Here is a 922746-nt window from a genome sequence, read left to right as displayed (position 1 = left end):
CTCGACCAGGCGCGGCCACCGCTCGTGCTCACCACCCGCGCCACCGCCGGACTCGTACCGGACGGAGGCCATGAGATGCTCCGCGTTGACGCCGTTGCCTCAGCTCCGGGCGCGGAGCCCGCCCTGCCGATAGTGGTGCCAGACGACGCCGCATACGTCATCCACACCTCCGGCTCGACCGGCACCCCCAAGGGCGTGTGCCTGCCGCACCGGGCGCTGGTCAACCTGACCCAGTGGCAGCTGCGGGACCAGCTGGGCGGGGTGCGCACAGCGCAGTTAGCGTCGATCGGATTCGACGTCCACTTCCAGGAGATCTTCATCCCGTTGGCCTCCGGGGGCGAGGTGCTCCTCGCACCGGAGGAGGCGCGGCGCGACCCGGAAGAGCTGTACGACTGGCTGTCGCGAACCGACGCCGAGCAGGTGATCTGCACACCCACCGTGTTCGCCGCCTTCGCCGCCGAGGCCCGTCGCCGAGGTCATGTGCCCGCGGGGCTGAAGGAGGTCACCACGGCCGGGGAGCAGCTGCGGCTGACCGCCGACATCCTGTGGGTGCTGCGGCACGGGTCGTTCCACCTGCACAACCAGTACGGGCCGTCGGAGACGCACGCCGCTACAGCTCTTCCCGTGCCGGGGCCGGACGACGGCGCCGTGGTCCCGCCCCCGCCGATCGGCCGGCCCGTGGGCAACAAACGTGTCCACGTCCTAGACGAGCACGGCCGGGAACTGCCGGTGGGCGTGCCTGGGGAGATCTACATCGCGAGCGACGGAATTGCCCACGGCTACCTGGGCATGCCCCGGCAGACGGCAGAGCGGTTCCTTCCCGACCCGTTCGGCAAGGTTCCGGGCGGCCGGATGTACCGCACGGGAGACCTCGGGCGCTGGTTGCATCGCGGGGTGCTGGAGTATCGGGGCCGGGTGGACGACCAGATCAAGCTACGTGGCGTGCGTATCGAACCCGGCGAGATCGAGGTGCTGTTGCACCGGCATCCTGCGGTGCGCAGCGCCGCCGTGGCCGTCCGCGAACCGCTGTCGGGCGAGCCGGTGCTGACAGCGTACGTCGTGCCCGAGCCTGGGGCCGCCGAACCGGGCGCGGCGGAGCTGCGCCGCTATCTGTCCGAACAGCTGGCCGCCTTCGCGGTGCCCTCGCGCTATGTGACGCTGGCCGAGCTGCCGCTGACCTCCAGCGGCAAGGTGCACCGTGCGGCGCTGCCGATGCCGCCGCGTGCCGACGCGGACCTCGGCACGGGCCGGATCGCGCCGCGGACCCCGGTCGAACGGGAGATCGCCCGGGTATGGGCCGAGGCGCTGGGGGTCGCCGAGGTCGGGGTGCACGACGACTTCTTCGTGCTGGGTGGCCATTCGCTGCTCGCGGCCCGGCTGGTGACGTGCCTAAACGGCACGTTGGACACCGGCCTGCACCTGCGGGATGTGTTCGCCGCACCGACCGTCGCCGGTCTGGCCGCCGTCCTGGAGCAGCGGCGTGCGGCTCGGGGGGCGGGTGCCGAGGTGCCACTCGGCGGCGACCACGAGGGACCGGCCCCGCTGTCCTTTGCCCAGCAACGGCTGTTGTTCCTGGACCGCATGCACCCCGGCGACACCGAGTTCCTGCTGCCCCTGACGCTGCGGATGCGCGGCGCCCTCGACGTGGACGTTCTGCGCCGTTCCCTGGACGTGCTGAGCGCCCGCCACGACATCCTGCGCACCCGCTACCCCATCGAGCGGGGCGAACCCGTGCCTCTGGTCGATCTCCCTGGCACCGTCCCCGTCACATGGGAGGATCTGTCGCACCTGAACGTGGCAGACCGTGAACGGCGACTGGCGGACATCGCCGCCTCGGAACGGGACACCCCGTTCGACCTGGCCACGCAGCATCCCCTTCGGATGCGGCTGGTACAGCTGGGTGCCGACGACCATCTGCTGTTCCAGACGTTCCATCACATAGGCAGCGACGTCACCTCGCTGGGCGTGCTGCAACGCGAACTGCTGCAGCTCTACACGGCGGGAGGCGTCCCGGCGGACGGCGCCCGCCCCCTCCAGTACGCGGATTACGCACGCTGGCAGCGACGGTACCGGGACGAGGACTTCATGGCACCGCTCGTTGCGCACTGGAAGCGGACCATGGTCGGCTGGAAGCCACTGAACCTACCCACCGACTGTCCGCGACCCGAGGTCTGGCAGCCCGAGGGTGAGACGCTGGACTTCGCGCTGCCGGACGGGCTGTGGGGACGGCTGACGGACGCGGCCCGACGCGGCGCGGCCACGCCATACATGGTGCTGCTCACCGCCTTCGTGTCGATGCTCGCCGACGTCTCCGGACAGGACAACATCGTCCTCGGTACCCCGGTGTCTGGACGTGCGCACCCGGAGGCCGCGACGATCCCCGGCTCCTTCGTCGACCTCGTGGTCATCCGCGCGGACGCATCGGGCGCGCCGTCCCCCGCCGAGCTGCTCGCGCGGGTGCGGCGCACCGCACTGGACGCTCTCGCCCACCAGGACTTGCCGTTCGACCGCCTAGTGCGGGAACTGCGCCCGCCGCGCGACCTATCCCGCTCCCCCGTCGTCGACGTCGTTTTCAACTTCATCGAGGACACCGAGCCACTGCCCGCGCCCCCAGGGCTGTCCGTGACCGGGCACCTCGCGTCGAGCCGCACCACCAGCCAGGACCTAGAGATGATCGTGCAGCGCGGCCCCGGCAACCGCCTCACAGCTGAGATCCAGTACGCCGCAGCCCTGTTCTCCCCCGGACACATACGGCGCATCGCCGACGCGTTCCTCGGTGCCCTCGACGCTGTGGCACCAGAGCCCGATGGCTGCGCCCCCCTTACTGAAGGGAGCCCTCGATGACCTCCTCCGCGGACGACAGCACCGTCGAAGACCGTCTGCTCTCCCGGATACGGGCCGCGCGGACGACCAGGACCGCCCCGGCGGGGGGCCTGTTGCGGCAGGCCCCGCTGTCCTTCGCCCAGCGCTCACTCTGGCTTCAGGAGCAGCTCGGCGCCGGGGGCGTGGACTATGTGATCCCCGCCGCGTACCGGCTCACCGGACCGCTCGACGCCGATCGGCTGTGCGTGGCGCTCAGTGCCCTCGTCGAGCGCCATCACATACTGCGGACGCGCTTCGGCACCGGACCCGACGGCGAACCCGTCCAAGTCATCGCCAGCGCCGAGACGTTCGACACCGCCGTCCTCGACCTCAGCGACGTGGCCAGCGCCACGGAACGTGAGGCCAGAGCCGTCGCTGCGGCGGAGGCGGAGGCCGCGCGACCCTTCGACCTGACATCGGGACGCCCTTTGCGGGCGCTCTTCGTCCGGCTCGGTTCCGAGGACGGCCTGCTGGTTCTCTGTCTGCATCACATCGTCGCCGACGGCTGGACGATGGGCGTCCTGATCCGAGATCTGTGCGCGCTCTACGAAGCGGAGGGCGGGCCGTTGCCGCCGCCGACCCTGCAGTACGCAGACTTCGCCGTGCGCCAGCACGCCACGCTGACCGGGGACCGTGCTCAACGGGAGCTGACCTACTGGCGCTCTCGGCTGGAAGGAGTACAGGCCCTCGAACTCCCCATTGACCACCCACTGCCGCCGATGCGCACCGGTGAGGGAGGTCAGGTCCGATTCACCGTGCCGGGGGACGTGGCCCGTACGCTGCGCACCTGCGCCGCTGCCCACGGTGCCTCGCTGTTCATGGTCACGCTGGCTGCCTTCAAGCTGTTGTTGGCCAAGTGGAGCGGACAACGCGACATCGTGGTCGGCTCGGCGGTGGCCGGACGCACCAGCTCGGATCTGGAGGACCTGGCCGGGAACTTCGTCAACATGCTGGTTCTTCGTACCAAGATGGACGATGGCCTCACACTCGGAGGCCTGGTGAACCAGGTGAAGAGCGTGACGCTCGAAGCCTACGACCATCAGGAGCTGCCGTTCGAGCGGCTGGTGGCGGAGCTCGCGCCCGAACGGGGCCCAGCCGGCGCCAACCCTGTCTTTCAGGTCACCTATTCCCTGCAGACCATTGGGGAGAGCGAACGGTGGTCGATCCCCGGAGTGACGGTGCGGGCCGTCGACATAGGGGCACCCCGCGCCAAGTTTGACCTTGAATGCCAGCTCGTCGAGAGGGACGACGGCTCACTCCACGGCGACATCGTCTTCGCGACGGAGCTGTACGAGCCGGCCACTGTGCGACGGATGGCCCGCCACTTCCTCGGCGTGCTGCGCGCCATGACACAAAATCCCGGCTTGAGCGTCGACTTGGTCGATCTCCTCGACGATGCTGAGCGACAGGAGCTGATCCATGGCTTCAACGACACCGCCGTGGGCTGCCCGCACGACATGACAGTGCATCAGCTAATCGAAGAACAGGCCGCGCGTACGCCCCACACGGTCGCCATCGTGGAGGACGGCGACCGTCTGACCTATCAGGAGCTCAACGCCCAGGCCAACCAGCTGAGTCGGCTCCTAGCCGCCCGGGGTGTGACGCCGGGGAATCTGGTCGCGGTCTGCGCGAGCCGCAGCATCGACACGGTTGTCACCCTCCTGGCCATCTGGAAGGCCGGTGCGGCCTATGTGCCGGTCGACCCCGACTATCCCGACGACCGGCTGACGTTCATGCTGTCCGATGCTGGCGCCGTCCTGCTGACCACTCAGGAGCAGCACCGAGAACGGATGGCGCGGATCAGTGCCGTCCCGCAGCTCGTCGTCGACCTGGAACGGCAGGCTGTCGCGGCGCAGGACGGCGGCGATACCGAGCCGCTGTCCCGGCCCGGCGACTTGGCATACGTCCTCTACACCTCCGGCTCCACCGGCAGGCCCAAGGGCGTGCAGGTCACCCACGGCTCGCTCGCCAACTATCTGCTGTGGTGCGCCGACGCCTACGACCTCGCGCAGGGCACCGGCTCGCTCGTGCACTCCTCCCTCAGCTTCGACCTCACCGTGACATCGTTGTTCGGCCCTCTGCTGGCCGGGGGGCGGATCCGGCTACTCGACGACGGCAGCGGGGTCGAGGAACTCGCTGCCGCGGTGCGCCGTGGCCGGGACCTGACCCTGGTGAAGCTCACTCCCACGCACCTCGAACTGCTGAACCGCCTCCTCGCCCCCGAGGAGCTCGTCGGCCGCGTCCGCACGCTGGTGGTCGGTGGCGAGGCGCTCCGCGCTGACACCCTTCGGGCGTTCCGAGCGGCCGGCACGCGGATCATCAACGAGTACGGGCCCACCGAGACCGTGGTGGGCAGCATCGCGTACGAGGTGGGTCCGGACCTCCCCGACCAGGGCAGCGTCCCGATTGGCCGCCCGGTGGCCAACACCCAGGCATATGTGCTCGACCCACAGGGTCGCCCCGTCGTCCGCGGGGCGGTCGGCGAACTCCACCTGGCTGGCGCAGGTGTGGCCAGGGGTTACGCGGGTCGGCCCGATGTGACGGCCGACCGCTTCCTGCCCTGCCCGTACGGGCAGCCCGGCACCCGCATGTACCGAACCGGTGATCTTGTCCGACTGGCCCATGATGGTCGGCTGATGTATCAGGGGCGCATCGACGACCAGGTTAAGCTGCACGGCTATCGGATCGAGCTTGGGGAGATCGAGACGGTGCTGGCGGGACACGAGGAGGTTGAGAGCTGCGCGGTCGCGCTCCGCGCGGACGGCACAGGAGAACCCCGTCTGCTTGCCGCCTACGTCCCGGTTGCCGGTCGCTCACCCGCACAGGACTCGATGCGTGCGTGGTGCCGACGCCACCTGCCGCGGCACATGATCCCCACGTGGTTCACCCTAGTGACCTCCCTTCCCCTGTCCCCGAACGGCAAGATCGACCGGTCTTCGCTTCCCGCCTCCGCATCCGCGTCCGTGTCCCCCGGAGGGGACCATGTGCCTCCGCGGACCCCCACCGAATGCGCCATCGCCGCCACCTGGTGTGAGGTGCTCGGTGTCGAACGAGTCGGTCTGGAGGACAACTTCTTCGATCTCGGCGGTCACTCGTTGCAGGCCGTACGCATCATGAACCGGCTCCGGCAGCAGGGCATGGAACTGAGAGTGCGGGACATCATGCGGCAACAGACCGTTCGGCTGATCGCGGCAGTGCTCGATCCCGGCTCAATGCCGCCGGGGAGATGAGGGGACGGCCGCGCCGAGGCCCCGGTGCAGCACTTCGATCACCTCGTCCTCACGCGGCCTAAGAAAGAAGTGATCGCCCTCCAACACCGTCAGGTCGAACGTTCCCCGGGTGTGCTTACGCCAGCCGCGCACCGAATCCACCGATACCCAGGAGTCGCGGTCGGCCACCAGCGCCGACACGTCCGCACGCAGCAGCGGCCTGTCGGGGGAACGGTAGGAGTCGACGAGGAAGTAGTCGTTGCGCAGCACCGGAAGGAGCAGGGCGCGCAGATCGGGGTCGTCGAAGACCTCCTTCGCCACCCCGCCGTGCCGCTCCCCCTCGGCGATGATCTCTGCGTCACTCATCAGCCGGGCCGACTCGGCCGGTGCGGTGCCGGGCGCCGGGCACCCGGAGACAAAGACGTGCGCCAGGTCCGCTCCCCGGCCCTCCAGGATGCGTGCAGCTTCGTAGGCAGCGGCCGCGCCCATGCTGTGGCCGAACAACGCCGTGCTGCGCCCCGGCATCTCCGAGTGCGCGACACCGTCGGCGACTTCGGCGGCCAGGACATCCATGCTGGTGATCATGGGTTCGTCGAAGCGGTTCTCCCGGCCGGGGTACTGCACGACCCACAGTTCGATGGAGTCGTCTAGGAGGCGACCCCAGCGCCGGTAGTAGCTAGCCCCGCTGCCGGCGTGCGGCAGGCAGACAAGGCGTCGGGACGCATGCGGGCGCGCAAGTGGGACCACGAACAGCTCTGCGGGATCAGTCACTGGCCGCTCCAGTCAGGCGGTGGGGGAGAGACGCCCCAGCCTCCGGCCCCGTGGTTTTCAGCCCCTATCGACGGACTATCGCAACTCGGCCCCGGCACGCCGACTTCGATCCCGCCGTGCCCGAAAGCCGCAGGATCGCCGCGCGATACGCGGCCGATAGCGCTGAACCGACACTCGAGGCCAGCAAGAGCCCAACCAAACAATCGAGGTGGAGGTCCGCCGCCGTGGGCAAGCCTGGTGTCGTCGCGTCGAACCGTGAGCGGCACTCGTACCGCAGCCTGGCCGGGGCACGCCCGTGCGGCATGGTCCGCCTGGGCAAGCGGCCCGGGACCGGGTGGCGGTACGAGTCGGTCACCTCTGTCGGTGAGCCCAGCGACGCCGTGACGTTGTTCCGGCCCGACGCCGGGGTGCATGTGCGCCTGTGGCCCGACGGGGTGCTGACGGCGCTGCGCCCTGACTTCCTCGCCACCCGCTTTGCCCGCGCCGTCCGTCGGCGTCGGCTCCCCGACTTTCCGCGGGCACAGTTCCTCGGCGCGGTCGAACGGCTGGCACACCACTGCCGCCCGCTGCTGCGTGATCCGGAGTCCGCCATCTACCTGTGCCCGGACATGACCGCCGAGAACGGGCCCCGGCGCTGGGTCTTCCAGCTCTCCGCGTACCTGCTCCCCTCCGCGTTTGCAACGGGCTTCGCGCCCCTGTACCTGCGCTGGGACGCAGGGATGCTGCCCCATGGACTGCATCTGTGCTGGGTGGACGCCGCCCAAGCGCACCTGGTGCTCGCCCCCGTCGCGTCCGACGACGTGTCGGTCCTCGCACGGGCCTCCGTCGCCTCCCTCGCCCCGCGGTGGGGGCTACGGGTGCGCGCGCGACAACTGTCGGTGGCGCAGTGGTACCGGCTCAACCAGCAGGGGCGGGTCTCGGAAGCGTTCGTGTGCGGCGGCCCCGCGCTGGTGCAGCAGGTAGGCCGGATCGGGCTGGGCGATCAGAGCCAACCGGTGGGAAGCGGGCAGCCGGGGCCCACCGTGATCGCCGTTCGGCGCCACCTCTTCCGGCTTCAGCAAGGCCAGGCCGCCGACCCGAACCGTTGGATGCTGCCGCTGCGATGAAGACCGGAAGAGTCGGTGAGAGCCGTGAAAGCCCGTTCCCCCGACCGACACGATGGAGACGCGCCCATGGACGGATTGGCTCAGCGGACCGTGACCGGCCGGACCGCACGCACCTACCCCCTCTCGCCCGCTCAGTCGCGGCTGTGGCTGCTGTCTATGCTCAACGAGGGGTCACCGGAGTTCAACGTCACGCTCGCCTGGCGGATCCAGGGTCCGCTGGACACCCTGCTGCTGCACCGGGCGCTGGCGGCCGTGATCGCGCGGCACGACCCGCTGCGTACCCAGTTTCCCACCACCGGGTTCGGCACCGTACAGACGGTGGAACCCGAAGTCACTGTGCCCTGGTGTACGGACGACCTGCGCGATTTGTCATCCGACGCACGCGAGGAAGCCCTGCGGGAGGCGATCCGCGAGGCGGCACTGATCCCCTTCGACCTCGGCACGGCTCCGCTGCTGCGCTGCCGTGTGTTCCGGCTGGCCGACGACGACCTCGCCGTGGTCCTCACGCTGCATCACCTGGTCACCGACGGGTGGTCAACGGGCATCCTGGTGGACGAGTGGAGCGCGGCCTACCGCGCGCTGGCCGCGGGGCAGACCCCGCGCTTCAAGCCTCTGGCCGAGTGCTTCGGTGACGACGCCGCACGGCGGCGCGAGCGGATCGACAGAGGCGCCCTCCAGGAGTCCCTGGCCTGGTGGCGGGAGCGGCTCGCCGGGGTGAAGCCGCTGGAGCTGCCCACCGATCTGCCCCGCACCCGGCAGCGGGACTGGCGAGGCGACACCGTCGACGCGGTGTGGCGGGGGCAGTGGTTCGAAGCGCTGACGGCTTTCGCCCGCGCCCGCCGAACCACACTGTTCACAGTTCTCATGGCGGCGTTCAAGGTCGTCCTGTCCCGCTATGCCGGCAGCCGGGACATCTCCGTCGGGCTTCCGGTGGCTGGACGGGACCGTACAGAGACGGAGGACCTGATCGGCCTCTTCTTCGACACGGTCGTGCTGCGCACGGACCTGTCCGGAGCCCCAACGTTCGCTGCGCTGCTGGAGCGCGTCCAGGAAGGCTTGCTCGATGCCTACGACCACCAAGACGTGCCCTTCGAGCAGGTCGTCGAGGCGCTGGCGCCGGAGCGGGACGCGGGCCGCACGCCGGTGTTCCAGGTGTGGTGCGAGATGGACAACACCGACCGGCAGGACCTGGCGCTGCCCGGTGTGCGCGTCCGCGAGATCGACGTGCCCACGGACACCGCCAAGTTCGACGTGTCGCTGTCCGTGCGACAGGGGGACGGCCGGCTGGAGCTGTCGCTGGGGTACCGCACGGACCTGTTCACCCGGGAGACGGCCGAGCGATGGCAGCGGTCCCTGGAAAACCTCCTCACCGAGGCCATGGCCCATCCCGACACACCCGTCGACCAGTTGTCCATGCTCCCGGACGACGAGGGCCGCCGAGTGGTGGAACTGGGCCGCGGGCCGCGCACGCCGCCTGCCTCCGATGTGCTCACCCGCTTCGAGCAGAGGGCCGCCGCCTGTCCGGAGGCCCCCGCAGTGGTCTGCGGGGAGAGGACGCTGTCGTACGGACAGCTCGACGCACTGGCCGAACGGATCGCGCACGTGCTGCACCGCTCGGGCGCGAACGCCGAGAGTCGGATCGCGGTGTGCCTGGAACGCGGGCCCGAACTGGTCGCGGCCTTCCTTGGCACCTGGAAGGCCGGGGCGGCCTACGTTCCGTTGGAACCTGCCCATCCCGACGAGCGGAACCGATTCGTCCTGAAGGACACCGGGGCCCGAGTGGTGCTGACGCAACGCGCGCTCGCCGACCGGTTCGCGGACTGCCCGGCCGAGGTGGTGTGTCTGGACTCGCCGGGCTGGGACGACACCGTGCCCGCGTGGCCGGGACCGGCGGCGCGGCATCCGGGCGCCCCAGGCACGCTCGCGTACGTCATCTACACCTCGGGGTCGACCGGGCGCCCAAAGGGCGTCATGGTCGAGCACGGGCCACTCGCCAACTTCGTGCAGTCGTGTGTGGACCGCTACGCACTTCGGCCGACCGGCGGCGCAGCTCTCTTCGCCTCGGTTGCGGCCGACGCGGTCGTGCCGAACGTCCTCACTCCGCTGGTCCTCGGGCAGCCGCTGCACGTCTTGCCCGCGACACTCGACCTAGCTGACCTAGGGTCCGCACTGGCTGCCTCCGGCCCCTACTCCTTCCTCAAGGTGACGCCGTCTCAGCTGAGCTTGCTTACTGAGCAACTGACGGCGGAGCAGGCCAAGGCTCTGGCCGGCGTCATGGTGGTGGGCGCGGAGGCATTCCCTGCCCGCACACTGCGCGCCTGGCGGGCGCTGGACCAGACGTCGGTGGTGCTGAACGAGTACGGCCCGACCGAAGCGACCGTTGCCAACTCCCTCTACACCACTGAGACGTCGGACACCAACACCTTCGATACGGGCCTCCTGCCGATCGGCGTGCCGATCGCCAACACATCCATGTACGTCCTGGACAGTCGGATGAACCCCGTACCGCCTGGTGCAATCGGTCAGATCCACATCGGCGGCCGCTGTCTGGCCCGGGGCTACGAACGCAGACCAGCTCTCACCGCCGATCGGTTCGTGCCCGACCCCTTCTCCACCGAACCCGGCGCGCGGTTGTACGCCACGGGTGACCTCGGCCGGGTACTCGCCGACGGCAACGTCCACTTCCTGGGGCGGGCGGACGATCAGCTCAAGATCCGTGGCTACCGCATAGAACCCGGCGAGGTCGAGGCGGCACTTGCCCATCACCCTGACCTCACCGCGGTCCATGTGGGCGCCATCACCGCCCCGCGAGGCGACGAGTTGGTGGCATGGGTGGCTCTGCAGCCCGGTACCACCGCTCGCAAGGGAGAGCTGCGCGCTTGGCTCGCCCGTCTGCTGCCCGACTACATGGTGCCCTCGCACTACGTCACCGTCGACGCCATCCCTCTCACGGCGCACGGCAAGATCGACCGCAGGCAGCTGCCCGACCCTAAGTGCACGGAGGACGTTCCGTCTCGTCCCCCCGCCACTGCCGTGGAGCGAGCCCTGGCCCACATCTGGCAGGACCTTCTCGGCCGCAAGAACATCGGCATCGACGACAACTTCTTCTCTCTGGGCGGCAATTCCCTCACGGGCCTGCGCATGATCGCGCGCATCCGGACCGAACTGCTCGAACGGATCGCGATGCGCGATCTCTTCGAGAACCCCACCATCGCCGGGCTCGCGCTCCTGTGCGATCGACCGGCCGACGGCGCGGGAGACCGGGCCATGCTGGCCGACCGGTCACTCGTTACGCTGAAAGCCGGCCAGGAGAGCGGCAGGAAACTGTTCTGCGTGCACCCGAGTGGGGGCAGCGTCCATTGGTTCCGGCCCATCGGCGCCGTACTACGCCCCGAGGACGCTCTGCTTGGCTTCCAACTCCTCGAACTGGAGCTGGCCCAGGCGTCGACGCCCGTCTCGGTGGCAAGCCTCGCATCCCGTTACCTGGATGAGCTGCGTATCCTCCAGCCCGTCGGGCCGTATCACCTGCTCGGCTACTCCTGGAGCGGTGTCGTCGCACTGGAGATGGCGACACGGCTCCAGGAGGCCGGCGAGGCGGTCGCGTCGCTGGCCCTAGTCGAACCGACTCTTCCAGACCCGTTCACGCTGGCCACTCTGCGGCCCATAATCCAGGTGCACCGGCGCTGCGCCCGGTTGATCGACGACATCACGCGCGTGATGGACGGGGGCGGCGACCCCACAGCCCTGCGCGCCGAACTCGAGATGGTCCTCGCCGAGTCCGAGCTACTCCCGGACGCTGTCAGCGAGCTCACCACGGCGGCACCCATCCGTGCCGCCGGCCTGCTCTACGAGGCCTTCCACGCCCACCGGCCCACCGCCTACGCGGGCAGTGTCGATCTCATCGTCACGCAGGAATGCCGTGCGGCGAGCACGCGACGACCGTCCGCAGCTTCGGGAGTCTCGTTCCCCACGTATCTCGACAGCTGGCGGAAGATCGCCCTGGGCGGACTCACCGTCCACGACGCGGGTGGCCACCACAAGTCGGTGCTGAGTCCCGAGCACGTCCACACCGTCGCCGACGTCTTCTATGGCCAGTCCCCCACGCGGTCGGCCCAGGCATCTGCGCACCCACGAGAGGCACGATGAACCCAAGCAACGGCCACGAAGCCGTCATCGGCGGTTTCTACACCGAGAGCCCTTACCCGTGGCGAGCCCACACGCTGCAGCAACCTCTGGATCCCGAGCTGTATCCCGCGCTGCTTTCCCAGGCGGTGGGCGACTTCGGTCATCGCCGGGTCGGACCCGACGGCGCGGTCTGGGTGGCTGGCTGCGGCGTCAACCAGGCTCTGATCACCGCTCAGCGCCACCCGGCGGCCCGGGTCGTGGGCACGGACGTCTCCGAAGGCTCACTCGCCCTGTGTAATGAGGGGCGCAAGGAACTCAGTCTGGACAACTTGGAGTTACGCAAGGAAGGGCTAACTGCAGCTCGTTACCACGAGGAGTTCGACTACATCGTCTGCACGGGCGTACTGCACCACAATCCGGATCCTTCGGCCCTCCTCCAGCGCCTGGCCGCCGCATTGCGTCCCACCGGCGTCCTGGAGGTCATGGTGTACAACACCTATCATCGCCGCAATCCAGTTGCCTTCCAGCAAGCCACTCGTCTCCTCGCAGGAGACACCGGCTCGGTGGCGGGAACCGGACGCGCCCTGGCCGAGGCGTTGGACATTCGGAACTCCCTGGCCAGCGACCTGGCCGAAACACGCCTGCAACCGGACGCAGCCTTCGCCGACACCTGGCTCAACCCCTACGAACTGACCTTCACCGTCGACGAGTTCCGCGCACTCGCGGAGCGCTGCGGCCTGCTCCTAGAAGCGCCCCGGATCGGTCCGGACGACCACTCCGGCGAAGCCGCCCTTTGGGACGTCGTCCTCCACGACGCGGCTCTGCAGGAGCGTTACGAGGCCTGCGACGACCACACCCGATGGCGCATCACGCAGCTGCTGCTTGCGGAGGAGTCGCCGTACAACTGGTTCTACCTCCGCAGGGCCGACGCGCCACTGCCCGCGCCCTCCGACGCCTCACGCAATGCCGCCTTCCTGGCGGCGCGGGCCGAGCCCGTCGCTGCGGCTCAGCGCACCTGGGCACTGCACGGAGCCGAGGGGTACCGCGTGCTCGTCGAGTCCTCGCCTCTACCCACGATGCCCGTCGCTCCGGAGTTCCGTGCCTTGTGGGAGCACCTCACGCCGGAGCGGACTGTCGGGCAGACGTGCACCCGGCTGGGCCTGCCCACTGACGCGCAGACGGTACGGCGGATGCGCGCCCAGCTGACCACGCCCGAGTTCCCGTACGTGCTGAGCGTGCCTGCGTAGGCGCGCATGACAGAGAGGGGCGAGACATGTTGGCCAGGCCAAGTGTCTCCGCGCGACGACTACTGGACGATCTGAACGGGTTGGCTGCCATCGGAGGCCGACCGGACGGGGGGGTGGACCGTGTCGCTGGCTCGGCCGAGGATCGGCGAGCCCGTCGCTGGCTCGCCGAGCGGATGCAGGCCCGGGGACTCGTCTCCCGGACCGACGACGTCGGCAACGTCTTCGGGCACACACCGAACGTGGCCGACCGTCGGCTGCTCGTCGGTTCGCACACCGACACCGTTCCCGCGGGCGGGCGGCTCGATGGCGCCTACGGTGTGATCGCCGCCCTGGAGGTGCTGACCACCCTGCACGAGCACGGCCATCCGGCCGCCGACGCACTGGAGATCGTGAGCTTCTGGGACGAGGAAGGTGCCCAGCCGGAGTCCTCGGGTGGCATGGTCGGCTCCACCGCTCTGTGTGCCGACCCGCACCTGGCCGAGATCACAGGCTTCGTGGAGCTGCACATCGAGCAGGGTCCGCGGATGGAGCTGGCGGGTCAGGAGTTGTGCGTGGTGGACGGCATTGTCGGCGTGGACCGCCATCTGATCCGGGCGGTGGGCGAGACCAACCACGCGGGGACGACCCCGTTCGTGCTGCGCAGGGACGCCGGTCGGGCCATGGTCCGTGCCGCGGCCGTCGCTCACGACCTCATGCGGTCGGTTAGCGACACGCTCGTGGGCAACATCGGCTCGTTCACCCTCGATCCGGGCGCCCCCAACGTTATCCCGGGCGCCGCCCAGCTGGTGCTGGAGCTGCGTTCTCCCCGTGAGGACGTCCTCACTCGTTGTGCCGAGCTCGTCCTGGAGCACACCCGGGCCATCGCCGCCGAAGAAGGGTGCACGGTCGAGCACCGGATGCTCTCGCATAAGCCCGTGGTCGCCTTCAACGAGAGCATGCGCACCCTGCTGGAGAAGGTGTGCCGCAGCACCGGACGGCCCGCCGGGTCGCTGTACAGCTACGCGGGCCACGATGCGGGGGTCATCAGCGCGCACGTCCCGACCGCGATGGTCTTCGTGCCCAGCACCCGGGGCGTCAGCCACTCGCCCTACGAGCACACCCCCGACCGGCTGCTGACGCAGGGTGCCCAGGTGCTCCTCGAAGCGGTGATCGCCCACCATGACAGTTACTGACCACGGCGCCGGCCGGGCCACAGCCCGTCTCGCGCGGGAGTTCTGGGCCTGGCGCGCGGCGCAGCGGCCGCACTCACGGGATGACATCCCGCGCCTGGACCGGCCCACGGGCTGGACGCCGGACTGGAGCACGGAGGGGGTGGCCCGGCACCGTGAGACGCTGTCCAAGTTCCGGCAGGCCGTGGCGGCGCTGGCCCCCCGCACGGCACCGGTGCCCGTGCACGTGAACCACCGGCTGGTCTCCTCGGCCGTCGCGCGTGCTGGCTGGGAGCTAGACACCCTACGGCTGTGGCAACGGCATCCTGGGTTCTACGTGGATCAAGCGCTCGGTGCCGTGTACGACTTGCTGTTGCCCCCGCCGCCGTTCGGCCCGGCCCGGGCCGAGGCCGTGCTCCGGCACCTACGCGACGTGTCCAGGGTGCTGGACTGGGCCGAGGGGAACACGCGGAACCGCGCCGAGGCGGACTTCGCCGCCCTCACCGTCCGAGAGTTGGAGGACATCGAGACGCGCCTCGCCCGTGCCGTCCGGGAGCTGACCCCGCATGTCCCGGAGGTGGCCCGGGAGCTATCGGCCGCTGCTGACTCGGCCGCGCGGGCACTGAGCGCCTTCCGGGAACGCTGGCGGGCGCGGATGCCCGACCTGCCGCCGTACCGACCGGTGGGCGAGGGTGCGTTCCAGCGATACCTGGCTGAGGTCGCACTACTGCCGTGGACCGTGGCCGAGTTGCGCACGATGGGCGAGCGCGAGGACGACCGCGCGGCCATGGCGGATCTGGTCGGTACACGGCACGGCTCCCCGGCCAGTGAGCCCGCGCTACCTGCGGACGCCGCGACGCAGTGCGCCTGGCACGCGGCCGCAGAGGAGGAGGTACGAGCCTTCTACCGCGACCGGGCGTTGCTCGACCTGCCCGCTGACCTGCCCCGCTACCGCACCGCCCCGTTGCCGGGCTATCTGGCGGAGCTGAGCTGGCTCGGCATTACCGACGATCTGACCGGACCGGCTCGGCTCACCGAGGACGCGGTCAGCTATGTGCCCCCGCCCTGTTCGGACCTGCCCTACTTCGACCGGGCGAATGCGCACGACCCCCGGCTGGGCATCATCCACGAGGGTGTACACCACCAGCAGCTCGCGATGTCCTGGCGGCATCCCGATCCGGTCCGCCGCCACTTCCACGACTCGGCCGTCAACGAGGGCATCGCCTTCTACCACGAGGAACTGGTTCTGCTGGCGGGGCTCTTCGACGACAGCCCCGCCTCCCGCCGTACCGTGCACAACTTCATGCGTCTGCGCAGCGCGCGGGTGGGTGTCGACATCGCCCTGGCCGTGGGCGGCCTGACCATACCCGAGGCGGCTGAGCTGCTGGTCCGCGAGGTTCCATTAGACAACGTGACCGCGCACCATGAGGCCGCCTTCTTCGCCCTGACGCCCGGTCAGGGGCTGTCCTACCAGGCTGGTAAGACCCAGGTATTGGCGCTGCTGGCCGACGCGCGTCGCGTATTCGGTGAGCGCTTCGAGCTGCGGCGCTTCCACAACCATCTCTGGCGTAACGGCAATGTTCCGCTGTCGCTGCTGCGCTGGGAGTACCTCGGCGACCGGGAGGAACTGGACCGCGCGGACGCCCTTGTCACGGCGTCGGCCTGAGCACGCGGCCCAGCAGCGCCGTGCAGACCAGGGAGGCCACCGCCGCCATGGCGATACCTACCGACGGCCGCACCAACTCGGCGACTACCCCGGTCAGGCCTGCGGCGATGCCCTGGCAGGACATCAGACCGGAGGTCGACAGCCCGAAGGCCTGGCCGCGTGACTCGACAGGGACCGCGCTGACGAACGGTTCCTGGAGGCACAGGCTGTAGCCGAACCCGATACTGGCCAGTGCCGCCAGCCCGGCGGCCACAGCGATGCCCGGCTGCGCGGCGAAGAGCAGGTACGGAGCGCCCAGCAGTACGGACAGCGGCAGCGCCCAGCGGTTGCGCTGGCTTTGGGTGGCGAAACGGCCGACGAGGACGTCACCGAACAGCATGCCGACTGCCGCGGCGGTGAGCAGCGCGCCGACAGCCCGCGGGCTGCCGATCTCGTCCGCGTACGAGATCATGAGCGCCTCCGCGCCGACGATCCAGCACGCGGGCAGCCACAGCGCCAGCAACAAGCGGCGCACCCGGACGTCCGCCCACAGGGCCCGGTTCACCGACCAGGTGGTGGCGAGGGCCTGGGCCGGGGTGACCGCGGCCCTGCCCACCCCGCGCGAGGGGCGGATCCGCAGGCCGAGACGGAGCACTGCGGCGGACAGCAGGGCGCCGCCGCAGACCACCCAGAGCGTGCCGACGGGGCCGAGCAACGCAAGCAGACCGCCGCCGACGGCGAAGCCGGCGATCTGCGCGGCGCCGACCGTGATGTTCATCAGGGACTGGGCTGGCACGAACCGCCGGGCGCCCAGGAGCTCCGGGAGCAGGGCCGTCTTCATGGCGGCGGGCACCGGATCGAACAGGCCGTACAACATGGTCAGGGCCAGCACTCCGGGCACTGGCAGCATGTCGAGGGCGAGCACCGCCGCGCCGGCCGCCCGGGCCACGTCCCAGCCGGCCATGGTCGGCCGGGTCGGCAGCCGGTCGGCGAGAGAGAGCAGGGCGGCACTGCCCAGCACCTGCGGCAGAAACCCCGCCACATAGGCGATGCCGGCCAGCAGTGGCGAACCGCTGCGGCTATAGACGAGCGCGGACAGGGCGAGGGCCTTCATGACCTCGCCCAGATTGAGCAACGCGTGCGCCGCCCACAGCGCCCGGAAGTCCCGCTCCTGGAACACCCCCCGGTAGCCCGGGGGCTTGTTGTCGTCGCTGACGAGCATTGAGATTCTCCTAGGAAAGGGAGACGGCACGGCGGCTTTCCGATGGCTGGGAGACAGTACGATGGCCACGTGCGGGTGGCGCCCACCAGGGTTTCGTCCACAAACGAAACGAAAGGTCGCCGGTGTGACGCTGCATATCGAGGTGGGGGCTGATGACCTCGGGGCCAGTCGTTTCGCGATATCCCCGATCACCCAGGTCGTGGCGGCCTTGCTGGTCCTGTCCGGCCGGATCTCCTCATGGGCGGCGCGCCCGTGGGCGGATCGCAATCGGGGGCGTCTGCACGCGATGTGCGAAGCCGAGCCCGACCTGGCGGCTCTGATCTCCATCCTCGGCGCTCGCGGCTACAACCCGGACTTCATCGCACCGCCGCCCCAAGGCAGTACGTCGACGTTCCCGCAGGATCTGGCCGCGGTGCGGGAGACACCGGCGGTGCGAGCCCGTCAGGAGGTGGCGCGGGTCTTCGAAGGACGCGCGCTGCCAGACAAGGTGGTTCGCATCTTCGACTCGCCCGACCCCGTGGGCCGCTTCACGCACGCCCTCAGCCTGGCCTGGGAGGAGTTCGTGGCCCCGGACTGGGACCGGATGCGCACCATCTTGCAACGTGACATCGCCCACCGCGCCGACCAGCTGATCACCGAGGGCTGGGACGGAGTGCTCAGCGAACTGGCACCCACGATTCGGTGGCACCCCCAGGCCTCCGGTGCCGTCATCGAGGTCTCCGGCATGCTGCACGAGCGACGGGTGCTCCGGAAGGGCGGCATCCTGTACCTGCCCAACGTGTTCGACGGCCTGTGGTTCTGCTGGGACGAACCCTGGCACAACGCCGTGGTCTACCCAGCCGACGGCGCGGCCGCCCTGTGGCCGACGGCTGCCTCACACCATCCGGCCACCGCTCACCTGATCCCGCTGATCGGCCGCTCCAGGGCTCTGATCCTCACCAATATGGATGGACCGATCACCACCACGCAGCTCACCCGCGCCCTGCGCATGAGCCTCGGCGCGGTCGGCGATCATCTGTCCGTGCTCAGGAAGTCCGGTCTGGTCGAGGGCACCCGGACGGGCCGCGCCGTTGTCTACCGGCGCACCAGACTGGGCGACGCGTTACTCGCGGGGTCCGCCGCGGACTGAGATAGGCGGCGGATTGGTCGCCGATACGCCGAAGATATGCGTGCGTCGACCATGGGCCGGACCGAGTTCCTTACCGGCTAGGAGACCCGCCAGTGACATCCACCGTCCCCACCGGTCCCGGTCTCGGCACCGGGACGGCGCAGGTGCCAGCCCTGGCCACAGTCGAGCCGTGGCTGTCCCTCAAGCATTCCGTGCAGGCGCTGCGGCCATTCCAGCGCGAAGACGACTCGGTCGACTTCGACGGGGACGCCGACCGGGAGCACGTGGGGCGCCTGCTGGACGACGCGGTGGCGGCGTGCGACATATGACCGCGCTCCTCCCGCACGACGCGCACTACCTGCAAGCCGTTTGCGGAGGGTCGTCACCTCAGCCAAAGGGATCATCGAACCCTGCAATTCGGCGCATGGCTAACCCGGCACGGACCACACGGGAGGCGCCCAATGAACAATGATCGTACGGCGCAGGCGGTCACCGCCATGGCACCGCCCGCCGCCGACCCACAGGACGTGTCGGTGGCCGTCCCCCTGCGGCCCGCCACGGCCCGTGGACTGCGGCTGCTGGCTGGGAGCGACGGCTGCGCCCCGGCCGCGGTGCCGCTGGCGGGCTTCTGGGCCCTGCTGCTGCGATGGAGCGGCCACGAAGAGGTGCAGGTCGATGCGGCGTCCGGGCCGCTGCGCTGCCGTACGGACGAGGAGACCACCTTCCGGCAGCTGCTCGGGCAGGCCGGCCAAGTGGCGCATGACGCCGAGGCATCCTCCGTCACCTACGGGGCCAGCGTCCCCCATCCGCTCGTGCCCGGAACGGGACCGCAGGAGCTCCGGCTCAACTGTGCCTGGGACGTGCAGGAGCTCCGCTGCACACTGGACTGCGCTCCAGGAACGTTCGACACGACCGAACTCCAGCGCTTCGCCGGGCAGTTGTCTGTCCTGCTCACCGATGCGCTGGAGCGGCCGGAGCGGAGTGTTCAGGAGCTGAACCTGCTCACCGCCGAGGAACGGCGCGCCATCGTTGGCCCGTTCAACGACACAGTGCGCTTCTTCGATGATTCCCTGCTCCTGCACCAGCTGGTGGAGGCCCAAGTAGCGCGCACCCCCGATGCCGTCGCCGTGCGCTGCGGCACCGAGAGCCTGACCTATCGGCGGCTGAATGCCCTCGCCAACGGCCTGGCGCACCGGCTGATGGGGCTGGGCGTCACCGCCGGCACGCCCGTCGGCGTCTGCATGGGACGGGACGCTGAGCTCATCTGGTCTCTGCTCGGCGTGCTCAAGGCGGGCGGGGTCCACGTACCGCTCGACCCGGACTATCCGGCCGAGCGGCTGCGGTTCATGCTGGAGAACGCCGGGGCGGCCCTAGTCGTCACTCAGGAGCGGTGGCTGGGGACACTACCCCAGGGCGTCACCACGATCCTAGTCGGCAAGGACGACGCGACGACCGGCCTGCCGGATACCGATCCCACGCCCCAGACCACGCCCGACGACCTCGCTTATGTGCTGTACACCTCTGGCTCCACCGGACGGCCCAAGGGGGTGCAGCTCACCCACCGATCATTGAGCAACCGCATTCAGGAGATGCGGCGCCAGTACTCGCTGACGGAGCGCGATCGCGTTTTGCAGTTCGCCTCCGCGAGCTTCGACGCGGCCGCCGAGCAGATCTTCCCGGCGTTGATGTGCGGCGGCAGCCTGGTGCTCCGGGACGCCTCTCACTGGAGCCCTCAGGACGTGGTGGCCACCCTGCAAACGTCCCAAGTCACCGTCGCCGAGCTGCCCATCGCGCTCTGGGAACAGGTCATCCCGCTGCTGGCCGACGGCGGCCCGGGTCAGTGGCTACGGCTGCTGATCCTTGGTGGCGAACAGATCTCGCCGGGTTCCGTGGCCAACTGGTTCGCCGTCACTTCCGTGCCCATCCACGCCACCTACGCCCCCACCGAGACCACCATCACGGCGGCGACGTACGTGCTCGACCGGCCGGGTCCTGTACTCATCGGCAAACCCGTGGCCAACACCCAGGTGTGCGTTATGGACCGGGCCGGAGGGCTCGTACCGGTGGGCGTGCCGGGTGAGCTGTGGATCGGGGGCGTCGGGGTCACCCGCGGCTACGGGAACCGGCCGGCGCTCACGGCCGAGCGGTTCGTCCCCCACCCGTTCGCCAAGGGGGAACGGATGTACCGCTCCGGGGACCTCGTGCGACAGCTTCCCGACGGCGATCTGGAGTTCCTCGGCCGCATCGACACCCAGGTAAAGCTGCGCGGCCAGCGCGTCGAACTCGGCGACGTGGAGTCCACGCTGGTCGCGCACGCCAACGTGGCGTCCGCCGTGGCCGCCGTACGCGAGGACACGCCAGGGGACAAACGACTCGTCGCCTACTGCGTCCCTACCCTCGGACACACCGTCGACGTGGGAGCGGTGCGGGAGCACTGCCGCCGCACCCTGCCCGGGTACATGGTGCCGGGCGTCATCGTCGTCCTGGACGCCCTGCCGCTGACCCCCAACGGCAAGGTCGACCGTCGCGCCCTGCCCGCCCCGGACCCCGACGCGGAGGCGCCGGGCGACGACTTCGTAGCGCCCCGCAACGAGGTGGAACAGGCCATCGCCGATGTGTGGATGGAGATTCTCGGGGTGCGACACATTGGGATCCGGGACAACTTCTTCGATCTGGGCGGTCATTCGCTGCTCGCCACGCGGGTGACCAACCGCATCGAGGCACTGACCGGGGTCGCGATCAGCCTCGTCGACCTGTTCCGAGCGCCGACCGTCGAAGCGCTCGGCCGACAGGTCCTGGAGCGCTTCACCGAGTTGGAGAGCCAGTCCTGAAGATTGCCGAGGCCATCGCCCTTCCCGTGCAGTTCCTGGCACCGATTCCCCCCCCGGTGGGCGGCACGGAGCCGCGCTCCCCCGCGACAGATATCTGCCCTGCCCAACACCGGGTCGCGGCCACGGGCGCTTGCCCTCCGCATGGCGAGCGCCAAGTGCTGGCACACCGCGCCCACGACCCGTCCGTGAATTTTCGCCGCGATCGCCCGGAATACAGACGTCCGAGAGGAAAAACGCGTGCCCGACAAGCTCGACGACCTCCGCCGATTCTATCTGCCGGACCGTGACAGCGAGCCCAATCTGTACGAGATATGGGAGCAGGGCCAGGCGCGTGGCGACTCTGTCACGCCCTCGACCTACTCCGCCCCATATCGCAAATGGATCCACGACAAGCTCGTCACCGCGCTCGAGGACCACGGAACGAACCGGCTACTGAGCCTCGGCAGCGGCAATGCCGTCGTGGAGATGGACATCTTGAACGACGGCTACGAGGTCCTCGCGGTCGACGCCCTGGACGAAGCGGTCGCACTCGCGCGATCTAAGGGACTCACTGCGCAGCGCGAGGACGTCACTGCCTGGGCCCCCTCCGCCGTGTGGCCCGTGATCTACGCCGACGGTCTACTCGGCCACCTGTACACCTCCGCGGTGGGCCTGTCCGGCCTCATGACCCGCATCCGCTCCTGGCTCACCGACGGCACCGGGCGGGGCACGCTGATCATCTCCAACGACAGCCCCCGCAACGGCGAACCCGTCCAGGCAGCTCCGGGAGTCCCTGGCTTCTACTGGCTGTCCGGTGCCTACCTGCGCGACGAGGCCCTGGCCTCGGGCTTCTCCGAGGTCACCGTCGAGTCCTTCGCGTACGAGCGGCCGCTGTCCGGCGAACGCATCCGGGCGGTGGTCACGGCAACCGCCGCGGAGCGGCCCAGCGATCCCCGGCGGGGCGGCCACCATGCCGATTAGCGCTGACTTCGAGAAGCGGCTGAACGCCGTGTTGCCACGGGCCGCGGAACATTTCGGCACGCCATTCCATATCTACGACGAACAGGGTATCGAGGAGAACTGCGCGGCCTTCAACCGGGCGTTCGCCGACACGCCGTACCGGGAGTACTACGCCGTCAAGGCCAATCCCAACCCGGCCGTCCTCAGGCTGCTGGCCGCGCACGGCTTCGGCTTCGACTGCAGTTCGCTGCCCGAACTCACCGCAGCCGCCCTCGCCGGAGCGGTGGGACACGACATTTGCTTTACCTCCAACAACACCAGCCCGGCGGAACTGGACGCGGCAGTACGGCTCGGCGTGCTCATCAACGTGGACGACGAGACCGTGCTCGACAAACTCGCCGCACGTGGTGAGGTACCCGACACATTGTGCCTGCGGGTGCACCCGGGCAATGCTGCGGGGGAGGCAGGTGCCTCCTACCTCGGTGACCCGCAGTCGGCGAAATTCGGCATCCGGGTCGACCGGCTATCTGTCGTGTGCGCGAGGGCCAGGCGGATCGGTGTCGAACACTTCGGGCTGCACATGATGCTGGGATCGGGCTATCTCACCCCGCAGCCCTTCCTGCTCAGCCTGGACCTGCTGCTGGAACAGGTGGAGACGCTCCACCGCGATCTCGGCGTCCTGCCCGGCTTCGTGAATCTGGGCGGAGGCATCGGCATTCCGTACCGACCGGAGGAGAAGCCGTTCGACCTGCCTGCGCTGGGTGCCGCCGTCGGCGCGCGGTTGCGGGACTGGGAGCTGGCCACGGGACTGCCCCGCCCCCGCCTGCTGTTCGAGAGCGGACGCTATGTCACCGGCCCGCACGGTGTGCTGGTGACCCGAGTGCTCAACCGGATGAGCAAATGGCGCGAGTACGTCGGGGTGGACGCCGGAATGAGTGCTCTGATGCGCCCGGCGATATACGGCGCGTACCACCACATCACCGTGCCGGACGGTTCCGACCGTCGGCATGAGGTGGTCGACGTGGTCGGGTCGCTATGCGAGAACAACGACAAGTTCGCCGAGCAACGCACCTTGCCCATTGTCACCGAAGGTGACTTGCTTCTCATCCACGACACCGGCGCCCACGCCCATTCGATGGGCTTCACCTACAACGGGCGACTGCGTCCGCAGGAACTGCTGCTGCGGCGCGGGGGCAGCGTGGAGCGCATTCGTCGGGCGGAGAGCGAGAATGACTATTTCGCCACGCTGCAGTGCCGACCCGATGTCCTTGTCCCGGTCACGGACCCGGTCGGGGTCCGATGAGCCGGAACGAGCCGTGGCGCCGTGAGGATGCGCTGGCCCTGGCCGTGCGAGGGGGACGGGAGCCGCTGGACCTCTCTCTCGGGGTCCCGGCGGACCCTCCCGCGCGTGTCCCGGGTCCGGCGTCTCCGTCGCCGATGCCAGGCCGGTCCCAGGGCAGCGCCTTCCCGGCCACGCTGGCTGAGTACCCGCCCAGCTCGGGGACCGTGGGGCTGCGGGAGGCGGCCGCACGCCACATGCTGCGCCGTTACCAGGTCGTGGTGCCGCTGGAGGCCGTGGCGGCGTGCGTGGGCTCAAAGGAATTCATCTCCACACTTCCGCTTTTCCTGCGTGACATGCGCCGACCAAACACCAACGGGCCCGAGCGTGACACCGTGCTCATTCCGGCGCTGGGCTATCCCGCCTACGAGTTCGGCGCACGGCTGGCTGGGTTGCGCGCCCACCGGGTGCCTGTTGACGACGCGTTCCGCATGCGCCTGGACCTGGTCCCAGAGCGGGTCGCGGTTCGGGCGCTGTGTCTGTGGGTCAACAGCCCGGCCAATCCCACCGGGGTCGTCGAACCGCTCGGCCCGGTCGCTGACTGGGGCCGTGCGCACGGTGTGGTCGTGGCATCCGACGAGGCGTACGCCGAGGCGACGTGGTGCCATGAACCACGCACCATCCTCTCCCACGGGCTCGACGGCGTCCTGGCCGTGCACAGCATGTCGAAGCGATCCAACTCCCCAGGTCTGCGCGTGGGTTTCTACTCGGGAGACCCCTCGCTGGTGGCGGGACTGGCCCGGCGGCGCCGGGAGGCCGGCCTCATGGCGGCCGCCGCCTCACAGGAGGCAGCCTGCGCACTGCTCGACGACGATGGGCATGCCGAGGAACAGCGGGCACGCAACGCGCGCCGGGTCGCCGACCTGGTTGAGTGCCTGAACGCCCACCGGCTGGGGTGTACCGCGCCGGCCGGAGGGCTCTTCGCCTGGGTGCCCGCGCCCGGCGGCGACGGAGTGGCCTTCGCCCGCCGTGCGGCCAAGCAGGCGGGCCTGATCATCCAGCCAGGCTGCGAGTACGGGCCCGCCGGGCATCCCTACGTGCGCTTCGCCGCGGTCCGGGACGCCGCGTCCGTCGCCTGGCGGCTGGATCTGCTGTCAAGAACACCCGTCCCGTAGGCGTCAGCACAGCCGGTCACGCCAGCCATGGCAAGGCCCGGAACGACGTGGCGCCAACAGCCGAGCACACACGCCCGACCCGCGCGCGGCGATGAGAGGCCTCGGCGGACCGACCGTGGCCATCTTCGCCTGCGCAGGACGCCGAGGGCCGCCAAAAAACGAAGGAGACCCGCCGTGACCACCAATCCGATACTGCCGACCGGATCCTCCGGCCCCCGCCTGGGCGACAGCCCGGTTCCGGAGATCATCGACGAACTGTGGGAACACCGAGCCGAACTGACGGCGGCGGACCATGCGCCACGCGAGTCCGTTCTGGAGGCGCTGGACCTACTGGACAGCGGTGCCGCCACGGTCGCCGCGGTGGATCCGGCGACGGACGAGGTGGTGGTTGACGAGCGGGCCCGCCGGGCCATCCTACTGTCCTTCCGATTGTTCGAAGTCGAGGAGTCCGGGGTGGGGCCGTTCCGCTACCGCGACCGGCTGCCGCTCAAACGGCGCTTCGACGGGGTACGTGTCGTGCCCGGAGCGATCGCGCGCTTCGGAAGCCACGTGGCGCGCGGGGCCGTACTGATGCCGTCCTTCGTCAATGTCGGGGCACATGTCGGGCCTGGCTCCATGATTGACACCTGGGCGACGGTCGGCTCTTGCGCACAGGTGGGGGCCAACGTCCACCTCTCTGGGGGAGCCGGCTTGGGAGGGGTGCTGGAGCCCGTCGGAGCAGTCCCGGTCGTGGTGGAGGACGACGCGTTCATCGGTTCCCGATCGATGATCGTGGAGGGCGCCCGAGTGGAACGCGGGGCGAAGCTCGGGGCTGGGGTGCTGCTCACCGGCAATACCAGGGTATTCGATGCCGAGTCGGGCCAGGAGCTTCCTCAGGGCCGGGCCCCCTCCCGCTCGTTGTGCGTCGGTTCCATGCGGATGCGGACGTTCCCCGGCGGCGAGTTCGGCACACCGTGCCTGCTCGTGGTCAGGTGGCTCCGAGAGGGCGAGACCCTGGACAAGCTCCGGCTCGACAGTCTCTTCCGCGAGCATGGCGGCGCCTCGTGAGGCGACCGACGCCGGGATGATGACCGGGGAGGCGCAACTGCGGCAGGCTGTATGCGACGTGCCGTACTTGGCGATGTCGTTTCTCTACGTTCTGCTGGCTGTGGGCGACATCATCCTGCGCGTTGAACTCCAGCTGTCGACCAGTACCATCCACGACCACAAGCAGTGCGGGTCGCGTGAGGGCGTCCATCAGACCCAGAAGATCGTCGACCACGTGGCGTGAGGCGCCTGGCAGCTCCAGGCCCTCCAGTCAGGCCCGGCCCGGCGCGGTGAAGTAGCCGCCGGGCCGGTCGCAGCCGTGATCCCCGCCAAAACGGCGTGGACGCGGTTGCGCAGCAGGGTGCGCAACCGCACCAGCCGGCAGCGGTGCCGCACCAGGGCCCGCTGCTGCCGGACGTCCAATGGAGCGATCCACGCCTCCGACAGCGGATCCGCGCGCAGCAGCTGCGCGAGGTGGCCGCGTCCACCTTGTCGTTCTTCAGCCAGAGGCGATCGCCTTGCACCGCAGCGGATGCACCAGATGCGGCTCGAAGCCGTAGTCCTCCAGCAGCTGAACCGGCCACCCTCAGCCGTAGGCGGCCTCGAAGGCGACCGGCGCCCCGATCGGAAGATCCCCTATCACCGACAGCACCGGCTCCACCCCGTTGGGCACGTTCCGGTTGGCCCCCCGCACCGCACCGTCGTCCTCGACCACCGCGATCTGCGACCGCTTGCGGTGCATGTCGATACCGACGTAGACAGACATTGAGGGCCTCCTTCCTGAGCTCGCGCATACCCGGACGATAGGTATCGCCGGACTGAGCAGGGAGGGCGGCCCGACCCTCATGGGGTCAGGTCAGCGGCAACGCCCTTCAGCGTCACCTGTCAGTCGCCCCGGGCGTGGACTCGTACAGGGCCACGGGATCGGCCTTGAGCTCGTCCGAATGGCCCTTCATCGCCATCGGCGGTCCACACTCTCGTTCCTCCGGATCAAGCACGATCCAGTATCAGCGTGTCCATCAGAAGGGGTGAGGTCGTCCCCTGGTTGAGGGCACGCAGGCAGGCCCGTGCCATCGTCTACCGGCGCACCACGCTCGGCGACGCATTACTCACTGGCGCCGCAACTGGTTGTCAACGGCCTCGTAGCTCTCCCCATCAACTGGTCGAGATGTCTAGCGGATTGGCAGCCGATACCCCGAGGATACCCGCCCAGCGACCATGGGCCGCATCGAGCATTTCGCCCGTAAGGAGGCGCACTCGCGATGCCCGCAGCACCCACCGGTCCCGGTCTCAACCGACGAGTGTCGCAATACCTCGAACGCGAGGTAGAACCCGCTCGGTTGGAGCGGGCACGGCAGAACTTCCTGCGCAGGGGGTTCGCCAAACTCCCGTATCTGGCGTCGGCGGAGATCAAACAGCAGGTTGCCGACGAGGTGGAAGCCTTGATCGCCGAACACGGCGTTCGGCGCGACCTGACCCTCCCCGAAACTGGCCACACCCCACGCAGAATGCGCAATGTACACCGCGCCGAGATCGCGGCCCACGGCTCCATCGTGCCCGAAATCTACGCACATCCTGCCGTCCTGCGAGCCCTGGAGACCGTGGCAGGTGAACAGGTACTCGTATGCCCCTATCAGCCGGAGCAATTCGTCATCACCGAGCTTGAGCAGTCCGGCGACACACACGGCTGGCATTGGGACGACTACAGCTTCGCCCTCGTGTGGGTGATCGACTGCCCACCCCTCGAACAAGGCGGATTCGTGCAGTGCGTGGCCCACACCCAGTGGAACAAGGACGACCCCCAGCTTCACCGCCAGTTCGTCTCACACCCGATCCATTCACTAGAACTGTCGCCCGGCGACCTGTACTTCATGCGCACCGATACCACGCTCCACCGTGTATATCCCATCTCCGGTGGCCGACGGCTCATCCTCAACATGGCCTATGCTGCAGAACACGATCTGAGCAAACCGATCAGCCACGAAGGCATGGAAACCCTCTGGGCCGAGACAGCTCGATAATCTCTTGGCGCTTGACGATGATGGGACACGCCCACCGGTCCGGCGGCAGGGAGTGTCTAAGCTAAGTTGACACACCCCCGTGAAGGGTGGCCATCTGGAACGCAGCGTGTCAGCGTCGGCAAACCTCTGTCCCCGGCTCGGCAATGCGCGGTGGCGTCGCCGAAAGCGGGGCCACCGCGTCGGGGGTCGGCTGGTGCTCGGTCAGGTTGGATGGGGCTGATTCAGCGCTCGGGTCAGCTCTCGATTCGCAGCTCGCGCCGCGTCGAGCTCGTCGGTTCGATCCTCCAGCTCGCCGCGAACATTGGCAAGTTGCTGTTCCAGGCTGACGCTCCGCCGTTGCAGCTGGTCGACGTCGACTGGGGCGCCGAGCCCGGATTCGGCCCAGGCCGATTCGCCCATGACCTCGGAGAGCCGCTTTTCCAGCTGGCGGACCCGGGTCTGCAGGCGGGTGTTGCGTTCCAGCGCGTTGGCCAGGTCCGCCTGGAGCGAGGCCCTGCTGACTGCGGCCTGACGGCCCTCCAGCGGCGGGGCAGCCGCGGCGGCATGGACGCGTTCGAGCAGGTCACGGTGTCGATAGAGGAATGTGCGGTCCACTCGTGCCGCGCGGGCGAGCGACGCGACGGTGATGTCCTCGCCGACCTGCAGGGCGGTTTCGAGGGCCTTGAGAACACGTTCGCGGCGTCGGGCCGAGTCGGCTCGGCGTCCTTCGATCATGCTGGTCATGCGGTTCGCTCCGGGAGGATGTCGGGCAGGAGCTGGCGGATGCGGGGCATGCCGAGCGAGACGACCTGGCGGCTGCGGCGGACGAGGGTGACTGCCTCCTGGATCTTCATGCGGTCGTCGTCAGTGAGGTCGTCGAGGTCTTCCTTGAGGCGGCGGACCAGTCTGCGGACTCGGCTGATCTCCTCGTCGGAGGGCATCGCCTCGTCCTTCGCCCAGCCGTCCGCGTGGGCGAAGGCGGCGAGTCGTTCGCGGTTCCGCAGCAGGTCGGCGAGGTATGCCTCCAGGTCGGGCAGGTAGGAGATGTCTGTGCGGAAGTGGCCGCAGCCGACGCAGCGGAAGCGGACCGGGCAGTCGTGCCCGCCAGCCGCGACGTTGGAGGGCTCGCTGCAAACGCCGTAGGGGACGGCGACCTCGCCGACTGCCCGGCGGGCGTGCTCGGAGTCGAGCAGGGCCTTGGCCGTGCGCCAGACGCGGTTGCCGTGCCGGTCGAACTGCATCGTGGTGACGCGGTCGATGGCTTCGCGGCGGCGCTCTTGCCCGACCCGGTAGTAACGCTGAGTAGTTGCGAGTTGTCGGTGATCCATCAAAACGCGGAGAACGTCGGGTTCGATGCCGGCGTCGGCATGCCGTTGGGCATAGGTGTGCCGGTAGGCATAGGGGAAGATCCTGTCCTTGTCGAAGGGCAGCATCTTGGTGACGCGCTCACCCTCGACCTCGATCACGGTGGGGACGAGGATGGCGGGAAGTGAGTTCACCCAGGCCCGGTGACGGTCGGTGACCCAGTTGACGGTGGCGGCTTTCGTGCCGTCGGGGTTGGCGATGACGGAGGGGAACAGCTTCAACTTCCTGAGCGGGGTGTCGGGGAATCGCTCGCGGGCCCGCTCCTGCTGGGTCAGGATGAGGGCCGCAGTCGCCTCGGGGATCGGCAAGCGGCGGCCGTTCCGCAGTGCCTTGTGGTTGTCGTAGACCAGGACGGGCTTGCCGTCGCTGTCCCGGTCGAGGCACTCGTAGTCCAGGTTGCAGATCTCGCTGGGCCGTCGGCCGGTGTCGATCAGCAGCTCGACCGCGATGCGGCTCTGGGTCCCGCCGGTATCCAGGTCGTCCAGGTGGTTGCAGAGAACGCGCATGACTTCGACGGGGAGATCGCGGCCGGCCTCGGTGTCTTCCGGGTCGTCGGGGACGTCCTCCTCGCGCAGGATGAAGTCGTGGGGCAGTCCGTGCAGCGGCTGGCCGGGGCGGGTCAGGCCGAGCGTCCGCATCCGGGTCAGCAGGCGCCGGACGTCGCGGGCGTCCTCGGAGCGGCGGCCTGCTGTGATCTCTCCTTGCTCCTCCAGATAGTGGAGCCGGTTCAGGAAGGCCATGATGTCGTCCCGGCCCAGCGCCGTCAGGTCCATGCCGTCGTCGTCGCGATTGAGACGAAGGCTTTTCGAGAGCCGGGCGATGCTGTTGATCTGCCGCTGGATGGCGCCCTGGGGCTTGGCACCGCGGCGGAGGGGGATGTTCTCGATGGCCCAGTCCTGGGTGGCCTTCCTCAGCCAGGGCTGGCTGATCTCCTCGAAGTGGAACTTGCCTTTCAGTCCGAAGGCGGCGCCGTCCCAGGTGTCCTTGTGGCGTTCGGTCTCCGGGGACATCCGGAAGCGGCTGACGTGCTTGAGCAGGCCCTTTGCCTGCCGCCGGTTGTTCCGGGACAGGGCGCTCACGTCCAGCTCGGTCAGTGAGCCGATCTGCCGGGCCCGGACGAGGTCGCAGAACGGACGCAGCTGGTAGACCTGCTGCTGGATGCCCGCGGCGAGGCGTTCCTGCAGGCCGTAGAGAACCTCGGCGACGATCCGGTCGGACAGGCCGCGCAGGCTCACCTCGCTGGCCTTGGCGATGACCGGGGTGGTCAACCGCCAGGTTTCCTCGTCCAGCGTGCTGCCCTTGCGCAGTTCATAGGCCCGCCGTTGAGCGTGGGTTGTGCAGTAGCGGTTCCTCTGTCCGTCGCGGTCCCGCAGGCAGGACGCGACCTCGCAGGGCCCGAAGCCCGGCAGCGGCCGGACGTCCGGGTGGTGGATGAACTCTTCCACCGGCAGCCGGTGGACGTTCTGCTGCTGGTAATAGTGCGCGGTGCACAACGGCTTGCGCGAGGTTTTCCAAGGGCGAGCGCATCCGGGGACACGGCAGTTGGAGATCCCGATGCACCGCCAGAGTCGCTTGGCAGTGGCGACGAACTCCTCGAAGCTCTGTCCGCTCCTGCGGTGGCGGACGGCGCAGCCGGCGCAGAGCCCCTGCGTGCTGTCGGCGTGGAAAACCTGCTTGTCGCAGCCCTCCACCGGGCATTCGGGGGCGCCCAGCAGCGGGTGGTCGCCTGGGAAGACCAGGACGCGGACCTCGGCGTCGAAGCTCATGAGCTTGCGGAAGTCGTCGGTGACCGCGGCCATCAGCTCGGCGGTCAGCCCCTCCTCCGGGACCGGGCGGACGACGCTCAGCGCGGTGGTCATCGGTCGCCTCCCTCGCCCTGGACGCGCGGGGAGGGGACGCGCTCGACAGCGTCCCGGAGGCGGGATGCCCTCGGGTGAAGGTAGGGACGGGCCGAGCCGGGGTGCTTCTGGCCGAGCAGGGCCTGGATCTCGTCGAGTTTGCCGCCCGCGTCGGCGACGTTGCTGGCCATCGCGTGCCGGCACATGTGTGGCGCGATCGGCCGGTCCAGCCCGGCCCGCTTGGCCAGCGACTCGATGATCTCCCCGATGGCGTCTGGGGTGACTGGTGAGCCGTAGGGCGGGCGGAAGAGGTTGACCAGTACGAAGTCGCTGCCGCCGACGCCGAGCCGTTCGTGCCGTTCCAGCATGTACTGGTCGAAAGCCTGCACGACCAGGAAGTCCACCGGCAGCGCGTACGGCTTCCTCGACTTCGACCACGCGTTGTTCACGTTCTGGCGCCGGACGACATGCAGGTGGGCGCCTTCGATGTCGCAGCCCAGCGAGCGGGAGTCCATGAGCAGGTGGGCATCCCTCCGCCGCAGACCCGCGGCCTGGCCGCGACGCAGCCCGACGCGGGCCAGCAGCAACACGATCAGCCGGTCCCGGGCCGACCGGCAGGCCAGGAACATCGCCACGATCTCTTCGTCGGTGGCCCGGTCGACATCGCTCTCCGGCTCCTGGAGCCGGTGGTGGGCCCGCAGCCGGTAACGCAGGCCGCCGTCCTCGCCGCGAGCCTCGAACGGCAGGTCGTTGGTGTCGCCGAGCTCGTAGATCTGCTCAAGGACCCAGCCGGGGACCGTCTTGTTCACCACCCCGTGCGAGAGGAACCCGCGGACTGCGGTGAGCACCTTGTTGATGCGTTTGCTGCCACGTACGGGCTCCGAGTCGGGACCTGGGGCGACGATGCGATGCTGACCGCTGTCCCCCGGAGTCCACTTCAGCCAGAGCATGAACAGCCCCATGTCCCGGGCGGCGGTCCGCCAGTCTCGCCCCGTGCTCGCGCACCAGCGCATGAACAGGGCAACTCCGCCTGCATGGGCCTTGGTTGTGGACTCCGCGCGGCCCCGGCCCAGCCGCAGTTCCCGCAGGAACCGGTCCGCCTCCTCCACGACCACCAGGTCGTCGTCCACCACTGTCCAGTACCGGGTGCCCGAAGGCATCCGTACAGGGAAAGCACGCATCCGTACCTCTACTCCACGAGTCGATCACAACGATCCACCGCAGAGCCACAACCCCCAGAGAACCGTCGCAGCACCCCAAACGAGGAGGCGGACCACGACGTCACACCACGGTTCACGAACCCCCAGAGAAAGGTGCCCGTTGCGCGCCAGCTGGACGAAGCGCACGCCGTGCTCGCGCAGCAGCGGGAGCATGAACTCCTCGCACAGCAGCCGCGTTTCCGGCCACTCGCTGCCGGTGGCCATGTAGAGGACGGCGGTGCGCTCCAGGTCGATCCCGTGCGCGGCGGGATCGGTGAGCATCCGCGCGAGATAGGCGGTGGAGTCGGCGCCGAGACCCCAGTTGATGACGGTGTCCAGGTCGTCGGTGGTACTGAGGCCGGGCAGCGACGGCGTGTACGTGGTATGGGGCATGGCGGTCCGTCACTCGTTCTGGGGCGCCCGTGCCCGGAGGTGAATGGCCGGGCACGGGGCGGCTGGGGACGTCAGAGCAGGGCGAGAGCCGCTGCGGGGTCCGGGACCAGGACGGCGCGCTGCTCGGCGAGCAGGCGGGCGCTGCCGTCGGCGCGGATGTCCTCGGTGGCGGGCGGTGCGAGCAGGCGCCGGTTGAGGGCGGCGGCGACCTCGGCGGTGTGCATCGCCACCTCGGCGTGGTCCATGGCCTCGATGAGGATCACCACGTGCGCGAGCGCGGCGAGCAGGGTGGCGCTGGCCCTGAGGGTCGCGCCGCTGGCTGCGGTGCCCGGCTGGTAGAGGCTGACCACCGCGCCGCCGGTCGCGGGGACGCAGCTCAGCAGCTGGGCGTGGTCGTGTGGGTGGGCGCGGTCCAGGCCGCGTGGCAGGACGGCGAGCGTTGCCCGTCCGGCCAGGGCGGCGGCCCGGTGGGCGGCTGCGTCGACGCCGTACGCGAGTGTCGCGGTGACCGTGTGACCGGCCTCGGCGACGGCGGTGGCGAAGGCCTGCGCCCGGGTGATGGCCTGCTCGGTCGCGTTGCGGTTGCCGGTCACCGCAACGGCGTTGGCGGTGAGCTGCGGCAGCTGGTCGCCGCCGCGGGCCCACAGACCGAGCGGGCAGTCAGGACCGAGGTCGGCCAGGGCGGCGGGCCAGCTCTCGTCCGAGGGGATGATGAACTGGCAGGACAGCTGCGCGTTGGCGAGTTTGTCCGTCGGCTTGTACTGCGCCAGGCGTCCGCTGTTGTCGTGGCGGACGCGCTGCTCCCAGACCTCCTGGGCGGAGGACTGGGCGAGCTCGGCGGCGAGCGTGGCCGGGGTGAAGTGGGCGGCGAGCGCGGCGCGGGCGGCGCGTTCGGGCAGGGCGGGGCTGGGCACGGCGAACCTCCGTGACAGGGCTGCGGCCGGCGGGCATGCCGGTGCCGCGATGGGCGGTGATGGATCGAGGGCGCGGTCAGTGCCCGGTGCGGCCGGGCGCGGCGGCGGCGTCCCAGGAGGGGCGCGGTGCGGACCGCCACCAGTCGGTCTCCGGCGCTGCTGCCGGGACCGGGGCGGGGCGGCCTGCCGGGGCCGGGCGGGCCGTTCCGGCGCGGTGAGCGGACGGGGGCACGGGCGTGGCCGCAGCGCGCGGGGCCGGAGCGGGGGAGCGTCCGGCGAGGACGGCGGGCAGGGTGTCGTCGATGTAGGCGACGTGGTGGGCGAGGTCCACGCCGACCTGGGCGGAGTCGAGATGGAGCACGTTGTCGCGCAGGGCCACGTTCCCGGTGGCGATCACGTGCACGGCGTCGGTGAGGCACTCGGCGACGTGCCGGGCAAGAGGGCCGGTGACGGTGCAGATGACCGGGACCGGTTCCCCGTCGCGCCACTGGCCGCGTGCCCGGTCGTACTCGCGTGGGACCTGTACCACGGTGAACCGGGCGGCGGGCGTGCCGCGTTCGGTGTGGCGCAGCCGCACGGTTCCGTACACGCGTCCACGGACGACGGCGGCGGTCTCTCCGCTCATGGAGGTACTCCTCGATGCGACGAACGTGCGGGCATAGCCCGGGAGCTACCCGGACATGTTCCATAATACTGATACCGGGGTCGGGTGTCATCCCCTTTTCCTTCGGGATGGGAGCACCCGCCCCGGCGAGGCCGGCCGCAGTCCTACGCCTGCGCGGCCCGCCTTCCCCCTCGCCTACGCGGCGGTCTGTTCTGCGGCAGGCTTGGGCTTCCGGCAGGGCCCGGGGCCCTCGCAGCAGACGGCCGCACCCGGGTTGTCCCAATGGCAGGTCCGGCAGTGCCACAGGATCCCGGCGGACAGGGCTGCGGCGCGGATCGCCTCCCGCTGGCCGGCCTCGGCCGCGTTCAGCAACTCGTCCAGCAAGGGCGGTCGCGGCGCGCCTTCCGCACCGCTGTCGTCGAGCACGACGGTGTCCTCGACCTCGACACGCAGCGGCACCGTGCCGTCGGGCCGCACGAGCCGTTCGGCAGCGCTGTCGAGGTGGATCGACACCCGTACGGCGCCGAGCTCGTGGTCGAGGTAGACGAACACCAGGACGCCGTCGACCTCGGTGCACGGGAGGCCGTTCGCGTCGGTCTGCGGGTGGAAGGTGGCGTCACGATTGGCCTGCTCGCAGGCGTCGGCCTCGGGGAATCGGAAGTCCAGGGGCACGACGCGGGCACGGCCGGATCCGCTGATGGTGGCGCAGTAGAGGGAGTAGCCCTCGTCCGGGAGGTTGCTGCGCTCGGGCCCGTAGTAGAGGTCCACGGCCGTGCGGTCGTCGGTGGGCGGCTGGTCGGGGACGTCTTCTTTGCCCAGGAGGTTCGCCCAGGAACTGCGCACGTGCCGCGCCAGTTCGGCCAGGGCGGTGACTTCGTCGGTGAACAGCAGCACGTCGTTTTCGTGCTGGTCCCAGCGGCGCAGCAGCCAGGCCTGGCCCGGCGGGCGCGGTGCGATGAAGGCGACAGCCGGCGCCGAGGCCGTGGCGAAGTCGAACCGCTCCAGCCAGGGTTCGAGGATGCTGACGACATCCGCCCCGGGCCATTCGCCTGCCCTCTCTTCCAGTTCGGTGAGCTGCTGGTGCAGTTCGATGACGGCCGCGCCTGCGGGCGTGGTCGGGTCGGCGATGATCACTGTGGGCCTCTCTGCTCGTGGGGTCGTGGGACGGCCTGCGGCGGCGCGTCCCGGCCGGGAGTCCGGCCGATGGTTGATTCAGGAGGTCGGCCGAGTGAGCCCGGCCTGACGGGTGTGCTCAGAACTCGCCGAGGATCCGGAGACTGACGTGCCAGCGGTCGGGACCTGCCGGGCTCTCTGCGGTTGCCGTCGCCTGGCGGAGGTCGTCCTCGTAGCTGTGGTGGATCCACGCCAGCACGCGCAGCTCGGCCTCGGCCGCGCTGGAGGCGTCGATCGCGAAGGTGGTGGTGGCGGAGGGCCAGCCCTCGTCCGGACGCTCGAAGACCGTGTCGCCCACGCGCTGGGCTCGCCAGGCGGTCTCGGGGTCGTCGGAAACGGGCGGGAGGGTCACGGGGTAGTCGGTGGGCATGCAGTCCTCATTCCTGGTGGGCTTGGTCGGTGTGCCGACCCGCGCAAGGCCGGGCGGGGTTAGAGCTCCAAGTCCAGGGCGATGCGCAACAGGGCGAGCGCGGCAGCGTGTTCGGCGGACAGAGTGGCCTCGCGCAGCGTGCGCTTGCGCAGGACGGGCACGTTCAGGCTGATGCCGACCGGGACGTCGGGCGCCTCCTGGTGGGGGACGAGCTGGTAGTGCCTGGCGGCGATCATCCATGCCTCGTACCGGTCGGCGGGCCGTCCGCTGCGGGCGGCGTGCCCCTCGTCGGGGGCCTGTGCAGGGCAGGGGCACGACGGGTCGGCGCAGGGGCGGCCCGCGGGGTGTGAGGCGAGCACCGGGCGGGTGCGGTAGTGCGTGGCAGCGCCGTTCAGCATGGGGCAGTTGGCGGCGGTGTACGGCAGGCACTCCGGGTGTAGCCCGGGCTCGGGGGAGTAGCCCTGCTGCTGGTCGATGGGGCGGACGATGACGAACAACCGCTCCTGGAGCGGATGGCGGCAGATCTGGCACAGACGCTGGAGGAAGGCGCGGCGGGCGCGGTCGGCGTCGAGGCTGCCGAACACGGCGTGCCCGTTGTGGATCAGGGAGACCCACGGCACGACCAGTCCGCCGGCCAGCGGACGGCCGAGGCAGCGCACAGGTATGGCTGGGCTCATGGGAGTCGCGGTCCCTTCGGGTGATTTGGTCATGCGGGCGGTCTGGACGCGGGAGCGGAAGCTGTGGGCCGGATCAGACCGGGGGCGGCGTGAGCCAGTTGGCGATGGCTTCGATGCAGGCGGCCAACTGGGGGATGGGCCGGGCGATCAGCGGGCGCTGCACGCCCTTGCTGTCGACGGACACGGCGCACCAGTGGTCCGAGGGGCCGGTGGGCGCGCGGTCCACCATCACCTCGTCCTGGTCGCCGAAGGGGTCGACGACGTAGAGCACCACGTGCCGGACACACTTGGAGGGGAAGGTGTCTGCGCTCTGGGGCAGGCCGACGACCAGCCATGAGTTTCCGGCGTCGTCGTCCGTGTACGAGGGGATCCCTCGTTCGGCAAGTGCCTGGGTGGCGATCTGCGCGGCGGTGTCGAGTGGTGCGGTCCTGCTGTTCACTGGGTGGCTCCGATGCTGGTCAGGCGAAACGCGTGTGTGGGCCGGTAGGCGACTTGGGCGGGGCCCCTGGTCGGCGCGGGCCTGGGGGCAGCACGCTGCGCTGCCCCCAGGCCCGGTGCCGTCTAGGAGTCGGCCGGGGCGTCGGTGAGTTCGATGCACGCGGCCGGGATCTTCGGGATCCGGTACCGCTTCTCGTCTTCGGCGATGCGGAAGCGGGTGTTGCTCGGGTCCCGGCGCAGCCGCTCGGTGGAGGCCTCGTCGAGCAGGAAGTCGAAGCGGCTTCCGGTGCGGTTGCGCTGCTGGACGGTGCCGGTCAGCAGCCGCAGGCAGGCCGGGGTGATCGTGGTGGTGATCCGCCCGATGCGGCCCGGGGCGATGTCCGGGCGCTTGGCGGCGTCCATCTGGATCAGGCGCTGGGCAGCTGCCTCCTGAACGGCGGCCAGCTGCCCGACCTCCGACAGCTGGCCGACGAAGGCGCGGATCTCGGCAAGGGTGGGCATGAGTGTGTCCCTTCTTCTGTTGCGGGGGATGGGCCGGGCGCTGGTACGCCCGGCCGGGAACCGGTGCCGGAAGGCGGGCCGGAGGGGCGGGCACCGGCTGTGCGGTGCCCGCCGGGCCCACGGCAGTCAGCCGAGCGGGTAGAGCACCAGCGCGGCGCGGGCGCTGTCGGGGACCTTGGGGAGCAGGTCACGCACGTCGGCGTACTCCGCGAGTTCGCTTTCCAGCGGGTAGACCTCGCCGGTCAGCTCGTGGGTGGGGGAGTAGCGGGCGTGCGCGTACGTCCTGAACGGCGAGTAGCCGTTGCCGTCGGCGTCCCGGGAGAGCACGACCAGGGTTTCGCCCGGAAGGCTGGCCCACTCGTTGCCGACGAGTTGCCGCAGCACGTCGAGGGTGAGCGGCTGGTATCCGTGGTCTTCCTGCGGTTCGGGCTCAGCAGAGCCGGACTTGGGCATGACGGACTCCTTGAGGTCCTTAAGCCAGCGTTGTGGGGGCCGGGCACCGTCGGTGCCCGGCCGCTCGTGCGTGCGAGGCCTGGCCGGAAGGGTCAGGCGGCGGATTCGTCGCCGTCCTCCGTGTCGGCGTCCCGGTGCGGGGCGACGGCCTGCTCCTCGACCTCCGACAGGCGGTAGCTGCCCTTGTCGTCGTGGCCCAGCTTCTCCAGGAGCAGCAGGTAGGCGGCCTGCTGGGGGGTGAGGTCCTCCCACAGGAAGCGGACCTGCATGCTGGCGTCGTTCCAGCCCTTCGGGTCGCGCATGTCGCGCTCGAAGGCGGCGGCGACGTGCGCGAAGATGATGTGCGCCATCCGGGCCTTGGGCTGGGCGACCAGATCCGACAGCCGCACGCGCTCGAACGGGCTCTCCGGCAGCTTCACCCCCAGGAAGCTGGCCACGTCCTCGGCTTCCTGCCGCCCGGCCCACTTGCCGTAGAAGCGGGGCAGGTCCAGCAGCACCCCGAGGGCGAACCTCCAGGCATCTTCCGGCAGAGCCTTGCTGCCGCGCACCAGCCGGGTGACGAACTCCTTCCGGGGACCGGCGGCGGCCTTCCAGGCCCGGTTGCACGCGGTGGTGCGGGCCCGCTCGGCGGCCTTCTCCTCATCCTCGGCCGTCTTCTCCGGCTTCGGCTTCGGGCGCGCCTTGTGGCCGTATTCGGACGGGTCGGCGCAGTACCAGACCGGCTGGTGCTCGTCGTCGAGCCGGGCGCTGTGGCCGGGGCAGCCCTTGTGGTTGTCCTCGTCCAGCGGCCTGCCCAGCGGAGTGGTCAGTTCCGACAGCGGCCGGGCGGTGTCCTTCTCCCCGTACGGCACCTGCGTGGGCAGCAGGGGGATTTCGGCCTTCTCCAGTGCCGCGACGGCCTCTTTGCGGGCGGTGCGGTCGTCCTGTTCGGCCTTGAGCAGCGCGAGTTCCTGGTCCCAGTGCCCGCGCCCGCCGCCCTCCTCGGCCTCGTCGCGGGCCAGCGCCCGCAGCAGTCGGTCTTGCGCGCGGGGCACGTCCTCGACCTCGGCGAGTTGCGCGATCTGTTCCAGGTCCATGCCCCCGGCAGAGGCGCGGCGCAGGGTGGCGTCGTCGAGCTGCTGGGCGCGGCCAAGCCGCTTGCCGGTGCCGCGCTTGAGGCCCAGGGCCCGTGCGGCCTGCTTCTGCTCGACCTCGTCCATCCCGATCAGCGAGAGTTCGGCGGCCTTCAGGGTGTCCTTGGGGGACATGCCCTGGCGCTGGTGGTTCTCGATCAGAGACAGGAACCGCGTCCAGGCGTCCCGGCCGACCAGGTCAGCGCGCACGTACGCCTTGATCTGCCGCTTCTCGTGGCCTTCCGCCTCGGCGGTGGCGTTGGCGATCTGCGCGGCCTGGGTGCGCCGCCAGCCTTTGAATGCGCCGTACGTGCCGTCCGGGCGGGGGCGGACGCTGACCGGGTCCTGGACACCGACCGCCTTGACGGAGTTGATCAGGTCGGCGTCGGGCTCGGTGTCGTGTTCGCGGGCGTTGCATTCGTCGCGCGCGATCGTGTCCGGGTCGAGCAGGACGGCGGTCAGGCTCGCCTCGTCGGCGTCGACCGGGGCGGACTCGGCGGTCTGGTCGGCAGAGTCGGGCTTGGTGGCTGTGGCCATGTCTGGCCTCCTCGTGCTGGGTTGACGGACTTTCAGCGGGGCCGGGAGGGAGCCACCCTCTCGACATGTTCCATAATACTGTATCGACGGGGTGGGGCAACTGAATTTCTCAGCGCTGCCCCACCGCCAAAAGTGCAGTTCACATGGCCTTGCGGCGCTGTGCCGCGTGCACGGAGCAGGCGTACACAGCACGTGTTCCGCCCCCGATGCGGGGGAAAGAGGTCACCTGCTCGGTGCAGGGCAGGCCGCAGTCGACGCACCTGCGGTCGTCATCAGCCGCGGAGGCCGGCGCGGGCGGCGGGGACAGTGCGGATCGGGGCATGGCGGAGCCTCTCTCGTCTTCGGGACTGCGGGAGTGCCGTACGCGCTCTGCGCGGGCGGGTGTCAGCGGTTACGCGGATTCGCCGCTGGTGGCTTCGCGGCGGTGCTGCTCGGCGAGCGCGCGAGCACCCAGCTGCGATTCGACCGTCACCCTCCAGCCGCAGGAGCAGGACGCGACAGTGGAGCCGTCGTACATCTGGCCGCCCTTGCGCTCGCGCCCCAGCCCGGCGGAATCGCTTCGGTCGAACGGCCGGTGCCATCCGGACGGCTGGCCGGTACGGGTCAGGTGACGGGCCTCGGGGGCGCACAGCAGACGCAGGCCTGCGTCTGCCACGGCGGCCACCTTCCAGGAGTCCCACTCGGAGCCCTCCAGCTGGCCGGCCAGCTCCGCGCCCGTGGTGCTGCGCAGCTCGATCCGGCCGTCCGGCCACACGCGCGCGGACGCGCCGGGCATGCTCCAGCCGACCGAGCCGTCCAACTGCCGGGGGATGCCGTTGCGGTGGTCCGGCGTCATCCTCGCCAGCAGCCGGACCGAGGACATGGCGGCGGACGGGTGCCGGTGGTCGGCCGTTTCCGGTGCGGCCTGGGCGATGGCGGCCAGCCAGGCCGGGGCGAGCGGGTACGCCTCGGGGCGCAGGGTCAGCAGCGCGGCGCGGTCCTGTCCGTTGCGGGAGTGCACGGCGGCCCGTACGAAGTCCGAGGAGCGCACGTACCTGCGCACGGACACCGGGCCGTGCCCGGTGGTGAACCGGGCCTGCTGGCGGTCGGCGAGCGTGGACAGGTCTGCGGTGTCCAGCGGGGTGTCAGGCTGGGGCACGGCGGCGCTCCTTTCGTGTGCGGGATCTCCCGGAACGTCGGGTCAGCGGTGGGGGCACCGGTCGGCGGAGTGCCACGTGAAGGTGCGTTGCGAGGTCATCCCATGGCTGGGGCAGCCGGGGGACAGGACGGAGCCGCCGCAGCGCAGGAGTGTGCAGATGCAGCGCGGGTCGGCGTCCAGGTGGGCGTGTACGTCGGGTTCGGGGTCGGGGAACACCGGGGCCTCCTTCGTCTCGGGCGGGGCGGGGAAGGGCGGTGCTCAGTCCTGGACAGCGCCTTTCGCCTGGTTCTCGGCGCGCCACTGCGTCAGTTGGCGGGCGCACGCCGCGCTGTCGGCGAGGCAGTCATCAGCCGTGTCGGGGGAGGGGTGGCGCACCACGTTGATCGCTTCGCCGTCCGGGTCGTACAGGCGGGCCGTCCATCCCCCGCTGCCCCTGCCGCTGCCGTGGTCCTCCGGCGCGTGCTCGGCAGATCCCTCGTCGTCGATCTGGATCCTCCAGCCTTCGACCAGGGGGACGAGGACGGCGGTGTTGCCGGGGCCGGGGGCGGTGGTGAGGCTGCACCCCTGGAACGCGGCGAGTTCCAGCGCGCGGATGAGGATCTTGCCCGCGCAGGCCGGGATGTCTCGGGCGGCCACCGGTGCGGCGCCGAGTCGCTCGCGCAGGGCGGTGACCAGCTCCAGCGCGGCCGCGGTTCCGGCCGACAGCCGTACGCCGCTGGAGCCGTCGGTGAGTCGGGCGCGCAGCTCGGCGAGGACGGCGGGGGCCGTGGAGGCGCCGGGCAGGTTATCGACGATGTTGGTGTGGAGCAGGAAGAGCCGTGCTGCCCAGTGCCGGGCGGGGCTCTCCGGGGCGCTGTCGGGGAACTGCTCGCAGGTCAGGTCGTACGCCCGCGTGATGCCGTCGCGGGTGAGGGTCCGCAGGGTGCGGGCGGCGGCGACGATACGCGCGGGGTCGGCGAGCGGGAAAAGGTCGCGCTGGCCGGTGGCGTGGGCCTCGTAGAGGACTCCGTCCCACAACGCGGCCAGTTCTACGGCGCGTTCGGCCCGGTGGGCGAGCCGGGCCAGCCGCCGGGGGTCGCTCTGGGTGCCCAGGGTGAGGGCGGCGCCGGCCTCGCGCTGGAGCGTGTAGGCGTGCTGGGCGTGGGTGGTGAGCAGCGCGGCCGCGTCGTGCAGGTTCACGGGGAGTCTCCTCGCTCGCTTCGGTGTGACATGTTCCATAATACGTTATATGGGGGGTGGGGCAACTGGATTTCTCAGCGCTGCCCCACCGTGGGCGGCGCAGGTCAGGGCGGCGGATACCGGGCCGTGTGCAGGGAACCGGCGCGCTCAGGCGTCGTGCTGGTCCTGCCCGCTCTCGGCGGCGGTTCCGCCCGGCTTCGCCTTCCCCTCCGCCAGCAGCGCCCGCATCTCCTCGGCGCTCACGCGGCCGGTGACCTTGTCGTACGGCAACTTTCCGTTGAACGAGTACCGCCGGTTGGCCTGCGAGACGATCGGCCCTGCCTCGGGCCCGCCGGGCACGGTGACCGTCTTCTTGTTGACCCGCAGTACTTCCAGCAGGCGGCTGCCGGAGCGTACGAAGTCACCGGCCTTGAAGTCGTCCGGCCCCCACAGCTTCACGCCCTCGGCCTCGGCCTCCTTGATGATCCGCTCCCAGTGGCCGATCTCGTCGCACAGGTCGGCATGGTCGGCGTCGAGCCGGACGAGGGCCTCCACCAGAGCCTCAAGGGTGATCTCACCCGCCCTCGCGGCGTCGACCGTCCGGGCCTGCTGGCGCTCGACGTGGCGCCGGTCGGCCTGCAGGCGCTCCAGGCGGCGCAGCGTCACCCCCGGGTTCGTTCTGTGCTGCTCGTAGTGCTCGGCTGTGTCGGCGCGGCCCGCGCAGCGGTCGGCCTCCCCCTGCTCCTCGGCGCTTTGGCCGAAGAGGCGGTGCGCGCGCTCCAGGTCGCGCATGTGCCGTTTGGCCGAGTAGTGGTCGGCCTTGACCGGCTCTCCCGCGTACCCGCGCGTGATCTCGCGCCCGCGCTCCCACTTCGCGTCCGACGATGCCTGGAAGCGCTCGGCCCGCGCCCCGAAGTACTCGGCGCGCCCGGCCGCCCGCTCGGTGCGGTCTTCCTCGGCCTCGGAGAAGGCCCGGCGCTGGGTCTCGTCGATCTCGACCGTCACCCGGTGGCCGGCCGAACGCAGGGCATCGGCAGCCTGGTTGATCCGGTACAGGTCGGCGCGGCGGTCGCGGGAGCCGCGCAGGTAGATCCCGATCGAGGGAGAGGCCCGGAAGCGGAACGGCTGGAGCAGTTCCAGCACTCCGTCACCCGCCACGGAGCCGGACACCAGGGTCCCCTCAGCTCGGGTGTGGGTGATGGTCAGGGGGGCCTTCGCCGCACGCCCCTGCCCTTCGAGGTCGGCGGCCAGTTCGGCCGACGGAAACAGGACGGCGCTCCAGCATGTCAGTTCGGTGCAGGCGTACCAGGTGCCGGTGAAGCGCTGTGCCGGGGACTGGTCGCCGGTGCGCAGCGTCATGGGGCCGTGCTGGCGGCACTCGGGGGTGCTGGTCGCGTCGGTCATGTAGGTGCCCTTTCTCGGTGCGGGTTGGTGAGTGGAGGTGCCCCGGCCTCGCTCGGTGCATCCGGCCCGGTGAGCAGCGCGGCTGCGGTGCGGTTTCGAGGGCGCCACCCCGTCGGCGCCTCAGGTTCCATAATACCGAACTTGAGGGGTGGGGCAACCGTTTTTCTCGGCGCCGCCCCACCCTGAAACGTGCAGGTCAGGGCCTGGTCGGCGGATCGCTGAACGTGACCTGGATGCCGTCCAGCCTGACGGCCACCGTTCGCCCTGGGCTGGTCAGGAGCTGTGCGTAGGCTTCCATGTCCTGGTCGTAGCGCTCGACTTCGAGTTCGGGGGCTTCGAAGCGGGCTCCGGGCCGGATTGCTCCCCAGGGCTCCAGCAGCCGTGCCACCTTGGCCGTACCCGGTTCCGCGCTGGGGTAGATGTGGAATCCCGGCGTCTGCGTGTAGTCGACGTCGGTCAGGCCGTAGGGCATGTGCCCGGCGGTGGCCAGCTCCACGGCCAGGGCCCGCCATTGCTCCTCTTCGATCAGGTCTGCCGACAGCCCCGGCAGGTCCATGGACGTGACCGCGGCGCGCCGGGCGGCGTCCTCCTCGCCGTTCGCGCTCTCGGTGATCCCCTGGGCCCACTCCTGGTCGTCGTACGTCCGCACGCACGCGCCGGTGAACTCGTCGACCAGGGACCACCCTGCGCCCTCGGCGGCAGGGGCGATCCGGAACCGGGTGTCGGACTGCTCGGCTGGGGGCTCGGCGAAGAACACGTAGGCGCTGCCGTGAGGCTCCGTCGTCGCCAGTCCGGCCCGGCGCAGGGCGTCGGCCATGAACGGTGCCACAGTGCGGGAGGGCCCGTCGAGCGTGTGCCACCAGGCGACGGCGCACCGGGCGTTCAGCCCCAGCGGGCGGCGTACCGGCTGCTCGGAGATCGCCACTCCGCCCCGGGGGCGGTCGAGGAATCCGGCAAGGGCGGATTCGGCACGCTGGAACGTGGCCACCTGGGGGGCGGTGCGCTCGCGCAGCTCGGCCAGGGCGGCGGTGTGCGCGGGCAGCAGCCTCTGCCGGATGTGGTCGGCCGTGTGCCGCGCGGTGGCCTTGGCCTGGCTCTCGCTGGGGCGCGGGCGGGGCAGGGCGGTGACCGTGATCGCCTTCACCTCGATGCCGTGCGCGGTGGCCTGCTCGGGCAGTACTGCGGTGACGGAGATCCGGGTCCGGGGGCGGTTGGGGGTGAGTTCCAGGGCGCGGCCGTCGGCGTAGGCGACACGGACCCGGCCGGTGCCGCCGTCCTTGTCGGTGCGGTCGGCGCCGAGCTGCTCGGCAACCGCGTGTGCGAGGGACTCAAGGCCGGCGGGGGTGGACAGTTCCATGGCGGGTCTCCCTAAGAATGTGAGGCGGTCCGGGAGGACCGGGTGTGGCTGATGGCGGGTTGTCGTTTGTGACTCGGAAGGAATGGCCGCCCGGTCCTCCGGGACGCTCCGACCACTGATTGAGAACTGCGGTCATCGCTGGTTAGGGACCTGTCGGCGGGGTGTTCTCCGGGCCACGAAGTGCTGGTCACGAGGGATACGGAGCGACGGGCTTGAGCATGTGTGGCAAGCGAATATGGGTCGGCATCGACGCTGGCAAGGGGCATCACTGGGCGGTCGCGGTCGACGCCGACGGCGAGACGCTCTTCTCGACGAAGGTGATCAACGACGAGGCCCAGATCCTCTTGCTCATCGACACTGCCCGTGAGCGGGCTGACGAGGTGAGATGGGCGGTGGACATCTCCGGCCGGGCCTCCACCCTGCTGGTCGCGCTGCTGGTCATGCATGGCCAGCAGGTCGTCTACGTGCCCGGCCGGACGGTCAACCGCATGTCCGGCGCCTACCGGGGCGAGGGCGAAACCGACGCCAAGGACGCCCGCGTCATCGCCGACCAGGCCCGCATGCGCCGGGACTTCGCCCCACTGGACGCGCCGCCGGAGCTGGTCTCCACCCTCCAGGTGCTGACCAACTACCGGGCCGACCTGATCGCCGACCGCGTGAGGCTGATCAACCGGATGCGCGACCTGCTGGTCGGCATCTGCCCCGCGCTTGAGCGGGCCTTTGACTACTCCGCGGCCAAGGGCCCGGTCGTCATGCTGACCGAGTACCAAACCCCGGCAGCTCTGCGCCGGATCGGTGTGAAGAGGCTGACGACCTGGCTGGAGCGCCGCAAGGTCCGCGGCGCCGACACAGTCGCGGCCAAGGCCGTCGAGGCTGCCCAGTCCCAGCAGATCGCGCTGCCCGACGAGAAGCGGGCGGCGAAGCTGGTCTGCGATCTCGCCCACCAGCTCCTGGCCCTGGACGAGCGGATCAAGGACAACGACCGGGAGATCCGCGAGACGTTCCGATCCGACGACCGCGCGGAGATCATCGAGTCCATGCCCGGCATGGGGCCCATCCTCGGCGCCGAGTTCGTCGCCATCGTCGGCGACCTGTCCGGCTACCGCGACGCCGGCCGTCTGGCCTCGCATGCCGGCCTTGCCCCGGTCGCCCGGGACTCCGGCCGCCGCACCGGCAACTACCACCGGCCCAAGCGATACCACCGGCGCCTGCGCTACATCTTCTACATGGCCGCGCAGACCGCGATGATGCGGCCCGGGCCGTCCAGGGACTACTACCTGAAGAAGCGGGCCGAGGGGCTGCTGCACACGCAGGCTCTGCTGTCGCTCGCCCGTCGCCGGGTCGACGTGCTCTGGGCGATGCTGCGTGACAAGAGACTCTTCACCTCCGCCCCGCCGATCACGCAGGCGACTTGACACGATCATTGAGATTCCTTCGAGGATGTGGGGTGGGCGGGGGAGTCGGGCGGTGCGCCTACGGCGCAGGGGGCTTGGCGTCGCGCTGGGCGGCGTGGCGCTCGGCGTCGGCGCGGGCGTCGTCGGCGGTGTATCCGGTGTCGCACCAGGCGTAGCAGAGCTGGCCGGGCGGGGCGTTGCAGGTCTCGCACCGCTCTTCGAAGTCCTCGGGCCTAAACGGCGGCGGTGGGCTGCTCATGCCGGGACGTCCTTGATGCGCTCCGCCACCTGGCGGGCGGACAGAATCGGGGTGGTCGTCATCAGCGCTGAGCAGCTGGCCTCCCAGATCTGCCCCGGACTGGACGGGGAGATCTGGAAGTTGGTGGCGGGACTGATCCGCCACGTGCGGCCGTGCGGGTCGGTGACGGTGTAGTCCAGGTACTGGGGGTCGTCCTGGCGGCCGTTGTCGCTCCAGGTGAGGCCGGCGGCGGTGAGGGCGCGGCCCAGCTGGGCGCAGCGTTCCGGGGTGGCGTGGGTGAACGTTGCCACGGGTCGTCTCTCCTCGTGATCAGAGGCAGCAAGGCGGGGCGGGGCCGGGGCGGCCTGGCGGCAGGCCACCCCGGGGCGCGGGCTCTCCGGCCTACGGGCGGGTGAGCTCGCGGTGGATGCGGTCGCTGGTCTCGCGCGCTTCCCTGCGGGCCTGGTCGGCTGCGGCCTGCGGGCTGGAGGCGTAGACGACGTTGACGCTGCCGAAGGTCTCTTCGGCGTCCTCCTGGTGCTGCTCGTGGACGTCGGCCCGTTCGCCCGGATCGGCGGGGGCCTCCTCCACGTGCCAGATGTCGACGTCGCCCCCGCCCGTCCACTGCCCGACCACGAAGTACGCGCGCTCTCCGCTCTCCGGCGCGGCGGTGGGCCGGGTCAAACCCTCGTACTCCGACCGGAAGAGCGTCAGACGGCGGCCCTCCTCGTCGGCTGCGCCCCTGCTGATCTCGGCCCACTTCGGCAGGTACTCGGCGCGGTGGGCCAGGCTCTCGCGGTCCGGGGCCAGCAACAGCGCGAGCACCGGGTGCGGGCGGTCGGCGAACCAGCGGGCCAGCGTCCACCAGGCGTCGAGACTGCGGGCGGCCTGGACCCGGTGGGCCTCGGCCTCCTCCAGCCAGCGGGCCTGCGCCCGTTCCGCGTGCGAAATCATCGCGTCCAGCCACTTCAGCAGCTGCGGGGTGTCATGGCGACGGGCCGCGTGCTGGAGGCCGGGGAAGTCGCTGCGCGCGGCGTAGTCGCCGGCGCACGCGCGCAGGATGGAAGTCAGCGTCTGGCTGGCCTGCTCGGGCGCGGGCCGGTCGTCGGTGTCGGTCAGGTCGCGTTCGAGCCATCCCCAGGGCACGTCGGCGGAGTAGGCCAGCACCCTGACCGTGTTGCCCTGGTAGGCGCGGCCACGGATGCGCACCAGCGGCTCGGCGGGCCACGCCCGCGCGCTGGCGGATCCGAGGGTGGCCCGGACGGCGTCGAACCGGTCCCACCGGGCGGGGCTGCTGGTCGCGGTCACGTGGACGGTTCCGCTGGCGGCACCGGTGAGGCGGTAGCGCACGGCTCCGGCGGGGTCCGCCTCGGACGGGACGGCGCGGACGGTGCCGGACGGGGTGGCAATGGTGATCACAGAGCGTCTCCTCACGGGGCGGACAGGGACGGGGAGTTGACAGGCGCGGCGGCCCGACCCCCGGGGGCCGGGCCGGGGACTTCAGCCCGTGACCGGCGGATCCCCCAGGAACGGAGCGGGGTAGACGCGGGCGACGGGTGCCGAGCTGCTCGCGCAGGGCCGCACGGCGGCGTACACGGTGACTGGGTTCATGGCGTGCAGCCATCCGCGCTCGATGCGCCATCCGCAGACGGCTGGGATCGGCTCCCGGGCGCTCTGCACGATCAGAGTGGCCAGGACGGTGCAGCTGCCTTCCAGGGCGGCCGTCACGGCGGCCTCGATGGCGGTGAACTCGTCCGGGTCGGCGTCCAGATGCCATGCGGGGGCGGTCGTGACGTCGACGGTGACGCTGGCCAGGGCGTACCGGCCGTCGACGTCCAATGCGGCGTAGTGCAGGCGGTGACGTCCGGCCCCCAGGGCGGTGAAGAGCTGGGCGAATGCCTGGTGCGCGCGGTGGCGGGCGGCGGTGATCGCTTCGTCTCCGGGGTAGGGCAGGGTGCGGCGGTCGGCGCGGGCGGGCTGGTCGGGCTGCGGGTTCGTCACGGTGACTCCAGCGGGGCGACGGATGGGGGCCGGCTGCGGGGCGGGAGGGGGTGCCCGCACGCCGTGGCGCGCGGGCACTGGTCAGATGGGGCGGCGGCGGCCCAGCTCGTCCAGGCGGCGGATGTCGGGCGCGGGCTCCCGGAAGTGGCACCACGTGCGCCCCATGAAGTCCTCGGCGGTGTAGAAGTGCACCGTCCGGGCCCGGTCGCTTCCGCCTGCCGTGGTGTACGCGGCGGCGTACCGGTAGCCGTTGATGTTGAACGGCACGGCGTCCTCGGGCCACTCGTGCGGGATCGGGGCCAGGTGTGCTCGGCGGGCGTGGTGCAAGCGGCGGTCGGTGGTGAGGTCGACCGCCATGAAGTGGTCCCTCTCCTCCGGGTGGCGCTCGCCGAACTCGTCGTCCTGCTCCCAGCAGGCGTCGCAGTGTCCGAACCACATGCACGGCAGGAGATACAGGGGGCGGTCGTGCATCTCGGTGATGCTGCCGTGGTAGGTGACGCGGCTACCGATGATCAACAGGGGCGCAGGGGCGGTCTCAGGCACGGGCGGCCTGCCAGACCTTCGCGTTCCACTCGCGGGTCAGGTCGTCGGAGTACGCAACGTCGCGCGCGGACTCGGCGTCCAGGGCGGCCACGACCAGCAGCCTGCCCCGGATCTCGTCGGCGCGGCGCTGCGCCGCGGCGGCCTGCTCCTGACCCTCGGCCTCCTCCTCCGGCACGCGTCGCACGAGGGAGATCCGGTCGTCGCTGGTGAAGATCACGACGTAGCGGCGGAAGTCCTCGATCCGCGCTGGGCGGGCCGGGCCGGTGGTGGTGTCGGCCAGCGTGGCGCGGGCCTGGGCCAGCAGCTTCGCCACTTCCTCGGTCGCCTTCACGCCCGTGTCCCGCTGGTGCTGGTTGCGGCCGTAGTAGACGCGGGCCTTGTCGCGTACGGGGGCGAACTCCACCGGGGCGTAGATGCTGAGCATCCGGCGCGCGTAGGCGTCCCGCTGGTCCCGCTCGGCCTGGGCGGCGCGCGCGGTGTTGGTCACCTTGCCCTGCGTCCAGCTCAGCGCGGTAGCGGCGCACGACGTGCCGTAGTACACGACGTCTTCGGCGGTGCCGTCTTCGTTCCCGTCGGCGTCCAGCGGCATCATCGCGACCGTGCGCTTGAGTCCGCGGCGGCCGCAGCAACCGCACTCGGTGATGTCGTCGACGATGCCTTTGATCTTCCATTTCCAGGTGGGCATGAATGGCCTTCCGCAGGGCGGTGGGTGGGCGGTGGGTGTCGAGCTGCTGGGCGTCCGTCGGCGCGGCCTGGGCGCAGGAAACAGCGGACGTGTTCTTGGCGCGCGGGCTGCTCCGCAGACGCGATGCGCTGCCGCTACGCGGCAGGGGCCGGCGGGGTGCGCTCCGCGCTCCTGAGGCGGGGTTGAGCGCTCCGCGCTCGGGCGGGGCGGCCTCTGCGGGCCTGTGGGGGGCCGGGCGGGCACCCGTGGGGGAGTTGGGGTGCCCGCCCGGTGTTCAGGGGGTCAGACCGTGGTGAGGGCGAATGCCTTCTCCATCAGGTCGTTCGCCGCTCCGCTGATGACCCGCTCGGCGCGGGCTGCGGCCTTGTCGGCGTCGGACTTGCCCCGGGCCGGGGCGACGTGGTTGGCGTACTCGGTGAGCGCGTTGTACCCGGCCCACCGCGTGCCCCGGATACCGGCCTGGGTGTCGGCGTGCTCGAACAGGTTCGAGATCGCCCCCCACCGCTGGCGCTGGTTGGTCTTGGTGCGGGCGTGGTCGCTGTCCTTGACCGGCCACAGCTCGTCCACCACAGACTTCAGCTCGTTGAGCGTCATCTCGGCGTCGATCATGCGCTGTGCGGCCTGCTCGAACTCCTCGGCGTACCGGAACGTCAGACCGAGGGCGGAACGGGCCTGCGCGATACGGGCCTTGGCTCCGGCGGTGTGTCGCACCACGAACGAGGACCGGGCCCCGTGGATGGCCGCGCGCATGGTGTTCGCGCACACCACCCGGACCGGCGTCACCACGATGCGGAACGCGCTGCCTCCGTCGTGGCTGTTGAACGCCGCGATGTAAAGGTCTACGTCGTCGTTCCCGCCGATCGTGAGGGTCTGCGGCATCTTCATGGTCAGGAACACCTGACGGCCGTCCTTGAGCGATCCGGCGGTCTCGAAGTGCGCGCCGGACTCGTCGGCCAGAAGGTTGAGGAACTCGGCGTGTTCCTCGTTCTGCACGGGGTGGTAGTCGCTGCCGACCACTCCGAGCGTCTGCGTGCGGCCGGTCTTCGGGTGCGTGCGCGCGGTCGCGAAGTGCTGCGCGACCTCCACCGGCGTGGTTCCCTCGGCCGTGATCTCGGTCGCGGTCAGGGGGAGGAGCCGCACGTTCCACCCGGACAGAGACGCGATGCGCATGGCCTCCTCGGCGGTCATCGCGCCGTCGGTAACGGTGCCGAGCTTGTGCCATGCGCTCGTGTTGGCGGAGGCAAAAGCGGCGGTGCCGTCGGTGAACTGCTCGATTTCGTGAGCCACTTGGGGCTTCCCTTCTGGTGACGAACTTTCGGCGTGTCCGGTAGGGGGCCAACCCTTCCTAACTGGTTCCATAATACCTAATTCGGAGGGTGGGGCAACCGATTAAATCTCCGGTGCGCCCCACCCTGGAGGCCACGCTCTGACCTGCGGCTACGACTGCGGCGGCTTGTGCCGCATCAGATCACTCGCCTTGCTCGGCAAGGGCGGTGATGCCGTAGTAGAGGTACTCCGGCACGTTGAACACGTTGGTCTCGACCGGGTAGTACTGCGGGCGCTCGGTGACCATCCGGAACATCCGCCACCCGTCGACTGCGTCTGTCTCCGACCACTCCAGAACCTTGCCGAAACCGGCGAGTGTGTCACCGACTGCGAGGTACTTGACCTGTGCGCGGTAGCGCATGGTTCCGGTCCGGTCGCGGCCCTCTTCCTTGACCACATAGGCGCGCGGGTGAGTCTTGAGCTGCTTGGCGATCCTCTGACTCATGATCAGTTCCCTTCCGTGTGGGCTTACCGCTGCCAGTGCTGCGGCAGTGCCGTGACGCTCCACGTATGGACTCCGGTCAGTGCGGTGACGAATGCGCCGTTCCTGTACTCGCTGAGGCGGTAGAGCGTGGACTCTCGGCCTCGGCGGTCCAGTTCGCGCTCAATGCGCGTCACCCAGTAGCGGCCGTGGCAGCACTCCTGCGACCCGTGGTAACTGACCAACTGCCCGATGCTGGGGCCACTGTCCGCATGCATGGCGGAGGACAGGTTGGACAGTGCCGTACCGAACGTATGGGGCGGCAACGGCACGTCGGCCAGTGCGGGCCCGGTGTGCCCGGTCCGTACCCCAGAGATCCATCCCACCTCGAAAAGTGGCCGGGCCAGCTCGCGCACGTCGTGCGGGAAACCGGTGTTCTCAGGAAGCTGTTCCAGTGCCGCGCGGAAAGCGGCTTCCATTTGCTCTCGCTCGCCCTCGCTCGCCGGAATGGCGCGGTGGGCGGGCTCAATGCTCGTCATGCTCACAGTGACTGTCCCTCCGGTTGGTGTGGGTGCTGGGGCTGCCCGGGGGCCCGGTGGACCGGGCCCCCGAAACTGCCTTTTACTTCAGTCCGCGCGTCCGCAGAAATTCGCTGATGCGGAATGCGACGGCTCGCACCGAAAGGGATGCGCCCCGGAAGGTTCCGAGAATGCGGGGCCCGGTGTCGCTGTCGTGAATGATGTGGAACTCAAACCCCTGAGCGACCGGCAGAAGAATCCGGATCGGACCGGCCGTGGTCTCGAACCGAATAGACGTGGTGTTGTCGTCCTGGTTGTGCTCGATGACGGCGTCCCGCAGGAGTTCCGGGCGCGGGAGGAAATTGGCGATCCGGCGGGCCTTTTCGGCCCGAGGGGTCGTGATCTCGTCGACGTGGGGAGTGACCTTGCCTCCGCTGATGACGATTTCCACGCTTACGCCTTTCTGTTGACGAACGTTCGGCGGTGCCGGTTAGGGGGCCACCCCTTCCGACATGTTCCATAATACAGCAATCCTGATCTGTTGCACCACCCCACGCGCAAACTCCTGCGCTATCTCTTGCCCCATCTCCTGCCTCTGCCCGGTGGCCGGCCTCTGGGCGTGCCTGGTCAGCTGGCCTTTCCGTCGTGGTCGGGGAACTGACATCCCCTCTGCTGCCGCTCTCCCTGCCCGAATGAGAGAAAGGGTGGGTCCGGTGGTGGGGTGGTGCGGCAGGTGTCGGGGATGGGGTGGGGTTGGTGTGTTGCGCGTCGGCGGGGCCTCCGCGCGTCCGTGGGGGTGTGGTGGACCGTGTGGCCGGTCCGGGGTGTCTGGGGCTGGGCCTGCTCCTGACCGTGGTCCTACAGCCCGTCTACCCGGGGTAACTCCTCGCCTCCTCTCTCTTCCTGTCTCTCCCTCTGTCTCTCTGTGTCCTCCGGGCGTTGGTCCTGCCGGAGGCAGCCTCACACCCCGCCACTCTCCGTGCAGGGGGGACCCTGTGGGAGAGTAGGACACCGCCGAACAAATATTGCGAAAGGCCCACACCATTTGGTGTGGGCCTTTTTGCGTTTCAGGACGGTTCCACCAGCTTGGTGTCGTACGCCAGGATCACCGCCTGGATGCGGTCCCGTGAGCCGGTCTTCGCGAGGATGCGGCTCACATGTGTTTTCACTGTCGACTCCGCCAGGTGGAGACGGGCGGCTATTTCGGTGTTCGTCCAGCCCTTGCCGATGACCGTGAGGATTTCCAGTTCGCGGTCCGTGAGAGACGAGAGACGTGAGTCGGGGCGGGAGGGCTCGGCGGGTTCTCCGGGGGCCGGCAGATGGTGGGCGTAGGCGTCCAGGAGTCGGCGGGTCAGGCTGGGGGCCACCACCGCGTCGCCCGTCGCCACGGCGCGGATGCCTGACAGGAGGTCTTCGGGCTCGGCGTCCTTGACCAGGAAACCGGAGGCGCCGGCGCGGAGGCCCGCGTAGGCGTACTCGTCGAGGTCGAAAGTGGTGAGGATGAGGACGCGGGTGCGGTCGCCGGAGGAGACGATGCGGCGGGTGGCCTCGATGCCGTCCAGGCCGGGCATGCGCACGTCCATGAGGACCACGTCGGGGTGCAACTCGGCCGTCATACGGACTGCCTCGCTGCCTCCCGGTGCCTCACCGAGGACCGTCATGTCGTCCTGGCTCTCCAGGAGCATGCGGAAACCCAAGCGCTGGAGGGGCTGGTCGTCGACGATGAGGACGGTGGTCACTGCGGGGTTTCCTCCGGTAGGTGAAGGTGGACTCGCCAGCCGCGTTCCGGGTGCGGGAGCGGGCCGGTCTCAAGTGTGCCGTTGTACAGGGCGGTTCGCTCGCGCATGCCGGGGAGTCCACGGCCTCTGTTGGAGGGGGAGGGCGAGGTGGGGGTGGAGCGGCTGGTGTCGGTGATCGTGAGGGAGACGGCGCCCGCTGCCTCGTACGACATGACGAGTTCCGCGGTGGCGCCGGGGCCCGCGTGTTTGAGGGTGTTGGTGAGGGCTTCCTGGATGATTCGGTAGACCGTGAGCTGGCGGCCGGGGGAGAGCGTGGAGGTGCCGTGGATCGTGGTGTGGACGGGGAGACCGGCGGAGCGTACGCCGGTGATGAGGTTGTCGAGGTCGGTGAGGGTGGGTTGGGGGGTGAGTTCGGCCGGTGGTGCGGGTTCCTTTCCGTTCGGGTCGTTCTCGGGTTCGTCGCGCAGGACGTCGAGGAGGCGGCGTAGTTCGGAGAGGGCCTGGCGGCTGGTGGTGGCGATGGCCGTCAGGGCTTCGGCGGCGCGGGCGGGGTTCTTCGTCGCCGCGTAACGGCCGCCGTCGGCCAGGCCGGTGATGACGGAGAGGTTGTGGCCGATGATGTCGTGCATCTCGCGGGCTATCCGGGCGCGTTCGGCGGAGGCGGCGAGGCGGAGCTGCTGGTCGCGTTCGACTTCGGCCTGGCGGGCGCGTTCGATCAGGGAGGCGAGGTACTCCTTGCGGCTGCGGACCGCGATGCCGACGGCTGCCGCGAGGGCGAGGCTCATCGCCGTCGGCACGACGTTCTGGTCGAAGCCCTGTTCGGCGGGGAAACGGAGGCCGCCCACCACGAAGGGCTGGACGGTCAGGGCGTACGACCACAGCAGGGTGCGTAGGCGAGTGCGCAGGGCGACGTGGAAGAGGGCGAGGAGCAGGAGCATCGATGCTTGGAAGAAGGCGCCGGTCCAGGTGTTGACGACGGCGAACGGGAACATCGTCACGATGACCGCGAAGGGGTGGGTGCGGCGCCAGAGGAGGGGGAGCGTGAGGCCCAGGGAGATGGTGACGACGAGCCAGCCGGGGAGCGTGGGGTACTCGGTGACGCGTTCCCAGCCGCCGCTCAGGGAGTCGATCAGGGCGGCCGTCACGTAGAAGCCGGTGACGAGCAGGTCCCACACGAAGGGGCGGCGGCGGTCGAGATCTCGGGCTTTCTGGGTCAGGCGTTGGAAGTGGCGGGTGAGCGGCTGAGGGCCGGTCGGTCGCCAGTCGTCGTGCGCGCCGAGTGCGCCGGGTCTGCCTTGGTGTCGGGCCTGCTCGCTTGTCACGGGGTCATCCTCGTACGGTGGGAGACCGTGAACGACAGGTCGTCGACGGCTGTTCGGTCGCCGTAGCGTTTTGTGAGGGCCTCTGCCGTAATCATGCGTTCGATGTTCGGCCGGGGCGGGGGACGGGGCGTCCGGCCGGGGCGGGAAACCGGGTGAGGGGTGTAGTACCCCGGTATTACGGTGGCCGGCATGCATCTGGGGCCGAGTTTTGAGAGTGCCGTACCTGAGGGGTATGTGGTTCGGGCCGTCCGGGCCGAGGAGTGGCGGGCGGTGCGGGAGTTGAGGCTGGCCGCGTTGCTGGATCCGGTGGCGCATCTCGCGTTCTTGGAGACGTACGAGGTGGCTGTGGGGCGGTCGGACGAGTACTGGCGGGAGCGGACGGAGGGGGCCGCCGAGGGGGCTCGGGAGCGGCAGCAGTTTGTCGCGGAGACCGGGGGCGACGGGTTGGTCGGGTCGGTGACGGTGCTCGTGGAGGAGGCCGGGGTGCGGGACTACTTCGGGGGGATCGTCGAGCGGCGGCAGGGGCATCTGGTGGGGGTGTTCCTGCGGGAAGGGCATCGGGGGAAGGGGGTGGGGGAGGCGTTGTTCGCGGCCGCGTTGGAGTGGGCTCGTGGGGTCGGGCTCGAGCGGGCGCGGTTGTTCGTGCATGAGGGGAACGGGCGGGCCGCGGCCTTCTACCGGCGGGTCGGGTTCGTGAGCAGTGGGGTGGCCGTCGAGGGCGATGCGGGACGGGAGTTGGAGTACGTCCTGGAGTTGGCCTAGCTTCGGCGGCATGGACGGCAGCGTGTATGTGGGTCATGCGAGCAAGGATGCGGCGCTGGACCGTGGCTGGCTGCTCGGGCACTTCAAGGCGGACGGCGATCCTCGGCACAGTGACGCCGTGGAGATCAAGTGGGGTGTCCATCCGCGTGGTGACAGGCGGGCGCAGTGGGTCCGGGGTGAGGAGCGTACGGCTCTGCAGGTGCTGATCAGTGGTCGCTTCCGCGTCGACTTTCCAGGCCGCAGTGTCGTACTGGAACGCCAGGGCGACTACGTCGTCTGGGGGCGCGGGGTGGATCACTCCTGGGTCGCGGAGGAGGAGTCGGTGGTGCTGACCGTGCGGTGGCCGTCCGTTCCTGGGTACGCGGTCTCGCAGGGGGAGTGTGACTGACGGCCGTCAGGGGGTGGGGAGTTCGTGGTTCGGCCAGCGGGATTTTGCCTGTTCTCGGGAGCGGAGCAGGGCCAGGGTGGGGAGGCCTTCGCTCTGGCCGGAGGCCAGGAGGGCCGGGAGTTGGGGGAGCGGGGCCACCGCTGCCACGTCGTCCAGGACCAGGGTGAGTGGTGGGTCGAGGCGGCCGGAGGATGACCGTTCGGCCATGCGCCGGCCGCGCTCGACCACGCTTGAGGCGAGGGCCGTCAGCAGGGGCATGGCGGACGGGTTCGCCTTGGGGTCCTCGATGGGGGCGCCGACCACATAGAGCGTTCCCCCCTCGTGGAGGAAGGAATCCAGGATCAGGGAGTCTGGCCGGTTCGGGGTGCACGATTCCCGCACATTGACCGTGGAGAGGGAGGACAGGGCTCGGGCCGTCAGTTCCTGGGCGATGTCACGGCGTTCGGGGTGGGACGTCAGGGCCGATTCGAGTTCGCCGGCGGAGCCCGGCGCTGCTTTCGGGTTCGTGCGGAGGGTTCGTACCGCCTCTTGGACGTTGCTGCCCTGGGCCCAGCGGTGGAGGTGGCGGATCGTGCGGCCGTCTACGGCAGCGGCGTGGAGGTAGCTGCGCAGGAGCGTTTCCGCCGTGTCCGCCACCGCCTGGTCGATCTTCGCCGTGGGGCGGATCGGGGCGAGGAGGGCGGTTGCCCTGGCCGCCGCGGTGGGCTTGTCCTCGCAGCCGGTGGTGGGGGACCAGTGGAGGCGGGCCGGGGTGTCGCAGAGGTGGGAGGGGTCGTAGAGGAGGACCGGGCCCAGTTTCGCTCGGGCGTCCTTCGTGTCCGACCACAGGGTGGGGTCGGAGGTGACCACCAGGGCCGGGCCTTCGGCGTCCCGTACGGCTTGGAGCGCGGCGGGGCGGCGGGATTCGGCGGAGCCGAGGATTACAGGTCGTTGCGATTCAGGGGGGCTTGCGAAGGCAGACGGTGGGGAGGCCGGGGATTCCGGGGTTTTGAGGAGGGCTGGGGGGAGGGGCGCGGTGGCTTCTTCCGTGGCTCCGGTCGGCTCGGCGATGGGCGCGGCCGTGGGCGCGGGCGCGGGTGCGGGCGTGGGCGCGGCCGTGGGCGCCGCCGTTGTGGCGTTGTGGTGACTCGGGGCGGGCTGTGCCGCCGTGGACGCCGTTGCCGGGGGCGCGCCCTGGGACCGTAGCGCCTTCTCCCTCGCCCGTACCGCGCGCCAGCGGGCCAGGGTGCCCATGGCGAAGATGGTCAGGACGAGGAGGACCATCAGCTGGCTGATGAGGAGGCCCCAGAAGAGGCCGTAGCCGGAGAGCTGGCCGGCGGGGGTGTCCGGCCAGGCGGCGGGGAGGTCCTGGGGGTTGGTGATCAGGCTGCGTACGGCCATGGGGGTGCGGGCGAAGGTGATGCGGTCGGGCCAGGCGCCGTGGGCGAAGAGGCCGGCGAGGCCGGTGGCCGTCCAGACGAGCAGGATCAGGCCTACGAGGAAGCCGAGGAGGGCGATCAGCAGCCCGTCGGGGATGCCGCCGCCGCTCTGCCGGGGGTGCCGGTCCTCTGGTCTCATCTGTGCTCGCTCGCTCAGGCCACCGTGGACTCGGAGGGGCCGTACCCCTCCAGGTCGCTCAGTTGCTGTTCGACGAACGCCGCGGCCCGTTCCTCCGCCTCCAGCTCGGCGGCGCGCAGGGCGTCGTCGTCCAGGAGGTGGTCGTTGGACGATTCGGTCATCGCGCGGTCGGTGAAGACCAGTGGGCGTTCCGTCTCGGTGACCAGGTGTTTGACGACCTGGACGTTGCCGTTGACGTCCCAGACCGCGATGCCGGGGGTGAGGGTGGGAATGATCTCCACCGCCCAGCGGGGCAGGCCCAGGACACGGCCGGTCGCACGGGCTTCGTCCGCTTTCTGGGCGTAGATCGTCCTTGTGGAGGCCATCTTGAGGATCGCGGCCGCTTCCTTCGCCGCCGCGCCGTCGATGACGTCCGAGAGGTGGTGGACGACCGCGACGAAGGAGAGGCCGAGCCGTCGGCCGAACTTCAGCAGGCGCTGGAAGAGTTGGGCGACGAAGGGGCTGTTGATGATGTGCCAGGCCTCCTCGACCAGGAAGATGCGCTTCTTCCGGTCGGGGCGGATCCAGGTGTGCTCCAGCCAGACGCCGACGATCGCCATCAGGATCGGCATGGCGATGGAGTTGCGGTCGATGTGCGACAGGTCGAAGACGATCAGCGGGGCGTCGAGATCGATGCCGACCGTCGTGGGGCCGTCGAACATGCCGCGCAGGTCGCCGTCGACCAGTCGGTCCAGGACCAGTGCCACGTCCAGGCCCCAGGCCCGTACGTCGTCGAGGGCGACGTTCATCGCCTCCGCGGACTCCGGCTCGGGGTGGCGGAGCTGCTCGACGATGTCGGTGAGGACCGGCTGGCGTTCGACGATCGTCTCGTTGACGTAGGCGTGGGCGACCTTGAGGGCGAAGCCGGAGCGTTCGTCCAGGCCGTGGCCCATCGCCACCTCGATGATCGTCCTCAGGAGAGCCAGCTGGCCCGTCGAGGTGATCGAGGGGTCGAGGGGGTTGAGGCGGATGCCGTGGTTCAGGGCGGCGGTCGGGTCCAGGCGGATGGGAGTTATTCCCAGCTCCTGGGCGATGAGGTTCCACTCGCCGACGCCGTCCTCGCCCTGGGCGTCCAGGACGACGACCTGGCGGTCGCGGAAGCGGAGCTGGCGCAGGACGTACGTCTTCTCCAGGGCCGACTTGCCGTTGCCGGACTCGCCGAGGACGAGCCAGTGCGGGGCGGGGAGCTGTTGGCCGTAGAGCTGGAAGGGGTCGTAGATGTAGCCCTTGCCGGAGTAGACCTCGCGGCCGATGATCACGCCGGAGTCGCCGAGGCCGGGGGCGGCGGTCGGGAGGTAGACCGCCTGGGCCTGGCCGGTGGAGGTGCGGACGGGGAGGCGGGTCGTCTCGACCTTGCCGAAGAGGAAGGAGGTGAAGGCGTCCGTGAGGGCGGACATCGGGTCCCGCATCAGCGCTTCACCTCCGGCTGGGGTTGGATCGGATGGTCCCGCATCGCGACAGCCCTACCTTCGGATTCCGGTGGCGAACGGGAGCGTGTTGACGAAGGCCCGGTGGTGCTCGCGGTCGCACCACTCCAGCTTCAGGTACGACTTGCCGGCCGAGGCCCTTATCGTCCGCTTGTCGCGCGCGAGCGCCTCCGGGGAGCGGGAGGAGACGGTGATGTAGCCGACCAGGTTGACGCCGGCGGCGCCGCTGGCGAGGTCCTCGCCGCGCTGGTCGAGGCGGGAGTGGGAGGCCACGTCACGGGGGTCGACGGTGCGGTTCATCTTGGCGGCGCGGGACGCCTCCGCCTCGTCGTTCGTCTTCTCCGTCAGCATGCGCTCGATGGCGACCTCGGTGGGTTCGAGGTCCATCGTGACGGCGACGGTGCGGATGACGTCCGGGGTGTGGACCAGGAGCGGGGCCAGGAAGTTGACGCCGACCGGGGTCATCGGCCACTCCTTCACCCAGGCCGTGGCGTGGCACCAGGGGGCGCGGGTGGAGGATTCGCGGGTCTTGGCCTGGAGGTAGTCCGGCTCCATCGCGTCCAGTTCGGCCGGCCAGGCGTTGCGCCTGGTCATGGCCTGGATGTGGTCGATGGGGTGGTCCGGGTCGTACATGGAGTGGATGAGGGAGGCGAGGCGGCCCTGGCCCAGCGGCTGCCGTACGCGGATGTCGGCTTCCTGGAGGCGCGAGCAGATGTCCGTCAGCTCACGGGCCATGACGACGGCGAGGCCCGCGTCCTTGTCGAGCTTCCTGCCCTGCGGGCGGGCCGCGCGGGCCATGGCGTGCGCCTCGGCGGCCAGTTCACGGGTGTAGTGCATGCACGCGACGAGGTACGCGCGGTGCTGCTCGCTGCTCGTGGAGACCATGGACTGCAGCTGGTCGTACGACTGCTGCAGCCAGCCGGGGGCGCGCTCGTCGCCGCGCTGGGCGACGTCCTTGGCGTGGGCGTCCGGGTCGGCCGGGAGCGTGCGGGCGAGCATCTGCAGGCGGGTGACGAAACCGTCGCCGTTGGCCACGTGCTTGAGGAGGGTGCCGAAGCGGTCGACGAGGGCTTCCTGGTCCTCGGAGTCGCGCAGGCCGACGCCCGGGCCCTCGATCTCGATGGCGGCGGTGACGGTCCGGCGGTCGGCGTGCAGCAGTACGGCGATCTCGTCCGGGCCGAAGGGGGCGGCCAGCCAGGTGATACGGCCGATGCCCGGGGGCGGACCGATCTCGACCTCACGGCCGTCGAGGCGCGTACCGGCCTCCATGGCGGCGGAACGGTACGTCGTGCCGCGGCGGAGCGCGCGCTTGTAACTGCGGTTGATCTCGAACCACTTGTAGAACGTCCGCCGCTTGTACGGCACGTAGACGGCCGCCAGCGCGAGGAGCGGGAAGCCGGTGAGCAGGGCGATGCGCGGTACGAGTACCGGGACGAGGAGACCGCACATCATGCCGAGGAACGCGCCCGCGATGATGAGCGCGATCTCGCCGGACTCGCGGTTCCGGCCGATGATCGCGTTCGGCCGGGCGCGGCCGATCAGATATGTACGGCGGGGCGTGACCGGATGGGACAGGTGGGACTCGGTCGTCAACGCCCTTCACCTCCCGTGCGGTTGCTGTTGCGGGTGTTACTGGCGTGGGGGGTGTTGGCCGGGCTCGAGCGGGGCGGGGGTGCGGCGGGGACGGACCCGCCGCCGTTCGCCGTACGGGAGCTGTGGGCGGCTACGCCGCCGGAGGCCGGGTTGGACGGGCGAGGGGCGCCGCCGCCGCCTCCGCCGTTGTTGTCGGCCCGGGTGCTGTGGGTCTTGATGCCCTGGGCCACGAGGGTGGCCGGGGAGCTGATGACGGCGGCGGCCTTGTTCTCGGCGCCCTGCATCAGGCGGTTGTTGCGGGAGCCGGCGATCTCGTCGCCGAAGCCCGGGACGAAGCGGTAGATCATCGCCGAGGCGAAAATGGCGAGGAGGATGATGGCGAGGCCGGAGACCACGGCGGAGAACGCGTCCGGGCCCTCGTCCGCGGAGAGCGCGCCCGCGAGGCCGAGGACGATCACGATCACCGGCTTGATGAGGATGACCGCGATCATGATGCCCGCCCAGCGGCGGACGTGGCCCCACAGGTTCTTGTCGACGAGTCCCGCGTAGACGACCGTGCCGAGCAGCGCGCCCACATAGAGCAGGGCGGCGCGGATGACCAGCTCCAGCCAGAGGACGCCTGCGGCGAGGATGGAGACGAGGGAGACGACGATGAGCATGATGGGCCCGCCGCCGATGTCCTCGCCCTTCTTCAGGGCGCCGGAGAAGTTGCCGAAGAAGGTGTCCGTCTGGTCGCCGGTGGCCTTCGCGAGGACCTCGCTCACTCCGTCGGTCGCCGAGACGACCGTGTAGAGGATGAGGGGGGTGAAGGCCGATGCGAGGACGGTGAGCCAGAGGAAGCCCACGGCTTCCGACAGCGCTGTGGAGAGGGGCACGCCCCGCACGGCTCGCTTCGCCACCGCGAGCAGCCACAGGATGAGGGTGAGGATCGTCGAGGCCGCGAAGACCACCGCGTACTGCTGGAGGAACGTCGGGTTCGTGAAGTCGACGTTCGCGGTTTCGTTGACGGCCGCGGAGAGCTTGTCGATGGTCCAGGAGGCGGCGTTGGCGCAGCCCCTGGCCAGGGAGGAGAGGGGGTCGACTGTGGCGGTTAGGTCGTTGGGGAGGGTGTTGGTGTCGGCTTTTTCGCCGGATTCTCGTTCGCAGTACTTCTTGGCGGGGCCGACGATGAGGTCACACCGGTCGTCGGACGCCGAGGGCGACGGCGATGGGGTGGGAGCCGCAGCGGCCTTGGCGGCCAGCAGAACAGCTGCGGTCTGTACGGCTGTGAGGGCTGCGGCGACCTTGAGTACGCGGCGTGGCCTACCGGGCATAGGTGAACCCTCCGTACTCTTCGACGGCCTTCGAGATCTCGTCGGACGTCGAGATCTTGTTGTCGCCGTTGACCGGCGCGGGGCCTTCCTTCTGCGCGAAGCTGTCGACCTTCCAGTCGCCGTCGGCCCAGCGCAGCTGGAGGGTCATGGTGAACCAGTCGCTGGTGACCGGGCTGGTGGTGTTCTCCGCCGCCATGCCGAATACGCCGGTGCACCAGACCTCGACGGTCGCGGCGCTGTCCGAGTAACTCGTCACCTTGGTGCCGACCGGCATCGTGCGTGAGACGTACGTGCTGCCGGCCGGTGCATTGCCGTTCTCGTCCAGGCCCACGTTGCTCAGGAAGTTCTGGTCGTACGCCTTGCTGAGGCTCTCCTCCAGAGCGGCCGCCTTGTCGGCGACGAAGACCTGTTGGACGATCTCGCTGCGCCGGGCGGGCTTGAGGATGTCGGCCGAGACCAGCACGACGGCGTAGTTGGCCGCCGCTGATTCGGCGCCCTGCCGGTCGTGGGCGAAGCCGGACGGAATGCCGCCGGTCTTCGTCTCCACCGGCCGCTCCCCCGAAGCCGCCGTAGGCGCCGTCTCCGCCTTGTCGCCCCCAGAACCGCTGTCGCCGGAATCGTCGCCTCCGCGGTTCGCGAAGGCGATCGCGGCGATGAGGAGGACGACTACGCCGACGATGGTGACGAGGCTTCTGGAGGAGGAGCGGGGGCGGCGGGGGGTGCCGCCGTAGGGGTCGTCGGGGAGGCGGGTGCGGGTCTGGCCGGTGCCGCCGTAACCGCCGTACGCCTCGTCGTCACCGGCGCGCGAGGACTCCCCGTACCCGTGCTGGTCGCCGAGACTCATGCCGCGTACGCCCCTTCAACATCGACATCGACGCCGTACCCGAACGCGTACGCGCAGCGAAACGCGTAGCAGTACGACGGTAGCCGCGCTGGTTCCCGCGCGGGCGCGGTGTGGTGACTCGACATCAGGGAGACGCAACCTCAGCCGGTGGGCACGACGGACGGGTGGGGTAGTGGGGAACCGGGCGTGCCCGGCCGGGACGAGGGCCGGCCCGTCGCGCTAAACGGCCATGCCGTACACGATGGTGAAGAGCGTGCCCAGTGAACCGATGATGAAGACACCGGTGAGGCCCGCGATGATGAGGCCCTTGCCCTGTTCGGCGCTGAAGGTGTCGCGCAGGGCGGTCGCGCCGATGCGCTGTTTGGCCGCGCCCCAGATGGCGATGCCGAGGCAGAGGAGGATGGCGACCGCCATCACGACCTCGATCATCACGCGTGCCTCGGTGCCCAGGCTGCCGAAAGGCCCCCAGTCCGGGGCGATTCCGCCGATGATGGTGGTGATGTCGCCCTTGTCGGCCGCAAGAAACATGTAAGTCACCGCCCCTAGTGGGTAGTTCAGCTGGCTGTGCCGTGCGTCCGGGTCGCTGTCGCGCCGCGTGCGCACCGCACCCTCGGCGCGGGTGCGCAGAGGTCAGGCCTATTCTCGCCGACAATGACGCTGTCGTATGTCGACTTGGCGTCATTGATTGGCGGGTTTCGTACGGATCCCTTGCCTCCGACCCGCGAGGGACCCTAACGGGGGACGTGGGGCGGTATATGAAGGGGCCGTATTATCACTCTGTGTATCACGGCGGGTCACGCCGGGCAACGAGGTCGAACCGGAACCTGTGGTGTGGTTCCGTCGTTAGTCCACTTTTGAGTCAAGGGCTGTCAGGGCTGTCGGGGCTGTCAAGGGGCTGGTCTGCTCCCACTTCTGACGGGGCGTCGATATCGGTCGTTCTCCGGGTTCGCCGGGTGCTGCCGGTTCGAGTGTGCCTGATGTGGACGTAAGGGTTGTGTGTGGGGCGGTCGGTGACACCCCGTCGGTCACGCGTCGCCCTTGGGGGCCAAGCTTTGGCCAGAAGTGTGTGGGATCGCGATCGCAATTTTGGTACAAATGGTCGACTCGGGGGCGCGGGGTTGCGCGGCGAGTTGAGGGAACGTATCTGCGAGGGCGTCCACGGGGGTAGGCGTGAGCGAGGAGAGGCCTGTTGTCTCGGCCGAGATACCGGAGTTCACCGGAAACCTGGAGCAGTTGGAGCTGGACGCGGCGGACATCGCGTTCGACGGGATGTCAGTAGGCGCCGCCGGCCTGCTGATCGACGCGAACTTCAACCTCCTGGAGCCCTTCTACAAGGCGCCCGAGGCCGACCAGCTCTTCGCGACGACCGCGCCGGTCGCGGCGACCGGGAACGACCTGTACACCGAGCTGAACACGGTCTCCAAGGCGCTGCTCGACTACGCGGCCGAGGTACGCCCCCTGGTCGACAAGCTCAACACCCTGCGTGAGGAGGCGGCGGCCTTCGAGCGGCAGGTCGCGGGCGACGAGGACTGGGTCGCGGACGGTGACCTCATCGAGGAGAACACCAACCGCCGCAACGCGGTGAACGCCGCCTGGTCCGCCTTCCAGGCCGCCGAGGTCGCCTGCCACAACAAGATCATCGCGCTCATCGGCGGAGAGCCGCTCGTCGTCGACGACGGCTCCCACAAAGACAACATGTACGGCTACCGCGCCGAGGACCTCAACATGGCCTCCGGGCTGCCGTGGGGCGACGTCGTCGAGGAGTCCAACCCCTGGTACTACTTCCACGAGCACGCCTGGGACTTCACCGTCGGCTTCGTGGTCGACGGAGTGTGGGGCACGATCAAGGGCCTCGGCACGCTGGTGGGCTTCAACGGCTGGGACGCGGCGGGCCAGGCCTGGGTCGGCCTCGGCAAACTCGCGACCGGCATCGTCATCACCGCCGTACCCGTGGTCGGTGCGGCGTACTGGCTGGCACCCGACGACAAGCTGCCGTCCTGGCTGCGCGACTCCCGTACGGCGGTCGTGGAGACCGGGAAGGCGCTCATCGCGTACGACGAGTGGGGCAAGAACCCGTCGAGGGCGGCCGGAGCGGTCACGTTCAACGTCGTGACGACCATTTTCACGGGTGGGGCGGGAGGAGCGGCCGCGGCGACCGGTAAGGCCGGTGCGATCGCGAAGGCCATCTCCTTCGCGGGCAAGGCCGGTCGGATCGTCGACCCGATGACGTACATCACGAAGGGCATCGGCGCGACCGCCGTCAGGATCAGCGACGTCATGTCCAGCCTGCGGGGGATCACGAACGGCACGCACATCCGGCTGGGCGAGGGTACGTACCGGATCGCCGACGCACCGAACCTCGCCGACGACCTGCCGGCCGGGCTGACCCCCGAGAACACCGTCCGCATGGAGACCCCGAAGGGCGAGGTCGTCTACCTCGACACCAAGACCCTCGTCATGCACAACGCGGACGGGACGGTTCGGGAGTCGTTGGACAGCATCCGCCACGAGGACACGGCCGCCCAGCGGGCCGAGGCCGCGGCCAGGCAGGAGGAGGGGGCGGGAGCGGGGGCTCGGGGGGAGCGGGAGACGGCGGGGGTCGGGGCTGGGACGCGAGCGGGCGAGACCGCCGCGGTCGGGGGCGGGCGTGGCGGGGATGGCCTCGGGGGAACTGAGGGGCGCACCGGCGAGAGCCCGGGGGCGGGTCGCGGAGCCGGTTCCGGAGGTGGTTACGGGGGTGCCGACGGGGATGGTCTCGGCGATGCCGGGCGTGCCGGGGACGACTCTGCGGAGGCGGGAACGGACGGCGTACGCGACCCGGACAGCGGAGTTCCCGGCCGGGCGGCGGATGACGGCCGTCCCAGTTTCATGCGTGAGGGAGGAAATCCCTATGGACCTCGCGGATCGCTCACGCTGGAGCAGATCGAGGACATTCAGCTCTACCGTGCCAATAACGAGCCTGGTTACTTCGAGCACTATTACCGGAAGGACGGCACGCGCAGGAGCCTCGATCTCCACGACGAGAGCGGGTTCACTCCGCCGCAACTCACCAGGCTGGGCGACGATGCTCCGCTTACCCGCGCCAAGGACACTCCTGCGCCGCCCAAACCGCATTTCCTCGACGAGGATTACATCAGCGTGGGTGCGAACACGGTTTCGAGCGCGGAGAGGCTCCGGCTTCTGGAGCAGAGTGCACAGACGCGTCATTTCGCCATCCAGTGGGACAACCTCGTGGCGGACTGGAAAGCGGAGGCCGGCAGGGCCCACCAGGTCCAAGGGACCCCGGAATCGGCCGGGCTCTGGGGAGAGGCCAAGGGGGCGTACAAGGAGTCCCACACGGCGATGGGCGACGCGGCTGAGGCATTGGGTGAGAACGCGGCCAGGCATCACTACATCGCCGAGCGCTATCCGGGTTTCACGGACGAGCCTCTCCTCGGCCCGAAAAGTGGAAATGACCAGTTCGATCAGGTGTGGACGCACGAGGACGGGCGAGTGGTCGTCATCGAGGCCAAGAGCAGTCCTGGCACCGATTTCGGCAGGCGTACCCTTCCGGGCGGTCGTCAAGTTTCGCAGGGAAGCAGGGAGTACTTCTTCGACATCCTGGAGGCCATGAAGAGGCGTGGTGAATTCGAGCTGGTAGAGGCCATGGAAAAGGCCCTTGAGCAAGGAAAGTTGGAATATACCGTCGTCAAGGGTGAGAAAAACGCAGGAACGTACACTGGCTACCAGTATCGGCGCTTCGACATCAGCAAGGGGACGCTTCCGTGACCGTACACATTGCCCGGCATGGGCTGCCGGCAGGACCCGAGGCCGAGCAGTTCGCGGAGCGGGTGAACGGGCACTTGATCAGAGGTATCGACCGTCTGGAAGGCTCGACGGCCGTAATCGACTCGATGTTCGGCACTGCTGTCATGGCGTTGCGCGCTCGCTGCGTCATCGATCCCCGAGCGGCGGCGGTGGAGACCTGGGAAGCCGCGGTCAACGCGATGCAGCTGGGCTCGGCGCTCTTCGCCGTGACCGGTGTGAGTGAGGGAACCGTTGAGTGCCGCATCAACCGGAAGATGCGGACCCTTCCGGCCCGTGGGCCGCTGTCGACCGCTGATGCGGGGACCTGGCTGAACGCCTTCTGGCTGGCGGTGATTTGCCGTGAGCAGCAGCGGATAACGGAGCTCTGCGAGATCCCGTTGGAGCGGCTGCGTTCTCCGGAGGGGCAGTACGACGAGTACATCTACCTCTGGGTGGACACCCTGCAGACGTACTGGCTTCGCAGGCCGGGGCTGGTCGAGAAGCTCACTGCCACGTTCGAGGCGTCGGACCCCGCGGTGGCGCGCATCGCGCCGCGAGACCTCCTACAGGGCCTGCTCTACCCGCCGATCAACCTTTTCTACAACTTCGTCCGCAGGAACGAGGAGGGCTTCAACCCTGCCCTTGAGGAAGCGCTGAAGCTGCACAAGATGTACTGGACTCTCAACGAGGACCGGGAGACGGACATCGACGGTGCTGTAGCCCTAGGCCCTCTTGCCATCGCATGCCTTGCGTACGACGGCGGATTCCCCATCGAGATCGAGTCCGAGTACCTGCCCAAGCATCTTCTCCACCACGACTGGTTGGGCGAGTTCCCGACCTGAGGCGGTGTCAGTGGGGCCCGCTAGCTTTGGATCATGAGTCACAACATCTCCTACAGCACGGCTGACAAGAGCGATGTGCTCGGATTCCTAGGGGCGGCCGGGAGGCTCACGGCGGAGCAGTTGCGTTGGCTGGGCCGCATGCGTGAGGGGGCCCATGCCTATCAGGAGGACCTTGATCGGCATGGGATCGATTGGGGGCTGTCTATACCGGACGCGCTGGAACACCTCATTGAGGGGCGTACGGATTCAGATGCGGAGTGCGCGGGAAACGCGTACCACGCGGCGATGCAGTACATCATCGACTACAACGCCTCCGACCCCTATCAGTTGGGCACGTACTCGAAGCCGAGCACGTTCTTCGGCCTGGTGGACGAGGAGATGCGCGGTCTGGGGGTACCCGAGGAGCTGCTGCCGCACGGGTATCTGTACGGCGGGCTGCCCGACGAGTTCCCTTTCATCCCGCACTCGGTCGACGGCTACCCCGCGATAGGCCACCTGCCGTTGGCCAAGGCCCAGCCCGCCGCCGACGCGTACCGGGCCGTGCTGGATCGGATGAACCCGGACTTCCGGTACGACGTACAGGAGCTCATCGAGAAGTTGGAGTTCGAGCACCAGGAGTGGCAGTCCGCGTTGGAGCACGCCTCCTCCTGGTACAGCCAGGACACGATCTTCTTCTCGCTCACCTGAGGTCCGGCGCCTAGGCTGGGCCAGGCACTTGTGGTGGACACGTACACGGGGCGGGGCGGGTAGTGCGGATCGAGCGGCATCGGGTGGGCGGAGCCTTGGTCTCGGCGGTTCGGGAGGGGTTTGCCGAGCGGATCACGGGGCGGGCGCGGTCCATGTCGAAGGCCGGGCCTGTGGCAGTCGATGAGTGGTGGGGGCTGGCGGAGGAACTGGTCGAGTATCTGGGGGCGCTCTCCGTGGAGTGGCCCGATCTTGATCTGCCTGAGGCTGAGGCCGTGCTCAAGGATGCCGCCGAGGCTGCCGCGGGGGCGGTGGCCTATGCCGCGTACTTCCCGCGCAGTTCCTTCCAGGTCTTCCTCTCCTATGTGGACTTCGGGATCGATTACGAGCGGGGGGCGGAGGGTCGGCCGGGGAGCGTCAGCGTGCGGCAGTGGATTGACGCGTTCTGTCTGGCCGTTCTCGCCGGGCGGGCTGATTGGCATGGGGAGGCTTTTCACTTCGCCCGGGTGCCGCTTCAGACGGGGCGGGGTGGGAGGCCGGACGTCGAGCTCGTCAATGGGTTCATGGCGTACGTCATCGGGGACACGGGGAGCGAGGGGGACGTGGGCGCGAGCCATTCGGCGTCCCGGGAGGAGAAGCTCGCGGCGATATCGGCCGCCATCGCTCGCGTCTGGGCTCTGGATGACGAGAGCGGAGGGCGTGAGGGGCCTGGTGGGGAGCTGGGTGGGCTTGCCGAGCAGCCTTACAGCGTTGCTTTGTATGCCTTGCGGGCCCTTGTTCTCGGTGATCAGGAGGGGTTCTGGGCGGAGTTGGCTCGGTTGCTCGGTCCGTACAGCGCGATGTCGGGGGATGGCGCCGGGCCCCGTTCGCTGATTCCTCTGCTTCCGCTCGCGCTGGCCGCGCTCGCTCATCGCAGGGAGGGGTGGGAGCCGGGGATCGACACCGGTTATCTGCCGCGGGCGTTGGTCACCGGGTTCGAGAGCGGGGGGCCGCGGGTGCGGGAGTACGGGCGGGACAGGCGGCCGGATGCCGTGGCGCAGTTGGCCGATGCCGGGATGGTGGTCGTCGAGCGGCCTGAGAATCCCAGGCTGCTCCATCCGGAGAGTCAGGCCATTTTTGAGCGGAGTATTGAGGATGTCCTCGCGGAGGGTCGGGAGAAGCCCGTTTCCGCCGCGGAGTTGGCCAAGGCCATGCGGGATCACGAGCTTCTGTTCATGTTCCGTGCCACGCTCCACTCCGATGTCACCGACGAGCAGCTCGAAAATCTGCTTCTCGCCTCGCAGTTGGGGGCTGCCGCCGTACGGGTCGCCGGGGCCGAACCCGCGTCGTCCGTGGAGGTGGTGATCAACGGTACGACGGTGAACTGCGTCGTCGAGGGTGGCCGGCACTTCACCGGTGCCGGGCAGTGGGCCACCGCCACGAACTTCGCGCTGATCACCGGTCGGCGTGAGGATCTCGCCGCCCTGGTGCTGACCGATCCCGCGCTGCTGCGGGAGGACGGTTCCGCCTTCGCCTCCTACTGGCAGGCCCTCCACGACTATCTGCGCGGCGAGGATCCCGAACCCGCGACCGACCAGGCGGTGCGGGACTGTGCGAAGGCCGAGGAGTGGGGCTTCCTGCCGCCGCCGGCCGTGTTGTTCTCGCAGCTGGTCGAGGGCGATGAGGAAAGCTTCAACCTCGCTCTCCTCGACGCGCTCGAAGCGCATCGTGATTACTACCGGGTCGCCGACCGCGCCGACACCTGCGACACCGCGCTCGATCTGGATGTCCTGGCGTTGGCCTGCCACGCCCGCCGCCGGGGCTGGGAGATCAAGGTCGAGTCCCCGTATCTGCCCGCCCGGCTGCTGAGGGCGGCCACCCCCTTCTGAGCGGAGGGCGGAGGGTGTTGTCAGTGGTGGGCGCTAGTTTCGGGGCATGAGTTCTTCTCTGAGTGTGTACTTGCTGGATGTGGCTGCCACGCGGGCGCTGGTCGCGTCGCGGGACGAGCAGTTGCTCGATGTCATACGGAGCAAGTTCGGGGACGACTTGGCTCGGGACGACGACTGGTTCAAGTCCGAGATCGAGGACGGGGCGCCCACGGCGTACGAGGCGCTGCGGGCGGTGGTGCACGGTGGGCCGTTCAGTGAGGAGGAGCATGCCTTCCAGTACGGCTACGCGTACAAGCGGCTGTGTTCTCTCACCGGCTCGTTCCTGGACAACAGCAGCTTCACTCCGCACCGGGGCGACTGGCTCTCGGTGGTCGACGAGGGGCTGACCGCGCTGGGGATCACCGCGGTGTCCGTGGAGGAGTTCGGTTACAGCGATCTGCCGGCTCCGCTGCCGCGGACGTATATGCCGGGCTGTGGTCAGTGGACGCACGAGCAGTGTCTGCGGGCGTTGGAGCAGTTCGAGGCCACGAAGGCGAAGGGGCAGCCTCCGGCGCTGGAACCGGAGGTCGTGGAGGCCGTCATGGAATGCATCGGGTGGCTGCGGCACGCGGAGTCGCGGTCCGGGTTCGGCGTCATCGGCTTCGTGTCCTGAGCGAGGTCCGCGGGTCCCTAGCCTTCCGGTATGGCCGACATCTATGAGCTTCAGCTCAGCCTTGATCTTCCGGAATCCCTTCCGGCCGACGACCTCGCCTTGCTTCGGTGGCATTTGGGCGAGGGGGAGACAGAGGGGCAAGGGGGCGACGACGCGTATCCGTTGTTGGCGGACCGGGGAGCGGCCGCGCGTATCGGCGGTGTTCTCGTCGGTGAGCTGTGTCGGGGGGCTCGGGGGTGGGCGTTGACGGTTCGGCAGGAGGTGCATCCCGATGAGTTCGACGACCTGCGGTCGCTGGTGGGTCGGCTCGGGGCGCTCACCAGCAGCATCGGTGTCATCGGGCACCTGCGCTTCTACCTTTGATCTTGGCCAGTGCTCCGGCCTTCAGGCCGGATGGTGAAGGCCATCTCGAAATAGGGGTGACCCGCACCGGAGCGCGGGTCTGCACTGTTGACCTCAGCTCACGGGGCGTTTCTGCCGCTCGATGTACTGCTGTACGACGGTCAGGGGTGCCCCGCCGCAGCTTCCGGCGAAGTAGGAGCCGGACCAGAAGTGGCCGCCCCACAGGTACCGGCGCACGTGCGCGTCGTACTCCTTGCGCAGCAGGCGGGCGGAGACGCTTTTGAGGGAGTTGACCAGCTTGGAGAGCTGGACTTTCGGCGGGTAGTGCACGAGCAGGTGTACGTGATCCTCCTCGCCGTTGAACTGCTTCAGGTCGGCCTCGAAGTCCGTGCACACCTCCCGCATGATCTCTTCGCAGCGCGTCAGCATGACGTCCGTCATGGCCTTGCGCCGGTACTTGGTGATGAACACCAAGTGCACGTGCAGGTTGTAGACGACGTGACGGCCGGTGCGTACGTCAGGGTTTGGATTCCAGCGTGGTGACATAAACCAACTGGAGTGATCGTCATGAGCGAACTCGGTCTGGTGAAGCGGCAGTTCGGGCACCGTGCCCGACTGGCACTGAGCCCTGCCGAGATCCGCGTCATGGATGACCAGGCGCACGCGGCCCGCACTATGTGGAACTGCCTGCACTCCTGGTGGCAGATGATGCCCAAGGACAAGCGCACCCTGGCAGGCGCGGACGCTGCGATACGGCAGGCCCGCAAGGATCTCGATTACCTCGCCGTCCTTCCCGCCCAGGCCGCGCAGGCCGTCTTGAAGACGTACCACCGGGCGTGGGTGAACTGCTGGGAGGGACGGGCACAGGAGCCCAGCTACAAGGGCCGCTTCCGCTGGCCGATGTCCGTGGACATTCCGCAGGGCCGGGACCTGAACGTCGTCCGCGTCCACCGCCGGTGGGGCATGGTCAACATTCCCAAGGTGGGCCGGGTCCGTTTCCGCTGGACCAAGGATCTCCCTGTCGGGAAGAGGGCGAACAAGGCGAACCGGATCACCGGCGCCCGGCTGGTCAAGGACGCGTTGGGCTGGCACATCGCCTTCCGCGTCCAGACCCTCGAACGCGCCCCCGAGCCGCACCAGGGGCCGGAGGTCGGCATCGACGCCGGAGTGAACATCCCCCTCGCCCTCTCGAACAAGGACCACCAGGACCACGGGCGCCCGCCGCGCCTGCCGAACGGTGACTGCGACCGTGACAAGTGGCTGACATTGAAGGAGAAGGCCAAGCTCCTCAAGCTGGAGCGGCAGGCCGCGCACCGCAAGACGTTCCGCAAGCGCGGGGAGAAGACCTCCAAGCGTTTGCAGCACACCTACGACCAGATCAAGCAGCTCCGAGCAAAAGCCACGCGACGAGCCTTGGACTGGCAGCACCAGACGACCACGTATCTCGCCCGCGCGTACGGCGTGCTGGTGGTCGAACAGCTCAACATCCTCGGCATGACCAAGAGCCCGGCCCCCAAGCCCGACCCCGAGCAGCAGGGCGCGTTCCTGCGCAACGGGGCCAGGGCGAAGGCCGGACTGAACCGCTCCATCGCGCAGGAGGCATGGGGGCGGACCGTGACGATGCTGACGTACAAGACCGCCCGGTACGGCGGCCGGCTCGTCAAGGTTCCCGCCCCGCACACCTCCCAGCGGTGCTCAGCCTGCGGCTTCACCACCCCCGGCAGCCGAGAGAGCCAGGAACTGTTCGCCTGCAAGAACCCTGACTGCGGCTGGACGGCGAACGCCGACTGGAACGCAGCGAGGAACATCTTGCACCTGTACCGGATCGGCCGCGTCATCGTGGAGGTCCCGGCCGCCGGAAGGCGCGGTCGCAGGGCGGGTAAAACCGTCAAGCCTGTCGCCGCAAGGTAGACAGGAATCCCCTTCCTGAGCTTGCGAAGGGAGGGGAGAACTTCAAGAGGAGTGGCTTCCGGATCTGCTGATCGTGGAGTCCGGCGCCGTGAGCCGGATGACTGCGGCGGCCGGGCCGCAGGTCGACGAGATCTTCTAGTCGGACGAGTCAGGCGTTCCACCACTCGTCGGTGCCGCAACCGACTTCGTAGCGCCACCAGCCCTCTTCTTGCCTTTGATTCAGGAGCGCGTGGCGGTCCTCCGAGAGTGTGGTCAGGTAGTGCTCCAGGGTGGCCGCGACCGCCGTGGCCTCCGCGTCGTCCACGCGGCTCAGCACGGGCGGGGCATCGACGAAGCGGCGGCCGCCGCCCTCCATCGCCTCCATCGCCTTGGCCGCGAAGCGGCCGCTCGTGTTGGCCCGCGCCTTCTCGGAGACCCGCTCCAGCGCGCCTTGATCGCTGCGCCTGAGGCTGCGCCCCAGGGGTACCGGCGTAACTGACCCGTCCGACAGCCCAGTGCAGCCCGTCGGAGCCGGTCTGGAACCGCACAACGTCACCCTCGGCCACGCCGTTCTGAAGCGATCTTGCGGGCAGCCTAGCCTTGCGGTGAGGACGGGAATATTTGTTGTGGCTTATATAAGTGGGTGCTGATAGTTTGGGTGCCATGCACGCGTTCGATGTGCTCGGGGATCCCGTGCGGCGGCGGATTCTTGAGCTGCTCGCGGACGGGGAGATGACAGCTGGGGAGGTCTCGGACGTCATCCGGGGCGAGTTCGGGATATCGCAGCCAGGGGTTTCGCAGCATCTGAAGGTGCTGCGGGAGAACGGCTTCGCGACCGTACGGCCGGAGGGTACTCGGCGGCTGTACGCGGTGAACTCGGAGCCGTTGCGGGACATCGACGTGTGGCTGGACCGTTTTCGCCGCTTCTGGACCCCGCGTCTGGACGCCCTGGCCACCGAGCTGGCCCGGGGCAAGCGGGAGCGGCGGCTTCGTGAAGCGGCCGAGCAGCGGCAGAACGCCCAGGAGCCGGAGAAAGACCAGGAATCAGGAGGAGCACCATGATCGATGTCGACCATCAGATCAGTGCCGTACGGCGTCGGGTCGGCACCCGGGAGTTCAAGGCCGGTGAGGCGCGGGTGGTGACCGTGAGCCAGTCGTACGACTCGACGGTCGAGGATGTCTGGGACGCCTGTACGAATCCTGAGCGGATCCCGCGGTGGTTCCTGCCGATCTCCGGCGAGCTTCGGCTCGGTGGGCGGTATCAGCTGGAGGGCCAGGCCGGCGGGGTCGTCGAGCGTTGTGATCCGCCCAAGGGATTCACCGCGACCTGGGAGTACGGCGGTGACGTGAGCTGGATCGAGCTGCGGATCAGCGCGGAGGGGGAGGGGCGTGCGCGGTTCGAGCTCGAGCACATCGCGCATGTCGACGACAAGCGGTGGGCCGAGTTCGGGCCCGGCGCGGTCGGGATCGGGTGGGACTCGATCCTCATCGCCCTCACCATCCACCTCTCCACCGGGGCTTCCGTCGATCCGAAGGAGGGCATGGCCTGGATGGCGACGGATGAGGGGCGGCGCTTTGTGACGCTCAGCGGTGAGGCGTGGTACGAGGCGGCCGTCGCCGACGGGGACGACCCGGAGGCGGCGCGGGCGGCCGCGGACCGGACTGTGGCGGCGTACAAGGGGGAGGACACGGGGGCGGATACGAGGGAGGACACGAGGGAGGACACGGGGGCCGAAGAGGGTGATGAGAGGGGTGAGTGACGAGGGTGCTGTCCGGGGCTTTCTGGCGGGGATTCGTGTCGGCGACCTGTGCAGTGGGGTCATCACGGGGGTGACGCGTTCGCACGGGGCGGCGGTCGTTCTGGACGGCTTTCCTTCGCGTCCGCTGGGGGCGATCGGGCCGTTGGACGTGCCGTGGGGCGGCCGGTCCCGGGACGAGGCTCTGGAAGTCGGGCGGCGGATCACCGCAGAGGTGACTGCCGTCGATCCGGACGAGGGCGAGGTCCGGCTCTCGCTGGCCGCCACCGGGCATCCGGAACTCTGGGCGTTCCTGAAGGGGCTTCGGCTCGGTGACGTGCTTGCCGGGACGGTCGCGTCGATCGAGAGCTTCGGCGTGTTCGTGGCGCTGGACGACGGGCCCGCCCATCCTGTCTTTCCCGGCGTCGGGTTCATCACCTTTCCTGAGCTCTCCTGGCGGTACTTCGAGGACCCCTCGGATGTCGTACGGGTCGGGCAGCGGGTGACCTGCGAGTTCCTGCAGTTCGACACGACGAATGGAGAGGCCCGGCTGTCGCTGCGCGCGATGCGGCCGGACCCTTTGCGCGAGTTCGCCGACCGGACCGAGGCGGGGCGGGTCCTGCGGGGGCGGGTCACCAAGCTGGTGCCCTTCGGTGTCTTCGTCGAGGTCGCCGACGGGGTCGAGGGGCTCGTTCACCTGAGCGAGCTCACGGTGGAGGCCGTGGAGACGCCGGACGGTGTCGTCGAGGTCGGCGACGAGCTGACGGTCATGGTCACGGAAGTCGACCGGGAGCGACGGACGGTGTCTCTCTCACGCATACGGGCGCACGTACGGGCCCACAAACGGGTCGGGGGCGAATAGAACGCGGTGAAGGCCCGGGCCACCCAGAGCTTGATGATTCAACCGTCTACGTTGTGCAATGACGTCAAGCCAACTCGGGGAGCCCGTATGTCCATTGACCGTCCGCTCATCAACAGCAACGTGCCGCACTCCGCCCGGATCTGGAACTACTGGCTCGGCGGGAAGGACTGCTACGAGATCGACCGGCAGGTCGGCGACCAGATCGCGGGCGCCAACCCGGCGATCCTCGACATCGCCCTGGCACAGCGGGCGTTTCTCGTCCGGACGGTGGAGTACCTCGTCGGCGAGGCCGGCATACGCCAGTTCCTGGACGTGGGCACCGGCCTGCCCACCGCGGACAACACCCACGAGGTCGCCCAGCGGCTCGCCCCCGAGACCCGGATCGTCTACGTCGACCACGACCCGGTCGTCCTCGCCCACGCCGAGGCGCTGCTCACCAGCACACCCGAAGGGGCCACGGACTACATCGACGCCGACCTGAGCAACCCCGAGGCCATCCTGCAACAGGCCGCCAAGACACTGGACTTCAGCCAGCCGGTCGCGCTGATCCTGCTGGGCGTCACCGCCCACATCACCGACGACACCGTCTACGACATCGTCGGCCGCCTGATGGGCGCGCTCCCCTCCGGCAGCCACCTCGTGCTGTGCGACGACACCGAGGTGCTCAACCCCCAGCAGATGCGCGAAATGATCGAGCAGTGGAACGAGGCGAGCGACAACCCCCGCGTCAACCGCAGCCCCGAGGAACTCGCCCGCTTCTTCGACGGACTCGAACTGCTGGAGCCCGGCGTCGTCTCCGTCACCCGGTGGCGTCCCGCCCAGTCCGGGTCCGGCGAGCAGGCGCCCGCCGAAGTCGACGACTTCGGCGGGGTCGCGCGCAAGCCGTAGCACCGGCGTCGGCGGGTGCCCGTGGGGTTGGCGTCAGCCTTCAGCGGCTTCCTTGGACGACCGCCTCCGCCAGGATTCGCGCCGTCTCCGCGACCAGCGGGTGGTTGGGCGCCGCGTCCCGGTCCGGTTTCGTCGTCAGGACCGCCAGGATGACGGGGGTGCCGTCGGGGGTCCAGGCGATGCCCACGTCGTTGTTCGAGCCGTAGTCGCCGCCGCCCGTCTTGTCAGCGATCGTCCAGTCCGGCGGGAGGGCCTTGCGGAAGCGTTCGCCGCTGGTCGTGTTCGCGAGGAGCCAGGCGGTGAGGCGGTCGCGGTCGTGGGGCGGCAGGGCGTCGCCGAGGACCAGACGGCCGTACGTCCGCGCGATCGCGGCCGGGGTCGTCGTGTCCTCCACCCGCCATGGCTCCGCCGTGTTCACGTCCGGCTCCCAGCGGTCCAGGCAGGTCGCCCTGTCGCCGAGGGAACGGCAGAAGGCGGTGATCGCGATCGGGCCGCCGAGTTCGCGGAGGAGCAGATTGCCTGCGGTGTTGTCGCTGAACCGGATCGCCGCGTCGCAGAGTTCGGCGACCGTCAGGCCACCGGCCAGGTTCTCCGGCTTCTGCGTGATCGGGGAGTTCGCCTTCACGAGGTCGTCCGTCGTGTAGTGGATGCGTTTCCCGAGCGTCTCGCCGTTCTCGTCCTTGTCCCGCAGGATCGCCGCCGCCGCGAGCGTCTTGAAGAGGGAGAGGAGCGGGAAGCGGTCGGTCGCGCGGTACGTGACGGTCGCTTTCGTCGCCACGTTGTACGCGAACGCGCCTATGCGGGCGCCGTGTTGGCGTTCAAGCTCGCGGAGTCGCTCCGCTGTGGCCCGGCGGTCACGGGTCGCGTGGGCCGGGGCCGCCGAGGCGAGGGCCAGGGCGGCCCCGGTCACGGCCGCGGTGCCCGCGGTGAGCAGGGCTCGGCGGCTGGGGAACGGGGAGTTGGGGCCTGCGATGTCTAATGCGGTCACCTGTCGAAGCCTTCCACGCCCTCCACGAAGTGGTCGAACTCGCCTGCCTGTACGCCCAGTACGAAGGCGTCCCACTTGCGGCGGTTGGTCGTCACGACGTTCTCCGGGTCGCTCGTCTCCCGGATGTAGACGGGCGCCTCCGGGTCGTCCTCGCCGTTCCCCTCACCGAAGGCCAGCTCGATCCAGGGGCCGGGGCCGGTGGCGTCCTCGGGGGCGGCGCGGATCCATTCGAGGTCGGGGGGGATGTCAGACATGGAGGGCTTCCTTGGCGAGGTTGAGGTCGAGTTTGAGTACGTGGAGGAGGGCGTCGAAGGCGGTGGGGGTGGCGTTGAGTATGGCTTGGGTGGGGTCGGCGGATTCGGTGAGGTGGATGGTGGCGGGGCCGGTGGATATGTGGACGCAGGAGTCGCCTTCACTGCAATGGGATGACTTCTGCCAGGTTTGGGCTATGTGGATGCAGGAGGCGCCCTCGGAGCAGTACGACGACTTCTGCCAGCGGGGGTTCATGGCATTCCCTTCACAGCTCTCGCATCACGTTGTGGATGAGGTCTCGGGTCTTCTCCGGAGCGAGCGTGACGGCGTCGATCCGGTCGAACAACGTGCGGTACTTGTGCAGCTCTGACTCGGCATCGATGAACGCCAGGCCGTGGGACTGGTCGAGGTAGACGGTGTCCAGCTGCGGTACGGGGCCGCGCGCATAGTGGATCGACTGTCCGGACCCCGGGTAGGCACCGGCGTCGAAGGTGATGGCGCGCACGGTGATGTGGTCCCGTTCGCTCATGTCGAGCAGATGCTGCAGCTGCTGTCGGGTAACCGTGGGCCCGCCGACCTTCATGCGCAGGGCGGCCTCATGGATGATCGCTTCGTACGGGGTCGGGTCGCCGTCGCGAAAGAGGATCGCCTGCCGCTTGATACGGAACGAGAGGCGGTGCTCGATCTCGGGCGGCGGGAGTTCGGTGACAGCCTGGCGGAAGATCTCCAGCGCGTATTCACGTGTCTGGAGCAGGCCTGGGATCCGGGCCGTAATGGAATCGCGCAACGACTGGGCGTGGTGCTCCAGTTCGGCCAGATCCAGGAGTGCATCGGGGAGCAGCTCGCGGTACTGCTCCCACCAGCCTCGCTTGCGGCCGCGAGTCATATGGGCGAGGGCCTCGACGAGAACCTGGTCCGGGCACTCGTAGTGGCTGGCCAGCATGCGTACTCGATCCGGGCTCACACCCATGCGACCGGATTCCGTGTTGCTGACCTGGTTCTGCTTGATGCCCAGCCGATGCGCGGCCTCCGTCGAAGACAGTCCCGCGCGCTCGCGTAGCTTGCGCAGTTCCTTCCCCAGCCGGGCCTCGCGGCCGGTGGGGGTGCTCTTCATGGGCACTGCCGTTCTCCTTGAACCCCGCGTGTCACTCACACGGGTGGTTAAGTCAGCGATTTGGCCAGCTGGGACTAATAGCTTATTCGATGCCGCTACGTTGTTGTCGTCCAACTCCCCTCTGTAACCGGAGACTTCCATGGCCACCGTATCCCCGTCCCTCAACTACACCCTCCGCCTTCCCCGCGACCCCCGCTCCCCCGGCGTCGGTCGTGCCACCCTCCGGGCCGTGCTCGGGGCGCACGACCTCACCCAGCACATCCCTCTCGCCGAGTTGATGGCAACCGAGTTGCTCACCAACGCTCATCAGCACACGCGGCACGAGTACGCGATGCGGGTCGTCGGGGTCGGGGGGCGGTTGCGGGTGGCCGTGTGGGATCGGGACTGGCGGGTGCCGGCCGGGTTCAAGAGGGACGTACCCGCTGCGGCGGACGCCGAGTGCGGGCGGGGGTTGCAGCTTGTGCGGGCCTGTGCCGAGGACTTGGGGGTGTCCGTGATGCGGGATCTCGGGGTCTCACAGGGCGGGAAGTTGCTGTGGGTCGACTGCGGGGCGGTCGAGTGATCATTCCGTGGTGGGGCGGTCCGCTCTACACTGACTGGCGGCGGACTGCTGGGCGGTGAGGGGCGGTTGACGGTGCGTAAGGCGTGGATCGCGGTCGGCGCCGTTGTCGGTGCCGGGCTCAGCTTCGTGATGCTGCTTGTCGTCGGCGTGTACATGGTCGCCGGGAATCTTGCCAATGGGGTCGCGGGAAAGGCCGTGGGGCTGGCCAAGGGGGCCGTACCCGCCGCGTACCAGGCACTCGTACAGAAGTGGGGCAATCTGTGCGACGCGATCAATCCCGCGTTGCTGGCCGCGCAGCTGTACCAGGAGAGCGGGTTCAATCCGCAGGCGCAGAGTCACGCCGCCGCGCAGGGGATCGCTCAGTTCATTCCAGGGACCTGGGCCACACACGGGCTGGATGGGGACGGTGACGGGGACCGGGACGTCTGGGACCCGAATGACGCGATTCCATCGGCCGCTTCGTACGACTGCAAGCTCGCGTCGTACGTGAAGGACGTACCCGGTGATCCGACCGCGAACATGCTCGCTTCCTACAACGCGGGCGCGTACGCCGTGATCAAGTACGGGGGTGTCCCGCCGTACAAGGAGACCCAGAACTACGTCAAGACGATCACGACCCTGCAGGAGAGTTTCGCGGCGCCGACGACTCGGGTCGATCCGAGCGAGCAGGCGGCCGGGGCCATCGCGTTCGCGCAGACGAAGCTCGGGACGCCCTATCTGTGGGGCGGCAATGGCACCCCTGAACAGGGCGGACGCTTCGACTGCTCGGGGCTGACGAAGGCCGCGTACGAGAGCGTGGGGATCACGCTGCCGCGCGTCGCGAACGATCAGTACAACGCCGGGCCGCATCCGTCGAGGGACGAGTTGCTGCCGGGGGATCTCGTGTTCTTCTCGGACGACCTCACCAACTCCCGCGCCATTCGGCACGTCGGGATTTATGTGGGAGGCGGATACATGATTGACGCGCCGCGCACCGGTGCGGTTATCCGGTTTAGTCCGATTGATACCCCTGACTACTTTGGTGCCACCCGGGTCACCGAAGATGGCGCGAAAGCGCTCCCCACGACGGTCTGACGGGGCCGTAATTCTCCGTGAATCCCTGCCCTGAGCTGCGGCGATGTGTCTCTCTTCGATAACGTCTGAGTGATCATTCGGTGGAGGGTGGAACGCATTGAAGGGGAGTGTGCGTTCCTTTTGAGGTAGCGCCACGTAGCGCGTTGACGCATACGTAGCGCGTTGACGCGTATGCGGAAGCACTACGAAACACCACGGGGGTGGCAAAAACGCGGCGCACGTACGGGTGCGGTCGCGGGAACGATGACGAAAGGGCCGCAGCACGATGGCTGGACTCGCCGCGCATGCCGCACTTGCCGCTGAATCCTCCGGATCGAATCCCGACGTCGAGCTGCTGTACGACATCAATGGTCTGGCCAAGGACGCGCCCGCGTGGCTCGACCGGGTCATGGAGTTCGTGGGTGAGTACGGGCTCCTGTTCGCCATGGTGCTGCTGATCGTGTGGTGCTGGTGGGGTGTACGGAAGCGGGGTGGCGAGGATGCCGCCTCGTCCGTGGCCGCGTTGGTGTGGGCACCGCTGGCCGCCGGGATCGCCGTACTGATCAACGTGCCGATACGCGGGTTCGTCGAGCGGCCCCGGCCCTTTCTCGACCATGAGGGGCTGGAGGTGCTCGTCGCCGGCAAGACCGACTACTCGTTCGTGAGTGACCACGCGACCCTGATCATGGCGATGGCGGTGGGGCTGTTCGTCGCCAACCGGAAGTTCGGGCTTGTCGGGCTGGTCATCGGGCTGCTCGGCGGGTTCATCCGGGTCTACATGGGTGTGCACTATCCGACGGACGTGATCGGTGGGTTCGCGCTGGGGACGGCTGTGGCGTTGTTGCTGTCGCCGCTCGCCATGGCGTTGCTGACGCCGGTGATGAAGGCGGTCGAGCGGTCGCCTCGGGTGGGGTGGGTCGTGGCTGCTCGGGGGCGAGAGGGAGAGCGGGCGGTGATTCCGGGGGCGCGGGTCGAGGCGGCCTCGGCGGAGGAGCGGGATCTGGCGGCCTAGGGTTCGCCCCTGCCGCCCCTACCCGCCCCATCCCCCAAGGGCTGTGCCCCTTCGACCCCCGGCCGTCGCTGGTGAACGTCACGTCGGTGATCTTCGCCATGGGCATGCCCTGCGCGGACAGCGGCACCATCTGCGCCCGCCGCCAGGTCACCACCGACCCGCTGCCTCTGCGGATGATCCGCAGCAGGCGCCTCCCCTCGTCGTCATCGATCTCGCGGGCGCGTACTCGCTCAGCCACCAGCACAGCTTCTCTGCCGGGCGTGCCGGTGAGTGTCATTCCGTTGGCGTGCCGATCCGCAGCCGGTTGCCGTCAGGGTCGCGAAGCTCGATCTCACGCGCCCACGGAGCGTCCTTCGCCTGCACACCGAACTCGGAGGCGATGGCCTCGACATCACGAACGCGGAGGTAGACCAACGTGTCGGGTCGGGCATCGCCCTTGTGCTCCGACAAGAACAACCGCATCCCGCCCCGGGCGACCTCGACGAACGCGGGAAGTCCCGGTTCGAAGCGGTGCTCCCACTGCTTGGCGAAGCCAAGTCGCTCGTACCAGGTGACCGCCGCCGCAGCGTTCTCGACGCGAAGAATGGGAATGACTTCCTCGTCCATGGAGCCATCGTCGCAGGCCGCTCAGGGAGAACGTTGCCTGCTGCGTCACTGGAGTGGCCGTACTCGTTTTCGGCGGACATGGTGCACCGCCTGGCATCGCACGGAAGCGCCCTCGGGCGGCCACCGGTGTTCTCCGGTGGGCCGTCCGAGGGCCGGTGCATCAGGCCGTCCCGTGCGCGGATCGCGATGCTGGTGCTGGGCCGAGAGGCTGTCTGCCGGTCAGGAGGTGGGGGACCACCAGAGCATCAGGCAGATGATGGCCGCGGTGTTGGCGTAGGTGCTGAAGTCGTACCGGCCGATCGGGGCGGGCGGAGCCACAGGGCGGCCCTCGAGTCGCTGCTGGAAGGTGTCGCCGATCGTCTGCCAGCTGGTTACCAGCCTCTCGTCGTCGGCATCGAAGTGGTATCCCCAGCTGTCGGTCCAGGCGTTGATGATCCGGTCGGAGATGGCGTTGAACCGGGCGCCCTCGGAGATGGCTTCCACGAACCACAGAAGTGCTTGGGCCCTGCGGCTGTTCGCGGCGTTCGGGTCGGAGAGCACGTTCGCGTTGTCCCGGGCGGGGAAGGTGGCGAACATCGGGTCCCGCCTGGTCTGGCCGCCGTAGGCGAGCAGGCCATCGCTTTCGGCGTAGCTGCCCGAGAACGGGAGCTTCGCTGCGTAGTTCGGTTCCGTGGACGAGGACGGCAACCAGTTCACGTCCTGGAGACTCGCGTCCCGGGTGTAGTGGTAGGTGTGGTCGCGGGGGCTGTAGTAGCCCTGCACATACAGGTTCTGGGCGTTGATGACGATCCGGGTCAGCAGGTTCGGCCCGTCGTGGACGTTGACGAGGAAGTAGTCGGCGGTGCGTTCGGTGGCCCGCACCGTCCCCGGCGAGCCGTTGCCGTAGAGGATCTGATCGCCGACCCGGCCTCGGACATCGTTGATCATCTGCTGGTAGCTGTTCCGGCCGCCGCTGATGTCCCAGTTGACGTCGTTCGCGTCGTCGATCGCGAAGGCCTTCGCGGTGCCGAGGGGGCTGAGCAGGGTCAGGAACAGCGCGAGCAGTACCGCGCCGGCGGTTGCGATGGTCGTTCTGGTACGTCGGCCGCGCGGAGGGCAGCCGACAACGATGTCTGTACTCATGTGCTTCTCCTGATGTGCGATGGCGCACCGTGCTCGTGCTGTCCTGCGCTTGCGTGCTGTCCTGCGCTTGCGTGCTGTCCTGCGCTTGCCAGGACGCGCGGCGACACCGACTCGGGCGGCGCCGGCGCGGGGCCCCGTATGGCGGGTCCGGGTCCTTTCTGTGTCGGGTGGGGCCCTGGTGAGGCACGGCGGTGGTCCCAGCCTGGGGTGTGAGGCGGCCGGTGTCTTGAGCAGTTCTGCTCAACTCGGGTACCTATTGCGCAGTCCACCAGGCCGCGATCTGGGCGCGGGAGGAGAAGCCGAGCTTGGTCAGGATGCGGTTGACGTGGTTGTCGACGGTCCGGGGGGACAGTACGAGTTCGGCGGCGATCTTGCGGCTGGTCATGCCCTGGGCCACCAGCGCGGCGATCTGCTCTTCCCGGCCGGTGAGCGGGCTCGTGGCGGCGGGTGTGGCAGCCGGTTCGGTTCCGGCGGCGGTGGCGATGGCGGTGGCAGGCGCGAGGGCGTAGGCGATGGCCTGGGCGGGGCCGTCGATGGCGGCTCCGTCCGCGAGCGCCTTGTCGTACTCGGCACGGCCGAGGGCCTGGGACGCCTCGGCCTCGCAGCGGGCGTGGTAGTCCTCGTCGCGCGGGTCGCCCGAGGCGACGGTGATGCCGGCGGCCTCCCGAAGCGACCGCGCAGCGCCGAGGAGGCGCGCCGCGCGTGGGTGGTCGCCGGCGGAGGCGGTGATCCAGGCGAGCTGCTCGACCATCTTGGCCACACCGACGGTGTCGCTGAAGCCCTGCAGCAGCTCCAGCGAGGAGATGGTCAGGGCCTTCGCCTCGTCCTGGTCTCCCAGTGCCCAGGCGCGGCGGCCCAGCACCATCAGCAGGTGGGCGCGGGCCCACCGCTCCCCGTGGGCCTCCGCGTCGGCGAGTGCCTCAGCGGCGGTCTCCAGCGCTTGCGGGTGGCCGCCGAGCACCTGGACGAGAGCCAGCGCGCACCGCCAGGCGACCTCCCCGAACCGGTCACCGAGCGCTGTGTGGGCGTCCACCGCCTGCTCGACATGGGACAGGGCGTCGTCCAGGCGGCCGGCGTACAGGGCCGACACGCCCCGGTGGCCCCGCACGTGCGCGCGCACCACCGGCTCACCGAGCCGCTCGGCCAGGTCATCGGCCTCATCCAGCCACCGCCCGGCCGCCGCCAGGTCGTACTGTGTCTGGGCCAGATGGGCGGCGGCCACCAAGGCGCGGGCCCGGGCCGGGGTGGGCTCGGGCGCCGCGGCCAGCGCCCGTTCCAGCTGCCGCCGTCCCTCCCCGAGGTAACCTCCGGCGGCCCAGTGGTAGATCAACGCACCGGCCAGCGCCACCTGCCCGTCACCGCAGGGTGCGGCCGCGCATGGGTGCGCTTGAGCCGGCCCGGAGGTGGCAGCTCCCGTCGGCGCTCCCGCGATCCCGTCCCGGTAGGCCAGCGCGGCCAGCAGGTTGGCGTGCTCAGCACGCAGCCGAGTCAGGATCAGCGCCTGGCGCGGTCCGAACCAGTCCTGGTAGAGGCGTTCGGCCATGGCGAGGAAGAAGTCGCGGTGCCGCCGCCGCATCCACTGCTCCTCGCCGGAGGCCGCCAGCTGCTCCTGCCCGTACTGGCGGAGGGTCTCCAGCATGCGGTAGCGGGGTGTCTCCTCTCCTTCCGGCTGCTCCACCAGGGACTGGGCGACCAGCCGGTCCAGCAAGTCCACCACCTCCGCCGCTGCGATGCCCTCTGCGCAGCAGATCCCCTCCGCCGCGTCCAGGGTGAAACTCCCGGCGAACACCGACAACCGACTCCACAGCAACTGCTCCTGGGGGCTGCACAACTCCCAGCTCCAGTCGATCGCCGCGCGCAGCGTCTGCTGGTGTGGCCGAGCCGTCCGGCTCCCCGCACTCAGCAGCGCGAACCGGTCCTCCAGCCGCTGCACCACCTGCTCCACGGTCAGTGAGCGCAGCCGGGTGGCGGCCAGCTCGATCGCCAGCGGCAGCCCGTCCAGGTCCGCACACAGCCGGGCCGCCACCGCCTGGTTCGCCTCGGCGACCTCGAAGCCGGGCCGCACCGCAGCGGTCCGCTGCCGCAGCAACTCGGCCGCGTCCGCCTGTGGCAGGGGCGCAACCGCAAGCACGTGCTCACCCGTCACACAGAGCGTCTCCCGGCTGGTGGCCAGGATCCGCAGCTCGGGCGCGACGAACAGCAGCTGCTGCACCAGCGGCGCGCACTCGTCCACCAGGTGCTCGCAGTTGTCCAGCACGACCAGCGCCCGCCGCTCGGACAGGTGCGCGGCCAGCAGCTCCGCAACCGGCCGGGTGCCCATGTCCGCCACCCCCAGCGCATCCGCCACTACGCCCGGCACCGCCGACGACTCGCGCACCGGCGCCAGGTCCACCAGCCACACCCCGCCCGAGAACGCCCTGGCCGACCCGGCGGCCACCTCCAGCGCCAGCCGGGTCTTGCCCACCCCGCCCGCACCGGTCAACGTCACCAGCCGCGACGCCCCCAACAGACGCCGGACCTCGGCCACCTCCATACGCCGGCCCACGAAGCTTGTGAAGGGCGTCGGCAGACTCCCTGGGAATCCTGTCGTATCGGCCATCCGAGATCCGTTCTGCTGCGGCCCGGCCAAGAACTCGCCGGACCCCTGCTCCCTGTGAGGTTAACCCCCTGACCAGTCCCGACCTGGCGGTTGTGCGTGGTTGCTCGCGCAGTTCCCCGCGCCCCTTGTGGGGCGCGGCCTCTTGTTCACAGGGACTGTGGGAACTTGAAGAAGCTCGTCGGGTCGTACTTCTTCTTCAGGGTCGTGAGGCGGGGGGCCGCTTCGCCGTAGTACGCCTTTTTCCAGTTTTTGAGGGTGGGGTCGGTGTAGTTCTGGTAAGCGGCGCCGGAGGCGTGGCGGATCATGGAGTTGTGGGCCGTGTTCAGCCAGGACTGGGCTGTTTTGCCGGAGGTGCCGCGCTTCCAGGACGTGAGGTACTGGGCGAGCATGCGGGAGCGGCGGTGGACGAAGGCCGTGGCTGTGGGGGAGACGCGGTTCACCTGGCCGCCGAGGGCCGTGAGTTGGATGCTGCCCGCTCCGCCTCGTACGCCGGTGATCTGGGTCAGCAGGGTCTGGATGCCCGCCGAGGAGAGCGAGCGGTCGAAGAAGTCGGAGCGGGCGGCGTAGGTCTCGCGGCCCAGGGCGCCCTTGGGGTCGCGGCCGGGGGTCGAGCCGGGCAGGTGGCACTTCGCGTCGTCGGTGAAGGAGGAGCAGCCGGCGTACAACTCCATGGCGGATTCGTACGAGCGGCGCTTGAGGGACGCGGTGCGGGCGGGGGTGCCTACGCGGTCGGCCAGGCGGTCGAGGGCGTTTTCGAGTTCGCCGTAGGTGCCGAGGGAGAAGGCGGCGACCGAGACGGACGGGGTGCCGCCGTTCTGTATGTGGCAGGACGACCAGATTTCGTCGGGCTGCGTCGGACCCCACTCCTGCCAGGCCTTCAGTACGGCGGCGGCCTTCGACCACGGCCAGGTGAGGTACGCGGTGACGCCCTGCGGGGCCGGGTGCGTCTTGAAGCGGAGTTCGGTGACCACGCCGAAGTTGCCGTTGCCGGCGCCCCGTAGCGCCCAGAACAGGTCCTTGTTGGTCGTCGCGTTGGCGATGAGCTGTTTTCCGTCCGCCGTGATCAGGGTCGCCTGGGTGAGGCTGTCGCAGGTCAGGCCGTACGCGCGGGACGTCACGCCGTGGCCGCCGCCGAGGGTCAGGCCGGAGACGCCGACGGTGGGGCAGGAGCCGGCGGGGATCGTGACCCCCTTGGCGGCGAGGGCGCGGTAGACGTCGATGAGTTTCGCGCCGGCGCCGACCACCGCCTCGTTCCCGGACGCGCGGACCTTGTTCAGCTTCGATACGTCGATGACCAGGCGGCCGTTGCCGGAGGACCAGCCCGCGTAGGAGTGGCCGCCGTTGCGGATCGACACCTTGATGGCGTGGGCCCTGGCGTAGGCGAGGGTCGTGCGGATGTCGTCGGGGTGGGCGACGTACGCGACGGCCGTGGGCTTCAGGTCGTCGAAGCGGGTGTTGTAGAGCAGGCGGGCCGTCGACCAGGACTTGTCGCCGGGGCGGATGAGCGGGCCGTCGAGGTCGCGGGCGAGGGCGGACCAGTTGGCGGCGGTGGCCTTCGTGCCGGTGGTCGTCGTGGTCGTGTGCAGGAAGGAGTTCGTGGCGGTGGCGGTGCCGCCGTCGCCCGTGCAGGCGGCCGTCGCGGCCGTCGCCAGTGCGGCCGCGCCGCCGCCGATGAACGTACGCCGTTCCATGTGCGCCTCCCGGTGCGCCGCGTGTTTGTGTCGTGGAACGAGACGAGGTTGGCGGGATGAGGGTTCCACGGCGGAGAAGGGGCGGGAGGTGGTGGGGGCCGCGGTGAGTGCCTCGTCCGCCGCCGGGAGGAGTGGCGTGCCGAGGGCCTGCCGGTTCAGTCGTCGGCCGGCGCCCTGTCGGAGGAGCGCCGTGAGCAGCCGGAGGAGATCGACCCGTCATGGTGCCCGGCCTGGCCGGTGGAGTGGCAGCACTGCTTTCACTTGACCCGGCAGCACCTGGAGGAGGGTGGCGAACTGCCGACTCAGCCGGCGACGTCGTACGCCAGGGCGTGTCTCGTCCGTCGGCCGGTGGGTGGTGGGTTGCCCTTCGGGCTCGGCCTCCGGCGTCGGGCGGGCTGAAATGTGGCCCGGGGTCCTTCGGGGAGCGGCCGGCGGTGTTGGAATGCTCACGTGTTCTCCCCGTGAGCATTCCGTGACCTTACCGCACTGTCGGCAGGGGTTCACTCGCCGTTCACTTTTGTCCATCGGCGGCTTCACCTGATCTGCCTAATTTCGGCCCTACCCGGTGCGGTGTGGGGCCCTGAATGCAGGCGATCACACCGTGACGACAGCAGCCTGAGGGCCGTAGAGGCATGAGCGCCACTGCTTCGCAGGCTGATACGACGAACTTCGCACGCCGCCACGTGGACGGCGGCTCCTGGAAGGAAATCCCGAAAGTGAAGCTTCAGCGCAAGAACCGGCTGCGCGCCCTTTCTCTCGGTGCTGTCGCCGTCACCGGCGCCCTGACCCTGACGGCGTGTGGCTCCGACGACACCGGCGGCAGCGGTGGCGCGGGCGGCAGCACGGCGCCGGTGAACAGCAAGATCGACTGCGGCGACGCCAAGGGCCAGCTGCTGGCCGACGGCTCCTCCGCGCAGAAGAACGCGATCGACGCGTGGGTCAAGCAGTACGCGGCCTCCTGCAAGGACGTCGTGATCAACTACAAGGGCAGCGGCTCGGGCGCCGGTATCACCGCGTTCACGCAGGGCCAGGTCGCCTTCGCCGGCTCCGACTCGGCGCTGAAGCCCGAAGAGGTCACGGCCTCCAAGGAGGTCTGCACCGGCGGTCAGGGCATCGACCTGCCGATGGTCGGCGGCCCGATCGCGGTCGGTTACAACGTCCCGGGTGTCGACAAGCTCGTCCTGGACGCCAAGACCCTCGCCCTGATCTTCGACAGCAAGATCAAGAAGTGGAACGACAAGGCGATCGCGGACCTGAACCCCGAGGCGAAGCTGCCCGACCTTCAGATCCAGCCCTTCCACCGCTCGGACGAGTCCGGCACCACGGACAACTTCACCAAGTACCTGATCGCCGCCGCGCCCGACCAGTGGAAGTACGAGGGCGGCAAGGCATGGGAGGCCGAGGGCGGCCAGTCCGCGCAGGGCTCCTCCGGTGTCGCGCAGGGCGTGAAGGAGACCGAGGGCGCGATCTCCTACATGGAGCTCTCGTACGCCAAGGACGGCATGAACACGGTCGACATCAAGACCGACGCCGCCAAGCCGGCCGAGGCGACCGTCGAGAACGCCACCAAGGCCATCGCCGAGGCCAAGGTCGTCGGCACCGGCAAGGACCTCGCGCTGAAGCTGAACTACAAGCCGACCACCGACGGCGCCTACCCGATCACCCTCGTCACCTACGAGATCGTCTGTGACAAGGGCAACAAGGCGGACACCCTGCCCGCCACCAAGTCCTTCCTCACCTACATCGCGTCCGAGGACGGCCAGGCGCTGCTCGCCGACGCCGGCTACGCCCCGATGCCCGAGGAGATCATCACCAAGGTCCGCACGACCATCTCGGAACTGAGCTGACCTGAGTGCGGCCAGGGCCTGACCTCCGGATCAGGCCGGCCTCGGGAAGCGGGCGCCTGATCGGCGCCGGTGAGTGGGGTGTGGCGCGTGCAGCTGCAAGGCGGAGGAGGGCGTCGACGTGGAGCGTCGGCAACCGACGACAACGCCGCAGATGTACGCGCCACACCCCACGTCCCAGGTCTGATCCGGATGTCAGGCCCTACCCCCCGCGGGGGCTGGGCCGCACCGTCCGGTGCACCGCCGCCAGGAGCCTCCCCCCACCCGCGGGCGGCTCCGCCCTGAGCCGCCGCCCGCACGACGACGGCTCCGCAGACCGGAGATCCTGATGGACATATCTACGACAAAAGACACCGCAGCTCCCCCCACACCCCAGCCGTCCGCCGGCCAGAAGCGTGCCGAGCGCGGCGCGACCCGGCCCGGCGACCGCATCTTCCTCGGCCTCAGCCGCGGATCCGGCATCTTCCTGCTGGTGCTCATGGCGGCCATCGCCGTGTTCCTCAGCTACCGTGCCGCGCTCGCGATCAGCAAGGACGAGGCCAACTTCTTCACCACCTTCGAGTGGAACCCCACCGCGGTCCCGCCGGTCTTCGGCATCGCGGTCCTGGCCTTCGGCACGATCGTCTCGTCGATCATCGCCATGGCCATCGCGGTCCCGGTCGCGGTCGGTATCGCCCTCTTCATCACGCACTACGCCCCGCGCAAGCTGGGCGGCCCCATCGCGTACGTGATCGACCTGCTCGCCGCCGTGCCGTCCATCGTGTACGGCCTCTGGGGCGCCCTGGTCCTCGTACCGCAGCTCGACGGCCTCTACGGCTGGCTGAACGACTACCTCGGCTGGACCGGCATCTTCGAATGGCAGGGCGGCGCCCCCCGTTCGATGCTCACCGTCGGCATCCTGCTCGCGATCATGATCCTGCCGATCATCACCAACGTGAGCCGCGAGGTCTTCCGCCAGGTCCCGCAGATGCACGAGGAGGCCGCCCTGGCCCTCGGCGCCACGCGGTGGGAGGTCATCAAGATGGCCGTCCTGCCCTTCGGGCGTTCCGGTGTCATCTCCGCCTCGATGCTCGGCCTCGGCCGCGCGCTCGGCGAGACGATGGCCGTCGCGATGGTCCTGTCCTCCAGCTTCAAGATCAACCTCAGCCTGCTGGACCCGGGCGGCGGAACGTTCGCCCAGAACATCGCCAGCAAGTTCAGCGAGGCCACCGAGATCGGCCGTGACGCCCTCATCGCCTCCGGTCTGGTCCTGTTCGTGATCACCCTGCTGGTCAACGGCGCGGCGCGCCTGATCATCGCCCGCCGCAAGGAGTTCTCGGGGGCCAACGCATGAGCAACGCAACTCTCGCCGACAAGCGCCCGAGCACCCTGCGGGCCGCTTCCCTGCCCAAGTGGTTCTCGTGGGCGGTCGCCGCGGGCTCCATCGCCCTGGGCCTCGGCATCAGCGCCGTGGCCGGCCTGGAGAGCTCCATCCAGTGGGCTCTGATCGCCGGCGTCATCTTCGTCCTCGCGACGTTCGTCATCACGTCGAGCGTCGAGGGCCGCCGACAGGCCAAGGACCGGGTGGCGACCAGCCTCGTCGGGGTCGCCTTCCTCCTCGCCGTCATCCCGCTGGCCTCCCTCGTGTACGAGACCGTCAAGCGCGGTGTGAAGGTCCTCGACGGCTACTTCCTCAGCCACTCGATGGGCGTCGTCGCCACCTCCGAGCCCGGCGGCGGCATCTACCACGCCATCCTCGGCACCCTGGAGCAGGTCGGCCTCGCCACCGCGATCTCCGTGCCGATCGGTGTGCTGACCGCGATCTACCTGGTCGAGTACGGCCGGGGCAACCTGGCCAAGGCCGTCACCTTCTTCGTCGACGTCATGACGGGCATCCCGTCGATCGTCGCGGGTCTCTTCGTCCTCAGTACCTGGATCCTGATCCTGGGCATGGGCCCCTCCGGTTTCGCCGGCGCGATGGCGCTGACCATCCTGATGCTGCCGGTCGTCGTCCGCTCCACCGAGGAGATGCTCAAGCTCGTCCCGAACGAGCTGCGCGAGGCCTCGCTGGCGCTGGGCGTGCCGAAGTGGCGCACCATCCTCAAGGTCGTGCTGCCGACCGCCATCGGCGGTATCACGACGGGTGTGATGCTCGCGGTCGCCCGTATCGCCGGTGAGACCGCCCCGGTCCTGCTGCTGGTGTGGGGTTCGAACTTCATCAACGCGAACCCCTTCTCCGACCCGCAGGCGTCACTGCCGATGTACATCTATCTGCAGTTCCAGCAGAGCGGGGGCTCCGGTGCGGCGTACGACCGTGCCTGGGCGGCGTCGCTCACGCTGATCGCCTTCATCATGATCCTGAACCTGGCGGCCCGCGGCATCGCCCGCTGGAAGGCGCCCAAGTCCGGTCGCTGACGCGGCCATACAGCGACCAGATTCCCCCGCGAGACCCGCGAAAGAAGCAGTGATTCCTATGGCCAAGCGAATTGACGTCAGCGGCCTCAACGCCTACTACGGTTCCTTCCTGGCCGTCGAGGACATCTCGATGACCATCCAGCCCCGTACCGTGACCGCCTTCATCGGCCCCTCCGGCTGCGGCAAGTCCACGTTCCTGCGCACCCTCAACCGCATGCACGAGGTCACGCCGGGCGGCCGCGTCGAGGGCAAGGTCATGCTCGACGACGAGAACCTGTACGGCCCCGGGATAGACCCGGTGTCCGTGCGGCGTGAGGTCGGCATGGTCTTCCAGCGTCCGAACCCGTTCCCCACGATGTCGATCTACGACAACGTGGCGGCCGGTCTGAAGCTGCTCGGCTCCAAGAAGAAGTCCGAGCTCGACGCCATCGTCGAGAAGTCCCTCAAGGGCGCAAACCTCTGGAACGAGGTCAAGGACCGGCTCAACAAGCCGGGGGCCGGGCTCTCCGGTGGTCAGCAGCAGCGGCTGTGCATCGCCCGAGCGATCGCGGTCGAGCCGAAGGTTCTGCTCATGGACGAGCCCTGCTCGGCGCTGGACCCGATCTCGACGCTCGCCATCGAGGACCTCATCGGTGAGCTGAAGGAGCAGTTCACGATCGTCATCGTGACGCACAACATGCAGCAGGCGGCGCGTGTGTCGGACCGTACGGCGTTCTTCAACCTCGCCGCGGTCGGGCAGCCGGGCAAGCTCATCGAGATCGACGACACGGAGCGGATCTTCTCCAACCCGTCCGTCCAGGCCACGGAGGACTACATCTCCGGGCGCTTCGGCTGAGCCGACGCCTCAAGGACACCTCGCGGTGCTGCATGGCGGTGCCACCGCGAGGCTGAAGAAGGGCCCGCCCTCCGGCTCCCGGGGGGTGGGCCCGCTTCGGTTTCTGTCGGGTTTGCGCGCGCCCGCCGCCTATTGGCTCGGGAGGCGGGGTGCGTTGGCGGGTGCGGGTGGTTCGTGGCTTGTCGCGCAGTTCTCCGCGCCCCTTTAGGGCGCGGAGAGCTGGGGTTACAGGAACGCCAGGTTGACCAGCCAGAAGCTCGTCGCCGCCACCGTTGCCGCCGCCGGCATCGTGATGAACCAGCCCAGGATGATGTTCTTGGCCACGCCCCAGCGGACCGCGTTCACTCGCTTTGTCGCGCCTACGCCCATGATCGCCGAGGTGATGACGTGGGTCGTGGAGATGGGGGCCTTGAAGAGGAACGCCGTGGCGAACATGATCGACGCGCCGGTCGTTTCGGCGGCGAAGCCCTGGGGCGGGTCCAGTTCGATGATCTTGCGTCCCAGCGTGCGCATGATGCGCCAGCCGCCGGCGTACGTGCCGAGGGAGAGCATCACCGCGCAGAGGATCTTCACCCACACCGGGATGGGGTCGCCGTAGTCCTCGACGTCCGCGATGACCAGGGCCATCACCACGATGCCCATCGTCTTCTGGGCGTCCTGGAGGCCGTGGCCGAGCGCCATGCCGGCCGCCGAGACGGTCTGGGCGATACGGAAGCCGCGCTTGGCCTTGTGCGGGTTGGCCCGGCGGAAGATCCACATGATCGCGGTCATGGCGAGATAGCCGACGGCCATGCCTACGAGGGGGGAGACGAACATCGGGATGATGATCTTCTCCAGGACCCCGGACCAGTAGACCGTCGTACCGCCCGCCAGGGCCGCGCCCACCATGCCGCCGAACAGCGCGTGGGACGAGGACGACGGCAGGCCGAAGTACCACGTGATCATGTTCCAGGTGATCGCGCCGACGAGGGCCGCGAAGAGGATGCCCAGCCCCTTGGAACCCTCGGGGGTCTGGATCAGGCCCTCGCTGACGGTCTTGGCCACGCCGCTGCCGAGGAACGCGCCTGCCAGGTTCATGACCGCTGCCATCGCGAGCGCGGCCTTGGGCGTCAGTGCGCGGGTCGACACGGAGGTCGCGATCGCGTTCGCCGAGTCGTGGAAGCCGTTCGTGTAGGTGAAGAAGAGCGCGACGCCGATGGTCACGACCAGAGCAAAGGTGTCCATGGAGGGGTCAGGACTCCTTGACGGCGATGGTCTCCACCGTGTTCGCCACATGCTCGAACGCGTCCGCCGCTTCCTCCAGCACATCCACGATCTGCTTGAGCTTGAGGACTTCTATCGCGTCGTACTTGCCGTTGAAGAGGTAGGCCAGGAGCTTGCGGTGGATCTGGTCCGCCTGGTTCTCCAGCCGGTTCACCTCGATCCAGTACTCCGTGAGGTTGTCCATGGTGCGCAGGTTCGGCATCGCCTCGGCCGTCAGTTCGGCGGCACGTGCCAGTACCTCGATCTGCTGCTCGACACCCTTGGGAAGTTCCTCGATGTTGTAGAGGACGACCAGGTCGACGGCCTCCTCCATGAAGTCCATGATGTCGTCGAGGGAGGACGCGAGGGAGTAGATGTCCTCGCGGTCGAAGGGCGTGATGAACGAGGAGTTCAGCTGGTGGAAGATCGCGTGCGTGGCGTCGTCACCGGCGTGTTCCGCTGCTCGCATGCGCTCCGCGATCTCGGCCCGGCCGGCGGTGTCCGCCCCGAGCAGTTCCATCAGGAGTTTCGAGCCCGTGACGATGTTGTCCGCGGACGCGGCGAACATGTCGTAGAAGCTCGTCTCCCTGGGGGTCAGACGAAAGCGCACGTGGGGTCCTCGGTATGCATTGGTTTCGGTCAGGCTGATGCTAGGCGCATCATCCGGCCACGGCTAATGGGCCGTCCCCCAGTGTCGCCCATGAGTTTTCCTGCTCGACATGGGGGCGTTGCGGCCACTGACCCCCTACCCAACAAAGTTGGTTACCATATACCTACCTGGGGTATATGCCGCGAGAGTCCGTGGGAGGACGCGATGACGACCACCGAGGCCGATGGGGGTCCCCCCGCGCGAGCGAAGTCGAGCGTGGGGGAGACGGTGCCCGCCGAGGAGACCGCCGACGTGGTGATCACCGACCACGACCGTGGAATCCACGGGTACCACAAGCAGAAGGACGAACACCTGAAGCGTCTGCGGCGCATCGAGGGGCAGATCCGCGGGCTCCAGCGCATGGTCGACGAGGACGTCTACTGCATCGACATACTCACGCAGGTCTCCGCGTCCACCAAGGCTCTCCAGTCTTTTGCGCTGCAACTCCTTGAGGAGCACCTGCGGCACTGCGTCGCCGACGCGGCCTTCAAGGGGGGCGACGAGATCGACGCGAAGGTGGAGGAGGCCACGAAGGCGATCGGTCGGCTACTGCGGACCTGAGGGGTCGGGGCTGGTGCGGTCGGCGGGTCTGAGGGTGGCCGGATTTCGTCGTGCACGGTTTCGGGCTACTGGCCGTCCTGGGCGCGTTCCTCCCAGACCCGCAGCACCTCGTCGATGCGGTCGGGGCTGAGGCGGTCGCCGTCGGTGGCCGAGGCGGCGATGATGAGGTCGCCGCACAGTTCGATCTCGGCGAGGGCCACGTGGTCCTGAACCGCCGTACCGCCTGCCGGAGCCACGTGCATCACCTCTTCCCGCCGTCACCGGCTTCCTAGGGTAGGCAGGGGCGCACAGGCGGCGCATGGCACCAACGGACCATTTCCGGCCCCCGCCTTCCCGGCCCCGGTCCCCCCGACCGCCGCTATTCCTCGGCGATCTTCCCGGCGTAGATGTCCTGTGACCTCGGCAGTCGCACGTTGACGTGGACGCCGAAGTCGTACAGCGTCGTCGTCGAGGCGACGGCGACCGTGCCCGGCCGGATGCCGTTGACGAAGCTGAAGCGGTGGCGGACCTTGCGGATGCGGCCCTCGTCGTCGAGGTAGACGTCGAAGGGGACGCGAGCGGTGGCGAAGCCCTTGGCCGCGGCGCGCAGGGATGCGCGGTTGCCCTCCGAGGCGGTGCGGGAGGCGACGGTGAGGTCGGCCGTGCCGCGGTAGTGACGGACCCGGGTGCCCTCGACCTCGGTCTCCCCCACGTACGTCGCGGTGCGCGTACCGCGCAGTACCTCGGCGGCGGCGAACGGGTCGGTGGCGCCGCCGGTGACCAGGTTGCCGTCGGAGAGGGTGGCGGTGTCGACGCGGACCCACTTGTCGGCGGGGACGCCCGCGCCGCGGTTCTTCATGTACAGGGCGCCGGGGGCGAGGAGTTCGGTGATCGGACGGTGCTTGCCGGTGCCGGCCGCGTCGTGCGGCAGCAGCACCTCCAGCCGGCCGAGCCGTCTGCCGTAGTCGTAGACGCCCTCGCCCCGGATGGTCACGCGGGTGCCGCCGGTGGCCATCTCCATCTCCGTACGGGCCTTGGAGCTGCCCGCGTCGGCGAGGGTGGGGGCGGCGCGGTGGAGGAGTTCGACGGGGTCGGCGGAGAGGGAGTCGCCGCCGACGCCCCTGCCGCAGCCCAGGGGAGAGACCATCAGTCCCGCCGCGACGATCACCGCGCCCGTCCTGCTGTGCCGCCGCGCCACCATCGCTCGCAAACCCCCTGGCCGGTCCGTACCGGGTCCTCCTGTCGTTCGGTTAACGACGGGTAGGGGAGGTCGTCACGCCGGGTGGAGCTGCTGGTGGTCGCAGTACTTGCCTTGGGTAACGTTGTGGTGTGGCGCAGCACGACGATCCCCCGCCTTCCCAGCCGCACCGCACGACCACCGTCGAGCAGGGCCGCTTCTGCGTGGCCCGCTGCTCGTGCGGGTGGCGGGGGCCGGCGCGAAGAGCGCGGAGCCTGGCACGGGTGGACGCGCAGGGGCACGCCGCGTCCGGTACGTAAGCGCTACGCGTGGCGGAGGGTCGCCAGGAACTCGTCGATCAGTTCGCGGTCGCGGGGCTGGGTGAGTTGGTCGCGGGCGGCGGCCGGGGTCAGCCAACGGACCTGGTCCACCTCTTGGTTGGGGGTGAAGTGGCCGTCGGTCGCCTCGGCCGCCCAGTAACTCACCTGCTTGGCACGGCCCTTGACGAAGTAGTGCGTCGTGGGCAGCCGGGGGCCGGGCTGGCAGCGGTAGCCGGTCTCCTCCTCGACCTCGCGCACGGCACCGGAGAGGGGGGCCTCGCCGCGCTTCAACTTGCCCTTCGGATGGGACCAGTCGTCGTACTTCGGTCGGTGGACCAGGCAGATTTCCAGCTCTTCGGCGAGGGGGGAGCCGCGCCACAGGACGCAGCCCGCCGCCTGGATGATGCTGTCGGTCAAGGGGTGCTCACCGCCTCCTTCTGCCAGGACTGCTGGAACGCGAAACGGGCTGCCTCCACTTCGTGGCGCTGGTCGGCGTGGAGGACGCCGAGGGCGTAGGCGGTGGCCGGGGCGATGCGGGGGGTGCGGGCGGCGGAGGCCGCCGCGGAGGCCGCCTCGGAGGCGTCGCGGTGGCGGTTGAGGGCCTCGCAGGCGGCGAGGAGGCGCAGGTCCGGGGGTACCGCGTCGCCGTGGCGGACCTCGAGGGCGTAGCGGTGCAGGCGCAGGAGGAGGCGGACCTGGTGCCAGGGGGCGTCCTGGGGGTGGGGGGCGGTGTCGGGGGAGAGTCCGTGGATGAGGGCCTCGGCGTTGTAGGGGTGGCCGGCGGTGAGCAGGGGGAGGCCGGTGACCGCGTCGCGAAGGCGGTCGTGGGCGGCGGCGGCCAGGGGGCGGAGGTCGGCGGTGGCCGCGGTGGGGGTGAGCGGGACCTCGCTGGCGAGGACGGCGACGTTGTCCGCGACGGCGTGGAAGCGGGAGGAGCCGAGGGCTTGCAGGGCGGCGGAGTGGGCTCGGGTGCGGGCGAGGGTGAGCTGGCGGTCCAGTAGGGCGCCCGCTTTTGCCGCGCCTACCGTGAGGTTGCCCCGGTCCGGGGTTGCTGTGGGGCGGGTACCTGGGCCGGCGGTGCCGGGTTCCTCCCCCACTCTCGGCTTCTCCCCCACTCTCGGCTTCTCCCCCACTCTCGGCTTCTCCCCCACTCTCGGCTTCGCTCGAGCGGGGGGACCCCCATGAGCGGGGGGACCCCCATCGCCCACCCGTTCCGCCCCAGCGGAACGACTGCCCACAGCGGGGGCGGGGGCGGAACGGCTGTCCGTAGCGGGGGTGGCGGTGGAACGGGTGCCCGCGGCGGGGCCGGCGGCGGAACGGGTGCTCGTGGAGCGGTTGCCCGCTGCCGACTGGGTCGGGAACGTTGTCGCGCCCGAGAGGCGGTTCAGGGCTGTGACCAGGCGGTCCAGGCGGGCCGCGTAGGCGTGTTCGCGGCCCAACGTGCCGGAGAGCCAGGCGAGTTCGGGGCGGAGGGATTCGGACCAGTCCGCGTCCAGGAGGGGCCGGAAGGTGTGGAGGGTGCCGCTGATGCGGCGGGCCGAGCGGCGCAGGGCGAGGGCCGCGTCGGTGGACTCCTCGGTTCCGGCGGCTGTGCCCCCACCGGTCTCCCGGTAGGTGCGCAGCGCGCGCAGGAACTCCGTGGCACGCGCCCGCAGATACCCGGCGAGGGCGTCCGCGGGCACGGCGGTGGGGTCCGTGGGGTCAAGGTGTTGCGTTGCCACGCCGGCGCCTCCGGGCGTCAATGAGCATCTCCTGGACATTGCGCAGGGGCTGGCCGTCCGAGTCCGTCGAGTGCCGGGTCCACTCGCCGTCCGGACCGAGGTGCCAGGAGGAGGTCGTGTCGGACATACCGGTCTCCAGCAGGCGGTTGAGGGCCGCCCGGTGGGCCGGGTCGGTCACCCGTACCAGGGCTTCTATCCGGCGGTCGAGGTTGCGGTGCATCATGTCGGCGCTGCCGATCCACACCTCGGGCTCGCCGCCGTTACCGAAGCCGAAGATCCGGGAGTGCTCCAGGAAACGGCCGAGCACGGACCGTACGCGCACGTTGTCCGACAGGCCGGGGACACCCGGACGTACGGCGCAGATGCCGCGCACCCAGATGTCGACCGGCACGCCGGCCTGGGAGGCGCGGTAGCAGGCGTCGATGAGGGCCTCGTCCACCATCGAGTTGACCTTGATGCGGACATGCGCGGGACGTCCGGCACGGTGGTGCTGGACTTCCTTGGCGATGCGGGCGATCAGGCCGTCGCGCAGGGACTTGGGCGCGACGAGCAGCCGGCGGTAGGTCTCGCGGCGGGAGTAGCCGGAGAGCCGGTTGAACAGGTCGGACAGGTCCGCGCCGACCTGCGGGTCGGCCGTCAGCAGGCCCAGGTCCTCGTAGAGCCGGGCCGTCTTCGGGTGGTAGTTGCCGGTGCCCACGTGCGAGTAGCGGCGGAGGGTCTCGCCTTCCTGGCGGACCACCAGGGACAGCTTGCAGTGGGTCTTGAGGCCGACGAGGCCGTAGACCACGTGGCAGCCCGCCTCCTCCAGCTTCTTCGCCCACTTGATGTTGGCCTGCTCGTCGAAGCGGGCCTTGATCTCCACCAGGACGAGGACCTGCTTGCCGGACTCGGCGGCGTCGATCAGCGCGTCGACGATCGGGGAGTCGCCCGAGGTCCGGTACAGGGTCTGCTTGATCGCGAGGACGTCCGGGTCGTCGGCCGCCTGCTCCAGGAAGGCCTGTACGGACGTGGAGAAGCTGTCGTACGGGTGGTGCAGCAGGACGTCGCGCTCGCGCAGGGCGGCGAATATGTCGGGTGCCGACGCCGACTCGACCTCCGCCAGGTCGCGGTGGGTGCCGGCGATGAACTTCGGGTACTTCAGCTCGGGGCGGTCCAGGCCGCCGATGCCGAAGAGACCGGTGAGGTCGAGAGGGCCCGGCAGCGGGTAGACCTCGGCCTCCTTGATCTTCAGCTCGCGTACCAGCAGGTCCAGGACGTACTGGTCGATGGACTCCTCGACCTCCAGGCGCACCGGCGGGCCGAAGCGGCGCCGCATGAGCTCCTTCTCCAGGGCCTGGAGCAGGTTCTCGGCGTCGTCCTCCTCGACCTCCAGGTCCTCGTTCCGGGTGAGGCGGAAGGTGTGGTGCTCAAGGACCTCCATGCCCGGGAACAGCTCTTCGAGGTGGGCGGCGATCACGTCCTCGAGCGGCACGTACCGGTTCGGGGAGGCCTCCAGGAAGCGGGAGAGCAGCGGCGGGACCTTGACCCGGGCGAAGTGCCGGTGACCCGAGACCGGGTTGCGGACGACCACGGCCAGGTTCAGCGAGAGACCCGAGATGTACGGGAAGGGGTGGGCCGGGTCCACGGCCAGCGGGGTGAGGACCGGGAAGATCTGGTGCTTGAACAGCGTGAAGAGGCGGGCCTGCTCCTTCTCCGTCAGCTCGCTCCAGCGGACGAGGTGGATGCCCTCCTCGGCCAGCGCGGGGGCGACGTCCTCGTGGAAGCAGGCGGCATGCCGGGCCATCAGCTCGCGGGAGCGGGCCCAGATCATCTCCAGCACCTCGCGGGGCTTGAGGCCGGAGGCGGACTTCGTGGCCACACCGGTGGCGATACGGCGCTTCAGGCCGGCCACGCGGACCATGAAGAACTCGTCCAGGTTGCTGGCGAAGATCGCCAGGAAGTTCGCCCGTTCGAGCAGGGGCGTGTTGGGGTCCTCGGCGAGTTCGAGGACCCGCTCGTTGAACGCGAGCCAGCTGCGCTCCCGGTCCAGGAAGCGGCCCTGGGGCAGCTGCTCGCCGTCGTACGGGGCCTCCTCGTACGCGTCGAGGTCGGCGTCGAGGTCGGGTTCCAGGTCGGAGACCGCGGCCGTCGTGGTGTGCCGGCGGTGGGCGGCTATGGAACCGACGGAAGGCTGCGGGTGCTGGACCTGGGTTGCCTGGGCGTTGGACTGGCTCATAACACCATTGTTCCGCGCGGCGAGCATTACGGGCGCGTCAGAGAGTGCCGGGGGGAGCGCGGCGGGGAACGCGGCGACATGTCCGGCGATGTCCGCGTCGATCCTGGCGACGACATCGGCGACGTGGCCGGTGGAGTCGCTGGTGGCGCCGGCGGTGGCTTCCGGGTGGACGGCCGAGCCGGTGGCCGTGGCCGCATGGTGGCCAACCCCCTTGCTCTTCCCGTTGCTTGGGCCGCTGCGTGGGGGAGGCGAGGGCTCGGGCACGACGGGGTTCATTGCGGAAGCGTCGCAAGGTCGTCTGAATCGCCGGTTACGGGGACCTTACGTGCGGGATATCGCAGGGAGGCTCACGGGCGTCCACGGGGGCGCCCGGAGCGCTCCGTTGAAGCCCCGGACACGCCTTCGGTACGCCCCTCCCCCCGTAGGAGGGGCGTACCGGTTCGGGGGCCGCTCGTGGGGTGGGTGCGGCGGGCCGTGAGTGCGTGGGGGCGCGGCGGGCCGTGAGTGCGTGGGGGCGCGGCGGGGTCTCAGTGGGTGGCTGTGCGGCGGCGGAGCAGCCAGAAGGCGGCGGTGACGGCGAGGGCGGTGACGGTGAGGACGATGCCGGTGGCCATGAGATGCAGCGGCCAGAAGTGGGAGGGCGGGTGCACGTCGGCGTACAGACCGGTGATGTTGTGGTTGGTCATGCACGCGGAGAGGGACTCGTCGGCCTCGGCGCCGAAGCAGTTCAGGAGGACGTCGTCGGCCCGGGTGCCCGCCTCCGTGATCACGCCGAGGTCGATGTGCTGCGCGTCGTTCGGCACCCTGCTCGCGGCGAAGCCCGTGAGCCGCTCGGTGGGCCACAGCCATCTGGTGTTCCGGTCGAGATACACGTGGAAGAGGGCCATGAAGCCGAGGGCCACGACCAGCGCCGGCAGTGCCCGCTTCAGGGCGAGGCCCGCCAAGGCGCCGACGGCCAGCCCGCACAGGGCGTACGCCACCGTCAGGGGGCCGAGGGCCACCATGGGGTCGGGGTTGTACCACTGGTAGCCGTACATGTCGTGCTTCGGTGCCCAGAGCTCGCGGTAGAGCAGGAACAGCACGGTCGTGCCGAGGGCGAGGAGCGCGGCGGGCACGGCCAGCCGGGCCACCAGCCAGCGGGTAGGGGTGACGGACTGGGCCCAGGCCAGCTGGGCCGTGCCGCGCTCCAGCTCACGGCCGATGAGCGAGGCGCCGGCCCAGGCGGCGACGCCGTAGGTGAGGTAGGCGATGAGCGTCGCGGCCGTGCTGACGCCGTCGCCGAAGGTGATCAGCGCCTCGGCGTCGACGCAGTCGGACTCCGACAGCGGGCAGCCGGGCAGCTTCGTCCGGGCCTGCTCCAGCGTCACGAACCGCAGCCACAGCAGCCATCCGGCCAGCAGCAGTACGTACGCGGCCCATACGAGCAGCGCCGGGCGGTGCAGGCGCAGGACGGTCCAGGTCAGGCCACGGGGGCGCCGGCCCGGGTCCTCAAGGCCGGCGGGAGTGGTGGTGGCGGGTGCGGCGGTGGTGGTCATGGGGTGGTGCCTCCCGTACGCGGGGACGAGACGCCCGCCGTACGGCGGCGCAGCAGGGCGAAGGCGGCCAGGACCAGCAGGGCGGCGAGGGCGAGGGCGATCCCGGTCTCGACGAGCTGGAGGGGCCAGAAGTGGGAGGACGGGTGGTAGTCGCGGTAGTAGCCGGTGATGCCGTCGGCACCGAGGGCGCACTTCCCGCCGGAGAGACATGGGTCCGGGACCCGGTCACCGCCGGGGCCCAGGGCGCCATCCGTGACGATCATGCCGACGGTGTCCGGATAGCCCTCCTTCGGCGACGTCGTCGCGGTCACGACCGGCCACAGGTACGGGCGCAGCGCCGCGAACCCGTAGAGCAGGCCCACCATGGCGAAGAAACCGTAGCCGAGCGAGGTCAGGGACCTGCGGGTGAGCAGGCCGATCAGGACGCCGGCGGCGAGGCCGAGCAGGACGTGGGCGGTGGCGAGGGGGCCGTTGGCGATGAAGATCTGGCTCTCGTGCCACTCCCAGGTGCCCCACTGGCCCCGTTTCTCGATGTACTCCGACCACATCAGCCGGTGCGGCAGGGTCAGCAGGAGCGTGCCGGCGGTGAGCAGGGCGGCGGGCACGGCGAGCTTGGCGGTCAGCCAGCGGGCGGGTGAGACGGACTGGGTCCAGGCCAGCTGTGCCGTGCCGTTCTCCAGCTCGCGGCCGATCAGCGCGGCGCCCGCCCAGAGGGCGGCCAGGATCGGGGCGAGGCCGATGACGGCCGAGCTGAGCTGGACGGCCGTGTCGTACCGGTCGTACGCCGGGCCCGAGTAGTCGCAGCCCAGGTTCGGCTCCCCGTCGTGGCAGCCCGGCCGGTCGTACTCGGCCCAGGCGGCGTCCCCGCCCGGCCCGTACGCCCAGAGCAGTGCCCCGGCGGCCAGGGCCACGAGCAGTGCCCAGAACGACCCCGCCGAGGCGTGCAGGCGGAGCATCGCCCAGGTCAGGCCGCGGGGGCGGAGGCGGGAGCCGCCGCGGGCGGGGGTCGTCGTGGTGGCGGTCATCGGGTGCCTCCCGTGTGGCGGCGCAGGAGGCGGAAGGAGAGCAGGACCAGTACGGCGGCGAGGGCGAGGGCGATGCCGGTCTCGACGAGCTGGAGGGGCCAGTAGTGGGAGGAGGGGTGGAGGTCGATGAAGTCCGGTTCCGTGGTCCTGACGACGAGGGTCTCGGCCGGCCACATGCTGCCGCGGTACGACACGAGGGTGCTCGTGGCGAGGGCCGTGCCCAGCAGGCCGACGGCGAGCGCGGGCAGCGAGCGGCGGAGCAGCAGGCCGGCGCAGACACCGATGGCCAGGCCGAGCAGGGCGTGGGCGGTGGCGGCGGTGCCGTGGGCCGTGAAGGTCGCGGTGTCGAACCAGTCCCGGGTGTTCAGCGCCCGGCGGAGGTCGGCCTCCGACCACCACACCAAACGGTTCAACAGAGTCAGCAGGAGCGTCCCCGAGACGATCAGGGCCGCCGGGACGGCGAGCTTGGCGGCCAGCCAGCGGACCGGGCCGACGGACTGGGTCCAGGCCAGCCGGGCGGTGCCGGTCTCCAGCTCGCGGGCGATCAGCGCGGCGCCCGCCCAGGCGCCGATCAGCTCCGGGGCGAGGCTCAGGACGAAGGTGCCGAAGGTGACGGCCGTCTCGTACTTGTTGTACGCCGGGCCGACCTCGCAGTAGTCGGTCTCCAGGCACCCGCTCTTCACGTACTCGGCCCAGGCGGCGTCCACGCCCGGTCCGGCCGCCCAGAGCAGGGCCCCGGCGGTCAGGACCACCAGCAGTCCCCAGAACCACACCGCCGACTGGTGCAGGCGGATCATGGCCCGGAACAGGCCGCGGGCCGGGCTCACGGGGCGGGGGGCCGGGGCCTCGGCCGCCGTCCCGACGGCCTTCACGGTCGCGGCGCTCATACGGCGGCCTCCTGGACCTCGGTCTCGTCGCCGCCGTCCACGAGGGTGAGCGCCGGGGCCTGCGGTGCCCGCAGGTGGGCGAGGACCAGTTCCTCCAGGGTCGGTTCGTCGGTCTGCCAGCCGGCGCCGACCGGGCCCTGCGGCCGGATGAGCGCGGTGACCTGACGCCCTGTCGTACGGGACTCGACGACGGTGTGCGGGGCGAGGTCGCCGGCCGGGCCGGTGACCAGGGTGTGCGCGGCGAGGAGTTCGTCCAGCGGGCCCGCGAGGCGGACGCGGCCCTCACCGAGGAGGAGCAAGTGGTCGCAGGAGCCCTCCAGTTCGGCCACCACGTGCGAGGACATGACAACCGTGGTGCCGTGCTCGGCGGAGTCCGCGAGCAGGGTGCCCATCAGCTGGTGCCGGGCGAGCGGGTCGAGGTCGGCCATCGGCTCGTCCAGGAGCAGCAGTTCGGGGCGCTTGCCCAGGGCGAGAGCGAGCGCGACCCGGGTGCGCTGGCCGCCGGAGAGGGAGCGGATCTTGGCGTCCCGGTCCAGGCCGCCCTCGTCCACGACCCGCCCGGCGACGGCCGCGTCCCAGCGCCCGGGGTTGAGCTCCCGGCCCAGGCGCAGGGTCTCGGCGACGGTGAGCTGCGGGTAGAGGGGCTTGTCCTGGGCGACGTACGCGATGCGCTCGCGAGCCCCCGCCGGGGTCGTACCCAGCACGTGGATGCTGCCCTCGGTGGGCGCGAGCAGACCGGCCGCGTGGGCCAGGAGCGTCGACTTGCCCGCGCCGTTCGGCCCGACGAGCGCGCAGACGCGCCCCGCCGGGATCCGCAGCGTGCAGTCGTGCAGCGCCCAGCCGGCCTTCCGCCGGCCGAACTTCTTGCCGAGTGCGGCTGCCTCCAAAGCTGTGCTGGTCATGCGTCGTCCCCCTTGAGGTGTTCTTCCTTGAAGTGTTCTTCCAGTACGGAGTTGAAAAGCGCGGCCACGTCGTCCCGTTCGAGTCCCGCCTCGCGGGCCCGGTCCGTCCAGGCGGACAGCTCGGCATGCAACGGGGAGTCCGCCGGGGTCGACCCCAGCGACTTCCGTACGAACGTGCCGAGACCCCGCCGTGCCTCGACCAGGCCCTCGCGCTCCAACTCGCGGTAGGCCTTCAGGACGGTGTTCGGGTTGATCGCCGTGGCCTCCACGACCTCGCGGGCCGTGGGCAGCTTGTCCCCTGGTTCCAGCAGGCCGAGGCGCAGAGCCTGTTTGGTCTGCTGGACGATCTGCAGGTAGGTGGCGACTCCGCTGCGCCGGTCGATTCGGTACTCGACCACGTGCACCACCCTTTCACTAATTGAGTAGTGAAAGGGTGGTGTAAGAGAGGGGGCGGTGTCAACATCACCGCCCCCAGCCTGTGGATAACTCCCGTTGACTCCCGTTGACTCCCGTTGGCTGCCGTTGGCTGCCGTTACATCAGGTTTCGCTGCGGTACATCAGGTCCGTCTCGTACGTCGCGAAACCGAGGCGCTCGTACACGGTCACCGCCGCCTTGTTGTCGGCGTCGACGTAGAGCATCGCGGTGGGCAGGCCCTGGGTGGCCAGGTGGCGCAGGCCGATCGTGGTGAGGGCCTTGCCGAGGCCGCCGCCCTGGGCGCCGGGGCGGACGCCGACGACGTAGACCTCGCCGAGCTGTTCGGCGGCGTGGACCTTGGTCCAGTGGAAGCCGATGAGTTCACCGTCCCGGAAGGCCAGGAAGAAGCCGGCCGGGTCGAACCAGGGCTCGGTCTTGCGGTCGTCGAGGTCGCGCTGGGTGAGGCTGCCCTGTTCGGGGTGGTGGGCGAAGGCGTCCGCGTTCGCGGCGAGCCAGGCCCCGTCGTCCTCGCCGGGGACGAAGGTGCGGACGGTGACGCCGTCGGGGAGGACCGGCTCGGGCGGGTCGAAGTCGGCGAGGGAGCGGCGCATCTGGCGCAGTTCGCGGAAGAGGGTGAGACCCAGGACCTGGGCGAGGTGGCGGGCGGCGGAGTGGCCACCGTGCGCCCAGACGCGCAGGCGTTTGCCGGACTCGGCGAGGAGGGCGGAGCCGAGGGCCCGGCCGTGGCCGTGGCCCCGGTGGGAGGGGCGGACGACCAGCTCGGCGGCAGGAGCCTCCACGAGGTCCGTGTCCTCCAGTTGGGCGTAGCCGACCAGTTGGTCGCCAACGGTGAGGAGGAGGTGCCGGATGCCCTCACGGGGGCCGCCGCGGAGTTGCAGCCGGCCCTGCTCGGACACTGCCTGTTGGCCGTCGACCTGGGCGGCCTCTTCGAGGAGGGTGAGTACGGCGTCCTTCTGGGCGGGGGGCAGTTCCAGGCGGGTTTCGATACTGCGTGCGGCTGCGCCGGGCCGAGCCGTGTCGTCGCTGGTCATGGGTATGAGGTTAGCTCCGAGGGGGTGGGGGCTGCCTATGAGCTCGGCCGGAAACCGTGGTCTTGCGGCTGCGGGTGGTTTGTGGCTGATCGCGCCCCGCGGCGGAGCCGCATATGTCACAGTCTCGCGCCCCTTGCGGGGCCCGCAATCAGCTCGTAACCATGAACCCCCTCCCGTGCTACGCGCGTTGACCCTAGGCTTCGGCCGGACGGGGCCTTGTTCTCACGTCTCTCCTACTTCTCGTACGAACCCTTTCAAACCTTTTTGAACCCTTTCGAACCTTACGAACCTTACGAACCAGGGGGGCACATGTCAGCCACACCCCAGGCGCAGCGCCGTAGAAGCCGCCGTAACCGGATCCTCGCCCTCGCGGCCGGGATCGCGACCGTCGGCGCGCTGGCGGCCGCCATTCCGGCGAGCGCCGGTGAGGCCAAGACGTACAAGCCGGGCAAGGGCAAGCTGAGCCGGTACCAGGATGTGCAGCTGCTGTCGTTCAACGACCTGCACGGCAACCTGGAGCCGCCGGCCGGTTCCTCGGGCCGGGTCACGCATGTCCACGAGGACGGCCACACCGAGACGATCAACGCCGGTGGTGTCGAGTACCTGGCCACGCATCTGCGCAAGGCCCGCGAGGACAACAAGTACTCCATCACGGCGGCCGCCGGTGACATGGTCGGCGCCTCCCCGCTGATCTCCGGTCTGTTCCACGACGAGCCCACCATCGAGGCGCTCAACGGCCTCGACCTGGACGTGACCAGCGTCGGCAACCACGAGTTCGACGAGGGTGCCAAGGAACTGGCCCGTCTGCAGAAGGGCGGCTGCCACCCCACCGACGGCTGTTACGTCGAGGGTGAGGAGTTCGAGGGCGCGAACTTCCCGTACCTCGCCGCGAACGTCATCGACGACAAGACGAAGAAGCCGCTCCTGAAGCCCTACTGGGTGTGGAAGAAGAACGGCGTCAAGATCGGCTTCATCGGTGTGACCCTGGAGGGCACCCCGGGCGTCGTCTCCGCCGAGGGCGTCAAGGGCCTCACCTTCAAGGACGAGGTCGAGACGATCAACAAGTACGCCAAGGTGCTGGAGCGCCAGGGCGTCAAGTCGGTCGTCGCGCTGATCCACGAGGGCGGTGCGCCCGCCTCGCAGGCGTACAACTACGACTGCGACTCGCCCGGCGCCGGTGACGGCATCTCCGGTCCGATCGTCGACATCGCCAAGAACATCACCCCGAAGGTCGACGCCCTCGTCACCGGCCACACGCACGCCGCGTACGCCTGCACGATCAACGACCCCTCGGGCAAGCCGCGCACGGTCACCTCGGCCGCGTCCTTCGGCCGCCTCTACACCGACACGACGCTGACGTACGACCGCTGGAGCGGGGACATCTCCCGTACGGCCGTGAAGTCCGCCAACCACGTGGTCACGCGTGACGTCGAGAAGGCCGCCGACATGACGGCCCTCATCAACAGGTGGAACACCCTCGCGGCGCCGATCGGCAACCGCGCCATCGGCTACATATCCGCCGACGTCCCCAACACCGGCACCGAGTCCCCGATGGGCGACCTCATCGCCGACGCGCAACTCGCCGCCGGCAAGGCGCTCGACCCCGAGACCGACCTCGCCCTGATGAACCCCGGTGGTGTGCGCGCGCCGCTCACCTACGCGGCCAAGGGCACCGAGGGCGACGGCGTGGTGACCTACGCCGAGGGCTTCACCGTCCAGCCGTTCTCCAACACCGTGAACCTGCAGGACTTCACGGGTGCCCAGCTGATCTCGGTCCTCCAGGAGCAGGTCTCCGGCTCGAACACCGCGTCCCCGAAGATCCTCCTGCCGTCGACCGGGTTCACGTACACCCTCGACCTGACGAAGTCCGGCGCCGACCGTATCGTCGTCGACTCCGTCAAGCTCAACGGTGCGGCCATCAACCCGACCGCCACGTACCGCGTCGCGACGAACAGCTTCCTCGCGGGCGGCGGCGACAGCATCCCCACGCTCGGCCAGGGCACGAACGACCTGGTCGGTGGTGACGACCTCGCGGCGCTGGAGGCGTACCTGCTCGCCAACTCGTCGGCGACGAGCCCGCTGGCCCCGCCGGTCGCGAACCGGATCACGATCGTGCAGAAGCAGTAGTCGACGTACAGCTCCAGCAGTTCCCGAAGGGCCCGAGGCATCCGCCTCGGGCCCTTCGCGGCGAACTGCCCGGGCTCACCAGTCGGATGAGCGAAACGTAGTTATGTGGTGGCAGCCGGTCACCGCATGCCCGGCGCCCAGGCGACGTCGGGCCCCCTCCTCGGTTCGGCCTCGCGGCCTGGCCGACCAGCGTCCGAAGGGACGTGCCACGCGGGCTGACGGCTTCTGCCGTTCAGCACCAGGGCACGAAGGCGATGGGCTCACATCCCTGAGCAACATTGCGGATCACTGAGCCAGTCAGAGACGCTTCCACCATGCGCGACACCACACACGGCAACGGCATAAGCATCAGACCAGGCGCCCCAGCCGACGCGTCGGCCATCCTGGCCATGCTCGACTCCGCGGTGAACTGGATGAACGCGCGCGGCAACACCGAGCAGTGGGGCACGATCCCGTACTCGCAACGCCCCGGCGGGCCGGAGCGGGTCGAGCGCTACACGACCGAGAACGACCCCCACATCGCCGAGCTGGACGGCGTACCGGTCGGGGCCCTCGTGCTCGACTCCGGCCCCAGCCCGCAGATGCCGATCGCGCCGGCCGGTGAACCCGAGCGGTACGTCCGGTTGCTGGTCTCCGACCGGCGGTACGCGGGGCGGGGCATCGGGGCGGCGCTGCTGGCCCACGCCGCCGAGGAGACCCGGCGGGCCGGCGTGGACCTGCTGCGGGTCGACTGCTGGGCGGGCGGCGGAGGCGAACTGGTCGCGTTCTACGAGCGCAACGGCTTCACACCGACCGAGCGTTTCCTGTCCGACTCCTGGCCGGGACAGGTACTGGCCCGTCGGCTCGGCTGACGGCCCACGCGGGCGGCGATGCGGGTGCCGTGCCCTGGGCTCTCAGCAGGTCGAGGGCTACGGGACCGTTCTCGGCGAGTACGGTCCCGTAGCCCTCGAACGCGGGAGGGATCAGCGGGAGCAGGTCTTCGGATCCAGCTTCTCCTCCACGTCGGAGATGCCGTCGATGTAGTAGCCGTACGATTGAAGTTCTCCCCTCCTTCGCAAGCTCAGGAAGGGGATTCCCGTCTACCTTGCGGCGACAGGCTTGACGGTTTTAGCCGCCCTGCGACCGCGCCTTCCGGCGGCCGGGACCTCCACGATGTCGTGGCTGATCCGGTACAGGTGCAAGATGTTCCTCGCTGTGTTCCAGTCGGCGTTGCACTGGAAGTCGCAGTCGGGGTTCTTGCATACGAACGTGGCCTGGTCTTCCCTGCTGCCGGGGACGGTGAATCCGCATGCGGAGCAGCGTCGGGAGGTGTTCGGGGCGGGAACCTTGACGATCTGGCCGCCGTAGCGGGCGAGCTTGTACGTCAGTATCGTCACCGTGCGTCCCCACGCCTCTTGTGCGATGGAGCGGTTGAGACCGGCCTTGGCTTTGACGTTCTTGCCCGGCTCCTCGATGGTGCCCCGGGCGGACTTGACCATGTTCGTGATGTTGAGCTGTTCGACCACGATCACGCCGTACGTACGGGCGAGGTAGGTGGTCGTCTTGTGCTGCCAGTCCAAGGCTCGTCGCGTGGCTTTTGCTCGGAGCTGCTTGATCTGGTCGTAGGTGTGCTGCAAGCGGCGGGAAGTCTTCTCCCCCTTCTTGCGGAAGCTCTTGCGGTGTGCGGCCTGCCGTTCCAGCTTGAGGAGTCTGGTCTTCTCCTTCGGGGTGAGCCATTTGTCCCGGTCGGCGGTGCCGTCCGGCAGGAGTGGAGGACGCCCGTGGTCCTGGTGGTCCTTGTTGGACAGGGCGAGGGGGATGTTCACTCCGGCGTCGATGCCGACTTCCGGGCCTTGGTGGGGCTGCGGCTTGGCTTCGAGGGTCTGGATGCGGAAGGCGATGTGCCAGCCGAGCGCATCCTTCACCAGCCGGGCGCCGGTGATCCGGTTGTCGGTGCCTGCTCGCTTGCCCACGGGGAGGTCTTTGGTCCAGCGGAAGCGGACGCGGCCGATCTTCTGCAGGTTGACCATGCCCCAGCGGCGGTGGACGCGGACGATGTTCAGGTCACGGCCCTGCGGGATGTCCACGGACATCGGCGACCGGAACCGGGCCTTGAAGTTCGGCTCCTCTGCCCGGCCTTCCCAGCAGTTCACCCAGGCACGGAAGTACGTCTTCAGCACCGCCTGGGATGCCTGCGCGGGCAGCTTGGCGAGGAAGTCGAGCTCTTTACGGGCTTCCCGTATCGCCGCATCAGCGGCAGCGAGGGTCCGCTTGTCCTTCGGCATCATCTGCCACCACGCGTGCAGGCAGTTCCACATAGTGCGGGCCGCGTGCGCCTGGTCGTCCATGACCCGGATCTCGGCAGGGCTGAGCGCCAGTCGGGCGCGGTGCCCGAACTGCCGCTTCACCATGCCAAATTCACTCACAGTGATCGCAATGCTACACTTGGTTTTTCGCCGCGTTGGAATCCGAATCCCGATGCCAGAACCGGCCGCCACGTCGTCTACAACTTCACGTCCACTTGGTGTTCGTCACCAAGTACCGGCGCAAAGCATTCACCAACGAGATGCTGACGCGCTGCGAAGAGATCATGCGGGAGGTCTGCGCGGACTTCGAGGCCGATCTGAAGCAGTTCAACGGCGAAGAGGATCACGTACACCTGCTCGTGCACTACCCGCCGAAGGCCCAGCTCTCCAAGCTGGTCAACTCCCTCAAGGGAGTCTCCGCCCGCCTGCTGCGCAAGGAGTGCGACGCACACGTCCACAGGTACCTGTGGGGCGGACACTTCTGGTCCGGCTCCTACTTCGCCGGAAGCTGCGGCGGGGAGCCCCTGACCGTCGTGAAGCAGTACATCGAGAACCATAAGCGCCCCGTGGGCTGAGCCGAATCCGTCACAGCGCCGCCGGAGTCGATCATTCCGGGGTAGCGTCGGTCGTCATGGTCACCGATGCGATCACAGTCGAAGGACTGCGCAAGCGGTACGGGGACGTACAGGCTGTCGACGGGGTCTCGTTCGAGGTCAAGAGCGGCGAGTTCTACGGCATTCTCGGACCGAACGGCGCGGGCAAGACCACCACCTTGGAGATCATCGAGGGACTGCGCGAGCCCGACGAGGGCACTGTGACCGTGCTCGGCGAGGCGTCCTGGCCACGCAACAAGGCCCTGTTGCCCCGGATCGGCGTCCAACTCCAGTCCTCCGCCTTCTTCGAGAAGCTCACCGCCCGTGAGCAGATCCACACCTTCGCCTCCCTCTATGGCGTCCCTGGCGAAAACGCCGATGCGATGCTGGAGAAGGTCGGCCTGACCGAGAAGGGCGGCGTCCGCGACGACAGGCTCTCCGGCGGCCAGGTGCAACGGCTCTCCATCGCCTGCGCGCTTGTGCACGACCCGGAGCTGGTCTTCCTCGACGAGCCGACCACGGGCCTCGACCCGCAGGCTCGCCGGAACCTGTGGGATCTCCTGCGCGACATCAACGCCGAAGGCCGCACCGTCGTCCTGACCACCCACTACATGGACGAGGCCGAGAAGCTGTGCGACCGGGTGGCGGTGATGGACCACGGCAGAGTCCTGCGAGTCGGCCCGCCCAGCGATTTGATAAGCGAGCTGGGGGTGGACTCCCTTGAGGATGTCTTCCTCCGGTTGACCGGACGGGAGTACCGCGAGTGAGGACGAGGAAGGGGACGGGGGTTCAGTCCTTCCGCAGTCTCACCAAGGCCATGACGCTGGGTCTGCTGCGCGACCGGACAGCGGTCTTCTTCATGCTGATCTTCCCCTTGATGTTCCTGGTGCTGCTCGGCACCCTCCTCAAGGACGCCGGCGTCTCCGAGTCGAAGGTGATCCAGGTCGGTGATGTCGCAGTTCTGGACGAGATGCCCGACAAGGAACGCGAACAGCTCCGTGACGTGCTGCGGATCGAGAAGACGGACGGCTCGGCGGCAGCCCGCGCCGACGCCCTGGAAAAGGTCCGCAAGGGCGACGCCGACGCTGCGGTCAGCCAGGCCGCGGGAGAGGTCGAACTGCGCTTCTCGGCGGCCGACCTGGTACGGGCGGGGAACGTGCAGGGCATCCTGGGGTCGATCGTCGAGAGGGCCAATCAGGCCGCTACCGGTCAGCCGCCCGCCTACACGCTGACGTCCGGGCAGGTCGAGGACGAGTCGACCAAGCCGATCCAGTTCCTCACCCCCGGCCTGCTCGGCTGGGCGGTGGCCATGGGGGCGGTGTTCGGTACCGCGCTCAACCTGGTCAGCTGGCGCAAGAAGCGCCTCCTGCGCCGACTGTGGCTGGCGCCTGTCAACGCCGGCTCGGTGATCGGCGCCCGTATCGGTGTGAATCTGACGCTGGCCCTCGCGCAGACCGCGATCTTCCTCGGAGTGGCCACCCTGCCCTACTTCGGTCTGCGGCTTACCGGCTACTGGTGGCTGTCGTTTCCGCTGATCCTGTGCGGCACGCTGGCCTTCATGTCCATCGGGCTGGTCGTCGGCGCCTGGGCCAAGTCCGAGGAGGCCGCCAACGGGATGGCCCAGATCGTCATCCTCCCGATGGCCTTCCTCTCCGGCTCCTTCTTCCCGCTCGACTCCGCACCGCAGTGGCTCCGTACGGTGTCGGAATTCCTGCCGCTCAAGCACCTCGGTGAGGCGATGCAGGACGTACTGTCCCGAGGCGAAGGCTGGTCCGCGGCCCTCCCCGTCATGGCGGGCCTGCTCGCCTTCGCCGCCGTCCTGACCCTGATCGCTGCCCGCCTGTTCCGCTGGGACGAGGCGTAACCGGCGCGCCGCCGGTGCCGTCCTCGTCACGGTCCGCGTGCACAGAACGCGTCAATGGCGAGGTGGGTGTGAACGTCATCGGGCGAAGCGGGCGGGAAACCGGGACGGGGAGGGGCGCGGCTCAGGAAGGTTCCTGCCTACGACCGCTGGGTCGGTGACCTCCGTAGGGCGCTGGAACGGCTCCGCTTCCTCTGATCGCGGGCACCCCGTGGACAGAACGCCTAGATCCCGGCATCCAGCAGATCCGTCGTTCCCTCCACCAGGTACTTCTCGTATCCGCCCTCGCCGAAGAGTTCGCCGATCTCCATGCCGGGGAACTCGATCGGGCGTTCCCGTCCTTCCAGCTCCACCCGTACGCGCCAGTGCTCGCCCCGGTGCTCCACCAGCACGTCCGCCCATTCCCGCGTGGGTGCGTCCACCCCGCACAGTTCCGGGCCGCCTTCCGGGCCGTAGCCGCGGAAGGAGAACAGGAAGGGGAGTTCGGCGACCAGGTGGGCGAGGTGGGCCCAGGACGGGGAGCCGAGGAGTACGACGCCGCTGGGTTCGTCGGCCGTCTCTTGCGGCGGCGGCGCGGAAGGGTCGCCCGCTCGTACGAGAGGGCGAGGGTCCGGCTCGCCCGTATGCCGGAAGGAGCACGTGCGCGACGCCACGTCCACACTCCGCAGCTCCAGCCCCTTCGGGCCGGCCTCGAAGGCCACTTCGGCGACTTGGGTCAGGAACTCGGCGACCTCGTCGTCCCGCGCCTCACGCTCGGCGGCGGCGTCCGGCTTCGGCTCCGACTCCGGGGCGCCCAGTGGCTCGTACGAGAACACGTACCGCGTCTTTCCCGCGGCCTTCCCCCGCTTCCCGGGCTTGCTCATCAGCAGTCCTTCCACCGGAATCGAGCGCATGACGCCGCCCCGGGCGCGTGCCCGCGGCGGCGTCCACGCTATCGGTGTCCTACGACGCCAGAGTCAGAACGCCCTTGACGGTCTTCGCCGGCTCGTACGTGAACAGGTACCGCTCCCCGTCCGCCGCCTTGCCGGCGTTCAGGGCCTGTACGTCGGCCGCCGCGCTCTTCGGGATCTTGAACTTGGTGTTGACCCAGGTCGGGCACTTCAGGGTCTTCTTGGTGTCGTAGCAGTACGACGTCACCGCGCCGAAGTACGCGAACCGGGGGCCCTGGCCGACCGGTGTCGCCGTCTCGTCCGTGACCAGGATCATCTTGCGGCGGTCGACGATCTTGCAGTTGCCGGAGTTGCACTTGATGCGGTGCGCGAACCCGGTCAGGCCGTACCGTCGGTTCCCCTGGGGATCGATGTTGGGCGACTTGGCCAGCCACCCGATGATGCCCTGCTTGGTGATGTTGTGCCGCTTCTTGATCTTGGTCCAGCCGAAGCCGACCATCTTGCCCCGCTTGTTGCGGTAGTACTCACCCAGCCGCAGCGGCAAGGTCCGCGTCTTCGACCGCGAGTAGTCGAACTCCTTCAGGATCTTCAGCTTCGACGAACCCTTCGCCGCCGCCGCGGTGTCCACCGAGGCCTGCGCCGGTGCGGTGTCCACCGAGGCCTGCGCCGGTGCGGTCCCCGCCAGCAGCGCGGCGGCGACGACTATGCCGGTGGCGGTCAGTTTGATCTTCTGCATCGTCCCTCACAGCGATCGTCCCCGTGTCTCCCCGGAGTGGTACGGGGGAGGGCAACCACCGTAAGAAACCCGGCACATGCGTCTCTATTGTCTCGTGGGGCACTGCCCTTACGGGCAGTCAGGGAGTCCCCTGAGGTGTCTCCGGCGGAGCCGTGGCCGCCCCCGGCAGCCTCACCGTCGCCAGCGTGCCGCCGCCCTCCGCGCGGGAGAGGGCGACCGTGCCGCCCGCCTGTTCCACCGTGCGGGCCACGATCGACAGGCCCAGGCCCGAGCCCGGGAGGGCCCGCGCGCTCGGTGAGCGCCAGAAGCGGTCGAAGACGTAGGGGAGTTCGTCGGTGGGGATGCCGGGGCCGTGGTCGCGGACGGTCAGTACTCCGTCGTTCAGGGCGACTTCGATCGTGCCGCCCTCGGGGCTGAACTTCACCGCGTTGTCGAGGATGTTGACGATGGCCCGCTCCAGCGCCGAGGGCTCGGAGCGGACGTACCACGGTTGCAGATCCGCCGTGATCGTCAGCTCGGGGCCGCGCAGCCGGGCCCGGCGCAGGGCCGCCTCCACCGTCTCCTGGAAGTCCACCACCTGGAGGTGGCGGCCACCCTGCTGACCCGAGTCCGAACGGGACAGCTCCTGCAAGTCGCCTATCAGGGAGGCCAGTTCCGTCATCTGGGCCTTCACCGAGGCGAGCAGCGCCTTGCGGTCCTCGGCCGGGATGGGGCGGCCCGTCTCCTCGCTGCGGGTGAGGAGTTCGATGTTCGTGCGGAGGGACGTGAGAGGCGTACGGAGTTCGTGGCCCGCGTCCGCGATCAACTGTTGTTGCAGTTCACGGGAGTTCGCCAGCGCGCTCGTCATCGAGTTGAAGGAACGGGAGAGGCGGGCCACCTCGTCCTCGCTCTCGTCCTCCACGGGGATACGGATGCCCAGGTCCTCGGTGCGGGCGACGTGTTCGACCGCCTCGGTGAGCTTGTCCACCGGGCGCAGGCCGGCCCGCGCCACGGCCAGGCCCGCGGCTCCGGCGCCCACGACTCCGATGCCGGAGACGAGGAGGAGGATCAGGGCGAGGTCGTTGAGGGTGGCCTGGGTGCCGTCGAGGCGCTGGGCGACGAGGATGGCCGCGCTGGACGTAGCCCCCGTGTCCTGGTTGACGAAGCTCACCGGCAGGGCCATGACGCGTACGTCGTTGCCTTCCGCGTCGGTGCTGTTGTGGAAGACGGCCTGCAGGTTTTCCGTTTCCTTGGCGACGTCCTTGTCCGTCTGTGTGACCTTGAGCGTGCCGAACGAGAACGGCAGGACACAGGGCGTTCCGTCCTCCAGGACCACCTGGGAGTAGGTGTTCCGGGGGCCGAAGCGGACGTCTTCCCTCGGGGTCTGCGCGCAGTCGACGAGCGCGGTGCTGGCCTGATCCCGCGCCATGCGCATCGACTTCGTCAGCTCATCGTTGATCTGGTCATACAGCTTCCCCTGCACGATGAACCAGCACGTCACCGAAACCGCCGCCACCGCGAACGCCACCGCCGCCGCGACCAGCATCGACAGCCGCGCGCGGATCGGGAGCGCCCGGTAGTGGCGTACGACCTTCTTCACTCCGCGCCGCCTTGTCGCAGTACGTACCCGACGCCGCGCACGGTGTGGACGAGGCGCGGCTCGCCGCCCGCCTCGGTCTTGCGGCGGAGGTACATGACGTAGACGTCCAGGGAGTTGGAGGACGGCTCGAAGTCGAAGCCCCAGACGGCCTTCAGGATCTGCTCGCGGGTGAGGACCTGACGGGGGTGGGCCATGAACATCTCAAGCAGGGTGAACTCGGTACGGGTCAGCTCCACCGCCCGCGCGCCCCGCGTGACCTCCCGCGTCGCCAGATTCATCCGCAGGTCCGCGAAGGTGAGCGCCTCGTCCTGCTCGGCCGTCTCGGCGACGGCGGACGCGTACGAGCTGCGGCGCAGCAGCGCGCGGACCCGGGCGAAGAGTTCGTCGAGCTCGAAGGGCTTGACCAGGTAGTCGTCCGCGCCGGCGTCGAGGCCGGTGACGCGGTCGCCGACCGTGTCGCGGGCGGTGAGCATCAGGATGGGGGTCGTGTCGCCCGCGCCGCGGATACGGCGGGCGGCGGTGAGGCCGTCCATGCGGGGCATCTGGACGTCGAGGATCACCAGGTCCGGCCGGTACGAGGTCGCCTTCTCCAACGCGTCCGCGCCGTCGACGGCGACCTGGGTGTCGTAGCCCTCGAAGGCGAGACTGCGCTGCAGCGCTTCGCGTACCGCCGGTTCGTCGTCGACGATAAGGATGCGCTGCGGTTCAGGGGCGCCTTCGGCGGGGCTCATGGTGGTGTTCGTTCCTCTGCGGTGGGACGTGGACGTGGCTCGTAACCGGCCTTCAGCCTCGCATGCTCCAGGGCCGGGGGATGAGGATCAGTTGCGAACCGTACGACGGTGCAGGCGCGCCACCGTCTTGCGGCGGGCCGTCGCGCGGGCGACCGACGCCACCTCGGGGGCCCGCGTCACCGGCGGGTGCAGTTCGGCCGCCACCGCGAGGGCGAGGTCAGTCCGAGCCGCCCGCCCGCAGCGTGCTCAGGTCGGACTTGACGGTGTTGATCGGGATGGCGAAGCCGAGGCCGACGCTGCCGGCGCTGGAGGAGGAGGTGGCGTCCGAGGCGGAGTACATCGCGGAGTTGACGCCGATGATGTTGCCGTTCATGTCGATGAGGGCGCCGCCGGAGTTGCCGGGGTTGAGGGACGCGTCCGTCTGGATCGCCTTGTACGTGGTCGTGGACGAACCGGTGTCGCCGTTGAACTGCTGGCCGCCGAACTCGAACGGCCACTGCCCGCCGCCGCCCTGCTGTTGCTGCTGGCCCTGGCTCTCGTCGGTCGAGACGGTGACGTCACGGTCAAGGGCGGAGACGATGCCGCTGGTCACCGTGCCGGTCAGGCCCTCGGGGGAGCCGATCGCCACGACCTCGTCGCCGACCTTGACCGCGTCGGAGTTGCCCAGCGACGCCGCCTTCAGACCGGAGGCGTCCTGAAGCTTGATGAGGGCCAGGTCCTTCTTGCTGTCGGTGCCGACGACCTCGGCGGTGTACGACTTGCCGTCGCTCGTCGTCACCTTGATCTCGGAGTCGCCGGAGATCACGTGGTTGTTGGTGATGATCTCGCCGTCGCTGGTGATGATCACGCCGGAACCGGTGGACTCACCCGCGTTGGAGGTGGCGCTGATCTCCACGATGCTCGGGCTGACCGCCGTGGCCACTCCGGAGACCGTGCCCTTCTGGCTGGTCGGCACCACGCTGGTGCTGGTGGAGCTGGAGGCGACGGTGCCCGAGCCGGTCAGCTCCTGGACGCCGTACGCCGTACCGCCGCCTATCGCCGCCGCGACGATCGCCACGGCCGCCAGCAGGGCGAGCGGGCCTCGGGCGCGCTTCTTCGGAGCGGGCACGGGGGCCGGAGCGGGGGTCGGCGGTTCGTACGCCGGCGGAGGCGGCCACTCCGGGTTCACCGGGGCGGAGGCGTGCTGCTGCTGACCCTGGAAGGGGTTCTCGTACTCGCCGCTGGGGCGGAGGCTCTCGGTCATGACTCAGAGCTTGCAGCGCGACCATGAGACCTTCCTGAGTGCTCCCTGAGAACCCCGCCAGAACCTTGTTCGCCCCATATAAAGGCGCTCCTGAAGGCGCCGCTCCTGAAGGCGCCCAGCTCCCGCCGGTCAGGGAAATAAAGGGTGTCCGCGCGGTGACGCAGAGGAACGCAGTCCCCGAATACTTGTCCGACTCCTGTGATTTCTGTGTACGGCGGGCCATGCGGGGCCTACGATCACCGCGCCGGAGGGGGGCTCCGCGGTACAACCCGTGTTCGTCGGGGTGGTCGGCGTCGTATGCCCTTCTCGGGCCTCCTACGTCACCCACGCACCCCAGGAGCCCTGAGTGATACGTGCCCTCAAGGCACTTCCCGCCGCCACGCTCGCGCTCGCGCTGAGCGGGGTCGGCGTACTCGCGGCGCAGCCCGCGACGGCGGCCGACGAGCCGACCCAGCCCACTGTCACCCTCGACCAGCCCGCCGCGCCCAAGGCCTCCGCCAAGGAACTCCGCGAACGCGTGACCAGGGCGGCGAAGGACCAGGCCACCGAGGCCACCGAGGCCACCGAGGACTCCGCCGAGTCCAGCGAATCCGCCGAGGGCTCCTCCGACGACCCGACCCGGTCCTCCTACATCATCGGCGGCAGCGAGACGACGATCTCCTCCGCCCCCTGGATGGTCCAGCTCGGGTACTACGACGCCGCCACCGAGGAGGGCTACTTCTGCGGCGGCACCCTGGTCGCCCCGAACAAGGTCCTCACCGCCGCCCACTGCACCGTGGGCCTGGACTGGGTGAAGAACGGCGCGGTCCTGGCCGGCGCGACGGGCCTGAACGACGACACCACCGGCACGGTCGCGGGCGTCCTGCGGAAGTGGGAGCACCCGAGGTACGACAACGACACCATCAGGAACGATGTCGCCGTCCTCACCCTGGACCGCCCGCTGGACCAGAAGTGGTTGCCGCTGGCCGCGTCCAACGACAGCGCGCTCTACACCGCCGGCACCAATGCCACGGTGTACGGCTGGGGCCTGACCTCCTCCGGCGGCGAGCAGGCCGTGAACCTCAAGAAGGCCACGCTGCCGCTGGTCAAGGACGCGACCTGCGACAGCGCCATGAAGGCGGTCCTCGGCACGGACTACTTCGCCGAGGGCTCGATGGTCTGCGCCGGCACCCCGGCCTCCGGCGGCAACGACGGCACGACCAGCACCTGCAACGGTGACTCCGGCGGCCCCCTGGTCGTCGGCGGCAAGGTCGTCGGCATCGTCTCCTGGGGCGTCTCGGGCTGTGTCGCCAAGGGCGCCTATCCGGTGTTCACCAAGGTCTCCTCGTACACCTGGGCCGCCCAGCCGCGTATCGACGACGCGGACCTGACGTACGACGGCCGCGCCGACCTCCTCGCCCGCACGCCCTCCGGGAACCTCTTCCTGCAGGCGAGCAACGGCACGTCGCTCGCGACCCGCGACTACCAGGGCAACGGCTGGCAGAACGCCAGCTGGGTCATGCAGGCCGACCTGGACCGGGACTACTACCAGGACCTGATCATCCGGGACAAGAACGACGGCAGCCTGTACCGCAGCTACATGAACCACTCCACCTGGGAGTGGACCTGGATGCAGATCAGCTCCGTCTGGGGCGGCTACAAGTCCTACGCCATCCCCGGCGACATGACGGGCGACGCCCGCCCTGACCTCCTCGCCCTCGACTCCTCGGGCTCGGTCTACCTCTACCCGGGCAAGGGCAACGGCCAGTTCAACAGCAAGATCAAGGTCGTCTCCGGTGCCTGGAAGGGCGCCAAGCTCCTCGGCCGCGGAGACCTCTCCGGCGATGGCAAGCCCGACCTCCTGGTCCGCTTCTCCGACGCGACCCTCTACCTCTACAAGGGCACCGGCAAGGCCTCGTCCCCCTGGTCCCCCCGCATCAAGGCCCGCACGGGCTGGAAGTTCACGGCGTACGTGACGAACGGCGACGTGACGGGCGACGCCATCGCCGACGTCATGGCCCGCGACTCGGGCGGCACCCTCTGGCTCTACCCGGGCACGAACAAGGCATCGACGTCCCTGTTCGGCAGCAGGATCAACCTGGGCACGGGCTACAACCAGTACAACGCGCTGTTCTAAGAGCACCGATCACAGCAAGGCCCGCATCCCGTCTTTTCGGGGCGCGGGCCTTGTCGCGCTTCAGGAGCGAGGGCAACCCCATGCTTTCAAGGGGCGCGGGGAACTGCGCGACAAGCCACCATGCACCCGCACCCCGCGACGAACCCAACCTCCTACGGCGCTCCCCGCAGCAGAGCCGGAGGCTACTCGCAACCGCAAGACCGCCGCGCGACAAGCTTCGACGGAAACTGCTTCACCCGCTCGCGACGCGACCCCGCCACCCGAAGCCCATCGTCCAGCACCAGATCCACCGCGGCCCGAGCCATCCCCGTACGATCCGTCGCGACAGTCGTCAGCGGCGGATCGGTCAGCGCCGCCTCCTTCACGTCGTCGAACCCGGCCACCGCCAGCTCCGACGGCACCTCGATACGAAGCTCGCGCGCGGCCCGCAGCACTCCGATGGCCTGGTCGTCGGTGGAACAGAAGATCGCCGGCGGACGGTCCGGCCCGGAGAGCAGCTCCAGCGCCACGTTGTACGCGTCGTACCGGTTGTACGGCGCCTGGAACAGCCGCCCCTCCGGGGAGATCCCGGCCTCGTCCATCGCCCGACGCCATCCCTCGACGTGATCGGAGACGGGGTCGCCGACCAGCGGCGTCTCGGCGATGCCACCCATACAGGCGACGTACTCGTAGCCGTGCGACAGCAGATGCCGTACGGCGAGCTGAGCGCCGCCGATGTCGTCTGTCACGACGGCGACGTCGTCGATCGCCTCGGGTCGCTCGTGCAGCAGCACGACCCGGGCGTCCCACGCCTCTATCTCGGCGGCAGCGTTGTCGTTGAGCGCGTGGCTGACGAGGATCAGCCCGGAGACCCGCATCCCGAGGAACGCCCGCAGATAGTGGACCTCGCGCTCGGCGACGTAGTCGGTGTTGCCGACGAGGACCATCTTTCCGCGCTCGGCGGCGGCCTGCTCGACCGCGTGGGTCATCTCGCCGAAGAAGGGCTGGCGCGCGTCCGGCACGATCATGCCTATGAGATCGGTGCGTCGGGAGGCCATCGCCTGGGCGACCCGGTCGGGCCGGTACCCCAGTTCCTTGATGGCGGCGAGGACACGCTCGCGCGTGGCCGGGGCGACCGGCCGGGGTCCGTTGTTGATGACGTAACTGACGACGGCGGTGGAAGTTCCCGCCAGTCGCGCCACATCATCCCGAGTCACCTTGGCCACGCGCGGAGTCTACGCGGATGGACCGCCGCTGGGCAGGGCGTACGAGGCGTCCCTGTGGGTTACCCGTGCGTACGCCGCCCGGCGGCGGCGCCAGGTCACGCGTCGGCCGCGACCTCGGCGGTGTCCAGGGCCGCCGTCTCGTCCGCATCCTCCGGCTTTGAGGGCCCTGCCTTGGTCTTCGTGTCGTCGCCCGAGCGGTCCGCCTTCTCCGGCGTAACGAATCGATAACCCACGTTCCGGACGGTCCCGATCAGCGACTCGTGCTCGGGGCCGAGCTTGGCCCGCAGCCGTCGTACGTGGACGTCGACCGTGCGCGTGCCGCCGAAGTAGTCGTAGCCCCAGACCTCCTGGAGGAGCTGCGCGCGGGTGAAGACACGGCCGGGGTGCTGGGCCAGGTACTTCAGGAGCTCGAACTCCTTGAAGGTGAGGTCGAGGACCCGGCCCTTCAGCTTCGCGCTGTACGTCGCCTCGTCGACCGAGAGGTCGCCGTTGCGGATCTCCATGGGGGAGTCGTCGTTGACGATCTGCTGCCGGCCCATGGCCAGCCGCAGCCGCGCCTCCACCTCGGCGGGGCCGGCGGTGTCGAGCAGTACGTCGTCGATGCCCCAGTCGGCGGTGACGGCGGCGAGCCCGCCCTCGGTGACGACGAGGATGAGAGGACAGCCGGGGCCGGTCGAGCGCAGGAGCTGGCACAGGCTGCGGACCTGGGGCAGATCGCGGCGGCCGTCGATGAGGATGACGTCGGCGCCGGGGGTGTCGACGAGGGCGGGGCCTTCAGCCGGAGCCACGCGCACGTTGTGCAGCAGCAGCCCGAGGGCCGGCAGCACCTCCGTCGACGGCTGGAGGGCATTGGTCAGGAGCAGCAGAGAACTCATACGTCTGGTTCCTCCTCGGTCCCTGCGAGGACGTTTGCGGTACGGAACTGCTCTGCGATCCCGGGGCCCCGTACACCTGCGGTCACCTGCTGTTCCCGCTTCGTATACAACGCTTCCGAAAGCACAAAAGGACTCGGGGGCTACGTTGCCCGAGTCCTCTGTCGAGCAGAATAGCCCACATGAGTGCTGGTCCGGCAGGTCATGTGACGCGATCTTTCGACATTCCGAACTCCGAGACGGCCGGTAGAGCCTCTTCACGCCCGTCCCAGAGCCGTTTGCGCAGGTTTCTCACCACTGACGACGGGGTGAATATCGAGGCCGTATACGACCCGGGAGCGGTTGTATACGGCGGCTCCCGTGACGACTCCGACTACACCGGGAGTCCACCCACCGGCCATCTCGCGGTCGTCGTCGCACATGGGTTCACGGGTGACGTGGACCGCCCGGCCGTCCGACGGGTGGCCCGGACGCTCGCCCGGTACGGGGCCGTCGTGACGTTCTCCTTCCGCGGTCACGGCAGATCGGGCGGCCACTCGACGGTCGGCGACCGGGAGGTGCTCGACGTGGCGGCGGCGGTGCGCTGGGCCCGGGAACTCGGGCACGCGCGCGTGGCCACGGTGGGCTTCTCGATGGGCGGCTCGGTGGTACTGCGGCACGCGGCGCTGCCCGACGGCCCCGACGCGGTGGTCTCGGTGAGCGCCCCCGCCCGCTGGTACTACCGGGGCACGGCCCCCATGCGCCGCGTCCACTGGCTCGTCACCCGCCCCGCCGGCCGCCTCGTGGGCCGCTACGGCTTCCGTACCCGCATCCACCACCGCGACTGGAACCCGGTGCCCCTGTCGCCGGTGGAGTCGGTCCCCTTGATCGCGCCCACCCCGCTGCTCATCGTCCACGGCGACCGCGACGGCTACTTCCCGGTCGACCACCCCGGGATGCTGGCGGACGCGGCCGGCGAGAACGGGGAACTGTGGCTGGAGCACGGGATGGGGCACGCGGAGGACGCCGCGGGGGAGGAACTGCTGGAGCGGATGGGGGAGTGGCTGGTGAAGGCGGCCGCGCCCCGATAGTCCGGGCGCGCCGGGGGCTCGCGGCGTCTGCGGTTTCCCCACGGCCCCGAGTCCCCCGTAGCCTGATGCCCGTCACGACTAATCCAGAGGAACGCAGATGCCAAAGGGCACCGTCCGCTACTGGGCCGCCGCCAAGTCCGCCGCCGGCGTCGCCGAGGAGCCCTACGACGCGACCACGCTCGCCGAGGCCCTCGCCGAGGCCCGCGAGCGCCACCCCGGCGAGCTCGCCCGCGTACTGCTGCGATGCTCGTTCCTCGTCGACGGTGACCCGGTGGGCACCCGTGAACATGAGACGGTACGTCTGGCCGAGGGCGGCACGGTCGAGGTGCTCCCGCCGTTCGCAGGAGGGTGACCCCCCACATCATGAGCAACCAGCCGTACGGGTACGACGCCCACCAGCACCAGCACCAGCACCAGCAGCAGCCGCAGCAGTACCCGGAGCCGGCCCAGCCGCACTGGCAGGGGTACGACGAGAGCCAGGCCGTCCATGCCCAGCACTACACCCAGCAGTGGGACGGCCAGACCTGGGACACCCAGGTGCAGCCGCAGGCGCCGGTCGCGGGGAACCTGACGGAGACGGCGTATCTGCCGCCGCAGACGGGCGGGTACGTCGGGCAAGACGGGCAGAACGGGCATTATGCGGCTCAGGCCCAGCCGCAGCCGCAGCCGCAGCCGCAGTCGGTGGCGCACCCGCCCGTACCCCAGCCCGAGCCCGGCTACGGTCCCCCGACTCTCACCGGCAACGCCCGGGTCACCGACGCCCAGCGTGCCCGCGCCGAGGGCCGGTCCCCGATCATCGAGCCGGGGATGCAGCCGGCGCTGATCACGGCCGTACTGGGCCTGCTGCTGGCGGGCGCGGCGGCGATCGGGGAGTACGCGCTGGCCGTACCCCTGGTGATCCTGCAGGCCGTGACGGCGGCGGGCTGGTTCCGGCTGAACGGTATGTGGCCGGCCCGGCAGGGCATCGTGCTGGCCTTCGCGGGCGCGCTCGCGGCGGACGTGGCGCTCTTCGCGGCAGGCCGGGAACACGCGCCCGCCGCGATCCTCGGGACGCTCGGGGTGTGGGTGCTGCTCGGCATCGTGCTCGGGCTGCGCAGCCACGCGGATCCGGACGAGCGGATGTACGGCCTGATGGCGACGGTGGCCTCCGCGGCGCTGTCGATCATCGCGGCCGGGTATCTGGCGGCCGTGGCGGACGCGGTGGCGGTGGGCGGGGTCGCGGTGGCCGTGGCCGTGCTGGCCCGCGCGTTGCCGTTGCCGACAGCGGCCTCGGTGGTCGTGTCGCTGCTGGCGGCGACGGGGGCGGGGATCGCCGTGGGCGGCGCGACGGACCTCGGTACGTCGGGTGCGCTGCTGGGCGGCGCGGCTGCCCTGTGCGCCCTGATCGGCCACCGAGTCGCCTCGTACGACTACCCGTCCCGCTTCGTGCACTTCACGGCGGGGGTGGCCCTGCCGCTGACTGCGGCGGCCCCGGCGGTGTATCTGCTGGGCCGCGCGCTCGCCTGACCGCCTTCTCGCCCCCGCCGCCCCTACCCGTCCCATCCCAGGGCTGCGCCCCTTGAAGGGCCTGCGGTCCTTCAAGACGGGCCCGCAGGCCTGTCACAGGTGATCGACAAGGCTCGTGAACGCTCTCCGGCCTTCCGCCGCCGCGATTACCCTCGCGGGGAAGGGACCGACCGCCGAGTGGCACAACGGGGGGAACACCGAGACATGCGCGCACTGCGAATACTTGTCATCGTCGCCGTGATCCTGGGCGGCCTCTTCGCGATCGCGGACCGTGTCGCCGTCGGCTTCGCCGAGGACGAGGCGGCGGCGCAGCTGAAGAGCAGCGAGGGCCTGGCCGCCACGCCGGACGTGTCGATCAAGGGCTTCCCCTTCCTCACCCAGGTCGCGAGCGGCGAACTGGACGACGTCGAGGTCGGCATCGCGGACTACGAGGCCCCCACGGGCAACGCCGACGAAAGCATCCGTATCGCCGACCTGAAGGCGAACATGCGCGGCGTCGCGTTCTCCACCGACTACCGCTCCGCCACCGCCGCCAGCGCCACCGGCACCGCGACCATCGCGTACGACGAACTCCTCAAGGCCGCCAAGTCCGAGCCCACGGACGTCGCCCCCGGTACCACCGCCCGCGTCGTGGGCCTCTCCGACGGCGGCAACGGCAAGATCAAGGTCGCGATCGAGGCCGATATCCCGGTCCTCGGCAAGCAGACCTTCTCCGTACTCAGCACGGTGAGCGTCAAGGACGACACCGTCGAGGTGCGCGCCGACTCCCTGCCCGGCCTCGGCGGCGCCGACCTCGCCGAGAACGCCGTCCGCTCGATCACCGACTTCCAGCAGGCCATCGACGACCTCCCCGGCGGCATCAAGCTCGACAAGGTCGAGGCGGCGTCGGACGGCGTGGAGATCACGGTGAAGGGTTCGAACATCTCGCTGGTCGGGTAGGACCACGCCGGACCACGTGCGGTTCCAGCGGAGCCAGGGCGTCCGAAAGGCGAGACGCCGCCGTCCGTACCGTAGATGTGATGACGGCTGCACAGTCCCCGGCGCCCTTCGATCAGGCCCCGGAACCTTCCTGTGTCTCACATATCGGACGATGGTGTCTCATAATTCAACACGCCGGTGACACGCCCACCCCTGCGTCCCTACGATCGAGCCTCATGCAGTGCAAATTGAGCGTCCTCCGACCGCGGGGACAGGCGGATCTCACGAAGCGGCGGGCAGTCGACCTGTGCCGCGTCGCCGCCATGCTCTGTCGCACTTTCTGAGCAGCAGTTCGCACTGCCGCGTTCCCCCTATGCCTGCGCCCTGTCCAGCCAGGGCCATCCCTGCGCGCCCCCGGCCGAACCGCCGGAGGCAACCCGCCGCAACTGCCCCGGAGGAGAAAGATCATGAGCCGCAGCGACGTCCTCGTCGACGCCGACTGGGTCGAGGCCAACCTCGACAACCCGAACATCGCGATCGTCGAGGTCGACGAGGACACGACCGCTTACGAGAAGAACCACATCAAGAACGCGATCCGGATCGACTGGACGAAGGACCTCCAGGACCCGGTGCGCCGTGACTTCGTCGACCAGGCCGGCTTCGAGAAGCTCCTGTCGGAGAAGGGCATCGCCAACGACACCCTCGTGATCCTCTACGGCGGCAACAACAACTGGTTCGCGTCGTACGCCTACTGGTACTTCAAGCTGTACGGCCACGAGAACGTCAAGCTCCTCGACGGCGGCCGCAAGAAGTGGGAGCTGGACGCCCGCGAGCTGGTCGACGAGGTGCCGGTGCGCCCCACGACCGAGTACAAGGCGAAGCCGCAGAACACCGCGATCCGCGCCTTCCGCGACGACGTGGTCGCCGCGATCGGCTCGCAGAACCTGGTCGACGTCCGCTCGCCCGACGAGTTCTCCGGCAAGCTGCTCGCCCCGGCCCACCTGCCGCAGGAGCAGTCGCAGCGTCCGGGCCACGTCCCGAGCGCCCGCAACATCCCGTGGTCGAAGAACGCCAACGACGACGGCACCTTCAAGTCGGACGACGAGCTCAAGGAGCTCTACGCCGAGGAGCAGGTGGACCTGGCGAAGGACACCATCGCCTACTGCCGTATCGGTGAGCGCTCCGCGCTGACCTGGTTCGTCCTGCACGAGCTGCTCGGCGTGGAGAACGTCAAGAACTACGACGGCTCCTGGACCGAGTACGGCTCCCTGGTCGGCGTCCCGATCGAGCTCGGCGCCAACAAGTAAGTCCCGACCTTTACCCCTCAAGGAGTCCAACATGTGCGGTGCGAAGGCCGGCGGCCCCGACGCCTCGACGATCAAGCCCGGTGAGACCACCATCCAGGGTCAGGTGACCCGCGACGGCGAGCCGGTGACCGGCTACGTCCGTCTCCTCGACTCGACCGGCGAGTTCACCGCGGAGGTCCCCACCTCCGCGACGGGCCAGTTCCGCTTCTACGCGGCCGAGGGCACCTGGACCGTCCGCGCCCTCGTCCCCGGCGGCACTGCCGACCGTACGGTCGTCGTCGCCGAGAAGGGCGCGCTCGCCGAGGTCGCGATCGCGGTCTGAGTGTTCGTATGCAGCGGCCGAGGGCCGCACCTCCCGGTGTCCCGGGAGGTGCGGCCCTTTGCTGTGCCCCGCGCCTACGCTGGAGGCATGTACGCCCGCCGGCGCCACCTCTACTTCGTCATGATGGGCACGTGCCTCGCGCTGTTCGTTCTGGCCTGGGGTGTCGTGCGCCTCTGGTCGGTGCCGGTCGCGGTGGGCATGTGCGTGGTCGCGATGGTCATCCCGCCGCTCGCCGCCGTTGTCGCCAACCGTCGGGGCCCCGACGACCGGTGGTGGGACGACCCCTCCGGCGACCCCAAGTCCGATGAGTGGTGGGACGAGCTGGACGGCAAGAAACGGCGGCAGTAGGAACGTACGCATGTCGCCTACGCGCCTGTCCCTGTCCACCGTGGTCCTCGACGCGCACGACGCCCATGAACTCGCCGCCTTCTACCGACGCCTGCTCGGCTACGAGGTGCGCCGCGAGGAACCCGGCTGGGTGCTCATCGGCCCGCCGCCCGGCACCGAGGGCATGTCCCTCGCCTTCGAGACCGAACCCGAGTACGTGCCGCCCGTCTGGCCCACCCGCAGACCAGGTGACCAGCAGATGATGCTGCACCTCGACATCGAGGTCGACGACCTCGCCGCCCTGGAGACCGAGACCGCGCGGGCCGTGGCGGAAGGGGCGCGGCTCGCCGAGTACCAGCCCCAGGACGACGTACGGGTGCTCTTCGATCCGTCCGGGCACCCCTTCTGCCTCTGGGTGGACGCCTCTCAGTAGGCGGGGTGTCTCAGTAGACGAGGGCCTGGGTGTCGTCCGCCAGGGACTCCTGGACGAAGACCTGGGCCCCGGCGATTCGTACGCCCTTGAGGACGTCCTCCTCGGTGATGTCGCGGCGGGCGGCGCACTGGGTGCACAGGGTGAGGCGGCCGCCGGCCAGGATCGAGTCGATCAGGTCGGGGAGCGGTGCCGCGTGCGGGAGCTCGAACTCGGCGGCCCGGCCCGGCAGCGCGAACCACGCGGACTCGCCGGTCAGCCAGACGGAGACGTCGACACCGCTGGCCACGGCGACCGCGGCCACCGTGAAGGCCTGGGAGCAGCGTTCGGGAGCGTCGGCCCCCGCCGTCACCTTGATCACGAGCTTCTTCGCCATGTCGGAATGGTAGAGCCAGATGCCCGGCCGAGCGGGACGCGGAGCCTGGCGGAACGAGCCGGGCCCCGGCCGCGTAAGCTGGGGCCCGGCCTTGTGTCGTAACGACCCTCCGCTCATCCGAGGAGCACCCCGTGGAGATCTTCTTCGAAGCCCTGCTGGTCCTGGTCTGCGTCGGCGTGCTCGCCTTCACCGGCCTGGCCGTGAAGAAGCTGTACCAGGGCCAGCGCTGATCCCCGCCACCCACCGACGTACGAGACTTCTGAGCTGCTCATGATCGAGATCCCGTCCGACCTGCACAAGGACCTCGTCCCCCTCGCCTTCCTGCTCGGCAGCTGGGCGGGCGCGGGTGTCCACGACTTCCCCGGCGCCGAGAAGTGCAACTTCGGCCAGGAGGTCACCTTCTCCCACGACGGCCGGGACTTCCTGGAGTACCGCTCCCACACCTGGGTGCTGGACAAGGACGGCAACAAGCGTCGCCCGCTGGAGACCGAGTCCGGCTTCTGGCGAGTCGACGCCGACCGCAAGGTCGAGATCGTCATGACCCGTGACGACGGCGTCGTCGAGGTCTGGTACGGCGAGCTGGCCAAGCAGAAGCCGCAGATCGACCTGGTCACCGACGCCGTCGCGCGTACGGCGGCCTCCGGGCCCTACAGCGGTGGCAAGCGGCTGTACGGCTATGTGAACAGCGACCTGATGTGGGTCGGCGAGAAGGCCACGCCCGAGGTCGAGCTGCGCCCCTACATGTCCGCCCACCTGAAGAAGGTCGTCACCCCCGAGGACGTCGAGCGCTGGGCCAAGGCCCTCCCCGACGACATGCCGGACGACGGCATCGCCTTCTTCAAGTAGTTCTAGACTCTCTGGTGTGGTGAGCACCGACTGGAAGAGTGACCTCAGGCAGCGCGGGTACCGCTTGACCCCGCAGCGCCAGCTTGTCCTCGAAGCCGTGGACACCCTTGAGCACGCGACCCCCGACGACATCCTCGTGGAAGTGAGGAAGACGGCGTCGGGGGTCAACATTTCCACGGTCTACCGAACCTTGGAGCTCCTGGAGGAGCTGGGCCTGGTCAGCCACGCGCACCTGGGGCATGGGGCGCCGACGTACCACCTCGCCGACCGGCATCACCACATCCACCTGGTCTGCCGCGACTGCGAGAACGTCATCGAGGCCGATGTCGCGGTGGCCGCCGAGTTCACCGCGAAACTGCGGCAGACCTTCGGCTTCGACACCGACCTGAAGCACTTCGCGATCTTCGGGCGGTGCAAGGACTGCACGCTCAAGGCTTCAACTACCAAGGCCTCAACTACCGAGTCGTAGGCTTATACGTATGAAGAGCCCTCTGCTGTCCCTGCCCGGCGCGGTCCCCGCGGAGGGGGTGGACGAAGGTGTCGCCGCCCACTACGGCGACCTGTTCCGCGAACAGCGTGCCCTCGCCGACGGCATCGGATTCGTCGACCTCTCCCACCGGGGTGTCGTCACCGTTTCCGGCGAGGATCGGCTCAGCTGGCTGCATCTGCTGCTCACCCAGCACGTCAGCGACCTCCCTCCCGGGCAGGCCACCGAGGCGCTGGTCCTCTCCGCCAACGGGCACATCGAGCACGCGCTGTATCTCGTCGACGACGGCTCGACGGTCTGGGCCCATGTCGAGCCGGGCACGAGCACGCGGGAGGCGTTGCTCGCGTATCTGGAGTCGATGAAGTTCTTCTACCGGGTGGAGGTCGCCGACCGGACGGACGACTTCGCGGTCGTGCATCTTCCAGCCGGTTCGATCGCCGAGGCTCCGGAAGGTGTCGTCGTGCGCGAGACGCCGTACGGCCGTGATCTGTTCCTTCCGCGTGCCGACCTGGAGTCGTACGCCGAGCAGTACGGTCCGGCCGCGGGACTCCTCGCGTACGAGGCGCTGCGTGTCGAGCACCACCGGCCCCGGCTCGGCTTCGAGACCGACCACCGGACCATCCCGCACGAACTGGGCTGGATCGGCAGCGCGGTTCATCTCCAGAAGGGCTGCTACCGGGGCCAGGAGACCGTCGCCCGGGTCCAGAACCTCGGTAAGCCTCCGCGGCGGCTCGTCTTCCTCCACCTCGACGGCAGCGAGGTCCATCTTCCGGCGCGCGGTGCGGAGATCCGGCTCGCGGACGACGGCCCGGAAGGCCGCAAGATCGGCTTCATCACGACGTCCGTACGCCACCACGAACTGGGGCCGGTCGCCCTGGCCCTGGTCAAGCGCAACGTACCGGTGGACGCACGGCTGCTGGCCGACACGACGGCGGCGGCGCAGGAAGTGGTCGTCGAGCCGTAGTAGGTCCGCCGCGTCCTGGCTGCGGGCAGTCGTGCCCCGGGTGCGCTATGCCTCCAGCAGCACTGTGAACGGGCCGTCGTTCGTCAGGGACACCCGCATCTGGGCGCCGAAGCGGCCGGTGGCGACCGTTGCCCCCAGGGATCGCAGCTGGGCGACGACCTCGTCGACCAGCGGTTCGGCCACGTCGCCCGGGGCCGCCGCGTTCCAGGTGGGCCGGCGGCCCTTGCGTGCGTCGCCGTACAGCGTGAACTGGCTGATCACGAGCAGGGGCGCGTCGATGTCGCTGCATGACTTCTCGTCGTGCAGCATTCGCACGGACCACAGCTTGCGGGCGAGCTGCGCCGCCTTCTCCTTGGTGTCGTCGTGGGTCACCCCGACGAGGACGCACAGGCCCTCGCCCTCGATCGCCCCGACCGTCTCACCGTTCACGACGACGCTCGCACCGTCGACCCTCTGCACCACCGCACGCATGCCGACCATCATGCCGCCGCCGTCCATCGGCCGTACGCAAGGGGGTCCCCCTTACGGGGGTTTCGTGATCACCAGCGTTTGAGGAGTGCTTTGCCCGGTCTTTCTCATAGATCCACTACCGCCCATCTGGGGGTGGGTCGCGGTGACTCGGTCACATGGCGGCCACGGGGAGTGGCACGATGCTCACACACACCGGTCGAGGGGACGGTTGAGGCGTATGAGCACATCGAGTACCGGGCAGCCCCCGGGCACTGCCACGTTTACCCGCACGAGCCCGGGGTCCGGGCCCGCACCCGGACCCGGTGTCTGCCGGCCGCCGGTCCAGCGCACGGACAGCGGCCCGCTGCTGCCGCCCGACCAGCCCGAGCTCGATCTGTCCCGGCTGCGGCTGCCCGAGTTGCGCGGACTGCGCCGGGACGCCCAGCAGGACGAGGCCGACCTCAGCTATGTGCGGCGGCTGCTCCAGGGCCGTATCGACATCCTGCGGGCCGAGTTGGCGCGCAGGGGCGGGGCGGCGGAGTCGGTGGAGCCGGCGGGTGGGCGGGCGTCCGCGCTGGTCGATCGGCTCTCGGAGATCCTCACCGACGCCCCGGCCCGGCAGCGTTCGTCGGCCCGGCACGTCACCGTGGGCACCCCGCACGGGGAGGAGTACCGCCTGCTGGCCGCCGAGATGCTCGCCGAGGTCGAACTGTCCGACCTCGCCGCCCGCACCGACGACGAGCTCGGCACCGGTCTGGCCCGCCTCGTCCGCTACGAGCGGCAGGTCTCCGGCCGCCGCCGGCGACTCCAGCGCACGGCCGACGACTGCAGCGCCGAGATCGCCCGCCGGTACCGCGAGGGCGAGGCCCAGGTGGACGATCTGCTGACGTGAGGGGCGTCCGCGTCCCAGGCAGGCGCGTCCCAGGCAGGCGGGCAGGCGCCAAGTGACGAGCGCCCAGGGGGCCGTGCTGACGGCGGCCGTCCGTCGTCCCCGTAAAAGGGCGCGACACCCTGGGCATCGTCGTCCTAGCGTGTTGCCATGAGCCCCGCACAGGACCCCTCCGTACAGGACGCCTCCGTACCGGACTTCGCCCAGGACGTCGACGTACGTGCCATCACCGAGGAGGAGATTCCGGTCTGGCTCCGTGCGCTGGACGTCGGGTTCCTGCGTTCCCCGCAGTCCCTGTCCGCGCAGGAGCTCAAGGACCGCTCGTCCCACATCGTCCCGTCCCGTGCGCTGGGCGCCTTCGACGGTGATCGTTGTGTGGGGACGTTCCGTTCCTTCGCCCAGGAGTTGACCGCGGTCGGCGGCCGGACCGTCCCCGCCGACGCCATCTCGAACGTCACCGTCACCTCCACCCACCGCCGCCGGGGCATCCTCACCCGGATGATGGCCACGGACCTCACGGCCGCGAAGGAACGCGGTGACGTCGTCGCCACCCTGATCGCCGCCGAGTACCCGATCTACGGCCGCTACGGCTTCGGCCCCGCCACCTGGTCCACCGAGTGGACCATCGACGTACCCCGTACCGGCCTCGACCGGCGATGGTCCGGTCCGGCGGACGGCGGCCGTATCGACCTCGTCGACGGCGCGGACGTACGCAAACTCGGGCCCGAACTCCACGAGCGGCTCCGCCGCGCCCAGCCCGGCGCGGTCAGCCGCGACGAGCGCTGGTGGCGGATCAACACCGGTGATCTGCGCCTCGGTTCGTCATGGACCGATCCGTTCTACGCGGTGTACCGCTCGGCGGCCGGCGAGGTCGAGGGGATCGTCGCGTACGAGTCCGACGACAACTGGCACGACAAGCAGCCGCACAACACCGCCGACGTCAACTGGCTGATCACGACGACCCCGGCCGCCGAGCGCGCCCTGTGGCAGTACCTCTGCTCGATCGACTGGATCACCAAGGTCAAATCCGGCTGGCGGGCCCCCGACGATCTCCTCCCGCTCTACCTCCCCGACCCGCGTGCCGCCCGCGTCACCGCCCAGGCCGACTGGATGTGGGTGCGGATCCTGGATGTCGTACGTGCGCTGGAGGCTCGGTCGTACGCGGCGACCGGGACGCTCGTGCTCGATGTCGTCGACCGGGACGGGTTCGCCGGTGGGCGTTATCGGCTGGACGCCGGGCCCGACGGGGCGAGCTCTGTGCCGACCAGGGAGGACGCCGATCTCGTCCTGGACGCGGCGGATCTGGCGGTGCTGTGGCTGGGCGACGAGTCGGCGGTGCGGCTCGCCGCGCTCGGCCGGGTGCGGGAACAGCGGAAGGGCGCCGCCTCTGTCGCCGACGCCCTGCTGCGGACGTCCAGGCGCCCATGGTGCCCGGACATCTTCTGAGACTTGTGCTGGGACCTTTCCATGATGGTGTGCGGGTATCCGTAGCTATTCAGTTGTGGTTGTGGCTGCGCATTCAGTTGTGGCTGAACCATTCAGTTGTGACTGTGCGGACCGGTCGAACTCCCGGCTCCCCTCCGGAAGGGAGGTCGATCGGTCAGTCTGTGTGGCAGTTGCCAGAGTCACCAACCATCTGAAAGTTTGACCATGTCGTGAAAGTTGGCGACCAACTCCACCTTACTTATCTCCGCTTGGAGTCGTCTCATAACCACCTTCCCCTGAACTGCCCAAAGATGGCGCGAAGTTGTAGTGTTTGTTCGTGGAGCGGGAACGCACGGCCGTCGATGGACGGAAGTCGTCACAGCGGCCCCAGAGGTCACATCACGAGGTGGCCGACGTGTTGCGCAGCCGGATCCGGTCCGGTGAGCTGCGACCGGGGCAACGCATGCCCACCCAGGCCAAGTTGGCGGACGAGTTCGGGGTCGAGCGCGGGGCCGTACGCCAGGCGCTGCGCATCCTGCAGTCGGAGCACCTGCTCACCAACGTTTCCAAGGGAAGCCCGGCCACGGTGGCCCCACGCCTGGTAAAGCCCTCGACCGGCGGGCCCGGGGCGGTGCCGCGGCCCACGATGGTGGAGCTCGCGCCCCGTATATCCACCGCCTTCGCGGCCCCTCATGTGGAGATCGACGCCCTCTGCCTGACGTCTGTGTCCCTCACGCTCGCCGTGGGTGAGCCGTTGCGCGAGATTCACGCGGGGCGTATAAAACCGGCCAGGGTCGATGTGCGCGTGCTGCTGCCCAGCCGTGATATCGCGCTCGCCTTCCCGACGCCGGTCGACGCCTCACTCGACGGCCGGCTGCAGCGCCGCTGGCTGGCCCAGCGCAACGCCCAGGGGCAGGTCCTTCAGCACAACCTGCTGGCGTTACGGTCCACGCACGGCATCGACGTCCACGTCAGCTTCCGTGCGCTGCCCTTCACACCGCCGGTGAAGCTGTACCTCCTGAACGGCTCGGAGGCGCTCTTCGCGTACTACACCGTGCAGCGGAAGGAGGCGGAAGTGGACAGTGAGCAGCTGGAGATGTACGACGCCGAGGGCACCCAGTCCATGCTGTTCGCCTTCGAGCAGGGCGCGGCCTCGGCCTTACGGGACACGACCTTCGTGGAGCAGTCGTACCTCTGGTTCAACGCGTTGTGGGAGACCATCAGCTCGGAGCTGCTGCTCACGAGCTGATGACACCGATGACGCTGATGACACGGATGACGCTGATGGCCGTCATAGGGCGGGGCCGGCGAACACCAGCGCGAGGACGACCGCGCCGATGGAGCTGCAGGTGTGGTTCCTGGCCTTCAGGCCGATCGTGAGGAACAGCAGGCCGATAATTCCCATCGTGCCGTACTGCCACTCGACGAACCGCTGGAAGGCGACGACCGCGAGGGCGGAGAGAAGAGCGATGACGGGCATGGTGGTACCTCCTTCGGTCTGGCCGTGCTTGTGCCGGATGCACTTGCTGGTTGCCGCTACTTGCCAACGATCCGCGAGAGGAGGATGGACTTCCGCCAACTTCACCAAGTTGGCAACCAACTCAGTTTAAGTTGTTCCCACTTGGTCGATACTCATAACCACCTTCCCTTGAACTCCCCAAAGATGGACACGAGTTGTAGCGTTTGGTCGTGACCCAGGAGAACGTTGCAGTGAACGGCAACAGAAGGCTCTCGTCCCAGGAGATCGCCGACGCCCTGCGGGACCGCATCCGCAGTGGTGACCTCGTTCCCGGCGACCGTCTGCCCACCCAGGCCGAACTGGCGGAGGAGTTCGGCGTGGAGCGCGGCACGGTGCGTCAGGCCCTGCGCGCCCTGCAGAGCGACGGGTTGCTGAGCAATGTGAGCAAGGGGAGTCCGCCCAGGGTCGCCGAGACCACCCACACCACGAGCCACGATCCCCAGCCGACGATGGTGGGCCTCGCCTCGCGCCTGGCCGAGGCCTTCTCCACGCCGCACGTGCGCGTCGACGCGGCCTGCCACACCGCCGAGACCCTGATGCTGGCCCTCGGCGAACCGGTCCGCCTCATCCATGAGGGAACGATCCGCCCGGAATCCATCGACTTCCGCATCCTCCTCCCCTCCCGGAAGATCAACCTGGCCTTCCCGGTCCCGGTGGAGGGCCGGGGCGAGGACGACGAGGAGGACCCCGTCCACACGCGCTGGCTCGACCAGCGCAACGCCCAGGTCCGCGTCCTGCGCCACAACCTCGAGGCCCTGCGCACCTCCCACGGCCTCGACGTCCGCGTGACCTTCCGCGCCCTCCCCTTCACCCCGCCGGTCAAGCTCTACCTGCTCAACGGCCAGGAGGCCCTGATCGCCTACTACATGCTCATGAAGCGCGAGGAGCAGATGGACGGCGGCACCCTGGAGATGTACGACGCCTTCGGCACCCAGTCCCTCCTCTTCTCCTTCGAGAAGGGGGCCGGCCAACGCGACGCCGCCTTCGTCGAGCAGTCCCAGCAATGGTTCGACGCCCTCTGGGAAACAATCACCACGGACCTGACACTCTCCTAGTGACTCCTGATACAGCGCAGACTGAACCGGTGACAGCAGACACAGAGACCCTGCGAAGCCTGATCACCCCCGTCCGCTACGTGCTTTGGGATCTGGACGGGCCGATATGTCGGTTGTTCGCCGGGCATCCCGCGCATGAGGTGGCGAGGAACCTGGTGAAACTGATAGATGGGCGAGGGCTCGGTGGGCTGCTGACGGCCGAGGAACGCGGTACGACGGACTTCCAGGAAGTGCTGATCGGCCTCGGCAGCCGAGTCCCCATGAGCGACCTGATCGCCGACCTGGAGAAGTGGCTCACCGAGCAGGAGCTCATGGCCGTTGCCAAGGCGTATCCGACCCCGTACGCCGACCCGCTCATCAGGACCTGGTCGGGGCGGGCCCGCTTCGCCATCACGACCAACAACTCGGCGCTTGCCGCTTCCCGTTACCTCAAGACCCGAGGCCTCATCGACTGCTTCCCTTACATCTACGGTCGCACGCAGAACCTCGACCGCGTGAAGCCGGACCCCTACATCCTGCGCCAAGCACTGAACGCGATGGGCGCAGATCCCAAGCTCTCGCTGATGATCGGTGACGCCCCGACGGACTTCGAGGCGGCCCGGAAAGCAGGCGTCCCCTTCCTGGGCTACGCGCGCAACGAAAGGAAGCGTGCCTCACTGCTGGAAGCGGGCGTGGAGCTCCAACACATCGTGAACTCGTTGGAATCTGTGTTGACACTCCTCCGGGACCAGCACTGAGACGCTGCTCCGAGGACCCCGTCCTCGCACCGATGCGGTGAAGTTGGTTGCCAACCGTCCTAGAGTTGTCATGAGTTGGCGTGAGGTCGAGACCAGGGGTGCTAGGCGTTGAACGACGGCAAGAGGCTCTCGTCCACGGCGATAGCCGATCAGCTGCGCGAGCGCATCCAGTCCGGCCGGCTGCGACCAGGGCAACGCTTGCCCACCCAGGTCCAGTTGGCGGACGAGTTCGGGGTGCAGCGCGGGGCCGTACGACAGGCGCTGCGCATCCTGCAGTCGGAGCACCTGCTCACCAACGTTTCCAAGGGAAGCCCGCCTCGGGTGGCGGCACCGATACCGGCACCGGAGGAGCCGCGTCCCGCGCTGGTCGGACTGGCGCCGCGTCTGGAGGAGGCGTTCTCGGAGCCGGACGTGCGGATCGACGCCTCCTGCCTGACGGCCGAGACGCTGATGAGATCGATGCACGCCCCCTTGAACCTGATCGAGCGCAAGAAGGTGTCCCCGAAGTCGGTCAAGGTCCGCATCGTGCTGCCGCCGAGGGACCTGCGGCGGCACTATCCCGCGCCCGACGGGGGCTGGGGCCATGACGACGACGTGGACAGGGCCGTACACCAACGTTCCGTGGATCAGCACAAAAGGCAGGTCGCGTGGTTCGACGGACACTTCCACATGCTGCGCACCGCCTACCGGATCGACGCCAACGTGGAGTTCCGGGTGGGCGACGGCACGCCGTTCCACAAGCTCTACCTGCTCAATGACACCGAGGTCCTCTTCGGGCACTACGTCATCGGGACGAAGGAGGGGGAGGTGGAGGTCGACGGCGTCAGCCGGGACCTGCGGGACGCCTGGGGAACGGAGTCCCGGTTGTTCTCTTTCCGCCGCCAGTACGGTGCGCGGGACGAGCTGTTCGTCGAGGACACGAAGACGTGGTTCAACGCACTGTGGGAGACGCTGAGCCCCGATGTGAAGGACTCCTGAGCGGCGGACCGTGGACGGGCCGTCAGCTCGGCCTGAACAGGACGAACAGCAGCAGCATGCCGACCAATATGCAGGTTGCGTTGCGGGTCCGTACGCCGATGCCCAGCAGGCAGAGGCCTATGAACCCCATTGGTCCGAACTGCCAAGCGACCAGATACTGCAGGCCGATCCCTATCGCAACCAGCAGAAACTCGATCAAAAGCATGGTTCCCCATCCCCCGTTCTCCGGTCGGTCGAACCGATCTCAACCAATTGGACTGGTTGACTTGGAATGGATTTGCCCGTCATTGCTGATCGACTAACAGCTAGGCCAATCTGCTGCCGATTTGGCTAGAAGTGGTGTGCCGTCGAGGTGTGGGCGGTAGGTTCGCAGTGTGGTGACCTCAGACAGCGCGAGCAGTGGCGGCAAGGTGTTTCGCCGGGTGGAGGAGCGGCTGCGTGAGCTCCTGGCGGTGCGTCAGCCGGGTGACATCCTTCCGCCGCAGCGGGAGCTCGTCCTCATGTTCGATGTCTCTCGCTACACGGTGCAGAAAGTCCTGCAGAAACTCACCGATGAGGGCTGGATCGAGTCCCGCCAGGGCAGCGGCATAAGGGTGCTGAGGGTGCCGAGCGCGCCGGGTCCGCAGCCGCTCCCGGGGCAGCGTGGGTCGGTCATGCCCGGCCCGGTGTTCGCTAGGGCGTTCGATCGGCCCGAGGTGTTCCTCGACGTCTACTCGCTCACCTCCGAGTCGTTGTACGGCTATGTCCGGATGCAGGCCGATCGCATCGTGGCCGGGGAGATCGACACGGAGCGAGTGATCGTGCGCATGCTGCTGCCGTGGGAGGAGCAGCCTCTTGAATATCCCCGGGCCGTGGACCCCGGGGACCTCTGTGTCTGGGAACGCTGGCGCGCGACGGCTCGGCAGCAACAGGCGCAGATGCACTCTCTGTTGGAGCAGCTGTCCGAGCACATCGAGGTCTCGTTGCAGATCCGTAGGACCCCGATGACACCGGAGTTCAAGCTGTACGTGCTCAACAAATCCGAGATGCTCTGGGGCCCGTACAAGATCATCGAGCGGGAAATCCCGTTCGATGACGGCACGAAGGTTCTGTCGAAGGATGTCCTGGGCCTGGGTTCGCGCCTCTTCCATGAGGTGCGGGAGGAAGGTGATGACTCCCACAACTCCTCGTTCTTCAAGAGCATGCAGGATCGATTTGAGTCACACTGGGGCCATTTGGGTGTACCCAGTATGACGAGCTGACGGCGTTGTCCACATCGTGGTATGCGGTGAGCCGTTGCGCGAGACCCATTACTGTGTGCGCCCATGCCGCACCACCCGCCCCACCGAGCGCACCAGGCACTGGTACGCCCCTTCGCGGCGCTGCGGCGTCTCAGCCTCGGCGGCGAGGTGGTGACGGGCCATCACAACAACAACCGCATCGGCACCCTGGGGCAGCCGCTGGCCTTCCTGCTGGGCGCGGAATCCGGCCACGTTCTCGCCAAGTTCCGTATGCCCTTCGACGCGATCGAGGTGGTGCCGCGGATCTGGCCGCGCGAGTCCGAGGTCGTGCGAGCCGTGAGGGAGAAACTGAGTGAAGTCCCCGACTGTCTGGCGGACTTCGGGACATGGTCGGTGCACTCCTATGTGCCGGGCCGGGCACTGTCCGACGTGGTTCCCGAGGGGCGGATCGGCGGGAGCCGGCTGGCGGCTCTGGCGAGGGCATTCGCGGCCCTGCCCGACGTACCGCTGAGCAGTCTGCCGAAGCTACCGCCCCATTGGCCGGAGGACGGTGACAGCCTGGGCTTCCTTGGCTGGCTGGCCCGCTTCACGGAGGAACGGGTGCACCAGGTCAACCGGGCACGCTTCGGAGAGCTGTTCCACGCGGTCGGCATCCCGCACAACGCCATGGAACGGTTCCTGTCGTTCGTGCCGGGGCTGACCGGACGACCGTTCTCGCTTCTGCACACCGACGTTCATCGGGCCAACGTGGTGGCGTCCTGGGGGCCCGACGGTGAGCGGTTGTTCCTCATCGACTGGGAACTCGCCATGTACGGGGACCCGTTGCACGACTTGGCGACCCACCTGGTCCGGATGGGCTACGACAAGACGGAACACGAACTGATGGTCGATATGTGGGTCGCCGAGATGCGTCGCGCCGGCCATGCGGCGGCGACCGCTGACATGGGCCGTGACCTGCCTCATTACCTCGGCTTCGAATACGCCCAGTCGGTGTATCCCGACGTGATTCGTGCGGCCGTGGGGCTGCCTGCCCGCCCCACGGGGAGGGACTTCAACCAGGCCGCCGATCGTGTGTGCCGGGCGATGTCACGGGCCAGGGAGCCGCTGAACCTGGTGGACCGTCCGCCGTTGGACCGGCCCACGGCCGAAGAGGCGCTGCGGCAGTGGCACAGGAAGGACCGCGCGGCGGCGGCCGAAGCCGCGGAAAGCGCGACGGAAGGCCCGGGGGAATCGGACAGCCCGGAGACGGCCGGGCGGGCGGAGTGTCTGGAGCGGCATGGTTGACAACCTCGATGACACCGGCGAGATCGACGATGACACCGGCGAGATCGACGATGACACCGGCGAGATCGACGAAGCGTGGGACATGCTCGCGTCCGCGCGCGGTGTCCTGTTCGACTTCGACGGGCCGATCTGCCGACTGTTTCCCGACGGGTCGTCGCGGGGCGTGGCCGACGGACTCCGCGAGCTCGTGGCCGAGCACGACCTGTCGGACGTACTGACGGAACAGGCGCGGACGGACAAGGACCCGCATGTGGTGCTGCGGACCGTGCACGGGGCACGAGAGGGCAGAGATCTCAAGGAACTGGTCGAGCGGCTCGAGACGCAGACGACCGTCGGCGAGCTCGCCGCGGCCGAGAAGGCGTCGTACACACGCAAGTCGCACACGCCCGACGCGGATCGCCTCATCCGGCTCCTGGCCGGCATGGGGGCACGCCTTGCCGTCGTCACCAACAACGCGGAGTCCGCGGCTGATTGCTACCTTCGGGCCAGGGGCTTGCGCGAGCACTTCGCGTACATCCACGGCCGGACCACCAATCCCGACCTCATGAAGCCACATCCCGACGTCGTCCTGCGGGCTCTGCGCAGCCTCACGCTTCCCGCGCGGGAAGCCGTCATGATCGGGGACACGCCGACGGACGTGGAGGCCGCAGCCATGGCAGGTGTTCGGTTCATCGGATACGGGCGCAATGCCGAGAAGCGGACGCGATTGCGTCGTGCGGGGGCGAAGGTCGTGCTCGGGTCGTACGCTCCGTTGCTCGGTCGGGCGCGGGAGGGGGGCGCGGATGAGTCCAGAGCCTGCTTCGTCGGCGAGGGCGCGAGCCGCGGAGCTGTCGGCTGACAACGGCGTCGAAGGGCCGTTCAAGAGCCATCACCACGAGACGTACGTCATTCCGCTGCCCGGTTGCGATGGGGGACGCGGTCTGCGGGTGAAGGTCCGGGCGCCGCGCGACAACGTCATCTGGTTCGACCGGAGGTCCTTCGTCTCCGAGGAAGAGCTCCTCCGCGCTCTCTCCGGGCGGGTCGCGCGGGTGCCCGACGTCATCGACATCGACGTGTTCGGCACGGGATTCCAGCGGTACATCGAGGGGCGGACCCTGGGATCCGTGTATCGCGCAGGACGGGCGATTCCCGGTGCCTGCGAGGACCAACTGATCGAGACCTTCGGTCAGATGGCCAGGATGGACGGCCGCGACCTGCCCGTCCGGCGCCGCTGCGATCTGGCGGACGGGGTGGATGAAGGCGACAGCGCAGGGTTCCTGGACAGGCTGGTCCACTTCGCCGAGGAGCGGGTGTACAGGGGGAACATGCCGCTGTTCGGAGACCTCTTCCATTCCCTCGGGATCGACGGGGACGCGTTCAAACAGCTTCGGAACTGGGTTCCAGGCCTGTCCTCGCGGCCCTTTCACTTCCTCCACGGTGACCTGCACCGAGAGAACCTGATCCTCGACTCCGAGAAACGTGTGTGGGTCATCGACTGGGAACTGGCCATGCTGGGCGACCCGCTGTACGACCTCGCCACCCACCTTCACCTGATGCGCTACCCCGCCGTGCAGGCACGGCGAGTGACGGACCGCTGGGCGTACACCGTCGAAAGCGTCCGTTGCGGGGCCTCCCGCCACTGGGAACGTGACCTGCCGCTCGTCATCGATTTCAAGCTGGCGCAATCCGTCTTCACGGACGTGATCAGAAGCGCCATGGCTGTCGCGGAGGGAGACTCCGTCCTGTGGGTCGCGCGTCGGCTGCGAAACGTCCTCATCGCGGGCGCCCGGCCCCTTGCACTGGAGCAGGTGCCGTCATGGGCGCAGGTCGCGGCCGCGCTGCAACGATGGCGTCTCTCCGCATGCCTCTGATCTGTGCGTAGGCTCGCCGTCATGAGCGAGATCGGGCTGCGGGAGCGCAAGAGGCGGCGGATGTACGAGACGGTGTCGGAGGTCGCTGTCCGGCTGTTCGTCGAGAAGGGGTTCGATGCCGTCTCCGTGGCGGAGGTCGCCGCGGCCGCTGAGATTTCCAAGCCGACCCTCTTTCGGTACTTCCCGGCGAAGGAGGATCTCGTGCTGTACCGGATCGCCGATCACGAGACCGAGTCCGCGCGCGTCGTGGCGGGGCGGGCCGAGGGGGAGTCGGTGGTGGGCGCGGTGCGGGCGCATTTCCTGGCGGGGCTGGCTCGGCGGGATCCCGTCACCGGGCTCAATGACGATCCTCGGGTGCTCGCGTTCTATCGGATGCTGTACGGGGCGCCGTCGCTGGTCGCGCGGTTGTACGGCCATCTGGAGCGGGCGGAGGCGGCGCTCGCCGAGGTGCTGGGCGGGGGCCTCGACGCGCGGGTCGCCGCCGCGCAGATCGTGGCCGTACGGCGGGTGCTGGCGGAGGAGAACTGGCGGCGGATGGAGCGGGGGGAGCGGGCGGGCGAGGTCGAGGGGGACGCCGTTGCCGCTGCAGCGCGGGTGTTCGGGCGGCTTGAGGAAGGGCTCGGGTGGCTTCCAGGAGCGTCCACCCTGAGTGAAACTCGGTAAAATATTTAACTCGGTTGCGTTATTTCGCTACGCTCGGTGGAATGACGTCTCCCGAACCGGTTCTCCGGCATGCCCTGATCCGTGAGTGCACCTACCACGACACCTGCCGTGCCGCCTTCGCCGCCATGGTCGAAGGGGCGGGTGAACGGGTCGTCGTAGGCGAGGACGTCTCGGCCTCGGGGGCCGACGCCGAGGTACTCGGGTATCAACTGCGCAGCAATGCCAAGGAGTTGCGGGAGCTGTCGGAGGGGCCGCTGTTCTTCGGGCGCCTCGACTTCGCCGACGGCACGGGCAGCGGCCACACGGACACCGGTCACCTGGATGCCGACCACGCCGGGCAGAGTTACCACATCGGTCGGCTGCGCATCAGCGAGCAGCCGGCCTTGCCGCCCCTCGTCGTGGACTGGCGTGCGCCCGTGTCCCGTGCCTTCTACCAGGCGAGCGTCCGTGATCCACGGGGCGTGGCCGTCCGGCGCCGGTTCGGCTGGGCGCCGGGCAGCCGGGGTGACTCCGCCGACCTCACCGGGATGGAGGACGAGCACCTGGGCCAGGGTGAGCAGGGTGGGCACGATGAGCAAGGCGGGCACGGTGTGCACGGTGGGCGCGATGAGCGTGGCGGGCACGAGGGGCACGATGAGCCTGGCGGGCACGGAGGTCCGGCCACCAGTCGGCTTCTCGTCGCCGAGATCGAGCGGCCCCGCGTCGGTCCCATGCGCGACATCGCCGCCACCATCCAGCCGGACCAGGACGACCTGGTCCGCGCGGATCTCACCACCTCCGTCTGTGTCCAGGGCGCCCCGGGAACCGGCAAGACGGTGGTCGGGCTGCACCGCGCCGCGTACCTTCTCTACACGTACCCGCAGCGCATCCGCCGCGGCGGTCTGCTGATCCTCGGCCCCAACCGGACCTTCCTCTCCTACATCGCGGAGGTCCTCCCGGCGCTCGGCGAGACCGGTGTGCGCCAGTCGACCGTCACGGAGGAGATCGCCCGGCAGCCGGTCACCGCCGAGGACGACGAACGCGCCGCCACCGTCAAGCACGACGCCCGGATGGCCGAGGTACTCCGCCGGGCCCTGTACACCGGCGTCGACCAGCCCACGGCCCACCCCGACTCCCTTGTCGTGCGGGACGGTTCGTACCGCTGGCGGGTGCCCGGTGACGCGCTCCGGCGGATCGTGGCGGACGTACGGGCGGAGCAACCGGAACCGCCGTACGACGTCGGCCGGGAGCGGGTTCGGACGCGGGTCGTACGGCTGCTGCAGCGGCAGGCCGAGCTGCGGGCGGGGCCGCGCACCAACGCCTGGGTGCAGCGGATTTCCCGGTCGTGGCCGGTGGGGGAGTACGTCGACGCCGTATGGCCGCGAGTGCGGCCGGAGGAGGTCGTGGCGCGGCTGCTCGGCGATCCGGACGCGCTCGCCGGCGCGGCGGAGGGCGTGCTCGACGCGGACGAGCAGAAGGCCGTGTCGTGGGTGAAGGCGCCGCGTACGTGGCGGTCCGCGCGCTGGTCGGCCGCCGACCTCGTCCTCCTCGACGAGGTGGCCGGGCTGCTCCGGCACCCCGAGGGCTACGGCCACGTCGTCGTCGACGAGGCCCAGGACCTCTCCCCGATGGAGTGCCGCGCGATCGGGCGCCGGGCCGCGTTCGGTTCTGTGACGGTCCTGGGTGACCTGGCGCAGGGGACGACCCCGTGGGCCGCCCGCGACTGGCCCCGTCTCCTCGCGCACCTGGGGAAACCGGACGCCGCGGTGGTGCCTTTGACCACCGGCTTCCGGGTGCCGCAGGCCGTCGTACAGCTGGCCAATCGGTTACTGGAGCGGTTGGGCGTGGATGTGCCCGCGGCTCGATCGCTGCGGCGGGACGGGGAGTTGGGGATTCGGCGCGTGGGGGGTGGTGGGATCTGCGTGGATGCGGAGGCTGTCGTGGGTGAGACGGTCGCCGTGGTGCGTGACGCGCTCGCGCGCGAGGGGTCGGTCGGGGTCATCGCGGCCGACGCCGATGTCGTACGACTGCGGAACGCGCTCGACGAGGCCGGTGTCGCGGTGGGCGGGCCGGACGAAGTCGGGGCGCGGGTCGTGGTGTTGGGGGCGGGGGTGGCGAAAGGGCTGGAGTACGACCATGTCGTGGTCGTCGAGCCGGCGGCGATCGTGGCGGCCGAGACGCGGGGGTTGCACCGGCTGTACGTCGCGCTCACGCGCGCGGTGTCGCGCCTGGATGTGGTGCATGCGTGTGCTCTGCCGTGGTGACGAGGTGACGAGGGGGAGTGGGGGAGGGATGGGATGGGTGTTACCTGACGGTCGCGGAGTCATGACCGGGTGCGCACCTTGGGGGTCGGTGCTGTGATTACGGTCAGGGGTGTGCCGGTGAGCGGCGTAACGCACGAGCCCGATCTCCCTCCCCCCAGGGGGCTCGTCCGCCGCTCACCGGTTGGTCTTTGTCGCTCAGGTCGTGGTCGTGGCGGCGTCCAGGGTCGGGATCAGCTGCTCCTCCTCGTACGCGAGATGAGCCTCCAACCGCGCGATGAGCCTGTCGACTTCGGGGAGTACGGCGACGGGGTCGGTGTCGTCGGCCGTCACGACCCGGCGGAGGTCCTCGACGAGGGCGGCGATCTGCTCGTGCTCCTCCTGGAGGCGGCCGAGTGTGGGGGACAGTTCCGGGTGGCGGTCGGCAAGGAACGGGAACAGCATGGTGTCCTCGCCGGTGTGGTGGTTGTGCAGGCCCTGGCAGAAGGTGAGGCAGTTGATGCGGAGCTGGGCGCCGAGAGTGGGTTTGCCGTTGCTGTCGGTCAACTCCCTCCTGATCAGGGCGAGTTCACGACGGAAGGCGTCGTGCACGACCTTGATGGCCTTGCCCATGGAGCCGGCGTTGATGTTCGGCGGGCCGGCCTTGGGGAGCTCTCGCAGGGCGACGACCGGGATCGTACGGTCCGTCTTCGCCTGGTACTCGGCCCATCCCGGCTCCGCCTCGACCGCCCGCGCGAACGCCCGGTCCCGCTCCTCGCCGGCCAGCACGACGGCCTCGGCCTCGTAGGTGAACACCCCGCTCTCGATGGTGACTCGGGGGGTGGCGACGACGTTCCGGTACCAGTCGGGGTGCTTGGGTGATCCACCCGCCGACGCGATGACCAGGATCGTGCCGTCGCCGCCGTCGGGGAGGTAGCCGAGGGGAGTGGTGTGCGGGCTGCCGGTACGGGCACCGGTCGTGGTCAGGAGGATGAGCCGGGCGCCCTCGAAATAGCCGCCGACTTCGCCGTGGTTGGCGCGGAATTCCTCGATGATCTGCTGATTGAAGGGGTTGGGCATTCTCTGCTTTCTGTGGCTGTTTTCGTGTTTTCGGGCAGGGGTGATCGCCGCAGCGCGTTGCAGACGGAAGGGGACGCAGCACGTCGAGTGCGGAGTGCGGAGTGCCGAGCGCAGAATGCGGAGCGCGGAATTCGGCACAGCGGGTTGCCGATGGGCAGGCAGGCAACATCGCACGTCACACGTGCATGTCGCAGCTGCACGCCACACGTCGCGGTGCGGTGGTGAAATGGTCAACGCGCGCGAAAGAAAGCGAAGTATCGCGAAGAAACGGTGATTGGCGCGCGGCGCTTCAACAGGCGGACCCCTGGCCCGCCCCGACCTCACTCGGAGGCCGGGCAACCAATCCGCTCACGGCACAAGGCCGACCCGGCAGTCATGAGGGCAACGGTAATGGAGAGACCGGGCGCGGGCAATGCGGTATTCGGACGAAGGGTATTCCTTTGCGGTCGGGGAGTGTCCGGCTCAATCCTCGCCGGGGCGGGGCCCGATGGCGGTCGCGGCCGAGCGAGCGAAGCCGGCGCCGAAGTTGCCGCTGAATTCGCTGTCGTACGGGTGGGTTTCGTGATCGCCCGCGGAGTGTGCGACGGCCGGATCCGAGGCCACGGCCGACAGCGCCGCCACCGCCTGTAGTTCCTCCACACACGCCAACAGGGTCTCGTCGTCCTCCCCCAGGAAGTACCCCTGCCGGATCGAATCCCAGTCGTCGATCAGCTCCTCTACGTTCAAGCCGTGCAAACGGGGGCTCACAGGAGATCCTCCTGGTCGGCGGGGTGGCGGGCGATGAAGTCGAGTCCCGCGATGGCCTGCCTGGCCAGTTCCAGGGCCTTCTGAGCCGTGTCGGCATGAGCGCGCGCGTGCGCCAGGCGGGAGAAGCTGTTCTGGAGGCCGCTGAGCCGGGTGCCCGGCTTGCCGAGCACGGTCAGGGTCACCTCCGCCGGATGGTCGGCGTCGGCCCCGGTCACTTCGACCAGCGTGCCGGACGAGGGAGCGCCCGCGAACCAGATCGCCTCGCACCGTGGCGTGCGCTCGGGGTCCGCAAGCGTGGCTCGCACGCCAGGGAGCACTGTTTCGCCGAGTGCTTGGCGCAGTTGGCATTCGATCATGTCCACGCCGGTGGCATCGGTGACCATGTTCCAGAGCTCGTCGCCACCCGTGCGCAGATGGGTCTCGATGACCCTGGGGCCGGCGGGAGTCAGGATGATCTCGGTGTGGGTCGGCCCGAACTCCACCTCAAGTGCGTTCAGTGTCCCGATGACATGGCCCTCGATCGCGGCCCTCTGCGCCGGCTCCAGCAGGGCCGGCAGTACATGTCCCAGTTCGACCAGCGAGACCGGGTCGGAGTACTTGCGGGTGACGGCCAGGACGATGTGTTCTCCCTTCTCCGAGAAGGCCTCCACGCTGTACTGATCACCGGTCAGGAACTCCTCGACGGTCACCTCCGAGCCCGTACCGATCCCACTGGCCCGCAGGAAGGCGGATTCGGCCTCTTCCGGCGTGCGCAGTACGGAGACCCCCTTGCTCGCCGCTCCGTCCACGGGCTTCACCACGCAGGGATAGCCGTGCTCGGAGGCGAACTCCTTCACCATCTCGGCGCTGTCGACGACGGCGGAGGCCGTGGCTTCGACCCCGCTCTCGGCGAGTCGCCGCCGCATCGCGTGCTTGTTCCGGATGAGTTCGACGACCTCCGGGCTGTGCGCCTCCAGGCCCAGTTCCCGCGCCACCATGGCAGCTTGAGGGCGGCAGTCGTCGTAGAAGGAACCGACCCGGGTCACCGGGTGCATCGCGTGGACGGAGCGGGCCATGGCCAGCCACTCGCTGTCGGGGGCGTCGGGATGTAACACGATGACACGGGCGTGCTCGTCGGTGTCGTCCATCTTCTCCAGGTGCTCGGGCCAGCACATCACCGAAGTGACCACCTCGGCACCCGAGTTCGCGCCGACGGCCCGCATGCGTTGCGGGATGTCGTATCCGACGCCGAAAACGAGGACGTGTTCAGGCACGGGGGAACTCCTTCTTGGAGACATCGGGGGACGAGAAGGCTTGAAGGATCGGGAGAACAAGGGCTCAGGAAGGCCACTGCGTCCGCGCACCGCTCGTGAGATCGGGGCCATGGCCTGCGCGTGCTGCCCCGCCAAAGGGCCATACGTACGAGAGAAGTTGGGGAGCGTGGGCCGTTGAGATCTTCGCCAGGGGCGTCGAGGGTGTCAAGAAAACAACTCGCAGTAGCGGTCGGCTACACATAACCTGGCCGAGCCACGGGATCTTGAAACGTGTGGCGGACGGGGGCCCCAGGCCGCACCACTTGCCGGTCATCCCCTGTTCACCGACGTCCCACCTGCCGCTGGGGACTTCCGCGTACGAGCGCCGTGGAGGCGATCCTTCCACGGTGCTCCGACGGCTGCGCTGTCCGCAGCAGACACAAGGAGCACAGTGATCAAAGGACTGATCCCACCGCCCGGCGCACCTCGGGTCCTGGCGCTTGCCCAACTGGTCTGCCGGACCGGCGATGGCGCGTACTACATATGCGCCGCCCTGTTCTTCACACGGATCGTGGGGATCTCACCGGTGAAGATGGGGCTCGGGCTGACGATCGCCTGGTCGGTGGCGCTGGTGCTGAGTGTGCCGCTGGGCCATCTCGCGGACCGCAAGGGACCGCGGAGCACCGCTGTCGCCCTGTTCGTCTGCGCGGGCCTGGCCATCGCCTCCTACCTGTTCGTGTCCTCGTTCGCCCTGTTCCTCGTCGGCGCGTGCGCGTACGCGGTGTCGCAGCGCGGCGGATCGGCGGCCCAGCAGGCGCTGTTGGCCGGCCTGGTCTCCGACGGAGAGGTCACCAAGGTGCGCGCCTATGTGCAGTCCAGCTATAACGCGGGGCTCGCCGTGGGGTCCGCGCTCGGCGGAGTCGCCCTCCTGGTGGACCGGCGCGAGGCGTACTACGCGGTCTTCGCGCTCAACGCCCTGGCCTTCTTCGCGGCCGCGTTCGTACTCAGCCGAGTGCCGGAGGTGCCGCCCGCGCCGACGGTCGAGGCCGCGGCGCACGGCGGGGCAGCGTCGGTGCTCAAGGACCGGCCCTATGTGGTCGTCAGCGTGCTGAACACGCTGTTGCTGCTGCACATCCCGTTGGTGGACATCGCCCTGCCTCTGTGGATCGCCCAGCACACGGCGGCGCCCGTCTGGCTGCTGTCCCTGATGTTCATGCTCAACACCGTCTCCGTGGTGCTCTTCCAGGTCCGTGTCTCCCGTGGCGTTACCGGGCTGCACAGCGCCACCCGTCACATCTTCGTGGGCAGTGTCCTGCTGGGGCTGGGATGTGTGGTCTTCGCCCTGACCAGTGTCGGCAGTTCGGCCTGGGTGGCCGGTGTCCTGCTTCTCGTCGCCGTGGCGATCCAGGCGCTGGGAGAGATGATGCAGGCGGCGGGTTCCTGGGAGGTCAGCTTCGGCCTCGCGCCGGCCGGGAAGCACGGCCAGTACCAGGCGTTCTTCGGGAACGGCACCACGGTCGCCGAGATGGTCGGACCGCTGCTGCTCACCGGCCTGATCGTCTACTGGGGGGTGCCTGGCTGGCTCCTGCTCGGGGCCCTCTTCATCGTCGTGGCAGCGCTCATGCGACCCGCGGTCCGCTGGGGCGAGCGCGTCCGTGACTCGGGGTCGCCGACTCCGGTGAAGCTGGACAGCACCATCGACGGTGCCATCGGGAGTTGAAGGCAAAACGGTCCTGTCCCTCGTGCAAGTGTGACTCTTGTCACGGTGACATAGCGTGCATGTAACGACCCTGTATCGGGGTGAAGTGTCCAGAAATCAAGGATCACCCCGTGTTGTCGAGTGGTCGCATTCCGGCCACCTGGCGCGATGAGTGCGCATGGAAGCGCTTCACCTTTCAGGGGTGGTGTGCGAGTATTTCGATCAGCGAGAGCGGTTGATTGAATAGCCAGATCATGCTTCATCCTCGGTTTACGTGTTGTTTGCACAGCGGGTGGACCCGCAGCCGAGGGACTCATTTAGGGGGAACGGCAAAGGTGCTCACACATCGCGTCGTCGTTAATCACGAAGAGCAGTACTCCATCTGGCCAACGAATATGAAACTGCCAGCGGGATGGGATCCCGAGGGATTTGAAGGAAGCCGCCAGGAATGCCTGGCGAGGATTGACCAGGTGTGGACGGACATGCGGCCCGCCTCGGTCAGGCGTCTGGTGGATGCCTCCCGGCCCTGACTGGGCCACCACTGGAGAACATCCACCCTTTCCACCGGCGCGGCCGACGATCTCGGACGCGGCGGCCCTCATTACGCTGGAGTGGCACACCATGAACGCTGGTGCGGTACGGCACCTCATTTCCACGCACGACCTGACCGACGGCGAGCTGACCTCGCTCGTCGAGCGCGGGGCCGAGTTCTCCTCGGGTTCCCTGCGCGGCGGCGACCAACTGTCCGGCCTGGTCGCCGGGATCCACTTCCTGAAGACCTCCACCCGCACCCGTACGTCGTTCTCGGCGGCGGCGCTGCGACTGGGCGCGCAGATCGTGTCCTTCGGGCCGGACGACCTGCAGACCAACACGGGCGAGACCCTCGAGGACACGGCCGAGGTCCTCTCCAGAATGCTGGACCTGCTCGTCGTGCGGACCGCCGGCGACCCCGCTGACCTGCGTGTCCTGGCCGGCCAGCAGAGAATGGCCGTGATCAACGCGATGACGGCCGACGAACACCCCACGCAGGCCGTGGCCGATCTCGTCACCTTGCTGTGCCGCTTCGGACGGATCGAGGGCCTGCGCGTCTGTTACGTGGGCGAGGGCAACAACACGGCGGCGGCGCTGGCCCTGACACTGAGCAGGTTCAAGGGCGTCCATCTGGAACTGCGCACCCCGCCCGGCTACGGCCTTGAGGCCTCGGTGCTGCGCGACGCGGTGGCCCATGCCTCGAACAGCGGAGCGACCGTGGTGGAGTTCCACACCATGGACGGTGCCGCCGACGGGTTCGACGTCATCTACACCACCCGATGGCAGACGACGGGCACGAACAAGCCGGATCCCGACTGGCGGAATGTCTTCGCGCCTTTCCAGGTCACTTCTGCGCTCTGGGACAAGAGCCCCCATGCCGTTTTCCTGCACGATCTGCCCGCCCATCGCGGCGAGGACGTGACCGCCGAGGTACTGGACGGCCCGCACAGCCTGGCTTTCGGTCAGGCCGAGAACAAGATGTACGCCGCGATGGCCGTTCTGGAGTGGTGCGCCAACCGGCGCTGACCCCTCCTCGGTTCCTTTCTTTCTTGAGATCGGTTCCTTTTTCCTGAGAGCGTCGGCGGGAATTTATCAATCCTGCCGACGGCTTTCCTCTGTGTTTTCGAATCGGCGAAGAAAACTTGTGCTGCGTCCGCGTTTCAGCGTGGCGCCAATCAGGCATGCGCCAAAAAATGTACACGAGGGAATCCCCGGTGATATCACAGTCTGCTCCGGCACTGGCCGGCGAGCCGCAGGAGTGGAACGACACAGCCCGCAACGGGCTGTCGCTGACGCTTCCCCACATGTTCGAGGACCAGGCCTTACGTACCCCGGAAGCGACCGCAGTCGTATACGACTCGACCGTCCTCACCTTTCGAGAACTCAATGGACGAGCCAATCAGCTGGCACGTCTGCTGATCGCCCGTGGCGCCGGCCCCGAGGAGCGGGTGGCGCTCGTGCTGCCGCGCTCGGCGGAGACGCTGATCGCCATCCTGGCGGTCTCCAAAGCGGGAGCCGCCTGGGTTCCGGTCGATCCCGAGTACCCCGAGACGCGGATCGCCGGGCTGTTGGCCGCTTCGCAGCCGCTCCTGGTGCTGAGCACCCGCGAGACCGCCCGCCGACTGCCGGGCGGCACGGATGTCGTCGTCCTCGACGACGACGAGACCGCCGATGCCCTGGCCGGACGGGCCACCGACAACGTGACGGACGCGGAGCGCAGCGCACCACTGGTCCCGGATCACGCCGCGTACATCATCCACACCTCGGGGTCGACAGGCGCACCCAAAGGCGTCGTCGTGCCGCATCGCGGCCTGGCCAGCCTGGCTGTCGACCACATCGAGCGGTTCGGGATCGTGGCGGGCGACGGCGTCCTGCAGTTCGCCTCGTTCAACTTCGACTGCTCGGTCGGCGACATGGTGATGGCCCTGGCCTCCGGGGCGGCCCTCATCGTCCGCCCCAAGGACTGCCTGTCCGGGCACCAGTTGGGCGAACTCATCCAGCGGACGGGCGCCACCCACATGACGATCCCGCCCCAGGTCCTCGCCGCCCTGCCGCCCGCCGACTACCCGTCCCTGAAGACGATCGCCACCGCGGGCGACGTGCTCCCCGCCGAACTGGTCTCCCTCTGGGCGCCCGGACGCCGGATGTTCAACGCGTACGGTCCGACCGAGGCCACCGTGGACGCCCTGGCGGCGGAAGTCACCGCCGGGACGACCGTGCCGCCGATCGGCCGGCCCGTGGTGAACACACGCGCCTATGTGCTGGATCCCGTCCTGCGGCCGGTGGCGGTCGGAGTGGCGGGCGAGTTGTTCATCGCCGGGGCCGGGCTGGCCCGGGGCTACCGGGGACAGCCGGGACTGACCGCCGAACGGTTCCTGCCCTGCCCGTTCGGCGAACCGGGCGAGCGCATGTACCGCACGGGCGACGTCGTACGCCGGCGTGCGGACGGGAACCTGGAGTTCCTCGGGCGGGTGGACGAGCAGGTCAAGATCCGAGGATTCCGGATCGAGCCGGGCGAGATCGAGGCCGCGTTGAACCAGCATGCCGCTGTGTCGGCCAGTCTGGTGACAGCCCGGGAGGACCGGCCGGGCAACAAGCGCCTCGTCGCCTACGTCGTCCCGGCACAGGAAACCGTGCCGGATCCCGCGGAGGTGCGGCGGTACCTGGCCGCCCGGCTCCCCGACTACCTGGTGCCCTCGGCCGTCGTCGTGCTCGACGCGTTTCCGCTGAACGCCAACGGCAAACTGGACCGCCATGCGCTGCCGAGCCCCGACCTGTCCGCCCTGTCGTCCGGCAGAACACCGTCCACGCCCCGGGAAGAGCTGCTCTGCTCCCTGTTCACCGAGGTTCTGGGGCTCGACAGGGTCGGTATCGACGACCGCTTCTTCGACCTGGGCGGGGACAGCATCCTGACCATCCAGCTCGCCGCCAAGGCCCGCCAGGCGGGCTGGGTGCTGGAACCCGCCGATGTGTTCGCCCACCAGCGGGTGGTGGAGTTGGCGCCGCTGATGGTCCCGGTCGCCGCGTCGGCGGGCACCGCCCCCGAGGAGCCGGGCGACGAGCTCGGACCCGTGCCGCGGACACCGGCCGTGGCGAGGGCGCGTGTACTCGCTCCCCCTGCGGCGGTCTTCTGGCAGTCCGCCGTGATCGGTGTTCCGGCCGACCGGGACCCGGCGCTGCTCGTCCCGGGGATGCAGGCGGTGGTCGACCACCACGGCGCCCTGAGGATGAGGTGGAACGACGCTCCGCGGGATGCGGAGGCATGGGACGCGGAGGTACTGCCGCCCGGAGCGGTCGACATCGGGACCGCCGTGGAGCGGGTCCGGATCACCGCCACGGACGATCACGGCGTCAGGACGGCGGTGGAGGAGGCGGTGCGCAGCGCCGCGGCCGGACTGGACCCGGCGAAGGCCCGCGTGCTGTGCGCCGTGTGGTTCGACATGGACGAAGGACCCGGACGCCTCGCGCTCGTGGCCCATCGCTTCGTCGTGGACCACACGTCCTGGGCCGTGCTGCTGGCCGACTTGGAGACAGCGTGGACGGCTCTGCACGAGGGGAAGCCGGTGACGCCGGAACCGGTGGGCACGTCGTACCGGCGCTGGGCACGGCACGCGGTGGAGAGAGGAAGTGGACCGGTCGGCGAGGCGGAGGCCACCTGGTGGGCCGAGACGCTCTCCGTACCCGATCCGGCGCTGGGCGTGGACGTACCCGGAGCGGAGCCCGCCGCCCCGGCGAGGGAGCTGACGGTTCGTCTCACCGAAGCGGTGAGCGCTCCGTTGCTCACCTCCGTGCCGGAAGCCTTCCGGGCCCTGCCGCAGGACATCCTGCTGACCGCACTGGCGCTGGCGGTCGCCGAATGGCGGGTGCGGGGCGGGCAGTCGGCCGACAGCGCCGTACTCCTCGATCTGGAGAACGACGGCCGTGCCGAGTTCGCGCCCGGCGTCGACCTCTCGCGCACCGTCGGACTCCTCGCCGACGACCACCCGGTGGTCCTGGACGCGGGGCTTCCGTCCTGGGACGAGGTCCGTGCCGGAGGCGATCGCGTCGGAGAAGCCATCAAGCGCGTCAAGGAACAGGTGCGTTCGGCTCCTGGCCAGGGTGCCGCGTTCGGCAGCCTGCGATTCCTCCAAGCGCACCCCGCGCCCGGACTCTCCGGTGGCGCCTCGCCACAGATCGGCTTCCGGCACACGGAACGTGGCGCGGTGGCCGGGCGGAAGCACCCGGCGGACCCCGTGGAGTTCGGCGGGGAGCGCATGACACCCGGCCACGCGCTGGAGGTCACCTCGGTCCTGCACGGCCCCCCCGAGTCCCTGCGACTCGGCACCACGTGGACCTGGCTCCCCGGGCGGGTCGCGGAACACGCCGTCCGGGAACTGGCTGCGCTGTGGGCCGAAGCGATGGAGGGCATCGCGGCCCACGGCGCACGCCCTGGTGCGGGCGGACACACGCCTTCCGACCTGTCCCTGGTCTCCCTGAGCCAGGACGAAATCGACGACCTTGTGAGTGAGTGGGAATGAGTGAGAGCTCCGGCCTGACCGACATCCTGCCCCTGTCGCCGCTGCAGGAGGGAATGCTCTTCCATTCCCTGTACGACGAGCAGGGCATCGATGTGTACATGCCGCAGATGGTCATCGAGCTCGACGGAGACGTCGACGCCGACGTCCTCCGCGGTGCCATTGCGGCCCTGTTCGCGCGCCACGACAACCTGCGCGCCTGTTTCCGCACCCGCACGCGTCGTGGTGCACCGGTCCAGGTGATTCCGGCACGCGTGGATGTGCCGCTGACCGAGCACGACCTGGCCTCCCTCCCGGATGCCGAGCGGACGGCCGAGATATCCCGCCTGATGAGTGAGGACCAGGCGCGGCGATTCGATCTGACCCGCCCTCCGCTGCTGCGGTTCATGCTCATCCGGCATGCCGAGCGCCACTGGCGCCTGGTGATGACCCATCACCACATCCTGCTCGACGGCTGGTCGATCCCGGTGCTCATCGGCGAGCTGCTCACGCTGTACCGGCAGGGCGGCGACGACACCGGCCTGACCCCGGTGGCCCCCTACAAGGACTACCTGGCATGGCTGTCCGGACGGGACTGGGGGGCGGCCCGCCGGGCCTGGCAGCGGTCCCTGGCCGGCGTGGACGAGCCCACGCTGGTGGCACCGGCGAGCGCGGGCCGTCCCCCGACGCTGCCCGACACCATCGAGGCCGCCCTGGACGAGTCCACGACCGCGGCACTCACCGCGCGGATCCGCCGTCACGGGCTCACCCTGAACACGATCGTGCAAGGTGCCTGGGCGCTGGCGCTGTCCCGCCTCACGGGCCGTGACGACGTTGTCTTCGGCGTCACCGTCTCCGGACGGCCCACCGAGGTCGAAGGCGTCGAGCGGATGATCGGCCTGCTCATCAACACCGTCCCGGCACGGCTGCGCGTCAGGCCCGAGGCGACCCTGGTCGAACTGCTCGGCGGACTCCAGCAGGACCAGGGACGGCTGCTGCCGTATCAGAACCTGGGTCTGACCGAGATCCAGCAACAGGCCGGGTCGGGAACGCTGTTCGACACGCTGATGGTGTTCCAGAACTATCCGACCGCCCCCACCGCGGAGCAGCGGACGGCCGGGGACGTCCGGCTCGTCGACGCCTACAGCATCGACGCCACGCACTACCCGCTCGGTCTGACCGTCTTCCCGGGGGACACCCTGCGGCTGTGCCTCGACCACCAGCCCGAAGCCGTCGACCGGGACACGGCCGAGCGGCTCCTCGGCTGGCTGGTACGGCTGATCGAGGCGATCGCCGCCGACCCCCTGCAGCCGCTGTCCGCCGTCGAGGTCCTGGATCCGGGCGAACGGGAGCGGATCCTCGGGGAGTGGAACGGCCCCGCCCACGAGATACCCGCCACGACTGTGGCGGAACTCTTCGAGGTCCAGGCCGCCCGCACTCCCGACGCGGTGGCCGTCATCGTGCAGGGCAAGAAGCTCACCTTCTCCGAGCTGAACGCCGAGGCGAACCGGCTCGCCCGCGTCCTGGTCGCCCAGGGCGCCGGCCCCGAACGCCTGGTGGGGCTCGCCCTGCCCCGGTCGACCGACCTGGTGGTCGCCATCCTGGCCGTCCTCAAGTCGGGTGCCGCCTACGTACCGATCGACACCGACTACCCCGCCACGCGAATCGCCCACCTGGTCACCGACGCCGATCCGGTCCTGGTCGTCACCACCGGTGACCTGCGTTCGGTCCTGCCCGAGGGCACCGCGGTGCTCGTCCTGGACGCCGCCGACACCGCCGCGTCGCTGGCGGACAGCCCCGCCACGGACCTCGGCCACGACGAACGCACCGCCCCGCTCACTCCGGACAACGCCGCCTACGTCATCTACACGTCCGGGTCGACCGGTCTCCCCAAGGGCGTAGTGGTCCCGCACCGCAACGTCGTCAACCTCTTCCACGACCACCGCACCGAGCTGTACCGGCCGGAGACGGCCCGACGCGGGGCCGATCGCTTCCGGGTGGCCCTGGCGGCCTCGATCTCCTTCGACGCCTCGGTGGCCGGCCTGCTGTGGATGCTAGACGGCCACGAACTGCACCTCGTCGACGATCAACGCCGCTACGATCCGACCGCGTTCGTGGAGTTCGCGGTGGCGGCCCACATCGACGTCGTGGATGTCACGCCTTCCTTCGCCGAGCAACTGGTGGCGGCGGGACTGCTCACCGGACCCCGTCCCGCGCTGCTCGTGGTGGGCGGAGAGCCCATGTCCGCGTCGCTGCTGGACGAGCTGACGGCGGCGCGGGACACCGTGACGTACAACTTCTACGGCCCGACCGAATACACGGTCGACGCGACGTCGTACCGGCTCGACGCGCCCCGGGGCCAGGTCATCGGCCGTCCGGTGTGGAACACGCGCGCCTACGTCCTGGACAAGAACCTCGCGCTCGCGCCGATCGGCACCGTCGGTGAACTCTTCCTGGCGGGCGCCCAGGTGGCACGCGGCTACCTCGGCAGGCCGGGCCTGACGGCGGACCGGTTCCTGCCCTGCCCCTACGGCGGCTCCGGTGAACGCATGTACCGCACCGGCGACCTCGTACGCCGGCTGCCGGACGGCAACCTCGAGTACGTGGGCCGCGCCGACGATCAGGTGAAGGTGCGCGGCTTCCGCGTCGAACTCGGTGAGATCGAGGTCGTGGTTCAGCAGCACCCCGCGGTCGACCAGGGCGCCGTGGTGACGAGGGAGGACACGCTCGGCAACCAGCAGCTCGTCGCCTACGTGGTGCCGTCCGCGGCCCCGGCCGGCCAGGAGCCGGAAGCGGACGACGCGACGGAGCGGCAGCTGGACGAGTGGCTCCAGGTGCACGAGGCGATCGACACCGACGACACCGCGCCCCTTCCCTTCGGCGAGGACTTCGGCGGCTGGGACTCCAGCTACAGCGGCGACCCGATTCCCCTTCCCCAGATGCGGCAGTGGCGGGGCGAGGTGATCCGGCGCATCGCGGAACACGATCCCGCGCGGGTGCTCGAGATAGGTGTCGGCTCCGGCCTGATCCTGGCCAAGCTGGTCGACCGGGTCGAGGAGTACTGGGGCATCGACCTCTCGCCGACCGCCATCTCTCTGCTGGAGGCGCACATCCGGGAGCAGGGGCTCACGGAGAAGGTGCGGCTGCGCAGTCAGCCCGCGCATGTGACGGAGGGGCTGCCGACCGGATACTTCGACACCGTCGTCATCAACTCCGTGGTGCAGTACTTCCCCAACGGCGCCTACCTCCGCCAAGTCATCGAACAGGCACTGGACCTGCTGGCACCCGGCGGTCGCGTCTTCATCGGAGACGTGCGCCGGGCCGAGACCCTGCGGGCCTTCCACACCGCGATCCAGGTAGGCCGCGCCGCAGACGGTCACGACAGCGGTCGGCTGCTCACCGCCGTGGAGCGCGCCACGCTCCTGGAGCGGGAACTCGTCATCGACCCGGAGTTCTTCACCACGCTCGCCGCCGAGTACGGCGGGAGGATCACCGGGGTCGACATCCGGTTGAAGCGCGGTGAGCCGCACAACGAGCTGACACGGCATCGCTACGAAGTGGTGCTGCACAAGGCATCCGCGGCCGCCACGTCCTATGCGGGGCTGCCCGAGCTGGCCTGGGGGCAGGACGTCGACGGCCTCGACGGACTCGCCGACCGGCTGGCCGGCCACGACGGAGCGGTCCGCGTCACCGGAATCCCCAACGCGCGGCTCGTCCCGGAGGTCTCCGCGGCCGCCGCCCTGGCCGAAGGAGCCCCACTGTCCCGGGTCCGGGCCCTGCTCGCCAGGACCCCGGGCGACGCGGTCGACCCCGAGGCGGTGCACGACTGGGGACAGCTGCACGGACGCGGCGTATACACCACCTGGTCGCGTGCGGAAGCACACGCCTTCGACGCGGTCGTCCTGCCGACCGCTGAGGAACCCATGACGCTGACGGACGTCTACGCCGCGCCGGCCGACGCCGGACCCTGGCAGTCCGCCGTCAATGACCCCGCGGGCGCTCGCCGCACGGGCGAACTCGCCGTCTCCATCCGCGGCCATGTGAGCCGGACCCTGCCGGACTACATGGTGCCGAGCGCCGTCGTGGTCATGGACAAGCTGCCGGTGACACCCAACGGAAAGCTGGACCGCAAGGCGCTGCCCGCCCCCGACCTGTCCGCCGTGGCGTCCCACCGCCGCCCCCGCAACCAGCAGGAGGAGACACTGTGCCGGCTCTTCGCCGAAGTGCTCGGCATCGAGCGGGCCGGAATCGACGACAGCTTCTTCGACCTGGGCGGAAACTCGCTGCTCGCGATCCGGCTCGCCTCCCGGGTGCGTGCGGTGCTGGAGGTGGAGCTGCCCGTCCGCGTGCTGTTCGAGGCGCCGACCATCGAGGCCCTGGCCGCCCGGCTCGGAGTCGAGGACCGCGAGGCCGGACTCGGCGTCCTGCTACCGCTGCGCCCACGCGGCAGCCGCCCGCCCCTGTTCTGCGTCCACCCGGCGGGCGGCCTCGCCTGGCCGTACGCCCGACTGGTGCACCTGCTCGGCGCGGAGCAGCCGATCTACGGCATCCAGGCCCGTGGCATCACCCGCCCCGACCTGGCACCACGCACCATCCAGGAGATGGCGGACGGTTACATCGAGCACATCCGTACCGTGCAGCCCGAGGGCCCCTACCACCTGCTGGGCTGGTCATGGGGCGGCCGGATCGCTCACGAGGTCGCCGTCCGGCTGAGGGAACCCGGCCACGAGGTGGCCTTGTTGGCGATGCTCGACTCCCGGCCCTCGGTCGCGGACAGCGCCCCTCCCGGTGAGGAGGAGTTCGTCGCCTACATCCTGTACGAGCTGGGCCTGGACCGGGACGCGCTCGGGGCGGACGCGCCCCTCACCCTGGAGCGGCTGCACACCGTGCTCGGTGACAGCGGCTCCCCGCTGGCGGAACAACTGGCCGAGTCCGGATCGTCGTTGGCCGGCCTGGACGAACCGGTGCTCAGGGCGATCTACGACATCTACCGCAACGAGGCCGGCATCGGCGCGGAGCCACCGCGGATGCCCTTCGACGGCGATCTGCTCTTCTTCACCGCCGGCCGTGAGCCCGGGGCGTCCTCCCTGGCCGGTCTGTGGACGCCGTACGTCCAGGGCCGGGTGGACAACCATGAGGTCGACTGCGAGCACCTGGCCATGGCCGACCCCGAGCCCCTCTCCGAGATCGCGGCCGTCGTCGAGAAGCACCTCGGCGCCGCGCGGAACACCTCGGACTCTCGCTGCTGAGGCGCGTCGGCACCCCGGTCGACCGGGGTGCCGACGCGCCGGAAGGGCCCACCTCAAATGATTTTCGAAAGTGCCGCGGACATCGTCCTCGACGATGTCTTCCTGCGCCTGTCCGATTTCGTTCCCGACGTGAGTGTGCTCCTGAAACTGGAAGGGCTGAACCCGGCCGGGTCGGTCAAGCTGAAGACCGCCGTGGCCCTGGTCGAGGCGGCGGAAGCCGTCGGCACGCTCGGGCCCGGAGCGCGGCTGATCGAGTCGTCCTCCGGCAACCTCGGCATCGCCCTGTCCGTGGTGTGTGCCGCGCGCGGTTACCGGCTGACCGTGGTCACCGACCCCAATGCGGCGCGACAGGCGATCCGCGTCATGGAGAGCCTCGGCACCGACGTCGTCGAGGTCACCCACCGGGATACGCACGGCGGCTATCTGCGCACCCGGCTGGACCACATCCACCGACGGCTCGCCCTCGAGCCGGAACTGGTCTGGCTCAACCAGTACGCCAACCCCGCGAACGTCGGCGCCCACCGGGAGCGGACCGCCAAGGCGGTACACCGGGAACTGGGCGACATCGACGCCCTCTTCGTCGGGGCGGGCACGACGGGGACGCTGATGGGCTGCGTGGAGTACTTCGCCCAGTACAGCCCGCGCACCAGGGTCATTGCGGTGGACGCGGTCGGCTCCGTCACCTTCGGCGGCGGCGCCGCACCGCGTTTCATCCCGGGGCTCGGCACGAGCCGACGGCCCGAGATCTATGTCGACAGTGACGCCTTCGAGAAAGTGCGGATAGCGGAGACCGACACCGTCGCCATGTGCCGCATGCTCGCCGCCCGGTACGGGCTGCTGGTCGGCGGCTCCACCGGAACGGTCCTCGCCGCCGTGCGACAGCTCGCCCCGACGCTCGCGCCCGGCTCCCGGGTCGCCGCCATATCCCCCGACCTGGGCGACAAGTACATGGACACCGTCTACTCCGACACCTGGGTCGCCGAGCGCTACACCAGAACGCCCGACCTGGCCGGTCTCGGCCACGCGACCGCGAGCTGACCCTTCGTAAGCAGAGAAAGAGAGAGCCCCCGTGACGACCTTCTCCGTGGTTCCCGGTTCGGTGGTGTCCGACGTCCTCGCCGACTCCCACAAGGACGTTCTGCGCATCGTCACCCAGACCTACCTCGCGCACGAGCAGGGGAAGTCGGTGAACCCCGACAGCTACTTCCTGCGCTTTCCCGAGAAGCCCAACGCCCGGGTCATCGCGCTGCCCTGTTACCTCGGTGGCGACGTGGACACCATCGGCATGAAGTGGATCGCCAGCTTTCCCGACAACATCGAGCACGGCCTGCCGAGGGCCTCCGCCACTCTGCTCCTGAACGACTACGCGACCGGCTACCCGCTCGCCTGTCTCGAAGCGGCGGGCATCAGCGCGGCCCGTACGGCGGCCTCGGCGGCGGTCGCCGCCCGGGAACTGACCCGCGAAGCGGGAGAGGTACGCGTCGCGGTCATCGGCGCCGGAGTCATCGCCCGCACGATCCTCGACTACCTCAAGGCGAACGACATCGCGATCGCGGACGTGCTCGTGCACGACCTCGACGCCACCAGCGCCGGCCATCTGGCCCAGCACGCCATAGAACGACTCGGTGTTCGGGCCACCACGGGCACCCTGGCCGAGGCACTGACCAAGGACCTCGTCGTCTTCGCCACCACGGCGGCCACGCCCTATGTCCCCGCCGACACCCCGCTGCGCGCCGGTCAGGTGCTGCTCAACATCTCCCTGCGGGACCTCGCTCCCGAACTGCTCCTGGGCTGCAACAACATCGTCGACGACGTCGACCACTGCCTGAAGGCGCAGACCTCGCCCCACCTGGCCGAACAACTCACCGGGGCGCGCGACTTCATCACCGGGACGTTGGGAGCGCTGCTGGAGGGCAAGGTGACCCCGGACCCCGCCAAGCCCACCGTCTTCTCTCCGTTCGGGCTCGGCATCCTCGATCTGGCCGTGGGCCACCAGGTCCTGCACATGGCGAAAGCACGAGGCGGCGTGGTGGAGATCCCCGACTTCATCGGCGAGACGAAGCGCTGGTAAACCCCGCCGCCCTCAGGACGATTCAAAGGTGCGGTGCGCGACGGGCACGGGTGCGCCATCCCGCCCTGTCCCGTCTCGCTGAAGAGACCTGGGCGCAGGCCACGGCCGTGACCGCGAACCCGGGGAGTGCCTCACCCGGTGGCCCGGGCCGCCGTATCGCCACGACCTGTCCGGTCCCGCTCAAGGTGAGGCAGCGTGAGTGTCTGACCTGGGGTGCCTCAGTTTGAGCGAGACGGGGGCGGATTGGCTGTCTCGCTCAATCCTGTTGGCGCTCTTTGAAATCCCCACCCGCGCTCGCCGTGTTCCTCCAGACCTGCTCATCTCAGGTCCCCGCGCTGGATGGCATGTGGCTGGCTCGGCCTCGACGCCCCCGCTCAGCTCTCCCCGGGCAGCGGGTGTTCCTTGACGAAGCGGCGGAGCTCCGCGGTGAGGCCGGCCGGGTTGTCGAACTGGACGAGGGTGCGGGCGTCGGGTATCTCCACGTAGCGGGCGTTCGGCAGCAGCTCCGCGAGACGGCGCCCCGTGGCGGGCGGCATCATGCGGTCCTCGGCGCCCCAGGCGACCAGTGCGGGGCGAGTGAAAGAAGGCAGGTTCGCGGCGGCCTTCAGATAGCAGTCCGGGTCCGCGCTGCGGCAGAACTTGGCGAAGTCGCGCCGGATGTCGCGGCTGCTCAGCAGTGGGCCGTACCAACGGGCGATCAGCTCCTTCGGGAGCCGCTTCTTCGCCATCCCGCCGAGTGACGTCTGCGTGCGAGCCAGGGCCGGGAAGCGGAAGGACTGAAGGAGGAGGAAGAGGCCGCCGGGAATCTTGCTGGCCCAGTGGAGTGTTCTGCCCTGAATGCCAGGTGGGTAGTTGTCCATGGCCTCGCAGGAGGTGAGGACGAGCCGGGCGATGCGATGGTCTCGTACGCCGATAAGGAGTTGAGCCGTTCCGGTGTCGTTCTGGACGAGGGTGACATCACGGAGGTCCAGGCAGTCCATGAACTCGGCCAGAAGCGACGCGATGCCGTGCGCGGACAGGTCGGCGTCCGGCCGCATGGGCCGCCGGTGGCTCCCGATCGGCAGTACGGGGACCAGCACACGGAAGTCGGGCCGGAGGTCGGAGACGACCTCGCTCCACACCGACTCATCGAAGCCGAGGCCGTGAGCCAGGACCACGACGGGGCCGTCACCGCCCGTGTCCTCGTAGTCGATCGTCCCTGCGCTCAACTCGATCTCGGGCATGGCACTGCCTCCGGCTCGGTCGCATATTTCTTGATAGATCGTTCTAGTGAGAGAAATGGCCCGGGTGCCGAGATCCGTGTGGCCTGCCTGCATGGGGGCAGCGGCGACCAGCAGCGCGGCGAACACGATGGGGGCGGCTGTCTGGTACCCCATCCAGAGTTCACCCCCGGCGCTGCTGCCCTGTCGCGCCATCAGGAGGCCGATCAACGCCGCCAACACCCAGCCACTGTCGTAGGCAACCATGAGCTGCGTGTAGGTGCGCATCGACCGGCTGCGCGTGTATCTGATCTCGATGCCGCCGCCGATCAGCAGGGCCACGCCTGAGACGACCATCAGCCAGGCCGGCGTGCCGAGTAACCGGCCGAGCGGGGCAGCGCCGGCGATGTAGACAGCGGCGAGCAACACCTTGAAGGCGCCATCGGCGATGGCGCCCACCGTCTGGCGGGTCACCCGCGGTGCCACGACCTGGGCCATGAGCGTCCTCCTCAAAGCTCGTCCCGACTGGTTCCGTAACGAGATTACGGTAATAATCAAACTATGAGAATGACGAGAGCGGAGGCCAAGGAACGCAACCGCCGGGCCTTGCTGGACGCCGCGTTCCAGGTCGTTGCCCGGGATGGGTACCGGGCCAAGCTTGATGAGATCGCCGAACGCGCCGACCTGACCACCGGCGCCATCTACTCACTCTTCGGGAGCAAGAACGGCCTGGTGGTCGCCCTGGTCGCTGACTACCTGCGGCCGTACTACGAGGAGATCGAGCAGGCGGTTCCCGCTGGACTTGATCTACTGGAAGCGGTCGACGCCTTCGCGCGGTACTACCGGCGCAGTTGTGACGCCCCGGACGCGCTGTCTCGTCTGTCGCTCCAGATCACCTTGCTGGACATGGTCCTGCATGACCCAGAGCTGGGGTCCCAGCTCGCCACGTCCATCCGGGCGCAGGAGAACCATCTGATCGCGCTGTTCACCGGAAGGTCGCACAACGGAACCGTCGTGACGTCGCAACAGGCGCAACGTCTGACCACCGCGCTCAGGGCACTGTTCGTCGGTCTCAGCCAGGGTGTCCCGCTCGGTCTTGCCCCTGGTGCCGACGAGCAGTACTTCGCCGACGTTGCCCGCGCTCTGGCATCCGGGGTGTCCCTCATCGATCACGATGGGGATGCTTCGTGATGGGCAGTCAGGATGAGGTCTCCTCGGGTTCACCGTCGTGAGTCAGATCCGCGACGACTTCCACCAGGCCGACAAGGCCGTTGCGGAGCCATGGGAGTGTGATGCCTCGGGGGCGGTGGTCCAGGTGGAAGGCCTGTTCGAACTCGATCTGGGTGGTGCCGGTGAGGTGCGCGACTTTGCGTTCGGTCTCCGGCCGGGGATGCTCACCGAGGGCGAGATGCCGGAATACCTGTTCCGCCGCACTCGCGGAATCGTCGGGCTCCTCAAACGGCTGATCGAGGACGGGTGCACCGAGGCGATGGAGTCGGGGGCAGAGGAACTGACCCCGGAGTTGCTGTCGAGATCAAGCTGGGAAACCACGACGACCGCGACCCAACGGCCGGCGAGATTCCCGAAGTTCCCCACGATGTCCCCGTCCCCGCTCGGAAGGCACGCAAGAAAGGCCGCAACAGCGTCTTCGACGACCACGGCGGGAGCGTGGCCGGTGGTTGAGCCGTCAGGGCTGTCCGACCTGCGGCCGTTGCCGCGGAGCCTGGACCCGCTGGAGGACGAATCGTTGCCCGGCTACCTCCTCCGGCTGTCCTACCGGCTGAACATCGGACCCGGACCGCTCGTCCTCCGTGCTGGTCTCCCCAACAGCCGGAGGGACAGGACAACCCTCATCCGTATCCCGGTCTCCTTCGCGGTCAGCCTGGATGAACCGGACATCATCGCCCTCTGTTACTCCACCCGCTTGTCACGCCGGGAGGTGGACGGCCTGTTGCTCGCCTCACTCGGGAGCCGCTACGGGGCTCTGAACCCCGCCTACCGAGGTCGGCAGCCTCACCGAGGCCGGGACAGCTTCAGCGCCAAACGCCTGCAGTACAACAACCCATGGGTTCTGACCACGCGAACGCAGTACTGCCCGGACTGCCTCGCGGGAGACGGCTCCGAGATCCAGCGGAGTCTGGGTGGTGCCTGGCGCAGGCTCTGGAGGCTACCGCCGGTCTTCTGCTGCCCTCGCCATGAACGGTTCCTCCGCCGTTACTGCCACCATTGCGGCGAGCTGGTCCAGAACCGTCACAGCAACGATCTCATCGCCCGTCCCCGGGACAGCGAGTTGCATCCTCTCCAGTGCAGAGCGACCCCGCGGCAGGGAGAGCTTCGGGCAGCGCGCCCGGCCTGCGGAGCCGATCTCACCCAGGCTCCCAAGGACACTGAGCCGATACTCAGAAACCCCCGATCACGAAATGCCCTCTTCGCGCTGCAAAGGAAGTTCCTGTCGTTCCTCTCCCCGGACGGCCCCAAACAGGTCAGCAGCGTCGGATGGATCATCCCCACTGCGCAGTACTTCCAGGACCTCCGCGGCGTCGTCGCTCTGATCTTCATGACCTGGCCTCAAGCCCGGCCCCACGCAGCTACTCCTGAACTGGCACGGGTGATCGACGCTGAGGCCGCACGGCGTCACGGGCTGTTCCGTCGTCGCGGCGCGGAGCCACGGAAGAACCTGCGGTCGACCGCATACACCGACCCTCCAGATGACCCCGTCGTCACGGGCGCAGTCCTCGAAATCGCGGACCGCCTGCTCCGCTCACCCGATGAAAATGCCGCAGCCGATCTCCTCGTCCCTCTCGTCGACGAGGCCAAACGGATCCACCAGCCGATCAGCTACCCCCTTCGCAGCCCTTGCGGCGCTTCGATTCCGCTCCTGGTCGTCCTCGCCTACCACCCCCGAGGCAGCCGAAGCCGCCGCGACCACATCCAGCGCATCGCGGAAGGACACTCCATCCGCGCGACGAGCAGTTGTGACTGAGTTGAGCGGTGCGGTCGGCGAGCAATCCGGTCGAGCCGACGCACAAGCTCTCGGCGCCCCGGATTGACCGGGATACCGAGCCCACCCACGGGGTCAAGGCTCCGTGTCAGGACCGGGCGAGGACGCAGAATTCGTGACCCTCCGGGTCGGTAAGACACGTCCACGGGACGTCGCCCTGGCCGACGTCGAGGTCGGCGGCGCCGAGGGCCCGCAGCCGGGCCACCTCCGCTGCTTTGTCGTCACCAGGGTCCGGCACCAGGTCAAGATGGACGCGGTCCGGCACAGTCTTCACGTCGGGCGAGCGGAGGAACTCAAGATACGGGCCGACACCCTTGGCCGAGCGCCACACCGCATGGTCGTCCGTCACCTCGTGCAGGGTCCAGTCCATCGCCTCGTCCCAGAACCGGGCCATGGCCCGCGGATCCGCGCAGTCGACCACCACCCGGGCGATCGGCCCGGTGCCCCGGTACATCTCCCGAGGCTCCAGCACGCAGAACTCGTTGCCCTCCGGGTCAGCGAGGACCGTCCACGGCACGTCGCCCTGGCCCACGTGGGCGGGCGTCGCACCGAGAGCTTTAAGGCGCGCGACCAACCCCGCCTGATGGGCCGCAGAGGTGGTGGCGAGATCGACGTGCGCACGATTCTTTGTTGCCGTCTTGGGTTCCGGGACGGCAATGACGTCGATGCATACGCCGACCGGGTCCAGCCAATCGAAGCCGACGGGTTTGGCGGCGGTCGCGCCCGATCCCTCGCCGGTGACACTCCAGCCGAGCGCCTCCGCCCAGAGCCGGCCGACCGCCGAGTCATCAAGAGCCTTTATGTTCACCAGGACAGGTCGCAGTGTCATGCGGGCGATCCTATGCACCGCTCTGCAAGTCACAGCCGTGACAACGAGCGCTGAAATGTGACAGCTAACGCTGGAAGTCACACGCGTGGCGCGGCGTGGTGTGGCGCACTTTTGCAAGCGGGTGCTTGCAATAGTTAGCGAGGGTAGGGCATGGTGGAGGCATGGCATCGCTCAACGTCGGCAATCTCGGTGAGTATCTGCGTGAACAGCGGCGCAACGCGCAGCTGTCGCTCAGGCAGCTCGCCGACGCCGCCGGGGTGTCCAATCCGTATCTGAGCCAGATCGAGCGCGGGCTGCGCAAGCCGAGCGCGGAGGTGTTGCAGCAGGTCGCCAAGGCGCTGCGGATCTCCGCCGAGACGCTGTACGTGCGGGCCGGCATCCTCGACGCCGAGCGGGACCGGGAAGAGATCGAGACGCGCGCCGTCATACTCGCCGATCCCACGCTGAACGAGCGGCAGAAGCAGGTGCTGCTCCAGATCTACGAGTCCTTCCGCAAGGAGAACGGGTTCGAGGTCGTCATCGGCGAGAGCGCGGGCGGGGACGCGGACAGCAAGGCGGACAGCAAGGCGGACAGCAAGGCGGACAGCAAGGAAGACGTAGAGGCAGACGCCAACGAAGACGTAGGCCCCGGCCCCCGTACGGCCGACGGCAGCGATGCCGGTCCGCGGCAGGCGGGACGTTGACCGAGCCGTACGGCTCATCGACCGCGGACCACCGGACCACCCCAAAACCCTCAACCGAAAGCCCATCCGGGAGGACCATCACCATGGCCATCACCGACGACATCCGCAAGGCCGTCACCGATCCGACGCCCTTCTACTTCGCCGCCGGCACCGCCGACCTCGCGCTCCAGCAGGCGAAGAAGGTGCCCGCCATCGTCGAGCAGCTGCGCGCCGAGGCGCCGGCCAAGATCGACGCCGTACGCAACACCGACCCCAAGGTCATGCAGGAGAAGGCGACCGCCCGGGTCAAGGAGGGCCAGGAGAAGGCCGCCGCCCGCGTCAAGGAGACGCAGGAGACCCTCCAGGTCAAGGTCAACGAGTTCCTCGGCACCCTGGACACCGACCTGAAGAAGCTCGGCGAGACCGCCCAGGACCTCGCGCTGCGCGGTGTCGGCGTCGCCGCCGAGTACGCCGTGAAGGCCCGGGAGACGTACGAGAAGGTCGCCGAGCACGGCGAGCAGGCCGTGAAGACCTGGCGTGGCGAGGCCGCGGAGGAGATCGAGGAGCTCGCGATCGTCGTCGAGCCGAAGGCCGAGCCGGTCGAGGTCAAGGACGAGCCGGCGGCTAAGCCCGCCGAGGCCACGGCCACGCCCGCCGCCGCCAAGAAGCCCGCGGTGAAGAAGGCTCCGGCCAAGAAGACGACCACCGCGAAGAAGACCACGCCGCCGGCCAAGTAACGCGAAGAGGACCGCGGCCGTCGGCCGGGCGGGCGATACGACACCGGACGGACACGGCACTGGAACGGGCCGGGCACCTTTGGGGTACCCGGCCCGTTCTACGGGTACGGTGGCCGCGTAAGAGTGTTCGGAAGACCGTGGCCGCAAGAGCGAAGAGAACGGGTGGTGTGGGCGGCATGCTGATGGAGGGCTTCGCGGGGTTCATGGGGCTGTTGCAGCTCGCTGTGATCGCCCTCGCCGCTTTCGCGCTGATCGACGCCGCGTTCCGGCGGGAGGACGCGTTCCGCGCGACCGACAAGCAGACCAAGGTGTTCTGGCTGATCATCCTCGGGATCGCGCTCGTCGTGAGTCTTGTGTTCCCGCTTCTGTCCTTCCTGCCGATCATCGGTCTCATCGCCAGCATCGTGTACATCGTGGACGTACGCCCCGCGGTGCGGCAGATCTCCGGCGGCGGTGGGCGCGGTGGCAACCGCGGGTCCAGCAGCGACGGACCCTATGGGCCGTACAACGGCGGTCGGTGAGCCGACCGACGCCCGACCGCGTCAGGCGTCGCGGTCCAGGAGGAGCACCGCCACGTCGTCGGTGAGTTCGCCGCCGTTGAGGTCGCGGACCTCGTTCATGGTGGCGCACAGCAGTTCCTCGCCGCGCAGGCCCTCGGTGAGCCGGCGGCGGACCACGTCGACCATGCCGTCCTGGCCCAGGCGCTCCTTGCCCTCGCCGATCCGGCCCTCGATCAGGCCGTCCGTGTAGAGCATCAGGCTCCAGGCGGCGCCCAGCTCGATCTGCGTACGCGGCCAGCGGGCGTTCGGGAGCAGCCCGAGGGCGGGGCCGCCGTTGTCGTACGGCAGTAGCTCGGCCAGCGGAGTGGTGCCGTCCGGGCCGGGGCGGGCGATCAGCGGGGACGGGTGACCGGCCAGGCAGAGGCCGGCACGGCGGCCGTCGGGGGCGATGTCGACCGTGCAGAGCGTCGCGAAGATCTCGTCGTTCTCGCGCTCGTGCTCCAGGACGCGCTGGAGTGTGGAGAGCAGTTCGTCGCCGCACAGGCCCGCGAACGTCAGCGCCCGCCAGGCGATCCGCAGCTCCACACCGAGCGCCGCCTCGTCGGGGCCGTGCCCGCTGACGTCACCGATCATGACGTGCACCGTGCCGTCGGGGGTGCGGACCGTGTCGTAGAAGTCGCCGCCGAGCAGGGCGCGGGAGCGGCCGGGCCGGTAGCGGGCGGCGAACCGCAGGGACGAACCCTCCAGGAGCGGGGTGGGGAGCAGGCCGCGCTCCAGGCGGGCGTTCTCCTGGGCGCGCAGTTTGGACTCGGTGAGGCGGCGTTCAGCCGTGTCCGAGCGCTTGCGCTCCACCGCGTAGCGGATCGCGCGGCTGAGCAGGCGGCCGTCCAGTTCGTCACGGAAGAGGTAGTCCTGCGCGCCGACCCGTACCGCCTCCGCGCCGCGCTCGGCGTCACCGGAGTCGGTGAGGGCGAGTACGGCGTGGCGGGGGGCGAGTTCTAGGACGCGTTTGAGGACGGAGAGTTCCTCGTCGCCGGCGTGGCGGGGGGCCGAGCCGGTGGTGGTGCCGGAGCCGTTGCCCTCGGGGGTGCGGCCCGGGGTCGGCAGGGCCAGGTCCAGGAGGATGCAGTTGACGTCGTCGGTCAGCAGTCGCTGGGCCTCGGTGAGGTTGCGGGCGGTGCGGACGCGGATCGGCTTGCCCGCGGAGTCGAGCAGCTCGGGCACGTTGAGGGAACCCGCCGGGTCGTCCTCGATCAGGAGGACCGTGAGGTTGGTGGGGGCCGTCGGGGGGATCGGGCCGGGCGGGTCGGTGGGGTTGACGTCGCCGTGGGGGGCGTCGGCGGCAGCGCTGGTGCCGGCGGTCGCGTCGATCGGGGTCGTGGAGCTGTCGGTGGCAGGGGCCATGGCCGAGGTGTTCAGGGCTGCCCCCTCTCCGGACGGGCCGCTGGGTGCGGACGCTGCGTGTGCCTGACCGTTCTCCACGGCCGGGATCGCTCTCTGCCGCGGTATGGGTACGGGCATCGTCTTGGGTTCCTTCCCTCCCCCCGAGGGCACGGTGAGGCGAGGGACCTCGACCCACCGAGCGGGACCTTAGCGTCAGGCGCCGCCGCAACGGAATGGGTGGCGGCGCGCCGGGCGGCAATCCGCCGGTGTCATATGCCCCATTCGGTACCGCATTTGGACATGGCAGGGCTTTCTCTTGAGATGACGAATCTCACGCGGCCGGGGTTGAGCCGAGCGGGGAAGGTGGTGAGAGTCACGTGGGGTGGGTCACGCGGGGGTGGTGGGGCTGGTCGTCCCATGCGGCGGAGCCGCAGATTGACACAGCCCCGCGCCCCTGAAGGGGTGTGCAAACCCTCACCAACCCGCCGCCAAGCGGCAACTCGCGCTCACGCGTCCGGTCGTACCACCCCGAGGATCGGCATGGAACCCGCGCCCGCGATCGTGACCGTACGCCCGGGGCGAGGTGCGTGGATGATGGCGCCGTCGCCTATGTACATGGCCACGTGGCTGGCGTCGGAGTTGTAGATGATGAGGTCTCCGGGGCGCATGTCCTGGACGTCGATGTGCTGGAGCTGCTTCCACTGCTCCTGGGAGGTGCGGGGGATGGTGACACCGGCGGCGATCCAGGCCTGGCTGGTGAGGCCGGAGCAGTCGTAGGTCTCGGGGCCCTCGGCGCCCCATTCGTACAGCTTGCCCATCTGGTCCGTCGCGAACTTCACTGCCTTCTTGCCCTGCTCGGACGCCTTGCCGTCGATCTCGTCGAGGATGCCGGAGTTCAGCCATGCGGCCTGTGACTCCTGCGCGGCGTCCTCCTCCAGCTGAGCCAGCCGCTCCCGCTCGTCGTCCTCCAGCTCGGCTTCCAGCTTCTCGGCGGCGGCGATCTGCTTCTTGACCTTCTTCTTGGCCGTCTCCTTGGCCTTGCGGTTGGCCTCCAGCTTCTCCCAGCGCGCGGAGGCGTCCTTGGAGTACTGCTCCAGATCCTCCTGGGTCTGTCGCATCTCGGCCAGCAGACCCTTGGTCGCCAACTGCCCCTGACGCAGCAGGTCCGCGCCCTCCAGGAAGTCCTGCGGGTTCTCACTCAGCCACAGCTGCACCTCGGGCGGCAGGCCGCCGCCGCGGTACTGGGCCCGGGCCGCGGCGCCGATCAGGTCCTGCAACTTGTCCAGCTTCTCCTGGCCCTTGACGATCTCCTGGGCCAAGTCGACTATCTCGGCGGACTGTTTGTCGGCCTTCTCCTCGGCCGCGTTGTACGCGTCCGTGGCGACCGCCGCGTCGTGGTAGAGGCCCTCCAGCTTCTTGCGTACGGCCTCCAACTCCTCGTTCGTCACGGGGCCGTTCGTCGCGTCCGTACCGGAAGCCGAGCCCGTACCGGACGGGGACGGCGTCGGAGTCGGAGTCGGGGTCGGCGTGGGCGTCGGACTGGTTGGTTGCGACTGGCTCGCGTACGCCGTGACAGGTGCGCCCAGCACGGTCATCGCGCAGACCACCGCCACGGCCGCCATGGTCAGGCTCCGCTTGCCGGCTCCCATAGCCCTTGCCCCCAAACCCCGCACTCGACAACTCGACAACTCGACAGAACTGATTAACCGTCAGTAACCTCTGACGTCTGGGTGATCGTGCCATGTAGTCGCGCAATGCGACAGAGGTGGGCAAGAACTCCCTTCCCTCTGTTCCCTCCCGCATGACAGTGTCCCCGCCTGTGTGACGAACGGCTCAAGGGGATCGTTCCCGTGCGTCACGATAAAGTAGCGGTGCGTAATCAACGCCCCGTGTGCGCCGGGGCGCCGCCGTACTCACCGCCGAGGCGCCAACGACTCCCACTCCACCGTGACTTCACCTTGCCGCCAGCGTGTGACCCCGTCCCGTACCGGCCAATCGACGCTCAGATCGCGGACGGTGCGGATCCAGCGCTGGCGGGCGCCGTACGAGGCGTACGGCGCGGCGGCGGCCCAGGCGCGGTCGAAGTCGCGGAGGAAGGCGTGCACCGGCTCGCCGGGGATGTTGCGGTGGATGAGCGCCTTCGGGAGGCGTTCGGCGAGGTCGGAGGGGCGTTCCAGGGAGCCGAGCCGGGTGGCGAAGGTGATCGTGCGGGGGCCCTCCGGGCCGAGGGCGACCCAGACGTGGCGGCGGCCGATCTCGTCGCAGGTGCCCTCGACGAGGAGGCCGCCGGAGGTGTGGGGTGTGGCCGGTTGGAGGCGAGCGCACAGTCGTTGCCAGACGGCGGTGACCTCTTCCTCGTCGTACTGGCGCAGGACGTTCGCCGCGCGGATGAGGGCCGGGCGGCCCGGGACCGGTACCTCGAAGCCGCCGTGCCGGAAGGTCAGGCCCTCGCACTCGTAGGGTTTCGCCGCCGCGACCCTGGCCGGGTCGATCTCGACGCCGATCACCTGGGTGCGGGGCGCTGTCGCGCGGAGGCGGTGGAGGAGTTCGAGCGCCGTCCAGGGGGCGGCGCCGTAGCCGAGGTCCACGGCGAGGGGGGCGGGGGTCCGGCGGAGTTCGGGGCCGTGGCTGGCGGCGATCCAGCGGTCCATGCGGCGGAGGCGGTTGGGGTTGGTGGTGCCGCGCGTCACGGTGCCGACGGGTTTGGCCATGGGGTGAGCGTATGCGGGCCGGGGATCGTCGGTCGCCCTCGGTTCGTGTGGGCGTCTTCCGGGGCTCCGCCCCAGGCCCCGCCTCAGGCCCCGCCTTGAGCGCCTCCTCACCCTCGAGGCGCTCGAACAGTTGAGCGAGTCTCGGTAATGATTCTGCAAAGAGGAAATGGAATTGGACCCTCCGATGTTCTGGGTCCCCGGAGGGCGGTTCGGCGCCCTCCGGACGGCATGCCCGGATACCCGGCCAAGGAGGAACGCCACGTGAGCCACTACGTCAGCAGGCTCGGGCGACGCTCTACGACCGCCGCGTCACGGTTGAGGTTGCACCGAAAACCCCGGCGGGTGGCGATGCTGTCCGTGCATACGTCACCGCTGCATCAGCCTGGTACGGGTGATGCGGGCGGCATGAACGTATACATCGTGGAGCTGGCGCAGCGCCTGGCCGCGATCAACATCGAGGTGGAGATCTTCACGCGGGCCACGACGGCCGCCCTCCCCCCGACCGTCGAACTGGCCCCAGGCGTCCTGGTCCGGCACGTCGACGCGGGCCCCTACGAAGGCCTCGCCAAGGAGGACCTGCCGGCCCAGCTGTGCGCCTTCACACACGGGGTGATGCAGGCCTGGGCGGGCCACCGCCCCGGCTACTACGACCTGGTCCACTCGCACTACTGGCTCTCCGGCCACGTCGGCTGGCTCGCCGCCGAACGCTGGGGCGTGCCCCTGGTGCACGCGATGCACACCATGGCGAAGGTCAAGAACGCGGCGCTGGCCGCCGGCGACACCCCCGAACCCGCCGCCCGGGTCATTGGCGAGACCCAGGTCGTACGCGCCGCCGACCGCCTCATAGCCAACACGGCCGATGAGGCCGACGAACTCGTACGCCACTACGAGGCCGACCGGGCCAAGGTCGCCGTCGTCCACCCGGGCGTCAACCTCGACCGCTTCCGCCCCGCCGACGGCCGCGCCGCCGCCCGCGCCCGGCTCGGGCTCCCGCAGGACGCCCTGATCCCCCTCTTCGCCGGCCGTATCCAGCCCCTCAAGGCCCCGGACGTCCTCCTCCGGGCCGTGGCCGTCCTCCTCGACGAGCGCCCCGAGCTGCGGTCGAGGATCGTCGTGCCCGTGGTCGGCGGGCCGAGCGGCAGCGGGCTCGCGAAGCCGGAGGGGCTGCAGAAGCTGGCGGCCCGTCTCGGTGTCGCCGATGTCGTGTGCTTTCGGCCGCCGGTCGGTCAGGAGCAGCTCGCGGACTGGTTCCGGGCGGCGTCCGTGCTGGTCATGCCGTCGTACAGCGAGTCGTTCGGGCTCGTCGCCATCGAGGCGCAGGCGACCGGTACGCCGGTGCTGGCGGCCTCGGTCGGCGGTCTCCCCGTCGCCGTACGCGACGGACACACAGGCTTCCTGATCCAGGGCCACGATCCCGTCGCGTACGCGCGCGTGCTGCGCGATTTCGCCGACGACCCCGGTCTGCCCGCCCGTATGGGCGCCGCCGCCGCCCACCACGCCGAGTCCTTCGGCTGGGACACGGCCGCCCAGGCCACCGCCGACGTCTATACGGCCGCCACGCACGACCACCGCCGCCACGGCCTGCGCGCCCACCACGGCTGAGCCGACGCCGTGCGCCTACCGGCGGGTAGGCTCGCCCTCATGGCTGACCCGACGTCGATCATCGAGCAGGTCCTCACCGAGGCCGAACTGGAGTGGGAGAGCCCGGACCCCGGCACGTACGTCGTCAAACTCCCCGGCACCCGCAAACTCTCGACGACCGTGTCGCTGATCGTCGGCAAGCACTCCCTGTCCCTCAACGCCTTCGTCATCCGCCACCCCGACGAGAACGAGGCGGGCGTCCACCGCTGGCTCCTGGAACGCAACCTCAAGCTCTACGGCGTGAGTTACGCCGTCGACCCGCTCGGCGACGTCTACGTCACCGCCAAGCTGCCCCTGTCCGCCGTCACCCCCGACGAGATCGACCGCCTCCTGGGCCAGGTCCTGGAAGCGGCGGACGGTTCCTTCAACACCCTCCTGGAACTGGGCTTCGCGACCGCCATCCGCAAGGAGTACGCCTGGCGAGTCTCCCGCGGCGAGTCGACCCGCAACCTGGACGCCTTCACCCACCTGACCCGCGACCCGGGCGACCCCGCTGGAAGTGACCAGGGGCAACCCCCACCCGCCGCCTGAAGTGCCGAGTCAGATGCGACTGGTCGTAGAACCCGGCGGCCACGGCCACCTCACCCGGCGGCATCCCCTCCAACAGCAAACGCCGGGCCCGCTCCACCCGCCGGGACATCAGATACTGATGCGGGGCGATCCCAAAGGCCGCCCCGAACGCCCGTACGAGATGGGCGGGATGCGCGTGCACCATCCCCGCCGCCTCCTCCAACGTCACCCCGTCCGCGACCCGCTCGTCGAGCAACTCCCGCAGCCGACGGGCGAGCGTATGACCGTCGGGTCCAGGCCTCCCGCGCACCTGCCGCGGCCGCAAATGCCCCCGGAGCCGCTCCCCGACGAGCGCCAGCCGGCTCTCCGCCTCCAACTCGCCCCCGGGCCGGGCGAGCGCCGCGTGCAACTGCCCCACCCGCAGCCGCAGCAGCGGATCGCGGACGTCCGGATCGTCGACCGCGGCCCCGATCAGCCCCTCGTCGAGCGCACCCGCCGCCGCACCCGGATCCAGATATAGAACACGCTTGCGAAACCCCTCCTCCGTGGCCGGCGCCCCGTTGTGCGGCACATGCGGCGGCAGCAACGACACGGTGTCGTGCGGCGTCCCATGCTCATGCCGGTCCAACTCGTACCGCACGGCCCCGTGGTCGACGATCAGCAGCGTCCAGGCGTCGTGGACGTGCATCGGGTACGCGTACTCGGTGTAATGCGCGTGGAAGACCTCGACGACCCCTGGCACGCGAGGCCGCCAGGCGGAGACGTCACGCCGAGGGGACTCGGACCGCTGCGGACCCATGCCCATGCAAAGAACGTACAAGACGGCCGGGTACGCCCCTCGGCACTCTCGACTCATGAGCAGCGAAACCCCGGTTGACCAGGCCACCGCCCCCATGCGCTTCGACACCAAGATCGCCGTCCTCCTCCGCGACGACCTCGAACCCTGGCAACGCCTCAACGTCACCTCCTTCCTCGTCAGCGGCCTGGGTTCCGCCGTCCCCGAGGTGATCGGCGCCCCGTACGAGGACGCCGACGGCACCCCGTACCTCCCGATGTTCCGCCAGCCGGTACTCGTCTTCGAGGCCACGAAGGAGCTACTGAGGTCCGCGCACGGGCGGGCACTGTCCTGTGCCCTTCCCCGAGCCGTGTTCACGTCCGACCTCTTCAGCACGGGCAACGACAGGGACAACCGGGCAGCCGTACGGGCGGTCCGGGCGGGCGAACTGGACCTGGTGGGGCTGGCGGCCTACGGGCCGCGCAACGGGGTGGACAAGGTGGTGAAGGGGGCGCGGATGCATCCATGAACTTGGCCGTACGTGACACGCAGTCTTGCGAGGCGATTTGAGTAACCACTCGGCCCATTCGTCGCCAAGGGGGCTACCCTGTAGGGGGCTTAGAAACGAGGTACATCGACCGGAAGCTTTACCAAGATGTTACTTCGATCAGTCTCGGGAGGCTCGGACGGAGCGTTAGCACTTCCACTCGTCGATTCAGCACGAGTCACGGGAGTCAACGTGCCCAAAAACGCCCCCGACCAGCGCGAAGGGCAGAACAGTCAGCAGGCCCAAGAGAAGCGACGGCGCCGCAAGCTGTATGCCTTGATCGCCGTTCTCTGTTCACTGGTTGTCGGACTCGTCGCCGCCTTCTTCGCGCACACGGCCGGTCATCAGACGCTGTACGCCTCTGTTGTGGTCGGTGCTGGGGCACTGATGATCACCCTTCCGGTGATCATCCTCGTGCTGACCTTCATCGAGCCTTGAACCTGCGATCACTGTTACGTATACGAGCACGCCTGTGCCACGACGTCGTCGGCGTCGTGGCAGGAGACCGGCCGACTGCCTACGCGAAGTACCCGAGGGCATTGTGTGGCATCCACCTTGGGCCGGCTACGACGTTTGCCCGCGCCAGTAGGTCACCCAGTCATGGGCGAGCCGCCCCATGTGCTTCTTCCAGTCTTGCGGGTCGTTGCGGGCGATCTCGTCCCAGCAGCGGGCGTTCGCCTCGGCGAAGGCGGCGACGGACGCGTGCGAGGCCGCTGCCCATGAAGAGAACTGAGCGCGGGCCCATGCGTCTGCGGCCGACGCGGTGTGTCCGGCTTCCATGAGTCGCAGGATGAGCACGGCGGGGTCGATCCATGCTGCGCCGCGGGTGGGCCATGCCCAGTCGATCAGATGGGCACGGTCGGTCACGAGCAGGTTGTGTGGGGCGAGGTCGGTGTGCAGCAGCCTGTTACCGGCGAGCTGCTCGACGCCGGCGGGGTCTGCGTAGCCGCTCCATCGGTCCTCGGCGCGCTTGAGGTCGATATCAGGGCAGGGGGTGTTCTGGAGCTCGACCACGGCGTCGGCGACGAGCGGAAGGTCACGGGAGTCGGGTGCGTAGTCGGCGTGGTGTCCGACGATGCGCTCGTATCCGATCAGGTCCCATCCGGAGGCTTGCACGTGCCAGAGCAGCTGTGGGCACGAGGGCGGTAGATAAGGGTTGATCGCGGCCTCGCGCCGCTGCATGCGGGCCTGACCGATCGGCGTGCCTTTGACAAAGAGCACCGAATCGGCGGTGTGGACGGTGGCGGCGATACCGGAGTTCGCCCCGGCTGCTGCTGTCTCGGCGCGCAGAACGGGGCCGATCTGCTCCTCGGCGGCGCGGCGGGCGCCGAGGGGTAGGTCGTCCCAGTGGATACGGTCTACCGGCATGTGGGGTTCCTGAAGGTGGACGGACGAGCCGCCCCGACCCTATGACGGGTGAGGGCGGCTCGGTGGTACGTGTCAGGCCTAGAACGCCTAGTACGGCTGGTCGTCGTCGGCCTGGCACGAGCAGCCGAGGCTCTCGGAGAATGTGCCGATCTCCGTCGTGATACGGATCTCGTCGTCGGCGATCGGGCGGGACGTGATCGCGACCGGGAGCGGCCCCGGGGTGGTCGGCCGGGGGGTGATCGCGACGAGGACGGGCCCGGGGGAAGCAGGCGCGGTCTGTTCCATGGTGCGGGGCTCAGTGGCGGTTGCCATGGGTCACCTCACTGGTTCGGGGTCGGGATGCCGGCAGTACATGTTTCGTGGTGCCTTCGCCTCCTGGTAGAGCTTTGCCATGGGGCGGCAGGTGGTGCAGCCGCCCGGGTTGCCGTCGGCATCTTTTTGGCCGAACGCGCAGCCGGCACAGCCACCGGTGCGAAGTTGTAGGCCGTCGGCGATCCCGCCGAGGCGTTTGAGTCCCTCGATGCCTTCCTGCATCAGCGGGATGTGTGGATCGCGGCCGATCTTGCATATGGACGCGTGGCCGAACGGGTCGGCGTGGAAGAAGGTATGTCCGGCGTTGCAGCCGGTGAACGGCTTCCGCTTGCGGAGGTACTTGGTTGCCTGCTCCGGGATGGGGGCCGAGTCGCCTTGGATGGTGGGCGACATGTTGGTGAACACGAACACTTGGCCGTACTGCTCGGCGAGGCTCTCCATCGTGGCGAACTCGTCAGCGTTGTCCTTCGTGATGACGATGTTCAACTGCGAGCGGAGGCCGGCCTCGCGGGCGGCGTCGAGACCGCGGATGAAGCGGTCGAACGCGCCACGGTTGCGGGTGAAACCGTCGTACGTCTCCGCGGTCGCGCCGTAGACGCTCAGGGACAGGTGATGCGGAGGCCGACCGGCGAGCGTCTCCAGGATCTTCGGCTTGTGGAGCTGTGATCCGTTGGTGGAGATGGTCAGCATGATGCCGAGGTCGTAGGCGTACGCATACGCCTCGGGGAACTCCCGGTCGATCAGCGGTTCGCCGCCCGTGATCTGAAGCCAGAGCACGCCGGCGTCGCGCATGATGTCGAGCAGCCGGACCTTGTCGTCCCATGGCATGCCCTCGAAACGCTTCAACCCGAGGTAGCAGTGCGGACAGTCGTAGTCACAGCCCTTGTTGATCTCGTACGACGCGCGGGCCATGCCGTACGGCGAGGGGGCGCGCACGAGGACCGTGTCGCGCAGGGGCCGATCCGAGGGGAGATCGAGGCGCCACGCCTGACGGGCGGCATCGACGAGCCACTGCGGTGAGTCGTCGCCGGTGCTCGCTGCCTTGCTGAGTTCGAGGTACCGAGCGAGCGGGATTTGTACGCCGGCGTCGTGGCCGGGGTGTAAGACGAGGCACTCGTCGAGGAACGGACTTGCGATCAGTTCGTGCATGCCGGACCTCCTGCGTCCTTCGGGAGCAGCAGCCGCGCGCCACGACTTTCGGCGACGCGGAGGACGTCTCGTAGGGATTCGGTCAACCTGGCGGAGAGGTACCGGAGTTCGACAGAGCCGGTCGTCGGGTCGTCGATCAGCTGCTTGGCGTGGCCCAGTAGTTCATTGCCCATGCCGAACTGAACGGACTCCATGTTGTCGGCGAGCCGGGAGACGTAGCCGCCCTCGTTCGCATCGGTGAGGAGGTAGCAGGGTTTGCCTTCGATGCCGGACCAGGGAAGGAGGCGGGCTGTTCCGGCCGGAGGGTTCGTCTCATCCGTGGGGTTCACTACGCGGCCACCTCCACGACGCGGACATAAGGCCGTACGAGAGGGGAGTCCTCGCCTCGGATCCGGTGCTCATGCTGGTGGGGAGTGTGCACTTCTGCATGCGTTGTCGTGGCGATCGAGAGGGATCGGCCACCCACTGGGCGACGAACCGCGCGATGTCGACCGCGTGGGGGCAACAGCAGTCTCAAGAGCAACGTGCAGAGGACCGCGTCGAGGAGGGCGATACAGTGCGCCATGTCTACCTGCTTCGTTCAGGTGGGCCATGCCCCCGGGCCGCTCGCAGTGCGGTTGCGGGGGTCTGTCATGTCGTGGCGGGCCGAACGGCTGGGCAGGACGGCACGCCAACTTCCTTGCGCCGCCGTATAGATCACGCTTCGTAGCGACGCGATTGCAGCATACTCGCAGAATCTCTGCGAATGAAGATAAACTGCGACTCGCAGTCGAGTCGCACACCTGACAGACTCGGCGAGACTGGAGGGAGTGCTCATGAGCGAACGTTTCGGGCTGGTCGTGCGCTTCACGTTGAGCGATCAAGCTGCGGCAACTGCCTTTGACAAGTTGGCTGCTGACACCTTGAAGGGGATCAAGGCGCAGGAGCCGGGCACGCTGGCGTACGTCACGCACATTCCTGAGGATCAGCCGCTGATCCGTGTCTTCTATGAGCTGTACGAGGACCGCGCCGCGTTCGAGGTGCACGAGGCGCAGCCGCACACCAAGAGGTTCCTCGATGAGCGCGAGCAGTATCTGACCGATGTCGAAGTGACGTTCCTCAATGCGCTGGCCGGGAAGGTAGTGGGACAGCCGTGACCTCGGAGGGGCGTCGGGCTTTCGGCGCACGAGTGGCCGAACTGCGCAGACAGCGCGACCTCACCCAGAACGAGTTGGCCGCGGCGATCGGGCGGACGGCGAGCTGGGTGTCGCAGGTCGAACGTGGTATCCAGCCGGTGAACCGTCTGGATGTCCTACGACTGCTCGCCGATGGTCTCGGCGTCCCTCTGTACGTCCTCCAGCCCGAAGCTCCCGAAGCAGTCGGCCCCAGTGCCGGAGCTGAGGATGACACCGCGCCGAACGACCTCGACCAGGCACGGCTGGTGATCTCGGGCCACCCTGCACTCGACGTCATTCTTGAGCCCCGGGAGGACTTCCGGACCGACGCGGTCGCCGAGCTGCGCGAGGAGGTAGAACGGGTCTGGGCTCTGACTCATGGCGACCAATTCGCCGACCTGAGCAGGACGTTGGGGGTGTTGCTGCCACGGCTGGAACGCGCTGCCCGGACCGCCCCTGACGCTTTCCAGCCTGAGATGTACCGGCTGTTGGCCCGCACCTACCAGGCGCTTGCGGCGGCGTTCGTGCGCCAGGACGAGGCAGACGCCGCCTGGCTGGCGGCGGACCGGGCGATCCGTTCAGCGGAACTCGCCGGTGACCGCCTCGGGGTCTTTGTCGGTGTCTTCCGGCTGATTCACGCCTTCGTACGGCTCCAGCGCCTGGACCAAGCCGAGCACGCGGCCGCCGCAGCGCTCAACACCCTCGCCAGACACGCCGAAGCCGAATCGACCGCTCCGGAGGAACTCTCGGTCGTCGGTTCGCTCCACCTTGCCCTCGCGCTGGTGCATGCGCGTGCGGGTGAACGCGCGGTCGCCCGCGAGCAGCTCGACAAGGCCCGAGCGGTGGCTGCTCGCATCGGAGCCGAGCGCAATGACTTCAATCTGGAGTTCGGCCCTACGAACGTGGAGGTTCAGGCGGTTGCCACCGCCGTTGACCTCGGGGATGCCGGAGAAGCACTCGACATCGCCGAAGGCTTGGACGCCACCGGGTTGTCCGCTGAACGGCAGGCCAGGCTCTTGATGGATCTCGGCCGGGCCCATGTGCAGCGTCGGCAGTTCGGAGACGCGCTGGAGCACTTGCTGAGGGCTGAGACGATCGCGCCCGACCTGGTCCGCAGTCACATCGCTGCTCGTGGCGCGATCCGTGAGCTGATGCTCATGGCAGGGCGGTCGGCTTCACCGGAGTTGCGTGGTCTGGCTGAGCGGTCGGACGCGATGGGGTGATCGGGTTCGTCGCGGTGACGCGTGAGTGGTGGGGTCGGCATGCGCCGCACAGAGGAGGTCAGGCCGTCTGTTCGGGCAGGGGGTCGGGCGTCTGGGCTTCCACCGGCCTCTGTGGGATCTCCTCTCCGTTCTCCTCCACCGGCATCCCCCGCATCAGCACCCAGTACCCGGCTCCCGCCACGGTCCCGATCACCGCGCACAACCCCCACAGCCATTCCGCGCCCCACCGGTCGATGACGACGCCGGACATCACCGGGGCGACCAGCGCGGCGACGGACCAGGACATGGTGTACATGCCCTGGTATCGACCCCGGCCGTGCACCGGCGAAAGACGTACGACGACGCCTGTCTGGGTGGGCGCGTTGATGATCTCGGCGAGGGTCCAGACGCAGACGGTGAGGGCGAAGACACCGAGGGAGCCGGCGAAGGCGGTGAGGCCGAAGCCGTAGCCGGCGAGCACGGACGAGATGACGAGGAGCCGCCCCGGGTCGCGGTGCTCGATGAAACGGGTGACCGGGATCTGCAGCGCGACGATCAGGACGCCGTTGACGGCGATGGCCAGGCCGTAGTCGGCGGGGGTGAAGCCGGCCTCGCCCATCGCGACCGGCAGGCCCACCGCGCCCTGCTGGAAGATGAGGGCGACGAGGAAGGACAGCCCGACGACGCCCATGAAGCGTCCGTCGCGCAACACCGTCCCGAGCCCGACCTCGTCGGCCGCGGCCTTCTCCTCCCGCGTACGTTCCGGCCGGGACTCCGGCAGCTTCAGGAAGATGAGGATCGCGCAGGCCAGGGTCATGCCGGCCTCGATCAGGAAGCCCGCGAGATAACTGACCTCGGCGATGAAGCCGGCGGCCATGGAGGAGACCGCGAAACCGAGGTTGATGGCCCAGTAGTTGAGGGAGAAGGCTCGTACGCGGTCCTCGGGCCGGACGATGTCCGCCATCATCGCCTGCACCGCCGGCCGGGAGGCGTTGCTGGTCGCGCCGACCAGGAAGGCCACGGCGGCGATCGCGACGGGGTCCCGTACGAAGCCGAGCAGCGCGACCGAGGCGGCGGTCGAGGCCTGGGCGACGAGCAGCGTGGGCCGCCGCCCGAGCCGGTCGGTCATCACGCCCGCCACGAGCGAGGAGACGACACCGCCGAGGCCGTGCAGCGAGGCCACGAGCCCGGCGTACGTGGCGGAGTACCCGCGGTCCAGCGTCAGGTAGAGCGCCATGAAGGTGGCGACGAACGCGCCCAGCCGGTTGACGAGCGTGCTGGTCCACAGCCACCAGAACTCGCGGGGCAACCCCGAGACGGACTCCCGGACGGCGCGTCTGGCGGCGACGAGTGGCATAGGGGTCCCCCACGGACGTAAGTGGCTCGGTCGGTCAGCACAACTTACGAACGCGCCCTCGCGCCGGGCCACCCAATTAACAGACACCGTCAACCGTCGGCACGGCTGTTCGCTGCCTATGGCCCACTCTGTCCCCCTCCTATCCCCCTCCTGCCCCCTCCTGTCCGCCTGCTGACCGGGCGTACCGGCGTTCCCGGCCGTCGATTACGCTCGGGGCCATGGCCGACGCACCGTACAAGCTGATCCTCCTCCGCCACGGCGAGAGCGAGTGGAACGAGAAGAACCTGTTCACCGGCTGGGTGGACGTCAACCTCACTCCGAAGGGCGAGAAGGAGGCGACGCGCGGCGGCGAGCTGCTCAAGGACGCCGGCCTGCTCCCGGACGTGCTCCACACCTCTCTCCAGAGGCGCGCCATCCGCACCGCCCAGCTCGCCCTGGAGTCCGCGGACCGCCACTGGATCCCGGTCCACCGCAGCTGGCGCCTGAACGAGCGCCACTACGGCGCCCTCCAGGGCAAGGACAAGGCGCAGACCCTCGCCGAGTTCGGCGAGGAGCAGTTCATGCTGTGGCGTCGCTCGTACGACACCCCGCCGCCGCCGCTCGCGGACGACTCGGAGTTCTCCCAGGCCGCCGACCCGCGCTACGCGACGATCCCGCCGGAGCTGCGCCCCCGTACGGAGTGCCTCAAGGACGTCGTCACCCGCATGCTCCCCTACTGGTACGACGGCATCGTCCCCGACCTCCTCGCCGGCCGCACGGTCCTCGTCGCCGCCCACGGCAACTCCCTCCGCGCCCTCGTCAAGCACCTCGACGGCATCTCCGACGCCGACATCGCGGGCCTGAACATCCCGACGGGCATCCCGCTGTCGTACGAGCTGGACGCCGACTTCAAGCCGCTGAACCCGGGCGGCACGTACCTCGACCCGGAGGCGGCCGCGGCGGCGATCGAGGCGGTCAAGAACCAGGGCAAGAAGAAGTAAGCGTCTACAGATAAGCCCCCTGCCTGCGGTTTCTCCGCTGGGAGGGGGCTTGGGGCATCACACCCCATTCGTCCAGTAGCGTTGCAGGACGGCTACCGCGTCTTCCTTGGTCAGTCCGGACGAGGTCTCCTCCGAGAGACCGACGCGGTGGATCAACAAATAGACCAGATCGGCCGGCAGCGACTCCTTGGGCGTGGACGGGGCTCCCCGGTCAGGGAGCTTCCCATCGATCACGCAGTCCCAGAACTCGCTTTCGGCGGCGATCAACTGGTCGCGAAGGATGTGGCTCCACAACGCGGCCCCACAGACAGTGCGATCGACAGGGTGCGACATACGGGTCCGCAGGATGCGCCCGTCATGCAGCGTCAACTCGTAGGTGACGTGGTGAGTACCGGTACGCCCAGCGTCCCGCACTCGCTCCCACCCCTCGACGACACAGAACCGGTCATGACGCTCACGGTCTGGTTGTGGTCGAGTCACCGCTGAACCCCGACCAGCCAGTCCACCAGCTGACGGTCGTCACTCAGGGCAATCAGCTGAACCAACCCCCAGCTGTCCTGATGGTTGGGCGCTGGCCTCAGCCTCTCCTGCCAGTCGTCCGCCTACTCCCGCAAGGCGTCGACCATCTCGTTTACGGCCTCGTCAAAGGTTGATCCGTCGGCCGCAAGGGGGAGCCCGGGAATGAAGATCGACCATCCGTCCGCCTCCGCAACGACCTCGGCCTTGGACGGACAACCGCAGCGTGGCCACTGGCCCGACGGCGGCGACCTCCCGTAGGACTCGTGGAGTCAGGGTGCATTCCCCCAACTAAGTACGTCATGTACGTCAAGTACTTGGTCACTCGGGGCGTTCGGAGCAGTGCGGGGCGCCCCATGACCGCGTGGTCGGCGCCGAAGGAGTGGCTGAGGGCGGTGAAGGTGCGGCCGGGGAAGAACGCGCCCAGCCGGTCGGCTGCTCCGCCGATGCGGCGGACCTGTTGTCGGCTGAGGCTGAGGCCAACCTGATCGCTGAGCGGATCGGCTGGGGCCGCAGGCTGACGATTCTTCGACCCAGCCTGGCGCGAATGCTGCCGATGCGCTCGCCCGTAGCCGCCTGGGACAGGACCAGTTCGCGGGCGATGGGACCGTTCGAGCGCTCCGAATGCCACTATGCCGCGCCAGTTCGGGTGCTGGGACATTTGACTCTGGTGCCGGCCGGATTCCTGCACGAGAGTTCCCCGCACGCTCGTGTCGCGAAGGAGAAGCCCAATGACCGAGAGTTCACCACTACATCCAGGCATGTCCTCAGGCAAGGCTCGCGGAGCCCACCGAAAACGGCGCATGCAGTCGATTCTGATCGCCCTCGCCGTGGCCGCCCTGGTGGGGGCCTTCCTGGCCATGGCTCCGCAGTCGCAGAACAAGGCCGCCGCCATCGACGACGCCGGGGACATCAGCTGGGACATGAGCGGCGGCACCAGCGCCTACAACGCGATGATCGAGGCCGTGCGCCAGCGCGCCACGCGACGGGGTCCGGACCAAGGGAGCTCGACGCTGAGGGAGGGGATGCTGCGCACCAATCCCGCGAACACGGACCTGTTCTCGATCGACGTGACCAACCGCAATGTCGGCCAGTCGTCGACGGCGCCGGTCGGCTTCCGGCTTCTCATGCGCGCCAGCGACCTGTTCATCGTCGGCTGGCTTGTGGCGACGCCCCAGGGAGAGGAGCATGTCTTCTTCCTCAAGGGCGATGACACCGGCTACCGGGGGCAGACGGGGAGGGCCACTTTCCACGAAGCTGACTTCGGCGGCGGCTACCCTGCTCTTGAGAAGACAGCTGGCCGGAGCCGTATCGGCCAGGTCGCGAATGTCGCCGCATGGGAGACCAACTTCCGCAACATGATCGCCACGGTGGCAGGGGAATCGGACCAGCAGACCGTTGCCCAGGCACTGCTGCTGTTCATTCCCGCGATCGCTGAGGCCGCCCGCTTCGACCCGATCCAGGCCTCCTTCGCCCCCACCTTCCAGAACGCCAACAGTCACACGATCACACCGGCTGAGGGCGAACTGATGGTCGACTGGAGCAAGGCGTCCAAGCAGGCCCTCGCCAGCCTCGACACAGGGGCGGCGGTCAATTTCAGGATCGACGACCCCCAGACGCCGGGAGTGGACTTCGAGGCGACCACGATCCAGACGCTGGCGGCCATCCTCGCCATCTGCCTGATCTCCGCCCTATGAGGAGAGTCGCGCAAGCAGCGGAAGGAGGCATATAGCCCCGGTCCCGGGCGGGGTCTCGGCGTCGCCCGGGTCAGCCACCGAACCCGCCCCAAATACCGCAGCTTCCCAAGCTGAGGGCTCAGGCTTCGTCGTCGCGGGTCGGCCGTCGCAGCTTGCACTGGTCGACGGCATCGGCAGCGTGGCTGAGCCGGCGGGGGTCAGCGAGGCATACGCGCGCGTGGTCGGTCGGCGTCCTCGCCGTCGTGGCTGACTGTCTTCGGCTGAGGTTCGGGCCGCATCGAAGGCGCCCCGCCATCAGCCGAACGCGGCCCTGCAACCGGCAATGGTGGGCCGTCCCTGGGTCGTCCGAGGCTGCTCAACAGTGCCCAAGGATGACCAACGACGACCATCAGGCGCACGACCCCACCGCCCCTGACCAGCAAAATCCAGCTCACCAAGATCCCCCGCCAGACCCAGGGCAAGAAGAAGCAGGGTTGGTGATCATGCCTCCCACCTGCGTCAAAACGGCGCAGATGGGAGGCATTTTCGTGCCCTGGAACCTCTCTGGCACCTCAGCCCGTGGGATCTTGCGGCCTGAGTACCCTGCCGAGAGCTTTCCGAGCCTGGTCTCGGCTGCTCTTCACGCTGTGTCACGAACTCGCGGATGTGGCTCGGCTGGAACGACCCGAGCTGACGCGACCCGATGCGAGGGAAGGCGTGCAGCTTGAGCTGAGAGCGGCCGGTCAAGGCGGTGGCGGGGATGCCCAGTTCGGTCAGCGCGCCGGGGTACACGCGCTCGTGGGCCGTGTTGTAGGCGCCGGCGAGGGCGGCGTCGACGAGCAGCCACGGCGCGAGGGCGTGGTCGAGGTCGAGCACGGCGAAGGCGCCTCGTGGCGGATGCGGCCGTGGAGGAGGCCTGGTTGCTCACCATCGCCCGGCGCAGCGTGGTCAACCAGGGTCTCGACCACCTGTACGTCAGACAGTCGTCACTCCGCAGCCGTCACCGCAAAGGCTTCCGACCCGGACACCATGACCAGCGTGCCCGGGTCGATGTGCCCTCAGCAGATGTCGATGTGAGTGAAGTCGTACACCGCCTCGTTCGGGACGACCTCGGTGATCCGGCCGTCCGCAGGGATGTTGGCGCGATAGTTGGGCCCCCAGAACCGGACTACGGCTCCGCCGGTCTGGTTGTTGCGAACAGCCAGCGCGTCGATGAAGTTCGAGAGCGAACGCGTTTCGCACCTGAACAGGTGGAAGACGCTGTGATTGCCGTCGCCCTGGCCAACCGACACGCAGGCGATTCCAGACGCCAGGGAGCACGCACCCAGCGCCGCGTTCCGATTGGCACTCGGCACATCCCGTGCCCATACCCGCTCGCCCGAGTACAGCGGGTAGATCTCCGGTGTCCATGCGGCCGTTCCGGCCGCAACGTTCTGTGCTGCCTGTGCTGGTGCCGACACCGCCAGCGGAACAAGGAGTGCGGCGATCATCGTCACGACCAGTGCAGCCGCCCGTTTTCCGATTCTTCTCAAGCTCATTTGATCTCCTCTGTAGTCGCAGCCGATGCAGCCATTCCTGGCTGATGACGTCCCTTGTCGTGGTGTAGCCGGTCCCGGTGAGGGAGTGCGCCGGGGGCGTGTGCCGGTGGGGGTTCCGCTCCCTGCCCGCAAGATGGGCCATCGTGCAACTCTGCGTAGTGAACGGGCAGTTCAACGCGGGAGGTGCAGGACGGCCCTGTCTCAGCGGACCTACTTCGGCTGCTTAAAGCGCCAACGCCGCTGTCACCTGCGTGATCTTCTTGAACATCGGTTCCCCCTCATGGACGAGTCACCAGAAGCGCGATACCGGTCCGCCTCGCACCGGGTTCCGGGTTCCGGGTTCCGGGTTCCGGGTTCAGCTTGCGCTCGACTCGGTGGCAGGGGCGCCTCCTTTCGGGCTGGGCCGAAACGAGGGCCTCGACCTGCTCTTTCGATGATCAGGAACAGGTTCTGTCGGCGGACGGCGCCGCCTGGGCAGGGCCGGCGGCGCAGACGGAGGCCAGCGCCTAGGTCATGGCGCCGAGGCTCCGGGCGGAGAGCGCTTGCTGGGCATGGTTCGTGATCCCTCTGTGGATGGTCCGGGTGCGGGGCAGATCGAGTCAGCGGCTCCGCTGCTCCCGCGTGCCCGTGGTCGCGCTCGGTTCCCGCCCCATCACCATGGGTTTCGGGCATGGCCGATTACCCGAGGGCGGCGGGGCGAGAGCCGGTGCGGGTCGCGCGCACTTGGTGCAGGGGGCGGCACCGCGGATGCGGACGCGCTCGTCCTGGTGCTTGTGCGTGACTGCGGGAACCGCTTCCCAGTGACAGCGGGGGTGAACGGCGCGGCGGCCGAGTGTACGGCGGCCAGAGAGGCCCGGTGGTGTCAAAGGCCCTTCAGGACACGATCAAGCGCCGACCTGCCTGCGGGCCCCCAGTGCGGCTTGCCGCCCGGCAGACCGCGGTCCCCGTTCTGGCCCATCAGCATCAGGAACAAGCTCCTCAGTGCGGCCAGCCCACGTGCCCGTCGGACCGCCGCCTCGTCCGCCTGCGCATAGCTGTCGAAGAACCGCGAGGTGCCGCCCTCGGGGAGCAGCACCCAGGCGGCCGCAAGGTCCCAGGCCGGGTCGCCGGCGAAGACATCGCCGAAGTCGACAACGCCCGCCAGCGTCCCCTCCGCGACGACGACGTTCGCGGGATGCAGGTCGCCGTGAACCCACACTCGCGGGCCCTCCCACCCGGGAGCCGCGGCCGCGTCGTCCCACACGGCTCGGATGTCGTCCTCGGCGAAACGGCCGAGGTCCACGGCCCGCAGGAAGTGCTCGAAGCCCTCTGTGCACTCCTTGGGGTGACCGCCGCGGTCCGAGGCGTCCGGTGCCTCGGCGGGCGCCTCCACATGCAGTGCCTTGAGGAAGGCCGCCAGGATGTCGGCCGCATGGTCGCTGCGGGTGATCGAGCCGTGGTCCAGCGGCGTGCCCTCAACCCATGTCATGACGGTCCAGATCTTGGGGAAGCGCTCGGACGGCGCCCCGTCCCGCACGGGGACCGGGATCGACAGCGGCACGCGCGAGGCCAGGGTCGGCAGCCACCGGCGCTCCTTGAGCTGCAGATCCGGGTTGGTGTCCATCCGCTGTATCCGGACCGCCAACTCGTCCCCGAGGCGCCACATCTGGTTCCCCCAGCCGCCTGCTACCTCACGGATGGGCAGCGCGGCCAAGTCCGGATGCTGGTCCCGCAGCAGGTTGCGGACCAGATCCTCGCTGATCTCAATCTCGGATTCGATCATGCGGAGGCACATTACGTGGCGCGCGCGGAGGCGACCATGTTCCTTGAGCAGTGTGCATCGTGAAGTCGCAGGTCACGGGTCTGGCGTGAGTCGTCTTCGGGATTCTCGGGCTGATCGTGGGCGGATGCCTCTCGCGAAGATCATCGGTCAGCGGGCGATTTCGGGGTTGGTCAGCACCAGCAGGGCCCTGACCAGGACGGTCGCCGACTTCGGGTCGGTGCGGAGCTTGGTGAGGATGCGCCAGTTCTTCAGGTGCGCGAAGCCGTGCTCGACCGGGGCGCGGACTGCGGCCAGCACGGTGTTCGACAGTTTCCGGCCGCGGGTCAGGGGCCGGTTGCGGGCGGCCTTGTAGCCGGTGATCACCTCCGGGTCGACGTCCGGGTCGTCGTTGTCGTTTGAGGCCGATGAAGCCCAGGTCGGCGATGGCGCCGAGGCCGGTCGCGCGCAGATGGGCGGTGAGGTGGTCGTGCCGGCAGGCGGTGATCTCCGAGGTGCGTCCGGGCCGGCCGCGGAGTCCAGCTCCGCGCGGCGCGCGGTGATCCGCTCATGCACCTCGAGGTCCACCATGCGCCGGAGCGTACGAGCGCAACCCGAGACGGCGGGCGAGAAATCGCAAAGCCTGCACCTGCCAGACGATCCACGCCTCAGACTGCCGCCCACGACCAGCACGAGTACGCCGAAGACAACTCACGCCAGACCCGTGACCAGCACCTTCACGATGCACACCGCTCCTTGGGGGATCCAGTCCTTGGGGGATCCAGTCCTTGGGGGATCCAGTCCTTGGGGGATCCAGCTCCCCGACTGGAATTCCCGAGCACTTTCGAGGAACCGACCGGTAAGCACCGCAGGCTGCGTCCCGTCCACCAACTGAGCCAGTGAATCAACCGCGTTCACGGCCCCGCCGGGAGTCGCTCGACGTGAACAGTAGAACTTGACAGGGAACGCCACGATCGTGAGAACCGCGAGCGCGGTGCCGATGAGCAGTGTCCGCTTGCGCACGCGCAACGCGGTCTCGCCCGGGGCCTGCACGATTGTCGTCCAGGTCCCGCTGTTGGCGATCGCGTACGGCGCGGTCGCGATGGGATCGCCGGTGTCGGACGCGTGCGCCGAATGAGCCGCCTCGCGGTCGGCGACGTCCCGGGGAGGGCTCTGGCAGCCGGAATTGGCGGTCCCGCCGTTCTCCGCGCGGGCGTTCCCTGTACCCCGGGCGACAACGGACCGCTCGGGCCGGGCCGGCGTCTGGGGAATCAGACGCGTGATCACCTGAGCCGGGCCCGTGGCGGCGCTTCGGATCCATGACGGAACGGCTCCCTCTGTGCAGTCAGGGTTGCCGGAATCTCCGGGAGCGGGGTGACGGATCGGCACCCGACGTCGCTTCTCTGTACATGACGACAAAAGGTGAATCGAGACCCCGTGGCGAGGCCAGGCCCGCACGGTTGGCGGCGGACAGGGTGGCGACGATCCGGGAGGGGGCGCGGTTGCGCATCAACTACTCGGCGACGAGCCTCTGGCGCGTCGACCGGATGATCGACGAGCTGCGGCGGGAGGCAACGCCCTGCGCCGCCGCGGAAAGCGGGCCGCGCGGCTTGGAGGCGCACGCGGGTGAGGTGATCGTCCGTCAGACGGACGGAGAGCGGCGGGCGGCGGGCGGCGACCACTGAGCGGCATCGACGGCCGACTGCGGGATCCCCTCGACGACTGCGGGATCCCCTCGACGAAGCCCGCCTCAACATCCCGACGTAGCCCGTGACTTGGGGTGATCGACGTCGCTCGCTCATTCACCCGTTGCGTGGTCGCGGCGCCCGCGACGATGTGAAGCGCCTCACGCGCTGCGACATTTCTGTGCGAACGAACGCTGGTCGCTATGGGGCCGTTGATGCGAAAGGGGCGCGTCGGGCGGACTCGCAATGAACCCGGTGCGAACGAGGCCACTCTGGGCCAGGAACGGCAACCCCGCTACGCACGGGCGTACGACGAGCAATTGGGCGCGGCCGTCGCGCGGGCTCAGGACGGGGACGAGACGGCTTTTGCGGTCGCCTACCGGATCGTGCATCCGCGCCTCCTCAACTATCTGCGCGGATTCGTGGGCGAGGACGCGGAGGACGTGGCGTCCGACGCCTGGATGGAGATCGCCCGTGACATCGGACGATTCAGGGGGACGGGGCCGGTTTCCGTGGCTGGACGGCGACCATCGCCCGGCACCGGGCCATGGACCATCTGCGCCGCCAGCGTGTACGGCCCGGGGCGGGGGCGATCGAACAGGACGTACTGGGCCTGCCCGGCCCGCACAGCACCCACGACCGCCCTGGAGTCCCTCTCCACCGAGCGGGCCACGGAACTGGTCCGCGAGCTACCGCGGGACCAGGCCGAGGCCGTGCTCCTGCGGGTCGTCGTCGGCCTCGACGGTCCCGCCGCCGCACGCGTCCTCGGCATGCGCCCAGGAGCGGTGCGCACCGCCGCCCACAGAGGTCTGAAACGCCTTGCCCGCCGACTGGGCGTCGGGAGCGAGGCGGGAGAGGGAGTGACGGATGAGGCTTCCCGGACGCTGGGGGAGTCGAAATGGTCGAAATGAACGACGACGGCGGCAGTGGGCAGGCGGACAGAAACCAGGGCCCGGCACGCCCGATGAATCGAACATGCCGGACGGAAACGGAAACGGAAGCGGAAGCGGACATGGGTGAACGGGTGAACGGCGCCGGAGTTCCGGGCCGTCGGCGTGTGCGCCCCGGCGACGCCTCGTCCGGCTTGGGCGACCCGAGTGACGACGCCGCGCTGGAGTTGGCGCTGGCCGCCGTCCTACGCGGAGGCGATCTCGGCCCCGAGGCCGAGCAGCGGGCCGTGACCGCCTTCGTGGCCGCCCGCGGCGCGGGTGCGCACCGGGCGCGTACCCGGCGCCGGGACGACTGGCGGCTGCCCGAGGAGCGGCGTGCCGGACGCTCGGTGAAGACGACGTTCGCCGCTGTGTTCGCCAGCCTCGCCCTGGGCGGTGTCGCGGTCGCGGCCATCGGTTCGGTCGGCTCGTCCGCGGACGGTACCGGCGCCGACCGGAGGACCCCGCACCCCTCCGTGACCGCCCCGACCTCGCCGGGCGGTGAGGCCTCGTCGGCGCCCTCCGACAGCCCGGACCGACGGACGGCTCGACCACCGCCCAGGACATCGAGGCCCACTGCCGCGCCTACGAGCAGGTCGAGGAGCGCGGCAAGGCGCTCGAAGCGACGGCCTGGCAGCGGCTCGTCGCGGCGGCGGGCGGCGAGAGCGAGGTCGACGGGTACTGCTCCGAGCGGCTGGCGCGGGCGACAGCCGCGCCGAGCAAGTCCGGCGGCAGGGGCAGACCCAGCGAGGACGCCGCGGACGCCGGCACGAGCACAGCGGGTAACACCGGCACGTCGGGCAACGAGAATCCCGGCAACGCCCCCGGCGGCGCGGGCAACGCGGACAGCGCGGACAGCGCGGGCAGCGCGGATAACGCGGCCGGCAGCGGCCAGACAAGCGGCGGGAAGGGCGAGTAACCGTTCCTGAAGACTGAGCGGTGCCACCGCAATCGTCATGGGTCGTGATCCACGGCTCCATCGTTTTCTCACGATCACCCGGACTGCGACACGGTCGAGCCCCCCCCGCCTGCGGGTTCTCCGTGGGTAGGGGGCTCGGTGCCGTGGCGAAGCCGACTCGGGTCTCGGCTCGTCAGGCGAGTTGGCCGCGGATGGCTCCGTCGGGGAACTCCTTGTTGTGGATGTTCACGTAGAAGAGGAAGGGGTCGTGCTTGATGGCCTGGAGTTCCCAGTGCGTCAGTACCGCCGTGGCGTTGTCGGGGTTCTGGTGCTCCTGGGCTTTGACGCAGTCGCTGATCTTGCCGTACTTGGAGGGTGTCTTGAGCGCGAGGGCGACGGGGCCCGTCTCTCCCCTCGGCGCGATGTGGAGGTGGGCCTCGGTGGGGTGGCCGATGTCGCTGACGCTGAGCTTGTAGCAGAACGTGTCGTGGTGGATCTTGTACTGGAACCGGCCGTGACCGTCGGGATCACCCGGGCCGGGCACTTCCTGCTCGCCGTCGAGGCGTGCGTCCCCGGAGACGCGCCCGCCGACCTCTCCCCCCGATGCTGCCGGGTCTCCGGTGGCGGCGCCCGCGGGTATCGCCAGCGAGGTCACTATCGCCGTGGTGGCGAGGGCGGCTGCCGCGGCAGCGGTCAAGACACGCATTCCCATTCCCATGCTCCTGTCGTGGGTTCGTGAGCGGCACGGCGGGGGCCGATACACCGCGTTGGCGGAGGCGACGCTCCGAAGTCGAGCTAAACCGCTGCGCGAACCATTCGCATTATTAGCGGGCATTTGGGGCATGTCGCGGGTCGACCCCCTGGCCGCGTGTGTGCGGGCCAGGGGGCCGGAGGTGGGTTGGGAAGCCGGTTGGAATGCCGGCCGGAATGTCGGTCAGGATGTCGGTCGGGTCCGGGTCAGACCGACAGGGGTACCGGATGGATTTCGTCCGCCCTGTGGCCGGCCCGTTCGTGGATGCGCTGGACCGCGTCGGCGGAGGGTGCCTCGGAGAGGCAGTAGACGACGCCCGCGTCCGGGTCCGCCCAGGCGCGTTCGAAGTGGACGTTCTCGTCCTTCTCTATGTCGAGGTCGGCCTTGTGGGCGGCTTGCAGCTGCTCGGCCGTGATGCCCTGCATTCCGTGGTGGACGTCCATGAACTTCGTCATGGCCTCGCACCTCCTTCTTTCCTGTCCGAGTCCCCGCCCTCTTCCCTGTCCATGCTGCGCCCGTACCGCCGTACGGGCGACCGGCGACCCCTCGGAAGCGGGCCGCCCGGGCCGGCCATGCGCTGGGGTCTGTCGCTCGTCATGCGCATGCAGAGGGTGGGGGTGTCGGCGGCCGGGATCGCGGCCGTGTTGGGGCTCGTGGTCGTGAGGGCTCCTGTGGGGTACTTCCTGGTCACTACGGGTGCGGTACCGAGGAGGAGCGACTGGGGGAGGCGCCGGCCCGGGATCCCGTGCTGGACGACGGGCCCGACGGTGCCGAGGTGCGGGAGTCGTACCAGGAGTGCGACGACGACGATCTGTTCGTGGTCGCCGGGAAGGCCTACGGCTACGAGGGCACGAGTCCCGCGAGCGCGTCCTCGTGCACTATCGGGACACCGCGCGAGCCCATGGGTGGCTCGTCCACCCGGCGGGTGACTGCTTCAGCAAGCGGATCGACGGGACGGTCGCCTATCCGAGCGTCGAGGGCCCGGCGGACGGGGCTTTCCAGGTGGACATCATCGCCGATCGGGACGACACCGGGCCCTGGTGCTGAACGCCCCACCCGTCGCGTACGACCGCCCGTCGCGTACGTACGACAAGGGGGCCGATCGCTCGGACCGGCCCCCTCGTGAACTGAACAGCAGTCCTGTCAGCCGCACTGGCACGGATTGCCGGACTGGCACCCGCACTGGCACCCGGAGCCGCAGCCGCAGGCGCCGAACAGGGGCAGGGTCTTGATGTCGGCGGGCTGCTGGGTGTCCCGTACCTGGGTAGGGTCGGGCGTGCTGGGGCTGGCGGGGGATTCGGCCATGGTCCCTCCTCGAAGGCGTCGAACGCATCGAAGGCATCGCAGGCGTCGAAGGCTTCGAAGGCGTCGAAGGCTTTGAAGACTGGTGCCTCTGCCCGTTGGATGCCCCATCGCACCCCTGCTCAGCCGGGCGCATCAACGGCGCATGGAGGCGTCCGCACGCCCTGCCGGAACACCGCGCGCTGCCCCGCACAGCCGCCCGCCCGCAGGCGTTACGCCCCCTCCACCCCCGTAACCGGCTGGATGTCGGCCTGCAGCTCGTCCGCGTACTCGCCCGTCACCAGGTACACCACACGCTTGGCCACGGAGACGGCGTGGTCGGCGAAGCGCTCGTAGTAGCGGCCGAGGAGGGTGACGTCGACGGCGGTCTCGATGCCGTGCTTCCAGCGGTCGTCCATGAGGTGCTGGAAGAGGGTGCGGTGGAGGAGGTCCATCGCGTCGTCGTCCTGCTCCAGCTGCATGGCGAGGTCGACGTCCTTGGTGATGATGACCTCGGCCGCCTTGGCCATCAGACGCTGCGCGAGCTGGCCCATCTCCAGGATCGTGGCGTGCAGATCGCGCGGGACCGCGCGGTCGGGGAAACGGAGCCGGGTGAGCTTGGCGACGTGCTGGGCGAGGTCGCCGGAGCGCTCCAGATCGGCGGACATGCGCAGGGAGGTCACGACGATACGCAGGTCCGTGGCCACGGGCTGCTGCCGGGCCAGCAGGGCTATCGCGCGGGCCTCCAGATCGTGTTGCAGGTCGTCGACCTTCTGGTCGGCCTCGATCACGCTCTCGGCCAGCTTCAGGTCCGCGTCGAGCATCGCCGTCGTGGCGCGTCCGATCGCCGACCCCACCAGACGGGCCATCTCGACCAGGCCATCACCGATCGAGTCAAGTTCCTCGTGGTACGCGTCCCGCATCAGGGTGTCCCTCTCTTACGTACGTCTGCTCGTGGGTTTCGTTACCTCGGTACAGCAGCCAGTATCGGAGGCTGTGCCGGTTGCCGCGTGGGAGGCCCTTTCCGGAGCCGTTCCGCCAGGCCGCACGCACGCCTGACGGACTCGTACGGACGTCGGCCGGAACAGTGCCCCGGGGGCCCGGACGAACCCGACGCTCCCACGTTCCGGTGAACCCCACGCCCCCCAGGTTCCGGCCTGTACGCGTCCGTTTCCGCCACCCCAAATGAACCAATACTGGCTCCAAGGTGAACTCTGGGCGACGAGTGTTCGAGGTCGCCCACAGACTGCTGTGGGGATGTCCGACCTCGTGCCTAACCTGGATGCATGGACGTGAACGCGGCGGTCGCCGCAGCGGCAGCGATCGCCGGAGTGCTCACCGGCGTCATCGCCATGCTGGCGTTCCGCTTCAGCGAGCGCGAGCAGAAGCGTCCCACCAGGACCTCCCTGCACACGGACCCGGTGCTCCCACCCGGCGTGGACACCGTGCTCTCCGTGCTCCGCTCCTCCGCCGTCGTGCTCGACGAGGCCGACGCCGTCGTCAAGGCCAGCTCCGCCGCGTACGCCCTCGGTCTGGTGCGCGGGGGCAGGCTCGCCATCGAGCCGATGCTCCAGATGGCCCGCGACACCCGCCGGGACGGCGAGATACGACAGGTCGAGCTGGACCTGCCCCGGCGCGGCACCGGCCGTGGCGAGGCCCTGGCCGTCTCCGCGCGCGTCGCGCCCCTCGGCTCCCGCCTCGTCCTGCTCCTGGTGGAGGACCTCACCGAGGCCCGCCGCATAGAAGCCGTACGCCGTGACTTCGTCGCCAACGTCAGCCATGAGCTGAAGACTCCCGTCGGCGCCCTCTCCCTCCTCTCCGAGGCCGTGATGGGCGCGAGCGACGACCCGGAGGCGGTGGAACGGTTCGCCGGGCGGATGCAGGTCGAGGCCACCCGCCTCACCAACCTTGTGCAGGAGCTCATCGATCTCTCCCGGGTGCAGAACGACGACCCGCTGGAGGACGCCGAGCCCGTGCGCGTCGACGAACTGGTCGCCGAGGCCGTCGACCGCTGCCGCCACCAGGCCGGCACCAAGCAGATCACCATGGCCTCGAACGTGGGGATGCTCGACGAGCCGGAGGAGAACGGTGACAGTGGACGACGGGCCGGCGGCAGCGCCGAGCTGAGCGTCTGGGGCCATCGTGGACAACTCGCCGCCGCGTTGGGCAACCTGGTCGAAAACGCCGTCAACTACTCTCCGGCCCGCACCCGCGTCGGCATCGCCGCACGCCGGGTGAGCGCGCCCGGCGGGGACCTCATCGAGATCGCCGTGACCGACCAGGGCATCGGCATCTCGGACAAGGACAAGGAGCGCATCTTCGAGCGCTTCTACCGCGTGGACCCGGCCCGTTCCCGCCAGACCGGCGGTACGGGTCTCGGGCTCGCGATCGTCAAGCACGTGGCTGCCTCGCACGGCGGGGAGGTCACGGTGTGGAGCTCCGAGGGCCAGGGCTCCACGTTCACCCTCAGGTTGCCGGAGGCGGGCGCGTCCCGCGACCGCGCATCGCAGCACCCGGACCTCGACGACGAGGACGGCCAGCCCACCGAGTCATCCGAGTCATCCGACTCACCTGCCTCAACAGCGTCATCCCCGTACGAACCGCTTCCCGCCCCGGAGGTCCTTCCGTGACCCGAGTGCTCGTCGTCGAGGACGAGGAGTCCTTCTCCGACGCCCTGTCCTACATGCTCCGCAAAGAAGGCTTCGAGGTCGCCATCGCGGCCACCGGGCCCGACGGACTCGACGAGTTCGAGCGCAACGGCGCCGACCTCGTCCTCCTCGACCTGATGCTGCCCGGCCTGCCGGGCACCGAGGTCTGCCGTCAGCTGCGCGGCCGTTCCAACGTCCCGGTGATCATGGTCACCGCCAAGGACAGCGAGATCGACAAGGTCGTGGGCCTGGAAATAGGAGCCGATGACTATGTCACCAAGCCCTTCTCCTCCCGCGAGCTCGTCGCCCGTATCCGGGCCGTACTGCGCCGCCGCGGCGAGCCCGAGGAGGTCACCCCGGCCGCGCTGGAGGCGGGCCCCGTCCGCATGGACGTCGACCGCCACGTCGTCACCGTCTCCGGCTCCAAGGTCGACCTCCCCCTCAAGGAGTTCGACCTGCTCGAAATGCTGCTGCGCAACGCGGGCCGCGTCCTGACCCGTATGCAGCTCATCGACAGAGTCTGGGGCGCCGACTACGTGGGCGACACCAAGACCCTCGACGTCCACGTCAAGCGCCTCCGCGCCAAGATCGAGCCGGACCCGGGCGCGCCGCGCTACCTGGTGACGGTGCGCGGTCTCGGGTACAAGTTCGAGCCGTAAGCCGACGGGCCACTACACGCGCTGACAGCACGGCCGGCGCGCGTCGGTGGTACGGCCACCGCGCGCGTCCTACGCCGAAGGGCGGCACCCCTCATGGGATGCCGCCCTTCGGCGTAGGTGCGTGTGGGGCGCGGCGGTCAGTGGCTGCCGGTGCCGGCAGCCTCGTTCGAGGCGGACGCCGAGGCCGAGTTGGACGGCGAGGCCGTCGAGCCGGCCGCCGTGCCCTCCTCCTCGGTGCCCTCCTCGTCGGGGGAACCCGTGCCGGTCGGCGTCGGGGAGCCGGTGGCCTCACCGGTGGGGGAGGGACTCGCGGTGGGGGCCTCGGGGATGTCGGCCGGGCCCCACTTCTCGAAGTAGCTCTCGGCGGGGACGACGAAGGCGCGCAGGCCGACCTCGCCGGTCTCGCTGAACGTGAAGGTGACCTGCTGGGCGTTGCCGTCCTTCAGCGCCTCGCCGGCCTCCGCCAGCACCGCGGTGGTGTTGCCCTCGCCGCCGATGATCACGGAGCCGCCGGCCGGGACGACGACCTTGCCGCCCTCGCCCTTGACCGGCGTGATCTTGGCGGTGCCGACGCCCTCCACAGTGATGGAGTCCAGCGTCTGGTCGGTCGTGGCGTTGTTGAACAGCGTCGCCGAGACCGCGGCCGGGCCGGTCGCCTGGCGCTCGGGCTGGGTCACCACGATCGCGTTCTGGATCTTGATGTTGCCGACGGTCGTGGCCGCGTTGTCCGGCTTGATCTCCAGCGTCTGGGCGTTGTTGCCGGCGGCGCACGCGGCGAGTGAGGCGATCGAGAACGCGAGGGCGGCGGCGGCGAGGGCGCCGCGTCGAAGGCTGCTGCTCACGGCGGCGGCAACTCCTTGAACGTGGGCGGTACGGGGGTCGGCGGCCCCACATCGGTAAAGCCGCCCTAAGGATCTGTCAGCGGGCTTAGGTTACCGAGCCGTTCCCCGGCCACCACACCCGACCCTCCCCTAGCCCCCGGCAAGTCCTGGCAACGGCCTCACCGGGGGTGCGCGCAATTCCCATAACCGTCGTCGATCCCTTCCTCATCGCCTCCTCATCGCCTCCTGGATTTCCGGTAAGGAATGTGGGCCGGTACGGAAAATCGATCAGCAGTCAGAACGCACGCCAGAACGTACGCCAGAACGCACGCCGGAACACGATCCGGTAACGGCGGAACACAACCGGGAGATCGAACTCCTTGATCAATTCCGGATTCGTCTCGTACCCGACTCCACTCACCGAACGGAGTAACGGAAGTCGCACACTTGGAGTCGGACATAGCGGGACGTTCGGACGGGCGGGTGGGCCTCCGGATGTGTGTAACGTACGCGTTTCGCTCCGCCCGGAGAGCCGCTCCGACCTGCGGATACCCCCTCCCGTTCGCCCCTCGCAGCACGTTCCTGTCGCTGTTGTCAAGCCCCGAGATATGCCCTGACCTGCGAAAACGCCATTCAGAACACGCCGTATCCGTGTTACCCTGGATAGCCACGGAAGGGGTACCTGTCACATGACGTTCAAGGTTGGCGACACCGTGGTCTATCCCCATCACGGGGCCGCGCTGATCGAGGCCATCGAAACTCGCCAGATCAAAGGCGTGGACAAGACCTACTTGGTGCTCAAGGTCGCGCAAGGCGACCTGACGGTGCGTGTGCCGGCGGACAATGCGGAGTTCGTAGGTGTGCGTGACGTGGTCGGTCAGGACGGCCTGGACCGGGTCTTCGAGGTGCTGCGCGCACCGTATGCCGAGGAACCCACGAACTGGTCGCGTCGTTACAAGGCAAACCTGGAGAAGCTCGCCTCCGGCGATGTCATCAAGGTCGCGGAAGTCGTGCGTGACCTGTGGCGTCGTGAGCGTGAGCGCGGTCTCTCCGCCGGCGAGAAGCGCATGCTCGCCAAGGCCCGCCAGATCCTGGTGAGCGAGCTCGCTCTCGCGGAGAACACGAACGAGGACAAGGCCGAGGCCCTGCTCGACGAGGTTCTCGCGTCCTGAACTGACTCCTGAGGCAGGCAGCCAGCCCGCTCAGCCGATCAGCCGTTCAGTGCAGCAAGTGAAATGCCGCGGTGCCCGATGACTACGTAATGACTACGTACTGTCGCCGGGCGCTGCGGCATGTTCGCGTTCAGCTACGCCAGACGTTCACATGGACACCGAACCTGGTGCCGTACGTCGAGGTGTGGTCCCCGATACTTGGCGTGCCGGGCCCGGGCAGCTGGCTCGACCAGATGTCACGGAAGGGTCCGGTCAAGGCGTCGCGCCCGGCACGCTGTGGCCATACCCACGTAGGCCGAGCACACAAACCTGACAGGAACCGATGTCTGACGATTCGCGCCCTTCGCCTTCCGGGACCGGTACGGGCACCCGTACGGCGGCCGTGATTCCGGCCGCTGGACGCGGCGTACGGCTGGGACCGGGCGCCCCCAAAGCGCTCCGCGCGCTGAACGGCACCCCCATGCTCATCCACGCGGTACGGGCCATGGCCGCGTCCCGCGCCGTCACCCTCGTGATCGTCGTGGCACCGCCCGACGGTGCCGCCGAGGTCAAGACCCTGCTCGACGCGCACGCGCTGCCCGAGCGGACCGACTTCCTCGTCGTACCCGGGGGTGAGTCGCGGCAGGAGTCGGTCAAGCTCGGCCTCGACGCGCTGCCGCCCGGCTACGACATCGTCCTCGTCCATGACGCGGCCCGCCCCCTCGTACCCGTCGACACCGTCGACGGCGTCATCGAGGCCGTACGCGACGGGGCGCCGGCCGTGGTGCCCGCGCTGCCGCTCGCGGACACGGTCAAGGAGGTCGAGCCCGCGGACGCGCCGGGTATGCCCGAGCCCGTCGTCGCCACGCCGGAACGGGCGCGGTTGCGGGCCGTGCAGACACCGCAGGGGTTCGACCGGGAGACCCTGGTGCGGGCGCACGAGACGGTCACCGGGGCCGTGACCGACGACGCGAGCATGGTCGAGCGGCTCGGGCTGGGCGTCGTGGTCGTGCCCGGGCACGAGGAGGCGTTCAAGGTGACGCGGCCGTTGGATCTGGTGCTCGCGGAGGCCGTACTGGCGCGCAGGAGGCTCAACGATGGGTTCTGAGGGGGCGTCCGTGCCGGGTTCGCCGATTCCGGGTTCCGTGGTGTTGCCGCAGGTCGGGATCGGTACCGACATCCATGCCTTCGAGGAGGGGCGGGAGCTGTGGTGTGCCGGGCTGAAGTGGGAGGGGGAGGGGCCGGGGCTGGCCGGGCACTCCGACGCGGACGTCGTGGCGCACGCCGCATGCAACGCGCTCTTCTCCGCGGCCGGGCTGGGGGACCTCGGGCAGCACTTCGGGACGGGGCGGCCGGAGTGGTCCGGGGCGTCCGGAGTGACGTTGCTCGGGGAGGCCGCGCGGATCGTGCGCGCGGCCGGGTTCACCATCGGCAATGTGGCTGTGCAGGTCGTGGGGCCCCGGCCGAAGATCGGGAAGCGGCGGGACGAGGCGCAGAAGGTGCTCTCCGACGTGGTCGGGGCGCCGGTTTCCGTTTCGGGGGCGACTACTGATGGGCTGGGGTTTCCGGGGCGGGGTGAGGGGCTGATGGCGGTCGCCACCGCGTTGGTTGTACGGGTGGGGTAATTCGCCCCCGCCGCCCCTACCCTTCCCGTCCCCTTCCCGTCCTCCAGGGGCTGCGCCCCTTCGCCCCCCACGCCTGATAGCTCGGTGTGTGCTGTGGTTGCGCGGCCGGCCGTTGTCTGTGGCTGGTCGCGCAGTTCCCCGCGCCCCTTGCGGGGCGCGGCCCCCCTCAGCATCACGAAAGCGTGGCCCTTGGGGGCAAAGGGGCGGGGCATTGCCCTTCGCCTACTACTCTGGAGGCGTGACTATTCGTCTGTACGACACCAGCGCCCGGCAGATTCGTGACTTCGCCCCGCTCACGCCGGGTTGTGTCTCGATCTACCTGTGTGGTGCCACCGTGCAGGCGGCGCCGCACATCGGGCACATCCGGTCGGGGCTCAACTTCGACATCATGCGTCGGTGGTTCGAGTACCGGGGCTATGACGTGACGTTCGTCCGGAACGTGACGGACATCGACGACAAGATCATCACCAAGGCGGCCGGCCAGGGGCGCCCGTGGTGGTCGATCGGGTACGAGAACGAGCGCGCGTTCAACGACGGGTACGGCGTGCTCGGTTGCCTGCCGCCGACGTACGAGCCGCGGGCGACCGGGCATGTGACCGAGATGGTCGAGATGATGCGCGGGCTGATCGAGCGCGGGCACGCGTACGAGGCCGACGGGAACGTGTACTTCGATGTGCGGTCGTTCCCCGAGTACCTGAAGCTGTCCAACCAGGAGCTCGACAATCTCCTTCAGCCCTCCGCGGAGGGCGAGACCGGCAAGCGGGACCCTCGGGACTTCGCCATGTGGAAGTCCGCCAAGCCGGGGGAGCCGACCTGGGAGACGCCCTGGGGACGGGGGCGGCCGGGCTGGCACCTGGAGTGCTCGGCGATGGCGCACAAGTACCTGGGCAGCGCCTTCGACATCCACGGTGGCGGCCTCGACCTGATCTTCCCGCACCATGAGAACGAGATCGCGCAGGCCAAGGCGTACGGCGACGAGTTCGCCAAGTACTGGGTGCACAACGCCTGGGTGACCATGAGCGGCGAGAAGATGTCCAAGTCGCTGGGGAACAGCGTCCTGGTCTCCGAGATGGTCAAGCACTGGCGGCCCATCGTGCTCCGCTACTACCTGGGCACCCCGCACTACCGGTCGATGATCGAGTACAGCGAGGAGGCCCTGCGCGAGGCCGAGTCGGCGTTCGCTCGTATCGAGGGCTTCGTGCAGCGCGTCGTGGAGAAGGCCGGCGGTGTCGTCGAGCCCTGCGCCGAGGTGCCGCCCGCGTTCGCCGAGGCCATGGACGACGACCTCGGCGTACCGCAGGCGCTGGCCGTCGTGCACACGACGGTCCGGCAGGGCAACAGCGCGCTGGCCGCCGACGACAAGGAAGCCGCCGTCGCGCGCCTCGCCGAGGTGCGGGCCATGCTCGGTGTGCTCGGCCTCGACCCGCTCGACGCGCACTGGGCCGGCGAGGGCGGCGACCGCGGCGAAGACCTCCACGGCGTCGTCGACTCGCTCGTCGGGCTGGTCCTCCAGCAGCGCGAGGCCGCCCGCGCCCGCAAGGACTGGGCCACCGCGGACGCCATCCGCGACCAGCTCAACCAGTCCGGCCTGGTCATCGAGGACGGCCCGGACGGCCCGCGCTGGACGCTCGGCCCGCGCTGAGCCTTTCTTGATCGATTGTGCCGCCCGGCCATCCGGGCGGCACACTGCATTACGTACACACGCACGCTTCACACAGACGGGTAGGTCATGGCCGCTAACAACCGCCGCATGTCCGGCAAGAAGGGCGCGCAGGTCGGCAGTGGCGGCCAGCGACGCAGGGGGCTGGAGGGCAAGGGTCCGACGCCGCCCGCCGAGATGCGCAAGGGCCACAAGAAGAACCGCATCGCCGCCGCGAAGGCGAAGCAGACCGCGCGCCGTCCCGTGACGCGCGGGCGGGGTGGCAAGGGCACCTCAGAGATGGTCGTCGGGCGCAACCCGGTCGTCGAGGCGCTGCGCGAGGGCGTGCCCGCCTCCACGCTCTACGTCCAGCAGTTCATCGACAACGACGAGCGGGTGCGGGAGGCGTTGCAGCTCGCCGGTGAGCGCGGTGGCATCCACCTCATGGAGGCGCCGCGGCCCGAGCTGGACCGCATGACGAACGGGCTCAACCACCAGGGGCTCGTCCTCCAGGTGCCGCCGTACGAGTACGCGCACCCCGAGGACCTCGTGGCGGCCGCGTTCGACGAGGGCGAGGATCCGCTGATCGTCGCGCTCGACGGCGTCACCGATCCACGCAACCTGGGCGCCGTCGTGCGATCCGTGTCCGCGTTCGGCGGTCACGGGGTCGTCGTGCCCGAGCGGCGTGCCGCCGGGATGACCGCCGGGGCGTGGAAGACCTCCGCCGGTACGGCCGCCCGTACGCCCGTCGCCCGCGCCACCAACCTCACGCGCGCGCTGGAGTCGTACAAGAAGGCCGGCGTCGTCGTGGTCGGCCTGGCTGCCGACGGCGAGGTCGAGGTGGGCGAGCTGGAGGCGCTGGAGGGGCCGGTCGTCATCGTCGTCGGCAGCGAGGGCAAGGGGCTCTCGCGGCTCGTCGGGGAGACCTGCGACTTCCGGGTACGGATCCCGATGCCGGGCGGCGCGGAGTCGCTGAACGCCGGTGTGGCGGCGGGGGTCGTGCTGTACGAGGCGGCTCGGCGGCGTAGCTGACGAAGGCGCCCACCCCCACCCAGGGGGGGTGGGCCGCGCTTGCGTTGTGTCAGGTTGTGGATCACCTTGACGGAGTCCGGACAGATCAGGGCGGTCAAAGCAGTGTCCTAACGACCCGTCACTCGGTTAGATGAGTGTGGACACCAGAACACCCCGCACACCCACGGGGGGCCCTTCGTCGGGATTCGAATCGGGATTCGACGACGCTCCCGCGCTGAGCATGGTGAAGGTGCCGAGCGATCCGGCGCAGGTCATCGTCAACCACGCGAGCTTCCGCGTGCAGTTGGGCGCCTCCACGCGGGCGCAGTCCCCGCGCATCGCACGGCACCTGAGCGCCAAAGAGGACACCGCGCGGTTCCCCGTCGTGGGCGCGGCGGGCCGGTCGGCCGGTACGCCCCCCGCCGGGCGCCGACGCGCGCCCGTCGTCTGGAGCGGGAAGTCCGCGCCGGACGACACCGGAGCCCACCGCCTCCTCCAGGCCGTACGGAACGCGGGCGCCACCCAGGTCATCCCGCATGTCACCGAGACCGGCGGGTACGACGTCCAAGGCGGGCGCTACAACGCCGACTTGACCGTCGAGACGCCCATCGTCGGCAGCCAGCGTTCGTACGTCGATCCCGTCGCCCCCGTCGGGGACGGTGACGGCGACGGCACTCGGCTGCTGCCTGCGATGCGTGGGCCCGGCATGGGGTACGGCGAACCGGGCTACGACGAACCGGGGTATGGCGAACCGGCGTACGACGAACCGGCGTACGACGAAGCCGCCTACGCGGACGACGGGGAGTTCGCTGAGCCGTACGGCGACGAGGACGGCGAGCGTGAGTGGACCGGGCGGCGCGGCAACGAGCCCGTCCGGCATGCCTATTACCCCGGGCGGCGGATGAACCTGGGTGTGGTGCTGCTTCCGCTGCGCGTGTTCCTCGGGTTCATCTCCATCTACGCCGGCATGGGCAAACTCTGCGATCCGCACTACTTCGACGGCGGCAAGCGCGGATCCATGGTGAAGTGGCTGAACACGCTGCATCCGTGGGAAGTCGCCGAGCCGCTGCGGCAGTTCGCGCTGGAGCATCCCGTGGGGTCGGGCCTCGTCATCGCCTTCGCGCAGGTGGTGGCGGGTGTGCTGACCGTGCTCGGACTGTGGCAGCGGGTCGCCGCCGGGTTCGGGGTGCTGATGTCGGCCGCGCTGCTGGTCACCGTCAGCTGGAAGACCGTTCCCGTCTATGAGATGCCGGACATCATCTACCTCGCCGCCTGGTCTCCGCTGGTCATCGCGGGCGCCCCGGTCTACTCCGTCGACGGGCGGCTCGCGGGCGGTGCCTGGCGCAGGCTCGGACCTCGGGCCGACATCTGGGAGCTGCGGCGGTACGTGCTGCGGCGGGGGGCGCTTGTCACCGCGCTCGTCGTCGGGCTGACGATGTTGGTGGGGGCCGTGCTCGGTGGGGCCGTACGGGACGCCGACCGGATCGTCGTTCCGGGGCCCGGGGAGGCGCCGCGCAACGAACTGCCGGGGTCGCCGTTGCCGGGCGAGTCGAGCAAGCGGCGTGAGGACAGCCCCGCGGCGTCCAACTCGCCCACCGCCGGGGCCACTTCGGCGCGGCCTTCGCAGTCGGCCACGACTCCGGGGGCGACGCGCAGCACGGAGGGTGCCGTCAACGGGGGGCAACCGAGTGAGACGCAGGGGGCGTCGGGGCAGGTGCCGCCGCAGCAGTCGTCGCCGGTTGACCAGGCGCCGAGTGCCTCCGGCGGTGAGACCGGGAGCGGCAGCAGCTCCGGGAGCCCCTCTGGCGGGGCCAGCAGCGGTAGCCCCTCCGGTGGTGGCGGGCAGCCGGGGCTGGTCGGGGGATTGCTCGGGTAGGTTGCGTCGGCTGTGCCGGTGTGTGTCGGCTGTGCCGGTGTGTGGAGACGGGCCCCGCATGTGGTTGGTGCGGGGCCCGTTTTCGTGCGTTTGGGGAGAGAGCGGGGGCGCCTCATAGCTCGGGAGGGGCTATTCACGGGCGACTGCGGGTTGTATGTGGCTTGTCGCGCAGTTTCCCCGCGCCCCTTACGGGGCGCTGCCCCTCGCCCCGGCCGTGTCACGTGCCCTAGCGGCCCAGGGCCGCCAACTCCTTCGCTGCCTCCGTCAGGTCCTTCGCCGTGTCGATCGCTCGCCAGTACGCGCCCTGGGGGATCGGGAAGCCTGCCAGGCGGCGCTCTCGGGCCAGGCGGGGGAAGGTGGTGCGTTCGTGGTCGCCGCGTTCGGGGAGGAGGCCGGCGAACTCGGGGGAGAAGACGTAGACGCCGGCGTTGATCTCGTACGTCGTCGGCGGGGCCTCGATGAAGTCCGTCACCCGGCCGAAGCCGTCCGTCTTCACGGCGCCCCAGGGGATGCGGGGGCGGGCCAGGGCGAGGGTGGCCACGGCGTCGCGTTCCGTGTGGAAGTCCGCCATGTCGCGGAGCGAGAAGCGGGTCCAGATGTCGCCGTTGGTGGCGTACCAGGCCCGGTCCGGGTGCGGGAGGTGGGCGGCGGCGTACTTGAGGCCTCCGCCGCGGCCGAGGGGTTCCGTCTCGACGACCGTGGTGACGCGGACCGGGAGGTCGGCCGAGTCCAGCCACTTCTGCAGGACGTCGGCGAGATGGCCGCAGGAGACGACGACGTCGGTGACGCCCTCCTCGGCGAGCCAGGCGAGCTGATGGCCGATGATCGGGGTGCCCGTGCCGGGGATCTCGACCATGGGCTTCGGTCGGTCGTCGGTGTACGGACGCAGCCGGGAGCCCTGGCCACCGGCCAGGATCACGGCTTGAACGGGGCGCGACGCGGCGTTCGGATCGGTCATGACCCGAACTGTACGTGCGCGCCCCGTTCGCGGGAGCACGGCCCTGGTGATCGGAATCGGGGGTGAACGGGGGTGCCCGCCCGCAGGGGCGTTCAGTGGTGCTGTGCGGCCACTCCGGTCGCGTACGACGTGTCGCAGACGGGGCGGGCGTACGACTGGGCCCGGGAGGGGCCGTACGCGCGGACGGCGGCGCGGCCGAGCGTGCGGGCGATGGAGGGGCAGTGCTTCGCCAGCGACGGGCGGCCGTTCACGGCCTGCTGGAGGTGGGTGAGGGCGACGCCGGGGTTCTGCTCCTGGAGTTCCATCAGGAGCTTGTCGCGCAGCACCAGGTGCGGCGCGCGGGCTTTGGCGCGTCGGGAGGTCTGTGGGGCAGAGACGTCCGAGACGTCCGAGGCGGCGAGTACCGAGTGCGAGGTCTGCGCCCCCGACCAGTTGACCTGGGTGACCGCGAGGGTCCCGGAGAGGACCAGGACGACGGGCAGGACAAGGGCGAGGGAGCGGCCGATCCGACGGGCGGGGCCGCGGCCGCGCCGCGTCTGTGGGGTGTAGGTGTGGGTGTACCTGTGGGTGTGCTTCACGGGAGTGAGGGTAGCGTGGGGTAGTGATATGGCGACATTAAGTCACCGATATGGGGGATGTTGAAGTGCTGTTTTCTGGGTAGTGCGTTGACGCGCGCGGCTCGAAAAGGCCTGGTTTGCTGGGGAAGTCGGCAGGTGTTGGTGGGCGGCGAAAAGGGCCCCGCAAACGTCTGCGGGGCCCTTTTCGTCAACCTGGGTGATTCATCCCGGGATGGTGTTTTCGTCTCAGTCGGAGAGACGCTCGCCCGTGGAGGTCGAGAACACGTGGGTCTCGCCCGGACGCGGCACGACGTGCAGCTGGGCGCCCTTCTCCGGAACCTGGCGGCCGTTGACACGGACCACGAGGTCCTTGGTCTCGCCGCCGACCTCGGCGGTGCCGTAGACGTAACCGTCGGCGCCGAGCTCCTCGACGACGTTGACGGAGACGGCGAGGCCGGCCGGGGCGTCCGCGGTGTCCTTGGACAGGGAGGCGGCGGCGTCACCGTTGTGCTCGACGATGTCGAAGTGCTCCGGGCGGACACCGACGGTGACCGTGCGGTCGCCCTTGTCGGAGGCGGCCTTCAGGGCGTCCCGGTCGATCGGGACGACGCTGTTGCCGAACTTCACGCCGCCGTCGGTGATCGGGACCTCGACCAGGTTCATGGCCGGGGAGCCGATGAAGCCGGCGACGAAGAGGTTGGCCGGGCGGTCGTACATGTTCCGCGGCGAGTCGACCTGCTGGAGCAGACCGTCCTTGAGGACCGCCACCCGGTCGCCCATCGTCATGGCCTCGACCTGGTCGTGGGTGACGTAGACGGTGGTGATGCCGAGGCGACGCTGGAGCGACGCGATCTGCGTACGGGTGGAGACACGGAGCTTGGCGTCGAGGTTCGACAGCGGCTCGTCCATGAGGAACACCTGGGGCTCACGCACGATGGCGCGACCCATGGCGACACGCTGGCGCTGACCACCGGAGAGGGCCTTCGGCTTGCGGTCCAGGTACTCGGTGAGGTCGAGGATCTTCGCGGCCTCCTCGACCTTCTGCCGGATCTCCGCCTTGTTCACGCCGGCGATCTTGAGGGCGAAGCCCATGTTGTCGGCGACGGTCATGTGCGGGTAGAGCGCGTAGTTCTGGAACACCATGGCGATGTCCCGGTCCTTCGGCGGCAGGTGCGTGACGTCGCGGTCACCGATGCGGATGGCGCCGGCGTTCACGTCCTCCAGGCCAGCGAGCATGCGGAGGGAAGTGGACTTTCCGCAACCGGACGGGCCGACCAGAACGAGGAACTCGCCGTCCTCGATCTCGATGTCGAGCGCGTCGACGGCGGGCTTGGTGGAACCCGGGTAGATCCGGGTCGCCTTGTCGAAAGAGACAGTGGCCATGGCTGTGAGGCCCCCTTCACCGGCAGGAACGTGCCGGACGATCCGAGTAAAGGTGGTGAACCACCACGGACGGTTCCGCGATGGTGTAGTCCACACGAGGGACTGGCTCTGGACGGTACCTGGCGTTCACCTTCTCTGTCAGTACCTGGACGGCCGTGAACTTCGCGGAAATTTTCGACAGGTGCGGGCTGTGACGTGGGTACACTGCACGGGCGCCCCCGCGCGGGGCCGCGCCTCCTTAGCTCAGCTGGCCAGAGCAACGCACTTGTAATGCGTAGGTCGTCGGTTCGAATCCGACAGGGGGCTCCATCTTCACCGCAGTCGGCGGGCGAGCTCCAGGTCGTCCGCCGAGAGGGGGCGGCCTTCCTCGACTTCCCAGACGGCGTTCTGGAGGAGGCGGGCCAGGGTCCAGGCCCTCGCCCGTTCTCGGTCCAGGTTCAGGACGTCTGTCATCGCGTCGAAGCGCCAGGGGACCTCGTCGGGGTCGAAGCGGTTGTCCAGGGCGGGCCAGAGGTCGAAGGCGGGGTCGCCGGCCAGGGGCTTGGGGTCTATGGCCAGCCAGGGGCTGCGGTCGGCGGCGAGGACGTTGTCGAAGTGCAGGTCCCAGTGGAGGAGACGGTCGCCGGGTTCGGCGATGACCTCGCGCAGGGCCGCTGCGCAGTCGGCGATCAGGCGGCGGTCGGTGGGGTCCGGGATGCGGTTCAGGACGGGTGGGGTGCGGTTGAGCAGGTCGGCCGCGATGTCGGCCAGGCGGCGCATGCCCGGGGGTGCGGGGGTGGCCGTCAGGTGGGCCAGGAGGTGGGCGACGACGAGGACGGCTTTGCGGGAGTCGGGCTCGTAGGACAGCATCCGGGCGGGGTCGAGGCGTTCGAGCAGCATGGTGCCGGTCTCGTCGTCGTGGTCGAGGAGCCGCACGGCTCCGTCGCCGTTCCAGATGCGCAGGGCGATCGGTTCGCCCTCGCTCTCGTCGTCGAGGAGTTGGAGTTTGAGGACGGCGGGGGTGTTGTCGGTCGTGCGGAGCACCGGTACGACCAGGGCGCACATGCCGTGCATGGGTGGGCCGTCGGGGCGGAGGGCCCAGCGGTCCAGGAAGGTGGCGGTGAGGTGCGGGAGGTCGGTGATGAATGCGCGGCCGGCCGCGCCGTTGATCTTTTCCTGAGTTTCGGCCAGTTCCTCCGGAACATCGATCATGTGGTGACACTACGTGCGCGCGTTCGCGTGTGCCCGGGTTTCCTCTGATTTTCGGCGCGGGTTAGCGTCCGGGGCATGAGCAGCATGGACGCGACCGTCAACGGTGGGATCTCCTTCTGGTACGCGCAGGCCGGTCTTCCCGTGCCGAGGGAGCCGTTGGCCGGGGACGCGTCCGCTGATGTGGTGATTGTCGGTGGGGGGTACACGGGGCTGTGGACGGCTTACTACCTCAAGAAGGCGGCGCCGTTTCTGCGGATCGTCGTGCTGGAGCAGAAGTTCTGCGGGTACGGGGCTTCCGGGCGTAACGGGGGGTGGCTCTACAACGGGGTCGCGGGGCGTGATCGCTATGCGCGGCTGCATGGGCATGAGGCCGCCGTGCGGCTTCAGCGGGCGATGAACGACACCGTTGATGAGGTTGTGCGGGTAGCGGGGGTGGAGGGGATCGACGCCGGTATTCATCGGGGTGGGGTGCTTGAAGTCGCGTACACGCCTGCTCAGTTGGTTCGGCTCAAGGCTTTTCATGAGCATGAGGTGTCGTACGGGGAGGTCGATCGTGAGTTGTACGGCGCCCGGGAGACCGCTGAGCGGATCCGGGTCGCCGGTGCCGTGGGGGCGACGTGGACGCCGCACGGGGCGCGGGTGAATCCGGTGAAGCTGGTGACGGGGCTGGCGGCCGTGGTCGAGGGCCTGGGTGTCGCTGTCCATGAGTGGACGCCGGTCACTGAGATTCGGGCGAAGCATGCGGTCACGCCGTACGGGACGGTTAGGGCGCCGTATGTGCTGCGCTGTACCGAGGGCTTCACGGCGAGCCTCAAGGGGCAGCGGCGGACCTGGCTGCCGATGAATTCGTCGATGATCGTCACCGAGCCGTTGACCGCCGGGCAGTGGGAGGCGATCGGCTGGGAGGGGCGGGAGACGCTCGGGGACATGGCGCACGCGTACATGTACGCCCAGCGCACCGCCGACGACCGCATCGCGCTCGGCGGCCGCGGGGTGCCGCTGCGCATGGCGTGATGTCACGGCTCCAGTACCACCTTGCCGGTCGTGCCGCGGGTTTCCAGGGCGCGGTGGGCGGTGGCGGCCTCGGTGAGGGGGAAGCGGTGGACGGCCGGGGTGAGGCGGCCGGCGGCGGCTTCGGTGAGGGCGCGGAGCGCGAGGGTGCGGAGGGGGTCGGGGCCGCCCGCCCTGCGCAGCATCTCCTCGCCCAGGACGGACTCCGAGACGCCCTCGACGAGGTACGGCTCCCCGTTCTTGATGCCCTCCGCCGACCAGCCGAAGACGATGTGCTTGCCGCCGGGGGCGAGGAGGGCGACGGACTCGCGGGCCGCCGTCCCGCCTACGCCGTCGAAGACGACCGTGACCTTCCCCCGGTACGCGGCGACCCGCTCCGGCCAGGCCGGTTCCGTGTAGTCGATGGCGAGATCGGCGCCGTTCGCGGCGACCCGGGCCGTCTTCTCGGGGCCGCCGGCGAGGCCGACGACCGTGGCGCCCGCGTTCTTGGCGTACTGCACGAGGAGGGTGCCGATACCGCCGGCCGCGGCCGGGATGACGACCACGTCGTCGGGGCCGGGCTCGGCGAACTGCAGGATCCCCATCGTCGTACGGCCTGTGCCGACCATCGCGACGGCCTCCGCGAAGTCGAGGTTCTCCGGGATCTCGTACAGCCGTTCGGCGTCCGTCACGGCCAGCTCGGCGTAACCGCCGGGTACGAAGCCGAGGTGGGCGGTGACGCGCTTGCCGAGCCAGTGCTCCGGGGTGCCCTCGCCGAGCGCCTCGACGACTCCGGCGACCTCGCGGCCGGGGATCGTGGGCAACCGCGGTGTCGGACCGGGCCCTTGGTGACCTTCCCGTAGGGCCGTGTCCAGCAGATGTACGCCGGCCGCGGCCACGGCGATACGCACCTGGCCGGGGCCGGGCTCGGGGTCGTCGACCTTCTCGTACGTGAGGTTCTCGGCCGGGCCGAAGGCGTGCAGACGGATGGCGTGCATGGAGACTCCCCCTTTGGGCTTGCTCTGGGGTTTCCGTTCGATGGGCCCAGCCTCCGACCTCAAGCATGCTTGAGGTCAAGGGTGTTCTTCGACTGCCTTCCCAGGGCCAGTGAGACGGCCGTGAGGGCGCTGTTGAAGGACACCTCCGCGAGCACGCCGGGAGCGGCGACCTGGTCGCCGGCGAGGTACACGTCGTCGCCGCGGTCCACCGCCGGGCGGTCGCGCCAGCTGGTGCCGGGCGGGTCGACCGCGCCCGTACGGCCGTTCGCGGTCGACTCGCGACGCCAGGTGACCCGGTCGCGCCAGCCGGGGAAGCCCAGGTCGAGGAGGTGCTCGCCACGGGCGACGCCGGCCGCGCGGGACTCGTGCGGCGCGATCGGGAACTGTCCCTGGATCAGCTGCTCGCCGACCGGGGCGAGGGTGCGGTCCTGCGCGGTGAAGCGTTCGATCCAGCCCGGGGCGTCCAGGTCGGAGATGGCGAACGCGTCTCCGCGGCGTGTTCGTACGGCGATGTCGATGAGCGCGGTACGGCCGCTGGGCCAGGTCAGCGAGTCGTCGTGGAGCAGGCGGCGGGCGGCGTCGAGGGAGGTGGCGACGATGACGGGGCCGCGTCCGCGTCCGGGTCCCGTTCCGGGTCCGGTTTTCGTTCCGGGTCCGGTTTTCGTTCCGGGTCCGGTTCCCGTTTCGGTTCCGGTTCCCGTTCCGCGTCCGGTTCCTGTTCCGGTTCCGGCGGTCCCCGGGAGGTCGTCCAGGCTGTCGATCCGGCTGAGGGTCTCCATGCGGACGCCGAGGTTCCAGGCGCGGGCCGCCATCCGGTCGATGACGCTCGCCCAGCCGCCGCGTGGGTAGTGCGCCTCCGGGGGCAACTTTGTGGCCCGGCGCAGACGCTCCTGCACGAACGCGGCGGAGAGGGAGCCCGGGTCGTGGTGGAACAGGGCCACCGCCGCGTAGTTGGCGGCGGCGCGGGCGGTCTCCTCGCCCGCCTGTTCGGTGGCCCAGGTGTGGAAGTCGACGTCGACGGGGGCGCGGTGGTGCGTACCGCGCCGCAGCAGCTTGAGCATCCCGAACGGCAGGGTGCGGCGGAGGGCGCCCTTGTGGTGCAGGCGCAGGCGGGCGACCTCCAGGGCCGGGAGCGGGGCGAGTGGTGCGATCAGGTTGCGCTGCGCGAGCCAGGTCCAGTGCGGGCCGCCGCTGTACAGCGCGTGCGGGCCCTCGTTCGTCCGGTACGGCCCCTCGGCGGTCCGGGCCCGGCCGCCCAGCGTGTGGTGCGCCTCGTACACGGTGACCTTGGCGCCCGCCTCGGCGGCGGTGACGGCTGCGGTGAGGCCGGCGAAGCCGCCGCCGATGACGGTGATGTGGGTGGGGCGGGGGCGGGTCGTTCGAGCATGGTGCATGGCTGGGGCTCCCTCGGGCCGGTGTCGGCTGTCTGTCTGCCGGTCTCTGCATACGACCGATTCCGGGCGCCGGAATGTGACATGGGGGCGGCTGCGGGGGAGTTTGCGCAGGTCAGCTGGGTTGTCAGTGGTGGGGTGCAGGATGGGGGCATGGTGAGGGCGAGGTCGGTGGTGAAGGGGGCGCGGCGGCCGGAGGTGCGGTTGCCGGTGCTGGAGGCGTACGGCGACGGGGGTCTGGAGCCGGACGGGGACTACGACGGGTTGGAGTTCCGGGAGGCGGACTTCGGCGGGCAGGACGGTGGGGGTGCGCGGTTTATGGACTGCGCGCTGGTGGGGTGTGCGCTGGACGAGACCCGGCTGCACCGTGCCCGGCTGCTCGATTCCGTCCTCACCGGCATACGGGGCGTCGGCACGGACCTCGCCGAGGCGACCCTCCGGGACGTGGAGCTCGTCGATGCGCGGCTTGGTGGTGTTCAGCTGCACGGGGCCGTGCTGGAGCGGGTGCTCGTTCGCGGCGGCAAGATCGACTACCTCAATCTTCGCGAGGCCCGGCTCAAGGACGTTGTCTTCGAGGAATGCGTTCTTGTTGAGCCGGACTTCGGGGGTGCGAGGTTGGAGCGGGTGGAGTTTGTGGGGTGTGCGTTGAAGGGGGCGGATCTGAGTGGGGTGACTTTGGCGGACGTCGACCTGCGTGGGGCCGTGTCGGTGGAGATCGCGCGGGGGGTGGACCGGTTGTCGGGGGCGGTGATCAGCGCGGCTCAACTGATGGATCTGGCGCCGGTGTTGGCGGGCGAGATGGGGATTCGGGTGGAGGGGTGACGGGCGCCGGGCCAGGGGGATGTTTTTCGCCCCCGCCGCCCCTACCCGTCCCTCCCCCACTCTCGGCTTCGCTCGAGCGGGAGGTGCCCCCATCCAGGGGCGGCTGCCCCTTCGACCCCGCTTCGCCTGAGAGCTCGGGGGTGCGGGTCGTATGGCGGGTGCGGGTTGTACTGGGTTGCTCGCGCAGTTCCCCGCGCCCCTTCAGGGGCGCGGGGCTGTGACATCCGCGGCTCCGCCGCGTGGGCGCGCCAAGCCCCCACCCGCCCGCACATGGGGGTCGAAGGGGCGCAGCCCCTGGATGGGGGAGGGACGGGTAGGGGCGGCGGGGGCGAGGAACCCTAGGGCAGCCGGGGAAAGCGGGCCTGGAGGGTCCAGATCGCGGGGTTCTCCCCGAGGTCGTCATGCAGATCGCACAGGTCGGCGATCAGGTCATGCAAGAAGTCCCGGGCCTCGCGTCGCAACTCCGCGTGGGAGAAGGTCAGCGGCGGCTCCTCCGCCGGCATCCAGTCCGCCTCGACATCCACCCACCCGAAACGCCGCTCGAAGAGCATGCGATCGGTCGACTCGGTGAAGTCCAGCTCCGCCCGCTGCGGCCGAGCGGCACGCGAGCCCGCGGGATCCCGGTCCAGCCGCTCCACGATGTCGCACAGCGCCCACGCGAAGTCCAGCACCGGCACCCATCCCCAGGCTGTGGACAACTCCCGGTCCGCCTTGGTGTCGGCGAGATACACGTCACCGCAGAACAGGTCGTGCCGCAACGCGTACACATCCGCCCGGCGGTAGTCCGTCTGCGGGGGATCAGGGAAGCGGTTGGAGAGGGCGTAGCCGATGTCGAGCACGTACGTGATGGTGTCATGTCCCCATAGGATCCCCCGCGTGTCCCGATCCGTGCGGCCTCGCTCCACCGCCGTAGTCGCCCTCAGCCTGGCCCTGGCCCTGGCCCTGGCCCTGGCCCTGACCGTCTCGGCGTGCACCGACGACGGCGCACGGAGCCCGAGAGGCACCGGCACCCCCGGCGCCGCAGGCCTGCGGGACCCGTACTTCCCGCAGACGGGCAACGGCGGCTACGACGTCACCCACTACGCCCTCACCCTCGACGTCGACCTGGAGCGGAACTCCGACCCCGCCCACCACCTCACGGGCACGGCGGTCATCACCGCCCGAGCCACGCAGAACCTCAGCGCGTTCAACCTCGACCTGAAGGGGCTGGACGTCGAGTCGGTCACCGTCGAGGGCGAGGCGGCGCGCTGGAAGCGGGCGGGGCAGGAGTTGACCGTCCGCCCGAGGGCCGGGCTGGGCAAAGGGAAGACGTTCCGCGCGACCGTCCGATACTCGGGCAGCCCTCGGATCATCACCGACCCGGACGGCTCCCAGGAGGGCTGGCTGCCGACGACGGACGGCGCGCTCGCACTCGGCGAACCGACCGGCTCGATGACCTGGTTCCCCGGCAACCACCACCCCTCCGACAAGGCGACGTACGACATCACGGTCACCGTCCCCAAGGGCCTGCACGCCGTGTCCAACGGGGAGTTGAGGGACGAGTCGGTGAAGGACGGCCGTACCACCTACGCCTGGCGTTCCACCGACCCCATGGCGAGCTATGTGGCGACAGTCGCGATCGGCACGTACGAGATCCGCCGCACCGTGGCGGGGCAACTGCCGGTGTACGTCGCCGTGGACCCGGCCCAGGCCAAGGACAGCCGGGCGGTGCTCGACCGGATCCCCCAGGTCATGAAGTGGGCGGAGGACAGATTCGGTCCGTACCCCTTCTCCTCCACCGGCGCGATCGTCGACAGCCCGGGTGCCGCCGGGTACGCCCTGGAGACCCAGAACCGCCCCTTCTTCCCCGGCGCCCCCGACCTCAGGCTCCTCGTCCACGAGCTGGTCCACCAGTGGTACGGCAACTCCGTCACCCCGAAGACCTGGCGGGACATGTGGCTCAACGAGGGCTTCGCCACGTACGCCGAGTGGCTGTGGCAGGAGGATCACGGCGGCGACACGGCCCAGGAGATCTTCGACGCGGTCTACGAGGGCCGCCACCACCCGGACGCCGCCTCGGGCGAGGCCGTCTGGGCCTTCCCGCCCGCGAACCCGCCGAGCGCCGACCGCATCTCCGACCCCCCGGTCTACGAGCGGGGCGCCATGGTCCTCCACAAGATCCGCCAGGCGATCGGCGACGCCCCCTTCTTCGACCTCCTCCAGAACTGGGCCACCACCCACCGCCACGGCAACGCGAACACGGCCGACTTCACCGCGTACGCCGAGAAGTTCGCGAGGAAGAGGAAGACGAGGGCGGACGCGGGCTCCGGCGCGACCTCCGACGTGGACCTGGCCCTTGTCTGGAAGGAGTGGCTGTACGGGGACGGGAAGCCGCCGAAGGCCTGAAGCCGTGTCTCCTCACAGGGTTTTGCGCAACACGGAGCACGGGCGGCCCAGTTGCCGATCCGGGCGGCGGGCGATGACCTCGTAGCCGAGGGACGTCCAGAAGGCGAGGCCGCTTGGGTTGTTGTCGAGGACGGCGAGCCGTACGGCGGTACGGCCGGCCTGCCGGAACCGCTCCTCGACGCGTGAGACCAACTCCCGCCCGTGCCCCCGCCGTTGCACACCCGCAGCCACGACCAGCAGCCCGATCCACGGGTCCGGATCGGCCGGATCGGGATGCCGGGCAAGCGTGATCGCCACCCCGACGAGCCGCCCGTCACCGCGCCCCCGCCCCAGCACCACCTCCACATCCGGGTTCGCCAACTCCACCGCCAGCGCCGCCCCCACCTGCTCGGAACGGATGTCGTCCGCGTCCGGGAAGTCACCGCTGAGGGAGAAGAAGGCGCGGTTGGAGGCGTACAGGGCGGTGATTTCGGCCAGGAGCGGATCGGTGACGGTACCGGGGACGGTTCTGTCCTCGGACGCGGCGCGGAGACGTTCGAGTAACAACATGCCCCGCACGCTATCCACCGCGTGCGCATGCATTGACCCCTTGCCGGTGACGCGCTTACATCGCGGGCATCCCGAAGGGGGAACCACAGATGAGACCTTCCTTACGTATCTCCGTGAACGCCGCCGTTCTGGTGGCCCTCGTGACCTGTCTCGCCGGGCCCGCGGAGGCGGCGAGTGGCGGCCGAACGCCACCTGTACAGGCTCCGCGCACCGAGCGGATCAGCGTGGCTCCCGACGGCACCGGTGGTAACGGGCACTCGGGGGAACCGGTGGTCAGCGCGGACGGGCGCGTCGTGGCCTTCATTTCGTCGGCGACCAACCTCGTACCCGGTACGGAGGTGCGCGACAGCGTCTTCTACCGGACGGCGCCCGGCGCGCCGCTGCAGCGCGTGGTGGTGCCGGGGGAGACGACGTCGACGCCCCAGCTGTCCGAGTCGGGGCGGTACCTGACCTTCACCTCGTTCTCGGCGACGACCCAGAAGAGCTCCAAGCATGTCATGGACCTGCACACCGGGAGCGTCGAGCGCCTGGCCCCCGCGATGGACGAGGGCTACCAGGTCTCGTACGGCACCGCCCCGATCAGCGCGAACGGACGGTACGTGGCCTTCGTCGCCCGGCCCACCGTCGACCCGAACGGCGCGTTCGCCTGCCGGGTCATGCTGCTGGACCGCTGGACGCAGCGGGTCCGGCGGGTCAGCCGGCCCTCGGACGGCTCGAAGAACTTCCACCGGTGCACGCAGATCTCAATGAGCGCCAACGGCCGCAAGGTCGCCTATCTGGAGGGCTACTCCGGGCCGGCCACCGGCGACCAGGGCGACATCCTGGTGTACGACCGGGTGAGCGGGCGGACCGTACACGCCGACGCCACCCATGACGGCGCGCCGGCCGACACGGCGGCGGTCGGTCCGGTGCTGAGCGCCGACGGCTCCAAGGTCGGCTTCAACTCGCTGGCCACCAACCTGGTCCCCGGCGAGGACCCCAACACCTCCTGGAACGCCTTCGTCCGCGACCTGCGCACGGGCGAGCTCCGGCGGTACGACGGCCACGCGCCCACCGATCTCACCCTGGTGTCGGACCTGTCGTGGAACGGCTCGAAGCTGCTCCTGAACACGGCGGACGCGAACCGTACGTCGCTGGGGCTGATCCTGCGGGATCTGCGCACCGGCCAGGAGGAGCTGCTGTCACCGGGACCGGACGGCGGACCGCTCACCGCGGGGCGGGCGGCGCTGAGCGCGGACGAGTCGACGGTCGTGTTCGACTCCTACTACCCCGGCCACGTACCCGAGGACACGAATCTGATCGGCGACGTGTTCGTCCGAACCCTGCGCTGAGCCACGGGCGCTGAACCACGGGCGCTGAGCCACGGGCGCTGAGCCACGGGCGCTGAACCACGGGCGCCGAGCCACGGGCGCCGAGCCACGGGCGCCGAGCCACGGACGCCGAGCCACGGACGAAGGCCCCGGCGCGGTGGTGGGTACCGCGCCGGGGCCTTCAGTGGAACTGAGGCTGTCAGACGTTGACGCCGAAGTCCTGGGCGATGCCGACGAGGCCGGAGGCGTAGCCCTGGCCGACCGCGCGGAACTTCCACTCGGCGCCGTTGCGGTAGAGCTCGCCGAAGACCATGGCGGTCTCGGTGGCGGCGTCCTCGGAGAGGTCGTAGCGGGCGATCTCGGCGCCGCCGGCCTGGTTGATGATGCGGATGTAGGCGTTGCGGACCTGGCCGAAGTTCTGCGAGCGGTTCTCGGCGTCGTAGATGGAGACCGGGAAGACGATCTTGTCGACGTCGGCGGGGAGGCCCGCCAGGTTGACGTTGATCGCCTCGTCGTCGCCCGCGCCCTCACCCGTGCGGTTGTCACCGGTGTGGACGATGGTCTGGTCCGGGGTCTGCTTGTTGTTGAAGAAGACGAAGTGGCCGTCCGAGTAGACCTTGCCCTGCGTGTTGACCGCGATCGCGGAGGCGTCGAGGTCGAAGTCCGTGCCGGTGGTGGTGCGGACGTCCCAGCCGAGGCCCACGGTGACGGCGGTCAGGCCCGGAGCCTCCTTGGTGAGCGAGACGTTGCCACCCTTGGACAGGCTTACAGCCATGGTTGGGAGTCCTTCCCTCGTTGCGTACGTGCCTTACGGGCTTCGTGCCGGGGACGAAGCTACCTGTACCCCTATGAACGTCGGGAGGGGCGCCAGAGGTTCCAGCGGTTTTTACTTTCTTTACCAGCCGGGTCTTTAGCAGCCGGGTCTTCACCAGCAGGGCGAAAAACACGTGACGTGGACCGGACAGCCGCGCGACCATGGGGGCATGTCCGGTCCCTACGTCATCCGTGGCTCCGTCTCGCTTCCCGAGGCCGAGCTCATGTGGCGTTTCTCCCGGTCCTCCGGTCCCGGTGGGCAGCACGTCAACACCAGTGACTCGCAGGTCGAGCTGCGGTTCGACCTGGCGAACACCGAGGCGCTTCCCGAGGTGTGGAAGCGGCGGGCGCTGGAGCGGCTCGCCTCGCGGCTCGTCGACGGGGTCGTCAGTGTGCGGGCCTCCGAGCACCGTTCGCAATGGCGAAACCGGGAGACCGCCGCCGTACGTCTCGCCGCCCTTCTCGCCGAGGCCACGGCCCCGCCGCCCAAGCCGCGCCGGCCGACCCGCATCCCGAGGGGGATCAACGAGCGGCGGCTGCGGGAGAAGAAGCAGCAGTCCGACACCAAGCGGGGTCGGTCGGGGCGCGACTGGGGTTGAGAGAAAGGGCGCTCCACGCTCTGTCACATCGGTGCGGTGTGATCCGTCAGGTCCGTAGAGAGTGACGACGGAGCATGACGACGAGGGGCGGCCACCCATGAGTGACCGGACGAGCGACCGGATGAGCGGCGCGGCGAGCGGCGCGGCGAGCGGCACGGCGATCGGTACGGCGATCGGTACGGCGATCGGTACGGCGATCGGTACGGCGAGCGGTACGGCGAGCGACGTGAGCGACAGTGAATTTCTCGCTCGGCGGTTCGAGTCGCACCGGCCCCGTCTGCGGGCCGTCGCCTACCGCATGCTCGGGTCGCTCGCGGAGGCGGACGACGCCGTGCAGGAGGTGTGGCTGAAACTGAGCCGGGCGGACGCGAGTGACATCGACAACCTCGCCGGCTGGCTCACCACCGTCGTCGGGCGGGTCTGCCTCGACATGCTGCGGTCCCGGCGGTCGCGTGCCGAGGAACCGCTGGCCGGGCCGGATGGTTCGGGTGCGGGCTCGGGTGACGGCGGGCTGCGGATGCCCGAGCCCGTCGTCAGTCCTGTCAGCGGGGTCGACCCCGAGCAGGAGGCGTTGCTGGCCGATTCCGTCGGGCTCGCCCTCCTCGTCGTACTGGAGACCCTGGGGCCCGCCGAGCGGCTCGCCTTCGTGCTGCACGACCTCTTCGGCGTCCCGTTCGACGACATCGCGCCCCTTGTGGGCCGTACGCCTGCTGCCGCGCGGCAGCTCGCCAGCCGTGCGCGGCGGCGGGTGCGGGGCGGTGCGCCGGTGGTCGAGGCCGACGTCGAGCGGCAGTGGGAGGTCGTCGAGGCGTTCCTCGGGGCCGCGCGGGACGGGGACTTCGAGGCGCTGGTGGCCGTACTGGCGCCGGACGTGGTGGCGCGGTCCGCCGCCGGGGTGACCCGGGGCGCGACGGCGGTCGCCTCGCAGGCCGCGATGTACGCCCACCTCGGGCGGTTCGTCCGGCGGGCGCTCGTCAACGGGGCGGCCGGGCTTGTCGTCGTCCGGGACGGGCGGGTCGAGCGGGTGCTGTCGTTCGCGGTCGCGGAGGGGCGGATCGCGGCGATCGACGCGGTGGCCGAGGAGGACCGGTTGGCCGCGCTCGACGTGGCGCTGCTGGACGCTTGAGGGCCACAGAGGCTCGGTAATTGGCAGCTCAGTCTCAGCGATACGCCTCGAAGCACCCCGATACGGCTCGTTTCAGAGCCCGACGCCGAGACGAATCTGCCAATTGGTGCGTGCCTACGGCCACAAGTCGCCCTCACCCCAACTGTCGGTACCGCCCCCGGAAGTAGGCCAACGGCCCCCCGTCCGCACCCGGCACCGACGCGTTCAGCACCCTGCCGATGACGAGAGTGTGGTCGCCGGCGGTCACGCGTTGCTCGGTGCGGCATTCGAGGGTGGCGAGGGCGCCGCTGATCAGGGGGGCGCCGGTGGCCTCGCCGCGGACGTACGGGATGTCCGCGAACAGCAGGCGGTCGCTGACGCGGCCCTTCATGGCGAAGCGGCCGGCGATGGTGCGCTGGTTCTCGGAGAGGAGGGAGACGGCCCAGAGGGGCTGCTCGGTGAGGAGGTCGTCCATACGGGAGCCCTCGCGGAGGCTGACCATCACGAGGGGCGGGTCGAGGGACACGGACATGAAGGACGTGGCCGTCATGCCCACGTCCTCGCCGCACGGCCCCTCGGGATCCAGTGGCGCCTCGTACGCGGTCACCAGGACCACCCCCGAGGCCAGCCGTGACATGGCCGCCCGGAACTCGTCTTCGCTCACCCCTTCAGCATGCCTGGAGGGGACCGCGGATGGGGCTGTGGATGGGGCTACGGATGGGGCTGTGGATGGGACTGTGGATAGGGCTGTGGATGGGGCTATGGATGGAGTCTTCGGCACGCTGGAACGCTAGCCCCGGCCACCCCGCCCCCGCATCGGACCAGGGCCCCAGGTCCACCCGGACCTCCGGCCTAGGCAGGCATCCCGGGCATCCGCCGGCGGCGTCCGACACCCTCGTCTACCCCGGTCCGCAGCCCCCACACAGAGTTCTGAATTCTGTTCAGGAAGTGCACCAGGGAAACGCATAAACTCCACTCAATTGCTCATGTTCTGCTGTGACTTGAGTCACAGGGGCCATATTTTGTTGACCCTGTGTACCGAGTGGGCTCCGCGCTGTGATTCAGTGGCGGGGACGCTGCAAGCTGTAAGCGGGAACTGTAAGCGTAGTAAGCCTGCGAGTTACGTAGGTTACAGCGATTGCGCCAGCTGCCACGAGATCTCGGGGGGAGGGCGAATGGAAACCGAGTCGGAGCCTTACGTCCGTCTGACCACGCTGCGGCAGCTGCACCAGGTGATGGCGGACATGAACACCGCACGCAGCCTGGCCGACACGTTGCAGACCGTCGCCGACGGTGTGGTCAACGGCCTCGGCTACGAGCTCGCGTGCGTGAACCTCGTCCGCCCCGACGGCGATCTGGTCGTGGCCGCCCTCGCCGGAAACTCCGCCGCCGAGGCCCTGATCACCGGCCGCGTCGGCTCGCGCGCCTCCTGGGACCGCCGGTTGAACATGGGTGAGGCGTGGGGCGACCTGCGGTTCATACCGCACACCGAGGGCTGGGTGCTCGACGAGGACGACGTACCGCAGTGGTACACCGACGGCCCGGCGCCCCGCTTCGAGGACGAGTGGCACCCCTCCGACCGGCTCTTCGCGCCGCTGTACACCCCGGGCCCCGCAGGCTCCTCCTGCGGCGAGCTGCTCGGCGTGATCTCCGTGGACCGGCCGCGCAACGGGCGGCGACCGGGCGCATGGGGTCGTGAAGCGCTCCAGATGTACGCCTTCCAGGCCGCCATCGCGATCAGCAACGCGCGTCTACGTGCCAATATGCAGCGCGCACTGGTCAGACTCGAAAGGGAGCAGCAGGCGCTGCGGGTCAGCGAGGAATCCTTCCGGCAGGCCTTCGAGTACGCCCCCTCCGGTATGGCCATCGCCGAGATGGGCGGCGATCAGCACGGCCGGATCCTGCGGACCAACGACGCGCTGTGCCGCCTCCTCGGCCGCCCCGCCTCCGCCATGCGGCGCTACGCCTTCTCCGATCTCGTCCACCCCGAGGACATAGGCACCCTGCTGCGGACCTCCGCCGAGGGCGGCCGCGCCGAGCTGCGCCTCGGGCGCCGCGACGGGACGTACGTCTGGGTCAGCCTCCGCAACTCGGTCGTGGCCGACGCCGCCGACGGACCTCGCTTCCTGCTCACCCACGTCGAGGACATCGAGGAGCGCAAGCGCCGCGAGCTCCAGCTCGCCCACCGCGCCTCCCACGACGCCCTCACCGGCCTGCCGAACTCCGCGGAGCTGCGCTCCCGCCTCTCCGCCCGCCTCTGCCAGCGCCCCCAGGCCGTCCTCGCCGGCGCCGGCGCCGACTCGACGGACCCGGGCTTCGGACAGGACGCGGCCTCGGCGCAGTACGGCGAGTTCGGTGAGTACGGCGAATACGGCGAGTACGTCGGACCTGGTGGATCCGGTGGATCCGGTGGATCCGGCGGGAACCCGGCGCAGCAGCCGCACCCCTCCTTCGACGAGTACGAGGCGGGCGGGCACGCCTTCGACTTCCACGCGGGCGGCGGGCCGTTCGACGCCTTCGACCACCACGTGCACACCGTCGCGCCCGAGGACGAGCGGGACGACGGCACCAAGGGGCTCGCGGTGCTCTTCTGCGACCTCGACGGCTTCAAGTCGATCAACGACCGGTTCGGGCACAACGCGGGCGACGCCGTCCTCATCGAGGTGGCCCGGCGGCTCAGCCGGGGCGTGCGCGACGGCGATACGGTGGCCCGCCTCGGCGGTGACGAGTTCGTCGTCCTCGCCGACGGGCTCGGCCGCGCCGACGCCCAGGACCTCGCCGTACGCTTGCGCAACGAGATCATCCAGCCGATCCGGGTCGACGGCCGCGCGATGCGCGTCGGCGCCAGCTTCGGCATCGGATGGGCACATTGCGGCATGACGGCGGACGAGGTCTTGAAATCAGCTGACGAGCGGATGTACGTGGAGAAACGATCTCGTCCCAAACAGCACCGCCGGGCCGGATAGCGCGTGGATAAAGCCAGGTGAGCGGTTCATTGGCGGGATGATGAGGTCTGAGTCACCCGTTTGGACCAGCGCGAGCGGGTAGGCTCGCTCTTCTACACCCCTATGCAAGACCGCCCACCTGTACTGGCATGTACCGCACCGCTGAGGAGACCTAGGGATGACGCCCGGCAACAACGGCGCGAGCACGCCCGAGGACGAGGACCCGTTCGGCTACCTGTACGCCGACGGCCAGGCCCGAGGGGCCCAGCCGCCCACGGGAAGCTACGGCTACCCGAACGCGGTCAACCGGGTGCGGCCGGTCGGTGAGCGCCAGTACGGGCAGACCCAGCAGACTCCGCAGGCCCCCCAGGCGCCCACCGCGGCGTACGGCCAGGTCCCGCAGCAGGGCGCCTACGGCCAGCCCCCGGAGCCCTTCCCCGGCGGCGCCCAGACGACGCGTCAGCAGCCGTACGGCGGCGCCAACGGCGGGAGCGGAGGCGGCGGCCGAGGCCGTGGCCCCAACACCAAGGGCCTGCTGATCGGCGCGATCGCCGTCGTGGCCGCCGTGGTCATAGGCATCGGCGTAGCCCTCCTCAGCGGCGACGACGGCGACAACACCGACAACAACGCCGGCGCCCCCACCCCCACCACGGGCCAGAGCACCGAGCCCAGCCAGACCCCGAGCAAGTCCGCCGCGGCGGAAGAGGACACGGAACTCCCGAAGGCCGAGGCGAAGACGCTCCTGCTGGGCGGCGCGGCCACCACCGCGTCGGACATCGCGGGCGCGAAGTCCGAGGGCGGGTTCTATGTGACCGGGTTCAACTCGGTGGGGTCGTCGGTGACGTGGAAGGTGGAGGACATCCCGAAGAGCGGTAAGTACACGCTCTACACGGGATACGGCGTCCCGGGCAAGGACGCCACCGCCACCCTCACCATCAATGGCACGGCCTCCACCAACCCCATCGACATGAAGAACTGGGCGAACGCCAAGGAAGGCGACTACGAGAAGGGCTGGACCGAGACCTACAACTACATCCAGCTCAACAAGGGTACGAACGAGATCAAGATCTCGTGTGAGCAGGGAAACCAGTGCGATGCCAACCTCGACCAACTGTGGTTGGTCAAGGGCTGGGTCGAGGGCTGAGATCGCTCTACGCCGCCGTGACCTCCCCCGTCACCGCCACCTGACCCAGCAGCTGCTCGTACACCTCGTGGTCGAACTCGCCTGCTGCCGGGGTCACCACGGTCGCCGCCGACAGGGCGACCGCGTGGGTGAGGCGGGTCGGCCACGGTAGGTGTTGCACCAGGGCCGAGAGGAGGCCTGCTACCGCTGAGTCGCCGGCGCCGGTGGGGTTGCCGTGGAAGTGGTGGGGTGGGGTGGCGCGCCAGTGGCCTTCGGGGGTGTGGGCGAGGAGGCCGTCAGGGCCGAGGGACGCGACGACCGACTGGGCGCCGCGGCGGCGGGCGTCGCGGGTGGCGCGGGACGGCTCGTGGGAGCCGGTGAGTTCGGCCAGTTCTTCGGCGCTCGGCTTCACGATGTCGGGGCGAGCGGCCAGTCCCCGGCGCAGGGGTTCGCCGCTGGTGTCCAGGAGGACCGGCACGGCCAGGGTGCGTGCCGTGCGGATCAGGATCGCGTACGCGCCCACCGGTATCCCCGGCGGCAGGCTGCCGCACAGGGCCACCGCCGAGGCGGAGCGCAGCAGGTGCTCGTACGCCTCCTGGAAGGCCAGCCACTCGGCGGGGGCGATGAGTGGGCCGGGCTCGTTGAGTTGAGTTGTGTCACCGGTGGCGTCGACCACGGCGATCGTCCGGCGGGTTGAACCTCCGATGGGCACCAGTGCGTCCACCACGCCCGGTATGCGTGCCAGTTGCTCCTGCAGGGACCGTCCCGTCGCGCCCCCGACGAACCCCGTGACCGTCACCTCGTGGCCGAGGGCCGCCAGCACCCGGGCCACGTTCAGGCCCTTGCCGCCGGGCCGTTCGGTCACCTCGGTCACACGGTGGGTGGTGTGGGGCCTGAGGTCGCGTACGCGGTGGGTGATGTCGAGAGCGGTGTTCAGTGTGACCGTGAGGATCACCTCGGCCTACCCCCATCGATGTCGCCGAGTATGTCGAGTCTTCAGAATGCGCCTGTCGGGCACGGTTGCGGAGGCACGATCATGCCAAAAGTGCGACGGTCGGCCCAGCCCACCAGGACAACCGCCGCACTTCAAACGACACATCAAACGACACATCAACAACTGACGGATCAGTTCAGTTGGGGATCCACCACCCACTCGCCCTTCCTCATGACGCCCTTCACGTCGAAGTCCGCGTCGAGGAGTACGAGGTCCGCGTCCTTGCCGGGTTCCAGGGAGCCCACCCTGTCGTACATGCCCAGCAGCTTCGCCGGGTTGGCGGAGAGGGCGGCGACGACATCCTTGACGGGCAGGTGGTCGAGGGTGACCGCCCGTTTGAAGGCGCGGTCCAGGGTCAGGGTCGAGCCGGCGATCGTGCCGCTCTCCACCAGGCGGGCCACGCCGTCCGCGACCTCGGCCTCCAGCGGGCCGAGCCAGTAGCGGCCGTCGCCGAAGCCCGCCGCGTCCATGGCGTCCGTGATGAACGCCACCCGGTCGGCGCCCGCGTGACGGAACGCCAGCTGGAGCGAGGCCGGGTGCAGATGGGTGCCGTCGTTGATCAGCTCCACCGTGATGCGTTCGTCTTCGAGGAGGGCCGCGATGGGGCCCGGCTCCCTGTGGCCCAGCGGGGGCATCGCGTTGAACAGGTGCGTCGCAACGGTCGCGCCCGCGTCGATGGCCTGAACCGTCTGCTCGTACGTCGCGTCCGTGTGGCCGATCGCCGCGATGACGCCGTGCTCGGCGAGGAGGCGTACGGAGTCGAGGCCGCCCGGGAGTTCGGTGGCGAGCGTCACCATCGCGGCCCGGCCGCGCGCCGCGTCGATCAGTCTGCGGACGTCCGCCGGGTCCGGGTCGCGGAGGAGTTCCTCGGAGTGGGCGCCCTTGCGGCACGGGGAGATGAACGGGCCCTCGAAGTGGATACCGGCCACGTCGCCCTGTTCGGCCAGCTCGGAGAGGAGGCCGGCGCGTTGGACGAGGCCGTCCATGTCGCCGGTGACGGTGGAGGCGACGAGGGTGGTGGTGCCGTGTGTTCTGTGGGTGTGGATGCCCTTGAGTACGTCTTCGACCGTGCCCGAGGTGAAGGAGGCTCCGCCGCCACCGTGGTTGTGGATGTCGACGAATCCTGGCAGTAGCCAGTGGTTTCGTACGTCGATGGTGGGGGCGTTCTCTGGGGCGGTGGTGGTGATTTGGGTGCCGTCGATGATCACTCGGCCGTTTTGCACAGGGCCGGTGGGGAGGACGACGGTGGCGCCCTCGAGGACGTAGGGGGCGTTGAGTGGCGGCTGCGGGTGGGTGGGGGCTTGTCGTGCCCACGCGGCGGTAGCCGCAGATTCGACACTGCCCCGCGCCCCTTTGGGCATGCTGCCGGGACCGGCGGCGGAGAGTGCGGCCCTCTTGGGCATGCCGCCCGGACCGGCGTCGGAAAGATCCTGGTGGGTTGGCATCAGGGGGTTGCCTCCGAAGGGTCCGTGGGGGAGAGGAGATCCCAGGCCAGGAGGCCGGCGCCGCGGCAGCCCGCTGTGTCGCCGAGGGTGGCCGGGACGATGGTCGGGATCTTCTGGAAGGTCACTCGGTGTTCTACGGCTGCCCGTAGAGGGGTGAACAAGGTGTTGCCCGCTTCCGCCAGACCGCCGCCGATGATCAGGGTGCGAGGGTCCAGGAGGGTGAGGGCGGTGATCAGGCCGTCGGCGAGGGCGTCCACCGCGCGGCGCCAGACCGCCTCCGCCAAGGGGTCGCCGGACTCCACGGCCTTGGCGCAGTCCGCCGCGTCCGCCTCCGGGTCGCCCGAGACCTCGGCCCAGGCCTGGCTCACCGCCGCCGCGGAGGCGAACCGTTCCAGGCAGCCGCGCTGGCCGCAGGGGCAGGGGGTGCCCCCAGGGCGCACGACGATATGGCCGATCTCGCCCGCGAAACCGTGCGCCCCCGCCTCCACCCGGCCGTCGACGCCGATCGCGCCGGCGATCCCGGTGCCGAGCGCCACGAAGAGGTAGCGGTCCGCGCCCCGGCCCGCGCCCACGCGCCCTTCGGCAAGCCCGCCGGTGCGGACGTCGTGGCCGAGGGCGACGGGGATTCCGTCGAGGCGCTCGGTGAGGAGGGCGCGCAGCGGGACATCGCGCCAGCCGAGGTTGGCCGCGTAGACGGCCGTGCCCCGCTCGGCGTCGACTATGCCGGGGACGGCGACACCGGCGGCCGCCGCGGGCTCGCCGAAGTGCCGCTCGCCGTGGGCGCGCAGCTCGGCGGCGAAGTCGAGGATGGACGCGACGACGGCGTCCGGACCGCGTTCGCGCCCGGTAGCGAGGCGCGCCTGGTACAGCAGCTCGCCGTCTGCCCCGACCAGCGCGGCTTTCATCCCGGTGCCGCCCACATCGAGGGCGATGACATGTCTCACGAGGGACAGTGTGGCCCGTACACCCGCAAGAGGTCTAGTCCACTCACGTGGTGTAGACCTTATGGTGTAGACCTTATGGAGAAGTTCGAGAAGTTGAGAGATTAACGGGCTTGGACGCCGGCCTGTCGTCAGGCTGCTGCGTGCGGGGTCGTACAACAGTTTGGGGCAGTACCAGTGCGAGAGTGGCAGGGTCAGCGTCAGGGTCAGCGGACGAAGACCGGTCAGCGGACGAAGACCGGTCGGCGGACGAAGACCGGTCAGCGGACCAGGGCTGGTCAGCAGGCCAAGACCGGCTTAACGACCAACCGGAGGGTGGCGCTGTCCGCGCTGTCCGCGTTAGGGCTGATGGCGACGCTTGCGGGCTGCGGCGCCACCGAGACGAACGGCCCGGGAGTCACCCTGAAGCTGGTCGCCGCCGACTACGGCGACTCCAAGGACAACAGCTCCGAGAAGTACTGGGACGCACTCGTCGAGGCATACGAAAAGGACAACCCGGGCGTCACGGTCGACGTCACCGTCCTCTCCTGGAACGACGTCGACCGTGAGGTCAAGAAGATGGTCGACGCGGGCGAGGCACCCGACATGGCGCAGATCGGCACCTACGCCGACTACGCCGACGCCGACAAGCTCTACGAGGTCGACGACCTGCTCTCCATACCCGTCCAGGCCAACTTCCTCTCCCAGCTCGCCGACGCCGGCAAGGTACGGCGGATCCCGTACGGGATGCCGTTCGCGGCTTCTACGCGCGTGCTCTTCTACAACAAGGAGCTTTTCGCGGAGGCGGGCATCAAGAGCGCCCCGCGCGACTGGAAGGAGCTGGCGGCCGACGCCGAGGCTCTGAACAAGGCCGGGGTGAAGATCCCGTACGCCCTGCCGCTCGGCCCGGAGGAGGCGCAGGCCGAGGCCATGCAGTGGCTGGTCAGCGGCGGGACCGGCTACGTCGACAACGTTGGCACGTATCAACTGGACTCAGAGGAGAGCGTCCGGACCTTCACCTGGCTCCAGGACGAACTCGTCGCCAAGGGCCTCACCGGGTCCACCGCCCCCGCCAAGCTCAACCGCGCCGACGCCTTCGCCGCCTTCGCCCGCGGCGAGGTCGGCATGCTCAACGGCCACCCCAGCCTGACGCGCATCGCCGCCGACCAGGGTGTCGACTACGGCACGGCCGCCATGCCGGGCGTCGACGGCCGGGCCCGCGCCACCATGGGCGTCACCGACTGGATGATGGCCTTCAAGCAGAACGGCAACCGCGAGGAGATCGGCCACTTCCTCGACTACGTCTACAGCGACAAGAACGTCCTCGCCTTCGCCCGCGAGTACGACCTGCTGCCCGTGACCTCCTCCGCCTCCGCGACCATGGCCGCCGACCAGGACGACGCCGACCTCGCCCCCTTCCTCGACGAACTCCCCACCGCCGAGTTCTACCCCGCCGGCAAGACCTCCTGGGCCACCGTCAGCGCCGCCGTCAAGCAGCGCATCGGCCGCGCGGTCGACCCGAACGCGAAGCCCCGGGCGGTACTGGAACAACTCCAGCAGACGGCTTCCACGGCGGACCAGCGGTCGGGATCGTAGACAGCGGCGGCGTTGTCAGTGGGCTCCGTTACGGTTTCGGGCATGGAGGAGATGGCGGAGCTCGACGCGCGTGAACAGGCCATCCTCGCGCTGGAGCGCCAGGGCTGGCCCGGCCCCGGCGCCAAGGAGCGCGCGATACGGGAGCGGCTGGGCCTGGCCCCGGTGCGCTACTACCAGCTGCTCAACGCCCTCCTCGACGACGAGCGCGCCCTCGCCCATGACCCGGTGACCGTGAACCGGCTGCGCAGGGTGCGGGAGGCGCGCAGAGCGGAGCGGTGACGTGGGGTGGCGTGATGTGGGGAGGTGCCGGCCGGTGACGCGCGGATAAGGTCGAGTCATGGGCAGCGAACAGGATTCCCCCGTCACCTTGCCGACACCCGTGACCCCCGCCGGGCGTGACGCGCTGGACGCGATGCTCCGTCACCCCGGCCGGGCGGTGATCGCGCTCGACTTCGACGGCACCCTCGCGCCGATCGTGCCCGACCCCGAGCAGGCCCGCGCCCACCCCGACGCGGTCGCCGCACTGGCGGCGCTCGCCCCGAAGGTGGCCTCCGTCGCCGTCATCACCGGCCGTCCGGCCGATGTCGCCGTCCGCTACGGCGGCTTCGCCGGCGTCCCCGGCCTGGAGCACCTCACCGTCCTCGGCCACTACGGCGCCGAACGCTGGGACGCCGCCACGGGCACGGTCAGCGCTCCGCCCCCGCACCCGGGGGTGACGGCGGTACGGGATGAACTGCCCGGCCTCCTCGCCGGAATGGCCGGAATGGCCGGGATGGCCGGGATGGGGGCGTGGATCGAGGACAAGGGAAGGGCCGTCGCCGTCCACACACGGCGGGCCGACGACCCTCAGGCCATGTTCGAAGCGCTGCGCGCACCTCTCGGAGAGCTGGCCACCCGCCATGGCCTGATCGTCGAGCCGGGCCGCTTGGTCCTGGAACTCCGCCCACCGGGCATGGACAAGGGCGTAGCCCTCCGCGACTACCTCCGGGAAGTCTCCGCCGAGTCCGTCCTCTACGCCGGCGACGACCTCGGCGACCTCCCCGCCTTCGCGACGCTGGAAAAGCTGCGTACGGAGGGCACACCGGGTCTGCTGGTCTGCAGCGGCAGCACGGAGGTGACAGAACTCTCGGAGCGAGCGGACGTGGTGGTGGACGGCCCACAGGGCGTGGTGGCCTTGCTGGTATCAATCGCCGAGTGCCTCTAGAGGGTGGTTCGGCGGGTGCGGGCGCGTGAGGGCTGGTGCGTGGGCGCTGGTGCGTGGGGGCTGGTCGCGCAGTTCCCCGCGCCCCTGAAAGACACGGCCCCTGCGGGCCGAAAAGCACGGGGCGCAGCCCCTGCTTTTCAGGGGCGCGGGGAACTGCGCGAGCGACCACAACTCACCCGCACCCGCCGACGAACAGCTCCCCCGAGCTATCAGGCACTCTCCAACCCACGAAGCTGATCCAAGAACCACCGGGTCGGCGGCAACGCGGTCCCCGCGGCGGCCAGCCGCTTCGTGCGTTCGGCCCGTTCGTCCGCCGGCATGGACAGCGCCTGGTGCAGCGCGGCCGCGGTGCCGCTCACGTCATACGGGTTCACCACGATCGCGTCGTCGCCCAACTCCTCGTACGCCCCCGCCTCCCGCGACAGCACCAGCACGCACCCCTCGTCGGAGACGACCGGCATCTCCTTGGCGACGAGGTTCATACCGTCCCGGATGGGGTTGACGAGGGCCACGTCGGCCAGCCGGTACGCCGCCAGGGACCGTGCGAAGTCGTCCTTGACGTGCAGGACGACCGGGGTCCAACCCGGCGTCCCGTACCGCTCGTTGATCTCGTGCGCGACCCGCTGGACCTCGGCCGTGTACTCCCGGTACACGGCGAGGTCCTGCCGGGACGGGTAGGCGAAGGCGACGTGCACGACGCGCTCGCGCCAGGAGGGCTGGTCGTCGAGGAGCTGCCGGTACGCCAGCAGGCCCCGCACGATGTTCTTGGAGAGTTCCGTGCGGTCGACGCGGACGATCGTGCGGCGTGGGGTGCCGTCCGGGGCCGTCCCGATCTGCTCCCGCAGCGCGACCATGCGTGCGTCGACGTCCGCCTCGTGGGCGCGGGCGCGCAGGAAGTCCGCGTCGGCGCCGAGTCCGTGTACGCCGATCCTGGTGCCGGACGGGATCCCGGGGCCCAGCACGGCGTGACAGCACTCGGTGAACGCGTCCGCCCAGCGCCGGGTGAGGAACGCGGCCCGGTCGGCGCCGAGGATCCCGCTCAGCACCTGCGCGGCGATGTCGTCGGGGAGCAGCCGGAAGTAGTCCACCGGCGCCCACGGGGTGTGCGAGAAGTGGCCGATCCGCAAGTCGGGGCGGAGCTCGCGCAGCATCCGGGGCGCGAGGACCAAGTGGTAGTCCTGGATGAGCACCGCCGCGCCGTCCGCCGCCTCCTCCGCCAGCGCCTCGGCGAAGGAGTGGTTGTACGACTCGTACGCCGCCCACTGCGCGCGGAACTCGGCACCGAAGGACGGTTCCAGCGGGGTCTGGTACAGCATGTGGTGCACGAACCACAGCGTGGAGTTGGCGACGCCGTTGTACGCGTCGTGGTGCACGTCGGCGGGGATGTCCAGCATCCGTACGCCGGGCTCGCCGATGCCTCGCCGTACGGCCTCTCGGTCGCCGGCGCCGAGGGCCGAGCAGACCCATACCGCGCCGGCGTCCGGGTCGATCGCGGAAAGGCCCGACACGAGGCCGCCACCACCGCGCTTCGCTGTGATTTCGCCGGTTGCCACGTCCAGGGTGTACGAGACGGGGCCGCGGTTGGAGGCGACGAGGATCTGTGCACCTTGCGTTGATGCCATAGGGCTCAACCTAGCCAAGGGGTTCGGTGGGCAAACGTACGGGTTGGGCTGGATGCCGGTGCCCAGCGGGGTGAGGGGTGCCTGTGCGTTGGCGGGTGCGGGCAGGTGGGGCTTGTCGCGCCCCGCGGCGGAGCCGCATATCGATACAGCCCCGCGCCCCTGAAAAGCAGGGGCTGCGCCCCGTGCTTGTCGGCCCGCAGGGCCGTGTCTTTCAGGCGCGCCGGGGAACTGCGCGAGCAACCACAAACCACCCGCAGCCGTCACTTCACAGCTCGGCCCCCTTCATCACGCGGCCCTTCGTTTCATGTACTCCGCGATCTCCACCATCGGCGGCCTCTCCTCCATGTCCACCGAGTGCGTGCGGGGCTCGAAGCCCTGCTCGCCTCGTTCGAACTGGGTCAGCACCGGACGGATGAGGTGGCCGCGGGCCAGCCTCAGTTGGGCGGTGCGGTAAATGGCCGCGGACATACGGCCGAGGGCCTGGCCGTCCTGGTGGCGGTGTTTGCGGACGCCGACGTCGACCTGGGCGAGGGCGTCGAGGCCGACCAGGTGCAGGGCGTCGACGAGCATGCCCAACTCCACGCCGTAGCCGACGGGGAACGGGAGCTGTTCCAGCAGGGAGCGGCGGGCCGCGTACTCGCCGCCGAGTGGCTGGACGAAACCGGCGAGCTGCGGCCAGTGCATGTTCAGCAGGGGGCGCGCCATCAGTTCCGTCACCCGGCCGCCCTGGCCGGCGGCAGAGCCGAGGGGGCGGTCGTACATCGCCTTGACGAGGTCGACACCGGGGTCGGTGAGCAGGGGGCCGACGATCCCGGAGACGAAGTCGGACGAGAACTCCTTCAGGTCCGCGTCGACGAAGCAGACGATGTCGCCGGTCGTGACGAGCAGCGAGCGCCACAGGACCTCGCCCTTGCCGGGCACGGTCGGGATGCGCGGGAGTATCTCGTCGCGGTGGACGACCTTCGCCCCAGCCGCGGCGGCCACCTGGGACGTTCGATCGGTGGAACCGGAGTCGACGACCACGATCTCGTCGACGAGCGGGACCTGTTGCATGAGGTCGTGGCGGATGATCGCGACGATCTCGCCGACCGTCGCCTCCTCGTTGAGCGCGGGCAGGACGACACTGACCGTCTGGCCGGTGGCCCGTTTCGCGGCCATGATCTTGTGGAGCGGGCGGTCGGTCACGGACCAGGAGCGGGTGCTCAGCCAGCGCTCGACTTCGTTCAGCACAGTGCGCGGCTCCTCTGCGGTGTGAGCGGTGTGATGCGTCTCGCGGTTCGGACGGCTCCCTCAACTGTCGTGGCCTTCGGTTACAGTCTTGGACAACGCTGATGACCATCGCATGTCGAGGGTCGTTTGCGTATACAACCAAATACCGCTCATCCAGAGGGGCAGAGGGATACGGCCCGATGAAGCCCCGGCAACCCTCCAGCCGGTCTCGTAGCGATCACTGCCACAGGCGCGTGACGCACGTGGCGATTCGCACCGCGAGGCTCCCGGCTAGGGAAGGTGCCAAATCCGTCTCACGGCGAGATGCGTCGTGAGGAAGATGAGGAGAAAGGGCCTCGCCTCACATGGCTGTGCAGACTGTTGCAAGCTCCACGAACTCCACCGTCGACCTCGGTTCCGCCGCGGCCCTGAGCTGCCGCGAGTGCGGTCACCAAGTACCCCTCGGCCCGGTCTTCGCCTGCGAGGAGTGTTTCGGGCCGCTGGAGATCGCGTACGACTTCTCCGCGTACGACACGGAGGAGCTGCGCAAGAAGATCGAGTCCGGCCCGGCGAACATCTGGCGTTACGCCCCCCTGCTGCCCGTCCCGGCCGACGTGGCCGACAAGCCGAACATCAACCCCGGCTGGACCCAGCTCGTCAAGGCCGACAACCTCGCGCGTGAGCTCGGCGTCGACGCCGGCAAGCTGTTCGTCAAGGACGACTCCGGCAATCCGACGCACTCCTTCAAGGACCGCGTCGTCGCCCAGGCACTGGAGGCCGCCCGCGCCTTCGGCTTCACCACGCTCTCCTGCTCCTCCACCGGCAACCTCGCCGGTGCCGTCGGCGCCGCCGCCGCCCGCGCCGGCTTCCGCTCCTGCGTGTTCATCCCGCACGACTTGGAGCAGGGCAAGGTCGTCATGGCCGCGGTCTACGGCGGCGAGCTCGTCGGTATCCAGGGCAACTACGACGACGTGAACCGCTTCTGCTCCGAGCTGATCGGCGACCCGGCCGGCGAGGGCTGGGGCTTCGTCAACGTCAACCTGCGGCCGTACTACGCCGAGGGCTCCAAGACGCTGGCGTACGAGATCTGCGAGCAGCTCGGCTGGCGGCTGCCGGACCAGCTCGTCGTGCCCATCGCCTCCGGGTCGCAGCTCACGAAGATCGACAAGGGGCTCCAGGAGCTGATCAAGCTCGGGCTCGTCGAGGACAAGCCGTACAAGATCTTCGGTGCGCAGGCCGAGGGCTGCTCGCCGGTGTCCGTCGCGTTCAAGGCGGGCCACGACGTCGTACGGCCGCAGAAGCCGGACACGATCGCGAAGTCGCTCGCGATCGGCAACCCGGCGGATGGTCCTTACGTTCTCGATATCGCTCGGCGCACCGGTGGGGCGGTCGAGGACGTGACCGATGAGCAGATCGTGGACGCGATCAAGCTGCTCGCGCGGACGGAGGGGATCTTCGCGGAGACCGCGGGCGGGGTGACCGTCGGTGTGACCCGGAAGCTCATTGAGAGCGGGGTTCTTGATCCCTCTCTCACCACGGTCGTTCTCAACACGGGTGACGGGCTCAAGACGTTGGATGCGGTGGCCGGGACCGGGCTTACTGCGACGATTCGTCCCAACCTTGAGTCGTTCCGTGAGGCTGGTCTTGCGTAAGAGCTGCTAGTCGTTCGGCTGCGGGCAGGTGGGGGCTTGTCGCGCCCACGCGGCGGCAGCCGCGCATTCAATACCGCCCCGCGCCCCTTAGGTTCGCCGCACTCCCCGGAGGTCACAAGTCATGTCCGTCAATGTCCGCATCCCGACCATTCTTCGCACCTACACCGGTGGTCAGGCCGAGGTTCAGGCCGAAGGGGCCACCCTCGCCGAGGTCATCGCCGATCTGGAGAAGAACCACACCGGGATCGCTGCCCGGGTTCTGGACGACCAGGGCAAGTTGCGGCGGTTCGTGAATGTGTACGTGAATGACGATGATGTCCGGTTCGAGCAGGGGCTGGAGACGGCGACCCCGGATGGGGCCGGCGTCTCGATCATCCCGGCTGTCGCGGGTGGCTGACCTTCGTTCAGTACTCGCCGGTAGTAACCGTGGGTAACACTGGTTACTCGCTGTTCATCGAATTGCCCCCTCCGCGAGAGAAGCGGAGGGGGTAATTCTCTATGGTTGAGCGCGGTAGAGTTGGGGAACCCGGTTCGATCGCCGTAGTGATTTCATGCCGGGCGCATATCTGATCGCGCCGCACGCCCTATGTGAAGTAGCCAAAGTGTGCACGGCATTTGCGTGTTTCGTTCCTTTTATGGAGCCCGACTTGCCCTGAATTCGGGCGAATTGTTCGTACATTCCCGAACCCGCGTGTCCAGATTTCTCGTCCGATTGACCTGTTGCAGACGGCAGTTGGACAGATACATTCAGCCGCGGTCGACGCGTTCCGGCGCACACCCCCAACCGTTGGGGGGTGAGGTCTGACCCGGATCCGCGAAGTGCGGATCTGCGCAAGGGCCAGTAATAGGGGAGTTAGGCATGGCTCAGGGCACCGTCAAGTGGTTCAACGCGGAGAAGGGGTACGGCTTCATCGCGGTCGACGGTGGTGCGGATGTATTCGTCCACTACAGCGCGATCCAGATGGACGGTTACCGCACCCTGGAAGAGGGCCAGCGGGTCGAGTTCGAGATCTCGCAGGGTCAGAAGGGGCCGCAGGCGGACATGGTCCGACTGGCGGCCGCTGAAGTAACGCGCCGGGTTCAACGCAGCGACGTTCTTCGTTCTTCTTCGGAGGGCTCGCATCCCGTCAGGGGTGCGAGCCCTCTGGTGTGTGCGGACTCCGTGTCGGGGCGGGGGCGGGGGCGGGGGCGCGTGCGCGGTCGTGTGCGAGGTCGCGTCCGGGCGCGCGGGGGGCGCGTTCACCTGCGGATCACCGGCTGACTACCGAGAGCCGCTTGCACTCGCATGGGTCGAGTGCTAATCATTGGCGTTAGCACTCTGAAGGTGAGAGTGACAACGAGGACCGGGTCGGTGAGGCCCGCAGGCCGGGTGGGGCAAGGAACCACGAGGCAGGCAGGCCGTCCGTCGCGGGCGCCAGCACGGTCCGGAGCAATCCACCCCAGTCCGGGAGGACCACTTCACATGGCCAAGATCATCGCGTTCGACGAGGAGGCGCGGCGCGGCCTCGAGCGCGGCATGAACCAGCTCGCGGACGCCGTCAAGGTGACGCTCGGCCCCAAGGGCCGGAACGTCGTCCTCGAGAAGAAGTGGGGCGCCCCCACGATCACCAACGATGGTGTGTCCATCGCCAAGGAGATCGAGCTCGAGGACCCGTACGAGAAGATCGGCGCCGAGCTGGTCAAGGAAGTCGCCAAGAAGACGGACGACGTCGCCGGTGACGGTACGACCACGGCGACCGTTCTCGCCCAGGCCCTGGTCAAGGAGGGCCTGCGCAACGTAGCCGCCGGTGCCAACCCGATGGCCCTCAAGCGCGGTATCGAGAAGGCCGTCGAGGCCGTCTCCGGTGCGCTGCTCGACCAGGCCAAGGAGGTCGAGACCAAGGAGCAGATCGCCTCCACGGCCTCCATCTCCGCCGCCGACACCCAGATCGGCGAGCTCATCGCCGAGGCCATGGACAAGGTCGGCAAGGAAGGCGTCATCACCGTCGAGGAGTCGCAGACCTTCGGTCTGGAGCTTGAGCTCACCGAGGGCATGCGCTTCGACAAGGGCTACATCTCGGCGTACTTCGCGACCGACATGGAGCGCATGGAGGCGGTGCTCGAGGACCCCTACATCCTCATCGCCAACTCCAAGATCACGAACGTCAAGGACCTGCTCCCGCTCCTGGAGAAGGTCATGCAGTCGGGCAAGCCGCTGCTGATCATCGCCGAGGACGTCGAGGGCGAGGCCCTGTCGACCCTGGTCGTCAACAAGATCCGCGGCACCTTCAAGTCCGTCGCCGTCAAGGCCCCGGGCTTCGGTGACCGTCGCAAGGCGATGCTGAACGACATCGCCATCCTCACCGGCGGCGAGGTCATCTCCGAGGAGGTCGGTCTCAAGCTGGAGAACACCTCCCTGGACCTCCTGGGCCGCGCCCGCAAGGTCGTCATCACCAAGGACGAGACCACCGTCGTCGACGGTGCCGGCTCCTCCGAGCAGGTCGCGGGCCGCGTGAACCAGATCCGCGCCGAGATCGAGAACAGCGACTCGGACTACGACCGCGAGAAGCTCCAGGAGCGCCTGGCGAAGCTCGCGGGCGGCGTGGCCGTCATCAAGGCCGGTGCCGCGACCGAGGTCGAGCTCAAGGAGCGCAAGCACCGCATCGAGGACGCCGTTCGCAACGCGAAGGCGGCCGTCGAGGAGGGCATCGTCGCCGGTGGTGGCGTGGCCCTGCTCCAGGCCTCCCAGGTCTTCGAGAAGCTGGAGCTCGAGGGTGACGAGGCGACCGGCGCCCAGGCCGTGAAGCTCGCCCTTGAGGCCCCGCTGAAGCAGATCGCCGTCAACGCCGGCCTCGAGGGCGGCGTCGTGGTGGAGAAGGTCCGCAACCTCACCCCCGGCCACGGCCTGAACGCCGCGACCGGCGAGTACGTCGACCTGGTCAAGGAAGGCATCATCGACCCGGCGAAGGTCACGCGCTCCGCTCTGCAGAACGCCGCCTCCATCGCCGCGCTCTTCCTCACCACCGAGGCCGTCATCGCCGACAAGCCGGAGAAGGCCGCCGCGCCCGCCGGTGGCGGTATGCCGGGCGGTGACATGGACTTCTGATCGACCTCTGGTTGATCACCGTCCTTCAGTACCGAGGGCGGCACTCCCTGGAGACAGGGGGTGCCGCCCTCGGGCGTTTCGACGTGTCCGGGATCACAGTTCGTGGGGTGTGGCGGCGGAATCCCGTACCGGACGGAGTGGTTGACGCATGGGTAGGTCCATGCATGTGCACATATTGTCAGTCAGTCCCCTGCTCCGAGGAGTCCCCACGTGTCCACCGCCACCTCCGCCTCCCCTTTTCGCGCCGCCGAGATCCTGTCCCGGCCCGTCAGCATCAACGGGCTGACCGTGCCCAACCGCATCGCGATGGCGCCGATGACCCGGATGTTCTCGCCGGGTGGGGTGCCCGGTGCGGATGTGGCGTCGTACTACGGGCGGCGGGCGGCCGCGGGGGTGGGGCTGATCGTCACCGAGGGGACGTACGTCGGGCATGAGTCGGCCGGGCAGAGCGACAGCGTCCCGCGGTTCCACGGGGAGGAGCAGCTGGCCGGGTGGGCGAAGGTCGCCGAGGCCGTGCACGCTGCCGGGGGGACGATCGTGCCGCAGTTGTGGCACATCGGGATGGTGCGGAAGCAGGGGGAGCCGCCGTTCGCGGAGGCTCCGGCCGTCGGGCCGTCCGGGGTGCGTCTCGACGGCACCGAGGGCGAGGGCAAGGCCATGACCCGGAGTGATCTGGATGATGTGATCGGCGCTTTCGCCGAGTCCGCCGCGGCCGCCGAGCGCATCGGCTTCGACGGGATCGAGCTGCACGGCGCCCACGGCTACCTCATCGACCAGTTCCTGTGGGCCGGCACCAACCGCCGTACCGACGCCTACGGTGGTGACGCGGTCGCGCGTACGAAGTTCGCGGCGGAGATCGTCGCCGCAGTGCGCGAGGTGGTGTCGCCCGAGTTCCCGGTCATCTTCCGGTATTCGCAGTGGAAGTCGGACAACTACGACGCCCGGCTCGCCGAGACGCCGGAGGAGCTGGAGGCCATCCTCGGCCCGCTGGCCGCCGCCGGAGCCGACGCCTTCCACGCCTCCACGCGCCGCTACTGGCTCCCCGAGTTCGAGGGCTCCGACCTCAACCTCGCGGGCTGGACGAAGAAGCTCACCGGCAAGCAGACCATCACCGTCGGCTCGGTCGGCCTCGACGGTGAGTTCCTCAAGGCCTTCGCCGGCGAGGGGGCACAGGCCCGCGGGTTCGACGACCTCCTCGACCGGCTGGAGCGCGAGGAGTTCGACCTGGTCGCCGTCGGGCGTGCGCTGCTCCAGGACCCCGAGTGGGCGGCGAAGGTCCTCGACGGCCGCTTCGACGAGCTGAAGCCGTTCGAGCCGGCTTCCCTGCGGTCCCTGAGCTGAGCTCCAACTCCCCAATGTGGTCCGGGAGATGCGCATGTCGCATCTCCCGGAACCCACTATTGGTTGACTCAGGCAAGCTCATTGGGTTGAGTGGGGCGGCAGTCCTGCTTCCCAGTGAGGAGTCGACGATGACGGCAGCCGGTGATCTTGTCGTGCGTACCGCGGGCGGTGCGGTGCGTGGGCGTGGCGAGGACGGGCTCGCGGTGTTCCGGGGTATTCCGTTCGCCGAACCGCCCGTGGGGGAGGCCCGGTTCGGGGCGCCTCGGCCCGTGCGGGAGTGGGAGGGGATACGGGAGGCGTACGCCTTCGGGCCGCCGCCCCCACAGGAGTCCGGCTTCCAGGGTCGTACCGGCACACTCGACGCGCCCACGGGCGACGACTGGCTGACCGTCAATGTGTGGACGCCCGACGTGGATCCGGCCGCCCGTCGGCCGGTGATGGTGTGGATCTACGGCGGCGCCTACAAGCTGGGGCACTCCGGCAGTCCCGGCTACGACGCCCGGCACATAGCGCGCGCCGGTGATCTGGTCGTCGTCACCGTCAACTACCGGGTGGGGATCGAAGGGTTCGCCCGTATCGAGGGCGCGCCCGCGAACCGGGGGCTGCTCGATCAGGTCGCCGCGCTGGAGTGGGTACGGGACAACATCGCGGCGTTCGGCGGGGATCCCGGGCAGGTCACGGTCTTCGGGGAGTCGGCGGGGGCGGGGTGCGTCGCCTCGCTGCTGGCCATGCCGAGCGCGCGGGGCCTGTTCCGGCGGGCGATCGCGCAGAGCGTGCCCGGGACCTACTTCTCCGACGAACTCGCCTGGGACATCGCGGGCGAGATCGCCAAGGAGGCCGGTCTGCCCCCGACGGCCGCCGCCCTGGCCGACGTCGACCCGCGTCAACTCACCTCCGCGGGCGAGGCGTTGTCCGCCAAGATGCGGGCGTACGAGGACAGATGGGGCCAGGCGGCACCCACCGTCACGCCCTTCGCGCCGGTCGTCGACGGCGAGGTGCTGCCGCGCACCCCCTGGCAGGCACTCGCGGCGGGCGCGGCCCGCGACGTGGAGCTGATCGTCGGACACAACCGCGACGAGTTCCGGCTGTTCGTCGCCCTCGGCGGTCAGCTCGGCAAGCTCGGCGAGGAGCGTGACGCGTGGGCGCTGCGGATGTTCGCGCCGGGCCCGGACGGCGAGGAGGCCTACCGCGCGGCCTTCCCGGACGCCACGCCGGGCGCGCTGTTCGAACGCGTCCAGACGGACTGGCTGTTCAGCATGCCGTCCCTCCACCTGGCCGAGGCGCAGATCGCGGGCGGCGGACGGGCGCACATGTACGAGCTGACCTGGCCGGCGCCGGGTTACGGCGGCGGGCTCGGCGCCTGTCACGGCCTGGACATCCCGCTGCTGTTCGGCACGTACGACGCGGACCTCGGCAACCTGGTGTTCATGGGCAGCGGGGTACCGGCGGAGGCGAAGGCGCTGACGGACCGCTTCCAGACGGCGTGGACGGCGTTCGCGCGGACCGGGGAACCGGGCTGGGCGGCGTACGACGGGGAGCGGCGACTGACGCAGGTGCTGGACGCGGAGCCCGGGGTTCGGGCGTATCCGGAAGAGGCGTCGCGGAGGATCTGGGAGGGGTACGAGTTCGAGCCGATGCCGTTGCGCTCGGCTTCCCTCGCCTGACCTGCGCCTGACCTTCCGCTCGTGAACCGTTCAGGGAGAGCGATGCCGGGCCACGACTTTCGTGGGCCCGGCATCGCTGTGGGTCAGTCGGCGTAGTCCTTGAGCTCTTCGGTGTCCAGGGTGAAGCCGAGGGGGGTGCCCCTATGGGTTTCGTCAAGCTGGTGGGGCGGGCTGGGGTTCGTAGAAGGTGCCGTCGCGGAGCATCGCGAAGAGGCCGGGAACCGTCCCTGAGGCCGGGAACCCCCCTTCAGTCCCGGTGCCACCCCGAGGCCCGGAGCCACCCCCGAGGCCCGGAGCCGTCCCTGAGGCCGGGAACCCCCCTTCAGTCCCGGTGCCACCCCGAGGCCCGGAGCCACCCCCGAGGCCGGGAGCCACCCCCGAGGCCGGGAACCGTCCCTGAGGCCGGGAACCCCCCTTCAGTCCCGGTGCCACCCCGAGGCCCGGAGCCACCCCCGAGGCCGGGAACCGTCCCTGAGGCCGGGAACCCCCCTTCAGTCCCGGTGCCACCCCGAGGCCCGGAGCCACCCCCGAGGCCCGGAGTCGTCCCTGAGGCCGGGAGCCGTCCCCCGGTCCCGGGGCCGCCGCTCGTCGTATGCGGCCCGTGCCGCCGGGCCCGCTGCTGTCCCGGTGCCGCACTTCGGTCCAGGTTCCCCTGTGCTGCCGACCGCGCTCGGCCCGCTGGTCGGCCCCGGCCGACGCCGGCGCCCATCGCGATCCGGCCGTGGCGACTGCCCAGTTGGCAGGCGCCCCGTATCCCGACGGACCAACGTCTGCGTTCCTGGCCAACGCGCGCGTGCGGCCTCCGTCTTGGTCCCGGTCACCCTGCACGGCCCGGCCCCGAGCCGGCCCCCGCCGCCCGTCCCAGTCACCCCGAAGCCGACCCGATCCGGCGCCGCCGCCCTTGGCCCTCTCCGGCTCCGCCTCTGGTCCCCTACAGGTCCGTCCTTGGTCCTGCCCGGCTCCGTCCTTGGTCCTAAATGAGGTGCGTTCGATCTTCACCGGAGGGACGGTGGAGAGGTTACGGCCGCACGGGTCGCCGTCGGCGCGCTTCGCTTCGACGCCGAGGCTGTCATGACTGTCGTGGTTCTCGTGCGGTGACCGATGAGTTCCGGCGGCCTGGACGGTCTCCCTTTGCATAGCCCCGGACACGGGCCCCGTACGCGGAAGGACCTCAGACATGAGCGAACAGACGTCCGGCCTCGCGATCGAGACCGCGGGTCTGGTGAAGACGTTCGGCGAGACCCGGGCCGTCGACGGCGTCGACCTGGCCGTGCCGACCGGCACGGTCTACGGCGTCCTCGGCCCGAACGGCGCCGGCAAGACGACCACGGTGAAGATGCTCGCCACCCTGCTGCGCCCCGACGGCGGCGAGGCGCACGTCTTCGGTCACGACGTCGTCCGGGAGGCCGACGAGGTTCGCGGCCGGGTGAGCCTGACCGGGCAGTACGCCTCCGTGGACGAGGACCTGACCGGCACCGAGAACCTGGTGCTGCTGGCCCGGCTCCTCGGACACGACAAGCGGGCCGCACGACACCGCGCCGAGCAGCTGCTGGAGGCCTTCGGCCTGAGCGAGGCGGCCGGCAAACAGGTCAAGCACTACTCGGGCGGCATGCGGCGCCGTATCGACATCGCCGCGTCCATCCTCAGCACCCCGGACCTGCTGTTCCTGGACGAGCCGACGACCGGCCTCGACCCGCGCAGCCGCAACCAGGTGTGGGACATCGTGCGCGCGGTGGTCGCCCAGGGCACGACGGTGCTGCTGACCACGCAGTACCTGGACGAGGCCGACCAGCTGGCGTCCCGGATCGCCGTCATCGACCACGGGAAGGTCATCGCGGAGGGCACGAAGGGTGAACTGAAGGCATCCGTGGGCGCTGGTTCCGTTCATCTGCGGCTGCGCGACGCCGCCCAGCGGCCGCAGGCCGAGGAGGTGCTGCGGATAGCCCTCGACGCCGAGGTGCAGCGGGATCCGGACCCGGTGGCCCTGACGGCGCGGGTCGGCGCGGGCTCCGCCAACGGGCAAGGTGCCGCCGAGGCCGCAGCACGCGCGCTCGCCGAGCTGGCCCGAACCGGCATCACCGTCGACAACTTCTCGCTGGGGCAGCCCAGCCTGGACGAGGTGTTCCTCGCCCTCACCGGACACGACACGAAGGCCCACGACCCCAAGGTCGTCAACACGAAGGACGAGGCGGCGGCATGAGCACCGCGACCACCACCGAAAGCAAGGAACTCGCCCCGGTCAGCGCCGAGTCGCTCGCCGCGCTGCTGATCTCCAAGGAGCGGCCACCACGACCCAGCGCCCTGTCCGCGTCACTGACCTTCGGCTGGCGGGCCATACTCAAGATCAAACATGTGCCGGAGCAGCTCTTCGACGTCACCGCGTTCCCGATCATGATGGTGCTGATGTACACGTACCTCTTCGGTGGTGCCCTGGCCGGCTCCCCCAAGGAGTACATCCAGTTCCTGCTGCCGGGGATCCTGGTGATGTCGGTCGTGATGATCACGATGTACACCGGCGTCTCGGTCAACACGGACATCGAGAAGGGTGTCTTCGACCGGTTCCGCTCGCTGCCGATCTGGCGGCCGTCGACGATGGTCGGCTATCTGCTGGGCGACGCCCTGCGCTACGCCATCGCGTCCGTGGTGATGCTCACCGTCGGCATGATCCTCGGCTACCGCCCGGACGGCGGGTTCGTGGGCGTGGTCCTCGGCGTCGCGCTGCTCATCGTCTTCTCGTTCGCGTTCTCGTGGATCTGGACGATGTTCGGGCTGATGCTGCGCACCGAGAAGTCCGTGATGGGCGTCAGCATGATGGTGATCTTCCCGCTGACCTTCCTGTCCAACGTCTTCGTCGACCCGAGCACCATGCCGGGCTGGCTTCAGGCGTTCGTCAACAACAGCCCCGTCACGCATCTGGCGTCGGCGGTGCGGGAGTTGATGGCGGGCGAGTGGCCGGCCGCGGAAATCGCCTGGTCGCTGGGCTGGTCCGCGCTGTTCGTGCTGATCTTCGGCCCGATCACGATGCGGCTGTACAACCGCAAGTAGCGTTCGAGAAGCAGAAACGCCCCTGGGGAGTACGTCAGGAGTACGTCCCCAGGGGCGTTCTCTTGCTCCCGCTACGGCAGATGCTTGGTCTCGGGGGTGATCTTCGTGCTCGGCGTGGCGCGGACGATGGTGATGAGCCGGTCCGTCAGCTGGAGTTCGCCGATGGACGGATCGTCGTAGCCGAGCACCCGATGCCCGCGCAGGACGCTGATCACCAGGTCGTCCGCCTCCCTCGCCTTGCGCCCCACCTCGGCCTTTATGACCGGCCGTTCGACGATGTCGAGCCCGCTGCCCTGATGGATGAGGTCTTCCATGACCATGCCGGCGGCAGGGCTGAGCACGGAGAGCCCGAGCAGCCGCCCGGCCGCGCTGGCGCTGGTGATGACGACATCGGCCCCGGACTGCTTCAGCAGCGGCGCGTTCTCCTCCTCCCGTACGGCGGCCACGATCTTCGCGCCGCGGTTGAGCTGGCGGGCGGTCAGCGTGACGAGCACGGCGGTGTCGTCCCGCGCGGTCGAGATGATGATCTGCCGCGCCTTCTGCGCCTCGGCCCGTAGCAGCACATCGCTACGGGTCGCGTCACCGACGATCCCCACGTATCCGTCGGCCGTCGCCGCCTCGATGACCTGGGAGCTGGGGTCAACGACGATGACGTGTTCCTTCTTCAGCCCTGTCGCGCAGACGGTCTGGATCGCTGACCGTCCCTTCGTGCCGAAGCCGACGACAACGGTGTGCTCCCTCAAGGCCGCCCTCCAGCGGTTCAGTCGCCATTCCTCGCGCGTGCGCTCCGTGAGCACCTCCAGCGTGGTGCCGACCAGGATGATCAGGAACAGCACACGCAGCGGCGTGATCACGAAGATGTTGGTGAACCGGGCAGCGTCACTGACCGGGGTGATGTCGCCGTACCCGGTGGTGGAAAGGGTGACCGTCGCGTAGTAGAACGCGTCGAGCAGGTCAACGGGACCATCGGAATTGTCCTTGTAACCCCCATGATCGGCATAGACGATGAGCGCGGTTGAGACCAGCACGACCAGCGCCATCACCAGCCGTTTGGTGACCTGGCGGAGCGGCCGCTCGACCGCTCTCTTCGGCAGCCTCACCTGGTGGGTCGCGAGACGCTCGTCCGCTTGGCGGGCGATCACGTCTTGGCCCGGCAGTTTCACGTGAAACACTCCCCGTTTCCGCGTACATCCCCTTGCTGCACTTCACCCCAGCGCGTCCAATGTTTCACGTGAAACACCCTCCGTCGCATGGGTAGTTGGTCAGGCGGACGTTTCACGTGAAACACACTTGGATCCCTGCTGTCGCCCAGGGCAGATCGAGCAGTTCCAACTCCTGACCGGGGCGGGCGCCGCCGGGTGGTACGACAGCGAGGGCATCTGCGGTGGCGATACCGCGGAGCATGGCGGGGCCGTTGTAGTGCAGCGGTACGGCGTCGTCCTCACGCAGGGCGACGGGGATGAGTCGCGTGTCGTACGGGTGCCCGTGCACGGCCTCGCTCAGGGGCAGCGCGTACGGCTCCGGGGCCGCTCGTCCGGCGAGGGTCCGCAGCAGGGGCTCCACTAGCGTGAACAGCCCGGAGACAGCCGCCAGCGGGTTGCCCGGCAGGCCGACCAGGTGCTGGTTCGCCTTCATGCGAGCCAGCAGCATGGGGTGGCCGGGGCGCACTTTGACGCCGCTGACGAGGAGTTCCGCGCCGACACGGCGCAGGGTGGGATGGACATGGTCGACGGGTCCGGCCGCCGTCCCGCCCGTGGTGACGATGAGGTCGGCGGAGGATTTCCGTACGGCCTCGTACAGGGCTTCGGCGTCGTCCCCGAGCCGTCGTACGGCGATGACCTCGGCCCCGAGCGCCCGTAGCCAGGACGGCAGCATCGGGCCGAGGGCGTCCCGGATCAGGCCCTCGCGCGGGAGCCCTTCGGTGAGCAGTTCGTCGCCCAGGACGAGCAGTTCGACGCGGGGGCGGGGGAGGACGGTCAGCGTGTCGTATCCGGCGGCCGCCGCGAGTCCGAGTGTGGCCGGGGTGATCTGCGTGCCGAGCGGCAGCAGTTGGTCGCCGATACGGCACTCCTGGCCACGGGGGCGGATGTCCTGGCCGTGGGCCAGGTCCCGGGTCGGGTGGAGTCGTCCCTTGTCGTCCGTGCGGCCGTGCTCGCTACGCAGAACGGCGGTCGTGTCGGACGGGATGCGTGCGCCGGTGGCGATACGGACCGCCTCGCCGTCCGTGAGCGGCTCGGGCTCGGCGTGCCCTGCCAGCACACCGTCCTCCCGTACGTCCCAGGGGCCGGGTCCGGCGACCGCCCAGCCGTCCATCGCGGAGGTGTCGAAGGAGGGGAGGTCGGTGAGGGCGGTGAGGGGGGCGGCGAGAACGAGACCGAGTGAGTCGTCGACGGTGACGGAGACGGAGGGTCGGCGCCCGGCCGAGCGGGCGGCGCGCTCGGCGGTGGCGCGGGCCTCGGGCCAGGGGGTGGCCCTTTGGTGCGCGTCGTCCTTGGCGGGGTGTGCGGCGGACGGGCCCGTGGCGGGGGTCTCGCGGGCGGAGCGGGGTTCGCCCGGCCCGCGGGCGACTCTGTCGTTGGCCACGGCGAGCGCCTCCTCCACGTCGAGTTCCTCGGCGTCCTGCGCGGTCATCCGGCGTCCGGGGCCGTGCCGGGGGCGTCCGTGCCGCTACCGGGCTTTGTTGCGCCCGGCTCGGCGTCGGTCCTGTCCTCGTCGGCCCAGCGGAGCGCCAGGGCAGCGGCCTTGCGGGCGGCCTCGGTGACCGCCTCGGAGCCTCCCCCGGCCTTGGCGGCCGCGTAACCGACGAGGAAGGTGGTCAGCGGGGCCGCGGGCCTGGCCACGCTGTGGGCGGCGTCACGGGCGAGGTCGAGCAGTTCGGCGGTGTCGACGTCGAGGTCGATCCCCAGCTCGTCCTTGGCTGCGGTAATCCATTCATCCAACACGTGGCCATGCTCCCTGATCCGTGCGCGGGCGGCGGCGATGTCGTCCCAGGTGTCGCAGTCGAAGGACGCGACCGGGTCGGTGATGCGAGTGAGGCGGAGAGCGGCGGTCAGCCGCCGCAGGGGGAGCCCGGTCAGGCCGTCGTGCTCGGTGGCGAGCCGCGCCAGCTCCCGGCGCGGGGCCTCGGCCCGGTACGCGGCCACGAGGGGCTGGTCCCGGCCGTCGGAGTCGGTGACCAGGACGCCGTCGGCGTCGGCGGCGCGGAGGGCGTCGAGCAGCCGCCGTACCGTCTCCTCGTCCAGGAAGGGCAGGTCGGCGGAGAGAACGACGACGTACGGCGCGGTGGTGTGCCGGAGCCCGGCGTCCAGCGCGGCGAGGGGTCCGCCGCCGGGTGGCTCCTCGCGGGCCCACAGCACGGGGCGTGCGGTGGGGCGGGGGGAGGCGACGACGACGGTCGTCCCGGCTCCGGCGCAGGCGGTCAGCACGCGGTCGAGCAGGGCCCGTCCGCCCACGCGCACACCGGGCTTGTCCGCGCCGCCGAGCCGCCGGGCGGCGCCGCCGGCGAGCACGATGGCGTCGAACGCCTCGGTACCGGGGCCGCCCGGGGCTTCGTACGCGGTCACCCCACGAGTATGCGTGCCCCCTCGATCACACGGAACGCGGGGGAGGCCGCGGGGGCACGGCCGGTCAGCACCGATGGACAGTGCGCCATCCGGGCCGGGTCGGCAAAGCCGGTGATCAGAGCGTGCGCAGCAGCACCGCCGGCTGTTCGACGCAGTCCGCCACATACCGCAGGAAGCCGCCCGCGGTGCCGCCGTCGCACACCCGGTGGTCGAAGGTGAGCGACAGCTGGACGACCTGCCGTACCGCCAGTTCGCCCTCGTGGACCCACGGCTTGGGGACGATGCGGCCGACGCCGAGCATGGCCGCCTCGGGGTGGTTGATGATCGGCGTGGAGCCGTCGACGCCGAAGACGCCGTAGTTGTTCAACGTGAAGGTCCCGCCGGTGAGCTGGGCGGGCGTCAGGGTCCCGGTCCGCGCGGCCTCGGTCAGCCGCGCGAACTCGGCACTGAGCGACTCCGCGTTCCGCGTGTGCGCGTCCCGTACGACGGGCACGACCAGGCCTCGTTCCGTCTGCGCGGCAAAACCGAGGTGCACCCGGTCGAGCCGTACGACCTCTCGGGCCTCCATGTCGACCGTCGAGTTGAGCTCCGGGAACCGGGCCAGCGCGGCCGTGCAGATCCGGGCGAGCAGCGCGAGGAGGGAGATCTTCGGGCCGCCGGTCGCGTTCATCGCCCTACGGGCGTTCATCAGCTCGGTCGCGTCGGCGTCCACCCAGCAGGTCGCGTCGGGGATCTCGCGCCGACTCCGGGAGAGCTTGTCGGCGACGGCGCCTCGGATGCCGCGGAGGGGCGTACGGGTGCCGGGGACGTCGGAAATCCGCGTGGCCGGGGCCTGCGGTACCTGGGCCTCGGCCGTGGCGGCCCGCAGCGCGTACTCCACATCCGCCCGCAGGATCAGACCGTCGGGGCCGGAACCGTGCAGCTGCCGCAGGTCGAGGCCGTTCTCGCGGGCGAGTCGGCGCACGAGCGGGGAAATGACCGGCACCGGGCCCTCCGGGCGCGCGGGGCCGTCCGGGCGCGCGGGGCCGTCCGGGCGCACCGGGGCGGCCGTGGCACCGGCCTGGGTCTGGAGCGCGGTCACAGCGCTCCGCTCGGCCCCGGGCACGGCAGCCGGGGCGGCCCCGGTGAGCCCGACCGGCTCCGCAGGGCCGTTGTCCCCGGCCGGCGCGGCGGCGGACCGTGCGGGGTCCCCCGACCTCACCCTCCGCCGCCGCGCCGGAGGCGCCCCCGTGCCGTAGCCGACCAGGACGTTGCCGGACCCCTCGGTGTCGCCGCCGGAGGCCGGGGCGCCCACGGCCACCGTCAACAGGGGCGCGCCGACAGGCAGTTCCGTGCCCTCCTCGCCGAAGCGGGCGGTGACGACGCCGCCGTACGGGCAGGGGACCTCGACCATCGCCTTGGCCGTCTCGACCTCGACGACGGGCTGGTCGACGGCGACCACGTCACCGACCTGTACCAGCCATTGGACGATCATCGCCTCGGTGAGCCCTTCGCCGAGGTCGGGCAGCTTGAACTCCAGCACCTGGGCCATCAGCTCTCCGCCTCCCACTGCAGACGCCCCACGGCGTCCAGGATCCGGTCGACGCCGGGCAGATGGTGCCGCTCCAGCATCGGCGGCGGATACGGGATGTCGAACCCGGCGACGCGCAGCACAGGCGCCTCCAGGTGGTGGAAGCAACGCTCGGTGACACGGGCCGCGATCTCGCCGCCCGGTCCGCCGTACCCGCCGGACTCGTGGACGACGACGGCGCGCCCGGTGCGCCGTACCGACGCGGCGACCGTCTCGTCGTCGAAGGGCACCAGGGAGCGCAGGTCGACGACTTCGAGGTCCCAGCCCTCGGCCGTGGCCGCCTCGGCGGCCTCCAGGCAGACGGGCACGGAGGGGCCGTAGGTGATGAGCGTGGCGCTGCGGCCGGTGCGGCGCACGACGGCGCGGCCGATCGGCTCGACCGTCTGCGGTTCCTCGGGGTTCCAGGAGTCCTTGGACCAGTACAGGCGCTTGGGCTCCAGGAAGACGACCGGGTCGTCGGAGGCGATGGCGGCGCGCAGCAGCCCGTAGGCGTCGGCGACGGTGGCGGGCGTGACGACATGGAGCCCCGGAGTCGCCATGTAGTACGCCTCGGAGGAGTCGCTGTGGTGCTCGACACCGCCGATGCCGCCGCCGTACGGGACGCGGACGGTGATCGGCAGCGGCATAGTCCCGCGCGTGCGGTTGCGCATACGGGCGACATGGCTGATGAGCTGCTCGAACGCCGGGTAGGCGAACGCGTCGAACTGCATCTCCACGACCGGCCTGAGCCCGTACATCGCCATGCCGACGGCCGTGCCGAGGATGCCCGCCTCGGCGAGCGGGGTGTCGGTGACCCGGTCCTCGCCGAACTCCTTGGCGAGCCCGTCGGTGACCCGGAAGACCCCGCCGAGGGTGCCGACGTCCTCGCCCATGACATGGACGGTGGGGTCGGCGGCCATGGCGTCGCGCAGTGCGCGGGTGAGCGCCTGCGCCATGGTGGCGGGCTTGAGTGCGACGGTGGTCATCGGTGCGCCCCTTCTTGCTCTGCCGCCAGCTCGGCCCGCAACAGGGCCTCCTGCTCCCGCAGTTGGGGAGTGGGCTCGGCGTACACATGGGCGAACAGGTCCATCGGGTCGAGCGACGGGTCCTGGTTCATGCGCTCGCGCAGGTCGGCCGCCATGGTCTCCGCGGCGTCCCGTGCGGCCTGGATGCCGGACTCGTCGAGGAGTCCGCGCTCGGTCAACTCGTGCTCCAGGAGCGCGATCGGGTCGTGCGCACGCCAGGTCTCGACCTCGTCGGCGCCGCGGTAGCGCGTCGCGTCGTCGGCGTTGGTGTGGGCGTCGATGCGGTACGTGACCGCCTCGATCAGCGTGGGGCCGCCACCCGCGCGCGCGTGGGCCACGGCTTCGCCGAGCACCTGGTGCACGGCGACCGCGTCGTTGCCGTCGACCAGGCGGCCCGGCATTCCGTAGCCGACGGCCTTGTGGGCGAGGGAGGGGGCGGCGGTCTGCTTCTCCAGCGGCACGGAGATCGCGAAGCCGTTGTTCTGGACGAGGAAGACGACCGGGGCCTGCCAGACGGCGGCGAAGTTGAGGGCCTCGTGGAAGTCGCCCTCGCTGGTGCCGCCGTCGCCGACCAGGGCGAGCGCGACCACGTCGTCGCCCTTGAGCCGGGCGGCGTGCGCGAGGCCCACGGCGTGCGGGAGTTGCGTCGCGAGCGGGGTGCACAGGGGTGCCACCCGGTGCTCGTGCGGGTCGTAGCCGGTGTGCCAGTCGCCGCGCAGCAGGGTGAGCGCCTGGACGGGGTCGAGGCCGCGGGCGACGGCGGCGAGCGTGTCGCGGTAGCTCGGGAAGAGCCAGTCGCGCTCTTCGAGGACGAGCGCGGCGGCGACCTCGCAGGCCTCCTGGCCGGTGCTGGAGGGGTAGACGGCGAGTCTGCCCTGCTTCGTCAGCGCGGTGGCCTGCGCGTTGTAGCGGCGGCCGCGCACCAGCTCCGCGTACAGGCGGCGCAGCAGCGCGGGGTCCGCTTCGGCGGCCGCGTCGGTGCCGAGCACGCGGTACGGCCGTGCGTCGGGCAACAGCGGCGCGGGATCCATGCGGGGCTGCCAGGCGGGCGGCGGTGTCGGGCGGTACGCGCCCCGCTGCTCCATGACCGTCATACGGCACCTCCTCGTGGGGGTGACTCTGGGACGCGGCACGGCTGTGACGCGTCTCACCTACCGATTGTTCGGTCGTTGACGCATTTTGGCTACAGGCACCCTCAGGCTGTGGACAAACGGTTCTGCACAGCCTGAAATGAACGCAGTACGTCCATGGTAGGGAGGCGGGGGCGCATGGCACCTGAACAAATGGCCGAGCCACCGGAGCATGGCCCGGCCCTGCCGCCCCCTCGACCGCTGGACGCCATAGATCAGGACATCCTGCGCATGCTCCAGGCCGACGGCCGCGCCTCGATACGGTCCGTCGCCGAGCATGTCCATGTGTCGCGCGCCAACGCCTACGCGCGCATCAACCGCCTCATCGAGGACGGCGTGATCCGCGGCTTCGGGGCGCGCGTGAACCACGAGCGCGCCGGAAAGGGCACCTCGGCCTACATCACTCTCAAGATCGTGCAGAACTCCTGGCGCACGGTCCGCGAACAACTGCGCCAACTGCCCGACGCCGCCCACATTGCCCTGGTGGGCGGCGACTTCGACGTACTGCTCCTGGTGCACACCTCGGACAACCGGGCCCTGCGCGAGGTGGTACTCACCAAGCTCCAGGCCATCCCCGAGGTACTCAGCACCCGCACGCTACTGGTGTTCGAGGAGGAGGACGCAGAGCCGGAGGGGTGAGCCGGGACAGGAGCGCGTGCTCACCCCGGGGCGGCGGTCGGCGACCGCCCTCAGTGCTCCTTGCGGAGCCCCCCGAAGACCATCTGTACGACCGCGTCGGAAACCTCGCGCTCGCCCATGCCCCGCCCGTCGGGCCGGTACCACTCCACGATGGAGTTGATCATCCCGAAGACCAGCCGGGTCGCGAGCCGCACCTCCACGTCACCGCGCACGTCCCCGTCGGCGGCCGCGGCCTTCAGCAACTCGGCGACCTGGTGGTCGAATTCACGCCGTCGTTCCAGGGCCCAGCGCTCGGTGTCGGTGTTGCCGCGCACGCGCAACAGCAGTGTCACGTACGGCAGTTCCGCGATGAGGACCTCGACCATGCGCCGGACGACGTGCTCCAGCCGCTCCACCGCACGTCCCGCGTGCGCGGGTTCCTCGTCGAGGATCCCGAAGAGCCCGTCCAGCGCCCGGCTCACGGACCGGCGCAGCAGCTCCTCCTTGCCCGTGACGTGGTGGTATATCGACGACTTGGAGATACCGGCCGCCTTGGACAGATGCTCCATGGAAGTGCCGTCGTAGCCACGCTCGTTGAAGACCTGAACGGCGACGGACAGCAACGTCTCCGGGGTGTACGTGTCGCGCTTGGCTGTGGTCATGAGGAGGTGCCCTCCCGCTTGTCGGAGGCGTAGGCGTGGCGGTACAGCGCGAGGGACGGAGCGTAGCGCCCGGAGGGGTCGCGCAGATGCAGGTCGTCCAGGAGGGCGTACGCCCAGTTGCGGCCCAGCCTGCGGCTCCATTCGAAGGGCCCGAGCGGGTAGTTGACGCCGAGCCGCATCGCCGTGTCGATGTCCTCCTCGGTGGCCACGCCCTTCGCCACGGCGTCGTGCGCGAGGTCGACGATCCGGGCCACCGTACGGGCGACGATCATGCCGGGGGCGTCCCCGATGACGCTGACGTCCTTGCCGAGCGCCTGGAAGAGCCCGGTGGCCTCGGCGAGCGTCTGCGGGGAGGTGTCCTGGGAGGCGGACAGGGCGATACGGGTGGCCCGGCGGTAGTCCAGCGCCAGGTCGAAGTAGACGACGTCGCGGAACTCCACGGAGGTCTGGCCGTCCGCCAGGGCCAGTTGGCCACCGCTCGGCAGGACCAGGCGGGTGCCGTGGTCCTCGTCGTCCTCGCGGACGCCGATGCCCGCCTCGCGGATCAGCGCGAGCAGTTCGGAGGCGGGGCCGAGGTCGCCCTCGGCGACGACGTACGCGGGCGCCTGGACCGGCTCCGCGGTGTGCGGCTCGGCGGGCTCGGCGTCGTCCGCGTAGTCGTACCAGCCCTGCCCGGTCTTGCGGCCGAGCCGGCCGGACTCGACGAGCCGCCGCTGGGCCAGCGAGGGCGTGAAGCGCACGTCCTGGAAGAAGGCCTGCCACACGGAGTGCGTGACGGACTCGTTGACGTCCTGCCCGATGAGGTCGGTCAGTTCGAACGCGCCCATCTTGAAGCCGCCGCACTCGCGCAGGATCGCGTCGATCGTGGCCGGCTCGGCGGCCTGCGCCTCGTACACCGCGAAGGCCTCGGCGTAGAACGGCCGTGCGATGCGGTTGACGATGAAGCCGGGGGTGTCGGCGCACGCGACCGGCGTCTTGCCCCAGGCGCGGGCCGTCTCGTACGCGCGCGTGGCCGACGTGACGTCGGTGGCGAACCCGGAGACGACCTCGACGAGCGGCAGCAGCGGCGCGGGATTGAAGAAGTGCAGGCCCACGAAACGCCCGGGATTGCGCAGGGCCCCGCCGATCGCCGTGACGGAAAGGGAGGAGGTGTTGGTGGCGAGCAGGCAGTCCTCGCCGACGACGTCCTCCAGCGCGCGGAACAGCTCCTGCTTGACGTCCAGCCGTTCCAGGATCGCCTCGACGACGAGGGCGCAGTCCGTGAGGTCGGCGAGGCTCTCCGCGGCGTGCAGCCGGACACGCGCGGCGTCCCGGTCGGCGGCGGTCATACGGTCCTTCGCGACGAGCCGGTCGAGCCGGGCGCCGATCGCCTCGGCCGCCTCCCGGGCGCGGCCGGGGACGGCGTCGTACAGCCGTACGGAATGGCCCGCGACCAGCGCGACCTGGGCGATGCCCTGGCCCATGGTGCCGGTGCCGACGACGGCCACGGGGCTGCTGAGGTCGAGTGCTGTCATGTGCGCGATCCTCCCGCACAGGGTTGTCCACAGATGCGGCGGACCCCCTTGTCCCGACCGATCGTTCGGTTACTCTAACCCTGTCCGCCTGTTCCTGCCCAGGTCAGACCTCGAAGAAGAGCCTCTGACGTGAGGAGTTGGTCACGCATGGCCGCCGAACTGCCCGCGCACTCCTTGATCGCCAAGCACCGGCCCACCCTCGACCAGGCGCTGGAGGCGATCCGCACACGCGCGTACTGGTCCCCGCACCCCGAGCACCCCAAGGCGTACGGCGAGAACGGCAGCCTGGGCATGGCGGAGGGCAAGGCCGCCTTCGACGCCCTCCTCGGCACCCGCCTCGACCTCGGCCAGCCCGGCACCGACGACTGGGTGGGCGACGAGACCTCCCCGTACGGCCTGGCGCTGGGCATCACGTACCCGCACGCCGACATCGACACGCTGCTGCCCGCCATGAAGGCCGGTCAGCGCGGGTGGCGCGACGCGGGCGCGGAGGCGCGCGCGGCGGTGTGCCTGGAGATCCTCAAGCGGATCAGCGACCGCACCCACGAGTTCGCCCACGCGGTCATGCACACCTCCGGCCAGGCGTTCATGATGGCCTTCCAGGCGGGCGGCCCGCACGCGCAGGACCGCGCCCTGGAGGCGGTGGCGTACGCGTACGCCGAGCAGGTCCGCACGCCCGACAACGCGGAGTGGACCAAGCCCCAGGGCAAGCGCGACCCGCTGGCGATGACCAAGCGGTTCAAGCCCGTCCCGCGCGGTATCGCCCTGGTCATCGGCTGCAACACCTTCCCGACGTGGAACGGCTACCCGGGCCTGTTCGCCTCCCTCGCCACCGGCAACGCGGTCCTCGTGAAGCCCCACCCGCGCGCGGTGCTGCCGCTCGCCCTCACCGTCCAGGTCGCCCGTGAGGTCCTCGCCGAGGCCGGATTCGACCCCAACCTGGTGGCACTGGCCGCCGAACGCCCCGGCGAGGGCATCGCCAAGATCCTGGCCACCCGCCCCGAGATCCGCATCATCGACTACACGGGCTCGACGTCCTTCGGCGACTGGCTGGAGGCCAACGCCCGCCAGGCACAGGTCTACACGGAGAAGGCCGGCGTCAACACGGTGCTCGTCGACTCCACCGACAACTACAAGGGCATGCTGTCCAACCTGGCCTTCTCCCTGTCCCTGTACAGCGGCCAGATGTGCACCACCCCCCAGAACCTCCTGATCCCCCGCGCCGGCATCACCACCGACGAGGGCACGAAGTCGTACGACGAGGTCGTCGCCGATCTCGCCAAGTCGGTCAGCGGCCTGCTGGGCGACGACGCGCGCGCGAACGCCCTGCTCGGCGCGATCGTGAACCCCGACGTGAAGGCCCGCCTCGAAGCCGCCGCCGGGCTCGGCGAAGTCGCCCTCGCCTCACGGGAGATCAGCAACCCGGAGTTCCCCGGAGCGGTCGTCCGTACGCCGGTGATCGTGAAGCTGGACGGGGCGAAGCCGGATGACGAGGCCGCCTACATGAGCGAGTGCTTCGGGCCGGTGTCGTTCGCTGTCGCGGTCGACTCGACGGCTGACGCGGTGGAGTTGCTGCGCCGGACGATCAGTGACAAGGGTGCGATGACGGTCGGTGCGTACACGACCGACGAGGAGGTCGAGCGGGACGTCGAGGAGGTCTGTCTGGAGGAGGCCGCGCAGCTGTCCCTCAATCTCACCGGCGGGGTCTACGTCAACCAGACGGCCGCGTTCTCTGATTTCCATGGGTCGGGTGGGAACCCGGCGGCGAATGCGGCGCTGTGCGACGGTGCGTTCGTCGCGAATCGGTTCCGGGTGGTGGAAGTACGCCGGGACGCCTGAGGTCCCCAGGGGGGTGGTGGAAGTCCTGTGCGGGACTTCCACCACCCCCCTAGGCCCTCGCGCCCCCGGTCGCGCTCCAGTGGTACAGCGTCATGGCCACACTCGTGGCGAGGTTGTAGCTGGAGACCTGGGGGCGCATCGGCAGGGCGAGCAGATGGTCGGCCCGCGCGCGGAGCTCGGCGGACAGCCCGCTGCGCTCGGAGCCGAAGGCGAGGACGGCGTCGTCCGGGAGCTTCAGGCCCCGGATGTCGTCGCCCTCGGGGTCGAGCGCGAAGAGCGGGCCCGGGGGCAGCTCGGCCACTTCCAGGCGCTCGACCGCGGTCGCGAAGTGCAGGCCCGCGCCGCCGCGCACGACCGTGGGATGCCAGGGGTCCAGGGTGCCCGTGGTCACCACCCCGGTCGCGCCGAAACCAGCCGCCAGGCGGATCACGGCGCCGGCGTTGCCCAGGTTGCGCGGGTTGTCGAGGACGACGACGGGCGCGGTGCGCGGGGTGTGCGCGAGCATCGCCAGGTTGGACGCGCGTGAGGGGCGTACGGCCAGGGCGGCGATCGCGGTGGGGTGCGGGCGAGCCACGAGCGTGCGGTACGTCTCCTCCGGGATCTCCTGGAGGAGGTCAGCGAGCCGGTCCCGTACGTCGGAGGCCAGGTCGTCGGCGAGGACGAGTGCCGCCGCACGGTCGGCGGTGACCGCCACCGGTACCTCGGCGCCGAAGCGCAGGGCGTGCTTGAGGGCGTGGAATCCGTCGAGCAGGACGGAGTCGTCGGCGAGGCGGCGCCAGGTCCGCACCGGGTCGTTCGCCGGTTCGCCGAAGGGTGCCGCACTCACCGGATCGTTCATGCGGTGAAGCCTACGTGTGCCTGCTCGGTCGCCTCCTTGTCCGTGTTGTCGGCAGGGAGCGGTGTCCGCTGCTGGTCGGCCGGGCCCGGCGGCGTACGGTCGCGCCCGGGGAACACACGTCCCAGGACGCGTCCACGCGCGCGTGTCACCCAGTCACCCAGGCGCTTCAGGAAGGAGGTCGGCAGGAAGACGGCGTCGGCGGCGATCATCGCGAGCGAGAAGAACGGCAGACCGAGAACGACGGCGATCACTGCGTGCTCGGTCATCATGACCGCCAGCAGGACGTTCTTGACGCGCCGGTTGAGGAGCGTGAACGGGAAGGCGACCTGAACGATGACCGTCCCGTACGTCATCAGCATCACCATCGTGCCGCTCGACGACATCAGGTCGGAGAGCGCCGGCCAGGGCGAGAAGTAGTCCAGGTGGAGGGGGTAGTAGGAGGCCGTGCCGTCCTGCCAGCGCGTGCCCTGGATCTTGTACCAGCCGGCGGCCGCGTAGATCAGACACGCCTCGGCCATGATCACGACCAGGGCGGCGTTGTGCGTGAGATTGGCGACGATGTCGAGCAGGACACGGGGCTTGGTGTCCGACTCGATGCGCTTGACGGCCCACCAGAGGGCGTGCACCGCCCACAGCCCCCAGAAGACGGTCAGCCAGCCGCCCAGGAAGCCGCCGGGAACAAGGCCGCCGAACGTCGCCACCAGCAGCACGAAGCCAAGCACGCACCACAGGACGGGACCGACGCGGTCCTGCGGCTTCTCGCTCTCCGGCTCCTCGCCCTCCCGCTCGGCGCGCTCGCGCGTGCGCCGTGCACGCCGGGCGTCCAGGGACCAGACCTGGCCGCAGCGGGTGAGGACGAGGTAGATCGCCATGAGGTGGATGACGTTGTCGCCGCCGTCGCCCATGAAGACGCTGCGGTTCTGCAGCGAGAGGACTCCCACCATGAAGAGCACGCTCGCGGTGCGGGTGCGCCAGCCGAGCAGCAGCAGGAGGCTCGACAGCACGGCGAGGGCGTAGACGATCTCGAACCACACCTCGCTCTTCGACCAGATCAGCACCGTGAAGGCGTCGTTGCTCGCGAGGAGCTGCTGGGCGAGGTCCCAGCTCCAGGGCCCGTCGGGACCGTACAACTCGTGCCGGTGCGGGAACTCCCGCAGCAGGAACAGCAGCCAGGTCGCGGCGAAGCCGATACGTATGATCGCGCTCTGGTAGGGGCCCAGCGCATTGTCGGTGACCCGGGTGATCCCACTGCCGATCGCGGCGGAGAGACGGCCGGGAAGGCCGGGAAGGCCAGGAGGGCCAGGAGGCCCCACCGGGTTGCCCGGATTCGTAGGAGTCGAGGGGCTCGTGGAGCTCATTCGGCGCTCGCCTCCGTGCGGTCGCGGTCGGTCACCGACCACCAGGGCAGCTCACGGACGACGGGCTTGTCGGACACCTGTTCCTCGCTCCAGTCTGGCGGCCGCACATTGGTGGTACGTGACCGGACCTGTATCCGCTCGATGACCCCGTCGGCGACGCCGCCGGCCTGCTCACGGTCGAGGCGAAGCACCACGATGCGGCGCAGATAGCGCTCGGACAACCCACCCCGCGAGGTCGTGGCGCGGTTCTCGCTGTCGTGCGTGGAGGCGTAGAAGTCCCAGGCCCGGCGCAGTTCGTTCTGCTGGGTGTGGCTCGGCATCGGATTGCCGTCGATGGCGGCGCCGTCCAGCGCCGACAGGCCGTACCAGCCCGTCGTACGGACATCACCGGCCGCGGTGCGCACATCGGCGCGGACCTCCACCGCGATGTTCTGCTGCAGCGGGTTCGGCGCGAACAGCTTCCAGTTCTGCTCGAACTCCGGGAACACCCACCCCTCAACCACCCGACCATGCTGCTTCGTCAACGTGTTCGAGGGGGCGATATGCAGGAACACCATGCCTATGTGCACGCAGGCCACGACCGCGACGACAGCGAGTACGAGCGCCGCGGTGATCTGGTAGGGGAGGGAGAGCGCTGCGATACCGGAGGTCGGCTGCGTCGGGTCGGGCGAATGGGGCGGTTGGGGCGCGCCGAGGGCACTCTCGTCAGTGGCACTCCCGTCGATAGGTCGCTCGTCGGCACGCCTCTCACCAGCGGGCCTCCCGTCGTCGATCCCTCCCTCGGCGGGGATTGTGGATGCGGAGCCCTCGGGCTCGTCCGGCCCGCGGCGGCCGTTCGAGACCTCGTCGTACGCGTCCATTCCGCCCCGCTCCCCGCTTCCCACTCCCGGTCCGTTTCCCCACCGGAACTTACTCAGCCGCATCCATCCGGCACAGCCTCGGTGGCCACAGCAGTCACATCGTCACACCGCTCACACGGCTTCCACGAGGTTATCCACAGCGGGGGACACCTTACGGCGCAGCAGTCCATCATTGAGCCGAAAGCCAGGACAGACCGAACGATCGGTAGATGAAATGTATGGGGTTGGCTGGGTGTTCGATCTGCGGCAAGCGATGCGACCCCGCCGGTGCCTCGGGTACCGACGGTGCTCGTGCGTCCAGCCGCTGCCGAATGCCGTGAGCTGCGGGTTCGCCTTTCGACCGAGGTGCTGACGATCTTTCGATTCCACGCGGCGGAGGAGATCGACTTCGATGTGGATCTGCGGAAGATCCAGAGAGGGGAGCGGTTTGACGGGTTCTGCGGATTTCTGCGGGACATCGGGCGGTGTCCGGGCACGCCGGTTCTGATGGGCCCGGAGGGCGGTGACGGCCATCCGGTCCTCGGCTTCGACTCCGAAGCCGACCGGGTCGTTCTCCTGACCGAATCACCGTTCGCGTGACCGTCTCCTCGACCGGCGCCACGCCATTCCCTTCTTCTAGAACCTGTTCTATCTTGACGCCCCGTCATCGGCGACACGGAAGGGCGGAACCGTGGACTTCACCTTCACCGAGGAGCAGCAGGCGGCGGCCGAGGCGGCGCGGGCAGTGTTCGCCGGAGTCGCGCCGGACGGAGTGCCGAGTCCTTCGCTCGTACCGGGAGCCGTGGCCGACGACTTCGACCGGGCTCTGTGGGCGAAGCTCGCCGACGCGGACCTGCTCAGCCTGTTGCTGGACCCTTCCTACGGTGGCTCGGGGCTCGACCCGATCGCGCTGTGCCTGGTGTTGCGCGAGTCGGCGAAGGTACTGGCCAGGGTGCCGCTGCTGGAGAGCAGCGCGGCGGCGGTGACCGTACAGGCGCACGGCAGCGAGGAGCTGAAGGCGGAGCTGCTCACGCGGGTGGGCCGGGGCGAGATCGTGCTGACCGTCGCCGCGCACGGCCGCACCGGCCACGACCCCGCCGAACTGGCCGTCAGCGCCAAGCAGGAGGACGACGGGACCTGGGTCCTGGACGGAGTGCAGACGGCGGTGCCTTGGGCGCACAACGCCGACTTCGTCGTGGTACCGGGGGTGGTCGCGTCCGGTGTCGTCGCCGACGGGTCCGGGCATGCAGCCGCCCTCACCGACGGCCGGGTCGTGCTCGCGGTCGTCCCACGGGTCCACGACGGCCTCGTGCTCGCCGAGCAGATCTCCACGGCCGGGGAACGGCTGGCCGAGCTGCGGATGGAGTCGGTTCGGATCGCCGCGCGGAACGTCATCGACGCGGAGGGCGCCTGGGAACGGCTCCGGGAACTGCTGGCCACCGGTACGTGTGCGCTGGCACTCGGACTGGGGGAGGGCGCACTGGCCATGACCAGCGAATACGCCGGCAAGCGGGAGCAGTTCGGGTTCCCGATCGCCTCGTTCCAGGCGGTCGCCGTACAGGCCGCCGACCGCTTCATCGACCTGCGCGCGATGGAGGCGACCCTGTGGCAGGCCGCCTGGCGGATCAGTTCCGGGGCGGGAGGTGCGCTACCCGCGGCCGGAGACGTCGCCGTGGCCAAGATCTGGGCCTCGGAGGGCGTACGACGGGTCGTACAGACCGCGCAACATCTGCACGGCGGCTTCGGCGCCGACGTCGATTACCCCCTGCACCGCTACCACGCCTGGGCCAAGCACCTCGAACTGTCACTCGGCTCCGCGGCGGCATACGAGGAGGCACTGGGCGATCTGCTGGCGGCACACCCACTGGGGTGAGCGTCGCGCACGCCGAGGACAGGGGCGCGCGGATCCCCTGCGCGCCCTGGTTCGACAAACGAAGCAGCCGACCGACACAGGAAGCAGCCATAAGGGAGAGGCTGTCCCTAGAGAACGAAGCCGGACCCACCCTTGTCGTCCACCACCGGTCGGCCGGAAGCCGCCCAGACCTGCATGCCACCGTCGACGTTCACGGCGTCGATGCCCTGCTGGACGAGATACATGGCGACCTGCGCCGAACGCCCGCCCGAGCGGCAGATCACATGGACCCTGCCGTCTTGCGGCGCCGCCTCGGTGAGCTCGCCGTAGCGCGCCACGAACTCACTGATGGGAATGTGCAGCGCTCCTTCGGCATGGCCCGCCTGCCACTCGTCGTCCTCCCGGACGTCCAGCAGGAAGTCGCCGTCCTTGAGGTCCCCGACCTGGACCGTGGGCACACCAGCTCCGAAATGCATGCCTACGACGCTACCCGACCGGGCTAGCCGACCTGATCACCCGTCCCGCCCGGCCTGTCCTGGCCACCCTGATCGACCTGGCTGTCCTGGCCGTCCTGGGTGAGAAGCGCCGCAAGCTCCGCCTCCCGCTGCGCGACCTCCGCCAACAGTTGATCGGCGATCTCGTCGAGGAGACGGTCGGGGTCGTCCGGGGCGAGGCGGAGCATCGAACCGATGGCGCCCTCCTCGAGCTCCCGGGCGACGAGGGTGAGCAGCTCCTTGCGCTGGGCGAGCCATTCGAGGCGGGCGTAGAGCTCCTCGTTGCGACTCGGCCTGCGCTCCTCGGGCACCGGCCCCGCGGCCCACTCCTCGGACAGCTCCCGCAGCAGGACCTCGTCACCACGGCCGTACGCGGCGTTGACACGCGATATGAACTCGTCCCGCCGCTCACGCTCCTTGTCGTCCTGGGCCAGGTCAGGGTGCGCCTTGCGGACCAGCTCGCGATAGAGCCTGCGGGCCTCGTCACTGGGACGCACCCGCTCCGGGGGCCGCACGGGCCGGTCGGTGAGCATCGCGGCGGCCTCGGGGAACAGGCCCTCCGAGTCCATCCAGCCGTGGAACAGCTCCTCCACACCCGGCATGGGCATGACCCGGGCCCGGGCCTCCTGCGCCTTGCGTACATCCTCGGGGTCGCCGGTGCGCGCGGCCTTCGCCTCGGCGATCTGGGCGTCCAGCTCGTCGAGCCGGGCGTACATGGGGCCGAGCTTCTGGTGATGCAGCCGGGAGAAGTTCTCCACCTCGACCCGGAAGGTCTCCACGGCGATCTCGTACTCGATCAACGCCTGCTCGGCCGCCCGCACGGCCCGCTCCAACCGCTCCTCAGGCCGCTCCGCCCCCGCGCCTCCACCGGCCGCGCCGGCATCCGCCCCCTTCTCCGGCTCCGTATCGCCCTGGTGCTCGGCTCCCTCGACAGACTCCGCACCCCCAGCAGCCTCAACAGGCTCAGCGGGGCGCTCGAACGGGGACTGATCGGCTTCCGGGGTCGTCACCCGCCCCAGCCTAGGCCACGCCCGGAAACTCCTCCGACCGCCCGCTCTCGTCAGCCGATCAGCTCAGCATCCCTGGGCACACCTGCCGGCTCCTGGGCCCCGCAGGCTCCTCACACCCCCGTCTCCGCCTCGATCCGCCCCGCCCGTACCGCCGCCACCAGGTCCGCGTGGTCCGCCTCCGTCCGGTCGGCATACGTCGCGGCGAACGTGGCCACGGCCTCGTCGAGTTCCTCGTTCTTGCCGCAGTAGCCGGCTATCAGCCGTGGGTCGGCGCTGTGGGCGTGGGCGCGGGCCAGGAGGGCGCCGGTCATGCGGCCGTAGTCGTCGATCTGGTCGGCGGCGAGGGCCGCGGGGTCCACACTGCCCTTGCGGTTGCGGAACTGGCGTACCTGGAACGGGAGTCCGTCCACGGTGGTCCAGCCCAGCAGGATGTCACTGACGACCTGCATACGCTTCTGGCCGAGGACGACGCGGCGTCCTTCGTGGCTCACGTCCAGCACGTCGAAACCGGCCGTCGCGAGGTGCGGTTCCAACGCCGAGGGGCGGGCCTCCTTCACCTGGAGGACGAGCGGCTCGCCACGGTGGTCCAGGAGCAGCACGACATACGAGCGCGTGCCCACGCTGCCGGTGCCGACCACGCGGAACGCCACGTCGTGCACGGCGTGGCGGGCGAGCAGGGCGTGGCGGTCCTCCGAGAGTGTGGTCAGGTAGTGCTCCAGGGAGGCCGCGACCGCCGTGGCCTCCGCGTCGTCCACGCGGCTCAGCACGGGCGGGGCATCGACGAAGCGGCGGCCGCCGCCCTCCACCGCCTCGGTCGCCTTGGCCGCGAAGCGGCCGCTCGTGTTGGCCCGCGCCTTCTCGGAGACCCGCTCCAGCGTGCCCAGCAGATCATGGGCGTCGGTGTACGAGACCAACTCCTCGTCCGCGATGGCGTTCCACGCGTCGAGTGCCGGAAGCTTGGCGAGCAGCCGCATGGTGCGCCGGTAGGCACCCGCCGCGTCGTTCGCCGCCTTGCGGCAGGTGTCCTCGTCGGCGCCCGCCTCGCGGCCCGCGAGCACCAGCGAGGTGGCGAGGCGCTTGAGGTCCCACTCCCAGGGGCCGTGCACGGTCTCGTCGAAGTCGTTCAGGTCGATGACGAGGCCGCCGCGGGCGTCACCGTACAGGCCGAAGTTCGCCGCGTGGGCATCGCCGCAGATCTGGGTGCCGATGCCGGTCATGGGCGTGCGCGCGAGGTCGTGCGCCATGAGTCCGGCCGAGCCGCGCAGGAAGGCGAAGGGGGTGGCAGCCATCCGACCGACCCGTATCGGGGTGAGGGCGGGGATACGGCCGCGGTTGGACTCCTCGACCGCGGTCACCGCGTCCGGTCGGTCGGTGGTGAGCGTCAGGTCCGCGTGCGCGCTGCGTGACACCCGCTCCCGCAGGGCCTTGCCCTCGTCCTTGGGCGACCCCGCGGAAGGCCACCGCGCGAACCCGGCCACCCACGGCACTCGCGCCCCGGCCACCGGCTCCACCGTCGTCGTACCGCCCTCGGTCACACCGACCGCCTCCCCCGCTCACATGCACGCACGAACATCAACTTGTGACGACGGTACAGCCGGCGGCCGAAACGTGTCAGACCCTGTGGACGACTCCGTCAGCCTGGCCCCCTCACCTGTGGAAAACCCGCCCCGCTCCCGCGTACGGCCGGCTCTGCGGCGAAGGAACCCGCTCGGAGAACTTCTTCGAACTCTTCGGAAAACGCGAGCGGCGGCTGCCCCGCCAGAGGAGCAGCCGCCCGCGGCAAGGTCCGTCAGGCCGCGTACGTCGCATTCCGCGCTGTGGTGACCACCCGCTGTCCGTCGGCCTGGCTCAGCAGACCGGCCGACACCCAGGAGTTCACAGTCGACTGCACGCGCGCGACGAGGGCGCCCTTGTTGGTGAACGGCGCCCCGGCCCAGATCTCGTCGAGCAGCGTCGTGCCGTCGGACTTCGCCGGATTGGCGACGCCGGAGTCGGCGCCGCCGAAGTAGACCTTCGGTTCGGAGCGCTTGACGTAGGCGTGGGTCGGGTCCTCGCTCCCCTCGTAGAAGGGAGCGAATTCAGTGCCGTCCAGTGTGTAGTGCAGCGGTTTCCCGCTCACCGGGGTGAGGGAGGGCAGCAGGTCGCCGGAGAGGCCGGCGTTGCGGTACAACCCGAACGACAGGTAGCTCGTACTGCTGTTCCTGCCGACCAGGTTGACCGGCCCGTAGAACAACGTCTGGAGCGACGGGTCGTCGAGGGCCTTCTCCACCCGCAGCCGGAACGGCATCGTCACGCGCACGACGTCACCGCTGCGCCAGGTGCGGGAGGGGATCGTGAAGTAGGTCCCGGCGGTCGGAGTGCCGCTCACCGCCCTGCCGTTGACGGTCACCCGGAAGCCCGCGGTCGCCCAGGACGGCACCCGCAATCGCAGTTCAAAGGCCGCGCTTCCGCCTCCGAAGGTGATCGTGGAGCCCTGCTCGCGGGGATAGTCGGTGGCCTGGGTTACGGTCACGCCCTTCGCCGACCAGTTGAGCGTGGTGGCGCTGTACAGGTTGACGTACAGCGCGCTGCCGTCCGCCTTGGTGAAGTACACCGAGTCCTGGTACTTGGTGGCGCTCTCCATGCCGGTGCCCTCGCAGCAGGTGGTGCCCTGCTTGGGGGTGTAGTCGCGCACATGGCCGGGCTTCAGACCGATGAAGTACGTGACCAGCGGTTTCTCCGCGTCGGCCTGGTCCTGCTTGGAGCCGAGGACCTGGTTGAACAGGGCCCGCTCGTAGTAGTCCATGTACTTCGGGTCCTGCTCGTGGAAGAACAGCGTCCGGCTCAGCTTGAGCAGGTTGTACGCACAGCAGGTCTCGGCGGTGGTGTCGCTGATGGTCCCCGCGACGACTCCGCGCGCCTTCCAGAACTCGGCCGTGCTGGTGCCGCCGATGCCGTACATGCGCGGCGGGATGACCATGCCCCAGAAGTTCTTCGCGGCCGTCAGATAGCGCGCCTCACCCGTGGCGTCGTACAACCGTGCGAGCCCAGTGAAGATGGGGATGTGCTGGTTGGCGTGGAGGCCGTCGAGCGTGTCCGTATTCGCGGCACAGGCATCGATGAGCTTGTCAAGATTGAACAGCTTGGCCAGAGCGAGGTGTTCGGCCTTGCCGGTGACCGTGTACAGGTCGATGATCGCCTCGACGAGGCCCCCGTACTCACCGCTGGAGAAGATCCCCCACATCCGCTGCAGCGTGGCGTCGGGCAGCTTCGACAGCCGCGAATACATCCAGTCGCACAGCCCCGAGGCGAGGTCGAGCGCCCGTGCGTCGTCGACGTGGAGGTAGGCGTCCAGGAGCCCGCGAAGGATCTTGTGCGCGGTGTAGTACGGCGCCCACACACGCGTGTAGTCGCCGCTGGTCATCGACTCCAGCTCGATGAACTGCGTCTCCGGGTACGCCGCCAGGAACCCCGCATGGCTGGGCGCACCCCAGGTGCGGTGCAGGGTGGCGGTCAGGCCGCGTCCGGAGACGTCCGCGAAGGTGCCGCCGGTGGTCTCGAAGAAGTCGTACGAGGCCAGGTCGCCCCGGCCCGCCGCGGCGGCCGACGCGCTGTTGCTCTGCAGGGACGTGATCTCGGCGGCCGTCAGCGCCCGCGACCAGACGTTGAACTCGTCGAACGCGCCCGCGAAGACGGGGTCGGTGGGGAAGTTGGACCGACCCAGCCAGTTGTTCGCCAGGGTGCCGAGGGCCGCCGGAGTGAGGGTCATCGACGTGTTCTGGGCCACGGCCGTGCCGTTGACGTAGAGCGTGCCGGTGCCGCCTCCGATGGTCACCGCCAGGTGGCTCCACTGGTTGAGCGGCAGCGCGGCGGTTCCGTTGAGGCCCTGCTCACCGCCGGGGCCACTGGTGGTGATGGCGAAGCGGGGGAAGCCGCTCGCGTTGCGGGCCGCCAGGTACATGTAGCGCGTGTTGTTGTCGCCGAAGTCGCAGACCCGGGCCCAGTTGGCGTTGTGGGTGGGCTTCACCCAGGCCGACAGGGTGATCGCCGAGGCCCCGTCGAGCACGGCGGCGGGCAGGTCGACGTACTGGTAGGAGCCCCGGACATTCTCCTGGGCGGTGCCGAACCGGCCCGTGACGGCGAGCATGCGCGGGTCGGTGCGCAGTGCCGTCCGCACCTCGGTCAACGCGCCGACCATGTAGCGGATCTTGTCGGCGTAGGCCGTGTCCTTGGTGCTCGCGTAGGCCTGGGCGAGCATCGTCAGGAAGTGCCCGGTGTAGTGGCCGCGGAGGTTGCCGTTGGCCTCGCCGTCGAGGCCTTCCCAGCCGCCGGGGGCGACCGCGCCCTTGGTGGAGAGCCCCGCGTTGGCACGGAAGACCTGTAACAGCCGGTCGACGTCGTAGCCACGGCCGTGGTCGAGCATCAGCTGCCGCTTGTCGGCGAACAAGCCCTGGCTGAGCGTCACGTCCTTGAGCTCGAAGGGCTGCACGGACCAGGTGGACGGCGTCGGAACGCTGGCGGCGGACGCGCGGCCGACGCCCGCTCCGAAGGAGACTCCGGGTACGGCCGCGGCGAGGATCGCGGACTGGAGGAGAAAGCGTCTGGAGAGGGGCGGTGCCATGTGCGCCTCGTCTCTGGCAAGTGTGGGGGTGATCGCAGGATAGGAAGCAACAACTACGTTCGAAATTACGGACGTTGTGCGATTATCCGACCAGAAGATAGGTATGAGGCGGGTGAGCGTCAACGGTTCTGACGGGTTTCACCGGATCAAACCCCCGGCCAGGCCGACCCCAATTACCCGCGCACGCCCTGTCGCCGGGCGCGAGCCGAGCAGTGCGCGCCGCACGGAACAACGGGGAATCGACGAGCGACCAACAACAATTCACGCTGGTCAGCGCCGTCGGCCCGCCCCAGTCGCAGCCACTGCGTGACGGGGACGCAGACCGACCGCTGAATCCTGTCCGGACCATGGAGAGCCCACCCGAGTCCCGTACGCCGCAGTTCCACTCCCCCTCCGCCGACGAGCACCCTCAGCTCCTGCGTGAGGACACATGCGATCCCAGACCGCACATCGCCCAGCACCCCGCCTACCAGGACCTTGTCATCAAGGCCCGCCGCCTTCTCGACGCAGCGATACCGCACGCGGACTACACCTGAGCACCGCATCTACGACGTTTCACGTGAAACATCGCTCCCCGAGATACTGAAAGCCCTTACGGAATCTTCTGAGAGACTCCTCACACTTCAGAGGCCCGAAGGTCGGCCCGCAGGACTCCCGAAACGCCGGGGAACGAGCAAAAAGAAGAGCAAAAAGAAGCGGTCCCACCGTGATCACGATGGGACCGCTTCGCTGTGCGCGAGGGGGGAGTTGAACCCCCACGCCCTTGCGGGCACTGGAACCTGAATCCAGCGCGTCTGCCTATTCCGCCACCCGCGCATTAGGTGTGTCCTCAGGCCCTGCTCCCTGCGGTGCTGGCGCCTTCCGACATCGAGAAGATTAGCACGCTGGAGACGGTGGGTTCACATCCCTTATCCGCGGCCGACCGCCGTCCACGCCACCGCGCCCGGCCCGACCAGCGCGGACCGAACACGAGGGGTCTCCGGCTACGTATCAACGCATGCTGGATCACGTATCAACCTCGTACCGGTCCCGGCCATCTCTACTGGAGGGGGACAGGGTCCACGGCCCGGTGCGGGACACTGGTCTCGCACCGCCTCTACGATCCTTGGCAGAGTTCGGACAGGGGTAGTTCGAAGAGGAGCTCCGATGGGAATCCGGGAGGGGACTTCAGTGGGCGTCGACACCGGGTGACACCGGTCGACCGGGCCGACAGGGGGAACCAGCCGATTCCCCGGCGCGTGGATACGATCAGTAAGCAGTACGGGCGCAGTACGCAGAGCGGTGACGATGGAGGAGGTGCCCCATGGGAGTCCTGAAGAAGTTCGAGCAGCGTCTCGAAGGTCTGGTCAACGGCACCTTCGCCAAGGTGTTCAAGTCCGAGGTCCAGCCCGTCGAGATCGCGGGAGCGCTCCAGCGGGAGTGCGACAACAACGCGACCATCTGGAACCGCGACCGGACAGTCGTGCCCAATGACTTCATCGTGGAGCTGAGCACACCCGACTACGAGCGCCTCAGCCCCTACTCCGGCCAGCTCGGCGACGAGCTCGCCGGCATGGTGCGCGACTACGCCAAGCAGCAGCGCTACACGTTCATGGGACCGATCAAGGTCAACCTGGAGAAGGCGGACGACCTCGACACCGGTCTGTACCGGGTGCGCAGCCGTACGCTCGCCTCCTCCACCAACCAGCAGGCCCCCGCGGGCGCCCCGGCGAGCCCCGCCGCGGGCCGCCCCGGCGGCTACGGCTACCCACCCACCGCCGTGCCCTCGGGCGCCCCGCCCATGCCGGCCACACCGCCGCCCGGCGGTGGCCGCCCCGGCTCCGCGCCCTACCTCCAGCGGGCCGGTGCCGCCCCGGCGGCCGGCGGGCGCACGCGCTACTGGATCGAGATCAACGGCACCCGCCATCAGATCTCCCGCCCGACGCTGGTGCTGGGCCGCAGCACCGAAGCCGACGTGCGGATCGACGACCCCGGCGTATCCCGCCGGCACTGCGAGATCCGGACCGGAACGCCCTCGACGATCCAGGATCTCGGGTCCACCAACGGCATCGTGGTGGACGGGCAGCACACCACCCGCGCTACGCTCCGCGACGGCTCGCGGATCGTCGTGGGCAGCACCACCATCATTTACCGGCAAGCCGAAGGGTGAAGCGGGGGCAATGTCAGAGCTGACCCTCACGGTCATGCGGCTGGGGTTCCTGGCCGTACTGTGGCTGTTCGTGATCGTGGCCGTGCAGGTCATCCGCAGCGACCTGTTCGGTACGCGCGTCACCCAGCGGGGGTCGCGCCGGGAGAACGCGCGGCCACAACAGGCCGCCCGGCAGGCCGCGCCCCCGCAGCAGCGCGGCCAGCAGCCCGTCGCCACCGGTGGCCGCCGCGGCCGTAACGCCCCCACCAAGCTCGTCGTCAGCGAGGGCACCCTGACGGGTACCACCGTGGCGCTCCAGGGCCAGACCATCACCCTGGGCCGCGCGCACGACTCCACGATCGTGCTGGACGACGACTACGCCTCCAGCAGGCACGCCCGGATCTACCCGGACCGCGACGGCCAGTGGATCGTCGAGGACCTGGGGTCCACCAATGGCACGTATCTCGACCGGAACCGACTGACGACTCCCACGCCGATTCCGCTGGGCGCGCCGATCCGCATCGGCAAGACCGTCATCGAGCTGCGGAAGTAGTGCTACATCATGAATGAGCGCGAGCGGAGCGAGCACGCGGTGGCGGCCCCCACCAGGGGCCCCGGCGCGCTCCCGACCGGAGGGTGGGCACCGTGCGGATGTACCCGGAGCCGACGGGCGAGGTGCGCATGAGTCTCTCACTGCGCTTCGCCGCCGGATCGCACAAAGGCATGATCCGTGAGGGCAACGAGGACTCGGGCTACGCCGGTCCGCGCCTCCTCGCGATCGCCGACGGCATGGGCGGCCAGGCGGCCGGCGAGGTCGCCTCCTCCGAGGTGATCTCCACCCTCGTCACGCTCGACGACGACATCCCCGGCTCCGACATCCTCACCTCCCTCGGCACCGCCGTGCAGCGCGCCAACGACCAACTGCGCGCGATGGTCGAGGAGGACCCCCAGCTGGAGGGCATGGGCACCACGCTCACCGCCCTGCTGTGGACCGGCCAGCGACTCGGCCTCGTCCACGTCGGCGACTCCCGCGCGTACCTCCTGCGCGACGGCGTCCTCACCCAGATCACCCAGGACCACACCTGGGTGCAGCGCCTCGTCGACGAGGGCCGCATCACCGAAGAGGAAGCCACCACCCACCCGCAGCGCTCCCTGCTGATGCGCGCGCTGGGCAGCGGCGACCACGTCGAGCCCGACCTGTCCATCCGTGAGGTCCGCGCCGGCGACCGGTATCTGATCTGCTCCGACGGCCTGTCCGGCGTCGTGTCCCACCAGACGATGGAGGACACCCTCGCCAGCTACCAGGGCCCCCAGGAGACCGTGCAGGAGCTGATCCAGCTCGCGCTGCGCGGCGGCGGCCCGGACAACATCACGGTCATCGTCGCCGACGTCCTCGACCTCGACACCGGCGACACCCTCGCCGGGCAGCTGCACGACACCCCGGTCGTGGTCGGCGCGGTCGCCGAGAACCAGCTCCATCTGCAGGACAACGGCATCATGCAGACCCCCGCCGGCCGCGCCTCCGGCCTCGGCCGTCCGGCGCACGGACAGGGCGGTGGCGGCGAGTTCGGCCCGCCCGGCTCCGGCGACACCACCGGATACATGTCGGCCGCGGGCAGCTTCGGGAACTACTCCGACGACGACTTCGTCAAGCCCCGTAAGAAGGGCAAGTGGCTGAAGAGATCGTTCTTCGGCCTCCTCGCCCTCGGCCTGATCGGCGGCGGCCTCTACGGCGGGTACCGCTGGACGCAGAATCAGTACTACGTCGGTGCCAAGGACGACCATGTCGCGCTGTACCGCGGCATCAGCCAGGACCTGGCCTGGATCTCGCTGTCGAAGGTGGAGAAGGACCACCCCGAGATCGAACTCAAGTACCTGCCGCCGTACCAGCAGAAGCAGGTCGAGGCCACGATCTCCGGGGGCGGTCTGAGCGACGCCCGGAAGAAGATCGAGGAACTGTCCGACCAGGCGTCCGCGTGCAAGAAGAACGCCCAGCGCCGCGAGGCGGACAGCAACGCGAAGACCGGTGAGGGCGAGGCCGGAGGCATCACGGGAACCACCAGGACCTCCCGCACGTCCAAGGCCACACCGTCCCCGACGTCGACGCCATCGACGTCCCCGACCCCGAACCAGACCGCACCCACACCGTCTACCGGCCCCAGCCTCTCGGAGGAGGAGCAGGAGCTCGTTTCGCGGTGCGGTGAGCAGTAGGCAAGCCGCGAGGGGCCCACTCACACGATGAGCAGTACTACCAACACGTCGACGCAGCACACGTCCACGATCGGCGCGATCGGCGCACCGAGCCGGCGCAACACCGAGCTGGCGCTGCTGATCTTCGCGGTCGTCATCCCGGTGTTCGCGTACGCCAACGTCGGTCTCGCCATCAACGACCAGGTGCCCGCCGGTCTGCTCGGCTACGGCCTCGGCATGGGCCTGCTGGCCGGCATCGGCCATCTCGTCGTACGCAAGTTCGCGCCGTACGCCGACCCGCTGATGCTGCCGCTGGCGACGCTGCTGAACGGGCTGGGGCTGGTGGCCATCTGGCGTCTGGACCAGTCTGAGCGGCTGCAGCTGCGCAGCGAGTACTTCGAGGCCTCACCCCGGCAGCTGCTCAACTCTGCGATCGGCGTCGCCCTGTTCATCGCCGTGCTGATCCTGCTCAAGGACCACCGCGTCCTGCAGCGCTACACGTACATCTCCATGGCGGCGGCGATCGTGCTGCTGATGCTGCCGCTGGTGCCCGGTCTCGGTGCCGAAACCTTCGGCGCCAAGATCTGGATCTCGATCCCCGGTCTCGGCACCATCCAGCCCGGTGAGTTCGCGAAGATCATCATCGCGGTCTTCTTCGCCGGCTACCTCATGGTGAAGAGAGACGCCCTCGCGCTCGCCAGCCGCCGCTTCCTGGGCCTCTACCTCCCGCGCGGCCGTGACCTCGGCCCGATCATCGTCGTATGGATCCTCTCCATCCTGATCCTGGTCTTCGAGACCGACCTCGGTACCTCGCTGCTCTTCTTCGGCATGTTCGTGATCATGCTGTACGTCGCCACCGAGCGCACCAGCTGGATCGTCTTCGGTCTGCTGATGTCCGCCGCCGGCGCCGTCGGCGTCGCCTCCTTCGAGAGCCACGTCCAGCAGCGTGTCCAGGCCTGGCTCGACCCCATGGGCGAGTACCTGCTGAGCAAGAAGGGCGAGTGGGGCCACTCCGAGCAGTCCATGGAGGCCCTGTGGGCCTTCGGCTCCGGCGGCACCCTCGGTACCGGACTCGGCCAGGGCAACTCCGATCTCATCGGCTTCGCCGCCAACTCCGACTTCATCCTCGCGACCTTCGCTGAGGAGCTGGGCCTGGCCGGCGTCATGGCGATCCTGCTGCTTTACGGGCTGATCATCGAGCGCGGCATCCGCACCGCCCTCGCGGCGCGCGACCCGTTCGGCAAGCTGCTCGCGGTGGGCCTGTCCGGCGCCTTCGGCCTCCAGGTCTTCGTGGTCGCCGGTGGCGTCATGGGCCTGATCCCGCTGACCGGTATGACGCTGCCCTTTTTGGCGTACGGCGGTTCGTCCGTCATCGCCAACTGGGCACTGATCGGCATCCTGCTGCGGATCAGCGACACCGCACGCCGCCCGGCGCCGTCCCCCGCCCCGAACCCCGATGCCGAGATGACACAGGTGGTCCGACCGTGAACAAGCCCCTGCGCCGGATCGCGATCTTCTGCGGGCTCCTCGTCCTGGCCCTGCTCATCCGCGACAACTGGATTCAGTACGTCCAGGCTGACTCCCTGAAGACGGACAAACAGAACCGCCGGGTGGCCATCGAGCGCTACGGCACCCCGCGCGGCGACATCATCGTCGACGGCAAGGCCATCACCGGCTCCGTCGAGACCAAGGGCACCGACTACAAGTTCAAGCGCACCTGGAAGAACGGCGAGATGTGGGCACCCGTCACGGGGTACGCCTCCCAGATCGTCGGCGCCACGCAGCTGGAGAGCCTCGAGGACGGCATCCTCACCGGCAACGACGACCGGCTCTTCTTCCGGAACACGCTGGACATGATCACCGGGAAGAAGAAGGAGGGCGGCAGCGTCGTCACCACCCTCAACGCCGCCGCGCAGAAGGCGGCCTTCGAGGGCCTCGGTGACAAGAAGGGCGCCGTCGCCGCGATCGACCCCCAGACCGGGGCGGTCCTGGCGCTGGCCTCCACGCCGTCGTACGACCCGTCGACCTTCGCCGGTATCAGCAGCAAGGACAGCGAGACCTTCTCGAAGCTGGAGAAGGACTCCGACAAGCCGATGCTGAACCGCGCACTGCGCGAGACCTACCCGCCGGGCTCCACGTTCAAGGTGGTCACCGCCGCCGCCGCGCTGGAGAACAACGTGGTCGACGGCATCGACAAGGCCACGGACACCCCGGACCCGTACCGGCTGCCCCAGTCGAACACCGACCTCGGCAACCAGCACGGGAACTGCAAGAACGCGACCCTGCGCGACGCGCTGAAGGTCTCCTGCAACACGGTCTTCGCGAAGCTCAGCGACAGCGTCGGCAACGAGAAGATGATCAAGCAGTCCGAGAAGTTCGGCTTCGGCCAGGCCGAGCTGGACATCCCGGTCCGCGCCGCCGAGAGCGTCTACCCCAAGGACAACCGTCCGCAGAACGCCCTCGACGGCATCGGCCAGGGCTCCAACCGCGCCACCCCGCTGCAGATGGCGATGGTGTCCGCGGCGATCGCCAACGACGGCAAGCTGATGAAGCCGTACATGGTCGACCAGCTGCGCGCCTCCAACCTCGACGTCATCGAGTCGCACGAGCCCGAGACGCTGTCCCAGGCGGTCTCGCCGGACACCGCGCAGGCGCTGCAGGAGATGATGGAGACCGTCGTCAACGACCCGGCCGGCACCGGCGGCAGCGCGAAGATCGACGGCGCTACCGTCGGCGGCAAGACCGGTACCGCCCAGCACGGCGTCAACAACAAGGAACTGCCGTACGCCTGGTTCATCTCGTACGCCAAGCTCAGCGACGGCAGCTCGCCGGTCGCCGTGGCCGTGGTCGTCGAGGACGGCAGTGCGGACCGCGGTGAGATCTCCGGTGGCGGTCTCGCCGGCCCGATCGCGAAGAACGTGATGCAAGCAGTGATCAACAGCAAGAAGTGACCCCGCTCACGTCACCTTCACATCGGTGCACGTTGCGATACCGGTCCTGTATCGGGTTCGCGGTTGACCAGGTCACAGAAGGCGAGCCGGGTACCGTATGCCCGGACAGCACAGCCGCCGGACCGTACATGGGTGCGGTCGGGGCCGACGGAGAGGGCTGGTAGGAAGCTATGGAAGAGCCGCGTCGCCTCGGCGGCCGGTACGAGCTGGGCCAGGTGCTCGGCCGTGGTGGCATGGCGGAGGTCTACCTCGCGATGGACACCCGCCTCGGCCGCACCGTGGCGGTGAAGACGCTGCGAGCGGACCTCGCGCGCGACCCCACCTTCCAGGCCCGGTTCCGCCGGGAGGCCCAGTCGGCCGCCTCGCTCAACCACCCCGCGATCGTCGCGGTCTACGACACGGGCGAGGACTACATCGACGGGGTCTCGATCCCGTACATCGTCATGGAGTACGTCGAGGGCTCCACCCTCCGTGAGCTTCTTCACAGCGGCCGCAAGCTGCTGCCGGAGCGGGCCATGGAGATGACCATCGGCATCCTCCAGGGACTGGAGTACGCCCACCGCAACCAGATCGTCCACCGTGACATCAAGCCGGCCAACGTCATGTTGACGCGCAACGGCCAGGTCAAGGTCATGGACTTCGGCATCGCCCGCGCCATGGGCGACTCCGGCATGACCATGACCCAGACGTCCGCGGTCATCGGCACCGCCCAGTACCTCTCCCCGGAGCAGGCCAAGGGCGAGCAGGTGGACGCCCGCTCCGACCTGTACTCGACGGGCTGTCTGCTCTACGAACTACTCACGGTCCGCCCGCCGTTCGTCGGTGACTCCCCCGTGGCGGTCGCCTACCAGCACGTACGGGAGGAACCGCAGCCCCCGAGCGTCTTCGACCCGGAGATCACGCCGGAGATGGACGCCATCGTCCTGCGTGCCCTGGTCAAGGACCCGGACTACCGCTACCAGTCCGCCGACGAGATGCGCGCCGACATCGAGGCGTGCCTCGACGGCCAGCCCGTCGCGGCCACGGCGGCGATGGGCTCGGTCGGTTACGGCGGCTACCCCGACGACCAGCCCACCACCGCCCTGCGCTCCACGGACGCCCAGGCCACCACCATGCTGCCCCCGATGAACGGGGACGACGGCTACGGAGGCTACGACGACCGTCAGGGCCGCCGCCGCCAGCAGAAGAAGAACAACACCTCGACGATCCTCCTGGTCGTCGCGGGTGTGCTGGTGCTGATCGGCGCGATCCTCATCGGGCGGTTGATGTTCTCGGGGAACGACAGCTCCAACGAAACGTTCAAGAACCCTAGCTTCGTGGGCCAGACGGAGGCCGAAGCCAAGAGAGCAGCAAGCAATGTTGATCTCGAGGTAACAGTCACCAAAGCTGAGTGCGAGAACCAGAAGACGGGCAACGTCTGTAGTCAGACGCCCAAGGAAGGCGATCCGGTCAAGAAGGGCGACACCATCGCCCTGGTGATCTCCACCGGCGCCCCGAAGATCGCGGTCCCTGATGTTCAGGGCCTGCAGTTCGACGTGGCCGAGGCCCAGCTCGAAGAGAAGGGCTTCAAGGTCGAGAAGAAGACTGAGGAGTCCGAGCGCACGGCCGGCATCGTGATCGACCAGGACCCCGTCGGCGACAAGATCGAAAAGGGCTCCACGGTCACACTGACGGTCGCCACGGAGGCCGCGACGGTCACCGTCCCGGACGTCCGCAGGCTCAGCTGTGACCAGGCCAAGGCCCAGATGACGGCCAACAACCTGGTCGGCGAGTGCACCGAGGTCGAGACCGACGACGGCAACCTGGTCGGCAAGGTCATCGCGACCACGCCGGAGCAGGGCAGCGAGGCCGAGAAGGGTGACACCGTCACCATCCAGATCGGCAAGGCGGCCGAGAAGCAGGAGGCGGAGGTCCCGAACGTGGTCGGCCGGAGCGTGGGCGAGGCCAAGCAGCTCCTGCAGCAGGCGGGCTTCACGAACATCCAGTTCGCCCCGGGCAGCGACCAGAGCGACACCGCACTCGTCACCGACCAGGACCCGGACGGCGGCAACCGCGCCGACCCGACCCAGACGACGATCACCCTCGCCTCGGTCGGCTTCGGCAACAACGGAGGAAACAACAACGGAGGAAACAACGGCGGCATCTTCGGATAGCGCCACAGAGCGGAGCCCCGGCCCCTTCTCAGGAAGGGGCCGGGGCTCCGTCGTACGGTCAGCCGTCGTACGGACGGCTACAGCGCTACCGCAGTTCCTTCGGCAGCGTCCGTTCCGCGTTGACCCGTTCCACACGGACCAGCTCCCCCCACACGATGTACCGGTGCCGGGACGTGTACAAAGGCGTGCAAGTAGTCAAAGTGATGTACTTGCCCGGTTTCTTTTTGCCGGACTCCTTGGGGATGTTCGACAAGACCTTGACGTTGTACTTCGAGGTCTCGGGGAGGGTGTCGTAGACCTTGTAGACGTACCAGTTGTCGCGGGTCTCGAAGACGATCGAGTCGCCCTTCTCGATCTTGTCGATGTTGTGGAACTTGGCGCCGTGGCCGTCGCGGTGGGCGGCGAGGGTGAAGTTGCCGTCCTTGTCGGAGGTAGGGAGGGTCGCCTTGACGGGGTCGGTGTAGTAGCCGGCGACGCCACCATTGAGGATCTTGGTGGAAGTGCCCTTCTTGACCAGAACCTCACCGTTCTTCATGGCGGGGACGTGCAGAAAGCCGATGCCGTCCTTGGTGTCCAGGGCGCCCGGGCCGCTGTCAGCCGACGCCCAGGTGTCGCGGACCTTGTTCGCTTCCTTGCCCGCTTCCCGGTCGGCGAGCACGTTCGTCCACCACAGCGAGTAGACGACGAACAGTCCGAGCACCAGGCCCGCGGTGATGAGCAGTTCGCCGAAGACACTCACCGCCATCGCGATCCGTCCCATGCCGCGCCGCGGCGGCGTGGTCCCGGCCCCGCCGGTCCTCTCTTCGACGTCATCGGTCTCGTCGGTGGTCACTGCCACAGTTCATCCGCCCTTGGTCGAGCCCTTACTGGACGAGCGCGTCGGGCTTCCCCTCACTGCGCGGCCGTTCCTCGACCATCTTGCCCCACACGATCATCCGGTACTTGCTCGTGAACTCCGGCGTGCACGTGGTCAGCGTGATGTAACGGCCCGGCTCGGTGAACCCCGACCCCGGGGGGACCGGTTCGAGCACGCTGACGTTTTTCGGCGACGTCACCGGAAGGATCGAGGCCATGTCGTAGACGTAGTACTTGTCCTGGGTCTCCACGACGATCGGGTCACCCGGCTGGAGCCGGTTGATGTACCGGAACGGTTCGCCGTGCGTGTTGCGGTGCCCCGCGATACCGAAGTTGCCGGTCTTGTCCTCGGGCATCGCCGTCTTGATGCTGTTCTCGTCGTAGTGCCCGACCATTCCGCGGTCCAGGACCTTCGACTTGCTGATGCCCTCGGCGATCGGCACCACCACGTCCAGCTTCGGAATGTGCAGGATGGCGAAGCCCTGCCCCGGCTCGAACGCGCCCGGCGCGCGCTGTCCGTTCTTCCACTCCTCCTGGAGGCTGGTCGCCTCCCGGCCCGCCTCCTGCTGGGCCCGGATGTTCGACCACCACAGCTGATAGGTCACGAACAGCAGCATCAGTACGCCGGTGGTGATGAACACCTCACCGATCGCCCGGCTCGCGATCACCCCCGCACTGGGCTTGCGCGCCCGCGCAGCCCGTCGCGCCTCCACCCGGGAGAGGGGCGCCGACGCCTCGGCCGCCTCTAAGGCCCCCTGGGCCCCCTGAGCGGCCCCTGAGCCCGCGTGCGCGCCCAGGGAGCCCGAATGCCTCCCGTGCCGTCTCGCGGCCTTACGGCGGGCCGCACGGCCCTCGGAGACGGACGGCGCGGGTATCGACTCGGCCTCCGCCGCTATGCGCCGGGCCTCCTCCACCCGCAGCGCCACGGTCTCCTCGTCGATCGAAGGATGCTCAAGGGCAGTGTCGACCGAGGGGTACTCGGGCGCGGTCGCCTCGTAGGCCGTCGCCTCGTAGGCCGTCGCCTCGTAGGCCGTCGCCTCGTAGGCCGTCGATTCGTACGCCGTCGATTCGTACGCCGTCGCCGTCGGTCCGTAGGACCCGTACGGGGCGGCCGGGGGGCGCGGCTCATACACCGGCTCCGCGTACGGCCGCTGCCCGTACCGGTCGCCCTGGGCGTACCCGGCGGCCTGCTGGTCCGGTGGGGCGTACCACTGCTGCGGCGGCTCGACCGCCGACCGGGAGGCATCCCCGTCGAAGGCCTCGAACGCCTCGAACGCCTCAGCGCCCCCGTACGCGGCCTCGCCGCCGTAGGGGGCACTCTCGCGCTCGGGGCGCACCGCCGTCACGCCGTGGCCCTGCCCACCACCGGGGCGAGCCCCGCCGACCTCGCCACGGCCTCCTGGTCCCCGCATTCCACCAGCCAGTTGGCCAGCATGCGGTGGCCGTGCTCGGTGAGCACCGACTCGGGGTGGAACTGCACGCCCTCGACGGGCAGTTCACGGTGTCTCAGCCCCATGATGATCCCGTCGTGCGTGCGCGCCGTGACCTCCAGCTCGGCCGGCACGGTCCCGGGCTCGGCGGCCAGCGAGTGGTAGCGGGTCGCGGTGAAGGGGGTCGGCAGGCCCGCGAAGACGCCCTTGCCCTCGTGTTCCACCAGCGATGTCTTGCCGTGCAGGAGTTCGGGCGCGCGGTCCACGACACCGCCGTACGCCACCTGCATGGACTGCATGCCGAGACAGACGCCGAAGACGGGCACGCCGGTGGCCGCGCAGTGGCGGACCATGTCGACGCAGACGCCGGCCTCCTCCGGGGTGCCGGGGCCGGGGGACAGGAGCACACCGTCGAAGCCGTCCTGGGCGTGCGCGGTCGCCACCTCGTCGTTGCGTAGCACCTCGCACTCGGCGCCCAGCTGGTACAGGTACTGGACCAGGTTGAAGACGAAGCTGTCGTAGTTGTCGACGACGAGGATGCGGGCGGGGCGGGCGGCACTCACTGGTCGTTCACCGTCACATCGTTGAAGGGCAACAGGGGTTCGGCCCAGGGAAAGACGTACTGGAAGAGGACGTAGACGACAGCCAGGGTGAGGACGGCGGAAATCAGCGCCTTCACCCATACGTTGCCCGGCAGATGTCGCCAGATCCAGCCGTACATGCCGTCCCTTCCTTCACACCACGGCACCGGACTCACGCCGTACCGCCACCAGACTAACGGCGTAGTGCCTCCGGTTTCCCGGCCTCCACAGGCTGAGTCGATTCGAGATGTCCCCAGACGATGAGCCGATGGCTGCGCCCCCACTCCGGATCGCAGGTGGTCAGCGTCAGATAGCGTCCCGCGCGCGTGTACCCCGATTTCCTCGGCACGGGGTCGATGACCTGCACGTCCGTGGGCAATGTCCGATAGGGCCCCCGGTCGATGACGTATGTGAACCAGTTCACCCCGTCGGTCAGGACCACCGCGTCGCCGGGGCGCAGCTTGGGAAAGTCTTTGAGGGGATCGCCGTATGTACGGCGGTGGCCGGCGACCGCGAAGTTCCCCTTCTGCCCCAACTGAGCGGTGTTCGCGTAGTGACCGAGCCCTTTCTTGAGGGTGTTCGTCTTCGTCCCCTCGAGGACGGGCTTGTTCCACGTGAAACCAAGGCGCGGGATGTACATGAGGGCGAAGGGGGCGGCGTCCTTGTACGGGGCGGGCGGCTCCGGAGGCGCCGAGGCGCCCGGGGCGGACGTGGGTCGCACCGGCTGCTTCGCCCACTGCTCCTGCAGGAGATCGACCTGGTGGCCCATCTCGGTGTCGGCCTTCACACCGGTCCAGAACAGCACGTAGACGACGAAGAGCACGATCAGGGTGCCGACGGTGATGCAGAGTTCGCTGACGGTCCTCACGATCACGCGCACCGACACGGGTCCCCCGGCTGCCGTTACTCCACGGGCTTCGCGTACTTCAGATCCACTGTGCCCGAGTAGCCGGGAAGAGTCACCGGGCCGTCCTCGGTGACTTTCCAGCCGAGCCCGTAGACGTTGACGTACACCATGTAGTTCTGGATCGCCTCGGACGCCGTGAGCGCCCTCTGGAGCTTCTCCGGGTCACCAACCGCCTGGATCTTGTACGGGGGCGAGTAGACGCGGCCCTGGAGGATCAGGGTGTTACCGACGCACCGCACGGCGCTGGTGGAGATCAGCCGCTGGTCCATGACCTTGATGCCCTCGGCGCCGCCCAGCCACAGCGCGTTCACCACGGCCTGGAGGTCCTGCTGGTGGATGACCAGGTAGTCGGGCTGCGGGTCGGGGTAACCGGGGAGCTTGGCGGTGGCGTCCGGCGGGGCGTCATCGAGGGTGACGGTGATGGCGTCGCCCTTGAGCTTCTGGGTGCCGGCGTTCTTCTCCAGGGCCTTGAGCCGCGCGTCCTCGGCCTCGGTGCTGCCGTCGTCCCGCTCGGCGAGGGCCTCGACGTCGTCCCGGAGCACCGCGTTGGACTCGTCGAGCTGCCCGTTCTTGTGGCTGCGCTCCTGGATCAGGTCGGAGAGCTTGAGCAGCGAGGCGTCCGTACGGATGTTCGTGCCCTTGGCCGTGTCGAAGCTCGTGAAGAAGATCAGCCCGGCGAGGGCGAAGACCCCCACGGTGAGCACGCGCACGGGCCGCAAACCTCCCCGGGAGGCGGCGTCGCCGCTCGGGGCGGCAAGGTCACCGGAACCGGCCGCGGGGGAGTCGGCTGAATTGCTCAACGTACCCTTATCTCCTTAGGCGCCACGGAAGCACTACGCTAACGGACGCCCGGGGGAGCATTCAGTGTCCCCTTGTACGCTGCCCCGGAGCCCGCCACAGTTCCCTGCGCGGCCACGCAGCGCATCGACAGGAGAGACCCTCGTGCCGAAGTCACGTATCCGCAAGAAGGCCGACTACACGCCGCCGCCGTCCAAGCAGGCCACGAATATCAAGCTGAACAGCCGCGGCTGGGTGGCGCCGGTGATGCTGGCCATGTTCCTCATCGGCCTCGCCTGGATCGTCGTCTTCTATGTGACCGACGGCTCGCTGCCCATCGAAACGCTCGGCAACTGGAACATCGTGGTCGGCTTCGGCTTCATCGCCGCCGGATTCGGCGTCTCGACCCAGTGGAAGTAGCAGTCCCGACCCCGTGAGACCAGCTCTCCCCAGAGCTGTCCACGGAGTTATCCACAGGGGTTATCCACATGGGGAAAAGAAAGACCATCTGTGGATAACCCATCGGGCGTTGACGCCGGTATGACTGACCCACTGGCATCCGTAAACACGTTCGCCCCCTGCCTGACCTGCGAAAACACAGGTGAGCGACAGGGGGCACGCCTGTTCCCGCACCCTATGCACAAGATCCGCCACAGTCTGTGGACAACAGTGCCGTATCGATGCCGGCTCAGACGAGCTGAGCGGTCCTGACCAGCGTCATGACCACCACGGCGACCATCACCAGGGCACACACGCCGTACTGGATCAGCCCCCGGCGGTCGCGCGGTGCGTGGACCATCGCGTAGCCGATCAGGACACCGCCGACGAGGCCGCCTACGTGGGCCTGCCAGGCAATGCTGGACCAGCCGAAGGTGATGACCAGGTTGATCACCAGCAGGATGATGACCGGGCGCATGTCGTACTTCAGGCGACGCATGAGGACGGCCGTCGCGCCGAAGAGGCCGAAGATGGCGCCGGAGGCACCGAGGGAAGCCTGGTTCGGCTCGGCGAGGAGATAGGTGAGCGCGCTGCCCGCGAAGCCGGAGATGAAGTAGAGCGCGAGGTAGCGGCCGCGGCCGAGGGCCGCCTCCAGCGGGCCGCCGATCCACCACAGGCTGAGCATGTTGAAAGCGATGTGCATGACACTGCCATGCAGGAACATCGATGTCAGCAGCCGGTACCACTGTCCTTCGGCGACGCCCTGGAGCGTGGTGCCCAGTTCCGGGACCCATGCCCGCCCGATGAGGTCGAACCGGTCAGTGAAGCGGTCGCCCAGCGAGAGCTGGACCAGGAAGACCAGCAGGTTCACGCCGACCAGGAGCTTGGTGAGGAGCCGGGGGTCGGCGGCGACCGTGCCGCCCGCGAGGGTGCGGGGCTGGGAGGCGGACGGCGCGTGCCCCGTCCCTGAGCCGTTGCGGACGCATTCGGGGCATTGGAAGCCCACGGAGGCACTCACCATGCACTCGGGGCAGATGGGACGCTCGCAGCGGGTGCAGCGGATGCCCGTCTCGCGGTCCGGGTGCCGGTAGCAGGTGGGCAGGCTCTGCGCGTCCTGCGAGCTGCCCGGCACCTGGTCCATGGTGTCCCTCCGTGTCGTCCCTGGAACGCGTCGGCCCCGCCCATCCTTACGGATGAGCGGGGCGAATAGTTCCCTTCGGGACCTCGTGAACCCTTCGGGACCTCGTGAACCCTTCGGGGGCCCGGTGACCCTTCGGGTTCGGCCCTCGCGGTGAGCCGTGGAGGGCTCAGCCCTGGCGGGTCTCGACGACGACCGACTCGATGACGACGTCGTTGACCGGGCGGTCGGTGCGCGGGTTGGTCTGGATGCTCGCGATGGCGTCCACGACCTTCTGGCTGGCCGCGTCGACGACCTCGCCGAAGATGGTGTGCTTGCGGGTCAGCCACGCCGTCGGGGCGACCGTGATGAAGAACTGCGAGCCGTTGGTGCCCGGGCCGGCGTTGGCCATGGCCAGCAGGTAGGGCTTGTCGAAGGCGAGGTCCGGGTGGAACTCGTCCGCGAACTGGTAGCCGGGACCGCCGGTGCCGTTGCCCAGGGGGTCACCGCCCTGGATCATGAATCCGCTGATCACCCGGTGGAAGACCGTGCCGTCGTAGAGCTTGTCCGTGGACTTCTGGCCGGTGGCCGGATTGGTCCACTCACGCTCGCCCTGGGCGAGCTCGACGAAGTTACGGACCGTCTTGGGCGCGTGGTTCGGCAGCAGCCGCACCTCGATGTCGCCGTGGTTGGTCTTCAGGGTGGCGTACAGCTGCTCAGCCACGATCTGCCTTCCGTTGTCCTCTGTGAACTCCCCCGATCCTCGCACGGACGGGGCTCCGCGTCGCCCGACGGCCACACCCTCGTGCGGCGGCCGTGCGGAAAACCCGTCGAGTACCGCCGGTATCGGCGCGCTTCGCGACGATCCGTGGCATTGTCGGCACTGTCACGGACAAGTTCCCGTTGCCCCGTATTCATCCGCTATTGCACATCTCCGGATCTTGAGCGTTTCCTGCTCCCTGGTCTCGCGGAGTCGGCGCCCATGACCCGGATGCCCGCCCTCACATGCCCCGGAGCGTTCCGGGAGGCATGATCCCCAAAAGGGTGGAAAGTCGAATTACCGTACGCCACCGAGGAGGAGGATCCCGTGACCCGCATCGATAGCGTGCGCGCCGCGACCGGCTCGGCGAAGGACAGCGTGCTGCACGCCGCGGAAGTGGTGGCGCCCTACGCCGACACGGCCAAGGACAAGGCCTCGCACTACGCGCACGAGGCACGCGTACGACTCGCGCCAAAGGTGTCGCAGGCCGCAGAACAGGCACGCGTCCAGTACGGCGCCCATGTCGTCCCGCGTCTGGAACAGGCCCGCACGCATGTGCCGCCGAAGGTCGACCATGCGGCCCATGAGGCCGCCGTCCGCACGCGTAAGGCGGCTCGCCACGCCGCCGACTACTCGCGTCCACGCATCGAGCAGGCGGTGGCCGTGGCCGGTCCCGTCCGAGAGGAGGCCGCGTCCCGCGGTGCGGCGGCGTTGGCCGCGCTGCGCGGGCAGGTGTCGCCCCAGCAGATCCAGAAGCTGGTGCGCAAGCAGCAGCGCCGCGCCAGGCTCGGCCGCGCCTTCAAGGGGCTGGCCGTGCTGGGTGTCCTGGCGGGTGGCGCCTTCGCCGCATGGAAGTGGTGGGACAAGCAGGCCAACCCCGACTGGCTGGTCGAGCCTCCCGCCGCCACAGAGGTCTCCGACCCCGGCCGGCTGTCCTCCGTCGACGGCAGTGACCAGTCCGCCCTCGACCCGGAGGTCCAGGCCAAGCAGGCCGAGGACGAGGCGGCGGAACGCGACGAGCGCCGCTGAGGCATCCCCCAACAGCCCTGTGTGGGCAGGAGACTTGAAGCCATCCTGCCCGCACAGGGCCGTTTCACGTGAAACGTCCGCCACCGCCAGAGCCCCCGGAACGCATTCCCGGAATGTGTCAATCCGGTTGCAAAGAGTGATGGACCCGTCTGGGCGCGTCGAACTGTGATCCAGACCGCGGTTTTCGCATATGCGCACGCCGACACGTGCCATCACCCGTCACCCCGCTCCAGAGCCCACCTTCCCGAGCAGTGCACCGATAACGATCGCGACGAGCCCGGATCGAGCGCTACCGGAGACCCTGGTCTCTGCCGCAGGAAAAAAGGCCGGGCCGGAGGTCCTACGACATCCGGCCCGGCCGATCCGCTGTGGAGCCTAGGGGAGTCGAACCCCTGACATCTGCCATGCAAAGACAGCGCTCTACCAACTGAGCTAAGGCCCCGGAAGGGAAGCGTCCACCCGGAAGTGCCGACCACCGGGGGCGCCGCAGACCAGAGTACCGGGTCATCCCCTGGATCTCGCAAAAAGATTGGGGGTCCCCGTGAACGACCACTCTCCGTAAGATGCTCGTCGTGGTTCGCTACAGCGAACCGCGGTATTTGGGGAAGCGATGGGGAGACGCAATGGACGCCGCACAGCAGGAAGCGACCGCAAGAGCTCGGGAGCTGCAGCGGAACTGGTACGGAGAGCCGTTGGGGGCGCTCTTCCGTAGGCTCATCGAGGATCTGGGTCTCAACCAGGCTCGTCTCGCGGGGGTACTGGGGCTGTCCGCACCTATGCTGTCGCAGCTGATGAGCGGTCAGCGTGCCAAGATCGGCAATCCGGCAGTGGTCCAGCGGGTTCAGCTGCTGCAGGACCTCGCGGGTCAGGTCGCGGACGGCAGCGTGAGCGCCGCCGAGGCGACCGAGCGCATGGACGAGATCAAGAAGTCACAGGGGGGATCCGTGCTCAGCAACACCACACAGTCGACGACGAGTTCGGGGGCGCCGACGGTCAAGCGGGTCGTCCGCGAGATCCAGTCGCTGCTGCGCTCGGTCGCGGCCGCGGGCGACATCATCGAGGCGGCGGACACCCTCGCCCCGACCCACCCGGAACTGGCAGAGTTCCTCCGGGTGTACGGCGCGGGCCGCACCTCGGACGCGGTGGCGCACTACCAGTCCCACCAGAACTGAGTCCAAGGCCCGGTCATCGAAAGGGGGTTCGACGACCGGGCCCGACCGATGAGGGGGACAAGGGATCCAGCAGGTCCCGAACGAGCCATGGAGATGTGGACGTAGGCTCCGAAAGAGCCGGCCGAGAGGCAGGTGAGGAACAGCGGACGAGAGCGTCGCGGAGCGATAGGGGGGCGGAAGGACGGAAGCCAGCTCCGAGAAGAGCCGGTGAGCGGAAACCGGCTCCGCGGAGGGCGGCACCAGCGCCGTGCCCTCCGCCGACGGGCAGCCAAGGGGGGAGCCGAAGGGGGAACGACGCACAGCCATGGGTGAGGTCTTCGCCGGCCGGTACGAACTGGTCGACCCGATCGGACGCGGAGGAGTCGGCGCGGTCTGGCGCACCTGGGACCACCGGCGCCGCCGGTACGTGGCCGCCAAGGTCCTGCAGCAGCGCGACGCACACGCCCTGCTGCGGTTCGTCCGCGAACAGGCCGTACGGATCGATCACCCCCATGTGCTCGCGCCCGCCAGCTGGGCCGCCGACGACGACAAGGTCCTGTTCACCATGGACCTGGTCGCCGGGGGTTCCCTGGTCAATCTCATCAACGACTACGGCCCCCTTCCGCCCGCCTACGTCTGCGAGCTGCTCGACCAGTTGCTGTCCGGCCTCGCCGCCGTGCACGCGGAAAACGTGATCCACCGCGACATCAAGCCCGCCAACGTGCTCCTGGAAGCCACCGGCACGGCCCGGCCACGGCTGCGGCTGTCCGACTTCGGCATCGCCATGCGCCTGGGCGAACCCCGGCTGACCGAGACCAACTACGTGGTGGGAACGCCGGGTTACTTCGCCCCCGAGCAGATGCTGGGCGCGGACCCGGACTTCCCGGCCGACCTGTTCGCGGTGGGCCTTGTCGCCCTCTACCTGCTGGAGGGCGCCAAACCCGATGCCAAGGCGCTCATCGAGCACTTCGCCGCCCACGGCACACCGAAGGCCCCTCGGGGCATCCCCGAGCCCCTGTGGCAGGTGATCGCCACCCTGCTCCAGCCGGACCCGAACGCCCGCTTCCGCACCGCGACGGGCGCCCGCAAAGCCCTTGCCGCGGCCACCGAGCTCCTGCCCGAGCCCGGGCCCGACGACGAGCTCGTGGACGTCTTCGACCAACTCGGCCCACTCCCACAGGGGTTCGGCCCCGAAGGACCACTGCAGCGAGCGTCAGGGCTGGACAGCATCGGTACGGGCACCGGCGGCAAGTCCTCATCAACTCCCAGTCGGGGTACGCACACTCCTCACCCGAGCATGGACGCGTCTTCCAACTCGCTCGTTCCGTCTACGCCTTCGCCCTCCTCCTCGCCTTACTCCTCCTCGCCTTACTCGTCTTCGCTTTCCTCGGTTCCTCCCTCCGCAACGTCCTCTTCGTCTGCGTCGCCTTCGTCCTCGCGGCCGGTCCCCGGAAACCCATCGCAGGATGCGGGAGACCTGTCATCGTCCGGCGTGGACGTGACGCCACCGCCGCCCCAGCACCCTCCGCTCCCCGCGCCACCCCAGGTCCTGGCAGCCCAGGACCCGCCCTCGCAGCCCGGCACAGGCTCGGTGCCCCCCGCTGTGCCTGCGGACTCCCTGCCTCAACCTCCCTACACGGGCTCCATATCGCCGCCCCCCATGCCCATCAACGCCCCGCCCCAGACCGGCTCCGGAGCCGACTCCGGGCAGTGGCACCAGGGCCCGGGCTCTTCGTCTTCGGCCCACACCGGCCACGTATCGCCCGAACCGTCGCCCGCCGCCGTACCGCCACGGCCCGACCGCGACCCCGTGCCACCGCGACCGTCCACGATGTCGGACACCGGCAGCTTCCATCTGCCCCCGCCCCAAGTCCTGGCCGCCCACGCGCCCACGCGCCAGACGGAGCAGCAGCACGCGCCCGCCTACCCACAGCACCAACAGGAGCAGCAGACCACTCCCCCCGACGCGACGCCGCTGCACGCCCCGCACCCCGAACCCACGCATGTCCCCTCCCCCCAGCCGCACCCGCCGCTGGGCCTCTCTCAGGCCCCGACCTCGGCGGTGCAGCAGCACGCGTATGCCTCTACTGGTTCATACACCGCTCAGCTCGCGCAGGTTCCACGCCGATCGGGGGCGATCTCCCGGCGTCGTCCCGGCCCGCCCGCGAAGGTCGTCATTCCGGTACTGCTGCTCGCGCTGGCCTGCTTCGCTGTGGGTTTTTGGGCGCTCGGCCAGCTCTGACCCGTACGTCGGCTGCCTCGTCACGATCAGTGCGGGGTCGCCCCTCGCTCGGCAGTCGTCCAGCTTCGTAGGCGCTACCGGCCCCGAGACGGCCCGTGCCGCCCCCGCGAAGCCGTGCCCGCCCTTCGCGCCGCCCGCTCCGCGCCGGCCGCTCGCCTGCGTGCCACGAGGGTCCACACCAGGAGCCCGAGCACCAGCAGGCTGCCCGTTCCGATCCCGCCGGCGGCGACCGCTGTCATGGCGAGACGCTTGTCTCCGGTCGCCGTGGAGCTCCCGGAGCCCTCCCCGCCGTCGGAAGTCGCCGCCTCCCCGTCCTCCTCGCCGTCGGTGTCCCCCGCATCGTCCAGCGTGTTCCCCGTCGTCCCGTTCTCCGCCGCCTCCTGGTCCTCGTCGGTGACCTCGAAGACCCCGCTCGGTGTGGTCGCACCCAGGTACCCCGGTCCGTCCTGCGCCTGGCCCGTCACCCGCACCCGCAGGGTCAGACCGATGGGCTCGTCGCCGTACCGGGCGGCGACCGGCGTGCCGAGGTGGACCGCCAGGTAGTACCAGCCGGCGAAACGCATTCCCTTCGCCTCTCCGTCGGGGGAGAAGCGGTTGTCGTACGCGACAGGGGGGAGCGGGTCCAGGTCGGCGGACCGCTGGTCTCCGCCGTAGCTGACGAGCGCGTCGTCCACGAAGCCGCGCGCGGGGTTGTAGAGCGACATGGCCAGAGCGTTGCCCACGAACCCGTCGCCGCCGGTCGTGCTGCCCAGTTCGGCGGTGGCGTAGAGCTGCTGCCCCCAGTCGACCGGCACCTTGTAGAAGAGCGTCTCCCCGGCCTTGATGCCGGTCTCGTCCTGCCAGACCCCCTGCGCGACGGGGCTCGCCGTGGCGAAGCCGGTCCCGCCACGGCGCCGTTCGGGATCTCCTTGCACGGCCTCGGGCGAGGCCGAGTTCCAGCCCTCGGGAGCACTCGTTGAGCCGCCCTCCTTCACAGCGGGTTCCGAGACGTAGCCGAGCTCCAGCCCCCACTCCTCCGACGAGCCCTCCGGTATGGAGCCCGACGGCGATCCGGAGGCGGAGCCCGTACCCGAACCGACGCGTTGGACGACGAGGTAGTACGCCCCGGGTGCCTGGCACATGTACTCGTCGGTGCCGATCTCGCGTGAGGCCAGGGCGGTGACGGGGTGCGCGCTGCGGGTCGCGCCGAAGCGGGCGGTCTCGTAGGAGCAGCGGCGGCCGTCCGAGTCCTCCACGCTCACCCTGACGCCGTCCGAGGACGCGACCGTGGCCCCCGCCGCGGGTACGGCCGTGGCCGAGGCGTACGCGTTGGCCACGGCGTCGAGATCGAGGCGGTAGTAGAGCTTGGCACCGGGGCCGATGGAGCTTCGATAGGTCTTGCCCGGTGCCAGCCGTACGGCCCCCGTGGAGCTCGCCGAGCCTTCGACCCGCGTCGCGTCCTCGGCGTAGGAGTACGGGGTCGGTGCATCGGCCGCCGTGGCGGGCGCGGACAGCGCCGTCGTCACGTACAGGGCCGCCCCCACTGCCGCCGCGGCTCGCCACCGGACCGTACGCCGCCCCATCACGCGCCACCCCTCGTCGTAGACCCGAAGTCGCGGCTCCGAAGTCGAAGCCCAGAAGTCATGGCCGGGAAGTCGTGCCCCGAACGCGCCCATCCTGCCGGGCCGCACGCGCGCGTGCCCGCTTTCCTGCGGAGGAGCGGCCGAAAAAACGCCCTCTACACCCTCTACGCCCTCTAAGAAGACCTCTGTTTCGCCAGCGCAATCACTTCGTTCGCCAAAGTGAAGCAACGCCATGCGGAATGCGCCTAAATTTCCGGGACGATACGCCCGAGCAACACAAAACCCCGGCCGTGAGCACGGCCGGGGTCTGCTCTGAGACTGATGTCGATGTTCACGAACCCGTGGGCACGGAGTCAGTCGCCTCCGTCCACAGATCCTGCTCGGCGCGATCCGCCTGGATCTGGCGGTACACGAGGAGCCCGCCGATGGCGGCCAGTGCGACCAGGAGAAGCTTCTTCACCGCGCGACCTCGTCTTTCCTTGACGTAGGGGACCTCTGTCGCCCGACTATACACACCGACCGATATCGATCGGTGACCTGCGTCGGCCGCTCAACTCCCGCCCGCACGGCCGCAGTAGAACCGGATGTCGCCATTCCGATCGTAGGTTCACCACACAGGGCCATCACACCTCTCACACCCCTCCGAACCCCGGCGCCTCCTCGCTCCTGGAGCTTTCCGCAGGCCTGGCCTCCATCCGAGTGATGTTCATCTGAAGATCGCCGCGCCATGGGCGTCGGTCCCCCACTTCGGAGCCCACATACACATCATGAGGAAAGTACGCAAATCGCCCAACCCGAAAGTGAGGGGCCATGGCCCAGAACAAGGTCATGAAGCTGTGGACCGCCATCATCACCGCCTTCCTCGCGCTGTGCACGGCGCTCGGACTCATCACCACCACGGCAGGCGCCGCGGTACAGCAGACCGAGACGACCCGCAACTGCGCGGCTCCCGCGAGGACACCGGCCCTGCCCCTCCAGACCCGACTCCACGACCACGCCCTGCCCCCGACGATGAAGCAACGCATCCGCGCCGAGGCCCACGGCTCCTCGCCCTCCTGCCGCCACCGCCCGGCCACGGACACGGCCAGGACCCTCATCAGCCCGGTAGCCGCCCCCGATGCCCCTCTCCCACAGGCTGAGCCCGTCGCACCTCTCCAGCGCTGATCCCCCGCCCGCCCGACACCCATCCCACGTCGATCTTGCGTACAACGCCTCGCAGAACACCGAGAAACCCCCGGCCGCCCCCAGCCGGGGGTTTCTCGCATCCGCATCCGGTACTCGTCTCCGGCTTCCACCGCCCCGCAGCCGACGCCGACATGCCGAGCGAACGAAGAAGACCCCCAACCATGATTGGTTGAGGGTCTTCATGCTGGTGGGGCTAACAGGATTTGAACCTGTGGCCTCATCCTTATCAGGGATGCGCTCTAACCAACTGAGCTATAGCCCCGCCGCGCTCTGCGGTGTGTGTCCCGCGCGCTGACTCCTGAAGATTAGCGCACGACGTGGGCAGTCCCAAAATCGATACCTGGAGGGGGCCGGTGGCGGCCCTAGGCGAGGTGGGACACCCCGTAGGGGACAGCGTTTTACGCCGTCCCCCGGCTCACATGTCGCTGAGAGACGACGCTCACTCGTCCTCGGCCAGCGTCAGCTCGATGCCGCCCACGAAGCCCGCGGAGAGGTTGTAGATGAAGGCCCCGAGGGTGGCGAGGGCGGTGGCGAGGACGACGTCGATGACCGCGATGATCGCCGTGAAGATCAGCACATTGGGCAGCGACAGGAACGACTGCAGGTCGAAGCCGTTGGACTCGTTCGAGCCGGTGGCCTCGGAGATGGTGGCACCGACCGTCGAGAAGACGCCCATCGCGTTCATGACCATCCACAGCACCGCGGCCGCGACGATGGTGCAGATACCGAGGGCGATGGAGAGCAGGAAGCTGACCTTCATCACGGACCACGGGTCGGCCTTGGCCACCCGCAGCCGTGCCTTACGCGTACGAGGCGTCGTACGCGCCCCTGTACGCGGCTTGCGCGAGGCACTCTCGGGGGCCGGCTGGTAGGCCTGCGGCGGGTGGTACGGGCCCTGCTGCTGCGGCCTCCGCTCCCCGGGCAGCGCCGAGCCACCGGCCTGCGCCGGGGGCTGCGCGTGCGACTGTGCCTGGGCGGAAGCCGGGCCGGGCCCGCCCTTGGCCGCGGCCGGGCCTCCCTGCTGCTGTGTCTGCGGACCCCGGGTGTCCGTCACGGTTCCCCCCTGGGATCCCTGCCCGTCGGCCGACGACGCGTCGGCCGCACTCGGCTTGATCGCCTTCAGCTGGGTGGTGTGCGTGTCCATCGCACGCGCGGCGGAGCCACGGCCGCCGCCATCCGCCTCCGCACCGGTCGAAGGGCCGGCCGAAGAACCGGACGATCCGGCGCCCGTGGCTCCGCTCACGCTGACTCACTCCTCGTGCTACTCGGCCGAGGGTCCCTCACCCTCGGCCGCGCCGGTCGTCGCGGCGACTTCGACGGCCTCGTCCACGGCTTCGTCGCCGTCGACCTCTTCCGCCTCGCGCCCCGCCTCGGCGTTACGGGCGATACCGACCACGGCATCGCGCTTGCCCAGATTGATCAGTTGGACGCCCATGGTGTCACGGCCGGTTTCCCTGATCTCGTTGACTCGCGTACGAATCACACCGCCTGACAGCGTGATGGCGAGGATCTCATCGGTCTCCTCGACCACCAGCGCGCCGACGAGCGAACCGCGGTCCTCGACGATCTTGGCGGCCTTGATTCCGAGGCCACCGCGACCCTGGACGCGGTACTCGTCGACGGCGGTCCGCTTCGCGTACCCACCGTCTGTGGCAGTGAACACGAACGTACCGGGTCGAACAACATTCATCGAGAGCAGCTCGTCTCCCTCACGGAAACTCATGCCCTTGACACCCGAGGTGGCACGGCCCATGGGCCGCAGCGCCTCGTCGGTCGCCGTGAAGCGGATCGACTGTGCCTTCTTGCTGATCAGAAGGATGTCATCCTCTGCCGAGACGAGTTCGGCTCCGATCAGTTCATCATCGGAACCGTCCTCCTTCTCACGGAGGTTGATCGCGATCACACCGCCGGAACGGGGTGAATCGTAATCCTTCAGAGGCGTCTTCTTCACAAGTCCGCCCTTGGTGGCCAGCACCAGGTAGGGCGCCGCCTCGTAGTCGCGGATGGCGAGGATCTCGGCGATCGCCTCATCCGGCTGAAAGGCCAGCAGGTTGGCGACGTGCTGTCCACGCGCGTCACGCCCGGCGTCCGGCAGCTCGTAGGCCTTGGCCCGGTAGACGCGGCCCTTGTTGGTGAAGAAGAGCAGCCAGTGGTGGGTCGTGGACACGAAGAAGTGGTCGACGATGTCGTCTTCCTTGAGCTTCGTGCCGCGTACGCCCTTGCCACCGCGTTTCTGCGCCCGGTAGTCGACCGTCTTGGTCCGCTTGACGTAGCCGCCACGCGAGACGGTGACGACGATGTCCTCCTCGGCGATCAGGTCCTCGATGGACATGTCGCCGTCGTAGGGCACCAGCATGGTCTTGCGGTCGTCGCCGTACTTCTCGACGATCGCGGCGAGTTCCTCGCTGACGATGCCGCGCTGGCGGATCGGGGAGGCGAGGATCTCGTTGTACTCGTTGATCTTCGCCTGGAGTTCGGCGTGCTCCTGGAGGATCTTCTGACGCTCCAGCGCGGCCAGGCGACGCAGCTGCATCTCGAGGATCGCGTTGGCCTGGATCTCGTCGATCTCCAGCAGGCCCATCAGGCCCGTACGCGCGATCTCGACGGTGTCGCTGCGCCGGATCAGCGCGATGACCTCGTCGATGGCGTCCAGGGCCTTCAGCAGGCCGCGCAGGATGTGCGCGCGCTCCTCGGCCTTGCGCAGCCTGAAGCGCGTACGACGGACGATGACCTCGATCTGGTGCGTCACCCAGTGGCGGATGAACGCGTCCAGGGAGAGGGTGCGGGGCACGCCGTCAACCAGCGCCAGCATGTTGGCGCCGAAGTTCGTCTGCAGGTCGGTGTGCTTGTACAGGTTGTTCAGCACGACCTTGGCGACCGCGTCACGCTTCAGGACGATGACCAGACGCTGGCCCGTACGGGACGACGTCTCGTCGCGGACGTCCGCGATGCCGCCGATCTTGCCGTCCTTCACGAGGTCGGCGATCTTCTGCGCGAGGTTGTCCGGGTTGACCTGGTACGGCAGTTCCGTGACCACCAGGCACTGGCGGTTCTGGATCTCCTCGACCTCGACGACCGCGCGCATCGTGATGGAGCCACGGCCCGTGCGGTACGCCTCCTCGATCCCCTTGCTGCCGACCACCAGGGCGCCGGTCGGGAAGTCGGGGCCCTTGATGCGCTCGATCAGCGCGTCCAGCAGGTCCTCGTGAGAGGCGTCCGGGTTCTCCAGGTACCACTGGGCGCCGGCCGCGACCTCGCGGAGGTTGTGCGGCGGGATGTTGGTCGCCATGCCGACCGCAATACCCGCCGAGCCGTTGATCAGCAGGTTCGGGAAGCGGGCGGGCAGGACGGTCGGCTCCTGGGAGCGGCCGTCGTAGTTGTCCGTGAAGTCGACGGTCTCCTCGTCGATGTCGCGGACCATCTCCATCGACAGCGGCGCCATCTTGCACTCGGTGTAGCGCATGGCCGCCGCCGGGTCGTTGCCCGGGGAGCCGAAGTTGCCGTTGGAGTCGACCAGCGGCATCCGCATCGACCACGGCTGCGCGAGGCGGACCAGCGCGTCGTAGATCGAGGAGTCGCCGTGCGGATGGTAGTTGCCCATGACGTCGCCGACGACGCGGGCGCACTTGTAGAAGCCCTTCTCGGGCCGGTAGCCGCCGTCGTACATGGCGTACAGGACGCGGCGGTGGACGGGCTTGAGACCGTCGCGTACGTCGGGCAGCGCGCGGGACACGATGACGGACATCGCGTAGTCGAGGTACGAGCGCTGCATCTCCGTCTCGAGCCCGACGGGCTCGACACGCATGACGGTCTCGCCGCCCTCTTCGGGCGTCACTGGAGTGTTCTGGTCGGCCATTGCCGGTGAAGATCCTTCCTGGTGCGGTCAGCTGAGACCGACTCAGATGTCGAGGAAGCGGACGTCCTTGGCGTTGCGCTGGATGAACGCGCGGCGCGCCTCGACGTCCTCGCCCATCAGGACCGAGAAGAGGTCGTCGGCCTGAGCGGCGTCATCGAGGGTGACCTGGCCGAGGACGCGGTGCTCCTGGTCCATCGTCGTGATGCGCAGTTCCTCGGCGTTCATCTCGCCGAGACCCTTGAAGCGCTGGATGGAGTCCTCCCGGATGCGCTTGCCGCGCTGGCGGCCCATCTCGATCAGCGCGTCGCGCTCGCGGTCGGAGTACGCGTACTCGACGTCCTCCCGGCCCCACTTGATCTTGTAGAGCGGGGGACGGGACAGGAACACGTGCCCGGCCTCGACCAGCGGCCGCATGAAGCGGAACAGGAAGGTCAGCAGCAGGGTGTTGATGTGCTGGCCGTCGACGTCGGCGTCCGCCATCAGGATGATCTTGTGATAGCGCAGCTTCTCGATGTCGAAGTCCTCGTGGACTCCGGTACCGAAGGCCGAGATCAGCGCCTGGATCTCCTGGTTCTGCAGGATCTTGTCGATCCTGGCCTTCTCCACGTTGAGGATCTTGCCGCGGATCGGGAGGATCGCCTGGTACTCGGGGTTCCGGCCGGACTTGGCCGAGCCACCGGCGGAGTCACCCTCGACGATGAAGATCTCGCACTTGATGGGGTCGTTCGACTGGCAGTCGGAGAGCTTGCCCGGCAGGGAAGCCGTCTCGAGGAGGCCCTTGCGCCGCGTGAGGTCCCGGGCCTTGCGGGCCGCCACGCGCGCGGTGGCCGCCTGGATGCCCTTGCGGACGATGTCCGCCGCCTCGACCGGGTTGCGGTCCAGCCAGTCGTTGAGGTGCTCGTAGACCGCTTTCTGGACGAAGGTCTTGGCCTCCGTGTTGCCCAGCTTGGTCTTGGTCTGTCCCTCGAACTGCGGCTCGCTGAGCTTCACCGAGATGATCGCCGTCAGACCCTCGCGGATGTCGTCACCCGTGAGGTTGTCGTCCTTCTCACGCAGCAGCTTCTTGTCGCGCGCGTACTTGTTGATCAGGTTGGTGAGCGCCGCGCGGAAGCCCTCTTCGTGCGTACCGCCCTCGTGCGTGTGGATGATGTTGGCGAAGGAGTAGACGCCCTCTGTGTAACCGCTGTTCCACTGCATCGCGACTTCGAGGGAGAGGCTCTTGTCCTTGTCCTCGGCTTCGAGGTCGATCACCGTCGGGTGCACCGCGTCTCCCTTGCGGGAGTTGAGGTACTTCACGAAGTCGACGATGCCGCCCTCGTAGTGGTACGTGACGGTCTTGACCTCTGCGGTCTCGTCCGCGCCTGCCTCGTCCGCCCCGGAAGTCGCCTTCGCCGACTCGCGCTCATCAGTGAGTTTGATCGTCAAACCCTTGTTGAGGAACGCCATCTCCTGGAAGCGCCGCGAGAGCGTCTCGAAGGAGTACTCGGTCGTCTCGAAGATGTCCGCGTCGGCCCAGAAGGTGACCGACGTACCGGTCTTCTCGATGGCCTCGTGCTTGGCCAGCGGCGCCGTGGGGACGCCCATCTTGTAGTCCTGCGTCCAGCGGTGGCCGTCGGTCCTGACCTCGACCGCGACCTTGGAGGACAGGGCGTTCACCACGGAGACGCCCACGCCGTGCAGACCGCCGGAGACCGCGTAGCCGCCGCCGCCGAACTTGCCGCCCGCGTGCAGGACGGTCAGCACGACCTCGACGGCCGGCTTGCCCTCGGACGGGACGATGCCCACCGGGATGCCACGGCCGTTGTCGACGACGCGCACACCACCGTCGGCCAGGATCGTCACGTCGATGGTGTCCGCGTGGCCGGCCAGCGCCTCGTCGACCGAGTTGTCGACGACCTCGTACACGAGGTGGTGAAGTCCGCGCTCACCGGTCGAGCCGATGTACATACCGGGGCGCTTGCGGACCGCGTCCAGGCCCTCGAGGACGGTGATGGCGCTGGCGTCGTACGCCGTGGTTGAGGCCTCGGCGACTCCAGCCGGGGCCTCGGTGGACAGGATGTTCTCGTTGGGGTTGCCGGAATCGGCCACGAAGCGCCCTTTCTGGCACAGCACAAGCCAGACTCCCGGCGGGTTTGCCGGAGCGGCTGCGGCATGTTGCGGTGGAAGCCTTTGTCAGCGTTGCACAGTGTTTCCGAAGCGTTCCCCACGAATGGGGCGGGATTAGCTTCCAGTCTACCGGTAGCGCCGACAGTGATGGGGGTTTGCCGGTACCTGAGTCCGCATGTGCCGCCCTGAACCGGTCTCTCCCGACTCCCCATATGCGGAGCGGGGCTCCAAGAGGCTCAAGGAGGCACTCAGCGCTTCCGGGTGTCAACCCTTTGCTACCCCCGGGTCAGGTCGGCGTTCGCAACCGCATGCGAACGCGCGCGCCGGAGCACCTGGCCGTTCACCGGACAGCCGGAGACTGCCGCTCGGCGGCGTAAATGCGCCTGAGAATGTGACTACGGTCACCCGTAGGTATCGCCGGGGCCGGTGCTTCCCGGGGCGCGCAGGGGACCGTAGCGACGGGCGGAACCATCGGGGCCGTGCACCTTGAGCAGCCGTACCGTGCCGTGGCCGAGGTCCTCGTTGAGCCGGGCGACCAGTTGCGGTGCCAGCATCCGCACGTTCGTCGCCCACGCCGTGGAGTCGCACCGCACGTGCAGGACCCGCTCGTCCTCGTCGTATCGCTCCGGCACGCAGCGCTTGGCCAGGTCCTCGCCGACGATCTGCGGCCAGCGGCCCATGACCCCGCCGACGGCGGCCGGAGTCTCCCAGCCCCGTTCGGTGATCAGCCGGTTGATGGCGGATCCGAGCGCCATCGGGTCACGGCCGTCGGCTCGCGCTCCGGAGCGCAGACCGCCACCGCGCCGCGCCTGCTTCTTCTGCTGCGCGGCATCCCCACGCGCGCGTGCGGCTTCCTTGGCGGCGCGCAGCGCCACCCGCGCGAGGTCCACGCCGGAGGGCTCGGGAGGCTTCGGGGTCCCCTCGGATCCGCTCATGCGCGCTCCACCGTCCCGTCGGAGACGGCGTACCGCGTCCCCGTCAGTACGCCCGGTACGTCGTCGTCGACCGCCGCGGTCACCAGCACCTGCTCGCCCGGGGCGACCAGCTCCGCCAGGCGCTCTCTGCGGCGGGCATCCAACTCGGCGAAGACGTCGTCCAGGATCAACACCGGCTCGTTGCCCTCGGCCCGCAGCAGGTCGTACGAGGCGAGGCGCAGCGCGAGGGCGTACGACCAGGACTCGCCGTGAGAGGCGTATCCCTTGGCGGGCAGCTGGCCAAGTTTGAGTACCAAATCATCCCGGTGGGGTCCTACGAGGGTGACGCCCCGCTCGATCTCCTGCTTGCGTGCCTCGGCGAGGGCGGCCATCAGCTGCTCGTACAGCTCCTCGCGCGCATGGCCGACGATGCCGGGCGAGGAGGGCTTGTATTCCAGACTCACAGGGCCGCCGCCGGGCGCCAGCTGCTCGTACGCCTTGTCTGCCAGCGGCTGGACGGCAGCGACCAGATCCAGACGCTGGGCAAGCAGTTCGGCGCCCACACGCGCGAGGTGCTGGTCCCACACGTCGAGCGTCGACAGGTCCATGGTGCGGCCCCCGTGACGGCGGGCCAGCGCGGCCGTCTTGAGGAGCGTGTTGCGCTGCTTGAGGACCCGCTCGTAGTCGGAGCGCACGCCCGCCATGCGGGGCGCCCGAGCGGTGATCAGCTCGTCGAGAAAACGACGCCGCTCCCCGGGGTCGCCCTTGACCAGGGCGAGGTCCTCGGGCGCGAACAGCACCGTCCGTATGATGCCGAGCACATCACGCGGCCTGACCTGCGAGGACCTGTTGATACGGGCGCGATTGGCCTTGCCGGGGTTCAGCTCCAGCTCGACCAGCTGCTGACGCTCCCCCTGGCGCACCTGCGCCCGGATCACCGCGCGGTCGGCGCCCATGCGGACCAGGGGCGCGTCGGAGGAGACGCGATGGCTGCCGAGGGTCGCGAGATAGCCGACAGCCTCGACCAGGTTCGTCTTGCCCTGCCCGTTGGGGCCCACGAACGCGGTGACGCCCGGGTCGAGCGGGACCTCGACCCGGGCGTACGAGCGGAAGTCGGCCAGCGACAGATGCGTGACGTGCATGGTCGGGTGCCGACCTCCCCCAGGCTTGTGGACCGCTGTGCGGCCCTGTGGATTACTGCTGGCTACTTGCTGTGGGCTACTTCTTCTCGACCGCGTGGCCGCCGAACTGGTTCCGCAACGCCGCGATCATCTTCATCTGCGGGGAGTCTTCCTGGCGTGAGGCGAACCGCGCGAAGAGCGAGGCCGTGATCGCGGGCAGCGGCACGGCGTTGTCGATGGCGGCCTCCACAGTCCAACGGCCCTCGCCCGAGTCCTGTGCATAACCCTTGAGCCGCTCCAAGTGCTCATCCTCGTCAAGGGCGTTGACCGCGAGGTCCAGCAGCCAGGAGCGGATGACCGTGCCCTCCTGCCAGGAGCGGAACACCTCACGGACGTCCGTCACCGAGTCGACCTTCTCCAGCAGCTCCCAGCCCTCGGCGTACGCCTGCATCATCGCGTACTCGATGCCGTTGTGGACCATCTTCGCGAAGTGCCCGGCGCCGACCTTGCCGGCGTGCACCGAGCCGAGGTCGCCCTCGGGCTTGAGCGCGTCGAAGATCGGCCGCACCTTGGCGACGTTCTCGGCGTCGCCGCCGTACATCAGCGCGTAGCCGTTCTCCAGGCCCCAGACACCACCGGAGACGCCGCAGTCGACGAAACCGATGCCCTTGGCCGCCAGTTCCTCGGCGTGCTTCTCGTCGTCCGTCCAGCGCGAGTTCCCGCCGTCCACGACCACGTCGCCGGGCCGCAGGAGCTCGGCGAGCTCGTCGATGGTCGACTGGGTGGCGGCACCGGCCGGGACCATCACCCACACGACGCGGGGGCCCTTGAGCTTGCCCACAAGCTTTTCGAGGCTGTGGACATCGGCGAGATCCGGGTTCCGGTCGTATCCGATGACGGTGTGGCCGGCGCGGCGTATCCGCTCGCGCATGTTGCCGCCCATCTTGCCGAGGCCGACGAGACCGAGCTCCATCAGTTGTTCCTTAGGTTGCGACGTGGCATGAGGGCACCTGCGTACCCACACACGAGCCTAAACCCGGACGCTCACGCACACCTGTGGGCATACGCGCTCATACGTACCCTCCGACCTGCGGCTTCGTGTCGAGGGCCCGGTGATCCATCCACCGGGCCCCACAGTGTTGTGGACAACCGCGAGGATCGTCGGGACGCTCAGCCGCTCAGCCGCTCAGCCGCTCAGCCGCTCAGCCGCTCAGCCGCACCGGCATGATCAGGTACTTGTAGGCCTCGTCCGCCTCCGCGTCCACCGCCGGCTTGCCGCTGAGCAGCGCGGGCTTCGTGGACGTCGTGAAGGACAGCTGGGCGACCGGGGAGTCGATGGCGCTCAGGCCGTCCAGCAGGAACGTCGGGTTGAAGGCGATCGAGATGTCGTCGCCCTCCAGCTGGGCGTCGACCCTCTCCACAGCCTGTGCGTCGTCGCTGGAGCCGGCCTCCAGGATCAGCACGCCCTGCTCGAAGCTCAGCCGCACCGGGGTGTTCCGCTCGGCGACCAGGGCCACACGCTTGACGGCCTCCACGAACGGAGCGGTCTCGATGACGGCCACGCTGTTGAACTCCGTCGGGAACAGCGTGCGGTACTTCGGGAGGTCGCCCTCGAGGAGACGCGTCGTCGTACGACGGCCGGCGCCCTCGAAACCGATCAAACCCTCGCCCGCGCCCGAGCCGGACAGCGCCAGGATGACGCTGTCGCCGCTCGTGAGCGCCTTGGCGGTGTCCAGGAGCGTCTTGGCGGGCACCAGGGCGACCGCGGACGCCTCCGGGTTCTCCGGCTTCCACAGGAACTCACGGACCGCGAAGCGGTAGCGGTCGGTGGACGCCAGCGTGACGGTGTCGCCCTCGATCTCGATGCGCACACCGGTGAGGACGGGCAGCGTGTCGTCACGCCCGGCGGCGATGGCCACCTGGGCGGCCGCGGAGGCGAAGACCTCGCCGGGGACGGTGCCCGTGGCGTTCGGCATCTGCGGCAGCGACGGGTACTCCTCCACAGGCAGTGTGTGGAGGGTGAACCGGGAGGAGCCGCAGACCACGGTCGCCCGTACACCGTCTGTGGAAATCTCCACCGGTCGGTTGGGGAGGGCGCGGCAGATGTCCGCGAGGAGACGGCCCGAGACGAGGACCGTGCCCTCCTCGTCGACCTCCGCCTCCACGGACACGCGCGCGGAGACCTCGTAGTCGAAGCTGGACAGGCTCAGCTGGCCTTCCTCGGCCTTCAGAAGGAGGCCGGCGAGGACAGGCGCCGGCGGACGGGCCGGGAGGCTGCGCGCCGCCCAGGCCACTGCCTCCGCGAGTACGTCGCGTTCCACCCGGATCTTCACTGTTGCCGCCTCCTGCTGTTGCCGGCGCTTCTCGCCCTGCCTGGCTTCGTCGTCTGTCTCGGTGTCGCTGGTTCCTGTGAGGGGAAGGACACCGGGGACCAGTCTGACGCACGCCACTGACACTCGGAGCCTCTCGGGGTCAAGTCGTGACGAGGCGCGGTCTGGCAGCCGAGAGCGAGTTGTGCACAGGACCCACTTCGAAACGAATTCCCAGCTCTCTCTAGTTGGGAGTAGTAGTAGGGCCTGTGGAAACCGTGGATAACCCCGTTTCCGCAGCTCAGGCGGCAGATTTTGTCCACGGGGCCTGTGGGTGGAGGCGGTGGACAACCAGGTGTCTCTGTGGAGAACAGAAAGTTCTGCACACACCGTGCACAGCCCAGGGCACTTCTCCCCAACGGCGTCCCCAGGTTTACCCACCTTTCCCACAGCCCAACCAGGCAACTTCGTGTGACGCCTTTCACTCGACGCGGTGAGAGGGCGCATCGCGCTGCCGAACAGTGGACAGGCATGTGGAGAAGCTGGGGATCACTGGGGACAACCGGCCACAGCCTGTGGGTTGTCGGTGGACAACTCCGTCCACAGTCTGTGGATCTCTGCTTCGTCCACAGACTGTGGAGATCGTTCGTCCACCAATCCACAGGTGTCTGACCAGCCTCGATGATCTCTCGACAGGGAGCTCTGTGGACACGATCTGCATAACTTCCCAGTCCCCAGGGTGTGGACGGGAGAAAGTCACCGAATCTGTGGAGGGCGGCCGTAACGCGGCAGGTATTCGAACAGTTGATGACGACCCGGCGACGGGAGCAGCCCTCGGACGACGCGCGTGGGAACGGCCAGGGCACCCCCACGAGGGCTCCCCGAACGCCGAAGGCGCCCTCGGGAACTCGTCCCGGGGCGCCCTCAGCGTCGTACGACGGCCTTCTGTCAGCCGTTCTTGATGCGGTTCGTCAGCTCCGTCACCTGGTTGTAGATGGAGCGCCGCTCGGCCATCAGCGCGCGGATCTTGCGGTCGGCGTGCATGACGGTGGTGTGGTCGCGGTTGCCGAACTGCGCGCCGATCTTGGGCAGCGACAGGTCGGTCAGTTCGCGGCACAGATACATGGCGATCTGGCGGGCGGTCACCAGGGCGCGGCCGCGGGAGGTGCCGCACAGGTCCTCGACGGTGAGCCCGAAGTAGTCGGCCGTCGCCGCCATGATCGCGGTCGCGGTGATCTCGGGAGACGCGTTCTCGCCGCCCGGGATCAGGTCCTTGAGGACGATCTCGGTCAGGCCGAGGTCCACCGGCTGCCGGTTGAGTGACGCGAAGGCCGTCACCCGGATCAGCGCGCCCTCCAGTTCGCGGATGTTGCGCGAGATGCGGGAGGCGATGAACTCCAGTACCTCCGGCGGGGCGTTGAGCTGCTCCTGCACTGCCTTCTTGCGGAGGATCGCGATACGCGTCTCCAGCTCGGGCGGCTGGACGTCGGTGATCAGACCCCACTCGAAACGGTTCCGCAGCCGGTCCTCCAGCGTCACCAGCTGCTTGGGCGGCCGGTCGCTGGAGAGCACGATCTGCTTGTTGGCGTTGTGGAGCGTATTGAAGGTGTGGAAGAACTCCTCCTGCGTCGACTCCTTGTCCGCGAGGAACTGGATGTCGTCGACGAGCAGGATGTCCATCTCGCGGTACCGCTTGCGGAAGCTGTCGCCCTTGCCGTCGCGGATGGAGTTGATGAACTCGTTGGTGAACTCCTCGGAGCTCACGTATCGCACCCGCGTGCCCGGGTAGAGGCTGCGCGCGTAGTGCCCGATGGCGTGCAGCAGGTGCGTCTTGCCGAGTCCAGACTCCCCATAGATGAAAAGGGGGTTGTACGCCTTCGCCGGCGCCTCGGCGACGGCCACCGCGGCGGCGTGTGCGAAGCGGTTCGAGGCGCCGATGACGAACGTGTCGAAGAGGTACTTGGGGTTCAGCCGGGCCGTGGGCTCGCCCGGTCCGGGCGCGGGCGCGGGTTGAGCGGCCAGCGGGCCGGGCGCGCTGCCGGCCGGACCGCCACGGTGCACATGCCCCGGACCCGGCGACGGCTCGGGCAGCTCACGCCGGTCCGGCCGCTGGTCGTAGTCGCTGCCCGGCCGGTCGTAGTCGGTGCGGGACTGCTCGTAGTCAACGCGGCCGGAGTCGTACTCCGGACGCTGCTGGTCGTACGGCGGCCTCTCCAGCGACTGCGAGCGGTAGTTCTGCGCCGGCGATGCGTACGGGTCCCGCTCCGGGAAACCGAGACGCTGCTGCTGCCAGCCGTAGTCGTCCTGCGAGGGCCGCGGCCAGGCGCCCGGCTCGGGGCGCTGGTACTCGGACGGGTACGCGGGCCGAGCGGTCGGCAGCTGATCGGCGCGACCGGGGGGAAGCTGCTCCGTGCGCGGGGGCGGCAGCTGGTCGCCGGGCCCACCGGTCAGCTGTTCGCCGCGTCCCGGCCCGCGGTCGTCGGCGCGGTGGCGGCCGTAACTCTCGTAGTGATCCCGAGCCTGGCTCTCGTACGAGCCCTGACTGTCATAGGGGTCCCGTCCCTGACCGTCGTACGTGTCCCTGCTGTCGTAGGCGTCCCGATGCTGACCCGCGCCCGAGGGGGGTTCCGGTTCCTCGAAGCGGGGCTGGACGGGCGGGGCGGGGGGCTCGCCCACCGAGCTGTCGACGGTGATCGCGATACGGATGGGGCGGCCGCACTCCCGGCTGAGGGTCTCGCTGACGATCGGCGCGAGGCGGCCTTCGAGTACGCCCTTCGCGAACTCGTTCGGGACGGCGAGAAGAGCGGTGTCCGCGACCAGCGCGAGCGGCTGGCAGCGCTTGATCCAGCGCTCGTCCTTCACCTCGACACCTTGGCCGTGGCCCTCACCGAGAAGCTTTTCCAGTACTCGTGGCCACACTGCGGCAAGATCGGCAGGTACGTCAGCCACAGGGCACGCTCTCTCACAGGTCCCACGAACGTGTGGTTCTGGGACGGGTCGGGACGGATCTCGGTCGGTGCGCTCGGGACCAGGTCTGGTGGGTGGGTCGGATCCCAGCAGTCGAGGAAAGGGAACGAAGCAGAGTTCCGTCACGGTAGTCACGGCGGCCGGTACGGTTCAAGTTGTTGTCCCCAGGCTGTGGATAGTGGCTCCCGGTGACCTCTGGTTTGACCGGATGGCGTAGCCGCGCGTACCGTAACCAGGTCGAGTTGTCGATGGCTGCTGCCGCCTGCCTCCGATGGGCACAGATCGCGTCAGGTGATCGGACAGCGGTGCACTCGGGCGTTAACGCGAGCTACTCGTGGGCGCACGGTGACAGCCAGGACGGCACCCGCAACCACCGATTTATTTCTGGAGCCCCCGAGTGAGCAAGCGCACCTTCCAGCCGAACAACCGTCGTCGCGCGAAGACCCACGGCTTCCGGCTGCGTATGCGCACCCGTGCCGGCCGCGCGATTCTCGCGTCCCGCCGCAGCAAGGGTCGCGCCCGCCTTTCCGCCTGATCCCGGTCAGGTCATGACGTCGTGCTGCCCACCGAGAACCGGCTGAGGCGGCGCGAGGACTTCGCGACCGCGGTACGACGAGGGCGCCGGGCCGGACGCCCGCTCCTCGTTGTTCACCTACGTAGCGGTGCCACGGACCCGCACGCGCCTGGGGAGAGCGCTCCCTCGACGCGTGCGGGTTTCGTCGTGAGCAAGGCCGTCGGCGGTGCGGTCGTGCGCAACAAGGTGAAGCGGAGGCTTCGCCATCTGATGCGCGATCGAGTCGCCCAGTTGCCCCCCGGTAGCCTGGTAGTCGTACGAGCGCTGCCCGGTGCGGGTGACGCCGACCACGTACAACTGGCCCAAGACCTGGACGCCGCCCTACAGCGGCTGCTGGGAGGGGGCGCGCGATGAAGTACCCGCTGCTGGCGCTGATCAAGCTGTACCAGTGGACCATCAGCCCGTTGCTCGGGCCGGTGTGCAAGTACTACCCGTCGTGCTCCCACTACGGCTACACGGCCATCGACCGGCACGGTGCGATCAAGGGAACGGCACTCACCGCTTGGCGCATCCTCCGGTGCAACCCGTGGTCGCTCGGCGGTGTGGACCATGTCCCGCCGCGCAAGCGGCCGCGGTGGCACGAGATGTTGCGTGGCACGTGGCGCGCACGCAAGGGCGGGTCCTCCGCCGTCGAATCGGCCACCGAGGGGCACGTTCCTTCGAGCCCGGCCGCCGAGAGCCCGTCCCATGCCCAAGGAGCATGATTAGTGGACACGATTGCCAGTCTCTTCAGCTTCATCACGACACCTGTCTCCTGGGTCATCGTCCAGTTCCACAAGGTGTACGGCGCCCTCTTCGGCGATGACACCGGGTGGGCCTGGGGCCTGTCCATCGTGTCCTTGGTGATCCTGATCCGTATCTGCCTGATCCCGCTCTTCGTGAAGCAGATCAAGGCGACCCGGGCCATGCAGACGCTCCAGCCCGAGATGAAGAAGATCCAGGAGCGCTACAAGAACGACAAGCAGCGCCAGTCCGAAGAGATGATGAAGCTGTACAAGGAGACGGGCACCAACCCGCTCTCCTCGTGCCTTCCCATCCTGGCGCAGTCGCCGTTCTTCTTCGCCCTGTACCACGTGCTCAACAGCATCGCGAACAACGACACCGTCGGTGTCATCAACGAGAGCCTGCTGGCGAGCGCGCAGAAGGCCCACATCTTCGGTGCTCCGCTGGCCGCGACGTTCACGGACAGCTCCGCGGAGGCCGCGGCGCTCGACGCCTCGATCACCACCGTCCGTATCGTCACCGCGGTCATGATCGTCCTGATGTCGCTGTCGCAGTTCTACACGCAGCGTCAGCTGATGACGAAGAACGTCGACACCACGGTGAAGACGCCGTTCATGCAGCAGCAGAAGATGCTGATGTACATCTTCCCGATCATGTTCGCCGTCTTCGGCATCAACTTCCCGGTCGGTGTCCTCGTCTACTGGCTGACCACCAACGTGTGGACCATGGGCCAGCAGATGTACGTCATCCACAACAACCCGACCCCGGGTTCCAAGGCCCAGGCCGCCTATCTGGAGCGCCTCTTCAAGCACGTCACGCACCACGGCAAGACCCGCAGCCGCGGTGAGCGCGCCATCGTCAAGGCGATCGTCGCCAAGGGGCGTGACCGCAACGAGTACGAGCGGAAGTTCATCACCGGCCTGAGCAAGGAGGGCCTCGCGGCCCAGGCCGACGGCACCGTGGTCAAGAGCGAGGCTTCGGCCGTCGCCACGGCCGAGGACGGTACGCCGGTGACCGGCGCTCCCAAGCGCCAGCAGCCCAAGCGCCAGACCAAGGCCCAGCGTCAGTCCGGCGCCGCTAAGGCCGCCGACGACACCGAGCCGAAGCCCGGGCCCACCTCGCTGACCAAGTCCGCCGAACCGGAGGACGCCAAGCCGGCCGCCGCCAAGAAGGCCGCGCCCAAGTCCGGCACCGGTGGCCGCAGCAAGGCGCAGTCCGGTCAGCGCAAGGGCCAGCAGCGCCCCAAGTCCCCGTCCAAGAAGTAAGAAGGAGCCCATCCCGTGACGGAAGGCACCACCCCTGCCGCCTCCTCCGAGGGTGGCGACACCCTCACCCGCCTGGAGCAGGAGGGTGAGATCGCGGCGGACTACCTCGAAGGTCTGCTGGACATCGCCGATCTCGACGGCGACATCGACATGGACGTCGAGGCCGACCGTGCCGCTGTCTCGATCATCAGCGACACGGGCAGCCGCGACCTGCAGAAGCTGGTCGGCCGCGACGGCGAGGTGCTCGAGGCGCTTCAGGAGCTCACGCGTCTGGCCGTGCACCGGGAGACCGGCGACCGCAGCCGTCTGATGCTGGACATCGCCGGCTACCGTGCCAAGAAGCGTGCCGAGCTCTCGGAGCTGGGCGCCAAGGCCGCAGCCGAGGCCAAGAGCACCGGCGAGCCGGTGAAGCTGAAGCCGATGACGCCCTTCGAGCGCAAGGTCGTGCACGACGCGGTCAAGAGTGCGGGCCTGCGCAGCGAGTCCGAGGGCGAGGAGCCTCAGCGCTTCGTCGTCGTGCTTCCCGCCTGATTCGGTACGTTCGTTCCTCCGGCCCCGTCTGCCCGCAGGCGGGGCCGAAACCTTGTCAGCCTGTTGTTCTGGTGTCAGCGCCCAGTGCGCTCTTGCGGTACGGAAGGACGGTCCCCGTGACGGAGGCAGCGGAGCTTCCCCCTGCGCCCGAGCAGGCGCGCGATGTATTCGGTGATCGCTACGCGGACGCGGTCCGTTACGCCGAACTCCTGGCGGAAGCGGGAGTGCAGCGAGGGCTCATCGGCCCGCGGGAAGTGCCCCGCCTGTGGGAGAGGCATCTGCTGAACTGCGCGGTGCTCTCCGAGGTCGTTCCCGAGGGGGTGACGGTCTGCGATGTCGGCTCAGGTGCCGGACTGCCCGGCATTCCGCTGGCCCTCGTCCGGGACGACCTGAAGATCACGTTGCTGGAGCCCCTGCTGCGGCGCACCAACTTCCTGACCGAGGTCGTCGAGCTCCTGGGCCTCGACCATGTGACCGTCGTCCGTGGCCGTGCCGAAGAGGTGCTCGGGACGCTGCAGCCGGTCCATGTGGTGACGGCGCGGGCCGTGGCTCCGCTGGACAGGCTGGCCGCCTGGGGCATTCCGCTGCTGCGCCCCTATGGAGAGATGCTGGCCCTCAAGGGCGACACCGCCGAGGAGGAGCTGAAGAGCGCGGCCACGGCTCTGAGCAAGCTCGGTGCCGTGGAGACATCCATCCTTCATGTCGGCGAGGGTGTCGTGGATCCGATGTCCACGGTCGTCCGCGTGGAGGTAGGCGAGAGCCCCGGCGGTGTGCGCTTTGCAGCGAAGCGCGCCAAGGCGGCCCGTACAGGACGGGCACGTCGGCGCCGTTGATGTGGACGTTGGCTGATCCGTCCTGACGACGAGTCGTACTCCACACAAGCTTCCAAACCTACGCATTTCGGAGTGTCGCGCGGTTGCGGCCTGAGCCGCTATGCATCGTGTTTCACGTGAAACGTCGCTCATTGCTGCACGGCATCATCGGCCGTGGTCGCGCTGCGGCCGAACCGCGCGACCGGAAGCCTCTCGGGTCACTCGGAGAGGTAACGGAGTTGTCCACAGAGGTGGATTTCTCCACAGAACACCAGGCCTCACTGGTTCACGACCCCGAAGACATGGGAGGCTCTGTTCATTGCGAGCCTGAAGTCGAGGAGAGTGAATCGTTGCGGTCCGACGCCAACATCGCGGGACCGATGACCGATCCGGTCCCCGGTCCCCGTACCGAGTCGATGGGGGAGGATGTTTCACGTGAAACACCGCCCCCGATGGACGACACTCCCATCGGTCGTGCTGCCCAACTGGCGGTAGAGGCTCTGGGCCGCGCCGGCGAGGGTCTGCCGCGGCCCGAGCAGACCCGGGTCATGGTGGTCGCCAACCAGAAGGGCGGGGTGGGCAAGACCACGACGACGGTGAACCTTGCCGCCTCGCTGGCCCTGCACGGAGCCCGTGTTCTGGTGATCGACCTTGATCCCCAGGGCAATGCGTCCACCGCGCTGGGGATCGACCATCATGCCGAAGTGCCGTCCATCTACGACGTGCTGGTCGAGAGCAAGCCACTGGCGGAAGTCGTCCAGCCCGTTCCGGACGTCGAAGGTCTCTTCTGCGCGCCCGCCACGATCGACCTCGCCGGTGCGGAGATCGAGCTCGTGTCATTGGTGGCACGGGAAAGCCGACTGCAGCGAGCGATTCAGGCGTACGAGCAGCCGCTGGACTACATCCTGATTGACTGCCCGCCCTCGCTCGGCCTGCTGACGGTCAACGCACTTGTTGCCGGCCAGGAGGTCCTCATCCCGATCCAGTGCGAGTACTACGCACTGGAGGGCCTTGGACAGCTGCTCCGCAATGTCGACCTGGTGCGGGGGCACCTCAACCCCGTCCTTCATGTGTCGACCATTCTGCTCACCATGTACGACGGCCGGACGCGTCTGGCGTCCCAGGTCGCCGAAGAGGTGCGCACCCACTTCGGCGACGAGGTACTGCGGACGAGCATTCCCCGCTCGGTCCGTATCTCCGAGGCGCCGAGCTACGGGCAGACGGTGCTGACCTACGATCCAGGATCGAGCGGTGCCCTCTCCTACCTTGAGGCGGCACGAGAAATCGCGTTGAAGGGCGTCGGCGTGGGGTACGACCCGACGCACGCCCACATCGGCGCACAGAGCAACCAGAGCATGGTGGAGGGGATCCAGTGAGCGAGCGACGGAGGGGGTTGGGCCGTGGTCTCGGCGCACTGATCCCGGCAGCCCCGACAGGGGAGAAGGCGGCACCGCCGGCGATGGGTGGACCTGGCTCCACATCACCGGCGGCAGTGCCTGTCCTCGCCCCTGAACGTGGGGTGGCGGCCGCGAAGGTGACGACACTGCCGCATGTTTCACGTGAAACAGAGGAGCCGTCGAACGGCGTCGTGGAGGCGCCTGCTGTGCCTCTCGACGCCTACTTCGCCGAGTTGCCCCTCGACACCATCAAGCCGAACCCGCGTCAGCCTCGTGAGGTCTTCGACGACGACCTTCTCCAGGAACTCGTTACCTCCATCAAGGAAGTCGGTCTCCTCCAGCCCGTCGTGGTACGGCCGTCGGGTCCGTCCCGCTACGAGCTCATCATGGGTGAGCGGCGCTGGCGAGCCTGTCGTGAGGCCGGTCTCGAGGCGATCCCGGCGATCGTACGGGCCACGGACGACGAGAAGCTTCTCCTGGACGCGCTCCTGGAGAACCTGCACCGTGCCCAGCTGAACCCGCTGGAAGAGGCAGCCGCCTACGACCAGTTGCTCAGGGACTTCAACTGCACGCACGATCAGCTGGCGGATCGTATCGGCCGGTCGCGGCCGCAGGTATCCAACACCCTCCGTCTGCTGAGGCTTTCTCCCGCGGTCCAGCGTCGTGTGGCCGCCGGAGTTCTCTCCGCGGGGCACGCCCGGGCTCTGCTGTCGGTCGAGGACTCGGAGGAGCAGGACAAGCTGGCTCATCGGATCGTCGCCGAAGGGCTCTCGGTGCGGGCCGTCGAGGAGATCGTCACCCTCATGGGGTCGCGTCCGAAGACGGCGGCGCGATCCAAGGGACCGCGGGCCGGCTCCCGGGTGTCGCCGGCATTGACCGATCTGGCGACACGGCTCTCGGACCGCTTCGAGACTCGGGTGAAGATCGATCTCGGTCAGAAGAAGGGCAAGATCACCGTTGAGTTCGCCTCTCCGGAGGACCTCGAGCGGATCCTCAGCACGCTCGCCCCGGGCGAGAAGCTGGCTCTTCAGCAGAGTCTTCTGGACGATGACTCCGAGGATGCGGAGGCCTGAGCCTTCGGGTGACAGAACGGCTTTCGGCTGGTCGACCGCCTGAGCGGGCTGTGTCCGTTGTATACCGGACACAGCCCGCTCTTTGCTTTCAGGCGGTATCTAGGCAATCACATCGTGGATACGATGCGTTCGGGATGGCGCATCCACCCGACGGCACCTTCAATGGGAGGCGGGGCAATGCGAACCGTGAGCCGTTCCGGTCTGGTGACCGCAGGCCTGGGACTGGGCGCGCTCGGCGGGTTCGTCGGCAGCCTGCTCAGGGAGAGGAGCGCTCTGACAGCCGCTCGCGACGCTGCGGGCGAAGGAAGCGAGGAACAGCCTTCATGGGGCGTCGGCTCGTACCGCTCACGTTGGACAACCTTCAGGACCTTCCCAAGCGCTGTCGCTCGTGTGTCTTCTGGGAGCTGGACCCAGTCAGCGGCGAGGCCGCGGTAAAGGCCGGTACTCCCGCACTGGAGAAGGAGGCGTGGATCTCCGCCGTCCTGTTGGACTGGGGGTCCTGCGGCCGAGTCGTCTACGTGGACGAGGTGCCGGTGGGCTTCGTGATCTATGCGCCTCCGGCCTACGTACCCCGCTCCACGGCGTTCCCCACGAGCCCGGTGTCCGCCGATGCGGTCCAGCTGATGACTGCCTTCATCATGCAGGGCTATCAGGGCCAGGGCCTCGGTCGTGTGATGGTCCAGACTGTCGCCAAGGACCTGCTGCGGCGGGGCTTCAAAGCGATCGAGGCCTTTGGTGACGCTCGCTGGAAGGAACCGGCGTGTGTCCTGCCCGCCGACCATCTGACGGCTGTGGGGTTCAAGACGGTCCGCCCTCATCCCACGTATCCGCGGCTGCGGTTGGAGCTGCGGACGACGCTCTCCTGGAAGGAGGACGTCGAGTTGGCGCTCGACCGGCTCCTGGGAGCTGTGCAGAAGGAACCGGCGCTGCGGCCGCTCTAAAGCGAATGGGCCGACCCAGGAGGGCCGGCCCATTCATGTTTCACGTGAAACATCACTCAGCGATGAAGTCCTCGAGGTCGCGCACGATCGCGGCCTTCGGCTTGGCGCCGACGATGGTCTTGGCGACCTCGCCGCCCTGGTAGACGTTCAGGGTCGGGATGGACATGACGCCGTACTTGGCAGCGGTGGCAGGGTTCTCGTCGATGTTGAGCTTGACGATCTCGATCTTGTCGCCGTACTCCTGGGCGATCGCTTCGAGGGACGGCGCGATCTGGCGGCACGGGCCGCACCATGCGGCCCAGAAGTCCACCAGGACGGGCTTGTCGTTCTTGAGAACGTCCTGCTCGAAGGAGTCGTCGGTCACGTTCTTCAGGGTGCCGGCCACAGAGGGCTCCTAACTGGTTGGTGCGGTGGGGCGGACGAGGGTCAGACGGTGGTCTTCTCGGGCTCGGGGGCCTGCTCGCCGTCCGCGAGGGCGGCGAGGTAGCGCTCGGCGTCGAGGGCGGCGGAGCAGCCGGTGCCGGCTGCGGTGATCGCCTGGCGGTACGTGTGGTCGACGACGTCACCGGCGCCGAAGACACCGGTCAGATTCGTGCGGGTCGACGGGGAAGCGACCTTCAGATAGCCCTCGTCATCCAGCTCGAGCTGACCCTTGAAGAGTTCCGTGCGCGGGTCATGGCCGATCGCGATGAACAGACCCGTCACCGGCAGGTCGGACGTCTCGCCCGTCTTGACGTTGCGCAGCTTCAGCCCGGCGAGCTTCTGGTCGCCCTGTACCTCGGCGACCTCGCTGTCCCAGATGAAGGAGATCTTCGGGTCGGTGAACGCGCGTTCCTGCATCGCCTTGGAGGCGCGCAGGGTGTCCCGGCGGTGGACGATGGTGACGGACTTGGCGAACCGGGAGAGGAAGGTGGCCTCCTCCATCGCGGTGTCACCGCCGCCGATCACGGCGATGTCCTGGTCCTTGAAGAAGAATCCGTCGCAGGTGGCGCACCAGGAGACACCGCGGCCGGAGAGAGCGTCCTCGTTGGGCAGCCCGAGCTTGCGGTGCTGGGAGCCCGTGGTGACGATGACCGCCTTGGCACGGTGCACGGTGCCCGCGGTGTCCGTGACGGTCTTGATCTCGCCGCTCAGGTCAACGGCCACGACGTCGTCCGGAACGAGCTCGGCACCGAAGCGCTCGGCCTGGGCCCGCATGTTGTCCATGAGGTCGGGTCCCATGATCCCGTCGCGGAAGCCGGGGAAGTTCTCCACCTCAGTGGTGTTCATGAGGGCGCCGCCTGCGGTGACAGCTCCTTCGAACACCAGCGGCTTCAGCGACGCGCGCGCGGTGTAGAGCGCTGCCGTGTAGCCGGCGGGCCCGGAGCCGATGATGATCACGTTACGGACGTCGCTCACGGCTTGATTCCTCGTCTCTGGAGACTGCTGCGTACTGCCGGTGGGAGCTGCTCTCGGAACTCTCACCCCACCCAACGGATCCTAAGGGGCGTGCATTCCCGGTGTGTCCGGGCACACGGAGATGAGAGACCGCACAGGGATGCCAGGGGCGACGGAACGGGAGAAACAGGACTCAGCGACTGGCGTAGGACCGCTTCAGCAGAACCTCACCGGCGGGCTCCGAAGCCTTGTCCAAGCAGGAGGCATCGACGATATACACGGTGACGCGCGTGTCGTCGGAGCGGTCGGGCAGCAGCACGAGATACGCCTCCGCTCCCCGGTAGGTACCCGACTTGGAAGCGATCGCCCCCGTGGTGTCGCCGATTCCCTTTGCGATGCAGTCGGGCACGACGGTCTTGAGCACCGAGTTCGGGCTCTTCTCCTGAGACTCCGGCGTCCCTTTGACCCCTAGGGAATCCTGGCCGGGTGAGGTCTGGCTCTGGGACCCGTCCAGGAGATTCTCTACTTGCTTCTCCAGCTTGACCCCGGAAAAGGAGTCGGAGGCCGCGCTCTGCGCTGCTGTCGTGGGGTCGTTGCCGGAGCCGTTGTCGTTCATCGACTGGACCATAAGCGCGCTGAGGCCCAGCGTGGCCACCGTGAAGACGGCGCCGAGAACCGCCCTGCGGCGGTTGCGGCGCTTCTGATGCGTGCGGCCGGGGCCGGTGGAGGCGCGGGAGTGGCCGGCCGGGCGATCTGCTGCGGGCGATGTTTCACGTGAAACATGCACGCTGTCGTCCGCGGTCGATGCCGGACGGGAGGAGCTGAGCGTCGCGGGAGCGTCCTTGGACTCGGAGTCTGCGGGAACGTCCTGGGGCTCGGAATCGGGTGCCGTGGACTCCAGGAGGGCTTCGGCGGCGAGGGCGGCATCGATGCGCCCCGCCACGTCGTCGGGCATACGCGCAGGGCCCGGCAAGGTGCCGAGCAGGCCGCGGATCTCCTCCAGCGAGGCATGGACGTCGGCGCAGAGCGGGCACTCGTCCAGGTGGCGGCGTACATCCGCAGTACGGGTCGGAGGGAGCAGACCTTCGGTGAGGTCGGAGATCTCCGCGACTTCCGGGTGCCCGGCCGTGTCGGTCGTGGATGTCACGCTCGTCCACCTCCGCCCTTCACAGCAGCTGAATCGCTTGGCCCTGCATCATGTGGTCCCGCTGCGGGTGGGACGGATGTCCCCTGCGTCCGGTTCCTTCCGCGCCCCGATTTTTCACCGCCGTCACCCCCTCTGTCCGAGCGGAGATGGGTCAGAAGCGGCAGAAGTCTGGCTCTGCCACGGGCGCAGCGACTCTTTACGGTGCCGGTCGGCACGTCGAGGATCCGCGCGGCCTCAGCCACCGGGTAGCCCTGCATATCGACCAGGACGAGCGCCGCCCGCTGGTCCTGCGGCAGGGTGCTCAGGGCATCCAGCAGCTGACGGTGCAGATCGTTGCGCTCGGCCGGAGCGGATGCCGACTCGTGCGGCTCCAGGAGCTGCTCCAGGCGCTCGGTGTCGTCGACGGGCGATGTCTTGCGGGAGGCAGCTTTGCGGGCGCGGTCCAGGCAGGCATTCACCGTGATGCGGTGCAGCCAGGTCGTGACGGCCGACTGGCCACGAAATGTATGCGCGGCCCGATAGGCGGAGACGAGCGCGTCCTGGACGGCGTCGGCGGCCTCCTCGCGGTCCCCCAGCGTCCGCAGGGCCACCGCCCACAGCCGGTCCCGGTGCCGCCGTACGAGCTCACCGAAGGCGTCGGGATCGCCCTCGACATGGCGGGCCAGGAGATCCTGATCGCTTGCTCCGCTGTGATCAGCGCCGTGCGCCATCGGACCTCCCCCTCCCTCCGGTGAGCTCTCAGCCGGTGAACTTCACGTCGGTGATCGCCTGCTTGTAGCCGGAGCTGCTGAACTGGTCACCGGCCGCCTTGGGCACCTCGGTGAGCCAGACGAGAACGTACCGGGTCTTCACCGGCTTCTTGGCGGAGATCTTCAGACTCGTCCCGCTGGTCGTGTTCGCCGCGATCTTGGACATGGAGCTGAGCGGGGCGGACGACGACAGGGAGTCGGCCGCGTACAGCGTGGCCGTCGTGCGGTCGCCGGCGTAGTACAGCCCTATCGACGCTGCGGACACCTCCTGGGCCGACCCGAGGTCGTAGACGATCCCGACGCCCTGCTTGAACGGCGCCAGCGTGGGGCCGTCGGTGAAGGAGTAGGTCCGCCAGTACGTCGAGGTGTCCTTGTCGTACGTCAGATCCGCGTCGTCCGCGTGCTGCGGCTTCCCGTCCGGGTAGTACTCCGCGGCGTCCTGGATGCTGAGCGTCGTGACCGGCTTGGCGGTGTTGGTGCCCTTGTCGTTGTCCTCCGTGGTCTGACTCGTGTCCGTGTCACTGGACTGGTCGCCCTGTCCCATGAGCGCGTCTGCCAGCTGCCAGCTGCCGAGGCCGAGTGCGGCGATCAGCAGCGCCGACACCGCCCACTTGAGGGCCTTGCCGGTCCGGCTCTGCAGCGGCGGTGGCGGGGTCGCCAGCGGCTGCGTGACGCCCGGGTGCTGCGTCTGACGGCCGTACGTCCCCTGCTGGTACGAGGTGCGCTGGTAGTCGGGCGGGGCGGTGAACGCGGGCTCCGGCGGGCGGATGCGGGGCATCTCACCGATCGCCTTCACCAGTTCCTCCGGCGTCGTGCACGGAGACTCGTGGCGCGAGGCGGTGGCGCCGTCATTGGCGAGCGCGCGCATGGCGAGCTCCGACAGGCCACGGTGGACGCCCGCCCGCACCTGGTCGGGGGCGATGAGCCCCACGCCCTTGGGGAGCCCGGAGAGGCCGTGCGCGTCGTTCTCGTATGGCCAGCGCTGGGTGAGCGCGGCATAGAGGAGTGCGCCGATCGCCTCCGTGTCCGTGCGCTGCGGGGTGTCCGAACCGATGCCGCGCAGCGCGGCGTTCACGGCGAGACCGCGGATGCGCCACTGCCCGGAGGCGGAGCGCAGCACAGCGCTCGGATTGAGGCGCAGATGGGAAAGCCCCTCACGGTGCGCGGCGGCCATCGCGTGGGAGACCTGGGTGACCATCTGGTACGCGTCATGCGGTTCCAGTGGGCCGGCGGCCAGGAGCGCCGTCAGTTCCGTGGCGTCGGGAAGCCACTCGTGCACCACGTACACGAGGTCGTTCTCCTCTACCGCGTCCAGCACTTGGACGAAGCGGGGATCGCCCAGCAGTGCCGAGGAACGTGCCGCCGCCAGCACGGTACGGGCGCGCGCGTGGTCGGCGGGCAGCACGTGCACCCCGACGGCGCGGCGCAGCTTCTCGTCCACGGCACGCCAACTGCTGAAACCGTCCAGACGGGTGACGCACTCTTCGAGGCGGTAGCGCCTGGCGAGTTTGTGGCCGCTGTGCAGTTCGGGCGGTGTTGTCTGCGAAGGGCTCTCGGTACCGCCGCTCCCCTGTGCCTCTTCGCTCGCCGAGCTGTCCGTGTCCCGCTCCCGGTTCTGGGCCTCCCCGTCGGCCGTGGACTGGTCCGCCTGCGCGGTCAGCGACTTGTCGCCGCTGTTGTCTGCCACGTCGACGGCAGCCGTGCTCCGTTCCGCCACCGTCGTTCCTGCCTCCCCATCCGTTGCGCGCTCTGCGACGCCAAAGCCAATTGTGCCCACAGTCCGCCGCTATGAGCGACACGCGGCGGCGGACGATGGTTGTGCGCGTACCCCCGCCTCAGCGCCCCAGCCGCCCGCGGACCATGCCGACCATCGAGTTGAGTTCCTCGATGCGCATGCGCCGCGCGGCGACGTAGAAGACACCGAGGAGAACGATTCCTCCCCCGACGAGTGCGAGCATCGAGCCACCGACGCCCTGTCCCAAAGACTTGCTGATTCCGTAGCAGGCCGCACCGCTGAGCAGCGCCGCGGGCAACGAGGCGATGCACAGCCGCGCGTACGTCCGCAGGACCCTGGCCCCGTCCAGGTCACCGCCCAGCCGCTTGCGCAGCCGCTTCCAGGCGACCCCGACACCGATCATGTACGCCAGACCGTACGAGGCGGCCATGCCGACCACGGCCCAGCGGGCCGGGATCACGAAGAAGCAGACCGCCGAGGCGCTCGCGTTGACGGCGGCCACGATGACCGTGTTGTAGAACGGGGTCCGCGTGTCCTCGTACGCGTAGAAGGCGCGCAGGACGACGTACTGCACGGAGTACGGGATCAGGCCGAGACCGAAGGCCATCAGCATGAAGCCCATGTTCGTGGCCGAGTCGGTGCCGGACGAGCCGAAGATCAGCGTGCACATGGGGATGCCGAGCGAGACGAAACCGAAGGCGATCGGCACGATGGCGACCGCCGTGGTGCGCAGGCCCTGGGAGATGTCGTCACGAACGGCGCCAGCGTCGTCCTCGGCGGCTGACCGCGAGATGCGCGGGAGCAGGGCCGCCATGAGCGAGACGGTGATGATGGCCTGTGGCAGGCCCCAGATGAGCTGGGCGTTGGCGTAGGCGCTGAAACCGGTGCCGGCGATCTTGGACTCCGTCAACGCGGCGGTCGCCAGCTGGGTGACGACGACGGCACCCGCCTGGTTGGCGAGCACGAACAGGATCGTCCACTTGGCGAGCATCGCGGCCTTGCCGAGACCGTGGCCCTTCCAGTCGAAGCGCAGACGCATCCGGAACCCGGTCTCCCGCAGGTACGGGACCATGGCGAGGGCTTGGACCACGAGGCCCAAGAGGATGCCGACACCGAGCAGGCGCTCGCCCTCCGGCGGGATGTTCTCGACCGTCATGTGGGAGTCGGCCGCGCTGCCGTACACCCAGAGGAACGCGCCGAGGGTGACGATGATGACGATGTTGTTCAGGACCGGAGTCCACATCATCGCGCCGAACCGGCCACGGGCGTTAAGGATCTGACCCATCACCACATGGATGCCCATGAAAAAGATCGAGGGCAGGAAGTAGCGGGTGAAGGTGACAGCGACCTCGCTGGCCTCGGGATTGGTCGCGAGAGGGTTCGACAGCGCGCGGACGAGGAGTGGTGCGGCGAACATGGCGAGCGCGGTCAGCAGGCCCAGGACCACCATGACGAGGGTCAGCAGCCGATTGGCGTATGCCTCTCCGCCGTCGTCGTCCTCCTTCATGGCACGCACGAGCTGCGGCACGAAGACGGAGTTGAGGCCGCCGCCGACGGTCAGGATGTAGATCATCGTCGGCAGCTGGTAGGCCACCTGGAAGGATTCACCGAGGAGGCTGAGGCCCAGGGCCGAAACGATCATCGCTGACCGAATGAAGCCGGTGAGGCGCGAGACCATGGTGCCCGCTGCCATCACGGCGCTCGACTTCAGCAGTCCCGAGGCCCGTCCGCCCTTCTTCGGGGCAGGCGCGGGAGTGGCAGCGGGGGCTGGGGCGGGCTCCTCGTGTGCCGGGCGCCCTGGGCCCGGCGCCGGGGCGGGGGCCGGGTTGGGCACGGACGGCTGCCCCATGGGCGGGTGACCGCTCTGCTGCTGGTCCCGGAAGAGGTGAGCGAACGCGTCCGGCTCGTGGCGCTCCTCCCCGGCCTGGGTGACCAGATCGTCCACGCCCACGAACTGGGTCGGGCGGGCGTCGTCGCCGTACGGCAGATGCCGCGTCGGCCCCTCCGGCTCCGGCGCCGGCGTCTGGGCCCACACGCGCGGATCGGGGGCGTACTGCGACGCCGCCGGCTGCGCGTACAGAGGCTGCTGAGGCTGGTAGGTGCCCGGAGGCGGTGGCGGGTGGGCGGCACGGTCGTAGAGGGCCTCGGCCACCGGGTCCTGGGCGGCCAGGTCCTGCGCGCGGTAGGGGTCCTGGGCGTAGGCGTCCTGGAGGTACATGTCCGCGGGGGGCTGCGGCGGCACCTGGCCCGGCCCGGGCAGCGGGCCGTCGGGGTAGCCCGAATCGGCCGCGCCCTGGCCGCGGTCACCGTCGTACGGCGCGTTCATGGTTACCCCACCTCATCGTCCCCGGGCCCACCGGCCACGACAATCGCTCAACGGTCCACTCTCTCACCCGTGCCGGACGGGTCGGCGCTTTCCGGTGCGGTGTCCGGTGCCGGGTCACTCGGGTGCTCCGGCTCGTCTGCCCCGTACTCGGCCGGGGACTCCTCCTCGGCAGTGTGTACGACTGAGGCCGCTTCGGTGTTCGCGTCCTCGTCCGGCGAGATGTCTTCCGACGAGTGGTCGTCGGCCGAGGATCCCTCCGCCTCCAGTCGGGCGGCGGCGCGCTTGCGCTGCGTGTACATACGGAATCCGGCGAGTACGAGGAGCAGGACGCCACCGGCGATGACCAGCATCACCATAGGCGTGATCTCGGTGACGTTCACCGTGAAACGGACCTCGCTCCCGTACTTTTCACCGTCCTCCGTGTAGAGCTGGGCGACGACGGTGACCGGGCCGTTGGCCTCGGCGTTGGTGGTGAATTTCACCGACTCGCTGTGTCCGCCCGAGATGTCGACGGACTGCTCCTCGTCACCGATCTTCAGGCGCTTCGGGGCTTCGGACGTGAGGCGCAGCGTCAGATTGTCGACGCCCTGCACCAGGTTGTTCTGCACGGTCACCGGGATCGTGGCACTGCGGCCCGAGAGCTTCGTCTCGGACTTCTCGATGAGCCGGACCTGGCTGGTGAGCGTGCCGAGATACGTCTCCACGTCGTCGCGGTATGCCTCTGCCTCCGCGCCGCGGCCCCGCCAGGACGTGGACATCTCCCGGTCCATGGTCCGGCCGAAGGGCGTGACCACACGGGACTGGTCGGTGAGGATCACTTTGAAGCGGTCGAGGTCGCTCTGTGTGGTCTGGATCACCTCGAACGCCGACTTCGGCAGCGCCTGCTTGCGCAGCGACTTGGGGTACGCCGCGGCGGACGGGATCTTGGTGCTGGCGTCAGGGTCAGGCTTCGCGTCGGCGGCCGCGGACAGCTCCTGGGGCTGTGACCAGGTTCCTCCCTGGAGAGCCGTCAATGCCTGGGCCATCGTCCGTGCCTGGCTCACCGACGGCATGCGCTGCGGGGCGATCACGATGCTGCGCTGCTTGTTGTTCTGGAGGTCCGTCATCAGGCTCTGGGCGAGGAACCTCTGCACGGCCAGCGTGGAGCTCTCGGCCTTCGTCATGTCGCCCTGGAACGCCGTGGAGAGCCGGGCGTCCGCCACGACGGCCGTGGTGCCGCCACCGATGGGACGCGCCGCGTTGGGGGTGTAGGACAGGCCGCTGCTCTCCTGCAGGCTGTCGCTGCGGGCGATCACCTTGTCGGCACCCGCGGAGATGGCGACCTTGACGATCGACGGGTCGACGGCGCCGTTCACGGGCCAGGCGAATTCCGTGTTCGGCTCCACCCGGAGGATGTTCCTGACGGTGTCCGCGGCGACGTCGGTGGCGTCCTTGAGACGGCTCAGGGAGCCGGTGACTGTCTTGCCGTTGTGAGCCAGCGACGCCAGATCCGGGTCGGCGAACGGAAGGGCGATCACTTCCTCGCCCTGGACCGCCGTCTCCAGTTCGGCCAGCCACTCCTTGGCGACGGCCTGGTTCTTGCCCGCGACGGTGGTGTTTCCGCTCCGGACGCTGTAGCTCCCCGTCATCGCGACGACCGACGCCAGCAGATCCGGATCGATCACCCAGGTGATGTCGAGGTCCTTGCCCAGCGCCAGCATCTGCTCCAGGCGGCCGCCGGCGGAGATCTCCTTGGCCAGGTCGTCGTTGAGGAAGGTGGGCGTCTGCTGCTCTCCGGGGCCGGTCTCGGCGGTGAGGTGGCTGGTGGAGATCAGCGGCCAGAGGTACGTCGTCTGCGTCTTTGTGTCCGCCTCGTCGGTCTGCCACGGCAGGAACGTACGCTGCATGCCGAGGACCTGGTCGTACGAGGAGGCGGAGGTCCGGCCCGAGAGCGAGACGCCGAGCTGGTAGATACCGTCCGCGCCGAGGTCCAGCTCCTTGACGGGCACCGAGATGGTGAAGGGCTGGGCCACGCCGGAGGCGAGTTCGGAGAACTTCTCCACGTACCTGCCGCCGATCTCCGTCCCGTCGGCGAATTGGTCGAAACCGGTGCGCTTGGCGGCGTCGTCGATGGCCGAACGGCCCGTCATGGGTGCCGAGCCCACGCGCACGCCCACATGGGCCGACGTGATCGTCTGCTTGCCCTTGTTCGTGACCGTGCCCGAGACCGTTACCGTGTCGCCGTCTGTGGGGACGCTGGGGCTGAGCGAGTCCAGGGAGACCTCGACGGTGTTCGCCCCCATGGCCTCGGCCGGAGACGCCTGCTGCGCCGCCTGGGCGTCCGCGGCCGTGGGCAGCTGGAGCAGACCGGCCAGCAGAGGCACCCCGGCGAACAGCGCTCCGGTGCGCAGCAGCCACCGGCGGGCAGGTGAGGCACTTGTCCCCTGGAAGTCTGCCGCCTCGGCCACGCGCTCGCCCGTCCCTCGTCGTCGTCAGTGGTCGTCGGAATGTGCGTCCACGCATGGTAACGATGCGCGCTGACGGGAAGTGCCGCGGTCCGGCCCACAAGATCGGGGGACAGGCCCGCGCTGTCCCTGTATGTGCACGTATTGAGCGGTGTCGGCGATGGGGTCACCTGCACGAAGCCCTTGTGCACATTCAATGGAGGCGACCGCTGCCATCGGGGCCACGTACCCTTTTCTGTTGTGCCGAACGCCAACGAAGACCCCAGTGCCCTGAGCCAGGTGCAGCGCCGCGCGGTGAGTGAACTGCTGCGGGTGTCCCCTGTCGCCGACGACCTTGCCCGCCGCTTCCAGGAAGCCGGGTTCTCGCTCGCCCTGGTCGGCGGTTCGGTCAGGGACGCGCTGCTCGGCCGGCTCGGCAACGACTTGGACTTCACGACGGAGGCCCGCCCCGAGGACGTACTGAAGATCGTGCGCCCCTGGGCCGACGCCGTCTGGGAGGTCGGTATCGCCTTCGGCACGGTGGGCGCACAGAAGGACGGTTACCAGATCGAGGTCACGACCTACCGATCCGAAGCGTACGACAGGACCTCGCGCAAGCCGGAGGTGTCGTACGGCGAATCGATCGAGGAGGACCTCGTACGGCGTGACTTCACCGTGAACGCGATGGCGGTGGCGCTCCCGGAGAAAGAGTTCATCGATCCGCACGGCGGGCTGGAAGATCTCGCAGCGCGCGTGCTGCGGACCCCCGGCACTCCTGAGGAGTCCTTCTCCGACGACCCGCTGCGCATGATGCGGGCCGCGCGATTCGCCGCGCAACTCGACTTCGAGGTGGCCCCCGAGGTCGTCTCGGCGATGACGGACATGGCGGGCCGCCTCGAGATCGTCTCGGCGGAGCGGGTGCGGGACGAGCTGAACAAGCTGATCCTGTCCGCTCACCCCCGCGAGGGCCTGACCCTGCTGGTGGACACCGGCCTCGCCGGACACGTCCTGCCCGAACTGCCGGCGCTGCGGCTCGAGCGCGACGAGCACCACCGGCACAAGGACGTGTACGACCACACGCTGATCGTCTTGGAGCAGGCGATCGCGCTGGAGGACAGCGGTCCCGACCTCACGCTCCGCCTTGCCGCACTGCTGCACGACATCGGCAAGCCGCGTACGCGTCGCTTCGAGAAGGACGGCCGAGTCTCCTTCCACCACCACGAGGTGGTGGGCGCCAAGATGACCAAGAAGCGTATGGCGGCCCTCAAGTACTCGAACGATCTCGTCAAGGACGTCTCGCGTCTGGTCGAACTTCACCTGCGCTTCCACGGGTACGGCACCGGGGAGTGGACGGACTCCGCCGTCCGCCGCTATGTGCGCGATGCGGGCCCGCTTCTCGACCGACTCCACAAGTTGACCCGCTCCGACTGCACCACGCGTAACAAGCGCAAGGCGAACGCGCTCTCCCGTGCGTATGACGGTCTGGAGGAGCGCATCGCCCAGCTTCAGGAGCAGGAGGAACTGGACGCCATTCGCCCGGACCTCGACGGCAACCAGATCATGGAGATCCTGGGCGTCGGCCCGGGCCCGGTGATCGGGCAGGCGTACAAGTTCCTGCTGGAGCTGCGGCTGGAGAACGGGCCGATGGAACACGACGACGCGGTGGCGGCACTCAAGGAGTGGTGGGCCCAGATGCCGCAGGTCTTGTGACCACAGGGTCCTCCGCCTCCATAGGGTGGCAGCGCGGCGCGATGTTTCACGTGAAACATCGCGCCGTGTGACGTTCGACTGCGATGTTTCACGTGAAACATCGACCCGCGCATCAGTGTTGCCTCGGCAGCCCAAAGCGGGCCATGGTCGCGGCGGCGGCTCCGTAGACCACGGCCACCGTGACGACCAGAGCGACCGAGCGGCCGTCGGGAGGAAGCATCAGGGCGGCCACTCCGGCGGCGCCGACGAAAGCCACGTTGAAGAAGACGTCGTAGAGAGAGAAGACCCGGCCACGGTAACCGTCGTCGATCGAAGTCTGGACGATCGTGTCGGTGGCGATCTTCGCTCCCTGAGTGACGAGGCCCAGGACGAACGCCGCGATCAATAGGGGCACTTTCGTGAAGGGCAGGCCGAGGGCGGGTTCCAGCACGGCGGCCGCCGTGGCACAGGTGACGATCCAGAGGGCCGGCCCCAACCGCCCGGCAGCCCAGGGCGTCATCACTGCCGCAGCGAAGAACCCCGCCCCCGAGACGGCCACGGCAAGACCGAGGAGGGCGAGTCCCTCATCGGAGCCGGACTCCGCAGAGGTCGCTGGTGTCCAGGCGTACCTACAGAGCATGAGCACCATGACTGTCAGTGCGCCGTAGCAGAACCGCATCAGGGTCATCGACGCCAAGGCCCAGGCCGTGGCCCGCCGTCCCGTCTCGGCGAGATGCCGTACGCCCGCGACCAGGCCGCGTGCCGTGCCGGCGATGGCCGCGCCCAGCCGTGGCTGCACCAACTCGGGATCCGGGCCGAGTAGTTCCCGGGCCATGCGCAGCGAAGCGAGGGCCGCGCACAGGTAGAGGACCGAACCGAGGAGGACCACCGCGGCGTCGGAGTCCGAGCCCACCAGGCGTACGACGAAGGCGAGTCCGCCGCCCGCGGTCGCGGCAAGCGTTCCGGCAGTCGGGGACAATGAGTTGGCGATCACCAGGCGGTCGTCATCCACCACGCGGGGCAGCGCGGCCGAGAGCCCGGCCAGGACGAAGCGGTTGACCGCCGTGACGCAGAGCGCGGAGACATAGAAGAGCCAGTCGGCGACGTGGCTCACGATGAGGGCGGCTGTCACGCACGCCAGCAGGGCGCGCAGCAGACTGCCGTACAGCAGGACCTGACGGCGCTGCCAGCGGTCCAGCAGGACGCCCGCGAAGGGTCCGACGAGGGAGTACGGAAGGAGCAGGACCGCCATGGCGGAGGCGATCGCGGCCGCCGACGTCTGCCTCTCGGGCGAGAAGACGACGTATGTGGCGAGCGCGACCTGAAAGACGCCGTCGGCTCCCTGGGACAGCAGTCGTACGGCGAGCAGATGCCGGAAGTCCCGGAAACGCAGGAGTACCCGCAGGTCACGTACGACAGCCATGGCGCACAGCCTCACATACGGGGAGGGTCCCCGGGCGTAAGCCCCGGGGACCCTCAACAGGCCGGATGACAGGCCTGCTTAGCGCTCGACCTCGCCCTTGATGAACTTCTCCACGTTCTCACGGGCCTCGTCGTCGAAGTACTGGACCGGCGGGGACTTCATGAAGTAGCTCGACGCCGACAGGATCGGGCCGCCGATGCCGCGGTCCTTGGCGATCTTCGCGGCGCGCAGGGCGTCGATGATGACGCCGGCGGAGTTCGGGGAGTCCCAGACCTCGAGCTTGTACTCCAGGTTCAGCGGGACGTCACCGAAGGCGCGGCCCTCGAGGCGGACGTACGCCCACTTGCGGTCGTCCAACCAGGCGACGTAGTCGGACGGACCGATGTGTACGTTCTTCTCGCCGAGCTCCCGGTCGGGGATCTGGGAGGTGACGGCCTGCGTCTTGGAGATCTTCTTGGACTCGAGGCGGTCGCGCTCCAGCATGTTCTTGAAGTCCATGTTGCCGCCGACGTTCAGCTGCATCGTGCGGTCCAGGACGACGCCGCGGTCCTCGAACAGCTTCGCCATGACGCGGTGCGTGATGGTGGCGCCGACCTGCGACTTGATGTCGTCACCGACGATCGGGACGCCCGCCTCGGTGAACTTGTCCGCCCACTCCTTGGTGCCGGCGATGAAGACCGGAAGGGCGTTGACGAAGGCGACCTTGGCGTCGATGGCGCACTGGGCGTAGAACTTCGCCGCGTCCTCGGAACCGACGGGCAGGTAGCAGACGAGGACGTCGACCTGCTTGTCCTTGAGGACCTGAACGATGTCGACCGGGGCCTCGGCGGACTCCTCGATGGTTTCGCGGTAGTACTTGCCGAGGCCGTCGAGGGTGTGGCCGCGCTGGACGGTCACGCCGGTGCTCGGTACGTCGCAGATCTTGATGGTGTTGTTCTCGGAGGCGCCGATGGCGTCCGCGAGGTCGAGACCGACCTTCTTCGCGTCGACGTCGAAGGCCGCGACGAACTCCACGTCACGGACGTGGTAGTCACCGAACTGCACGTGCATGAGACCCGGGACCTTGGACGCCGGGTCGGCGTCCTTGTAGTACTCGACTCCCTGCACCAGCGACGCGGCACAGTTGCCCACGCCGACGATGGCTACGCGAACCGAACCCATTCCGGTTGCTCCCTGTGTGTACGAGTGAGGTCCTGGCAGGGACCTCACGTGGCGGTGTCGCCGGGCGCATCCGGCCGAGGGGTGCCCTCGGACCGGGGCAGGGCGCCCGGCGCTCCCTCTGTGGTGTCGCGAGCGGGTTCTCCATGGGCGGGGCCCTTCAGGTCCCGGCCCGCCCGCTCGCTCTCGATGAGCTCGTTCAGCCAGCGCACTTCGCGCTCCACGGACTCCATTCCGTGGCGCTGGAGCTCAAGCGTGTAATCGTCGAGGCGCTCGCGGGTGCGTGCCAGGGAGGCACGCATCTTCTCCAGCCGTTCCTCCAAACGGCTGCGACGGCCCTCCAGGACGCGCATGCGCACATCACGGGAGGTCTGCCCGAAGAACGCGAAGCGAGCGGCGAAGTGCTCGTCCTCGTACGCGTCGGGGCCCGTCTGCGAGAGCAGTTCCTCGAAGTGCTCCTTACCTTCTGCCGTCAACCGGTAGACGATCTTGGCGCGGCGACCCGTGAGCGGGGCGGCGGGAGCGTCGTCCTGGGTACCCCCCGATTCCTCGATCAACCAGCCGTTGGCGACCAGCGTCTTGAGGCAGGGGTAAAGCGTGCCGTAGCTGAACGCGCGGAACACACCCAGCGACGTGTTGAGGCGTTTGCGCAGCTCATAGCCGTGCATCGGGGCTTCGCGGAGCAGGCCGAGGACGGCGAACTCGAGTATCCCGGAGCGCCGGTTCATGTCGCCTCCTCTTCGCCGCTGGCCTTCCGACACGCGTATATGCCGTGCTGATGTATCGACTCGATACATCACGACGATAGAACGCCCCTCCGAATGCGACAAGTGGTGGCGCGGTGAACGGGATCACATCACCGATTCGTAAGAAGCAAGTTGCCTGTTTTGGGGTGAGGTTCGGTACTCAGTGTGTTTTGGCGGTGCGTAGTCTGTGCGGCATGCACACCACTGGGAACCGAGTGACGTTTGAGCACGTCGTCGTCCTGGGTGCGGTACGGATGAATGCCAACACGACCGCATCCGTACTTCGGGGGGACCGGAAACCAGCCGCCGTTTCCAGGCGCGCAAGGGTGCGCCTGCCCGAGGAGTAGTCGTTCGATGAGCGAGCACCGTCGCAAACCGCCGCAGCCGCAGGGAGGCGGACGTGCCGCGGCCCGACGCGGCCAGTCGGCGTCCTCCGGCCGCCGCGCGGCACCGCGGGGCGCCACCGGGTCACTTTCCGACACCTATGGGGCGGGAGGTGAAGAGACCCCGTACGAGGGCCGTGCCGCGGCACGACGGGCGGCGCAGAGAAGCACCGGCACTGGTGGCGGCCGCCGTAGAGCGGCCGAGCCGGCGGGGCGTGGTCCCGGTCGTGGCCGCGGACGCGCCGCTCCACCCGGCAAGCAGCGCTTCATCGACTATCCACGCGCCGGCAAGTACGGGGCCATGCGATGGGTGCCGTCGTGGCGTCAGGTGACGGGGCTGTTCATCGGGTTCTTCGGGTGCCTGGTGGCGGCGGCCGGCATCGGCTACGCGGTCGTGGCCGTCCCCAACCCGGCCGAGGCGGCAACGGCGCAGAACAACGTCTACTACTGGTCCGACGGCTCCCAGATGGTCGCGACGGGTGGTGAGGTCAACCGCCAGATCATCGCGTACGAGAAGATCCCCAAGGAGATGCGCTACGCCGTCATGTCGGCCGAGAACAAGACGTTCGAAACCGACAGCGGCGTCGACCCGATGGGTATCGCCCGTGCCGTCGTCAACATGGCCAAGGGCGGTCAGACGCAGGGTGGTTCGACCATCACCCAGCAGTACGTGAAGAACGCCATGCTCGACGACCAGTCGCAGACCCTGTCGCGGAAGGTCAAGGAACTCTTCATCTCGGTCAAGGTGGGTGCCTCCGTCGAGAAGGAAGAGATCATGCGGGGCTACCTGAACACGGCCTACTTCGGCCGTGGCGCCTATGGTCTCCAAGCGGCGGCCCGCACCTACTTCGGCAAGGACGCGGAGAAGCTCAACGCGAGCGAGTGCGCGTTTCTCGCCGCGCTCCTCAAGGGCGCCACGTACTACGACCCGGCCGGCAACACGGCGTACGACCCGGCGGCCACGGCGCAGGCGAACACCAAGCGTGCCACGGAGCGCTGGAGGTGGATCCTCGAGGAGATGGTCAAGGACAAGCACCTGACGGCGGCGGAGCGGGACAAGTACCCCGAGTTCCCCAAGATCCAGAAGCCTCGGTCCAACGCTCAGCTGGGCGGCCAGATCGGCTACCTGGTCGACACGGCCAAGGGCTACATCCTCAACAACACCAAGATCACGCAGCAACAGCTCGAACGGGGCGGATTCGAGATCCACACGACCTTCGACAAGACGAAGGTCCAGGAGCTCGAGAAGGCCGTGAACAAGGTCCGCAAGGAGAACATCAAGCCGAAACAGCGCCCGAAGACGGACACGCATGTGCAGTTCGGTGGCGCGTCGGTGAATCCGAAGTCGGGTGCCATCGAGGCGATCTACGGTGGTGAGGACGCCACCAAGCACTTCACCAACAATGCCGACGTCACCGGTGCGCAGGTCGGTTCGACGTTCAAGCCGTTCGTTCTGGCAGCGGCCATGACCTGGGGCAAGCGTGACCCCGACCTCGGGGAGTCGCAGGCGCAGGACGAGGTCACCATCGTCTCGCCGAAGAGCCTCTACAGCGGCAAGAACAACCTCAAGATCAGGGACTACAACGGCGACATCTGGACCAACGAAAAGGGTGAGGAGTGGCTGCAGGCTAACGACGACGACGCGTCGTACGGCAGCCCACCGAAGTACCAGATCGACCTGCGTGAGGCGATGCGGGTCTCGGCGAACTCCGCCTTCGTGCAGCTGGGCATGGACGTCGGTCTGGATCGGGTGAAGGAAGCGGCCATCGAGGCCGGCCTCAAGAAGGACAGCCTGGCGGGCACCGGATACCCGTCCTTCTCGATCGGCATCTCCGACCCCAGCGCGATCCGTATGGCGGGCTCGTACGCGACCTTCGCCGCGAGCGGCAAGCAGAACGACCCGTTCTCCGTCACGAAGGTCGAGCACGAGGGCCTGACGACGTTCGATCACGAGGAGATCGCCGACACCAAGCAGGCCTTCACCCCGGAGGTCGCCGACAACGTCACCGACGTCCTCAAGACCGTCGTCGAGGAGGGAACTGGTACCTCCGCCCAGCTGACCGGCCGACAGGTGGCCGGCAAGACCGGTACCACCGACGGCAACAAGTCGGCCTGGTTCGTCGGGTACACCCCCCAGCTGTCGACCGCGATCAGCATGTACCGCATGGACGACGACGAGTCCAACAAGAACCGCACCTTCTTGGAGATGTACGGAACGGGTGGCAAGGAGACGATCCACGGTGCCTCCTTCCCGGCCGAGATCTGGCACGACTACATGGAGGACGCGCTCAAGGGCCAGCCGGCGAAGGACTTCCCGGAGCCCGAACCCATCGGTGAGATCGTCAACGACGACCCGGACCCGACGCCGACCCCGACGGTGACCGAGCCCGAGGAGGAGGAGAGCGCGTCGCCGAGCCCGTCGCCGAGCGAGAGCGAGGTTCTGCCGTCGCCGTCGCCCAGCGAGTCCTGCAACAACCCGTTCAACCCCAAATGTGAGGTGACGGGAGGTACGGAGACGGGCGGCACGGATACCGCCGGCACCGACGGTGGTGTGACCGCCACACCGACGGAGTCAGAAGAAGAAAGCACGAATGGCAACCAGAACGGGGGGCTGTTCGGCGGCAACACCGGATAGCACGCCACCCCCATAGAGGGTGTTTCACGTGAAACAAGGGCCATCGCACCCATCAGGGTGCGGTGGCCCTTGCCGTGTCCGCTCCGCGGTGGGAGCGATGTGGTCGAGATGCGTTTCACGTGAAACACGGGCTGTCCCCGGCCATGGGATGCAGCGGTCCTCGGCGTATTCCCAGGCGCGTACGGCAGGATGTGCGGCATGCCCAGTGCAGAGACGACGCGAATGAGCGTGGACGAGCCGGAGCCGGTGCGTCCCACCAAAGAGGACGAGGTCGCTGCGACCGGCAGTGAGCTGATCGGCGGCCCGATCGGGCGGCGGGCACTGCTCGGGTCGTCCTGGTGGACCCCCGTGCGGGTCGTCGCACTCGTGGCGATCGGCATGTTCGCGCTCGGCATGGTGCAGAAGCTGCCCTGCTACGACGGCGCTTGGTTCTTCGGTGCCAGCTCTCAGTACACGCACGCGTGCTACTCGGACATCCCGCACCTCTACCAGGGGCGCGGTTTCGCCGATGGCCTCGTGCCGTACTTCGACAAGATTCCTGTCGACACCAGCGACATGGAATACCTCGAGTACCCGGTGCTTACCGGAGTGTTCATGGAGGTCGCCGCGTGGCTCACCCCGGGCAGCGGCAGCATCCAGGAACAAGAGCAGTGGTACTGGGTGGTCAACGCCGGGATGCTGATGGCGTGCGCGGCGGTCATCGCCGTCTGTGCCGCGCGCATCCACCGGCGGCGGCCCTGGGACGGCCTGCTGGTGGCCCTGGCGCCCGCTTTCGCCCTCACGGCCACCATCAACTGGGATCTGCTCGCCGTGGCCCTGCTGGCCGCCGCGATGCTGATGTGGTCCCGTCAGCGTCCCCTTGCCTTCGGTGTGCTGCTCGGGCTCGCCACCGCCGCCAAGTTCTACCCGTTCCTGCTGCTCGGACCGCTCCTCGTACTGTGCTGGCGGGCGGGCAAGCTGCGTGCGTTCGGGATCGCGCTGCTCGGCGCCGTCGGGGCCTGGCTCGCGGTGAACCTTCCCGTGATGCTCCTGGCGCCGGACGGGTGGGCGAAGTTCTACCGCTTCAGTCAGGAACGCGGCGTCGACTTCGGCTCGTTCTTCCTCGTCATCTCGCAGCGGATGAACATCCAGATCACCGCCGAGACGGCGAACGCGTACGCGATGATCGCCATGTTGCTGGTCTGCGCCGGTATCGCCGCGCTCACGCTGACCGCGCCGCGCCGTCCCCGCTTCGCTCAGTTGGCCTTCCTGATCGTCGCTGCCTTCATCCTCACCAACAAGGTCTACTCGCCGCAGTACGTGCTCTGGCTGGTCCCGCTCGCCGCGCTGGCCCGGCCCCGCTGGCGTGACTTCCTGATCTGGCAGGCGTGCGAGGTCGCGTACTACCTGGGGATCTGGATGTACCTCGCGTACACGACGAGCGGGGACGCCCACAAGGGTTTGCCCGCCGAGGGATACCAGTTCGCCATCGTGGCCCACCTGCTGGGAACCCTGTACCTGTGCGTCGTCGTCGTACGCGACATCTTCATGCCGGAACGGGACGTGGTGCGCCGAGCCGGTGACGACGATCCGTCCGGCGGTGTGCTGGACGGCGCGGAGGACGTCCATGTGTACGGCGCCGCGGCCCGTCCCCCGCGCCACGAGGCGCACTTCGAGGGGCCGCCTGTGGAGTGGGGCAGCCGGGATCCGGCAGACAGTTCGCCCTGAGCGAACATGGCGCGTGGTCTGACGCGGAAGGCCGTACACGGGGTTATCCGTGTACGGCCTTCCATGTTGTGCGGGGCGATCGCTCCCGCCCGCCGATGCGCCGCTGCGTGCCCTGAGGGGCTGAGATCAGCAGTCGACGATGCGGTCGAACTGTGTGGTCGTGTGCCGCAGATGGGCCACCAATTCCTCGCCCACCTTCGGCTCAGGGGCGTCCGCGGGCACGAAGAGGATCGACACCTGCATGTGCGGCGGCTCGGCGAACCAACGCTGCTTGCCGCCCCAGACGAACGGAGAAAGGTTCCGGTTGACCGTCGCGAGGCCGGCCCGTGCAACGCCCTTGGCGCGCGGCATGACGCCGTGCATCGCCTTCGGAGCCTCCAGACCCACCCCATGCGACGTTCCGCCCGCCACGACCACCAGGAAGCCGTCCGAGGCCGCCTTCTGCTGCCGGTAACCGAAGCGGTCGCCCTTCGCGACCCGAGTAACGTCCAGGACCGCCCCGCGGTACTCGGTCGCCTCGTGGTCCCCCAGCCACAGCCGCGTGCCGATACGGGCCCGGAAGCGGGTCTGCGGGAACTGCTGCTGGAGGCGGACGAGTTCCTCGGACTTGAGATGGCTGACGAACATGGTGTGCAGCGGGAGACGGGCCGCGCGCAGACGGTCCATCCAGCCGATGACCTCCTCGACGGCGTCCGAGCCGTCGGTGCGGTCCAGCGGCAGATGGATGGCGAAGCCCTCCAGGCGCACGTTCTCTATGGCCGCGTGGAGCTGGGGCAGCTCCTGCTCGCTGACACCGTGCCGCTTCATCGAGGACATGACCTCGATGACGACGCGGGCGCCCACGAGGCCGTACACGCCGTCGACCGACGACACGGAGCGGATGACGCGGTCGGGCAGGGGTACGGGCTCTTCAGCGCGTCGGTAGGGCGTCAGCACCAGCAGGTCGCCGCTGAACCAGTCCTTGATCCGGGCAGCCTCGTAGGTGGTGCCGACGGCGAGGACGTCCGACCCGAGGCGCGTGGCCTCTTCCGCCAGCTTCTCGTGCCCGAAGCCGTAGCCGTTGCCCTTGCAGACGGGGACGAGTCCCGGGAACTGCTCCTGAACGTGCTTGTGGTGTGCCCGCCAGCGCGTGGTGTCGACGTAGAGCGTGAGCGCCATGGCCGGTCCCGGAACCTTTCTCGTGGCTGCGGTGTATCAGAGGTATGGAAGCAAAAACGGGGGCGTCAGCGGCGCGACATGTAGATGTCGAGCGCCTTGTGGAGCAGCTTGTTGAGCGGGAAGTCCCATTCGCCGAGGTATTCGGCGGCCTGCCCGCCCGTGCCCACCTTGAACTGGATCAGGCCGAAGAGGTGATCCGTCTCGTCCAGCGAGTCGGAGATGCCGCGCAGGTCGTAGACGGTCGCGCCGAGAGCGTAGGCATCGCGCAGCATGCGCCACTGCATCGCGTTCGAGGGCCGGACCTCACGGCCGATGTTGTCCGAAGCGCCGTACGAGTACCAGACGTGACCACCGACGACCAGCATCGTCGCGGCGGACAGGTTCACGCCGTCGTGCCGGGCGAAGTAGAGACGCATGCGGTTGGGGTCCTCGGTGTTGAGGGCCGTCCACATGCGCTGGAAGTACGACAGCGGGCGGGGCCGGAAGCGGTCACGCACGGCCGTGATCTCGTACAGCCGCTGCCACTCCTCCAGGTCGTGGTAGCCGCCCTGGACGACCTCGACGCCTGCCTTCTCGGCCTTCTTGATGTTCCGGCGCCACAGCTGGTTGAAGTTCTTGTGGACCTCTTCCAGGGAGCGGTTGGCGAGCGGCACCTGGTAGACGTAGCGGGGCTGGACGTCCCCGAAGCCGGCACCGCCGTCCTCGCCCTGCTGCCAGCCCATGCGGCGCAGCTTGTCGGCGACCTCGAAGGCACGCGGCTCGATGAAGTCCGCTTCGATGTCGCGCAGGCGCTTCACGTCCGGGTCCTGGATGCCCTTCTTGATGGACGTGGCCTCCCAGCGCCGGATGATGACCGGCGGCCCCATCTTCACCGAGAAGGCACCCTGCTGCTTCAGATGGGCGAGCATCGGCTCGAGCCAGTCGGTGAGGTTCGGCGCGAACCAATTGATGACCGGGCCCTCGGGCAAGTAGGCGAGATAGCGCTTGATCTTGGGCAGCTGGCGGTAGAGCACCAGGCCGGCGCCCACCATCTCGCCGGTCTTGTCGTCAAACCACCCGAGGTTCTCGGAGCGCCACTCTGCCTTGACGTCGGCCCAGGCCGGGACCTGCATGTGGCTCGCCGCGGGCAGGCTCTGGATGTACGCCAGATGCTGCTCTCGGCTGATCGTCCTCAGGGTCAGGCTCATTCGGGGTGCTCCTCGGGCTGGTGTGTCCCCATGGGTACAGGGGCTCCGGCTCTCGCGCCGAAGCCTACTGCGCCCTGCGAGCGCCCCGGATGGCCGTACGCAACCTGGCGCCCGGCCGGTACCTGGCCGGGACGCCAGACGGTGTTATTCGGCCGCTTGGTCCGATGTAAGGCGACGGCCCGCCACAGGAACCGTCCCCCGACCGTACGGCAGTTGGTACGGAGTCAGCTGATGACCCCGCCGAAGAGCCCTCCATGGGCCATGCCGAGGAAGAATCCGACGGCCGAGGCACCGAGACCCACGATCAGTCCGAAGCGCTCACGGGTTGTCTCCGAGATGAACTGCCCGTACGCGCCGGTGAGGATGCCCACCAGCCCTGTCCAGGAACTGAGCAGGTGCAGATGGTCGAACATCGCCGTGATGAAGGAGACCGCCCCGAGCAGGAGCGTCACGGCGAGCAGGGTGTCCTGCACGGGGTGGGGCTTGTTGTCGGTGGCGAGCAGAGAGCCGGCGATGTTGGGTCGCGATGTCTGTGCCATAGGGCACCTCCTGCGGAAGGCGGCGCATCGTAGCGCCATACACACCCGATGCGTACAGATTGACGGTCCCCAGGGCCGGATTTCAACCGGAAGCGGGTGTGCGGGTACTCTGTACCGTCTGTAGCAGTGTCTGCCCAGGCCATGGCATGGATTCCCCGACGGGACCCCCGATTGTCAGTGGCGGCCGATACCGTTGCGTACGCATCACAACCCTCCTGCCACGGAACGACCGTGGCCGCTGAGTCCAAAGGAGGTGGGTTCCACATGCGTCACTACGAGGTGATGGTCATCCTCGACCCCGATCTGGAGGAGCGCGCTGTCGCCCCTCTGATCGAGAACTTCCTCTCCGTCGTCCGTGAGGGCAACGGAAAGGTCGAGAAGGTCGACACCTGGGGCCGTCGTCGTCTCTCGTACGAGATCAAGAAGAAGCCTGAGGGCATCTACTCGGTCATCGACCTGCAGGCCGAGCCTGCGGTCGTCAAGGAGCTCGACCGCCAGATGAACCTGAACGAGTCGGTCCTCCGGACCAAGGTCCTCCGCCCCGAGACCCACTGAGCTCTTCCGCTCAGCTGATCCCGGGATCCGAGTAGCAGCACCAAGCAGCCAGCAGCAAACCCGCCGAGAGGTTCCCCCATGGCAGGCGAGACCGTCATCACGGTCGTCGGCAATCTTGTCGACGACCCCGAGCTGCGCTTCACCCCGTCCGGTGCGGCGGTCGCGAAGTTCCGTGTCGCGTCCACCCCCCGCACTTTCGACCGCCAGACGAACGAGTGGAAGGACGGCGAGAGCCTGTTCCTGACCTGCTCGGTCTGGCGTCAGGCGGCGGAGAACGTCGCCGAGTCGCTCCAGCGAGGCATGCGCGTCATCGTGCAGGGCCGGCTGAAGCAGCGGTCCTACGAGGACCGTGAGGGCGTCAAGCGCACGGTCTACGAGCTTGACGTCGAGGAAGTCGGCGCCAGCTTGAAGAACGCCACGGCCAAGGTCACCAAGACCGCCGGCCGCGGTGGCCAGGGCGGTTACGGCGGCGGTGGCGGTGGCGGCCAGGGTGGCGGCGGCTGGGGCGGAGGCCCCGGCGGCGGTCAGCAGAGCGGCGCTCCCGCCGACGACCCGTGGGCCAGCAGTGCTCCCGCCGGTGGCAACCAGGGCGGTGGCGGCGGCTGGGGCGGAAGCTCCGGCGGCGGTGGCGGCTACTCGGACGAGCCCCCCTTCTAAGACTCTTCGGGCCGATCACGGTCCTGGAGGTCAAGGGCGGGGCCGTACCCCAAACTTCTTGATCACACAGGAGAAACACCATGGCGAAGCCGCCTGTGCGCAAGCCGAAGAAGAAGGTCTGCGCTTTCTGCAAGGACAAGGTCACGTACGTGGACTACAAGGACACGAACATGCTGCGGAAGTTCATTTCCGACCGCGGCAAGATCCGTGCCCGCCGCGTGACCGGCAACTGCACGCAGCACCAGCGTGACGTCGCCACGGCCGTCAAGAACAGCCGTGAGATGGCGCTGCTGCCCTACACGTCCACCGCGCGCTAAGGGAAGGGTGACCGACTAATGAAGATCATCCTCACCCACGAGGTCTCTGGCCTCGGTGCCGCCGGCGACGTCGTCGACGTCAAGGACGGTTACGCTCGCAACTACCTGATCCCGCGGAAGTTCGCGATCCGCTGGACCAAGGGTGGCGAGAAGGACGTCGAGCAGATCCGTCGTGCTCGCAAGATCCACGAGATCCAGACCATCGAGCAGGCCAACCAGGTCAAGGGTCAGCTTGAGGCCGTCAAGGTCCGCCTGGCCGTCCGCTCCGGCGACGCCGGTCGTCTCTTCGGTTCCGTCACCCCGGCCGACATCGCTTCCGCGATCAAGGCCTCCGGTGGCCCCGAGGTCGACAAGCGCCGCATCGAGCTGTCTGCTCCGATCAAGACGCTGGGCGCTCACGAGACGTCCGTGCGTCTGCACCCCGAGGTTGCCGCCAAGGTCAACATCGAGGTTGTCGCGGCCTAAGCGTCGCGCTCGCTGAAGCAGCGTGGGGCCGCACCCTGTGAAGGGTGCGGCCCCACATGCTTTTCTCGGGCTCCCCGCCGTAGGTAATTCAGGCCGGATACCTGCGGAGTGACTGTTTCACGTGAAACAGAGCGAAGGGCGATGTTTCACGTGAAACGAGGCTGGGCTTTTCAGCGCGTCGCTCCGGTGACGATCCAGCGACCGGAGCGGGAGCGCAGCCACAGGGTCAGCATGCGAGTCGCCATCATCAGCGTCATGGCGGCCCAGAGGGCCGTCAGATCGCCGCCGAGGGCAGGGACGAGCAGAGCTGCAGGGACGAAGACCGCCAAGGTCAACATCATTGCCCGGGCCAGATAGGGGCCGTCTCCCGCGCCCATCAGTACGCCGTCGAGTACGAACACGATCCCGGAGATCGGCTGGGCGAGTGCCACCACGATCAGGGCGGGCAGCGCTGCTTCCTGCACCGCTGGGTCGCCTGTGAAGAGTGGGATGAACAGGGGGCGGGTGGCGATCACCAGAAGTCCGAGTACGACACCCGTGGCGATCCCCCACTGCACCATGCGGCGGCATGCCTCGCGTGCTCCCTGAGCGTCGCCCGCTCCCAGGTACCGGCCGATGATGGCCTGTCCTGCTATGGCGATCGCGTCCAGAGCGAAGGCAAGCAGGCTCCACAGGGAGAGGATGATCTGGTGTGCGGCGATGTTCTCGTCTCCCAGACGGGCGGCGACCGCGGTGGCGATCATCAGAATCGCTCGCAGGGAGAGCGTCCGGATGAGCAGGGGCGCTCCGGCTTGAGCCGAGGCACGTATACCGGCGGCGTCCGGACGTAGTGAAGCGCCGTGCTTGTGTGCTCCGCGAATCACGACCCAGAGATAGGCGACAGCCATGCCGCACTGGGCGATGACCGTGCCCCAGGCGGATCCGGCGATGCCCAGGTCGGCGCCGTAGACGAGGCCCACGTTAAGGGCGCCGTTGGCGAAGAAGCCCACGACGGCGACGTACAAAGGGGTCTTCGTGTCCTGGAGACCGCGCAGTACACCTGTGGCGGCGAGGACGACGAGCATCGCCGGGATGCCGAGGGCCGAGATTCGCAAGTAGGTCGTGGCATAAGGGGCTGCGGTGTCCGAGGAACCAAAGAGGGCCACCAAGGAAGGCGCTGTGGGGAGGACGACCGCGATGACGAGGACGCCGAGGAGCAGAGCGAGCCAGATGCCGTCCATGCCCTGACGAATGGCAGCCCGCAGATCGCCTGCACCGACCTGTCGGGCGACAGCAGCCGTGGTGGCGTATGCCAGGAAGACGAAGACGCTGACCGCGGTGACGAGGAGTGCTGAAGCGACACCGAGACCGGCCAGTTGGGCGGTGCCGAGGTGGCCGACGACGGCGGTGTCGACCATAAGGAAAAGGGGCTCGGAGACGAGCGCGCCGAAGGCCGGAACGGCCAGCGTGATGATCTCTCGGTCGTGCCGGCGCCGGGCGGCCTTGGTCGTCGCGGGAGCCTGTGTCATGGCCACCAATCTAATCTTCCACAGGTAAGAGATGCAACCACCTAGTGCCTATTACATAGGATTCGATGGAGGGTGCTGTCGCGTAATCGTTGCGATGATCTTGATCCGGTCAGGGAAGTTTTTCTTCTGCACAGCCGGTGGACGGTAAATATCCAGGTCGGAGCGGTCTTCGGGGAGGTGGCGAGGGCTTGTTCACAGGCCTGTCCACCGAGTCGTGCACAGGTTTTGCGGGGTTCTCCACAGCATCTGGGCCGTCGTCCACATGGCCTGTGGATAACCAGATTGGCTGACGGTGCCTGCGGGCCTACGGTGGTGCGGCGCCCGCTCCTTGGTAGATCACGGAAACCTCGCAAAACCGACCTACCAGAACCGGAGTTGGGCGTCTCATTTGTCAGTGTCGTGCCGTAGAAATGAGAGGCACGGCGAGGTCCGCTCGGCGGACGGGAGGAGGTCGCTCGGTGAGCATTTCCGAGCCCCTGGACGACCCGTGGGCCGACAGCGGACCCAGTGATCGTCTGCCCGCCTCCCGTCGACGCCACGACGGCGGCCGGAGCCGGGACGAGCAGCACGACCGAGGCCGGGACAACGGGGAATGGGACGGCGGAGGCTCGGCCTTCGAGAGGGTGCCCCCGCAGGATCTCGACGCCGAGCAGTCCGTCCTCGGTGGCATGCTGCTGTCCAAGGACGCCATCGCCGACGTGGTCGAGATCCTCAAGGGCCCCGACTTCTACAAGCCGGCCCACGAGACCATCTACCAGGCGATCCTCGACGTCTACGCCAAGGGCGAGCCCGCCGACCCCATCACCATCGCCGCCGAGCTCACGAAACGCGGTGAGATCACCAAGGTCGGTGGCGCCTCCTATCTGCACGGTCTTGTCCAGACGGTGCCGACGGCGGCGAACGCGGAGTACTACGCGGAGATCGTCCATGAGCGTGCGGTCCTGCGCCGCCTGGTCGAGGCCGGCACCCGCATCACCCAGATGGGATACGCGGCCGACGACGACGTGGACGAGATCGTCAACAGAGCCCAGGCGGAGATCTTCGCGGTCACCGAGCAGCGCACCACCGAGGACTATCTGCCGCTCGGCGACATCATGGAGGGCGCTCTCGACGAGATCGAGGCGATCGGCTCGCGGTCGGGGGAGATGACCGGTGTGCCGACCGGCTTCACCGATCTCGACCAGCTCACCAACGGTCTACATCCCGGCCAGATGATCATCATCGCGGCCCGACCCGCTATGGGTAAGTCCACGCTGGCGCTGGACTTCGCTCGCGCCGCCTCCATCAAGCACAACCTGCCGAGCGTGATCTTCTCGCTCGAAATGGGTCGCAACGAGATCGCGATGCGTCTGCTGTCGGCCGAGGCGCGCGTGGCCCTGCACCACATGCGGTCCGGCACCATGACGGACGAGGACTGGACCCGGCTGGCCCGCCGGATGCCCGATGTCTCGGCCGCGCCGCTCTACATCGACGACTCCCCGAACCTGTCGATGATGGAGATCCGCGCCAAGTGCCGGCGCCTGAAGCAGCGCAACGACCTGAAGCTCGTCATCATCGACTATCTGCAGCTGATGCAGTCCGGCGGCAAGCGGTCTGAGAGCCGCCAGCAGGAAGTCTCGGACATGTCGCGAAACCTGAAGCTGCTGGCCAAGGAGCTGGAGCTGCCAGTGATCGCGCTGTCCCAGCTCAACCGTGGCCCCGAGCAGCGTACGGACAAGAAGCCCATGGTCTCCGACCTGCGCGAGTCGGGATCGATCGAGCAGGACGCGGACATGGTGATCCTGCTGCACCGCGAGGACGCGTACGAGAAGGAGTCGCCCCGAGCGGGTGAGGCGGACATCATCGTGGGCAAGCACCGTAATGGTCCTACGGCCACGATCACGGTCGCCTTCCAGGGGCACTACTCGCGATTCGTGGACATGGCGCAGACCTGATCCGGAGGCCTCGCCGTCCGGAGGAAAAGCGCTCGACGCGCGATGCCCGTGCCGGATGAACTGGGCGCATGACAACACCTCAGGAAAAGCTGCTGCCCGCCACGCGCCGGGCCCTGCTGCACCGCATCGCTGTCGCTCAGTCCGAGGGGCGTGCGCCTTCGCTGGTCGCGGCGGTGGTCCGGGGCGGGGAAAGGGTGTGGAACGGGGCGCGGACCTCGGTGGACGGGCACGCGCCGGATGCGAACGTGCAGTACCGCATCGGCTCTATCACCAAGACCTTCACGGCCGTTCTGGTGCTGCGGTTGCGCGATGAGGGCCTGCTGGACCTCGGTGACCCGTTGGAGAAGCATCTGCCGGGCACCGGCGCGGGGGAGGCCACCATCGCCGAACTGCTCGCGCACACAGGTGGACTGGCGGCGGAGTCACCCTCCCCCTGGTGGGAGCGCACCCCTGGTTCCCTGCGCCCGGAACTCGCCGACGTGCTCGGCGAGCAGCCGCACCGGCACCCGGTCGGTCGCCGCTTCCACTACTCCAACCCGGGCTTCACCCTCCTCGGCGCGCTCGTCGAGCGGTTGAGGGACGCGCCTTGGGAGGATGTCCTGCGGCGTGAGGTGCTCGAACCGCTGGGACTGCACCGCACGACGTGGCACCCCCAGGCGCCGCACGCCGGTGGCTGGGCCGTGCACCCCTGGGCCGACGTCTTGCTGCCGGAGCGCGTCGAGGACCTGGGGCGGATGGGTCCGGCGGGGCAACTCTGGTCCACGGCAGCTGACTTGGCGCGCTTCGCTGTCTTCCTGGCCAAGGGGGACGATCGAGTACTGAGCGCGGAGTCCGTCCTGGAGATGCGGACGCCCGCTGCACCGGGCGAGGCAGCTGACGTATCCGCCGGTGCGGCATACGGACTCGGAATGCAGCTCCAACACCAAGACGGCCGATTCCTTGTCGGCCACAGCGGTTCGGTTCCGGGTTTCCTCGCGAACCTCACGATCAGCGTCGAGGACGATGTGGCTGCCGTAGTGCTCGCCAACTGCACCTCCGGGCCGGTGGTGTCGGAGGTGGCCGCTGACCTCGTACGTATCGTGGCGGAGGCCGAGCCCAGGATCCCTGATCCGTGGCAACCGCTGCCCGACGTCGACCGCGCGGTCCTGGAGTTGGCGGGTCCTTGGTACTGGGGCACGCATAGCTTCGCGCTGCGACTCGTGGCCGATGGGGGAGTCTCGCTGGAGCCGCTCGCCGCCACCCTGCGCAGTGCTCGTTTCCGCCCCAATGGCGACGGCACATGGACCGGGCTCAACGGCTACTTCGCCGGAGAGCTCCTGAGGGCGGTACGGAGGCCCGACGGATCTGTGAGCCATCTGGACCTCGGCTCGTTCGTGTTCACGCGTCAGCCGTACGAGGAGGGGGCTCCAGTGCCAGGTGGAGTGGACCCCGAGGGGTGGCGCGGGATCTCGTAGACGCCGGTTGGTGAGGGTGGGGTCCTGTCACGTGATGTTTCACGTGAAACAGGATTCCGCACGCATCACCGAGTGTCGCTCAGAGCTGCAGTTTGAAGCCCACGTGGGTGGCCTCGAAGCCGAGCCGCTCATAGAAGCGGTGCGCGTCGGTGCGTGTGATGTCGGATGTCAGCTGTACCAACTGGCAGCCCTGCTGCCGTGATTCGGCGATCGCCCACTCGATGAGTTCTGTGCCGAGTCCGCTTCCGCGCTCCTCGGCGTGCACCCGGACACCCTCGATGATCGAGCGAGTGGAGCCTCGCCGGGAAAGGCCCGGGACGATCGTCAGCTGAAGCGTGCCGACGACTCGGCCCCCACGAACGGCGACCATCAGGTGCTGATGGGGATCGCTGCTGAGCCGCTCCAGGGCCGTGAGGTACGGGGCCAGATCGTCCGGCGACTCGCGCTGCGCGCCCAAGGGATCGTCCGCGAGCATCGCGACGATCGCTGTGACGTCGTCCTTGGTCGCGGGGCGAACTTCAAGGTCTCCCATGTCTGAACTCTACGTGGGCACGTTCAGCGACTTCATGGCGCGGACGAGAGGGGCCAGTTCGGGGTTCTCCGCCGCCTCGTCGAGCCCTTCACACAGAGCGGCGTCGTTCGTGGGGCGTGCCTCCGCGAGGAGCTTGAGGCCGGCTTCGGAGACGTCGGTGTAGATGCCCCGGCGGTCGGTCGGGCACAGGTAGCGCGCGAGCAGTCCACGGTCTTCGAGGCGGGTGACCAGTCGGGTGGTAGCGCTCTGGCTGAGCACGACCGCGTCGGCGACCTGCTTCATCTGCAGATGCCTTCCTTCGCCGTCGTGCTGGCGGCTCAACACGTCGAGCAGGGAGTACTCGCGCACGCTGAGGCCGTGCCCGGACTGCAGTGCGCGTTCGATGCGCGCCTCGATCCTCCCGTGCAACAGGGAGAGGGCGCACCAACCCTGAGCGAGGGCGGCGAGCGCGGGGTCCGTAGCTGTCATCGGCTTCCTCCGTCCCGGGAGCGGCTCACGCCCAGGGTAGGCCAATGGCGCAATAGTCGGCTTATGCATCTATGGAGCGTGTGCAACTATTGAGTTCGTGATCACGGGGGTGCTGCCTGATGTCGCGGGCGACTTCGACTCTCGCTCGCCCACGGCGCCTTCATCGGCATCGGCTCGGTGGTGGCGGCCGACCTGGTCGCCCCGGAGGGCGTCGTCGGCCTGCTGGGGGGGCGCCCGGCTCGTCCCGAGACGCCAAAGCCGGAAGGCGTGCGCCTGCGCCACGAGTTGGCCGCGCTCAAGAATGTCCAGGTCCTGCTCGCCATGGCGATGACCGTGCTCGGCTTCGGCGGCAGTACGTCTCACTGGGCGCCATGGCCGTCGTCCTCGCCCTGTTCGCGTTCACCGCACACGACAAGGCCGCCGCAGCGGGTGACCCTCGCGCTGATCGGAGCCCTTGGCTTCGCGACCGTGCCGCCGTTGCAGAAGCGGGTCCTCGACCAAGCGCACGGCGCACCCGCACTGGCCTCGTCATCGATGCGGGCTTCAGCTACACGGCACCCAACTGGCCGTCGGAGTCGCCCTCGCGGTCAGCGCCCTCATGCTGGCGTTTCTGCCGGCTGCGCTGGAGCGCAAGGGGAGCGTCCCCAGCACCGTCGTAGCGGAAGCGCTGCGGTCGAGCAGCGGACGTCTGTGCCTCGTTGACCAGCCGCGGGGCAGCCTCCTCGGTGGGGAGCCTCAGCCTGCTGCCACGGTCAGTGGGGCGTACCGTCGGGTCCAGTCGCCCGGCAGCTCGGAAATCCCGTACGTCATCACCGCGTTGAAGGCGACCGATTCCAGGCCGCGTTCCTTCACCCACGCCAGCAGCTCCTCATGACGCACGTCGATGTCGGTGCGCAACGGGCGATCGGTGTGGGCTGCCAGGGAGGCGATAAGCGCCTTCGCAGTCTGTGTGTCGCGGGCGATCAGCGGGCCGACGACATGGTCGTCCATATTGGGCCAGGCGGCCGCGTAGCCGATGATCCGGCCGTTCTCTTCGGCGACGCGTAGCTGATCGGCGAAGGCGGGGAGCCGGGTGAGGATATGGGTGCGGTCCGTGCCGAAGACTTCCTCGTCGAGTCGCAGGATCGTGGTGAGGTCTTCGGCCGTGGCCGGGCGTGTGGGGACCGCGGGGGACGATCCGCCCGCTGCGAAGTGGCCTCGGACCATCTCAGCCCGGCCGGTGACCTTGAACCCCAACTCCTCGTAGAGAGGACGTCCATACGGCGTCGCGTGCAGGGTCAGCGGAGTGGTGCCCAGTTCTGCGACGACATGGCGCATCAGACGGCGGCCGATGCCCTGGCGGGCGTGTCGCTCGGCGACCAGCACCATGCCGATCGCCCCCAGGTCGGGGCGGCCCGCCGGACCGTACTCGGTGACCACGCAGGCGGTGACGAGACCACCCTCTGGGGCATCGATGCCGTAGCCGGTCCCTGCCGCGAGAAGCAGCCCCCACTTGTGCTCCTCGCGGGGCCAGCCCCGGTCCTCGGACAAGTCGGCGCAGGCGGTGAGATCGCGAGGCGTCAGACGACGGATGGGCAGAGCGGCGGGGGAAGGTGTCGGCACGCAGGTCAGGCTGTCCGACACGAGCCCGGACGTCCACCGGTTTGCGGTCACACGTACGCGCTTTTGGCCATCTCGTGCACAACCGCACAGCGGGCGGACAGATGTTTCACGTGAAACACCCGCGTGCAGGCACACCCGTGCAGGCGTGAAGGAGGGCGCGGTTAGCCTCGTCTCCCATGACACGACTGCACCTGTTCGACCTGGACGGGACTCTGCTGCACGACACGGCGGCCCCCGTGGAGATATCGCGGCAACTCGGTCTGGCCAAGGAGATAGCCGAACTCGAACGGGACTTCGTGACGCGGCGCATCGACTCGCGGGCGTACGCACAGCGTGTACACGGCCTGTGGGCCGGGCTCACCGAGAGCCATGTCGCCGCTGCTTTCGACGGAGCGCCGTGGCTGTCGCGTATCCGGGACACCTGGGCCGAGATCCGGGAACGCGGGGAGTACTGCGCCGTCATCTCGCTCTCGCCTTCGTTCTTCGTCGAGCGGCTCACCGCATGGGGTGCACACGCGGCGTACGGATCGCGCTTCCCCCGGGTGCCCTTCAGCGTGCCCGTCGATCCGGCCGGGATCCTCACACCGGCGGCCAAGGTGGAGATCGCGGATCGGCTCTGCGGGGAGCTAGGGCTGACCCTGGCCGATTGCGTCGCTTACGGCGACTCGCTCTCCGATGCGGAACTCTTCGGGACCGTGCCGATCTCGGTGGCTGTTAATGCCGATCGGTATCTGACGCGGCTCGCCACCCACTCCTACACGGGGCAGGATCTGTGGGATGCCTATGAATTGGTGCGACGCGCCCGGTAATTGAAGGTGTTGCTGGTTCGCACCTGTTGAATTTCCAGTACAGCAAGAGGGGACTTGTATATGGCGATCCTGCCGGTAGGGTCGAGTCCGGTTCGTGTCCGAAGCGAGATGTAGTCGTCTCATGGAGTGGGTGCGAACGCAGTCCAATGCAGCCTAACCGGACAGGGAGATCGAAGACCTGCGTTCACCGTTATGAGGCGGGGCGTCCGTGCGCTGTGGAACGCTGCGGCATGAGTGCTGCGGCTCACGTCACACTCTCACCTACTTGTCCGTACGCAGCGGGAATGCGGGTTGAATGTGGCCGCATTGGTCGACAGGAACGAACGGGGAAAGCAAGGCCGTCCGCGGGGGAAAACAGGCTACTTCCGACCCGGGAAGTGCGCAGATCGACCGAAAGATGCTCGAGGCGAGGCACACCATGGACGCTCCGACCACCACGTCGGCCGGCAACGGCACTTCGGGGGACAGTGACGGAAGCGGTTGGTTCACACCGCGGACGCAGCCGCCGTCCCCCGGCGGAGGCTCGAAGCCGGAAGGTAACCGTCTCGCCGCGTTCCGGCCCGTGAGCAGGCCTCAGGAGCCGCAGAGTGGGCCCCAGCAAGACCGTGACGAGGCTCCGCAGGATCCCATACCGGCCACCGAGGCGCCGCACCCCAGCGCCCCGGCACACCCCCGGCCGGGCCCTCGTGAGGACGAGCACGGCTCCGAGCGCTCTGTATTCGAGGCCCGCGTACCCGTCCAGCGCGCCACCCGCACGCCCGAGCCCTCCCCCGACGCCGTGCTCATCCGGCGCACCATGGCTGAGGTCGGCCCCGTCGCCGACAAGGTCACCTCGTACTTCTACGCGCTGCTCTTCGTCCAGCACCCGGAACTGCGCCCTATGTTTCCTCCGGCGATGGACGCCCAGCGCGATCGCCTGCTCAAGGCGCTGCTGACCGCCGCCGAGCACATCGACAACGCTCCGGTCCTCGTCGACTACCTGCAGAACCTCGGCCGCGGCCACCGCAAGTACGGCACCCAGGCCGAGCACTACCCGGCCGTCGGCGAGTGTCTGATCGGCGCGCTGAGCCGCTATGCCCAGGCGATCTGGGACGACGAGACCGAGGCTGCCTGGGTCCGGGCGTACACGACCATCTCGCAGGTGATGATCGACGCGGCGGCCGCCGACGAGCTGCGCTCCCCGCCCTGGTGGATGGCAGAGGTGGTCTCGCACGAGCTGAGAACCGCCGACATAGCGGTCCTCACCGTTCGTCCGAACCAGCCGTATCCCTTTCTCGCCGGGCAGTACGCGAGTGTGGAGACTCCCTGGTGGCCGCGGATCTGGCGGCACTACTCGTTCGCCTCGGCACCCCGCTCGGACGGGTTGCTGTCGTTCCACGTGAAGGCGATCTCCGCGGGCTGGGTCTCCAACGCGCTCGTGCACCGTGCCCGGCCTGGCGACGTCATACGACTGGGCCCGCCGGCCGGTGCGATGACTGTCGACCACACCACCGACAGTGGACTGCTCTGTCTGGGCGGCGGCACCGGTATCGCGCCGATCAAAGCCATGGTCGAGGACGTCGCCGAACATGGACGGCACCGCCCGGTTGAGGTCTTCTACGGAGCCCGCTCCAACCGCGACCTGTACGACATCGACACGCTGCTGCGGCTGCGGCAGAGCAACCCATGGCTGGAGGTCCGCCCGGTGGTGGACAAGCACGGGTTGCTCCAGTTGCCCGACGCCATACGCGAGTACGGACCGTGGAACGGGTACGACGCCTACCTCTCGGGCCCGCCCGGCATGATCCGCAGTGGTGTGGACGCGCTGAAGGGCGTCGGCATCCCCTTGGAACGCATACGCCACGACTCGGTGGAGGAACTCGTGGCAGCCGTGGACTGACCGAGAGGTCCATGCGGGTAGCGGCCCGGCAGCAAACCGGTGAGGGGTCAGCCCAGGTCAGGCGCGTGCATCGCCCGTACGCCCTCGATGTTTCCGTCCAGGTAGTGCCGCAGGGACAGCGGGACGAGGTGGACGGAGGCGATGCCGACCCGGGTGAAGGGCACGCGCACGATCTCGTACTCGCCCTGGGGTTCATCCACCTCGGGCCCGTGGCGCTTGGAGGGGTCCATGGATTCCAGGCGGCACACGAAGAAGTGCTGGACCTTCACGCCCGTGGCGCCGCCGTCCTCGCCGATGTGCTCGACGGTGTCCACGAAGCAGGGAACCACATCGGTGATCTTGGCGCCGAGTTCCTCGTGCACCTCGCGGTGGAGCGCGTCGACGACAGTCGTGTCCTCCGGCTCGACCCCGCCGCCCGGTGTGAGCCAGTAGGGATCGACGCCCGGCTTGGTCCGCTTGATCAGGATCAGGTCGTCGCCGTCGAGCAGGACGGCGCGGGCGGTGCGCTTGACCACGGGTCGGACGGTCATGGGAGAAATGTGGCCCGACATGTTCCACGTGAAACATCGCCTGACCACGGAAGTGCGGCGCGCCGACGTGGTCCGCGCCGCTTCAGGACCAGTCCACCGCCGCCCGCAGCAGCCACTCGTGGGCCCGCGCGATGTGCGGCATGGCCAGGGTGCCGGTGCGGACCACCAAAAAATACGTCCGCAGTGGTGGTACCGGCGGATCGAGGAGCGCCACGACATCACCGCGTTCCAGGGCGGAGGCGCACAGATAGCGGGGCAACACGGCCAGGCCGGCACCTGAGACAGTGCAGGCGAGGACCGCGCGCAGGTCCGGGACGACGACTGTGCCGGAGGCTGCGGGACGGGAGTCGAAGACCGAGGCCCAGTAACGCGAGATGAACGGCAGTGACTCGTGCACTTCGATGACCGGGAAGTGCTCCAGCGTGTGCGCTCCCTTGCGGCGCAGCTTGCCGGGACCGATGCGCGCGGCCCAGCGCGGGGCGGTGACCAGCACATGTTCCTCGTCGCAGAGCGGGGTGGCGGTGAGCAGGGTGCCGCGTGGCTGGGCGGTGGTGATGGCCAGGTCGTGGTGGCCGGCGGCGAGTCCGTCGAGAGACTCGTCGGCGTTTCCGAAGGAGACCCTCAGCGCGAAGCCCTGTCCGTCGTCTCCGGTCAGCTCGGTGAGGGCGGGCAGGGCTCGTTCGGCGGTGAACTCGGGTGGACCGGCGAGATGGAGGGTCCGTAAGGAGGAGTCGTCGTCCAGGCCGGTCTCGGCGATCTCCACGAGCGCGTCGAGATGCGGCGCCGCCTTGTGGGCGAGCTCGTCGCCGATGGTCGTCGGGGTCACTCCCCGGGCCTGGCGGAGGAAGAGGGGACGACCCAGCTGTCGTTCGAGCGTGCGGATCTGCGAGGTGACGGCCGGTTGCGAGAGGCCGAGCAGCGCTGCGGCGCGAGTGAAGGAGCCGGCGCGGTGCACGGTCACGAACGTCCGCAGTAAGGCCAGATCCATGGTCGCCCCTCCCCTCGCCACCCCCGGAGCGCCCAACTATAAATAAGTCGATAGGTCTCTGTCGCTACTGTGATTGGACACTGACACAGAGTCAATTAGCCTTGTTCGCGCGGTTCTTCGCGCGCGGAACCGGGACGGTCCGAGCCACGAGGGGGGAGGCTCGGACCGTCCGTTGTACGTAGCGGAGTACTAATCAGTAGCCACAGAGAGCGCATGCAGCACATCCGCCACCAAGTCGTCGGTGTCCTCCGCGCCGGCCGAGAAACGGATGAAGCCTTCCGAAACCGCGTCGCCTCCCCACCGTCCGCGCCGTTCGGCGGTGGACCGCACCCCGCCGAAGCTCGTCGCGTCGTCCACAAGGTGCAGCGCGTCGAGAAAACGCTCGGCACACGCGCGTGTGGGCAACGAGAACGACACCACGCACCCGAAGCGTCGCATCTGCTGCGAGGCGATCTTGTGCGAGGGGTCGTCGGGTAGCCCCGGATAGCGCACCCCGGCCACCCCGGGCCATCCCATGAGCGCCTCGGCGACGGCGAGGGCGTTGACGCTCTGCCTGTCGGCCCGCAGCTGGAGCGTGGCGAGCGAGCGGTGCGCGAGCCAGGCCTCCATCGGCCCCGGAATCGCTCCGACGATCTTGCGCCAGCGTCGTACGGCCTCCATCGCGGAAGCGTCGCGCCCGACCACGTACCCGAGCAGGACGTCCCCGTGGCCGGTCAGCTGCTTGGTGCCGCTGGCCACCGCGAAGTCGGCGCCGAGCTCCAGCGGCCGCTGCCCGAGCGGTGTCGCCAGGGTGTTGTCGACGGCGACGAGACATCCACGCGCGCGTGCCGCCTCGCAGAGCCGCCGTACATCGCATACGTCGAGCCCCGGATTGGAGGGCGTCTCCAGCCACAGCAGCTTGGCGCCGTCGAGAAGGTCGAGCTGAGCGTCGCCGCCCGTCGGGGCGCTGCGCACCTCGACGCCGTACGACCGCAGCTGCTCGCCTGCCAGGGGCAGCACGTTGTAGCCGTCGCTCGGTAGGACCAGGACGTCGCCGGTGCGCAGCTGGGAGAAGAGGACGGCCGAGATGGCGGCCATGCCGGAGGAGAAGGCGAGCGTCTCGACGTCGTCCTGTCCGGGCGCCTCCAGTTCGCCGATGGCGCGTTCGAGGAGGGTCCAGGTGGGGTTCTGGTCGCGTCCGTAGGCGTACGGTCCGGTGGCGTCGCCGGGCAGGTGGTAGTGGGCGGCGAAGACCGGTCCGGGCAGGGTCGGCTCGTGCTTGACGGGCTCGGGCAGCCCGGCCCGCACCACGCGGGTGCCGTCACCGGGGTTCGAAGGGGGGTTCTCCGTGCTCATGCGACCTGTCCCTCCACCTGCTCGCGGACGGCGGTGAGCAGGCCGGGGCTCGCCGCTTCCACGAGTTCCAGGCACTCCTCGAAGCCATCCATGCCCCCGTAGTACGGGTCCGGAACGTCGAGGTCGTCGCCCGCCGCGGGGTCGTAGGAACGCAGGAGGCGGATCTTCTCCGCGTCCGCGGCGGTGGGCGCGAGGCGGCGCAGGGCCTTGAGGTGGCCGACGTCAAGGGCGATCACGAGGTCGAGGCGGGAGAACCAGGAGGTCTGGAACTGCCGGGCGGCGTGGATGCTGCCGTAGCCGTTCGTCTCCAGGACGGAGACGGTGCGCGGATCGGCGGGGTCGCCCTCGTGCCAGCCGCCCGTGCCGGCGCTGTCGACTTCGACCAGGCCGTCGAGCCCGGCCTCCTCTATACGGGCGCGGAAGACGGACTCGGCCATCGGAGAGCGGCAGATGTTGCCGGTGCAGACGAAGCAGACGCGGTAGGTCATCTGGGAGCCTCAGTCCCCGTCGGGCAGGACGAGGTGGAGTGCCCAGGAGACGATCGAGATGATCAGGCCACCCAGGACGGCGGTCCAGAAGCCGTCAACGTGGAAACTCAGGTCGAGCTTGTCGGCCAGCCACGAGGTGAGCAGCAGCATCAGGGCGTTCACCACCAGGGTGAACAGGCCGAGCGTCAGAATGAACAGGGGGAGGGTGAGCAGCTGCACGAGTGGCTTGACCACGACGTTCACGAGGCCGAAGACGAGCGCGACCAGCAGCAGTGTGCCGACCTTCTTGCCCGTGCTGTCCCCGGTCAGCGTGATCTTGTCGAGTATCCACACGGCGACCGCGAGGGCCCCGGCGTTGGCGAGTGTCTTGACTACGAAATTCTTCATGTGTCTGATCGTGGCAGACGAGATCGGTTACGAGTACGGGCAAGGCGGGCTAAGTCGATGAAGGCATTCCGGTTGGATGAGCTGGAGGCGGAGCGCGCCGCCAATGAGGGCGCCTACCTGCAGTTTCTGCGCGAGCGGAACATGTCGGTCGGTCTGTACGCGCTCGACGCCGGGGAGCTCGACCCGCAGAAGCCGCACCGCCAGGACGAGGTGTACCTCGTGGTGAGCGGCCGCGCCTTGCTCACGGTCGGTCTGGAGACCACCCAGGTGGCACGCGGCAGTGTCGTGTACGTGCCCGCCGGGGTTGCTCACAAGTTTCATCACATCACCGAGGACCTGCGGGTCGTGGTGGTGTTCTCTCCACCGGAGGGCTGACGTCCGCTTCAGGGTTCCCTAGGGGAACGATCAGGGACGGACAAGGGGTGCGAAGCCCCCGAACGGCCCCTCCGCGGCCCTAGCATCGATGGCAGGACGTCAGAAATCCCGGAAGCGGTGCCTCAGAAGAGGGGCCACGGGTGGAGACACAAGGAGCAAGGCGATGCGGGAGATCTTCGCGGGGATGCCGTGGTGGGTGAAGTGGATCGCGGTGCCGGTCATCGCTCTGGTCGTGTTCGGCGGCCTGATAGCCAATGTCGTCGGCTTCGTGATCGGCCTGCTCTTCAAGGTACTCGTCTTCGTGGCGCTCGTCGGTGGACTGATCTACGTCGTACGGAAGTTCACGACGAGCTCGTCGTCACGCGGTGACTGGTGAGGCGTCAGCATGGGGCAAGAACTGAGGCGTGAGTGAGTGAGGGTCGGCCAGGGCGCGACGGTAACAGGAACGTGAGGTTCCCTCGCCAGAGGGAAGTTTCCCGGCGGGGCCGTATGCGAGTGGTGGCGGGCGGCTAGAGTCCGGGCACTCGTCGCGGGCTCGACCCCGCGGGCGGCGCATCTCCTCCCGTGTGCCCCGCACGGGTGGCCCTCCTCGCGCTTCGGGAGTGACCCTTGGCCACGGCTGACACCGCACCCGCAGAACCGCTCTTCCCGCCCCGCTCCCGAGCGACACAGAGCGCTGTTCCTCCCCCACAACCGGGCCCTCGACCACAGCCGGGCCGTGGATCGACAACGGCGGTCGGTGCACCCGGGCAGCCGCGCACCCGAGCCGGGCAGACCCACGCTCCGCCCGCGGCGCCGCGTAGGGACCCCTCGAAAGCCCCGGTTCCCCCTGCACAGCCACGCACGTCACCGGGTGAAGAGGCCGGCCGGCCCGCAGAGCCGCCCACGGCTCCGGCACCCCGCCTCGTCCGACCGGGCCCCCCTGATACGCAGGGACTCGTCACCCCGCACTCGCACGGATTGGGGCGGGGAGCGCGCATCCCGGCTCCGGCAGCCCCGCCGGAATCGCACTCGGGCACCCTCATCGGCTCCGTACAGCGGGCCATGCGGCTGCTGGAGGCCGTCGCCGAGCGGCAACACGGGGCGCCTGCCAAACAGTTGGCGCGGGACACCGGGCTCGCGCTGCCCACGGCCTACCACCTGCTGCGCACGCTGGTGCACGAGGGCTATCTGCGCCGGGAGAAAGGGCTGTTCTTCCTCGGTGAGGCGGCCGAGCGGCTGAGCAGCAGCGGCGCGCAGGAGAAACGTCGCAGCACGGTGAACGAGACCCTCGCGCACTGGCGGGACACCATCGGCGTGCCCGTCTACTACGCGGTCTACCGGGACGGCGAGATCGAGGTCCTCTGCGTCGCCGACAGCCCGAGCACCCCGGCGGTCGAGGAGTGGGCCGACTTCCGGGAGACCGGGCACGCCCACGCCATCGGACAGTGTCTGCTCTCCCAACTCGGCGACGAGGCCCGCCGCGACCACCTGGACCGCTACCCCGTGCGGTCGATCACCCCGTACACGGTGCGTGACAAGGAGACCCTGCTACGGCGCCTGGACCGGATCGGACGGATGGAACCGGTCGTCGAGCGGCAGGAGTACGCCCTGGGCACGGTCTGCGCCGCGATCCCGATCACTGCTGGGACGACCGCGGGCACCCTCGCCATCTCGCTGCCCGTGCACCAGGCCCACCGGCTGCTGCCCGCGACGCATCAGTTGCAGGCCGAGCTGGGAAAGCTCCTAGGGACACTCGCGATCTCTATCAGCATCTGAAAAATCACTCCTTGTGATCTCCCGTGTACTTTCAGCAAACTTCCAGCAGTGTCAGGCGGATGATTCCTGGCTACTGACCAACATGGCGAGGTAAAGCGATGCGCGAGTCGGTACAGGCAGAGGTCATGATGAGCTTCCTCGTGTCCGAGGAGCTCTCCTTCCGCATCCCGGTGGAGCTGCGTTATGAGACCTGTGATCCCTATGCCGTGCGGCTGACCTTCCACCTGCCCGGTGACGCTCCCGTGACCTGGGCGTTCGGCCGGGAGCTACTCATCGACGGCGTGGGACGGCCGTGCGGGGACGGGGACGTGCACATCGCCCCCGCCGACCCGGAGACGTTCGGTGAGGTCCTGATCCGGCTTCAGGTGGGCAGCGACCAGGCGCTGTTCCGGGTCGGCACGGCGCCGCTCGTGGCCTTCCTGGACCGCACGGACAAGCTCGTGCCGCTGGGGCAGGAGCGTTCCCTCGCCGACTTCGACACGCTGCTCGACGAGGCGCTGGACCGCATCCTGGCGGAGGAGCCGAGCGCGGGATGAGCCGTACGCCGCCGCGGTGCCGTAACGCTTCAGCGCTTGCGGCGGCGGCCCCTCCCGGCGCGCGCCGGAGCGGGCACCGACTCCGTCGTCGGGGTGCCCGGTCGGTCGGCGGAGACGACCAGGGCGGCCAGCGCGGTGGTCACCGGAACCGAGGCGACCAGACCGATCGAACCGACGAGCGTGCGCACGATCTCCTCGGCGACGAGTTCGCTGTTGGCGACCGTGCCCACGCTGCTCTGCGCGATCGAGAAGAGCAGCAGCAGCGGCAGCGCGGCACCCGCATAGGCCAGGACGAGGGTGTTGACCACCGACGCGATGTGGTCCCGGCCGATCCGGATGGCCGCGCGGTACAGCCCGCGCCAGCCCATCGACGGATTGGCCGCGTGCAGCTCCCAGACCGCCGACGTCTGGGTGACCGTCACATCGTCGAGCACACCGAGCGAACCGATGATGACGCCCGCGAGCAGCAGACCACTCATGTCGATGTCCGGGTACAGACCGTGGATCAGGCCGGTGTTGTCGTCCGTGTTGCCGGTCAGGTCGGCCCAGCCGATGAACCCCGAGCCCAGCAGGCCGATCAGTAGCAGCGAGATCAGCGTGCCGAGCACCGCGACCGAGGTACGGGCCGAGAGGCCGTGACACATATAGAGCGCGATCAGCATGATGGCGCTCGCTCCGACCACCGCCACCACCAGCGGGTTCGAGCCCTGGAGGATGGCTGGCAGGATGAAGAAGGTCAGCACCAGGAAGCTGATCGCCAGTGCGACCAGCGCCATGACCCCGCGCAGCCGGCCCACCACCACAACGGCGAGCGCGAAGATCCCGGCGAGCAGCGCCAACGGGAACCGCCGGTTCACATCGGTGACCGAGTACTGCAGGTCCTTGGGCGCGGCGGGTTCGTACGCGACCACGACCTCCTGGCCCTGCCGCAACTGCCGTGACTGGTCCGGCTGAACGATCTCCGTGAACGTACGGCCCTTGTCCTTGCCGGTGTCGACCCGGACCGTCGCCTTCTTGCAGGTGCCGTTCGCCTGCTGCTGGGCGGACGAGCCCTCGGCGGTGGACGTGTCGCCGGTCGGGGGGACACCCGAGGCGTTCACCGAGGAGCAGTCGACTTCTTCGATCTTGGTGACCGTGGCCGACTGCGTCTGCCGGTCGAAGCCCACCCCGGTGCGCTCGTGCCCTGGGGCACCTCCGGGCCAGAGCACGACCATACCCACGACGACCGCGGTCGCGAAGGGGATCAGCACCGCCGCGATGACCTTGCGCAGATGCTGCGAAACAGGGGCGGCAGGGCCATGGCCGTGACTGTGCGAGTGGCCGTGGCCACCCCCAGAGGGCGGGCCTTGGCCATGCCCGTCTCCGGGACCGCGGCCGCCGCCGTCCCGGTGCCCGTCTCTGGGGTCGTGGCCTCCGCCGCTGCCGTCCCAGTGGCTGTTTGCGGGGCCATGGCCACGGGGTGGCTCGGAGGGCGGAGGAGGGGGCTGCTGCATCGTGGTCACCGACCGATCATCGCAAGAACGGGCGGTGCCCACTGTTCACCGCGCCACATCTGACGCTAGCGTGGAGACACCTTTGCACACGCGGGAGCTCGGAGCACCGGGCTGAGAGGGCGCTGACGTCCGCATACGCGATGTTTCACGTGGAACATCGCCGGGCGGAAATCGCTGCGCCGACCGCTGAACCTGTTACCGGGTAATGCCGGCGTAGGGAGTAGGTCTCATGACCATCGAGGACACACGCACGCCTGCCTCCAACCAGACGGGCGGGACATCCGCCACGTCTCGGGGCGAAAGCCCTCAGGCCGAAGAGCCCCAGGAGGCCGGGAAGTCCATCGGCTGGCACAAGGCGTATGTCGAGGGCTCGCGCCCCGATCTGCGGGTGCCGGTTCGTCAGGTGCACCTCACCAACGGGCAGTCGGTCACCCTGTACGACACCTCCGGCCCGTACACCGATCCGACCGTCGAGACCGATGTCAGGAGGGGACTCGTCCCCCTCCGTGAGAACTGGATCATCGCCCGTGGCGACACCGAGGAGTACGCGGGCCGTCCAGTCCGCCCCGAAGACGACGGGATCAAGCACACCTCGCCGCGCGGCGGACTGCGCAACCTCGACGCGGTGTTCCCGGGGCGGCCGCGCCAGCCGCGCCGGAGCCGTGACGGCAGGGCGGTGACCCAGCTCGCGTATGCGCGACGAGGGGAGATCACCCCCGAGATGGAGTACGTGGCCGTACGGGAGAACGTCTCGCCGGAGGTCGTCCGCGAGGAGATCGCGGCGGGCAGGGCCGTACTGCCCGCCAACGTGAATCATCCGGAGATCGAGCCGATGATCATCGGTAAGCGGTTCCTGGTGAAGGTCAACGCCAACATCGGCAACTCCGCGGTCACTTCCTCCATCGAGGAGGAGGTCGAGAAGATGACCTGGGCGACCCGCTGGGGCGCCGACACGGTCATGGACCTGTCGACCGGGCGGAACATCCACACCACCCGTGAATGGGTGCTGCGCAACTCCCCCGTTCCCATCGGCACGGTGCCGCTGTACCAGGCGCTGGAGAAGGTCGACGGCAAGGCCGAGGAGCTGACCTGGGAGATCTACAAGGACACGGTCATCGAGCAGGCCGAGCAGGGCGTGGACTATATGACGGTCCACGCGGGCGTGCGCTTGGCGTACGTACCGCTGACCGCGAACCGCAAGACGGGCATCGTCTCCCGTGGTGGTTCGATCATGGCAGCCTGGTGTCTCGCACACCACAAGGAATCGTTCCTCTACGAGAACTTCGAGGAGCTGTGCGAGATCCTCGCCGCGTACGACGTCACATACTCGCTCGGCGACGGCCTGCGGCCCGGTTCCATCGCGGACGCCAATGACGAGGCGCAGTTCGCGGAGTTGCGCACCCTCGGGGAACTCAACCGGATCGCCAAGCGTTTCCACGTACAGACGATGATCGAGGGCCCGGGACATGTCCCGATGCACAAGATCAAGGAGAACATCGACCTTCAGCAGGAGATCTGTGATGAGGCTCCGTTCTATACGCTCGGCCCACTGACCACGGACGTCGCACCGGCGTATGACCACATCACCTCAGGCATCGGTGCCGCGATGATCGCGTGGTGGGGCACAGCGATGCTCTGCTACGTCACGCCCAAGGAGCACTTGGGACTGCCCAATCGTGACGACGTGAAGACCGGCGTCATCACATACAAGATCGCGGCCCATGCGGCGGACATCGCCAAGGGACACCCAGGCGCACAGGAGTGGGACGACGCGTTGTCGGACGCCCGCTTCGAGTTCCGCTGGGAGGACCAGTTCAACCTGGCCCTCGACCCGGACACCGCCCGCGACTTCCACGACGAGACCCTCCCGGCGGAGCCGGCCAAGACGGCCCACTTCTGCTCCATGTGCGGTCCCAAGTTCTGCTCGATGAAGATCTCCCAGGACATCCGTCGTGAACACGGCGGCTCCCGGGCCGAGATCGAGGCGGGCATGGCCCAGAAGTCGAAGGAGTTCGCTCAAGCGGGGAATCGGGTGTATCTGCCGATCGCGGACTGAGAGCCAGGGGCGGACGGCTGGGGGCGGCGGGCGCGGTTCGTCGTGGCCGTTGACTGTTCACGCAGAGGCGGTGCTCTCCCGGATGGCTGCCCGGGGAGCCCGCCGCCGCTCGGGCAGCGCCGTGGCTCGGCGGGCGTCCCATGCGCGCATCGAGCGGACGGGTCGGAGTGCGACCGCGTCGGCCCTCCGGACCGAGCTCCCGCCGGTCGGCCGCCGAGCCCGGAGGGTTCCGGGCGGCGGCTCGGTCCCGAGGACTCAGTCCGGCTGGTGCTCCGGGCCACCGAAGTCCGGGCTGGTGAAGTCCGGGCTGCTGAAGCTGGGGCGAGAGCCGGCGGGGCCGCTGCCCGGGCTGGTGAAGTTCGGGCGGTTGTAGCCGAGATGAGGCATACGGCTGGGCGGGGTCGGCCGATCCGGATCGCTCGGCGCTGCCACGCCCGGATTTTTGAGAGCGTCACGCAGAAACGGCAGAATGCCGCGCTCCAGGAGTGCCTCACGCCAGACCTCCTTGGCCCGGGCCACCTCTTCGCTCAACTCGCCGTGTGCTCCGCCGTCCACGGTCGTGGAGCCGTTGCGCAGGGCGGTGAGCAGGAGGCCGACCGCGGCCACCAGGATCGCGGCAGCCGTGACCGCGGCGAAGACCCATCCCGTGGTGAGAAGGGTCTGGGCTATCGCCCGATCGGGGTCGATCATCCTCATGATGTAACCCACGAGCAGGAAGAGCCCGGCGGCGGTACCGGCCAGGACGGGAGCGAGCACGGCGGCGACGGCGCCCGCACCGGCACCGGCCGTCGCACCGACCTCGCCCACGGCGGCCGCGAGTCCCACCTCGGTCCCGGCGGGATCGGCGGAACCGACCGCCGTGCCTTCGCGGGCGGGCGGGATGGACAGCGACGGGTTGCGCAGTTCGTCGCGGACCTTCACGTAGTACTCGTATTCGGTCGCCGCGGCCGCCGTGATGATGGCTGTGGCGCTGAGGGCCATGGTGCGCAGTTGTTCGAGGTTGAGCCGCTGCAGACCAGCGGCGAATTCCGGGCGGTGTGGTGCGGAGCGCAGCGCCTCGCCGAGGATCCGCTCGTATTCCTGACGGTCCTCACTGAGCAGGTGCTGCGGAACGCTGTTCATGTGCATCCCCCGATGCTCCGTAGGGCTTGTGGCTCGGCATGCTGACGAGCCGTCGGGCAGAAACGGAGGGGAGCCTGCTACGGATAAGCCGATGGTAGAGCGGTGACGGTAGGCGGTGACAGGGGGTTTGAAGAAATTGGCCCCTGGCCAGCGAAGTCTTCCGACGGGGGACGCCTGCCCGTTGACGCCTCAGCTATCCAGCGGAAGTTGCTGGACCAGCAGCTTTCCGGCCATGGTCACGCCGCCGTCCATGGCGACGGCCAGACCGTCCGCATATGTGTACGGCCCCTCGACCGAGGGTCCCGTCCCGTCCTCGCCGTCCTCCGAGCCGACCTCGCCCAGGAGGTACGGGATGGGGCTGTGACCGTGGACGATACGTGTGCCGCCGTAGGTGTCCAGCAGGGAGCGCACCGCGTCGGCGCCGCCCTCGTCGCGGAAGGAGAAGCGCCGGGTGAACTTGCGGAAGAGGTCCCAGACCTCGTCCGGGTCGTTGCGCGTGATCGTCTCGCGGACGGTGTCGTTGACCGCCTCGATGGAGTCGCCGTAGTCGCGGTAGGCGGTGGTGTCGGAGTGCACCAGGAGGTGGCCGTCGACCTCCTCCATGGCGTCGAGGCGGGCCATCCACTGGAGGTGATGGTCCTGGAGGCGGTCCATGTCGGTCTTCTGACCGCCGTTGAGCAGCCAGGCGGCCTGGAAGGTGGCGGTGCCCGCGCCGGAGTTGACGGGCGTGTCGCCGAACCGCTTGGCGCCGAGCAGCAGCAGTTCGTGGTTACCCATGAGGGCCTTGCAGTAGCCGCCGGCCGCGGCGGCCTCCGCGGACAGGCGCATCACCAGGTCGATGACGCCGATGCCGTCCGGGCCGCGGTCGGTGAAGTCGCCGAGGAACCACAGCCGGGCGGTTCCCGCCGACCAGTTGCCCTCCGCGTCGACGAGGCCCTTCTCCCGGAGCGCGGCGAGGAGCTCGTCCAGGTAGCCGTGGACGTCCCCGACGACGAACAGCGGGCCCGGCCTGGCGGTGGACGGCTCGGCCGCCACGGCCTCCGGGTCGATCGCGACCTGAAGTGTGTCACCCCGGTTGATCACCGGGAGGTCCCGCTGGGTCGGGGTGTAGCCCTCGGGGTAGCCTCCTGGCTCCTCGGCGGGCTTGGCGGTCCCGCCGGGACGCGTGGTGTGCTGCCCGTACGGACCGGCCTCGTGGACGTACGCGGGCACGCGGAAATCGCGCACCGTCGGCGTCCGCACCTCGGGTCCCTGACCGGCCCCCTGAGTCATCGACCCCTCCACCACCATCGCGCCGCATCTGCACCGCATCGGACTGCCTGGTCGCAGCGGCCCGCGGTGTCGTCCGCCCATCATAGGAATGCGGATCGCGCCATGTGATGACCCAGGGGTGGTGAAATGGCGCAGGACCCCAGTTCACCGCGGTTTTCTCCCGAATTGGGCGGGGCTCTCCCCGCCCTTTCCCCTTTCGGATCCTCGCTGAGGCGTCAACCCTCTTCGGGTGATCGCGGCGGACTGACCGTCGTACGCGGCGGACGCCGCTCGGACGAGCTCCGCACGATCAGCTCCGTCGGTATCACCTGCTCGACCGGTTGGTCCGATTCGACCCCCTCGATGGCGTCGATGAGGAGCTGGACCACGGCCGTGCCGATCCGGCGTGGCTTCAGCGAGAGCGTGGTGATCGGCGGCTCGGTGGTGGCGTACACGGCTGACTCGCTGCAGCAGACGAGCAGCAGGTCGTCCGGGACGCGCAGGCCGTACCGCCGGGCCGCGGCCAGCAGATCGGTGCCGTTCGGGTCGAAGAGGCCGTAGACCGCGTCCGGGCGGTCGGGCCGGGCGAGCAGCCGGTCGGCGGCGACGGCTCCCGCGCACGGATCGTGCGCGGGATAGGCCTCGTACACCGGATCCTGGCCCACGCGCTCGCACCAGCGCAGGTACGCGGTCGTCGAGAGGTGGGTGTACGTGTCGGTCGTCGTGCCCGTGAGGAGTCCGATCCGGCGGGCGCCCGCGTCGGCCAAGTGGTCGAGGATGCCGAGGACCGCGGCCTCGTGGTCGTTGTCGACCCACGCGGTGACCGGCAGCGAGCCGGCCGGGCGGCCGTCGGAGACCACCGGTAATCCCTGACGGACCAGCTCGCTGACGACCGGGTCCTGGTCGGACGGGTCGATGACCACGGTTCCGTCCAGGGCGACGTTCGACCACACGTCGTGGCGCGAGGTCGCGGGAAGGATGACCAGGGCATAGCCCCGGGCGAGCGCGGCCGAGGTGGCGGCCCGCGCCATTTCCGCGAAGTACGCGAACTCGGTGAAGGTGAAAGGTTCATCCCCATACGTGGTCACCGTCAGGCCGATGAGGCCGGACTTGCCCGTCCTGAGGGTTCGGGCCGCCGCCGAGGGGCGGTAGCCAAGTCGGTCGGCGACCTCGCGTACATGGCGTCGGGTGGCGTCCGGGAGCCGGCCCTTGCCGTTGAGGGCGTCGGAAACGGTCGTGATGGAGACCCCGGCGGCGGCGGCCACGTCTCGAATGCCCGCCCGGCCCGACCGGCTGCCTCGGCGGGGAGTATCCGCCCGGCTCACCTGGTGCTTCCCTGCTGCTGTCATGGCGAGCCGATAGTAGGGCTCATGCGGTGGGGTAGTGCGGACGCATATGCACTCGTTGACAGGCACGTTTCTGCAAGGTCACAACGGGTCAATCTCCTTGAAATTCAAGGGAGTTGAACGATCCAATGTTAGTACGTTACTTGTCGACGCGTATGGGCCTGCCAAGTAGCTCATGTTTCGAAGAGGTCTCAACTCACCTGCACGGGTGATGCGCGCTACGGCGTGAGCCACCGGCGCGTGCGCTCGTGAGAGGCGCGCCCCCCGATTCGTACACCTCCGGGAGCTGATGCCCGTGCGGCCGGTGCGACCGGAGAGGCGCGGACGCGGTGTGGACGTGGTTGTCCACAGGCCATTCGCAGGCGCGCCGAATCCTCATAAAGTGAGAAGCATTACGTCGACGAGGAGGACTGCGGTGAGCGAGACGAGCCCCAAGCTGCGAGCCGAGCTGGAGGGTATCCCCACCTACAAGCCCGGCAAGCCGGCCGCGGCGGGTGGTCCGGTGGCGTACAAGCTGTCCTCCAACGAGAACCCCTACCCGCCACTGCCCGGTGTGCTGGAGGGTGTGACCGCGGCGGCCACGTCCTTCAACCGGTACCCGGACATGGCCTGCACGGGGCTGATGAGCGAGCTGTCGGACCGCTTCGGGGTGCCGGTCACGGACCTGGCCACGGGCACCGGCTCCGTCGGCGTAGCCCAGCAGCTGCTGCAGGCCACTTCGGGTCCTGGTGACGAGGTGATCTACGCCTGGAGGTCGTTCGAGGCATACCCGATCATCACGCAGATCAGCGGGGCCACGTCCGTTCAGGTGCCACTCACTCCTGGCGATGTGCACGACCTGGACGCGATGGCGGACGCGATCACCGACCGGACCCGGCTGATTTTCGTCTGCAACCCCAACAATCCGACGGGTACGGCGGTCCGCCGGGCTGAGCTGGAGCGGTTCCTCGACCGGGTGCCCGGTGATGTGCTGGTGGTGCTGGACGAGGCGTACCGCGAGTTCGTGCGGGATGTCGAGGTTCCGGACGGTGTCGAGTTCTACCGCGAGCGGCCGAACGTCTGTGTGCTGCGTACCTTCTCCAAGGCGTACGGTCTCGCCGGGCTCCGTGTAGGCTTCGCGATCGCTCACGAGCCGGTGGCGGCCGCCCTGCGCAAGACGGCCGTGCCGTTCGGTGTGAGCCAGCTCGGCCAGGACGCGGCGGTCGCCTCCCTGCGTGCCGAGGACGAACTCCTCGGGCGCGTGGGCGCGCTGGTCTGCGAGCGGAACCGGGTAGTCGAGGCGCTGCGCGCCCAGGGCTGGACGGTGCCCGAGACTCAGGCGAACTTCGTGTGGCTGCGGCTGGGGGAGCGCACGGTCGACTTCGCCGCCGTGTGCGAGCAGGCCGGGGTCGTCGTACGGCCGTTCCCGGGCGAGGGCGTGCGGGTGACGATCGGGGAGACCGAGGCGAACGACATCTTCCTCAAGGTCACGGAGAGCTTCCGCAAGGAGCTCTAGCTGTATGAGGGCTCGACGTTGGTGACGCTCTCTCGGAGGCGTGCTGCTGGCGGCTTTCCGGCGGCAGCACTATGCGGCCGGTGGTAGTTGTAGTGGATGTTCCACACTGTGATCGCGGCTGACCGGGCGTCCTCGCTGGTGAACTCGCGGGCGTAGAGGACTTCCTCGGCCATGATGCGCTGGTAGCGCTCCACCTTCCCGTTGTGCCGAGGTGTGTATGGCTTGGTTCTCTGATGCCGGGTGCCTTGCCCGACGATGCGGGCGAAGTCGCCGGAGCGGTAGCAAGCGCCATTGTCGGTGACGACCCGGTGGATGTGGTTGATGCCGTGGGCGGCGAACCAGACCTTCGCCCGGGCGAGGAAAGCAGCAGCCGTCGCGCCCTTCTCATCGCCCAGCGGTTCTGTGTAGGCGAGCCGTGAGAAACCATCGACGACGGAGTGCAGGTAGACGTAGCCACGCTTCGCCCCGGCCGACTTCGCCCGACTGGCGACCTTGGCCTGATCGCTGTCCCGGCCGTGGATCCGCCACCCGCCGCCATCAGGGATCCGGCCGACCTTCTTCACATCCAGGTGCACCAGGTGTCCGGGCCAGCGGGCGATGATCTTCCCCGGCTTCCGGTTGTTCTCACCGCCTGGGTCGATGAAGCGGCGTTCGCCGAGGCCGAGCCGGGTCAGGTGTCGGCTGACAGTTCGCCGGTTGATCACAAAACCGATACTCACAAGTTCGTCGGTGATCCGTTGCGCGGACCACTTGTGCTCGCGGCGCCAGGACTCGATCTGCTCGATGACCCATGCTGGAGTCGCGTTCGGACTCCGGTGCGGACTCGACGGCCGGTCTTGCAATCCCGCATCACCGTGTAGCCGCCAGCGATTTACCCACTTGCTGGCACATGCGCGAGAGATGCCCATCTCAGCGGCGACGTGGGCGATGGGACGTGTCCGGCACCGCTTCACGAGCCGCCTACGGCCCTCGACGCTCAGGGGCGCATTCGCGTGGGGCACTCGTCGTCCTCTCGAAGTCAGACGACGGCAGGCGCGACACCTATCGTGCGCGCCTGCCGCATTTCGGCCTTTTCAGTCCTGCGGTGCGACGCGGATACGGTTCCCGTCAGGATCGGCTGCGAGGAAGGTCAGCCCGAACCCCGCATCATGAGGCTCGCGCAGGATCGTGACCCCCTTTGACTTCCACTGCTCAAAGATCGCGTTGAGCTCGTCGGGTCCACCGTCGATGGCCAGGCACACCTCACTGGTGCGCGGGACGTCCGGTGACAGATCCTCGAACTGGCCAGACCACACACCGAGGTCAGCGCCTGGCCCGAGGTCGAAGGTGATGTATCCCGAAGTCTCGAACGAGGGGCTCATGCCGAGGAGGTCGCCGTAGAAACGAGCTGCGGCGGGAGCGTCGTTCACGTAGACGATGGACACGACGGATGTGGTCATGGCTGTTCCTTCTCACAGGTCGTAGGTACGCATCCACCAACCTGACCGGGATATGCGCCGCATCGTGTCGCAATTCCTGAAAAAATTGGTGTGTGACCCCAGATCGCTTCTTCACCCTGATGCTGCTCCTCAAATCGAGGGATGCCGTGACCACACAGGAACTTGCCGCAGCGCTCGGGGTGTCCCTTCGAACCATCACGCGAGACCTGAACTGGCTCCGCGACGCCGGTCTGCCGGTGACCGCACACCGGGGCCGCCTCGGAGGCGTGACCATGCTGCCCGGGTCCGGGCTCGACCTCACGCGACTCACACCGGGCGAGCGTGATCATCTGTCGCTCACTGGGCTGGATGAGAAGCAACGTGCGGAGCTCAACGCATCGGCCGAAAGCCAGCGCGCGCTCTCCAAGATCGCCGCTATACAGCCGCGTCGAGTTCATGAGCTCTTGCCGCTCACCGACGTAGTGCACGTGGACAGCCGTCCCTGGCGTCAGGCACGAGCTTCCGACACGACTCCGGCTTCGCTGATCGGCGCAGTGCGGCGAGGACGCCGGCTACGGATCGAGTACGACAGCCCATGCGAGTCATGCCCACGCGACCTGGTCGTGGATCCCTACGGGCTGTTCGCCAAGGCCGGCATCTGGTACCTCGTCGCCGACTGTGCCCGAGTGCCACGGATGTACCGACTCGAACGGATCACGACGTGGAAAGAAGTCGACCAGCCACGACGGATCCGCGAGAGCCAGACCCTGGCCACCGTCGCCGCCGCGCTCATTGATCAGTGGGAGCACAACCACGCGATAGAGGTCAGCGCCACCATCGACCAGACCCAGATCGAGCGAGCGCAACGGATCTTTGGCCTACGACTCGTCCCGGACGACCATGAAGAATCCGCCACTGGCCGCAAGGTAACGATCCGCTTCCTGCATCTGGAGGACGTGCGAGCACTACTGCCGTTCGGGAGCGCCATCACTGTGCACGGCCCCACCGAAGCCAGGGCTCACCTCCGCGACCTCGCCACCAATCTTGCCCACCACTATGCGCCGTCACCAACGTCCTGACCCGCAACATCTAGCCTCGGCGGTCAAGGGGCCCGGGTTGTCCGGGCCCCTTCTTGCGTTCGCACCGCAAGGCATCGGGGCTGACGTGCGCTTTCACGCCATGGGCCGAGCGGTCCATGCTCAGGGACCCCCGCCCGTCGAGGCTCGAACGGCTATGCGTCATAATTGCTTGTGAATGTGAACGCGTTCACAAGCGCGTCCCGGTTGCCCTGTGATGTACGTGACAAGCGGGGCAAACTGCCGCAGTGCCACGGCATGTAAGGAGAAGACGTGGACTTCGCTCTGGCGCCGGAGACTCTGGCGCGATGGCAGTTCGGCATCACGACCGTCTACCACTTCCTCTTCGTCCCCCTCACGATCTCGCTCGCCGCACTCACCGCGGGCCTGCAGACCGCGTGGGTGCGCTCGGGGAAGGAGAAGTACCTCAAGGCCACCAAGTTCTGGGGCAAGCTCTTCCTGATCAACATCGCGATGGGTGTCGTCACCGGCATCGTGCAGGAGTTCCAGTTCGGCATGAACTGGTCCGACTACTCGCGCTTCGTCGGCGACGTCTTCGGAGCCCCGCTCGCCTTCGAGGCGCTGATCGCCTTCTTCTTCGAGTCCACCTTCATCGGGCTGTGGATCTTCGGCTGGGACAAGCTGCCGCAGAAGATCCATCTCGCCTGCATCTGGATGGTGTCCATCGGCACGATCCTGTCGGCGTACTTCATCCTTGCGGCCAACTCGTGGATGCAGCACCCCGTCGGCTACCGGATCAACGAGGCCAAGGGCCGGGCCGAGCTCACCGACTTCTGGCTCGTCCTGACCCAGAACACCGCGCTCACTCAGGTCTTCCACACCCTCACCGCCGCCTTTCTCACCGGCGGTGCCTTCATGGTCGGTATCGCCGCCTTCCACCTGGCCCGCAAGAAGCATGTACAGGTGATGAAGACCTCGCTGCGGCTCGGCCTGGTCACCGTGGTCATAGCCGGCCTGCTCACCGCGATCAGCGGCGATCTGCTCGGCAAGGTCATGTTCAAGCAGCAGCCCATGAAGATGGCCGCCGCCGAGGCGCTGTGGGACGGTGAGGCGCCCGCGCCCTTCTCCGTCTTCGCTTACGGCGACGTCGACAGGGGCCACAACAAGGTTGCCATTGAGATCCCCGGCCTGCTGTCCTTCCTCGCCAACGACGACTTCAGCTCGCACGTTCCCGGCATCAACGACGTCAACAAGGCCGAGCAGGAGAAGTACGGGCCCGGCGACTACCGGCCCAACATCCCCGTCGCCTACTGGGGTTTCCGCTGGATGATCGGCTTCGGCATGGCGTCCTTCGCCATCGGCCTGATCGGGCTCTGGCTCACCCGCAAGAAGTTCATGCTGCCGCAGCACCTCCGGGTGGGCGACGACGAGGTGCCGCATCTGGTGCTGCTGCCGGGCAAGGCTCTCGGCCCGACCCTCACCAAGTGGTACTGGCGCATCGCGTTCCTGACGCTGGGCTTCCCGCTCATCGCCAGCTCGTGGGGCTGGATCTTCACCGAGATGGGACGCCAGCCGTGGGTCGTCTACGGCGTCCTGCGTACCGAAGACGCGGTCTCCCCCGGCGTCTCTCAGGGCGAGGTCATCACCTCCATGATCGTCTTCACCACGCTGTACGCCGTCCTCGCCGTCGTCGAGGTCAAGCTGCTCGTGAAGTACGTCAAGGCGGGACCGCCGGAGCTGACGGAGGCCGACCTCCACCCGCCCACGAAGATCGGCGGCGACTCCCGTGACGCCGACAAGCCGATGGCCTTCTCGTACTAGGCCGCACCGGGCCAAGGGAGCACAGTCATGGAACTTCACGACGTCTGGTTCGTCCTCATCGCCGTCCTCTGGATCGGCTACTTCTTCCTGGAGGGCTTCGACTTCGGAGTCGGTGTCCTCACCAAGCTGCTGGCCCGGAACCGTCCGGAGAAGCGGGTCCTCATCAACACCATCGGGCCCGTCTGGGACGGCAACGAGGTGTGGCTGCTGTCGGCGGGCGGCGCGACCTTCGCCGCCTTCCCCGAGTGGTACGCCACGCTCTTCTCTGGCTTCTATCTGCCGCTGCTGCTCATCCTGGTCTGCCTGATCGTCCGCGGTGTCGCCTTTGAGTACCGGGCGAAGCGGCCCGAGGAGAACTGGCAGCGCAACTGGGAGACGGCGATCTTCTGGACCTCGCTGCTCCCCGCGTTCCTGTGGGGTGTGGCCTTCGCCAACATCGTGCGCGGGGTGAAGATCGACCGCGATTTCGAGTACGTGGGCAACGTCGGGGACCTGCTCAACCCGTATGCCCTGTTGGGCGGTCTGGTCACGCTGTCGCTCTTCACCTTCCACGGGACGGTGTTCGTCGGGCTCAAGACCGTCGGGGACATCCGGGAGCGGGCGCGGATGCTGGCTCTTCAGGTCGGGCTGGTGACGGCTGGGCTGGCGCTGCTCTTCCTCGCCTGGACCCAGATCGAGAAGGGTGATGGCATCTCGCTGGTGGCGGCGGGTGTGGCGGTCGCCGCGCTGGTGGCCGCGCTCGCGGCGGTCCAGGCGGGACGTGAGGGGTGGGCGTTCGCGCTGTCGGGGGTCACCATCGTGGCTGCTGTGGCGATGCTCTTCCTGACGCTCTTCCCGAATGTCATGCCGTCCTCGTTGAACGAGGAGTGGAGCCTCACGGTCACCAACGCCTCGTCGAGTCCGTACACCCTGAAGATCATGACGTGGTGTGCGGCGATCGCCACCCCGGTCGTGATGCTCTACCAGGGGTGGACGTACTGGGTGTTCCGCAAGCGGATCGGTACGCAGCACATCGCCGAGCCGGCGCACTGAGTCCAGCAGGGAGGTGTGTTTGGCGATGTTTCACGTGCAACACACCTCCCGGACCGAAGGGGCATGTTTCACGTGAAACATGCTGCCGAGAAGAGGGTGTTTCACGTGAAACCGATCGACCCGCGACTGCTGCGGTACGCCCGTGCCACCCGCCTCTTCCTGGTGGCAGTGGTCAGCCTGGGCGCTGTCGGGGCGGTACTGGTCATCGCACAGGCGATGCTCATCGCCGAGGTGGTGGTCGGTGCCTTTCAGCAGGGGATGTCGGTCGCCGAACTACGAACTCCCCTACTGCTGTTGGTGGCCGTTGCGGGCGGCCGTGCGCTGGTCTCCTGGCTGACCGAGCTGGCCGCTCATCGCGCGAGCGCGGCTGTGAAATCGGAGCTGCGGGGCCGGTTGCTGGAACGGGCCGCCGCGCTGGGCCCCGGCTGGCTGAGCGGACAGCGCACGGGTTCGCTGGTCGCCCTCGCCAGCCGGGGCGTCGACGCGCTCGACGACTACTTCTCGCGCTATCTGCCCCAGTTGGGTCTCGCGGTCGTCGTGCCGGTGGCGGTGCTCGCGCGGATCGTCACCGAGGACTGGGTGTCGGCGGCGATCATCGTCGGCACGCTGCCGCTGATCCCGGTCTTCATGGTGCTTATCGGCTGGGCCACGCGATCGCAGATGGATCGTCAGTGGCGGCTGCTGTCCCGGTTGTCAGGGCACTTCCTGGACGTCGTCGCCGGGCTGCCGACACTCAAGGTGTTCGGTCGGGCCAAGTCGCAGGCCGAGTCGATCAAGCGGATCACCGGGGAGTACCGGCAGGCGACGATGCGGACGCTGCGGATCGCGTTCCTGTCGTCCTTCGCACTGGAGCTGCTCGCGACGATCTCGGTCGCGTTGGTCGCGGTCACCATTGGAATGCGTCTCGTGCACGGCGAGATGGACCTCTACATCGGGTTGGTCATCCTCGTCCTCGCCCCTGAGGCGTATCTGCCGCTCCGGCAGGTGGGCGCCCAGTTCCACGCTGCCGCCGAGGGGCTCGCGGCGGCCGAGGAGATCTTCGAGGTACTCCAGACGCCGGTGCCGAAGTCCGGGACCGCCCCCGTTCCGTCTTCCGCCGACATCCGCTTCGAAGGGGTGACCGTTCGGTATCCGGGGCGGTCGTACGACGCCGTCTCGGACGTGTCCTTCACCGTGGCTCCCGGGGAGACGGTGGCCCTCGTCGGGCCGAGCGGTGTGGGCAAGTCGACGTTGCTGAACGTCCTGCTGGGGTTCACTGAGGCCACCGAGGGCCGGGTGTCGGTCGGGGGAGCCGATCTGGTTTCGCTGGATCTGACGGAGTGGCGTTCGCGCGTGGCCTGGGTGCCGCAGCGGTCGCACCTGTATGCCGGGTCGATCGCCGAGAACGTAAGGCTGGCCCGTCCGGAGGCGGATGACGCGGCGGTACGGCGGGCGCTCGCCGACGCGGGGGCGCTGGAGTTCGTGGACGCCCTGCCCGCCGGGGCCGACACGGTGCTCGGCGAGGACGGTGCCGGTCTCTCCGCCGGACAGCGGCAACGGCTCGCCCTCGCCCGGGCGTTCCTCGCCGACCGGCCCGTACTGCTCCTCGACGAGCCGACGGCCTCGCTGGACGGGCAGACCGAGGCGGAGGTCGTGGCGGCGGTACGGCGGCTGGCGGTGGGCCGGACCGTGCTGCTGGTGGTGCACCGGCCGGCGCTGCTGGGGGTCGCTGATCGGGTGGTGCGACTGGAGGCTTCCGCGGAGCCCGTTGCGGTGTCCGGGACCCGGCGTGTCGAGTCGGCGGCGATGAGCCGCCCCGCCGACCGGGAAACCGTGCGTGTCCAGGAGCAGGACCTGGTCCCGGACACGCGTGGGAGTGTGCTGGGCCGGGTTCGCCGCATGGCCGGCCCTCGGCGGGGTCGTCTCGCGCTCGCTCTGCTGCTCGGCAGCCTTGCCCTGGGCAGTGCCGTCGGGCTGATGGCGACGTCCGGGTGGCTGATCTCGCGGGCCTCGCAGCAGCCTCCGGTGCTGTATCTGATGGTCGCCGTGACGGCCACGCGGGCGTTCGGTATCGGGCGGGCGGTGTTCCGGTACGCGGAGCGCCTGGTGTCGCACGACACGGTGCTGCGGATGCTGGCCGACACAAGGGTGGCCGTCTATCGGCGGCTGGAGCGGCTGGCGCCCGCGGGGCTGCGGACCAGCCGGCGGGGCGATCTGCTCTCGCGGCTGGTCGCCGACGTGGACGCCCTGCAGGACTACTGGGTGCGCTGGCTGCTCCCCACCGGAGCCGCGGTGGTCGTGTCCGCCGCCTCCGTCGGGTTCACCACCTGGCTGCTGTCCGAGGCCGGGGTCGCACTCGCTGTGGGGCTGCTCGCCGCCGGGGCGGGCGTGCCGCTGGTGACCGGGGCCGTGGCCCGGCGGGCAGAGCACCGGTTGGCGCCGGCCCGTGGCGTGCTGGCCACCCGGGTGGCCGACCTGCTCACCGGCACCGCGGAGTTGACGGTCGCCGGTGCTCTGCCCGCTCGTACCGCCGAGGCGCGGCGGGCCGACCGGGTGCTCACCCGGATCGCCTCCCGGGCCGCCACCGCCACCGCGCTCGGCAACGGACTCACCGCGCTCCTCTCCGGGCTCACCGTCGCGGCCACGGCTCTGCTGGGCGCACAGGCGGTTGTGGACGGGCGGCTGAGCGGTGTGGCCATGGCCGTCGTCGTGCTCACCCCGCTGGCCGCGTTCGAGGCCGTACTGGGGCTGCCGCTCGCCGTCCAGTTCCGCCAGCGGGTGCGCAGGAGCGCGGAGCGCGTGTACGAGGTGCTGGATGCCCCCGACCCCGTACGCGAACCGGAGGAGCCGGCCGAGGCGCCGGTGTCGCCGTTCCCGCTGCGGCTCGCACGGCTCGGCACCCGGTACGCGGGGCAGGAGCGGGACGCGATCGCCGGACTGGACCTCACCCTCGAACAGGGGCGCAGGATCGCCGTGGTCGGTGTCTCGGGGGCGGGCAAGACGACGCTCGCGCAGGTGCTGCTGCGCTTCCTGGACGCGCGTGAGGGGACGTACACCCTGGGCGGTGTGGACGCCTACGCGCTCGACGGTGACGACGTACGGCGATTCGTCGGGCTGTGTGCCCAGGACGCGCACCTCTTCGACAGTTCCGTGCGGGAGAACCTTCTGCTGGCCCGGAAGGACGCCACGGAGGCGGAACTTCGTGACGCGCTCGCGCGAGCGCGGCTGCAGGACTGGGTCGACGAACTGCCCGACGGGCTGGACACGTTGATAGGCGAACACGGGGCGCGGCTGTCCGGCGGCCAACGTCAGCGGCTCGCCCTCGCCCGCGCGCTGCTGGCCGACTTCCCGGTCCTCGTCCTCGACGAGCCCGCGGAACACCTCGACCTGCCCACCGCCGACGCGCTCACCGCGGATCTGCTGGCCGCGACCGAGGGCCGTACGACCCTGCTGATCACCCACCGGCTGGCCGGACTGGAGGCCGTGGACGAGGTCGTCGTACTGGCGGAGGGGCGGATCGCGCAGCGCGGGACGTTCGAGGAACTGGCCGCCGTCGACGGCCCGTTGCGGACGATGGTCGAGCGGGAGGCGGCGGGGGAGCTGCTGGCACGGGTTTGAGCGCCGGGTTTCCGGGTGGATCGGCCAGTCGGACGCCACCGGCAACTCCCCCGGTTCGCACCTGCACTTCGAGGCACGGGGCACGCCGGGGTCGGGCGCGGCCCATGCCGTGGCCGCTCAAGTACGGGGTGGAGGATCCGGCTTCGGTCTTGGCGGTCGTGGTTACGGTCGAGCCGCCAGCAGCCGCTCGATCACGACCGCGACGCCGTCGTCGTTGTTGGCGACGGTTCGGCCGGAGGCGGCCGCGACGACGTCCGGGTGTGCGTTGCCCATGGCGTACGACTGGCCCGCCCAGGTGAGCATCTCGACGTCGTTCGGCATGTCCCCGAAGGCGACGACCTCCTCGTGGGAGATACCGCGTTCGGCGCAGCACAGGGCGAGGGTGCTGGCCTTGGAGACGCCCGGGCCGCTGATCTCCAGCAGGGCGCTGGGGCTGGAGCGGGTGATGGTGGCGCGGTCGCCGACGGCGATGCGGGCTGTGGCGAGGAAGGCGTCGGGGTCGAGCGAGGGGTGGTAGGCGAGGATCTTCAGGACCGGCTCGTCGTCGGCGACACCGCCCGGGGCCAACAGTTTCTCGGCGGGCGCGAGGGTGTCGGGGACCTCCATGTGGAGCTTCGGGTACTCGGGCTCCTGGTTGAAGCCGTACGTCTGCTCGACCGCGTACACGGTTCCCGGCGCGGCCTCGCGCAGCAGCCGCACCGCGTCGAGCGCGTTTTCCCGCGCCATTGCACGGACCTTGACGAAGCGGTGGGCGCCCGGGCCGCCGTGCAGGTCGACCACGGCCGCGCCGTTGCCGCAGATCGCGAGGCCGTGGCCGTGGACGTGCTCGCTCACGACGTCCATCCAGCGGGCCGGGCGGCCGGTGACGAAGAAGACCTCGATACCCGCCTGCTCGGCGGCCGCGAGAGCGGCGACCGTACGGGGGGAGACCGATTTGTCGTCTCGGAGCAGGGTGCCGTCGAGATCCGTGGCTATCAGCCGGGGCGGGACGGTCGGGGCCGGGGTCTCGGGCTGTCTCGTCGCTGAGGTCACGGATCCCATTCTCGCGTATATGCGCGCACGGTTGTGCGAACGCCCGCACGGGTGAGTGTTACCGTCCCATGCGCCTTGGTTCTACCTGCGCGGATACGGCCCGACTGCCGTGTTCTGTTGCGACCGTCACGATCACGCGGGCTCAGGACAGCTGGGCCGGTGCCTCCATGGCGATCTGCTCGAACAGCTTCTCGTCCGCCGCGAAGTCGGAGTCCGGGATCGGCCAGTGAATCACGATGTCGGTGAAACCCAGCTCCGCGTGTCGGCCCGCGAAGTCCACGAACGCGTCCACCGACTCGAGCGGTCGACCGCGGTCGGGGGTGAAACCGGTGAGGAGGATCTTGTCGAGTCCGGCCGCGTCACGTCCGAGCGTGGCGGCCGTGACGGCCAACTTCTCGACCTGCCCGCGAATGGCTTGAATCGACTGTTCAGGGGTGCCCGTCTCGTACAGCTTGGGGTCCCCCGTGGTCACCCACGCCTGCCCGTACCGGGCTGCCAGCCGCATCCCGCGCGGCCCGGTGGCGGCCACGGCGAAGGGCAGCCGGGGCCGCTGGACACAGCCGGGGATGTTGCGTGCCTCGTGAGCCGAGTAGTGGTCGCCCTCGTACGACACGGAGTCCTCGGTGAGCAGCCGGTCGAGCAGGGGTACGAACTCGGCGAACCGGTCGGCGCGCTCGCGTGGCGTCCACGGCTCCTGGCCGAGCGCGGTGGCGTCGAAGCCGGTGCCGCCCGCGCCGACACCGAGGGTGATCCGGCCGCCGGAGATGTCGTCGAGGGAGATCAGTTCCTTGGCGAGAGTCACCGGGTGGCGGAAGTTCGGCGAGGTCACGAGGGTGCCGAGGCGCAGACGGTCGGTGACGGCGGCCGCGGCGGTCAGGGTCGGTACGGCGCCGAACCACGGCCCCTCGCGGAAGGTCCGCCACGACAGGTGGTCGTATGTGAACGCGGTGTGGAACCCGAGCTGCTCGGCCCGCTGCCAGGCCGCACGGCCCCCCTCGTGCCAGCGGAGGTACGGCAGGATCACGGTGCTCAGACGCAGACTCATACACCGAGCGTAAGCGCAGCCGCGGGGTCCGGATTACGTGCGTCGGGCCCGGCCAGGGCTCAGCGCGACTCCGGAAAGCGCAGGTAGTCGGGCGGTACGGCCTCGGTCAGCCAGACGCCGTTGTCGCTGACGCGGAAGACGTGGCCGTCGCGGTGCATGGCGCCGGCGTCCACGCAGAGCACGACGGGGCGGCCGCGGCGGGCGCCCACCCGGGTGGCGGTCTCGCGGTCGGGCGACAGATGCACGGCGTGGCGGTTCATCGCGCGCAGGCCCTCGGCCCGGATCGCGCCCAGATAGGCCGCCACGGTCCCGTGGTAGAGATACGGGGGCGGGGTCGCCGAGGGCAGGCCGAGATCGACCTCGACGGTGTGGCCCTGACTGGCGCGGATGCGGCCGTCCTCGACGGCGAAGCGTCGTTTGTCGTTGAACTCGACCACATGGTCGAGCTCCGCCCTGGTGAAGCGGAAGCCATGTGCGGCGGCCGCCTCGATGAGCGTGTCGATCTCTACCCAGCCGGCCTCGTCGAGCGTGAGCCCGATCCGCTCCGGCTGGTGTCGCAGGTGCTTCGAGAGGTATTTCGACACCTTCACGGTGCGTCGTTCGTCCATCTCGCCAGCGTGCCCGGCGAGACACGTGTCACGCACCTGATTTTGATCCGAATGTTTGATCCACAGCCAAGTGGAGTTATCCACAGGGGAATTGAAGATTCTGTGGACAACTAACCGTCTGGTTCAGGGCTATTGGGTAATTCCGCTTCCTTTGTCGCGCCTTGCAGTGAGCGCGTCCAAGGTGCGTGACTGTACCTCCCGTTCGGCCGCCGCCGTAATGAAAGCCGCAGTCTGCTCGGGACCAACGAGCTTCTCCACGGCCCGCATCGTGGACACCGGGATCCTTACCGAGCACGACTCCTCCGAGCGCTCGGCGGGGGCCTCCGAGTCGAGGTGCCGGCGCAGCTGTCGGGTGGCGAACAGCCGCATCGCCCGGGCGAGTTCGGCGTCCACCGTCTGCTGTGCGAGCGGTCGTAGCCGTCGTACGAGTGCCGCGGCCTCGGCCGCTTCGGATTCCGTCGGCGGCTGGTGCCGCCCCAGGTAGCGCGCGAAAACGTGCTCGGTGGTGAAGTCCAGGAAACGGGCGGCGATGTGCTCCACCTGGCCTCTCAACTCCCGCAGATGGCCCGCGATCGCGGACAGCGGGACCCCGGTCCCGTGCAACTCGGCGGCCACCGCCAGCTCTTGGGGGCTCGGTACGAGGAAAAGGTCCTCCTCGCCAGGCACGGGCTTCAGTACGCCGAGCTCGACCGCGTCCGCCACGGCAGCCTCGTCCGGAGCGCCGCCGAACCGCGCGACCAGGTCGGCCCGCGATATGCGTACGGCCTCCTCGTCCGTCCACGGCCCGTCGACCTCCGCGACCAGGCCGAGGACACCACCGAGGCCGCGGCCCGTGTCCCACGCCTCCAGGAGTTCCTTGATGGAGGCCAAGGTGTAGCCGCGGTCGAGGAGGTCGGCGATCTGGTGCAGCCGGGTCAGGTGGGCGTCGCAGTACACGTTCGCCCGGCCGCGCCGCTCGGGCCGGGGGAGCAGTCCGCGGTCCTGGTAGGCGCGGATCGTACGAACCGTGGCGCCGCTGCGGTGCGCCAGGTCCTCGATGCGGTAATCGGCCCCGGGCGATTGGTCGTTCACGGTCCTCCTGCCTCCTTCTTCCCTCGCCCGCCACGCTTCCGGCGAGCTCCGGGAGGCGTAGTGCTCCGCCCTGTGGTCGTGGTGCCCGGCTCGAGGGGGCTCACAGGGGCGGTTCCAGGCGGGCGAGTGCGCGCAGAGCTCTCGGGGTGAAGCGGGACATGAGGCGGCCGCCGCGGGCCTCCGCGGTGACGGGGACGACGGCCTGATTGCGTACGACCGCGCGCAGGACGGCGTCCGCGACCTTCTCCGGCGGGTAATTCCGCAGCCCGTACAGCCGAGCGGTCCTCTGTTGGCGGCGCTTCTCCTCCTCGGCGTCGACGCCGACGAAACGCGCGGTCGAGGTGATGTTGGTGTTGACGATGCCGGGGCAGATCGCCGAGACTCCGATGTCTCTCCCGGCCAACTCCGCGCGCAGGCACTCGCTGAGCATCAGCACGGCAGCCTTGGAGGTGCTGTACGCGGGCAGTGTCCGGGAGGGCAGATACGCCGCCGCCGAGGCGGTGTTGACGATGTGGCCGCCCTGTCCGCGCTCGGCCATCTGCTTGCCGAAGAGCCGACAGCCGTGGATGACACCCCACAGGTTGACGTCGAGGACCTTCCGCCAGTCCTCGGGGGTGGTGTCGAGGAAGGACCCCGAGAGCCCGATCCCCGCGTTGTTCACCAGCACATCCACCACGCCGTACTCGGTGGCGACCTTCGCGGCGAGCTTCTCCATGGCCTGCTCGTCGCAGACGTCGACGGTCTCGGCCCAGGCTTCGGGTGCGCCGATCAGCCGGGCCAGCTCCGCGGTGCGGGCCGCGCCCTCCGTGTCCCGGTCGACGGCGACCACGCGTGCGCCGGCCTCGGCGAACGCGAAGGCGGTGGCCCGGCCGATGCCCCCGGCCGCGCCGGTGACCAGCACCAACTGTCCACCGAACCGGTCCGCGTACTTTCCGGTGGCCACCGGCGCGGTCCGCCCGCTCTCGGTGGCGGTGACGAACTCGGTGATCCAGGCGGCCAGTTGGTCGGGGCGTGTGAGCGGGAGCCAGTGCCGGGCGGAGACGGTGCGGCGGGTCAACTGCGCAGCCCACAGCTCCAGTTCGTCATTGAGGTGCTCGGACAGGAACGTGTCGCCCAGGGGCGTGATGAGCTGGACGGGCACGTGCGCGTACGCGTCGTCGCGGGGCTTGCTCAGGCGCGCCCGTACGTTGTCGCGGTACAGCCATGCTCCGTGCGCCGCGTCCGTCGGAAGCGATGGTGCGGTGTAGCGCCCCGGGGGCAGCTTTTCGCTCCGCTGGAGCAGTCCGGGCCACTGTTTGCCCAGCGGACCGCGCCAGGCGAGCTCGGGCAGCACGGGCGTGTGCAGCAGATAGACGTACCAGGACCGGGCGCCCTGGCCGAGGAGCCGGCCGATCCGGCGTGGGGTCGGGCGCTTGACGCTCTGTTTGATCCAGTGGCCGAAGTGATCGAGAGAAGGTCCCGACATCGAGGTGAAGGACGCGATGCGGCCCTCGGTGCGCTCGACCGTCACGAACTCCCAGCCCTGCACCGACCCCCAGTCGTGGCCCACCAGGTGCACGGGCCGATCGGGGCTGACCGCGTCCACGACCGCCAGGAAGTCGTCCGTCAGCTTCTCCAGCGTGAACCCGCCGCGCAGGGGCCGCGGTGCCGTCGAACCGCCGTGGCCGCGGACGTCGTACAGCACCACGTGGTAGTGCTCGGCGAGGCGTACGGCGACCTCGGACCAGACCTCCTTGGAGTCGGGGTAGCCGTGCAGGAGCACCACGGTCGGCTGCACCGGATCGCCCAGTTCGGCGACCGACAGTTCGACTCCGTCCGCGCGCACCCGTCGCTCCCGCGCGCCTTCGAGCGCCACCGCACGCCTCATGTTTTCCCCCTCGCTCATCGGCACTTCTCCTCCGCCCACCGCCGGACGTGGGGCAGGTCGTCGTCCAGCCAGAACGCGCTCTCCTCGTGGTCCTTGGAGTCGGTGACGACCAGGATCTCCTCGAACTTCGCGCCCGTGCCCCGGAAACCGAGGTGCGGTTCGACCGCCCACAGCCCCGCCCGCGGCGGGTGGTCGGAGAACCGGTACGGCGACCACAGCGGTGACCAGCCGTCGCGGTGCCCGTGCAGCGCGTCGGCCGCCAGCCCCTTCAGTGACTGCGTACCGAACCCGAAGAGATGCGGTGACCAGCGCCGCTCCTTCACCCGGTCCACCTTGTGCGCGATGACGCCGAAGGGGTACGCGCGATGCCGGTTGGCGTATCCCTGGCGGACCATGAGCCGGTCCACGTCCGCGTAGATCTCACGCAGCGGCCGCCGCTCGCGCACCTCGCGCAGGATCAGGTCGCGGTGCGCCTCCAGGTCCGCCATCAGCTTGTCGTGCAGGGGACTCGGGCCGAGGCAGCCCGAGTAGCCGATGTCCGCCGTGTAGCCCTTGTATATGGGGGCCATGTCGAGGATGAACGGCATGCCCGGCTCGAGGCGGCGGTCGGTGGGGAAGAACTGCAACGGTATGCGGAAGTTCACGAACGCCGTGCGGTCGCCGAACCAGGCGAAGGGCAGATGGAACCAGTCCTGGACCCCGCGCTCGCGCAGCCAGCGGCGCTGCATCCGTGCCGCCTCGCGCTCGGTCACGCCCGGCTTCAGCTGCGCCGCGACCGCTTCCGCGCACTCGTACGCGAGGGTCTGCACCTGCCGGAACCGTTCGAGCTCCGTCGCGCGTTCACCCTTCACCGCCGAGGTCATGCCACCGCCTCCACCCGTCCTTCGTCGACTGCGGTCCGTGTTCGCAATGTGACACTGGCGAATGTGACAGTCATTGGAGGCTGCGTCAATCGGGGTGTGCTGCACCTGTGGAAAACCGGTCGGGCGCGAGAACTGTGGAAAGCTGGGGGAACGAAACGGGGAAGCCGGCCGTTCAACTTCACGGTGACCGTGGGGCTTTGGTCTCGTGGCGGCCGTCGCGGCTCGGCGTTCGCGCCTTCCGTTGTTCGACCTCAGGGTGACCCCTAGGGGGACCGGCGGCTGATACCCCCTACGGGCCCGTACGACTCGAGAGTGAGACGCAGACAGCTCTGCGGGGTGACGACCGCCACGTCCGGCAGCCCTAATGTCGAATTCGTGACTGTGATCGCGACCGAAAGCCTGAGCAAGCGGTTCCCGAGGGTGACCGCTCTTGACCGGCTCTCCGTGGACATCGGACCCGGTGTGACGGGACTCGTCGGTGCCAATGGCGCCGGCAAGTCCACACTGATCAAGATCCTGCTGGGTCTCTCCCCCGCCACGGAGGGCCGTGCCGAGGTGCTCGGACTCGACGTCGCGAGCAAGGGCGGCGACATCCGGGAGCGCGTGGGCTACATGCCGGAGCACGACTGCCTGCCGCCCGACGTCTCGGCCACCGAATTCGTCGTCCACATGGCCCGCATGTCGGGGCTCCCGCCGACCGCCGCACGTGAGCGCACCGCGGACACCCTGCGCCACGTCGGACTGTACGAGGAGCGGTACCGCCCCATCGGCGGCTACTCCACGGGTATGAAGCAGCGCGTGAAGCTCGCCCAGGCCTTGGTGCACGACCCGCAGCTGGTCTTCCTGGACGAGCCGACCAACGGTCTGGACCCGGTCGGCCGCGACGAGATGCTCGGACTGATCCGCCGCATCCACACCGACTTCGGCATCTCCGTCCTGGTCACCTCCCATCTGCTCGGCGAGCTGGAGCGCACCTGTGACCACGTCGTCGTGGTCGACGGCGGAAAGCTCCTGCGGTCCAGCTCCACCAGGGACTTCACCCAGAGCACGGCCACGCTCGCCATCGAGGTCACGGACACCGACGAGCACCCCGACGGCACCGGCGCGCTGCGCGAGGCGCTCCACGCGCGCGGGGTGACCGTCTCGGACGGCAGCGGCCTCCCGGGCGCCGGGCACATCCTGCTGCTCACCGCCCAGGGTGAGGAGACCTACGACCTGGTTCGCGACGTCGTCGCCGACCTGGGCCTCGGCTTGGTCCGCATGGAGCAGCGCAGGCATCAGATCGCCGAGGTGTTCAAGGACAGCGACGAGCAGGCGAACGCCCATGGTTCGCAGGACGCACGGAAGGAGGCGGTCGGCCATGGCGGTTGAGCAGACCCGGGCACAGGCCCCGGCCCGCGTCGGCGAACAGCCCACACACGCGGGCGAACAGAGCCGCATCCACAACATCGGCTATCGCAACTACGACGGCCCCCGCCTGGGCCGCGCCTACGCCCGCCGCTCGCTGTACTCGCAGTCCCTGCGCGGCGCCTACGGACTCGGCCGCTCGGCCAAGTCCAAGGTGCTGCCCATGCTGCTCTTCGCGGTGATGTGCGCCCCCGCCGCCATCATGGTGGCGGTCGCGGTCGCCACCCAGGCCAACGACCTGCCCATCAAGTACACCGACTACGCGATCATCATGCAGGCGGTGATCGGCCTGTACGTCGCCTCCCAGGCACCCCAGTCCGTCTCACGCGACCTGCGCTTCAAGACCGTGCCGTTGTACTTCTCGCGCCCGATCGAGACCGCCGACTACGTCCGCGCGAAGTTCGCGGCACTGACCTCGGCGCTCTTCATCCTCACCACCGTGCCGCTGATCGTTCTCTACGTGGGCGCGCTGCTGGCCAAACTCGACTTCACCGACCAGACCAAGGGATTCGGGCAGGGACTGGTGTCCGTGGCACTGCTGTCGCTCCTCTTCGCCGGTATCGGCCTGGTGATCTCGGCGGTCACTCCGCGCCGCGGCTTCGGCATCGCCGCCGTCATCGCCGTCCTGACCATCTCCTACGGGGCTGTGTCCGTCGTCCAGGCCATCGCCGACGTGCAGAACAGCGGTGACGCGGTGCCCTGGCTCGGCCTCTTCTCACCCATCACGCTCATAGACGGTGTGCAGACGGCCTTCCTGGGCGCCACCTCCAACTTCCCGGGTGGTCATGGGCCGTCCAGCGTGCAGGGAGCCGTCTACCTCCTCGTCGTCCTGGGTCTCATCGTCGGCTGCTACGGCCTGCTGATGCGCCGCTACCGAAAGGCCGGGCTGTGACCACGCTCAACATCGACCACGTATCGCGCTGGTTCGGCAATGTGGTGGCGGTCAACGACGTCACGATGACGATCGGTCCGGGTGTCACCGGCCTGCTCGGTCCGAACGGCGCCGGGAAGTCCACGCTCATCAACATGATGGGCGGCTTCCTCGCCCCCTCCACGGGCTCCGTCACCCTCGACGGCCGGCCGGTGTGGCGCAACGAGCAGATCTACAAGCACATCGGCATCGTCCCCGAGCGCGAGGCGATGTACGACTTCCTCACGGGCCGTGAATTCGTCGTTGCTAACGCCGAGTTGCACGGACTCGGCGCGAAGGCCGCCCAACGGGCGCTCGCCACGGTGGAGATGGAGTACGCGCAGGACCGCAAGATCTCGACGTACTCCAAGGGCATGCGCCAGCGCGTGAAGATGGCGTCCGCGCTGGTCCACGAGCCGTCCCTGCTCCTGCTGGACGAGCCCTTCAACGGCATGGACCCACGCCAGCGCATGCAGCTCATGGACCTGCTGCGGCGCATGGGCGGCGAGGGCCGCACCGTGCTGTTCTCGTCCCACATCCTCGAAGAGGTGGAGCAGTTGGCCGCCCACATCGAGGTGATAGTCGCCGGGCGGCACGCGGCGAGCGGCGACTTCCGGCGCATCCGGCGTCTGATGACCGACCGTCCGCACCGATATCTGGTGCGCTCCAGCGACGACCGGGCCCTGGCCGCCGCGCTGATCGCCGACCCGTCGACCGCCGGGATCGAAGTGGACCTGACCGAGGGCGCGTTGCGCATCCAGGCCGTCGACTTCGGCCGGTTCACCGCCCTGTTGCCGAGGGTGGCCCGGGACCACGGCATCCGTCTGCTCACGGTCTCACCGTCGGACGAGTCCCTTGAGTCCGTCTTCTCGTATCTCGTCGCGGCGTAGGAGGCCGAAGATGTACGACCCCACAGTCGCCCGGCTCACCTACCGGGCCCTGCTCGGCCGCCGTCGGGCCCTCATCCTCGGCGCGCTGCCCCTGCTGCTGATCGTGATCTCCGTGGCCGTGCGCGCCTTGAGCGGCGCGGACGACCAGGTGGCGGCTGACCTCCTCGGCGGGTTCGCGCTCGCCACGATGGTGCCGATCATCGGCGTCATCGCGGGCACGGGTGCGATCGGGCCGGAGATCGATGACGGCTCGGTGGTGTATCTGCTGGCCAAACCGGTGAAGCGGCCGACGATCATCCTCACGAAACTGATCGTGGCGATCGCGGTGACCATGGCGTTCTCGGCGATACCGACGTTTCTCGCGGGCCTCATCCTGAACGGCAACGGACAGCAGATCGCGGTCGCCTACACGGTGGCGGCGCTGGTCGCCTCGATCGCCTACGCGGCCATGTTCCTGCTCCTCGGGACGGTGACCCGGCACGCGGTCGTCTTCGGGCTCGTGTACGCGCTCGTGTGGGAGGCGTTGTTCGGGTCCCTGGTGGACGGTGCGCGCACGCTCAGCGTTCAGCAGTGGGCGCTCGCCGTGGCTCAAAAGGTCACCGACGGCGACCTCGTGACCTCCGACGTGGGGCTGCCGACCGCGGTGATCCTGCTGACCGTCGTCACGGCGGGCGCGACCTGGTACGCGGGGCAGAAGCTGCGGACGCTGAAACTGGCCGGGGAGGAGTGACGGGACCCTCCGGGGCTGCTCGGTGGCCCCGGAGGACGGTCCCTCGCGGATCCCCCGGGCATCCGACCAACTATTGATCTTGACAGGGGCTTCACATACGGCCGGGCACACTGGGCGAAGGGGAGCGATGGGGCATACGCGGCCAGGAAGGGCGGCCCGAGGGCAGGAGGAACGGGATGACAGCGGAGGTGTCGCCCGACGGCGGCGAGGAGAGTCGGGCCGAGGGCGAAGACGTCTGGGGCGACGTCGTGTTGGACGAGGACTTCATACGCTCCGCGGAGACGGCCGAACCGTCGGCGCGGGCCCGGATGCTCGCGGCGCGTTGGCGGGAGCAGGCACCCGACCCCCAGCCGTGGCGGTCGGACGAGCCGCCCGCCGGGTGGTTCTTCAGCAAGGCGCGTCGGCGCAGGTGGCGCCGTCGGTGAGCGTGTCGCGCGGCGGACGGGCGTGCGGTGGATATTCGGTGGCGGGCAACTCGGCCGCAGGGCAGAGTGGTTGATGTTCCGGCCGTCGGCTCGAGCCGACGCCATGTTCTGGGAGAGGAGCCCGGCGATGCTGTACATCAGGCGCAGTACGTCGAGTTCCCGACAGGGCAGCCCGCGGCGGGTTCCGGAGTAGTTACCCCTCCGTCGAGTCCGCTCCCTCGGGACGCTGCCCGGGGCGGCCGCTTCGAGCGCGCGATTCGCTTCGCGTGGGCCGCCCACCCGGAGGATTGGCCGAGTGGTAAGGCACCGGCTTGCTAAGCCGTGGTCGGGTGTTAAGCCCGCGCACGTTCGATTCGTGCATCCTCCGCCGGTTCGCTGTCGCTGTGACTTGGCCGGATTCTTGGCCTTGGCGTACGTGTAGGAGGGCCCGGGGTTTGATGCCTGGGCTGTGAGCGCGTTTGGTCAACGCTCCCGGGCTGCTGCTGGGCGGGGGTTGGTCGCGCTTGCCGACACTGACAGGGTGCCGCTGCGCCCACCCTCCCCCGCTCTCGACTTCGCTCGAGCGGGAGGTACCCCCGTCGCCCCAACGGCACGATTGCCCGCAGTTGTAGCGGGGGCGAGCACGGCGATGTGGCCGTCAGGGCAGCAGGCGTTCCAGGATCTCTGCGATGCCGTCTTCCTCGTTCGAGGAGGTGACTTCGGTGGCGATGGCCTTGAGGGTGGGGTGGGCGTTGGCCATGGCAACCCCGTGGGCGGACCAGGTGAGCATGGGGATGTCGTTGGGCATGTCACCGAAGGCGATCGTGTCGGCGGACTTCAGACCGAGGCGGCGGGCGGCCAGGGAGAGGCCGGTGGCCTTGGTGAGGCCGAGGGGGAGGAGTTCGACGATGCCCTCGCCGGCCATGGCGACGGTGACGAAGCCGCCGGCGGCCTGGCGGGCGGCCTCGGCGAGTTCGTCGGAGGTCATCGTGGGGTGCTGTATGTAGATCTTGTTCAGCGGCGCTGCCCAGAGGTCGGACACGTCCGTGAGCGGGGCGGTCGGCAGCGAGCCGTGCAGGGCGTAGCCGGGACCGACCAGCACTTCGCCCTCCAGGCCCGCGCGGCTGGCGGCCAGGTACAGCGGGCCGGCCTCCGCCTCGATCTTGGCGAGGGCCACGGCGGCGAGCTGCCGGTCCAGGGTGACGGCGGTGAGCAGGCGGTGCTCTCCGGCGTCGTAGACCTGCGCGCCCTGACCGCAGACCGCGAGCCCCTGGTAGCCGAGGCCGTCGAGGATGTGCCGGGTCCAGGGGACCGCGCGGCCGGTGACGACGATGTGGGCGGCGCCCGCCGCGGTGGCCGCGGCGAGCGCCTCACGGGTGCGCTGCGAGACCGACTCGTCGGAGCGCAGGAGCGTTCCGTCGAGGTCGGTCGCGATCAGCTGGAAGGGAAAGCCGGAAGCAGCGGCCGTACTCACTTGGCTACCGGCTCCAGGACCTCGCGGCCGCCCAGGTACGGGCGCAGGACCTCGGGGACCCGGACGGAGCCGTCGGCCTGCTGGTGGTTCTCCAGGATCGCCACGATCGTGCGCGGGACGGCGCACAGCGTGCCGTTGAGCGTGGCAAGCGGCTTGACCTGCTTGCCGTCACGCACGCGGATCTGCAGACGGCGCGACTGGAATTCCGTGCAGTCGGACGTCGAGGTGAGCTCGCGGTACTTGCCCTGGGTCGGGATCCACGCCTCACAGTCGAACTTGCGCGAGGCCGAGGAGCCGAGGTCGGCGGAGGCGACGTCGATGACCCGGAACGGCAGCTCCAGCGACGTCAGCCACTGCTTCTCCCACTCCAGCAGGCGCTGGTGCTCGGCCTGCGAGTCCTCAGGCGCGACATACGAGAACATCTCGACCTTGTCGAACTGGTGGACGCGGAAGATGCCCCGGGTGTCCTTGCCGTGCGAACCGGCCTCGCGGCGGAAGCAGGGCGAGAAGCCCGCGTAGCGCAGCGGGAGGCGGTCGGCGTCGAGGATCTCGTCCATGTGGTACGCGGCCAGCGCGACCTCGGAGGTGCCGACCAGGTACAGGTCGTCCTTGTCGAGGTGGTAGACGTCCTGGGCGGCCTGGCCGAGAAAGCCGGTGCCGGCCATGGACTGCGGGCGGACCAGCGCCGGGGTCAGCATCGGCGTGAAGCCGGCGGCCGTGGCCTGGGCCATCGCGGCGTTGACGAGGGCCAGTTCGAGGAGGGCGCCGACGCCGGTCAGGAAGTAGAAGCGCGAGCCGGAGACCTTCGCGCCGCGTTCGACGTCGATGGCGCCGAGGAGCGTGCCGAGTTCCAGGTGGTCCTTCGGCTCGAAGCCCTCGGCCGTGAAGTCGCGGATCTCGCCGTGCGTCTCCAGCGTGACGAAGTCCTCCTCGCCGCCGACGGGGACGTCGGGGTGCACGAGGTTGCCGAGCTGGAGAAGCAGCTCCTGGGTCTCGGCGTCGGCCGCGTCGCGCTCGGCGTCGGCCGCCTTGACGTCGGCGGCGAGCTGGCTCGCCTTCTTCAGCAGCTCGGCCTTCTCGTCGGCGGAGGCCTTGGGGATCAGCTTGCCGAGCGCCTTCTGCTCGGCGCGGAGCTCGTCGAAGCGGACGCCGGAAGACCTGCGCCGCGCGTCGGCAGAGAGGAGGGAGTCGACGAGCGCGACGTCCTCTCCACGGGCGCGCTGGGACGCGCGCACACGGTCGGGGTCCTCACGGAGCAGGCGAAGGTCAATCACCCCTCAAGGCTACCGGTGAGTGGTTCCGGCCCACGACTTGGATTTGCAGTACGTCGGATTCGGGGCGATATGGGCGGAACGTTCATCGCGGTAGCGGGTGTGGGGGAGAGTCAATGAATTGTGTCTCAACCCCCTGAAAGGGGACACCGTGGTGTCCTTGGTTGACCCTATTCCCTTGTGGCGTACGAGACTTGGGGACTGAGTATCCACAGAAATCCACAGCGCCGGAGAGTTATCCACAGGCTGTGCGAAAGATCTGTGGACTTCGGGGATGCTCGTTTCGGAAGGTGGTCGTCGACTCGAGGATTCCCGAGTCAAACCACCCTCGCGCCCCCTTTCGGGTGGATCCATGTGGAAATGGGTCGCCCTAAAGGATTGACTGAAGGAAACGCGGGGACGAAGGGTGACCTACAGAGGTGTGGGCACAGTCGGGCCCTCGAGGGCGATTTGTCGACTGAGTGGCGTTGTGTTGTCGACTTGTCCCCAGGTCGAGAAGCCCACCTGTGGATAACTCCTGTGGATAAAGAAAATCAGCAGGTAGGACCGGCGGGTGCGTGGCCGTCGGGTGACCTAGAACCGACCGTCCTGGCAGCGCGCCACCCAGTCCGCCGCGCCCACGAACTCGTCGTCCGAAGTGCCCGGCAGGGTGGGCCGGATCTTCGCCACCTCGGCGTCCGCGCGCGGGTACGAGCCGAGGAAGCGCACCTGCAGGCAGACCCGCTTGAGCCCCATCAGCGCCTCGGCCACCCGGCGGTCGGAGATGTGGCCCTCGGCGTCGATGGCGAAGCAGTAGTTGCCGATGCCCGCGCCGGTCGGGCGGGACTGGAGCAGCATGAGGTTGACGCCGCGGACGGCGAACTCGCCCAGCAGATCGCGCAGTCCGCCGGGGTGGTCATCGCGCTGCCAGATGACGACGGAGGTCTTGTCGACGCCGGTCGGGGCGGCGGGCCGGGCCGGGCGGCCGACCAGGACGAACCGGGTCTGGGCGTTCTCCGCGTCGTGGATCTCGGTCTCCAGGGCCACCAGGCCGTACCGGGAGGCCGCGAACTCGCCCGCAAAGGCGGCGTCGTAGCGGCCCTCCTGGACGAGGCGGGCGCCGTCCGCGTTCGAGGCGGCGGACTCCCAGACGACGTCCGGGGGGAGGTTGGCCTTCATCCAGTTGCGGACCTGGGGCTGGGCGGCCGGGTGGGCGGTGACCGTCTTGATCTCGGAGAGCTTTGTGCCCGGGCGGACCAGCAGGGCGAAGGTGATGGAGAGCAGCACCTCGCGGTAGATCATCAGCGGGTCGCCGGCGACCAGTTCGTCGAGGGTGGTGGTGATGCCGCCCTCGACGGAGTTCTCGATCGGGACGAACGCGGCCTCGGCCTCGCCGTTGCGGACGGCGTCGAGGGCGGCGGGGATGGAGATCATCGGGACGAGCTCGCGGGTCGCGGACTCCGGCAGCGTGCGCAGGGCGACCTCGGTGAAGGTGCCCTCGGGGCCGAGGTACACGTAGCTGGCTGGCATGGCTTCACCCTAATGGGCCTTGTGAGACACCGGCGCACGCGTGCCGCCTTCACCACCCTGGAGGGCGATGTACGGCCCTGGGGGGGGCGCCGTCACGCCCCCGGCACTCGGCACCGGTGGACGACTGGTCGGTCAGGGCAGTCCTACTAGCCCTCCAGCAGTCGCTGTCCCACGTACTCCCCCTCCGCCGCACCCCCCGGCGCTGCGTACAGGCCGCTGGACTCGTGGCGGATGTACTTGGAGAGGGCGTCGCCGCGGTCGAGTTTGCGTTGGACGGTGACGAAGCCGCGGACGGGGTCGGCCTGCCAGCAGATGAAGAGTAGGCCGGCGTCGGGGACCCCGTCCGCGTCGATGCCGTCGTGGAAGGAGAAGGGGCGGCGGAGCATGGCCGCGCCGCCGTTCTGGTCGGGGCGGCTGATGCGGGCGTGCGCGTTGATCGGGACGAGGAGATTGCCCTGGGAGTCGGTCTTCTCCAGATCCATCTCCGTTGTCTCGGTCGCCTTTGTGCCCCCGCTCAGCGCGGCGCCGTCGGACTTCCGGCGGCCGATGACGTCCTCCTGCTCCTTCAGCGAGAGCTGGTCCCAGTCGTCGAGAAGCATGCGGATCCGGCGTACGACGGCGTAGGAGCCGTTGGCCATCCACTCCGGGTCGCCCGAGGTGCTCGGTGAGGCGGACGCGGGTACGAAGATCCGCTCGTTGAAGTCGGACTCGGTCGGCTTGGGGTTGCGGGTGCCGTCGACCTGGCCCATCAGGTTCCGCGCGGTCATGGGGTGCGCGGTGGCGCCCGGTGAGCGGTTGAAGCCGTTCATCTGCCAGCGCACGCGCGCCGCGCTGCCCGCGTCCTTCTGGATCGCGCGCAGGGCGTGGAAGGCGACGAGCGCGTCGTCGGCGCCGATCTGTACCCACAGGTCGCCGTTGCTGCGTGTCCTGTCGAGCTGGTCGGAGGAGAAGTCGGGCAGCGGGTCCAGGGATTCGGGACGCTGCTTCTCCAGCCCTGTACGGGCGAAGAAGCTGTGCCCGAAGCCGAAGGTGACCGTCAACGACGAAGGGCCCGCGTCGCGGGCTATGCCCGTGTCGTCCTGGGCGGAGGCCTCTCCGGCCATCAGCCGCCGGGCCGTCTCCGACCAACGGCGCAGCAGGGCGGCCGCCTCCTTGCGTCCGGCGCCGGCGGCGAGGTCGAACGCGATGAGGTGGCCGCGGGCCTGGAGGGGTGTCGTGATCCCGGGCTGGTGTTTCACGTGAAACATCACCTCGTTCGCGCCCAGGAAAGACAGCGGGGTGACCTTCGAGGACGAGTCCGAGGAGGAGGCCGCCCCGTACCCCGCGCCGGCGCCGGCCGCGCCCAGGGCGAGACCGGTCGCACCGGCGGTGCCGAGCAGACGGCGGCGGGAGATTGTTCCGCCGGGGGGTGGGCCGGTGTCGCCGTCTCGCCGTAGCTCCGGAGCGTCCGTGGGCGACTGCGGGCCGTTCGTGGTTGTTCGCACCCGCGCGGCGGTAGCCGCATTTTTCCCACTGCCCGGCGCCCCCAGGGAGGTGGAGTTCCCCTTGCCGGTGCGGTCCCCGGTGATGTCGTTCCCCCCGCGGGGGCCCGTCGTGGACTGGTCAGCCATGATCTCGTTCAGCCGATCTGCGCGTTCTTGCTTACGGTCACCTGGTCGATGTCGGACGTCCGTACGGTGACCTCGATCTTCCAGTCGCCCGCCATGGGGATCTGTACACCGTTCGCCGTCCAGTGCCCGGTGGCGATGCGGTCGGGGACCACGGGCAGGGGGCCGATCTTCTTGGCCTCCTGGGTGAAGGCGACCTTCACCTCGGGGATGTCGAAGGCCTTGCCGTCGGATCCCTGCACGTAAATGTGCATCTCGTTGGCGCCCGTGCGCGCGGGGTCGAGCTCCAGTCGGGCGACGCCTTGGCCGTTCTTGCCCCCGGTGTCGAACGGGATGTCCAGCGTCAGTGCCCCTGAGGGGTCAGAATCCTGCGCCACGGCCGCCTTCGCCGCCTTGGCCTCCTCCACCGTGCGCCCCGGCTCGGTGGAGGTCAGGGCCGTGGTGATGGCGAGGAGCACGACGGCGACGCCCGCCTCCGCCAGCACCGACCGGCGCAGGCCCGTACGGCCCGGATCGGCGTTTCGTATCCGCTTCTCGCGCGCGGCGGTCATCGCGGCCCGCTGCCGGGCGAGTTGAGCGGCGCGCGCGGAATCGCCACCACCGTCGGGGGCGCGCTGGCTGTCGCCAGCACTGTCCGTGGTGCCCTCGGAAGCGCCACCACCGTCAGCGGCGCGTCCGGAATCGCCACCGCCGGCACCGGTGCGCGCGGCCGCCGGCTCCTTCTCCTCGACCACGGTCTCCACGGCGGTCGGAGCCTCAGCCAACTGCGCCGTCCAACGGCGCGATATCCACGCGATGCCGACGAGCACGGCGACCAGGCCGATCTTCACGAGGAGCAGTTGCCCGTATGCCGTGCCGGTCAGCGCCGACCAGGTGCCGACCTGCCGCCAGGACTGGTAGATGCCGGTCGCGGCCAGGACGAGCACACTGCCGAACGCGACCCGCGAGAAGCGTCGTACGGCCGCGGTCTCGATCTGGGCGTCGGCGGGCGCCCGGAACAGGGCCACGAGCAGGGTCGCCAGACCGCCCAGCCAGGTGGCGACCGCCAGCAGGTGCAGCACGTCGAGCGGCATCGAGATGCCCGTCTGGATGCCGGTCGAGGCGTGCTCGGCCATCGCCCAGCTCGCGGCAAGCCCGACGGCGACCACACCACCGCCGATGGCGAGCCCGAAGGTGAGGTCCCTCCTGAGGGAGTCGGCGTCCTCCGCCGAGTCTGCCGTGTCCTCCGTGTCCTCCGTGTCCTCCGAGTCTGCCGAGTCCTCCGAGTCTGCCGAGTCCGCCGTGTCCGCCGTGTCCTCGGAGTCGTCGAACTCCTCGTCCCGCCGCGCATACGCACCGAACAGCACCGCGACGAACAGTGCCGCCGCGGCGAGCAGCAGCAGGCGGGACACCAGGGCCGCGCCCGTCTTCGTCTGGAGGACCTGGCCGAGCAGGTCCAGGTCGAAGATGTCGCCGAGCTTGCCGGAGCCGGTGTACGAGCCGCGCAGGAGCAGCATCGCGAGCGTGGCGGTGGTCAGCGCGAGCCAGCCGGAGACCACGAGTCGCTGCACGGGCCGTACCCCGGCACCGCGCTGCCAGCAGGCAAGCACGAAGGCCGCGCCGCCGACCAGCAGGATGAAACCGGCGTACGACAGATAGCGTGCGAACCCGTAGAGGCCCCCGACGGTCCCGCCGCCGACGGTCTGCTCGGATACCGCGACCGTCGTCTTGGAGGGCGCCCCGATGGAGAAGGTGAAGGCGCCCGAGACGGGGTGGCTGTCCGCCGAGACCACCTGGTAGGTGACGGTGAAGGTGCCGTCGGGCAGGCCGGCGTGCAGTTTCACCCCGTAGCTGTTGCCGCCGAGGTCGGCGATGTCACCGGTGTCGACCTGCTTGCCCTTGGGGTCGTACACGCGCACCGCGCCGTCGGACAGCGCGATCTTCTCGGAGAACGTGAGCGACACCTGGGACGGTGCCCGTTCGACCACGGATCCCTGCTGCGGGTCGCTGCCGGTCAGCGCGGCGTGCGCGGAGACCGGCACGGCTCCGGCGAGCAGCGTGCCGAAGGCGGCGAGCAGCAGCAACAGCAACGGCCTCAACCGGCTCAACGGTGATACCTCCCTCAGTGCCCGCTCGTCGGCTGATACGTCGCCGACTTCACGGGCATCTCGACCGTGACGGCCTCGGACTTGGTGAAGTTCAGCCGCAGGGACACCGTCTCGCCTTCCTTCGGCTTGCGCTTCAGGTTCTCGAACATGAGGTGGCTTCCGCCGCTCGCGAGGACGAGTTCACCCCCGGCCGGGACCTTCAGGGCCGCCACCTCCCGCATCGACTGCCCGGTCGTCTCGTGGACGGTGACGTCCTGGGCGAGGTCGCTGGTGACGGAGGTGAGCTCGTCCGCCGTGCCGCCGGTGTTCTTGATGACGAGGTAACCGGCGGCCATGGAGTCGGTGACGGGCTGCGGCATGTAGGCGGACTCGACCGACAGCTTGGCAGCAGAGGAGTCGGAGGAGCCGGAGGAACCACAGCCGGTGAGGACGAGTGCGGCGGCCGCGATCAGGACGGGTCCGGCGGGTCCGACAAGTGGCCTCACGGGTTCTGGCCCTTGAGCAGCTTCGGCAGGTCCTTCTCGTACTCCTGCACGGTCGTGTCATCGTCGTACAGCACATAGCCCCCGTCGGTCTTCGGCGAGAACGCGATGACCTGGGTGCCGTGCTCGGAGACGGTCTTGCCGTTCTTGTCCTTCGTCGGCGGGGCGATGGAGATGCCGAGGGTGCGGGCGCCGGCCTGGATCTTGTCGAAGTCGCCGGTCAGACCGACGATCTCGGAGTCGATGCCCTTGAGCCACTTGCCGAGCTCCGCCGGGGTGTCCCGCGCCGGGTCGGTGGTGACGAAGACGAGCCGGAGGTTCGCCAGCTCCGACTTCGACAGCTTCTTCGACACCTCCTTCTTCGCGACCGCGAGGTTGTTCATGGTCAGCGGGCAGACGTCGGGGCAGTTGGTGTAGCCGAAGTAGATCAGCGTCGGCTTGCCCTTGGTCTCCTCGCGGAGGTCGTACGACTTGCCCTGCGTGTCCGTGAGGACCAGGTCCGGCTTGGTGAACGGCTGGTCGAGGACCGTGGCCGCCTTCCGCGGTCCGGTGTCGGAGACCTCGGCGACCGACGTCGTGGAGTCGTCGCCGGTGCCGCAGGCGGAGAGGGTGAGGACGGACGCGACGAGCAGGGTGCCGACCGCGTACCTCTTCTTCATGTTCTTTTTCTTCATGTTCGTGCTCATATGAGTCCCAGATGTTCGAGCCCCGGCGCGCACAGGGGTGTACGCCGTCGCGGACAGTCGTACGTACGGAGTCCGCGCGCGCCGAGGGGAGGGGGCGGGAAACCGGAGGCCGGAGGCTCAGGCGTTGGTGCGGCGGCGGCCGGCCAGGACGCCGTACGCGACGCCCGCCGCACCGACGACGATGCCGACGACAGCGAGCACGCGGGCGGTGGTGTCGCTGGTGGCGGCGGGCTCGGCGGCGGTCTCGTTCGAGGCGGCCTCGGCGTCCTCGCCGGCGTCCTCCGACTCGTCGGAGGCGGTGGACGCGCCGGACGAGCCGTGGTGGTCGTCGGACGCGGCGGACAGCGCGAGCACGGGCGCCGGGTTCTCCGGCTCCTCCTGGCCCTCCTGCGGGACCTCGATCCAGCGGACGACTTCCTTGTTGGAGTACGTCTGGAGGGCCTTGAAGACCAGTTCGTCGGTGTTCTCGGGGAGCTGGCCGATGGAGACCGGGAACTTCTGGAAGAAGCCCTCTTTGATGCCTTCCCCGTCGGCGGTCCAGGTGATCTTGGAGACGGCCTCGTCGATCTGCTCCCCGTGCAGTTCGACCGGCTTGTCGAGCTTGGCCCTGGTGACCTCGATCTTCCAGCCGGGGACGGCCTCCGGCTGGGCCGAGGCGAGCGGGTGGTCGGTCGGGAAGTTCACTTCGAGCTTGGTGGTCGAGGCGTCGTCGCGCTCGTTGGGGACCTTGAAGTTGACGGTCGCGTATCCGCCCTTGGCCGCCGTGCCCTCCGCGGCCACGCTGACGTGCGCGAACGCGGGACCGGACAGGACGAGGACGGCGGAACCCGCGAGGGCGCCGACGGCGGCGACACGCGAAGCCTTCATGACTGTACGAGAAGCCTTCATTACGGTACGAGAAGCCTTCATGGCTGGTGACACTCCACAGTGAGTGAGGAAGAGAACAGGGGTACACGCGTGTGCGCGTGTGTGCCGCACGACGGCGTCCCCGGATGTGTGGAGTGAGCAGGCCGTCGTGTCAGGCGGCGAGGGCGAGCCCGGCGGTCGGCGGGCCGCGCCGGATCAGCGTGTGGTGGAGGGCGGTCGTACGCAGGGCGGGCGGGACGGCGTACGTGGTACGAGGGGCGCGCGATACGGCGTCCGGCGCGACCGGGAGCCCGGACCGCAGGGCCCGCGCCAGCGCGAGCGCCCCGCGCAGGGACCGTACGGACCCCGCGAGCGGTTCCTCGTCCGACAGCCGGACGAGGCGCAGCAGCGCCAGGTCGCCGTGGCGGAGCAGCCATCCGGCGGCGACGGCCGCGAGCACGTGCCCGAGCAGCATGGGCAGGGACGGCAGGAGGGCCGCCGAGGAGTCCGGCGCGGTCGCCATGGCGTCCGCCGGGTGGTGCGCGATGTGTGTGCCCACTCCGGCGTCGACGAGGATCTGCCTGGCCTGCGCGGGGCTCAGCGCGGCGGCGGTCGTCCCGCACACGAACCGGGCGGCGCGTTCGACGAGGGCCGCGTCCATGGCCTCGGCGGCCTTCGACGCGGTGGACGCCGTGGCCGTCGTCCCGTGCTGGCCCAGCCCGAACAGGGTGTGCAGCACGGTCTGGCCCACGGCCAGGACCGCCGCGATGCCCGGCAGTGAGCGCTCCCGGCCGGCCAGCACGGCCGCCACGGCGAAGACCCCCACGAATCCGACGCCGAGCGTCCACAGCGGGACCGTCGCGCACGAGGCGAACGAGTGACCGACCCCGGCCAGCACGACGCAGACCGCGGCGAACACCGCGGCCCGCAGAACCCGGAGATCACCTCCGGCGTGCGACCGGCGCGGGGCGCCCGGCCGGCGTGGGTGGGGGGCAGTCATGGCGGGGCCATCATCCCATCGGGGGGTCCCGCCCGGTGCGCCGGGTGCATGCGCGTCAGGGGGTGGGGTGTTTCTCACGTTTGGCGGCTGCGGGTCGGCTGTGATTGATCGCGCCCACGCGGCGGAGCCGCACATCGAAACAGCCCCGCGCCCCTTTTCGGTGGCCAGGAGTGCAGAGTGAGACCGGTGATCAGGAAGATTTCGCTCCGCATACACCGATTGTGACGGGCACGCATCCGCCGTTCGGACGGCAGGACCGGTTCCGGGCGATTGCGCGACGGCCTCCGTGGCAATACGTAACGGTATGTCGAGCCGCGGCCGGGAGGCTGGAGCATGAGCATCTGGTGGTCACTCCATTTGCGGCGTGAGGCTGCGAGCGTGCCGCTCGCCCGGCGGCTGCTGCTCGGCACGATGGAGACCGCGGGCGTCGACCCGGACGTGTCCTACGACCTTTCCGTCGCCCTCAGCGAGGCCTGTGCCAACGCCGTCGAGCACGGCGGAGCAGCCTCGGCGGGCGGCACCTCGGAGGCGTACCGGGTCACCGCCTATCTGGACGGCGAGAAGTGCCGTATCGAGGTGGCCGACTCCGGCCCCGGCTTCCCGCACCGCCCACCGGTCCGCCCGGTGCCCGCCCACGCCGACGCCGAGCACGGCCGCGGCCTCGGTCTCATCCGTGAACTCGCCGACCACGTCCACATCGGCAACAAACCGGGCCGGGGCGGCGCGGTGGTCAGCTTCGACAAGATCCTCAAATGGCGCGAGGACGCACCGCTGGTGGCGGTGTAGCGGGGTCCGTACGCGGCGATGCGGCGCCCGTACGTGTAGGCGGGGCGTGTTCGTCGTGAAGACCCGCCGACTACCGGGCTCGGAGCCTTACGCGGTCTGGGCCGGGTGGCCGTCCGGCTGCATACTGGCCGAATGGGGGAGTTGGCGACCAGCACGGACGTCCGCCGGTGAGGGGGATCAAGCCGACGGCCGACGGAACGTCACGGGAACCGGCCGTCATGCCCGGTGCGTTCGAACAGCGCGTGATCCGCGAGCACATGATCCCGGGTCGTACGGCCGTGGTTCGCCGTACGCCCATGTCGGCCTGGACCGCGGCGCGCTCGTGCGGCCGCACACCACCCAGCCCCGAGCCGCCGTCGGCCTGCGCGCCCCCGGTGCTCGTGGAGGTGACCTCCCCCGGTGCTCCCCGCCGAAGGCGGACGCGGCCCGAAGCCCATGCCCGCCGCGGTGGTTGACGACCGTTGACGGCGGGGATTGGCGGGACACATGGGCGCAACGGGACGACAGGGGATGGCGATGCAGCGAACGGTGCGTACCCGTACGTCGGACGGGCGACGGCTGGCGGTGGAGCAGTACGGGGATCCGTCCGGCCGACCGGTGTTCCTGCTGCACGGCACCCCCGGCAGCCGGCTCGGCCCCGCGCCGCGCGAGACGCTGCTGTACCACCTGGGCATCCGGCTGATCGCCTTCGACCGCCCCGGATACGGCGATTCGGACCGACTGCCGGGCCGCACGGTGAGCGCGGCCGCCGCCGATGTGCGGTGCATCGCGGATGCCCTGGACATCGACCGCTTCGCCGTGGTCGGTCGCTCGGGGGGTGCCCCGCACGCGCTGGCCTGCGCCGCGCTGCTGCCGGAACGGACGACACGGGTGGGCGCGCTGGTGAGTCTCGCCCCCAGGGACGCCCCCGGGCTCGACTGGTTTGAAGGCATGACCGAGTCGAACGTGCGTGAGTATGTCAACGCCGACATCGGCCGGAGCCGGGTGACCGCGACGCTCGGGCGCCGCTCACGGTCGATCCTCGCCGACCCGGCCGCGTCGATCGCCGAGATGACCAGCAGACTTCCCGAGCCCGACCGGCGGGTCGTCGCGGACGCCGGGATCCAGCACATGCTGGAGCGCAACTTCGCGGAGGGGCTGCGCAGTTCGCCCGACGGCTGGGTGGACGACGTGATGGCGTTCAGCACGGGGTGGGGCTTCGAGCTGGGCTGGATCAACACCCCCGTGAAACTCTGGCACGGCGAGGACGACATCTTCGCCCCCGTCGAGCACACCCGCTGGCTCGGCCGGAACATCCCGGACGCGGAAGTCGAGATCGAACCGGACGCCGCCCACTTCGCCGCGCTGGAAGTCCTGACCCGCGTCCTGAACTGGGCCGCGTCCTGAACTGGGCCGCGTCCTGAACTGGGCCGCGTCCTGAACTGGGCCGCGTCCTGAACTGGGCCGCGGGATAGGGCCTGCGCCGAAGGCAGACCCCGCCCCGCAGCGTGCCCGGGTCTTACGTCTGCTGCGGCTCCAGGTCCCTGCCCACGCGCCGCCAGACGCGGATGGACTCGGTGACCGGGTGGGTGTCGCCGAGGACTTGGGAGGCCCTGGACTCCGCCTGTTGCTGGAGCCGTTCGGCCTCCTCCTGGCGGCGCATGTCCCGGAGGGTGATGGCCAGGTTGCCGGTGCTGACCAGGACATCGGGGTGGTTGGCGCCGAACCGGCGGCGGAGACCCTCCATGGCCAGGCGTTCCCACCGTTCGGCGCGGTCGGGGAGCCCCATGTCCCCGTACGCGTTGGCGAGGTTGAGCCCGGCGCACAGTACGGCCGGGTGGTGGTCCCCGAGGGCCTCCGCGAGGGCGTCGCGGGCCTGCTCGCTCAGTTCGGCGGCCTTCTCCGCCTCGCCCATGGCCCGGTGGTAGATGGAGAGGTTGTTGAGGCAGTACATGACGAACGGGTGCTCGGGGCCGAAGATCTCCTTGTACCTCTCCAGCACCTTGTTGGCCAGCTCGATCGCCTGGGCCGCGCCGTTCTCGGGATCCGTGGCGAAGTAGTCGGCGGCGAGATTGAGCCGGCAGGCCAGGGCCTCGGGGATCGTGTTGCCGTACCGGTCGCGGTAGAGGGCGTACGTCTCCCAGGTCTCCTGGGTGATCCGCAGCGCCTCCGCGATCTGGCCGTCCTTGCGCAGGGAGACCGCGAGGCTCTTGTCGACCCGCAGCACCTCGGGCACGTTCGGGTTCATGACCTGTTTGAAGCCCTCGCGCACCTCGCGCAGGATCTCCACCGAGTTCTTGTAGTCGCCCAGTTCCCGCAGGTCACGGGCGTGATGCCCCTTGGTGGTCAGGGTGTAGGGGTGCAGCGGGCCGAGCAGTGCGGTGCGGCGGCGGACCGTGTCGTCGTCGAGCTGCCGGGCGGGTTCGCTGTCGCCGGCCAGCCGGTAGTCGATGGCGAGGTTGTTGGCGGCGGACAAGGTGCGGGGGTGGTCCTCGCCGAAGATCTCGCGGAAGCCCCGGTAGATCAGCTGGTCCAGTTCCAGCGCCTCCTTGAAGCGGCCCACCGCCCTGAGGTCGGCGGCGAAGCTGCCGGAGGTGATCAGGATGCTCGGGTGGTTCTCGCCGAGCAGTTGCCGCTGGTCGGCGAGGGTCTTCTCGTCCAGGTCGAGAGCGTCCTGGTACTGCCCCTGTGAGCGCAGCACGTTCGCCAGTTCGAAGCGGAGGTTGAGGATCTGCTCGTCGGTCGCGTCCGGGAACTCGCCCGACCAGAACTCGTTGAGCTGGGTGCTCAGGGTGCGGGCGGCGTGCAGGTCGCCGCGCTTCCACAGATAGCGGACGCGGTAGACCATCAGCTGCCGCGGGTCCTCCTCCGAGCAGTTCCGGATGTTGGAGGGCGTCAGATGCGGCCAGATCACCTCGTAACCGGGCCACTGCGCGGGGTCGTCCAGGGCCTCCTCGGGCGGCCGGGCGGCGGCGAGGATGCGGTGCACCTCGTGGATGGTGTCGTCGTACTTCAGTTCGTCCATGCCGTCGCGGACGGCGGCCTGCACGAGCCGGTGCACCTGGATCGAGTTGTCGGTCGAGTCGACCTTGGCCAACGCGAAACGGTTCAGTGCCTGGGTGACGCGGCCGAGCATGTAGCGGGCGCGCAGATCCTTGTCGTACGGGAGCAGGGCCCTGATCATCGCGTCGCTGCCGATGAGGCTCATGGAGATGGGCTCGGCGGCGAAGAAGGCGCAGAGTTCGAGGAGGCGGGCGGCGGCCGGTGACTCGTCGCGGAGCCGGTTGATGGAGATGTTCCAGGTGGCGCCGACGGACCTCGGATACTCCACGGCCTGCACGGCCTCCTTGACGGAGAGCACCTGGGTGGACTGTTCGCGCAGCTGCTCGATGTACTCGTCGACGGGCGTGGCCGTCGCCTCCAGCCAGGCCGCCGCGACCTCGATGGCCAGCGGCAGGTCCCCCACTGCGTCGGCGACCAGCCCGCCGTCCTCCTCGCTCAGCCCCGGGACCCGGCGGCACAGGTGCTCCACGCTCTCCTCGCGGGTGAAGACCTCCACCTCCAACGGCTGGACCTTGGGCAGCGTGGGCCGGGTACGGGTGGTGACCAGGATGTGGCCGTAGACGTGGTCGGGGACGGGACCGGTGTACTCCGGGAAACTGTTGAGCACCTTGTCCAGGTCCTCGACGTTGTCGAAGATCAACAGCCAGCGCTCGAACGGCTCCCCCTCCCGGAGGGCCTGGATCACCGACTCGGCGGCCTCCTTCACGTCCTCGCCGACACCGAGGCCGAGGTGCTGCGCGAGAGCCGCCAGCTTCGGCGGCACCAGCTCCGGCTGCTCGGCGTCGACCCACCACACCAGGTCGTAGTCCGCCATGAACCGGTGGGCGTACTCACGTGCGAGCTGCGTCTTGCCCACACCGCCGAGGCCGTGCAGGACCTGCGGTACGCGCTGCCCGGGCCGCCCGGTGGTCAGCTGCTCGCGCAGCCGGTCCAGGATCGTGGAGCGGCCGGTGAACCAGCGGTAGCGGGCCGGAACGTTGGAGACGCGCCGGCCGATGCTGGGGAAACGCAGCCCCCGGGAGCTCGGGGACACGGTGGAGACGGCCTCCGGGCGGTCGAGGCCGTTCAGCAGCGCGCTGTACGCCTGGGTCTCGTTGAGGCCCTTGAGGTCGATGACACCCCGGACGGCGAAGGGATGGCTGAGCTGCACGTCGTCGACGCGTATGGACACCGGCTGCTGCCGCTTCTCCGAACCGCCGGAGTGCACGGCCGCGTCCCACGCCGCCCGCGCCCGACGGGAGTCGACGAAGCTCGGCGAGAGCACGGCGAGCACGCGGTGCGCCCCGCCGGGCATGGCCTCGGCGCCGATCTCCGCCGTGGGCATCGTCTGGACGTTCTTGGGCACCACCTCGAAACCGGCCCCGCGCAGCACCGATTCCAGCCAGTCCACCCACATCCGGTCTTCCGACACGTAGTAGAGCGTCAGCTGGGACAGCGGCACCGGCCGCTGCCGGGTGAACGCGCTCTTGTACTGGGCCCGCTTCGCCTCGCTGATCGGCGGCAGTTTGGTGACCCGCTCCTCGGTGATGACCGAGGTCAGCCGTTCGCAGGCGCTCAGCATGGAGTTGGCCGACTTCGGCGGGTCGCCGAAGGCCGCGAGGATCTCCTCGTAGGCGTAGTACGGCTGGTAGAGGATCTCCGTCGAGGCCCAGTAGTCGGCCAGCTGGTCGGCGTTCATGCCCGCGGGCAGACCGGAGAAACGTTCCCTGGCACGGGCGCGCCCCGCGTCCAGCTTGTCCTTCTCGCCCAGGTCGATGCGCATGGCGACGGGCAGGATGCGGATGCCCTTGTCGCGGTGGAGTTCCTTGATGTCCTGGGCGACGGAGGCGGCGCCCTCGATGCTCTGCTCGCTGAGGGTGTAGCAGACGACGAGCGTGTTGGGCATCTGGACGGTGCAGATGTCCGCGAGGTCGCTGAGGCCGGTACGGCTGTCGATCAGGGTGTAGTCGTAGTAGCGCTGCATGTCGCCGCGCATCGCGTCGAAGAACTGGCCGCCGCCGTAACTGGCGTAGAAACGGTCCCAGTCCATGTTGCCGACGATGGGGTAGTCGCGGTGCCGCTTGCCCGCGGACAGGAAGTCCAGGCTGCCGCCGTCGGGAAAGGCCCAGTCCAGGGAGAGCGCGTGCGGCCGGACCCGCGCGTAGCTGCGGTGCCAGTCCGGTGCCCGGTCGGGCAGATTTCGCAGCGCCTCCCGGCGGTACTCGTCGATCAGGTTGATCAGCCCGGGGGTCCCTCGCAGCAACTGGGCGTCCAGAAAGGGGTGGAAGAACTTGTGGAGGCCGGGTGCCTCCAGGTCCCAGTCCACAGCCAGGACACGGTGTCCGTTCGCGGCCAGGATCCACGCCACATTGGCCAGTGCCATGGTCCGTCCGGTGCCGCCCTTGTACGAGTAGAACGTGATCACGGTGCCGTTGCGGCTCTGTGTCATGCCTCTGCCTTCCGCCCTGTCGGCCAGTTTCGGCCTCGCTCGTCGCGCGCCTTTCGGTGGTCGTGCCAGGTGGTGCCGCCGGGGTCCGTCACCCGGGTCCCGCTGGTGGTTTCCGATGGAGATCCCTCTCAAACTCCCTCAGAAACCCCCCTCAACCCAGGTCGGGTCCCCTCAGCCGTGGAGGCTCGCTCGGTGGTCCCTCCGGTGGATAGGTCTTGCGGTGTTCCCAGTAGTAGTAGACGGCCGAGGAGACCGCGCGCTGCAGTTCGGTGCCGAAAGCGTTCAGATCGCGGAGGCTGCCGTTGGCCGAGTAGTGGCCGGCCCGGTCCGCCATCCGTGAGATCAGCGTCCGGTACGTGAGCTCGTCGAGCTCCTGTTCCTTCTCGGCGGAGACGATGTCGTCCTTGTGCCGCGGGGCCATGACACTGATCCAGGGCCGTTTCTCCCCGCACAGCCTGCCCATGAGCTCCTTGCCCCGCTTGGACTGCAGCGCCCACCGGTCGAGCAGCATGAGCCCGGGCGCCTGGGCCGTCATCCCCTGGAGCATGCGGGTGCTGTCGTCGAGGACCTCGACGTTCACCTTGTAGTCCATGGTGCGCACGAGGTCGGCCGCGTGGTCGCCGAGCGGCAGGGTCGCCTCCGGGTGGTACGGGTTCCAGTCGTGCGGACGGTCCCCGTAGTAGTCCGGCCGGCGGCCCGGCGGCAGTTCCGAACGGGTGCAGGCGAGCACCGATATGTCGAACTCCGGTGGATGCTCCTTGGAGCCGAACGCGGCGGGCTGCGACTCGTAGTCCTTGGAGATCTGGCCCTCGTCCAGATCGGTCTCCTTCGCCACCCGCACGATCTGTTTGGCCAGCCGGTACACGGCCCGCTCGTACTCGTCCTGGAGGTAGCGCAGTTTGGTCAGCCCGTAGAAGCCCTCGTCCGCGTAGTCCTGCCCGAAGGTGGCGTGGTTGAACTGCAGGTCCCTCGCCACCTGCGGCATCTGCGCGGGCTCCACGGGCACCCATAACGCGGGGATGATCGCGTTCTCCCGCTGGGCGCCGCCGCGCGCCCGCTGGTTGACCTGGCGCTGGGAGAAGGCCCACCACTCGCGGCCGCACTGCTCACTGATGAAGTACCGCGGCGAGTACAGCGGCACGAACACCTTGCAGCGTGCCAGGTTCACCGACAGCTCGTCGGTCCACTTGGTGCCCACCGCCATGCCCTGGTCCAGGAATCCGACCTTGGCCCCCCGTGGGAGGTCGGTCAGCTCCATGATGTGCTCGCACAGACCGTCGTACAGCTTCCGCACCCATATGTTGGGGTCGGCGCCACCCGAGTCATGATTCGGCGTGTGCGCGTAGCTGAGGAAGAAGTACGGGCTGCTCCCCCCTCTGCCCAGACCAGCTCCTTGCACGTATGCCCCCCGACGCTCCGTGACTGGGACCCCAGTGTAGGAAGCCACAAGTCCTGTTCGGAACAGGACGAACACACTCGTCTCGGCGGTGTGGTCGCGCCATGGGGCCGTGAGGTAGGCCTGATCGACCGGGAACGAGGACACGGTCGCCCCGAGCATCCGGCCTCCGACCACCCCCGCAGGCTCCCCTAACGCGCCGCCGCCTCCCAGGCATCCCGGTGCTCCGCGGCCACCCGCCGAGCCGCCCGTACGGCATCCGCGCCGACTTCGGCCGTCAGCAGCCCCCGTACGGTGCCCCGCATCCCGGCCACGAACCGCTCCCCGGCCGGGGTGAGCGCGCCGGAGGCCGCCAGGGTTTCGACCGCCTCGGCCGTCTGGTCGCGCCAGCGGGAGAACTGGATCTCGGCGGCACGGGCCTCCTCGCCGGAGGTGGTGCGGCGGCGGGCGAGCCAGAAGTCGATGACCGCGAGATGGGCGTACGTCCCCTGGAGCAGCCCCTCCAGGGGACGTGGGTCGGGACGCCAGGGGGCGTAGAACAGACGTTCGCAGGACGGGTCGTGGAGATCGGTGAGGTCGAGTACGGCCCCGAGCTTGACGTGCTGGAACTCATGGACGAGCAGCAGTGCGAGCGCCTCCGGTGTGGCCGGCCGGGCGATGGCCACCGCGCCGAAGGCGTCCCGGGCGGCCGAGCTGATGTCGTCACCGTCGAGGGAGGGGACGAGCGGGGTGACCACACGGAGCCCGGCGGCGATGCCGGGCGCGTACTGCGGCAGCTCGCGGCGGATCCACGCCCAGGCGGCGGCCAGGTCGGCGCGCCACGCCTCGGCCTCGCGCTCGGTGAGCCGGGGGTGCGCCGGATGCCCGTGGCAGTCCCGCCAGGGATCGGTGTCCTCCAGGGTGACGGCCCAGCCGTCCAGCTCGAACCGCCGACTCCCCTGCCAGGCCCGGTCCTTGGCGCCCTTCCAGGGCATGGTGTACGTCCGCGCGCCCGCGCGCACGGTGAAGCCCTCGGCGTCCGCGCGCACCTCGGCCCGCTCGACGCCCGCCCCCACCGCGAGCGAGCCCAGCGTCGGCAGCCGCAGCAGCCCGTCCCGGACAGGCACGACGACCGTCTCCTCGCGCCCGGCGTGCAACCCGGCCGCCGCGGCGATCTCCGCGACACCGCGCACGGCCGTTTCGGCCGCTTCCGCGTCGCCCCGGAGGGACCGCAGGGCCCAGGGGCGTACGTAGGGGTGGGCCAGGACCCGGTCCACCGACTCCGGTGCCACCCGGTCGAGGACGGTGAGCGTCTCCCAGGCGGCCTCACCCACCGGGGTGTGCGGTGTCTCGTGCCATACGAGTCCCAACAGCTCGCGGCCCAGGGAGAGTTGGTGGCGGGCGAGCAGGTCCGTGGTGAGGGTGGAGCCGAGGCCGGCAGCGAGTTCGTCGAGGTGGTCGTCGGCGAGTGCCGGCTGGATGGACTGGTCGGACTGGTCGGACTGGTCGGACATGTGACGGTCCCGGATGTCGGTGATGAGGCGCAGCAGGTCGGAGCAGTACACGGACGGGTTCAGGAACCCGCTGCCCGTTCTGTACCGGTGGGCGTAGAGCCCGCCGCCGCAGGAGCGCACGACGGGACAGGCCCGGCACTGCTCGGACAGCCCGTCGAGCCCCTGCTGCCGCGCCACGACCCCCGGATGCGCGGCCACCTCGTCGAGCGAGTTGGCGATCACGTCCATACCGGTGACGGGGGCGCCGTCGTACGCCGTCTTCAGGGAGTCGGCCTGTTCGAAGGTCCCGTCGGTCTCGATCACGGCGAGGTCGGCCGGGGCCAGCCCCAGTGCCTCGGTCAGACTGCTGTCGCCGCGCAGGGTGCGAAGGATGGAGTCGAAGACGCGTACGTCCATGGGGCGGCCGTCCGCGAGCCAGCGCTCGTGGACCGCCAGCAGCCAGCGCGCGTAGGCCGTGCCGTCGGTGTCGTCGGCCGGGCGCATGGGGGGCTCGTCCCAGGTGGCGTGCGGGAGGAGGAAGTCGACGCGCGGCGGGGTGAGTTCGGCGAGGGCGTCGTAGACCGCGACCGGGTCGTTGCGTACGTCGATGGTGCAGAGGATGCCCGCGAAGAGATGGCGGTAGCGGGGCTGGTTGAGCAGGGCGATGCCTCTGAGGACCCGGTCGTGGCTGCTGCGCCCGTTGGCGTAGCGGCGGTGCAGGTCGTTCGCGGCCTTGTCGCCGTCCAGCGAGACGCCGACCTTGATGTCGAACTCCGCGAACAGATCCAGGAACCGCTCGTCGAGCGTGACGGCGTTGGTGTGGATCCGGAGATCCAGCTCGCACACACCACTGAGCGCCTTGTTGAGTTCTTCGGCCGCTCTACGCAGCCGGGTCCGTCCGGCGAGGAGCGGCTCGCCCCCGTGGAGAACCACATGGGCGGTGTCCAGGCCATGGGCTGTCGCATGTTCGGCGATGCGTTCCGCCGTCGCCCGGAGAATCGCGTCGGACGTCACAATGGGCCGACCGCGCCAACTTTGGTCCGCATGCTCGAAGACGTAGCAGTGGTCACATGCCAGATCGCAGCGGCTGTGCATTTTGAGCACGAATTGGCTTAGGGGGTGGGGTGGTCGGCCCATGGGTGTCATGAGGGTGGTGTCTGTTCTCGATCGAGGTGATCGATGAGGTCAGACCGAGCTCTGGAAAGCCGCGACCGAGACCCGGCCGGGGCCCCGTCCCTCGACACCGTTCGACACGGCACGCGTCACCGCGCGTGACAACGCACCGTTACTCTGCGCGGCCAACTGCACCAGGGGAATTCGCTCCGGACCGACAGCGGTCGGCTTTCCCGGCTCTTCGGCCGCGGCGTCGAGGGAAGCGTTCATTCGGACCTCATCTATCTGTCCGGGCCGATCAGCACGGCACGGACTGGCTGGAGACCTGCATAAAGACTGCATAGCACCGGCTGGGCGGTGCCGCCTGCTGAGGGCCGATCATGAACGCGTAGTGGCCGACGACATAGAGCGGGCATCAGATGCCAGCCGGCCACTGATTGCGAGCAGACCATAGCCCCCGGAGCCAAGAGCCGATGCCACACCCCACGGAATAAACGTGGGCCATGTCACACTCCTGGGTGAGTGTGTGCACCCCGCGCCCACCGCCGGCGCAGGACTCACCGCCATGTCCCCTGGTCAGCCTCGCAATTCCCGAGGATGGCCAACCGAGTGAAGGCCTGGAACTTTTTTACCAAATCTTCACTCGCGAGGTGGGCCTGACGTTTGATCAACTCCTACTGATTCAGGCGTAGTTGACCCGCTCGGCGAACGCGGACCACAAGACGGGAGCGAGCGCCTCACACCCACGCGCCCGGCCCCTGCCCCCCATACGAGTCACTCTCCGTAACCTCCCGTCGAGTGCTTGCCGACTGTGACGCCGACGCCGAGCCGCTGGTTCCCACGCGGCTCCGCCTTCGGGCCAGGAGCATCAGGAGCCCCCGGAATGAGAAATCGCGAGCAATAGCCCATTGGTGAGCATCGCTGTCGCGCCAGCGTGACGCTTGCCACTTGTAAAGCGCTAGGGCGGCTTCAGGGTTCTCAGTACTCTCAGGTCCCTCACAGCCGTGCCCCAGCCCGCTGACGGCGTGCGTTCATAGCTTCGGCGGCATGACGGGAAACCAGGCAAAGCACAAGAGCAAAACGATCACTCGGCGCCGGGCGCTCGCGGTGACCGGGGGTACGGTCGCGGCCGGGGCGACGGCCACGGCGTCGGCGACAAGCAGCAGCAGTAGTGAGTGCATGACGCTGATGACCAGCGTCACCGAGGGGCCGTACTACCTCGACGGCGCGCTGGTCAGGAAGGACATCACCGAAGGCAAGAGCGGCGTTCCCCTGACGCTGCGGCTGACCGTCGTGGACGCCACCGACGGCTGTACGCCGGTGCCCGGCGCGGCCGTGGAGATCTGGCACTGCGACGCACGGGGGCTACTACTCCGGCCACACCACCGCGAACCCCGGAGGCTCGGCCCCGGCCGAGAGCGAGGAAGTTCGAGACGATCTTCCCCGGTTGGTACACCCCGCGCACCTGCCACCTCCACGTGAAGGTGCACACCGGCGGCGAGAAGGAGGACGGTACCTACGAGGGCGGCAAGGTCAACTACACCGGCCAGTTCTTCTTCGACGACGAGATCGCCCAGCAGATCTTCACGCTCGAGCCCTACTCCCAGCACTCCGGCAGCTGCACCACCCTCGACAACGACATGGTGTACGACGGCGGCGGCGCCGCCAGCGGCCTGCTCACCCTCAAGGCCGTGAAGACGGGCAACCCGGCCCGGGGCTATAGGGGCTCCCTCACCCTCGGCATCGACCCGGACGCCGAGAACACCGGAGCCGGCAGCGGCGGAGGCGGCGAGGGCGGTACGCCCCCATCCGGCGAGCCCCCGGCGGACGCCCCGACCGACAGCGCCTCCGCCTCCGCATCCGCCTCCGCGTCGGCCTCGTAGGTAAGCCCATGAGCAGCCGCGAGGACGAGACGCTCGCGCAGGCCGCCGTGGCCGCGCTGACATGGCAGCTGGAAGTGACCCCCAAGCCCGGTCTGCCCGACCCGCGCGACCTCGACGCGCGGGTCACCCGGCAGGACCACCGGGCCCTGCGCTGGTCGGCGAAGGCACTGATGCCCGGCCTCGCGGCCATGGCGGCCTGCGCCCGCCGCAACGGCACCCCGACGCCCGAACTCCGGGCCGAACTCGGAGCGATAGGGCGCTCCACCGAGCACTCGGTACAGCTCGCCGGGGGTGGTCATCGTGGCGCCACCTGGGTGCTCGGGCTCCTGGTCGCCGCGGCGGCGCTGGAGCCGGGTGCGCGGGGGCGCGAACTGGCCGCCACCGCGAAGCGGATCGCCGCCCACCCCGAACGCCGGGCGCCCAAACGGCCCTCCCGGGGCTCCTCGGTCTCCGCGAAGTACGGGGCGGCCGGTGCCCGGGGCGAGGCCCGGGCCGGTTTCCCCCATGTGCGCCGGGCACTTGACGTCCTGCCCAAGGCCCGCTCAGCCGGTACGCCGGAGCCGTACGCCCGCCTCGACGCCCTGCTGACGGTCATGTCGACCCTCCAGGACACCGAGCTCCTCTACTCGGCCGGCCCGCACGGCCTCCGCCACGTCCAGGCCGGCGCCCGCGCCGTCCTCGACGCGGGCGGTACGACGACGGAGGCCGGCCGCGAGGCGCTCACGCACTCGACACGGGCCTCCAGCAGCGGTGCTGGAGGCCCAAGGGGAGCGGATCACTGCTGGCGGGTGCGCTGCTCGTGGATGCCTGGCCCGCGTGAGAGTTCGGGGGCGCGGTTTGTGCGGCGGGTGCGAGTGGGGCGCGACCAGCCCCCACTCACCCGCAGACGACAACGGCCGAGCAACCCCGCGTCAGCTCTTCAGCGAGGCCATCCACACCTCGACTTCATCCGACCGCCGAGGCAGCGCAGCGCTCAGGTTCCGGTTGCCGTCCTCCGTCACCAGGATGTCGTCCTCGATCCGGACGCCGATCCCCCGGTACTCCTCGGGCACGGTCAGGTCGTCCGTCTGGAAGTACAGCCCGGGCTCGACGGTCAGCACCATCCCCGGCTCCAACGTCCCGTCGACGTACGCCTCCACCCGCGCCGCCGCGCAGTCGTGGACGTCCATGCCGAGCATGTGGCCGGTGCCGTGCAGCGTCCACCGGCGCTGCAACCCCAGCTGGAGCACGCGCTCCACGGGCCCTTCCACGAGCCCCCACTCCACCAGCCGCTCGGCCAGCACCCGCTGGGCCGCGTCGTGGAAGTCGCGGTACTTGCCGCCGGGCTTGACCGCCTCGATCCCGGCCTCCTGGGCGTCGTACACGGCGTCGTAGATCTTCCGCTGGATCTCGCTGTAGGTGCCGTTGATCGGCAGCGTGCGGGTGACGTCGGCGGTGTAGTACGTGTGGGTCTCGACGCCCGCGTCGAGCAGGAGCAGGTCGCCGGGGCGCACCGGGCCGTCGTTACGGACCCAGTGGAGGGTGCAGGCGTGCGGGCCGGCGGCGCAGATGGAGCCGTAGCCGACATCGTTGCCCTCGACCCGGGCACGCAGAAAGAACGTTCCCTCGATGTAGCGCTCCGAGGTCGCCTCGGCCTTGTCGAGCACGCGTACGACGTCCTCGAAGCCGCGCACGGTCGAGTCGACCGCCTTCTGCAGCTCGCCGATCTCGAACTCGTCCTTGACCAGCCGCGCCTCGGAGAGAAAGACCCGCAGCTCCTCGTCGCGCTCGCCGGTGACCTTGTCGGTGAGCGCGGCCTCGATGCCCGCGTCGTACCCGCGTACGACCCGGACCGGGCCGGTGGCCTCGCGCAGCTTGTCGGCCAGTTCGCGCACGTCGGCTGCCGGGATCCCGTAGAGCTTCGCCGACTCGGTCAGCGAGTGCCGGCGGCCGACCCACAGTTCGCCCTGGCCGGACAGCCAGAACTCGCCGTTCTCGCGGTCGGAGCGCGGCAGCAGGTAGATCGTCGCCTCGTGGCCCGCACCGGAGGGCTCCAGGACCAGGACGCCGTCCTCCGTCTGGTTGCCGGTGAGGTACGCGTACTCCACCGACGCCCGGAAGGGGTACTCGGTGTCGTTCGAGCGGGTCTTGAGTTTTCCGGAGGGGATCACCAGGCGCTCACCGGGGAAGCGCGCGGAGAGCGCGGCGCGGCGGGCGGCGGTCTCGGCGGCCTGGGCGATCGGCTGCAGATCGTGCAGCTCGGTGTCGGCCCAGCCCGACTTCATGTTCTCGGCCAGCTCGTCGGACACGCCCGGGTACAGGCCGTTCTTGCGCTGCTTGATGGGCTCCTCGGCTTCGGTGGCCTCGTTCTCCGGGGTCGCCGGCTCGAGCTCGTCCGCCACGGTCATCCTCCTAGGTACGGCACTGGACCCCGTCCATCGTACGGTCGTAGGAGGCGGGGCCCAGGGCCGCAGGACCACTTACCGGTGGTCATGGGGAGGTCACTCGAAGCGTGCCGCCAGCAGCACCACGTCCTCCGTGCCACCGTCCCCCGGACTCGACTTCGCTCGACCGGGACGGGCCCCCAGGTCCCGCTCGTCCGGGAGCATGCCGCGCAGCACGTGGTCGGCGATCGCGCCGGCGTCGGTGCGCAGGGAGCGGGGTACGCCGGCCGCCGCCGTGTGGAGGCGGGCGAAGGCACGGTCGATGGGCTCGCCGGTGCGCTGGAGGAGGCCGTCGGTGTAGAGCAGGACGGTTTCTCCTGGCTCGGCGGTGAACTCGACGCTGGGCGCCTCCCAGCAGGCGAGCATGCCGAGCGGCGCGGACAGGGACGTCTCCACGTACTCCGTGCGCCGCGCGCCGATCACCAGCGGCGGGCTGTGCCCGGCCCCGGCGAGCGTGAGCTTGCGCAGCGCGGGCTCGACGTAGGCGAAGAGGGCCGTGGCGCTGCGGGCGGGCTCGGTCAGGCGCAGCAGCAGCTCCAGGTCGGACAGGACGGCGACCGGATCCTCGCCCTCCATCACGGCGTACGCGCGCAGGGAGGCCCGCAGCCGTCCCATCGCGGCGATCGCACTGGGCCCCGACCCGGTCACCGAGCCGACCGCGAGGCCGAGCGCGGCGTCGGGCAGCGGCAGCGCGTCGTACCAGTCGCCTCCGCCGCGCGGCCCGGTGCGGTGCCGGGCGGCGAGCTGGACGCCGGCGACCCGGGGCAGCCGGGAGGGGAGCAGTTCCTCGGCGATGGTCGCCATGCACGCGCGCGTGCGCTCGACCTCGACGAGCCGCGCCAGGTGCTCGGCGGCGTGGCGCGCGTACAGCCCGACGATGTGACGCTGCCGCTCGACGGGCTCGGCGGGTTCGTCGTAGAGCCATACGGCGGCGCCGAGGCGGCCCGCGCCTTCGGTGGACAGGGGCAGCGCATAGCTCGCCGCGTATCCGAGCCGGGCGGCGACCTCGCGGTGGCGGGGGTCGAGTCCGTCCTCGGCGAACAGATCGGGCTGGGCGATCTCGCCGTCACCGCCCGGCAGCCCGTCGAGGATGCGCCCGTACGGCAGGGAGCTGCGCGGCACGGTCTCCATGTGACCGAGGTCGGCGCGGCCGAGGCCGAGGCCGATGGTCCGGTCCGGGCCGAGTCCGTCGCCCGGCTCCAGTACGACGAGACCGCGCCGGGCGCCCACGAGGGCGGCTCCGGCTCGCAGTGCTTCGTCGAGGGCACTGTCGAGTGAGTCCGTGCGGGTCAGCCGCTCGGTGAGTTCGTGCAGCGTCGTGAGGTCGGAGACCCAGCCCGCGAGTCTGTCCTGGAGAACGGCCCCGGGGGCGGTGCCCGGTCCGGTGGCACCCGAACCTGTGACAGCAGTGGCCGATGGGGCGCCCGGGGCGGCTTGCGTCGGCGCGACAGTGTGTGCGGGGGAGGGAACCGTTGAATCGATTCCAGCCACTTTCGGAGGGTGAGGGGCGTTCATGGTGTCCGGCTTTCCGACCGGTGCGTATTGCTCAAAAGCATCGCAAACCCCCATGTCATTCTGCGCCGCTAGCAGTGTCTCCACATGTACACGCACTCGTGAGGGGATGTCCAGCATTGTCCTGCTGGGATATCTGGTGTCCAATGAGGTTCCGTTGGGCGTCTGTCAGGTTATTGTCCAGTCCTTTGAAAAAGAGAAAGTTGGCTTAAAAGTGTTGTGGGAAGCGGTGTACTGAGGTCGACTGGCCTTGTTCAACAGAGCGTCACAGCGGTCGTGATGGGTACGTACCCGGTGAAGGCCAGGGGGCGGCGCAAGCCACCCGGAACCTGGCGACTGAACCCGGCGTCCTATCCACCGACGACCGAGCCCCATCCTCCCGTGGCGGAGGCGGCGAGCACATGCGAGACGGCAAAACGCCAGGGCGCCGCCACCCCACGCCAGGCCCATGCTTTTGACAGACGCAAGTCGACGCAGACGCAAGCGCAAGCGATGGACGCGGACGTAGCCACAGTTCGACCCCCAGGGGTGCCCCATGTTCCCGGGCCTCCCCTCGTTGTCGGGCCTCCCTTGTCCGCGAACAGGGGTGTGATGCGCCAGCAGGTACGCACAGTGCAGTGAACGACACATGTTGTGATGTGACCCACAGTGTTGCCATGCGTGCAACGGAAAGGACGAGCGCTGATGCGCGAGATCCCCGGAAGGCGACGCAGGCTCCTGTCCAAGCGCAACGGCGGGAGGCCCGAGCTGCTCGAGCAGGCCCTGACGTTCGCGACGGAATGGCAGTGGCCCGTACTCCCGGGTGTGGCGCCGGACCCGCAGGGGCGCGCCCGCTGCGGCTGCCCGGACCCGGAGTGCGTGGTGCCCGGCGCTCACCCCTTCGACCCCGGTCTGCTCGCCGCCACCACGGATGAGCGCATGGTCCGCTGGTGGTGGACCAACCGGCCCACCGCCCCCATCGTGCTGGCCACCGGCGGGAAGGCCCCCTGCGCCGTGAGCCTGCCGGCTCTCGCCGCCTCCCGTGCCCTCGCCGCGCTCGACCGCACCGGGATGCGCCTCGGCCCCGTCGTCGCCGCCCCGCACCGCTGGGCGATCCTCGTCGCGCCGTACTCCATGGAGCAGTTGGGCGAGCTGCTGTACGCCAAGGACTTCGTCCCCGGCTCCCTCCGCTTCCACGGCGAGGGCGGCTATCTCGCCCTGCCCCCCTCCGAGACCGGCCACGGCCTGATCCGCTGGGAGCGCGCGCCGCTGCCCGGCTCGGCCGCGCCCTGGGTCCCCGACGTCGAGGCCGTGGTGGACGCGGTCGTCGACGCCCTCACTCGTACGGGTGTGAGCGCGCCCGAGTTCTGAGCGCGCCCGGCGCGGGCGGGGTCGGGCGCCCCCGGTCGTCGTTATCTTCCGCACATGCAGCGTCTTCCCGGGGGCCACGGGGCCCCGCCACCGCGCGGCCGTCACAGCTCTCCCCCGCCCCGGAGCCACCGAGCACCGAAGCCGCCGCGTGGCGGGCCGCATCAGCGCGAGCCGGGCGCGCCGGATGCGCGCGAGTACGGCGGCCCGGATGCGCGCGAGTACGGCAGGCCGGACGGGCCGGATGCACGCAGGCTTCGGCTGGCGGGGCTGACCGTCGCGGTGGTGGTCGCGCTGGGTCTGCCGCTCGTCGCGTCCGCCGTACCGATCGGCGACGCCGACGACACGGCCCGCCGTACGTCCCACACGTCACGCACTTCTGAACGCGCCGGCGTCGGCGCGGTCGCCGAGCGCGACGGGGCCGACGGCAAGACGAACGACGGTGGAGACGCGGGGGACCCGGCCCGTTCGCACCTGCTGCTCGGCCTCGGACTCGCCACCGCCACCCGCTGTGGGCCCGAACTCACCTCCCCCGACGGCATCGAGGCGCAGACGTGTGTCCTCACGCAGGGTGACGAAACGTGGGCACGCACGTACTACCGCAACGCGACCGGACGAGAGCTGCGTTCGGTCCTCAGCATGATGGGGCCCGGCGGCCGCACCGTGCGCATGCACTGCGTCGTGGGCGCGGAGGACGAGCCGGGGGCGTGCGAGACACCGAGGGAGCGCACGCGGGGCGAGATGGGGGCGTACACGGCCGTGGCGGAGTTCGCGGCGCCCGACGGGAGCGGGCCGCTGCTGTTGCGCTCAGGGAGCAACTCAGGCCCGTCGTAAGGCGGTTGACGCCGAGGGGGGTTCCGTACAGCGCGGGGGCCGCGGAACCCGGGCATGAAAAGACCCGGTTGCTGGCGACGGGGGATGCACCAGCAACCGGGCTAATGAAACCGTAACAAGAGATCGGCGGTTCGCAAATTCGATCTCGGGTATTCGGACACGAATTTGCCTGTCACGTAGGGGAGTTGTGACAGGAGTCACCACAATGCGAACGCACTCGATCAGCTGACCGCCCTGACCGGTCCGGTCGGCCCGCGACTGTGTGTCAGCTGAGCGTGACCTGCCGGTTGGTGAGTCCGCCGCGCGCCCGACGCTCGTCCGCGGTGAGCGGGGACTCGTCGGCCAGGGCGGCGGCGAGGCGCTCGGCGAACTCGGCCGCGGGCTTCTCGACGTCGTCCGCGCCGACCCCGCTGGGGAGGTCCCAGACCGGCACCGTGAGCCCGTGAGCACGGAAGGAGCCCACCAGACGGGTGCCCTCACCCAGGCTGGAGCGGCCCGCCGCGTGCAGCCGCGCGAGAGCGTCCAGAAGCCGCTCCTCGGGGTGCGGCATGACCCACCGCAGGTGGTTCTTCTCGGGGGTCTCGCACCAGTACGCCGCGTCCACGCCCGAGAGCTTCACGGTCGGGATGGCCGCCGAGTTGGCCCGCTCCAGGGAGGCGGTCACCTCCGGAGTCGCGTTCTCCGGGTCCGGAACCCAGAACTCGAACCCCGAGTGCACAACTGGCTCGAACGCGCCTTCGGGGTCGAGCAGATCCTGCAGTCGCGGACCGTCGGCCGGGGCGCGCCGGCCCTGGACCGGGGTGCCCGGCTCGGCGGCGAGCGCGCGCCGGAGGGTGTCGGCGAGGTCGCGGCTGATGTCGCCGGAGGCCGTGTCGTTCTGCAGGCCGATCAGCACCGAGCCGTCGTCGCGGCGCAGCGCGGGCCAGGCCATCGGCAGGACGGTGGCGAGCGTGACCGACGGGACGCCCTCGGGGAGCGCTTCCCTCAGCTTCAGCTCGACGGTGGCGGCGGGCACCAGCTCGCGCAGCGCGACCCAGTCGCACTCGCCGGGCAGCCCCTCGAACGGGCGGTGCACCAGCTCCGTCACCGCCTGCGCGGCGGCCCGGCCGTGACAGGCCTTGTAGCGGCGGCCGCTGCCGCAGGGGCACTGTTCCCGCGCGCCGACGACGGGAACCTGCCCATCGGCGCCCGCGGCGCCGACTCCACCGGTGCCCTGGGGGCGCTTGGCCTTCGTATGGGGTCGCTTCTTGGCCATCGTGGGTGTCTCCCGATCACGGCTCGTCTCGTACTGGCGCGAGCCTAGCCGCTCGTACGACGCCCGACGGGACCCCTGTGGACAACGCACCGAGTCGTCCCGGAACCGGCGGTTCGGGCCCGGTTGTCCAGCACCTGATCAAGGGGCGTTCGTGTCGGCGGGGGCGTCGGACTTGGACAGGGTGAGCTCGGGCGGAGAGGGCTCGGTGCGCGGGCCGGGGCGCGCCGGTCCGCGTTCGCGTCCCGGGCCGAGGGCGAGGCCATCGCCGTATGGCCGCGGTCGGAGGCCGCGCGGGCGAAGTCGGCTCGGGGCCCGCGAGCAGAGCGAGGAGAAGCTGGACTTGGCGCGTGCGCCGGCCCGAGTGTGCCGGACTCGGTTCGGTGTGCCCGTTCAGGTCGCCGTCGGCCGGTGGTGTCGGGTCCGGCAGTCATGGCCCGTGGTCGCGGCTTTCGCCGCCGGGCCGGTGGTGTCGGTCGCGCGTCACGTTCCCGTCGCGTGGATCCCAGGCGCGCCGCCCCGACCGTCGGTCTCAGACCTCGGTCTCAGACCTCGGCCTCAGGTGTCGGCGTCAGACGTCGGCCTCGCTCGGTCAGTCCAGGTCGTCGAACGCGTCGGCGAAGTCCAGGTCGGGGATTGTGGAGACCGGTGGTGCGGTGATGCGGGTGGCGAAGTCGTCGCGGCGGTGGGTGCGGTGTACGTCGTTGTGGACGACGACCCAGACCGTGACCTCGCCGCGGGCGTCGTCCCGTACGCCCCAGTCGTCGGCCAGTGCGGTGACGATGTTCAGCCCGCGGCCGCCGTGGGCGGTGACCGAGGGCGTGGACGGAACGGGGCGGGTCGGACCACCGCCGTCCGTCACCTCGACGGTGAGCCGCCCCGAAGGGTCCACGCGCCAGGCGCAGCGCACATCGCCGTCACCGGCCAGGGCGTCGCCGAGGGGCCTGCCGTGCTTGCAGGCATTGCTGAGTAGTTCGGAAAGGATCAGTAGGGCGTCGTCGATCACCGATTCCGCCACACCGCCATCGCGCAACTGATCACGCATCCGATGCCGTGCTTCCCCCACGCCCGCAGGGCCATGGGGTACGGCCATGCTCGACGACGTGGGCACCTCCTGTGCCACCACCAACGCCACCCCCGAGACCTCCTTCGCCCCACGCCACGGTGTGAATGCCCCATTGGACTGGACTGGAAACCGGCCAGCACGCGTGCTCTGACGCACTCCTGACGTTCGAATACAGACCGAACGCGCCGGTGCACTCCCCGTAATGAGATGGCTGAATTTCGTCCCTAATATGCCGACTTCTCCTCCGGCTCAGGTCAGCCTTCTTGGCGGAATTCTTACCTCCGGCCGAACGCCGTACCGCGGGGGCAGCGGGCCGGTGGCGCGCTTGGAGGCGTTCGCGCGGGCTTCCCGGGTGTGAACAGCGGGGTGTTCGAATCGGTTGCGGGCGGGGCGCTCGGCGCCGTACTCCCCGGCGTGGTCAGCGGCCCAGTTGGTGGAGGACCGCACGGGGGCGGTTGGTGATGATGGCGTCGACGCCCAGGCCGACGCAGAGGTCGACGTCCTCGGGTTCGTTCACGGTCCATACGTGCACCTGGTGGCCAGCCTTCTTCAGGCGCTCGATGTACGCGGGGTGGTTGCGCACGATCCTGATGGAGGGGCCCGCGATTCGGACACCGGCCGGCAGCCGCCCGTCGCGCAGGCGGGGCGAGACGAACTGCATGAGGTAGACGGTCGGGAGCGCCGGGGACGCGGCCCGCACGCGGTGCAGTGAGCGCGCCGAGAAGCTCATGATCCGAACCGACGACTCGGCGGCCGACGCCGGTGTGTCCAGCCCGAACCGCTTGAGCAGGACCAGGAGCCGCTCCTCGACCTGCCCCGCCCAGCGCGTGGGGTGCTTGGTCTCGATGGCCAACTCCACCCGGCGGCCCGCGTCGGCGACGAGTTCGAGCAGCCGTTCAAGGGTGAGGACGGAGGTGTCGGCGCGGTCCTCCGGGGCGACTTCCCAGTCGGGGGCCTCGTCGCCGTTCTTCCAGGAGCCGAAGTCCAGGGCGGCGAGGTCGGCGAGTTCCAGGGCGGAGACCGCGCCGCGGCCGTTCGACGTACGGTTGACGCGTCGGTCGTGGACACAGACGAGATGGCCGTCCGCGGTCAGCCGGACATCGCATTCGAGGGCGTCGGCGCCGTCCTCGATCGCCTTCTTGTACGCGGCCAGGGTGTGCTCGGGGGCGTCCTCGGAGGCTCCGCGGTGGGCGACGACCTGAATCGGGAGCTGTCGTGCGTGGGTCACCGCGTCATGGTGCCACCGTGGCGGGGTATGCGTGGGGGGCGGTGGCCGTGTGCGGCCACGCACAGCGAGGGCGCCCTGGGCGTTATGCCTCCTTGGTCGCTTAGATCCTATATAAAGGATGGTCGCGGACCCACAGGCACCGCTTATGGTGCCCTGACGGCTCGTGGGAAAAGCTGACCCCATAGAAGAGTCAGAGTCACGCACAGCCTCATGTGCGACCAAGAACCACCAAGAAGAACTCAGCAGAGTCGACCGCAACAGGTGACAGCCGTGGATCGAGGAGAAGAGCTGTGAGCACCGAGAACGAGGGCACCGTGGTACCCCCGGCCCCGTCCGCACCTCCCGTGCCGGTGGAAACTCCCGCTGCCTCCGCGCCGGCCCCGGCCCCCGAGCCGGGCCCGGCCACGGGGGGAACCACCGCCGAGAACGCGCCGACGGCCCCGATCCCGGCGGTCCCGCCGACCGCGCCGACCGCGCCGGAGGCGCCCACGGCGATACAGCCGGCGGTCGGGGACCAGCCGAGCGCGGGCCGGCCGCAGCAGCCGTCAGCCCCTCAGGCGCAGCCGGATCTCGTGTCCGCGGGGGTGCCCGGGTACGCGGCCGCCGCAGGCCAGGGGCCGGGGCATGGCCCCGAGGCCGGTGGGGATTACGGCCAGGCACCCGGCCCGGTCGGCGGATCCTCCGCGCCCGACGCCTCCTGGCCGCCTCCCGCACCGCCCGCCGTCCCGTCGTACGCGGACGGCGGCTCGTACGGGCACTACAGCGGCGCCGGAGGTGTCGGCGGTTCCGGCGGTTCCGGCGGGGACGGCGGCGGCTGGGGTTCCTCGTGGCAGCAGGCCCAGCAGCCGGCGCCCAAGCCGACGGGCGGCAGGCGTGGCGGCCTGGTCGCGGCGGTGATCGCGGCCGCGCTGTTCGCGGGCGGAATCGGCGGCGGCCTCGGCTACACCCTCGCCGACCGCAACGACAACTCCACCGGCTCCACGACCGTTTCGGCCTCGCAGAGCGGCGGTGACGTCAAGCGAGCGGCGGGTACGGTCGCCGCCGTGGCCCAGTCGGCGCTGCCGAGCACGGTCACGATCGAGGCGTCGAGCAGCGACGGCAACGGCGGTACGGGTACCGGCTTCGTGTTCGACAAGGAAGGCCACATCGTCACCAACAACCACGTGGTGGCGGAAGCGGTCGAGGGCGGCAAGGTGTCGGTCACCTTCCCGAACGGCAAGAAGTACGACGCCGAGGTCGTCGGCCATGCGCAGGGTTACGACGTGGCGGTCATCAAGCTGAAGAACGCCCCGGCGGACCTCAAACCGCTGACCCTCGGCGACTCGGACAAGGTGGCCGTGGGCGACTCCACGATCGCGATCGGCGCCCCCTTCGGCCTCAGCAACACGGTCACCACCGGCATCATCAGCGCCAAGAACCGTCCGGTGGCTTCCAGCGACGGCAGCTCCGACAGCAAGGCCTCCTACATGAGCGCCCTGCAGACCGACGCGTCGATCAACCCCGGCAACTCCGGTGGCCCTCTCCTCGACGCCCAGGGCAACGTCATCGGCATCAACTCGGCCATCCAGTCCGCCAGCAACGGCGGCTTCGGCTCCGGCCAGGCGGGTTCCATCGGCCTGGGCTTCGCGATCCCGATCAACCAGGCCAAGAACGTGGCCCAGCAGCTGATCAGGACGGGCAAGCCGGTGTACCCGGTGATCGGAGCCTCGGTCTCGCTGGGGGAAGGCACCGGCGGAGCGAAGATCACCGAGCCGGGCGAGGGCGGCGCGGACTCGATCACCGCGGGCGGCCCCGCCGACAAGGCCGGCCTGAAGCCCGGCGACGTGATCACCAAGCTCGACGACCACGTCATCGACAGCGGCCCCACCCTCATCGGCGAGATCTGGACCCACCTGCCCGGCGACAAGGTCACCCTGACCTACACCCGCGACGGCAAGACCCAGACAGCCGAGGTCACCCTCGGCGAACGCGAGGGCGACAGCTGACCCCCACGCCCCCACCCCGACCGGCTAGTCTTGTCCCCGCGTGCCCACGATCGTGGGCACGCGGGGTGGGTTGCCCGAGCGGCCTAAGGGAACGGTCTTGAAAACCGTCGTGGCGCGAGTCACCGTGGGTTCAAATCCCACACCCACCGCTTGCAGGTCAGAGAACTAGCAGGTCAGCGGGCCCGGCTCCGGGATGGAGCCGGGCCCGCCGTGTTCACCCTGTCTCACCCCGGACCGCCCGTATCCCACGTCTGATCAGGGTGTGTGGGCCATCCGTGGGCCAGGATCCGGGCTCATTGGTCACCCCTCAGCCCCTTGTCGATCAGGTCGTTCGCGAGCGCCTGCTGGCCCCGGAGAATCTTGGCGTAGAAGCGGAACAGCACGGTGAGGCTGTGGCCGGCCCGCCGCGCGACCTCGACGGGATCCACGCCCGAGTTGATCCACAGGGAGACCCCGGCGTGCCGCAGCGAGTACGGCACGTCCGCGAGCGGCGTTGCGGCCTCGGCCTTCGTGAGCGCCTTGACGCGGGCACGGTCCCAGACCTCGCAGTACTCCGTGGACCGCACCCGGCCGCCCCGCGCCGCGCGGAACAGCCGCCCGTCCTCGGCGGTGCCGTACGTCTTGATGTGCTCGCGCAGCATCCCGACGAGCACGGGCGGGATCGGTACGGGCCTGGTCGCCCGGCGGGCCCGGCGCTTGAGACCGCGCTGCTCGTACGAAGCTCCGTCGTCGGTCCAGCCGGAGCCGACTTCGGGACGGCTTCCGGCGAGGACCAGCTCGCCCCAACCCGACTCGGGCAGTCGGCAGTCCGCCGCGGTGAGCGCGGCGATCTCGGACGGGCGCATGGCCGCGTAGTAGAGGCAGCCGAAGAACGGGGCGAGGTGGGCGCCCCTGGGCCCCTGCTCGCGGACCGCGGCGATCAGGTCGGCCGCCTGCTGGGGGTTGGGGACGTACCGGAAGTCGACTTCGTCGTCCTTGGCCGGCGGGTCCCAGTCGACGCGGGCGAGCGGGTTGGCGGACAGGACGCCCTTCTCGATCGCGTAGCGCATCGCGTTGCTGAGCACCATGCGCTTGCGGTTCGCGGTGTTGTCGGCGGCCGGCTCCCCGTTGAGCTTGCGGGACAGCGCGTCCAGCGCGGCTCGCGTCCGCTCGGGCTTGGCGGCCTCGGTCACCTTCACGGAGTGCTTGGCCACCCACGCGAGTGCGGCCACGACCTCGGCCGGCGGTTCCTCCGCTTCCGAGCGGGAGACGAAGACGCCCTTGTCCGTCGGTGTCGCCCGGAACGCCCAGGCGTAGAGCGCCAGGCGCAGCACCTCGGGCTCGGGGGCTCCCCGTGTCGTCGACAGGAACGCCGGGGTGACCGTGGCGAGCGCTTCCGCGATGCTCGCCCGGTGCTTGGCGGCGGCCTTCGGCCACTTCATGACCGCGTACGCCACCGCGTGCTCGTACCAGGTCGGCGTGTTGAGGGCGTCCAGCTCGCTCGCGGGCAGGCCCGTGTCCTCGTCGAACTGTTCGCGGTTGCGGAGCGCGGCCAGCAGCTCCGAACGGCGCCCGTCCGCCTGCACCTTGAGCTTGAAACTGCGCGAGTGCGGGCGTGCCCCGACGCGCCACCGCAACTCGAACGGCTTCGGACGGTTCTTGCGGGCCCGGATGGACCAGATGTCTACGTCGTACGTGAGCATGTCTCTCCAAAGAGGAGAGGGCCCGCCGTACGGCGGGCCCTCTCGGGGGGATCAGGGATCAGCGGATCAGGCGGCTTCCTCGCACCCGGACAGCCAGGAGTCCAGGTCCGACCGCCGCACGCGGAGCTGTCCGTTGGGGAGCTTGATCAGGCGCGGGCCCAGGCCACGGGCGCGCATCCGGTAGAAGGCGGCTCGGCTCATGCCGAGTTCGGCGAGGACTTCGGGAAGCTTGAGCATCTGCGGGCGGGCCATGGCTGTGTGCTCCTCCGTCTTTCTTCCTGCTGGGGGATCCGCAACATCCGCCACGCCGCAACACGGCTGGTCAGGGGCTCGGATCTGTGGCGGATCGCGGTCGTGTTGCGGATGGGTGCCGCCACACGCGCGGTGCGGCGGCACCCGTCGAGCGGTCGGTTCAACCCGCGATGCGGAGCGGGGCCGTGGCGGCTTCCGCGAGGCTGTGGCGGACTCCGTGGCGGTCATCCGCCACGGAGTCACCCGCGCTGAGCTGCGGTGTGGCGGATGTTGCGGATGTTGCGGACTCCTGAGGGGGCGGGGGGCAGTAGCGGGTCCAGGCGTCGGAAAGATCGTCCGCGTAGTAGCCCTTCGGCGTGCCGGACGGGGTGCGGATGCCGCGGGGCTTGATGGGCTTGTTGGCGGGCGTGACGTACTGCCCGAGCAGCTTGGACAGCATCCGCGAGTTCAGCGGCTTGTCGTCCACGTCGGCCCAAGGGGCGTCGTCCAGGGCGAGCAGCATCTCGAGGATGACGGCGGTGGGCATCCGGTCGGCCCCGCAGAACACCTTGTCGCGCAGGTCGGTGAGCAGCCGGATCCCGAGCGACGCCTCGTCGCTGTCGTGGGCGGCGTTCACCAGCTCCAGGCAGGCGGCGCGGGCGCGGCGCGGCCAGTCCCCGCCGGCGGCCTCCGCTACGGCGAGCAGCGGCTCCCACACGTCGGCAGGTCGGTCGGTGACGCCTTCCGGCAGTTCCGGCCAGGAGTCCGCGACCTGGTCGCGGACGCTGTCGGCCCACCGCGCGAGCCGGTCGCGCAGCGCGTGGCCCTCCTTCTCGTTGAGCCGCAGCCGGTAGGGCTCCACGTGCTCGTTCGGGGCCCGCTTCCGCATCCGGATGATGACGGAACGGGTCAGGATCGTGTCCGGCAGCGAGCCGAGACCCGCCATGGCGACGGCGCAGAAGGAAGAGAACCGCTGCACGCTCTGATTGGCTCCGTCCCCGACGCACCGAAGCATGGTGCCGATGCGCCGGTATCCCGAGTTGAGGAAGCCGCGGACCGGTTCGTTGTCGCCGGCCTTCGGGCCGAAGACGGTGTCGATCTCGTCGAACAGCAGCGTCGGCCGTCCCTCGGCCGCCTCCACCAGACGGAACAGGGCGTTGGGCGAGGCGTTCACCGTCGCCTCGGCGCGTGGCACGAGGGTTTCCACGATCTCCAGTGCGCGGGACTTCCCGGAACCCGGCTCGGGGGACAGGAAGGCGAGCCGGGGGGTGGAGTCGAAGCAGTCGAGCAGGTGGGCGTGAGCGTCCCACAGCGTGACGGCGACATACGCGGCCTCGGTGGGGAAGACGTTGAAGCGGCGGTGGAAGGCTTCCACCTCGCCCAGCAGCGCGGCCCCGTCGACGGCGGCCGGGATCTTCTCGGGCCCGGTCATGCGGCGGCCCTTCCTTCCTGGTTGGTGCGGAGCGGGCACACAGCCCGGTGATCGACGTGCTCGGCCACGAGGGCGGCCACCTTGCTGCGGCCGACGGCGCTGCGGTCCCGACCGCAGGCGCATGTCGATGTCGCCGTGGGGATCGCGCCGCGGCCGGGTGCGGTCACCCGCAGCCAGGCGACGGGGTGGCGTCCGTCGGCCGGGCGCGGGTCAGGACGAACAGCAAGGGGGACGCCCTGACGGGCGGCGTCCCTCGGGCGCCCAGGGCCGTCCGTGGCGGGGGCCGGTTCGGCGATGCTCGGCCGGTCACCGGTCCGGGTCGGGCTTTTCAGTGGGGGACGCGGTCGGGCGCTCATGCCGTCTCCCGGGGCTGGGCGGTGCGGATCGACCAGTTCAGCGCGCTGCGGAGGGTCGAGCGGCACTCATACGGCTTCAGCCCGGCAGACTCTCCCGCCCCCTGAAAAGCCTCCTCGACCATGTGCCGGGGGATGTCGCCCCACGCGACGAACCGGCCCAGGGCGCGGGCGGCCTCGAACAGCGTCCGCTCGCGCATGCCCTCGGGGGCCTGCTCGATCCGGGCCCGTTCGCGCTCCAGGGCGACGGTGGCGCAGCGGCTCGCGTTCCTCGGCACGGCGAGGGTGAGAGGCCGGGCCGGTCCGGGCGCGGGCCGCAACAGCGTGAGCAGCCATCCGGGCAGCGGCGCGACCGGGGCCGGGTCGGTCACTGCGTACGCCCCGGCGTTCGTGGTGCTGCCGGGGGCGACGACGTAGCCGCCCCCGGCCCGGGTGTCGATGTGCGGCCCGAGGAGGTCCTGCGTGTTGGTCAGCCGCACTCCGTCCGGGGCGGTGAAGTACAGGTGGGCTCCGCCGCTCGCGGTCCGCACCCGGTAGGTGGCGGGGACGGCGTGCCCGGCGCGCTCGCAGAGCGCCTTGAAGGTCGTCGCGCCGCACGGCGCGTCCGAACTTCCTTTGCCTTTGGGCACGTCCAGGTCGACGACGAGCAGCCCGGCCGGGCCGGTGGCGATGCCGACGTTGAAAGGGCCGGCCGCCCACGCGGTGCGGATGCGGTCGGGGTCGGTGGTGGCGCGCTGCTCCCACTTGCGGTGCCCGGCCGCGCATTCCCCCCGGCCGGTGCAGCTGCTCTCGCCGTGGAGCGCGGGCCGCTTCCCGCCCGGCCGCAGCGGGATGACGGGCCAGCCGCGCGCGGCGGCGTCCAACGCTGCTGACAGCAGCGCGGGTCGTGCGTCATGGGTCATGCTGGAGACCTCCAACAGGTCTGTTGCGGACTGGTTGGGCGAGGGCGGTCCCGGTCTTTGGCGAGAGGGGGACCGCCCTCGGCGTAGCTACTCGCAGGCGCACTCGGGCACGTCGCCGTACCCGGTGTCACCGCACTGGCAGCAGTGGGGATAGGGGTAGGGGTCGGTGTCGTCGGTCGGCGCGCACAGTTCGCAGTCGATGAACTCGTCGTTCTCGTCGTCTTCGTGCATGGGCGGTTCTCCTCAGCGGTGGTTGATGGTGCCGGTGGCCTTGCCGAACAGGCCGGTGGCGGTGATGTTCTGGGTGATCCGAGCCGGGGCCGCCGTGTCGCGTCCGCGGGCGACGCGAATCAGGACGGGGACGGCGACGACGGCTGCGACGACGAGGGCGGCGGCGGACCACAGGGCATGGGTCATGGCGATCAGTCCTGGTGCGGCGTAGGAGAGGCCGATACCGGCGGCGGCGATGCCGCCCCCGACGGTCGGCGCGAGCAGGGCGGTGGTCTTGGCCCACGCCGGGATCGGAGCCGCGGCGGGGGCCGGTGCGGCCGGGGCCGGAGCGGGCGGCTCGGTGTAGGCGAGGGTCTGCAGGCCGTTCGCGAGGGTGACCCACTGGACGCCGGGCGGGATGTCCTCGGGCCGCAGGACGACCGGCCGGGCCGGTCCGGACACCGTGAGGGGCGGGAGGGTGGTGATCTCGTACGGGTTCTGGGGGTGCACAACGGAGTCCCTTCGACGGGACGGGCAGCACCCCCGGTGGCGGGATGCTGCCCGTGCTCGCTTGTCGTGTCGGTTGTCGTCCCGCTTGTCGTGCGGCTTGTCGCTTGTCTTGTCTTGTCGCTTGTCGCCCTGCTGGTCAGAGCCGGTTTTCGGGGCTCACGGGGCCACCCACGGGCCTTCCTGCGGGTGGGAGACAAGCCGCGGACGTTCACTCCTCGGGCGAGGCACCGGGTGCGTGGCGGCGGTGGACGTAGCGGGCTTTGGTGCCGGTGCCGACCCGTACCGCGGTGCCGTCCTCGGTCCACGCCTTGAGCCAGCCGACGACGGTCTGCCGGGTGGTGCCGTGTTCGTCCGCGAGCGCGCGGGCGATCGCGGACGCTCCGGTGCCCTCGGGCCCGGCGGCGAGCAGCAGGGCGAGCGCGGCCTGCCGGGCGGCGTTGTCCTCGTTGCGGAGCGCGGACAGGTTCAAGCCCGGTGCGGGCGGCTGCTCGGGTTCCCGGGTGGGGTGTCCTGGTTCGGAGGCGGTGGCGAACTGGGCGTCGATCTGCTCGCGGAACTTCCGCGCCAGTTCGTCCTCGCTCAGCGGATCCGCCGACCGCTCCTCGCGGAGCGCGGACAGGTTCAGTCCGTCGGTGTGACCCTGCTGCCGGTCCTGCTCCGTGGCCGACGGGGCGGCGTGGTCGCGCATCCACGCGGTGCGGACGTGGTCCCAGCGCCGCGCATAGTCCGGTCCGGCCGCCTTCGCGGACGTGGCGTCCAGGGTCGGGTGCCGGTCGGAGGTGGCGGCGACGATGTCCCGGATCTGGTTGGGCAGGATCCGCCAGGACTTGAACAGCGCGGCCGGGGACTCGGGCGTGCCCATGAACCCGGCGCCCTTGTAGGGGGCCTGGTCCACGCGCAGCCCGCGGGAGCCGGGGAACTGCTTGCCCAGATCCATGCCCTCGGTCTCGCCACCGGTGAGCGCGACCCGCACTTTGGCCTCGCGGCGGATCATCAGGTTGCCGAGCACCGCGCCGGTGGCCCCGAGCGCGGTCAGCACGGTGCGGATGCCCATGGCGCGGGCGATCCGGATCACTTCCAGGATCTTCTCCGCGAGCTTGCGCGACTCGCGGTCGCTGCTGGCCAGGATCTCCGCGCCCTCATCGATCACGATCATGATCTGCGGGATGCGGTCGCTGATCGGCAGCAGATCCGTGTTCGCCTTGGACATCAGGTCCTGGTAGGCCATCTTGCGGTGCTTGGCGATCCGCACCGCCGCATCCAGCATGAGCGCGGCTTCCTCGTGGGAGGCGGCGAGCCAGTCCACGCCGGGCCGCATGCCGTCGGCCGTCTGCCCGCTGCTGTCGAGCGCGGGCCGCACCCAGGGAAGGCCGGCCGATCCGGCGTTGAGGTCGATCACCCACGTCAGGACATCGGTCGCGCGGGCGAACCCGGCGAGGATCGTGTGGACCATGTTCGTCTTGCCCGAACCGGTCGGGCCGACGACCAGAGCGCACTGCTCGCGCAGGTAGGCGCGAATCTCGTCGGCGTTGGTCCGCAGCCCCCAGGGAATCCCGGAGTGCAGGGAGAGGGGCCCGTAGTCGGAGGGGTAGGTGACTTCGGCGGCGAGCACGTTCACGGTGGTCACGTCCACCAGCACGCGGCCCTGGTCGATGCCCTGGGACGCGGTGGCGGTGCAGCCGTGCGGCAACCGCGCGTCCGCCGACAGTCGCGCGGACTCCCGGGCGATCCTGTCGTACGTAATGCCGCCCGGCGGGAGCTCGGCGTCGATGGTGAACCCGGTCCCGGTGGGCCACATCTCGACCGCGAGCACGCGCACGGTGACGCCGCACACCCGCTGGATACGGTCCACCCACTCCGCCGCGATCTGCCGGCGTTCGGCGGACAACTCGCGGGCGACCTGCCGTTCCGCGGCGGCGATGGCCTCCAGCTCCCGCGCCTCCTCGTGCAGCAGCGTGGCCCGGGCGGCGGCCCCCATGCCCACGCCGATGGTGGCGAGCGAGCCGAGCGCGGCCCAGGACAGCGGGCCGGTGGCCATGGCCCACGTCGTCCACCCGGCTCCGACGAGCCAGGACGCGGCGCGCATCCCGACGGTGCGCGCGGCGAGGCGGTCACGGATGCTGGTGACGGTGTGGCCGATCGCGCCCGCGGCGCCGACGGCGAGGACCCAGCCGGGCGGCATCCCGGCGGCGGCTCCGGTGGTGGCAACGGCGAGGCATCCGGTGGTGGCGGACAGAGCGCCGGTCACGGGTCCGTGACCGGCCGCCCAGTCCCACACCGGGCCCGTATCGGCCTGTGTGGTCGTGCTCATCTCAGACGTTCCATCCCTTCTCGGCCTCGGGCCCGTTGCGCGGGTCCTCGTGTCGGGCGATGTCCTGCTGGTGCGCCTGCCGGAACAGCGGCCCCATGTCCTCCGCGACCGCGACGGCCGACATGAGCGCGCCGAAGATGTCGTTGAAGCCGTCCGCGACTTCCTTCTCCAGCGGGAACTCGGAATCGGCGCGCTCGGCGAGGATCCGCATCACGTTCGCCACGCTCGTGAGCGCGGCCGGCAGGCCCTCGACCATGGCGAGGATCTCCATGGCGTTGTCGGGGTCGTACTGCTGCGCGGCGGATTCCATCTCCGCCGCGTGCTCCTCGAACCGGAACCCGGTCACGGTGTCTCCTTCACTGGTCGTCGTGCTTGGGGTGGCGGGGACGACGCCGGCGGGGCGCTCGGCCGTGTCCCCGATCTGCTCGGTGCCGTCGTCGGCCGCCTCGGCGTCGGCGGCGGCCTCCTCGTCCCGCAGCGCGGCGAGCGTGGCCGCGTCGCGGCTCTCGCGGTCCCGCTCGGCGTGCTGGGTCATCCGCCGGTACAGGCGGCGGCCGGGGTACTGGAGCCACACCCACCCGAGCTTCCGGCCGAGCGGAGTGGTGACCATCCCGACCACTCCGAGCGCGGCCCCGAGCAGCACCGCGAGCAGGCGGCGGCCCTGGAAGCGGGCGGCGGAACGCCACAGCGCCTTGCGCGCCCGCCGCCGGGCGGGGGCCTTGCGGACCTCCGAACGCTGCTGGGCGACGTGCCCGGCCGCCTTGCCGTCCCGGACCGCCCGAGCGCGGTCGACCGCCTTGCGGCGGGACGCGCTCGCCGTGCCAAGTCCCTTGGCCGCAGCGCGGCCTATCGGTCCCTTACCGGCCAGGGACGCGGTACGGGCCTGGTGCTTGGCGGCGCGGCGGGCGTCCGCGACCGCGCGGCGGGCACCGGCCGTCTCCGCCCGGCGGGCGGCGCGCGACGGTGCGGCCGTACGGGCCGACTCCCGCAGTGCCTTGACCTGCCCCATCCGGCCCCGAACCGCGCCTGCGGCCGAACCGTGCGGCGCCGCGGGACGGTTGGGCCGTCCGCCGTTCTTCGGGGTCGGTGCCTTGATGCCGTCGGCAGTACGGCGTCCGCCCCTGCCGAGCACACCGGCCTTACCGGGCCGGTGACTTCCGTCGGCCGTCGTACGGCCGGGCTTGCTACCCGTGCGACCGCTTCCGGCCCGGCTGCTCGTGGGCCGCTGCTGCGGCATCCGGGCCGAACTGCTCTGGCCCGCCGCGCGGTTGCGGGTGGTGGCGGTTCGGGCGGACCCCCGTCGGTCGCGGCGGTTGCGGGTGGCGGCCGCGGTGCCGACCACGACGGCGCCGGTAGCGGCGAGCGCGAGCGCCACCGGGCCGCCGACCAGGGCGGCCGCCCCGAGCAGTGTGGCGGTGGTGTTCGTACCGCTCACCGCGAGCGGTACGACCGGCCACCCGCCCGGCGTGTGCGCCACCTCGATGGCGGCCGGGGCGGCGGGAGTGTCGGACGAGGTGGGCGCTACGTCCGGTGGAGCATCCGGTACCGCTACCGGCGTGATGGTGGTGTCCGTCATGCTGAGTGCACTCCTTCACGGGAGTAGGGGCCCGGCCGGGGACTGTGGAAGGTTGACGGCCGGGCCTTGCCGATGTGGGGCTGGCAGAACGCGCTTTGATGCGCGCGGAGTTACGGGGTCAGCACCTCAACTGGCGCTGTGGTGTCGCGCAGTTCCTGGTAGCGGGTGGAGACCCACCCGACGGACCAGCCGCACAGCTCGGCGGCGGCCCGCACGGGCAGGCCCTCTTCGAAGGCGGCGAGCACGATGCGGCGGGCCCGGTCCTCGGGCAGCTTCTCGGCGGCGGGTCCGCCGGCGAGCAGTGCGGCGCGTTCACGCGCTGCCCTCTCCTCGCGCTCGGCACGTTCACGCCGGGCGGCTTCCTCGCGGGCCCGGCGTTCCTCCTCGCGGCGCCGGGCGGCTTCCCGTTCGCTTTCCTGCCGCTCCCGCTCACGCTGTTCAAGCTCGCGCTCACGGCGTTCACGGGCTTCCCGCTCGGCGCGTTCGCGGGCTTCGGCGCGCTCGCGTTCCTCCCGCCGGGCCCGTTCCTCCCGCTCGGTCTGCTCGCGGGCCAGACGGGCCTCGTGTTCACGCTGTTCACGCGCCAGCGCGGCGGCGTGCTCGCGTTCCTCGCGGGCCCGCCGCTCGGCGGCCTCCCGGCGTTCGGAGGCCGCCCGCTCACGGGCTTCTTGCTCGGCGCGCCTACGGTCCTCCAGGGCGGTGACGGCGGTGGCGATGGCGCGCCGGTAGGCGAGTCCGGTCTCCGCGGTGACGATCAGCAGCAGCGGCGCGACCGCGTGCACGGCCACGCCGACCAGGTCTTTCTTCAGGGCGGAGTCCGCGACGTTCAGGGCCAGGGTCATGCAGCCGGTCATCCAGCGCAGGACGACCGGCCACTTGCCGCCGTCGCCTCCGAGGCGGGCCAGAACCGCGTCCAGGCGGACCACGATGACGACGGCGGCGTCCACCACGAGCGGCAGGATCGGCGCCGTCCAGTCCCACTCGTCGGGTGTGTGCCGGGCGGCGAGCGGTGTGACGGTGAGGATCGAGTAGAGCATGGCCCCGGCCACGATCAGCCAGGTGCCGGCGGACAGCGCGCGTTCCGCTGAACGGATCTGCTCGGTGTTCACGCGCCCGCCCCCGCCCATGAACGCACCCGGACAGCAGCGATCAGCACGACCGCCGAGGCAGGGTCGTCGGGGTTCTCGCTGTCCTCCGTCCACGTCCACTCGGCGCCCGGTACCGGCTCGAAGCCGAGCACGCTGAGCGCGTCCGTGCGTTCCGTGAACGTCGGCACCGCGTGGCCGAACGGGTGGTCAGGCCAGCGCTCGGTGGTGTTCAGCAGCACCACGTACAGGCGCCACCGGCCGTCGCGCAGCGACAGCTGCGCCGTGAACTCCTCCGCCATCAGGCCACCCCCGGAGCGATGGCGCCACGGCGGTTGGCCACGGCCCGCCGCGCGGCGAGCACCCGGCGGCGGGCCCGGCGGATGCGCCGCCGGTCCAGCTCGGACGGCGTGCGGTCCAGGGTGCTGATCTGCGCGTCCAGCAGCTCGACTTCCGCCCGGATGAGCGGCATCTCGTACTCGATCGCGTCCAGCTCCGCGGCCGTGGGCTCGCGGTCGGGGCCGATGGCGGTAACGGCCGTCTGAAGTGCAGCGATGTGCATCATGGGTCGTGTTCTCCCTAGCAGGTGGAACGGCCCGAACAGCGGTCCCGGTGTTCGCTGCACCGGGGCCGCGCGCCGTTGGAGCGGGTGAATCCGGCTCCCCTCAGCGCTGCTCGTGACGAGACGAGCAGCGGAGGCAACCGGCCGCAGTGCCCGAGGGACTGCGGAGAGGCTGGGTTGCGCTGTACCTCACGAGGGCGTGAGCCCGCGTGGCCGCCTACTTGGCCGAGGAGAGGCGGCGTGATCCCCATGCAGTTGTCAAAGAGCCCTCGCTTCCTTCGAGCCCGTTTCACGGAGCCCTCAGGGCGTGGCAGGCCGCACAATCCCTCGTAGTCCTGGGACTGCGTGACCGCTAGTGAGACTGTGCACTCACAGTCCCAGGACTGTCAACAGTCCTGGGACTGTGTTTCACTGGTCGCGATGAGAGGAGGCTCGAATGGCGCCGAAATGGCGAGAGCTGGCGGACCGGCTTGCCGAGCGCATCCGGAACGGCGAGTACGCGCCCGGCCAGCAGCTCCCGCACATCCGGGACCTGGTCGATGCCGGCGAGGGGTCGAAGTCCACGGTTCACGCTGCCTACAAGGCGTTGGAGGCCGAAGGGCTCGTCACCTCATCGCGCGGGCACGGCACCGTCGTACGGCAGCAAGCGCCGTTGAAGCGGCTCGGCATCGAGCGGTACGACAAGGCCAAGTGGCGGGACGGCGACGAAGTCGCGTTCATCGCTGACCGCGTGGCGTCCGGACGGGCCTACAAGCGCAACGACCAGACCCAGACAGTCAGCCGGATCGTGGCGCCGGCCGCCGTTGCAGCTGCTCACGGTCTACCGGAAGGCGCGGAGGTGTACGCGCGGGCGCGGCTCGTGAAGGAGGGCGAGCAGCCGACGCACACCCTCACGAGCTACTACCGGCCCGAACACGTCGAAGGAACACGCATCGTCGATGCGACTCCCGGCCCCGCCGGCCGCGGCGGCGGATTCCGCGTGCTCTACGACGCGGGATACGAGATCGACCACATGCGAGAGGAACTGTTCGCGCGCGTCCCCTCGGCGGACGAGGTGAAGCTGCTCCAACTCCCGCCCGGCGAGCCGGTGGTGGAGCTCCACAGGACGACGTTCACGGCCGACGGCACCGTCGTCGAGTTCGCCATCGGCGTGCACGCGGCATCCCGGTTCGCGTGGTCCTACGACTTCAAGGTGCCAGACTCGGCACGGAGTGAGGGGGACGCACAGTGATCTCGGAGCAGGCTTGGCAGGACGCCCAACTCCTCTGGGACTTCCAGCTCATGAAGCACGAACCGCGCCCCTGCTCGGTCGCGATCGGTCTCGGCAGTCACGACCTGGGCGTGGCGGACACGACGGCGGACCTCTACCACCGCGGCTTCGCCCCGCTCATCGTCTTCACGGGCGCGACCAGCCGGACCACCCAGGACCGGATGCCGCGCGGCGAAGCCGAGCACTACCGCGAGCGCGCACTCGAGCTGGGCGTGCCGGCCTCCGCCATCCTGGTGGAGCCCCGAGCCCGGAACACCGGCGAGAACGTCCAATACTCCCGGGCCATGCTTGCAGAGCAGGGCATCGACGTCTCCTCCGTGCTGCTGGTGAGCAAGCCCTACGAGGAACGCCGCGCCTACGCCACCGCCCGCAAGCTCTGGCCCGAAGTGGAGATCATCAGCGCGTCAACACCTATGAGCTTCGGGGAGTACGTGCAATCGATCGGGGACGCGAGGCTGGTCGTCGACATGTTGGTAGGAGCACAACAACGGCTCCTGGTGTACCCGCGGGAGGGATTCATGATCAGCATGGATGTCCCCGCAGACGTGACCGCGGCGTACGAAAGGCTCCGGGCGGCGGGCTTCACGAGCCGGCTCATTCGCGCGGCTGCCGACCGGTCGACCGGGTAGCGATTTCCTTACCTCATCGAGGCACGCGCACGGCGCGGACGCGCGCCGCCTCTGCGGAGCGCTGCGTGCATGCGGGCGAAGATGGGAGAACCCTGCCACCGACCTACTGCTCGGAACTGGCCTCAGACGGGCGCAGGCTTCCTTAGCATGCGCTCATGGCTGAAGCTCGCGAGCGTATTGGCAACAACATCCTTGCCACCTGCGGAACCTGTGATCAGGTAGTCATGGCTGTAGTGGAAGGAGTGCTGGTAGAAGGAACTTCGAACAAGGGTTTCCCGACCCTTCTCCAGCTTGCAAGATGCCTTAAATGCGGCGATGGACTGCTTGCTGTGGAAGAAGATTACGGGAAAGGCTGGGACGGTAATCCCATGACGGTCTGGCCGAACACGCAAAGATCACTTAGTTGGCTAATTCCGGAGATTCTGAGGAGGCAGCACGAGGAGGCGCATAGGTGCTTCTCAGTCAAGGCCTATACGGCAACCGTAGTAATGGTGCGACGAACCTTGGAGGGTGTGTGTAGTAACCAGGGTGTCGATAATCGAGGACCGTTGATGAGGCGCCTTGAGCAACTCAAAGAGAGTGGCAAGATTGACGGGCGTCTTCTTGAATGGAGTCAGGCCCTCCGCTTGCTAGGTAATGAAGGTGCCCACTTCAGTGAAAAGGTGGTCACTGAAGACGACGCTGCAGATGCACTGGCCCTTGCGGAAGCGCTAATGGACTACCTGTACGTCTACTCTGCGCAGTTTGAAAAATTCAAACAGCGCAGAGCGCAGGGATGATTACTCCTAACGGATAGAAAGTCCACGCCATCCGTCAATAGTCTTGATGGAGTCTTGGAGTTTGGTGAAGCCAATCCGCCCCGGCTTGATGGCCTTTCGGAGAGGAACGCTCATGATTTCCATGGTCTTCAACATCTCTAGGATCTCGCCTAGGCCCTCCAGGAATTCTTGAAGGTCAGTCGACCCCTGCGTGACATCCGCGATAATCTTTTCCGCCAACGTTGCACCGTGTGATGTATTGACGCCAACCAGTTGGCTAACGACGGCGCGCAAGAGCGCGTCGGCCTCTGTGACGGACTGGGCGAACGTCGTCGCGCTCTCTTGCAGCTTCAGGGACGGCTCGCGTACTGCCGCTGCCATCACAACGGACCGAGATCGGAGAACGGCTGGGGAAGTGGGGCTGAACTTCTGCATCTCCTCCTGCACCACCGTGCACCACGTGGTGAGGTCTTGCGTTGCTGCTTCCAGTTCAGGCGTGAGAGCCTCTCCCAGTTGGTTCAGTTGCTCAAAGTGCTGAAACAAGTCGAATTCCTCGTTCAGCTCCTCCGATTTTTCCACTCCAGCTACCGCTGCGACGGCAGAAAGGTTCTCTTCTGCTTGAGAGATAATAGTGACAAGCTTATCGGCGATCCTCGAGAGTGCCTCCCTCCACTCCCTCGTGCCGCGACCCGCCAAGAATGCTTCTTCAAGGTTTTCGAACTGGATACGTTCAATGAGGCGCACCTCGGGCATCTGGCTATCTGCCGTGATGCCGCTGGCGCCCATGATAACGATAGGAAGGAGTAGATACTTGGCGCCCAGCAGTTCGGCGCTCCCATGGAAGGCATTCAGCTCTTCGCGGCAGGCCGGACGGTTGAAGTACTGCATGGTGATGATTGGCATGAAGATGGAAGCGCCTCTTAGTTCAGAGTCGATTCGGCGTCGCCAATCGGTTCCCCAGCCGATACTTTCGCGGTCAAAGAAGACCTCCAGTGTGCCCCCTGTCTTCGCAGAGTAAAAGCTTCGCAGATCACTCGTGAAGTGCTCTACTGCCTGGTTGAGGAGTTCATCGTCCAGGTGTGCGTAGCTAACGAAGATACGGTTTCCCTGACCTGCGGGGTTAGCGTCCATGGTGTCTCCGGACCGTGCTCGGTGTGATAGCTGGTCATAGTGTTCCGTATGCGGTGAGTTGATGTTGGCCGTTTCGTGGAATCAATGGTCTTTCTGCTCGCTCGTGACCAGTTGCAGTGCGTTCCACCGATCTGCACCCCGCGTCCGGGTGAGTGACTGGCTGCGGCACAACGTCCACGCACAGGGGCGGACGACTACGCCCGCCTGTGGACTGTCGCCACAGGCGAGAGGCACGAGAGCTCCAAGGTCAACCGCTCGCTCAAGTTGCTTCGGACGAAGCAGTCTCGTGCCCAGCAAGACGTCTATGGGCCATGCGTGGGCCAACGCTCCTAGAGCTATCAGTGCTTGACGCATTGGCGCAGGTCAGAGCGCTGCTTTCCCTGAACTCGCGACGCTCTTGAAAACCGTCGTGGCGCAAGTCACCGTGGGTTCAAATCCCACACCCACCGCCAGTAGTGGAACGGCCCCTGACCGGGAGATTCGGTCGGGGGCCGTTGTGTTGGTCGGGGCCTCGTGGGTTGTACGGCTTGAGCCGGGGGCTCAGAGGTGTTGTTTGGCTGAGTTGACCAGGCGGCTGATGGCGTCGCGGGTCTGGACTCGGCGCTCGTCGAGCTGGGTTCTGGTTTCTGTCTTGGTGAGGGCCGTGACGTCGGCGAGTACGGTTTCCGCGGTGCGGGCCAGTGGCCCGTCCTCCGTGAGCATCTGAACGCGGAACAGGGCCTCTTGGGCGTGGGAACGCAGGTCGTACGCGCGGATGCGGACAGCGTCGGGGTCCTCCGGCGGTGGCTGTTCGTGCTCGCAGAACCACAGATGCACCAGACAGCGGCGGTAGTTGATCAGTGCGCCGGCGTAGGCGGAGTACGCGTCGAGCCGTTCCTGCCTGAGCTTCTCCCGACGTGTGAACTCGTGCCCCCTGTCGGTCGTGCGCTGCTGGAACGCCAGGGTGATCCCCGACCCGAGCAGGGTTCCCAGGACGGCTATGGCGCTGGCGATGATGGTCTCCACACCCCAAGCTGATCACGCGTTCCGCGCTCGGAGGCTCGCCGCGCGCTCGGTCGGGTCGTATGCGGGACCTACGCCCTCGGCCAGTACGACGTCCCCGCTGATGTGGTCGGTTCGCAGGCGCAGGATCTCCTGGTACGCGGGGGACGCGTACCAGGCGCGGGCCGTGGGGAGGTCGGGGAACTCGATCAGCACCATGCTGCCCGGCCAGGTTCCCTCGACCACCTCGGTCGGTGGGCCGTGGATCAGGAAGCGGCCGTGGAACGGGTCGAGGGTGTGCTGGATCCGTTCCAGGTACTCGAGGACGTCGGGGTGATGGCGGCGATCACGTAAGTGTGCGAAGCCGTATGCGGGCATGTTCGACTCCTTCGTTGGCGCCGGTATGGGACCGGTATGGGACCGGTATGGGGAGTGAAGGTAGCCACGCTTGGTTGCGGCCGCGATTACCTCCGAGGTAGGCGCCGGGGTCGCTCCGGGGTCCCGCCGATGCGGGGGTGCGGGGGGCGCTGATTCCGGAGGGAATGGCTGACTGTGGAAGGAGCCGCGATGTCTGTGATGGACAAGCTCAAGCAGCAGTTCGGTACGGATGAGACCGGACAAGGCCAAGGGCGTGAGGCTCCGCCTCAGTCGTGAGGTTGTGACGTGGGAAGGGGTGTCCCCTGCGGTGTCCTCCGCTGAGGGACACCCCTTCCGCCGCGGGCCTTCGACGTCAGGCCGGCTCTTCGTCCGCGGCCTCCCGTGCCGCCATGATCTCCGTCTCGTACTTGTCGATGATCTGCTGCGCGCTCGCGCCGGTGAGCTTCGCGAGTTCGTCGATGGACGCCACGGCCCAGTTCGCGAGGGACAGGGCGAAGGCCAGTAACCGGTCGTCGCCGTAGGCGCGTTTGATGGTGAGCAGGTAGGTCAGGTTCAGGTACGGCACGAGGTCGGGTTCGTCGGTTCGGCCCGTGCTCGCCCTCATCAGTTCGATGGTCGTCTGTGTCGCCTCGGCGCGCAGCGGTAGCAGGCGGTCCCGCTCCGCGTGGGCCTCGGCGAGCATCTGCCGCCGGAATTCCTTCTCCGGGTCCATCTCCGGGTCCACCTTTTTCCTCCCCGACGGTCCGTTGACGCCGCGATCGTTCACCAACTGGGCCGTCAGGGAAGGCCGTACGCCGGGTACGCCACCCGTGAGGGTTACTCCCTCGGAACTCACCCCCGCCGCGCCGACATCCGCGCCGCCGACGCCACCGTCGAGCGGGCCTCCCGCTCCGTGAGCCCCGTGCGTACGGCCGCGTCGACGAGCGCGTCGGTCAGGTCGGGGCCGAGGCCGTTCTCGTAGGCACGGCAGGCGGCCCAGAAGAGGCGGGTGTTGCGTTGGCCTTCGTGGGCGGTGAGGACGAAGTGGATCAGGCCGTGGCCATGGCCGCCCCCTCCGCCGGCCGGCCGTGGGGGTGTGGAGCGCGGCGGGGGGAGGAGCAGGCGGAGCAGTTCCGGTGGGCAGGGGGCCGGGGGCAGGTGGGCCGTGCCGGGAGCCGTGCCGTAGACGCCGTGGTCCGTGCGGGAGCCGGGGCCGACGAGGTAGCCGCCGGCGCCGCGGATGTCGATGCCGGGGGCCAGACGGCTCGCGGAGTTGGGGACCACGACGTCGGGCGGGCCGGTGAGCCAGAGGTGGCGGCCGCCGCTCGGGGTCAGTACGACGACGGTTTCCGGGATCGTGAAGAGGTGGCGCAGAGCCAGTTCGCGCAGGGCCGTCGAGGAGTCCGTACCGGACTTGGTGTCGAGGTCGACGCCGATCAGATGGTGAGGGTGGAGGCCGCAGGCGATGCCGTAGCCGGTGGCCCAGGGGGCGGCGGCGAAGAGTTCGCGGACGCGGTGGGGGTCGGTGGAGGCGTCGTACACGCCGTGGCCGAAGTGGCCGCACTCGCCGCGGCACGGGGAGGGGGACGGGTCGTCGTGGTGGGGGGAGCGTAGGGCCGGGAGTTTCGATCGGGACAGGGGGATCACCGCCAGCCCGCGTTCGGCGGCGGAGAGGGCGTGCGCCAGGGCCAGGGTGGTGGCCTGCCGGTCCATGGTGGCCATGGCTCTATGTTCGTACGAGTGTTCGATAAAGGGAAGGGGGGTCGGGGTGCGTTTCGGTTGTGGGGGCGCCGATCGCGCATCGACCGGCGCCGACGGTGCATATTCCCTCGGGTCTCAAGCCCTCGGATCTCAAGCCCGCGGGTCTCAAGGTTTTCTCGGTGGACCTTGACACCCGCGGTGACTGTTCCTTCAATCTGACGAACAGTCAGATTCCTTAGGAGGGGCGGCGACGTCGTGGTCGAGGACCTGTCCGTACGGCTCAAGGCCTACGAGGGGCGCGCGGCCGTCCTCGGCGGCCACGGCAAGGATCCCGTCAACGCGCCCATGATCCGGCACTGGTGCGAGGCCCTGGGAGACACCAACCCCGCGTACACCGGACCGGACGCCATCGCTCCGCCCACGATGCTCCAGGTGTGGACCATGGGCGGGCTGAGCGGGCACGCGACGGGGCGTTCACCGGCGTACGAGGAACTCCTCTCCCTGCTCGACGACGCCGGCTGCACCTCCGTGGTCGCCACCGACTGCGAGCAGGAGTATCTGCGGGCGCTGCGGCCGGGGGACGAGATCACGTTCGACTCGGTCATCGAGTCGGTGTCGGAGCGGAAGACGACCAAGCTCGGCACCGGGTACTTCGTGACGACGCGCATGGATGTGCGGGTCGGTGGCGAACTCGCCGGCACCCATCGCTTCCGGATCCTCAAGTACGCGCCCGTCGCCGCCACCAGGAAGCCCGAGCCGAAGCCCCAACGGCCCCGCCCCGTCGTCAATCGCGACAACGCCGGGTTCTGGGAGGGCGTCGAACGGCACGAGCTCCTCATCCAGCGCTGTGCCGACTGCGCCACCCTCCGCTTCCCCTGGCTGCCGGGATGCCACGCGTGCGGTTCGCCCGAGTGGGACACCGTCCGGGCGAGCGGGGAAGGCGTCGTGCACTCGTATGTCGTCATGCATCATCCGCCCTTCCCCGCCTTCGATCCGCCGTACGCCGTCGGGCTCGTCGAGCTCGCGGAAGGGGTGCGGATCGTCAGCGACGTCATCGGGGTGCCGTACGACAAGGTGCGGATCGGGATGGCCGTACGGCTCGAATTCATCCGGTACGACGCGGAGTTGGTGCTTCCGGTCTTTCGGGCGGAAGAGGCGGAAGCGGGAGAAGCGGTGGATGAAGTGGCGGGTGAAGTGGCGGGAGAAGCGGTGGATGAAGTGGCGGATGAAGTGGCGGGTGAAGCGGTCGATGAAGCGGTGGAAGAGGTCGGGGCATGAGGGCCGGTGACGCGCTGCCGCCGCTGGAGATCGAGATCACCCGCACCCTCGTCGTCGCCGGGGCCATCGCCTCGCGCGACTACCAGGACGTGCACCACGATCCGGAACTGGCCCGGCATCGTGGCTCGCCCGACGTCTTCATGAACATCCTGACGACGAACGGGCTGGTGGGGCGGTATGTCACCGACCACTTCGGGCCGCGTGCCGTCCTCCGGAAGGTGGCCATCCGGCTCGGCGCCCCCAACTACCCCGGCGACACCATGGTGTTGACCGGCCGGGTCGAGTCGGTCGAGTCGGTCGAGTCGGTCGAGTCGGTCGAGTCGGTCGACGGGGCCACGGCCGTCGTGAAGGTCGTCGGTGACAACGGGATCGGCCGGCATGTGACCGGCACGGTGACGGTCACGCTGCCGAGGGGGGAAGCCGAATGAGCCTGCGGACGAAGGACCGGCTCGGCGGCCGGGCCGCCGTCGTCGGGATCGGGGCCACCGACTTCTCCAAGGACTCGGGACGCAGTGAGCTGCGGCTGGCCGTGGAAGCGGTGCGGGCCGCGCTCGACGACGCGGGGCTGCGGCCCGCGGACGTGGACGGGATGGTGACGTTCACGATGGACACGAGCCCGGAGGTCACGGTCGCGCAGGCGGCCGGCATCGGCGAGCTGTCGTTCTTCTCCCGGGTCCACTACGGCGGCGGGGCCGCGTGCGCGACCGTGCAGCAGGCGGCGCTGGCCGTGGCGACGGGCGTCGCGGAGGTCGTGGTCTGCTACCGGGCGTTCAACGAGCGGTCGGGGCGGCGGTTCGGTGCGGGGGTGCGGCATCGGGAGCCGTCGGCGGAGGGGGTGGCGCTCGGCTGGACGCTGCCGTTCGGGCTGCTCACGCCCGCTTCCTGGGTGGCCATGGCGGCCCAGCGCTACCTCCACACGTACGGGCTGACCCCGGAGGCGTTCGGGCACGTGGCCGTGGTCGACCGGAAGCACGCGGCCACGAACCCGGCGGCGTACTTCCACGGCCGCCCCATCACCCTCGCCGAGCACGCGGCCTCGCGGTGGATCGTCGAGCCGCTGCGGCTGCTGGACTGCTGCCAGGAGACGGACGGCGGTCAGGCTCTCGTCGTGACGTCCGTCGAACGGGCGCGGGACCTGCCGAAGCCGCCGGCCGTGGTCGTGGCGGCCGCCCAGGGCGCAGGCCGGGCGCAGGAACAGATGACGAGCTTCTACACTCGGGATCTGGCAGGGCTTCCGGAGATGGGCGTGGTCGCGCGGCAGCTGTGGCGGACGTCTGGGCTCACCCCCGGCGACATCGACGTGGGGATCCTGTACGACCACTTCACCCCGTTCGTGCTGATGCAGCTGGAGGAGTTCGGGTTCTGCGGGCCAGGCGAGGCGGCGGACTTCGTGGCGGAGGAACGGCTGCCGCTCAACACGCACGGCGGGCAGCTCGGGGAGGCGTATCTGCACGGGATGAACGGCATCGCAGAGGCGGTAAGGCAGCTGCGGGGGACGTCCGTGAACCAGGTCGCGGGGGCGGAGCGGGTGCTGGTCACGGCTGGTACGGGGGTGCCGACCTCGGGGTTGGTCCTGGGGACGGACGGATGAGGTCGCCCCGGCCCGTACATCGGCGGCGTACGCCGGAACGCGCGCGCCCCGTACACCCTGCGCAGGTGTCTCTCAGGGATACACCCTCAGTACCTGAGGGCCGCTCGTCCACCTTCAGGAGGTGGGGCCTGCCCCACTCCTACAACCTGAGGGGGAGTCGTCTTCGGGACCTGCGGCCGATCCGCCGGGGCGGGGCCCGCTCCTAGCGTGGAGCCATGACCACACCCGTCTGCACCAGCGCTTCGAACGCCGCTTACCCGTCGTTGAACGCCGCGTACCCGTCGTTCTCGGCGTACGTGAAGGCACGCCAGCCGGTGCTGCTGCGGACAGCCCGGTCGCTGACCCCCAACCCGAGCGACGCGGAGGACCTGCTGCAGACCGCGCTGGCCAAGACGTACGTCGCCTGGGAGCGCATCGAGGACCACCGGGCGCTCGACGGTTACGTACGGCGCGCGCTGCTGAACACACGTACGTCCCAGTGGCGTAAGCGCAAGGTGGACGAGTTCGCGTGCGACGAGCTGCCGGAGCCGGAGGGCGTCCAGGCCGGGGACCCGGCCGAGCAGCAGGCGCTGCACGACGCGATGTGGCGGGCGATCATGAAGCTCCCGGCGCGACAGCGGGCGATGGTGGTCCTCCGGTATTACGAGGACCTCAGTGAGGTGCAGACGGCCGAGGTGCTCGGCGTCTCGGTCGGTACGGTGAAGTCGGCGGTGTCGCGCGCGCTGGGCAAGCTGCGCGAGGACCCGGAGTTGGAGCCCGTGCGGTAACCCTTTCTGATCGATCATCCCGGGACCTAGTGACATACCAACCGGTATGTGCGCAGAATCAGCACAACTGTTACCACCGCGTAGGCAGAGCCGCCCCGGGAGGACGCCGTGCTGAGCACCATGCAGGACGTACCGCTGTTGATCTCCAGGATCCTGACCCACGGGTCGGTCATCCACGGGACGTCGCAGGTGATCACCTGGACGGGCGAAGGGGAACCCGAGCGCCGCTCCTACGCGGAGATCGGCGCCCGTGCCGCGCAGTTGGCCCACGCCCTGCGCGAGGACCTCGGAGTCGATGGCGACGAACGAGTCGCGACGCTCATGTGGAACAACTCGGAGCATGTCGAGGCATACTTCGCGATCCCCTCCATGGGAGCCGTCCTCCACACCCTCAACCTGCGCCTGCCCCCCGAGCAGCTCGCCTGGATCGTCAACCACGCCGCCGACCGGGTGATCATCGCCAACGGTTCGCTGCTTCCCCTCCTCGCGCCGCTCCTGCCGCACCTCAAGCCGGTTGAGCACGTCGTCGTCGCCGGGCCCGGCGACCGCTCGCTGCTCGCCGGGGCGAGCGTTCAGGTGCACGAGTACGAGGAGCTGATCGCCGGCAAGCCGACCACGTACGACTGGCCCGCGCTGGACGAGCGCGCCGCCGCCGCCATGTGCTACACCTCCGGCACCACCGGCGACCCCAAGGGCGTCGTCTACTCCCACCGCTCGATCTATCTGCACTCCATGCAGGTCAACATGGCCCAGTCCATGGGCCTGACGGACGAGGACCTCTCCCTCGTCGTCGTCCCGCAGTTCCACGTCAACGCCTGGGGTCTGCCGCACGCGACCTTCATGACCGGCGTCAACATGCTGATGCCGGACCGGTTCCTGCAGCCCGGCCCGCTCGCCGAGATGATCGAGACGCAGAAGCCGTCGCACGCCGCCGCCGTCCCCACCATCTGGCAGGGGCTGCTCGCCGAGCTGAGCGCCCGCCCGCGTGACGTCAGCTCGCTCGCCCAGGTCACCATCGGCGGCTCGGCCTGTCCGCCCGCGCTGATGCAGGCTTTCGACAAGCTGGGCATGCGTGTCTGCCACGCCTGGGGCATGACGGAGACCTCCCCGCTCGGCACGATCGCCCGGCCGCCGGCCCATGTGGAGGCCGGCTCGGACGAGGAGTTCGCGTACCGGCTCACCCAGGGTCGTTTCCCGGCCTCCGTCGAGGCCCGCCTCACCGGCCCCGGCGGCGAACGCCTCCCCTGGGACGGCGAGTCCGCCGGTGAGCTGGAAGTGCGCGGACCGTGGATCGCGGGCGCGTACTACGGCGGCCAGGGCGCCGAACCCATCCGCCCCGACGACAAGTTCAGCGAGGACGGCTGGCTGAAGACGGGCGACGTCGGCACGATCAGCCCCGACGGCTTCCTGACCCTCACCGACCGCGCCAAGGACGTCATCAAGTCCGGCGGCGAGTGGATCTCCTCCGTCGAGCTGGAGAACGCCCTCATGGCCCACCCGGATGTCGCCGAGGCCGCCGTCGTCGCCGTACCGGACGAGAAGTGGGGCGAACGCCCGCTCGCCACCGTTGTGTTGAAGGAGGGCGCCACGACCGACTTCGCGGCCCTCCGGTCCTTCCTCGCCGACGAGGGCGGCATCGCCAAGTGGCAGCTGCCCGAGCGCTGGACGATCATCGAGTCGGTACCGAAGACGAGCGTAGGCAAGTTTGACAAGAAGGTGCTGCGGAGGCAGTACGCGGAGGGCGCGTTGGACGTGACGCAGATCTAGGACGCGCACATAGGACACGGGGGCGGTGTTTCACGTGAAACACCGCCCCCAAAGTCGTTCTGAACGGGATTGGTACGGGATCAGTTCGTGCCGACCCGTGCCAGCAGGTCCACGATGCGGGTCTGCACCTCCGGGCTCGTCGAGCGCTCCGCGAGGAACAGGACCGTCTCCCCCGAGGCCAGGCGCGGGAGTTCGGACGGGTCGACGGCGGCGGTGTAGACGACGAGCGGGGTGCGGTTCAACTGACCGTTCGTGCGCAGCCAGTCGATGATCCCGGCCTGGTGGCGGTGCACCTGAAGCAGGTCCATCACCACAAGGTTGGGCCGCATCTGCGCGGCCAGGGTGACGGCGTCCGTGTCGGACGCGGCCCGCGCGACCTGCATGCCACGCCGCTCCAGCGTCGCGGTCAGGGCGAGCGCGATCTCCGCGTGCTCCTCGATGAGCAGGACGCGCGGCGGGTGCTGCTCGGAGTCGCGCGGCGCGAGCGCCTTCAGGAGGATGGCCGGGTCGGCGCCGTACGCCGCCTCGCGTGTCGCCTGGCCGAGTCCCGCCGTTACGAGGACGGGGACCTCGGCGGCGACGGCGGCCTGGCGCAGCGACTGGAGCGCCGTGCGCGTGATGGGACCGGTGAGCGGGTCGACGAACAGGGCGGCCGGGTAGGCGGCGATCTGCGCGTCCACGTCCTCGCGGGAGTTCACGATGACGGGCCGGTAGCCGCGGTCGCTGAGCGCCTGGTGCGTCGTCACGTCCGGCGCGGGCCACACGAGCAGTCGGCGCGGGTTGTCCAGCGGCTCCGGTGGCAACTCGTCGTCCAGCGGCTGGGGATGGGGCTGGTCGGGGACCTCCACTGCGCCGCCGGGCCCGTCGAGCGGCTCGGGCCCTTCATCGGCGTTCTCGTCGGGTGCCCCTATGGCGTACGACCGCCCGGCACCGTCCGTGTTGCCGACCAGCCGGGACTGGCCGGCGAGGGAGGGCTGGTGCGGGAGCGGGACCTGCCCGGCCAGGGAGGGCTGCGCCACCTGCTGCGGCTGGGTCGCCTGAGGGGGGAGCGGGATCTGGCCGGTCGCGGTGCCTGCGGCCGGGGTGCCTGCGGCCGGGGCAGCCTGCGGGTGGGGGCGCGCTGCCTTCTCCGGGCGTTCACCGCTGGGCTCGGGCGGCGTCCCGAGCTTACGGCGCCGACCGGAGCCACCGGGCTGGTTCGGGGCGGGCGTGGAGCCGGGCGGGGACTGCGGCTGTGGCTGTGCCGGTGTCTGCTTCTGAGGCTGCGTCTGGGGGCCGCCCTGGCGGGCGAACGGGACGCCCTGGCCGAGCGTCCGGACGCTGATCGCCCGCCCCTGGGTCGAGTTGGGGTCGAGGGGGGCGGAGGCGGCGGCTGGTGCGGCGCCGGCCGCAGGTTTGACGGGTGCGGTGGGTGCGGCAGGGGGCGCGGCCTCGGCCGGGAGCGGCTGCGCGGCGCGCGGCTGCTGTACGGCACGCTCCGGCGGCAGGGGGGTGCCCGAGGACGGCGTGGACTGCGGAGGCAGCGGCGCCTGCGCCACCGGGGCGGCCGGGGCGGCTACGGGGAGGCCCGCGCCGGAGGTGCCCTGGTGGGGGTCCGGCCAGGACTGGGGCTGGGGCTGGGGCTGGGGTTGGGGCTGCGGTTGTGGCTGGGCCTGAGCTTGGGACTGGACCTGGGGCGAGCCCACGGCCGCGGCCTGCGCGGGCACCGGCTGCGGGGCGCCGGGAACCCCCTGTGGCGGTACGGCGGCGATCTGTCCGGCGACGGCTTGGCCGGGCGCGGTGGCCTGTGCGGGACCGGCGGCTTGCGCGGAGGCTCCCGGAACACCCTGCGGAGCGACGGGCTGCGGGCCTGCGACCGAAGCGGCGACGGGCTGCCCGGCGGGTACGCCCTGCGCGGGTACGGGCTGGCCCGGCCGTCCCTGCGGCGTCACCTGCTGCCCGGGGGCGACCTGGGCCGGAACCCCCTGCGCGGGCGCCGCGGCCACGCCGTCGCCCTGCTGCGGAGCGGGCCGTACCGCTCGGCGGCGACCGGTCGGCGAAGGCACCGGGTGCGGCTGGGGCGGGGTGTGGTCGTCCGCCGGATTGTGCAGCGCGGCGTCATGGCGCCCGTCGTCGACGCCCCCGGCCGGGGCTACCTGCGCCTGCCCGGCAGCGACCGCCTGGCCCGCACCGGACCCGGCGGCGACACCCGGAGCCCCCGCGCCCTGGGCCTGGGCGGCCGGCTGCCCCACCCCGGCAGCGGGCACATGCCCTCCGGTGGGCACATGCCCTCCGGCGGGCACAGGCGGACCCCCGGCGGGAACCATCCCCCCGGCCGCTGCGGCACCCTGGCCGCCCTCACCCTCGGACACCTCTCCGCCCTGAGCCGGCACCGCGGACACGGCAACGGGCCCGCCGGACGCACCGGGCGCGGCAGGCACAGGCGTGGACACGGGCATCGCCGCGGGCATCGGCGCAGGCACCGGACCGAGCCCGGCCGCCCCCTGCGCGTACTCCGGCCCCCGGTCCGCCTCGGCCGGCGGCAGCGCGAAGACTGCGCGCCCACCCGACTCGGGGGCGGCGGCCCGCTCCTCCGCGCCTGCCAGCGCACGGCGCCGGCGCCCGGTGGGCCGACCGTCGGCCGCCTCACCGGAACTGCCACCGGGGGCCTCGGCGGCGTTCGTCGCGGACGGCGCGGCGGGCAGCGCCGGCGGCAACGCGTTCTGCTCGGGTTCCCGGCGAGCGCGCCGCCCGCCGGGCGCGGGCACGCCCTGCGGTGGCACCGTCCCGCCCAGCCCGGTGGGCTCATCGCGCGCCACCACGGGGTTCCGGCCGGGGGTCCGGGGGGTGTCCCCCGGGGAAGCACAGCATGATCCGGTCCGCTTCACCCGGCTTCTGGGTGCGCAGCACGATGCCGTCGTCGCGGAACAGACTCATGGGGCCCATTCTCGCCTATGCGCCGACCCTTCTGCGCCCGTTCCAAACCCCGACCGTCACCGCAGGTCAGGGCAGTGGCACGCGTCCCATGGCGAGTTGGGACGCGGTCTTTCTGGCAGTCGGGGGGAACGGAGGGTCACAGTGGTTCCAGCGCGCCGACGGGGAAGACGGGGGAAGCGGCGCGTGATCGCGGACCGAGAACGGGGGATTTGATCCGCGGGCAGCGCCGGGCGCGTTTCCTGTCCCAGGGGGAGAGGAGGCGCGCCCGGCCTCCGTACACGTCTTCTTCAAGGGACCTCGCCGCGGCTGCGGGCGTTCTCGTAGGCCGTCGCCGCGCGCAGGCGCTCTATCGTCGTCGCGGGGCGTACGGCCTCGGGAGCGCAGTCCCACTCCCTCCCGCCTCCTACGGGTCTCAGCTGGACGTACGGCCCCTCGTGGCCCATGACCCGGCCGACGCGCCCGGTGCGGGTGTCGACCGCGTACGTGCCGACCGCCGGCTTCTTTCCGTTGCCGTTGCCGTTTCCGCTCACCGCGCACCCATGAGTACCCGCCGCGACTCCATCGCTTCCTCCACCGCGTCCTCCGCCTCTTCGACTCACCGGCCGAGTTCAGTCTGCCGCCCCCATCACGTTCTGCCTTCACCGTGCTCCCCTGAGTAATCGAGTTTCACTCTTTGTGTCCCTGGGGTGACCATCCGCGCCTACACTCGGCAGGAGTCTGTGCTCCACAAGTTCCGGGCACCACAAAGGCGTTGGCCATGGCCACTGCCGCGCGTCTCCCACTCCCCCTCCCCCGCCCCCACGGAATCGCCACAGCTCACCCTCACTCGCGCGACGAATCTCCGTGTCGCCCGCATAAAATGCCCTTGGCTTCCCCGGTTTTCCGTCAACTCTCCGGCGCATCACGCGTTCTGGGAAACCACACGGCGTACATGAGCGTCGAACGTTGCGTGAGCAACCGCTGTCCCGGCGGTCCGACGGCACGGAAGATGGGTCCCGTGGAGCTGGAATTCCGACTGCTCGGTCCGGTCGAGGCGTGGCATGCGGGCAGACCCGTGCGCTTGGGCGGGCCGAAACCGCGGGCGCTGCTGGCCGTGTTGCTGCTGCGGGCGGGCCAGGTGGTGCCCGCGGATGCGCTGGTGGACGTGATCTGGGGTGAGGACCCTCCGGACACGGCACGGGCGCTGGTGCAGACGTATGTGTCGGCGCTGCGGCGAGCCCTGCCCGGCGAGGTGGCCGAGGCGATCGAGACACGGCCGCCGGGCTATCGGATCCGGCCCGGGGTCGGACGGGTCGATGTGGCCGACTTCGAGGCGCTCACGGCACAGGCCCGGCAGGCCGCCGTGGGCGGTGACCACGAGGGCGCCGCGCGGCTGCTGCGGGCCGCGTCGGCCCTCTGGCGCGGTCCGGCACTCGGTGGCGTCGGTGAGGCCCTGCGGGGTGAGGCCGGCCGGTTGGAGGAGGCTCGGCAGGCGGCGCTGGAAGAACGTATCGCCGTCGAGTTGGAGGGCGGTGGGCGGGAGGCGGAACTCGTCACCGAACTCACCGCCTTGGTGGGAGCGCACCCGACGCGGGAGCGGCTGCGGGGCCAGCTGATGCTCGGGCTCTACCGGCTGGGGCGTCAGGCCGACGCGCTGACCGTGTACGCGGAGGGCCGGGCCGTGCTCGCCGAGCAGCTGGGGCTCGACCCGGGGCCGGAGCTGAACCGGCTGTACGAGGCCATCCTGCGCGCCGATCCGGAGTTGCTGGCCGCCCCCTCCACCACCGCGCCGAAGAACAATGTCGCCATGCCCCGGGCAGTGTCCCTCCTCCCGCCCGCCATCGGGGACTTCACCGGACGGGAGGAGGAACTGGCCGGTGTCGTCGCGGGGTTGACCGGCGAGCGGGAGGCGATGCCCGTCGTCGTGGTGTCGGGAGCCGCCGGGGTCGGCAAGTCCGCGCTCGCCGTACAGGCCGCGCACCGGGTGGCCGCCGAGTACCCCGACGGGCAGCTCTACGCCGAACTGCACGGCTTCAGCGAGCCCGTGCCGCCCGGCGAGGTACTGGGGCGGCTGCTGCGCGCGCTCGGCGCGGACCCGCCGGAGGACACGGCCGAGCGCGGTGACCTGTTCCGCAGCCTCGTCGCCGGGCGGCGGATCCTGCTGGTGCTGGACGACGCGGGCGGCGAGGCACAGGTCCGGCCGCTGCTGCCGGGGAGCGCGACCTGCGGGGTGCTGGTCACCTCACGGGCCCGGCTCGGCGGACTCGTCGGGGCCCGGCGTACCGACCTCGACGTCCTGGACGACGTACGGGGCCTTGAGCTGCTGACCCGGGTCACCGGGCCGCGGCACAGCGACGCCGGTGACCCGCGCGAGGAGGCCGCCGCGCGGCGGATCGTCGAGCTGTGCGGCGGGCTGCCGCTGGCCCTGCGGATCGCGGGCGCCCGGCTGGCGACCCGGCGGCACTGGACGCCCAGCGTGCTCGCCGAGCGCCTCGCCGACGAGCACCGCCGGCTCGACGAGCTCGCCGTGGGCGACCTGGAGGTACGGGCCGGCCTCGGCCTCAGCTACCAGGCCCTGGACGACCGCGCCCGCCGCGTACTGCGCCGCATCGCCACCCTCGGCCCGGCCGACGTGGCCGTATGGACGGTGGCCGCTCTCGCCGACACCACCGAGGACGAGGCGGAGGAGGTCCTGGAGCGCCTCCTCGACGCCCAGTTGATCAACTGCCCCGGCACGGACCAGGTCGGACAGCCCCGTTACCGCCTCCACGACCTCGTACGCGTCTACGCCGCCGAACGCGCCGACATCGAGGACCCGGCCACCGACCGAACGGCAGCGGTGGGCCGCGCCCTGTCGGTAGGCCTGTGGCTGATGGACCGGGTGACGGAGGAGGCCCCGTCGGGTGTGGTGATCTTGAGGCAGAGCTTCGGGAAGGCGCCCCTCAAGGGGGGCGGGGCTGGTACACATGCGGCTCCGCCGCGCGGGCGCGAACAACCCCCACGGACCGGCGGCCACGAACCAACAGAACCCCCCACCCCGGTAGGCGACCGAACAACCCACCGAGCCCTGTCGGACCCCTTCGCCTGGTTCGACGCGGAGGCCGACGCCCTCACCACCGCGGTCGAGCGGGCGGCGGCCATGGGCCTGCACACCCTCGCCTGCGAGGCGGCCGCCGCCCTGTGCTCCTCCTCCTTCGCCATCAGCAACCGCTTCGACGCCTGGTGGCGCAGCCACGACGCCGCCCTCGCCGCCGCCCGCCGCGCCGAGGACCGCTCGGGCGAGGCCCTGCTGATCGTCGGCCTCGGACAACTCCGCTACGAACAGGACCGCATCGCCGAGGCCCAGGAGTACTTCCGTACCGCCGAACGCATCTGCACCGAACTCGGCGACGTACGGGGCCGTGCCGCCGCCCTCGCCGGACTCGGCAGCGCCTGCCGCGAGGTGGGCGAACTGCGTGAGGCGGAACAGGCCCTGGCCGACGCGGCCGAGGGCTTCCGGCGGGTCGGCGACGACACCGGCGTCGGGGTCGCCTGCCGGTACGGCGGTTCCGTACGCCTCGAACTCGGCGACCAGGAAGGCGCGTTCCCGCTCCTCGACGAGTCGCTGCGGGCGTACCGGCGGCTCGGCAGCCGGCGCGGCGAGGCGCTCGCGCTGCGCACGCTCAGCCTGGTGCACCGTTCGCTCGGCGCGTACGAGGAGGCCGCGCGTGTGGCCGAGGAGGCGCTGGAGATCCTGCGGTCCATCGGCGACGAGCACATGGCGGCGTACGCCCTGCGGGCCCGCACCAAGGCCCGGATGCGGCTCGGGCACACCGCGGAGGCGGAGACGGAGCTGCGCGAGATCCTGGAGGTCTGCCGGACCCACGGGGACCGCTTCGGCGAGGCCCTGACCCTGCGTACGCTCGGCGAGTGCGCCCTGGCCGAGGGCCGCCTGGCGGACGCGGACCGGCTGCTGACGGCCTCCGCCGCCCTCTGGGCCGTCCTCGCCCTGCCCCTCCCCCGCGCCCGTGCCCTGCGCAACCTCTCGACCGTACGGGCCGCCCTCGGCGACACGGCCGGGGCCGCCGCGCTGCGGGCCGAGGCCATGGCGGTGTTCACGACGTGCGAGGCCCGCGAGCGATACGAGCCATGGCCTGACTAGAAGTCACTTGCGGCGGACTTGCAGAGAACTTCCAGCGGAGCGGGCCATTCTTGGTGTTCTCGGGGGAAGAGCGGATCGGCCGGGCGACCACCGCCCGGCCGGTCGGCCCCACCGGAACGCACAGGGGACGAGCCGGTGGACACATGAACACAGTGGGATCAGAACGGCAGAACGGACGGGGGGAACATCCGTCGCCAGGCCACAGACCACCACTCAAGGGGGGAGGCCCCCGGGGAGGGACATCAGGGGATCAGGTCCCTCCCCGGGGTGCTGCCACGCACCCCGCATCATTACCTGCCGTACGAGTACCCCGCGGTTGCCGGCACTCGTGGACCCTGTGGAAGACGACGCATGCCTCCGATCATCCTCATGAGCGACCCCGATGTCGCCCGCATACCGGTCCAGGAATGCGGTGAACCCCTCGTCGATCTGAGGGAGTTGCCCTTCGTGGTGGTCGACTCGCGCCAGGCGGACGCCGAAGGGGCCTACGCGCATCTGCGCGAGGGTGTCGCCTGGCGGCTGGCGCGGGCGGCCCGGCTGCTGCCCGACGGGCTGCGGCTGCTGGTCACCGAGGGGTACCGGCCGCTCGCCCTGCAGATCGAGTACTTCGAGTCGTACGCCGCCGAGTTGCGCCGCGACAACCCCGACTGGTCGGAAGACCATCTGCGCGTGCAGACCAGCCGTTCCCTGTCCCCGCCGGAGATCGGGCCGCATGTCGCCGGGGCGGCGGTCGATCTGACCCTGTGCACGGCGGCCGGGGAGGAGCTCGACATGGGGACACGTGTCGACGCCAGTCCCGAGGAGAGCGACGACGCCTGCTACACCGACGCGCCCAACATCTCCGACGCGGCCCGCCGCAACCGCCGCACGCTGTGCGCGGCCCTCACCACGGCGGGGCTGGTCAACTACCCCACCGAGTGGTGGCACTGGTCCTACGGCGACCGCTACTGGGCCCTGATGACCGGCTCGCCGCACGCGCTGTACGGCCCCAAGGAGACCGTCTCCTAGCCGTCGCGCCCCGCCACCCCTACCCGTCCCATCCCCGAGGGCCGCACCCACTCCCCCGTTGTCGCCACGCCGACAAACCCCGTAGCGGGGGCGAGGGGCAGCACCCAGCGGATGGGGCGGGCAGAGGTGGCGGGGTCAGTCCGTTTTGGGGCGTTCGGTCAGCGGTGCAGCGGGAAGTACTGGCGGGGTGTCACGCCGATGACGCGGTGGAAGGCGGCGACGAAGGAGCTGGCGGAGGCGTAGCCGACGCGGGGGGCGATCGCTTCGAGGGGGAGGCCTTCGGCGAGCAGGGGCATCGCGGCGCGCATGCGGGCCTGTTCGCGCCACTGGCCGAAGGCGAGGCCCGTCTCGGTGACGAAGAGGCGGGCCAGGGTGCGGGCGCTCGCGCCGACCTGGGTGCCCCAGGCTTCGAGGGGGCGGGGGTCCGCCGGGTTCGCCGTCAGGGTGCGGGCCACCTCGCGGGCCCTCGGGTCGCGGGGCTCGGGGGCGGACACGCTGGTGACGGGGACGGGGTACAGGACGTCCAGCAGTACGGCCTCCGCGCGGGCCCGCGCCTCGGGGGTCAGGTCGGCTCGTACGAGGTGGTCGATGAGGGCGCGGAGGAGGGGGCCGACGGCTACCACCGTGGGGTCCTGCCAGTCGATCCGCGGGCAGCTCTCGGGGGCCACGTACGGGCTGCGCATCACCGTGTCGCCGGCCGACTCGGTGGTGTGGGGGACACCGGCGGGGATCCAGAGGGCGAGGGTGGGCGGCAGCAGCCAGGAGCCCTGCCGGGTCGTCACACGGAGCAACCCCTTCGCGGACCAGGCGAGTTGGTGGACGGGGTGCCAGTGCCGGGCGTAGGCGGTGCCGCGCGGCATGGTGAAGTGGCCGATGAAGATCGCGGCGGTGGGGTGGCCGTCGGGCGTGGCGGGCGGATGCCTCTCGAAGCCTGCGTTCCACTCACCCGGCTGTCCGTTTGGCGACATGGGACGGCAGCCTAGCCCGTGGTGGACATGGCAGGGCCGGGCCTAGCGTCGTTCGTATGCCGATGAATCTGATGCACCGGAAGTTGTGCAGCTCCGAGAAGTGGGCGCTGAAGACGAAGGAACAGCTGCTGCCCTGGGCGCTGGACGGCGTCGAACTGGGCGCGGACGTCCTGGAGATCGGGCCCGGTTACGGCGCCAATCTGCGCGTACTCGTCGAACAGGTGCCCAAGCTCACCGCCGTCGAGGTCGACGCCGACACCGCCCGGCTGCTGGACGTCGCCTGGGGTGCGCGCGCGCGTATCGTGCACGCCGACGGGGCCGCCATGCCGCTGCCGGACTCCTCGTACGACTCGGTCGTCTGCTTCACGATGCTGCACCACGTGCCGACGGCGGCGCAGCAGGACGGGATCTTCGCGGAGGCGTTCCGCGTGCTGCGGCCCGGTGGGGTCTTCGCCGGCAGCGACAGCCGGGCCGGCGTGCGCTTCCGGATCCTCCACTTCCGGGACACGATGAACGTCGTGGCCCCGGAGACACTGCCCGCACGCCTGACCGCGGCGGGCTTCACGGACGTCTCCGTGGACGTTCACGAGCTGGGCGGCTCCTTCCGTTTCCGGGCGCGCCGCCCCTAGGGCCCCGAGGGTCACGCCCCGAAGCGTCGTACGTAGCGCCGCTGCCATGGGGTCTCCACCGCGTGCCGGTCGTAGTGCCGGCGTACGTACGCCACGGCCTCCTCCGGCGGTACGCCGTCCAGGACGGCGAGGCAGGCCAGCGCGGTGCCGGTGCGGCCCCGGCCGCCGCCGCAGGCGAACTCGACGCGTTCGTCGGCCGCCCGGCGCCAGGCCTCCCGGAACACCTCCTCGGCCTGCGCCCGGTCACCGGGCAGCCGGAAGTCGGGCCAGCGCAACCAGCGTGCCTCCCAGGGGACTTCGGGCGGCTCCTTGCCGAGGAGATGAACGGCGTATGTGGGGACCGGACCGTCCGGCAGAGGGTGCCTGAGCCCCCGGCCCCGCACCAGCCGCCCGGAGGGCAACCGCAGCACACCGGGGGCGGCCGGGTCCCAGGGGGTGGCCGACGGGGACGCGATGTCGGTGCCGGTGTCGGTCGGCGGGGTCACCGTGCCGTTCTCGCTCGGGTCGGTCACGGCTTCCGTCTCTCTCGGATCGGTCATCGGGTCAGCGTAGGCAGGGCCGGGCGGCAGCGTCCGCCGCTTTGCCGACGCGCCTTCGCCGGGCGCCGGCCCGTCCTCCGTGGCTCGTTCGACTCGGTCATCCGCTAACCCACCCCCCGCGTCGCCTGCGCCGCCCTGGCCTCGATGCCGCGGAAGTGGTCGGACATCGCCCGTTGCGCGCCCTCCACGTCGTGCGCGCGCAGGGCGGTGACGATGTCGCGGTGGCGGCGGATGGTGAGTTCGGGGGTGGGATCGTCGGTCCAGCCGCGGGCACCGGCGACACGGAGGAAGACGGTCCAGAAGGCGCCGAGGAGCTGGGGCACGAGGGCGTTGCCGAGGGAGGCGTAGAGGAGTTCGTGGAAGTCGCGGTCGAGTTCGGCCACGGATTCGCCCGCCTTGCCGGCTGCCTCCATCCGGTCGACGACGGCGGCGAGACCGTCCAGCTCCGCCTCCGTCAGCGTGCCCGCGACCCGGCGTACGAGGCCCTCCTCCAGTACCTCGCGGACCTGGAGGATCTCCGCGAGGGCGGCGGTGTCGCCGTCGGGGCGGGCCAGGGTGCGGAAGGTGAGGCCGTCGACGAGGGGTGTCAGGGAGGCCTGGCCGACGTACGTGCCGTAGCCGTGCCTGATGTCGACTATGTCGAGGGCCTGCAGGGCCTTGAGGGCCTCGCGGACGGAGTTGCGGCTGACGCCGAGGTCCTCCATCAGCTCCGTCTCGGTGGGCAGCGGGGCACCCGCCTGGAGTTTGCGGTCGAGGATCAGCTGCATCACCTCGCGCTGGATCTGACCGCTCACCCGCCGCTCGGGTCGGCGCCGGCCGCCGCTCTCCTGAGACATGCGCCGCATCGTACGCTCGCCGGACATCCGACGTCCCACCTCCGGACGGAAACCGAGGGAACCGGCTGGGGGAACGCCGGGTGAATGCGCGGTGATCGCCCTGGGAAACTCTGTCCTAACGGACCGTCAACTGTCCTTATTTCAGACTGCCATTGGTCGCACCTTTGGCAGGTACGCCATTCGTGTGCGATCTCTTGACCGCCCTCACAGGCGCTCTTATGGTCACGCTGCTCCCTGTAGGACGTAGGACGTCGTATCTCTCCCCTCAAGCTTCGTCTCCCTTCGCTGCCTCCTTGGAGGAACCGTGCGCGACGTGACCCGAGACGCCCCGGCGGCGCTGCACCGCCGGTCGTTCCTGAAGTACTCCGGCGCGCTGGGCGCGGCCGCCGCCGTCTCCTCGTCGCTGGCCGCCTGTTCGGCCGGGCCCGAGTCCACCAATGACACCGGTGGCGCAGGCGGCGGGAAGAACGGGACGCTGACCGCCGTCATCGGTTACGGCAACGACGGCAGCTGGGACCCGACCCAGACGGCCTCCGCCTTCTGCATGGCCGGCAACAACCACATCTACGAGGGGCTCCTCGACACCGACCCCATCTCGCGCGAGCCGTACGCGGCGCTGGCGACGGCCGTGCCGAGCGACCTCAGCGGTACGTCGTGGAAGTTCGAGCTGCGGGCCGGGGCCACCTTCCACGACGGGGAACCGGTGACGGCCGACGACGTCGTCTTCGTGTACGAGCGGATCCTCGACCCGGACACCCAGACCCTCGCCAAGGGCTTCTTCGCGAGCTGGCTGAAGGAGGTCCGGAAGATCGACGCGCGGAACGTCGAGCTGGTCCTCAAGTTCCCCTTCCCCGACGGCATCTCCCGGCTGACGCTGGCGAAGATCATGCCGAAGCACGTCTTCTCCCAGCCGGGCGCCTGGGAGGAGGCCATCAAGGGCAAGGCGATCGGTTCGGGGCCGTACCGGCAGACCGCGCACCACCCGAAGTCCAACACGACGTTCGAGGCGTACGCCGACTACAACGGACCCCGCCCGCCCGCCTTCAAGAAGATGAACTGGCTGACCATCGTGGACGCCGCCCCGCGCGTCGCGAAGATCTCGGGCGCCAGTGCCGGGGCGCAGATCGCCGACAACATCCCGTACGCCAACATCGGCCAGCTGGAGAAGGGCGGCATGACCGTCCAGGGCGGCTCGGGGATGAACAACCTGTTCCTGATGTTCAACACCAAGCACAAGCCCTTCGACGACGTACGCGTACGGCAGGCGCTGCACTACGCGATCGACCGGGACAAGATGATCGAGGTCGCGCTGAAGGGGCACGGCAAGCCCGCGAGTTCCTTCCTCAACGAGGGGAACCCGAGCTATCGGCCGGCGAAGAGCGTGTACGCGTACGACCCCGACAAGGCGAAGGCGTTGCTGGCCGAGGCGGGGGTGAGCGGGCTGAAGATCGAGATCCTCGCGGTGAACGTGAGCTGGATCGTCGACTGTCTGCCGACCATCAAGTCGTCGTGGGACGCGATCGGGGTCGAGACGACGTTGTCGCCGCAGGAGACCACGGCCGTCTTCACGAAGATGGACCAGAAGCAGGATTACCAGGTGGTCGCCGCAGCCTCCAATCCGAATCAGTTCGGGCTCGACGCGGATCTGATCATGCATTACAACTACGGGCCGCAGAACCTGTGGATGCAGTACGCCCGGTGGGCCGACAACTCCGTCGCCAAGCAGTTGTTCAAGGACATGGATCAGGCGACTCAGGAGCCGGACGCCGAGAAGAAGAAGACGATGGTGCAGGACTACATCGACGTCGTCGCCGAGCAGGTTGTGCTGTATCCGGTGGTGCACAACGAGCTGATGACGGCGTGGGATCAAGAGCGGCTCTCCGGGATAAGGGCTCAGCCGTACCCCGGGATCAACCTGCTGCAGGCCAAGTGGGTCTAGGGCCGCACATCAAGTCCCCGGGAGTTCGTACGTGATCGCTGTTGTCAGGATCCTGATCCGGCGGGTCCTTCTTCTGGTGCCCTTGATGCTCGGCATCGTGCTGTTCGTTTTCCTGGTGATGCGGTTCTCGGACGTCGATCCGGCTTCCGCGTTCTTCCAGGGAGCCAATCCGACCCCCGAGCAGCTGCATGAGTTCCGCGAGGAGAACGGCCTCCTGGACCCCCTCCCCGTGCGGTACGTCGGATTCGTCGGGGATCTGCTGCACGGGGACATGGGGATCAGCGCGCTCACCCGGGCCCCGGTCATCGACCAGGTCACCACCGCACTGCCGCTCACCCTCCAGTTGACCTTTCTGGGGCTCGGGATCGCGGTCGTGCTGTCGTTGCTCGGTGGGGTCACGGCGGCGATCTACCGGGACCGGCTGCCCGACCAGGTCATCCGGGTCGTGTCGCTGACCGGGGTCGCGGCGCCCGGGTTCTGGCTGGCGTTGCTGATGATCCAGTATCTGGCGGTGGATCTGGGGTGGTTCCCGACGGGCGGGTACGTCAATCCGGCGGACTCGTTCACCGGGTGGCTGAAGACGATGACACTGCCGGCGTTCGCGCTGTCGTTGCCGGTGGCCGCGCAGCTCACCCGGATCGTCCGCACGTCGGTGGTGGAGGAGCTGGACAAGGACTACGTGCGGACGGCGATCGGGAGCGGCCTGCCGCCGAGAGTGGTGGTGGGGCGGAACGTGCTGCGGAACGCGCTGATCAATCCGCTCACCGTGCTCGGGCTGCGCGTCGGCTATCTGCTGGGCGGCGCCGTCGTCATCGAGACGATCTTCTCGCTGCCGGGGATGGGCAAGCTGATGATCGACGCCGTGAAGAACGGCGACCCGGCGGTCGTCCAGGGTGTCGTGCTGACCACGGCCGCGGGGTTCGTGGTCGTGAACCTCGTCATCGACGTCCTCTACCTGCTGGTGAACCCACGGCTGAGGGGGACGGGCTGATGTTCGGTCTGATGGTGACCACGCGCAAGCGGCTCACGGAGGCCCTGTCGCGGCCGGGCATCCGGTCGCGCGGCTGGCGCCGGCTGCCGCTGCTGTCGCGTGTCGCGGTCTGTCTCCTGGCGGTCGTGGTGCTCACGGCGCTGCTCGCGCCGTTGCTCGCCCCGCACGACCCGCTCGACCAGCAGGCGCTGGTCGGCGGTACCGGGGCGCCCTCCGCCGAGCACTGGATGGGGCAGGACAGTCTCGGCCGGGACATCCTGAGCCGGCTGATGTACGGGGCGCGCTGGTCGCTCGCGATCGGGCTGGGCGCGACCGGGCTCGCCCTGGTCGTGGGGGCGTTCGTCGGGGCCGTGGCGGCGACCTCGCGGAAGGCGGTCGACGAGACGCTGATGCGCTGTCTGGACGTCGTCATGGCGTTCCCGGGCATCGCGCTGGCCGCCGTACTGGTCGCCGTCTTCGGCGGTGGCATCGAGGTACTGATCTGCGCGATCGCCTTCCTGTTCACGCCGCCGGTCGCACGGGTCGTACGGGCGAACGTCCTCGACCAGTACGGCGAGGACTATGTGACCGCCGAACGGGTGATAGGAGCGCGCACCCCGCACATCGTGATCCGGCACGTGGCCATCAACTGCGCGGCCCCGGTGCTGGTGTTCTGCACGGTCCAGGTCGCCGAGGCCATCGTCTTCGAGGCGTCGCTGTCGTTCATCGGCGCGGGCGTACGGCCGCCGGACCCGTCCTGGGGCAGTGTCATCGCGGACGGCAAGAACATGGTACTGACCGGGGGTTGGTGGGCGACCGTCTTCCCCGGCCTGCTGATGCTGATCACGGTGCTGTCCCTCAACATCCTCTCCGAGGGCGTGTCCGACGCATGGGCGGCACCGGTCGCGCGGGACGTGGAGCGGCGGGAGGAGGACGACCGGCCGGCCGACGCCCTGGAGACTCCCGAGCCGGGCAGTGGCAAGGTCACCGAGCTGCCCGGGCTGACGGAGGCGGCGCGGCGGCTGCGCTCCCGGGCGCGGCCCCTGCCGGGCGGCGGTCAACCGGTGCTCGCCGTGGAGCGGCTCGCCATCGGCTTCGACAACCGTCACCGGGGCGTGGACATCGTCGACGGCATCAGCTTCGAGGTGCACCCCGGTGAGGTGCTGGGCCTGGTCGGCGAGTCCGGCTGCGGGAAGTCGCTGACCGCGCTGGCCGTGATGGGGCTGGAGCCGAAGGGCGCCCGGGTGCGCGGCCATGTCCGGTTCGACCAGCGGCAGTTGGTGGGCGAGCCCATGCGCGTACGGCGTCGGCTGCTCGGCCACGAGATGGCGATGGTCTACCAGGACGCCCTGTCCTCGCTGAACCCGGCGATGACGATCCGCGCCCAGCTGAAGCAGGTCGTACGGCGGGGCGGCAGGCGCACCGCGCCCGAGCTGCTGACCATGGTCGGCCTCGACCCCGAGCGCACCCTGCGCAGCTACCCGCACGAGCTGTCCGGCGGGCAGCGCCAGCGCGTCCTGATCGCGATGGCGCTGTCCCGCAACCCGAAGCTGATCGTGGCCGACGAGCCGACGACCGCGCTGGACGTGACGGTGCAGGCCCAGGTCATCGAGCTGCTGCTGCGGCTGCGCGAGGAACTGGGCTTCGCCCTGATCCTCGTCTCGCACGATCTGGCACTGGTCGCGGACGTGACCGACCGGGTGGTCGTCATGTACGGCGGGCAGATCGTCGAGACCGGGGTGACGGCGGACCTGGTGGAGTCCCCCACCCACCACTACACGCGCGGGCTGCTCGGCAGCGTCCTGTCGCTGGAGTCGGCGGCCGAGCGGATGACGCAGATCAAGGGCGTCGTCCCCTCCCCCGCCGACTTCCCCGACGGCTGCCGCTTCGCCGACCGCTGCCCGATGGCGGCGGAGGTGTGCCGTACGACGGCCCCCGGCCTGCTGGGCCCGCCCACGCACCGGGCGGCCTGCCACCACCCGGCCGTGGACCTGACGGAGAGCGGGGTGGCCCGGTGAACGCGCTCGTGGAACTGTCCGACGCCCATGTCGTCCACAAGGCGCGCAGCGGCGGCCTGTTCACCCGCGACCGGGTGTACGCCCTGACCGGCGCCGACCTGACGATCGCGCCCGGTGAGACGGTCGGTGTGGTCGGCGAGTCCGGCTGCGGCAAGTCGACGCTGGCGAAGGTGCTGGTGGGCGTGGAGCGGCCGACGGTCGGGACGGTCACCTTCAGGGGACGGGACCTGTGGTCCATGCCGCCGGCCGAGCGCCGGGTGACGGTGGGCGCCGGCACCGGAATGATCTTCCAGGACCCGTCCACGGCCCTCAACCGCCGCCTGACGATCCGCCAGATCCTGCGCGACCCGCTGGACGTGCACAGGCGCGGCACTCCGGCCGAACGGGAGGACCGCGTACGGGAGTTGATGTCCCTGGTCGGTCTGCCGCCGGTGCTGGCGGACGGCCTGCCCGGCCAACTGTCGGGCGGTCAGCGCCAGCGGGTCGCCATCGCCCGCGCGCTCGCCCTCGACCCGGACCTCGTCGTCGCCGACGAACCGACGAGCGCGCTGGACGTCTCGGTCCGCGCCCAGATCCTGAACCTCCTGCTGGACCTGAAGGAACGCCTCGGCCTCGCCCTGGTCTTCGTCTCGCACGACATCCAGACGGTACGACGGATGAGCGACCGGGTGATCACCATGTATCTGGGCCGGATCGTGGAGGAGTGCCCGGCCGACCGGGTCACGGACAGCGCCCGCCACCCGTACACCCGGGCCCTGTTCTCCGCGACACCGGGCCTGCTGGACCCGATCGATCCGATCCCCTTGGTGGGCCCCGTCCCGTCCGCGACCCGTCCGCCGAGCGGCTGCCCGTTCCGTACCCGATGCTGGAAGGCGACCGAGGAGTGCGCGGACACGATGCCCGTCTTCACGGCCGCGTCGACGCCCGGACACCGCTTCCGTTGCCATCATCCTGTGCAGGAGGACGAGTCGACGCGTGACCTGGTCACCCAAGCGGCGTCGGTCCCGCCCGAGCCGCACCGAACGTAAGGGAGCCCCAGGATGCCCGTGCCCACCCCGCTGACCGGAGTCGTACCGCCCGTCTGCACGCCCCTGACACCGGCCCGCGAGGTGGACGTCCCCTCCCTGATCCGGCTGCTCGACCATCTGCTGACCGGCGGGGTGGACGCGTTGTTCGTCCTCGGTACGACGTCGGAGGCGGCGTATCTGACGGACGCGCAACGCCGCCTCGTGGTGGAGACGGCGACGGCGCATGTCGCGGGCGCCGTGCCGGTCCTGGCCGGCGCGATCGACATGACGACCCCGAGGGTCCTGGACCACATCCGCTCCGCGACGACGGCGGGTGCGGACGCGGTGGTCGTGACCGCCCCCTTCTACACCAGCACCCACCCGGCGGAGATCGCCCGCCACTACCGGCTGCTCGCCGCCGAGTCCCCCGTCCCGGTCTACGCGTACGACCTCCCGGCCGGCGTGCACACGAAACTGGGCGCGGACCTGATCCTGGAGCTGGCCGGGGAAGGCGTCATCGCCGGCCTGAAGGACTCCAGCGGCGACCTGGCCAACTTCCGCAACGTGATCACCGGCACCCGGTCCAGGCCCGAGTTCACCACCCTCACCGGCTCCGAACTCACCATCGACGCCGCTCTCGCCATGGGCGCCCACGGCTCCGTCCCCGGCCTCGCCAACATCGACCCCGCCGGCTACGTCCGCCTCGACCGCCTCTGCCGCGCCGGCGACTGGGATCGCGCCCGAGCCGAACAGGAACGCCTGTGCGCCCTGTTCGCCATGGTCACCGTCGGCACCCCCACCCGCATGGGCGGCAGCTCCTCGGCCCTGGGCGCCTTCAAGGCCGCGCTCCAGCTCCGCGGCATCATCGCGTGCGGCGCCACGGCGGAGCCCCAGGTACCGCTGTCGGACGCGGAGATCGAACAGGTGGGCAAGTACTTGGCGGCGGCAGGGCTGCTCTAAGGACGGCTGAGAAGACCGGCTGAACAAGAACGGCTGACAAGAACGGCTACAGAGCGGACTGCGGCAGTCGGCGGAACTCGATCCTCTCGTACGGGCCGGTCGTGCCCGTCTCGTACAGGAGCCCCACGTGGGTGCTGTTCAGGCGGACGAGGTCGGAGTAGGCGGCGGGGCGTGAGGAGAGGGTCGTCGACTTGGTGAAGGTGGTGCCGGCGTCCCCGCTGCTCCAGACGGACATCGACTGGCGGGTGGTGGGGACGGAGGGGCCGGAGAAGAGGAGGGGACCGCCGGAGGGGAGTTGGAGGACGGAGCCCTGGACGACGGGGACGTCGGTGAGGGTGGGCTGGACGGTGTAGGGGCGGTCGAGGGTCTCGGCGCCGTCGCTGGAGTAGGCGTCCAGACGGTTGCCGGGGCTCGTACCCCGTTCGTCGCGGGCACTGAAGTACAGGCGGTCGTCGGGGAGTTCGGCGGCGACGCTCTCGTTGGCGTTGTCGATGCCGTCGTAGGAGTCGTCGACGAAGCCGATCGTCCAGGTCGTGCCGCCGTCGTCGGAGTAGATGGCGTGGGCGCCGTAGTACCCGGGTTCCCGGCCGGTGTCGGTCGAGTCCTGCGGTGGGGCCGACGAGTGGTTCGAGGGGACGACCAGGCGGCCCGCGTGGGGGCCTCGGGTGAGGGCGACGGCGTGGCCCGGGCCCGTGGCGTACCAACGCCACGCCGGGAGTTTCACGTCGGCCGTGATGTCCCGGGGTGCGGTGAAGGTACGGCCGTCGTCCCTGCTGGTCTGGACGAAGACGCGGCGGCTCTGCTCGGGCGTCACCTCGCCACGCATGATCTGGGCCTCGGTCACCGTTCCGGCGTTGTACGACGTCACGAGCACCACCCGGCCCGTCCTCGGGTCCACCACCGGGGCCGGGTTCCCGCGTGTGTTGCCCTTCCCCGCCGTCACCACCTTCTGCGGGCCCCAGGTGCAGCCACCGTCGATCGAGCGCCGCAGGACGACGTCGATGTTGCCGGTGTCGCCGGCGCCGTTGCGTCTGCCCTCCGCGAAGGCCAGCACGGCGTCCCCGCGGGTGGTGATCGTGGCGGGGATGCGGTATGTGTCGTAGCCGCCCTGGCCGGAGACGTACGGGACGGAGGAGAGGCAGCCACGGGTCGGCAGCGTCGCCGCGGCGGCCACGCGGCTCGCCGCCAGCACGGTGACCGCGGCGGCGGCGAGCGCCGTCAGACGAAGCGTGGACAAGGCGGCTCCCCTGGCATGGGCGTCCCCGGCCCGGGACGTCGGAGTCCAGGCGAACCTATGGGGTCGTACGGGGCTCGGCAACACCGAAGAGCCACTTGGGGTCTGGTGTGGCGTCAGCCGGGCCCGATACCTTCGGACAGGTCTCGTCACACCGCGCCCGGCGTCACCAGCCCCGACTCGTACGCCACGATGACCAGCTGTGCCCGGTCCCGGGCGCCCAGCTTGCCCATGATGCGGCTGACGTGGGTCTTCGCCGTCAGGGGGCTCAGGCCCAGCGTGTCGGCGATCTCCCTGTTGTTGAGGCCGCGTGCGACGAGGGTGAGGACCTCCTTCTCGCGGTCCGAAAGACATTCCGGGCCGGCCTCGGCGGTCTGCCGCACGGTCGGGCCGCGCAGCAGGCGGGCGATGAGGCGGGCCGTCGGGCCGGGTGAGAGCAGGGCGTCGCCGGCGGCCACCGTACGGATGGCGTCGAGGAGTTCGGCGGGCCGCACGTCCTTCACCAGGAAGCCGGAGGCCCCGGCGCGCAGGGCCTCCACGACGTGCTCGTCGGTGTCGTAGGTGGTGAGCACCAGGACCCGTACGCCCGCGAGGTCCTCGTCCGCCGCGATGAGCCGGGTGGCCTCGATGCCGTCCAGGTCGGGCATGCGCAGGTCCATGACGACCAGGTCGGCGCGGGCGGTGCGGGCCAGCTCCACGGCCTCGCGGCCCGTGGCCGCCTCCCCCACCACCTCCATGTCCCGCGCCGACGACACGAGCATGGCGAAGGAGGCGCGGACGAGGTTCTGGTCGTCCGCCAGGAGTACCCGGATCGTGCCCTCGCTCATCGCGCCCACCCCGTACGCCCCTCGCCGGTACCCAGCGGCAGCATCGCCTCCACCTCGAAGCCGCCCTCCGGCCGCGGCCCCGCCTCCAGCGTGCCGCCCACACTCCGCGCCCGCTCCCGCATACCGAGCAGCCCGAACCCGGAGCCACTGCCCGAGCCCCCGGAGCCCTTGGTCGGGCCCGCCCCCTCATCCGTCACCGTCACCCGCAGCGCCCCTCCCCCGGCCCGCAGCCCCACCCGTATCCCCACTCCCGCTCCCCCGTGTCGTACGGCATTGGTCAGTGCCTCCTGCACGATGCGATACGCGGCCGCGCCCACCCCGGACGGCACCCCGTCCGCCGCGACCTCCACCTCCACGCGGGCCCCCGCCGTGCGGGCGGCGTCGACCAGGTCGGAGAGGCCGTCCAGGCCGGGCAGCGGGCCGCGCGCCCCGGGACCGCCGCTGTGCTCGGACTCGCGCAACACCTCCAGCGTGCCGCGGAGTTCACCGCGGGCGGTGCGGCAGGTCTCGGCGATGTCGTCGAGTGCCTGGGCGACGGCGGCGCGGTCGAGGCGGTCGGGGTCGGCGGCCAGGACGTGCGCGGCGACGGAGGTCTGCACACCGACCAGGGTGATGCTGTGGGCGAGCAGATCGTGCAGGTCGCGGGCGATCCGCAGCCGCTCCTCCGCCACAGCACGGGGCTGCGGTAGATGATGATCAGCAGGACGGCCACGACGGCGACGGTGGTGTAGAGCAACGGCCCGCCGAGGGACTCGTACACCTTGCTCGCGTCGGTGGCGAGGGCCCCCGGCCCGCCCACCTCGACCGTCAGCCCGCCCTCGCTGTGGGCGACTTCGCGGACCCGCCCGACGAACTCGTCCCGCAGCTTCTCGTCCGTACCGGGCCCGTTGCTCGCGACCGGGTACATGACTGTGGTCCCGTCCTCCGACGGCACCCCCTCCGGCTCGGCGACCAGCCGGTCCCGCTCCCCGATCTCGGCGACCTGCGCATCGGCGGCGGTCCGGTCGGCGGCGCTCAGCCCGCCCTCCCGGTGATACACGAGCACCAGCTCGGTGGTCTCACCGCCGGGCAACCGCTCCTGGATCTTCGCCACTTGGGTGGAGTCCGCGCTCGCCGGTAGGTAGTCCACCGCCCGGTCGTGCTGCACCTCCGACAACTTGGCCGCGAACGGCGCCACGACGGCAAGCAGCACCACCCACAGCCCGAGCACCAGCCAGGGCACGGCTCGCCGACGCGCACGTACGGTTTTCTCTCCGGGCCCCATGCCGGGGTCCCCCCTCCTCAACGGGTGTCTGGACGTTCACCAGACTCCCGGCGGAGGAGGGCGGATTCGTCGGACGCGGGAGCGAGTTGAGGCGTACTGCCCGGGTCGGCACGGTGGCCGTGTTACTCCCCCGGGAGTACGGGCGAGCGTCAGGAGCGGTCCGGCCGGCGGTCGAGGATCAGTCGTACGCCCTGGGGGCGCATCGTGATCCGCAGCAAGGCCTGGGGCCTGCTGCCCGGGGCCGGGCGTACTCGCCACTCGCGGAGGATCACCGCGAGGGCCACCTGCGCCTCGGCGACCGCGAACGTGTCCCCGATGCATCGGCGGGCACCCGCGCCGAACGGGATGAAGGCCTCACGCTGGGGGCGGCCGACGCGGGGGCCGGTCCAGCGGTCGGGGTCGAACCGGTCGGGGGCGGCGAACACGCGCGGGTCGCGGTGGAGGGCGTAGGGGCTGAAGAGCACCCCCGCACCGGCGGGGAGCCGGTGACCGCCCAGTTCGGTGTCGACGAGGGTGACACGGCTGAGCAGCCAGCCGGGAGGGTGCAGGCGCAGTGACTCGTTGACCACGCGCTTGAGGTGGGTCAGGCGCGGCAGATCCTCGTGGGTGACGGGGCGGTCGCCCAGTACCTCGTCCAGTTCGGCCACCAGCCGCTCGCATGCGTCCGGGTGGTCGCACAGCAGGGTCAGCGTCCAGGAGAGCAGGCTCGCCATGGTCTCGGTGCCGGCGATGAAGAACGTGAGGACCTGGTCGTACACCTCCTGTTCGGTGTGGGGCGCCGAGCGGTCGGGGGGTACGAGCGCCGACAACAGGTCCCGGTGGTCGGTGGGGTCGCTCATCCGGCGCCGGATCATGGTCCGGATGGCCTCGCGGGTCTCGCGGGAGGCCCGCGCGTAGCGCAGGTTCTCGGGGGTCGGCAGCCGGCTGCTGCCGGGCACCATCATGTGGGTGCCCAGGGCACCCAGCAGTGTCGGCACATTGCGCTGGACGGTATCGACGGCCCGCCGGTCCTCGGGGGCGAGGAAGAGGGTCCGGGCCAGCACGGCGACCGCGAAGCGCTTCATCTCCGTGTACGCGTCGACGACCTGCCCGGGCTGCCAGGCGGCGGACAGTTCGCGGGCGCAGTCGTGGAACCGCTGGGTGTGGTGGAGCAGTCGCTGACGGGCGAACACGGGCCGCAGCAGGGCGCGCATCGGACGGTGCGGCCCGGCGAGCGCGGTGGAGAGGCCGTTGCCGACGATCCGGGAGGCCTGGTCGAAGAAGGGGCCGCCCTTGTCGAACTCCACCCCGTTGCCCGCCAGCAGCATCCGCTGGACGAGTTCGGGGGCGCTGACCACGTGGACCGGGGTGCGCCCCAGCCGGATGCGCACGACCGGCCCCAGCGTCCGCAGGTACTCAAGGAAGCCCAGGGGGTCACGTGCCAGCCGCCCGGCGTGGCCGATGAGCGGGAGTGCGCCGGGGGCGGTGGGAGAGGTGTCGGTCTTCGTCGCGTCGGTCTTCGTCATCGTGGACCTCGCAGTGCCGTGGGGGGCTCTCTCTCGCCACCATCCCCACCCCTGCATGGCCCATGCGAGCGCCCGATACGGCGCTTGAGGCAAGAACGTGACAAGTACGTGACTCGAAGTGCGCATGTATGAATGAAGGGCGCACATATGAAGAACGCGAGCCGGTCAGGACGGCGTCCGCGACCGTGAGCCGCTCAGGACGGCGTCCGCGACCGTGAGCCGCTCAGGACGGCGTCCGGGCCTCCGCCAGCAGTCGGGTCACCTCGTCGGCGTGGATGGTCAGGGCCGCGCCGACCGTGAAGAGGACGTCGCGTTCCGCGGGGGTGTAAGGGCCGTCCGCGAGGGCGATGCGCGCGCCCCGCAGCAGGATCGCCTCGCGGCCGGTCGGGGCGAGGTGGGGGGCCAGGGGGTCCAGGGCCTCGTGGAGCTCTATGGCCAGGCCGGCTCCGCACGGTGCGCCGTAGAGGCGGCCCGTGTCGGCGGCGAGGGCCTCGACCAGGGCGCCCAGCTGGTCCGCGGTGCAGTCGTCGAAGCCGGCGGAGCGGACGGTGGTGGCGGCGACCGACAGAGACGTACGGGCACAGGTGCCGCCGGCGGCCAGGACGGCGAGGGCGACGGTGTGGACGGCGTCGCGGAGCATCGCCGAGAAGCGGGTGGTGGTGGGGTGGTCGAGGACGTCGGTCGCGTAGTGGCGGCGGCAGGCCGCGCACTCCACCACCGGGCCGGTCTCGCCGCGCGACAGCACGGGCACCCCGAGGAGGGTGAAGCGGCGGCGGCCGGTGAGGCGCTGGTAGTTGCGGTCGCCTCCGCAGCCCGGGCAGAAGAACTCGCCGTCACCGACGCCGGTCCACGCGGTCCGGGTACCCATGACGCGCGAGAGCCCGGCGACACGGCCGACCGGCCCCCGTGATCTCCGTACTGGCAGCACGTCGCACCTCCGTAACCCCACGGCAACATCGCCGCGCTTGCGTGATGTTAGCCACATCGGCGAGGCCCAGTCAGTACTCCGGACGAGCCCTTCCCGGTCCCCGCACAGTGTTTGGCCGGTAAACGACGGGCCCCGTCCACCGAAATCCGGTGAACGGGGCATTCACACCGCTGGTCAGGCTGGTCAGCGCGCCGCGCGGTTGACGGCCGAGACGACCGCCTTCAGCGACGCACGCGTCGTGTTCGCGTCGATACCGATGCCCCACAGGACCTTGTCCTCGATGGCGACCTCGATGTAGGAGGCGGCCTGCGCGGAGGCGCCCTCGCTCATCGTGTGCTCGGAGTAGTCCAGGAGGCGGGCGTCGATGCCGATGCCCTGCAGGGCGTCGAAGAACGCCGAGATCGGGCCGTTGCCCGTGCCGACCAGGGTGGTCTCCGTGCCGTCGACCTCCGCCTCCACGGTCAGCGTGTCCACGCCGTCCGTGTCGGTGGTCGACTGGTTGTTGCGGACCTGGATACGGCCCCACGGGTTGTTCGGGTTCGGCAGGTACTCGTCCTGGAACACGGCCCAGATGTCGCCGCCGGTGACCTCGCCGCCCTCGGCGTCGGTCTTCGCCTGGATGATCTTGGAGAACTCGATCTGCATCCGGCGCGGCAGGTCCAGCTTGTGGTCGTTCTTCAGGACGTACGCGATACCGCCCTTGCCGGACTGCGAGTTGACGCGGATGACCGCCTCGTAGGACCGGCCGACGTCCTTGGGGTCGATCGGCAGGTACGGCACCGCCCACTCGATGTCGTCGACGGTCTTGCCCTGCTCCTTCGCGGACGCCTCCATGGCGTCGAAGCCCTTCTTGATGGCGTCCTGGTGGGAGCCGGAGAAGGACGTGTAGACCAGGTCGCCCACGTACGGGTGGCGCGGGTGGACCTCCATCTGGTTGCAGTACTCCCACACGCGACGGATCTCGTCGATGTCGGAGAAGTCGATCTGCGGGTCGACACCCTGGGAGAACAGGTTCATGCCCAGGGTGACCAGGTCCACGTTGCCGGTTCGCTCGCCCTGCCCGAACAGACAGCCCTCGACGCGGTCGGCACCGGCCATCAGCGCCAGCTCGGCGGCGGCGACGGCCGTACCGCGGTCGTTGTGCGGGTGGACGGACAGACACACGTACTCGCGGCGGGACAGGTTGCGGCCCATCCACTCGAAGCGGTCCGCGTGGGTCGACGGGGTCGAACGCTCCACCGTGGCGGGCAGGTTGAGGATGATCTCGCGGCCCGGTCCGGGCTGCCACACGTCCATGACCGCCTCGCAGACCTCCAGCGCGAAGTCCAGCTCGGTGTCGGTGAAGATCTCGGGGCTGTACTGGTACCCGAATTCGGTCTCCGGGCCCAGCAGCTTCTCCGCGTACTCCATCACCAGCCGCGTACCATCGACGGCGATCTGCTTGATCTGGTCCTTGGAGCCACGGAACACGACCCGGCGGAAGACGGGCGCGGTGGCGTTGTACAGGTGCACGGTGGCGCGCTTGGCGCCCTTCAACGACTCGACCGTCCGCTCGATCAGGTCCTCACGGGCCTGGGTCAGTACGGAGATGGTGACGTCGTCCGGGATGGCCCCCGGCTCCTCGATGATCGACCGTACGAAGTCGAAGTCGGTCTGCCCGGAGGCGGGGAACCCGACCTCGATCTCCTTGTAGCCCATCTTGACCAGCTGGTCGAACATCCGGCGCTTGCGCTCGGGCGACATCGGGTCGATCAGGGCCTGGTTGCCGTCGCGCAGGTCGGTGGAGAGCCAGCGGGGGGCGACGGTGATCCGATTGTTCGGCCAGGTGCGGTCGGCGATGTCGACCTGCTCGTAACGCCCGTACTTGTGGATCGGCATGGAACTGGGCTGCTGACGGTTCGCCATGTTTGCGGGGCTCCTCTTGGTGTCCGAATGGACGGCCGACACGCAACACGAAGCTCCGCGGGGAGGGAGTCGACCTGGACTACAGGCCCTCGCCGCGGCAGCTAAGAAGAAGCAGCCCGAAACGCATGATGCGAGGCAGCTTAACTGAGTCGCGCTTCCCGCGGGGGGCCGTATCAGTATGCGGGACCACAGAGCCAAAGGGGGCAAAAGGTGCACTAGGTCACATGCGGCCGCCGGAGCGCCCCTCCAGGGCGCGGGCTGCGTCGATTTGCGGCTCCGCCGCGTGGGCGCGAGCGACCACGAATCACCCGCAGCCCGATCTCAACCCTGAGTAACACGGCGACAACGAAACGCAACCCATACGCTCACATTTCACCAATCAAGGTTGCCCCTAGTGACACGCCCCTAACGGAGTGCGATCGTGCGGAGATGACCACCAAAAACGGGGGCCACGAGCCCATCTTCTGCACCGTCGTCCCACCACACGTCCTCGACAAACTCGCCCGGGCCGAGGACCCCGCACTCTCCGGCGCCGCCCGCCGCACCCTGGAGCGCGACGCGCTCGAACGGACCCGCCGCCGCCTGACCACGGTCATCGGCGCCCCCGCCATCGCCGCCCCGGCCGGCGCCGAGGCGGGCAAACCGCACCGCACGATCCACGACGCCGGGCACGCCACCACGCTGCCCGGCAGGAAGGTCCGCGGCGAGGGCGACGAGCCCGGCAAGGACGCCACGGTCAACCGCGCGTACGCGGGCCTGGGCGCCACCTACGAGCTGTTCTGGAAGTCCTTCGCGCGGGACTCGATCGACGGCAACGGGCTGCCGCTGGACGCGACCGTGCACTACGACCGCGACTACAACAACGCCTTCTGGAACGGCGAGCAGATGGTGTTCGGCGACGGCGACGGCGAGATCTTCCTCGACTTCACCATCCCGATCGACGTCATCGGCCACGAACTCAGCCACGGCGTCACCCAGTACACGGCGAACCTGACGTACTTCGGCCAGCCGGGCGCCCTCAACGAGTCCATGTCGGACGTCTTCGGCGCCCTCATCAAGCAGTACACCCTCGGCCAGACCGCCGCCGAGGCGGACTGGCTGATCGGCGCCGGTCTGCTCGCCCCGCGTGTCACGGGCACCGCGCTGCGCTCGATGAAGGCGCCTGGTACGGCGTACGACGACGACGTCCTCGGCAAGGACCCGCAGCCCGCGCACATGGACGACTTCGTCCGCACCGGCCGCGACAACGGCGGCGTCCACATCAACTCCGGCATCCCCAACCAGGCGTTCTATCTGGCGGCCACGGCCCTCGGCGGCCACGCCTGGGAGCGGGCCGGGCAGATCTGGTACGACGTCCTCACCGGCGGCGAACTGAAGGAGCAGGCGCTGTTCGTCGACTTCGCCACGCTGACCGTGAAGGCGGCGAAGGACCGGTACGGGCAGGGCGAGGAGCTGACGGCCGTACTGAAGGCCTGGGAGCAGGTCGGCGTGCGGACACTGTAGTTCCGTACTAGACATGACCCATGCGTATCGAAGTGCGGCGCACGGGCGGTTTCGCGGGCATCGAGCGGCACGCGGTGCTGGACACCTCGGGGCGGCCCGATGCCCTGGAATGGCACGCCCTGGCCGAGCGGGCACTCGCCGCCGGCCGGGGCTCACCGCCGCTCGGGGTACCGGACGGTTTCGCGTACGAGATCTCCGTGGACGGAAAGACGGTGTACTGCGCGGATCCCCGACTGACGGAGGAGCAGCGGGAGTTGATTTCGCGGGTACTGAAAGAAGGCGCGTAGCCCTGGTACCCGGACCCGGTAACAGGTCGTTCACCCTCAGCCGTTGACTTCTGTTACCGGTGGTACGGATGATCCGCCCATGGCGACGAACCCGATACCTCAGTTCCCGGCCGGCTTCCTGTGGGGCGTCTCGACCTCCGCCCATCAGATCGAGGGGGCCGCGGACGAGCGCGAGCCCTCCGTGTGGGACGCCTTCTCGGCCGGGACGGGCCACATCAAGGACGGCTCGACGGCGGCGGTGGCCTGCGACCACTTCCACCGGTACCCCGAGGACGTGGCGCTGCTGCGTGACCTCGGCGTGGGCGCCTACCGCTTCTCCGTCTCCTGGCCCCGGGTGAACTCCCCCGGCGGCCTCGACTTCTACGACCGCCTGGTGGACGAGCTGGTCGCGGCGGGCGTACAGCCGGTGCCGACGCTCTTCCACTGGGATCTGCCGTCGTCGCTGGAGGAGGCCGGCGGCTGGCTGAGCCGGGACACCGCCGAGCGTTTCGCGGAGTACGCCGCGACCGTCGCCGCCCGGCTCGGTGACCGGATAGCCAAGTGGATCACGCTCAACGAGCCCGCCGAGCACACCCTGCTGGGCCATGCGCTGGGTACGCACGCCCCCGGCAAGCAGCTCATGTTCGACGCGCTGCCCGTGGCCCACCACCAACTGCTCGGCCATGGCCTCGCCGTACGGGCCCTGCGCGCGGCGGGGATCACGGACATCGGCATCGCCAACTCGCACGGGCCGACCTGGCCGGCGTCGCAGGAGCAGCCGGACCTGGAGGCGGCCGGCTTCTACGACCTGCTCCTGAACCGTCTGTTCGCGGAACCCGTTCTGCTGGGCGCCTACCCGGAGGGCATCGGCGAGTTGATGCCGGGCCAGGACATCGAGTCCGACCTCAAGATCATCTCCGAGCCTCTCGACTGGTACGGCATCAACTACTACGCGCCGACGCGGGTGGGCGCCCCCGAGGGCGAGGACATCGAGTTCGGCGGTGTCACGATCCCCGCCGAACTCCCCTTCACCGTCAAGGAGATCGAGGGCGTACCGACCACCGACTTCGGCTGGCCCGTCGTCCCCGAGGGCCTCACCGAGCTGCTGACCGGCTTCCGCGAGCGCTACGGCGACCGGCTGCCGCCCGTGGTCATCACCGAGAACGGCTGCGCGTACGAGGGCGTCGACGACCAGGAGCGCATCGCCTACCTGGACGGGCACATCCGGGCACTGCACCGTGCCTCGGAGGCCGGCGTCGACATACGCGGGTACTTCGTGTGGTCGCTGCTGGACAACTTCGAGTGGGCGGAGGGGTACGCGCGGAGGTTCGGGCTGGTGCACGTGGATTACAGCACCCTGGCGCGGACACCGAAGGCGTCGTACCGGTGGTTCCAGGAGCTCCTGCGGGCGCAGAGATGACGGATGCCGTATCCGAGAACCCCCCGGCATCCGAGAACCCCTCGGCATCCGAGGGCCCTTCGGCCGCCCATGCCCTGGCCGAGCCCGTCGAGCGGGTCGGGCCGGGCTGGACGTCGGCGCTGGCGCTGGCCAACGGGGCGATCTGGGTGGGCTGGTACGGCCCGCTGCAGATCCTGCTGGCCCTGCAGGCGGAGGACTTCGCGCCCGGTTCGGGGATGTCGAAGGAGACGATGCTGGCGTGGGTGACGGGCGCCGGGGCGGTCGTCTCACTCCTCGCCACACCGCTGTTCGGCGCGCTGTCGGACCGTACGACGTCACGGTGGGGGCGGCGTACGCCGTGGATCGTGGCGGGGGCGGTGGGCGGCGCGCTGTCGTTGCTGCTGCTCGCGGGCGCGGGCGGGCTGTGGACCATGGTGATCGGCTGGTCCCTGGTCCAGCTGACGCTGAACGCGTCCTGGGCGGCGGTCACCGCGGCGGTGCCGGACCGGGTGCCGCGCCTTCAACGGGGTTCCGTGGGCGGCTGGTTGGGCGCGGCACAGATCCTCGGCGTGGTCGGCGGCACGGGGCTGGCGACACTGGCCGGGGGTGTGGGCGCGGGGTACGCGGCGTGCGCGGTGTTCACGCTGGCGGGGATGTTGCCGTACGTGGTGTTCCACCGGGATCTGAGGCTGCCGGCGGCGGCGCGCCCGGTGTGGTCCTGGCGGGGGTTCCTGTCCGGTTTCTGGCTGAGCCCGCGCCGGTATCCGGACTTCGGCTGGGCCTGGTTGACGCGTTTCCTGGTCAACCTGAGCAACAGCATCGGGCTTCTCTACCTGCTCTACTACCTGCGGGACCGCGTCCGGTACCCCGACCCCGAGCAGGGCGTGCTGATCCTGACGGCCGTGAACGCGGTGATGCTGCTGTCCACGGTGGTGGTCGCGGGGGTGTGGTCGGACCGGGTGGGGCGTCGTAAGCCGTTCGTGTACTGGTCGGGTGTGGTGATGGCGGTCGCGGCGGGCACGATCGCGGCCTGGCCGACCTGGCCCGGCACGATCGTCGCCTCGGCCCTTCTCGGCCTGGGTTTCGGCGTGTTCGCGTCCGTCGACTTCGCCCTGATGACGGACGTCCTGCCGAAGGCCGTGGACCGCGGCAAGGACCTCGGTGTCATCAACGTCGCCAACTCCCTGCCCCAGGTGGCGGCCCCGGTGGTGGCCGCGCCGATCGTGGCGTATCTGGGCGGGTATCGGGCGCTGTACCTGGTGGCGGCGGTGATCGGGCTGGCGGGGGCGGTGTTCGTGGGGCGGATCCGCGGCGTGGAGTAGATCGCTGCGTTCACATCCCTTCACATCCGTTCACAGGGTGCGCACAGGCAACGGATCTGTGATTCCGCACGTCTTCAGTGCTGATCACCCCCTCGCCGAAGGGACGCACTGTGCCCCCGCGTTCATCCGAAAACGTCGGATCCTCCGGAGTCTCCCGAACCCGCCCCGTCCGGCGGGCGATAGCCGTGCTCGCCGTCTCCGGCACCCTGCTCGCGACGCCCTCGCTCGCCGTGCCCGCCGCCTTCGCGGCCGGAGCCCCGCCGACCGATCTGCGGGTGGACGTGAACCGGGACGGGAAGGTCGACGTCACCGGCTCCACCGACACCGCCGGAGAGGACGGCTGGTCCGTCGGGCGGGGCGCGCTGATGCTGCCCAACATCGACGACGACAGCAGGCGTTGCGCGACCACAGGCCCCAAGGGCAAGCCCCTCTCCGATGCCAAGCTGGCCGCCTGCAACGACGCCTCCGACGCCAAGGTGAACGGCACCGCCGACGTCGCCGACCTGGCCCGGGTGCGTTCCGTGCCGATGCGGAGTCTGAAGAGCGGGGCCCAGGGCACGGTCAAGGTCACCGCGGGTGCCGCGCAGACCCGGGTCTTCGTCAAGCGGGGCACCAAGTGGGAGCCGGTCACCGCGAAGACCCGTCTGACGCGTGCCGAGTTGAAGGCCGGCGTGGAGTTCGGCGTGGAGGCCCGGGACGTGATCCGGGACACCGCGAAGTGGGACGGGCTGGCCCGCATCCGGCTGACCGTGAAGTCCTCCGCGGGCACCTCCGCCGACACCGTCACCCTGCGCGTCGCCCCGCTCCTCACCCACCATCATCTGCAGAACGCCCAGCAGTTGCTGGCCACCAAGATCTCCGGCAACGACGATTACGCGAAGCTCAACCGCGTCTTCCGCGAGGGCCTGGACAAGGAGGCACGGGCGGCCGGTATCACCCAGCCGACCGTGAACTTCACCAAGTACCAGGACATCTGGACACAGGACTTCGTGGAGCCCGGGTACGTCAGCATGACCGGTACGAACGGCAAGCGGCACACCATGCGGGTGATGCTGCGCTCCGCCCAGCTGGACCGGGAGGCGGGCCGGGAGCTGTTCGAGAAGATGCGCGGCCGGAACATCGGCGTCGTGCAGGTGACCGGGGCCAAGGACTCCGAGGAGTGGACCCTCAACTCCATGGGCAACGTGGAGACCATTCCGCCGTACGCGCACAACAACCGCTCGTTCCCGGCGGGCCGGATCATCATGGGTCACCGCCCGGACACCGGTTCCAAGCCGGCGAAGGTGATGCGTACGTTTTTGAAGTCCCAGGGCCTCCAGGAGCCCCTTTTCCTGGACACGTCCTGGCTGCACGTCGGCCACGTCGACGAGTTCGTGCAGTTCCTGCCCGCCGACACCCCGCGCGGCTGGAAGCTCGCGATCGCCGACCCCGAGGCCGGTCTGAAACTCCTGCGCGACGCGAAGGACGCCGGGCACGGCTCGACGAGGGTGTTCTCCCTGCCGAAGGACACGCCGAACTCCATGCCCACGGAGACCATCTCCAAGGCGCTCGCCTCCAAGAACCTGGTCTCCGACAACAACCTCGCGACCCGCCGTATCGAGGCCAACCTCGCGATCCTCAAGCGTGAGACGGGCGTGACCGACGCCGAGGTCGTGCGGGTGCCCGCCCTGTTCACCCAGGGCACGGAGATGGTGGGCGAGACCCAGCAAGGCGGCACCGAGAGCCGCCGTCTGCCCCGGCTGACCCGCCTCGGCGCCGGCACCGAACTGCCGGAGGTGGCACGGGAGTACGGCCAGCAGCGCAACCTCGACCGGGCGACGGCCGGCGACGGTTCGGCGACGAGCGACGGGTTCACGGCCGGCAGCCCCACCGCCCCTGCCCCCCCGGTCATGACCAGCGCCTACATCCCCGGCGCCGTCAACGGCATCGTCCTCAGCCGCACCCACTACCTCGCCCCGCGCCAGTGGGGCCCGGTCATCGCGGGCAAGGACATCTTCACCGAGGCGGTGACGGCCGCGTACACGTCCGCCGGCATGAAGGTGTCGTACATCGACGACTGGGAGACGTACCACATCGGCATGGGCGAGATCCACTGCGGAACGAACACCCTGAGGAACACGTCGGCCGCCTGGTGGACGCGCTAGCGACCACCGAGCGGTACGACCATCGCCGCCGCCCCGGGATGCCGGGGCGGCGGCGCTGTCATGCCGGACCGCGGTCCCGCAGGTCCTCCAGCCGCACCAGGGCGTCCCGGGCCTCGATCCGTTCCTCGGCGGTGAGCCGGACCGCCGCGGCGCGGGTGAGCACGGAGGCTGCCTTCTCCTCGTCGCCGAGCCGGGCGGCGACATCGGCCCGCAGCACGAGCAGTTGCAGCAGCCGCACCTCCGTGGGCTTCTCGTCCTCCAGCCCCAGCACCCGGTCGATGACCTTCGCCGCGAGGGCCGGATCCTCCTTCGAGTCCGCCAGGAGGGAGGCGTGACGCAGGGCCCGGGCGAAGGTCTCCCGGGGCGCGGGCCGGTGGTGCTGATCTTCGCTCGTCGGCTGTCCCACGCGGACGCAGTTGCCGCCCGGATCGGTCATGAGGAACTGGCGCATGCCGTACGACATGTCCTTCAGCGACCCGATACGCGGCAGCCCCCGGGCCGGGACCCTCCCGTACGCCTCTTTGAGGCCGGCCCGGAACGCCGCGTACAGCCCGTCGACGTCGTCGGTCCGGACGTAGCACGTGCTCACCGACTCGGCCGGCTCGTACTGCTTGAGCCCGAAGAACTGGAGCTCGATGCCGCCGCGTTGCACCACCGCGTACGGGTTGGGGCTGCGTTGCTGGAAGGTGACCTCGAAGCCGAGGGCCACGTAGAAGTCGAGAACGGGTTGGAGCGTCCGGCACGGAAGAATCGGAATCGTCTTCTCACCCATCCCCTTCTCACCCATGCCCTCACCCTAGTCAAACGTGACCAGAAGGGGAGACCGATTAAACCCAGCACCGCCGGTGTTCCTCGACCGACCGACCGGACGTCGACGGCGGATCAGCTCTCCGTCTCCGGAATCAGCGCCGCTTCGTCCATCGCACGCAGCAGGCTCCGCGCGGGTCCGGCCTCCTCGGGCCGTACGGAGGAGGCGAGGCTCTCGACGATCGGTCGGCCGGTGTACACGGCGGCCCTGGCGGCCCGCTCCCAGCCGGGCTGCCGCCGGTAGTTCGCGCCGAGCCCGCCGTCCCCGGCGGCCGCATGCCACTGCCGGGCCCGGCAGATGCTCTCCAGCAGCCCCAGCAACTCGGCCTTGCACGGCAGGTGCGGCGTTCCGGCCAGTTCCAGAAGGAACGGCACGGCGGGGGCCGTGGCCTCGCCGACGACGAACCCCAACGCGCAGAGGGAGCCGCCCAGTTCGTCGACGGCGAGCCGGGCGGTGTCCGCGTCGCCGTACGCGATCCGGGACAGCAGGGGCGGGATGCGCACTGCGGACGCCCCTTGTGCGTCGCGCAGTTCCGCCCAGCGGATCCGCGCGACGCCCTTCAACACAATCCCCACACTCGCCCCTCAGGATTCACCCCTCGTGCGTCGATCACCACGCTGACTCCCTGACTCCCTAACTCACGATCACTACTATGTGTACGCACGATGACACGGTGGCGGAGGGGGCCGCATGGCGATCGGCGGGCAGGACGAGAACTGGCTGGACCTGGCGGACGCCGTGGAGGTGCTGCGGGCCCAGTTGTCGGAGGCCCAGCGCCGGGGGCAGGGTTCCCCGCTGCGTTTGGTCCTGGGTGAGATCACCGCGGAGTTCGAGGTCGAGCTGGTGCGGACGCGGAACGGCGGCGGGGCGCTGCGGTTCGGCGTCGTGGAGGCCGACGCCCGTCGGGAGCGCTCGGCGAGGTCCACCCAGCGCGTGACGCTGACGCTGAAGCCGGAGCAGCGCGGGGGCGGGGACGTGGCTGTGGGGGACGTCGAGTAGGCCGAGCGACACGGACGTCGAGTAGGCCGCGAGCGATACGGGGGTGGTTCGATGCAGCGGGGCCAAGTCGTCCAGGTCCGCGCCCGGAGCTTCGGCAGTGGCTATCTGATCGCGCCGCGGCTCGTGTTGACCGCGGCGCATCTGGTGCCGCCGAAGGGGGTGCGCGAAGAGGTCACCGTGGCCGTGCCCGGGTCGGGCGTGCGGGTCGCCGCCGAGGTGCGGTCGTGGCGGTGCGACACCGTCGTGGACGCCGCCCTGCTGGAGATCGCGGCCGACGACCGGGACTGGCCGGTACCCGCCACCCTGCGGGGTGCCCAGGGTCGCCGCCCGCAGCGCTGGGGCCGGTTCGTGACGAGCGGGACCAGGATCCCGGTCGCCGCTCATGGCTTCCCCCGGCAGCAGCGGGCGGCGCGCGACCGGGGTCACGAGGATCTGACCCGCCGGGCCCGCGAGGAACTGGCCCGAGGCCGTGAGGAACTGACCGGCCAGGTCCGGCCCCACAGTGACGGCCCCTTCGAGATCATCGATCTTGCGAGCCGGATGAGCTATGGCACGGATGGGCTCGACGACGCGACCGCCGCGCAAACCACCGCGATGTCCGGGATGTCCGGCGCGGCCGTCTTCGCCGAGGGTCAGGACCTGCTGCTCGGTGTGGTGCGCGACGACCGCCGACCGCAGCAGGGCACCCGGCTGCTCGCCACGTCCAGCGAGGACCTGCTGGCCTGGCCGGAGTTCCGCGAGGCGGTCCGTGAGGCGACCTCCGTCGTCCCGCAGCCCGAACCCGTCGAGTACACCGGCCTGTTGAAGCCGGCGCCGCCCAAACGGTTGGTGTCCTCCCCCACCATGCTGTTGCGAGCCGACGCCGAGGTGGTGTCGTTCCACGGCCGGGAGGACGAACTCGAGGAGTTGGAGCAGTGGTGCGAGCGAGACGTGGACGGCCTCCTTTCCGTCCGTGTGCTCACCGCGCAGGGCGGGCAGGGCAAGACCCGGCTGGCACGACATCTGATGGCACGGCTGCGGAACCGCCGCTGGGTCGCCGGTGAAGTCCGCGACGCACCGTACGATTCGCATCCCCTGCACACCCTCCGATATCCCTTGCACGCCCTTCAGCACCCGCTGCTCCTGGTCGTCGACTACGCCGAGACCCGGCCCGACCTGGTCCGGCGGCTGCTGGATCACGCGGAGGAAGTCAGTCATCCGGTACGCCTGTTGCTGCTCGCGCGCTCGCTCGGCTCCTGGCAGACCACGGCGACCGGTGACCTCCGCGCCAACGAGATCAGGCTGCACACCCTCAGCCCTCGCGACGTGGAGCGGGAGCACGCGTTCCGGACGGCGGCCCGGGGCCTCTCCCACCGGCTGGCCGATGCGACCCGCGAGACGGACGTCGACTGGCGCGCCATCGCGGACAGCCTCCCGGCGTACGGCGCCGGAAACGGCGGCCACGGCACGGAAACGGCCCTGACCGTGCAGATGGCGGCCCTGACGGCGCTGCTCCACCGGGGGCGTGACCCCGAACGGGACGAAGGGCCGCTGGAGGCCCAACTCCTGAAACACGAGAAGAGGTACTGGCGGGACACCGCCGACGGGTGGGGCATGGGGCCGCGCGAGCAGCGGCTGTTCGAAGGGGCGGTGGCAGCGGCCGTACTGTGCCCCGCCCGGCACGAGGAGGAGGCGCACGAGACCCTCGCCCGGCTGCTGCCCGGTGGATCACAGGAGCTGATCCGCGAGTTCGCCCGCTGGCTGCGGGAGCTGTATCCGCCCGCCGAGGACCACTACTGGGGCCAGTTGGAGCCGGACCGGCTGGCGGAGTACCACGCTTCCGAGCACATCATCGACGATGCGGGACTGCTGGGGAGACTCTTCGCTCGTGCCCCGGCCCACCAGCGGGTGCAGACCCTCACCGTGCTGGCCCGATCCGCCGTGGCCCACGCCAACGAGGGCCGCGCGGAACGGGCGGCCCGCATCGTCCAGCGACTGCGCGAGGCCCTGCGCTCCGTACCCGCCGACATGCCCCTGACCGCCGCCGTGCTCCGCGCCCACTCCGACACCCTGCCCGAACACTCCCATGTGCTGCGCGACTACGCGCTCGACGTGGCCCGCGAACTGAGCAGGCTGTACCGCGACACCGGGGATGCCCCCCAGACGTACCGCAACCGTGCCTGGGCACTGCACAACCTCGCCAAGCGGCATTTGGCGGTCGGTCACTGGGAGGAAGCCCGCGAGGCCGCCGCCGAGGCCGTGGCGATCGGCGAACGGGCCGAAGTCCGGGAGACGGCGCACCGCGTGGAGCGGGCCGAGTCGCTGCTGACGCTGTCCCGTGCCCTGCGTATGACGGGACGGTTGTCGGAGGCATACGTCGCCGGCGAACAGGCGCTGGGTCTGTTCCGTGCGCTGGCGGCAGAGGGCGGCGAGGAGTCGGAGAAGCACGAGCGTGGTCTCGTACGGGCGCTCATCAGACAGTCGGGGGTGGTCTGGCAACTCGACCCGCGCGAGTTCCCCTTCGACACGATCGCCAGGTCCGACGAACACACGGAGGAGGCCGTCCGGCGCGCCCGCCGACTGGTGGCTCGACATCCCGATCTGGACCCTCGCCTGCTCTTCACGGCCCTGGCGGCGCGGGGTGCGAACCTCTGGCGCCTCCAGCGGCATTCGGAGGCTTTGCCCCTGAACGAGGAGGAGGTCGAGGAGGCTCGTCGGTTGTCCGGAGAGAACCCCGACGCCTACACCAACGACCTCGCGAACGCTCTGATGAGCCTGAACCTCGCCCACAGCTCCGCCTCGCGCCCGCCCGCGGAGTCGATGGCCCTGATACGGGAGGCGATCGAACTGCTGCGCCCTCTGGCCAGGGATCTCCCCCAAGTCCACCTCCCCGATCTGGCACAGATGCTGCACAACCTCGCATGGGACCAGTTCGACACGGGAGATCACGCAGCGGCACGAGAATCCATCGGGGAAGCGATCGAGCACCGCCGAGTCCTGGCCCGCGATTCCTACGGGCTCATGGCTCCCAGCCTGGCCCATTCGGTGAGCTCGCTCGCCATCTTCCGGTCGGAGACGGGAGACGACGAGGCGGCGGTCGAGGGTTTCCAAGAGGCCTTGAATATCTACGCGCAGGCCGAACTCCCGCTCAGCGCGAGTCAGCTGAAGACCCGGTCCGACATCTCGCACAACCTCGCCCGCTCATACGAGGCCCTGGGGCGACTGCGGGAGGCGCGCGCGGCCCAGGATCAGGCGCTCGACATCCTGCGCCGCCTCAGTGAGTACGGCCCGAACCTCTATGCGGAGGGGTATGCCAGCGCCCTCCGTGACTTCTCCCACCTGTACCGCAGGCACGACCGGCCGGTCGCCCACCGCATCCAACTGCGCCAGGCGCTCCAGCTCTACCGCAAGCTCCCGCTCGACACCACGAAGGAGCGCATGGACCTGGCCTTCTGTCTGCAGGACCTCGGCTCCAGCTACGCGGCGTCCAGGGCAACGACACACCGGGCGGTTCCCGTGCTGAGGGAGGCGTACGAACTGCACGTGGAATTGTCGGCCGACGACCCGGGACATGAGGTGTACCTGGCCGACACCTCTGTGGAACTGGCCCGTGCCCTGCTGGAGACGGGCGCCTACCCCGAATCCGTCCGGATCGCGGAGCACGAGGTACGTCTTCGGCGCCGGCTGCTCGCCACAGACCGGACCGGCCAGGAGCGCTGGCTCTGTCGCGCTCTCCTGCGGCTGGCCGACGGGCAAGCCCTGGCGGGGTGGACGGCCGCGGCCTGGCGCACCGCGCTGGAGGCGGAGGAGGCCTGCCTGACGCTGGCCGGGCGCGCCGGTGAACAACCGGGACCCACGGCGTGGCTCCTCCACGACCTGGCCGGGACCCTGAGCCGGTGTGGCCGCCACGACTGTCGCCGGGCCGCCCGTGCGGTGGAACCGGCGCGGCGGGCCGTCCGCCTGTTCCAGCGTCTGGTCGACGAGGACCCGCGCAATCAAGCGAGCCTGACAAAGGGCGTCACCAGGCTCGCAAAGGCTCTGGACCGCATCGGCCGTCACTCCGAGGCCATCGAAGTACAGCTACGAAGGGGAGCATGACGTCATGGCATCACCACTCCAGGGCGAGGAGCGGGACGAATCGGCCGAGGCCATCCAGCGGGACGAGGAGGATGCCGCCCGCCCGGCGGAACTGTTCTATCCGCACGTGGCCGAATTCGTCTCCGATCGGCTCATCTACTTGGTCGGGCGTACTGCCCTCGGCTCCGGGCGGGTGTGGTGCCCGGAGTGGTACCGACACGCCGAGGCACTCTCACGGCTGGACTCCGTGTGGCGTGCCTGGGAGGCGTTGCGCTGGGAAGCCAGCTTCGGCATGTCGAACTGGTGGATCCACCATCTGGAACCGCATATGCGTGCCCTGCTGGACCCCGACACAGGGCCGTTCGCCCACTGTGCCGAAGGCCACCAGAATCCCCAACCACTGCCCGTCTTCGACCCACCGGAAGGGCTCTTCTTCGACCAGCGGGGCTCCATGAACCCGTTCACCCTCGACTGAGCCGCCCCCGGGAACCCCGAACCGTCAGAACCCCAACTTCCGCAACTGCCGAGGATCCCGCTGCCAGTCCTTCGCCACCTTCACATGCAGGTCGAGGAAGACCGGCGTACCCAGCAGCGCCTCGATCTGCTTGCGGGACTTGATGCCGACCTCCTTCAGACGCTTGCCCTTGGGGCCGATGATGATCCCCTTCTGGCTGGGGCGCTCGATGTAGACGAAGGCGTGGATGTCGAGGAGGGGCTTGTCGGCGGGGCGGTCCTCGCGGGGGAGCATCTCCTCGACGACGACGGCGATGGAGTGCGGGAGCTCGTCGCGTACGCCCTCCAGCGCGGCCTCGCGGATCAGCTCGGCGATCATGACCTGCTCGGGCTCGTCGGTGAGGTCGCCCTCGGGGTAGAGGGCCGGGCCCTCCGGGAGGAGGGGGACGAGCAGGTCGGCCAGCAGGTCCACCTGCTTGTCGCCGACCGCCGAGACGGGCACGATCTCGGCCCACTCGAAGCCGAGCTCCTTGCCGAGCTGGTCGATGGCGATGAGCTGCTCGGCGAGCCGCTTGCTGTCGACGAGGTCGGTCTTCGTGACGATCGCGATCTTCGGCGTCTTCTTGATGGACGCCAGTTCCTTCGCGATGAAACGGTCGCCGGGGCCGAGCTTCTCGTTCGCCGGCAGACAGAAGCCGATCACGTCGACCTCGGCCCAGGTGGTGCGTACGACGTCGTTCAGGCGTTCGCCCAGCAGCGTGCGCGGTTTGTGCAGGCCGGGGGTGTCCACCAGGATCAGCTGGGCGTCGGGGCGGTGCACGATGCCCCGGACCGTGTGCCGCGTCGTCTGCGGCTGGTTCGCGGTGATCGCCACCTTCTGGCCGACCAGAGCGTTCGTGAGGGTGGACTTGCCCGCGTTGGGGCGGCCCACGAAGCAGGCGAAGCCGGCGCGGTGGACGGCTTCAGCCGGCTGCTCGGATGACGGTGTACGAACGCTCATGGCGCCCATTGTCCCTGATCGCCGAAGCCCCGCCGCACTCACCACGGAACGTGAGCTTTCCGAAACGCCCACGCGCCGCCACGGCGGCATGTTCAGGAGTCGAGTCGATCACCGGCAGCCTTACGGTCCACGCCGGGACCGCATACGATCACGGCGTCCTGGGCCACGTCGCCCCGGTCACCTCGTCCGCTCTCTCCCCCAGAAGGCCAAGGCATGAAGCTCATCACCGCGATCGTCAAGCCGTACCGCCTCGACGAGGTCAAGACCGCCCTCCAAGAGCTGGGCGTCCACGGTCTGACCGTCACCGAGGCCAGCGGATACGGCCGGCAGCGCGGCCATACCGAGGTGTACCGCGGCGCCGAGTACCAGGTCGACCTCGTCCCCAAGATCCGTATCGAGATCGTCGTCGAGGACGCGGAGTCCGACGACGTCATCGACGCGATCGTGAAGGCGGCCCAGACCGGGAAGATCGGCGACGGCAAGGTGTGGGCGCTGCCGGTGGAGACGGTGGTGCGGGTCCGGACCGGTGAGCGAGGGCCGGACGCGCTCTGAGCCAGTGGGCTGGGATGAGGGGTGGTGCCGCCGATCCGAGCGGCACCACCCCTCACGCATCCGCGTCCGCGGATCCAGCGAAGGATCAGTCGAACACGAACGGGCCCGGCGACTGTGCCGCGTCGGCGGTACACGTCACGGTGAAGCCGAGGATCACCATCTGCAGCGAGCCGCCGAAGGCCTCCAGGCTGTCGCCGGAGGCGACGGTGCCGGTGAGGGGGCCGACGGTGACGCCGTCACCGGCAGCCATCGCCGGGTTCTCGGTGCCGCTGAAGGCGGTCGTGCCACCGCTCGCCTTGACCATGGTGAGCGTGGACCGGATCGAGTCCTCGGAGAGGGCGATCGGGGCGGTGATCGCCTTCGAGGAGACGGTGATGGTGGCGGTGGTGCCGCTCTGCGTGGCCGTGAGCGTGGCCTCGCCGGAACCGCCGATCGTGCAGGTGGCCTTGATGGTCGCGGTCGCCGGAGCGACGGCCAGGGCGGCCGGCGCGAAGGCGAGGCCGGTGACGGCCAGCGTCCCGGCCGCGAGCGCCGCGCCGACTCCGAGTCGTATGCGTCTCATCGAGCGATTCCCTTTCCGTGCGGGGGAGTTGAGGGAGTACGTCGTGATGCGTGTGGGGGCGGAACAACGCGCGGCCGCGCGGCGGAATCTGGCGATCCGCCAGAAGAACGGGTCCATTGAGGCCCCAGCGGCGGGAGATTTCAAGGGATGTTCTGCGGGTTGCGCCGAGGGTCTGTGAAAGTGGCCGAAGGTGGTTGCCCACGGCGTCCGGCCGGGTGGCAGCGGAGCCCGGCGGTGAGGTGATCTGTCCCGTCGCGCGCGAGTTGTCGGCCGCCGAGCACCGGTGTCCACTCGCACGCGCGTGATTTTCGCGCAGCTCGGAGGGATGTTACCGGCCGTAACACTACGCTGCGGGCGCCCTCTGGCGCCTCAGTCGAAGATCACTACCCTGTACGGGTGCTCACTTACGACGAGTTGACGGGGCCGGAGCGTGAGCTGTGGGACGCGTTCCCGGAAGGGCGGCGGGTCGATCTACGGTCGGGGTCGCCGGAGGAGGACCGGGTCGCCGGGGGCGGGGAGTGGGGGCCTGAGCGAACGGTGCGGGCGGCGGTGATCGCGGCGCTGCTGCTCGGCTCCAACGCCGCCCAGCGGCCCGGCGCGGTCGGCTCGCTCTCTCTCGCCGGGGCACGGATCTCCGGCCGTCTCGACCTGGCCGGCGCCCGGATCGAGCATCCCCTCTGGCTGGAGGAGTGCTGGTTCGAGCAGGAGGTGAACCTCTACGGCGCGGAGACTCGAACAGTCGCGATCATGAGCAGCCGGGTGCCCAGGCTGGAGGCCGGGGCGAGCCGGATCGGGGGACGTCTCGACCTGCACGGCACCCAGGTGGAAGCGGGGCCGCCCTCTTCCCCCTTCCACCGTGCGAGCACCGCCCTGTCGCTCGTCAACGCCCATGTGGCCGGCGGCATCATGCTGAACAGGGCCCGGCTGATCGCCCCCGACGGGTGGGCGATGGCCGCCGGTGGCCTGGTCGTCGAAGGAGGCCTCTTCTGCCGGCGTGGATTCGTCGCCGACGGTGAAGTCCGGCTGCTGGGCGCCCAGTTGCCCGGCGGACTGTTCCTGCAGGGGGCCCGCCTGGAACGGCCGGGCCCGCACGGGGTGACCCTCGCCCTGGACAACGCCGTCGCCCAGACGGTCGACTGCTCCGGCGGATTCGTCTCGAACGGCACCGTCCGCCTGCGCGGCGCCCAGATCACGGACAACCTGACCTTCGAGGACGCCGTCCTGGAGGGAACCCCCGACGGCGGCGAGGGCACCGGCCCCGCCCTGGTAGCCATGCTCATGCAGGCCGCCGACTTCGACTTCGCCCTGGCCCGGCGGCCGACCGGCGCGGTGGATCTGCGGGGCGCTCAGGTGTCGTACCTCCACGAGGGCGCACACAGCTGGCCGGAGGTCGTGGAACTGGACGGCTTCGTCTACGGCTCGATCAAGACAGCGGAGGCGGACGGTGAGCGTCGGGAAGCGGTGAGCGGTCCGGCGGCCGTGACCCGCCGCGTCGAGTGGATACGGCGCAGTCCGGGCTACAGCCCGCAGCCGTACGAGCAGTTGGCGGCCTGGTACCGCAAGGTCGGGCACGACGACGACGCCCGCCGGGTGCTCCTGGCCAAGCAACGCCACCGGCGCCGCACCCTCTCCCCGACGGCCCGCGTCTGGGGCCACCTCCTCGACGCGACCGTCGGCTACGGCTACCGCCCCTGGCTGGCCGGCGTCTGGCTCCTCACCCTGACGCTGCTGGGCACCCTCGTCTTCCGCGCCCACACCCCCGCCCCGGTGAAACCGGGCGAGGGTGCCCCCTTCCAGCCCCTCGTCTACACCCTCGACCTCCTCGTCCCCATCGGCGGCCTGGGGCAACGCACGGCCTGGTACTGGACCGACCCCACGCCCCAGTGGCTGGCCTACGCCCTGATCGCCTTCGGCTGGATCCTGACCACGGCGGTCATCGCGGGGGTGACGCGCACGCTGCAGAAGAACTGACGCGCACACTGCAGAAGAACTAGGGCGTGTTGCGAAAGTCCCGCCCGCCGCCCGCCGCCCGCCGCCTGGCACGCTCCCCCACTCTCGGCTTCGCTCGAGCGGGGGGACCCCCATGACGCCGCCCGGCCCGCCCTCCGGGCGGACGAGGGGACTTTCGCAACACGCCCTAGCCGGGGTACCGCTCAGCCCGCCGTCACCGTCGCACGTACCGTCCCGTCCGGTCCCGCCACCAGAACCGGCGTCCCGGGCCCGCCGAGGTCCCGTACGGCTGCCCGGTCCTCGTCGGAGACGGTCTCCGCGTCGGTCACGACGGCCGCCGCCTCCAGGGACTTGGCGCCGGAGGCCACCGCCATGGCGACCGCGGTGCGCAGCGCGCTGAGCCGCAGGGAGTCCAGGGCCACGGTCCCGGCGACGTACGTACGGCCCGTCTCGTCGCGTACGGCCGCGCCCTCGGGCACACCGTTGCGGGCCCGCGCGGAACGGGCCAGGGTGACGATCTTGCGGTCCTCGGGGTCGATCACGCTGCTGTCGGTCATGAGCCGAGCATACGTAGCCGGACGTGTCGCTCCACGCGTCGGCCCGTCCCTCACCCCGCCACCGGGTACAGCACCCCGCGCCGCCCCTCCGGCGAGGCCAGCCATTCCAGCTTCGCCGCGGTGTTCGCCTCGTCCAGCGGGGTGTGCAGGACGATGGTGAGGTCGGGCCGGACCGGCATCTTCAGCACGCTGGACTCCAGGCAGAGCAGCCCGACGACCGGGTGGTCGAGCTCCTTGCGGATCTGCCCGGCGTCCTCGATGTCCCGCTCCTCCCACAGGGCCGCGAACTCGGGGCTCGCCGCCTTGACCCGGGCCAGCACGTGCTGGAAGCCCTCGTCGTCGGGCATGGCCGAGCAGGCCGCCCGGAACTGGGCGACGACGGTGCGCGCGTTCTTTTCCCAACTCCGGGTGCGGGATCGGTAGATGGGGTCGGTGAAGAAGTCGATCAGGCAGTTGTGCGTGGTGTCGGGGCGCATGCCGAAGACCGAGGCGGCCGCGTCGTTGTGCAGGACGAAGTTGCAGGTGGCCGGCGGCGTGATGACCGACGTACTCGGCTGGCGCTCCACCATGGGCCTGCTCGCCCTCTTCGCCCTGGTCGTGCTGCCCCTGGCCCTCGGTCTGCTCCCCGAGTCCCGCACCCCCGAAGGCCCGCGCCTGGACGTACCCGGCGCGATCACGGTCACCGCCGGCCTGCTCTCCCTGATCTACGCCCTGTCCACGGCGGCGGACCGCGGCTTCGGCCACCCCGACGTCCTCACGGCCCTCGTCGCCGGCCTGCCCCTCCTCACCGCCTTCGTGGCCGTCGAGTCCCGCAGCGACACGCCCCTGGTCTCCCTGACGATGCTGCGCCGCCGCACGGTGGCGTGGGGGCAACCTGGGCGGACTGGTCACCTTCTCGATGATGTCGACGGTGGTCTTCGTCCTCACCCTCTACTTCCAGGAGACCCTGGGCCTGTCCGCCATCGAGACGGGTCTCGTCTTCGGATTCCAGGGCGTCCTCACCGCCGCCCTCCTCGCCCTCGGCACGGCCGGCTGGTCGGTGTGGCTCGCCACGGCCGCTGTCTCCCTGGCCGGCATGTGCCACCTGGGCGCGATCATCTCGTACGGCGTCACCGTCACCTCCGGCGTCCCCGACGAGGAACAGGGCCTCGCCACCGGCCTGGTGACCTCCACCCAACAGGTCGGCATCACCATCGGCATCCCGCTCCTCGGCGTCCTGGCGACGACCTCCGACGACTTGCTGACCGGCGTCCACCTGGTCCTGGCACTGGCCACGGCGATCGTCCTGGCGACGGCGGTACTGGTCGCGATCGGGCTGCGCCGCACCGCCGCGCGAGGCGACGCAGAGGCGGGCAGTGGCTCGGGGACGAGCGTTTCAGGGACGGTCGAGACGCAGCCGCTCGGCTCGCGGTAGACCGGCCACGACCAGGTCGTACGAGTCCTCGATGAGCTCCCGGACCAGCCGGTCCGGGAGCTCGCCCTCGACGGTCACCGTGTTCCAGTGGCGCTTGTTCATGTGATAGCCGGGGGCGATCAGGCCTTCGTACTCCCCGCGCAGCCGGATGCCGTCCTCGGGGTCGCACTTGAGGTTGACCTTCAGGGGCCGCTCGTCCATCCAGCTCAGGGCGAACATCTTGCCGAGGACCTTGAAGACGGAGATCTCCGGGCGGAACGGGAAGTCCTCGACGGCCTCGTTGAAGGACAGGCAGAACGCCCGCAGTGCCTGCGGTGTCACTCCGGCTCCGCCTCCTCCTCCGGGCGCTCGGTGGGACCGATCGGCTCCACCAGGACCGTGACGATCTTGTTGCGGCGGCCGGCCGCGGCCTCCGCCGTCAGCCGCAGCTCACGCCCGTCCGGGAGCTCGACGACCGACGAAGCACCGGCGATGGGCACCCGGCCCAACGCTTTCGCCAGCAGTCCGCCCACGGTCTCCACGTCCTCGTCGTCGTAGGCATCCAGACCGTACAGCTCGCCGAGGTCGGTGATGTCGAGACGGGCGGTGACCCGGTGGCGCTCCTCGCCCAGCTCCTGCACCGGCGGCAGTTCACGGTCGTACTCGTCGGTGATCTCGCCGACGATCTCCTCCAGGATGTCCTCGATCGTGACGATGCCGGCGGTGCCCCCGTACTCGTCGATGACGACGGCGACGTGGTTGCGCTCCTGCTGCATCTCGCGGAGCAGGGCACCGGCGTTCTTGGTGTCGGGGACGAAGACGGCGGGACGCATGGCCGTGGACACCAGTTCGTTCTCGGCGTCCCGGCTGATGTGCGTCTTGCGGGCCAGGTCCTTCAGGTACACGATCCCGACGATGTCGTCCTCGTTCTCTCCCGTGACGGGGATGCGCGAGAAACCGGACCGCAGGGCGAGGGTGAGGGCCTGGCGGATGGTCTTGTAGCGCTCGATGGCGACCAGGTCCGTGCGCGGCACCATCACCTCGCGTACGAGGGTGTCGCCCAGCTCGAACACCGAGTGCACCATACGGCGCTCCTCGGCCTCGATCAGCGACTCCTTCTCGGCGAGGTCCACCAGCGCGCGCAGCTCCGCCTCGGAGGCGAAGGGGCCGCGACGGAAGCCCTTGCCCGGCGTCAGGGCGTTACCGATGAGGATGAGGAGCGGCGGGATCGGACCCATGATCCGGGCCAGCGGCAACAGGACGTACGCCGCAGCCGTGGCCGTGTTCAGGGGGTGCTGGCGGCCGATGGTGCGGGGCGAGACCCCGACGGCCACATACGAGACGAGAACCATCACCCCGATGGCGACGGCCAGCGCCTCCCAGGTCTCCTGGAACTCCTGCAGACAGGCGTACACGACGAGCGCGGCGGCGGCCATCTCACAGGCCACCCGCACAAGGAGCGCGACGTTCAGGTATCGGGTGGGGTCGGCCGTGACCTGCGCGAGCTTGGCGCTGCCGCGCCGCCCGGACCGTACGGCCTCCTCGGCACGGAAGCTGGAGACGCGCGCGAGGCCCGCCTCCGCGCAGGCGGCGAGCCAGGCGACGACGACCAGGGCGACGGCACCACTGACGAGGGTCGCGCTCATGACACGGTCGGGGCCGGGGACGGGCCGGTCAGGCCCTTCTCCGCGCGCCAGCCGTCCACGATGGCCGCCTGGAGGCCGAACATCTCGGCCTTCTCGTCCGCTTCCTCGTGGTCGTAACCGAGCAGATGCAGCACCCCATGGACGGTGAGGAGCTGGAGCTCCTCGTCCATGGAGTGCTGCGTGGGCGCTTCCTTGCCCTGCTTCTCGGCCACCTCGGGACACAGCACGATGTCACCGAGGAGCCCCTGCGGCGGCTCGGCGTCGTCCTTGGACGGCGGCCGCAGCTCGTCCATCGGGAACGACATCACATCCGTCGGCCCCGGCAGGTCCATCCACTGCACATGCAGCTGCTCCATGGCGTCGGCGTCCACGACGATCACCGAGAGCTCGGAGAGCGGGTGGATACGCATCCGCGCCAGCGCGTAGCGGGCGATGTCGAGGATCGCCTGCTCGTCGACCTCGGTTCCGGACTCGTTGTTGACGTCGATCGACATGGTGCTGTGCTTGCTACTTCCCCTTGTGCCCGGCCTTGCTCCGGCCGCCCTTGTGCGTGCCGTTCTCCGTGCCGTGCGTGGTGTCGTACTTCTCGTACGCGTCGACGATACGGCCGACGAGCTTGTGCCGTACGACATCCTGCGACGACAACCGCGAGAAGTGCACGTCGTCGAGGCCCTCCAGGATCTCCTGCACCTGCCGCAGACCCGACTTCGTCCCGTTCGGCAGGTCCACCTGCGTCACATCACCCGTGATCACGATCTTCGAGTCGAAGCCGAGCCGGGTGAGGAACATCTTCATCTGCTCGGGCGAGGTGTTCTGGGCCTCGTCGAGAATGATGAAGGCGTCATTGAGCGTGCGACCACGCATATACGCGAGGGGTGCGACCTCGATCGTTCCGGCCGCCATCAGGCGAGGGATCGAGTCGGGGTCGAGCATGTCGTGCAGGGCGTCGTACAGGGGGCGCAGGTAGGGGTCGATCTTCTCGTACAGCGTGCCCGGCAGGAAGCCCAGCCGCTCTCCGGCCTCCACCGCGGGGCGGGTCAGGATGATGCGGTTGACCTGCTTGGACTGGAGGGCCTGGACGGCCTTGGCCATGGCCAGGTAGGTCTTGCCGGTGCCGGCGGGGCCGATGCCGAAGACGACGGTGTGCTTGTCGATGGCGTCGACGTAGCGCTTCTGGTTGAGCGTCTTGGGGCGGATCGTGCGACCGCGCGAGGAGAGGATGTTCTGGGTGAGGACCTCTGCCGGGGTCTCCTCGGGGCCTTCTCCGTTCTCGCTCGCCCTCAGCATGGCGATCGAGCGTTCCACTGCGTCCTCCGTCATCGGCTGTCCGGTGCGGAGCACCAGCATCATCTCGTCGAACAGGCGCTGGACGAGAGCGACTTCGGGGGCTTCGCCGACCGCGCTGATCTCATTGCCCCGGACGTGGATGTCGACCGCCGGGAAGGCCTTCTCGATCACGCGCAGGAGGGAGTCACCGGAACCCAGCACGGTGACCATGGGGTGGGCCGCCGGGACGGTGAACTGTGCTCTCGCCTGACCCTGCGCGCGGGTGTGAGCTGTGGGTGTCTGAGTCATGGGCCGGCTCGTAGGCCGCACGTCCTCCTTGCTGCGACTCGCGTGCCCTGAGGGGGCTGCGCTTGCGATTCAAGGATACGACGCTGCGCCGGATTGGCCGTAGGGCTTTTCCTTCTCGCCACAAGGGCCCTCACCCCTCAGCGCCAGATCGGTGCCCCCGCTCCCCCGGGGCTGGTTGCCTCGATCTTTGCCCTTGTCTCGGTCATCACGGTCACGATCCGGCGTTCGTGGGCCGGGGTCAGACGGGCCACCGGGACCGAGCAGCTGATGGCGTCGTGGGGTGGGGTGTCGTAGTGGAGGGCGAAGCCGAAGCCGATGATGCCGGGGACGCCCTCTTCGCGGTCGACGGAGTAGCCGCGGGCGCGGACGGCGGCCAGATCGGCGGCGAGCGAGTCGCGGGTGGTGTGGGTGTGGGGGGTCAGTGCCTCGTAGGGGCCGTCGGGGAGGTCGGTGTCGGGGCGTTCGGCGAGGAGGGCCTTGCCGAGGGCGCCGGCGTGGGCGGGGAGGCGGCGGCCGACGCGGCTGATCGTGCGCAGGTACTCGTGGGACTCGCGGGTGGCCAGGTAGGCCACGTTCATGCCGTCGAGACGGGCGAGGTGGATGGTCTCGCCGAGGGCCTCCGACGCCTCGTCGAGGTACGGGCGTACGGCGCGGACGCGCGGGTCGGTGTCCAGGTAGCTGGTGCCGGTGAGCAGGGCGCGGATGCCGATGCCGTAGAGGGAGCCGGTGGTGTCCGTGCGGACCCAGCCGCGGGTGATCAGGGTCTGGAGGAGGGCGTACATGGAGCTGCGCGGGATCTTGAGTTCGTCCGCGAGTTCCTGGAGGCGGGCGGGGCGGTCGCCGCGCGCGGCCAGGAGTTCCAGCAGGTCGACGGTGCGCGCGGCGGACTTCACCTCGCGGACGCCGCCCGCGCCGCCCTCTGTCTCCGACGTCTCCGACATGTGCCGATCGTAGGAGAGGCGTGCACGGCCATTGACGCTGAGGGTTCGCCTACCTAACCTCCATCTTCATACGTAGATAACGTCTACATAGGGAGATGGCCCTGTGACCCGCGATCTGACCATCACCGAGGTCCGGCTGACCCCGATCCTGGTCGCCGACCCGCCGCTGCTGAACACGCAGGGCGTGCACCAGCCGTACACGCCCCGACTGATCGTGGAGGTCGTGACCGCCGACGGGGTCACGGGCCTCGGCGAGACGTACGGGGACACCAAGTACCTGGAGCCGGCCAGGTCGTTCGCGGAGAAGCTGGTGGGCCGTCAGGTCAGTGATCTGAACGGGCTGTTCGTCCTCGCCGACGAGGTGGCGGTCGACGGGTCCCAGGTGTCCGGTCAGGTCGACGTGGGTGGCCTGCGCGGTGTCCAGACCGCCGACAAGCTGCGACTGTCGGTCGTGTCCGCGTTCGAGGTCGCCTGTCTGGACGCGCTGGGCAAGGCGCTGGGGCTGCCCGTGCACGCGCTGCTCGGCGGCAAGGTGCGGGACGCGGTGGAGTACAGCGCGTACCTCTTCTACAAGTGGGCCGACCACCCCGCGGGCGTCGCCTGTGAGAAGGACGACTGGGGTGCGGCCGTGGACCCTGCGGGGGTCGTCGAGCAGGCCAGGAGGTTCAAGGAGCGGTACGGGTTCACGTCGTTCAAGCTCAAGGGCGGTGTCTTCCCGCCGGAGGAGGAGATCGCCGCGGTCCGTGCGCTCGCCCAGGCGTTCCCCGGGCATCCGCTGCGGCTCGATCCCAACGGGGCCTGGTCCGTGGCGACTTCGCTGAAGGTCGCGGACGAGCTGGGCGACGTACTCGAATACCTGGAGGATCCGGCGCTCGGTACGGCCGCGATGGCCGAGGTCGCCGCGGGATTGAAGGGGGCGGCGCGAAGCGCCTCGGACAACGGCAGTGGGGGGCGACGGGCGGGCGTGCGGCTGGCCACCAACATGTGCGTGACGACGTTCGCCGAGATCGAGGAGGCGTTCACGAAGGGGGCCGTACAGGTCGTGCTCTCCGACCATCACTACTGGGGCGGGCTGCGCAACACCCGTGAACTGGCCGCCATCTGCCGTACGTTCGGGGTCGAGGTGTCCATGCACTCCAACACCCACCTGGGGATCTCCCTGGCCGCGATGACCCATGTCGCGTCCACCGTGCCCGACCTTCACCACGCGTGCGACTCGCACTATCCGTGGCAGTCGGAGGACGTGCTGACCGAGCGTCTCGTCTTCGAGAACGGGGTGGTGCGGGTGTCGGACGCGCCGGGGCTCGGTGTCGAACTCGACCGCGACAGGCTGGAGTTCCTGCATCGGCGATGGCTCGACGACGACGGGACGCTGCGGGACCGGGACGACGCGGCGGCGATGCGGGTCGCCGACCCGGAGTGGGTGACGCCGGCCGTGCCCCGCTGGTAACGCAGGGTTTCTTTCGCCCCCGCCCCGCCTTCGAGCTGGGCACCCCCGGTTCTTTCAGGGGCGCGGGGAACTGCGCGAGCAACCACGAACAACCCGCACGACCAAACTCACCGCAGACACCCCACAGCCCCCAGCGGGGTCGAAGGGGCGGCAGCCTCTGCGGATGGGACGGGTAGGGGCGGCGGGGGCGAAAACACCCCGCCCGCACGACGCCCCACAGCCCGAGTCCAACGTGACCGGCGCCCCCAGCGGTGCGGTTGGTGCAAACTGGCTGGATCCGCACCACCGCCAGGGAGCACATCGTGACCGCGTCCAAGGGAGAGCGCCCGATCCGCCGACCCCAGGTCGACCCCCTCAGCCACCTGCGGGCGCCGTCCGCCCCGCCCTGGGACGTCTACCTCACCGGCACCGTCTTCCTCGACATCATCTTCACCGGGCTCGACTCCGCCCCGGTGCGCGGGACCGAGTCCTGGGCACGCGGGATGGGGTCGAGCCCCGGAGGCGTGGCGAACATGGCCACGGCGCTGGCCCGCCTCGGCCTGCGGACCTCCCTCGCGGCGGCCTTCGGCGACGACCACTACGGCGAGTACTGCTGGGACGCCCTGGAGCAGGGCGAGGGCATCGACCTCTCCATGTCCCGCACGGTCCCCGGCTGGCACTCCCCGGTCACCGTCTCCATGGCGTACGAGGGCGAGCGCACGATGGTCTCGCATGGGCACGTGGCGCCTCCGGAGAAGTCCGCGCCGGACTGCCCGCCCCACGCGCGCGCCGCCATCGCCTCCCTCACGCCCGGCGTGCACGCCCCCTGGGTCGCGCAGGCCGCGAGCAAGGGCACCCGGATCTTCGCGGACGTCGGCTGGGACGACACCGGCGCCTGGGACCTGGCGGGGCTCGCCGATCTCGCGCACTGCGAGGCGTTCCTGCCGAACGCGCAGGAGGCGATGCGGTACACCCGTACCGAGTGCCCCCGGGCGGCGGCACGCGCTATCACCGAGCACGTCCCGGTGGCCGTGGTGACGCTGGGCTCGGAGGGCGCGTACGCGGTGGACGGCCGTACCGGCGAGACGGCGGAGGTGCCGGCCATCGCAGTGGAGGCCATGGACCCCACGGGCGCGGGTGATGTGTTCGTCGCCGGTTTCGTCACCGGCACCCTGGCGGACTGGCCGCTGGCGGACCGGCTGGCCTTCGCGGGTCTGACCGCCGCGCTGTCGGTCCAGGAGTTCGGCGGCTCCCTGTCGGCCCCCGGCTGGTGCGAGATCGGCGCGTGGTGGCGCCGGGTGCAGTCCCTGGAGAGCCAGGACCCCGCCGCCCTGCGCCGCTACGCCTTCCTGGACGGCCTCCTCCCCAAGGAGGACATCAGCCCCTGGCCGCTCCGTCGTGCCGTCCCCACCATCGGCTTCCGCCGCTCGGCCTGACCCCACGCGCGAGTCGGCCGATTACCCCATCACCTCCACTCCAAACTCAAGGTGTCCCAGATCACAGCCCTCGAACACCCTCCGCGTTTCTTCCCCTCCCCGCGCCCTTGATACAAATTGCCCGCGCGTTCCTGTCCGTCGACGGTCGCCCATCCCCTTACCAGGCCCAGAGCCGCACCTTCGTCATGCCCAGGAACGCCCGTGTCCCCCCGCACCACCACCTCGCCCTGGCCTCTCGTCGCCCTTTTCACGGCCGGGTATCTCGCCGCGTACCTCCTACCCACCACCGTCGGCAGACTCGACGCGGCCCTCCCCCTCACCGCCACCGAGGCGGGCGCCATCGGCAGTGCCCTGTTGCTGGGTTCGGCCACGGCGGGCTTCACCCTCGCCGCGTACGTGGAGCGTGTCGGACCTCGGCGCCTCGCCCGTACGGGGCTGCTGCTCGCCGCCGCCGGCTACGGCACCGCCGCGGCCACGACGGCCCTCCCGGCGGTCGTCGCGGGAGCGGTCCTCGGCGGCTTCGGCTCGGGCACCGCGACCGCCGTGGCCGCGGCCGGGATCGCCGGCCGGCGCGACCCCCACCGGGTGTCCACCCTGGGCCTGTTGGGCGTCTCGGCACTGGCCGGCGCGCTCTACCTGACCATCCCCCACCTGGGACCGGGCCACGGCCTGCCCCTCGCCGCGCTCGCCGTCACGGCCCTGCTCACCTGGCCGGCGACCGCCCGTCTCGCCACCCCGGTGGCCACGGCCCAGGTCACCCGGCAGCGCGGCCCGCTCCCCCACCGCCGTTCCGGTCTGATCCTCGCCGGCGCCCTCCTGCTGTGGTCCCTCGCCCAGAACTCCCTCTGGGGTGTCAGCGGCCGGATCGGCACCACCCAGGCCGGGCTCACCGAGGTCACCGTCGGCGCGGTCTTCGCGGTGGCACTGGGCGCGGGCCTGCTCGGGGTGATCGGCGCGAGCGCGCTGGGCGCCCGCTTCGGCCGGGCCCTGCCCATCGGCGGCGGCACCGTGCTCATCGCCGGCTGCATCGTGCTCAGTGCCTCCGCGACCGACCTCACGACCTTCGCCACCGGCGAGATCGCCTGGAACGTGCTCTATCCGGTCGTCCTGTCGTACCTGATCGGCCTCGCCGCGGCCCTCGACCCGCGCGGCCGCTGGGCGGTCCTCATCGGCTCCGCGTCCTCGCTCGGCACGGCCGCCGGCCCTCTCGCCGGCAGCCTGCTCTCCGCCCACGCGGGCTACCCGACGATGGGTGCGATCCTCGCCGCGGGCCTGCTCCTGATCGCGGTGCCCATGACCCTCGTGGCCCTGCGCACCATGACGCCCACGACGGAACACGCCCGCCACGAGGGCCGGACGACCACCGAGCAGCGACCCGAGTACCGCCCGGCGGCCTGAACCCCGCTCCGAGCCCCGCTCACTCGAACTCGTACGCCTCGACCTCGGCGAGATAGCCGGCCCGCCGCTCCTCGTCGTGCGCCAGGAAGGACGCGGTGAAGGAGTTGCGGGCGAGCTCGCGCAGCCGCTCGTCGGTCAGGCCGAGGATCCGGCGTACGGCGTCGAAGTTGTCGCCGGCGTAGCCGCCGAAGTAGGCGGGGTCGTCGGAGTTGACCGTGCACAGCAGGCCGGCGTCGAGCATGGCGGGCAGGGGGTGCTCGGCGAGGGTGTCGACGGTCCGCAGCCGGACGTTGGACAGCGGGCACAGCGTCAGTGGCACCCGTTCCCGCACCAGCCGCTCGACGAGGGCCGGGTCCTCCATGCACCGCAGCCCGTGGTCGACGCGCTCGACCCCGAGGACGTCGAGGGCCTCGGTGATGTACGACGGCGGCCCCTCCTCCCCCGCGTGCGCCACCCGCCGCAGCCCGAGCGCCGCGGCGGCCTCGTACACCTCGCGGAACTTGACCGGCGGATGCCCGACCTCGGCGGAGTCGAGTCCGATGCCGACGATCCGGTCGAGGTACGGCTTGGCGGCCTCCAGCGTCTCCATGGCCGACGCGGCGGACTCGTCCCGCAGAAAGCACATGATCAGCTGTGTGGAGACCCCATGAGTCTCCTCGCTCCTCCCCAACGCCCGCCACAGCCCCTCGACGACCGTCCCCATCCCCACGCCCCGCGCGAGGTGGGCCTGCGGATCGAAGAAGATCTCCGCGTGCCGCACCCCCTGGGCGGCGGCGCGGGCGAGGTAGGCGTCGGCGAGGTCCGCGAAGTCCTGCTCGGTGCGGAGCACGGCCATCAGCTCGTAGTACAGGTTCAGAAAGGACTGGAGGTCCTCGAACTCGTACGCCTTCCGGAGCGCGTCCGTGTGCGCGTACGGCAGCGCGACCCCGTTGCGGGCAGCCAGCTCGAAGGCCAGCTCAGGCTCCAGGGTGCCTTCGATGTGGAGGTGCAGTTCGGCTTTGGGGAGGGGCATCAAAGCATCGTACGGCCGCTTCACCGCCGTTTCGGAAGCGGCACTCGCATCAGATCGTGCGCCACGCTCAGCTCTCCCTCGAACCCGGCGGCCCGCGCCTGCCGTTCGAACTCCGCCGGCTCGGAGTAGCGCTGGCTGAAGTGGGTGAGCACGAGATGCCGTACGCCGCAGTCGCGGGCGACAGAGGCAGCCTGACCGGCGGTCAAGTGGCCGTACTCCACGGCGAGTTCGATGTCCTCGTCGAGGAACGTGGACTCGATGACGAGCATGTCGGCGGCGTCCGCGAGGGCGTAGACCCCGTCACACAGCCTTGTGTCCATGACGAACGCGAACCGCTGTCCGCGCCGCACCTCGCTCACGTCGTCCAGCGAGACATCACCCATCGCGCCCTCCCGCTGGATACGCCCGATGTCCGGTCCCCTGATCCCGTACTCGGCGAGCCGCTCCGGCAGCATCCGCCGCCCGTCGGGCTCGACGAGCCGGTAGCCGTACGACTCGACGGGGTGGGAGAGCCTGCGCGCGTCGAGCGTGTACGAAGGGGTGGCCGCCAGCACTCCGCCCTCGCCGTCGACGGGCGCCTCGATCAGCTGGACCGTCTCCCGGTACGCGGTGGCGTACCGCAGCCGGTCGAAGAACCGCTGTCCGGAGCGCGGGTAGTGCGCGGTGACGTCGTGCGGGACACGGTCGAGGTTGACGCGCTGGATGACACCCGCGAGGCCGAGGGAGTGGTCGCCGTGGAAGTGGGTGACGCATATGCGGTTGAGGTCGTGTGCGGCGACCCCGGCGCGCAGCATCTGGCGCTGTGTGCCCTCGCCGGGATCGAACATGATCCCCTCGGCGTCCCAGCGCAGCAGGTAGCCGTTGTGGTTGCGGTGCCGGGTCGGGACCTGGCTGGCGGTGCCGAGGACGACCAATTCACGTACGGACACGGCTGGTTACCCGGGGGGCCACTGCAGGCCGCGGCCGCCGATGACGTGTGCGTGGGCGTGCCAGACGGTCTGGCCGGCGCCGCTGCCGGTGTTGAAGACGATCCGGTAGCTCTCCAGCTTGTCCTCGTCGGCGACGGCCTGGGTCTCGCGCAGGATGTCCGCGGCGAGGGCGGGGGCAGCGGTGGCGAGGGTGGCGGCGTCCGGGTAGTGGGCCTTCGGGATGACCAGCACGTGGGTCGGTGCCTGGGGATTGATGTCCCGGAACGCGACGGTCGTCTCCGTCTCCCGCACGATGGTCGCCGGGACGTGCCCCTCGACGATCTTGCAGAACAGACAGTCGTCCTGCGGCTCCCCTGCCATACGGTGCCCTCCTCGGCGGCCGGCGTTGATCGCGTACCCCGGCATCGTATCGAGGGTTTCCGCCCCCGCCGCCCTTACCCGTTCCCATCCCCCAGGGGCTGCGCCCCTTCAACCCGCTCCTGGGGGTGGCCGGGGTGCGTTCATCCGCGCGGGTAGTCGTTGGTTGCTCGCGCAGTTCCCCGCGCCCCTTCAGGGGCGCGGGGAACTGCGCGACAAGCCCCCACCCGCCCGCACCCGCCAACGAACCAACCCGACCGAGCTCTCCCGCGGAGGGGGGTTGAAGGGGCGCAGCCCCTTTGGATGGGACGGGTAGGGGCGGCGGGGGCGAAAAAGACCTTATGAACCCGGCAGCTGCGGAGCGGCCTTCGCCGGGTTCTCCTCAAGCGCCGCCAAGGCGATCCGGATCGCCTCGTCCAGTTGGGGATCCCGGCCGGCCGCGTAGTCCTGCGGGGTCTGGAAGACCTCCACGTCCGGGTCGACGCCATGGTTCTCGACACCCCACTCGTACCCCTCCAACCAGAAGGCGTACTTGGGCTGCGTCACCAACGTCCCGTCCACCAACCGGTACCGGCTGTCGATCCCGACAACCCCGCCCCACGTCCGCGTACCGACGACCGGCCCGATCCCGAGCGCCTTGATCGCCGCGTTCACGATGTCCCCGTCTGACCCGGAGAACTCGTTGGCGACGGCGACGACAGGCCCACGAGGCGCGTCGTCGGGGTAGCTCGACGGCCGCATCCCACGCGGCAGATCCCACCCGACGATCCGCCGGGCCAGCTTCTCGACGACCAGCTGGGACGTATGCCCGCCCCGGTTCTCCCGGACGTCCACGACGAGCCCTTCCCGGGCGACCTCGATCCGCAGATCCCGGTGGATCTGGGCCCACCCGGGCGCCTGCATGTCGGGGACGTGCAGATACCCGAGCCGCCCGCCGGACTTCTCGTGGACATACGCCCGCCGGTCGGCGACCCACGCGTGGTACCGCAACGGCTCCTCGTCCGAGATGGGCACCACGATCGCGTGCCGGGGATCCCCACCCCCCGACGGCAGCACCGTCAGCTCGACCGCCTTGCCCGCCGTCCCGACGAGCAGCGGCCCGGGCCCGGCCACCGGATCGACCGGCTGCCCGCCCACGGCGATGATCGCGTCCCCGGCCCGCACCGCCACCCCGGGCGCGGCGAGCGGCGCGTGCGCGTCGGGGTCGGAGGTCTCGGACGGCAGCACCCGGTCGATGCGCCACAGCGGCGCCCCCTGGGGACCGTCCTCGTGCCGGGAGATGTCCGCGCCGAGCAGCCCCTGCCGCCGGTCGCCGGAGCCACCGCCGCCGCGGGGCATCACGTATGCGTGGGACGTGCCCAGTTCGCCCTGCACCTCCCATAGGAGGTCGACGAGATCGTCGTGCGTGGCCACCCTGTCCAGGACGGGCCGGTACCGGTCCAGGACCCCGTCCCAGTCGACCCCGGCCAGGTCCGGCCGCCAGAAGTTGTCCCGCATGAGGCGGCCGGTCTCGTCGTACATCTGCCGCCACTCGGCGGCCGGGTCGACGGTCTGCCGTACGCGGCCGAGGTCGACGGTGATGTTGCTGTCGCTCTCGTCGTCGTTCGAGGCGCGCCGGTCGCTCGGTACGACCTTGAGCTTGCCGTCGGTCCACAGCAGCACCCGCTTGCCGTCGCCGCTGACCGCGAAGTGGTCGGCGTCGGAGGCGAGGTACTCGAGGCGTCGCTGGGCGAGGTCGTAGCGCTCCAGGGAGGTCTTCGGGTCGGGGTCGTCGGGGGTGGCGCGGGAGTGCCCGAGGACACCGGTGACCGGGTGGCGCAGCCACAGGACGCCGTCCTTGGCGGCACACAACGTCGAGTAGCGGGCGGCCTCGACGGGGAACGGGACGATCCGGTCGGCGAGCCCTTCGAGATCGACCCGGGTCGCGGGGGTGCCCTCGCTGTCCGGGGTCTCGTCCTTCTCCGGCGCCTCGAACGGCCGCCCGTGACGCTGCGGCCCGAACGGGGACGGCGTGGTCGCGGCGAGGGTGATGAGGTGCGGACGGGCGCCGCTGACGAAGTGAAGGTCGAAGACGTGTTCGTCGTAGACCGGGTCGAAGGCACGGGCCGAGAGGAAGGCCAGGTGTTTGCCGTCGAGTGTGAACGTCGGCGAGAAGTCCTGGAAGCGGAGCGGGGTCGCCTCGGTGACCGACAGGTCGGCCGTGTTGGCGAGCTTGAGATGGCGCAGCGGTCGCGGCCCCGGGTGCGACCAGGCGAGCCAGGCGGAGTCCGGCGAGAAGACGAGCCCGGACACCTCCCCGTCCTCGCTCCGGTCGACCTCTCGCACCTCGCCCGTCTCCCGCTCGACGAGCAGTACCCGCCCGTCGTGCGCGGCGACGGCGGCCCGGCTGCCGTCGGGCGCCATGGCCAGCCCCAGCACCCGGCCCAGCTGTCCGGCGGCGAGCCGACGCGGGGTGGCGCCCGGCCCGACACCGGTCGCCGGCGCGAACTCCAGCGCGTCGTCGCCCTCCGCGTCCGTCACCCACACCACCCACTCCTCGCCCTCCACCCGGAAGGTACGGGGCAGCCGCGCCCGCACCCCGTGCTCGGCGGCGAGTGCCCGGGCGGGCCCGGAACGATGGGTGACCCAGTGGACTCCGCCGCGCACGGCGACGGCGCTGCCCCGCGCGGTGTGGTCGGGCGACGCGGACCCGAACCACCGGGAGGCGTTCACCGGGAAGGGCTGAAGATCGACCCGCTGCCCACCCAGCCGGAAGTCGAGCCGCCGGGGCTCGGCCCCGTCCAGATCATCGAGCAGCCACAGCTCACCGGCGGATGCGTACACGACCCGCGACCCGTCGGTGGCCGCATGCCGGGCATAGAAGCCGTCCACAGGCGTGTGCCGCCGAAGATCCGACCCATCGGCGAGGGACGAATACAGCGCCCCCACGCCCTCGTGGTCGGACAGAAAAGCGATCCTCCCCCACTCTCGACTTCGCTCGAGCGGGGGGACCCCCATCCCCACCCACAAGGGGTATTCGAGGTTGCCGTCCAGCCCCTCGTGCAGCCGGACGAATTCCCCGTCGCCCTCGCGATCGATCCACAACTTGCCCGCCGTACCGCCCCTGTACCGCTTCCACCAGGCGGCCTCACGCCCCATCGGCGCCGACAGCAGCACGGTGGCGGGCCCGTAGGCGACATGGCCGACCGGCCCGTACGGCAGTGTGGTGGCCGGACCTCCGTCGAGCGGCACGGCCCGCGCCCAGCTCCGCCGCAGGCTGGCCTGGCCCTGCGTACTGAGCGCGAGGACCTGCCCGTCCGGGGTCCAGCCGCGCACCTGGGTCCGCCAACTGCCCCAATACGTGAGGCGTTTGGCGGGCCCACCGTCGAGGGGCGCCACATGCACCTCGGGCGCGCCGTCACGTGTGGACGTCCACGCGACGGTGGTGCCGTCCGGGGAGATCCGCGGATGGTTCACGGGCGTGTTGTCCGCGCTGACCCGCCAGGCGCGGCCACCGTCGAGGGGGGCGACCCATACGTCGTCCTCGGCGGTGAAGGCGACCAAGTCGCCATGCAGATGCGGGTATCGGAAATACCCGAGCGATACGGACGATACCGTCGATACGGACGATACGGACGACGCTGACGCTGGCTGCGAGGACAGTGCGGACTGAGTCACCCGGTCACTGTAAGCAGCGTACGGGCAGATTGGGAGGGGGTTGGATCATGTCGCCCGAGGCGAACGGCAGTTGTCGGACTCCCTCACTTGCCCTCGGGCCAGCACTGCGGATCCTTCTGGCACCAGATGGTCTGGGTGACGGTGACCGTCACGGTGGGCCCGGGCCGCCCCGGCTGGTCGGGCGAGCCGGGAGTCGGCGTGGGGTCGGGGGCGTTGCAGTTGCCCAGCACGTCGACGTGGAACCACTCCTTGCCGTCGACCTTCGCGGTCAGATCCCCCCGTACGCACTTCCCGTTGACCTCCTGCGTCACCTTCCCGGTGAGGGTGATCTCGCGCCCCTTCTTGTCCTCGCCCTTGCAGTCGACGTTCGCGACGGTGTTGACGGAGGGAGAAGCCGACTGTGACCGATTGTCGCCGGTGCCGCTGTTGTCGCTGTTGTCGTACGAGGCCGTGCAGTTGAGCCACTGGACGTCGAGGCCCTGCCGCTCAAGCTCCTTGGTCCCCATGTGATCCGTCGTATAGGCGACAGCTCCGGTGCTGAGCCCGTCCCCCATCTCGCAGCCCACCAGCCCCACGACGGCCCCGACCCCGAGCCCCACACCCAGCAGAGCCCGACGCCCACCCGTCCGGTACGCCCTGATAAGCCTCAACGCCCGCATACACGGCAGCGTGCCACTCCGTGGGTCGCCGCGAAAGACGGCCTACAGCCAAGGCGAGATCGGGTGCGTTGGCGGGTGCGGGTGAGCGGGGGTTGTTCGCGCCCACGCGGCGGAGCCGCATATGTCACAGCCCCGCGCCCCTGAAAAGCAGGGGCAGCGGGGGCGAACCCCTCTCAGGACCAGCGACCGGTACGGCCCAGCAGCAACGCCCCCGCCGCCGTCCCGGCGGTCGACGTACGCAACACACTCGGCCCCAGCCGATACGCCGCGGCCCCAGCCTCCGCGAACAGCGCCAGCTCCTCCGGAGACACACCCCCTTCGGGCCCCACAACGAGCACGATCTCCCCGGCCGAGGGCAACGCGGCGGTGGCCAGAGTCCCCTCCCCGCTCTCATGCAGCACGGCCGCGAAATCCGCCCCCGCAAGAAGCCCGGCGACCTGCTTGCTACTCGCCAGCTCCCCGACCTCGGGAAACCGCACCCGCCGCGACTGCTTCCCCGCCTCCCGAGCCGTGGCCCGCCACTTGGTGAGCGCCTTGACCCCCCGCTCGCCCTTCCACTGCGTGATGCAGCGCCCCGCGGCCCACGGCACGATCGCGTCGATCCCGACCTCGGTCATGGTCTCGACGGCCAGCTCCCCCCGGTCCCCCTTGGGCAACGCCTGGACGACGGTGATACGGGGCTGCGCCGGCGGCTCCTCGTGGACGGTCTCCAGATCCATCACCACGAGCCGGTCCTTGCCCTCGGCGGCCTTGACGACCCCCTCCGCCCACCGCCCGCGCCCGTCCGTGAGGACCACGTCCTCGCCGGCGCGCAGCCGCTTCACGGAGACGGCATGCCGCCCTTCCGGCCCATCGAGGACGAACTCCCCACCGCACCCGTCCGGCAGCACGAGCGAGTCGACGACGAAGACGGGCGCGGTCATCGCACATCACCCCGGGACACGCCCCCGGCCCCGCTCCCGCCCGCGGCGGCGGCGATCTCGGCGGCCAGCACCTCCACCAGCTCCCCGGCCGGCAGTTCCCGCGCCATCCGGTGCCCCTGCCCGGCCCACAGGGCCATGCCCTGCGTGTCCCCGGCCGCGGCGGCGGCTTTGCGCAGCGGCGAGGTGAGGTGGTGTACCTCGGGGTAGGCGACGGGCGCGTAGGGGCCGTGCTCGCGCATGAAACGGTTGACCAGGCCACGGGCCGGCCGCCCCGAGAAGGCGCGGGTCAGCTCCGTACGGACGAAGAGGGGGTTGGTCAGCGCCTGCTTGTGCACGGCGTGGGCGCCGGACTCGGGGGTGGCGAGGAAGGCCGTGCCGAGCTGGGCGGCGCTCGCGCCGGCGGTGAGGAGGGCCGCGATCTGACTGCCGCGCATGATGCCGCCGGCCGCGACGACGGGCAGGGCCACGGCCTCGCGGACCTGGGCGAGCAGGGAGAGCAGCCCGATGCCGGCGCAGTCCCTCTCCGGGTCGTCCCGGTGGGTGCCCTGGTGGCCGCCGGCCTCCATGCCCTGCACGATCACCGCATGGGCGCCCGACCGCTCCACGGCCTGCGCCTCCTCCGCCGAGGTCGCGGTGACCAGGGTCAGCGTGCCCTTGCGGGCGAGGGAGTCGATCACCTCGGGCGTGGGGCAGCCGAAGTGGAACGACACGACGGGCACCGGGTCGTCGAGCAGCACCGCGATCTTCGCCTCGTAGCCGTCGTCCCGCCCGCTGTCGGGATCCCCCAGGTCGGCCTTGTACCAGGCGGCCTCACCGGCCAGCTGCTCGGCGTACACCTCGACCGCCGCGGGGTCGCCGTGCTCCGGCTGCGGCATGAACAGGTTCACCCCGAAGGGGCGCCCCGTCAGCCCCCTGAGCTGCTTGATCTCCTGATACATGCCGTCCGCCGTCTTGTATCCGGCGGCGAGAAACCCCAGCCCACCCGCTTCGGAAACGGCAGCGGCCAGTCGCGGGACGGATACACCGCCCGCCATCGGGGCCTGCACGATCGGAAGCGGAAAAAGATCGGTCAGCGCGGAGGACATGACGGCATGTTGCCACGTCCTCCGAACAACGCCGAATCCCCCCGGGGGTGAGCCGTTTGTCTGCGGGCCGGTGGGGGCTGGTCGCGCCCACGCGGCGGAGCCGCATATGTCACAGCCCCGCGCCCCTGAAAAGCAGGGCCGTGTCTTTCAGGGGCGCGGGGAACTGCGCGACCAGCCACAATCCACCCGCACCCGGCAACGAACGGCTAACGTCCGTTAAAGGCGTCCTTCAGCCGAGAGAACAAGCCCTGCTGCCCCGGCTGGAACTGCCCCGTAGGCCGCTCCTCCCCCCGCAGCACGGCCAGCTGTCGCAGCAGCTGCTCCTGCTCGGGGTCGAGCTTCGTCGGTGTCTGGACCTCGACGTGCACGATCAGATCGCCACGCCCGCCGCCCCGCAGATGCGTGACACCCCGCCCGTGCAGCGGGATCGACTGCCCGGACTGGGTGCCTGGCCGGATGTCGACCTCCTCCAGCCCGTCCAGCGTCTCCAGCGGCACCTTCGTACCGAGCGCCGCCGCGGTCATGGGAATCGTCACCGTGCAGTGCAGATCGTCACCGCGCCGCTGGAACACGGCATGCGGAAGCTCGTGGATCTCGACGTACAGGTCACCGGCGGGACCGCCACCGGGCCCGACCTCGCCCTCACCGGCCAGCTGGATCCGCGTGCCGTTGTCGACACCGGCCGGGATCTTCACGGTCAGTGTCCGCCGCGACCGCACCCGCCCGTCGCCCGCGCACTCGGGGCAGGGGTTGGGAACGATCGTGCCGAAGCCCTGGCACTGGGGACAGGGCCGCGAGGTCATGACCTGACCGAGGAAGGACCGCGTGACCTGCGAGACCTCACCACGCCCACGGCACATGTCACAGGTCTGGGCGGTGGTGCCCGGAGCCGCGCCCTCGCCGCTGCACGTGGTGCAGACGATGGCCGTGTCGACCTGGATGTCCTTGGTCGTGCCGAAGGCCGCCTCGTCGAGGTCGATCTCCAGCCGGATCATCGCGTCCTGGCCGCGCCGGGTGCGCGACCGCGGGCCTCGCTGGGACGCCGTACCGAAGAAGGCGTCCATGATGTCCGAGAAGTTCCCGAAACCGCCGGCGCCGAAGCCGCCCGCGCCACCGCCGCCCGCCTGGGACAGCGGGTCGCCGCCGAGGTCGTAGACCTGCTTCTTCTGCGGGTCCGAGAGCACCTCGTACGCGGCGTTGATCTCCTTGAACCGCTCCTGCGTCTTCGGATCGGGATTGACGTCCGGGTGCAGCTCGCGAGCGAGCCTCCGGAACGCCTTCTTGATCTCGTCCTGGGACGCGTCGCGGCGCACGCCGAGTACGGCGTAATAGTCCGTGGCCACTTAAGACTCCGCCAGGATCTGTCCGACGTACCGTGCCACCGCTCGTACCGCTCCCATCGTTCCCGGATAGTCCATGCGCGTAGGTCCGACCACGCCCAGTTTCGCTACTGCCTCGCCGCCCGAACCGTAGCCGACGGAGACGACGGACGTGGAGTTGAGTCCCTCATACGCGTTCTCGTGGCCGATACGGACGGTCATGCCCGAATCCCCTGCCTCACCAAGCAACTTGAGGAGGACGACCTGTTCCTCCAAGGCTTCCAGAACGGGCCGGATGGTGAGGGGGAAGTCATGTCCGAAGCGGGTGAGATTGGCGGTGCCGCCGATCATCAGCCGCTCCTCGTTCTCCTCGACGAGGGTCTCCAGGAGGGTGGAGAGCACCGTCGAGACCGTGCCCCGGTCCTCTAGGTCGAAGGCCTCCGGCAGGTCCTCGACCAGGCGCGGTACGTCGGTGAAACGGCGGCCCGCGACCTTGCTGTTGAGCCGGGCGCGCAGATCCGCGAGTGACGTTTCTCCGAACGGCGCCGGGCAGTCGATCATGCGCTGCTCGACCCTTCCGGTGTCCGTGATCAGCACGAGCATCAACCGGGCGGGGGCGAGCGACAGCAGCTCCACGTGCCGCACCGTCGACCGGGTGAGCGACGGGTACTGCACGACGGCGACCTGCCGCGTCAGCTGCGCGAGCAGCCGCACGGTGCGCGCCACCACGTCGTCGAGGTCGACGGCGCCGTCCAGGAAGTTCTGGATGGCGCGCCGCTCGGGCGGGGTCATCGGCTTGACGCCGGCCAGCTTGTCGACGAAGAGCCGGTACCCCTTGTCCGTGGGGATGCGGCCCGCGCTGGTGTGGGGCTGGGCGATGAAGCCCTCGTCCTCCAGCGCCGCCATGTCGTTGCGGACCGTCGCCGGGGAGACGCCCAGGTTGTGCCGCTCGGTGAGTGCCTTGGAACCCACCGGCTCCTCGGTGCCGACGTAGTCCTGGACGATGGCGCGCAGCACCTGAAGCCTGCGTTCACTGAGCATCGCGCACACCTCCAGCTCCGTCTCGTCTGCTCCGGCGACTCCCCCTTGGCACTCACCTCGGGCGAGTGCCAACACTCCCCGCCCAGTGTACGGCGGTGGGGTACGGCCCCGGCAAGGCCGGTCCAGCCATGACGTGGCGACGTGTACCGACCTGTCCGGCGATGTCGCACCGTTCTCTACCGGCGGATAGAGGCGGGCGAGGTTCCTTTGAGCTACGGCTAGCGTCGACTCATGACGATGACTTGGGAAGAGTCCGGGTGGGAGGGATTGGCGCCCCGGGCCGGACGGTGCCGCCTCCCTGGCTGGGACTGCACGGTCGGACTGGTGGCCGGGGAGGGCTCGGCCCTTCTGATCGACGCGGGGTCGAGCCTGCGGGAGGGCGCGCGGTTGCGTACCGAGGCGCGGCGGCTGCTCGGCGGCGCCCGTGTGACACATCTCGCGCTCACCCATCCCCACTTCGACCATGTCTTCGGCGCCGCCGCCTTCGCCGGCGTGGAGGTCTTCGGCGCTGTCGGCCTGGACGGGGTCCTGACCCACGACCGCGAGGAGCTCCGCGCCGACGCCGTACGCAACGGCCTGGATCCCGGTGAGGCCGCCGAGGCCGCGGACATCCTGGTCCCGCCCCGCCACCACGTCTCCGGCGAGTGGACCCTCGACCTGGGCGGCGGACTCCAGGTACTGCTGGCGAACGTGGGGCCGGGGCACACGGCGCACGACCTGGCGGTCCTGGTACCCGGCTCGCCCGAGGTCGTCTTCTGCGGCGACCTGGTGGAGGAGTCCGGCGAGCCCCAGGCCGGCCCCGACGCCGTACCGTCCCACTGGCCGGCCGCCCTCGACCGCCTCCTCGACCTCGGTGGCGAGGGCGCGCTGTACGTCCCCGGGCACGGAGCGGTGGTCGACGCGGCGTTCGTACGGGCCCAACGCGGCACACTGGCACGCCGTTTCGGCGTGTCGTGACGAGTCGTACAGCCTCGGCCGGGCCCTTTCTCCTATCGTCATCCGAATGCGCCAGTACTCACCCGACCTGACCCCTCCCTGGAAGAAGCCCAAGCCGGCCCCCGAGGTCCCGGCCGAGCCCGGCCTGGTGGTGGAGGAACCCGGCACCGGTTTCTGCGGCGCGGTGATCCGCTGCGAGGCGGGCACGGTGACGCTGGAGGACCGCTTCGGCAAGCACCGGGTGTTCCCGCTGGAGCCCCGGGGCTTCCTGCTGGAGGGCCGGGTGGTGACGCTGGTCCGCCCCTCAGCGGCGCCGGCACGGCCGAGTCGTACGGCATCCGGTTCGGTCGCCGTCCCGGGCGCCCGCGCCCGTGTGGCCCGCGCCGGCCGTATCTACGTCGAGGGCCGCCACGACGCCGAGCTCGTCGAGAAGGTCTGGGGCGACGACCTGCGCATCGAGGGCGTGGTCGTGGAGTACCTGGAGGGCGTGGACGACCTGCCGTCGATCGTGGCCGATTTCGCACCGGGTCCGGATGCGCGGCTGGGGGTCCTGGTGGACCACCTCGTGCCGGGCACGAAGGAGTGGCGGATCGCCCAGGAGGTGACCAGCGAACACGCCCTGGTCGTCGGCCACCCGTACATCGACGTCTGGGAGGCGGTGAAGCCGTCGTCCGTCGGGATCGCCGGGTGGCCGCGGGTGCCGCGCGGGCAGGACTGGAAGACGGGGGTGTGCCGAGCGCTGGGGTGGCCGGAGAACACCGGTGAGGTGTGGCAGCGGCGGGTTCTGGGGCGGGTGCGGTCCTACAGGGACCTGGAGCCGGAGTTGTTGGGGCGGGTGGAGGAGTTGATCGACTTCGTCACGGATAGCGGTGGGGCTTGACTCCGGGGAACGTTCCGAACTCGCTGGTGTCCAGCTCAACGCCCAGCACATCCAGCGGCAGCGGTTCGCCGAACTTTGCGATGTGCTGCGTCCGATAGTCGGCGTCCTCGCCCTTCCCCTCCGGCTTCGTCAGCAAGACGCACTGCGCCATGATCGGATCGACGATGAGATAGGCAGGCACGTTGCCTGCGGCATAGATCGAACGCTTGACACCGTAGTCCCGGTGGACGCTGGTCTTGGAAACGACCTCCACGACCATCGTGATCAATTGGCACGGCAGCAAGCGCCCCGAACCGGGCAGGGCGTCGCGTGCCACGACTACGAGGTCCGGAACCGGCTCGCTTGCCTCATCAACGAGGTCAACATCCTGGGTCTGGAGGGGATACCAGCGGTCCAGCGGGATCTGCCGCTCCGTGAGCAGCACGATCAGGTTATGCACCAGATCAGGGCTCGCCATCATCACGATTTCCCCCCGCAGAAGCTCCACCTTGAGTCCGTCGGGCGGCTCAAAACCCTCGAAGAACTCTGCGACTCCACGTTCGTCCACAGCGGTCATCTCCGTGGCCTCCACATTCGCCGCGTACTGTCAGCGGCAGACTACGAACCAGGTTAGGGACCGAACCGGCGTTCCGCACTGATTCACCCGCCCGAGTGATCAGTCCACGAGATCCCTGACCACCGCATCGGCCAGCAACCGCCCCCGAAGCGTCAGCACCGCACGCCCCTCCTCATACGGACCTCCCTGGAGCAGCCCCTCCCCCAACGCACGCCGCGACGCCGCGAGCCCCTCCGCCCGCAGCAGCTCCAGCGGCGCCCCCTCCCGCAACCGCAGCTCCAGCAGGATCCGCTCCACCCGCCGGTCCTCCTCGGACAGCAGCTCACGCCCCGCCCCCGGCGACCTCCCCGCCGCCAGCGCCGCCGCGTACGCCCCCGGATGCTTGACGTTCCACCAGCGCACGCCCCCCACATGGCTGTGAGCCCCCGGCCCCGCGCCCCACCAGTCGGCGCCGCGCCAGTACAGCTCGTTGTGCAGGCAACGCCCCGCCGCCGAGGTCGCCCAGTTCGAGACCTCGTACCAGTCGAAGCCGGCCTCCGACAGGACGGACTCCGCGATCAGGTAGCGGTCCGCGTGGACGTCGTCGTCCGTCATCGGAACCTCGCCCCGGCGGATCCGGCGGGCCAGCTGCGTGCCCTCCTCGACGATCAGGGCATACGCGCTGACGTGGTCCGGTCCGGCGCCGATCGCCGCTTCCAGGGACGCCCGCCAGTCGTCGTCCGACTCCCCCGGCGTGCCGTAGATCAGGTCGAGGTTGACGTGTCCGAAACCGGCCGCCCGCGCCTCCGCCACGCACGCCTCCGGACGGCCCGGCGTGTGCGTGCGGTCGAGCACCTTCAGCACGTGCTGTTTCGCGCTCTGCATGCCGAAGGAGATCCGGTTGAAGCCGCCCTGCCGCAGCGTCGCGAGGTATGCCGGGTTCACCGACTCCGGGTTCGCCTCCGTCGTCACCTCCGCGTCCGGCGCCAGTCCGAACTCGTCGCGGATCGCCCCCAGCATCCGTACGAGATCGTCGGCGGCCAGCAGCGTGGGTGTACCGCCGCCGACGAACACCGTGCGGACGGGACGCGGGTCGTCGCCCAGGACCTTGCGGGCCAGACGGATCTCGTCGATCAGGGTGTCCGCGTAGTTGTCGCGGGACGCCAGCACCCCGCCCGTGCCGCGCAGCTCGGTCGCCGTGTACGTGTTGAAGTCGCAGTAGCCGCAGCGGGTCGCGCAGTACGGGACGTGCAGATAGAACCCGAGGGGACGCTCGGCGGCCCCGGCTAGCGCGGACGCGGGGAGCGTGCCGTCGTCGGGGACCGGTTCACCGTCGGGGAGGGCGGAAGGCATGCCTTCCATTGTCCAGCACTACGAGCGCTACTCCGCCTGGAGCACCAGCAGCGCCAGGTCGTCCTCCGGTGGCCGCTGCCCGAACTCGTGCACGAGCCGCCGGATCCGTTCGGCGATCAGCTGGGCGCTGAGCCCGGCGCAGCCGACCAGGGCGGTGGCGAGGCCGTCCCCGTCGTCGAACATGTGGGGGCCGCTGCGCCGCTCGGTCACACCGTCCGTGACGCAGAGCAGTGTGTCGCCGGGGTGCAGCTCGAACGTCTCCGAGACGTACGTCTCGTCCTCGATCACCCCGAGCAGGGCCTGCGGCTCGGCCACGGCCCGTACGTCGCCGTCGGGGCCCAGGAGCAGCGGCAGCGGATGTCCGGCGGAGGCGAGGGTGCAGCGGACGCCGCCGTCTACGGGGACGAGTTCGCCGTAGAGGAGGGAGAGGAAGCGCGTCTGGGGGCCCTCCGGGTCGACGAGGGCCGGGTCGCCCGCCGTGACCAGGGCGCGGGCTGCGGCGTCGGCGGCCTCGGTGGCGTCGTCGAGGAGGAGCTGGTTGAGGCGGTCGAGGACGTCGGCGACACCGTAGCCCTCGCGGGCGAGCAGCCGCAGCCAGGGCCGGGCGAGTCCGATGACGACGGCGGCCTCGGGGCCCTTGCCCTGGACGTCGCCGATCGCGAAGCACCAGCGGCCGTGGCCCGCCGGGAACAGGTCGTAGAAGTCGCCGCTGGGTCCGGCCATGTCGCACGGCTCGTACACGAGGGCACTCGACACACCGGGGATCTCGGCGACCGCCCCGGGCAGCAGCCCGCGTTGCAGGACCCGGCTGATGGTGGCCTGCCGGGCGTACTGCCGGGCCGCCCCGATCGCCAGCGCGATCCGCCGGCTGAGGTCCTCGACGAGGCCGGTCACCTCGTCCGGGAAGCGGAGCAGCCCGGCCCGGCCGATGACGAGGGTGCCGAGCGGGCGGCCACCGGCGATCAGCCGGTAGGCGAGGGCAGCCCCGCCCACGCGGTTCTCCACCGGCCGGCCTTCATCACCCTCGGCAGTCTCGGCGGGACCGGCGGTCCTGGCGGTCCCGCCGGTCTCGTCCGTCTCGTCCGTCTCGTCCGTCTCCTCCGGCAGCCTCGGCCACGGCACCGGCACCGCCCGCGATCGCACCGAGTCGGGCAGCCTGGGCGGGTCCTTCTCCAGGGCGCGGCGGAGTTCCTCGATGCGGTTCTCGCTGCCGTGCCAGACCCGGGCGAGCCGGGGCGCCGGGCCGAAGGAACCGTCGGTGCCGCCGCGCCAGCCCAGGCCCTCGTCCTCCAGCCACACCGCGCACCAGTCGGCGAGGCGCGGCACCAGGAGCTGCCCGGCGAGCGCGGCGACCAGGTCCTCGTCCAACTGCCCGGCGAGCAGGTCGGAGGCCTCGGCGAGGAAGGAGAGGGCACCCCGGTTCAGCCACTCCCGGTCCCGCTCCCCGCGATCGGCTCCGGCGTACGCCCCGAGGCCCGCATCCCGCTCTCCACCGCCGTACGCCTCGACCTCTTCGATTCTGTCGATCACCTCAAGCCCGTCACACCCCGCGATCTCCTCGATCCCCCCGATCCCCCCGATCCCTTCGTCCACAGCCATCGCCCCGTCGACCGACAGCCGGGCCCACACGGTCTTCGCGCCCGTGCGGTACGTGATTCCCCAGGCCTCGGAGAGCGCGGCGACGAGGCGCAGGCCGCGCCCGTACTCGGCGGCTCCATAGGGGCGTTCGACGAGGTAGGGCCGCTCGGCGCCCTCGTCCCGTACGGCTCGGGAGGGGTGGTGGTCGGACACCTCGACGACGAGCCAACCGGAGGCGGTACCGGAGACGGTGCGGTCGTCGAGGTCGAATCGGCACAGCAGTTCGATGTCGGTGCCGGCGTGGACGACCGCGTTGGTGACCAGTTCGCTGACCACGACGAGCACGTCCTCGACGAGGCGGGCCGTGAGGGAGGGGGCACCGGGCAGCTCCAGTTCGGCCCACTCCGCGAGCACCGCGCCGACGAAGCGCCGGGCGGCTCCCGGCGCGAGCGGTCCACCGGGAAGCGAGACGTGCGCCACCGCGCGCCGGTCGGCTCCCGCGCACGCGGAGCCGACGTACGCATCCGGATACGCGTCCGCGTCTCCCACGTACGCGGGGTCTTCCCTGTACGCGGGCGTACCAGGAGCACGAGACACGGTCTCCCGTTGCGTCGGAATGGCCCCCACGAGCGGCTCCCTGAGAAGTTCGGACGAATAGGCCTCAGGCGGCACGGACAGAGTGACAGACTGGCCACGCCCATAAGCGCCGAGTTACCGAAGTGGGCCATCATGAGTGAAAACAGTGCTACGCAGGTGCTCGAAGACGGTCAAAAAGACAGCCAAACGGACGGGCTGATCCCGGCATCCGATCTGGACGGGCTGCTCCGGGCATCCGATCTGCGCGCGCTGACCGCGGCCATGACCGCCGCCCGTGACGGTACGTTCATCAAGGTCGCGGAGACCGGCCCCGCACCGGTGGCCGAACTGTGTGCCCTGTTCAACCAGATCATCGACCGCAGCACCCACTTCGGTTCCGAAGTCCAGCGCGTACGCCGGGAGTTGGTCCGGCACGGCCGCCTCGACGAGCGTCTCTCGGCCAGCCCGGGCCAGGGCGCCTGGGCGACCCGCGTCAACGACGTGAACCAGACCCTCGACGCCCTGGTGGCCCCCGCCGCGAACGCCACCCGCGTCCTGGACGCGGTGGCCGGCGGCGACCTGACCCAACGCGTCGACCTGCACGACGGCAACCGTCAACTTCGCGGTGACTTACGACGGTTGGGCCGTGCCGTGAACAAGATGGTCGACCAGCTGTCCCTGTTCACCGGCGAGGTGACCCGGGTCGCCCGCGAGGTCGGCACGGAGGGGCGGCTCGGCGGCCGCGCCAAGGTACGTGGTCTGTCCGGGAGTTGGCGGGACGTGACCGAGGCGGTCAACACGATGGCCTCCCGGCTGACCGCCCAGGTGCGTGACATCGCCCTGGTGACCACCTCCGTGGCACGCGGCGACCTGACCCGTACGGTGACCGTCGAGGCGACCGGCGAGCTGCTCGAACTGAAGCTCACCGTGAACACGATGGTCGACCAGCTCTCCGCCTTCGCCGACGAAGTCACCCGCGTCGCCCGCGAGGTCGGCACGGAGGGCCAGCTGGGCGGCCGCGCCCAGGTCAGGGGCGTGTCCGGCGTCTGGAAAGACCTCACCGACAACGTCAACTTCATGGCGTCGAACCTGACCTCCCAGGTCCGCAACATCGCCCAGGTGACGACGGCCGTGGCGAACGGCGACCTCAGCCAGAAGATCACCGTCGACGCCCAGGGCGAGATCCTCGAACTCAAGTCGACGATCAACACGATGGTCGACCAGCTCTCCGCCTTCGCCGACGAAGTCACCCGCGTCGCCCGCGAGGTCGGCACCGAAGGAAACCTCGGCGGCCGGGCCCAGGTCAGAGGCGTATCCGGCGTCTGGAAAGACCTGACGGACAACGTCAACTTCATGGCCGACAACCTGACGTCGCAGGTCAGGAACATCGCCCTGGTCTCCACGGCGGTTGCCCAGGGCGACCTCGGAAAGAAGATCACCGTCGAGGCGAAGGGCGAGATCCTCGAACTCAAGTCGACGATCAACACGATGGTCGACCAGCTCTCCGCCTTCGCCGACGAAGTCACCCGCGTCGCCCGCGAGGTCGGCACCGAAGGAAACCTCGGCGGTCAGGCCCAGGTCAGAGGCGTATCCGGCGTCTGGAAAGACCTGACGGACAACGTCAACTTCATGGCCCTGAACCTGACCTCCCAGGTCCGCAACATCGCCCAGGTGACGACCGCCGTAGCCAACGGCGACCTCTCCAAGAAGATCACCGTCGACGCCCGCGGCGAGATCCTCGAACTGAAGGACACCGTCAACACGATGGTGGAGCAGCTGCGCGCCTTCGCCGACGAGGTGACCCGGGTCGCCCGCGAGGTCGGCACCGACGGCCGGCTCGGCGGCCGGGCCCAGGTACTGGGCGTGTCCGGCGTCTGGCGGGACCTCACCGACAACGTCAACTACATGGCCGACAACCTGACCTCCCAGGTCAGGAACATCGCCCAGGTGACGACCGCCGTAGCCAACGGCGACCTCTCCAAGAAGATCGACGTCGACGCGCGCGGCGAGATCCTGGAGCTCAAGACCGCCATCAACACCATGGTCGACACGCTCTCCTCCTTCTCCTCCGAGGTCACCCGAGTCGCCCGCGAGGTCGGTTCCGAGGGCCAACTCGGCGGTCAGGCACGGGTCGAGGGCGTCTACGGCACCTGGAAGCGCCTGACGACCAACGTCAACGAGCTCGCCCTGAACCTGACCACCCAGGTGCGCGCGATCGCCGAGGTCGCCTCGGCCGTGGCGCAGGGCGACATGTCCCGTTCGATCACGGTGGAGGCGCGCGGCGAGGTCGCCGAGCTGAAGGACAACATCAACCTGATGGTCGCCAACCTCCGCGAGACGACCCGCGCGAAGGACTGGCTGGAGTCCAACCTGGCCCGACTCGCCGCCCTGATGCAGGGCCACCGCGACCTGATGGAGGTCGCCGACCTGATCCTGCGCGAGCTGACCCCGCTGGTGAAGGCACAGTACGGCGCGTTCTATCTGGCCGACCCCGGGCAGGGCGGCGCCCCGCTGCGCGCGGTGGCGCCCATCAAGGGCCTCGCCTTCATCGCGGGCTACGGCTCGGCGCAGGACGCGACGGTCGAAACCGGCGGCCTCCCCGTGCACGGCCTCGTCGCCCAGGCGGCCCGCGAGAAGAAGCGGATCCTGGTGGAGGAGGCCCCACCGGACTACATCAAGATCAACAGCGGTCTGGGGGAGGCGTCCCCGTCCAGCGTCGTCATCATCCCGATCCTCTTCGAGGACAAGCTCCTCGGCGTGATCGAACTTGCCTCATTCTCGCGCTTCTCCGACGTCCACCTGGCGTTCTTCGACCAGTTCGTGAACACCATCGGCGTCGCGATCAACACCATCATCGCCAACTCCCGCACGGAGTCCCTCCTGGGCGAGTCCCAGCGCCTGGCCATGCAGCTCCAGGAACGCTCCGACGAACTCCAGAAGCAGCAGGCGGAGTTGCAGCGTTCGAACGCCGAACTGGAGGAGAAGGCCGCACTCCTGGCGACCTCCTCCCAGTACAAGTCGGAGTTCCTGGCGAACATGTCGCACGAACTCCGCACCCCCCTCAACTCGCTGCTGATCCTGGCCCGGCTGCTCTCCGACAACCCGGACGGCCATCTCTCCGACCAGGAGGTCCAGTTCGCGTCGACGATCCACCGCTCCGGATCCGATCTCCTGCAACTGATCAACGACATCCTCGACCTCTCGAAGATCGAGGCGGGCCGGATGGACGTACGCCCGAAGAGACTCCCGCTGATCAAACTCCTCGACTACGTCCACGCCACGTTCCGCCCGCTCACCCTCGACCGGGGCCTGGCCTTCGACGTCACGGTCGGCGAGGACGTACCGCGCGAGATGTACTCGGACGAACAACGCCTCCAGCAGATCCTGCGCAACCTGCTCTCCAACGCGATCAAGTTCACCGCGTCCGGCCGGGTCGAGCTGACCGTCAGCCGCGTCAAGGACCCCGACCACCGCTACACCCGCGAGGGCGACGACGAGGTGATCGCCTTCGCGGTCTCCGACACCGGCATCGGCATCGCGCCCGAGAAACTCCCGGTGATCTTCGAGGCGTTCCAGCAGGCAGACGGCACCACGAACCGCAAGTACGGCGGCACCGGCCTCGGCCTGTCCATCAGCCGGGAGATCGCCGGCCTGCTCGGCGGCCGCATCATCGCCGAGAGCGTGCCCGGCAAGGGCTCGACGTTCACGCTGTACGTGCCCGTCGTCAGCCCCGGCCACACGGCGACCGGCCCCACCCCGGAGGACCAGGCCCTGGTCCCGGAACAGCTCACGGCGGAGCCGTACCCCGCCGCGCACGACAGCGACGACACCTGGCCTGCGCCCACCAAGCTGGAGGCATGGAAGGCGGGGCGGGCGGGCCAGGTGCTTCCCGGCCGCCGGGTGCTGATCGTGGACGACGACATCCGCAACGTCTTCGCGCTCACCCATGTCCTGGGCCGCGTCGGCATGCCGGTCCTGTACGCGGAGAACGGCCGCGAGGGCATCGAGACCCTGGAGCGCAACCCGGACGTCGAAATCGTCCTGATGGACATCATGATGCCCGAGATGGACGGCTACGAGACGATCTCCGCCATCCGCCGCACCCCCCGCTGGGCGGGCCTGCCCATCGTCGCCCTCACCGCGAAGGCCATGCCCGGCGACCGCGAGAAGTCCATCGCCCGGGGCGCCAACGACTACGTACCCAAGCCGGTGGACGTCGACCAGCTGCTCACGGTCGTCTGCGCGGTCCTGGACCCGGAGGGCCCTGAGCCACAGCCCGAAACAACCGAAGCAACCGAAGCAACCGCAGAGAACGAGGCACCCTCACCATGACCCCACAGGACCGGACCGACACCCGCGCCGGAATCCTCCTCGTCGACGACATGGAGGACAACCTGACCGCGCTGGAGGCCGTCCTGGCATCCCTCAACGAGCCCCTCATACGGGCCCGTTCGGGCGAGGAAGCCATGAAGGCCCTCCTCCGTCAACGCTTCGCCGTCGTCCTCCTCGACGTCCGCATGCCAGGCATGGACGGCTTCGAAACGGCCGCCCACATCAAACGCCTCGACCAGACGAAGGACGTCCCGATCATCTTCCTCACCGGCACCGAAGCCGACCCCGGCTACACCTTCCGCGGCTACGCCACCGGCGCCGCCGACTACTTGACCAAGCCGTTCGACCCCTGGGTGTTACGGGCGAAGGTAAGCGTGTTCCTGGACCTGTACCGCAAGAACCAGCAACTGGAGACCCTGCTGGCGAGACAGCGGGAACACGCGGAGCAGGTCAACTCACGCCTGGCCACCCTGGAAAAACAGCTGGCCCAAGCAAGCCCGGACCTGCCGGAGGTCCGAATACAGATCCGAGACCTCCGGCACCTGGTGACAGGGGATCACCGCACGTAACTCAGGGGCGCGGGGCTGTGACATTTGCGGCTCCGCCGCGCGGGCGCGACCAGCCACGGACTACCGGCACCCGCCAGCAGTCCCCGCCGTCCCCTACGCCTCGCGAGTCCCGGCGTACATCTCATCGATGAGGTGCTGGTACTCCTTCTCCACCACCGGCCGCTTCAACTTCAGACTCGGCGTCAACTCCCCGTGCTCGACGTCCAAATCCCTCGGCAGCAACCGGAACTTCTTGATCGTCTGCCACCGCTGAAGCCCCTCGTTCACCCGCTTCACATACCCGTCGATGAGCTCAACCGTGGCCGGCGCCGCGATGACCTCCGCGTACGGCTTCCCCTCCAGCCCGTTCTCCTTGGCCCAGCCGAGGATGGACGGCTCGTCGAGGGCGACCAACGCCGTGCAGAAGTTGCGGTCGGCGCCGATGACCATGACGTTGGACGTGAAGGGGCACAGCGACTTGAACTGGCCCTCGATCTCGGTCGGCGCGATGTACTTGCCGCCGGAGGTCTTGAAGAGATCCTTCTTGCGGTCGGTGATCCGCAGATAGCCGTCGGGCGACAGCTCACCGATGTCACCGGTGTGGAACCAGCCGTCGGCCTCCAGGACCTCGGCGGTCTTGTCGGGCAGCTTGTGATAGCCCTCCATGATGCCGGGCCCGCGCAGCAGGATCTCGCCGTCGTCCGCGATGCGCACCTCCGTGCCGGGCAGCGGCTTGCCCACCGTGCCCGTGCGGAAGGCCTCGCCCGGGTTGAGGAAGGAGGCGGCGGAGGACTCGGTCAGACCGTAGCCCTCCAGGATGGGGATGCCGGCGCCGGCGAAGAAGAAGCCGATCTCCGGCGCCAGCGCGACCGAGCCGGAGACACAGGCACGCAGCCGGCCGCCGAACGCCTCGCGCAGCTTCTTGTAGACCAGCGCGTCGGCGACCTTGTGCTTGGCCCCCAGCCCGAACGGAACGGACGCGGTGCCAGTGCGACGGAAGCTGTCCTGGCTGATCTTGGCGTACTCGCGCGCGACCTCGGCCGCCCACTGGAAGATCTTGTACTTGGCGGGGCCGCCCTCACGCGCCTTGGCGGCGACACCGTTGTAGACCTTCTCGAAGATGCGCGGCACCGCGGCCATGTACGTCGGCTGCACCACCGGCAGATTCTCGATGATCTTGTCGACCCGGCCGTCGACGGCGGTGATGTGCCCGACCTCGATGTGGCCCGCGAGGAGCACCTTGCCCATGACGTGCGCGAGCGGCAGCCACAGGTACTGCACGTCCTCCGGTTCGAGCAGGCCGGTCGCGCCGATGGCCTTCGCCATGTACGCCCAGTTGTCGTGCGGCAGGCGCACGCCCTTGGGGCGGCCCGTGGTGCCCGAGGTGTAGATGAGGGTGGCCAGCTGGTCCTTGGTGATCGCGCCGACCTTCTCCTTGATCAGGTCGGGCTTCTTCTCCAGATACGCGGCGCCGCGCTCCTCCAGCTCGGCGAGGGAGAGGATCCAGTCCTCGGAGATGTCCGCGTCCTCGGGGTCGATGACGACGACATGGGTCAGCTCGGGCAGCTCGGCCTTCTTCTCGCGAGCCTTGGCGAGCTGCCCGGCGTCCTCGGCGATGAGGATCCGGCTGCCGGAGTCCGCCAGGATGTACGCGGATTCCTCGGCGTTCGTCTGCGGGTAGACCGTGGTGTTGGCCGCGCCCGCGCACATGATGCCGAGATCGCACAGGATCCACTCGATCCTGGTGGCGGAGGACAGGGCGATCCGCTGCTCCGGTTGCACGCCCAGCTCGACGAGCCCGGCCGCGATGGCGTTGACCCGTTCGGCCGCCTCCGCCCAGCTCAGCGACTTCCAGTCCGAGGGGCCCTGGCCGGAGGCAGGGGGCACGGGGTAGCGGAAGGCCTCGGCGTCCGGTGTGGCCGCCACGCGCTCCAGGAAGAGGGCCGCCATGGACGGCGGACGGTTCTCGATCAGGGTCTGTGTGTCGCTCACGACATCCTCCGGGGCCCGCGACAGTGCGGCTGGCTCAAAAGCGGCTGTTGTTTAACTCGCGAGTAACCATCGAGTGGTGATCAGAGTAGAGTGCGCCCCGCCCATTGGTAAGGGGCGGTGGGCCGTCACTTTCCACCCAGAACGACCGTACAAACAACATGCGGGCCCGTCGCACCGGAACGCGACGGGCCCGCTGGCCGTGGCTATTTCTTGCCCTTGCCCCCGCCCGCGCTGTCGTCACTGGACAGCACGGCGATGAAGGCCTCCTGCGGAACCTCCACAGAGCCCACCATCTTCATCCGCTTCTTGCCTTCCTTCTGCTTCTCCAGCAGCTTCCGCTTACGGGAGATGTCACCGCCGTAGCACTTGGCGAGGACGTCCTTGCGGATGGCGCGGATGGTCTCGCGGGCGATCACCCGGGAGCCGATGGCGGCCTGGATCGGCACCTCGAACGCCTGCCGGGGGATCAGCTCACGCAGCTTGGCGACGAGGCGCACACCGTACGCGTATGCCGCGTCCTTGTGGGTGATCGCCGAGAAGGCGTCCACCTTGTCGCCGTGCAGCAGGATGTCGACCTTGACCAGGCTGGAGGTCTGCTCGCCGGTGGGCTCGTAGTCCAGCGAGGCGTAGCCGCGGGTCTTGGACTTCAGCTGGTCGAAGAAGTCGAAGACGATCTCGGCGAGGGGGAGGGTGTACCGGATCTCGACCCGGTCCTCGGAGAGGTAGTCCATGCCCAGCAGGACACCGCGCCGGGTCTGGCAGAGCTCCATGATCGAACCGATGAACTCGCTCGGCGCCAGGATCGTCGCCCGTACGACCGGCTCGTACACCTCCCCGATCTTCCCCTCGGGGAACTCGCTCGGGTTGGTGACCGTGTGCTCGCTGCCGTCCTCCATGACCACGCGGTAGACCACGTTCGGCGCGGTGGCGATGAGGTCGAGCCCGAACTCACGCTCGAGCCTCTCGCGGATGACGTCGAGGTGCAGCAGCCCGAGGAAGCCGACACGGAAGCCGAAGCCCAGCGCGGCGGAGGTCTCCGGCTCGTAGACGAGCGCGGCGTCGTTGAGCTGCAGCTTGTCGAGGGCGTCGCGCAGCTCGGGGTAGTCGGACCCGTCCAGCGGATAGAGACCCGAGAAGACCATGGGCTTGGGGTCCTTGTACCCGCCCAGTGCCTCGGTCGCCCCCTTGGCCTGGCTGGTGATCGTGTCACCGACCTTGGACTGCCGGACGTCCTTCACCCCGGTGATGAGGTAGCCCACCTCACCCACGCCCAGCCCGTCCGCGGGGAGCATCTCCGGCGAGTTGGTCCCGATCTCCAGCAGCTCGTGCGTGGCGTTGGTGGACATCATCCGGATCCGCTCACGCTTGTTGAGCTGCCCGTCGATGACACGGACGTAGGTGACGACGCCCCGGTAGGAGTCGTAGACCGAGTCGAAGATCATCGCGCGGGCGGGCGCGTCCTTGACGCCGACCGGCGCCGGAACCTCGGCGACGACCTTGTCGAGCAGCGCGTCCACACCGACACCGGTCTTCGCGGAGACCCGCAGCACGTCGTCCGGGTCGCACCCGACCAGGTTGGCGAGCTCCTCGGCGAACTTCTCGGGCTGAGCCGCAGGCAGATCGATCTTGTTGAGCACCGGAATGATCGCGAGGTCGTTCTCCATCGCCAGATACAGGTTGGCGAGGGTCTGTGCCTCGATGCCCTGGGCGGCGTCGACGAGGAGGATGGTCCCCTCACAGGCCGCCAGCGACCGCGAGACCTCGTACGTGAAGTCGACGTGGCCCGGGGTGTCGATCATGTTGAGGATGTGCGTGCTGCCCGGATCGGTGGTCGGCGCCCAGGGCAGACGCACCGCCTGGGACTTGATCGTGATACCGCGCTCACGCTCGATGTCCATGCGGTCGAGGTACTGAGCACGCATCTGCCGCTGCTCGACCACACCGGTCAGCTGGAGCATCCGGTCGGCGAGCGTGGACTTGCCGTGGTCGATGTGCGCGATGATGCAGAAATTGCGGATCAGAGCCGGGTCGGTACGGCTCGGCTCGGGCACATGGCTAGGGATCGCGGGCACGCAGGGTCCTGATTCTTGAGGCGTCCGCAGCCGTCTGCGGTCTCGGGTCGGAACTAGCGGGTCTGTACGAACGGGTCTATACGTAGGCTCCATGGTCCCACGGGTGGAGAGCTGCGACCGGTTTGGGCCAACCCTGAGGCGGCTGGTAGCGTGGATGGCTGTGTCTCATGCCCTCTCAGCAGGAGGCACATCCAAGGAAGAACCAAGCTCAAACCAAGCTGAAAAGGCTCATTCGTGGCGAACATCAAGTCCCAGATCAAGCGGAACAAGACGAACGAGAAGGCGCGCCTTCGCAACAAGGCCGTCAAGTCGTCGCTCAAGACCGCGATCCGCAAGGCCCGTGAGGCCGCTGCCGCGGGTGACGTCGAGAAGGCCACCGAGTACCAGCGCGCTGCCGCGCGTCAGCTCGACAAGGCCGTCTCGAAGGGCGTCATCCACAAGAACCAGGCCGCCAACAAGAAGTCGGCGCTTGCTTCCAAGGTCGCCACCCCCAAGGGCTGAGCTCCTCCTTTGATCTGACCGCCGGCTGGCCCCAGAGCGGGCCCTCTCTCATCCGCTCCCACCCGGCACCCCGGATTCGCACGCGGCCTGCGTTCGCCACGCGGGTGCGGATCCAGCATCTTGACCGAGGCCCCGCCGCACTCCCCTTCCCCAGGGTGGTGAGACGGGGCCTTCGGCGTTGGGCGCGATGAGCGCCCCACAAGGGGTGCGGGGAACTGCTCGACAAGCCACGACGCACCCGCACATACGAACTTTCCGCGGGGGGCTGGGGCGGCAGCCCTCGGATGGGGGTCCCCCCGCTCGAGCGAAGCCGAGAGTGGGGGAGGGACGGGTAAGGGCGTCGGGGGCGAAAAACTCACCCCCGGCGAGACCGCGCGGCCCGCGCAATCGTCACCACGGCCTTCTCCAACGCGTACTCAGGATCATCCCCCCCACCCTTCACCCCCGCATCGGCCTCAGCCACAGCCCGCAACGCCACGGCGATACCGTCCGGTGTCCACCCCCGCATCTGCTGCCGCACCCGATCGATCTTCCACGGCGGCATCCCCAGCTCCCGCGCGAGATCCGCCGGCCGCCCACCCCGCGCCGACGACAGCTTCCCGATCGCCCGCACCCCCTGAGCCAGCGCACTGGTGATCAACACCGGCGCCACCCCGGTCGACAACGACCACCTGAGCGCCTCCAACGCCTCCGCCGCCCGCCCCTCGACGGCCCGATCGGCTACCTCGAAGCTCGACGCCTCGGCCCGCCCCGTGTAGTAGCGCCCGACGACCGCCTCGTCGATCGTCCCCTCGACATCCGCGACCAGCTGCGCCGCCGCCGACGCGAGCTCCCGCAGATCACTCCCGATCGCGTCGACGAGCGCCTGGCACGCCTCGGGCGTGGCGGACCGCCCGAGCGCCCGGAACTCCCCCCGCACGAACGCCAGCCGCTCCGCCGGCTTCGTCATCCTGGGGCACGCCACCTCCCGCGCCCCCGCCTTACGGGCCGCGTCCAGCAGCCCCTTCCCCTTGGCGCCGCCCGCGTGCACCAGCACGAGGGTGATCTCCTCGGCCGGAGCCCCGAGATACGCCTTCACGTCCTTGATCGTGTCGGCCGAGAGATCCTGCGCATTGCGTACGACCACGACCTTCCGCTCGGCGAAGAGCGACGGACTCGTCAGCTCGGCGAGCGTGCCGGGCTGCAACTGGTCCGAGGACAGGTCACGTACGTCGGTGTCGGCGTCGGCGGCCTTCGCGGCGGCCACCACCTCCCGCACGGCACGGTCGAGCAGCAGGTCCTCCTGGCCCACGGCAAGCGTGACGGGGGCGAGAAGGTCGTCGTTCGCAGTCTTCTTGGCCATCCCCGAAAGCATCCCACGCCCCACTGACAAGGGCCCCCGCGGCGTCCGGCGCACCCCTCGGAGTCCACCGGTGCTCCCAGCGGGGCGTCACCGCGTCACGGTTCTTCCCGCCATCCCTCCCACTCCCCCGCGAACTCATCCAACGCCGCCGGATCGAGCCGCCCGTGCGCGTCCCGAAGCACCAGCAGCCACTGCGCGTCCTCGGCGTCGTCCTCCCCGGCCAGCGCGTCCCGCACCAGCTGCGGTTCCTCGTCCAGCCCGAACCGCTCCCCGAGCGCCTCCGCCGCCTTCTCCGCGGCATCGCGGTCGGGCAGCACCAGCACATGTCTCACATCACTCACGCCCCCATCTTCCGCCACCCGACCCAGCCACCCCCGACCCACCCCACGCCGGACCGCCCGCCCCTATCGCGTCGCCCTCACCTCCGGCACCCTCCCCAGCTCCATCCCGAACCGCTCCCGGTACACGCCCAGCACCTCCGCGTCCGTCGTCAACTCGGTCACCTCCCGGTGGCCCTCGGCGGACGTCACCGTGAGGGTGCGCCCGCTGAGCGTGATCCGGCCGCCCTCGTCGCCGACCCGGGAACAGACGAGCGACTGCGTGAAGTGCGAGGTCGGCGACGTGCTGTGCCACCAGGCCCCGGCCACGAAGTCCCTGAGCTCCCTCGGCCGGACCTCCAGTCGGTACTGCGGCTTGCCGTCCCGCAGGACGTCCAGGTCCCCGAACTCCCGAGCCCCGCTCTCCCGATCCGCCTCCACCACCCGGAAGGTGCCGGCCGGGTCCTCCTGCTCCCCCCGGTCCCCGAACTTCAGCGGATAGTGGCTGTTCGCCCCGAATCCGACGTCGGCCAGCCAGTCGCCCCCGTCCACCGTCCGCACCCGCAACGCGAGGTGGTCGTACGGGATCCCGAGCCGCCCCGCGTCGCCGTACACCCGTGCCGCGAGCAGTGTCACATCGAAGCCCAGCGCCGCGAGCAACGCTCCGAACAGCCCGTTCAGTTCGAAGCAGAAGCCGCCCCTGCGCTCCCCGACCACCTTGTCGAGCAGCCGCTTCTCCTCCAGCACGATCTCCTCTCCGAGATGGATCGACAGGTTCTCGAACGGCACCGCCTTCAGATGGCGCAGGTGCAGCTCACGCAGTACATCAACGGTGGGCCAGGCCGGATGCCCGGCCCCGATGCGGCGAAGGTAGGCGTCAAGCTCTGCGGTATCCATGACCTCAGTCTCTCGCCACCAGCAACCCCGTGGCCGTACCCGCGACGGCGACCGCTCCGTCCTCGTCCGTACGCAGCACCGTGGCACCCCCGGCCCGCAGCGCCGCGACCGTGCTGGGGGCCGGGTGTCCATACGGGTTGTCCCTGCCCGCCGAGATGAGCGCCAGCCGCGGGGCGACCGCGCGTATGAGGTCCGGATCCTGGTAGGCCGACCCGTGATGGGCGACCTTCAGTACGTCGACGGCTCGCAGTTCCGCGGCCTCGGGGGATCTCGACAGCTCCCGCTGGGCGGGCGGTTCGAGGTCGCCGAGCAGCAGCATGGTCAGCCCGGCCGACCGTACGAGCATGGTCACGCTGGCGTCGTTCGGCCCGTCCGGGGTGGACGCGCCGCCCGGCGGCCACAGCACCCGCCACGCGAGGCCGCCCGTACGCCGCTCCTCCCCGGCCACGGCCCGCGTCATCGGAACCCGCCGGGCCGCCGCCTCCCGGTGCACGAACTCGGCCTGGTCCGCGGGCTCCTCGAACCCCGTCGTCTGGATCGCCCCGACCGAACGCCCCCGCAGCACTCCCGGCAGCCCCGTCACATGATCGGCGTGGAAGTGGGTGAGGACGACGAGCGGGATCCTGGTGATGCCGAGCGCCGTCAGACAGCGGTCGACCAGCACCGGATCGGGACCGGCGTCCACGACCACTCCGCTGCCGTCGCCCGCCGCCAGCACGGTCGCGTCGCCCTGTCCGACATCGCACATCACCAACCGCCAGCCCGGTGGCGGCCACCCCGTGATCACCCTCGTCAGCGGCGGCGGCTGCACCACGACCAGCAGGAATACCACCAGGCAGGCCCCCACCAGCCACGGACGGCTCACGAGCCGTCGGCCGACCAGGACGACGACCAGCGTGACGAGGGCCAGCAGCGACGCCCCCGTCCAACTGCCCGGCCAGTCCACCCCGGCGCCGGGCAGGGACGCCCCCGTGCGCGCGATGCCCGCGATCCAACCGGCGGGCCAACTCGCGCACCAGGCGATGCACTCGGCCACGGGCATCGCCACCGGGGCCGTCGCCAGCGCGGCGAACCCCAGCACCGTGGCCGGCGCCACGGCGAACTCCGCCAGCAGATTGCACGGCACGGCCACCAGGCTCACCTTGGCCGACAGCACGGCGACGACCGGCGCGCACACGGCCTGCGCGGCGCCCGCCGCCGCCAGCGCCTCGGCGGGGCGCGGCGGCACCCCGCGCCGCTGGAGCGCCGCACTCCAGCGCGGGGCGAGAGTGAGCAGGGCCCCTGTCGCGAGGACGGACAGCAGGAAGCCATAACTGCGGGCCAGCCAAGGGTCGTACAGCACCAACAGCAAAACCGCCGTCGCCAGCGCGGGGATGAGCGACCTGCGGCGGCCCGTCGCGATGGCCAGCAGCGCGATCGACCCGCAGGCAGCGGCCCGCACCACGCTCGGGTCCGGCCGGCACACGATCACGAAGCCGAGCGTCAGCACACCGCCGACCAGCGCCGTCACCCGCAACGGAATCCCGAGCCGGGCCGCGAGTCCCCGCCGCTCGGCACGCTGGGCCAGCCCGGGCGGCCCGATGAACAGTGCCAACAAGATCGTGAAGTTGGCCCCGCTGACCGCGAGCAAATGAGTGAGGTCGGTCGCCTTGAACGCCTCGTCCAACTCGGCCGGTACCCGCGAGGTGTCCCCGACGACGAACCCCGGCAACAACGCCCGCGCGTCCGCGTCCAGCCCGTCGGTCGCCTCCCGCAGCCCTTCGCGCAACCGCCCCGCGAACCGCTGCGCCGCACTCGCCTCCCCCACCACCTCCGGCGGCCCACCCCCACGCACCCGCAGCACAGCCGCGACCCGCTCTCCCCCGGCAAGGGCCGGCACGACCTGCGCGACCACCCGCACCCGAGTGGACGGCAGCAACGTGAGCCAAGGCGAACGCCTGCCCTCGCCCGCGCCCGACCGCACGTCAGCGTCAGCGTCCGCATCCGCATCCGCATCCGCATCCGCATCCGCATCCGCATCCGCACCGACATCTACATCGACATCGACGATGACCAGAACCGGCGTCCGCGTGGCCACGACCGTCCCGTCCCGGCCCCTCACGCGCCGTACCTCGGCCTGGAGGAGTACGGCCGTCGGAGCCGCGTGATGGCCCTTGATCCGGGGTCGAGTGAGCCGTGGGTCGGCGGTGAGCTCCACATCAGCGGTCACCTGCGCGTACCGCCCGGCCAGAGCAGGCACCGGCCCTCGGCGCAGATCCGCCCCGTGCAACCCGGCGGAGGCCGCGGCGGCGGCGACGCACAGCGACACGGCGGCGACGGACGCTCTCGTCCAGACCACTGCTCGCGGCGCCCTCCGCCCCTCCTCAGGAGTCCGCCCGCGCCGAGTGAGGAGAAGGGCCACACCCACGATCAGGCAGACCGCGACCACACCCGTGACCCACCCGGCCGAGACGCGCACCATCAGCGCCGCCGTCGCCCACGCGGCCAGCGCCGGTGGCACCAGACGCAGATCCGTCGGCCCCTCCTGCCTCGGGTGCGCGACGCCGAGCCGGTTCCCGGAGGCCGCATGCACCGCCTGACGTCGAGGAGCACCCCGCACCCCGACCGGCGTCGCCGGTTCCTCTCCCGCTCGCGGCGCGTTCATGGCCGTACGAGGTTCCGCAGATCGGCGAATCGGCGATCGCCGATTCCGTTCACCTCTCGCAGTTCGTCGATGGAACGGAAACCGCCGTGCTGAGTGCGGTAGGCGATGATGTGCTGAGCCAGGACCGGGCCGACTCCGGGAAGGGTGTCCAGTTGATCGGCAGTGGCCGTGTTGAGGGAGACGGGGGTCGCGGGAGCCGCCCCGGCGACCGCTCCGCCGGTCCCGGCCACGCCTGAGCCGGCCCCCGGACCGGTGACCGTTCCCGCCGCCCCGGGCGCCGGGCCACCGACCAGGACCTGTTCACCGTCCACGAGGAGGCGGGCGCGGTTGAGGCCGTCCGTGTTCGCCCCCGGTTGCACCCCGCCCGCCGCCCGCAGCGCGTCGGCGACCCGGGAGCCGGCCGGCAGCCGTTGGATCCCCGGGCTGCGCACCTTCCCGCTGACGTCCACCACGATCGAGGGCCCGGCCGGGGGAGCGATCGTCTCGGCCGAGGCACCCGGCCCCGCTCCGTGCCCCTCGCCCGCCGCACCGAATGAGGCTCCCGGCACCGACGGACCACTCGCCCGCACCACCTCGGGCGCTCCCACCTGCTGAGCACGCCCCGTCCAGAAGTGCTGCGCGGCGAAAACCGCCGCCACGACCAACACCACGCTCAGCGCGACGACACTCTTCCGCTCGATGCCACACCGCGCCTGCAACCAGAACGGCAGCCGTTCCCACACAGCCGCCCTGGCCCTCTCCCGCCAGGCTCCTCGCCCAACACCGGCGACAGCACCGTCACCTGAGGCGTCCCCCTCAACAGCACCTCCGAGCGAAGGTTCAGGCTCAGCACGCTGCCCAGCCTCACCCGCCCAGGCGACACCGGCACCCGCCGCTGTCCTCCCCCTCGGCGCACCCGGCGGTCCGTGCCCCAACTCCCGCGGCTCCCGCGCTCTTTCGGGAAACAGCGCCTCGGCGCGCAGCCGAACCGTCTCGGCCGAAGCCTGGTGGCGGCGTCCCGCCCGGCCCTTGGGCCGCCGCGACCGGTGCCGGGCACGGCTGTCGGAGGACGGGCCGCGCCCCGGCCCACTGGTGACTGTCGCTGTCCGTGTACGTGATCGAAGTGCCATGCGACGAGGATCGGGCAAGACCACCCACCCGCGATGATCTTGCTCAATTCCCGTGGATTACCGCCCAGTTGTGGATAACTCCATCACCCACACGAGCGACAAACAACGGCACCAGCCCACAGCGGGCTGCCCCTCACCGAGGCGAGACGACCGCCGCCAACAACCCAGGCCCGGTGTGCGCCCCGAGTACCGCCCCGACCTCGCTCACATGCAGATCGGCCAGCCCGGGCACACGGTCCCGCAGCCGTTCCGCGAGCGCCGAGGCCCGCTCGGGCGCGGCGAGGTGGTGAACGGCGATGTCGACCGGCGCGCCGCCCGCCCGCTCGGCGACGATCTCCTCCAAACGGGCGATCGCCCTGGACGCCGTACGCACCTTCTCCAGCATCTCGATGCGGCCGCCGTCCAGCTGGAGCAGCGGCTTCACCGCGAGCGCGGAACCGAACAGCGCCTGCGCCGCACCGATCCGGCCGCCCCGCCGCAGATAGTCCAGCGTGTCGACGTAGAAGTACGCGGAGGTCCCCGCGGCCCGTTTCTCGGCGGCCGTGACGGCCTCGTCCACCGTGCCGCCCGCCTCCGCGGACTCGGCGGCGGCCAGGGCGCAGAACCCGAGGGCCATCGCGACCATCCCGGTGTCCACCACGCGCACCGGCACGGGTGCCCGGCGCGCGGCGAGCACGGCCGCGTCGTAGGTGCCGGAGAACTCGGCGGACAGGTGCAGCGAGACGATGCCCGTGGCCCCCGACTCGGCCACCTCGCGGTAGGTCTGCGCGAACAGTTCGGGACTGGGGCGGGAGGTGGTGACGGACCGTCTCCTCTGCAGTGCCTGGGCCAGGGCACGGGCCGAGATCTCGGTGCCCTCTTCGAGTGCCTGATCACCGAGGACCACGGTCAAGGGCACCGCTGTGATGCTGTGACGCTCCATCGCCGGCGGCGGCAGGTAGGCCGTTGAATCGGTGACGATCGCGACATGGCGGGACATGAGCTGGAGGTTACCCGCCAAGACCCACCGACGGCAGCCCGGCCCCTCCCGCCTGCGGGCACGCAAAGGCGCGGGCCCGGATCAAGTCGTGCTCTCCGGGCGGGGCTTCTTCTGCCACGGGTACGTCGGCCGCGGTCCCGACGGGTTGATCGCGGGCCGGGGCGGTTCCTCACCGGACCGGGGCTCACGGGACGGGGACTCGGCGGTGCGGGACCCGGGGGTCTCCTGCCAGGTCTGCCCGGTGGAGGCGGTGGGTTCGGGCTTCGGGGCCTCGGGCCAGACCGGTGTGGGCTCCGTCGTCCAGTGCCGCAGCGCGTCCGCCTCGACGTCTATCTGGGCGCTGAGCGTGTCCAGGTCGTCCTCCGCGAACTTGCGGGCCCGGTCGTGCGCCGCCCAGCGCAGGGAGTCGGCCGACTTGATGATCCGCTCCGTACGCTCGCGCAGCGAGGGCAGCCGCTGGGCCAGCTTGGCACGGTCGGGCTCGGGCTCCAGGCGCTTGAGCTCGTCGTCCAGCTCCCGGCCGTGCCTGCTGAGCTGCTCGAAGAGGGCCAGGGACTCCTTCAGGGACTCGTCCTCGCCCACGCCCGCCTGCAGGGCCTCCTGGGTGGCCCGCATCGAGGTGCGCAACTTCAGCCGCAGGTCGGCCAGTTGGCCCACCGGGCCCGGCTGGGCGAGGCTTCGTGCGCGCAGGGTGGTGTCCTCGACCGACCGCTTGGCCTGCGTGATCGTGCGGTCCACGCCGCGCTTGGCCGCGCCGATCGCCTTCACCGTGGCGTACGCCCCCAGCACCACGAACAGCACGAAGAACAGGGCGACCACTGCGATGACGGCTTCCATGGCGCGCTCCTCCTTCGACCCGCGCGGCACATGCTGCTGCGCTCTTCAACGGTAAACGCAACGGGCAGGCCCGGGGTTCCATCGGAACCCTGAACCTGCCCGTAGGGGACACCCCGGAACCTCGTCCGGAACAGACCTACGTGACGATGTTCACCAGCTTCGGCGCCCGCACGATCACCTTCCGGATCGAGGCCCCGGCCAGCGCCGCGACCACCTTCTCGTCGCCCAGCGCCACCTTCTCCAGGTCCTCCTCGGAGATGGTCGGCGGCACCTCCAGTCGGGCCTTGACCTTGCCCTTGACCTGGACGACACAGGTGACGGCCTCGTCGACGACGTACGCGGGATCGGCGACGGGGAAGTCCTGGTGGACGACCGAGTCGCTGTGGCCCAGCTTGCGCCACAGCTCCTCGGCGATGTGCGGGGCCAGCGGCGCGATCAGCAGCACCAGCTGCTCGGCCACCGTGCGCGGAACGGCTCCGCCCGCCTTGGTCAGGTGGTTGTTCAGCTCGGTGACCTTGGCGATGGCGGTGTTGAACCGCATGCCCTCGAAGTCCTGGCGTACGCCGTCGATGGCCTTGTGCAGCGCCCGCAGTGTGTCCTCGTCGGGCTCCGCGTCGACCACGGTGACCTCGCCGGTCGCCTCGTCGACGACGTTGCGCCACAGCCGCTGCAGCAGCCGGAACTGGCCCACCACCGCGCGAGTGTCCCACGGCCGGGAGACGTCCAGCGGGCCCATCGCCATCTCGTACAGGCGCAGCGTGTCGGCGCCGTACTCCGCGCAGATGGACTCCGGGGTGACCGCGTTCTTCAGGGACTTGCCCATCTTGCCCAGCAGCCTGGACACCTTCTCGCCCTGGTAGTAGTACGCGCCGTCGCGCTCCTCCACCTCGGCGGCCGGTACCGCGAAACCACGGCTGTCGCGGTACACGAAGGCCTGGATCATGCCCTGGTTGTACAGCTTGTGGAACGGCTCGGCGGACGAGACGTGCCCCAGGTCGTAAAGGACCTTGGACCAGAAGCGCGCGTACAGCAGGTGCAGTACGGCGTGTTCCTGACCGCCCACGTACAGGTCGACGCCACCGTGCGGCTGCCCCTCGCGCGGGCCCATCCAGTACTGCTCGATCTCCGGGTCGACCAGCTTCTGGTCGTTGTGCGGGTCCAGGTAGCGCAGCTCGTACCAGCAGGAACCGGCCCAGTTGGGCATGGTGTTGGTCTCGCGCCGGTACCGCTTCGGGCCGTCGCCCAGGTCCAGCGTGACGTTGACCCACTCCTCGTTGCGCGACAGCGGCGTCTCGGGCTGGGTGTCGGCGTCGTCCGGGTCGAAGGTGCGCGGCGAGTAGTCCTCGACCTCGGGCAGCTCCAGCGGCAGCATCGACTCGGGCAGCGAGTGGGCGACGCCGTCCTCGTCGTAGACGATCGGGAAGGGCTCGCCCCAGTAGCGCTGGCGGCTGAACAGCCAGTCACGCAGCCGGAAGTTGACGGTGCCCTCGCCGATGCCCTTGCGCTCCAGCCACTCGGTGATGCGGGCCTTGGCCTCGGCGACGGGCAGGCCGTTCAGGGAGATCTCGTCGTTGGCGGAGTTGATGATCTTGGCGTCGTACGAGGCGAAGGCGTCCTCCCAGGTGGAGGTGTCCGTGCCCCGGCCGTCGGTCGGCTCGACGATGCAGTGGATCGGCAGTTCGAAGGCGCGCGCGAACTCGAAGTCACGCTGGTCGCCGGCCGGGACGGCCATGATCGCGCCGGTGCCGTAGCCCATCAGCACGTAGTCGGCGATGAAGACAGGGATCTGCTCGCCGTTGACCGGGTTGGTCGCGAACGAGCCGATGAAGACGCCGGTCTTGTCCTTGGCCTCGGCCTGCCGCTCGACGTCGGACTTGGAGGCGGCCTGCGCGCGGTAGGCGGAGACGGCCTCGGCCGGGGTCGCGTGACCGCCGGTCCACACGTCGTAGGTGCCCTCGGGCCAGGCATCCGGGGTGAACTTGTCGACCAGCGGGTGCTCGGGCGCCAGGACCATGTAGGTCGCGCCGAACAGCGTGTCGGGGCGGGTGGTGAAGACCGTGATCTTCTCGCCGTCGATCGGGAAGTCGACGCGGGCGCCCTCGGAGCGGCCGATCCAGTTGCGCTGCTGCAGCTTGATGGCCTCGGGCCAGTCCAGCTCGTTCAGGTCGTCCAGCAGACGGTCGGCGTAGGCCGTGATGCGCATGTTCCACTGGCGCAGCTTGGCCTTGAAGACGGGGAAGTTGCCGCGCTCGGAACGGCCGTCGGCGGTGACCTCCTCGTTGGCCAGGACGGTGCCCAGTCCGGGGCACCAGTTGACCGGCGCGTCGGAGGCGTACGCCAGGCGGTACCCGCCCAGGACGTCGGCGCGCTCGGCGGCGGTCAGGTCATGCCAGCCCCGCCCACCGGGAACAGCACGCTCACCGCTCTCGAACCGGGCGACCAGCTCGGCGATCGGGCGGGCCTTCCTCGCCTCGTCGTCGTACCAGGAGTTGAAGATCTGCAGGAAGATCCACTGGGTCCACTTGTAGTAGTCCGGGTCGATCGTGGCGAACGACCGGCGCTTGTCATGACCCAGGCCCAGCTGGCGCAGCTGGGACTTCATGTTCGCGATGTTGGCCTCGGTGGACACGCGCGGGTGCGTGCCGGTCTGCACCGCGTACTGCTCGGCGGGCAGGCCGAAGGCGTCGAAGCCCAGGGTGTGCAGGACGTTGTGGCCGGTCATCCGCTGGAAGCGCGCGAAGACGTCGGTGGCGATGTACCCCAGGGGGTGGCCGACGTGCAGGCCCGCACCGGAGGGGTACGGGAACATGTCCATGATGAACTTCTTGGGCCGGGCGGCCAGCTCGGGGTCGCCCGCCAGGTCACCCTTCGGGTTCGGCGCCGCGTACGTGCCCTCGGCGTCCCAGAAGTCCTGCCAGCGTGCCTCGATGTCGGCCGCCATGGCGGCCGTGTAGCGGTGCGGCGCTGCATCCACCGACACAGCAGCGGCGGCAGCGGGGTTCGTCTCGCTCATGATCCTCAAAGCTCCATCGATCGTCTCTGCCAGCGGATATGTCGTCCGGAAACGAAAAATCCCCTCGCACAGGAGGGGACGCCGCGCCGATTCCGACCTCGCCGTTCATCGGCGGTCGGGACTGATCAGCGCGGCTCGCTAAGCAGAAGGCGTACGGCACGCATGGGCTCAGGGTACCGCAGCCCTCATGGCCGTCGCGACGAGGTTACCGGCCGTCTCGACACCGAGGCGCGGCGTGTCAGCCACGGGATCCGGCCAAAAAAGTTGAACAAGATTCAAATATTACTTCGCGTAACAACCCCTAAGGGACAACACAGATGTGAGATTGCCCCTTGATAACAGCGCAATAACTCAAACCTCGTACCGCTCGGTTTGCCACCACTTACAGTTCGACGACGGGACCGCTTTCCCGAACTGTTCGGAGTTGCCCCCATGAACCCTCGTCGCAGTAACAGCTCGATGCCTCAACCGGGCCGCTCGGCCTACGGGATGGCGACGGCTGCCGCTCTGCTGCTGATACCCGTAAGTGTGCTGGTCGGAGGTGACACGTACCGGGAATTCCTCGACTTCGGCGCGGGCGTGCTCTCGCTCGTCTCGCTGACCTGCTCGGTGCTCTGGGGGCTCGTCGCCCAGGACCGGACCCTGCTCAGCGTGCGCCAGCGGATCATCGGCCAGGCCGTGCACCGAACGACCGCGATCGCGTCGGTCGCGTTCCTCGTCCTGCATGTCACGGTCAAGCTGGCGCTGGACCACGTGTCCGCGATCGCCCTGTTCCCCTTCGCACTCGGTGTGACGGGCTCGGGCGCGCTCATCGGCTTCGGCGCGACCGCCGGATCCCTGATGGTCTTCGTCGCCATCACCGGCGCGCTGCGCAGCAACTTCGCCTCCCCCGCGCCGGTCGCGGCCCGCTGGCGGACGATGCACATGATGGCCTATCCGGCCTGGTGTTTCGCGCTCGTGCACGGACTCTACGCGGGTCGCGAGGCCAAGCCGATCTTCGTGACCCTCTACTCGCTGGGCCTGGTCGCCGTAGCCGCCGCGCTGCTGCTGCGCGCCGCCCCCCGCCCGGTCAAGCGCCAGGTGGTCGAACGGATCACCGCGATTCTGGGCACCGACGGCCAGCGACCCCCGGAGGTCGACGAGCTCGTGAAGTCCCGTTCGGCCCTGCAGGACCCCGGCGGCCGACGCGACGCGGAAGGGCGCGACGGCGGCCGGCGCGACGCCGGAGTCCGCGACACCGGCCAGTTCCCGCTGCCCGGCTTCGGCGGGCAGAACCCGGGCCCCGCGCTGGGCGACCCGCTGGGGGTACCCCCGCAGCGTGCGGCGGCCGACTCCAGCCCCGGCTTCGCCGCCGCCTACCGCGCCGTGTCGATGACCCCGCGCGCCCCGGAGCCCACGGCGCCCTACCTGACCCAGCAGCAGCCGCCGCTGGACATGCAGCCCACCCAGGCCATGCCGCGCATGGACGACGGCTCGACCACGGGCAGCACCCGCTGGCCCGCGCCGTCCCCGCCGCCGGTCGGCGAGGCGCCCCCGTCGGCGTACGACCCGATGCAGGACACCTTCGCCGGACAGGCGTTCGCGGGCGGTGGCCAGACCTATCCGGGCCAGGCATACCAGGCGACTCCCGAAACTTCTTACGGAACGCCTGAGACGAACGCCCCCTACGGCACGTACAACCCGAATGACACGTACAACAGCGGTCCCGCCACTGAAACGCTGTCCGGCTACGACTTCGACCAGCAGCCGGGCTCAGGCGAACCCTGGAACGCGCCTTCCGGAGGCTTTAAGTGAACGAGGCCCTTCCCGACGTCCCCGAAGTCCGTGTGGTGGGGCTCCCCCAGCTCACCTCGGGCTTCGACCTCGTCGAGAGACTCGACCTCCCCATGCACCTGAAGGTGCACGGTCCGCTCGAACCGATGGGCGGCGAGCAACTCGCCCAGCTGTCCGAGCGGATCAACCTGAAGGGCAGGGGAGGCGCGGGCTTCCCGTTCCACAAAAAGCTGCGCTCGGTCGCCGAATCGGCGATCAAGCGCGGCATCCGGCCCGTCGTGGTCGTCAACGGCAGTGAGGACGAACCCGCCTGCCGCAAGGACACGGTGCTGATCAACCGTGCCCCGCACCTCATCCTGGACGGCGCCCTGCTGGTCGCCGAGGCCCTGGGCGCCCGCCAGTTGGTCATCGGGGTGACACGTGCCTCCACCGAGCGGTCGATGGAGGCCGCCCTCGCCGAGCGCGGGCTGAGCAACCGGCGGGGCGCGGCCATCCGCGCGAGCGTGCAGCGCAACCCGGTCCGCATGGTCACCGGCGCGGCCGGCTCGCTGATCCGTTCGATCGACGGCGGCCCGCCCATCCCGCCGGGCCGCAAGACCAGCGCGTCCAAGAGCGGTGTCGGTGGCGCGCCGACCCTGCTCTCCAACGCCGAGACCTTCGCCCAGCTGGCCATCGGCGCCCGTATAGGCGCCGAGCGGTACGGCAACACCGGCCTGTACGACGAGCCGGGCACCGTCATGCTCACCGTCTCCGGCGCGGTCGCCCGCCCGATGGTGATCGAGGCCCCCACCGGTGTGCCGCTGCGCTACATCCTGCAGCTCGCCGGTGCGCCGCCGGTCCCGCAGGGCGTGCTGACCGGCGGCTACCACGGCAAGTGGATCGACGCGGCCACCGTCAACGAGGCGGTCGTCTCCCGGAATTCGCTGGACGCGGTGGGCGGTGCGCTCGGCGCGGGCGCGATCCTGCCGATCAGTCAGGAGACCTGCCCGCTCGGCGAGTCGCTCCAGGTCGCGAAGTGGCTCGCCGAGGAGAGCGCGGGACAGTGCGGTCCCTGCTACCTCGGTCTGCCGGCCGCCGCGCGCGGCATGGAGGACATCCTCAACGGCGGCGGCCCGGCCGCCCTGGAGGCCCTCAAGCAGGTCGCCAAGAACGTGAAGCGGCGCGGCGCGTGCTCGCACCCGGACGGCTCCGCGATGTTCCTGGAATCGACCATCAAGGCGTTCACCGACGACCTCGCCGCACATGTCCTCGGCAACGGCTGCGGGCGCCCCGTGGAAGGTGTGCTGCCGCTGTTCGAGGGCGGCAGGGCCCCGACGGGCATCCCCGGTGGCGCGGGTCAGGAGGAGAGCGGCGCCAGTCGGCAGAAGATCTTCGTCGACTGGACGCTGTGCCGCGGCCACGGCCTGTGCGCCGACATCCTCCCGGAGGTCTTCCAGCTGGGCGCCGACGGCTTCCCCACCGTCGCCCAAGCGAAGGTCCCCCAGTACGCCGAGGCCAAGGCGCTCCGCGCGGTGCGACGCTGCCCCGCGCTCGCCCTGCGCATCGAGGAGGACACCCGCGGCTCCGCCCCGTCCCGCAACCTGCCGGTCCTCTCCCAGGGCCGCGGTCGCCGGGCCCTGGGCAGCGGTCGCTGAGTACGCCGAAGGGCGGGTCACCCCGATGGGGTGGGCCCGCCCTTCTCTTGTCTCTGTCAGGCTCGGTCTCTGCCACGCTCGCCGCCAACAACGGGAAGACCCCGTCCACTTGGACGGGGTCTTTTCTGTGGAGCTAAGGAGAATTGAACTCCTGACCTCCTGCATGCCATGCAGGCGCTCTACCAACTGAGCTATAGCCCCTTGCTATGTGCTGCCGGGTTTCCCTGGCGGCGACGCCAACATTACCGGTCACCCGCGCGCTCCACCAAATCGTTTCCGTCGGGTGCGGATCGGGTGCGGATCGGATACGGATCAAAGGTCGATTTGATCGCTAATGTCGGCTTCCGTGACCGTGATCGCGTTTCCGGAAGTCCATCGCCGCGTCCCGGTCGCCATGGGGGCGTGTCTGTTCTCCTTCGCGGGCCTCTGGATCGCGCAGCGGGCCGCCGACGTCTCGATGATCGACCTGATGGTCTACCGGGCGGAGGGCGAGACCGTACGGGCCGGCGGTGACCTCTACGCGCTGCGGGCGACCGAGGCCCAACTGCCCACCACGTACCCACCGTTCGCGGCCCTGCTCTTCACCCCGCTGACACTGCCGGACCTGGCCGCCCTGCGCACCCTGGCGACAGCCGGGAACCTGGCCCTTGTCGTCGTCTTCGTGGGTTTCGCGCTGCGCATCGCCGGGCACGCGCGCGTGGAGACCGTCTGGTGGGTCGCGGCGGCGGCCGTGTGGTGCGAGCCGGTGTGGACGACCCTGCGGTACGGACAGGTCAATCTGCTGCTCGCCGCCCTGGTGTTGTGGGATCTGTCCCGGCGGCCGGGGCACCGCTGGGCCGGCGTCGGTATCGGTCTGGCGGCGGCCGTGAAGCTGACTCCAGCGCTGTTCGCGGTGTTCCTGCTGGCCACCGGTGTCGTGGCCCGGTTCAGGCATCGTTCCGGCGGCCCTTGGCTGCGGCACGCGCGCGGGGCGGCCCTCACCTTCGCCGGCGCGACCCTGCTGGCGGCGGCCGTCCTGCCGTACGACTCCTGGCGGTTCTGGACCCGGATGGTCTTCGCGGCGGGCCGGGTCGGGCATCCCGAGGACACCGCCAACCAGGCCCTGCGCGGGGTACTGGCCCGGCTGCTGCACACCCCGCAGCCCGGCGTCTGGTGGCTCGCCCCGGCGGCCGTCACGGGGGCGCTGGGCCTCTCTGTCGCGGTCACCGCCGAGCTGCGCGGACGGCGCGGTTCGGCGATGGCCGCGTGCGCGGTGACGGCGCTGCTGGTCTGCCCGGTGTCGTGGTCCCACCACTGGGTGTGGTGCGTGCCGATGGTGCTCGTGACGGCCGCGGCCCGCCGGCGCGCGGTGGCCGTCGGCATGGCGCTGGTCTTCTGCTCGTACGCCCTGTGGTGGGTGCCACACGGGCCGGGACGGCTGGAACTGCGACAGAACGGCGTCGAGTTGACGCTGTCGGGCCTCTATGTGGGGGCCGGGCTGCTCTTCCTGGCCCTCACCGGCGCCGAGACGCTCAGGCCGTCACGAACGAGTAGAAACGCTTGAGCGTGCAGTGCTCTTCGAGGAGGCGGCCGTAGATCGGCTCACCCTCCAGCTCGCGATACGTCTCGATCGGGTCGCCTTTTATGATCAGCGCCCGTGCGCATTCCTCGCACCAGTACTGGTAGTCGGCGTTGACGGGCTCCATGTCACGGACGATGGGCGTGCCGCTGCCGCACCAGTCGCACTTTCTCCTGTGTGCACCCATAGTTCAGCTCCAGCTGTGGCCGCAGGCCGTGCACACGTAGGAGATCCCTCCGTTGTCACCGAGTACTTGGGCAACGTGGAGCGAGCCGCAGGAAGGGCAGAGGAGGGTGGTCTTGCTCCGCATCACCACCAGCTCGGGGAGGCCATGGGCCTCCCCGCGGATGCTCGCAGGCATCGCTTCTCCCTCCCGTCGGGCCACGCCCCCTTCCGGCCGTTTGATTCTGCCACGGCCGGACCAATACGGTCAGCGACGCCTTCGTACCAGTCCGGACACGCGGCGGGAAAGAAGGTCGTCCGAAGAGGTATACGCCCGCCGGGCCACTCATGCTCAAGCAGGGACGCAGGTCACACACGAAAAATCCCGCCCCCTCACGGGAACGGGATCTTCTGTACCGATCTGATCTGTTCTGTGGAGCTAAGGAGAATTGAACTCCTGACCTCCTGCATGCCATGCAGGCGCTCTACCAACTGAGCTATAGCCCCTTGCTTCCATCCGGCGAAGCCGTATGGTGTTTCGCCCCGCTCGGCGGGGCGAACAAGAAGAACTTTAGCCTGCGACCAGCCGGAAAGTGAAATCCGGGTCCCGGCCCCGGTACGAGACGTTGCACGACGGTCAACGGTCAGTCGTCGTCGCCGAGCACCGGTTCCGGCAGCGTGCCGGCGTTGTGCTCAAGGAGCCGCCAGCCCCTGGCACCTTCACCGAGGACGGACCAGCAGCAGTTGGAGAGCCCGCCGAGGCTCTCCCAGTGGTGGGGCTCCAGACCGAGGAGGCGCCCTATGGTGGTGCGGATCGTGCCGCCGTGGCTGGTCACCACGAGCGTGCCGTTGTCGGGGAGCTTGTCGGCGTGCCGGAGGACCACCGGGGCGGCGCGGTCGGCGACCTCGGTCTCCAGCTCGCCACCGCCACGGCGGACTGGCTCGCCGCGCTTCCACGCCGCGTACTCCTCGCCGTGCCGGGCGATGATCTCGTCGTGCGTGAGGCCCTGCCAGACGCCCGCGTAGGTCTCGCGCAGGCCCTCGTCGTGCGTCACCTCCAGGCCGGTGAGCATGGCCAGCTCGGCGGCCGTCTTCGCGGCACGCTGGAGGTCGGAGGCGACGATCGCGTCCGGCTTCAGGGAGGCGAGCAGCCTGGCGGCACGGCGGGCCTGGCCGAGGCCGGTCTCGGTGAGCTCGACGTCCGTGGTGCCCTGGAAGCGGCGCTCCACGTTCCACGAGGTCTGGCCGTGGCGCCAGAGTATGACGCGGCGCCCTCGGCCCTTCCGGTCGGCCGCGTCGATGCCCGCCGTCACCGCGGCTCCCCACCCAGCTCGGCGGCCTCCTCCGCGGCCCGCAGCTTGGCGTGCTCCTCGCCCTTGCCACGGGTGGCCTTGGCGTCGGCGGGCAGCTCCAGCTCTGGGCAGTCCTTCCACAGCCGCTCCAGGGCGTAGAAGACCCGCTCCTCGCTGTGCTGGACGTGCACGACGATGTCGACGTAGTCGAGCAGCACCCAGCGGGCCTCGCGGTCGCCCTCGCGGCGCACCGGCTTGGCGTCGAGTTCCTTGTTCAGCCGCTCCTCGATCTCGTCAACGATCGACTTGACCTGGCGGTCGTTGGGCGCGGAGGCGAGCAGGAAGGCGTCCGTGATGGACAGCACGTCGCTGACGTCGTACGCGATGACGTCGTGCGCGAGCTTGTCGGCGGCCGCCTGCGCGGCCACATTGATCAGCTCGATGGCGCGATTGGTGGAAGTCACCCTCATCCTTTCGGGGGAACCCCGGCCTTCAGGACTGGGGCAAGTGCTACTTTCGGCACCGTGCTGAGCGAGAACCAAGCCAGCACGGCAACTCCTTCCAGTACATCATCCACCGGGCAGGTTCCAACCCGGCTGGCGTCGATCACGTAGGACCAGGCCGTTCGTCGAACGATCTGGCGGTGTGAGCCAGGAATCCCCATGCGGGGAGGGTTCAATACATGGCTTTCCGTAATGGCTATGGCATGGCGCGGCGGCCTCACTGCATACCGGCGCCCCCTCCCAGAGGGGGCGCCGATTATTTACCGGTGTAGTTCTGCCCCAGTACGACGGAGACGTCCGCGTTGGAGGTGGTCTTGCCCTTCTTCACGGCACCGGCCGGGAGGCCGAGGGTCTTGGCGACCTCGATGGCGTCCTGCTTGCGGGCCGCGTCGGAGTAGGTGACCTGGGAGGTCGCCTGGGCGGTGTCGACCGTGCCGGCGTCGAGGAAGGTGTAGCCGCCGTTGAGCAGGACCACGCGGGCCTGTTCGGTGGCGTCCTTGTCGCCGGTGGCGTTGCGGATGCCGACGCGGACGGCGTCCCCGGCGTCGGGGCTCTTCGCGGTGCCGCCGAGCAGGTCCTTGACCACGCTGTCGGAGTCCTCGGCGCTGAGGGTGCCGTCCTGCTGGACGGGCAGCAGCTCGGTCTTGTAGTCGCCGCCCTTGGCATGGTCGGCGAGCTTGGCGAGGAAGGTGCCGAGGTCCTTGTCGGTGAGCGAGGGGTCGAGGATCTGGGCCAGCGTCTGCACGGTGGTCGTGGCGGCCTGTGCGTCGGCGGACAGCTTGCGCAGCACCCCCTGCATGACCTGCCCGAACCGCTCCAGCTGGGCGTCCTGCGACTCACCGGAGGCCCGGTAGGTGGCGTAGGCGACGGCCATCTTGCCGCTGAGGGTCTGCCCCTTGCCCTTGTTGACGAGGGGGGCCTCGGTCTTCTTCTCGGCCTCGGGGTCGGGCACGTCGGTGTTCGTGTCGACGTCGATGTTGCCGACGAGCTCGACGAGGTTGTTCAGGTAGGGGGTGTCCAGCCGCCAGGTGCCCTCGATGTCGGTGCCGAGCACGATGTCGAGTCCGTCGCGGGTGCCGGCGGAGCCGTCGTCCTCGACGGACTTGGCGAGGGTGGTCGTGGTGCCGTCGTCACCGGACAGGGCGAGGGAGTTGGGTATCAGGACGGTGGCGCCCTGCTTCGTGGTGGTGTTGTTCACGAGCAGCGCCGTGGCGGTGCCGCCCTTCTTGGTGTCGTGCAGGTGGACGGCGATCACGTCGCGCTTCTGGGCGGCCGCCGAGGTAGTGGTGCCCGTCTGCTCGTCCGAGGACGAACCGGGCAGCAGGTCCGCGAACCACAGGTAGCCGACACCACCGGCCACGACCAGCGCGAACACCACCGTCAGCGCGATCAGCCGGCTCTTGGCGCGGCGCTTGGCCTCCTCACGGCGCTCGGTGCGGTTCTCCGTGAAGTTCAGCCAGTCGATGACGTCCTTGGAGTCACCGTCGGGTTCCTCGACGAAGGCGAACTGCTCGGTGCGGTACTCCCGCTCGCCGGAGTCCCGCCCCTGGGCAGGGGCACCGGTCCGGGGCTCGCTCTCCTCGGGGGCGCCGGTCTCCGCGGGCCCCGCCTGCTGCGGGATGTAGGCGGTCTGCTCGGTGACAGGGGCCTGGTGGCCGGTGCTCGCGGTCTGCCCGTAGGGGTCGTAAGGGGCGTACGGGGCGGCGGGGGCCTGCTGACTCGTGTCGTAGGAGGACACCGGTTGCTGCTGACCGGTCGCGTACGGGTCGTAGCCGTAGCCCTGTGGCTGCTGTTGTTGCGGCTGCTGTGGCTGCGTCCAGTACGGGTCGTACGCCTGCTGCTGGGGCACCTGTCGGTACACCGGCTGCCCGAACTCGTCGTATCCCACGAGTTCGTACTGCTGGTCGCCCCCGTAGCCAGCGTCGTATCGGTCGTTCACCGGTGCCCCTCTCGGCTCACTCGCCGCGGTACAGCTGCCGCTTGTCGATGTAGCGGACCACGCCGTCCGGCACCAGATACCAGACGGGGTCGCCCTTCGCGACTCTCGCACGACAGTCGGTGGAGGAGATGGCGAGCGCCGGGACCTCGACCAGCGAGACACCGCCCGCGGGCAGGCCGGGGTCGGCCAGGGTGTGACCCGGACGGGTGACCCCGATGAAGTGCGCGAGCGAGAACAGTTCCTCGGCGTCGCGCCAGGTGAGGATCTGGGCGAGCGCGTCGGCACCGGTGATGAAGAAGAGGTCCGTGTCCGGGTTGAGCTCGTGCAGCTCGCGCAGGGTGTCGATGGTGTAGGTGAGACCCTCGCGGTCGATGTCGATGCGGCTGACGGAGAACTGGGGGTTCTCCGCGGTCGCGATGACCGTCATGAGATAGCGGTCCTCGGCTGGCGAGACCTTGGTGTGCGATTTCTGCCACGGCTGTCCGGTCGGTACGAACACCACCTCGTCGAGGTGGAACTGCGAGGCGACCTCCTGGGCCGCGACAAGGTGACCGTGGTGGATCGGGTCAAACGTGCCGCCCATGACGCCGAGGCGGCGTCGGCCCTTGTCGTGCCGCGGACCGGTAGGCATTTCCTGCTCTCCCATGCGTCGAGACCCTACCGGCCCGGTCACCGCGTCCTGTTCGAACGACCATTTGCGCGGATTGGCGGAATCAGCGGTCCCGGTTGAAGCGCGTGGTGATCCACAGCAGCAGCATCAGGGCGAAGAACGCTCCACCGCCGGTCAGGTAGGGGCTGAGGCTTTCGTGGTTGCCGCCGTGCTCCCCGCCGCCCTCGGCGGCGAAAGTGACCAAGTCGGCAGCGGTGCTGTGGAAGCTCATCGTCGGCGTGACCTATCCGGGTGTGGGATCGGGATAAAGACTGCGCCCATCGTAAGCGGGGGGCTCATCGCCGATCACGTCGACTCCGCCCAGGACTGAACGCGGGGGCCACCGCGCGCGTACTTCCCGTACGACACAGCCGTTCGCGTACGTACTTCCCGCACGAGACAACCGTTCGCGTGCGCCGGACGTCCTTTCCGTCGGCGGGCGTCAGTCGTCCCGCTTGTATCCCCGCAGGAGGAACCACGCCATCAGGACGGAGCCCAGGACCATCACGATGAGCACCACGCGCAGCAGGTTGCCCGCTCCCTGTTCCTTCGCGGCGACGTCCGCGGCCTCGGTGAGCCAGCCCGCTGCCGGGAGGTGGGGGAGATGCACCATGAGATCGCTCCTTACCGGTTGATGCCCTGCCACCGTAACTCCGCCTAGGCTGGATCCCGCTTCGGGGGCAACATGGGCAACCAGACGCATGGGGGATAAACATGCCGGACGACAGCCACGAGCAGAACGGGCACGAGAACGTGCCGAGCAGGCAGCGCAGGCGCTTCGAGGGAATCTCCTCGCGGGCGTACGAACACCCCGCGGATCGCTCGGCGCTGGTGGCGCTGCGCAAGCTCAGCGGCTTCGACACGGTGTTCAAGGCACTCAGCGGTCTGCTGCCCGAGCGCAGCCTGAGGCTGCTGTTCCTGTCCGACTCGGTACGGGTCTCGGACCAGCAGTTCGCACACCTGAACGACATGCTGCGGGATGCCTGCTACATCCTGGACCTGGAGAAGGTCCCGCCGATGTATGTGAACCAGGACCCGACACCGAACGCGATGTGCATCGGCCTGGACGAGCCGATCATTGTCGTGACGACCGGGCTCGTCGACCTGCTCGACGAGGAGGAGATGCGGGCCGTCATCGGCCACGAGGTCGGCCACGCGCTCTCCGGTCACGCGGTGTACCGCACGATACTGCTGTTCCTGACCAACCTGGCGCTGCGGATCGCCTGGATCCCGCTGGGCAACCTCGCGGTCATGGCGATCGTGACCGCGCTGCGCGAGTGGTTCCGCAAGTCGGAGCTGTCCGCCGACCGCGCCGGGCTGCTCGTCGGCCAGGACCTCCAGGCCTCGATGCGCGGGCTGATGAAGCTCGCCGGCGGCCACCACCTGCACGAGATGAACGTGGACGCGTTCCTCGCGCAGGCCGAGGAGTACGAGGCCGGGGGCGACCTGCGCGACTCCGTGCTGAAGATCCTGAACGTGCTGCCCCGCTCGCACCCCTTCACCACCGTGCGCGCGGCCGAGCTGAAGAAGTGGGCCGAGTCCCGCGACTACCAGCGGATCATGGACGGGCACTACCCGCGGCGCAGCGAGGACAAGGACACCTCGGTCACCGACTCCTTCCGTGAATCGGCCGCGCACTACACGAGCCATGTCAAGAGCTCCAAGGACCCGCTGATGAAGCTGGTCAGCGACATCGCGGGCGGCGCGGGCGACCTCGGCGGCCGGGTCCGGCGCGGCTTCGGCGGCTTCGCCAACGGCGGCAGCGGCTCCTCCGGCTCCTCCGGCTCCTCCGGCTCCGCCACCGGCACGGACACCGCCCAGGACAGGCGTCCTGACGACGAGTGACGCACGGCGACGGCCACTGACACAGAGCGCCCGGCCAGGAGGTTGTGACCTTCGAGCCGGGCGCTCTTGTGCCTCGGGTATGCCTCGGGCGTCATTCGGCCCGGCGCGGGTGCGTCACACCTTCGGCTGGGCGCCCTGCGCGAGAGAGCCGCACAGGGCCGTGGCGCCACCGGTGGCGTACGGGTCGGTGCCGGCCGGGCCGCCCTCCTTGTCCGTCTGGCCGGCGAGCAGCGGGCGCAGATGGTTCGCGGCGTCGTCGGCGCAGGCCAGGGGGCCGGCCTGGACGTAGGAGACGACGACCTCGGCCTGGCGGGTGCGCAGGTCGTCCTGGTCGAAGCGGAAGTGCAGCTCGCGCCGGACGGTGAACAGCGAGGCCTGCGCCTTGTCACCGGAGGCGGGCCGCAGCGCGTACACGAAGGTGTGGGCGGCGACGACCTCCAGGGTGCCGGAGTCGTACTCGGCGGCCTGGAGGGTGCCCTGGACGCGGATCTTGGGGTCGGCGAGCTTCGCGCGGGAGGGGTCGAAGCGGACCAGCCAGCCGGTGGGGGCGTGCCGGCCGTCGGCGGTGGGCCGGTCGAAGCTCTGCTCGAACTGGTCGAGCTGCTGTGAGTCGAGCAGCCTGCGGACCGGCTGGACGGTGGTGCCGCCGAGCACCTGCGGGTCGAGCGCGGAGGCGACGAGATACTCCTTGGCGATGGTCAGCGAGGTGACGACCTGGCCGTCGGTGAAGTGCTCGGTGCGTCGGGTGGCCGGCATCGTGATGCCCTCGGCGCCGATGCGGAACTGGGCGGCGGGACTGCGCGCGAACAGCTTCTCGGGGTCCTCGGCGCCGGGCACCGCGGCCTGCGGCGCCAGGGGGATCACCGTCATCCTGAGCGGCTCGGCGGGCTTGGCGGCCGGGGCCTCGTACGGGTGGCGCACGCCCATGTAGATCGCGGTGCCGAAGGCGAGGGCGATCAGCAGAACGAGGATCAGCGCCTGCCGGGAGAGGCCGCGGCGCAGGGGCGGGCGGCTGCGTACGGCCGGGGCGTGGTCGGTGAGGCGCTCCTGTGCGGAGAACTCCTGGATACGGGCAGCACGGACAAACGATTCGTCGAAGACGACGGATCGGTACTCGTCCTCTCCACCGCCGGGGCCGCCCTCGGGAGTCCCTTCAGGTGGGTTTCCAGGCCCGCCCATACCTTGAGAGTAGGTCTCCGGAGGCCCCGGTAAACGCGCTGCTGGTCAGGGCGTGCGGGGCGTCGCCGGTGCCGCCGGCTGGGAGAAGTCCGCGGAGGCGGAGGGGCCGGTCGAGGTGCCCTGTTCGACGCCGGTGGTGGCCGGGGGCGGCGGGACCTGTTCGCCGCGGCCGGAGGAGGCGCCCCGGTAGACCGCGGTGAAGGCGAGCGCGACCATGCCTATGCCCATGACCAGGGCGAGGATCCAGGCGACGGGCCGGTGCCAGCGGGTCTGCTTGCCGTACGGCCTGCCATACGCCCCGTCGACGCCGTAGCGGCCCTCCAGTACGTCGGTGTCGTCGAGGTCGTCCAGCTCGTCGTCACGGCCGTGGCCGAAATCGGAGCCGTCGGGTCCGAAGCCGTCGTCATAGCGGTCGTCGTCGCCCCGTGCGCCTCTGGAGTGCGCGCGGCGCGCTTCGGCCTCCTGGGCCGCGGCACGGGCCTCCGCCGCTGCGAGCAGACGTTCGACCGCGGTCGGCTCATGGACCACGGCTGCCCGTACGAAGGCCTCGTCGAAGACCACGGAGGCGAACTCTTCGTCCATACCCCCGCGGTCGCGGTCGTCGTCGGGCTCCCAGCCGTCAGGGAACGGCGTGCCCCCCACGTCCTCCGGCACGGGATCCAGAGTAGACCGGGGTGGTCAATTTGGGCAGACGGTAAGGAAATTCATCCGTCTTACTGAGCCGTTTCACAGGGCCGCCGACCGGTGTGCCGCGCGGCGGCCGGCTCAGCGGCGTACGTGCCCGTCGCCCGTCACGATGTACTTCGTGCTGGTCAGCTCGGGCAGGCCCATCGGACCGCGGGCGTGCAGCTTCTGGGTGGAGATGCCGATCTCGGCGCCGAAGCCGAACTGGCCGCCGTCGGTGAAGCGGGTTGACGCGTTGACGGCGACGGTCGTGGAGTCGACCAGCTGGGTGAAGCGGCGGGCCGCCTGCTGGGAGGTGGTGACGATGGCCTCGGTGTGGCCCGAGGTCCACAGCCGGATGTGCTCGACCGCCTTGTCGAGTGAGTCGACGACCGCAGCCGCGATGTCGTAGGAGAGGTACTCGGTCTCCCAGTCCTCGGCGGTGGCCTCCACGACCGTCGCCTTGGAGTCCTTGGCGTACGCCATGACCCTCTCGTCGGCGTGCACGGTGACCCCGGCCTCCGCGAGGGCGTCCAGGGCGCGGGGCAGGAACTCGGGGGCGATGTCCTGGTGGACGAGGAGGGTCTCGGCGGCGTTGCAGACACTGACGCGCTGGGCCTTGGAGTTGATCAGGATCTCGATCGCCGTGTCGAGGTCGGCGTGCGCGTCGACATAGACGTGGCAGTTGCCCGTGCCGGTCTCGATCACCGGGACGGTGGACTCCTCGACGACCGTGCGGATCAGGGAGGCGCCGCCGCGCGGGATGAGCACGTCGACCAGGCCGCGGGCGCGCATCAGCTCGCGTACGGACTCACGGCTCTCGCCGGGGACGAGTTGGACGGCGTCGGCGGGCAGCCCGGCGCCGCCGACGGCGTCGCGCAGCACCCGTACGAGGGCGGTGTTCGACTCATAGGCGGAGGACGAGCCGCGCAGCAGCACCGCGTTGCCGGACTTCAGACAGAGGGCGGCCGCGTCCACGGTCACGTTCGGGCGGGCCTCGTAGATGATGCCGACGACACCGAGCGGGACGCGGACCTGGCGCAGGTCGATGCCGTTCGGCAGGGTCGAGCCGCGGACGATCTCGCCGACCGGGTCGGGCAGCGCGGCCACGTCGCGGACGTCGGCGGCGATGGCGCGGATCCGCTCCGGGGTCAGCGTCAGCCGGTCGACGATCGCCTCGCTGGTGCCGGCCTCGCGTGCCTTGGCGATGTCCTTGGCGTTGGCCTCGACGATCTCACTCGTACGGACTTCCAGCGCGTCGGCGATGGCGAGCAGCGCGTCGTCCTTCTCGGCGCGAGGCAGCGGCGCGAGGTCGGCGGCGGCGGCCTTGGCACGGTAGGCGACCCGGGTGACCGGGGACATGGAGTCGTACGGCGAGAGCGTGGTCATAAGGGAAGGGTAGTGCGCCCGGCGAGGGCGTCCATCGGCTATCCCAAACCGCGAGACACCCCGGGACACACCCGGAAGGGCTCCCCGCGCGGTGGTCAGAAGGGGTGGACTCCGACGGGCGTCGCCGGTGGCGGACCGTATCCCTCGGCGATGCGCTGGTGGTACGTCTGGCGGTCGATGACCTCCAGGCCGACGATCTCCCAGGGCGGCAGTCCGGCCGTACGGCGGTGCTCGCCCCACAGGCGCAGGGCGACGGCGGCCGCGTCGTGGAGGTCGCGGGCCTCCTCCCAGTAGCGGATCTCGGCGTGGTCGCTCGCATAGCGGCTGGTCAGCAGAAAGGGATGGTCGTGGGCCAGCTGTTGCAGGCCGCGCCGCACCTCCTTCAGCGGGGTCTCGGGGCCGGAGACGCTCAGCGTGATGTGCCACAGCCGGGGCAGGTCCCGCGGCTCCTCGGCGGCCTCGCTCTCGTACGTGTCCGAGACGCTGACGCTGGTGAGCGTCCGCTCCTCGCCGGCCGCACGGGAGGTACCACCACCACGGGACACCGCGGTCCCGGGGCGCACTCGTCTCACGACGGCCTCCTTCACAACGAACTGTGCTTCCACAGCGAACTGTGCTTCGCGATGGGTCGTGCGGAATCTCCCTCGAGACAAAGTTGAGCAGGCTCAGGGGCTTCGCGTGGCCGTTTTACGGAACGCACACCGGCGGGGGCCGTGCTTCGGCCCCTCCAGAGGGCCGCTGGTCAGGGATGCAGGAGGACGAGGTCGTCCCTGTGTACGACCTCTCGTTCGTACGCGGGACCCAGCTCGCGCGCCAGTTCCCGGGTCGAGCGGCCGATCAGCTGGGGGATCTCCTTGGCGTCGAAGTTGACCAGCCCGCGCGCGACGGCCCGCCCCTCGCCGTCCCGCAGCTCGACGGGGTCGCCCGCGACGAACTCGCCCTCGACGGCCGCGATACCGGCCGGCAGCAGCGACTTGCGCCGCTCGACGACCGCGCGTACGGCGCCGTCGTCGAGGGTGAGCGAACCCTGCGGGGTGGAGGCGTGCTGGAGCCACAGCAGCCGGTCGGCGGAGCGCTTGCCGGTGGGGTGGAAGTACGTGCCGGTGTCGCGGCCGGCGAGGGCGTCCGCCGCGTGGATCGCGCTGGTCAGGACCACGGGGATGCCCGCTCCTGTGGCGATCCCCGCCGCCTCGACCTTGGTGACCATGCCGCCGGTACCGACGCCCGCCTTGCCGGCACTGCCGATCTCGACGTGCGCGAGGTCCTCAGGCCCCCGTACCTCCGCTATCCGCGACGTGCCGGGCTTGCTGGGGTCGCCGTCGTAGACGCCGTCCACGTCCGAGAGCAGGACCAGCAGGTCGGCGCGGACGAGATGGGCGACGAGGGCGGCGAGACGGTCGTTGTCGCCGAAGCGGATCTCGTCCGTGGCGACGGTGTCGTTCTCGTTGACGACCGGCAGGGCGCCCATCGCGAGGAGCTTGTCGAGGGTGCGGGAGGCGTTGCGGTGGTGGGCGCGGCGGCTCATGTCGTCGGAGGTGAGGAGCACCTGACCGACGCGGATGCCGTAACGGGCGTAGGAGGCCGTGTAACGGGCCACCAGCAGCCCCTGGCCGACGCTGGCGGCCGCCTGCTGCCGGGCGAGGTCCTTGGGGCGGCGACGCAGCCCCAGCGGCGCGAGGCCCGCCGCGATGGCGCCGGACGAGACGAGCACGATCTCCCGCTCTCCCCCGCTGCGGACCTTGGCGAGCACGTCCACGAGGGCGTCCACCCGGTCCGCGTCGAGGCCCCCGGAGGCCGTCGTCAGCGACGAGGAGCCCACCTTCACGACGATCCGGTGCGCTTCCGCCACGCCCGCCCGTCTCCCACCACCGCCCTCAACCGAGGCCCTTCGGGCCGCCCCTCCTGCCCTTGTTGCCGCTGACACCCGTTTCCCCAATGTTCTGAACCAGCCCGGTGTGTGCAGTCTGCAATCTACGTGAGGTCACGGACCAGACGCTTGAGCATTTCGCTGGGCGGGACGACACCGACTGTTCTCCGACTGTTCTCTGGAGCGTTTATGGGAAGACGGTGAAATGCCTCTCAAGGTTGCAGCCGTCATGCCCGATATGCGGCGACCTGTCCTCGCGGCAGATTGCTCCCCGGCCTCCCTAGGTCATACGGTCAGGGATCGGCCACTGGCCGCCCCCCCCACTGCTTTCGTTCCCTCCCTGTCCGTCGCACCCTCCGCAGGAGCCCAGCCCGTGCCCTCCGCAGGCCTCGCCCCACGCCGCATCGCGCAGCTGTCAGCGCTGCTGGCGATGTTCGCGCTCTTCACGGCCCAGATCGTCTCCGCGCTGCTGCCGAACATCCCCGTGTTCGTCGCCGCGAGCGCGGTCGGCCTCGCCCTGGACACGTACTTGCAGTACCGGGACCCCGGCCTGCTCGCACTGCTGGGCAAGGTCCGCTTCGAGGTCCTGGTACGCCAGTTGCTGCGCGACATGCTGATCCTGGTGGGCCTGCTGCGCATCGAGGGCATCGACCCGCTGCGCGAGCAGGCGCCGCTGCTGGTCGGCCTGTGCGTCTGCTATGCGGCGCACTTCACCTGCCAGGCCGTCTCGGTGCTGGTCCGCCGCACCCGGACGCTGCCGATCGTCACCCGCAACATCGACGCCTCCGCGCTGCGTCTGACCGCCGCCCCGCCGCGCATCCTGGCCCGCCGCCAGGCCCACCGTCTGCTGACGTTCTCCCTGCCGATCACGGCCGGTCTGCTGCTCACCGCGGTCACGAAGGACGTCGTCTGGGGCCTCCTGGGCCTCGGTGTCGGTCTCGCCCTGCTCGCGGGCGGCACGGCGTACCTGGCGACCTGGCTGCTGCCGAAGAAGCGGGCCAAGAGCGAGAAGCAGGTCATGGACTGGCTGGACAAGTGGCTGGCGGTGTACCGGCCGACCGTCGCCATGTACTTCTCGGGCGGTACGACGTCGGCGTACCAGGCGAACATGTGGCTCTCCACGCTGTCCCAGCTGGAGAAGCCGCTGATCGTGCTGCGTGAGCGTTTCATGGTGCAGAAGATCGACGCGACGGACGTGCCGGTCATCTGCTTCCCGAAGGTCTCGACGATGTTCTCCCTGGAGAACTCGACGCTGAAGATGATGCTGCACCCGGCCAACGCCGCGAAGACCTCCCAGGTGTTGCGCATCCCCACCATCAAGCACGCCTTCATCAACCACGGCGAGAGCGACAAGCTGTCGTCCTGCAACCCGTACGCGAAGGCGTACGACGAGGTGTGGGTCGCCGGCCCCGCGGCACGTGAGCGGTACGCGCTCGCCGAGGTCGGCGTCGAGGACAAGGACATCGTCGAGGTCGGCCGCCCGCAGCTGGCGCCGATCCGCCCGTACGCCGGCCCGCCGACCGGCACGTACACGACCGTTCTCTACGCCCCGACCTGGGAGGGCTGGGACGGCAACCCCGGCAACACCTCGGTGGTCCTGGCCGGCGAGAACATCGTCCGCGAGCTGCTCGCCGACGACAAGGTGCGGCTGCTGTACAAGCCGCACCCGATGACCGGGTCCGTCGACCCGCGCGCGGGTGCCGCGAACGAGCGGATCAAGGCGATGATCCGCGAGGCGAACACGAAGCGTTCGGGCGCGCGGCCCGGCCCCGAGGCCGCGACCGAACTGGCCCGTCGCACCGCCGAGTTGGACGAGCTGACCTCGACGTCGTTCCGGGTCAGCGCGGACGAAATGGAGCGGATGCTGCTCCAGGGCACGCCGAGCGGTGACCGTGAGGCGGCCATCGCCGAGGCGACGCTTGCCTGGGAGAAGGCGTACTGGGCGTCCTTCCCCGAGTGGGAGCACCTCATCGTCACCGAGGCGCGGCCCGCGATCTTCGCCTGCTTCAACGCGTCCGACCTGCTGATCAGCGATGTCTCCTCGGTCGTCTCCGACTGGCTGTCCAGTGAGAAGCCGTACGCCGTCGGCAACACCTCGGGGCTGTCGGAGGAGGCGTTCCGCGCGGCCTTCCCGACGGTGTCGGCGGGTGTCGTCATCGCCCCGAACGCCGCCGAGGTCCCGGCGCTGCTGGACTCCGTCCGCAACCCCGAGAAGGACCGGTTCACCAAGGCCCGCGCCGACCTCAAGGAACAGCTCCTCGGGCCCTCCGACCCGCCTTCCCTCGTCCGCTTCGACTCCGCCGTCAAGGCCCTGTGCGCCAAGGCCGACGAACGCCGCGTGCGCATGGAGTCCCGCCTCGCGGACGAGGTCCCCTCACCGCGAGAGGTGGGCGACGACTCGGGAACCGAGGGCGAGCCGAGCGACTCGGAGGACGCGGGAGCGCTCCGCTGAGGACGTGGTGAAGGGCCCCGGAGGCTTCTCGGCCTCCGGGGCCCTTGTGTATGTCGGCGCCCGATGGCTCGGGGTGTATGTCGGCGCCCGATGGCTCGGGGGAATGCGTTGTCGGGCGACCGCGGGTTCGTCGTGGCTTGTCGCGCAGTTCCCCGCGCCCCTTATGGGGCGCGGCACGGGTGGACGCAGCGGCACCTCGTGGCGCCGAGTTGCGCAGCCCACCCCGCTCAGCCGCAGCCTTGGGGTGCCTCTGAAAGCAGGAGCACCCCAGGGCTGCGCCGTCCTCTAGAACGGCTCGAAGTCGTCGTACGCCTTTTCGATCTCGTCCCGCTCGGCCTGCCGGTCGCGGCGGCGCTGGACGGCGGGGCGGGGCGCGTCGAGGCGGTGGTCCTCGCCCCGGCGGCCGAGCATCTCCGCTCCGGCCATGACGGACGGCTCCCAGTCGAAGACGACCGCGTTCTCCTCGGGCCCGATGGCGACGCCGTCCCCGGACCGGGCACCCGCCTTCATCAGCTCTTCCTCGACACCGAGCCGGTTGAGGCGATCCGCGAGGTAGCCGACCGCCTCGTCGTTGTTGAAGTCGGTCTGCCGCACCCAGCGCTCCGGCTTCTCGCCCCGCACGCGGAACAGCGGCTCCCCGCCGACCTCCTCGCGCGTGACGGTGAAGCCCGCGTCGTCGACGGCCTTGGGCCGGATGACGATCCGGGTCGCCTCCTCCTTGGGCTTGGCGGCCCGCGCCTTGCCGACGAGGTCGGCGAGGGCGAAGGACAGCTCCCTCAGCCCCATGTGGGCGACGGCGGACACCTCGAAGACCTGGTAGCCACGGGCTTCGAGGTCGGGCCGTACCATCTCGGCGAGGTCCTTGCCGTCGGGTACGTCGATCTTGTTGAGGACGACGATCCGCGGCCGGTCGCCGAGACCGCCGTACTGCTTGAGCTCCTCCTCGATGATGTCGAGGTCGGAGACGGGGTCGCGGTCCGATTCGAGGGTCGCCGTGTCGAGGACGTGCACCAGCACGCTGCAGCGCTCCACATGGCGCAGGAACTCAAGGCCGAGGCCCTTGCCCTGGCTGGCGCCCGGGATCAGGCCCGGCACGTCCGCGATCGTGTACACCGTCGCGCCCGCGGTCACCACGCCCAGGTTCGGGACGAGCGTCGTGAAGGGGTAGTCGGCGATCTTCGGCTTGGCGGCGGACAGGACGGAGATCAGCGACGACTTGCCCGCGCTCGGGTAGCCCACCAGCGCCACGTCGGCGACCGTCTTGAGCTCCAGGACGATGTCCCGCAGATCCCCGGGCACGCCGAGCAGCGCGAAGCCGGGCGCCTTGCGGCGGGCGGAGGCGAGGGCCGCGTTGCCGAGGCCGCCCCGGCCGCCCTGCGCGGCGACGTACGACGTGCCGTGGCCGACGAGGTCCGCCAGGACGTTGCCCGCCTTGTCGAGGACGACGGTGCCGTCCGGCACGGGCAGGACCAGGTCCTGACCGTCCTTCCCGGACCGGTTGCCGCCCTCGCCCGGTTTGCCGTTGGTGGCCTTGCGGTGCGGGGAGTGGTGGTAGTCGAGGAGCGTGGTGACGGACTGGTCGACGGTGAGGATGACGTCGCCGCCACGGCCGCCGTTGCCCCCGTCGGGGCCGCCCAGCGGCTTGAACTTCTCACGGTGGACGGAGGCACAGCCGTGACCTCCGTTACCCGCGGCGACATGCAGTTCGACGCGGTCCACGAAGGTGGTCATGGTGGGTGCCTCCAGAGACTTACGGGTTCAGTTATCGGTTAACACGCGAAAGGCGGACCCGCCTTCCCGACCGGGAAGTGAGGTCCGCCTCGCGAAAAGACTTCCGATCAGGCGACCGGAACGATGTTCACGACCTTGCGACCACGGCTGGTGCCGAACTCGACCGCACCGGCGTTCAGCGCGAACAGCGTGTCGTCCTTGCCGCGGCCGACACCCGAGCCCGGGTGGAAGTGCGTGCCGCGCTGGCGGACCAGGATCTCACCCGCGTTGACGACCTGACCGCCGAAACGCTTCACGCCGAGGCGCTGAGCGTTGGAGTCACGACCGTTACGGGTGGACGATGCGCCCTTCTTGTGTGCCATCTCTCCTCAGTCCCTTACTTCGCAGCCGCGGGGATCTCAGTGACCTTGATCGCCGTGTACTGCTGGCGGTGGCCCTGACGACGGCGGTAGCCGGTCTTGTTCTTGTAGCGCAGAATGTCGATCTTCTGGCCCTTGTGGTGGTCCACGACCTCGGCCTGGACCTTGATGCCGGCCAGCACCCACGGGTCGCTGGTCACAGCGTCGCCGTCGACAACGAGCAGGGTCGAGAGCTCGACCGTGTCGCCAACCTTGGCGGTGGAAATCTTGTCAACCTCAACGATGTCGCCGACAGCAACCTTGTGCTGGCGACCACCGCTGCGCACGATGGCGTACACGCGGATCTCACTCTCTCGCTCGGAAACGGCACCCCCGCAGTCCAGCCGCCCGACACGCGAACGGCCTCTCCCGGAGCGCCCGGCGCCCGGAAGGATGAGGTTTACGGGGATGTGGCGCGCCCGAGTGGACATCCGGACGGATATCTATGGACACGCCGAGGGTCAAGATTACGGGGCCTTGCCCGGAGGGGGCAAATCGAGCCCTACCCCGTCACGTGGTCGCGTCGTTCTCGCGCAGCGCGGGCCCGTGTAGTTGCCGGAGCCGGTGAAGCTGATCTTGTTGCGGACCCCGTCGTACGCGCCGTCGATCAGGATGTACTTGGAGTGGATGATGTACGGCGTGGTCAGCTTCTGGCCGGGGTTCAGCGGGTCCCGGTCGTCGTTGTAGCAGCGCACGGTCGGCCCGCCGGACGTGTGCAGCTTCTCCCCCGTCCCGGCCGTCCCGCCGCTGCTCTTGGCGCTGTTCTTGTACGTGCACTGCACGTTGTTGAGCACCGAGTACACGGTGTCGGTGGCCCGGGTGTTCCCGGCCCGGGGGAAGAAGTACGCCTTGTACAGGCCGTTGCTGACGGTCCGGTACTCCCAGCTCGCCCAGTCCTTGGCCACCATTGTGTCGAAGTAGTCGGCGTACGCGTCGTCCATCGTCGGGTTGTTCGGCAGCAGCAGCGCGTCGTTGAAGTACTTGGTGTGCGCGTACTTCGGGTCACCGAGGCAGGACTAGTCGACGGGGCAGGTCGCGACGTACGACCCCTTCGTACGGTCGGTGCCGAGCGCGGCGGCGAGGCTGTTGTACGAGGTCTTGGCGGGCCGGTCGCTGGTGCTCGACTCGTCCAGCAGGACCTGGACGTTCACGCCGCGGTCCTTGGCGGCGACGAGCGCGTCGACGACTGACGCCTCCCACACGTGGTAGACGGCGGCCTTGATGGTGGAGCCGGGCAGTGCGGCGGCCGTGAGCTCGATGAGCCGCGTACGGATGGCGAGATGCTCGCTCTCGGCGCCCAGCGGGTCGTTGAAGACGGGGCCCTCGGTCCAGGTCGGGGCGGCCTGCGCGGTCCCCGCGGACACCGCCGCCGCACCCCGACCGCCGACAGCACCGTGGCCGGCGCCGCGGCCTTGCGGTCGCCCCTGACCGGCTTCACAGCCCGATGCCGCCCAGCGCCCTTCAGGCGCACGCGCGCCATGCGGCCCTCCCCCAGCCGCTGTGAAGTTCCTCTCCCCGGACACGACAGCCCCCGAACGCTCCGGTGCCCCGGCCCGGCGGGAAAACCGCCGGGCCGGGGCACCAGTTGGTTGCGCCCGGGAGACTCAGCTCTCGTCGGTCGAAGCGGTGACCGTGGCCGACGTCTGCTCGGCGGCCACCGTGGTCTTCTTCGAGGCCGCCTTCTTCGTCGCCGCCTTCTTGGCCGTGGCCTTCTTCGCGACCGTCTTCTTGGCCGCCGCCGTCTTCTTCGTGGCGGCCTTCTTCGCCGTCGCCTTCTTGGCCGTCTTGCGCGCGGTCTTCTTGGCGGGAGCCTCGGCCTCCGCCTCCTCCGCAGCCGCGCCGGCCTCGGTCACGTCCTCCGCGGATGCCGACGGAACCACCACAACAGCGGTGTCCTCCGGCGCGGTGGGCGCCGTCGCCTTGCGTACGGCACGCCGCCGCGGACGCGCGGGAGCCGCGCTCTCGGCAACAGGCGCCGCTTCCGGCTGCTCCGCCACAGGCTCGGCAGCAGGCTCCGGGGCGGGCTCGGACGCCGGCTCGGCCACGGGCTCCACGACCGGCTCGACGACCGTCACCACGGCGTCGTCCGCCGCGGCCCCGGCCGGGGTGCCCGCGGGCGCGGACACCTTCCGGGTCACCCGACGACGCGTACGCCCCTTGAGCGCGGCCTCCTCGGCACGCACGGCGGCCGGCATCTCGACGACCGGGTCCTCCACCGCGACCGGCTCCGCCTCGGCGGCCTCCCGCGACTTCGGCGCCTGCTCCTCGACGACCTCGGCGGGCACGACGGTCACGGCCTCGCGCTGCTTCGGCGCACCCGAGGGCGCGGAGGCCCGGCGGGTCGCCCGGCGACGCGAACGACCGCGCGCGACCGACGCCTCGGCCTCGGCGACGCTGCTGTACAGCTCCTCGTCCGGCTCGAACTCCGGGGCAGGCAGCGCGATGGGCGCGGCGACCTCGGCGGCCACCTCGGCCTCGACCAGCTCCGCCGGCTCGATCGGCTCGACGGCCTCGACCTCGGCCACCGCCTCGTGCTCGGGTTCCACACCACCACGCCCGCGCTTGCGGCGCTTGCCGCCACCACCGGCGGCGGTCGGCTGATCCATGTGCACGATCACGCCACGCCCGTTGCAGTGGACACAGGTCTCGGAGAAGGACTCCAGCAGCCCCTGTCCGACCCGCTTGCGCGTCATCTGGACCAGGCCCAGCGAGGTGACCTCGGCCACCTGGTGCTTCGTACGGTCGCGGCCCAGGCACTCCAGCAGACGCCGCAGCACCAGGTCCCGGTTGGACTCCAGCACCATGTCGATGAAGTCGATGACGACGATGCCGCCCAGGTCGCGCAACCGCAGCTGGCGCACGATCTCCTCGGCCGCCTCCAGGTTGTTCCTGGTGACCGTCTCCTCCAGGTTGCCGCCCTGGCCGGTGAACTTGCCGGTGTTGACGTCGACCACGACCATGGCCTCGGTCTTGTCGATCACCAGCGAACCACCGCTGGGCAGCCACACCTTGCGGTCCAGCGCCTTCATCAGCTGCTCGTCGATGCGGTACGTCGCGAAGACGTCGACCTCGGAGGTCCACTTCTGCAGGCGGTCCGCCAGGTCGGGAGCGACATGGGAGACGTACCCGTGGATGGTCTCCCACGCGTCCTCGCCGCTGACGATGACCTTGGAGAAGTCCTCGTTGAAGATGTCGCGGACCACCCGGACGGTCATGTCCGGCTCGCCGTAGAGCAGCGACGGCGCACTTGAGCTGCCACCGCTCTTGGCCTTCTTCTGGATGTCCCCCCACTGCGCCTGCAGCCGCTCGACGTCACGGCGCAGCTCGTCCTCGCTCGCGCCCTCGGCGGCGGTGCGCACGATGACGCCCGCGTCCTCGGGGACGATCTTCTTGAGGATGGTCTTCAGCCGGGCCCGCTCGGTGTCGGGCAGCTTGCGGCTGATGCCGGTCATCGACCCCTCGGGGACGTAGACCAGGTAGCGGCCCGGCAGCGAGACCTGGCTGGTCAGACGCGCGCCCTTGTGCCCGATCGGGTCCTTCGTCACCTGGACGAGCACGGACTGGCCGGACTTGAGCGCGCTTTCGATGCGCCGCGGGCCGTTGGCCATGCCCAGTGCCTCGAAGTTGACCTCACCGGCGTACAGGACGGCGTTGCGGCCCTTGCCGATGTCGATGAAGGCGGCCTCCATCGACGGCAGCACGTTCTGCACCTTGCCGAGGTAGACGTTGCCGACGTACGAGGTCGACTGCTCCTTGTTGACGTAGTGCTCGACGAGCACGTTGTCCTCGAGGACGCCGATCTGGGTGCGCTCGCCGCTCTGGCGGACGACCATGACGCGCTCGACGGCCTCACGGCGGGCGAGGAACTCGGCCTCGGTGATGATCGGGACGCGACGACGCCCCTGCTCACGGCCTTCCCGGCGCCGCTGCTTCTTGGCCTCCAGACGGGTCGAGCCCTTGATGGACTGCACCTCGTCGGACGGCTCGGCGTCCTTCGCGCGCCGCTCGCGCGGCTCACGGACCTTCACGACCGTGCGCTCGGGGTCGTCGGACGCCGGCTCGGCCTCCGTACCCGAGTCACCGGCGCGACGACGACGGCGACGGCGCCGACGGCTGCTGCTGGAGCCGGAACCACCGGCCTCGTCGCGCTCGTCCGCCTCGTCCTCGGCGTCCTCGTCCACCTGCTCGGCGGTGTCCTCGGCGTCCTGCGCGGCCTGCTCGGCGGCGAGTTCCTCGCCCTCGGCGGCCTCACCCTCGGCCTCGGCCGACTCGCCCCGACGGCGGCGACGGCCACCCCGGCGACGGCGACGACGCGACCCGGTGGACTCCTCCTCGCCGAACTCGTCACCTTCGGCGCCCTCTTCGGGCTCCTCGTTCTCCTCCGGCTCGTCGGCCACCACGGTGGCGGCCGCAGGCTGCTCCGCCTCGGCGGGCTCACCCCGACGGCGACGGCGACGACGCGCCCCGCCGGTGCCCTCCTCCTCGGCGAACCCGCCGAACTCGGTGGCCTCGGCGCTCTCGACGACCTCGGCGGTCTCCGTCTCCGCCTCCGCCTCGGCGGCGGCCTGCGCGGCCGCCCGCTCCGGCGTCTGGAACATCGGCTCGGTGAACACCGGAGCCTGGAACACGGCCATGGCGGGGCGCGCGGGCCGCGCCGGGGTCTCCTCGGCGATCGGCGCCGCGGGCTCGGAGAACCCACCGGCGGCCTTGCGCGTGGCCCGACGACGCGTACGCCGCGGCCCGGCCTCCTCGGTCTCGACCTCTGCGGCCGGGGCGGGCTTGCTCTCCACGGCAGCGGCGACGGGCTCCGCCTGCTCTTCGACGGACTCCTCGACCGGCGTACCGGCGGGCGCGGCCACCCGCCGCGTGGCACGACGACGCGTACGGCGCGGCGCGGCCTCCTCCGCGGCCTCCTCGACCGGCACGGCGACGGGCTCCTCAGCGGCGACGAGGGCTTCCACGACCTTTGTCGAAGCCTCCACGGTCTCCGGCGCGGTGGCCGCGACCTCGGCGGCCTTCGGCTCACCGGCGGGCGCGGACACCCGGCGGGACGCACGGCGACGCGCACGACCGGCGGGCGCGGCCTCCTCTGCGGCGGCGGGCGCCGGAGCGGCAGCCTCGGGCTCGGCGGCGGCCGGCACGGCACTCTCCACGACCTCGGCGGCCTCGGGCGCACCGGCGGGCGCGGACACCCGGCGGGACGCACGACGGCGCGGACGACCGGCGGGCGCGGCCTCCTCGACGCCGGCGGGCGCCTCAGCGACCACAGCGGCGGCCTCAGGCTCGCTGGTCTCAGCAGCGACGGCCGGCACCACGGTCTCGGCGGCCTCGGCCCCCTCCGGCGCACCGGCGGGCGCGGACACCCGGCGGGACGCACGACGGCGCGGACGACCGGCGGGCGCGGACACCCGGCGGGACGCACGACGGCGCGGACGACCGGCGGGCGCGGCCTCCTCGACGCCGGCGGGCGCCTCAGCGACCACGGCAGCGGCCTCTTCAGCCGCTGCGGCCTCCTCGGTCTCTTCGACCTCGGCGGCGGTCTCGTCCACCTCGGTCGGCTCAGTCTGCTCCGCGGCAGCGAGGTCCATTGCCCCCGCGGCCGGTACGGTCGGCGCGGTGGTCTCGGCGGGCGCTTCGGAGCCGGCCGCCGGCGGGCCCGCCGGGCGGGACGCGGCACGGCGGCGACGGCGCGGCGGCAGGGTGTCGCTGGGCGTGTTGTGTTCGGAGCCCTGCGTGGACTCCACGGGTTCGATCTGTTCGGGCATGCGGGCGTTTCTCCCGTCAGGCTCCCGGGCGCCGCACCCGGTCCGGCGTGGCCGGTGACGTCCGCGGTTCGCGTCGTGCGCGACTGCCGCCGTCCGGGGCGCGGGCGCCGCACGGGAACTCTCTGTGTCCTGTCTCGCCGGTTCCGTACGCCGTGTTGCGTACGGCCTGGCGAAAGTCTTGTGGTCGGTGCGCTGCCCGACCCAGGTGGCTCCCGGATCCGAGGGCGGCGCTACGACGTCCGTCCCTACGCGGGACCTTCCGGCGCCGGCGCCTTCGCGGTGGCAGCGGGTGCGGCCGTTGTGAGGGCCGTCGCCGCCTCGCGGTCGGGCGCGAGCGGGTCGGTCACCGTGCCGGTCTCTTCATCGAACAGCCCCTGCGCCAGCCTGGTCACCGCTGCGGGGACCGGCGGCGCCAGGTCGGCCACGGCGCGGAGACCGGACAGGACGTCGTCGGGTCGTACGGCAGGCGTCACGTGCCGAACAACCAGCCGCAGTATCGCACAGGGCTGGTCGGTCGGCCTATCAGCCTGTGGACTGTGCGTCTCAGGACCGTCTCGTCCGTCACGACTGTCGAGGTCGACGACGGCGACGCGGGCGTCGAACGTCCGTACGCCGTTCTTGGTCATGCGCTGGACCTCGACCACGTCCGCCGCCTTGAAGGCCGCGACGGCGCGCTCGGCGTCCGCCGGGTCCACACCGTCCAGGCGCAGCTCCCATACGGAGGCGGTGAGCCGGTCGGCGAGCCCGGAGGTGCGGGCCTCGACCGCGTCGATGATGTCGAGCCCGGCGGGCAACGACTCGTCGAGTAGAATCCTGAGCTTCTCCGGGTCGCGCGCGTCGGTGAGCGCGATCTCCAAGTACTCCGCCTCGCTGCCCGTGCCGGTGGGTGCGGCATTGGCGTACGACACCTTCGGATGCGGCGTGAACCCCGCCGAGTACGCCATCGGCACCTCGGCACGGCGCAGCGCACGCTCGAAGGCGCGCTGGAAGTCACGGTGGCTGGTGAACCGGAGGCGGCCGCGCTTGGTGTAGCGCAGTCGGATGCGCTGCACCGCGGGTGCGGGCGGCGGGCCTTCGGGCTGTCGCTTGCCCAGTGTCGTTCAGTCCTTCGTGAGTGCGGTCGTACTGCTACCAAGAGTACGTGTCTCGGCGGCCCTGGGTTCCCGGCGGGCGACCGGCCGTGGCTCGGCCGGCTTCCCGAGGAGCGCCCAGCGCACACTGGCACGGGCCTGGCGGACGGATTCACGGGCGGCGGCGAGGGCCTGTCGGGTGGTCCGGCCCACACTCCGCGCGGCCGCGGCAGCCGGCTTCCACACGACGTCCCGTACGAGGTGGCCGACGGGCGTGAGCACGGTGCGGTACACCCATCGCGTCGGCTCCACGAAGATCCACCGGAAAAGGGTGGCCAGGAACCACCCGACGGCCAGCGAGATGTGCCCGGCCACGCGCCACGCGTGCCCTAGCGCGTCCCGGATCTCCCGCCCGACGACGGCGAGGACCCGCCCTACCGGTGTGAGCACCCACCGCCACAGGGCGAGCGCGGGCAGCACGAACAGCACACGTGCGGTCCAGTAGATCCCGAGCCAGATCCCGGTGAAGAACATCCGTACGAGCCATACGGCCCCACGGGCCACGCACGCGATCGCGTGCCCCACGGGGGTCAGGACGTACTGGTACACCCACGCGGCCGGTACGACGACGAGGTACCGCACCAGCCAGGCGATCGCCCGTCCGAACGGCACCAGCGTCCACCGGTACAGCCAGGCGATCCCGTGGCCCACCGGCGTCAGCACATACCGGTACAGCCACACCGTGGGTGCCACGAGCAGCCAGTACCCGAGCCGTCCGAGCCCTTTGCCGACCGGCACGACCACGTATCGCCACAGCGCAACCCACGGCCATACGAACACGGCCCTGCCGATCCACAGCAAGGCCCGCCCCACCGGCCGCAGCACCGTGTCCACGAGGAACCGCCCGGCGACGACGAGCGCGTCCCACACGATCCGCACCGGAACGACCAGCACCAGCACCACGATCCGCACCGGAATCCGGATGGCGACAACAAGACACCCCTCGGGCGCCTGCTGGGCAGGTGTCTGCCGTACCGCCGGCTCGACGGGCTGCCCCACGGGCCGCTTCTCCAGATCCATACCGACGTAGACGCCTCAGCGACCTGTCCGGATGCAGCCCCACATCGTCAACTCCACGCGGAGTGACACACCGGCACGCACGAATTAACCCAATATGTCGATAAACAGATGCGTTTGGACTCTTTACACCAACACACCCTCGAAACTCCCACAAGGCTCGCTCCTGGTTCGGGATTTCACCCGAACCGGTTCAGTCGAAGAGGAGTATGCAGATGAGTCCTGATCACAGGACCCTCGGGCCGCTGGCGCGAAAGGCAGCCAAGAGGGCCGGGATGGTGGCCTCACTCGCGCTGGTCCTGGCGGCCGGCCTGGCCAACCCGGCGATAGCCGCGCCCCAGAACCCGACCGCCCCGGAGACGACGGCCACCGTCCACACCGACGACAAGTGCCGACCGGGCAACCACCACAACCCGCACTACGGCGCCACCCCGGCCGACCGCGACACAGGCGAGTGCAAGGACCCGACGGGCCCGGTCGGCTCGAAGGGCGACAAGGGCAACCCGGCGCCCTGCTACGAGATCGACGCGCACCAGGGCCAACACGAGTACGAGGTCCGCGGCCTGGTGAGCAACGGCATCACATACGCGGGCATCCGCGACCTCCGCCCCAGCAGGAATCCCGCGGACGACGACCTCAGGTGGACCGACCTCAGCGGCCTGTCGGGCTACCCGACCACCCGTTCGGAAGGTGTCCCCTGCGGTGTGTCCGTCAACGAGGACACCAATGGGAACAACGACTTGAGGGGGCGCGACGACTTCACGGACCTCAAGATCGACATCGTCACCACCAAGGGCCGGGTCTTCGAGATCATCTGTGAGGTGAGCCACAGCGGGGACGAGCTGGCGACCGTGACATGTCCTCATCCGGATCTCCCCCGGAGCGAGGACGCCTGGAAGGAGCTCAATCGGCCTCAGAAGGACGCCGACAACGACGAATAAGGGTAAGGGCCCGGTCGCGCCGTCCGACGACGCGACCGGGCCCTCCCGACACCGGAACCGAACTACTTCACGACCGACAGCGGCAGCAGCTTCTTCCCCGTGGGCCCGATCTGGATCTGTGTGTCCATCTGCGGGCACACCCCGCAGTCGAAGCACGGCGTCCAGCGGCAGTCCTCGACCTCGGTCTCGTCGAGGGCGTCCTGCCAGTCCTCCCAGAGCCAGTCCTTGTCGAGGCCGGAGTCCAGGTGGTCCCAGGGCAGGACTTCCTCATAGGTGCGCTCGCGGGTGGTGTACCAGTCGACGTCGACGCCGAAGTCGGCCAGTGCCTTGTCCGCGCAGGCCATCCAGCGGTCGTAGGAGAAGTGCTCGCGCCAGCCGTCGAAACGGCCGCCGTCCTCGTACACGGCGCGGATGACCGAACCGATCCGGCGGTCGCCACGGGAGAGCAGACCCTCGACGATGCCGGGCTTGCCGTCGTGGTAGCGGAAGCCGATGGAGCGGCCGTACTTCTTGTCGCCGCGGATCTTGTCGCGGAGCTTCTCCAGACGGGCGTCCGTCTCCTCGGCGGAGAGCTGCGGGGCCCACTGGAAGGGGGTGTGGGGCTTGGGGACGAAACCGCCGATCGACACCGTGCAGCGGATGTCGTTCGACCTCGACACCTCGCGGCCCTTGGCGATCACGTTCATCGCCATGTCCGCGATCTGGAGGACGTCCTCGTCGGTCTCCGTCGGCAGACCGCACATGAAGTACAGCTTCACCTGACGCCAGCCGTTGCCGTAGGCGGTGGCAACCGTGCGGATCAGGTCATCCTCCGAGACCATCTTGTTGATGACCTTGCGCATGCGCTCGGAGCCGCCCTCGGGGGCGAAGGTCAGGCCGGAGCGGCGGCCGTTGCGCGTCAGCTCGTTCGCCAGGTCCACGTTGAACGCGTCCACGCGGGTGGAGGGCAGCGAGAGACCGATCTTGTCTTCCTCGTAGCGGTCCGCGAGGCCCTTGGCGATGTCGCCGATCTCACTGTGGTCCGCACTCGACAGCGAAAGAAGACCGACCTCCTCGAAGCCCGTCGCCTTCAGACCCTTGTCGACCATCTCGCCGATACCGGTGATCGAACGCTCGCGCACCGGGCGGGTGATCATGCCGGCCTGGCAGAAGCGGCAGCCGCGGGTGCAGCCGCGGAAGATCTCCACCGACATGCGCTCGTGAACCGTCTCGGCGAGCGGTACGAGGGGCTGCTTGGGGTACGGCCACTCGTCGAGGTCCATGACCGTGTGCTTGGACACACGCCACGGGACACCCGACTTGTTCGGTACGACGCGGCCGATGCGGCCGTCGGCGAGGTACTCCACGTCGTAGAAGGCCGGGATGTACACCGAACCCGTCTTCGCGAGGCGGAAGAGGACCTCCTCGCGGCCGCCCGGCCGGCCCTCCGCCTTCCACTTGCGGATGATCTCGGTCATGTCGAGCACGGCCTGCTCACCGTCGCCGATGATCGCCGCGTCGATGAAGTCGGCGATCGGCTCGGGGTTGAAGGCCGCGTGGCCTCCGGCCAGGACGATCGGGTCGTCGAGCGTGCGGTCCTTGGACTCCAGGGGGATCCCGGCGAGGTCCAGGGCCGTGAGCATGTTCGTGTAGCCGAGTTCGGTGGAGAAGGACAGGCCGAGCACGTCGAAGGCCTTCACCGGGCGATGGCTGTCGACGGTGAACTGCGGGACGTCGTGCTCCCGCATCAGCGCCTCCAGGTCCGGCCACACGCTGTACGTGCGCTCGGCGAGGACGCCCTCACGCTCGTTGAGCACCTCGTAGAGGATCATGACGCCCTGGTTGGGCAGACCGACCTCGTACGCGTCGGGGTACATCAGCGCCCAGCGGACGTCGCACTCGTCCCATGGCTTGACGGTGGAATTGAGCTCACCACCGACGTACTGGATCGGCTTCTGCACATGCGGCAGCAGTGCCTCGAGCTGTGGGAAGACCGACTCGACAGTCATCGCGGGTACCTTCGTGAGCATCAGCTGACAGGGGTGACCATCTAGCGTAACGCCCCGGGAGACACCCCTCGCACGCCCAGATGTCACACGCCCGGTTGCCTGAAGGCCGAGTCCGAAGTGATCGTCCTCCACGTCTCCGGCAGCGCCGCCTCCGCCAGCTCCGCCCGGCGCTCCTCCCTGCCGTGGAGCAGCCCGTACGTGAAGGCGCTCTCCCCCGCCTCATCGGCCTGGACGGCGATCTCGCGGAGGGTCTCGCGGGCCATCACGCTGTCCTGGTGGTCGCCGAGGAGGGTCTGGAGGGACTTCATGTCCCGTACGAAGTCCTTCGCCGGCCCGCCCAGGAGGGGGATCGCGGCCTCGGCCGCGTACCGGGCGCGCTTGGCCTTCTTGCGTGCCTCGTGCATGGGGACGTCCCGGTCGGCGCCGGAAGGGTGCGCCAGGGCCTCCTCGACCAGGTCCGACACCTTGCCGAAGTCCCGCTCGACCGCCTTGCGGATCACCTTCTCCGGATCCCTGAAGGCGGCCTTGAGCAGGGGCGGATCGGCGATCACGGCGTCGAGGGACTCCAGCAGGTCCAGATAGCGCTGCCCGTCCAGTACGGCGATCAGGCGGCTGCGGGCGCCGGCGCCGTCGGTCTCCGCCCAGGTGCGCAGCCGGGTGTGGACGGGGCCGACCACCAGGCTTGCGGGGAGGTCGGCGAGCGCCTCCGTGAGGCGTTCCGTCAGGACCTCCTGGTCACGGTCGACGCCCAGCTCCGCCGCCAGCCACTTCAGCTCCTCACCGATCGGATCGGTGACGGCCCGGTCGAGAACCTTCCCGTACGACTTGAAGGTGCTGCGCAGCCGTCGGGTGGCGACGCGCATGCTGTGTACGGAGTCGAAGACGTCACGGCGCACCGCCGGGTCGAACTCGACGATCGCGTCCCGCTGGGCGCGGGCATAGGCGAGGACGTGATCGCCGGGGGTGAAGGGCTCGCCGGGCTCCTCGGCCCTGCCCCGCTTCTTCTTCCCCTTCTTCTTGGGGGCGGTCTCCCGCAGGGCCCTGGCCAGCTTCGACGGTGACTTGGACGGCCGTACGCCCGCCTTGCGGAGCTTCTTTTCGATCTTGTCGAGGAACGCCGGGTCACCGTCGTCGGCCAACTCCACCTCGATCTCGGACCACTGGGCGGTACGGCCGTCCTCGGTGAGCCGCTGGGCGACCACGGCGTCCACGCTGACCTCGGCGAGAAGGGAGCCCTCCGCGTCGAGCAGGTCGCTGATGTCGCGTGTGGAGAGGAGGCGGACCAGCGGAACCAGCTCGGCCTCCCTGACCCGGGAACGCACGAGCCCCGCGAGTTCGCGGGGCAGCGTGTCGGACAGCGGGGCCTGGATCTCGTCCCGTACGCCCGAGGAGACGGGGAACTTCAGGTGCCAGCCCTCATCGTCCCCTCCGGTACGGCGGCGCAGGGTGATCGAGGCGGCCGCGAGACGTTCGTCGGGAGTGTCGTAGTAGACGGCGTCCAGCTCGGCGACGCCCTTGTCGATGACGGTCGCGACTCCGGCCACACCGGTCAGATCCGGCAGGCCGCTCTCGTCGGACTCGTACTTGCGCTCGATCTCACGCTTGGTGTCCGCCATGAACTGAATCTAGTCCTACTTCCGCGAAAGGGGCAGACCCACCCGCGCCCCAAAGGGGCGCGGGGAACTGCGCGACCAGCCACGACGAGCCCGCCGGCCGCCTGACAACGCGCGGCCCCTCCACGCTTCGCATCGGCTCTCCAAGCGGAGCTCCTACGCCGACATGGGTCGCTGCACCCTGATCGACTGCAGCAACCCCACCGCCACCCACACCGCGAACATCGACGACCCTCCGTACGACACGAACGGCAGCGGCAGGCCCGCCACCGGCATGATTCCGAGGGTCATCCCGATGTTCTCGAAGGACTGGAACGCGAACCAGGCGATGATGCCGCCGGCGACGATCGTGCCGTACAGCTCAGTGGTCTCGCGGGCGATCCGGCACGCACGCCAGAGGACCACACCGAGCAGCAGGATGATCAAACCGGCGCCGACGAAGCCCAGTTCCTCCCCCGCCACCGTGAAGACGAAGTCGGTCTGCTGCTCGGGCACGAACTGTCCGGTCGTCTGCGAACCCTTGAACAGCCCGGTGCCGAGCAGCCCGCCGGAACCGATGGCGATACGGGCCTGGTTGGTGTTGTAGCCGACACCCGCCGGGTCGAGCTCGGGGTTGGCGAACGCGGCGAAGCGGTTGATCTGGTACTCGTCGAGCACCCCGAGCTGCCAGACCAGCACCGCGCCGAGCGCGCCCGTGCCGAGGAGGCCGAAGATCCAACGGTTGGACGCGCCGGAGGTGAGCAGCACGCCGAGGACGATGACCACCATGACCATGACCGAGCCGAGGTCGGGCATGAGCAGGACGATCAGTATCGGGACGGTGGCGAGGCCGAGGGCCTGGACGACCGTGCGGTGGTCGGGGTGGGGCTTGTCGCCCGCGTCGACTCTGGCCGCCAGCAGCATCGCCATGCCGAGGATGATCGTGACCTTCACGAACTCGGAGGGCTGGAGCGAGAAGCCGCCGCCGACGACGATCCACGCGTGGGCGCCGTTGATGGTCGCGCCCAGCGGGGTGAGCACCAGCAGGATCAGCAGCACCGAGATGCCGTAGAGGATCGGCACGGCCGTGCGCAGGGTGCGGTGGCCGAGCCAGACCGTGCCGGCCATCAGGGCGAAGCCGATGCCGGTGTTGAGCAGGTGCCGAAGGAGGAAGTAGTACGGGTCGCCCTGGTTGAGCTCGGTGCGGTTGCGGGTCGCCGAGTAGACGAGGGCCGCGCCGATGAGGGAGAGCGCGATGGCCGAGAACAGTATCGGCCAGTCGAGCCGGCGGGCGAGGGAGTCGCGGGCGAACAGCCGGGTCCAGCCGGAGCGTTCGGGCCCGTACCCGGAGACGGAGAAGCTGTTGCCGGTCATACGGACGTCCTCCGCGTGAGCGCTCCGCTTTGGGTGCCGAGACGCGCCGTCGTCGGTCGGCTGCGGCGTCGTCGTGGCTGGTCGCTCCCCCAGTCTCGGCTTCGCTCGACCGGGGGGACCCCCATCGCGGCGGAACCGCATGTCGATACAGCCCCGCGCCCCTTTGCGGCGCGCCCGCAGCCGGTACGCCGTCGCGCCGCGCGGTTGCCGTTGCCGCCGCGTGTGCTGACGATCGCCGCCGGTTGGTCGGTGTCCACGGCTCCCTCGCCTCGCTCGGTGACGACGGCCCAGGTGCCCGGTACGGCGATCACGGCACCCATACCCTGCTCGAAGGACACCGGCTGGGCCTCCGGGCCGGCGGCCACCGTCTGGGCCTCCTCCTCGGCCAGTTCCTCCTCGGTCTTCTTCGGCGGGTACGTCTCCAGCTTCGGGGCGTCGATCGAGCCGTCGGACTCGATCTTCGGCAGGCCCTTCTGCGGGGTCGGCAGCAGCGCCTTCTTCTTGTCGATCTTGCCGTCCTCGGAGACGCCGTACAGCGCGTTGTAGAGCTTGCGCACGGCGGGCGCCGAGGCGCCGGAGCCCGTACCACCCTGGGAGATCGTCATGACGATCGAGTAGTCCTTGGTGTACGTGGCGAACCAGGACGTCGTCTGCTTGCCGTAGACCTCGGCGGTACCCGTCTTGGCGTGCATCGGGATCTCGTCCTGCGGCCAGCCCTGGAAACGCCAGGCTGCCGTACCGCGGGTGGCGACTCCCTCGAGGGCGTCGTCCATCTTGGCCAGCGTGGTCTTGTCTATCGGCAGCTTGCCGTGCGACTTGGGATCGATCTCCTGCACGCTCTTGCCGTCGGCGCTGATGATCGCCTTGCCGACGGTGGGGTCGTAGAGGGTGCCGCCGTTGGAGATGGCCCCGTAGATGGTGGCCATCTGGATGGGGGTGACGAGGGTGTCGCCCTGGCCGATGGAGTAGTTGACGGAGTCACCTGCGCGCATGCGGTTGCCTTCGAGGCAGTTCTCGTACGCGATCTGCTCCGCGTACGTGCCGCCCTTCTTGCCGGTCTTGCACCAGGCGTCCTTGTTGGCCTTCCAGTAGTCCTGCTTCCACTGGCGGTCGGGGATGCGGCCGGTGACCTCGTTGGGCAGGTCGATGCCGGTCTCGGCGCCGAGGCCGAACTGGTGGGCGGTCTTGTAGAACCAGTCGTTGGCGTTCTTCTTCGGCTTGATGCCACCGTCACGCTTCCACTCCTCGTGGGAGAGGCGGTAGAAGACGGTGTCGCAGGAAACCTCCAAAGCCTTGCCGAGGCTGATCGCCCCGTAGCCCTTGGACTCGAAGTTCTTGAAGACCTGGCCGCCGATCGAGTACGAACTGGAGCATTCATACGGGCCGTTGAAGGAGTAGCCCGCGTTCACCGCGGCGGCGGTCGGGACCACCTTGAAGATGGAGCCGGGGGCCGACTGGCCCTGGATCGCGCGGTTCAGCAGCGGGTAGTTGGACTTCTTGCCGGTGAGCTTGGCGTAGTCCTTGGCGGAGATGCCGCCGACCCAGGCGTTGGGGTCGTAGTCCGGGTTGGAGGCCATGGCGACGACGCGGCCCGTTTTGGCCTCCATGACGACGACGGCACCGGAGTCGGCCTTGTAGTTCGTCCCCGTGTTGCGGTCCATCTGCTTGCGGGCTTCCTTCATCGCCTCGTTGAGCTCGTACTCGGCGATGCGCTGCACTCGGGCGTCGATGCTGGTGACGAGGTTGGCGCCGGGCTCGGCGGGGTCCGACTCGGCCTCGCCGATGACGCGGCCGAGATTGTCGACCTCGTAGCGGGTGACGCCTGCCTTGCCGCGCAGCTCCTTGTCGTACCGGCGCTCCAGGCCGCTGCGGCCGACCTGGTCGGAGCGCAGGTACGGCGAGTCGGTGTCCTGGGCCTTGGTGATCTCCTCGTCGGTGACCGGGGAGAGATAGCCGAGGACCTGCGCGGTGTTGGAGCCGCCCGGGCTGGCGTACCGGCGGACGGCCTGGGGCTCCGCCGTGATGCCGGGGAAGTCCTCGGAGCGCTCGCGGATCTGCAGGGCCTGCTTGGCGGTGGCCTCGTCGGTGATGGGGATCGGCTGGTACGGCGAGCCGTTCCAACACGGCTGCGGCGTCTCCGAGTCGCACAGGCGGACCTTGTCCATGACCTCCTTGGGCTTCATGTCCAGGACGCCGGCGAGCTTGGTGAGGACGGCCTTGCCGTCGTCGTCCATCTTCAGCAGCTCGGTGCGGGAGGCGGAGACCACCAGCCGGGTCTCGTTGTCGGCGATGGGGACGCCGCGCGCGTCGAGGATCGAGCCGCGCACGGCGGGCTGCACGACCTGCTGGACGTGGTTGCCCGATGCCTCCTTGGCGTAGGCGTCGCCTTCGCGGATCTGGAGGTACCAGAGGCGGCCGCCGAGGGTGCCCAGGAGGGAGAAGACGAGGATCTGGATGATGACGAGCCGGATCTGGACCCGTGGGGTCCGCCCGGTCTCCGGGATGTTGGTCACTGCCTCCCCCTCTCAGTGCGTGTACGGGTGATGCACGTGCTTCACGTGATTCAGGTCATTCACGTGATTCAGGTAATTGGAGTACACCGCTCGACCACGATCGGTTCCCATGCCCGCCGAACGAGCCTGAGACGATCGAGCCTGCGACGAACCAGCCTGGGGTGAACGAGCCTGGGACGAACCAGCCTGGGGTGAACGAGCCTGGGACGAACGAGCCGGGGATGAACGAGCCTGGGACGAACGAGCCTGATGTGTCGTCACAGCCGCTTGACCCCCTTGATGCGGCCCGCCCGGGCGACCCGGGAGCGCGCGGCCTTCAGGCGGAGTCCGCCGCGTTGGCCGCCGATGCGCAGGCCGGTCCCGGAGGAGAGCCAGCCCGAGGAGACATCGGCCGCCTTGGCCGCGTTGTTGGTGTCGGCGAGCGGATCGTTCTCGGCGCGTCGGGCGAGCGCCATGAGGCCGGGGACGACGAACGGCGCGAGCAGCAGGTCGTACAGGACGGCCGTGAACAGCAGGCTGGGAAGGCCGACATGGCGGGCCGCGTCGTCGCCGACGAGGGCGCCGACACCGGCGTACAGGAGGGTCGAGCCGAGCGCGGCGACGACGACCACGGCCATCGGTCCGGTCGCCGACTTGAGCCGGCCGGTCTCGGGCTTCGCCAGCCCCGCGAGGTAGCCGATGACGCACAGCACCAGGGCGTACCGCCCGGCGGCGTGGTCGGCGGGCGGGGCGAGGTCGGACAGCAGCCCGGCGCCGAAGCCGATCAGCGCGCCGCCGACATGGCCGTAGACCAGGGCGAGGCCGAGCACGGTGAGGAGTACCAAGTCAGGTACGGCGCCCGGGAGGTGGAGGCGGGCAAGGACGCTCACCTGAAGCACCAGGGCGACGATCACCAGGGTGGTGGAGAGCAGCATCCGGTTGAAGCGCATGGGGTGTCAGCTCCTGTTGTCCTACTGCTCGTCCGGTTGGCCGTCGAGGGGTGCCTCGGCATCGGGCGTGACCGTCACCGTCACGGTCGGCGTGGGGGTGGCTTTCGGCTTGTCCGGCAGGACGGTGTCGCGCGGGTCCTTGCGCGGTGGCTGGACGACGACGCCGACGATGTCGAGCTGGGTGAAGGCCACGTACGGCTTGACGTAGAGCGTGCGGGTCAGATCGCCGCGGGAGGGGTCGACGCGGGAGACGACACCGACCGGGACACCGGGCACGAACGGCTTGTCGGCCTGCGAGCCGAAGGTGACGAGGCGGTCGCCCTCCTTCACCTTGGCCTTGCCGTTGAGGAGTTCGACGCGCAGCGGGCGGTCGCCCTGGCCGGAGGCGAAGCCCAGTTCGTCGGTGGCCTCCATGCGCGTGCCGACGGTGAAGTCGGGGTCGTTGGCGAGGAGCACGGTCGCGGTGTTCGGGCCGACGGTGGTGACCCGGCCGACGAGCCCGTCCCCATTGAGGACGGTCATGTCACGGGTGACGCCGTCGTTGCTGCCGATGTCGATGGTGACGGTCCAGGAGAAACCCTGGGCCGCTCCTATGGCGATGACCTCGGCGCCCTTGATGCCGTACTGACCGTTCGCGGCGGACTTGAGGATCTTGTCGAGCTGCTCGACCCGGCTGCTGTTGCGGTCGTCGCTGCCGAGGGACGCCTTCAGTTCGGCGTTCTCCTTCTCCAGCGCGGCGAGACGGTCGTGACGAGAGCCGGATTCACGGATCGCGCTTATGGCGTTGCCGATCGGGTCGACGGCGGTCGACACGCCGTCCTCGATCGGGCCGAACACGGTCGCCGCGGCACGTCGGGCACCGTCGACCGGTGAATCCTTCCCACCGCGGATGTCCACCGTGATCAGCGCGAACGCGACGGCGACCAGCAGCACCAGGAGCAGCCGGCTCTCTCGTGTGTCCCTCACGTGCGGCGGCCGTGCCTTCCTCATAGGAATTCGACAGGAATTGGGGAATTCGGGTAGCCCCTGGGAGACCCGGGACGGGAACCACAGGGGCGCCTTTGTGGGAGCTTATTGCCTCTATATCAACGATCCGCCGCACGAGAAGAGATCGTCTCGTACGGCGGAATCGACGTGTGACGTCATCTGCGGGGCTGGGCGTCGAGCACCTGCTGCAACGCCTCGAACTCCTCGACGCACTTGCCGGAGCCGAGCGCCACGCTGTCCAGCGGGTCCTCTGCGATGTGGATCGGCATACCGGTCTCACGGCGCAGCCGCTCGTCGAGGCCGCGGAGCAGGGCGCCGCCGCCGGTGAGGACGATGCCGCGGTCCATGATGTCGCCGGAGAGTTCCGGCGGGCATTTGTCGAGGGTCGTCTTGACGGCATCGACGATGGCGTTGACGGGTTCCTCGATCGCCTTCCGCACTTCGGCGGCGGAGATGACAACGGTCTTGGGCAGCCCGGACACCAGGTCCCGGCCACGGATTTCGGTGTGCTCGTCAGCGTCGAGGTCGTACGCCGAACCGATCGTGATCTTGATCTGTTCGGCCGTCCGCTCACCGAGAAGGAGCGAGTACTCCTTCTTGATGTGCTGGATGATCGCGTTGTCCAACTCGTCACCGGCGACGCGGATGGACTGGGCGGTGACGATGCCGCCGAGGGAGATGACCGCGACCTCCGTGGTGCCGCCGCCGATGTCCACCACCATGTTGCCCGTGGCCTCGTGGACCGGCAGGCCGGAGCCGATGGCCGCGGCCATCGGCTCCTCGATGATGTGCACCTGGCGGGCGCCGGCCTGGGAGGACGCCTCGATGACGGCGCGCCGCTCGACACCGGTGATACCGGACGGCACACAGACGACGACCCGAGGACGGGCGAGATACCGCCGCTTGTGGATCTTCAGGATGAAGTAGCGGAGCATTCGCTCGGTGATCTCGAAGTCGGCGATGACACCATCCTTCAACGGACGTACGGCAACGATGTTGCCCGGCGTCCGCCCGATCATCTTCTTCGCCTCCGCGCCGACCGCGAGGATGCCACCGGTGTTGGTGTTGATCGCGACGACGGACGGCTCGTTCAACACGATCCCGCGACCCCTGACGTACACCAGCGTGTTGGCGGTCCCGAGGTCGACAGCCATGTCACGGCCGATGAACGACATTGAGTTCCCCATCAGGATTCGTCTGGCCTTCCCAAGTGGAGCCTGAGGGCTTTTGAGAGCTTTTCAGGGCGTTTCAGGTCGGCGAAGTGGGTGCTGTGACGTGAAGGCTTACATCGTAGTCTCGCCCGCACGAACACTGCGCGAGGGTCTTCGCCATTGTGGGCACGCGATGCGCCGCCTCGCCTCTGGAGACGATCCATCGGGGGTGCGCGTTCCCCCGATCGGCACGCATATGCCGGGACACGGCAAGCATTTCAGGCCGGGGTTCACCTTGGGTTACGCCCTCGGGCCGGCACGGGGTGGGTTTGGTGAAGTCGGTTGGGCCGATCGGGTGTTAGGGGGTGTGTTGGAAGTCCCGTGCGGTACCTGCGGTGTTCGGTGCGTGCCCTCGGCGTGCCGGACAAAGGCCCTCGATGGGGGTCCCCCCGCTCGAGCGAAGCCGAGACGGATGAACTCGGCGGGGGCCTGTAAGACTTGAGCCCCCGCCGGAAGGTGTTACGCGCGGCCGGGGAAGAAGATCTTCAGCTCGCGCTCCGCGGACTCCTCGGAGTCCGACGCGTGGATCAGGTTCTCCCGCACGATCACGCCGTAGTCACCGCGGATGGACCCGGGCGCCGCGGCGATCGGGTCGGTCGGACCGGCCAGCGCCCGCACACCCTCGATGACCCGCTCGCCCTCGACGACCAGCGCGACGACGGGACCGGAGGCCATGAACTCGACCAGCGGCTCGTAGAACGGCTTGCCCTTGTGCTCCCCGTAGTGCTGCTCCAGCGTCTCCTGGTCCAGCGTCCGCAGTTCCAGCGCGGTGATCTGCCAGCCGGCCTTCCGCTCGATACGGCTGATGATCTCGCCGGTCAGGCCGCGCCGGACGGCGTCGGGCTTGAGGAGGACGAGGGTGCGCTGGCTCACGGTGGTGACTCCTTCTTCACAAGTGTGCGGAGCTCAGAGGCTACAGGGCGAGCCCGAACGAGTGTTACGCAGCGTCAGGAAGCCCCGGCGGCGGACTCCTCCGCCGACGCCTGGGCCGCGAAGCGTGCCTTCGCCTCGTCCACCTTCCGTCCGAAGTGGACCGACGCCCACCACAGGGCCGCGAACACCGCGCCCATGAAGAACATGGTCGGAACGAAGAACCCGGAGAGGATCAGCGCGATCTGGAGGGCCCAGCCGAGCTGGATGCCGCCGGGTCGGGTGACGAGCCCGCACAGCACGAGGCACAGGAACATGGCGATGCCGCTGACCGTCCAGACCGTGGTCATGGTCAGGTCGGGGTCCTTCATCGCGACCAGCCCCGCGAAGCCGATCACGAAGAACTCGCCGATCAGGGTCGAAGCACAGAGGGTACGCATGATGTGAGACTCAGCCCTTCCCCAGCAGCAGCCGGGCTTCGCCGACGGTGATGACGGAACCGGTGACGAGGACGCCGCCGCCCGCGAACTCACCCTCCTCCTCGGCGAGTGTGATCGCCGCCTCCAGGGCGTCCGGCAACCGCGGCTCGACCTGCACCCGCTCCTCGCCGAACACCTCGACCGCTATCGCGGCCAGTTCGTCGGCGTCCATGGCACGGTGGCTGGAGTTCTGGGTGATCACGACCTCGGCGAAGATCGGCTCGAAGGCCTCAAGGAGACCTCGTACGTTCTTGTCGCCGCTTGCTCCTACGACGCCGATCAGCCGGCTGAAGTCGAACGCCTCACCGACGGCCTCGGCCGTGGCCCGCGCGCCCGCCGGGTTGTGCGCGGCGTCCAGCACGACGGTCGGGGACCGCCGTACGACTTCGAGGCGGCCCGGCGACGACACCGCCGCGAACGCCTTGCGGACCGTGTCCATGTCGAGCGGCTCGGGCCGCTGGGAGCCGACGCCGAAGAACGCCTCGACCGCCGCGAGGGCGACGGCCGCGTTGTGCGCCTGGTACGGGCCGTGCAGCGGGAGGTACACCTCCGGGTACTCGCCGCCGAGGCCGCGCAGGGTGAGCATCTGCCCGCCGACGGCGACCTGCCGCGAGACGACCCCGAACTCCAGCCCTTCCCGGGCCACCGTCGCGTCGACCTCCACGGCCTTCTTCAGCATCACCTGCGCCGCGTCGACCGGCTGCTGGGCCAGGATCACGGTCGCGTCCTGCTTGATGATCCCGGCCTTCTCGACGGCGATCTCGGCGGGCGTGGCGCCCAGCCGGTCGGTGTGGTCGAGATCGATGGGGGTGACGACGGCGACGTCCCCGTCGATGACGTTCGTGGCGTCCCAGGAGCCGCCCATGCCGACCTCGACGACGGCCACGTCGACGGGCGCGTCGGCGAAGGCGGCGTACGCCATGCCGGTCAGCACCTCGAAGAAGGAGAGCCGGTACTCCTGGGAGGCGTCCACCATCTCCACGTACGGCTTGATGTCCTCGTACGTCTCGATGAACCGCTCGGCGGAGATCGGGGCGCCGTCCAGGCTGATCCGCTCCGTGATCGACTGGACGTGCGGGGAGGTGTAGCGGCCGGTGCGCAGTTCGAAGGCGCCGAGGAGGGCCTCGATCATGCGGGCCGTGGAGGTCTTGCCGTTGGTGCCGGTGATGTGGAGGGAGGGGTACGAGCGCTGTGGCTCGCCGAGGACGTCCATGAGCGCGGCGATCCGGGCGACCGAAGGCTCCAGCTTGGTCTCACCCCACCGCGTCGCCAGCTCCGCCTCGACCTCGCGCAGGGCCTTGTCGACCTCGGGGTCCCCTGGGCGAGCGGGTACGTCTGCCTGCGGCGCACCGCCCTGGGCACGCAGGGTACGGCTGCCGGCCTCGATGACCGCGAGGTCCGGGTCCCGGTCGGTCTCGGCCGCGATGATCTCCTCGAAGGGGTCGATCGGCTCGGGCTGGTCACTGCGTTCGCTCACGGGGCCAGTCTACGGATCGGGCGCCCAGTAGCTCGGAGGTACCCGTTGTGGGGCGGCTGCAGGTAGTAGGTGGTTACTCGCGCAGTTCCCCGCGCCCCTTACGGGACCCGTCGTAGCTGCGGGCAGTCCTGCCGCTGGGGCGATGGGGTACCTCCCGCTCGAGCGAAACCGAGCGTGGGGGAGGGTGGGGTAGCGGCACCTCGTAGCGCGAGTTGCGGGACCTGCCCCCGGACGGCGAAAACCCCGGTGCCCAACGGACACCGGGGCCTTCACCCACGTACGCGATCCGGAGGGTTACGCCCTCGGCAACCGCTCCAGCTGCGCGGCGATCCGCGCGATGTCCTCGTCCGCCTTCGCGAGGCGCCCGCGGATCTTCTCCACGACCTGGTCAGGCGCCTTCGCGAGGAACGCCTCGTTGCCGAGCTTGGCCGTGGCCTGGGCCTTCTCCTTCTCCGCCGCCGCGAGATCCTTCGCGAGCCGCTTGCGCTCGGCGGCGACGTCGATCACGCCGGAGAGGTCGAGGGCGACCTCGGCACCCGCCACCGGCAGGGTCGCCGTGGCCGCGAAGCCCTCGCCCTCCGGCTGGAGGCGGAGGAGCTGGCGGATCGCGGCCTCGTGCGGGGCCAGGGCCGTGCCGTCGAGGGTCAGGCGGGCCGGGACGCGCTGGCCCGGCTGGAGGCCCTGGTCGGCGCGGAAGCGGCGGACCTCGGTGACGACCCGCTGGACCAGCTCGATCTCGCGCTCGGCGGCCTCGTCACGGAAGCCACTGTCCTTGGGCCAGTCGGCGATCACGAGGGACTCGCCGCCGGTCAGCGTCGTCCACAGGGTGTCCGTGACGAACGGGATGACCGGGTGCAGCAGCCGCAGCGTGACGTCGAGGACCTCGCCCAGGACCCGCTGGCTGACCTGGGCCGCCTCGCCGCCCGCCTGGAACGTCGTCTTGGACAGCTCGACGTACCAGTCGAAGACCTCGTCCCACGCGAAGTGGAACAGGGCGTCGCTGAGCTTGGCGAACTGGAAGTCCTCGTAGTACGCGTCGACCTGCTCGACCGTCTCGTTCAAGCGGGCGAGGATCCAGCGGTCCGTCGCCGAGAGCTTCTCGGCGGCCGGCAGCTCGCCCTCCACCGTCGCGCCGTTCATCAGCGCGAAGCGCGTCGCGTTCCAGATCTTGTTGGCGAAGTTGCGGGAGGCCTGGACCCAGTCCTCGCCGATCGGGACGTCGGTGCCCGGGTTGGCGCCGCGCGCGAGGGTGAAACGGAGCGCGTCGGAGCCGTACTTGTCCATCCAGTCGAGCGGGTCGACGACGTTGCCGAAGGACTTCGACATCTTCTTGCCGCGCTCGTCGCGGACCAGGCCGGTCAGCGCGATGGTCTTGAAGGGGACCTCACCGTCCATGGCGTAGAGGCCGAACATCATCATCCGGGCGACCCAGAAGAAGATGATGTCGTGGCCGGTGAGCAGGACGTCCGTGGAGTAGAACTTCCGCAGGTCCTCGGTCTGTTCGGGCCAGCCCAGCGTGGAGAACGGCCACAGGCCGGAGGAGAACCAGGTGTCCAGGACGTCGGTGTCCTGGGTCCAGCCCTCGGCCTCCGTGCCGGGCGGCTCCTCGTCGGGGCCGACGCAGACCGTCTCGCCGTTCGGGCCGTACCAGACGGGGATGCGGTGGCCCCACCAGAGCTGACGCGAGATGCACCAGTCGAACATGTTGTCCACCCAGTCGAAGTAGCGCTTCGACATGTCCTCGGGGTGGATCTTGACCCGGCCGTCACGGACCGCGTCACCGGCGGCCTGGGCCAGGGGCGCGACCTTGACCCACCACTGCATGGACAGCCGCGGCTCGACCGTGGTCTTGCAGCGGGAGCAGTGGCCGACGGAGTGGACGTACGGGCGCTTCTCGGCGACGATCCGGCCCTGCGAGCGCAGCGCGCCGACGACGGCGGAGCGGGCCTCGAAACGGTCCTGGCCGAGGAACGGGCCGTGGACGGTGATGACGCCGTGGTCGTCCATGATCGTCATGGACGGCAGGTTGTGGCGCTGGCCGATCGCGAAGTCGTTCGGGTCGTGGGCCGGGGTGACCTTGACCGCGCCGGTACCGAACTCCGGGTCGACGTGGGTGTCGGCGACGACCGGGATCGTACGGTCGGTCAGCGGGAGCTTGATGTGCTTGCCGACAAGGTGCTTGTACCGCTCGTCGTCCGGGTGGACGGCGACGGCGGTGTCACCGAGCATGGTCTCGGCTCGCGTGGTGGCGACGACAACGGAGTCGTCCCCCTCGCCGTACCGGATGGAGACCAGCTCGCCGGAGTCCTCCTGGTGCTCGACCTCGATGTCGGAGATCGCGGTGAGGCAGCGCGGACACCAGTTGATGATGCGCTCGGCGCGGTAGATCAGCTCGTCGTCGTAGAGGCGCTTGAAGATGGTCTGGACGGCACGGGACAGGCCCTCGTCCATGGTGAACCGCTCGCGGCTCCAGTCGACGCCGTCTCCCAGCCGGCGCATCTGGCCGAGGATCTTGCCGCCGTACTCTTCCTTCCACTGCCAGACGCGCTCGACGAACTCCTCGCGCCCCAGGTCGTGGCGGGACTTGCCCTCTTCGGCGAGCTGCTGCTCGACCTTGTTCTGTGTGGCGATGCCGGCGTGGTCCATGCCGGGCAGCCACAGGGACTCGTAACCCTGCATGCGCTTGCGGCGCGTGAGGGCGTCCATGAGGGTGTGCTGGAAGGCGTGCCCGAGGTGCAGGCTGCCGGTGACGTTCGGCGGCGGGATGACGATGGTGTACGCGGGCTTGTCACTCTTCGCGTCGGCGGCGAAGTAACCCTTGTCTACCCAGCGCTCGTACAGCGTCCCCTCTACATCGGCCGGCGCGTACTGGGTCGGCAGATCGGTGGCGGGCGCTGAAGGCTGCTGCTGAGCGTTCTCGGTCACCCGCTCAGTTTAGAGGTGTGACGGGGCCGTCCCGAAACCGGATTCTTCGGTAACGGTGTGACCCCCGATGCGTTGTGCACCTCAGGTCTGCGCCAGGATGTCTGAAACACATAAGCATCTGGAGGGGAACCCAGAACATGAGTTACAACCAGCCGGGCCCGTACGGCGGGCAGCCCCAGCAGCCCGGACCGTACGGTCAGCCGGGCGGCCAGCAGGGCCCCTACGGCCAGCAGCCGCCGCAGGCCGCCCCCCAGCCCGGCTACGGCTACCCGCAGCAGGCGCCTCCGCAGCAGCCGGGCTACGGGTACCCGCAGCAGACCCCCCAGGGCGTCCCGCCCCAGACCCCGCCGTACGGCCAGCAGCAGACTTACGGTCAGCAGGCCCCGTACGGCCAGCAGCAGCCGGGTTACCCGACGGTGCCCCAGCCGCCCGCCTCCGGCGGTGGCGGCGGCAAGAAGGTCGGCATCATCCTCGGCGCGGTGGCCGTCGTGGCCGCTGTTGCCGTGGGCGCGTACTTCATCATCGGCGGGGGCGGCGGCGCCGACATCGCGGACGACGGACCGCACAAGCTGACGACGCCGGAGACGGTGCTCACCGAGTACAAGAAGAACGGCAGCAGCGGCGGCGCCATGTCCGACGACGACGTGGCGGAGGCCGAGAAGTGGGGTGTGACGAACCCCAAGAACGTCAGCGCCGGGTACCTGTCCGGCGACAAGAACAACCCTCTGTCGCAGAAGCAGCTCCAGTTCACGGGCGTCTACGGCGAGATCGAGGACCCCGAGAAGGTCGTCGACGCCATGCTGGACGAGATGCAGTCCAAGTCCGGGGAGGACGACGAGGACGTGAAGGTCACCATGGTCGGTGACCCGAAGGAGTACGACTCCGCCGAAGGCGCCGTCCTGAAGTGCCAGGACGCCAAGATGGAGCCCACCGACGGCAGCACGGGCGGCGGGCCGAGCGAGATGAACCTGTCGTTCTGTGTGTGGGGCGACTACAGCACGGTGGCCATCGTGATTCCGATGGACTACGCGAGCATCATGGCCGGGAAGGCGGCGGACCAGGCCGCCGCCGCGGACACCACGGCGAAGTTCCGCGAAGAAGTGCGCGTCGAGGCCTGACGTCGCTTGCCTCAATGATGCTGAGGGCGCCCAGAACAACAGCTGGGCGCCCTCAGTCTTGCGACCGGCCCTGTCAGGCCTTCAGACAAGCGTTCATTGCATGCGATGTGGTGACACCTATGGCTACCAGCCTCGAATAGCAATTGGGGTTGGGGTACTTGCTGTCGAATGGCCCGGTCAGGTGCCTAAACGCGCAGGCCGCCCCTACCCTCGGGCCTATCGCATAACCCTGACTGCCAAGGTAGTTCACGCACTGCGCAGTGGTGGCGTGCGCCGAACCAGCCGCAACCACCGGCACGACCCCCGCCACCGCAACCACACTCAACGCTGCCAAGAACGCCTTGCCTTCACGCCACGATCCTTCCGTTGCATCTCCTCAGGGTGGTCACCTCCGAGGAGACAAGAAGATCATTTGAGGCGCTCATGACACAAGTCGCCTGAATCACTTGGCCTGATTCAGTTGGAGATCGGCGGAAGAGAGGGCACCCGACGAATCTCGCCGGGTGCCCCCTTTCTTCACAAATGCCGGGCGGCTACGCCGTCTTCTGTTCGCCCGGTCCACGCCCGCGCGCGTCCCGCGGGATCAGGGTCGGGTTGACGTTGGAGTGGACGACGTCTGCGGTGATGACCACTCGGGCCACGTCCTTGCGGGACGGGACCTCGTACATCACCGACATCAGGACCTCTTCCATGATGGCGCGGAGGCCTCGGGCGCCGGTCTGGCGGAGGATCGCCTGGTCGGCGATGGCTTCCAGTGCCTCGCGTTCGAAGTCCAGTTCCACGCCGTCGAGTTCGAAGAGGCGCTGGTACTGCTTCACCAGGGCGTTGCGGGGCTCGATCAGGATCTGGAGGAGGGCTTCGCGGTCCAGGTTGTGGACCGAGGTGATGACCGGGAGACGGCCGATGAACTCCGGGATCATGCCGAACTTCACCAGGTCTTCCGGCATGACGTCCTCGAACTGGTCCTTGGACTGCAGCTCGCGCTTCGAGCGGATCGTCGCGCCGAAGCCGATGCCCTTCGCGCCGGCCCGGGACTCGATGATCTTCTCCAGGCCCGCGAAGGCGCCGCCGACGATGAACAGGACGTTCGTCGTGTCGATCTGGATGAATTCCTGGTGGGGGTGCTTGCGGCCGCCCTGGGGCGGGACCGAGGCCGTGGTGCCTTCGAGGATCTTGAGCAGGGCCTGTTGGACGCCTTCACCCGATACGTCGCGCGTGATCGAGGGGTTTTCGCTCTTTCGAGCCACCTTGTCGATCTCGTCGATGTAGATGATGCCCGTCTCGGCCTTCTTGACGTCGTAGTCCGCCGCCTGAATGAGCTTCAACAGGATGTTCTCGACGTCCTCGCCGACGTAGCCCGCCTCCGTGAGCGCCGTCGCGTCCGCGATCGCGAACGGGACGTTCAGCATGCGCGCGAGGGTCTGGGCGAGGAGGGTCTTGCCGGAGCCCGTGGGGCCCAGCAGGAGGATGTTGGACTTCGCCAACTCGATGGCGTCCTCGCGGTTTTGGCCGCCGCCGTTCTCACCGGCCTGGACCCGCTTGTAGTGGTTGTACACCGCGACGGAGAGGGCCTTCTTGGCGGCCTCCTGGCCGACCACGTAGCCCTCGAGGAACTCGTAGATCTCGCGGGGCTTCGGGAGTTCCTCCCAGCGGACCTCGCTGGTCTCCGCGAGCTCTTCCTCGATGATCTCGTTGCAGAGGTCGATGCACTCGTCGCAGATGTACACACCGGGCCCTGCGATGAGCTTCTTGACCTGCTTCTGGCTCTTGCCGCAGAACGAGCACTTGAGCAGATCGCCGCCGTCACCGATGCGTGCCACGGTGTGCTTCCCCTTCGCCTGGGAGACGCCTGGACACTTGGAATCCAGCGGCTCCTGGTGCTGCCTTATGTCGACGGTACCTTGCCGGGCCCCCCGTTCGGGCCCCCCTTGGCATGGTTCGCTTTGACGTGCACCTTGCCGTGCACTGGGTCAAACGGTGCCAACCATGCCAAGGGGCGGCAGACAATACAGCCTTCCGCGTCAGCGGACGCTGCTGTTGTTCATCTTGCGGGTGGAAATGATCTGATCGATCAGGCCGTACGACAGCGCGTCCTCGGCCGTGAGGATCTTGTCCCGCTCGATGTCCTCGCGGATCTTCTCGATCGGCGTGGTGGAGTGCTTGGCCAGCATCTCCTCCAGCTGCGCACGCATCCGGAGGATCTCGTTGGCGGCGATCTCCAGGTCGGAGACCTGACCGCGGCCGGTCTCGCTGTACGGCTGGTGGATCAGGACGCGGGCGTTCGGCAGCGCCATGCGCTTGCCGGGCGTACCGGCGGCCAGCAGGATCGCGGCGGCGGAGGCGGCCTGGCCCATGCAGACCGTCTGGATGTCCGGCTTGACGAACTGCATCGTGTCGTAGATCGCCGTCAGCGCGGTGAAGGAGCCGCCGGGGCTGTTGATGTAGACCGAGATGTCACGGTCGGGGTCCATCGACTCCAGGCACAGCAGCTGCGCCATGACGTCGTTGGCGGAGGCGTCGTCGATCTGGACGCCGAGGAAGATCACCCGCTCCTCGAAGAGCTTCGCGTACGGGTCGTACTCGCGGATGCCCTGCGAGGTGCGCTCCACGAAGCGGGGGATCACGTAGCGGGACTCGGCCGAGGGGCCGGTGTACTGGGCGCGTGCGCTGTCGTAGAGGCCGCTGCCGGGGAAGTCGTTCACTGGGGTCTCCTGGGAGCCTGAGAGGGGCTGAGGCGGTCGGCTGAGGGCTTTACGGGGGTGTACGTGTCGGCGGCCGCCGTCACGCCTGCCCGGCCCCGGTGCCGCCGCCGCCCGGCATGCCCGCCGCGGTGGCGATGACGTCGTCGATGAGGCCGTACTCCTTGGCCTCGTAGGCGTCGAACCAGCGGTCACGGTCCGAGTCGCGGGTGATCTGCTCGACCGACTGGCCCGTGTGCTGGGACGTCAGCTCGGCCATGCGCTTCTTGGTGTGCAGCAGCCGCTCGGCGTGGATCTTGATGTCGGAGGCCGAGCCCGCCAGGCCCGCGGAGGGCTGGTGGATCAGGATCTCGGCGTTCGGCAGCGCGAAGCGCTTGCCCGGCGTGCCCGCGCTGAGCAGGAACTGCCCCATCGAGGCCGCGAGACCCATGGCGATGGTCACCACGTCGTTCTTGATGAACTGCATGGTGTCGTAGATCGCCATACCGGCCGTGATCGAACCGCCCGGGCTGTTGATGTACAGGTTGATGTCCTTGTCCGGGTCGGCGGCAAGGAGCAGCAGCTGTGCGGTGATCCTGTTCGCGATGTCGTCGTCGACCGGCTGGCCGAGGAAGATGATCCGCTCGTTGAGCAGCCGGTTGTAGACATGGTCGCCGAGGCCACCGCCGATGGAAGGCTCGCCGGCGGCGGAGGGCATCAGATTCGTCACGTATCCACCTGCTCGTCTTACGACGGCGCCGGGCCGTCTCACGTTTCCCTGCGGGGGCCTCCGGCGGTTTCGCCGAGTGCTCCGGCCCCTATTCATGGACCCTAACGCGGAGGCTCCGCCGGTGAATCCCGCAGAGGGAACTGTTCGCTGTCAGCGCATGCGTGTGCGCTCCGCTGATGGGGCCGTGGGTGCCAGGTGGCTCCCGGTGATGGGGCCGTGGGTGCCAGGTAGCTCACGGCCCGCCCAGGGGGCGCGGGGAACTGCGCGACCGGCCACGGACGGGCCGCAGACGCGTCTGCCACGCCCGGCGCATCGGCGAGTGCGGCTTGTCGTGGGCTGATCACGCCCGCGCGGCCAAGCCGCATAGGTACACAGCCCGCGCCCCCTCAGGTAGGCCGACGGGCCCCCGGGTCACAAGTGTCCCGGAGGCCCGTCACGGCTCATGAGCGGAGTGGTCAGGCGTCGGCCTTTTCGTCGCCCTCGGTCCCGGCGGAGCCCTCGGCGCCCTCAGCGGCGGCCGGGGTCTCCTCGGCGGCCTCGGCGGAGCCCTCGGTGCCCTCTTCCTCCTCGTCGTCCAGGTCGACGATCTCGCCGTTGGTGTCCTTCACCGTGGAGGCCTCGACGACCAGGGCCAGGGCCTTGCCGCGGGCGACCTCGCCGACCAGGAGCTGGACCTGGTTGTTCTGGACGACGGCCTGGGCGAACTGGTCGGGGGACATGCCGGAGGAGGCGGCGCGGCGCATGAGGTGCTCGGTGAGCTCCTCCTGGTTGACGTTCAGCTTCTCCTTGGCGACCAGCTCGTCGAGGACGAACTGGGTCTTGATGCCCTTGACCGCGGCTTCCTTGGTCTCGGTCTCGAACTCCTCCTCGGTCTTGCCCTGGATCTCCAGGTACTTCGCGAGGTCGAGGCCCATCTGGCCGAGCTGGTGGTGCTCCAGGTTGTGCTTGCGGGTGTTGATCTCGTCCTCGAGCAGCTTCTCGGGGACGGGCACCTCGACGAGCTCCAGCAGCTTCTCCAGGACGCGCTCCTGGGCCTGCGTGGCCTGGTCGTACTGCTTCATGTTCTCCAGGCGCGTGCGGCTGTCGGCGCGCAGCTCCTCGAGGGTGTCGAACTCGGAGGCGAGCTGGGCGAACTCGTCGTCCAGGGCCGGGAGCTCTCGGGCGGCGACCTGGGTGACCTTGACGGTGACCTCGGCCTCCTTGCCGGCCGCGGAGCCGCCCTTGAGCTCGGAGGTGAAGGTGGCCTCGGCCCCGGCCTCCAGGCCCTTCACGGCGTCGTCGATGCCGTCCAGCAGCTCGCCGGAGCCGATGGTGTAGGAGACGCCCTCGGCGACGCCGTCCTCCAGGACCTCGCCGTCGACCTTGGCCTCCAGGTCGATCGTGACCACGTCGCCGTCCTCGGCGGCGCGCTCGACCGGGGAGGTCGAGGCGAAGCGCTCGCGGAGCTGCTCGACGGCCTTGTCGATGTCCTCTTCGGTGACCTCGACGGCGTCGACCTCGACCTCGATGCCGGAGTAGTCCGGGATCTCGATGGTCGGGCGGACGTCGACCTCGGCGGTGAAGTTCAGCGTCTCGCCGTCCTTCAGCTCCGTGATGTCGACCTCGGGCTGACCGAGGACGTTGAGCTCGGCCTCGTTGACCGCGTCGGTGTAGAACCTCGGAAGCGCGTCGTTGACCGCCTCCTCCAGGACCGCACCGCGGCCGAACCGCTGGTCGATGATGCGGGCCGGGATCTTGCCCTTGCGGAAGCCCTTCACCGTGACCTGCTGGTTGATCTTCTTGTACGCCGCGTCGAGGCTGTCCTTGAGCTCCTCGAAGGGCACCTCAACAGTGAGCCGAACCCGGGTCGGGTTCAGGGTCTCCACGGCGCTCTTCACGGTTCGGTCTCCTTGTGGCTGACTTCTTGGGGGTCTGCTGGGTGCCTCTGCCCGGATCATGAAAGACGACCGAGCAGCGCCTCAGCGGATTAGCGGCCCTTGAGAGACGTAACAGTGCAGACACACGGGCGCGCAGCTTGCATAGTAACCGCAGGCGGCACACGCCCCAAAAGGTGATCTTGCAGGTGTCGGACGTACCGTCCGGCACGGTGGTCGGGGTGGCGGGATTTGAACCCACGGCCTTCCGCTCCCAAAGCGGACGCGCTACCAAGCTGCGCCACACCCCGTCTGGTGCGACACGTAGGGTACATGCCCGAGGACAGCACGGACGCCGCATTTACCGAGTGCGCGGGCGCACGCGACGGCGGACGCCGGGCGCGGGCCGGAAGGGGTGTGCGGCGAGGGCACCCGACCCGCTACGATGCCTTCTGTGCCGCGGTCGCCCGACCTGCGGCGCGACCTGTGCGGGCGTAGCTCAATGGTAGAGCCCTAGTCTTCCAAACTAGCTACGCGGGTTCGATTCCCGTCGCCCGCTCCACGGACCTCCGGCCCGGCTTCGAGATATTTCTCGGCGTCGGGCCGGAGGTCTTTGCACGTGGACGCAACCGGATGCACGTGGATGCGCATGCATGCAACCGGCTCGAGTCGACCGTCAGAACTGGATCGAGTTGAGCGTCTCGGCTATCGAGTTGAGGAAGCGATTGATGTCGTCGGCCATGCCGGTCGAGGCGAGGAAGAACCCGAAGAGGATGGCGACGACGGCCGGGCCGGCCTTGATCGTCCCCCCTCTCATCAGGACTACGAGGACGATCCCCAACAACAGCACCACTGACAGCGAAATGGCCACAACAGATCACACCCTCGGTCGGTCCGCTTCCCCGGCCCGGGGCGCCAATCCCGCGCGCACCCCGCCAGAACCATCGTGCCACCATCCATGCCCTGGTATGCGGCGCGTGAGACAACGTCGGCCACAGTCACGCGGCATCGTACGCGGATCCGCCTACGGGCAGAGGGTGTTGGGAGTGGATTTCCGAATGATCGTTTCCGCACACACGCATCTGTGCGCACATCGCGTTCGCAGGTAATTCGAATTGTTGCCACAGACACATCAAGGCACGCCAGAAGTCCTGAACTCGCCTCACGAATCGGACATTTCACCAGAGTCGCCTGCGCATGTTATGCACCATTTAGTCGGCATGAATGCGGACAGACGGCCCCAATCCGTCAGGACCTCGGTGTACGGATCGTGATCACCCGGCCGATACCCGCTTCACCAAATCCGGGGTACTCACCGGTAATTCACGATCGGCAATACAGGAATCACGTCGATGGTTTTACGGAATCGCACAGACAACGCTAGGGTGCCTCAGATGTTCACCGCTGCCTCGTCCCCCGCCTGCGCAGCGAGTGCTCGGACCGCCCCGCGAGGTTTTCGGCGGGAGGGTTTGTGACGAACTCGCTGCGATCACACCATCACCGAAGGGCACCACTTCCCCCACAGTCGCCGCAGTCCCCCGCGGACGAAGTGCCGAGTCCACATTCCGCGACGGCCTCGGACGCCGCACCGGCCAAGCAGCGCGACGCGTTCTTCGACAACGCCAAGTACCTGGCCATCGTGCTCGTCGCGATGGGTCACGCATGGCAGCCGCTGACCGACCGCAGTCGCGCCGCCGAGGCGCTGTACATGGTCGTGTACACCTTCCACATGCCGGCGTTCATCATCATCTCCGGCTATTTCTCGCGCAGTTTCGACATGCGCGCCGACCGGCTCCAGCGGCTGATCACGGGGATCGCCGTACCGTATGTGCTCTTCGAGGTCGCGTACTCCCTCTTCAAGCGGTACGCCGACGATGATCCGTCGCATCCGATCAGTCTCCTCGACCCGTGGTACCTCACCTGGTTCCTGATCGCGCTGTTCGTGTGGCGGCTGACGACGCCGTTGTGGAAGGTGGTGCGTTGGCCGATTCCGCTCGCGCTCGGCATCGCGGCGCTCGCCTCCGTCTCGCCCGACATCGGTGACGATCTGGACCTGCAACGCGTCCTGCAGTTCCTGCCGTTCTTCGTGGTGGGGCTGTTCATGAAGCCGGCGCACTTCCAGTTCATGCGCCGGCGCGAGGTGCGCGTGCTGTCGGTGCCGGTCGTGGCGTGCGCGCTGGGGCTGGCGTACTGGGTGGGGCCCCATATGAACTCCGCCTGGTTCTACCACCGGGACAGCGCGCAGGAGCTGGGTGCGCCGTGGTGGGCGGGCGTCGTGATGACCTTCGCTCTCTTCGGCTGCTCCATGCTGCTCACCGCCTGCTTCTTCTCGTGGGTGCCGCGGCGGAAGATGTGGTTCACCGTGCTCGGCGCGGGCACGCTGTACGGCTATCTGCTGCACGGGTTCCTCGCGAAGGGCTCGCGTTTCTGGGAGTGGTACGACGCGTACGCCTGGGTCTACCAGCCGCTCGGCGAACTCTTCGTCACGTTCGTGGCGGCGGCGGTCATCACGCTGCTGTGTACGCCGCCGGTGCAGCGGATGTTCCGGTTCGCGATGGAGCCGAAGATGGAGTGGGCCTTCAAGCGGGATGCCACCGAGTTGGCTCGGGAGCGTGGGAAGGTCGGGGCGAAGGCGTAGGCCTTCAGCCGTTTCAGGCACATCAGGCGTTTCAGGCGTTGTGGTTGTTCGTGGCCTCCTCGGTCGTCGGTTCTTCCGGCAGGCCGAGGAGGTTTCGCATGTGGGCGTACTTGTGGGTGAGACGGGTGCGGGTGGGTTCGTCCAGGGCGGCCAGGCGGGTCGGGTTCGCGTTGTGGGCGAGGTCGGACTCTTTGACGAGGAGGGCGCCCGGGGTGGCGAGGATGCGGGCGGCGTACTCCTCCGGGGGTTCGGAGGGGTGTTTGGTGAGGGCCAGCACGATGTTCTTCGTACGGGGGGTGAGGGGGGCCGCCGCGAGCCAGTCCTCGGTGAGGGCGTTGTCCTCGATGGCGTCGTGGAGCCAGGCCGCGGCGACCTGGTCGTGGTCGCCGCCGCGGGTGGCTACGCCGTGGGCCACCGCCTGGAGGTGTTCGGTGTAGGGGCGGCCGGCTTTGTCGGTCTGGGTGGCGTGGGCGGTGCGGGCGAGGGTTTCGACCTCGGGGAGGGTGAGGGGGGTTTGGGGCATGTGGGTGGCTCCTGTGGTGGGTTGGCTCACGGCCAGATTGTCGCCCCCGCCGCCCCTACCCGTCCCGTCCCGTCCCCAGGGGCGCTGCCCCTTCGACCCCGGTCCTGCTTCTGGGGGCTGCCGCCCCCAGACCCCCGCTGAGGATGAGGGGGTGACCTCGGTGCGTTTGTCTGTGACCGTTGTCTTGGGTTGATCGCGCAGTTCCCCGCGCCCCTTACGGGGCCCTGGTGGGACCCTCTCTGCTGATCAGGAGTAGGGCTCGGTCGTCGTTGACGTCCTTGGCCACCGCCTCGATCAGGTGCCAGGCGGCGCCGTGGAAGCCGCCGGCCACGTAGCGGTCGGCTTCGCCGGTGAGGCGGTCGATGCCTTCGACGATGTCTCGGTCGGAGGTTTCCACGAGGCCGTCGGTGAAGAGCATGAGGACGTCGCCGGGGCGGAGGGAGCCCTTGACCGGATCGAACTGGGCGCCGTCGTAGACGCCGAGGAGGGGGCCCTCGGCGGCCTTCTCCTCCCAGCGGCCGGTGCCGGCGCTGAGCTGAAGGCCCGGGGGGTGACCGGCGGAGAAGAGTTCGTAGTCGCCGGAGTCGAGGTCGAGAACGAGATGGATGGAGGTCGCGAAGCCCTCGTCCCAGTCCTGGCGGAGGAGGTAGCCGTTGGCCGCCGGGAGGAACGCGTGCGGTGGGAGCGATCCCAACAGACCGCCGAAAGCGCCGGAGAGGAGAAGGGCGCGGGAGCCCGCGTCCATGCCCTTGCCGGAGACGTCCGTCAGGACGACTTCGAGGGTTCGGCCGCCGTTCGTGCGGGCGGCCACGACGAAGTCGCCCGAGAACGATTGGCCGCCTGCGGGGCGTAGGGCCATCTCGCGATGCCAACCTGCGGGCAGTTGTGGCAACTTGCTCTGGACTCGGATGCGTTCGCGCAGGTCGAAGAGCATGGTGCCGCCGCGGCGCCAGGGAACGCCGACGCGGCTGCGGAACTGGGCGATGAGGAGGCCGAAGAAGCCGCAGGCGGCGACCACGAGCACTATGCCGGGGGTCACTCTGGCCGGGCCCTCGGTGTAGGGGCCGAGCTTCACGGACTCGATGATCAACGCGGTCGCGGCGACCGCGTACAGGCCGAGCAGGCTGGCGGGGCGGAGCAGGAGGCCACCGGCGACGATGGGGAGGACCAGCACCGCGGGCGAGAACCACACCTCGTCGAACATCGTGAGGCCGGTGATCACCGGGATCAGCAGCATCAGACCGGCCAGCGCGATCCAGTCGGAGCCGTCGCCGCGGAAGTAGTCGACGGCAGATTTGCGCACGCCGGTGCGGGCCCGGTGAACCAGCTTCTTCATCCGGGCCGTGAACGTATCGGCCGCCGCGCGCCGCTCTCGTCCTGCTGCCATTGTTCGGGACCTTATCCATCGGACCAGCTCCTGTGCACAGGAGGTCCTACTTGTCCCCCTTCCGAGGGCCGGTTCACGACGAATCTCACACAGATCTCACACGGGACGGGGTCTTGCGGCCCACCCGCGGCACCTGTGAAGGATCCCACACCGCCCCACGGCCCACGGGTGAAATTCGCTCGCTCGTCCCGGATCGCACTGCTAGGCATGGCATATGACGACTGAGCTGCGGGTGCTGCGCGAGGAAGACTGGAACGTCTGGTACGACAACCTCCTCCGCGCCTTCGGCGGAGTCCCCGAACCCGCCGAGGAACGCGAGGTGTCACAGGCGGTCACGGAGTACGACCGGAGCATCGGCGCGTGGGACGGCGCCCAATGCGTAGGTACGGCGGGGGCGTTCGACTTCCGGCTCACCGTGCCCGGTGGCGCGTCCGTTCCGACGGCGGGCGTCACGATGGTGAGCGTCGCGGCCACGCACCGGCGGCGCGGCGTACTGACGTCCATGATGCGGCGGCAGTTGGACGACATCCGCTCCTGGGGCCAGCCGCTGGCCGCGCTGACCGCGTCCGAACCGGACATCTACGGACGGTTCGGGTACGGCCTCGCCACGCACCGGCTCGGCATCGAGATCGACACCACGCGCGTACGGCTGTCCGTGCCGCCCGGCACCGATGACGTACGGCTGCGGTACGCGGCGCCCGCCGAGGTCCTCGACGTGTGCGAGGCGGTGTACGCGCGGCAGGTGCCGGAGCGGCCGGGGATGCTGGTGCGGCGGCCCGGCTGGGAGCGGGCGGAGCTGCTCGACACGGAGCGGCATCGGGATGGCGCTTCGCCGTTGCAGTGCGTGGTGGCCGAGCGGGCGGACGGGGATGGGGGTGGCGGCTCGGATGTGGTCGGGTACGCCCGGTTCCGGGTCAAGCCCGACTGGACGCCCAGTGGGGCCGGGGGAGTTGTCGTACTGGAGTCCCTGGAGGCGCTGGACGCCGCCGCGCACGCCGCGTTGTGGCGGTTCCTCTTCGACCTCGATCTGACCGGGTCGATCGTGTCGAGCCGACGGCCCGTGGACGAGCCGTGGTTGCACATGGTGTCGGATGTGCGGCGGTGCGGGCTGCAGGTGAAGGACGACATGTACGTACGGCTGGTGGACGTGGGCGCGGCGCTGCGGGCGCGGACGTATCAGGCGCCGGTGGATGTGGTGTTGGAGGTCGAGGACACCTTCTGCCCCTGGAACTCGGGGCGTTGGCGGCTCACCGGTGACGCGAAGGGGGCCGACTGCGAGCGGACCGGTGACACCGCCGATCTCGCCCTCTCGATACGGGAGTTGGGGGCGGCCTATCTGGGTGGGGTGAGCCTCGCGTCGTTGGGGGCGGCCGGGCGGGTGCGCGAGCTCAGGCAGGGCGCGCTGGCGGAGGCGTCCGTGGGCTTCTTCTCGGCCACCGTCGCGCCCTGGCTGCCGCACGGGTTCTGACGCCGGGTCACGTTTCTTGGCAGGTGGGGCACCAGAAGAGGTTGCGGGCGGCGAGGTCGGCGGTGCGGATCTCGCCGCCACAGATGTGGCAGGGGAGGTTGGCCCTGCGGTACACGTAGACCTCGCCGCCGTGGTCGTCGACGCGGGGCGGGCGGCCCATGGCCTCCGGGGTGTGTTCCGGGCGAACGGTGTCGATGCGGTTGTTGCGTACGCCATCGTGCATGAGGTCGACGAGGTCGGCCCACATCGCTTCCCACTGGGTGGCGGTGATGTCCTTGCCCGCGCGGTACGGGTCGATGCGGTGCCGGAAGAGGACCTCCGCGCGGTAGACGTTGCCGACGCCCGCGATGACCTTCTGGTCCATGAGGAGCGCGGCGATCGTCGTACGGCTGCGGGAGATCCGTCTGTACGCGACTGCCGGGTCCGCGTCCGGACGGAGGGGGTCCGGGCCGAGGCGGGCGTGGATGGCCTGCTTCTCGCCGTCCGTTATCAGGGCGCAGGTCGTGGGGCCGCGGAGGTCGACGTACGACGTGTCGTTGCGCAGGCGGAGGCGGACCGTGTCGGTGGGCGGGGGCGCGGGGGCGTCGCCGAAGCCGACCTTGCCGAAGAGGCCGAGGTGGATGTGGACCCAGTCCTCGGCGTCCGCGTCACCGAAGTGCAGGAAGAGGTGCTTGCCGTGCGCCTCGGCGGTGGTGAGGGGGGTGCCGTCGAGGAGGGCCGCCGCGTCCGTGAACTTGCCCTGGGGGCTGGTGACGTGGGCCTTCCGGCCGCCGAAGTGGGCGAGGTAGTCCTGGGCCAGGCGATGGATGGTGTGCCCTTCCGGCACGTGTCCCTCCGGGGGTTCGGCAGGGGGGTGGGGGGTGGTTGGCGGTGCTTCTTCGGGTGCTGGTGAGTGGGGGTTGCTCGCGTAGTTCCCCGCGCCCCTGAAAGAACTGGGGGCGCCCCCTGGCTTTTGAGGGGGCGCGGGGAACTGCGCGACGAAGCCACCAATCACCCGCACCCGCACCCGCCCTGCAAAGCCCAGGCAGCCGAGCTCTCGGGCGAAACCTCTACGCCTGAGGGTGGTGGGCCGGAATCGGCGGCAGCTCGCCGGTGGTCTCGTAGGACGCCAGCATGTCGATGCGGCGGATGTGGCGGGCGTCGCCGGAGAACGGGGTGTTGAGGAAGGTCTCGACGAACTTGGTCGCGTCTTCCTGGGAGTGCATGCGGGCGCCGACGGCGACGACGTTCGCGTTGTTGTGCTCGCGGCCCAGCGCGGCGGTCTCGACACTCCAGGCGAGGGCGGCGCGGACGCCGGCCACCTTGTTCGCGGCGATCTGCTCGCCGTTGCCGGAGCCGCCGATGACGATGCCGAGGGAGTCGGCGTCCGCGGCCGTGCGCTCGGCGGCGCGGAGACAGAACGGCGGGTAGTCGTCCTGGGCGTCGTAGATGTGGGGACCGCAGTCGACGGGCTCGTGCCCGGCGGCCTTCAGCCACTCGACGAGGTGGTTCTTGAGTTCGTAACCGGCGTGATCCGAGCCGAGGTAGACGCGCATGGTCCGAGTGTGACACGCCTGTTTCGGCGGGGCGCGGCGGGGGGCCGGGGTCGAAAATCGTGGGTCACACCACAGAACCTCAAGTAAACCTCAAGTAACGATCTGGATTCAAAGGTTCAGGAATGCCTTTACCTCGGATTCACTGGACTGATCTTTACAAAAGCAGAAACCCCCACAACGGCGCAAAGGAAACCTCCCCCATGACTTCGCAGCCGACTCTGCCGCCCCAGGCCGGCGCCCCGGATCCCTCCTCCCCCGCCACCTCCGCCTCCTCCGGCCTGCAGGCGGGTCTGAAGAACCGGCATCTGTCGATGATCGCGATCGGTGGTGTGATCGGGGCCGGGCTGTTCGTCGGGTCGTCCTCGGGTATCGCGACCGCCGGGCCCGGCATCCTGCTGTCGTATGCCCTGGTCGGCACGATGGTGGTGCTGGTGATGCGGATGCTGGGCGAGATGTCGGCGGCGAACCCCACCTCCGGTTCCTTCTCCGCCCACGCCGACCGCGCGCTGGGCCGCTGGGCGGGGTTCTCGATCGGCTGGCTGTACTGGTTCTTCTGGGGGGTGGTGCTCGCGGTGGAGGCGACCGCGGGTGCGGTGATCCTGGAGGGCTGGATACCAGCCGTCCCGCAGTGGGGCTGGGCCCTGATCGTGATGGTGGTACTGACCGCGACGAACCTGGTCTCGGTGGGCTCCTACGGTGAGTTCGAGTTCTGGTTCGCCGGGATCAAGGTCGTCGCGATCACCGCGTTCATCATCATCGGCGGCCTGGCCGTCTTCGGCATCCTGCCCGGCGTGGAGGCGCCCAAGGCGGGCCTGGACAACCTGACCGCACACGGCGGGTTCCTGCCCAACGGGCCCGGCGCGATCCTGATCGGCGTACTGCTGGTCGTCTTCTCCTTCATGGGCTCGGAGATCGCCACCCTGGCGGCGGGCGAGACGGAGGACCCGCAGAGGGCGGTGACGAAGTCCACCAACAGCATCATCTGGCGCATCGGTGTCTTCTACCTCGGCTCGATCTTCGTCGTCGTCGCCCTGCTCCCCTGGAACGACCCCACGATCAAGGAGAAGGGCTCCTACGTCGCGGCTCTGGACTCCCTCGGGATCGCGCACGCCGGGCAGATCATGAACTTCATCGTGCTGACCTCGGTGCTGTCGTGCCTGAACTCGGGCCTGTACACCGCCTCCCGCATGGCCTTCTCCCTCGGCGAGCGCGGCGACGCCCCCAAGGCGTTCGGGCGCACCAATGCCCGTGGGGTGCCGATGACGGCGATCCTGGCCTCGGTCGTCTTCGGCTTCCTCGCCGTCATCCTCAACTACTTCTTCCCCAAGGACGTCTTCCTCTTCCTGGTCAACTCCTCCGGCGCCGTCGCCCTGTTCGTCTGGCTGGTGATCTGTTTCTCCCAGCTGCGCATGCGCCGCATCATCGAACGGGAGAGCCCGGAGAAACTGGTCGTGCGGATGTGGCTGTACCCGTACCTGACCTGGGCCACTATCGGCCTGATCCTCTTCGTCCTGACCTACATGCTCACCGACACCGAACACGGCAACCGCGAAATCCTGCTCCTGTCGTTGCTGGTCGCGGCGATCGTCGTCAGCATCGCCTTCGCCAAGGAGCACCTGACCAGGCGGAAGACCACCGCCGAGGTGACGGACTCGGTGGCCGACAAGGTTCACTGAGATCGGCTTCCGGCGAGGATGCCCCGGCGTTCACGCCGGGGAGGAATCGCCTCCAGATGCGGCGACGCGGAGCGTCGCCGCATCTGCTCTGTGCCGGGCGCGGAACGCCCGCACGCACGGTTCTGAGAGGGACGGGCCGCACGACGCCGAGACGCGGAAGAGGCTCGCCGCGGTGAGGTCGGAGTGCGACCCGGCGAACCTCTTCCGGAGGGTCCGGAGGGACTGAGCAGCCATCGAGTGGCTACGGCGTCACTTCTTGAGCGTCTTGAGCGACTTCCACACCGTCGGCAGGACGCCCATCGCCAGCGCGGCCTTCACCGCGTCGCCGATCAGGAAGGGGGTGAGGCCGGCCGCGACGGCGGCGGACAGGGAGATGTCAGCGGTGGCGGCGAGGTACGGGACGCCGACGGCGTAGATGATCGACTCGCCGACCAGCATCGTGCCCGCCATGCGGGGCATCGAGCGGTCGGCGCCGCGGCGGGCCAGGGCGCCCACGGCGGCGGAGGCGAGGATCATGCCGAGGATGTAGCCGAAGGAGACCCCGATGCCGGAGGTGGCGCCGGCGAACCACGGCACGCCGAGGAGACCGGCCAGCGCGTACAGGGTGAGCGCCGCGACACCGCGGCCGGCGCCGAGGGCGGTGCCGACGAGCAGCGCCGCGAAGGTCTGACCGGTCACCGGCACCGGGGAGCCCGGCACGGGCACGGCGATCTGGGCGGCGAGCCCGGTGAGCGCGGCGCCACCGACCACCAGCGCGATGTCCCGTACACGGGAGGCGGGGATCAGGTCGGCGAGGACCTGACCGGTCCGGGCGGGGGCGACGGCCGTACTCATGGGGACTCCGCGAGGATGTATGAGGGGTGAGCAGCGAGGGACACGGTGACGCTATCCCGGCTCGCTGTAACCGAACACCGTCAGCGCTCCACAAAGGGCGCGACGACGGCTTGGTGAACTCCGGACAAAGGATGTGACCTACACCGGGTACGGCGTGATGCTGGTCACTGAGGTGACGTGGCCTTCGCCACTCGGGGGCGCTCGGAGGTGGTTGGTGGGATCTGTAGGGTTTCACCAATCGGGGTGCGGCCCATACGTCGACGCCCCCACAGATCCTTGCCAATACCATGCACTTGCAAGTTGTTTGCAATAAGGGCTCCGGGGGGAACCTCATCAGAGTGCGACACCGACACCGACCCTGCCCGTGATCGTCTTCTCACCCGTTCACCTGGGCAGGCGGATGAAGGGAAGCCCCCGCGAGGACGTGACTCGCGGGGGCTTCCGGTCTTCCGGTATGGACGGGTTTCGGGGGATCGTTGGGAAATGCCGAAGCCGAAGACCCTGACGTGCCAGACGTGCCGTTCCAGGGAACCGCACGAGCCCCTGACCGCCGACGAGAAGAAGTGGTTGGAGGGGCAGCTCGGCAACCGGGTCGGGGACGACTTCTACAAGTGCGTCAACGACCTCCCCGGCGGCAAGGTCTGCCGCAACCTGCGCAGGGAGTCGGTCGAGCGGCACTTCAGGCTCACCAAGCGGCTGCCGGACAAGATGGAATGACGCCGAAACGGGGCGCGGGGTCAGAGCAGGTTGCTGAAGTCGGGGCCCTTGGTGCGGGAGCGCTTGATCTCGTAGAAGCCGGGGACCGAGGCGACGAGGAGCGTGCCGTCCCAGAGCTTGGCGGCCTCCTCACCCTGGGGGGTGGGGGTGACGACCGGGCCGAAGAAGGCTATCTGCTCACCGTCGGAGCCGAGCACGGCTATGACGGGGGTGCCGACGTCCTGGCCGACCTTGTCGATGCCCTCCTTGTGGGAGGCGCGCAGCTGGGGCTCGTACGGGGTGGCGTCCCAGTGGTCCATGAGGGACTCGGGCAGACCGACGTCGTTCAGGGCAGCGGCGACCGTCTCCTTCTCGGGGTCCTCGCCCCGGTTGTGGATGCGGGTGCCGAGCGCGGTGTAGAGATCGCCGAGCACCTCGGCGCCGTGCTCCTCCTGGGCGGCGATGACGACGCGGACCGGGCCCCACGCCTTCTTCTCCAGCAGTTCGCGGTATTCCTCGGGCAGTTCGTCGATCTTCGGCTCGTTGAGCACCGCCAGGCTCATCAGGTGCCAGCGGACCTCGATGTCCCGGACCTTCTCCACCTCCAGGACCCACCGCGAGGTCATCCAGGCCCAAGGGCACAGGGGGTCGAACCAGAAGTCGACGGGGGTCTTGCCGGAGGTCTGCGAGGACTGCTCGGACATGGTTCTCCTCGGAAAGGGGTGACAGAGGGTCGGATTACCAGTCAACAACCCGGCAACACCGGGGAGCGCCCCGGTCATTCCCGTGGCGCATGGCAGGATCGGGCCTGTCCGCATACTGAACACCGCCCCGAGGAGTGCCGCCCGTGCCCGGTGAGAATCTGTCCCGCGACGAGGCCCAGGAGCGGGCCGCGCTGCTGTCCGTCGACGGGTACGAGGTGTCTCTCGATCTGCGCTCCGCGGTCGGCGACTTCGGTGACGAACCGCGCACCTTCCGGTCGGTGACGACCATCCGCTTCCGCTGCGCCGACCCCGGCGCCACGAGCTTCGCCGACCTGATCGCGCCGAGTGTGACGTCGGTCTCCCTCAACGGCAAGGACCTGGACCCGAGCGAGGTCTTCGACGGTTCCCGGATCGTCCTCGACGACCTGGCCGCCGACAACGAGCTCGTGGTCGACGCCCAGTGCGCCTACTCCCGCACCGGCGAGGGCATGCACCGCTTCGTCGACCCCGAGGACGGCGAGGTGTACCTGTACACCCAGTACGAGCCGGCCGACTGCCGCCGCGTCTTCGCGAACTTCGAGCAGCCGGACCTCAAGGCACCGTTCCGCTTCGAGGTGCGGGCACCCGAGGGCTGGGTCGTGTGGAGCAACGGCGTCGGTGAGCAGACCGACGGGGTGTGGCGGTTCGCGGAGACCAAGCCGATCTCGACGTACATCACGGCCGTCGTCGCGGGCCCGTACCACTACGTCACGGACTCCTACGAGCGGGTCTTCGAGGACGGTGCGCGGCTGGAGATCCCGCTCGGCGCGATGTGCCGCAAGGGCCTCGCGCCCTACTTCGACTCCGACGACGTCTTCGAGATCACCAAGCAGGGCCTGGACTTCTTCCACGACCACTTCGACTACCCGTACCCGTTCGGGAAGTACGACCAGGCGTTCGTGCCCGAGTACAACCTCGGCGCGATGGAGAACCCCGGGCTGGTCACGTTCCGCGAGGAGTTCATCTTCCGGGGCAAGGTCACGCGGGCGTCGTACGAGCGGCGGGCCAACGTCATCCTGCACGAGATGGCGCACATGTGGTTCGGCGACCTCGTGACCATGGTGTGGTGGGACGACCTGTGGCTGAAGGAGTCCTTCGCGGACTTCATGGGCTCCTTCTCGATGGTCGAGGCGACCCGCTTCACCGACGGGTGGATCACCTTCGCCAACAACCGCAAGTCCTGGGCGTACCGGGCCGACCAGCTGCCCTCCACCCACCCCATCACGGCCGACATCCGTGACCTGGAGGACGCCAAGCTCAACTTCGACGGGATCACGTACGCCAAGGGTGCTTCCGTGCTGAAGCAGCTGGTGGCGTACGTGGGGCGCGATGCCTTCCTGGAGGGCGCGCGGCGCTACTTCAAGCGGAACGCGTACGGCAACACGCGGCTCGGCGATCTGCTGTCGGTCCTGGAGGAGACCAGCGGGCGGGACATGGCGGCTTGGTCGCGGGCGTGGCTGCAGACGGCGGGCGTGAACTCCCTTACGCCGCAGGTGCTTCTCGATACCGAGGGGCGGATCGACGAGCTGGCGGTGGTGCAGGAGGCCGCCGAGTCGCATCCGGAGCTGCGGCCGCATCGGGTGGCGATCGGGCTCTACCGGCGTACGGACGGGGGCGCGTTGGAGCGGTACGCGCGGGCCGAGGTGGATGTCGACGGGGCGCGTACGGTCGTCGGTGAGCTGGTCGGGGCCGAGGCGCCCGAGCTGGTGCTGGTCAACGACGACGACCTGACGTACTGCAAGATCCGGTTCGACGCGGGGTCGTTGGACACGTTGCGGGCCGGGCTCGGGGAGGTCTCCGATCCGCTGGCGCGGGCGCTGTGCTGGTCGGCGCTGTGGAACATGACCCGGGACGCGCTGCTGCCGGCGCGGGACTTCGTCGATCTGGTGCTGCGGTTCGCGGGGCGGGAGTCCGACATCGGGGTGCTGCAGATGCTGCACGCGTGGGCGAACTCGGCGCTCACGTACTACGCGGCGCCTGCCTGGCGGGAGACCGGTGGGCGGCTGTTGGCGGAGGGGGCGCTGCGGGAGCTGCGGGCGGCGGAGGCGGGGAGTCAGCATCAGCTGACATGGGCCCGGTTCTTCGCGTCGGTGGCTTCGAGTGAGGCCGATCTGGGGGTCCTGCAGGGGCTGTTGGCCGGGACCGAGACGATCGACGGGCTGGAGGTGGATCAGGAGCTGCGGTGGGCGTTCCTGGAGCCGCTGGCCACGTACGGGGTCGCCGACGAGGGGGTGTTGGCGGCGGAGCTGGCGCGTGACGACACGGCTTCCGGGAAGCGGCATCAGGTGCGGTGCCTGGCGGCGCGGCCGTCGGAGGCGGTGAAGGCGCAGGCGTGGGTGTCGGTGGTGGAGTCGGATGCCCTGTCCAACGCGCTCGTCGAGGCGACGATCGCGGGGTTCTCGCGGCCGTCGCAGCGGGGGTTGGTGGCGCCGTATGCCGCGAAGTACTTCGAGGTGATCGAGCGGGTGTGGGCCGAGCGGTCGATCCAGATCGGGATGGATGTGGTGCGGGGGTTGTTCCCTTCGCTGCAGGATTCCCAGGCGACGTTGGACACGACGGATGCGTGGCTGGCCTCGCACGAGGGGGCGGCGCCGGCCTTGCGGAGGCTGGTGCTGGAGGCTCGGGACGATCTGGCTCGGGGGTTGCGGGGGCAGGCGTGTGACGTTGCCGCCGCGCGGTAAGTGCCGCTGAGCCTCGTTTCGTTGGGTACCCGGCTGCTGCCGCTGGGCGGGGGTCGGGTGCGCAACTCGGCGCTACGAGGTGCCGCTGCGCCCACCAGTGCCGCCCCAGCGGCACGACTGCCCACAGCGAGGGCAGGTTACGAAGTTCGGGCATTCGGGGCCGTAACCTTTTCTGATCCGTGGGCGGACCAGCGGGTATCGGCAGTCGAACGCATGTACTTTAGTGTGGGCTTGTCCGGATTTGTCGACGGGGTTGTAACAGCGGCCATCTGGCGGTCGAAGCGCGGGAATCTGCCGGTCATGAACCACAACACCCCGCTCTCCCCCCGCCCCCTCCGCCGGCTGGCGGACGTCCACCGCCGGGTGCTGACCGCCACGCAGCTGCGTGCGCAGGGTGTCACCCCCGCCGAGATGAACGAGCAGTGCCGGCCGGGCGGTCCCTGGCAGCAGATCCTCCCGGGTGTGTACCTGCTCCACCCGGGCCCGGCCACCTCCGAGGAGCGGCTGCACGCGGTGCTGTCCTACGCGGCCCGCTCCCCGTTCCGCGAGACGGCCTCCGGCAGGGCCGCCGGCGTCCCGGCACAGCCGAACGCCGACGAGCCCCGCGCGATGCCCCGCTACACGGACGCGGTGATCACGGGCCTGGCGGCCCTGACACTGCACGGGTTCTCGTCCGCTCCCCCACTGCTCTCCCTGGACGCCATCGACGTCCTGGTCCCGCGCATGCGCCGGCTGCGGACCGTCGGCTGCGTCCGGATCGTCCGTACGCCGTCCATGCCGACCCCGTCGTACGTGACGGGCGTGCCCGTCGCCCCCGTGCCGCGCGCCCTGGCCGACGCGGTCGCGGAACTCTCCGACACCGGTGCCGTACGCCGGCTGCTGGCGGAGGCGGTACGCGGTGGCCACACCGAACCGACCGCGGTCGTAGCGGAGTTGACGCGGGCGCGGCTGCTGAGCCGTCCGCATGTCGTCGACGCGGTGGACTCGTTGCTCGCCGAGGGGCGGGCGATCGCGGAGGACCATCTGTACCGTATGGTCCGCGAATACGGCCTGCCCGATCCGGTGTGGAACGTGGACCTCCGTCTCCCCGGTGGCCCTCACCTCGGCGGCCTCGACGCCTACTGGCCCGAGCACGCCGTCGCCGTGGAACTCCCCCGCGCCCCGCGCCAGGAGGACGACGACGCCCTCTGGTCCGAGTACGCCCGCAAGCGCGAGACTCTGGAGCGGCTCGGCATCACCGTCGTCCACATCACCCCGAAAAAGCTCCGCGCCTCACTGGAGCAGCAGGCGACCGTCGTCCGTACGGCGTTGATGGCGTCGTGCGACCGCGATCCGGCGGCATATGTCGTGGTACTTCCCCGGTGAATCGGTAACCCGGTCACCCGGGGCAGCAGGAGGGGAGGGGAAGGGCCGCCACCGTTCGGCGGCCCTTCCCCATACATACGAGAAGGCCTCACACACACGAGAAGGCCTCCGGTCCTCGCCTACTTGCCGCAGAACTCCGCTTCCACGATCGCGTCGCTGTCGCCCGCCCAGTCGCTGTTGAAGTTGAAGGAGAGGGAGTGGCTGCCGTCGGTGGTGGTGACGGATTCGGAGAGGGAGCCGTGGATGCCGCCGCTGTGGCCCCAGACGGTGATGCCGCAGGAAAGCGGCGTTTCGACGAGCCCGAGGCCGTAGCCGGTGCGCTTGCCGTCGACCTTGATCGTGGTCTTCATCTCGGCCAGTTGCTTCGGCGGCAGGAGCCTGCCGCGCAGCAGTGCCGAGTAGAAGCGGTTCAGGTCGCCAGGACTGGAGACCAGTTCGCCCGCCGAGTTGGCCGCCGAGGGGTTGTATTCCGTGACGTCGTATGTCTTGCCGGTCGTCGTCTCGGCCAGTTTCGAGTACGCGCGGCTGTGCGGTGACGGCACCTTCGGGTCCGTGCCGGGGATCTTCGTACCGCGCAGGGCCAGCGGTTCGATGATGCGGTGGCGGATCTCGTCGCCGTAACGGTTGCCGGTGGCCTGCTCGATCACCATGCCGGCCAGGATGTAGTTCGTGTTGGAGTAGTTCCATGAGCTGCCGGAGGCGAAGTCCGGCTGGTGCTTCATCGCGATGGCTACCAACTCCTCCTGGGTCCAGGTGCGGTAGCGGTTCTTGTAGAAGCCCTCCGGGAGGAAGACCGCCTCCTGGAAATTCTTGTCGCTCGTGTAGTTGTGGATGCCGCTGGTGTGGTTCAGGAGTTGACGGAGTGTGATCTTTCGGCCGTCATTGCCGTTGCCGCGCACCACGCCCGGCAGCCACTTCTCCACCTTGTCGTCCAGGGACAGCCGGCCCTCCGCCTCCAGTTGCAGCAGGACGGTCGCCACGAAGGTCTTGGTGATACTGCCCGCGCGGAAGCGGTCGTGGGCGTTGCGGGGTGCGCCGGACCTGAGGTCGCCGACGCCCGAGGTGGCCTTCCAGACGCCGCTGCCGTCCTTCGCCTGGAGGGCGATGCCCACGACGCCGTCCTTCACATTGGCGTCCATGGCCTCGCGGGTCGCGCTGTGGTCGCCTCTGGACGGGGCGGGTGCGGCCGCGGCCGCCGGGGCGGCCAGCGCCACCGCCGCGACCACCGCCGTGGCCGCCACCAGTCCCGTGCGCCCCGCGCGCCCCTTGCGTGCGGACACCTGCATGGTGTTCCCCCTTCGCTTCGAGTCCTCTCGGTGAATCCGAGAACGTTCGGTCGCGAAGGGGGACACGTCGGTCTGCGCCGAGGTTGAGCGGATGCAGGGCAGTTGATCCGTTTTCAGCCCTTTCGGAGCACCAGTTCCGTGTTGCGGTCGCCGGGGGTGCCGGTGAGGGTGTCGCGGCGGCCGGGGGCGTTGAAGGAGAGCTCCCGGTAGAGGGCCGCGAGGCCGGTCTGCGAGAGGTCCGAGAAGTCCGTGGCGTGCGGGGCCGCCGACTCGATCAGGGTGGTGAACAGGGAGATCGTGCCGTCCTTGTTGTCCACCAGCTCGATCACCCGGGCCAACTGCGGGAAGTCGATGTGGGAGGCCGTGGAGATCTCCCAGAACGAGCCGCCGTTCGCGGACGAGTGCGGGGTGATGCGGTTGCGGTGGCTGTGGCCGTTGACCCAGGCCAGCACGTTGCGGTGGCGGCCGAGCAGGGCCAGGACCTCGTCGCCGCCGTGCCGGGCCTCCTTCGGACGCGCCGGGTCCTTGTTCAGGTTGCGCATCGACTTGCTGGTGTGGTGGCTGAAGAGGACCGCGTACGAACCGTCCTTGGCCGCCTCCTTCAGCGTACGGTCCAGCCAGGAGAGCTGGGCCGTGCCCAGCGAGCCCTCGTAGTGGCCGCCGGGGTCGGTGGAGTCGAGGCTGATGCCGATGACGTCGTCGGCGATACGGAAGGCGTAGTACTGGGTGCCGGCATCGAGGTTGGCCTGGGAGTAGCCGTGGCCGACGGGGCCGTAGCCGCGGTGGGCCGGGTCCAGGTGGGCCTTCAGGTACTCCATGGGCGTGAAGGGAGCGCGGTTCTCGTCCGGGGTGACCGAACGCATCTTCCTCGCCTGGGACTTGACGAGCTCCTTCCACTCGGTGCCCCGGGGGTCGCCGCCGCTCTTGACGTTGTCCCAGATCGCCTTTCCGACCTGCTCGTCCAGGGTCATCAGCTTCTTGCCGCCGACCGCGAAGTCGGCGAAGAAGGAGTCGCCGGGGGCGTAGCAGCCGCCGGGGAGGGAGTCGTGGTTGCCGACCGTGGAGTACCAGGGCACGTTCAGGCCGGGGCTGTTGACCTCGCGGATCGCGGCGTCCAGGAAGCCCTCGAGGTGCGGGAAGCCGAGCTGCTTGTCGGCGTCGCGCAGGGCCGCGTCGGGCTGCCAGTAGAGCTTGAGGCCGCTGTTCTGGACGCCCTCGTAGCGGCGCGGGTCACCGGAGTTGGGGGTGATGCGGCCACCGCTCATCACCTTCAGGAACCAGTCCAGTTCCGTCTTGGAGTTGTTGTCGGTGTTGTCGCCGGTCGTCATCACGAAGTGCAGCGGCGAACCGGTGACGGGCGCTCCGCGCAGCGCGTTGACCCGCTCGACGAGCGAGACCGCGCCGGCCACGGACAGTGCCTCCTGCGGGCGCCAGGCGCTGGCGGTCTGGGCACGCAGATACTCGTAGCGCAGCGGGTGCTGGACGTCGACGACGTGCAGGTCGGTGAACTGCACGAAGGACGCGAGCGTCGTACGGCGTGTCTCGCGGCCCGACTTGGGTGTCGCGAGATCGCCGCGTACGACCCGGTTCCAGGCCGGGCCGTCGCCGAGGCGGCGGTAGCCGGAGGAGTTGCGGGGGGCGGCGACCGAGGTGAGGGTCGTGCCTCGTGTGTACGGCGTGAGCGGGGCGGCCGGGGCCTCGCGGTTCGACAGCGACACGGTGGCCGCCCGGTCGGCGGCGGTGGTGGTGGCGGCCGGGGCGTCGGTCTCCGGCCGCAGGGCGAATCCGATGCCCGCCGAGAGGCCCACCGCGCCGGTGGCGGCGAGGAGGGCCCGGCGGTCCGGGTTGGTGGCGGCGGCAGCGACTGAGCGTATGCGCGACATGGCGCGGTCTCCCCGAGTGCGAACGCTTCGGCAGTGGTCACGGGCCCGCTCCGCGGTGGTTGGCCGTGGAGGGTTTCCCGCTCGTACTGGATGCTTGGCAGTCGGGGTGGCCTGGACGTTAACGAGGCGGCAACGGAGGGCGCCGATCACCGTACGTGGATCTTTGCGTACGGGGCCCTTCCGCTGGGGATTGCCGGACGTAATGAGAACCGAGGGGAAGTAGTCAATCACCGTTCATGTGGCGGGGTAACAGACCTGTTCGCCGTAGGGGCTTGGGGAGTGTGATGGCTGCGGGTTCGTTGTGGCTTGTCTCGCCCACGCGGCGGAGCCGCAAATCGACTCAGCCCCGCGCCCCTTCCGTGTCCACCGGAAGTGTCAGGTGGCCGTTCTGCGGTCGTTCTCGCCACAGGGTCAGGCCTGCGTCCACCAAGCCCACGCGGTCCAGGTTCGGGACCTCCTCCAAGGGGTGCCAGGCGGCCATGTCCGTGGAGCCGTTCGTTTCGTGGCGGAGGGTGCCTGCGGTGATGTGGGCCTCGTAGAGGATGCGCAGGCCGTGGAAGTCGGCTCGGGCGCCGAGGCGGCGGGGGTAGTCGCGTTTGATGGAGTCGATGCCGAGGAGGGTGGTCGGCTCCACCTCGTAGCCGGTCTCCTCCTCGACCTCGCGGACGACCGTGTCGTAGGGGTCCTCGCCGTGGTCCATGCCGCCGCCGGGCAGGGTCCAGCGTTTGAAGCCCTCTCTGGACACCCAGCGGGCCAGCAGCAGCTGCCCGTCGCGTACGCATACGGCGTAGGCCGCCACCCGCAACTCCTCGCGCATGCACAGACGTTACTCAACGGACGCTTGGCGGACCCATGGGTTTCGCCGGAAGCGAGGACGGAGGCAGGGCTTGACGGGACTCTCCGCGGAGAGGGCGGGTGCACCCCCGTGACATCCGCCCCCTCCGGTTCGCCGCGCCACGATCTTCGGCTTGGGAACTTCCCGTACGCCAGAGTTGACGACTGGCCGCATTCAGCCATGGCACTGTGCTGCCAAGATCTCGGATACTCTGCCAAACCCGCACTGATCGAACTGGAATTCGCTTCCGCGAAAAGGGAGGTAAGGGGACAGACATGCTGGACGAGTTTTTGGAGTCGGACCTTCAGGCCCTCCGTGTCTACCGGAGTCTCCTCGCCAACCCGTCCCGGACCCTTGAGGAGATCCAGCAGTACACAGACCTCCCCGAACAGGACGTGAAGGCGGCCGTGGGCCGGCTCGCGGACCTGTCCCTGCTCAGCCCGGTCACGGACACCACGTTCCTGCCGATGAACCCGGAGACCGTCCTCAGGCCGGCGCTGCGCCGCCGCGAGGCCGAACTGGACACCGAGCGCGCCCACTTGACGAGGCAGCAGGCCACCGTCGCCGAACTCACCGCCGAGTACGCCGCGCTGGGCCTGCGTCACACCGGGGGCGCCGAGCATCTGGTCGGCGTGCACGCCGTCCGCACCCGGCTGGAGCAGTTGTCGCGGGACGCCGTGCACGAGGTCTGCACCTTCACGCCGGGCGGCGCCGTGAGCGCGGCCGGTCTGGAGTCGGCCCGCCCGCTGGACGAGGAGTCCTTCGGCCGGGGCGTACGGATGCGGTCCCTGTACCTCGACAGCGTCCGCAACGACTACGCCACCTCCGAGTACGCCACCTGGCTCACCTCCATGGGCGGTCAGGTGCGCACCGTCCCCACGCTCCCCATGCGGATGATCATCTGCGATCGTGAGGTCGCCGTCGTGCCCGTGAACTCCGAGGACAGCCGCCAGGGCGCCCTCGTCATCCGCTATCACGGAGTCGTACGGGCCCTCGCGGAGCTCTTCGAGCTGGTCTGGGCGCAGGGCGTGCCGCTGGGCGAGGGCAGCCGCCCGGCGACGGAGAACGAGGCGAGCGAACGGGACCGCGTTCTGCTGAAACTGCTCTCCGACGGGATGACGGATCAGGGGATCGCCCGCAAACTGGGCCTCTCCGTGCGTACGATCCGACGGCTGATGTCCGACCTCATGAAGCGGCTGAACGCACAGAGCCGCTTCGAGGCGGGGGCCGAGGCCGTACGCCGGGGCTGGCTCTAGGGCGTGTTGGGGGCCGACTGCGGAGCCCAGCGGGAGGACTACCCGCGATCGGGCGGGACATGTGGCACTGTCCGGTCATGGCCGCAAGAGGCCACCGCGGACGCACACGAATCCCGCCTCGATCCACCATGCTCGGTCATGCCCCGTTGGGGCCCTCCCTTGTACCCCCACACGAAAGAGGAACGGTTGTGCATTCCTCGACGAAGGCACGGCGCCTGAGCGTCCTCGCCCTGCTGGCTCTCGGTTCCGCCGCGACGGTCCTCGTCGTCGGTAACGCCGTCGGCTCCTCGGCCCCCGACCTCAGGGTCGTCGGGGCCGACGACCTCACCGGGGTGGTCGTCCCCGGTGAAAAGGTGACGTGGACGTGGGACGAGAAGGACTGATCCAGCTGTTCACGACGGCCCGTCGGGTTCTCCGGCGGGCCGTTTGCCGTTCCCCTACTCACATGTCAGGCCCTCCGCTTACTCACATGTCAGGCCCTCCGCGTCGGCCAGTGCCTCCTTGATCCAGGCCCGGTCGTGGGCGATGTCCTCCTCATCCGTCGTCCAGATGTCGGGCTCGGCGGTGTCGCGGGGGATGCCGATCAGGACGTGGTCGCCCACCTTCAGGCGAGGGTCGACGTCCTCGTCCATCGGGAAGACGATCTCGTCGGCGCCCCTGTCCGGCTTGTAGTAGCGGTCGACGTCGAGGGTGACCCGGTCCTGTTGGGTGCCGGGGACGGGTTCCAGGGAGACGACGGTGCCCTCGACGATCAGGCGGGCGCAGGCGATGTACCCCTCGGTCCTGAGGCTGCCGCTCTCGTCGGTGTTCCCCCCGCTGTCCGTGCCGAGGTCGCTGTCCTTCTGGGCCACGCCCGAGTCCGACGCCGTCGTGTTCGCCCCGCCGGCCGACTGCACGACGACCCAGCCCAGGCCGACGACGACGGTGGCGGCGGCCGCGGCCGCGAGGGTGCCGAAGGCCAGGGAGAGGGCGCGGCGATGGCGCCGGGGGCGGGCGGGCCGCGTCGGCAGGGGCCTCACCGGCGGGACGGGGGCCGCCTCGGGCTCGGGCCCGCGACCGGGGCCCGTCTCGGTGCCGGCCGCGTCCCCCGGCCGCGCGGCCGTGAGTCGCCCCGGCGGATCCGCGGCCTCCGCCCACTCCTCCCCCGTCCCGGAGATGGCAGCCTCGGCGATCAGCCCCAGCTGCTCCCTCAGCAGGGCGACGTCGGTGGCGGCCGACTGCCGGGCGGCCATGAACTCGGCGTCGGCCAGGGCTTCTTCGGGCAGCGGTTCGTCCGTCAGCACGGCCATCAAGGCGTCCATGCCGTCGTATTCGGCACCGGCGTGTTCGCCGCCGTCGTGCTCGGCGCTGCTGTACTCGGCACCGTCGTACTCGGCATCGCGCCGGCTGTCGTCCCGGGCGGCCACGTCACACCACCTCGTCCTCGTGCAGGCGGGTGCGCAGGGCGCGGACCGCCGAGTGGAGCCTGCTCTTGACCGTGCCCTCGGGGATGCCGAGTTCCTCGGCGATCCCGCGTACCGGCAGGTCGGCGTAGAAGCGCAGGACGAGGACCTGGCGCAGGGCGTCGGGCAGCTCGTCCAGGCCGCGGGCGACGGCGAGCGAGAGCACGCTGGAGTCCTCGCCGGAGGAGTGCTCCGGCTGGCGCAGCGAGGCGAGGCGCTCGCCGAGGCGCTCCTGGCGGCGCTTGGCCCGGTGCCAGTCCATCGCCAGGTTGGAGGCGACCACCGCCGCCCACGCGGACACGTCCCGCGGGGCCTCACGACCGCTCGCGGCCCGCTCCAGCAGCCGCAGCCGTACCTGCTGCACCCCGTCCAGCAGGTCCGCCTGCGGCACACCACCGAGCGCGAGCACCGCCCGTACCCGCCGTTCCTGGGCCGCGTCCAGCGGATCGGCGCCGGTGTCCCCCGAGCCGCCCGCAGGATCGTCCACCTCCTGGACGCGGCGCGCCTTTCTGCGCAGCACAGCCACCCCTCCCCTCCCGCGTTTCCTCTACGACGCGGATGCGGGCCGAAACGTTCGGCGCGTACGCATGACTCTCTCGCACATGTTCGTGGAGGCGTACGTCACAGCCGGGTGTGACCCTGGGGCACAGGGGCAGGCGAGCTTGCGGTGCGGGGCCGTCGTGGGGCAAATTTCTCCAGCTCAGCCGGGGTGGCGGCCAAAGAACCGGCTCCGTTGCCGGGGGCCGGCGCGTCCCATGGTTCGAGCACCCCGGTCAAACGATTGGACAGGCGGACCGGGACTGACCGCATGATGGAAACGCCTCGGCCATGCCGCAGACACACACAAGCCACGTAGAGGAGTCGCCGTGAGGGTCGGAATCGTCGGAGCCACCGGTCAGGTCGGCACGGTCATGCGCAGCATCCTCAAGGAACGGAACTTTCCGACGACCGAGCTGCGCCTGTTCGCCTCCGCCCGCTCGGCCGGGTCGGTCATCGACGGGGTGACGGTCGAGGACGCGGCGACGGCCGACTACTCCGGCCTCGACATCGTGCTCTTCTCCGCGGGCGGCGCGACCTCCAAGGCGCTGGCCGAGAAGGTGGCGTCCCAGGGCGCGGTCGTGATCGACAACTCCTCCGCGTGGCGCCGCGACCCCGAGGTGCCGCTGGTCGTCTCCGAGGTGAACCCGCACGCGATCGCCGACCGCCCCAAGGGCATCATCGCCAACCCGAACTGCACGACGATGGCCGCGATGCCGGTCCTGCGTCCGCTGCACGCGGAGGCGGGTCTGGAGGCGCTGGTCGTCGCCACGTACCAGGCGGTGTCCGGTTCCGGCCTCGCGGGCGTCGCGGAGCTGCACGGGCAGGTCCAGAAGGTCGTGGCCGACGCGGACAAGCTCACGCACGACGGCGGCGCGGTCGACTTCCCCGAGCCCGGCGTCTACAAGCGCCCCATCGCCTTCAACGTCATCCCCCTCGCCGGCTCCATCGTCGACGACGGCCTGAACGAGACGGACGAGGAGCAGAAGCTCCGCAACGAGTCCCGCAAGATCCTGGAGATCCCCGACCTCAAGGTCTCCGGCACCTGCGTCCGCGTCCCGGTCTTCTCCGGCCACTCCCTCCAGGTCAACGCCCGCTTCGCCCGCCCGATCTCCCCGGAGCGCGCGACGGAACTCCTCTCCGGCGCACCGGGCGTCGCCCTCTCCGACATCCCGACCCCCCTCCAGGCCGCCGGCCAGGACCCCTCCTACGTGGGCCGCATCCGCACCGACGAGACGGTGGACAACGGCCTGGCCCTGTTCATCTCCAACGACAACCTCCGCAAGGGCGCGGCGCTGAACGCCGTCCAGATCGCGGAGCTGGTGGCGGCGGAGCTGAAGGGCTGACACCGGGGCCGTACGCAGTGCCGTACGCAGTAGGGGGCGCCCACCGATACCGGTGGGCGCCCCCTACTACTGTTCAGAGCGCCAGGTGCCGCCGTAGTGCCGAGTCGATCTCGGCCATGCGCTGGCGCGGGACCGACCCGACCCGTTGCAGCACACGCTGCGGAGCGACGGCGCGGACCTGCTCGCACTGGACCTTGGAGTCCTTGGGAAGGCGACTCTCGTCCGCACCCAGGAAAACCTGGAAAGTCAGGACGCGAGAGGTGTTTGAAGTCAGCGGCACGACAGTGACCACACCCCGGTTGTTCCGCTCGACCGACTCGTTGGCACCGTTGTTGGACACGATCACCGCAGGCCTGACCTTGCTGGCCTCGCTGCCCCGGGCCGGTTCCAGGTCGACCATGTAGATGTCACCGCGTTTCATCGGTGATCCCGTCCCCACTCGTCCGGTCCCAGAGGGCAGCGTCCTCACTCGCGTCCCACTCGGCGAAGGCCTCCGTGTACTCCTGCTCCAGCTGCGCTTGACGAAGCAGTTCGATGGCGGCGTGTATCACAGCTGACCGGGAATCGGCCTCTGTTCGCGCGGCGTACTCGTCGACGAAGGCAACGTCCTCCTGCGGCAGGCTCACACTAATCTTCATACCCTGATGCTACCCATGGTAGGCAACCGTTAGCCACTCCAAACAGGGTCCCGCTCGTGGAAGGATGACCGAACCCACACATACCGAGGAGATGACCGCGTGCCTGGCACAAACCTGACCCGCGAAGAGGCTCAGCAGCGGGCGGCGCTGCTCAGCGTTGACTCGTACGAGATCGATCTCGACCTCTCCGGCGCGCAGGAGGGCGGCACCTACCGGTCCGTGACCACGGTGCGCTTCGCTGTCGCGGAGAACGGCGCCGACTCCTTCATCGACCTGGTGGCCCCGACCGTCCACGAGGTGACCCTGAACGGGGACGCCCTCGATCCCGCCGAGGTGTTCAAGGACTCCCGGATCGCCCTGCCGGGGCTGCTGGAGGGCCCCAACATCCTGCGGGTCGTCGCCGACTGCGCGTACACCAACACGGGTGAAGGTCTGCACCGGTTCGTCGACCCGGTCGACGACCAGGCGTACCTGTACACCCAGTTCGAGGTCCCGGACGCCCGCCGCGTCTTCGCCTCCTTCGAGCAGCCCGACCTGAAGGCCACCTTCCAGTTCACCGTCAAGGCGCCGACCGGCTGGACCGTGATCTCCAACTCGCCGACACCGGAGCCCAAGGACGACACCTGGGTCTTCGAGCCGACGCCCCGGATCTCGACCTACATCACCGCGCTGATCGTCGGCCCGTACCACTCCGTCCACAGCGTGTACGAGAAGGACGGGCAGAGCGTGCCGCTGGGCATCTACTGCCGGCCGTCGCTCGCCGAGTTCCTCGACTCGGACGCCATCTTCGAGGTCACCCGGCAGGGCTTCGACTGGTTCCAGGAGAAGTTCGACTACGCGTACCCGTTCAAGAAGTACGACCAGCTGTTCGTGCCGGAGTTCAACGCGGGCGCGATGGAGAACGCCGGGGCCGTCACCATCCGCGACCAGTACGTCTTCCGCTCCAAGGTGACGGACGCCGCGTACGAGACGCGCGCCGAGACCATCCTGCACGAGCTGGCCCACATGTGGTTCGGCAACCTCGTGACGATGGAGTGGTGGAACGACCTGTGGCTGAACGAGTCGTTCGCCACGTACACGTCCATCGCCTGCCAGGCGTACGCCCCCGGCTCGCGCTGGCCGCACTCGTGGACGACGTTCGCCAACTCCATGAAGACCTGGGCCTACCGGCAGGACCAGCTGCCGTCGACGCACCCGATCATGGCGGAGATCCGCGACCTGGACGACGTGCTCGTCAACTTCGACGGCATCACGTACGCCAAGGGCGCGAGCGTGCTGAAGCAGCTCGTCGCGTACGTCGGCATGGACGAGTTCTTCCGGGGCGTGCAGGCGTACTTCAAGGCGCACGCGTACGGCAACACGCGCCTGTCCGATCTGCTGGGCGCCCTGGAGGAGACCTCCGGCCGTGATCTGAAGGCCTGGTCGAAGGCGTGGCTGGAGACGGCGGGCATCAACATCCTCCGGCCCGAGATCGAGACGGACGAGGACGGCGTCATCACGTCGTTCGCCATCCGCCAGGAGGCCCCGGACCTGCCCGCGGGCGCGAAGGGCGTGCCGACGCTCCGCCCGCACCGGATCGCGATCGGCCTCTATGAACTCGACGACGACAGCGGCAAGCTGGTCCGCGACGAGCGCGTCGAGCTGGACGTCGACGGCGAACTGACCGCCGTACCCCAGCTGGTGGGCAAGCGCCGCCCGGCGGTCGTCCTCCTCAACGACGACGACCTGTCGTACGCGAAGGTCCGCCTGGACGAGCAGTCGCTGGCGTTCGTCACGAAGCACCTCGGGGACTTCGAGTCCTCCCTCCCCCGCGCCCTGTGCTGGGCGTCGGCCTGGGACATGACGCGCGACGCCGAACTGGCGACCCGCGACTACCTCTCCCTGGTCCTCTCCGGCATCGGCAAGGAGTCGGACATCGGCGTCGTGCAGTCGCTGCACCGGCAGGTGAAGCTGGCGATCGAGCTGTACGCGGACCCGTCGGCCCGCGAGTCGCTGCTCACCCGCTGGACGGACGCAACCCTCGCGCATCTGCGTGCCGCGGAGGCCGCCTCCGACCAGCAGCTGGCCTGGGCCCGCGCGTTCGCCGCGACCGCCCGCACCCCCGAACAACTGGACCTCCTGGAGGCCCTGTTGGAGGGGACGCAGACGATCGAGGGGCTGGCCGTCGACACCGAGCTGCGCTGGTCGTTCGTGCAGCGGCTCGCGGCGGTGGGGCGTTACGACGAGGCGGAGATCGCCGGGGAGTACGAGCGCGACAGGACGGCGGCCGGCGAGCGCCACGCGGCCACCGCCCGCGCCGCCCGCCCGACCCCGGAGGCCAAGGCGGAGGCCTGGGCCTCGGTCATCGACTCCGACAAGCTCCCGAACGCCGTCCAGGAGGCCGTCATCGGCGGCTTCGTCCAGACCGACCAGCGCGAACTGCTCGCCCCGTACACGGACAAGTACTTCGCCGTGGTCAAGGAGATCTGGGACTCCCGCTCCCACGAGATCGCCCAGCAGATCGCCATCGGCCTCTACCCGACCGTCCAGGTCTCGGCCGAGACCCTGACGAAGACGGACACCTGGCTCGCCTCCGCCGAGCCGAACGCGGCCCTCCGCCGCCTCGTCTCCGAGTCCCGCGCGGGCGTGGAGCGCGCGCTGAAGGCCCAGGCGGCGGACGCGGCGGCGGCTACGGCTGTGGAGTAGTCCGCCGTACGACGATGAGGGGCGCTCGGGGTTCACCGGGCGCCCCCCTTCGTCTCCGGCGTCTCCGCACGGAAAACCGTTCCGGCAGCGGCCGCCTCCGGTGACAGGATGGCCGCCGGGAAGACGGTCGGACGGTTCATCGAGTTAGCGGGGGAGTGCGTGGCGGGCGTGGTGCTGGACGGGCTGAACGAAGTGCCGTGGGAGCGGCTGGAGTCGGCGCTCGCGCCGCACTCGGCCGAGGAGATGCTGCGCGCTCTGCGGCATCTGGCGGCCAAGGGCGAGGCGGCGACCGAGGATGACTGCTACCCGCTGTTCGACAGCTTCGCGCTGAGCACCGGACGCATAGCGCCCGCTGCGACAGCGGCCCTGCCGTTCGTCGTCGCCCTCGCCCACGATCCCGCCATGGGCGCCCGGCTCACGCTCGTCGAGCTGCTGACGGGCCTGGCCAAGGCGGCCGCCAAGGCCGAACCGGACAAGGTGGACGCGGAGTGGCCCGAGGCCTGGCGGCGCCACCGCCCTCAGCTGCGGGCGCTGCTCACGGACCCCCGGCCCGAAATACGACGGCAGGCCCTGCCCCTCGCGGAGGGTGTCGGGGAGTTGCTGGAGCGGTGGCGCGCCGAGACGGACCCGACGGTGCGGCTGCCCGTACTGCTGGAGCTCGGGACCGCCGCCCGCACCGCCGACACCGACGCGGTGGAACGGGTGCGGGCCGTACTGGCCGAGGTGCTGCGGACGGACGGGCCCGTCATGCGGGTCGCGGCCGTGCACGCCTGGGCGTGGTTCGAACCCCGGGCAGCGGTCCGTGAGCTGGACCTGCTGGTGGAGGTCCTGTCCGACCCTGCCGTGCGCCCGCTGTTCGAGGCGATCTGGTACGTGCCGGACTTCAAGTGGGCCTTCACCCGTGAAGACGTCGTCTCCCGGGCGGTCGGCCTGTTCGAGGATGTACCGCACACGGCACTCGACTTCGTCGTCCGGCTCATCGACGCGGCACGCCGGAACGGTGACGCCCCGCTGTGCAGCGCCGCGCTGGACGAGGCGTGGCGGCTGCTGGTGGACCGGCCGTCCGCGGCACCCGTGCTGCTGCCGCTCGCGGGCGCGCTGCTCGCCGACCCGGACGCCGGCGTACGGTACCGGGCGGCCCACCTGCTCGCGGTACTCGGCCGGCAGGCGGCTCCGTACGCCGACGGGCTGGCCGCGCTCCTCGACGACCCGGGCGAGGCCGGCGATCTCATCGAGGGCACCGTCGGCGAGCAGGCCCGCTGGGCGCTGACCCGCATCGGCGACGAGCGCGCCCTGCCCGGGCTCGTCGAGCAGCTGTACGCGCCGTACGAGGGTCAGTGGTCCCGCTCGTACTGCTCGGGCGACCCGCGCCTGCCGGAGGTCGAGGACGTCCTGACTCCGCTGTCGGCGCACGCGGAGACCCTGCTGCCTGCGGTGCGCGAGCTGCTCCGCAAGGACGGCAAGGGCGGCTCGCTGACGTGCAGCTTCCTCGAAGTCCTCCAGGCCTGGGGGCCGGCCGCGGCGCCCGCGCTGCCGGAGGTGGTGGCCCTGCTGGACGACGCCCGGTACTCGGTGAGCGCGATGGAGGCGCTGATGGCGATGGGACCGGCCGCCCGGTCCGCCGAGCCCGCCGTGCGCCGGGCCACGGTCCTCGACCACCCCGGGAACCATGAGTACGTGGCGTGGGCCGCCTGGCGTCTGGGCGGCGACCGCGACACGGCGCTGGCTCCCATAGCCGAGGCGGTGCTGACCGAGGAGGGGCCGCTGTTGTACGGTCCGGTCGAGCGCCTCGGCGACTTCGGCCCGGTGGCCGCGCCCTACGCCGACCGGGTGCGGTACATCATGGAGCGCTGTGACGGTTATCAGCGGCTGAAGGCGGCGATCGCGCTGTGGTCGATCACGGCCGAGGCGGAGCCGACCGTGTCCGTCCTGACGGAGTACGTCCTTCCGATGGCCGACGGCGACGACTCCTACGGCTTCCTCTCCTTCGCGCTCAGCGCCTTCACCCGGATCGGCACGGTCTCGCCGGCGGCGCGGGCGGCCCTGCGAACGCTGCGGGACTCCGACCGGCGGCTGTCGGCCCACCAGGACTACCGGGCCGTCCTGGGGGACGAGGAGATGCGGTCCGCGATCGACGAGGTTCTGGCCCTGCCGTGAGGTCCGGCGAAAAAAGTTTCGGCGGAATCTTCGGAGCGATGTCGAGAACCCGTGCCCTGCTCCGTCCCCGGGGTGAAGCGACCACAATGGGTCGCACAGCACCGAGGAGAAACACGATGGCCAAGTACCTGCTGCTGAAGCACTACCGTGGCGCTCCGGCTCCGGTCAACAACGTGCCCATGGACCAGTGGACGCCGGAGGAGATCTCGGCGCACATGCAGTACATGAACGACTTCGCGGCCCGGCTCGAGAAGACCGGCGAGTTCGTCGACGGTCAGGCGCTCGCGCCCGAGGGGATGTGGGTCCGGTACGACGGTGAAGGGCGCCCGCCGGTCACCGACGGCCCGTTCGCCGAGACCAAGGACCTCATCGCCGGCTGGATGGTGATCGACGTCGACAGCCACGAGCGCGCCGTCGAGCTGGCCGGGGAACTGTCGGCCGCCCCCGGGGCGGGCGGGAGGCCGATCCACGAGTGGCTCGAGGTGCGCCCGTTCTACGGCACGACGACCACCATCACGGAATGACGTCATCGATGGACGAGGCCCTGCTCCGGAGCCTCACGCCGAGCGTTCTCGCCGTCCTCGTCCGCCGCGGAGCCGACTTCGCGGCGGCCGAGGACGCCGTCCAGGACGCGCTGGTGGAGGCGGTCCGCGTCTGGCCGGCCGACCCGCCGCGGGATGCGAAGGGCTGGCTGGTCACCGTGGCCTGGCGCAAGTTCCTCGACCAGGCCCGCTCGGACGCCGCCCGCCGCCGGCGTGAGGACCGCCTCGACGAGGAGCCGGCGCCCGGGCCGTCGCCCACGGTGGACGACACGCTCCAGCTGTACTTCCTGTGCGCCCATCCGTCACTGACGCCGTCGTCGGCGGTCGCGCTCACGCTGCGCGCCGTCGGCGGGCTCACCACACGCCAGATCGCGCGGGCCTACCTGGTGCCCGAAGCGACCATGGCCCAGCGCATCAGCCGCGCCAAACGGACCGTCTCCGGTGTGCGCTTCGACCGGCCCGGCGACGTCGCCACCGTGCTGCGCGTCCTCTACCTCGTCTTCAACGAGGGCTACTCCGGCGACATCGACCTCGCCGCCGAGGCCATCCGCCTCACCCGGCAGCTCGCGGCCGCTACCGACCACCCCGAGGTGGCGGGGCTCCTCGCCCTCATGCTGCTCCACCACGCCCGGCGCGCCGCCCGCACCGCGCCCGACGGCAGCCTGGTCCCACTCGCCGAGCAGGACCGCCGCCGGTGGGACACCGCGTCGATCGCGGAGGGCGTATGGATCCTGCAGTCGGCCCTCGCCCGCGACCGGCTCGGCGAGTACCAGGCCCAGGCCGCCATCGCCGCCCTCCACGCCGACGCGCCCACCGCCGAGGAGACCGACTGGGTGCAGATCGTCGAGTGGTACGACGAACTCGCGCGCCTGACCGACAGCCCAGTTGTCCGGCTCAACCGCGCGGTCGCCGTGGGCGAGGCCGACGGCCCGCGCGCCGGCCTGGCGGCACTCGCGGTGCTCGACGCCTCCCTGCCCCGCCACACCGCGGTGGCGGCGTACCTCCACGAGCGTGACGGCGACCTGACGACGGCGGCTCGGCTCTACGCCGAGGCGGCCCACAAGGCCCCCAACCTCGCCGAACGCCACCACCTGACCCGCCAGGCCGCCCGGCTCAACACCCACCGGTCCCGCTGAGCGAAGAGACCGGCGACGGAGCTGAGGAGCTAGGAAGCGGTGCCCAGCGCCGCCGTCAGTGCCGCCTCGACCCTGTCCGCGTCGCCGTTCGCGCCCTCCGCCGCCCACGCCACGTAGCCGTCGGGCCGCACGAGGACGGTCGTACGCCGGTCGCTCGCCCAGCTCTCCACGGCGAGGCGGCCCTTGCGGTCCCCGGTGTCGTACGCGTGCGGGGTGGCGTCCCGCGGGGTGATGAGGACGAAGCGGCCGCCGCGCAGGGACTCGTAGAGGCGGCCGGAGCGGAGGGCGACGTCCGGGACGCGGGTGCCGACGAGGCGGTGGGAACCGTGGGGCGCCGGGTACGTGTAGCCGATGCCGGTGACCTGGCCGATCGCCCGGGTGCGGACCGGGCCGACGTGGCCCAGGACGGCGGCGAGGGCGGAGCGGAACGCCAGCGTCCACGGGTACTTGGCCATGGCGAGCCGTACGATGCCGCCGCTGCTGCGCAGGACCGCCCTGCCGACGGGGTGGCGTTCGGCGTGGTAGGTGTCCAGGAGGGCGGGGTCGGCGTGGCCGCCCAGGACGGCGGCGAGCTTCCAGCCGAGGTTGGCCGCGTCCTGGAGGCCGGTGTTCATGCCCTGGCCGCCAGCCGGGGTGTGCACGTGGGCGGCGTCGCCGGCGAGGAAGACCCGGCCCACCCGGTACGCGGGCGCCTGCCGTTCGTCGCTGTGGAAGCGGGACATCCAACGGGCGTCCCGCATGCCGTAGTCGCGACCGAGCGCGAGCCGGGTGATCTCCCTGACCTCGTCGAGGTCGAGGGGCTCGCTGTCGGAGACGTCGCGGCCGCGGTGCCAGCCGATGACCCGGTAGTAGCCGTCGCCGAAGGGCGCGATGAAGGCGAAGGCGTCGCCGACGGCGTTCGCGGTCAGCACCTCCTCGGGCTCCTCGTCGAGGCGTACGTCCGCGAGGACGACGGAACGGATGACCGACTTGCCGGGGAACGGCAGGCCGATCGCCCGGCGGACGGCACTGCGATGTCCGTCCGTCCCGACGGCGTAAGCGGCGGCGAGTGCCTCGCTCCTGCCCTCCGGGCCGCGTACGTGAACGGTGACCTCGTCGGCGTCCTGATCGGCCCCGGTCACCTCGGTGTCGTACCGGAACCGCACCCCCGCCTCGACCGCCCGCCGCTCCAGTGCCTCCTCCACCTCGTACTGCGGGAGGACGAGGAGGTGGTTGAAGCGCGAGGGGAGCGTGTCGAGCCGCACGGTGAGGTGGCTGAAGAGGCGGAGGCGGTCCAGCTTCCGCCCCTTGGCCTCCAGTTCGTCGGCGAGACCGCGGGCATCGAGCTGCTCCAGGCTGCGGGCGTGCAGGACGAAGGCGCGGGAGAGATTGCTGATCTTGTGCGGGCGGCGCTCGACGAGCGTGACCGGGATACCGGCGGCGGCGAGGTCACCGGCCAGCAGAAGCCCGGTGGGGCCCGCGCCTACGACGATGACGTCGCGGGTGGTGCCGTTGGTGCGGTGGGTGCCGGTGGTGCCGTTCGTGCCCGTCCTGTCGTTCATGGCGGCCTCCTGCCAACGCTTGTTGGTCAACGGCTGTTGGCCAACGTTCGTTTGCCAACATAGGTTGGCATCTCTTGTACGTCAACACGTGTTGGCCTACGTTTGTTGGCATGAGTGATACGGAAAAGGCGCTCCGCCGCTCCGATGCCACGCGGCACGCGATCCTCGTGGCCGCGCGGGAGCGGTTCGCCGCCGAGGGGTACGACCGGGCCACCATCCGGGCGATCGCCAAAGAGGCGAAGATCGACCCGTCGATGGTCATGCGGTACTACGGCTCGAAGGAGGGGCTGTACGCCGCCGCGCTCGATGTCGACCTGCGGCTGCCCGACCCCGCCGGGCTCGATCCACGGGACGTGGGCCGGGTCTTGGTGACCCACTTCCTCGATCTCTGGGAGGAGAACGAGGTGCTCAGCGCGCTGCTCCGGGTCGGCGCCACCAGTCAGGCCGGGGCCGAGCGGATCCAGGGCGTCTTCCGGGATCAGTTGATTCCGCTGGCCCGGCGGGTGTGCCCGGAGCCGGAGCAGGCCCCGATCCGGGCGGCGCTGATCGCCTCACAGGTCCTGGGGCTGGCGCTGACGCGGTACGTGCTGCGGCTCCCGCCCGCGGTGGCGTTGGGGCGGGAGGAGATCGTGGAGTGGCTGGCGCCGACGATTCAGCGGTACCTCACCGCGCCGCGACCGTGAGGACCCTGAGACACGCCGAGGGCACCCTCGGCGCACGGGTGCGCGTGGGTGCCCTCGGCGAGAAGTGTTGCGGAGGTGTCGCGGCGGGGGTCAGGCCTTCGCCTTGGCCTTCGGCTGACGGTCGGTGGACCTGTCCAGGACCATGACCAGGCCGGTGATCACCGCGAAGATCGCGATCGGTGCCACGACGAAGAGGCCCAGCGTTTCCGCCACGTTGAGGCCCGGGCCCGGGTCGTCACCGTCGTCGGGGATCAGCGCGAGCGCGGGGGACGACATGAGCAGCATCATCAGCGTCGTACCGGCGGCGAGGGCTCCGGCGCGCAGGGCGTTCTTCTTGTCCACGGCCCAAAGGTAACGAACCCGCGTGCGCTTGGCCTAGGCGGGGGGGCCTAAGGAGTGGGGATGCGGGTTGTTCGGCCGCTGCGGATGGATGGGGACCGGTCGCGCAGTTCCCCGCGCCCCTAAGAACCTGGGGGTGCCCCCCCGTGCCTTCAAGGGGCGCGGGGCTGTGACATCTGCGGCTCCGCCGCGGGGCGCGACCAGCCACATGCAACCCGCAGCCGCCAGACAACCCCACTCACCCGACCCGTCAGGCGCCCCTCAGCACATCCACCAGCGCATGCAGGCGAGGTGATACCGCCAAGTCCTCCAAGGTCACGGGGCGACCCATCGCGTCGGCGATGGGGAGGCGCCAGTTCGGGTACTGGTCCCACGTGCCGGGAAGGTTCTGGGGGCGGCGGTCGCCGACCGTGTCCGGGAGCCAGAGGCCGATCATGCGGGCGGGGGTGCGGAGCAGGAAGCGGTGGACGGCCTGGATCTCGGCCTCCTCGGAGGCGGCGGAGATGCCTCCGTGGGTGCCGTTCAGGAGGCCGAGGCGGGCCAGTAGGGCCAGCCACTCCCCCGTGTCGGCGGCGGCCTCGGCCCGCTCCTCCTCCAGGGGGCGGGGCAGCAGGCCCAGGCCGTGGCGGAGTTCGACGTGGTCGCCGGTGAGGCGGGAGGCGGTGGGCGGGAGGTCGTGGGTGGTGGCGGTGGCGAGGCAGTTCGCTCGCCAGCGCTCGGGCGGCAGGGGGCGGCCCGTCCCCTGCCAGTCCCGCTCGAACCACATCACCGACGTACCCAGCACGCCCCGCTCGTCGAGCGCCTCGCGGACGCCGGGCTCGACCGTCCCCAGGTCCTCACCGATCACCAGGGCCCCGGCCCGCGAGGCCTCCAGCACCAGGATCGCGAGCATGGCGTCGGCGTCGTAGCGGACGTACGTGCCCTCCGTCGGCGGTCGGCCCTGTGGCACCCACCACAGGCGGAAGAGGCCCATGACGTGGTCGATGCGCAGCGCTCCCGCGTGGCGGAGGAGGGCACGCAGGAGGCGGCGGTAGGGGGCGTAGCCGGACTCGGCGAGGCGGTCGGGGCGCCAGGGGGGCAGACCCCAGTCCTGGCCGCGGGAGTTGAAGGCGTCGGGGGGCGCGCCGATGGACATGCCGGCCGCGAAGTACTCCTGCTGGGCCCAGGCGTCGGCGCCGCCCGGATGGACGCCGACCGCCAGGTCGTGCACGAGGCCGATCGGCATGCCGGCGTCGCGCGCGGAGCGTTGCGCGGCGCCCAGCTGGGCGTCGGTGAGCCAGGCCAGGCGGGTGTGGAAGTCGACGCGGTCCATCAGCTCCGCGCGGGCGCGGGCGGTTTCGGCGGAGCGGGGGTCGCGCAGGCCCGGTGGCCAACGGTGCCAGTCGGAGCCGTACACCTCGGCGAACGCGCACCAGGTGGCGTGGTCCTCCAGCGCCTCGCCCTCCTCGGCGAGGAAGTCGCAGTACGCGGCCCGCCGGCCGGGCCCCAGCGGCGCGGCACGTACGACTTCCAGCGCCTGCCGCTTGAGCTCCCACACCGCATCCCGGTCGATCAACTCGCCCTTGGCCAGGACGGATTCGCGCAGACGCGCGGCCCGTTCCAGCAGCCCGCCGAGCCGGTGGCGGTCGTCGGTGGAGGCGACGGCGTACGGGTACTCCGGGATGTCCTCGACGCGGAGGTGGACGGGGTCGGGATAGCGGCGCGAGGAGGGGCGGTACGGGGACGGGTCCGTGGGGGCGCCCGGGACGCCCGCGTGCAGCGGGTTGACCTGGACGAATCCGGCGCCGAGGGCGCGGCCGGCCCAGGCGGTGAGCTCGGCCAGGTCGCCGAGGTCGCCCATGCCCCAACTGCGCCGGGAGAGCAGGGAGTAGAGCTGCACGAGGAGGCCGTACGTGCGGCCGGGCGGGGCGGGCAGACGGGGCGGGGCCACGACGAGGTGGGCCTCGGCGGTGCGGCCGTCGGGGGTCGTGGCGCGCAGCGCGTGCACACCTGGGGGCAACTTCTCGACCGTGGACCGGAGTTCGCCCTGCTCGGTCTCGATGCGCAGCCGGGTGCCGTCCGGGAGGGCGGCCAGGGCGGCGGAGGCCGGGCCGTCGCCCCAGCACACCACGGTCGGCGGCAACAACCGTCCGCTCAGCTGCCGTTCGCGTGCCGCGAGGGCGGTGTCCACGGCCTCCGGGGTGCTCGCGTCGACGTCCAGCGCGGCGAGGGTGGCGACGACCGCGCCGTCCGAGGCCGCGACCGTACGGTCCGGGGAGGGGCTGTAGGAGGTGGCGACGCCGTGCAGCGCGGCGAGCCGGGACAGCGGCGTCCCCGGTGGATCCCCGGGATCGGCCGGGCGTGGTGGCATCTAGACCCCCGATGCGGCGCCGTTGGACGTGGGTTCGCTGGTGAGGGGGGCCGCGTCGGTGAGAGGCGGCTCGCTGGTGAGGGGCTCGGCGTCCGGGAGCGGGGGCTCACTGGTGAGCGGGACGTCCGCGCACGGGCCCTCCGCGCTGAAGACGCAGACGTGGGGTTCGACGAGTTGATGGGGCTCCGACGCGCGTTTGGAGCGGGTCGAGGTCGGAAGCTGTGCGGGTGCGGCCACGGGGGCCTCCTTGTCGTCGTACGGCGATGGATGCGGGTCCGGGGTACTCCAGCCCTACCCAGCGGGCGCCGCCGCAGACGTGGGCGGGGGGACATCATGGTTTTGCTCACGCCGGCGCCCGAGGTCTCACGCCCCCCTTCTCCACTCTTCACGCCCCCACTGTTCACTCAGTACAGAGATTCCAAAAAGCTATTCACTCAGTACATGTACTCAGTGCATACTGGTCCGCATGAGCACCCGTCACATCCTGTTGGGGCTGCTCGCCAGTGGGCCGAGCCATGGCTACGACCTCAAGCGACGCCACGACGAACGCTTCCCGCAGGCCAGACCGCTGGCCTACGGGCAGGTCTACACGACCCTGCAGCGGCTGGTCCGCGACGGGCTCGCCGAGGTCGACGGCACCGAGGCGGAGAGCGGTCCGGAGCGGACGATGTACCGCTCGACGGACGAGGGGGCGCGCGAACTGGCGAAGTGGGCCGGGGAGATCGCGCCGCCCGCGCCGTTCGTGACGAACGAGATCTTCGCCAAGCTCGTCGTCTCGATCCTCTCCGACGGCGACCCGGCCGCCTACCTCCAGGCGCAGCGCGCCGCGCACATGGCGCGGATGCGGGAGCTGACGGCCCTGAAGACCACGCCGGGATCCGATCTCGCGACCCTGCTCTCGGCGGACTACGCCCTCAACCATCTCGACGCCGACCTCCGCTGGATGAACACCACCGCGGCCCGGCTGACCACCCTGACCGCGGAGGTCGACACAGCGTGAGTGAGAACACCACGAAGAAGACGCCCGTGCCGCTGCTCGCGGCCCGTGGCCTCGTCAAGGAGCACGGCAGGACGCGGGCGCTGCGCGGTGCGTCACTGGAGCTGGGCGCGGGCGAGATCCTCGCCGTCACGGGGGCCAGCGGCAGCGGCAAGTCCACGCTGCTGCACTGCCTGTCGGGGATCGTACGGCCGGACGAGGGCTCGGTGGCGTATGCCGGGAACCGGCTGGACCAGTTCCCGGAGAAGCAGCTCAGCGAGCTGAGGCGTACGGACTTCGGGGTCGTCTTCCAGTTCGGGCAGCTGATCCCCGAGCTGACGGCCGTCGACAATGTGGCGCTGCCGCTGCTGCTCGCGGGCACGCCCCGCCTTCAGGCGCGGGCGCGGGCCGGTGAGTGGCTGGAGCGGTTCGGCGTACGGGGGCAGGAGGAGCAACGGCCCGGCGAGATGAGCGGCGGGCAGGCGCAGCGGGTGTCGCTGGCGCGGGCACTGGTGACCGGGCCGAAGGTGGTGTTCGCGGACGAGCCGACCGGCGCGCTGGACTCGCTGGCGAGCGAGCAGGTGATGACGGCGCTGGTCCACACGGCCCGGGAGTCCGGTACGGCGGTGCTGCTGATCACGCACGACGCGCAGATCGCGGCGTACGCGGACCGCGTGGTCACGCTGAAGGACGGCGTCGTGGTGTCCGGGGCCGACGCGTCGGTGGGGTCGCTGGAGGTGTCCAGGTGAGCGCGCTCACGAACGATCTCCGCCTGGCCCTCCTGCTGACCCGGGGTTCCGACCGGCGCGAGTGGTGGCGGGTGACGCTGACGGGGCTGGGGGCCGCGCTGGCGACGGCGTTCGGCATGGCGGCGGCCGTGCTGGCCGTGCTGCGGGGCCACTACCGCGTCCCACTGGCCAACGGTCTGCTGGACAACCCCGGTGAGCGTTCCGGCGTGATCCTGACCCTGCTGCTCCTGCTGATTCCGGTCCTCGGCTTCCTGGGCCAGTGCGCCCGCGTGGGCGCCGTGCACCGGGACCGGCGGCTGGCCGGGCTGCGGCTGGCCGGGGCGTCGGCGGGCCAGGTGCGCCGGATCGCCGCTCTGGAGACGGGGCTGGCCTGTCTGGTCGGCTCGGTGGTCGCCACCGTCTTCTTCGTGCTGCTCATGGTGCGCGAGTGGCCGGACCACCCGGCCCTGGCCTGGGTGGGGATCGTGCTGGTGGCGTTGGGCGTGCCGGTGCTGGGCGCGGTCACGAGCGTGCTGGCGCTGCGCCGGGTGGTGGCCTCTCCGCTGGGCTGGGTACGGCGGGTGGGGCCGCGCTCCGGGCGGGGGTCCGGCATCGTCTTTCTGGGAGCGGTGGGCCTGCTGGTGCTCGTGGCACTCGCCGCCATGGCCACCACCAACACGAACGCGCCCGGCAGCTCCTACGGGAAGGCCCCGCTGACGGTCTGCGGTGCGCTGCTCGCGGTGGGCGCGGGCGCGGTGCTGCTGTCGGGCTTCGTCTCGAAGGTCACCGGCCGGCTGCTCGCCGCCCGTACCGGGAACCCGGCGGTCCTGATCGCCGCGGAGCGGCTGCGCGACGACCCGTGGGCGGCGGCCCGCACGCACGCGGCCGTCCTCATGGGGACCGTCGTCGGTGCCGGGTTCATCGGGGTACGGCAGGCGCTGATCGCGGTTCTCGACGAAGAGCAGTATCTGGCCGAGGACCGGGCCTTCTACATCACCGGTCTGAACCTCACCGTCACCGCCATCCTCGTCGGCTTCGCCATCACCCTCTTCGCCCTGGCCGTCGGCACGGCCGAGTCCCTCTCCACCCGCCGCCGCGGCCTGGCGGCCCAGGTCGCCGCCGGGGTGCCGCACGAGGTGCTGGGCCGGGCCCTCCTTCTGGAGACCGCGCTGCCGCTGGCACCGTCGATGCTGGTCGCCGGCCTGGGGGGCACGGCGATCGCCGTCGTGTACGCCTCCGCCCTGGGCGGCGCCCTCGTACTGCCGATCGGGTCCCTGCTGGTCCCCTTCGCGGTCTACGCCTGCTGCCTCCTGGCGGCAGCCACGTCACTGCCGCTGCTGCGGCGGACGGTACGGCCGACGGAACTGCGGTACGCATAGCGCCGACCGCCTGAGAACCGGCGTTCCGGGGAGCCACGGGGGGCCTCCCGGGGCGCCGTCGGCGTGGACGTCACGGCGCGCCCGCGCGGACGTGGAGAGGCGCCGCCCGGAGCATCCGGGCGGCGCCTCTCCTGCGTACGGCTTGTGCCGCCTACTTCGTCGTCGGGGTGATCGGGGTCGCCCGTTCCGACTGCGGGGAAGTCGTGTTGGCGTAGACGGACGGGGCCGCCACGCCTGCCGTGGGGTCGTCGGCGTCGGCGGCCAGTTCCGGCGGGAGTTGGCCGACGATGCGGATGTCGGCGGCGTCGAAGGCCTTCTTGATGCGCCAGCGGAGTTCGCGTTCGACGGTGAGGGCCTTGCCGGGCATGGTCTTGGCGGAGACGCGGACCACCATGGAGTCCAGGAGCACGTCGTCGAGGCCGAGGACCTCGATCGGGCCCCACAGGAGCTCGTTCCAGGGCTCCTCCTTGCTCATCTCCTCGCCGACCGCCAGGAGAGTACGACGGACCCTGTCGAGGTCCTCGTCGTGGCGGACCGTGACGTTGACGCCGGCCGTGGCCCAGCCCTGGGAGAGGTTGCCGATGCGCTTGACCTCGCCGTTGCGGACGTACCAGATCTCGCCGTTGTCGCCGCGCAGCTTGGTGACGCGCAGGCCGACCTCGATGACCTCGCCGGAGGCGACGCCCGCGTCGACGGTGTCGCCGACGCCGTACTGGTCCTCAAGGATCATGAAGACGCCGGAGAGGAAGTCCGTGACCAGGTTCCGGGCGCCGAAACCGATGGCCACGCCCGCGACACCTGCCGAGGCCAGCAGCGGGGCGAGGTTGATCTCGAACGTGGCGAGGACCATCAGGGCGGCGGTGCCCATGATGAGGAAGGACGCCACCGAGCGCAGCACCGAACCGATGGCCTGGGAACGCTGGCGGCGACGCTCGACGTTCACCAGGAGCCCGCCGAGGGTGGTGCCCTCGACGCCCGGGACGGAGCGGTTCATCCGGTCTATCAGCTTGGTGATCGCCCGCCGGACCACCACTCTCAGCACCGCCGCTATCACCACGATCAGCAGGACGCGGAGACCGATGGCCAGCCATGTGGACCAGTTCTCCTCCACCCAGCTGGCGGCGTTGGTCGCGCTCTCCTGGGCGTCCTCCAGCGTGGGCACCGCGGGCGTCGTCGGCGTCTCCGAGGGAGACGGCGACGGCGACGCGGCCGCCAGCAGGACGGACAGGGAAGAAACGGACGACACGGCGGGTACCTCCAGGCGCGTTATCTACCCTCCGGTACGGCGGTCAAGATCGATCAGGTCACAGAAAGGTCACCGGAGGGGCAGGCCCACCACACTAACGGGGCATTGTGTGGAGGTCGTCGCCACGTTCGAGGGAGACAGGGCGCTCACCAGGGAGTGAAGGGCGCACAAGGCGGGGGATGAATCAGGGTGTGGTCGAAAACACTCCCAGCCCGTTACCGGGACATGGTGGCGCTTCCACCAGGCATGAGGGGAGACTGACTACGGATCGTCCACGGCGCGAGCCACGCGCCGCCGGCGTACAAGGAGGCATCCGTGCCGCATGTCCTGGTCCTCAACGCGTCGTACGAGCCGCTCGGCGTCGTACCGCTCCGCCGCGCGCTCGTCCTCGTCCTGGAGAACAAGGCTGTCGCCTTGGAGGAATCCGGCGCCTTTATGCACAGCGCGACCGTCACAATCCCCGCACCCAGCGTGGTCCGGCTCAAGCGATTCGTCCGGGTTCCCTATCGGGGGCCCGTTCCTCTGACCCGTCGGGCGCTGTTCGCCCGTGACGGGGGCCGGTGCATGTACTGCGGTGGCGTCGCAACCAGCGTCGACCACGTCATCCCACGCAGTCGCGGGGGCAAGCACGTGTGGGACAACGTGGTGGCGTCCTGCCGTCGCTGCAACCACGTCAAGGCCGACCGCCATCTCTTCGAGATCGGCTGGCGGCTCCGCCACAAACCCGCCCCGCCCACCGGCCTGGCCTGGCGCATCATCGGCACGGGCCATAGGGACCCGCGCTGGCTGCCCTACCTGCAGCCGTACGGCGCGGACGACGCCTTGGCCCGGATCGACGGCATCTCCGCCTGACGATCCGGGCTTTTGCATGGCCGGGCGTCCCCAACAGGGGCGTCCGGGACATGCAGGCCTGCTTGACCTGCGCATTCGTTATCGTCTTCACGGGTACCCCGCGCTCCCCCCACACACGTGATCGCCTAGTGTCGCCCCCAACAGCGAGCCCTTGTTCTGGAGCGCAACGCCCAGGGGCTCGCCTCGAATGTGGGGACTCATGCGAAAGCTCGCCATAGGCGCCGTCGTGTCCGGCGCCCTGGCTCTCACCGGCCTGGCCGCGCCCACCGCGCTCGCCGACTCGCCGGACCTGGCCTTCGGTGCCATCACGGTGAACAACGGCAAGTCGATCGTGGTCGGCACCGACGCGAGGGTGACCGTGCCGGTCACCTACAGCTTCACCCGCCCGTCGGACCTCGTCATCGACTACAAGAACAACTTCCTGGGCGTCATCCTGTACCGCGGCTCGCTCACGGAGACCGCGAACGCCCTGGAGACCTCCTCGAACGCGCCGACCTGCACCACGACCGCGACGACTCAGACCACGGTCACCGAGTCGTGCGGGACGACGCTCACCGTCGACCCGCGCGAGCAGCTCCACAGCGCCGCGGACGCCACCACCTGGAAGGCCGCCGCCGTCTACGTCCGCTCGTACGTGGACATGGACGACTCCGACGACCACGTCAGCTTCGAGAGCGGCGTCGACGCGTGGGGCAACCTCGGCACGGCCAAGGTGCAGCGCAAGGCCGGGCTCGGCACCAACGCGACCCCTGAGCCGGCCGTCAAGGGCACGACCCTGACCGTCAAGGGCAAGCTCACCCGCGCCGACTGGGCCAAGGGCACCTTCACCGGCTACCAGGACCAGAAGGTCACCCTCCAGTTCAAGGCCAAGGGCGCCACCGCCTACACCGACGTCAAGACGGTCACCTCCGGCACGGGCGGGGCCCTGTCCACCACCGTGAAGGCGTCGCAGGACGGCTCGTACCGCTACAAGTTCGCGGGTACGTCCACCACCGCGGCGAAGACCTCGGCGGCCGATTACGTCGACGTGACGTAGCGCCACCGCCTTCGCGGCACGCATCGCCCCCGGGTAACGACTCCGTTGCCCGGGGGCTTTTTCGTTGGCCGGATATTGACGCCCGACTGGTCTAGTCCTATGTTTCCTGCCATCGACATCCGATAGGAAAGTTTCCTAACAGTTGGGGAGCGGCGTACCCATGGCAGGAACCCCTCGCGTACTGCGCGCCATGAACGACCGTGCCGCGCTCGATCTGCTGCTGGAGCACGGGCCGCTCTCCCGCACCCGGCTCGGCAAGCTCACCGGCCTGTCGAAGCCGACCGCCTCACAGCTGCTGGCCCGGCTGGAGGCCGCCGGGCTCGTGGTCGCCACAGGCACCGGCGGAACCGGCGCCGGCGAGGGCCGACCCGGCCCCAACGCCCAGCTGTACGCCGTCGACCCGACCGCCGCGTACGCCGCCGGCCTCGACGTCACCCCCGAACGCGTCCTCGCCGCCGTCGCCGACATCACCGGCCGCACAGTGGGCGAGTACGCCGTCCCCACCCCCGGACGCCGATCGGCCGAGCCCGTCGTACGGCAGGTCACCACCGCGCTCGACGAGGCGGTCAAGGCAGCCGGGCTCATACGGTCCGACGTGCGCCGCCTCGTCATCGGCACCCCCGGCGCCTTCGACCCGGGCACCGGGCGGCTGCGCTACGCCTCCCACCTCCCCGGCTGGCACTCCCCCACCCTCCTCGACGAACTCGCCGCCGCGCTGCCGATGCCGGTGGAGTACGAGAACGACGTCAACCTCGTCGCCCTCGCCGAACAACGGCTGGGTGCGGCCAAGGGCCACGACGACTTCGTCCTGCTGTGGAACGAGGGCGGTCTCGGCGCCGCGGTCGTCCTGGGCGGACGGCTGCATCGGGGGTTCACCGGGGGTGCCGGGGAGGTGGGGTTCCTGCCGGTGCCGGGCGCTCCGCTGGTCCGGCATGTGACCAAGGCCAACAGCGGCGGCTTCCAGGAGCTCGCCGGGTCGCAGGTCCTCCCCCGGCTGGCCCGTGAGTTGGGCATCGCCGACATCCCCGACGGGCCGTACGCCGAGGTCGCGGCGGCGTTGGTCGCGCGGGCCGCCGACGTTACCTCCGGGCCGTATCGGCGGCTTCTGGCCACGTACGCCACCGGGCTCGCGACCGGTTTGGCCGCGCTGGTGTCCGTACTCGATCCCGAGCTCATCGTTCTCAGCGGTGCCGCGCTGACCTCCGGCGGTGAGCCGCTTCGGGGGTTGGTCCAGGCCGAGTTGGGTGAGCTTGCCGCGTCCCGGCCTCGGCTGGTTCTCGGTGACGTGCTTGAACGCCCCGTGCTGCGGGGGGCGTTGGAGAGCGCGCTGACCACTACTCGTGACGAAGTCTTCGATACCTCCCGCTGATCAGTCACCTCCCGCTGATGTGTCGCCGCGCCCCTCTGGGGCGCTCCCCTTACCGCGCAACGCAAAGTCACCCTTCCCTGCCCTCAGGAGACCCCGCCATGCCCGGAATATCCAAGAACACGGCAATCGCGCTCGCCGCCTCCGCCTCCCTCGCCCTCCTCGCCACCGCCTGCACCGGACAGTCCTCGTCCGGAGCCACCGACAACCCCGACGCCAAGACCACCATCACCTTCTGGCACGGCTGGAGTGCCCCCACCGAAGTGAAGGCCATCCAGGAGAACGTCGACCGGTTCGAGAAGGCGCACCCGAACATCACCGTCAAGGTCGTCGGGAACATCAACGACGACAAGCTCAACCAGGCGCTGCGGGCCGGTGGTTCGAACGGGCCGGATGTCGTGTCGTCCTTCACCACCTCCAACATCGGGAAGTTCTGTTCGTCCGGGGCCTTCCTCGACCTGAAGCCCTTCATCGAGAAGTCCGAGCTCGAGCTCGACAAGATCATCCCGAAGCCGATGCTGGACTACACCCAGTTCGAGGGCACCCGGTGTGCCCTGCCGCTCCTCGGGGACGCGTACGGGCTGTACTACAACAAGGACGCGTTCGAGAAGGCCGGGATCAAGTCGCCGCCGAAGACGTGGTCGGAGTTCGCGAAGGTCGCGAAGAAGCTGACCGCCACCGAGGGGGACAGCTACTCGCAGCTGGGCTTCATGCCGAACTACCACGGTTACGAGACGGTCGTGGACCACTACATGTCCCAGTGGGACCACTCCTACTTCGACGCCGACGGCAAGTCGAGCATCGCCGAGGACCCGGCGTTCGCGGAGATGTTCACGTACCAGAAGAGCCTGGTGGACTCGCTCGGCGGCTTCGAGAGGCTGGAGAAGTACCGGAACACCTTCGGTGACGAGTGGGGGGCCAAGCACCCGTTCCAGACCGGTCAGGTGGCCATGCAGCTGGACGGTGAGTGGCGTCTGGGGATGGCGAAGGACGCCGGCGTCGGCTTCGAGATCGGCACCGCCCCGATGCCCGTCGCCGACGACGAGGCCGACGAGTACGGCAAGGGCTTCCTCTCCGGCACGATCATCGGGATCGCCCCGCAGAGCGAGAAGCAGAACGCGGCCTGGGAGCTGGTGAAGTACCTGACGACCGACACCGCGGCCGTCGTCTCCTTCGCCAACGCCATCCACAACGTGCCGTCCACCTTCGAGGCACTGAAGTCGCCCGACCTGAAGGTGGACCCCGGCTTCAAGACGTTCCTGGACATCGCCCAGCACCCGGAGTCGAACACACCGCCGGCGTCCATCAACGGCTCGACGTACCAGACGACTCTGCAGGACTTCGGCTACCAGTACGAGTCCGGCAAGGTGAAGGACCTCAAGGCCGGCCTGGAGAAGACCGCCCAGCAGATCGACACCGACATCGAGCAGGCGAAGTAGCGTCCCGATGTCCACGCACACTCTCCGCGCGAAGCGCCGCAGGTCGGCGCTTCGAACGGTGGCCTTCCTGTCACCGTGGCTGATCGGTTTCGGCGTCTTCTTCGCCTATCCGCTCGTGTCCACCGTGTACTTCTCCCTCATGAAGTACGACGGCTTCGGCACACCGGTGTTCCGCGGCCTGGGCAACTGGGCCTACGTCTTCACCGACTACCCGATGTTCTGGCCCGCCCTGCGCAACACGCTCTGGCTGGTGCTGGTGATGGTGACCTGCCGGGTGGTGTTCGGGCTCGGCGTCGGTCTGCTCATCACGAAGATCAAGACGGGCGCGGGCGTCTTCCGCACCCTCTTCTACCTGCCGTACCTGGCCCCGCCGGTCGCCGCGACGCTGGCCTTCGTCTTCCTCCTCAACCCCGGCACCGGCCCGGTCAACTCGGTCCTCGACGGCCTGGGGCTGCCGACACCCGGCTGGTTCACGGACCCCGCCTGGTCCAAGCCGGCCCTCACCGCACTGGCGTTGTGGGGCGTGGGAGACCTGATGGTCATCTTCATGGCCGCCCTGCTCGACGTACCGAAAGAGCAGTACGAGGCCGCGGAACTGGACGGGACGTCGGCCTGGCAGCGGTTCCGGTTCGTGACGTTGCCGAACATCTCGCCGATCGTGATGTTCGCCGTGGTCACGGGCGTGATCCAGACGATGCAGTACTACACGCAGCCGCTGGTGGCCGGGAAGGTCGCCTCCGGGATCATCGGCGGCTCCGGCCAGCAGTTCGAACCGGGCTACCCGGACAAGTCGACGCTCACCCTCCCCCAGCTCGTCTACAACCTGGGCTTCCAGCGCTTCGACTACGGCGCCGCCTGCGTGGTCGCCCTCGTGCTGTTCGCCCTGTCGATGGTGTTCACGGCGCTGCTGATGCGGCGCCGGGGCGGACTGATCGGAGCGGCCGACTGATGACCCGGATACTCGACAAGCCCGCACTGGCGGATGTCTCCGTCACGAGTGAGCGCACCGCACGCCGGCGCGTGCTCCTGGAGTGGATCGCCGTCCACTCCCTCGGTGTCGCCGCCGCGCTCTTCTTCACCCTGCCCTTCGTGTTCGTCGTCCTCACCTCGCTGATGAGCGACCAGCAGGCCCTCACCCGCGACCTCGTCCCGGACACCTGGGAGTGGAACAACTACCGGCAGGTCTTCGACACCCCCGGCTTCCTGACCTGGTGGAAGAACACCCTGATCTACGCGGGCCTCGGCACCGTCCTCACCGTCGTGTCGTCCCTCCCCGTGGCGTACGCCCTCGCCAAGTTCCGCTTCCGGGGCCGGAATCCGGCGCTGATGCTGGTCATCTCGATGATGATGCTGCCGCCGCAGGTGGTCGTCATCCCGATGTACCTGTTCTGGGCGAAGCAGTGGGACCTGTCGGGCTCACTGTGGCCGCTGATCATCCCGATGGCGTTCGGGGACGCGTTCTCGATCTTCCTGCTGCGGCAGTTCCTGACGACCATCCCGAACGAGTACCTGGACGCGGCCCGGGTGGACGGCTGCGGCGAACTGCGCACCCTGGTGCGGGTCGTCCTGCCCATGGCCAAGCCGGGTATCGCGGCTGTCGCCCTCTTCCAGTTCTTCTACGCCTGGAACGACTACTTCGGCCCACAGATCTACGCCTCGGAGAACCCCGCCGCCTGGACGTTGAGCTACGGCCTGGAGTCCTTCAAGGGCGCGCACCACACCGACTGGAATCTGACCATGGCCGCGACCGTGCTGGTCATGGCCCCCGTGATCCTCGTGTTCTTCTTCGCTCAGAAGGCGTTCGTCGAGGGCGTCACTCTGACCGGAGTGAAGGGTTGATATCCACATGCAGTGCTTCCCCGGGGGACAACCCCCGGACCCCCGGCCGTTCGTCGGCGTGCCCCGTGTCCTGAAGTCATGGAGTCCTCAGTGAAGCTCACCGTGGTCGGCGGAGGCTCGACCTACACACCCGAACTCGTGGACGGGTTCGCCCGGCTCCGGGACACGCTGCCGATCGAGGAGCTGGTGCTCGTCGATCCGGCCGCCGAGCGGCTGGAGCTGGTCGGCGGTCTGGCCCGGCGCATCTTCGCCCGTCAGGGACACCCCGGGCGGATCGTGACGACGGCCGACCTGGACGCGGGCGTGGCGGACGCCGACGCCGTGCTGCTGCAACTCCGGGTCGGCGGACAGGCGGCCAGGGAGCGGGACGAGACCTGGCCGCTGGAGTGCGGCTGCGTCGGGCAGGAGACGACCGGTGCCGGTGGCCTGGCGAAGGCGCTGCGCACGGTCCCGGTCGTCCTGGACATCGCCGAACGGGTCCGCCGTACGAACCCTGACGCCTGGATCATCGACTTCACGAACCCGGTGGGGATCGTGACCCGCGCCCTGCTCAAGGCCGGTCACAAGGCGATCGGACTGTGCAATGTGGCGATCGGACTGCAACGGAAGTTCGCCAACCTGCTGGGCGTGACCCCGGCCGAGGTGCACCTGGACCATGTGGGTCTCAACCACCTCACCTGGGAGACCGGAGTCCGCCTCGGCGGCCCCGCGGGCGAGGACGTCCTCGCGAAGCTGCTGACCGACCACGGCGGGACGATCGCCGCCGACCTGCGGCTGCCCCGCCCCCTCCTCGACCGCCTGGGCGTGGTCCCCTCCTACTACCTGCGCTACTTCTACGCCCACGACGAGGTCGTACGGGAGCTGCGCACCAAGCCCTCGCGGGCCGCCGAAGTGGCCCGTATGGAGCGCGAGTTGCTTCGGATGTACGCCGACCCGGCGCTCGACGAGAAGCCCGCGCTGCTCGCCGAGCGCGGGGGCGCGTACTACTCGGAGGCCGCCGTCGACCTGGCCGCGTCGCTGCTGGGCGGCAGCGGCAGCACGTACCAGGTGGTGAACACGTACAACCACGGCACGCTGCCCTTCCTCCCCGCCGACGCGGTGATCGAGGTACAGGCGTCAGTGAGCGGCGAGGGCGCCGCCCCGCTGCCGGTGCCGTCCGTGGATCCGCTGTACGCCGGTCTGATGGCGAACGTGACCGCCTACGAGGACCTGGCGCTCGACGCGGCGCTGCGCGGCGGCCGGAACCGCGTGTTCCGGGCGCTGCTGGCCCACCCCCTGATCGGCCAGTACGAGTACGCCGACGCCCTCACCGACAAGCTGATCGCGCACAACCGGGAGCACCTCGCGTGGGCATGAGCGTTGGTGTGAGCGCGGGCGTGACCGGGAGTGTCCTCGCGATCGACGCGGGCAACAGCAAGACCGACGTGGCAGTGATCGCGGCTGACGGGGAGGTGCTGGGCACGGCTCGCGGGGGCGGGTTCCGGCCGCCGGCGGTGGGGGTGCCGACGGCCGTGGACGCCCTGGCGGAGGTGGTGCGGGAGGCCTTCGACGAGGCGGGCGTCGAGGCGGTCGACCATGTGTCGGCCTGCCTCGCCAACGCCGACTTCCCCGTAGAGGAGGAAGGGCTGGCCGCCGCGCTGCACGCGCGCGTGTGGGGCGCTTCGGTCGAGGTCCGCAACGACACGTTCGCGATCCTCCGGGCGGGCGTGGCCGAGCCGCGCGGGGTGGCCGTGGTGTGCGGCGCCGGCATCAACTGCGTCGGCATGCGCCCCGACGGCCGCACCGCCCGCTTCCCCGCGCTCGGGCGCGTCTCCGGCGACTGGGGCGGCGGCTGGGGCCTCGCCGAGGAGGCGATGTGGCACGCGGCCCGCGCGGAGGACGGCCGGGGCGGCCCGACCGCCCTCGCCCGGACCCTGCCCGCGCACTTCGGCCTGGACTCCATGTACGCCCTGATCGAGGCCCTCCACCTGGAGAACATCCCGCCCGCCCGCCGCCACGAGCTGACCCCGGTGCTCTTCGCCACGGCGGCCGCCGGCGACCCGGTGGCCCGCTCCCTGATCGACCGCCTGGCCGAGGAGGTGGTCACCATGGCCACGGTGGCCCTCACCCGCCTGGACCTGTTGGAGGAGGAGACCCCCGTCCTCCTCGGCGGCAGCGTCCTGGCGGCCCGCCACCCCCACCTCGACACCCGAGTACGCGACCTACTGGCCACCGCAGCCCCAAAGGCCACCCCCAAGGTGGTCACAGCGCCCCCCGTCCTGGGCGCGGCCCTACTGGGCCTGGACCAAGCGGGCGCGAAAAAAGAGGCCCACGCGCGCGTACGCGCACATTTCGAAGCCCTCGAGCCCTAAAGGGGCGCGGGGAACTGCGCGAGCAACCACACACAACCCGCAACCGCCAACGAACCGAAGCCCCCGAGCTATCAGGCGCAGCGGGGTCGAAGGGACAGCCGCCCCTGGGGGATGGGACGGGTAGGGGCGGCGGGGGCGAGAAAACCCCCACACCACCCCCACCCTCCCCCGAACACATACGAACCCCCAAGGAACCGAACCCGATCGAACCGCGTGTTCATGGGCAGGGGGCAGTGCGGGAAGCCTTGTGCTGCGCCGGAATTCGACACGCGCACCGCGCACGGACACGATCGGGGAACAAGATCGAGTGAAGACCTGTGCGGATGTCAGTCCCGGCGGCGATACTTGCGGCCGTGCACCTCTGCCCGCGCACCGGGGCGGAGGTGACCGAGGGATGACCATGGGGGAGGTCAAGTGACATACACGCCGAAGGGCCGCGCGGCACCACCGGCACCGTCCGCCGCGTCCGCCGGCCCGCACCCGGGCGCCGCGGCCCCGGCCGTGCCGCCGCAGGGCGCGTACACGTCCCGGCCACCCGTGCCGCCCCCTGGCCCCGACGGCGGCCCACCCCGCCGGACGGCGTTCGCGGAGGGCCTCGACCAGTTGAAGGCCGCCGCGGTGACCGAGCCCGGCCGCCTGCGCATCATCGGCGCTGTCCTCGCCTTCCTCGTCGTCGCGTTCGGCTCCGTCACCGCCTGGCAGATGAACGACCGTTCGAGCGCCGCCGACGACGTGCTCCACAGCAGTCAGCCCCTCAGCTCCGCCGCGGCCGACATCTACCGCTCCCTCGCCGACGCCAACACAGCGGCCTCCAGCGGCTTCCTCGCCGGCGGCCAGGAAACGAAGGCATCGCGCGACAGATACGAACGGGAGATCGCGGATGCCGCCGACAATCTGGCCGCCGCGGCCGCGGCCTCCGAGACCGGCTCCGAATCCGAGAAGCTCGTCGCCGAACTGAACGAACTGCTGCCGGAGTACAAGGGCCTGGTCGAGCGGGCCCGCGCCAACAACCGCCTGGGCTACCCGCTGGGCGGCGCCTACCTGCGCTACGCGAACTCCAAGATGCAGGGCGACATGCTCCCGAAGGCGCAGAAGATCTACGACAACGAGAACCAGCGCCTGCGCGACGACTACGCCGACGCCACGTCGTATCCGTGGGCCGCGATCGGCCTCGGCGTCGTCGCCCTCGCCGGCCTGGCCTGGGCCCAGCGCCGCAACTACCGGCGTACGAACCGGGTGTTGAACCACGGCCTGGTCGCGGCGACGGCCGCCTCCACGGTCGTCCTGCTGTGGCTGACCGTCGGCCACACCGTCGCCCGCTCGGGGCTGAACGACTCGTACGACAACGGCGTGCGGTCCCTGACCGTGCTGAACGACGCGAGCATCGCCTCCCTCAAGGCCCGCGGCAACGAGAACCTGACGCTGATCAGCCGTGGCGCCGAGACCACGACGATCAAGGTCGACGGCAAGGACACGACCGTCGACACGTTCGACCACGAGTTCACGGGCGACATGAGCGAGCTCAAGTCGGCGCTGGCCGACGCCGAGAAGATCGCCGACGACGCCAGCGGCGAGAAGCCCGTGCAGGCCGCCACCGCCAACATGGAGGTCTGGCTGGAGCGGCACGAGAGCGCCCGCAAGGCCGACGACGGGGGCGACTTCCAGTGTGCCCTCGACCAGGTGATCGGTGCCAAGGACGGCAAGGTGTCGGCCGACTGCCCGCAGGGCGACAAGCCGACGGGCGACTGCTTCGACAAGGTCGACCAGAACCTGGACAACGCGCGCGGGCACGAGGAGGAGGAGTTCCGGCTGGCGGCCGAGGGCGGCCGGAACGCGATGCTCGGACTCCCGGTGGGCGCCGCCGTCCTGGCGGTACTGGGCGCGGCGGGCGCGGTCCTCGGCATCGGGCGCAGGCTCTCGGAGTACCGATGAGGACGACCGGAGGAGACGCGGTGGAAGGAGGAGGAACGATGAGTGCGGTACGACGCCTGAGGGCAGGCCTCAGGGGCTGGGGCGGCGTGGGCGCGATGGCCGTCCTCTGCGCCCTGACCGTGGTCTTCGCCCTCATGCTGCCGCTGAGCGGGACACGCGGCGACGGCTCCACGGGAACCGGCGGCCAGGGCGTCACCCGGGGCACCCAGGTGCGGGCGGACGAGTGCGACACCATGGACGATCCGCAGAACCAGAGCCTCAGGCCGTCCTCCGACGAGTCCGGCGCCACGATCGCGAAGATCAAGGAGAAGGACTACATCACGGTCGGTGTCGACCAGAACAGCTACCGCTGGGGCTACCGCGACCCGAACAACACGGAGGCGGGCGCCGAGTTGGAGGGTTTCGACATCGACCTGGCGCACCGCATAGCCGAGGAGATCCTCGGCAACCCGAAGAAGGTGCGCTTCCGGGCGATTCCCACGAACCAGCGCATCCCCGCGATCGAATCGGGGCAGGTCGACATGGTGGTCCGCACGATGACGATCAGCTGCAAGCGCATGAAGGAAGTCGCCTTCTCCCAGCCGTACTTCAAGACCGGCCAGCAGGTCCTGGTTCCCAAGTCCTCGACGATCAAGGGCTACGACGAGACGCTGGCGGGCACGAAGGTCTGCGCGGCCTCCGGCTCCACCGCCCTGACCGCCCTTGAAGAGGATCAGAAACCGGGCAGGCCGGCCGCCGACGCCAGGATCATCGAGGTGCCCAACCAACTCGACTGCCTGGTAAGGCTCCAGCTCGGCGAGGCCGACGCCGTGGTCACGGACGGCGCGCTCGCCGCGAGCCAGGCGGCGCAGGATCCGACGGTCGAGTTGCAGGGCGCGCCCTTCACCACCGAGTACTACGGCGTGGCGATGAATCTGAAGGCCGAGGATCTGGTACGCCGGGTCAATCAGGTGCTGGTGGACTACCTGAAGGACGGCTGGCAGGACTCGTACACCAACTGGCTGTCCGCGACGCTCGGCGCGGATTCGGCGAACTCCCGGCCGTCGGCGGGCCAGCAGTACCGGGACTGAAGTACAGGAACCGACCACGCACAGACGGACCACGTACAGACCAACTGACCGACCCCGACAGCAGCGAGAGGTGATCGATGGGCGTCGCGGGATCCACCGGGCCGGTGATGGACCGGGACGAGGTGGACCGTGCGCTTGCGCGGCTCGGCGCGGAGCACGAGGCCATCGAGACCTCGCTCCTCGCCCTGCAGGACCACGCGGGCCGCAGACTCCTCGAAGGCGCCGCGCTGACCGGCGTCACCCAAGAGCGGTGGGCCTCCGCGGAGGCGTCGATCACGCTGCTGTGGGCGTACTTCGACGCGTACACGGACGCGCTGCACAGCGCCCGCGAGATCCGTTCGCGCCGCCGCTGGTCCAGCCGCGAGGACCTGGTGGAGCTGACCGAGCTGCTGCGCGGCGAGGCCGTCACGGTCGCCGGCTCCGCCACGGCCATGGCGAACGCGCCGACGCTGCAGGGCGCGAGCCGCCTCAGCGAGCAGTTCTCGCTGTCCACGCTGGTGGACCGGATGAACGACCTGTACGCGTCCTCGCTGGACATGGTCGTGGCCGCCGACGCGGTGTGGTCCGCGCTGCCCGCCCGGATCGATTTACTGGCTGCCGAACTCCAGCGCACGCGCCAACTCGCGCACTCCGTAGGCGTACGCCCCGGCGAGCACCCGGCGGGCGACGACCTGGAGCGGATCACCCGCACCCTGACCAGGCTCCGCGAGCAGGTCGTCTCCGACCCGCTGGCCTTCTGGACCCCTGCACCGGGCAGTTCGGCGCCCGGCGGCGGCCGCCCGGACACCTCGGCCTACGACCGCGAGGCGCGCGCCCTGGAGGACGTACGCCGGGAGATCGAGGCCGTGTTGACGGTCCGGCAGGACGCGGAGGCGCGGCTGGTGAAGCTGCGGGATGTACTCAGCCGCGCGGACCGCACGCTCGCCGAGGCGCGCAGTGCCCGCGGCGAGGTGCTGGCGAAGATCGCCGCGACCGAGGTGCCCGTGGTCTCCGGTCCGCCGACGGTGTTGCAGGAGCAGTTGGCGATGGCCGCCGAGTACCGCAGACACGCGCAGTGGCACCGGCTGTCCCCGCTGCTTGACTCCCTGGAGCAGAAGGCGGACGACGAACTGCTGCGCGCCCGCGAGTCGTTGACGGCGGTCACCGCGCCCCTGGCGGTCCGCGCCGAGCTGCGCGGCCGCCTCGACGCCTACAAGGCGAAGGTCGCGAGGCATGGCTTCGCGGAGGACTCGCTGCTCATCGAGCGGTACGACGCGGCGCGCCGCATGCTGTGGAGCGCCCCCTGCGACCTGCGCGTCGCCGAGCAGGCCGTACTGCGCTACCAGCAGGCGGCGGCCGAACTGCTGGGCCAGTCCGTGCCGGCCCCGCGTGAGCCCCAGGACCGGAGAGGGGAGGAATCGTGAGTCAGACAGGCGAAGGCCGGGCAGGCACAGGTCAGGCAGGCGAACAGACGAGCGAGCAGGGTCAGCAGCAGTCCTGTCAGCGACCCGGTTGCGAGGGCTCGTACGAGGACGTGGGCGGCGGCGAGCTGTACTGCGACACCTGCGGTCTGGCACCGGTCGTCTCACCCGACGGCATGGTCGCCTCCCCGCCCACCGGCATCACCGGCGGCAAGGGCTCACGCGGCTCCGGCTCCAGCAGCTCCTCGCGCGCCTCCCGGCCGTCCTCGCGCTCCGCGCAGTCCCGGCGCTCGGTCTCCGGCCGCCTCTCGCGCGCCCTGTCGGGCAAGTCGACGGGCCGCTCGGTGTCCGTCCGCAGCTCCGGCAAGACCGTCTCCTCCTCCGGCCGGGCCCGGCTCGGCGTCGGTCTGGTCCAGGTGCCGGACGTGCCGCGCCCGGACCCGCGCTCGATGGTCCTGGAGACCGCCGAGGTGCCCGAGCGCAAGCGGTTCTGCTCACGCTCCGACTGCGGGGCGCCGGTGGGGCGGGCGCGCGGCGACCAGCCGGGGCGCACGGAGGGCTTCTGCACCAGGTGCGGCCACCCGTACTCGTTCGTGCCGAAGCTGCACTCGGGCGACATCGTGCGCGGCCAGTACGAGGTCGTGGGCTGCCTCGCGCACGGCGGTCTGGGCTGGATCTACCTCGCCATAGACCGGGCCGTGTCCGACCGCTGGGTCGTGCTGAAGGGCCTCCTCGACACCGGTGACCAGGACGCGATGGCCGCCGCGATCTCCGAGCGCCGCTTCCTCGCCGAGATCGAGCACAACAACATCGTCCGTATCTACAACTTCGTCGAGCACCTCGACCAGCGCACCGGCTCGCTGGACGGGTACATCGTCATGGAGTACGTCGGCGGCAAGTCCCTCAAGGAAATCGCCAACGGCCGCCGTACACCGGACGGGCGCCGCGATCCCCTGCCGGTCGAGCAGGCGTGCGCGTACGGCATCGAGGCGCTCGAAGCCCTCGGCCATCTGCACAGCCGCAACCTGCTGTACTGCGACTTCAAGGTCGACAACGCCATCCAGACCGAGGACCAGCTCAAGCTGATCGACATGGGCGCGGTGCGCAGGATGGACGACGACGAGTCGGCCATCTACGGCACGGTCGGCTACCAGGCGCCCGAAGTCGCCGACGCGGGCCCGTCGGTGGCGTCCGACCTGTACACGGTCGCGCGTACGCTCGCGGTCCTGACCTTCGACTTCCAGGGCTACACGAGCGTCTTCGTCGACTCCCTGCCCGACCCCGACAACATCGAGGTCTTCCGCCAGTACGAGTCCTTCTACCGCCTGCTGGTACGTGCCACCGACCCCGACCCGGCCCGCCGGTTCGCCTCCGCGCAGGAGATGTCGGAGCAGCTGACGGGTGTCCTGCGGGAGGTCGTCTCCCTCCAGACGGGCCGGGCCCGCCCCGCCCTGTCGACGATCTTCGGGCCCGAACTGAAGGTCACGGACACGGAGTTGTTCGGTGCGCTGGACGAGGATGTGTCCCGGCTGGGGATGCGCCGCGAGAAGACGAAATCCAAGAACGGTGCTCCTCCTTCCGGTACGTCCGCCCTGTTGACCGGTGGCGCGGCCGTGGCCTCCTCCCCCGCGCGGCTCACCAAGCAGCTCGACACCGCCGCCGCGGCGCTCGCGCTGCCCATCCCCCGCGTGGACCCGGGCGACCCGAACGCCGGGTTCCTGGCGGGTCTCATCGCCTCCGCGCCCGCCGAGCTGATCACCGCGCTGCACGCGGCGCCCACCGGCTCACTGGAGCTGCGGCTGCGGGAGTTGCGGGCCCGCCTGGAGATGGGCGAGTTCCCCCTCGCACAGAACACCCTGGACGCCCTGGAGCGGGACCACCCCGACGACTGGCGGGTCGTCTGGTACCGGGGCGTCGCCGCGCTCGCGACCGGCGACCACGAGAACGCCGCGCTGTCCTTCGACGCGATCTACGACGCCTTCCCGGGCGAGCCAGCCCCCAAGCTGGCCCTCGGTCTGTGCGCCGAGGTCCTCGGGCAGTTGGACAACGCCGCCGAGTACTACCGCCTGGTGTGGACGACCGACCCCAGCTTCGTCAGCGCCGCGTTCGGGCTCGCCCGGGTGCGGCTGACCGCCGGGGACCGGCAGAACGCCGTACGCACCCTGGAGTCCGTGCCGGAGGCGTCCATCCACTACACCGCCGCCCGGGTCGCCGCCGTACGGGCGCGGTTGAGACACCGTACGGAGGCCACGCTCGCGTCCGGGGCCGCGCCGGACGCACCGTTTCTGGACGACCTGACCGCCGCCGCGGGCCAGGTCGAGGCGCTCGGCGGGTACGGTCTGGACGCGGTGCGCCGTGAGCAGTTGTCCACAGAGGTCCTTGGCTGCGCCTTGGACTGGGTACTCTCCGGAGGCCAGGGTGGAGCGCCCCCGGCCGGCGGCGAGCGGACGCTGCTCGGCAGCGCGCTGGACGAGCGCGGCCTCCGCCTCGGACTGGAGCGCGCGTACCGCACGCTGGCCCGGCTCGCGCAAGGCGGCGAGGAGAGGATCGACCTGGTGGAACGTGCCAACCGTTACCGCCCCCGGACGTGGGTGTAGTTGATGTCGCAGATGCCCCAGCCGACCGCGCTGACGAAGTGCCCGATCTGCGAGTGGCCGCTCGCCTCGGACGACCGCTTCTGCGGCGCGTGCGGCCATGATCTCTCGGCGGTGCCCGCGCCGCCGGAGGACCACCCGACCCTCACCATGAACGGGACGGCGGGTGACCCGCCGGACGAGGCCGCGTCCGTGGCCTGGCCCGTCGCACCCCCGTCGGCCGGTTCGGGCCCGTCCACGCCGGTCGTCCTGCCCACCGACCTCCAGGGCACCGAGTCGGGCGGCGGCGAACTGCCCGGCCCCGGGCGGGGCGTGCGGTTCGACCGGCCCCGCGAACCGGACGAGTACCCGCTGGCGGCGCCCCTGCCGCCGGACCCGCGCACCGCCGAACCGGCCACCCCACCGGCCGGCATGAAGCTCTGCGTGGCCTGCCGGGCGGGGTATGTCGACCGGGACGGCTACTGCGAGAACTGCGGGCACGCCCAGCCGCGTGAACGCGACCACATGGAGCAGGAGTTGGGCGCGGTCGCCGCAGTCAGCGACCGGGGGCTGCGCCATCACCGCAACGAGGACGCGTTCGCCGTCTCCTCGACCGCCCTGCCCGACGGCTCCCCCGCCGTCGTCGCGATCGTCTGCGACGGCGTGTCGTCCGCGACCCGCCCCGACGACGCCTCCCTCGCCGCCGCCCGCGCCGCCAACGAGACACTCCTGGAGTCCCTCCCGCGCGGCACGCACCCGCAGCAGGCGATGCACGACGCGATCGTCGCCGCCTCGGGCGCCGTCAACGCCCTCGCGCAGGAACCGGAGACGGCCCAGGAGCACGCCCCGCACCAGAACGCGCCGGCGTGCACCATCGTCGGCTCCGTCGTCACCCCCAGCCTGCTCGTCGTCGGCTGGGTCGGCGACAGCCGCGCCTACTGGGTCCCCGTGGACCGGAGCGCTCCCGCCGCACGGCTGACGGAGGACGATTCCTGGGCGGCACAGATGGTGTCCGCGGGACTGATGAGCGAGGCCGAGGCGTACGCCGACGAGCGCGCCCACGCGATCACCGGCTGGCTCGGCGCGGACGCGTACGAACTGGAGCCGCACACCGCTTCCTTCAAACCGGACCGGCCGGGAGTAGTGGTGGTGTGCACCGACGGGCTGTGGAACTACGCGGAGGCCGCCGAGGAGATGGCCGAGGCCGTGCCCCTGGACGCGGCCGGGCGCCCGCTGCACTGCGCCCAGGTTCTGGTCGGCCACGCGCTCGACGGCGGTGGCCACGACAACGTAACAGTGGCCGTCCTGCCGTTCCCGGCCCCGCCTCCGGGGGCAGGATCGGCCTGAGGGCACTTTCGGGTGCCCCGGCGGCCGGAGGACGGGAACGGCCGACGGACCGGAGGGGACTGGTCCGGGCACAGCCACGCACAGTCATCACCCCACGTGCTGTGGGGCCGCTAGGGGGATCAGAGTAGGCATGGCCAATTTCTCGAAGTCGAACGTGCCGCAGTTCTCGGTGGACGTCTACCAGAACGAGTACCTGCCCGAGGGCGGCCGCGAGGTCAACGCGATCGTGACGGTGAGCGCGACGGGCGGGGGCACCGTGGGCAGCGCCGTCACCGCGCCGCACCTCTACTCGCCCGGCCAGGGCCCGTCCGCCGCCGTGGCGATCATGGTCGACTGCTCGGGGTCGATGGACTACCCGCCGACCAAGATGCGCAACGCCCGGGACGCCACGGCCGCCGCGATCGACACCCTGCGTGACGGGGTTCACTTCGCGGTGATCGACGGCACCCATGTGGCCCGGGAGGTCTACCCCGGCGGCGGCCGGCTCGCGGTCGCCGACTCCACCACCCGGGACCAGGCCAAGCAGGCGCTGCGCAAGCTCAGCGCGGGCGGCGGCACGGCGATCGGCACCTGGCTGAAGCTCGCCGACCGCCTGCTCGCCTCGGCCGACGTCGCGATACGGCACGGGATCCTGCTCACCGACGGCCGCAACGAGCACGAGTCGCCCGAGGACCTGAAGGCCGCGCTGGACGCCTGTGCCGGGCGGTTCACCTGTGACGCGCGTGGCGTGGGCACCGACTGGGAGGTCAAGGAGGTCACCGGGATCGCTTCCGCGCTGCTCGGCACCGCCGACATCATCGCCGACCCTGCCGCCTTGTCCGCCGACTTCACGCAGATGATGGAGGCGACCATGGGCAAGGAGGTCGCGGACGTCGCCCTGCGGCTGTGGACGCCGGTCGGCACGCGGATCAAGTTCGTGAAACAAGTGGCCCCCACGGTCGAGGAGTTGACCGACCGCCGCACCGAGGCCGGCCCGCGCGCCGGGGACTACCCGACCGGTTCGTGGGGAGACGAGTCCCGTGACTACCACGTGTGCGTCGAGGTCCCGCCCGCGACCCTCGGCCAGGAGATGCTCGCCGCCCGTGTCTCCCTGGTCATCCCGCAGCCCGACAGCACCGCGCAGAACCTCGGCGCGCAGGGCCTGGTGAAGGCCGTCTGGACCGACGACATGGCCGCCTCCACCTCGATCAACCCCCAAGTCGCGCACTACACAGGTCAGGCCGAACTGGCGCAAGTCATCCAACAGGGGCTGGATGCCCGCAAAGCGGGCGATGTCGACGGAGCAACGGCCAAGCTGGGACGGGCCGTTCAGCTCGCCAGTGCGTCGGGGAACGCGGATACTGCGAAACTGCTTGCGAAGGTGGTGGACGTGGTCGACGCGGCGACAGGTACTGTGCGACTGAAGGCGAAGGTCACGGAGGCCGACGAGATGACTCTCGAGACTCGGTCGACAAAGACTGTTCGTGTAAAGAAGTAACGAGCAGTAGTCAGTAGTACTCAGTGCCCGTCGCGGCCACAGAACCCGGCCGAAGGGCCGGAAAGGAGAGGGGGAAGCGCCGACATGCCGACCTGCCCGAACGGACACCAGTCGGGTTCCGACGACTGGTGCGAGGTCTGCGGTCACCGTATGGCCGGTGCCGTGCCCCCGCCGCCTCCACCGCCGCCCTCGGGCAGCGGTTACGGATACCCGCCGCCCGGCTCGCCTCCGCCGCCTCCGGGCGCGGGCGGTCCCGGCGGACGCCCGCCCGCCGCCGCCCAGCCGGAGCTCTGCCCGCAGTGCCGCACGCCCCGCGAGGGCGGCGCGCCCTTCTGCGAGGAGTGCCGGTGGAACTTCCTGACCAACACGGCGACGACCTACACGCCCGCCGCACCCCGACCTGCGGCCCCCGGCCCCGGCCCTGGCGGTCAGGGGCCCGGCCCTGGCCCTGGTCCTGGTCCCGGCCCTGGTGGTAACCCCGCGCTGCGCTTCCAGCAGCCGCCCCCGCCGTCCTTCGGCGGCAGTGACGCGTACGACTACCAGAGCTCGCGGCCCTCGCAGATGAACCGCCCCGCCGAGCCGATCCCGCCCGGCCCGCCGTTCGCCGGCGAGCCCTCGGGCCCGGGTGGACCGGGCGGTCCCGGTGGACCGGGTGGACCGGGTGGGCGCGACGGCTTCCCGGGTCCCGGTGGGCCGGCGGGCGGCCCTGGTGGTCCCGGCGGTCCCGGTGGACGTGACGGTTTCCCGGGGCCGGGTGGCCCCGGCGGTCCTGGTGGTCCCGGTGGACGTGATGGTTTCCCGGGACCGGGTGGCCCCAGCGGTCCTGGTGGTCCCGGCGGCCCGTCCGGTCCCGGCGGTTCTTCGGGCCCTGGTGGTCCCGGTGGGCCCGGCGGTCCGTCCCTCTTCGGTGGCGGGCCCTCAGGCCCGGGTGGTCCGTCCGGACAGCCCGGTCCGTCCGCCTTCGGCGGCGACCCGTCGCGGCCGGGCCCCTCGGGCTTCGGCGGCGATCCGTCGCGGCCGGTTCCGCCACCGCCCGGCCCGACGCCGGGTGGCCCCGGCGGCCCGGGCGGCCGTGGTCCCGGCGGCCCTGGTCCTGGCCCTGGTGGTCCCGGCAATGGTCCGGCCGGTGGGGCGCCCCAGGCGTTCCAGCAGGCCGGGCCTCCGGCTCCGCCCGCCTTCCCGCAGGAGACCGGGCGACCCCAGCCCGGCGGCCCTGGGGGTCCCGGTGGTCGTGGCGGCCCCGGTGGTCCGCAGTCGGGTGGCCCCTCCTTCGGGGGCGATGACTGGGTGATCTCACCGCCCTCGTCGACCGGCCCCGGTGGGCACGGTGGCCCGGGCGGTCCCAGCGGTGCGGCGGCACGCCCCGGCGGTTACGGCTATCCGCAGCCCGGCGCCACCCAGGCCCCGCCCGGTCCTGCCTACCCGCAGGCACCGGCGACCTGGAGCGCGACCATCGGCCCGGACCGCGAGTACTTCATGGCGATGATGCAGCGCTCGGGCCCCGAGGCCGCGGGCCTGAACCTGCCCGCGTACTCCCCCGAGCAGCAGCGCACCCTCACCGGCAACCAGATCACCATCGGCCGCCGCCGGCACTCCACCGGCGACACCCCCGACATCGATCTCTCGGTGCCGCCGGAGGACCCGGGCGTCTCGCACCAGCACGCGGTACTGGTGCAGCAGCCCGACGGCAGCTGGGCGATCGTCGACCAGAACTCCACGAACGGAACCACGGTCAACGGCTCCGAGGAGCCCATCCAGCCCTTCGTTCCGGTCCCGCTCCAGGACGGGGACCGGGTGCACGTGGGCGCGTGGACGACGATCACGATCCGCCGGGGCTGAACCAGGGGAACCCGGCAGTAGCCGTAGGAACCCGTACGCGGTGGACGATCACGGAAGGGGCCAGGAGTAGGCCCCCTCCGGGTCGTCCAGCCACGCCCAGGCACGGTCGCCGCTGACCGTGATCCCGTAGCGCTCGCGCGATGGCATGCCCTCCCGCTGCCAGAGCGCGAGCGCCTCGTGCGGGTCGAGGCTGCCCGCCGTCAGGGCCAGCAGGAACCGGAACAGCTCGTGCTCCCTGGCCCGGCGCGGCAGCCCGCCCAGATGCCGATGCACCGCCTCCGGCTCACTGCCGCCGCGCAACGGCACGAAGTACGCGGACGTGTGCAGGAAGCGCCCCTCGGCGTGCTCGGCGTCCTCGACCCGCAGCCGGACCAGCCCCGTGGCCATCGGCGTCAGGATGCGGCCGCCGGGGGCGCACTGCTCGAGCCAGGGTCGAGGGATCGAGTGCAGCGTGCAGGTGGCGATGATCCGGTCGTAGGGGGCGCGTTCGGGAACTCCTCGCGCCCCGTCCCCGGTGACGACGGTCGGGTGGTACCCGGCGGCGTCCAGATGCCTGCGCGCCGCCTCCGTGATGTCCACGTCCAGGTCGACCGTCGTGACCAGGTCGTCGCCCAGCCGGTGCGCGAGCAGCGCCGCGTTGTAACCGGTCCCGGCGCCGATCTCCAGCACCCGGTTGCCGTCCTCCACCTCCAACTCGGCCAGCATCTTCGCCATCAGCGAGGGCTGACTGCTGGAGGAGATCAACTCGCCGTCCCGTACCCGGGTCGCCAGTGGCGCGTCGGCGTACGCTCCCCGCACCCAGCGCGCACGCCGCCTGGGGTCGCGCTCCTCGCCCCACAGCCGCTCGAAGCCGCCCACGGCCCCGATGTAGTAGTACGGAACGAAGAGATGACGCGGCACCGCCTCGAACGCCTCCCGCCATACCGGATCGGCGTCCCATGCCCCGCTCGCCTCGATCTCACGTACGAGCGCCGAGCGGGCCTCGGCGGCGAGGCGCTCCAGATCGTGGTCCACAGCGTGCGTGCCCATGTCTCCACTGTGCTGCGGTACGTCCCAAGAGGCGAGTGTCACGGCGCACCGGGCGGAATGCCCCTCCCCGGTCGCGCTCCCAAGCGGTCTGGTCCCAAGCGGTCTGGTCCCAAGCAGTCTGGTCCCAAGCAGTCTGGTCCCAAGCAGTCTGGTCCTAAGCCTTGAGTCCTCCGTCCCCGCGTCTGAGACCATGGGGTACGTGAAAGAGATCCGGCGGGGAACGCTTCAGGAGCAGACCTTCTACGAGCAGGTCGGTGGCGAGGAGACCTTCCGGCGCCTGGTGCGCCGTTTCTACGAGGGTGTCGCCGAGGACCCGATATTGCGGCCCATGTATCCGGAGGAGGACCTGGGCCCGGCCGAGGAGCGCCTCGTCCTGTTCCTGATCCAGTACTGGGGCGGCCCCACCACGTACAGCGAGAACCGAGGCCACCCCCGTCTCCGCATGCGCCACGCCCCGTTCGTCGTCGACCGTGCGGCCCACGACGCCTGGCTGAAGCACATGCGCGACGCCGTCGACGAAATCGGTCTCTCCGAGGAACACGAGCACACCCTGTGGAGCTACCTGACGTACGCGGCGGCCTCGATGGTGAACACCCCGGGCTGAACCACCGCCCGAGGGCGCGGCTCAGCGGACGCTGACGTCCAGCGAGCCGAGCCCCGCCCGGCGTACGGCGATCGACCCGTACGCCGTCCGTAGCCTGAGCCACGCGCCCGACGAGAACAGGGCGAGCTGCCCCTCTGCCGGGCCGCCCGAGGGCCGGAGAAAGCCGAGCGACTGTGCCGCGTGCGCGGCCCGCACCGGCAGGGCGGTGTCGCCGATGGGGCGGGACCAGATCTCCCGCCCGATCCGGTCGAGTTCGGCCCGGGTGCGCCGCTCGGGCGTCAGCTCCTGCGTACGGGACCGGAATTCGGCCACCGCCCCGGCGACCATCGTCCGCACCACGTCCGGCGCGGGCAGCCCCGGCTCGGGACGCCAGCCGCCGCGCGGGGGCAGCACCCCGGCCCACGGCGGCCCGGTGACGGCGGCGGGCACGACCGCCGTACCCGCCGACTCGTCGATGGACTCCAGGAGTTCACCCGCCGACACGGTCACGTCGAGCGTGACGTCGAGCCCCTTCTCGTACGGCTTGGCGAGCCGCACCGCGCGGATCGCCAGCACCTCGAAGGACGGTGGCCGGCCGAAGACGGCCAGTGCGGTGCCGGCCCCCTGGAGGCGCACCGCGGCCCCACGGTCGTAGTGGAGCAGCCGGGAGAGGAAGGCCGCGAGATCCGCCGCCTCCCCCTCGTCGGCGAGGTGGAGCACCGTCATGCGGCGACGGCCTCCTCCTCGTCATCCCTGTACTCCTCCAGGAACTCCCGTTCCTCGGAGGTGAGCCGGCGGGGCCGCTGTGCGGCGAAGTCGAACGGCACTATCACCGTCGAGGCCGTGACATAGACCTGGTCCGGGTCCTTGACCTCGTAGCAAATCGTGAAGGACGCCGCTCTGATCTCGGTGACCCACAGCTCGATGTCCACCGGCTTGTGCCGGTGCACCAACTGCCTCTTGTAGTCGATCTCATGGCGTGCCACCACGGACCCCTGCTTGAAGTCCTTCTCCGGGCGGAACAGGAAGTCGATACGGGCTTCCTCCAGGTACCGGAGGAACACCACATTGTTGACGTGGCCGTACGCGTCCATGTCCGCCCAGCGCAGTGGGCAGCGGTAGATGTGCCGCAAGATCAGCCCCGGGTCAGCTTCTTGTAGGTGGCGCGGTGCGGACGGGCCGCGTCCGCACCGAGCCGCTCGATCTTGTTCTTCTCGTACGACTCGAAGTTGCCCTCGAACCAGAACCACTTGGAATCGCCCTCGTACGCGAGGATGTGCGTCGCCACGCGGTCCAGGAACCAACGGTCGTGGGAGACGACCACGGCGCAGCCGGGGAATTCCAGGAGCGCGTTCTCCAGCGACGACAGGGTCTCGACGTCGAGGTCGTTGGTCGGCTCGTCGAGGAGCAGCAGGTTGCCGCCCAGCTTGAGCGTGAGCGCCAGGTTCAGCCGGTTGCGCTCACCACCGGAGAGCACCCCGGCCGGCTTCTGCTGGTCCGGGCCCTTGAAGCCGAAGGCGGAGACGTACGCCCGCGAGGGCATCTCGACCTGGCCGACGTTGATGTAGTCCAGCTCGTCGGAGACGACGGCCCACAGCGTCTTCTTGGGGTCGATGTTCTCGCGGCTCTGGTCGACGTAGGAGATCTTGACAGTGTCGCCGACCTTGATCGTGCCGGAGTCCGGCGTCTCCAGGCCCTGGATCATCTTGAACAGGGTGGTCTTGCCGGCGCCGTTCGGACCGATGATGCCCACGATGCCGTTGCGCGGCAGTGTGAAGGAGAGGTCGTCGATGAGGACCTTCTCGCCGAAGGCCTTGCTGAGGTTGTTGACCTCGACGACCACGTTGCCCAGACGGGGGCCCGGCGGGATCTGGATCTCCTCGAAGTCCAGCTTCCGCATCTTGTCGGCCTCGGCGGCCATCTCCTCGTAGCGAGCGAGACGGGCCTTGGACTTGGCCTGGCGGCCCTTGGCGTTGGACCGCACCCACTCCAACTCTTCCTTGAGCCGCTTGGCGCGCTTGGCGTCCTTCTGGCCCTCGACCTTGAGGCGGGTCTGCTTGGTCTCCAGGTACGTGGAGTAGTTGCCCTCGTAGCCGATCGCGCGGCCGCGGTCGAGCTCCAGGATCCAGCCCGCGACGTTGTCGAGGAAGTACCGGTCGTGGGTGACGGCGACGACGGTGCCGGCGTACTTCGCGAGGTGCTGCTCCAGCCACTGCACGGACTCGGCGTCCAGGTGGTTGGTGGGCTCGTCGAGCAGCAGCAGGTCGGGAGCTTCGAGCAGCAGCTTGCACAGAGCCACCCGTCGGCGCTCGCCACCGGACAGGTTCGTGACGGGCCAGTCTCCGGGCGGGCAGCCCAGGGCGTCCATGGCCTGCTCCAGCTGCGTGTCCAGGTCCCACGCGTTGGCGTGGTCCAGGTCGTCCTGGAGCTTGCCCATCTCCTCCATGAGCGCGTCCGAGTAGTCGGTCGCCATGAGCTCGGCGACCTCGTTGAAGCGCTTGAGCTTGCCCATGATCTCGGCGGCGCCGTCCTGCACGTTCTCCAGGACCGTCTTGGACTCGTCGAGCGGCGGCTCCTGGAGCAGCATGCCGACGGTGTAGCCCGGCGACAGGAAGGCGTCACCGTTGGAGGGCTGCTCAAGGCCCGCCATGATCTTGAGAACGGTGGACTTGCCGGCGCCGTTCGGGCCGACCACACCGATCTTCGCGCCAGGCAGGAAGCTCAGCGTGACGTCGTCAAGGATGACCTTGTCGCCGTGTGCCTTGCGCGTCTTGCGCATGGTGTAGATGTACTCAGCCAAGAGAAACCGTCCGGCAGCTTGAAATCTGGCAGTGGGCAGTACCACCCATCTTGCCGTACGGCCAGCCCTCGACGGAAACCGAATGATGAACCCCCCGGAAGAGCGACGCGGCCCCGGCGCCTTGGGGGCGTACCGGGGCCGCGTCGCACGCAGTGGTCACCGCGCGGTCACTCACTGTTGAGCTGTCAAGGAACTCTTTCCGTCTACCGCTGCTCCCGCTTACGCAGGATGATCATGACCGCGCCGCCGATCACGACCAGGGAGATCGCGATGCCGCCGATCACCGGGGTCGCGCCGGAGCTGCCGGTCTCGGCGAGGTCGGTGCCGGAGTCGGAGACGGTGCTCCCGCCCACCGTCGCCGGGCTCGGCTCGCTCAGCGTCTGCACCGATTCGCCGCCCGCGCCCGCCTCGGTCTCCGTCTGGCAGTCGAGGACGCCCCGGAACTGCTTCGCAAAGCCGTTCGGCCCCTTGATCGTGAAGTCGTAGACCTGGTCCTCCTGCAGCGGGATCGTCACCGTCCGGGTCTCGCCGGCGTCGATGCCGTACTCGATCCCCATCAGCTCGAAGGTGAAGGCCTCGTCCCCCTCGTTGGCCACGGTGATGCCCAGGCCGCCCTCGGCGCAGTTCTTCTCGGCGGACAGTGCGGGTATCGCGCCCTTCTCCGCCCAGTTCGCGGTGGCTGTCGCGGAGACCGTGGACTCGCTGGAACCGGCGAGGATCTGGGTCTGGCTGCGGGTCTCGGAGGCGAAGGCGCGGCCGACCGGCACGGTGGTCGAGGTCTGGACGGTCAGCTCGGCCGAGCCGTCCTCCGCGTCCTCGGGCACCTCGAAGTACAGCTCACTGCCGTCACCGGCCGAGGTCACGGCCTCGCCGTCCGCGTCGACTACCTTGGCCCCGGCCGCAGCCGCGTCCGGGGGCGGGGTCACTGTCACGCCGTCCGCGTTGGTGTGCACCGTGATCGGACCGAGCCGCTCGCCCGCACGGCCGGAGACCGCCGGCGGGTCGAGGGTCAGCGAAGCCGCCGGCTCCGTCAGATTCCGCGCACTCTTCTGCAGATAGTCCGCGAGCTTCTCCGCCTCCGGATCCAGGGCCGTCACCTCGGCCCCGTCCGAGTACCGCCAGATCGCCACCTGGGTACCGGCCGCCGCGTCCTGCTCGGTGAGCCCCTTGGCGCCGGCCTTGGCGGCGAGCGCCGCGAGGTCGTTCACCTGCGGATAGGAGTTCTGCAGGATCCAGCGGATCTTGCCCGCGTCCTTGTTGGCTCCCAGCGAGGTGCCGCTCCAGGGGGTCTCCTGGTACTTGGCGTCCTTCTGTGTCGGGTTCTGGACGTCGACGCAGTAGGTCTGCAGGGTGCCGCCGCCGTCGACGAACATCTCGAACAGGCCCGCGGGCAGCTGCTGTTCCTCGCCGTCGGTACGGATCACAGCCGTCCCGTACGTCTTCAGGCCGCCCATGGTGGCCGTCGCTCCACCCGGGCTCTGCGCCGTCCCGTCGGCGGCGGCCGCGCCCGCGGTGACGATCGCACCCGCTACGACGAGTCCGGACGCCAGCGACACGGCGGCGAGACGGGCCGACCCTCGCCTGCGCGCGACCCAACCGGACCACGCGGAGAGCGACCCCGAGAACGAAGAAACCACTGAATTTCCCTTCGAGCAGGACCCGTTGATGTGGGGGGTGTGGTCCCACCAGCAGAATCAGAAGCCCCATGAGCTATGCCCGGCATCCTAGGGATGCGGCGCACCACTCTTCCCAGTCGTATCGTCGGACAAGCGATCCGAATCGGAATCGTTATCGCTCGCACGGCTCGCGAACAGGCCTTATCGACAAATCAATGAGAGTTGACGTCACGTCACTCCTGCTGGCTCCAGCCGGGGTTCGGTCCCTGTGTCGAGTCGGCTTCCGGGCGGCGTCTCCCAGTTCGGCTCCGGCTGGGACGGGGCCGCCGTCACCGCTTCTCCCCTGGGCGTCCGCCGGAACGCCGACGTCCCCCGCGAAAGGTCGTGGCCGATCGCCACCGCGTCGACGTCCGCCGACACCCAGCTCTGCCCGTCCCGCTGTTCGCTGCGCACCTTCAACCGCCCCTGCACCACGACCGGATCGCCCAGCGACACGGACGACGCCACGTTCGCCGCGAGGGTGCGCCTCGCCCAGACCGTGAAGAAGTTGGTGTGGCCGTCGGTCCACTCGTTCTTCTCCCGGTCCCAGTACCGCGAGGTGACCGCGAGCCGGAACCGGGCCGAGGAACCCGTCGACAACTCACGGCAGACCGGTTGCGTCGCCACGTTCCCCACCACACACACCATCGTCTCGTTCATGTCGCCAAACCCTCCCTCACGCCGGCGCCACGCTGGGCACCGGCCTCACACACGCACGGGCCCGTCCCGTACGGCTGCTGCGTCCGTTCAGACTGCCGCCGTCGGGCCGAGCCCGCTGAGCCCTGTGTGCTACCCGCCGGTTGTGGACAACTCCGTCACCCGACGGGGTGAACCGTTCCTACGACGGCCGCGCCTCACCCCACCCGCGCCGCCCCCAGCACCCGCCCGTACTGCTCCCGCACCTCCCGATAGCGCAGTAGTTCGGCCGCCACCGGATCCAACACCCGTGCCCGTCCACACCCGGCGGCCGCCTCCCACAACCGGCGCTCCGCTTCGAGCCCGTAGCGCCGTGCCGGCCCCCGTGCCGCCAGCCGGCAACCCCATTCGACGGCCGGACCGCCGACGATGCCGAGCACCATCAGCAGCACCGGCACCCCGAGGTTCGGCGCCATGAAGCCGATGATCTGTCCCAACAGCCACAGCCCGCCGATGACTTGCAGCAGGGTCATGGACGCCTGTGCGAGCACCGCGGCGGGCCACCAGCCCGGCCGCGGCGGCCGCCCTGTGGGCGCCCCGGCCCGCGCCGCCAACTCGTCCAGCGCCTCGGGCAGCCCCTGCGCCCCCCGTACGGCGGCCTCGCGCACCGCCTGCGCCCAGGGCGCGGGCAGCCCGGCCGAGGCGCGGTCCGACAGCGTGCGTACGGCGTGCTCGACGCGCTGGCGGGCGGTGGCCTCCTCGTCCACGGGCGCCGCCAGGGCGAGCCGCCCGGTCGGGGGTTCGTTCCGGTCCTGGTACCACCTCCACAGCCGCAGCCAGGGCGTACCGCAGGCGCGGTTCGCGTTGCGCAGCCAGGCGCGCTCGGCGGCCTCGCCCGCCGCGGTGGCGCCGACGGCATCCGCGAGCCGTGCCGTGAACTCCTCCCGGGCCCGCTCGCTGAGCCCGGTGCCCCTCCTGGTCGCGTACACCGGCCACAACCGCGCGGCGGCCGTGTCCAGATCGGCGCGGACCCGGCGGCCCGGAGCGCCCCGCTCGGCCACGAACTGCCCGAGCGCGTCCCGCAGTTCACCCACCCCGTCCCCGGTCAGCGCGGAGAGCCCGAGCACGGTGGCCCCCGGTTCGCCGTACTCCCCCAGCGCGATCCCGTCCTCGTCGAGCAGCCGCCGCAGGTCGTCGAGGACCTGGTGGGCGGCCTCCCCCGGCAGCCGGTCCATCTGGTTGAGGACGACGAACATGACCTCCGCGTGACCGGCCAGGGGCCGCAGATACCGCTCGTGGAGGATGGCATCGGCGTACTTCTCCGGATCGACGACCCAGATCACCGCGTCGACCAGCGCCAGAATCCGGTCGACGTGCTGCCGGTGCTGCACCGCCGCCGAGTCGTGGTCGGGCAGATCCACCAGCACGAGCCCGCGCAGCTGCGCCTCCGCCTCCGGACTCTGCAACGGCCGCCTCCGCAGCCGTCCCGGAATGCCGAGCCGATCGATCAGGCTCGCCGCGCCATCGCTCCAGCTGCACGCGATGGGGGCCGCCGTGGTGGGCCGGCGTACGCCCGTCTCCGAAATCGCCACGCCGGCGAGCGCGTTGAACAGCATCGACTTGCCGCTGCCGGTGGCACCCGCGATGGCGACGACGGTGTGTTCCCCCGAGAGCCTGCGGCGCGCCGCCGCCTCGTCCAGCACCCGCCCCGCCTCGGCGAGCGTTCCGCTGTCCAGCCGCGTCCGGGACAGTCCCACCAGCTCCCGCAACGCCTCCAGCCGCGAGCGCAGGGCACCGTCGTACGCGAGTGGGACGACCGGCTGTGTACTGGGAGCCTTGGTCTCCAGGACCGGCATCGGAGCCTGCTCGGCGCCGGTCGTCTCGGACACCCGCCGAGCGATGAGCCCGTCGTCCCAGGCGTCGTCGGTGTCCGTAGAACCTTCCGTACGAGACCTGTCACCGGCCCCGTCGACGCCAGCCACGCGCGCGTGGACCCCCTCGGAAGCGTCCTTTGCGGAAACGTCCGCTACGGGGAGGCTGCTTTCGCGATCGTCGTCCCCTTCGGGGACGCCGTCCTCCGTCTGATCCTCGTGGTCAGCGACGGCGGTCACGGCGGTCACCTCTCCTTCTGCAGTACGGACAGCGCGGCGATGAGTTCGGCCTGCGGCTCGGGGTGTACGTCGAGTGCGTCGAGGGGGGCGAGGCGGCGGTCGCGTTCGGTGTCGAGGGCCCGGTCGAGGTACTCGGTGAGCAGCCGCCCACCGCGGTCGCGCAGCCGGAGGGCTCCGTGCGCCCCGATACGTTCGGCGAGCCCCTCCCCCGCCGACCGGGCCCGGCGGCCACCGAGCAGGGCCGTGGCGACCAGGGCGGCAACGACCTCGGCGTCCGGCGCGACGCCCCGGTCGAGGCCGCGGACCTCTTCCTCGGCGTACTCCTCCAGGACGCGCCGCCAGCGTCGTACGGTCATCCCGATGCGGTGTTCGGCACTCTCGCCCGTCGCGTCACGTTCCGTCAGCCCGGCGGCCACCGCGGCCGGTTCGCGTCGCCAGGCCTCGGCGATCCGGTCGTCGGCGGCGGTGACGGCGCACAGCATGAGTGTGCCGAGACTCTCCACGAGGGCATCGAGCAGTTCACGGGCGGTGCAGTCGAGCGGATAGCTGCGCCACCGCTTGAGGGCGTCGCCGGCGAGCACGGCCCCCGACTGCAGTCGCCCCTTCACGCGCGCGTGCTCGTTGTCGTACGCCGTGTCGACGGCGGAGGTGAGCCGGAGTGCGGCGGAGTACTGCTGGGCCGCCGCGCCGGCCAGCTCGGGCATCCGGGACCGCAGCGAGTCGAGAACGCCGCGGGCGGTGCGGGCCATGGCCTGCTGCCGTGCCGCCGGGTCGGTCGCCTGCTGAATGAGCCAGGTCCGAAGCGGCGCGACGGCAGTGGCCGGAAGCAGCCCTCCGCCCCACGCGGACTCGGGCAGCTCGGGCACGGTGAACCGGGGTACGTCGCCGAGCCCGGCCTTGGTCAGCAGCGCCCCGTACTGCCGGGAGACCTCGGACACCACCTGGTGGGGCACCCGGTCGAGCACGGTGACCAGGGTCGCCCGGTTCTCCTTGGCGGTGCGCAGCAGATGCCAGGGCACGGCGTCGGCGTACCGGGCGGCGGTGGTGACCATGACCCAGATGTCGGCGGCGCAGATGAGTTCGGCGGCGAGGACGCGGTTCTCGGCGACCAGGGAGTCGACGTCGGGAGCGTCGAGGAGGGCGAGGCCGGACGGCAGGCTCTCGGTGGTCTCGATCCGCAGTACACGCTCGCCGTCCTTGCCCGCCCGACCTGCGATGCCCGGCGGAAATGACCTGCCCAGCTCATGATCCGGATCCTGGCCGGGTTCCCGCTGAGGCACCCACGCGCGTGTGAGGTTCGGCAGTACGCGCATGCCGCTGAACCAGTGGTGGTCCTCGGGATGACACACGAGTACGGGCGTCCGGGTGGTCGGCCGCAGCACACCGGCCTCACTGACCTTCCGCCCCACCAGGGAGTTGACCAGGGTGGACTTCCCGGCGCCGGTCGATCCGCCCACAACGGCCAGCAAGGGCGCTTCGGGTTGCCGCAACCGGGGCACCAAGTAGTCGTCGAGTTGCGCGAGCAGTTCGTCGCGGTTGGCACGCGCGCGCGGGGCCCCCGCCAGGGGGAGCGGGAAGCGCGCGGCGGCGACACGGTCGCGCAGGGCGGAGAGCGCGTCGAGCAGCTGAGGCCGTACGTCCAAGGTCACCACATGCGAAGAATGCCCAATTTTGTGGACTTTCTGAAGCATATAAGTACGTCTGCGCGCCGACAGGACACACGAGGCGCTGGGGACGGGAGGGGCCCAGGCATAACGAGTGCACAACACCCGAGGCTTCAGACGCCAAAAGAGGTGCACGATTCGTACCTGCCTGCGATTATCAGGACCGCTTCACCGAACCTCCACATTGAGCCACGGAGGCGAAGCAACAGGGACAAGGACTCGGGAGCCCTATCCTTGTCCCCGGCAACGTCACGGATCAGCCCACACCCGGGCACCAAGACAGAGGCCACCACACCCGGCCCCCGTAGCTCAGTGGATAGAGCAGGCGCCTTCTAAGCGCTTGGCCGCAGGTTCGAGTCCTGCCGGGGGCGCCCAGTCTCAGCCCTCCCATGGGGAGGGCGTTTTTGCCGGTCAGGGGCATTTATCGGGCTCGGCGGAACGACTTAGCGGGTGCCGATGAAAGCCCTGGCGAAGTCAGCGGGTGTCCGGCTGGAGACGATTTTGTCCGGCCCTCGGCGGGTGTTCTTCCCGAAAACTTCCCGAAGTTTCGGTGCGGTCTCTCCGCGGTCGACGCAAGACGACCACCTCGTCACGAACCTCCACACGACCCTCCACGCGACCCTCCAGATGAGGGCAAATCGGTATACAGGTTGAAGGAGAGCTGGATATCAGATCATCCTTGCCGCCATGAGTCGTCTCCGCCTCCTTCGATGTGCCCGCCATGGGCGACTACGCCTACGGCTGGGCCCTGGTCGATGTGGAGACCTCAGGACTCATTACCCGGCGAGATCGGGTGCCGTCCGTCTCGGTGATCACGATCGGTCCGGACGGCGAGCAGACCGGGGAGTTCTCGACACTGCTCAATCCGGGGTGCGATCCGGGGCCGGTTGAGGTGCACGGGCTGACCGTCGAGCGACTGCAGGGGGCGGGGATGGTGACGGCCGCGAGGATCGCCGCGAGAATCCGGTGCCCCGCGCCGAACGCGGGACCTCGTCCTCTCGGTCGTCCTCTCACCGTAAGTCGTGCGCTGCCGCACCCGCTGCGCTCGCCGGCGGTGCCGGACTCGTTGCCTCTCGGTAAAGTGCCTGCTCACGAGCGCGCCCCCGGGCCTCGGCAGCGGCGTAGAGTGAAAGGCACCGGGAGCACTTCGCACACCGGCTGCCATGTCGGTGTCGTTCCCGGCGAGCAACAACACCGGCCTCCCAGAGGAGGTCCGGGGACAGGTCCGCGTCATGACCGCGACCATCGAACCTACGATCTTCAAAGAGCGTCTGCCTTCGGCGTCGGCCCGGCTGTCCCTGGCCCCGACCGGCTCGGTTCCAGGTCTTGTGGACGGTGCCTGGTGGCCCCGCTCCCGTGATCTCCTCCGGGAGATCCCCACTCTGACGAACGCCCTGGACGCGTGCTGGGGCCGGATCACCCACGTCACCGTGAACCCGGCCCACTGGCCCGTCATCCCGCGCAAGGTCCCCGTCACGGGGCACACGGTGCATGTCGGCTGGTTCGCCGACGAGCAGGACCCGAACAAAGTGATCCTCCTCTCCTACACGGTGGGCCGTCTGGACCTGCTGGTGATCCCTCCGGAGACGGAGCCGGCCGCCGCCGCCCGGCTGATGGCAGCAGCAACCGTTCCAGGAGGTATCCGCACCGCCAGCGGTCTGATGGCCGACGAGGCCATCAGTCACGACGCGGCGGAGACTCGGAGCCGGGAAGAGGAATGGGAGACCGACGGCGGAGCCGCTGCGGCGCCCGGAGCCTCGATCGGGATCTTGAGTTCCGCCCTGTGGAGGTGAGGATCCTGTGGAGGTGAGGATGTGGAGACAGCCGTCACCGTCGCCGTGATCATCTTCGTGATCATCGTGGGAATGTTCCTGATCCACCGGCTCAACGCGCAGCATGACGAGAGGATCGGGGCGTTCCGCTACAGCGACGTCCTACCGGGAATCGGCCGGCGGACCCGGACCCGTAAGAGCTCACGTGCGACCGCGCCGAAGGGTCCTCCTGCCGACGCCACCCGCCGTGAGCGTCAAGACGGGAGCCGCTGACGACGCAGACCTGGTTCCAGCCGGGGAGGGTATCCGGGGTGGGTATGGGGCGGGGCGTCGGCCGTCACGCCGACCGACACGTCGCCCCTGACGCACGTCGTCCTGTATGACCAAAAGGGGTCACCATGAAGTCACCGGAACTGCCCTCGGCCGGGCACGCGGAGGTTCGTATCGTCGCCGCGGACCCGGAGGCGGCGACGGCGGAAGACGCCTCCGCCTCACCGTGGACACCACGCGCATGGCGGAGCCGGTCCGCTCCTGGCTGCTGACCAGCCAGTCCTCCCGGGACGCTCACACACAGCCGGACGAAATCCGAGGAGATGCCCCTCAGCGGGGGAAGGTGGATACCGCCCCAGACGTACGGGTTTCCGTCGGTGCCGGCACGAGAGGCAGGCGACCATGGCGACACTGCACGAGCGGCAGCACTACCGCGAGGCGATCATGAAGACCCTGTACGAGGCCGTCGAAGGCAATCGCCTCCTCGGCCTCACCGGGGCGCAATTGCGCGAGGACCTCGCCATGCCCGAGGAGGACCTGGCCGCCGCCTGCACGTACCTCGCGGCCGAAGGGCTGATCCAGGTCGACTGGGCGAGAGGAAACACACCCGCGATGGTCACACTGAAGCACAAGGGGATCCAGCTCATGGAGACCGAGGAGAAGGACAGCGACTGACACGGCCCAGGCCGCCCTCAGGGCTCCGGCCGATCACATGGAGACGTGTCCTCCCATATGACCGAAATGGCCTCTCGGGCATACCCTGGTGTGTGGGTCGGCGCACTCTCACGTGCAACGACCCGGAAGGGCGGCCCCGGTGTGTATACGCCGGGGCCGTTGCGTCACCGGCACCTGCCACAGGGAGAAGGTGTGATCCACTCGGCCGATCTCCGCGAGTGACGCAACTGCGTCGTCGTTGACCCGAAGGGTCGAGAGGTCAGCACGTCGTCTACGTGGACGGCGGACAGCGAGCGACTGACGCGACTGGACCGGACTGGCCCGCCGCTGACGCCGGGAGGCTGACGTGGTGCTGTTTCTTCTGCTGCTCATCGTGGCGGTTGCGCTCGGCGTCATCGGGGCGCTCGGCAGGGACACGCTCTACCTGCTGATCATCGGGGTGATGGTGCTCATCGCCGATCTTGTCCTCCTCAGAACGCGGATGGGGCGCGGCCGCAGACACCGCGTCCGGTAGGGCGGTCCGGCCGGCCACCCGACCTGCCCTTCTGCATGGGGTACCACCGTCTCCTGGCGCCGCACCCGGCATCGCTCGCATGCCACTTGCCTGAGCGACGTCGGGCAATCGCCGTTAGCGTGAAGGAAGGGGCACGACAGGCCGCCTGCGCCTCGGAAAGAGGTGACCGAAGATGACCGATACCGGACTGCCGAACCGGACCGAGACCCCTCGCGCGGGATCATTGGGCGAGCGCGGCGGGAACAGGGCAGGGGTGCCGCACACAGCGCGTCCGGCCGCCGTTCCCGCCACGGTGAACGTCCCTGGCTGCGCGTACTTCTCGGCCGGTACGGCCTCCCAGGTGACCGGCATGTCGCGGTCGAAGCCGTCGGAGAAGGAGGAGCGGACGGCGGCGGGCAGGGACGGGGCGGTCCCGGTGGTGGTACGGACCTCGAAGGACGTCCGCGAGAGCTCCTGGACGGTCGGCACCTCTCCGACCGTACCGGCGCTGAGTGCCGCGTGCCACACGGGGAAGTCGCCGATCGCGCGTTGACCTTGTGGCAGGCGGCAGCCCGTCGCCGCTGTGACGGTTCAGAACGCGGCGTCCGATACCGAGCGGCAGAGGCTGGTGCTGGAGCGGATGGTGATCAGCGGTCTCAGCAGAACGCTCCGGGGAGGGGCGCCGGGGGATTTCAGCCGCTCCATCAACAGCTCGACAGCGATCCGGCCGATCTCGTCGACCGGTTGCTCGGCCGCAGTGAGCGGCGGGGTCACCGCTGTCGTCACGGAGGGAACGGCCGTCAGACCGACGACCGAGAAGTCCCGCGGTACGACCCGCCCCGCGCGCGTCAGGCCGCGGTACAGGCCGGCCACGGATGCCTCGCTCAGCGTCGCCACCGCCGTGGTGGCCGGGTTGTCCCGCAGGATCTGTTCGATGCACGCCTCGCCGGCGGCCGTGTCGTCGCCGCAGAAGTACGCGCGCCCGGTGAGCCCCAGTTCCTCGATGCCCTTGTTGAACCCGTCGAGTGCGCGGTGCGCGGATTCGTATCCCGTCCGGAAGAACTGCTCCGACCGGTTGACGAAGGCGATGGTGGTGTGGCCCATGTCGGCCAGGTGCCGCACGCAGTTGCGGCCGAGCGCCACCCAGTCCAGATCCACCCACCAGGCGTCCTCGATACCCGGCCGTCCGATCGTGACGAAGGGAAACCCCAGCTCGGTGAGGTGGTCGACCCGTGAGTCCACCAGTTTGATCTCCATCAGGATGATGCCGTCCACCCGGCCTCCGGCCAGCAGCCGCTGGAACGGCGGGTCGCCCCTCTCCCTGCCGGTGGTGAGCAGGATGTCGTAGTCGTAGCCCTGGGCCGCTTCGGCCACCCGGCCGAAGAAATCAAGCTGCATCCCCGTGTAGTGGTCGTTGGCGGGAGGGAAGACCATGCCGAGCGCGCGGGTCCGGTCGACGGTCGGCAAAGCGTGCGCATCAGCGCCCAGGTCCCCCTTCTTCACAGGTCGGCCCACCACGGGTCGTCCGGCAGGGGCTGCTCGGCCCAGATGGTCTTGCCGATTCCGGCGTGGCGGGTCCCCCAGCCCTGGGTGACCTGGGCGACCAGGAGGAGACCGCGGCCTCCCTCGTCGAAGGTGCGGGCACGGCGCAGATGGGGAGCGGTGTTGCTGCCGTCGGACACCTCACAGATCAGGGTGCGGTCGCGGATCAGCCGTAGCTGGATCGGGGGTGCGCCGTACCGGATCGCGTTGGTGACCAGCTCGCTGACCACCAGCTCGGTGACGAACGAGGCCGCCTCCAGCCCCCAGGCCGCCAACTGACGGGTGGCCTGTGCCCGCGCGTCCGCGACGACCTCGGGATCGACGGGCAGACCCCAGGTGGCGACCTGGTCGGAGTGCAGGGCGCGGGTGCGTGCGACCAGCACGGCGACATCGTCCGAGGGGCGCTCGGGCAACATGGCGGCGATCAGCCTGTCGCAGGTCTCCTCCAGGGAGGAGGAGGCGGCGGTCAGGACGTCGCGCAACCGGGCGAAGCCCGTGTCCAGATCCTGGTTGTGGGAGTGGACCAGCCCATCGGTGTGCAGGACGATCAGACTGCTCTCGGGCAGTTCCAGTTCCGTGGCCTCGAAGGGCACGCCGCCCACGCCCAGCGGGGGCCCGGGGGTGAGACCGAGGGTGGCGACCGTGCCGTTGGGGTAGAGGACGCTGGGCGGGGGATGGCCGGCGCTGGCGAGGACGCAGTGCCGGGACACAGGGTCGTAGACGGCGTACAGGCAGGTGGCGCCGAACTCCCCGGGCAACCCGGCCGAGCCCATGCCGTCGTCACTGGCGAGATGGGTGACCAGGTCGTCGACGTGGGTGAGGAGTTCGTCGGGCGGCAGGTCGACGTCGGCGAGGGTCCGTACGGCCGTACGCAGCCGTCCCATGGCGGCGGAGGCATGGACGCCATGTCCGGCCACATCGCCGACGACCAGGGCGACCCGGGTGCCGGACAGCGGGATGACGTCGAACCAGTCGCCGCCGACCCCGCTCTCGGAGCTGGCCGGCAGGTAGCGGAAGGCGGCCTCGACCGCGGCCTGCTGGGGTAGTACCTGCGGCAGCAGGCTGCGCTGCATGGTGAGGGCGGTGGCGTGCTCGCGGGTGTAGCGCCGGGCATTGTCCATGCTCACGGCGGCCCGGCCGGCCAGCTCCTCGACGAGAAGCAGGTCGTCCTGCTGGAAGGCACCCGGGCGGGTCCAGCGCCAGAGTACGGCCACGCCGAGCACGATGCCGCGGGCGCGCAGCGGTACTGCCATGCCCGAGTGGATGCCGTCGCGGTGGACGCCGGCGCTTCTGGTCTCGTCGCCCTCGATCCAGCGGACGAAGCCGGGGTCGTCGAGCCCGCTCAGCAGGGGGCGTCCGGCGGCGAGGCAGCGGGCCGGGGGAGAGAACGGCGGGTAACTGTCGACCGCGCCCACTTCGACGGCGAGTTCGGGGACGCCCTCGATGGCGGATCGGGCCGCGGCCCTGCGCAGCAGCACGGGCTCGCCGGCCTTCTGAGGCATCGGCTCCTCTCCCGCGAGGACCGAATCGAAGAGCTCCACGGTGACGAAGTCGGCAAGCTGTGGGACTACCACGTCGGCCAGTTCCCGAGCGGTGCGGCCCACGTCCAGGGTGGCGCCGATCAGTGCGCCGGCCTGGTTCAGCAGGGCCAGCCGCTGGTGGGCTCCGTGCTGCGCGCTGTTGTCGAACGCGGCGGTACCGACTCCGCACACCCGGCCGGAGGAATCCTTGACCGGCCACATCTCGACGCTCCAGGCACGGTCACCGATGTAGCCGTCGTAGCGTGCCGGTGATCCGGTCTCGGAGACCTGGCGCAGCTGCCTCAGCCAGGCCCCGTCGGCGCCGTCCGGGAGAACATCGGCGTAGGACCGTCCGCGCAGCTGCGCCGCCCCGGTGCCCATCATGTCGCCGAGGAGGCTGTTGACCTGCTGGTACCGCAGCTTCGCGTCGAAGGTGGCGACGGCGACCGACGCCTGGGCGAAGGTCGGCTCCAGCATCGCCCCGTCGGACCTGCCCGCGGCCCCGGCTCCGTTCTCGGACGGGCGCGGGGAGACGGTCACGGTCACGACGGACCACCCGTGGGCCTTGCCCTGACCGTCCAGGGACGGACAGGCGCGCAGATCGGCGTCGAGCCGGCGGCCGTCCCGATGGCGGACCGCCACGGGCCCGCTCCATGCCTCACCCGCGGCGAGGGCGCCCCAGGCCGGGTGGGAGGCGTCCACGGCGAGCAGCTCGGTGAGAGTGTGGCCGACGACCTCGGGGGAGTGGCCGAGCAGATGCTCGGCATCGTCGCTCCAGCCCAGCACTCTGCCGTGCGCGCTGACGACGATCGTGGCCAGGTCGGCCGGAGGCCGGTGGTCATGGGGGCTCTCGTGTACAGCGCTGCCACGCTGTGCCATGGTCGCTCACCCCGCAACCCTCACTCCGCTTGATGTTCACCATACCTGCGTATGTCGGACATGCCAGTGAAGTGCCGTGTGACCGGTTCATGCTGTATGTCAGTTCGTGCTGCTCGACGGTCTCCGTCGCGAACCGTGGGGCGGTCGGGAGTGGCGTGGCGTTTCGACCTGGGTGCATGGCTGCCCGGCTGCCTGACTGTCGCAAAGGTCGGACGTTCGTGGTTCGGCCTTCGCGTGCAGCGTGGCAGCGCGATGTACCCCTTGATTCCCTATAGTCCCGATATGGGATATGTCCATTTTAGAGGGAAGTGTGCCCGTGTCCTCTTCTCCCGCAGCCTCGCGGCCCGTCAGTACGCGGCTGTCAGGGCCGGTCCGGCCCAGCGACCGGGCCCGGATCGCGCTCCGGCCTGCCGAGGTCGCCCGGATCACCGGAGGCTTCTGGCATGAGCGCCGACGCGTCAATGCGGAGACAAGCATCCCCCAGGGGCCGGCCCTGCTGGAATCCGCCGGCAATCTGCACAATCTGCGGTTGGCCGCCGGGACCGCGGACGGCGCGTACCGGGGTGCGCTGCCCTTTCTGGACAGCGACGTGACCAAGTGGCTGGAGGCCGCCTCCTGGCAGCTGGGCGACCCCGACACACCGAATCGCCGCACCCTGTCCGGGGCCGTGGACAGGGTGATCAGGCTGCTCGCCGAGGCCCAGCAGGACGACGGCTATCTGCAGACCTGGTACCAGGTGGCCAAGCCCGGTCCGCGGTTCGCCGAACTGCTCCGGGGCCACGAGCTGTACTGCGCCGGCCACCTCTTCCAGGCCGCCGTCGCCCACCACCGCAGCACCGGACGCGAGGATCTACTCACCGTCGCCCGCCGCTTCGCCGACCACATCGACGGCACCTTCGGCCCTGGCAAACCCGTCGACGGCATCTGCGGGCACCCCGAGATCGAAACCGCCCTCGTGGAGCTCTACCGCGAGACCGGTGAGCGCCGCTACCTGGACCTCGCCGGATACTTCATCGACCGGCGCGGCCACGGCCTGCTGGATGAGGACGACCCCCGCGGCCTTGCCCCGGGCCCCGACCACTGCCAGGACCACGTCCCCGTGCGGGAAGCCAAGACGGTGACCGGCCACGCCGTACGCCAGCTCTATCTGCTGGCCGGTGCCACCGATGTGGCGGCCGAGACGGGCGAACCGGAACTGCGCGCGGCGATGGAACGACTGTGGGAGGCGATGACCACCACCAAGACGTATCTCACGGGTGGCGTGGGAGCGCACCACCGATGGGAGGACTTCGGCGATCCCTATGAACTGCCCAATGAGCGCGCGTACTGCGAGACCTGCGCGGCCATCGCCTCGATCCAGTGGAGTTGGCGGATGGCTCTGCTCACCGGTCAGGCCCGTTACTCGGACCTGATCGAGCGGACGCTCTACAACGGCGTTCTCCCCGGAGTCTCGCTGGACGGCCGGGGCTGGCTCTACACCAACCCCCTCCAGGTGCGCGACGGCTACGAGTACCACGGCGAGGACCAGGGAGCCCGCCGGGCCCCTTGGTTCACCTGCGCCTGCTGTCCGCCGAACGTCATGCGGCTGCTCGCCAGCCTGCCCCACTATGTCGCCAGCACGGACGCGGACGGTCTGCAGCTGCACCAGTACGCCGACGGATCCTACGGCGGGTCCACCGCCGACGGGCGAGTCATGGTCCGGGTGGACACCGGCTATCCCTGGCAGGGCCGTATCACGGTGACCGTCGACGAGGCGGGCACAGGGGAGTGGACCCTCTCGCTACGCGTGCCGCAGTGGTGCCGGGAGTACGCGGTGACGCCTACCGCCGACGACTCCGTGGACTCCCCGAGCGCCGGTGGGGCCCGAGAGCCGGCGCAGCAGGACGGCTGGCTGCGGATCCGCCGCACCTGGCGGCCTGGCAACACGGTCGTCCTGGACCTCGGGATTCAGCCGCGACTGACCGCGGCCCACCCCAGGGTCGACGCGGTCCGCGGCTGTGTGGCCCTGGAGCGCGGCCCCCTCGTCTACTGCCTGGAGCAGGCGGATCAGCCGGGCGCCCCCCGTCTGGACGACGTCCTGCTCGACACCACCGCCGGGCTGACCACCAGGCACCGCCCCGGTCTGCTGGGAGGGATCACCACCTTGGTCGGCTCCGGACTGCTGCGTGGGCCCGGGCCCGCCCCGGCGGCCTGGTGGCCCTACCGCTCGGTGCCGAGCGGCACACCGGACGCGGACCGGGCACCGCACGACACACGGGCCTGGAACGGAGCGGCCGTCCCCGTCGAACTGACCGCCATTCCCTACTACGCCTGGGCCAACCGCCACCGGGGCAGCATGCGCGTCTGGCTGCCTACCTGCTGAATTCCCCCCATGCGAGCCTGCTCCTAGGACGGAAGCCATGAGAATCAGAGCGAAGACCGTAGGTGCGCTGATGACGTCAGTCCTTCTGCTGGCCGGAGGCTGTGGAACCGGCGCGCAGTCGTCGGCCTCGGCCACGGACGCCACCATCAGTCTGTGGACCCGTGACACCCAGAAGGAGTTCATCAACCTGGTCGCGGACGCCTGGAACGAGAGCCATGACACCAAGGTGGAGGTGACCCTCGTCCCGGCGGCCGACTTCATCCAGAAGCTCGCCACCTCGGCCACGTCCGGCAACGCACCCGATGTCGCCTCCATCGACCTGGTGTATCTGCCGTACTTCGCCTCCACCGGAACGCTCGAGGACATCACGGAGCTGGCGGACGACCTGCCGTACAAGGACAGCCTGAGCCCGTCCCACCGCGCGCTCGCCACCTACAACGAGCGCACCTACGCTCTGCCGTTCAGCGGTGAGGCCTCGGTGCTCATCTACAACAAGTCGCTGTTCAAAGCCGCCGGCCTCGACCCGGAGAAGCCCCCGAAGAACTACGCGGAGATCATTTCCGCTGCCAACAAGATCAGCGATCTGGGGCCGGACATCCACGGATTCGCCATCGCCGGGCAGTGCGGCGGCTGCAACGTCTTCGAGTTCACCCCGCATGTGTGGGCCAGCGGCGGCGAGGTGCTCTCCGAAGACGGCTCACAGGCCCGGTTCGACTCCCAGGAGGTCACCGACGCCCTGACCTTCTACCGCCGGCTGTACACCGACGGCACGATGCCGGCGCAGTCCCGGACGGACAACGGCACCCATCAGCCCGCGGTGTTCCAGACCGGCAGGGTGGGCATGGTGCCGCTCGGCGCCTTCTACACCCAGGTCCTCAAGCAGGACTCGGACGTCGACTTCGGTGTCGCCCCCCTGCCCGGCAAGAACGGCGGCTGGTCCTCCTTCGCGGGCGGTGACGAGATCGCTGTCATGAAGAACGGCGAGAACAAGAAGGGGGCGCGTGACTTCGTCACCTGGGCCACCGGTGAGCAGGCCCAGAAGGTGCTCGCCGACAACAGCATCACGCCCGTGCGCAATGATCTGACCGACGAGATCTACGTCCCGCTCGATCCCCGCAACAAGCTGTTCGCCGAGGCCATGGAGAAGGGGCGCACGCCGTACAGCACCGTCGAACACCAACTGTTCAACGACCCCAACGGACCCTGGATCCAGATGATCAACAAGGCCGTCTTCGGCGGTGACATCGCCGCGGCTCAGAAGGAGGGACAGGAGGCGGCCCAGGCCATCATCGACAGAGCGCCGCAGGGCACGAACGCCCGGGGCAACAGATGACGCCTCCCACCGGCCTCGGCCGTGGTGCCGCACCGAGACGGACGCCGGCCCGGGCCGGCGTCCGTCTGGCCGGGGCCGCCCTCACGGCCCCGGCTCTGGCGATGATCGCCGTCTTCTTCTACGTGCCGCTCGTGACGATGCTGTGGATGACACTGCACGACTGGCCGCTGCTGGGAGAGCGCCGCTTCGTCGGACTGCGGAACTACCGTGACGCCCTGGACGACGTCGCGTTCCGCAACGCCGTGCTCTTCACCTTCGAGTACACACTGATCAGCACGCCGGTGCTGCTTGTGTTGGCGCTCGCGCTCGCCCTGCTGGTCAGGAGGAGCGGCCACGCGGCCCGCTTCTTCCAGGGTTTGTACTTCATGCCGGTGGTGATCGGTCTCGCAGCGGGATCCTTTCTCTGGCTGTTCCTGTTCCAGTCCGACATCGGACCCGTCAGCCACCTCGCCGACCGCCTGGGCCTCACGAGCCGCAACACCGACTGGTTCGCCGACAAGACCTCCGCTCTGCTCGTGGTCATCGCCATGGTGACCTGGAAGGTCGTCGGGCTGCAGATGCTCCTGCTGCTGGCCGGGCTGCAGGCGATCCCGGCCGAAGTGGAGGAGGCCGCCCGGGTCGACGGTGCGAACAAGTGGCAGACCCTCCGCCACATCACGCTGCCGCTGCTGCGCCCCACACTGGCCCTGGTCCTGGTCTTCTCCGTGGCCGGCTCGCTGCTCGCCTTCGACCAGTTCTTCATCATGACCAGCGGCGGCCCCACCAACTCGACCATCACGGCGGTGTACGAGATCTACCGCACGTCCTTCATCCAGTTCAAGCTGGGACTCGGCGCCACCTTCTCCGCCCTGCTCATGATCGTTCTCGTGCTGGTCAGCGCACTGCAGCTGTATCTGCTCCGCTCGTCCGAACCCGGATCCGAACCCTGACCGAACCCTGACCGAACTCCGACCGAACCCTGACCGAACTCCGACCGAACGCCGAGACGACCTGAGTCGATGCGAGCGAACATGCGCAGTGAGGCAGTATGAGCGGCCGCAGGCATGACCAGAACCCGCCGGAGCATGCGGAGCACGAGGAGAGCCTGGCGGATGCGGCCCCGCGGTCACATCCGAGAGCGGCTCCGGAGCGGTTGCCCGCCGCCATCCGGCGGTCGCTGCCACGGGCGGCCTGGTGGGCGGTCTGCACCAGTCTGGCTGTACTGTTCCTGTATCCGCTGTATGTGATGATCACGTACAGTTTCAAGTCTCCGAGCGAGGCGGTCGCGGCACCTCCCACCCTCTACCCGCACGATCCGTCCCTGGAGCACTACCGGGCACTTGCCGGTAACGGGGGGATCGACGTTCTGGACAACGTCCGCAACAGCGTGGTGGTCTCACTGGGTACCACACTGGCGACGCTGGTCCTCAGCATTCTCGCGGGTTACGGCTTCGCACGGCTGCGCTTCCCCGGCAGCAACGTCCTCTTCTTCGCCACCCTCGTCACCTTCATGGTCCCGTTCCAGGCTCTCGTCACCCCTCTCTACCTGCTCCTCGACGAGTTCGGGCTGCTGAACTCGCTGCTGGGACTCACCCTCGTCTACACCACGTTCCAGCTCCCCTTCGGGCTGTTCCTGATGCGCAACTCCTTCGCGGCGGTCCCCCGCAGTCTGGAGGAAGCCGCACGGATCGATGGCTGTGGCCATCTTCAGACGCTGGTCCGGGTGATGCTGCCGGTAGCCGTACCGGGAGTGATCGCCACCGGCCTGCTGGCGTACTTCACCGCCTGGAACGAGTTCTTCGCTGCGCTCATCTTCGTCAACGAGCAGGAGCGATTCACCCTCCCGGTGACCCTGAGCGTGATCGCCGCCGGGGCGCTCGGCAGCCGCAACTGGGGAGTCCTGCAAGCCGGCGTCACGGTGACCATCATCCCCTGCGTGATCATCTACGTGCTGCTGGAGAAGTACTACGTCGGCGGACTGCTCAGCACCCTGAAGAAGTGAACTCCGGACGACTCCCCGGCGCGCGGTCCGCGGATCAATGGTGTCGGCCTGGCCGACCTGAACCGTGATCCTTGTGCTCCAGAACGGCTGAGGCGGGGGAAGCCAACCAGGTTCCCGGTCGGCCAGGCAGCGGCCGACTCCGCCGGGGAGCCGCGTCCGGTGCGCCGGACCAGCCGCGTCAGCCCCTGTTCCACGATCTTCTCGCCGTAGGCGAGGACCAGGGCGATCTGCCGGTCGGCCGCGTCGTCACTCACCATGCGTACCACCCGAGCAGTGCCCGGCGTCCGCTGCCACAAGTGAGGGGAGGCATGGGCTCTCTGGGGGAGCGCCTACCCTTGAGCCATGACCAGCAGCAGCGACCGGAGCCCGGCAGTGGACGTTCGATCATCTAAAACCTATGAAGTCCGAACCTACGGGTGCCAGATGAACGTCCACGACTCCGAGCGCTTGTCCGGTCTCCTCGAAGAGGCCGGTTACGTGCGCGCACCCGTGGACGCCGGCGAGGGCAACGCCGACGTCGTCGTCTTCAACACCTGCGCCGTACGCGAGAACGCCGACAACCGTCTCTACGGCAACCTCGGCCGCCTCGCCCCCATGAAGGCCTCCCGCCCCGGCATGCAGATCGCCGTCGGCGGCTGTCTGGCACAGAAGGACCGGGACACCATCGTCAAGAAGGCGCCCTGGGTGGACGTCGTCTTCGGTACGCACAACATCGGCAAGCTGCCGGTCCTGCTGGAGCGCGCCCGTGTCCAGGACGAGGCACAGGTCGAGATCGCCGAGGCCCTCGAAGCCTTCCCCTCCACCCTGCCGACCCGGCGTGAGAGCGCCTATGCGGCCTGGGTCTCGATCTCCGTCGGCTGCAACAACACCTGCACGTTCTGCATCGTTCCCGCGCTGCGCGGCAAGGAGAAGGACCGCCGGACCGGCGACATCCTCGCCGAGATCGAGGCCCTGGTCGGCGAGGGCGTCTCCGAGATCACGCTGCTCGGCCAGAACGTGAACGCGTACGGCAGCGACATGGGCGACCGCCAGGCGTTCAGCAAGCTGCTGCGGGCCTGCGGGACCATCGACGGCCTGGAGCGGGTCCGCTTCACCTCCCCGCACCCGCGCGACTTCACCGACGACGTGATCGCCGCCATGGCGGAGACGCCGAACGTGATGCCGCAGCTGCACATGCCGCTCCAGTCCGGCTCGGACACGGTCCTGAAGGCGATGCGCCGCTCGTACCGCCAGGAGCGCTACCTGGGGATCATCGAGAAGGTGCGCGCCGCCATCCCGCACGCCGCGATCACCACCGACATCATCGTGGGCTTCCCCGGCGAGACCGAGGAGGACTTCGAGCAGACGATGCACGTGGTCCGTGAGGCCCGCTTCGCGCAGGCGTTCACCTTCCAGTACTCCAAGCGCCCCGGTACGCCGGCCGCGACCATGGAGAACCAGATCCCCAAGCAGGTCGTCCAGGCCCGCTACGAGCGTCTCGTCGCCCTCCAGGAGGAGATCTCCTGGGACGAGAACAAGAAGCAGGTCGGCCGCACCGTGGAGCTGATGGTCGCCGAGGGCGAGGGCCGCAAGGACGGTGCCACCCGCCGCCTGTCGGGCCGCGCCCCCGACAACCGCCTGGTCCACTTCACCAAGCCCGACCAGGAGGTACGCCCCGGTGACGTCGTGACCGTCGAGATCACGTACGCCGCCCCGCACCACCTGCTCGCCGAGGGCGCCGTCCTGGACGTGCGCCGCACGCGCGCGGGCGACGCCTGGGAGAAGCGGAACGCCGCGCCTGCGGAGAAGCCGGCGGGGGTCATGCTGGGGCTGCCGAAAATCGGTGTGCCGGAGCCGCTGCCGGTGGCGACGACGGGTGGCTGCGGCGGTCACTGATGTTCCGGCAGCGGCTGTCGGTCGCGGCTCGAACTCGGTCCCAGGAGTGATGCGCGGGCTGCGGGTGCGCGGGGGCTGATCGCGCAGTTCCACGCCTCCCCTGACGGGGCGTGGTTGCGGCCTGCGTCAGCTGTGGACGTTAGCCTGCGCCTTATGCTCGTCGCCGCCGCCGTCTGTCCCTGTGCGCCGCTGCTCGTGCCCGAGGTCGCCGCTGGGGCGGCGCCCGAGCTGGACGCGGCGCGCGACGCCTGCACGGATGTGCTCGGAGTGCTCGCCGCCGCCCGGCCGGACCGGCTGGTGGTCGTGGGCCCCGCCGAGCACGACCGTCCTTGTCCGCAGGGCTCGCGCGGCTCGTTCCAGGGCTTCGGCGTGGATCTCGACGTGCGCTTGGGGCGCGACGGCGGCACGGTGTCCCAGGAAGCCCGGCTGCCCGCCTCTCTCGCCGTCGCCGCCTGGCTGCTGGACCGTACCGGCTGGGCCGACGCCCCCATGGAAGGGCTCGGTGTGGCGGAACCGCTCGCCGTCGAGCGGTGTATCCACATCGGACAGGACATCGCCGGGTCGGCCGAGCGGGTGGTCCTGCTGGTGATGGGCGACGCCAGCGCGTGCCGCACGCTGAAGGCCCCGGGATACCTGGACGACCGCGCGGCCGGCTTCGACGCGGTGGTCGCGCGTGCGCTCGCCGACGCGGACACCGCGGCCCTGAAGGCGCTGGACACCGGGCTCGCACGCGAGCTGAAGGCCTCCGGCCGCGCCCCCTGGCAGATCCTGGCCGGTGCCGCCGAGGGTGCCGACCTGAGCGGCAGCCTCCTGTACGACGACGCGCCGTACGGGGTGGGCTATCTGGTGGCCACCTGGTCGTAGGCCGAACACGGCGGGCGGCCGGGAGCCCGAAGTGCTCCGCGGCCGTCCGCCGATGTGCGGGTGTTCAGGAAGCCGGAGGCGGTGGTGTGGCCCCGCCGGCCGGAGGCGGAGACATCGAGCCGCCGTCGTCGTCCTTGTGCGCGAGTCGGTCCATGGCGTGCTTCGCCTTGCCCGTGCCCGACTGGATCCTGTCGCTGTACTTGCCCTTGGTCTTCTTGTCGACCGCATGCGCGGTCCTGTCGAGACCGTGCTGGATCTTGTCCTCGTGCTTCTGTGCGAGGTGCGAGACCTTGTCCTTGGCCGGGGAGAGTTTGGATTTCACGTTATCCAGAAGACCCATGGTTCACCTTCCCGCGCGGGTCACTCACGTGCGGGCGCCCTCACTGGCCTCGTTGTCGGCGGCCTGCTCGGCGGTCTGCTGCTTGGGGATCTCCGCCTCGTCCGCCGTGCCGGTCCCTTCCGTCTCGGCGTCGGTCACCGTGTCCTTGGCCTCGCCCTCGGGCCGGGCCTCGTCCTCGGTCTGGTCGGCCCCTTTCGCCTCGGTTGCGGCAGCCGTCGCGGTGGCCGTCTCGGCCGTCTCCTCCGCGCCCTTCGCCTTCCGACGGAACAGTGAAAAAACGCCCATATCAACCTCAATGCTACTCATGCGGGTTAAGTCCCGCGCTTCCCGGAGCGTCGGATTGCGTCAGCCGGGTCACCGGCACTCGGAACCGGCGCATCGAACTCGCAACACGCAACGACCCCGGCCGCGTCGCGTCACGTAGCTCGTTCGAGAACAGGCCCCGACATTTGCGAGACTGGGGCAGTGAGTAGCGCAGTCCCCGCCCCGCGGGTCATCGCCGTCGTCGGCCCCACCGCGGCGGGCAAGTCCGATCTGGGTGTGTTCCTGGCCCAGCGCCTCGGCGGCGAGGTCGTCAACGCCGATTCCATGCAGCTCTACCGGGGCATGGACATCGGCACCGCCAAGCTGACCCTCGAGGAGCGCGACGGAGTCCCGCATCACCTCCTGGACATCTGGGACGTCACGGTCACCGCCAGCGTCGCCGAGTACCAGCGGCTGGCCAGGGCGCGCATCGACGCCCTGCTCGCCGAGGGCCGCTGGCCGATCCTGGTGGGCGGCTCCGGGCTGTACGTCCGCGGGGCCGTCGACAACCTGGAGTTTCCCGGCACCGACCCCGAGATCCGTGCCCGTCTGGAGGAGGAGCTCACCCTGCGCGGCTCCGGCGCGCTGCACGCCCGGCTCGCCGCCGCCGACCCCGAGGCCGCGCACGCGATCCTGCCGAGCAACGGCCGCCGCATCGTCCGGGCTCTCGAAGTGATCGAGATCACCGGAAAACCCTTCACCGCCAACCTCCCGGGGCACGACTCGGTCTACGACACCGTCCAGATCGGCGTCGACGTGGCGCGCCCCGAACTCGACGAGCGCATCACCCGCCGGGTCGACCGCATGTGGGACGCCGGGCTCGTCGAAGAAGTGCGCGCACTGGAGGCGCAGGGGTTGCGCGAGGGGCGTACGGCGTCGCGTGCGCTCGGCTACCAGCAGGTCCTCGCGGCGCTCGCCGGGCACTGCACCATGGACGAGGCGCGGACCGAGACCGTACGTGCCACCAAGCGCTTCGCGCGCCGCCAGGATTCATGGTTCAGGCGCGACCCGCGGGTGCATTGGCTCAAGGGGGGTGTCGCGGACCTGACGGAACTCCCGCGGCTCGCCCTGGCGCTGATCGAACGACCGGTTACAGCCTGATCACGTCATGGCATCGGGTCGCCCCGGCGGTCATCCCGGCCATCGGGGGCGTGCCATCATCGAGCTTCGATCGACCAAGTGGAGTCCGAGTTGGGAGGGCGCGTGGCGATGGAGGCCGGCCCTCGCGACACCGCACAAGGCACGGAGCACGGCACCGCGGAGGACAGGGAACAGCTGGTTACCGAGGGGTACGCACTGGACTCCGACGGCGAACCGCTGAGCCCGGACGGGCCCGACGACCAGGCTCCCGGCGGTGTGACCGACGACGGACCGGAACCGGACGAGATGTCCGCACCGGAGGTCGAGGTCGAACTGCGCCCCCAGCGCAGACTGCGTCTGTGGCAGCTCGCTCCCATCGTGGGTCTCGCCGCGGTCGGCTCCCTGATGTTCGCCTTCCCGCTCGCCTTCGAGTTCGGTGACGGCGGCGCCGTGGTCGCCATGCTCGGCCTGCTGATCTGCTCCACCTCCGCCGGCTGGGGCATGATGGCCGCCCGCAAGGTCGGCCACACCTGGCCGGGCCTGCCCCAGCGGGGATCCGGACGCCGCCCCGACTGGCGCGTCGTACTGGCCTACGCACTGGTCGTCGCCGCCGTGGCCGTACTGGCCGTATGGCGTGTGGCCCGCCTCCGCTGAGTTCCCGGCGCGGACGCGGTGTCGTAGCGAGACCGTACGATCGAGGAATGAGCACGCGGATCGCCTTCCTCAAGGGCCACGGAACCGAGAACGACTTCGTGATCGTCCCGGACCCCGACAACGTCATCGACCTGTCCCCGGCCGCCGTCGCCGCGCTGTGCGACCGGCGCGCGGGCATCGGAGGCGACGGCGTGCTGCATGTCGTACGGTCGGCCGCGCACCCGGAGGCCAAGGAGCTGGCGGCCGAGGCGGAGTGGTTCATGGACTACCGCAACGGCGACGGGTCGATCGCGGAGATGTGCGGCAACGGCGTCCGGGTCTTCGCCCGCTACCTCCAGCACGCCGGTCATGTCGCCGAGGGCGACCTCACCGTCGCCACGCGCGGGGGCGTCAAGCGCGTCCACATCGCCAAGGCCGCATCCGTCAGCGGCTCCGCCGCAGGTGACATCACCGTCGGCATGGGCAGGGCGCGCCTCCCCGAAGGGGACGTCACGGTGAGCGTCGGCGAGCACAGCTGGCCCGCGCGCAACGTGAACATGGGCAACCCGCACGCGGTCGCCTTCGTCGACGACCTCGCCGACGCCGGCGATCTGTACGCGGCGCCGCCCTTCAGCCCCGCCTCCGCCTACCCGGACGGGGTCAACGTCGAGTTCGTCGTCGACCGCGGCCCGCGCCATGTGGCGATGCGGGTCCACGAGCGCGGCTCCGGAGAGACCCGCTCCTGCGGCACGGGCGCGTGTGCCGTCGCCGTGGCCACCGCCCGCCGTGACGGCACCGATCCGGCCGTGACGGGCACCCCGTCGACGTACACCGTCGATGTGCCCGGCGGAACCCTGGTGATCACCGAACGGCCTGACGGCGAGATCGAGATGACAGGTCCCGCGGTGATCGTCGCCGAAGGCGAGATCGACGCCAAGTGGCTGGAAAGCGCCGCGGGTTGACCTGCCGTCAGGCTTGACATGGCGGCGTATAGACCTCGGGTGCCGCATGTATCCAAGCCCGACCGCCGTTCAGGGGTTCGAATCCATGGTGCGCACCTGGTCGGGTGGCTCGAAACCGTAAAGGCCAGAACCTTCGCTCGAATGGGTGATCCGTTTCACGCTCGGCGAGAGGCGGTCGGACGGGCGTGGTGGGCTCGGTAGCATCAAGCACCGGCACGGACGGGGGAACGACACGATCCCTGAGCCGCCGCACGCCTTGGGATACCCGTCCGCCGGTCCACGCAGCCGGAGGTGCCCATGAGCGCGGAGGCCACGAACCCCGCCGTATCGCCCGCCCCTGCGCCGCCCACAGCGCACCGCAGGAAGGGCCGACCTCGTATCGACCTGCGCCGTCTGGGCCGCGCCGCACTCCTGGGCCCGACCACCCGTGACCGGTTGCCCGACGCGATCAGCCATGTCGTCGAGGCCCACCGCGCCCACCACCCCGACGCCGATCTGGATCCGCTGCGCCGGGCGTACGTTCTCGCCGAGTCCTCGCATCGCGGTCAGATGCGCAAGAGCGGTGAGCCGTACATCACACACCCGCTCGCCGTGACGCTGATCCTCGCCGAACTCGGCGCGGAGACAACGACCCTGACGGCCTCTCTGCTCCACGACACCGTCGAGGACACGGACGTGACGCTCGATCAGGTGCGCGAGCAGTTCGGCGAGGAGGTGCGTTATCTCGTCGACGGTGTCACGAAGTTGGAGAAGGTGGACTACGGGGCCGCCGCCGAGCCCGAGACCTTCCGCAAGATGCTCGTCGCCACCGGCAACGACGTCCGCGTGATGTCGATCAAACTTGCCGACCGGCTGCACAACATGCGCACCCTCGGCGTGATGCGCCCCGAGAAGCAGGAACGCATCGCCAAGGTCACCAGGGACGTGCTGATCCCGCTCGCCGAACGGCTCGGCGTCCAGGCGCTCAAGACCGAACTGGAGGACCTCGTCTTCGCGATCCTCCACCCCGAGGAGTACGAGCACACCCGCGAACTCATCGTCGACAACGCCGCGCAGGACACCGACCCGCTCGCCGAGATCTCCGACGAGGTGCGCGGGGTCCTGCGCGAGGCCGGCATCCAGGCCGAAGTCCTCATAAGACCACGGCACTTCGTCTCGCTGCACCGGGTCTCCCGCAAACGCGGCCAGTTGCGCGGCGTCGACTTCGGCCGCCTCCTGGTCCTCGTCAACGAGGACGCCGACTGCTACGCCGTCCTCGGCGAGCTGCACACCTGCATGACGCCGGTCGTCTCGGAGTTCAAGGACTTCATCGCCGTACCGAAGTTCAACCTGTACCAGTCGCTGCACACGGCCGTCGCCCGTGAGGACGGCCAGGTCGCCGAAGTCCTCATCCGTACGCACCAGATGCACAAGGTCGCCGAGGCCGGCGTCGTCGCGCTCGGCAATCCGTACGCTCCTCCTTCGGAGGAGCAGGCGGACGGGGAGCGGGTCGGCGGCGAGGGCGAGCGCGTCGACCCCACGCGCCCCGGCTGGCTCTCCCGGCTCCTCGACTGGCAGCAGGCCGCGCCGGACGCCGACATGTTCTGGTCCACCCTGCGTGAGGACCTCGCCCAGGACCGTGAGATCACCGTCTTTCGGCCCGACGGGGGCACGTTGGGGCTCCCCGAGGGCGCCAGTTGCGTGGACGCCGCGTACGCGCAGTACGGCGAGGACGCGCACGCCTGCATCGGAGCCCGCGTCAACGGCCGCCTGGCGACCCTGAGTACGGTCCTGAAGGACGGCGACACCGTTCAGCTCCTCATGGGCCAGGACCCGGCCTCGGAGCCCTCCAGGGAGTGGCTGGAGCACGCCCGCACGCCCGGCGCGCGCATCGCCATCCAGCGCTGGCTCGCCACCCACCCCTCGCCCGCCGCCGACGAGCAGGAGGCGCCGGGCGGCGAGTTCAAGGACGAGGCGCCGGCCCCCCGCCCCGCCCCCGACGAGCCCACCACTTTCTCCGGCGCCGTGAACGCCGTGGTCGTGGCCGGCCGACCCGAGGCGAACGTACGCCTCGCCGGCTGCTGTACGCCCGTACCACCCGACGAGGTGACCGGGTTCGCCGTCCGCGGGGGAGTGGTGACCGTGCACCGCGTCGAGTGTGCCGCCGTGGCACGCATGAAAGGCCTGGGGCGCGCTGCGGTCGGTGTGCGCTGGGGGGACACCACCGAGTTCCGGGTCACCCTCGTCGCCGAGTCCTTCCAACGGCCCCATCTGCTCGCCGATCTCACCGAGGCCATCGCCCTGGAGGGCGTCGCCATCGTCTCCGCCACCGTCGAGCCCCCGACCCAGCAGCGCGTCCGGCACACCTACACCCTGCAACTCCCGGACGCGGCACACCTCCCGGGCCTGATGCGGGCCATGCGGAACGTGCCGGGTGTGTACGACGTGGGACGCGCGCAGCACCAGGCGGCGGCCGCGGCACAGTGACGCCGACGGGCCCTCGTTCGAGTGGGCCCGCTGCGAGTCGTCACCGCGGCGGGGGAGCGCGCTGGTAGCCGTGGTCCATGCCGCTCACCCTCCGCCCCTGGCTTCGCCCCAGGGCCCGCCGTACCAAGGCGGCGCTGCTCGCCTCCGCCGTCTCCGTCTGCCTGATCGCCGCGAGCGCGCCCTCGCCCGCCGTCCCCCTCGGCATCGGCGACCGGCTCTTCCCGTACCTCGGCAATCCGGGTTACGACGTGGAGGCGTACGACCTCGCCTTCACCTATCCCGGCAGTAACCGTGAGCCGCTCACAGCCGTCACCACGATCGACGCCCGGACGACCTCCCCGCTGGAACTGGTCAATCTTGACTTCTCGCACGGGAAGGTGCGCTCCGTCGAGGTCGACGGGGCACCCGCCTCCTTCACGAGCGCGGGAGAGGACCTGGTGATCACGCCCCCGGAGTCGCTCCCCCAGGGCAGCCGGGTACGCATCACCGTGCGGCACACCAGCAACCCCGTGTACACCGGCGACGAGCAGGGCGGCTGGGTACGGACCGCGGACGGGCTCGCCATGGCCAACCAGGCCGATGCCGCGCATGTGGTCTTCCCCTGTAACGACCACCCCTCCGACAAGGCGATGTTCACCGTCCGTGTCACCGTTCCCGACGGCTACACGGCCGTCTCCAACGGCCTCGCGGCCGGGACGGGCCGTGCCCCCGGGACCACCACCTGGACGTACCGCACCCAGCACCCCATGGCCACCGAACTGGCCCAGATCTCCATCGGCCGCTCCGCGGTCCTCCACCGGACAGGGCCCGACAACCTGCCCGTCCGTGACGTGGTCCCCGCGAAGGACCGCAAGAAGCTCGAACCGTGGCTGAAGAAGACACCGGCCCAGATCGAGTGGATGGAGAAGAAGGTCGGACGGTACCCCTTCGAGACGTACGGAGTGCTGATCGCGGAGGCGCAGACCGGGTTCGAGCTGGAGACGCAGACCCTCTCTCTCTTCGAGAGAGACATCTTCACGCGCCCCGAGTACCCCAAGTGGTACGTCGAGTCGCTCATGGTGCACGAGCTCGCCCACCAGTGGTTCGGCAACAGTGTCAGCCCGCGCACCTGGTCCGACCTGTGGCTGAACGAGGGGCACGCCACCTGGTACGAGGCCCTGTACGCCGAGGAGAAGGCCGCCCGGCCCATGGAGGAGCGCATGAAGGAGGCCTACGGTGCGTCCGACCGCTGGCGCGCCGCCGGGGGGCCGCCGGGGGCGCCGAAGGCACCCGAGACCGGCCAGAAGATCGGCATCTTCCGGGCCAATGTCTACGACGGTGCCGCGCTCGTCCTCTATGCCCTGCGCGAGGAGATCGGCCGCCCCGCCTTCGAGCGGCTGCAGCGGACCTGGGTCGGCATCCACCGGGACGGTGTCGCTTCGACCGCCGACTTCCAGGAGCTCGCCTCCCGCGTCACCGGACGTGACCTCGACGGCTTCTTCCACGCCTGGCTCTACCAGGAGAAGACGCCCCCGATGCCGGGGCACCCGGAGTGGAAGTCGAGTACGGCGCGGGCTTCCGCCAAGCGGTAGGCGGTGGACATTCGCAGTCCGGGTGAGGTGGGGAACGGACACCACTCGGGTGTGGACGGATCGGCACCCGGGTACGGACGGGAATAACCTGGGTGACGAGACGGGGCGTGCCGTGCGACCATCTTCGAGTCGGCGGCGCGGCCCACCTCCGATCCGATGAACGGGCCCGATCCCCTAGGGGCGGGTTCAGGGTCGGCCGGAGGCGGTTCGGGGAATCTCCCGGGCGCCCCGGGCGTTGTCGCCAGTGACGGGTCGTGATCCGTCACCACATCGGTATCCCCATCGACGTAAGGACCCAATGACCTCCTCTTCTTCCCCTTCCCAGGCCGCACAGCGCGCCTTCGCGCAGAACAATCCCGAAGGTCTTCGGGCCGATGCCCTGATGGAAGAGGACGTCGCCTGGAGCTTCGAGATCGACGGAGAGCGGGACGGCGACCAGTTCGACCGCTCCGAGCGCGCGGCCCTGCGCCGTGTCGCGGGCCTCTCCACCGAGCTCGAGGACGTCACCGAGGTCGAGTACCGCCAGCTCCGCCTGGAGCGGGTTGTACTCGTCGGTGTCTGGACCTCGGGAACCGTGCAGGACGCGGAGAACTCGCTGGCCGAGCTGGCCGCCCTCGCGGAGACCGCGGGCGCCCTCGTGCTCGACGGCGTGATCCAGCGCCGCGACAAGCCGGACGCGGCCACCTACATCGGCTCCGGCAAGGCCAACGAGTTGCGGGACATCGTCCTCGAATCGGGCGCCGACACCGTCATCTGCGACGGTGAGCTCAGCCCCGGTCAGCTCATCCACCTCGAAGACGTCGTCAAGGTCAAGGTCATCGACCGTACGGCCCTGATCCTCGACATCTTCGCCCAGCACGCCAAGTCCCGAGAGGGCAAGGCGCAGGTCGCGCTCGCGCAGATGCAGTACATGCTGCCGCGACTGCGAGGCTGGGGTCAGTCGCTGTCCCGGCAGATGGGCGGCGGCAAGGGCGGCGGCCTGGCCACCCGTGGTCCCGGTGAGACCAAGATCGAGACCGACCGGCGTCGGATCCGCGAGAAGATGGCGAAGATGCGCCGGGAGATCGCGGAGATGAAGACCGGCCGCGAGATCAAGCGCCAGGAGCGCCGACGCAACAAGGTGCCTTCTGTCGCCATCGCGGGCTACACCAACGCGGGCAAGTCCTCCCTGCTCAACCGTCTCACCGGCGCGGGCGTGCTGGTCGAGAACGCCCTGTTCGCGACCCTCGACCCGACTGTGCGCCGGGCCGAGACCCCGAGCGGGCGGTTGTACACGCTGGCGGACACCGTCGGCTTTGTACGCCACCTGCCGCACCACCTCGTCGAGGCGTTCCGCTCCACGATGGAGGAGGTCGGCGACTCCGACCTGATCGTGCACGTGGTCGACGGTTCGCACCCGTCGCCGGAGGAGCAGCTGGCCGCCGTACGCGAGGTCATCCGTGACGTGGGCGCGACCGACGTGCCCGAGATCGTGGTGATCAACAAGGCGGACGCGGCCGACCCACTGGTGCTCCAGCGGCTGCTGCGGATCGAGAAGCGTTCCATCGCTGTCTCGGCCCGCACCGGCCAGGGTGTCGACGAACTGCTCGCGCTGATCGACAACGAGCTGCCGCGTCCCTCGGTCGAGATCGTGGCGCTCGTGCCCTACACGCACGGCAAGCTCGTCGCCCGCGCCCACACCGAGGGTGAGGTGATCTCCGAGGAGCACACCCCGGAGGGCACCCTGCTCAAGGCGCGGGTGCACGAGGAGCTGGCTGCGGATCTGGCGCCGTATGTTCCGGTGTCGACGGCCTGAGGGCCTGAGGGCCTGACGGCCTGATTCGCCGTACGCGGTAGGCACATGTACGTCCTGAAGGCCCGCTCCTCCGCCGAGGGGCGGGCCTTCGGCCTGTGCGGGGGCACCGGCCGCTTGGTACCCCCGCACACCCCCCGTCCGTCCCCCGCGCTACGCGGTCTTCTCCTTGACCTCGTAACCGGGGGAGGTCTCGATTTCGCAGAAGCGGACGAACTCCTTGCGCCGGGTCTGCTCGTGGTCCCGGCGGGCGCCCCGCTCGTGATGGCCGCCGCCTCTCACTGACCGGGGTGGTGTTGCGGTCCCGGCGGCCTCACGCCACGAACAGCTGACCCCGCAATCACGCCCCGCCGCCCCAGCCCTGGCCCGACCAACACTCACTGACCCCCGTACGACGTACTCATGTCGTCGTACAACGCCTTGGCCCCCTCACCCAACTTCGGTCCCGCGAGCCAGGTGTCGTCGGCCGGGCCGATCGACGTGTTGGAGATGAGCCGGGGCTCGCCGTCGTCGGCCATGCGGAACCAGCCGCCGCCGGACGAACCGCCGGTCATGGTGCAGCCGATGCGGTACATCGTGGGCAGGGACGGGTCGAGGGAGAGCCGCCCCGGCCGGTCGATGCAGCGGAACATGGTCAGACCGTTGTACGGCGGTGCCGCCGGGTAACCCCATGCGCCCATCGCGTCGACCTCGGTCGCGGACGGACCGGAGAAGTCCACGTCCAGGGCCCCACCGACACGCTCCTCCAACGACTCGTCGCCCGACTCCGGCTTCACATGCAGGACCGCGTAGTCGTACGCCGCACCGGCGCCGCCCTCGCCGGAGCCGCCCGCGATCCACTCGTCCGAGGCCGCGGCCCAGTCCGCCCACCACTGCCCGAACGGGGCGATGTCCTCGGCGGCGGTGCCCGCGGCCAGCTCCTCCTCGGACCTGCCCAGGTCGTTGTAGGCGGGCACGAAGACGATGTTGCGGTACCAGCCGCCGTTGGCGCCGGCGTGCACACAGTGGCCCGCGGTCCACACGAGGTTGGACCTCCCCGGACGGTTCACATCGGAGACGACCGTGCCCGAACAGACCATCGAGCCCTCGGGAGAGTCGAAGAAGATCTTGCCGACCGGGCCGGCGTTCTCGTGGTACGGCGTCCTCTCGGGCGTGGCCTGGACCGGCGCCGGAACGGGGTCACTGACGCCCTGATCGACGGAGGCGTCCTGGGGTGAGAGGGTCCTCGCCGGCTCCTCGGCGTCGCGCATCCGCTCCGCGTCCCACAGATCCTCGATCACCGGGTTGACGAAGTCCTTGGCCTCACTGAGCCACTTGTCCTTGTCCCAGTCCTTCCAGCCGCCGTCCTGCCAGTCGTCGACGTCGATGCCGTACTCCTGGAGCTTGTCGGCGATGACGTCGGGAATGCCATCCCCGTCCTTGTCGGCGGTGCGGGAGGCGGCGGAATCGGGCTTGTCGCTCGCGCTCGTGTCGCCCGAGTCGCAGGCGGTCGCGGTCAGCGCGAGGGCCGCGACGAATCCGGTGGCAGCGAGCAGGCGCTGCCGATGTGAGAAACGCATGGTTCTCGACCCCCGTCGGAACAATCCGTGTGTCACGCCCACTATGCGGGGGCGCTGGGGGCCTGACGGAGGGCGTGCGCCGAACATTTCCGCGCGCCGTCCCAGACAGGGCTGCCTGCCGGTCATCACGGCCGACTGAGGCCGTACCCGGACGGGCCGCCGAAGTGCGCGCACGGGCCGTCGAAGTGCGCGCACGGGCCGTCGAAGTACGCGTACGGGCCGTCGAACCGGTCCGGTCACCCGGAACGATTCGACGGCCCGAACCATCGCTCTTCGCCGACGCCTAGCAACAACTGCCTGTCGTCACTGCGCGAACTTCTCGCTCACCGCTTCGTACACGCCCTGTGCCTCCTTGCCCAGCCGCGGACCGGCCAGCCAGCCCGCGCTCACCGGGCCGATGGACGTGTTGGACACGAGCGAGGGCTCACCGTTCGAACCGGTCGCCACCCAGCCGCCGCCGGACGAACCACCGGTCATGGTGCAGCCGATGCGATACATCGTCGGGTCGGACTCGACCATCGACAGCCGCCCGGGCTTGTCCGTGCACTGGTACATCGTCTCGCCGTCGTACGGGGCCCCGGCCGGGTATCCGGTGGCGGTGATGCTCTCCACCTGCGGCACGGCGGGCGCGTTGAAGTCAACCGGAAGCGCCGAACCGACCATCTCCTCCAGTGACTTGCCGCCGTTGCCCTCCTCCGGCGTCACATGGATGACCGCGAAATCGTACGGCGCTCCGTCGCCACCCGTCTGGCCGCCCTGCTCGATCCACTGGTCCGAGGTCTGCGCCCAGTCACCCCACCAGACGCCGTACGGGGCGACCTCCTCCTTCGTGGCCGTCTGCAGCTCCGACGCCGACAGACCGCTGTCGTTGTACGAGGGAACGAAGGCGATGTTGCGGTACCAGCCGCCAGACTTGCCGGCGTGCACACAGTGACCGGCGGTCCACACGAGGTTGGACTTGCCCGGGTTGGCCGGGTCCTGGACCACCGTCGCCGAGCAGACCATCGTGCCCTCGGGCGCGTCGAAGAAGACCTTGCCCGCCTCGGGCGCGTTGTCGTGGTACTTCGTCGACACGGCCTCGGCGTCGATGGACTCCGGCGTCGGGTCGGTGACGCCCTGGTCACCGGCCAGGTCGTTCTCGTCGACCTCCTTCTCCGGCTCCTCGGCGTCCCGCATCCGGTCCGGGTCCCACAGGTCCTTGATGATCGGGTTGACGTAGTCCTCGGCCTCGCGCAGCCAGTCGTCCTTGTCCCAGTTCTTCCAGGCCCCGCCCCGCCACTTGTCGAGGTCGATCCCGTGTTCCTTGAGCTTGTCCTTGATGTCGTCCGGGATCTGGATCTTGCCGTCGCCACCGTTGTCCTGGGCGGACGCCGACGCCTCGGCATTGGCCGTGGCATCACCCGAGTCGCAGGCGGTAGCGGTCAACGACAGGGCGGTGGCGAGGCCGACCGCGGCCAGCACGGGGGAGGTTCTGCGGCGCGCGCTCCCTCCACGACGAGCGGCAAAGAGCGGGCGTATGGATCGCATGGTCTGAACTCCCCCTGGGGCGTAAGAGAACTCTGTGCTGCCGAAGCGGATCGCGTACGGCTCCTCCGCACACCCGCCGCCTCCTTGTACGTCTCCGAGACGGCACGCGCGCGATTGCGTACGTCTGCTTCTTCGTACGTAGTGGTCGTACGCGCGGCTTGGTACGGATCTGTGGTGCCGAGTCCTTCGGAACGGCACCACACACTATGCGGTCGTTGTGGGGGACATCCGAGGGAACGGCAACGGTTTCGCTACGGGCTGTTTCGATCCGACAATTCTCCATCAGGCGCAGTCAATTCATGTGGCCAGGACGGCGGAATGCCGACCGCGGCCAGGACGTACGCAAGGATCTTCGCCTCACCCGCTTCCCCGTGCGGGTCGCGTCGTTGGTACGTGCGGGGGACCCGCTGTCGCTCGGTGACCCCTGCCAACTCGCCTCTGAACAGCGGGAGGAAGTGCAGTAGTGGCGGTGACCGAGTCTGCGGTGGCGCCGGCGGGGCGAGAGCCCGAGCGGGCGTGTTCGGGGTACGAGGATGAACGGGCGAACACACGGCGGGAGCGCGACGGAGCGCGCTCGGCGCACGAGGGGATCCTGCGGAGGCAGTCCGCGCGCGAGTCGGCGGCGCGCACCTACGCACGTGCCCTGCCCATCGTTCCGGTACGGGCCCGCGGTCTGACGATCGAGGGCGCGGACGGCCGCCGTTACCTCGACTGTCTGTCCGGTGCGGGCACCCTCGCCCTCGGCCACAACCACCCGGTCGTACTCGAGGCGATCCGCAAGGTGCTCGATTCGGGCGCCCCGCTGAACGTTCTCGATCTGGCCACTCCCGTCAAGGACGCCTTCACCACCGAACTGTTCCGCACCCTCCCGCCCGGACTCGCCGACCGCGCCCGTGTGCAGTTCTGCGGGCCCGCCGGAACGGACGCCGTCGAGGCCGCGTTCAAACTGGTGCGGGCGGCGACCGGCCGCACCGGGATGCTCGCCTTCACCGGCGCCTACCACGGAATGACCGCTGGGGCGCTTGAGGCATCCGGGGGCGCGTGCGACGTACGGGTGGCGCGTTTGCCGTATCCCCAGGACTACCGCTGCCCCTTCGGCGTCGGCGGCGAGCGTGGCGCCGAACTCGCCGCACGCTGGACCGAGTCCGTCCTCGACGACGCCAAATCCGGCGTCCCTCTGCCCGCAGGGATGATCCTCGAACCCGTCCAGGGCGAGGGCGGTGTCATCCCCGCGCCGGACGGCTGGCTGCGCCGCATGCGCGAGATCACCGCCGAGCGCTCGATCCCGCTCATCGCCGACGAGGTCCAGACGGGCGTAGGCCGCACAGGCCGCTTCTGGGCGGTCGAACACAGCGGAGTCGTGCCCGACGTCATGGTCCTGTCCAAGGCCATCGGCGGCAGCCTTCCCCTCGCGGTGGTGGTCTACCGCGACGACCTCGACGTCTGGCAGCCCGGCGCGCACGCGGGCACCTTCCGCGGCAACCAACTCGCCATGGCCGCCGGCACCGCCACCCTCGCCCACGTCCGCGAGAACGGCCTCGCCGAACGGGCCGAAGCCCTGGGCGCCCGTATGCTCACCCAACTCCGCGAAGTCATGGGTGAGTTCGCATGTATCGGCGACGTACGGGGACGGGGGCTGATGATCGGCATCGAAATGGTCGCCCCAGACGCCGCGGACACAGCTCCGCCTTCGGGCACGACCCGCCCATACCCGCCCGCCCCCTTTCTCGCCACCGCGGTTCAACGAGAGTGCCTCCGCCGCGGCCTGATCGTCGAACTGGGCGGACGCCACGCCGGTGTCGTACGCCTCCTCCCACCCCTCACGATCACCGACGAGCAGGCGAACGCCGTACTCGATCGTCTGACGGATGCCGTCGCCTCGGTGGCCGCGGCCGCTGCGGGGCGAGGGCCGGGAACCCCGTTGACAGAGCGATCCGGGGGTCCTGGGCGCGCGCCGGCCGGTTGAGCGACCAGATGGCCTGAGAAGCCGGTCGGAAGGGTCAGGGCCCTGCTGCTGAATCGGCCACCGAACCAGCCGACCAGCCTCGGTGCCACCCCACACCGCCACGGCTACGGACTCGCTCTGAGCCAGTCCGTACTCCGCACCACCGCATGACCGCGCGACCGTCCGCCCGCACCAGCACCAGGAACCACCTTGCACGTGACCCCCGCATCCGAAGTCCGCACCCACGCTTACGGGAGAGAAGCCGCCACCCCGCAGGCGCCGCTCCCACCGCCCGCCGAATCCTCGCCCGGTCAAGTCGCACCAGATCTCCAACAGGCCCAGCCCGGCTCGCAGCCGATCGAACCGGCTTCTCGGCCGCCAGCGCAGGCCTTCAGGCAAACCGAGCAGGCTCCTGAACCAGCCGAGCCGCTTCATGGGCATGTCCAGCCACTCCCTCGCCAGAAGGGCGGACCCCGGAACACCGAACACCGACTCGAACCCGTCGCCGACCCCCTGGACCACCCCGACCCGCACACCGCGGCCCAGACGGCAGCCGTGGAGAACCTGCTGCGCTGCTGGGTACGCGAGCACGACCTCACCTCCTCCATCGACGGCACCCTCCGCATCCCGCTTCCCACCACGGGCACGACCCTCCTAGTCCCGATCCATTACTGGTCCCCAACCGGCTGGCACCGCTTCGGTCCTCCACACCTCGCAGGCGCCCCTGCGTGCGCGCCTCCCGTCGACGCCGTGACGGTGGCGGCCCTACTGGCCAGGGAGGCGGCTGCGCGGGGCACGCACGAGCCGGGCTCTCATGCGCTCCGGCCCACCGCAGCGCACCGCTCCGCCTCCGTCACCACCGACCAGCTCGACCTGGTCGGCAGGGTTGCCGACTCCGCCCGACGCGTCGCCGTGTTCATCGCCGAGCGCCGGGCACGGGCGGTCGACAGCACGGACCTGTTCCTCGCCGCCGAGCAAGCTCTTGTCCTCGGCCATCCGTTGCATCCCACCCCGAAGAGCAGGGAGGGACTCTCCGACGCCGAAGCGCGGCTCTACTCACCCGAGTTGCGTGGCTCCTTTCCGCTGCACTGGCTGGCGGTCGCGCCGTCCGTCCTGTCCACCGACTCGGCCTGGACGGAGCGCGGCCGCGTCGTCCCCGCCGAGCAACTGACCGCACGGCTCGCGGGAACCGGACTGCCGCTGCCCGACGGCTACGCCGCACTGCCCCTCCACCCCTGGCAATTGCGCGAGGTCCGGCACCGTTCGGCCGTAGCGGCCCTGCTGGACGCCGGGCTGCTACGGGACCTCGGCCCGCACGGCTCGCCATGGCACCCCACCTCCTCCGTCCGCACCGTCCACCGCACCGGCGCCCCAGCGATGCTGAAGCTCTCGCTGGGCCTACGCATCACCAACTCCCGTCGTGAAAACCTCCGCAAGGAACTGCATCGCGGTGTCGAGGTCCACCGCCTCCTGCGCACCGGCCTGGCCAGACAGTGGCAGGCGGCCCACCCCGGATTCGACATCGTCCGCGACCCGGCCTGGCTGGCGGTCACCGCGCCGGACGGTGACCCTGTGCCCGGCCTGGACGTGGCGATCCGTCACAACCCCTTCGGCCCGGGGGACGACGCGTCCTGTCTCGCAGGACTCGTGTCACCGAGGCCGTATGCCCACGGTCAGCTGCAGGCGAGAACCAGCAGTGAGCCGCAGGAGTCCCACGACGGTCGGCAGCCACAGCACCCCAGCGGTCCGAGCCGACAGCGCTCCGTCAGCCCTCCGCACGAGCGCCCCATCACGGGATCCCGACTCGCCGATGTCGTCACCCGTCTCGCCGCGCGCACCGGCCGTCCCCGAGGCGCTGTCGCCGCCGAGTGGTTCCTGCGCTACTTGGAGCAGGTCGTGCGGCCCGTGCTGTGGCTGGACAGCGAAGCCGGGATCGCCCTCGAAGCCCACCAGCAGAACACACTCCTTCTGCTGGACCCCGATGGCTGGCCCGTGGGCGGCCGGTACCGCGACAACCAGGGCTACTACTTCCGAGAGTCCCGTCGCGCGGACCTCGACGCCCGGCTGCCCGGCATCGGCGAGCACAGCGACACCTTCGTCTCCGACGAGGTCACCGACGAACGGTTCGCCTACTACCTCGGCATCAACAACGTGCTCGGCCTCATCGGTGCGTTCGGCTCCCAGCGCCTCGCCAACGAACAGCTGCTGCTCGCCGCCTTCCGCCGCTTCCTCACCGATGTGGCCACCGGCCCTGCCCGGCTGAGCACCACCCTGCCGGCCCACCTGCTCGACTCACCCGTCCTGCGCTGCAAGGCCAACCTGCTGACCCGCCTGCACGGCCTCGACGAACTCGTCGGCCCGGTCGACACCCAGTCCGTCTACGTCACCATCGCCAACCCCCTCCATTCCTGAACGACCACATCAGTCCGACCTGCAACCCCTGTCATCCCTGATCGACCCGCCGACCCGCCGACCCGCCGACCGTCGACCCGCCGACCAAGTCCGCACTTCGACTCCCTTCAGCCCCGAGGAACATGGCCCACCCCCACTCTTGAGAGGAGCGTCGCCGTGCCTCCCACCGACGCGAGCACCGACACCGGCACCGCCCCGGCCCCGAGCAACGAGGACACGCTCGACCTGCGCCTGCCCGATGACTTCCTCGCGCGACTGGCCGAGGACACCGATTCATATGGCGGGGGCGACGGCGGGGAACAGGAGGCGCCCTCGGCCAATGGCGAGTTGCTCGACCAACTCGCCGACTGGGGGCCGGTCGTCACCCCGGCAGGCACCCTGCACCTCGTCCCCGTTCGCGTGGAACGGGAGCTTCCGCTCATCTCCCGCTGGATGAACGACTCCACCGTTGCGTCGTACTGGAAGCTTGCCGGTGCCGAGGCTGTGACCGCGAAGCACCTCCGGACCCAGCTCGACGGCGACGGACGCAGTGTGCCCTGCCTCGGGCTGCTGGACGGCACGCCGATGAGCTATTGGGAGATCTACAGGGCAGACCTCGACCCCATCGCCCGCCACTATCCCGCCCGACCCCACGACACCGGGATCCACCTCCTTATCGGTCCCGTCGCCGACCGAGGGCGAGGTCTCGGCTCCACCCTGCTCCGTACCGTCGCCGATCTCGTCCTGGACAAACGCCCCTCGTGTGCCCGCGTCATCGCGGAACCCGACCTTCGCAACTTTCCCTCCGTCTCCGCTTTCCTGAGCGCAGGCTTCCGGTTCTCCGCCGAGGTCGACCTGCCCGACAAGCGGGCCGCCCTCATGGTCCGAGACCGGCTCCTGCGCGATCTGATGTAGTGCCGACATGGGTCCGATGTGGATCTGCTGTGACGCCGTCATTCCTGGTACACCGCCCGCGCCGATCCGGTTCCCGGTCGAGCCGAGCCAGTTTCAGAGGCGCGAGAATCAGCCCTGCTCATCGGAGGGTCGGAGAAGCCGCCCCACCTGCCGAGCCCATCCGCCACATCCACCTACTCCTCCGGCCTTCTCACCCATTCCTCGGCCACTTCCACCCCACCCCCCGTCGAAGAGAACTCGGTCTTGATCCCGTCCCTCACGCCTCCCGGCTCCGCCTTGACCACCCGTTTGTCAGTGCCGACCCGTAGGGTGGTCGCGCTATGACGAAGCCCTCACTCCACGAACTCCTGCACGCTGCCGTCACCGCTGTCGGCGGCATGGAGCGCCCCGGCCAGGTGACCATGGCCGAAGCCGTCGCGGAGGCAATCGACGACGGCTCCCATCTGCTGGTGCAGGCGGGCACCGGCACCGGTAAGTCGCTGGGCTACCTGGTTCCCGCCCTCGCGCAGGGGGAGCGTGTCGTCGTGGCCACGGCGACGCTGGCACTGCAGCGGCAGCTCGTGGAGCGGGACCTGCCGAGGACGGTCGACGCACTGCATCCACTGCTGCGCCGCCGCCCCGAGTTCGCGATGCTCAAGGGCCGGTCGAACTACCTGTGCCTGCACCGACTGAACGAGGGTGTGCCGCAGGACGAGGAGGACGGGCTCTTCGACCAGTTCGAGGCGGCCGTGCCCACCAGCAAGCTGGGCCAGGACCTGCTGCGGCTGCGTGACTGGTCGCAGGAGACCGAGACCGGCGACCGTGACGGCCTCACCCCGGGTGTGTCCGACCGCGCCTGGTCCCAGGTCTCCGTGTCGTCCAGGGAGTGCCTGGGCGCCTCCAAGTGCGCGTACGGCGCCGAGTGCTTCGCGGAGATGGCCCGGGAGCGGGCCAAGCTCGCCGAGGTCGTCGTCACCAACCACGCGCTCCTCGCCATTGACGCCATCGAGGGCGCCCCCGTGCTCCCGCAGCACGAAGTGCTGATCGTCGACGAGGCCCACGAACTGGTCTCACGGGTCACCGGCGTGGCCACCGGCGAGCTCACCCCGGGCCAGGTCAACCGCGCCGTGAAGCGCGCGGCGAGGCTCGTGAACGAGAAGGCGGCCGACCAGCTCCAGACCGCAGCCGAGGGCTTCGAGCGGCTCATGGAACTGGCTCTCCCGGGCCGCCTGGAAGAGATCCCGGAAGACCTGGCCTACACGCTCATGGCGCTGCGCGACGCCGCCCGTACGGTGATCACGGCGCTCGGCAGCACCCGCGACAAGTCCGTCCAGGACGAGGACGCGGTCCGCAAACAGGCGCTGGCCGCCGTGGAGAACGTGCACGACGTGGCGGAGCGGATCAGCAACGGCTCCGAGTGGGACGTCGTCTGGTACGAGCGCCACGACCGCTTCGGCGCCTCCTTGCGCGTCGCCCCCATGTCCGTCTCGGGCCTCCTGAGGGAGAAGCTCTTCGCGGACCGATCCGTCACCCTGACTTCGGCCACGCTCAAGCTGGGCGGCGACTTCAACGGCGTAGGAGCCTCACTCGGCCTGGCACCGGAGGGCACTCAGGGAGAGGACCTCCCGCAGTGGAAAGGTGTCGACGTCGGCTCGCCCTTCAACTACCCGAAGCAGGGCATCCTCTACGTCGCCAAACACCTGTCGCGCCCCGCGCGGGACGGCGACCGGGCGGACATGCTGGACGAACTCACAGAGCTGATCCAGGCGGCGGGCGGCCGTACGCTCGGCCTGTTCTCGTCAATGCGGGCGGCCCAGCTGGCGGCCGAGGAACTGCGAGTCCGCATCCCAGAATTCCCGATCCTGCTCCAGGGCGAGGAGACACTCGGCGAGCTGATCAAGGGTTTCGCGGCAGACCCGAAGACCTGTCTGTTCGGCACGCTCTCGCTCTGGCAGGGCGTCGACGTGCCCGGCCCCAGCTGCCAGCTGGTCGTCATGGACAAGATCCCGTTCCCGCGTCCCGACGACCCGTTGATGAGTGCCCGCCAGAAGGCAGTCGAGGAGGCGGGTGGCAATGGCTTCATGGCCGTGGCGGCCACTCACGCCGCCCTGCTGATGGCCCAGGGCGCCGGCCGCCTCGTACGGGCGCAGGGGGACCGAGGTGTGGTCGCCGTACTGGACCAGCGGCTGGCGACCGCGCGGTACGGCAGCTATCTCAAGGCGTCACTGCCCGATTTCTGGTACACGACGGACCGTAACCAGGTGCGTAGGTCGCTCGCCGCGATCGACCAGGTGGCGAAGGCGACCGAGAAGGAGGCGGAGGAGGCATGAAGAGCGGCCGTTGATCTCTCCCCGCAGAGACCGGGAAGAAGCCGGACGGGTCCTGCGAGGGCCCGTAAGGGCAGGTCAAGGGCCGCTCTTCAGTGGGCTCCGGACAGCCCAGGGCCCCGGAACCGGCGCAGTGGATTCCGGGGCCCGGATCAGGGGCGGGGACGGGCACGGACGGCCGTCCGCCGCTGGGTGTCAGACGCGGCGCAGTACGGCCACCACCTTGCCGAGGATGGTCGCGTCGTCACCCGGGATGGGCTCGTAGGCGGCGTTGTGCGGCAGCAGCCACACGTGGCCGTCCTCGCGCTTGAAACGTTTGACGGTGGCCTCGCCGTCCAGCATCGCCGCGACGATGTCGCCGTTCTCGGCGACGGGCTGGCGGCGGACCGTCACCCAGTCGCCGTCGCAGATCGCGGCCTCGATCATCGAGTCACCCACGACCTTCAGGACGAACAGCTCACCGTCACCGACGAGCTGTCGCGGCAGCGGGAACACATCCTCGACCGACTCCTCGGCCAGGATCGGGCCACCGGCGGCGATCCGGCCGACGAGCGGCACGTACGACGCGGCCGGCTTGCCCGCGGTGTCCGTGGGCTGCGCTGAAGCCTGGTCGGAGCCGCGGACCTCGTACGCACGCGGGCGGTGCGGGTCGCGGCGCAGGAAGCCCTTGCGCTCCAGGGCCATCAGCTGGTGTGCCACGGAGGATGTGCTGGACAGGCCGACCGCCTGGCCGATCTCCCGCATCGACGGCGGGTATCCGCGCCGCTGCACAGAGTCCCTGATGACCTCGATGACCCGGCGTTGCCGGTCGGTCAGCCCGGAGCTGTCCGCCCTGATGCCTGGAGGTCGGCCGGGCAGGGCCCGCTTGGGCCCGTCATGGTTCGTGGCTTCGTTCATCGCATGCACCGGCTCGAGTCGGCTCTGGGAGCGGTCCTGGGCAGTGATGGTGGCACTGTCTGCGGTGGTGGTCACGTCGGCCCCTCTCGATGGTCTCCCGTGCAGCACAACGGTAGTTGCTTTCGAAAGGTTGCGCCAAACACACGTTCGAGTGAAAAAGCCTGGATTGCCTGACGTGATCGAGTGTCTGGGTGTATAGGTCGCGTCGGGCCCGGCGGACAAAAACGATCATTGTTGTACTCTTCGCCGCCGGGACGTCGGCCTTGTGGGCCGCTGTCGTGGTGCGAGTCAGTCTGCCACCCGGCGGTTCGTCAACCGGGCACCGGCCCCGTTTTTCCGTGGCGCCCACGGTATCCCCGTCCGTCCGGCGGCGGTACGACCGTGCGGCATGTGCCTGCGTGTGGGCGGCGGGTACCCCTACGTGTGCGACACGCGCATCGTGGGCGGATTTATGAGCCAAGCCCCACATCTAGTGGTTGGATTGCAGTAGTAGCCCAGAAGTTGTGGTCCCCCGGTCCTTCGGGCTCGTGGGTATCGCCTATGCTTGGGGCTGCTTCGCGGGGCCCAAGAGGCCTTGTGGGGCTATTGAGTCGTGCTGTGAGGAGGGTTGGAGTTATGCACTGTCCCTTCTGTAGGCACCCCGACAGCCGCGTCGTCGACAGTCGTACGACGGACGACGGCACGTCGATCCGCAGGCGCCGCCAGTGTCCTGACTGTTCCCGCCGTTTCACGACGGTGGAGACGTGCTCGCTGATGGTGGTCAAGAGGTCCGGCGTGACCGAACCCTTCAGCCGCACCAAGGTCATCAACGGCGTCCGCAAGGCATGTCAGGGACGGCCTGTCACCGAGGACGCGCTCGCTCAACTCGGCCAACGGGTCGAGGAGGCGGTGCGCGCGACCGGAAGCGCCGAACTGACCACCCACGACGTGGGGCTGGCCATACTCGGCCCGCTGCAGGAACTCGACCTCGTCGCCTACTTGCGCTTCGCCTCGGTCTACCGGGCGTTCGACTCGCTGGATGACTTCGAGGCCGCCATCGCGGAACTCAGGGAGCAGGGGGAGCGCCCCGACGCGGACGACGAGGACGTCGACGACGTGGTCGAGGAGCGCCGGGAAAACGACCGCGGGTCCGCAGGGGCTGCCCAAGTCCCCGTGCCCGCCCACGCCGCCGACTGACCGGCGGGCCGTCCCGCCGGACCAGTAGGGCCGGACGATCGGCGGCGATCCAGACCTGTCGCGGGCGGCTGTGCGAGTCGGCTCGCGACACAAGACAGAACACCGTGTCACGGAACAAAGTGGCACTTCAGGGCGTTTTCGCCCGTACAGGGAGGCGGCATGACAGAGACGGCGAGCGGTCCGGCACGGAGTTCCCGCGCCAAGGGCACCAAGGCGAGCAAGGGCCTGCGCATCGAGCGCATCCACACCACCCCTGGCGTGCACCCGTACGACGAGGTGGAGTGGGCGCGTCGTGACGTCGTCATGACTAACTGGCGCGACGGCTCGGTCAACTTCGAGCAGCGTGGCGTCGAGTTCCCCGAGTTCTGGTCGGTGAACGCGGTCAACATCGTCACCAGCAAGTACTTCCGGGGCGCCGTCGGCACCCCGCAGCGCGAGGTGAGCCTGAAGCAGCTCATCGACCGCATCGTGAAGACGTACCGGAAGGCCGGTGAGGACTACAAGTACTTCGCCTCGCCCGCCGACGCCGAGATCTTCGAGCACGAACTGGCGTACGCCCTCCTGCACCAGATCTTCAGCTTCAACAGCCCTGTCTGGTTCAACGTGGGCACCCCGCAGCCCCAGCAGGTCTCCGCCTGCTTCATCCTGGCCGTCGACGACTCCATGGAGTCGATCCTCGACTGGTACAAGGAAGAGGGCATGATCTTCAAGGGCGGCTCCGGCGCCGGCCTGAACCTCTCCCGCATCCGCTCCTCCAAGGAGCTGCTCTCCTCCGGTGGTAACGCCTCCGGCCCGGTCTCCTTCATGCGCGGCGCCGATGCCTCCGCAGGAACGATCAAGTCGGGCGGCGCCACGCGCCGCGCCGCCAAGATGGTCGTCCTCGACGTGGACCACCCGGACGTCGAGGACTTCATCGAGACCAAGGTGAAGGAAGAGGAGAAGATCCGCGCGCTGCGCGACGCGGGCTTCGACATGGACCTCGGCGGCGACGACATCACGTCCGTCCAGTACCAGAACGCCAACAACTCGGTCCGCGTGAACGACGAGTTCATGACGGCCGTCGAGAACGGCACCGAGTTCGGCCTGCGCGCCCGTATGACCGGTGAGGTCATCGAGAAGGTCGACGCCAAGAAGCTGTTCCGCAAGATGGCCGAGGCCGCGTGGGCCTGCGCCGACCCGGGCATCCAGTACGACGGTGTGATCAACCGCTGGCACACCTGCCCCGAGTCCGGCCGGATCACCGCGTCGAACCCGTGCAGCGAGTACATGCACCTGGACAACACGTCCTGCAACCTCGCCTCGCTGAACCTGATGAAGTTCCTCAAGGACGACGGCAAGGGCAACCAGTCGTTCGAGGTCGAGCGCTTCACCAAGGTCGTCGAGCTCGTCATCACCGCGATGGACATCTCCATCTGCTTCGCGGACTTCCCGACCCAGAAGATCGGCGAGAACACCCGCGCCTTCCGCCAGCTCGGCATCGGCTACGCCAACCTCGGCGCCCTACTGATGGCGACCGGCCACGCGTACGACTCGAACGGCGGCCGCGCCCTCGCCGGTGCCATCACCTCCCTGATGACCGGCACGGCGTACAAGCGCTCCGCCGAGCTGGCCGCGGTCGTCGGCCCTTACGACGGCTACGCCCGCAACGCCGACGCCCACAACCGCGTCATGAAGCAGCACTCCGACGCCAACGGCACGGCCGTCCGCATGGACGACCTGGACACCCCGGTGTGGGCCGCCGCCACCGAGGCCTGGCAGGACGTCCTCCGCCTCGGCGAGAAGAACGGCTTCCGTAACTCGCAGGCGTCCGTGCTCGCCCCGACCGGCACCATCGGCCTCGCGATGTCCTGTGACACCACCGGTGTCGAGCCGGACCTGGCGCTGGTCAAGTTCAAGAAGCTGGTCGGCGGCGGCTCGATGCAGATCGTCAACGGCACGGTCCCGCAGGCCCTGCGCCGCCTGGGCTACCAGGAGGAGCAGATCGAGGCGATCGTCGCCCACATCGCCGATCACGGCAATGTGATCGACGCCCCGGGCCTCAAGCAGGAGCACTACGAGGTCTTCGACTGCGCCATGGGCGAGCGCGCCATTTCCCCGATGGGTCACGTCCGCATGATGGCCGCGATCCAGCCGTGGATCTCCGGCGCCATCTCCAAGACGGTCAACATGCCGGAGACGGCGACCGTCGAGGAGGTCGAGGAGATCTACTTCGAGGCCTGGAAGCTCGGCGTCAAGGCGCTCGCGATCTACCGCGACAACTGCAAGGTCGGTCAGCCGCTCTCCGCGAAGACCAAGGAGTCGGAGAAGGCGGAGATCACCGAGAAGGCCGAGGAGACGATCCGGACCGCGGTCGAGAAGGTCGTCGAGTACCGTCCGGTCCGCAAGCGCCTGCCGAAGGGGCGTCCCGGCATCACCACGTCCTTCACCGTCGGCGGCGCCGAGGGCTACATGATCGCCAACTCTTACCCGGACGACGGCCTGGGCGAGGTCTTCCTGAAGATGTCGAAGCAGGGCTCGACCCTCGCGGGCATGATGGACGCCTTCTCGATCGCCGTCTCGGTGGGTCTGCAGTACGGCGTGCCGCTGGAGACGTACGTCTCCAAGTTCACGAACATGCGGTTCGAGCCGGCCGGTATGACGGACGACCCGGACGTGCGGATGGCCGCGTCGATCGTCGACTACATCTTCCGTCGCCTGGCGCTCGATTTCCTGCCCTTCGAGACGCGTTCCGCGCTCGGCATCCACTCCGCCGAGGAGCGTCAGCGTCACCTGGAGACCGGTTCGTACGAGCCAATCCTCGACGACGTGGAGGTCGACGTCGAGGGTCTGGCCCAGTCGGCGCCCCGGCAGTCCGGCCTGAAGGCCGTCGCCACCCCCAAGACGGAGGACGGGGCGGTCAAGCCCGCCCCGAAGCAGGCCCACACCAGCGCCGAGTTGGTGGAGATGCAGCTGGGTATCCAGGCCGACGCCCCGCTGTGCTTCTCCTGCGGTACGAAGATGCAGCGCGCCGGCTCCTGCTACATCTGCGAGGGCTGCGGCTCGACCAGCGGTTGCAGCTGACGCCTTGAAACACTGAGGGCGGCACGGTCATGGCCGTGCCGCCCTTTGGCGCGGTGGGGGTGTACGGGTCAGGATGCGCGCGGGGCGCCCATGATCTGTGCGAAGGCCGCAGGCTCCTCGTCGTAGCCGTGGAGGCCGGGGCGGAAGGTCCACTCGCCTGAGTCGTCGCGGATGAACTCGGCCACGGTGGCGGCCGTCGACCCGAGGACACCACCGAAGTCGTCCTCCGCCAGGACGGTGTAGCCCTCGCGGATGCGCAGGGCGGGCTTGGTGACGTTGACGAAGGCCCTCTCACCGTTCCGCTGCTGTATGGCGACACCGACGACCACCCGCCCGTACCGGGGGTCGAGGCGGTTCAGCTCCACCGTCATGACCTCGTCCCAACCGAAGCCCTGCCCGGTCTTGCTGTCGCGGTTGAGGGTGATGGTGCCGTCGGGCGAGCGGCTGTCGAAGTGCACGACATAAGCGGGCCTTCCGCTCGGTTCGGCCGCCAGGTAGGTCGCTGCGATGAGGTCGAGATCAGTGGGCGGCTGCCCGGAGGGGCTCGGATCCCACTTCAACGAGATCTCGACCTTGCGGATGCCCTTGTTGAGGCCGTTCAACAGAACTCTCCTCCCCGTCTCTTCAGTACAAGCGGGCCGAACTGCCTCGCGGCCCAGGCCAGTTACCCATCCTTGCACGCGTGCGCGGGCGTTCGCCCCCGTGCGACCGGTCTGAGCGTGACCGGCGCCACGCTCCGTGGCCTTACCATGGCGCGGTGCTGGTCAAGTGGATTCGCTGCACCGTGGTCGACCGCCGCGGTTTCGAGCGGGGGCAGCGAAAGTGGGCGGGGCTTCTGGGGGAGCCGGGTTTCCGTGGACAGGGTGGGGGCTGGAGCCGGGCACGACCCGGTGTGGCACACATCTTCTCCTTCTGGGAGAGCCGGGCCTTCTACGACTCCTTCATGGCGCGTTCCCACGACCGGCTCGCCGCCTCGCAGTCGGGCACCTACAAGGACATGCAGGTCAAGCTCTTCGATCACCGATTCGACGTGAAGACGGGCTTCGAGCCGCGTTTCGCGGACGCCGATCTGGTGCGGGTGGCGCACTGCCGTGTCCACGAGGAGCGGGCCGAGCACTTCGCGCTGATGCAGGAGAAGGTCTGGAACCCCGCGATGGCCGGCTCCCCGGGCATGGTGCGCGGTCTGTTCGGTGAGGCACCCGGTTACGAGTTCGTGATCCTCTCCATGTGGCAGTCGGCTGCCGAGCACGGAAAGTACCGCGTCGAACGCATCGAACGCCTCGCCCTGCGGGCTCAGATCGAAGCGGACGTCGCCGCTCTCGCGGGCGACATCGTGGAGCTGGAACCGAGCTGGACGGTCTGAGGGCGGGCTGAGATTCGAGTCCCGGACAGTTTGATGAACGACCCACCGTCTTGGCGTCCTGATGTGCAGGACATGTGTGACCTACGCCTTATGGAACCCGGACGAGTGCTCGATACGCCCTCGCCCCCTTTAGGGTTTTGGCATGGCACGACCACGGCGCATCGTCCTTGTCCGACACGGGGAGTCAACGGGCAATGTTGATGACACCGTGTACGAACGCGAGCCCGACCATGCCCTGGCGCTCACCGAGCGGGGCTGGCAGCAGGCCGAGGAGACCGGGAAACGGCTGCGCGAGATCTTCGGAAGCGAGCGCGTCAGCGTCTATGTCTCCCCGTATCGCCGGACGCACGAGACGTTCCAGGCCTTTCACCTGAACCCCGAGCAGGTGCGTGTCCGTGAGGAGCCCCGACTGCGCGAGCAGGACTGGGGCAACTGGCAGGACCCCGACGACGTACGACTCCAGAAGTCCTACCGGGACGCTTACGGGCACTTCTTCTACCGCTTCGTGCAGGGCGAGTCCGGCGCCGACGTGTACGACCGGGTCGGTGGCTTCCTGGAGAGCCTGTTCCGTAGTTTCGAGGACCCCGATCATCCGCCGAACGTCCTGCTCGTCACCCATGGCCTCGCCATGCGGCTGTTCTGCATGCGGTGGTTCCACTGGACTGTCGCGGAGTTCGAGTCGCTGTCGAACCCGGGGAACGCGGAGATGCGGATGCTCGTTCTCGGAGATGACGGCCGCTACGCGCTCGACCGGCCGTTCGACCGCTGGCGAGACCCGGAATCGTATGGACCCACCGGTTAGAGTGGCTGTGCGATGACCGCTGACTCCTCTCCCGACGGCCGCCTGGGGCGCGCCCTGGCCAGCCTGCGCGGACTCGCGGTGGGGGACGCGCTGGGCTCGCAGTACTTCGTGCCCGCGAACTATCCGCTGCTCAAGCGCCGCGAGACGCCGCCCGCTCCGTGGCAGTGGACCGACGACACCGAGATGGCCTGCTCCGTCGTGGCCGTCCTCGCGGCCCACCACCGGATCGACCAGGACGAGCTCGCCCGCTCCTTCGCCGTGCACCACGACTTCGACCGGGGCTATGGGCCGGCGGTCAACCGCCTGCTGCGCCTGGTCCGCGAGGGTGGCGACTGGCGTGAGCTGGCCTCCGCGCTCTTCAACGGCCAGGGCTCCTGGGGCAACGGCGCGGCCATGCGGATCGCACCGCTGGGGGCTTGGTACGCGGATGACCCCGAGCAGGCGACGCACCAGGCGGAGATCTCGTCGTACCCCACCCACCAGCACCGTGAGGCCGTCGTCGGCGCCATGGCGGTCGCCGCTGCCGCCGCCTTCGCGGCCGACCCGGCGGGACCGCCGAGCGCCGGCGCGCTCCTCGACGGCGTTATCGCGCTCGTCCCGAAGAGCGCTGTCGGGGCGGGCCTGCGGCGCGCACGGGACATGCTCGACTACGGCGACGCCGACACCGTCGCCGCCGTACTGGGCTGTGGGCGGCGTACGACGGCGCACGACACCGTGCCGTTCGCGCTCTGGTCGGCCGCACGCGCCCTCGGTGACTACGAACCTGCCTTCTGGACGACGGCCCAGGTGGGCGGCGACGTCGACACGACCTGCGCGATCGTTGGGGGAGTGGTCGCATCCGGAAAGGCCGGGACGCCTCCTGAGGCCTGGGTGGAGCAGACCGAAGGGCTGCCGAACTGGTTGTCGGTGGGCTAGCCGACTTGTCGCTGGGCCGGCGGGCCGGAGCGGGACGCGGTTCCCGGATCACAGCTGCCACAATCGCCTCAACTGTCACAGGACTGCCACAGGACTGCCACGGTGCGGTCTTCGGCTGCCGCTACGGGCTTTCTCGCTGCATACCCTGTCCGCCACACCGCGTGTTGATCATGACGAGACGCGGCGACGAGACACCGGCCACCGGCCCTCTGCCGCAGCGGCACGCTGCTTACGGTGGGCGCTGAGGGCCGGTCGGGGGAGGGGGTCCCGTGTCCGAAACACCGTCAACGCCGTCGGCGCCGTCCACGTCCGAGCCCAAGGGGTCGGCATCCGGAGAACGGGCGGCGCAGGAAAAGCGCCGTTCGGTCGCGGCGGGCGGACCGCCGCCCGCGCCGCCCGCATCGCCGGGGGCGACCGGCCTCGGGCTGGAAGAACCGGCGCCGATCCACACCGCGACCCTGTGGGCCGCGTTGGCCGCCGGCGTCCTCAGCATGCTGTTGCTCGGCGAGGGGATGGCGGTCAATCTGCTCGTCGTCGCCGTGCCCGCCACGCTGGCCGCGTACTTCGCCGGACGGCGGGCGGGCCGGCGTCCGCGCCCGTGGGCGCTGGTCTGGGGCGTCGGCGGGCTCGCCCTGCTGCTCGTGCCCGCGCTGCGCGCCGCCGCCTGGCCGTCGTTCCTCGCCGTCATCACCGCGCTGGCGGCGGGCTCGCTCGCGCTGCACGGCGGCCGTACCTGGCCCGCCGTCCTGCTCAGCCCGATCGGTGTGTTCACCTCCGTGGTCACCGGCCCGGTGTGGGCCTGGCAGGGGCTGCGCGAGCGGGTCGGTGGCGACCAGGGCCGCCGCCTGGGACCGCTGCTGCGGGCGCTGGTCGTGGCCGCGGTGCTGCTGTTCGTCTTCGGGGCACTGTTCGCCGGCGCGGACGCGGCCTTCGCGGACCTGCTCGGCGTGCTGGTGCCCGACGTTTCCGTGTCCGACGGGCCCTGGCGGGTCCTGCTCCTCATGGTGGGCCTGTTCGGGACCCTCGCGGCGGCTCGTACGGCGGCCGCGCCGGCCCACTGGGACCGGATCCAGGTACCGGCCGGACGGGCACGCGGCCGCGTCGAGTGGGCACTGCCGCTGATCGGGCTCGTCGCGCTCTTCGCCGTCTTCAACGCCGTCCAGCTCGCCGTGCTCTTCGGTGGCTACGACGCCGTGCTGGAGCAGACCGGCCAGACGTACGCCGAGTACGCGCGCCAGGGCTTCTGGCAGCTGCTCATGGCCACCCTGCTCACCCTGCTGGTCATCGTCGTGGCCCTGCGCTGGGCGCCGCGCACTCGATCGAGTGACCGGACGCTCGTGCGCGGTGTGCTGGGAACTCTGTGCGCGCTGGCGCTCGTTGTCGTGGCATCCGCTGTGCGACGTATGGACATGTATGTGGAGGCCTATGGGCTGACGCGACTGAGGATCTCGGTGCTGGCCGTGGAGCTCTGGCTCGGCCTGGTCATCGTGCTCATCATGGCTGCCGGGGTGTGGGGAGCCCGCTGGCTGCCGCGCGCCGTCGCGGCCGGCGCGGTCGCCGGAGTGCTCGTGTTCGGGTTCGTGTCGCCGGACGGGCTGATCGCCGAGCGCAATGTGCAGCGGTACGAGGACACGGGCCGGTTCGACCTCGAGTACGCCCAGGGGCTGTCCGCCGACGCCGTACCGGCCCTGGACAGACTTGAGGAGCCCCTGCGGTCGTGTGCGCTGCGGGAGATCAAGGCCGATATGGACGAGGCGAACCTCCCTTGGTATGCGACGAGTTGGGGGGACGCCGAAGCTAGGCGCATCCTCGACGAGCGGCCGCTGTCGGAGGGGGCGAGCGCGCTGGAGTGCGGTGAGAGTGAGGCCGATTCGCTGTACCCCTGAGGCCCGCCACGACCGGACCACGCCCTCGCTGTCGGTCTCCGGGCGTGGTTCGGCCGTGGGCGGTGCCTGTCAGCCTCCGGCGGCGGGTCCTGCCGTGCCGGCCAGGGCGTCCAGGTCGCTCTTGCGGACCCTGATCACCAACGCGGCGGTGACCAGAGCGAGCACGGCCATCGCGACGGCGGGGACGAACGCCGTTGAGATGCCCTGGGCGAGTACTTCGTGACTCCAGGGAGCGGGCAGTTGCTGGGTCCTGGCGAACTCGGCCTTCTGTTCCGCCGTGCCCTCCGCCATGAAGAGCTGCACCTGCTTCTCCCCCTCGTCACGGCTGGCCGAGCCGAAGACCGTGGTGAGGATGGACAGACCGAGTGAACCGCCCACCTGCTGCGTGGCGTTGAGCAGGCCGGACGCCGCGCCCGCTTCGTGCGGGGCGACCCCGGAGACGGCGGTCAGGGTGAGGGTCACGAAGTTCAGTCCCATGCCGAAACCGAACACCAGCATGGGGCCGAGCACCCCGCCGACGTACGAGCTGTCGGGGCTGATGAAGGTCTGCCAGGCGAGGCCGAGCGCGACGACCGTCGAACCGACCACCATGAACGGTTTGGGCCCGAGCACCGGCAGGAACCGCTGCGACAGCCCCGCGCCCGTGACGATCGCGACGGTCACCGGAAGGAAGGCCAGACCGGCCTCGATCGGCGTGTACTGCAGCACGTTCTGTACGAACAGCACGATGAAGAAGAACATGCCGAACATCGCCGCGGCCAGGCTCAGCATGATCACGTACGTGCCCGAGCGGTTCCGGTCGGCGAACATCCTCAGCGGGGTGATCGGCTCCTTGGCCCGGGTCTCGATGAAGCCGAAGGCCAGCAGCAGCACCGCCGCGGCCCCGAAGGAACCGATGGTCAGGCCGTCCCGCCAGCCGTCCTCCGCCGCGCGGATGAAGCCGTAGACGAGCGTGGCCATACCGGCAGTCGAGGTCAGCGCGCCCGCGATGTCGAACCGCCCAGGGTGCCGCTCCGACTCGCTGATGTACATCGGCGTGAGCACGGCGATCAGCACCCCGATGGGTACATTGACGAAGAGCACCCACCGCCAGTCGAGCCACTCGGTGAGCATGCCGCCGGCGAGCAGACCGATGGCACCGCCACCGGCGGAGACGGCGGCGAAGACGCCGAAGGCCCGGTTGCGCTCCGGGCCTTCGGGAAACGTCGTGGTGATCAGAGCCAGCGAGGTAGGGGACGCTATCGCGCCTCCGATGCCCTGAAGGGCACGCGCCGCCAGCAGCTGCCACGGCTCCTGGGCGAATCCACCGAGCAGCGAGGCGAGCGTGAAGAGAAGAATTCCGGTCATGAACACGCGGCGGCGGCCGAGGACGTCACCGGCCCGGCCGCCGAGCAGCAGCAGACCGCCGAAGGTCAGCGTGTAGGCACTGACCACCCATGTCAGGTCGGTGGTGCTGAACTTGAGCGCGTCTTGAATGTGCGGGAGTGCGATGTTCACAATCGTCGCGTCGAGTACCACCATGAGTTGGCAGGCCGCGATGACGGTGAGTGCGATGCCGGGGTGCCCCTCCCGGCGGGCTGCTCCCGGCTTCTGATCCTGAATCAACGGAGAGGTCGTCACTATGGGTCCCCCACAAGTGCCTTAGTGAACGCTCGCGTTCACTGACGCGTCCACGGTAGTGAGTCCCCCTTAGTGAACGCAAGCGTTCACCGAAGTCGCCGCCGGGGACGCCTCGCTCGTCCGCTCGTCCGCTCGTCCCACGAACCCACCCCCTCAGGCTCAACGGAGACGCACAGATGGTCACTTCGCGCTGGACGGCCGCTCCTGCCCAGACGGCCTCCCCGCGCCGGCGCGGCGCCGTGCTCGAGCGTGCGATCCTCGACGCCGCGCTGGAGCAGCTCAGTACGGTCGGCTGGAACGGCCTCACCATGGAGGGCGTCGCTGCCGGCGCCCAGACGGGCAAGGCCGCGGTCTACCGCCGCTGGCCGTCCAAGGAGGACCTCGTCGCGGACGCGCTCCAGGCCGGACTTCCGCGTTTCGACGCCGCACCCGACCTGGGAAGCGTGCGCGAGGATCTGCTGGAGCTGTGTCGGCAGGCACGCGAGGCCATGTTCTCGCGTCCCGGGTTCGCGCTGCGCTCAGTCATTCACGAATGCGACACCATCCAAGCCGAGCGCTTCCATGGCCTGATCATCGGGGGGGTCGTGGAGCCGACGGTGAAGCTGCTGCGGGAGATCGTGGAGCGGGGAATTCGGCGAGGTGAGGTACGACCCGACGCGGCCAACGGCTATGTTTTCGATGCGATTCCAGCCATGATGATGTACCGCTCGAAGATGTGCGGAAGCGAATGGAGCGAGGGGGACATGGCGGAGATGATCGACCAGTTGATGGTGCCGCTGCTGCGCCCGCACGGCGCCTGACCCGGTTCCGCGATGGGGCTGAGGTTGCTCCGGGAAACCTGGGTGTCGCAGGGGGACATCGGCGGCGTAGGCTAAGGGCGCCATGCCGTACGAACCACCTACTCACACCGTCGAGCGCTCCCTGCGCGCCACGACCGGAGCGAAGGTCATTGCCGGTGTCGACGAGGTGGGGCGAGGCGCCTGGGCCGGCCCCGTCACCGTCTGCGCGGCGGTCACCGGACTGCGCCGACCGCCCGAGGGCCTCACCGACTCCAAGCTCCTGACGGTCAAGCGGCGCGAGTCGCTCGCCGAGGAACTGCTCAAGTGGGTGACCTCGTACGCCCTCGGTCACGCCTCTCCGGAGGAGATCGACGACCTGGGTATGACGGCCGCGCTGCGGCTCGCCGCCGTACGGGCCCTGGAGGCGCTTCCGGTGCGGCCCGAGGCGGTCATCCTGGACGGCAAGCACGACTATGTCGGAGCGCCCTGGCGGGTCCGTACGGTGATCAAGGGCGACCAGTCCTGCGTCGCCGTCGCGGCGGCTTCGGTGATCGCCAAGGTTCAGCGCGACAAAATGATGGCCGAACTGGGTATCGACCATGCAGACTTCGGTTTTGCGGCCAACGCCGGGTATCCGTCGCCCGTGCACAAGGCCGCGCTGGCGGAGCGGGGTCCGACCCCGTACCACCGGTTGTCGTGGGCGTATCTTGATGCGCTGCCCCAGTGGCGGCACCTCAAGAAGGTCCGCAACTGGGCGGACGGAAGCGTTCCGGAGATCGAGGGTCAGCTGGGCTTCGATTTCTGACGGATTCGTTCGCGCTCATGTGCCACCCGCCGACGCGAGTCGCACCGGCGTTTGATAAACATCAGCTCATGCCTCTCATTCCCGAGGAGCCTCAGATTCACGAGAGTGCCCAGGGTCCGCGTGCCACTCCGGCCAGCGGCCGCGTCGCGCCGACCCCCCGTCCCGTACCCGGTCCCCGTCCCGCGGCTCCGCCGCGTCCCGGCCGCCCGGGTCCTGCCCGGCCGGTGCCGGCCCAGCGCGCGTCGCACACAGCGGCCAAGCCCGGGCCGTCCGCTCCGGCCGCCACTCCGCAGATCCAGCTGATCCCGGCCTCGGCCGAGGGGGCGCTGGATGCCGCCGAGGAAGCCGTCGACCTGCTGCTGGAGTCGGGGCGTGCCCCCGGCGACGTGCTGGTGATCACCACCGGCGAGTCGCATCCGTGGGCCGCCCACGAGCTGTCCTTCGGCGAAGCCGCCTACTGGGCGCAGCACGACGCCGGCGACGACGTCTTCTACGCCGATGCCTCCGCCGTCGGTCGGGCCGCACCGCGTCCCGTCGTCGTGGTCGCCGTCAACGGCGGCACCGACTCCGACTCCGTCACCGCGCAGGCGCTGCCGCAGGCACTCGGCCGGGCTCACGCCCTGCTGATCGTCTGCGGCGACCCGGAGACGATCAACTCCGTGCTGGGCGCAGGAGTCTGAGCGACTGCGGACCTCCTCCCGGTCGGCCCGCCAGGGCTCACCGGGCAGCCGCGCGTGCCCGGATGACGATCAGGGCGCCATTTCGGCCACACCCCGCGACGGGGCGCTTCGGCGTGCCTGCGGGGTGTTTCGGCGTGCCCGGGGTCTTTTCCGCGGGAGTGCCCGGGGCGGCGAGGAGTGGGGAGCATGGCTGGTTGAGGCGCGTGTGGCGCGGTCTGTGACGGCGGCTGCGCGGTGCGGCACGGCTTGGTGGGTGGTGTTGGAGCGGTCCCGCCGTTGTGCGGCGTCGGCTTGTGGCGGCGCAGGCGCCCTGGGGAGGCGGGGCTTCGAGGTCTGGGCCTGGGTGTGCCGTGGGCCTGGAGCGGGCAGGGTCAGGGTCCTGCCGCCACCGCTCCCGGCAGCGCGGTTGTGCCGCTCAGCGCGCCGCCACCCGCCGGAGTACATCGGACGCGGCGCCGCCGGTGCGTGGTATCGGCGGCGGTGCCACCGCCGTGGCGAACGGTTCGGCGGGTGAGTCGGCGTGGGGGCGGCGTCCGCCGCGGCCCTCGCCGAGGACCTGCCAGCCGTCACGCGTCAGGGTGATGTACGCCCCGCAGCGCAGTCCGTGCAGGGTGCAGGCGTCCCGCAGGCCCCACATCCACGCTCCGTCCTCCTCCGTCCAACGCGCGTCGCCCTCACGGCAGTAGAGCAGCACGGCCGTACGTACCGGGGTGCGGCGGCGCAGGTCGTGGGGGATGACCCGGCGCAACTGGGCCAGCAGGGCGTTGCGGAACATCCACCCGTCGGCCGGGGCCGTGCGCCGGGTGAACGAGGCACTCGCCCTCAGCCGTTCGTCCGGGTCCAGAACGGCGATGACCGCGGTCGCGGGCCGGGGCTGGTGCCGTGCGTGCAGCCCGCTGACGACCTCCCGGGGATTGCGCAGCAGCGGAATCCCGGCGGCGGCCCATTCCGCGGGCTCGAGCAACCGGTTGGCGGAAGCGGCGGACAGGTCGGCAGACGTCGACATGGAGGCCGCCGAGGACGGAGCGAATCCGAAGGTCACGATCCTCCCTTCGGCTACGCGCCCACACTGCGGGCGGGGGTCGGACTTGGGGGAGCGCACGCCGCAGCAGAAGCCCTACCGATTCACGGGTGAGCCGTGCGGGGAGCGGACTTCAATTCTTCCTGCCGAACTTGGTTGCGGCAACGAGCAATTGGGGCCACTGGCGGTTTTGTGGTGATCCACCGCTTATATCCCTGCTCATAGGGCTCGACGGCAACGATCGAGCGGCAGGGGCCCACTTCGGCGTACGCCTCGTTCAAGCCCGCACGGCGAGAACCAGCGGCAACACCCCCTGCGCCCCCGCACGCCGGAGCACGCGCGCGGCGACCGCGAGCGTCCAGCCTGTCTCGGTCACGTCGTCCACCAGGAGTACGGGGCCGACCGTCTCCTTGAGCGCCACGGCCAGTTCGGGCGGCACGGTCAGCGCCCCGTCCAGTGCCTTGAGCCGTTGTGCGCTGTTGCTGCGGGTGACCTGGGAGACCGCACCGGTGTACGCCACGGATCCCAGCAGCGGCAGACGACCGATCTCGGCGATCCGCGCGCCGAGGGTGCCGATCAGGTGCGGCCGGGAGCGCGAGGCCATGGTGACGACACCGACCGGGCGCGGCTGGGCGTCGGTGCTCCCGGAGGCCCAGCCTCCCGGGCCCTTCGCCCAGTCGGCCAGCACGCCGACAACTGCCTTCGCCACATCGTCCGGGACGGGCCCGTCGGGGGCCTGGGGCGCGAGCATCGGCCGCAGCCGGTTGCCCCAGCCGATGTCCGAGAGGCGGCCCAGTGCACGCCCTGGCGCGGCCTGCTCACCGGCCGGAATACGCCCCTTCAGGTTGACGCCGACCGCCGGCAGCCCTGTCGGCCACATCTTGCGCGGCTCGACCTCGACACCCGCCCGTCCCAGCTCGCCGCGCGCCGCGTTCAGCGCCGCCGGGGAGACGGAGTCCGGGAAGCGGGGCTTCGCGCAGGTGTCACAGCGACCGCACGGGGCGGCCTCCTCGTCGTCCAGCTGCCGCCGCAGGAACTCCATACGGCAGCCCGTCGTCGTGACGTAGTCACGCATCGCCTGCTGCTCGGCCGCGCGCTGCTTGGCTACCCAGGCGTAGCGCTCGGTGTCGTACGCCCAGGGGACGCCGGTGGATACCCAGCCTCCCTTGACGCGCCGCACGGCGCCGTCCACGTCGAGGACCTTCAGCATCGTCTCCAGCCGGGACCGGCGCAGCTCCACCAGCGGCTCGAGGGCGGGCAACGACAGCGGCCGTTCCGCGTGGGCGAGGACATCCAGGGTGCGGCGTACCTGCTCCTCCGGAGGGAAGGCGACGGAAGCGAAGTACTCCCAGATCGCTTGGTCCTCCTTGCCCGGCAGGAGCAGCACTTCGGCGTGCTCGACCCCACGGCCCGCGCGGCCCACCTGCTGGTAGTAGGCGATCGGGGAGGACGGCGAGCCGAGGTGCACCACGAAGCCCAGGTCGGGCTTGTCGAAGCCCATGCCCAACGCCGAGGTCGCGACCAGGGCCTTGACCCGGTTGGCCAGCAGATCCTCCTCGGCCTGCTGACGGTCCGCGTTCTCCGTCTTCCCCGTGTACGACGTCACGGTGTGCCCGCACTGGCGCAGGAACGTGGTGACCTCCTCGGCGGCGGCCACCGTGAGGGTGTAGATGATCCCGGAGCCCTGCAGCTCGTGAAGGTGGTCGGCGAGCCAGGCCATCCGATGGGCGGCGTCCGGCAGTTCGAGCACCCCGAGGCTCAGGCTCTCCCGGTCCAGCGGGCCGCGCAGGACCAGCGCGTCGGTGCCGCCGCCGGTACCCAGTTGCTCGGCCACGTCGGCCGTCACGCGCGCGTTGGCCGTCGCGGTCGTGGCCAGCACGGGGACGCCGTGCGGGAGGTCGGCCAGCATGGTGCGCAGCCTTCGGTAGTCCGGGCGGAAGTCATGACCCCAGTCCGAGATGCAGTGCGCCTCGTCGACCACGAGCAGGCCGGTCGCGGCCGCCAGCTCGGGCAGGACCTGATCGCGGAAGTCCGGGTTGTTGAGCCGCTCAGGGCTTACGAGGAGCACGTCGACCGCCCCTGCGGTGACCTCTTGGCGAATCGTGTCCCACTCCTCCGTGTTCGAGGAGTTGATGGTTCGAGCGTGGATTCCGGCACGGGCGGCAGCCTCCACCTGGTTGCGCATGAGCGCGAGGAGCGGGGAGACGATGACGGTGGGGCCGGCGCCCCGCTCGCGCAACAGTGCGGTCGCGACGAAATACACCGCCGACTTGCCCCAGCCCGTGCGCTGCACCACCAGGGCTCTGCGCTTGTCGGCGACCAGCGCCTCGACGGCGCGCCACTGGTCCTCGCGCAGCCGTGCGGCACCCGCCGGTGCGCCGACGAGGCGGGCGAGCACGGCATCGGCGGCCGTACGCACATCTTGGCGGGCAGTGGAGGGCAGGTCTTCGTCGCTCATGGCCCCATGCAACCCGATGCCTCGGACATCGCGCGAACGGGCACGGCGAACTGTGGACAGCTTCTGACGTGATCATGGTCGGACTTATCCACAGGCAAAAGCGGAACTTCAAGATCCGCGAGATGGTCGCCGCATGACGAATCACAGCGAAGCGGCCGGGACCTCCGGCAACGGTGACATCAGCGGGCAGAACAGCTGCGGTGGGCGCGGAGAGAGCCCCGCGTACGAGAGTCGCGACAGGCACTCTCGTCCAAGGCAGGGACACTCCGGGTCCGGACAGCCGTCTGGACACTCCGTGTCCGGTACGCATGCCCCGCCCCTGGGACTCGATGAGTCCAAGGTGTACGCGGCACACGGTGCCGCCGCCGGTCCCTGCGGAGAACAGCAGGTCACGCTCCGCACGCCGGCCGAACTGGCCGACGCCCTGCCCTACCTGCTCGGCTATCACCCCGAGGACAGCGTCGTCCTGGTCGCGCTGCACGACCGCGACACGCGCGGACGGTTCGGTGGGCGGGCACGGCTGGGCATCCCGGCCCAGACGGATGACTGGCCGTCCGTCGCCCAGCAGCTGGCCCACGGACTGGTGACCGGAAGCGAGCGCCGGGGCGCCAAGCCGGAGAGCATGGTCGCCTTCCTCTGCCAGGACCCGGCGAACGGTGAGTCGGCGCGCGACGTGATGGAACGCCTGCGACCACTCGCACAGCTCCTGCGCAGGGCCTGCGGCGTCCTCGACGTTCCGGTGGTGGAGGCCCTGTGCCTCTCCGACGGCCGCTTCTGGTCGTACTGCTGCCCGGGCAACGGATGTTGCTCGCCCGAAGGTGAGTCGATGGGGCTGCCGGGCACCTCGGTGCTGGCCGCCGCCGCGACCTACGCGGGCCTTCAGGTGCGCGGCACCCTGAAGGAACTGCGGGGACGGCTGATGCCGTGGGAAACCGCTGCCGCGCTGCAGCAGGAGGCCGCGCTCGACATCGCTCAGTCCTCCCTCGTGCCGCGCATCCTGGACGCGGAGAGCCGTGCGGAGGTGGCCGAGGAGACGCTTGCGCTGGCCCGGCGCATGATGGAGCGTCTCGCGGACAACCCGATCGTGTCCGGCGCACTCGACGCGGACCTTCGTGACGACGAACTCATCGGGCACGACGATGCCGCCACCCTCATCCTCGGACTCCAGGACCGCGCGACCCGGGATCGCGCCGCCGAGTGGATGGAAGGTGAGGAAGCCAGGCCGGCCCTCCGTCTCTGGCGCGCTCTGTCCCGTCGGTGCGTCGGCCCCTACGGAGAGCACGCCGCGGCCCCGCTCACACTGGTCGGCTGGGTCGCCTGGTCCTCCGGCGACGAACTGGAGGCCCGCGAAGCCCTGGCCATGGCCCTCGCCGCCGACCCCGACTACCTCTTCGCCCGCCTCCTGCACCAGGCCTGCAACGAGGGTCTCGACCCGGAATCGATCCGCCGCTGTCTGCGCGCGGAACGCAGGGGACGCGACCTGGCGAGGGCAGCCGAGGGCGCCGATGCCGACAGCGAAACGAGCCGCGTCGTCCGGTGCGCCGACGCCGAGGACGATTCGAGCCGCGTAGAGGGCGACCCGAGCCACGCTGCTGCCTGGTGCGCGGATACCGAGGGCGAAACGAGCCCTGCCACTCCGTCCGACGATGCGGAAAGCCTCTCGGACGGGCCGTGCGACACCGGCTCCCGACGCCGACGCAGGGCACGCTCAGAAGGGGGCTCCCATGCCCGAGCCCCCCGGCGTTCACCCGGCACGGCCCCGACCCGTCGTTCTCGTCCCGCCGACGCCGGCTCACCCGCCGGGCGGCGGCCGGGGCGTGCGGCGGACGGCGCGAGCGGTCGAGCACGGGTCCGCCGCAGTGGCGGACAACAAGGCACGGAGGGGGACACGTGAGTGCGCCGACGTGGTCCGGGACCCACACCGCCGAGCAACCCCCGAGCGCACCGCCGCGCGGCTCCACGGCCACCCGCGCGACTCCGTCGCGCCGACATTCGGTCGCTTTCCCGAAAAGCACGAAGATGAGGCGTGACCCGGAGTGGAGCCGCTCCGTTCACCTGTGTGGCGGTACCCATGGCTTGCCCTCGCGGCCATGTCATCCCGTCTTTCTCTTGCCCCCCACCTGGTGCCGAGCGCATCCCACGCGCGCCGAACGCAGAAGAAGCCGCCCCATGCCCCGGTCCTCCATGCCCGACGCCTACGACGACGTCCCGTCCCTCCGCACGCCAACCCAGCCCTCCGCCCGTGCGCGGGATGAGGACAGCTGTAGCGCTTCGCGTAAGGACATCCGCAGCCCCTCGCCCCGTGCCACGGCCTCGCGTTTGGGCGCCTCGATGTCTGCCCTGCCCGGCACGGGCAACCTGCCGGCGCAACCCCTCACAGGCGCGGGAAGCCCGGCAACCCCCCAGGCACCGCCGCCCGCCCCGCGGCGCCCCACGGAGCTGCCGCCGGCCCACACCGCGCTGATCTGCGTCGCACTGCCGGGCCTTGCGATCTCCACCGAACAGGGCCAGCTGACCGGGAGCGGGATGGAGGGCTTCTACCGCGCAGGGCGGCGTGTGCTCGCCCGCTGTCAGGTTCGAGTGGCGGGCCGGGAGCCGCTCGCCGTGCAGGCACGGATGGTCACGGCCGACCGGGCTCGGTTCATGGGCACGCTGCGCATCTCCGCCGACGCAGGGCCGGACCCGGACGTCGTGGTGGAGCGCACGCGTTACGCGGACGGCACCGAGCGGATCACCCTGCACAGCACCGCCCGCCGCTCGCTGCGCCTGCCCGTCGAGGTGTCCCTGGGCACGGACCTCGCGGAACTGGGCGCCGTCGCCTCCGGCAGCGCCGGGCCGGAACTGCCCGCCAGCGTCCACGACTCCGGCCTGCGCTGGTCCTGCGCCACCGGGCATTCGACCGTCACCGCCAACCCCCCGCCCTCCGATGCCCTGGCTTCCGCGGGACTGCTGCGCTGGGAGTTGGAACTCCCGCCCGGCGGCACCCGGAGCGTGGAACTGCGTGTACGGCCGGACGGCGCGGGACCCATCAGACCGGTGAGCCGGGGCGCCACCAGCCCTCTCGCCCAGACAGAGGCCGCAGGGGACGACCCCGGGGTCCGGGCGCTGTTGCACACCTGCCTGGAGGACCTGGAAGCCCTGCTGCTGCGCGACCCCGCGAACCCGTCCGACACCCACCTCGCGGCCGGAGCACCCTGGCGCTGCGGCATGGCCCCGGCCGACGCGCTGATCGCCGCCCGGATGACCCTGCCGCTCGGCACCCGGCTCGCCGCGGGCACCCTGCGTACCCTGGCCCGCGCCCAACTCGAGGGCCCGGAGACCCGGTCCGGAATGATCCCCGGCCCACGGCGGGACGCGGGCCCTCATCTGCCGCCGGTCTGCACCGGCACCGAGGCGACGCTCCTGTTCCCCGTGCTCCTCGCGGAGGCCCGGCGCTGGGGGCTTCCCGAGCAGGAGACCGAGGAACTGCTGCCCGCAGCCGAGCGCTGCCTGCGGTGGCTGCGGGCCGCCGTCGGAGACGGGATGTACCTGCCCGACCCGCGCCCCGGCGGGCCCTTGCGCTGCGAGACCCAGGCGTATGCCCACCGGGCCGCGCTGTTGGGCGCCGACCTCCTCGACACGTACGGACGGCCCGGCGGGACGGAGCTGAGGGAGTGGGCGAGAGAGCTGCGGACCCGGTTCCGGGCGGACTTCTGGCTCGAGGACCGGGGTGGTGGCAGACCCGCGGCTGCCCGTAAGCCCGGCGGGCGTCTCGTGCCGCACCTGGGCGCAGGCACCGCCCACCTCCTCGACACGGGGCTGCTCGGCGCGGGTGACCAGGCCCCCGGCCTGCTCGACAAGGTGCAGACCGAGCAACTCGCGCGGCTGCTCGGCGGACCCGCCATGGACTCGGGATGGGGGCTGCGGACGCTGGGCGTGAAGGAGGCGGCGTACAACCCGTTCGGCCATCGCAGCGGCGCCGTGCGCGTGCAGGAGACGGCGATCGCGGTCTCGGGGCTGGCCGCCGCGGGTTACGAGAAGGAGGCGAGCTCGCTGCTGCGGGGAGTGCTGGCGGCGGCCGAGAGCTTCGGCCACCGGCTGCCGGAGATGTACGCGGGGGAGCAGCGGATGGCAGGTGGTGCTCCGCTGCCCCATCCCGCGGCCTGCAGACCGGCCGCGACGGCGGCCGCCTCGGGCGTGCTTCTGCTCACCACCCTCGTCGGAATCCGTCCCGACGCCCCGGCCGGCACGGTGACGCTGCGCCCGGTGCGCAGTGCGCCGCTGGGGGAGATCGGCCTGACGGGACTGCGGGTGGCGGGTTCCCCCTTCGCCATACGCGTCAGCAGACTGGGGCTCGCCATGGTCGAGGAGGCGGCTGACGGCCTGCAGTTGGGAGTGTGAACCGGCGTGACGTGTGATCGGACGATCACGGGTACCGACATCTGGTGACCGGCGACAAGATCATGAGCCCCGTATCCGACAGAAGTGGATCAAGTGGTGAAGCGATCGGCGAAGGGAGCGTTTATCGTCAGGCAGACGACTATGATCGCGGCATGCCCTACGACCCGTCGGCCTACCCGCCCTTCGCTGTCACCGTGGACCTGGTCGTGCTGACCGTCCGCCGCCACGCGCTCTGCGCGCTGACGGTACGGCGGGGCGAACAGCCGTTCCAGGGGCGGTGGGCGTTGCCCGGCGGCTTCGTACGGGCTGACGAGGACCTGGCGCAGGCCGCGGCGCGGGAGCTGTCCGAGGAGACCGGGCTGACCGCCCACGACCCGTCCGCCCCCGCTCAGGACAACGGCGCTCACCTGGAGCAGCTGGCGACCTACGGTGACCCGAAGCGCGACCCGCGGATGAGGGTCGTCAGCGTCGCCCACCTCGCGCTCGCCCCCGACCTGCCTGCGCCGCGTCCCGGTGGCGACGCCAACAGCGCACGCTGGGCCCCCGTGGAGGAGTTGCTGGCACAGGGGGGCTACGGACGGGACGGTGAACCGGTGGCGCCGCTGGCCTTCGACCACGCGCAGATCCTCGCGGACGGCGTGGAGCGCGCCCGCTCCAAGATCGAGTACTCGTCGTTGGCGACGGCCTTCTGCCCGCCGGAGTTCACCGTCGGCGAGCTGCGCCGCGTCTACGAGGCGGTGTGGGGCGTGGCGCTGGACCCGCGCAACTTCCACCGCAAGGTGACGGGCACCCCCGGCTTCCTGGTGCCCACCGGCGGCACCACCACGCGGCAGGGCGGCCGCCCTGCCCAGCTCTTCCGCGCCGGCGGCGCCACTCTGCTCAACCCGCCGATGCTGCGCCCCGAGGTCTGACGCCGCAGAGTCGGCACGCGCGGTGGACATGAATCCGAGTCGTACGCCGACCGCGACCCGATGCCGTGCCCGGAGGCTGCGAGGCCGCCTGCGAAGTAAGCTCCGAGGTGCCCGGAAAAACGGACATACCGCGCTATCTTGCTGTGGGTGATCCAGGCCATCGGATTGACCAGCATCCCCCGCAAGGAGCTTCGGCCCGCCGTCGACGACGTGTCCTTCGAGGCCCATTCCGGCCGCGTCACCGCACTCCTCGGCACCCCGGGTGCGGGCAAGACCACAGCGCTGAAGCTCATGCTCGAACTCCAAAAGGGCCGCGGAATCGCCTACTTCAGAGGCCGCCCCCTGCATCGCATCGCTCATCCCGCGCGGGAAGTCGGCGTGCTGCTCGGCGACGTGCCCGGCCACCCGGCCCGCACGGTCCGCGGTCATCTGCGCATGCTCTGCGCCGCCGTGGGGCTGCCCGTGCGGCGCGCCGACGAAGTCCTGGAGGTCGTGGGCCTGGTCAGCCTGCGTGATGTGCGGCTGGGCACGCTCTCGCGGGGCATGGACCGCCGCCTCGGCCTGGCGTGCGCCCTGTTGTCCGCCCCGCACACCCTCGTCCTCGACGACCCTGCCGCCGCGTTGTCCGTCCGCGAGAGCCGCTGGTTGCACGGGATCATGCGGGCACACGCCAACCAAGGCGGCACGGTCCTGTTCGCCACCCGCGACCCCAAGGAGGCCGCGCGGACCGCCGACCAGGTCCTCACCCTCGAACAGGGCAGACTCATCGCCGACCAGGACGTCGCCGAGTTCTCCCGCACCAGGCTCCGCCCCCGCGTCGCCGTCCGCACCCCGCATGCCGCCCGCTTGGGCGCGCTGCTCACCAAGGAGGCCAGGACCGCACGGCGTTCCGTGGAGATTGTGCGAGAGGGCGGCAACCGGCTGTCGGTCTACGGCAGTACCTGCGCCGAGATCGGCGAGACCGCCTTCCGGCACGGCGTCCTCGTACACCAACTCGCCGACGAGACCGGGGACATGGGGCCGACGCCGACGCCGACGCCGCTGTCCTCAGACCGCGCGCCCACACCGACACTGCCGTCGCCGTCGACCGGCGAAGGGCCCCCCGCGCAGGGCGAGAGCCCCGACGGTTCGGTCCATGAGGCTCGGCGGCCGGTCGAGGAACAGCCGGCGCTCGTTGAAGAGCCCGAAGAGCCCGAAGAGCCCGAAGAGCCCGAAGAGCCCGAAGACCCGGAAGGCCCCGAAGGCCCGGAAGGCCCGGAAGACCCGGAAGGCCCGGAAGACCCGGACGGGCATGGAGGGTCTCAGGAAACGGCGGCCGGTCCGCGGACACCCACCTCCGACGAAACGGACGTCAACTCCGCACCTCACGCCGACCCCGCAAACCCCGCGCCGCACGATCCTCCCGCGTCGCCCCCGGCCCAGTCGTCCGACCCGGACCCCCTGCCCCCGCTCCCGCCGCCCATCAAAGTCCGCCCGGCCCGGAATCCCCTGCGTCCGCTGCGCTACGAACTTCGCCGCGCGACTGGCGTGGGCACCGGATACGTCACCGCCGCCGCAGTACTGGTCACCTCCGCCCTCACGTCCGTAGTCCTGGCCCGGGTCGGGCACACTCCGCAGCCGCGGCTGCTGGCCGCGTGGCCGCGGGAACTGCCGCTGCCGCCCGCCGCCATCGGCGCCGGACTGCTCGGCGCGGTCGCCTTCGGTGACGAGTTCCGCCACCCCGCCCTGGCCGCGGACCGCGGCACCGTCCCCCGTCGGCTGGGGCTGCTGGTCGCGAAACTCCTGGTGGCCGCGGTCACTGGGCTGCTGCTGGCCTTCCTCACCGTGGGCTGCGACCTCGAAGTGCTCTATCTCGTCTACGGACGAGAACTCATCTCGCTCCCCGCCGACTGGCTGTCGCTCGGCGCCAGTTGGAGCGGCCTCGTGGTGGGGTGCGCCTGGGCGGGAGTGCTGGCGGCGGGGGTCTTCCGTTCCACGTCCGCCGGGCTCGCGGCGGTCGTCGCCGTGCCACTCCTTGTCGTACCCCTGTTGCAGAAGGTGCTGGAGGGGCCGACGGTGCGAAGCGCGGTCGGCTTTCCGATGCGGCTGCGTGAGCTCGTACTGATGCCGTGGCCCTTCGGCGGAGAGCGCTATGTGGAGGCTCTGGCCGGCGTGATCGCCCAACCCGTGGGTGGCGCGCTGTTGTTGTCGCTGACGACCCTGCTCGGCGCTTACCTGCTCACGACTCTGCGCAGCGGGGTTCGGGGATGAGGCATCCACATCCTGTCGTGCTCACCCTCCGTGCTCTTCCGCTGCCGCAATGCGCGCAAATCCCCGTTGAGCGCGCATTTCTTTCCGATAAGGCGTCAATTGCGACGGGGTGAGCGATCACCCTTTCGTGTGCTTTTCACCAAAGACCTCAAGGGAGTTGAGAACGCAGCCGACAAAGGATGCGTGAGTACCCTTGCGCACACCATGATGACCGCCGCCCGCTCCGCCGACTCCGGCCTCGCAGGACCGGGCGAACTCGACCGCTACCCGTACGCCGAACCCCCGGGCATGGACCGCGTCGGCGTCCCCGCCTGGGACACCGCGGACCCCGAGCTGGGGCGCGTGGGCCGACGCGCCGCCGGGAGCCGCGGCCGCGGACTGCACGGCCAACTCGTCCAGCAGCTGGGCCAGATGATCGTCTCCGGCGATCTTGGCGCGGATCGCCCCCTCGTCCCGGAGGAGATCGGCCAGCGTTTCGAGGTCTCCCGCACCGTCGTCCGTGAATCCCTGCGTGTCCTGGAGGCGAAGGGACTGGTCAGCGCCCGGCCGAACGTCGGGACCCGCGTACGACCGGTCAGCGACTGGAATCTGCTCGACCCGGACATCATCGAGTGGCGGGCCTTCGGGCCGCAGCGCGACGACCAGCGGCGCGAGCTCAGCGAACTGCGCTGGACGATCGAGCCGCTCGCCGCCCGCCTCGCCGCAGGACACGGCCGCGACGACATCCAGCAGCGTCTCACCGACATGGTCGAGCTCATGGGGCGCGCCATGGCCCAGGGCGACTCGCTGACCTTCGCGCGGGCGGACGCCGAGTTCCACTCGCTGCTCATCCAGGTCGCCGGCAATCGCATGCTGGAGCACCTCTCCGGGATCGTCTCGGCGGCCCTGCAGGTCTCCGGCGGTCCGGCCACCGGCTGTGACCGGCCGGTTGAGTCGACCCTGGCGCACCACGCCCGGATCGTCGACGCCCTCGCCGCGGGCGACGGAGGGGCGGCCGAGGCAGCCATGCGTCAACTGCTCACCGTCCACCCCGAGGTGGAGCGAGTGGTGCCCGCGCCGCGCGAGCACTGAGGCACCGACAGCGCGACAAGGGCGGCACGGCTGGAGCGTCAGTCCTGCGGTGGCCTGCGGTGGCATCGCTCGACCGGCGAACCGTGTGCCGCCGGACCCCATCGGATCCTTCCGGGATTCGGCGGGGTCCGGCGGCGTGACGGGACGGCGCGGATCGGTGGGACGGCGCGGATCGGTGGAGCGGCGCGGATCGGTGGGCCGACCGGCCCGCGGCGAATCTCGCCGGGGGCGGTGAGCTCGATGGGGTCGGCGATCCCCGACGGGGCGGTGAGCCCGAGGGTCGGCAGACCTCGTCGAGACCGGGGAGTCGCATTGGGGAGTTCGTTCGGGAATCGCTCGGGTACCCGTCGAACAAGTACCGATCGTGGCCTTGATCGACTACCTCTGGCCTTATCTGACCGCTTTTGAGTGCTTACGGGGTGTGACTCGGGCCACGCAGATTGGGCGTAACGCTAGTGGGAGCAGCGCGATGACCTAAGAGGTGACAGCCGCGGAGGGAATACGGACGCCGTTCACGGCGCTGTGCATCTTCCCGGCCCCCGCCCGCACCGTCGGCCCATCCCCAAGCCGGTGGTCGGCTCCTGTCCACAGTGGACGGGGCCGGAAGCCGTTTTCCAACGTTCCGAGAGGTTGTTCGTGTCGGCCAGCACATCCCGTACGCTCCCGCCGGAGATCGCCGAGTCCGTCTCTGTCATGGCGCTCATTGAGCGGGGAAAGGCTGAGGGGCAGATCGCCGGCGACGATGTGCGTCGGGCCTTCGAAGCTGACCAGATCCCGGCCACTCAGTGGAAGAACGTACTGCGCAGCCTCAACCAGATCCTCGAGGAAGAGGGTGTGACGCTGATGGTCAGTGCCGCGGAGCCCAAGCGCACCCGAAAGAGCGTCGCAGCGAAGAGTCCGGCCAAGCGCACCGCCACCAAGACGGTCGCGGCGAAGACGGTGACCACCAAGAAGGCCACCGCCACCGCCGCCCCCGCGGTGCCCACGGCCGACGCCTCCGCCGAGGACGCCGCGCCCGCCAAGAAGGTCGCAGCCAAGAAGGCGCCCGCCAAGAAGGCGGTCGCCGCCAAGAAGACCGTCGCCGCCAAGAAGACGGCGGCCAAGAAAACCACCGCCAAGAAGGACGACGTCGAGCTGATCGACGAGGAGGTCCTGGAGGAGACCCCCGGCGGCAAGCCCGGCGAGGAGCCCGAGGGCACCGAGAGCGCCGGTTTCGTGCTCTCCGACGAGGACGAGGACGACGCGCCCGCCCAGCAGGTCGCCGCCGCCGGTGCCACCGCCGACCCCGTCAAGGACTACCTCAAGCAGATCGGCAAGGTCCCGCTGCTCAACGCCGAGCAGGAGGTCGAGCTCGCCAAGCGCATCGAGGCGGGTCTCTTCGCCGAGGACAAGCTGTCCAACGCGGACAAGCTGGCGCCGAAGCTCAAGCGTGAGCTGGAGATCATCGCCGAGGACGGCCGCCGCGCCAAGAACCACCTCCTGGAGGCCAACCTCCGTCTGGTGGTCTCCCTGGCCAAGCGCTACACCGGCCGCGGCATGCTCTTCCTGGACCTGATCCAGGAGGGCAACCTCGGTCTGATCCGCGCGGTCGAGAAGTTCGACTACACCAAGGGCTACAAGTTCTCCACGTACGCCACCTGGTGGATCCGTCAGGCGATCACCCGCGCGATGGCCGACCAGGCCCGCACCATCCGTATCCCGGTGCACATGGTCGAGGTCATCAACAAGCTCGCGCGCGTCCAGCGTCAGATGCTCCAGGACCTGGGCCGCGAGCCCACCCCGGAGGAGCTGGCCAAGGAGCTCGACATGACCCCGGAGAAGGTCATCGAGGTCCAGAAGTACGGCCGCGAGCCCATCTCCCTGCACACCCCGCTGGGCGAGGACGGCGACAGCGAGTTCGGTGACCTCATCGAGGACTCCGAGGCCGTCGTCCCGGCCGACGCGGTCAGCTTCACGCTTCTGCAGGAGCAGCTGCACTCTGTCCTCGACACGCTCTCCGAGCGCGAGGCGGGCGTCGTCTCCATGCGTTTCGGTCTCACCGACGGTCAGCCGAAGACCCTCGACGAGATCGGCAAGGTGTACGGCGTCACGCGTGAGCGCATTCGTCAGATCGAGTCAAAGACGATGTCGAAGCTGCGCCACCCGTCCCGCTCGCAGGTCCTGCGCGACTACCTCGACTAGTCGCCCAGGCCCGGCCCGCGGGTCGACCTGGAAGGCCCGGTTCCCTCGAAGGAGCCGGGCCTTCGGCGTGTGTGCGGCATGCGGGCGCCCGTTTCGTGAATCACTCTGGGTGTGCCATCCACATCTAGGAGTGAGGAGCGCGCATGCGCCGATCGTTCGCCCGACTGCTGGCCCTCGCGGCCACCACGGCCGCCATACCGCTGGCGTCACCCCCGACCGCGACGGCGGACGTCGTCATCGGCGGTCATCCCGTGGAGATCTCCCAGGCGCCCTGGACGGTGGCGCTGTCCAGCCGTGACCGGTTCGGGGGTACGCGCGCCGGGCAGTTCTGCGGGGGCGCGGTGGTGGGTCCCTCGACGGTGCTGACGGCCGCGCACTGCCTCACCGAGGACGTCCTGGGGGCGCCTCCGGAACGGATTCCCGACCTGAAGGTCATCGTCGGCCGCGCCGAACTGCAGTCGAACCAGGGCAGTGAGATCCCGGTGCGCGGAACCTGGGTCAACCCCGAGTACAACGCCTACACGAACGCCGGGGACTTCGCTCTGCTCACCCTCGCCGAGCCGCTGCCCCAGAGCTTCGTCATCCCGATGGCCGGGGCCGGCGATCCGGCGTACGAGCCCGGTACGGGGGCCGCGGTCTACGGCTGGGGCGACACCACGGGGGCCGGGGACTATGCGAAAAGCCTGCGGGCCACGCCCGTACACGTGCTGTCCGACGCCCTCTGCGGGAAGGCCTATCCCGGCGGCGCGGAAGGCACGTACACGGCCGACTCCATGCTGTGTGCGGGAGAGCTGCACGGTGGTCGGGACGCCTGCCAGGGGGACAGCGGTGGGCCGCTGGTCGCCCAGGGGAAGCTGATCGGGGTCGTGTCCTGGGGTATCGGCTGTGGACTGGCCGGGAGCCCCGGTGTCTACACGAGGGGCTCGTACATCACCCGGGCGCTGACGGCGGGGGGTTGATCGTGGGTCGCTGAGACGGCGCTGAAGGCCGTACTGCAGCCTCGCGCCGTATGCAGGACGAGAGCGGGCGGCCACCCCGTGTGTACGGGAGTGGCCGCCCGGTCACCGGCCTGGAGCCGGTGTCGGCTCGTCGTAGGTGCGAAGCGTCAGCGCTCGTCCTCTTCTGCGGTCACGGGAACGGCCGTGAGCCGCTCCGTCTCGTCCTGTATCTCCGCGGCGATCTTCTTGAGCTCCGGCTCGAACTTGCGGCCGTGGTGGGCGCAGAACAGCAGCTCTCCACCGCTCAGCAGGACGACGCGCAGATAGGCCTGGGCGCCGCAGCGGTCGCATCGGTCAGCGGCCGTCAGCGGGGTCGCGGGGGTCAGAACAGTAGTCACGTCGCCTCTTCTCTAGCTCGACGAGCTGTCGTACCAGGGTCAACATCCAACCAGGCCGAAAACGTTCCCGCTCGCGGCTTTAACTCGAAAAAATCTTTCCGGGCCGGCTGTCTGCTGCCGGTTGGCGGCGAATGGGCCGTAGTGCGTGTCTTCGTGTCGTACGGGTTCGCGCTGTCTGTCGGGGGTTCTGGTGGTTGTCTTGCGGTTGTACGGTCCTCCCGGCTGAGTTGCCGGTTGTTCATGAGGACGTGCCCGGAGCCTAAATGGTTCATGCCTCGAAGGGAACGTGATATGTACTTCACCCCATCGAGGGATCGAACACGCATGCGAGCCTGGACTACTCTGAGTTTCGGACGAGGGTTGCGTTACAACGGCTCTACCAGGCCTCGGTACCCTCGGACCGGCAACAGAGCCCGGCCCCTTACCCAAATGGGCCTTACCTGAAATTCAGCGAGGAGCGAACCGCGTGACCGCCGAAACGTCCGTGCCGTCCACAGCGCTGCTGACCGGAGCAGACCGGGACGGTTCCAACTACACCGCGCGGCACCTGCTCGTCCTCGAGGGGCTCGAGGCCGTGCGGAAGCGCCCCGGAATGTACATCGGCTCGACCGACAGTCGAGGCCTGATGCACTGCCTCTGGGAGATCATCGACAACTCCGTGGACGAGGCCCTCGGAGGCTACTGCGACCACATCGAGGTGATCCTCCACGACGACGCCTCCGTGGAGGTAAGGGACAACGGCCGGGGCATCCCCGTCGACGTGGAGCCCAAGACCGGCCTCTCCGGCGTCGAGGTCGTGATGACCAAGCTGCACGCCGGCGGCAAGTTCGGCGGCGGCTCGTACGCGGCCTCCGGCGGTCTGCACGGCGTGGGCGCCTCCGTGGTGAACGCGCTCTCGGCACGCCTCGACGTCGAGGTCGACCGCAGCGGCCATACGCACGCCATCAGCTTCCGGCGCGGGGTGCCCGGCACCTTCGCGGCGAACGGCCCGGACGCCAAGTTCGAGGCGACGGGTGGTCTGCGCAAGGCCAAGAGGATCCCCAAGACACGCACCGGCACGCGGGTGCGTTACTGGGCCGACCGCCAGATCTTCCTCAAGGACGCCAAGCTCTCGCTGGAGCACCTGCATCAGCGGGCCCGGCAGACGGCGTTCCTGGTGCCCGGCCTGACGATCGTCGTCCGGGACGAGTTCGGGCTCGGCGAGGGCGGAAGCAAGGGCGAGGAGTCCTTCCGCTTCGACGGCGGCATCAGTGAGTTCTGCGAGTACCTGGCCACGGACAAGGCCGTCTGCGACATCCTCCGCTTCACCGGCGAGGGCACCTTCAAGGAGACGGTCCCCGTCCTGGACGAGCACGGTCAGATGACCCCCACCCAGGTCACCCGTGAGCTCGGTGTCGATGTCGCCATGCGCTGGGGCACCGGCTACGACACGACCCTGAAGTCGTTCGTGAACATCATCGCCACCCCCAAGGGCGGCACCCATGTCGCCGGCTTCGAGCAGGCCGTGGCCAGCACCATGAACGAGGTGCTGCGGGCGAAGAAACTGCTGCGTGTCGCCGAGGACGACATCGTCAAGGACGACGCCCTGGAAGGGCTCACCGCCGTCGTCACCGTGCGCCTCGCCGAGCCGCAGTTCGAGGGCCAGACCAAGGAGGTCCTCGGTACCTCGGCGGCCCGCCGCATCGTGGCGCAGGTGATCTCCAAGGAGCTCAAGGCATTCCTGACCTCCACCAAGCGGGACGCCGCGGCCCAGGCCCGGGTCGTCATGGAGAAGGCTGTCGCGGCTGCCCGTACGCGTATCGCCGCACGTCAGCACAAGGACGCGCAGCGACGGAAGACCGCACTGGAGTCGTCGACGCTGCCTGCCAAGCTCGCCGACTGCCGCAGCGACGACGTGGAGCGCAGCGAGCTCTTCATCGTTGAGGGCGACTCCGCGCTCGGTACGGCCAAGCTCGCACGGAACTCCGAGTTCCAGGCGCTGCTGCCGATCCGGGGCAAGATCCTCAACGTCCAGAAGTCGTCCGTGACGGACATGCTCAAGAACGCCGAGTGCGGTGCGATCATCCAGGTCATAGGGGCCGGGTCCGGGCGTACGTTCGACATCGACACCGCTCGGTACGGCAAGATCATCATGATGACCGACGCCGATGTGGACGGCTCGCACATCCGCTGTCTGCTGCTGACGCTCTTCCAGCGGTACATGCGGCCGATGGTCGAGGCGGGGCGGGTCTTCGCCGCGGTGCCGCCGCTGCACCGGATCGAGCTGGTCCAGCCGAAGCGTGGGCAGGACAAGTACGTGTACACGTACTCGGACCGGGAACTGCGGGACAAGCTGCTCGAATTCCAGAGCAAGGGTGTCCGCTACAAGGACTCCATCCAGCGCTACAAGGGTCTCGGTGAGATGGACGCGGATCAGCTGGCGGAGACGACCATGGATCCGCGGCACCGGACGCTGCGGCGGATCAACCTGTCGGACCTCGAGGCCGCTGAGCAGGTGTTTGACCTGCTGATGGGGAACGATGTGGCGCCGCGGAAGGAGTTCATCTCGAGCTCTGCGGCGACGTTGGACCGGTCTCGCATCGACGCGTAGCCGCTGCGTCGGCTGGGCCGGGGCGCCTACGGTTCGTTTCGGGTCGGCACGCCCCCTTCCGTGCGTGGGCGGCCGGCCCGCCGTTGTGGTTGCGTGCCGGATTCAGAGAGTTAAACGGTCCTTCACCTGATGGGGTGAAGAATTGTGAAGGGAAGGGTCGGGAATCTTCCCGGTCTGTCCATGCTTGGGCATGCAGTCAAGCACCGGCCGCTCCCGCCTACGCGGGGATGGCTCTGAAAGCGCGGTAGGGCAGCACGATGCTGCCCCCGTGGACGTACGGTTCGACGATCCCTGGTACGACGCCTTGGCCTCCGCGTGGGGGGAGTTGGACGGCGGGGGCGGGGCGGCGCCGGTCGGGCCTGCTGCTCGGGAAGAGGAGCGGGGCGCGGCCGACGTCTATGTGGAGGTGCAGCGCAGCGCGGCTTTTCAGGAGGTGCGTCGTCGATATCGCAGGTTCGTGATTCCGGGCGTCGCCGTCTTCTTCAGCTGGTACGTGGGGTACGTGGTGACGGCCACCACCGCGCCGGGGCTGATGGCGCGGCCGGTGGTGGGCGCGGTGAACGTGGCGATGCTGGCGGGGCTCGGGCAGTTCCTCACGACGTTCCTGTTCACCTGGGCGTACGCGCGTCACGCGAGGCTGCGACGGGACCGGGCGGCGCTCGATCTGCGCTGGGACACCCAGGAGTTGACGCGCGGGGCCGTGGGGGGCGAGCGGTGAGCGGCAACCATCAGACGCTGGCGTTGTTGCTGTTCAGCGCGTTTGTGGCGGTCACGTTGGGGATCACGACGTGGGCCGGCCGGAATCGGCGCGGCTCGGCGGAGGAGTTCTACGCCGGTGGGCGGCTGTTCTCGCCGATGGAGAATGGTTTTGCCATCGCGGGCGACTACATGTCCGCCGCGTCCTTCCTGGGCATCTCCGGGCTCATCGCGCTCTTCGGGTACGACGGGCTGCTGTATTCGGTGGGCTTCCTGGTGGCCTGGCTCGTGGTGCTGTTCCTGGTGGCCGAACTGGTGCGCAACTGCGGCCGGTTCACGCTCGCCGACGTGGTCGCGGCACGGATGAGCGAGCGGCCGGTGCGGATCGCGGCGGGAACCTCCTCGGTGGCCGTGTCCGTTCTGTATCTGGTGGCGCAGATGGTGGGAGCGGGCGCTCTCGTCGCGTTGCTGCTGGGAGGTGAGGGCGAGGCGGCGCAGGCCTGGACGGTCATCGGGGTCGGCGCGCTCATGGTCGTCTATGTGTCGTTGGGAGGGATGCGGGCCACCACCTGGATTCAGATCGTGAAGGCGGTCCTGCTGATGGGCGGGGCGATCGCGCTGACCGTGCTCGTACTGGTGCGGTTCCACGGGGACTTCGACCAGTTGCTGCGCACGGCCGCGGAGCGCAGTGGGCACGGGGACGACTTCCTCGCGCCCGGGCTGAAGTACGGCGGGGACTGGATCGCGCGCTTCGACTTCATCAGCCTCGGGCTCGCCCTGGTGCTGGGCACGGCCGGGCTGCCGCACATCCTGTCGCGGTTCTACACGGTGCCGACCGCGCGGGCCGCGCGCCGCTCGGTGGTGTGGTCGATCGGACTCATCGGCGGCTTCTACCTGATGACGATCGTGCTGGGCTTCGGCGCCGCCGCGATCGTCGGCCCCGAGGTCGTACGAGGGTCGAACGCGGCCGGGAACACCGCGGTTCCGCTGCTGGCCCTCGATCTGGGCGGTGGCGCTGCCTCCACCGGCGGAACGGTTCTGTTCGCGATCGTCGCCGCCATCGCCTTCGCCACGATCCTCGCGGTGGTCGCCGGGATCACCCTCGCCTCGTCGGCGTCCGTCGCCCACGACCTGTACGCCTCCCTACGGCGCCGGCGCTCCAGGCCGCGCAGTGAGGTGGCCGTCGCGCGGGCGGCCGCGGTCGGGATCGGCATGGTCGCGATCGCGCTGGGCCTGCTCGCCCGGGACCTGAACGTGGCCTTCCTCGTGGGGCTGGCCTTCGCGGTCGCCGCGTCCGCCAATCTGCCCGTACTGCTGTACTCGCTGTTCTGGCGGGGCTTCACCACACGGGGCGCGGTGTGGTCCGTGTACGGCGGGCTGATTCCCGCCGTGGTGCTCGTGCTGCTGTCGCCGGTGGTGTCCGGGAGCCCCGATTCGCTGTTCCCCGGCGTCGACTTCCAGTACTTCCCGCTGCAGAACCCTGGCCTCGTCTCGATCCCCCTGGGCTTCCTCGCGGGCTGGCTCGGCACGGTCACCTCGGCCGAGTCGCCGGACGAGGCGAAGCACGCGGAGACCGAGGTGCGGTCGCTGACGGGTGCCGGAGCGGTTTGACGGGAGGGGGAAGCTCCTCAGGTGGCGGGGTCAGGGGCGGGTCGCCCACTCGTAGCGGTGCTCCGGGCGGCCCGCGTCCCCGTACTTGAGGGTCAGTCTTGCCCGTCCGGTGCGTTCCAGGAGCTTCAGATAGCGCTGGGCGGTCTGACGGCTCAGCCCCGTCCGATCGGCGATCTCCTGGGCCGACAGCGCGCCCTCGGCGGTCATCAGGGCGCGGCGTACGACCTCGGTGGTCGTGGGGGAGTGACCCTTGGGCAGATCCGGCTCGCCGCCTGCCGAGAGCGCGCCGAAGATGCGGTCCACCTCGGCCTGTTCGGCCTCGCCGCCGCCGTCCAGCGTGCGGCGCAGCTCCGCGTACGCATCCAACTTCGCCCGCAGCCCGGCGAACGCGAACGGTTTGACGAGGTACTGGAGCGCACCCTGCCGCATCGCCGCCTGGACGGTCGAGACGTCGCGGGCCGCCGTCACCATGATCACGTCGGTCTGGTGGCCGCGCCGGCGCATCTCCTGGACGACCATGAGGCCGGTCCCGTCCGGGAGATAGTGGTCCAGGAGAACCAGGTCCACATGGCTCAGCTTCTCCAACTGTTCCAGCGCCTCGGCCGCGTTGTGCGCCACGCCCGCGACACGGAAGCCGGTGACCTTCTCCACATAGGCGGCGTTCACCCGGGCGACCCGGGCGTCGTCGTCCACGATCAGGACCTCGATCATCGCGACTCCTTCTCGACGGCTGTGCCGACGGCTTCGGGCTCGGCTTCCGGCTCGGTTTCGGGCTCGTGCTCGGGGACCGGTCGCCCGTCGGGGCCGGCCGTCGGCTCGTCGTGCGGGCTCGGTCCGTCGTCGGGTGCCGTGGAGGTCAGCGTCGACGCGGGCGATTGCGTCACCAGCCCCGGCTCGGCCAGCGCCTCCGGCAGTACGACGGTGAACTCCGCGCCGCCGCCCTCCGCGTCCGCGACGCGGGCACTGCCGCCCTGCCGTTCGGCGAGGCGGCGCACCAGGGAGAGCCCGATGCCGCGCTCGCGGTGGGCCGGCGGCGTCTTGGTCGACCAGCCCTCCGTGAAGATCAACTCCCGTTTGTCGGGCGGGACTCCGGGGCCGGTGTCGCGCACGAGGAGGATCGCCGTACGCCCTTCGGCGCGCAGTTCGACCTCCACGCGCGCGTGGGGGGTGCCCGCGACGGCGTCGAGCGCGTTGTCGACGAGGTTGCCGACGATGGTGACCAGCCCACGTGGGTCGATCAGCCGGTCCGGCAACAAGGTCCCGCCCGAGAGCGACAGGGCCACTCCGCGCTCGGCTGCGACGGTCGCCTTACCGACCAGGACAGCGGCGAGCAGCGGATCGTGGATCTTCTCGGTGACCTGCTCGGCGGTCGCCCTGTGGTCCCCGACCACCTCACCGACGAACTCCACGGCCTCGTCGTACATCTCCAGTTCGAGCAGGCCGAGCAGCGTGTGCATCCGGTTGGCATGCTCGTGGTCCTGGGCGCGCAGGGCGTCTATCAGGCCGCGTGTCGAGTCCAGTTCACGCCCGAGTTGCTCCAGTTCCGTGCGGTCGCGCAGGGTGGCGACGGCGCCCCCGTCGTCGGTCGGCATGCGGTTGGTGACCAGGACGCGCTGGCCGCGGACCGTCAGCAGATCGGTGCCCGTGACCCGGCCGGCCAGCACATCGGTCGTGCGGCCGGGGCCCAGCGCGTCGTCGAGCGACCGGCCGACGACCTCGTCGCCGATGCCGAGCAGTCGCTGCGCCTCGTCGTTGAGGAGGCGTACGCGGCCCGCGCGGTCCAGCGCGACCACGCCCTCCCGGATGCCGTGCAGCATCGCCTCGCGCTCCGCGAGCAGGCTCGCGATATCGGAGAAGGCCAGGTCACGGGTCTGGCGGTGGACCCGGCGGGAGATCAGATACGCGGCCAGCGCCCCGACGGCCATGGCCCCGCCCGCGTAGGCGAGGAGCCCCGGGATCGCGTGGACCAGACGGGCGCGCACGCTGTCGTACTCGATGCCGACCGAGACGGCGCCGACGATCTTCCCGTCGGCGTCGCGCAGCGGCACCTTGCCCCGCGCGGAGCGTCCCAGGGTGCCCGAGTCGATCTCCATGACCTCCTGACCGGCCAGGGCGCGGCGCGGATCGGTCGAGACGAGACCGCCGATCTCGGTCGGGTCGGTGTGCGACCAGCGCACCCCGCGGGTGTCCATCACGACGACGTACTCGGCCCCGCTGGCCTCGCGGATCCGTTCGGCCTCGACCTGCACGGGACCGTTCACGGACGGCTTCGTCGACACGAGATCCTCGGCGAGCTGCGGCTGGGCCGCCGTGGTCTGCGCTATCGCGAGGGCGCGGCGCATCGCCTGGTCGTCCAGCTGATCGCTGAGCGGCGCGAGGAACAGCCCGGTCGCGAGGACGGCGACACCGGCGGCGATCGCCACCTGCATCAGCAGGACCTGCGAGAACACCCGCCGCGGCATACCGAGGCGCAGGCGGCGTGCAGGGGGAGTGGGGCTCATACCCATGACGGTACGTGGACGGGCAGAGGCGGTCGTAGTGGGGTGTGGCGCGGATCTCAGGCGCAAAGTGTTTGCACGGTGACGGCGAGGGGTGGTGGGGGGAGGGGTGGTGAGTAACACCGTGCCGAGGAAAGCCGTGCCCAGGAACGACCTGGCGAGGAACGACCTCGGGTCAGACCGCGAATACCGCCGGAGACAGCTCTCGGACGGCCGTCACATCCATCCGGGACGGGGAGCCGAGCGGGGAGCCGCAGCTCTCGGGGCGGGGCGGCTGAGCGGCGCCCTGAGCCACGGCGACGCTCCACCGACGGCCGTCGACGTGAGCGACGGTGACCTCCCAGCGGGGTGCGGCTCCTGTAGTGCCGAGTACGGTGAGCGCGTCAGCCGCCTCCTCGCCCGTCATCGTGCGCACCGCCAGTTCGGCCGCCTGCCCGGGCCGCTCCCAGGCGGAGTTCCCACGGCACCCGTCGGTGACGACACGCCCTTCCGGTACGCCCTGGAGGACCTCCTTGACGTGATGGGCCTCGGCGCGGCCGTACACGTATCCGAAGGGCAGGACGAGCAGGGTGGGCGAGAAGCGGTGACCGCCCAGATGCGTGACCTCCCAGGTGCCCTCCACCCCGGAGGCGGCCAGTTCGGCGGCGAGCGGTCGGCCGAGGAGGGCGCAGCAGCGGTCGCGCTTGCCGTTGGTGCAGACGAGCGCGAGGGGGGCGCCGGTGTGTGGCCGACCCCGCAGAACAGCTCCGAAGGTGCGGTGGTCGCCTCTGCCGAGCGCGGTGAAGTCAAGATTGAGCAGCTGTTCCGGGTCGGTCGTCGTGGCGCTGTGCAGCCATGCGTTCCCGGGCACGGTGTGGGCCACGTAGACCTGGCGCTCGTGGACCTCGCGGCAGTCCGCGTGGCGGCCGGGGCGCCGGATGAGCGCGACGCGTACCCCGGTGCCCTCCGCCGCGGCTTCGAGGGCGCGGCCCAGCACGGGGTCCAGGTGGCTCGACGTGAGCGCCTTGGCGCCCCACGGGCCCGGCTGCTCCAGCAGCAGCCAGGTCCTCGCCGTGGCGGCGGTCCCCGCGAGGGGCTCGTCGAGGCGCCGTGACGCGGATGTGCACATACTCACGGAGGTGAGCCTAACCTGAGTTACGCACCAGCGACTTTCGGCCCTGCCGAACGGGGGTCGACGCGGCCCGCACGGGTGCGGTTGAGACACGCGGCTCACACCGCGAACGCGTTCTCGCGCGTTATCAACCCACTGCAAGGGGTGGCGCCGAAGCGGTGAACGGCGCACTCGACGAGTGGTGAGCGGGGCGGATGCCGCGTGCTTCGCCAACCTTGCGAGGCACCCCTCGCGCCGGGTCGGCCTCTGCGAGGATGCGCCTGCGCACCGAGTGGCAGCGTGCGCCTTGTGAGCAGAGGGAAATCAACATTGAGTCAGATTGTCCGCCGTCTTGGTGTCGCTCCGCGCTACCGAGGAAGTGCTACTGGTGCGACATGTCCCGATATTTTCGAATTGGCTGACGGGAACTTCGCCGTCATCGGTACAGATGCGACCGATTCTCTGGATGCCCAACTCCCCGCTGACGCCGCGCGCGCGGATGACGAACGAATCGTCGTGATCACTCGGGAGACCCTGGTCAGAGCGAAAGCGGATATCCCGGACGCCTGATCGTGCTGTCGTGAGGACACCGGCCCGGTGCGGTCATGCCGTTCCGGGCCGCCCAACGATCAAGGACCGCTGGGTGGTTCCCCGACCACCCACCACTCATCCGTGTCCGCTTCGTCGAGTTGCAGCAGCAGGTCGTCGACCAATTGGCCGAGTTCCGCCTCTTCGGTACCGGTCAGGCTCGCCCGCTGATGCTGGGTCGCGTACCAGTACTCCCGGACGATCGGGTTCTGGAACATGCCGCGCACATGTTTGAGGAACTCGTCCCTGCCCATGTTGCCGATGCGGTAGTAGCAGAGCAGGTTCGTGTACAGAGCGTTGGCGAAGAGGTACTGGCGGCGCCTCTCGGGTGTGACGGGCCGCTCGTAGAGGTCCAGTACCTCCGCGAGTTCGGGGTCGTCGATCGCCTTGCTCAACAGTTCCCAGTGCTGGCGCTGCTGCCTGGCCAGATTCGCCCTCTGTTGGGTACGCGCGGCTTGCTGTTCCAGGTGTTCCAGACGCGTGCGCATCGCTTCCACTGAATGGTGCTGTGCCGCTTTCGTGGCAAAAACCCCTGCGGCCAGGCCCAGACAGGCTGCGGCAGCCGAGGTCAGTCCTCGAAGCCCCGAGTTCCTTCTGGCCATGTCAACCCCCGATCAGGCGTCCATCCGCCGGTCGTCGGGTGTGGGTCGACAAGGTGGGGACCGGCGAGCGGTGGGCGGCGCTTGCCGTCTCCCAGTGTCGCCGAGCGGCTCTGGTCGGCTGGGAGGCGGAGAGGAGGCGCACGGAGGGATGTGCGGGCCGCGTAATCCGGCGCCATGCCCAACGTGTGCCCCGCGGGCGCCGCTAACAATCGTTCACTCCGCGGCGTATCCAGGCACTCGTATCCTGGGGCGGCATTCGAGGGTCCGCAACGGTGTGAGAGAGGGCGCGTGTTGAGCAGCCAGTCGTCGAGTCCGGCCCCGACCTCGGCTTCGAGTCAGCAGATTCCTGTCGTCGTCCTCGCCGGATTCCTCGGTTCCGGCAAGACCACGCTGCTCAACCATCTCCTCCACCGCAGCGGCGGCAGCCGTATCGGTGCCGTGGTCAATGACTTCGGGGCGATCGAGATCGACGCGATGGCCGTCGCCGGGGCGCTCGGGGACTCAACGGTCTCGCTCGGCAACGGATGCCTGTGCTGTGCCGTCGACGCCAGTGAGCTGGATGTCTATCTGGAGCGGCTCGCCCATCCCTCCGTCGGGATCGACGTCATCGTCATCGAGGCCAGCGGGCTCGCCGAGCCGCAGGAACTGGTGCGCATGGTGCTCGCCAGCGAGAACCCCCGGGTGGTGTACGGCGGGCTCGTCGAGGTCGTCGACGCCGCCGAGTTCCTCGACACCAGGCGGCGGCACCCCGAGATCGACCGCCACCTCGCCCTCGCTGACCTCGTCGTCGTCAACAAGGTCGACCGGGCCGAGGACGGCGACCGCGTCCTCGCGCTCGTCCGCTCGCTCAGCGATCGCGCCGCCGTCGTGCCCGCCACCTACGGGCGTATCGATCCCGAGTTCCTCTTCGACTGCCGGCCCAGCGAGGAGCGTGTCGGGCAGCTCTCCTTCGACGACCTCCACCGGCACGAGGAGCAGGACGGCGACGACCACCTCGGGCACCTGCACACCGCCTACGACAGCGTCTCCTTCGTGTCCGACCTGCCGGTCAACCCGCGGCGGCTCATGGACTTCCTCGACAGCAGGTCCGAAGGGCTCTACCGCATCAAGGGGTACGTCGACTTCGGGCCCCACGACACCCGCAACCGCTACGCCGTGCACGCCGTCGGGCGGTTCCTGCGGTTCTATCCCGAGCCCTGGGCGGCAGTGGCCGGTGACGACGGCCGGCTCACCCAACTCGTCCTCATCGGCGCCGGGATCGACGCCGCCGCCCTGACCAAGGAACTCGAGGCGTGCAAGGAGGACGCCCCACACGCCGACGAGCACAGCATGTGGGGCGTCCTGCGTTACGTACAGCGGGACGAGGCCGACGAACCCGACAGCCTCTGACTACGAAGCGGTCACACCGGTCCCGCCACCGACGCCACCGTCTTGCCCAGGGAGACGCCCGAGCCGTCGCGGCGCGGGTCCATCTCCGGGAGGTCCGCCGGGGTCCCGTTCTTCTGGGCGGCACGGGCCGGAGCGGGGCCCGCCCAGGCGACGGACAGGCAGTCCTCGCCCTTGAGGAACCGCTGGCAGCGGACGCCGCCCGTGGCGCGACCCTTGCGGGGGTACTGGTCGAAGGGGGTCAGCTTGGCCGTGGTCTGGACGGAGTCGTCCAAGGTGCCGCGTGAGCCCGCCACCGTGAAGACGACGGCGTCGGCGGCCGGGTCGACGGCCGTGAAGGAGATGACCTTCGCGCCCTCGGTGAGCTTGATGCCGGCCATACCACCGGCCGCACGGCCCTGCGGGCGGACCTGCGAGGCCTGGTAGCGCAGCAGCTGGGCGTCGTCCGTGATGAAGACCAGGTCCTCCTCGCCGGTGCGCAGCTCGACCGCGCCGACGATCCGGTCACCCTCCTTGAGGGTGATGACCTCCAGTTCCTCCTTGTTGGACGGGTAGTCGGGCACCACCCGCTTGACGACGCCCTGCTCGGTGCCGAGGGCCAGCCCCGGCGACGACTCGTCGAGCGTCGTCAGGCACACGACCGTCTCGCCGTCCTGGAGGGAGAGGAACTCCGTGAGCGGGGCGCCGCCCGAGAGGGTGGGGGCCGTCGCCGTCTCCGGCAGCTGGGGCAGGTCGATCACGTTCAGACGCAGCAGGCGGCCGGTGGAGGTCACCGCGCCCACCTCGCCCCGGGCCGTCGCCGGGACGGCGGAGACGATGACGTCGTGCTTGGCGCGCTTGCCGTCGCCCTCCGCGAAGGGCTCGCCGCCCGCCGTACGGGCCAGCAGCCCCGTCGAGGACATGAGCACCCGGCACGGGTCGTCCGCCACCTGGAGCGGAACCGCGGCCACCGGAGCGCCCGAGGACTCCAGCAGCACCGTACGGCGCTCGGTGCCGAACTTCTTCGCCACCGCGGCCAGTTCACCGGAGACCAGCTTGCGCAGCTCCGCGTCCGACTCCAGGATGCGCGTCAGCTCCGCGATCTCGGCGTTGAGCCGGTCCTTCTCCGACTCCAGCTCGATGCGGTCGAACTTGGTGAGGCGGCGCAGCGGGGTGTCGAGGATGTACTGCGTCTGGATGTCCGACAGGGAGAAGCGCTCCATCAGGCGCTCCTTGGCCTGCGCGGAGTTCTCGCTGGAGCGGATCAGCCGGATGACCTCGTCGATGTCCACCAGCGCGGTGAGCAGACCCTCGACCAGGTGCAGCCGGTCGCGCTTCTTGCCGCGGCGGAACTCCGAGCGGCGTCGTACGACCTCGAAGCGGTGGTCGAGGTAGACCTCCAGGAGCTCCTTGAGGCCGAGGGTGAGGGGCTGGCCGTCGACCAGCGCCACGTTGTTGATGCCGAAGGACTCCTCCATCGGCGTCAGCTTGTAGAGCTGCTCCAGGACGGCCTCCGGCACGAAGCCGTTCTTGATCTCGATGACGAGACGCAGGCCGTGCTGGCGGTCGGTGAGGTCCTTGACGTCGGCGATGCCCTGCAGCTTCTTCGAGCCGACCAGATCCTTGATCTTGGCGATCACCTTCTCCGGGCCGACGGTGAACGGCAGTTCGGTGACGACCAGACCCTTGCGGCGGGCCGTCACGTTCTCGATCGCCACCGTGGCGCGGATCTTGAAGGTGCCGCGGCCCGTCTCGTACGCGTCCCTGATCCCGGAGAGACCGACGATCCGGCCGCCCGTGGGCAGGTCGGGGCCCGGGACGTGCTTCATCAGAGCGTCCAGGTCCGCGTTCGGATACCGGATGAGGTGGCGGGCGGCAGCGATGACCTCGCCCAGGTTGTGCGGCGGCATGTTGGTGGCCATGCCGACGGCGATGCCGGACGAGCCGTTGACCAGCAGGTTCGGGAAGGCGGCGGGCAGCGCGACCGGCTCCTGCTCCTGGCCGTCGTAGTTCGGGGCGAAGTCGACCGTGTTCTCGTCGATCGACTCGGTCATCAGGCTCGTCGCGTCGGCCATCCGGCACTCGGTGTACCGCATGGCGGCCGGCGGGTCGTCGTTGCCCAGTGAGCCGAAGTTGCCGTGGCCGTCGACCAGGGGGAGCCGCATGGAGAAGGGCTGGGCGAGGCGCACCAGGGCGTCGTAGATCGACGAGTCGCCGTGCGGGTGCAACTTACCCATGACCTCGCCGACCACGCGGGCGCACTTCACATAGCCGCGGTCGGGGCGCAGGCCCATCTCGTTCATCTGGTAGACGATGCGGCGGTGCACCGGCTTCAGACCGTCGCGGGCGTCCGGCAGGGCTCGGGAGTAGATGACCGAGTACGCGTACTCCAGGAAGGAGCCCTGCATCTCGTCGACCACGTCGATGTCGAGGATCCGCTCCTCGTACGCGTCGTCGGGCGGCGGGGTCTTCGTGCTGCGGCGGGCCATCGCTGCCGGCTCCTCCTGTTTTCCTGGTCGCTCGCCTGCGGGGCGTTCGCCCCTTCGGCTCACTCTTGCTGCCACATGAACGGGATCTGACGCGGACCATTGTGGACTGCCGCACTGACAACGCGGACCATGACCCGGTGCTTGGGCGGCCCCCGGGGCCAGGGCGTACCGCCCGCAGGCTACGGGATCTCGCTCTCGGCGTACCTCGTCCGGGAACTTCGCCGGGCGTCCGCACGCTTGCATACAGTGGCAGGACCGGCAGGACAACCGCGGTTTTCACCGACCGCTCTCGCGATCGAGGGGACGTACATGCCCATGGGTCACACGGCCACAGCCGAGGCAGGCTCCGGAGGCCTGACAGTAAAGGAGCACCGCCTGGACAACGGCCTGCGGGTGGTGCTCTCCGAGGACCACCTGACCCCGGTCGCCGCCGTGTGCCTCTGGTACGACGTCGGTTCGCGCCACGAGGTCGAGGACCGTACGGGCCTGGCCCACCTCTTCGAGCACCTGATGTTCCAGGGCTCGGGTCAGGTGAAGGGCAATGGGCACTTCGAGCTGGTCCAGGGCGCCGGCGGCTCGCTGAACGGCACCACCAGCTGGGAGCGCACCAACTACTTCGAGACCATGCCCGCCCACCAGCTGGAGCTCGCGCTGTGGCTGGAGGCCGACCGCATGGGCAGCCTGCTGGTCGCGCTCGACCAGAAGAACCTGGACAACCAGCGGGACGTCGTCAAGAACGAGCGCCGGCAGCGCTACGACAACGTGCCGTACGGCACCGCCTTCGAGCGGATCTTCCGCCTGGCCTACCCGGAGGGACACCCCTACCGGCACACGCCGATCGGCTCCATGGAGCACCTGGAGGCGGCCAGCCTGGAGGACGCCCGTCAGTTCTTCCGCACCTACTACGCGCCCAACAACGCCGTCCTCTCCGTCGTCGGTGACATCGACCCGGACCAGACACTCGCGTGGATCGAGAAGTACTTCGGCTCCATCCCCGCGTACGACGGCAAGCCCGAGCCCCGTGGCGGTGCGCTGCCCGACACCATGGGCGAGCAGCTGCGTGAGGTCGTCGAGGAGAACGTCCCCGCGCGCGCGTTGATGGCCGCCTACCGGCTGCCCGAGGACGGCACGCGCGCGTGCGACGCCGCCGACCTGGCGCTCACGATCCTCGGCGGCGGCGAGTCCTCCCGCCTGTACAACCGGCTCGTACGCCGCGACCGTACGGCCGTGACGGCCGGCTTCGGCCTGCTGCGCCTGGCCGGCGCTCCCTCCATGGCGTGGATGGACGTGAAGACCTCCGGCGACGTCGAGGTGCCCGTCATCGAGGCCGCCGTCGACGAGGAACTCGCCCGGTTCGCCGCGGAGGGCCCCACGGCGGAGGAGATGGAGCGCGCCCAGGCCCAGTTGGAGCGCGAGTGGCTGGACCGGCTCGGCACGGTCGCGGGCCGCGCCGACGAACTCTGCCGCTACGCCGTGCTGTTCGACGACCCGAAGCTCGCCCTGACCGCCGTCGACCGTGTGCTCGCCGTGACCGCCGAGGAGGTCCAGGAGGTCGCCAAGGCGCGCCTGAGGCCCGACAACCGCGCGGTGCTCGTCTACGAGCCCGTCGCAGGCGAAGAGGCCGAGGCGGAGGCCGCCGAGACGGAGGCCACGCAGACGGAAACCGCCGAGACCACCGACGAGAACGAGGAGTCGGCGAAGTGACCGAGCTCGCGACCATGGACTTCCACCCGCAGCCCCAGGCCGGCGAGGCCAGGCCCTGGGCGTTCCCGGCACCCGAGCGCGGCACGCTGGACAACGGCCTGACCGTGCTGCGCTGCCACCGCCCCGGCCAGCAGGTCGTCGCCGTCGAGGTCCTCCTCGACGCTCCCCTGGACGCCGAGCCCGCCGGCCTGGACGGCGTCGCCACGATCATGACCAGGGCCTTCTCCGAGGGCACCGACAAGCACTCCGCCGAGGAGTTCGCCGCCGAACTGGAGCGTTGCGGCGCCACCCTCGACTCGCACGCCGACCACCCCGGCGTCCGGCTCTCCCTCGAAGTTCCCGTCTCACGGCTGGCGAAGGCCCTGGGCCTGCTCGCCGACGCCCTCAGGGCCCCCGCGTTCGCGGACAGCGAGATCGAGCGCCTGGTGGCGAACCGGCTCGACGAGATCCCGCACGAGACCGCCAACCCGGGCCGCCGCGCCGCGAAGGAGCTCTCCAAGCAGCTGTTCCCGGCCGCCTCACGCATGTCGCGCCCCCGCCAGGGCACCGAGGAGACCGTCGAGCGGATCGACTCCGCGGCCGTACGCGCCTTCTACGAGAACCACGTACGCCCCGCCACGGCCACCGCCGTGGTCGTCGGCGACCTCACCGGGGTCGACCTCGACGCGCTGCTCGGCGACACCCTGGGCGCCTGGACCGGCTCTGCGGCCAAGCCGCGCCCCGTTCCGCCCGTGAGCGCCGACGACACCGGGCGGGTCGTCATCGTGGACCGCCCCGGGTCCGTCCAGACGCAGCTGCTCATCGGCCGTGTGGGCGCCGACCGGCACGACCGCGTGTGGCCGGCTCAGGTGCTCGGCACCTACTGCCTCGGCGGCACCCTCACCTCCCGGCTGGACCGCGTCCTGCGCGAGGAGAAGGGCTACACCTACGGTGTGCGCGCGTTCGGCCAGGTGCTGCGCTCCGCGCCCGACGGGTCGGGTGTCGCGATGCTCGCCATCAGTGGCTCCGTCGACACCCCGAACACCGGGCCGGCGCTGGACGACCTGTGGACGGTGCTGCGCACCCTCGCCGCAGAGGGGCTGACCGACGCCGAGCGCGACGTCGCCGTGCAGAACCTCGTCGGGGTCGCCCCCCTCAAGTTCGAGACGGCCGCGGCCGTGGCGAGCACGCTGGCCGACCAGGTCGAGCAGCACCTGCCGGACGACTACCAGTCGACGCTGTACCAACAGCTCGCCGCCACCGGCACCGTGGAGGCCACCGCGGCCGCCGTGAGCGCCTTCCCGGTGGACCGTCTGGTGACCGTCCTCGTCGGTGACGCCGCCCAGATCGAGGAGCCGGTCAGGGCCCTCGGCATCGGCGAAGTCACCGTCGTACCGGCCGAGTAGAGGCCGAGTAGAGCTGGGGCAGAAGTACGCGCATTACGGGCCCCTGGTGACGGAAGAGTCACCAGGGGCCCGTTTGTCCATATTGATGGGGGAGGTTGCACGTCTGCCCTGTGGCGTACGCCTCAAAACCCGTGATGCGTTTGTTATTTCAACGGCGGCCCGCTTAGCGTCAGTCCGGCTGTTCGCCAGCAGTTCGCCGCGCCCGCGGCACCGGACAGTCATCGCCGAGTCCCCGTACGGCGCGAGCCAGGGGAGCCGGGGACCCACCGCAGTCCCTGGGGTGAATCGGACGCCCTTCGCGAAGCGCCGCGAAACGAGGGGCTTCCGTAGGAGACCTTCCTGCTCCGAACCCGTCAGCTAACCCGGTAGGCGAGAGGGAAGGAAAGGACCAGCCTCTTCATGGCGTTCACCCGCGCCCCCGGGAAGCACCGCCGTCCCCGCCGCGTGCAGCGCACGACCACGAGGACCGTGGGCGTCGCCGCTCTCACGACCACCGGTGTCATCGGCACCGTGTCCGTCCCGGCGCTCGCCGCGGAGCCCGCCCCCGAGCAGACCGGCCTGAACCAGATCATCGCGCTCGGTGACACGGTCGCCGAGCAGGTCGACGCCCAGGCCATCGCCCAGCAGCAGGCCGCCGAGGTGGCCGCCGCCAAGCAGAAGGCACAGGAGGAGGCCCGCAAGGCCGCCGCCGAGAAGGCCGAGCAGGAGCGCAAGGCGGCCGAGGAGCGGGAGGAGGCCAAGGCGCGCGCCGCCCGCGCCGCCGAGCGCGAGCGCCTCAACTCCTATGTCGCCCCCATCAGCGGCTCGTACGTCTCCACCGGCTACAAGACCGGTGGCGCCGTCTGGTCCTCCGGCAGCCACACCGGTGTCGACTTCCACGCGGCGTCCGGCACGGCCGTCCTGGCGGTCGGCTCCGGCACCGTCGTCGAGGCGGGCTGGGGTGGTGCCTACGGCAACAACATCGTCATCAAGATGAACGACGGCACGTACACCCAGTACGGCCACCTGTCGTCCATAGCCGTCTCCGTCGGCCAGACGGTCACCCCCGGCCAGCAGATAGGCCTCTCCGGTGCGACCGGCAACGTCACCGGCGCGCATCTGCACTTCGAGGCCCGGACGACCGCCGAGTACGGCTCGGACATCGACCCCGTCGCGTACCTGCGCTCGCACGGCGTGAACGTCTGACGAACCGCTCAGCGCTTCAGGAGGCCCCGGCTCACCCAGCCGGGGCTTTCCTCGTTGCGACGTACGCCTTGTCCGTTGTGAGGTACGCCCTTGTCCGTTGTGACGTACCTCCTGTCCAAAAAATATCCATGGATTCCGACCCGCCATCGGAAATTCCGGCCCGCTGCAATAGAGTCGCTTGAACACACGTCAATCAGCGACGTTTCACGGGGATTAAGGCGGAGGTCGGTCATGCGTATTCCGGCGCACTCGGTATGCACGGCGATCCGTGATGACATCGTCGCGGGTGTCTACGAGCGCGGCAGCCGTCTCACCGAGGAACTGCTCGCGCGCCGGTACGGCGTCAGCCGTGTCCCCGTGCGCGAGGCGCTGCGCACGCTGGAGGCCGAGGGCTTCGTGGTGACCCGCAGGCACGCGGGCGCGTGTGTCGCCGAGCCCACCGAGCAGGAGGCCGCCGACCTGCTGGAGATGCGCATGCTGCTGGAGCCGCTGGGCGCCGCCCGCGCCGCCCAGCGCCGCACCGAGGCGCACCTCAAGGTGCTGCGCGGCCTGGTCAGGCTGGGCCAGGAGCGGGCCAGGCGGGGCAACAGCGAGGATCTGCGCTCGCTGGGCGGCTGGTTCCACGAGACGCTCGCCCAGGCCTCCGGAAGCCCCGCCCTGACCTCGACACTCGCCCAGCTGCGGCACAAGATCGCCTGGATGTACGCGGTCGAGGCGCCGGCCAACCCCGTGGAGTCCTGGGCGGAGCACGGCGGCATCGTGGACGCGGTCGCGCGCGGCGACAGCGAGCGCGCGCGGACGATCACCGCCCTGCACACCGAGCGCGCCACCGCCGCGCACCGGCTCCGATTCCCGAGTGGGCCCGGCGGGCCTGGCGCGCTTGGCGCGGCCGAGCGCCCGGATCGTGTGAGGACTTCGCAACACCCCGTAAACACGCCGAGCCTGCGTCATTAACACGGGAGCCGTATACAAAGAGGGTAGGAATTCGAGGGGTGTTATTTCTGCTGCCCGCAGAACATTTTTCCCTCCTCGCACCCCTCCTCGCGCCATGGAAATGCAAAGGGCCCGCCCGATGAATCGGACGAGCCCTTTTCTGGCCTTTCGGGCCTTTATCGCGTCATTCAGACGGTCTCGGGAAGCTCCTCGAGGCCCTCGGCGACGAGCTTCGCCAGACGGTCGAGCGCGACGTCCGCGCCCTCGGCGTCGGAGGCGAGGACGATCTCCTCGCCGCCCTTGGCGCCGAGGCCGAGGACCGCCAGCATGGAGGCCGCGTTGACGGGGTTGCCGTCGGCCTTGGCGATCGTCACGGGGATACCGGAGGCCGTGGCGGCCCGGACGAAGATGGATGCGGGTCGGGCGTGGAGGCCCTCGGCCCAGCCGACGTTGACGCGGCGCTCAGCCATGTGATGCTGCCCTTCAGGTGTATCGGGTACCTCTAAGAGGTCTAGACCGGGTTGTCTAGACCAGTTTCCCATATCGTGAAGCGTGCCGGAACGGGGCCCACGGCCTGACCGCGAACCGGCGTCGTGCTTCTGTTGTTTCCCCAGACTGTCCCGCGCCGTTGTCGGACGCGAGCCTTACTCTGGGGCCCATGCAGACCTCGTCGGACCGGCATGAGTACCCCGCCCACTGGGAGGCCGACGTGGTGCTGCGCGACGGCGGCACCGCACGCATCCGGCCCATCACCGCTGATGACGCCGAGCGCCTGGTCAGCTTCTACGAGCAGGTCTCTGACGAGTCGAAGTACTACCGCTTCTTCGCGCCGTACCCTCGCCTGTCCGCCAAGGACGTCCACCGCTTCACGCACCACGACTTTGTGGATCGGGTGGGGCTCGCCGCCACCGTCGGCGGCGAGTTCATCGCCACCGTACGCTACGACCGGATCGGCGCCGACGGAATGCCCGCGTCGGCACCAGCCCACCCGTCTCCCACCACCGCCCTTGCCGGAGAGCGCTCCGCGCTCGCCCCTTCTGGATTGGCCGAGGTCGCCTTCCTCGTCCAGGACGCCCACCAGGGCCGCGGCGTCGCCTCCGCCCTCCTCGAACACATCGCCGCCGTCGCCCGCGAGCGAGGCATCAGGCGCTTCGCCGCCGAGGTGCTGCCCGCCAACACCAAGATGATCAAGGTGTTCACCGACGCGGGATACCAGCAGAAGCGCAGCTTCGAGGACGGCGTCGTACGCCTGGAGTTCGACCTGGAGCCCACCGACCGCTCCCTCGCCGTGCAGCGCGCGCGGGAGCAGCGCGCCGAGGCCAGGTCCGTCCAGCGCCTGCTCGCCCCCGGCTCGGTCGCCGTCATCGGCGCCGGGCGCACACCGGGCGGAGTGGGCCGCAGCGTGCTCGCCAACCTGCGGGACGCAGGGTTCACGGGTCGGCTGTACGCGGTGAACAAGGCCGTCCAGGACAAGGAACTCGACGGGGTCCCGGCCCACCGGAACATCGGCGACATCGAAGGGCCCGTCGACCTCGCGGTCGTCGCCGTCCCGGCCGAGTACGTTCCCGAGATCGTCGCCGAGTGCGGTGAGCACGGCGTGCAGGGGCTCGTGATCCTCTCCGCCGGGTACGCCGAGAGCGGCCCCGAGGGCCGCGAGCGCCAGCGCGAACTCGTACGCCAGGCGCGCACCTACGGCATGCGCATCATCGGGCCGAACGCCTTCGGGATCATCAACACCGCCCCCGACGTGCGGCTCAACGCCTCGCTCGCCCCCGAGATGCCGCGCTCGGGGCGCATCGGCCTCTTCGCCCAGTCCGGCGCCATCGGGATCGCGCTGCTGTCCCGGCTGCACCGGCGCGGGGGAGGGGTCACCGGGGTCACGGGCGTCTCGACGTTCGTGTCGTCCGGCAACCGGGCCGACGTGTCGGGGAACGACGTCCTGCAGTACTGGTACGAGGACCCGGACACCGATGTCGTACTGATGTACCTCGAGTCCATCGGCAACCCGCGCAAGTTCGCCCGGCTCGCCCGGCGGACGGCGGCGGTCAAGCCCCTCGTCGTGGTCCAGGGCGCACGCCATGGGGCGGCTCCGCAGGGGCATGCCGTACGCGCCACCCGGCTGCCCCACACCACCGTGTCCGCGGTGCTGCGGCAGGCCGGGGTGATCCGCGTCGACACGATCACGGACATGGTCGACGCCGGGCTGCTGCTCGCCCGGCAGCCGCTGCCGGCGGGGCCCCGCGTGGCGATCCTCGGCAACTCGGAGTCGCTGGGGATGCTCACGTACGACGCGTGCCTCTCCGAGGGGTTGCGGCCGTTGCCTCCGTTGGACCTGACCACCGGGGCCTCGGCGGAGGACTTCTACGCGGCGTTGTCGCGGGCGTTGGTGGACGAGTCGTGCGATGCGGTGGTGGTGACGGCGATACCGGCGCTGGGGGAGATCACGCCGGATGACGCGGCCTTGGCGGAGGCCTTGCGCTCTGCTGTTGCTGCGAATCCTTCGAAGCCGGTGCTTGTTGTGCACGTCGAGTTGGGTGGGCTTGCTGAGGCGTTGTCGGCTGCGGCCAGTACCGCGCCACAGGTTGGCGCAAAGGCACCCGGCGCTGTAGGCGGTGCCCACCCTCTCCCACTCTCGACTTCGCTCGAGCGGGGGGACCCCCGTCGCCCTGTGGAACGACTGCCCACCGAGGTGCCAGAGGCATCCCCCTCCGAGGCCCATCTCATCCCCGCCTATCCCGCCGCCGAGCGAGCCGTTCGGGCGCTCTCCGAAGCTGTGAAGTACGCGCAGTGGCGGCGGGAGGCGGCGGAGCCCGGGAGGGTGCCCGAGTACGAGGACATCGACGAGAAGGGGGCCGCCGAGCAGATCGACGCGTTGCTGGCGCGGGGGGAGGGGCTCACGCTCGGTGCTGCGGAGACGGGCGCGCTGCTCGCCCGGTACGGCATCCACGTGCGGGAGGCCCGGCCCGCGCCCACGCCGGACGAGGCCGTGACGGCGGCGCGGGCCATCGGTTACCCGGTCGCCCTCAAGACGACCGCCCCGCACCTGCGGCACCGCGCCGACCTGGGCGGCGTACGGCTGGACCTGGCGGACGAGGAACAACTGCGGCGGGCGTACGCGGAGTTGACGGAGCTGTTCGGGCAGCCGGCGGAGTTGCGTCCGGTCGTCCAGGGCATGGCCCCGCGCGGGGTCGACACGATCGTACGGACCGTGGTCGACCCGGCGGCCGGAGCGGTGCTCTCGTTCGGGCTCGCCGGTCCCGCGTCGCAGCTGCTCGGGGACATGGCGCACCGGCTGATTCCGGCCACCGAGCGGGACGCGGCCTCGCTCGTCCGGTCCATCCGGACGGCTCCGCTCCTCTTCGGCTGGCGGGGGTCCGCCCCGGTCGACACGGAGGCGCTCGAAGAGCTGCTGCTGAGGGTGTCCCGCCTGGTCGACGACCACCCCGAGGTCGTGGCGGTCTCCCTGGAACCGGTCGTCGTGGCCCCGCACGGACTGAGCGTGCTCGGCGCCACCGTACGGCTCGCGCGCCCACCCGCCCGCGACGACCTCGGCCCAAGGACGCTTCCCGCGTACTGAGGACGCTTTCCGTGTACGGAGGGTGTCCCGTGTACTGAGGGTGTGTCCCGTGTACTGAGGGTGTGCATTGTTCCGTCCACGACAGAGACGGCGGAGCGGTCCCTCGCAGTCAGTGCCTCCCCGTAGGATGGGCGTCATGGCCAAGACCAGTACGACGACCCAGGGGCTGCGTGCGGCGATCGAGCGCAGCGGCTACTACCCGGCCCTCGTGGCCGAGGCGGTGGAGGCCGCTGTCGGCGGCGAGGCCATCAAGTCGTACCTGGTCCATCAGGAGACCACGTTCGACGCGAACGAGGTGCGCCGGCATGTGACCGTGCTCGTCCTCACCGGCAACCGTTTCATCGTCAGTCACACCGACGAGCAGGCCGCGGACAGCACGTCGCCGACGCCGTACGCCACGACCTCCACCGAGTCGGTGAAGATCGGCCGGATCTCGTCGGTCGTGGTCAGCCGGGTCGTCGCCAACCCCGAGTCGTACGCCCCGGGCACCCTGCCCCGCGAGGTCGTCCTGACCATCGGCTGGGGCGCCGTCTCCCGCATCGACCTGGAGCCCGCCGCCTGCGGCGACCCCAACTGCGAGGCGGACCACGGGTACACGGGCAGCTCGACGGCGGACGACCTGAGCCTGCGCGTCAGCGAGGCCGGCGACGGCCCGGAGACGGTGCGTCAGGCCCTCGCCTTCGCGCAGTCCCTCTCCGAGGCGACCGCGGACCCCGCCCGCTGATGGCAGTGCCCACCTGGGACCACCCGGAACCCCTCGCCGTCGGCTCCGCACCCGTTCCGGAGTACGGCACCGGCTCGCTCGCCGATCTCCTGCCGACCCTCGCGGCGGGCATGGGAGTGCCCGGTACGACCGCCGCGATACCGGAACTGACCGAGGTCGACCGCGCCTGTGTGTTCCTGATCGACGGACTGGGCTGGGAGCAGCTGAAGGCGCACCCGGATGAGGCGCCCTTCATGACCTCGCTGCTGGCCTCCTCGCGCGGCGGCACCGGCCGCCCCATCACCGCCGGCTACCCCGCCACCACCGCGACCTCCCTCGCCTCCGTGGGTACCGGCCTGCCGCCGGGCGCGCACGGGCTGCCCGGCTACACGGTCCGCAACCCCGAGACCGAGGAGCTGATGAACCAGCTCCGCTGGCAGCCGTGGACCGCGCCGCGCGTGTGGCAGCCGTACCCCACGGTCTTCCAGCTCGCCGACGACGCGGGCGTCCACACCGCCCAGGTCACCTCCCCGATCTTCCAGAACACCCCCCTCACCCAGATCGCGTTGAGCGGCGGCACCTTCCACGGCCGTCTCTCCGGCGAGGACCGCATGGCCCTGGCCGCCGAGCAACTGGCCGCCGGGGACCGCTCGTTGATCTACACGTACTACTCCGAGCTGGACGGCGCGGGCCACCGCTTCGGCCTCGACTCGGACGCCTGGCGCGGACAACTCATGTATGTCGACCGGCTGGTCCAGCGGCTGGCGGAGCAACTCCCGCCGCGCAGCGCGCTGTACGTCACCGCCGACCACGGCATGATCGACATCCCGTTCGACGAGCAGCACCGCATCGACTTCGACGAGGACTGGGAACTGCGCGCCGGGGTCGCCCTGCTGGGCGGCGAGGGGCGCGCCCGCCACGTCTACGCACTGCCGGGCGCCGAGTCGGACGTCCTGACCTGCTGGCGCGAGGTGCTGGGCGAGCAGTTCTGGATCGCCTCCCGCGACGAGGCGATCGCCGCGGGCTGGTTCGGCCCGGCCGTCGACGAACGGGTGTACGCCCGCATCGGCGACGTGGTCGCCGCCGCCCGCGACGACGTCCTGATCATCGCGACCGAGCGGGAGCCCAAGGAGTCGGCGATGGTCGGCAACCATGGCTCGATGACGGCCGTCGAACAACTGGTCCCGCTCCTCGAAGTACGCTCCTGAAGCCCTGCCCCCGTCCTGCCCCGTCCCGTCGCCGTCGTTGCCGAAAGGTGCTCAACTCAACATGCCCGAGCTGGTGTTCTTCTCCGGAACCATGGACTGCGGGAAGTCGACGCTGGCCCTCCAGATAGAGCACAACCGCTCCGCGCGCGGCCTCCAGGGCATGATCTTCACGCGTGACGACCGCGCGGGGGAGGGAAAGCTTTCCTCACGCCTCGGCCTGGTCACCGACGCCGTGGAGGTCGAGGACGGCCAGGACCTCTACGGGTACCTCGTGGACCACCTCTCCCAGGGCCGCCGAGCGGACTACGTGATCGCCGACGAGGCCCAGTTCCTCGCCCCCGAGCAGATCGACCAACTCGCCCGCGTCGTCGACGATCTGGGCCTGGACGTCTATGCCTTTGGCATCACCACCGACTTCCGCTCGAAACTCTTCCCCGGCTCCCAGCGCCTGGTCGAGCTCGCCGATCGCGTGGAAGTCCTCCAGGTGGAAGCCCTCTGCTGGTGCGGCGCCCGCGCCACCCACAACGCCCGCACCATAGGCGGCCACATGGTCGTCGAGGGCGCCCAAGTCGTCGTCGGCGACGTCAACCAACCCGACGACATCGGCTACGAGGTCCTCTGCCGCCGCCACCACCGCCGCCGTATGACAGCGGCGACGGCCCGAGCGGCCTCCCTGTCCCCGGACGTACTGCCGGTGTCGTCGGCCTGAGACGGAGGCACGCAGCGCAACTCGGTGGCGGCCGCGGTGGAAGTCAGGAAGGCTCCCACCATGGTTTCGACTTTGCAGAACGTGGCGATCGACTGTGCGGATGCCTACGAGCTGGCCCGGTTCTGGAGCCGGGTGACCGGCCGCCCGTTGCATCCGGAGGACAGACCAGGGGATCGGGAGACCCAGGTGCTGCTGGCCGAGGGACCGATCCTGCACTTCAACCAGGTGCCCGAGCCCAAGACGGTCAAGAACCGCCTCCACCTGTGCCTGCGCCCCGAGACCCCGCGTGAGCAGGAGGTGGAACGGCTGCTGGGCCTTGGCGCCACCTTCGTCGCCGATCACCGCGATCCCGACGGCTCGGGCTGGGCAATCCTCGCCGACCCCGAGGGCAACGAATTCTGCGTCCTGCGCAGCGAGGCCGAGCGAGCCGCGACGGCCCACTGACCGGGGTCAGCGCTCGGCCTGTTCCAGGTGTACCAGGGCGAACACCGCCCCCTCCGGGTCCGCCACCGTCGCCATGCGGCCCTGGGGGGTGTCGTGGGGTGGTTTGACGACGTGGCCGCCCAGTTCGATGACACGGTTGACCGCTTCGTCGGTGTCGGCGGCCTCGAAGTACGTCAGCCAGTGGGCTCCCCGGTCGCGGGGGAGGGCGGGGCCGAGGCCGTGGATGCCGGCGACGGGGCGGCCGTTGATGTGCAGGGTGACGTGGTCGGAGTCGGCGGAGGGGACCGGCTCCTCGTCGTAGCCGAAGGCGGTCTCGTAGAACTTGGCGATGTTCTCGGTGTCGTAGGTGAGGAGTTCGTCCCAGGCCGGGGTGCCGGGCACCCCGGTGATGCCGGTGCCGAGGTGCGCCGCCGCCTGCCAGATGCCGAAGACGGCGCCCGCGGGGTCGGAGGCGATCGCGAGGCGGCCCGCCTCGCCGGCGTCCAGCGGTCCGACCCCGACGGTGCCGCCGCAGTGCCGTACGGTCTCCGCCGTCAGATCCACGTCGTCCGAGGCGAAGTACGGTGTCCAGGCGATGGGGAGATGCCGGTCGGGCGAGAGTTGGCCGATGCCCGCCACCTCGCGGCCGTCGAGCAGCGCCCGTACGTACGGCCCGAGCGGCTGCGGGCCGGGCTGGAACTCCCAGCCGAACAACGCTCCGTAGAACTCCTGGGTCGCTGCCATCCCGTGCACCATCAGACTCACCCAGCAAGGTGTGCCCGGCGGATACGCACCGTTCCGGCCGGTCGACCCCCGTGCCTCGGTCATCGTCACTCTCTCCTCGGCCCCTCACGGAGCCATGTCCGTCCGCCCCTCCGTACGCGCGTACCGCGTCCACGCGCGATCACGCACTGTGCCGATGCTCGCACCACCCGTAGTGCCACGCGTCCGCGCCGCACCGCCGAGCCGACGCGCAAGTGCGTGCGTAGGATGCCCGGTCCGCCGGTACCGTCGCTTTCCGCTTCGCTGCCGTGTGATGTACATCGGTTGTACGGCATGTGCCCGATCCTGTACGCCTGGTGATCGGGACTGTCCGGCGGGCAGAGTAGCCGGACCTGGACGACGCGGCCACCCCGTGCGCGAGGATGGGGGACATGAACGCCATCATCTCCGCGTCCGATCTGGCGAGCGAGCTGGCCGGATCGAACCCCCCGGTCCTCCTGGACGTCCGCTGGCAGTTGGGCGGCCCGAACCTGCGCCCCGAGTACGAGAAGGCGCACATCCCGGGAGCCGTCTTCGTCGATCTGGATTCCGAACTCGCCGGTCCGGCAGGCTCCGCCGGCCGCCACCCGCTGCCCGACCTGGAGACCTTCGCTACGGCGATGAGGGCGGCCGGCGTGTCCGCCGACCGGGCTGTCGTCGTCTACGACGGCGGGCTCAACTGGGCCGCCGCTCGCGCCTGGTGGCTGCTCCGCTGGGCCGGCCATCCCTCGGTGCGTGTGCTCGACGGCGGTCTGGCGGCCTGGGACGGCCCGCTGACGGCCGAGATCCCGGAGCCCGCCCCCGGCACCTTCACCCCCGTACCGGACGCCCTGCCGCTGCTCGACGCGGACGGCGCCGCCGCGCTGGCCCGCACCGGGCTGCTCCTCGACGCGCGGGCCGCCGAGCGCTACCGCGGCGACGTGGAACCGATCGACCCGGTCGGTGGCCATATCCCGGGCGCGGTGTCGGCTCCGACCACGGAAAACGTGGCCGAATCCGGTCTGTTCCGTCCTGCCCCCGAACTCGCCGACCGTTTCAAGGCGCTCGGCGCGACCGCCGACTCCGAGGTAGGCGTCTACTGCGGCTCGGGCGTCTCGGGCGCCCACCAGGTGCTCGCGCTGGCCGTCGCGGGCATCCCGGCGGCCCTCTACGTCGGCTCGTGGTCGGAGTGGTCCCGGGACGGCAGTCGCCCGGTGATCACCGGGCCCGATCCCCAGTGACGGACCACTGATGGCCCACTGACGGTCCGCTGACGGCACGCCGTGGGGCCCGCGTCTGAACGACGCGGGCCCCACATGCGTATGTATGAATAACCGATCCTGCACGAACGGACCTACGGGCGACGGGCCCGCGCGTGTTTGCGGGGGCCTGCTACTCCTGTTTCTTGCGTCGTGTACCGAACACGATCTCGTCCCAGCTCGGCACCGCCGCGCGACGGCCGGGCCGGACACCGTCGGCCTCGGCCTGCCGGTCGGTGGAGCCGATGAGCCGGTCGCGGTGGCCGTTGACCGACCGCGGCATGAGGACGTCCGCGTAGGCGGAACCGGCCGAGGCCGCGGGCGCCGCGGGCTCTTCCTCCGGGACCTCCTCGACGGGCTCCTCCTGTGGCTCCGCGGAAGGCAGTTCGGGCACGACCAGGTCGCCCCGGTAGCTGGGCACGGCCTCCAGGATGCTGGTGAGCGAGTCGCGCTCGCTCACACTCTCCTCGTCGGGGTCGGGTCCGGCGGGCAGGACGGGACGTTCCGCGTGGCGGTCCAGGGGGCGGTCACGGGGCAGCCGCGCGATCCTCGGCACGAACGGGAAGCTCGGCTCGGGCGCGCCGAGATCGTCGGACTCGCCGATCAGTGAGCGTGCCTCGTCGTCGACGGCCTGGACGAGCCGCCGGGGCGGGTCGTACGTCCAGCTCGCCGAGTGCGGTTCGCCCGCGACCCGGTAGACCAGCAGGACCTCCCAGGTGCCGTCGTCGCGGCGCCACGAGTCCCACTGCACGGTGTCCTTCTCGGCGCCCCGGATCAACAGCCGTTCCTGAACGGCCTCCCCGAGCTGGGGCCCGGTCGCGTTCTCACCGGGGCGGCGGACCGGCGTCTTGCGGGCCCGCTCGGCCATGAAGGCACGCTCGGCGAGCACGGGGCCCTCGAAGCGGCGGACCCGGTCGACGGGGATGCCTGCGAGCTGCGCGACCTCCTCGGCCGTGGCACCCGCGCGTATACGCGCCTGGATGTCACGGGGGCGGAGATGGCTCTCGACCTCGATCTCGATCTGGCCGAGGCGCGGACGGTCGCCGCGGACGGCGGCCCGCAGCCGTTCGTCGATCGGAAGCGTGTACTCCGTGGAATCGGCAGCCTTCAGCACCAGCCGTGTGCCGTCATTTGAGACGGCCACGACACGCAGTTCGGGCATGGGGACCTCCCGGGTGGTGCCTGCCGACGTCACGTGCGTCGCTGCTTCCGCTAGTCGAGTGTGGCCTGCCCGGGTGCAGCCTGCCACAACCTTGCCGAGTTGCCCGGCGTGTCGAGCGCGAGCCCGAGGCCGCCGTTATGGCACGGTTACCTATCCGCAACGCTAAGTGACGAAATTCATCACCCTGTGCAACGATCCCCCTCCCGGCGGTCCTCGAAGGCCCCGGACACCCTGGCGGGAGTCCGGACCCAGGGCTCGCAACAGTACTCCATTCGGGCCACTTGCGTGGATCGGCACGCCGCCCAACTTCTCATGGAGGACGGCTATCGGCCGCCGGAATAGACCTTTTCGTGACCGCCGGTGGGGGCGCGCTTCACGCAATCACCAGAACTTCCCGTCCGGCTACGCTCCGAGCACGCGGCGCAAGTAGTCGTTCTGGAAACGGCGTTCGGGGTCGAGCCGGTCACGCAGGGCGGTGAACTCACCGAAGCGGGGATAGACCTTGGAGAAGTAGTCCGTGTCGCGCGTGTGCACCTTGCCCCAGTGCGGCCGCCCCTCGTGCGCCGTGAAGATCCGCTCGGCGGCCGTGAAGTACGCCTGATAGGGCGTCCCCCTGAACATGTGCACGGCGACGTACGCGCTCTCGCGGCCGGAGGCCGTGGACAGGGTGATGTCGTCGGCCGGGGCGGTACGCACCTCCACGGGGAAGCTGACGCGCAGGTTGGAACGGTCGACCATCGCCTTGAGTTCACGCAGCGTGTCCACCACGGCCTCGCGCGGGACGGCGTACTCCATCTCCACGAAACGCACCCGGCGTGGAGACGTGAAGACCTTGTAGGGGATGTCGGTGTAGGTGCGCGCGGACAGCGCGCGACTGGAGATCTGGGCGATCGTCGGGATGGTGGCGGGGACCGCCTGACCGACCCAGTTGGCCACCCGGAAGACGCCGTTGGAGAGGAACTCGTCCTCGAACCAGCTGTTCAGCTGGGGCACGGGCTTCTCGGGGCCCGCGCTGCGGTTGTTGCGCTTGGTGTTGGTGTTGCCGGTGTGCGGGAACCAGTAGAACTCGAAGTGCTCGTTCTCGGCGTGGAGTTCGTCGAACTCGGCCAGCACCTTCTCTAACGGCATCGGCTCCTCGCGCGCCGTGAGCAGGAAGATCGGCTCCACGGCGAAGGTGATCGCCGTGACGATGCCCAGGGCGCCGATGCCGACCCGAGCGGCCGCGAAGACGTCGGGATTCTCGGTCTCGGAACACGTGAGCACCGAACCGTCGGCGGTGACCAGCTCAAGTCCCCTGATCTGAGCGGCGATCGAGGCCGAGTCGCGGCCGGTGCCGTGGGTGCCCGTGCTGATGGCGCCGGAGACCGTCTGCTCCATGATGTCGCCCATGTTGGTGAGGGACAGCCCCTCACGCGCGAGCGCCATGTTGAGCCTCTTGAGCGGAGTGCCCGCACCCACCGTGACGGTCATGGCATCGCGATCGATCTTGCGTATGCCCGCCAGCAGTTGAGGACGGATCACTATGCCGTCGGTCGCGGCGGCAGCCGTGAAGGAGTGTCCGGTACCGACGGCCTTCACCCGGAGGTCGTCCTCGGCGGCCTTCCGTACGGCCGCGGCGAGTTCCTCGACGGTGGCCGGAGTGACCTCCCGTACGGGCCGGGCGGTGACGTTCCCCGCCCAGTTATGCCACGTGCCGCTCTTCCCGATCACTGTGGTGCTCAAGGGACCCTCCCCGCTCCGGTGCCGGCCTGCGCAGCCGGCGGAACCCGAGGAAACCGACCGCGACCGCGACGGCCCCGGACACCGCCGGAACCCCGTACCCGGCCTTCGCCCCGGCTGCGTCGATCACCCAGCCGGACACGGAGGAGCCGAGCGCGACCCCGACCGCGAGTCCGGTGCTCACCCAGGTCATGCCCTCGGTCAGTTGCGCGCGTGGTACGTGCTCTTCGACCAGGGCCATGGTCGTGATCATCGTGGGTGCGATGGACAGGCCGGCGACGAAGAGCGCCACGGCCAGAAACGGCAAGTTTCCGACCAGTAGGAGGGGGATCATACTCACGGCCATGCCACATACGCCCAGCAACCAGCGAAGCTCCGGTGACCCGGTGAAGCGCAACAGCCCGAAGACGATGCCCGCCAGGCAGGAACCGGCCGCGTAGACAGCCAGGACGACGCTCGCGGCGGCCTTGTGGCCCTGTTCCTCGGCGAAGGCCACCGTGACCACGTCGACGGCCCCGAAGATCGCTCCGGTCGCCACGAAGGTGGCCACCAGGACCTGCAGCCCGGGCGAGCGCAGCGCCGAAGGCCCGCGTCCCTGCTGCTCGCGCGGATGCGGCTCCGGCTCGGTGGCGCGCTGGGCGGTCAGCCAGAAGACACCGGCCGCGAGGAAGCAGGCGGCGAGCAGCGGGCCGGCCTCCGGAAACCAGGCCGTCGACAGTCCGATGGAGATGATCGGCCCGAAGATGAAGCAGACCTCGTCCACCACGGACTCGAAGGAGTACGCCGTGTGCAGTTGTGGGGTGCCCCGGTAGAGCGCCGCCCAACGGGCCCGCGTCATCGCCCCGAGGCTCGGTACGCAGCCGATGCCGGCCGAGCAGACGTACAGCACCCAGTCCGGCCACCCGTAGTGCGCGGCGAACAGCAGTCCGGCGGCCGCGGCCAGCGCGAAGAGCGTCGCCGGGCGCAGCACCCGCCGCTGCCCGTACTGGTCCACCAGGCGCGAGATCTGCGGGCCGAGCACGGCGGCGGACAGCGCGATGGTCGCGGACAGCGCGCCGGCCAGGCCGTAGCGCCCGGTGATCTGGGAGATCATCGTGACCACGCCGATGCCCATCATCGACAGCGGCATACGGCCGAGGAGACCCGCGGCGGTGAAGCCCTTGGTGCCTGGGGCGGCGAACAGGGCGGTATAGGGGCTGGGCACGGGGGCTCCGGTCGGTCCGTGAAACGGAGGAACGAGTTCCTCGTAAGGCGTGAATGCGGTCGATACAGCTTACGAGTCAGGTAACCCTAAGCCATCCCCCGCAAGGGCCGGGATCCCGGCTGTCGGTGCCGGGTGGCAGGATCGGAGTCATGCCACACGCGCACGACGCCACCCCCTATGACGCCCTGCTCCTGCTCTCGTTCGGCGGCCCGGAGGGCCCGGACGACGTGGTCCCGTTCCTGGAGAACGTGACGCGGGGGCGCGGCATCCCCAAGGAACGCCTCAAGGAAGTCGGGCAGCACTACTTCCTGTTCGGCGGGGTCAGCCCCATCAACGACCAGAACCGCGCCCTCCTCGACGCCCTGCGCAAGGACTTCGCCGAGCACGGCCTGGACCTGCCGATCTACTGGGGCAACCGCAACTGGGCGCCCTACCTGACCGACACCCTGCGCGAGATGGTCGCCGACGGCCGTCGCCGCATCCTGGTCCTCGCCACCAGCGCGTACGCCTCGTACTCGGGCTGCCGTCAGTACCGCGAGAACCTCGCCGACTCGCTGGCCACCCTGGAGGCCGAGGGGCTGGAGCTGCCGAGGATCGACAAGATCCGGCACTACTTCAACCACCCGGGCTTCCTCGAGCCCATGATCGACGGCGTCGTGGAGTCTCTCGCCGACCTCCCCGAGGACGTCCGGGACGGCGCGCGCATCGCCTTCTGCACGCACTCGATCCCGAACGCCTCGGCGGACACCTCCGGCCCGGTCGAGGACCACGGGGACGGCGGCGCGTATGTCGCGGAGCACCTGGACGTCTCGAAGCTCATCGCCGACGCCGTCCGCGAGCGGACCGGTGTGGAGCACCCCTGGCAGCTCGTCTACCAGTCCCGCTCCGGGGCCCCGCACATCCCGTGGCTGGAGCCGGACATCTGCGACCACTTGGAGGAGCTGCACGAGGCCGGGGCCCCGGCCGTCGTGATGGCGCCCATCGGGTTCGTCTCGGACCACATGGAGGTCCTGTACGACCTCGACACCGAGGCCATGGCCAAGGGCGAGGAACTGGGCCTGCCGCTGCGCCGCTCGGCCACCGTGGGCGCCGACCCGCGGTTCGCCGCCGCCATCCGTGACCTGGTCCTGGAGCGCGCGGCCGTCGAGCGGGGCCAGGAGGATGTCACCCCCTGCGCCCTCGGCGTGCTCGGCGCGAGCCACAACCTGTGCCCGGTCGGCTGCTGCCCGGCCCGTACCCCGCTGCCCGCCGCCGCGGGCGCCGACAGTCCGTACGCGTGAGGAGCGCCGTGACCGACCAGCCGAAGCACCCCGACGGGCTGAAGGCCGAACTGCTGGAGATCGCCCTGGACGCCGCCCACCGCGCGGGAGTCTTCCTGCGCGACGGGCGGCCAGACGACCTCGGCGTGGCCGCCACCAAGTCCAGCGCCGTCGACGTCGTCACCGAGATGGACATCGCCTCCGAGAAGCTGATCACCGGCCTGCTGGCCGAGCGCCGCCCGCACGACGGAGTGCTCGGCGAGGAGGGCGCGAGCGTCGAGGGCACCAGCGGCGTCCAGTGGGTGATCGACCCCATCGACGGCACCGTCAACTACCTGTACGGGCTGCCGAGTTGGGCGGTCTCCATCGCGGTCCGGGTGGACGGCGAGACGGTCGTCGGCGTGGTCCACGCCCCGGTGCGCGGCGAGACCTACCGGGCGGTCCTCGGGGAGGGCGCGTACGTCAATGACCGCCCCGCGCGCGTGCGCCCTGCCCCGGAACTGGGGCTGGCCCTCGTCGGCACCGGCTTCGGCTACCGCGCCGAGCGCCGGGCCAAGCAGGCCGACGTACTGCGCGAGCTGATACCCCAGGTGCGCGACATCCGCCGCGGGGGCTCGGCCGCGATCGACCTGTGCGACGTGGCCGTGGGCCGCCTGGACGCGTACTACGAGCGCGGCCTGAACCCCTGGGACTACGCGGCGGGCGACCTCATCGCCCGGGAAGCGGGCGCGCTGACCGGTGGCCGCCCCACAGAGCCCCTCTCACCCGACCTGACCATCGCGGCCCCACCCGGCCTGTTCGAGGCCCTCCAGGCCCGCCTGGACGAGTTGGGCGCCTGGCACGACTGAGACGGAAACAGCACAAGAGGGCGCCCTGCTGAGAGTGAGCACAGGCAAAGAGCGCCCCGGAGGCGAGCCGAGCCCCAAAAAGGCAGCGGGACCCCGGACTGGATCTGCCGGGGTCCCGCTGTCGTGCGTATGGGCTCTGGATCAGACGCTGTACGCGCCGACCTCCACACCGTGATCGGCGGCGAGGCGGTGCAGGTCGTCGAGCTCGGCCTGCTCCACTTCGACGAGGAAGTCGTCGCCCTCGTCACGAGCCCTGGTCAGGTCGGACTCGGTCGCCCTTATGCGCTGCAGAAGTCCTGCGGTGAATGCGTCCATGCTGCGCCCCCTCGTCCTGGTCGTGGGTCGATGGCACGGGGGTGTGCCGTTCGGAAGGGAACGATCACGTCTCCGTGGATGCCCAGCGCCACCCGGGCTGGGCGGCGACGGTGCCGGACACCCACGCCCGCTCTGCGGAAAGCGGATCGCGTACCGCATGGTGGTGCGGCACAAGCAGAGCGTGATCGCGGGGTGTAAAGCCGTTCCTCCCCCTGGTCTCTCGGACGGAAACCTCAACCGGACGAAAAAATCCGGTATTCCCGGCCGGGCCCCTCCCCTGGCCTCCCCGACGTCGCCTTACAGCCGACTTACGGCTGAAAAAGGCAGGATGGAGGTCACACACCCACGAACACCCTGCCCGTGTGCGCCGCCTTCGGCGCGCTACGCGGGTGGACACAGGAAGGACAAGCGACGTGCGCGTACTCGTCGTCGAGGACGAGCAACTGCTCGCCGATGCGGTGGCCACCGGACTGCGCCGGGAGGCCATGGCCGTCGACGTCGTGTACGACGGTGCGGCCGCCCTGGAGCGCATCGGCGTCAACGACTACGACGTGGTCGTCCTCGACCGCGACCTGCCCCTCGTCCACGGCGACGACGTCTGCCGCAAGCTCGTCGAGCTCGGCCTGCCCACGCGCGTGCTGATGCTCACCGCGTCCGGCGACGTCAGCGACCGCGTCGAGGGCCTGGAGATCGGCGCCGACGACTATCTGCCCAAGCCGTTCGCGTTCAGCGAGCTCATCGCACGCGTGCGTGCCCTCGGCCGACGGACGAGCATGCCGCTGCCGCCGGTCCTGGAGCGCGCCGGCATCAAGCTCGACCCCAACCGCCGCGAGGTCTTCCGCGACGGCAAGGAGGTCCAGCTCGCGCCCAAGGAGTTCGCCGTCCTGGAGGTACTGATGCGCAGCGAGGGCGCCGTCGTCTCGGCGGAGCAGCTCCTGGAGAAGGCCTGGGACGAGAACACCGACCCGTTCACCAACGTCGTGCGCGTGACGGTGATGACGCTGCGCCGCAAGCTCGGCGAGCCGCCGGTCATCGTCACGGTGCCCGGCTCCGGCTACCGGATCTGACCGCCATGGCCGCAACACCCGCACCCCCCGTAGCGCCCCCGAAGCCCACCTGGGACCCGAGGAAGCAGGAGCCGCCGTTCCCCTGGCTGCGCCCGACCATCCGTATACGACTCACGCTGCTGTACGGCGGCATGTTCCTGATCGCCGGGATCCTGCTGCTGTCGATCATCTACCTGCTGGCCGCGCAGGCACTGCACGAGGGCAGCGGCCAGTCCTTCTCGCTGCGCAGCGACACCGGCATCACCATCACCAGTGACACCTGCCCGCAGGTGAACTCGGCGAACAGCTCGGACGAGTTCAACGCGATTCTCAAGGCATGCAGTGAGGCCCAGCGGGCGAAGGCCCTGGACACCCTGCTCAGCCGCTCGCTGCTGGCCCTGCTGGGGCTCGCCGTGATCGCGTTCGCCTTCGGCTACGCGATGGCGGGCCGGGTGCTCGCACCGCTCGGCCGGATCACCCGCACCGCGCGCGCGGTGGCCGGCTCGGACCTGTCCCGCCGTATCGAGCTGGACGGTCCGGACGACGAGCTGAAGGAGCTGGCGGACACCTTCGACGACATGCTGGAGCGACTCCAGCGGGCCTTCACGGCCCAGCAGCGGTTCGTCGGGAACGCCTCGCACGAGCTGAGAACACCGCTCGCGATCAACCGCACGCTCCTGGAAGTGCATCTGTCCGATCCGAACGCGCCCGCGGAACTGCAGCAGCTCGGCAAGACGCTGCTGGCCACCAACGAGCGCAGCGAGCAACTCGTCGAGGGGCTGCTGCTGCTCGCCCGCAGCGACAACCAGATCGTCGAGCGCAAGCCCGTGGACCTGGCCGAGGTCGCCTCCCAGGCCATCGACCAGGTGCGGTCCGAGGCGGACGCCAAGAAGGTGGAGATCCGTGGCGAGCGGGCCCCGGCGGTCGTCCAGGGCAACGGCGTCCTGCTGGAGCGGATCGCGCTGAACCTCGTCCAGAACGCCGTCCGGTACAACGTGCAGGGCGTGGGTGGCTGGGTAGAGGTCACCACAGAACTCCAGCACGGTCAGGCGGTCCTGGTGGTCACGAACACCGGGCCCGTGGTGCCGGCCTACGAGATCGACAACCTCTTCGAGCCGTTCCGGCGGCTGCGTACGGAGCGCACGGGCAGCGACAAGGGCGTGGGTCTCGGCCTGTCGATCGTCCGGTCCGTGGCCCGCGCGCACGGCGGCCATATCGCCGCCCAGCCGCGTGAGGGAGGCGGTCTCGTGATGCGAGTGACCCTGCCGGTCTGAGAAAATGGCTTCCGGTCCCGGTCGTGTTCGCTTTGCGCGGAATTTTCCGGAGGCCTGAACGAAACGGTCGCGCGCGATCAATGTGTGATCGATCACATAGGCGATTTTCCAGCCATCTACTGAGCGTGATCATGTCCCTGTCGGAAAGCCGGGAAAATGCGGGTTTTCGGGGGTTGAGATCACGGGAAGTACATGCTGAGGCGCCTTTGATATGCAGCCTCAGGACCGTGTACGGTCCCGTTCGCCATCCAAGCCGATCACTCTTGAGGGGTCCGGTTGGGTGTCGATTGAGTAACAGACCTTGATGTGAGGCAAAATCTCCGCCTCAGGTCGGGCACAAGTCCGGCCTCTCACGCGTTACGTGCGCTGGAGACACCGCAGACACCCAGAGGGGGAGAGCGACATGGCAACGGATTACGACACCCCACGCAAGACCGACGACGACGTCGACTCGGACAGCCTGGAAGAACTCAAGGCTCGCCGGAACGACAAGTCGACCTCCTCGGTGGACGTCGACGAGTTCGAGGCCGCCGAGGGCTTGGAACTGCCCGGCGCGGACCTCTCGAACGAGGAGCTGGCCGTCCGTGTGCTGCCCAAGCAGCAGGACGAGTTCACATGCATGAGTTGCTTCCTCGTGCACCACCGCAGTCAGCTGGCCCGCGAGAAGAACGGTCAGCCGATCTGCCGCGACTGCGACTGAGGCAGGGTCGGCCGTGACAGGCTCGACCCCTCCTTGGAAGCGCCGCTTCCGCAAGGGGGCGGACCAGGAGCCGTATGACGGCTCCGACGGCGTGCGTGACGACGAGCGGGGCTCCTCCGACCAGGGAGCGGCCTCGCTCGAACGTGCGTCTGGCACGGCGTCGGGGGGCGCCACGGACGAGCGGGAACGCCTGCTCGTACCGATGGAGACTCCGGCGCCGGTCGCCCGACGGCGCACGGCCGTCGTCCGGGACGGCATCAAGGAGGGCCTGAAGACCGGGGCCCGCAAGAGCGGTGACCGGGCGCGGGCGGGGCTCTCCTACCTCACCGACCGGATCATCGAGATGGCCCCGAGGATCCCCGTACGGGACCTTGCGACCTTGCGTGCCCAGTTCCCGGGCCTTGGGCCCGAGCAGATCGCCGACAAGCTCGTCGCGGGGGCCGCGAACGCGACCTCCACGGTGGGCGCGGGCGTCGGGGCCGCCGCGATGCTGCCTACGCCGCCCGCCATGCCCGCGGAGCTGGCCGCCGAGATCACCGGGGTCGCCGCGATCGAGCTGAAGCTCATCGCCGAGCTGCACGAGGTGTACGGGACGCGGCCGCCCGGGAATCTATGGCAGCGCAGTACCGCCTATCTGGACTCGTGGTCCGGTGAGCGCGGGATCGATGTGACCAAGCCGACCACGATCAACGCGGCGCTCGGCGGGCAGATGAAGCGGCAGCTGCGGCAGTCGATCATGAAGCGGATGGCGCGGAATCTGCCGAACCTGATGCCGTTCCTGATCGGAGCCGCGGTCGGGGCGGTCATGAACCGCCGTGACACCAAGCACCTCGCCGAGCGGATTCGGAAGGACCTGCGGCGGACTCAGGTGCCGTGGGAGGCGCTGCCTGAGTTGCCGCCGTTGGAGAAACCGGTGGACCCGCTGCGGGTGGGAGAGCTGCCGAAGGAGCTCGGCGAAGGCTGACCGGAAGATGCCGGGCTCCCCCGTTTTATCGGTCAATTGCGGCGGAAAAGGAAATCGGCTGATCGCCGGTAAGAGTCGGGCGAGAAAACCAAGCCGCGGGCCGGGTGACGAGTGGCGCTACGCCTTCGTTTTGGCCGACTCCAGGGCCGCCGCCAAGCGCTCCGGTTCCCTGGTCGACAGGTACACGTAGGGCGTGGGGTCGGACGGGTCGGTGACGGGGATGCGCAGCGCGGTGGGGATGTAGGCGCGGAGGAGCATGAAGGCGTGGGGGTTGGCCTTGTGGGTGCGCCAGGCCCGCGCTTCCTCGGGGTTCAGGATTTCCGGGGTGCCCAGGGCGCTCACCGGGATCTTCGCCTCGCCGGCGATCAGGGCGTCGCCGACCACGCGGATGCGGATGGCACCGTAGGAGCTGGTCACGACCGCCGCGGCCGCGGTGCCGCCGACCAGGCCGCCCAGCAGCGGGAGCGTGCCGAAGGGCAGCAGGATCAGGGCCATGGAGACCCCGGTCAGAAAGCAGACGAGCCACCAGGTGCGGGGAGCGGTGAGGCGTTCTTCGTACGCCGAGGCGGAGAGCTGCATGGCGTCAAGCTTGGCACGCGGACCGTCCGCCCCCGAAAGTAGGGGCGCCCGAGGGGAAACCCTGTCCGGAGGGACGATGGCCGGACGCTGACGGACGGGTAAGGTCTGCGGCTGTGAGAGGTACTTCCGCGGCCCTGCAACCCCCGGCGGATGCCACGGCGCCCGTACGGCACCCCGAGGCACCCGCCCCCGGTGAGTTGCTCGGCGCGCACTACGGGCAGTGTTTCGGCTGCGGTGGCGAGCAACCCCACGGGCTGCATCTGGAGGCCCGGGCCGGTGAGGGGGTGTCCCTCACCGCCGAGTTCACGGTGAAAATCGCGCACCAGGGGGCGCCCGGTCTGGCGCACGGCGGGATACTGGCCAGCGCCCTCGACGAGGCCCTCGGCTCGCTCAACTGGCTGCTGCGCACCATCGCGGTGACCGGACGGCTGGAGACCGACTTCGTGCGGCCCGTGCCCGTCGACGCCGTGCTGCATCTCCAGGCCGAGGTGACTGCGGTGGCCGGGCGGAAGATCTACGCGACCGCCACCGGACGCATCGGCGGCCCCGACGGGCCGCTCGCCGTCCGCGCCGACGCGCTCTTCATCGAAGTCAAAGTTGACCACTTCATCGACCACGGCCGCCAGGAGGAGATCCAGGCGGCCATGGACGACCCGGACCAGTTCCGGCGGGCTCGTGCCTTCGAGGTGAACCCGTGAGCAGCAGCAGTAGCAGCAGTGGTCGTAGGCCTGTCGATGTGCTGATCAGGCGCATCGACCCGGATGTTCCGCTGCCGGGTTACGCGCATCCCGGTGACGCGGGCGCCGATCTGCGCACCACCGAGAGCCGTGAACTGAAGCCGGGCGAGCGGGCCGTTCTGCCCACGGGGGTGTCCATCGCGCTCCCGGAGGGGTACGCGGCCTTCGTGCACCCTCGTTCCGGTCTCGCCGCCCGCTGCGGTGTCGCCCTGGTGAATGCCCCAGGGACGGTTGATGCCGGGTACCGTGGGGAGATCAAGGTGATCGTGGTGAACCTCGACCCGCATGAACCCGTGCGGTTCGAGCGCTTCGACCGGATTGCCCAACTGGTCGTTCAGCAGGTCGAGAAGGTTCGCTTCCAGGAGGTGGCGGAGCTTCCCGACTCGGCGCGGGCCGAGGGGGGCTTCGGGTCCACCGGCGGTCATGCCGCCGTGGGCGGCAAAACGGGTGGGAATCGATACGCTTCGGTCGTATCCGACCGGGAAGGACAGTGACGTGTTCGGACGTCGCAAGAAGAAGGGTTCCGCTGAGGACGCGGCGGACGCGGCGAGCGAGGCCGAGCAGGTCGACGGCGTAGCCGGAGAAGTCGACACTGAGGCGGACGAGGTCGAGCGCGAGCGCGTGCGGCTCGAGCCCGAGCCGCGGCCCGACGGGCCGTGGGACAGCTCCGAGGTGCGCGAGCCCGGCGAGGGCCGCGTGGACCTGGGCGGCATCTTCGTGCCCGGGGTCGACGGCATGGAGCTGCGGGTCGAGGTCGCGGGCGACGCGATCGTCGCGGCGACCGTCGTACTGCGCGACAGCGCGGTCCAGCTGCAGGCATTCGCCGCGCCCAAGCGTGAGGGCATCTGGGGCGAAGTGCGCGAGGAGATCGCCAGCGGCATCACCCAGCAGGGCGGTGTCATCGACGAGGTCGAGGGCCCGCTGGGCTGGGAGCTCCGTGCCCAGGTGCCGGTGCAGCTGCCGGACGGCACGGGTGGCTTCCAGGTCGTCCGGTTCGTCGGCGTGGACGGGCCGCGCTGGTTCCTGCGCGGTGTGATCTCCGGCCGGGGCGCGGTCGAGCCGCAGACGGCCGGGTTGCTGGAGCAGATCTTCCGGGACACGGTCGTCGTCCGCGGCGACGGTCCCATGGCTCCGCGCGACCCCATCGTCCTGAAGCTGCCGAACGACGCCCAGATGGTCCCCGAGGGCGTCCAGCAGGAGGAGCAGAGCGGTTCCCGCTTCTCCGGCGGGATGGGACAGCTGCAGCGGGGGCCGGAGATCACCGAGGTCCGGTAGCCGTTCGTACGCAACTGCCGGTAGCCGTTCGTACGCAACTGATGGGCCGTACCCCTGAGGGTGCGGCCCATTGTCGTGCTCGCGGTCCGATGGGCGGCAGCGGGCGCCGGGCCGGGCATCACGGGCATCAGGGTTCCGTCAAAGACGGCTTCCGGCCCGCTCCCCGTCCCCTTTGCCGTGATTATTGGCCGTAAGGTCGACGCTGCTTAGGCAGCGGTCACGAGAAGACATGGGGCCATGGGACGCGGGAAGCTTCGGATATACCTCGGTGCGGCACCGGGCGTCGGCAAGACGTACGCGATGCTCTCCGAGGCGCACCGCAGGGTCGAGCGGGGCACCGACTGCGTCGTGGCCCTCGTCGAACACCATGGCCGGCCCCGCACCGAGGTGATGCTGCACGGCCTGGAGCAGATCCCGCGCCGGGAGCTGGAGTACCGGGACGCGGTGTTCACCGAGATGGATGTGGACGCCGTGCTGGACCGGCGGCCGAAGGTGGCTCTCGTGGACGAGCTGGCGCACACCAACGTCCCAGGATCCCGCAACGACAAGCGCTGGCAGGACGTCGAAGAGCTGCTCGTGGCCGGGACCGATGTCGTGTCCACCGTCAACATCCAGCATCTGGAGTCGCTGGGGGACGTCGTCGAGTCGATCACCGGCGTACGGCAGCGCGAGACCGTGCCCGACGAGGTGGTGCGCCGGGCCGACCAGATAGAGCTGGTCGACATGTCGCCGCAGGCGCTGCGGCGGCGGATGGCGCACGGCAACATCTACAAGCCGGACAAGGTCGACGCCGCGCTGTCGAACTACTTCCGGCCCGGGAACCTGACCGCGCTGCGGGAGCTGGCGCTGCTGTGGGTGGCCGACCGGGTCGACGAGTATCTGAACGAGTACCGCAGCGAGCACCAGGTGTTGAGGATCTGGGGCTCGCGCGAGCGCATCGTGGTGGGGCTGACCGGCGGGGTCGAGGGGCGGACCCTGATCCGACGGGCCGCCCGGCTGGCCGAGAAGGGCGCGGGCGGCGAGGTCATGGCCGTCTACATCGCCGGCAGCGACGGCCTGACCTCCGCCTCGCCCAAGGAGCTCGTCGTCCAGCGCACCCTCGTCGAGGACCTCGGCGGCACCTTCCACCACGTCGTCGGCGACGACATCCCGGCCGCGCTGCTGGCCTTCGCCCGCGGCGTCAACGCCACGCAGATAGTGCTGGGCGTCTCGCGGCGCAAGAGCTGGCAGTACGTGTTCGGACCGGGCGTCGGGGCCACCGTGGCGCGGGACTCCGGCCCCGATCTGGACGTCCACCTGATCACGCACGACGAGGTCGGCAAGGGACGCGGGCTGCCGGTCACCCGCGGCGCGCGGCTCGGCCGGGCCCGGATGATCTGGGGCTGGCTCGTCGGGGTGGCCGGGCCGCTGCTGTTGGCGTTGCTGCTGACCAACGTCGCGGCCGACCTCGGCCTCGCCAACGACATGCTGCTGTTCCTGTCGGTGACGGTGGCCGCGGCCCTGTTGGGCGGTCTGCTGCCCGCGCTCGCCGCCGCGCTGCTGGGCTCACTGCTGCTCAACTGGTTCTTCACCCCGCCCGTCCACACCCTGACGATCGCCGACCCGAAGAACATCGTCGCCATCGCGGTCTTCATAGGGGTCGCGGTGGCGGTGGCCTCCGTGGTGGACCTCGCGGCCCGCCGTACGCAGCAGGCGGCCCGGCTGCGCGCCGAGTCGGAGATCCTGTCCTTCCTCGCGGGCAGCGTGCTGCGGGGCGAGACGAGTCTGGAGGCGCTCCTCGAACGGGTCCGGGAGACCTTCGGCATGGAGTCGGTGGCCCTGCTGGAGCGCGAGAGCGACGTGGACCCATGGACGTGCGCGGGCAGCGTGGGCCCCCGGCAGGTGGTGGACCGCCCGGAGGACGCGGACGTGGACATGCCGGTCGGCGATCACATGGCGCTCGCCATGACCGGGCGCGTGCTGCCCGCCGAGGATCGCCGGGTGCTGGCCGCGTTCGCCGCTCAGGCTGCCGTCGTACTGGACCGCCAGCGCCTGCAGCACGAGGCCGGCCAGGCCAAGGAGCTGGCCGGGGGCAACCGCATCCGCACCGCGCTGCTCGCCGCCGTCAGCCACGATCTGCGCACCCCGCTGGCCGGGATCAAGGCCGCCGTGTCGTCCCTGCGCTCCGACGACGTCGCCTGGTCGGAGGAGGACCAGGCCGAGCTGCTTCAAGGCATCGAGGAGGGCGCCGACCGGCTCGACCACCTCGTGGGCAACCTCCTCGACATGTCCCGCCTCCAGACCGGCACCGTCACCACGCTGATCCGCGAGATCGACCTCGACGAGGTGGTGCCGATGGCTCTCGGCGGCGTACCCGAGGACGGCGTGGTGCTGGAGATCCCCGAGAGCCTGCCCATGGTCGCCGTCGACCCCGGGCTGCTGGAGCGCTCGGTGGCCAACGTCGTGGAGAACGCCGTCAAGTACAGCCCGCCCGGCTCGGCAGGCCCATCCGTCTTCGTATCCGCCAGCGCGGTCGGCGACCGCGTCGAGGTCCGCGTCACCGACCGCGGCCCCGGCGTCCCCGACCAGGCCAAGGAACACATCTTCGAGCCCTTCCAGCGCTACGGCGACGCCCCGCGCGGGGCCGGCGTAGGCCTGGGCCTCGCGGTGGCCCGGGGCTTCGCCGAGGCCATGGGCGGCACGCTCGACGCCGAGGACACCCCCGGCGGAGGCCTCACCATGGTCCTCACGGTGCGGGCCGCGAGGACCAGTGCGGAGAGCGGCTCGGACGGCTGCTCCGGGATGGTCGGGTCGGGATCGCGTGCCGTGGTGGGAACAGCCGGGGCAGGGAAGTCATTCACCGCAGTGGAGTCGGCCGTAGCCGCGGAATCGGCCGCCGCGACGGACGCGGGCGCGTCGGAAGGCGCGGCCGCATGGGCAGAGAGGCGAACCACATGACCCGGGTGCTCGTGGTCGACGACGAACCGCAGATCGTACGCGCGCTCGTGATCAACCTGAAGGCGCGCCAGTACGAGGTCGACGCGGCCCACGACGGCGCCACCGCCCTCCGGCTCGCCGCATCCCGCCACCCCGATGTCGTCGTCCTCGACCTCGGGCTGCCCGACATGGACGGCGTCGAGGTGATCAAAGGGCTGCGCGGCTGGACACGGATACCGATCCTCGTCCTGTCGGCCCGGCACTCCTCCGACGAGAAGGTCGAGGCCCTGGACGCGGGCGCCGACGACTACGTCACCAAGCCCTTCGGCATGGACGAACTGCTGGCCCGGCTGCGCGCCGCCGTCCGCCGCGCCGAGCCCGTCGGGGGCGACGAGGCCGACGTGATCGTGGAAACCGACGACTTCACCGTGGACCTGGCCGCGAAGAAGGTGAACCGCGGCGGCAAGGACGTACGGCTGACCCCCACGGAGTGGCACCTGCTGGAGGTCCTCGTACGCAACACCGGACGCCTTGTCGGCCAGAAGCAGCTGCTCCAGGAGGTCTGGGGGCCGTCGTACGGGACCGAGACGAACTACCTCCGGGTCTACATGGCCCAGCTGCGCCGCAAGTTGGAGGGTGACCCGTCGCGTCCGCGGCACTTCATCACCGAGGCGGGGATGGGGTACCGGTTCGAGAAGTGAGCGTTCAAGAAGTGAGCGTTCGAGAAGTGAGCGGTCGTCGGTGCACGGGGGTGCGGCACTGTCGGCGAGCCCCGGTAGGCTTTTTGCCATGAGTGCTGTTCCTCGTTCCGAGAAGCCGGCGGGCCGGTTCCGGCGCATGCTCGACCGGCTCTCCTCGTCCCAGACGGACCTGGAGTCCGAGGAGCTGCGCGAGGACGCGGACACCGCGGGTTGTACGCGCATCTGTGACTGTCACGACCGACAGATAGTGACGGTTACTGGTACCTTGCGCACGGTCACGCTGCGCCCGAGGGCCGGTGTCCCGGCCCTGGAGGCCGAGCTGTTCGACGGTTCGGCCGCTCTGGACGTGGTGTGGCTCGGCAGGCGCTCCATCGTCGGCATAGAGCCGGGGCGCAAGCTGATCGCATCCGGTCGGATCTCGATGAGCCGGGGCCGTAGGGTGCTCTTCAACCCGAAGTACGAACTCAGACCGCTCGGACGGGAGTAGCCGGTGACGTCGCTCGACAAGCCGACGGAAGACGCCCAGCGCGACGTCCAGGACGCCCAGGGTGTCCAGGACGGTCCGCACGACTCCAAGGCGGTGACCGAGGCGGCCCTGTTCGAGGCGTTCGGTGGCTTGCGCGGCATGGTCGAGACCGTGCTGCCGGGTCTGCTCTTCGTCACGATCTACACGATCAACAAGGATCTGCACTCGGCGGCCATCGCGGCCCTCGGCGTCTCCATCCTGCTGGTCGTGGTGCGGCTCGTCATGAAGGACACCGTCAAGCACGCCTTCAGCGGTGTCTTCGGGGTCGCCTTCGGTGTGGTCTTCGCGATGATGACGGGCAACGCGAAGGACTTCTATCTGCCGGGCATGCTGTACACGCTGGGCCTCGGGCTCGCGTACATCATCACGACGGTCGCGGGAGTGCCGCTGATCGGGCTGATGCTCGGCCCGGTCTTCAAGGAGAACCTCTCCTGGCGCACCCGTAACCCGGGTCGCAAGAAGGCGTACGCGAAGGCGAGTTACGCCTGGGGGCTGATTCTGCTCACCAAGTGCGCGATCCTCTTCCCGCTGTACTGGTGGGCCGACACCGAGCAGCTCGGCTGGGTGCTCGTCGCGCTGAAGATTCCGCCGTTCCTGCTCGCGGTGTGGTTGACGTGGGTCTTCCTGGCGAAGGCGCCGGCGCCGATCGATGTCTTCGCGGAGATGGAGGCCGAGGAGCGGGCGGAGAAGGAGCGGAAGGCCGCGGAGCGGGCGGCTGCCGCCGGGGAGTGAGTTTCGCCCCGCGATTTTCAGGGGCGCCCGGAGATCTCCGGGCGCCCCTGTCGTATGTCGCTCTCCCGCGTCAGCTCGTCGCGTCCTCGCGTCGCACCGACAGCAGGTCCTCCAGCTGTTCCTCTCGGGCCTGCGCGGCCACGAACAGCAGCTCGTCGCCCGCTTCCAGGGAGTCGTCCGGGGTGGGGGTGAGGACGCGGGTACCCCGGATGATGGTGACCAGGGACGTGTCCTCCGGCCACTCCACCTCGCCGACCTGGGTGCCGGCCAGCGCCGACTCCGGGGGCAGGGTCAGCTCCACCAGGTTCGCGTCGCCGTGGCTGAAGCGGAGGAGCCGGACCAGGTCACCGACGCTCACGGCCTCTTCCACCAGGGCCGACATCAGGCGGGGGGTCGATACGGCGACGTCCACACCCCAGGACTCGTTGAACAGCCACTCGTTCTTGGGGTTGTTGACGCGGGCGACGACGCGCGGGACGCCGTACTCCGTCTTCGCGAGCAGCGATACGACCAGGTTGACCTTGTCGTCGCCGGTCGCGGCGATCACCACGTTGCAGCGCTGCAGCGCGGCCTCGTCCAGCGAGGTGATCTCGCAGGCGTCGGCCAGCAGCCACTCCGCCTGGGGGACGCGCTCGACCGAGATGGCGGTCGGCGCCTTGTCGACGAGAAGGACCTCGTGGCCGTTCTCCAGCAGTTCGCCCGCGATCGAGCGACCGACCGCGCCGGCTCCGGCGATGGCGACCCTCATCAGTGACCGCCCTCCTCGTCGGGGCCCTCGGCGAAGGAGGCCTCGACCTTCTCCACGTCGTCCGTACGCATCATCACGTGCACCAGGTCGCCCTCCTGGAGCACCGTCTGGGAGGAGGGCAGCATGGCCTCGCCCAGACGGGTGAGGAAGGCGACGCGGACGCCGGTCTCCTCCTGCAACTTGCTGATCTTGTGGCCCACCCAGGCCGAGGACGCGTGCACCTCGGCGAGCTGGACGCCGCCGGTGGGGTCGCGCCACAGCGGCTCGCTCCCGGAGGGCAGCAGCCGGCGGAGCATCTGGTCGGCGGTCCAGCGGACCGTGGCGACCGTGGGGATGCCCAGACGCTGGTAGACCTCGGCGCGGCGGGGGTCGTAGATCCTCGCCGCCACGTTCTCGATGCCGAACATCTCGCGGGCGACGCGGGCGGCGATGATGTTCGAGTTGTCACCACTGGAGACGGCGGCGAACGCGCCCGCCTCCTCGATGCCCGCCTCGCGCAGCGTGTCGCGGTCGAAGCCGACGCCGGTGACGCGACGGCCGCCGAATCCCGAGCCCAGACGACGGAAGGCCGTGGGGTCCTGGTCGATCACGGCGACCGTGTGCCCCTGTTGCTCCAGGGTCTGGGCGAGGGTGGATCCCACTCGCCCGCAGCCCATGATGACGATGTGCACGACCGTCCTTCCGGTGTCGATAGCTGTTGTTCAGCCGAAACGCCAAAGCGCCGAAGCGTCAAGTCGTCGAAAAACAGGGTCTCAGACCGCCGCCCAAGCTACACACGCGCGGTCTGTCCAGGGCACCCCCATGCACGTCCGGGTCACATCATGGGCCGTCGTCGGCTGATCCGGCGGACGCTGATCATCGTCAGGACACCGAGGCCCACAAGTGACACCAGGGCGCCGATCAGCTCCGCGGTCGCGGCCTGCATGGGGCCTCCAAGGGCGAGGGGACGGGATTCGTCCGAAGGGACGGGATTCGTCATATAGACATGAGGACGCCGTCCATTAGGCCGGAGGATGCGTGACGTGGCGCACTTCGCAGTGGGGGCCGCACAGATTTCACCCTGGGGCCCGCCGGGATTTCACCCGGATGTGCCCAGAACCACTCAGGGCGCTTACGATCCTCTCCGTGTCCAAACTGACCGACGTGCCCAAACGGATTCTGATCGGCCGGGCGCTGCGCAGCGACCGGCTGGGCGAAACGCTCCTGCCGAAGCGCATCGCACTCCCCGTCTTCGCCTCCGACCCGCTCTCCTCCGTGGCGTACGCACCGGGCGAGGTACTGCTGGTCCTCTCCATCGCGGGCGTGTCGGCCTACCACTTCAGTCCCTGGATCGCCATCGCGGTCGTCGTGCTGATGTTCACCGTGGTGGCGTCGTACCGGCAGAACGTGCATGCGTACCCGAGCGGCGGCGGCGACTACGAGGTGGCGAACACCAACCTCGGCCCCAAGGCCGGTCTGACCGTCGCCAGCGCGCTCCTCGTCGACTACGTCCTCACCGTCGCCGTGTCGATCTCCTCCGGCGTGGAGAACCTCGGCTCGGCCATCCCCTTCTTCGTCGAGAACAAGGTGTTGTGCGCGGTCGGCATCATCGTGCTGCTCACGCTGATGAACCTGCGCGGCGTGAAGGAGTCCGGGAAGCTCTTCGCGATCCCGACGTACGTCTTCGTCGTCGGCGTCTTCGCGATGATCGCCTGGGGCGCGTTCCGCGGGCTCGTCCTCGACGAGACCATGCGGGCGCCCACCGCCGATCTGGAGATCAAGGCCGAGCACCAGGGCCTCGCCGGCTTCGCCCTCGTCTTCCTGATGCTGCGCGCCTTCTCCTCAGGCTGTGCCGCGCTCACCGGCGTCGAGGCGATCTCCAACGGCGTACCGGCGTTCCGCAAGCCCAAGTCGAAGAACGCGGCCACCACACTGGCCCTCATGGGCTTCTTCGCGGTCACCATGTTCTGCGGCATCATCGGCCTCGCCATGGCCACCGACGTACGGATGGCCGAGAACCCCGCGCACGACCTGCTGCGCGACGGCTCCCCGGTCGGTGACTCCTACGTCCAGGACCCGGTGATCTCGCAGGTCGCGGCCGCCGTCTTCGGCGACAATACGTTCTTCTTCATCCTGCTGGCCGCCGCCACCGCTCTGGTCCTCTTCCTGGCCGCGAACACCGCGTACAACGGCTTCCCGCTGCTCGGCTCGATCCTCGCCCAGGACCGCTACCTCCCGCGCCAGCTGCACACCCGCGGCGACCGCCTCGCCTTCTCCAACGGCATCGTCCTGCTCGCGGGCGCCGCCGGACTCCTGGTGTGGATCTACGGCGCCGACTCGACCCGTCTGATCCAGCTGTACATCGTGGGTGTGTTCGTCTCCTTCACCCTCAGCCAGACCGGCATGGTCCGGCACTGGAACCGGTATCTGCGCACCGAGAAGGACCCGGCCAAGCGGCGCCACATGATCCGCTCCCGCGCGATCAACACCTTCGGCGCCTTCTTCACGGGCCTGGTGCTGGTCGTCGTCCTGGTCACCAAGTTCACGCACGGTGCCTGGGTGGCCCTGCTCGGCATGGTGATCTTCTACGCGACGATGACGGCGATCCGTAAGCACTACGACCGGGTCGCCGAGGAGATCGCGGCACCGGAGGGGCCCAGCGACGACGTCGTGCGCCCCTCCCGTGTCCACTCCGTGGTGCTGATCTCGAAGATCCACCGCCCCACGCTGCGCGCCCTCGCCTACGCCAAGCTGCTGCGCTCGCACACCCTCGAGGCGCTCAGCGTCAACGTCGACCCGGCGGAGACCAAGGCACTCCAGGAGGAGTGGAACCGGCGCGGCATCGACGTACCGCTGAAGGTCCTCGACTCGCCGTACCGCGAGGTGACGCGGCCGGTGATCGAGTACGTCAAGGGCCTGCGCAAGGAGTCCCCGCGCGACGCGGTGTCGGTCATCATCCCCGAGTACGTGGTCGGCCACTGGTACGAGCACCTGCTGCACAACCAGAGCGCACTCCGGCTCAAAGGCAGGCTGCTCTTCACGCCGGGCGTCATGGTGACCTCCGTCCCCTACCAGCTGGAGTCCTCCGAGGTCGCCAAGCGACGGGCGCGCAAGCGTCAGGAGTGGAACGCGCCGGGTTCGGTACGGCGTGGTCCGGCGGACGAGCGGCCCAAGGTGTCGACCAAGGTGTCGACGACGGAGTCCTCGCCCGACAAGAGCTGACGCTTGTGGTCAACGGCCGGACGGCACCCACGTAGACTGGTGGGCTGTTGTCCGGCCGTTCTCTATTCGATGTTGTGGAGTCACCCCGCCATGCAGGCAGAACCGAAGAAATCGCTGGTGGGGGAGGAGTACGAGGTCGAGATCGGCTCCGTCGCCCATGGTGGCCACTGCATCGCCCGTACGTCCGAGGGCCAGGTCCTGTTCGTACGGCACGCGCTGCCCGGTGAGCGGGTCGTGGCGCGGGTGACGGAGGGCGAGGAGGGGGCGCGCTTCCTGCGGGCGGACGCGGTGTCGGTGCTGGTGGCCTCCAAGGACCGCGTCGAGGCGCCCTGCCCGTACGCCGGTCCCGGGCGCTGCGGTGGCTGCGACTGGCAGCACGCCAAGCCGGGCGCCCAGCGCCGTTTCAAGGGCGAGGTCATCGCCGAGCAGTTGCAACACCTGGCGGGCCTCACGCCCGAGGAGGCGGGCTGGGACGGCACGGTGATGCCGGCCGAGGGCGACAAGCTTCCGGCGGGCGAGGTTCCGGCGTGGCGTACGCGCGTGCAGTACGCGGTGGACGCCTCGGGCCGGGCCGGGCTGCGCCGCCACCGCTCGCACGAGGTCCAGCCCATCGACCACTGCATGATCGCGGCGCCGGGCGTGTCCGAACTGGGCATCGAGAAGCGCGACTGGACGGGCATGGCGGCCATCGACGCGATCGCCGCGACGGGTTCGCAGGACCGTCAGGTGATCCTGACGCCGAGGCCGGGCGCACGCCTGCCGATCGTGGAACTGGACAAGCCGGTGAGCGTGATGCGGGTGGGGGAGAAGGACGGCGGGGTCCACCGCGTCCACGGTCGCCCCTTCGTCCGCGAACGCGCCGACGACCGTACGTACCGCGTCGGCAACGGCGGCTTCTGGCAGATCCACCCCAAGGCCGCCGACACCCTCGTCAGGGCCGTCATGCAGGGCCTGCTGCCGCGCAAGGGCGACACCGCGCTCGACCTCTACTGCGGCGTCGGCCTCTTCGCCGGCGCCCTCGCCGACCGCGTCGGCGACAAGGGTGCCGTCCTCGGCATCGAGTCCGGAAAACGGGCGGTCGAGGACGCCCGCCACAACCTCGCCGACTTCGACCGCGTACGCATCGAACAGGGCAAGGTCGAAGCCGTCCTCCCGCGCACCGGCATCACCGAGGTCGACCTCATCGTCCTCGACCCGCCCCGGGCGGGGGCCGGCCGGAAGACCGTTCAGCACCTGTCGTCACTGGGAGCACGCCGTATCGCCTACGTGGCCTGCGACCCGGCGGCACTGGCGCGGGACCTCGGGTACTTCCGGGAGGGCGGGTACCGGGTGCGGACGCTGCGGGCGTTCGATCTGTTTCCGATGACGTCGCACGTGGAGTGCGTGGCGATTCTTGAGCCTGCCGGAAAGGGCTCCTGACCAGCTGTTTTGGGTGATGTGTGTGATGTGCGTTGTGGGCGCTACGGGCGATATCTTGACGCATGCGGCGCATGTTTGACGCATGTTCTGACGAGTAATCAGGTGCGGGAAGGTCGCCTACCAGCCAGGCTTTGAGCGGGTCGGTCGGCGGCGGCACGCTGGGGAAGTCACCGCTGGGCACAGGGCGGATACAGAACGCGCCCAGATGCCGGCACAGTCCTGTCGCCCGAAGCTACCCCACATCACGAGGCAGGCAACTCTCCTAACTCACCCCTACAGCACGGCACTTCGCAGCCTTCACCCGCTCCCACCCGCGGGAGTGGTCCGCCCTGCCCCTCCCGCCTCGCGTGCGCGGACATCCCTCACCGCGAGGAATACCCGCGCCCGGGGGGCCAGTAGGCCATAGGGGTCTGCCACGAAGTGACAAGTAGCCGAGGGCGACGCCCCAGGCGGCGAACATGCGGGCTCTGAGAGGGCGTTTGATCTGGTCGAGTTGCCGCTTATGTCCTAGTAAGTTCCTCGCGGGGCACCAGCTATGTGCTGGTTGCCGCCGGTCGCCGGGGACGGGCGACCGCGGAGCTCGTGGCAGAAGATCAAAGCAGAGCCCGCGTTCGAAGGGTCCCGTGCGCTACCTCTCCGTTGCATGGCCGGCCTCACGGGAAACCGTGCTGTCAGTGCATGGCGGTAGGCTCCACCAGGGATTTGTCGGATCCTGAGGGACGACTCGGTGAGGAGGCCGACGCAGTGGCAGCAACGGGAGGGGACCCGCGGCGGACACCCGGTCCGGCCGTGCCCAAGCCGGGGCCGGTCAAGCCCGCCCAGCAGTGGTTCCAGGAGCGTCCCTCTCCCTACTCCTGGGAACAGGACGCGCTGGATCATGTCAGGCGTCTCATGCCGGCCGCCGAGCCGTACCGTGCCTGGGCGACCTTCTCCTTCACCGCCCAGTCGGGTCGGGTCAACGAATGCGATCTGCTGATCGCGGTTCCCGCCGGCCTCTTCCTCGTCGAGATCAAAAGTCATCCCGGTGAGCTCCACAACACCGGTTCGACCTGGAACTTCCGCGGGAAGGACCGCACCCGCACCCTCAACAACCCGCTCCACTTCAACGACCTCAAGTCCAAGGAACTGCGCAGCCAGCTCCAGTGGGCCGCCCGCAAGCTCTATCAGAGCGACCGCATGGTTCCACGTATCGAACCGGCCGTCTTCCTGTCGGCTCCCGACCTCGACAGCCACCTCGACGATGTCCAGCGCATCCGCGTGTACGGGCGCGACGACGGAGCGAGCGGTCTGAACCGCATCTGGCAGGACTTTCTCGGACTGCCCCCAGAGCGTCCCGAGCGGCGTGTCACGGAGGAGTTCTCCCGGCACCGGCTGCCGCAGCTGCTCAAGGCCATCGGGATCCGGCAGTCCACCGGTCATCTGCGCTTCGGCGACGCCTGGAAGATGGAGCCGCATCCCCTCGACGCGGGCGCGTCCTGGGAGGACCGCCTCGCCAAGCGGGACGACGGTCTCGCCCAGGAAGAGGGCCGGGTGCGCATCTACCTGGTCAGCCAGGGCGCGACGGAAGCGGACCGCAAGAAGACGCAGCGTGCGGCACGCCGCGAGTACCAGGTCCTCCAGGGCATCACGCACCGCGGCATCGCCGACGCCATGGAGCTGCGGGACCACGAGGGCGGGCCGGCGATCCTCTTCCGCCACCGCCACACCGACCTGCGCCTGGACCAGTACCTGGACACCTACGGCGGCAAGCTCACCCCCGAGACCCGCCTGGACCTCGTACGCCAGCTCGCGGAGGCCGTCCGGTACGCCCACAGCCGCTCCCTGTACCACCGCGCGCTGGCGGCGCGTTCCGTCTACGTGTCCTTCCGGGGCGAGGGGGCGCACCCCGAGCTGCGCATCACCGACTGGCAGACCGCGGCCCGCGACTTCGACAGCAACGCCACCTTCTTCCGGTCCATCGGCGGCTCCGCGCTGGACGCTGCGCTGATCGAGGACGCGGCCCATGTCTACCTCGCCCCCGAGACGGACCAGCCCTTCCCGGATCCCGGGGACCTGGACATCTTCGGCCTGGGCGCCGTCTCCTACCTGATCCTGACCGGCAAGCCGCCGGCCCCGCAGCGCAGCGTCCTCAAGGAGCGGTTGCGCACCGAGTCGGGTCTGCACCTGTTCGCGGTCGCCGACGGCGTCTCCGACGCGCTCGACGCACTGGTCTTCAGAGCCACCCGCGCCGATGTCAACGACCGACTCAGTTCCGCGGAGGAGTTCCTGGACCTCCTCGACGAGGCGGAACGGGCCGGCGCCGCACCCGACTCCGCGGCGGCACCGACCGTCGACCCGCTGGAGGCGCTGCCCGGTCAGGCCCTGGACGAGGAATGGTCGGTACGCCGGGTCCTCGGCACCGGGGCCACGGCCCGCGCCCTGCTCGTGGAGCGCGCCGTGGAGGACGACGACGGCACGATCCGCGTCGAGGAACGCGTCTTCAAGGTGGCCCTCGACGAGCAGAAGGCCGACCGGCTGCGCGCGGAGGAACGCGCCTTGAAGCTGGTCGGCGGAGGTGCTGTCGTCCAGCTTCGCGGGGACGGCCTGCGCGAGATCGGTTCGCGTACGGTCCTGCAGCTGGAGTACGCGGGCGAGCAGTCCCTCGGCGCCCGGCTGCGCGGCAAGGGCCAGCTCAGCTACGACGAACTGGAACGCTTCGGCGAGGACCTGTTCCTCGCCCTCGACCAGCTCGCCGCCCACGGCGTCCGGCACCGGGACATCAAGCCGGACAACCTCGGCATCCAGCGCCGCAAGGACTTCACCTGGCAGCTCAAGCTGTTCGACTTCTCGCTGACGGACGCCTCCGACCGCGACGTGAAGGCCGGCACTCGCGGTTATCTCGACCCGTTCCTCGGCTCGGTGCGCCGCCCGCACTTCGACGACCACGCCGAACGCTATGCCGCGGCCGTCACCCTGCACGAGATGGCTAGCGGCGAGCGCCCGCTGTGGGGCGATGGCCGCATCGACCCGTCCACCAACGAGTCCGCCGAGCTGTACATCGCAGGTGAGCTCTTCTACCGGCCCCTGCAGCCCGGTCTGACCGCCTTCTTCCGGCGTGCCCTGCACCGTGACATCGAGCACCGCTTCGACACGTTGCGGCAGATGAAGGACGCCTGGCAGAAGGTGTTCCGGGACGCCGACACGGACCGGCCGCCGACCACCCCCTCCACGGTGGGCACCGAGGCGGAGGACACGGAGCAGGCCCGGGACAGGGCGGCCCTGGCCGCCGAGGCCCGCACGGAGCTGGAGCTGGCCGGCCTGTCGCCGCGCGCGGTCACGGTCGCCGCGGGTCTCGGCGCCACCACGGTGGGCCAGCTGCTGGACGTCCAGCCATCCGTGATCTCCAAGGCCCGTGGCGCGGGCCCGCTGGTGCGCAAGGAGCTCAACCGCCGCCGCAACCAGTGGGTGGCCGCCCTGCGGGGCAAGGCCGCTGTACCGGCCGCGCGTAAGGCTGCCTCTCCGGAGAAGGACGAGGAAGCGCAGGCCGGCGTCACCGGCATCCTGTCGATCGACGACATGGTCGACCTGCTGACTCCGCCGCCCGGTCGCAAGGGCTCGCACCGCACCGACGTGGTACGCCTCACCCTCGGCCTGCCGCCCGAGGACGGCGGCCTGTCGCCGCTCGGCCCCTGGCCCGTGCAGGCGCGGATAGCCGAACACCTGGGCATCAAACAGCCGCCGGTCTCCCGCCACCACCGCACCGAGATCAAGCGGTGGGCCGAGGCCGGGTGGCTGCAGGCGGTGTGCACCGAACTGGTCGAGATCGTCACCAACTTCGGCCGCGTGATGACCGCCTCGCAGGCCGCGCAGGAACTGCGTGCCCTGCACGGCGCGCAGGACGACACCGTCGACCGGGTGCTGGCCCGGTCGCTGGCGGTCGTCCGTGCCGCGGTCGAGGCGGAGACCCGTGAGGAGGAGGGACACGAACCCCGCCTCGCCGTGCACCGGCGTGGCGACACGGTGCTGCTGGCATCCGAGTCCCTGCCCGGCACCGACGACCCGAACCCCCGCGAACTGGCCGACTACGCAGCCGAGTTGGGTGCATGTGCGGAGAAACTCGCCGGTCGGGAGCCTCTGCCGGGACGCGCCGAGGTGGTGCGGGAGCTGCGCGCGGTGCCTGTCCCGGAGGGTTTCGCGCCGCTCGCCGACACCCGTCTGGTGCAGCTGGCCGCCGCCGTGGCCTCGGCCGTGGTGCGCCACACCCCCCGCCTCGAGCTGTACAGGCGTGACCTGAGCCTGGAACGCGCGCTGCGTATCTCGCAGGCCGGCGCGGGCGTGCGACCGGACCGGGGGATCACCGCCACCGAACTCGTCGCCCGGGTGCGAGCCCGATTCCCTGACCTGGATCTCCTGGCGGACGGCCGTGAGCCGACTCCCGTGGTGCTGGAGGACGCGCTCCAGACTGCTCGCTTCGATCTGCGGCACGACGACGAGGCCGGCCGGTTCCTGCCTCCGCTGCCGCGCTCGACCGGCCCCTGGTCCTCCACTGGTTCGGCCACCAGCATGCTCCCTCCGGTCCGGTCCGTGGTGCGCCGCGAACCCGAGGACCCGCACGGTGGGCTGCGCGAGCAGCTTTCCGAGAGCGTCCGCCGCGGCGGCTTCCTCGCCCTGACGGTCAAGGCCGCCCGCCTGCAGGGCACGGCCAAGATGATCGCCGCCCGCTTTCCGGTGGTGCCCGTCGATCTCGGGGCGCTGTTCCTGCGGGAGTTCAGGCGGCTCGTCGAGGAGAAGGGTCAGGACTGGCGGACAGTCCTGCGCGCGGACGCGGCCTCCGCGCCGGGCCGGGTGAAGCCGGGCCTCGCCACGTTCGTCCGTGTCGTGTGGCAGCGGGTCGCCGATGACCTGGCCACCCGCTCCGCCGAGCCGCGCACCGTGCTCTTCCTCCATGACGCAGGACTGATCGCCCGGTACTGGGACGAGGGGGGCCGTGCGTTCCTGGTCACTCTCCAGGCAGCTGCCCGTCGACCGTCGGAGGGGCCGCACGGCCTGTGGCTCCTGTGCCCGATGGAATCCCGCACCCAGGACCCGCACCTGGACGGACAGACGGTCCAGGCGCTGCGCAATGACGGCGAGGTGGCCTACCTGGCCGGGGGGTTCCTCAAACAGCCCGCGTAGACGGCGAGAAGAGGCCCGCCTGTCACGGAGATGATCCACGGCATGTACTTCTCCCGCCGGCAGTTCGAATCGCTGCGCGACGACGCCCGGTTGAAGGACGGGCGGGGCGGCGCGGTCGGGTTCGGCTACAGGAACGTCCCGGCCTATCTGGACAACACGCTGTTCACGCGCCTGGTCGAGACGGGCCAGATCGGCACCACCGGCACGAGCACCGACCTTGTCCGCCAGCAGGTCATCCGCAGCTTCCGCGGACAGCGCGACCTCGTGCTCGCCACGCTGAGCGGCGAGCAGCCCCCGCAGGCTGCGCGGAACGCGCGGCGCGGCGCGGGGCGGGGCGATGAGTACCGAGTCCCTATATGACGACTGGTCGACAGCTGACCTGAGGTAACAGGTTGCTGGGCGGGACACAGGGTCCCGCCCGGCGACTGCAGTCCGGTGTCAGTTGACGGGCATGCGGGGTACACCGCCCTTGCGGCTGATGTCGAACGCCAGCCGGTAGATGTCCGGCAGGTCGATCGCCTCTCCGCTGCGCCTGGTCATCACACCCAGTTCGATGAGTTCCTCCAGCAACGCCACGGGGTTCTCCAAATCCCGTGGACCGCTGCCGGAGCGTTCGTCCTTGAGCTGTTCCCGTACCTTGCTGACCAACGAGCCCTGGTGCCATGCGTAGTGGACGGCCGAGGCCTGGAGAGGGACCTGGGTGTTCTCCAACTGCTCGACCGCGAGGGCCGCCCAGCCGATGTCGTCCTGCAGTTCGGCCACCCTGCTGTCGGCGGCCGAGCTGAGACTCTCGCGGATGGCGTCGTAGTGGAGGGGGACCGGGTGTCCCGCGTGTCGTTCGCCGGTCAGCACGGCTGCCTTGCAGAGAGCCTTCAGCCAGGTCCGGGGACTGACCCGGCCCTTGCCGTCCTGCAGGTGGTTCGGCACCCAGGTGTACGTGTGCCCCTTACGCCGGTCCGTCCCCATGAACGGCCCGGCGAGCGTGACGAACACCTCCTCCTGTCGTTTCCGGTCGGCGATGACGTCGACGGGCGCGACGTGACGGCCGTCCTCCTGCCGCCAGGTGCCGGTCGCCGCGCGGAACTTCTCGGCCTCGGGAGTGGTGTGGTTGCCCAACTGGTGGAAGAGCAGCCCGTAGAGGTTCTCCCGGCTCCATTCCAGGTCCGTGGCGTTCGCGCCGAGCTTGGACGCGTCGGGGAACATCTTCGGTGTGTTCTCGTACATGTCCGGCCGTACGAAGATCTTCGCCCGCAGGGTGCCGGTGGTCAGGCGCAGTTCCAGCGCCAGCCGGAACAGCCCGGACAGCAGCCGGTCCGTCTGTTCGCGTACACCGTGCAGGTGCTCGAGGGCGTCGAAGAGCAGTACGCGGGTCTCGCCGCGCTCGCGGCTTTCCCGGTCGGCTGCGGCGATCGCCGCGTCGTAGGCCTCCGGGTTGTCCCGCGTCCAGCGGACACGGTCGGTCCAGCCCTCGATGCGGCGGATCTCCGGAACGTTCAGGGCCATCAGGACGATCGCCGCCCACAGCTCGTCCGGGGCCGCCCCGTCCTCGACGAGTTTCTCCCGTGTCCGCTTGTACGGGAAGGGCGGCTCACCCGGCTCCTCGCTCTCCAGCCCGAACGCCGTGGTCACCCTGGTGCGGCGGAGCCGGGGCATCATGTACGAGGCGGCGGCGATCTCCCTGAGCCGCTCGTCGACCAGTGCCTTGGCCCAGAACGTCTTGCCCGTACCACGTGCTCCGCGCACCACGGTGACGTCCGGATCCAGGGCCAGCCGGTGCGAGGACGGAGTGAACAGGGTCCGCAGACCGGGACCGGTGGTGTTCGCGTCGGGAGCCGAGCCGAGCGCTTCGATGAGCAGCTTGCGGTAGTCGGCGGGCGTCGGTTCGCTCATCACGCGTCCTCGTGCGGGTCGGGCAGCAGGCGTTCCACCGTAGTCGTGAACTTGCTGTACGCCGCTTCCACGAAGGGCAGCTCGGGCCAGCGGCGGCTGCGCAGCGGATCGAGTCCGACCAGGTCGTTGCCGAAGAGGATGGGGATCGCAGCGTAAGGGGCGTCGTCCACTTGGCCCTCGGGTGTGTAGAACGGCTCGGGCTCGTCCTCGTCGGGCAGGTTGTACAGGGTGTCCACGAACATGTCGTAGGCGTTCTTGCGGAGCACGCCGAGCCGTTCGGTGTCGCCCGCCGAGTGGAACATCGCCCCCACGATCCTGATCCTCTCCCGGAGCTCGCGTGCACGGTCCGGTCGGCGCTGCCACTCGGAGAGCAGCATCCGGTAGCCCTCCCAGGTCGACGGGTTGTCCACGGCGAACAGCAGGGCGAGTCCGCTGAGGCGGGTGAGGGTGACGGCGGCGATGTCGTGTATGCCGGCGCGGCTGTCGAGCAGTACGTGGTCTGGGCGCCGGGCGAGCCACTCGACCTGGTCCTCGCATGCGGCGATGGCCTGTTCCAGCCGGACGGCGAAGGGACGCGGCGGCGCGCCGTCGCCGGTGGCCGGGAGATCGGTGTAGATGCGGTTCAGCTTCGACAGATAGCTGTACGTCTGCCCCTCCAGCGGAAGTCCGCAGGCCGGGGCGAGGAACACCTCCCCGTTGCCGTGGTGGTTCAGCAGCGAGGCCCGCCCGACGAGTTCGAGGTTGTCCGCATTGCCGACCGCGGCTTCCACGAGGTGGTCGACGATGCCGTGCCGCGGTCTGCCCGCCTCGTCCGAGAGGAGGTTGGAAACACCGGGCGACTCCAGATCGAGGTCGACGACGAGCACGCACCGGCCCAGGTCGGCGAGGTGGCGAGCGAGGACGGCGGTGGCGGTCGAGCGGCCGACACCGCCCTTGAACCCGTACAGGGCCACCCGCCGGTCCCGCCGGGAGACCGGCGTGCCGGAGGCGCTGTCGTCGTCGCGCTGGAGCCAGTCGGTTCCGACGACCGTGCGTTCCAGTGTGCAGATCCTGCCGACGCCGTCGGCGCGCGGGCTCACCTCGGTGAGTTCCGGCGCGGTGAAGAACAGCTCCGGCGCGAACATGGAGCGCGCGGTCTGTACCGGCTCCAGTCCGGTGAACGGCCGGGTCACCTCGACGAACCGCTCACGCAGGGAGCTGAGTTCGGGGGAGTCCGGTGCGAGCCGCTCGCTCATGTCGTCGATGAGGAGCGAGGAGCGGCCGAGCAGGTCACGGGCGAGTACGACGTCACGGCCGAGCGCCGCGGCGTCCTCGGCCACCTTCTGAGCTGCCAGCCACGAACTGTCGAAGCCTGCGCTGGCAGTGGTCATGCGAGGGCCCCCGTTCCCAGCACGCGTGCCTGTTCGTGAGCGGCGAGGAGGTCGTACGCCGCCCGTAAGTGCCGGTCGAGATCCGCGTCGCTGATCGCTGTACCGTCGCCGTACCTTCCGGACACGTCCCAGTCGTGGAACGGGTTGTGCCCGATCAGCCGTAGAAAGAGGACCCCTGTCTCGCGTGCTCGCCGACGGTCGAGGATCGTGGTCAACTGTCCCCACAGGTCGGGGAGATGCTCGTGCAGGTACTCCTTGCGGTCCTGCTTGCGCCACTTCCCGCCGGGCGGGTTCGGATGCGAGCTCAGCTCCAGATCACCGTTGTAGGGCCGCTGCTTGTCGTTGAGCCGGGAACCCAGGTAGTCCAGCAGGATCGCCTTGATCGCACATTCGGCGGCCAGCCCCGCCGAATGGTCGGCGGCGATGGTCAACCGGTCGGCGGCGGCCAGCCTGGCCGAGTGGTAGTGATGGCCGCTTGCCGCCCGGAAGGCCGGTGGCGGGGCGGCGGAAGTCGTCGGAGCCGTCACGACGATCACCTTATCGGCGTGATCGGTGGGAAAGAGAGCGTTTCCGGGAGGAGAGGAGCCCTGCGTTCACCGGGTGTGGCCTGGCAGGATTGGCATTCGAGCGCGGACGGCCACGGTGGTCGGGAGAGCCGTGAGGAACGCGCAGTGCGACAAGAAGGATGCGGAAGTGACGGACGTCAAGGCTGGTGTGGACCCGGCGGCCCTGCTCAAGGACCTCAAGCGGCAGGTCGCGGCTCTGGAGGACGACCTGCGGGCGCGCACGGAGTCCGTGGACGAGATCCGCGACCGCCTGGAGGCCGAGTACCGGCAGGCACGCGAGGCCCGCCGCACCGCCGCGACGTACGGTGCCTGGCGCGACGAGCGGGTCACCCAGTCCGCGGCGGCCTGGGCCCTGGCCTGCGTCTTCGTCCGCTTCTGCGAGGACAACGGCCTCATCGACGAGCCCTTCATCGCCGGCCCGGGGGAGCGGCTCGCGGAGGCCGAGGCCCGGCACGAGGCGTACTTCCGTGAGAATCCGACTCTCAACAACCGAGACTGGCTGTTCGCGGCCTTCGAGCACATCGCGAAGGCCAACGATACGGCGGCGGGGCTCTTCGATAGGGCCCACAACCCCCTGTGGGACATCACGCCCAGCTACGAGGCGGCGACCGAGCTGCTGTCTTTCTGGCGGCGGTGGGGCGCAGAGGGGGAGATTCGCCACGACTTCAGGTCCATCTACGTCTTCAAGGACCGAAATAGGGAGACGCGCTTCCTGGGCGACCTCTACCAGGATCTGAGCGAACATGCGAGGAAGACGTACGCGCTCCTCCAGACGCCCGAGTTCGTCGAGGAGTTCATTCTCGACCTGACGCTGGAGCCGGCGGTTTCGACGGACGCGTTTGGTCTCAACCCGGTATGGGAGGGCCCGGATGGCGAGGAACGGCGTGGCCTGCGCACCATCGACCCGGCCTGCGGATCCGGGCACTTCTTGCTGGGCATCTTTCATCGGCTGCTGGACAAGTGGCGCGCCGCCGAGCCGGGCACGGATCTATGGACGTTGGTGCGCCGGTCCCTGGAGTCCGTGCACGGCTGCGACAAGAATCCGTTCGCCGTGAGCATTGCACGCTTCCGGCTGCTGGTGGCTGCCATGCGGGCGGCGGGAGTGCGGCGGCTGAAGGACGCGCCACCGTTCCCGATCAACGTGGCGGTAGGGGACTCGTTGCTGCACGGGCGGGATGCGGCGGGTATCCAGACGGACTTGGACACGTTGTTCGCCGAGGTGCAGATCGGGCGTGAGGAGGGGGCGTTCGCTTACTCGACGGAGGATGTGTGGGAGTACGCGAAGCGGGTTGATTTGTTGGGGCGGGGATCTTATCACGTGGTGGTGGGGAATCCGCCTTATATCACGGTTAAGGATAAGCAGGAGAACGAGAATTACCGGCTGTCGTACGACGCTTGCGCGGGTAAGTATGCGTTGTCGGTGCCCTTTGCTCAGCGGTTGTTTGAGCTGGCGGTGAAGGGTGCTGGTGGGCGTGCGGGTGGTGGCGGATTTGTGGGGCAGATCACTGCGAATTCGTTCATGAAGAGGGAGTTCGGGAAGAAGCTCATTCAGGATGTCTTTTGGAATCGGGTTGAGCTGTCTCATGTGATCGATACTTCTGGGGCCTTTATTCCGGGGCATGGGACGCCGACTGTCATCCTTGTTGGTCGGAATCGTGTGCCCAATCCGGATCGGGTCCTTCGAGCGGTACTTGGTGTGCGGGGTGAGTCTTCGCAGCCGGAGGACGCGGCCCAGGGGGCGGTCTGGCGGGCGATTGTCCAGCAGGTGGAAATTCCGGGTTCGGAGTCCCAGTGGATTTCTGTTCAGAACGTGTCTGCTTCAACGTTTGGCTCGCACCCCTGGTCGGTGAGTGGTGGGGGGGCATCAGAACTATTCGCTGCCGTCGAGAGAAAAGCAAGCAAAAGGCTGAAAGACATTGTCTTCAGGGTTGGATTTTTTGGCGTCCTGGGGGGAGATGAGGCAATGATTGCCCCGAAGCGCGCATTTTCTGCTCGAAGAGTCGAAATTGACTTCGCCAATGCATTCGCGGTCGGCGATGAGGTGCGCGACTGGCGAATCGATGCGCGTAGCTGGGTGCTATTTCCCTATGATGGGGATCGAAATCTGAGGGGCCTTGGTGGGGTCGCAGGTTTCGAAGCTTGGCTCTGGCCGCTTCGAACCGAACTCGGAAATCGTGCAACCTTTGCAAGGAACACTTACTTCGAGGAAGGTCGTCCATGGTACGAATGGCATCAGTTTCCGAAGGATGAAGGGGCGAGTGAAAAGACTCTAACCTTCGCCTTTGTGGCCACCCATAACCACTTTGTGCTGGATGAGGGTGGGAAGCTCTTTAACCGCTCCGCTCCGATTATCAAGCTTCCCAAGGGGGCTAGTGAGGATGAGCACCTGGAGCTGTTGGGGGTGCTGAATTCTTCGACTGCTTGTTTCTGGCTGAAGCAGGTCAGTCAGGGCAAGGGGGGCAGTGGTCTGGGGCGCGGTCTGCAGGACGAGGACTGGGAAGAACGCTATGAATTCACCGGTACCAAGCTTCAGGATTTCCCTCTACCGGAGCGACTGCCGTTGGAGATCGGACGGGAGTTGGATGTTCTCGCTCAGAAGATGGCGAAGCATGAGCCCTCTGCTGTAAGCGAAGTGGGCGCTCCCATTCGGAGCGCGCTGGATAAGGCACATTCCAGCTACGTCTCCACGCGGAGCAGGATGATCGCCAAGCAGGAAGAGCTGGACTGGGAGGTCTACGGTCAGTACGGCTTGCTCACGACGTCGGAGGTGGCTCGAACTGTTGCGCCCGATCGGGACGCCGCCTTGCCCGAAGTGCGCCTCGGAGAGCGTGCCTTCGAGATCGTGCTCGCGCGGAAGGTGGCCGCAGGGGAGGCGGAGACCGCCTGGTTCACGCGGCACGGTTCCACCCCCGTCACCGAGATCCCCGCCCACTGGCCCGAGTGGTACCGCGACATCGTTCAGGCGCGTATCGACATCATCAACTCCCGTAAGGACATCGCTCTCATCGAGCGACCTGAGTGCAAGCGGCGGTGGGCTGCCGAGCCGTGGGAGAAGAAGGAGCGGGTCGCGCTGCGGAACTGGTTGCTGGACCGGTGCGAGAAGTCCGAGCTGTGGTATGAGGTTCGGGAAGGGCTCAAGCGACCCCGGCCGATGACCGTCAACTACCTTGCCGATCAGCTCAGTACGGACGAGGACTTCACTGCCGTTGCCGCGCTCTACGCCTCCGATCACCTCGACAAGCCCGACCTACCCCTCGCGCAGATACTGACCGAGGTGATTGCCGACGAGCACGTGCCCTACCTCGCAGCCATGCGCTACAAGGACCCCGGCCTGCGCAAGCGCGCCCAGTGGGAAGAGGTCTGGCGGCAGCAGCGCGAGGAGGACAGGACGGAGCAGCGGCTCGACATCGCCGTACCGCCCAAGTACACGTCCGCCGACTTCGTACGCGCCTCCTACTGGTCGAACCGCGGCAAGCTCGACGTGCCCAAAGAGCGGTTCATCTCGTACCCCGAGGCCGGGCCCGACAGCGACTCGACGCTGATGCTCGGGTGGGCGGGCTGGGACCACAAGGATCAGGCGCAGGCCCTCTTCGAGTTGCTGGCCGCCCGCACGACCCGGGACGGCTGGAGTTCCGAGCGGATCGTTCCGCTGCTCGCCGGCCTTCACGAGGTCATGCCGTGGGTCAAGCAGTGGCATGGCGAGTACGACGACGAGTGGGGTGACGTACCGGCGGAGGAGCTGGAGGCCGAGTACGAGAACCAGCTCCGCAAGCACCAGGTCGGTGTGGAGGAGCTGAAGGCCTGGCGTCCGGTACGGAAGACGCGTGGCCGCAAGGCGGCGGCGAAGCAGCCCGCGTTGGACGGGGAGTAGGCGGGACGCGTGCGGTGGGGCAGCTACAGGCGCTGCCCCACCGGAAGTTCAGACGTGCGAGTCGGCGGCCAGCGTCGTGAACGCCGACCAGGCATCGCAAGAGACGGCCAGGGATTTCCTCTGGGTGTCCTTCGAGTCCCGGACAAGAACAGTGCTGGGGCGCAGTGCAACCTCGATGCAGTTGTCACCGCCGCCACCGCTGTAGCTGCTCTTGAACCAGGCCAGCTCGCTGGTACTCATAGCGCTCCTCGCATCTGCTCCAGCAGACTCACCGTGGCTTGATGGCTCAGAGCCTGCGAGCGCATCTTGCCATAGCGTTGAAGCATGTGACTTGCCGATTTCCGGTCGCTGATGAGCATGCTGGTGCCGTGGCCCTCGACGTAGCCCACCCAGCTGTGATCGGCCGTCTCAGCAAGGTACATCTCGCCCTCGAAGCCCGCGTGTTCCTCTTGGAGCAGGGGCATGACCTGAAGCTCGACGTTGCGGTACCGGCCGACTGTGATGAGGTGGTCGAGGAGATCCTTCGTCACGGCAGCCCCTCCCATGCGACGCTCCAGCAGTGCCTGTTCGAAGACGAAGCTGAACGTCGTATTGGGGCGATCGATGAGGAGTTGCTGTCGAGCCAACCGCGCCACCACTTGCCGTTCTGCCTGCTCCTCGGTGAGTGGAGGAAGGTATCGGTCGAAGAGAGCTCGAATGTAAGGCTCGGGCTGCAACAGGCCAGGAATGACTCGGCTTTCGTACGCATACAGCGAAAGGGCTTCCTCTTCGATCGTGGCCCACTGCAAGAACCACGACGCCAACCCCGCCCTCCGCGTCAGGCTCTTCGCCGCCGCCTTCAGCACCCGCGCCGCGACCGCCCCCAGCACCTCCTCCGCCCGCTCCAGCAGGTCCCGTGGCGGGAACCGCTTGCCCTGTTCGATCTTGGCGATGTACGCGACCGAGTACCGCACCAGCGGGGCGAACTGTTCCCGCGTCAGGCGTGCTTCCTCGCGCAAGGCCTTGAGGACCGCGCCGAACGTCTTCAGACTGTCCGAGAGTTCCGGCTCGCAACTTCCGTTGCCCCCGGTCTGTCCCGAACTCCCGCCCGCCCCGACGCCGTTGTCGGTCATCATCGCAGCCGCCTTCCCCTGTGCCGATGTGCTGTCGAGCCTTGCCCGTGCCGGGCCCGAGCACCTCCCGTACCGTGTGCCGGGCGCGCTGCGCCACGTCCGACATGGTCATCGTCACGTACAGCGACCGACCCGGTCCAGTGCGTGAACCAGTACAACGTGATCTGTATCAGCGCGGGACCTGCCGACGGGCCCTCGCGCCCCGACAGGGTGGGCCGCATGCCAGCCCCTCGCACCCAAAGCCCCACCCCCGCCCGTACGTTCGCGCAGCGCTTCTCCGCCACCCGACGCGGTGCGCGCCTCGCCCGGCTGCTCGCCGCGCACCAGCTCACCGAGTGGGGCCATCCGCACGGCACCGAGGCGCACGACACCGTCATCCTCGTCGTCGCCGAACTCGCCGCGAACGCCGTCCTCCACGGCCGCGTCCCCGGACGTGACTTCACCCTGTCCCTGTCCCACGACGAGAGCCGAGGCATCGTCCGGATCGAGGTGACCGACACCCACCCCGCTCTGCCCGCGCTCAAGATGCCCGGCGCGGACGAGGACGGCGGCCGTGGCCTGCTGCTCGTCGAAGCGGTCGCCGCCGACTGGGGCGTACGCGACCGCCTCGGCCCCGGTAAGACGGTGTGGGCCGATTGCGAGCTGCTCCGACACGCGCGGCCCGGGTCGACGTCAAGCCACGCGCCGTGAACGGCGCCCCGCCTGGCAGGCTGGACGCCGTTCCCACCACGGCTGTCGGCCGGGAGCGGACGTCAGCGTCGGAAGCCTCGGTCCTGGTCACGGGGCTCGACGCCCGGGTAGGGCTGGAACCACTCGTCCCACAGGTCTTCCTCGATCACGTCCGAGGTCAGGAACTCGCGCGCCCTGTCGCCCACGTCGAACGCCATCGCATCAGGGAGGAAGTCCCAGTCGTCGTCGAACCGGGAAGCCGGAAGGGCCCGGTACGACTCGTCCGCACGGATGGACTCCGTCCGGAGCCCGCCGATGTTGCGCAAGGCGAAGCCGAGTGCCACGCTCTCAGCCAGGCACCGAGGTTCCGGAATCTGGCCGGTGAGCAGATCGGACGCGAGGTCGTCGTAAGCCCGAGCGCAGTGGAGAAGAAACCAGTCTGTCTGGGTTTCCACACTGTCTGGAAGGCTGTACTCCCAGAAACTGGACCGAGCAGTGAAGTACGTGCGGTCTGAGAGGTCTCTCAGTACGTGGTGAAGGACGAAGGCGTTCCTGGGCGTCATCCCCACCGGCCCGCATTCCCCGCAGCCGTGACCGTCGGGCCCGCAGATGAGGCACTTGGCGCAGTCCTCGTCCACGGCGCAGCCGCATTCCACGCAGTCCCCGCAAGCCGTGGTGCTGAAGAAGGAGAGCATGGCCAGGTTGGGGCGTCCCAGAGTTTCTGTGAGTGCCCGTGCGGCCTTGCGAGCCGTTTCGGCCGAACCACCGCCGCTTCGAAGGGCCTTCTCGATGTCTTCGGCGCGCTCGATGACGGCCTTCTTGAGGGGGCCCGGAAGGGAAGCCGCACACTGGTGAACCTTTGCGAGCGCGTTTGCTTGTCCCTGGAGCGCTGCGTTGAGGGCGGCGGCGATCAGCCGAGGTTCTTCGGGGGTGTCGAACGTTCCGATCTTTGAGAGTTCCGGTCCGCTGGACGTCTCCTGGATGCTGAAAAGCATGGCTCCGTTGCCCTTTTTCTGTGGCAGGAAGAAGAGATCAGGCATGGTGAGGCCTCCGAGTGTTGCGCAAGCTCGAGTGCGGGCACGCTTGGCAGCCGCTGCAAGCTCGTGCTTGTGGCAGAAAAGTTGAGGGTGAGATACAAGCCGGTGGTCCGGGTGCGTCCGCAGACTCCTTGGCTGAAGCACAGCTGGTGATCTGGCTACGAGCGAGATGCCGTTGCTGGCACGCGGAAGCCTGCCACATGAGGTGCGGGGAATGCCAGTGAGTCCGCGAAACCCTGAGCCGGTGCGAGCGTTGCCCGGCTCCACACCTCAACTCCTCCCCCCGCCCACCCTGATGTCCTGGTTCCAGGCGTCGCTCCGGCCGTTGCGTCCCGTCTTGCAGACCGTGTCGTAGCAGCGCCAGAACCAGATTCCGTTCCTGCGGCGGCGCAGTTCGATGCTCGTGCCGCCGCAACGGCCGCACTTCGGCGGGCGGGTGAACAGCTCGGCGTGCTCGTGCTCCAGGAGCTTGCGGGCGAAGTGGCCGCCGCGGATCGTCACCATGACCTCGCGGGTCCACGACTGGGAGAGGGTGTTGAGGCTGCCGATCATCACCGTCCGCTCGTCGATCACCGCGATCTTCTGGTGCATGACGTTGACCGGAATGACGGTGTGGACGACGGCCCGGAGGTCCGCGATGAGGCTCTGGTTGTCGGGGCGGGCCTGGAGCTGGTCCGTGTCGTCGCGGATGAACACGGTCACGCGCACGCCGCGCCCGGCCGCCTCGCGCAGCAGTGGCAGGATGCCGCGCACCCGGTTCGCGACCCATGGTGCCCACAGCCAGACCGAGGCGCGGGCCGAGCGGATCTCGTCCTCGAAGGTGCTGAAGAACGTCGTCTCGTCGTCGATGCCCGTGATCTCGACATGCCGGGCGAGCACGTCTGCCAGGGCGGCGCCGAACGCGCCGCGGTTCGGCGCGTCCTCGTGCGGCGGAGTGATCAGGTGGCCGGCCCGCAGGCGTCGCACGCCCGGAGTGCCGACCAGAGCGGCCAGGTGGGAGAAGGCCGTGCCGTTCTTCGCGGACCGTATGCGCTCCCAGCTGCCGATGACGTAGAGGCGGGTCTGGACGCGGGTGGCCGCCACGTTGAACAGGCGCACACCGTTGCGCGCCCAGTCCGACGCGCCCGGCTCCCGGTGCGCCAGTGACATCCACAGTTCCCGGCCGTCGGCGCCCTCGACCGTGTCGAAGACGACCACGGGGAACTCCCGGCCCTGGAAGCGGTGCGCCGTGCCCACCTCCGCGAGCGGGCCGCCGCCGCTCTCCACGTCCCGCAGCGCCTCCAGGGTTGCCTCCGCCTGGACGCCGTACGGGGTGACGATTCCGGTGTCCTCGCCCCTCGCGCGGTGGTACTCCACCAGCGCCCTGGCGATCAGCGACCCGGCCGGCCACCAGCCGCTGCGGCTTCCGGTCAGGTGAGGTCTGGCCAGTTCGTGCAGTCCGTCGGTGTCGACGACGACGATCTCCGGGTCGTCAGGGGGCCTTGGTGCCGCGGTCTGCTTGCCGCCCCGCAGCATTCCCCCGTACGCCAGGGAGTTGGCCAGGGTCATCACCGCCGGGCCGAAGCGGTGCTGCTCGGTCAGGGTGACGCAGGCCGGGTGCCGCCGGGCGTCCTCGGGGTCCCGGATGCCGCAGTGCTGGAAGACGTCCGGGAGGAGCCAGCGCTTGACGTCCGCGCGGTCGAGATCCTTCAACCGTTCTTCGACGACCGGGCCGAGCTGCATGAAATCACCGAGCAGGACGGCCGTCCGGGTCGCCTTCGCCGTCGCGAGGATCACCTCGGGCAGCGTCGCCGCGCCTGCCTCGTCGACCAGGACCACGTCGTACGGTCCCTCGAAGACCGCCTTGTTGGTGCGGAACCTGGCGAGCGTGGTGGCGACCAGTTTCGCGCTCTTGATGATCTCGCCCTCGGCATTGCGGGCGAGGCGCTCGTACTCCTCCTGGACCTGCTGGAACTCCTCCTCCAGCGCGGGGCGGCGGGCGGTGTCGGCGGTCACCCGGGGCCGTAGTCGCTCGGCGCGGGCGTGGCGGGCGGGCCAGTCCTGCTGTTCGGCGCGGGCGGTGAGTTCCGCGGCGTCCAGGGCGCGGACGACGGCCCGCTCCAGCAGGGTGGTCTCCTCGCGACGGGCGGCCACGAGGTCCAGGGCCGACCTGTACGCGGACTGTGCCGAGGCGAGCGCCTGTTCCAGAGCCGTGATCTGTTCGGGGGTGTGGGTGATGCCGGCGACCAGAGCCGCCACTTCCGTCTCCAGCGCGACGACGTGCGTCTCGGCCGTGGTGCGCGCGGCCTGCGCCGCCCGGCGGGCACGGGTGACGTCCTCCTCGCTGACGGCCAGCCGCTCACGCAGCTCCTGTCGTTTCTCCCGGGCGCGCCACCGGGCCACCGACCGTTGGGTGTCGAGCTTCTCCAGGTCCTCGCGTAACTCGCGCAGGTGGTCCTCGGCGATCAGGGCATCGGCCTGCTTGCGTTCCGCCGCCTTGAGGATGCGGGACTGCTCCTTGCGCAGCCGGTCGACCTCGGCCCACTTCCGGCATGATTCCTCCGCCGCGTCCCTGCGCCGCTGGGCCGCCGCGGCGGCCTGCTGCACCGCCTCCCGGGCCGCCACGGCCTCCTCCAGCAGGGCCGCCGCCGTCTCCGCCCGCTTCCGCCCGGACGCAGGATCCTGGCCGGGCGTGCGCAGCAGCTTCAGCGCGTCGAAGTACGCGGCCGGTTCGAAGCGGACGAGGGAGGCGTCCAGCGCGGCCAGCTCCGCCGCACGGGCCCGGACGTCGACCAGCTCGGCCTCGATCCCGCGCCGCCGCTCGGCCGTCCCGGCCAGGCGCTCGCGCACCATGAGCGGCAGCGACACCTCGGGGTTGTCGGCGACCTCGCGCAACTGCGGCGGGCCCACGCGGACGATGTCACCCCGACCGTGCCTGTTCTCCTTCACCACCCCCGACAGGGCGTTGTCCACGGCGATGTTGGTGGCGGACACCAGCAGCACCCGGTCGCCGCGCGCCATCAGGTCCCCGATGGCACGTTTCAGCACCGTCGTCTTGCCGGTGCCCGGCGGACCCCACACCAGATGCACGCCCTGGCCGAGGCACGCGCGGTAGGCGTCCCCCTGCGCCGGATGGAACCCCGGAGGATCCAAGGCGGGTGCGGACGTGCCGCCGATCGCGCCTCCGGCCAGAGCGCTCGCCAGTGGTGCCTCGCCCAGTCCGGCGATGCCGTCGCGCAGGGCGGTGACGAGGAAGGTGGGCGGTTGCTTGAGCAGCCACAGATACGCGTCCGTGAGGTCGGCGAACTCGGCGACTTTCAGGGTGAGCAGGGAGCCGTTCTGCACCGTCTCCGAGACGGTGAAGCCCTCCGTCTCGATGCCGTTGGGTTCCGGCCCCGCGAGTCGCAGCGCGTCCAGCTGGTCCGGCCCGATGTCGGAGCCGCGCAGGTCCACCGCGTACCAGCCGGCCTCCTTGGTGCGGACCGCGCGTCCCACCCGCTGCCAGCGTGGCTGCCTGCCGGAGCCGCCCGTGATCGCCACCAGTTCACCCAAGGCCGCGGCGATCTCCTCGCGCCACCCCATCTGCCGTCGCCCCCGCTTCCCGTCCACCGACAGATCCCGCGCCGACCCTACCCAGCGGAAGCTGCCTGTGATCCTGTGGGCACCGTGCGGTACGAAGAATCCTCACCGGCGGCCATGCGTGTCGGTGCCGCCTGGCAGGATGAGAACGCGTCTGACCGCCGACCGATCAGTGCGCGAGCCGTGCAGCCGAGCCACGAGCCGAGAGAAGGAACGACCGCCTGATGCCCACGAGCGAGCTCCTGCTGAAGGACGTCATCGAGATCAAGGAAGACGTCCATGCCGGCGACTTCAAGATCGAGCTCTCCCAGGGTTTCAGTGAGACCGCCGCCCGGGTGGCCGAGTATGTGGTCACCGAGCAGCTCCAGAAGGCGTTCCGGCAGGCACTGGACATCGTGGCGGCCTGCGTCAGGACGGGCAACTCGGAAGCCAGCTATCTGCACGGCTCCTTCGGTTCCGGCAAGAGCCACTTCCTGACCGTGCTGCACGCCGTGCTCAACAACCACCCGGCCGTACGGACCAAGTCCCGGCTGGTGGAGGTCGTGGCGCCGCACGACGAGTGGCTGCGGCAGAGCAGGTTCCTGATGGTGCCGTACCACCTCGTCGGCTCCGCCGACCTCGACTCCGCCCTGCTCGGCGGCTATGTGCACACGGTGCGCGAGCTTCACCCCGACAAACCGCTGCCCCCCGTCTACCGGGCCGACGCGCTGCTCGCCGACGCTCGCACCCAGCGCGAGTTCCTCGGCGACGACGCCAAGTTCCTGCAGTGGCTCGGCAAGGGAGCCGCGGCCCTCACCCCGAGCGCGGCCGCGCCCGTGGAGGCCGACCCGGACGACATGCCGCCGATCGACGGCGAGGCCGTGGCGCTGCCCGCCGGGACATGGACCGGCGCCGACTTCGACCGGGCCTTCGCGGGCGCACCCGACGACCCCTACCGCGAGCGGCTGGTCTCCGCCCTGCTCAGCGGCCCCATGGCGGCCTACGCGCAGGGCATGCGCGGCGAGGCCAGCGCGTTCCTGCCACTGGAGAACGGCCTCAAGGTCATCTCCCGGCACGCCCAGTCCCTCGGCTACACCGGAGTCGTCCTCTTCCTCGACGAACTGGTGCTGTGGCTCCAGGCGAAGATGGGCAACCAGGACTTCGTGCGCGACCAGGTGCAGCGGCTGGTCAAACTCATCGAGTCGGGGGACAGCGGCCGACCGGTGCCGATCGTGTCGTTCATCTCCCGCCAGCGCGACCTGTCGCAGCTGATCGGCTCGGACGTCGTCGGCGCCGACGTGACCAACCTCGAAGCCCAGATCGAATACCTGGCCGAGCGGTTCAACGTCGTCGACCTCGAGGACAGCAACCTCGTCGAGATCATCAAGCACCGCGTGCTCGCTCCCAAGCCCGGCATGGAGTCCGTACGCGACGACGCCTTCAAGCTCGTCGAGTCGTCGGGCGACGAGGTCCGCCAGATCCTCCTGGACGCGCAGGGCCGCACCGAGGCCTCCTGGGACGACTTCCGGGAGCTGTACCCGCTCTCCCCGGCGCTCCTCAACGTCCTCGTCGACCTGTCGGGCGCCCTCCAGCGCGAGCGCACCGGCCTCAAACTCGTCCAGGAGCTGCTGCGCCGCCGCCGCGACGACCTGAAGCTCGGGGAACTCATCCCGCTCGGTGACCTGTGGGACGTCATCGCCCACCGCTCCGGCGCCGCGTTCACCCCCCGGCTGCGCAAGGACGCGGAGATCGCAGACGACTTCCACGGGCGAGTGCGCGAGGAACTGCTGCGCAAGTACAAGAACCCCGACGACAAACGGTTCCAGGCCGACGAGCGGCTCATCAAGACCCTGCTGCTGGCCGCGCTCGCCCCCAACGTGCCCGCCCTGACCCGGCTCACCGGCACCCGGCTCGCCGCACTCAACCACGGCTCGATCCGGACCCGGGTGGGAGACGCCGGCTCCGTCGCCGCCAAACGGCTGCGGGAACTGCAGGTCTCCTTCGACAGCGAGCTGCGCAGCGAGGGAGACAAGACCGATCCCGTTTTCCACCTGCACCTGTCCGACATCGACGTCGAACCGCTCCTCGAAGAGGTACAGGGAGTCGCCGACCAGCTCGGCTACCGACGGCAGTGGATCAAGGACCAGCTCTGGCACGAGCTGGGCATCCAGGACACCCAGCCCTTCGTCTGCGAACGGGACGTCGTCTGGCGCGGCACCAAACGCACCGTCGAGTTCATCTTCGGCAACGTGCGCGACACCCACCTGCCCGACGACGAGTTCGCGCCCCAGCAGCGCGGAAACCTCCGCATCGTCTTCGACTACCCCTTCGACGACGGCGACCACGGCCCCATCGACGACCTCCAGCGCGTCAAACGGCTCCGGGGGACGGGCCGCACCGAGCCCACGCTCGTCTGGCTGGCCGACTTCTTCTCCGAGCAGACCTCCCGGCAGCTCGGCCGACTGCTGAAGATCAACTACCTGCTGGAGCGCGACCGGCTCGACGAACACACCGCCACCCGCCCCGCCGAGGAGCGGGCACAGATCCGCAACCAGCTCAAGGCGTCCCGCGACAACATCAGCGGCCACCTCACCGAGGTCCTGCTCCAGCTCTACGGGATCAACCGTGCCGAGCCGGAAACCGTCGGGGCCACCCTGCCCGACGGGGAGCACCTGGTGTCCCTGCTGCCGGGCTTCACCCGGACCCGGCCCGAGCCGTCGGTCGGGTTCGAGCAGAACCTGCTGCTGCTCGCCGACGGCATGTTCGCCGCCCGCTACCCCAAGCACCCCGACTTCGACCCGCGGCTGACCCGCAAGGCCATCACCCTGCGCGAGCTCAAGACCACCATGGAGTGGATCGCCCGAGCCATGGAGGACGGCTCCCGGCGGGTCGTCGTGGACAGCCACCAGCTGCCCGTCGTCAGGAAGATCGTGCACGCGCTCGGCCTCGGCGAGGTCCACGACGGACCGCTCAACGTCAGCAACGACTGGCGGCTGCGCATCAACAAGAAGGCCGCCGAGAACCCCGACACCGGCGACGACCTCGCCGTCGAGACGATCCGCGACTGGATCACCGAACTCGGCTACGAGGGCCTCGACCGCAACGTGGGCAACCTGATCATCGCGACCTACGCGCTGCTCGACGACCGCACCTGGATCTACCAGACCCAGGTCGTGGCCCAGGCCCCCGAACTGGACCGCATCATCCCCGGCTACGGCCTGCGGGCCGTCGCCCTCCCCGACGAGGGCACCTTCACCACCGCACTGCGACGTGCCGGGGCGGTCTTCGGACAGAGCGTGTCGCCGGTGCTCTTCGCCAGGAACGTCTCGCGGCTCGCCGCGCAGGTACGTGCCGTCGCCGAGGAGCACCGCACCGCCGTGGGGGAGACCCGGACGCTGCTCCAGGACAACGCCGTACGGCTCGGTCTCGAAGGACCCGGCGGCGTGGACGCGCCGCGGCTGAAGTCCACGAAGGCCGCCGCCGACCTGATCGCCCGACTGCTGCGCACCACCGACGCCACTCTCCTTGTTCAGGAACTGGCTTCCGCCGCCTATGAAGTGACGGACCGTGAGATCGGCGCAGCACTCAAGCAGGCCCCCGAGGTGCTGCGGGTGCTGCGAGCGCAGCGCGAGGGCCGCTGGTCCGACCTGGACATGGTCCGCGAACTCGCGGGCCGGGACGACGGCGTCGGCGACCGGGCGCAGCGGCTGCTGGACACCGTCCGCCGGGCGGCCAACGCCCACGAGGAGGACGAGTCCCTCGTGCCGGTGCTGGACTCGCTGCAGGAGTCGGCCGTGGCCCTCATGCGGGAGGCCACGCGGCTCGCCCAGGCGGCCCGGCCGGTCGAGCCCGTTCCGCCCGCCGACCCGACCGCGGAGGACGTACGCCTCACCGAGCACGGCACACCCCCGGTGCCCGTGGCTCCCGCCGTCCCCGCCGAGCCGGACCGGGGCTCCCCGCCTTCCGGACCGGTTCCGCGGGACCCGCGCGTGGGCTACGCGGCCGAGTCCGCCCGCCGTCCCGGCGCATACGTCGTCGAACCCACCCGGTTGGAAACCACGCTCGCGGCCACCGTCGACGGACTCAGCGCCGACATCCGCCGCTTCCTCACCGCGCACCCCGGCGCCCGCGTCCAGGTCACCTGGCAGGTGATCGAGGACGCCCACGGCGAAGCCGAAGCGGCCGACGGGGACGAGAAGGGGACCGAACGCTGATGGCGCTCCTGCCACAGGTGGGCCGGCGCACCGTCGAAGCGCTCCTGGACCGGCACGCCAAGAAGCTGGCCGAGCACAGCCTCATGCTGGTCCACGGACAGTACGCGGCCGGGGCGGCCACCACCTTCACCGCCGAGGTCGGCGAGCGCACCCGCCGTGTCACGGTACGCGACGAGTCCTCCGTCCTCGGCGTCCTGGCCGCCTGGCACAGCCACCGCGACGAGGCCGCCCCCGGTGACCTGCTGGTGGTCACCACCGGAGTCGACGACGACCAGCTCGGCTGGGACCTGCGCGGGCACGCGGTGCACCGGCGCACCCTCACCGTCGAGAAGGCCGAGATCGTGATGCAGCGGTTCGGGGCCACCGGCCTCGACGTGCGCATGTATCGCGAGGAGTGGCTGCTCCAGGCCCTTGTCGACGCCGAGCCCGCCGGACGGGGATGGCCGCGCACCGCAGGCGTCCTCACCCGGGACGCCGCGCTTCGAGCCCTGGTCGTCGAACGCCTCGGACTCGACCAACCGGACATCTCGCCCCACGCCACGGCGGAGGCCGCCGTGGACGCGGACGTGCTGCTCGCCTGGTCGCGCACCCCCGCCGGGCCGCGGCGTTTCGCCGAACTCGCCGGCACCGAACGCGCGGAGCTGAAGAAGTGGCTCGGCGAGGTCGCAGGGCCCGCCGTACCCGTCCTGCTCGCCCTCGCCGAGATCGGACGGGGACACGACGCGATGGCCCTCGGCCTGCTCGGCGCCGCGCTGCGCGACCCCGCCGCCGACCCCGACGTGGCCCTCGCCGTCGGCGGCCTGTTCGGCGAGGCCGGACCGCGCCGCAGCGAGATCGGCTCCTTCACCGACGCGGTGGAGGGCACCCTCCTGCGCTGGATCGGAGAGGCCGCGGGTTCGGTCGACGCCCGCCACAAGGTGTTCGCCGTACTGCAGCGCGCCGACGACCTGGCCCGGGACGCCGGTCTCACCGCCGGCCTCAGCGGCAGTCGCTTCCTCCTGTCCAGCTTCGCCGCCCAGCTCGCCGCCGTCGTCGAGGGTGCCCACAAGTCCCCCGGCCAGGGCGAGGAGGCACTGGCCGAACTGACCGGACACGCACTGGCCGGACTCTTCCCCGACCGGGTGCGCGTCGCCGAGATGTCCGTGCGTCTCGCGCGGTGGCTGCGCCAGGGACCGCCCGCAGTGGCCTCCGTCGCCGCCGGCGTACGCGACCACGTCGCCGAGTGGGGGTGGGTCGACCGGGCGCTGTCCGTTCTCTGGGGAGGCGACCCCGGCGGCGACCCCACCGTCGCACAGGGCCTGCGCGACCTCTACGAGGACGGACGGGCCCAGCGTGAACGGCTCGACGAGCAGTTCGCCCGGCACCTGGCCGGCTGGACCCCGAACGCCACCGCCCAGCAGCCGGGTGGATGCCTTCTCGTCGAGAACGTCCTCGACGCCGTCGTCCGTCCCCTGACCACAGGCGGAGCGCCCCTGGTGATCGTGCTCGACGGAATGAGCAGCGCCGTCGCCGCGCAACTGGGGGAGGAAGCCGAACGGGAAGGCTGGCAGGAGATCGTGCCGCGGCCCTGTGACGGCACACGGAGCACCCGCCTCGCAGCCGTCTCCATACTGCCCTCGATCACCCGCACGAGCCGGGCGTCCCTGCTCAGCGGCACGGCCACCAACGGAGGACAGTCCGCCGAGACCTCCGGGTTCGCGGCCTTCTGGAAGAAGCGGCGCAAGGATGCGGTCCTCTTCCACAAGGCGTCGATAGGGGGAGACGCGGGCCACTTCCTCGCCCAGGAACTCACCTCCGCGCTCGCCTCCGACGCCGTCGTCGGCGTCGTCCTCAACACCATCGACGACGCGCTCGACTCCGGTCAGCAGGGGCAGCGCACCGTGTGGTCCCTCGGCGACATCACCTACCTGCGCGAGCTTCTGGCCGCCGCCCGCAGCTACGCCCGTCCCGTCGTCCTCGTCGCCGACCACGGCCACGTCATCGACCGTGGCCGGGGCCGGGTGTCACCGGCGGCGGACGGGGGCGGATCGGCACGCTGGCGGCCCGACACCGATGCCGGCGAAGGCGAGGTCGTACTGCGCGGACCGCGCGTCCTCGAAGGAGACGGCACCATCACCGTTCCCTGGCACGAGGACATCCGGTACGCCGCACGCCGGGCCGGCTACCACGGCGGGGCCTCCCTCGCCGAGATCACCGTCCCGGTCCTCGTCCTCCTCCCCGCGAAGGAACTCGCCCCGCGCGACTGGGAACCGCTGCCCCGCGAACAGGCCGCGCCCTCCTGGTGGAAGGCCACCGCCGCGACACCCGTCGAGGTGCCGGATCCTCGGCCGGAGAGCGCCGCGCAGCCGGTACGGAAACCGGCGAGGTCCCCACGTCGGCAGGACGAGGAGCTGTTCGGTACCGACGCCGTGGTGATGCCGGAAGCGGCACCGAAGACCACGCCCGCTCCCGTGACTCTCGGCGGGCGTGTGGTGGCGAGCGAGGTGTACGAGGCGCAGAAGGAGTATGTACGCAAGGCCCCGGAAGGCAAGGTCGTCGCCGCCGTCATCGACGCGCTCGCCGCCGCCGGGGGCACCATGTCACCCGCCGCGCTGGCCGCGGCCATCTCGGCGACCGGCCGGGTGCGACGCAACATCGAGGGCTTCGTCGCCACCGTGCAGCGCCTGCTCAACCTCGAGGGGTATCCGGTACTCGGCTTCGTCGACGCCGGTCACGCCGTGAAGCTCGACGTCGCCCTGCTCCGGGACCAGTTCCTGGCGGACGAAGCGAGGGCCGGAGCGGCGGGGGCCGGATCGGCGAGGAAGGAGACGCCATGAACGCGACCGCCCCGGCCAGCCCCGTACGCATGCGGGAAGTCGTGGACGCGCTGCGGCGCGGCACCGTACCGCAGGCCGGGCTGGACCTCCTCGCCGTCGGCCTGGACCGGTTCGAGACCGCACTCGACGACGACCTGGCGGCAACGGCACGGGGCGGAGCGGCGTTTCACGCCATCCGCGGCGAGTACGGCTCCGGGAAGACGTTCTTCGCGCGGTGGCTCGCCGAGCGCGCCAAACGCGCGGGACTGGCCACCGCGGAAGTACAGATCTCCGAGACCGAGACCCCGCTGCACCGGCTGGAGACGGTCTACCGCAGACTCACCGAGCGCCTGACGACCGCCACCCACCAGCCCAGCGCACTGCGCGCGGTCGTCGATTCGTGGTTCTACACCCTCGAAGAGGAAGTTCTCGACGCAGGGGAGACGGACGAAGAGGACGAGGCGGCGCTCGCCGCGGCCGTCGACGCGCTCATGGAACGCAGACTCGCCGACGTCGCCAGGACCACCCCCGCCTTCGCCGCCGCACTGCGCGGCTACCGGAGAGCTGTCGCCGCCGGAGACGGGGCGACGGCGGAAGCACTCATCGCCTGGCTCGGCGGTCAGAAGTCGGTCGCTGCCTCCGCCCGCCGCAGTGCCGGCGTCCGGGGAGACCTCGATCACTTCGCGGCCCTCGGATTTCTGCAAGGGCTGCTTACCGTGCTGCGCGACTGCGGCCACCCGGGCCTCCTCCTCGTCCTCGACGAAATCGAGACCCTGCAACGGGTACGAGGTGATGTCCGCGAGAAGGGCCTCAACGCGCTGAGGCAGCTGCTGGACGAGATCGACGCGGGCCGGTTCCCGGGGCTCTTCCTCGTCATCACGGGAACCCCGGCGTTCTACGACGGACAGCAGGGTGCGCAGCGGCTGCCTCCGCTCGCACAACGGCTGGCCACCGACTTCACGACCGAGCCGCGGTTCGACTCCCCGCGTGCCGTCCAACTCCGGCTCCCGGGATTCGACCTGCCTCAGCTCGTCGAACTCGGCCGTGCGGTGCGCGACCTGTACGTCCGGATCGCACGCGACCCCGGGCGGGTGACCGAGCGGGTCGACGACGCGTATCTGACGGAGCTGGCCAGAGCCGTCACCGGCGGACTCGGCGGCAAGGTCGGCGTCGCGCCCCGCGTGTTCCTGCGCAAGCTGGTGGCCGACGTCCTCGACCGCGTCGACGAGTTCGAGGACTTCGACCCCCGCACGCACTACGCGCTCACCATCACCTCGTCCGAACTCACCGAAACCGAGCGCAACGCGGCCGCGTCCGGGGACGCCGGTGCCGTCGAACTGGAGCTGCCGTGAGTGGCGGGGATCTCGACCCGGCGCTCCTTCACCACATCGTGAACACCCTGGGATGGCGGAGCCTGCGCCCACTCCAGGAAGCAGCGGTCACTCCCCTGGCCTGCGGAGACGACGCCGTCCTCCTCGCCCCCACAGCGGGCGGCAAGACCGAGGCGGCCGCCTTCCCTCTGCTGACCCGGATGACGGCGGAGCGGTGGAGCGGTACGTCCGTCCTCTATGTCTGTCCGCTGAAGGCACTGCTCAACAACCTGCTGCCGAGGTGGGAGACCTACACCTCCTGGCTGGGCCGCACCGCGGCCCTGTGGCACGGCGACACCACGGCCGGTGCGCGCAAAAGGATCCTCGCGGCGCGTCCCGACGTCCTGCTCACCACACCGGAATCGCTCGAAGCGATGCTGGTGAGCGCCAACGTCGACCACACCTCGTTCTTCTCCGGGGTGCGGGCCGTCGTGGTGGACGAGGTGCACGCCTTCGCCGGTGACGACCGGGGATGGCACCTCCTCGCCGTCCTGGAACGGCTGCAACGGGTAGCGGGCCGGCCAGTGCAACGAGTCGGCCTCTCGGCGACCGTCGGCAACCCCGACGCACTGCTCACCTGGCTGCAGGGCTCAGGGGCGAGCAAGCGGCCGGGACAGGTGATCGCTCCTCACCTCTCCGACTCCCCACCCGTCGTGGCAACCGGGGTCGGGTCTCCACCCGCAGTAACCGGTGGCCCGGCCACCACCGTCCCACCGGGAGACGTCCAACTCGACTACGTCGGCTCGCTCGACAACGCCGCCACCGTCATCGCCGCCCTGCACCGTGGCGAGAAGCGCCTCGTCTTCTGCGAGTCACGGCGATACGTGGAGGAACTCGGGGAGAAGCTCCTGGCGAAGGGCGTCACCACCTTCCTCTCACACGCCTCACTCTCCCTGGACGAGCGCCGACGTGCCGAGGCGGCCTTCGCCGAGGCCCGCGACTGCGTGATCATCTCCACCAGCACGCTGGAACTCGGCATCGACGTCGGTGACCTGGACCGGGTCATCCAGATCGACGCCCCAGCCTCGGTGGCCTCCTTCCTCCAGCGGCTCGGCCGCTCCGGACGCCGCGAAGGCACCGCACGCAACTGCCTGTTCCTCGCCCTGGACGAGGACGGCCTGCTGGGAGCGGCCGGACTGCTGCTCACATGGTCGCAGGGATGGGTGGAGCCGGTCGTGGCACCACCGGAGCCCCGGCACATCGTCGCCCAGCAACTCCTCGCCCTGTGCCTGCAGGAGAACCGTGTCGGCGAGCACCTGTGGCAGGAATGGTGGAACGGGCTAGGCCCCTTCGGCGCGCCGGCCGAGCCGATCGTGCGCCACCTCGTCGACCAGGGGTACCTGGACCGGGACGGCGGCATGCTGTTCATCGGCCCGGAGGCGGAACGGCGCTTCGGACACCGTCACTTCATGAACCTCACCGCCGTGTTCACCGCACCTCCGCAGTTCACCGTCCTGCAGGGACGTACGGAGATCGGCCGGACCGATCCCAGCCTCCTCACCGAACGGGTCGACGGCCCGCGTCGGCTGCTGCTGGCCGGCCGGAGCTGGCAGGTCACCTACATCGACTGGCGGCGCAAGCGCTGCTTCGTCGAACCCGTCGACGGGGGAGGGAAGGCCAAGTGGAGCAGCCCCGGATTCGGTTCGGCGGGCTCTTACGAGCTCACCCGCGCGGAACGCCGGGTATTGCTGGGTGAGGACCCGCCTGTGAAGCTGACGGGACGGGCGGTCAGTACTCTGCGACGGACTCGTGAGCAGTACCTGGAGCGGGTGCACCCCGGAGGCACCTTGATCGTTCAGGACAGGGCGGGACAGATGCGCTGGTGGACCTGGGCGGGCCACCGTGCGAACGCCACACTCGCCGCGACCCTCGACACCGTCGCTGTGCCGGGACAACACATCAGCGACCGCTGGATCCGGCTGCGTGAGGACATCACCGTGCACACCTGGGGTGATGTGACGAAGGATGCGACCGACCGGCTGTGCCTGCCGGACGTGGACGAACGCGCGGTACGCGGACTGAAGTTCGGCGAGGCCCTTCCGCCACGCCTGGCCGAGGCCACATTGTCGGCCCGGCTGGCCGACACGGAGTCCGCCGCCGCCGTGCTCACGGAACCGGTGCGCTTCGTCCGACACGAGCGATGACCCACCCGGGGTGACGTTCCGACCCCGGGGCACGGCCGACCTCCACTACCTGGTGGGCACCTACCGCGCCACGGACACCCCCGCGACCTGCGAGGACCCCGGCACCGCCACACCCGGGTCCGAGGACCGATGAGCGACACCCGCGGGCAGGGCGCTCAGGCCCCCGTCCGGTGGAAACGCCGTGGGCCGCTCGCCGGTGCGGTCGCCGGGGCACTGCTGGGCGCGGCCCTGCTGGGCACCGCCCCCTTGGCCGCCGCCCAGCCCGGCGGGAGGGGCTGGGCCGGCACCTGGGGTACCGCGCCCGCGCCGGCCGCGCCGGACGGGGTCTCGCAGACGGGGTTCGTGGACCGCACCGTACGGATGGCCGTGCACACCTCGATCGGCGGCGACGAGATTCGGCTCAGGCTGTCCAACGCGCACGGGACCGCACCGCTGGTACTCGGCCGGGTCACGGTGGGGCGGGCCGAGTCGTCCGGGTCGGCGGTGGCCGTGCCCGGCAGCCTGCGCCCCGTCACGTTCGACGGCGCCTCCGGTACCACCGTGGCCGCCGGGTCGCAGACCGTCCGCGACCCGCTGCCGTACGACGTGCCGGCGGGCGCCGATCTGCTGGTGAGCGTGTACCTGCCCGAGCCGACCGGCCCTGCCACCTGGCACTGGCTGGCCCAGCAGACCAACCACCTGTCCGAACCCGGCGACCACACCGGCGAACCGGGCGCGGCGGCCTTCACCCGCACCGAGACCTCCTGGTTCTTCCTGACCGGCGTCGATGTGCGCGGCGTGGACACGCGCGGCACCGTCGTCGCGCTCGGCGACTCGCAGACCGACGGCTCCGGCTCCAGCCCGAACGGCAACGGCCGCTGGACCGATGCCTTCGCCCGCCGCCTCGCTGCAGCCCCCGCGACGAAGGGCATCGGCGTCCTCAACAAGGGCCTCGGCGGCAACCGCGTCCTGCGCGACGGCACCGAGACCGAGCGCCCGCAGCGCGGCACCAGCGCGCTCGGCCGGCTCGACCGGGACGTCCTGGACCAGTCCGGGGTGTGCGCCGCCGTCCTCTACGAAGGCATCAACGACCTCCAGCTCGCCCCCTACGCGAGCGCCGAGGAGGTCCTGGCCGGGCTGCGCACCCTGGCCGGCCGGCTTCACGACCGCGGTATCCCCGTCGTCGTAGGAACCCTCACCCCCTTCAAGGACTCGCCGCTGTGGACGGCCGGGGCCGAGACGGAGCGCGCCGCCCTCAACGCCGCGCTGCGCACCTCCCCGGAGTTCGACGCCGTGGCCGACTTCGACGCGGCCGTACGCGACCCCGCCGACCCCCAGCGGGTGCGCGCCGCGTACGACTCAGGCGATCACATCCACCTCAATGACGCCGGCTACCGCGCGGTGGCCGACGCCGTGCCCACCGCACTGTTGACCGCATGTGCCCCGGCGAAACCCGCCCCGAGCCACGACGGGAGGACCCCATGACCGACATCCCGGTGATGGCCAACCCCAACACCCTCTCCGACCGGGCTGCGATGGGGCTGCCCGACTCCTACGTGACCCGTACCGACCCCTGGCCACTGCGCGACCACCGCGACCTGCTCTCCGTACTGGCCGAGACCCTCGTCGCCGTCGCCGAGGACCCGAGCTGTCCTTCGCGCGCCGGTACGTGGCGGGCACCTGCCTCGGCCTGGTCGGCGATCCGCGCATCCGCCCCGACGCCCCGCCCATGGCCGACGTCCCCGCCTCCCGCGTCCGGCTCGGCCTGCAGGAGGACGGAGTCGGCCGGGTCACCGCGCGCTGGCGGCACGCCGGGGTGATCGAGGACTGGATCGCCAAGGAATGCCCCGAACACGAGGCGGAGCTGCCCGCGTTCCGCATCGCGCTGCACCCGGTCACCAACGCCGAGTTCCGGCGCTTCCTGGAGGACACCGGCTCCACCGAGCTGCCGACCTCATGGCGCTTCGGCGTCTACCCCGACGGGCTCGGCAACCACCCCGTGTGGACGGTGTCGCCCGAGGCCGCCGACGCCTACGCCGCGTGGCTCGCCGACCGCACCGGCCGCGCCTTCCGGCTGTCGACCGAGGCGGAGTGGGAGTACGCCGCCGCCGGACCCGAGGGACGGGAGTTCCCCTGGGGCGAGGCGTTCGAGCCCGAGCACGCCAACACCGTCGAGTCCGGGCCGCTGGCCACCACCCCGATCGGCGTGTACCCGACCGGGCGTTCGCCCTTCGGGGTGTACGACATGGCGGGCAACGTCGAGGAGTACACCGCCGACGACTATCTCCCCTACCCCGGCGGCGGCACAGTCGCCGACGACCTCGCCGTCACCCGCGGCACCTACCGCATCGCCCGCGGCGGCAGCTTCACCCGCTTCGGCGACCTCGCCCGCACTCGCCGCCGCCACGGCTGGTACGCACGCGACATCTACGCCATGGGCTTCCGCCTCGCGGAGACGCCGTGACGGGCCGGACGACAGGAGACGGGCCGGTTGCGCGGTCGGCGTCCCCGGCCGAGGAAGCCGCCATGCGCCGTGCCGTCGAGATCGCCGGGTTCGCGCTGGGGAGGACCAGCCCCAACCCCGCTGTACAGCCGTCAGATCAAGCGCCTGGGCGCCGCCGAGGTGCTCGGCGCGGACGTTTCCACCGAGATGGTCGCCGCCGCCCGCGCGATCGAGGAGCGCGCCCCGCTCGGGGTGCGCTACACGGTCGCCGACGCCACCGACCTGCCGGTCCCCGAGCGGCCGTTCGACGTGGCGAGCGCCGTCTACCTTCTCAACTACCCGAAGGACGCCGCCGAGATGGAGGACATGTGCCGGGCGGTACGCCGCAGCCTGGCACCCGGCGCCCGCTTCCTCGTGCTGACCCAGGCGCCCGCCTACCGGTTCGACGGTCCGTCCATGGCCAAGTACGGCTTCACGTACGAGCCCGTGGCCCACGGCCCGATCGGTCCCAGGGTCCGGATCGTCGCCCAGCTCGACCCGCCTGTCGAGTTCGTCACCTCGTATCCGCACCGCGAGGTGTACGAGCAGAGCCTCACCCGGGCGGGTTTCCGCGACGTGACATGGGTGCCGTTGCACGTGTCGGAGGAGGGCCTGCGCGAGCGGGGCGAGGAGTACTGGGCGGACTTCCTGGGCAACCCGCCGCTGACCATGCTCCACTGCACGGCCGTCTGACGGGCGGAACTCCGAAAGCCTCGCCCAGGCCGTTGTGACCGGGCGAGGCTTTCGCAGTTCCGCCGGGACGTCCCTCTCGGCGCGGTGGGCGCGCGACGGGCAAGGAGACACGCACACTGTCCGCCAGGAGAGTCCGGACGCTCCGGGCCGTGTGCGGCCCGCCCGCGCGTTGGCGGGCCGTACACGGCGTACCTCCCGGCCGGGCTGCGACCCGGTCGGGAGTCTCGTCACCCGGCGACGGCCGGGGCCCTCAGACGCCGGGCGAGCACGATGCCGACCAGAGCGAGCAGCGCCGTGAGGCCGAACAGGGAGCCGAGCGCGACCCGGGTGCCCGCGTCGTAGTGCTCGGAAAGGGCGAGGGCCGCGCCGCCGAGGCCGGCGATCACACCGGTCGCGAGGGTCTGCGCGAGCTGGAGCGCCGCGCTCATCTCGCCCTGGCGCTCAGCCGGGGTCTGCCCCAGCGTGTCGGTGGTGGCGGCGTTGAACGCCACGCCCATGCCGATACCGCCGATGGCCCAGCCCACGACCGCGAACCACGCCGGGAGGGCGTCGGTCAGGATCGACAGGGTGATCAGGCCGACACCGGCCAGCAGGACGGCGAAGCCGAGGGCCACGCCGGTGGTCCGCCCGCCTGGGGCGGCGTCCCGCTTGGCCTGCCAGGCCGAACCCGCCACCCAGGTGATGGCACCCGCCGACAGGCCGAGTCCGGCCGCCCACGCGCTCTGCCCGCGCAACTCCTGCAGGCCCAGCGGCAGATAGGCCTCGCTGCCGAAGTACACCCCGCACAGCAGCCCCCGGATCACCACACCGGCGCCCAGTCCGGCACGCGCCGTCAGGGTCCCCTCGGGGGTGACCCGGCGCAGCGCCGGCAGGGCGATGGCGGCACCGGTCACCGCGAGGACGGCGAGCAGCATCAGGTTCTCCAGCAGCAGCGCCTGGAGCAGCACGCCGGTGCCCACCGTCAGCAGCACGGAGTTGGCCAGCGGGCCTTTCCACCACGGCTCGGCCGGGGCCGCCGTGCGTTCGCCCTGCGGGCGTTCGAGGCGGCGCAGACCGGGCAGGGCGAGCAGCGCGGCGACCGCCACGATCGGCAGCATCAGCAGGAACACCGCGCGCCAGGTGGTGCTGTCCGACAGGGTGCCCGCCAGGACCGGGCCGATCAGCGAGGGGATCGTCCAGGCCGAGGAGAGCAGGGCGAACATCCTCGCCCGCAGGTGCTCGGGGTAGGCCAGGCCGATCACCGTGTAGGCCATGGCCATCACGGCGCCCACGCCCAGGCCCTGGAGGAAGCGGCCCGCCAGGAACAGCGGCCAGGAGCCGGCCGCGCCGGCCAGCGCGCAGCCCGCCGCGAAAACGGCCATGCCGACTACCGCCGGGGTCCACGGGCCGCGCAGGTCGGCGGTCCGCCCGGCGAGCACGGTGCCGATGATGTTCGCGAGCATCAGCGCGGACAGACCCCACCCGTAGGCACCGAGTCCGTCCAGGTCCCGGGCGATGTCGGGCAGGACGGTGGCGACCCCGAGGGACTCGAACGCGACCATGCCCACGGACAGGATCACGCCGAGACTGAGCGCCCGGTACGGGCCGGAGAAGACGCTCTCCGTCCGTTTCGGCCGCGTGCTCTCCGGCTCGTTCGCGGGCCTGTCCAGGTCCTCCGGTAACTCGTTGATGTGCTGGGACATGAGGTCACCTCGTATGAGAGAATTACTTTCCGATACGGAACGGAATCGTAAAGGTACTGGAGACATGGTGAACAGATCACAGGGCGCGGAGGGTGCCGCCTCGCTCACGGCGCAGCCCGCGAGGGGCCGCCCGCGCGACGAACGCATCGACACCGCCGTACGGAGCGCCGTGCTGGAGATCCTCAACGAGGTCGGCTACGGCCGGCTCACCCTGGAGGCGGTCGCCGCCCGCGCCGGCACCACCAAGCCGACCCTGCGCCGCCGCTGGCGCTCCCGACAGCACCTCGTGGTCAGCGCGCTCGTGCAGACGATGGGTTCCTCACCCACCCCCGACACCGGCTGCACCCACTGCGACCTCATCGCCGGCATCCGCACCCTGAGCCACGCCTTCACCACCACCGTCGGACGCCGCGCCCTGCCCGCGCTGATCGCGGACCTCGCCGATGACCCGGAGCTGGAGTCGGAGTTCCTCAACGAGCTGTTCCACCCGCGCCGCGCCGCCACGGCCGCCGCTCTGCGCCGGGGCATCCGGCGCGGCGACATCCGTGCCGACGCCGACATCGACCTGCTGCTCGACATGCTGGCCTCCACCGCCTACTACCGGGTGCTCTTCGGTCACCTGCCGCTCACGCCGACCCTCGCGGAGGACGTCGTGGAAGTCGTCCTCAGGGGCGTGGCCACCCCGCAGTGGCACAGCAACCACGGAGCCGTGGACAGCCTCTGAACCTGGCCGCGCCGCCCGGACCGCGTACGGCGTCACGCGGGGCGCGAGAGCCACCACACTTCCGGGACGGGACGAGATAAGGGGTTTCGTGTGCTCAGTCGCGACTGTGAAGTGTCCGATTTACAAAGGGTCCTGGCCTCCGCCGCGTCCGGCGCGGGAGCCAGTCTCCTGATCGAAGGGGGCATCGGGTCCGGGAAGTCGTACCTGATGCGGGCCGCCGTCAGGACCGCCCGCGCCCACGGATTCGAGACGATGTCCACCCGCGCCCGGCCCTCCGGCACCGCCCTGCCCTACGACGTGCTGCGCCAACTGCACGGTTTCCCGGGGCCCGCGGGCCCCGGGAAACCGCTCGCCGGTGAACTCGCCGGTGAACTCGCCGAGGGCTGGCTCGACCAGCTCGTCGGCTCACTCGCCCGGCGCAAGCCGCTGTTGCTCGCGGTGGACGACCTGCACTGGGCCGACCAGAGCTCGCTGCACAGGCTGGAGCAGCTGATGGCCCGTCTCGAGGGGCTGCCGGTGGCGCTGGTGGGCACGCTCGCCCCGGGCCTGGCCCCGCCCCGGGAGGAGCCGCGGGGAGACGGGAGGGGCACCCTCGCCCGTGTCGTCTCCGACTTCCACCAGCGCACCGTACTGTCCGGCCTGGCCCCGGACGCCGTCGGCTACCTGCTGGCCTCCCGCTCCACCTCTACCGCTTGAGGTAGCCGACATGTTCCCGTCCGGTATTTCCGGGTCGCCGGGGAATTCCGTCTCAGACGGGGTGGGTAACTGTTGGGGTTTGACTGAGTGTGAGTGTGTTTTGGTGTGCGCGAGTGAGCGCCGGCGACCCCGGCCGGGAACAACTCCACGCCGCCTTTCCGGAGTGGGAATGAAAGTTCGGCAGCAGGACTCACTCCCGCTCAGTCTCTAGGAACGGTAGGCGTGGGTCTGTGTCGCTTTCACCGTGGCCCAGACTTCGGCGCCGGGGTGCAGGTCGAGTTCGGCGGCCGCGACGGTGGTGAGGTCGGCGGCGAGCGGGAGTTCGCCGGTGAGATCGGCGCGGATCTGGTCGCCGTGGGTCTCCAGGCCGGTGACCTTGCCGTGCCAGAGGTTGCGGGCGCTGGAGCCGGTGGGGCGGTCGCGGTGGAGGGTGACTGCGCTCGGCGGGAAGGCCACGAAGACCGGGCCGGTCAGGGCCTCGGTGGTGGTGACGGCGGGGCCGGCGTCGAGGCGGACGGTGTGGCCGTCGGCCTGCCCCTGGTAGAGGTTGAGGCCGACGAGCTGGGCGATGTAGTCCGTACGGGGGTGACGGGCGATGTGGGACGGGCTGCCCTCCTGGACGATGCGGCCGTCCTCGACGACGACCAGGCGGTCGGCCAGGACCATCGCGTCGAGCGGGTCGTGGGTGACGAGTACGGCGACGGCCTCGAAGTCGGCCAGATGTCGGCGGAGTTGGGCCCGTACCTCCAGGCGGGTGCGGGCGTCGAGGGCGGCGAGCGGTTCGTCGAGGAGGAGCAGGCGCGGACGGGTGGCGAGTGCGCGGGCGAGGGCCACGCGCTGGGCCTGGCCGCCGGACAGCTTGCGGGGCTTGGCGCCGGCATGCGCGGCGAGCCCCATCCGGTCGAGCCACTCGGCGGCCCGCGCGCGAGCCTCGGCCTTGGTCGCGCCGTGGCAGCGGGGGCCGAAGGCGACGTTGTCGAGGGCGGTGAGGTGAGGGAAGAGCAGATAGTCCTGGAAGACGACGCCGACCGGGCGGGACTCCGTCGGCGTACGGTCCAGCTCCGTGCCGTCCAGGCGCAGGTGACCGCCGGAGAGCGGGGTGAGCCCGGCGAGGGCGCGCAGGGCGGTGGTCTTGCCGGCGCCGTTGGGCCCGAGGAGGGCGACCACCTCACCCGGCGCGACGCGCAACGCCACATCGAGGCGGAAGGTGCCGCGCTCGACGAGGAGACGGGCGTCGAGGCCCTCCTCGGAACCGGGGCCGCCCCCGGAGGTCCCGGCGCGGACGTCCCCGCCGTCGGTGGCGGCGGCCTGGTCATGGGACTCGGTCATCCTGCTGTCATCCAACGGTCGCGCAGCCCGGCCAGCACCGTGATCGACACGGCCAGCAGCACCAGGCTGAGGGCGATGGCCGCCTCGGGGTCGCTCTGCAGGGCGAGGTAGACGGCCAGGGGCATGGTCTGGGTACGGCCGGGGAAGTTGCCGGCGAACGTGATCGTCGCGCCGAACTCGCCGAGGGCCCGCGCCCAGGCCAGGACGGCGCCGGCCGCGATGCCGGGCGCGATCAGCGGCAGGGTCACCCGGCGGAACGCGGTGAAGCGGGAGGCGCCCAGGGTCGTGGCGGCCTCCTCGTAGCGTGGGTCGGCTGCCCGCAGCGTGCCCTCCACACTGATGACGAGGAACGGCATGGCGACGAACGCCTCCGCCACGATCACGCCCGCCGTGGTGAAGGGGAGCGTGATGCCGAACCAGTCGTCCAGCCACTGCCCGACGATGCCGCCCCGGCCGAGTGCCATCAGCAGCGCCACACCGCCCACCACCGGCGGCAGGACGAGCGGGAGGGTGACGAGGGCCCGTACGAGACCACGCCCCGGGAACTCGACCCGCGCCAGCAGCCACGCGAGCGGCACCCCGATCACCAGGCTCACCCCTGTCGCCGCCGTGGCGCAGATCAGGGAGAGCTGAAGTGCCTGCCACACCTCCACGCTGGTCAGCTGCTCGGGGAGGCTGCGCCACGGGGTCCGTACGAGCAGGGCGATCAGCGGCACGATGAGGAAGGCCAGGCCGATCAGCGCGGGCAGGAGAAGCGGCAGCGGCGCGCCCCGGCCGCCGCCCCTCCGGACGGGCCGACGCCGCGGCCCGCCCCCCAGGGTGTCGGGCGTGGCGGTGGACTTGTCCGGCGGGGACGGTGGGGACGACGGAGACGGCAGGGACGTCACGGCTTGAGGAACCCGGCCTCGGTCAGGACCTTCTGACCCTCGGCGGACCGCACCAGCTCGATGAACGCCTTCGCGGCCTCGGCGTTCGGCGCTTCCTTGAGCTCGACGATCGGGTAGTCGTTGATGGCCTCGGAGGATTCGGGGAAGTCCACGCCCTCCACCTTGTCAGCCGCGGCCTTCACATCGGTCTTGTAGACGACCGCGGCGTCGGCCTCCTTGAGCTCGACCTTCGTCAGGGCCGCCTTGACGTCCTGCTCGTACGACACCGGCGTGAGCTTCAGATCGCTCGCCTCCAACGCCTTCCGGGCGGCGGCCCCGCACGGCACCTCCTCGTCGCAGAGCACGACCTTCAGGCCGGGCTCGGTGAGGTCCTCGAGGGAGGAGACCCTGTCCGGGTTGCCCGGCGGAGTGGCGATCTCCAGCTGGTTGCGGACGAAGGTGGCGGGGGTGCCGGAGGCGTCGCCCGCGTCCGTGACGATCGCCATTGTCCTGGGGCTGGCGGAGGCGAACACGTCCGCCGGGGCGCCACCGGTGATGCTCGAGGCGAGGGAGTCGCTACCGCCGAAGCTGAAGGTCACCTTCGTACCGGGGTGCTCCTCCTCGAACTGCTTTCCCAGCGTCGTGAAGCTCTCCTTGAGGGAGGCGGCGGCGAAAACGGTCACCGTGCCGGAGATCTCGGCCGAGGAGTCCGAGGAGGCCGAAGAGTCCGAAGAGTCCGTGGCGGACGGGGAGCAGGCGCTCAGGGCAAGCAGAGCGGCGGCTCCCGTAGCCGCCCCCCGCAGGGTGCGGCGCGTCCGGCGCGCGGTACAGGGCATCACGGTTCGATGATAGTCGCCGCAGATGCAAGGAAAAAGTGCCGGCGGCTTTGCAAGAGCCGGAAAAGTGGGCCAACTGGATGGCATGTGCGCCCCGGGGTTGGCCCGTCCCGCTCAGGTGCGGTCGATGTGTACGTTCGTCGACTTCACGCGGGCGGTGGCCTCCACACCGACTTCCAGCCCCAACTCCTCCACGGCCTCCCGAGTCAGCAGTGACACCAGCCGGTGCGGCCCCGCCTGGATCTCCACCTGGGCCGCGACATCGCCGAGCTTCACGGCGGTGACGATGCCGGGGAAGGCGTTGCGGACGGATGTGTGGGAGACATCCTCCTCGCCACCACCACTCTGGGCGAGTTCCACGGAGAAGGCGGCCAGATCCTTCCCGCGGATGAGACGCCGCCCGCTCTCGTCCCGATGGGTGGCCACCCGGCCGGCGTCCGCCCACCGCCGCGCGGTGTCGGGGCTCACCCCGAGAAGCCGCGCGGCCTGACCGATCGTGTAGGACTGCATGGGGGTCACCCTAGGGCGTGTCGTCACATTCCCGTCTGCCTCGCGACGCCATGCACGCTCCCTCACTCTCGGCTCCGCTCGAGCGGGAGGGGCCCCACCGCCGCACCGGGCACACACCCAAGTACATCCAGAATGTGACGCAGAATGTGACGCAGAATGTGACGACACGGCCCAGTGAAACCCTGGCCGGAGGGCTGAAACCGCGTTGAAGCCGTTCTGAACCGGCTCGGCCGCAAGCTCTGCGGCATGACAACGACGACACACGAACTCGCGATCGCGGCCACGGGGTTGCGTAAGTCCTATGGGAACAAGACGGTCCTCGACGGCATCGACATCCGCGTGCCCGTCGGCACCGTCTTCTCGCTGCTCGGGCCGAACGGGGCGGGCAAGACCACGGCGGTCAACATCCTGTCCACGCTGCTCTGCGCCGACGGCGGACAGGCGCGGATCGCCGGGCACGATCTCGTCGCCGAGGCCCAGGCGGTGCGGGCCGCGATCGGGGTCACCGGCCAGTTCTCCGCCGTGGACGGGCTGATCACCGGCGAGGAGAACATGCTCCTCATGGCGGACCTGCAGCACCTCCCCAGGCGTGAGGGGCGGCAGGTCACCGCCGAGCTGCTGGAGCGGTTCGACCTGGTGGAGGCCGCGAAGAAGCCCGCTTCCACCTACTCCGGCGGTATGAAGCGTCGCCTCGACATCGCCATGACACTGATCGGCGACCCGCGGATCATCTTCCTCGACGAGCCGACCACCGGACTCGACCCCCGGTCCCGCCACAACATGTGGCAGATCATCCGCGAGCTGGTCTCCGGCGGCACCACCGTCTTCCTCACCACCCAGTACCTGGAGGAGGCCGACCAGCTCGCCGACCGTATCGCCGTGCTCAACGAGGGCAGGATCGCCGCCCAGGGCACCGCCGAAGAGCTGAAGCGGCTCATCCCCGGCGGCCATGTGCGGCTGCGCTTCTCCGACCCGGTGGCGTACGAGCAGGCGGCGGCCGCCCTGCGCGAGACCACCCGCGACAACGAGGCGCTCACCCTGCAGATCCCCTCGGGCGGCAGCCAGCGCGAGCTGCGCGCCATCCTCGACTGGCTCGACGCGGCCGGCATCGAGGCAGACGAACTGTCCGTGCACACCCCGGACTTGGACGACGTGTTCTTCGCCCTGACCGGCAGCGGCCCGGTCCTCGCCCCGTCCGCCCAGTCCGCCCAGTCCACCCAGTCCACCCAGTCCACCCAGTCCACCGAGAAGGAGACCGTCCGATGAGCGCGACGACGACCACGGCTGCGACCAGTGCCGCACCCCGGCCCCGCCCCGCCAACCCCTTCCGCGACAACCTCACCATGCTGCGGCGCAACCTCCTGCACGCCCGCCGCTACCCCTCCCTCACCCTCAACCTCCTGCTCACCCCGGTCATCCTGCTGCTGCTCTTCGTGTACGTCTTCGGCGACGTGATGAGCGCCGGCATCAACGGCGGCACCGCGGACCGCTCCGAGTACATCGCCTACGTCGTCCCCGGCATCCTGCTCATGACCATCGGCGGGATCGCGATCGGCACCGCGGTGTCCGTGGCCATGGACATGACCGAGGGCATCATCGCCCGGTTCCGCACCATGGCGATCTCCCGCACATCCGTGCTGATCGGCCATGTGGCCGGCAGCGTGATCCAGTCGCTGATGGCCCTGGCCGTGGTGCTGGGCGTCGGGGTGGCCATCGGCTTCCGGCCCGATGCGAGGCCGCTGGAGTGGCTCGCGGCGGCGGGGCTGCTGGCACTGGTCAGCGTGGCGCTGATCTGGCTCGCCGTCGGCATGGGCCTGGCGTCCCCCAACGCCGAGGGGGCCAGCAACCTCGCCCAGCCCCTGATGATCCTGCCGCTCCTGGGCAGCGCGTTCGTGCCGGTGGACGCCATGCCGGGCTGGCTCCGCTGGTTCGCCGAGTACCAGCCCTTCTCGCCCGCCATCGAGACCCTGCGCGGCCTGCTCATGGGCACCGAGATCGGTACCAAGAACGCCGTCCTCACCGTCGCATGGTGCCTGGGCCTGAGCCTGCTGGGCTACTGGTGGTCCAGGTCCCTGTTCAACCGCGAGCCGCGGCAGTGAGTTCGCGCAGCGCCGCTGCCCGCAGTTCGTCCCGCCCCAGGGCGGCGTACTCCGACACCGCGTCGGCGTACGCCGCCCTGTCGGCCTTCTCGGCCGCCTGCCGGGACCGGGCCAGGGAGAGGGTGGGGAACTCCCGTATCACCGGCATCCGTTCCGCCAGCGCCACCAGCCGCACGGCCGTCGTATCGCCCCGGGCGAGCCCGGCGAAACCGAGGGCGAGCATGACCGTGCCGTACACCGGCAGTTCCACCGGAGCCCGGTTACCGGAGGAGCGCGACGGGCAGGACAGCATCTCCAGCAGCCGCTCCCGCAGCTCCCCGGCCAGCTTCGCCACCGGCTCCAGCCTGCCGTGCTGCGCGTGCGCCGCCACCGCGGCCGACTGCATCTGAAGCAACCACGGCTCCATGAACGGATCGTCGGCATACAGCAGGCCGGCCTCCCGCATCCCCTCCACAGCCTGCCGCCACAGCCCGAGCCCGACCTCGGTCAGCCCCCGGGCCAGCGCGATCTCCGCCCGGGCCGGATGATCGGGCGTGTAGATCTGGGCGGCCTCCGGCTGCTGGTCCAGGGCCGTGAGCCCCAGCCAGTACTCCGCCTCGTCGATCTCCCCGCGGTGCAGACAGGCCAGCACCAGCCCCCAGCCGATGCCGGCCAGGTCGAACCAGGCGCCGAACTCGCTGAGCTCGTCCCAAGCGGCCCGCAGATGGTCGTACGCCTCCGCGCCCCGCCCGGACTCCAGGCACAACTCACTGATCCGTCCATGCCCGAGCAGCCGCATGGCCGGATTACCGAGCGGCTCCAGCGCGTCGAGCATCCGCCGGGCGCACTCCAGCGCGCGCTCCGACTGGTGCTCGGATTCCCATACGTAGCTGGCGACGCCGGCCGCGACGCCCGCCAGCATGGGCTCGTCGGCGTCGCAGAGCTCCTGCAGCCGCGCGTACTCGGGCGGGCGCATGTCCGGGACGGCGCACAGCACGACCGCCATCGCCCGGGGCAGGGTGTCCGGCCGGGCGGGCGGCAGCCGGCGCAGCGTGACGAGCTGGCGTACGGCGTGCGGGCCGAAGCCCATGAAGAGACTTGAGGCACACACAGCCGCCGCGCTGCGGGCCGGCTCCACGTCCTCGGGGTTCTCGGGTCCGGGGCGGAAATGGGACAGCGGCCCGGCGGTGTCGGCGGCGAGGGCGGCGAGCCGGGCGAAGTTGGAGTCGGTGGCCCACAGCGAGGACAGCACGGCGGTGATGGCCGCGATGGCCGACCCGTCACCACGGTCCAGCGCGTGCCGCAGTGCCAGGACGAGGTTGTCCTGCTCGGCCCGCATCCGGCGCCAGGCGGGCAACGGGTCGCCGCTGAACAGCACATCGTGGTGGCCGTGGCCGAAGTCCCGGGCCCAGGAGAGGAACCGGTCGGTCACCGCCTCCTCCTCGCCCGCCTCGGCGCGCCGGGCCGCGCTGAACTCCCGCAGTGTCTCCAGCATGTGGAAGCGCACCCCGGAAGGGCTGTCGCCCACCTTGATCAGGGACTGGTCGGCGAGCTGTTCCAGCAGGCCCAGTGTGTCCCCGGTGTCGCCGAGTACGTACTCCGCCGCGTCCTCGGTGAAGCCGCCGGGGAACACCGACAGCGCGCGGAGCGCCGCCCTGCCGTCGGGCTCCAGCAGATTCCAGCTCCACTCGACCACGGCCCGCAGCGTGCGATGCCGCTCGGGGGCGTCGCGGGCGCCGCCGCGCAGCAGCGCGAAACGGTCCCGGAGCCGGCGGGAGATGTCGGCCACGGACAGCACCCGCACCCGGGCCGCGGCGAGTTCCACGGCCAGCGGCAGCCCGTCCAGGTTCCGGCAGACCTCGGCCACCCGGTCGGCGGGCAGCTCCACGCCGGGCCGGGCCGCCCGCGCCCGCTGCTCGAAGAGCTCGACCGAGGTCGCCAGGGAAAGCTCCGGCAGCGCGTACACGGACTCCGACGTCAGCCCCAGCGGGGCCCGGCTGGTGGCCAGGACCCGCAGCTCCTTCGACCGTGACACGAGTGCCTGTACGAGACCGGCCGCGCCGCGGATCACCTGCTCGCAGTTGTCCAGCACGAGCAGTACGGGCCCGGAACCCAGCGCGGCGACGATGCCGGTCACCGGGTCGGCGGCGCCGCCGAACTGCCGTCCGTCCCCGGCGCCGACGGCCGAGGCCACCTCACCGGCCACGTCGTCGTCGTCGGTGACACCGGCCAGGGCGACGAAGTGGACCACCGGCTGCTCGGCGGCCCGGCTCACCGCGTGGGCGAGGCGGGTCTTGCCCAGCCCGCCGGGACCGACGACGGTGACCACCCGGGCCGCACGCAACAGCCCGGCCACGGCGGCGATGTCGGCGTCCCGCCCCAGCAGCGGGTTCGGCTCGTGCGGCACACCGTGGCGGACCGGCGCCACCTCCGCGCTGAGCAACTCCTGGTACAGGGACCTGAGTCCGGGCCCCGGGTCGGTGCCCAGCTCATCGCGCAGCCCGCGGCGATAGGCGTCGTACCGGGTCAGCGCCGCGGCCCGGCCAGCGGTGGCGGCCTCGCAGCGCAGCAGCTCCGCCAGCACCTCCTCGTCCCGTGGCAGCTCCCGGGCCAGCTCGGTCAGGGGCGCCGCGGCCTCCTCCCGCCGCCCCAGCCGGGCGAGCGCGAGCGCCCGGGTGCGGACGAGGGCACGGAACGACCGGGTTCGCTCGACGCGCAGGGCCACCACCGGATCGTGCAGGTCCTCGCCCGCCCCGGCGCCCACGCTCCCGTCCCACAGGGCCAGGCCCGCCTCGGCCTGTTCCAGGGCGCCCTCGTGATCCCCAGCCCGCGCGCGCCCGGCGCTCTCCGCCTCGTACAGCAGCAGCGCGGAACTGTCGACCCGCGCCTCGTCCAGCGCCAGCCGGTACCCCGTCGGTGTGCTCGCGATCAGGTCGGCACCCAGCTGCCCCCTGAGCCGTGACACCAGGATCTGCACCGCCTTGCCCGGCCGCTCCGGCAACTCGTCCGGCCACAGCCCCTCCACCAGCCGGCCGGTGCTGCAGCCGGTGCGCGGATCCTCGGCGAGCAACGCCAGGAGCCCGCGCAGCCGGGGTGCGGTGATCTCGCGCCCACGACAGGCGACTCGGGACAGCAGGATCAACTCGGTGGTCACGCCTGAAGGTTAACGAGCGGAGCGCGGGAGGCCACCGGGTCTCAGCCGGTGTGGACGCGGGGTCGGCGGGCGCGGTCCGGTTCCGCCTCGCGCCGGACCTCCCGGGTGACCGGGGCGACCTCGCCCTGGCCGAAGAGGAGGAAGCGGAGGAAGTTGGCGAAGGGGTTGCCCTCGAGGAAGACCGCCGAGATCACCCCGAAGGCGATCGTCCAGCCCCGCTGGCCGGCCTTGTGCGCGGCGATGGTCACCGCGGTCGCCGCCGAGGAGGTCCTGCTGGACCTCGGGCTGCCCGACATGGACGGAGTCGACGTCATCAAGGGGCTGCGCGGCTGGACCCGCGTACCGATCCTCGTCCTCTCCGCCCGCCAGGCCTCCGAGGAGAAGGCCGCCGCGCTCGACGCCGGCGCCGACGACCACATCACCAAGCCGTTCGGCATGGACGAGCTGCCGGCCCGGCTGAGGGCCGCCGTCCGCCGTGAGGCACCGCTCGCGTCCGCAGCTGCGACGCAAGCTGGAGGCAGACCCCGCCCACCCCCGCTGTCTCCTCACCGAGCCCGGCCTGGGCCACCGCTTCGAAGGGTGAACCCGGCGCGGTGTCACTGCCGGCCGCGGGCGTCGGCGTCGGCCAGCAGTTGGTGGGCGGCCGCGTTGACCGGCTCGACCGCGCCCTGGCGGTCGAAGCGGAACAGGACCGTACCGCTGGTCTGCGCCCATGTGCGGGCCTGAGGGGTGTAGCCGGCGGCGGCGAAGAAGACACCCGTCTTGCCTTCGTGGACGGCGACGCCGTGCAGTTGCTGCACGGTGGGCCGGCCGGTGGGCTTGCCCTCCAGCTTGACCTGGGCCACGGCCCGGGCGCTGACCACGTCGATGCCGCCGTCCGCGCCGTCGGCCGTGGCCACCGCGTCGGCGAAACCGAGATAACGCATCCACTCGGCGGCGATCAGCTCCGCGTCGCGGGCCTCCCGGATCAACCGCTCCGGCGGCCGGCCCGCGGGTATCACAGCGGTACGGCGCGAGTCGGCGGCGAGTTCACGCGCCGTCAGGGCCACCTCCAACCCGTGGTTGGAGGTGAAGAGGAAGGTGCGCGCGCCGGAGTCGAGGCGGCCGTACTCGCCGGGTTGGATCACAGGTTCCTCGTCGCGGTAGACGACGTCCCGGTCCTTCACCACCAGCGCCCGGTCGGTGACGATCGCCAGCGCCCCGCCGTTGTCGGACGGACCCCGCGCGACCCCGACAGCGAGTCCGAGTATCCATTCGTCGGCGGCGACATGGGCCCGGGCCAGCTTGGTGAACCGCACCGCGAGGGGCTGCGGGTCGAAGGGACCCAAGCGGGTCATGCAGGCGGCGACCGCGTCCTCGACCGTCGAACCGAGCGGCGGCAACTCCTCCAGCAGCCGCTTCGCCTCCTGCGCGACGTCCCGCACCGGCGGCGTCACACCGGCTGACGAGGCGGCCCCTTCCTCGACCGCCTGGATCGCACGCCGATCGGCGGCGGCCACCCGGGCGGCGGGGCTGAAGCCGGCCCACCACACGACCGCGCCCAACGAGGCGAGCAGACCCACCCACAACACCGTCCACGAAGCGAGTACGACCGCCGCCACCAGGCTGACGGCCACCGCCGCACAGCCGAGCGCGGGCGTATTGATCGCCATGCCGCTCTCCGGCAGACACGGTTGGCCCTCCGCCCGCTGATGCCGGGCCAAACCCTGCCGGGTCGCCATCACCTGCCGGCCACACAGCGGACAAGCCAACATGCTCATCGCCCCCACCCCCGCACTTCGCACGCGTCGAACCATCCCCGGCCCGGACACTAACAGCGACCAACGACAACGCCGCAGCCAGGACAGAAGCCGTGGGTCAGCCCTGGCGGGTGACGCTGACCTGGACGGTCATCGTGCGCTTGTTGTCCTGGGAGCAGGCCCCGGCGGCGTCGGTCATGCCCAGTTGCAGGGTGCCGTCGCCGGCCGGGCCGACCACCGGATCATGCCCATGACCGTTGCCCGAGATGAACCGCACGGTGACCCGGTCTCCCCGCTGGACGGACACACCGGTCACCGACTGCCGGCCGGTCGCGGACTGGGTCGGTGAGGGGTCGGGGCCCGCGGCCCGTGGCCAGGGCGAGTTCCATCGAGGCCGCCTCGCCTGTCGGCTCCGCCGACGGCTGGTAGAAGTCGGTGTGGCCGTCGAGGAACAGCAGACCGTGGCGACCGCGGCGGCGCAGGGCGAGGAGGTTGCCGAGCAGGATGCTGCAGTCGCCGCCGAGGACCACCGGAAAGCGGCCCGCGTCCAGGGCGCCGCCGACCGCGTCGGCGAGCCGGACGGAGTACTCGGCGATGCCGACAGGGTTGAGGACACCCGTGGCGGCGTCCCGCCGCGGGTCGTACGGCGGGGCTTCGACGCGGTCGGCCCGTACCGCCCCGGGGTGATCGAGCAGACCGGCATCGAGCAGGGCCGAGGGCAGGTCCTGGACACCGGACGGGCGCGGCCCGAGCACGGAAGGCGCTTCGATGATCGCGCACTCTCGCGTCACCCGGTCCCTTCGCCGAGTGCCGCCTCGTACGTCCATGGTGCACAGGCCACCGTTAAGGTCACCCGGTGACGAGTAGCAGCGCGCCGCGTTCCCCAGCTCCTGATGGCACCCGTTCGACGACGGCACCCGACGACTGGAAGGGCCGGCTGCGTCTGTTCGGATACGTCGGGCGCCCCCGGACCGACAGCCGCAGGCTCCTGGTCCCACCGTTTCCGGAGCCGTCCACGCGTCTTTGGGAGCGCATGTGGCTCGGCCCGGCGCCGGCGTATCGCGTCGCGAAGGCGATGGGCTGGCTCGGGCCGCTACTTGTCGCCGTATTAGCCGGGGCGATCCGCTTCTGGGAGCTCGGGCGTCCGCGAGCCGTCGTCTTCGACGAGACGTACTACGCCAAGGACGCCTGGGCGCTGTTGCGGCTCGGCTACGAGGGCACCTGGCCGGACCGCAAGGTCGCGGACCCGCAGATTCTGGCGGACCCTCAGGTGATCTCGCTCTCCGACACCGGATCGTTTGTCGCGCACCCTCCGATGGGCAAGTGGGTGATCGCCCTCGGGGAGTGGATGTTCGGCCTCAACCCGTTCGGCTGGCGCTTCATGACGGCGGTGCTGGGCACGTTGTCGGTGCTGATGCTGTGCCGAATAGGACGCCGCCTGTTCCGGTCGACCGTGCTGGGCTGTCTGGCCGGCGCCCTGATGGCGCTGGACGGTCTGCACTACGTGATGAGCCGTACCGCTCTGCTGGACCTCGTCGTCATGTTCTTCGTCCTCGCCGCGTTCGGATGCCTGCTGCTCGACCGGGACCACGCACGAGCCCGGCTCGCGGCGGCCCTCCCGGTGGACGAGGACGGCCATGCGCGCCCGGACCAGGTCACCGGCGAACGCGCCGGAACGGGATGGCGTCCCTGGCGGCTCGCGGCCGCCCTCTTCCTGGGACTGGCGGCCGCGACGAAATGGAACGGCCTGTACTTCCTCGCCTTCTTCCTGATCCTCACCGCACTGTGGGACGTCGCCTCCCGCCGCGTGGCGGGAGCGCGCCGGCCGTACCGGGCGGTGTTGCGCAAGGACCTCGGCTGGTCGGTGCTGTCCGTCGTACCGGTCGCCATGGTGACGTACCTGGTGACGTGGAGCGGCTGGTTCCTGTCCGACAACGGCTACGGCCGCCACTGGGCGGACGGCCGCGGTGGCACGTGGTCGTGGATCCCGGCTCCGCTGCGCAGCTTCTGGCACTACGAGTACACGGTGTACCAGTTCAATGTGGGACTGGACGCCTGGCACAAGTACGAGTCAAATCCCTGGAGTTGGCTGGTCCTGGGCCGCCCCGTGCTGTTCCACTACCAGTCGCCGGAGCCCGGAGAGGAAGGCTGCCACGCGGTCACCGGCTGCTCGCAGGCGGTCCTCGCCCTGGGTACACCCCTGCTGTGGTGGACGGCATGCTTCGCCCTGGTGTATCTGCTCTACCGATGGGCGCTGCGCCGCGACTGGCGCGCCGGCGCCATCCTGTGCGCGGTGGGCGCCGGTTACCTGCCCTGGTTCCTGTACCAGGACCGCACGGCCTTCGCCTTCTACGCCGTCGTCTTCGTGCCCTACCTGTGCCTGGCCGTCACGATGATGCTGGGAGCGCTGCTGGGCCCGCCGGGAGCGGGCGAGAAACGCCGCGTACCGGGCGCGATGGCCGTGGGCGTGATCGTCCTCCTCATCGCCTGGAACTTCATCTACTTCTTCCCGGTCTACGCCGGGCAGACGATCCCGTACCCCGACTGGCGGACGAGGATGTGGCTCGACACCTGGATCTGAACCCGGCCCCCCACCGTGCGCGTGGGCCCTGCGGACCCGGATGCCATTGGCCGCCGACCAGGGGAAGGAGGGCGATGTCGGGGGGGCGGGCCGCGGGTCCGGTCGAGGGTTCCGGCGATGGTGTCGAGGGTGGTTCCGGCGACGGCCCGCGCGAGGCTGGAGCCAGGGGGCGCCGGTGGACTGCCGGTAGGCGCGGGCGAGTTCGGCGCAGGTGGTGCCCCTAGGCCGATGGCCGCGCCGAGGGATCGATGGACGCGACCGGGGGTGTCGTCGGGGCGAGGGACGGCATGGGGGTGCCGGTGGGGGTGGCCGACTTGATGGGTGCGGGTTCCTCGGTGGGGTCGGACGGAATGGTCGAGGGGGTCACGGTCACCGGATTCTCGGTGGGCTCGGAGGCGGTGGGCGAGGGCGGCATCGTGGGGCTGGTCGGAGGGGGTGGGGCTGAAGGGGGCGTCGGGGAGGCGGGCCGGGAGAGGTACAGGGGGACCGCGATGAGAGCGGCGGCGGCGCAGGTGGCGGCGGCTCCGGCTGCCGTGCGGAGCAGGCGGCGGCGGGCCGCGGCGCGGCGGACCGCTTCGTAGCGGCCGGGCGGTGGGCCGAGCCGGTCGGAAGGCGGTCGCAGGATGACGGCGAGGGGGTCGTCGGGCTCGAACTCCGGACCGTCGTCAGAGTGTGTGATCAAGGCTTCTCCTCAGGTGGGCGCGGAGCAGTTCGCGGGCCGCGTGGAGGTCGGCCTTGACGGTTCCTTCCTTGCGTCCGGTCAGCACGGACACCTCCCGGATCGGCATGTCAGCGTAGTAGTGCAACAGGATCGGCACGCGCAGCCGTTCCGGCAGCGACTGCACCAGCAGGCGTACCGAGGGATCGTTCTGTTCGGTGTGGTCGGCCGGCGGGCGGACCGCGGCTTCGGCTGTCGCGCGGTGCATCGCCCTGCGCTCGCGTTCGAGCCCCCGCCAGTGGTCCCGTACGAGGTTGGCCGCGGTCACGTAGAGGAAACCGTGGGGCTCCGCCACGGACGTCCAACGGGCCCACAGGCGGGTGAACGCCTCCGACGCGATCTCGTGGGCCGTCTCGTCGTCGTCGACGAGTCGGCGGCACCAGCCGGCGAGGCGCGGATAGAGGGCGGCGAACAGTTCGGACGCGGCCTTTTCGCGGGACCGTTTCAACGCTCTCCAGGGTCGTGCTGTCGTAATGCCGTCGTGTCGCGATGCCGTGATGCCGTCGTGTCGCGATGCCGTGCCGTCGTCCCGCCGCGCCGGCTCAGCGATGCGAAGACGATCACGTTGTCGCGGTAGTCGTCGCCGGTGCGAGGACCGCCGCAGGTGATGAGACGCAGTTCGGGGCGGTCCACGTTTCCGTAGACCGCGTCCGTCGGGAACTCGGCCTTGGCGACCGTCCGTACGGTGTCGACGGTGAACACCGCGGTCGTGCCGTTCTCCAGGCGCGCCTCGATCCGCTCGCCCCGCCCCAGCCGCGCGAGGTGGCGGAAGACGCCGTCCCCGTACTCGCCGACCGTGACATGGCCGAGGATCACCGACGGTCCGGTCCGGCCCGGCGTCGGTGAGGGCTCGTACCAGCCCGCCCGGTCGTGCGCCGTGACCGGCGGCACCTGCACACTGCCGTCCGGGGCCAACCCCAGCCGGATGACCGGGGTGTCGACACCGAGGGCCGGGATCCGCAACCCGACCGGGACGGAACCGGCCACCGTACGCCCGGAGCCGCCGGAGCCGCCGGAGCCGCCGGAGGCGCGCGGAGGAGGTGGGCTCGTGGCGGGTGCGGTTCCGGGGCCGGTGCTCGGACCCGGGGCGTCGCCGGTCCGCCCGCCGACGCAGCCCATGAGCAGTGCGGCGCCGGCGGCGGTGGCGAAGGCGCGCCTGGAAAGCGAGGTCATGCCTCGTTCGCCCGCCGGCGCCGTACGAGGACGACTGCCGCGCCGCCACCGACCAGCACCACGGCGGCACCCGCCCCGGCGAGTACGCCCCCGGTCCCGGACTTTGCCGACACCGGCGCCGCACCGGTGTCGGGCGCGCCGCTGGGGACGACGGAGACCTGGCTCGGCACCGGGGTCGCGGCGCTGTCGCCGGGGTCCTCCGTGGGCAGGGCCGAGGGCTCGACGGTGGGCGGCACCTTGGAGGGCTCGGCGGTGGGCGGGGCTTCGGTCGGGGCGGCGGTGGACGGGAACGGGCTCGGGGTCTTGGTGGCCGTCACGGGCGAGGGGACCGGGCTCGCCCCGTCGGCGAAGGCGGGCAGCGCGCCCGCCAGTACGGCGGTGCAGGCAAGTGCCGTCGCACTCAGGACAGTTCGGCGCATGAGTGGCTCTCTCTCGTCTGGCCGCCCACCCGGTGACCCGGCGGGCGGTGGCGTTGCAGATCGCAGGGAGAGACGAGGCAGCCAGGGGGTCAGTTGTAAAGAGATGGTAAAGCCCCCGGCTTTGGGGGGAGCCGACCGAGCGTGGTTACGATCTTCCACATGGGCGGCGTGGAGAAGGCGGTCGACGGTGTGGATGGTCTCGGTGGTGAGGACGTGCGCCGAGTCGTCGCCCTCGCGGTCGGCACCCTGAGGAAGGCGGCCCCCCGGGCGGGGAACGGCGACCCGTGGGATGCCAAGGCGGGCACCCTCGACTGGACGTGCTGGGAAACGCTCGAACATCTCGCCGACGACCTGTTCACCTACGCCGCGAGGTTCGGGCTCGCGCGGCCGCCGCTGACCGGGCTGCTGCCGTTCCGGACGAGCAGCGACCGAATCGGCGGACCGGCGAACGTGTTCTTCGTCGAACGTACGGCGGGTCCCGAGGGCCTCCTGACCGTCGTGGAGGCGTGCGGCGGTCTGCTCACCGCCGTCCTGGCCGCCGCTCCCTCGACCACAACCGCCTACCACGTCTTCGGCCCCTCGGGCCCCGAGGGCTTCGCCGCCATGGCCGTCGTCGAGACCGCCGTCCACACCCATGACATCGCCCAGGGACTGGGCCTGGAGTGGTCGCCACCGGGGGAGTTGTGCGAGCGGGCCCTGAAGCGGCTCTTCCCTCATGTTCCCCTCGACGGCGACCCCTGGGAAACCTTGCTGTGGGCCACCGGCCGAGCCGCCCTCCCCGGCCGCCCACGGCTCACCGAGTGGCGCTGGTACGGCGGCACGCAGGACGTGTGAGTCGTACGCCCGTTCTGCGCGACCGACGCCCCACCACGAGCACCGGCCGGGTCACTCCGGGGCTTCCGGCCCTGGTAGCTGGGCGCCCACTCTCCCCTGCGCTCGGTTTCGCTCGCGCGGGACCCCATCGCAGCCGCCCTCCACGCGTGGCAGCAGGGCTGGAGCTGAGCCGGGCAGAGCCCATGCGCTCAGTACACGTCCCGCACGTACCGTTTCTCGCTCGCCAGCTGCTTCACATACGCGGCGGCCTCGCCCTCGCTCAGCCCTCCGTGCGTGATCGCGATGTCCCGCAGCGCCTGGTCGACGTCCTTCGCCATACGGGCGGCGTCGCCGCAGACGTAGAAGCGGGCGCCGTCCTGGAGCCAGTGCCACAGCTCGGGGCCGTGCTCGCGCATCCGGTCCTGGACGTAGACCTTGGCGCGCTGGTCGCGGGAGAAGGCGGTGTCCAGTCGGCTGAGCACGCCCGCCTGCTGAAGCTCCGTCAGCTCCTCCTCGTAGTAGAAGTCCGTCGCCCGGTGCTGTTCGCCGAAGAACAGCCAGTTGGGCGCCCGGTGACCGAGGGCCTGTCGCTCCTGGAGGAAGCCGATGAAGGGGGCGACGCCGGTGCCGGGGCCGACCATGACCATCGGGATCGTGGGGTCCGACGGCGGCCGGAAGTGCGGCGAGCGCTGCACGAACACCAGCACCTCCATGTCCTGCTCGCCGTCCGCGAGGAAGGGTGAGCAGACCCCGCCGCGCGGGCGCCCGTGGAGGTTCTCGTACCGCACGACGGAGACCGTCAGCGAGATGTGCTGCGGATCGACGAGCGGGCTCGACGAGATCGAGTACAGCCGGGGCTGGAGCCGTTTGAACACCCCGGCCCACTCCTGCGCGGAAGCCCGTACGGCGAACTCGGCCACCACGTCCACGGCCTGCCGCCCCCACGACCACTGCGCCAGCCCGTCCTTGTTGTCCGGGCGCATCAGCTTCTTCAACTCCCGGTTGTCCCGCGTCCGTTCGGAGACGAAGCGAAGCAGGTCCGAGGTGATCCGCGTGATGTCGAGATGCCTGTGCAACGCCTCGGCGAAGGGCAGCTCGCCAACCCCGTTCACCTCGACGGGAGCCGACCCGTCCAGCCCGGTCGCGGCCAGCCATTCCGTCACCAGGCCGAGGGAGTTGACCGGCCGTACGCCGAGCGCGTCGCCCGCCTCGTACGACAGTCCCGTCCCGCTCGTGTCGAAGGTGAACCGGCGCACCTCCTTCCCCGCCCCGGGCAGGCTGAGCAGCCGGTTGCCGACGAGCCGCGCGTTGGCGGGCGCGGGCTTGGCGGAACGGGGGGCGGGTGCGGGGGCGGCCGTGGGGGCCGTCGATGGCTTGGCTTCCGTCCCCGTCCCCGTACCGAGCGCGGTGATCACCTGGTCGAGCCAGGCGTCCGCCGACGGCTCGTAGTCCGGCTCGCAGTCCGTACGCGGGGCCAGGCGCACCGCGCCCAGCTCGTCGAGCCGTGCGTCGAGGCGTCGGCCGTGCCCGCAGAAGTCGTCGTACGAGGAGTCGCCGAAGGCCAGCACGGCATAGCGCACACCGTCCAGGCGCGGGGCCTCCCGGTGGGCGAGAGCCTCCCAGAACCCGGAGCCGTTGTCGGGCGCGTCGCCGTCGCCGAAGGTGCTGGTGATGAGCAACAGGTCTGCGCCGTGCGGAAGTCGGCCCGGCTCGGTCTCGTCCATACCGATCAGCGTCGCCCGGTGCCCGGCGGCCCCCAGATGCTCGGCGGCCGCCACCGCGAACTCCTCCGCGGTCCCCGTCTGCGAGGCCCACAGCACGACCACCTCACGCCCGGCGGGCTCGACGACGGCAGGAGCCGCGGCCCGCGAATACATCCCGGCGAGCACCCCGTTCACCCACAACGCGTGCTCAGGAGTGAAGGGCGCGTCCGCAGGCAACACCGGCACGCCCGACACACCGCTCCCGAGCCCGGCGAGGAACCCGGTGAGGTACTGCCGCTCCTGAGCGGAGAGGACGGGCGGCGGAGCGGGCTCCAGCCCGAGCACGGCCATGGTGGCGCCGGACCGCACCAATTCAGCCTGTCCGGCGTTTGAGGACGAGGCCGAAGGCCGACGGGGGTCTGGGGGCGCAGCCCCCAGGAGCGGGGTCGAAGGGACAGCCGCCCCTGGATGGGGGTTCCCCCGCTCGAGCGAAGCCGAGAGTGGGGGAGGGACGGGTAGGGGCGGAGGGGGCGAGGAAACCTTGGTCACCCCCACCGCACACACCTTCAACTCCGGCTGGAACGACAACGGATCCACCGCGTCACTCGTCACCGCGTTGATGCTCAGATACTCCCCGAACAGATCGTTCCAGTGGAACGGCGCGAACAGACACCCCGGCCGCACCCGATCCGTGACCACGGCGGGCAACACGGCCCGCCCCCGCCGCGAGGCCACCTCGACGGAGTCGCCCTCGGCGATCCCCAACTCCTCGGCGTCCCGCGGATGCACCTCCACGAACGGCCCGGGGTTCAGCTTGTTGAGCTTGGCGACCTTGCCCGTCTTCGTCAGCGTGTGCCACTGATGCTGCAACCGCCCGGTGTTGAGCACGAACGGATAGTCGTCGTCCGGCATCTCGGCGGCCGGCATGTGCGGCCGCGCATGGAATACGGCCAGTCCACTCGCCGTGGGGAAGGTGAGCCCCCCGTCCTCGTCCACATACCGGATGGGATTCCGCGCAGGACCGTCCTGCTCAGCCGCAGGCCACTGCACAGTGGTGGACCCCAGTCGCTCGTACGTCACGCCCCGCAGATCCCACCCGGTCTTCGGGTTCCACGCCTGCTTGATCTCCTCGAAGACCTGCTCGGCACTGTCGTACGAGAACCCCTTCTCGAACCCCATCTCCCGGGCGACGGCCGCGATGATCCGCCAGTCGGCCATCGCCTCACCGGGCGGATCGGCGGCGGGGGCCGCGAGCGTCAGATTCCGCTCGCTGTTGATGAGGACGCCCTCGGACTCGGTCCACAGTGCACCCGGCAGCACGACATCGGCGTACGCGTTGGTCTCCGTGTCGGCGAACACGTCCTGCGTGACGACGAGCTCGGCGGCCTCCAGCCCTTCGATCACGGTCTTCCGGTTGGCGACGGAAGCGACGGGGTTGGTACAGATGATCCAGCAGGCCTTGATCTCCCCGTCGGCCATCTTCTGGAACATCTCGACCGTGCCCTTGCCGACGCCGTCCTTCCGCAGGGTCTCCGGCGCCAGCCCCCACAGCTCCTCGACGAACGCCCGCTCCTCGTCCACGAGCACGGACCGCTGACCGGGCAGCCCGGGCCCCATGTAACCCATCTCACGCCCGCCCATGGCATTGGGCTGCCCGGTGAGCGAGAACGGCCCGCTGCCCGGACGGCAGATGGCGCCGGTGGCGAGATGCAGATTGACGAGCGCGTTGGTGTTCCAGGTGCCGTGCGTGGACTGGTTGAGCCCCATCGTCCAGCAGCTCGTCCATTCCTCGGCCTCGCCGATCAGCCGCGCGGCCTCCCGTATGTCGTCCTCGGCGAGCCCCGTGATCTCGCTGACGGACGCGGGCGGGTACTCGGCGAGGAAGTCGGGCATCGCCTCCCAGCCCTCGGTGTACGCGGCGATGAACTCGGGATCGGTGTGACCGTCGGCGTGCAGCAGATGCAGCAGGCCGTTCAGCAGCGCGAGATCCGTACCCGGCCGTATCTGCAGGAACAGATCGGCCTTCTCCGCGGTCGCCGTACGCCGTGGGTCGACGACGATCAGCTTCGCGCCCGCCTTGACCCGGTCCATCATCCGCAGGAAGAGAATGGGGTGGCAGTCCGCCATGTTCGAGCCGATGACGAGGAAGACGTCCGCCTTGTCGAGATCCTCGTACGAGCCGGGCGGCCCGTCGGCGCCCAGCGAGAGCTTGTAGCCGGTGCCGGCGCTCGCCATGCACAGCCGGGAGTTCGACTCGATCTGGTTGGTGCGGATGAAGCCTTTGGCCAGCTTGTTCGCGAGGTACTGCGCTTCGAGGCTCATCTGGCCCGAGACGTAGAAGGCGAACGCGTCGGGCCCGTGCTCGTCGATGATCGCGCGCAGTCGCCGGGCGGTCTCGGCGATCGCGGCGGCGACGGGCGTGGGGACCGGCTCGTCGCCCCGGTCGTCCCGCACGAGGGCGGTGGTGAGCCGGCCCGGTGCCGCGAGCATGTCGGCGGTGGTCGCGCCCTTGGTGCACAGCCGGCCGAAGTTCGCCGGGTGGGACTTGTCACCGGTCGCCTTCAGGACCGTACGCCGTCCGTCGGGACCCATCCCGACGTCCAGGAGCATGCCGCAGCCGACACCGCAGTACGAGCACACGGTCCGCACCTGGGTCGTGGTGCTCGGCGGGCCCTGTGCGGCCACGGGCGGCCCCTCTCTGTCGGTGTCCGGTCGTAGTCCGGTCGGTCTCCGGTACGGCTGCCGGCCGTTGTCTGCTCAGTGTCCGAGTCGGTGTCCGGCAGGCCCGATCGTACGAATTGCCCGTTACGCCGATGTCACATGACCTGATCATGAGGGGTTACGCCCGCCACACACGGCCCGCCGACGGGCTGTGAGGGCGGGAACCGGCCGATGTGACGGCCAATGTACGGCCGATGTGACAGGTGGGAGTGTCGCGGTCCGTGTCGCTGTTGGGCCGAACGGGTGACCATGCGTAAGAATTGGCCGATGCAGTCAGTCAGTGCGAGCCAGGGGGAAGGCCGGTGAACAGGGTGAACAGCCACGATGTCACCGACGAACAGTGGGAGGGGCTCGCTCAGGTCGTGCCGCTGCGGGGCCGGGACGCATGGCCGTCCGCGGTCGGCCACCGGACCATACCGGAGGCCGAGACCGAGGCCAGGCGCCGTTTCGTCGTCCTGCGCGTCAATGTCTTCGCGGACGCCCGCGAGGTCGCCGAGACGCTGATGGCGGGCGTTCCGGTGCTCCTCGACCTGTCCGGGGCGGAGACGGACGTCGCCAAGCGCGTACTCGACTTCAGCACGGGTGTCGTCTTCGGACTCGCCAGCGGAATGCACCGCGTCGACCGGAACGTGTTCCTCCTCACACCACCGGGAACCGAGGTGCGCGGGCTGATGGAAGGTGCGGGGATCCCGGGGGTGTGAGGCTCCGCGCGGGCGCTCCCCCGAGCTGTCGGGGGGCGCTCCCCCGATCGTAGGAAGATCAGCCGGACGGAACGGTTTGCCGGGCAAGCGGACCCTTACTGTCCGCATATGACCGCGTCACCCCTGTCACCGGCGCCGCCGGCGTCGGTGACGCCACCGCCACCGCCACTGACATCGCCGTCGTCGCCATCACAGCCGGTGTGTGACGAGCGGCGCGCCGAAGCGCGCCCAGAGCGGCCCGGCGTCACCGAGCTGCGGCTCTCCGCCTTCGCCGGGCACCGCGGTGCCGTCCTCCCGCTCGGACCGCTGACCCTGCTCACGGGGCGCAGCGGCAGCGGCAAGTCGACCGCGCTCCGGGCGTACGAGGCGCTGGCGCGGCTCGGCGGCGGCGCCCGGCTCGGCGAGGCGTTCCGGGACCCGGCGGGCTGTGTGCCCGAGCGGGCCCGCCCGGACGCCCAGCGGCGGCGCGGCTTCCGTATCGGCTGCACCACCGACGGCCCCGAGGGTCCGGTACGGCTCGACGTCGCCATCCAGGCCGAGCCCGAACTGCGCATCGTGGGCGAGCGGTTGACGGCCGGCGGGCTGACCCTGCTGCAGACGGCGCTGGTCGACCCGTCCCGCCCCGTCGTCCAGGCCTCCTGGCACACGGCGGGCTCGACCCCCGTCACCCGTGGCCCCCTGCCCGACGACCGGCTCGGCACCGCCCTGCTCCCGCTCCGCGTCGCGGGCAGGACGGACGGCCAGCGGCGGGTGCTCGCCGCCGCGGAGCAGACGGTGGTCGCGCTGCGCTCGGTCTTCGCCTGCGACCCCCGCCCCGGCCGCATGCGCGAGGCCGTACCCCTCGGCTCCGGGCGGCTCCTGCGGGGCTGCGACAACCTCGCCGATGTGCTGTGGCGTACGAGGACGGAGTGCGGACGCCGCCACGCGCAGCTCGTCGCGGCGGTCCGGGACGGCTGCGCGGGCCCGGTGGTGGACCTGCTCGCCGAACCGTTGCGGGACGGTCTCGTACGGGATGGTCTGGTGCGGAACAATCGGGTGCGGGACGGTCTGGTACGGGCCGTGCTGGACCGGGGCGACGGCGTACGGACGGCCCTCGGCCTGCTCGGCGACGGGGAGTTGAGGTATCTGGCGCTGGCCCTGGTGCTGTTCACCGGACCCGGGGTGCTGGAGGTCGACCCGGTCGCGGAGGTGCCCGCGGCCCTGCAGACCCTCACGGTGCTCGCCGACGGTTTCGACCGCTCCCTGGACCCCCGCCAGGCGCTGGAGTTGGTGCGGCTGGCGGCCCGGATGTGCGAGCGTGGCCATATCCGGCTGGTGGGCGCGGTGAGTGACGCGTCCTGGGCCGCCGGGGTGCCGGGGGTGACGGTGGTACACCTGAACCGTGAAAGATCCTGAATCCGGCGGGAAGCCGGACCTGCCGGCACTCCAGCGCCGACTCGCCGAGTTCGCCGCCGCCCGCCACTGGCAGCCGTACCACACCCCCAAGAACCTCGTCTCCGCGCTGAGCGTCGAAGCCTGCGAACTCGTGGAGATCTTCCAGTGGTTGACGCCGGAGGAGTCGTCCCTCGTGATGGAGGACCCGGCGACGGCCGCCCGGGTGACGGACGAAGTCGCCGACGTCCTCGCCTACTTGCTCCAGCTCTGCGAAGTCCTCGGCATCGACCCGCTGTCGGCGCTGGATGCGAAGATCGACCGCAACGAGCGGAGGTTTCCGGCGCCGGGGCCGCCATGACGGTGTGCCATGTCGATATCGATGAAGACGTTCATCCACTTGTCACTCTCCGGAGTTGAAAAGTTGTCCACAGCCTTTTGTTATCCACAGATTTCAGGCTTCCTCTGGCTTTCTGTCTCACAGACCTTCACTCTGGGTAATGAACAGGTAGGAGTTCGGGCGGACGTGTGAGAGCGCGTCAGGGACAGTAGGGGCAGCGCATGGATGCGGTGCGGCTCATCTTGGCGAGCAGGCGTGCCCTGGGGGGCAGCGTCGAGGGACCTCGGATCATGGCGGAGGCGTGGCAGGCGTACGCCCTCGCCCAGGCGATCGGCAGCCGCCTCGCGGTCTCGGGCCCTCCCGAACTGCGCGGCGAGGCCCTCGGGTTGACCGAGCTGGCGGGCAGCGGCTGCGGCATACTCGGCGCCCCGCCCCTCGGCGTGGGCGACTTACGCGCCGCCCAGCTCACCGAGTTGGGCGACGCCCACGAGTCCCTCGACCGCCTCGGCGGTCTCCTCGGCGAGGTCGGCATCGCCCTCGTCGCCCTCGCCAGCGCGGCCGACGACGAAGCGACCTACTGGCAGTGCATGGAGGCCATCGACGCGGCGGACGAGGCCCGCGACAGGGTCCTGGAGATGCTGCGGCGTCTGGCGGCGAGGGACAAGGTGCTGTCGGAGCCGGATGCGACGGGGTCCGGTCGGGGCGCCTGACAACTCGCGTGCTGGGCGTGCGTTTGGCGGCGCGGGGCTGTATCGAGATGCGGCTCCGCCGCGCGGGCGCGACAAGCCCCCACCCACCCGCACACGCCCCCGAACCGAACCACCCGAGCTCTCCGCGGCAGCGATCCGCACCAGACGACGAACGCCCGGCCGAGACGGGACGGCCGGGCGCAGGTCGGCGTAACTCGGAAGGTCAGGCCGTCTCGCTCTCCTCCACGGCAGCGCCCCGCGCCGAAAGATCCGCGTCAAGCTGGGACAGGTCCGCGTTCAGGGCAGCCATCAACTCCTCCATCTGCTGGAGCAGACCCTTGGGCTGCGCAGGCACGGTGGCCTGCTCCGGCACGGCTTCCTGGGACATGTGACGGCCTCCTCGGCCCTCGCCCCCCCGTGGGGGCACGTGTGGCAGACGTCCCGGCAGCGGCCGCCGGCGACGGGTGCCGGGCGGTCCGGCTCCTCCCGAGGAACGATCTCCGTTCCCGCCGGTCACTGGCCAAGTCCCGTCCACTACACCGGATTGACGGATTTTCACCCGACGGGGGAACGGGTGGTACCGGCGCGACCAGTGGGGTTGACGGGGGTGTGAGCGTGCACGATGGGATTTCGGCTTCGATGCTTTCTGGGAACCGGTACGGTAACTACCCATGGAGCTTATCGCCCTGGGGGGCAGGGGCCACGTGGACATGGTCAGGGCAGTTACGTACGGCCGGCAGAGTCACAAGAGCGAGACGGACAGCCAGACTTCTCCTCAGATGCAGAAGGAGAAGGGGATTTCCTACATCAACTCTCAAGATCGATGGACCCACGTCGGCCACTACGAAGACGTAGGACTGTCGGGTTATGACCCGAACGTCTTCCGTCCGGACTTTGAGCGCCTTATGAAAGATGCCCGTGCGCGGAAGTTCGACGTCGTGGTGATCTACATGTTGTCGCGCCTCACGCGACAGGGGGCTGCCGAGGCGCTCAAGATTCAACAGGAGTTGGCGAGTCACGGCGTGGCACTCGTCTCTACACAAGAGCCCTTCATCAACACGTCGGACGACAACCCGTTCGGTGTCGCATTCTTCGCCCTGATCGCGGGTCTTGCACATCAGGAATCCAAGAACAAGTCGAAGTTTATCCGAGACGCTTTCGCGACCTTGAAGGTGAAGGGATCACATTCCTCTGGCCCGGTCCCTTACGGGTTCGATGTCGAAACCGTCCAGACGGACGGACTGACGCTCCGGCTGCTAAAGCCAGGGGTGATGAGTGACGCCGAAATCGGTCCTGAGTCGACGCCGTCCGACAACATCATGCATATCATCGAGTCTGCTGAATCCGGTATGACGGAGAACGGCATCGCGGCTCACATGACAGACAAAGAGACCAAGACCCCGTTGGGTAGCCTCGACCAGGATGCGGCAAAGGCGCGCAGAGAGGCCGCGCAGAGGCGTCGTAAAGGCGGGGAGAGTGATACGGCAAGTCTGGAATGGTCAGACAGGGTGGTCCGCCGCATTCTTCGTGACCCGCGCCTGGCCGGGTTTGCCATCGGGCCTGTTGACCCGAAGACGAGGGAACGTACAATCCTGCGAGACGAGGAGGGCCAGCCGGTACGGCCACACGAGGGCTTTATCACCCCGAAGCGCTGGTATGACCTCCAAACACTTCTTGACGGTCGCAAGCGAGAGCGGACCATGGACCGGGCGGGGACTATGACGTTCCTTGGGTCGTGGGGTGTCTTGCGGTGCGGCAAGTGCGGATCAGGCATGACCGTTAGCAACGTCGGCCAAACGTATGTATGCAACCTCCGGCGCTCCGTGGGCGACGTGGAGAAGCATGTATTGCGTATTGCCATGGAGGAGACGAACAACGTTGTCGCTGCCCGTCTTTGGGCGAAGGTGGCCAAGCTGGATCCTGAGAATGACGAGGATGTTGCCCTCCTCGCGGCTGCGGCTGAGCGGTTCGCGGTGCAGGGAGCGGACCCCGAGGCGACTGCCGAACTCGCCGAGCAGGAAGCGCAGCTAGCCCATGTTCAGCAGAGTATGACGGAACTGTACGACGACCGAGACGAGGGGCTGTACGAGGGTCCCACGGGCCGCCAGGCGTTCAGGGACACCATTCGTAAGTACCGGCAGCACGAGGCCCGATGCACTGCCCGTATCGATGAACTGAAAACCTCTGCAACGACGGCGACCCGCCTCCCCATCGAGGAATGGGTCGCAGACACTGAGAGTGGCGACCCAGTGGAGCCAGGCGGCCTCTGGGATCGGTGGGGAGTCGCAGAGCGCAGGGCATTCCTGGCGCTCTTCGCGGACGAGGTGATCGTCAATCCGAACACGACCCGACGCGGTACTTCGTGGGAGCGGGTCAACGGACGAGTAGAAATCAAGTGGGCCATGCCGAAGAGCGACGAGGGTGATAATGAGTCGGTAACAGCGTAGGGGGTGCTGAAGGGAGCATCCGGGTTCGTCCGAACTCTTCATAAAGGAGTAGGAGGGGAGGATGCTGCGGCCGTCGCGAATGGCAGGCGTCCCCTCCTCTCCTCGATGGTCGGCGATGCTCGTGCGCTCCCGGCCATCTCCTCCGAGTTGAAGCCCGGTCCCAGCGGCACGACCGTCCCAAGACTTCCCATCTGCCGCGCTCGTACGGCCGAGGCAGCTCCGGGTGCAACCTGACGGGCGGGGGAGGAGGTTGGGGCCGACGGTGTCGGCCAGTGTCGCCATCCGGTCGAGTCCGGGTGAACGTACTTACCTGCCTACCTACCTGACCTGAGGCATGACCTGCGCCGAGATCAGCTCCAGGTGGTCCAGGTCGTCGAGGTCGAGGATCTGGAGATAAATCCGCTGGGAGCCGATCGCCTGGTAGCGGCCGATCTTGTCGACGACCTCCGCCGGGGAGCCGGCGAGGCCGTTGGCCTTGAGTTCGTCGACCTCGCGGCCGATGGCGGCGGCGCGGCGGGCCACCTCGGCGTCGTCCTTGCCCACGCAGACGACCATCGCGTTCGAGTACACCAGGTCGTCACCCTTGCGGCCGGCCGCCTCGGCGGCCTTGCGCACCCGGCCGAACTGGCGCTCAGTGTCCTCGATCCCGGCGAACGGCATATTGAACTCATCGGCGTACTGCCCTGCGAGGCGCGGAGTGCGGGTCGCACCGTGGCCGCCGATGAGCACCGGCACCTTTGCCTGCGCCGGCTTGGGCAGTGCGGGCGAGTCGGTCAGCTGGTAGTAGGTGCCCTCGTACGAGAACGTCTCGCCGACCTCCGTGGCCCACAGGCCGGTGACGATGGCCAGCTGCTCCTCCAGGCGGGCGAACTTCTCCTTGGGAAACGGAATGCCGTACGCCTTGTGCTCCTCCTCGAACCATCCCGCGCCCAGGCCGAGTTCGACCCGGCCGCCGGACATCTGGTCGATCTGCGCGACCTGGATGGCGAGCACACCGGGCAGGCGGAAGGTTCCTGCGGTCATCAGTGTGCCGAGCCGGATGCGTTTGGTCTCGCGGGCGAGGCCGGCCAGGGTGACCCAGGCGTCGGTGGGGCCGGGCAGGCCGTCCACTGAACCCATGCGGAGGTAATGATCAGAGCGGAAGAAGGCCCCGTAGTGAAGTTCTTCAGCGGCCTTTGCGACGCGGAGGAGCGTCTCGTAGGTCGCGCCTTGCTGGGGCTCTGTGAATACTCGAAGATCCATGTCTCCATCATGCACGCCGATGCTCTGACGTAGATGTCTGGCCCACGTGGAGGGGACGGGCCTTTGGCGCTGCCCACCATGGAGCGATGTCCAACACCGCAGGGGGGCCCATGGTTTGGCGGGGAACCTGTGATCGTGTGGGGCCAGGAGGCGTGTCCTGTTCGATACTAGGCAGGCTCACAGAGCCGCCGCTCGCCTCTGCTCAACTTTCGTGGCTCACAAGGACATAACGCCCCGAAAGGGGACGGGGGTATGGTGGGAAGGAAGCAGATGCACCGGGACCGGGCCACGAGCTCAGAAGGAGCGTGGTTGGGGAACTCAGCCCCCGGCAGGGAAGCGTGTTTCCCAAACCCGCCTACTTTGGTGCCGGTTCGAGGGGCTGAGGGCACTGGGGGCAGCCGCATGAAGACCGCCCCTCCAGGCATTGCTCATTTGCTGTGCTTCAGATGCTGAAGCGCACCGATGCCGGTACCAACGATGGCGCGCAAGCTACGCCGCCGGTCTTCAGAGCATCGATGGTGTTGCCGTCCAGCTGCACCACGACGGTGAAGCCGTGTAGCCCGACGAGAGCTGACGCGAGAGCCCAATGGCAAGGAGCTAAGGAGCTAAGGAGCTAAGGAGCTCTCTCGACATCCGGTCGGCGCCTGTAGGCGCACTGCCACGGAGTCGTCAACAGCTGGTGCAACGGGATGTAGTTCAGCGAGTTGCGCCTGTCCGACGGGACATTCGTACAGCCCGAGCAGTGGCGAAACCCTGCGGATACGGTCACGCGAGTTCGGTCTCCGCACCCACCGCCGACGACTTCGCGCGGCTGCTACTCACCGAACCGCGCGCGCTGGCCACCCTCGTCGAGGTGCTGCGGCGTCGGGACCCCGCCGCCGTACCGGAACTGCTGGCGGCGGGCCGACTCTCCCGCGTACTGAAGCTGTTGTCGCCGCGGGAGCACCGCAGGCTCGTCCAGTGTGCACGCCCACCTCAATCAGCGGACCCATGCGGCACCCCGCCAGCTCACCTGGCTGCCGCCGAGCGCCACCTACGAGGAGTTACGCCGCCACACCAGCAGGACATCCTCCGGCCTCGAAGTACTCGCCCACCGTCCGTTGCACTCCACGCCCAGCCCGGCCTGCGCCGACGAATACCGCTGGGTCCTCGCGCTGGCGGCCGGGCACTACCCCCTGGTGCTGACCGACCTGGCCGTGGTCCGCCTCGACGCGACCGCGGATGTGGCGTTGGAGCTGACGGATCGCCTGATCGTCTGCTGCACGGCTGCGGAGCACTCCGTCGATGCCGCGGAGCGGCTCCTCGACGGCCTCCGTGACCTGGGCTGGGGCGCCTCGCGGATGAAGCCGTCGCCGTGGTGACCGGGCTCGGCGGGCCGAGCAGTCGGTGACGGACTCTGTCGCCCACGACCGGCTCCGCGAGATATGCGACGCGATCGTCCACGTACCGTTCGACCCGCATCTGTTCGAGCACCGGGTGGTCGATCTCGCCCGGCTCAAGGAGCGCACCGCCGATTCCTGTCTGGATCTCGCCGCACGGATCGTGGCCGACGCGGATCGCACCGCCTGAGCGGCAGCCCGTGCGCGAGCCGAGAGCCGGGGTCGAACAGTTCACTCCAGACCTTGTTGTGCAAGACGTTTTGGATATCTAGCTTATGCCGCATGAGCGACAGAACGCCCCTCTCCGCGGCCCGCCACCTCCTGGTGCGCGGCTGCGATGTGCTGCGCGTCCCGGTGGCCGGCGAGTGCGAGGTGCTGGCCGCGCGGGACATCGTGGTGGAGGACGGCGTCATCGCGGACGTACTTCGAGCGAAGGGGCGTGCGGGAAATAGCCGGGCTGGCAGGAGACGATGTCCTTGAATCCCTTGCGGTGGTAATAGCGGAGCTGTGGATCGCGGGGGAGCCCATGCCGTCTTTCCCGCATGTGCACCTCGGCAGGCAGCTCCGGATTTGCGCGCTTCCAGGCCCGTAGACCGGGCATCGGGGAACCCAGATAAATGTCACGCCACCCGTGCTTGAGCGCATACGGCCAGAAGAACTCGAAAATGGCCGTCACCGCGTCCCCGTCGACACTGCTCAGACTGATTTCCGAACAGCGAACCCCCGGCCGCCGGAACGGCCTTCTCCACCCGCGCGCAGTCCGCCCAGGTCGCAGCCGACTCCAGTTCCGCGCTCGTGATCGGCTTCATGAAGAGCGAGGCCAGGTCCCTACCGCTCGACGGATCGAAAGCACCGATGCTCAGCCGTGGATACGCCTCGATGCGCGCGGCCAATTCCGCACGCCCGGCCGCCTGGTCGCCGTCCCACTTCTCCTCTTCCCGCTCGATGAGCGCATCGACGTCACTCGACCGCCCAAAGCGGACCACGGACATATTCACTTCTCCTGGGAAACGCATGGACATCTCCCCTGACCATCACGACCGGTCGTCGGTTCGGAGAAGTGGTTCGTCGTTTTGGTAGGTGTTTGTGCATCGGCTGTCGGCTGAGTGGGTCACGAGCCCGGCGGGGGGTGGCCCAGCCGATGGGGGAGGGCACAGGCGCCGGGAAAATGCCTGAGTGGGGCATGAGCCTTCGCTGTACGTTGGGCACTCACTTACGACACCCACGACGAGGCACCCCACCGTGTTCCTGACGATCAGCACCACCGGTACCCCAGAGCGCCCCGCCACAGACCTCGGCTTCCTGCTGCACAAGCATCCCGACAAGGCGCAGGCGTTCTCCACCTCCTACGGCACGGCACACGTCCTCTACCCCGAGGCGAACGCCGAGCGCTGCACGGCCGCGCTGCTGCTGGAGGTGGACGCGGTGGCGCTGGTCCGGCGCGGCAAGGGCAAGGGCCGCGGTGGCGCCCCCGACGCGGCGCTCGCCCAGTACGTCAACGACCGCCCGTACGCGGCCTCGTCCCTGCTCGCCGTAGCGCTGAGCGGTGTCTTCTCCAGCGCGATGAGCGGCCGGTGCAACGCCAGGCCCGACGCCCCGGCCGAGGCCCGCCCGCTCCGCATCGAGATACCGGCGCTGCCCGCCCGAGGCGGCCCGGACCTCGTCGTCAAGCTCTTCCAGCCGCTCGGCTGGACGGTCACCGCCGAGGCCGTGCCGCTGGACACCGAGTTCCCGGAGTGGGGCGACTCCCGTTACGTACGGCTGGTCCTGGAGTCGCAGTCGCTGACCCTGGCCGAGGCGCTGCGCCATCTGTACGTCCTGCTGCCGGTCCTCGACGACGCCAAGCACTACTGGGTGGCGCCCGACGAGGTCGACAAGCTGCTGCGGGCCGGCGAGGGCTGGCTGCCGGACCACCCGGAGCAGAAGCTGATCACCAGCCGGTACCTCTCCCGCCGCTGGTCGTTGACCCGGCAGGCCATGGAGCGCCTGGAACTCGTACGGCTGGCCGAGACGGACGACAGCGAGGTCGAGGCGATCGACAACGCGGTCGAGGGGCCGGAGGACACACCCGAGGCCGAGGAGAAGGCGACCCCGCTCGCCGTACAGCGCCGGGACGCGATCATCGCCGCCCTCAAGGACGCCGGTGCGGCCCGCGTCCTCGATCTCGGCTGCGGTCAGGGCCAGTTGGTGCAGGCGCTGCTCAAGGACGTGCGCTTCACCGAGATCGTCGGCACCGACGTCTCCATGCGCGCCCTCACCATCGCCTCCCGCCGCCTCAAGCTGGACCGCATGGGGGAGCGGCAGGCCTCCCGCGTCCAGCTCCTCCAGAGCTCCCTCGCGTACACCGACAACCGTCTCAAGGGCTACGACGCCGCCGTGCTCTGCGAGGTCATCGAGCACCTCGACCTGCCGCGACTGCCCGCCCTGGAGTACGCGGTGTTCGGCGCGGCCCGCCCCCGCACCGTCCTCGTGACCACCCCGAACGTCGAGTACAACGTCCGCTGGGAGACCCTCCCCGCCGGACACACCCGGCACAGCGACCACCGCTTCGAATGGACCCGCGAGGAGTTCCGGACGTGGGCGGCCAAGGTGGCCGAACGCCACGGCTACGAGGTGGAGTTCGTGCCCGTCGGGCCCGACGACCCGGAGGTGGGACCGCCCACCCAGATGGCCGTGTTCAGCATGCGTACCACGAACGAGAAGGACACGAACGAGAAGGAGGCGAAGGCAGCATGAGCGAGACCACCAAGGACACAGCCGAGGACACGACCGTGGACACCCCCAAGGGGCGCACCCTGCCCGTCACCGACCTCTCCCTCGTGGTGCTGGTCGGCGCCTCCGGCTCGGGCAAGTCCACCTTCGCCCGCCGCCACTTCAAGCCCACGGAGATCATCTCCTCCGACTTCTGCCGGGGCCTGGTCTCCGACGACGAGAACGACCAGAGCGCGACGAAGGACGCCTTCGACGTCCTGCACTACATCGCGGGCAAGCGCCTCGAGGCCGGCCGCCGTACGGTCGTCGACGCGACCAGCGTGCAGCAGGAGTCCCGCAGGCAGCTGATCGAGCTGGCGCGCAAGCACGACGTGCTGCCGATCGCGATCGTGCTGGACGTGCCGGAGCAGGTGTGCGCCGAGCGGAACGCGGCCCGCACGGACCGCGCCGACATGCCGCGCCGCGTCATCCAGCGCCACATCCGCGAACTCCGCCGCGGTCTGCGGAGCCTTGAGCGCGAGGGCTTCCGCAAGGTGCACATCCTGCGGGGCGTGGAGGACGTCGAGAACGCCACGATCGTCACCGAGAAGCGCTTCAACGACCTCACCCACCTCACCGGCCCGTTCGACATCATCGGCGACATCCACGGCTGCGCGAGCGAACTGGAGTCCCTGCTCGGCACGTTGGGCTACGTCGACGGCGTCCACCCGGAGGGCCGTACTGCCGTGTTCGTCGGCGACCTCGTCGACCGCGGCCCGGACAGCCCCGGCGTACTGCGCCGCGTGATGTCCATGGTCGGCTCCGGCAACGCGCTGTGCGTCCCCGGCAACCACGAGAACAAGTACGGCCGTTACCTCAAGGGCCGAGGCGTCCAGCACACCCACGGACTCGCCGAGACCATCGAGCAGATGGAGGGCGAGAGCGACGAGTTCAAGCAGCAGGTGAGGGAGTTCATCGACGGCCTCGTCAGCCACTACGTCCTCGACGGCGGCCGCCTGGTCGTCTGCCACGCCGGTCTGCCGGAGAAGTACCACGGCCGCACCTCCGGCCGGGTGCGCAGCCACGCCCTGTACGGCGACACCACCGGCGAGACCGACGAGTTCGGTCTGCCGGTGCGCTACCCGTGGGCGGAGGACTACCGGGGCCGCGCGGCGGTCGTCTACGGTCACACCCCGGTTCCGCAGGCGACCTGGCTGAACAACACCATCTGCCTCGACACCGGCGCCGTCTTCGGCGGCAAGCTGACCGCGCTGCGCTGGCCGGAGCGCGAACTGGTCGACGTACCGGCCGAGAAGGTCTGGTACGAGCCGGCCAAGCCGCTCGCCACCGAGGCACCCGGCGGGCACGAGGGCCGGCCGCTGGACCTGGCCGACGTACACGGGCGGCGGATCGTCGAGACCCGGTACGAGGGCCAGGCGCGGGTCTCGATCCGTGAGGAGAACGCGGCGGCCGCCCTGGAGGTCATGAGCCGCTTCGCGATCGACCCACGCCTGCTGCCGTACCTCCCGCCGACCATGGCCCCGACGGCCACGTCGCACATCGAGGGCTACCTGGAGCACCCGGCCGAGGCCTTCAAGCAGTACCAGGAGGACGGGGTCGCGCGGGTCGTGTGCGAGGAGAAGCACATGGGTTCGCGGGCGGTGGCCCTGGTGTGCCGTGACGCGGACGCGGCGCGCGAACACTTCGGAGTTGGGGGCACCTCCCGCTCGAGCGCAGCCGAGAGTGGGGGAGGACCCACCGGCGCCCTCTACACCCGTACCGGACGCCCGTTCTTCGACGACGGGGCCCGCACCGAGCTGGTCCTCGGCCGGGTGCGTGAGGCCGTGACGGCGGCCGGCCTGTGGGCCGAACTCGACACTGACTGGATGCTGTTGGACGCGGAGCTGATGCCGTGGTCACTGAAGGCGTCCGGGCTGCTGCGCACGCAGTACGCGGCGGTCGGTGCCGCCTCCGGCGCGGTGTTCCCGGGCGCGCTGGCCGCGCTGGAGGGCACGGCGGCGCGGGGTGTCGACGTGGGCGCGTTGTTGGGGCGGCAGCGCGAGCGGGCCGCCGACGCGGCCGCGTTCACCGACGCGTACCGGCGCTACTGCTGGCCGACGGACGGCCTGGACGGCGTCCGCCTCGCCCCCTTCCAGATCCTGGCGGTCCAGGGCCGCAGCCTGGCCGCGCTGCCGCACGACGAGCAACTCGCCCTCATCGACCGGCTCGTCGAGCACGACGGCAGCGGCCTGCTGCAGACCACCCGACGCCTGTTCGTCGACACCGGCGACGAGGAGTCGGTGCGGGCCGGTGTCGACTGGTGGCTGGAGATGACCGGCCGGGGCGGCGAGGGCATGGTCGTCAAGCCGGTCGAGGCCGTCGTACGGGACGCGGCGGGCCGTCTGGTGCAGCCCGGCATCAAGTGCCGGGGCCGCGAGTACCTGCGGATCATCTACGGCCCGGAGTACACGCGCCCCGAGAACCTCGACCGCCTCCGCGGCCGCTTCCTCAACCACAAGCGGTCCCTCGCCCTCCGTGAGTACGCCCTGGGTCTGGAGGCCCTGGACCGGCTCGCCGAGGGGGAGCCGCTGTGGCGGGTGCACGAGGCGGTGTTCGGGGTGCTGGCCCTGGAGTCGGAGCCGGTGGACCCGCGTCTGTGACGCGCCTGCGACGGGTGGACCCCCGCCTGTGAGGCGGCGTGGCCGCTGCTTGTAGGGTCGTGAGCAGGCATGGCCGTGCTCCGTGTTCGAGTGGTACCGGAGGATTCCGGCGGTGCTCGGATGACGGCGATCAGAGTCGATCGCCGTCATCCGAGTCGATCTCACCGGTCATATCGGTCGCATCGGTCTCATCGTTCTCATTCGAGCTATGTGGAGATCCCCTTGCGTCGCACCACCACGCGATCCGGCCGGGAGCGAGCGGCACTCGACGCCGCCTACCAGGAGTGCCGCCGTCTGGTCCGTACGACCCGGCCCACCGAGCACGCCCTGATGGCGCTCATGCCGCCGTCCGCCCAACCCGTGTGCTGGGCCCTGTACGCCGCCTTCGGCCACGCCGACGATCTGCTCGACCGTTCCGAGGAGGCCCCGGGCGAGCGGGGCCGCAGGCTCCGGGAGTGGCGGGCGGCGCTGGAGGCCGACCTGGCGAGCGGGACCAGCGACGACCCGATCCGCCTCGCGCTGACCGACTCGGTGTGGCACTGGGGGCTGGACCTTGCCGATCTGCTGGGCGCGTTGGACGCGGTCCAGCGGGACGACGACCGTGAGGGTGTCGCGACCTGGCAGGAGTGGCGGGAGAGGGCCCACGCCCAGAACGTCAGCTGGCCCGAGCAGCTCATGCGCATGCTGGTCCGCTGCGGACTGCCCGTCCCCGTACGCCTCCGGGACCTCCCGGGCTTCACCCGCTTCGTCGAAGGTCTGTTCCTCACCGACATGCTCCGCGACCTTCCCGAGGACCTCGACGGCGGCCACGTATGGCTCCCCACCGAAGTACTCGACCGCTTCCACGTCACCCCGGCCGACCTGCTCTCCCGCCGGTGGACCCCCGCCGTCCAGCAGCTGATCGCGCACCTCGTCGGCGAGGCACGCGCCTGGCTGGAGTCGTCCCGCCGGGCGCTGCGCGCGACACTGCCGCTGGGTCCCGCGATCGTGCTCGACACCACCGTCGACCTGTTCGGCGCGGAGCTCGACGCGATCCTCCGGGCCGGCCCGGCCGTGCTGCACCGCCAGATCCGCGTCCCCGGTCATACGCGGCTGCGCATACTCGGCCCGGCCCGGGCGAGGGCGGCCGTGGTGTGGCGGCTGACGCTGCCGCCCGGCGGGGAGGCGGCAACGGCGCCGGCCAGGACGCCGGCCGTGGACCGTACCGCCGCCCCCGAGTTCTCCATGGCAACGCGGATCAGCGAACCGCCCCTCCCACCCCGCCCGCACCGCGATGGCGCCCGCCCCCCGGAGATCGCACCGGCCCAGCTGCCGGAGCACGTGGCGATCGTCATGGACGGCAACGGCCGCTGGGCCACCCGCAACGGGCTGCCCCGCGACGAGGGCCACCGCGCCGGAGCGGTCGCGCTGCGGGACGTCGTCCAGGGCGCGCTGGAGATCGGCCTCGCCCACCTGACCGTCTACGCCTTCTCCACCGAGAACTGGAAGCGCTCACCCGACGAGGTCTCCAAGCTCTTCGCCATCATGCGCGCCGAGCTCCTGGACGGCGAACTCCTCGACCACGACGTACGCCTGCGCTGGATCGGCTCCCCCGACGGCCTCCCGGACGACGTCGTCGACGTACTCCGCAGCCAGGAACACGCCACCCGCAACCGCACCGGCCTCACCCTCAACGTCTGCGTCAACTACGGCGGCCGCGCCGAACTGGCCCGGGCAGGCGCCTCCCTGGCCCGCGCCGCCCTGTCCGGCGAGGTGGACCCCGCCCGAGTCTCCGAGCAACTCTTCGCCGCCCACCTTCCCCACCACGCCCTGCCCGACGTGGACCTCCTCTGGCGCACCAGCGGCGAACTCCGAGTCTCCAACTTCCTCCCCTGGCACGCCCACTACGCCGAACTCCACTTCACCGACCAGCCCTGGCCCGAGGTGGACCGCCAAGACCTCTGGCAGGCCCTGGAGACCTACACCCACCGCAAACGCCGCAAGGGAGGCCGCGTAGCGGAGTAGCGGGGCCCGCAGGGCGATTCACCACCCACCGACTCGCGGCGGAAGGCGGGGGCGGGTGCCCGTCCGGGGTACGGGGCCCGGCGGTTTGCGGCTGTGCCGTGTGGACGCGAGTGACCGGAAGCAATGCCGGAGGCAGGCAGCGGGGTCCGGGGACCCCGGCTGCGTGCCCGCCGGGGCGGTGTCTCAGACCATGGCGAGCCGGTCCACCAGCAGCTCCACCCTGCGCTCGGTGTCCTCCGGCGGGAGCCGTCGCGCCCGGGTCAGGGTGGCCAGTCCGTGCAGGGCCGCCCAGAACACCTCGGTGAACAGTCCCGGGTGGACGCCGTCCCCGGCGACGTCGCCGAGGCTTTCCAGCAGGGCGGCGAAGGCGTCCTTCAGAGGTTGTGGGGTGTCCTCGTTGGCGAAGGCCAGGCCGCCGTCGAGCTGGAACAGGGCGTCGTAGACCGCCGGGTTGCGTGCGGCGAAGTCGAGGTAGGTGCGGGCGAGGGCGGTGACCCGGGTGCGGGGGCCGTCTGCGGCGGAGGTCGCGGCCCGCAGCGCCGCGGCCATCTCGCTGGCGCCTTGAAGGGCGACGGCGCCGATGATCTCGCGTTTGCCGCGGAAGTGGCTGTAGAGGACGGGCTGGCTGTATTCGATGCGCTCGGCGAGCCGGCGGGTGGTGACCGCGTCCCAGCCCTGCTGCTCGGCGAGTTCGCGGGCTGTCGCCACGATGAGGCGTTCGCGCTCCGCCCGTTCGCGCTGCTTGCGTTCCTGTACCGACATGACTGGATCCTAGCACTGCTAGACAATCAAGCGGTGGCAGTACTAGCGTTGCCTCATTGGCTAGCAGCACTAGATGCCAGAAGGGGTCATCATGCTCAGCGCACTCGAGGTGTTCACCATCGTGGTCGTCGGCGTGATGGTGGGGGTGGAGTTCTCCGTCGCCTTCGTCATCAACCCGATCCTCGACGCACTCCCCGGTGACAGTGGCCAACTCGGCCGCGCCCACGGGGGCCGGATGCTCGGCGCCGTGATGCCGGTCTGGTACATCACCTCGCTAGTCCTCGTCGCGATCTGGGCCGTCGCCGGATGGCACCACCACGGCACCGGCCTCGTCGTCACCGCCGGCGTGCTGCTGATCCTCAGCGTGATCATGTCGCTTCTGCTGCTCGTCCCGATCAACAACCGGGGCAAGACGTGGACCCCCGAGAACCGGCCCGAGGACTGGAAGGAGCAGATGAACCGCTGGGACCGCTTCCACTATGTCCGCGTCGCCGTCATCATCGCCGCCTTCGCCCTGCTGGTCGCCGCCCTCGCCTGAGCCCGCGGGCCGATACCGCGCTGGTGGCGCGGGATCCCCACTCCCTGGGCGGCAGCGGCCCACCGAAATCCCGACAGAAGGGAATGCGGCTGCCGTGGGACGAGTACACCTTGTCCCCGGCGACCGCGTCCGGCCTGGTGCGAGGCCGCCTCACTGGGCCGCGGACCCGGATCTTCCCCAGCACCGGGATGAACTTGGGCTGTCGGCCGCCTGTCCCGAGACCAAGGCGAACGCCAACGACCCGCGCTTGTGGTCGGCGGCGAGATGGACCTTTGACGTCTGCCCACCCCGTGAGCGCCCCAGCAGAGCGGCCTTCAGCCTGACCCTGCGCCGGCGCCGGACGCGTCGCCGCTCGTCCCGCTCGGGATCGGCACCACCGTCCTGCCTGCTTCGTCCCTCGGGACCCCCCCTGCCCTGACCTCCTCCTCTTCGGCGGCAGCCTTCTCCAAAGCGACGATCACGTCCTGGCACTCGCCGATCGGCAGGTACGGCTCAGTGAACTCCCACTCCACATCGGTCAGCTGCGCACGCGTCACGCAAGACGATCTACCGGATCGAAGATCAGCACGAGGGGAGAACCCGCTCATGGATCAGTGTTCTATCTGCGGCAAGGGGCGATCTCCCCGCGTCAGCCCACCAACCGCAGCCGCACCCCCGCCACCCCCACCCGTACCGTCTGTCCCCACGTCAACTCCACCGCATCCCCCTCCATTCCATCCCCAAAGGCGATCAGCCGATCCGACTCCACGGTCAGTGACAACCGCCCGGACCCCCCGAGCACCCCCGCCACCATCGACGTCCCGGTCGCAGGCGACGGCCAGGCCTCCCGCACGAACCACAACAACCGCGCCTCCGTCGCCGAGGGCAACTCCAGCCGCCCACCCCGCTCCTGCCACACCGACCGAATCCACCCACTCGCCCCCGTCCCGGTCCCGACCAGCACCCCGGAAGAGGCCTGGGACTCGACGACACCCCTGTCGCCGTCGAGCCCCAGGCGGTACCGGGCGGTCTGATGCCCCGCCGCACCGAGGTAGATCTCATTGAGGGCCACCAACCGCTGAGTGTCGTCGGCAACGGCCTCGACCATGGTCAACTCATCAACCGCACCCCCGCGTTGCACGGAAGCGGCAAGCAACTTCCCCGCCTCCCCGGGCCGATGCCGCACCAACACCCCCGGATTACGCCGAGGATCCGCATTGATCCCCACCACCGGCTGCCCGTCCAGATACTTGGCGACATTGGCCACCAGTCCGTCCTGCCCGACCACCACCACAACGTCCTCGGGCGCGAACAGAAACCGGTCCAAGTCCCCTCGCTCCACCCGGGCCTGACGCCAGGTCAGCGGCACCGACGAAGCGACCTCGGCCCACGCCCCCCGTTCTCGCCGATGCCGCTCGGCCACATCCTCGATGTCCCGCCCCCGCGACCGCAGAAAGAACGCGGCCTGCCCATGCGTACCGTGCCGAGCCACCAACTCCTCGTACTCGGTGGTGCGATGAACCAACACCACCCGCGGCGCGAGACTCACGCCGACGCCCCCGAGGTACCGCCCAGCTTCGCCAGCAGCCCGGTCAGCACATCCGGTGACACCGTCACACTCTCGATCCGCGGCAGATTCTCCGCGAGACGCGTCCCGGTCAACGCGTGCAACGTCGCCGCGTCCACGTCCCCGTGCACCCGCAGCCACGCTGCCTGCGCCTCGGCCCGCGCCTCACCGACGGCCCGCGCGGCCTGGGCCTCGGCCTCCGCGAGCCGCACCTGCCGCGTCGCCTCCGCCTCGGCGAGCCGTACCGTCCGGGCCGCCTCGGCCCCGGCCTTCACCGCGTCCGCCGCCGCCCGCTCCTCGGCCTCACGCCGCGCGTTCGTCCCCCGCTGTTCGACCAACTGCTCCTCGCGCCGGGCGAGTTCGATCTGACTGGCCAGCTCGTTCTCGGCGATGGCCCGCTCCCGCTCGACGGCGACGGCCCGCCGCTCGTACGTCGCCCGGTCCGCCTCCTGCTGGATCTGCTCCCGGGCGGGCGTCCGCAGCGCCCGCTCCACCTCGGGCTCGGGCCGCAGCGCCACCACCCGTACGGCCACGATCTCGATCCCGGTGGCCGGCAGCCGGGGCTCGGCGGCCAGTCCGCTCGCCACCCGCTCCCGTACCGCCGCGACCCCGTCGACCAGGGCCGACGACAGCGACGTACGGGCCAGCACGTCCAGCGCGTGCTGCTGGGCCGTCTCCGTCAGCAGCGTCGACAACTGCTCAAGGGGAGCACCGCGCCACACCCCGGTGTCCGGATCGATGGAGAAGTCCAGCCGGGCGGCGGCGGTCGCGGGATCGCTGACCCGGTACGTCACCGTCGCCTGCACCGCCACGTCCTGGAAGTCGGACGTACGGGCATGGAAGGTCATCGCCAACTCCCGGTCGTCCACCGGGATTTCGGACAGCGCGGCGGACAGTGACCGGTACCAGAAGCTGAGCCCCGGCCCGTCGTGCGCGAGCCGCCCGGAGCGGTGGTGACGGATGTGCGAGGTGGGAGCACCGCGCAGATGCCGCCAGCCGAGCCGTCGGGTGATGTCGGCCATGAATGATTCCCCTCGTGATGCTTCCTGGTACTTCCTGGTACTTCACGCACCTGTTCGCGTCACTTAGACGATAATAGGGCGATCCACTTATCGTCAAGGGGACGAAATGGGAGGGGGTGTCGACGTCCGGATCCGGCCGACCAGCGGGTGAACACGCGCCCGAATGGTCAGGATGAAGACATGGGATTCCATGTCGACTCCGAGGCCGGGCGGCTGCGCCGCGTCATCCTGCACCGGCCGGACCTAGAGCTCAAAAGGCTCACCCCCAGCAACAAGGACACCCTCCTCTTCGACGACGTGCTGTGGGTGCGCCGAGCGCGCGCGGAGCACGACGGTTTCGCGGACGTGCTGCGCGACCGCGGAGTCGCCGTCCACCTCTTCGGTGACCTGCTCACGGATGTCATGCGGATCCCCGAAGCCCGCGAGCTGGTCCTGGACCGGGTCTTCGACGAGAAGGAGTACGGCCCGCTCGCAACGGACCACCTCAGAGCCGCCTTCGAGACCCTGCCCCTCGGTGAACTGGTCGAGGCCCTGATCGGCGGCATGACCAAGCGGGAGTTCCTGGACGCGCACCTGGAACCGGCATCCGTCCGCTTCCATGTCATGGAACTCGACGACTTCCTCCTCGACCCCCTCCCCAACCACCTCTTCACCCGGGACACCTCCGCCTGGATCTACGACGGGGTCTCCATCAACGCCATGCGCTGGCCCGCCCGTCAGCGTGAGACGGTCCACTTCGAGGCGATCTACCGCCACCACCCCCTCTTCCGCGACGAGGCGTTCCACGTCTGGTCGGAAGGTCAGGCCGACTACCCCTCGACCATCGAGGGCGGCGACGTCCTCGTCATCGGCAACGGCGCCGTCCTCATCGGCATGAGCGAGCGGACCACTCCCCAGGCCGTCGAGATGCTCGCCACCAAACTGTTCGCCGCCGGCTCCGCCCGTACGATCGTCGCGCTCGACATGCCGAAACGCCGGGCCTTCATGCACCTCGACACGGTGATGACCATGGTCGACGGCGACACCTTCACTCAGTACGCCGGACTCGGCATGCTCCGCTCGTACACCATCGAACCCGGCGTCGGCGAGAAGGAACTCAAGGTCACCGACCATCCGCCGGAGCACATGCACCGTGCCATCGCGGCCGCCCTCGGCCTGAACGAGATCCGCGTCCTGACCGCCACCCAGGACGTCCACGCCGCCGAGCGCGAGCAGTGGGACGACGGCTGCAACGTCCTCGCGGTCGAGCCGGGCGTCGTCGTCGCCTATGAACGCAACGCCACCACCAATACGCATCTGCGCAAGCAGGGCATCGAGGTGATCGAGATCCCCGGGAGCGAGCTGGGGCGGGGGAGGGGCGGTCCGCGGTGTATGAGCTGCCCGGTGGAGAGGTCCCCTGTATAGAAATGTGTAATGTCGTATAGACTTCCACTCTCAGCCCTCTGAAGCCCCTGAACCCTGGAGTGCCTCCCATGGCGACTGTCCCCCACGCCCTCGCCGGGCGCCACTTCCTCAAGGAACTGGACTTCACCGCGGAGGAGTTCCGGGGCCTGATCGACCTGGCCGTCGAACTGAAGGCGGCCAAGAAGGCCGGCACGGAGACGCGGTACCTGCGCGGCAAGAACATCGCGCTGATCTTCGAGAAGACCTCGACGCGCACGCGGTGCGCGTTCGAGGTCGCCGCGGCGGACCAGGGCGCCTCGACGACGTACCTCGACCCGTCCGGTTCGCAGATGGGTCACAAGGAGTCGGTACGGGACACCGCGCGCGTCCTCGGGCGGATGTTCGACGCGATCGAGTACCGCGGGGACAGCCAGGCGAACGTCGAGGAACTCGCCGCGTACGCCGGTGTGCCGGTCTACAACGGCCTCACCGACGACTGGCACCCCACCCAGATGCTCGCCGACGTGATGACCATGACCGAGCACTGCGACAAGCCGCTCGACGAGATGGTCTTCGCCTACCTCGGCGACGCCCGCTTCAACATGGGCAACTCGTACCTCGTCACCGGCGCGCTCCTCGGCATGGACGTCCGTATCGTCGCCCCGCAGGCCTACTGGCCCGCCGAGGAGATCGTCACCCACGCGCGCAAGCTCGCCGAGATCAGCGGCGCGCGGATCACGCTCACCGAGCACATCCACGAGGGTGTTCAGGGCGCGGACTTCGTGGCCACCGACGTCTGGGTCTCCATGGGTGAGCCCAAGGAGGTCTGGGACGAGCGCATAGGCGCGCTCTCCCCCTACGCCGTCACCATGGACGTCCTGAACGCCACCGGTAACTCCGACGTCAAGTTCCTCCACTGCCTCCCGGCCTTCCACGACCTCGGCACCAAGGTCGGCCGCGAGATCCACGACCTCCACGGCCGCGACTCCCTGGAGGTCACCGACGAGGTCTTCGAATCCCCCCACTCGGTGGTCTTCGACGAGGCCGAGAACCGCCTCCACACGATCAAGGCGGTCCTGGTGGCGACCCTGGCCTGAGGTGATTGTCGCGCCACACGCCGCGCGACTTCGGCCTCCCTGTCGGTCAGGGGTTCCGTCGGGCCCGTTGCAGGACCGCGGAAAACAGCGGACCTACTCGGCGGGGCGGCGCTGGGGCGGGACCGTGGGGAGGCGGAACCAGACAGCCTTGCCCGAGTCGGTGGGACGGTGGCCGCAGGACGAGCTGAGGGCGCGGATGAGGAGCAGGCCGCGCCCGTGCTCCTGCCATGGGTCCGGTTCGGCGCACCCCACCCCGGCGAGATCGCCCGGCGGCGCCGGATCCGGATCGTGGACCTCCACCTTGCATCCACCCGGCAGCAGCTCCACCACCAGCTCTATCGGCCCGTCCCCCACGGCATGCTCGACCGCGTTCGCCACCAACTCCGCCGTGAGCAGCTCCGCCGTGTCGCAGTCGGACCCATGCTCCAGATCGGTGAGCGCAGTACGGACCAGCGCACGGGCCATGGGCACAGCCGCGGCGGTCTGCGGCAGCGCGATGCGCCAGGAGGAGGGGGCGGAGGGTTCTTGCAAGGCGGTGGATCCGTTCATGGCGCAGGTCATGGTCGTCCTGCTTTCAGCTTTAGGAATGGTACGCGGGCCATCGGCCCCGCTGTCAGGCGGTCTACCCAGCCCAACGCTCGGCCGACCACGACCGCACCCGCCGTTACGGGCCTGTAGAACGCCCGTGACCGAGTCACGTGACCGACAACGGCCTATCGCGCACTCATGACGACAGTCAGATATAGGTGATAGCTTCATGGGGTAGGGAAGTAGCCGCAGCGCCGCGGCAGGTAGCCCCCGAGGAGGCCGCCCGTCATGAGTCCCTTCACCGGCTCCGCCACCCGCACCCCCGACTGGCAACACCTGAGGTGCGCGATCACCGACGGCGTCGCCACCGTCACCCTCACCCGCCCCGAGAAGCTGAACGCCCTCACCTTCGGCGCCTACGCCGACCTGCGCGACCTGCTCGCCGAACTGTCCCGGGAGAAATCCGTACGGGCACTGGTGCTGGCCGGCGAGGGCCGCGGCTTCTGCTCCGGCGGCGACGTCGACGAGATCATCGGCGCCACCCTCGCGATGGACACCTCCCAGCTGCTCGACTTCAACCGGATGACGGGGCAGGTCGTACGGGCCGTACGGGAGTGCCCGTTCCCGGTGATCGCCGCCGTGCACGGCGTGGCGGCGGGTGCCGGCGCGGTCCTCGCCCTGGCCGCCGACTTCCGTGTCGCGGACCCGACCGCCCGCTTCTCGTTCCTCTTCACCCGCGTAGGCCTCTCCGGCGGCGACATGGGCGCCGCCTACCTCCTGCCCCGAGTAGTCGGCCTCGGCCACGCCACCCGCCTCCTCATGCTCGGCGAGCCGGTCCGCGCCCCCGAGGCCGAACGCATCGGCCTGATCAGCCAGCTCACGGACGAGGGCAGCGCCGACGAGGCCGCCCAGGCATTGGCCCGCCGCCTGGCGGAGGGCCCGGCGCTGGCGTACGCCCAGACGAAGGCCTTGCTGACGGCAGAGCTGGACATGCCGCTCGCGGCAGCGGTGGAACTGGACGCGGCGACCCAGGCCCTCCTCATGAACGGCGAGGACTACGCGGAATTCCACGCGGCATTCAAGGAAAAGCGCCCCCCGAAGTGGCAGGGCCGCTGATGCCAACCCCAGCGATACAGCCAACCCCAGCAGCAAACTCAGGGGCGCGGGGAACTGCGCGGCCAGCCCCTACCAACCCGCAGCCGCCCGCGACGACCAGCCACCCCCACCGCATCGCCATCATCGGCGGCGGCCCCGGCGGCCTCTACGCCGCCGCCCTCCTCAAACGCCTCGACCCCACCCGCGAAATCACCGTCTGGGAACGCAACGCCCCGGACGACACCTTCGGCTTCGGAGTAGTCCTCTCCGACGAAACCCTCGGCGGCATAGAACACGCAGACCCGACCGTCTACGAGGCCCTCCAACACGACTTCATCCGCTGGGACGACATAGACATCGTCCACAGAAACACCCGTCACACCTCCGGAGGACACGGCTTCGCGGCCCTGGGCCGCCGCAGACTCCTCCAGATCCTTCACGAACGCTGCCACGCACTCGGCGTGGAACTGCGGTTCCGCACGGAGGCCCCGTACCCGGAATGGCTCTGCGAGACATACGACCTGGTCATCGCGGCGGACGGCGTGCACAGCGGCACGCGCGCGGCGTACGCGGAGGTGTTCCGGCCGTCCGTCGAGGAACACCGCTGCCGTTACATCTGGCTGGCCGCGGACTTCGCCTTCGAGGCGTTCCGTTTCGAGATCGCCGAGACCGAACACGGCGTGATGCAACTGCACGGCTACCCGTACGCCCGCCCGTCACCCGACCACCACCCCTCAACGAGGCCCTCCGGGCCACATGATCAATTCGGCGCGTCCACCGTCATCGTCGAGATGCGCGAAGAGGTCTGGCGGTCCGCCGGCTTCGCGGAACTCGACGCCGCCGAGTCGATCGACCGCTGCGCCAAGCTCTTCGCGGACGCGCTCGGCGGACGCCCCCTGCGCTCCAACAACAGCACCTGGACCACCTTCCGCACGGTCGTCAACGAACGCTGGTCGCACGGCAATCTGGTACTGCTCGGCGACGCCGCGCACACCGCGCACTTCTCCATCGGCTCCGGCACGAAGCTCGCCGTCGAGGACGCGCTGGCGCTGGCCGCCTGTCTGGAGGAACAGCCCGATCTGGAACGGGTGTTGGCGGCGTACGAGGAGGAGAGGCGCCCCGTCGTCGCCTCCACCCAGCGGGCGGCGCGGGCCAGCCTGGAGTGGTTCGAGAACATCGGGCTCCATCTCTCCCAGCCCACCCGGCAGTTCGCGTTCAACCTCCTCACCCGCAGCCGCCGCGTCACCCACGACAACCTCCGCCTGCGCGACCCGCACTTCACCGGCGCCGTGGAGCGCGAGTTCGGCTGCCCGCCCGGTACGCCCCCGATGTTCACCCCGTTCCGGCTGCGCGGCCTGACCCTGCGCAACCGGGTCGTCGTATCGCCGATGGACATGTACTCGGCGGCCGACGGCGTCCCCGGCGACTTCCACCTCGTCCACCTGGGCGCCCGGGCCCTCGGCGGCGCCGGGCTGGTGATGACCGAGATGGTGTGCGTGAGCCCGGAGGGGCGGATCACTCCGGGCTGCGCCGGACTCTGGAACTCCCGGCAGGCCGACGCCTGGCGCCGCATCGTGTCGTTCGCGCACACCCAGGCGCCGGGTACGGCGATCGGTGTCCAGCTGGGTCACTCCGGCCGCAAGGGTTCCACCAAGCGGATGTGGGAGGGCATCGACGACCCCCTGGACGAGGGCAACTGGCCCCTGGTGGCGGCCTCCCCGGTCCCGTACAAGCCGGGCAGTCAGACCCCTCGCGAACTCTCCCGCGCCCAACTGACCGACATCCGCGAGCAGTTCGCCTCGGCGGCCGCCCGTGCCGCCCGCAGCGGTTTCGACCTTCTCGAACTCCACTGCGCGCACGGCTACTTGCTCTCCGGTTTCCTCTCCCCCCTGACCAACCACCGCACCGACCGCTACGGCGGCTCCCTCGACGGCCGGCTCCGCTTCCCTCTCGAAGTCTTCGACGCGATACGGGCCGTATGGCCCGAGGAACGCCCCATGACGGTCCGTATCTCCGCCACCGACTGGGCGGACGGCGGTACGACAGCCGAGGACGCGGTGGCGATCGCCCGCGCGTTCGCGGCCCACGGCGCGGACGCGATCGACGTGTCAACCGGCCAGGTGGTAGCCGACGAGCACCCGGCTTTCGGCCGCTCCTACCAAACCCCGTTCGCCGACCGAATCCGCCACGAGGCCGACGTCCCCGTGATAGCCGTGGGCGCCATCTCCTCCTGGGACGACGTGAACTCCTTGATCCTGGCCGGCCGCACCGACCTCTGCGCCCTGGCCCGCCCCCACCTCTACGACCCCCACTGGACCCTCCACGCAGCAGCCGAGCAGGGCTACGAAGGGCCGGGCGTCACCTGGCCCGCCCCGTACCGCGCGGGCAGCCGCCGCCCCAACACGGGCCGCGCCGACGCCCCGAAACCGCGACTGACACTGTCCCAGTAGCGCCCAGTAGCTCGGGTGGACCCGTCGTATGGCGGCTGCGGCTCGGATGTGGTTGATCGCGCAGTTCCCCGCGCCCCTGGAGAAGCGGGACCCAGCTGCCACAGCTCACATAGCTGCGCCCACCCGTGCCGCTGGGGCGGTACGGGTGGGCGCAGCGGCACCTCGTAGCGCCGAGTTGTGCGCCCACCCCCGCCCAGCTCCAGCACCGGGCGCCCCACCTGCTACGTCAGCTCAACCATCCCCGCCGTAAGCGTCGCCCCATCCGCCGGGTCCACCAGAATGAACGCCCCGGTCCGCCGCACCTCCGCGTAGTCGTCCAACGCCAACGGCTCCGCCGTACGCAGTACAACCCGCCCCAGATCGTTCGTGGCCAAGGAGCCGGCTCCGCCGAGGTCACGCACGATCGCCTTCACCGTACGAGTGGTGTGCCGGAGCAGGACGCGATCACCGACCCGCAACGGCCGTTCCGCGAGGTGGCAGACGGCTGCCCGCACGTCCTGGGTGAGCGTCGGCCCGTCAGCCCCGGCCGTGATCATGTCCCCACGGGCCACATCCCGCTGATCCGCCAGCCGCACCGTGATCGACTGCGGTGCGAACGCCACCTCCGCCGCCTCGCCCAGCACATCGATCCCGACGATCTCGGAGGTCTCACCGGACGGATGGACGGTCACCCGGTCACCGACCCGCAGCGCCCCGGACACCAACTGCCCCGCGTAGTGGCGCTCATCGCCGTGCCGGATCACATACTGCACGGGCAAGCGGGCCGGCGCGTCCGCCGCCTCGACCCCCACCGGCACGGTCTCCAGGTACTCCAGCAGCGCGGGCCCGTCATACCAGTCCATGTGCGCGGACCGCTCGACGACGTTGTCACCCACCAGCGCGGAGACCGGAATCGGCGTGAAGCCGGGCAGCCCCAACTCCTCCGCGTGCCGGCCGAAGTCCTCGACGATCCGCAGGAACTCCTTCTCCTCGTACCCGACGAGGTCCATCTTGTTGACGGCGAGGACCACGTGCGGCACACGCAGCAGCGCGGCCACCGCCGCGTGCCGCAGCGTCTGCTCGACGACACCGTTGCGGGCGTCGACGAGGATGATGGCCAGCTCGGCGGTGGAGGCACCTGTCACCATGTTGCGGGTGTACTGCACATGGCCGGGCGTGTCGGCGAGGATGAACCGGCGGCGCGGGGTCGCGAAGTAGCGGTACGCCACATCGATGGTGATGCCCTGCTCCCGCTCGGCCCGCAGCCCGTCGGTCAGCAGCGCGAGGTCGGGCGCGTCCTGGCCCCGGTTGGCGGACGCCCGCTCCACGGCCTCCAGCTGGTCCGCGAGGACCGACTTGGAGTCGTGCAGCAGCCGCCCCACGAGCGTGGACTTGCCGTCGTCGACCGACCCGGCCGTGGCGAACCGCAGCGTGTCGATGGTGGTCATGCCCATCGTGGTCATGCTCATGCTTAGAAGTACCCCTCGCGCTTACGGTCTTCCATCGCGGCCTCGGACAGCTTGTCGTCGGCGCGGGTCGCGCCCCGCTCGGTGAGCCGGGACGCGGCGATCTCGGCGATGACCTGGTCCAATGTCACAGCGTCCGAGTCGACGGCGCCCGTGCAGGACATGTCACCCACGGTCCGGTACCGCACCTGCCGCTTCTCGACCGCCTCGTTCTCGCGCGGCCCGCCCCACTCACCGGCGGTCAGCCACATCCCGCCCCGCATGAACACCTCGCGGTGGTGGGCGAAGTAGATCTCCGGCAGCTCGATGCCCTCCCGGGCGATGTACTGCCAGACGTCCAGCTCGGTCCAGTTGGACAGCGGAAACACACGCACATGCTCCCCAGGCGCGTGCCTTCCGTTGTACAGCTGCCACAGCTCGGGCCGCTGCCGGCGCGGGTCCCACTGCGAGAACTCGTCCCGCAGCGAGAACACCCGCTCCTTGGCGCGGGCCTTCTCCTCGTCCCGACGGCCACCACCGAAGACGGCGTCGAAGCGCTCCGACTGGATCTTCTCCGTCAGCGGGACGGTCTGCAGCGGGTTCCGGGTGCCGTCCGGCCGCTCGCGCAGCACACCGCGGTCGATGTAGTCCTGCACGGACGCCACATGCAGCCGCAGACCGTGCTCGGCCACCGTACGGTCGCGGTACTCCAGCACCTCCGGGAAGTTGTGCCCGGTGTCCACATGCAGCAGCGAGAACGGGATCGCCGCCGGGGCGAACGCCTTCAGCGCCAGGTGCAGCATGACGATGGAGTCCTTGCCGCCGGAGAAGAGGATCACCGGCCGCTCGAACTCGCCCGCCACCTCGCGGAAGATGTGGACCGCCTCGGACTCCAGGGCGTCCAGATGAGACAGGGTGTGGACGGTCATACGAGCAGACCCCGTTCCGCCAGCAGGGCGTACACGGACGCCGCCGACTCCTCGGGGGTCTGGTCCTGCGTGGCGAGGACCAGCGCCGGGTCGGCCGGCGGCTCGTACGGGTCGTCGACACCGGTCAGGCCCTTGAGCTGGCCGGCGGCCTGACGGGCGTACAGGCCCTTGACGTCGCGCTCGCTGCACACGTCGACCGGGGTGGCGACATGGACCTCGACGTACGGTGTGCCGCTCGCGTCGTGCCGCTTGCGGACGGCCTCGCGGCTGTCGGCGTAGGGGGCGATGACGGGAACGACGGCGAGGACGCCGTTGCGGGCGAGGACCTCGGCGACCAGGCCGATGCGCTGCACGTTGGTGTTGCGGTCCTCGCGGGAGAAGCCGAGGCCCGCGGAGAGGAAGCGGCGGATCTCGTCACCGTCGAGGACCTCCACACGGTGTCCCTCGGACCGCAGCCGGCCGGCGAGGATGCGGGCGATCGTCGTCTTGCCCGCGCTCGGCAGGCCGGTGAGCCATACGGTGGCTCCTTGGCCCTTGGGCGAGGTGGTCATGCGTGTGTTCCTTTCGCGGAGCCGGCCACGGCGGCGCTGCCGTGCCGTTGCTCGTGGAGGTCGGTGAACAGGGCTTCCCAGCGCGGGTGAACGGCGTCCGGGCCGTATGAGGCGGCCGTGAGCACCGCGGCCACCCCCATGTCGGCGCGCATCGCCTCGTCGGCCATGAGCTTCGCCATGGCGTCGGCCAGCGCGTCGGGGTCCTCCGGTGCCACCAGCAGACCGTCGACGCCGTGCGTCAGCACGTCCGCCGGACCGGTCGGGCAGTCGAAGCTCACCACCGGAAGGGAGTGGCTCATCGCCTCGATCATCACCATCGGAAGTCCCTCGAACCGTGAGCTGAGCACGTAGAAGGACGCCTTGGCGAGTTCGTCGTCCAGGCGGTCGGTGTGCCCCATGAGGAGAACGTGATTGTAGAGATGGTGGACGTCGATCAGGTTACGAAGTTCCGACTTCTTCTCGCCGCTGCCGTAAATCCTCAACTGCCATTCGGGGAACGACTCGACGAGCTTCGCCCAGGCCGGGATCAGCATGTCGAAGCCCTTCTGCGGGAAGAGCCGCCCGGCGGCCACCGCGATCTTCGACGCGGGGTCGGCGGCGACCTGGTCGAGGGAGTGCACGGCGTTCGGGATGCGGATGACCTTGGTCCCGGGGAGCAGTTCGGCGTACTCCTCGCGGTCGCGCTCGGTGAGCACGGCGACGGCGGCGAAGCGCGGGTAGGTCTCCTGGATGCGCTTCTGTACGTCCTTGCGGTGCGTGCCGAGGTTCATGTGCTCCTGGGCGACGCGGATCACGCCGTTGGTGGCGTGCTCGGCGGAGAGGAAGTTCAGCGCCGGGCGGGTCGTCACCAGGATGCCGCTGGTCAACGACCGCAGATACGCGATGAGCCGGTCCTCGACGTACCGGTTGAAGTGGCGGTAGGCGAACTCGCCCTTCGGGATGTGCTGCGCGGGCGCCTGAAGCAGCTCGTCGCGCTTGCGTTCGCGCCAGCGGGCGACGAGCCCGGACGGCGGGGTGTGGGCGCCCTCGCGCAGGTCCACGACCGTGGAGACCTGAACGCGGTCGTCGAGCGGGAACTGGATGTCGTCGCGGCGGCGCACCGCGCTGACGATCTCCACGCTCCAGCCCGCCGCCACCAGGGAGTTGGCCTGGTTCATCACCGTGCGGATGGTGCCGCCGCGGCCGTAGGCGTGCAGCAGCAGGTAGCGCACGTGGGGCAGGGAACGACGGTCGGTCATGCGGAGCCTCCCGTACGGCACTCCAGAGACAGGTTGTCCTTGATCGTGTAGTAGGGGCGCACCCCGAGGTTCCCGACGTGCTGCTCCGGATACACGAAGATCTTCTTCTTGCCGCGGATGTCGTCGAGATGCTTTCCGGCGCGCAGTTCGACGGTGCCGTCGCTGAGGTGGATGTCCCACTCCTCCACGGGGGCGTAGTCGGGTGCCGCGAGGTCGGCGACGGGCAATTCGCTCTCGAAGCGGTCGTCCTTCAGGTCGGCGGCGTAGCGCAGCCGCCGGTCGGGGTGGGCGCGACGGGTGAGGACCAACTCCCAGGAACCGGCGGTGTCACGGGCGGGCAGCCCGTGGATACGGCCGACGAGTCTTATACGGCCGTCGCGCGGCCACACCTCGGCTATCTCTGCGTGCGCCTTCACTCGCTGTAGCCCCACGCCTGGCACATAGGCCGGAGAATCTCCGGGATGTCGTCCTCGGTGGGCAGCGCGCGCCCGGACTGCACCTGACCGGTCTTGATCTTGTCGCGCCAGTCGCCGAGGCCCTTGACGACCTGGGCGTCGTCCTTCTTGCCGTAGTCGAGCATCGTCGGCTCGAAGTCGAGGTCGAGGAACTCGCACAGCCGCCGCATCTCCTGCTCCGGGTCGGCGGTGATGTCCTCGTAGCGGACGGTATGCCCGGTGAGTCCCTTGCGGGCCTTGTCGACGGCCTTCATGTAGCGCAGCGCGTCGGCGGCGGCCTCGTCGTAGGTGCGCTTGTCGGGGTCGCCCTCGTGCCAGGACTGGGCGATGGAGACGGGGTGGCGCAGCAGGAAGACGAAGCGGGCGTCGGGCCAGCAGTCCCGGATGCGCTCGTGGACGAAGGCGTTGCTCGGGGTCTTCTCGACGATGAAGTCCTTGCCCGATTTGACCAGTTCGCGGTGCATGACCCGGTCCCAGAGCAGATGCTCCAGGTCGCCGCGCTCCAGGTCGAGAGCGCTCATCGCCTTCTGGGACAGCTTGCTGCCGTAGCCGACCTCGAGCCTGCGTATGTGCAGCTCATGTGGAGAGTGCAGCCGCGAGTGCGCGTTCATCAGCATCCGCAGCAGGGTGGAGCCTGAGCGCACGGGAGACATGATGAAGACCGGCTGCCTCAGCAGTCGGTCGGTCGCGAGTTCCTCGGGAGCCGGACATCGGTACACCGTCGTGGGCTTCTTGGTGGCCGGCTTGGGCGCCGCGGCCTTGGGGTTCGCCGACTTGGCCGGGGTGGCCGGGGTGGCCGGGGTGGCCTTGCGGACCTGAAGGCCGGTGGTGGCGGTGAGTGCCCGGTTCAAGTTGCGCATGAGACTCATGCGTCAGGATGGTAAGTAAGGATTCTGGGAAGATTGAAGGAGAAGCCTGAGGGTTCCCTAAGTGAACAGAATCGTTACAGAACTTTACGGTTCGGTGTCACCCTCGGTGTCTGATCCACTGCTCTCGCCACTCCCTGTGCCCTTCACGGTCTCCACTCCCGCGAACCTCGCCCCCGCGTCCCGCAGCCGCGCGTGCAGCGCCCGGAAGACGGCCGCCGAGCGCACCCCCGGCCAGTCCGCCGGCAGCAGTTCGGCGGGCAGCCCGGGATCGGCGTACGGCAGCTGGCGCCAGGAGTCCAGGGCCAGCAGATAGTCGCGGTACGCCTCCTCGGGCGGGGTGTCGGCGCGGCGCTGCCAGCTGTGCAGAACGGGCGCGTGCCGGTCGAGGAACGCCTCGTGCTGCTTGGCGATCCCGGCCAGGTCCCACCACCGCGACACCGCCTCGGCGGTCGCCGCGAACCCCAGGTGCTCACCCCGGAACAGGTCCACGTAAGGGTCGAGCCGCAGCCGGATGAGGGTGTGCCGGGTCTCCTCGTACAGCCGGGCGGGCGCGATCCACACCCCGGGCGCCGCCGTGCCGAAGCCGAGTCCGGCGAGCCGGGAGCGCAGCACGTGTCGCTTCTGCCGCTCCGACTCCGGTACGGAGAACACGGCCAGCGTCCAGCCCTCGTCCCGCTCCGGCGCCGCCGCGTAGATCCGCCGGTCGCCGTCCTCGAGGAGCTGCCGCGCGTCCTCCGACAGCGCGTACCCGGCCGCGCCGGCCGCCGTACGGGCGGGGAGCAGCAGCCCCCGGCGTTTGAGCCGGGACACCGACGAGCGAACGGAGGGCGCGTCGACACCCACCGCGGCGAGCAGCCGGATCAGCTCGGAGACGGGCACGGGTCCCGGCACCGAACGCCCGTAGGCGCCGTAGAAGGTGACGATGAGCGAACGTGGTGCGTGCTGTTCGGACACGTTGATCATTTTAGGTCTTCGGCATCACTGCTGGTCACCAGGTGTGCGTAGGCGGAACCGCTGAAGTTTTCCGGTCGCGGTGCGCGGCAACGCGTCCACGAACACGATCTCGCGCGGACACTTGTACGGCGCGAGCTCCGACTTGAGGAACGTACGCAGCGTTTTGCCGTCCCGGACCGCCCCCGCCGTGACGACCACGTGGGCGACGACGGCCTGACCGCGTGCCTCGTCCGGCCGTCCCACCACTGCCGCCTCGACCACGTCCGGATGACGTAACAGGGCCTCCTCGACCTCCGGGCCCGCGATGTTGTACCCGGCCGAGATGATCATGTCGTCGGCGCGCGCGACATACCGGAAGTACCCGTCCGGCTCGCGGACATACGTGTCACCCGTGACGTTCCAGCCGCCCCGCACGTACTCCCGCTGCCGTGGATCCGCCAGATAGCGGCATCCCACCGGACCGCGCACGGCGAGCAGCCCGTGCTGCCCGTCGGGCACCGGCTCCCCGTCGGCGTCCTGCACGCGCGCGTGCCATCCCGGTACGGGAACGCCCGTCGTCCCCGGCCTGATGTCGTCGTCGGCGGCGGAGATGAAGATGTGCAGCAGCTCGGTCGCGCCGATGCCGTTGATGATCCGCAGCCCCGTGCGCTCGTGCCAGGCCCGCCAGGTCGCGGCCGGCAGGTTCTCGCCCGCCGACACGCACCGCCGGAGCGACGACACGTCGTGCCCGCCCTCCCCGTTCAGCTCGCCGAGCATCGCCCGGTACGCCGTCGGCGCCGTGAACAGCACCGACACCCCGTGCGCGGCGATCGCCGGCAGCAGCTGCTTCGGGCCCGCCTGTTCGAGCAGCAGGGCGCTGGCCCCGGCCCGCATCGGGAAGACGACGAGACCGCCGAGCCCGAAGGTGAAGCCCAGCGGGGGAGACCCGGCGAAGACGTCGTCCACGCGCGGCGCGAGGACGTGCTTCGAGAAGGTGTCCGCGATCGCCAGCACATCCCGGTGGAAGTGCACGCACCCCTTGGGCCGCCCGGTCGTCCCCGAGGTGAACGCGATCAGCGCCACGTCGTCGGCCGCCGTGGCGACCGCCTCGTACGGCCCCTCGCTCACCGTCCGCCGGAGCAGATCGCCGGGCCCGTCCCCGCCGTACGTGGTGATCCTGAGCCCCGGAACCTCCGCCTTCACCAGGTCGTCCACGGACCGTACGTCGCACAGCGCGTGCGACACCCGCGCCAGCTCGCACACCGTGGCCAGCTCGTACGGCCGCTGCTGCGCGAGCACCGTCACCGCGACCGCCCCCGCCTTGAGCACCGCCAGCCAGCACGCGGCCAGCCAGGGCGTGGTGGGCCCCCGCAGCAGCACCCGGTTGCCGGGGACGACACCCAGGTCCGTCGTGAGCGTGTGGGCGATGCGGTCGACCCGGGCACCGAGTTCGCCGTACGTCCAGGTGTCTCCGGCGGGGGTGTGGAAGACCGGCCGCTCGGGGCCGGCTCCGGCGAGCAGCTCGGCGGCGGCGTTCAGCCGGTCCGGGTAGCGCAGTTCGGGGAGGTCGAAGGTGAGCTCGGGCCACTGGTCGGGAGGCGGGAGATGGTCCCGGACGAAGGTGTCGACATGGGCGGTGACCCTGGAGTTCATGACGTTCGCCCCCTGCTGTGGTCCCGGTGGTGGTGGGCTCGCATGTCGTGGTGGGCTCGCATGCCTGGGTTGGCTCGCTCAGCGAGCGTATCGCCTTGGTGACGGCAGTCAACAGTTCGCGATAACCTCGGAAGCGGCCCAATGGGGGGGAGAGGGGACCGGCAATGACCGCATTCTCGCTCGAACCGGCACAACTCGCCTGGTGTGCCGAACTGCGCGCCCTGGCCGCCGAACGCCTGCGCCCGCTCGCCGAGAAGGGCGAGCCCGGCCATGTCAACCGCCCCCTGGTCGCCGAGCTGGGCCGACTGGGCCTGCTCTCCCGCCTGTTCACCTCGGGGGCGCTCGACCTCTGTCTGATGCGCGAGTCACTGGCTTGCGTCTGCACGGAGGCCGAGACCGCGCTCGCCCTCCAGGGCCTGGGCGCCCACCCGGTCCACGCCCACGGCACCGCGGCCCAGCGCGCCCGCTGGCTCCCCCGGGTGAGCGAGGGCGACGCCGTCGCGGCCTTCGCGCTCAGCGAGCCGGGAGCGGGCTCGGACGCGGCGGCGCTGGAGCTGCGCGCGGAACCCGACGGCACCGGCCGCTGGCGCCTCACCGGTGAGAAGTGCTGGATCTCCAACGCCCCCGAGGCCGACCTCTACACCGTCTTCGCCCGCACCACCCCGGGCGCGGGCGCCCGTGGCGTCACCGCCTTCCTGGTCCCGGCCGACCGCCCCGGCCTCACCGGTACCCCCCTCGACATGCTCTCCCCGCACCCCATCGGCGCTCTCGGCTTCGATGCCGTACCCGTCACTGCCGACGACGTCCTCGGCGAACCCGACCGCGGCTTCCGCGTCGCCATGGGCACCCTCAACCTGTTCCGCCCGAGCGTCGGCGCCTTCGCGGTCGGCATGGCGCGGGCGGCGCTGGACGCGACGATCGCGCATACGGGCCAACGCGAGGCGTTCGGCGGTAAGTTGAGGGACCTTCAGACGGTCGCCCACCAAGTGGCCGAGATGGCCATGCGCACGGAGGCCGCCCGCCTCATGGTCTACGCGGCGGCGACGGCGTACGACTCGGGCGCGCCGGACGTACCGGGGCGGGCCGCGATGGCGAAGCTGCTTGCCACGGAGACCGCGCAGTACGTCGTCGACGCGGCCGTACAGCTGCATGGTGCGCGGGCGTTGCGGCGCGGCCATCTGCTCGAACACCTCTACCGGGAGGTGCGGGCGCCGCGCATCTACGAGGGGGCGAGCGAGGTCCAACGGGCCATCGTCGCGAAGGAGTTGTACGCGCGGCACACGCAGGAGGTGCCGTCCGCATGAGCACCGAGCGCGTCAACCCGGCCGAACTGTCGCCGCCCACCGGCTTCTCGCACGCGGTGGTCGCCACCGGCACCCGGGTCGTCTTCCTGGCGGGCCAGACCGCGCTCGACGGGGACGGCAAGGTCGTGGGCGAGACGCTGGAGGAGCAGTTCGAGCGGGCGCTCGGCAATCTGCTGACCGCCCTGGAGGCCGCCGGAGGCACACCGTCCGACCTCGTCCGCGTCACGGTCTACGCCACGGATGTTGCCGACTACCGCTTCCGGGCGCCTCAACTCGGCCGTATCTGGCGGAGGTTGGCGGGCCGGGACTATCCCGCGATGGCCGTGATCGGCGTCGTACGACTCTGGGACGAGCAGGCCCTCGTGGAACTCGACGGCTTCGCGGTCCTGCCGTAGCGCCGGGCCGGGATCAGGCGGCGACGGCGAGGCGGCTCGGCGCGACGATGCTGCCGTCGGGAAGGATCTCACCGGTGTCGTCGAAGACGATCGCCCCGTTGCACAGCAGGTTCCAGCCCTGCTCGGGGTGGAAGGCGACGATGTGCGCGGCGTCGCGGGCGGGGCTGTCGTACGAAGGGCACTGGGGCTGGTGGGAACACATGGCGCACCTCCACGTCGTTGTGAGTGCCGGCGGCGAGTCACCGCCTCGCACTACAGACGATGCCCGCCCCCGGAACTCCCCGACAAGCCGTATCGGCGAGACGTGACAGCACCCGGACGTGTTGTGACAGGACGCGGACACAACCGCGTCAAGGTCTGCCCGCCGGTGGTGCGAGACGGCCCCGGTGAGTGCCCACCGGGGCCGCCTCTCCCTTGCAAGGGGCCAGGAGGTGCCTACTTGAGCAGGTGCACGCGCTGGGTCGTCAGGTCGTAGCGGGCGCCGACGATGGCCACCTCGCCCGCCTTCACCTTGGCGGCGAGGTCGGGCTCGGCCGCGAGCTTGGAGCGGACGAGCCGGACGTTCGCGTCGATGGTCGCGGCGACCCGGGCGTCGCCCTCCACGCTGTGATCGATCACCGGCTTGATCGCGTCGGCGATGTACTGGATGTGGGCGGGCAGTTCCTCACCCGTCTGGTCCGCCGAGACGGCTGCCTTCACGGCACCGCAGGACTGGTGACCCAGCACCACGACCAGCGGGATGTCCAGTTCGAGGACGCCGTACGCGACGCTGCCGAGCACGGCCTCGTCGAGGACCTCGCCCGCGCTGCGCACGGTCATCAGGTCGCCGAGGCCCTGGTCGAAGACCAGCTCCGGGGGGACGCGGGAGTCGATGCAGCCGAGGATGAGGGCGAAGGGCTGCTGACCGGTCGTCAGGGCCTTGCGGACCGCGGCGTCCTCATGGGGGTGCTGCTGGTGCAGGGTGCGCCAGCGGCGGTTGCCCCTCGACAGCTCTGTCAGCGCCTCGTCGGGCGTGCTCGGCCGGGTGCGGGTGGCGGCCGGGGCGGAGGGGGTGGCGCGCGTCGTCCGCGTGACGGGCTCGGCGTCGGCCGGGAAAGTGCCGATCGCGATGCCGCCGCCGAGGACGGCGGTGCCGGCCAGCGCGGCGCGCAGGAGCGAGCGCCGCCCACGGGGCTTCGTGTGGGATATCGGGGCGTCGGCGGGGGCGGTCGCCTGGGAGCCGTCGCCCTTGTCTGGTGCTACGTCAGAGTTCACGGAGAGGAACGTACGTCCGGGCTAAACGCTCAAACGTTCAAGTTGCGGAATCTTGGATGAGCGTGGAGGAATCATGGCCGGTCCTTGAATGGTTCTTGGCCACCCGAGGGAGAGTTTTTGGCCAGCCGGACCCTCGCTGTTCTCCTTATGCGTTGGAACGCTTTCCGCCCCCGCGTCCAGCCACGTTGTCAGCGCCCACCACCAGTGAAGGGTCGTCGGCGTCCCGGACGGGTCGTCGGGCGAGCCGTCGGTGAGGAGGTGCCGGTGAGCTGCTGGAGCCGGCCCAGGCGGTAGCGGACGGTGTTCGCGTGCGTGAACAGCACTGTCGCCGTCCGTCCGTCCGGCCGGCGGCCGCTGTCGAGGAACGCCAGGGCGGTCCGGGCGAGCTCACGATGGAAGTCGTCCCGCGGATCCAGTCCGCCGAGGAAACGGTCACTCAGGGCCGCGCCCCACACGGACTGGCCCGCCGGCGCGAGCTCCCCGGCCAGATCGGTGAGCTCGCGCAGCCCGCGCAACCCCCGCCGGCCGCCGACTCCAGCCCGCGCACGCACAGCCGGTACGGCAACCGCAGCCGCTCCGGCGCGGCGGCAGGCGACGCGACGACCAGACCGACGCCCGCCCCGTCGATCTCCGCCGGCTCCCGACCGCTGGGCAGCCGTGGACACAGCCCCACCGGCCGGTCGTCGACCATGCCGCAGATGACCCCGGGCACCACGGAGGGCCGACCGGGGAGCGCGCGGGCGTGAACGGGACCGCGCCCAGGCTCTCGCCCGGCCAACGTGGCGTCCCCGGCTCGGCGGCGCGGCACCCATTGACGACATGCCGCTCCACGGCGTCGCGGTACTCCTTCAGCCGCAGTACGACGGTGAGCAGCGCGGCGTCGGACACCCCGGCGGAGCGGCAGCGCTCGACGGTGCTCGACGCCCCAGGTGTGCTTCGGCGGCGGAGGCCACCGGGTCCTGAGCGCGCGGCTCAGGCCAGATGCCCGAAGACCACCAGGTTCTCGGTGTAGTCCTTGGCCGTGCGGTCGTAGGCGCCCGCACAGGTGATGAGGCGGATCTCGGCCTCAGCGGTGTCGGCGTAGACGCGCTCATCGGGAAAGTCGTCCTTCGCGAACGTCTCCGCGTCGTCGACCACGAACGTCGCCCTGCGGCCATCGGCTCGCACGACGTGGAAGACGTCGCCCTTCTCCAGCTCGCTCAGCCCCGCGAAGACGGCCGGAGACGTCGCCGTGTCGACATGCCCGGCGACGATCGCGGTGCCCGTCTCCCCAGGGGAGGCTCCGCCGGCGTGCCAGCCGACGAGGTTGACGTTGTCGGCGGGCGGCGCTTCCAGTTCACCGGAGCGGCCGATCTCCAGAGGGATGAACGGGGCGCTGACGCGGATCTTCGGGATGAGCAGCCGGACCGGCCGCGACCGCGGCAGATGCCTTCCCGCCGGGCGCGCGCCGGCCGAGGCGGCGGCCGAGGCCTCGGCGGACGCGTGATCGGCCTGTGGGGCGTGCCGGGCGTGCGGCGGGCGTGCGCCGTCGGACGAAGAGCCCTCACCCCCGAACAGGCTCACCACCAGGACCAGCAGGGCCACGGCGCACAGCACGGTCAGATTCAGACTCGTACGGGACTCACGGCGGTCCGGCACCGGGTCGATGCCGCCGGGGGAAGAGGGACCGGCTGCCATCGGGTACACCACCTCACAAAGGGCGTAAAGGGTAGAAGGAGGCGCGCCGGCCGGGCCGCCACACGACGCTTGGTGTGGCGGCCGCGGCCGCTATCGCGCCGGGTATCGCGGAGGGCATGGCTCAGGCCACGTTTCCGGCCGTCTTCCTGCGACGCAGCGCGTACATGCCGGTGCCGGCGACGGCGAGGACGGCCAGCCCGCCCGCGGTCACGGCCGGAGAGGCGAGCGCGCCGCCACCCGTGTGCACGCCACCGCGCGGCTTGCCGTGCTCGTCCTTCCAGTACTCCTTGTCGTGCTTGTAGTGGTCGTCCTTCCAGGAGCCCTTCTCGTGGTCGCCCTTGTACGACTCCTTGCCGTGGTCGCTGTACGAGTCGTTCTCCTTGTAACCGCCGCCCTCGTGCTTACCGTGGTGGTCGCTCTCGTAGGAGTCCTTGCCGTGCTCGCGCTCCTTGTAGGTGTCCTCCTTGGTGTGGTGTCCGGAGTTCCACTCCTCCTCGTTGGGGACCGTGGTCAGGGCGCCGCCACCTGCGTGAACGCCGCCACGGGGGTGGCCGTCGTGCTTGTCCTTCTTGTCGTGCTCCTTGCTGTGGTGCTCCTTCTTGTCGTGCTCCTTGCCGTAACCGTTGTCCTCGTGCTTCCACTCGTCCCCGGCGTAGGCGCCGGGGGCGGTGATGGCGAGGACGGCCGTGGCCGCCGCCGCAGCGAAGATCATGCGAGCAGAACGCATCTGATGGTCCTTCCGCCACGGCCGGGCAGCTTCCTTTTCGTCAGCTGACGTGACCCGGCCCTGACGTGATCCACCGTCAGCCGGTTTCCGCCCCACCACCACTCAAGGCGCTCAGCCGGGTGAACGGTCCCTGCGCCGAGGTCGTCGGGCGGGGGCGTTGAACGCGGCGCGGCCTCCGGCCGTACCCCGTGCCAGGCGGCCCACCAGCCTCGACGGCTCAATCACCGGGCCGACAGAGGACAGGAGCATCCGTCATGGCCGAGAAGTTCTTCACCGTGTCCGGCATGACCTGCGGCCACTGCGCCGCGAGCGTCACTGAGGAGGTAGTGGCCGTAACGGGCGTCACCGAGGTCGACGTCGACGTCCGCTCGGGCCTGGTGACCGTACGCGGGGACTCGGTCGACGACATCGTCGTACGAGCGGCGATCACCGACGCCGGCTACGAGGTCGCGGAAATCGTGCGCCTGGCAGCGGCCTGAACGGAACGGCTCAAAGCCCGCACCCCGCGCTCAGCGACCCCGCCCCTTGCGCAGGAAGCGCCGTAGGCGGGTCTCCGGCCAGGTGTTGATCACGTCGTCCTTGGTGAGCCAGCCGCGCTGCGCCGTGCCCACGCCGTAGCGCATGTCGGCCAGGTGGAGGGTGGAGTGTGCGTCGCTGTCGACGGCGAACTTCACCCCGTGCCGCCGGGCCCGCAGGATGTCCTCGTCGCGCAGGTCCAGCCGGTCGGGGTGGGCGTTGACCTCCAGCGCGGTGCCGGTGCGGGCGCACGCGGCGAAGATCTCGTCGAGGTCGGCGTCGATGGGCGGCCGCTTGCCGATGATGCGGGTGGTGGGATGGCCGATGATGTTGACGTACGGGTTCTCGCAGGCCCGCACGATCCGCCGGGTCAGCGCCCCACGGGTCTGGTTGAAGTGCGAGTGCACCGAGGCCACGCACAGGTCGAAGCCGTCCAGGAACTCCTCGGGCCAGTCGACGTCGCCGTCCGGGTCGATGTTCAGCTCCACACCGTGCAGCAACCGCATGCCGCGCCGCTTGCCCCGTTTGCCGTACGTGCCGTCGAGTTCCCGTACCCGCTCGCGCTGGGCCAGTATCCGTTCCTTGGTCATCTGCTGCATGTACAGGTTGGGCCCGTGGTCGGTGATCGCGTAGTAGGCGTAGCCGCGCTCGGCTGCCGCCTCCGCCATCTCCTCCAGCGGCGCGAGCCCGTCGGTCAGATCGGTGTGCGTGTGCAGATCGCCCTTGAGGTCCGTCTCCTCGACCAGATCGGGCAGCTCGCCGTGCAGCCCGGCCTCGATCTCCCCGCGGTCCTCGCGCAGCATCGGCGGGATCCACGGCAGGCCGAGCCGGGCGTACACGTCCTGCTCCGTCCTGGAGACGATCTTCTTCCCGGTCTCGGCGTCGAACAGCCCGTACTCGGAGAGCTTGAGCTTCTGGTGCACGGCGAGCTCGCGGGTGCGGATGTTGTGGGCCTTGGATCCGGTGAAGTACTGCAGCGCCGCTCCCCACGAGGCCTGCGGTACGACACGCAGGTCGACCGCGAGGCCCTTGGTCGTGCGGATCGACGTCTTCTTCTCGCCGTGCGCGACGACCTCCGAGACGTACGGCAGCTCGGTGAACGCCTGCATCAGCGCGGACGAACTCCCGGCAGCGGCGAGCACGTCGATGTCGCCGACCGTCTCGCGGAGGCGGCGCAGCGACCCGGCGTATGTGCACCGGCGGCAGCCGGTCACCCGGGACAGCTCGGCGACGATGTCCTCGGCGAGGTCCATGGCGGCATCGAGCAGGACGCGGTTCCCGGAGGACTGCAGCAGTTCGATGCCGTGGAGGATGTTCTCCTCCGTCTTGGGGCCGAAGCCCTTCAGGTCGCGCAGCCGCTCCGCGTGGATGGCGTCGGTGAGCTCCTCGACCGAGGAGATGCCCAGCTCCTCGTACACGACGCAGGCCTTCTTCGGACCGAGCGTGGGGATGGCCGTCAGCCGCCGGACGCCGGCCGGGATCTTCGCGCGCAGCTCGTCGACAGCGGACACACTGCCGGTGCGGAAGTACTCGGCGACCTTCTCCGCGATCGACTTGCCGACGTTGGGGATCTCCTGCAGACCCTTGACGTCGAGGGCGGACACGTCGGCGTGGTAGCCGCTGATCGAGCGGGCGGCCTTCTCGTAGACACGCGCCTTGTACGCGTCTCCACCAGTGATCGAGATCAGGTCCGCGTACTCCTGGAACAGCGCCGCGACCTCGTCATTGGGCCGAGCCATGCGTCCCGAGTAGGCAGGAACGCCCCGTTCATTCCTCCGGGCTGAGCCGTGTGGACCCGGCAGGTGACTGCCGCGCAGGCGCAATCGGTGCTGTGGACCTACGGTGGTCGAAGTGGCGAGCGAAGGAGGCCGCGATGGAGGAGCACTTCGTCTGGGTGACGACGCGCCGCATTCGGCCGGGCACCCTGGGGGACTTCGAGAAGGTGTGGCGGCCGGCCACCCACCCGCCCGGTATGCGCCGCGCCTTGGCGTACTGGTCCGAGGACGGACAGGAGATCACCGGTGTCTCGTTCTGGGACTCCAAGGAGGCGTGCGACTCCTGGCGGGCCTCCGACCCCGAGGCGCAGCGGCGTGCCGACATGGCTCCGTACGTCGTAGAGGAGCGGGAAGGCTTCTACCAGGGCCGCGAACTCGCCATCCCCAGCGGCAGCCCCGGATGAGCGGGACCTCGCAAGCCACCACGGTCAGGGCCCGCCCGCAAGCGTGCTCATCCGCGGTACGACTACGGTGAGCTTGTTCCTTCCCGGGCGCCGGAAGCTTGGTGTTCCACGTACCAGGCGTGTGCTTCAGCGATTCCCTCGCGCAGAGCGATCCGTGGGCTCCAACCCAGGGCGGTGATCCTGGAGACGTCGAGAAGCTTGCGGGGGGTGCCGTCCGGCTGGTCCGCGTCCCATTCGATGGTCCCCTGGTAGCCGACGACCTCTGCCACCAGCTCAGCGGCCTCCCGGATCGTCATGTCCGTGCCGGTACCGACATTCACCGGCCCGTCCGCGTCGTAGTGCTCCAGCAGGTGCAGGCATGCCCGAGCCAGATCGTCCACGTGCAGGAACTCCCGGCGAGGCGTCCCGGTACCCCAGTTCACCACTCGCCGTGCCCCTGAGGTTCGGGCCTCGTGGAAGCGCCGGATCAGCGACGGCAGGACATGGGAGTGCTCGGGGTGGAAGTTGTCGCCGGGACCGTACAGGTTGGTCGGCATGGCGGAGATCCAGGGGAGGCCGTGCTGCCGCCGTACCGCCTGCACCTGCAGCAGTCCGGCGATCTTGGCGATGGCGTAGGCGTCGTTGGTCGGTTCCAGCGCACCCGTCAGCAGCGCCTCCTCCCGGATGGGTTGCTCGGCGAACTTCGGATAGATGCAGCTGGAGCCCAGGAACAGCAGCCGCTCCACACCGTGTTCCAGGGCCGCGTCCAGCACGTTGACCTGGATACGCAGGTTGTCGGACAGGAACTCCGCGGGACGGGTGGCATTCGCCCTGATCCCGCCCACGCGTGCGGCGGCCAGCACCACCACATCCGGCCGGGTGGCCGCGAACCAGGCGAGGACGGCACGGCGCTCACGCAGGTCCAGTTGAGCGGAGCCGGGCCCGACCACGTCGGTGAACCCCTCCCGCTCCAGATGCCGGCACATCGCGGAGCCGACGAGTCCACGGCTTCCGGCCACGAACACGCGCGCGGAGCGGTCGAGGGGGCGGTGAACGTCCCCGTACCGTGCTGAGGCAGGGGAGCTCACCGCTGAGCGCTGCCGTCGGCGGTCATGGAGCGGGTCTCGCCGTCGACTGCCGCCGCCGGGGCCGCGGCCGTGACCTGGGCACCTGGTTCTCCGCCAGGAGTCGGCAGGACCGGGGCCCTACCGGCGGGCGGCACGTACAGGCTGCGGCGTCGCTTGGAGAAACGGCCGCCCTTCCGGCGCTGCGGCCGGTATTCGTACGCATAGCCATACGTGTTGCCCTCCTCCTTCGACGACGTCATGTTCAGGACCGTACCGAGCACGGAAGCACCGACGTGCTGCAGCGTGCGGAGGGCTGCGCCGACCTGTTCGCGGCTGGTGTGTGAAGCCCGCACCACCAGCAGATAGCCGTCCACGACGGAGGCGATCACGGACGCGTCCGCCACCGGCAGCACCGGCGCGGTGTCCACCACGACATGGTCGAACTTCTCGGCGAGGCTGCGCAGAACGGCCCTCAACTGGGAGCTGCCCAACAACTCGGCGGGGTTGGGAGGCACCGAGCCACTGGTCAGCACCGAGAAGGAGCCCACGGACTGCAGCACTTGGTGCACCTCGGCTTGGCCGATCAACACGGTCGTCAGCCCGGCGTCCCGCACCAGCCCCATGACGTGGGCAGTAGAAGGACGGCGCAGGTCGGTGTCGACCAGGCACACCGAGGCACCGGTCTCGGCCAGTGTCGCGGCCAGGTTGATCGCGACACTGGTCTTGCCCTCACGAGGCAGCGGGCTGGTCACCGCGATCACTCTCGGCGGCTGATCCACGTCCACGAACCGCAGGCTGGTGCGCAGCCGCCGGAAGCCTTCGGCGCGCGGTCCGTGCATGTCGTCGAGCAACGCCACAGGATGGCGGGTGGCCCGCGGGTCGTGCGTGACGCTGCCGAGCACCGGAGGCCCGCCGAACCCGGCCAGGAACTCGGTCAGAGCCTGAAGGGTGCGTACCGAGCGATCCATCGACTCCCTGGCCACGGCGAGACCCGCTCCGAGGACCAGCCCGGCCAACAGACCGAGCGCGACGTTCACGGCGGGGCGCGGGGAAAAGGGCACGGACGGCACAGATGCCGGCTGGGTGACGCTCAGTCGCACGGGAGACGTCTCGGCGCCGGCAGGGCGCTCGAGGTCGCGGACCACCTCGGTGAAGCGCTCGGCCACGGCGTTGCTGATCCGGGCGGCCCGCTCCGGCCAGGTGTCCGTGACGGTGAGCCGGATCAGCACCGTGTCGGGCTGCGTGCTCGCGCTGATGCGCCGGCTCAGTTGACTCGGCGTCATATCGAGCCGCAGCGTCCTCACGACGTGCCGGGTCACCATAGGGCTCGCCGCCACCTCCGCGTACGACCGAACTCGAGCCTGGGTGAAGACATTTCCCTGAGCGAGCTGGAGGGTGTCGGACCCCTCCCGCACGGACACGAAGAGCTTCGCACTGGCCCGGTACTCCGGGGTCGCCGTGTAGGTGATGAGCACACCGACCGCCGTTCCGAGCAGGGCCAGCACGGTGATGGCACGCCAACGGCGAGAGAGGACTCGTAGGTAGTCGCGCAGGTCCAAGGTGTCCGTCCCTGATCGGATCAAGTGAATGCCGTCCTCACCGTACGACACCAATGGACAAATGAGAGGTATATGCCTTAAGTCAAGCAAAGATAGCAATAGCCACTATCAAGACTTATTGATGGGTTTGGCTATCTGTACGAGGCATGTTCCGCTCATCTGCGTCACCCCGCAGCAAGGAGTGCATGTGACTGTCAAGAAGGCGCTCATCACCGGCATCACCGGCCAGGACGGCTCTTACCTCACGGAGCTGCTGCTGCGGAAGGGCTATGTGGTGCACGGAATCGTCCGTCGCGCCTCGACCTTCAACACGCAACGCATCGACCATCTCTACCGGGACCCGCACGATCCCGAGGCGCGCCTCTTCCTCCACTACGGCGATCTGACGGACGGAACCAGGATCGCGGGTCTGCTGGAACGGCTGCAGCCGGACGAGGTCTACCACCTGGCCGCCCAGTCGCACGTACGGGTGTCCTTCGACGAACCGGAATTCACGGGTGACTGCACTGCGCTCGGAACGACGCGGCTGCTGGAGGCCATCAGGACGACGGGCCTTCCCTGCCGCTTCTACCAGGCCTCCAGCTCGGAGATGTTCGGCGCCTCCCCGCCGCCTCAGCACGAGGGCACACCCTTCCACCCCCGCTCTCCCTACGGTGTCGCCAAGGTCTACGCCTACTGGGCGACCCGCAACTACCGTGAGGCGTACGGGATGTACGCGGTCAACGGCATTCTCTTCAACCACGAGTCCCCTCGCCGTGGCCCCACCTTCGTCACACGCAAGGTGGCCATGGCCGCCGCACGTATCAAGGCGGGCCTGCAGGACGTCGTCTACCTCGGCAATCTCGACGCCCGACGGGACTGGGGGTATGCGGCCGAGTACGTCGAGGCGATGTGGCTGATGCTGCAACAGGAGGAACCGGACGACTATGTGGTCGCCACCGGCGCCAGCCACAGCGTGCGCGACTTCGTTGAGCACTGCTTCGCCCATGTCGGTCTCGACTGGCAGGACCATGTGCGGTTCGACGAGCGCTATCTGAGGCCCACCGAGGTCGACGACCTGATCGGTGATGCCACGAAAGCCGAGCGGGTTCTCGGATGGCGTCCGACAGTCCGCGCCCCTGAGCTGGCCCGTCTCATGGTCGATGCCGAAATCGCGGCGCACGCACCCGCGCTTGCCGTTCCGGACAGCCCGCCCGCGCCCGCCTCAATGCCGCAGATGGCAAGGCCCCTCCACGATGTACCTGCCCCCGGCACTGCCGGAGAGAGGAACCTCGTGTGACCGCCATCGCCACACCGCAACGCAGGCAGCGGGGAAACAGCATGCTCAAGACGAAGATCGCCGACCCCTCAAGACCCGGATCCCTCGCCCACTCGGCTCGCGCCAAACGCTGGCAGGAACTGCTGCGTTGCTTTCCCGACCTAGCCGAGATGCGCGTTCTGGATCTCGGCGGGACCCCGGCTTCATGGCGCAGCGCACCTGTCCGGCCCGCGCACGTCGTGACCGTGAACCTCGATCCGCGCGCAGCCCGCCAGTCGGAACAGGGAATCACCCCGGTCGTGGCCGACGCGTGCACTCTCTCCCTGCCGGGAAATCTGTCGGCCGAACGGTTCGACCTCGTCTACTCGAATTCCGTCCTCGAACACGTGGGCGGCCACCACCGGCGGCAGCAGTTCGCCGACACCGTGCACGCCCACGGAACCCACCACTGGGTACAGACGCCCTACCGGTACTTCCCGGTGGAACCCCACTGGCTGTTCCCAGGGCTCCAGTTGCTCCCGTTCCGGGTTCGCGTCGCCGTCTCCCAGCACTGGCCGCACGGGCACATCCCCCGCTCCGGGCGCGCCCAGGCCACCCGCCATGTTCAGGAAGTCGAGCTCCTGTCGCTGACCGAAATGCGGTCCTACTTCTCCGACTCCCACATCTGGATCGAACGTCTGGCCGGACTTCCCAAATCGCTGGTCGCGAGGAAGTGACGGGCTTCCCAGCCGTTCGCCACCGCAGCTTCCGTTCGTACGCCTCGGCAATCGACGGCATCCCGCCGGACCACTTCGATCTCGTGGCGGCCGACGGACGGGCACAGCCCGCCTGTATCCGGCACTCCATCGCAAGGGGCAAGCCCGGCGGCATGCTGATCGTCGACGATTCCGATCGACCCCATTACGCCAGAGCCCTCGGCGAGTTCAAGGCCTGCTCTATGAGCTTCTTCAGCGTTGCCGCTCCAGGGTGAGGACAGCTTTGGTGATTGACGTCATGCGGTTTGGACTGCGTCGGGATCTGCGGAAGATCTGCCAGGGCTTCAGGCGTGCGACTCCGCGCTCGACTGGTGCCCTGGCCGCGGCCAGGGCCGGGTTGACGGTCTTCTCGGTGAGGGTGAGTTCCTGCAGGGGCCTGCGTTTGATGCCCGTGGTGACCCAGGGGCCGCCGCTCTGGTAGGCGAGGTCGGCCAGAACGGGGACGCCCTGGCGCTCGCAGATGCGGATGACCCGGTGGGTGCGGGCAGCGGTCAGGTCGTGAGTTCGGCCCGGCAACGCGGGTGAGAGCCACAGCAGCCGACCGCCGGGATCGGTGACCACCTGCACGTTCACTCCGTGTCGGCGGTGTTTGTGGGAGTGGTCGGCCCGTCCGTCGCCGACCCGGTCGCACTCGGCGAGCAGGTGGGTGACCGCGCTGGTGTAGGCGTGGGCGGTGGACTCGCTGATCCCGAACCCGGCAGCGATCTTCGCCAGGGTGGTGTGTTCGCGCAGGTACACCAGCGCCACCATCGCGCGCTGGGACGGGCGGAGCTTGCAGCGCCCGTCGCTCTCACGGGTGACGACGAGCATCGTCACCCACTCAACGAGTGCATGTGGCAGGTCGAGTGCGGCAGGACCGATGACCAACGAGGCCCCCGAGCAGCGTGGTTGAGACGTCAGACATCTCGATCAACAGCTCTGGGGCCTCGCTCGTTGCGCCTCGTAGGGCGTCACCTGATCGGTGGCCAGCTCGAAGAAGCTCAATTATGTCGTTGGATCCGGGCGTCGTAACCACAACCTCCGCGGCTTGCAGTGGAAAAGCCGAGACCCGGGAAATCGGGGAGTTCGAGATGCTCTCTGCGAAAAGAGTCATGAAGGCACCTTAACCAATGCCTGCCCGATGGGATTTCTCTGAATTGTTGGTCCTTCGGGGGCGTCCGGCGCATGAGCGCGGCCCAGGCTGGTTCCCACGATGACGGCAACGGGTACCGTGACGAAAATGTACACGAGCGAGTTGGAGGTGAATGCGTTGAGGCTCAACCCGATCAGGCAGAGCAATGCTGCTTGATGGATGGCGCGGTCGGCGGCCGTCGCCGCGATCCGCCAGCGACGGCGAGCTCCTCGCATGAGAAGGAAAACGGCCGACACCCAGAGAACCAGGCCGATGACGCCCAAGTCATTCCACAGCCGCAGGTAGTCGTTGTGCGGGTGCGTCAGAAGAGGAATGTTGTCGGAGATCAGCTGTTGAGCGTCGCCGATGCCGTGCCCCAGCCAAGGAGATTCCTTGATGGAATTCCATGTGATCTCCCACATCTGGGACCGGCCGCTGCTGCCGATAACGACGCCTCCGACCGCTTCGTTGTCGTTCTCCACAAAGCGATTCCGTAGCGGCTGGAACTCGGTGATGAGCCGGACGGCGGCGTACGACATCACTCCCGCGAGCGCAGCCAGCCTGATCAGTCCCCGGCGGCCGCGGCCGATGGCGGCCAGGGCGAGGAACAGCAGGGCGCACACCGCCGTCGCGGTCCGGGACAGGCTGAGCAGGCAGGCCGAAAGCAGTAGCACGGGGACCACGAACCCCCCGCGTGACCGCTTGGCGATCGGGACGGCGGCGGCCATGCCGATCCAAGCGACCTCGCCGTAGACGCGGGCAGGATAGAACCCGTGGGCACCCGGTCCGCGGACGGCCACCGTCGCCAGATAGCCGATGGCGCCGACGACTGCGGCTGCCCGGATCCACCGCAAGAGCAGCAGGGGGGAGCCGGCCGAGGTCCATGCTGCGGCCAGGGCTGTCAGGCCGACGAACGACAGGTACACCAGGGCGTTCTGCAGGCCGGCGCTGGTCTGCTTCTCGACGGTGGACACCGCGGCGAGAGCCGCGAATCCCCACAGAGCCAGGGGCAGCCGCCCCCGGAGGGGATTTACCGGCTCGAGTCGGCCGGCCCTGGACGGCGCACGGGAAAGGGCGCACGGAAGAGCGAACATCGCGGCACAGCAGATTGCGAACGTGACCGGGGCGTTCAGACCCACAAGGGCGAGATTTCCGCCCACGAACACCCAGAACGCGGCCATCCCGATCAGCAGCAGCCGTGGGCGCCGCCGTTGCGTTTGCAGGGAAACGCTCATGTCCGACATGAGTGAGACCCTATAGAAGGGATCAGTCCGGATTATTCAGGCAGGACCGGCAGGCGTGTTGCCCGTCACGCCGAAACCGGCTGCCCTAAGGATCCAACCGCCTGGTGGCGCGTAACAAGTTCGCGGCCCACATCTACTCGACAGTCGATGCCGGACGGGTAGAGAAGTACGCGAAGCCCTTGGTGGAGACGGTTCGGTTGGTTGAAAATCCATCTATCAGGGGCTTCATCTGCCTGTCGGCCCAACCACCCTTCTCCTGCCGTACGTTGGAAAACGCTCAGTATCTATTTCCGATGTAGTTTCCCTGTGGCGCAGCCGAACGCGTGAATTGCCACCCGACACGGCATTCAAAGCGAGTAGGTTGTCCCCTCGTATGCGAGTCTTCGTCTGTGAAAATTGAGGTAAAGCCCTCGATGAGGGAACTCCAAGAACGTGGGCACGATGTCGGGCACGATTACGCAAAGGGCTCCCCACACATTCGGCACCATAAAGTGCGCGAACGTGTGGTATCCCATTTGCACTCCTTGGTCGGTGACGTCATCGAACGAAAAGGAGAGTGCCGAGTATTGGAACTCGGAGCCGGACACGGCACCTTCACCGACCACTTGGTGGCGGCAGGGGCCGAGGTCGAGGTGACCGAGATGAGTGGGCCGAGCGTCCGGATGCTCCAGCATCGTTTCAGGCACACGACCAAGGTCACGGTGGTCCACGACCGCGATGGGGAAGCAGCGTGCAGCGGAGGGCCCCTCGACGCGGTCGTCTGCATTTCCGTCCTGCATCACATTCCGGACTATATGCACACGGTGCAGCGACTCATCGAACGCATCGTCCCCGGGGGCGCCTTTCTGAGCTTTCAGGATCCGCTCTGGTACCCGCGTCGGTCAAAGACTTCCATGAGGCTGGATCGCACGGCCTACATGCTGTGGAGAGTGGGGCAGGGGCAATTGCGGCGGGGCTTGGCCACACGAATCCGTCGGCTGCGCGGTGTCTATGACGAGACGAACGAAGCAGACATGGTCGAATACCATGTCGTGCGCAATGGGGTGGACGAGGAGGCGCTGCGAGAACTACTGGACTCCTCCTTCGAGAAGGTAGAATTGCATCGTTACTGGTCCACACAGTCCAGCTCTCTGCAATCCGTCGGTGAACTCGTCTTCCCTCCGACGACGTTCGGGCTCATTGCCAATAACCGACGGCCGCTCTCCTCCAGCGTTGGTGCGACGTGCCAGACGTCCGATTGACTGGTGAACCGACGCAGCGCGCGGCCTTTCGCGTGGCGTTTGTCCACAGTTTCTACTCGTCCGAGCAGCCCAGTGGAGAGAACACCGCAGTGCTCGATCAAGTGGCGGCATTGCGCGCTGCTGGGCATGAGGTGCATATGGTCGCCGCACACACCGACACTCTGCAAGCAGAATTCGGATACACCATGCGATCCGGCCTTCGCGTGGCCACCGGGCGCGGCCGGTCGCCATTGGCCGAACTCAGGAGGTTCGCACCCGACATCGTCCATGTACACAACCTGTTCCCGAACTTCGGAACCGACTGGCTGGAGCGCTGGCCAGGCCCGCTCGTCGCCACGCTCCACAACTATCGGCCCGCCTGCGCCGCCGGGACACTGTTTCGTGATGGGAAGGTGTGCGCAAAATGCCCTGAGGGAGACAGATGGGCCGCGCTGCGGCACGCCTGCTATCGCGGATCCCGCAGGGCCACGCTCCCACTCGCCTGGGCGACCAGAGGAGGAGCGGCGGCGCATCCTCTGCTTCGTCGAGCAGACAAGTTGATCGTACTTTCCGAATACAGCCGGGAGTTTTACCGTCGATTTTCGAACAGCGGGGGAAGGCTGGAACTTGTTCCCAACTTCTTCGACGCTGTGCAAGTAAATTCTTCCGAGAGGTCAATTGCGGGGGAGTCGGAAGTGGGAAGCCCGTGGGTGTTCGCGGGCCGTCTGAGTGAGGAGAAGGGTATTCTTCCCCTTCTCCGGAGTTGGCCACAGAACGAGTCGCTGGACGTAATTGGTTCAGGGCCGCTGGAGTCGGCCTGCAGAGCGGCTGCGCCCAAGAAGGTGAAATTCCTCGGCGGACTGCCGCGTGCTCAGCTCCTCGGCAGGCTTCCTCACTACACGGGCCTCATCTTTCCCAGCGCCTGTCCTGAAAACGCGCCTGTCATCTGTCGGGAGGCCGTGGCCGCCGGTCTACCTGTTCTCGCGCTGTCAGGATCATCGGCCGCGCAAGATGTCCTTCGTCACGGCACCGGCGCTGTTTACAGCGGAACCGACGAACTTTCCCAGGCCCTTGACGCTGCCCGAGAAACTTTCCCCGTGCTGCGCGAGCACTGCTTCCACGTGCATGCCAGTCATTTCTCCGCGCCCTCGTGGGTGATGAGAGTGGAGAAGGTATACGCACGGGCTGTGGAGGAAGCCGTAGCACGGCAGCGTGGGTCCGTTCCAGGGCGGCATGAAGGACACGCGGAGAGCATCCCCCCCGCTGACTGATCCCTCGCCGTACGATGCGGCCATGTACCTGACTGATCGAGTTCTCGGTCGAATGAATGTGGCCCGATTGGAGTGGGCGGAACGGGCGGGCTGGCTGGCCAATCAGTACCCGTTCCTTGCGGCCAGAATGCCCATCGCTCCCCAGGAGAACCTAATTGAGGAGCTAAGCGCCGAAACTGACGAGCTGGGAGAGTTTGACGCCTGGAAGGTTTACGGGAACGTCAAACGGAAGCCGAACCAAGTTCGATCGTCTCGTATCCTAGGGCGCTTCTACGCGGATATGGTACGTCGGTTGCGGCCCATGAACGTGGTCGAGTTCGGAACAGCCTTCGGAGTCTCTGGAATGTACTTCACTGCCGCTCTGCGCCAACTCGGCGCCGGACGGTTGTGGACGTTCGAACCGAATGTTTCGTGGGCGAGACTGGCAGAGAAGAACCTGGCAGCAGTCGGCGGTGACTTCGTACTCACCGTGGGAACATTTGAGGATAATGTCGACTGCATCGCCGGCCCCGTCGATCTGGCTCTTATCGACGCAGTACACACCAGCGAATGGGTGGAGTCGCAATTCGGCCTGGTCGTCGAAAGATGTCGGCCGGGTGCCGTGGTCCTTGTCGATGACATCGACTTCTCCGACGATATGCGTCGGTGCTGGAAGAAGCTGGCACGTGACCCTCGTGGCAGGGGAAGCGTGGCAGTTGCAGGTCACCTCGGTGTCATCGAGATCGCCTGATTCGTGGCTTCCGCAAGCCCAGAAGGCGAATAAGCGCCGGTGCTGCCGATCAGCTCTGCAGCACAGCGGGTGTCGCATGCCGCGACAGCGCAATCAACTCTTGGCTGCTGATGTGCCCCTCCTGCCATTGGCGCAGCAGGTCGACAGCGTGCAGGAGATCCTGTTGGAGGGCATGGACTCTCTGTGCGACAACAGCGGCCCGCTCCGGGCGTGTGGCCCGCTGAATCTCCTCAAGGATCTGCCCACTGGTTGCTCCCACGTGAAGAACGGGCGCTTCTCCGGTGATGCTCATCCAGAAGTCATCGCATTTGCTGGCATACGCGAGGGGAACAGTGGCGACGCCGCACGCTACGCCGGCGACTGCCCCGTGCAGTCGCTCCGAAAGCAGCAACGAACACTCTGCGATGGATTCCATGATCGTCTGCACGTCACCCTCGAAAGCTACCAATGTTCCGTCGAGCCGGGAGGCGAGTTCGCGGGCCACGTCACTGTCTTCCCGAGAGAGTTGCAGGACACGCACGGCATGGTCCGGATGATGGGCGAGGTGGGCGCTGACGGCATCGGCGACAGCACCGATGTCGAACCGGCTTGTTGGGCTGGCTCCCAAGCAGACCCCGACCACAGGGCGAGCGGGTTGCGGGCGCTGCCTGCGGACACACAGCGGGTAGAGGAGGGCCGGGTCTCCGATCACGCTGGTGGTCCTCCAGTGATGTGCGCACTCCTTCTGGGTCAGTGGACCGCGGACCCCGAAGAGTGCCACGTGGGGCAGGTTGCGCCATGCCCGCCAGTCGGAGCTCTGCAGGTTCAGAGCGAAGGTGTCGTGTGATGCCGCGGCACCCGCGCCGGCGACCACCAGTGCCTGGGCGGAGTAGTAGGCAAGGGCCAGCCGTGTGTGCTTGGCCCAGTTCTGAAAGCCGATCGTGGTACCGCCTCCGAGCAGTACGATCCGTTCCGTATCGATCCGGCGCAGGCTGTGCAGAAGGAACTGAGAGGCTGTGACCATATGGGCCCGCCTCGTCAAGGGAGCCGCGACCTCAAGCGGGTTGCCGAGCGCTGACTTCCACGTTTCGTGGAGGAGATCGTCGCCAAAGTTGTTGAATCCATGCCACCCGAGGTAGATGACCTGGCGTCGTTTGGGCATCTCGTCGCCTCTCCGGTAACCAACTCTGCTGGTCGTGCGGTCTTCGCCTTCTGGCCTTCATGTCAGGACTTGACGGCCGGTACCGCGTTCCCGTTCGTCTGCGCGCATGTGTGATGGGTGGACAGTCGCCGGGACGCGTAGATCATGCTGGGGATGAGAACGACACATGTCTGCGTGGCTACGGTCGCCCAGAGTGGGCCGCAGATACCCATGCGTGTTACGGACCAGATTGACAGTGCGATGTTCAGTAATGCCATGACCGCGCCGAGGATGTACTGCGCACGAAGCACACCCAAGCCCTTCAGGAGCACGCTGACCGCGCTGCTGGTGCACATGACGATGACGTGACACGCCAGCGCGGCGAGCATCTCTACCGACGGAACAACGGCGTCGTTGCCCATCCAGAGACGCAGCAAGGGGCGGGCACCGACGAAGAGGAGGCACGCCATCAATGTGGCGGCAGCAGCCGTGAACGCCACCGATCGTGTGTACGCGCTGCGCACCCAGCGGTAGTCACCCCGGGTCCATGCCTCACGATAAGTGGCCCACAAGGGCGTGAGGAACATGGCGGCGAAGGCAGGCACCAGAACGAAGATTTTGAATGGCAGCACGTACTCCGGGATGTGAGAGACCCCAAGGTAGTGGCCGATGATGAACGCATCGCTCTGGAAGACGACGACGCTGACAAGCGTAAGGAAGAAGAGTTGAGCTCCTTCCTTCCCGAGTCGGCCTGCAGTGCGTCGGTCGATGGCGCACAGCCGAGGGCGCAGTTCGGGGATGGAGCGACGGAGCAGCAGTGTCGTCGCGATATCCGCGACCAGCCATGCTGCGAGATAGATGATGAGGAACCATCGGATATCTGAAGTGATGGCCCCTACGCCCCAGACTCCGAGACCCTGCAGTGCTACAGCCAGCACGGTGAAGAGTGCCAGCACATGGGCGCGACGGAGCGCGTAGTACACGCGACGGGCAATTACCAGAGGGAGGCTCAGTGCGATGGCGGCAGCCACAGCGAACAGCAGCTCGCGGACGAGCGGGTGAGGCACCTCATTTCCCACCCCGAGCACGGTATTCCAGTCGATGGTCGAGGTGAGGACGGCGGAGACTGCGAGAACGATGAGCGCGGCACTGCTCAGCAGGAAGAACGCCGTGCTCACCACCCGTTGCATCTCCCCGAGATCGCCTCTGCCGCGGGCTTCCGAAACTTGTGTCATGACAGCGGGCCCAAGACCGAAGTCCAGGGCCCCCAACATCGCCAGGGCGGTGGTGAGGGTGAGCCACAACCCGAACTCTGCCACGCCGAGGTTCTGAGCCATGACGCGAACGATGAGCAGACTGGCGATCAGGGAGACCCCCTGCGCAGCCATCGTGGCGGTGCCGCTCGTGAGGATTCCGCGCCAGCGGCCGTCCGCCTCGGACACGAGGCGCTGCGGGGCGCTCCGTTCCCTTGTGCCCCGGCGTACAGGATGCGGAACTGGCGATCCTTGTACCGGTTCGGTGCCTGCCAATCGACCCGGTGATGTCGATTCGTGTGACGCACACCGAGCTTCCGACGCGTCGTCGGGACGGCCCTTGAGGATTCTCACACCGGTGTGCCCCTGACGATGTCGACAAGGCCGGCGCCGTTCGCGATCGCCTGGCGCATATAGCGTCGGGACCGGAAGACTCCCGCCATGATCAACAACATCAGTGTGTCGCCGGCAACTGCGTAAAGCACTGCGAATCGGTTCACCGAGCCGATGTTGAGGACGGCGAGTCTCCACCAGGAACGGATCGCGCGACGTCTGGCTACCAGATCGTCCTCACGGTTGACGGGGGACTCTCGGTGGTCGATGACGGCTTGAGGAGTCCACATGAGAGGGGCGCGTTCCGCCACGCGAGCCGAGAAGTCCACATCCTCGCCCATTCCGTTGCCGGCTCGGGTCTCGTCGAAGCGCAATCCGGCAATGGCGCCGGCGCGGTAGGACATCGAGCATCCGGAGAGCCAGTCGACTCGCCGCGGCTGATGGCCGGTGCGACAGAGCACGTTCATTCCGGACCGGAGAAGGGCACCCTGTCTCTTGCTGTCGAGCAGGAAGGCTCGGCGATACAACTTCACGAGTCCCTTGGCTCGTTGCTTCGGGGGGTTTGCGACTCGCCCGCCCACTCCGCCGTATTCTGGATGGCTTTGGAAGGCAGCCAGCATGTCGCGCAGATAGTGCGGATCCAGGATCACATCATCGTCGGTGAAGTGAACGATCTCGGTCGAAGGGTCGAGAAGGTCAAGCGCCACGTTGAGCTGGATGGTCTTTCGTGGTGCCGCTCGCACGAACTTCACTTCGAGTCCAGGCGTTTGCTCCGCGAACCTCTCGGTCACCTTCTGTGACGTATCGGCATCGCTGCTGTCGACCACAAGCACGCGTTGAGGGAGGACTGTCTGGGAAGCAAGGGATTCCAGACATGTCTCCAGTTCATTCGCTCTGTTTCTCGTGCAGATGATCAGTTCATGGCGCACGTGGATCCCGGTCCCATCTCTGGCGTGCAGAACGTCGAATGCGTCAAATCGAACTTCGCCTTGCCTGACGCCCATGGAGGGCCGGGCCTCTCGGGGCGTCTTGAACCGCCTGCCGTACGACACCGTTGACGAAGCGTGCGTTGCCGAACAAATAGCGGCGCCACAGACGTCGCGGCTCGCTGCCCAGCCGGAACAGCCATTCCAGCCCGTTGTGCTGTATCCAGGGCGGTGCCTGCCGCTTGGTGCCGGCGATGAAGTCGAAGGCGGCGCCCACGGCCACGGCCACCACGGGAAGTGCGGCACGCAGGTCGGCGGCCCAGCGATCCTGCTTGGGGGTACCGAGTCCGACCCAGACGATGTCCGCTGCGACGGAACGGATGTCCTCCACCTGTTGCCGGAGTTCCTGGGCGGTCAACGGCCGGAAGGGCGGTGAACAGGTGCCGACGATCCGCGCCCCCGGAAAACGCCGTCGTAGTTCCCGGTGCAGCGCGTCCAGTACCTGGGGCGTGGAGCCGAGGAGGTAGTGCCTCAGTTCGGTGTGCTGGCTCAGGGCGAAGACGTCCAGCACGAGGTCGGGGCCGTAGACGCGTGTGCTCGGCAGGGTGGCACCCCGGTGGAGCAGTTGGTTGGCCCATACGACCGGCTGTCCGTCGGGGAGGTTGAGAGAGGCCGAGCGCAGAATGCCGTGCAGCTCGGGGTCCCGGTCCGCGAGGGCGAGCGTGTACGCGTTGGACAGGTGGACGTCACTGCCGAGCGGGGTGCCGAGGGCGTCGGGGCCGCCGGTGTCCCCATGGCGTGCCGCGCGGATCCGATGGGCGAGGTGCACGATGTGACGGGCCGCGCTCTCGCGGGTGTGCGCGGTGATGGGCACCCCCAGGCACTCGACCACGGGCGTGGTCGACGTCAGCCCTGTCGTCCGTGAGCTTGGTGGAGCGGCGGTCATGAGGAAGCGGCTTCAGTGCTCAGCGGGAACGTGGCGGGCGCGTTGTCGTGCCTGGCGAACTCGGTGAAAGCCAGGCGGCGTCGGAAGTCGGTGATGGTGTCGCACAGGCCGCGCTCCACCGGAGTCGTGGGCTCCCATCCCAGGAGGTCGTGGGCCATCGTGATGTCCGGGCGCCGCTTTTCCGGATCGTCCTCAGGTCGGGGGATCAGCGTGATCTCCGAGGAAGAAACGGTGAGTTTGCTGATCCACTGGGCCAACTCGAGCATGGAGACCTCGTGTGGGTTGCCCAGGTTGACCGGTCCGCCATGGCTGCTGGCGAGCATCCGCATCAACCCGTCGACCACATCGTCGACGTAGCACAGGGACCGGGTCTGACTGCCGTCTCCGGTGACGGTGATCGGCTCTCCGCACAGCGCCTGGCGAATGAAGGTGGGGATGGCCCGCCCGTCGTCCGGGCGCATCCGCGGGCCGAAGGTGTTGAAGATGCGCACGATCTTGGCGTCGACACCGCGGCTCCTGCGGTACGCCATGGTCAGTGCCTCGCCGAAGCGTTTCGCTTCGTCGTACACCGAGCGCGGACCGACGGGGTTGACATGGCCCCAGTAGCTCTCTGGTTGAGGGTGGATCAGGGGGTCGCCGTACGACTCGGAGGTGGAGGTCAGCAGGAAGCGGGCGTGCTTCGCGGCGGCCAGGTCCAGGGCGTGCCAGGTTCCGGCCGAGCCCACACGGAGCGTTTCCAGGGGCAGTTTCAGGTAGTCCGCGGGTGAGGCGGGTGAGGCCAGGTGGAGGACGGCGTCCACCGGCCCTGCCACGTCCAGGCCCTGGGTGATGTCCCAGTGGCTGAACTGGAAGTGTCGCTCGCCCATGAGGTGTTCGATGTTGTCAACGCTGGATGTCAGAAAGCTGTCCACGCAGACCACGTCATGGCCCGCGTGGAGCAGCCGCTCGCACAGGTGGGAACCGATGAACCCAGCCCCACCCGTCACTACCGCACGCATGCAGGTCCTCTCGGCAGGCCCCGCCCAGGCTGGTGGACGGGGCAAGTCGCGGTGTCATTTCCGAAACTCAGGTGGATGTCGTGTTTTTATACATTGGTCGTTTTTGGATCAAATGAGACGTCAGGTGCAGAGAAATACCTCGCGATTGAGCACCTTTCACCCGTTTGTCGCACTAGGAGAAGGGGCATGGAAGTGTCGGTATCTGCAGCACATACGGCTCCCCGCCAGCCGGAGCCGTGTCGTCGGCGGCGATGGGTGGGGCGGACGGCCAAACGGACCATCGACGTGGTGGGGGCCGTAGTGCTGCTCCTGCTGGTGGCGCCGGTGCTCCTCGCGGCTGTCGTCGCCGTGAAGGTCGACACTCCGGGGCCCGCCCTGTTCCGTCAGCGCCGCACTGGTTGGCGCGGCATGGAGTTCCAGGTCCTCAAGCTACGCACCATGCAGGTCGGCTCCGAGAGGTTGCGAGCGGCGCTGGCCGTCCGCAACGAAGCCGACGGACAGCTGTTCAAGATTCGTGAGGACCCCCGTGTCACCCCCGTCGGGCGTTGGCTGCGCCGGTACTCCCTGGACGAGTTGCCGCAACTGGTCAACGTGCTGATGGGGCACATGTCGTTGGTCGGCCCTCGGCCGTTGCCGGTCGAGGACTCGGTGTGCACCGGGGATGCCGGGCGTCGCCTGCTGGTCCGGCCGGGGCTCACCGGCCTGTGGCAGATCGGTGGCCGGTCCGACCTCACCTGGGAGGACGCCCTGCGCCTGGACCTGGAATATGTCGACACCTGGTCGGTCCGGAAGGACCTGGCCATTCTCGCGAGGACACTGCCTGCCGTACTGCGCGGCGACGGCGCCTACTGAGTGGGCCATTAGGAGGCTCCTGAGGCGCTTTGCGTTAGCTTAGGTAGGAATATAGGGATATGAGGATATATCAGTAACTTTTTGGCGGCGCTGCCATCCGGACACGAGATCAGCTGGGAGATTGGTACGAGATGATCAAGTCTTCGCCGTGGCGGGCCGCCTTGGCTGCCACAGCCGCTACCTTCGTTGCCGCCGTACCGCTGGCGAACGCGCAGTTCGCGTATGCCGACGCGCCAACGAACGTTTACCAGCCCTACCCACCGGAGTTGAGTACTGCCTCGGTGCCCGCGGGTGGGGCGATCTACTTCGTCGCAGAGGGGTTCGAGCCCGAAGAAGTCGTCACCGCATCGCTCGACCCGCAGTCCCCGGCCACCCTCAGCGGACCGCCCCGCAGCGGGGGCGGTGGAGGCGGCGGGGACGAGTGCGAGGACCAGGACGCGACCTACCAGGCCAACACCCGCGGCACCGTGTTCGGGTGCTTCCAGGTGCCCAAGGACACCCCTCCCGGTCCTTACCTGTTCACGCTCACCGGCGAGGAGTCGGGAAGCGTCTCCGCACCCCTCCTGGTGACGGCAAAGAACGGGCATGGGAACGGACACGGGGACGGGCATGGGCATGGCCACGGGGACGGGCATGGGAACGGGCATGGGCATGGCCACGGGGGAGGGGGGCGCAACGCGGACGGGGCGAGCCTCCCACTGGCAGGTGGCGTCGCAGGTCAGCCCGGCACCGTCAAGGTCGCCGGAAACGGGAAGACCCTCGCCCTGAGAACCAGTGCCGTCGAGGAGCAGCCCGGCTCCGTGGGAACGAGTCAGCAGGAAGACCTTGGCTTGGCCGGCTACGACGTGACGAGTGACGTGAGCGGCAGCACGGTGCCCACAGCGACCGACTCGGTCCTGAACTGGGCCCTGGTAGGCGGGGCTGCCGGGCTGGCCGCAGTCGCTGTCAAGACGGTCACGGTCGTACGGCGCCGTCACGCTCGCATGGAACAGGGCTGAGCCGGCCGACAACATGCGAATGCCGCGCCTCAGGAAAAACTCCGAGTCACGCAATACCCACAGCCTGGTCCGATGGCTCCGTCGTCGTCGTGCCAGGCTGCTCGTGGGCGCCCTCGCGGGCCTGCCTCTGGCCGGCGCCGGTTGGGTCGTCGTCACCGGCCTGCTCGTTCGCGACGAACTGCTGGCCTCACAACGGGCGCTGAGCTCGCTGCGACAGCAGATTGCCGCAGGTCCTCCCGCGGACGTGCCCGCGGGAAATGCCGTGCCGGTGAAGCAGACACCCGATGCCGCCGTGCGCGCCGCCGCCGCACACGCCGCGCGAGCACACCGGCTCACCACCGGTCCGGCCTGGTTCTCCGCCGCGCACGTGCCCGTCCTGGGCGGACCCGTCCGTACCGTGCGCGGTGCCGCGGAGGCTGCCGAGCGGTTGACCCGTGACGTGCTCTCTCCTCTGGCGGACACCGCCACCGAACTCACCGCGGACACGGCGAAAGACGGTGGTCACCTGAACCTCTCCGCGCTTCGCCGTGCCGCTCCGGCCCTCGACCAGGCCTCGCGCAGCGCCTCCGACGTGCGTACCGAGGTCGACGAGTTGCCCCGCAGAACCTGGCTGCCCGCCGTCGACCGGGCCCGGGCCCAGCTCGCCGAGCAACTCGACCGGATCGTCCCCGCCACGGTCGACGCCGCCGCGGCGGCCCGTGTAATGCCGTCCATGCTGGGAGAACGGGGTCCACGGCGGTATGTGGTGGTGTTCGAGAACACGGCCGAGGCGCGCGGCACGGGCGGGCTGCCCGGCGCGTTCGCGGTTCTGACCGCGGACCGGGGCCAACTGGCGTTCGAGTACTTCGGGAACGACACCGAGATGACGGACGCCGTCGCGCCGGTCGACCTGGGCGCCGAGTACACCGCGTTGCACGGGCACAACGCCCCCACCACTACTTGGGTCAACTCCAACCTCAGTCCGCACTTCCCGTACGCGGCCCGTATCTGGACAGCCGCATGGCGGGAGCACAGGGGCCAGAAGGTGGATGGCGCCTTCGCCCTCGATCCCAGTGCTCTGTCAGGGCTGCTCGCCGCATCCGGCTCCGTCCGACTGCCGGACGGCACCGCAGTCACCGCTGCCAATGTCGTGGATCTCACCGAGCGCAGCAGCTACGCGGCCTACCCGGACACACGAAAGCGCAAGGCGTTCTTCCTCGACGTGGCTCGCGCCGTCGCGGGGCGGCTGCTGGGGGTTGCGAACGATCCAGGGCGACGGCCCGCGTTGCTCGCCGCCCTGAGCGGGCAGCTGAGGGAGGGACGGGTCAAGGTGTGGAGTGCTCACCCGTCCGAGCAGCGTGAACTCCGACGACGCCCGTTCGGCGGTGCCCTGCCCGACACCGCCGAGCCGTTCGCCGGACTGGTGGTCAACAACGCGGCGGGCAGCAAACTGGACTACTACCTGGACCGGCGTCTGGAGTGGGCGCCGGGCCGGTGCGTCGCGGCCGGCCGTGAGGTCACCGTGACCGTGGACCTCACCAACAGAGCACCGGCCTCGGGACTCCCCACGTATGTCACCCAGCGCGCGGACGCCCCCTCTTACCGGACCCGGCCCGGCGACAACCGTCTGCTGGTTTCGTACTACGCGAGCAAGGGGGCGAAGCTGGCCGAGGCGGCTCTGGACGGGCGACCGGTCCTGGTGAACCAAGCTGCCGAGCGCGGTCACCCGGTCTACACCCTTGACCTCGAGCTGCCCGCGGGCGCCACGCGCACCCTGGAGTTGCGCCTGCTGGAGAGCGCCTCGGACCGTCCGCCGTCGCTGCTGCGCCAGCCCATGGTGCGGCCCTTGCTGGCGACGGTACGGCCGTACCCGTCGTGTGGCGACTGACCGTTCGTCCCGGTGCTCACTTACCGTTCGTCCGCGTGAGGGGTCCCCGTGGCAGGAAGCGGGCCCAGTACCGCCGCGGCGATCCGCTCCACCGGTTCGGCGATCCGTGCCGCGGCCTCCCGTGCCACCCGGATGGGGGCACCGTACGGATCAGCCACGTCATCGTCGTCCGCCAGGTTGCCGTCAGTCCCGCGTCGTGCTGCGGCGCCACTGACCAGCGCCGCGGCTCGTTCGGCAGGTTCCCTCGCGCCCACGGCGTCCTCCGGCCTCAGCAACCGGCCGAACTCACGCAAGGTGAAGGCCCGCCGCAAGGCCCACAGCGGAGACAGTCGCACGGCCGCCTCCCGGTGTTCCGCGGCAGCACCCAGCACGAGGTCGGCGTCCTCCACCAGGGCTGCGGTCAGCCGGCGAGCGAGCGCACCGCGGGGATCCCCGCCCATCTCGACGAGGAGAGTCGCCGCCGCCGGGTCCATGGGCGTTCCCGCCATGGCCGCGGTGCCGGCGCTGCTCACCCGGAAACTTCCCGACGTTCCTGGAGACGCGGCGAGTCGGGCCGTCAGCAGGCGCTCGGCCAGTGGGGAGCGGTGCAGATTTCCCGTGCAGACGAAGAGCACGCGAAAGTGCGTGCCCCCGCGTCCCGGCATCGGCGAGGCAGGGGAAGAGCTCATGAGGGAAGTATCGCGCTGCGTACGGTTGTCTGCGGCACGCCTCACCGGGTGAGCCGACGCAGGAACGCGGCTGCTCCCTCAAGAGTCCCTCCCCCGCCCAGGACGGGCGCGGCGGCACCCGTCGTTCAGATGTCCCGGAAGAAACCAGGCGGCGCCGTGACCTGCCCTGCTCACCCGGCGGGCGAAGGCACAGGAGCTGATCCAGCGGCTTGTTGCCGAGGGTGGTGTCCGGTTCGCTGATCCCGATGACGACAAGGTGGCGGAGTGGCGGCGCGTCGTCAATTACGCGAAGCGGCACGGCCTCGAACCGGAAGGCAAGCGCATCGAGCAGGTTCAGTACGGCGGGCCCGGGTTGGAGCTGTTCCTTGCGGAGGGCCCGCATCCCAACGCGCGGAGTCAGCGGTCGAAGGTGGGTGGGGCTGTGGTCCCGGTGCCTTCGCGATTGGCGCACCTGCATCCGGCTGGGGATGCCGCCTTGCTGCAGGGACTGGCAGCTGAGGCGGTACGGCGAGGGCACGAGGTGCGGGAGATCCGGGGGGCGCCGCTGGTGCCGCCGGGACGACGGTCTCAACGCCGTGACCTACGCCGACCACCCCGGCCCGGACTGTGGACAAGATCGCTCGCGGCACCGGGCATCCGGTCCCCGGTGCCGGTGAGACCCGGGACAACCGGTTGTCGGGGCTGGGGGCGCTTTCGGGCACAGCCGTCGGCTGCGGCATCGGCACGACCATCTCACTCATGCGCGGCGCGGGTGTCCGACTGCCCTGGTGGTTGGGCGGGACGGTCACCGGCGCCCTGGCCATGGTGGCAACCGACCTTCCGGCGCATGACACCAGGTGGGTGCCGTCGCCCGAGCCGGTCAGTTGCCGGGGGCGCGCTGGGCGGTGTGCGGTGCGCGCACGCCGTCCAGGACTGTGGTCTCGGGTGTGGCGGAGGTGCCGCCCGAGGTGGCGTGGGCGAACGCGGCGGCGCTGCCGAGATGCGGGACGCGAACCGACGTACGGGCCAGGTCCAGGGTGAGCGTGGGGGTGGTGGACGGCGGGTCGATGAGGTTCTTGTCCGTGCGTGTCGAGCAGCGCACCGACTTCGACAAGCTGATCGTCGACGTCGAGACCAAGCAGGCGATGCGTCCGCGTGACGCCATGGCGTCGGCCGGTAAGACGCTGGTCGAGCTGTTCGGTCTCGCCCGCGAGCTGAACATCGATGCCGAAGGCATCGACATGGGTCCGTCCCCGACGGACGCCGCGCTCGCCGCCGATCTGGCGCTGCCGATCGAGGAGCTGGAGCTCACCGTTCGGTCGTACAACTGCCTCAAGCGTGAGGGCATCCACTCCGTGGGTGAGCTCGTGGCTCGTTCCGAGGCCGACCTGCTCGACATCCGTAACTTCGGTGCGAAGTCCATCGACGAGGTCAAGGCGAAGCTGGCCGGCATGGGTCTGGCGCTCAAGGACAGCCCGCCCGGATTCGACCCGACCGCCGCCGCCGACGCCTTTGGTGCCGATGACGACGCGGACGCCGGGTTCGTCGAGACCGAGCAGTACTAGGCGCTCCGCGAGGAGGCCGGATTTTCGGCCGCGGGCTCGCTGTGGCTGGTCGCGCCCACGCGGCGGTAGCCGCATATCGACACCTCCCCGCGCCCCTATGAGGCGCGGGGTCTCCGACAGGCGACCGCCTGCTCGGATACTGACCCCGGTACCTGATACGGCCGGGGCAGACACCTAGGAGAATCACCATGCCGAAGCCCACCAAGGGTGCCCGTCTGGGCGGCAGTGCCGCGCACGAGAAGCTGCTGCTCGCGAACCTCGCGAAGAGCCTCTTCGAGCACGGCCGTATCACCACCACCGAGGCGAAGGCCCGCCGTCTGCGGCCGTACGCCGAGCGTCTGATCACCAAGGCGAAGAAGGGTGACCTTCACAACCGCCGTCAGGTGCTCCAGGTCATCACGGACAAGAGCGTCGTGCACACGCTCTTCACCGAGATCGGCCCGCGGTACGAGAACCGTCCGGGTGGCTACACCCGTATCACCAAGGTCGGCAACCGCCGTGGCGACAACGCGCCCATGGCTGTCATCGAGCTGGTCGAGGCGCTGACGGTCGCGCAGCAGGCGACCGGTGAGGCCGAGGCTGCGACGAAGCGTGCCGCGAAGGACGCCGAGGTCGCTGAGACCAAGGTCGACACCACCAAGGCGGACGAGGCTGCGGCCGAGGAGTCCAAGGACGCGTAGTGCTCCGCGGGGTGCTGCGTTTTCGGCTGCGGGTTGGTTGTGGCTGGTCGCGCAGTTCCCCGCGCCCCTGACGGGGCGCGTCTGAGTGGGCCCGTTCCTTATAGGAACGGGCCCGCTTTTGTGTACCTGAGAGGATTCAGGAGTGAGTGACGAAGTACAGCCCGGGTATGTACGGGTGCGCCTTGACCTTTCCTACGACGGGACCGAGTTCTCCGGGTGGGCCAAGCAGGCCGGGGGGCGGCGGACCGTGCAGGGGGAGATCGAGGATGCCCTGCGGACCGTTACGCGGTCCACGGAGACGTATGAGCTGACCGTGGCCGGGCGGACCGATGCCGGGGTGCATGCGCGGGGGCAGGTGGCCCATGTCGATCTGCCGCGGGGCGTTTGGGGCGAGCATCACGGGAAGCTGCTGAAACGGCTCGCCGGGCGGTTGTCCAGGGATGTGCGGGTGTGGGCGGTGCGGGAGGCGCCGAGCGGGTTCAACGCGCGGTTCTCGGCTGTCTGGCGGCGGTATGCGTATCGCGTCACCGACAACCCGGGCGGTGTCGATCCGCTGCTGCGCAATCACGTGCTGTGGCATGACTGGCCGCTGGATGTGGACGCGATGAACGAGGCCGCGCGAGGGCTGCTGGGCGAGCATGACTTCGCGGCCTACTGCAAGCGGCGTGAGGGGGCCACGACCATTCGTACGCTTCAGGAGCTGAGCCTGGTGCGGGGGGAGGACGGGATCATCACCGCGACCGTGCGGGCCGACGCGTTCTGTCACAACATGGTGCGGTCGCTGATCGGCGCGCTGCTGTTCGTGGGGGACGGGCACCGGGGGGCCGATTGGCCCGGGAAGGTGCTGGCCGCCGGTGTGCGGGACTCCGCGGTGCATGTCGTACGGCCGCACGGGCTGACCCTGGAGGAGGTCGGCTACCCGGCGGACGAGCTGCTGGCCGCGCGGAACAAGGAGGCGCGGAACCGGCGGAGTCTGCCGGGGGCACCCGGGGCCGGCTGCTGCTAGGGCCTGTCGTTCGGATCATGCCGACTTCGGGAAGCAGGGCCCAATGGCCGCAGATGTGCGCACCAAGCCCCGCGGCCCAGGCATGATCCGAACGACAGGCCCTGGCCCCGGGCCTGATGCGGGTTACTGCTCGTTGGCCGCGGCGGCCGCCTGGGCCTCGCCTCGGCGGCGGATCTGTTCGAAGGTGGACTGGGCGAGGTGGTCGCCGGCGGTGAAGACGGAGCTGTCCTTCTCCGTCACGTCCTTGCCGCTGGTGAAGCCGGCGAGGGTGAAGTAGGCGTAGCGGCCGTAGGAGTTGACGGTTGTACGGCAGATCGTCGTACGGCAGAAGGTGGGGACGCCGTCGCCGGAGAGGGAGACGATGGTGCTCTTCTTGTCCCAGCCCGTCTTGACCTTGGTCGCCATGGCCTCGGTGTCGAACAGGGCGACGCCGATCGTCACCGCGACCTTGTCACGGTGGTACGTCACGCGCATGAAGCGGGTGCAGTCGTTGCTGGTCAGGAGCTTGTCGAGGGTGCCCTGGACGGCCGAGGCGCAGTCTGTCGTCGAGGCTGTGGGGCCCTTGCGGTAGACGACGTCGTCGTCCTTCGTCAGCTGGGAGCCCGGGAAGAGGATGTCCGGGCTGATCGGTGCCTTGTCCTTGCCCGAGCTGGAGATGAAGTCCTTCGGGTTCAGCGGGGGCGGGGCCGAGGTCGGGGCGAACGACGGGTCCGTCTTCGCGCTGGCGCTCGGGATGTCCGCGGTGGCGGGGACGTCGCTGTTCGGGCCGTTCGCCGTGGCGGAGCCGCCGTCCGCGTTGACCACCGCGACGGCCACGGCGGCGCCTATGCCGACCGTGGCGAGGGCGCCGCCGATGATCATCAGGAGTCTGCGGCGTCTGTTGCGTGATTCGGACTGTTCGGCGAGTGCCGCCCAGTCCGGGGTCTGGTTGGTGGAACCCCACTGTTGTTGGTCGCCCCACGGATTGTGGGAACCCCCGGGGCTCCACTGGGACCCCCCCTGCCCAAAGCTCATGGGTCGTATTTTAGACGGGGAGTGGGGGGTGGTGGTCGGTGTCTGGGGGGACTGAGCCCCTAGCGTGATCCGGGGCTGCTGGGCAAAAGTGACAACTGTGGGTGGTCGGGGCATCGCCTCGTCCCCGCCGCCCCACGCGGCTCAGCCTCAGCGGCAGCGGGCCGTTTTGACCCGTCCGGGGCTGCGCGGCTATTCTTCAGGTTCGTTATGTGTATTGGCTTGCTCATTCTCACGTGAGGCGGCCCTTACACCGGTCCACCGGGCCGATGCACAGCGATCAGCACGCGGTTTGCGTCACCGTGGTGCGGTCTGGGCTGTCGTGATCGTCTTCGGTGACCTTGTCAGGAACCTCACTGAAGAAGCGAAGGCTACGAACCGTGCGTACGTACAGCCCCAAGCCCGGCGATGTGACGCGTCAGTGGCACGTCATCGACGCCCAGGACGTTGTCCTGGGCCGTCTCGCCACCACTGCCGCCACCCTGCTGCGTGGCAAGCACAAGCCGATCTACGCCCCCCACGTCGACACCGGTGACTTCGTCATCATCATCAACGCGGACAAGGTGCACCTGTCCGGCAACAAGCGGACCCAGAAGATGGCCTACCGCCACTCCGGCTACCCGGGTGGTCTGCGCTCCGTCCGTTACGACGAGCTGCTGGAGAAGAACCCGGAGAAGGCCGTCGAGAAGGCCGTCAAGGGCATGCTCCCCAAGAACTCCCTGGGCCGTCAGATGCTCTCCAAGCTGAAGGTCTACTCGGGCGACCAGCACCCGCACGCTGCCCAGCAGCCGGTGCCGTTCGAGATCACCCAGGTCGCGCAGTAAGTCCGGCCACCCCCTAAGCCTGAAGAGAATCTGAGGAGAATCGTGGCCGAGACCACTGCCGAGCAGCCGCTCGAAGAGCTTGACATCGACAGCTACACCACGGAGTCGGACGTCCCCGTCGAGGGCGAGTACACCTCCGAGTCCATGGCTTCCCGCTTCGGCGAGCCCCAGCCGGCCGCCGGCCTGGGTCGTCGCAAGAACGCCATCGCCCGCGTCCGGATCGTCCCGGGCTCCGGCAAGTGGAAGATCAACGGGCGTACGCTCGAGGACTACTTCCCGAACAAGGTGCACCAGCAGGAGGTCAACGAGCCGTTCAAGGTTCTTGAGCTCGAGGGCCGCTACGACGTCATCGCCCGCATCGCGGGTGGCGGTGTCTCCGGTCAGGCCGGTGCGCTCCGTCTCGGTGTCGCCCGCGCCCTGAACGAGGCCGACGTCGACAACAACCGCGGCCCGCTCAAGAAGGCCGGCTTCCTGAAGCGCGACGACCGTGCGGTCGAGCGCAAGAAGGCCGGTCTGAAGAAGGCCCGCAAGGCCCCGCAGTACAGCAAGCGTTAATCACGCTGCTGCGCCGTACCGCGCGCATCGCCCCGGTGGCACATACCTGTGCCGCCGGGGCGGTTTGCTTAGCAGGGTTGATTGTTTATCGCAGGCTTATGCGCCGACTGTCGGTACAACCCCGACAGCGGGAGGACAGTCTCAGGGGATATACCCGGTACGGGACTACCGGGTACGAGTCCACCTGGTACCACTCCACCTGGTACGAGCCGCACATTCTCAGCAATTCGGAGGACACCACAGTGGGACGACTCTTCGGCACGGACGGCGTGCGCGGTGTCGCCAACGCGGATCTGACGGCCGAGCTCGCGCTCGGACTCTCCGTCGCGGCGGCGCACGTACTCGCCGAGGCGGGTACGTTCGAAGGCCACAAGCCGGTGGCGGTGGTCGGGCGGGATCCGCGAGCGTCCGGGGAGTTCCTGGAGGCCGCCGTCGTGGCCGGCCTCGCCAGCGCGGGCGTCGACGTGCTGCGCGTCGGTGTGCTGCCCACCCCCGCGGTGGCGTTCCTCACCGGCGAGCTGGGCGCCGACCTCGGCGTGATGCTCTCCGCCAGCCACAACGCCATGCCCGACAACGGGATCAAGTTCTTCGCCCGCGGCGGCCACAAGCTCGCGGACGAGCTTGAGGACAAGATCGAGGGCGTGTACGAGGAGCACCGGACAGGCGCGCCCTGGGACCGGCCCACGGGCGCGGGCGTCGGGCGGGTTCGGTCGTACGACGACGGCTTCGGGCAGTACGTCGAGCATCTGCTGTCCGTCCTGCCCAACCCGCTCGACGGGCTCAAGGTCGTCCTCGACGAGGCGCACGGTGCCGCCGCCGGGGTCTCGCCGGAGGCGTTCAGGCGTGCCGGGGCCGAGATCGTCACCATCGGGGCCGAGCCGGACGGGCTCAACATCAATGACGGGTGCGGGTCGACGCACCTCGCGAAGGTGCGCGCCGCCGTTGTCGAGCACGGGGCGCACCTCGGTATCGCGCACGACGGGGACGCCGACCGGTGCCTCGCCGTCGACCACGAGGGCAACGAGGTGGACGGGGACCAGATCCTCGCGGTGCTCGCGCTCGACATGCGTGAGCGTGGGGTGCTTCGCTCGGACACAGTTGTCGCCACCGTCATGTCCAACCTCGGCTTCAAGCTGGCCCTGGAGCGGGAGGGGCTGCGGCTGGTGCAGACCGCGGTCGGGGACCGGTATGTGCTGGAGGAGATGAAGGAGCACGGGTACGCGCTCGGCGGCGAGCAGTCCGGGCATGTGATCGTGCTGGATCACGCGACCACGGGTGACGGGACGTTGACCGGCCTGCTGCTGGCGGCTCGGGTCGCGCGGACCGGGCGTACGCTCAAGGAACTGGCCGGTGTGATGGAGCGGCTGCCTCAGTTGCTCATCAATGTGCCTGATGTGGATCGGTCGCGGGTCGGTACGTCGGCGGAGTTGGCCGCGGCTGTGGCTGAGGCCGAGCGGGAACTGGGGTCCACGGGGCGGGTGTTGTTGCGGCCGTCCGGGACCGAGCCGTTGGTTCGGGTGATGGTTGAGGCTGCGGATATCGAGCAGGCTCGGTCTGTGGCTGGGCGGTTGGCTGATGCGGTGAAGTCCGCGCTCGGGTAGTTCGTTGTTCCGCGTGCGGGCTGCGCCCCTTCAGGGGCGCAGCCCCCTCAACGCGGCTTTGACCACAGCCACTTCTGGAAGAGCAGGGTCAGGGTGCCGGCCAGGATGATGCCCAGGAGGTTCAGGAGCAGTTGCTCCGTGGAGCCCACCGTCTGCTTCGTGTCGCCGTAGCTCAGGGCCACTGCCGCGTTGGCCGCTGCCGGGACCGTCGTGACCGAGATGGCCACGCCTACCAGGGCGCCCGACTTGGCCGAGGTCAGGGAGAGGGTGCCCGCGATGCCGGCCAGGACCGCCACGATGAAGGAGAAGGCGTCGGGGGCGTAGACGAAGGCGGTGTTGGGGCGTTCGGCCTCCAGTTTGGCTTCGGTGAAGTAGCCGAGCGAGTCCATCAAGAGGCTGAAGCCGACCGTCACGGCCATCGCCACCGCGAAGCCCACGAGGAGGGCGGTCAGCGAGCGCAGGGCGAGGCGCGGGTGGCGTTGGACGATGGCCGTGCTGAAGCCGGCCAGCGGGCCGAACTCGGGGCCGACCGCCATCGCGCCCACGATCAGGATGGCGTTGTCGAGGACGACGCCGCAGGCCGCGATCATCGTGGCGAGGGTGATGAAGGCGATGTACGTGATGGAGAGCGTCGACTCCTCGTGTGTCGCCTCCGCCAGGTGCTCCCACAGGACCGCGTCCGCGCCCTCGCCGGGTGCTTCCGCCTCGGCCTTCTCGGCGCGCTTGGAGAGCGACAGGTCGATGTTCTCCACCGCGATGGAGCCGGTCTCGTCGAGGCCCGACGCCCGTAGCACGCCGATGAGTTCGTCGCCCGCCTCGCGTGCGACGTCGCACAACACGACGTCTCCGACGGGGTTGCGGGCGGCGCCCGCCATGACGACGAGGTGAGTCGTCCCGACCGTCTTCTCGATCAGGCGCACCACCTCGTCGGTCTTGTTCGGCGGGGTGATCAGGCGCAGATGCAGCATGGTGTCCATCTAACAGGCCGACGTTACGTCCATGGGGTGCCGTCTCACAGCTTGCGCAGGCTGAGGCGTTGGACCTTGTGGTCGGTTCCCTTGCGGATGATGAGCGTGGCGCGGCCCCGGGTGGGGGCGATGTTCTCGACCAGGTTGGGCTTGTTGATGGTGCGCCAGAGGCCGCGGGCGTAGTCGAGGGCCTCTTCCTCGGAGACCTGGGTGTACTTGCGGAAGTACGAGTCCGGGTTCTGGAAGGCGGTCTGGCGGAGCTTCTTGAAGCGGTTGAGGTACCAGCGTTCGATGTCGTCGGGGCTCGCGTCGACGTACACGCTGAAGTCGAAGTAGTCGGCGAGACCGACGCGGGTGCGGCCGTCCTGGCCGGGGAGGGCGGGCTGGAGGACGTTCAGGCCCTCGACGATGAGGATGTCGGGACGGCGGACCGTGAGCCGCCGGTCGGGGACGATGTCGTAGATGAGGTGGGAGTAGACGGGCGCCGTCACCTCGTCCTTGCCGGCCTTGATGTCGGCGACGAAACGGGTGAGTGCCCGGCGGTCGTACGACTCGGGGAAGCCTTTCCGTGAGACCAGGCCGCGCTCCTGGAGGTCCTTCATGGGGAGCAGGAAGCCGTCCGTGGTGACCAGTTCCACGCGCGGGTGTTCCGGCCAGCGGGCGAGGAGGGCCTGGAGGAGGCGGGCGACGGTCGACTTGCCGACCGCCACGGAGCCGGCGACGCCTATGACGAACGGGGTGCCGGACTGGGAGCCCTGTTCACCCAGGAAGGTGTTCAGGGCGCCGCGCAGGCCGTCCGTGGCGCCCACGTAGAGGTTGAGAAGTCGGGACAGCGGCAGATAGATGTCCCGTACCTCGTCGAGGTCGATGACATCGCCCAGGCCACGCAGCTTCTCGACCTCCTCGGCGGTCAGCGGCAGCGGCGTCTTGTCGCGCAGCGCGCTCCACTCGGAACGGGTGAGGTCGACGTAGGGAGTCGCCTCCGGCCGCTGCCGGTGGGCGCTCCGGGGCATCGAGGAGACCGGAGAGATCACAGTCCATTGTTAACGGAGTTCGAACGGAGTGATGGGTGGGTGGCGGGTGGGGTCCGTCACGCCGCTTACGACTGTGTCATTACTGTGCGTGAACCGTGGTCAAAGTATGGACCTGGGGCGGTTGAGGGGTCTAGCGTCCGGGCAGTCGGGAGGGAACCGCCTTTCGGCCGACCATGTGGGTCATGGGGTTTGGGGACTGCCGCCTTGCGTATTCAGAACGTCCTGCGTCGAAGATCCACGCGCGCTGAACAACCGGATCTCACCGGGCGCGTGTGCAGCGAACTGGCGGTCGATCTGCCGGACGAGGATCTCGGGGAGTACCTCTACGACTGCCTCGACATGTACCGGATGGGAAGCAAGCCGCGGTGCGAGGAGGTCGAGTATCTGGGGATGGTGCGGGACGCCATCGAGCGGATCGAGGACGGGGAGTAGGGGGCCTACGGGCGTTCGTCAGGCCGTGATGTCGCGCCAGGCCGCCGGGATGGCTTCCGCCACGTCCTGGGCGATTGTGGGCGCGCCTTTCGCGGCGTAACGGCCCGCCAGGCCGTGCAGGTAGGCGGCCGCGCTCGCCGCGTCCAGGGGGGAGAGGCCGGCGGCGAGGAGGGAGCCCGCGAGGCCGGAGAGGACGTCGCCGCTGCCGGCCGTGGCGAGCCAGGGGGTGCCGGTGGGGTTGACGCGGACCGGGGTGTCGTCGTCGGGGGTGGCGATCAGGGTCGTGGAGCCCTTGAGGAGGACCGTGGCGTGGTAGCCGCGGGCCAGGTCGCGTACGGCGGTGAGGCGGGCCGACTCCACCTCCTCGCGGGAGACGCCCAGGAGGGCCGCGGCCTCGCCGGCGTGCGGGGTCATGAGAGTGGGTGCCGTGCGGGCTCGTACGGCGTCGCGGTCCGCCAGGCGGAGGCCGTCCGCGTCGAGCAGGACGGGGACGTCGGTGGAGAGGGCCTCGGCGACCGGGGCCGCGTCGTCGCCGGCGCCCGGGCCGGTCACCCACGCCTGGACTCGGCCGGCCTTTCTCGGGCCCTTGTCCGACACCAGGGTTTCCGGGAAGCGGGTCAGTACGGCGTCCGCGGCCGGGCCCACGTAGCGGACGGCGCCCGCGCCGCCGCGTAGGGCGCCCGCGACCGCGAGGACCGCCGCGCCCGGGTAGCGGGCCGAGCCCGCCGCGATGCCGACCACCCCCCGGCGGTACTTGTCGCTCTCCGGGGACGGGTGGGGGAGCAGGGCCGCCACGTCGGCGTGCTGGAGGGACTCCACGTCGGGGGTGGCGGGGAGGGTGCTCGCGAGGCCGATGTCGATCAGGCGTACGGAGCCGGCGTGCTCGCGGGCCGGGTCGATGAGGAGGCCCGGTTTGTGGGTGCCGAAGGTGACGGTGAGGTCGGCGTGGATGGCCGGGCCGTTCACCTCGCCCGTGTCGGGTTCGATGCCGCTGGGGAGGTCGACGGATACGACGGTGGCGGGGGAGGCGGCTGCGAGCTCGGCCAGGGGGGCGGCTTCGGGGCGGAGGCCGCCCTTGCCGCCGATGCCGACGATGCCGTCGAGGATGAGGTCGGCCCGGTTGATGAGGGACGGTGTGGTGGGGGCGGTGGGGGTGGTTGTGGTGCCGCCTGCTCGGAGGAGGGCCTTGAGGGCTTCGGGGTGGGTGCGGGTGGGGTTGAGGAGGACGGCCGTCACTCCTGCGCCGCGCTTGGCCAGGCGGGCGCCTGCGTAGAGGGTGTCGCCGCCGTTGTCGCCGCTGCCGGTGAGGAGGACGATGCGGCTGCCGTAGATGTGGGGGAGGGCGGCTGCGCAGGCTGCGGCCAGGCCTGCGGCCGCGCGTTGCATCAGGGCGCCGTCGGGGAGTTGGGCCATGAGGGTGCGTTCGGCTGTGCGGACGGTTTCTACGCGGTGGGCTGAGCGCATGGGGTGAGTCTGCCTTGTGGGTGGGGGCGGGTGCGAGGACAGTCGGGCTTGGGGTGTTGGGCACCCGGAGTCGGGGCTGGCGGGCGCTGCTCGGCGCTACGAGGTGCCGCTGCGCCCACCCTCCCCCCTCTCGGCTTCTCCCCCACTCTCGGCTCCGCTCGAGCGGGAGGTGCCCCCATGAGCGGGAGGTACCCCCATCGCCCCAGCGGCACGATTGCCCGCAGCTGCGCCTACCCCTCTGCCACCACCACCGCCGAGGCCACCCCGGCGTCGTGGCTCAGGGAGATGTGCCAGGACTTGACGCCGAGGTCGGTGGCGCGGGCCGCTACCGTGCCGGTTACTCGGAGGCGGGGTTGGCCGGTGGGTTCTACGTAGACCTCGGCGTCGGTCCAGTGGAGGCCGGCGGGGGCGCCCAGGGCCTTGGCGAGGGCTTCCTTGGCGGCGAAGCGGGCGGCGAGGGAGGCGATGCCTCGGCGTTCGCCGCTCGGGAGGAGGAGTTCGCTCGGCAGGAAGAGGCGTTCGGCCATGGTGGGGGTTCGTTCCATGGCGGCGCGGAAACGGTCGATCTCGGCGACGTCGATGCCGACTCCGATGATGGGCATGGGCCGCACCCTACGATGCCGGGTCGGCGCCGGGTCACTCCACTGTCACCGACTTCGCCAGGTTCCGCGGCTGGTCGACCTCGTTGCCTCGGGCGGTGGCGAGTTCACAGGCGAAGACCTGGAGGGGGACCGTGGCGACCAGGGGTTGGAGGAGGGTGGGGGTCGGCGGGATGCGGATCAGGTGGTCGGCGTACGGGACCACCGTTTCGTCGCCCTCCTCCGCGATGACGATCGTGCTGGCGCCTCTCGCGCGGATCTCCTGGATGTTGGAGACGATCTTGTCGTGGAGGAGGGAACGGCCGGCCGGGGACGGAACCAGGACCACCACCGGGAGGTCCTCCTCGATCAGGGCGATCGGGCCGTGCTTCAGCTCGCCCGCCGCGAAGCCCTCCGCGTGCATGTAGGCCAGTTCCTTGAGTTTCAGGGCGCCTTCGAGGGCGACCGGGTAGCCGACGTGGCGGCCCAGGAACAGCACCGTGTTCTTGGCGGCCAGGGTGCGGGCCAACTCCCGTACGGGCTCCATGGTTTCCAGGACCCGCTCCACCTCGTGGGAGATTCTGGAGAGGTCGCGGATCACCGCCTGGATCTCGTCGCCCCATTTGGTGCCCCGTACTTGGCCGAGGTAGAGCGCGACGAGGTAGCAGGCCACCAGTTGGGTCAGGAACGCCTTCGTCGACGCGACCGCGACCTCCGGACCCGCGTGGGTGTACAGCACCGCGTCCGACTCGCGGGGGATCGTCGAGCCGTTGGTGTTGCAGATCGCGAGGACGCGGGAGCCCTGCTCGCGGGCGTGGCGCAGCGCCATCAGCGTGTCCATGGTCTCGCCGGACTGGGAGATGGCGATGACGAGGGTGCGGGGGTCGAGGATCGGGTCCCGGTAACGGAACTCGCTCGCCAGCTCCACCTCGCACGGGACCCGCGTCCAGTGCTCGATGGCGTACTTGGCGATGAGGCCGGCATGGAACGCCGTACCGCACGCGACGATGACCACCTTGTCCACCTCGCGCAGTTCGGCCGCGCCGATGCGGACCTCGTCCAGCGTCAGTGAGCCCGAGGCGTCGATGCGGCCCAGGAGCGTATCGGCGACCGCCTTGGGCTGCTCGGCGATCTCCTTGAGCATGAAGTAGTCATAACCCCCCTTTTCGGCCGCCGACGCGTCCCAGTCGACGTGGTAGGAGCGCACTTCGGCGGGGCGGCCGTCGAACGTCGTCACCGTCACGCCGTCCCGGCGCAGCTCCACCACCTGGTCCTGGCCCAGCTCGATCGCCGACCGCGTGTGGGCGATGAACGCGGCGACGTCCGAGGCGAGAAAGGCCTCGCCCTCTCCAATGCCCACCACGAGTGGCGAGTTCCGGCGGGCGCCCACGACCACGTCCGGCGCGTCCGCGTGCACCGCGACCAGCGTGAACGCGCCCTCCAGCCGCCGGCACACCAGCCGCATCGCCTCCGCGAGGTCGTCGCACGACGAGAACTCCTCGGCGAGCAGATGTGCCACCACCTCCGTGTCCGTCTCGGAGACCAGGTCGTGGCCCCGCTCGGCCAGTTCGGCGCGGAGCGCGGCGAAGTTCTCGATGATGCCGTTGTGGACGACGGCCACCCGGCCCGCGTTGTCGAGGTGCGGGTGGGCATTGGTGTCCGTGGGGCCGCCGTGCGTGGCCCAGCGGGTGTGGCCGATACCGGTGGAGCCGGTGGGCAGCGGGCGGCCGACCAACTCCTTCTCCAGGTTGATCAGCTTCCCCGCCTTCTTGGCGGCGGCCAGGCCCCCGTCCGCCGGCACCGCCACGCCCGCCGAGTCGTAGCCCCGGTACTCCAGCCGCTTCAGTCCGGCCAGGACCACGTCGAGGGCGGACTGCGAGCCGATGTATCCCACGATTCCGCACATATACAACCCCTGTGTCGTCCTGATCGCGACCTACCGTGTGCTCTGTGTGACTGTACGTGACAGTGAGGTCTTCGGTGAGCCCTCATATCGGGTGACATCCCGCGCGCATATCGGGTGACCCGACGCGCGGCGCGTCCACGCGCGCGTGCACGGCACGTATGGCTGATCGCATGACCATCAGACAAATGGCGAGCAGGCGCATGACGTTCCGTGGTGTCACCGCGCTCCTCGCCCTGCTGACCCTCCTTCCCGTGGAAGGTGCCCTGGCCGACACCGCGCCGCCCACCCCCGTCCCCGCTCCCGCTCCCGGGCCCGGCAGCGAGCAACTCGTCCCCGGGGTGCCGCCCGGCCCCAACCAGCCCTGGTCGATCGACACGCCGGACCAGGTGTTGCCGCCGCAGGTGTACGAGCCGGGCGTCGAGGAGGAGGCGATCGAGCCGGTGGAGGCGGTGGCCGGGACGTACGACCTCATCGAGTACGTGCCGCTCAGCGAGGCGGCGGCCATCGCCCAGGCCCAGGTCTCCTGCACGAAGCTGACCGGGCCGTATCAGAAGCAGGTCGAGCAGTGGCTCAAGCGTAAGAAGGCGGACGCGAAGCAGTCGTCTGCGGACTGTCTCGCCATCCGGGCGTTCCAGCTCAAGCACGGCATCAAGCCGGCGATCGGGTTCGCGGGGCCGGTGACCTGGGTGCGGATGCAGCAGCTGTCCGCCCAGAAGAAGCCCAACGCGGCCGGGAAGTGCCCGGAGCGCACGTACAAGGTGGCGTGTGTGGATCTGTCTCGGCAGCTGACCTGGGTGCAGAAGGGGAAGAAGGTGGTGTTCGGGCCGGTGCCGATGCGGAGTGGGCGGGCGCAGTATCCGACGCGGGCCGGGTGGCACAAGGTCTATTGGAAGCACAAGAACCACTGGTCGACGCTGTACCACCAGCCCATGCCGTACAGCCAGTTCTTCAGTGGGGGGCAGGCGTTTCACGCGGTGTACGGGTCCCTTTACACGGAGATCGGGTCCATGGGGTGCGTGAATCTGCGGTTGGCGGATGCGCGGGCGTTGTGGGGGGTTCTGAAGAAGGGGGATCGGGTTTTCGTCTGGGGGCGGCGGCCGGGCAAATGAATCGAGGTGGGCCGGGGGTGTGTCCGTGGGCTCTGAGACACTGGGGCTGACATGAGTGAGACAGCACCTCTGCGGAGCTCGCCGTTGCGGGCCCGCGCCGAGATCGATCTGGATGCCCTGCGGGCCAATGTGCGGACGTTGCGCGCGCTGGCGCCGGGTGCCGCCCTGATGGCCGTGGTCAAGTCGGACGCGTACGGCCATGGGGCGGTGCGGTGTGCGCGGGCGGCGGTCGAGGCGGGGGCGACCTGGCTGGGGACGGCGACGCCCGAGGAGGCGCTCGCGCTGCGGGCGGCGGGGCTGCCGGGGCGGATCATGTGCTGGCTCTGGACGCCGGGCGGGCCCTGGCGGGAGGCCGTCGAGGCCGACCTGGACGTCTCGGTCAGCGGCATGTGGGCGCTTCGGGAGGTCACGGAGGCGGCGCGGCAGGCGGGGGTACGCGCGCGCGTGCAGCTCAAGGCCGACACCGGACTCGGGCGGAGCGGGTGTCAGCCCGACGACTGGACCGAGCTCGTCGATGAAGCGCTGCGCGCGGAGGCGGACGGGGTCGTCTCGGTCACCGGGCTCTGGTCGCACTTCGCCTGCGCCGACGAGCCGGGCCATCCGTCCATCGAGGCCCAGCTCACCCGCTTCCGCGCGATGGTGGCGTACGCCGAGGAGCGGGGCGTGCGCCCCGAGGTGCGGCACATCGCCAACTCGCCCGCCACACTCACCCTCCCCGAGGCCCACTTCGACCTCGTACGGGCGGGAATCGCCGTCTACGGGATCTCACCCAGCCCGGAGCTGGGCAGTTCGGCCGACCTCGGGCTGCGCCCGGTGATGCGGCTCAGCGCCTCGCTCGCGCTCGTCAAGCATGTCTCCGGGGGCCACGGCGTCAGTTACGGGCACCACTACGTCACCCCGGGCGACACGACCCTCGGCCTGGTCCCCGTCGGCTACGCGGACGGTATCCCCCGGCACGCCTCCGGCACCGGGCCCGTGCTGGTCGGCGGCAAGTGGCGGACGGTCGCCGGGCGGGTCGCCATGGACCAGTTCGTCGTCGACCTCGGCGGGGACGAACCCGCCGCGGGGGACGAGGTGGTGCTGTTCGGGACGGGCGACCGGGGTGAGCCGACCGCCGAGGACTGGGCACAGGCGGCCGGAACCATCGGGTATGAGATCGTGACGCGGATCGGAACCCGCGTTCCGCGCGTCTATGTGAACACGGGTGAGTGAGCCCCGTATTCACCGCGAGTCAGTACACGAGTACGTGAAAGACGAACAAGACGGGTAACCCCGTACGGGTATGCGAGCGGTAGCACCGGAAGTCGGCGAAGAGGAGCAGACGTGAGCGAAGGCAGCGCGGAGGCCGTGGAGGCCGTCGCGAGTGCGGCCGCCGCCACGGCGGCCTCCGCCGACGGGATCTGGCGCAGGGCCGGAATCGCGGGGGCCGCGATAGGCGTGGTCGCCGCGGGCGCCGCCGCCGGTGTCGCCATAGAGCGGCTCACCGTCGGACGCGGCATGCGCAGAAAGGCCCGCCTCGCGCTCGACTCCACCGGCCCGTACGGCGCGCTGCGCGGCACCCCCGGCAAGGCGTACGCGGACGACGGCACCGAGCTGTACTACGAGGTCGACGACGTCGAGCCCGAGGGGGGCCTGTCCTCCCGCAGGCGCCGGCTCTTCGGCCGAAAGGCCCCGGCGCCGGTCACTGTCGTCTTCAGCCACGGCTACTGCCTCAACCAGGACTCCTGGCACTTCCAGCGGGCCGCGCTGCGCGGTGTCGTACGGACCGTGCACTGGGACCAGCGCAGCCACGGCCGCTCCGGGCGCGCGGCCCAAACGCCCGACGCGGCGCCGGTCACCATCGACCGGCTCGGGCGCGACCTGAAGGCCGTCATCGACGCGGCCGCGCCCGAGGGCCCCATCGTGCTCGTCGGGCACTCCATGGGCGGTATGACCGTCATGGCGCTGGCCGACCACTACCCCGAGCTGATCAGGGAACGGGTCGTCGCGGTCTCCCTGGTGGGTACGTCGTCGGGGCGGCTCGGCGAGGTCAACTTCGGGCTGCCGGTCGCGGGCGTCAACGCGGTGCGGCGGGTGCTGCCCGGCGTGCTGAAGGCGCTGGGGCAGCAGGCCGCGCTGGTGGAGCGGGGGCGGCGGGCCACCGCCGATCTGTTCACCGGGATCATCAAGCGGTACTCGTTCGCGTCCCGGGACGTCGACCCGGCGGTCGCGAGGTTCGCCGAGCGGATGATCGAGGGCACGCCGATCGACGTCGTCGCCGAGTTCTATCCGGCGTTCACCGAACACGACAAGACCGAGGCGCTGACGGCGTTCGCGGGACTGCCGGTGCTCGTGCTGGCCGGGGTCAAGGACCTCGTCACACCGAGTGAGCACAGCGAAGCAATCGCGGACGCGTTGCCGGACGCGGAGTTGGTGCTGGTGCCGGACGCCGGGCATCTGGTCATGCTGGAGCACCCGGAACTCGTCACCGACCGCCTCGCTGATCTGCTCGCCCGCGCGGGGGCGATACCGCTTACGGCTACCGTAAGTGGTTGTGACTCCGCCTCCTCCTGACGGAGGTGGCTTCCAGCCTTCGGCTGCGGTCCAGCCCGAACCGGTCCCTCGCGGGACGTGATCAGCGTACTACGGCAAGTGAGTGACGATGGAAGAGACCATGACATCGCACGTTTCGGCGCCCGATGGCGTCACTGTTCGCCTCACAGTCGGTTCCCCTGACCGGATGCGCGAGCTGGGTCGCCGCCTGGCCAAGCTGCTGCGTGCGGGCGATCTCGTCATGCTCAACGGGGAGCTGGGGGCCGGGAAGACGACCCTGACCCGAGGGCTCGGGGAGGGGCTCGGGGTGCGGGGTGCGGTCACCTCGCCGACCTTTGTCATCGCCCGGGTGCATCCGTCGTTGGGGGACGGGCCGCCGCTGGTCCATGTCGACGCGTATCGGCTGGGGGGCGGCCTGGACGAGATGGAGGACCTTGATCTTGATGTCTCGCTGCCGGATTCCGTGATCGTGGTGGAGTGGGGCGAGGGGAAGGTCGAGGAGCTGACGGACGACCGGCTGAATGTCGTCATTCACCGGGCGGTCGGCGATACGACCGATGAGGTTCGGCATGTGACGGTGACCGGGCTGGGGAAGCGGTGGGCCTCGGTGGAGCTGGGCGCTCTCTCTGCCTGAGTCCTGCCTGAGTCCTGCCTGAGTCCTGCCTGAGTCCGACAAGGTGTCGGCAAGATGTTGCATTTGGCGTCTTCGGCGTGGTCACATGGTAACCAGTCCTTGGTTAGGTCTACCTAACTTGGTTCGCCGGTTGCACCAGGAGGCGTCCATGGCGGCATCAGATCGACTTGAGCGGCAGCCGTCCGGGGTGGCTGGGGTGTCCATGCGGGACCTTCTGGCCTCGTGTGCGGCGGCGAGAGTTGTGTCGACACCGCCGCGCCAGGTTGCGCCCAAGCCTGTTGAAGTGCGGCGCCCCAAGGCTGCGTAGCGCTCCGCGAGGGTCTGCGGTCGCATCGCGGCTGCGGGTGGGTGGGGGCTGACCGCGCCCACGCGGCGGAGCCGCATATGTCACGCCCCGCGCCCCTTACGGGGCGCGAGCCCTACTTGACCACTACCACCTTCGTGCCGATTCCCGCGAAGTCCCACATGGCCTTGCCGTCCTTGCGGGACTCGCGGATGCCGCCCGTTTTCGTGGTGGGGTCGGGCTGCGGGGTGGAGCCGTCGACCGCCGCGCTGAAGCCGATGACCACGCCGTCGACCGTGGCGAAGCGGACCACGTGTTCGATGGGGGTGCCGTCGGAGCCGGTGACGGCGGCGGAGCGGGACGTGACGGTGTAGGTGGCGGGGGTGGGGTCGACCGTGCTGGGGGTGACCTCGAAGGTGCGGGTGATCTTCTCGCTCGCGCCGACCAGCCAGACGCGGTCCTCGTCGAGGGAGTAGACGACGCGCTCGCCGGTGCCCGAGGACTCGGGCAGGGCCCCGGCCTTGTCCTTCTCCTGCTCGGCGGGTGCCTTGGACTGCTTGGCCGCCGGGGTTTCGGAGGCGGACGGCTTCCTGAGGTCGTCGGGGACGTTCGCCGACGCCTGATAGGTGAGGAAACCGACTGCGGCGATGGCCGCCGCGGTGAGCCCGGCCACGAATCCCGAGCTGCTACTGGCCACCTTGTGTGCCCACCTCTCGTACCCACGTACGCCCTTGAAGTACGTCTGTGCTGTGACGGTAGCAGCAGAGTGGCGGTGGTCCGGGGCGGCCGTGCGTCCGGCGGAAGCGCCGTAGGCTGTTTGCGTGCTCTTGCTCGCTCTGGATACCGCCACCCCCGCCGTCACCGTCGCGCTGCACGACGGGACGGACGTCGTCGCCGCGTCGAGCCAGGTGGACGCGCGTCGGCACGGGGAACTGCTGCTGCCCGCCGTCGACCGCGTCCTCGCCGAGGCGGGCGTCCGGCTGGACGCCGTCACCGGCGTCGTCGTCGGCGTCGGCCCCGGCCCGTACACCGGGCTGCGCGTCGGGCTCATGACCGCCGACACCTTCGGGCTCGCCCTCGGGGTCCCCGTCCATGGACTGTGCACGCTCGACGGGCTCGCGTACGCGGCCGAGGTCGAGGGTCCCTTCGTCGTGGCGACCGACGCCCGGCGCAAGGAGGTCTACTGGGCCCGGTACGAGGACCCGCGGACGAGAGTGACGGAACCGGCCGTCGACCGGCCCGCCGAGATCGCCGACGTGGTTGCCGGGCTGCCGGCCGTCGGGGCGGGCGCGCTGCTCTACCCCGAGACCTTCCCGGACGCCCGCGCGCCCGAGCATGTCTCCGCGGCCGCCCTCGCCGCGCTGGCCGCCGAGCGGCTGGGCAAGGGTGCGGAACTGCCCGCGCCCCGGCCGCTGTACCTGCGCCGGCCGGACGCGCAGGTGCCCAAGAACTACAAGGTGGTCACCCCCAAGTGACGACCGCGGTGCTGCGCGAGATGCGCTGGTGGGACATCGAGCCCGTACTGGAGCTGGAGAAGGACCTCTTCCCCGAGGACGCCTGGTCCCGAGGCATGTTCTGGTCGGACCTCGCCCATGCGCGCGGGCCGGAGGCAACCCGGCGGTACGTCGTCGCCGAGGACCCGGCGGGCGGGCCGATCGTCGGGTACGGGGGCCTCACCGCCGCCGGTGATGTCGCCGACGTACAGACCATCGCCGTCGCCCGAGACCACTGGGGCACCGGGCTCGGCGCGCTGATCCTGACCGAGCTGCTGCGGGCCGCGACCGCGTTCGAGTGCGTCCAGGTGATGCTCGAATGCCGGGTCGACAACGTCCGCGCCCAGAAGCTGTACGAGCGCTTCGGCTTCGAGGCGATCGGCTTCCGCCGCGGCTACTACCAGCCGGGCAACGTCGACGCCCTCGTCATGTGCCTCAACTCCCCTTCGACCTCCGTACAAGGAACCGAGATCAATGGCTGACGAACCCCTGGTCCTGGGGATCGAGACCTCCTGCGACGAGACCGGTGTCGGGATCGTCCGGGGGACGACGTTGCTCGCGGACGCGATCGCGTCCAGCGTCGACGAGCACGCGCGGTTTGGTGGCGTCGTGCCCGAGGTGGCCTCGCGGGCCCACCTGGAGGCGATGGTCCCGACCATCGACCGGGCGCTGAAGGAGGCGGGGGTCAGCGCGAAGGACCTCGACGGCATCGCGGTCACGGCGGGGCCGGGGCTCGCCGGCGCCCTGCTGGTGGGGGTCTCGGCGGCCAAGGCGTACGCGTACGCGCTGGGGAAGCCGTTGTACGGCGTCAATCACCTCGCGTCGCACATCTGTGTGGACCAGCTGGAGCACGGGGCGCTGCCCGAGCCGACGATGGCGCTGCTGGTGTCTGGTGGGCACTCGTCCTTGCTGCTCTCGACGGACATCACCTCGGACGTACGGCCGATGGGGGCGACCATCGACGACGCCGCGGGCGAGGCCTTCGACAAGATCGCGCGTGTACTCGATCTGGGGTTCCCGGGCGGGCCGGTCATCGACCGGTACGCGAGGGAAGGGGACCCGGAGGCGATCGCGTTTCCGCGCGGGCTCACCGGGCCCCGCGACCCCGCGTACGACTTCTCCTTCTCCGGGTTGAAGACCGCCGTGGCCCGTTGGATCGAGGCCAAGCGGGCGGCGGGGGAGGAGGTGCCGGTGCGGGATGTGGCGGCTTCTTTCCAGGAAGCGGTCGTGGACGTGCTGACCCGCAAGGCCGTACGGGCCTGCAAGGACCAGGGCGTCGACCACCTGATGATCGGCGGCGGCGTCGCCGCCAACTCCCGACTGCGGGCGCTCGCGCAGGAGCGGTGCGAGGCGTCCGGGATCCGGCTCCGGGTGCCGCGACCGAAGTTGTGCACGGACAACGGGGCGATGGTGGCGGCTCTGGGCGCCGAGATGGTGGCCCGGGGGCGTGCCGCCTCGGACTGGGATCTGTCGGCGGACTCGTCGTTGCCTGTGACGGATCCGCATGTGCCGGGTGCGGTGCCTGCGCACGACCACGTGCACGAGCTCGCGAAGGACAACCTGTACTCGTGACCGTCGCGTTGATGTGGGAAGCCCGGGCCGTCGAGGGGCGCGGGGCCGAACTCCTCGACTGGGCCCGGGCACAGAAGCTGCTGGACCGTGACGGCCGACGGCTCCTGCGTCGCGAGACCCTCCGGGCGCCTCAGGACCGGGTGCTGGTCATCACGTGGTGGGACGCGGCGTACGACGCCGAGTTGCCCGAACTGCCGGAGCCGGACGGGGAGTTGGTCAGCCGGGCGGTGCATCGGTGGCGGTTCGAGTCGCTGGGGGCGGACTGACCGCCGGCGCGGCGCGTACTCGGGGTGGGGTACGCGGCTGTTCGGTGCCGGTTCCGCGCCCCCACCTCGGCCTCGATCCCTCCGCCTGGGCCGCGTTCGTCTCGTATGCGGCGGCCCAGGCGGACTGAACGTCAGGCCTCCACGGCCCGGACCTCCGTCTCGCAGTGCAACCTGCGGTCCTGGCCCAACTCGCGCGCAGGCCCTGTCAGCGTCAACCGGGCCGTATGGCGGATGTCGGCGCTCGACGCGCCCAACCGCAGTTCCAGGGCGCCCGGTTCGACCACCCGGCGCCCGGACCGTCCGGTGAAGGACGACACGTCCGCGTGGAAGCGGAAGGTCACGCGGGACGCCTCGCCCGGCTCCAGCTCCAGCCGCCGGTAGGCGATCAGGCGGACGTCCGGGCGGGTCACCGAGGCCACCGGGTCGTGGAGGTAGAGCTGGATGACCTCCGCGCCCGCCCGGTCTCCCGTGTTGCGGACGGTCAGTGACACGTCGTACGTACCGTCCGTGTCGATCTCCGACGGTTCGTCGCCGCCGCCCGTGAAGTCCTCCCACGCGAACGACGTGTACGACAGGCCGTGCCCGAAGGGATACAGCGGGGTCGGGTCCAGGTTGCTCGCCCCGCCCGCCAGGCCGAGTGGGGGCTGGAGGTACGTCCAGGGCTGGCCTCCGGGGCGGTGCGGGACGCTCACCGGGAGGCGGCCGGAGGGGGAGACGCGGCCCGCCAGCACTCCCGCCACCGCCGGGCCGCCCTCCTCGCCGGGGAAGAACGCCTGGACCGTCGCCGCCAGTTGGCCGTTCCAGCGGCCCAGCGCGTACGGGCGGCCGGTGAGCAGGACCAGCACCACCGGCGTACCCGTCGCCGTCAGGGCGTCCAGCAACTTCGCCTGGACGCCCGGCAGCCGGAGGTCCTCCGCGTCGCACCCCTCTCCCGACGTGCCCCTCCCGAAGAGGCCCGCCCGGTCGCCCAGGACCGCCACGCAGACGTCCGCCTCCGCCGCCCTCGCGACCGCCTCCGGGAAGCCGCCGGTGTCGTCGCCGGAGACATCCGAACCAGCGGCATACGTGATCTTCGCGTCGGGGATTTCCGCGCGGAGGGAGTCGAGGACGGTGGGGATCTCGATGCCGAGCGGGGTGCCGGGGTGGTCCGGGAGGACATGGGACGGGAAGGAGTAGCAGCCCAGCATGGCCAGGGGGTCGTCGGCGCGGGGGCCCACCACCGCGATCCTGATGTCCGGGGCCAGCGGCAGTACGTCGTCCGGGTTGTCCAGCAGGACCACCGACTTCTCGGCGATACCGCGGGCCAGGGCCCGGTTCTCGGGCGGGTCCAGCTCCACCCTTGTAGCCACCGGTGGCGTCCAGTCCTCGTCCAGCATGCCCAGCTCGCACTTCTGGAGCAGGACCCGGCGGGCGGCCCGGTCCACCAGGGCCTCGGGGATCTCGCCGGATCGCACGGCGGTCACCAGTTCCTCGCCGTAGCAGCGCAGGATCGGCAGTTCGACGTCGAGGCCGGCCGCCAGGGCCGCGTGGGCCGCCTCCACGCGGCTGCCCGCCACGCGGTGGTTGGTCTCCAGGAAGCCGATGCCGAAGTAGTCGGAGACGACCGTGCCGGTGAAGCCCCAGTCGTCGCGCAGGAGTTCGGTGAGCAACGCCGGGTCCGCCGAGACCGGGACGCCGTCCGTCTCCGTGTACGCCGCCATCACCGAGCGGGCTCCGCCCTCCCGCAACGCCATCTCGAACGGCGGGAGCGTCACGTCCGCGAACTCGCGTACGCCCGCCCGTACGGGGGCGTGGTTGCGGGCGCCCACGGAAGCCGCGTACCCGGCGAAGTGCTTCAGCGTCGCCACGATCCCGGCCGACTCCAGGCCCCGTACGTACGCGGAGCCGATCGTGCCCACCAGATACGGGTCCTCGCCGATCGTCTCCTCGACCCGCCCCCAGCGCGGGTCGCGGACGACGTCCAGCACGGGGGACAGGCCCTGATGGATGCCGAGGGAGGCCATGTCGCTGCCGATGTGCCGGGCCATCTTCTCGACGAGGGGTGGGTCGAAGGTCGCACCCCAGGCCAACGGGACCGGGTACGCGGTGGCCTGCCAGGCCGTGAAGCCGGCCAGGCACTCCTCGTGCGCGACCGCGGGGATGCCGAAACGGTTCGCGGCGATGATGCGGCGCTGAACGCGGGCCAGTGCCTCCGCGCCCAGCGCCGGGTCCACGGGTGCCGTACCGAAGGGGCGGGTGAGCTGGCCCAGACCTCGGGTGATCAGCTCGTCGAAGTCGAACGACTCCAACATCTCGTGCTCTTGGGGGGCGACGTCCTCGCCGATGCTGTCGTTATTCACCCACACGCCGTACAGCTGCGCGGTCTTCTCCTCCAGGGTCATCCGGGAGAGCAGGTCATCGACGCGGTCGGCGGGGGGCAGGGCGCGGTCACGCCAAGCGGTGGTCATGAAACTCCTGTAGGGGGTCGGTGCAACAGAAGGTGAGGACGGGTGGATCACTTGCCGCCCACCCCCATCAACCCGCCCACCAGCGCCCGCCGCGCCACCAGGTACACGGCGAAGATGGGGATGCCGGAGAGGACGACCGAGGCGAGCAGGGCGGGGATGTTGACGCCGAACTGGCTGACGTAGTTGAAGAGTCCGAGGGTGAGGACCCGGGGGCCGTCGGACTGGGTGAAGATCAGGGGGAAGAGGAAGCCGTTCCAGGCCTGGAGCGCCGAGTAGATGACGACCGTGCTGATGCCGCCCTTGGCGAGCGGGATCGTCAGCTGGAACAGCATCCGCAGCGGGGACGCGCCGTCCAGGGCCATCGCCTCGTACAGGTCTTCGGAGACGTCCCGGAGCGTGCCTACCAGGACCAGGACCGAGACCGGCATGGCGAAGGCGGCCGTCGGGAGGATGACGGCCGGGAGGGAGTCGTAGAGTCCGAGCTTCGCGATCAGCAGATACAACGGCACGACGACCGCTTGGGCCGGGATCGCCACGCCGAGGAGGAACAGGCGGAACGCCGCGTTCGACCAGCGGTCGCGGGTGCGGACGGCGACGTAGGCCAGGGGGATCGAGAGGGTGAGGACGATGCCTACGACCACGACCGCCACGATCGCCGTGTTGCTGAGGAGATGGCCGAAGTCGCTGTCGAGGACGGTGCCGTAGTTGTCGAGGGTGGGGTCGGACGGCGGGCGCAGCGGGTTGCCGGTGAGGGCCTTGTCCGCGCCCGTGAGGGAGGCCGACAGCATCGCGTAGATCGGGACGAGGACGATGACCAGCCAGATGAACGCGCCCAGGCCCGCCACCGGGTTGGCGCGCTTCGTCCAGTGGCGTCGGCGGCGGGGTGACTCCATGGGCCGGTTCTCCTCCGGCTGCCGGGTCTTCGTGGGACGCGGCAACGTGTCGTGTGACACTCCGTCACATCCCTTCGCGGGTGCTGCGCATGGTGCCGAAGCCCGTCAGCCGGACCAGGACGAGCGAGAGGCCCGTCGCGGCCAGGACCAGGAAGGACGCGATGGCGCTCGCGTAGCCGAAGTCGTACGTCTTGAAGCCCGCCTCGTACATCAGGTACGGCAGGATCGCGGTGTCCGTGCCGGGGCCGCCCTTGGTGAGGATCAGGACGGTCTCGAAGTACGTCAGTGAGCCGACGACCATCAGGACCGTGGACGTGGTGATCGTGTGGCGCAGCTGTGGGAGCGTGATCGAGAAGAACTGGCGGTAGCGGCCGGCGCCGTCGATGGCTGCCGCCTGGTAGAGGACCTCGGGGATCTGGCGGGCCCCGCCCTGGTAGATCAGGGTGTGGAAGGGGATGAACTGCCAGCCGCCGACGAAGACGATCGCGAGGAACGCGCCGCTCTGCGAGCCCAGGGTGTCCTTCTGGATGATGCCGAAGTTCGGGTCGAGGAGGGCGTAGAAGAGGATCGCGATGGCGGTGGAGGAGAGCAGGAACGGGACGAAGAAGATCGCGGAGAGGACGGCGCGGTTGCGCTGGCGGCCCGCCGCCCATACGCCGAGCAGCAGGGCCACGACGGTCTGGAACGCCCAGCTGGCGACCGTCAGGACGACGGTCAGCGAGAGGGACTGGGTGAGGCGGGGGTCGTCGAGGAGCTTCTGCCAGTTGGCGAAGCCGACGGGGCGGGGGTCGCCGAGGCCGTCCCACTCGGTGAAGGACAGGTAGAAGGCGAGGCCCATGGGGACCACGGCGAAGAAGGTGAAGAAGAGGACGGCGGGCAGGGCCCAGACGGCGTGCGGGCGGCCGATACGCGAGTTCCTCGTGGGAGCAGTGGGGGCCGCCTGCCGCTTGTCGACCGTCGTGGTCACTTCAGCCCCTTGCACGCCGCCACGAACTCGCTCGGTGAGGCCTGCCCCGCGAACAGCTTGCCTATCTCCGTGTGCATCTTGGTGCCCAGCGCGTCGCCGAGCGCCTGGTCCCAGGAGAGGGTGAAGGCCGGGGCCTGCTGGACCATGTCGTACTGGAACTTCGCGTACTCGGGGTTGGGCGAGGAGGACAGCAGGTTGGCCGCGTTGGAGGTGGTCGGGACGTCGCCGTTGTCGATGAGGTCCTTGGCGTACGCCTCCGAGGCGCATTCCTTGAGGAAGCCGATCGCCAGGTCCTTGTTCTTCGTACGGGCGTTGATCGACCAGTAGTTGGTGGGATTGCCTACGACGTTGCGGACGTCGCCCGTGCCGCCCTCGACGGTCGGGAAGGCGGCCCAGCCCAGGTTGCTCTTGGCGAAGTCCGGGAACTTGCCGAGCTGGGTCGAGTACTCCCAGGAGCCCATCAGGTGCATGGCGGCCTTGCCGCGTGCGAAGACAGCGGGGGCGCCGCCGTTGACGTACGACACCGAGGTGAACTTGGAGCCGAATGCGCCGTCGTCGATGAGTTCCTTGACCAGTTCGGCGGCCTTGAGGACGGCCGGGTCGCCCCAGCCCTCGGCGTCGCCGTCCTGGATGCGCTTGAAGACCTCGGGGCCGCCGAGGCGGTCGACCAGGTACTCCAGCCACATCAGGTTGGGCCAGACGTCGGAGCCGCCGAGCGCGAAGGGGGTGATCTTCGCCTTCTTCAGCTTGGCGTTGATGTCGAGGAGCTGGTCCCAGGTGGTGGGTGGCTGGAGCTTGTGCTCGGCGAAGACGGACTTGTTGTAGAAGAGGATCACCGGCTGCATGCCGCGCATCGGGATGCCGTAGTGGCGGCCCCCCAGGTCACCGGCGGCGAGTACGGAGGGCAGGAAGCCGTTCTTGAGGACCGGGTCGCCCTCGATGATGTCGGTGAGGTCGACGAGCTTGTCCGCCTCCTCGTAGGCCTTGATGGAGCCGCCGCCCCAGTTGAAGAAGACGTCCGGGGCGCTCGGGGAGCCCATGGCCGTGCGGAGCTTGGGGGAGTAGTCGGAGCCGGGGACCTCGGTGAGCTTGACCGTGCCGCCGGCCTTCTTCGCCGCGGCCGACTTGTTGAACCGGGCGACGCCGGCCTTCTGGACCTTCACCGCGTCGTCGCCGTACACGAACGCCGTGATCGTCTTGCCGTCCCCGCTCGCGCCGCCGCCGGAGCCGCCGCAGGCGGTGAGCCCGGTGGTGAGCAGTGAGGCGGCGCCGGCGCCGAGGACCCAGCGCCTGCTGAACGTCCGACCTCTGTTCGACTCCATGACAGCACCTCTCACGAGCATGGTGGATGAGTGAGTATGGACGAATGTTTCGGGTAGGTATTCGAATGTTCCGGGAACCTATGGCGGTCGAAAGGGTTCGTCAAGAGGTCGCGCAGGGATACGATCCGGCCCATGAAGCCCGCGAAGCCTGAGGAAACCCAGACAAGAGTGCGTACGTCGCAGTCCACGCAGACGGCGACGCTGGCCGAGATCGCCCGGCAGGCCGGCGTTTCGGCTCCGACTGTTTCGAAGGTGCTCAACGGCCGTGCCGATGTGGCGCCCACGACCCGCACCCGGGTCGAGGAGCTGCTGCGCGAGTACGGCTACCGGCGCCGGCGCGCCGAGGCGACCCGGTCCCCCCTCATCGACCTGGTCTTCCACGAGCTGGAGAGCGCCTGGGCGATGGAGGTCATCCGGGGCGTCGAGAACGTGGCCCGGGAGGAGGGGCTGAGCGTCGTGCTCTCCGAGAGCGCGGGCCGGCTCACCCCCGGCCGCACCTGGGCCGACCAGGTCGCCGCCCGCCGGCCGCACGGTGTCGTCCTCGTCCTGTCCGGCCTCGACGAGTCCCAGCGCGCGCTCCTGACCAGCAGGTCCATCCCGTTCGTGGTCATGGACCCGGCGGGCGACCCCGGCGACGACGTGCCCTCGATCGGCGCCACCAACTGGCAGGGGGGCCTCGCCGCCACCCGGCACCTGGTCGAACTCGGCCACCGGCGCATCGGCGCCATCAGCGGGCCCTCGCGGATGATGTGCAGCCGCGCCCGGGTCGACGGTTACCGGGCCGCGCTGGAGACCGCCGGGCTGCCGGTCGACGCCGATCTGATCAAGGCGGGGGACTTCCACCACGAGACCGGCTACCGGCTGGGCCTGGAGCTGCTGCGCCGCCCCGACCGCCCGACCGCCGTCTTCGCCGGGAACGACCTCCAGGCGCTCGGCCTCTACGAAGCCGCTCGTGAGCTGGGGCTCCGTATCCCCGAGGATCTGAGCGTGGTCGGCTTCGACGATCTGCCGGTGGCCCGCTGGGTGGGGCCGCCGCTGACGACCGTACGGCAGCCGCTGATGGAGATGGCCGAGGCAGCGGCCCGGCTGGTCTTGGACCTGGGGAGGCAGGAGGGGGCTTCGGCGGCTACGAGGGTGGAGCTGGCTACGAGTCTGGTGGTGCGGAGCAGTACGGGGGTGCCAGGGCTCCCGGCGGTTTAGCCGGGGGGCCGTGTTGCTGTATTGACCAGTGTTCTGGCGCCCTCACACTGCTCCGAAGTCAATCGGTTACACGACCGAAACTTTCGGAGGCACCCGCAATGAGATCCGCTCTCAGCACCTCCATGAGTTCCATCAGTAAGTTGTTCACCGGGCTCACGGCCGCAGTGGCCGCAGCCACCGTGCTCGTCGCGGCCCCCGCCGCCCACGCCGCCGACCCGCCCCTGCGGGACCTCGCCGCGGCCAAGGGCAAGGCCATCGGCACCGCGGTCACCGGCTCCAAGCTCACCGGCACATACGGTGAGATCGCGGGCCGGGAGTTCAACTGGCTCACCCCCGGCAACGCCATGAAATGGGGCTCCGTCGAGCCGACCCGGGGCAACTTCAATTGGACCGAGGCCGACCAGATCGTCGACTTCGCCGAGGCCCACGACCAGGACGTGCGCGGTCACACCCTCGTCTGGCACAGCCAGAACCCCAGCTGGCTCGACAACGGCACCTGGACATCCGCGCAGCTCAGCCAGCTGATGAACGACCACATAGCGCTCGAGGTCGGCCGCTACAAGGGCCGGCTGGCCGCCTGGGACGTGGTGAACGAGCCGTTCAACGAGGACGGCACCTACCGCCAGACCCTCTGGTACAACGGCCTCGGCGCCGACTACATCGCCCAGGCCCTGACCGCCGCCCGTGCCGCCGACCCGGCCGCCAAGCTCTACATCAACGACTACAACGTCGAGGGCGTCAACGCGAAGAGCACCGCCCTGTACAACCTGGTCAGGGACCTCAAGGCACGCGGCGTCCCGATCGACGGTGTGGGGTTGCAGGCCCACCTGATCTTGGGCCAGGTCCCCTCCACGCTCCAGCAGAACATCCAGCGCTTCGCCGACCTGGGCGTGGACGTCGCCATCACGGAACTCGACATCCGTATGCAACTGCCGGCCACCGAAGCCAAGTTGGCCCAGCAGCGCACCGAGTACGAGGCCGTGGTGAAGGCGTGCGTGGCGGTGACCCGGTGCACCGGCGTCACGGTCTGGGGCTTCACCGACTCCGACTCCTGGATCCCGGACACCTTCCCGGGCCAGGGCGCGGCGACCCCGTACGACGAGAACTACGCGCCGAAACCCGCGTACTACGGCATCGTGACCGCGCTCGGCGGCACGGGAAGCCAGCCGCCGGTCCCGGACGGCTGCACGGCCGCGTACAGCGTGGCGAACCAGTGGAACACGGGCTTCACCGGCAATGTGACGATCCGTTGTACGGGCGGCTCCTCGCTCTCCTCCTGGCGGGTCAACTGGACCTTCGGGGCCGGGCAGCGGATCGGTCAGGCCTGGAACGCGACCTGTACGCAGACCGGCGCGACGGTCAGCTGTACGAACGCGTCCTGGAACGGGAGCGTGCCGAACGGCAGTTCGGTGACCTTCGGGTTCAACGCGTCGTGGAGCGGGAGCAATCCGGTGCCTACGGTGACGTTGGGCTGAGAAGTCCGAGAATTCCCGAAGGAATGGGCGCGGGAGGTTTCTGCGCGTAACAATTCGGACTTACGTTCCTGTGTGTGACTGGTGAAGAGAACGAGTACGGGGACGACAACGAGGGCTCGGACCTGGACAGACGGCTCGGTCGGCGGTCGCGTCGACTGAAAGCCGCCGGGTTCGCGCTCGCCGGCGTCCTCGTACTCGGCGCGGGTGGGGCGGGCTGGGCGTTCTGGCAGCTCAACGACAACATCACGAGCGTCGACATCAACAGCGCGCTCGGCGACGACCGCCCGGCGAAGCCCCAGGTGTCCCCTTCGGCCGCCGCCGTCCCGCTGCCGAGCGGCGCGCTGAACGTCCTGGTCCTCGGCTCGGACTCCCGCAGCGGCGAGGAGAACGCCGAACTCGGCGGCGGCGGTCAGGACTCCGGTGCCCGCTCCGACACGGCGATGGTGGTCCACATCGACGAGGGCCGCACCGAGGCGACCGTCGTCAGCATCCCGCGCGACACGCTGGTCACCCGCCCGTCCTGCCCCAAGGAGTCGGGCGGTTCGACATCGGTGGCGTACAACGCGATGTTCAACAGCGCGTACGCGGTGGGCGGGCCGGTGTGCGCGGTGAAGACGGTCGAGGCGATGACGGACGTCCGCATGGACCACTACATCGAGATCGACTTCTCGGGCTTCGCGAAGCTGGTCGACGCCCTCGGTGGCGTCACGGTGACCACGGACGAGGCCATCGACGACGAGGACAGCCATCTGACGCTGGCGGCCGGCACCCACCACCTGGACGGCGAACAGGCCCTGGCCCTCGCCCGCACCCGCCACGGCATCGGCGACGGCAGCGACCTCGGCCGCATCGGGCTCCAGCAGACGCTGGTCAAGTCATTGCTGGAGCAGATCGCGTCCACGAACCTCCTGACCGACCCCGCCAAGCTCTACAAGGCCGCCGACGCGATCACGGGCAGCCTGACGACGGACACCGGGCTGGACTCGCTGAGTGAACTGATGAGCCTCGGCGAGAGCCTCAGGGGGCTGTCCGCCGACGACACGACGACCGTGACGATGCCGGTGACCACGGCCCTCTGGGACCGCAACCGCGTGGTCCCGGACGAGCCGGAGGCGGGCGAGCTGTGGGAGTCGCTGAAGTGAGCCTTCAGTCCGTCGAGGCAGCCGAGGAGTCCCGAGCGAGGAGTCCCGAGCGAGGAGTCCCGAGCGAGGAGTCTCGAGCGAGGAGTCCCGAACGAAGAGTCCCGAACGAGGAGTCTCGAAAAAATCTCGGCGGCCGTGTCGATTCGCGTGGGGCCCGTTCGACGCAAGGGTGAGAGGCGGGGAGAGACCCCGCCGACCCTTACCGAAGGAGTCACCATGCCGCGTTATCTGTCGATGGTCCGGCTCGACGAGTCCACCGTGCCCGCCGAGGGCCCGAGCCCCGAGCTGATGCAGCGGATGGGGGACCTGCTGGAGGAGATCACCAAGGCGGGGGTCATGCTCGACACCGCCGGGCTGATGCCGACCGCGCAGGGAAAGAGGGTGCGCTGGGAGGGCGGCGAACTGTCGGTCACCGACGGGCCGTTCACCGAGACCAAGGAGGTCGTGGGCGGCTACGCGCTCATGCAGTGCAAGGACATGGCCGAGGCCGTCGAGTGGGCCAAGCGGTTCCTGAAGATGCACGAGGAGCACTGGACGGTCACGTGCGAGGTGCGGGAGATCCAGGAGGGCTGACGGGCTCGTTTCTTTGCACTGGAGCCGTACGGGTGTCTGATGGTGGGCTGTGACACCACAGCCCACCGGCCCCGCCCAGTCGGCCCTGAACGCCATCGACACCGTCTTCCGGCTCGAATCCCCCCGCGTCATCGCCGGCGTCGCCCGGATCGTGCGGGACGTCGGTATCGCCGAGGAGCTGGCGCAGGACGCGCTGGTCGCGGCGCTGGAGCAGTGGCCGCGGGACGGGGTTCCGGACAACCCGGGCGCCTGGCTCATGGCCACGGCCAAGCACCGCGCGATCGACCTCGTACGGCGCCGGGAACGGTACGCCCGGAAGCTCGCGGAGGTGGGCCGGGACCTGGAGGCGGCGGGGCCGCACCTCGACGAGCCGTCCGCCCTTCATGACCCTGACGACATCGACGACGACCTGCTCCGCCTCGTCTTCACCGCCTGCCACCCGGTGCTGTCCGCCCAGGCCCGTATCGCCCTCACGCTCCGCCTCCTCGGCGGCCTGACCACGCCGGAGATCGCCCGCGCCTTCCTCGCCCCGGAGGCGACCGTCGCCCAGCGCATCGTGCGCGCCAAACGGACCCTCGCGGCCAAGGCCGTCGCCTTCGAGGTGCCCTACGGTCCGGACCGCCAGGCCCGGCTGAACTCCGTACTGGAGGTCATCTACCTCATCTTCAACGAGGGGTACGCGGCCACCGCCGGTGACGACCTGCTGCGCCCGGCCCTGTGCGAGGACGCCCTGCGGCTGGCCCGGCAGCTGGCGGGGCTGATGCCCAAGGAACCCGAAGTACACGGCCTGGTGGCCCTGTTGGAGCTCCAGGAGTCGCGAGCCGCCGCCCGCACCGGCCCGTCCGGCGAGCCGGTCCTCCTCAAGGACCAGGACCGGCGCCGCTGGAACCGCCTCCTCATCACCCGTGGCTTCACCGCCCTCGGCCGCGCCAACGCCCTCTCCCCGGGCGCCCCCGGCCCGTACGCCCTCCAGGCGGCCATCGCCGCATGCCACGCCCAGGCCTACAGCTACGAGGAGACGGACTGGCCGAAGATCGCCACCCTCTACGCCCTGCTCGCCGCCCGCTCCCCGTCCCCCGTCGTCGAACTCAACCGCGCGGTCGCCGTCTCGATGGCCGACGGCCCGGAACCCGCCCTGGAGATCGTCGACCGCCTCGCCACCGAACCCGCCCTGCGCGACTACCACTTGCTGCCGAGCGTCCGCGGCGATCTGCTGCGACGGCTGGGCCGTACGGCGGAGGCCCGGGCCGAGTTCGAACGCGCGGCGGGGCTGGCGCGGAACGAGCGGGAGCGGGGGCTGCTGCTGCGGAAGGCGGCCGCCAGCGAGGAGTAGTGCGGCCAGGGGGTGTGGTGAAAGTCCCGCTCACTATGTCCTGACCGGATGCCCGATCAGCATCGTCGGTGCCCCCGCGACCCGGGTCAGGAAGACCGTCGCCGAGTTCGGGCCCTGGGGCTCGACCTTCTTGCGCAGCTCCTCCGGCTCGACGGCCGAGCCCCGCTTCTTCACGGTCAGGACGCCGACCTCGCGTTCCCTCAGCATGGCCTTCAACTTCTTGACGTTGAAGGGGAGTCGGTCGGTGATCTCGTAGGCGGTGGCGTATGGGGTGACGTGGTGCTCGTCGGCGGTGACGTAGGCGATGGTGGGGTCGATCAGGCCGCCCCCCAGGGCCTCGGCGACCTCGGCGACGAGGTGGGCCCGGATGACGGCGCCGTCGGGCTCGTAGAGGTAGCGCCCCACCGGACGGACGTCGGGGTCGGGGAGGCCGCGGCCGGGGAGGGTGTGCGGGCCGGGGAGGAGGGTCGCGCGGACGGCGCCCTCCGTGCCCGTGCCGAACCACAGCACCGCCTCCTTCACGTCCCCGCCGTCCGAGATCCACTCGGCCTCGGCCTCGGCGGGGACCGCCTCGTGAGGGATGCCGGGGGCGATCTTCAGTGCGGCGCGCGGGGACTTGAGGGCGGTGGCGACGGCCCAGGAGAGCGGGGGTGAGTACGCCTCGGGGTCGAAGATCCGGCCTCGGCCGCCGCGTCTGGCCGGGTCGACGAAGACCGCGTCGTACGGGGAGGTGTCGATGTCCGTGACGTCCGCCTCCCGTACCTCGATCAGGTCGGCGAGGCCGAGCGCGTCGGCGTTGGCGCGGGCCACCGCCGCCGTCAGCGGGTCGCGGTCGACGGCCAGGACCCGGATGCCGGCCCGGGCGAGGGCGATCGCGTCGCCGCCGATGCCGCAACACAGGTCGGCGACGGAGCGCACGCCGAGCGCCTGGAAACACCGGGCGCGGTACGTGGCCACGCTTGCCCGGGTCGACTGTTCGACCCCGTTCGGCGTGAAGAACATCCGCTCCGCGTCCGCCGCCCCGAACTTCGCCACCGCCCGCTGCCGCAGCTGTGCCTGGGCCATCGCGGCCGAGACGAGGGCGGCGGGGTGGTCGCGGCGCAGCCGGGTCGCCACGGCCAGCTCCCGCGCCGGCTCGGTGCCGCGCACCTCGTCCAGGAGGGCGTGCCCCTCGGGGGTGAGGAGGGGGATGAGGAAGGTGGCGGGATCGAGGTCGTTCACCGGGCCATTGTCGGTCAGGGAGGCCGGAGCCGGCTCGTGTGGGCCAGTCGGTGGATGGTGCGCGGGCGGCAGCGGTGTCGGGTCGGCGGGACGGGGCCGCCCTGCGAGGATGCGGCGCCATGCGACTAGTACGACAAAATTATCTAGATGGTGCGAAATGGGTGCAGGGGCGGAAGGGGCGGAAGGGGCGGAAGGGGTGGAAGGGGTGGGGGGGAAGGGGGA

Annotated in this window: 789 protein-coding genes, 11 tRNA genes, 23 pseudogenes and 2 riboswitches (1 of these 825 cut by a window edge); of the genes and pseudogenes, 393 read left to right on the top strand and 430 right to left on the bottom strand. The window is 69.7% G+C overall.

Annotated features, from left to right (window positions below):
• Window positions 1-2844: the end of a non-ribosomal peptide synthetase gene (locus CES90_RS11775; protein ID WP_189784888.1), read on the top strand. The gene continues 3396 nt to the left of window position 1, outside the view; 2844 of the gene's 6240 nt are visible here — the last part of the coding sequence; its start codon lies beyond the left edge, outside the window; it ends in the stop codon at window positions 2842-2844.
• Window positions 2841-6092 carry a non-ribosomal peptide synthetase gene (locus CES90_RS11770; RefSeq protein ID WP_189784889.1) on the top strand — a complete coding sequence of 1084 codons (3252 nt, stop codon included), beginning with the start codon at window positions 2841-2843 and terminating at the stop codon, window positions 6090-6092. Before CES90_RS11775 ends, CES90_RS11770 begins: the two co-directional genes overlap by 4 nt.
• Here CES90_RS11770 and CES90_RS11765 read toward each other — a convergent pair.
• Window positions 6072-6842 (bottom strand): thioesterase II family protein, encoded by a 771-nt coding sequence (locus CES90_RS11765; RefSeq protein ID WP_208921417.1) that lies wholly within the window; start codon window positions 6840-6842, stop codon window positions 6072-6074. The two genes, CES90_RS11770 and CES90_RS11765, sit on opposite strands and share 21 nt — an antisense overlap.
• A gap of 224 nt (window positions 6843-7066) precedes the next feature.
• On the opposite strand from CES90_RS11765, the gene CES90_RS11760 reads away from it, so the two are divergent.
• From CES90_RS11760 to CES90_RS11740, 5 genes are all read left to right on the top strand, one after another.
• Window positions 7067-7948: a branched-chain amino acid aminotransferase family protein gene (locus CES90_RS11760; protein ID WP_189784890.1), complete on the top strand. Its 882-nt coding sequence runs from the start codon at window positions 7067-7069 to the stop codon at window positions 7946-7948.
• A gap of 66 nt (window positions 7949-8014) precedes the next feature.
• The gene (locus CES90_RS11755) at window positions 8015-12094 is read left to right on the top strand and encodes a non-ribosomal peptide synthetase (RefSeq protein ID WP_189784891.1); all 4080 of its coding nucleotides are present in this window, start codon (window positions 8015-8017) and stop codon (window positions 12092-12094) included.
• Window positions 12091-13320, top strand: a complete 1230-nt coding sequence (locus tag CES90_RS11750) for a class I SAM-dependent methyltransferase (RefSeq protein WP_189784892.1) — start codon at window positions 12091-12093, stop codon at window positions 13318-13320. Before CES90_RS11755 ends, CES90_RS11750 begins: the two co-directional genes overlap by 4 nt.
• Window positions 13321-13433: 113 nt before the next feature.
• A complete protein-coding gene (locus CES90_RS11745; protein WP_229914045.1) occupies window positions 13434-14492 on the top strand; it encodes a M20/M25/M40 family metallo-hydrolase in 1059 nt (352 codons plus the stop codon).
• Window positions 14479-16134 carry a DUF885 family protein gene (locus tag CES90_RS11740; protein ID WP_189784894.1) on the top strand — a complete coding sequence of 552 codons (1656 nt, stop codon included), beginning with the start codon at window positions 14479-14481 and terminating at the stop codon, window positions 16132-16134. Before CES90_RS11745 ends, CES90_RS11740 begins: the two co-directional genes overlap by 14 nt.
• Here CES90_RS11740 and CES90_RS11735 read toward each other — a convergent pair.
• Entirely contained in the window at window positions 16118-17335 is a 1218-nt protein-coding gene (locus tag CES90_RS11735; protein ID WP_189784895.1) for an MFS transporter, read from the bottom strand. The genes CES90_RS11740 and CES90_RS11735 overlap by 17 nt on opposite strands.
• Window positions 17336-17459: 124 nt before the next feature.
• Between CES90_RS11735 and CES90_RS11730 the strand changes: the two genes are divergently transcribed.
• The 8 genes from CES90_RS11730 to CES90_RS11695 all read left to right on the top strand — a co-directional run bounded on the left by CES90_RS11730 (window position 17460) and on the right by CES90_RS11695 (window position 25937).
• Window positions 17460-18464, top strand: a complete 1005-nt coding sequence (locus tag CES90_RS11730) for a DUF5937 family protein (RefSeq protein ID WP_189784896.1) — start codon at window positions 17460-17462, stop codon at window positions 18462-18464.
• Window positions 18465-18556: 92 nt separating this feature from the next.
• Window positions 18557-18772 carry a hypothetical protein gene (locus CES90_RS11725; protein WP_189784897.1) on the top strand — a complete coding sequence of 72 codons (216 nt, stop codon included), beginning with the start codon at window positions 18557-18559 and terminating at the stop codon, window positions 18770-18772.
• Window positions 18773-18904: 132 nt separating this feature from the next.
• Window positions 18905-21274, top strand: a complete 2370-nt coding sequence (locus tag CES90_RS11720; RefSeq protein ID WP_189784898.1) for a non-ribosomal peptide synthetase — start codon at window positions 18905-18907, stop codon at window positions 21272-21274.
• A gap of 237 nt (window positions 21275-21511) precedes the next feature.
• Window positions 21512-22234, top strand: coding sequence for a class I SAM-dependent methyltransferase (locus tag CES90_RS11715; RefSeq protein WP_189784899.1), 723 nt, complete (start codon window positions 21512-21514; stop codon window positions 22232-22234).
• Window positions 22224-23516 carry a diaminopimelate decarboxylase gene (gene lysA, locus CES90_RS11710; protein WP_189784900.1) on the top strand — a complete coding sequence of 431 codons (1293 nt, stop codon included), beginning with the start codon at window positions 22224-22226 and terminating at the stop codon, window positions 23514-23516. The genes CES90_RS11715 and lysA overlap by 11 nt, the downstream gene beginning before the upstream one ends.
• Window positions 23517-23650: 134 nt before the next feature.
• Window positions 23651-24667 (top strand): aminotransferase class I/II-fold pyridoxal phosphate-dependent enzyme, encoded by a 1017-nt coding sequence (locus CES90_RS11705; protein ID WP_208921416.1) that lies wholly within the window; start codon window positions 23651-23653, stop codon window positions 24665-24667.
• Window positions 24668-24841: 174 nt separating this feature from the next.
• The gene (locus CES90_RS11700; protein WP_208921415.1) at window positions 24842-25714 is read left to right on the top strand and encodes a 2,3,4,5-tetrahydropyridine-2,6-dicarboxylate N-succinyltransferase; all 873 of its coding nucleotides are present in this window, start codon (window positions 24842-24844) and stop codon (window positions 25712-25714) included.
• Entirely contained in the window at window positions 25698-25937 is a 240-nt protein-coding gene (locus CES90_RS11695) for a hypothetical protein (RefSeq protein ID WP_189784903.1), read from the top strand. The genes CES90_RS11700 and CES90_RS11695 overlap by 17 nt, the downstream gene beginning before the upstream one ends.
• Window positions 25938-26279: 342 nt before the next feature.
• On the opposite strand, the gene CES90_RS11690 is transcribed toward CES90_RS11695, so the two are convergent.
• Window positions 26280-26459, bottom strand: a complete 180-nt coding sequence (locus CES90_RS11690; RefSeq protein WP_189784904.1) for a hypothetical protein — start codon at window positions 26457-26459, stop codon at window positions 26280-26282.
• Between the two features lie 496 nt (window positions 26460-26955).
• Between CES90_RS11690 and CES90_RS11685 the strand changes: the two genes are divergently transcribed.
• The gene (locus tag CES90_RS11685) at window positions 26956-27714 is read left to right on the top strand and encodes a HalD/BesD family halogenase (protein WP_189784905.1); all 759 of its coding nucleotides are present in this window, start codon (window positions 26956-26958) and stop codon (window positions 27712-27714) included.
• 201 nt (window positions 27715-27915) lie between these two features.
• Here the strand turns inward: CES90_RS11685 and CES90_RS11680 are convergent, their stop codons facing one another.
• The 18 genes from CES90_RS11680 to CES90_RS11595 form a co-directional block, all read right to left on the bottom strand.
• Complete coding sequence (locus tag CES90_RS11680; RefSeq protein WP_189784906.1) at window positions 27916-28437, bottom strand: DUF6262 family protein; 522 nt, start codon at window positions 28435-28437, stop codon at window positions 27916-27918.
• Window positions 28434-30917, bottom strand: a complete 2484-nt coding sequence (locus CES90_RS11675) for a tyrosine-type recombinase/integrase (RefSeq protein WP_189784907.1) — start codon at window positions 30915-30917, stop codon at window positions 28434-28436. The genes CES90_RS11680 and CES90_RS11675 overlap by 4 nt, the downstream gene beginning before the upstream one ends.
• On the bottom strand, window positions 30914-32056 hold the full coding sequence (locus CES90_RS11670) for a tyrosine-type recombinase/integrase (RefSeq protein ID WP_229914046.1): 1143 nt from the start codon (window positions 32054-32056) through the stop codon (window positions 30914-30916). The genes CES90_RS11675 and CES90_RS11670 overlap by 4 nt, the downstream gene beginning before the upstream one ends.
• Before the next feature lie 45 nt (window positions 32057-32101).
• Complete coding sequence (locus CES90_RS11665; RefSeq protein WP_229914047.1) at window positions 32102-32488, bottom strand: hypothetical protein; 387 nt, start codon at window positions 32486-32488, stop codon at window positions 32102-32104.
• Window positions 32489-32559: 71 nt separating this feature from the next.
• Window positions 32560-33402, bottom strand: coding sequence for a DNA-processing protein DprA (locus tag CES90_RS11660; RefSeq protein WP_189784909.1), 843 nt, complete (start codon window positions 33400-33402; stop codon window positions 32560-32562).
• A gap of 76 nt (window positions 33403-33478) precedes the next feature.
• Window positions 33479-34027, bottom strand: a complete 549-nt coding sequence (locus CES90_RS11655) for a single stranded DNA-binding domain-containing protein (protein ID WP_189784910.1) — start codon at window positions 34025-34027, stop codon at window positions 33479-33481.
• Between the two features lie 174 nt (window positions 34028-34201).
• Window positions 34202-35140, bottom strand: a complete 939-nt coding sequence (locus CES90_RS11650) for a hypothetical protein (RefSeq protein WP_189784911.1) — start codon at window positions 35138-35140, stop codon at window positions 34202-34204.
• 118 nt (window positions 35141-35258) lie between these two features.
• Window positions 35259-35549 (bottom strand): hypothetical protein, encoded by a 291-nt coding sequence (locus CES90_RS11645; RefSeq protein WP_189784912.1) that lies wholly within the window; start codon window positions 35547-35549, stop codon window positions 35259-35261.
• Window positions 35550-35608: 59 nt separating this feature from the next.
• Window positions 35609-36226 carry a cell envelope biogenesis protein OmpA gene (locus CES90_RS11640; protein WP_189784913.1) on the bottom strand — a complete coding sequence of 206 codons (618 nt, stop codon included), beginning with the start codon at window positions 36224-36226 and terminating at the stop codon, window positions 35609-35611.
• A 73-nt stretch (window positions 36227-36299) separates the two neighbouring features.
• Window positions 36300-36665, bottom strand: coding sequence for a hypothetical protein (locus CES90_RS11635; protein ID WP_189784914.1), 366 nt, complete (start codon window positions 36663-36665; stop codon window positions 36300-36302).
• A gap of 122 nt (window positions 36666-36787) precedes the next feature.
• A complete protein-coding gene (locus CES90_RS11630; protein WP_189784915.1) occupies window positions 36788-37165 on the bottom strand; it encodes a hypothetical protein in 378 nt (125 codons plus the stop codon).
• Window positions 37166-37291: 126 nt separating this feature from the next.
• Window positions 37292-37618 carry a hypothetical protein gene (locus CES90_RS11625; protein WP_189784916.1) on the bottom strand — a complete coding sequence of 109 codons (327 nt, stop codon included), beginning with the start codon at window positions 37616-37618 and terminating at the stop codon, window positions 37292-37294.
• 92 nt (window positions 37619-37710) lie between these two features.
• Window positions 37711-39267 (bottom strand): ParB/RepB/Spo0J family partition protein, encoded by a 1557-nt coding sequence (locus tag CES90_RS11620; RefSeq protein ID WP_189784917.1) that lies wholly within the window; start codon window positions 39265-39267, stop codon window positions 37711-37713.
• A 391-nt stretch (window positions 39268-39658) separates the two neighbouring features.
• Window positions 39659-40405 (bottom strand): hypothetical protein, encoded by a 747-nt coding sequence (locus CES90_RS11615; RefSeq protein ID WP_189784918.1) that lies wholly within the window; start codon window positions 40403-40405, stop codon window positions 39659-39661.
• A 42-nt stretch (window positions 40406-40447) separates the two neighbouring features.
• The gene (locus tag CES90_RS11610; protein ID WP_189784919.1) at window positions 40448-40621 is read right to left on the bottom strand and encodes a hypothetical protein; all 174 of its coding nucleotides are present in this window, start codon (window positions 40619-40621) and stop codon (window positions 40448-40450) included.
• A 42-nt stretch (window positions 40622-40663) separates the two neighbouring features.
• Window positions 40664-41584, bottom strand: a complete 921-nt coding sequence (locus tag CES90_RS11605) for a hypothetical protein (RefSeq protein ID WP_189784920.1) — start codon at window positions 41582-41584, stop codon at window positions 40664-40666.
• Window positions 41585-41731: 147 nt separating this feature from the next.
• The gene (locus tag CES90_RS11600; RefSeq protein WP_189784921.1) at window positions 41732-42967 is read right to left on the bottom strand and encodes a DUF3560 domain-containing protein; all 1236 of its coding nucleotides are present in this window, start codon (window positions 42965-42967) and stop codon (window positions 41732-41734) included.
• A gap of 196 nt (window positions 42968-43163) precedes the next feature.
• Window positions 43164-44324 (bottom strand): hypothetical protein, encoded by a 1161-nt coding sequence (locus tag CES90_RS11595; RefSeq protein WP_189784922.1) that lies wholly within the window; start codon window positions 44322-44324, stop codon window positions 43164-43166.
• 218 nt (window positions 44325-44542) lie between these two features.
• On the opposite strand from CES90_RS11595, the gene CES90_RS11590 reads away from it, so the two are divergent.
• Complete coding sequence (locus tag CES90_RS11590) at window positions 44543-45739, top strand: IS110 family RNA-guided transposase (RefSeq protein WP_189784944.1); 1197 nt, start codon at window positions 44543-44545, stop codon at window positions 45737-45739.
• 58 nt (window positions 45740-45797) lie between these two features.
• Here CES90_RS11590 and CES90_RS11585 read toward each other — a convergent pair whose 3' ends face one another.
• The 12 genes from CES90_RS11585 to CES90_RS11530 form a co-directional block, all read right to left on the bottom strand.
• Entirely contained in the window at window positions 45798-45977 is a 180-nt protein-coding gene (locus tag CES90_RS11585; protein WP_189784923.1) for a hypothetical protein, read from the bottom strand.
• Entirely contained in the window at window positions 45974-46267 is a 294-nt protein-coding gene (locus CES90_RS11580) for a hypothetical protein (RefSeq protein WP_189784924.1), read from the bottom strand. The genes CES90_RS11585 and CES90_RS11580 overlap by 4 nt, the downstream gene beginning before the upstream one ends.
• 91 nt (window positions 46268-46358) lie before the next feature.
• Window positions 46359-47375, bottom strand: a complete 1017-nt coding sequence (locus tag CES90_RS11575) for a hypothetical protein (protein WP_189784925.1) — start codon at window positions 47373-47375, stop codon at window positions 46359-46361.
• An 81-nt stretch (window positions 47376-47456) separates the two neighbouring features.
• Entirely contained in the window at window positions 47457-47957 is a 501-nt protein-coding gene (locus tag CES90_RS11570; protein ID WP_189784926.1) for a hypothetical protein, read from the bottom strand.
• 81 nt (window positions 47958-48038) lie between these two features.
• Window positions 48039-48500, bottom strand: coding sequence for a hypothetical protein (locus tag CES90_RS11565; protein WP_189784927.1), 462 nt, complete (start codon window positions 48498-48500; stop codon window positions 48039-48041).
• Window positions 48493-49185 (bottom strand): hypothetical protein, encoded by a 693-nt coding sequence (locus CES90_RS11560; protein WP_189784928.1) that lies wholly within the window; start codon window positions 49183-49185, stop codon window positions 48493-48495. The genes CES90_RS11565 and CES90_RS11560 overlap by 8 nt, the downstream gene beginning before the upstream one ends.
• A 282-nt stretch (window positions 49186-49467) precedes the next feature.
• The gene (locus CES90_RS11555) at window positions 49468-50472 is read right to left on the bottom strand and encodes a DUF932 domain-containing protein (RefSeq protein WP_189784929.1); all 1005 of its coding nucleotides are present in this window, start codon (window positions 50470-50472) and stop codon (window positions 49468-49470) included.
• Between the two features lie 181 nt (window positions 50473-50653).
• Window positions 50654-50956 (bottom strand): hypothetical protein, encoded by a 303-nt coding sequence (locus tag CES90_RS11550; RefSeq protein ID WP_189784930.1) that lies wholly within the window; start codon window positions 50954-50956, stop codon window positions 50654-50656.
• Between the two features lie 23 nt (window positions 50957-50979).
• Window positions 50980-51471 carry a hypothetical protein gene (locus CES90_RS11545; protein ID WP_189784931.1) on the bottom strand — a complete coding sequence of 164 codons (492 nt, stop codon included), beginning with the start codon at window positions 51469-51471 and terminating at the stop codon, window positions 50980-50982.
• 82 nt (window positions 51472-51553) lie between these two features.
• Entirely contained in the window at window positions 51554-51901 is a 348-nt protein-coding gene (locus CES90_RS11540; RefSeq protein WP_189784932.1) for a hypothetical protein, read from the bottom strand.
• 616 nt (window positions 51902-52517) lie between these two features.
• Window positions 52518-53189, bottom strand: coding sequence for a response regulator (locus CES90_RS11535; RefSeq protein WP_189784460.1), 672 nt, complete (start codon window positions 53187-53189; stop codon window positions 52518-52520).
• Window positions 53186-54511 (bottom strand): sensor histidine kinase, encoded by a 1326-nt coding sequence (locus tag CES90_RS11530; protein ID WP_373313433.1) that lies wholly within the window; start codon window positions 54509-54511, stop codon window positions 53186-53188. The genes CES90_RS11535 and CES90_RS11530 overlap by 4 nt, the downstream gene beginning before the upstream one ends.
• Window positions 54512-54700: 189 nt before the next feature.
• Here CES90_RS11530 and CES90_RS11525 point away from each other — a divergent pair, with 189 nt between their 5' ends.
• Complete coding sequence (locus CES90_RS11525; protein ID WP_189784462.1) at window positions 54701-55273, top strand: GNAT family N-acetyltransferase; 573 nt, start codon at window positions 54701-54703, stop codon at window positions 55271-55273.
• 10 nt (window positions 55274-55283) lie between these two features.
• A complete protein-coding gene (locus CES90_RS11520; RefSeq protein WP_189784463.1) occupies window positions 55284-55661 on the top strand; it encodes a cupin domain-containing protein in 378 nt (125 codons plus the stop codon).
• A gap of 6 nt (window positions 55662-55667) precedes the next feature.
• On the opposite strand, the gene CES90_RS11515 is transcribed toward CES90_RS11520, so the two are convergent.
• From CES90_RS11515 to CES90_RS11490, 6 genes are all read right to left on the bottom strand, one after another.
• Window positions 55668-57218 carry a type IV secretory system conjugative DNA transfer family protein gene (locus CES90_RS11515; RefSeq protein ID WP_189784464.1) on the bottom strand — a complete coding sequence of 517 codons (1551 nt, stop codon included), beginning with the start codon at window positions 57216-57218 and terminating at the stop codon, window positions 55668-55670.
• 14 nt (window positions 57219-57232) lie between these two features.
• A complete protein-coding gene (locus CES90_RS11510) occupies window positions 57233-58666 on the bottom strand; it encodes an ATP-binding protein (protein WP_189784465.1) in 1434 nt (477 codons plus the stop codon).
• Between the two features lie 54 nt (window positions 58667-58720).
• On the bottom strand, window positions 58721-60277 hold the full coding sequence (locus tag CES90_RS11505) for an SCO6880 family protein (RefSeq protein WP_189784466.1): 1557 nt from the start codon (window positions 60275-60277) through the stop codon (window positions 58721-58723).
• Window positions 60274-61590: a hypothetical protein gene (locus CES90_RS11500; protein ID WP_189784467.1), complete on the bottom strand. Its 1317-nt coding sequence runs from the start codon at window positions 61588-61590 to the stop codon at window positions 60274-60276. Before CES90_RS11500 ends, CES90_RS11505 begins: the two co-directional genes overlap by 4 nt.
• Window positions 61580-62434 (bottom strand): hypothetical protein, encoded by an 855-nt coding sequence (locus CES90_RS11495; protein ID WP_189784468.1) that lies wholly within the window; start codon window positions 62432-62434, stop codon window positions 61580-61582. Before CES90_RS11495 ends, CES90_RS11500 begins: the two co-directional genes overlap by 11 nt.
• Before the next feature lie 219 nt (window positions 62435-62653).
• Window positions 62654-62962, bottom strand: coding sequence for a hypothetical protein (locus CES90_RS11490; RefSeq protein ID WP_189784610.1), 309 nt, complete (start codon window positions 62960-62962; stop codon window positions 62654-62656).
• Between the two features lie 642 nt (window positions 62963-63604).
• Between CES90_RS11490 and CES90_RS11485 the strand changes: the two genes are divergently transcribed.
• From CES90_RS11485 to CES90_RS11460, 6 genes are all read left to right on the top strand, one after another.
• Window positions 63605-66202 carry a hypothetical protein gene (locus CES90_RS11485; RefSeq protein WP_189784469.1) on the top strand — a complete coding sequence of 866 codons (2598 nt, stop codon included), beginning with the start codon at window positions 63605-63607 and terminating at the stop codon, window positions 66200-66202.
• Window positions 66199-67062, top strand: a complete 864-nt coding sequence (locus tag CES90_RS11480; RefSeq protein ID WP_189784470.1) for an immunity 49 family protein — start codon at window positions 66199-66201, stop codon at window positions 67060-67062. The genes CES90_RS11485 and CES90_RS11480 overlap by 4 nt, the downstream gene beginning before the upstream one ends.
• Window positions 67063-67095: 33 nt before the next feature.
• Window positions 67096-67749, top strand: coding sequence for a DUF7691 family protein (locus CES90_RS11475; protein ID WP_189784471.1), 654 nt, complete (start codon window positions 67096-67098; stop codon window positions 67747-67749).
• 170 nt (window positions 67750-67919) lie between these two features.
• The gene (locus tag CES90_RS11470) at window positions 67920-69614 is read left to right on the top strand and encodes an immunity 49 family protein (RefSeq protein WP_308437873.1); all 1695 of its coding nucleotides are present in this window, start codon (window positions 67920-67922) and stop codon (window positions 69612-69614) included.
• Window positions 69615-69660: 46 nt separating this feature from the next.
• A complete protein-coding gene (locus CES90_RS11465; protein WP_189784473.1) occupies window positions 69661-70266 on the top strand; it encodes a DUF7691 family protein in 606 nt (201 codons plus the stop codon).
• Between the two features lie 30 nt (window positions 70267-70296).
• Window positions 70297-70629 (top strand): hypothetical protein, encoded by a 333-nt coding sequence (locus tag CES90_RS11460; RefSeq protein WP_229913987.1) that lies wholly within the window; start codon window positions 70297-70299, stop codon window positions 70627-70629.
• A 93-nt stretch (window positions 70630-70722) separates the two neighbouring features.
• Here CES90_RS11460 and tnpA (CES90_RS11455) read toward each other — a convergent pair whose 3' ends face one another.
• Window positions 70723-71154 (bottom strand): IS200/IS605 family transposase, encoded by a 432-nt coding sequence (gene tnpA / locus CES90_RS11455; protein WP_189784474.1) that lies wholly within the window; start codon window positions 71152-71154, stop codon window positions 70723-70725.
• A gap of 21 nt (window positions 71155-71175) precedes the next feature.
• Between tnpA (CES90_RS11455) and CES90_RS11450 the strand changes: the two genes are divergently transcribed.
• Window positions 71176-72519: an RNA-guided endonuclease InsQ/TnpB family protein gene (locus CES90_RS11450; protein ID WP_189784475.1), complete on the top strand. Its 1344-nt coding sequence runs from the start codon at window positions 71176-71178 to the stop codon at window positions 72517-72519.
• Window positions 72520-72739: 220 nt separating this feature from the next.
• Here the strand turns inward: CES90_RS11450 and CES90_RS11445 are convergent.
• Window positions 72740-72949 (bottom strand): annotated as a pseudogene (locus tag CES90_RS11445) (DUF2252 family protein); the annotation flags it as partial.
• A gap of 212 nt (window positions 72950-73161) precedes the next feature.
• On the opposite strand from CES90_RS11445, the gene CES90_RS11440 reads away from it, so the two are divergent.
• The 4 genes from CES90_RS11440 (at window position 73162) to CES90_RS11425 (ending at window position 75984) form a co-directional block, all read left to right on the top strand.
• Window positions 73162-73560 carry an ArsR/SmtB family transcription factor gene (locus CES90_RS11440; protein WP_189784476.1) on the top strand — a complete coding sequence of 133 codons (399 nt, stop codon included), beginning with the start codon at window positions 73162-73164 and terminating at the stop codon, window positions 73558-73560.
• Window positions 73557-74258, top strand: coding sequence for an SRPBCC family protein (locus CES90_RS11435; protein WP_189784477.1), 702 nt, complete (start codon window positions 73557-73559; stop codon window positions 74256-74258). Before CES90_RS11440 ends, CES90_RS11435 begins: the two co-directional genes overlap by 4 nt.
• The gene (locus CES90_RS11430; RefSeq protein ID WP_189784478.1) at window positions 74242-75096 is read left to right on the top strand and encodes a S1 RNA-binding domain-containing protein; all 855 of its coding nucleotides are present in this window, start codon (window positions 74242-74244) and stop codon (window positions 75094-75096) included. Before CES90_RS11435 ends, CES90_RS11430 begins: the two co-directional genes overlap by 17 nt.
• 87 nt (window positions 75097-75183) lie before the next feature.
• Window positions 75184-75984 (top strand): SAM-dependent methyltransferase, encoded by an 801-nt coding sequence (locus CES90_RS11425; protein WP_189784479.1) that lies wholly within the window; start codon window positions 75184-75186, stop codon window positions 75982-75984.
• 40 nt (window positions 75985-76024) lie between these two features.
• Here CES90_RS11425 and bla read toward each other — a convergent pair whose 3' ends face one another.
• Genes bla through CES90_RS11405 form a run of 4 tightly spaced genes read right to left on the bottom strand, consistent with a single transcriptional unit; the run spans window position 76025 to window position 78338 of the window.
• A complete protein-coding gene (gene bla / locus CES90_RS11420; protein WP_229913988.1) occupies window positions 76025-76972 on the bottom strand; it encodes a class A beta-lactamase in 948 nt (315 codons plus the stop codon).
• A complete protein-coding gene (locus tag CES90_RS11415) occupies window positions 76969-77226 on the bottom strand; it encodes a DUF397 domain-containing protein (protein WP_189784480.1) in 258 nt (85 codons plus the stop codon). Before CES90_RS11415 ends, bla begins: the two co-directional genes overlap by 4 nt.
• Entirely contained in the window at window positions 77219-77479 is a 261-nt protein-coding gene (locus CES90_RS11410) for a DUF397 domain-containing protein (protein ID WP_189784481.1), read from the bottom strand. Before CES90_RS11410 ends, CES90_RS11415 begins: the two co-directional genes overlap by 8 nt.
• A gap of 10 nt (window positions 77480-77489) precedes the next feature.
• Complete coding sequence (locus tag CES90_RS11405; protein WP_189784482.1) at window positions 77490-78338, bottom strand: helix-turn-helix domain-containing protein; 849 nt, start codon at window positions 78336-78338, stop codon at window positions 77490-77492.
• Window positions 78339-78477: 139 nt separating this feature from the next.
• On the opposite strand from CES90_RS11405, the gene CES90_RS11400 reads away from it, so the two are divergent.
• The 3 genes from CES90_RS11400 to CES90_RS11390 all read left to right on the top strand — a co-directional run bounded on the left by CES90_RS11400 (window position 78478) and on the right by CES90_RS11390 (window position 80965).
• Complete coding sequence (locus CES90_RS11400; protein ID WP_189784483.1) at window positions 78478-78900, top strand: ATP-binding protein; 423 nt, start codon at window positions 78478-78480, stop codon at window positions 78898-78900.
• A 129-nt stretch (window positions 78901-79029) separates the two neighbouring features.
• A complete protein-coding gene (locus tag CES90_RS11395) occupies window positions 79030-79974 on the top strand; it encodes a C40 family peptidase (protein WP_373313440.1) in 945 nt (314 codons plus the stop codon).
• A gap of 265 nt (window positions 79975-80239) precedes the next feature.
• Window positions 80240-80965 (top strand): phosphatase PAP2 family protein, encoded by a 726-nt coding sequence (locus CES90_RS11390; RefSeq protein WP_189784485.1) that lies wholly within the window; start codon window positions 80240-80242, stop codon window positions 80963-80965.
• A 58-nt stretch (window positions 80966-81023) separates the two neighbouring features.
• Here CES90_RS11390 and CES90_RS51595 read toward each other — a convergent pair.
• From CES90_RS51595 to CES90_RS11370, 5 genes and pseudogenes are all read right to left on the bottom strand, one after another.
• Window positions 81024-81203 (bottom strand): annotated as a pseudogene (locus tag CES90_RS51595) (IS630 family transposase); the annotation flags it as partial.
• A 35-nt stretch (window positions 81204-81238) separates the two neighbouring features.
• On the bottom strand, window positions 81239-81571 hold the full coding sequence (locus CES90_RS11385) for a glyoxalase superfamily protein (RefSeq protein WP_189784486.1): 333 nt from the start codon (window positions 81569-81571) through the stop codon (window positions 81239-81241).
• A 219-nt stretch (window positions 81572-81790) separates the two neighbouring features.
• The gene (locus CES90_RS11380; RefSeq protein ID WP_189784487.1) at window positions 81791-82693 is read right to left on the bottom strand and encodes a ribosome-inactivating family protein; all 903 of its coding nucleotides are present in this window, start codon (window positions 82691-82693) and stop codon (window positions 81791-81793) included.
• A gap of 253 nt (window positions 82694-82946) precedes the next feature.
• Window positions 82947-85238 carry a LuxR C-terminal-related transcriptional regulator gene (locus CES90_RS11375; protein WP_308437874.1) on the bottom strand — a complete coding sequence of 764 codons (2292 nt, stop codon included), beginning with the start codon at window positions 85236-85238 and terminating at the stop codon, window positions 82947-82949.
• A 200-nt stretch (window positions 85239-85438) separates the two neighbouring features.
• Window positions 85439-86983, bottom strand: a complete 1545-nt coding sequence (locus CES90_RS11370) for an FAD-binding oxidoreductase (protein WP_189784489.1) — start codon at window positions 86981-86983, stop codon at window positions 85439-85441.
• 716 nt (window positions 86984-87699) lie between these two features.
• Between CES90_RS11370 and pstS the strand changes: the two genes are divergently transcribed.
• The 4 genes from pstS (at window position 87700) to pstB (ending at window position 92056) form a co-directional block, all read left to right on the top strand.
• Window positions 87700-88830: a phosphate ABC transporter substrate-binding protein PstS gene (pstS, locus tag CES90_RS11365; protein WP_189784612.1), complete on the top strand. Its 1131-nt coding sequence runs from the start codon at window positions 87700-87702 to the stop codon at window positions 88828-88830.
• 325 nt (window positions 88831-89155) lie between these two features.
• On the top strand, window positions 89156-90160 hold the full coding sequence (gene pstC / locus CES90_RS11360; protein ID WP_189784490.1) for a phosphate ABC transporter permease subunit PstC: 1005 nt from the start codon (window positions 89156-89158) through the stop codon (window positions 90158-90160).
• Entirely contained in the window at window positions 90157-91221 is a 1065-nt protein-coding gene (gene pstA, locus CES90_RS11355; RefSeq protein WP_189784491.1) for a phosphate ABC transporter permease PstA, read from the top strand. The genes pstC and pstA overlap by 4 nt, the downstream gene beginning before the upstream one ends.
• 58 nt (window positions 91222-91279) lie before the next feature.
• Window positions 91280-92056: a phosphate ABC transporter ATP-binding protein PstB gene (gene pstB / locus CES90_RS11350; protein WP_189784492.1), complete on the top strand. Its 777-nt coding sequence runs from the start codon at window positions 91280-91282 to the stop codon at window positions 92054-92056.
• A gap of 225 nt (window positions 92057-92281) precedes the next feature.
• On the opposite strand, the gene CES90_RS11345 is transcribed toward pstB, so the two are convergent.
• Both CES90_RS11345 and CES90_RS11340 read right to left on the bottom strand, forming a co-directional pair.
• Window positions 92282-93280 (bottom strand): inorganic phosphate transporter, encoded by a 999-nt coding sequence (locus CES90_RS11345; protein WP_189784493.1) that lies wholly within the window; start codon window positions 93278-93280, stop codon window positions 92282-92284.
• Window positions 93281-93287: 7 nt separating this feature from the next.
• Window positions 93288-93908: a DUF47 domain-containing protein gene (locus CES90_RS11340; RefSeq protein WP_189784494.1), complete on the bottom strand. Its 621-nt coding sequence runs from the start codon at window positions 93906-93908 to the stop codon at window positions 93288-93290.
• 204 nt (window positions 93909-94112) lie between these two features.
• Between CES90_RS11340 and CES90_RS11335 the strand changes: the two genes are divergently transcribed.
• On the top strand, window positions 94113-94508 hold the full coding sequence (locus CES90_RS11335) for a metal-sensitive transcriptional regulator (RefSeq protein ID WP_189784495.1): 396 nt from the start codon (window positions 94113-94115) through the stop codon (window positions 94506-94508).
• A 65-nt stretch (window positions 94509-94573) separates the two neighbouring features.
• On the opposite strand, the gene CES90_RS11330 is transcribed toward CES90_RS11335, so the two are convergent.
• From CES90_RS11330 to mshD, 11 genes are all read right to left on the bottom strand, one after another.
• Entirely contained in the window at window positions 94574-94744 is a 171-nt protein-coding gene (locus CES90_RS11330; protein ID WP_189784628.1) for a hypothetical protein, read from the bottom strand.
• A gap of 122 nt (window positions 94745-94866) precedes the next feature.
• Window positions 94867-95688: a hypothetical protein gene (locus tag CES90_RS11325; RefSeq protein WP_189784496.1), complete on the bottom strand. Its 822-nt coding sequence runs from the start codon at window positions 95686-95688 to the stop codon at window positions 94867-94869.
• Between the two features lie 299 nt (window positions 95689-95987).
• On the bottom strand, window positions 95988-96401 hold the full coding sequence (locus CES90_RS11320) for an NUDIX hydrolase (protein WP_189784497.1): 414 nt from the start codon (window positions 96399-96401) through the stop codon (window positions 95988-95990).
• The gene (locus CES90_RS11315; RefSeq protein WP_229913990.1) at window positions 96398-97705 is read right to left on the bottom strand and encodes a CHAD domain-containing protein; all 1308 of its coding nucleotides are present in this window, start codon (window positions 97703-97705) and stop codon (window positions 96398-96400) included. Before CES90_RS11315 ends, CES90_RS11320 begins: the two co-directional genes overlap by 4 nt.
• Window positions 97686-99920, bottom strand: a complete 2235-nt coding sequence (locus tag CES90_RS11310; protein WP_189784613.1) for an RNA degradosome polyphosphate kinase — start codon at window positions 99918-99920, stop codon at window positions 97686-97688. Before CES90_RS11310 ends, CES90_RS11315 begins: the two co-directional genes overlap by 20 nt.
• A gap of 527 nt (window positions 99921-100447) precedes the next feature.
• Window positions 100448-101455, bottom strand: a complete 1008-nt coding sequence (locus CES90_RS11305; RefSeq protein ID WP_189784498.1) for an ABC transporter permease — start codon at window positions 101453-101455, stop codon at window positions 100448-100450.
• Window positions 101452-102480 (bottom strand): ABC transporter permease, encoded by a 1029-nt coding sequence (locus tag CES90_RS11300; protein WP_189784499.1) that lies wholly within the window; start codon window positions 102478-102480, stop codon window positions 101452-101454. Before CES90_RS11300 ends, CES90_RS11305 begins: the two co-directional genes overlap by 4 nt.
• The gene (locus CES90_RS11295) at window positions 102477-103367 is read right to left on the bottom strand and encodes an ABC transporter permease (RefSeq protein WP_189784500.1); all 891 of its coding nucleotides are present in this window, start codon (window positions 103365-103367) and stop codon (window positions 102477-102479) included. Before CES90_RS11295 ends, CES90_RS11300 begins: the two co-directional genes overlap by 4 nt.
• Complete coding sequence (locus CES90_RS11290; RefSeq protein ID WP_189784501.1) at window positions 103364-104269, bottom strand: ABC transporter ATP-binding protein; 906 nt, start codon at window positions 104267-104269, stop codon at window positions 103364-103366. Before CES90_RS11290 ends, CES90_RS11295 begins: the two co-directional genes overlap by 4 nt.
• Window positions 104266-104667 (bottom strand): GntR family transcriptional regulator, encoded by a 402-nt coding sequence (locus CES90_RS11285; RefSeq protein WP_189784502.1) that lies wholly within the window; start codon window positions 104665-104667, stop codon window positions 104266-104268. Before CES90_RS11285 ends, CES90_RS11290 begins: the two co-directional genes overlap by 4 nt.
• A 139-nt stretch (window positions 104668-104806) precedes the next feature.
• Window positions 104807-105736, bottom strand: coding sequence for a mycothiol synthase (mshD, locus tag CES90_RS11280; protein ID WP_189784503.1), 930 nt, complete (start codon window positions 105734-105736; stop codon window positions 104807-104809).
• Window positions 105737-106045: 309 nt separating this feature from the next.
• Here mshD and CES90_RS11275 point away from each other — a divergent pair, with 309 nt between their 5' ends.
• Together CES90_RS11275 and CES90_RS11270 are read left to right on the top strand one after the other, a co-directional pair.
• On the top strand, window positions 106046-107863 hold the full coding sequence (locus CES90_RS11275) for a bifunctional metallophosphatase/5'-nucleotidase (protein WP_189784504.1): 1818 nt from the start codon (window positions 106046-106048) through the stop codon (window positions 107861-107863).
• Between the two features lie 314 nt (window positions 107864-108177).
• Window positions 108178-108714: a GNAT family N-acetyltransferase gene (locus CES90_RS11270; protein WP_189784505.1), complete on the top strand. Its 537-nt coding sequence runs from the start codon at window positions 108178-108180 to the stop codon at window positions 108712-108714.
• Window positions 108715-108942: 228 nt separating this feature from the next.
• Here CES90_RS11270 and CES90_RS11265 read toward each other — a convergent pair whose 3' ends face one another.
• The gene (locus CES90_RS11265; protein ID WP_229913991.1) at window positions 108943-110253 is read right to left on the bottom strand and encodes an RNA-guided endonuclease InsQ/TnpB family protein; all 1311 of its coding nucleotides are present in this window, start codon (window positions 110251-110253) and stop codon (window positions 108943-108945) included.
• Between CES90_RS11265 and tnpA (CES90_RS11260) the strand changes: the two are divergent.
• From tnpA (CES90_RS11260) to CES90_RS11250, 3 genes and pseudogenes are all read left to right on the top strand, one after another.
• Window positions 110239-110723, top strand: a pseudogene (gene tnpA, locus CES90_RS11260) (IS200/IS605 family transposase). The gene CES90_RS11265 and the pseudogene tnpA (CES90_RS11260) overlap by 15 nt on opposite strands.
• Window positions 110724-110779: 56 nt before the next feature.
• Window positions 110780-111508: an ABC transporter ATP-binding protein gene (locus tag CES90_RS11255; protein ID WP_189784508.1), complete on the top strand. Its 729-nt coding sequence runs from the start codon at window positions 110780-110782 to the stop codon at window positions 111506-111508.
• Window positions 111505-112605 carry an ABC transporter permease gene (locus CES90_RS11250; protein WP_229913992.1) on the top strand — a complete coding sequence of 367 codons (1101 nt, stop codon included), beginning with the start codon at window positions 111505-111507 and terminating at the stop codon, window positions 112603-112605. The genes CES90_RS11255 and CES90_RS11250 overlap by 4 nt, the downstream gene beginning before the upstream one ends.
• Before the next feature lie 221 nt (window positions 112606-112826).
• On the opposite strand, the gene CES90_RS11245 is transcribed toward CES90_RS11250, so the two are convergent.
• The 5 genes from CES90_RS11245 to CES90_RS11225 all read right to left on the bottom strand — a co-directional run bounded on the left by CES90_RS11245 (window position 112827) and on the right by CES90_RS11225 (window position 117781).
• Window positions 112827-113465, bottom strand: coding sequence for a hypothetical protein (locus CES90_RS11245; RefSeq protein WP_189784509.1), 639 nt, complete (start codon window positions 113463-113465; stop codon window positions 112827-112829).
• 79 nt (window positions 113466-113544) lie between these two features.
• Window positions 113545-114228, bottom strand: coding sequence for a hypothetical protein (locus CES90_RS11240; RefSeq protein WP_189784510.1), 684 nt, complete (start codon window positions 114226-114228; stop codon window positions 113545-113547).
• A 118-nt stretch (window positions 114229-114346) separates the two neighbouring features.
• Entirely contained in the window at window positions 114347-115807 is a 1461-nt protein-coding gene (locus tag CES90_RS11235) for a HAMP domain-containing sensor histidine kinase (protein ID WP_189784511.1), read from the bottom strand.
• Window positions 115804-116538 carry a response regulator transcription factor gene (locus CES90_RS11230; protein WP_189784512.1) on the bottom strand — a complete coding sequence of 245 codons (735 nt, stop codon included), beginning with the start codon at window positions 116536-116538 and terminating at the stop codon, window positions 115804-115806. Before CES90_RS11230 ends, CES90_RS11235 begins: the two co-directional genes overlap by 4 nt.
• Window positions 116539-116755: 217 nt before the next feature.
• The gene (locus CES90_RS11225; RefSeq protein ID WP_189784513.1) at window positions 116756-117781 is read right to left on the bottom strand and encodes a S1C family serine protease; all 1026 of its coding nucleotides are present in this window, start codon (window positions 117779-117781) and stop codon (window positions 116756-116758) included.
• 346 nt (window positions 117782-118127) lie between these two features.
• On the opposite strand from CES90_RS11225, the gene CES90_RS11220 reads away from it, so the two are divergent.
• A complete protein-coding gene (locus tag CES90_RS11220) occupies window positions 118128-119897 on the top strand; it encodes a trypsin-like serine protease (protein ID WP_189784514.1) in 1770 nt (589 codons plus the stop codon).
• 182 nt (window positions 119898-120079) lie between these two features.
• Here the strand turns inward: CES90_RS11220 and CES90_RS11215 are convergent, their stop codons facing one another.
• Together CES90_RS11215 and CES90_RS11210 are read right to left on the bottom strand one after the other, a co-directional pair.
• Complete coding sequence (locus tag CES90_RS11215; RefSeq protein ID WP_189784515.1) at window positions 120080-121102, bottom strand: LacI family DNA-binding transcriptional regulator; 1023 nt, start codon at window positions 121100-121102, stop codon at window positions 120080-120082.
• 95 nt (window positions 121103-121197) lie between these two features.
• Window positions 121198-121977 (bottom strand): winged helix-turn-helix transcriptional regulator, encoded by a 780-nt coding sequence (locus tag CES90_RS11210; protein WP_189784516.1) that lies wholly within the window; start codon window positions 121975-121977, stop codon window positions 121198-121200.
• Between the two features lie 179 nt (window positions 121978-122156).
• Here CES90_RS11210 and CES90_RS11205 point away from each other — a divergent pair, with 179 nt between their 5' ends.
• From CES90_RS11205 to CES90_RS11170, 8 genes are all read left to right on the top strand, one after another.
• Entirely contained in the window at window positions 122157-123044 is an 888-nt protein-coding gene (locus tag CES90_RS11205; RefSeq protein ID WP_189784517.1) for an alpha/beta hydrolase, read from the top strand.
• Between the two features lie 97 nt (window positions 123045-123141).
• Window positions 123142-123396: a MoaD/ThiS family protein gene (locus CES90_RS11200; RefSeq protein WP_189784518.1), complete on the top strand. Its 255-nt coding sequence runs from the start codon at window positions 123142-123144 to the stop codon at window positions 123394-123396.
• A gap of 11 nt (window positions 123397-123407) precedes the next feature.
• Window positions 123408-124550 (top strand): hypothetical protein, encoded by a 1143-nt coding sequence (locus CES90_RS11195; RefSeq protein WP_189784519.1) that lies wholly within the window; start codon window positions 123408-123410, stop codon window positions 124548-124550.
• Window positions 124551-124754: 204 nt separating this feature from the next.
• Window positions 124755-125489 carry an LmeA family phospholipid-binding protein gene (locus CES90_RS11190; RefSeq protein WP_189784520.1) on the top strand — a complete coding sequence of 245 codons (735 nt, stop codon included), beginning with the start codon at window positions 124755-124757 and terminating at the stop codon, window positions 125487-125489.
• 446 nt (window positions 125490-125935) lie between these two features.
• Window positions 125936-126775, top strand: coding sequence for a sulfurtransferase (locus CES90_RS11185; protein ID WP_189784521.1), 840 nt, complete (start codon window positions 125936-125938; stop codon window positions 126773-126775).
• Between the two features lie 31 nt (window positions 126776-126806).
• Window positions 126807-127097, top strand: a complete 291-nt coding sequence (locus CES90_RS11180; protein WP_043502058.1) for a DUF1416 domain-containing protein — start codon at window positions 126807-126809, stop codon at window positions 127095-127097.
• A gap of 87 nt (window positions 127098-127184) precedes the next feature.
• A complete protein-coding gene (locus tag CES90_RS11175) occupies window positions 127185-127445 on the top strand; it encodes a DUF3099 domain-containing protein (protein WP_189784522.1) in 261 nt (86 codons plus the stop codon).
• A gap of 10 nt (window positions 127446-127455) precedes the next feature.
• Entirely contained in the window at window positions 127456-127857 is a 402-nt protein-coding gene (locus tag CES90_RS11170; RefSeq protein ID WP_189784523.1) for a VOC family protein, read from the top strand.
• 10 nt (window positions 127858-127867) lie between these two features.
• Here the strand turns inward: CES90_RS11170 and CES90_RS11165 are convergent, their stop codons facing one another.
• Entirely contained in the window at window positions 127868-128230 is a 363-nt protein-coding gene (locus tag CES90_RS11165) for a DsrE family protein (RefSeq protein WP_189784524.1), read from the bottom strand.
• A 270-nt stretch (window positions 128231-128500) separates the two neighbouring features.
• Here CES90_RS11165 and CES90_RS11160 point away from each other — a divergent pair, with 270 nt between their 5' ends.
• Genes CES90_RS11160 through ygfZ form a run of 3 tightly spaced genes read left to right on the top strand, consistent with a single transcriptional unit; the run spans window position 128501 to window position 130527 of the window.
• Entirely contained in the window at window positions 128501-129076 is a 576-nt protein-coding gene (locus tag CES90_RS11160; RefSeq protein ID WP_149827420.1) for an FABP family protein, read from the top strand.
• 16 nt (window positions 129077-129092) lie between these two features.
• Window positions 129093-129545 carry a Fur family transcriptional regulator gene (locus CES90_RS11155; protein ID WP_189784525.1) on the top strand — a complete coding sequence of 151 codons (453 nt, stop codon included), beginning with the start codon at window positions 129093-129095 and terminating at the stop codon, window positions 129543-129545.
• Window positions 129546-129555: 10 nt separating this feature from the next.
• Entirely contained in the window at window positions 129556-130527 is a 972-nt protein-coding gene (ygfZ, locus tag CES90_RS11150) for a CAF17-like 4Fe-4S cluster assembly/insertion protein YgfZ (protein ID WP_189784526.1), read from the top strand.
• A 45-nt stretch (window positions 130528-130572) separates the two neighbouring features.
• Here the strand turns inward: ygfZ and dtd are convergent, their stop codons facing one another.
• Window positions 130573-130998 (bottom strand): D-aminoacyl-tRNA deacylase, encoded by a 426-nt coding sequence (gene dtd / locus CES90_RS11145; protein WP_189784616.1) that lies wholly within the window; start codon window positions 130996-130998, stop codon window positions 130573-130575.
• 217 nt (window positions 130999-131215) lie between these two features.
• Between dtd and CES90_RS11140 the strand changes: the two genes are divergently transcribed.
• The 3 genes from CES90_RS11140 (at window position 131216) to CES90_RS11130 (ending at window position 134540) form a co-directional block, all read left to right on the top strand.
• Entirely contained in the window at window positions 131216-131869 is a 654-nt protein-coding gene (locus CES90_RS11140) for an RsiG family protein (protein WP_189784527.1), read from the top strand.
• A 147-nt stretch (window positions 131870-132016) separates the two neighbouring features.
• Window positions 132017-133312: a GNAT family N-acetyltransferase gene (locus CES90_RS11135; protein WP_189784528.1), complete on the top strand. Its 1296-nt coding sequence runs from the start codon at window positions 132017-132019 to the stop codon at window positions 133310-133312.
• A 310-nt stretch (window positions 133313-133622) separates the two neighbouring features.
• Window positions 133623-134540, top strand: coding sequence for a winged helix-turn-helix domain-containing protein (locus CES90_RS11130; protein WP_189784529.1), 918 nt, complete (start codon window positions 133623-133625; stop codon window positions 134538-134540).
• A gap of 42 nt (window positions 134541-134582) precedes the next feature.
• Here the strand turns inward: CES90_RS11130 and CES90_RS11125 are convergent, their stop codons facing one another.
• On the bottom strand, window positions 134583-134771 hold the full coding sequence (locus tag CES90_RS11125) for a hypothetical protein (protein ID WP_149827411.1): 189 nt from the start codon (window positions 134769-134771) through the stop codon (window positions 134583-134585).
• A gap of 203 nt (window positions 134772-134974) precedes the next feature.
• Here CES90_RS11125 and CES90_RS11120 point away from each other — a divergent pair, with 203 nt between their 5' ends.
• The 3 genes from CES90_RS11120 (at window position 134975) to CES90_RS11110 (ending at window position 137580) form a co-directional block, all read left to right on the top strand.
• Window positions 134975-135865, top strand: a complete 891-nt coding sequence (locus tag CES90_RS11120; RefSeq protein WP_189784530.1) for a GntR family transcriptional regulator — start codon at window positions 134975-134977, stop codon at window positions 135863-135865.
• 29 nt (window positions 135866-135894) lie between these two features.
• A complete protein-coding gene (locus CES90_RS11115; protein WP_229913994.1) occupies window positions 135895-136602 on the top strand; it encodes an HAD family hydrolase in 708 nt (235 codons plus the stop codon).
• Window positions 136603-136710: 108 nt separating this feature from the next.
• Window positions 136711-137580: a winged helix-turn-helix domain-containing protein gene (locus CES90_RS11110; RefSeq protein WP_189784532.1), complete on the top strand. Its 870-nt coding sequence runs from the start codon at window positions 136711-136713 to the stop codon at window positions 137578-137580.
• Window positions 137581-137602: 22 nt separating this feature from the next.
• Here CES90_RS11110 and CES90_RS11105 read toward each other — a convergent pair whose 3' ends face one another.
• The gene (locus tag CES90_RS11105) at window positions 137603-137785 is read right to left on the bottom strand and encodes a hypothetical protein (protein ID WP_189784533.1); all 183 of its coding nucleotides are present in this window, start codon (window positions 137783-137785) and stop codon (window positions 137603-137605) included.
• A 217-nt stretch (window positions 137786-138002) separates the two neighbouring features.
• Here CES90_RS11105 and CES90_RS11100 point away from each other — a divergent pair, with 217 nt between their 5' ends.
• The 6 genes from CES90_RS11100 to CES90_RS11075 all read left to right on the top strand — a co-directional run bounded on the left by CES90_RS11100 (window position 138003) and on the right by CES90_RS11075 (window position 144840).
• On the top strand, window positions 138003-138821 hold the full coding sequence (locus tag CES90_RS11100; RefSeq protein WP_189784534.1) for a GntR family transcriptional regulator: 819 nt from the start codon (window positions 138003-138005) through the stop codon (window positions 138819-138821).
• Window positions 138822-138884: 63 nt separating this feature from the next.
• Window positions 138885-140084 carry an aminoglycoside phosphotransferase family protein gene (locus tag CES90_RS11095; RefSeq protein WP_189784535.1) on the top strand — a complete coding sequence of 400 codons (1200 nt, stop codon included), beginning with the start codon at window positions 138885-138887 and terminating at the stop codon, window positions 140082-140084.
• Window positions 140077-140922: an HAD family hydrolase gene (locus tag CES90_RS11090; protein WP_229913995.1), complete on the top strand. Its 846-nt coding sequence runs from the start codon at window positions 140077-140079 to the stop codon at window positions 140920-140922. The genes CES90_RS11095 and CES90_RS11090 overlap by 8 nt, the downstream gene beginning before the upstream one ends.
• Window positions 140867-141934 carry a phosphotransferase gene (locus tag CES90_RS11085; RefSeq protein ID WP_189784536.1) on the top strand — a complete coding sequence of 356 codons (1068 nt, stop codon included), beginning with the start codon at window positions 140867-140869 and terminating at the stop codon, window positions 141932-141934. Before CES90_RS11090 ends, CES90_RS11085 begins: the two co-directional genes overlap by 56 nt.
• A gap of 21 nt (window positions 141935-141955) precedes the next feature.
• Window positions 141956-142597, top strand: a complete 642-nt coding sequence (locus CES90_RS11080; RefSeq protein WP_189784537.1) for a TetR/AcrR family transcriptional regulator — start codon at window positions 141956-141958, stop codon at window positions 142595-142597.
• Window positions 142598-142638: 41 nt separating this feature from the next.
• Window positions 142639-144840 (top strand): HelD family protein, encoded by a 2202-nt coding sequence (locus tag CES90_RS11075; RefSeq protein WP_189784538.1) that lies wholly within the window; start codon window positions 142639-142641, stop codon window positions 144838-144840.
• A gap of 195 nt (window positions 144841-145035) precedes the next feature.
• Here CES90_RS11075 and CES90_RS11070 read toward each other — a convergent pair whose 3' ends face one another.
• The 3 genes from CES90_RS11070 to CES90_RS11060 all read right to left on the bottom strand — a co-directional run bounded on the left by CES90_RS11070 (window position 145036) and on the right by CES90_RS11060 (window position 147896).
• Window positions 145036-145896, bottom strand: a complete 861-nt coding sequence (locus CES90_RS11070; protein WP_189784539.1) for a nitroreductase/quinone reductase family protein — start codon at window positions 145894-145896, stop codon at window positions 145036-145038.
• A gap of 462 nt (window positions 145897-146358) precedes the next feature.
• Window positions 146359-146643, bottom strand: coding sequence for a hypothetical protein (locus CES90_RS11065; RefSeq protein ID WP_189784540.1), 285 nt, complete (start codon window positions 146641-146643; stop codon window positions 146359-146361).
• Window positions 146640-147896 carry an ATP-grasp domain-containing protein gene (locus CES90_RS11060; protein WP_189784541.1) on the bottom strand — a complete coding sequence of 419 codons (1257 nt, stop codon included), beginning with the start codon at window positions 147894-147896 and terminating at the stop codon, window positions 146640-146642. Before CES90_RS11060 ends, CES90_RS11065 begins: the two co-directional genes overlap by 4 nt.
• Window positions 147897-148326: 430 nt before the next feature.
• Here CES90_RS11060 and CES90_RS11055 point away from each other — a divergent pair, with 430 nt between their 5' ends.
• From CES90_RS11055 to sbnB, 7 genes are all read left to right on the top strand, one after another.
• On the top strand, window positions 148327-149595 hold the full coding sequence (locus CES90_RS11055) for an MFS transporter (protein ID WP_189784542.1): 1269 nt from the start codon (window positions 148327-148329) through the stop codon (window positions 149593-149595).
• A gap of 314 nt (window positions 149596-149909) precedes the next feature.
• On the top strand, window positions 149910-150104 hold the full coding sequence (locus CES90_RS11050; RefSeq protein ID WP_229913996.1) for an MbtH family protein: 195 nt from the start codon (window positions 149910-149912) through the stop codon (window positions 150102-150104).
• Between the two features lie 91 nt (window positions 150105-150195).
• A complete protein-coding gene (locus CES90_RS11045) occupies window positions 150196-151131 on the top strand; it encodes an ornithine carbamoyltransferase (protein WP_189784543.1) in 936 nt (311 codons plus the stop codon).
• 188 nt (window positions 151132-151319) lie between these two features.
• Window positions 151320-154622, top strand: a complete 3303-nt coding sequence (locus CES90_RS11040) for a non-ribosomal peptide synthetase (RefSeq protein ID WP_189784544.1) — start codon at window positions 151320-151322, stop codon at window positions 154620-154622.
• Window positions 154619-159847: a non-ribosomal peptide synthetase gene (locus tag CES90_RS11035; RefSeq protein ID WP_189784545.1), complete on the top strand. Its 5229-nt coding sequence runs from the start codon at window positions 154619-154621 to the stop codon at window positions 159845-159847. The genes CES90_RS11040 and CES90_RS11035 overlap by 4 nt, the downstream gene beginning before the upstream one ends.
• Window positions 159848-159904: 57 nt before the next feature.
• Window positions 159905-160885: a 2,3-diaminopropionate biosynthesis protein SbnA gene (gene sbnA / locus CES90_RS11030; RefSeq protein ID WP_189784546.1), complete on the top strand. Its 981-nt coding sequence runs from the start codon at window positions 159905-159907 to the stop codon at window positions 160883-160885.
• Between the two features lie 31 nt (window positions 160886-160916).
• Window positions 160917-161918, top strand: a complete 1002-nt coding sequence (sbnB, locus tag CES90_RS11025; protein ID WP_189784547.1) for a 2,3-diaminopropionate biosynthesis protein SbnB — start codon at window positions 160917-160919, stop codon at window positions 161916-161918.
• 374 nt (window positions 161919-162292) lie between these two features.
• Here sbnB and CES90_RS11020 read toward each other — a convergent pair whose 3' ends face one another.
• A complete protein-coding gene (locus CES90_RS11020) occupies window positions 162293-163141 on the bottom strand; it encodes an alpha/beta fold hydrolase (protein ID WP_189784619.1) in 849 nt (282 codons plus the stop codon).
• A gap of 84 nt (window positions 163142-163225) precedes the next feature.
• Window positions 163226-163615: pseudogene (locus CES90_RS11015) on the bottom strand (hypothetical protein); the annotation flags it as partial.
• 69 nt (window positions 163616-163684) lie between these two features.
• On the opposite strand from CES90_RS11015, the gene CES90_RS11010 reads away from it, so the two are divergent.
• Window positions 163685-164308 carry a TetR/AcrR family transcriptional regulator gene (locus tag CES90_RS11010; protein ID WP_189784548.1) on the top strand — a complete coding sequence of 208 codons (624 nt, stop codon included), beginning with the start codon at window positions 163685-163687 and terminating at the stop codon, window positions 164306-164308.
• 37 nt (window positions 164309-164345) lie between these two features.
• Entirely contained in the window at window positions 164346-166100 is a 1755-nt protein-coding gene (locus CES90_RS11005) for a TniQ family protein (protein WP_189784549.1), read from the top strand.
• 106 nt (window positions 166101-166206) lie between these two features.
• Here CES90_RS11005 and CES90_RS11000 read toward each other — a convergent pair whose 3' ends face one another.
• Entirely contained in the window at window positions 166207-166947 is a 741-nt protein-coding gene (locus CES90_RS11000) for a VOC family protein (RefSeq protein WP_189784550.1), read from the bottom strand.
• A gap of 161 nt (window positions 166948-167108) precedes the next feature.
• On the opposite strand from CES90_RS11000, the gene CES90_RS10995 reads away from it, so the two are divergent.
• The 3 genes from CES90_RS10995 to CES90_RS10985 all read left to right on the top strand — a co-directional run bounded on the left by CES90_RS10995 (window position 167109) and on the right by CES90_RS10985 (window position 168867).
• Window positions 167109-167630 carry a helix-turn-helix domain-containing protein gene (locus tag CES90_RS10995; RefSeq protein ID WP_189784551.1) on the top strand — a complete coding sequence of 174 codons (522 nt, stop codon included), beginning with the start codon at window positions 167109-167111 and terminating at the stop codon, window positions 167628-167630.
• Window positions 167631-167713: 83 nt separating this feature from the next.
• On the top strand, window positions 167714-168346 hold the full coding sequence (locus tag CES90_RS10990) for a hypothetical protein (protein ID WP_189784552.1): 633 nt from the start codon (window positions 167714-167716) through the stop codon (window positions 168344-168346).
• Window positions 168347-168522: 176 nt separating this feature from the next.
• Window positions 168523-168867 (top strand): DUF2516 family protein, encoded by a 345-nt coding sequence (locus CES90_RS10985; RefSeq protein WP_189784553.1) that lies wholly within the window; start codon window positions 168523-168525, stop codon window positions 168865-168867.
• Between the two features lie 21 nt (window positions 168868-168888).
• Here CES90_RS10985 and CES90_RS10980 read toward each other — a convergent pair whose 3' ends face one another.
• From CES90_RS10980 to CES90_RS10970, 3 genes are all read right to left on the bottom strand, one after another.
• A complete protein-coding gene (locus tag CES90_RS10980) occupies window positions 168889-170367 on the bottom strand; it encodes a PP2C family protein-serine/threonine phosphatase (RefSeq protein WP_189784554.1) in 1479 nt (492 codons plus the stop codon).
• A gap of 368 nt (window positions 170368-170735) precedes the next feature.
• Window positions 170736-171878 carry a C40 family peptidase gene (locus CES90_RS10975; protein WP_189784555.1) on the bottom strand — a complete coding sequence of 381 codons (1143 nt, stop codon included), beginning with the start codon at window positions 171876-171878 and terminating at the stop codon, window positions 170736-170738.
• 264 nt (window positions 171879-172142) lie between these two features.
• Window positions 172143-172940, bottom strand: coding sequence for a class I SAM-dependent methyltransferase (locus CES90_RS10970; RefSeq protein ID WP_189784556.1), 798 nt, complete (start codon window positions 172938-172940; stop codon window positions 172143-172145).
• A 261-nt stretch (window positions 172941-173201) separates the two neighbouring features.
• On the opposite strand from CES90_RS10970, the gene mshA reads away from it, so the two are divergent.
• Together mshA and CES90_RS10960 are read left to right on the top strand one after the other, a co-directional pair.
• Window positions 173202-174542, top strand: coding sequence for a D-inositol-3-phosphate glycosyltransferase (gene mshA / locus CES90_RS10965; RefSeq protein WP_189784557.1), 1341 nt, complete (start codon window positions 173202-173204; stop codon window positions 174540-174542).
• A gap of 39 nt (window positions 174543-174581) precedes the next feature.
• On the top strand, window positions 174582-175112 hold the full coding sequence (locus CES90_RS10960) for a type III secretion system chaperone family protein (RefSeq protein WP_189784558.1): 531 nt from the start codon (window positions 174582-174584) through the stop codon (window positions 175110-175112).
• On the opposite strand, the gene CES90_RS10955 is transcribed toward CES90_RS10960, so the two are convergent.
• On the bottom strand, window positions 175042-175890 hold the full coding sequence (locus tag CES90_RS10955) for an AraC family transcriptional regulator (RefSeq protein WP_189784620.1): 849 nt from the start codon (window positions 175888-175890) through the stop codon (window positions 175042-175044). The two genes, CES90_RS10960 and CES90_RS10955, sit on opposite strands and share 71 nt — an antisense overlap.
• Window positions 175891-175945: 55 nt before the next feature.
• Here CES90_RS10955 and CES90_RS10950 point away from each other — a divergent pair, with 55 nt between their 5' ends.
• Window positions 175946-176395: a DUF2000 domain-containing protein gene (locus CES90_RS10950; protein ID WP_189784559.1), complete on the top strand. Its 450-nt coding sequence runs from the start codon at window positions 175946-175948 to the stop codon at window positions 176393-176395.
• Window positions 176396-176605: 210 nt separating this feature from the next.
• The gene (locus CES90_RS10945) at window positions 176606-176851 is read left to right on the top strand and encodes a hypothetical protein (protein WP_189784560.1); all 246 of its coding nucleotides are present in this window, start codon (window positions 176606-176608) and stop codon (window positions 176849-176851) included.
• A gap of 126 nt (window positions 176852-176977) precedes the next feature.
• Here CES90_RS10945 and CES90_RS10940 read toward each other — a convergent pair whose 3' ends face one another.
• From CES90_RS10940 to CES90_RS10925, 4 genes are all read right to left on the bottom strand, one after another.
• Window positions 176978-177781 (bottom strand): aminoglycoside phosphotransferase, encoded by an 804-nt coding sequence (locus tag CES90_RS10940; protein WP_189784561.1) that lies wholly within the window; start codon window positions 177779-177781, stop codon window positions 176978-176980.
• Window positions 177782-177868: 87 nt separating this feature from the next.
• Entirely contained in the window at window positions 177869-178093 is a 225-nt protein-coding gene (locus CES90_RS10935; RefSeq protein WP_189784562.1) for a hypothetical protein, read from the bottom strand.
• A gap of 3 nt (window positions 178094-178096) precedes the next feature.
• On the bottom strand, window positions 178097-179242 hold the full coding sequence (locus tag CES90_RS10930) for a radical SAM protein (protein ID WP_189784563.1): 1146 nt from the start codon (window positions 179240-179242) through the stop codon (window positions 178097-178099).
• Window positions 179230-179571, bottom strand: coding sequence for a hypothetical protein (locus CES90_RS10925; RefSeq protein ID WP_189784564.1), 342 nt, complete (start codon window positions 179569-179571; stop codon window positions 179230-179232). The genes CES90_RS10930 and CES90_RS10925 overlap by 13 nt, the downstream gene beginning before the upstream one ends.
• 486 nt (window positions 179572-180057) lie before the next feature.
• Here CES90_RS10925 and CES90_RS10920 point away from each other — a divergent pair, with 486 nt between their 5' ends.
• Entirely contained in the window at window positions 180058-180378 is a 321-nt protein-coding gene (locus CES90_RS10920) for a putative quinol monooxygenase (RefSeq protein WP_189784565.1), read from the top strand.
• Window positions 180375-181619 (top strand): helix-turn-helix domain-containing protein, encoded by a 1245-nt coding sequence (locus CES90_RS10915; RefSeq protein WP_189784566.1) that lies wholly within the window; start codon window positions 180375-180377, stop codon window positions 181617-181619. The genes CES90_RS10920 and CES90_RS10915 overlap by 4 nt, the downstream gene beginning before the upstream one ends.
• Before the next feature lie 58 nt (window positions 181620-181677).
• Here the strand turns inward: CES90_RS10915 and CES90_RS10910 are convergent, their stop codons facing one another.
• Window positions 181678-182955, bottom strand: coding sequence for an MDR family MFS transporter (locus tag CES90_RS10910; RefSeq protein ID WP_189784567.1), 1278 nt, complete (start codon window positions 182953-182955; stop codon window positions 181678-181680).
• A 218-nt stretch (window positions 182956-183173) separates the two neighbouring features.
• Between CES90_RS10910 and CES90_RS10905 the strand changes: the two genes are divergently transcribed.
• On the top strand, window positions 183174-183935 hold the full coding sequence (locus tag CES90_RS10905) for a phosphoglyceromutase (RefSeq protein WP_189784568.1): 762 nt from the start codon (window positions 183174-183176) through the stop codon (window positions 183933-183935).
• Window positions 183936-183992: 57 nt separating this feature from the next.
• Here CES90_RS10905 and CES90_RS10900 read toward each other — a convergent pair whose 3' ends face one another.
• On the bottom strand, window positions 183993-184349 hold the full coding sequence (locus CES90_RS10900; RefSeq protein WP_229913998.1) for a cytotoxic translational repressor of toxin-antitoxin stability system: 357 nt from the start codon (window positions 184347-184349) through the stop codon (window positions 183993-183995).
• A gap of 833 nt (window positions 184350-185182) precedes the next feature.
• Here CES90_RS10900 and CES90_RS10895 point away from each other — a divergent pair.
• Window positions 185183-186148, top strand: a complete 966-nt coding sequence (locus CES90_RS10895) for a ribosome-inactivating family protein (protein WP_189784570.1) — start codon at window positions 185183-185185, stop codon at window positions 186146-186148.
• A 498-nt stretch (window positions 186149-186646) separates the two neighbouring features.
• Here the strand turns inward: CES90_RS10895 and CES90_RS51920 are convergent, their stop codons facing one another.
• From CES90_RS51920 to CES90_RS10870, 5 genes and pseudogenes are all read right to left on the bottom strand, one after another.
• Window positions 186647-187003: a hypothetical protein gene (locus tag CES90_RS51920; RefSeq protein WP_189784629.1), complete on the bottom strand. Its 357-nt coding sequence runs from the start codon at window positions 187001-187003 to the stop codon at window positions 186647-186649.
• A gap of 182 nt (window positions 187004-187185) precedes the next feature.
• Entirely contained in the window at window positions 187186-187623 is a 438-nt protein-coding gene (locus CES90_RS10885; protein ID WP_189784571.1) for a hypothetical protein, read from the bottom strand.
• A gap of 904 nt (window positions 187624-188527) precedes the next feature.
• A complete protein-coding gene (locus CES90_RS10880; protein WP_189784572.1) occupies window positions 188528-189427 on the bottom strand; it encodes an aminoglycoside phosphotransferase family protein in 900 nt (299 codons plus the stop codon).
• 147 nt (window positions 189428-189574) lie between these two features.
• Window positions 189575-189932: pseudogene (locus tag CES90_RS49430) on the bottom strand (transposase family protein); the annotation flags it as partial.
• A 182-nt stretch (window positions 189933-190114) separates the two neighbouring features.
• Window positions 190115-190690, bottom strand: a complete 576-nt coding sequence (locus CES90_RS10870; protein WP_189784573.1) for a hypothetical protein — start codon at window positions 190688-190690, stop codon at window positions 190115-190117.
• A gap of 188 nt (window positions 190691-190878) precedes the next feature.
• Between CES90_RS10870 and CES90_RS10865 the strand changes: the two genes are divergently transcribed.
• Both CES90_RS10865 and CES90_RS10860 read left to right on the top strand, forming a co-directional pair.
• Window positions 190879-191088, top strand: coding sequence for a hypothetical protein (locus CES90_RS10865; RefSeq protein WP_189784574.1), 210 nt, complete (start codon window positions 190879-190881; stop codon window positions 191086-191088).
• 272 nt (window positions 191089-191360) lie between these two features.
• A pseudogene (locus CES90_RS10860) lies at window positions 191361-191999 on the top strand (RNA polymerase sigma factor).
• A 1109-nt stretch (window positions 192000-193108) separates the two neighbouring features.
• Here the strand turns inward: CES90_RS10860 and CES90_RS10855 are convergent.
• Both CES90_RS10855 and CES90_RS10850 read right to left on the bottom strand, forming a co-directional pair.
• Window positions 193109-193627, bottom strand: coding sequence for a CHRD domain-containing protein (locus CES90_RS10855; protein WP_189784575.1), 519 nt, complete (start codon window positions 193625-193627; stop codon window positions 193109-193111).
• A 245-nt stretch (window positions 193628-193872) separates the two neighbouring features.
• Window positions 193873-194121 carry an SCO4226 family nickel-binding protein gene (locus tag CES90_RS10850; protein ID WP_189784576.1) on the bottom strand — a complete coding sequence of 83 codons (249 nt, stop codon included), beginning with the start codon at window positions 194119-194121 and terminating at the stop codon, window positions 193873-193875.
• 418 nt (window positions 194122-194539) lie between these two features.
• Between CES90_RS10850 and CES90_RS10845 the strand changes: the two genes are divergently transcribed.
• Complete coding sequence (locus CES90_RS10845) at window positions 194540-194713, top strand: hypothetical protein (RefSeq protein ID WP_189784577.1); 174 nt, start codon at window positions 194540-194542, stop codon at window positions 194711-194713.
• 96 nt (window positions 194714-194809) lie between these two features.
• On the opposite strand, the gene CES90_RS10840 is transcribed toward CES90_RS10845, so the two are convergent.
• Window positions 194810-194971: a hypothetical protein gene (locus CES90_RS10840; RefSeq protein ID WP_189784578.1), complete on the bottom strand. Its 162-nt coding sequence runs from the start codon at window positions 194969-194971 to the stop codon at window positions 194810-194812.
• Between the two features lie 209 nt (window positions 194972-195180).
• Window positions 195181-195870: a phosphate signaling complex protein PhoU gene (gene phoU / locus CES90_RS10835; RefSeq protein WP_189784579.1), complete on the bottom strand. Its 690-nt coding sequence runs from the start codon at window positions 195868-195870 to the stop codon at window positions 195181-195183.
• 363 nt (window positions 195871-196233) lie between these two features.
• Here phoU and CES90_RS10830 point away from each other — a divergent pair, with 363 nt between their 5' ends.
• Together CES90_RS10830 and CES90_RS10825 are read left to right on the top strand one after the other, a co-directional pair.
• Window positions 196234-197577 (top strand): sensor histidine kinase, encoded by a 1344-nt coding sequence (locus CES90_RS10830; RefSeq protein ID WP_189784580.1) that lies wholly within the window; start codon window positions 196234-196236, stop codon window positions 197575-197577.
• A complete protein-coding gene (locus CES90_RS10825; protein WP_007382946.1) occupies window positions 197574-198254 on the top strand; it encodes a response regulator transcription factor in 681 nt (226 codons plus the stop codon). The genes CES90_RS10830 and CES90_RS10825 overlap by 4 nt, the downstream gene beginning before the upstream one ends.
• 137 nt (window positions 198255-198391) lie before the next feature.
• Here CES90_RS10825 and CES90_RS10820 read toward each other — a convergent pair whose 3' ends face one another.
• Window positions 198392-199096: a copper chaperone PCu(A)C gene (locus CES90_RS10820; RefSeq protein WP_189784581.1), complete on the bottom strand. Its 705-nt coding sequence runs from the start codon at window positions 199094-199096 to the stop codon at window positions 198392-198394.
• A gap of 668 nt (window positions 199097-199764) precedes the next feature.
• On the opposite strand from CES90_RS10820, the gene CES90_RS10815 reads away from it, so the two are divergent.
• From CES90_RS10815 to CES90_RS10790, 6 genes are all read left to right on the top strand, one after another.
• Window positions 199765-200247 carry a CarD family transcriptional regulator gene (locus CES90_RS10815; protein WP_003953493.1) on the top strand — a complete coding sequence of 161 codons (483 nt, stop codon included), beginning with the start codon at window positions 199765-199767 and terminating at the stop codon, window positions 200245-200247.
• 322 nt (window positions 200248-200569) lie between these two features.
• Window positions 200570-201334, top strand: a complete 765-nt coding sequence (gene ispD / locus CES90_RS10810; RefSeq protein WP_189784582.1) for a 2-C-methyl-D-erythritol 4-phosphate cytidylyltransferase — start codon at window positions 200570-200572, stop codon at window positions 201332-201334.
• Window positions 201324-201851: a 2-C-methyl-D-erythritol 2,4-cyclodiphosphate synthase gene (ispF, locus tag CES90_RS10805; RefSeq protein ID WP_189784583.1), complete on the top strand. Its 528-nt coding sequence runs from the start codon at window positions 201324-201326 to the stop codon at window positions 201849-201851. The genes ispD and ispF overlap by 11 nt, the downstream gene beginning before the upstream one ends.
• 238 nt (window positions 201852-202089) lie before the next feature.
• Complete coding sequence (gene cysS / locus CES90_RS10800) at window positions 202090-203493, top strand: cysteine--tRNA ligase (RefSeq protein ID WP_189784584.1); 1404 nt, start codon at window positions 202090-202092, stop codon at window positions 203491-203493.
• An 87-nt stretch (window positions 203494-203580) separates the two neighbouring features.
• Window positions 203581-204522 (top strand): 23S rRNA (guanosine(2251)-2'-O)-methyltransferase RlmB, encoded by a 942-nt coding sequence (gene rlmB / locus CES90_RS10795; RefSeq protein WP_189784585.1) that lies wholly within the window; start codon window positions 203581-203583, stop codon window positions 204520-204522.
• A 130-nt stretch (window positions 204523-204652) separates the two neighbouring features.
• Window positions 204653-206377, top strand: coding sequence for a DoxX family protein (locus CES90_RS10790; RefSeq protein WP_189784586.1), 1725 nt, complete (start codon window positions 204653-204655; stop codon window positions 206375-206377).
• A 226-nt stretch (window positions 206378-206603) separates the two neighbouring features.
• On the opposite strand, the gene CES90_RS10785 is transcribed toward CES90_RS10790, so the two are convergent.
• The 3 genes from CES90_RS10785 to CES90_RS10775 all read right to left on the bottom strand — a co-directional run bounded on the left by CES90_RS10785 (window position 206604) and on the right by CES90_RS10775 (window position 209275).
• Entirely contained in the window at window positions 206604-207335 is a 732-nt protein-coding gene (locus CES90_RS10785) for a nucleotidyltransferase family protein (RefSeq protein WP_189784587.1), read from the bottom strand.
• A gap of 92 nt (window positions 207336-207427) precedes the next feature.
• Complete coding sequence (locus tag CES90_RS10780; protein WP_189784588.1) at window positions 207428-207913, bottom strand: hypothetical protein; 486 nt, start codon at window positions 207911-207913, stop codon at window positions 207428-207430.
• Window positions 207914-208138: 225 nt separating this feature from the next.
• Window positions 208139-209275: an ABC transporter ATP-binding protein gene (locus CES90_RS10775; protein ID WP_189784589.1), complete on the bottom strand. Its 1137-nt coding sequence runs from the start codon at window positions 209273-209275 to the stop codon at window positions 208139-208141.
• A 232-nt stretch (window positions 209276-209507) separates the two neighbouring features.
• Here CES90_RS10775 and CES90_RS10770 point away from each other — a divergent pair.
• Window positions 209508-209584, top strand: a tRNA-Thr gene (locus tag CES90_RS10770).
• A gap of 3 nt (window positions 209585-209587) precedes the next feature.
• Here the strand turns inward: CES90_RS10770 and CES90_RS10765 are convergent.
• Window positions 209588-210466 (bottom strand): aminoglycoside phosphotransferase family protein, encoded by an 879-nt coding sequence (locus CES90_RS10765; RefSeq protein ID WP_189784590.1) that lies wholly within the window; start codon window positions 210464-210466, stop codon window positions 209588-209590.
• Window positions 210467-210541: 75 nt separating this feature from the next.
• On the opposite strand from CES90_RS10765, the pseudogene CES90_RS10760 reads away from it, so the two are divergent.
• Window positions 210542-211471, top strand: a pseudogene (locus CES90_RS10760) (NAD(P)/FAD-dependent oxidoreductase); the annotation flags it as partial.
• Between the two features lie 11 nt (window positions 211472-211482).
• Here the strand turns inward: CES90_RS10760 and CES90_RS10755 are convergent.
• Together CES90_RS10755 and CES90_RS10750 are read right to left on the bottom strand one after the other, a co-directional pair.
• Window positions 211483-212454 carry a zinc-binding dehydrogenase gene (locus tag CES90_RS10755; protein ID WP_189784591.1) on the bottom strand — a complete coding sequence of 324 codons (972 nt, stop codon included), beginning with the start codon at window positions 212452-212454 and terminating at the stop codon, window positions 211483-211485.
• Between the two features lie 59 nt (window positions 212455-212513).
• A complete protein-coding gene (locus CES90_RS10750; protein ID WP_189784592.1) occupies window positions 212514-213848 on the bottom strand; it encodes an FAD-dependent oxidoreductase in 1335 nt (444 codons plus the stop codon).
• A 150-nt stretch (window positions 213849-213998) separates the two neighbouring features.
• Here CES90_RS10750 and CES90_RS10745 point away from each other — a divergent pair, with 150 nt between their 5' ends.
• Entirely contained in the window at window positions 213999-214667 is a 669-nt protein-coding gene (locus CES90_RS10745; protein WP_229914000.1) for a pentapeptide repeat-containing protein, read from the top strand.
• Between the two features lie 338 nt (window positions 214668-215005).
• Here the strand turns inward: CES90_RS10745 and CES90_RS10740 are convergent, their stop codons facing one another.
• Window positions 215006-215506 (bottom strand): hypothetical protein, encoded by a 501-nt coding sequence (locus CES90_RS10740; protein ID WP_189784594.1) that lies wholly within the window; start codon window positions 215504-215506, stop codon window positions 215006-215008.
• Between the two features lie 7 nt (window positions 215507-215513).
• Here CES90_RS10740 and CES90_RS10735 point away from each other — a divergent pair, with 7 nt between their 5' ends.
• Window positions 215514-217052: a M1 family metallopeptidase gene (locus tag CES90_RS10735; protein ID WP_189784622.1), complete on the top strand. Its 1539-nt coding sequence runs from the start codon at window positions 215514-215516 to the stop codon at window positions 217050-217052.
• 12 nt (window positions 217053-217064) lie between these two features.
• Here the strand turns inward: CES90_RS10735 and CES90_RS10730 are convergent, their stop codons facing one another.
• Window positions 217065-217601 (bottom strand): GNAT family N-acetyltransferase, encoded by a 537-nt coding sequence (locus tag CES90_RS10730; protein ID WP_189784595.1) that lies wholly within the window; start codon window positions 217599-217601, stop codon window positions 217065-217067.
• 89 nt (window positions 217602-217690) lie between these two features.
• Between CES90_RS10730 and CES90_RS10725 the strand changes: the two genes are divergently transcribed.
• On the top strand, window positions 217691-218932 hold the full coding sequence (locus CES90_RS10725; protein WP_189784596.1) for a TolB-like translocation protein: 1242 nt from the start codon (window positions 217691-217693) through the stop codon (window positions 218930-218932).
• Between the two features lie 178 nt (window positions 218933-219110).
• Here the strand turns inward: CES90_RS10725 and CES90_RS10720 are convergent, their stop codons facing one another.
• Window positions 219111-219686: a TerD family protein gene (locus CES90_RS10720; RefSeq protein WP_054235130.1), complete on the bottom strand. Its 576-nt coding sequence runs from the start codon at window positions 219684-219686 to the stop codon at window positions 219111-219113.
• A 208-nt stretch (window positions 219687-219894) separates the two neighbouring features.
• On the opposite strand from CES90_RS10720, the gene arfB reads away from it, so the two are divergent.
• Together arfB and CES90_RS10710 are read left to right on the top strand one after the other, a co-directional pair.
• Window positions 219895-220323 (top strand): alternative ribosome rescue aminoacyl-tRNA hydrolase ArfB, encoded by a 429-nt coding sequence (arfB, locus tag CES90_RS10715; RefSeq protein WP_189784597.1) that lies wholly within the window; start codon window positions 219895-219897, stop codon window positions 220321-220323.
• Between the two features lie 226 nt (window positions 220324-220549).
• Window positions 220550-221449, top strand: a complete 900-nt coding sequence (locus CES90_RS10710; RefSeq protein ID WP_189784623.1) for a sigma-70 family RNA polymerase sigma factor — start codon at window positions 220550-220552, stop codon at window positions 221447-221449.
• Between the two features lie 133 nt (window positions 221450-221582).
• Here CES90_RS10710 and CES90_RS10705 read toward each other — a convergent pair whose 3' ends face one another.
• A complete protein-coding gene (locus CES90_RS10705) occupies window positions 221583-222065 on the bottom strand; it encodes a flavin reductase family protein (RefSeq protein WP_189784624.1) in 483 nt (160 codons plus the stop codon).
• Window positions 222066-222603: 538 nt separating this feature from the next.
• Here CES90_RS10705 and cdgB point away from each other — a divergent pair.
• The gene (gene cdgB / locus CES90_RS10700; RefSeq protein WP_189784598.1) at window positions 222604-224394 is read left to right on the top strand and encodes a diguanylate cyclase CdgB; all 1791 of its coding nucleotides are present in this window, start codon (window positions 222604-222606) and stop codon (window positions 224392-224394) included.
• Between the two features lie 157 nt (window positions 224395-224551).
• Window positions 224552-225517, top strand: coding sequence for a CBM35 domain-containing protein (locus CES90_RS10695; RefSeq protein ID WP_189784599.1), 966 nt, complete (start codon window positions 224552-224554; stop codon window positions 225515-225517).
• A 7-nt stretch (window positions 225518-225524) separates the two neighbouring features.
• Here CES90_RS10695 and CES90_RS10690 read toward each other — a convergent pair whose 3' ends face one another.
• The 3 genes from CES90_RS10690 to CES90_RS10680 all read right to left on the bottom strand — a co-directional run bounded on the left by CES90_RS10690 (window position 225525) and on the right by CES90_RS10680 (window position 228879).
• The gene (locus CES90_RS10690) at window positions 225525-226451 is read right to left on the bottom strand and encodes a 1-phosphofructokinase (RefSeq protein WP_189784600.1); all 927 of its coding nucleotides are present in this window, start codon (window positions 226449-226451) and stop codon (window positions 225525-225527) included.
• Between the two features lie 170 nt (window positions 226452-226621).
• Window positions 226622-227851, bottom strand: coding sequence for an N-acetylglucosamine-6-phosphate deacetylase (gene nagA / locus CES90_RS10685; protein ID WP_189784625.1), 1230 nt, complete (start codon window positions 227849-227851; stop codon window positions 226622-226624).
• Between the two features lie 83 nt (window positions 227852-227934).
• On the bottom strand, window positions 227935-228879 hold the full coding sequence (locus tag CES90_RS10680) for an ROK family protein (protein WP_189784601.1): 945 nt from the start codon (window positions 228877-228879) through the stop codon (window positions 227935-227937).
• Window positions 228880-229224: 345 nt separating this feature from the next.
• Between CES90_RS10680 and CES90_RS10675 the strand changes: the two genes are divergently transcribed.
• Genes CES90_RS10675 through otsB form a run of 3 tightly spaced genes read left to right on the top strand, consistent with a single transcriptional unit; the run spans window position 229225 to window position 231655 of the window.
• Window positions 229225-230451 carry an extracellular solute-binding protein gene (locus tag CES90_RS10675; protein WP_189784626.1) on the top strand — a complete coding sequence of 409 codons (1227 nt, stop codon included), beginning with the start codon at window positions 229225-229227 and terminating at the stop codon, window positions 230449-230451.
• A gap of 51 nt (window positions 230452-230502) precedes the next feature.
• Window positions 230503-230730 carry a DUF3263 domain-containing protein gene (locus tag CES90_RS10670; protein ID WP_189784627.1) on the top strand — a complete coding sequence of 76 codons (228 nt, stop codon included), beginning with the start codon at window positions 230503-230505 and terminating at the stop codon, window positions 230728-230730.
• 58 nt (window positions 230731-230788) lie between these two features.
• Window positions 230789-231655, top strand: a complete 867-nt coding sequence (otsB, locus tag CES90_RS10665; protein ID WP_189784602.1) for a trehalose-phosphatase — start codon at window positions 230789-230791, stop codon at window positions 231653-231655.
• A gap of 209 nt (window positions 231656-231864) precedes the next feature.
• Here otsB and CES90_RS10660 read toward each other — a convergent pair whose 3' ends face one another.
• Together CES90_RS10660 and CES90_RS10655 are read right to left on the bottom strand one after the other, a co-directional pair.
• The gene (locus CES90_RS10660; RefSeq protein WP_189784603.1) at window positions 231865-233277 is read right to left on the bottom strand and encodes an alpha,alpha-trehalose-phosphate synthase (UDP-forming); all 1413 of its coding nucleotides are present in this window, start codon (window positions 233275-233277) and stop codon (window positions 231865-231867) included.
• A 285-nt stretch (window positions 233278-233562) separates the two neighbouring features.
• Window positions 233563-234507, bottom strand: coding sequence for a glucosyl-3-phosphoglycerate synthase (locus CES90_RS10655; RefSeq protein WP_189784604.1), 945 nt, complete (start codon window positions 234505-234507; stop codon window positions 233563-233565).
• Window positions 234508-234653: 146 nt separating this feature from the next.
• A riboswitch (SAM riboswitch) is annotated at window positions 234654-234833 on the top strand.
• 18 nt (window positions 234834-234851) lie between these two features.
• On the opposite strand from CES90_RS10655, the gene thrC reads away from it, so the two are divergent.
• The 8 genes and pseudogenes from thrC to CES90_RS10615 all read left to right on the top strand — a co-directional run bounded on the left by thrC (window position 234852) and on the right by CES90_RS10615 (window position 245273).
• A complete protein-coding gene (gene thrC, locus CES90_RS10650) occupies window positions 234852-236138 on the top strand; it encodes a threonine synthase (RefSeq protein WP_189784605.1) in 1287 nt (428 codons plus the stop codon).
• Window positions 236139-236259: 121 nt separating this feature from the next.
• Window positions 236260-236535 (top strand): MoaD/ThiS family protein, encoded by a 276-nt coding sequence (locus tag CES90_RS10645; RefSeq protein ID WP_189784606.1) that lies wholly within the window; start codon window positions 236260-236262, stop codon window positions 236533-236535.
• A gap of 462 nt (window positions 236536-236997) precedes the next feature.
• Window positions 236998-237198 (top strand): annotated as a pseudogene (locus CES90_RS10640) (cold-shock protein); the annotation flags it as partial.
• Window positions 237199-237600: 402 nt separating this feature from the next.
• Window positions 237601-239223 (top strand): chaperonin GroEL, encoded by a 1623-nt coding sequence (groL, locus tag CES90_RS10635; RefSeq protein WP_189784607.1) that lies wholly within the window; start codon window positions 237601-237603, stop codon window positions 239221-239223.
• 210 nt (window positions 239224-239433) lie between these two features.
• Window positions 239434-240564 carry an NADH:flavin oxidoreductase gene (locus CES90_RS10630; RefSeq protein WP_189784608.1) on the top strand — a complete coding sequence of 377 codons (1131 nt, stop codon included), beginning with the start codon at window positions 239434-239436 and terminating at the stop codon, window positions 240562-240564.
• A gap of 128 nt (window positions 240565-240692) precedes the next feature.
• Window positions 240693-242228 carry a carboxylesterase/lipase family protein gene (locus CES90_RS10625; protein WP_189784609.1) on the top strand — a complete coding sequence of 512 codons (1536 nt, stop codon included), beginning with the start codon at window positions 240693-240695 and terminating at the stop codon, window positions 242226-242228.
• Between the two features lie 1177 nt (window positions 242229-243405).
• Window positions 243406-244428, top strand: coding sequence for an ATP-binding cassette domain-containing protein (locus CES90_RS10620; protein ID WP_189780835.1), 1023 nt, complete (start codon window positions 243406-243408; stop codon window positions 244426-244428).
• Window positions 244425-245273 (top strand): ABC transporter permease, encoded by an 849-nt coding sequence (locus CES90_RS10615; RefSeq protein ID WP_189780836.1) that lies wholly within the window; start codon window positions 244425-244427, stop codon window positions 245271-245273. Before CES90_RS10620 ends, CES90_RS10615 begins: the two co-directional genes overlap by 4 nt.
• A gap of 71 nt (window positions 245274-245344) precedes the next feature.
• Here the strand turns inward: CES90_RS10615 and CES90_RS10610 are convergent, their stop codons facing one another.
• The 6 genes from CES90_RS10610 to pdhA all read right to left on the bottom strand — a co-directional run bounded on the left by CES90_RS10610 (window position 245345) and on the right by pdhA (window position 252504).
• Complete coding sequence (locus CES90_RS10610) at window positions 245345-246436, bottom strand: potassium channel family protein (RefSeq protein ID WP_189780837.1); 1092 nt, start codon at window positions 246434-246436, stop codon at window positions 245345-245347.
• 112 nt (window positions 246437-246548) lie between these two features.
• Entirely contained in the window at window positions 246549-247904 is a 1356-nt protein-coding gene (locus tag CES90_RS10605) for a molybdopterin molybdotransferase MoeA (protein WP_189780838.1), read from the bottom strand.
• Window positions 247901-248836, bottom strand: coding sequence for an NTP transferase domain-containing protein (locus tag CES90_RS10600; RefSeq protein ID WP_189780839.1), 936 nt, complete (start codon window positions 248834-248836; stop codon window positions 247901-247903). The genes CES90_RS10605 and CES90_RS10600 overlap by 4 nt, the downstream gene beginning before the upstream one ends.
• Before the next feature lie 115 nt (window positions 248837-248951).
• Window positions 248952-250367 (bottom strand): dihydrolipoamide acetyltransferase family protein, encoded by a 1416-nt coding sequence (locus CES90_RS10595; RefSeq protein ID WP_189780840.1) that lies wholly within the window; start codon window positions 250365-250367, stop codon window positions 248952-248954.
• Window positions 250367-251371, bottom strand: coding sequence for an alpha-ketoacid dehydrogenase subunit beta (locus CES90_RS10590; protein ID WP_189780841.1), 1005 nt, complete (start codon window positions 251369-251371; stop codon window positions 250367-250369). The genes CES90_RS10595 and CES90_RS10590 overlap by 1 nt, the downstream gene beginning before the upstream one ends.
• Window positions 251368-252504 (bottom strand): pyruvate dehydrogenase (acetyl-transferring) E1 component subunit alpha, encoded by a 1137-nt coding sequence (pdhA, locus tag CES90_RS10585; RefSeq protein WP_189780842.1) that lies wholly within the window; start codon window positions 252502-252504, stop codon window positions 251368-251370. Before pdhA ends, CES90_RS10590 begins: the two co-directional genes overlap by 4 nt.
• A gap of 189 nt (window positions 252505-252693) precedes the next feature.
• Between pdhA and CES90_RS10580 the strand changes: the two genes are divergently transcribed.
• Window positions 252694-253179 carry an Lrp/AsnC family transcriptional regulator gene (locus CES90_RS10580; protein WP_189781094.1) on the top strand — a complete coding sequence of 162 codons (486 nt, stop codon included), beginning with the start codon at window positions 252694-252696 and terminating at the stop codon, window positions 253177-253179.
• 50 nt (window positions 253180-253229) lie between these two features.
• Here CES90_RS10580 and CES90_RS10575 read toward each other — a convergent pair whose 3' ends face one another.
• Window positions 253230-253820, bottom strand: coding sequence for a TetR/AcrR family transcriptional regulator (locus tag CES90_RS10575; protein ID WP_189780843.1), 591 nt, complete (start codon window positions 253818-253820; stop codon window positions 253230-253232).
• Window positions 253817-255334 (bottom strand): 3-hydroxyacyl-CoA dehydrogenase, encoded by a 1518-nt coding sequence (locus CES90_RS10570; protein WP_189780844.1) that lies wholly within the window; start codon window positions 255332-255334, stop codon window positions 253817-253819. Before CES90_RS10570 ends, CES90_RS10575 begins: the two co-directional genes overlap by 4 nt.
• Before the next feature lie 147 nt (window positions 255335-255481).
• On the opposite strand from CES90_RS10570, the gene paaN reads away from it, so the two are divergent.
• Window positions 255482-257173 (top strand): phenylacetic acid degradation protein PaaN, encoded by a 1692-nt coding sequence (paaN, locus tag CES90_RS10565; protein WP_208921414.1) that lies wholly within the window; start codon window positions 255482-255484, stop codon window positions 257171-257173.
• A gap of 49 nt (window positions 257174-257222) precedes the next feature.
• Here paaN and CES90_RS10560 read toward each other — a convergent pair whose 3' ends face one another.
• The 3 genes from CES90_RS10560 to CES90_RS10550 are packed head-to-tail and all read right to left on the bottom strand — an operon-like array spanning window position 257223 to window position 260229.
• The gene (locus CES90_RS10560) at window positions 257223-258011 is read right to left on the bottom strand and encodes a TrmH family RNA methyltransferase (RefSeq protein ID WP_189780846.1); all 789 of its coding nucleotides are present in this window, start codon (window positions 258009-258011) and stop codon (window positions 257223-257225) included.
• Complete coding sequence (locus CES90_RS10555; protein WP_189780847.1) at window positions 258008-259369, bottom strand: HTTM domain-containing protein; 1362 nt, start codon at window positions 259367-259369, stop codon at window positions 258008-258010. Before CES90_RS10555 ends, CES90_RS10560 begins: the two co-directional genes overlap by 4 nt.
• Window positions 259366-260229, bottom strand: coding sequence for a DUF5819 family protein (locus tag CES90_RS10550; RefSeq protein WP_189780848.1), 864 nt, complete (start codon window positions 260227-260229; stop codon window positions 259366-259368). Before CES90_RS10550 ends, CES90_RS10555 begins: the two co-directional genes overlap by 4 nt.
• A 264-nt stretch (window positions 260230-260493) precedes the next feature.
• Between CES90_RS10550 and CES90_RS10545 the strand changes: the two are divergent.
• Window positions 260494-260808 (top strand): annotated as a pseudogene (locus CES90_RS10545) (hypothetical protein); the annotation flags it as partial.
• A gap of 91 nt (window positions 260809-260899) precedes the next feature.
• Window positions 260900-262081, top strand: coding sequence for an acyl-CoA dehydrogenase family protein (locus tag CES90_RS10540; RefSeq protein WP_189780850.1), 1182 nt, complete (start codon window positions 260900-260902; stop codon window positions 262079-262081).
• A 107-nt stretch (window positions 262082-262188) separates the two neighbouring features.
• On the opposite strand, the gene CES90_RS10535 is transcribed toward CES90_RS10540, so the two are convergent.
• The 4 genes from CES90_RS10535 to CES90_RS10520 form a co-directional block, all read right to left on the bottom strand.
• A complete protein-coding gene (locus CES90_RS10535) occupies window positions 262189-262518 on the bottom strand; it encodes a rhodanese-like domain-containing protein (protein WP_189781095.1) in 330 nt (109 codons plus the stop codon).
• A 41-nt stretch (window positions 262519-262559) separates the two neighbouring features.
• Window positions 262560-263564, bottom strand: coding sequence for a hypothetical protein (locus CES90_RS10530; protein WP_229913583.1), 1005 nt, complete (start codon window positions 263562-263564; stop codon window positions 262560-262562).
• A 110-nt stretch (window positions 263565-263674) separates the two neighbouring features.
• Window positions 263675-265099: a DUF2252 domain-containing protein gene (locus CES90_RS10525; protein WP_189780851.1), complete on the bottom strand. Its 1425-nt coding sequence runs from the start codon at window positions 265097-265099 to the stop codon at window positions 263675-263677.
• Between the two features lie 254 nt (window positions 265100-265353).
• Entirely contained in the window at window positions 265354-268164 is a 2811-nt protein-coding gene (locus CES90_RS10520) for a beta-L-arabinofuranosidase domain-containing protein (RefSeq protein ID WP_189780852.1), read from the bottom strand.
• A 347-nt stretch (window positions 268165-268511) separates the two neighbouring features.
• Here CES90_RS10520 and CES90_RS10515 point away from each other — a divergent pair, with 347 nt between their 5' ends.
• Entirely contained in the window at window positions 268512-268700 is a 189-nt protein-coding gene (locus tag CES90_RS10515) for a hypothetical protein (RefSeq protein WP_189780853.1), read from the top strand.
• Between the two features lie 196 nt (window positions 268701-268896).
• Here CES90_RS10515 and CES90_RS10510 read toward each other — a convergent pair.
• A tRNA-Leu gene (locus CES90_RS10510) sits at window positions 268897-268980 on the bottom strand.
• Window positions 268981-269467: 487 nt separating this feature from the next.
• Between CES90_RS10510 and CES90_RS10505 the strand changes: the two genes are divergently transcribed.
• From CES90_RS10505 to pknB, 6 genes are all read left to right on the top strand, one after another.
• Window positions 269468-270313, top strand: coding sequence for an FhaA domain-containing protein (locus CES90_RS10505; RefSeq protein WP_189780854.1), 846 nt, complete (start codon window positions 269468-269470; stop codon window positions 270311-270313).
• Window positions 270314-270323: 10 nt separating this feature from the next.
• Window positions 270324-270845, top strand: coding sequence for an FHA domain-containing protein FhaB/FipA (locus tag CES90_RS10500; RefSeq protein ID WP_189780855.1), 522 nt, complete (start codon window positions 270324-270326; stop codon window positions 270843-270845).
• 128 nt (window positions 270846-270973) lie between these two features.
• Complete coding sequence (locus CES90_RS10495; protein ID WP_229913584.1) at window positions 270974-272503, top strand: Stp1/IreP family PP2C-type Ser/Thr phosphatase; 1530 nt, start codon at window positions 270974-270976, stop codon at window positions 272501-272503.
• Between the two features lie 27 nt (window positions 272504-272530).
• Window positions 272531-273970: an FtsW/RodA/SpoVE family cell cycle protein gene (locus CES90_RS10490; RefSeq protein ID WP_189780856.1), complete on the top strand. Its 1440-nt coding sequence runs from the start codon at window positions 272531-272533 to the stop codon at window positions 273968-273970.
• The gene (locus CES90_RS10485; protein ID WP_189780857.1) at window positions 273967-275433 is read left to right on the top strand and encodes a peptidoglycan D,D-transpeptidase FtsI family protein; all 1467 of its coding nucleotides are present in this window, start codon (window positions 273967-273969) and stop codon (window positions 275431-275433) included. Before CES90_RS10490 ends, CES90_RS10485 begins: the two co-directional genes overlap by 4 nt.
• A gap of 170 nt (window positions 275434-275603) precedes the next feature.
• Window positions 275604-277586 (top strand): Stk1 family PASTA domain-containing Ser/Thr kinase, encoded by a 1983-nt coding sequence (gene pknB, locus CES90_RS10480; protein ID WP_189780858.1) that lies wholly within the window; start codon window positions 275604-275606, stop codon window positions 277584-277586.
• An 85-nt stretch (window positions 277587-277671) separates the two neighbouring features.
• Here the strand turns inward: pknB and CES90_RS10475 are convergent, their stop codons facing one another.
• From CES90_RS10475 to CES90_RS10450, 6 genes are read right to left on the bottom strand one after another with little or no spacing between them, the layout of a single operon-like run.
• On the bottom strand, window positions 277672-278424 hold the full coding sequence (locus CES90_RS10475) for a class E sortase (protein ID WP_373313259.1): 753 nt from the start codon (window positions 278422-278424) through the stop codon (window positions 277672-277674).
• A gap of 25 nt (window positions 278425-278449) precedes the next feature.
• Complete coding sequence (locus tag CES90_RS10470) at window positions 278450-279787, bottom strand: class E sortase (RefSeq protein WP_189780859.1); 1338 nt, start codon at window positions 279785-279787, stop codon at window positions 278450-278452.
• A complete protein-coding gene (locus tag CES90_RS10465) occupies window positions 279784-280434 on the bottom strand; it encodes an aminodeoxychorismate/anthranilate synthase component II (RefSeq protein WP_149823479.1) in 651 nt (216 codons plus the stop codon). Before CES90_RS10465 ends, CES90_RS10470 begins: the two co-directional genes overlap by 4 nt.
• Window positions 280431-280592 (bottom strand): hypothetical protein, encoded by a 162-nt coding sequence (locus CES90_RS10460; protein ID WP_189780860.1) that lies wholly within the window; start codon window positions 280590-280592, stop codon window positions 280431-280433. Before CES90_RS10460 ends, CES90_RS10465 begins: the two co-directional genes overlap by 4 nt.
• A 53-nt stretch (window positions 280593-280645) precedes the next feature.
• Window positions 280646-281338, bottom strand: coding sequence for a class E sortase (locus CES90_RS10455; RefSeq protein ID WP_229913585.1), 693 nt, complete (start codon window positions 281336-281338; stop codon window positions 280646-280648).
• 17 nt (window positions 281339-281355) lie between these two features.
• Entirely contained in the window at window positions 281356-282159 is an 804-nt protein-coding gene (locus CES90_RS10450) for a DUF881 domain-containing protein (protein ID WP_189780862.1), read from the bottom strand.
• Window positions 282160-282301: 142 nt separating this feature from the next.
• On the opposite strand from CES90_RS10450, the gene crgA reads away from it, so the two are divergent.
• Window positions 282302-282556 carry a cell division protein CrgA gene (gene crgA / locus CES90_RS10445; protein WP_189780863.1) on the top strand — a complete coding sequence of 85 codons (255 nt, stop codon included), beginning with the start codon at window positions 282302-282304 and terminating at the stop codon, window positions 282554-282556.
• Window positions 282557-282824: 268 nt separating this feature from the next.
• Here the strand turns inward: crgA and CES90_RS10440 are convergent, their stop codons facing one another.
• Window positions 282825-283715 carry a rhomboid family intramembrane serine protease gene (locus tag CES90_RS10440; RefSeq protein WP_189780864.1) on the bottom strand — a complete coding sequence of 297 codons (891 nt, stop codon included), beginning with the start codon at window positions 283713-283715 and terminating at the stop codon, window positions 282825-282827.
• A 166-nt stretch (window positions 283716-283881) separates the two neighbouring features.
• Window positions 283882-284415, bottom strand: a complete 534-nt coding sequence (locus CES90_RS10435; RefSeq protein ID WP_189780865.1) for a peptidylprolyl isomerase — start codon at window positions 284413-284415, stop codon at window positions 283882-283884.
• Window positions 284416-284778: 363 nt separating this feature from the next.
• Between CES90_RS10435 and CES90_RS10430 the strand changes: the two genes are divergently transcribed.
• A complete protein-coding gene (locus CES90_RS10430; protein ID WP_189780866.1) occupies window positions 284779-285480 on the top strand; it encodes a DUF5324 family protein in 702 nt (233 codons plus the stop codon).
• Window positions 285481-285849: 369 nt separating this feature from the next.
• Here CES90_RS10430 and CES90_RS10425 read toward each other — a convergent pair.
• Window positions 285850-285922: transfer RNA gene (locus CES90_RS10425), tRNA-Ala, on the bottom strand.
• Between the two features lie 181 nt (window positions 285923-286103).
• Here CES90_RS10425 and CES90_RS10420 point away from each other — a divergent pair.
• A complete protein-coding gene (locus tag CES90_RS10420) occupies window positions 286104-286652 on the top strand; it encodes a helix-turn-helix domain-containing protein (protein WP_033530590.1) in 549 nt (182 codons plus the stop codon).
• A gap of 304 nt (window positions 286653-286956) precedes the next feature.
• Window positions 286957-288873, top strand: a complete 1917-nt coding sequence (locus CES90_RS10415) for a serine/threonine-protein kinase (RefSeq protein WP_189780867.1) — start codon at window positions 286957-286959, stop codon at window positions 288871-288873.
• A gap of 74 nt (window positions 288874-288947) precedes the next feature.
• On the opposite strand, the gene CES90_RS10410 is transcribed toward CES90_RS10415, so the two are convergent.
• Complete coding sequence (locus tag CES90_RS10410) at window positions 288948-290435, bottom strand: hypothetical protein (protein ID WP_189780868.1); 1488 nt, start codon at window positions 290433-290435, stop codon at window positions 288948-288950.
• 331 nt (window positions 290436-290766) lie between these two features.
• Window positions 290767-290895: a DLW-39 family protein gene (locus CES90_RS10405; RefSeq protein WP_003999697.1), complete on the bottom strand. Its 129-nt coding sequence runs from the start codon at window positions 290893-290895 to the stop codon at window positions 290767-290769.
• A gap of 350 nt (window positions 290896-291245) precedes the next feature.
• Here CES90_RS10405 and CES90_RS10400 point away from each other — a divergent pair, with 350 nt between their 5' ends.
• Window positions 291246-291599: a DUF6344 domain-containing protein gene (locus CES90_RS10400; protein ID WP_189780869.1), complete on the top strand. Its 354-nt coding sequence runs from the start codon at window positions 291246-291248 to the stop codon at window positions 291597-291599.
• A gap of 206 nt (window positions 291600-291805) precedes the next feature.
• Here CES90_RS10400 and CES90_RS10395 read toward each other — a convergent pair.
• From CES90_RS10395 to dnaA, 9 genes are all read right to left on the bottom strand, one after another.
• Window positions 291806-291882 (bottom strand) — tRNA-Ile (locus CES90_RS10395).
• 177 nt (window positions 291883-292059) lie between these two features.
• Window positions 292060-292863 carry a DUF3566 domain-containing protein gene (locus CES90_RS10390; RefSeq protein ID WP_189780870.1) on the bottom strand — a complete coding sequence of 268 codons (804 nt, stop codon included), beginning with the start codon at window positions 292861-292863 and terminating at the stop codon, window positions 292060-292062.
• A gap of 18 nt (window positions 292864-292881) precedes the next feature.
• Window positions 292882-295476, bottom strand: coding sequence for a DNA gyrase subunit A (gyrA, locus tag CES90_RS10385; RefSeq protein WP_189780871.1), 2595 nt, complete (start codon window positions 295474-295476; stop codon window positions 292882-292884).
• A 42-nt stretch (window positions 295477-295518) separates the two neighbouring features.
• Entirely contained in the window at window positions 295519-297588 is a 2070-nt protein-coding gene (gyrB, locus tag CES90_RS10380; RefSeq protein WP_189780872.1) for a DNA topoisomerase (ATP-hydrolyzing) subunit B, read from the bottom strand.
• 395 nt (window positions 297589-297983) lie between these two features.
• Window positions 297984-298517, bottom strand: a complete 534-nt coding sequence (locus tag CES90_RS10375; RefSeq protein WP_172638804.1) for a DUF721 domain-containing protein — start codon at window positions 298515-298517, stop codon at window positions 297984-297986.
• The gene (recF, locus tag CES90_RS10370) at window positions 298514-299638 is read right to left on the bottom strand and encodes a DNA replication/repair protein RecF (RefSeq protein ID WP_189780873.1); all 1125 of its coding nucleotides are present in this window, start codon (window positions 299636-299638) and stop codon (window positions 298514-298516) included. The genes CES90_RS10375 and recF overlap by 4 nt, the downstream gene beginning before the upstream one ends.
• Before the next feature lie 76 nt (window positions 299639-299714).
• Window positions 299715-300590, bottom strand: a complete 876-nt coding sequence (gnd, locus tag CES90_RS10365) for a phosphogluconate dehydrogenase (NAD(+)-dependent, decarboxylating) (RefSeq protein ID WP_189780874.1) — start codon at window positions 300588-300590, stop codon at window positions 299715-299717.
• A 229-nt stretch (window positions 300591-300819) separates the two neighbouring features.
• On the bottom strand, window positions 300820-301950 hold the full coding sequence (gene dnaN, locus CES90_RS10360) for a DNA polymerase III subunit beta (RefSeq protein ID WP_189780875.1): 1131 nt from the start codon (window positions 301948-301950) through the stop codon (window positions 300820-300822).
• A 924-nt stretch (window positions 301951-302874) separates the two neighbouring features.
• Window positions 302875-304875 (bottom strand): chromosomal replication initiator protein DnaA, encoded by a 2001-nt coding sequence (dnaA, locus tag CES90_RS10355; RefSeq protein ID WP_189780876.1) that lies wholly within the window; start codon window positions 304873-304875, stop codon window positions 302875-302877.
• A gap of 415 nt (window positions 304876-305290) precedes the next feature.
• Between dnaA and rpmH the strand changes: the two genes are divergently transcribed.
• The 9 genes from rpmH to CES90_RS10310 all read left to right on the top strand — a co-directional run bounded on the left by rpmH (window position 305291) and on the right by CES90_RS10310 (window position 312209).
• A complete protein-coding gene (gene rpmH, locus CES90_RS10350; protein WP_003956500.1) occupies window positions 305291-305428 on the top strand; it encodes a 50S ribosomal protein L34 in 138 nt (45 codons plus the stop codon).
• Window positions 305429-305449: 21 nt separating this feature from the next.
• Complete coding sequence (rnpA, locus tag CES90_RS10345; RefSeq protein WP_189780877.1) at window positions 305450-305821, top strand: ribonuclease P protein component; 372 nt, start codon at window positions 305450-305452, stop codon at window positions 305819-305821.
• Window positions 305818-306171, top strand: a complete 354-nt coding sequence (yidD, locus tag CES90_RS10340) for a membrane protein insertion efficiency factor YidD (RefSeq protein WP_189780878.1) — start codon at window positions 305818-305820, stop codon at window positions 306169-306171. The genes rnpA and yidD overlap by 4 nt, the downstream gene beginning before the upstream one ends.
• Before the next feature lie 3 nt (window positions 306172-306174).
• Entirely contained in the window at window positions 306175-307455 is a 1281-nt protein-coding gene (yidC, locus tag CES90_RS10335) for a membrane protein insertase YidC (RefSeq protein ID WP_189780879.1), read from the top strand.
• 15 nt (window positions 307456-307470) lie between these two features.
• Window positions 307471-307986: a Jag family protein gene (locus tag CES90_RS10330; RefSeq protein WP_189780880.1), complete on the top strand. Its 516-nt coding sequence runs from the start codon at window positions 307471-307473 to the stop codon at window positions 307984-307986.
• Between the two features lie 116 nt (window positions 307987-308102).
• Entirely contained in the window at window positions 308103-308819 is a 717-nt protein-coding gene (gene rsmG / locus CES90_RS10325; RefSeq protein ID WP_189780881.1) for a 16S rRNA (guanine(527)-N(7))-methyltransferase RsmG, read from the top strand.
• Between the two features lie 281 nt (window positions 308820-309100).
• Window positions 309101-310174, top strand: coding sequence for a ParA family protein (locus CES90_RS10320; protein WP_189781099.1), 1074 nt, complete (start codon window positions 309101-309103; stop codon window positions 310172-310174).
• Complete coding sequence (locus CES90_RS10315) at window positions 310171-311268, top strand: ParB/RepB/Spo0J family partition protein (protein ID WP_189780882.1); 1098 nt, start codon at window positions 310171-310173, stop codon at window positions 311266-311268. Before CES90_RS10320 ends, CES90_RS10315 begins: the two co-directional genes overlap by 4 nt.
• A gap of 323 nt (window positions 311269-311591) precedes the next feature.
• A complete protein-coding gene (locus tag CES90_RS10310; RefSeq protein WP_189780883.1) occupies window positions 311592-312209 on the top strand; it encodes a GNAT family N-acetyltransferase in 618 nt (205 codons plus the stop codon).
• A gap of 52 nt (window positions 312210-312261) precedes the next feature.
• Here CES90_RS10310 and trxA read toward each other — a convergent pair whose 3' ends face one another.
• The 7 genes from trxA to CES90_RS10275 all read right to left on the bottom strand — a co-directional run bounded on the left by trxA (window position 312262) and on the right by CES90_RS10275 (window position 321990).
• Window positions 312262-312594: a thioredoxin gene (gene trxA / locus CES90_RS10305; protein WP_045558506.1), complete on the bottom strand. Its 333-nt coding sequence runs from the start codon at window positions 312592-312594 to the stop codon at window positions 312262-312264.
• A 41-nt stretch (window positions 312595-312635) separates the two neighbouring features.
• Window positions 312636-313607 (bottom strand): thioredoxin-disulfide reductase, encoded by a 972-nt coding sequence (gene trxB, locus CES90_RS10300; protein WP_189780884.1) that lies wholly within the window; start codon window positions 313605-313607, stop codon window positions 312636-312638.
• Between the two features lie 172 nt (window positions 313608-313779).
• The gene (locus CES90_RS10295) at window positions 313780-314733 is read right to left on the bottom strand and encodes an anti-sigma factor family protein (RefSeq protein ID WP_189780885.1); all 954 of its coding nucleotides are present in this window, start codon (window positions 314731-314733) and stop codon (window positions 313780-313782) included.
• Window positions 314730-315443 (bottom strand): RNA polymerase sigma factor SigM, encoded by a 714-nt coding sequence (sigM, locus tag CES90_RS10290; RefSeq protein ID WP_189780886.1) that lies wholly within the window; start codon window positions 315441-315443, stop codon window positions 314730-314732. Before sigM ends, CES90_RS10295 begins: the two co-directional genes overlap by 4 nt.
• A 28-nt stretch (window positions 315444-315471) precedes the next feature.
• A complete protein-coding gene (locus tag CES90_RS10285; RefSeq protein WP_189780887.1) occupies window positions 315472-317199 on the bottom strand; it encodes a protein kinase family protein in 1728 nt (575 codons plus the stop codon).
• A 118-nt stretch (window positions 317200-317317) separates the two neighbouring features.
• The gene (gene murJ / locus CES90_RS10280) at window positions 317318-319543 is read right to left on the bottom strand and encodes a murein biosynthesis integral membrane protein MurJ (RefSeq protein WP_189780888.1); all 2226 of its coding nucleotides are present in this window, start codon (window positions 319541-319543) and stop codon (window positions 317318-317320) included.
• Window positions 319544-319590: 47 nt separating this feature from the next.
• Window positions 319591-321990, bottom strand: a complete 2400-nt coding sequence (locus tag CES90_RS10275; protein WP_189780889.1) for a DUF6049 family protein — start codon at window positions 321988-321990, stop codon at window positions 319591-319593.
• Between the two features lie 237 nt (window positions 321991-322227).
• Here CES90_RS10275 and CES90_RS10270 point away from each other — a divergent pair, with 237 nt between their 5' ends.
• On the top strand, window positions 322228-323676 hold the full coding sequence (locus CES90_RS10270) for a CCA tRNA nucleotidyltransferase (RefSeq protein WP_189780890.1): 1449 nt from the start codon (window positions 322228-322230) through the stop codon (window positions 323674-323676).
• Between the two features lie 112 nt (window positions 323677-323788).
• Here CES90_RS10270 and CES90_RS10265 read toward each other — a convergent pair whose 3' ends face one another.
• From CES90_RS10265 to CES90_RS10255, 3 genes are all read right to left on the bottom strand, one after another.
• Entirely contained in the window at window positions 323789-325078 is a 1290-nt protein-coding gene (locus tag CES90_RS10265; RefSeq protein WP_189780891.1) for an MFS transporter, read from the bottom strand.
• A gap of 78 nt (window positions 325079-325156) precedes the next feature.
• Entirely contained in the window at window positions 325157-326239 is a 1083-nt protein-coding gene (locus CES90_RS10260; RefSeq protein ID WP_055537158.1) for an inositol-3-phosphate synthase, read from the bottom strand.
• A gap of 44 nt (window positions 326240-326283) precedes the next feature.
• A complete protein-coding gene (locus CES90_RS10255) occupies window positions 326284-326964 on the bottom strand; it encodes a PadR family transcriptional regulator (RefSeq protein ID WP_189780892.1) in 681 nt (226 codons plus the stop codon).
• Window positions 326965-327336: 372 nt separating this feature from the next.
• Here CES90_RS10255 and CES90_RS10250 point away from each other — a divergent pair, with 372 nt between their 5' ends.
• Entirely contained in the window at window positions 327337-330000 is a 2664-nt protein-coding gene (locus tag CES90_RS10250) for a transglycosylase domain-containing protein (protein ID WP_189780893.1), read from the top strand.
• A 189-nt stretch (window positions 330001-330189) separates the two neighbouring features.
• Window positions 330190-331707, top strand: a complete 1518-nt coding sequence (locus tag CES90_RS10245; RefSeq protein WP_189780894.1) for a glycosyltransferase family 87 protein — start codon at window positions 330190-330192, stop codon at window positions 331705-331707.
• Between the two features lie 126 nt (window positions 331708-331833).
• Here CES90_RS10245 and CES90_RS10240 read toward each other — a convergent pair whose 3' ends face one another.
• The 3 genes from CES90_RS10240 to CES90_RS10230 all read right to left on the bottom strand — a co-directional run bounded on the left by CES90_RS10240 (window position 331834) and on the right by CES90_RS10230 (window position 334591).
• Window positions 331834-332865: an alanine racemase gene (locus CES90_RS10240; protein WP_189780895.1), complete on the bottom strand. Its 1032-nt coding sequence runs from the start codon at window positions 332863-332865 to the stop codon at window positions 331834-331836.
• Between the two features lie 65 nt (window positions 332866-332930).
• Entirely contained in the window at window positions 332931-334052 is a 1122-nt protein-coding gene (gene femX / locus CES90_RS10235) for a peptidoglycan bridge formation glycyltransferase FemX (RefSeq protein WP_189780896.1), read from the bottom strand.
• A 224-nt stretch (window positions 334053-334276) separates the two neighbouring features.
• Window positions 334277-334591 carry a hypothetical protein gene (locus tag CES90_RS10230; RefSeq protein WP_189780897.1) on the bottom strand — a complete coding sequence of 105 codons (315 nt, stop codon included), beginning with the start codon at window positions 334589-334591 and terminating at the stop codon, window positions 334277-334279.
• Window positions 334592-334855: 264 nt separating this feature from the next.
• On the opposite strand from CES90_RS10230, the gene rpsF reads away from it, so the two are divergent.
• The 4 genes from rpsF (at window position 334856) to rplI (ending at window position 336585) form a co-directional block, all read left to right on the top strand.
• Window positions 334856-335146: a 30S ribosomal protein S6 gene (gene rpsF, locus CES90_RS10225; protein WP_005482942.1), complete on the top strand. Its 291-nt coding sequence runs from the start codon at window positions 334856-334858 to the stop codon at window positions 335144-335146.
• 78 nt (window positions 335147-335224) lie between these two features.
• Window positions 335225-335803 carry a single-stranded DNA-binding protein gene (locus tag CES90_RS10220; protein ID WP_189780898.1) on the top strand — a complete coding sequence of 193 codons (579 nt, stop codon included), beginning with the start codon at window positions 335225-335227 and terminating at the stop codon, window positions 335801-335803.
• An 80-nt stretch (window positions 335804-335883) separates the two neighbouring features.
• Window positions 335884-336120, top strand: a complete 237-nt coding sequence (gene rpsR, locus CES90_RS10215; protein ID WP_003949403.1) for a 30S ribosomal protein S18 — start codon at window positions 335884-335886, stop codon at window positions 336118-336120.
• A gap of 18 nt (window positions 336121-336138) precedes the next feature.
• A complete protein-coding gene (rplI, locus tag CES90_RS10210; RefSeq protein ID WP_149823430.1) occupies window positions 336139-336585 on the top strand; it encodes a 50S ribosomal protein L9 in 447 nt (148 codons plus the stop codon).
• Window positions 336586-336755: 170 nt separating this feature from the next.
• Here the strand turns inward: rplI and CES90_RS10205 are convergent, their stop codons facing one another.
• Window positions 336756-338102: an MATE family efflux transporter gene (locus tag CES90_RS10205; RefSeq protein WP_373313261.1), complete on the bottom strand. Its 1347-nt coding sequence runs from the start codon at window positions 338100-338102 to the stop codon at window positions 336756-336758.
• A gap of 449 nt (window positions 338103-338551) precedes the next feature.
• Between CES90_RS10205 and dnaB the strand changes: the two genes are divergently transcribed.
• Window positions 338552-340027, top strand: coding sequence for a replicative DNA helicase (gene dnaB, locus CES90_RS10200; protein WP_149823428.1), 1476 nt, complete (start codon window positions 338552-338554; stop codon window positions 340025-340027).
• Window positions 340028-340095: 68 nt separating this feature from the next.
• Window positions 340096-341481: a serine hydrolase domain-containing protein gene (locus CES90_RS10195; protein ID WP_189780900.1), complete on the top strand. Its 1386-nt coding sequence runs from the start codon at window positions 340096-340098 to the stop codon at window positions 341479-341481.
• Between the two features lie 79 nt (window positions 341482-341560).
• On the opposite strand, the gene CES90_RS10190 is transcribed toward CES90_RS10195, so the two are convergent.
• Complete coding sequence (locus CES90_RS10190; protein WP_189780901.1) at window positions 341561-342013, bottom strand: GNAT family N-acetyltransferase; 453 nt, start codon at window positions 342011-342013, stop codon at window positions 341561-341563.
• A 9-nt stretch (window positions 342014-342022) separates the two neighbouring features.
• Window positions 342023-342481, bottom strand: a complete 459-nt coding sequence (locus tag CES90_RS10185; RefSeq protein ID WP_189780902.1) for a MarR family winged helix-turn-helix transcriptional regulator — start codon at window positions 342479-342481, stop codon at window positions 342023-342025.
• Window positions 342482-342607: 126 nt separating this feature from the next.
• On the opposite strand from CES90_RS10185, the pseudogene CES90_RS10180 reads away from it, so the two are divergent.
• Window positions 342608-343151, top strand: a pseudogene (locus CES90_RS10180) (MFS transporter); the annotation flags it as partial.
• 65 nt (window positions 343152-343216) lie between these two features.
• On the opposite strand, the gene CES90_RS10175 reads toward CES90_RS10180, so the two are convergent.
• Complete coding sequence (locus CES90_RS10175; protein ID WP_189780903.1) at window positions 343217-344083, bottom strand: GNAT family N-acetyltransferase; 867 nt, start codon at window positions 344081-344083, stop codon at window positions 343217-343219.
• A 176-nt stretch (window positions 344084-344259) separates the two neighbouring features.
• Between CES90_RS10175 and CES90_RS10170 the strand changes: the two genes are divergently transcribed.
• Both CES90_RS10170 and CES90_RS10165 read left to right on the top strand, forming a co-directional pair.
• Window positions 344260-344892, top strand: a complete 633-nt coding sequence (locus CES90_RS10170) for an HAD family hydrolase (protein ID WP_189780904.1) — start codon at window positions 344260-344262, stop codon at window positions 344890-344892.
• A 397-nt stretch (window positions 344893-345289) separates the two neighbouring features.
• Entirely contained in the window at window positions 345290-346771 is a 1482-nt protein-coding gene (locus CES90_RS10165) for a globin domain-containing protein (protein WP_189780905.1), read from the top strand.
• A 47-nt stretch (window positions 346772-346818) separates the two neighbouring features.
• Here CES90_RS10165 and CES90_RS10160 read toward each other — a convergent pair whose 3' ends face one another.
• The 5 genes from CES90_RS10160 to CES90_RS10140 form a co-directional block, all read right to left on the bottom strand.
• The gene (locus CES90_RS10160) at window positions 346819-347301 is read right to left on the bottom strand and encodes an NUDIX domain-containing protein (RefSeq protein ID WP_189780906.1); all 483 of its coding nucleotides are present in this window, start codon (window positions 347299-347301) and stop codon (window positions 346819-346821) included.
• Window positions 347302-347383: 82 nt separating this feature from the next.
• Entirely contained in the window at window positions 347384-348289 is a 906-nt protein-coding gene (locus tag CES90_RS10155) for a LysR family transcriptional regulator (protein ID WP_189780907.1), read from the bottom strand.
• Window positions 348290-348478: 189 nt separating this feature from the next.
• A complete protein-coding gene (locus CES90_RS10150) occupies window positions 348479-349624 on the bottom strand; it encodes a cystathionine gamma-lyase (protein ID WP_189780908.1) in 1146 nt (381 codons plus the stop codon).
• Entirely contained in the window at window positions 349621-350112 is a 492-nt protein-coding gene (locus CES90_RS10145) for a low molecular weight protein-tyrosine-phosphatase (RefSeq protein ID WP_189780909.1), read from the bottom strand. Before CES90_RS10145 ends, CES90_RS10150 begins: the two co-directional genes overlap by 4 nt.
• Before the next feature lie 9 nt (window positions 350113-350121).
• Window positions 350122-350499, bottom strand: a complete 378-nt coding sequence (locus CES90_RS10140) for a phage holin family protein (protein WP_189780910.1) — start codon at window positions 350497-350499, stop codon at window positions 350122-350124.
• 57 nt (window positions 350500-350556) lie between these two features.
• On the opposite strand from CES90_RS10140, the gene CES90_RS10135 reads away from it, so the two are divergent.
• The 4 genes from CES90_RS10135 to CES90_RS10120 all read left to right on the top strand — a co-directional run bounded on the left by CES90_RS10135 (window position 350557) and on the right by CES90_RS10120 (window position 353168).
• Window positions 350557-350874, top strand: coding sequence for a cupin domain-containing protein (locus CES90_RS10135; protein ID WP_189780911.1), 318 nt, complete (start codon window positions 350557-350559; stop codon window positions 350872-350874).
• A 163-nt stretch (window positions 350875-351037) separates the two neighbouring features.
• A complete protein-coding gene (locus CES90_RS10130) occupies window positions 351038-351250 on the top strand; it encodes a DUF5326 family protein (RefSeq protein ID WP_189780912.1) in 213 nt (70 codons plus the stop codon).
• Between the two features lie 602 nt (window positions 351251-351852).
• Entirely contained in the window at window positions 351853-352632 is a 780-nt protein-coding gene (locus tag CES90_RS10125; protein ID WP_373313270.1) for an IclR family transcriptional regulator, read from the top strand.
• A gap of 98 nt (window positions 352633-352730) precedes the next feature.
• Window positions 352731-353168, top strand: coding sequence for an SsgA family sporulation/cell division regulator (locus CES90_RS10120; RefSeq protein ID WP_189780914.1), 438 nt, complete (start codon window positions 352731-352733; stop codon window positions 353166-353168).
• A 29-nt stretch (window positions 353169-353197) separates the two neighbouring features.
• Here CES90_RS10120 and CES90_RS10115 read toward each other — a convergent pair whose 3' ends face one another.
• Window positions 353198-354670, bottom strand: coding sequence for a YibE/F family protein (locus CES90_RS10115; RefSeq protein WP_189780915.1), 1473 nt, complete (start codon window positions 354668-354670; stop codon window positions 353198-353200).
• Window positions 354671-354890: 220 nt separating this feature from the next.
• Between CES90_RS10115 and thiC the strand changes: the two genes are divergently transcribed.
• Entirely contained in the window at window positions 354891-356717 is a 1827-nt protein-coding gene (gene thiC, locus CES90_RS10110; RefSeq protein WP_229913587.1) for a phosphomethylpyrimidine synthase ThiC, read from the top strand.
• Between the two features lie 255 nt (window positions 356718-356972).
• Here the strand turns inward: thiC and CES90_RS10105 are convergent, their stop codons facing one another.
• The 3 genes from CES90_RS10105 to CES90_RS10095 form a co-directional block, all read right to left on the bottom strand.
• Window positions 356973-357845, bottom strand: coding sequence for a hypothetical protein (locus CES90_RS10105; RefSeq protein ID WP_189780916.1), 873 nt, complete (start codon window positions 357843-357845; stop codon window positions 356973-356975).
• 183 nt (window positions 357846-358028) lie between these two features.
• Window positions 358029-359126, bottom strand: coding sequence for a metallophosphoesterase (locus CES90_RS10100; RefSeq protein WP_268257008.1), 1098 nt, complete (start codon window positions 359124-359126; stop codon window positions 358029-358031).
• Window positions 359127-359326: 200 nt separating this feature from the next.
• On the bottom strand, window positions 359327-360439 hold the full coding sequence (locus tag CES90_RS10095; RefSeq protein WP_189780918.1) for a LacI family DNA-binding transcriptional regulator: 1113 nt from the start codon (window positions 360437-360439) through the stop codon (window positions 359327-359329).
• A 412-nt stretch (window positions 360440-360851) separates the two neighbouring features.
• Here CES90_RS10095 and hisC point away from each other — a divergent pair, with 412 nt between their 5' ends.
• Window positions 360852-361931 carry a histidinol-phosphate transaminase gene (hisC, locus tag CES90_RS10090; protein WP_208921413.1) on the top strand — a complete coding sequence of 360 codons (1080 nt, stop codon included), beginning with the start codon at window positions 360852-360854 and terminating at the stop codon, window positions 361929-361931.
• Here hisC and CES90_RS10085 read toward each other — a convergent pair.
• Both CES90_RS10085 and CES90_RS10080 read right to left on the bottom strand, forming a co-directional pair.
• Window positions 361928-362932: an IS481 family transposase gene (locus CES90_RS10085; protein ID WP_189780920.1), complete on the bottom strand. Its 1005-nt coding sequence runs from the start codon at window positions 362930-362932 to the stop codon at window positions 361928-361930. The genes hisC and CES90_RS10085 overlap by 4 nt on opposite strands.
• Before the next feature lie 72 nt (window positions 362933-363004).
• Window positions 363005-363370, bottom strand: a complete 366-nt coding sequence (locus CES90_RS10080) for a VOC family protein (protein WP_189780921.1) — start codon at window positions 363368-363370, stop codon at window positions 363005-363007.
• A 92-nt stretch (window positions 363371-363462) separates the two neighbouring features.
• Here CES90_RS10080 and CES90_RS10075 point away from each other — a divergent pair, with 92 nt between their 5' ends.
• The 4 genes from CES90_RS10075 to cydD all read left to right on the top strand — a co-directional run bounded on the left by CES90_RS10075 (window position 363463) and on the right by cydD (window position 370836).
• Window positions 363463-364428, top strand: coding sequence for a helix-turn-helix transcriptional regulator (locus tag CES90_RS10075; protein WP_189780922.1), 966 nt, complete (start codon window positions 363463-363465; stop codon window positions 364426-364428).
• Between the two features lie 270 nt (window positions 364429-364698).
• Entirely contained in the window at window positions 364699-366207 is a 1509-nt protein-coding gene (locus CES90_RS10070; protein ID WP_189780923.1) for a cytochrome ubiquinol oxidase subunit I, read from the top strand.
• Between the two features lie 27 nt (window positions 366208-366234).
• Window positions 366235-367239, top strand: a complete 1005-nt coding sequence (gene cydB, locus CES90_RS10065; protein ID WP_189780924.1) for a cytochrome d ubiquinol oxidase subunit II — start codon at window positions 366235-366237, stop codon at window positions 367237-367239.
• Window positions 367240-367335: 96 nt separating this feature from the next.
• Window positions 367336-370836, top strand: a complete 3501-nt coding sequence (cydD, locus tag CES90_RS10060) for a thiol reductant ABC exporter subunit CydD (protein ID WP_189781101.1) — start codon at window positions 367336-367338, stop codon at window positions 370834-370836.
• Window positions 370837-370998: 162 nt separating this feature from the next.
• Here cydD and CES90_RS10055 read toward each other — a convergent pair whose 3' ends face one another.
• The 6 genes from CES90_RS10055 to CES90_RS10030 form a co-directional block, all read right to left on the bottom strand.
• Entirely contained in the window at window positions 370999-371868 is an 870-nt protein-coding gene (locus tag CES90_RS10055) for an HAD family hydrolase (RefSeq protein WP_189780925.1), read from the bottom strand.
• Window positions 371869-372010: 142 nt separating this feature from the next.
• Entirely contained in the window at window positions 372011-372913 is a 903-nt protein-coding gene (locus CES90_RS10050) for an LLM class flavin-dependent oxidoreductase (protein ID WP_189780926.1), read from the bottom strand.
• A gap of 59 nt (window positions 372914-372972) precedes the next feature.
• Window positions 372973-373521: an RNA 2'-phosphotransferase gene (locus CES90_RS10045; RefSeq protein ID WP_189780927.1), complete on the bottom strand. Its 549-nt coding sequence runs from the start codon at window positions 373519-373521 to the stop codon at window positions 372973-372975.
• Window positions 373522-373650: 129 nt separating this feature from the next.
• Window positions 373651-374592 (bottom strand): MerR family transcriptional regulator, encoded by a 942-nt coding sequence (locus CES90_RS10040; RefSeq protein WP_189780928.1) that lies wholly within the window; start codon window positions 374590-374592, stop codon window positions 373651-373653.
• A gap of 100 nt (window positions 374593-374692) precedes the next feature.
• On the bottom strand, window positions 374693-376477 hold the full coding sequence (locus CES90_RS10035) for an SDR family oxidoreductase (RefSeq protein ID WP_189780929.1): 1785 nt from the start codon (window positions 376475-376477) through the stop codon (window positions 374693-374695).
• Window positions 376474-377322 (bottom strand): M24 family metallopeptidase, encoded by an 849-nt coding sequence (locus tag CES90_RS10030; protein ID WP_189780930.1) that lies wholly within the window; start codon window positions 377320-377322, stop codon window positions 376474-376476. Before CES90_RS10030 ends, CES90_RS10035 begins: the two co-directional genes overlap by 4 nt.
• A 381-nt stretch (window positions 377323-377703) precedes the next feature.
• Here CES90_RS10030 and CES90_RS10025 point away from each other — a divergent pair, with 381 nt between their 5' ends.
• From CES90_RS10025 to CES90_RS10000, 6 genes are all read left to right on the top strand, one after another.
• Window positions 377704-378693 carry an ABC transporter ATP-binding protein gene (locus CES90_RS10025; RefSeq protein ID WP_189781102.1) on the top strand — a complete coding sequence of 330 codons (990 nt, stop codon included), beginning with the start codon at window positions 377704-377706 and terminating at the stop codon, window positions 378691-378693.
• A complete protein-coding gene (locus CES90_RS10020) occupies window positions 378683-379621 on the top strand; it encodes an ABC transporter permease subunit (RefSeq protein WP_189780931.1) in 939 nt (312 codons plus the stop codon). The genes CES90_RS10025 and CES90_RS10020 overlap by 11 nt, the downstream gene beginning before the upstream one ends.
• Window positions 379618-380529, top strand: a complete 912-nt coding sequence (locus tag CES90_RS10015) for an ABC transporter ATP-binding protein (RefSeq protein WP_189780932.1) — start codon at window positions 379618-379620, stop codon at window positions 380527-380529. Before CES90_RS10020 ends, CES90_RS10015 begins: the two co-directional genes overlap by 4 nt.
• Window positions 380530-380539: 10 nt before the next feature.
• On the top strand, window positions 380540-381259 hold the full coding sequence (locus CES90_RS10010; protein ID WP_189780933.1) for an ABC transporter permease subunit: 720 nt from the start codon (window positions 380540-380542) through the stop codon (window positions 381257-381259).
• Window positions 381260-381435: 176 nt separating this feature from the next.
• Window positions 381436-381684, top strand: coding sequence for an SGM_3592 family protein (locus CES90_RS10005; RefSeq protein ID WP_189780934.1), 249 nt, complete (start codon window positions 381436-381438; stop codon window positions 381682-381684).
• 281 nt (window positions 381685-381965) lie between these two features.
• Window positions 381966-382051: transfer RNA gene (locus CES90_RS10000), tRNA-Ser, on the top strand.
• Between the two features lie 270 nt (window positions 382052-382321).
• Here CES90_RS10000 and CES90_RS09995 read toward each other — a convergent pair.
• The 9 genes from CES90_RS09995 to CES90_RS09955 all read right to left on the bottom strand — a co-directional run bounded on the left by CES90_RS09995 (window position 382322) and on the right by CES90_RS09955 (window position 392625).
• Complete coding sequence (locus CES90_RS09995; RefSeq protein WP_189780935.1) at window positions 382322-383137, bottom strand: HAD family hydrolase; 816 nt, start codon at window positions 383135-383137, stop codon at window positions 382322-382324.
• Window positions 383134-384411 carry a serine--tRNA ligase gene (gene serS, locus CES90_RS09990; protein WP_189780936.1) on the bottom strand — a complete coding sequence of 426 codons (1278 nt, stop codon included), beginning with the start codon at window positions 384409-384411 and terminating at the stop codon, window positions 383134-383136. The genes CES90_RS09995 and serS overlap by 4 nt, the downstream gene beginning before the upstream one ends.
• 570 nt (window positions 384412-384981) lie before the next feature.
• Entirely contained in the window at window positions 384982-385917 is a 936-nt protein-coding gene (gene pheA, locus CES90_RS09985) for a prephenate dehydratase (protein ID WP_189780937.1), read from the bottom strand.
• A 146-nt stretch (window positions 385918-386063) separates the two neighbouring features.
• The gene (gene efeB / locus CES90_RS09980; RefSeq protein WP_229913588.1) at window positions 386064-387527 is read right to left on the bottom strand and encodes an iron uptake transporter deferrochelatase/peroxidase subunit; all 1464 of its coding nucleotides are present in this window, start codon (window positions 387525-387527) and stop codon (window positions 386064-386066) included.
• An 8-nt stretch (window positions 387528-387535) separates the two neighbouring features.
• Window positions 387536-389611 (bottom strand): copper resistance CopC/CopD family protein, encoded by a 2076-nt coding sequence (locus CES90_RS09975; protein ID WP_189780938.1) that lies wholly within the window; start codon window positions 389609-389611, stop codon window positions 387536-387538.
• 14 nt (window positions 389612-389625) lie between these two features.
• Window positions 389626-390096 carry a copper chaperone PCu(A)C gene (locus CES90_RS09970; RefSeq protein WP_189780939.1) on the bottom strand — a complete coding sequence of 157 codons (471 nt, stop codon included), beginning with the start codon at window positions 390094-390096 and terminating at the stop codon, window positions 389626-389628.
• Entirely contained in the window at window positions 390093-390767 is a 675-nt protein-coding gene (locus CES90_RS09965) for an SCO family protein (protein WP_229913589.1), read from the bottom strand. Before CES90_RS09965 ends, CES90_RS09970 begins: the two co-directional genes overlap by 4 nt.
• A 129-nt stretch (window positions 390768-390896) precedes the next feature.
• Window positions 390897-391646, bottom strand: coding sequence for a YcnI family copper-binding membrane protein (locus tag CES90_RS09960; protein WP_189780941.1), 750 nt, complete (start codon window positions 391644-391646; stop codon window positions 390897-390899).
• A 151-nt stretch (window positions 391647-391797) separates the two neighbouring features.
• Window positions 391798-392625: a hypothetical protein gene (locus CES90_RS09955; RefSeq protein WP_189780942.1), complete on the bottom strand. Its 828-nt coding sequence runs from the start codon at window positions 392623-392625 to the stop codon at window positions 391798-391800.
• A 333-nt stretch (window positions 392626-392958) separates the two neighbouring features.
• On the opposite strand from CES90_RS09955, the gene CES90_RS09950 reads away from it, so the two are divergent.
• Window positions 392959-393411, top strand: coding sequence for an ATP-binding protein (locus CES90_RS09950; RefSeq protein WP_189780943.1), 453 nt, complete (start codon window positions 392959-392961; stop codon window positions 393409-393411).
• A gap of 516 nt (window positions 393412-393927) precedes the next feature.
• A complete protein-coding gene (locus CES90_RS09945; protein WP_189780944.1) occupies window positions 393928-394797 on the top strand; it encodes an alpha/beta fold hydrolase in 870 nt (289 codons plus the stop codon).
• Window positions 394798-394909: 112 nt separating this feature from the next.
• Here the strand turns inward: CES90_RS09945 and fxsT are convergent, their stop codons facing one another.
• From fxsT to fxsA, 4 genes are all read right to left on the bottom strand, one after another.
• Complete coding sequence (gene fxsT / locus CES90_RS09940; protein WP_189780945.1) at window positions 394910-398881, bottom strand: FxSxx-COOH system tetratricopeptide repeat protein; 3972 nt, start codon at window positions 398879-398881, stop codon at window positions 394910-394912.
• Between the two features lie 151 nt (window positions 398882-399032).
• Window positions 399033-400280, bottom strand: coding sequence for a TIR-like protein FxsC (locus CES90_RS09935; protein ID WP_229913590.1), 1248 nt, complete (start codon window positions 400278-400280; stop codon window positions 399033-399035).
• A 188-nt stretch (window positions 400281-400468) separates the two neighbouring features.
• Window positions 400469-402895, bottom strand: coding sequence for an FxsB family cyclophane-forming radical SAM/SPASM peptide maturase (locus CES90_RS09930; protein WP_189780947.1), 2427 nt, complete (start codon window positions 402893-402895; stop codon window positions 400469-400471).
• 39 nt (window positions 402896-402934) lie between these two features.
• A complete protein-coding gene (gene fxsA / locus CES90_RS09925) occupies window positions 402935-403132 on the bottom strand; it encodes an FxSxx-COOH cyclophane-containing RiPP peptide (RefSeq protein WP_189780948.1) in 198 nt (65 codons plus the stop codon).
• A gap of 777 nt (window positions 403133-403909) precedes the next feature.
• Between fxsA and CES90_RS52440 the strand changes: the two genes are divergently transcribed.
• The 3 genes and pseudogenes from CES90_RS52440 (at window position 403910) to CES90_RS09915 (ending at window position 405565) form a co-directional block, all read left to right on the top strand.
• Window positions 403910-404344, top strand: a complete 435-nt coding sequence (locus CES90_RS52440; protein WP_444545332.1) for a peptidase associated/transthyretin-like domain-containing protein — start codon at window positions 403910-403912, stop codon at window positions 404342-404344.
• Window positions 404341-404745 (top strand): hypothetical protein, encoded by a 405-nt coding sequence (locus CES90_RS52435; RefSeq protein ID WP_444545333.1) that lies wholly within the window; start codon window positions 404341-404343, stop codon window positions 404743-404745. Before CES90_RS52440 ends, CES90_RS52435 begins: the two co-directional genes overlap by 4 nt.
• Before the next feature lie 8 nt (window positions 404746-404753).
• Window positions 404754-405565 (top strand): annotated as a pseudogene (locus CES90_RS09915) (triphosphoribosyl-dephospho-CoA synthase).
• A 91-nt stretch (window positions 405566-405656) separates the two neighbouring features.
• On the opposite strand, the gene CES90_RS09910 reads toward CES90_RS09915, so the two are convergent.
• Window positions 405657-407126, bottom strand: a complete 1470-nt coding sequence (locus tag CES90_RS09910) for an aminopeptidase P family protein (RefSeq protein WP_373313263.1) — start codon at window positions 407124-407126, stop codon at window positions 405657-405659.
• 99 nt (window positions 407127-407225) lie between these two features.
• On the bottom strand, window positions 407226-408800 hold the full coding sequence (locus CES90_RS09905; RefSeq protein ID WP_189781104.1) for a PP2C family protein-serine/threonine phosphatase: 1575 nt from the start codon (window positions 408798-408800) through the stop codon (window positions 407226-407228).
• Between the two features lie 564 nt (window positions 408801-409364).
• On the opposite strand from CES90_RS09905, the gene CES90_RS09900 reads away from it, so the two are divergent.
• Window positions 409365-410030, top strand: a complete 666-nt coding sequence (locus CES90_RS09900; protein WP_189780950.1) for a bifunctional DNA primase/polymerase — start codon at window positions 409365-409367, stop codon at window positions 410028-410030.
• Between the two features lie 258 nt (window positions 410031-410288).
• Window positions 410289-410861 (top strand): hypothetical protein, encoded by a 573-nt coding sequence (locus tag CES90_RS09895; protein WP_373313271.1) that lies wholly within the window; start codon window positions 410289-410291, stop codon window positions 410859-410861.
• A gap of 265 nt (window positions 410862-411126) precedes the next feature.
• Here the strand turns inward: CES90_RS09895 and CES90_RS09890 are convergent, their stop codons facing one another.
• The 3 genes from CES90_RS09890 to CES90_RS09880 form a co-directional block, all read right to left on the bottom strand.
• Window positions 411127-412116 carry a DUF5926 family protein gene (locus CES90_RS09890; RefSeq protein WP_189780951.1) on the bottom strand — a complete coding sequence of 330 codons (990 nt, stop codon included), beginning with the start codon at window positions 412114-412116 and terminating at the stop codon, window positions 411127-411129.
• 589 nt (window positions 412117-412705) lie between these two features.
• The gene (locus CES90_RS09885; protein ID WP_373313264.1) at window positions 412706-413248 is read right to left on the bottom strand and encodes an ATP-binding protein; all 543 of its coding nucleotides are present in this window, start codon (window positions 413246-413248) and stop codon (window positions 412706-412708) included.
• 349 nt (window positions 413249-413597) lie between these two features.
• Entirely contained in the window at window positions 413598-414407 is an 810-nt protein-coding gene (locus tag CES90_RS09880; protein WP_189780953.1) for a glycerophosphodiester phosphodiesterase, read from the bottom strand.
• Window positions 414408-414697: 290 nt separating this feature from the next.
• On the opposite strand from CES90_RS09880, the gene CES90_RS09875 reads away from it, so the two are divergent.
• On the top strand, window positions 414698-416392 hold the full coding sequence (locus tag CES90_RS09875; RefSeq protein WP_189780954.1) for a S1C family serine protease: 1695 nt from the start codon (window positions 414698-414700) through the stop codon (window positions 416390-416392).
• Window positions 416393-416456: 64 nt separating this feature from the next.
• Window positions 416457-416541 (top strand) — tRNA-Ser (locus CES90_RS09870).
• Between the two features lie 144 nt (window positions 416542-416685).
• Here the strand turns inward: CES90_RS09870 and CES90_RS09865 are convergent.
• From CES90_RS09865 to CES90_RS09810, 12 genes are all read right to left on the bottom strand, one after another.
• On the bottom strand, window positions 416686-418074 hold the full coding sequence (locus CES90_RS09865) for a site-specific integrase (RefSeq protein WP_189780955.1): 1389 nt from the start codon (window positions 418072-418074) through the stop codon (window positions 416686-416688).
• Between the two features lie 66 nt (window positions 418075-418140).
• Window positions 418141-418326, bottom strand: a complete 186-nt coding sequence (locus CES90_RS09860; RefSeq protein WP_018892556.1) for a helix-turn-helix transcriptional regulator — start codon at window positions 418324-418326, stop codon at window positions 418141-418143.
• A 160-nt stretch (window positions 418327-418486) separates the two neighbouring features.
• Window positions 418487-419737, bottom strand: a complete 1251-nt coding sequence (locus CES90_RS09855; protein WP_189780956.1) for a DUF3631 domain-containing protein — start codon at window positions 419735-419737, stop codon at window positions 418487-418489.
• Complete coding sequence (locus tag CES90_RS09850) at window positions 419734-420093, bottom strand: hypothetical protein (RefSeq protein WP_189780957.1); 360 nt, start codon at window positions 420091-420093, stop codon at window positions 419734-419736. The genes CES90_RS09855 and CES90_RS09850 overlap by 4 nt, the downstream gene beginning before the upstream one ends.
• Complete coding sequence (locus tag CES90_RS09845) at window positions 420090-420992, bottom strand: bifunctional DNA primase/polymerase (RefSeq protein WP_189780958.1); 903 nt, start codon at window positions 420990-420992, stop codon at window positions 420090-420092. The genes CES90_RS09850 and CES90_RS09845 overlap by 4 nt, the downstream gene beginning before the upstream one ends.
• An 87-nt stretch (window positions 420993-421079) precedes the next feature.
• Complete coding sequence (locus CES90_RS09840) at window positions 421080-421223, bottom strand: hypothetical protein (protein WP_189780959.1); 144 nt, start codon at window positions 421221-421223, stop codon at window positions 421080-421082.
• A gap of 12 nt (window positions 421224-421235) precedes the next feature.
• Complete coding sequence (locus tag CES90_RS09835; RefSeq protein WP_189780960.1) at window positions 421236-421712, bottom strand: hypothetical protein; 477 nt, start codon at window positions 421710-421712, stop codon at window positions 421236-421238.
• 208 nt (window positions 421713-421920) lie between these two features.
• Window positions 421921-424023, bottom strand: coding sequence for a hypothetical protein (locus CES90_RS09830; RefSeq protein WP_189780961.1), 2103 nt, complete (start codon window positions 424021-424023; stop codon window positions 421921-421923).
• A 1-nt stretch (window position 424024) separates the two neighbouring features.
• The gene (locus CES90_RS09825) at window positions 424025-425599 is read right to left on the bottom strand and encodes a hypothetical protein (RefSeq protein ID WP_189780962.1); all 1575 of its coding nucleotides are present in this window, start codon (window positions 425597-425599) and stop codon (window positions 424025-424027) included.
• 110 nt (window positions 425600-425709) lie between these two features.
• A complete protein-coding gene (locus CES90_RS09820; RefSeq protein WP_189780963.1) occupies window positions 425710-426708 on the bottom strand; it encodes a DUF2637 domain-containing protein in 999 nt (332 codons plus the stop codon).
• Window positions 426705-426986, bottom strand: a complete 282-nt coding sequence (locus CES90_RS09815; RefSeq protein ID WP_189780964.1) for a DUF6303 family protein — start codon at window positions 426984-426986, stop codon at window positions 426705-426707. The genes CES90_RS09820 and CES90_RS09815 overlap by 4 nt, the downstream gene beginning before the upstream one ends.
• The gene (locus CES90_RS09810; protein ID WP_189780965.1) at window positions 426986-427249 is read right to left on the bottom strand and encodes a DUF6284 family protein; all 264 of its coding nucleotides are present in this window, start codon (window positions 427247-427249) and stop codon (window positions 426986-426988) included. The genes CES90_RS09815 and CES90_RS09810 overlap by 1 nt, the downstream gene beginning before the upstream one ends.
• A gap of 433 nt (window positions 427250-427682) precedes the next feature.
• Here CES90_RS09810 and CES90_RS09805 point away from each other — a divergent pair, with 433 nt between their 5' ends.
• From CES90_RS09805 to CES90_RS09795, 3 genes are all read left to right on the top strand, one after another.
• Window positions 427683-428477, top strand: a complete 795-nt coding sequence (locus CES90_RS09805) for a GntR family transcriptional regulator (RefSeq protein WP_189780966.1) — start codon at window positions 427683-427685, stop codon at window positions 428475-428477.
• Window positions 428474-429145 (top strand): YdcF family protein, encoded by a 672-nt coding sequence (locus CES90_RS09800; RefSeq protein ID WP_189780967.1) that lies wholly within the window; start codon window positions 428474-428476, stop codon window positions 429143-429145. The genes CES90_RS09805 and CES90_RS09800 overlap by 4 nt, the downstream gene beginning before the upstream one ends.
• A 155-nt stretch (window positions 429146-429300) precedes the next feature.
• Window positions 429301-429924 (top strand): DUF4145 domain-containing protein, encoded by a 624-nt coding sequence (locus tag CES90_RS09795; protein ID WP_189780968.1) that lies wholly within the window; start codon window positions 429301-429303, stop codon window positions 429922-429924.
• Between the two features lie 6 nt (window positions 429925-429930).
• Here the strand turns inward: CES90_RS09795 and CES90_RS09790 are convergent, their stop codons facing one another.
• The 5 genes from CES90_RS09790 to CES90_RS09770 form a co-directional block, all read right to left on the bottom strand.
• Window positions 429931-431034, bottom strand: coding sequence for a toll/interleukin-1 receptor domain-containing protein (locus tag CES90_RS09790; RefSeq protein WP_189780969.1), 1104 nt, complete (start codon window positions 431032-431034; stop codon window positions 429931-429933).
• Between the two features lie 540 nt (window positions 431035-431574).
• Entirely contained in the window at window positions 431575-432039 is a 465-nt protein-coding gene (locus CES90_RS09785; protein ID WP_189780970.1) for a hypothetical protein, read from the bottom strand.
• Between the two features lie 12 nt (window positions 432040-432051).
• On the bottom strand, window positions 432052-432393 hold the full coding sequence (locus CES90_RS09780) for a DUF1330 domain-containing protein (protein ID WP_189780971.1): 342 nt from the start codon (window positions 432391-432393) through the stop codon (window positions 432052-432054).
• 352 nt (window positions 432394-432745) lie between these two features.
• The gene (locus CES90_RS09775) at window positions 432746-433117 is read right to left on the bottom strand and encodes a hypothetical protein (RefSeq protein ID WP_229913591.1); all 372 of its coding nucleotides are present in this window, start codon (window positions 433115-433117) and stop codon (window positions 432746-432748) included.
• A gap of 107 nt (window positions 433118-433224) precedes the next feature.
• Window positions 433225-434094, bottom strand: a complete 870-nt coding sequence (locus tag CES90_RS09770) for a bifunctional DNA primase/polymerase (protein WP_189780972.1) — start codon at window positions 434092-434094, stop codon at window positions 433225-433227.
• 234 nt (window positions 434095-434328) lie between these two features.
• On the opposite strand from CES90_RS09770, the gene CES90_RS09765 reads away from it, so the two are divergent.
• The 5 genes from CES90_RS09765 to CES90_RS09745 all read left to right on the top strand — a co-directional run bounded on the left by CES90_RS09765 (window position 434329) and on the right by CES90_RS09745 (window position 439476).
• The gene (locus tag CES90_RS09765; protein ID WP_189780973.1) at window positions 434329-435351 is read left to right on the top strand and encodes a bifunctional MaoC family dehydratase N-terminal/OB-fold nucleic acid binding domain-containing protein; all 1023 of its coding nucleotides are present in this window, start codon (window positions 434329-434331) and stop codon (window positions 435349-435351) included.
• Entirely contained in the window at window positions 435348-435779 is a 432-nt protein-coding gene (locus tag CES90_RS09760; RefSeq protein WP_189780974.1) for a MaoC/PaaZ C-terminal domain-containing protein, read from the top strand. The genes CES90_RS09765 and CES90_RS09760 overlap by 4 nt, the downstream gene beginning before the upstream one ends.
• Window positions 435776-436942 (top strand): lipid-transfer protein, encoded by a 1167-nt coding sequence (locus CES90_RS09755; protein WP_189780975.1) that lies wholly within the window; start codon window positions 435776-435778, stop codon window positions 436940-436942. Before CES90_RS09760 ends, CES90_RS09755 begins: the two co-directional genes overlap by 4 nt.
• 215 nt (window positions 436943-437157) lie before the next feature.
• A complete protein-coding gene (locus tag CES90_RS09750; protein WP_189780976.1) occupies window positions 437158-437709 on the top strand; it encodes a SigE family RNA polymerase sigma factor in 552 nt (183 codons plus the stop codon).
• Between the two features lie 108 nt (window positions 437710-437817).
• Window positions 437818-439476, top strand: a complete 1659-nt coding sequence (locus CES90_RS09745; RefSeq protein ID WP_189780977.1) for a long-chain fatty acid--CoA ligase — start codon at window positions 437818-437820, stop codon at window positions 439474-439476.
• 80 nt (window positions 439477-439556) lie between these two features.
• Here CES90_RS09745 and CES90_RS09740 read toward each other — a convergent pair.
• From CES90_RS09740 to CES90_RS09730, 3 genes and pseudogenes are all read right to left on the bottom strand, one after another.
• A pseudogene (locus CES90_RS09740) lies at window positions 439557-442256 on the bottom strand (histidine kinase); the annotation flags it as partial.
• 46 nt (window positions 442257-442302) lie between these two features.
• Window positions 442303-442392 (bottom strand): annotated as a pseudogene (locus CES90_RS51590) (DNA repair protein RecO); the annotation flags it as partial.
• 287 nt (window positions 442393-442679) lie between these two features.
• On the bottom strand, window positions 442680-442922 hold the full coding sequence (locus CES90_RS09730; protein WP_189781340.1) for a hypothetical protein: 243 nt from the start codon (window positions 442920-442922) through the stop codon (window positions 442680-442682).
• A gap of 467 nt (window positions 442923-443389) precedes the next feature.
• Between CES90_RS09730 and CES90_RS09725 the strand changes: the two genes are divergently transcribed.
• Both CES90_RS09725 and CES90_RS09720 read left to right on the top strand, forming a co-directional pair.
• Complete coding sequence (locus tag CES90_RS09725) at window positions 443390-446512, top strand: AfsR/SARP family transcriptional regulator (RefSeq protein WP_189781341.1); 3123 nt, start codon at window positions 443390-443392, stop codon at window positions 446510-446512.
• 351 nt (window positions 446513-446863) lie between these two features.
• Window positions 446864-447520, top strand: coding sequence for a M15 family metallopeptidase (locus tag CES90_RS09720; RefSeq protein WP_189781342.1), 657 nt, complete (start codon window positions 446864-446866; stop codon window positions 447518-447520).
• A 158-nt stretch (window positions 447521-447678) separates the two neighbouring features.
• Here CES90_RS09720 and CES90_RS09715 read toward each other — a convergent pair whose 3' ends face one another.
• Window positions 447679-448488: an AraC family transcriptional regulator gene (locus CES90_RS09715; protein WP_189781343.1), complete on the bottom strand. Its 810-nt coding sequence runs from the start codon at window positions 448486-448488 to the stop codon at window positions 447679-447681.
• Between the two features lie 56 nt (window positions 448489-448544).
• Between CES90_RS09715 and CES90_RS09710 the strand changes: the two genes are divergently transcribed.
• A complete protein-coding gene (locus tag CES90_RS09710; protein WP_189781344.1) occupies window positions 448545-449117 on the top strand; it encodes a class I SAM-dependent methyltransferase in 573 nt (190 codons plus the stop codon).
• Window positions 449118-449128: 11 nt separating this feature from the next.
• Here the strand turns inward: CES90_RS09710 and CES90_RS09705 are convergent, their stop codons facing one another.
• Complete coding sequence (locus CES90_RS09705) at window positions 449129-449656, bottom strand: protein-tyrosine phosphatase family protein (protein ID WP_229913642.1); 528 nt, start codon at window positions 449654-449656, stop codon at window positions 449129-449131.
• A 104-nt stretch (window positions 449657-449760) separates the two neighbouring features.
• Window positions 449761-450501 carry a FadR/GntR family transcriptional regulator gene (locus CES90_RS09700; protein ID WP_189781518.1) on the bottom strand — a complete coding sequence of 247 codons (741 nt, stop codon included), beginning with the start codon at window positions 450499-450501 and terminating at the stop codon, window positions 449761-449763.
• A 295-nt stretch (window positions 450502-450796) separates the two neighbouring features.
• Between CES90_RS09700 and CES90_RS09695 the strand changes: the two genes are divergently transcribed.
• From CES90_RS09695 to CES90_RS09675, 5 genes are read left to right on the top strand one after another with little or no spacing between them, the layout of a single operon-like run.
• Window positions 450797-452431, top strand: a complete 1635-nt coding sequence (locus tag CES90_RS09695; protein WP_189781345.1) for an ABC transporter substrate-binding protein — start codon at window positions 450797-450799, stop codon at window positions 452429-452431.
• 31 nt (window positions 452432-452462) lie between these two features.
• Complete coding sequence (locus tag CES90_RS09690; RefSeq protein WP_189781346.1) at window positions 452463-453422, top strand: ABC transporter permease; 960 nt, start codon at window positions 452463-452465, stop codon at window positions 453420-453422.
• 11 nt (window positions 453423-453433) lie between these two features.
• Entirely contained in the window at window positions 453434-455419 is a 1986-nt protein-coding gene (locus tag CES90_RS09685) for a dipeptide/oligopeptide/nickel ABC transporter permease/ATP-binding protein (RefSeq protein WP_189781347.1), read from the top strand.
• Window positions 455416-456447 carry an oligopeptide/dipeptide ABC transporter ATP-binding protein gene (locus CES90_RS09680; protein WP_189781348.1) on the top strand — a complete coding sequence of 344 codons (1032 nt, stop codon included), beginning with the start codon at window positions 455416-455418 and terminating at the stop codon, window positions 456445-456447. The genes CES90_RS09685 and CES90_RS09680 overlap by 4 nt, the downstream gene beginning before the upstream one ends.
• A gap of 12 nt (window positions 456448-456459) precedes the next feature.
• Complete coding sequence (locus CES90_RS09675) at window positions 456460-457386, top strand: dihydrodipicolinate synthase family protein (protein ID WP_189781349.1); 927 nt, start codon at window positions 456460-456462, stop codon at window positions 457384-457386.
• A gap of 46 nt (window positions 457387-457432) precedes the next feature.
• On the opposite strand, the gene CES90_RS09670 is transcribed toward CES90_RS09675, so the two are convergent.
• The 7 genes and pseudogenes from CES90_RS09670 to leuA form a co-directional block, all read right to left on the bottom strand.
• Window positions 457433-458623, bottom strand: coding sequence for a sialidase family protein (locus CES90_RS09670; RefSeq protein ID WP_373313278.1), 1191 nt, complete (start codon window positions 458621-458623; stop codon window positions 457433-457435).
• Between the two features lie 146 nt (window positions 458624-458769).
• On the bottom strand, window positions 458770-459447 hold the full coding sequence (locus CES90_RS09665) for a response regulator (protein ID WP_189781350.1): 678 nt from the start codon (window positions 459445-459447) through the stop codon (window positions 458770-458772).
• Window positions 459444-460205 (bottom strand): annotated as a pseudogene (locus tag CES90_RS09660) (sensor histidine kinase); the annotation flags it as partial. The pseudogene CES90_RS09660 and the gene CES90_RS09665, both read right to left, overlap by 4 nt.
• Window positions 460115-460711 (bottom strand): annotated as a pseudogene (locus CES90_RS09655) (MMPL family transporter); the annotation flags it as partial. The pseudogenes CES90_RS09655 and CES90_RS09660, both read right to left, overlap by 91 nt.
• Before the next feature lie 149 nt (window positions 460712-460860).
• Complete coding sequence (locus tag CES90_RS09650) at window positions 460861-462216, bottom strand: cytochrome P450 (protein ID WP_189781352.1); 1356 nt, start codon at window positions 462214-462216, stop codon at window positions 460861-460863.
• A gap of 223 nt (window positions 462217-462439) precedes the next feature.
• Window positions 462440-463084, bottom strand: coding sequence for a tellurite resistance TerB family protein (locus tag CES90_RS09645; RefSeq protein ID WP_229913643.1), 645 nt, complete (start codon window positions 463082-463084; stop codon window positions 462440-462442).
• Between the two features lie 243 nt (window positions 463085-463327).
• A complete protein-coding gene (gene leuA / locus CES90_RS09640) occupies window positions 463328-465049 on the bottom strand; it encodes a 2-isopropylmalate synthase (protein WP_189781354.1) in 1722 nt (573 codons plus the stop codon).
• A gap of 429 nt (window positions 465050-465478) precedes the next feature.
• Between leuA and CES90_RS09635 the strand changes: the two genes are divergently transcribed.
• The 5 genes from CES90_RS09635 (at window position 465479) to CES90_RS09615 (ending at window position 471683) form a co-directional block, all read left to right on the top strand.
• On the top strand, window positions 465479-466552 hold the full coding sequence (locus CES90_RS09635; protein ID WP_189781355.1) for a M4 family metallopeptidase: 1074 nt from the start codon (window positions 465479-465481) through the stop codon (window positions 466550-466552).
• Window positions 466553-466572: 20 nt separating this feature from the next.
• Window positions 466573-466839 (top strand): protealysin inhibitor emfourin, encoded by a 267-nt coding sequence (locus tag CES90_RS09630; protein ID WP_189781356.1) that lies wholly within the window; start codon window positions 466573-466575, stop codon window positions 466837-466839.
• Between the two features lie 79 nt (window positions 466840-466918).
• Window positions 466919-468238 carry a GH1 family beta-glucosidase gene (locus tag CES90_RS09625; RefSeq protein WP_189781357.1) on the top strand — a complete coding sequence of 440 codons (1320 nt, stop codon included), beginning with the start codon at window positions 466919-466921 and terminating at the stop codon, window positions 468236-468238.
• Window positions 468235-469539 carry an MFS transporter gene (locus CES90_RS09620; protein ID WP_189781358.1) on the top strand — a complete coding sequence of 435 codons (1305 nt, stop codon included), beginning with the start codon at window positions 468235-468237 and terminating at the stop codon, window positions 469537-469539. Before CES90_RS09625 ends, CES90_RS09620 begins: the two co-directional genes overlap by 4 nt.
• A 185-nt stretch (window positions 469540-469724) precedes the next feature.
• Window positions 469725-471683 carry a protein-arginine deiminase domain-containing protein gene (locus CES90_RS09615; protein WP_189781359.1) on the top strand — a complete coding sequence of 653 codons (1959 nt, stop codon included), beginning with the start codon at window positions 469725-469727 and terminating at the stop codon, window positions 471681-471683.
• Window positions 471684-471741: 58 nt separating this feature from the next.
• On the opposite strand, the gene CES90_RS09610 is transcribed toward CES90_RS09615, so the two are convergent.
• Together CES90_RS09610 and CES90_RS09605 are read right to left on the bottom strand one after the other, a co-directional pair.
• On the bottom strand, window positions 471742-472455 hold the full coding sequence (locus CES90_RS09610; protein ID WP_189781520.1) for a bleomycin resistance protein: 714 nt from the start codon (window positions 472453-472455) through the stop codon (window positions 471742-471744).
• A 110-nt stretch (window positions 472456-472565) separates the two neighbouring features.
• On the bottom strand, window positions 472566-473066 hold the full coding sequence (locus CES90_RS09605; protein WP_189781360.1) for a hypothetical protein: 501 nt from the start codon (window positions 473064-473066) through the stop codon (window positions 472566-472568).
• A gap of 115 nt (window positions 473067-473181) precedes the next feature.
• Between CES90_RS09605 and CES90_RS09600 the strand changes: the two genes are divergently transcribed.
• Genes CES90_RS09600 through CES90_RS09590 form a run of 3 tightly spaced genes read left to right on the top strand, consistent with a single transcriptional unit; the run spans window position 473182 to window position 478021 of the window.
• Window positions 473182-473490 carry a trypco2 family protein gene (locus CES90_RS09600; protein WP_189781361.1) on the top strand — a complete coding sequence of 103 codons (309 nt, stop codon included), beginning with the start codon at window positions 473182-473184 and terminating at the stop codon, window positions 473488-473490.
• Window positions 473491-473541: 51 nt separating this feature from the next.
• Window positions 473542-477567, top strand: coding sequence for a trypsin-like peptidase domain-containing protein (locus CES90_RS09595; protein ID WP_189781362.1), 4026 nt, complete (start codon window positions 473542-473544; stop codon window positions 477565-477567).
• A 4-nt stretch (window positions 477568-477571) separates the two neighbouring features.
• On the top strand, window positions 477572-478021 hold the full coding sequence (locus tag CES90_RS09590) for a DUF4913 domain-containing protein (RefSeq protein WP_189781363.1): 450 nt from the start codon (window positions 477572-477574) through the stop codon (window positions 478019-478021).
• Between the two features lie 24 nt (window positions 478022-478045).
• On the opposite strand, the gene era is transcribed toward CES90_RS09590, so the two are convergent.
• Window positions 478046-479008, bottom strand: coding sequence for a GTPase Era (gene era, locus CES90_RS09585; protein ID WP_373313279.1), 963 nt, complete (start codon window positions 479006-479008; stop codon window positions 478046-478048).
• 204 nt (window positions 479009-479212) lie between these two features.
• On the opposite strand from era, the gene CES90_RS09580 reads away from it, so the two are divergent.
• The gene (locus CES90_RS09580) at window positions 479213-479551 is read left to right on the top strand and encodes a P-II family nitrogen regulator (RefSeq protein ID WP_189781365.1); all 339 of its coding nucleotides are present in this window, start codon (window positions 479213-479215) and stop codon (window positions 479549-479551) included.
• Between the two features lie 85 nt (window positions 479552-479636).
• On the opposite strand, the gene CES90_RS09575 is transcribed toward CES90_RS09580, so the two are convergent.
• Window positions 479637-480113: a hypothetical protein gene (locus CES90_RS09575; RefSeq protein ID WP_189781366.1), complete on the bottom strand. Its 477-nt coding sequence runs from the start codon at window positions 480111-480113 to the stop codon at window positions 479637-479639.
• 396 nt (window positions 480114-480509) lie between these two features.
• On the opposite strand from CES90_RS09575, the gene CES90_RS09570 reads away from it, so the two are divergent.
• On the top strand, window positions 480510-482084 hold the full coding sequence (locus tag CES90_RS09570; RefSeq protein ID WP_189781367.1) for an oxidoreductase: 1575 nt from the start codon (window positions 480510-480512) through the stop codon (window positions 482082-482084).
• 182 nt (window positions 482085-482266) lie between these two features.
• Here CES90_RS09570 and CES90_RS09565 read toward each other — a convergent pair whose 3' ends face one another.
• Complete coding sequence (locus CES90_RS09565; protein ID WP_189781368.1) at window positions 482267-482620, bottom strand: cytidine/deoxycytidylate deaminase family protein; 354 nt, start codon at window positions 482618-482620, stop codon at window positions 482267-482269.
• 50 nt (window positions 482621-482670) lie between these two features.
• A pseudogene (locus CES90_RS09560) lies at window positions 482671-483138 on the bottom strand (MmyB family transcriptional regulator); the annotation flags it as partial.
• Here CES90_RS09560 and CES90_RS09555 point away from each other — a divergent pair.
• Window positions 483119-484034, top strand: a pseudogene (locus tag CES90_RS09555) (MFS transporter); the annotation flags it as partial. The pseudogenes CES90_RS09560 and CES90_RS09555 overlap by 20 nt on opposite strands.
• On the opposite strand, the gene CES90_RS09550 reads toward CES90_RS09555, so the two are convergent.
• The 5 genes from CES90_RS09550 to CES90_RS09530 all read right to left on the bottom strand — a co-directional run bounded on the left by CES90_RS09550 (window position 483996) and on the right by CES90_RS09530 (window position 488175).
• Window positions 483996-484355 carry an MmcQ/YjbR family DNA-binding protein gene (locus CES90_RS09550; protein ID WP_189781369.1) on the bottom strand — a complete coding sequence of 120 codons (360 nt, stop codon included), beginning with the start codon at window positions 484353-484355 and terminating at the stop codon, window positions 483996-483998. The pseudogene CES90_RS09555 and the gene CES90_RS09550 overlap by 39 nt on opposite strands.
• Window positions 484352-485659 carry a hemolysin family protein gene (locus tag CES90_RS09545; RefSeq protein ID WP_189781370.1) on the bottom strand — a complete coding sequence of 436 codons (1308 nt, stop codon included), beginning with the start codon at window positions 485657-485659 and terminating at the stop codon, window positions 484352-484354. Before CES90_RS09545 ends, CES90_RS09550 begins: the two co-directional genes overlap by 4 nt.
• Window positions 485656-486153 (bottom strand): rRNA maturation RNase YbeY, encoded by a 498-nt coding sequence (gene ybeY / locus CES90_RS09540; protein WP_189781371.1) that lies wholly within the window; start codon window positions 486151-486153, stop codon window positions 485656-485658. The genes CES90_RS09545 and ybeY overlap by 4 nt, the downstream gene beginning before the upstream one ends.
• 13 nt (window positions 486154-486166) lie before the next feature.
• Window positions 486167-487234, bottom strand: coding sequence for a PhoH family protein (locus tag CES90_RS09535; RefSeq protein ID WP_189781372.1), 1068 nt, complete (start codon window positions 487232-487234; stop codon window positions 486167-486169).
• Between the two features lie 137 nt (window positions 487235-487371).
• On the bottom strand, window positions 487372-488175 hold the full coding sequence (locus CES90_RS09530) for an IclR family transcriptional regulator (RefSeq protein WP_189781373.1): 804 nt from the start codon (window positions 488173-488175) through the stop codon (window positions 487372-487374).
• Between the two features lie 103 nt (window positions 488176-488278).
• On the opposite strand from CES90_RS09530, the gene CES90_RS09525 reads away from it, so the two are divergent.
• From CES90_RS09525 to CES90_RS09515, 3 genes are all read left to right on the top strand, one after another.
• Window positions 488279-489625: a glucarate dehydratase family protein gene (locus tag CES90_RS09525; protein WP_189781374.1), complete on the top strand. Its 1347-nt coding sequence runs from the start codon at window positions 488279-488281 to the stop codon at window positions 489623-489625.
• A gap of 302 nt (window positions 489626-489927) precedes the next feature.
• Window positions 489928-491040, top strand: coding sequence for a carbohydrate kinase family protein (locus CES90_RS09520; protein ID WP_189781375.1), 1113 nt, complete (start codon window positions 489928-489930; stop codon window positions 491038-491040).
• A gap of 201 nt (window positions 491041-491241) precedes the next feature.
• Window positions 491242-492438 carry an MFS transporter gene (locus CES90_RS09515; RefSeq protein ID WP_189781376.1) on the top strand — a complete coding sequence of 399 codons (1197 nt, stop codon included), beginning with the start codon at window positions 491242-491244 and terminating at the stop codon, window positions 492436-492438.
• 19 nt (window positions 492439-492457) lie between these two features.
• On the opposite strand, the gene CES90_RS09510 is transcribed toward CES90_RS09515, so the two are convergent.
• From CES90_RS09510 to hrcA, 9 genes are all read right to left on the bottom strand, one after another.
• Window positions 492458-493450, bottom strand: coding sequence for an adenosine deaminase (locus CES90_RS09510; RefSeq protein WP_189781377.1), 993 nt, complete (start codon window positions 493448-493450; stop codon window positions 492458-492460).
• 20 nt (window positions 493451-493470) lie between these two features.
• On the bottom strand, window positions 493471-494379 hold the full coding sequence (locus CES90_RS09505; protein WP_189781378.1) for a ribonuclease Z: 909 nt from the start codon (window positions 494377-494379) through the stop codon (window positions 493471-493473).
• A 6-nt stretch (window positions 494380-494385) separates the two neighbouring features.
• Complete coding sequence (locus tag CES90_RS09500; RefSeq protein ID WP_189781379.1) at window positions 494386-494739, bottom strand: HIT domain-containing protein; 354 nt, start codon at window positions 494737-494739, stop codon at window positions 494386-494388.
• Window positions 494740-495075: 336 nt separating this feature from the next.
• Window positions 495076-498279 carry a S41 family peptidase gene (locus CES90_RS09495; protein WP_229913644.1) on the bottom strand — a complete coding sequence of 1068 codons (3204 nt, stop codon included), beginning with the start codon at window positions 498277-498279 and terminating at the stop codon, window positions 495076-495078.
• A gap of 197 nt (window positions 498280-498476) precedes the next feature.
• On the bottom strand, window positions 498477-499052 hold the full coding sequence (locus CES90_RS09490) for a hypothetical protein (RefSeq protein ID WP_373313280.1): 576 nt from the start codon (window positions 499050-499052) through the stop codon (window positions 498477-498479).
• A gap of 173 nt (window positions 499053-499225) precedes the next feature.
• On the bottom strand, window positions 499226-499975 hold the full coding sequence (locus tag CES90_RS09485) for a 16S rRNA (uracil(1498)-N(3))-methyltransferase (RefSeq protein WP_189781380.1): 750 nt from the start codon (window positions 499973-499975) through the stop codon (window positions 499226-499228).
• The gene (locus tag CES90_RS09480; protein ID WP_189781381.1) at window positions 499972-501060 is read right to left on the bottom strand and encodes a nitronate monooxygenase; all 1089 of its coding nucleotides are present in this window, start codon (window positions 501058-501060) and stop codon (window positions 499972-499974) included. The genes CES90_RS09485 and CES90_RS09480 overlap by 4 nt, the downstream gene beginning before the upstream one ends.
• Window positions 501061-501266: 206 nt before the next feature.
• The gene (gene dnaJ, locus CES90_RS09475; protein WP_189781382.1) at window positions 501267-502403 is read right to left on the bottom strand and encodes a molecular chaperone DnaJ; all 1137 of its coding nucleotides are present in this window, start codon (window positions 502401-502403) and stop codon (window positions 501267-501269) included.
• Window positions 502404-503420 carry a heat-inducible transcriptional repressor HrcA gene (hrcA, locus tag CES90_RS09470; RefSeq protein WP_189781383.1) on the bottom strand — a complete coding sequence of 339 codons (1017 nt, stop codon included), beginning with the start codon at window positions 503418-503420 and terminating at the stop codon, window positions 502404-502406.
• A gap of 231 nt (window positions 503421-503651) precedes the next feature.
• On the opposite strand from hrcA, the gene CES90_RS09465 reads away from it, so the two are divergent.
• Together CES90_RS09465 and CES90_RS09460 are read left to right on the top strand one after the other, a co-directional pair.
• Window positions 503652-504377, top strand: coding sequence for an MBL fold metallo-hydrolase (locus CES90_RS09465; protein WP_189781384.1), 726 nt, complete (start codon window positions 503652-503654; stop codon window positions 504375-504377).
• Window positions 504378-504423: 46 nt separating this feature from the next.
• Window positions 504424-505236 (top strand): DUF3097 domain-containing protein, encoded by an 813-nt coding sequence (locus tag CES90_RS09460; protein WP_189781385.1) that lies wholly within the window; start codon window positions 504424-504426, stop codon window positions 505234-505236.
• On the opposite strand, the gene CES90_RS09455 is transcribed toward CES90_RS09460, so the two are convergent.
• The 3 genes from CES90_RS09455 to CES90_RS09445 all read right to left on the bottom strand — a co-directional run bounded on the left by CES90_RS09455 (window position 505214) and on the right by CES90_RS09445 (window position 509329).
• Entirely contained in the window at window positions 505214-505792 is a 579-nt protein-coding gene (locus CES90_RS09455) for a Uma2 family endonuclease (protein WP_189781386.1), read from the bottom strand. The two genes, CES90_RS09460 and CES90_RS09455, sit on opposite strands and share 23 nt — an antisense overlap.
• 99 nt (window positions 505793-505891) lie before the next feature.
• Complete coding sequence (gene hemW, locus CES90_RS09450; protein WP_189781387.1) at window positions 505892-507124, bottom strand: radical SAM family heme chaperone HemW; 1233 nt, start codon at window positions 507122-507124, stop codon at window positions 505892-505894.
• A gap of 27 nt (window positions 507125-507151) precedes the next feature.
• Window positions 507152-509329 (bottom strand): ATP-binding SpoIIE family protein phosphatase, encoded by a 2178-nt coding sequence (locus CES90_RS09445; protein ID WP_189781388.1) that lies wholly within the window; start codon window positions 509327-509329, stop codon window positions 507152-507154.
• Window positions 509330-509431: 102 nt separating this feature from the next.
• Between CES90_RS09445 and CES90_RS09440 the strand changes: the two genes are divergently transcribed.
• Both CES90_RS09440 and CES90_RS09435 read left to right on the top strand, forming a co-directional pair.
• Complete coding sequence (locus CES90_RS09440) at window positions 509432-513610, top strand: HAMP domain-containing protein (protein ID WP_189781389.1); 4179 nt, start codon at window positions 509432-509434, stop codon at window positions 513608-513610.
• On the top strand, window positions 513607-514179 hold the full coding sequence (locus tag CES90_RS09435) for a response regulator (RefSeq protein ID WP_189781390.1): 573 nt from the start codon (window positions 513607-513609) through the stop codon (window positions 514177-514179). Before CES90_RS09440 ends, CES90_RS09435 begins: the two co-directional genes overlap by 4 nt.
• A gap of 93 nt (window positions 514180-514272) precedes the next feature.
• Here CES90_RS09435 and CES90_RS09430 read toward each other — a convergent pair whose 3' ends face one another.
• Together CES90_RS09430 and lepA are read right to left on the bottom strand one after the other, a co-directional pair.
• The gene (locus tag CES90_RS09430) at window positions 514273-516150 is read right to left on the bottom strand and encodes an AMP-dependent synthetase/ligase (RefSeq protein ID WP_189781391.1); all 1878 of its coding nucleotides are present in this window, start codon (window positions 516148-516150) and stop codon (window positions 514273-514275) included.
• A gap of 203 nt (window positions 516151-516353) precedes the next feature.
• Window positions 516354-518222, bottom strand: coding sequence for a translation elongation factor 4 (lepA, locus tag CES90_RS09425; RefSeq protein ID WP_189781392.1), 1869 nt, complete (start codon window positions 518220-518222; stop codon window positions 516354-516356).
• A 234-nt stretch (window positions 518223-518456) separates the two neighbouring features.
• Here lepA and rpsT point away from each other — a divergent pair, with 234 nt between their 5' ends.
• A complete protein-coding gene (rpsT, locus tag CES90_RS09420) occupies window positions 518457-518723 on the top strand; it encodes a 30S ribosomal protein S20 (RefSeq protein ID WP_189781393.1) in 267 nt (88 codons plus the stop codon).
• Window positions 518724-519078: 355 nt separating this feature from the next.
• On the opposite strand, the gene holA is transcribed toward rpsT, so the two are convergent.
• The 8 genes from holA to leuS form a co-directional block, all read right to left on the bottom strand.
• On the bottom strand, window positions 519079-520065 hold the full coding sequence (gene holA / locus CES90_RS09415; protein ID WP_189781394.1) for a DNA polymerase III subunit delta: 987 nt from the start codon (window positions 520063-520065) through the stop codon (window positions 519079-519081).
• Between the two features lie 95 nt (window positions 520066-520160).
• Window positions 520161-520406 (bottom strand): hypothetical protein, encoded by a 246-nt coding sequence (locus CES90_RS09410; protein ID WP_189781395.1) that lies wholly within the window; start codon window positions 520404-520406, stop codon window positions 520161-520163.
• Between the two features lie 63 nt (window positions 520407-520469).
• The gene (locus CES90_RS09405; RefSeq protein WP_189781396.1) at window positions 520470-521279 is read right to left on the bottom strand and encodes an arylamine N-acetyltransferase family protein; all 810 of its coding nucleotides are present in this window, start codon (window positions 521277-521279) and stop codon (window positions 520470-520472) included.
• A gap of 4 nt (window positions 521280-521283) precedes the next feature.
• Entirely contained in the window at window positions 521284-523923 is a 2640-nt protein-coding gene (locus CES90_RS09400; RefSeq protein WP_189781397.1) for a ComEC/Rec2 family competence protein, read from the bottom strand.
• The gene (locus CES90_RS09395; protein WP_189781398.1) at window positions 523920-525032 is read right to left on the bottom strand and encodes a ComEA family DNA-binding protein; all 1113 of its coding nucleotides are present in this window, start codon (window positions 525030-525032) and stop codon (window positions 523920-523922) included. The genes CES90_RS09400 and CES90_RS09395 overlap by 4 nt, the downstream gene beginning before the upstream one ends.
• A gap of 133 nt (window positions 525033-525165) precedes the next feature.
• Window positions 525166-526011 (bottom strand): DegV family protein, encoded by an 846-nt coding sequence (locus CES90_RS09390; protein ID WP_189781399.1) that lies wholly within the window; start codon window positions 526009-526011, stop codon window positions 525166-525168.
• An 81-nt stretch (window positions 526012-526092) separates the two neighbouring features.
• Entirely contained in the window at window positions 526093-526848 is a 756-nt protein-coding gene (locus tag CES90_RS09385; RefSeq protein WP_189781400.1) for a hypothetical protein, read from the bottom strand.
• A gap of 136 nt (window positions 526849-526984) precedes the next feature.
• Window positions 526985-529861 carry a leucine--tRNA ligase gene (leuS, locus tag CES90_RS09380; RefSeq protein ID WP_189781401.1) on the bottom strand — a complete coding sequence of 959 codons (2877 nt, stop codon included), beginning with the start codon at window positions 529859-529861 and terminating at the stop codon, window positions 526985-526987.
• A 489-nt stretch (window positions 529862-530350) separates the two neighbouring features.
• On the opposite strand from leuS, the gene CES90_RS09375 reads away from it, so the two are divergent.
• A complete protein-coding gene (locus CES90_RS09375) occupies window positions 530351-531655 on the top strand; it encodes a ferric reductase-like transmembrane domain-containing protein (RefSeq protein ID WP_189781523.1) in 1305 nt (434 codons plus the stop codon).
• On the top strand, window positions 531652-533268 hold the full coding sequence (locus CES90_RS09370; protein WP_189781402.1) for an NADH-quinone oxidoreductase subunit NuoF family protein: 1617 nt from the start codon (window positions 531652-531654) through the stop codon (window positions 533266-533268). Before CES90_RS09375 ends, CES90_RS09370 begins: the two co-directional genes overlap by 4 nt.
• Window positions 533269-533396: 128 nt before the next feature.
• Here CES90_RS09370 and CES90_RS09365 read toward each other — a convergent pair.
• A tRNA-Ala gene (locus CES90_RS09365) sits at window positions 533397-533469 on the bottom strand.
• Between the two features lie 145 nt (window positions 533470-533614).
• On the opposite strand from CES90_RS09365, the gene CES90_RS09360 reads away from it, so the two are divergent.
• Entirely contained in the window at window positions 533615-534811 is a 1197-nt protein-coding gene (locus CES90_RS09360; RefSeq protein ID WP_229913645.1) for a glycosyltransferase 87 family protein, read from the top strand.
• Here the strand turns inward: CES90_RS09360 and CES90_RS09355 are convergent.
• From CES90_RS09355 to CES90_RS09315, 9 genes are all read right to left on the bottom strand, one after another.
• Window positions 534780-535013 carry a hypothetical protein gene (locus CES90_RS09355; protein WP_005479297.1) on the bottom strand — a complete coding sequence of 78 codons (234 nt, stop codon included), beginning with the start codon at window positions 535011-535013 and terminating at the stop codon, window positions 534780-534782. The two genes, CES90_RS09360 and CES90_RS09355, sit on opposite strands and share 32 nt — an antisense overlap.
• A gap of 3 nt (window positions 535014-535016) precedes the next feature.
• Window positions 535017-535187, bottom strand: a complete 171-nt coding sequence (locus CES90_RS09350) for a hypothetical protein (RefSeq protein ID WP_189781404.1) — start codon at window positions 535185-535187, stop codon at window positions 535017-535019.
• 235 nt (window positions 535188-535422) lie between these two features.
• Window positions 535423-535495 (bottom strand) — tRNA-Ala (locus CES90_RS09345).
• 137 nt (window positions 535496-535632) lie between these two features.
• Entirely contained in the window at window positions 535633-536301 is a 669-nt protein-coding gene (locus CES90_RS09340; RefSeq protein WP_189781405.1) for a histidine phosphatase family protein, read from the bottom strand.
• A complete protein-coding gene (gene rsfS / locus CES90_RS09335; protein ID WP_189781406.1) occupies window positions 536298-536744 on the bottom strand; it encodes a ribosome silencing factor in 447 nt (148 codons plus the stop codon). The genes CES90_RS09340 and rsfS overlap by 4 nt, the downstream gene beginning before the upstream one ends.
• Window positions 536745-537039: 295 nt before the next feature.
• Window positions 537040-538722 (bottom strand): LCP family protein, encoded by a 1683-nt coding sequence (locus CES90_RS09330; RefSeq protein ID WP_189781407.1) that lies wholly within the window; start codon window positions 538720-538722, stop codon window positions 537040-537042.
• A 16-nt stretch (window positions 538723-538738) separates the two neighbouring features.
• Complete coding sequence (nadD, locus tag CES90_RS09325; RefSeq protein ID WP_189781408.1) at window positions 538739-539368, bottom strand: nicotinate-nucleotide adenylyltransferase; 630 nt, start codon at window positions 539366-539368, stop codon at window positions 538739-538741.
• A 67-nt stretch (window positions 539369-539435) separates the two neighbouring features.
• Window positions 539436-539603 carry a hypothetical protein gene (locus CES90_RS09320; RefSeq protein ID WP_189781409.1) on the bottom strand — a complete coding sequence of 56 codons (168 nt, stop codon included), beginning with the start codon at window positions 539601-539603 and terminating at the stop codon, window positions 539436-539438.
• Window positions 539604-539813: 210 nt separating this feature from the next.
• A complete protein-coding gene (locus CES90_RS09315; protein ID WP_189781410.1) occupies window positions 539814-539984 on the bottom strand; it encodes a hypothetical protein in 171 nt (56 codons plus the stop codon).
• Between the two features lie 101 nt (window positions 539985-540085).
• On the opposite strand from CES90_RS09315, the gene CES90_RS09310 reads away from it, so the two are divergent.
• Window positions 540086-541216 (top strand): M48 family metallopeptidase, encoded by a 1131-nt coding sequence (locus tag CES90_RS09310; protein WP_189781411.1) that lies wholly within the window; start codon window positions 540086-540088, stop codon window positions 541214-541216.
• 114 nt (window positions 541217-541330) lie between these two features.
• Here the strand turns inward: CES90_RS09310 and CES90_RS09305 are convergent, their stop codons facing one another.
• The 5 genes from CES90_RS09305 to proB all read right to left on the bottom strand — a co-directional run bounded on the left by CES90_RS09305 (window position 541331) and on the right by proB (window position 546296).
• Window positions 541331-542395, bottom strand: a complete 1065-nt coding sequence (locus CES90_RS09305; RefSeq protein WP_189781412.1) for an SCO2583 family membrane protein — start codon at window positions 542393-542395, stop codon at window positions 541331-541333.
• Between the two features lie 45 nt (window positions 542396-542440).
• On the bottom strand, window positions 542441-543049 hold the full coding sequence (locus CES90_RS09300) for an SCO2584 family spore wall biosynthesis protein (protein WP_189781413.1): 609 nt from the start codon (window positions 543047-543049) through the stop codon (window positions 542441-542443).
• Between the two features lie 111 nt (window positions 543050-543160).
• Window positions 543161-544447 carry a glutamate-5-semialdehyde dehydrogenase gene (locus CES90_RS09295; protein WP_189781414.1) on the bottom strand — a complete coding sequence of 429 codons (1287 nt, stop codon included), beginning with the start codon at window positions 544445-544447 and terminating at the stop codon, window positions 543161-543163.
• Window positions 544448-544542: 95 nt separating this feature from the next.
• Window positions 544543-545010 (bottom strand): hypothetical protein, encoded by a 468-nt coding sequence (locus CES90_RS09290; RefSeq protein ID WP_189781524.1) that lies wholly within the window; start codon window positions 545008-545010, stop codon window positions 544543-544545.
• A 179-nt stretch (window positions 545011-545189) separates the two neighbouring features.
• Window positions 545190-546296: a glutamate 5-kinase gene (gene proB / locus CES90_RS09285; RefSeq protein WP_189781415.1), complete on the bottom strand. Its 1107-nt coding sequence runs from the start codon at window positions 546294-546296 to the stop codon at window positions 545190-545192.
• A 391-nt stretch (window positions 546297-546687) separates the two neighbouring features.
• On the opposite strand from proB, the gene CES90_RS09280 reads away from it, so the two are divergent.
• The gene (locus CES90_RS09280; RefSeq protein ID WP_189781416.1) at window positions 546688-548766 is read left to right on the top strand and encodes a hypothetical protein; all 2079 of its coding nucleotides are present in this window, start codon (window positions 546688-546690) and stop codon (window positions 548764-548766) included.
• 285 nt (window positions 548767-549051) lie between these two features.
• Here the strand turns inward: CES90_RS09280 and obgE are convergent, their stop codons facing one another.
• The 8 genes from obgE to CES90_RS09245 all read right to left on the bottom strand — a co-directional run bounded on the left by obgE (window position 549052) and on the right by CES90_RS09245 (window position 558810).
• Entirely contained in the window at window positions 549052-550497 is a 1446-nt protein-coding gene (gene obgE, locus CES90_RS09275) for a GTPase ObgE (RefSeq protein ID WP_189781417.1), read from the bottom strand.
• 107 nt (window positions 550498-550604) lie between these two features.
• On the bottom strand, window positions 550605-550859 hold the full coding sequence (gene rpmA, locus CES90_RS09270) for a 50S ribosomal protein L27 (protein WP_009305234.1): 255 nt from the start codon (window positions 550857-550859) through the stop codon (window positions 550605-550607).
• Between the two features lie 14 nt (window positions 550860-550873).
• Complete coding sequence (gene rplU / locus CES90_RS09265; RefSeq protein ID WP_004931419.1) at window positions 550874-551194, bottom strand: 50S ribosomal protein L21; 321 nt, start codon at window positions 551192-551194, stop codon at window positions 550874-550876.
• Between the two features lie 168 nt (window positions 551195-551362).
• On the bottom strand, window positions 551363-551836 hold the full coding sequence (locus CES90_RS49425; RefSeq protein ID WP_229913646.1) for a hypothetical protein: 474 nt from the start codon (window positions 551834-551836) through the stop codon (window positions 551363-551365).
• A 75-nt stretch (window positions 551837-551911) separates the two neighbouring features.
• Window positions 551912-552259 (bottom strand): phospholipase D-like domain-containing protein, encoded by a 348-nt coding sequence (locus tag CES90_RS49420; RefSeq protein WP_229913647.1) that lies wholly within the window; start codon window positions 552257-552259, stop codon window positions 551912-551914.
• A 240-nt stretch (window positions 552260-552499) separates the two neighbouring features.
• A complete protein-coding gene (locus CES90_RS09255) occupies window positions 552500-556660 on the bottom strand; it encodes an Rne/Rng family ribonuclease (RefSeq protein WP_208921412.1) in 4161 nt (1386 codons plus the stop codon).
• 245 nt (window positions 556661-556905) lie between these two features.
• A complete protein-coding gene (locus CES90_RS09250; protein ID WP_189781419.1) occupies window positions 556906-557712 on the bottom strand; it encodes a TIGR03936 family radical SAM-associated protein in 807 nt (268 codons plus the stop codon).
• A gap of 48 nt (window positions 557713-557760) precedes the next feature.
• Window positions 557761-558810, bottom strand: a complete 1050-nt coding sequence (locus CES90_RS09245; protein ID WP_189781420.1) for a phage tail tape measure protein — start codon at window positions 558808-558810, stop codon at window positions 557761-557763.
• Window positions 558811-559022: 212 nt separating this feature from the next.
• Between CES90_RS09245 and CES90_RS09240 the strand changes: the two genes are divergently transcribed.
• Complete coding sequence (locus CES90_RS09240) at window positions 559023-559748, top strand: hypothetical protein (protein ID WP_189781421.1); 726 nt, start codon at window positions 559023-559025, stop codon at window positions 559746-559748.
• A 62-nt stretch (window positions 559749-559810) separates the two neighbouring features.
• On the opposite strand, the gene CES90_RS09235 is transcribed toward CES90_RS09240, so the two are convergent.
• The 11 genes from CES90_RS09235 to CES90_RS09185 form a co-directional block, all read right to left on the bottom strand.
• Window positions 559811-561736, bottom strand: coding sequence for a TIGR03960 family B12-binding radical SAM protein (locus CES90_RS09235; RefSeq protein ID WP_189781422.1), 1926 nt, complete (start codon window positions 561734-561736; stop codon window positions 559811-559813).
• A gap of 83 nt (window positions 561737-561819) precedes the next feature.
• Complete coding sequence (locus tag CES90_RS09230; RefSeq protein WP_189781423.1) at window positions 561820-563352, bottom strand: CYTH and CHAD domain-containing protein; 1533 nt, start codon at window positions 563350-563352, stop codon at window positions 561820-561822.
• A 153-nt stretch (window positions 563353-563505) separates the two neighbouring features.
• Window positions 563506-564702 carry a rod shape-determining protein RodA gene (gene rodA, locus CES90_RS09225; protein ID WP_189781424.1) on the bottom strand — a complete coding sequence of 399 codons (1197 nt, stop codon included), beginning with the start codon at window positions 564700-564702 and terminating at the stop codon, window positions 563506-563508.
• Window positions 564699-567215, bottom strand: a complete 2517-nt coding sequence (gene mrdA / locus CES90_RS09220) for a penicillin-binding protein 2 (protein ID WP_189781425.1) — start codon at window positions 567213-567215, stop codon at window positions 564699-564701. Before mrdA ends, rodA begins: the two co-directional genes overlap by 4 nt.
• A 257-nt stretch (window positions 567216-567472) precedes the next feature.
• Complete coding sequence (gene mreD / locus CES90_RS09215; protein ID WP_189781426.1) at window positions 567473-568144, bottom strand: rod shape-determining protein MreD; 672 nt, start codon at window positions 568142-568144, stop codon at window positions 567473-567475.
• Window positions 568145-568165: 21 nt separating this feature from the next.
• Window positions 568166-569110 (bottom strand): rod shape-determining protein MreC, encoded by a 945-nt coding sequence (gene mreC / locus CES90_RS09210; RefSeq protein WP_189781427.1) that lies wholly within the window; start codon window positions 569108-569110, stop codon window positions 568166-568168.
• Between the two features lie 176 nt (window positions 569111-569286).
• Window positions 569287-570306: a rod shape-determining protein gene (locus CES90_RS09205; RefSeq protein WP_004931372.1), complete on the bottom strand. Its 1020-nt coding sequence runs from the start codon at window positions 570304-570306 to the stop codon at window positions 569287-569289.
• A gap of 495 nt (window positions 570307-570801) precedes the next feature.
• Window positions 570802-571215, bottom strand: coding sequence for a nucleoside-diphosphate kinase (gene ndk / locus CES90_RS09200; RefSeq protein WP_189781428.1), 414 nt, complete (start codon window positions 571213-571215; stop codon window positions 570802-570804).
• A gap of 74 nt (window positions 571216-571289) precedes the next feature.
• A complete protein-coding gene (locus CES90_RS09195; protein ID WP_189781429.1) occupies window positions 571290-571652 on the bottom strand; it encodes a DUF4233 domain-containing protein in 363 nt (120 codons plus the stop codon).
• A gap of 10 nt (window positions 571653-571662) precedes the next feature.
• Complete coding sequence (gene folC, locus CES90_RS09190; RefSeq protein ID WP_189781430.1) at window positions 571663-573168, bottom strand: bifunctional tetrahydrofolate synthase/dihydrofolate synthase; 1506 nt, start codon at window positions 573166-573168, stop codon at window positions 571663-571665.
• A 294-nt stretch (window positions 573169-573462) separates the two neighbouring features.
• A complete protein-coding gene (locus CES90_RS09185) occupies window positions 573463-576093 on the bottom strand; it encodes a valine--tRNA ligase (RefSeq protein WP_189781431.1) in 2631 nt (876 codons plus the stop codon).
• Window positions 576094-576230: 137 nt separating this feature from the next.
• On the opposite strand from CES90_RS09185, the gene CES90_RS09180 reads away from it, so the two are divergent.
• Entirely contained in the window at window positions 576231-577211 is a 981-nt protein-coding gene (locus tag CES90_RS09180; RefSeq protein ID WP_189781432.1) for a hypothetical protein, read from the top strand.
• A gap of 533 nt (window positions 577212-577744) precedes the next feature.
• Here CES90_RS09180 and clpX read toward each other — a convergent pair.
• The 5 genes from clpX to CES90_RS09155 form a co-directional block, all read right to left on the bottom strand.
• Complete coding sequence (gene clpX / locus CES90_RS09175; RefSeq protein ID WP_189781433.1) at window positions 577745-579031, bottom strand: ATP-dependent Clp protease ATP-binding subunit ClpX; 1287 nt, start codon at window positions 579029-579031, stop codon at window positions 577745-577747.
• A gap of 201 nt (window positions 579032-579232) precedes the next feature.
• A complete protein-coding gene (locus CES90_RS09170) occupies window positions 579233-579913 on the bottom strand; it encodes an ATP-dependent Clp protease proteolytic subunit (RefSeq protein WP_189781434.1) in 681 nt (226 codons plus the stop codon).
• A 79-nt stretch (window positions 579914-579992) separates the two neighbouring features.
• Window positions 579993-580607, bottom strand: a complete 615-nt coding sequence (locus CES90_RS09165; RefSeq protein ID WP_189781525.1) for an ATP-dependent Clp protease proteolytic subunit — start codon at window positions 580605-580607, stop codon at window positions 579993-579995.
• Window positions 580608-581074: 467 nt separating this feature from the next.
• Window positions 581075-582496: a trigger factor gene (tig, locus tag CES90_RS09160; RefSeq protein WP_189781435.1), complete on the bottom strand. Its 1422-nt coding sequence runs from the start codon at window positions 582494-582496 to the stop codon at window positions 581075-581077.
• A gap of 210 nt (window positions 582497-582706) precedes the next feature.
• A tRNA-Pro gene (locus tag CES90_RS09155) sits at window positions 582707-582783 on the bottom strand.
• 177 nt (window positions 582784-582960) lie between these two features.
• Between CES90_RS09155 and CES90_RS09150 the strand changes: the two genes are divergently transcribed.
• A tRNA-Gly gene (locus CES90_RS09150) sits at window positions 582961-583034 on the top strand.
• Between the two features lie 114 nt (window positions 583035-583148).
• Here CES90_RS09150 and CES90_RS09145 read toward each other — a convergent pair.
• Window positions 583149-583343 carry a hypothetical protein gene (locus CES90_RS09145; protein ID WP_189781436.1) on the bottom strand — a complete coding sequence of 65 codons (195 nt, stop codon included), beginning with the start codon at window positions 583341-583343 and terminating at the stop codon, window positions 583149-583151.
• A 600-nt stretch (window positions 583344-583943) separates the two neighbouring features.
• On the opposite strand from CES90_RS09145, the gene CES90_RS09140 reads away from it, so the two are divergent.
• The gene (locus tag CES90_RS09140) at window positions 583944-585110 is read left to right on the top strand and encodes an acyltransferase family protein (protein ID WP_189781437.1); all 1167 of its coding nucleotides are present in this window, start codon (window positions 583944-583946) and stop codon (window positions 585108-585110) included.
• Between the two features lie 31 nt (window positions 585111-585141).
• Here the strand turns inward: CES90_RS09140 and CES90_RS09135 are convergent, their stop codons facing one another.
• Together CES90_RS09135 and CES90_RS09130 are read right to left on the bottom strand one after the other, a co-directional pair.
• Complete coding sequence (locus CES90_RS09135; protein ID WP_189781438.1) at window positions 585142-585633, bottom strand: HD domain-containing protein; 492 nt, start codon at window positions 585631-585633, stop codon at window positions 585142-585144.
• 214 nt (window positions 585634-585847) lie between these two features.
• A complete protein-coding gene (locus CES90_RS09130; RefSeq protein WP_189781439.1) occupies window positions 585848-587020 on the bottom strand; it encodes a PP2C family protein-serine/threonine phosphatase in 1173 nt (390 codons plus the stop codon).
• Between the two features lie 214 nt (window positions 587021-587234).
• Between CES90_RS09130 and CES90_RS09125 the strand changes: the two genes are divergently transcribed.
• On the top strand, window positions 587235-588488 hold the full coding sequence (locus CES90_RS09125; protein WP_189781440.1) for a GNAT family N-acetyltransferase: 1254 nt from the start codon (window positions 587235-587237) through the stop codon (window positions 588486-588488).
• A 7-nt stretch (window positions 588489-588495) separates the two neighbouring features.
• Here the strand turns inward: CES90_RS09125 and CES90_RS09120 are convergent, their stop codons facing one another.
• On the bottom strand, window positions 588496-589314 hold the full coding sequence (locus CES90_RS09120; protein ID WP_189781441.1) for an Fpg/Nei family DNA glycosylase: 819 nt from the start codon (window positions 589312-589314) through the stop codon (window positions 588496-588498).
• 223 nt (window positions 589315-589537) lie between these two features.
• Entirely contained in the window at window positions 589538-590023 is a 486-nt protein-coding gene (locus CES90_RS09115) for a ribose-5-phosphate isomerase (protein WP_189781442.1), read from the bottom strand.
• Between the two features lie 200 nt (window positions 590024-590223).
• Here CES90_RS09115 and CES90_RS09110 point away from each other — a divergent pair, with 200 nt between their 5' ends.
• Window positions 590224-591699 carry an amino acid permease gene (locus tag CES90_RS09110; RefSeq protein WP_189781443.1) on the top strand — a complete coding sequence of 492 codons (1476 nt, stop codon included), beginning with the start codon at window positions 590224-590226 and terminating at the stop codon, window positions 591697-591699.
• A gap of 249 nt (window positions 591700-591948) precedes the next feature.
• Here CES90_RS09110 and CES90_RS09105 read toward each other — a convergent pair whose 3' ends face one another.
• Window positions 591949-592533, bottom strand: a complete 585-nt coding sequence (locus tag CES90_RS09105) for a biotin transporter BioY (RefSeq protein ID WP_189781444.1) — start codon at window positions 592531-592533, stop codon at window positions 591949-591951.
• Window positions 592534-593016: 483 nt separating this feature from the next.
• On the opposite strand from CES90_RS09105, the gene CES90_RS09100 reads away from it, so the two are divergent.
• Window positions 593017-593250 (top strand): hypothetical protein, encoded by a 234-nt coding sequence (locus CES90_RS09100; RefSeq protein ID WP_189781445.1) that lies wholly within the window; start codon window positions 593017-593019, stop codon window positions 593248-593250.
• 20 nt (window positions 593251-593270) lie between these two features.
• On the opposite strand, the gene CES90_RS09095 is transcribed toward CES90_RS09100, so the two are convergent.
• The gene (locus CES90_RS09095; RefSeq protein ID WP_189781446.1) at window positions 593271-593933 is read right to left on the bottom strand and encodes a mycothiol-dependent nitroreductase Rv2466c family protein; all 663 of its coding nucleotides are present in this window, start codon (window positions 593931-593933) and stop codon (window positions 593271-593273) included.
• Window positions 593934-594076: 143 nt separating this feature from the next.
• Here CES90_RS09095 and pepN (CES90_RS09090) point away from each other — a divergent pair, with 143 nt between their 5' ends.
• Window positions 594077-596653: an aminopeptidase N gene (gene pepN / locus CES90_RS09090; protein ID WP_189781447.1), complete on the top strand. Its 2577-nt coding sequence runs from the start codon at window positions 594077-594079 to the stop codon at window positions 596651-596653.
• A gap of 300 nt (window positions 596654-596953) precedes the next feature.
• Window positions 596954-598018 carry a hypothetical protein gene (locus tag CES90_RS09085; protein ID WP_189781448.1) on the top strand — a complete coding sequence of 355 codons (1065 nt, stop codon included), beginning with the start codon at window positions 596954-596956 and terminating at the stop codon, window positions 598016-598018.
• 119 nt (window positions 598019-598137) lie between these two features.
• Here the strand turns inward: CES90_RS09085 and CES90_RS09080 are convergent, their stop codons facing one another.
• The 3 genes from CES90_RS09080 to CES90_RS09070 form a co-directional block, all read right to left on the bottom strand.
• A complete protein-coding gene (locus CES90_RS09080) occupies window positions 598138-599304 on the bottom strand; it encodes a serine hydrolase domain-containing protein (protein ID WP_189781449.1) in 1167 nt (388 codons plus the stop codon).
• Between the two features lie 113 nt (window positions 599305-599417).
• The gene (locus CES90_RS09075; RefSeq protein ID WP_189781450.1) at window positions 599418-601187 is read right to left on the bottom strand and encodes a TIGR03767 family metallophosphoesterase; all 1770 of its coding nucleotides are present in this window, start codon (window positions 601185-601187) and stop codon (window positions 599418-599420) included.
• A 340-nt stretch (window positions 601188-601527) separates the two neighbouring features.
• Window positions 601528-602004 carry an NUDIX hydrolase gene (locus CES90_RS09070; protein ID WP_189781451.1) on the bottom strand — a complete coding sequence of 159 codons (477 nt, stop codon included), beginning with the start codon at window positions 602002-602004 and terminating at the stop codon, window positions 601528-601530.
• A 293-nt stretch (window positions 602005-602297) separates the two neighbouring features.
• On the opposite strand from CES90_RS09070, the gene CES90_RS09065 reads away from it, so the two are divergent.
• Both CES90_RS09065 and CES90_RS09060 read left to right on the top strand, forming a co-directional pair.
• Window positions 602298-603278, top strand: a complete 981-nt coding sequence (locus CES90_RS09065) for a LuxR C-terminal-related transcriptional regulator (RefSeq protein WP_189781452.1) — start codon at window positions 602298-602300, stop codon at window positions 603276-603278.
• A gap of 188 nt (window positions 603279-603466) precedes the next feature.
• Window positions 603467-603661, top strand: a complete 195-nt coding sequence (locus CES90_RS09060; protein ID WP_189781453.1) for a hypothetical protein — start codon at window positions 603467-603469, stop codon at window positions 603659-603661.
• 78 nt (window positions 603662-603739) lie between these two features.
• Here CES90_RS09060 and CES90_RS09055 read toward each other — a convergent pair whose 3' ends face one another.
• Window positions 603740-604684: a hypothetical protein gene (locus tag CES90_RS09055; RefSeq protein WP_189781454.1), complete on the bottom strand. Its 945-nt coding sequence runs from the start codon at window positions 604682-604684 to the stop codon at window positions 603740-603742.
• 1 nt (window position 604685) lies between these two features.
• A complete protein-coding gene (locus tag CES90_RS09050) occupies window positions 604686-605240 on the bottom strand; it encodes a sigma-70 family RNA polymerase sigma factor (RefSeq protein ID WP_189781455.1) in 555 nt (184 codons plus the stop codon).
• A gap of 346 nt (window positions 605241-605586) precedes the next feature.
• On the opposite strand from CES90_RS09050, the gene CES90_RS09045 reads away from it, so the two are divergent.
• The gene (locus CES90_RS09045) at window positions 605587-606603 is read left to right on the top strand and encodes an aspartate-semialdehyde dehydrogenase (RefSeq protein ID WP_189781456.1); all 1017 of its coding nucleotides are present in this window, start codon (window positions 605587-605589) and stop codon (window positions 606601-606603) included.
• 73 nt (window positions 606604-606676) lie between these two features.
• Here CES90_RS09045 and CES90_RS09040 read toward each other — a convergent pair whose 3' ends face one another.
• Together CES90_RS09040 and CES90_RS09035 are read right to left on the bottom strand one after the other, a co-directional pair.
• Entirely contained in the window at window positions 606677-607024 is a 348-nt protein-coding gene (locus tag CES90_RS09040) for a type II toxin-antitoxin system PemK/MazF family toxin (protein ID WP_189781457.1), read from the bottom strand.
• Window positions 607011-607241: a ribbon-helix-helix domain-containing protein gene (locus CES90_RS09035; protein WP_189781458.1), complete on the bottom strand. Its 231-nt coding sequence runs from the start codon at window positions 607239-607241 to the stop codon at window positions 607011-607013. The genes CES90_RS09040 and CES90_RS09035 overlap by 14 nt, the downstream gene beginning before the upstream one ends.
• A 99-nt stretch (window positions 607242-607340) precedes the next feature.
• Here CES90_RS09035 and pepN (CES90_RS09030) point away from each other — a divergent pair, with 99 nt between their 5' ends.
• The 4 genes from pepN (CES90_RS09030) to CES90_RS09015 all read left to right on the top strand — a co-directional run bounded on the left by pepN (CES90_RS09030) (window position 607341) and on the right by CES90_RS09015 (window position 613761).
• Complete coding sequence (pepN, locus tag CES90_RS09030) at window positions 607341-609926, top strand: aminopeptidase N (RefSeq protein WP_189781459.1); 2586 nt, start codon at window positions 607341-607343, stop codon at window positions 609924-609926.
• A gap of 108 nt (window positions 609927-610034) precedes the next feature.
• A complete protein-coding gene (locus tag CES90_RS09025; RefSeq protein WP_189781460.1) occupies window positions 610035-612083 on the top strand; it encodes a serine/threonine-protein kinase in 2049 nt (682 codons plus the stop codon).
• Window positions 612084-612199: 116 nt separating this feature from the next.
• Window positions 612200-612607 (top strand): YciI family protein, encoded by a 408-nt coding sequence (locus tag CES90_RS09020; RefSeq protein WP_189781461.1) that lies wholly within the window; start codon window positions 612200-612202, stop codon window positions 612605-612607.
• Window positions 612608-612615: 8 nt separating this feature from the next.
• A complete protein-coding gene (locus tag CES90_RS09015; RefSeq protein WP_189781526.1) occupies window positions 612616-613761 on the top strand; it encodes an RNA polymerase sigma factor in 1146 nt (381 codons plus the stop codon).
• Window positions 613762-613790: 29 nt separating this feature from the next.
• On the opposite strand, the gene CES90_RS09010 is transcribed toward CES90_RS09015, so the two are convergent.
• Window positions 613791-615302: an FAD-dependent monooxygenase gene (locus CES90_RS09010; RefSeq protein ID WP_189781462.1), complete on the bottom strand. Its 1512-nt coding sequence runs from the start codon at window positions 615300-615302 to the stop codon at window positions 613791-613793.
• A 110-nt stretch (window positions 615303-615412) separates the two neighbouring features.
• On the opposite strand from CES90_RS09010, the gene CES90_RS09005 reads away from it, so the two are divergent.
• Window positions 615413-615985, top strand: coding sequence for a TetR/AcrR family transcriptional regulator (locus tag CES90_RS09005; protein ID WP_189781463.1), 573 nt, complete (start codon window positions 615413-615415; stop codon window positions 615983-615985).
• A gap of 90 nt (window positions 615986-616075) precedes the next feature.
• Here the strand turns inward: CES90_RS09005 and CES90_RS09000 are convergent, their stop codons facing one another.
• The 3 genes from CES90_RS09000 to CES90_RS08990 form a co-directional block, all read right to left on the bottom strand.
• Window positions 616076-616327 carry a hypothetical protein gene (locus tag CES90_RS09000; protein ID WP_189781464.1) on the bottom strand — a complete coding sequence of 84 codons (252 nt, stop codon included), beginning with the start codon at window positions 616325-616327 and terminating at the stop codon, window positions 616076-616078.
• 247 nt (window positions 616328-616574) lie between these two features.
• Entirely contained in the window at window positions 616575-618674 is a 2100-nt protein-coding gene (malQ, locus tag CES90_RS08995) for a 4-alpha-glucanotransferase (protein ID WP_189781465.1), read from the bottom strand.
• Window positions 618675-618911, bottom strand: coding sequence for a hypothetical protein (locus CES90_RS08990; RefSeq protein WP_189781466.1), 237 nt, complete (start codon window positions 618909-618911; stop codon window positions 618675-618677).
• 229 nt (window positions 618912-619140) lie between these two features.
• On the opposite strand from CES90_RS08990, the gene CES90_RS08985 reads away from it, so the two are divergent.
• From CES90_RS08985 to CES90_RS08975, 3 genes are read left to right on the top strand one after another with little or no spacing between them, the layout of a single operon-like run.
• Entirely contained in the window at window positions 619141-619674 is a 534-nt protein-coding gene (locus tag CES90_RS08985; RefSeq protein ID WP_189781467.1) for a PadR family transcriptional regulator, read from the top strand.
• Window positions 619671-620399 (top strand): ABC transporter ATP-binding protein, encoded by a 729-nt coding sequence (locus tag CES90_RS08980; RefSeq protein ID WP_189781468.1) that lies wholly within the window; start codon window positions 619671-619673, stop codon window positions 620397-620399. The genes CES90_RS08985 and CES90_RS08980 overlap by 4 nt, the downstream gene beginning before the upstream one ends.
• Window positions 620396-621757: an ABC transporter permease family protein gene (locus CES90_RS08975; RefSeq protein ID WP_189781469.1), complete on the top strand. Its 1362-nt coding sequence runs from the start codon at window positions 620396-620398 to the stop codon at window positions 621755-621757. Before CES90_RS08980 ends, CES90_RS08975 begins: the two co-directional genes overlap by 4 nt.
• Before the next feature lie 151 nt (window positions 621758-621908).
• Here the strand turns inward: CES90_RS08975 and CES90_RS08970 are convergent, their stop codons facing one another.
• Window positions 621909-623003 carry a mechanosensitive ion channel family protein gene (locus tag CES90_RS08970; RefSeq protein WP_189781470.1) on the bottom strand — a complete coding sequence of 365 codons (1095 nt, stop codon included), beginning with the start codon at window positions 623001-623003 and terminating at the stop codon, window positions 621909-621911.
• Between the two features lie 315 nt (window positions 623004-623318).
• Between CES90_RS08970 and CES90_RS08965 the strand changes: the two genes are divergently transcribed.
• The 15 genes from CES90_RS08965 to CES90_RS08895 all read left to right on the top strand — a co-directional run bounded on the left by CES90_RS08965 (window position 623319) and on the right by CES90_RS08895 (window position 643524).
• On the top strand, window positions 623319-623855 hold the full coding sequence (locus tag CES90_RS08965; RefSeq protein WP_189781471.1) for an HNH endonuclease: 537 nt from the start codon (window positions 623319-623321) through the stop codon (window positions 623853-623855).
• A gap of 199 nt (window positions 623856-624054) precedes the next feature.
• On the top strand, window positions 624055-624891 hold the full coding sequence (locus tag CES90_RS08960; protein WP_189781472.1) for a hypothetical protein: 837 nt from the start codon (window positions 624055-624057) through the stop codon (window positions 624889-624891).
• A gap of 160 nt (window positions 624892-625051) precedes the next feature.
• Complete coding sequence (locus tag CES90_RS08955; protein ID WP_189781473.1) at window positions 625052-626260, top strand: ROK family transcriptional regulator; 1209 nt, start codon at window positions 625052-625054, stop codon at window positions 626258-626260.
• A gap of 98 nt (window positions 626261-626358) precedes the next feature.
• The gene (locus CES90_RS08950) at window positions 626359-627696 is read left to right on the top strand and encodes an ABC transporter substrate-binding protein (RefSeq protein ID WP_189781474.1); all 1338 of its coding nucleotides are present in this window, start codon (window positions 626359-626361) and stop codon (window positions 627694-627696) included.
• 7 nt (window positions 627697-627703) lie between these two features.
• The gene (locus tag CES90_RS08945; RefSeq protein ID WP_189781475.1) at window positions 627704-628645 is read left to right on the top strand and encodes a carbohydrate ABC transporter permease; all 942 of its coding nucleotides are present in this window, start codon (window positions 627704-627706) and stop codon (window positions 628643-628645) included.
• Window positions 628645-629535: a carbohydrate ABC transporter permease gene (locus tag CES90_RS08940; RefSeq protein ID WP_189781476.1), complete on the top strand. Its 891-nt coding sequence runs from the start codon at window positions 628645-628647 to the stop codon at window positions 629533-629535. The genes CES90_RS08945 and CES90_RS08940 overlap by 1 nt, the downstream gene beginning before the upstream one ends.
• Before the next feature lie 90 nt (window positions 629536-629625).
• A complete protein-coding gene (locus CES90_RS08935; RefSeq protein WP_189781527.1) occupies window positions 629626-630891 on the top strand; it encodes a 6-phospho-beta-glucosidase in 1266 nt (421 codons plus the stop codon).
• Window positions 630888-631886, top strand: coding sequence for an N-acetylglucosamine kinase (locus CES90_RS08930; protein ID WP_189781477.1), 999 nt, complete (start codon window positions 630888-630890; stop codon window positions 631884-631886). Before CES90_RS08935 ends, CES90_RS08930 begins: the two co-directional genes overlap by 4 nt.
• Window positions 631887-632300: 414 nt before the next feature.
• On the top strand, window positions 632301-633818 hold the full coding sequence (locus tag CES90_RS08925) for a hypothetical protein (protein WP_189781478.1): 1518 nt from the start codon (window positions 632301-632303) through the stop codon (window positions 633816-633818).
• A gap of 38 nt (window positions 633819-633856) precedes the next feature.
• Window positions 633857-634888, top strand: coding sequence for a glutamate ABC transporter substrate-binding protein (locus CES90_RS08920; protein ID WP_189781479.1), 1032 nt, complete (start codon window positions 633857-633859; stop codon window positions 634886-634888).
• 77 nt (window positions 634889-634965) lie between these two features.
• A complete protein-coding gene (locus CES90_RS08915) occupies window positions 634966-636291 on the top strand; it encodes a hypothetical protein (RefSeq protein WP_189781480.1) in 1326 nt (441 codons plus the stop codon).
• The gene (locus tag CES90_RS08910) at window positions 636288-638885 is read left to right on the top strand and encodes a serine/threonine-protein kinase (protein WP_189781481.1); all 2598 of its coding nucleotides are present in this window, start codon (window positions 636288-636290) and stop codon (window positions 638883-638885) included. The genes CES90_RS08915 and CES90_RS08910 overlap by 4 nt, the downstream gene beginning before the upstream one ends.
• Entirely contained in the window at window positions 638886-640208 is a 1323-nt protein-coding gene (locus CES90_RS08905) for a PP2C family serine/threonine-protein phosphatase (RefSeq protein WP_189781482.1), read from the top strand.
• Window positions 640209-640338: 130 nt separating this feature from the next.
• Entirely contained in the window at window positions 640339-641685 is a 1347-nt protein-coding gene (locus CES90_RS08900; RefSeq protein ID WP_189781483.1) for a vWA domain-containing protein, read from the top strand.
• Window positions 641686-641769: 84 nt separating this feature from the next.
• On the top strand, window positions 641770-643524 hold the full coding sequence (locus CES90_RS08895) for an FHA domain-containing protein (protein ID WP_189781484.1): 1755 nt from the start codon (window positions 641770-641772) through the stop codon (window positions 643522-643524).
• A gap of 48 nt (window positions 643525-643572) precedes the next feature.
• On the opposite strand, the gene CES90_RS08890 is transcribed toward CES90_RS08895, so the two are convergent.
• Complete coding sequence (locus tag CES90_RS08890; RefSeq protein ID WP_189781485.1) at window positions 643573-644553, bottom strand: methyltransferase domain-containing protein; 981 nt, start codon at window positions 644551-644553, stop codon at window positions 643573-643575.
• A 190-nt stretch (window positions 644554-644743) separates the two neighbouring features.
• On the opposite strand from CES90_RS08890, the gene CES90_RS08885 reads away from it, so the two are divergent.
• Window positions 644744-645157, top strand: coding sequence for a globin (locus tag CES90_RS08885; RefSeq protein ID WP_189781486.1), 414 nt, complete (start codon window positions 644744-644746; stop codon window positions 645155-645157).
• A gap of 21 nt (window positions 645158-645178) precedes the next feature.
• Here the strand turns inward: CES90_RS08885 and CES90_RS08880 are convergent, their stop codons facing one another.
• From CES90_RS08880 to CES90_RS08850, 7 genes are all read right to left on the bottom strand, one after another.
• Window positions 645179-645862 carry a hypothetical protein gene (locus CES90_RS08880; RefSeq protein ID WP_189781487.1) on the bottom strand — a complete coding sequence of 228 codons (684 nt, stop codon included), beginning with the start codon at window positions 645860-645862 and terminating at the stop codon, window positions 645179-645181.
• Window positions 645859-646269: an acyl-CoA thioesterase gene (locus tag CES90_RS08875; protein WP_189781488.1), complete on the bottom strand. Its 411-nt coding sequence runs from the start codon at window positions 646267-646269 to the stop codon at window positions 645859-645861. Before CES90_RS08875 ends, CES90_RS08880 begins: the two co-directional genes overlap by 4 nt.
• Window positions 646270-646271: 2 nt before the next feature.
• A complete protein-coding gene (gene ettA / locus CES90_RS08870) occupies window positions 646272-647936 on the bottom strand; it encodes an energy-dependent translational throttle protein EttA (protein WP_189781489.1) in 1665 nt (554 codons plus the stop codon).
• A 203-nt stretch (window positions 647937-648139) separates the two neighbouring features.
• The gene (locus tag CES90_RS08865; RefSeq protein WP_189781490.1) at window positions 648140-649573 is read right to left on the bottom strand and encodes a TQXA domain-containing protein; all 1434 of its coding nucleotides are present in this window, start codon (window positions 649571-649573) and stop codon (window positions 648140-648142) included.
• Between the two features lie 207 nt (window positions 649574-649780).
• Window positions 649781-650251 carry a single-stranded DNA-binding protein gene (locus CES90_RS08860; RefSeq protein ID WP_189781491.1) on the bottom strand — a complete coding sequence of 157 codons (471 nt, stop codon included), beginning with the start codon at window positions 650249-650251 and terminating at the stop codon, window positions 649781-649783.
• A gap of 194 nt (window positions 650252-650445) precedes the next feature.
• Window positions 650446-652338, bottom strand: coding sequence for a YfjP family GTPase (locus CES90_RS08855; RefSeq protein WP_189781492.1), 1893 nt, complete (start codon window positions 652336-652338; stop codon window positions 650446-650448).
• A 5-nt stretch (window positions 652339-652343) separates the two neighbouring features.
• A complete protein-coding gene (locus tag CES90_RS08850; protein ID WP_189781493.1) occupies window positions 652344-654029 on the bottom strand; it encodes a dynamin family protein in 1686 nt (561 codons plus the stop codon).
• 271 nt (window positions 654030-654300) lie between these two features.
• On the opposite strand from CES90_RS08850, the gene CES90_RS08845 reads away from it, so the two are divergent.
• The 6 genes and pseudogenes from CES90_RS08845 (at window position 654301) to CES90_RS08825 (ending at window position 657233) form a co-directional block, all read left to right on the top strand.
• Window positions 654301-654373 (top strand) — tRNA-Arg (locus CES90_RS08845).
• Between the two features lie 350 nt (window positions 654374-654723).
• Window positions 654724-654966 (top strand): annotated as a pseudogene (locus CES90_RS49415) (DNA polymerase III); the annotation flags it as partial.
• Window positions 654967-655234: 268 nt separating this feature from the next.
• Window positions 655235-655795, top strand: coding sequence for a DUF5994 family protein (locus CES90_RS08840; protein WP_189781528.1), 561 nt, complete (start codon window positions 655235-655237; stop codon window positions 655793-655795).
• A 21-nt stretch (window positions 655796-655816) separates the two neighbouring features.
• Window positions 655817-656047, top strand: a complete 231-nt coding sequence (locus tag CES90_RS08835; protein WP_189781494.1) for a hypothetical protein — start codon at window positions 655817-655819, stop codon at window positions 656045-656047.
• 399 nt (window positions 656048-656446) lie between these two features.
• On the top strand, window positions 656447-656719 hold the full coding sequence (locus CES90_RS08830) for a hypothetical protein (RefSeq protein WP_189781495.1): 273 nt from the start codon (window positions 656447-656449) through the stop codon (window positions 656717-656719).
• A gap of 346 nt (window positions 656720-657065) precedes the next feature.
• Complete coding sequence (locus CES90_RS08825) at window positions 657066-657233, top strand: hypothetical protein (protein ID WP_189781496.1); 168 nt, start codon at window positions 657066-657068, stop codon at window positions 657231-657233.
• A 114-nt stretch (window positions 657234-657347) separates the two neighbouring features.
• Here the strand turns inward: CES90_RS08825 and CES90_RS08820 are convergent, their stop codons facing one another.
• The 3 genes from CES90_RS08820 to CES90_RS08810 form a co-directional block, all read right to left on the bottom strand.
• On the bottom strand, window positions 657348-657701 hold the full coding sequence (locus tag CES90_RS08820; RefSeq protein WP_232791317.1) for an Ig-like domain-containing protein: 354 nt from the start codon (window positions 657699-657701) through the stop codon (window positions 657348-657350).
• A 102-nt stretch (window positions 657702-657803) separates the two neighbouring features.
• Entirely contained in the window at window positions 657804-658715 is a 912-nt protein-coding gene (locus CES90_RS08815; RefSeq protein WP_373313251.1) for a LacI family DNA-binding transcriptional regulator, read from the bottom strand.
• The gene (locus CES90_RS08810; protein ID WP_189780683.1) at window positions 658712-661153 is read right to left on the bottom strand and encodes a SpoIIE family protein phosphatase; all 2442 of its coding nucleotides are present in this window, start codon (window positions 661151-661153) and stop codon (window positions 658712-658714) included. Before CES90_RS08810 ends, CES90_RS08815 begins: the two co-directional genes overlap by 4 nt.
• Before the next feature lie 289 nt (window positions 661154-661442).
• Here CES90_RS08810 and CES90_RS08805 point away from each other — a divergent pair, with 289 nt between their 5' ends.
• The 4 genes from CES90_RS08805 to CES90_RS08790 all read left to right on the top strand — a co-directional run bounded on the left by CES90_RS08805 (window position 661443) and on the right by CES90_RS08790 (window position 666829).
• Window positions 661443-663515 carry a glycoside hydrolase family 127 protein gene (locus tag CES90_RS08805; protein WP_189780682.1) on the top strand — a complete coding sequence of 691 codons (2073 nt, stop codon included), beginning with the start codon at window positions 661443-661445 and terminating at the stop codon, window positions 663513-663515.
• A 70-nt stretch (window positions 663516-663585) separates the two neighbouring features.
• Window positions 663586-664848 (top strand): ABC transporter substrate-binding protein, encoded by a 1263-nt coding sequence (locus CES90_RS08800; RefSeq protein WP_208921411.1) that lies wholly within the window; start codon window positions 663586-663588, stop codon window positions 664846-664848.
• Window positions 664845-665777, top strand: a complete 933-nt coding sequence (locus CES90_RS08795; RefSeq protein ID WP_189780680.1) for a carbohydrate ABC transporter permease — start codon at window positions 664845-664847, stop codon at window positions 665775-665777. Before CES90_RS08800 ends, CES90_RS08795 begins: the two co-directional genes overlap by 4 nt.
• 296 nt (window positions 665778-666073) lie before the next feature.
• Window positions 666074-666829 carry a carbohydrate ABC transporter permease gene (locus tag CES90_RS08790; protein WP_229913561.1) on the top strand — a complete coding sequence of 252 codons (756 nt, stop codon included), beginning with the start codon at window positions 666074-666076 and terminating at the stop codon, window positions 666827-666829.
• Here CES90_RS08790 and CES90_RS08785 read toward each other — a convergent pair.
• Entirely contained in the window at window positions 666793-667086 is a 294-nt protein-coding gene (locus CES90_RS08785; RefSeq protein ID WP_189780678.1) for a hypothetical protein, read from the bottom strand. The two genes, CES90_RS08790 and CES90_RS08785, sit on opposite strands and share 37 nt — an antisense overlap.
• Before the next feature lie 85 nt (window positions 667087-667171).
• On the opposite strand from CES90_RS08785, the gene miaB reads away from it, so the two are divergent.
• Together miaB and CES90_RS08775 are read left to right on the top strand one after the other, a co-directional pair.
• A complete protein-coding gene (gene miaB, locus CES90_RS08780) occupies window positions 667172-668704 on the top strand; it encodes a tRNA (N6-isopentenyl adenosine(37)-C2)-methylthiotransferase MiaB (RefSeq protein WP_189780677.1) in 1533 nt (510 codons plus the stop codon).
• 153 nt (window positions 668705-668857) lie between these two features.
• A complete protein-coding gene (locus CES90_RS08775; RefSeq protein WP_189780676.1) occupies window positions 668858-669568 on the top strand; it encodes a class III extradiol dioxygenase subunit B-like domain-containing protein in 711 nt (236 codons plus the stop codon).
• A gap of 64 nt (window positions 669569-669632) precedes the next feature.
• Here CES90_RS08775 and CES90_RS08770 read toward each other — a convergent pair whose 3' ends face one another.
• Complete coding sequence (locus CES90_RS08770) at window positions 669633-669908, bottom strand: antitoxin (RefSeq protein WP_189780675.1); 276 nt, start codon at window positions 669906-669908, stop codon at window positions 669633-669635.
• A gap of 24 nt (window positions 669909-669932) precedes the next feature.
• Entirely contained in the window at window positions 669933-670193 is a 261-nt protein-coding gene (locus CES90_RS08765) for a hypothetical protein (RefSeq protein ID WP_189780674.1), read from the bottom strand.
• Window positions 670194-670373: 180 nt separating this feature from the next.
• Between CES90_RS08765 and miaA the strand changes: the two genes are divergently transcribed.
• From miaA to hflX, 6 genes are all read left to right on the top strand, one after another.
• The gene (miaA, locus tag CES90_RS08760) at window positions 670374-671312 is read left to right on the top strand and encodes a tRNA (adenosine(37)-N6)-dimethylallyltransferase MiaA (RefSeq protein WP_189780673.1); all 939 of its coding nucleotides are present in this window, start codon (window positions 670374-670376) and stop codon (window positions 671310-671312) included.
• A gap of 108 nt (window positions 671313-671420) precedes the next feature.
• Window positions 671421-671945 carry a hypothetical protein gene (locus tag CES90_RS08755; RefSeq protein ID WP_189780725.1) on the top strand — a complete coding sequence of 175 codons (525 nt, stop codon included), beginning with the start codon at window positions 671421-671423 and terminating at the stop codon, window positions 671943-671945.
• Between the two features lie 47 nt (window positions 671946-671992).
• On the top strand, window positions 671993-672886 hold the full coding sequence (gene dapF / locus CES90_RS08750; protein WP_189780672.1) for a diaminopimelate epimerase: 894 nt from the start codon (window positions 671993-671995) through the stop codon (window positions 672884-672886).
• A 297-nt stretch (window positions 672887-673183) separates the two neighbouring features.
• Entirely contained in the window at window positions 673184-675352 is a 2169-nt protein-coding gene (locus CES90_RS08745) for a RelA/SpoT family protein (protein ID WP_189780671.1), read from the top strand.
• 77 nt (window positions 675353-675429) lie between these two features.
• Window positions 675430-676923: a M1 family metallopeptidase gene (locus CES90_RS08740; RefSeq protein ID WP_189780670.1), complete on the top strand. Its 1494-nt coding sequence runs from the start codon at window positions 675430-675432 to the stop codon at window positions 676921-676923.
• Between the two features lie 298 nt (window positions 676924-677221).
• Window positions 677222-678718 carry a GTPase HflX gene (gene hflX, locus CES90_RS08735; protein ID WP_189780669.1) on the top strand — a complete coding sequence of 499 codons (1497 nt, stop codon included), beginning with the start codon at window positions 677222-677224 and terminating at the stop codon, window positions 678716-678718.
• A 150-nt stretch (window positions 678719-678868) separates the two neighbouring features.
• Here hflX and CES90_RS51220 read toward each other — a convergent pair whose 3' ends face one another.
• The 3 genes from CES90_RS51220 to CES90_RS08725 all read right to left on the bottom strand — a co-directional run bounded on the left by CES90_RS51220 (window position 678869) and on the right by CES90_RS08725 (window position 681801).
• Window positions 678869-678997, bottom strand: a complete 129-nt coding sequence (locus CES90_RS51220; RefSeq protein ID WP_268257003.1) for a hypothetical protein — start codon at window positions 678995-678997, stop codon at window positions 678869-678871.
• A gap of 95 nt (window positions 678998-679092) precedes the next feature.
• The gene (locus CES90_RS08730) at window positions 679093-680274 is read right to left on the bottom strand and encodes a trypsin-like serine peptidase (protein ID WP_189780668.1); all 1182 of its coding nucleotides are present in this window, start codon (window positions 680272-680274) and stop codon (window positions 679093-679095) included.
• A gap of 303 nt (window positions 680275-680577) precedes the next feature.
• Window positions 680578-681801: a trypsin-like serine peptidase gene (locus CES90_RS08725; RefSeq protein ID WP_189780667.1), complete on the bottom strand. Its 1224-nt coding sequence runs from the start codon at window positions 681799-681801 to the stop codon at window positions 680578-680580.
• A 463-nt stretch (window positions 681802-682264) separates the two neighbouring features.
• Between CES90_RS08725 and CES90_RS08720 the strand changes: the two genes are divergently transcribed.
• From CES90_RS08720 to CES90_RS08705, 4 genes are all read left to right on the top strand, one after another.
• Window positions 682265-683767 carry a diaminobutyrate--2-oxoglutarate transaminase family protein gene (locus CES90_RS08720; RefSeq protein WP_189780666.1) on the top strand — a complete coding sequence of 501 codons (1503 nt, stop codon included), beginning with the start codon at window positions 682265-682267 and terminating at the stop codon, window positions 683765-683767.
• 336 nt (window positions 683768-684103) lie between these two features.
• On the top strand, window positions 684104-686158 hold the full coding sequence (locus CES90_RS08715; RefSeq protein WP_189780724.1) for an IucA/IucC family protein: 2055 nt from the start codon (window positions 684104-684106) through the stop codon (window positions 686156-686158).
• 156 nt (window positions 686159-686314) lie between these two features.
• Window positions 686315-687052 carry a GNAT family N-acetyltransferase gene (locus tag CES90_RS08710; RefSeq protein WP_189780665.1) on the top strand — a complete coding sequence of 246 codons (738 nt, stop codon included), beginning with the start codon at window positions 686315-686317 and terminating at the stop codon, window positions 687050-687052.
• 320 nt (window positions 687053-687372) lie between these two features.
• Window positions 687373-689361 (top strand): ATP-dependent DNA helicase, encoded by a 1989-nt coding sequence (locus CES90_RS08705; protein WP_189780664.1) that lies wholly within the window; start codon window positions 687373-687375, stop codon window positions 689359-689361.
• A gap of 192 nt (window positions 689362-689553) precedes the next feature.
• Here CES90_RS08705 and lexA read toward each other — a convergent pair whose 3' ends face one another.
• A complete protein-coding gene (gene lexA / locus CES90_RS08700; protein WP_033525142.1) occupies window positions 689554-690330 on the bottom strand; it encodes a transcriptional repressor LexA in 777 nt (258 codons plus the stop codon).
• A gap of 540 nt (window positions 690331-690870) precedes the next feature.
• Between lexA and nrdR the strand changes: the two genes are divergently transcribed.
• Together nrdR and CES90_RS08690 are read left to right on the top strand one after the other, a co-directional pair.
• Complete coding sequence (nrdR, locus tag CES90_RS08695; RefSeq protein ID WP_189780663.1) at window positions 690871-691431, top strand: transcriptional regulator NrdR; 561 nt, start codon at window positions 690871-690873, stop codon at window positions 691429-691431.
• 159 nt (window positions 691432-691590) lie between these two features.
• Entirely contained in the window at window positions 691591-694491 is a 2901-nt protein-coding gene (locus tag CES90_RS08690; RefSeq protein WP_189780662.1) for a vitamin B12-dependent ribonucleotide reductase, read from the top strand.
• Window positions 694492-694559: 68 nt separating this feature from the next.
• On the opposite strand, the gene CES90_RS08685 is transcribed toward CES90_RS08690, so the two are convergent.
• Window positions 694560-695150 (bottom strand): TerD family protein, encoded by a 591-nt coding sequence (locus CES90_RS08685; protein WP_268257006.1) that lies wholly within the window; start codon window positions 695148-695150, stop codon window positions 694560-694562.
• A 98-nt stretch (window positions 695151-695248) separates the two neighbouring features.
• Here CES90_RS08685 and CES90_RS08680 point away from each other — a divergent pair, with 98 nt between their 5' ends.
• The 4 genes from CES90_RS08680 to CES90_RS08665 all read left to right on the top strand — a co-directional run bounded on the left by CES90_RS08680 (window position 695249) and on the right by CES90_RS08665 (window position 699457).
• Window positions 695249-695854 (top strand): YdbC family protein, encoded by a 606-nt coding sequence (locus CES90_RS08680; protein WP_189780660.1) that lies wholly within the window; start codon window positions 695249-695251, stop codon window positions 695852-695854.
• Between the two features lie 142 nt (window positions 695855-695996).
• Window positions 695997-696656 (top strand): histidine phosphatase family protein, encoded by a 660-nt coding sequence (locus tag CES90_RS08675; protein ID WP_189780659.1) that lies wholly within the window; start codon window positions 695997-695999, stop codon window positions 696654-696656.
• Between the two features lie 12 nt (window positions 696657-696668).
• Window positions 696669-697571: an ADP-ribosylglycohydrolase family protein gene (locus CES90_RS08670; RefSeq protein ID WP_189780658.1), complete on the top strand. Its 903-nt coding sequence runs from the start codon at window positions 696669-696671 to the stop codon at window positions 697569-697571.
• Between the two features lie 425 nt (window positions 697572-697996).
• Entirely contained in the window at window positions 697997-699457 is a 1461-nt protein-coding gene (locus tag CES90_RS08665) for a DUF4153 domain-containing protein (protein ID WP_189780723.1), read from the top strand.
• 69 nt (window positions 699458-699526) lie between these two features.
• Here CES90_RS08665 and CES90_RS08660 read toward each other — a convergent pair whose 3' ends face one another.
• Window positions 699527-701077, bottom strand: a complete 1551-nt coding sequence (locus tag CES90_RS08660) for an MFS transporter (protein WP_189780657.1) — start codon at window positions 701075-701077, stop codon at window positions 699527-699529.
• A gap of 176 nt (window positions 701078-701253) precedes the next feature.
• On the opposite strand from CES90_RS08660, the gene CES90_RS08655 reads away from it, so the two are divergent.
• The 3 genes from CES90_RS08655 (at window position 701254) to CES90_RS08645 (ending at window position 703341) form a co-directional block, all read left to right on the top strand.
• The gene (locus CES90_RS08655; RefSeq protein ID WP_189780656.1) at window positions 701254-701877 is read left to right on the top strand and encodes a TetR/AcrR family transcriptional regulator; all 624 of its coding nucleotides are present in this window, start codon (window positions 701254-701256) and stop codon (window positions 701875-701877) included.
• 82 nt (window positions 701878-701959) lie between these two features.
• Window positions 701960-702661, top strand: coding sequence for a ribonuclease HII (locus tag CES90_RS08650; RefSeq protein WP_189780655.1), 702 nt, complete (start codon window positions 701960-701962; stop codon window positions 702659-702661).
• Window positions 702662-702729: 68 nt separating this feature from the next.
• Window positions 702730-703341 (top strand): hypothetical protein, encoded by a 612-nt coding sequence (locus CES90_RS08645; RefSeq protein ID WP_189780654.1) that lies wholly within the window; start codon window positions 702730-702732, stop codon window positions 703339-703341.
• 415 nt (window positions 703342-703756) lie between these two features.
• Here the strand turns inward: CES90_RS08645 and CES90_RS08640 are convergent, their stop codons facing one another.
• Both CES90_RS08640 and CES90_RS08635 read right to left on the bottom strand, forming a co-directional pair.
• Window positions 703757-704383 (bottom strand): hypothetical protein, encoded by a 627-nt coding sequence (locus tag CES90_RS08640; protein ID WP_189780653.1) that lies wholly within the window; start codon window positions 704381-704383, stop codon window positions 703757-703759.
• A gap of 256 nt (window positions 704384-704639) precedes the next feature.
• Window positions 704640-706820, bottom strand: coding sequence for a RecQ family ATP-dependent DNA helicase (locus CES90_RS08635; protein WP_189780652.1), 2181 nt, complete (start codon window positions 706818-706820; stop codon window positions 704640-704642).
• Window positions 706821-706953: 133 nt separating this feature from the next.
• On the opposite strand from CES90_RS08635, the gene CES90_RS08630 reads away from it, so the two are divergent.
• The 7 genes from CES90_RS08630 (at window position 706954) to CES90_RS08600 (ending at window position 718572) form a co-directional block, all read left to right on the top strand.
• Window positions 706954-708714: a DUF4192 domain-containing protein gene (locus tag CES90_RS08630; RefSeq protein ID WP_189780651.1), complete on the top strand. Its 1761-nt coding sequence runs from the start codon at window positions 706954-706956 to the stop codon at window positions 708712-708714.
• Between the two features lie 437 nt (window positions 708715-709151).
• Entirely contained in the window at window positions 709152-711200 is a 2049-nt protein-coding gene (locus CES90_RS08625; RefSeq protein ID WP_189780650.1) for a glycogen debranching N-terminal domain-containing protein, read from the top strand.
• 152 nt (window positions 711201-711352) lie between these two features.
• The gene (locus tag CES90_RS08620; RefSeq protein ID WP_189780649.1) at window positions 711353-712111 is read left to right on the top strand and encodes an NUDIX hydrolase; all 759 of its coding nucleotides are present in this window, start codon (window positions 711353-711355) and stop codon (window positions 712109-712111) included.
• A gap of 147 nt (window positions 712112-712258) precedes the next feature.
• Entirely contained in the window at window positions 712259-714361 is a 2103-nt protein-coding gene (locus CES90_RS08615; protein WP_189780648.1) for an ABC transporter ATP-binding protein, read from the top strand.
• A gap of 183 nt (window positions 714362-714544) precedes the next feature.
• Window positions 714545-715432, top strand: coding sequence for a FadR/GntR family transcriptional regulator (locus CES90_RS08610; protein WP_189780647.1), 888 nt, complete (start codon window positions 714545-714547; stop codon window positions 715430-715432).
• 636 nt (window positions 715433-716068) lie between these two features.
• On the top strand, window positions 716069-717613 hold the full coding sequence (locus CES90_RS49410; RefSeq protein WP_268257002.1) for an RNA polymerase sigma factor: 1545 nt from the start codon (window positions 716069-716071) through the stop codon (window positions 717611-717613).
• A gap of 143 nt (window positions 717614-717756) precedes the next feature.
• Window positions 717757-718572, top strand: coding sequence for a S1 family serine peptidase (locus CES90_RS08600; protein ID WP_189780646.1), 816 nt, complete (start codon window positions 717757-717759; stop codon window positions 718570-718572).
• 146 nt (window positions 718573-718718) lie between these two features.
• Here the strand turns inward: CES90_RS08600 and CES90_RS08595 are convergent, their stop codons facing one another.
• On the bottom strand, window positions 718719-718949 hold the full coding sequence (locus CES90_RS08595; protein ID WP_189780645.1) for a DUF7455 domain-containing protein: 231 nt from the start codon (window positions 718947-718949) through the stop codon (window positions 718719-718721).
• A gap of 466 nt (window positions 718950-719415) precedes the next feature.
• Here CES90_RS08595 and CES90_RS08590 point away from each other — a divergent pair, with 466 nt between their 5' ends.
• From CES90_RS08590 to CES90_RS08580, 3 genes are all read left to right on the top strand, one after another.
• Window positions 719416-721539 carry a DNA gyrase/topoisomerase IV subunit B gene (locus tag CES90_RS08590; protein ID WP_189780644.1) on the top strand — a complete coding sequence of 708 codons (2124 nt, stop codon included), beginning with the start codon at window positions 719416-719418 and terminating at the stop codon, window positions 721537-721539.
• A 190-nt stretch (window positions 721540-721729) separates the two neighbouring features.
• A complete protein-coding gene (locus CES90_RS08585) occupies window positions 721730-722257 on the top strand; it encodes a DUF485 domain-containing protein (RefSeq protein WP_189780643.1) in 528 nt (175 codons plus the stop codon).
• Complete coding sequence (locus tag CES90_RS08580; protein ID WP_189780642.1) at window positions 722254-723846, top strand: solute symporter family protein; 1593 nt, start codon at window positions 722254-722256, stop codon at window positions 723844-723846. Before CES90_RS08585 ends, CES90_RS08580 begins: the two co-directional genes overlap by 4 nt.
• Before the next feature lie 30 nt (window positions 723847-723876).
• On the opposite strand, the gene CES90_RS08575 is transcribed toward CES90_RS08580, so the two are convergent.
• The 3 genes from CES90_RS08575 to CES90_RS08565 all read right to left on the bottom strand — a co-directional run bounded on the left by CES90_RS08575 (window position 723877) and on the right by CES90_RS08565 (window position 727458).
• Window positions 723877-724557, bottom strand: coding sequence for a response regulator (locus CES90_RS08575; RefSeq protein ID WP_189780641.1), 681 nt, complete (start codon window positions 724555-724557; stop codon window positions 723877-723879).
• Complete coding sequence (locus CES90_RS08570) at window positions 724554-726347, bottom strand: ATP-binding protein (RefSeq protein ID WP_229913557.1); 1794 nt, start codon at window positions 726345-726347, stop codon at window positions 724554-724556. The genes CES90_RS08575 and CES90_RS08570 overlap by 4 nt, the downstream gene beginning before the upstream one ends.
• Window positions 726348-726519: 172 nt before the next feature.
• Window positions 726520-727458, bottom strand: a complete 939-nt coding sequence (locus tag CES90_RS08565; protein WP_189780640.1) for a sucrase ferredoxin — start codon at window positions 727456-727458, stop codon at window positions 726520-726522.
• Window positions 727459-727764: 306 nt separating this feature from the next.
• Here CES90_RS08565 and CES90_RS49405 point away from each other — a divergent pair, with 306 nt between their 5' ends.
• Window positions 727765-728004 carry a hypothetical protein gene (locus CES90_RS49405; RefSeq protein WP_229913556.1) on the top strand — a complete coding sequence of 80 codons (240 nt, stop codon included), beginning with the start codon at window positions 727765-727767 and terminating at the stop codon, window positions 728002-728004.
• Window positions 728005-728063: 59 nt separating this feature from the next.
• Here CES90_RS49405 and CES90_RS08560 read toward each other — a convergent pair whose 3' ends face one another.
• The gene (locus CES90_RS08560; RefSeq protein ID WP_189780639.1) at window positions 728064-728624 is read right to left on the bottom strand and encodes a DUF6082 family protein; all 561 of its coding nucleotides are present in this window, start codon (window positions 728622-728624) and stop codon (window positions 728064-728066) included.
• 288 nt (window positions 728625-728912) lie between these two features.
• On the opposite strand from CES90_RS08560, the gene CES90_RS08555 reads away from it, so the two are divergent.
• Complete coding sequence (locus CES90_RS08555; RefSeq protein ID WP_189780638.1) at window positions 728913-730013, top strand: CobW family GTP-binding protein; 1101 nt, start codon at window positions 728913-728915, stop codon at window positions 730011-730013.
• A gap of 11 nt (window positions 730014-730024) precedes the next feature.
• Here CES90_RS08555 and CES90_RS08550 read toward each other — a convergent pair whose 3' ends face one another.
• Window positions 730025-732478 (bottom strand): DNA gyrase/topoisomerase IV subunit A, encoded by a 2454-nt coding sequence (locus CES90_RS08550; RefSeq protein ID WP_189780637.1) that lies wholly within the window; start codon window positions 732476-732478, stop codon window positions 730025-730027.
• A gap of 309 nt (window positions 732479-732787) precedes the next feature.
• Here CES90_RS08550 and CES90_RS08545 point away from each other — a divergent pair, with 309 nt between their 5' ends.
• The 4 genes from CES90_RS08545 (at window position 732788) to CES90_RS08530 (ending at window position 737706) form a co-directional block, all read left to right on the top strand.
• Entirely contained in the window at window positions 732788-734182 is a 1395-nt protein-coding gene (locus CES90_RS08545; RefSeq protein WP_189780636.1) for a M16 family metallopeptidase, read from the top strand.
• Window positions 734179-735567 (top strand): M16 family metallopeptidase, encoded by a 1389-nt coding sequence (locus tag CES90_RS08540; RefSeq protein ID WP_189780635.1) that lies wholly within the window; start codon window positions 734179-734181, stop codon window positions 735565-735567. The genes CES90_RS08545 and CES90_RS08540 overlap by 4 nt, the downstream gene beginning before the upstream one ends.
• 212 nt (window positions 735568-735779) lie before the next feature.
• Window positions 735780-735954: riboswitch (cyclic di-AMP (ydaO/yuaA leader) on the top strand.
• A 12-nt stretch (window positions 735955-735966) separates the two neighbouring features.
• On the top strand, window positions 735967-736752 hold the full coding sequence (locus CES90_RS08535; RefSeq protein WP_189780634.1) for a M23 family metallopeptidase: 786 nt from the start codon (window positions 735967-735969) through the stop codon (window positions 736750-736752).
• A gap of 231 nt (window positions 736753-736983) precedes the next feature.
• The gene (locus CES90_RS08530) at window positions 736984-737706 is read left to right on the top strand and encodes a GntR family transcriptional regulator (RefSeq protein WP_189780633.1); all 723 of its coding nucleotides are present in this window, start codon (window positions 736984-736986) and stop codon (window positions 737704-737706) included.
• A gap of 167 nt (window positions 737707-737873) precedes the next feature.
• On the opposite strand, the gene CES90_RS08525 is transcribed toward CES90_RS08530, so the two are convergent.
• The gene (locus CES90_RS08525) at window positions 737874-738155 is read right to left on the bottom strand and encodes an HPr family phosphocarrier protein (RefSeq protein WP_189780632.1); all 282 of its coding nucleotides are present in this window, start codon (window positions 738153-738155) and stop codon (window positions 737874-737876) included.
• Window positions 738156-738343: 188 nt separating this feature from the next.
• Between CES90_RS08525 and CES90_RS08520 the strand changes: the two genes are divergently transcribed.
• The 5 genes from CES90_RS08520 to CES90_RS08500 all read left to right on the top strand — a co-directional run bounded on the left by CES90_RS08520 (window position 738344) and on the right by CES90_RS08500 (window position 744326).
• Window positions 738344-741262: a bifunctional acetate--CoA ligase family protein/GNAT family N-acetyltransferase gene (locus CES90_RS08520; protein WP_189780631.1), complete on the top strand. Its 2919-nt coding sequence runs from the start codon at window positions 738344-738346 to the stop codon at window positions 741260-741262.
• A gap of 136 nt (window positions 741263-741398) precedes the next feature.
• Window positions 741399-741986 carry a DUF5998 family protein gene (locus tag CES90_RS08515; protein WP_189780630.1) on the top strand — a complete coding sequence of 196 codons (588 nt, stop codon included), beginning with the start codon at window positions 741399-741401 and terminating at the stop codon, window positions 741984-741986.
• The gene (locus tag CES90_RS08510; protein WP_189780629.1) at window positions 741986-743173 is read left to right on the top strand and encodes an alkaline phosphatase family protein; all 1188 of its coding nucleotides are present in this window, start codon (window positions 741986-741988) and stop codon (window positions 743171-743173) included. The genes CES90_RS08515 and CES90_RS08510 overlap by 1 nt, the downstream gene beginning before the upstream one ends.
• Window positions 743174-743234: 61 nt before the next feature.
• Window positions 743235-743882: a thymidine kinase gene (locus tag CES90_RS08505; RefSeq protein ID WP_189780628.1), complete on the top strand. Its 648-nt coding sequence runs from the start codon at window positions 743235-743237 to the stop codon at window positions 743880-743882.
• Between the two features lie 60 nt (window positions 743883-743942).
• Entirely contained in the window at window positions 743943-744326 is a 384-nt protein-coding gene (locus CES90_RS08500) for a VOC family protein (protein ID WP_189780627.1), read from the top strand.
• A 6-nt stretch (window positions 744327-744332) separates the two neighbouring features.
• Here CES90_RS08500 and CES90_RS08495 read toward each other — a convergent pair whose 3' ends face one another.
• Window positions 744333-745133 (bottom strand): VOC family protein, encoded by an 801-nt coding sequence (locus tag CES90_RS08495; RefSeq protein WP_189780626.1) that lies wholly within the window; start codon window positions 745131-745133, stop codon window positions 744333-744335.
• Window positions 745134-745459: 326 nt separating this feature from the next.
• On the opposite strand from CES90_RS08495, the gene CES90_RS08490 reads away from it, so the two are divergent.
• Complete coding sequence (locus tag CES90_RS08490) at window positions 745460-746287, top strand: sulfurtransferase (RefSeq protein WP_189780625.1); 828 nt, start codon at window positions 745460-745462, stop codon at window positions 746285-746287.
• A 151-nt stretch (window positions 746288-746438) separates the two neighbouring features.
• Here CES90_RS08490 and sepH read toward each other — a convergent pair whose 3' ends face one another.
• From sepH to CES90_RS08475, 3 genes are all read right to left on the bottom strand, one after another.
• Window positions 746439-747467 carry a septation protein SepH gene (sepH, locus tag CES90_RS08485; RefSeq protein ID WP_189780624.1) on the bottom strand — a complete coding sequence of 343 codons (1029 nt, stop codon included), beginning with the start codon at window positions 747465-747467 and terminating at the stop codon, window positions 746439-746441.
• A 402-nt stretch (window positions 747468-747869) separates the two neighbouring features.
• Complete coding sequence (locus CES90_RS08480; RefSeq protein WP_189780623.1) at window positions 747870-749189, bottom strand: D-arabinono-1,4-lactone oxidase; 1320 nt, start codon at window positions 749187-749189, stop codon at window positions 747870-747872.
• Window positions 749149-750390: an MFS transporter gene (locus CES90_RS08475; RefSeq protein WP_189780622.1), complete on the bottom strand. Its 1242-nt coding sequence runs from the start codon at window positions 750388-750390 to the stop codon at window positions 749149-749151. Before CES90_RS08475 ends, CES90_RS08480 begins: the two co-directional genes overlap by 41 nt.
• Window positions 750391-750539: 149 nt before the next feature.
• On the opposite strand from CES90_RS08475, the gene CES90_RS08470 reads away from it, so the two are divergent.
• Together CES90_RS08470 and CES90_RS08465 are read left to right on the top strand one after the other, a co-directional pair.
• The gene (locus CES90_RS08470) at window positions 750540-751670 is read left to right on the top strand and encodes a ferrochelatase (protein WP_189780621.1); all 1131 of its coding nucleotides are present in this window, start codon (window positions 750540-750542) and stop codon (window positions 751668-751670) included.
• Between the two features lie 8 nt (window positions 751671-751678).
• A complete protein-coding gene (locus CES90_RS08465; RefSeq protein ID WP_189780620.1) occupies window positions 751679-752497 on the top strand; it encodes an inositol monophosphatase family protein in 819 nt (272 codons plus the stop codon).
• A gap of 141 nt (window positions 752498-752638) precedes the next feature.
• Here the strand turns inward: CES90_RS08465 and CES90_RS08460 are convergent, their stop codons facing one another.
• Entirely contained in the window at window positions 752639-752812 is a 174-nt protein-coding gene (locus CES90_RS08460; protein ID WP_172639148.1) for a hypothetical protein, read from the bottom strand.
• Between the two features lie 413 nt (window positions 752813-753225).
• On the opposite strand from CES90_RS08460, the gene CES90_RS08455 reads away from it, so the two are divergent.
• The 4 genes from CES90_RS08455 (at window position 753226) to CES90_RS08440 (ending at window position 756796) form a co-directional block, all read left to right on the top strand.
• Window positions 753226-753879 carry a response regulator transcription factor gene (locus CES90_RS08455; protein WP_045561067.1) on the top strand — a complete coding sequence of 218 codons (654 nt, stop codon included), beginning with the start codon at window positions 753226-753228 and terminating at the stop codon, window positions 753877-753879.
• A 5-nt stretch (window positions 753880-753884) separates the two neighbouring features.
• Complete coding sequence (locus tag CES90_RS08450) at window positions 753885-755132, top strand: sensor histidine kinase (RefSeq protein ID WP_189780619.1); 1248 nt, start codon at window positions 753885-753887, stop codon at window positions 755130-755132.
• 403 nt (window positions 755133-755535) lie between these two features.
• Complete coding sequence (locus CES90_RS08445; protein WP_003997302.1) at window positions 755536-755832, top strand: DUF4193 domain-containing protein; 297 nt, start codon at window positions 755536-755538, stop codon at window positions 755830-755832.
• A 13-nt stretch (window positions 755833-755845) separates the two neighbouring features.
• The gene (locus tag CES90_RS08440) at window positions 755846-756796 is read left to right on the top strand and encodes a hypothetical protein (RefSeq protein ID WP_189780618.1); all 951 of its coding nucleotides are present in this window, start codon (window positions 755846-755848) and stop codon (window positions 756794-756796) included.
• 117 nt (window positions 756797-756913) lie between these two features.
• On the opposite strand, the gene CES90_RS08435 is transcribed toward CES90_RS08440, so the two are convergent.
• Window positions 756914-757375, bottom strand: coding sequence for a DUF3093 domain-containing protein (locus CES90_RS08435; protein WP_189780617.1), 462 nt, complete (start codon window positions 757373-757375; stop codon window positions 756914-756916).
• 113 nt (window positions 757376-757488) lie between these two features.
• Between CES90_RS08435 and CES90_RS08430 the strand changes: the two genes are divergently transcribed.
• The 7 genes from CES90_RS08430 to CES90_RS08400 all read left to right on the top strand — a co-directional run bounded on the left by CES90_RS08430 (window position 757489) and on the right by CES90_RS08400 (window position 764262).
• Window positions 757489-758073, top strand: a complete 585-nt coding sequence (locus tag CES90_RS08430) for a PaaI family thioesterase (RefSeq protein WP_189780616.1) — start codon at window positions 757489-757491, stop codon at window positions 758071-758073.
• Entirely contained in the window at window positions 758070-758606 is a 537-nt protein-coding gene (gene dut, locus CES90_RS08425) for a dUTP diphosphatase (protein ID WP_189780615.1), read from the top strand. Before CES90_RS08430 ends, dut begins: the two co-directional genes overlap by 4 nt.
• A 1-nt stretch (window position 758607) precedes the next feature.
• On the top strand, window positions 758608-759387 hold the full coding sequence (locus tag CES90_RS08420; RefSeq protein ID WP_149827835.1) for a DUF3710 domain-containing protein: 780 nt from the start codon (window positions 758608-758610) through the stop codon (window positions 759385-759387).
• 237 nt (window positions 759388-759624) lie between these two features.
• Window positions 759625-762324: a sensor histidine kinase gene (locus CES90_RS08415; protein ID WP_229913555.1), complete on the top strand. Its 2700-nt coding sequence runs from the start codon at window positions 759625-759627 to the stop codon at window positions 762322-762324.
• Window positions 762321-763004 carry a response regulator gene (locus tag CES90_RS08410; protein ID WP_189780721.1) on the top strand — a complete coding sequence of 228 codons (684 nt, stop codon included), beginning with the start codon at window positions 762321-762323 and terminating at the stop codon, window positions 763002-763004. The genes CES90_RS08415 and CES90_RS08410 overlap by 4 nt, the downstream gene beginning before the upstream one ends.
• An 88-nt stretch (window positions 763005-763092) precedes the next feature.
• Window positions 763093-763491, top strand: a complete 399-nt coding sequence (locus CES90_RS08405) for an OB-fold nucleic acid binding domain-containing protein (protein WP_149827837.1) — start codon at window positions 763093-763095, stop codon at window positions 763489-763491.
• Window positions 763492-763494: 3 nt separating this feature from the next.
• A complete protein-coding gene (locus tag CES90_RS08400; protein ID WP_189780614.1) occupies window positions 763495-764262 on the top strand; it encodes a DUF3159 domain-containing protein in 768 nt (255 codons plus the stop codon).
• Window positions 764263-764332: 70 nt separating this feature from the next.
• On the opposite strand, the gene CES90_RS08395 is transcribed toward CES90_RS08400, so the two are convergent.
• Both CES90_RS08395 and CES90_RS08390 read right to left on the bottom strand, forming a co-directional pair.
• The gene (locus tag CES90_RS08395) at window positions 764333-765010 is read right to left on the bottom strand and encodes a potassium channel family protein (RefSeq protein WP_037700769.1); all 678 of its coding nucleotides are present in this window, start codon (window positions 765008-765010) and stop codon (window positions 764333-764335) included.
• Complete coding sequence (locus CES90_RS08390) at window positions 765010-765681, bottom strand: potassium channel family protein (protein WP_189780613.1); 672 nt, start codon at window positions 765679-765681, stop codon at window positions 765010-765012. Before CES90_RS08390 ends, CES90_RS08395 begins: the two co-directional genes overlap by 1 nt.
• Before the next feature lie 454 nt (window positions 765682-766135).
• Between CES90_RS08390 and CES90_RS08385 the strand changes: the two genes are divergently transcribed.
• The 4 genes from CES90_RS08385 (at window position 766136) to CES90_RS08370 (ending at window position 775144) form a co-directional block, all read left to right on the top strand.
• Window positions 766136-768211, top strand: coding sequence for an APC family permease (locus tag CES90_RS08385; protein ID WP_189780612.1), 2076 nt, complete (start codon window positions 766136-766138; stop codon window positions 768209-768211).
• Window positions 768212-768301: 90 nt separating this feature from the next.
• Window positions 768302-769630 carry a class I SAM-dependent RNA methyltransferase gene (locus CES90_RS08380; RefSeq protein ID WP_189780611.1) on the top strand — a complete coding sequence of 443 codons (1329 nt, stop codon included), beginning with the start codon at window positions 768302-768304 and terminating at the stop codon, window positions 769628-769630.
• A gap of 744 nt (window positions 769631-770374) precedes the next feature.
• Window positions 770375-774784 (top strand): BREX system serine/threonine kinase PglW, encoded by a 4410-nt coding sequence (gene pglW, locus CES90_RS08375; protein WP_229913554.1) that lies wholly within the window; start codon window positions 770375-770377, stop codon window positions 774782-774784.
• A gap of 30 nt (window positions 774785-774814) precedes the next feature.
• Complete coding sequence (locus tag CES90_RS08370; protein WP_208921410.1) at window positions 774815-775144, top strand: hypothetical protein; 330 nt, start codon at window positions 774815-774817, stop codon at window positions 775142-775144.
• 78 nt (window positions 775145-775222) lie between these two features.
• Here CES90_RS08370 and CES90_RS08365 read toward each other — a convergent pair whose 3' ends face one another.
• From CES90_RS08365 to CES90_RS08355, 3 genes are read right to left on the bottom strand one after another with little or no spacing between them, the layout of a single operon-like run.
• Complete coding sequence (locus CES90_RS08365; protein WP_189780609.1) at window positions 775223-776674, bottom strand: hypothetical protein; 1452 nt, start codon at window positions 776672-776674, stop codon at window positions 775223-775225.
• Entirely contained in the window at window positions 776674-778044 is a 1371-nt protein-coding gene (locus CES90_RS08360) for a KGGVGR-motif variant AAA ATPase (protein WP_189780608.1), read from the bottom strand. The genes CES90_RS08365 and CES90_RS08360 overlap by 1 nt, the downstream gene beginning before the upstream one ends.
• Window positions 778041-778571 carry a hypothetical protein gene (locus CES90_RS08355; protein ID WP_189780607.1) on the bottom strand — a complete coding sequence of 177 codons (531 nt, stop codon included), beginning with the start codon at window positions 778569-778571 and terminating at the stop codon, window positions 778041-778043. Before CES90_RS08355 ends, CES90_RS08360 begins: the two co-directional genes overlap by 4 nt.
• 166 nt (window positions 778572-778737) lie before the next feature.
• On the opposite strand from CES90_RS08355, the gene pglX reads away from it, so the two are divergent.
• Window positions 778738-782481, top strand: a complete 3744-nt coding sequence (gene pglX / locus CES90_RS08350) for a BREX-2 system adenine-specific DNA-methyltransferase PglX (protein WP_189780606.1) — start codon at window positions 778738-778740, stop codon at window positions 782479-782481.
• Between the two features lie 48 nt (window positions 782482-782529).
• Here the strand turns inward: pglX and CES90_RS08345 are convergent, their stop codons facing one another.
• Window positions 782530-782721, bottom strand: a complete 192-nt coding sequence (locus tag CES90_RS08345; protein WP_189780605.1) for a DUF397 domain-containing protein — start codon at window positions 782719-782721, stop codon at window positions 782530-782532.
• A complete protein-coding gene (locus CES90_RS08340) occupies window positions 782718-783596 on the bottom strand; it encodes a helix-turn-helix domain-containing protein (protein WP_189780604.1) in 879 nt (292 codons plus the stop codon). The genes CES90_RS08345 and CES90_RS08340 overlap by 4 nt, the downstream gene beginning before the upstream one ends.
• 216 nt (window positions 783597-783812) lie before the next feature.
• On the opposite strand from CES90_RS08340, the gene CES90_RS08335 reads away from it, so the two are divergent.
• Window positions 783813-784283: an ATP-binding protein gene (locus CES90_RS08335; protein WP_189780603.1), complete on the top strand. Its 471-nt coding sequence runs from the start codon at window positions 783813-783815 to the stop codon at window positions 784281-784283.
• 62 nt (window positions 784284-784345) lie between these two features.
• Here the strand turns inward: CES90_RS08335 and CES90_RS08330 are convergent, their stop codons facing one another.
• Together CES90_RS08330 and CES90_RS08325 are read right to left on the bottom strand one after the other, a co-directional pair.
• Window positions 784346-785302 carry a hypothetical protein gene (locus tag CES90_RS08330; protein ID WP_189780602.1) on the bottom strand — a complete coding sequence of 319 codons (957 nt, stop codon included), beginning with the start codon at window positions 785300-785302 and terminating at the stop codon, window positions 784346-784348.
• A gap of 267 nt (window positions 785303-785569) precedes the next feature.
• Complete coding sequence (locus tag CES90_RS08325) at window positions 785570-788887, bottom strand: AAA domain-containing protein (RefSeq protein ID WP_229913553.1); 3318 nt, start codon at window positions 788885-788887, stop codon at window positions 785570-785572.
• A gap of 194 nt (window positions 788888-789081) precedes the next feature.
• Between CES90_RS08325 and CES90_RS08320 the strand changes: the two genes are divergently transcribed.
• From CES90_RS08320 to CES90_RS08290, 9 genes are all read left to right on the top strand, one after another.
• Window positions 789082-793050, top strand: a complete 3969-nt coding sequence (locus tag CES90_RS08320; RefSeq protein ID WP_189780601.1) for a PglY protein — start codon at window positions 789082-789084, stop codon at window positions 793048-793050.
• On the top strand, window positions 793050-795866 hold the full coding sequence (gene pglZ, locus CES90_RS08315) for a BREX-2 system phosphatase PglZ (protein ID WP_189780600.1): 2817 nt from the start codon (window positions 793050-793052) through the stop codon (window positions 795864-795866). The genes CES90_RS08320 and pglZ overlap by 1 nt, the downstream gene beginning before the upstream one ends.
• Window positions 795863-797197 carry a BREX system ATP-binding protein BrxD gene (gene brxD / locus CES90_RS08310; RefSeq protein ID WP_189780599.1) on the top strand — a complete coding sequence of 445 codons (1335 nt, stop codon included), beginning with the start codon at window positions 795863-795865 and terminating at the stop codon, window positions 797195-797197. Before pglZ ends, brxD begins: the two co-directional genes overlap by 4 nt.
• Entirely contained in the window at window positions 797194-799359 is a 2166-nt protein-coding gene (locus CES90_RS08305) for a DEAD/DEAH box helicase (RefSeq protein ID WP_189780598.1), read from the top strand. The genes brxD and CES90_RS08305 overlap by 4 nt, the downstream gene beginning before the upstream one ends.
• Window positions 799360-799369: 10 nt before the next feature.
• Window positions 799370-799492, top strand: a complete 123-nt coding sequence (locus tag CES90_RS51215; protein ID WP_268257001.1) for a hypothetical protein — start codon at window positions 799370-799372, stop codon at window positions 799490-799492.
• Window positions 799489-800823 (top strand): SGNH/GDSL hydrolase family protein, encoded by a 1335-nt coding sequence (locus CES90_RS08300; protein WP_189780597.1) that lies wholly within the window; start codon window positions 799489-799491, stop codon window positions 800821-800823. Before CES90_RS51215 ends, CES90_RS08300 begins: the two co-directional genes overlap by 4 nt.
• A complete protein-coding gene (locus CES90_RS51585) occupies window positions 800820-801158 on the top strand; it encodes a hypothetical protein (RefSeq protein ID WP_308437824.1) in 339 nt (112 codons plus the stop codon). Before CES90_RS08300 ends, CES90_RS51585 begins: the two co-directional genes overlap by 4 nt.
• Complete coding sequence (locus CES90_RS08295) at window positions 801068-801802, top strand: formylglycine-generating enzyme family protein (RefSeq protein ID WP_308437823.1); 735 nt, start codon at window positions 801068-801070, stop codon at window positions 801800-801802. Before CES90_RS51585 ends, CES90_RS08295 begins: the two co-directional genes overlap by 91 nt.
• A gap of 69 nt (window positions 801803-801871) precedes the next feature.
• Window positions 801872-802513, top strand: a complete 642-nt coding sequence (locus tag CES90_RS08290; RefSeq protein WP_229913552.1) for a class I SAM-dependent methyltransferase — start codon at window positions 801872-801874, stop codon at window positions 802511-802513.
• A gap of 227 nt (window positions 802514-802740) precedes the next feature.
• On the opposite strand, the gene CES90_RS08285 is transcribed toward CES90_RS08290, so the two are convergent.
• Window positions 802741-804195, bottom strand: coding sequence for an MFS transporter (locus CES90_RS08285; protein WP_189780595.1), 1455 nt, complete (start codon window positions 804193-804195; stop codon window positions 802741-802743).
• A 64-nt stretch (window positions 804196-804259) separates the two neighbouring features.
• Here CES90_RS08285 and CES90_RS08280 point away from each other — a divergent pair, with 64 nt between their 5' ends.
• Entirely contained in the window at window positions 804260-804919 is a 660-nt protein-coding gene (locus CES90_RS08280; RefSeq protein WP_189780594.1) for a TetR/AcrR family transcriptional regulator, read from the top strand.
• Window positions 804920-805009: 90 nt separating this feature from the next.
• A complete protein-coding gene (locus CES90_RS08275; protein ID WP_268257000.1) occupies window positions 805010-805615 on the top strand; it encodes an ATP-binding protein in 606 nt (201 codons plus the stop codon).
• Between the two features lie 207 nt (window positions 805616-805822).
• Here the strand turns inward: CES90_RS08275 and CES90_RS08270 are convergent, their stop codons facing one another.
• From CES90_RS08270 to CES90_RS08255, 4 genes are all read right to left on the bottom strand, one after another.
• Window positions 805823-806944 carry an ABC transporter ATP-binding protein gene (locus CES90_RS08270; protein WP_189780592.1) on the bottom strand — a complete coding sequence of 374 codons (1122 nt, stop codon included), beginning with the start codon at window positions 806942-806944 and terminating at the stop codon, window positions 805823-805825.
• A complete protein-coding gene (modB, locus tag CES90_RS08265; protein ID WP_189780718.1) occupies window positions 806941-807762 on the bottom strand; it encodes a molybdate ABC transporter permease subunit in 822 nt (273 codons plus the stop codon). The genes CES90_RS08270 and modB overlap by 4 nt, the downstream gene beginning before the upstream one ends.
• Before the next feature lie 65 nt (window positions 807763-807827).
• Window positions 807828-808646 (bottom strand): molybdate ABC transporter substrate-binding protein, encoded by an 819-nt coding sequence (gene modA / locus CES90_RS08260; protein WP_189780717.1) that lies wholly within the window; start codon window positions 808644-808646, stop codon window positions 807828-807830.
• Between the two features lie 114 nt (window positions 808647-808760).
• A complete protein-coding gene (locus CES90_RS08255; RefSeq protein WP_189780591.1) occupies window positions 808761-809156 on the bottom strand; it encodes a TOBE domain-containing protein in 396 nt (131 codons plus the stop codon).
• A gap of 246 nt (window positions 809157-809402) precedes the next feature.
• Between CES90_RS08255 and CES90_RS08250 the strand changes: the two genes are divergently transcribed.
• Both CES90_RS08250 and CES90_RS08245 read left to right on the top strand, forming a co-directional pair.
• Complete coding sequence (locus CES90_RS08250) at window positions 809403-810422, top strand: ATP-binding cassette domain-containing protein (RefSeq protein ID WP_189780590.1); 1020 nt, start codon at window positions 809403-809405, stop codon at window positions 810420-810422.
• Between the two features lie 77 nt (window positions 810423-810499).
• Window positions 810500-811255 (top strand): ABC transporter permease, encoded by a 756-nt coding sequence (locus CES90_RS08245; RefSeq protein ID WP_189780716.1) that lies wholly within the window; start codon window positions 810500-810502, stop codon window positions 811253-811255.
• On the opposite strand, the gene CES90_RS08240 is transcribed toward CES90_RS08245, so the two are convergent.
• Together CES90_RS08240 and CES90_RS49400 are read right to left on the bottom strand one after the other, a co-directional pair.
• Complete coding sequence (locus CES90_RS08240; RefSeq protein WP_189780589.1) at window positions 811233-814388, bottom strand: ATP-binding protein; 3156 nt, start codon at window positions 814386-814388, stop codon at window positions 811233-811235. The genes CES90_RS08245 and CES90_RS08240 overlap by 23 nt on opposite strands.
• 41 nt (window positions 814389-814429) lie before the next feature.
• Window positions 814430-814684, bottom strand: coding sequence for a hypothetical protein (locus CES90_RS49400; protein ID WP_232791446.1), 255 nt, complete (start codon window positions 814682-814684; stop codon window positions 814430-814432).
• On the opposite strand from CES90_RS49400, the pseudogene CES90_RS08235 reads away from it, so the two are divergent.
• Window positions 814629-814971 (top strand): annotated as a pseudogene (locus tag CES90_RS08235) (response regulator); the annotation flags it as partial. The gene CES90_RS49400 and the pseudogene CES90_RS08235 sit on opposite strands and share 56 nt — an antisense overlap.
• A 13-nt stretch (window positions 814972-814984) precedes the next feature.
• Here the strand turns inward: CES90_RS08235 and CES90_RS08230 are convergent.
• The 3 genes from CES90_RS08230 to CES90_RS08220 form a co-directional block, all read right to left on the bottom strand.
• Window positions 814985-816040, bottom strand: a complete 1056-nt coding sequence (locus CES90_RS08230; protein WP_229913551.1) for a restriction endonuclease — start codon at window positions 816038-816040, stop codon at window positions 814985-814987.
• A gap of 205 nt (window positions 816041-816245) precedes the next feature.
• Window positions 816246-816404, bottom strand: coding sequence for a hypothetical protein (locus tag CES90_RS08225; RefSeq protein ID WP_189780587.1), 159 nt, complete (start codon window positions 816402-816404; stop codon window positions 816246-816248).
• Entirely contained in the window at window positions 816370-816954 is a 585-nt protein-coding gene (locus CES90_RS08220) for an arginase family protein (RefSeq protein WP_229913550.1), read from the bottom strand. The genes CES90_RS08225 and CES90_RS08220 overlap by 35 nt, the downstream gene beginning before the upstream one ends.
• A gap of 29 nt (window positions 816955-816983) precedes the next feature.
• On the opposite strand from CES90_RS08220, the gene CES90_RS08215 reads away from it, so the two are divergent.
• Window positions 816984-818708: a dolichyl-phosphate-mannose--protein mannosyltransferase gene (locus tag CES90_RS08215; RefSeq protein ID WP_189780586.1), complete on the top strand. Its 1725-nt coding sequence runs from the start codon at window positions 816984-816986 to the stop codon at window positions 818706-818708.
• A gap of 220 nt (window positions 818709-818928) precedes the next feature.
• Here the strand turns inward: CES90_RS08215 and CES90_RS08210 are convergent, their stop codons facing one another.
• From CES90_RS08210 to CES90_RS08195, 4 genes are read right to left on the bottom strand one after another with little or no spacing between them, the layout of a single operon-like run.
• The gene (locus CES90_RS08210; protein WP_189780585.1) at window positions 818929-819390 is read right to left on the bottom strand and encodes a hypothetical protein; all 462 of its coding nucleotides are present in this window, start codon (window positions 819388-819390) and stop codon (window positions 818929-818931) included.
• On the bottom strand, window positions 819374-819874 hold the full coding sequence (locus CES90_RS08205; protein WP_189780584.1) for an RNA polymerase sigma factor: 501 nt from the start codon (window positions 819872-819874) through the stop codon (window positions 819374-819376). Before CES90_RS08205 ends, CES90_RS08210 begins: the two co-directional genes overlap by 17 nt.
• Window positions 819871-820599 carry a class F sortase gene (locus CES90_RS08200; RefSeq protein WP_189780583.1) on the bottom strand — a complete coding sequence of 243 codons (729 nt, stop codon included), beginning with the start codon at window positions 820597-820599 and terminating at the stop codon, window positions 819871-819873. The genes CES90_RS08205 and CES90_RS08200 overlap by 4 nt, the downstream gene beginning before the upstream one ends.
• A complete protein-coding gene (locus CES90_RS08195; protein WP_189780582.1) occupies window positions 820596-821018 on the bottom strand; it encodes a Tat pathway signal sequence domain protein in 423 nt (140 codons plus the stop codon). The genes CES90_RS08200 and CES90_RS08195 overlap by 4 nt, the downstream gene beginning before the upstream one ends.
• Before the next feature lie 141 nt (window positions 821019-821159).
• Between CES90_RS08195 and CES90_RS08190 the strand changes: the two genes are divergently transcribed.
• Window positions 821160-821852 carry a maleylpyruvate isomerase N-terminal domain-containing protein gene (locus tag CES90_RS08190; RefSeq protein WP_229913549.1) on the top strand — a complete coding sequence of 231 codons (693 nt, stop codon included), beginning with the start codon at window positions 821160-821162 and terminating at the stop codon, window positions 821850-821852.
• Window positions 821853-822040: 188 nt separating this feature from the next.
• Here the strand turns inward: CES90_RS08190 and CES90_RS08185 are convergent, their stop codons facing one another.
• Complete coding sequence (locus CES90_RS08185) at window positions 822041-826219, bottom strand: molybdopterin-dependent oxidoreductase (protein WP_189780581.1); 4179 nt, start codon at window positions 826217-826219, stop codon at window positions 822041-822043.
• Between the two features lie 347 nt (window positions 826220-826566).
• Here CES90_RS08185 and CES90_RS08180 point away from each other — a divergent pair, with 347 nt between their 5' ends.
• From CES90_RS08180 to CES90_RS08165, 4 genes are all read left to right on the top strand, one after another.
• Window positions 826567-826956 carry a cell division protein SepF gene (locus CES90_RS08180; RefSeq protein WP_189780580.1) on the top strand — a complete coding sequence of 130 codons (390 nt, stop codon included), beginning with the start codon at window positions 826567-826569 and terminating at the stop codon, window positions 826954-826956.
• Window positions 826957-827064: 108 nt separating this feature from the next.
• On the top strand, window positions 827065-828351 hold the full coding sequence (locus tag CES90_RS08175; protein WP_189780579.1) for an AAA family ATPase: 1287 nt from the start codon (window positions 827065-827067) through the stop codon (window positions 828349-828351).
• Window positions 828338-828688 carry a nucleotide pyrophosphohydrolase gene (locus tag CES90_RS08170; protein WP_189780578.1) on the top strand — a complete coding sequence of 117 codons (351 nt, stop codon included), beginning with the start codon at window positions 828338-828340 and terminating at the stop codon, window positions 828686-828688. The genes CES90_RS08175 and CES90_RS08170 overlap by 14 nt, the downstream gene beginning before the upstream one ends.
• A gap of 200 nt (window positions 828689-828888) precedes the next feature.
• Window positions 828889-829377, top strand: coding sequence for a DUF6099 family protein (locus CES90_RS08165; protein WP_189780577.1), 489 nt, complete (start codon window positions 828889-828891; stop codon window positions 829375-829377).
• A 202-nt stretch (window positions 829378-829579) separates the two neighbouring features.
• On the opposite strand, the gene CES90_RS08160 is transcribed toward CES90_RS08165, so the two are convergent.
• Window positions 829580-829744, bottom strand: coding sequence for a hypothetical protein (locus tag CES90_RS08160; protein WP_189780576.1), 165 nt, complete (start codon window positions 829742-829744; stop codon window positions 829580-829582).
• Between the two features lie 283 nt (window positions 829745-830027).
• Between CES90_RS08160 and CES90_RS08155 the strand changes: the two genes are divergently transcribed.
• Window positions 830028-831803 (top strand): recombinase family protein, encoded by a 1776-nt coding sequence (locus tag CES90_RS08155; RefSeq protein ID WP_189780575.1) that lies wholly within the window; start codon window positions 830028-830030, stop codon window positions 831801-831803.
• A 318-nt stretch (window positions 831804-832121) separates the two neighbouring features.
• On the opposite strand, the gene CES90_RS08150 is transcribed toward CES90_RS08155, so the two are convergent.
• Entirely contained in the window at window positions 832122-833045 is a 924-nt protein-coding gene (locus CES90_RS08150; RefSeq protein WP_189780574.1) for an LLM class F420-dependent oxidoreductase, read from the bottom strand.
• Window positions 833046-834007: 962 nt separating this feature from the next.
• On the opposite strand from CES90_RS08150, the gene CES90_RS08145 reads away from it, so the two are divergent.
• From CES90_RS08145 to CES90_RS08135, 3 genes are all read left to right on the top strand, one after another.
• A complete protein-coding gene (locus tag CES90_RS08145) occupies window positions 834008-834406 on the top strand; it encodes a P-loop NTPase family protein (RefSeq protein WP_189780573.1) in 399 nt (132 codons plus the stop codon).
• Window positions 834407-834431: 25 nt separating this feature from the next.
• Window positions 834432-834614 (top strand): hypothetical protein, encoded by a 183-nt coding sequence (locus CES90_RS08140; RefSeq protein ID WP_189780572.1) that lies wholly within the window; start codon window positions 834432-834434, stop codon window positions 834612-834614.
• A 92-nt stretch (window positions 834615-834706) separates the two neighbouring features.
• Window positions 834707-834904: a hypothetical protein gene (locus CES90_RS08135; RefSeq protein ID WP_189780571.1), complete on the top strand. Its 198-nt coding sequence runs from the start codon at window positions 834707-834709 to the stop codon at window positions 834902-834904.
• A 140-nt stretch (window positions 834905-835044) separates the two neighbouring features.
• Here the strand turns inward: CES90_RS08135 and CES90_RS08130 are convergent, their stop codons facing one another.
• Window positions 835045-835416, bottom strand: a complete 372-nt coding sequence (locus CES90_RS08130) for a hypothetical protein (protein ID WP_189780570.1) — start codon at window positions 835414-835416, stop codon at window positions 835045-835047.
• A 250-nt stretch (window positions 835417-835666) separates the two neighbouring features.
• Between CES90_RS08130 and CES90_RS08125 the strand changes: the two genes are divergently transcribed.
• From CES90_RS08125 to uppS, 3 genes are all read left to right on the top strand, one after another.
• On the top strand, window positions 835667-837160 hold the full coding sequence (locus tag CES90_RS08125; protein ID WP_189780569.1) for a 3' terminal RNA ribose 2'-O-methyltransferase Hen1: 1494 nt from the start codon (window positions 835667-835669) through the stop codon (window positions 837158-837160).
• Window positions 837157-839775, top strand: a complete 2619-nt coding sequence (locus tag CES90_RS08120; RefSeq protein ID WP_189780568.1) for a polynucleotide kinase-phosphatase — start codon at window positions 837157-837159, stop codon at window positions 839773-839775. Before CES90_RS08125 ends, CES90_RS08120 begins: the two co-directional genes overlap by 4 nt.
• Before the next feature lie 330 nt (window positions 839776-840105).
• Window positions 840106-841779 (top strand): polyprenyl diphosphate synthase, encoded by a 1674-nt coding sequence (gene uppS, locus CES90_RS08115; RefSeq protein ID WP_373313252.1) that lies wholly within the window; start codon window positions 840106-840108, stop codon window positions 841777-841779.
• Window positions 841780-841962: 183 nt separating this feature from the next.
• Here the strand turns inward: uppS and CES90_RS08110 are convergent, their stop codons facing one another.
• On the bottom strand, window positions 841963-842541 hold the full coding sequence (locus tag CES90_RS08110; protein ID WP_189780566.1) for a TetR/AcrR family transcriptional regulator: 579 nt from the start codon (window positions 842539-842541) through the stop codon (window positions 841963-841965).
• Window positions 842542-842632: 91 nt separating this feature from the next.
• Between CES90_RS08110 and CES90_RS08105 the strand changes: the two genes are divergently transcribed.
• Entirely contained in the window at window positions 842633-843079 is a 447-nt protein-coding gene (locus tag CES90_RS08105; protein ID WP_189780565.1) for a DUF1772 domain-containing protein, read from the top strand.
• Window positions 843080-843164: 85 nt separating this feature from the next.
• On the opposite strand, the pseudogene CES90_RS49395 reads toward CES90_RS08105, so the two are convergent.
• From CES90_RS49395 to CES90_RS08090, 4 genes and pseudogenes are all read right to left on the bottom strand, one after another.
• Window positions 843165-843478, bottom strand: a pseudogene (locus tag CES90_RS49395) (hypothetical protein); the annotation flags it as partial.
• A complete protein-coding gene (locus CES90_RS51915; RefSeq protein ID WP_189780564.1) occupies window positions 843394-843615 on the bottom strand; it encodes a hypothetical protein in 222 nt (73 codons plus the stop codon). The pseudogene CES90_RS49395 and the gene CES90_RS51915, both read right to left, overlap by 85 nt.
• Before the next feature lie 92 nt (window positions 843616-843707).
• Window positions 843708-844607 carry an NAD(+)/NADH kinase gene (locus CES90_RS08095; protein ID WP_189780563.1) on the bottom strand — a complete coding sequence of 300 codons (900 nt, stop codon included), beginning with the start codon at window positions 844605-844607 and terminating at the stop codon, window positions 843708-843710.
• Window positions 844604-845647: an SPFH domain-containing protein gene (locus CES90_RS08090; RefSeq protein WP_189780562.1), complete on the bottom strand. Its 1044-nt coding sequence runs from the start codon at window positions 845645-845647 to the stop codon at window positions 844604-844606. Before CES90_RS08090 ends, CES90_RS08095 begins: the two co-directional genes overlap by 4 nt.
• A gap of 180 nt (window positions 845648-845827) precedes the next feature.
• On the opposite strand from CES90_RS08090, the gene CES90_RS08085 reads away from it, so the two are divergent.
• Complete coding sequence (locus tag CES90_RS08085; protein ID WP_189780561.1) at window positions 845828-847051, top strand: arginine deiminase; 1224 nt, start codon at window positions 845828-845830, stop codon at window positions 847049-847051.
• A gap of 68 nt (window positions 847052-847119) precedes the next feature.
• Window positions 847120-848127, top strand: coding sequence for an ornithine carbamoyltransferase (gene argF / locus CES90_RS08080; protein WP_189780560.1), 1008 nt, complete (start codon window positions 847120-847122; stop codon window positions 848125-848127).
• A 93-nt stretch (window positions 848128-848220) separates the two neighbouring features.
• Here argF and CES90_RS08075 read toward each other — a convergent pair whose 3' ends face one another.
• Entirely contained in the window at window positions 848221-848676 is a 456-nt protein-coding gene (locus CES90_RS08075; protein WP_229913547.1) for an ATP-binding protein, read from the bottom strand.
• A 267-nt stretch (window positions 848677-848943) separates the two neighbouring features.
• On the opposite strand from CES90_RS08075, the gene CES90_RS08070 reads away from it, so the two are divergent.
• A complete protein-coding gene (locus CES90_RS08070) occupies window positions 848944-849771 on the top strand; it encodes an enoyl-CoA hydratase family protein (RefSeq protein ID WP_189780558.1) in 828 nt (275 codons plus the stop codon).
• Window positions 849771-852200, top strand: coding sequence for a bifunctional salicylyl-CoA 5-hydroxylase/oxidoreductase (locus tag CES90_RS08065; protein ID WP_229913546.1), 2430 nt, complete (start codon window positions 849771-849773; stop codon window positions 852198-852200). Before CES90_RS08070 ends, CES90_RS08065 begins: the two co-directional genes overlap by 1 nt.
• A gap of 221 nt (window positions 852201-852421) precedes the next feature.
• On the opposite strand, the gene CES90_RS08060 is transcribed toward CES90_RS08065, so the two are convergent.
• The 8 genes from CES90_RS08060 to CES90_RS08025 all read right to left on the bottom strand — a co-directional run bounded on the left by CES90_RS08060 (window position 852422) and on the right by CES90_RS08025 (window position 860252).
• Entirely contained in the window at window positions 852422-853648 is a 1227-nt protein-coding gene (locus CES90_RS08060) for a sulfate adenylyltransferase subunit 1 (protein WP_189780557.1), read from the bottom strand.
• A 2-nt stretch (window positions 853649-853650) separates the two neighbouring features.
• On the bottom strand, window positions 853651-854553 hold the full coding sequence (cysD, locus tag CES90_RS08055) for a sulfate adenylyltransferase subunit CysD (RefSeq protein WP_189780556.1): 903 nt from the start codon (window positions 854551-854553) through the stop codon (window positions 853651-853653).
• On the bottom strand, window positions 854550-855104 hold the full coding sequence (gene cysC / locus CES90_RS08050) for an adenylyl-sulfate kinase (protein WP_189780555.1): 555 nt from the start codon (window positions 855102-855104) through the stop codon (window positions 854550-854552). Before cysC ends, cysD begins: the two co-directional genes overlap by 4 nt.
• Window positions 855101-856342 (bottom strand): glycosyltransferase family 4 protein, encoded by a 1242-nt coding sequence (locus CES90_RS08045; RefSeq protein WP_189780554.1) that lies wholly within the window; start codon window positions 856340-856342, stop codon window positions 855101-855103. The genes cysC and CES90_RS08045 overlap by 4 nt, the downstream gene beginning before the upstream one ends.
• Window positions 856339-856758, bottom strand: coding sequence for a hypothetical protein (locus CES90_RS08040; protein WP_229913545.1), 420 nt, complete (start codon window positions 856756-856758; stop codon window positions 856339-856341). The genes CES90_RS08045 and CES90_RS08040 overlap by 4 nt, the downstream gene beginning before the upstream one ends.
• On the bottom strand, window positions 856755-857666 hold the full coding sequence (locus CES90_RS08035) for a sulfotransferase family protein (RefSeq protein ID WP_189780552.1): 912 nt from the start codon (window positions 857664-857666) through the stop codon (window positions 856755-856757). The genes CES90_RS08040 and CES90_RS08035 overlap by 4 nt, the downstream gene beginning before the upstream one ends.
• An 84-nt stretch (window positions 857667-857750) precedes the next feature.
• Window positions 857751-858629 (bottom strand): PaaX family transcriptional regulator, encoded by an 879-nt coding sequence (locus tag CES90_RS08030; RefSeq protein ID WP_189780551.1) that lies wholly within the window; start codon window positions 858627-858629, stop codon window positions 857751-857753.
• A gap of 15 nt (window positions 858630-858644) precedes the next feature.
• Window positions 858645-860252 carry an AMP-binding protein gene (locus tag CES90_RS08025; RefSeq protein ID WP_189780550.1) on the bottom strand — a complete coding sequence of 536 codons (1608 nt, stop codon included), beginning with the start codon at window positions 860250-860252 and terminating at the stop codon, window positions 858645-858647.
• A gap of 164 nt (window positions 860253-860416) precedes the next feature.
• Here CES90_RS08025 and CES90_RS08020 point away from each other — a divergent pair, with 164 nt between their 5' ends.
• Together CES90_RS08020 and CES90_RS08015 are read left to right on the top strand one after the other, a co-directional pair.
• The gene (locus tag CES90_RS08020) at window positions 860417-861556 is read left to right on the top strand and encodes an acyl-CoA dehydrogenase family protein (RefSeq protein ID WP_189780549.1); all 1140 of its coding nucleotides are present in this window, start codon (window positions 860417-860419) and stop codon (window positions 861554-861556) included.
• Complete coding sequence (locus CES90_RS08015) at window positions 861553-861951, top strand: RidA family protein (protein ID WP_189780548.1); 399 nt, start codon at window positions 861553-861555, stop codon at window positions 861949-861951. Before CES90_RS08020 ends, CES90_RS08015 begins: the two co-directional genes overlap by 4 nt.
• A gap of 13 nt (window positions 861952-861964) precedes the next feature.
• On the opposite strand, the gene CES90_RS08010 is transcribed toward CES90_RS08015, so the two are convergent.
• The 5 genes from CES90_RS08010 to CES90_RS07990 all read right to left on the bottom strand — a co-directional run bounded on the left by CES90_RS08010 (window position 861965) and on the right by CES90_RS07990 (window position 865609).
• Window positions 861965-862153 (bottom strand): DUF5999 family protein, encoded by a 189-nt coding sequence (locus CES90_RS08010; protein ID WP_149827891.1) that lies wholly within the window; start codon window positions 862151-862153, stop codon window positions 861965-861967.
• Between the two features lie 233 nt (window positions 862154-862386).
• Window positions 862387-863205 (bottom strand): carbonic anhydrase, encoded by an 819-nt coding sequence (locus CES90_RS08005; protein ID WP_189780547.1) that lies wholly within the window; start codon window positions 863203-863205, stop codon window positions 862387-862389.
• A gap of 188 nt (window positions 863206-863393) precedes the next feature.
• Window positions 863394-863756, bottom strand: a complete 363-nt coding sequence (locus CES90_RS49390) for a helix-turn-helix domain-containing protein (RefSeq protein ID WP_229913544.1) — start codon at window positions 863754-863756, stop codon at window positions 863394-863396.
• Window positions 863757-864177: 421 nt separating this feature from the next.
• The gene (locus CES90_RS07995) at window positions 864178-864882 is read right to left on the bottom strand and encodes a class F sortase (protein ID WP_189780545.1); all 705 of its coding nucleotides are present in this window, start codon (window positions 864880-864882) and stop codon (window positions 864178-864180) included.
• A gap of 121 nt (window positions 864883-865003) precedes the next feature.
• On the bottom strand, window positions 865004-865609 hold the full coding sequence (locus tag CES90_RS07990) for a hypothetical protein (protein WP_189780544.1): 606 nt from the start codon (window positions 865607-865609) through the stop codon (window positions 865004-865006).
• A gap of 254 nt (window positions 865610-865863) precedes the next feature.
• Between CES90_RS07990 and CES90_RS07985 the strand changes: the two genes are divergently transcribed.
• On the top strand, window positions 865864-866088 hold the full coding sequence (locus CES90_RS07985; RefSeq protein WP_189780543.1) for a heavy-metal-associated domain-containing protein: 225 nt from the start codon (window positions 865864-865866) through the stop codon (window positions 866086-866088).
• Between the two features lie 30 nt (window positions 866089-866118).
• On the opposite strand, the gene polX is transcribed toward CES90_RS07985, so the two are convergent.
• Window positions 866119-867864 carry a DNA polymerase/3'-5' exonuclease PolX gene (gene polX, locus CES90_RS07980; RefSeq protein ID WP_189780542.1) on the bottom strand — a complete coding sequence of 582 codons (1746 nt, stop codon included), beginning with the start codon at window positions 867862-867864 and terminating at the stop codon, window positions 866119-866121.
• Between the two features lie 134 nt (window positions 867865-867998).
• Here polX and CES90_RS07975 point away from each other — a divergent pair, with 134 nt between their 5' ends.
• Complete coding sequence (locus CES90_RS07975) at window positions 867999-868304, top strand: hypothetical protein (protein ID WP_189780541.1); 306 nt, start codon at window positions 867999-868001, stop codon at window positions 868302-868304.
• A 62-nt stretch (window positions 868305-868366) separates the two neighbouring features.
• On the opposite strand, the gene CES90_RS07970 is transcribed toward CES90_RS07975, so the two are convergent.
• On the bottom strand, window positions 868367-869371 hold the full coding sequence (locus CES90_RS07970) for a GDP-L-fucose synthase family protein (RefSeq protein ID WP_189780540.1): 1005 nt from the start codon (window positions 869369-869371) through the stop codon (window positions 868367-868369).
• Window positions 869368-870933: a polysaccharide biosynthesis tyrosine autokinase gene (locus tag CES90_RS07965; protein ID WP_229913543.1), complete on the bottom strand. Its 1566-nt coding sequence runs from the start codon at window positions 870931-870933 to the stop codon at window positions 869368-869370. The genes CES90_RS07970 and CES90_RS07965 overlap by 4 nt, the downstream gene beginning before the upstream one ends.
• A gap of 163 nt (window positions 870934-871096) precedes the next feature.
• On the opposite strand from CES90_RS07965, the gene gmd reads away from it, so the two are divergent.
• The gene (gene gmd, locus CES90_RS07960) at window positions 871097-872188 is read left to right on the top strand and encodes a GDP-mannose 4,6-dehydratase (protein ID WP_229913542.1); all 1092 of its coding nucleotides are present in this window, start codon (window positions 871097-871099) and stop codon (window positions 872186-872188) included.
• Complete coding sequence (locus CES90_RS07955; RefSeq protein ID WP_208921409.1) at window positions 872185-872883, top strand: class I SAM-dependent methyltransferase; 699 nt, start codon at window positions 872185-872187, stop codon at window positions 872881-872883. The genes gmd and CES90_RS07955 overlap by 4 nt, the downstream gene beginning before the upstream one ends.
• A 231-nt stretch (window positions 872884-873114) precedes the next feature.
• Here the strand turns inward: CES90_RS07955 and CES90_RS07950 are convergent, their stop codons facing one another.
• Window positions 873115-873789 carry a transposase family protein gene (locus tag CES90_RS07950; RefSeq protein ID WP_189780538.1) on the bottom strand — a complete coding sequence of 225 codons (675 nt, stop codon included), beginning with the start codon at window positions 873787-873789 and terminating at the stop codon, window positions 873115-873117.
• Window positions 873790-874011: 222 nt separating this feature from the next.
• Complete coding sequence (locus tag CES90_RS07945) at window positions 874012-875277, bottom strand: O-antigen ligase family protein (protein WP_189780537.1); 1266 nt, start codon at window positions 875275-875277, stop codon at window positions 874012-874014.
• Between the two features lie 413 nt (window positions 875278-875690).
• Here CES90_RS07945 and CES90_RS07940 point away from each other — a divergent pair, with 413 nt between their 5' ends.
• The 3 genes from CES90_RS07940 to CES90_RS07930 are packed head-to-tail and all read left to right on the top strand — an operon-like array spanning window position 875691 to window position 878498.
• The gene (locus CES90_RS07940; RefSeq protein ID WP_189780711.1) at window positions 875691-876518 is read left to right on the top strand and encodes a class I SAM-dependent methyltransferase; all 828 of its coding nucleotides are present in this window, start codon (window positions 875691-875693) and stop codon (window positions 876516-876518) included.
• The gene (locus CES90_RS07935) at window positions 876500-877768 is read left to right on the top strand and encodes a glycosyltransferase family 4 protein (RefSeq protein WP_189780536.1); all 1269 of its coding nucleotides are present in this window, start codon (window positions 876500-876502) and stop codon (window positions 877766-877768) included. Before CES90_RS07940 ends, CES90_RS07935 begins: the two co-directional genes overlap by 19 nt.
• A 22-nt stretch (window positions 877769-877790) precedes the next feature.
• The gene (locus CES90_RS07930; protein WP_189780535.1) at window positions 877791-878498 is read left to right on the top strand and encodes an O-methyltransferase; all 708 of its coding nucleotides are present in this window, start codon (window positions 877791-877793) and stop codon (window positions 878496-878498) included.
• Window positions 878499-878547: 49 nt separating this feature from the next.
• On the opposite strand, the gene CES90_RS07925 is transcribed toward CES90_RS07930, so the two are convergent.
• The 5 genes from CES90_RS07925 to CES90_RS07905 all read right to left on the bottom strand — a co-directional run bounded on the left by CES90_RS07925 (window position 878548) and on the right by CES90_RS07905 (window position 884074).
• The gene (locus CES90_RS07925) at window positions 878548-879639 is read right to left on the bottom strand and encodes a polysaccharide pyruvyl transferase family protein (protein ID WP_189780534.1); all 1092 of its coding nucleotides are present in this window, start codon (window positions 879637-879639) and stop codon (window positions 878548-878550) included.
• Between the two features lie 62 nt (window positions 879640-879701).
• On the bottom strand, window positions 879702-881060 hold the full coding sequence (locus CES90_RS07920; RefSeq protein ID WP_189780533.1) for an oligosaccharide flippase family protein: 1359 nt from the start codon (window positions 881058-881060) through the stop codon (window positions 879702-879704).
• 161 nt (window positions 881061-881221) lie between these two features.
• Window positions 881222-882208 carry a glycosyltransferase family A protein gene (locus CES90_RS07915; protein ID WP_229913541.1) on the bottom strand — a complete coding sequence of 329 codons (987 nt, stop codon included), beginning with the start codon at window positions 882206-882208 and terminating at the stop codon, window positions 881222-881224.
• The gene (locus CES90_RS07910; protein ID WP_189780531.1) at window positions 882177-883076 is read right to left on the bottom strand and encodes a WecB/TagA/CpsF family glycosyltransferase; all 900 of its coding nucleotides are present in this window, start codon (window positions 883074-883076) and stop codon (window positions 882177-882179) included. Before CES90_RS07910 ends, CES90_RS07915 begins: the two co-directional genes overlap by 32 nt.
• Window positions 883073-884074 (bottom strand): UDP-glucuronic acid decarboxylase family protein, encoded by a 1002-nt coding sequence (locus CES90_RS07905; RefSeq protein ID WP_189780530.1) that lies wholly within the window; start codon window positions 884072-884074, stop codon window positions 883073-883075. The genes CES90_RS07910 and CES90_RS07905 overlap by 4 nt, the downstream gene beginning before the upstream one ends.
• Before the next feature lie 186 nt (window positions 884075-884260).
• Here CES90_RS07905 and CES90_RS49385 point away from each other — a divergent pair, with 186 nt between their 5' ends.
• From CES90_RS49385 to CES90_RS07890, 3 genes are all read left to right on the top strand, one after another.
• Window positions 884261-884926, top strand: coding sequence for a sugar transferase (locus tag CES90_RS49385; RefSeq protein ID WP_268256999.1), 666 nt, complete (start codon window positions 884261-884263; stop codon window positions 884924-884926).
• A gap of 266 nt (window positions 884927-885192) precedes the next feature.
• Complete coding sequence (locus CES90_RS07895; protein WP_189780528.1) at window positions 885193-885924, top strand: hypothetical protein; 732 nt, start codon at window positions 885193-885195, stop codon at window positions 885922-885924.
• Between the two features lie 103 nt (window positions 885925-886027).
• Window positions 886028-887791, top strand: a complete 1764-nt coding sequence (locus tag CES90_RS07890) for a DUF4012 domain-containing protein (protein ID WP_229913539.1) — start codon at window positions 886028-886030, stop codon at window positions 887789-887791.
• A gap of 20 nt (window positions 887792-887811) precedes the next feature.
• On the opposite strand, the gene CES90_RS07885 is transcribed toward CES90_RS07890, so the two are convergent.
• The gene (locus CES90_RS07885) at window positions 887812-888459 is read right to left on the bottom strand and encodes an arsenate reductase/protein-tyrosine-phosphatase family protein (protein WP_229913538.1); all 648 of its coding nucleotides are present in this window, start codon (window positions 888457-888459) and stop codon (window positions 887812-887814) included.
• A 534-nt stretch (window positions 888460-888993) separates the two neighbouring features.
• Between CES90_RS07885 and CES90_RS51910 the strand changes: the two are divergent.
• A pseudogene (locus CES90_RS51910) lies at window positions 888994-889281 on the top strand (hypothetical protein); the annotation flags it as partial.
• Window positions 889282-889318: 37 nt separating this feature from the next.
• Here CES90_RS51910 and CES90_RS07880 read toward each other — a convergent pair.
• Window positions 889319-889522 (bottom strand): annotated as a pseudogene (locus CES90_RS07880) (Xaa-Pro dipeptidyl-peptidase); the annotation flags it as partial.
• On the opposite strand from CES90_RS07880, the pseudogene CES90_RS07875 reads away from it, so the two are divergent.
• The 3 genes and pseudogenes from CES90_RS07875 to truA form a co-directional block, all read left to right on the top strand.
• Window positions 889518-890003 (top strand): annotated as a pseudogene (locus CES90_RS07875) (DNA-directed RNA polymerase subunit alpha C-terminal domain-containing protein); the annotation flags it as partial. The pseudogenes CES90_RS07880 and CES90_RS07875 sit on opposite strands and share 5 nt — an antisense overlap.
• Window positions 890004-890191: 188 nt before the next feature.
• Window positions 890192-890683: a 50S ribosomal protein L17 gene (gene rplQ / locus CES90_RS07870; protein WP_189782217.1), complete on the top strand. Its 492-nt coding sequence runs from the start codon at window positions 890192-890194 to the stop codon at window positions 890681-890683.
• 142 nt (window positions 890684-890825) lie between these two features.
• Window positions 890826-891689 (top strand): tRNA pseudouridine(38-40) synthase TruA, encoded by an 864-nt coding sequence (gene truA, locus CES90_RS07865; protein ID WP_189782218.1) that lies wholly within the window; start codon window positions 890826-890828, stop codon window positions 891687-891689.
• 123 nt (window positions 891690-891812) lie between these two features.
• Here the strand turns inward: truA and CES90_RS07860 are convergent, their stop codons facing one another.
• A complete protein-coding gene (locus CES90_RS07860; RefSeq protein WP_189782219.1) occupies window positions 891813-892703 on the bottom strand; it encodes a hypothetical protein in 891 nt (296 codons plus the stop codon).
• A 377-nt stretch (window positions 892704-893080) separates the two neighbouring features.
• Here CES90_RS07860 and rplM point away from each other — a divergent pair, with 377 nt between their 5' ends.
• The 3 genes from rplM (at window position 893081) to glmM (ending at window position 895680) form a co-directional block, all read left to right on the top strand.
• On the top strand, window positions 893081-893524 hold the full coding sequence (rplM, locus tag CES90_RS07855; protein WP_099969698.1) for a 50S ribosomal protein L13: 444 nt from the start codon (window positions 893081-893083) through the stop codon (window positions 893522-893524).
• A 42-nt stretch (window positions 893525-893566) separates the two neighbouring features.
• Window positions 893567-894079 carry a 30S ribosomal protein S9 gene (rpsI, locus tag CES90_RS07850; protein WP_189782220.1) on the top strand — a complete coding sequence of 171 codons (513 nt, stop codon included), beginning with the start codon at window positions 893567-893569 and terminating at the stop codon, window positions 894077-894079.
• Between the two features lie 242 nt (window positions 894080-894321).
• A complete protein-coding gene (glmM, locus tag CES90_RS07845; RefSeq protein ID WP_189782221.1) occupies window positions 894322-895680 on the top strand; it encodes a phosphoglucosamine mutase in 1359 nt (452 codons plus the stop codon).
• A 47-nt stretch (window positions 895681-895727) separates the two neighbouring features.
• Here glmM and CES90_RS07840 read toward each other — a convergent pair whose 3' ends face one another.
• Both CES90_RS07840 and coaA read right to left on the bottom strand, forming a co-directional pair.
• Window positions 895728-896648: a DUF389 domain-containing protein gene (locus tag CES90_RS07840; RefSeq protein WP_189782222.1), complete on the bottom strand. Its 921-nt coding sequence runs from the start codon at window positions 896646-896648 to the stop codon at window positions 895728-895730.
• Window positions 896649-896692: 44 nt separating this feature from the next.
• Window positions 896693-897661 carry a type I pantothenate kinase gene (gene coaA, locus CES90_RS07835; protein WP_189782223.1) on the bottom strand — a complete coding sequence of 323 codons (969 nt, stop codon included), beginning with the start codon at window positions 897659-897661 and terminating at the stop codon, window positions 896693-896695.
• A gap of 291 nt (window positions 897662-897952) precedes the next feature.
• On the opposite strand from coaA, the gene CES90_RS07830 reads away from it, so the two are divergent.
• The gene (locus CES90_RS07830; protein ID WP_229913719.1) at window positions 897953-898114 is read left to right on the top strand and encodes a hypothetical protein; all 162 of its coding nucleotides are present in this window, start codon (window positions 897953-897955) and stop codon (window positions 898112-898114) included.
• A gap of 18 nt (window positions 898115-898132) precedes the next feature.
• On the opposite strand, the gene CES90_RS07825 is transcribed toward CES90_RS07830, so the two are convergent.
• The 3 genes from CES90_RS07825 to glmS form a co-directional block, all read right to left on the bottom strand.
• Window positions 898133-899578: an NAD(P)H-hydrate dehydratase gene (locus CES90_RS07825; RefSeq protein WP_189782224.1), complete on the bottom strand. Its 1446-nt coding sequence runs from the start codon at window positions 899576-899578 to the stop codon at window positions 898133-898135.
• 230 nt (window positions 899579-899808) lie between these two features.
• The gene (locus CES90_RS07820) at window positions 899809-900180 is read right to left on the bottom strand and encodes a holo-ACP synthase (RefSeq protein ID WP_189782225.1); all 372 of its coding nucleotides are present in this window, start codon (window positions 900178-900180) and stop codon (window positions 899809-899811) included.
• A 34-nt stretch (window positions 900181-900214) separates the two neighbouring features.
• Entirely contained in the window at window positions 900215-902062 is a 1848-nt protein-coding gene (gene glmS / locus CES90_RS07815) for a glutamine--fructose-6-phosphate transaminase (isomerizing) (protein ID WP_189782226.1), read from the bottom strand.
• Window positions 902063-902232: 170 nt separating this feature from the next.
• Between glmS and CES90_RS07810 the strand changes: the two genes are divergently transcribed.
• The 4 genes from CES90_RS07810 to tsaE all read left to right on the top strand — a co-directional run bounded on the left by CES90_RS07810 (window position 902233) and on the right by tsaE (window position 906337).
• Window positions 902233-903171 (top strand): L,D-transpeptidase family protein, encoded by a 939-nt coding sequence (locus tag CES90_RS07810; RefSeq protein WP_229913720.1) that lies wholly within the window; start codon window positions 902233-902235, stop codon window positions 903169-903171.
• 51 nt (window positions 903172-903222) lie between these two features.
• Complete coding sequence (alr, locus tag CES90_RS07805) at window positions 903223-904383, top strand: alanine racemase (protein ID WP_189782227.1); 1161 nt, start codon at window positions 903223-903225, stop codon at window positions 904381-904383.
• 111 nt (window positions 904384-904494) lie between these two features.
• Window positions 904495-905724: an alpha/beta fold hydrolase gene (locus CES90_RS07800; RefSeq protein ID WP_189782228.1), complete on the top strand. Its 1230-nt coding sequence runs from the start codon at window positions 904495-904497 to the stop codon at window positions 905722-905724.
• 100 nt (window positions 905725-905824) lie between these two features.
• Complete coding sequence (gene tsaE, locus CES90_RS07795) at window positions 905825-906337, top strand: tRNA (adenosine(37)-N6)-threonylcarbamoyltransferase complex ATPase subunit type 1 TsaE (protein ID WP_189782229.1); 513 nt, start codon at window positions 905825-905827, stop codon at window positions 906335-906337.
• Between the two features lie 419 nt (window positions 906338-906756).
• Here tsaE and CES90_RS07790 read toward each other — a convergent pair whose 3' ends face one another.
• Window positions 906757-907317: a hypothetical protein gene (locus tag CES90_RS07790; protein WP_189782230.1), complete on the bottom strand. Its 561-nt coding sequence runs from the start codon at window positions 907315-907317 to the stop codon at window positions 906757-906759.
• Window positions 907318-907441: 124 nt separating this feature from the next.
• Between CES90_RS07790 and tsaB the strand changes: the two genes are divergently transcribed.
• From tsaB to CES90_RS07770, 4 genes are read left to right on the top strand one after another with little or no spacing between them, the layout of a single operon-like run.
• A complete protein-coding gene (gene tsaB / locus CES90_RS07785) occupies window positions 907442-908095 on the top strand; it encodes a tRNA (adenosine(37)-N6)-threonylcarbamoyltransferase complex dimerization subunit type 1 TsaB (protein ID WP_189782231.1) in 654 nt (217 codons plus the stop codon).
• Window positions 908092-908595 carry a ribosomal protein S18-alanine N-acetyltransferase gene (rimI, locus tag CES90_RS07780; RefSeq protein WP_229913721.1) on the top strand — a complete coding sequence of 168 codons (504 nt, stop codon included), beginning with the start codon at window positions 908092-908094 and terminating at the stop codon, window positions 908593-908595. Before tsaB ends, rimI begins: the two co-directional genes overlap by 4 nt.
• Complete coding sequence (tsaD, locus tag CES90_RS07775; protein ID WP_189782232.1) at window positions 908588-909685, top strand: tRNA (adenosine(37)-N6)-threonylcarbamoyltransferase complex transferase subunit TsaD; 1098 nt, start codon at window positions 908588-908590, stop codon at window positions 909683-909685. The genes rimI and tsaD overlap by 8 nt, the downstream gene beginning before the upstream one ends.
• A complete protein-coding gene (locus tag CES90_RS07770) occupies window positions 909682-909951 on the top strand; it encodes a hypothetical protein (RefSeq protein WP_189782233.1) in 270 nt (89 codons plus the stop codon). Before tsaD ends, CES90_RS07770 begins: the two co-directional genes overlap by 4 nt.
• A gap of 131 nt (window positions 909952-910082) precedes the next feature.
• Here the strand turns inward: CES90_RS07770 and CES90_RS07765 are convergent, their stop codons facing one another.
• From CES90_RS07765 to CES90_RS07750, 4 genes are all read right to left on the bottom strand, one after another.
• Window positions 910083-912398 (bottom strand): beta-xylosidase/alpha-l-arabinosidase, encoded by a 2316-nt coding sequence (locus CES90_RS07765; protein WP_189782234.1) that lies wholly within the window; start codon window positions 912396-912398, stop codon window positions 910083-910085.
• A 47-nt stretch (window positions 912399-912445) separates the two neighbouring features.
• Complete coding sequence (locus CES90_RS07760) at window positions 912446-913291, bottom strand: carbohydrate ABC transporter permease (protein WP_189782235.1); 846 nt, start codon at window positions 913289-913291, stop codon at window positions 912446-912448.
• 64 nt (window positions 913292-913355) lie between these two features.
• The gene (locus CES90_RS07755) at window positions 913356-914258 is read right to left on the bottom strand and encodes a carbohydrate ABC transporter permease (protein ID WP_189782236.1); all 903 of its coding nucleotides are present in this window, start codon (window positions 914256-914258) and stop codon (window positions 913356-913358) included.
• Window positions 914255-915580 carry an ABC transporter substrate-binding protein gene (locus CES90_RS07750; protein WP_189782237.1) on the bottom strand — a complete coding sequence of 442 codons (1326 nt, stop codon included), beginning with the start codon at window positions 915578-915580 and terminating at the stop codon, window positions 914255-914257. Before CES90_RS07750 ends, CES90_RS07755 begins: the two co-directional genes overlap by 4 nt.
• Before the next feature lie 132 nt (window positions 915581-915712).
• Here CES90_RS07750 and CES90_RS07745 point away from each other — a divergent pair, with 132 nt between their 5' ends.
• The 5 genes from CES90_RS07745 (at window position 915713) to CES90_RS07725 (ending at window position 921303) form a co-directional block, all read left to right on the top strand.
• The gene (locus tag CES90_RS07745; RefSeq protein WP_189782238.1) at window positions 915713-916780 is read left to right on the top strand and encodes a LacI family DNA-binding transcriptional regulator; all 1068 of its coding nucleotides are present in this window, start codon (window positions 915713-915715) and stop codon (window positions 916778-916780) included.
• 122 nt (window positions 916781-916902) lie between these two features.
• Window positions 916903-918255: an endo-1,4-beta-xylanase gene (locus CES90_RS07740; protein WP_229913722.1), complete on the top strand. Its 1353-nt coding sequence runs from the start codon at window positions 916903-916905 to the stop codon at window positions 918253-918255.
• Window positions 918256-918329: 74 nt separating this feature from the next.
• Window positions 918330-919397, top strand: a complete 1068-nt coding sequence (locus CES90_RS07735) for an LCP family protein (RefSeq protein ID WP_229913723.1) — start codon at window positions 918330-918332, stop codon at window positions 919395-919397.
• Window positions 919398-919613: 216 nt separating this feature from the next.
• Window positions 919614-919970: a YciI family protein gene (locus CES90_RS07730; protein ID WP_189782240.1), complete on the top strand. Its 357-nt coding sequence runs from the start codon at window positions 919614-919616 to the stop codon at window positions 919968-919970.
• 49 nt (window positions 919971-920019) lie between these two features.
• Window positions 920020-921303, top strand: coding sequence for an RNA polymerase sigma factor (locus CES90_RS07725; RefSeq protein WP_189782241.1), 1284 nt, complete (start codon window positions 920020-920022; stop codon window positions 921301-921303).
• A 33-nt stretch (window positions 921304-921336) separates the two neighbouring features.
• Here CES90_RS07725 and CES90_RS07720 read toward each other — a convergent pair whose 3' ends face one another.
• The gene (locus CES90_RS07720; protein ID WP_189782242.1) at window positions 921337-922524 is read right to left on the bottom strand and encodes a class I SAM-dependent methyltransferase; all 1188 of its coding nucleotides are present in this window, start codon (window positions 922522-922524) and stop codon (window positions 921337-921339) included.
• Window positions 922525-922746: the final 222 nt, after the last annotated feature.

Origin of the sequence: Streptomyces capitiformicae (assembly GCF_002214185.1) — a bacterium.
In the GTDB taxonomy this organism is placed as follows: Bacteria; Actinomycetota; Actinomycetes; order Streptomycetales; family Streptomycetaceae; genus Streptomyces; species Streptomyces capitiformicae.
Note: the sequence above shows the minus strand (reverse complement) of the source record. Positions and strands in the feature narration are given on the sequence as shown.

Bases quoted from the DNA above. Each gene is read 5' to 3' on its own strand.
- CES90_RS11435 (WP_189784477.1), top strand. From the start codon at position 73,557: ATGATCGATGTCGACCATCAGATCAGTGCCGTACGGCGTCGGGTCGGC.
- CES90_RS08255 (WP_189780591.1), bottom strand. From the start codon at position 809,156: ATGCAGTCCTACACGATCGGTCAGGCCGCGCGGCTTCTCGGGGTGAGC.
- CES90_RS09705 (WP_229913642.1), bottom strand. From the start codon at position 449,656: ATGACCGATCCGAGAGAGACGGAAGCCGTGACCGACCCGAGCGAGAAC.
- CES90_RS09535 (WP_189781372.1), bottom strand. From the start codon at position 487,234: ATGACTCAGACACCCACAGCTCACACCCGCGCGCAGGGTCAGGCGAGA.
- CES90_RS11500 (WP_189784467.1), bottom strand. From the start codon at position 61,590: ATGCCCGGTAGGCCACGCCGCGTACTCAAGGTCGCCGCAGCCCTCACA.
- CES90_RS08160 (WP_189780576.1), bottom strand. From the start codon at position 829,744: ATGTCCCAGGAAGCCGTGCCGGAGCAGGCCACCGTGCCTGCGCAGCCC.
- CES90_RS08320 (WP_189780601.1), top strand. From the start codon at position 789,082: ATGCCCACGAGCGAGCTCCTGCTGAAGGACGTCATCGAGATCAAGGAA.
- CES90_RS10935 (WP_189784562.1), bottom strand. From the start codon at position 178,093: ATGGCAACCGCCACTGAGCCCCGCACCATGGAACAGACCGCGCCTGCT.
- tnpA (WP_189784474.1), bottom strand. From the start codon at position 71,154: ATGTCACCACGCTGGAATCCAAACCCTGACGTACGCACCGGCCGTCAC.
- CES90_RS11200 (WP_189784518.1), top strand. From the start codon at position 123,142: ATGCCAAAGGGCACCGTCCGCTACTGGGCCGCCGCCAAGTCCGCCGCC.
- CES90_RS10605 (WP_189780838.1), bottom strand. From the start codon at position 247,904: ATGACCGCGCAGGACGCCGAGGAACTCGACGTGGAGGAGGCGCTCGCC.
- CES90_RS07910 (WP_189780531.1), bottom strand. From the start codon at position 883,076: ATGACCGCCGCTCCACCAAGCTCACGGACGACAGGGCTGACGTCGACC.
- CES90_RS09545 (WP_189781370.1), bottom strand. From the start codon at position 485,659: ATGAGCGCGACCCTCGTCAGTGGTGCCGTCGCCCTGGTCGTCGTCGCC.
- CES90_RS51585 (WP_308437824.1), top strand. From the start codon at position 800,820: ATGACCGACATCCCGGTGATGGCCAACCCCAACACCCTCTCCGACCGG.
- CES90_RS10765 (WP_189784590.1), bottom strand. From the start codon at position 210,466: ATGATCGATGTTCCGGAGGAACTGGCCGAAACTCAGGAAAAGATCAAC.
- CES90_RS07995 (WP_189780545.1), bottom strand. From the start codon at position 864,882: ATGGCAGCCGGTCCCTCTTCCCCCGGCGGCATCGACCCGGTGCCGGAC.
- CES90_RS10500 (WP_189780855.1), top strand. From the start codon at position 270,324: ATGTCAGAGCTGACCCTCACGGTCATGCGGCTGGGGTTCCTGGCCGTA.
- CES90_RS10155 (WP_189780907.1), bottom strand. From the start codon at position 348,289: ATGGATCTGGCCTTACTGCGGACGTTCGTGACCGTGCACCGCGCCGGC.
- CES90_RS11135 (WP_189784528.1), top strand. From the start codon at position 132,017: ATGAGCCCCGCACAGGACCCCTCCGTACAGGACGCCTCCGTACCGGAC.
- CES90_RS11010 (WP_189784548.1), top strand. From the start codon at position 163,685: ATGACGAGAGCGGAGGCCAAGGAACGCAACCGCCGGGCCTTGCTGGAC.
- CES90_RS09965 (WP_229913589.1), bottom strand. From the start codon at position 390,767: ATGAAGAAAAAGAACATGAAGAAGAGGTACGCGGTCGGCACCCTGCTC.
- CES90_RS08025 (WP_189780550.1), bottom strand. From the start codon at position 860,252: ATGAACTCCAGGGTCACCGCCCATGTCGACACCTTCGTCCGGGACCAT.
- CES90_RS10120 (WP_189780914.1), top strand. From the start codon at position 352,731: ATGCGCGAGTCGGTACAGGCAGAGGTCATGATGAGCTTCCTCGTGTCC.
- CES90_RS08950 (WP_189781474.1), top strand. From the start codon at position 626,359: ATGCCCGGAATATCCAAGAACACGGCAATCGCGCTCGCCGCCTCCGCC.
- CES90_RS08945 (WP_189781475.1), top strand. From the start codon at position 627,704: ATGTCCACGCACACTCTCCGCGCGAAGCGCCGCAGGTCGGCGCTTCGA.
- CES90_RS09900 (WP_189780950.1), top strand. From the start codon at position 409,365: ATGCGCGAGATCCCCGGAAGGCGACGCAGGCTCCTGTCCAAGCGCAAC.
- CES90_RS11545 (WP_189784931.1), bottom strand. From the start codon at position 51,471: ATGACGAGCATTGAGCCCGCCCACCGCGCCATTCCGGCGAGCGAGGGC.
- CES90_RS10130 (WP_189780912.1), top strand. From the start codon at position 351,038: ATGCGGGAGATCTTCGCGGGGATGCCGTGGTGGGTGAAGTGGATCGCG.
- CES90_RS10140 (WP_189780910.1), bottom strand. From the start codon at position 350,499: ATGAAGAATTTCGTAGTCAAGACACTCGCCAACGCCGGGGCCCTCGCG.
- CES90_RS09720 (WP_189781342.1), top strand. From the start codon at position 446,864: ATGCCTCCGATCATCCTCATGAGCGACCCCGATGTCGCCCGCATACCG.
- CES90_RS08860 (WP_189781491.1), bottom strand. From the start codon at position 650,251: ATGAACGAGACGATGGTGTGTGTGGTGGGGAACGTGGCGACGCAACCG.
- CES90_RS07760 (WP_189782235.1), bottom strand. From the start codon at position 913,291: ATGGAGTCACCCCGCCGCCGACGCCACTGGACGAAGCGCGCCAACCCG.
- CES90_RS11450 (WP_189784475.1), top strand. From the start codon at position 71,176: ATGAGCGAACTCGGTCTGGTGAAGCGGCAGTTCGGGCACCGTGCCCGA.
- CES90_RS09395 (WP_189781398.1), bottom strand. From the start codon at position 525,032: ATGGCACTTCGATCACGTACACGGACAGCGACAGTCACCAGTGGGCCG.
- CES90_RS09950 (WP_189780943.1), top strand. From the start codon at position 392,959: ATGAGCATCTGGTGGTCACTCCATTTGCGGCGTGAGGCTGCGAGCGTG.
- CES90_RS10010 (WP_189780933.1), top strand. From the start codon at position 380,540: ATGTACGACCCCACAGTCGCCCGGCTCACCTACCGGGCCCTGCTCGGC.
- CES90_RS10255 (WP_189780892.1), bottom strand. From the start codon at position 326,964: ATGAACCGGCGCTCCGGGATACTCGAGTTCGCCGTCCTCGGCCTGCTC.
- CES90_RS08435 (WP_189780617.1), bottom strand. From the start codon at position 757,375: ATGCAGCTCTCCGCCTCGGCGTACGAAGAACGCCTCACCGCTCCCCGC.
- CES90_RS08725 (WP_189780667.1), bottom strand. From the start codon at position 681,801: ATGCGATCCATACGCCCGCTCTTTGCCGCTCGTCGTGGAGGGAGCGCG.
- CES90_RS11095 (WP_189784535.1), top strand. From the start codon at position 138,885: ATGCCGCACCACCCGCCCCACCGAGCGCACCAGGCACTGGTACGCCCC.
- thiC (WP_229913587.1), top strand. From the start codon at position 354,891: ATGACCATCGAGGACACACGCACGCCTGCCTCCAACCAGACGGGCGGG.
- CES90_RS09490 (WP_373313280.1), bottom strand. From the start codon at position 499,052: ATGCGGGCGTTGAGGCTTATCAGGGCGTACCGGACGGGTGGGCGTCGG.
- CES90_RS10490 (WP_189780856.1), top strand. From the start codon at position 272,531: ATGAGCAGTACTACCAACACGTCGACGCAGCACACGTCCACGATCGGC.
- CES90_RS09115 (WP_189781442.1), bottom strand. From the start codon at position 590,023: ATGCGCGTCTACCTCGGCTCGGATCACGCCGGTTACGAACTCAAGAAC.
- CES90_RS11225 (WP_189784513.1), bottom strand. From the start codon at position 117,781: ATGACCGAGAGCCTCCGCCCCAGCGGCGAGTACGAGAACCCCTTCCAG.
- CES90_RS11080 (WP_189784537.1), top strand. From the start codon at position 141,956: ATGAGCGAGATCGGGCTGCGGGAGCGCAAGAGGCGGCGGATGTACGAG.
- modA (WP_189780717.1), bottom strand. From the start codon at position 808,646: ATGCCCTGTACCGCGCGCCGGACGCGCCGCACCCTGCGGGGGGCGGCT.
- CES90_RS11720 (WP_189784898.1), top strand. From the start codon at position 18,905: ATGAACAATGATCGTACGGCGCAGGCGGTCACCGCCATGGCACCGCCC.
- CES90_RS11190 (WP_189784520.1), top strand. From the start codon at position 124,755: ATGCGCGCACTGCGAATACTTGTCATCGTCGCCGTGATCCTGGGCGGC.
- CES90_RS09855 (WP_189780956.1), bottom strand. From the start codon at position 419,737: ATGACCGGGCCCGAGAAGATCCCGGCCGCCGTCGACGGGGCCGCGCTG.
- hrcA (WP_189781383.1), bottom strand. From the start codon at position 503,420: ATGCTCAGTGAACGCAGGCTTCAGGTGCTGCGCGCCATCGTCCAGGAC.
- CES90_RS08730 (WP_189780668.1), bottom strand. From the start codon at position 680,274: ATGCGTTTCTCACATCGGCAGCGCCTGCTCGCTGCCACCGGATTCGTC.
- CES90_RS10985 (WP_189784553.1), top strand. From the start codon at position 168,523: ATGCTGATGGAGGGCTTCGCGGGGTTCATGGGGCTGTTGCAGCTCGCT.
- dapF (WP_189780672.1), top strand. From the start codon at position 671,993: ATGAGCACGCGGATCGCCTTCCTCAAGGGCCACGGAACCGAGAACGAC.
- CES90_RS09020 (WP_189781461.1), top strand. From the start codon at position 612,200: ATGGCCAAGTACCTGCTGCTGAAGCACTACCGTGGCGCTCCGGCTCCG.
- CES90_RS09810 (WP_189780965.1), bottom strand. From the start codon at position 427,249: ATGATGCACATCGCTGCACTTCAGACGGCCGTTACCGCCATCGGCCCC.
- CES90_RS10080 (WP_189780921.1), bottom strand. From the start codon at position 363,370: ATGACCACATCCGTCGTGTCCATCGTCTACGTGAACGACGCTCCCGCC.
- CES90_RS10095 (WP_189780918.1), bottom strand. From the start codon at position 360,439: ATGACAGCAGCAGGGAAGCACCAGGTGAGCCGGGCGGATACTCCCCGC.
- CES90_RS10415 (WP_189780867.1), top strand. From the start codon at position 286,957: ATGGGTGAGGTCTTCGCCGGCCGGTACGAACTGGTCGACCCGATCGGA.
- CES90_RS08805 (WP_189780682.1), top strand. From the start codon at position 661,443: ATGTCCATTTTAGAGGGAAGTGTGCCCGTGTCCTCTTCTCCCGCAGCC.
- CES90_RS09665 (WP_189781350.1), bottom strand. From the start codon at position 459,447: ATGAGCGAGGGCACGATCCGGGTACTCCTGGCGGACGACCAGAACCTC.
- CES90_RS09845 (WP_189780958.1), bottom strand. From the start codon at position 420,992: ATGACCCATGACGCACGACCCGCGCTGCTGTCAGCAGCGTTGGACGCC.
- CES90_RS11630 (WP_189784915.1), bottom strand. From the start codon at position 37,165: ATGCCCACCCTTGCCGAGATCCGCGCCTTCGTCGGCCAGCTGTCGGAG.
- CES90_RS08770 (WP_189780675.1), bottom strand. From the start codon at position 669,908: ATGGGTCTTCTGGATAACGTGAAATCCAAACTCTCCCCGGCCAAGGAC.
- CES90_RS09400 (WP_189781397.1), bottom strand. From the start codon at position 523,923: ATGAACGCGCCGCGAGCGGGAGAGGAACCGGCGACGCCGGTCGGGGTG.
- paaN (WP_208921414.1), top strand. From the start codon at position 255,482: ATGGCCGCCGAACTGCCCGCGCACTCCTTGATCGCCAAGCACCGGCCC.
- CES90_RS08890 (WP_189781485.1), bottom strand. From the start codon at position 644,553: ATGGGCACGCACGCTGTGGACCACGATCTGGAGCGCCTCGCCGCCGAG.
- CES90_RS09590 (WP_189781363.1), top strand. From the start codon at position 477,572: ATGGCATCACCACTCCAGGGCGAGGAGCGGGACGAATCGGCCGAGGCC.
- nagA (WP_189784625.1), bottom strand. From the start codon at position 227,851: ATGCCCAAAGGGGCGCGGGGCAGTGTCGAATCTGCGGCTACCGCCGCG.
- CES90_RS10160 (WP_189780906.1), bottom strand. From the start codon at position 347,301: ATGACCGTCCGACCCGTGGTCAAGCGCACCGCCCGCGCCGTCCTGCTC.
- CES90_RS11705 (WP_208921416.1), top strand. From the start codon at position 23,651: ATGCCAGGCCGGTCCCAGGGCAGCGCCTTCCCGGCCACGCTGGCTGAG.
- CES90_RS07915 (WP_229913541.1), bottom strand. From the start codon at position 882,208: ATGGGCGTCAGGCAAGGCGAAGTTCGATTTGACGCATTCGACGTTCTG.
- murJ (WP_189780888.1), bottom strand. From the start codon at position 319,543: ATGAACGCGCCGTACGACGGTGACCGCGGCCAGGGCGCGGCCGATTCG.
- uppS (WP_373313252.1), top strand. From the start codon at position 840,106: ATGGCGCTCATGCCGCCGTCCGCCCAACCCGTGTGCTGGGCCCTGTAC.
- CES90_RS11075 (WP_189784538.1), top strand. From the start codon at position 142,639: ATGACGTCTCCCGAACCGGTTCTCCGGCATGCCCTGATCCGTGAGTGC.
- CES90_RS08410 (WP_189780721.1), top strand. From the start codon at position 762,321: ATGACCCGGGTGCTCGTGGTCGACGACGAACCGCAGATCGTACGCGCG.
- CES90_RS08500 (WP_189780627.1), top strand. From the start codon at position 743,943: ATGGTTTCGACTTTGCAGAACGTGGCGATCGACTGTGCGGATGCCTAC.
- tsaE (WP_189782229.1), top strand. From the start codon at position 905,825: ATGACATCGCACGTTTCGGCGCCCGATGGCGTCACTGTTCGCCTCACA.
- CES90_RS09390 (WP_189781399.1), bottom strand. From the start codon at position 526,011: ATGTCCCGCCATGTCGCGATCGTCACCGATTCAACGGCCTACCTGCCG.
- CES90_RS09685 (WP_189781347.1), top strand. From the start codon at position 453,434: ATGGTGACCACGCGCAAGCGGCTCACGGAGGCCCTGTCGCGGCCGGGC.
- CES90_RS09205 (WP_004931372.1), bottom strand. From the start codon at position 570,306: ATGTCGTTCATCGGCCGTGACATGGCTGTCGACCTCGGGACCGCCAAC.
- ygfZ (WP_189784526.1), top strand. From the start codon at position 129,556: ATGAAGAGCCCTCTGCTGTCCCTGCCCGGCGCGGTCCCCGCGGAGGGG.
- femX (WP_189780896.1), bottom strand. From the start codon at position 334,052: ATGAGCCTGACCCTGAGGACGATCAGCCGAGAGCAGCATCTGGCGTAC.
- CES90_RS09625 (WP_189781357.1), top strand. From the start codon at position 466,919: ATGGCGACGAACCCGATACCTCAGTTCCCGGCCGGCTTCCTGTGGGGC.
- CES90_RS10165 (WP_189780905.1), top strand. From the start codon at position 345,290: ATGCTCGAGGCGAGGCACACCATGGACGCTCCGACCACCACGTCGGCC.
- CES90_RS09315 (WP_189781410.1), bottom strand. From the start codon at position 539,984: ATGGTGCATCTCCCCCACCTCCCGGCAGCGGGCTGGCTCACCGAGGCC.
- CES90_RS08130 (WP_189780570.1), bottom strand. From the start codon at position 835,416: ATGTCCGTGGTCCGCTTTGGGCGGTCGAGTGACGTCGATGCGCTCATC.
- CES90_RS08645 (WP_189780654.1), top strand. From the start codon at position 702,730: ATGCCTCTCATTCCCGAGGAGCCTCAGATTCACGAGAGTGCCCAGGGT.
- cysC (WP_189780555.1), bottom strand. From the start codon at position 855,104: ATGACCACCTCGCCCAAGGGCCAAGGAGCCACCGTATGGCTCACCGGC.
- CES90_RS09130 (WP_189781439.1), bottom strand. From the start codon at position 587,020: ATGGCAGCAGGACGAGAGCGGCGCGCGGCGGCCGATACGTTCACGGCC.
- CES90_RS09005 (WP_189781463.1), top strand. From the start codon at position 615,413: ATGAGTGATACGGAAAAGGCGCTCCGCCGCTCCGATGCCACGCGGCAC.
- pknB (WP_189780858.1), top strand. From the start codon at position 275,604: ATGGAAGAGCCGCGTCGCCTCGGCGGCCGGTACGAGCTGGGCCAGGTG.
- CES90_RS10195 (WP_189780900.1), top strand. From the start codon at position 340,096: ATGACAACACCTCAGGAAAAGCTGCTGCCCGCCACGCGCCGGGCCCTG.
- polX (WP_189780542.1), bottom strand. From the start codon at position 867,864: ATGGCTCGGCCCAATGACGAGGTCGCGGCGCTGTTCCAGGAGTACGCG.
- CES90_RS10105 (WP_189780916.1), bottom strand. From the start codon at position 357,845: ATGCACATGAACAGCGTTCCGCAGCACCTGCTCAGTGAGGACCGTCAG.
- CES90_RS11750 (WP_189784892.1), top strand. From the start codon at position 12,091: ATGAACCCAAGCAACGGCCACGAAGCCGTCATCGGCGGTTTCTACACC.
- CES90_RS08585 (WP_189780643.1), top strand. From the start codon at position 721,730: ATGCAGTCAAGCACCGGCCGCTCCCGCCTACGCGGGGATGGCTCTGAA.
- alr (WP_189782227.1), top strand. From the start codon at position 903,223: ATGAGTGAGACAGCACCTCTGCGGAGCTCGCCGTTGCGGGCCCGCGCC.
- phoU (WP_189784579.1), bottom strand. From the start codon at position 195,870: ATGCGGGACGCGTACCACGAGGAACTTGACTCGATCGGTGATGGCCTG.
- CES90_RS08135 (WP_189780571.1), top strand. From the start codon at position 834,707: ATGAGCGACAGAACGCCCCTCTCCGCGGCCCGCCACCTCCTGGTGCGC.
- CES90_RS10850 (WP_189784576.1), bottom strand. From the start codon at position 194,121: ATGACGAAGTTCATGGACGTCCACCACGGAATGCAGGGCATCACGGCC.
- CES90_RS11690 (WP_189784904.1), bottom strand. From the start codon at position 26,459: ATGTCTGTCTACGTCGGTATCGACATGCACCGCAAGCGGTCGCAGATC.
- tsaD (WP_189782232.1), top strand. From the start codon at position 908,588: ATGGCTGACGAACCCCTGGTCCTGGGGATCGAGACCTCCTGCGACGAG.
- CES90_RS08300 (WP_189780597.1), top strand. From the start codon at position 799,489: ATGAGCGACACCCGCGGGCAGGGCGCTCAGGCCCCCGTCCGGTGGAAA.
- CES90_RS09305 (WP_189781412.1), bottom strand. From the start codon at position 542,395: ATGGGCGGGCCTGGAAACCCACCTGAAGGGACTCCCGAGGGCGGCCCC.
- CES90_RS08920 (WP_189781479.1), top strand. From the start codon at position 633,857: ATGAGTGCGGTACGACGCCTGAGGGCAGGCCTCAGGGGCTGGGGCGGC.
- CES90_RS09040 (WP_189781457.1), bottom strand. From the start codon at position 607,024: ATGAAACGCGGTGACATCTACATGGTCGACCTGGAACCGGCCCGGGGC.
- CES90_RS11655 (WP_189784910.1), bottom strand. From the start codon at position 34,027: ATGAGCGGAGAGACCGCCGCCGTCGTCCGTGGACGCGTGTACGGAACC.
- CES90_RS10410 (WP_189780868.1), bottom strand. From the start codon at position 290,435: ATGGGGCGGCGTACGGTCCGGTGGCGAGCCGCGGCGGCAGTGGGGGCG.
- CES90_RS11195 (WP_189784519.1), top strand. From the start codon at position 123,408: ATGAGCAACCAGCCGTACGGGTACGACGCCCACCAGCACCAGCACCAG.
- CES90_RS09610 (WP_189781520.1), bottom strand. From the start codon at position 472,455: ATGGGTGAGAAGACGATTCCGATTCTTCCGTGCCGGACGCTCCAACCC.
- CES90_RS09945 (WP_189780944.1), top strand. From the start codon at position 393,928: ATGCAGCGAACGGTGCGTACCCGTACGTCGGACGGGCGACGGCTGGCG.
- CES90_RS08020 (WP_189780549.1), top strand. From the start codon at position 860,417: ATGACCGCATTCTCGCTCGAACCGGCACAACTCGCCTGGTGTGCCGAA.
- CES90_RS11740 (WP_189784894.1), top strand. From the start codon at position 14,479: ATGACAGTTACTGACCACGGCGCCGGCCGGGCCACAGCCCGTCTCGCG.
- CES90_RS09240 (WP_189781421.1), top strand. From the start codon at position 559,023: ATGAGTCCTGATCACAGGACCCTCGGGCCGCTGGCGCGAAAGGCAGCC.
- CES90_RS11680 (WP_189784906.1), bottom strand. From the start codon at position 28,437: ATGACCAGCATGATCGAAGGACGCCGAGCCGACTCGGCCCGACGCCGC.
- CES90_RS08030 (WP_189780551.1), bottom strand. From the start codon at position 858,629: ATGATCAACGTGTCCGAACAGCACGCACCACGTTCGCTCATCGTCACC.
- CES90_RS08090 (WP_189780562.1), bottom strand. From the start codon at position 845,647: ATGGCCGACATCACCCGACGGCTCGGCTGGCGGCATCTGCGCGGTGCT.
- CES90_RS08570 (WP_229913557.1), bottom strand. From the start codon at position 726,347: ATGAGCCCCACTCCCCCTGCACGCCGCCTGCGCCTCGGTATGCCGCGG.
- CES90_RS10670 (WP_189784627.1), top strand. From the start codon at position 230,503: ATGGCGGAGCTCGACGCGCGTGAACAGGCCATCCTCGCGCTGGAGCGC.
- CES90_RS08105 (WP_189780565.1), top strand. From the start codon at position 842,633: ATGCTCAGCGCACTCGAGGTGTTCACCATCGTGGTCGTCGGCGTGATG.
- CES90_RS10030 (WP_189780930.1), bottom strand. From the start codon at position 377,322: ATGACCTCGGCGGTGAAGGGTGAACGCGCGACGGAGCTCGAACGGTTC.
- CES90_RS10990 (WP_189784552.1), top strand. From the start codon at position 167,714: ATGGCCATCACCGACGACATCCGCAAGGCCGTCACCGATCCGACGCCC.
- CES90_RS10785 (WP_189784587.1), bottom strand. From the start codon at position 207,335: ATGACCGATCCGAACGCCGCGTCGCGCCCCGTTCAAGCCGTGATCCTG.
- CES90_RS10005 (WP_189780934.1), top strand. From the start codon at position 381,436: ATGACAGCGGAGGTGTCGCCCGACGGCGGCGAGGAGAGTCGGGCCGAG.
- CES90_RS10230 (WP_189780897.1), bottom strand. From the start codon at position 334,591: ATGGCACAGACATCGCGACCCAACATCGCCGGCTCTCTGCTCGCCACC.
- CES90_RS10050 (WP_189780926.1), bottom strand. From the start codon at position 372,913: ATGAGTCTGCGTCTGAGCACCGTGATCCTGCCGTACCTCCGCTGGCAC.
- CES90_RS09595 (WP_189781362.1), top strand. From the start codon at position 473,542: ATGCAGCGGGGCCAAGTCGTCCAGGTCCGCGCCCGGAGCTTCGGCAGT.
- CES90_RS11000 (WP_189784550.1), bottom strand. From the start codon at position 166,947: ATGACACTGCGACCTGTCCTGGTGAACATAAAGGCTCTTGATGACTCG.
- CES90_RS09100 (WP_189781445.1), top strand. From the start codon at position 593,017: ATGCCGAAGCCGAAGACCCTGACGTGCCAGACGTGCCGTTCCAGGGAA.
- era (WP_373313279.1), bottom strand. From the start codon at position 479,008: ATGGGCGCCATGAGCGTTCGTACACCGTCATCCGAGCAGCCGGCTGAA.
- CES90_RS09070 (WP_189781451.1), bottom strand. From the start codon at position 602,004: ATGCGCGAGGAGTTGCGGGTGGCGGCCTACGCCGTATGCGTACGCGAC.
- ybeY (WP_189781371.1), bottom strand. From the start codon at position 486,153: ATGTCGATCGACGTCAACAACGAGTCCGGAACCGAGGTCGACGAGCAG.
- CES90_RS08955 (WP_189781473.1), top strand. From the start codon at position 625,052: ATGGCAGGAACCCCTCGCGTACTGCGCGCCATGAACGACCGTGCCGCG.
- CES90_RS08035 (WP_189780552.1), bottom strand. From the start codon at position 857,666: ATGAGTCTCATGCGCAACTTGAACCGGGCACTCACCGCCACCACCGGC.
- arfB (WP_189784597.1), top strand. From the start codon at position 219,895: ATGTCCGGTCCCTACGTCATCCGTGGCTCCGTCTCGCTTCCCGAGGCC.
- CES90_RS10420 (WP_033530590.1), top strand. From the start codon at position 286,104: ATGGACGCCGCACAGCAGGAAGCGACCGCAAGAGCTCGGGAGCTGCAG.
- CES90_RS09850 (WP_189780957.1), bottom strand. From the start codon at position 420,093: ATGAGCGCCCGACCGCGTCCCCCACTGAAAAGCCCGACCCGGACCGGT.
- CES90_RS11585 (WP_189784923.1), bottom strand. From the start codon at position 45,977: ATGAGCAGCCCACCGCCGCCGTTTAGGCCCGAGGACTTCGAAGAGCGG.
- CES90_RS10980 (WP_189784554.1), bottom strand. From the start codon at position 170,367: ATGCCCGTACCCATACCGCGGCAGAGAGCGATCCCGGCCGTGGAGAAC.
- CES90_RS07945 (WP_189780537.1), bottom strand. From the start codon at position 875,277: ATGTCGGACATGAGCGTTTCCCTGCAAACGCAACGGCGGCGCCCACGG.
- CES90_RS10320 (WP_189781099.1), top strand. From the start codon at position 309,101: ATGGGAGGCTCTGTTCATTGCGAGCCTGAAGTCGAGGAGAGTGAATCG.
- rpmA (WP_009305234.1), bottom strand. From the start codon at position 550,859: ATGGCACACAAGAAGGGCGCATCGTCCACCCGTAACGGTCGTGACTCC.
- CES90_RS09105 (WP_189781444.1), bottom strand. From the start codon at position 592,533: ATGAGTACGGCCGTCGCCCCCGCCCGGACCGGTCAGGTCCTCGCCGAC.
- CES90_RS07990 (WP_189780544.1), bottom strand. From the start codon at position 865,609: ATGCGTTCTGCTCGCATGATCTTCGCTGCGGCGGCGGCCACGGCCGTC.
- CES90_RS09355 (WP_005479297.1), bottom strand. From the start codon at position 535,013: ATGGGTGCACACAGGAGAAAGTGCGACTGGTGCGGCAGCGGCACGCCC.
- CES90_RS11560 (WP_189784928.1), bottom strand. From the start codon at position 49,185: ATGCCCACCTGGAAATGGAAGATCAAAGGCATCGTCGACGACATCACC.
- CES90_RS10190 (WP_189780901.1), bottom strand. From the start codon at position 342,013: ATGGGAGACCTTGAAGTTCGCCCCGCGACCAAGGACGACGTCACAGCG.
- CES90_RS08075 (WP_229913547.1), bottom strand. From the start codon at position 848,676: ATGAACGGATCCACCGCCTTGCAAGAACCCTCCGCCCCCTCCTCCTGG.
- CES90_RS09180 (WP_189781432.1), top strand. From the start codon at position 576,231: ATGAGTTACAACCAGCCGGGCCCGTACGGCGGGCAGCCCCAGCAGCCC.
- hflX (WP_189780669.1), top strand. From the start codon at position 677,222: ATGACCTCCTCTTCTTCCCCTTCCCAGGCCGCACAGCGCGCCTTCGCG.
- CES90_RS10250 (WP_189780893.1), top strand. From the start codon at position 327,337: ATGAGCGAGCACCGTCGCAAACCGCCGCAGCCGCAGGGAGGCGGACGT.
- CES90_RS11465 (WP_189784473.1), top strand. From the start codon at position 69,661: ATGAGTTCTTCTCTGAGTGTGTACTTGCTGGATGTGGCTGCCACGCGG.
- leuS (WP_189781401.1), bottom strand. From the start codon at position 529,861: ATGAGCGAGACGAACCCCGCTGCCGCCGCTGCTGTGTCGGTGGATGCA.
- CES90_RS09165 (WP_189781525.1), bottom strand. From the start codon at position 580,607: ATGCCCTCCGCCGCCGGCGAGCCTTCCATCGGCGGTGGCCTCGGCGAC.
- CES90_RS11520 (WP_189784463.1), top strand. From the start codon at position 55,284: ATGGACGGCAGCGTGTATGTGGGTCATGCGAGCAAGGATGCGGCGCTG.
- CES90_RS10615 (WP_189780836.1), top strand. From the start codon at position 244,425: ATGAGCACCGCGACCACCACCGAAAGCAAGGAACTCGCCCCGGTCAGC.
- CES90_RS08230 (WP_229913551.1), bottom strand. From the start codon at position 816,040: ATGGCGATCAATACGCCCGCGCTCGGCTGTGCGGCGGTGGCCGTCAGC.
- CES90_RS08690 (WP_189780662.1), top strand. From the start codon at position 691,591: ATGACAGAGACGGCGAGCGGTCCGGCACGGAGTTCCCGCGCCAAGGGC.
- CES90_RS09295 (WP_189781414.1), bottom strand. From the start codon at position 544,447: ATGACCACGCTCTCGCCGTACGACTCCATGTCCCCGGTCACCCGGGTC.
- CES90_RS11245 (WP_189784509.1), bottom strand. From the start codon at position 113,465: ATGAGCAAGCCCGGGAAGCGGGGGAAGGCCGCGGGAAAGACGCGGTAC.
- CES90_RS08250 (WP_189780590.1), top strand. From the start codon at position 809,403: ATGACAACGACGACACACGAACTCGCGATCGCGGCCACGGGGTTGCGT.
- CES90_RS08045 (WP_189780554.1), bottom strand. From the start codon at position 856,342: ATGACCGACCGTCGTTCCCTGCCCCACGTGCGCTACCTGCTGCTGCAC.
- CES90_RS49425 (WP_229913646.1), bottom strand. From the start codon at position 551,836: ATGGACGACGCGTACGCCGACTACTTCGACACAATGGTGGCCAAGGAC.
- CES90_RS08495 (WP_189780626.1), bottom strand. From the start codon at position 745,133: ATGACCGAGGCACGGGGGTCGACCGGCCGGAACGGTGCGTATCCGCCG.
- CES90_RS07740 (WP_229913722.1), top strand. From the start codon at position 916,903: ATGAGTTCCATCAGTAAGTTGTTCACCGGGCTCACGGCCGCAGTGGCC.
- CES90_RS08900 (WP_189781483.1), top strand. From the start codon at position 640,339: ATGGCCAATTTCTCGAAGTCGAACGTGCCGCAGTTCTCGGTGGACGTC.
- CES90_RS09350 (WP_189781404.1), bottom strand. From the start codon at position 535,187: ATGCCTGCGAGCATCCGCGGGGAGGCCCATGGCCTCCCCGAGCTGGTG.
- CES90_RS10790 (WP_189784586.1), top strand. From the start codon at position 204,653: ATGAGTGTGGACACCAGAACACCCCGCACACCCACGGGGGGCCCTTCG.
- CES90_RS09125 (WP_189781440.1), top strand. From the start codon at position 587,235: ATGACGACTGAGCTGCGGGTGCTGCGCGAGGAAGACTGGAACGTCTGG.
- CES90_RS49400 (WP_232791446.1), bottom strand. From the start codon at position 814,684: ATGTCGGGCAGCCCGAGGTCCAGCAGGACCTCCTCGGCGGCGACCGCG.
- CES90_RS08295 (WP_308437823.1), top strand. From the start codon at position 801,068: ATGGCCGACGTCCCCGCCTCCCGCGTCCGGCTCGGCCTGCAGGAGGAC.
- CES90_RS10150 (WP_189780908.1), bottom strand. From the start codon at position 349,624: ATGAGCACGGAGAACCCCCCTTCGAACCCCGGTGACGGCACCCGCGTG.
- CES90_RS10620 (WP_189780835.1), top strand. From the start codon at position 243,406: ATGAGCGAACAGACGTCCGGCCTCGCGATCGAGACCGCGGGTCTGGTG.
- CES90_RS08775 (WP_189780676.1), top strand. From the start codon at position 668,858: ATGCTCGTCGCCGCCGCCGTCTGTCCCTGTGCGCCGCTGCTCGTGCCC.
- CES90_RS11035 (WP_189784545.1), top strand. From the start codon at position 154,619: ATGAGTGAGAGCTCCGGCCTGACCGACATCCTGCCCCTGTCGCCGCTG.
- efeB (WP_229913588.1), bottom strand. From the start codon at position 387,527: ATGGCTGACCAGTCCACGACGGGCCCCCGCGGGGGGAACGACATCACC.
- CES90_RS08745 (WP_189780671.1), top strand. From the start codon at position 673,184: ATGAGCGCGGAGGCCACGAACCCCGCCGTATCGCCCGCCCCTGCGCCG.
- CES90_RS09830 (WP_189780961.1), bottom strand. From the start codon at position 424,023: ATGAGCACGACCACACAGGCCGATACGGGCCCGGTGTGGGACTGGGCG.
- rplQ (WP_189782217.1), top strand. From the start codon at position 890,192: ATGCCGAAGCCCACCAAGGGTGCCCGTCTGGGCGGCAGTGCCGCGCAC.
- CES90_RS07925 (WP_189780534.1), bottom strand. From the start codon at position 879,639: ATGCCCAAACGACGCCAGGTCATCTACCTCGGGTGGCATGGATTCAAC.
- CES90_RS08195 (WP_189780582.1), bottom strand. From the start codon at position 821,018: ATGCGCCGAACTGTCCTGAGTGCGACGGCACTTGCCTGCACCGCCGTA.
- CES90_RS09195 (WP_189781429.1), bottom strand. From the start codon at position 571,652: ATGCGTACCCTCTGTGCTTCGACCCTGATCGGCGAGTTCTTCGTGATC.
- recF (WP_189780873.1), bottom strand. From the start codon at position 299,638: ATGCACGTCACGCATCTGTCGCTGGCCGACTTCCGCTCGTACGCCCGG.
- CES90_RS11105 (WP_189784533.1), bottom strand. From the start codon at position 137,785: ATGCTTTTGATCGAGTTTCTGCTGGTTGCGATAGGGATCGGCCTGCAG.
- CES90_RS08470 (WP_189780621.1), top strand. From the start codon at position 750,540: ATGCCACACGCGCACGACGCCACCCCCTATGACGCCCTGCTCCTGCTC.
- CES90_RS07860 (WP_189782219.1), bottom strand. From the start codon at position 892,703: ATGAGCTTTGGGCAGGGGGGGTCCCAGTGGAGCCCCGGGGGTTCCCAC.
- CES90_RS08670 (WP_189780658.1), top strand. From the start codon at position 696,669: ATGACCGCTGACTCCTCTCCCGACGGCCGCCTGGGGCGCGCCCTGGCC.
- CES90_RS11625 (WP_189784916.1), bottom strand. From the start codon at position 37,618: ATGCCCAAGTCCGGCTCTGCTGAGCCCGAACCGCAGGAAGACCACGGA.
- CES90_RS10750 (WP_189784592.1), bottom strand. From the start codon at position 213,848: ATGCACCATGCTCGAACGACCCGCCCCCGCCCCACCCACATCACCGTC.
- CES90_RS10595 (WP_189780840.1), bottom strand. From the start codon at position 250,367: ATGGCCCAGGTGCTGGAGTTCAAGCTGCCCGACCTCGGCGAAGGGCTC.
- CES90_RS08370 (WP_208921410.1), top strand. From the start codon at position 774,815: ATGATCCACGGCATGTACTTCTCCCGCCGGCAGTTCGAATCGCTGCGC.
- CES90_RS08880 (WP_189781487.1), bottom strand. From the start codon at position 645,862: ATGACGGTGCTCCACCTCGCCGACGAGGGGGAGGCGGCGGATCTCGCG.
- CES90_RS10220 (WP_189780898.1), top strand. From the start codon at position 335,225: ATGGCAGGCGAGACCGTCATCACGGTCGTCGGCAATCTTGTCGACGAC.
- CES90_RS10920 (WP_189784565.1), top strand. From the start codon at position 180,058: ATGAGCGAACGTTTCGGGCTGGTCGTGCGCTTCACGTTGAGCGATCAA.
- CES90_RS08675 (WP_189780659.1), top strand. From the start codon at position 695,997: ATGGCACGACCACGGCGCATCGTCCTTGTCCGACACGGGGAGTCAACG.
- CES90_RS11390 (WP_189784485.1), top strand. From the start codon at position 80,240: ATGGCTGGACTCGCCGCGCATGCCGCACTTGCCGCTGAATCCTCCGGA.
- CES90_RS10675 (WP_189784626.1), top strand. From the start codon at position 229,225: ATGGCGACGCTTGCGGGCTGCGGCGCCACCGAGACGAACGGCCCGGGA.
- brxD (WP_189780599.1), top strand. From the start codon at position 795,863: ATGAACGCGACCGCCCCGGCCAGCCCCGTACGCATGCGGGAAGTCGTG.
- hemW (WP_189781387.1), bottom strand. From the start codon at position 507,124: ATGCCTTCCGCCCTCCCCGACGGTGAACCGGTCCCCGACGACGGCACG.
- CES90_RS08345 (WP_189780605.1), bottom strand. From the start codon at position 782,721: ATGAGTACCAGCGAGCTGGCCTGGTTCAAGAGCAGCTACAGCGGTGGC.
- CES90_RS11335 (WP_189784495.1), top strand. From the start codon at position 94,113: ATGACGACCACCGAGGCCGATGGGGGTCCCCCCGCGCGAGCGAAGTCG.
- CES90_RS10590 (WP_189780841.1), bottom strand. From the start codon at position 251,371: ATGACCACCGTCGCACTCAAGCCCGCCACCATGGCGCAGGCGCTCACC.
- CES90_RS10815 (WP_003953493.1), top strand. From the start codon at position 199,765: ATGACGTTCAAGGTTGGCGACACCGTGGTCTATCCCCATCACGGGGCC.
- CES90_RS08380 (WP_189780611.1), top strand. From the start codon at position 768,302: ATGCAGGCAGAACCGAAGAAATCGCTGGTGGGGGAGGAGTACGAGGTC.
- CES90_RS11210 (WP_189784516.1), bottom strand. From the start codon at position 121,977: ATGAGTTCTCTGCTGCTCCTGACCAATGCCCTCCAGCCGTCGACGGAG.
- CES90_RS10720 (WP_054235130.1), bottom strand. From the start codon at position 219,686: ATGGCTGTAAGCCTGTCCAAGGGTGGCAACGTCTCGCTCACCAAGGAG.
- CES90_RS10260 (WP_055537158.1), bottom strand. From the start codon at position 326,239: ATGGGTTCGGTTCGCGTAGCCATCGTCGGCGTGGGCAACTGTGCCGCG.
- CES90_RS11160 (WP_149827420.1), top strand. From the start codon at position 128,501: ATGATCGAGATCCCGTCCGACCTGCACAAGGACCTCGTCCCCCTCGCC.
- CES90_RS09710 (WP_189781344.1), top strand. From the start codon at position 448,545: ATGCCGATGAATCTGATGCACCGGAAGTTGTGCAGCTCCGAGAAGTGG.
- CES90_RS07745 (WP_189782238.1), top strand. From the start codon at position 915,713: ATGAAGCCCGCGAAGCCTGAGGAAACCCAGACAAGAGTGCGTACGTCG.
- CES90_RS09755 (WP_189780975.1), top strand. From the start codon at position 435,776: ATGAGCCTGCGGACGAAGGACCGGCTCGGCGGCCGGGCCGCCGTCGTC.
- CES90_RS08460 (WP_172639148.1), bottom strand. From the start codon at position 752,812: ATGGACGCATTCACCGCAGGACTTCTGCAGCGCATAAGGGCGACCGAG.
- CES90_RS10625 (WP_189784609.1), top strand. From the start codon at position 240,693: ATGACGGCAGCCGGTGATCTTGTCGTGCGTACCGCGGGCGGTGCGGTG.
- CES90_RS10840 (WP_189784578.1), bottom strand. From the start codon at position 194,971: ATGGCCGAATCCCCCGCCAGCCCCAGCACGCCCGACCCTACCCAGGTA.
- CES90_RS09500 (WP_189781379.1), bottom strand. From the start codon at position 494,739: ATGGCAGGGGAGCCGCAGGACGACTGTCTGTTCTGCAAGATCGTCGAG.
- CES90_RS09700 (WP_189781518.1), bottom strand. From the start codon at position 450,501: ATGCGGCGCATGTCTCAGGAGAGCGGCGGCCGGCGCCGACCCGAGCGG.
- CES90_RS11400 (WP_189784483.1), top strand. From the start codon at position 78,478: ATGGCCACCGTATCCCCGTCCCTCAACTACACCCTCCGCCTTCCCCGC.
- CES90_RS08110 (WP_189780566.1), bottom strand. From the start codon at position 842,541: ATGTCGGTACAGGAACGCAAGCAGCGCGAACGGGCGGAGCGCGAACGC.
- CES90_RS09075 (WP_189781450.1), bottom strand. From the start codon at position 601,187: ATGTCGCGCATACGCTCAGTCGCTGCCGCCGCCACCAACCCGGACCGC.
- CES90_RS09770 (WP_189780972.1), bottom strand. From the start codon at position 434,094: ATGGCCACCATGGACCGGCAGGCCACCACCCTGGCCCTGGCGCACGCC.
- cdgB (WP_189784598.1), top strand. From the start codon at position 222,604: ATGGAAACCGAGTCGGAGCCTTACGTCCGTCTGACCACGCTGCGGCAG.
- gyrA (WP_189780871.1), bottom strand. From the start codon at position 295,476: ATGGCCGACCAGAACACTCCAGTGACGCCCGAAGAGGGCGGCGAGACC.
- CES90_RS10830 (WP_189784580.1), top strand. From the start codon at position 196,234: ATGGACGTGAACGCGGCGGTCGCCGCAGCGGCAGCGATCGCCGGAGTG.
- rodA (WP_189781424.1), bottom strand. From the start codon at position 564,702: ATGACCGGCAACAGCTTCTCCGTCTCCGGGTACGGGCCCGAACGCTCC.
- CES90_RS08015 (WP_189780548.1), top strand. From the start codon at position 861,553: ATGAGCACCGAGCGCGTCAACCCGGCCGAACTGTCGCCGCCCACCGGC.
- CES90_RS10910 (WP_189784567.1), bottom strand. From the start codon at position 182,955: ATGCCACTCGTCGCCGCCAGACGCGCCGTCCGGGAGTCCGTCTCGGGG.
- miaB (WP_189780677.1), top strand. From the start codon at position 667,172: ATGACCAGCAGCAGCGACCGGAGCCCGGCAGTGGACGTTCGATCATCT.
- pheA (WP_189780937.1), bottom strand. From the start codon at position 385,917: ATGCCAGCCAGCTACGTGTACCTCGGCCCCGAGGGCACCTTCACCGAG.
- CES90_RS09750 (WP_189780976.1), top strand. From the start codon at position 437,158: ATGACCACACCCGTCTGCACCAGCGCTTCGAACGCCGCTTACCCGTCG.
- CES90_RS09080 (WP_189781449.1), bottom strand. From the start codon at position 599,304: ATGCAGGTGTCCGCACGCAAGGGGCGCGCGGGGCGCACGGGACTGGTG.
- CES90_RS07905 (WP_189780530.1), bottom strand. From the start codon at position 884,074: ATGCGTGCGGTAGTGACGGGTGGGGCTGGGTTCATCGGTTCCCACCTG.
- CES90_RS10580 (WP_189781094.1), top strand. From the start codon at position 252,694: ATGGCCGAGCCACCGGAGCATGGCCCGGCCCTGCCGCCCCCTCGACCG.
- CES90_RS07930 (WP_189780535.1), top strand. From the start codon at position 877,791: ATGTACCTGACTGATCGAGTTCTCGGTCGAATGAATGTGGCCCGATTG.
- CES90_RS08415 (WP_229913555.1), top strand. From the start codon at position 759,625: ATGGGACGCGGGAAGCTTCGGATATACCTCGGTGCGGCACCGGGCGTC.
- CES90_RS07975 (WP_189780541.1), top strand. From the start codon at position 867,999: ATGGAGGAGCACTTCGTCTGGGTGACGACGCGCCGCATTCGGCCGGGC.
- rpsR (WP_003949403.1), top strand. From the start codon at position 335,884: ATGGCGAAGCCGCCTGTGCGCAAGCCGAAGAAGAAGGTCTGCGCTTTC.
- CES90_RS08405 (WP_149827837.1), top strand. From the start codon at position 763,093: ATGAGTGCTGTTCCTCGTTCCGAGAAGCCGGCGGGCCGGTTCCGGCGC.
- CES90_RS09530 (WP_189781373.1), bottom strand. From the start codon at position 488,175: ATGTCGGAGACGTCGGAGACAGAGGGCGGCGCGGGCGGCGTCCGCGAG.
- CES90_RS08220 (WP_229913550.1), bottom strand. From the start codon at position 816,954: ATGGACGTACGAGGCGGCACTCGGCGAAGGGACCGGGTGACGCGAGAG.
- CES90_RS11425 (WP_189784479.1), top strand. From the start codon at position 75,184: ATGTCCATTGACCGTCCGCTCATCAACAGCAACGTGCCGCACTCCGCC.
- CES90_RS09135 (WP_189781438.1), bottom strand. From the start codon at position 585,633: ATGCCCCAAACCCCCCTCACCCTCCCCGAGGTCGAAACCCTCGCCCGC.
- CES90_RS08245 (WP_189780716.1), top strand. From the start codon at position 810,500: ATGCTGCGGCGCAACCTCCTGCACGCCCGCCGCTACCCCTCCCTCACC.
- CES90_RS10575 (WP_189780843.1), bottom strand. From the start codon at position 253,820: ATGACCACAGCCAAGCGCGACACGTACACCCCGGAGACGTTGCTGTCC.
- fxsT (WP_189780945.1), bottom strand. From the start codon at position 398,881: ATGACACAGAGCCGCAACGGCACCGTGATCACGTTCTACTCGTACAAG.
- CES90_RS08655 (WP_189780656.1), top strand. From the start codon at position 701,254: ATGGTCACTTCGCGCTGGACGGCCGCTCCTGCCCAGACGGCCTCCCCG.
- CES90_RS11090 (WP_229913995.1), top strand. From the start codon at position 140,077: ATGGTTGACAACCTCGATGACACCGGCGAGATCGACGATGACACCGGC.
- CES90_RS10550 (WP_189780848.1), bottom strand. From the start codon at position 260,229: ATGGACGCGTACGACGAGGTCTCGAACGGCCGCCGCGGGCCGGACGAG.
- CES90_RS09825 (WP_189780962.1), bottom strand. From the start codon at position 425,599: ATGACGGACACCACCATCACGCCGGTAGCGGTACCGGATGCTCCACCG.
- CES90_RS09095 (WP_189781446.1), bottom strand. From the start codon at position 593,933: ATGTCCGAGCAGTCCTCGCAGACCTCCGGCAAGACCCCCGTCGACTTC.
- CES90_RS11180 (WP_043502058.1), top strand. From the start codon at position 126,807: ATGTGCGGTGCGAAGGCCGGCGGCCCCGACGCCTCGACGATCAAGCCC.
- pstA (WP_189784491.1), top strand. From the start codon at position 90,157: ATGAGCAACGCAACTCTCGCCGACAAGCGCCCGAGCACCCTGCGGGCC.
- CES90_RS11310 (WP_189784613.1), bottom strand. From the start codon at position 99,920: ATGAGCCAGTCCAACGCCCAGGCAACCCAGGTCCAGCACCCGCAGCCT.
- CES90_RS11185 (WP_189784521.1), top strand. From the start codon at position 125,936: ATGAGCCGCAGCGACGTCCTCGTCGACGCCGACTGGGTCGAGGCCAAC.
- CES90_RS10245 (WP_189780894.1), top strand. From the start codon at position 330,190: ATGTGCGGCATGCCCAGTGCAGAGACGACGCGAATGAGCGTGGACGAG.
- CES90_RS07810 (WP_229913720.1), top strand. From the start codon at position 902,233: ATGACCATCAGACAAATGGCGAGCAGGCGCATGACGTTCCGTGGTGTC.
- pglZ (WP_189780600.1), top strand. From the start codon at position 793,050: ATGGCGCTCCTGCCACAGGTGGGCCGGCGCACCGTCGAAGCGCTCCTG.
- CES90_RS10135 (WP_189780911.1), top strand. From the start codon at position 350,557: ATGAAGGCATTCCGGTTGGATGAGCTGGAGGCGGAGCGCGCCGCCAAT.
- CES90_RS09890 (WP_189780951.1), bottom strand. From the start codon at position 412,116: ATGGCCAAGAAGCGACCCCATACGAAGGCCAAGCGCCCCCAGGGCACC.
- CES90_RS11600 (WP_189784921.1), bottom strand. From the start codon at position 42,967: ATGACCGACGCGACCAGCACCCCCGAGTGCCGCCAGCACGGCCCCATG.
- CES90_RS10975 (WP_189784555.1), bottom strand. From the start codon at position 171,878: ATGGGAGCCGGCAAGCGGAGCCTGACCATGGCGGCCGTGGCGGTGGTC.
- CES90_RS08600 (WP_189780646.1), top strand. From the start codon at position 717,757: ATGCGCCGATCGTTCGCCCGACTGCTGGCCCTCGCGGCCACCACGGCC.
- CES90_RS08445 (WP_003997302.1), top strand. From the start codon at position 755,536: ATGGCAACGGATTACGACACCCCACGCAAGACCGACGACGACGTCGAC.
- CES90_RS09085 (WP_189781448.1), top strand. From the start codon at position 596,954: ATGAACCACAACACCCCGCTCTCCCCCCGCCCCCTCCGCCGGCTGGCG.
- CES90_RS11685 (WP_189784905.1), top strand. From the start codon at position 26,956: ATGCCCGCAGCACCCACCGGTCCCGGTCTCAACCGACGAGTGTCGCAA.
- CES90_RS11405 (WP_189784482.1), bottom strand. From the start codon at position 78,338: ATGAAGAGCACCCCCACCGGCCGCGAGGCCCGGCTGGGGAAGGAACTG.
- CES90_RS11175 (WP_189784522.1), top strand. From the start codon at position 127,185: ATGTACGCCCGCCGGCGCCACCTCTACTTCGTCATGATGGGCACGTGC.
- CES90_RS09015 (WP_189781526.1), top strand. From the start codon at position 612,616: ATGGACGAGGCCCTGCTCCGGAGCCTCACGCCGAGCGTTCTCGCCGTC.
- CES90_RS09485 (WP_189781380.1), bottom strand. From the start codon at position 499,975: ATGACCGCGCCCGTCTTCGTCGTCGACTCGCTCGTGCTGCCGGACGGG.
- CES90_RS09235 (WP_189781422.1), bottom strand. From the start codon at position 561,736: ATGACTGTCGAGTCGGTCTTCCCACAGCTCGAGGCACTGCTGCCGCAT.
- CES90_RS11550 (WP_189784930.1), bottom strand. From the start codon at position 50,956: ATGAGTCAGAGGATCGCCAAGCAGCTCAAGACTCACCCGCGCGCCTAT.
- CES90_RS11345 (WP_189784493.1), bottom strand. From the start codon at position 93,280: ATGGACACCTTTGCTCTGGTCGTGACCATCGGCGTCGCGCTCTTCTTC.
- CES90_RS11125 (WP_149827411.1), bottom strand. From the start codon at position 134,771: ATGCCCGTCATCGCTCTTCTCTCCGCCCTCGCGGTCGTCGCCTTCCAG.
- fxsA (WP_189780948.1), bottom strand. From the start codon at position 403,132: ATGAACGCTTCCCTCGACGCCGCGGCCGAAGAGCCGGGAAAGCCGACC.
- CES90_RS10950 (WP_189784559.1), top strand. From the start codon at position 175,946: ATGAGCAGCGAAACCCCGGTTGACCAGGCCACCGCCCCCATGCGCTTC.
- CES90_RS10775 (WP_189784589.1), bottom strand. From the start codon at position 209,275: ATGGCCACTGTCTCTTTCGACAAGGCGACCCGGATCTACCCGGGTTCC.
- CES90_RS09565 (WP_189781368.1), bottom strand. From the start codon at position 482,620: ATGACCGACAGCAGCGTGATCGACCCCGAGGACCGCAAGATCGTCACC.
- CES90_RS11440 (WP_189784476.1), top strand. From the start codon at position 73,162: ATGCACGCGTTCGATGTGCTCGGGGATCCCGTGCGGCGGCGGATTCTT.
- CES90_RS09780 (WP_189780971.1), bottom strand. From the start codon at position 432,393: ATGCCCGCATACGGCTTCGCACACTTACGTGATCGCCGCCATCACCCC.
- CES90_RS09815 (WP_189780964.1), bottom strand. From the start codon at position 426,986: ATGGCGGAGGAGTTCACGGCGCAGCTGTCGCTGCGCGACGGCCGGTGG.
- CES90_RS10940 (WP_189784561.1), bottom strand. From the start codon at position 177,781: ATGCCGGTAGACCGTATCCACTGGGACGACCTACCCCTCGGCGCCCGC.
- CES90_RS09620 (WP_189781358.1), top strand. From the start codon at position 468,235: ATGACGGATGCCGTATCCGAGAACCCCCCGGCATCCGAGAACCCCTCG.
- CES90_RS11205 (WP_189784517.1), top strand. From the start codon at position 122,157: ATGAGTGCTGGTCCGGCAGGTCATGTGACGCGATCTTTCGACATTCCG.
- CES90_RS10705 (WP_189784624.1), bottom strand. From the start codon at position 222,065: ATGTCACGGCTGGCCTCGGGGGTGGTCCTGGTGACCGCGTACGAGGCG.
- CES90_RS08765 (WP_189780674.1), bottom strand. From the start codon at position 670,193: ATGGGCGTTTTTTCACTGTTCCGTCGGAAGGCGAAGGGCGCGGAGGAG.
- CES90_RS11265 (WP_229913991.1), bottom strand. From the start codon at position 110,253: ATGGTGAAGCGGCAGTTCGGGCACCGCGCCCGACTGGCGCTCAGCCCT.
- CES90_RS08120 (WP_189780568.1), top strand. From the start codon at position 837,157: ATGAGCGAGACCACCAAGGACACAGCCGAGGACACGACCGTGGACACC.
- CES90_RS09460 (WP_189781385.1), top strand. From the start codon at position 504,424: ATGCGCCAGTACTCACCCGACCTGACCCCTCCCTGGAAGAAGCCCAAG.
- CES90_RS11240 (WP_189784510.1), bottom strand. From the start codon at position 114,228: ATGCAGAAGATCAAACTGACCGCCACCGGCATAGTCGTCGCCGCCGCG.
- CES90_RS08270 (WP_189780592.1), bottom strand. From the start codon at position 806,944: ATGACCGAGTCCCATGACCAGGCCGCCGCCACCGACGGCGGGGACGTC.
- CES90_RS07840 (WP_189782222.1), bottom strand. From the start codon at position 896,648: ATGCTGCATCTGCGCCTGATCACCCCGCCGAACAAGACCGACGAGGTG.
- CES90_RS08395 (WP_037700769.1), bottom strand. From the start codon at position 765,010: ATGAGGGTCGCCATCGCCGGAGCCGGCGCGGTCGGTCGCTCGATCGCG.
- CES90_RS10930 (WP_189784563.1), bottom strand. From the start codon at position 179,242: ATGCACGAACTGATCGCAAGTCCGTTCCTCGACGAGTGCCTCGTCTTA.
- CES90_RS10645 (WP_189784606.1), top strand. From the start codon at position 236,260: ATGTCCGTCAATGTCCGCATCCCGACCATTCTTCGCACCTACACCGGT.
- CES90_RS10310 (WP_189780883.1), top strand. From the start codon at position 311,592: ATGGGGCGTCGGCTCGTACCGCTCACGTTGGACAACCTTCAGGACCTT.
- sbnA (WP_189784546.1), top strand. From the start codon at position 159,905: ATGATTTTCGAAAGTGCCGCGGACATCGTCCTCGACGATGTCTTCCTG.
- CES90_RS11170 (WP_189784523.1), top strand. From the start codon at position 127,456: ATGTCGCCTACGCGCCTGTCCCTGTCCACCGTGGTCCTCGACGCGCAC.
- ispD (WP_189784582.1), top strand. From the start codon at position 200,570: ATGTCTGACGATTCGCGCCCTTCGCCTTCCGGGACCGGTACGGGCACC.
- CES90_RS11045 (WP_189784543.1), top strand. From the start codon at position 150,196: ATGAACGCTGGTGCGGTACGGCACCTCATTTCCACGCACGACCTGACC.
- CES90_RS08895 (WP_189781484.1), top strand. From the start codon at position 641,770: ATGCCGACCTGCCCGAACGGACACCAGTCGGGTTCCGACGACTGGTGC.
- CES90_RS08280 (WP_189780594.1), top strand. From the start codon at position 804,260: ATGGTGAACAGATCACAGGGCGCGGAGGGTGCCGCCTCGCTCACGGCG.
- CES90_RS10555 (WP_189780847.1), bottom strand. From the start codon at position 259,369: ATGAGCTCCACGAGCCCCTCGACTCCTACGAATCCGGGCAACCCGGTG.
- CES90_RS11305 (WP_189784498.1), bottom strand. From the start codon at position 101,455: ATGACCACCACCGCCGCACCCGCCACCACCACTCCCGCCGGCCTTGAG.
- CES90_RS08340 (WP_189780604.1), bottom strand. From the start codon at position 783,596: ATGATGACCGACAACGGCGTCGGGGCGGGCGGGAGTTCGGGACAGACC.
- CES90_RS07765 (WP_189782234.1), bottom strand. From the start codon at position 912,398: ATGACCACCGCTTGGCGTGACCGCGCCCTGCCCCCCGCCGACCGCGTC.
- CES90_RS08505 (WP_189780628.1), top strand. From the start codon at position 743,235: ATGCCCGAGCTGGTGTTCTTCTCCGGAACCATGGACTGCGGGAAGTCG.
- CES90_RS11665 (WP_229914047.1), bottom strand. From the start codon at position 32,488: ATGCCCCATACCACGTACACGCCGTCGCTGCCCGGCCTCAGTACCACC.
- CES90_RS11070 (WP_189784539.1), bottom strand. From the start codon at position 145,896: ATGCCCAACCCCTTCAATCAGCAGATCATCGAGGAATTCCGCGCCAAC.
- CES90_RS11415 (WP_189784480.1), bottom strand. From the start codon at position 77,226: ATGTCTGACATCCCCCCCGACCTCGAATGGATCCGCGCCGCCCCCGAG.
- CES90_RS11490 (WP_189784610.1), bottom strand. From the start codon at position 62,962: ATGTTTCTTGCGGCCGACAAGGGCGACATCACCACCATCATCGGCGGA.
- CES90_RS07820 (WP_189782225.1), bottom strand. From the start codon at position 900,180: ATGCCCATCATCGGAGTCGGCATCGACGTCGCCGAGATCGACCGTTTC.
- CES90_RS09405 (WP_189781396.1), bottom strand. From the start codon at position 521,279: ATGGATACCGCAGAGCTTGACGCCTACCTTCGCCGCATCGGGGCCGGG.
- CES90_RS11525 (WP_189784462.1), top strand. From the start codon at position 54,701: ATGCATCTGGGGCCGAGTTTTGAGAGTGCCGTACCTGAGGGGTATGTG.
- CES90_RS09455 (WP_189781386.1), bottom strand. From the start codon at position 505,792: ATGACCGCTGTGGACGAACGTGGAGTCGCAGAGTTCTTCGAGGGTTTT.
- CES90_RS08165 (WP_189780577.1), top strand. From the start codon at position 828,889: ATGGATGCGGTGCGGCTCATCTTGGCGAGCAGGCGTGCCCTGGGGGGC.
- CES90_RS08010 (WP_149827891.1), bottom strand. From the start codon at position 862,153: ATGTGTTCCCACCAGCCCCAGTGCCCTTCGTACGACAGCCCCGCCCGC.
- CES90_RS10905 (WP_189784568.1), top strand. From the start codon at position 183,174: ATGGCCGACGCACCGTACAAGCTGATCCTCCTCCGCCACGGCGAGAGC.
- CES90_RS08790 (WP_229913561.1), top strand. From the start codon at position 666,074: ATGATCACGTACAGTTTCAAGTCTCCGAGCGAGGCGGTCGCGGCACCT.
- CES90_RS09310 (WP_189781411.1), top strand. From the start codon at position 540,086: ATGCCGGACGACAGCCACGAGCAGAACGGGCACGAGAACGTGCCGAGC.
- CES90_RS08065 (WP_229913546.1), top strand. From the start codon at position 849,771: ATGCCAACCCCAGCGATACAGCCAACCCCAGCAGCAAACTCAGGGGCG.
- CES90_RS08940 (WP_189781476.1), top strand. From the start codon at position 628,645: ATGACCCGGATACTCGACAAGCCCGCACTGGCGGATGTCTCCGTCACG.
- CES90_RS11085 (WP_189784536.1), top strand. From the start codon at position 140,867: ATGAGTCCAGAGCCTGCTTCGTCGGCGAGGGCGCGAGCCGCGGAGCTG.
- CES90_RS08200 (WP_189780583.1), bottom strand. From the start codon at position 820,599: ATGACCTCGCTTTCCAGGCGCGCCTTCGCCACCGCCGCCGGCGCCGCA.
- CES90_RS09955 (WP_189780942.1), bottom strand. From the start codon at position 392,625: ATGACTGCCCCCCACCCACGCCGGCCGGGCGCCCCGCGCCGGTCGCAC.
- CES90_RS08335 (WP_189780603.1), top strand. From the start codon at position 783,813: ATGCCAGCCCCTCGCACCCAAAGCCCCACCCCCGCCCGTACGTTCGCG.
- mreD (WP_189781426.1), bottom strand. From the start codon at position 568,144: ATGCGCTTCAACCGGATGCTGCTCTCCACCACCCTGGTGATCGTCGCC.
- CES90_RS11475 (WP_189784471.1), top strand. From the start codon at position 67,096: ATGAGTCACAACATCTCCTACAGCACGGCTGACAAGAGCGATGTGCTC.
- CES90_RS08330 (WP_189780602.1), bottom strand. From the start codon at position 785,302: ATGCCTGATCTCTTCTTCCTGCCACAGAAAAAGGGCAACGGAGCCATG.
- CES90_RS07730 (WP_189782240.1), top strand. From the start codon at position 919,614: ATGCCGCGTTATCTGTCGATGGTCCGGCTCGACGAGTCCACCGTGCCC.
- CES90_RS08525 (WP_189780632.1), bottom strand. From the start codon at position 738,155: ATGGCTGAGCGCCGCGTCAACGTCGGCTGGGCCGAGGGCCTCCACGCC.
- CES90_RS07885 (WP_229913538.1), bottom strand. From the start codon at position 888,459: ATGAGCTCTTCCCCTGCCTCGCCGATGCCGGGACGCGGGGGCACGCAC.
- CES90_RS11495 (WP_189784468.1), bottom strand. From the start codon at position 62,434: ATGAGTCTCGGCGACCAGCACGGGTACGGGGAGTCCTCGCGCGCCGGT.
- CES90_RS09320 (WP_189781409.1), bottom strand. From the start codon at position 539,603: ATGAGCTTCCACAGCACCGCTGCCGACTTGGTCACTTTCGCCGCCGAG.
- CES90_RS08630 (WP_189780651.1), top strand. From the start codon at position 706,954: ATGACGAATCACAGCGAAGCGGCCGGGACCTCCGGCAACGGTGACATC.
- CES90_RS09440 (WP_189781389.1), top strand. From the start codon at position 509,432: ATGAGTGAAAACAGTGCTACGCAGGTGCTCGAAGACGGTCAAAAAGAC.
- CES90_RS08550 (WP_189780637.1), bottom strand. From the start codon at position 732,478: ATGGCCCGCCGCAGCACGAAGACCCCGCCGCCCGACGACGCGTACGAG.
- leuA (WP_189781354.1), bottom strand. From the start codon at position 465,049: ATGGCGAACCGTCAGCAGCCCAGTTCCATGCCGATCCACAAGTACGGG.
- mshD (WP_189784503.1), bottom strand. From the start codon at position 105,736: ATGACCAGCGACGACACGGCTCGGCCCGGCGCAGCCGCACGCAGTATC.
- ispF (WP_189784583.1), top strand. From the start codon at position 201,324: ATGGGTTCTGAGGGGGCGTCCGTGCCGGGTTCGCCGATTCCGGGTTCC.
- argF (WP_189780560.1), top strand. From the start codon at position 847,120: ATGGCGACTGTCCCCCACGCCCTCGCCGGGCGCCACTTCCTCAAGGAA.
- CES90_RS09650 (WP_189781352.1), bottom strand. From the start codon at position 462,216: ATGACGAAGACCGACGCGACGAAGACCGACACCTCTCCCACCGCCCCC.
- CES90_RS10730 (WP_189784595.1), bottom strand. From the start codon at position 217,601: ATGTTGTTACTCGAACGTCTCCGCGCCGCGTCCGAGGACAGAACCGTC.
- CES90_RS10265 (WP_189780891.1), bottom strand. From the start codon at position 325,078: ATGGCTGTCGTACGTGACCTGCGGGTACTCCTGCGTTTCCGGGACTTC.
- CES90_RS07825 (WP_189782224.1), bottom strand. From the start codon at position 899,578: ATGCGCTCAGCCCACCGCGTAGAAACCGTCCGCACAGCCGAACGCACC.
- CES90_RS10955 (WP_189784620.1), bottom strand. From the start codon at position 175,890: ATGGGTCCGCAGCGGTCCGAGTCCCCTCGGCGTGACGTCTCCGCCTGG.
- CES90_RS10185 (WP_189780902.1), bottom strand. From the start codon at position 342,481: ATGACAGCTACGGACCCCGCGCTCGCCGCCCTCGCTCAGGGTTGGTGC.
- CES90_RS10560 (WP_189780846.1), bottom strand. From the start codon at position 258,011: ATGAACGATCCGGTGAGTGCGGCACCCTTCGGCGAACCGGCGAACGAC.
- CES90_RS09930 (WP_189780947.1), bottom strand. From the start codon at position 402,895: ATGACACCCATGGGCCGACCACCCCACCCCCTAAGCCAATTCGTGCTC.
- CES90_RS09575 (WP_189781366.1), bottom strand. From the start codon at position 480,113: ATGAGACGCATACGACTCGGAGTCGGCGCGGCGCTCGCGGCCGGGACG.
- CES90_RS08830 (WP_189781495.1), top strand. From the start codon at position 656,447: ATGGCGACACTGCACGAGCGGCAGCACTACCGCGAGGCGATCATGAAG.
- CES90_RS08885 (WP_189781486.1), top strand. From the start codon at position 644,744: ATGGGGTACGTGAAAGAGATCCGGCGGGGAACGCTTCAGGAGCAGACC.
- CES90_RS09715 (WP_189781343.1), bottom strand. From the start codon at position 448,488: ATGTCGCCAAACGGACAGCCGGGTGAGTGGAACGCAGGCTTCGAGAGG.
- CES90_RS08545 (WP_189780636.1), top strand. From the start codon at position 732,788: ATGCCCATGGGTCACACGGCCACAGCCGAGGCAGGCTCCGGAGGCCTG.
- CES90_RS11275 (WP_189784504.1), top strand. From the start codon at position 106,046: ATGTCAGCCACACCCCAGGCGCAGCGCCGTAGAAGCCGCCGTAACCGG.
- CES90_RS09375 (WP_189781523.1), top strand. From the start codon at position 530,351: ATGGCGACGGCTGCCGCTCTGCTGCTGATACCCGTAAGTGTGCTGGTC.
- CES90_RS11770 (WP_189784889.1), top strand. From the start codon at position 2,841: ATGACCTCCTCCGCGGACGACAGCACCGTCGAAGACCGTCTGCTCTCC.
- CES90_RS11670 (WP_229914046.1), bottom strand. From the start codon at position 32,056: ATGCCTTCGGGCACCCGGTACTGGACAGTGGTGGACGACGACCTGGTG.
- CES90_RS09840 (WP_189780959.1), bottom strand. From the start codon at position 421,223: ATGCACGAAGACGACGAGAACGACGAGTTCATCGACTGCGAACTGTGC.
- cydB (WP_189780924.1), top strand. From the start codon at position 366,235: ATGGAACTTCACGACGTCTGGTTCGTCCTCATCGCCGTCCTCTGGATC.
- CES90_RS09675 (WP_189781349.1), top strand. From the start codon at position 456,460: ATGCCCGTGCCCACCCCGCTGACCGGAGTCGTACCGCCCGTCTGCACG.
- sigM (WP_189780886.1), bottom strand. From the start codon at position 315,443: ATGGCGCACGGCGCTGATCACAGCGGAGCAAGCGATCAGGATCTCCTG.
- CES90_RS10045 (WP_189780927.1), bottom strand. From the start codon at position 373,521: ATGGACGAACGACGCACCGTGAAGGTGTCGAAATACCTCTCGAAGCAC.
- CES90_RS09510 (WP_189781377.1), bottom strand. From the start codon at position 493,450: ATGCCCCTCCCCAAAGCCGAACTGCACCTCCACATCGAAGGCACCCTG.
- CES90_RS08960 (WP_189781472.1), top strand. From the start codon at position 624,055: ATGCGAAAGCTCGCCATAGGCGCCGTCGTGTCCGGCGCCCTGGCTCTC.
- CES90_RS11380 (WP_189784487.1), bottom strand. From the start codon at position 82,693: ATGAGTACAGACATCGTTGTCGGCTGCCCTCCGCGCGGCCGACGTACC.
- nadD (WP_189781408.1), bottom strand. From the start codon at position 539,368: ATGGGAGAGCAGGAAATGCCTACCGGTCCGCGGCACGACAAGGGCCGA.
- lysA (WP_189784900.1), top strand. From the start codon at position 22,224: ATGCCGATTAGCGCTGACTTCGAGAAGCGGCTGAACGCCGTGTTGCCA.
- holA (WP_189781394.1), bottom strand. From the start codon at position 520,065: ATGGCCAAGAAGACTGCGAACGACGACCTTCTCGCCCCCGTCACGCTT.
- sepH (WP_189780624.1), bottom strand. From the start codon at position 747,467: ATGCCCGAACTGCGTGTCGTGGCCGTCTCAAATGACGGCACACGGCTG.
- CES90_RS10240 (WP_189780895.1), bottom strand. From the start codon at position 332,865: ATGGCGCTCACGCTCTACGTCGACACCACGCGCTGGCGGGCACACCAC.
- CES90_RS11410 (WP_189784481.1), bottom strand. From the start codon at position 77,479: ATGAACCCCCGCTGGCAGAAGTCGTCGTACTGCTCCGAGGGCGCCTCC.
- CES90_RS09480 (WP_189781381.1), bottom strand. From the start codon at position 501,060: ATGTCCTCCGCGCTGACCGATCTTTTTCCGCTTCCGATCGTGCAGGCC.
- CES90_RS11695 (WP_189784903.1), top strand. From the start codon at position 25,698: ATGGCGGCGCCTCGTGAGGCGACCGACGCCGGGATGATGACCGGGGAG.
- CES90_RS09580 (WP_189781365.1), top strand. From the start codon at position 479,213: ATGAAGCTCATCACCGCGATCGTCAAGCCGTACCGCCTCGACGAGGTC.
- rlmB (WP_189784585.1), top strand. From the start codon at position 203,581: ATGGCCGCTAACAACCGCCGCATGTCCGGCAAGAAGGGCGCGCAGGTC.
- CES90_RS08785 (WP_189780678.1), bottom strand. From the start codon at position 667,086: ATGGTGAGTGACGACGCGGCCGACCGGCAGATCGCCCTGGTCCTCGCC.
- dtd (WP_189784616.1), bottom strand. From the start codon at position 130,998: ATGCGTGCGGTGGTGCAGAGGGTCGACGGTGCGAGCGTCGTCGTGAAC.
- CES90_RS07985 (WP_189780543.1), top strand. From the start codon at position 865,864: ATGGCCGAGAAGTTCTTCACCGTGTCCGGCATGACCTGCGGCCACTGC.
- CES90_RS11755 (WP_189784891.1), top strand. From the start codon at position 8,015: ATGGACGGATTGGCTCAGCGGACCGTGACCGGCCGGACCGCACGCACC.
- CES90_RS11640 (WP_189784913.1), bottom strand. From the start codon at position 36,226: ATGAGCCCAGCCATACCTGTGCGCTGCCTCGGCCGTCCGCTGGCCGGC.
- groL (WP_189784607.1), top strand. From the start codon at position 237,601: ATGGCCAAGATCATCGCGTTCGACGAGGAGGCGCGGCGCGGCCTCGAG.
- CES90_RS10960 (WP_189784558.1), top strand. From the start codon at position 174,582: ATGGCTGACCCGACGTCGATCATCGAGCAGGTCCTCACCGAGGCCGAA.
- CES90_RS10570 (WP_189780844.1), bottom strand. From the start codon at position 255,334: ATGACAGCACTCGACCTCAGCAGCCCCGTGGCCGTCGTCGGCACCGGC.
- CES90_RS11510 (WP_189784465.1), bottom strand. From the start codon at position 58,666: ATGCGGGACCCGATGTCCGCCCTCACGGACGCCTTCACCTCCTTCCTC.
- CES90_RS10375 (WP_172638804.1), bottom strand. From the start codon at position 298,517: ATGAGCGGATCCGAGGGGACCCCGAAGCCTCCCGAGCCCTCCGGCGTG.
- coaA (WP_189782223.1), bottom strand. From the start codon at position 897,661: ATGCCCCGGAGCGCCCACCGGCAGCGGCCGGAGGCGACTCCCTACGTC.
- CES90_RS10495 (WP_229913584.1), top strand. From the start codon at position 270,974: ATGAGTCTCTCACTGCGCTTCGCCGCCGGATCGCACAAAGGCATGATC.
- CES90_RS10440 (WP_189780864.1), bottom strand. From the start codon at position 283,715: ATGGACCAGGTGCCGGGCAGCTCGCAGGACGCGCAGAGCCTGCCCACC.
- CES90_RS10170 (WP_189780904.1), top strand. From the start codon at position 344,260: ATGACACGACTGCACCTGTTCGACCTGGACGGGACTCTGCTGCACGAC.
- CES90_RS08985 (WP_189781467.1), top strand. From the start codon at position 619,141: ATGAGCACCCGTCACATCCTGTTGGGGCTGCTCGCCAGTGGGCCGAGC.
- CES90_RS11515 (WP_189784464.1), bottom strand. From the start codon at position 57,218: ATGAGACCAGAGGACCGGCACCCCCGGCAGAGCGGCGGCGGCATCCCC.
- CES90_RS11300 (WP_189784499.1), bottom strand. From the start codon at position 102,480: ATGACCGCCACCACGACGACCCCCGCCCGCGGCGGCTCCCGCCTCCGC.
- CES90_RS11290 (WP_189784501.1), bottom strand. From the start codon at position 104,269: ATGACCAGCACAGCTTTGGAGGCAGCCGCACTCGGCAAGAAGTTCGGC.
- CES90_RS09465 (WP_189781384.1), top strand. From the start codon at position 503,652: ATGACGATGACTTGGGAAGAGTCCGGGTGGGAGGGATTGGCGCCCCGG.
- CES90_RS08795 (WP_189780680.1), top strand. From the start codon at position 664,845: ATGACGCCTCCCACCGGCCTCGGCCGTGGTGCCGCACCGAGACGGACG.
- CES90_RS09245 (WP_189781420.1), bottom strand. From the start codon at position 558,810: ATGGATCTGGAGAAGCGGCCCGTGGGGCAGCCCGTCGAGCCGGCGGTA.
- CES90_RS09865 (WP_189780955.1), bottom strand. From the start codon at position 418,074: ATGCTCACGTACGACGTAGACATCTGGTCCATCCGGGCCCGCAAGAAC.
- CES90_RS10020 (WP_189780931.1), top strand. From the start codon at position 378,683: ATGGCGGTTGAGCAGACCCGGGCACAGGCCCCGGCCCGCGTCGGCGAA.
- CES90_RS08800 (WP_208921411.1), top strand. From the start codon at position 663,586: ATGACGTCAGTCCTTCTGCTGGCCGGAGGCTGTGGAACCGGCGCGCAG.
- yidD (WP_189780878.1), top strand. From the start codon at position 305,818: ATGAAGTACCCGCTGCTGGCGCTGATCAAGCTGTACCAGTGGACCATC.
- CES90_RS09230 (WP_189781423.1), bottom strand. From the start codon at position 563,352: ATGGCGGACACCAAGCGTGAGATCGAGCGCAAGTACGAGTCCGACGAG.
- otsB (WP_189784602.1), top strand. From the start codon at position 230,789: ATGGGCAGCGAACAGGATTCCCCCGTCACCTTGCCGACACCCGTGACC.
- pstC (WP_189784490.1), top strand. From the start codon at position 89,156: ATGGACATATCTACGACAAAAGACACCGCAGCTCCCCCCACACCCCAG.
- CES90_RS08705 (WP_189780664.1), top strand. From the start codon at position 687,373: ATGACGAAGCCCTCACTCCACGAACTCCTGCACGCTGCCGTCACCGCT.
- CES90_RS10880 (WP_189784572.1), bottom strand. From the start codon at position 189,427: ATGATCGAATCCGAGATTGAGATCAGCGAGGATCTGGTCCGCAACCTG.
- CES90_RS09635 (WP_189781355.1), top strand. From the start codon at position 465,479: ATGACCACCAAAAACGGGGGCCACGAGCCCATCTTCTGCACCGTCGTC.
- CES90_RS08150 (WP_189780574.1), bottom strand. From the start codon at position 833,045: ATGGATCTTCGAGTATTCACAGAGCCCCAGCAAGGCGCGACCTACGAG.
- cysD (WP_189780556.1), bottom strand. From the start codon at position 854,553: ATGACCGTCCACACCCTGTCTCATCTGGACGCCCTGGAGTCCGAGGCG.
- CES90_RS09435 (WP_189781390.1), top strand. From the start codon at position 513,607: ATGACCCCACAGGACCGGACCGACACCCGCGCCGGAATCCTCCTCGTC.
- CES90_RS11460 (WP_229913987.1), top strand. From the start codon at position 70,297: ATGGCCGACATCTATGAGCTTCAGCTCAGCCTTGATCTTCCGGAATCC.
- CES90_RS11020 (WP_189784619.1), bottom strand. From the start codon at position 163,141: ATGCCCGAGATCGAGTTGAGCGCAGGGACGATCGACTACGAGGACACG.
- thrC (WP_189784605.1), top strand. From the start codon at position 234,852: ATGGCTGTGCAGACTGTTGCAAGCTCCACGAACTCCACCGTCGACCTC.
- CES90_RS11295 (WP_189784500.1), bottom strand. From the start codon at position 103,367: ATGAGCGCCGCGACCGTGAAGGCCGTCGGGACGGCGGCCGAGGCCCCG.
- CES90_RS08510 (WP_189780629.1), top strand. From the start codon at position 741,986: ATGGCAGTGCCCACCTGGGACCACCCGGAACCCCTCGCCGTCGGCTCC.
- CES90_RS11430 (WP_189784478.1), top strand. From the start codon at position 74,242: ATGAGAGGGGTGAGTGACGAGGGTGCTGTCCGGGGCTTTCTGGCGGGG.
- CES90_RS10460 (WP_189780860.1), bottom strand. From the start codon at position 280,592: ATGTACGGCTGGATCTGGCGACATCTGCCGGGCAACGTATGGGTGAAG.
- CES90_RS11645 (WP_189784912.1), bottom strand. From the start codon at position 35,549: ATGCCCACCGACTACCCCGTGACCCTCCCGCCCGTTTCCGACGACCCC.
- CES90_RS10895 (WP_189784570.1), top strand. From the start codon at position 185,183: ATGACCGAGAGTTCACCACTACATCCAGGCATGTCCTCAGGCAAGGCT.
- CES90_RS08620 (WP_189780649.1), top strand. From the start codon at position 711,353: ATGCCCTACGACCCGTCGGCCTACCCGCCCTTCGCTGTCACCGTGGAC.
- CES90_RS11230 (WP_189784512.1), bottom strand. From the start codon at position 116,538: ATGAGCCCCGCCGAAGGCGCCCCTGAACCGCAGCGCATCCTTATCGTC.
- CES90_RS10755 (WP_189784591.1), bottom strand. From the start codon at position 212,454: ATGCACGCCATCCGTCTGCACGCCTTCGGCCCGGCCGAGAACCTCACG.
- CES90_RS11735 (WP_189784895.1), bottom strand. From the start codon at position 17,335: ATGCTCGTCAGCGACGACAACAAGCCCCCGGGCTACCGGGGGGTGTTC.
- CES90_RS08285 (WP_189780595.1), bottom strand. From the start codon at position 804,195: ATGTCCCAGCACATCAACGAGTTACCGGAGGACCTGGACAGGCCCGCG.
- CES90_RS08060 (WP_189780557.1), bottom strand. From the start codon at position 853,648: ATGAGCATGACCACGATGGGCATGACCACCATCGACACGCTGCGGTTC.
- CES90_RS08635 (WP_189780652.1), bottom strand. From the start codon at position 706,820: ATGAGCGACGAAGACCTGCCCTCCACTGCCCGCCAAGATGTGCGTACG.
- CES90_RS08840 (WP_189781528.1), top strand. From the start codon at position 655,235: ATGACCGCGACCATCGAACCTACGATCTTCAAAGAGCGTCTGCCTTCG.
- CES90_RS08360 (WP_189780608.1), bottom strand. From the start codon at position 778,044: ATGACCACTGCCAGCGCAGGCTTCGACAGTTCGTGGCTGGCAGCTCAG.
- malQ (WP_189781465.1), bottom strand. From the start codon at position 618,674: ATGCCACCACGCCCGGCCGATCCCGGGGATCCACCGGGGACGCCGCTG.
- CES90_RS11165 (WP_189784524.1), bottom strand. From the start codon at position 128,230: ATGGCGAAGAAGCTCGTGATCAAGGTGACGGCGGGGGCCGACGCTCCC.
- pdhA (WP_189780842.1), bottom strand. From the start codon at position 252,504: ATGACGGTCATGGAGCAGCGGGGCGCGTACCGCCCGACACCGCCGCCC.
- CES90_RS09760 (WP_189780974.1), top strand. From the start codon at position 435,348: ATGAGGGCCGGTGACGCGCTGCCGCCGCTGGAGATCGAGATCACCCGC.
- nrdR (WP_189780663.1), top strand. From the start codon at position 690,871: ATGCACTGTCCCTTCTGTAGGCACCCCGACAGCCGCGTCGTCGACAGT.
- glmS (WP_189782226.1), bottom strand. From the start codon at position 902,062: ATGTGCGGAATCGTGGGATACATCGGCTCGCAGTCCGCCCTCGACGTG.
- CES90_RS08930 (WP_189781477.1), top strand. From the start codon at position 630,888: ATGAGCGTTGGTGTGAGCGCGGGCGTGACCGGGAGTGTCCTCGCGATC.
- CES90_RS08490 (WP_189780625.1), top strand. From the start codon at position 745,460: ATGAACGCCATCATCTCCGCGTCCGATCTGGCGAGCGAGCTGGCCGGA.
- CES90_RS08085 (WP_189780561.1), top strand. From the start codon at position 845,828: ATGGGATTCCATGTCGACTCCGAGGCCGGGCGGCTGCGCCGCGTCATC.
- CES90_RS11270 (WP_189784505.1), top strand. From the start codon at position 108,178: ATGCGCGACACCACACACGGCAACGGCATAAGCATCAGACCAGGCGCC.
- CES90_RS08755 (WP_189780725.1), top strand. From the start codon at position 671,421: ATGGAGGCCGGCCCTCGCGACACCGCACAAGGCACGGAGCACGGCACC.
- CES90_RS10660 (WP_189784603.1), bottom strand. From the start codon at position 233,277: ATGGCATCAACGCAAGGTGCACAGATCCTCGTCGCCTCCAACCGCGGC.
- CES90_RS10735 (WP_189784622.1), top strand. From the start codon at position 215,514: ATGGTGTCATGTCCCCATAGGATCCCCCGCGTGTCCCGATCCGTGCGG.
- CES90_RS10695 (WP_189784599.1), top strand. From the start codon at position 224,552: ATGACGCCCGGCAACAACGGCGCGAGCACGCCCGAGGACGAGGACCCG.
- CES90_RS09255 (WP_208921412.1), bottom strand. From the start codon at position 556,660: ATGCCCGAACAGATCGAACCCGTGGAGTCCACGCAGGGCTCCGAACAC.
- CES90_RS08850 (WP_189781493.1), bottom strand. From the start codon at position 654,029: ATGCTTCAGAAAGTCCACAAAATTGGGCATTCTTCGCATGTGGTGACC.
- CES90_RS08175 (WP_189780579.1), top strand. From the start codon at position 827,065: ATGACCGCGTCACCCCTGTCACCGGCGCCGCCGGCGTCGGTGACGCCA.
- CES90_RS10400 (WP_189780869.1), top strand. From the start codon at position 291,246: ATGGCCCAGAACAAGGTCATGAAGCTGTGGACCGCCATCATCACCGCC.
- CES90_RS07940 (WP_189780711.1), top strand. From the start codon at position 875,691: ATGAGGGAACTCCAAGAACGTGGGCACGATGTCGGGCACGATTACGCA.
- CES90_RS09795 (WP_189780968.1), top strand. From the start codon at position 429,301: ATGGCTGAAGCTCGCGAGCGTATTGGCAACAACATCCTTGCCACCTGC.
- CES90_RS10145 (WP_189780909.1), bottom strand. From the start codon at position 350,112: ATGACCTACCGCGTCTGCTTCGTCTGCACCGGCAACATCTGCCGCTCT.
- CES90_RS10745 (WP_229914000.1), top strand. From the start codon at position 213,999: ATGGTGAGGGCGAGGTCGGTGGTGAAGGGGGCGCGGCGGCCGGAGGTG.
- CES90_RS09630 (WP_189781356.1), top strand. From the start codon at position 466,573: ATGCGTATCGAAGTGCGGCGCACGGGCGGTTTCGCGGGCATCGAGCGG.
- CES90_RS09110 (WP_189781443.1), top strand. From the start codon at position 590,224: ATGACTTCGCAGCCGACTCTGCCGCCCCAGGCCGGCGCCCCGGATCCC.
- CES90_RS10505 (WP_189780854.1), top strand. From the start codon at position 269,468: ATGGGAGTCCTGAAGAAGTTCGAGCAGCGTCTCGAAGGTCTGGTCAAC.
- CES90_RS11140 (WP_189784527.1), top strand. From the start codon at position 131,216: ATGAGCACATCGAGTACCGGGCAGCCCCCGGGCACTGCCACGTTTACC.
- CES90_RS08515 (WP_189780630.1), top strand. From the start codon at position 741,399: ATGGCCAAGACCAGTACGACGACCCAGGGGCTGCGTGCGGCGATCGAG.
- rplI (WP_149823430.1), top strand. From the start codon at position 336,139: ATGAAGATCATCCTCACCCACGAGGTCTCTGGCCTCGGTGCCGCCGGC.
- CES90_RS11385 (WP_189784486.1), bottom strand. From the start codon at position 81,571: ATGGACGAGGAAGTCATTCCCATTCTTCGCGTCGAGAACGCTGCGGCG.
- CES90_RS10520 (WP_189780852.1), bottom strand. From the start codon at position 268,164: ATGGCACCGCCCCTCTCCAGACGCTTTCTCCTCCAGTCCGCGATCCTC.
- rpsF (WP_005482942.1), top strand. From the start codon at position 334,856: ATGCGTCACTACGAGGTGATGGTCATCCTCGACCCCGATCTGGAGGAG.
- CES90_RS10970 (WP_189784556.1), bottom strand. From the start codon at position 172,940: ATGGCCAAACCCGTCGGCACCGTGACGCGCGGCACCACCAACCCCAAC.
- CES90_RS08365 (WP_189780609.1), bottom strand. From the start codon at position 776,674: ATGAGCGAACCGACGCCCGCCGACTACCGCAAGCTGCTCATCGAAGCG.
- CES90_RS11595 (WP_189784922.1), bottom strand. From the start codon at position 44,324: ATGGAACTGTCCACCCCCGCCGGCCTTGAGTCCCTCGCACACGCGGTT.
- CES90_RS08530 (WP_189780633.1), top strand. From the start codon at position 736,984: ATGCGTATTCCGGCGCACTCGGTATGCACGGCGATCCGTGATGACATC.
- CES90_RS08625 (WP_189780650.1), top strand. From the start codon at position 709,152: ATGTCTGCCCTGCCCGGCACGGGCAACCTGCCGGCGCAACCCCTCACA.
- CES90_RS52440 (WP_444545332.1), top strand. From the start codon at position 403,910: ATGACGGGAAACCAGGCAAAGCACAAGAGCAAAACGATCACTCGGCGC.
- CES90_RS11255 (WP_189784508.1), top strand. From the start codon at position 110,780: ATGGTCACCGATGCGATCACAGTCGAAGGACTGCGCAAGCGGTACGGG.
- CES90_RS08810 (WP_189780683.1), bottom strand. From the start codon at position 661,153: ATGGCACAGCGTGGCAGCGCTGTACACGAGAGCCCCCATGACCACCGG.
- CES90_RS08520 (WP_189780631.1), top strand. From the start codon at position 738,344: ATGCAGACCTCGTCGGACCGGCATGAGTACCCCGCCCACTGGGAGGCC.
- CES90_RS10725 (WP_189784596.1), top strand. From the start codon at position 217,691: ATGAGACCTTCCTTACGTATCTCCGTGAACGCCGCCGTTCTGGTGGCC.
- CES90_RS10995 (WP_189784551.1), top strand. From the start codon at position 167,109: ATGGCATCGCTCAACGTCGGCAATCTCGGTGAGTATCTGCGTGAACAG.
- CES90_RS09805 (WP_189780966.1), top strand. From the start codon at position 427,683: ATGGCGCCGAAATGGCGAGAGCTGGCGGACCGGCTTGCCGAGCGCATC.
- CES90_RS09385 (WP_189781400.1), bottom strand. From the start codon at position 526,848: ATGGAAGCCGTCATCGCAGTGGTCGCCCTGTTCTTCGTGCTGTTCGTG.
- CES90_RS10515 (WP_189780853.1), top strand. From the start codon at position 268,512: ATGGAGAGCCCACCCGAGTCCCGTACGCCGCAGTTCCACTCCCCCTCC.
- CES90_RS08650 (WP_189780655.1), top strand. From the start codon at position 701,960: ATGCCGTACGAACCACCTACTCACACCGTCGAGCGCTCCCTGCGCGCC.
- CES90_RS09600 (WP_189781361.1), top strand. From the start codon at position 473,182: ATGGCGATCGGCGGGCAGGACGAGAACTGGCTGGACCTGGCGGACGCC.
- obgE (WP_189781417.1), bottom strand. From the start codon at position 550,497: ATGACCACCTTCGTGGACCGCGTCGAACTGCATGTCGCCGCGGGTAAC.
- CES90_RS09035 (WP_189781458.1), bottom strand. From the start codon at position 607,241: ATGAAGATTAGTGTGAGCCTGCCGCAGGAGGACGTTGCCTTCGTCGAC.
- CES90_RS10855 (WP_189784575.1), bottom strand. From the start codon at position 193,627: ATGGGAATGCGTGTCTTGACCGCTGCCGCGGCAGCCGCCCTCGCCACC.
- CES90_RS08915 (WP_189781480.1), top strand. From the start codon at position 634,966: ATGGGCGTCGCGGGATCCACCGGGCCGGTGATGGACCGGGACGAGGTG.
- pstB (WP_189784492.1), top strand. From the start codon at position 91,280: ATGGCCAAGCGAATTGACGTCAGCGGCCTCAACGCCTACTACGGTTCC.
- CES90_RS07750 (WP_189782237.1), bottom strand. From the start codon at position 915,580: ATGGAGTCGAACAGAGGTCGGACGTTCAGCAGGCGCTGGGTCCTCGGC.
- CES90_RS11590 (WP_189784944.1), top strand. From the start codon at position 44,543: ATGTGTGGCAAGCGAATATGGGTCGGCATCGACGCTGGCAAGGGGCAT.
- CES90_RS11620 (WP_189784917.1), bottom strand. From the start codon at position 39,267: ATGGCCACAGCCACCAAGCCCGACTCTGCCGACCAGACCGCCGAGTCC.
- CES90_RS11675 (WP_189784907.1), bottom strand. From the start codon at position 30,917: ATGACCACCGCGCTGAGCGTCGTCCGCCCGGTCCCGGAGGAGGGGCTG.
- CES90_RS11370 (WP_189784489.1), bottom strand. From the start codon at position 86,983: ATGGAACGGCGTACGTTCATCGGCGGCGGCGCGGCCGCACTGGCGACG.
- CES90_RS49385 (WP_268256999.1), top strand. From the start codon at position 884,261: ATGGAAGTGTCGGTATCTGCAGCACATACGGCTCCCCGCCAGCCGGAG.
- CES90_RS09025 (WP_189781460.1), top strand. From the start codon at position 610,035: ATGGCCGCCGGGAAGACGGTCGGACGGTTCATCGAGTTAGCGGGGGAG.
- CES90_RS09860 (WP_018892556.1), bottom strand. From the start codon at position 418,326: ATGGCCCGCCCGCAGATGCTCAAGCTTCCCGAAGTCCTCGCCGAACTC.
- CES90_RS09645 (WP_229913643.1), bottom strand. From the start codon at position 463,084: ATGGGTACCCGGACCGCGTGGACCGGCGTCGGTGACGGCGAGTTCTTC.
- CES90_RS11395 (WP_373313440.1), top strand. From the start codon at position 79,030: ATGCTGCTTGTCGTCGGCGTGTACATGGTCGCCGGGAATCTTGCCAAT.
- gnd (WP_189780874.1), bottom strand. From the start codon at position 300,590: ATGGAGCTCGGTCTCGTCGGCCTCGGCAAGATGGGCGGCAACATGCGC.
- CES90_RS11325 (WP_189784496.1), bottom strand. From the start codon at position 95,688: ATGGTGGCGCGGCGGCACAGCAGGACGGGCGCGGTGATCGTCGCGGCG.
- CES90_RS09905 (WP_189781104.1), bottom strand. From the start codon at position 408,800: ATGCTGGACATCCCCTCACGAGTGCGTGTACATGTGGAGACACTGCTA.
- CES90_RS10035 (WP_189780929.1), bottom strand. From the start codon at position 376,477: ATGAGCGAGGGGGAAAACATGAGGCGTGCGGTGGCGCTCGAAGGCGCG.
- CES90_RS08575 (WP_189780641.1), bottom strand. From the start codon at position 724,557: ATGATCGAGGTCCTGATCGTGGACGACGACGCCCGGGTCGCCCGGGTG.
- CES90_RS08070 (WP_189780558.1), top strand. From the start codon at position 848,944: ATGAGTCCCTTCACCGGCTCCGCCACCCGCACCCCCGACTGGCAACAC.
- CES90_RS09010 (WP_189781462.1), bottom strand. From the start codon at position 615,302: ATGAACGACAGGACGGGCACGAACGGCACCACCGGCACCCACCGCACC.
- CES90_RS08155 (WP_189780575.1), top strand. From the start codon at position 830,028: ATGGAGCTTATCGCCCTGGGGGGCAGGGGCCACGTGGACATGGTCAGG.
- CES90_RS08740 (WP_189780670.1), top strand. From the start codon at position 675,430: ATGCCGCTCACCCTCCGCCCCTGGCTTCGCCCCAGGGCCCGCCGTACC.
- CES90_RS09065 (WP_189781452.1), top strand. From the start codon at position 602,298: ATGCTGGACGAGTTTTTGGAGTCGGACCTTCAGGCCCTCCGTGTCTAC.
- CES90_RS08450 (WP_189780619.1), top strand. From the start codon at position 753,885: ATGGCCGCAACACCCGCACCCCCCGTAGCGCCCCCGAAGCCCACCTGG.
- CES90_RS08560 (WP_189780639.1), bottom strand. From the start codon at position 728,624: ATGGCCAGAAGGAACTCGGGGCTTCGAGGACTGACCTCGGCTGCCGCA.
- CES90_RS09790 (WP_189780969.1), bottom strand. From the start codon at position 431,034: ATGGACGCTAACCCCGCAGGTCAGGGAAACCGTATCTTCGTTAGCTAC.
- CES90_RS09960 (WP_189780941.1), bottom strand. From the start codon at position 391,646: ATGAAGGCTTCGCGTGTCGCCGCCGTCGGCGCCCTCGCGGGTTCCGCC.
- CES90_RS08535 (WP_189780634.1), top strand. From the start codon at position 735,967: ATGGCGTTCACCCGCGCCCCCGGGAAGCACCGCCGTCCCCGCCGCGTG.